The organism is Lentzea chajnantorensis, from assembly GCF_054300775.1.
In genome coordinates, this window is record NZ_JBSDZT010000002.1 from 2,710,139 (window position 1) to 3,623,919 (window position 913,781).

The window sequence follows — 913,781 nt, forward strand, 5'->3', positions numbered from 1 at the left end:
GTCGATCTTGTGGAACGTCGCGTCGGGGACCTGCTCGGTGGCGAGGTCGACCATGACGGGCGAGACGTCCAGACCGGTGACCCTCATGCCCGCCTTGGCGAGCGTGCGGGCGACCGGAACGCCGGTGCCGCACCCGATGTCGAGCACGCGCGAGCCGGCCGGCTGGGTCGCCGCGAACCAGGCGAGGGTGCCGTGCAGGGCCGGCTGGTGCGACCATGCTCGTTGGTACTCCAGCCCCAGCGTGTCGAACACCTCGGCCGCGTTCATCCCCGCCCCCCTCATTTCGGCCCAATCCACCTGATGTGAAGTGTGGAGAAGGGCTCTGCATGGACTCTGGATGGCTTCTGGACGAACCCTGACGGTAGGTTGCTAGCTGACTGCGGACAGCGACGAAGTGGGACAAAGGGTGCAGAACGAGTTGCGCGTCAGTCTGCTGGGCGCGCTCGCGGCGACCGTGGCCGGCCAGGAGCTCACCCTCGGGCCGCCCAGGCAGCGCGCCGTGCTGGCGGTGCTCGCGTTGCGCGCCAACCACGTCGTGTCCCGCAGTGAGCTGATCGACGCGGTCTGGGGCGACGAGCCACCGGCCAGCGCCGACAACGGCATCCACACCTACGTCGCCGGTCTGCGGCGCCTCTTCGAACCGGGCAGGGCCTCGCGCGCGCCGAGCTCGGTGCTGCTCTCCACGGACACCGGGTACCTGCTGAGGCTGCCCGCCGACGCGAACGACGTCGCGATGTTCCGCGCCCACCTGGACGAGGCCGGGCGGTTGCGCCGTGAGCCGGCGGCCGCCATCAGAGCGTTCGACGCCGCCCTGGGGCTGTGGCGCGGCGTTGCCCTGGAGGGCGTGCCGGGACCGTTCGCCGCCGTCGAACGCGCGCGCCTGACCGAACTGCGGCTCACTGCCGTGGAACAGCGTGCGGCGCTGATGCTGTCCGTCGGGCGTGAGGCGGAGGTGGCGGCGGAGCTGACGACGTTGATCAACGCGCACCCGCTGCGCGAGAGGCTGCACGGCCTGCTGATGTCCGCGCTGTACCGCGGTGGCCGGCAGGCCGAGGCGCTGGCGGTCTTCGCGGACCTGCGCCGGCTGCTGGTCGAGGAGCTCGGCATCGAGCCCGGTCCCGAGCTGCGGCAGCTGCACGAGCAGCTGCTGGTCGGCCGGCACGAGCCGCAGCCGGAACCGGTCGCCCCCGCGCTGGTGCCGGTCCAGCTGCCGCACGAGATCCGCGACTTCACCGGCCGTGCGAAGGAGCTCGCGAAGCTCGCCGAGGTCGTGCCGCACGACCACAACCCCGCGCTCGTCGCCATCACCGGCACCGGCGGTGTCGGCAAGACCGCGCTGGCCGTGCGGTTCGCGCACCAGGTCGCCGAGCGGTTCCCGGACGGGCAGCTGCACGTCGACCTGCGCGGGTTCGACGCCTCGTCGCCGCCGGTGCAGCCCGCCGCCGCGCTGCACCAGCTGCTGCAGAGCCTCGGCGTGCCGCCCGAGCGCATTCCGGAGGACCTGCCCGCGAAGTCCGCGCTGTACCGCAGCGTGCTGGCGGGCAAGCGCGTGCTGGTGCTCCTCGACAACGCGCGGCTGGCCGAGCAGGTCCGCCCGCTGCTGCCCGGCCGGTCGTCGTCGATGGTGCTGGTGACCTCCCGCAACCACCTCGGTGGTCTTGTCGCCCGCGACGGCGCGCACCCGGTGACGCTGTCGACGCTGACCCGTGACGAGGCGCTGGCGCTGCTGACCTCCGCCGTCGGCCCCGACCGCGTCGCCGCCGAGCCCGAGGCGGCCGCGCGGCTCGTCGAGCTGTGCGGTCACCTGCCGCTGGCGGTGCGGATCGCGGCCGAACGCGTCGTCACCCGCCCGCACCTGACCCTGGCCGACCTGGCCGGTGACCTCGCCGACGAACGCGACCGCCTCAACGTCCTCGCGACCGGCGACGACGAGGACACCGCCGTGCGCGCCGCGTTCTCGTGGTCCTACCTGGCCCTCAAACCCGACGCCGCGCGGATGTTCCGGCTCATCGGCCTGCACCCCGGTGCCGAGATCAGCCTCGCCGCGGCCGCCGCGCTGGCCGGAGTCCCCTCGTCGCGCGCGCGGACCCTGCTCGACGTGCTGGCCGGCGGCCACATGCTGGAGGAGGTCGCCCGCGGCCGTTTCCGCCTGCACGACCTGCTGCGCCTGTACGCCACCGAGCTCAGCGCCACCGAGGAGTCCGGCACCGGCCGCTCCGAGGCCGTGACCCGCCTGCTGCGGTGGTACGCCGACACCGCGAACGCCGCCGGTCTCGCCATCTCCCCGCCCGACCACCCGGCGTTCCTGTTGCCGCCGCTGTCCACTCAGGACTTCACGTCGCACGACGACGCCTTCGGCTGGTGCCGCGCGGAGTCCGCGAACCTGCTCGCCGTGACCCGCCTCGCCGAGGACGCGCACTCCTCCACCGCCTGGCAGATCCCCGTCGCGCTGTGGAACTACTTCATCGTCTCCAGCGCGCTCGACGAGTGGACCCGCACCTACCGCGTCGCCGAACGCGCCGCCGCCGTCGACGGCAACCAGGCCGCCCGCGCCTGGGCGGTGCACGGCCTGGGCCTCGCCGCCTGCCGCGGCCAGCGCTTCGCCGACGCGCTGGAGCTCTTCGACCGGGCCCTCGCACTCCGCCGCGACATCGACGACCGCGTCGGCGCCGCCTGGAGCCTGACGGGCCTCGGCATGGCCTACGGCGGCCTGCGCCAGTTCGACCTCGCCGTCGACCGCTTCCGCCTCGCACTCGACCAGCACGCCGCGGTCGGCTCGTGGTTCGGCGAGGGCGGCACGCGGCTGTTCCTGAGCGACATCCTGCGGTCCGCCTGCCAGTTCGAAGCGTCGCTCGCGTCCGCGCGGATGGCCTACGACCTGATGGACTCCCACGGCGCCGTGCACGGCAAGGCGATGGCGTTGGTGAGCATCGGCCGCGCCCAGCTCCGCCTCGGCGCACGCGCCGAGGCCCGCGACTCGTTCCGCACCGCCGTCGAGGCCCTGCGGGTGCTGGGGGACCGCAAGAGCCTGGCGGAGGCGCTGCACGGTCTGGGGGAGACCAGCTCCGGGCAGCCCGAGGTGGCGCGCACGCACCTGCTGGAAGCGCTGACGATCTACGAGGACTACGACCACCCGTTGACGGCGGAGGTCCGGGCCCGGTTGCACGAGCTGGCCTAGGAGCGCCTGGGGGAGATCCCTGATGCGTAGCGAGCCGATGTGTAGGCACACTACACGTCATGGCGAAGCGGTTGAGGACGTTGGTGGTGTGGCTGCACGTCGTGACGTCGGTGGGCTGGCTCAGCCAGGCCGTCGCGTTGCTGGCGTTGGTGCTCTACGGCCTGAAGACCGGTGACGGCAGCGCTTTTCGCATGGCGCGGGTGCTGGACCACCGGGTGCTGGCGTTCATGGGGGCGGCCAGTGCGTTCACCGGCATGATGCTCAGCGCCACGACGCCGTGGGGGTTCTTCCGGCACTGGTGGGTGACCGCGAAGTTCGCGATCACCGTCGTGCAGCTCTACGCGGGGATCTTCATCCTGAGCGACAACCTCGAAGCGGCGGCCCAGGGGCACGTCACGCCGTGGCTGCCGGTCGGGACGGCGTGCATGATCAGCGCGTTCTCGTTCCAGACGTGGCTCAGCGTCGCGAAGCCCTGGGGGCGCACGCCGTGGGCGGACCCGGGGGTCAAGCTGCCCGCGGCGAGCGCGAAGGCGTTCGCGCTGGCGCTGGTCGTGCCCGCGGCAGACTTGGCGATCGGGCTCTGGGCGGGCAGCCCGGCGCCGTTCCTCATGCTGGTCACGGTGATCGCCTACGCGGTCAGGCGGGCCGCCAGGGGGAGACGCCGGTGGTCGGGCGGGTCGGGTCCTGGAAGCGCGGCAGGTCGGGCTCGTCCAGGCGCAGCGGCACCAGGTTCTCGGTGATGGCGCGCATGATGCGCTCGTGCGCGCGGCGGGCGTCGCCCATCGTGTCCGCGGACAGGTCGCCGAGCTCGACCGGCTTGCCGAAGTGCACCTTGAAGGTCGGGCGCTTGCGGACCGCGGAGAACCACGACGTCAGGTACGGCAGGAGGTCCCGCCACCCGTTGACGTGCAGGTTGCCCCAGTACACCGCCTCGTGCGCGCCCCACTGGCTGATGGGGATCACCGGGATGTCGCCGCCCAGCGCCATGCGGGCGACACCGGTCTTGCCGCGCTCGGGCCACATGCCGGGGTCGAGGGTGATCTTGCCCTCGGGGTAGACGGCGATCGGGTCGCCGCCGTTGCGCAACGCCGCGACGGCGCGGTGCATGGCCTCACCGGCGTTCGCCGACGCGCGATCGACGCGCAGGTGACCGCACGCCTTCAGGGCCGGGCCCATGACCGGGGCGTCGAGCAGGCCGCCGGCGAGCATGAACCGCGGGTTGATCCCGACCTTGCGGCACGCGGCGATCAGCACGAACGGGTCGAGGTTGCCGATGTGGTTCGAGGCGAGCAGCAACGGCTTGCCGAGCAGATCCGGTGGCACGTCACCGGAAACCTCGAGCTTGCCGGTCAGCGCGACGAGGCCGCGGTCGACCACCATGAGCACGCGCCAGAAGAGCGGTGTGGACACGCGGGGCAGCGTACGGCGTGTCGGATCGTCTTCGTGCACGAACGGGTGAACGATGGGGTTTCGCGCGCGTCCCAGTTGCGAACGAGGCTGGTGAGGCGCAAGGGACTACCTTGTACACATGGCCGGGCGCACAGGGACTTCGAGAAAGACCACGTCACGCGGCAAAGCACCAGCGAAGCCACGGGCGCGGTCCACCGCGTCCAGAAAGCCCCCCGCGCGCAAGAGCGGCGGCGCCGTCAGCGCTGTGTGGGGCGGCGTGGGACGTGGCGTCGGCAGTGTGGTGCGCACGGTGAGCCGCACCAAGGACCTCGATCCCGAGCACCGCCGTGACGGGCTCGGGCTGCTGCTGATCGCGCTGGCGTTCATCACCGGTGCCGGTGTGTGGTGGCAGGCGGGTGGTCCCGTCGGCCAATGGGTGGACGTCGCCGTGCGCAGCTCCGTCGGGTTCCCCGCGGTGATCGTGCCGGTGGTGTTGCTGGGCATCGGCATCACGTTGATGCGCACCGACGCCGTGCCCGACGCGCGGCCGCGGCTGATCATCGGCTCGCTGCTGATGATGATCGGCGTGCTCGGCATGTTCCACCTCATCGGCGGCCTGCCGATGGACCCCGTCGCCCGCCGCGACGCCGGTGGCGCCCTCGGCTACCTGGCCGGCGGGTTCCTGGCGCAGGGCCTCACGTCCTGGGTCGCGGGACCGTTGCTGTTCCTGATCTTCTCCTACGGCCTGCTGGTCGTGACGCACACGCCGATCCGCCAGGCGCCCGAGCGGATCCGGTCCCTGCTGCACCCGCGGCAGAAGACCGACGTGTTCGCGGACGAGGACGACGAGCTGCCGGAGGAGGAGCCGAAGCCGGTCAAGCTGCGGCGCCCGTCGCGCCGCCGCCAGGCCGTGGCACCGGTGGAGCCGGAACCGGAGATCGAGCTGCCGCTGGAGGAACCGGAACCGGCGCCGAAGCCCGCGCCGAAGGAGTCCGCGAAGAAGGCACCCGCACCGGCGATGGCCGTGCGGGCCGTCGAGGGCGACTACCAGCTGCCGCCGCCGACCATCCTCAAGGACGGCGACGCGCCCAAGGCCCGCAGCAAGGCCAACGACCAGATGATCGAGGCCATCACCGGCGTCCTCGACCAGTTCTCGATCGACGCCCAGGTCACCGGCTTCACCCGCGGCCCGACGGTCACGCGCTACGAGGTCGAGCTCGGCCCCGGTGTGAAGGTCGAGAAGATCACCGCGCTGACCAAGAACATCGCTTACGCGGTCGCGACCGACAACGTCCGGCTGCTCGCGCCGATCCCCGGCAAGTCCGCGGTCGGCATCGAGGTCCCGAACAGCGACCGCGAGATGGTGCGCCTCGGCGACGTGCTGCGCGCCGGCTCGACGGTCAAGGACACGCACCCGATGGTGATCGGCCTCGGCAAGGACATCGAGGGCCACATGGTCACCGCGAACCTGACGAAGATGCCGCACCTGCTGGTCGCGGGCTCCACGGGTTCCGGCAAGTCGTCGTTCGTGAACTCGATGCTGGTCTCGCTGCTGGCCCGCGCGACGCCCGACGAGGTCAGGATGATCCTCATCGACCCGAAGATGGTCGAGCTGACGCCGTACGAGGGCATCCCGCACCTGATCACGCCGATCATCACGCAGCCGAAGAAGGCCGCGGCGGCACTGGCGTGGCTCGTCGAGGAGATGGAGCAGCGCTACCAGGACATGCAGGTCAACCGGGTGCGCCACATCGACGACTTCAACCGCAAGGTGAAGTCCGGCGAGATCAGCGCACCCCCCGGTTCCGAACGCGTGTACCGCCCGTACCCGTACATCATGGCGATCGTCGACGAGCTCGCCGACCTGATGATGACCGCGCCGCGCGACGTGGAGGACGCCATCGTCCGCATCACGCAGAAGGCGCGTGCCGCGGGCATCCACCTGGTGCTGGCGACGCAGCGCCCGTCGGTCGACGTCGTGACCGGCCTGATCAAGACGAACGTGCCGTCACGGCTGGCGTTCGCGACCTCCTCGCTGACCGACTCGCGGGTCATCCTCGACCAGCCCGGCGCCGAGAAGCTGATCGGCATGGGCGACGGCCTGTACCTGCCGATGGGCGCGGGCAAGCCGGTGCGCATCCAAGGCGCGTTCGTGGGCGACGAGGAGATCGCCCAGATCGTCGACTTCACCAAGAACCAGGCACAGCCCGAGTACACCGACGGCGTCACCGCGGCCAAGGCCGGCGAGAAGAAGGAGATCGACGCCGACATCGGCGACGACCTCGAACTGCTCGTCCAGGCCACCGAGCTGATCGTGACCTCGCAGTTCGGCTCGACCTCGATGCTGCAGCGCAAGCTGCGGGTGGGCTTCGCGAAGGCCGGCCGGTTGATGGACCTGCTGGAGACGCGGGGCGTGGTCGGGCCGTCGGAGGGGTCGAAGGCGCGGGAGGTGCTGATCAAGCCGGACGAGCTGGAGTCGGTGATCTACCTGATGCGCGGTGGCGGGCCGGCCGAAGAGGACTAGAGAGTCTGGGGCCGTTCGGGGCTCGGGTGGGCTGACGGGCCCGGTGTGATCGGGCGGGCTTGCGGGCGTGAAGTCCGGCTTGGCTGGGTCCGGCTTGGCTGGGTCTGGCTTGGCTGGGTCTGGCTTGGCTGGGTCTGGCTTGGCTGGGTCCAGCTCGGCGAAGTCTGGCCTGGCGAGATTTGGCCTGGCGAGGTCCGGCTCGGCGAGGTCCGGCCGCGCCCGTTCCTCTCCCGTCGAACGCTGACGCAGGGGTACCCCCGGATCGGGGACCCCTGCGTTTCAACGTACTCAGCGGGTCTGACAGTGCCGGGCGACCTACCGCAGGCCGGCCTGCTGCAACGTGGCCGCCGTCGACGAGCCGCTGCCACCGAACTGGCGCACGGCCGCGTAGTACACGTCGGCCGTGCGGTTGCACGCCCAGTTGCCGGCGCAGATGCCGTACATGTCGGTCTTGAAGCGGTTGTCGATGCGCAGCCGGTTCGCCTCGGTGAAGCGCGACTGCCGCTTGAAGTTGCGGTAGCCGAAGTCGTGGCGGTGGCAGGCGGGCAGGAACTTGAAGCCGAAGGGGCTGTCCGGCGAGTACGAGCAGCCGTCGGACGACCAGTCGAGCTGGCCCGCGTAGGGCTGCTCGGCACGCAATGTTGTGAACTGGCCGACGGTCTTCGTGAACACGTAGTCGTCGGTGACCGCGACGATGTCCACGGCCTGGGCGGGCGCGCCGGTGAAGATCAGGGCCACGGACGCGGCGACACCCACGAATGCCGAGCGCACGGTCTTCGACATGACGGGCTCCTCTGTGTGTGAGCGGGGTCTCGTTCCGTTGTAGCCGGTGATCCACAGGTGCTGGTAGACACGATCCGGTGAACGTCAGGTGACCGCACCGCGGTTCGTGCCGCCACTGCTGAACCGCCGCTCAGCTCTCGGGGTCCACATCGGACAGACTGCGTGGTGCGCACGACGAGCACCAGGCCGGGTCAGCGACCAGGCTCGTCCTCGTCCCCTCTGCGCAGGAAGTTCTCGATCTCCTGTTCGCTCGGCAGGTCACCGGCCGGGTCGACGATGTTCTCGGCGATCGGCGGCAACGGCTGCTCGGCCCACGCGGGCTGGAAGTCGTCGCTGGGCAGCAACCCGTGCCGCGCCGCGAACTCCTCCGCCGCGTCCCGGATGGACTCCCGCAGCGTGCCGACCACCGCGGTCTCCGCCGTGAAGGTCAGCTCGACGAGCAGCGAGCGGACGTTCTCCAACTGGTTGTCGTCACCGGCCTTGCGGGCCAGCTCCGGCCAGAACCGCTGCTCGAACAACCGCACGAAGTCCGCCGCGATGGAGTCCGTGGCCGCGCGGAGCCGGGTGAAGCTGTCCATCACGTCGTCGCTGGGCACCCTCAGCCCCGCGAGCCGCCCACCGGCTTCGAGGGCCCACCTGCGCGCGTGCGGCCAGCCGTACTTCCAGCGGACGAGACCCAGCCGCATTGCCCGGAGGAGGAGACGCGGCTGGACCTCACCCATGGGCACGAGGTGCTTGATGTCGCGCACCTTGATCCGCACCCAGTCGTCCGGCCCCTCGGTTTCACCCATGCCGAGGACCGTGGCGACGCTTTCACCCTTCTCGCGCGCGGCGATGAGCTCGGCGATCGCGGGCAGCGAGAACCCCCGCTGCTGCAACCGCTGCACCAACGTCAGCCGCTCGACGTGCGAGGCGTCGTAGTACGCCACGCGCCCCTGCCGTCTCGGCGCGTGCAGCACACCTTTCGTCTGGTACATCCGAATGGTGCTGCTGGGCAGCGCGACACGGGCGGCGAGCTCGTCGATGGTGAGCGATTCGGACACGGGTATGAGCTTGGCGGGCCCAAGTTAGTCGAGTCAACACTCTTCGAGTGGATACTCGAAGAGTTACAGCTCCAGGAGCATCCGGCTGTTGCCCAACGTGTTCGGCTTCACGTAGCTCAGGTCGAGGAACTCGGCGACACCCTCGTCCACCGACCGCATGATCTCCTCGTAGACCTCTGGGCTCACCGGCGTGCCCTCGATCTCCACGAACCCGTGCTTGCCGAAGAACCGCGTCTCGAACGTGAGCACGAAGATCCGCGCGAGCTGCAGTTCCTTCGCGGTGGCGATGAGCTGGGCGACGATCCGGTGCCCGACCCCGCGGCCCAGCGCGACGGGGGACACGGCGACGGAGCGGATCTCGGCCAGGTCCTCCCACATCACGTGCAGGGCGCCGCACCCGAGCAGCTCGCCGTCCTCCTCGGCGACCCAGAACTCCTGGACCGCCTCGTACAGCGTGACCAGGGGTTTGGAGAGCAGGACCTTGCCGGCATACCCGTCGATCAACGCCTTCATGGCGCGCACGTCGCTGGTGCGGGCGCGCCGCACGACTACCCCACTGGTCACAACCGTCAAGTATGGGCTGCACGCCCGACCGGCTGGCGCGCGGTGGTCGGCAACGCGAAATTCGTCCAGGAGCATGATTGCAAGTCGTTTTGTGCGGTTTACTTGCAGAGAAGATGTCTTGGAGTGGCCTGAGAGGGGTTTAGGCAGTGCTGCGCAGTTTCCGGCTCGGGAACCACCGCTCGTTCCGCGACGAGCGTGAGTTGCTCCTCATGCCTGCCTACTCGAAGGACCGGGACGTTCTGCCGGTGGCGGCGATCTACGGAGCGAACGCCTCCGGGAAGTCGAACCTCCTCGACGGCCTGAAGTTCATGTCCGATGCCGTGCGCCACTCGTTCGCCTCTTGGCCGGAGGAGCGCGGCGTGCCACGGCAACCGTTCAAACTCGGCGGCTCAGTGGACCGGCCATCGGTGTACGTGGTCGAGTTGATCGAGTCCGGCATCCGCTACACCTACGGCTTCGAACTGGACGATGAGCGCGTCCGGGAAGAATGGCTGTACAGCTACCCGGAGAAGCGCAAGCGGCTCGTGTTCGAACGGATCGGTGGTGAGATCAAGTTCGGCACCTCGATCGCGGAAGGCGCTGCGAAGGCGGAGGTGCTGAGGGAGCTCCTCCGGCCGAACTCGCTGTTCCTCAGCCTGGGGGTCGCGTTGTCGCTCGAAGCCGTGCTGCCGGTCCATCGGTGGTTCACCGGCAAACTGGTGTTTCGCAACGAGGCGCACGCTCGCTTCAACCACAGCGTGATCTGGCGATTCCTCCAGTCGAACGCCAAGCTGGCAGACCAGCTCGTGAGCTTGCTGAGGATTGCCGACCTCGGCATCACGGGCATTGAGTACAACAGGGCGCATCAGGCGGACGAGGACCACGCGGTGGCGGAGTTGGCGCGCGGGATGGACGCCGACCTGCCTGCTGACAGGCTCCGGGAACTTGCGCAGTTCCTTCTCGGCAGGGACGAGCGAGTCCAGCTCACCCACGGAACGGACAGCAGTCCGTTCGACATCGACGAGGAGTCGGCGGGGACGCTGTCCTGGCTGATGATGTTGCCCGCGGTGCTGCTCACGCTGCGCGACAGCGGCACGTTGATCATCGACGAGATCGACGCGAGCTTGCACCCGCGGCTCACCGCCGCACTCGTGGGGCTGTTCCGCGACTCCGAAGCCAACCAGAACGGTGCGCAGCTCGTCTTCACCACCCACGATGCGAGCCTGCTCAGTCCTGTGCTCGGCGACGAGGTGCTCACCCGCGAAGACGTCTGGTTCGTGGACAAGGACTCCGAGGGCGTGTCCGATCTGTACCCGTTGACCGACTTCAAGCCGCGCAAGGAAGGTGAGAACCTGGAACGGCGCTATCTCGGCGGCAGTTACGGCGCGGTTCCCGACGTGCAGGCTGAGACCTTCGTGTCCGCGGTCCTGCGAGGTGTCGATGGCGCGACGTGAGAACTCGTCCCGCCGTGGCCGAACGCAGTCGAGGGTTTCAGCCAGCCGCGTGCTCGTGGTGTGTTGCGGACAGACCGAACAGGCCTATCTGGACGGGCTGAAACGCCTGTCGAAACCGGTGACGGTGAAAGCGGTCGTCAAGGTGGGTTCACCCGCGCAGCTGGTCAGACATGCGGTGAAGTTGAGGCAGAACGACCGCGGCGGGTTCGACGAGTACTGGTGTGTCGTGGACGTCGACGACTTCGACATCGCTGAGGCGATCGTCGAAGCCGGTGAGGCGGAGATCTCGCTGGCCGTGTCGAACCCGTGCTTCGAGGTGTGGTTGATCCTTCACTTCGCCGGCTGCTCCGCCAGTCTCTCCAGCCCGAAGGCGGCGGCTGAGAAGCTGCGCAGGCACCTGCCTCGATATGCGAAGGGGGTGCTCGACTTCACCTTGCTCGCGGAGCGCGTCGACCAGGCTGTCGAGCGGGCCAAGGCCCTGGGCGCGGGCAACCCGTCGAGCGACATGTGGCGCCTGGTCGAGGTGGTTCGCAAGCACTGAGTTCAAGCGTCGGCACCCGGGGCGGTTACGCTGAGCGCCGTGTCTTCTCCCACTACTCCGCGACGCGTGTCGCTGCTGACCCTGGGCTGCGCCCGCAACGAGGTCGACTCCGAAGAGCTCGCCGGACGGCTCGGCGAGGGCGGCTGGGAGCTGGTGGACGAGGGCGCGGACGTCGTCGTCGTCAACACGTGCGGCTTCGTCGAGCAGGCCAAGAAGGACTCGGTCGACACGTTGCTCGCCGCGTCCGACACCGGCGCCAAGGTCGTCGCGGTCGGGTGCATGGCCGAGCGGTACGGCAAGGAGCTCGCGGACAGCCTCCCCGAGGCGGCCGCGGTCCTGGGGTTCGACCAGTACAACGACCTGGCCGAGCGGCTGCAGGACGTGCTGCACGGCAAGCCGGTCGAGTCGCACGTGCCGGTGGACCGGCGCACGCTGCTGCCGATCACGCCGGTCAAGCGCCAGGAGGCCAAGGACGCGGTGCAGGTGCCCGGCCACGGCTGGGGGCCGACGAAGGTCCAGCGCAAGCGGCTCGACGACGCGCCCGTGGCGCCGTTGAAGATCGCGTCCGGGTGTGACCGGCGGTGCAGCTTCTGCGCCATCCCGAGCTTCCGCGGCGCGTTCGTGTCGCGGCACCCCGACGAGGTCGTGTCCGAGGCCATGTGGCTCGCCGAGAACGGCGTCAAGGAGCTCTTCCTCGTCAGCGAGAACTCCACGAGCTACGGCAAGGACCTGCCGCGGGAGCAGGGTGCGCTCGAACAGCTCCTGCCGCGTCTCGCGGGCATCCCGGGCGTCGAGCGGGTGCGGGTGAGCTACCTGCAGCCGGCCGAGACCAAGCCGAGCCTGGTGGCCGCCATCGCGAAGACCGACAAGGTCGCGAACTACTTCGACATGTCGTTCCAGCACTCCAGCGAGAACGTGCTGCGGCGCATGCGCCGGTTCGGCGACACCGACAGCTTCCTCAAGCTCGTGTGGCAGATCCGCGAGCACGCGCCCGAGGCGGGCATCCGCAGCAACTTCATCGTCGGCTTCCCCGGTGAGACCGAGGAGGACCTGGCCGAGCTGGAGCGGTTCCTCACCGAGGCGCGCCTGGACGCGGTCGGCATCTTCGGCTACTCCGACGAGGACGGCACCGAGGCCGAGGACCTCGACGGCAAGCTCGACGCCGACACCATCGCCGAGCGGGTCACCCGGATCGGCAACCTCGTCGAGGAGCTGACCAGCCAGCGCGCCGAGGACCGGGTGGGCACCGAGGTCGTCGTGCTCATCGAGCACGAGGAGGACGAGGAGAGCGACTGCGTCGGGCGCGCCGAGCACCAGGCGCCCGAGGTCGACGGCGAGTGCATCGTGCTCGAAGCCGAGGACCTCAAGCGCGGTGACCTCGTCCGCTGCCGGGTCGTCGACTCCGAGGGCGTCGACCTCGTGGTCGAGCCGATCGGGGTAGTGGGCACATGACCGAGGCCCGGAAGGTCCCGCTGCTCAACGTCGCGAACATCCTGACGATGGCGCGGCTGGTCCTCGTTCCGGTCTTCCTGTTCTCCCTGTTCGAAGCTGGCGGTTTCGACACGACCTGGCGGCTGATCGCGTTCGGCGTGTTCGCCGTCGCGAGCTTCACCGACCACATCGACGGCACGCTCGCCCGCAAGCACGGCCTGATCACCGACTTCGGCAAGATCGCCGACCCGATCGCGGACAAGGCGCTCACCGGGTCCGCGCTGGTCGGGCTGAGCATCCTCGACGTGCTGCCGTGGTGGATCACGATCACCATCGCCGTGCGCGAGGTCGGCATCACGCTGCTGCGGTTCTGGGTGATCCGCTACGGCGTCATCCCGGCCAGCCGCGGCGGCAAGGCCAAGACGCTCGCGCAGGTCATCGCGATCGGGTTGTTCGTGCTGCCGGGGAACGACGTGCTGGAGCTGGTCGCGTGGGCGATCATGGCACTGGCGCTGGTGCTCACCGTGGTGACGGGAATCGATTACGTCATCAGGGCGTTCAAGATGAAAGCAAGGGCAGATCGGGCCGTCGCATGACGAACGTGGTCGATCTGCTCAAGGCGAGGAACCAGACCGTCGCCACGGCCGAGTCGCTCACCGCGGGTCTGCTGTGCGCGACGATCGTCGACACACCGGGGGCGAGTGCCGTGGTCCGCGGTGGGTTGATCGTCTACGCCACCGAGCTCAAGCACGAGCTCGCAGGCGTGGACCAGCAGCTGCTCGACGAGCACGGTGCCGTGCACCCCGAGGTGGCCCTCCAGCTGGCCGGCGGTGCCCGGACCAGGTGCGGGGCGGACTGGGGGATCGGGCTCACCGGGGTCGCCGGACCGGACCCGCAGGACGGCGTCGCTCCAGGCACGGTCCACATCGGCTTGAGCGGGCCTGGAGTGTCCACGGTGCGGACCATCACCGTGAGTGGCGACCGAAAAGCGGTCCGTCTCACAGCGGTGGAAAAAGCCCTGGTCCTGCTCTCGGACGAGCTGCTGGGCACCGCGGACGGGAACAAATGACGACCAACCGTTCGTTCGCCCTGGGCGGACGTGTTCGGAAGTCACTGCCCGTTGTCGGTGTCGATCGGTAACGTAGGGACACGGCCGGCCGGAAGGAGGCGCGCGATGACCGTGCTGCTGCGCGAGGCGATCGGTGATCGGCTTCGCCATGCCCGCACCAACCAACGCCGCACGCTGCGCGAGGTCTCTCGGACCGCCCGCGTGAGCCTGGGGTACCTGTCCGAGGTGGAGCGCGGCCGCAAAGAGGCGTCCAGCGAGCTTCCTCGCGGCCATCTGCGAGGCACTGGAACTGCCGCTGTCCGAGCTCCTGCACCACGTCGCCTCCGACATCGGCGCCGTCCAGCAGACGCCGGACACGGTGCCGGACACCGTTCAGAGCGGTCGTGCGGACCACGGGCGCGGCAAGCTGGAGGGTGGCCGCGTGCTGCCCACGACGCTCTCGGACGACCTGTCCGACCTGCGGTTGCAGCCGATGCTCAGCCACCGGCTCACCAGCAAGATCGGCGAGCCGCCCAAGGCAGTGGCCGCCGCATAACCACCCATGTCGTTCTCGGCCCCGTTCGCCCCCTGGTGAGCGGGGCCGCTGGCGTTCTGGTGAGCTGAGAGGGCGCTGAGAGCCGCTGTGGCCGCCGCCACGTGACTCGCTGCAACAACATCGTGCGCTCGTGCGTTCAACTGACAACGACCCCCGTCGGCTGAACGGGAGACAACGGCTTGGCCACAGCGGGTGGGGTCACCGCGTCCCAGGACGCGGGTGCGGGCAGGATTGCACGTCGTCAGGCGTGTTCTCCTCAGTCCCGGGGTGGGGTCAGGGTGTTCCCGGATATCTCCCCGTGTCGGTGGATACGCCGACGCACAATTGAGACGATGGATCCAACACCGGCACCGAGAAGGCAGGCGTAGGAGATGGCCAGTCCGTTCGTGAAGTTCTGGAAGTACCTGATGGCATCGTTCTCGTCCAAGATCGACGAGCACGCTGACCCGAAGGTGCAGATCCAGCAGGCCATCGAGGAGGCGCAGCGTCAGCACCAGGCGCTCTCTCAGCAGGCCGCGGCCGTCATCGGCAACCAGCGGCAGTTGGAGATGAAGCTCAACCGCCAGCTCGGCGACGTGGAGAAGCTGCAGGCCTCCGCGCGCCAGGCGCTCGTGCTCGCCGACGAGGCGCGCGCGAAGGGCGACGAGCAGAAGGCGCAGCAGTTCGAGAACGCGGCGCAGGGCTTCGCCACCCAGCTCGTGACCGCGGAGCAGGGCATCGAGGACCTCAAGACGCTGCACGACCAGTCGCTGCAGGCCGCCGCACAGGCCAAGCAGGCCGTCGAGCGCAACTCGATGATGTTGCAGCAGAAGCTCGCCGAGCGCACGAAGCTGCTCAGCCAGCTGGAGCAGGCGAAGATGCAGGAGCAGGTCTCCGCGTCGCTGAACCAGATGAGCGAGCTCGCCGCGCCCGGCAACGTGCCGTCGCTGGAAGAGGTCCGCGACAAGATCGAGAAGCGCTACTCCACCGCGCTCGGGTCTGCTGAGCTCGCCCAGAACTCGGTGCAGGGCCGGATGCTCGAGGTGCAGGCCTCGACCACCCAGCTCGCCGGTTCGTCGCGGCTGGAGCAGATCCGCGCGTCCATGCACGGCGGCCAGGCGAACACGCCGCAGCAGGTCACCCAGGGCAACAGCGCGGCGGCGCAGATCCAGGCCGAGATCGCGCAGCGCGTGCAGCACGAGCAGAAGACCACGCAGCAGCAGGTCCCGCCGGCTCAGAACTGAGCGGGGCAGGAGGAGTCAGCAGGTGATCATGGAGCCCTGGAGAAACCGTCCCAACAACGAGATCGTCCGCAAGGTCGTCGGCGAGTTGGGTGCGTCGCTCCAGGGCCACCCGCTGGCCGAGCAGGCGCGCTACCGCCTCCAGAGGTGGAACGACCCGGTCGCGAAGCTCGAACGCAGGCGCAAGCGCACCAACGCCGTGCTCACGTTCTGGGCGATCCTGATCACGATGCTCGGCACGCTGGCCGTCTTCGGCTTCACCGGCGTGCTGGGCACCTGGGCCGCCGTCGCCGGCACGGTCGGCGCGGCCGTGCCCGCGGTCCTCGCCGTGCGCAGCGGCTTCAAGCTGCGCGAGATCGGCGCGGCCCGGCAGCGGCTCGCACTCAGCCCGCCGCCACCGCCCCGGCCGCCGCTGCCCGCGCACATCTCCGCGGCACGGGTGCCGATGGAGAAGCTGCACAGCGCCGAGGACACGATGACCGAGCTGCTGAAGCAGCTCGACTCGCCGGCGCTCACCTCGTTGCCGACGGAGTCGATCCAGCACGCCCGGCAGACCGCTCAAGAGGCGTCGGCCGCCATCCGTTCGGTGTCCGCGCAGCTCCAAGCCGTCGAACGGGCCCGCGACACCGCGCCGCACCTGGAGCGCGGCTCGCTCGTCGAGGGTGTGCGGGTGCTGCGGATCCAGCTGGCCGACGGCGTGGACCGCTACTGTGCGCTGGTGGCTGCGGCGGGCCAGGCGCTCGCGGCGAGCACCGCGTTCCAGGACCCGCGCATGGTGCTGGACGACGCCACCGACCACATGGCCGGTCTCGCGTCCGCAATGCGGGACGTGACAGGCTATTCAGCGTATTAATCGTCACCCTGGGTAATCACGTACGTCTATCGGCGTGGATTGCTGGAGATATTTACGGCAATCGTGTGATTATCAGACCGTTATCTAGCCGTGGCCACTACCAGGCGTGGCAGGATTCCGGGGCCGGGCAGCGGGAAGTCCGGGTGGGTTGCCGGGAGGCAGTGCGTTGGCGTTGTGGACCGTGCACGGGGACGGTCGGGTCACCGACGGTGAGGCCGTCGCACCGCAGGAGCGGGCGAGCTGGCCGCTCACCATCGGGTTCGGCGTGCAGCACCTGGTCGCCATGTTCGGCGCGACGGTGCTGGTCCCCACCGCGACCGGCCTGCCGGTCGCCACGACGCTGCTGTTCTCCGGCCTCGGCACGCTGCTGTTCCTGCTGATCACCAAGAACCGGGTCCCCAGCTACCTCGGCTCGTCCTTCGCGTTCGTCGCGCCGCTGGTGGCCGCCCGTGAACAGGGCATCGCCGCGCAGCTCGGCGGGGTGGTCGCCGCCGGTCTGCTCGTGATCGTCGTCGGCATCGCCGTCAAGGCGCTCGGCGTGCGGCTGCTGGAGTCGGTCATGCCGCCGGTCGTCACCGGTGCCGTCGTGGTCATCATCGGCCTGAACCTCTCGCACCAGGCCACCTCGCACTTCGCGGAGCAGCCGGCGCTGGCCGCGATCACGACCGGCGTGGTCCTGCTGGCCGGTGTCCTCGGCCGCGGGCTGCTGGTCCGGTTCTCGGTGCTGGTCGGGTTCGTCGGCGTCTGGGCCGGCGGGGTGCTGGCCGGTGCCGTGCCGCCGGCGCGGTTCACGGCGTTGCGCGAGGCGTCCTGGGTGGGGCTGCCACAGCTGCACCAGCCGGAGCTGCGCCCGTCCGTCGTGCTGCTGATGCTGCCGGTGGTGATCGTCCTGGTCGCGGAGGTCGTCGGCCACGTCAAGGCGGTGGCCGCGCTGACCGGCCGCAACCTCGACGGCAGCGCGGGCGACGCGATCATCGCCAACGGCCTGTCCACGGCGCTCTCGGGCCTGGGCGGGGGCGTGGGCACGACGACGTACTCCGAGAACATCGGCGTCATGGCCGTGACCCGGATCTACACCACGGCGGCGTTCGCGGTCGCCGGGGTGCTCTCCGTGCTGCTCGCGTTCTCCCCGAAGGCCATCGCGCTGTTCGGCACCATCCCGCCCGGTGTGCTGGGCGGGTGCACGCTGGTGCTCTACGGCCTGATCGTGCTCATCGGCGTGCGGATCTGGATGGACCGCGGCGTCGACCTCACCAACCCGGTCAACGCCATGGTCGGCGGGGCCGCGCTGGTCGCCGGCGTCGGCGACCTGACCATCGAGATCGGCTCGCTGAAGATGGGCGGCCTGGTGTGGGGGTCGCTGCTCGTCGTGATCCTGCACCCGGTGATGCGCTGGCTACGCGCCGCCCGGCACCCCGCGTAGCGCCTCGTTGATCCGGCTCACCAGGCCGGGACCCTCGTAGATGAACCCGGTGTAGAGCTGCACCAGGCTCGCGCCCGCGTCGATCATGCGCAGGGCGTCGTCGGGCGTCGCGATGCCACCGACGCCGATCACCGGCAGGTCGCTGTTCTTCGTGATGAACCGGACGACGTCGTTCGCCCGCTGGGTGAGGGGCCTGCCGCTCAGACCGCCCGTCTCGTCCCTGTGGGGGCTCCTGAGGCCCTCGCGGCCGAGGGTGGTGTTCGTGGCGATGAGGCCCTTGATCCCGTGGTCCACGCACACCTGGATGACCTCGGCGATGGCGTCGTCGGTGAGGTCGGGCGCGATCTTGACGAGCATCGGCTTCTCGGTGGCCCGCGTCATCGCCGCGACGAGCTCGGTGAGCGCGCCCTTGTCCTGCAGGCTGCGCAGGCCGGGGGTGTTGGGCGAGCTGACGTTGATCGCGTAGTAGTCGCCGTGGTCCTGAAGGGCGCTCAGCGAGTTCAGGTAGTCCTCGACGGCGTGCTCGACCGGGGTGACCTTCGACTTGCCCAGGCTGATGCCCAGCGGCGCCCTGAGGGTGGTCTTGTCGAGCTTCTGCGCGAGCGCGCGCGCTCCGGCGTTGTTGAAGCCCATCCGGTTGATGATCGCCTCGTCCTCGCGCAGGCGGAACAGCCGCGGCTTGGGGTTGCCCGGCTGCGGGTGCCACGTGACCGTGCCGACCTCGACGAACCCGAAGCCCAGCGCGGCCCACGCCGGCAGCGCCCTGCCGTCCTTGTCGAGACCGGCGGCGAGCCCGACCGGGTTGGGGAACCGGACGCCGAACACGGTGCGCGGGTTGTTCTGGCCCCGCGCGAACCTGGCCAGCGGGCTGAGCCGGGCCATGGCGGCGAGCGTGGTCTCGTGGACCCGCTCCGCGTCGCCACCGTGCATCGAGAACAACGCCTTGCGAACCACCTGCTTGTAGACCACGCGCCCACCCTATAACGCCAGTTCAGAACGGGCGCACCGGCTCTCGTCCGCCAGCGCCGGTCAGGACGGCCTGGGCACCTTCACCGTCGCCTGCTCGTCGAGCGGCACGGCCGGCCTGGCCAGGAACCGCACCGGCAGCGACCGCAGCCCCCGGCTGCCCAGCGACACCCGCCAGCCCAGCGGTCGTGCGGTGTCCAGGGCGAGCCCCGTGCAGCGGCCCAGCAGCGCGCGGAACGCCACGTCGCCCTCCAGCCGGGCCATCGGCGCGCCGAGGCAGAAGTGCATGCCGTGCCCGAACGCCAGGTGCTGCCGATCCGCCCGCTCGATGTTGAGCTGGTCGGCCCGCGGGTAGCGGGTGGTGTCGCGGTCGGCGGAGGCCAGCGACAGCAGCACCACGTCACCGGCGGGGATTCGCACGCCGCCGATCGTCAGGTCCCCGCTCGCGAACCGCAGCAGGTGCGAGGCAGGGCCGTCGAACCGCAGGAACTCCTCGATCGGGCCCGGCAGCAGCGACGACGAGCGTTGCAGCAGCTCCAGCTGTTCCGGGTGGCGCAGCAACGCCAGCGCGCCGTTGCCGACGAGGTCGACCGCGGTCGTGTACCCCGCTACGAGCAGCAGGAACGCCAGCGAGGCGAGCTCGCGGTCGGACAGCGCGGCCTCGCCGCTCGCACGGGCCAGCCCGCCGATCAGGTCGTCGTCGCCGGAGGTCCGCTTGTGCGCCACCAGGTCGAGCAGGTAGCCCGAGGCCTCCTCGCGGGCGGAGGCGGCGTCACCGTCGGCGAGCCCGGTGACCACGTCCGCCCAGTACCGGAAGTTCTCCTGGTCCACCGCGGGCACGCCGAGCAGTTCCATCAGCAGCGTGATCGGCAGCGGCGCCGCGAAGTCCGCGACCAGGTCGCAGCGCCCGGCGTCGAGGAACCCCTCGACCAGCGTCGTCGCGAGCTGCTCGGCACGCGGGCGCAGCGCGGCGATGCGGCGCGGGGTCAGCTCGCTCGACACCGCGCGGCGCAGGCGGGTGTGGTCGGGGGCGTCGCTGTTCATCATGTGGTCCGACAGGTCGCCGAACCACCACGACGCGAAGTGCGGGTGCCCGCGCAGGGGCTCGGCGAGCGCGGAGCCGTGCGAGGACAGCAGCGGGTGGTCCAGTGCGGCCCGCACGTCGGGGTAGCGGGTCACGAGCCACATCGGCGCGCCGAAGTTCTCGACCCGGTGCACGGGACCCGCTTCGCGCAGGCTCGTCAGCACCGGGTACGGGTCGTCGGTGAAGCCCGGGCGCAGCGCATCCAGATTTACCGCCATGTCGAAGGACACGGCTGGACGCGCCCTTCGGTTCAACCGGACTGGCATTTTGGGCAGAAGTAGACGAACCTGCCGTCGAGCTCGCCCGACCGGACCCTGGTGCGGCACCGCAGGCACGGTCTGCCGGTGCGTTCGAAGACGTAGTGCTGCACGCGCAGGTCGCCCGTCGTGGACTGCTCCGGCCGCCACTGGTTGGCCTGCAACAGCTTCCGCGACAGCGCGACCGCTCGGGCCGGGTCCACCGCGGACACCGGCGCCGTCGGGAGGACGCGCAGCAGGAAGCAGACCTCCGCGCGGTAGAGGTTGCCGACACCGGCCATCACGCGCTGGTCCAGCAACGCGATGCCGATGGCCCGGTCGGGGTCCGCGGTCAACCGCCGCACCGCCTCGGCGGCGTCGAAGCCGGGGGAGAGCAGATCGGGCCCGAGGTGGGAGATGAGCTCGTCCTCGCGTGCCGTCGGCAGGAGCTCCATGTCGTGCAACGCGAACCCGATGGCCTGCCGGTCGTCGACCTCCAGCACCGCCCGCGCCTGGTGCCCCGGCCGCTTCCAGCGCTCGCCCGGCCGGTACAGGTGCCACGCGCCGTCCATGCGGAAGTGGCTGCGCAGGCTGTTGCCGTCGGAGAACCGGGTGAACATGTGCTTGCCGTACGTGCGCACACCGAGCACGTCGAGCCCGGCCAGGTCCACCGCGGCCAGCCTCGGGTGCCGCAGCTCGCCGCGCACCAGCGTCTTCCCGGCGAGCGCATCGTTCATCCGATGGCCGGCCAGGAAGACGGTGTCGCCTTCAGGCATCCACCGCCTCTTGGATCTCGTCGTCGTCGAAGTCGTGGTGCACCGCGCGGCGGCGGCTGCGGGAGATGCGCTGGATCCGGGCCAGCAGCAGGTTGAACGCCAGCGCCACCTCACGTGCGCCCGGAGTACCCCACTCGTGGATCGGCATGCACGCGCCCTGCGCCTGCTGCACCGCGAGCCGGTCCGGCAGCGCCACCGGCATCACCAGCGGGCCGAAGATGTCGCGCAGCTCGTCGATGCGGAACTGGTGCTCGTGCGAACGCGGCCGCACCCGGTTCACCACCACGCCCAGCGGCTGCAGGTCGGTGTTGTTCTTCTCACGTTCGTTCTGCACCGCCTCGAACGCGCGCTGCACGCCCGCCACGGCGAACATGGTGGGCTCGGTCACCAGCAGTGCGCGATCGGCCGCGACCAGCGCGGAACGGGTCAGCTGGCCCAGTGAGGGCGGGCAGTCGAGCAGCACGAGCTGGTAGGGGAACTCGTCGTACATGTCGCGCAACGTGCGCAGCGCGGTCTTGAGCCGGTGCAGGCGCGACTCGTTGGGGTCGGGGTGGTTGAGCAGCTCGGCGTCCTCCGACCCGGACAGGACGTCGATGCCGTCACCCCACCTGCTGGGGCGGATCGCCTGTTCCAGGTTCTCCTCCGACGGGTCCTTCAGGACGTCGTAGATGCTGGCCTTCGGATCCTCGGGCTCCAGCGTCGACGTGGCGTTGCACTGCGGATCGAGGTCGATCACCAGAGTGCGGACACCACGGCGGAGGGCGGCAGAGGCCAGGCCGAGCACCACCGTCGTCTTGCCGACGCCTCCCTTGAGGCTGAGCACGGACACCGTATGCACAGACCTACTCTAGGGTCTCCTACGCTGTGTGCCATGCGACCGGACGCCGTACACAGGGTGCTCGACGCCGAACTGACCGCCGCGCGGGAGCGCAGGGGCGGCGAACCGCCCCGCGTCCTCGACGTCGGCGGCGGCAGCGGCGTGTGGGCCGTGCCCCTCGCCGCCGCGGGCTGTGCCGTCACGGTCGTGGAGCCCTCGCCGAACGCACTGGCCACCCTGCACACCCGTGCGCGCGAGGCCGGCGTGAAGATCAACGCGGTGCAGGGCGACACCGACGCGCTGGGTGTTCCCGCCGGTGAGGCCGACGTGGTGCTCGCGCACGGGGTGCTGGAGGTCGTGGACGACGCGTCCGCCGCGCTCACGGCGCTGGCCGCCGCGGTGACGCCGGGCGGCGCGGTGTCGGTGCTGGTGGCGAACCGGTTCGCGGCGATCCTGCACCGCGCGATCGCCGGGCGGATCGTCGACGCGCGCCGGTTGCTGGACGACGACGCCGGTCAGCTGGCGGGCACGCGCGACCCGCTGCAGCGCCGGTTCGACGTGGCGGGCCTCGAGAAGCTCGTCCTCGAAGCCGGGTTGTCGGTCGAGTTGCTGCAGGGCCACGGCGTGGTGTCCGACCTGGTGCCCGGCGTCGTGCTGGATGCGAATCCGGGTGCGGCCGACGCACTGGCGGAGCTCGAGCTGGCCGCCGCGCGGCGGTCTCCCCTGCGAGACGTGGCGGCCCGGCTGCACGTGCTCGCCCGCCGCACGCACTGAGCCTTTGCTTTCGGGACGAATGCAGTCCCAGGGAGTGGCCCCAAACGACTCTGCGGCGAAAGATGTAGTCTTCGCCAGTCGACGTAGGGACCCGCGCCATGGAGAGTTCCGACCTGCTGGCCTCGTTGGTCAACGAGGCCGTCGCGGGTGACCGGCCTGCCGTCGAGCGGCTGCTGGCCTCCGTCCGCCCGCTCGTGACCCGGTACTGCCGGGCGCGCGTCGGGCACGGCGAACGGGCGCAGACGTCGGCCGACGACGTGGCCCAGGAGGTCTGCCTGGCCGTGCTGACGGCGCTGCCGACCTACCGCGAGCAGGGCCGGCCGTTCCTGGCGTTCGTCTACGGCATCGCCGCCCACAAGGTCGCGGACGCCCACCGCGCCGCTGCCCGCAACCGCGCGGAGCCGGTCGCCGAGGTCCCGGACGGGCCGTCCACCGTGCCCGGCCCTGAGCAGCACGCGCTGCTCGGGTCGCTGTCGGTGCGGCTGGGCCGGCTGCTGGCGGCGCTGCCGGACAAGCAGCGCGAGATCCTGGTGCTGCGCGTGGTCGTGGGCCTGTCGGCCGAGGAGACGGCGGAGGCGGTCGGGTCGACGCCGGGTGCGGTGCGGGTGGCGCAGCACCGCGCGCTCGCGAAGCTGCGGTCGTCGGTGGGGGTCGAGGAGCTCATCTGACCGGGCGCTGCTCCTCTGCTGATCGCGGGGACGTGCTCATCGCGTTACGCGAGAGCCGTGGCGGACCGTCGTGGGCAAGGCACGGCATCGGGTGATTGCTCGTGACGAACTCACTGGAACGGCGGAACCGGAAGGTTCCGGTTGCCTTCAGTCGTTCCTCTCCGCGTTCCACGAGCCGTTGTTCATTGCTCCAAACGAGTGATGTTCAGAAGTTGCCCCTACTTTCCGCATAAGGAGTGACGATCCGCACGTCTCCTCTGCGGGACGAGGACGAGGGGACGCTCGGATGGAAAGTTCGGCATTACCCGCTGAGGTGGTCAGTGCAGCGGTGAACGGGGACCGCAGGGCCACTGACCTGCTGCTTCGCTACTTGCGACCGCTGGTGGTCAAGTACTGCCGCGCGCGCGTGGGCCGCTCGGCCACGACGGCGGACGACGTCGCGCAGGACGTGTGCCTGGCCGTGCTGACAGCGCTGCCGAACTACCGTGACCAAGGTCGCCCCTTCCTGGCCTTCGTCTACGGCATCGCGGCGCACAAGGTGGCCGACGCCCACCGCGCGCTCGCCCGCAACCGGGCGGAGCCCACGGCGGAGGTGCCGGACCAGGTCTCGCGCGGCGCCGGTCCCGAGGACTTCGCCCTCCAGGGCGAGCTGAACGGCGCGCTGGCGAAGCTGCTGCGCGTGCTGCCCGAGAAGCAACGCGAGATCCTCCTGCTGCGCGTGGTCGTGGGTCTGTCGGCCGAGGAGACGGCCGACGCGGTCGGGTCGACCCCCGGCGCCGTGCGCGTGGCGCAGCACCGTGCCCTGGGCCGGCTGCGCAGGGAGGTCGCCGAGGCCAGCGTCCTGATCTGATGGGGAGGCAGGAGACAGCCGACGAGCACGTCGCCGGCGCACTGGCCGGCGACCGCGGCGCCGTGGCGAAGCTGCTGGAGGCGATCCGCCCGATGATCGTCCGCTACTGCCGGTCCCGCGTCCGGGGCACCACGTCGGCCGACGACGTCGCCCAGGAGGTGTGCCTGGCCGTCCTGACCTCGCTGCCCTCGTACCGCGACCAGGGCCGCCCGTTCCTGGCGTTCGTCTACGGCATCGCCTCCCACAAGGTGGCCGACGCCCACCGCGCCGCCGCGCGCAACCGTTCCGAACCGACCTCCGACCTGCCCGAGTCGGCCGACCGGGCGGCGGGACCGGAGCAGCGTGCGGTGGACGGCGACCTGTCCCGGCGGATGGCGCGGCTGCTGGAGGTGCTGCCGGACAAGCAGCGCGAGATCGTGCGGCTGCGCGTCGTCGTGGGCCTGTCGGCCGAGGAGACGGCGGAGGCGGTCGGCTCGACGCCCGGCGCCGTGCGGGTGGCGCAGCACCGCGCCCTGGCCCGGCTGCGCAAAGAGGTCGGCTCGCTCGGCGAGTGACCGGTATTTGCTTTCGGAACTAGTTGGGCCGATCGCGGGGGGTGCGTGCGGCCGAACGACATCTCCATTGGCAAAGGCACCAACCCGCCGCCGACGTAGGGACCCGAGTGCATGGGGCGAACCCCGGATGCAGCCGATGAGCGCGGACCGGGCAGACCGCTGCTCTCCGTGGCGGACGTCGTGCACCACTTCAGCTCCGCCGAGGCCGACCAGCTGCACATGGACCGCGTGTTCGTCCAGCACTTCCGCGAGACCGGGTGCGCCGACCCGCTGTGGTCGGCCTTCCTCGGCAAGGTCGTCGGGTACGGCTTCGAGATCGTCAGGAACCTCGTGAAGTCCGGGGCGATGTTCGCGCGGGTCGACCGGCGCAGGTGGTCCGTGGCGCGCCAGGAGGTGTTCTTCCACGAGGCGGAGGAGCTCGCCAGCGAGGCCGTGTGGGCCGGGTTCAACCTGTTCCGCGAGGAGGGCGTGCTCGGCGGCAAGTGGTCGGAGGAGCACGGACCGTTGAAGGAGTACTTCGTGAACGCGTGCGTGCTGGCCTTCCCCAACGTCTACCGCAGATGGCGGACCAGCAACAACGCCTGGCACGAACGGCACCTGCTGGACGCGTGGGCGCGCCTGGAGCACGTCGCGGCCGGCGGGGACCTCGAAGACGCGGTCGTGACCCGCGAGGCGGTGGACGACGTGTTCGCCGAGCTCAGCGAGGACCGGCGCACGCTGCTGTTCCTGAAGGACCAGAACTACTCGCACGCTGAGATCGCCGAGTTCATGCGGATCACCCCGCGGGCGGTCGAGGGGAAGCTGCGGCGCGCGAAAGAGGCCGCCCGCGAGGCGTCGAAGGGAAATCGGTGACCGCCATGGAGTTCTCCACCGGCCTGCACCGGACGGTTCCAGAAGCCGCCGTGGCGAACACCTCGGTCGGCGACGCCACGTCCGGGCAGCTGGCGAACCGTGCGCACGGCCCGCGGTTCGACGCGCTGCTCGAACGCGCGAAGGCGGTCGGGCCGGCCGAACCGGTCGAGGCGCCCTCGGCCTCCTACCTGGCCCGGAGGCCGGACACCGCGGACACCTACGTGACCAGGGCCGCCGCCGGTGACCGGGGAGCGGCGGAGAGGCTGCTCGCCACGCTGCGGCCGTTGATCGTGCGGTACTGCCGTGCGCGGGTCGGCGGGCAGGACCGGTCGTCCACCTCGGCGGACGACGTCGCGCAGGAGGTCTGCCTGGCCGTGCTCACCGCGCTGCCGGCCTACCGGGACCAGGGGCGGCCGTTCCTCGCGTTCGTCTACGGCATCGCCGCGCACAAGGTCGCCGACGCCCATCGCGCGGCGGCGCGGCTGCGGTCGGAACCCGTGGCCGAGCTGCCGGAGACGACCGACCTCGGCGCCGGGCCCGAGCAACAGGCCCTGCAGGGCGAGCTGTCCGAACGCATGGGCGCACTCCTGCGGTTGCTGCCGGGCAAGCAGCGGGAGATCCTCGTGCTGCGCGTGGTGGTGGGGTTGTCGGCGGAGGAGACGGCGGAGGCGGTCGACTCGACGCCGGGTGCGGTGCGCGTCGCGCAGCACCGCGCCCTGAGCCGGTTGCGCAGGGAGATCGCGGCCCAGGAGGCGCTGCGCTCGGCCGCCCATCAGTGACGCCAGCGCGTTTCGTGGCCGCGGTGCGGTCGGCGCTCGCCTCCACGACCGCCGTCGGGGTGAAGTCCGTTGCGGCGTACCGGATCGGGCTCGGGCTGCCGGCACAGCGACCAGCGGACGCCGATGTCGTGCGGGGGTGCTCGGGGCGGTTGGCCGACCCGGTTGGTGATCGCGTTCCTGGTGTGGGAGGCGTTGGACGCGGAGCTGCCGTTGCAGCTCCACGTCGGATGCGGCGACTCGGACGCGGATCTGTCCAAGTGCGACCCGTTGTTGTTGACGCCGTTCCTGCGCGCAACGGCGTCACTTGGCGTGCCCGTGCTGTTGTTGCACAACTACCCGTAGCTCATCGCGTCGGAGAACGCTGCCCGCGTGTACCGGTTGTAGGATGTCGAACAAGGGTTCGAGAGGGGTTGTCATGGGTCGCAGTGCGAACCTGCCGCGCGGCCTGCGTGACCGCTTCCGTGCGCGCGACGGCGTGTGGCCTGATGACACGGGCTGCCGGATGTTGCACGTGGACATGGACGCCTTCTACGCGTCCGTCGAGATCCGTGAACGCCCCGAGCTCGCTTCCGTGCCCGTCGTCGTCGGTGGCGTCGGTGGGCGCGGTGTGGTGTGTTCGGCCAACTACCTCGCACGCGAGTTCGGCGTGCGGTCCGCGATGCCCACCGCGCACGCCCGCCGGCTCGCGCCGCACGCGGTGTACCTGCCGCCGCAGTTCGACCTCTACCAGGAGGTGTCGCGCGGGGTCATGGCGATCTTCCGCGACATCACGCCGCTGGTGGAGCCGCTGTCGCTGGACGAGGCGTTCCTCGACGTCGGCGGGGCGCTGCGGCGGATGGGCACCACGCCCGGCGGGATCGGCGAGCTGGTCCGGTCGCGCGTGTTCGAGGCGTACGGCGTGACGTGCTCGGTCGGGGTGGCGCCGACGAAGTTCCTGGCGAAGTTGTCGTCCGGCATGTGCAAGCCGGACGGGATGATGGTGATCCCGGCGGACTCCGTCCTGGAGTTCCTGCACCCGCTGCCGGTGGGCGCGCTGTGGGGAGTGGGGGAGAAGACCGCCGCGCGCCTGTCGCAGCTCGGCCTGGAGACCGTCGGCGACGTCGCCGCGATACCGCTGGCGACGTTGCGGCGCAAGATCGGCGTGGCGCTGGCGGAGCACCTCTTCGCGTTGTCGCGGGGCGTGGACGACCGCGCCGTGGTGCCGGAGTCGCGGGAGAAGTCGATCGGCGCGGAGGAGACCTTCGAGGTCGACCACCTCGACCGCGGCGTGCTCCGCCGCGAGCTGCTGCGCCTGTCCGAGCGGACGGCGAGCTCGTTGCGCGCCAAAGGTTTGCACGGCCGGACAGTGTCCATCAAGGTCAGGTTCTCGGACTTCACGACGATCACCCGCTCGCGCACGCTGCCCACGTCGACGGACGTGACGCAGGAGATCTACCGCACCGCCGTGGAGCTGCTCACCACCCAGGTGCCGCCGGGCGCGGTCCGCCTCATCGGTGTCCGGATCGAGGGACTTGACAACGCCGACTCCGCCCACCAGCTGATCTTCGACGCCCCCGAGAATGGCTGGCGCGAAGCCGACCAAGCCGCTGACCAGGCCCGTTCCCGCTTCGGCTCACTCGCCGTCCGCCCGGCCTCCCTCCTCGGCAAGGGTCCACAGAGGACCGCCGAGTTCGGCCCGAAGCCCGAGTGATCGCGACCTGTCCACAACCCGCGAGTAACCCACAGCCCCCCGTTTCCCCGTGGCACACCCCCGGTCCCCCGGTGCAACCTGGACCCCATGCGCCACCCCGTAGACCTGGAATCGCTGCACATCCTGTTCCGCCACCGCATCGCGCCGGTGGCCGCCCTGGTCCACATCGGACTGACAGGCGCCGTCATCGACCAGCGGTGCCGGCACGGCACCCCCTGGCAGCGCCTCCTGCCCGGCGTCCTGTTGCTGGGCGCCGCGAAACCCACCCGTGAGCAGTGGCTGCAGGCCGCCCTGCTCTACGTCGGCGACCGCGGCATGGTCACCGGCTTCGACGCCCTGCACCTGCACGGCCTGAAGTCCGCCCCGATACCGTCCTCGGTCCACCTGCTGACCCCGCGCTGCTCCCGCGCAGTCAGCTTCGGCCCGCTGAACCTGATGCGCACCGAGCACATCCCCACACCGGTGCTCCGCCGCGGCTTCCACACCGCCCCGCTGCCACGCGCCACGATCGACGCGATCCGCTGCACCAAGTCCATCGCCGACACCCGAGCCATCCTCGACGAGGCCACCCACCTGGTGGGCCTGCACGCCCTGCGCACCGAACTCGCCTTCGCCCCGCGCAAGGGCACCGCCCTGGCCCGCAAACTCCTCGGCGACTCCCCGATCCGCCAACTCGAACACGCAGTCCTGTCCCGCACCTCACCCACAGCCCCTCGCCGCCGCCCCCTCACCCCCGCTGTTCCACCCCCGGCAGCGCTGCCCGCCGCGCCCCGCTGCCCCGACCCGGCACCCTGGCCCCGCTCGGCTCCGTCCCGCGCACCGGCCACGATCCGCCGAATCCCTTGCCACACAGCCGAATAACCACCCCGCCAGCTGACCTGACCACCGCTCCCGCGCACCGCCCACCCGCGACGCCACTCACCCACGCGCGTCGTCGCCCACCCGTGCACGTGTCGCCTACCTGCGCCGCCGTCGCACGCGCGCCGCCTACCCGCGCCGCCGCCCATCCACGCGCGCCGTCGCTCACCCGCAGCCGCCACCCGTGCGCGCGCCGCCCATCCACACCGCCGCCACCCGTGCGCGCCACCCGCCCGCTGAAAGGAGCCTGCGATGTCACCCTCGAACTGCGCGCCGCCGCACCCGGCATCCCGCGCATCGCCCACCGCCGCGCCCAGGACATCCGCGTGCCGCTGCCCCCGACATCCGCGCACGCCCCGGTTGCTCGCACAGCCCGCTGCCCACCGGCCTGCTGTCGCCGTGGCCGCAACGTCGACTCACCGCCGCACCCCGCCACCACGCAGCGGCTCGCTCCCCCCACCGCAACCGATCCGCCACCGCCGATCCGCCACCACGCCCACCTCGCCAGGCCCCATCCCCGCCCGGCCTCAACGCGCGACGCGGTCCGAGACCACCCCCGGCCACCCCGCCTGAACGGCCCTACCGCCGCCCAGCTCTACTCCCGCCCAGCTCTACTCCCGCCCAGCTCTACTCCCGCCCAGCTCTACCCCCGCCCGCCCTGCCACCCGTCCACCTCCCGCCCGCCCTACCGCCCACTCCGCCCAACCCGAGCCGCCCGCGAGGCCCCTTTCATGGCATCCCCGCGCAAACTCAGAAAGGAGAGCACCGGCATCTCGAAGTAGTTCCACGGCGCAGCGTCCGCGTGCCCGCCCAAAACCCGGAACTGCGCCACGGCCTCGTCGAACCGCCGCAGCCGCAACAGCGCGAGGATCGCGTACCCCCGGTCGTCCCGCACCGCGACCGTGTCGGCACCTTCGTCCGCCAGCCGCTCCAGCAGGACCTCCAGCGCCCGGCCGACCTCGGGCGTCTTCCACAGGGAGGGGTCGGTGTCCTCGGCCTCCAGCGCCGCCTGCAGCGGCAGTGCGGCGAAGCGCGGCGAGGTGTCCGCGGCGTCCAGGGCGAAGCCGAGGGCCATTTCGTTGGAGCCGCGCCACTTCGCGCACCAGTACTGCAGGGCCTGCTGGTGCCCGTCGTGGTGCAGGGGGTCGCGGGCGACGAGTTCGGACCACAGGGTGCGGAAGTCGTCGTGGCTCGCGCCGAGGCCGCGGGCCGTGGTGATGAGGGTGCTCCACGGGGTCGGGTCGTCGGGAAGTACGGCGGCTGCGGCGCGGGCGGCGGCGCGGGCCTCGGCGAGGGTGCGGTGGAAGCTCTCGAACTGGGCGTGGGTGGTGTCGGTGGCCCTCGCGCTGCCGCGGATGTCCCAGGCGAGGGACACCAGGGACAGGGCGTGGACGACGGACCGGTGGGGGTCGTTCGGGCGGGCGGTGTGCCAGGTGGTGAGCCAGGCGTCGTCCTTGGCGGCGAGGTCGGCGAGGGCCCAGGCGATGCGTTGGCGGCGGTCCCACGTGCCGTAGGAGGCGGCGGTGAGGTCGGCGGCGTTCTCCCAGTGGCCGGCGCGGACGTCGGCGCGCACGGCCTCCAGTGCGGGGTCCTCGACCGGCGGGTCGGCGGTGACGTCCGCGTCGGGGACGAGGCCGAAGCGTTCCGGGCGGGTCTTGGGCAGCAGGAAGGCGGCGACGAGCTCGGTGGGCAGTTCCTCCACCTCGACGCCGCGGCGTTTCGCCTCGCGCATCAGGCGGATGACGGAGAGGGCTTGCTTGGGCTTGAACAGCAGCGAGAACACCACGGGAGGGAGGGCTCCAGTCAGCGGGTGGGGCGGTAGTCGAGGGCGATGCCGGCGGAGGCGAGGGCGTGGCGCAGGGGCTGGGTGTCGGCCTGGTCGGCGACGGCCTCGTCGAGGTGGTCGGCCAGGTCGAAGTCGTCCGCCGCGGTGACGAAGGTGGTGCGGCCGAGCCAGTCGACCTGCCAGTGGGCCAGGCCCGCGTCGGAGAAGGCGAGGGCGAGCAGGGCGGAGAGCTCCGCGTGCACCTCGGTGCGGGCCATCGCGCGGCGGGCGCGGGGGCCGGCGGTGGGGCTGCCGGGGACCGACGAGTCGGGGCCGATCTCGGCGAGCAGGCCGGCGTCCAGCGCGTCGAGCACGGTGGTGAGCGACGGGGGTCCGCCGGTGGCGGTGGCGGCCGCGGTCAGGAGGCGTTCGGTGCCGCGGACGACGCGGGCGCGGGCACCGATGTGGCCGAGGGTGGCCCAGTCGACGCGTTCCTTGGTGCCGGCGTCGTCGACCAGGGCGTTGAGGACGGAGGCGTCCAGCAGCGGCATCGGGTCGTCGAGCAGCTCCAGTGCCGGGCGGTCGCCCCAGGACTCGGGTTCTGCGTGCAGGGCGTCGATGGCGGCGATGCGGTCCGGCAGCGGCGGGTACGGGTCGTACGGGCCGCGGTCGGGGTCGGTCGGGTGCTGGCGGAGCTCCTCCAGCTCGGCGTGCAGCTCGGGGGAGGTGCGCAGGTGGGCGAAGCCCTCGAAGAACGTCGTGGGCAGGTAGCCGGTGTCCCACGCGACGGTGAGGTGGCGGTTGGTGAAGAGGTCCCAGGCGGCGTCGATCACCGGCAGCTCGCGCAGTGCGCTGGACGCGGCGGAGGAGCCGGCCAGGCGGGCGGCGTGGGCGTCGGCGGCGCGCTGGCGGGCGCGGGCGACGGGCTGGGAGAAGCGGAGGAACAGCGTGGCGTAGCCGCGGAACAGCTTGGCGGCCAGACGTTTGAACCACCTGTCGGTGGCGAGCGCGGAACCGGCGCGCAGCACGGCGCCGCGGGCGGAGATGACGACTGCGGCCAGGCGGCTGTCCTTCTGGGCGTAGTAGCCGAGCTCGGTGGCGAGCACGGCGAGGAGCTGCTTCTCGGTCAGCGTGGTGAGCAGCGGGGCACCGATGAAGAGCCGGCGGTGCCGCACGCTCAGGCCGAGGAAGCGGGTGTCCTCGGAGATGCCGGAGTTGACCACGGCGACGACGCGGAGCTCGTCGGGCGGGCGGGTGCCGAGGTCGGCGGACAGGCGCTGGACGAGCTCCCACAGCGCGGGTTGCTCGGCCGCGGTGACGGGGACGCCGGGCACCTCGTCGTGGCCGCGTCGTTCCAGTGAGACGAGGAGGTGCACCAGGGCGTAGGCAACGGGCAGTGCGAGGAACGCGAGCTGGACCGCGGCGACCGGGCGGTTGATCAGCGCGTAGACCTCGGCGAAGAGGATCGCGCAAACCAGCCCGATGGTCAGCACGTAGTAGTTGACGAGCAATGCGACTGCGCCGGCAGCACGCAACGAAGCACGCATGAGTAGAGCGACCTTCCCCCAGGAGCTGCCTGCGCGGGCAGCAGGAGTGAAGTGTGCAGCACGGGCGGGAGCGAACTCAACGCCGTATCACGGGAGAGCGTGACCACGTGGTCACGCCGTCGCCGGTGACCGGGTGCCGGTGATCGTGCGGCGAGCGGCGGGCGCGCGCTCGGTGCGGGACAGCGCTTTCCGCGTTGGATGAAGACGGCCTCGCTGCGCGCCAAGACAATGGACGCGGCGAGCGGCACGGGAGGTGACGAGCATCCAGGTCTACCGGGTCGCCGCCTGAGCGGACGGGGGAGCGCGTCCGGGGCGACCGCCCGGACGCGCTCCCTCCGGTCAGGGCCTGCGGTACTGCGCCGGTGATCCGGCCGTCGCCGGGTCCTCGTAGCTACCCGCCACCCCGCGGTCGACGTGGAACGTCGTCAGCGTCGACACGGGTGACGCGGCGTCGCGGCGGTCGGCGATGACGCGCATGTGCGTGCTGAACCGCTGCGGGGTCACCTCGTACACGTCGTAGCCGTACCTGTTGCCCTCGAAGTACTTCAGGTGCGGGTTGGCCGCTCCCATCACCGGCCCGTTCACGGCGTTCCACTCCGGCGAGTACGCCCCGGAGGTCACCGAGTGCGCGGTGAACTCGGTGCCGATCACCGGCGAGGTCACGTCGTCGAAGTCGGGGCGGATGTCGTCGACGAACGCCGAGTGCCAGTCGCCGGTGAGCACCACCAGGTCCTCCATGCCGGTGGCCGCGACGTGGCCGAGGACCTCGCGCCGCTCCGCGCGGAAGCCGTCCCACTGGTCGGTGAAGTAGTAGCCGCCGCCGGTGCGCGCGAGCTGCGAGAGCATGATCGAGTTGATCCACACCTGCCACGCCTCGCGGGCGCCGGAGATGCCGTCGAGCAGCCACTGCTTCTGCTCGGCGCCCAGGATCGTGCCCGCGGGGAGGTTCTGCGCGGACCGGTACTGGCGCAGGTCGAGCACCGTCAGGTCGAGCAGGTCGCCCCACTGGCGGCGCCGGTGGATCCGCGGCTCCAGTGCGCTGCCCGCGCGGATCGGCAGGTGTTCGTACCAGGCCTGGTAGGCGGCGGCACGGCGCTTCACGAACGGGGCCGCGCCCTCGGAGCCGCTGTAGTCGTTCGCGACTTCATGATCATCCCAGGTCAGGTAGAAGGGATGTGCGGCGTGGGCGTCGCGCAGGGACGGGTCGCCCTTGTAGAGCGCGTGGCGGCGGCGGTAGTCGGCCAGCGAGAGGACGGCGGGGCCCTCGTGGTCGCGGACGTGCTGACCGCCGACCTGGCCGTGCTCGTAGATGTAGTCGCCGAGGTGCACGACGAAGTCGACGTCCTCGCGGGCGATGCCGCGGTGGGCGGCGTAGAAGCCGTCGTGGAACGCCTGGCAGTTCGCGGTGGCGAAGCGGACGCGGGAGACGGGCCCGACCGGCGCGGTGCGGGTGCGGCCGACGCGGCTGCTCCTGCCGAGAGCGCGGAACCGGTAGTGGTAGGTCTGGCCGGGGCGGAGACCGTGCACGGGCACGTGCACGCTGTGCCCCAACAGGTTCGAGGCCGCCACGGTGCCGCTCGCGACGCGTCGGCGCAGCGCCGGGTCGGTGGCCACGGTCCACTCGACCTCGACGACCTCGGGCAGCGGCTGCTCGAACGCGAGCGGTTCGGGGGCGAGCCGCGTCCACAGGAGCACGCTGTCGGGCAACGGGTCGCCGGACCCGACGCCCAGGGTGAACGGGGCCGCGTCCCAGGAGGCGCCGAGCTGTTCGGCGGCCGCGCGGGCCTGGGCGGGGGAGAGGCCCTGCGCCAGCGGCCACGCCGTGCCGAGGGCGCCGGCGGCCGCGGCGGCGCGCAGGAGGTCACGCCTGTTCAACATCAGCGGGCTCCGATCGTGAACGAGATGTTGTCGGCGTAGCCGTCGTTGGACGTCCCGCCGCCGGAGCGGGTCAGCTGCAGCGTCACCACGGCGGTGCGGCTGCCGGGCGGGACGGTGCCGCTCGCGGTGCGCTCGAACAGACCGGTGCGGCCACCGCGTTCCTCCGCCGTGAGCGGGCCGAGCACCACGAGACCGCGCGGGGTGCCCGCGCCGTCGAGGAACTCCACCGACAGGCGGGCGCCGTCCTGCTGCGATGCGTAGCCGCCGAGCCACGCGGAGATCGAGAACTCCGACGGGCGGCCTGGCAGCGTCACCCTCTGTCGCAACGCGGACAACGGTGTCCCGCCGCCGCCGAAGAACGCCGCACCGCGCTGCGCGGGCCCGGGATCACCGGGTCCCGGATACCCCTGCCCGGTGTCGTAGCGCAGCACCACCGGCGTGCCCGCGAGGGTGTGCCAGCCGCTCAGGCCCTGCTCGGCGCCACCGTTGACGATGAGTTCGGTCATGGTCCCGATCCGACCAACCGGTCGTGGCGCCCGCGGAGCGCGTGGCCGAACGGGGTGTGAACGGCAGGCCACAAGGCCTCCTCCTGGCTCCGCGGCAAGCCTCACGAAGGCCTCACCACTGCCCCAGGAGGATGATGGTGACAGAACCGACCGTATGAGAGGGCCGACTGGGTAGTCGCCGGGGCGCGCGGATCGTATCCTGGAGGGTGACGTCCCCAGGGTGGGCCGTCCGCCGGGATCGGCGGCAACCGCGAACACCCGGCGCCCGCGACCGCTGTGCCGGAGGAGGAACGATGCCACTCTCCGAGCACGAGCAGCGACTGCTCGACCAGATCGAGCGCGCGCTCTACGCCGAAGACCCGAAGTTCGCATCCACCGTACGAGGCGCCAAGTTGCGGCGGCCGTCCAAGCGGCGTCGTGTACAGGGCATCGTGCTGTTCGTGGCCGGTGTTGCGGCCCTCATCGCCGGGGTGATTTTCTCGCAGCTCGCAGTCGCGGGCATTCCGGTCGTGAGCGTTTTCGGTTTCCTGCTCATGTTCTTCGGCGTGCTCATCACCCTGACGACGTTGCGTCGCGGTGACCAGGTCGCCGAAGGTGCGCAGGAAGAGGGCAAGCCGACGCGCAGCCGCAGCTCGTTCTCCGAACGGATGGAGGAGCGCTTCCGTCGTCGCTTCGACGAGGAGCAGTAAGCGCACACCCTTCAGACACCACTCGGGCCCGCCCCCACCAGGGGGACGGGCCCGATCCGTTGTGCGGGGGACTACGCCGGCACCGGCTCCTGGTCCGGGACGTCGGCCAGCGGTGCGGGCGAGGGCCGCAGCACCGACCGCGGGAACAGCTTCGCCCGCAGCGACAACGGCGCGTTCTGCCGCAACGACTGCCGCACGGCCGTGAGCGCCGCGGGCAGCGCCGGGTCTGCCGCCGGGTTCGGGCTGTACCAGGCCCGCTCGATCGCGCCGATCATCGTCCGCAGCCCGTCGCGGCCTGCCTCGTCCAGGTTGTGCTCCCGCGCGAGCCGGCGGGCCGCCGTCCTGACCGTCTCCGCCGACGGCACCGGGGCGCCTCGGTCGACCGACTCCGCCATGAGCTCGGCCCACGCCGCCGTCGCCGCGTCCGGCCCGAGGCGGCCGACCACCCGCAGCCGCGACCGCTGCCGCAGGTACCGCAGGGCGGCCGGTGTGCCCGCGGCCAGCAGCACGAGCACGACGGCGGCCAGCACGTACGACAGCCATGCCGCCGCGAACAGCAGCGTGACCGACCACAGCACCGCGGCCGCCACCGCCGCCCAGCGCCGCAGCCGGCGCCGGCGTTCACGGTGCTGCGGCGTGACCGCGGCACCGTCGTCCTTCAGCAGCACGTTGCGCACCATCGAGACCGCGGTCGCCAGCACGAGGGCGGTGAACACGGCCCACGGCACCCAGTCCTTCGAGGTGTCCTGCTGCGTGGCGTCACCGGTGACACCGGCCTCCTCCTCGCCGTCGGCGGCGGTGGACGGGGCGGCCGAGCCCTGGCTGGGCTGCGCGGTCGTCGACGTCTGCGTGTTCGCCGTCGGCTCCTCCTCCGCACCCGGCGACTGTTCGCGCAGGTACGGGGGCACGACCGCGCGGCCGTCGGTCATCGGCGTCGGGTCGAACGTCATCCAGCCGTGGTTCGGGAAGAAGATCTCCACCCAGGCGTGGGCGTCGTCGGTGCTGATCGTGCGGTAGGCGTTGTCCGGCGACGGGACACCGGCGGTGAAGCCGATGGCCACGCGCGAGGCCAGGCCGACCGTGCGGGCCATGACGGCCATCGCGGAGGCGTACTGCTCGCAGTAGCCGCGCTTGCCCCGGAGCACGAAGTCGGTCAGCGCGTCCTTGGTGACGTCGCCCTGGGTCTTCAGGTCGTAGGTGAAACCGCTGGTCGGGCCGTTGAAGAACTCGGTGAGCGCGGCGGCCCTGTCGAAGTCGTTGGTCGCGTTCCCCGTGATCTGCTTCGCGAGGTCGATGATCTCCTGCTCGACCCCGTCGAACTTGTAGTACTCCGGGTCGACCAGGTTGCGCTGGCCGGACGCGATGCGCAGCTGGTTCTTCGTCGGCGTCGCGAGCACGGTCTCGAGCTCGTAGGGTTCCGGCTCCCGCTCGCGCTGGGTGAAGATCACGCCCTTGGCGGGGTCGAAGCGGTAGTCGTCGTCCGGGGTGTCGATCCGGCGGACCGCGCCGTAGGTCGGCAGCCAGAAGCTCGTCCAGCCGCGCGGTTCGATCCCGATCTTGGCCACCTTGCCGTCGCCGCGGTCGCCCGGCTGCAGCGGCAACTCACCGCGCGCGGGCTGGCCGCCGGGGTCGCTGCCGCGTTCCCAGCCCTTGTTCGGCACGTACCTGGCGAGCGTGGAGGCCCGCATGTACGTGCTCTCCGGCAGGCCGCGCACCTGGAACACCTCGGTGGTCTTACCGCGGTTCAGCATGCCGCGCAGCGACGTCATCTCGTTCAGGCCGATGCCGCCGCGCCCGCCGGCACCGCTGCCGCTCAACGGCAGCCGCCCGACCGTGCCGACGATCGTCACGCCCGCGCCGACCACCAGCGCGATCACCATCGCGATGCTCGCCACCGTGGTCGCCGAACCGCCGGTGCCACCGGCCGACCCGGACCCGAGCCGCCCGCGCCACGCCTCGTGCCGGTGCTGGCCGTCCACCGCGAGCAGCATCGCGAACGCCGCCGCACCCAGCACGAACGTCCAGAACGGCAGCATCTCGTCGGCCAGCGACGCCGGCACCGCGAACACGCACAGCAGCACCAGGCCGGACGCCGCCGGGGCCGCCGCCGCGACCGCGAGCGTGTCCACCAGCACCGCGACCAGGCCGATCGCCAGCACCACGAGCGCCTGGATCGCCGGTGACGCGTGCACCGGCGGCACCCCGGTCTGCACCTGCGACACCGACTCCGCGAGGACGCCGCCGAGCTCGCTCAGCGCATCGGGACCCGGCAGGAACAGCAGTACGCCCGACCGCGTGTGCAGGGCCGTGAGCAGGCACAGCAGCACGAACACCTGGGCCAGCGCCACCAGCGGCGGGGGCAGCCGGGTGGCCCGCAGGAACGCACCGGTCACCGTGATCGCCAGGATCACCACGGCGATGCGGACCAGCCACAGGTCGCCCTCGATCACCCCGGACAACGCCGTCGACGCGCACAGCACCGCCAGCGCCGCGATCCACGGCGTCGCGGAGCTGAACCACTCCGCGGTCTCGCCGCGGGAAGACGTCGTCGTCGCCATAGCTCAGCCCACCTCCGAACGCACGGCCGGTCCGCGGTTGCTCGCGCTCGCGCACAGCTCCTGCCACACCTGCTGCATCGACGACGAGGGCCGCGCTATCGCCACGCCCCAGCCGGCTCCGGTCAGCAGCCGCCGGGCGTCCTCGGGGTCGGGTGCGGTCGCGTCCGACCCGCCCGCCCACGCGGTGACGTCCAGCAGCACCGCGAGGCTGCGCGTGCCCCGCGGCCGGTACCTGATCAGCTCCTCGACCGAGGACGGCGACACCCCGCCGAGCACGGCGATGACCTCCTGGCCGGCACCGGGGTCGATGCCGGCGGAGAGCTCCTTGCGGTGCGAGGCCTGCAACGCCGCCAGCGCGTCGAGCACCACGTGGTCGCTGTGCCCGCCGTCGGACGCCCCGCCCGCGAGCACCCGGCCGTCCTCGGAGACCAGGCGCACCTGGTGGCCGAAGTGGTGCAGGTGCAGACAGATCGACGCCGCGAACGAGATCGACCACTCCAGCGACGCCGTCGGGCCGCTGCCGCGGTGCGCGTGGACGCGGTGGTCCAGCAGCACCGTCGTGCCGCCGCGCCATGGCCGTTCCTCGACCCGCACCATCAGCTCGTCGCGCCGGGCGGTCGAGCGCCAGTGCACCTTCCGCAGGTCGTCGCCCTGCCGGTAGGGCCGCACCACCGCGTCGTCCTCACCCTGGCCCGCGCGCAACCGCACCGAGCCGTCGTCGCCCGCGCCCATGCCGGACCCGCCGGGCAACCCGGCCAGGCGCACCACGCGCGGCACGACGACCAGGCGGGAGCGGCCGGCCAGCTCGCGGTCGAACTCGGCCAGCCCGAACGGGTCGGTGATCCGCGCCATCAGCGGGCCGACCTGCTGGATGCCGCGCATGACCGGCTTGAGCGGGTAGCGCAGCGACGTGGGCGTGTTGCGCGGCAGCCGCTCCACCAGGAACCGCGGCCGCGCGCCCAGCGCGTAGGGGACGGTGTCCTCCAGCATCAGCCCGCCGGTGGGCAGGCGGCCGGTGCTGCGCAGGTCGAGCTTGACCTCGGACGCGGCCCCGACCGGCACCCGGCTGGGCGCGAGGAACCGAGCCGCGTGCAGGCCGACCCGGGCCCGCGTGGCGAGCCAGGCGGCCAGCAGCGGCAACGCGATCACGAACGCCGCGACGCGCAGCAGATCGCGTTCGTTGAGCACCACGGCGCACGCTCCGGCGGCGAACCCCGCGGCCAGCAAGCATCTTCCGCGGGTGGTCAGACCGGACAGTGCGGTGCGCATCGTTACCGTGGCGTCCCTGCGTTGTTGTTGATGCTGCGGACGAAGGCGGCGTTCGGGTCGAGTGCGGCGGTCGGCACCGGCACCCGCTGCAGCAGCGCCCTGACCAGCTCGGCCGGTGACCGGCGGGCGGCCTGGGCCTCCGCCGTCAGCACCAGCCGGTGCGCCAGCACGGGGATCGCCACGGCGTGGATGTCGTCGGGCACCACGAAGTCCCTGCCCGCGAGGGCCGCCTGCGACCGGGCCGCCCGCACCAGGTGCAGCGTGGCCCGCGGGGACGCGCCGAGCCGCAGCTCCGGCAGCCGGCGGGTGGCCGACACCAGGTCCACGGCGTAGCGCCGCACCTCGGGGGAGAGGTGCACCCGGCGCACGGCCTCGATCAGCCGCAGGATCTGCGCCGCGTCCGAGACGGGCCGCAGGTCGTCGAGCGGGTTGTGGCCCGCGTGCTCGTCGACCATGGCGAGCTCGGCCTGGGGATCGGGGTAGCCGACCGACACGCGCGCGGTGAACCGGTCGCGCTGCGCCTCCGGGAGGGCGTAGGTGCCCTCCATCTCGATCGGGTTCTGCGTCGCGATCACCATGAACGGCGACCCCAGCGGGTAGGTGTTCGCGTCGACCGTGACCTGGTGCTCCTCCATGCACTCCAGCAGCGCGGACTGCGTCTTGGGGGAGGCGCGGTTGATCTCGTCGCCGACGACGATGTTCGCGAAGATCGGTCCCGGCCGGAACTCGAAGTCGTTCTCCTGCCGGTTGTAGATCGACGAGCCGGTGATGTCGCTCGGCAGCAGGTCGGGCGTGAACTGCACGCGGCTCACGGTGCAGTCGATGGAACGAGCAAGCGCTTTCGCCAGCGAGGTCTTGCCGACCCCCGGCACGTCCTCGACCAGCAGGTGCCCCTCGGCGAGCAGCGTCACGAGGGCGAGCCGCACGACGTCGGGCTTGCCGACGAGCACCCGTTCGACGTTGGCGGCGATCCGCTGGACGGCGGCGTGCAGCTCACCCAGAACCTGTTCGACCGGCGCGTGACTGTTCGCGCTTGGGCTTCCCGGCGTCACTAAACCTCCAGCAGCCGTGTCCGGAACACGGACGTGTGAGCGTTTCACGCAGTGTGTCAAACCACGGCTAAGTGCCCCACACCTGCGGGCCGCTTCAGGTTCGCTCCACCAGTTTCCACCTTCCCCCACCACCGCGCCCCAACCCCGTGTTCCGGCCCGGATTTCTAGTCCGTTCGAGTGGCAAATCGGGGCTTGAACCTCACCCGCGCAGGTGGAGCCTGCGGAGATCCCCCACCATCCCCCCGCGTCTCCCCACCTCGTCTACCTGCGGAAACAGGTTGCTCGGTGGTGCGCGAGCACCTGTTTCAGCGTTGACTGTGGTGAAAAGTGGGGTACTGTGGCGGCCGGTGGGGCAGACGGGGGCTCCACTGCCGGTCCGTCGCCCGGCGAGGGAGGTGGCTGCCGATGTTCCTCGGCACTCACTACCCGCGCCTGGACGACAAGGGTCGGCTGACACTGCCTGCGAAGTTCCGGGACGAACTGGCGGGAGGTCTCATGGTCACCAAGGGCCAGGACCACTGCCTGTACGTGTTCCCCCGGGCGGAGTTCGAGCAGATGGCGAGGAAGGTCGCCGAGGCGCCGTTCACCAACGACGCCGTACGCGCCTACCAGCGTTATCTGTTCGCAGGTACGGACGAGCAGCGTCCGGACGGTCAGGGTCGGGTCCTGATCGCACCGGAACTGCGCCGGTACGCCGGGCTGACCAAGGAGTGCGTGGTCGTCGGCGCGTTCACCAGGTTGGAGATCTGGGACGCGGCGGCCTGGCAGACCTATCTCGACGAGCACGAGGACGGCTACGCCACGGCTCGCGAGGAGGTCATACCGGGCGTCTTCTGATGGCGGTCAGCCGAGCAACAGGCCGGATGTTCAACCGCGATTCGGGTGCCGTGAGGCCTCGGTCCGCTCGACAACCGACCCTGGCGCACCTTCCCCGGCGCCAGGTTCGACGGGCGGGCGGGGACCTGACGTCACCCGAACGCATTTCGGGGAGTAGAGGGACGATGGATCAGCCGCGGCACGTTCCGGTGCTGCTGGACCGCGTCCTGGAGCTGCTCGCTCCCGCGCTGAGCGGCAAGCCCGCCGTCCTGGTCGACACGACCCTGGGCATGGGCGGCCACTCGGACGCGCTGCTGAGCGCGTACCCCGGGCTCACCCTCATCGGTCTCGACCGCGACCCGCAGGCCATCGAGCTGGCCTCAGCCCGGCTCGCGCGCCACGGCGACCGCGTCCACCTCGTCAACGTCACCTACGACCACATCGACGAGGCCGTGCACGACCTGGGCTTCAAGCGGGTCGACGGCGTGCTGATGGACCTCGGCGTGTCCTCGTTGCAGCTCGACGAGTCCGAACGCGGGTTCGCCTACTCCAAGGACGCGCCGTTGGACATGCGGATGTCCAAGGGCACCGGCATGACGGCCGCGGACGTGCTCAACACGTACTCGCACGGCGACCTCGCGCGGATCCTCTCGACCTACGGCGAGGAGCGGTTCGCGGGCAAGATCGCCTCGGCGGTCCTGCGCGAGCGCGAGCGGGAGCCGTTCACGAACTCGGGCCGGCTGGTCGAGCTGCTCTACAACGTCGTCCCCGCCGCGTCCCGGCGCACCGGCGGCCACCCGGCGAAGCGCACGTTCCAGGCGCTGCGGATCGAGGTCAACGGCGAGCTGGAGTCGTTGCGGCTGGCCCTGCCCGCGGCGCTGGGCGTGCTCGCGGTGGGCGGGCGGATCGTCGTGGAGTCCTACCAGTCCCTCGAGGACCGGATGGTGAAGCACGCGTTCGCGGAGCTCGCGAGGTCGAAGACGCCGCCGGGGCTGCCGGTCGAGCTGCCCGGTCACGGGCCGGAGCTGAAACTGGTCACGAAGGGCGCGGAGGTCGCGTCCGAGCAGGAGATCGAGGACAACCCCCGTGCCGCACCCGTGCGGCTGCGGGCAGCGGAACGGATCGGAGAGGTGAGATGACGGCACCGGCACGGGTCGGTGGGCCGTCCCCACGCGACCGCTCCAAGGACAAGAAGACCGACACCGACAAGGCCCGGCGCCGGTCCGCCGCCGCCGACCGCGCCTACGCCCGCCGGGCGCAGCGCGCGCAGAACCTGCGCGGCGGGTCGTCGGCACCGCAGCAGAACGCGCGGCAGGTGTCGAAGGCCCCGTTCGTCGTGCTCGTGATGCTCGTGCTGGTCGCGGGCATCGCCGGGATCATGTACTTCTCCACGCAGGCCGCCGCCGACTCCTACCGGTTGCAGGAGGCGCGCGCCGAGCAGGAGAAGCTGACGCTGCGGGTCGAGCAGCTGCGCCGCGAGGTGGCGCTGCTGGAGTCGCCGACCGACCTCGCGCGCCGCGCCACCGAGATGGGCCTGGTGGAGCCGTCGAACCCCGCGCGGCTGCGGCAGCTGGCGGACGGCACGGTCGAGGAGTTCGGCAAGCCGAGCGCGCCGACGAAGTCGACGCCGCCGCCCCCTCCCACGACCACCACGCCGCCTCCCGCCGGTGAGCAGCCGCCGCCCGCCGGCACCACGCCGCCCGCGGGTGACGCGGCCGCGAACCCCCCGACGCCACCGGCGGGTGGCTGATGCCGGGACCGCAGCAGAGGGGCCCGCGCCGGCCGTTGTCCGTGCGCGGTCCCGCTCCGAAGGCCCGCACCGGTGGCAACAGCAAGGTGCGCATCGCCGTCGGCCGCATCCTGCTGGTCGGCGCACTGGTCATCGCGGGCCTGAAGCTCGTGCAGGTGCAGGGTTTGCAGGCCGACGAGCTGTCGACGCAGGCGCGGTTGCAGCGCACGACGTACCTGAACATCCCCGCCGAACGCGGCGCGATCCTCGACCGCAACGGCAACCAGCTCGCGTTCTCCGTCGAGGTGCGCGCGCTCTACATCCTTCCCCAGCGCGCCAGGAAGAACTGGGACGCCGAGCGCGAGAAGGAGAAGGACAAGGAGAAGAAGCAGTTCGCGCAGACCTACGACGAGCACGCGCGTGACGTCGCGAAGTTCATCTCCTCGACGCTGGGCCCCGAGGTCAACGGCGAGAAGACCGACGAGGAGACGATCTACGAGCAGCTCGTGGCCGACATCAGCTACGAGGTGCTGGTCAGCGAGGCAGAGCCGACCAAGGCCGCGGCGATCGTCGCGAAGTACCCGGCCGAGATCGGCTCCGAGTACCGCGCCAAGCGGATCTACCCGAACGGCCAGGTCGCCTCCAACATCATCGGTGCGGCCAACTGGCGCCAGGACGAGAAGCCGCCGACCACCCAGGGCATCCTCGGCCTGGAGAACGCGGCCGACAACGTGCTGGCCGGCCGGATGGGCCGCAGGGTCGTCGACACGATGTCCGGTGACGACACCCTCGTCATCCCGAACACCGAGCGCGAGCTGACCAAGCCGCAGCCGGGCAAGTCGCTCGAGCTCACCATCGACGTCGACACGCAGTACGCGGTGCAGCGGATGGTCACCGACTACACGAAGAAGTCGGGCGCCCGCAGCGGTTCCGCCGTCGTGCTGGACTCCCGCAGCGGCGAGATCATCGCCATGGCCAACGACCAGACCTACGACCCGACGGACTTCGGCAAGGCCAGCGACGCGCAGAAGCGCAACCGCGCCGTGGCCGACACGTTCGAGCCCGGCTCGGTGAACAAGATCATCACTGCCGCGGCCGCCGTCGAGTACGGCCTGTTCAAGCCGGACGACGTGCTCCAGGTGCCGGGCTACCTCAAGGTCGCCGACCGCACGATCAGGGACGCGTGGAACCACGGCACCGTGCCGATGTCGTTCACCGGCGTCTTCGCGAAGTCCTCGAACGTCGGCACCCTGCTGGCCGCGCAGGAGGTCGGCCAGGAGCGCTACGCCGAGATGCTGGAGAAGTTCGGCCTCGGCAAGCGCACCCAGTCCGGTGTGCCCGGCGAGGAGTCCGGCATCGTGCCGCCGCTCAACCAGTGGTCCGGCTCGACGTTCGGCAACCTGCCGATCGGCCAGGGCCTGTCGATGAACCTGCTGCAGATGACCGCGATGTACCAGACCATCGCGAACGACGGCCTGCGCGTGCCGCCGCGGCTGGTCCGCGCCGAGATCTCCGGCGACGGCTCGCGCTCGGAGAAGCAGCGCCCGGAGGGCGTGCGCGTGGTGTCGCCGGAGACCGCCAAGACCGTGCGGAGCATGTTCCGCTCCGTCACGCAGTCGGACCCGCGCGACGCGAACCAGAACGGCACCGGCGCGAAGGCGGCGCTGCCCGGCTACCAGGTCGCGGGCAAGACCGGCACGGCCCAGCAGATCGACCCGAAGTGCAAGTGCTACTCGGACTCGCAGTACTGGATCACCTTCGCCGGCATCCTGCCCGCCGACAACCCGCGCTACGTCGTCGGCATCATGCTCGACGCGCCCACCGGCACCCCGTTCAGCTCCTCGGCCGCACCGCTGTTCCACGACATCGGCGCGTTCCTGACGCAGCGGTTCCAGGTGCCGCTGTCGAACGAGCAGACGCCGTACGTGCAGCTGCAGCTCTAACAGGGCTTGCGCAGCACGGTTCCGGTCGTCCCCGGCAACGCCGCGAAGCTGACCGGCGCGTTCTTCTCGTCGATGTGCTTTTCCTTCAGCCGGACGGTGATCGGCGCACTGCCGGTCTTGTTCGCGTTGACGAGCACGGTGCCGCACGCGAAGTCGCGCTGGAACACGTTGGTGCTCACCGCGAAGTGGGCGCCGAGCGGCTTGCCCAGGTCCCAGTCGTACTCGGCGCGCCACGGCGAGGCGTTGTCGTAGCGGTCGGTCTCCGCGATCTCGGAGATCGCCGTGTGCCCGCCCTCGGCCAGCAGGTAGCTCGCGAAGGCGTAGCGGAACGGCTGCTCGGCACCGCTGTGGTGCGGCTGCACCCAGGTGATCTTGCCCTTGGCCTCGTTGGCGGTGATCTCGGCGAGCTGCCGGCTGAACCCCTGCGGGTACTCCGACAGCAGGTCCCCGTCCCCGAACGTCAGCCACCACTCGTCGAACCCGCCGTCGAGGTGCTCGACGTAGCTGTCCCACGCGCCGTCGTGCAGGCGGGCGTTGGACAGGTTGGCCACCGTCTTCAAGCCGGCGTCGACGAACTGCTGCCGGGTGTTGGCGAGCATCGAGCGGTAGGCCTCGCGCATGGCTTCGTCGGTGCGGTACTTCGCCGGGCACACACGCGCGTGGTAGGTGTCGCAGGCGAACAGCGCGTTGTCCATGAACACGCCGTCGAAGACGTTGCGCGACGAGCTGATCACGTTGTCGGCCCACGCCTTCTGGTAAGCGGTGTTACCGACGTCCATCTGCCAATGGCCGCCATATCCGTCGTACTCGAACCGCTGACCGTTCGGGTCCACGAGGAACCACGAGGGATCGGCCGCGCAGTAGCCGACACCGGTGGGCAGATCGGCGTCGTCCACCCCGTTCTCGCAGGCATGGCTGCGGGTCGAGGAGAGGTCCTTGTAGACGAACGTCTTGATCTCGGGGTTGGCTGCTTTGAGCTGCCTGGCGAGATCGCCCTCCCAGGCGTTCAGCACCACGTACGACCTGCGCTGCGCCTCGGTCCTGATCATTTCCGGCGTGGTCGGCGAACTGTTCATGTGCAGCCAGTACGACTCGGTCGTGCGGGTCGGTTCATCGGCCTGAGCTGCGGGGACGAGTGACAGCGCCACTGCGGAAACCATGATCGATATTTGTGGGAATCGCACGCTGAACTCCACCTCGCCTTGCTCTCCGGATTTGGAGTATTAGACGTGATGAAACGCGTCTTATTAAGGGGGTGTGAGCTCGGAGTTTTCACTGTGAAACAATGAATTTGGTCATTGTCGCGCCTGGGTGTGTTCTCGCTCACTTGCACAATCGAAGTGCGCCACCAAGAATGCGCGGCCCGCTCGATCGCCGAACGGACCGGCGGTCCCGTCCAGGTGGGGTTCGGGGTCAAACCACACGGGACGGTCCACACTGGACAGAGCTGTGCGCGGAAGGGAAACCCGTGGTCCCGAGCGCGGTGGAACGGCGACGTCAGCCGATTGCCAACGCGCCGACCGGCCACTCTCCGCACGCCGGTAGCCTCTTGCGCGTGCCTGCCAAGCTCGAGGGCAAGGTCGCGACCGCCCCGCCCCGCCCGAACCACATCCGACCTGCGTCCGCGGCTGCCCTGGCCGCGGTCGCCGACGTGCACCTGACGCGTCCCGCGCACGCCGACGTCCAGATCACCGGGGTGACTCTGCGTGCACAGCACGTGGTCCCCGGCGACCTCTACGCCGCGCTGCCCGGCGCCCACGCGCACGGTGCCGACTTCGCGGAGACCGCTCTCGCGAACGGTGCGGTCGCGGTGCTCACGGACGAGGCCGGTGCCGCTCGCGAGTCCCTCAAGGACGTGCCCGTGCTCATCCACCCGCGCCCGCGCGAGGTGGTCGGGCTGCTCGCCGCCCACGTCTACGGGCGGCCGTCGGCGAAGGTGCGGCTATGGGGGGTCACCGGCACGTCCGGCAAGACCACCACCACGTACATGATCGAGTCGGTGCTCAAGGCCGCGGGCCGCACCACCGGGCTGATCGGCACGGTCGGCACCCGCATCGGCGACGAGCAGCTCGGCAGCTCGCACACCACGCCGGAGGCGCCGGACCTGCAGGCGCTGTTCGCGGTGATGGCCGAGCGCGGTGTCACCGACGTGGCGATGGAGGTCTCCAGCCACGCGCTGCACATGGGCCGCGTCGCCGCCACCGAGTTCGAGGTCGGCGCGTTCACGAACCTCAGCCAGGACCACCTCGACTACCACGCCGACATGGAGGAGTACTTCCAGGTCAAGGCGCAGCTGTTCGACGGTCGCGCGCGCCGCGAGGTCGTCTGCGTCGACGGCGACTGGGGCCCCAGGCTGGTCAAGCCGGGCACCGTCACCGTCGCGACGACGAAGCCCGCCGACTGGACCGCGAGCGGTGTCGAGGTGAGCGCCACCGGCGAGCAGACCTTCACCGCGCACGGCCCGGACGGCGACGTCGAGGTCCACCTCCCGCTCGCGGGCAGCTTCAACGTCGCGAACGCCCTGCTGGCCATCGCCTGCCTGCACGCGGAGGGCGTCCCGGACGAGGCGATCCGCGCCGGCCTCGCGGCCGTGCAGGTGCCCGGCCGCATGCAGCGGGTGGACGAGGGCCAGGACTTCACCGCCGTCGTCGACTACTCGCACAAGCCCGCCGCCGTCGCGCTCGCGCTGGACGCGGTGAGGGCCAAGACCGACGGCCGGGTGATCGTCGTGCTCGGCTGCGGCGGTGACCGCGACCGGGCCAAGCGGCCCCTCATGGGGGAGGCCGCGGCGGAACGCGCCGACGTGGTGATCATCACCGATGACAACCCCAGGAGCGAAGACGCGTCCTCCATTCGGGCCGCCGTGCTCGAAGGCGCCCTCGCCACCGCGAACCGGGGCGAGGTGCTGGAGATCGGCGACCGGGGGCTCGCGATCGGGAAGGCCGTCGAGCTGGCACTTCCCGGCGATGTCGTCGTCGTGGCGGGCAAAGGACATGAGACGGGACAAGAGATCGCCGGCGTGATCCACCCGTTCTCGGACGTGGAGACCCTGACCGCCGCGATCAGGAAGGCGCACCGTTGATCGCACTCACGCTCGCCGAGATCGCAGAGGTCGTCGGTGGACGGTTGCACGCAACCGATGGCAGCCCGGTCGTCACCGGCACCATCGAGTTCGACACCCGCAAGGTCACCGACGGCGGTCTGTTCCTGGCCCTGCCGGGAGAACGCGTGGACGGCCACGACTTCGCGGCGCAGGCCGTCGCGGCGGGCGCGGCCGGTGTGCTGGCCGGTCGCGAGGTCGACGCCCCCGCGGTCATCGCGCCGCCGGTGCCGACCAGGCACGCCAACGCCTACGTGCTCGCCGGCGACCAGAACGGCGAGGGCGCCGCGGTGCTGGAGGCGCTCGCGAAGCTCGCGCGCCACGTCACCGACCGGCTGGCGGACCTCACGATCATCGGCATCACCGGGTCGGCGGGCAAGACGTCCACGAAGGACCTCATCGCCCAGGTGCTGCGCCCCACCGGTGAGGTCATCGCGCCGCCGGAGTCGTTCAACAACGAGCTCGGCCACCCGTGGACCGCGCTGCGGGCGGGCGAGGACACGAAGTTCCTGGTGCTGGAGCTGTCCGCGCGCGGGGTCGGGCACATCGCGAACCTCTGCGGGGTCGCGCCGCCGAAGTTCGGTGCCGTGCTCAACGTCGGCACCGCGCACCTGTCCGAGTTCGGTTCCCGCGAGGGCATCGCGCAGGGCAAGGGCGAGCTGGTCGAGGCGCTGCCGGAGGACGGCGTCGCCATCCTCAACGCCGACGACCCGCTGGTCGCGGGCATGGCGAGCCGCACCAGGGCCAAGGTCGTCCTCGTCGGTGAGAGCCCCAACGCGGACGTGCGCGCGGTGGGCATCGAGCTCGACGAGCAGGCCCGTGCGAGCTTCACTCTGCGGACCGCGCGGGGCGAGGCGCACGTCAAGCTCGGCGTCAGCGGCGCGCACCAGGTCGGCAACGCGCTGGTCGCCGCCGCCATCGCGCTGGAGCTGGGCGCCACGCCCGCCGAGGTGGCCGAACGACTCGGTGCCGCGGAACGGGTGTCCGCGCACCGCATGGTGATCACCGAACGGGCCGACGGCGTGACCGTGGTCGACGACGCCTACAACGCGAACCCGGACTCGGTGCGGGCGGCGTTGAAGGCGCTCGCGACGATCGCCCGGTCCGCCACGCCCGCCCGCCGCAGCTGGGCCGTGCTCGGCCCGATGGCCGAGTTGGGCGACGACGCCGTGCGCGAGCACGACGAGATCGGCCGGCTCGTGGTGCGCCTGGACATCAGCAAGCTCGTCGTGATCGGCGACGCGGCCCGCGCGATGCACCAGGGCGCGCACCTGGAAGGATCTTGGGGAGAGGAATCCGTCCTGGTGCCGGACGCGGACGCGGCGATCGAGTTGCTGCGCGCGGAACTCCGGCCCGGTGACGTCGTGCTGGTCAAGGCATCCAACGCCTACCGCCTGTGGCGCATCGCCGAGGCCCTGCTGGAGGCAGGAACCAAGTGAAGAGCATCCTGATCGCGGCTGCGATCGCACTCGCGGTGTCGATCCTGCTGACGCCGTACCTGATCAAGATCTTCTCGCGCCAGGGCTTCGGCCAGGAGATCCGCGAGGACGGCCCGCAGCACCACAAGACCAAGCGCGGCACGCCGACCATGGGTGGTCTCGCCATCCTGGTCGCGATGTGGGCCGGGTACCTCGGCACGCACCTGGTGAACTCGATGTCGGCCTCGGCGTCCGGGCAGACCCCGACGGCGTCCGGCCTGCTCGTGCTGATGCTGACGACGTCGCTGGGGCTCGTCGGCTTCCTCGACGACTTCATCAAGATCCGCAAGGCCCGCAACCTGGGCCTGAACAAGACGGCGAAGCTGGTCGGCCAGTTCATCGCGACGATCACGTTCGCGATCCTCGTGCTGCAGTTCCCGAACAAGGAGGGCCTGACCCCCGCGTCGGTCAACCTGTCGTTCGTCCGCGACATCACCGTCGTCTCGTTCGGCACGATCGGGTTCATCGTCTTCTGCTACGGCATGGTCGCCGCCTGGTCGAACGCCGTGAACCTGACCGACGGCCTCGACGGCCTCGCCGGCGGCTCGTCGGCGATGGTGTTCGGCACGTACGTCGTGATCTCGTTCTGGCAGTTCCGCTACAACTGCACCAGCTACGCGGTGGTCGGCTGCTACGACGTGCGCGACCCGCTGGACCTCGCGGTGATCGCCGCGGCCGCGATGGCCGGCTGCATCGGCTTCCTGTGGTGGAACGCCGCCCCCGCCAAGATCTTCATGGGTGACACCGGCTCGCTCGCGCTCGGCGGCCTGGTCGCCGGTCTCGCGATCGCGACCCGCACCGAGCTGCTGATGATCGTCATCGGTGGTCTGTTCGTGGTCGAGGCGCTGTCGGTGGCGATGCAGGTCGCCGTCTTCCGCACGTCACGACGGCGGCTGTTCCGCATGGCACCGTTCCACCACCACTTCGAGCTGGCGGGCTGGGCGGAGACCACGGTCATCATCCGGTTCTGGTTGATGGCCGGCATCTGCTGCATGTTCGGTCTGGGCGTCTTCTACAGCGAGTGGCTGACGGGCGGGTTCTGATGACGAAGCTGGCCGGGTCGCGGGTGCTGGTCGCCGGTGCCGGGGTGACCGGCCGGTCCGCGGCGGAGGCGTTGCTCGCGGCGGGCGCCGAGGTCGTGGTGACGGACTCGTCCCCCGACCGGCTGGCGGCGCTGGAGTCGCTGCTGGAGGGCGTCGAGCTGGTGCCCGGCCTGACCGAACCCCCCGCGGGCACGTCGCTGGTGGTCACGAGCCCCGGCTGGCAGCCGTCGAGCCCGTTGCTCGCGGCGTCGGCGGCGGCGGGCGTCGAGGTGATCGGCGAGGTCGAGCTGGCCTGGCGGATGGCCGCCGAGCTCGCCGACCCGCCGGTGTGGCTCGCGGTGACCGGCACGAACGGCAAGACCACGACCGTCGGCATGCTGGAGTCGATCCTGCGCGCGGCCGGCGCGGACGCCGTGGCCTGCGGCAACGTCGGCCTGCCGGTCGTGGACGCGCTGCTGGCCGGGCGCCGGGTGCTCGCCGTGGAGCTGTCGAGCTTCCAGCTGCACTGGGCGCCGTCGGTGCGCCCGCAGGCCGGTGCGCTGCTCAACCTCGCCGAGGACCACCTGGACTGGCACGGCGGCATGGAGGCCTACGCGCGGGCCAAGGCCGGGGTGCTGACCGGGGACGTCGCGATCGGCTGGCTCGACGACGAGCTCGTCGTCGACCTGCTGGAGGACGCCCCGGCGCGCGACAAGGTCGGGTTCACCCTGGAGGAACCCGCGGAGGGCCAGCTCGGCGTGCGCGGCGGCTGGCTGGTGGACCGCGCGTTCGCCGACGACGAGCCGCTGGTCGAAGTGGCCAAGATCCGCCCGGTCGGCCCGCCCGGCATCGCGGACGCCCTGGCGGCGACGGCGCTGGCGCGCGCGTACGGCGTGCCGTCCGAAGCCGTGCGCGAGGGCCTGGAGTCGTTCGAACCGGCCGCCCACCGCGCCGTGCTGGTCGGCGAGGCCGACGGCATCCGCTACGTCAACGACTCGAAGGCGACGAACCCGCACGCGGCGGTGGCGTCGCTGCGCGCGTTCGACAGCGTCGTGTGGATCGCGGGCGGCCTGCTCAAGGGCGCGTCGGTCGAGGACGTGGTCCGCACAGAGGCCCACCGGCTGCACGGCGTGGTGCTGATCGGGCAGGACCGGCAGGTCCTCGCGGACGCACTGGCGCGACACGCGCCCGATGTCCCCGTTCGGGTCCTTGACGCGGGGGACGATGGGGCCATGACCGTCGCGGTACGTGCTGCCCGGGAACTGGCGGGGCCGGGTGACACCGTGCTGCTCGCCCCCGCAGCGGCCTCCATGGACATGTTCACCGACTACGCCCATCGCGGGCAGGCGTTCACCGCCGCGGTGCGGAGCTCATCGGCCGATGAGCGTCGTCGCGGAGAAGACGGGGACCAAGCGCAAGGCGCGTCCCGCCAGGCGCGTCGCGTCGGTGCGCGGCGGTCTGACCGCGTGGCTGAGCCGTCCGCTGGCGGACTTCCACCTGCTGCTCGCGGTCTTCGGCATGCTGACCGTGCTCGGCCTGGTGATGGTGCTGTCGGCGTCCGCGCCGGGGCAGGTCGCCTCGGGTGTCTCCGCCTACAGCGTGTTCCAGAAGCAGCTGATCTACGTGTGCGTCGGCGCGGTGCTGTTCTGGGTGGTGCTGCGGTTCCCCCTGCGGAAGCTGCGGCACCTGTCGACGGCCGCGATGGGCATCGGCGTGCTGCTGCTGGCGCTGGTGCTGACGCCGCTCGGTGACGTGCGCGGTGGCGCCCGGTCGTGGTTCACCCTCGGGCCGGTGTCGTTCCAGCCGATCGAGGCGGTGAAGCTCGCGCTCGCGCTGTGGGGCGCGCACGTGCTCGTGACCAAGCGGGCGCTGCTCTCGCAGTACCGGCACCTGCTGGTGCCCGTCGTGCCCGTGGCGATGCTGGTGTTCGCGCTGGTCATGTTGCAGCCCGACCTCGGCGGCACGATCACGCTCGGCGTGGTGCTGGTCAGCCTGCTGTGGTTCGTGGGCGCGCCGATGCGGTTGTTCGGCGTGATCCTCGGCGGCGCGGTGGCCGGTGCCGTCGTGCTCGCGATCGGGGCGACCTACCGGCTCTCGCGCGTCACGTCGTTCCTCGACCCGAACGCGGACCCGCAGGGCGCCGGTCTGCAGGCCCGGCAGGCGATGTTCGCGCTGGCCGAGGGCGGCCTGTTCGGCAAGGGCCTCGCCCGGGGCAGCTCGCAGTGGCGGTACCTGCCCAACGTCGAGTCGGACTTCATCTTCGCGGTCATCGGCGAGGAGCTCGGGTTCGTCGGGTGCGCGCTGGTGCTGGCGCTGTTCGGCACGCTCGCGTGGATCGGCCTGCGGGTCGCCGCGCGCAACACCGACCCGTGGATCCGGATCGTGGCGGCGACGCTGACGGTGTGGCTGGTCGCGCAGGCCGCGATCAACATCGGCTACGTCGTGAAGCTGCTGCCCGTCACCGGTCTGACGCTGCCGATGATCTCCGCCGGCGGCACGTCGATCGTCACGACCATGGTGGTGTTCGGCATCCTCGCGAACTGCGCCCGGCACGAGCCGGAAGCGGTGTCTGCGCTGCGCTCGCTCGGTCCCGGCCGGGTCGGTGGCCTGCTGAAGCTGCCCGCACCCGAGGCCTACAAGCCGCCGCCCAAGCGCAAGCCGGTCCGCCCGTCGACGCCCCCGCGCGCACCCGGCCGCAACCGCACCGCGCAACTCCCGGTGGTCGACGAACGTCGTGTGGCTGGACGCTCCGCTCCGCCCTCGGAGTACCGTCGCCGCGAAACGCGGCGGGTGAACCAGAGCCGTTCAGAGCAAGGCCGATCGACCCGCGGACGCGGGCGGTACAACTGATTTCGCAGCACACCAACACCGGAGGAACGTCTTGACCGGGCACCCTGCCCCCAGTGGTCCGTGCGTCGTGGTCGCGGGCGGTGGCACCGCGGGACACATCGAGCCGGCACTGGCGCTGGCCGACGCGGTCATGCGGCTGCGACCCGACGCGCGCGTCGTCGCGCTCGGCACCGAGCGCGGCCTGGAAAGCAAGATCGTGCCGGCCCGCGGCTACCCGCTGGAGCTGATCCCGCCGGTGCCGATGCCGCGCAAGCCCACGCTGGACCTGCTGAAGCTGCCGCTGAACGTGCGCGGCGCCGTGAAGCAGACCCGCGAGGTGCTGGAGCGGGTGGGCGCGGACGTCGTCGTCGGCTTCGGCGGCTACGTGGCGCTGCCCGCCTACCTCGCCGCGCGCGGCCGGGTGCCGATCGTGGTGCACGAGGCGAACGCGAAGGCCGGTCTCGCGAACAAGGTCGGCGCGAAGTTCGCCGAACACGTGGCGGCGGCGGTGCCGGACTCCGGCCTCGCGGACGCGGAGGTCATCGGCATCCCGCTGCGCCACTCGATCACGACGCTGAACCGCGCCGCGCTGCGCGCCGAGGCCCGCCGGTTCTTCGGCCTGGACCCGGACGCGCCGACGCTGCTGGTCTTCGGCGGTTCGCAGGGCGCGCGGTCGATCAACGAGGCCGTGGCACCCGTGGCCGCCGAGTTCGCCCGCGCGGGCGTCGGCGTGCTGCACGCCTACGGGCCGAAGAACACCGTTGCGGTGCAACAGGTCCCCGGCCGGCCCGCCTACGTGCCGGTGCCGTACCTGGAGCGCATGGACCTGGCCTACGCGGCCGCGGACGCCGTGCTGTGCCGGTCCGGTGCGATGACGGTCGCCGAGGTGTCCGCCGTGGGCCTGCCCGCGGTGTTCGTGCCGCTGCCGCACGGCAACGGCGAGCAGGCGCTCAACGCCGGACCGGTCGTGTCGGCCGGTGGCGGCCTGCTGGTGCCGGACGAGGAGCTGACCCCGCAGAAGGTCGCCTCCCTGGTCGTGCCGCTGGTGGCGGACCGGCAGCGGCTGGCGGCGATGTCCGCGGCGACGCTGGGCACCGGCCGGCGCGAGGCTGACGAGGTCCTGGCCCGCCGGGTGCTGGAGGTGATCAAGAAGTGAGTCTCGGACGCGTTCACCTCGTCGGCATCGGTGGTGCCGGCATGAGCGGCATCGCCCGCATCCTGCTGGCCCGCGGCGTGCAGGTGTCCGGTTCGGACGCCAAGGACTCGCGGACCGTGCTCGCCCTGCGCGCCCAGGGTGCGCGGATCGCCGTCGGGCACGACGCGGCGAACCTGGACCAGCTGGTCGGCGGCCCGACCGAGGTCGTGGTGTCGACCGCGATCAGGGAGACGAACCCGGAGTACGCGGCGGCCCGCGAGCGCGGCATCACGGTGCTGCGCCGCGCCGAGGCGCTGGCCGCGCTCATGGAGGACCAGCGGGTCGTGTGCGTGGCCGGCACGCACGGCAAGACGTCGACCACGTCGATGCTGACCGTCGCGCTGCAGCACTGCCGCGTCGACCCGTCGTTCGCCATCGGCGGCGACCTGAACGAGTCCGGTGCGAACGCGCACCACGGCACGGGCGGGGTGTTCGTCGCCGAGGCCGACGAGTCCGACGGCTCGTTCCTGTTCTTCTCGCCGTCCGTCGCGGTCGTGACGAACGTCGAGGCTGACCACCTGGACCACCACGGCACGGTCGAGGCGTACACCGCCGTGTTCGACTCGTTCCTGGACCGCATCACGCCCGGCGGCGTGCTGGTGTCCTGCGCGGACGACCCCGGCGCCGCGCGGCTGATCACCGAGGCCCGCGCGCGCGGCATCCGGGTGCGCGAGTACGGCCGCACGGCCACCGACGCGCGGATCGTCGACTACAAGCCCGCGGAGAGCGGCGGCCTGGCGTCGGTCGAGATCGGCGGCGTCGCGGTCGAGGTGCGGGTCGCCGTGCCGGGCGAGCACATGGCGCTGAACGCGGTCGCCGCACTGCTGGCCGGGCTGGAGCTGGGCGCGGACCAGGCCGGTCTGCTCGAAGGCCTGGCGGCGTTCGGCGGCGTGCGGCGGCGGTTCGAGTTCAAGGGCCGTGCCGGTGGCGTGTCGGTCTACGACGACTACGCGCACCACCCGACCGAGGTCGACGCACAGCTGCGTGCGGCACGTCCGGTCGCGGGAGCGGGCCGTGTCGTCGTGGTGTTCCAACCGCACCTGTACTCGCGCACGCGCACGTTCGCCACCGAGTTCGCCGCGGCGCTGTCGTTGGCCGACGAGGTCGTCGTGCTGGACGTGTACGGCGCGCGCGAGGAACCGGAACCCGGTGTCACCGGCGCGTTGATCGCGGACCAGGTCACCGCCTCCGTGCACTACGAGCCGTCGTTCGACCGCGTGCCGGCACTGGTGGCGTCGCTGGTCCGCGACGGCGACCTCGTCGTCACGATGGGGGCGGGCGACGTCACGATGCTCGGTCCCGAGATCGTCAGCGCGCTGTCATGAGCGCCCCGGTTCGCGGCAGGTCCCAGCGCGCTCGCCCCGCGAACCGGCGCGCGAGGAGTTCCGAGCACCGGGCGCGGCGCAGGATCATCCTGCGCCGCCGCCTGGTCGCTCTGGCAACGGTGCTGGGCCTCATCGGCCTGACCTACGGGGTGTTCTTCACGCCGTTGCTGGGCGTCCGCAACGTGGACGTGCACGGCGCCGTGGTGCTCACCGACGACGAGGTGCGCGCCGCGGCCGCCATCGAGTCCGGCGCCCCGTTGGTGCGCTTGGACCTGCAAGCCATCCGCGAGAGAGTCGCCGCAGTCCCGCGCATCGCCGCCATCGAGGTCGAACGGCAGCTGCCCGGCACGGTCCGGTTGCTCGTCACCGAACGCGTCCCGGTCGGGTCCGTGAAGCTGTCGGACGGCTACCACCTGGTCGACTCGACCGGCAAGGACTACGCGACCATGCCGGCCCCCGCGCCGGGCGTGCCCGACCTGGTCCTCGCCACCCCGTCGGCGGTCGACCCGGCCACGCGCGCCGCGGTCGGCGTCGTCAACGAGCTGCCGGCGGCGCTGCGCGCCGAGGTGCTGCAGGTGTCGGCCACGACCGGCGCCGACGTGAAGCTGGTGCTGTCCGGCGACCGCGTCGTGAAGTGGGGTGGGTCCGAGGACACGCCGCGGAAGGCGGCCGTGCTGCTGGTGCTGCTGACCCGCGAGGGGACGGCGTTCGACGTGACCTCACCGGACCTGGCCACCATCTCCTAGCCGCGACCACTGCTCGAACCGCGGTGGTTCAGCGGGGTCAGGGCCGCGGGTTGCGCGGGCGGGACGGCGTCGGGACGCGGCGCGGGCGGCGCTGGGTGCGCGGGTTCGGCTGGGAGCACACGGGGATCTCTCCTGGGGTCCGGGTCAGCCGGCCGGCTTCAGCAACCGCACGACCAGGCTGCCGAGCCTGCTCGTGACGAGCTCCAGCACGATCGCCTCGACGACGAGCGAACGCACGGACGCGGGTGCGGGTGCCAAGACGGACCTCCTGGGACGTGGACGACTACCGTGCTCATCGGCGTGGCCGGTGTGGCATTAGCCGTCCTGGTCGTTGTCACCCGAAGGAAGTACTCAAGGTCGCCCGCCACCGCGACGAAGTCCACACAGGACGATCAACAGCGGTCGCGGCGCGGTCGCCCCACCGGCGGCGTCGGCGGGACCGTCACCGCCTACCGGTGGTAGCGGGGGGTCGTCCCGCGGGAAGGCCGGAACCGCGACAAGGTGGGGGAGACGATCTCCAGATCCGGGGCACGACTACGCTTGTGGTGCGCAGTGCTCAGCATCGTGCGGACTGCTTGACGGCACGACCGGGGAGTAGTAGCGCACAGTGTTGGGAATCTGCGGCGTGGCTGCTGGACCGACGCACCGCCGGTGCTTACCGTCCAGCAGGAACATATGGGGTTGACATAACTCTGAGTCTCGCCGAGAGGTTGAGAGTTCCAATCCGGGTGCATCACCACCCAGCACCACAGCACGGACCACGATCAGGAAGGCGGATCCGATGACGCCCCCGCACAACTACCTCGCGGTGATCAAGGTCGTCGGCATCGGTGGTGGCGGTGTCAACGCCGTCAACCGCATGATCGAGGTCGGGCTCAAGGGCGTCGAGTTCATCGCGGTGAACACCGACGCGCAGGCCTTGCTGATGTCCGATGCCGACGTCAAGCTCGACATCGGCCGCGAGTTGACCCGCGGCCTCGGCGCCGGGGCCAACCCCGAGGTCGGCCACAAGGCAGCGGAAGACCACCGCGAGGAGATCGAGGAGGTCCTCAAGGGGGCCGACATGGTCTTCGTCACCGCAGGTGAGGGCGGTGGCACCGGTACCGGTGGCGCTCCCGTGGTCGCCTCGATCGCCCGCAAGCTCGGCGCGCTGACCATCGGTGTCGTGACGCGCCCGTTCTCGTTCGAGGGCAAGCGGCGCGCCAAGCAGGCCGAGGACGGCATCCAGGCGCTGCGCAACGAGTGCGACACGCTCATCGTCATCCCGAACGACCGGTTGCTCCAGCTGGGCGACATCGGCGTCAGCCTGATGGACGCGTTCCGCTCGGCCGATGAGGTGCTCCTCTCCGGTGTCCAGGGCATCACCGACCTGATCACCACCCCCGGTCTGATCAACCTGGACTTCGCGGACGTCAAGTCCGTCATGTCCGGCGCCGGCTCGGCGTTGATGGGCATCGGCTCGGCGCGCGGTGAGGGCAGAGCGGTCCAGGCCGCGCAGAAGGCGATCAACTCGCCGCTGCTGGAGGCCTCGATGGAGGGCGCGCACGGCGTGCTGCTGTCCATCGCGGGTGGCTCCGACCTGGGCCTGTTCGAGATCAACGAGTCCGCGTCGCTGGTCCAGGAGGCCGCGCACCCGGACGCGAACATCATCTTCGGTACGGTCATCGACGACTCCCTCGGCGACGAGGTCAGGGTCACGGTGATCGCGGCCGGGTTCGACAGCGGCGGTCCCACGCACAAGAAGCTGGAGCCGACGGCGTTGTCCTCGCCGCAGCGCACCGCCACCGGTCCGATCGCCGCCGCCACGGCAGCGCCGACACCGGCACCGACCCCCGCTCCGCAGCCGGTCGTGCAGGCACCGCCGCCCGTGGTGCAGGCCCCGCCGCCGGTCCCGCAGCCGCAGCCGGAGGTGCGTCCCGCCCCGCCGGTGCAGCAGCCGCCCACGGCCGTGCCGCCGCAGCCCTCGCACGTGCAGGGCAACGGCTACGCGCCGTCCGTGCCGCGGCCGCTGACGCAGAACGGCTCGCTGCCCTCGCGGCCGGTCCCGGTCACCGACGACCCGGACGACGAGGTGGACGTGCCGCCGTTCATGCGGCGCTGACCAGGGCGCAGACCCCGGAGGACCCCCGAGCACCCGTGCTCGGGGGTCCTCCGTCGTTCGAGAACTAGGCTGTGGGCGTGCGTATTCGTCGTGTTGTCACCACACGTGCCGGTGGTGTGTCCAAAGCCCCGTACGACTCGTTCAACCTCGGTGACCACGTCGGGGACGACGCCGGTGCGGTCGAGGCGAACCGGGCCCGGCTCGCCGAGGGCGTCGGGCTCACCCCGGACCGCCTGGTCTGGATGGAACAGGTGCACGGCCGCACCGTCGCGGTGGTTGACGGGCCGCGGGCCGAACCGCTGGAGGCCACCGACGCGGTCGTGACGAAAGAGCCCGGTCTCGGGCTCGCCGTGCTGACGGCGGACTGCGTGCCGGTGCTGCTCGGCGACCAGGAGGCCGGTGTCGTCGGCGCCGTGCACGCCGGGCGGGTCGGCGCGCGGGTCGGTGTCGTGGTCGAGGCGCTCAAGGCGATGATGGCGCAGGGTGCCGAGCTCGACCGGATCGAGGTGCTGCTCGGGCCGAGCGTGTGCGGCGAGTGCTACGAGGTGCCCGCGGAGATGCAGCGGGACGTCGAGAAGCACCTCCCCGGCAGCGCGTCGAAGTCGCGCAAGGGCACGCCGGCCCTGGACCTGAGGGCCGGGCTGTGGAACCAGCTCGCGAGCGCGGGGGTGGCGCGGATCGGGGTCGACCCGCGCTGCACCTTCGAGGAGAAGGACCTGTTCAGCCACCGCAGGGAGAACCCGACCGGCCGGCTCGCCTCCGTCGTCTGGATCGAACCGTGAACCGGCGCGACGAGCTGGCGGCGAACCTCGCGGACGTGCGCGACCGCATCGGGAAGGCGTGCGCGGCGGCCAGGCGCGACCCGAGCGAGGTGATGTTGCTCGCGGTGACGAAAACCTGGCCCGCGAGCGACGTGGAGCACCTCTACGAGCTCGGTCTGCGCCACTTCGCCGAGAACCGCGACCAGGAGGCCGCCGCGAAGGCCGGTCAGCTGGCACACCTCACCGACGCCCGGTGGCACATGGTCGGGCGGTTGCAGCGGAACAAGGCGCGGTCCGTCGTCGGGTGGGCCCACCAGGTCGACTCGGTCGACTCGGTCCGGCTGGCCGAGGCGCTGGCGAAGGCGGCGCACGCGGCGGGCCGCACGCTGGACGTGTTGCTGCAGGTCAGCCTGGACGGTGACACGTCACGCGGTGGGGTGGCCGTGGCCGATGTTGCGGAAGTGGCTAACGTGATCACTCGTTCGGGTGATCTTATTCTTCGAGGGGCGATGACCGTCGCCCCTCTGACGATGAGGCCGGCGCAGGCGTTTGAAGCGTTGGCTTCGGTGGTATCAGGCCTACGTGATGATCATCCCAGTGCTGTCGTGCTGTCAGCGGGGATGAGCGGCGACCTGGAAGATGCCATCTCGCACGGATCTACCTGTGTGCGTGTCGGAACGGCGTTGCTCGGCAGCCGGCGACTAACCTCGCCCTAGGGTGTCGGGAACCTCGGGACCGTCCGCACCGTCCCTAAAGTGGGGCACCGCCGAGGAGGGGCTGGAATGAGCGCTTTGCACAAGCTGAAGGCCTACTTCGGGATGGTCCCCGCCGAGTACGCAGACGACCCCGGCTACGAGGACGACCGCGGTCGCTACGGCGACTACCGGTCCGAGTACGCGGCCGAGGCCGACGACTACGACTACCCGCGGCGCGGCCGCGCGTTCACGGCGGGCCGGTCGGAGCTTCCAGGGCTCCGGGTACCGGGCCGACCTCGACGAGTCGGACGACTACGAGCCGGAGTCGCGGCGCGGGGTGAGCAGCCCCCCGGGCACGCGGCGCTGGAGCGCTGACGCACCGGTGCACGGTGCGCTGGCGGTCGACCCGCAGCGCGAGCCCGTGAGCAGGCTGCGCCCCGTCGCCGAGCCGGCCGCGGGCAACCCGCTGGCGCGCATCACGACGCTGCACCCGCGCAGCTACAGCGAGGCGCGCACGATCGGGGAGCACTACCGCGACGGCACGCCGGTGATCCTGAACCTGACCGACATGGACGACGCGGACGCCAAGCGCCTCGTCGACTTCTCGGCCGGGCTCGCGTTCGCTCTGCGCGGGTCCATGGACAAGATCACCAGCAGGGTGTTCCTTCTCTCACCGCCCAACGTCGACGTGACGGCGGAGGACCGGAGGAAGCTGGCGGAGGGCGGGTTCGGGAACCGCGGTTAGAGTTGACCCCGTGGACCCGATCCGTCTCGTCATCTACTACCTCCTCTTCGCGTTCTCCCTGTTCCTGACCGCGCGCGTCGTGGTCGAGCTGGTGCGGACGTTCGCGAGGGAGTGGCGTCCTGCGGGCGGCGTCGCCGTGACGCTGGAGACCGTTTACACCGTGACCGATCCTCCGGTCCGAACGCTGCGTCGGGTGATCCCGACAGTGCGGATCGGAGGCGTCGGACTGGACCTATCGATTATTGTGCTGTGGCTGCTCGTTATCATTTTGATGCAAGTTGCAGATCCCAGGTGACGGGGAACCGTGGGATGACCGCAGCCCAGGAGTGCGAGAGGTGATCCGATGCCGTTGACCCCCGCTGATGTGCACAACGTTGCATTCAGCAAGCCGCCGATTGGCAAGCGGGGCTACAACGAGGACGAGGTGGACGCGTTCCTCGACCTGGTTGAGGGCGAGCTGGCCCGCTTGATCGAGGAGAACAACGACCTCCGTCAGCAGGTGGAGCAGCTCGACCAGCAGCTCGAGACCGCGCGTGCCGACCTCGACGACGCGCGTGCGAAGGCTTCTGCCGGCCCCGTGACGAGCCGTATGCCGGTCGAGGAGCCGCCGCGCCGCTTGGCGCCGGTCCCGCCGCCCTCGGTGATGGAGCAGACGTCGCCCGGTGGTGGCGGAGACCACCACGTGCAGGCCGCGAAGGTCCTGGGTCTCGCCCAGGAGATGGCGGACCGGCTGACCGGCGAGGCCAAGGCCGAAGCGGACGGCATGCTGTCCGAGGCGCGCACGAAGTCGGAGCAGTTGCTGTCCGACGCCCGCGTGAAGGCCGACACGATGGTCAACGAGGCGCGCACGCGTGCCGAGACCATGCTGAACGACGCGCGCACGCGCAGCGAGACGCTCGAGCGGCAGGCCCGTGAGAAGGCCACCGCGCTCGACCGCGACGCGCAGCGCAAGCACGCAGAGGTGATGGGCAACATCACCCAGGAGAAGAACACGCTCGAGAAGCAGATCGACAAGCTGCAGACGTTCGAGCGCGAGTACCGCACGCGGCTGAAGACGATGCTCGAGTCGTCCTTGCGCGACCTCCAGGACCGCGGCCCCGCCGCTCCGTCCGAGGGGCGCTCCCAGGGCTACTCCTTCGGCGCACGCGCCGAAGCGGGCTGAACTACTGTTCGCTAGGTGCTCTTCGTAGTTCTGCTTCTGGTGCTGGCCGCCCTCGGGCTGCTCGTGCCCGCGTTGACCACGTCCGACACGATCTGGGCGTGGGCCTCCGTGGGAGCGAGTGCGCTCGCCGCCCTGGTCCTCGCATGGGACTGGTGGCGACGACGTCCGGGGGACCCCGCGGCCGCAGCCCAGAGTGTAGATCAACATGCTGTACCTGATGATCATCAGGTGGTCTCGCCGGCGCCTGCCGACACGCCGCCTGCTGACGAGGAACCACCGGAAGAGGACACCGACGCGGCGGACCTGCTCGTCGTGGCCGACCTGGTGGACGAGGTGCGGGTGCTGGACGAGCGGCCCCGGTACCACCTGAGCTCGTGTTCCTGGCTCGCCGGGAGGCCCACGCTGGGCCTCCCGGTGCAGGAGGCACGTCAGCTCGGTTTCACGCCCTGCGGGGTGTGCGCGCCCGACGGCGCGCTGGTGCGCCGGAGCCGTTCCGCGTGATTCCCGCCTGCCGAGGCCGTGCGGGGGTCCAGAATGCGGTGTGCCTTTCAGAACACTGGTCCACGCCGCAGCCGTAGCCGTCCTCGTGCTGCTCGGCGGCACGTCCACCGCGGTCGCGGGTCCTGAGCTGGACGGGTGCGTGCCGGCCGACCTGCGCGGTGGCGCTGTCGCGTTCCGGGCCGCCGACGACCTGGAGCTGACCGGGCTGATGCTCGGCGGCGGGCCGAAGGGCGTGCTGCTCGTGCCAGGGGTGACCGACGGGTTCTGCGACTGGCTGCCGCTCGCGCGCCACTTTGAGGACGACGGCTACCAGGTGCTCCTGCTCCAGGCGCGCACCGAGGTGCTCGACCTCGGCAAGTCCTTCCGGTTCGACCACGACGTGGTCGCCGCCGCCCAGGAGCTGGAACGGCGCGGGGTGACCTCGCTCATGGCGGGCGCCGGGACCACCGGTGCGACCGCCCTCGCCGCGGTCGCGGCCGACGTGCCCCGGCTGCACGGCATGTTCCTGCTCTCCCCGCTCGAACGCGTGGCGATGGGCGGCAACGTGCTCGACGCCGCCGCGGGCCTGGAGGCGTTCGACGGGCCCGTCTTCCTCGCCGCGGCGGAGGACGACGGTGTGGGCCTCGGTGGCGGGCGCGAGGTGACCGCCACCGGCGTCGTGGCGCGGCTCGGGAACGCGGCCCTGTTCAGCACCGTCAAGACCGTGCCCGGCTCTGCCCAGGGCGCCCGGCTGGCCGACGGGCCGGTGCGGGCGGACCTGCTGGCGTTCGTGCGGGAGACCGTGCCGCCGCCGGGCTTCCCGCTCTGGCTGCCGGTGGTCGCGGTCGCACTGGTCCTGCTGCTGGTCCCCGCGGTCATGCTCGTCCGGGGCCGCCGGGCCGTCCGCCGGCTGCCCGACCTCGGCGGCGCGAGGATCGTGGAGCTCGGGCCGCGCCCGTAGGGGCGGAGTCGCCGCTCAGCGGTCCAGGAACAGCAGGGTGATCAGCAGGCCGAGCAGCACCAGGTCCAGCACCACGCCGGTCGGCTTCGAGTCGTACCGCAGCCGGGTGACCGTCGCGCCGACCATCAGCAGGCCCAGACCGACCGTCGCCGCGTGCGCGACCCACGCCCAGGTGAACGAGCCGACGACGAGACCGGCCGCGCCCGCCCACTCCAGCGCGCCGATGGTCCGCCACAGGCCGCCGCTCATCCGGAAGTGGTCGCGGACCTCGATCGACTTCCGCGCACCCACGAGCTTGCCGGCGCCGGTCGCGACGAACAGGACGGCCAGCACGATGGACAGCGCGGTGGTCAACGTCATCGCGCGAGCATACGGTTTGCGCCCACCCGTTACGCTGTAACCACAGGCACCGATCCGGCCATCACCGGGGAGCCTCCGGAAGAACGGGTTCGGCGAACCTCAGTAGAACCGGACGGGACCGGCCCGTCACAGCCGAAGAACGAGCGGCTCACCCGCGTGGTGGGCAAGCGGGGTGGTACCGCGGCTCGCCGAGCCACATCGGCGTGTCGTCCTCGCGTGTCACATCTGACCGCGAGGAGCAGTGGAGATGGCCTACCCCAGGGCCGGAGCGAACGAGGTCCCGGCGCAGCCGTCCTTTCCGAACCTCGAGCAGGACGTGCTCGGGTACTGGAAGGACGACGAGACCTTCCAGGCGAGCATCGACCGCAACCCGGTGGGCGACGACGGCGCGAACGAGTTCGTCTTCTACGACGGCCCGCCCTTCGCCAACGGCCTGCCGCACTACGGCCACCTGCTGACCGGTTACGTCAAGGACGTCGTGCCGCGCTACATGACCATGCGCGGCAAGCACGTCGAGCGCCGGTTCGGCTGGGACACGCACGGCATGCCCGCCGAGTACGAGGCGGAGAAGCAGCTCGGCATCACGCACAAGAACGAGATCGACGCCCTGGGCATCGAGAAGTTCAACGAGGCCTGCCGCACGTCGGTGCTGCAGTACGCCGACCAGTGGCGCGACTACGTGACGCGGCAGGCGCGCTGGGTCGACTTCGACAACGACTACAAGACGCTCGACCTCGACTACATGGAAAGCGTCATGTGGGCGTTCAAGGCCTTGTGGGACAAGGGCTTGATCTACGAGGGCTTCCGCGTGCTGTGGTACTGCTGGCGCTGCGAGACGCCGCTGTCCAACACCGAGACCAAGATGGACGACGCCTACCGCGACCGGCAGGACCCGGCCGTCACGGTGGCGCTGCGCCTGGAGTCCGGCGAGAAGGCCCTGGTCTGGACGACCACGCCGTGGACGCTGCCGAGCAACCTCGCCGCCGCCGTGCACCCGGACGTCGACTACGTGACCGTGGTCGGCTCGGACGGCGACAGGTACCTGCTGGCCGAGGCCCGCGTCGCCGCCTACGCGCGGGAGCTGGGCGAGGAGCCCGAGGTCGTCGCCAGGTACAAGGGTTCGGACCTGGTCGGCAAGAAGTACCTGCCGCCGTTCGACTTCTTCGTCGGCCGCGAGAACGCCCACCAGGTGCTGACCGCCGACTACGTGACCACCGACGACGGCACCGGCATCGTCCACATCGCACCGGCGTTCGGTGAGGACGACAAGGTCGTGACGGACGCGGCGGGCATCGAGGTCGTCGTGCCGGTCGGCTCCGACGGCACGTTCACCGCCGAGGTGCCGCCGTACGCGGGCGTGCACGTGTTCGAGGCGAACAAGCAGATCATCCGCGACCTCAAGGACGCCGGTCTGCTGCTGCGGCACGAGACCTACGACCACCCGTACCCGCACTGCTGGCGGTGCAACAACCCGCTGATCCAGCGCGCGCTGTCGGCGTGGTTCGTCGCGGTCACGCAGTTCAAGGACCGGATGGTCGAGCTCAACCAGCAGATCAACTGGGTGCCCGGCCACATCAAGGACGGCCAGTTCGGCAAGTGGCTGGAGAACGCGCGCGACTGGAACATCTCGCGCAACCGCTACTGGGGCTCGCCGCTGCCCGTGTGGGTGTCGGACAACCCCGAGTTCCCGCGCACCGACGTGTACGGGTCGCTGGACGAGCTGGAGCGCGACTTCGGCGTGCGCCCGGCCGACCTGCACCGCCCGCACATCGACGAGCTCGTGCGCCCGAACCCGGACGACCCGTCCGGCCGGTCGACGATGCGCCGCGTGCCGGACGTGCTCGACTGCTGGTTCGAGTCGGGCTCGATGTCGTTCGCGCAGGTGCACTACCCGTTCGAGAACGCCGAGTGGTTCGAGAACCACTACCCCGGCGACTTCATCGTCGAGTACAACGGGCAGACGCGCGGCTGGTTCTACACGCTGCACGTGCTCGCGACGGCGCTGTTCGACCGGCCGGCGTTCCGCGACTGCGTGGCGCACGGCATCGTGCTCGGTGACGACGGCCAGAAGATGTCCAAGTCGCTGAAGAACTACCCGGACGTCAACGAGGTCTTCGACCGCGACGGCTCCGACGCCATGCGGTGGTTCCTGATGGCCTCGCCGATCCTGCGCGGCGGCGACCTGGTGGTGACCGAGCGCGGCATCCGCGACGCGGTGCGCCAGGCCGTGCTGCCGCTGTGGAACTCCTGGTACTTCCTCGCGTTGTACGCCAACGCCGAGGGCGTCGAGGGCACCTGGCGGGTCGACTCGAAGCACGTGCTGGACCGGTACGCGCTGGCGAAGACGCACGACCTCGTGCGCGACGTCACCGCGGCGATGGACGTCTACGACATCTCCGGTGCCTGCCAGCTGGTCCGCGAGTACCTGGAGGTGCTCACGAACTGGTACGTGCGGCGTTCGCGCGGCCGTTTCTGGTCCGGCGACCAAGACGCGGTCGACACGCTGCACACGGTGCTGGAGGTCGTCACGCGCGTCGCGGCGCCGTTGCTGCCGTACACGGCCGAGGTCGTGTGGCGGGGGCTGACCGGTGGCCGTTCCGTGCACCTGGCGGACTTCCCGGCCGTGACCGACCTGCCCGCGGACGACGCGCTCGTGGCGGCGATGGACGAGGTGCGCGCGGTCTGCTCCACGGCGTTGTCGCTGCGCAAGGCGAACAAGCTGCGCGTGCGGCTTCCGTTGGCGCGCTTGACGGTTGCTTCTTCTTCGGCGGCGGCGCTGGAGGACTTCGCGGAGATCGTGCGCGACGAGGTGAACGTCAAGGAGGTGTCGCTGACCCCCGACGTCGACGCGTACGGCCAGTTCCAGCTGGTCGTCAACGCGCGCGCGGCCGGTCCGCGGCTCGGCCCTAACGTGCAGAAGGTGATCAAGGCCGTCAAGGCCGGCGACTGGTCCCTCGTGGACGGTCAGGTCGTGGCCGCCGGGATCGAGCTGTTCGAGGGCGAGTACGAACAGCGCCTGGTGGCAACGGATCCGGCCGCCACGGCGGCACTGCCCGGTGGCGGCGGCGTCGTCGTGCTGGACACGGCGGTGACCCCGGAGCTGGAGGCCGAGGGTGTCGCGCGTGACCTCGTGCGGGTGGTGCAGCAGGCGCGCAAGGACGCCGCGCTGGACGTGTCCGACCGGATCACGCTGACGCTGGAGCTGCCCGAGGAGGTCCGCGCGGCCGTGGAGCGGCACCTGGAGTTCGTGAAGTCGGAGACGCTGACCGCGGACGTGATGTTCGGGGCCGGTGTCTCGGAGGGCACGGTCGGCGACGGTGCCAAGGTGAAGGTGGCCGTGGCACGCGCCTGATGACGTGAGACGGGGCCGTTTCCGGGGATGTCGACCGGAAACGGCCCCGTCCCGTGTGCACGGCGGAAAACGATCGCGGGCACCGATGACGGCGCCACCTACCAGGTCGAGGACTTCGACGACGACGGGCGGGTCGTCGCCACCCGGTACGGCGCGCGGGACGAGCCGGTGCTCGGGCAGGTCTGGGACGCCGCCGGTGAACGCAGCACCCTCCAGCCGCCGGCCGGTCACCGCTACACGGTGGTGCGCTCGGCGCGGGCCGGATACGTCGTCGGCTTCGCCGCCGAGGACGGGTGGGGTGACCCGGTCGGTGTGGTGTGGGACGTGCGACGTGGTGGGGCTGACGTCCGGGGCTCCGCGGCGGTGCGGCGGGTGGTGCGGGGGAGCCGGTGCCCGCGGGCATCTACGAGAAGTTCGCGGACACGGGTGCGTTGTACGGGCGCGCATACCGGGACGGCAGCTTCGTGCCCGTTGAGGCGCACTGCCTCTGAGCCGTGACCCGCCCGGCCTCACACCCGCACTGCGCGACGCTTCGTCAGCATCCCGAGGCCCTGTCGCAGCAGCCGCACCCAGGGTGACCACCGGGCCGGGCGGGCCGGTTCGCGGCCGGCTGCGCGTTCGCAGGCGTCGAGGAGGTCCTCCAGGCAGGCGTCGTGCAGCCACCGCACCACCAGCGCCCAGCGCAGGCGGGTGAGCGGGGCGAACTCGCCGACCAGTTCGTGGGTCAGGACGGTGCCCGCGGCCGACAACGTGTGGGTGCCCTCGCCGCTCGCGAACGCGAAGGTGATCGACGAACCGGGGATGAGCTCCGTGCAGTGGTAGCGGATCGGGCCGTGGCCGCCGTCGGCGCCGACGCCGAGCGGGCGGTCGAACTCCTGCCTGCCCCAGGCGGGTGGCCAGAGCTCCTGGATGCGTTCGACGAACGGACCGGCCGGCACGCCGAGGTCCCGCGAGTGGACGTTCCTGATCATGGTGATCCCCCTCCATGCGGTGGCGTATGTTCCTGGAACGTACGGTAGCGTATGGAACCGTGGTGCGGAGGACTCGTGACGACTGGACTGAGAAAGCGCTGAGAGCGTTGGCGGAAGGCGGGCTGGGTGCCGTCGCCATCGAGCCGCTCGCTGCCAGGGAGGGCGCCACCAAGGGCAGCGTCTACCACCACTTCAAGAGCCGGAAGGAGTTGCTCAGGGCCACCGTCGAACGGTGGGAGCGCGAGCACACCGAGAAGGTCATCGAGCTGGTCGAGGCGGAGCTGACGCCGGAGGCCAGGCTCAGGACGTTGTTCGCGACCGTGCTCGACCGCACCCACAAGGGGTCGGTGGAGATGGCGTTGCAGGCCGGCGCCGACGACGAGGTGATCGCGCCGGTGCTGCGGCGGGTCACCGAGAAGCGGATCGCCTACCTCGCGGTGCTGTTCGAGCAGCTCGGGTTCGCGCGGGAGCAGGCGAGGAAGCGGGCGTTGATCGCGTTCAGCCTCTACCTCGGGCAGGCGCAGATGTGGGTGACGTCGCCGGAGCTGGTCGAGCCGGTGGTCGACGAGGCGGTGGAGGTCCTGCTCCGGCGCGGCTAGGGCAGCCCCACGAGGTGCACCGACATGGCCGCCATCGCACCGGCCGCGGCCGTCAGGGCCGGGAACACCGTCCAGGCGTCGGTCCGGGTGCGCGGTGGTGGTCCGCCCGCGACGGCGAGGGGGAGCCAGCGGGTGCGCAGGGGCAGGTAGAGGGCGAAGAGCACGGTGTCGGCCAGCAGCACGACCAGCAGCACCAGCGCGATCGGGTACAGGACCGCGGGGTTGCCGCGGCCGGGCTGGACGCCGTCGACCGGGGTCCACAGCAGTGACACCGCCACGCCGGTCCACAGCGCGAAGAGCAGCCAGGCCGACCAGTAACCGCGGCGGAAGGCGGTCGCGGTGCACCGCCGCGTCACCACCCCGCGGTTCAGGGCGGTGTGGCGCCAGACCAGCAGCGCAGCCAGGGCGCACAGCACGGCCGACTGCCAGGCCGACGGGTGGAAGGCCAGGTACACCACCGCGAAAGCCGCGGCGAACGCGGGCAGGGTGCGGCCGTACTGCAGGAACGCGCGGACCTCCGGCGGCGCGAGGAACCGGTTGGGGACGAGCGGGGTCGGTGCCATGCCGTCCTCGACGGCGGCCGCGGCCGGTGAGCGCAACGACGACAGCAGGAACAGCAGGGTGTCGGAGCGGCGTTCGCGGAAGTCGAGCCACTGGTGGCGGCGCAGGTCCTCGTCGTCGGCGGGCAACACGAGCGGGTCCAGCAGCACGCCGATCGCGCCGGACCCGAGCGAGCGGATCGCCTCGGCCGCCTCCTCCCACGGGACCTGCGCACTGACCAGCACCAGGGTCCAGCGGGGCGAGGAGGACGTGGTCAGGCCCGCGCGCAGGCAGGCCGCCCTGATCTCGTCGGCGACCGGCTCGTCGGCGGGCGCGAGGCACCGCACCCCGACGGACGGCCCGTCCCGCGACTCGGACGGGACGCCGCGCTGCGCCAGGAACTGGGTGAGGACCAGCCAGGGGTTGCGGCCCTTCCGGTCCGCAGGAAGTGCCTCGTGGTAGGCGGGCCAGCCCGCCAGGAGCTCGCGGTGCTCGGCGCGGGTCATGGGCGGCAGGCGGGTGCGGCGGGTGCCCGAGCCGGTCGGCAGCCACAGCCGCAGGACACGGGAGCGGAGCACCAGGGCCGTGCCCGCCAGACCGCACAGCACCACCACGACCAGCAGCACGGTGATCGTCTCCAGCGCACCGGCCACCTCCGGCGGGATGGCGTACAGCTCGTAACGCAGCGACCGGTCGAGGAACACGTGGTCGGGCAGCCCCGGCAACGGCACGGTCCCCACGACCACCTGCGCCACGTAGCCCAGCGCCAGCGCCGATCCGGCGGCGGAGGTGAACGCGAACAGCAACGCGCTGGACCGGCTGCGCCGCCGCGGCAGACCGGCGCCCGCGAGGACCACCCCGGTCAGCGCCGCGAACACCATCGCCGTCAAGCCCGTGAACAGGAACAGCATCGTCAGCCAGTACTTCTGCCGCAACGCGAGCAACGCGCTCTGCCGGGTCCACCCGGTGCCGCCGAACGGGTCGAACGTGAGCCCGGTGATCCGCACGTCCGTCACCGCCAGCAGCGCGAACGCCCACCCGAGGACGGCGGTCGTCACCACCAGCAGCAGGAACACCGCGAGCACCGGCACCGGCATCCGCGGCCACCCCCACCGGCTCGGAAGTGGCGCGCTGCCACCGGGTTCCGCCCGTCCGGACGCGATGGCGACCGCGAGCCCGGCGGTCCGGTCCCAGAACCGGGTGCGCAGGTCGTGCACCGGCAGACCGGCGAGCTCCTGCGGCAGCACGGCGGCCTCGACCACTCCGAGGTGCACGGGAATGCCGCGCTCCAGCGCGCGCGTCCACTCGTGGCGCACGTACGCGGAGGCGAGCGCGGCCGGCGACACCAGCAACAGCAGCGCGTCGGCCTGCTCCAGGCCCTCGTCCAGTGCCGCGGCCCAGTCCGTGCCCGGCCGCAGCCGCTGCACGTCGAGCCACGGGTCGAGGCCGGCCCGCGCCCCCAGCACGGCCGCCGCCTCCTCGGCGAAGTGGAACTCCCGCCGTGAGTAGCTGATGAAAACCCGTTGCGCCCCCACCCCGGTCACCGGCCCATGATCGCGGTCGGGCGCCGCCGCGAACAGGGGCAAACGCAGCAGGGGTGCACTGGAACCGGGCCACAACGCCGCACGGCCGCACCGGGGCAGGACCCGGTGCGGCCGTGCGGGTGTTCAGAACGCGATCAGGCCGCCGTCGCCCACAGGGTGTAGGCGATCACGTCCGCGTTGCGGTCCAACGCGGTCGCGTTGACGTTGGCCGAGGTGTCGCAGGACCGGTGGTAGCACCGGTCGAACGCGACACCGGAGGAGCCGCCCCACTTCTGCGCCTGGGCCGAGGTCTTGATGCCCTCGGCGCCGGTGAACGTGCCACCGACCGGGATGCCGGCGCGGGCGAACGCGGCGTGGTCGGACCGGCCGCCGACGCTGGTCAGCTCGGTCTGGACGCCGATCGAGGAGAACCCGGCCTGCAGCCGCTGCTGCAGCGCGAGGGAGCCGGAGGGCTGGCCGGACGCGCTGTAGACGAAGTAGCCGGGGTTCGGCGAGCCGGTCATGTCGAAGTTCAGGTAGGTCTTGATCTTCGAACGCTCGGTCGTCGACAGCGAGTTCACGTAGTACGTGGAACCGACCAGGCCGAGCTCCTCCGCGCCCCACCAGGCGAAGCGCAGGTGCTTGGTGGGAGCGAACCCGGTGGCCTTCACCTGGAGGGCGACCTCCAGGATCGAGGCGGAACCGGTGCCGTTGTCGTTGATGCCGGGACCGGCGCTGACGCTGTCGAGGTGACCGCCGAGCATCACGACGTTGTTCGCGTCGCCGCCGGGGTAGTCCGCGATCAGGTTGTAGCCGGTGGCGCCGTTGCTGGTGAACGACTGGACGCGGGTGGTGAAGCCGGCCGCGTCCAGCTTGCCCTTCACCCAGTTCACCGAGGCCAGGTAACCGGGCCTGCCGTGGGCGCGGTTGCCGCCGTTGGCGGTGGCGATCGACTGGAGCTGGTTCAGGTGCGCCTGGACGTTCGCGACGCTGATGTCGGGTGCTGCCAGGACCGCCGGAGCGGCCGCTTGCGCCGGCGCGGTTCCGGCCACCGTCAGGGCGGCCGCCAGCGCGATCAGGATCCTCATGGTTCAACTCCGTGCAGGGTAGGGATTGAGCCACTGATCAACATGCTCTGCCGTGCATGAGCCGCGCTAGGGGCGAAGGTCGGTTTCGCGTCGGATTAGTTCAACTCGGTGGTGATCAACCAGAATGGTCCGGGTGGGTGATGTCACGGTTGTCCTGGGCGTCGGTGCCGCGGTCCTGCTGATCTCCGTGATCGCGGTCCGGGTGTCGATCCGCCTCGGGCTGCCCTCACTCCTGCTGTACCTGGGCATCGGCGTGCTCCTGGGCGAGTCGGTGCTCGGCATCGACTTCGAAGACGCCGGCCTCACCCAGTCCCTCGGGATCGCGGCGCTGGTGCTGATCCTGACCGAGGGCGGGCTGACGACCCGGTGGCACGCGGTCAAGACCTCGCTCTGGCTGGGCGTCGCACTGTCCACAGTGGCCGTTGCGGTGAGCGTCGCCATCACCGGAACCGCGCTGCACCACCTGCTGGGCCTCGACTGGCGGATGGCGCTGCTCTGGGGTGCGGTGCTGTCGTCCACGGACGCGGCGGCCGTGTTCAGCGTCCTGCGGTCGCTGGGGGTGGGGGCACGGCTCACCGGCGCGCTCGAACTGGAGTCCGGCCTCAACGACGCGCCCGTCTACATCGCGGTCGTGCTGCTCGCCTCGTCCGACCAGATCTCGTGGACGGCACCGCTGCTGGTGCTCTACGAGCTGGGAGCGGGCGCGCTGATCGGCGTCGCGCTCGGCTGGCTGGGCGGCACGGGACTGCGGCACGCGGCCCTGCCCGCCACCGGCCTCTACCCGCTCGCCACCGTCGCCGTCTGCGTGATCGCCTACACCGCGGGCGACCTGGCGCACGCGTCCGGTTTCCTCGCCACCTACGTCGCCGCGCTGGTCCTGGGCAACGCCCGGCTGCCGCACCGCGCCGACACCCTGTCGTTCGCCGAGGGGCTCGGCTGGCTGGCCCAGATCGGCCTGTTCGTCCTGCTCGGCCTCTACGCCTCGCCGTCCCGGCTGCTCGACGTGCTGGTGCCCGCGCTGATCGCGGGCGTGGTGCTCACGTTCGTGGCGCGCCCGCTGTCGGTGGTGCTGTCGTTGCTGCCGTTCAAGGTGCCGTGGCGGGAACAGGCGTTCCTCTCCTGGTCGGGGCTGCGCGGCGCGGTGCCGATCGTGTTCGCGCTGATCCCGCTCATCCAGGGCGTCGAGGGTGCGCGCGAGCTGGTCGACGCGGTGTTCCTGCTGGTCATCGTCCTCACGGTGGTGCAGGGCACGACGCTGCCGTTCCTCGCGCGGCGGCTCGGGCTGGTCAACGCGAGCGAGCCGCAGGAGGTCCAGGTCGACTCCTCGCCGCTGGACGAGCTCGGCGCCGAGCTGCTGCAGGTGCACATCCAGCGCGGGTCGAAGCTGCACGGCGTCTACATGACCGAGCTGCGCATGCCCACCGGCGCCACGGTGAGCCTCGTGGTGCGCTCGGGCAAGAGCTTCACGCCACTTCCGACGACCCGGCTGCAGACCGGCGACCAGTTGCTCATCGTGACCACAGAAGAGGCGCGCGACGCCACCGAACGGCGGGTTCGCGCCGTGGACCGGGCCGGTCGTTACGCGCGGTGGAAGGGCGAGACCGGCGAATAGTCGGTCCCCGACGCTTCTCACGATGTGATCAGGTGTCGACGGATCGTGACGCGCCCGCTAACGTCGTCGGCAGGTCATGAGAGCCAGCGTCAAGCCCAAGCTTGCTGGCCGGCAACCCTCCAACCGCGGTGGGGTGCCCTTGGTGAGGACCTGGTCCGGCGCGCAGGGCGCCGGTCAAGCGCGGGCCTCCGAGAAGGCCCCCCGGCCCAGGAGGCAGCTCGATGACGCTCGCGATCACCCCGGACACCACCACCAAGGTTCCCGCCGTCGTCGGTTCCGACCTGCGCGTCCCGCTGGTGACCGGAGAGCGCGTCACCTACGCCAACCTCGACCACGCCGCCTCCGCCCCCTGCCTGCGGGAGGTGCGCGACGCCGTCGACGAGCTGCTGCCCTGGTACGCGAGCGTGCACCGCGGCGCCGGCTTCGCCTCCCAGGTGTCGACCCGCGTCTACGAGCAGGCGCGTGACCGCGTCCGGCGGTTCGTGGGCGCCCGCTCCACCGACGCCGTCGTCTTCACCCGCAACACCACTGACGCGCTGAACCTGCTGGCCCGCAGCGTGCCCAAGGGCACCGCGGTCGTGCTGTTCGACAGCGAGCACCACGCCGCGCTGCTGCCGTGGCGCGGGCCGAACGTGCAGCGCATCTCCACTCCTTCCTCGTCCGGCGCGGCACTCGTCGCGCTGGACCGGGCGTTGGCCGCCGCCCCGGTCGGTCCTCGGCTCGTGATCGTCACCGGGGCGTCCAACGTCACGGGGGAGCTGTGGCCGGTCGCCGAGCTCGCGAAGGTCGCCCGCAGGCACGGCGCCCGCATCGCGCTCGACGCCGCGCAGCTCGCCCCGCACCGCCCGATCGACGCCCGTGAGCTGGGCGTGGACTACCTGGCGTTCTCCGGCCACAAGATCTACGCGCCGTTCGGCGCCGGTGTGCTCGTCGGCCGGTCCGACTGGTTGCAGCAGGCCCAGCCCTACCTGGTGGGCGGCGGCGCCACGGCGAAGGTGACCGACCACGGCGACCGGCTCGGCGTCGCGTGGTCCGCGGTGCCGGAGCGGCACGAGGCGGGCAGCCCGAACGTCATCGGCGTGCACGCGCTGGCCGCGGCCTGCGAGATCCTGTCGCGGCACTGGGAGCAGACGATCGCGCACGAGCAGGAGCTGCTGCAGCGGCTGCGGGACGGCCTGCGCGCCATCCCCGGCCTGCGCGAGCTCTCGATCCTCACCGACGTCGACCGCGTGGGCGTCGTGAGCTTCACGGTCCCCGGCTTCGACGCGGGCTTCCTCGCGGCGGCGCTGTCGGCCGAGTACGGCGTCGGCGTGCGTGACGGCGCGTTCTGCGCCCATGTGGTCGTGGGACGTCTGGTGAAGAAGGCCGGTTCGCACGAAGACCGCGCCGTGCGCGCGTCGATCGGTCTCGGGACGACGGCCGAGCACGTGGACCGTTTGGTGGCCGCGCTGCGCACTCTCGTCACCGAAGGTCCGAAGTGGACCTACGCGCAGCGCGACGGCCGCTGGGTGGCCGAGGACGACAGCCGAACCCTGCCGCCGTTCCTCGCGTAGTCCAGGTAGTGGACAATGACCTGGTGAGTGACGAGTCCAAGGCCCCGGCGAAGGCCGCTGACGAGACTGCCGAGGAGCAGTCCAGCGCGCCGGAACCGGTCGCAGAGCCGCAGGTCGCGCCTGTGGTGACCGCTGAGGCCGAGGACCGGCGCGAGATCGAGCAGCCCGAGCGGGCGCTGACGGTCTCCGAGCCGGACGCCGAACCCGAGTTCTCGATCACCGGCTCGCTGCCGGAGCCGCGGACCACCTACCTCGCGGTGCTGGCCGCCGGTGTGCTGGCGCTGGACGTCCTCACGAAAGTCCTCTCCGTGGCGTTCCTGGAGCGGTCAGAGCCGATCCAGCTGTTCGGCGGGCTGCTGCACCTGACGTTCGTCCGCAATCCCGGTGCCGCCTTCGGGCTGGCCGAGGGGTGGACGTGGATCCTCGCGCTGATCGCGTTCGGGGTCGTCGGGTTCATCACCTGGATCGCGCGCGACCTGCGCTCGACGCCCTGGGCGGTCGGTCTCGGGCTGGTGCTCGGCGGCGCCGTCGGCAACCTCGCCGACCGGCTGTTCCGCGCGCCCGGCCCGATGCGCGGCCACGTGGTGGACTTCCTGTCGTTGTTCGACCCGTTCGGCCAGGTGTGGCCGGTGTTCAACGTCGCCGACATGGCGATCGTCTGCGGTGGCGCGACGATCATCGTCTTGGCGCTGCTGCAGCACGACTACGACGGGACGGTTCACAAGGAGAAGATCGACGCGTGAGCGGATACCGAACGCTGCCCATTCCCGACGGTCTGGACGGCATGCGCGTCGACGCGGGCCTCGCGAAGCTGCTGGGCCTGTCCCGCACCGCGGTGGCCGCCATCGCCGACGCCGACGACGTGCTGATCGACGGCCGGGTCGTGGGCAAGTCCGACCGGCTCACGGCCGGCGCGATGCTGGAGATCACCCTGCCGGCCCCGCCGCAGCCGGTGACCGTGCAGGCCATCCCGGTCGAGGGCCTGGTCGTGATCCACGAGGACGACGACATCATCGTCGTGGACAAGCCCGTCGGCGTGGCCGTGCACCCCTCGCCGGGCTGGACCGGCCCGACCGTCGTGGGCGGTCTCGCCGCCGCCGGTCACCGGGTCGCGACCTCGGGTGCCGCGGAACGCCAGGGCGTCGTGCACCGCCTCGACGTCGGCACCACCGGCGTGATGGTCGTCGCGAAGTCCGAGTCGGCGTACTCGGCGCTCAAGCACGCGTTCAAGGAGCGGACCGTCGACAAGGTCTACCACGCGATCGTCCAGGGCCACCCGGACCCGATCAAGGGCACCATCGACGCGCCGATCGACCGGCACCCCAAGCACGACTACAAGTTCGCCGTGATGAACTCCGGCAAGCCGTCGATCACCCACTACGAGGTGATCGAGGCGTTCCGCGCGGCGTCGTTCGTCGAGGTGCACCTGGAGACCGGCCGCACGCACCAGATCCGCGTGCACTTCTCGGCGCTGCACCACCCGTGCGTGGGCGACCTGACCTACGGCGCGGACCCCACGCTGGCCAAGCGGCTCGGCGTGGCGCGGCAGTGGCTGCACGCGCGCCAGCTCGGGTTCCACCACCCCGGCACGGGCGAGTGGGTCACCTACACCTCCGAGTACCCGGCGGACCTCGCCGCGTCCCTGGAGCAGCTGCGCGAGGAAGGCTGACCGCAGGCCGATTGCGTCTGGGTAAATCACCGGTTGACGACGTTTCATTTGATGTTGATCGGTGCCGCTCATAGCGTTCTCGGCATGAACCTCACCGTCCTAGCCGCCTCCGGCCGCACCGGCCTCGCCCTCACCCGGCAGGCCCTGGCCCGCGGCCACGCGGTCACGGCGATCGCCCGCGATCCCGGCAAGATCGCGCTCGACCACCCGGACCTGCGCAAGGTCGCGGGTGACGTGGCCGACCCGGCGAGCCTCGCCGTCGCCGGGGGCACCGTCGTCCTCTCCGGCCTCGGCACGGACCGGCCCGGTGTCCTGCTCGACGGTGCGAAGGCCGTCGTCGCCGCCGGACCGGAACGGGTCATCTGGCTCGGCGCGTACGGCACCGGCCCGTCGCGCGCGGCCGCCGGTGATGGTGGCCGTGTGCTGGAGGAGTTCCTCGGCGACCGGATCGCCGACAAGGTGGCGGCCGACGAGACCGTCCTCGCCGCCGGTGGCACGGTCTTCCACGCCGGTGTGCTCTCCGACGGGCCGCTCAGCCCCGAGCGGCGCACGGTCGGGCTGGACGCCGCGCCGCCGTTCGACCTCACCGCTCAGGTCAGCCGCGAGACCGTGGCCGCGGCGATGCTCGACGAGGCCGAGTCGCCGCGGTTCGCCGGTGCCGTCGCGCTACCGCTGGACCACCTCGGCGAATGACGCCCGCACCTGCTCGCGCAACCACGCGTGGGCGAGGTCGGAGTCGTAGCGCTGGTGCCAGTTGCAGTTCACCGGTGCCGGCGGCGACTCGACCGGCAACGGCAGGGTGACGAGCCCGAACGCCTCGATCAGCGGGCGGCACAGGATCGCCGTGGTGGTGACCAGCGCGTGGCTCGCGACCGCGATCTGCAGTGCGGAGTGGACGGTCGCCACCGTCGCGATCACCCTGCGCTGCAAGCCTTCCGCTGCCAACAGGTCGTCGATCGGCGCGGTGAGCCGGCCGCGGCGGGACACCACGACGTGCGGGTGTGCCGCGTACGCCGGGAGGTCGAGCCCGCCCGCGCACGGGTGGTCCGGGCGCAGCGCGACGGCCAGCGGGTCGTGGCCGAGCGTCTCCGACCGGAACTCCGGCAACGCCGGTGCGCCGCCGCCGAGCTCCAGGTCGACCCGGCCGTGCCGCAGGTCGTCGGTGTCACCGGAGTGCTCGGCGAGCACCCGCAACCGCACACCGGGTGCCCGTTCCGCGACCCGGGCGACCAGCGCCGGCACCAGTGACGAGGCCAGCGCGTCGTGGCACCGCACGGTGAACGTGCGGTCCAGTTCGGCCAGGTCGAGCGCACGACTCGGTGCCAGCACGGCGTTGGCCTGGCGCACCAGCCGGTGCACCTCGTCGGCGATCCCGAGCGCGTACGGCGTCGGCGTCATCGAATGACCGGTGCGCACCAGGATGTCGTCTCCGGTGACCTTCCTGATCCGCCCCAGCGTGCGGCTGACCGCGGGTGACGACAGGTGCAGCCGTTCGGCCGCGCCCATCACGCTGCCCTCCTCGAGCAGGGCGTCGAGCACGGTCAGCAGGTTCAGATCCGCTTGCATGAACAGACATCGTATGGAGGAACCGTGAACGCGGAACTCGTCGCGGCCGTTCGCCGCGCAGGAGCCCGGATGCTCAAGCGCTACTCGCCGGAGTCGCGCGCTGCGGACCTCGACGCGGTCGTCGCCGGCGTGCGCGCCAACGACGCGGCCGTCGTCGACCTGCTGCGCCCCGAGCTCGCCGCGATCCGGCCGCGGGCGCGCTGGCTCGACGACGAGCACGGCTCCGGCCCGCTGGAGCCGGGCGAGTGGTGGCTCGTCGACCCGGTGGGCGGCAACATGAACGCCGTCCACGGCATGACCGACTGGAACATCGGCGTGAGCCTCGTCCGCGACGGCCGCCCGGTGCTGGCCGCCGTGCACTTCCCGTTGTTCGACGAGATGTTCACCGCGGCCGAGGGCGAGGGCGCGTTCCTCAACGGGGTGCGGCTGCGCGTGTCCGCGAAGACCTCGCTGGACGGTGCGCTGGCCGGGACCGGGCAGGCCCAGCCGGGGCAGGGGCCGGAGATGGCCGACCGGGTCGGCGCCTCCTGCAGCGCGATGGCGAAGGAGGCCCTGTACGTGCGGATCTCCGTGCCGGTGACCCACCAGCTCGCCCAGGTCGCCGCCGGGCGGATGGACCTGCACTGGCAGTACGACAACGTGCGCGCGCACGCCGCCGGTGTGCTGCTCGTGCAAGAGGCGGGCGGTGTCGTCACCGACCTCGACGGCACGCCGTGGAAGCTGACGACCCGCGAATACCTGGCTGCCGCACCGGGCGTGCACGCGGCGGCGTTGACGGTGCTGTCCTGAGCAGGTCACCAATCCCCGCTCGCTCCGTCCAAGCCGCCTCAGCCCCTGGCTCCAACGGCGTCTGCAAGTACCGCCAACTCAACATCAACAGGCACTTTTCTACTACCAACAACGCGCGAGGCGCCTGCGAGGGGTCAGTCCTCGACGGTCCACACGAGGGTGTTGACGTCGACCTCGGGGCGCACGCTCCACCGCACCTGGGTGAGGTCCGTCGTGTCCGGCAGCACGAACACCGTGTGACCGCCTGCGGTCTCACCCGGCTGCACGCCGAGCTTGTGCGCGGGCCGCGAGGACAGCGACACCGGCGCCTTCGTGACGGTCTCGCCGGTCCTGGTCACGAGGACCAGGTACATGTCCGGCAACGAGGTGAACGGGACCTGCGAGGCGTTGGTGACCTCGGTGTGCACGACCACGGCCCGCTCACCCTCGGCCAGCTTGTAGCCGGCGGCGGTGAACAGGAAGTCGGCCGGGTCGACGACCTCGACGAGCTGGATGGACAGGCGGGCGCCTTCCAGGCTGTCCGCCTCCAGCGTCGTGCCGACCTTGCCGGTGCGCGACATCGGCCGGGGCTGCGGCTGGTCGGCGCGGACCCAGCCCGCGGACTGCGGCGGGCCCCACGGGTTCGGCGGTTGCTGCTGCTGCACGGGGAAGGGCTGGGACTGCGGGCCGGGCTGGGGCTGCGGCGGCGCGACCGGGTGCGGGCCGCTCACGTGGTGGGGTCCGCTCTGGTGCACGGCGTAGGCGCCGGACGGGGGCGGGCCCTGGTAGTTGCCGTAGGCGGCGGCGTTCGCCAGCGCGCGCCGGATGCCGTTCGGGTCGCACTCCACACCGACGAGCAGCGGCAGACCGCTGCCGGACAGGGTGATCAGGCGCATGGCGGCCTCGCGCGGGTCCATGCCCAGGCGCTGGGCGATCTCGTGCACGGCGGCACGGCCCGAGTCGGCGAGCATGGCCAGCAAACGGGCGTCAACGGGATCAGGGGCCACCACGAAAAGAACGCTACCCCCCGCTCCTGATCTTCGCGTCACCGCCCGGCCCCAGCGCGATCACGGTCACGCCGGTCCTCCGGGGGTGGCGTCACAGCGCGTACCGGATCGAGTGGGAAAGAGTGGCGAGCCAGGAGTTAACGGGGTTAACTGGGTGGGGTGACAACACTCACCAAGCTGCCCGACGACTACGTCCAGAACCCGCACGAGGCGCACGACCTGCTGCGCGCCGAGGCACCCGTGCACGAGGTCCACCTGCCCCGTGGACTGAAGGTCTGGCTCGTGACCCGTCACGAAGAAGCGAAGATCGCCCTCACCGACCCGCGGATCAGCAAGGACATCACGGTCGGGCGGTCCGTCTTCGACAAGCACACCCCGCCGGACGCGCGGCGCGGCGAGTTCGAGTCCTCGCTCTCGGTCCACATGCTCAACATGGACCCGCCGGACCACACCCGGTTGCGCAAGCTCGTCACCAAGGCGTTCACCGCACGACGCATCGAGCTGCTGCGGCCCCGCGTCAACGAGATCGCGGCAGAGCTGATCGCGCGGATGAACGACGGCGACGAGGTGGACCTGCTGGAGGAGTTCGCGTTCCCGCTGCCGATCACGGTGATCTGCGAGCTGCTCGGCATCCCGATCGACAACCGCGAGGAGTTCCGCGGGTGGTCGAACACGCTGCTGTCGTTCGGCACGCCCGAGCAGATCCAGCACGCCGCCGGCGCGATGGCGCAGTTCCTGTTCCAGCACGTCGAGAAGGTCCGCGCCGCCGAACCGGACGACACGTTCTTCTCGGCGCTGGTGCACGCCGACGACTCCGGTGACCGGCTCAACACCGAAGAGCTCGTGTCGATGGCGTTCCTGCTGCTCGTGGCCGGCCACGAGACGACGGTCAACCTCATCGGCAACGCCGTGCTGGCACTGCTGAAGAACCCAGACCAGCTGCAGGTCCTGAAGGACCGGCCGGAGCTGATCCCCGCCAGCGCCGAGGAGTTCCTGCGGCTGGAGGGCCCGGTCAACATCGCGACCTTCCGCTACACCACCGAGCCGATCGAGCTGGGCGGCGTGCAGATCCCAGCCGACGAGCTCGTCATGGTGTCGCTGATCGCCGCCAACCGGGACCCGGCCAAGTACGAGAACCCCGACCGGCTCGACGTGACCCGCTCCGCGCAGGGGCACGTGGCGTTCGGCCACGGCCTGCACTTCTGCCTGGGCGCGCCGCTGGCCCGGCTGGAGTTCGACGTGGCGCTCACCCAGCTGCTGGCCCGGTTCCCTGACCTGTCGCTGGCGGCGGAGCCGGAGACCCTGGCGTGGCGGGACAGCACGCTGATCCGCGGCCTGCTCACCCTGCCGGTCAAGCTCGCCTAATGTCACGCGGGTGGACGACCTGCTGAAGCTCGACCAGGCGCACGTCTGGCACCCGTACGGCCCGATGCCGGGCACCCAGGAGCCGCTGCTCGTCGAGTCCGCGGAGGGTGTCCGGCTCACGCTCGCCGACGGTCGCGAGCTGGTCGACGGCATGTCGTCGTGGTGGGCCGCGATCCACGGCTACCGGCACCCGGTCCTGGACGCGGCCGTCACCGACCAGCTGGGGCGGATGAGCCACGTGATGTTCGGCGGGCTCACGCACGAGCCCGCCGTCCGGCTCTGCGCGAAGCTCGTCGAGATCACGCCCGCGGACCTGGAGCACGTGTTCCTGTGCGACTCCGGTTCGGTGGCGGTCGAGGTCGCCGTGAAGATGTGCCTGCAGTACTGGCGTTCGCGCAACCGGCCGGAGAAGCGGCGGCTGCTCACGTGGCGCGGCGGGTACCACGGCGACACGTTCACCCCCATGTCCGTGTGCGACCCCGAGGGCGGGATGCACTCGCTGTGGCGCGGCGTCCTGCCGGCGCAGGTGTTCGCCGACGCGCCACCGGCGGAGCTGGACACCGCGTACGTGCAGCACCTCGCGGACGTGGTCGAGCAGCACGCGGACGAGCTGGCCGCGATCATCGTCGAGCCGGTCGTGCAGGGCGCCGGTGGGATGCGCTTCCACGACCCGCGCTACCTGCACGTCCTGCGCGAGCTCGCGTACACCCACGACGTGCTGCTGGTGTTCGACGAGATCGCCACCGGGTTCGGGCGCACCGGCGAGCTGTTCGCCGCCGACCACGCGAACGTCAGCCCGGACGTGATGTGCGTCGGCAAGTCGCTGACCGGCGGGTACCTGTCGATGGCCGCCGCGCTGTGCACGCCGCGGGTCGCGGACGGGATCAGCCGGGGCGAGGTGCCGGTGCTCGCGCACGGGCCGACGTTCATGGGCAACCCGCTCGCCTCGGCGGTGTCGCTGGCCTCGATCGACCTGCTGCTGTCGCAGAACTGGAAGCGTGAGGTCGCACGCATCTCGGCCGGGTTGTCAGCCGGACTGGAGCCTGCGCGCGCGTTGCCGGGTGTGAAGGACGTGCGCGTGCTGGGAGCCATCGGTGTCGTGCAGCTGCACGAGCCCGTGGACATGGCACGGGCCACGAAGGCCGCGGTGGACGCCGGGGTGTGGCTGCGGCCGTTCCGCGACCTCGTCTACACGATGCCGCCGTTCATCAGCACGGACGACGACATCGCGCAGATCGCTCACGGGGTGATCGCGGCGGCCAGCTGAGTGTCGGACGGCTCGACCAGGAACTCGCCGTTCGGCAGCACCACGACGGGGATGTTCTTGCGGCCGGAGATCTCGACGGCCCTGTCCCGCGCCTCGTCGTCGTGCTCCACGTCGACGTAGGTGAAAGCCACGTTGTTGCGGGTCAGCCACGACTTGGCCCTGCGGCAGTCGCCACACCACTCGGCGCCGTACATCACGATCGGTTCATCAGCCATGCCGTCACCGTAGGTGAAGTTCTAAGGTGAGTGCCTGTGAGCGTGCTGGTGATCACCGGAACCGGGACAGAGGTCGGCAAGACCGCCGTCACCGCGGGCATCGCGGCGCTGGCCAGGGCAGAGGGCAGACGGGTCGCGGTGCTCAAGCCCGCGCAGACCGGTCTGCTGCCCGGCGAGCCGGGTGACGTGGCCGAGGTGGCGCGGCTGGCTGGCGACGTCACGACGCGTGAGCTGGCGAGATACCCCGATCCGCTGGCGCCGGCCACCGCCGCCAGGCGCGCGGGCATGGCCACCGTGCACCCCAAGGACGTCGCCGCGGCCGTGACGGAGCTCGACGCCGACCACGACCTGGTGCTCGTCGAAGGAGCCGGCGGGCTGCTCGTGCGGTTCGACGAGGGCGGTTCGACCCTGGCCGACATCGCGTGGGCGGTGAACGCGCCGGTGCTCGTCGTCGCCCAGGCGGGGCTCGGCACGCTCAACACGACCGCGCTGACCGCCGAGGCGTTGCAGCGGCGCGGCCTGGAGGCCATCGGCGTCGTCGTGGGCAGCTGGCCGCCGCACCCCGACCTCGCGTCCCTCACGAACCTCGCGGACCTGCCGGAAGCGGCCGGTGCCCCGTTGCTCGGCGCGCTCCCGCAGGGGGTGACGAAGCTCGGCGCCCCGGACTTCCTGGCGGTGGCCAGGAGGTCGTTCTCGCCCTGGTTCGGCGGTGCGTTCGACCCGGACACGTTCGCCGCTCAGTTCGCGGTCCAGTGACCTACGTCGCTGCACGATGAAGGATTCAGTGCGGCATAGTGCACGCCAGGCCACAGGAGGAGGAGAGACAGTGACCGCAGCCCCGGAACGGATCGACGTGCTCGACGAGGCTCGTGAGCAGGTGCTCGAACGAGGAGTCGGCCTGTCCGAGGCACAGGTCCTGCGGGTGCTCGAGCTCCCCGACGACCGCGTCCCCGAGCTGCTCGCGCTGGCCCACGAGGTCCGCGAGCGCTGGTGCGGTCCCGAGGTCGAGGTCGAGGGCATCGTCTCGCTCAAGACCGGCGGCTGCCCGGAGGACTGCCACTTCTGCTCGCAGTCCGGCCAGTTCCCCTCACCGGTGCGCTCGGCGTGGCTCGACATCCCCGGCCTGGTCCGCGCGGCGCGGCAGACCCGCGACACCGGCGCGACCGAGTTCTGCATCGTCGCGGCCGTGCGCGGCCCGGACAAGCGGCTGCTCTCGCAGGTCCGCGACGGCATCAAGGCCATCCGCGCCGACGGCAACGACATCCAGATCGCCTGCTCGCTCGGCATGCTCACGCAGGAGCAGGTCGACGAGCTCGTGGCGATGGGCGTGCACCGCTACAACCACAACCTGGAGACGGCCCGCTCGCACTTCCCGGAGGTCGTGACCACGCACTCCTGGGAGGAGCGCTGGGACACGCTGAAGATGATCCGCGCCGCCGGCATGGAGGTCTGCTGCGGCGGCATCATCGGCATGGGGGAGACGCTCGCGCAGCGCGCCGAGTTCGCGGTGCAGCTCGCGGAGCTGGAACCGGACGAGGTGCCGCTCAACTTCCTCATCCCCAACCCCGGCACGCCGTACGAGAACTACCCGGTCGTCGAGGGCGCCGAGGCGCTGCGCACGGTCGGCGCGTTCCGGCTGGCGCTGCCGCGCACGATCCTGCGGTTCGCCGGCGGTCGTGAGCTGACGTTCGGCGACCTGGGTGCGAAGCAGGGCATGCTCGGCGGCATCAACGCGATCATCGTCGGCAACTACCTGACGAACCTCGGCCGCCCGGCGCAGCAGGACCTCGACATGCTCGAAGAGCTGTCGATGCCCATCAAGGCGCTGAGCCAGACCCTGTGATGGTCACGACCGTGTACTGCTCGTTCTGCGGCAAAGAGGAAGCTGACGGCGACCACGCGTTCTGCCGTCAGCGACTGTCCCTGATCGACCCGCCGCGCTACTGCGCCGAGTGCGCCCGCCGGATGGTCGTCCAGGTGACCCCGGACGGCTGGACGGCGCGCTGCAGCCGTCACGGCGAGACGACGTCGGCTCGGTAGTAACCTTCCGCGACATGGACGACATCGCAGCGCCGGTGCGCATCGAACCCGTGCCGGAGCCGCCGTACGTCTACCACTACGTCCGGCCGCGGCCGAAGGTCGTCGTGAAGCGCGACCTGCTGCCGGGGCTGTCGGTGCTGCTGACGACGTCCGTCTTCGGCATGGTGGCCGCGTTCCTGTGGGCGTGGCTCGCCCCGCCGCAGACGAAAGTCGCCTCCCCGCAGGAGGGTGTCGGCTTCCAGCCGTTCGGGGTGGAGAGCTACCACCGGCTGGACGCGCTGATGGTGTTCGTCGTCATCGGTCTCGGCGCGGGCACCGTCACCGGCATCGCGGTCTGGATGCTGCGCCAGCGCCGCGGACCGGTCGTGATGTTCGCGATGACGCTGGGTTCGCTGGGCGCGGCGGCGCTGATGCAGTGGCAGGGCACCAAGACCGTGGAGGGCATGTACCCGCAGCCGGCCACCGCCCAGCCCTACGACGTCGTGCAGTTCGCGCCGCAGCTGGAGACGTGGTGGGGGGTTCTCGCGTGGCCGTTGGCGGCGGCGCTGACCTACGGCTGCTGCGCGGCCTGGAACGGCCTGGACGACCTGGGGCGGCGCCTCGGCTGAGGCGCCACCCTCCCCGGCTGCCTACCCGACGCGGTAGGCGAAGTCCGGCATGTCGGTCACGAACATCTGCCCCGGCGCGTGCGTGATCGCGAACGGCGGCCGCGACCGCATCAGCACCGCCTGCGGGGTCACGCCGCACGCCCAGAACACCGGCACGTCACCGGGTTCCGGCTCCACCGCGTCGCCGAAGTCGGGCGCGTGCACGTCCTCGATGCCGAGCATGCGCGGGTCGCCGGTGCCCACCGGGGCCCCGTGCACCGACGGCATCAGCGCGGTGACCTTGTGCGCGATGTCCACAAGGGACTCCGGCACCCACCGCATCGACACGACCATCGGCCCGTGCAGCCGTCCGGCCGGCCGGCACTGGAGGTCCGTGACGAACATGGCGACGTTGCGGCCCTGCTCGACGTGCCGCAGCGGCACGCCCGCGCTCTTCAGCGCCGTCTCGAACGTGAAGCTGCAGCCGATCAGGAACGTCACCAGGTCGGCGCGCCAGTGCCCGGTCGCGTTCTCCGGTTCCGCCACCAGCTCGCCGTGCTCCCAGACCCGGTAGCGCGGCACGTGGGTCCGCACGTCCGCGTCCGGCTTGAGCGAGCTGACCGTCTCGCCCGCGTCGAGGACGTCGAGCACGGGGCACGGCTTGGGGTTGCGGTGGGTGAAGAGGAGGAAGTCGTAGGCCCAGTCCCTGGGAACGGAGATCAGGTTGGCCTGCGCGAGTCCCGGTGCCTTGCCCGCCGTCGTCATCCCAGCTCCTCGTTCACCGTCTCGGGCAACCAGATGAGCGCCACGACCGCGATCCCGTAGGCGGCCGCTCCGAACAGCATCGCACCGCCGATGCCCAGCCGGTCGGCCATGAACCCGACGAGACCGGGGAACACCGCGCCGAACGCGCGCCCGAAGTTGTAGGTGAAGCCCTGGCCGGTGCCGCGCAGCCGCGTGGGGTAGAGCTCGGACAGGTAGCTGCCGAACCCGCTGAAGATCGCGCTCATGCAGAACCCGAGCGGGAAGCCCAGGAACATGACCAACGTGTCGGCACCGTTGGGGATCTGCGTGTAGGCCACGATCAGCAACGCGCTGGCGACCGCGAAGAGCACGAAGGTCTTCTTGCGCCCCAGGCGGTCTGTGAGGTAGCCGCCGCACACGTACCCGATCCACGCGCCGGTGATGAGGAACGCGAGGTACCCGCCGGTGCCGATGACCGTGAGCCCGCGCCCGGTCTGCAGGAACGCCGGCAGCCACGTGGCGAGCGTGTAGTAACCGCCCTGCACACCGGTCGCGAGCAGCGCGGCGAACAGCGTGGTCTTGAGGATCGGCCCCCGGAAGATCTGCGGGAACGTACCGCGCGGCCGGGGCTGCGCCGCGACCTCGGGGGCGTCGTCGACGTTGCGCCGCACGTAGAAGACGAGGACCGCGGGCAGTGCGCCGGTCCAGAACATGACCCGCCACGACCAGCTCGGGTCCGCGAGCGAGCTGACCAGCGCGTTCACGACGACCGCCAGCCCCCAGCCGACCGCCCACGCGCTCTGGACGAACGCCACCGTGCGGCCGCGGTACTTCGGCTTGCAGTACTCGGCCACGAGGATCGCCCCGGCCGCCCACTCACCGCCGAACCCGAGGCCCTGCAACGCCCGGAACACCAGCAACATCTCGTAGTTCGTCGCGAAGCCGCACAGCACGGTGAAGAACGCGTACGCCACCACCGTGATGACCAGCGTCTTCGCCCGCCCGAACCGGTCGGCCATCACCCCGGCCACCGCGCCGCCGACGGCGCTCATCAGCAACGTGCTGGTGCCCAGCAACCCGGCCTCGGCCTTGGTGAGGCCGAAGTAGCCGGTGATCGCGACCAGGCTCAGCGGCAGGACCCAGTAGTCGTAGGAGTCCAGCCCGTACCCGCCGAACGCACCGATGAAGGCGCGCTTGCCCTTCGCGCCGAGACTGCGGAACCAGGCAGCGCGCCCTGTCTCCTCGGTCGTGGTCGTGCTCATGGGACACCTCGCAGCGTGGTGGAGGAGTGGTGGGGTGTGATGTGGCCCTCACTGTAAGGATTGTTCAACAATCCCACAAGACCACAATCCAACGATCCCTCCGGCGCTCCCACCCTGCTTCTCCGGCATCTGCAAGTACCACCAACTCTTGATCAAACCGTCGCTGACTACCTCCAACTGGTTCGGCGCGCGCCGAACCAGTTGGAGGTAGTTACGAGCCTGTTGATGTCGGGTTGGTGGTACTTGCAGATGCCGGGCGGTCAGTTCGGGTTCGGCACGTGCCCGAACTCGGTCAACGGCACCGGAACCGCCTTCAGCGCGCTGAAGATCCCGGTCTCCCGGTGCAGCATCCGGCGCACCAGCCGCAGCCGCCGCGCCGGCGACGTCTCCTCCAGCAGCCGCTGGCGGTCGTCGACCGGCAGCAGGCAGTCGGCGGCGAGCAGGTACGACAACGCGCCCAGCTCCACGTCCGCGGCCGGGGCCGACCAGTCCTCGCGGTGCCAGGCGGCGCCGCAGTAGCGCTCGTGGGCGGCGCGGGCCCCGCGTTCCAGGATCGGCACGACCTCCAGCGCCGCCTCGGGCACCGGGACGTCGTCGAGGTACTCGACGCTGCCGAGCAGGTACGGGGCGGTGGTGGTGTCGACGTCGAGCAGGCGGAAGCGGCGCACCCCGCGCGTGACGATGTCGAAGCGGCCCTCCGGCAGCGGGCGGGCGTCGAGCAGGTCCGCCGAGCAGCCGATGTCCTGCAGGGAGCGGACGTTGTCGGCGCCGACCTCCCAGCCCTCCTTGATGCAGACCACGCCGAAGGTGCGGCCGAACAGGGTGCCGGTCATCAGGTCCACGACGAGCTGGCGGTAGCGCGGCTCGAAGATGTGCAACGGCAAAGACGCACCGGGCAACAGCACGGTGCCCAGGGGGAACAGGGGGAGCGTCTCGGCCACGCGTGCAACGTTACGGGGTGCCACCCCCGCCTGCTGGACGGCCGGATCCCGGCGGTCTCAGCACGGCGAACGGATCGGTGACTTTGATTCCCCTTGCGCTGAACCGGAACAGTGCGGCGGGGCGGCCGCCGGACGGTCCGGGCGGTGCGGTGCCGCCGGTCGGTTCGAGCAGCAGGCGGCGCGACAGCACGCGCTGCAGGTTCGTTGCGGAGACCCGGTAACCGAGTGCCGCGGAGTAGTGGTCGCGCAGCAGGGAGATGGTGAACTCCGGTGGCGCCAGCGCGAAGCCGAGGTTCGTGTACGACAGCTTCGAGGCGAGCCGGTGGCGGGCCCGGTGCACGATCGCGGAGTGGTCGAACGCCATGAGCGGCAGCGATTCCACGCAGTGCCACGCCGTGTCCGCCGGCACCTCCGGGTCGACGTCGGAGGGGACCAGGCCGAGGAACGCCGTCGCCACCACGCGGGGACCGGGAACGCGGCCGGGGGCGCTGAAGACGGCCAGTTGCTCCACGTGAGACAACTGTCGCGCGTCGACCTTCTCCGCGAGCTGGCGGCGGATCGACGACTCCACGTCCTCGTCCACCCGCAGGCCGCCACCCGGCAGCGACCAGCGGTGAGCGTGCGGCTCCCGTGCGCGTTCCCACAGCATGACCTGGAGTGACGCACCTCTCACCCGCAGCACGGCTGCCAGAACTTCGTGCCCCACACCTGCCACCCGGCTGATACTATCGGCCACGTTTTCGACCAATAGGCGAAAACCCCGGATCGAGGAGGCAGTGATGGTCGCTACCGCAACCGTGGAGCGAACCGCTTCGGGTGTGTACGGCGGAGTCGAGCCGAACGCCGCGTGGCGGGACGAGGTGCTGCGGCTCGCCGAGGAGCGGGACGCCGTCATCCTGGCGCACAACTACCAGCTGCCCGAGATCCAGGACATCGCCCACCACACCGGCGACTCGCTCGCGTTGTCCCGCATCGCCGCGCAGTCCGACGCGCAGACCATCATCTTCTGCGGCGTGCACTTCATGGCCGAGACCGCGAAGATCCTGTCGCCGGAGAAGACCGTGCTGATCCCGGACGAGCGCGCGGGCTGCTCGCTCGCCGACTCGATCACCGGTGCGCAGCTGCGCGAGTGGAAGGCGCAGCACCCCGGTGCCGTCGTGGTGTCCTATGTGAACACCACCGCCGAGGTGAAGGCGGAGACGGACATCTGCTGCACGTCGTCGAACGCCGTCGACGTGGTGCGCTCGATCCCCGCCGACCGCGAGGTGCTGTTCTGCCCGGACCAGTTCCTGGGCGCGCACGTCAAGCGCGAGACCGGTCGCGACAACCTGCACGTCTGGGCGGGCGAGTGCCACGTGCACGCCGGCATCAACGGCCCGGAGCTGGCCGAGCGCGCCGCCGCCAACCCGGACGCGGACCTGTTCATCCACCCGGAGTGCGGCTGCGCGACCAGTGCGCTGTACCTGAGCGGTGAGGGCATCGTCCCCGCGGAGAAGGTCAAGATCCTCTCGACCGGCGACATGATCACCGCCGCGCGCTCGACCAACGCCCGCAAGGTGCTGGTCGCCACCGAGGTCGGCATGCTGCACCAGCTGCGCAAGGCCGCCCCGGAGATCGACTTCCGCGCGGTCAACGACCGTGCGTCCTGCACCTACATGAAGATGATTACCCCGGCCGCGCTGCTGCGGTGCGTGCGCGACGGCCTGGACGAGGTGCACGTGGACCTGGAGACCGCGAAGCGGGCCCAGGGCGCCGTGCAGCGCATGATCGAGATCGGCCAGCCCGGCGGCGGTGAGTGATGACCGCGCGCTGGGAGGCGCGGGCCGACCTGATCGTGGTCGGCACGGGCGTGGCGGGCCTGACCGCCGCGCTGCGGGCGCGTGAGCTGGGACTGCGCGTCCTGGTCGTCACCAAGGCGGCCGGCGACGACGGCAACACCCGGTGGGCGCAGGGCGGTGTCGCGGTCGTGCTGGAGGACCAGCACGACCCCGGTGACTCGGTCACCCGGCACATCGGCGACACGCTGACGGCCGGTGCCGGTCTGTGCGACGACGCCGCCGTGGCCGCGATCATCACGGACGGGCCCGCGGCCGTGGCCCGGTTGCGGGAGCGCGGCGCGCTGTTCGACGCGCGGCCCGACGGTCTGCTCGAACGCACCCGCGAAGGCGGCCACAGCGCGTTCCGGGTCGTGCACGCCGGTGGCGACGCGACCGGTGCCGAGGTCGAACGCGCGTTGCTGAAGGCCACTGTGGACGGACGGGTTCCGTTGCTGGAGAACCACGTCGCCGTCGACGCGGTGAAGACGCCGCTCGGCGCGGTCGGCGGTCTGCTGGTGCTCGACGGCAACGGCGTGCCCGGTGTGCTGACCGCGCCCGCCGTGCTGCTCGCGACCGGTGGCCTCGGGCAGATGTACCAGGCGACCTCGAACCCGTCCGTGGCCACGGGCGACGGCCTCGCGCTGGCGCTGCGGGCCGGTGCGCTGGCCGCGGACGTGGAGTTCATCCAGTTCCACCCGACCGTGCTGTACACGGGCCGGGGCGCGCGTGGCCGGTGCCCGCTCGTCACCGAGGCCGTGCGCGGCGAGGGTGCCGTGCTGGTCGACGCGACGGGCGCGCGCGTGATGAAGGGCGTGCACCCGCTCGAAGACCTCGCCCCGCGCGACGTCGTGGCGGCGGCGATCACCCGGCACATGGCCGGTGGGCCCGGTGGCGTCGACGACCACGTGTTCCTGGACGCGACCTCGTTGCACGACATGGCTTCGCGCTTCCCGACCGTGCACGCGGCCTGCACCTCGGTGGGCATCGACCCGGCCGTGGACCCGATCCCCGTCGCCCCTGCGGCCCACTTCGCCTGCGGCGGCGTGGTCTCCACGGTCGACGGCCGCACCGGCGTGACCGGTCTGTACGCGGTCGGCGAGGTCGCCCGCACCGGTCTGCACGGCGCGAACCGGCTGGCGTCCAACAGCCTGCTCGAAGGCCTGGTGTGCGGCACCCGTGCCGCCGAGGCCGTGGCGTCGGACCTGGCCCTGAAGCTGATCGCCCCGGCACGCGCGGCCGAGCCTTCGCTGCCGACCGCTCCCGTGGCGGACCGCGACCTGCTGCAGCGCGTCATGTCGCGCTACGCCGCGATCGGCCGTGACGCGGAAGGCCTGGCCGTCGTCGGCTCGGCGCTCGACGTGTCCACCGTGGACAAGCAGCTGGAGTCGCGCGAGCTCGTCGAGGACGCGGCGCTGACCACGGCCGCCCGCGCGTTGATCGCGGCGGCCCAGGAACGCACCGAGTCGCGCGGCTGCCACGTGCGCACGGACTTCACCGAGCGGTCCGACGCGTGGCGGCGCAGCCAGCTCGTCCGGCTCACCCCGAGCGGCCAGCCCGTGCTGGCCGACCCCGTCCTGACCCACCCCGTGCTGGCGGAGGTTGTCGCATGACCACCGAGTTCGACTGGGACGACGCGAACCGGGTCATCCAGCTCGCGCTGGAGGAGGACCTCCGCTACGGCCTGGACGCCACGACGCTCGCGACCGTGCCGGAGAAGGCCGTCGCGACCGCGGAGATCACCCCGCGCGCGGCCGGCGTGCTGTGCGGCGTTCCCGTTGCGCGGGCGGCGTTCCAGCGCTACCTGCCCGAGGTCGAGGTGCTCTCCGAGGCCACCGACGGCGACAAGGCGGTGCCCGGCGAGCCCGCGCTGGTGCTGACCGGCCCGGCCCGCGGCCTGCTCACCGTGGAACGCACCGCGCTGAACCTGGTCTGCCACCTCTCCGGCATCGCGACGCAGACCGCGCGCTGGGTGGCGGCGGTCGAGGGCACCGGTGCCGCCATCCGCGACAGCCGCAAGACGTTGCCGGGCCTGCGGTTGCTGCAGAAGTACGCGGTCCGCTGCGGCGGCGGCGTGAACCACCGCATGGGCCTCGGCGACGCGGTCCTCATCAAGGACAACCACGTCGCCGCGGCCGGTTCGGTCGGCGCCGCCATCCGCGCGGCCCGCGAACACGCCCCCGACCTGCTGATGGAGGTGGAGGTCGACAGCCTCGCGCAGCTCGACGAGGCCATCGCCGAGGGCGCGGAACTGGTGCTGCTCGACAACTTCACCCCCGAGCAGTGCGCGCAGGCCGTGGCCCGCAGGCCCGCCGGGGTGAAGCTGGAGGCGTCCGGCGGCCTCACCCTCGACGTGGCCCGCCGCTACGCCGAGACCGGCGTCGACTACCTCGCCGTCGGCGGCCTCACGCACTCGTCCCCGTCACTCGACCTCGGCCTGGACCTGCGCTGACGGCCGGTACCGCCGCACGCCCACGTGCTGGACGCCGGGAAAGTTCTGCACCCGGCGCCAGTCCGCGGTCGGCGAGCCGACCCCGTTCCCCCTGGCGGAGAGGGCGTCGAGGTGGTCCTCGGCGCTGACCCACTCCGCGTAGTTGACGACCCGCTTGCCGTCCGCGCGGATGTGGAAGGCGGCGGAGATCCCGCCGGGGTGCGGGTCCGGGTCGCTGGCGAGGGCGGTGAACACCGAGTCGACCCACGCCCGTGCGGTGGCCTCGTCCTCGGTGTCGACGGTGACGAGCACGACGCAGCCGACCTCCCTGGTGGGGTCGTTCGGTCCGCCGGAGCGGTAGAGCGCGTAACCGTCGAGGTGGGTGCGGCCGCGGACGAACGCGGGCAGTTCGGGGAGGGTCATGTCCCTGATCCTGGGAGCTCGACCTAACCCGAGGTCAAGCGATCGGCTGGAAGCGGCAACCGCGCAGTTCCCGGATCAACGCGGTGGCGACGACCCAGCGAATGAGCGGATCACCACAGGCGAGCTGGACGATGACCGGTGTGTGCGCCGGAATGCCGAGACGCCCGGCGATCTCCGGTGGCGCCGCCGTTTCCTCGACAGCGAGGAGCTGCTGAGTCGCCGTCCTGCCCTGGGTCTCGGCCTCCGCGTTGAAGTTGCTCGTCCCGCTGCCGCGGTGAGCGCGCCAGTTCGAACCGGTCAGCACCATCTTCAGGTGTGGACGCGGACGGACGAAGATCCCTCTGCCCTGCTCCGACATCACCAGCCCCTCCGACCGGAGAAGGGCGATCGCCTTGCGAACCGTGGTGCGGGTGGTCTGGTGCCGCTCGGCCAGTTCGTTCTCCGAGGGCAGTTGTGCACCGGACTCCAACGCACCGCCGAGGATGTCGCGCCGAAGCGTCTCCGCGATGCGCCGGAACGGCGGCGTCGGGTTCATGCGGTGAACTCCCTCGTTCGCTTCCGGGCGGGGTAGTGACGGCTCACGGCTTGAACGACCAGCCACGCCACGTCTGCACCTCGACCACCACCACCGGGCCGGCCGGAACCCTTTCGCGGTACTGCGGGTACTTGTCGCACAACCACTCCAGCGGGTGATGCCGCTCCTCGGCGTCGATCACCACGCGCGCAACGCCGTCAGCCCGGACCCACCACAGCTGCGTCCAGTCCTCGTCGTACTCGTCCGCGAGCAGCGACACCCGCGGGTTCTCCCGGATGTTGCTCAGCCGTTTCAAGCTCAGCGTGCTCTTCGGCTTGTGGTCGACGGCGAACACGACCACGTCTTCGTGGACCGCGAAGGTCACGGGCACGAGGTGAGGAGCCGCCTGCGCGTCGGCTGTCGCCAAGCGTGCGACTCGCGCATCGGTGAACCGCTGCCGTGCCTGGTCGTGTGGGAGGGCCACGTGAGGAACTCAACGCAAGTGGCCCTCAAGGCTTCAGCCCACGAACCGCCGGGGTTCGGCTCACCCCAGCCGCCGGTTGGCCAGCACGGGCAGGACCTCCCGCGCCTGCGCGACCGCCGCCACGTCCAGGTCGACCACCGCCACCTCCGGCCGGTCGGACAGCTGCGCCACGACGTTGCCGAACGGGTCCGCCACCGTCGAGTACCCGATGCCGGTCGGTGCGGACGAGCCCAGGTCGCCGGGGTAGGCCTGGCCGCACGCCACGACGAACGACGTGCAGTCCAACGCGCGCGCTCGCACCAGGAGCTCCCACTGCTCCTTCTTGCCGGGGCCTGCGCCCCACGACGCGCCCAGCAGCACCGCTGACGCGCCCTTGTCCGCCAGTGCGGTGAACAACGCGGGGAAGCGGACGTCGTAGCAGGTCGCCACGCCCAGGGTCACCCCGTCGAGCTCGAACGTCACCACGTCCGAGCCGGGCGCGACCGTGCGCGACTCCTGGAAGCCGAAGGCGTCGAACAGGTGGATCTTGTCGTAGCCCAGGTGCACGTCCGCGCCGGTCACCAGCGTGGTGTTGGCCACGCGGTCACCGGAGGGCGTGAACATGCCCGCCACCACCACGACGCCGTGCTCCACGGCGATCTCCCGCACCGCCGAGGCCCACGGGCCGTCCAGCGGTTCCGCGACCGGGCCCAGCGGCACGCCGAAGCGGCACATCGTCGCCTCGGGCAGCAGGACCACCCGCGCGCCGTCGGCCCTGCGCACCGCGTCGCGGACGAGCTCCAGGTTGGACCGGGGGTCGGTGGTGGAGCTGAGCTGACTCACGGCGATGCGCATGAGGACCACTGTAGGGTCGCGGACTGTGTCGCGTTACCCACTGCTCCTCGTCGTGCTGCTGGCCGTCGCGGGCTGCACCGAGACCGCCGCGCCCAACCCGGACGGTGGTGGCGTCGGCACGTCGATCGTGCTCGCCGACCGCGACGAACCGACGACGCTGAACCCGCTGCTCGGCTACGGCGCGCAGGGCGTGTCGAAGATCTACGACGGGCTGGTCGAACACCGCCAGGACGGGTCGCTCTCCCCGCAGTTGGCCGCCGACCTGCCGCAGCCGGCGCCGGACGGCCTGAGCTGGACGGTGAAGCTGCGCGGGGACGTGAAGTTCACCGACGGCAGCACGTTCGGCGCCGAGGACGTGGTCGCCACCTACACCGCCGCGTTGCAGAGCCAGGTCAAGGACCGGTTCGCCACGCTGAAGAGCGTCGACCAGCTCGACCCGTCCACGGTGCGGTTCCAGCTGAACCAGCAGCACGCCGCGTTCCCGCACCTGCTCGTGCTCGGCGTCCTGCCGAGCGAGCAGGCGAACCCGAGCGGGCAGCCGGTCGGCACCGGCCCGTACAAGGTCGTCGACTGGAAGAAGGGCGACCGGCTGCTGCTGACGGCCAACGAGGACTACTTCGGCGGCGCGCCCAAGGTGAAGAAGCTGACCGTCGTGTTCGTCACCGACGACAACCAGCGCGCCCGCCGCATGCAGGACGGCGAGTTCGACGGCACCGTGCTGCCGCCCAAGCTCGCCGCCACCTTCCCCAACCGGTCCGGCCTCCAGGTCCGCTACCACCGCAGCGCCGACTACCGGGCCGTCGCGCTGCCCGCCGCGCACCCCGTCACCGGCAACGCCGCCATCCGCCTCGCGCTGAACTACGCGGTCAACCGGCAGGGCATGATCGACAGCCTCCTCGACGGCAAGGGCACCGTGGGCTTCACGCCGGTGCCGGACGCGCTGGCCGAGGACTTCGACCCGACGGTGAAGTTCCGCTACGACAAGGCGGAGGCCGCGCGCCAGCTCGACGCCGGCGGCTGGCTGCCGGGACCGGACGGCACCCGGGTCCGCGAGGGCGTCGCCGCCCGCTTCACCCTGATGTACCCGCTGGGCGACGACCTGCGCGCCGACCTCGCCACCGCGTTCGCCGCCGACGCGAAGGCCGTGGGCGTGGACGTGCAGCTCGCCGGCCTGTCGTGGGAGGCGATCCGCCCGCGCGTCGGCCAGGACGCGCTGCTGTCCGGCGAGGGCTCGCCGTTCGACCCCGACCTGATGCTGCACGGACTGCGCGGCCAGGGCAGCCCGGCCGCGGACGTGGCGCTGGAGAACGGCCGCAAGCTGGTCGACCCGGCCCAGCGCGCCGTGGCCTACAAGCTCTTCCAGCAGGCCTACGCGGCCGTGCCGACGATGGCGGTGCTGGTGTTCCCCGAGCACGCCTACGTGCTGCGCGACTCGTGGACCGGCTACCAGCCCGTCGTCGACCCGAACTCCTACGGCGCCCTGTCCTGGGGTCCCTGGTGGAACCTGGAGCGCTGGGAACCTAGGTGAGCCGGGCGTTGATCTCGCGGACGGCCCGCTCCGGGTCGTCCGCCCAGAACTCGACCCGCTCCACCTGCTTCGCCCCGGTCTTGCCGAGGTCGACCAGCTGCGGCCCGCGGAACGGCACCGACACGTTCGTCCTGGTCAGCGAATGGATGACGACGGCGTCACCGACCACCTCGACGGTGCGCTGACCCTTGTGGCCGCGCTCGGCGACCTCCGCGGTCGCCAGGTCCTCCGTCGGGATGCGCCAGTCGAAGAACCCCAGCTGCCGCAGCCGCAGCTCGTCGTCCGTCACCGCGTGCGGCTGCTTGTGCAGCACGTAGAGCGCGCCCACGCACACCACCACGTTCAGCCCGCCGACCAGCAGCAGCACGACCTGCAGCCACCACACGTCGAGTGCGAACGCGACGAGCGCCATGCCGACCGCCGTGATGATCAGGAACCGCCAGTACCGCGGCCGCATGCGCTTGCCGTAGGGGATCTCCACCATGGACCGGAGCCTATTTCCGCAGCGCACGCACCGCGGCCCCGGGGTTGCCCGCCCGTGGCAGAGTAGGGCCGTGAGCGACCTGATCTTCCTGGACAGCGCCGGTTCCTCGATCCCGCCCGCCGAGGTGGTCGACGAGGTGGTCGGCCACCTGCGCCGCGAGACCGAGATCGGCGGCTACCGGGCCGCCGCGGAACGCGCCGACGACCTCGAGGCGGGCTACGGGGTGCTGGCAGAGCTCTTCGGCGTACGGCCGTCGGAGGTCGCGTTCACCGACAGCGCCACCCGCTCGTGGCTCACCGCGTTCGACGCCGTCCCGCTGGCCGCCGGCGACCGCGTGCTGGTCACCGAGGTCGAGTACGGCGGCAACGCGGTGCCGATGCTGCGCCGCGCGGAGGAGACGGGCGCGACGATCGAGGTCGTGCCGTCGGACCGGCACGGGCAGGTCGACGTCGACGCGCTCGACCTCGACGACCGGGTCAAGCTGATCTCGCTGGTGCACGTGCCCACCAACGGCGGCCTGGTCAACCCGGTGAACGAGGTCACGGCGAAGGCCCGCGAGGTCGGCGCGCTGGTCCTGCTCGACGCCTGCCAGTCGACCGGCCAGCTCGACCTGCGCGGTCTCGACTACGACCTGCTCGTCTGCACCGGCCGCAAGTGGCTGCGCGGGCCGCGGGGCACGGGCGCGCTGGTGGTGAAGGACGACGTGCGGCCCAGGCTGCGCCCCCGGCTGTTCGACCACAGCGGCGCCGAGTGGGCGGCCGCCGACCGCTACGAGCCGCGTGACGACGCCCGGTGGTTCGAGCTGTGGGAGTACAACGTCGCCGACCGGCTCGGGCTCATCGCCGCCGCGAAGTACGCGCTGGCCAAGGGCCTCGACGTCATCGAGGCCGAGGTCACCGCCCGTGCCAAGCGCTTGCGCGAGGGGCTGGCGCGCATCCCCGGCATCACCGTCCACGACCTGGGCGAACGGCACTCGGGCATCGTCACGTTCACGTCCGAGCGGGTCCCGCCGACGGAGCTCAAGGACCGGCTGTGGGACCGGGAGGTCGCCGTCACGGTGTCGCAGGCCGCGGCCACCCGGATCGACATGACCCGCCGCGGCCTGGACGAAGTAGTGCGGGCCTCCCCGCACTACTTCGTCACCGACCAGGAGGTCGATCAGGCGCTGGAACGGGTCAGCACGTCTGCCCGATGACCCGCTTCACGCAGTCCGAGTAGCTCAGCAGCAGGTCGACGGCGCGGTCGTTGCGCGCGGTCTGCGTCGCGATGGCCGTGTCGCGCGGGTAGAAGCCGTTGAGGCCGCTGCCGCTCGCCGGGTACATCTCGAAGGTGTAGGCCCAGATCTTGTGCTGGCCCCACATCCAGTCGTCGCTGCTGCCGTCGGTGATGTACAGGTCGCTCGCCTGCTCCGGCGTGTAGCCGTTGGTGGCGGCCATCTGCCTGCCCAGCGTCTGGAACGCGCGCGCCTCGTCCGCGTTCAGGCCCGTGTCGGTGTCCGAGCGGGTGTAGCCGTACGGCCACAGCACGAGCTCCGAGTACGAGTGGAAGTCGATGAACGTCTTGATCTGCTGGGCGCCACCGACCACGCGCGAGTTCACGAAGTTGCGGATGACCGAGGTCTCCGGCGCCGAGAACGCCGCGGTGCCGCGGTAGGTGTCCGACGTGCTGCTGCCGCTGGAACCACCGCAGCAGCCCCACTTGTAACCCCAGTTGCGGTTGAGGTCGGTGCCGTTGCCCTGGCGGTTCTTGCGCCAGCCGCGGAACGAGCCGGTCTCGATGTCGTACTCGGCGCCGTCCGGGTTCATCATCGGGACGAGCCAGACCTCGCGGTTGTCGACCAGGTTCTTCACCGCGGGGGTGGCGTAGTTGTCGGTGAAGCGCTTGATGATCTGCAGGCACTGCTCGACGGTCAGGTGCTCGCGGGCGTGCTGGCCGCAGACGAACAGCACCTCCGGCTCGTTCTCGTCGGTCGCGACGTTGTCGCTGACCTTCAGCGCGTAGATGTCGCGGTTCTGGTAGCTCTTGCCGATGCTGCGCAGGCTCGCCAGCGTCGGGTGGTCGCGCACCGTCTGCTGCAGCTCCGCGGTCATCTCCGCGTAGTTGTGGTAGCCGGCGTAACCGGACGGGAAGTCCTGCGCGCCGACCTGACCGGGGACCGGGTCGGTGAAGTCGGCCTTGCCGAGCTTCTTCAGCTCCTGCTCGAAGTCACCGACGTACTTCAGGGGCAGCCCGGTCGCCTGCAGGGCGCGGTACTGGGCCTTGTCGGCGACGACCTGGACGGTGGTGAGCTTCGTCGCGCCGAGCACGTCGACACCGATCTGGGCGACCTGCGTGCGTTCTGCGGACGTGTTCGCCTCGACCTCCAGCAGGTAGCGGCCGGAGTCGGCGGTGCTGGGCACCGCCATGCCCGCTACCAGCACGGGCAGGCACACGGCGAGCACTGCGGCGATCTTGCCGCGGCGCTTGTTGGACATCTTTCCTCCATCATCAGCAGGGGTTTGCGACGGAGTGGTGCTCGACCGAGCGTGGCGGCCCCGTCACGGACTGAGGTAGCGCCGATAGCGGGCTGACCGTTGACAGATTTCGGCAGGAACTAGGCTGTGGGGCATGCTGAACCGCATCGACCTGCGAGGTCGCACCACGACCCCCGCTCAGTTGCGCGCCATCGTGCCGCGCGCCGAGGTGGACGTGGACGCGGTGCTGCATCACGTGCGGCCGATGGTGGACGCGGTCGCCGCCCGCGGCGTCGAGGCGGCGCTGGAGTACACGGAGAAGTTCGACGGCGTTCGCCCGGCGTCCGTCCGCGTTCCCGCCTCCGAGCTCCCGGCCGCTCTGTCCTCACTGGACCCCGCCGTGCGCGCGGCACTGGAAGAGGTCATCGCACGCACCCGGCGCGTGCACGCCGACCAGCAGCGCGTCGGCACGACGACCCAGGTGGTCCCCGGCGGCACCGTCACGGAGAAGTGGGTGCCGGTCGCGCGCGTCGGCCTCTACGCGCCCGGCGGCCTCGCCGTCTACCCGTCGACGGTCGTCATGAACGTCGTGCCCGCCCAGATCGCCGGCGTCGAGTCGCTGGTCGTGGCCTCACCGCCGCAGGCGGAGTTCGGTGGCCTGCCGCACCCGACGATCCTGGCCGCCGCCGCGTTGCTCGGCGTCGACGAGGTGTGGGCCGTGGGCGGCGCCCAGGCCATGGCCCTGCTGGCGCACGGCGGCGTGGACACCGACGGCGCCGAGCTGGCGCCGGTCGACGTCATCACCGGACCCGGCAACATCTACACGACGGCGGCGAAGCGGTTGCTGCGCGGCCTGATCGGCATCGACTCCGAGGCCGGGCCCACGGAGATCGCGATCCTCGCCGACTCCTCCGCCGACCCGGTGCACGTGGCCGCCGACCTGATCAGCCAGGCCGAGCACGACCCGCTCGCCGCCTCGGTGCTGGTCACCGACTCCGACGAGCTCGCCGACGCGGTGGACGCCGAGCTGGAGCGCCAGGTCGGCGCCACCAAGCACGTCGACCGGATCCGCACGGCGCTGTCCGGCCCGCAGTCCGGCATCGTGCTCGTGTCCTCGGTGGACGAGGGCGTGCGGGTGGTCGACGCCTACGCCGCGGAGCACCTGGAGGTCCAGACGCGTGACGCCCGCGCCGTGGCGGACCGGGTCCGCTCGGCGGGCGCGATCTTCGTCGGTCCGTACGCGCCGGTGTCGCTGGGCGACTACTGCGCCGGCTCGAACCACGTGCTGCCCACCGGTGGCTGCGCGCGGCACTCGTCGGGGCTCTCCGTGCAGACGTTCCTGCGCGGCATCCACGTGGTCGACTACTCCGAGGAAGCCCTGCGCGAGGTGGCGGACAAGGTCGTCGCGCTGGCCAACGCGGAGGACCTGCCCGCGCACGGTCAGGCCGTGACGGCGAGGTTCCCCCGATGAAGCCGGTGGTCGGCGCGCGGGTCGAGCTCTCCGACCTGCCGCTGCGCGAGGACCTGCGCGGCCGCACGCCGTACGGCGCACCGCAGCTCGACGTGCCGTACCGCCTCAACACCAACGAGAACCCGTACGCGCCGACGGACGCGCTGGCCGCCGACGTCGTCGCGGCGGTCGCGGAGATCGCCGGGGAGCTGCACCGCTACCCGGACCGCGACGCGATGGCGTTGCGCGAGGACCTGGCCGCCTACCTGACGGAGGCGACCTCGGTCACCCTCACGTCGGAGAACGTCTGGGCCGCCAACGGGTCCAACGAGATCCTCCAGCAGGTGCTGCAGGCGTTCGGCGGGCCCGGCCGGGTGGCGCTCGGGTTCGAGCCGTCGTACTCGATGCACCCGATCATCGCCGCCGGCACCCGCACCGAGTGGTCACCGACGCCGCGCCGCCCCGACTTCTCGCTGGACGTGGAGAAAGCGGCGGCGATCATCGCCGAGACCCGCCCGGACGTCGTCTTCGTGACGTCGCCGAACAACCCGACCGGCCAGTCGATCCCGCTGGAGGACCTGCGGCTGCTGATCGCGTCCACCACCGGCGTGATCGTCGTCGACGAGGCGTACGCGGAGTTCTCGCCGCAGCGCAGCGCGATCGAGCTGCTCGACGAGTACGGCGCGCGGCTGATCGTCTCGCGGACCATGTCGAAGGCCTTCGCGTTCGCCGGCGGCCGGCTCGGCTACCTGGCCGCGGCCCCGGCCGTGGTCGACGCCTTGCAGCTGGTGCGCCTGCCCTACCACCTCTCGCAGCTCACGCAGGCGGCCGCGCGGGCCTCCCTGCGGCACGCCGCGGAGACGCTGGGTTCGGTGGCGCTGCTGGCCGCCGAACGCGACCGCGTGATGGCCGAGCTGAGCGCCCTGGGTTTCCAGGTCGTGCCCTCGGACGCGAACTTCGTGCTGTTCGGCTGGTTCGAGGACGCGCGGTCGACGTGGAGGTCCTACCTGGACCACGGCGTGCTGATCAGGGACGTCGGAATCGCGGGTCACCTGCGGGTGACCATCGGAACGCCCGAGGAGAACGACGCTTTCCTCGCGGCCAGCAAGGAGGTCAGCCGGTGAGTCGCGTGGGCAAGGTGGAGCGCACGACCAGGGAGTCGTCGGTCCTCGTGGAGATCGACCTGGACGGCACCGGCCAGGTGGAGATCAGCACCGGCGTGCCGTTCTACGACCACATGCTCACCGCGTTCGGTGTGCACGGCTGCTTCGACCTGGTCGTGCGCGCCACGGGCGACACGCACATCGACGCGCACCACTCGGTCGAGGACATCGCGATCGTGCTCGGCCAGGCGCTGCGGGAGGCGTTGGGGGACAAGAAGGGCATCCGCCGCTTCGGCGACTGCTGGATCCCCATGGACGAGACCCTCGCGCACGCGGCGGTCGACGTCTCCGGCCGCCCGTACACCGTGCACCGCGGCGAGCCGGAGCAGTTCAACAGCTTCGTCATCGGCGGCAACTACCCGTTCGTGCTGAACCGGCACGTGTTCGAGTCGCTGGCGTTCCACGCGCAGATCGCCCTGCACGTGCGCGTGGAGTACGGCCGCGACCCGCACCACATCGCCGAGGCCGAGTACAAGGCGATCGCGCGTGCCCTGCGCGCGGCCGTGGAGCCCGACCCGCGCGTCGGCGGCGTTCCGTCGACCAAGGGCGTGCTCTGATGCCCAAGGAGGTCGTCGTCATCGGCCTGCTGGCGTTGGCGGGCTTCCTGGGTGGCGGGGTGTACTCGACGTGGAAGACCGCGAGGGTCGCGGCGGTCGTCCTGCTGGTGCTGGCGGTGATCGCCGTCGGCGGCGCGGTGCTCTGGCTGATCTAGGTCCGGACCACCAGAATCAGGCGAGTGAGCGAGCCGCCCGAATACGACGCGTTCTTCTCGTGCAGCCGGGCGTTGGACGGCACGCTCGCCCCTGAGCTGCGGCGCGGTGTGGAGCGGTTCGCGAAGCCCTGGTACCGGCGGCGGGCGGTGCGGGCGTTCCTCGACGACACCCCGCTGCCGGACACCCCCGGCCGCTGGGCGTCGATCGAGTCGGCGCTGGGCCGGTCCCGCTGGCTGGTGCTCCTCGCGTCACCGGAGGCGGCGGCCTCGCCGCGGGTCGCCCGCGAGGTCGGGTGGTGGCTGGAACACCGGTCGGCACACCGGGTCCTGGTGGTGCTGACGGCGGGGGAGTACTCGGCGTCGGTGCCGGCGGCGCTGCGGACCGCGCTGGGCCAGGAACCGCGCTGGGTCGACCTGCGGTGGCTGCGCTCGGCCGATCAGGTCGACCCGTCGAACCCGCGGCTGCGGGCGGCCGTCGCCGGCATCGCGAGCACCGTGCGGGGCGTGCCAGAGGACGACCTCGTCGGCGAGCACGTCCGCGAGCGCCGCCGGACCGTTCGGCTGGCGCGCGGTGCCGTGACGGCACTGGTGCTGCTGACCGCCGCCGTGCTGGTGGCGGCGTTCCTCGCGGTGGGACAACGGGACTCCGCACGCGACGAGGCCAGGACGGCGACCGCCCGCGGCCTGGCGTCGGCGGCCGTCGCCTCGGTGCGCACGGACCTGTCGCTCGCGCAGGCCCTGGCGGCCGAGGCGTACCGGGTCGAGCCGAACGAGCAGACGCGCGCCGCGTTGTTCCAGGCGCTGACCGCGAGCCCGCAGCTGGACCGGTACGTGCCCGTCGGCGGGGTGGTGTCGTCGCTCGCGGCCTCGGCGGACGGGAAGGTCGTGGTCGCGGGAACCGAGGACGGTCGCGTGGTGCGGCTGCCGCTGACCGGCGGGCGCACCGAGGAACGCGTGTCGTCGAACCCGGTCAGCGCGGTCGCCGTGAGCGCGGACGGCGGGGTGGTCGTGGCGGCCTCCTCAGGTTCCGCGCTGCGCTGGGACCGTTCCGGCGCGCACCGGACCGACCTGCCCGGCCACCCGGCCGTGCTGACCGCGGTGTCACCGTCCGGCCGGTTCTCCGCCGTCTACACCGCACCGGCCGCGGACGGTGCCACCACCGGCACCCGGACCGTCCACGACGGACAGACCGGCCAGGTGGTCACCCGCGCGGAGACCGCGTCGCCGGTGACGTTCCTGCGCCTGCCCGACGACGGCACACTGTTGGAGGTCTCCTACGACAGCTGGGTTCGCCGCTCACCCGTGACCCTCGACGTCACCTCGGCCACACCGGCGGGTCCCGCACCCGCCTTCGGTGTCCGGGCCGGCCTCTCGCCGAACGGCGACCACTACGGCTACTCGTGGGAGGGCGAGACCGCGCTGTGGACCACCACGGCCGCGTTCACCCCGGCCCCGTTGTCCCGCGTCCCCACCGGCCGCGCCAGCCCGTCGTTCGTCGCGGTCAGCCCGGACGGCGCACGCACCGCCGTCGCCGACACCGGCACGATCCACGTCTACGACATGACCGGCCCCGACCCCGGCGAACGCCTGTGGCTGGAGGGCAACACCGCCACGCCGTTCGTGGAGTTCCTGGGCGACGGCGACCACCTGGTGTCCGCCACCCGCGACCAGCTGGTGCTGTGGGACCTGACCCGCAACACCCGCATCAGCCGGCCGGAGCCGACAGCGGTGCCCCTGGTGTGCACGGCGTGCCCGCCCCCGTTCGTGGCGTCGGCGAACGGCCGGACCGCCGTGGCCTCCGGCGAGGAGCTGGCGGTCGACTCCCGCGCACTCGGCGCGGAACAGCCGAACCTGTTCGGCCCGCCCGTCTGGAACGGCGACCACCTGTTCCTGGTGACCACCCCCGACGGCATCGGTGAGACGTGGGAGGTGCGCGACGGCATGCGCCGCCTCGCGCAGTGGAAGGGCACGGTCACAGCGGACCACGTGCTGGCCATGGCCGTCTCCGCCGACGAACGCCGCGTCGTGACCGTGAACGAGCTCGGCGACGTGCAGGTCCTCGAAGGCCCCGACCTCGCCGTTGCGCGAACGACCACCCTGAACCGCGAACTCTCCCAAGACGGCTGGCCGCCCGCGGGCCACCTGGCGGCGGTGAGCCCCGACACCGCTTTCGCCGCCGTCGCGACCCCGGACTCCGTCACGGTGGTCGACGTGTCCACCGGCACCCAGCACCCGTTGCCCGGCGGCAAGGCCCGAGCGGTGACCTTCACCCGCGACACCCTGCTCGTCCAGCGCGCCGACCGCATCGAGGCCTGGAACCCCGCCGGCACCTCGCTGCGGCACACGTTCCGCACCGACCCGGGCTACCTGCCGGGCCTCTCGGCGAACTCCACCTTCGTCACCCAACTCCGCCGCGACCGCGTGCTCGTCCTCTCCTGGCTCGCGACCGGCGACCTGGTCGGCGAGGTGCGCCTGGCCGAACAGGCGGGCAGGTACGGCCGCATCGGCACGGCGTTCGACGGCGACACGCGCCTGCTGACGGCGATCTCCGAAACCGACCTGCGCACGTGGGACCTGTCGGCCGAGAACTGGGTGCGCGCTGCCTGCGCCTCTGCGGGGCGGGCGGTGACGGAGGAGGAGTGGCAGCGGTTCGCCGGGAGTCCGCCGGGGGAGCTGACCTGCGGGTGAGGGGGTTCAGCGGCCGGTTCTGGGGTTGTTTCGCTTGTCGGTGCGGTCGAGGTAGGCCGCCGGGACGTGTTGGGTGAGCCACACGCCGTTCGCGCTGACCCGGAACTCGTGCCCGTCCGCGTGCATCCCCTTGGCATCCACGACCAGGACCAACGGCCGCCCCCTGCGCGCCCCGACCCGGCGAGCGGTCTCCCGGTCGGGCGACAGGTGCACGTCGTGCCGCGCCATCGGCCGCAACCCGTCGCGCATGATGTCGTCCAGGTACTGCTCGACGGTGCCGTGGAACAACTCGTCCGGCGGCGTGGCTGGTGCGAGCGCGAGGTCGACCTCGACGCTGTGCCCCTGATTCGCCCGAATCCGGTCGCCGTCGATGGTGAAGCGCTGCTTGTCGTTCCTGCGGACGACCTCTTCGAGTTCTTCGCGGCTGACCTTGAGCGCGGCGAGGAGGTCTGCGGTCGCGACCCAGCCCTGGGCGTCGAGGGTGAGGCCGAGGCGTTCCGGCTGGTGTCTCAGGGCCTTCGACATCCGCTTGGAGAGGCGGATCATCCTTTCGTCTTCCATGGCCCTCAGGAAAGCACGGCGGTCGAGCGGTTTTCGGTGCTCAGCCTGGGGTGTCGAGGCGTGCGCATCACTCGGACGGGTGAAGGTTGTCCGGATCTGCGTCCTGGGTCGTCTGATGGGGTGGTGAGTTCGAATTCGTGTCCGGAACTCATGATCGAGTTCGCCCCGGGATGAGGAGGCGCGGGGGCCGGCAGAGGTTCGTGGTGAGGAGTCAGCGTCTGGAGAGGTGAGCGCCGGGAGGGGGAGTCGGGAGGGACGAGCGTCGGGGAGGAACGCCGTCAGGGCGGGAACTGGTCTGCGGACGTCGGGCAAGGCGCGCGACCGGGGTGCTCAGGCGACCTGCCCGCTGCACATCGCCCGCGCCAACGCACCGCGTCCACGGCACCGCCGCGCGTCCACGGCACCGCCACGTCCCCGCAACGCGCCAACGCGCCAACGCGCCAACGCCACCGCGGCGTGCCACCGCGGCGCCCACCGCCGCGCCGCGGCCCACCCCCGCACCGCCGTCCACCGCCGCGCCGCGCGCCCGCGCCACCGCGGAGCCCACTACGCCGACCCGCCCTCCAGCACCGGCTTCAACCGCGGCGCCCCGGGCCCGAGCTCCGCCTGCTCGTCGTCGATGTTCTGCAACGCACAACTGCGCAACGACAAACACCCACACCCGATGCACCCCGTCAGCCGGTCCCGCAGCCGGAAGAGCGCGTCGATGCGGGCGTCGAGCTCGGCTTTCCACGAGCGGGACAGCCGTTCCCAGTCGGACTTGGTCGGGGTGCGGTTGTCGGGGAGCTGGGCGAGGGCGTCGCGGACGGCTTCGAGGGTGAGGCCGACGCGTTGCGCGGTGCGGATGAAGGCGAGGCGGCGCAGGACGGAGCGGGGGTAGCGGCGTTGGTTGCCGGCGGTGCGCACGGAGCCGATGAGGCCGCGGTCCTCGTAGAAGCGCAGGGCGGTGTGGGGGACGCCGCTGCGTTCGGCGACCTGGCCGATGGTCAGCATTTCGGGCAGCTTGCTCACCCGATCATCGTAGCCGCTTGACCTCCAGCATGGTGGAGGTTGAAGAGTTGGTGGCATGCAACGGATACCGGAAGCTCTTCGCGAGGATGACCGGGGACGAGAAGCACGAGTGGGCCGCCGCCTCCACGATCGACGTGCTGTGGGTCCTCTACGACCGGGTGCTGAACGTGTCGCCGGCGACGGTCGACGACCCGGGGCGGGATCGGTTCCTGCTGTCCAAGGGGCACGGGCCGATGGCGTACTACGCCGTGCTCGCGGAGAAGGGGTTCATCGAGGAGTCCACTTTGGACTACTGGACGTCGTGGGACAGCCCGCTCGGGCAGCACCCGGACCGCGTGCTCGTCAACGGGGTGGAGATCAGCAGCGGGTCGCTCGGGCACGGGTTGCCGATCGCGGTCGGGACGGCCATCGGGCAGCGGGTCGCCGGGAGTGCGGGGCGGACGTTCGTACTGGTCGGGGACGGGGAGCTGGACGAGGGCAGCAACCACGAGGCCATCGCGGTCGCCGCGCGGCGCGGGGTCGCCAACCTCACCGCGATCGTGATCGACAACGAGAGCGCGTGGTACGGCTGGCCGGGTGGGGTCCAGGAGCGGTTCGCGGTCGAGGGGTGGGCGGCGACCACCGTCGACGGGCGGGACCACGAGGCGATCTTCGCGGCGTTGACCGCGCGGTACGACCGGCCGAACGTCGTCGTCGCCAGGACGGGGAAGAGCTCATGACCATGCGCGAGGCGTTCATCAAGACGGTCAACCAGGCGCTGCACACCGATCCGAGGGTGGCTGTCGTGACCGCTGTCATCTCGGCGGTCAACTTTCCACAAGACCACGAACGAGTAGTAGACGTCGGCATTCGCGAACAGGCGATGGTCGGTGTTGCGGGCGGGCTTGCGCTCACGGGACTGCGTCCTGTCGTGCACAGCTACGCGCCGTTTCTGGTCGAGCGGCCGTACGAGCAGATCAAACTCGATATCGGTCATCAGGACGTCGGTGCGGTGTTCGTGAGTATCGGTGCTTCGTACGACGACCCGGTGTGGGGGCGTACACATCAATCGCCGGGAGATGTCGCATTGTTCGACACGCTTCCGGGATGGGAAGTGCACGTGCCCGGTCATCCGGAAGAGGTCACTCCTCTGCTTGAGGAAGCTCTCAAAAAAGACAACCGCGTCTACATGAGGCTTTCGCTGCGCGAGAACGCGCAGGCGTATCCGGTGGGTGAGGGGTTCACCGCGTTGCGTCACGGAAAACGCGGAGTGGTGCTTGCCGTGGGACCGATGCTCGACCGTGTGCTCAAGGCCGTCGAAGCCGAGAACGCCGACGTCACGGTGCTGTACGCGGCAACGGTCCGGCCGTTCGACTCGGACGGTCTGCGGAAAGCGGTCGAGGACACCGACCACGCCGACGTGCTCGTCGTCGAGCCGTATCTCGAAGGAACTTCATCCCACCTGGTTTCCGAAACCCTGCAACAAATCCCGCACCGCGTTCGTTCTACGGGTGTCAAACGACACGCAGAGCTCCGCAACTACGGCACGGCCGAGGACCACGACGCTGCGCACGACCTCGACGTGGTGGGGCTGGGGAGCACTGTGCGGAGTTTCTTCAGGGGGTGAAGGAACATGTTCGCGGTCATGGGGGATGACTGGACCGGCGCGCCTTCCCGCGCCGTTTAGGGGAGAAGGGCGCACGACCGGGCGAGGTGCCCGGTCGTGCGCACCTCCGCGAGTGGGACGTCCCTGGCATGTCGGCAGGGTCTCGCGCGGCGGAGGGGGAATGATGTGCGCGTGAGAATGCTGATCTGGACCCCGTTGAACGCCGCCGAGCTGCAGAAGGACATGCACGGCGCCAACGTCGGTCCCGCGGCGCTCGTCCCCGTGCAGTCGGGGACGGTGCTGCTGCCCTCCCTCGACATCAGGCTCGCCGAGGCCGTGCTCATGGCGGCACGGGTGCGCAAGGTCGCAGGACGCGCCGCCCTGTTCGTGTGGAACGAGAACGCCGCCGCCTGCTACCCGCTCGTCAAGGCCTCACCCGCCGGGCGGGCCTGGTTCTGGGGCGGGCGCGACGACGTGGTGGAGCTGCTCGCGGCGGCCAAGCGGTCCGGCCGGGTCGGGCGGGCCGTCGAGCGGTCGTTCAGCGGCCTGCTGGAGCAGCAGCGCGGCGAGAAGGGGCTGGCCGCGGCCACCGAGCGGTTCACGGCGCTGCAGACCGGCGTCACCGCCGGTGAGGTGCGGGCGGCGCTGGGCGAGCACGACCACGGTGCCGAGGCGGTGCCGCGGTTCCTGCGGGCGTGCGGGCTGCCGGACGTGGCGCAGGTCGCCGAGCTCGCCGAGGAGGGCCGCGCGGACGCCTGGCTGTCCCCGCTCGCCCCGCCGCGCACGGCGGGCTGGCCCAAGGCGCTCATCCCGCCGATCTGGCTGGTGCTGCTGGTCGCGCTGCTCGCGTTCGGCCTGCCCGTGTGGGTGTTCCTGCTCGCCTGGGTGGCCAGCGTCGTGGCGGTCTACGCCGCCGTGGCCGCGGCCGGGAAGCACTTGGTCCAGCGCAAGCCGGTCAACGCCGTGCTGCCGGTAATCCCCGTCACGCAGGGCGCCGCACCCACCGACTGACGCAGACCGACTAACCTGGACGGCGTGGCACGCGTCGTCGTTCTTGACTATGGCTCCGGCAACCTGCGCTCCGCCGAGCGCGCGCTCCAGCGGGTCGGCGCCCAGGTCGAGGTGACCTCGGACGCCGCCGCGGCGCGCAACGCCGACGGGCTCGTCGTGCCCGGCGTGGGCGCGTACGCGGCGTGCATGCAGGGGCTCAACTCGGTGCGGGGCGCGCGGATCATCGGCGAACGGCTCGCCGGTGGCCGGCCGGTGCTGGGCATCTGCGTGGGCATGCAGATCCTGTTCGAGCGCGGCATCGAGCACGGCGTGCTGACGGAGGGTTGTGGCGAGTGGCCCGGCACCGTCGAGCGGCTCGACGCGCCGATCGTGCCGCACATGGGCTGGAACACGGTCAGGGCACCGGAGGGCTCACGGCTCTTCGCCGGGCTTGACGACGACACGCGGTTCTACTTCGTCCACTCCTACGGCGTGCGCAAGTGGGAGCTGGAGCCGGCCGAACACCTCCGGCCGCCGCTCGTGACGTGGGCCGACCACGCGGGCGACGACTTCGTGGCCGCGGTCGAGAACGGGCCGCTGTGGGCGACCCAGTTCCACCCGGAGAAGTCCGGTGACGCCGGGGCGCACCTGCTGCAGAACTGGCTCAAGACCCTGTCGTGACCGCGGCCCGCCGGTGTGTCCGGTGAGGACACCGGTCCGGTTCCCGCTCGCCACGGCCGTCACGGAGCGCGTGCGGGGGGAGGCTAGGCTGAGCGCGTGACGTTCACACTCCTCCCCGCTGTCGACGTGGCCGACGGTCGTGCCGTTCGCCTCGTGCAGGGCGAAGCCGGTACCGAGACGAACTACGGCGAGCCGCTGGACGCCGCCCTGCAGTGGCAGCGCGACGGCGCGGAGTGGGTCCACCTGGTCGACCTGGACGCCGCCTTCGGGCGCGGCTCGAACCGCGAGCTGGTGGCGCGGGTCGTCGGCGAGCTGGACGTGCGGGTCGAGCTGTCGGGCGGCATCCGCGACGACGCGTCGCTGGAGGCCGCGCTGGCCACCGGCTGTGCCCGCGTGAACCTCGGCACCGCCGCACTGGAGGACCCGCAGTGGTGCGCGAAGGCCATCGCCCGGTACGGCGAGAAGATCGCCGTGGGCCTCGACGTGCGCATCACCGAGGAGGGCCACCGGGTCAAGGGCCGCGGCTGGACCTCCGACGGCGGTGACCTGTGGGAGGTGCTGGACCGCCTCGACCGCGACGGCTGCGCGCGGTACGTGGTCACGGACGTGTCGAAGGACGGCACGCTCACCGGCCCCAACGTCGCCCTGCTGGCCGAGGTCTGCGCCCGCACCGACGCGCCGGTCGTCGCCTCCGGTGGGGTGTCCAGTGTGGACGACCTGGTGGCGCTCGCGAAGCTCTCCCGCGACGGCGTGGAGGGCGCGATCGTCGGCAAGGCGCTCTACGCGGGCGCCTTCACGCTCCCGGAAGCGCTTGCTGCGGTGCGTTGACGACGCTCTCGACGTGACGGGCCGCGGCCTCGTGCGTGACACCGGTGGTGTTGAGCACGTCGGCCGCGGTCCCTCCTTCTTCGAGCAGCACGCCGAGCAGGATGTGCTCGGTGCCGATGAACATGTGGCCCAGCCGCAGCGCTTCCCGCACCGCGAGCTCCAGCGACTTCTTGCAGTGCGTCGAGTAGGGCTGCTTCTCCGGGCGCTGCTTCGGCTCCTTCTCCAGCCGGTGCAGCACGGCGATGCGGGTGCTGCCGTCACCGGACTCCAGCTTCGCGATCGTCTTCGCCGCGAGCCCGCCGGACTCGTCGAGCAGGCCCAGCAGCAGGTGCTCGGTGCCGATCCGCTCGCTGAACCGCGCGTGGTGCCGGGCCAGCGCGATCACCCGCCGCGACCGCTGCGTGTAGCGGTCCATCGACGGCTTGGTCAGCTCGGGCGACTCCTTCGGCACGAACCGCTTCTGCGCGGCCTGCTTCGTCACGCCCATGCTCTCGCCGATCTCCGCCCAGCTGGCCCCGCCGCGGCGGGCCTCGTCGACGAAGTGGCCGACCAGGTGGTCGCCGAGCTCGGTGAGCTGCCCGCTGCGCTCAACCGCCTTCGCGAGGCGGGTGAGCACGTCGTCGGCTTCCTCGCCGATCGTGGCGATGAGGTCGGTCAGCTGGATCACGCCGTCAACTCTAGGTTGACGATCTTGATCACGTCAACCGCCGGTTGACGGTTGCCGGGCAGGCAAGTGGTCAGGCGGGGGTGATCTCGATGCCGACCGTGCCGGTGCGGCCGCGGCGCAGCCTGCTGCCGAACACCGTCAGCCAGCCGAGAATCCCGTACTTCTTCGTGATCCCGGCCCTCACCCGGTCGCTCGCGGCGTCGTCGAGGATCCGCGCCCGCGCCGGGATCGAGGCGCCCTTCGGGTTGCCCCGGACGTCGCAGGCGCCGATCTCCACGGCACCGCTGCGCCGGATCCGCTTGACCTTGCCGGTGTCCCTGGCGGTCCAGGCGTAGACGACCGCGCCCTCGCCGGGCACCACCCACACCGGTGTCGGCACCGCGGTGCCGTTCTTGCGGAACGTCGTCAGCAGCAGGTACTTGCCCTCGCCGAGCTCGGTGATCATGGTGTCCCAGCGTAGTCCCGAAAGGGCTGCTTGTAGGCTTTCGGGCATGTCGGTCGCGGTCCGTGTCATCCCCTGTCTCGACGTCGACCGGGGCCGGGTGGTGAAGGGCGTCAACTTCACGAACCTCGTCGACGCGGGCGACCCCGTCGAGCTCGCCAGGGCGTACGACGCCGAGGGCGCGGACGAGCTGACGTTCCTCGACGTGACCGCCAGCAGCGGCGACCGCGAGACGACCTACGACGTGGTGCGCCGCACGGCCGAGCAGGTGTTCATCCCCCTGACCGTCGGCGGCGGCGTGCGCAGCCCGGACGACGTCGACAGGCTGCTGCGGGCCGGCGCGGACAAGGTCAGCCTGAACACGGCGGCGATCGCGCGGCCCGAGCTGCTCAGGGAGTGCTCCCAGCGGTACGGCGCGCAGTGCGTCGTGCTGTCGGTCGACGCGCGGCGCGTGCCCGGCGGCACCGGCTTCGAGGTCACCACGCACGGCGGCCGCACCGGCACCGGCATCGACGCGGTGCGGTGGGCCGCGCAGGGCCAGGAGCTGGGCGTCGGCGAGATCCTGCTGAACTCGATGGACGCCGACGGCACCAAGGCCGGGTTCGACCTGGAGCTGATCGAGCTGGTGCGCCGCGAGGTCGACGTGCCGCTCATCGCGAGCGGCGGCGCCGGCGCGGTCGACCACTTCGCGCCCGCGGTCGCGGCCGGCGCGGACGCGGTGCTGGCGGCGAGCGTGTTCCACTTCGGACAGCTGCGCATCGGCGAGGTGAAGGACGGCCTGCGCCACGCGGGCGTGGTCGTGCGATGACCACCCGCCGCAGGTCGCCGGAGGTGCTGGTGTCCTCGGCGGTCGCGTTCGGCGGCGCGCTGGTGTTCTTCGCCGTCGGCCTGGTGCTGTGGCGGACCAGCGGTGACGCGGACGTGCTGAAGCTGCCGTCGTTCCTCGCCCTCGTCGAGCTGCCCGTCGCCGCCTGCCTGCTGCTGGGCCTGCGGTTCGCGCACTACCCGGCGATGGTCTTGTTCGTGCTCGTCGCCCTGCTGCACCTGGTGATCGTCTTGGCCGACGGCCCGGTGTGGGCCCGCGTCGCGTCCGGCGTGCTGTCCGTCGTGCACATCTACGGAGTGGTCCTGCTCAACACCGGACCCGCTCGTCGACAACTGGGAGGACCCCGGTGAGCAGCCCGCTCGACCCCGCCGTCTCGGCCAAGCTGAAGCGCACGGCCGACGGCCTCGTCTGCGCGGTCGCCCAGCAGCGCGGCACCGGTGAGGTGCTGATGGTGGCGTGGATGGACGACGAGGCGCTGCACCGCACCCTCACCACCCGCCGCGCGACCTACTACTCGCGCAGCCGCAGGCAGCTGTGGGTCAAGGGCGAGACGTCCGGGCACACCCAGTACGTGCACGAGGTGCGGCTCGACTGCGACGGCGACGCGCTGCTGCTCGTGGTCGACCAGGTCGGCGCGGCCTGCCACACCGGCGACCGCACCTGCTTCGACGCCACGGTGCTGCTCGCGGACGCGTGAGGCCGAGGGCGGCCGGTCAGTCCAGGTCGCCCGTCAGGTACCGCTGCATGTTCGGCGCGATCGCCTTCACCACGGTCTCCACCTCCGCCGACGCCAGCGGCTCGAACCGCACCACGTACCGCACGATCCCCAGCCCCACCATCTGCGTGGCGGCCAGGGTCGCGCGCAGTTCGCGGTCCTCCGCCCCGATCTCGGTCAGCAGCTTCGTGAAGATCGCGCTGATGAAGAACGACCGCAGGGCGTTCGCGACCTCCTGGTGGCTGGTGACGCTGCGGATCAGCGCCGCGAAGGTGCCGCCGCCGGTCGCGTCCCAGACGGTCGCGAAGGTGCGGATGATGCGTTCGCCCGCCTCCTCGACCGGGCCGTCGAGCAGGCGCTTGAGGATCTCGGCCGGGTCGAAGGGCAGCTGCAGCACGGACTGGGCGAAGAGGCCCTCCTTGCCGCCGAACCAGTGGTTGACCATGGCCGCGTCCACGCCGGCGCGGGCGGCGATCGCGCGGACCGTGGCACCGTCGTAGCCCTTCTCGACGAAGGTCTCGCGGGCCGCGGCCAGCAGGGCGGCCCGCGTGTCCTCGCCCGCGGCGCGGCGGCCCCGCCGTTTCTGGTTCACTTGGTCCACGGGAGTCATGGTTCAACAGTTGTTGAATTTATGCAACAATTGCCGTCATGGTGAGCGTCATCGGGGCTGTGGCCGCCGCTGGTCTGGGGGCCGTGAGCCCCACGCGTGAGGAGTTCCGCGAGCTGGCCGTGAACCGCCGGGTCATCCCGGTGGTGCGCAGGCTGCTGGCCGACGCGGAGACGCCGGTCGGGCTGTACCGCAAGCTCGGGGCGGACCGGCCGGGCACGTTCCTCCTGGAGTCCGCGGAGAACGGGCGGTCGTGGTCGCGCTGGTCGTTCATCGGCGTGCGGTCCACGGCGGCGCTGACGGCGACCGGTGGTGAGGCGTTCTGGACCGGCACGCGGCCGGTCGGGCTGCCCGACGGCGGCGACCCGCTGCTCGCGTTGCGCGAGACCATCGAGGTGCTGCGCACCGACCCGTTGCCCGGCATGCCCCCGCTGACCGGCGGCATGGTCGGCTACATCGGCTACGACGCGGTGCGCAGGCTGGAGCGGCTGCCGTCCATCGCGGAGGACGACCTGAAGCTGCCCGAGCTGGTCATGCTGCTCGCCACGGACCTCGCGGCGCTCGACCACCACGAGGGCACGGTCACGCTCATCGCGAACGCGATCAACTGGGACAACTCGCCGGAGAACGTCGACGCCGCCTACGACGACGCGGTGCGACGGCTGGACGACATGACCGAGGCGCTGCACATGCCCGCGCCGCCGACCACCGCGGTGTTCTCCCGCCCCAAGCCGGAGTTCCGCCGCCGCCGTTCGCAGGCGGAGCACTTCGCGGCCGTCGAGAAGGCCAAGGAGGCCATCCGGGCCGGCGAGGCGTTCCAGGTCGTGGTGTCGCAGCGGTTCGAGATCGACACGGACGCCGACGCGCTCGACATCTACCGCGTCCTGCGCACGACGAACCCCAGCCCGTACATGTACCTGCTGCGCCTGGACGGCTTCGACATCGTGGGCTGCAGCCCCGAGTCGCTGGTCACGGTGCGCGACGGCAAGGCGACCACTCACCCGATCGCGGGCACCCGCTGGCGCAGCGAGGACCCGGAGGAGGACGCCCTGCTGGAGAAGGACCTCCTCGCCGACCACAAGGAGCGCGCCGAGCACCTGATGCTCGTCGACCTCGGCCGCAACGACCTGGGCCGGGTCTGCAAGCCGGGCTCGGTGCACGTGGTCGACTTCTTCAAGGTCGAGCGCTACAGCCACGTCATGCACATCGTGTCGACCGTGACCGGTGAGCTTCGCCGAGGGCAAGACGGCCTACGACGCGGTCGCCGCCTGCTTCCCGGCCGGCACGCTGTCCGGTGCGCCCAAGCCGCGTGCGATGGAGCTGCATCGAGGAGCTGGAACCCACCCGCCGCGGCCTCTACGGCGGCGTGGTCGGCTACTTCGACTTCGCCGGCGACGCGGACACCGCCATCGCCATCCGGACCGCGCTGCTGCGCGACGGCGTGGCGTACGTGCAGGCGGGCGGCGGCATCGTGGCGGACTCGGACCCGCTGGCCGAGGACAACGAGACGCTGAACAAGGCGGGTGCGGTGCTGGCCGCGATCGCCACCGCGCAGACGCTGAAGCCCGCCGTTGAGGGGTAACCGTCCACTGTGGATCGCCGCGCTCCTGCTGGTGGGCGCGGCGGGTGCCTTCTGGGGTGCTGACCTGGTGCCGGTCGCGCTGCTGAGCCTCGCCGCCGTGGCCGCGGCCGTGGCGGTCAGCGGGGTGGCCCGGCGCGTGCTCGGGGCGCTGCTGGTCGCCGTGGGCGTCGCGGCGGCGTTCGGCGGGCACTGGCTCGCCATCGCCGGCGGTGTGCTCGTGGTGGCCTCCGGCGCGGTCCAGGTGGTCTTCGGCGCGCGCATGCCGAAGATCGGGGTGGGCGGGCAGAAGACCCGCGCCGCGGACCCGGAGAAGGACATGTGGCGCGCGCTGGAACGCGGCGACGACCCCACCGACGGACCGGCGGGCGGATCGACTGACGGTAGGGGGCCGGTCCGGGGTGACACCGACGAGTGAAGATCAACGATCGGCATTCGCGCATGTGACGGGCGAACGACCACGGCTAGCTGCGTGGACGCGGAACCCCCGGTGGTCGGTGCGTTACTCCGGCGGGGTTAGCATCCCCGTAGCGGGAAGGGGTTCAAGACTGTGACGGTTCTCGAGTCGATCCTCGAAGGTGTGCGTGAGGATCTCGCCGCTCGTGAGGCTCAGTTGTCCTTCGACGTCGTCAAGGAGCGCGCGGCCAAGGCCGCTCCTCCGCTCGATGTGATGTCGGTGCTGCGCGGTCCGAACGTGGGGGTCATCGCCGAGGTCAAGCGCAAGAGCCCGTCGAAGGGCGCGCTGGCCGAGATCCCCGAGCCGGCGGAACTCGCGGCCGCGTACGAGGCCGGGGGCGCCTCGGTGATCAGCGTGCTGACCGAGCAGCGGCGCTTCGGCGGGTCGCTCGCCGACTTCGACGCGGTGCGCAGAACGGTGAAGATCCCCATGCTGCGCAAGGACTTCATCGTGTCGCCGTACCAGGTGCACGAGGCCAGGATGCACGGCGCGGACCTGGTGCTGCTGATCGTGGCCGCCCTGGAGCAGAACGCGCTGGTGTCGCTGCTGGACCGGGTCGAGTCGCTCGGCATGACGGCGCTCGTCGAGGTGCACACGGCCGAGGAGGCCGACCGCGCGCTGGAGGCGGGGTCGTCGGTCATCGGCGTCAACGCGCGCAACCTCCACACGCTGGAGGTCGACAAGGACGTTTTCGGCCGGATCGCTCCCGGACTACCCTTCGAGACGGTCAAGATCGCCGAGTCCGGTGTGACCGGGCCCGGTGACCTGATGTCCTACGCCGGAGCGGGCGCCGACGCGGTGCTCGTCGGTGAGAGCCTGGTGACCAGCGGCGACCCCAAGGCCGCCGTGAACAAGCTCGTGACCGCCGGTTCGCACCCGGCGTGCCCGAGGCCGAGCCGGTAAGAGGCGCGGTCGACAACAGCGCTGGAGGAGCCACCCGATGGGCCAGTTCACGCCCACGCCGCACGACCCCGACAACCGCGGCCACTTCGGCCCGTGGGGCGGCCGGTTCGTCCCGGAGGCCCTGATCGCGGCGGTGGACGAGCTGGCCGCCGAGTACGACAAGGCGCGCATCGACCCGGAGTTCGTGAACGAGTTCCAGCGCCTGCTGCGCGACTTCGCGGGCCGCCCGTCGCTGCTGACCGAGGCCCCGAAGTTCGCCGAGCACGCCGGCACGCGGGTGTTCCTCAAGCGCGAGGACCTCAACCACACCGGCTCCCACAAGATCAACAATGTGCTCGGCCAGGCGCTGCTCACCAAGCGCATGGGCAAGAAGCGCGTGATCGCCGAGACCGGCGCGGGCCAGCACGGCGTGGCGACGGCGACGGCGTGCGCGCTGCTCGGCCTCGACTGCGTCGTCTACATGGGCGAGGTCGACACCGAGCGCCAAGCGCTCAACGTCGCGCGCATGCGGCTGCTCGGCGCCGAGGTCATCCCGGTGAAGTCCGGCTCCCGCACCCTGAAGGACGCGATCAACGAGGCGTTGCGCGACTGGGTCACCAACGTCGACGAGACGCACTACCTGCTCGGCACCGCCGCGGGCCCGCACCCGTTCCCGCTGCTCGTGCGCGACTTCCACCGGGTCATCGGCATCGAGGCCCGTGAGCAGGTCCTGGAGAAGGCGGGCCGGCTGCCCGACGCCGTCGTCGCCTGCGTCGGTGGCGGCTCGAACGCGATCGGCATCTTCCACGGCTTCATCGACGACGCGGACGTGCGCCTGGTCGGCGTCGAGCCCGGCGGCTCCGGCCTGGACAGCGGCAGCCACGGCGCGACGCTCACGGCCGGCACGCCCGGTTCGCTGCACGGCGCGATGTCGTACGTGATGCAGGACGACGACGGCCAGATCACCGAGGCCCACTCGATCTCCGCCGGTCTCGACTACCCCGGCGTGGGCCCTGAGCACTCGCACCTGAAGGACATCGGCCGCGCCGAGTACTTCCCGGTGACCGACGCCGAGGCCATGGAGGCCTTCGCGCTGCTCTCGCGCACCGAGGGCATCATCCCGGCGATCGAGTCGTCGCACGCGCTCGCCGGCGCGCTGAAGCTCGGCCAGGAGCTCGGCCAGGACGGGCTGCTCGTCGTGAACCTCTCCGGTCGCGGCGACAAGGACATGGACACGGCCGTGGAGTACTTCGGCCTCGCTGACGGGGGACGGGCCTGATGTCGTTGTCCGAGGTTTTCGCCACCGCACGCGCCGAGTCGCGGGCGGCGCTGATCGGGTACCTGCCCGCGGGCTTCCCGACCGTCGACGGTTCGAAGGACCTGCTGAAGGCCATGGTCGAGGCCGGCTGCGACCTCGTCGAGGTCGGCCTGCCGTTCTCCGACCCGGTCATGGACGGCCCGACCATCCAGGCCGCCGCCGAGCAGGCACGGCGTGCGGGCTTCCGGGTGAAGGACCTGTTCGACGTGGTCGACGCGGTGGCGCAGGCCGGTGGCCGCGCGGTCGTGATGACGTACTGGAACCCGGTGCTGCGCTACGGCGTGGACGCGTTCGCCCGCGACCTCGCCGCGGCCGGCGGGCTCGGCATCATCACCCCGGACCTGGTGCCGGACGAGGCCGATGACTGGATGGCCGCCTCCCAGGCGCACGGGCTGGACCGGACGTTCCTGGTCGCGCCGTCGTCGACCGAGGAGCGCATCGCGATGACCGCGAAGGCGTCCTCCGGCTTCCTGTACGCCACGGCGGTCATGGGCGTCACCGGCGCCCGCGACGTGGTGTCGTCGGATGCTCCCGAACTGGTCGCGCGGGTGCGTGAGCACACCTCGCTCCCGATCGGGGTCGGGCTGGGCGTGCGCAACGGCGCGCAGGCCGCCGAGATCGCCGGGTTCGCGGACGGCGTGATCGTCGGGTCGGCGTTCGTGTCCGCGGTCGCCGAAGGCGATGGCGCGGTGCGCGCACTGGCGGCGGACCTCGCGAAGGGCGTGCGGTCGGCCGCGGCCACCGTCTGACGGTCCCTTGGAGTGAATCCAAGGGGCTCTGGTTCGAACGCCTGATCGAATGAAATCGGCCCGTTCGAGGTCGAAAACGCCGAAAACCGCTGGTCGAGCTGCGATCGTGGTCGTATGCACAAGCCAGCTCCCGTCCCGGCGTGCCACACTGGTGTGCGCCGGGCGGTTTTCGGAGGTGATGCCCAGTGGCGGCTCCAGTCGAAGTGGCGGGGACCGACTACCTGTTGCCCAGGCACGTCGGCCCGTGGACGCTCGACGACGTCCTCTCACTGCCGGAGGACGGTAGTCAGCGCATCGAGCTCGTCGACGGGATGCTGCTAGTGAGCCCGCTGGGGTCCTACCGCCACCAGCAGCTGGTGTTCGACATTGCTGCCAGTCTGCGTGCGGCCTGCCCGGACCACTTCGAAGCCACGATCGAGCTGAACGTCCTGCTGTCCAGCGGCCGGCTGGTCATCCCTGACTTCACGGTCGTCAAGCCGCGCGAGGCGGGTGTCATGTTTCCCGTCTCGGACGTGGTCCTGGTCGGCGAGGTGTTCTCACCGAGCACGCGGCTCAACGACGAGGGGCTCAAGCGCGCCCTCTACGCGAAGGCCGGTATCCCGTACTACCTGATGGTCGACCCCGGTGAGTCCGTCGTCGAGGCGACCCTGCTCGAACGTCAGGGCACCGAGTACGTCGAGATCGCCCGCAGCCGGAACGGTGAGCTGAAGCTGCTGAAGCCGTTCCCGGTCACCATCGGGTTCTGATCCCGTACAGCCACTCCAGCCGGTCGTGCAGGTCAGCCGCGCTCCACGCCGCGAACATCGCGTCACGGGCCGCGGCTGCCTCCCCGGCCGGGTGGTAGACCTCCCGCCCCATCGACCGTGAGGCGTGGTGCACGCGCGCTGTTCGCTCCGAACGCAGGGCGACGTACCGCGCGAAGGAGCCGTCCACGTCACGCGGGTCGAACACCGACGAGAGGCACACGGCGTCCTCCAGCGCCTGGCAGGCGCCCTGCGCGGCGTACTGCAGCACCGGGTGGGCGGCGTCGCCGAGCAGCACGACCCGGCCGTCCCGCCAGTCCGCGACCGGTTCGCGGTCGCACAGCACCCAGGCCCGCCACTCGTCGGCCAGCGCCATGACCCGCGCCGCGTCCGGGCACAGCGGCGTGAAGTGCTCCAGGACGTCGGCGTGCTCGACGGGCACGCCGGACAACGGGTCGCGGGCGCCGTTGTCGGTGGTGGCGACGAGGTTCACGAGGCGGCCACCGGCGATGACGTACCAGACGACGTGGAAACGGGGACCCGCCCACAGCGTGACCACGTTCTCCTTCAGCTCCGCGGGCACCGCGTCCGCCGGGATGACGGCGCGGAACGTGGTGTGCCCGGACACCACCGGGTCGCCGTCGCCGACCAGCTGACGGCGGACCGCGGAACGCAGGCCGTCGGCGCCGACCAGGGCCGTGCCGCGGACGCGCGCGCCGGACCGCAGCACCGCCGTGACCCCGGAGCCGTCCTGCTCGTAGGACGTGACGGCGCTGTCCGGGCGCAGGTCCACGAGGTCGCGGCAGGCGGCGAGCAACGGCGCCAGCACGTCGTCGCGGTGTACGACCGCGTACGTGCCGAACCGGGCCCGGAAGCCCTCGTCGACCGGCAGCGACGCCACCACCCGGCCGGAGACGCCGCAGCGCAGCCGCAGCTCGTCGACGTGCACGGCCCGTGACCGCACCGCGGGACCGACGCCCAGCGCGTCGAGCGCGCGGAAGCCGTTGGGACCGATCTGGACGCCCGCGCCGATCTCGGTGAACTCGGCCGCCGCCTCCAGCACCGCCACGCGGTGCCCGGCGCGGGCGAGACCGAGCGCTGTCGCGAGGCCGCCGATGCCGCCGCCGACCACCAGGACCGTCATGTCAGGCCTTCCTCACCGGGGACGGTCAAGATAACGATCGAGCGTCCCCACAGGAGGCTCACGGGGCCACCGGTACGGTGGGCGGCGTGTTGAACGGGTTGAACTCCGTCGTGCTGGCCACGATCCCGAGCCCCGACCGCGGTGTCTGGTACCTCGGTCCGCTCCCCCTCAGGGCCTACGCGCTGTGCATCATCGCGGGCATCGTCATCGCCATCTGGTGGGGCGAGCGCCGCTGGGTCGCGCGCGGGGGCGTCAAGGGCGAGGTCACCGACATCGCCGTGTGGGCGGTGCCGTTCGGTCTCGTGGGTGGCCGGCTCTACCACGTCATCACCGACAACCAGAAGTACTTCGGGCCGGGCAGGAACCCGCTCGCGGCGCTGGAGATCTGGAACGGCGGCCTCGGCATCTGGGGCGCGATCGCCCTCGGTGCGGTGGGTGCCTGGATCGGTTGCCGGCGCAAGGGCATCCCGCTGCCCGCGATGGCCGACGCGCTGGCGCCCGGCATCGTCGTGGCGCAGGCCGTCGGACGCCTCGGCAACTACTTCAACCAGGAGCTCTTCGGCGCCGACACGACGCTGCCGTGGGGCCTGGAGATCTACCGCCGGGTCACGCCGGACGGCCGTGAGGACATGCTCGCGGGCGTCGCCGTCGACCACACGCCCATCCAGGTCGTGCACCCGACGTTCCTCTACGAGCTGCTGTGGAACCTCGGTGTCGCCCTGCTGCTGGTGTGGGCCGACCGCCGGTTCCGCCTGGGCCACGGCCGGGTGTTCGCGCTGTACGTCGCGGGCTACACCGCGGGCCGGTTCTGGATCGAGCTCATGCGCACCGACGAGGCGACGCTGGTGTTCGGCCAGCGCGTGAACGTGTGGGTGTCGGCGCTGGTGTTCCTGGGCGCGGTCGCCTACTTCGTGATCGCGAAGTCGCGTGGGCCGCGGGAGGACGTCGCGGCACTGCGCGGCACCGGCGAGCCGAAGACCGAGGACGGCGGCACCGAGACCGCGGAACCCGCCGAGACCGAGACCGCGGCCGTGGCGGCCGACAAGGACAAGACCGGCTCCCAGGCGGAGTCCGTCAAACCGGAGTGACCGAGTGCGCGTGCTCGTCGTCGAGGATGACGACCGGGTGGCCAGGGGCCTGCTGACCGCGTTGCGGCACGCGGGCTACGAGGTGCACCGGGTGGCCACGGCCGCCGACGCCCTCAAAGCCGCGCCCGCGGACGTGGTGCTGCTCGACCTCGGCCTGCCCGACGGCGACGGCCTGGACGTGCTGCGCGAGCTGCGGCACCGGCCGGGCACCGCGGTGATCACCGTGACCGCGCGCGGTGAGGAACGCGAACGCGTCCTGGGCCTGCGCGCGGGTGCCGACGACTACGTGGTGAAGCCGTTCGGCACCTCGGAGCTGCTCGCCCGCATCGAGGCGGTGCTGCGCCGCACCCGCACCCACCGGGCGGAGCCGGAGGCCGAGGGCCCGGTGCGGGTGGGCGCGCTGAGCATCTCCGTGCCCACCCGCGTCGCCACCCTCGACGGCACGCCGCTGTCGCTCACCCGCAAGGAGTTCGACCTGCTCGCGCTGCTCGCGACCAGGGCCGGTGAGGTGGTCAGCCGCGACTTCATCGTCGACCAGGTGTGGCAGGCGCACTGGGAGGCGCCCTCGCGCACGCTGGACACGCACATCGCGGCGTTGCGCGGCAAGCTCGGCACCGACGTGAAGATCGAAACCGTGAGGGGCGTCGGCTACCGCCTGGCCACCTAGCTTCTCCGGCAGGTGCGGGGCGAGCAGGGTTACCGGGGGTGACTTCGGGAACACGGCACTGCGGGGTGTCGTCGCGGTACCGGATGATGAACGCCGTGAGGTGCCCGATGCGAACCCGTGACGGCGGCTGATGCTGCGCAGACTCCTCGTCATCACCGTCCCGCTGCTCGTCGCCCTCGTCGCCGCGCTCGGCATCCCGCTCGCCTCCGCCGTGGTGCAGCGCGAGACCCAGACGACCTACCTCGACCGCCTCGGGGACGCCAGCCGGTTCGCCTCGCTCGCGGAGAGCGCGTTGCAGTCGGACCGCACGGAGCTGCTGCGCGACGAGTTCGACCGGTACGACGACGTCTACGGCATCACGGTGGCGCTGGTCAGCGCCGACCGCAGCGTGCTCATCACCTCCCGCAACGGCTTCGACCCGCACGACGACCTGGTCGAGGGCGGGCTCAGCGCGGCGCTGTCCGGGTACTCGCCGCCGGCCGGGTACTCGGGCTGGCCGTGGCGGACCGACCCGATGGTCGTGGTCGAGCCGGTCGGGCGGGACAGCGAGGTGGTGGCGGCGGTCGTCACGATCTCGCCGACCGCCGCGCTGCGCGGCGAGGTGCTGCGGCAGTGGGGGCTGATGGGGCTGGCCGGGCTTGCGCCGATGCTCGCGGTGGTCGCGGCGGCGTGGCCGATGTCGCGGTGGGTGCTGCGGCCGGTGCGCCGGCTCGACGAGGCCACGGCGGCGGTCGCGCAGGGCAACCTGGAGGTGCGCGCGGACGAGATCGGCGGGCCGCCGGAGCTGCGCAGGCTCGCCCGCAGCTTCAACACCATGGTCGACGTCGTCGGCAGGGCCCTGACCAGGCAGAAGGCGTTCGTGGCCGACGCGTCGCACCAGCTGCGCAACCCGCTGGCCAGCCTGCGGCTCGCCGTCGACAACCTGGAGCCGCACGTCGGCGGCGAACACGGGCGGGAGGCGCACCAGATCGCCGTGGACGAGGCGGAGGAGATGGGCCGGGTGCTCGACACGCTGCTCGCCGCGACCCGCCTCGACAGCGCCCGCGACACCGAACCCGTCGAGATCGACCAGCTCCTCGCCACGCACCGGGCCGGCTGGCAGGCGCTCGCCCACCGGGCCGGGGTCGAGCTGAAGGTCACCGTGCCACCGGGGCTCACCATGCAGGAACCGCCCGGCGGCCTGGGCAGCGTGCTCGACGAGCTGGTCAGCAACGCCATCCGCCTCGCCAACGCCACCGAGGTCGTGGTCACCGGCGCGAAGGGCGAGCTGCACGTGGTCGACAACGGCGACGGGCTCACCGCCGATGAACGCGAGCACGCGCTCCAGCGGTTCTGGCGCGCGACCAAGCACCAGAACGTGCCCGGCACCGGCATGGGCCTCGCCATCTGCGCCGAGCTGATCGAGTCTGCGGGCGGTGCGCTCACGCTGCACGACGCCGGTCCCGGCCTCGACGTGAAGATCAGCCTCAGCGCTTGACCGAGCGGAACCACCGCATGGCGCCCTCGTGCAGCGGCACCTCACCGGTCGCGATGCCGGTGCGCACGTTGATCCGCGACGCCTCGGGGTGCCCCTCCACGATCCGCGCGGTCTCGGTGAACACCGTCCGCGTCACGACCTCCACCACGTCCGCGCTCAGCGACTCGTGCGCGAGCAGCAGGTTCGGCACCGCGAACGTGTGGCAGGCCGGGATCGGGTTGTACACCGACTGGGGGATCGTGGCCGGGATGTACGGGCCGCGGAACTCCCGGTGGAGTCGCACCGCCTCGTCCTGGAGGTTGATCAGCCGCACCTGGTCCTTGATGTTGTAGACCGCGTCGGTCGGGATGCCGGTCAGCGCGAGCAGCGCGTCCAGCGAGCCGTCGGCGAGCCGGCGCGAGGCCACCGCGTGCGCCATGCGTTCGTCCACAGCGGACGCACCGCCGAGGTACTGCAAGAGCCGCCGTCCGGTGAACTCCGTGCCGGAACCCACGGGCCCCAAAGAGATCCGCTTGCCCGCGAGGTCCGCGAGCCGTTCGATGGACGACTCCTTGCGCACCGCGATCTGCATGAAGCTGTCGTAGAGCCGCCCGACCGCGCGCACGCTCTCCGGCGGCTCGATCGCGTCCAAAGAGGACAGCGCCAGGTCGGCCTTCCCCTCGGCGAGCAGCCGCAGGTTCTCCACCGACGCGCCGGTCGGCTGCGCGACCACCTCGGTGCCGGGCAGCTGCTCGGCGAGCACCCGTGCGAGCGCCGCCCCGATCTCGCGGAACACCGCCCCGTCCGGGCCGGTGGCCAGCACGAGCCGCGCGGGTGCCTCGACCTTCCGCGGGGTGCACCCCGTGAGAGCGAGGGCACCCCCTAGCAGAAGTGTGCGACGGCTGAGCGACACCACCGAAGACTAACCGTTACGTCAGGTCTGTCTGAAGTTTCCGGGCACCGCCTTGTCGCTGTGCGTGGCGCGGCTCACCCTCCTACCCAACGCGAAGTGTTCGAGGAGGAACAGTGGCGACCACCACCACAGGCCGCAAACCGATCTACAGGCACCTCTACTTCTGGGTGCTGGTCTCCATCGTGCTGGGCGCCGCGGTCGGGTTCCTGTTCCCGAAGCAGGCGTCCGAGATGAAGTGGCTCGCCGACCTGTTCGTGAACCTGGTCAAGGTGGTGATCGCCCCGACCATCTTCGCCACGATCATCGTCGGCATCGCCGGCCTCGGGAACCTCGCCAAGGCGGGCGGTCTCGCACTCCGCACGATCCTGTACTTCACCGCGATGACGACCGTGGCGCTCGCCATCGGCCTGCTCGTCGTGAACATCGTGCAGCCGGGTCACCACGGCGGCGACATCCAGCTGAACGCGAGTGCCGCCGACAAGACGCTGAAGGACGCCTCCAGCGCGGAGACCGGTGTCACCGGCTTCATCCTGAGCCTCGTGCCGAAGTCGTTCGTCAGCGCGTTCACCGACGGGCAGCTGATCCAGGTGCTCGTGGTCGCGATCCTCGTGGCCATCGCGGTCGCCGGCATGGGCGAGCGCGGCGCCAAGGTCGTGTCCGCGATGGAGACGCTCTCCAAGGTGATGTTCGGCATCATCAAGATCGTCATGTACGTCGCGCCGATCGGTGCGTTCGGCGGCATCGCCTACACCGTCGGCAAGTTCGGCGGCAGCGTGCTCGGCAAGCTGCTGTGGCTGATGGGCTCCTTCTACGCCACCTGCCTGCTGTTCGTCGTCGTGGTGCTCGGCATCGTCGCGAAGGTCGCGGGCTTCAGCCTCTTCAAGTTCCTGCGCTACATCAAGGACGAGATCCTGATCGTGCTCGGCACGTCGTCCTCGGAGTCGGTGCTGCCGCGCATGATGGTCAAGCTGGAGGCGGCGGGCGCGCAGAAGTCGGTCGTGGGCCTCACCATCCCGACCGGGTACTCGTTCAACCTCGACGGCACCTGCATCTACCTGACCATGGGCGCCATCTTCATCGCCCAGGCCACCGGTCACGACGTGTCGATCGGCGTGCAGATCGGCCTGCTGCTGTTCATGCTGATCGCGTCCAAGGGCGCGGCGGGCGTCACCGGCGCCGGCCTGGTCACCCTGGCCGCCTCGCTACAGGCGTTCGAGGCGCACAGCGCCATCCCGGCCGTCGGCATCGCGCTCATCGTCGGCATCGACCGGTTCATGTCCGAGGCCCGCGCCATCACCAACGTCATCGGCAACGGCGTCGGCTCGCTCGTGGTCGCCGCCTGGCAGAAGTCCCTCGACAGGGACCGCCTGACCGAGGTGCTGAACAACCCCGGCAGCGTCGACGTCGACGACCTGCTCGCGAAGCAGTCCGGCGAGGACGAGACCGCGAAGGTGGCGGTCCCGGCCCACTGAGGCGTCCGTGGCCGGGGGCGACCCCCTCTCGCTCCCGGCCACGTGACCTGACGGCGGCCAAGCCCTGCGAAGACCGAGGTCCCGGTCCTCCCGCACGCGACGCGGAGGACCGGGACCTCGGTTTTTTGACCGGAAACGAACGGCATCCCGGCGGAGCGGGCGGTGCGGTGTGAGCGTCCGCTAACTGGGACAGCAGGCGTCTGACCAGGAAGAAGGAGGGGTTACCCAGCTGATCTTGTGGCAACACGCGAATGTTGTGCAGCTCTCATCGCGCTGGCCGAAGTTGAACGTTCGGTTACGCTAACTCAGCCGTAACGGGCCTCGACGTTCGCTGCAATGTCGCTCAGCGCTGGGAAATCGTTACGCTTCCATGACCTGGATCACCCATTGGATGGTGTCCCCGGGTTTCGCGGCTGTTAAAGTCGCGTCAACACGCGGGCCATCGTCGTCCCGTGCTCCCACCTGTTGGTTCGAGGTCTGAGCACGAGGACTTTAGTTCTTTACGCGAGGACGACGAAGGAGGTCTGCGCAGTGATCTTCTCCGCCATCCCCGGCCCCCAGGGTCTCTACGACCCCGCTGATGAACGCGACGCCTGTGGTGTCGCGATGGTGGCCGACATCCAGGGCAGGCGTTCCCACGGCATCGTGAGCGACGCGCTCACCGCCCTGGCCAACCTGGAACACCGTGGCGCAGCCGGAGCAGAGCCCACCTCGGGCGACGGCGCCGGCATCCTGCTCCAGCTGCCGGACGAGTTCCTGCGCGCTGTCGTCGACTTCGACCTGCCGCAGCGCGGCGGGTACGCGGCGGGAATCGCTTTCCTGCCGTTCGAGGCCGAAGACCGCGAGGCCGCGCGGGAGCAGATCGAGCGCATCGCCGTCGAGGAGAACCTCGAGGTGCTCGGCTGGCGCGACGTCCCGGTCGACGCCGAGAAGGCGAACGTGGGCCCGACGGCGCTGTCCGTGGCACCGCACTTCGCCCAGCTCTTCGTGAAGGGCACGCGCGACGAGACCGGCGTCGCCCTGGACCGCCTGACCTTCTGCCTGCGCAAGCGCGTGGAGCACGAGGGCAGCGTGTACTTCCCGTCGCTGTCGGCGCGCACGATCGTCTACAAGGGAATGCTGACGACCGAGCAGCTGCCGGCGTTCTTCCCCGACCTGCACGACGAGCGGCTGCGGTCGGCGATCGCGCTGGTGCACAGCCGGTTCTCCACCAACACCTTCCCGTCGTGGCCGCTGGCGCACCCGTTCCGGTTCGTCGCCCACAACGGTGAGATCAACACCGTGCGCGGCAACCGCAACCGCATGCGCGCCCGTGAGGCACTGCTGGAGAGCGACCTCATCCCCGGCGACCTCGCGCGGCTGTTCCCCATCTGCGACCCGGACGGCTCGGACTCCGCGTCGTTCGACGAGGTGCTGGAGCTGCTGCACCTCGGCGGCCGCAGCCTGCCGCACGCGGTGCTGATGATGATCCCGGAGGCGTGGGAGAACCACGCCACGATGGACCCGAAGCGCCGCGCGTTCTACCAGTTCCACGCCTCGCTGATGGAGCCGTGGGACGGCCCGGCGTGCGTCACGTTCACCGACGGCGAGGTCGTCGGCGCGGTGCTCGACCGCAACGGCCTGCGCCCCGCCCGCTGGTGGCAGACCGCCGACGGCCGCGTCGTGCTGGCCTCCGAGTCCGGTGTGCTGGACGTGCCGTCCGACCAGGTCGTCGCCAAGGGCCGGCTGCAGCCGGGCCGGATGTTCCTCGTGGACACCGCCCAGGGCCGCATCGTCGACGACGAGGAGTTCAAGTCGGGCCTCGCCTCCGAGCAGCCCTACGACGAGTGGCTGCACGCGGGCCTGCTCGACCTCGCCGACCTCGCCGCCCGCGAGCACGTGGTGCAGAGCCACGAGTCGGTCGTGCGCCGCCAGCTCACCTTCGGCTACACCGAGGAGGAGCTGCGCATCCTGCTCACGCCCATGTCGGTCATGGGCCAGGAGCCGCTCGGCTCCATGGGCACGGACACCCCGGTCGCCGCGCTGTCGCAGCGCTCCCGGCTGCTCTACGACTACTTCGTGCAGAACTTCGCCCAGGTCACGAACCCGCCGCTGGACGCGATCCGCGAGGAGATCGTCACCTCGGTCAAGCGCGTGATGGGCCCCGAGCAGAACCTGCTCGACCCCGGTCCCGTCTCCTGCCGGCACGTCACGCTCGACTACCCGGTGATCGACAACGACGAGCTCGCCAAGCTCATCCACATCAACGACGACGGCGACCTGCCCGGCTTCGCGTGCACCGTCCTGTCCGGACTGTACGAGGTGGACGGTGGCGGCGACGCGCTGGCCGCGGCGGTCGAGCGGGTGCGCCGCGAGGCGTCCGAGGCCATCGCGAACGGCGCCCGCACGCTGGTGCTGAGCGACCGCGACTCCGACCACCGGATGGCGCCGATCCCGTCGCTGCTGCTGGTCTCCGCGGTGCACCACCACCTGGTGCGCACCAAGGAACGCCTGCGCGTCGCGCTCGTCGTCGAGTCCGGTGACTGCCGCGAGGTCCACCACGTCGCCGCGCTGCTGAGCTACGGCGCCGCCGCGGTCAACCCGTACCTCGCGTTCGAGACGATCGAGGACCTGATCAGCCAGGGCGCCATCACCGGCGTCCCGGCGCACAAGGCGATCCGCAACTACGTCAAGGCGCTCGTCAAGGGCGTCCTGAAGATCATGTCGAAGATGGGCATCTCGACGGTCGGCGCCTACACCGCCGCGCAGATCTTCGAGGCCGTCGGCCTGTCGAACGACCTGCTCGACGAGTACTTCACCGGCACGCAGTCCAAGCTCGGCGGCGCCGGCATGGACGTGCTCGCCGAGGAGGTGGCGCTGCGCCACCGGCGCGCGTACCCGGACAACCCGACCGACCGCGCGCACCGCCGCCTCGAGGTGGGCGGTGACTACCAGTACCGCCGCGAGGGCGAGCTGCACCTGTTCACGCCGGAGACGGTGTTCCTGCTGCAGCACGCCACGAAGACGCGCAAGGAGGACGTCTTCCGCCAGTACACGGCGGAGGTCGAGCGCATCTCCCGGCAGGGCGGCACGCTGCGCGGCCTGTTCAAGTTCCGCACCGAGGGCCGCACGCCGATCCCGATCGACGAGGTCGAGCCGGTCAGCGCGATCGTCAAGCGCTTCAACACCGGCGCCATGTCCTACGGCTCGATCTCGGCCGAGGCGCACGAGACGCTGGCCATCGCGATGAACCGCCTCGGCGGCCGGTCGAACAGCGGCGAGGGCGGCGAGGACCGCGAGCGCCTGTACGACCCGGAACGCCGTTCCGCGGTCAAGCAGGTCGCGAGTGGACGGTTCGGCGTCACGAGCGAGTACCTCGTGAACGCCACGGACATCCAGATCAAGATGGCGCAGGGCGCGAAGCCCGGCGAGGGCGGCCAGCTGCCCGGCTTCAAGGTCTACCCGTGGGTGGCGCGCACCCGGCACTCCACGCCCGGCGTGGGCCTGATCTCGCCGCCGCCGCACCACGACATCTACTCGATCGAGGACCTGGCGCAGCTCATCCACGACCTCAAGAACGCCAACGAGCAGGCCCGCGTCCACGTGAAGCTGGTCTCCTCCATCGGCGTCGGCACGGTCGCGGCGGGCGTGGCCAAGGCGCACGCGGACGTCGTGCTCATCTCGGGCTACGACGGCGGCACCGGTGCCTCGCCGATGAACTCGCTCAAGCACGCGGGCACGCCGTGGGAGATCGGCCTCGCCGAGACCCAGCAGACGTTGCTGCTCAACGGGTTGCGCGACCGCATCACCGTCCAGGTCGACGGCGCCATGCGCACCGGCCGCGACGTCGTGGTCGCCGCGCTGCTCGGTGCCGAGGAGTTCGGCTTCGCCACGGCACCGCTGATCGTCGCGGGCTGCGTGATGATGCGCGTCTGCCACCTGGACACCTGCCCGGTCGGCGTCGCCACGCAGAACCCCGACCTGCGCGCCCGCTACACCGGCCAGGCCGACCACGTCGTGAACTTCTTCGAGTTCATCGCGCAGGAGGTCAGGGAGCTGCTGGCGGAGCTGGGTTTCCGCACGATCGACGAGGCCGTCGGCCACGCCGAGCTGCTCGACAAGGACGAGGCGATCGAGCACTGGAAGATCGAGGGCCTGAACCTCGACCCGGTCTTCGAGGTGCCCGAGACGCCGTACCCCACGGCCAAGCGCCGCGTCCGCGACCAGGACCACGGCCTCGACCGGGCCCTGGACCGCACGCTCATCCAGCTCGCGGAGGCGGCGCTGGAGGACGCGCACCAGGTGAAGCTGGAGCTGCCGGTCCGCAACGTCAACCGCACCGTCGGCACGTTGCTGGGCGCCGAGGTCACCCGCCGCTACGGCGGCGAGGGCCTGGAGGACGACACGATCCACGTGAAGCTCACGGGTTCGGCCGGCCAGTCGCTCGGCGCGTTCCTGCCGCGCGGCATCACGCTGGAGATGGTCGGCGACGCCAACGACTACGTCGGCAAGGGCCTGTCCGGCGGCCGGATCGTCGTCCGCCCGCACGACGACGCGCCGTTCCGCGCGGAGCTGCAGGTGATCGCGGGCAACGTGATCGGCTACGGCGCCACGTCGGGTGAGATCTTCCTGCGCGGCCGGGTCGGCGAACGCTTCTGCGTCCGCAACTCCGGTGCCACGCTGGTGGCCGAGGGCGTGGGCGACCACGCGTTCGAGTACATGACCGGAGGCCGTGCCGTCGTGCTCGGCCCGACCGGTCGCAACGTCGCGGCCGGCATGTCCGGCGGCATCGCGTACGTGTTGGACCTGGACCCGTTGTCGGTGAACCAGGAGATGGTGCAACTGCAGCGCCTCAGCGCCGAGGACCTGCGTTGGCTCAAGGACGTCGTCACCAGGCACCACGAGCTGACCGGCTCCGCCGTCGCGGCCTCGCTGCTCGGTGACTGGACCCGTCGAGCCGGTGCGTTCACGAAGGTCATGCCCGGCGACTACCAGCGCGTTCTCGAGGCCATGCGCCTCGCCCGCGCCGAGGGCCGGGACGTTGACGCGGCTGTCATGGAGGCGTCTCGTGGCTGATCCACAGGGTTTTCTCAAGCACTCCCGCTCCGACGCGCCCAAGCGCCCGAAGCCGGAACGGTTGCAGGACTGGAACGAGGTCTACCTCCAGGAGGCCCCGGAGGAGCGCAACGCCGCCGTGCGCACGCAGGCGACGCGGTGCATGGACTGCGGCATCCCGTTCTGCCACAGCGGAACCGCCGGTTGCCCGCTCGGGAACCTGATCCCGGAGTGGAACGACCTGGTGCGCCGCGGCGACTGGGAGCTCGCCTCCGACCGGCTGCACGCCACCAACAACTTCCCGGAGTTCACCGGGCGGCTGTGCCCGGCACCGTGTGAGGCCGCCTGCGTGCTGGCGATCTCCCACGATGCCGGTGGTGCCGTGGCGATCAAGCGGGTCGAGGAGACCATCGCGGACATGTCGTGGGAGAACGGCTACGTGCAGCCGTCCACGGCCGCGGTGTCCTCCGGCAAGCGCGTCGCGGTCGTCGGGTCCGGTCCCGCCGGTCTCGCCGCCGCCCAGCAGCTGACCCGCGCGGGTCACGAGGTCGTCGTCTACGAACGCGACGACCGCCTCGGCGGCCTGCTGCGCTACGGCATCCCCGAGTTCAAGATGGAGAAGAAGGTCCTCGACCGCAGGCTGTCCCAGCTGCGCAAGGAGGGCACCAGGTTCGTCACCGGCTGCGAGGTCGGCGTCGACATCACCGTCGAGCAGCTGCGCTCGGACTTCGACGCCGTCGTGCTCGCCGTCGGCGCGCTGCGCGGCCGTGACGACAAGTCCACGCCCGGCCGCGACCTCGACGGCATCCACCTCGCGATGGACCACCTGGTCCCCGCGAACCGGGCCTGCGAGGGCGACGGGCCGAGCGGGATCTCGGCCGAGGGCAAGCACGTCATCGTCATCGGCGGTGGCGACACCGGCGCAGACTGCTACGGCACCGCGACCCGCCAGGGCGCGCTGTCCGTGACGCAGCTCGACCAGTACCCGATGCCGCCGTCGGTCCGCGACGACGACCGTTCGCCGTGGCCGGTGTGGCCGCACGTCCTGCGCACGTACCCCGCGCACGAGGAGGCCGGCGAACGCCGCTTCACCGTGGCGGTCCGCCGCTTCGTCGGCGACGAAGCCGGCCACGTGCGGTTCATCGAGCTGCAGCAGGTGCGCGTCGAGCGGGACTCCTCCGGCCGCCGCCAGGTCGTGCCGGTGTCCGACGAGGTCGAGCTGCTGCCCGCGGACATGGTGCTGCTCGCCATCGGCTTCGAGGGTGTCGAGCACATGAAGGTCCTCGACGACTTCGGCATCCCGCTGTCGTCGCGCGGCACCATCTCGTGCGGCTCCGACTGGCAGACGACCGCCCCCGGCGTCTTCGTCTGCGGCGACGCCCACCGCGGCGCCTCGCTGGTGGTCTGGGCGATCGCCGAGGGCCGGTCCGTGGCGCACGCCGTGGACAGGTTCCTCACCGGCTCGTCCAACCTGCCCTCGCCCGTGATCCCCAACCAGCTTCCGCTCGCCGTGGTCTGACAACGACGTCCGACCAGCGGTCAGCAGCATGGCGCCCCGGCCCCGACAACGACGTCGGACCGGGGCGTTCGCCTTTCAGCGGACGGGGTGGCCGATGGCCGCCACCCGGTCCGCCACCGCGGCCAGGGTCGTGGCGGGGTTGAGCGCGGTCACCACGTCCGAAGTCAGCGACCGCCCGGCGTACACGTGCCGCACCGCGCCGAGGTCGACCGGCATCTCGTAGTAGTCCCGCGCCCAGTCCTGATAGGACTCCGGCGTGCGGTCGGTCAGCAGCGCGAACAGCCAGTCCGCCCCGTCCTGGTCGTCGTCGGGGAAGTCGATCTCCCCGTGCTGCCAGGCGGTGTCGTCGGTGCGCCGCCACAGGCACACCGTGCTGCGCGGGACGCCCTCGTCGCAGAACGCCGGCTCCTCCACGCACTGCCGGAACACCTCGGGCACGGCGTCGACGACACCGGGCCACGGCTGGTCGTCGTCGGTGGCATAGGGACTCATCGGCGACTCGTGGTCGAAACCGCGCACGTACGCGCCCGCCGCCGTGAACACGACGGAGTACTCGTTGCCCGAGCCGTCGTCCATGGACGCCAGCTCCTCACCGGGCGCCCACGAGGCGTCGAACCGGTGGCGCCGGACGTCGTCGTCCGGGTTCAGCACGAGGTCCAGAACGGCAAGCGAACGGCACAACGCGCGCAGTTCCTCGATGGCGGGCAGGAGCCGGGCGACGTCGTAGGCGGTCACGCCGTCATCCAAGCAGTTCCGCGCCGGTAAAAGTCCGCGTGAGGTGTCCTTCGTGATGGGAACGAGAAAGGTTCGGCCCTTCCCTGATGATTTGCGCCACAAACTGAATGGAGGACTAGGGTGTGTGTCAGGCGTGAGCGTCGTTCCACTCCGTGAAACGCGAAGCACCTTTCGGGTGAATTTGCCGGTTGAGACGGTGCAATCGCGCCCCCGTTAACCCATTGGTCATCCGCTCGGGTAAAACTGGAAGTGCGAGATCAACTCGGTCGGGGGTGAACCATGCGCAGTGTGTTGCTGGCCGTCGTGGTCGCCCTGTGCGCCGTGCTGGCCCCGGCGGTGTCGACCGCGTCGATCGGCGCGCCGCCGCCCAAGTCCAAGACGTCGGCCCCGAAGGAAGAGGCGCCGCGCGAGGAGCGCGAACCGAGCCGGTTGCGCCTGCTGACGGCCGCTTCGGCGGTTGAACGTTCATCCACCGTGGCCAAGCCCCGTGAGGTGGCCCTCGCGCCGCGCGTCGAGGCAACCGGTGCCAAGCCGGTTCCCGCCGCCGAACCGACAGCGGTCTGGCGCACACCACCCGCACTGCAGGTGTTCCGGAACTGATCGGTCCCCGCCGGTCGGTTCCAACTGAACACAGATCTCAACCCCAGCAGTGAGGGATTCCCGTGGACTTCCACCGCTTTGTTCAGCATGCCCGCGCACACGCCAAGTCGCGGCCCCAGGCCATTGGCGAGCAGCTCGCGCGGGGGCAGAAGCCGTCGACGATGTTCATCACGTGCGCCGACTCGCGCATCGTCACCGCGGCCATCACCGGCGCGGAACCGGGCTCTCTCTTCGAGCTCAGGACGGCGGGCAACGTCATTCCGCCGTATTCGCTGAACGCGCCCACGAGTGAGATGGCGACGATCGAGTTCGCCGTCCTGCAGCTCGGCGTCAGCGAGATCGTCGTGTGCGGGCATTCGCACTGCGGTGCGGTGATGGCGCTCAACGGCGCCGCGATCGACCACCTGCCGGCCATGCGCGGCTGGCTCGGTGAGCAGCGGCCGCGCAGCTCCGCGGACCCGGCCCTGCGCGGTGAGGGGCAGGAGCACGTGCGCGCGCAGCTGAGGGCGTTGCTCGACTACCCGTTCGTGGCGGAGAAGGTCGACCGAGGCGAGCTCCGCGTGCACGGCTGGTTCTACGACATCGAGACCGGCGAGGTCTCCGCGTGCGCCGAGCACGCGTTCCTGCCGCTGTAAGGGGGCGGGGTCCGGATGAAGAACAAGGTGTGGGCCGACCTGGGTGCGTCGGTCGTCGTCTTCCTCGTGGCGCTGCCGCTGTGCGTCGGTGTGGCGGTGGCGTCGGGGGTGCCGGCCGAGCTCGGGATCGTGACGGGCGTGGTCGGCGGGATCGTCGTCGGATTGCTGCCGGGCAGCACGATGCAGGTGAGCGGACCGGCGGCCGGGTTGACCGTGCTGGTGGCGGACGCGGTCGGCACGCACGGGATCGCCGCGCTCGGCGTGATCGTGCTCGGCGCCGGACTGCTGCAGGTGGTCCTGGGCCTGGCGCGGTGCGGGCGGTGGTTCCGCGCGATCTCGCCGTCGGTGGTGCAGGGCATGCTCGCGGGCATCGGCCTGGTGCTGGTGCTCGGGCAGCTCTACCCGCTGGTCGGCGCGCAGGCGCCGGCCACGACGGGGGAGAAGGTCGCGGGACTGGTCGACCTCGCGGTGACGCCCGCGGCGGTGCTGCTGGGCGTCGCGACGATCGCGATCATGCTGCTGTGGCAGCGGTTCGCCTGGCGTGCGGTGCCGGGTGTGCTCATCGGAGTGGTGGTCTGCACCGCGGTCGCCGAGGTGGCGGGACTGCCGGTGGCGCGGATCCAGGTCGGTGAGCTGGCCTCGGACGTGCACCTGCCGGAGTTCTCGCTGCTCGGCGCCGGGGTGGTCGGCTCCGCGGTGGTGTTCGCGCTGGTGGCCTCCGCGGAGAGCCTGTTCAGCGCGGCCGCGGTGGACCGGATGCACGAGGGGCCGCGGACGAAGTACGACCAGGAGCTGGTGGCGCAGGGCGTGGGCAACACGATCTGCGGCCTGCTCGGCGCACTGCCGATGACGGCGGTGATCGTGCGCAGCTCCGCCAACGTGGCGGCGGGCGCGCGGACGAAGGCGTCACGGGTGCTGCACGGCGTGTGGCTGCTGCTGTTCGTGGTGGCGCTGCCGGGGCTGCTCGCGCTGATCCCGGTGGCCGTGCTCGCCGCCGTGCTGGTGCACGCCGGGTGGAAGCTGCTCGGGCTCAAGCAGGTCGTCGCGCTGTGGCGCACCGACCGGGCCGAGGGCGCGGTCCTGGTGCTCACGGCCGGGCTCATCGTCGCCACGGACCTGCTGACCGGCACGCTGGTCGGCCTGCTCGCGGCGATCGTGAAGACCGCCTGGGACGTGTCCCGGCTGTCGGTGGTCGTCACCCCGGACGGGCTGGAGCTGAAGGGCAACGCCACGTTCCTGCGGCTGCCGAACCTGCTCGACGTGCTCGACGGCGTCGACAGGGACCACGTCAGGATGGACCTGAGCGGGGTCCGGCACCTCGACCAGGCCTGCGTGCAGGCGATCGACCAGTGGGTCGACGAGTCCCGCCGCGCGGGCCGCACCGTCGAGCTGGTCGGCAGGTAGTGCGGGCCCGGTGCCGCGGCCGGCTGTGGTCGCGGCACTGGGCCGTTCGGGTGTACGCCGCTAACGGTTGTGGTGACACCGTCGACCCAGCAGGTGAGCCACAGGGGGACACATGACCAGCACAGCGGTGCAGACGGGCTTCGACACCGGGTTCCTCGGCACGGACGCCGGGATTCCGGTGCTGACCGGGGCGGGCGCCGAGGACGCGGTCGAGCTGAACGGCTCGACCACCATCGACTACACCCACTTCTCGCTCGCGCTGAGCAGGTCGCGCAGGTTCGCGAGCTGGGTGGCGTGGAACATCGACGGCGCCGCCATGAAGGCGTTGAGCCGCACCGGCATCCCGTTCGTCAAGGACCCGAGGGTGCCCGCGGAGTTCCAGACCGGTGACGAGCTCTACCGAGACAACCGGCTCGACCGCGGCCACATCGCGCGCCGCGCCGACCTGTGCTGGGGGCCGACGGCGGAGGCGAAGAAGGCCAACCGGGACTCGTTCTTCTTCACGAACATCACCCCGCAGATGGACGACTTCAACCAGAGCACCAAGGAAGGCCTCTGGGGGCGGCTGGAGGACGCGGTGCTCGCCGACGTCGACGTGGACGACCTGAGGGTGAGCGTCTACGGCGGACCGGTGTTCAACGTCGACGACCGGGTGTTCCGCGGCGTGCCGATCCCGCGCGAGTTCTTCAAGGCCATCGCGTTCGTCGTGGACGGCGAGCTGCGCTGCAGCGCGTTCCTGCTCACCCAGAACCTCGTGCTGGCCGAGGCGCTCGACCTCGACGAGTTCCGGGTGTTCCAGGTGTCGCTGACCGAGCTCGAACAGCGGGTGAGCTTCACGTTCCCGGCCGAGCTGCACGCCGCCGACACGTCCGCCGTGCAGCCGCAGGACGCGTCGCGGCGCCCGCCGCTGGGCAGCCTCGCCGACATCAGGTGGTGATCCGCAGCCCCGGCAGCTCCCGGCGCAGCCCGGCCAGCCGGGCCGGTGACTCCGGCTGGTGCACGACGAGGTGCTCCAGCGCGGGCAGCACGCGCAGCTCGTCCGCCGCGGGCACCCCGAACACCTCCAGCGTCGTGATGGTCGGCCACCGCTCCAGCCCCGCCAGCGGGTAGGGCGGGCGGTGGTCGAGGGCCAAGTGCCGTAGCGCGGGCAACGCGGGCAGCGCCGCCAGCCCGCCGTCCAGGCCCTCGTCGCGGACCTGCAACCGCCGCAGCGCACCGCCCTCCAGCGACGCGAGGTCGACCCGGCTGAAGTGCAGGTGCAGCTCATCGAGTCCCCGCACCGGCGCCAGGTCGAGCCGCCCCAGCGGCCGGCACCGGCTCAGGTGCAGCTCCCGCAGCGACCCCGACAATGCGAGCGGGGCCAGCTCGCGCACCACCTCGTTCTGCCACAGCTCCAGCCGGTGCAGCGCGGGCATGGCGCCCAGCGGGTCGAGCGGGTTGATGTTGCCGATGCACCGCACGTACCGCAGCTTCGCGAGGTGCGCGATGAACTGGATGCGGTGCCAGCCGCGGACGTCCACCCGCCGGTCGCCGAAGTCCACCCCGGACAGCACGGTCCGCGCGTAGTCCTCCGCGTCCGGGGTGTTCCGCCACGCCCTCAGCAGCTCGTCGACGACCATCACCTGGTCCACGGCCACGAACTCCGCGAGCCGCTCCCACGCGCCCTCACCGCCGATGTTCGCGAGCGTCCGCACGACGAACGCGGCCTCGGCCACCGCCTCCGGTCCCGGCAGCAGGTCCACGACGAACGACCCGGCCTCGGCCAGCGCGTCGGCGTGCGCGAAGCTCGTCGGCGGGATCAGCGCGGCCGCCGCCGACGTCACCTGCGCGCGTGCGGTCTCCGGTTCGATCACGTCGGCCTGCTCCAGGCACGCCAGCGCGAGCAGCCGCAGCCTGTCCCGGCCGCGTTCGTCCTTGCGCGTGTCGTCGTTGCCCGCCAGCAGGTCCATCAGCACCCTGGCCCGTTCGCGCGGCCGGGCGTGCGCGACGGCCATGACCACCACGTCGTGCCACTCGTCCAGGTGCGCCCGGTCCACCAGCAGGTTCAGGTCGCCCGCGTCCACGACCTCCTTGGCCGCCAGGTAGTCGCGGAACGTCCGGTGCACGAACTGCACCCGTTCCCCGGCCGCCTCCCGCAGCAGCCCGGCGCGTTCCAGCAGCCGCTGCATCGCCTCGTCCGGGTCCACGTCGTGCGAGCGCAGGCCGCGCATCGCGTTCCCCAGCCGGTGCACCGCCTCCTCGCGCGGCACCATCAGCTCCCTGTTGCGCACCAGCGAGTACGCGAACCGCTGCAGCAGGACGAGCTGCTCCTCCTTGGAGAACGCCGGCAGCACCAGGCCGCGGTCCTCGTCCCAGCGCACCAGCAGCAGGTCCAGCGCCGCCTCGTACAGCGACCGCCGGTCCCGCGGCAGGTGCATGTTCCGGTCCTGGTGCAGCGCGCACAGCAGTCCCGCCAGCAGCGGGCTCGACGCGAGCCGCCGCAGGTCGGGGCGCTTCGCGAGGGTCGCCACCAGCCGCGTCTCGCACTCGGCGAGCCACACCCGCGCGTCCCGCGGCAGCCCCGGCTCGTCGCGCGCCGCCGTGTGCCAGGCCTCGACGAAGTCGCGGACCCCCTTGTCGCTCAACGGCAACAGGTCGAACGCCGCGAAACCGCAGTCCTCCAGCCAGTCCTCCGGCACCGCCGCCGGCCGGGTCGTGACCGCGTACCGCGCCTTCGGGTAGGCCGCCACGAGCTGCGCGAGCCACTGCCGCGCCTCGGCCCGCCGCTCCCACACCAGCTCGTCCACGCCGTCGACCAGGACCAGCGCCCTGCCCTCCCGCAGCCGCGCGGTCACCCACCCGGACGGCTTCTCCTCCTCGATCACGGCCGCGGTCCAGGCGATGAACTCCTCCGGCTTCGGCAACGCCGTGCACTGCCGCAGCGGCACGAAGAACGGCACCAGGCCGAGCCACTCGTCGCCGGAGGTCCTGGTCTCGCCCAGCGCGTTCATCGCGAGCCAGCGCAGGAACGTCGTCTTGCCCGCACCGGCGCCGCCGCGGACCAGCACCCGCGGCGTGTCCGCCAGTGCCGCCGCCACCGGCAGCCCGGCACCGGTCAGCTCGCCGGTGTCACCGACCCTGGCCACGGCCAGCGACACGTACGAGCTGTCGAACGAGTGCCGGCGCGGCGCCCGTCCCCGCGAGACCCCGAACACCTCCAGGCCGCCCAGCGCGTGCGCGACCTGCTCGGCGTACCGGTCCTCGAACTCGCGGTGCGCGGCGACCACGGCCGCGCGCTGCTGCTCGGGCAACCGCGCCACGGCGTCCGCGGTGCGCTGACCGAGCTGGAACATCGCCACGGCCAGCCGCCGCGCGTACTCCGGCTGCGACCGCACCAGCTCGACGATCGCGACGCACACCCGCGTGAGCAGCGCGTCGTAGCCGGCCGAGGCCGCCTCGGACAGCCCGGCCGCCCGCCGCACCGCCACCGACCTGGCCAGCACGTGCGCCCGCAGCGCCTCGGGCGTCAGCACCACGTGCAGCGCCTCGTCCTCGCGCAGCGGCAGCGCGGCCTCGACCGACTCGCGCACCGCGGCCACGGCGGCGCGCCACTCGTTCTCCGCGACCCCGCCGAGCTCACCGCGGGCGAGCTCGGTGCCGATCCGCTCGACCAGCGGACCCGGCCTGGTCAGCTCCCGCTGCCGCTTCTTGTCCCGCGCACCCTTGTGCGCCGCGTCGAAGAGCCCGAGCAGGAAGCGTTCCAGCACGGTCTCGAGCACCATCAGCAGTCCGGCGGAGAACGGGTCGGGCACGGTCCCCAGTATCAGCACGTGATCACCGGTGCGGCGGCGACTTCACCAGGTGTTCACCCGCCGGGCGCGTGCACCGCGCGGACGTGCTCGATGCGGAACTCCCGGCTCACACCGCCCTCGCAGTCCGCCGTCAGCACGCCGTCGAGGTGCTTGACCGGTGTGATCAGGACCGACTCCGTCTGCCGCGGGCCGCTCGCGTACCCGATGCGCACCGGCCGGCCGTCGACCAGCGCCGACGCGAGCCGCTGCACCTCCTCGTCGCGCAGGAAGACGTTCTGGTCGCGCAGCAGCCGCGCCGCGTTCGCCCTCGGCGTGCCCCGGCCGAGGACCTGCCGTTCCTGCTCCACCAGCCGCACCGCGAGCTGGGTGAGCTCCAGGTCGTCCAGCTCGGCGCGCTGCCGGTCCGGTCCGCGCTCACCGCGCGCGGGCGCCCGGTCCGGCCGTGAACGCTCCACAATGGACCGATCAGCGCCGTCGACGCCCTTCGGCGCGTACCCGGCCGCGCGCAACGCCGCCAGCGTCTCGGGCATGGGCGCCGCGGACGCCAGCACGGTCGGCGCGAGGAACCGCAGTCCCAGCTGCGCCAGCGACCGGGACCGCGCGATCTCCCGCAGCAGCGCGGGGTCCTCCGCCCGCACGCAGCACGCGACCTCGGTCACCGTCAGCTGCCCGTGCCGCCGTGCCACGTCCTGCACCAGGTGCTCGACGGCCTGCGGCAGCGGCCCGTCCGCCACGACCCCCAGCCGCAGCAGCACCTCCTCGGACGGCAGCCCGGCGTCGAGCGCCCGCCGGATCGACCCCGCCGACAGCCGCCACACCCGCGCGGAGTCGCCGTCCTCCAGGTCCGCCACCAGGTCCAGCGTGGCGGCGAGCACCGTGCCCGGCAGGCCGTCCACCACCGCGGTCAGGTCCGCCAGGAACACCGCCCTGTCCGCGGCCGGCGGCATCAGCTCCACCGCGGCCGCCGCCACGTCACCGCCGTCGCGCACCGCCAGTCCCAGCGGCGTCAGCGCGCCACCCGCGACCAGCCCCAGCGCCTCCAGCTCGGTGATGACGACCGCCGTGGCCCGCAGGTCGTGCACGGCCGGGCGGGCCCACTCCAGCTCGGCGACCAGCTCACCGGGCTCCACGACCGCGTGGCCGGTGCTGAACGCCGCGAGCGTCGACCGCCGCAGCTCGGCGCCGCACTGCCCGGCGTAGTCGCGCAACGCCGCCCGCGCCTGTTCGGCGTCGGGCCACCAGTCCATCCGCCGCCACGCCTCGACCAGCCGCGCGAGCCGGACCCCGGGGTGCGCGTCCCGCCACGCGTCGGCGTGCCGCGTCGGCAGCAGGCGCCCGCGCTCCAGCCCCAGCAGCTGCGCCTCGACCGCCAGCTCCAGCCGCAGCCGCAGCACGCCGTCGGTGACCCGCAGCGCCCGCGCGACCCGCCGGATCTCCCCGGTCGCGACACCGCCGGTGTGGCGGGCCTCGAAGGCGTCCCGCTCGCAGTGCGCCAGCAGCCGCGCCACCCCGTCCACCGTGGACGTCGCGGGCGCGACCGGCGAGACCCGCGGCACCGGCCCGCGCCGCGCCGCCGGTGGCCGCGGCGTGAGGTGCGGCCGGGCGTGCAGGGCCCGCACCGAGTTGACCTCCTTGAGCACCGGCCCCTCCGGCCAGGCCAGCGCGCGCACCTTGAGCTCGGCGAACGCCCGGTCGAACTCCCGCACCGAGCACCGCAGCTCCGCGCACACCGCGTCGACGCTCGCCGAGCGGCCCAGCCGGACGATCGCGCCGAGCACGTCCACCGCGCCCTGGTCGAGGTCCTCCTCCGCGCGGTGCACCGAGTCGGGGTCCGTGAGCTGGTACGCGAGGTCCTTGAGGGTGCGCAGCAACCGGTCGCCCACGTCCCTGCGGTGTGTCAGCACCGCCGCCACCGCGTCCTGGTCGAGCCGCTGGAGCCAGTTCGCGAGCGCGGTGGTACGGCGTGGCATTCGTCCGAGTATGCCCCGACCGTCTGCGCTCAAACGAGTTTTCACGCATTCGGGCGTGCCGCCTAGGCTGACTCGGTGACGTTCGAAGGTTTCGGCGAGTACGCGATCGACTTCTACGACGGCCTGGTGCTGGACAACTCGAAGGCGTACTGGGACGACAACAGGGAGACCTACCTGCGCGACGTGCGCGCCCCCATGGAGGCGCTGCTGCTCGCGCTGGAGGGGGAGTTCGGTGAGGGCAAGGTGTTCCGGCCGTACCGCGACGTGCGGTTCGCCAAGGACAAGACGCCGTACAAGGACCACTGCGGCGCCGTGATCGAGAAGGGCCGCGGCGGCGGCGCGTACTACGTGCAGCTCAGCCCGGAGGGCCTGATGGTGGGCGGTGGCTCGTTCCACATGCAGTCCGACCAGCTGGCCCGCTACCGCGCCTCCGTCGACGCGCACGGCGTCCTGCTGCGCAAGGTCGTCGACAAGCTCGTCAAGCAGGGCTGGAAGCTGCACGGCGACGTGATGAGGTCGAAGCCGCGCGGGTTCGCCGACGACCACCCGCACCTCGACCTGCTCAAGCACCGGTCGATCTGGGTGCGCAAGGTCTGGGAGCCCGACGACGTGCTGCACGAGCCGGGCGCCCTGGACCGGGTGCGCAAGGCGTGGCGGCAGCTCAGGGACCTCAACGCGTGGTGCGAGGACCATGTCGGCGTGAGCGAGAAACCGCGGCGATAGCCCAGCCGAGACCGATCCCGGCCACGTCCACCAGCGCGTCGAGGACGTCCCCGCTGCGGTGCAGCGGCGTGATGAGCTCCTGCAGCACCTCCGAGAGCCCCGCGTACGCCACCAGCGCCCACAGCGCGTGAGGGATCTTCGCGTGCAGGCCGGTGAACGCGAGCAGGCCGAAGAGCACCAGGTGCACGACCTTGTCGGTGCCCGGCGGCGAGGAGGGCACACCTGACTCGGGGGTGAACAACACGACGACGCTGAGCAACGCGGCGAACACGAACGGGAACACTCGACCCATTGGCAGAACATTACCGAGGAGTAGTTCGGGATCGGTCCAGGAACGAGGACTACTCTCTCTACACGTGAGTCGACGCGCAAAGATCGTCTGTACCCTCGGTCCCGCCACTGGCACGCCCGAAAAGGTCCGTGACCTGGTAGCGGCCGGTATGGACGTGGCCAGGATGAACTTCAGCCACGGCAGCCATGCCGACCACAAGCAGGTCTACGACATGGTCCGCGCCGCAGCGGACGAGTCCGGTCGCGCCGTGGGCATCCTCGCCGACCTGCAGGGCCCCAAGATCCGGCTCGGCCGGTTCGCGGCCGGTCCTGTCGACTGGAACAACGGCGACATCGTCCGCATCACCGTCGAGGACGTCGAGGGCACGCACGACCGCGTGTCGACGACGTACAAGGAGCTCGCGAAGGACGCCAAGGTCGGCGACCGCCTGCTCGTGGACGACGGCAAGGTCGGCCTCGTGGTCGTCGAGGTCGAAGGCTCCGACGTCGTGTGCGAGGTCACCGAGGGCGGACCCGTCAGCAACAACAAGGGCCTCTCGCTGCCCGGCATGGACGTCTCCGTGCCGGCGCTGTCGGAGAAGGACATCGAGGACCTCGAGTTCGCGCTCTCGCTGGGCGTGGACTTCATCGCACTGTCGTTCGTCCGCTCGCCCGCCGACATCGACCTGGTCCACCAGGTCATGGACCGCGCGGGCAGCAAGCGCCTCCCGGTGATCGCGAAGATCGAGAAGCCGGAGGCCGTGGACAACCTCGAAGCCATCGTGCTGGCCTTCGACGGCGTCATGGTCGCCCGCGGCGACCTGGGCGTCGAGCTGCCGCTGGAGAGCGTGCCGCTGGTGCAGAAGCGCGCGATCCAGATCGCCCGCGAGAACGCCAAGCCGGTCATCGTCGCGACCCAGATGCTCGACTCGATGATCACGAACTCCCGCCCGACCCGCGCCGAGACGTCCGACGTCGCGAACGCGGTGCTCGACGGCGCGGACGCCCTGATGCTCTCCGGTGAGACCTCGGTCGGCCGCTACGCCATCGAGTCCGTGCAGACCATGGGCCGCATCATCGAGGCCGTCGAGACCGAGTCGGTCGTCGTGCCGCCGCTGACGCACGTCCCGCGCACCAAGCGCGGTGTGATCTCCTACGCGGCCCGCGACATCGGCGAGCGCCTCAACGCCAAGGCCCTGGTCGCGTTCACCCAGTCCGGCGACACCGTCCGCCGCCTGGCCCGCCTGCACACGCACCTGCCGCTGCTGGCGTTCACGCCGGAGCCGTCGGTGCGCTCGCAGCTGTCGCTGACGTGGGGCACCGAGACGTTCATCGTGCCGCGCGTGGAGTCCACCGACGAGATGGTCCGCCAGGTCGACGTGGCCATGCTGGAGATCGGCCGCTACCAGGCCGGTGACCTCATGGTGGTGGTCGCCGGATCGCCTCCTGGCACCATTGGGTCGACGAACCTCATCCGGGTGCACCGGCTGGGGGAGGAAGACCACGCGTAGGAGTGTTGGAACGTGACTGAGGCCGCCCGTGCCGCTGCCGCCGGACCACCCGGTGTGAGTGGCCAACCCGCAGTGGACGACCTGGTCGCGTTGCTCGACCTGGAACGCATCGAGGAGAACATCTTCCGCGGTGTGTCCCCCGCCGAGTCGCCGGTGCGCGTCTTCGGCGGGCAGGTCGCCGGTCAAGCCCTGGTGGCCGCGGGTCGGACCGTGCCGGTGGAACGACGGGTGCACTCGCTGCACTCGTACTTCATCCGGCCCGGCGACCCGCGGGTGCCGATCGTGTACGAGGTGGACCGCATCCGCGACGGCCGCTCGTTCACCACCCGCCGCGTCGTGGCCGTGCAGCACGGCAAGGCCATCTTCGCCCTCTCCGCCTCCTTCCAGCTGGAGGAGCAGGGCGTCGAGCACGCTTCCTCGATGCCCTCCGTGCCGGACCCGGAGACCTTGCCGACGTGGACCGAACAGGCCGCCGGCTACTCCCTGGTGAACTCGAAGTTCCCGCGCCCGATCGACGTGCGCTACGTCACCGAGCCGCCGTGGGAGTCCCGTGAGGACGGTCCCGGCGAGGCCGTGTCCCGCGTGTGGATGAAGGCCGACGGCAAGCTGCCGGACGACCCGATGCTGCACATCTGCGTGATGACCTACGCCTCGGACATGACGCTGCTGGACGGCGTCCTGGCCAAGCAGGGCGTCTACTGGGGACTGGACAAGGTCCTCGGCGCCTCCCTGGACCACGCGATCTGGTTCCACCGCCCGTTCCGCGCCGACGAGTGGCTGCTGTACGACACCGCCTCGCCGTCCGCCTCGGGGAACCGCGGGCTGGCGACCGGGCAGTTCTTCACGCAGGACGGGCAGCTGGTGGCCACGGTGGTGCAGGAGGGGCTGATCCGGGTCGTCAAGTCGGACTGAGGCCCTGTGTGAGTGATCAAGGGCGGGTCGTCGCACGTCGATGACCTGGCCGTGATCATCACGCTGGCCGACTGCGACGAGATGTCCGAGGAAGACTGCCGCCGCCACGAGCTGGCGGACGGGGTGCTGGTGGAGATGCCACCGCGCTATCCCGTGCACCAACGCGCGGTGCGCCTGCTGGCGGACCAGTTGGAGGACCAGCTGCCCGTCGAACTCGATGTCGTGCACGCGTTCGACGTCCTCCTCAAGGACAGCGCACGCCCGCTCATGCGCAAGCCGGACGTCGTCGTGGCTTCGAGCAAGCTCTTCGACGCCGGGGTGACGCGCTTCGACGCGGCGGACGTGGCGCTGGTGATCGAGATCCTGTCCGAGGGCTCGGAGGACGTGGACCTGCGGGTGAAGCCGCGCGAGTACGCCGCCGCAGGAATCCCGGACTACTGGGTGGTCGCGCTGGACGAGCCGGTCAGCATGGTCGCGCACTCCCTGGTGGACGGCCGGTACGAGCTGGCCGGGGGAGGCTCGCGGATGCTCGACGTGCGCAGCCCCGCGCCGATGACGGTGGACCTCGCCGCGCTGGTTCGACGTCGCCTGATGGAGTAGCTCCTAGCACGCCTGTTCGAACCACCCGTGCGGGTCTTCAAGCCGGGTCGGACCTGAAGATCAAGCCGGATGAGTACGCTGCTGCGGGTATCCAGTACTACTGGATCGTCGATCTCAAGGACCCGATCAGCATGGCGGCACACGTTCTGGTCGACGGTCGCTACGAGTACGTCGGCGGCGGTACCGGGAAGGTCGAGCTCCTCAGTCCCGCACCACTGGTGGTCGACCTGGATGCGTTGACCCTCAACCGCTAGTCCGCGCGGCGCCGCCGGTGCGTCGGCCGCAGGGTCGCCGGCGGGGTCAGCGCCCGTGTCTCCACCCGCTCCAGCACCACCGACGACGTCAGGTTCCGCACCTCCGTCCGCGACGCGATCTTGTCCATCAGGAACGCCTGCAGGTGCGTGGAGTCCGCCACCGCGATGTGGATCAGGAAGTCCGCCTGCCCGGAGACGTGGAAGATCGACCGCGTCTCGGGCTGGGCCATCACGAACGCGCGGAACGCCGCCACCACCGGGCGCGTGTGCGGCCGCACGTTCACCGAGATGACGGCCTCCAGCGGCAGTCCGAGCACGGCCGGGTCGACGACGGCGTGCGAGCCCGTGATCACGCCCAGCTCGCGCAGCCGGCGCACCCGCTGCAGGCACGACGACGGGGCCAGGCCGACGATCTCGGCGAGCGACCGGTTCGGCAGGGTGGCGTCGTTCTGCAACTCCTCCAGGATGTGCCAGTCCACCGAATCCAGTTCGGCTTGTTCGCGCATAAGCGAACATCGTACTGACCAGGTGGAATGTGGCAGAACGAGTGGCGGACGATCCCGCTCATGCACATCGCGTGGACGTCTTTCCTACTGGCACTCGTGGTGATCACGGTCGTGCCCGGTCCCGACTTCGTCCTGATCATGGGGAACGCGGTGCGCAGCCTCAAGCTGGGCGTCACGGCGGCGCTGGGCGTGGTCACGGGGCTGCTCGTCCACGCGACGCTCGCGACCGTCGGACTGAGCGCGCTCGTGGTGGCGGTGCCGACCGCGCTCTTCCTCGTCAAGGCGGTCGGCGCGCTGTACCTGGCCCACCTCGGGTTCATGACGCTGAAGGGCGCGGGCAAGGAGCAGGAGCTGCCGCGCAGCGGTGGCAACGTGTTCCTGCGCGGCCTGCTCTGCGATCTGTTGAACCCCAAGGTGATGCTCACGTTCCTGAGCCTCATCCCGCAGGCGATGGACCCGAACAGCCCACCGCTGCCGCAGGCCGCGCTGCTGAGCGCCGTGACGGTCGGTGTGTTCGCGGGGTTCTGGGTGGTGGTGGTCCCGCTGGCTCGTCAGCTGGGCACGGTGCTGAGCAGGCCGAAGGTCCGCACGGCGTTCGAGCGGGTCTGTGGTACCGCTCTCATCGGGATGGCGGCGTCAGTTCTCGCCGCTTGAGTCCCACGAGACGCTCAGCTCGTCGCGCGTCCCGAACCGCACCAGGTGCCGTTCGACGACGTCGCGCAGCCGGGCGGCGTCCTCCTCCGAGGAGGCCTCGACGCGCAGCCGCAGCGCGTCCGGAAGAGCGGCGAAGGACGCCGTTCCCGCGGAGAAGCGGACGAAACCGCGTCCGTCCTCCCAGGACCCTTCCAGGTCCTTCTGCGTGAAGTGCTTGACCAGCTGGGACCCGTAGCGCTCGGCGCGGTCGGTCGCCGAGGTGCCCTCGCTCACGAACGTCATGAAAACCAACTTACGCCTTGCTGTACGTACCGTTGGGTGACGCGGTTCACCTGGCGAAACGATGGCTGAGAAGACGCTGTGACATCTCGCGCAAAGCTTGAGAACACGGCAGGCTGTCGGCCATGACGGAAGGCAAAGCACGTATCGCGGTCACCGGTCTCGCCACCATGGGCAGCAACCTCGCGCGCAACCTCGCGCGGCACGGTTTCAAGGTCGCCGTGCACAACCGGACCCCCGCGAAGATGAAGTCGCTGCTCGACGAGCACGGCCACGAGGGCGACTTCGTCGGCGCCGAGACGCTGGAGGAGCTCGTGCAGAGCCTCCAGACGCCGCGCCAGATCATCATCATGGTGAAGGCCGGTGGGCCGACCGACGCCGTCATCGACGAGCTGAGCGGGCTGCTGGAGCCCGGCGACATGGTCATCGACGGCGGTAACGCCCACTACGCCGACACGCGCCGCCGCGAGGCCGCCCTGAAGGAGAAGGGCCTGCTGTTCGTCGGCGCCGGCATCTCCGGCGGCGAGGAGGGCGCCCTCAACGGGCCCAGCATCATGCCCGGCGGTCCCGCCGAGTCCTACGAGCACGTCGGGCCGGTGTTCGAGGAGATCGCCGCCAAGGTCGACGGGCAGCCGTGCTGCGTGCACGTCGGGCCGGACGGTGCCGGGCACTTCGTCAAGATGGTGCACAACGGCATCGAGTACGCCGACATGCAGCTGATCGCCGAGGCGTACGACCTGCTGAGCCGCGTCGGCGGGCAGACGCCGGCGGAGATCTCCGAGGTCTTCACGCAGTGGAACTCGGGCGACCTGGAGTCGTACCTGGTCGAGATCACCGCCGAGGTGCTCAAGCACGTCGACGCGGACGGCACGCCGCTCGTGCAGGTCATCGAGGACGCCGCCGAGCAGAAGGGCACCGGCCGCTGGACCGTGCAGGAGGCGCTGGAGCTCGGCGTCCCGGTCACCGGCATCGCCGAGGCCGTGTTCGCGCGCAGCCTGAGCGGCCACACCGACCAGCGCAAGGCCGTGCGCGACGCGTTCGGTGCGAGCGAGGTCGTGGCGAAGCCGGACGCCGAGCTCGTCGACGACGTGCGGCAGGCGCTGTACGCGTCGAAGGTCGTCGCGTACGCGCAGGGCTTCGACATGATCCGCGAGGCGTCGAAGAACTTCGACTGGGACATCGACCTCGGCGCGATGGCGACGATCTGGCGCGGTGGCTGCATCATCCGCGCACGGTTCCTCAACCGCATTCGCGAGGCATATGACGCGAACGCGGATCTCGCGTCTCTTCTGGTGGACGACTACTTCCGCGACGCCGTCCGGAATGCCGAGGCCGCTTGGCGGCGCGTCGTGGTCCGCGCGGTCGAGTCCGGTGTCCCGACGCCCGGTTTCGTGTCCGCTTTGGCCTACTACGACGGACTTCGCTCGGAACGGCTGCCCGCGGCACTCGTTCAGGGACAACGCGATTTCTTCGGCGCACACACTTATCGGCGCACCGACAGGGCCGGTAGCTTCCACACGTTGTGGTCAGGCGACAGGTCTGAGGTGGAAGCGTGAAACTTCGTTTACTGGGGGCGGTCGTCGTCGCGGCGGCGGGGTTGACCCTGACGTCCAGCGGTGGCGCCGTGGCGGTCGGCAACGAGGCGCTGACCCGCGATCTCGACGCCATCCTCGCCGACTCCGGGCTCAAGGGCGCGGACGTCGGCATCACCGTGCGGGACGCGAACACCGGTGAGGTCGTCTACACCAGATCAGGTGGTAAGCGCTCTCAGGTCGCGTCGAACCTGAAGGTGCTCACGACCGCGGCGGCGCTCGACCTGCTCGGGCCGGACCACCGGTGGAAGACCGAGCTGCAGTCGTCCGGTGCCCGTTCGGGTTCGACGCTGACCGGCGACCTCGTCCTGCGCGGCACGGGCGACCCGACGATGTCCGCCGCGCGCTACCAGGCGCTGGCGGCGGCGCTGAAGAACAGCGGTGTCACGCAGGTGACCGGCGCGCTCGTGCTGGACGACACGGCGTTCGACGCGCAGCCGTACGGCAGTGGCTGGGCGTGGGACGACGAGCCGTACTCCTACAGCGCGGAGACGTCGGCACTGACGCTCTCACCGGACGAGCGGTACAGCGCCGGCACGGTCCTCGTGCGGGTGAAGCCGGGCGCCGCGACGGGCGCGCCGGTGCAGGTGAGCGTCGAGCCCGCGAACGACGTGGTGCAGATCCAGAGCACGGCGACCACCAACGGGGACGCCGGCATCACCGTCGAACGCGAGCACGGCACGAACGTGATCAAGGTCAGCGGTTCGACCTGGGTCGAGACGACCGCGCTGTCCACCGTCAAGGACCCGACCGGGCTCGTCTCGTCGGTGTTCGGCAAGGCGTTGGAGCAGAACGGGGTCCAGGTCCTCGGCGGCGTCAAGCGGGCCAAGGCACCGCAGGGTGCCGCGGTGCTGGCCTCCGACACGTCGCAGACGCTCGGCCAGCTGATCACCCCGTTGCTGAAGAACAGCAACAACATGCTGGCCGAGGTGCTGGTCAAGACCGCGGGCGGCTCGTTCGCCAACGGTGTCAACCAGCTCAGCCGCAAGTGGGCGGGCCTGGGCATCGACCCGAACTGGGTCGAGGTCTTCGACGGCTCCGGCATGTCCCGGCTGAACCAGATGTCGCCGGACGACCTGACCTCGATCCTGGTGAAGGCGAAGACCAAGCCGTGGTTCGGCACCTGGTCGGCGGCGCTGCCGGTCGCGGGCAGGGACGGCACGCTGGCGGGCCGCATGAAGGGCACCGCCGCCGAGGGCACCGTGCTGGCCAAGACCGGGTCGCTCTCGGGCGTCTCGGCGCTGTCCGGGTACGTCACCACGGCGTCGGGTCGCCAGCTGGTGTTCTCGCTGGTGCAGAACAACGTGGTGCTGTGGTTCAGCCCGAAGGCGGTCGAGGACAGGGTTGCCGTGCGGCTCGCCTCCGACGGCGGCGCGCAGGTGGCGACGCCGAAGGTCGAGTCCGTTCCGCAGCAGCGGAAGGCCCCCGCGCAGGAACGCGTGACGGTTCCCCCGCAGGAGCGCTTCGACGTCGAGTGCTCGTGGATCGGCACCTGCTGACCCACGCGTGAGACCACTGGAGCCGCCCCGGGACGAACCGGGGCGGCTCCGGCGTTTCCTAGGCCGGTGACGGCACGGGTTCGAGCCCGTTGCGGTCCGGGTCCACCAGGTACACGCGGGCGTTCGAGATGTCGAAGTACAGGCCCTTCAACGAGAGCGCGCCCGCGGCGACCGCCTCCCGCACGCTCGGGTACCCGAGCAGGTTGTCCAGCTGCTGCGCCACGTTCGCGACCGCGAGCCGGTCGGCCACCGGCAGCTCCGCGCAGCCGGGCGCGGTGGGGGCGTGGAAGCGGATCAGCGACGGTTCGGCGTTGCGCAGCCAGGAGTGCAGGTGTGAGCCGCGGGCGGCGCCGCCGTTCACCAGCGCCTTCATCGCACCGCAGTCGGAGTGCCCGCACACGACGATCGAGCGGACGCCGAGGACCTCCACCGCGTACTCGACCGCGGCGCCGACCGACCGGTCCTCTGCGGTGTGCATCGGCACCAGGTTGCCGATGTTGCGCACGCAGAACAGGTCGCCCGGCCCGGACGTGGTGATCAGGTTCGGCACCACCCGGGAGTCGGCGCAGGTGATGAAGAGCTGCCGCGGCCGCTGCCCGCGCACCGCCAGCTCCCGCAGGAACGGCCGGACCAGCGGCGCCGACCGCGTCTCGAACTCGTGCATGCCCCGCAGCATGGGATCGCTCTCCGGCGACGGCCGCTGCGACGGCAGGTGCACCGTGGTGCCCGCGCCCTGCCAATGCGACCACGGCGCGAACCAGCGCGGCAGCGGACCGGGCAACGTCTTGCGCCGCCCCGGCCTGCCCTGGTCCGCCTGGTCGAACCAGGTGTCGTGCACCTCGTCGACCTGAACCCGGCCACCGAGCCGTTCGTAGCCCTCGCGCCAGTCGTCGATCGCCTCGTAGGACGCGTGGTCCAGGTAGTCGACGTGCAGCTCCAGCACCACGGTCTGCCCGAGCGGCAACCGGCGCAGCTCGCGCACCAGCCCCCCGACGCCGAGGAACACCAGCGACCCGCGCACGCACACCCGGTTGCCCTCGACCCGCACCGAGCAGTGCGTCAACCGGTACAGCGCGCGCAGCAGCGCGATCGTCAGCCCCGCGACCACGCCCTCCAGCAGTCCGAAGAGGACGACGCCGAGCACGGTCGCCGCGTAGACCAGGAGCTCCTGGTGCCGCACCAGGTTGCGCATCCGCTCGACCGACACCAGCCGCAGGCCGACGACCAGCAGCACGCCCGCCAGCGCCGCCAGCGGGATCTGCTCCAGCGCGGGAGCGAACGCCAGCACCGCCACCGCGATCCACAGCCCCTGCATCATGGCGGCGCAGCGGGTCTTCGCGCCCGCGGCGACGTTCGTGGAGCTGCGCGCCAGGCCACCGCTGATCGGGAACCCGCCGAGGGCGCCCGCGAGCACGTTGCCGGTGCCCTGCGCCATCAGCTCCCTGTCCAGCCGGGCCCTCGGCCCGTCGTGCAGCCGGTCCACGGCCACCGCCGACAGCAACGACTCCATGCTCGCCACCAGCGCGACCGTCACCACGGCCACGACCACGGTTCCGGCGCTGCCCTGCGGCATCTCCGGGAACACCGGGGAGTGGCTGTCCGGCAGGTCGACCCGTGCGACGTCGAGGCGCAGCGCGACCGCGAGCCCGGTCGACGCGGCGACGGCGACCAGCGGCGCCGGCACCAGCGAGGCGCGCGGGACCCGCGGCCACAGCAGCAGTACCGCGACCGCGACCGCGCCGGCCAGCACTGATCCCAGGTGGGACCCGGCCAGCTGACCCGGCAGCAGGGCGACGTTCGCGGGAACCGACGACGCCGCCGTGCCGCCCAGCACCACGACGAGCTGACCGGCCGCGATCGAGATGCCGATGCCCGCCAGCAGGCCGTGCACGACGGCGGGGGACAGCGACATCACCAGCCGGCTGATCCCGGTGAGGCCCAGCGCCACCTGGAGCACCCCGGCGGCCAGCGTGATCGCGGCGGTCGCGGCCCAGCCGAACTGCGCCACCAGCCCGGCGACGATCACCACGAGCCCGGTGCCCGGTCCGCTGATCTGCAACGGCGCCCCGCTGAGCGCGCCGACCACGACACCGCCGACGACGGCGGAGATCAGCCCGGCCATCAGCGGTGCGCCGGTGGCGTGGGCGATGCCCAGCGAGAGCGGGATCGAGATCAGGAACAGCACGAAGCTCGCGGGCAGGTCGTGCCGCAGGACCAGGCGCACCCCGCCCGGAGGACCGTGCGGGGTGTGCTCGCCGGCGTTGGACCGCTGGAGGTGGTTCACGTCTTCTTGCCTTTCGTGGGAACGGCGGAATGACCGCATGGCCCTGTGCGACCGGCACAGGACATGGGGAAGGGGGAGAGCGCGGGTGAAGGGGCGCTAGCGGTGCTGTAAGGGCAGCAGGCGGCGCGGCCGGACGGCAGCGAGCGCGTCGGCGCGGTCATGCGGGGTCGGCACGGGAACACCTCCGTGTCGGCACGAGGATCCGGGGTCGGGACCAGGCCGCGTCACCACAATGATGCGGGCGGAGGCGGCGCTGTGACAGACCTTTCAGCCGGTCGTGTTGATCTTCGCGGTGATCGTCACGCGAGGTGATGGCCGACCGGCACGAGAAGGGCCGGCTCCGGTCGGGGGGTGCGGAGCCGGCCCAGGCCGGGGCGGAGCTGAAGAACTATCGAGTTCCGGAGTTCAGCCCACCGGGCGCAGGTGCTTGCCGTGCGAAGTCCCCTGTCCCACGACGGTCAGGACGAGCTGCGCCGACAGGTAGGCCCGGCACGGCGCGGGCATCCGCCGGGAGAACCAGCCGCGCCTGCACGTGGCGCAGCGGCCGTGCTCGTCGGGCTGGTGCTCGTCCAGCAACGCCTTGACGACCGCGACCACCCTCGGCAGCTCTACCCTGGCGAGCACGAGGGCCGTCTGGTCGTCACCGCGCTCGGCGAGGTCCGCGAGCGTGGCCAGGTGGGAGTGCAGCGACCTGTCCAGTTGGCTGAACACCGTGACGGCCATCAGGCTCAGAGCTCCAGTCCTCGCGTGAGCAACCCATGCAGCCTGGCCCGGCCCGGAGCCGAACTGCAAGTTGCAGTACACGAATGGATGACGTCCCTTTGCGGGCGTGTCCTTTGCTCTCAAACTTGGACGCGGACCAGGAGGTGTGGATGCCACGGGGTAGCAGCCCGACCCTGCGCAAACGTCGGCTCGTGAGCGAGCTGCGGCGGTTGCGCGAAGCGGCCGGGCTGACGATCGAGGAGGTCGGCGAGCGCCTCGAGTGCTCGGCTTCCAAGATCAGCCGCATCGAGACCGGGAGGGTGGGGGTGAGCCCGCGCGACGTGCGGGACATGCTCACCGCCTACGGTGCGGACGCCACCACCCTGGAAGAGCTGGTCCAGCTGGCCAGGGAAGCCCGCCGCAAGGCGTGGTGGGACGAGTTCGGCGACATCGTGCCCGGTCGCTACGTCGGGTACGAGGCCGACGCCGACTCCATCAGGACCTACCAGGGCCTGATGATCCCCGGCCTGCTGCAGTGCGAGGCGTACACGAGGTCGTTGATCTCCCAGGTGCTCCCAGAGGCGAGCACCGCGGAGATCGACCGGCGGGTCCGGTTGCGCAAGGCTCGGCAGGCACTGCTGAGCGAGGACGACCCGTTGCGCCTGCACGTCGTGATCGACGAGGCCGCCCTGCACAGGCTCGTCGGCGGCGCGAAGGTGATGCGCACGCAGATGGCGCGTCTGCTCGAAGTCGGTGCACTGCCGAACGTCACGATGCAGGTCGTGCCGTTCAGCGCCGGTGGTTACGCTGCGATGGACGGGCCGTTCGTCATCCTGAGCTTCCCCGAGCAGCTGGACCCCGACGTGGTGTACATCGAGAGCACGAGAAGCGGCGTCTACCTGGAGCAGTCCGGTGACGTCAATTGGTACGCCGAGGTGTTCGAGCGTCTGGTGCGGACCGCCCTCAAGCCGGCGGACTCCGCGACCCTGATCACGGAAGTCGCTCGCGCTCTCGGCTGATCGCAGACCGGGAGTGAACAGACAGTGGAAAGCCTGCGTTGGCGCAAGAGCAGCCGATCGTCCGCCAGCGGACCCGACTGCGTGGAGATCGCGCTCGTCCCGGCCGGCGCGGCCGTGCGTGACAGCAAGAACGCGGACGGGGCCCAGCTCCGGTTCGGGTCCGCCGGGTGGGAGGGCTTCCTCTCCGCCGCCAGGACCGGCACGTTCGCCAGCTGATCGACGACAAGCCGCGAAGAACCGCGAAGCCCCGGCTGGATCGCCCAGCCGGGGCTTCGTCGTGTGCGGAAAGGGGGACGTGGGCTGGCCGGCGTTCCGCCGCCGCGGGCTGGATGCCCCTTGCACGCCGGCCGGCCCACGTCGATCATGGGGAGCAGCGGGTGTTCCGCTGTCCGGTCCAACCCCGTCGACTGCTCGACCCCCGGGTTTCCGTTGATCTCGCCGTCTGTGGTTGGTTGGACACGCTAAGCGTAAGAATGCCTTCTACAGCACGACTGGAGCCCGACTGAAGTGGTCCTCAAGCTCCAGCTGGCCACCAGGCGAAGGACAGATCGGTGACACTGCGCGAGGAACCCCTGCGGTTCGAGGTTCTCGGCCTTCTCCGGGTCGTTCGCGCAGGTCATGAGGTCGATCTCGGTGCGGCCAAGCAGCGCGCCGTGCTCGCCGTGCTGCTGCTGTCGCGCAACACCCCGGTGAGCAGGGGCACGATCATCGAGGCCGTCTGGGGCGACAACGTGCCCTCCAGCGCGGTCAACCTGGTGCAGACCTACGTCGCCGGACTGCGCCGCGCACTGGAGCCGGCCCGCGCGCGCCGGGCCCCCGCGGAGCTGCTGACGTCCGTCGGCGACGGTTACCTGCTGCGGGTCGAGACGGGCGCGCTGGACCTCGACGTGTTCGAACGCCAGGTTTCGCTCGCGCACCGCATGCGCGCGGCGGGGGACCTCGCCGGAGCCGCGGTGGAGCTGGACGACGCGCTGGCGTTGTTCCGCGCCGAGCCGCTGGGCGGGGTGTCCGGTCTCTTCGCCGACGTCGAACGCGGCCGGCTCGTGGAACGCCGGCTGGCCGTGGTCGAGGAACGCGCCGAGCTCGGTCTCGCGATCGGCCAGGGCCCCGAGCTCGTCTCGCAGCTCACCTCCCTCGTCGCCGAGCACCCGTTGCGCGAACGCGGGCACGGGCTGCTGATGCGCGCCCTGGTCCAGGCCGGCCGGCAGGCGGAGGCGCTGGCCGCCTACCGCGAGGCCCGCCGGGTGCTGATCGACGAGCTGGGCGTGGAACCGGGGCCGGAGCTGCGCCGCGTGCACCAGGCCGTGCTGGCGGGCGACAGCCCCGAACCGGAACGCGCGCCGGTCCGCCTCCCGGCGCAGCCGGCCCCCGAGCCCGTCGTGACCGTTCCCGCGCAGCTGCCGCGCGCACCCGTCGCGTTGATCGGGCGGGACGCGGAGCTGGCGCGGATGGACTCGTTGCTGAGCGCGCACGACGGTCCCGTGCTGCTGGTGACCGGTCCGGCCGGCGTGGGCAAGACGGCGCTGGCGCTGCACTGGGCGCACCGGGTGCGCGAGGAGTTCCCGGACGGCCAGCTCTACGTCGACGTCCACGGCTACGACCCGAACCGGGAACCGCTGGAGATCGGCGAGGTGCTGAACCGGTTCCTGCGCGCCCTCGGCGTTCCCGCCGGCGACACCCCGGTCTCGGTCGACGAGCGGTCGGCGTTGCTGCGCACGCTCCTGGCCGACCGCCGGATGCTGGTGATGCTCGACAACGTCCGCGGCTCCGGTGACCTGTTGCCGCTGCTGCCGGGCGCGCCGTCGTGCGTGGTCGTCACCTCGCGCCGGCGCCTGGTCGGCCTGGTGGCGCAGGTCGAGGCGGAGCTGGTCGAGCTGGACATGCTCACCGCGGACGCCGCCGTCGACGTGCTGGGCCGCGTCGCGGGCCGCGGTGCCGCCGAAGCCGCCGCCCTGCGGTCGCTGGCCGAGCTGTGCGACGGTCTGCCGCTGGCGTTGCGGATCGCCGCCGCCCGGCTGGCGGTGTCCCCGAAGCTGCGCGTCGCCGAGCTCGTCGAGGAACTGCAGGACGAACACGGGCGGTTGGCCGCTCTCGGGCTGGAGGACGGCGAAGGTCCCGTGCGCGCCGCGCTGGACGCATCACGCCGTGCGCTGCCAGCGGTTCCCGCTCGCCTGTTGCCCGTCATCGGCCTGCACCCCGGCGCCGACCTGACCCCGCACGTCGTCGCGGCGATGGGGGAGGTCTCCCTGCTGGAGGCCCAGCGCGCGCTGGACGCACTGGCCGCCGCGAACCTGCTGTCCGTCTCCGAACCGGGCCGCCTCGTCGCCCACGACATGGTCCGCGTCTACGCGAAGACCCTGGCGGGCGAGCTCTCCGAACCGGAGCGCCGGGCCGCCACCGGCCGCATGCTGGACTACTACCTGCACTGCGCGGACCTCGCCGACGGCCTGCTGCCCATCAACCGCGGCAGCGTCCTGGTGGCCCCGGAGCACCGCCCGGCCGCCGTGCCGTCCCTGACCGGCCCCTCCGACGCGATGGCCTGGTTCGACTCCGAACGCGCCAACCTCATCGCCGCCACCGAGCACGCCGCGTCCTCCGGCTGGCACGTCCACGCCTGGCAGCTGCCGTACACGCTGTCCCGCTACCTCTGGCTCCGCACCGAACGCGAGACCTCGCTGCGCATCACCCAGGCCGCGCTGGCCGCCGCGAACGCCCTCGGCGACGACGAGGCGCGGTTCGTCATGCAGTTCAACCTCGGCGTGGCGCTGTTGCAGGTGGAGCGCAAGGAGGAGGCGCTGACCGCCCACCGCGGCGCCCTGGAGGTGGCCCGCGGCAAGGCCGACGTCCACCAGCAGGCCCGCGCCCTCACCACCGTCGCCGGCACCCTCATGGACCTGGGCCGCACGGAGGAGGCGGAAGCGCACTACCGCGAGGCGATGGAGGTCTCGCGCATCGCGGGCTCCCGGTGGGCGGAGGCCAACGCCCACCACCACCTCGGCCTGCTCTACCTCGCCAACGACCGCTACGACGACGCGATGCCGTGGCTGCGCGTGGCCCTGCGGATGTACCACGAGGTCGGTGAGCAGTGCGGGGAAGCCGCCTGCCACGTCGACCTCTCCACCGCGCTCCTGGAGACCGGTGACACCGAGGGCGCCCTGTCGTCGGCCCGCACCGCGCTGGCCGTCGCGTGCGACGCGGTGTCGCCCTACCACCAGGCCCTGGCCCACGACCGGCTCGCCGCGGTGTTCGACCGGCTCGGGGCCGCGGGTGCGGCGGCGCACTGGCAGCGGGCGCTGGCGCTGTTCACGGAGCTGGGGGCACCGGAGGCGGACGGCATCCGGGCGAGGCTGGCACGGGCGCGCGCGGTGACCGCGGTGTAGCAGGCGGGGTAAGGCTTCTCGCTGCCGATCGCACCCGTTCTGCCAATGCGCCCGGCCCACCCTCAGCACCACCCTCAGGTCCATGACCGAGTGGACCCTCGAAGCCGTCAACGCCGAGATCGCCTACCGCCGTGCGAACGCCCGCTGCACCTGGCAGCGGTCCAACGGCGGCCCGCGCCGCTGGTTCCACCGGGTGATCCACCGCACCTCCCGGAAACACGGCGGCACCAGCCCGTGAGGTGTGCGAGCATGCCTCCCGTGGCACGTCTGGGTTCCGGAATTCCCCTGGTCGCCCGCGACCGCGAGCTGGCCAGGTTGCGCGCCGCCCTCACCGGCGCCGGCAACGGCACCGCCGCCGCGGTGCTGCTCGCCGGTGACGCCGGCGTCGGCAAGACCCGGTTGGTCGACGAGCTGGCCGCCGCGGCCGACGACACGCTCGTCCTCTTGGGACGCTGCCTCGACGCCGGTGAGACCGGGCTGCCCTACCTCCCGTTCGCCGAGGCCCTCGGCCAGCTCAAGACCGGGACCGCGCACCGCCCGGCGCTCGCGATGCTCCTGCCGCAGCTGGCACTTCCGGCCGAACGCGAGCCCGGCACCGAGGCGATGCTGGCGCCCAGCCTGATCCCCGGCCGCCGGCCCGTGCAGGACGTCGGCCAGCTCCAGCTCTTCGACGCGGTGCTCGGCCTGCTGACCGAGCTGTCGGAGCGGCAGCGGGTGCTGCTCGTCGTCGAGGACCTGCACTGGGCCGACGCGTCCACCCGCTACCTGCTGTCGTTCCTGTTGTCCCGCTTGAGGTCCCAGCGCCTGCTGGTGGTCGGCACCTACCGCAGCGACGACCTGCACCGCAGCCACCCGCTGCGACCCCTGCTGTCGGAGCTGGTGCGGCTGCCCGCCGTCGAACGGCTGGACCTCGCGCCGTTCAACGCCGCCGACGCACGCAGGTTCGTGGACGCGTTGAGCGACGACCTGCCCGCCGACGTCGTGCAGCAGGTCGCGGAACGCTCGGAGGGCAACGCGTTCTTCGCCGAGGAGCTGCATCGCGGTGGCGGCGTGCGACGACCGCTCGCTGCCGAGCGCGCTGGCGGACGTGCTGCTGAGCCGGGTCGAGCGGTTGAGCCCGGAGGCGCAGCACGTCGTGCGGGTGGCGTCGGTGCGGGGCCGCCGGGTGCGGCACGAGCGGCTCAGGGAGGTCGCCGGGATGAGCGACCTCGCGCTCGACACCGCGCTGCGCGAGCTCGTCCAGCACCACCTGCTGGTCGTGGACGACAACGAGGTCTACACCTTCCGGCACGCGTTGCTCAGGGAGGCCGTGTACGGCGACCTCCTCCCCGGCGAACGGGTCCGGCTGCACGCGGCGTACGCGCACCACCTCGCGCGGCACCTCGACGAGCGGGGCGCCGCGGCCGCGCTGGCGCACCACGCGTTCCAGAGCCACGACCACGGGCAGGCGCTCACGGCGTTCATCAAGGCCGCCAAGGAGGCCGAACGCGCGGGGGCGCCCGCGGAGTCGTTGCAGCACCTGGAGATGGCGCTCAACCTGTGGAACGCGGTGCCCGCGGCGGACCGTCCGTCCGATGTGGACGAGTCGGTGTTGCTGCGGCGGGCGTCCTGGGTGGCGGGCACGGCCGGGCAGCCGGAGCGGGCGGTGGCGTTCGGGCGCAGCGCGAAGAAGGCGCTCGCCGGGCAGTCGCCGGAGGAGCAGGCCGAGGTGCTGCTGCGGCTCGCCCAGGCGTTGTCGATCCTGGACGGCAACGACCAGGAGCACCACGAGGTCATGATGGCGGCGTGGAACCTGGTCTGCGACCGGGACGCGAGCCCGACGCGGGCCCGCGTGCTCGCCGGCAAGGCCTCCCTGCTGCGGCAGGAACGGCGCGGGGAGGAGGCGCGCGAGGCGGCGGAGCTGGCCATCGCCGACGGGCAGGCGGCGAACGCGCCGGGAGCCGTGGCGGACGCCCTCGGCACGCTCGGCATCCTCGACGACTACGCGAACCGGCCGGAGGACGCGTGGCGGAACTTCGAGCGCGCGATCGAGTGCGCCAGGGAGGTCGGCGCGGTCAACACCGAGCTGCGCGCCCGGTACTACCACGGCCTGATGCACTACGACCGCGGTGACCTCACCGCCGCCGCCCGCGTCTACAACGAGGCGGGCGAGCGGGCCCAGGAGACCGGGCTGACCTGGAGCATGTTCGGCCTGGAGATCCGCATCCAGCAGGTGCTCGTGCACTACTACCTGGGCGACTGGGACTACGCGGACTGGGCCAGCGAACCGCCGGGCATGTCCGTGTCCTCGACGGTGCTGGCCAGGTTGCGCGCCGCGAACACCCACCTCACCATCGGCCGCGGGCAGCTCGCCGAGGCCGAGCGGGTGATCACGAAGCTGCGCAGCGACTGGCACCGCGACATCCAGATCGCCCTGATCACCGGCGGCACCGGCGGTGAGCTCGCGCTGTGGCGGGGACGGCCGGAGCTGGCCGTCGAACGGGTCACCGACGTGCTGGAGTGGACCCGCAAGCTCGGCGGGCCGTGGATGCTGGCCGACATCCGGATCGGCGCGATCGGCGTCGCCGCCCACGCCGACATCGCCGCGAAGGCCCGCCGCAAGCGGGACCGGCAGGCGGAGGAACAGGCCGTCGCCGAGGGCCGCAGGCTGGCCGAGCACGTCCGGCTGACCGCGCGCAACGGCGTCCCGCGCTCCGGTGCGCTCGGACCGGAGGGCCGCGCCTGGCTGGCCCGCTCGCAGGCGGAGGAGTCCCGGCTGACCGGCCCCGGCGACCCCGCGCTGTGGCGGGCCGCGGTCGACGGGTTCGGCTACGGCCTGGTGTTCGAGCAGGCGCTGTGCCGGTGGCGGCTCGCCGAGGCGCTGCTGGGCGCCGACCGCAGGGAGGCCGCGGCTGAGGAGCTGCGCCGGGCCGACGAGACCGCGGCGAAGCTCGGTGCGAAAGCGCTCGCGGACGCCGTGGCCGGTGTCGCCAGACGGGCCCGCATCACGCTGAGGGCCGACGCGCCGGTGCGCGAGCAGGTCGACCTGTTCACGCCGAGGGAACGCGCGGTGCTGGAGCTGGTGGCCTCCGGGCGGACGAACCGCGAGGTCGGCGAGGAGCTCTACATCAGCGAGAAGACCGTGTCCGTGCACCTCTCGCGCATCATGGCGAAGCTGGGCGCCTCCCGGCGCGCGGAGGCCGTGGCGATCGCCTACGACCGCGCCCTGCTGGCACCGCCCTGACCCCCTGCTTCCCGCCGCAGATGCCATCGGCGAACAGAGGGGCGGGCGGGTACGACCGGGGGCTGCTCGAATCGCCGTGGGTTGTCATCCCACAGGCTGATGCGGAACGCGTCGGCGAGATGATGTCCGCGCACGAGCCACCGAAATAGCTTCTTCCTCGTCAAGGACAGACCCCCTGCGAGGAAGGCACGAGACATGTCTGCACTGGTGTCCGAGGTCGGCACCCGGACCGCCGCGGCGGCCCACAACCTGGTGAAGGTCTACGGCAAGGGTGACACCGCCGTGCGGGCGCTCGACGGGATCGACGTCGCGTTCCAGGCCGGGCGGTTCACCGCCATCATGGGCCCGTCCGGCTCCGGCAAGTCGACGCTGATGCACTGCCTCGCCGGACTGGACACGGTGGACAGCGGTGCGATCCACATCGGACAGACCGAGATCACGAAGCTGAACGACAAGGACCTCACCAAGCTGCGCCGCGACCGCGTCGGGTTCGTCTTCCAGGCGTTCAACCTGCTGCCGACGCTCACCGCCGAGCAGAACATCCTGCTGGGCCTCGAACTGGCCGGCCGCAAGCCCGACCAGGAGTGGTTCGACACCATCGTCACCGTCCTGGGCCTGCGCGACCGCCTCACCCACCGCCCGACCGAGCTGTCCGGTGGCCAGCAGCAGCGCGTGGCCTGCGCCCGTGCCCTGGTCGCCCGCCCCGAGGTCATCTTCGCCGACGAACCGACCGGCAACCTGGACTCCCGCAGCGGTGCCGAGGTGCTCGACTTCCTGCGCATGTCGGTGCGCAAGCTGGGCCAGACCGTGATCATGGTGACGCACGACCCGGTGGCCGCCAGCTACGCCGACCGCGTGGTCCTGCTGGCCGACGGCCGCCTCGCCGGTGAGATCCACCAGCCCACCACCGAGTCCGTCGTCAACGCCCTCACGCACCTGGGGGCGTGAAGCGATGCTGAAGACGATCCTCGCGGGCCTGCGCGCCCGCACGGCGCGGCTGGTGCTGTCCAGCATCGCCATCGCGCTCGGCGTCGCGTTCGTGACGGGCACCCTCGTGCTCGGCGACGCCGTCGAGGAGCAGACCAGGGACAACTTCGCCCGCAGCGCCCGCAACGTGGACGCGGCGGTGCACCTGTCGGAGAACAGCCCCGACCGGGACAACGGCATCCCCGTCGACTTCCTGCAGAAGATCCGCGCCGCCACCGGTGTGGCCGGCGCCGACTCCCGCGAGTTCGGCAGCGCCGCACTGCTCGGCGGTGACGGCAAGGCCCGCAACGCGCTGGTGCAGCCGCTGCCCACCACGGAGGCGCTGCGCGACTTCAACCTCAGGGACGGCCGGTTCCCGGCCAAGGCCGACGAGGCCGCCGTCGACACCAAGACCGCGCAGATCGCGAAGCTCAAGGTCGGTGACCAGGTCAAGCTGCTCGACGAGGACAACGCCGAGCACGCGTTCACCGTCGTCGGCACCTACCAGCAGGGCGCCGGCAGTCTCTCGATGTCCGGCAGCGACCACGTCGTGGTGTCGCCGGAGGGCCTGCGCACGGTCATCCCGAAGCAGCGCGTGTACGAGATCGTCGCCGTGGCCAAGGACGGCGTGTCGCAGCAGCAGCTCGTCGACACCATCAAGGGCGTCGTCGGCGCGAGCTACCAGGTGCAGACCGGTGAGCAGCTGACCCAGGAGACGCTCAAGCAGGTCGGTGACGCCGCCGCGGAGATCAAGACGTTCCTGCTCGCGTTCGCCGCGATCTCGCTCGTCGTCGCGGGCATGGTCATCTACAACACCTTCACGATCCTGGTCGCCCAGCGCACCAAGGAGCTCGCGCTGCTGCGCTGCGTCGGTGCCGAACGCGGCCAGGTGTTCCGCAGCGTGCTCGCCGAAGCGGTCTTCATGGGCCTCGCGGCGTCCGTGCTCGGCATCCTCGGCGGTCTCGGCGTCTCGGCCGGCCTGCAGGCACTGGTGGGCACGGTCGGCGGCCCGAGCGGGGACGACGTCGCGATCCGCCTGCCGATCTCGTGGGTGACCATCGCCGCCGGCTTCGGCGTCGGCGTGGTCGTGACCGTGCTGTCGGCCGTGCTGCCGGCCCGCCGCGCCACGAAGGTCGCCCCGGTGGCCGCGCTGCGCTCGCAGCCCGACAGCCACGACGACGTCGCCCGCACCGGCAAGGTCCGCATCGTCCTCGCCGCGTTGATCGCGCTGGCCGGTGGCGTCGCCGTCTACTTCGGTCTCCGGCAGGAGGAGGAAGAGCTGGCGATGTTCATCACCGGCGGTGCCACGATGGTGCTGCTGCTCGCGGTCCTGCTCCTCGGCCCGCTCTACGTCGGCCCGGTCAACCGCCTGTTCGGCAAGGTGCTGCGCGGTGTCCCGGCCAAGCTGGCCTCGGCCAACGCCGGCCGCAACCCGAAGCGCACGGCCGCGACCACGGCGGCGCTGATGATCGGCGTGACCATCGTCGCGATGGTGACCGTGGTGGCCGGCAGCGGCCGCGAGACGATGAGCAAGAAGGTCGACGAGCGGTTCCCGTCCGACTACGAGGTCAGCTCCAGCGTCTACAGCCAGCCGCTGACCTCCAAGTTCGCCGACGAGCTCGCGAAGGTCCGCACCGTCGCCCAGGTCGCGCCGCAGCTCACCGCGTCCACCGAGTCGCCGCAGCTGCCCTACGCCTACGTCACCGGCTACCCGGCGGACGCGATCGGCTCGCTGGTGCGGGCGGAGACGACCACCGGGCCGCTGACCCCGCTGAAGGACGGCGAGATCGCGATGCGCGAGAAGGAGGCCAAGGAAGCGGGCCTCTCGATCGGGTCGTCGCTGAAGCTCGGCGGCAAGGACTTCACGGTCGTCTCGCTGCTCAAGGACAACAGCTACGGCACCGGCATCGTCACGCTGCCCTCGGCCACGGCCCTGCTCCCCGAGGCCCCGAAGGGCTACGAGAAGCTGCTGGTCAAGCTCGCTCCCGGCACCGACGTCGCGACCGCGCGGGCCGACCTGGAACGCGTCATCGCCACCTCGCCGGTCGCGGTGCTGAACTCGGCGGCGGAGACGAAGGCCGAGCTCAACGGCCAGATCGACCAGATCCTGCTCTTCATCTGGGCGCTCGTCGGCCTGGCGCTGGTCATCGCGCTGTTCGGCATCGCGAACACGCTGACGCTCTCGGTGCTGGAGCGGACCCGCGAGTCGGCGCTGCTGCGGGCGCTGGGCCTCACCAGGGGCCAGCTGCGGCAGATGCTGGTGGTCGAGTCGATCCTGATGGCGCTGATCGGCGCGGTCGTGGGCGTCGTGCTCGGCGCCGGGTTCGGGTGGCTGCTGGTCCAGGCGATCTCCAACTCGGAGCTGCAGATCAGCTTCTCCGTCCCGTACGGCCAGATCGGCATCATGCTCGGCCTCGCCGTGGTCGCTGCGGTCGCCGCGGCCGCCCTCCCGGCCCGCCGGGCGGCGAAGAGCTCCGTGGTGGCGGGCATGGCGGAGGCGTAGGACGTCCGTTCCGGCCGGGTGAGTTCGGGGACCCGCCGGAACGGACCGGGTGGTGCGGAACAGGGGCCGCACGACCGGGGATCGGCAGAGGTCCGGTGCACTCGGGGCACCGGACCTCCGCTGTGTCGAGTGCACGCGGGGAGCTTTCGTACTCTCCTGGTGCACGGAAGGGCCCCGCGTGCCCACCCAGCAGGGGGTGGACGGGCGGGAGTGGAAAAAATCTTGGGAGCGCGCGTCATCTTTTGGGCGCGACGCCCTCTACCTGGGGTGAGAGGGACGACCGGAGCGAGGGCCCGGTCGTCCCTCTCTCCGTTCCGGCGCTTCCGCGCCACCCGGTTGAGACGCCGCGGGAGTTCGTCCCAGGTTTTTGTTGCTCCTGTCCACAAAGTTACGGAACGATGTCGACCGCTTGACACCGGCGCGTCTCCAGTTGAGTGTGAGAGCGCTCTCACCGAGGTTCACATGCGCCAACGGCGCCGTCGAGGAGGACGGATGAACAGAAGGCTGGTCGGCAGCGCTGCTGCGACCCTCGTGATGGTTCTGGTCGCGGGATGCGGCGGGAGTTCCGAGGCTGACGGCAAGGTCGAGCTGTCACTCGGCCTGTTCTCCGACTTCGGTTACGACAAGCTGATCGAGGAGTACATGGCCTCGCACCAGAACGTCAAGATCGAGCAGCGCAAGGTCAAGATGGAGCAGCACAACACGCAGCTCGCCACGCAGCTGGCGGGTGGCCGCGGTGCCGCCGACATCGTCGCGCTGGAGGAGGGCGTGATCTCGCAGTTCCGCGCCTCCAAGGACAAGTTCGTGAACCTCGCCGAGTACGGCGCCAAGGACCTGAAGTCGCAGTGGGCCGACTGGAAGTGGAACCAGGGCACCGCCGACAACGGTGAGTTCGTCCTGGGCCTCGGCACCGACATGGGCAGCCTGGGCCTGTGCTACCGCAGCGACCTGTTCGCCGCGGCCGGCCTGCCGACCGACCGCGCCGAGGTCGCGAAGCTGTGGCCGACCTGGGCGGACTACGCCAAGGTCGCGGACCAGTTCACGGCCAAGACGCCGAACGTGAAGTTCGTCGACACCGGTCGCAACGTCTACAAGGCCATCCTCGACCAGACCGAGGAGGGCTACTTCGCGAAGGACGACTCCTACATCGCGGAGAAGAACGACAAGGTCAAGACCGCGTTCGACACCGCGGCCGCGCTCGGCACCAAGCAGCAGACCGGTGCGCTGGAGCCGTTCAGCCAGGAGTGGAACGTCGCGCTGAAGCAGGGCTCGTTCGCCACCACCACCTGCCCCGCCTGGGCGCTCGCGCTCATCAAGGCCGGTGCCGGTGACGGTGCGGCCGGCAAGTGGGACGTCACGACGGCGCCCGGCGGTGGCGGCAACTGGGGCGGGTCGTTCCTCGCGATCCCGAAGCAGGGCAAGCACCCGAAGGAGGCCTACGAGCTGGCCAAGTGGCTGACCGCGCCCGAGCAGCAGAAGCGGATCTTCAAGGAGACCGGCAACCTGCCCAGCCAGCCGAAGGTCTACCAGGACGCCGAGGTCCAGGCCACGGTCAACGAGTACTTCAACTCCGCGCCGGTGGGCCAGATCTTCGCCACCTCCGCCGAGTCGCTCAAGCCCACCTACCGCGGCACGAAGGACTCGAAGGTCGGCCCCGTGTTCGGCACCGCGCTCACGCGCGTCGAGCAGGGCAAGCAGTCCGGAGCAGACGCCTGGACGCAGGCGTTGAAGGAAGCACAGGACCTCGTCAAGTGACGTTGACGCGTCCGGAGACCGAGGCGGCCAGGGCCGCCTCGGTTCCTCCGTCCTCGAACGAGCCCCGGCGGCTGGGGCTGAGCCGCTGGGACGCCAGGTACACGCCCTACCTGATCATCGCGCCGTTCTTCCTGGTCTTCGCGGTCTTCGGGCTCTACCCGCTGCTGTACACGGCGTGGGTGTCGCTGCACGACTGGCAGCTGATCGACGGTGACCAGGGGTTCGTCGGCCTGGAGAACTACAGCCGGCTGTTCGGCGACCCGAACTTCTGGAACGCGCTGTTCAACACGATCAGCCTGTTCGTGCTCTCGACCGTCCCGCAGCTCCTCGCCGCGCTCGGCCTGGCCGCGCTGCTCGACCGGGGGCTGCGCGGCAGGGCGTTCTGGCGCGCGGGAGTGCTGCTGCCGAACGTCATCTCGGTCGCCGCGGTCGCGCTGGTGTTCGCGCAGTTCTACGGCCGCGACTTCGGCATCGTGAACTACCTGCTGGGGCTGGTGGGCATCGACCCGGTCGACTGGCGCGCCGAGACGTGGGCCTCACACCTCGCCGTGTCGTCGATGGTGATGTGGCGCTGGACCGGCTACAACGCGCTGCTGTACTTGGCGGCCATGCAGTCGGTGCCGAGGGACATGTACGAGTCGGCCACCCTGGACGGTGCTTCGCGCTGGCGGATGTTCTGGTCGATCACCGTGCCGTCGATCCGCCCGACGATCCTCTTCACCGTCGTCACCTCGACGATCGGCGGTCTGCAGCTGTTCGCCGAACCCGCGCTGTTCGACCCCGGTTTCGCGGCCAACAACTCGACCGGTGGCAGCGACCGGCAGTTCCAGACGCTCGTGCTCTACATGTACGAGAAGGGCTTCCGGCTGTTCGACGCGGGCTACGCGGCCACCGTGGCGTGGATGCTCTTCCTCGTCGTGCTGGTGGTCGCGGTCATCAACTTCACGCTGACGCGGCGCATCGCGTCGAAGGGGTGATCGGCCGATGACTCGCACGAAGGCCGGACCGCTGCTCTACGGGTTCCTGGTCGCGGTGCTCGCCGCCTCGGTGTTCCCGCTGTACTACTCGTTCATCGTGGCGTCGAAGGACAACTCGGTGCTCGGCGAGAAGCTGCCGCCGCTGGTCCCCGGCGGCAACCTCGTCGAGAACGTCACCCGCGTCTTCGACACGGTCGACTTCTGGCTCGCCATGCAGAACTCGTTCATCGTCGCCTCGACCGTGGCCATCTCGAACGTCGTGCTGGGCACGCTCGCGGGCTTCGCGTTCGCCCGGCTGCGGTTCAAGGGCCGCGACTCGCTGTTCCTGGTCGTGCTCGGCACCGCGATGGTGCCGACGCAGCTGGGCGTGATCCCGCTGTACATGCTGATGTCGGACCTGGACTGGTACGGCACGCTGCAGGCGGTCATCGTCCCGGTGCTGATCGGCTCGTTCGCGGTGTTCTGGATGCGCCAGGCGTGCGAGGAGACCGTGCCGCACGAGCTGATCGAGGCCGCGCGGGTGGACGGCTGCTCGGTGCTGCGGACGTTCTGGCACGTCGGGTTCCCCGCCGTCCGGCCGCAGGCGGCGGTGCTCGGGATGTTCACGTTCATGACGTCGTGGAACGACTTCTTCTGGCCGCTGATCGTGCTGGACCCCAACGACAGCCCGACCGTCCAGGTCGCGCTGTCGACCCTGGCCAGCGGCTACTACACCGACTACTCGCTGATGCTGGCCGGCGCGTCGCTCGCCGTCCTGCCGGTCATCGCGATCTTCGTCCTGCTCTCCCGCCAGATCGTCGGAGGAATCATGCAGGGTGCTGTGAAGGGGTGAGTGAATGACGACCGACTCGGACGTCGAGGTCGAGCGGGAGGTGCTGAGCTTCCCGCCGGACTTCCTGTGGGGAGCGGCGACCGCGGCGTTCCAGATCGAAGGATCGACCACAGTGGACGGTCGGGGGCCTTCGATCTGGGACACCTTCGCGGCCACGCCGGGCAAGGTGCTGAACGGCGACGGCGGCGACCCGGCCTGCGACCACTACCGCAGGTACGCCTCCGACGTGGACCTGATGGTCTCGCTCGGGCTGGCCGCCTACCGGTTCTCCATCGCCTGGCCGCGCGTGCAGCCCAGCGGCAGCGGCGCGGTCGAGGAGCGCGGGCTCGCGTTCTACGACCGGCTGGTGGACACGTTGCTGGACAAGGGCATCCAGCCGCTGGCCACGCTGTACCACTGGGACCTGCCCCAGGTGCTGGAGGACTTCGGCGGCTGGCGCAACCGGGACACGGCCTACCGCTTCGCGGAGTACGCGGCCGTCGTGCACGAACGGCTCGGCGACCGGGTGGAGGCCTGGACGACGCTGAACGAGCCGTGGGTGTCGGCGTTCCTGGGCTACGGCAACGGCATCCACGCCCCCGGCGTGGCCGACCCGGTGGCCTCTCTGGAGGCGGCCCACCACCTGCTGCTCGCCCACGGCCTCGCCACGCAGGCGCTGCGCGCCCAGGCCCCGGCCTCGCACCGGCTGTCGCTCGTGCTGAACTTCAGCACGATCTGGGCGGACGACTCCTCGGAGGCCTCGCTGGAGGCGGTGCGCAAGGTCGACGGGCTGCAGAACCGCATCCTGCTCGACCCGGTGCTCGGCCGCGGCTACCCGCTGGACGTCCTGCAGGACACCGCCTGGCTGGGCGACTGGACGAACGTGGTGCGCGACGGCGACATGGAGACCATCGCGACCCCGGTCGACTGGATCGGCGTCAACTACTACAACCCGACCCGCGTGGCACCGGCCGAGGAGGACTTCGTGCCGGAGGGCCCGCACGCCGGCCTGCGCGGGGTGGCGCTGCAACCGCCGCGCGGTGAGCTCACCGGCTTCGGCTGGGAGCAGAACGCCGACGCGTTCACCGAGCTGCTGGTGCGGCTGTCGAAGCACGTCGACGGCATCCCGCTGGTGGTCACCGAGAACGGCTCCGCGTTCCCGGACGAGGTCGACGAGCTCGGTCGCGTCGTGGACGTGCAGCGCACGAGGTACCTGGTGGACCACGTGCGCGCGGTGCACCGGGCCATCTCCGAAGGCGCGGACGTCCGCGGGTACCTGGCGTGGTCGCTGCTCGACAACTTCGAGTGGGCGGCCGGGTACTCGCAGCGGTTCGGCATCGTGCACGTCGACTTCGAGACGCAGCAGCGCACGGTCAAGGAGAGCGCGGCGACGTTCTCCCGGATCATCGGGAACAACGGCCTGCCGGCGCACGGCTACGCGGTCTGACCGCTCGGCCGGACCGGGGACTCCGGCGCTCTCACCCGCGGACACGCCCGTCCGCAGGTGAGAGCGCTCTCTCGTTTTTCCGGCCGCTCGGCGTCACTGGCCAGGACGGCGGAGTTCGCCGGGGACGCGCGACAATTCCCCCATTTCGAGACCCCGGGCTTTTCTGGATCGTTTTACCGCGGTGTCGCGTTCCCGCAACAGCACCCGGCGATCCTGGTTCGCATGATGCGAGGAGTGCTCACCGAGGACCTGGTGCTGCGTCCGGGCACGGCCGCGGACACCGACGCCGTCGCCGCGCTGCACGGCAGATGTTCGATGGGGACGTTGTTCAACCGCTACCACTCCGGGATGAGCACCGTGCCGCGGCGCTGGCTGCACCGCCTGCTCAGCCCCTCGCGCGGGACCACGACCGTGGTGCAGAACGGTGACCGGCTGATCGCGCTGGGGCAGCTCATCCGCACCGGGCTGCCGGGCTGCGCGGAGGTGTCGTTGCTGGTGGAGGACGCGTGGCAACGCCGTGGAGTCGGTGCCGCGCTGCTGTCCGCACTGGCTTCCGAGGCGGAGCTGTTCGGCTGTCGGGAAGCTCGTGGCGTGGTGCCTGCCTTCGTCGACCGCTCTGGTGCGGACGGCCGTTTCCGCCGGTTTGCCCGTTGCGACCCGCCGGGAGGACGGACTGGTCCGGGTCTCCATCGCGCCACGGGGAAGCACGCCCGATCCGCCGAAAGTGGCCGCTATTGGGGAAAAATCGCGCTGAAAAACGCGGAAACCCTCCTCCGAGATCGCTTGCGGCTAAGCTGACCAGCGACTCAAAGGCTTTTCATCGAGGAGTGGTGGTGCTCGTGTCCAACCACGCGCGACCGACGCTGGAGGACGTGGCCGCGAGGGCAGGGGTCTCCCGCGCCACGGCGTCACGGGTGCTGAACGCGTCGCCGAGGGTGAGCCCCGAGGCACTGGAGGCCGTGAACGCCGCCGTGCACGCGCTGGGCTACCAACCCAACCGCGCGGCCAGGGCACTGGTCACCCGCCGCACCGGCGCCGTCGCCGTCGTGTTCTCCGAGCCCGAACCCAAGATCTTCGACGACCCGCACTTCGCGCGCCTCATCCGCGCGGGCGCCCGCGCGCTGGCCGACGTCGACGTGCAGATGGTCCTCATGCTCGTCCACTCGCTCGACGACCAGGCCCGCGCCCACCGCTTCCTCGCGGGCGGCCACGTCGACGGCGCGCTGGTGTTCGCCCCGCACCGCAACGACGAGCTGGTCTCGATCGTGAAGAAGCTGCCGCTGCCGGTGGTCTACGCCGGCAAGCCCTGGGGCTCCCTGCGCGGCATGCACCTCGTCGACAACGACAACGAGGGCGGCGCCGTCCTCGCGACCGAGCACCTCAAGTCGCTGGGCCGCCGCAAGATCGTGCACGTCTCCGGCCCGCTCGACGAGCTGTCGGCGATCGACCGGCTGAACGGCTTCAAGTCCGCGCTCAAGCTGGACGACAAGGCCGCGGCCCGCCTCACCGAGGACGGCGGCTTCACCCGCGAGGGCGGCCGGAAGGCCATGTCGGCGCTGCTGGCGAAGGTGCCCGCGCTCGACGCCGTGTTCGTCGCGTCGGACCTGATGGCCGCCGGCGCGCTGGAAACGTTGAACGAGGCCGGGAAGCGGGTGCCGGAGGACGTCGCCGTGGTCGGGTTCGACGACCACATCGCGATCGCCGAGCACACCGTGCCGCCGCTGACCTCGGTGCGCCAGGACTCGGACTCGCAGGTGAAGCACATGGTCGCGCACCTGATGAAGCTGCTGCGCGACGAGACGGTGAAGCGCAAGCAGGAGATGCTGCCGACGGCGCTGGTGCGGCGCGAGTCCGCCTGACCAGCAGGGGAGTGCGCGCCCCGGCTGAGCGGGGCGCGCGGACTCACCCCGGGTTCTTGCAGGTGGGCGGAGGCAACGGGTTCAGCGGGCTGCACGGCCACCCCGACGGCGTCGCCGTGGTCGTCGTGGTCGTGCTCACCGGTGGCGGCGGTGCCGGGTTGGTGACGGCCGGCGGCGGGGTGGTCTTCCTGGGCGTCTGCTGCGTGCTCGACGTGGAGCTCGGAGGACTCGGCGGAGCGCTGCTCGACGGCGTGGTGGTCTCGGTGCTGCTCAGTGACGTGCTCGGGGTGGTGGTGATCCAGCTGGAACCGGGTGTTCCGGCCGACGGGGCCTCTTCCGAGACACCGTGGATGGCCATACCCACCAACACACCGAGCAACGCGGAGCCGAGCACAGCGGAGCCGCCAGCGGCCCACAGTGCGCGCACGGCAGTCCTCCTCAATTGCTCACGGATGGAAGTCAGGTGGTCACGCTCACGGCAGGCTACCGGTAGTAAGGGCGCAGGAGAACGCTCACCTGACTGCCTTATCGGCGCCCTGACGCCCCTGGTTGAGTGGCCGCCGTCAGCGGACCGCAGTCCGGGCGAGCACCGGACCGGCCCCCGCAAGCCCTGCCACCAGCACGGTTCCGGTCAGGCGCCACGCCGGAGCATCACCCGAGCAGGTGAACACCTCGGCGAACTGCTCCATCGAGTGACGCGGACCCGAACGCGCGCACAGGGGGAGGCCGGCGTCGACCGTGCCGCCTTAACAACTCAGTAAGGTCTTACCGGTCCGATTTGCGCCAGTATTTCGGTATGCGCCATCGTCGATTCCTGATCCCCGTCGCACTCGTCCTCGTGGTCGCGCTCGGGGTCGGCCTGTACCTGTTCCAGCCGTGGCGCCTGCTGACGACCCGCGAAACGAACGAGGCGCTCCTCGTTCCCGCGGGACCCACCTCGTCCGCGCCGATGACGACGTCCGGGACGAGTGCGGAAGCCACTCCCGTCACGCCCCCGCCGGTCGAAACGCCGCGAGAGGTCGCCACCGGCGCATGGCGGTCGCTCGAACACGCCACCACCGGCCGGGCCAGCCTCGTCGAACTGCCTGGTGGCGGGCACTCCGTGCAGTTCGCGGCGCTCGCCACCAGCGACGGCCCCGACCTGTACGTCTACCTCTCGCCGCACGCGTCCACCGCGGCGGAGAAGACCTTCGGACAGGGATTCACCAGTCTCGGCAAGCTGAAGGGAAATCGTGGCGACCAGGTGTACGAAATTCCGGCCGGAGTCGACGTCTCCACCATTCGGAGTGTCGTGATCTGGTGCAAGCGCTTCTCCGCGGGCTTTGCCGTAGCACCGTTGGAACAGGCCTGAAACACCCGCTCCCGCCTGCTCTGTTCGCACTATTGACTTTTGTGGTCTAGACCACATAGCGTCATTGTGAGATCACGACATCGTCCCTTGCCGGTGGGTGGGCGGTCAGCCCCATCGGTGAGGAGCACGGCTCACCGGGTGGGCCTTCTCCGGCGGTGGCACGACCCCGGCTCTCCCCGGGGTCGCGCCACCGCCGGTGGCCCGCAGGCGTTTTACTGTGGCTCGTGCACACCCGGACCGTGGCGATCCACTACGTGCGAGCGGCCCTGCGCGCCTGCCCGCGCGCGGACGAGGTGCTCGCCGGTGCCGGGGTCCCCGCCTCGCTGCTCGCCGACGACCGGGCGCGCGTCACGCCGGCCCAGTACACGCGGCTGGTCCAGACGCTGTGGGAGGTCCTCGACGACGAGTTCATGGGCTTCGGCCCGCGACCGTCCAAACGCGGCACCTTCGCCATGATGTGCCTGCTGGCCGTGCACTGCCCCGACCTCGAGTCGGCGCTGCGCAGGGGGCTCGCGTTCTACTCGCTCTTCGACGAGCCGCTGGACCTCGCCCTCACCGGCGGCACCTTCCGGCTGCACGTCCCCGGCGACCCCGACCACTTCCTCACCGAGTCGCTGCTCGTGCTGTGGCACCGGTTCTCGTCGTGGCTGATCGGCCGGCGCATCCCGTTGCGGCAGGCCACCTTCGCCTACCCCGAGCCCGCGCACGCCGGGGAGTACCACCTGATCTTCAGCTGCCCGATGGCGTTCGGCGCACCGGACACGACGATCAGCTTCGACCCCCGGTTCCTGCGGATGCCGGTGGTGCAGGACGAGGCGGCGCTCAAGCGGTTCCTGCGGCACTCGCCGGCGGAGCTGTTGTCGCGCAGGGACTACGGCGCCGACACGGCCGGACACGTGCGCAGGCTGCTCGGCAGCGGGGTCACGGGCCTGGAGGCGGTCGCGGCACGGCTCGGCATCTCCGCGCCGACGCTGCGGCGCAGGCTGGCCGCGGAGGGCACGTCGTTCCGCGAGGTGCGCGAACAGCTGCTGCGCGACCAGGCCGTGGCGTCGCTCGTGCGCGGCGGTGAGTCGGTGGAGGAGCTGGCGCTGCGCCTCGGGTTCTCCGAGGCGAGCGCCTTCCACCGGGCCTTCAAGCGGTGGACCGGGTCCTCACCCGGCTCCTACCGCGCCTGAGCACCTGGTGCCAGAAATCTCGTTCGCCCCTCGTTGCAGACGCCAGCAGAGCCAGGTGCGGGAACTTGGGGCGTCACAGGCACGACATCTGGCAACCTGCTCAGAACCTGTCGCGCTCCCGCAGCGAAGCCGGGGGACGGAACCGTTCGCCGTAGGTGTCCGCGAGGTAGTCCGCCCGCTCCACGAACGCCTGCACGCCGAACGAGTTGATGAACTGCAGCGTGCCACCGCTCCACGGCGCGAACCCGAACCCGAAGATCGAGCCGATGTTCGCGTCCGCCACGGAGGTCAGCACGCCCTCGTCGAGGCACCGCACGGTCTCCAGCGCCTGCACGAACAGCAGCCGGTCGCGCACGTCCTGCTCGGACACGCCCGCGTCGGCCTTCGCGTACCGGGTGGTGAGCTCTGGCCAGAGGAACTTCTTCGAGCCGTCGGACGGGTACTCGTAGAAGCCCGCGCCACCGGACTTGCCGGTGCGCCCCAGCGAGACCATCTCGCGGATCAGGTCGTACGCCGGGCTGTCCGACACCAGCGACGGGTCGTCGGCGAGCGTCTGGTCGTGGATCTTCAGCTGCAACGACAGCGTCACCTCGTCCGACACCGCGAGCGGGCCGACCGCCATGCCGGACTTCTTGGCGACGTTCTCGATCAGCGCCGGCGCCACGCCCTCGGCCAGCATCGTGATCGCCTCGATCACGTACGTGCCGAACGTGCGCGAGGTGTAGAAGCCGCGCGAGTCGTTGACCACGATCGGCGTCTTCCCGATCTGCCGCACGTAGTCCAGGGCGCGCTGCAACGTCTCCTCGGACGTCTTCTCGCCGCGGATGATCTCCACGAGCCGCATCTTCGGCACCGGCGAGAAGAAGTGCAGGCCGATGAACCGCTCCGGCGCGGACACCGACGACGCGAGACCGGTGATCGGCAGCGTCGAGGTGTTGGACGCGATCACCGCGTCGGGCAACGCCTTCGCCTCGGCGGCGGGCAGCACCGCGTTCTTCAGCTCGCGGTTCTCGAAGACGGCCTCGATGACGAGGTCGCAGCCCGCGAGGTCGTCGTCGGAGTCGGTCGGCGTGATGCCCGCCAGGCCCTGGGCGCCCTTCTGAGCGCCTTCGAGGCTGACGTCCTTCAGCACCACCTCGATGCCCGCCTTCGCGGACACCTCGGCGATCCCGGCGCCCATCATGCCCGCGCCCAGCACGCCGAGCTTGGCGACGCGCTTGCCCGTGGCGGACGCGCGGCCGTTGACCTCGTTGAGGTTGAACCAGAACGCCGTGATCATGTTCTTCGAGACCTGGCCGGACGCCAGCTCCACGAAGTAGCGGCCCTCGATCTTCAACGCGGTGTCGAAGTCGACGTACGCGCCCTCGACCGCCGTCGCCATGATCTTCTCCGGCGCCGGGTAGACGCCGTGCGACTTCTTGCGCAGCACGGCGGGTGCGGCACCGAGCAGGCCGTAGCTGTTCGGGTCGCCGAACTTCAGGTCCGGCACACCCGCGCCCTGCACGTCCCACGGCTGCACGGGCGCCGGGTTCGCCTTGATCCACGCACGGGCCTCGGAGACCAGCTCCTCGCGCGTGTCCACGAGCTGGTGCACGATCCCGGCCTGCAGCGCCCGCTCCGGCCGCAGCTGCTTGCCCTCCATGAGCAACGGCAACGCCTTCTGCACGCCCAGCAGCCGCACCATGCGCGTCACGCCACCGCCGCCGGGCAGCAGGCCCAGCGTCGCCTCCGGCAACCCGACGCGGATGCCGTTGTCGTTCAGCAGGATTCGGCGGTGCGCGGCCAAAGCGATCTCGAACCCGCCGCCGAGCGCGGTGCCGTTGATCGCGGCCACGACCGGTTTGCCGAGCTTCTCCAGCCTGCGCAGCTGCGCCTTGAGCTCCTCGACGCCCTCCAGCGCCTGGGAGGCGTTCTCCGGGGTGATCGCGATGAGCACGTTCAGGTCGCCGCCGGCGAAGAAGGTCTTCTTGGCGGACGTGATGACCACACCGGTGATGTCGTCACCTTCGAGCTTCGCGACGGCGTCACCCATCAGCTCGCGGTACTCGTCGTTCATCACGTTGGCGGAGCCGGACATGTCCATCGTCAGGGTGACGATGCCGTCGGAGTCCTTGTCGTAGTGGAAAGGCACCTCAGATCCTCTCGATGATCGTCGCGATGCCCATGCCGCCGCCCACGCACAGCGTGGCCAGGCCGCGGCGCAGGTCCCGGCGCTCCAGCTCGTCCAGCAGCGTGCCGAGGATCATGCAGCCGGTCGCGCCCAGCGGGTGGCCCAGCGCGATGGCGCCGCCGTTGACGTTGACCCTGTCCTCCGGGACGTCCATGTCCCGCAGGAACTTCAGCACGACCGACGAGAACGCCTCGTTGACCTCGAACAGGTCGATGTCCTCGACCGAGAGCCCCGCCCTGTCCAGCGCCTTGCGCGCCGAGGGGGCCGGACCGGTCAGCATGATCGTCGGCTCGGTGCCCACGACCGCGACGGACACGATCTTCGCGCGCGGGGTGAGGCCCAGCGCCCGGCCGGCCGCCGCGGAGCCGATCAGCATGGCCGCGGCGCCGTCGACGATCTGCGACGAGTTGCCCGGCGTGTGCACGTGGCTGATGCGCTCGACGGTGGGGTAGCGGTCGATCGCGACGGTGTCGTAGCCGAGGTCGCCGTGGAACTGGAAGCTGGGCTTCAGCCTGCCGAGGGACTCCACGGTGGACTCGGGGCGGATCGTCTCGTCCTCCTTGAGCACCACCGTGCCGTTCTGGTCGACGACCGGGACGACGGACCGCTCGAAGAAGCCGTTCTTCTGCGCCTCGAACGCCTTCGCGTGCGACCGGGCGGCCCACGCGTCGACGTCGGTGCGGGAGAAGCCCTCCAGGGTCGCGATCAGGTCGGCCGACACGCCCTGCGGCACGAACGACAGGTCGAAGTTCGTGGCCGGGTCGATCGCCCACGCGCCACCGTCGGAGCCCATCGGCACGCGCGACATCGACTCGACGCCACCGGCCACCACCAGGTCCTCGAACCCGGACGCGACCTTGGCCGCCGCGAGGTTCACCGACTCCAGGCCGGAGGCGCAGAACCGGTTGAGCTGCACACCGGCGGGACGCTGGTCCCACCCGGCGGCCAGCACCGCCGCGCGGGCGATGTCACCGCCCTGCTCGCCGATCGGGGACACCACGCCGAACACGACGTCGTCCACCGAGGAGGTGTCCAGGGAGTTGCGCTCGGACAGCGCGCGCAGGACACCGGCGGCCAGCTCGACGGGCCGCACGCTGTGCAACGACCCGCGCTTGCCCTTGCCGCGCGGCGTGCGCACCGCGTCGAAGATCAAGGCTTCGCTCATGGCACCCACGCTAAGCCCGGCTCCTGGCGCTGGCCATGACCGTGGAGGGTGACCGATTAGCTCAGGAGGAGCTCCATGTGCTCGGGTTCGTCGCAGTCGATGAACCCGAGCCTCCCGTAAAGCCTGCGTGCGGGCAGGTTGTCCTCGTACACGCGCAGCCGCACGACCTTCCAGCCCTCGTCCGCAGCCCACGCCAGCACGCCGTCCACCAGCGCCTCCCCGACGCCGCGGCCGCGGTGGGAGCCCCTGACCCACATCGAGCAGAGGTGCAGGCCGGTGGGCTTCGGCGTGGCACCGACCAGCCCGACCGGCTCCGGGGCGAACGCGATGAGCCTCAGCCCCCGCTCGACGGCCTCCCGCCAGTCGTCCTCGGTGAACGCCTGCTCGTGAGCCAGCGCCGACCCGAAGCCGCCGGGGTCGGTGGCCAGCGCCTCCAGCCGCACGTCACGCCACACCCACCAGTCGTCCTGGCTGACCCGGTGAATCCGCACACCGGGCAGTCTGACCGACCGAGGTGGTTTTTTCGCTCAGTTTTTCGGGTGACGGGCAGGCGCGGCGGTCATGGCGTCGGCCACCCGCCGGTGGTTTCGTTGACCGCATGGCAGAGCGTCGATCGCGGTGGATGGACAGCGACCTGGACCAGTTGCGCCAGCTCGCGCGCACGTTCATGGAGAAGGAGGTCGTGCCGCACCAGGAGCGCTTCGCCGAGCAGAAGCAGGTCGACCGCGACCTGTGGACCAAGGCGGGCGAGCTCGGGTTGCTGTGCCTGAGCATCCCCGAGGAGTACGGCGGCGGTGGCGGCACGTTCGCACACGAGGCCGTTCTGCTCGAAGAACAGGCACGTGCCGGCGACAGCTCGTGGGGCAACAGCGTCCACAGCGGCATCGTGGCCCACTACCTCAACTCCTACGGCACCGAAGAGCAGAAGCACCGCTGGCTGCCCAAGCTCGCGTCCGGCGAGTACGTCGGCGCGATCGCGATGTCGGAACCCGGCGCGGGCTCGGACCTGCAGTCCATCCGCACGAAGGCGATCCGCGACGGCGACGAGTACGTCATCAACGGCTCCAAGACCTTCATCACCAACGGCGTGCACGCCGACCTCGTGGTCGTCGTCGCGAAGACCGACCCCGGTCAGGGCGCGCAGGGCATCTCGCTGCTCGTGGTCGAGCACGACATCCGGCGCGGCCGCGTGCTCGACAAGGTCGGCATGAAGGGCCAGGACACCGCCGAGCTGTTCTTCGACGACGTCCGGGTGCCCGCGGAGAACCTGCTGGGCGGCCAGGAGGGCATGGGCTTCGTCCAGCTCATGCAGCAGCTGCCGCAGGAACGCCTCATCATCGGCGTCGCCTCGATCGCGGGCATCGAGGCCGCCGTCGACGTGACGCTGAAGTACGTGAAGGAGCGCACGGCGTTCGGCAAGGAGCTGATCAAGTTCCAGAACACCCGCTTCAAGCTCGCCGAGTGCGCCACCGAGGCGGCCGTGACCAGGGCGTTCATCGACGAGTGCGTCGAGAAGCACCTCAAGGGCGAGCTCGACGTGCCGACCGCCGCTATGGCGAAGTACTGGGCGAGCGACCGGCTGAGCCGCGTCGTCGACGAGTGCCTGCAGCTCTTCGGCGGCTACGGCTACATGAACGAGTACCCGATCTCCCGCGCCTGGACCGACGCCCGCGTGCAGCGGATCTACGGCGGCACGAACGAGATCATGAAGGAAATCATCGCGAGGTCGCTGTGAGCGGGCCGCTCGCGGGGCTGAAGGTCGTCGAGCTCGCGGGCCTCGCGCCCGCGCCGTTCGGCTGCATGGTGCTCGCCGACCTCGGCGCGGACGTGGTCCAGGTGCACAAACCGGGCGCCCACCCGGCGGTCCCCGGTGACTTCCTCGGCCGCAACCGGCGCTCGATCGCGGTCGACACCCGCACGCCCGAGGGCGCCGAGCTGGTGCTGACCCTGGTCGAACGCTCGGACGTGCTGGTCGAGGGCTTCCGGCCGGGCGTCACCGAACGGCTCGGCATCGGGCCCGCGCAGTGCCTGGCCCGCAACCCGCGCCTCATCTACGGGCGCATGACCGGGTGGGGCCAGGACGGGCCGCTGGCCGACCGGGCCGGGCACGACATCAACTACATCGCCGTCGCGGGCGCGCTGGAACCGCTCGGCCGGGCCGGCGGGCCACCGTCGTTCCCCATCAACCTCCTGGGTGACTTCGGCGGGGGAGGGCTGCTGCTGGCCCTCGGCGTGCTCGCCGCGCTGTACGAGAGGGAGCGGTCCGGGCGCGGCCAGGTCGTGGACGCGGCCATGGTCGACGGTGCCGCGCTGCTCACCACGTTCCTGCACGGCATGCGCAACGCGGGCATGTGGTCCGGTGGCCGCGGCGAGAACATGCTCGACGGCGGGGTGCCGTTCTACGACGTCTACGAGGCCGCGGACGGCAGGTACGTGGCCATCGGCGCGCTGGAGGAGAAGTTCTACGCCGACCTGGTGCGCGTGCTGGGGCTGGCGGACGCACCGTCGCGCAACGACCCGGCCCGGTGGCCTGAGCTGCGCGAACACATCGCGGCGGCGGTCAGGACCCGCACCAGGGACGAGTGGGCCGACCTCGCGCGGGACACGGACGCCTGCCTGGCGCCGGTGCTGACCCCGGCCGAGGCGGCGGAGCACCCGTTCACCGCGGAGCGCGCCACCTTCGTGGACGTCGCCGGTGTGCGGCACCCGGCGCCGGCGCCCCGGTTCGACCGGACCCCGGCGGCGGTTCCGACCCCTCCGGTGCCGGTCGGGGCGAACACCGCGGAAGTGCTCGCGAACATGGGTGTGGCGGAAGACCGAATTGCGGAACTGCGGCGGGCTGGAGCAATTGCGTGAACGGTCGGAGGCGCATTAATGACGACACCACGCCGTGACGGAGCGTGATGCCGGGCATTCGGCATCCGGGTGAGGCCGGTGCACCTGTGTCTTGTCCAAGCTGTGGGATTCGAGGGTCCTCGCGCTCACCTCGTGCCCAGGACATCGGCGCTGGAAACCGGCGGCTTTAGCCGCCATTCGGGTGACAACAGGCCCGGTGCAGACGTGCGGTGGCGGTGGATCCGCCGCCCTGCCTGGCGTGGTGGTTGTTCATCGCACGGGTGAATGAGGGAGCATGTCGGGTGACACGGGCGGTTCGCCGCCCCACCTGTGAGCGACATGGACGGAGAGGGACCTGTGAACCTCAAGAAGGTGCTGGTGCTGGCGGGCGTCGCGCTGGTGCTGTTCCTCCTGATCACCCAGCCGGAAGAGTCCGCGTCGGGGGTCCAGACGGCCCTCGGCTGGCTGCGCGAGGGTGCGGAGTCGATCATCACCTTCGTCAGGAGCCTCTTCGGGACGGCCACCCCCGTCGCCTAGTGACCCTCGGTGATCCTCGGCCCTCCGCGTTGAGCCGGACGGGTGGAATGAGGCCAATCACGCACTGGTAACGGGTGTTCTGGCGATTCAGGGTCTGGCGATTGTCAGACCTACCGAATACCTTCCGCTGCAATGGCCGATCCCCGACCGACGAGGAGGCATGGATGGTCGAGGACTCCGGGGTCCACGAGCTGTTGCAGCAGTGGGCGGCTGAACGGTCTGACGACGCAGAGATGCAGGAGGTGAACCGGATCAAGAACGCGTGGCTCGCGGAGGCTCCCCCCTCGGCGCCCGGCATCCCCGTGCAGCGGGGAGGCAGGAGTGGGCCGCGTGGCTTGGTCAAGGTCGACTCGGCGGATCCGGCCTACGTGGCCGCGATGCGCAAGCGGGCGCCGGAGGCACCCGAGGCACTGCTCGCCGCCGCGGCGAGCTACTGGCAGCTGGTGGGCGACGTCGCCGAGGCCGAGCAGTGGTGGGACGCGGGCATCAGCCCGCTGGACCAGCGCGCGCTCGACTACCGCGCCGCCGGCCTCACGCCTGCCGACCTCGGAAGGCGCCTGGGACCGATGACGGTTCTCCAGCACCTCCGCCGCGGTTCGGCCGCGGCCTGGTGCGTTGCTCGTCTGCAGAGGCAGCGCCGGGACGGCGTGGCGTAGGAGAAGCGGGCTGTCGAGGCATCGGCAGCCCCGAAGTTCACTCGCAAACGGGCACGCGCGCTCCCGTGGCGCGCTACCCCTCACGGGTGGCCTCCTGACAGGAGGCCTCACCCCAGTAGTGTGGAGGTCGTGCGCGGCCTCCTTACTCCCCAGCGTGTGCTGATCGCGCTCGCCTGTCTGGCGGCGCTGGTCCTCTGCTGCGGGCTCGCGTGGTGGCAGTGGCAGCGCTTCGAGTCCGCGAGCGGCACGTTCCAGAACCTCGGGTACGTGCTCCAGTGGCCGCTCTTCGGCCTCTTCCCCCTCTTCATGGTGTGGCGGTTCCGCCGTCTCGCGCGCCAGCGCCGTGACGAGGCTCTCTCCGCACCGGAGCCGGTTGCACCCCCCGTCGCACCGGTGACTACCGTTGACGCCGTCAAACCCGCGCCTGTCGAGCACTTCGACGACGAAGAAGACGCGGAGCTCGCGGCCTACAACCGCATGCTCGCGGACCTCAACGCGCGGGACGGTCGTTGAGCGAAGGCGGGCAGATGAAGGGTGCGTTGACCCGGTTCCGGGTCATGGCTTACGTGGTCGGTGTCTTCCTGCTGCTGCTGGTCGTGGCGATGGTGCTGAAGTACGCCGCCGGCATGGACCAGGCGATGAAGGTCGTCGGCCCGATCCACGGGTTCCTCTACGCCATCTACCTGGTGCTTTCGGTCGACCTGGCGCTGAAGCTGCGCTGGTCCATCAAGGGCACCGCGCTCGTGCTGGTCGCGGGGACGATCCCGTTCCTGTCGTTCTGGGCGGAGCGCAAGGTGGTGGAGAAGACTGCTCAGGGCGTGCCGCTGTGACGTTCGGCCTGCTAGCGTCTGGGGCAACCAACTGAACACGGCCGTCGATGTCGCGCGGGAGAAGCTCCCTTCAGCGGGAGCGCCGAAGGAGCAACTCCTCCCCGGAATCTCTCAGGCACAGATACCGCACGACGAAGGCAACTCTGGAAAGCAGGCTCATCAGGAGCCTCGCCCACGGTGCAAGTCGCTCCGGCGACGAAGCTCTCAGGCTCATGACAGAGGGGGAGGCTCGCTCTGGTGAGGAGTCTCCGGTGGACCGTGTCATTCTTCTGTTGCCTCAGCCGGCCTGGCCCGGCTCTTCGGCGCACCCTGGAGGAGCGTTCTGATGTCCCGCCTCACGCCACTGAACGCTGAGCACGAGTCGCTCGGCGCGATGTTCACCGACTTCGCGGGCTGGAAGATGCCGCTGCGCTACTCCAGCGAGCTGGCCGAGCACCACGCCGTGCGCACCACCGCCGGCCTGTTCGACCTCACGCACATGGGTGAGATCGTGCTGACCGGGCCGCAGGCCGGTGCCGCACTCGACTACGCGCTGGTCGGCCACATCTCCGCGCTCGCGGTCGGCAAGGCCCGCTACACGATGATCACCCAGGCCGACGGCGGCGTGGTCGACGACCTGATCGTCTACCGGCTGGGCGACGAGGAGTTCATGGTCGTCGCCAACGCCTCGAACGCCGCCGTGGTCGCCGAGGCGCTCGTCGAGCGGGCCGCCGGTTTCGACACCGCCGTCACGGACAGGTCCACGGACTACGCGTTGATCGCGATCCAGGGTCCGAAGTCGGTGGAGGTCCTCGCCGGACTGACCGACACCGACCTGTCGACGGTGAAGTACTACGCCTCCTACCCCTCGAAGGTGGCCGGAGTGGACGCGCTGCTCGCGCGCACCGGCTACACCGGCGAGGAGGGCTTCGAGCTGTTCGTCGCGCCCGACGACGCCGCCGCAGTGTGGACGGCGCTGCTGGAGGCCGGGCAGCCGCACGAGCTCAAGCCGTGCGGTCTCGGCTGCCGTGACACGTTGCGCCTGGAAGCCGGGATGCCGTTGTACGGCAACGAGCTGACCACCTCGCTCACCCCGTACCACGCGGGTCTCGGCCGGGTCGTGAAGCTCGACAAGCCGGGCGACTTCGTCGGCCGCGAGGCGCTGGCCGAGGTGTCCGAGTCCGATGTGGACTCCGTGCTGGTCGGCCTGAAGACCCCCGAGCGCCGCGCGCCCCGCCACGGTTACGCCGTGCTGAACGGCGACGAGGTCGTCGGCGAGGTGACCTCGGGCGCGCTGTCGCCGACCCTGGGCTACTCGGTGGCGATGGCCTACGTGAACCGGGCGAGCTCCGCGCCCGGCACCCCTCTGCTGGTGGACGTCCGCGGCAAGAAGCAGCCGGTCGAGGTCGTCGCACTTCCGTTCTACAAGCGCGCCAAGTAGGGAGATCCTCCAGATGTCCGACCAGTTCAACGCCTCCCTCGCGGAGTACGACCCCGAGGTCGCGCAGGCCGTTGCGGCCGAGCTGGCGCGCCAGCAGGGCACCCTCGAGATGATCGCCTCGGAGAACTTCACGCCGGTCTCGGTGCTGCAGGCCCAGGGTTCGGTGCTGACCAACAAGTACGCGGAGGGCTACCCCGGCCGCCGCTACTACGGTGGCTGCGAGCACGTCGACGTCGTCGAGCGCCTCGCCATCGAGCGCATCAAGTCGCTCTTCGGCGCCGGTTTCGCCAACGTCCAGCCGCACTCCGGCGCCCAGGCCAACGCCGCCGCGATGTTCGCGCTGCTGCAGCCCGGCGACACGATCCTCGGCCTGGACCTCGCGCACGGCGGTCACCTGACCCACGGCATGCGCATCAACTTCTCCGGCAAGCTCTACAACGTCGTGCCGTACCACGTCTCCGACGGTGACGGCCGCGTCGACATGGCCGAGGTCGAGCGCCTCGCCACCGAGCACCGCCCGAAGCTGATCGTCGCCGGCTGGTCCGCCTACCCGCGCCAGCTGGACTTCGCCGAGTTCCGCCGCATCGCGGACTCGGTCGAGGCCTACCTGATGGTCGACATGGCGCACTTCGCGGGCCTCGTGGCCGCGGGCCTGCACCCCTCGCCCGTCCCGCACGCCCACGTCACGACCACGACGACGCACAAGACCCTCGGCGGTCCGCGCGGCGGCGTGATCCTGTCGAACGACGCCGACATCGCCAAGAAGATCAACTCGGCGGTGTTCCCCGGCCAGCAGGGCGGTCCGCTGGAGCACGTGATCGCCGCCAAGGCCGTGGCGTTCAAGCACGCCGCGTCGGAGGAGTTCGCCGACCGCCAGCGCCGCACCCTCGACGGCGCCCGCATCCTCGCCGACCGCCTCTCGCAGCCCGACGTCGCGCAGGCCGGCGTGAAGGTGCTGACCGGCGGCACGGACGTGCACCTGGTCCTGGTCGACCTGGTCAACTCCGAGCTGGACGGCAAGCAGGCCGAGGACGTGCTGCACCGGATCGGCATCACGGTCAACCGCAACGCGGTCCCCAACGACCCGCGCCCGCCGATGGTCACCTCGGGTCTGCGCATCGGCACCCCGGCACTGGCCACCCGCGGCTTCGGCGAGGTGGACTTCACCGAGGTCGCCGACGTGATCGCCGAGGCCCTCAAGCCGGGCGCCGCGATCGACGAGCTGCGCGCCCGCGTCGAGGTGCTGGCCGCGAAGCACCCGCTGTACTCCACGCTCTAACCCTGTGGCAACGAAGGGGCGGCACCGGACCTCCGGCGCCACCCCTTCTCCGCCTGTTCGAACGTCACGCGGGGGCCCCGCGTTTCCCTGTGGGGAACGCGGGGCCCCCGCGTGACGTGAAAGAGCACTCGATCGGGTGAGAGCGGAACGACGGGAACCCCGGCCCCTTCCCCGGGGCCGGGGTTTCGCGTGTCAGGGTGTTGTGGGTGTCAGGTGGACAGTCCTAACGGGATGGTCGTTGCAAGGGGACTAGGCCGCGGGCACCGTCACGCCGGGGGGAAGGCATTCGACGTTGCGCTTGCCGTCGGGCTGGATCACGAACCAGGTGTTGCCGACGCCCTGGCCTTTCCAGGCACCCGGCTTCGGGTCCTGCGAGTAGGCGTAGAGCGCCCAGCCGTCGATCGCGACCTGCTTCTTGCCGTCAGCGCGGGTGATCAGCGAGACGAGCTTCGAGTCGATGCCCTCGACCTGCGGGATCGTGTCCGACAGCAGCGGCGGCCACGTGATGGCGCACTGGCCGTTGCAGTTCGACTTGCCTTCCGGCTTCGGGGTGTCCTTGTCGAAGCGGTACATCGTGCGGCCGTCGCCGTCCTGGACGACCAGGCCCATCTTGTCGACCGGCTTGCCGACCAGCTTCAGCGAGCTGACCGGTGCGGCTGCGGGGGGCTGCTGCGCGGCCGGGGTCTCCGGTGCCTGCTGCTGAACCGGGGTCTCGGGCGCCTGAGCGGGTTCCTGGAGTACCGGGGGCTGACCCACGTCGCCGTAGTCACCGAGGACGCCCAGGTCGGTTTCGGTCTGTGCCACCGGCTTCGAGTTCGTGCCACTTCCCGTGGCGCTCCAGACACCAAGACCCAGCACAACTGCCAGTCCCGCGGCGAGCCCGATGGCAATGCGGTTACGTCGGATCACACTCATGTCCTCCTTGTCCGTCGTTCGCTCTACCGGGCCATACGGGCGTGGTTGCGTCTCGGTTCAGAAACGAACCGAACCTCTTGCCGTCCCGAACGTCAGGCGGAGCCGGTTTCGCAGGAGGTGCAGGGTGGTCGTCGCTGGTCAGCTGGCAGGAGTGGCGGAACGGGTGCTGGGTGCGCCGCTTCCGATCGGGATTCGGGCGTGGGACGGGAGCGTGGCCGGCCCACAGGACGGGACCGTGCTCGTGCTCCGCTCCCGCGACGCGCTGCGCCGGCTCGTGTGGAGCCCGAACGAGCTCGGGCTCGCGCGGGCGTACGTGAGCGGCGAGCTCGACGTGGAAGGCGACCTCGCGGCCGGGCTCTCCCAGGTCTGGGGGCTGGTGCGGCGCGGCGTCACGCGCAGGCCGAAGCTCACCGAGGTGGTGCGGCTCGCGCTGGACCTCAAGGTGGTCGGGCGCAACCCGGACGCGCCGAAGGAGGAGGCACGGCTCAAAGGCGCGCTGCACAGCAAGAAGCGGGACCGGGACGCGATCTCGCACCACTACGACCTGAGCAACGCCTTCTACCGGCTCGTGCTCGATCCGAGCATGGCCTACTCGTGCGCGTACTTCACCGCCGCGGACGAGGAACTGGAGCAGGCGCAGCACAACAAGCTCGACCTGGTGTGCCGCAAGCTCGGCCTGCAGCCCGGCCTGCGGCTGCTCGACGTCGGCTGCGGGTGGGGCTCGATGATCATCCACGCGGCGAAGCACTACGGCGTGCACGCCACCGGGGTCACGATCTCCGCTCAGCAGCGCGAGCACGTCCTCTCGCGCATCGCGGCCGAAGGGCTGGAGGGCCGGGTCGAGGTGCGGCTGCAGGACTACCGCGAGGTGCGCGGCGAACCGTTCGACGCGATCTCCACGATCGAGATGGGCGAGCACGTCGGCGAGCGGAACTACCCCGAGTACGCCGCGACGCTGCACCGGCTGCTCAAGCCAGAGGGGCGGCTGCTGTTGCAGCAGATGTCGCGCGGCCGGAACGCGCCGGGCGGTGGTGCGTTCATCGAGTCGTACGTGGCACCGGACATGCACATGCGACCGGTCAGCCAGACGACCGGGTTCCTGGAGGCGGCCGGGTTGGAGATCCGGGACGTGCACGCGTTGCGCGAGCACTACGTCTGGACCGTCCGCGCGTGGGCGCGGACGCTCGAAGAGAGGTGGGACGAGGTCGTCGCGCTCGTCGGCGAGGGTCAGGCGCGCGTGTGGCGGCTCTACCTCGCCGGCGGCGCGCTGACGTTCGAGGAAGGACGGATGGGCGTGGACCAGGTCCTCGCGGTGCGCAGGAGCGAGAACGGCCGCAGCGGCATGCCGCGCGTGCGCCGTGAGCTGGTGGCCCGGTGAGCTACCCGGTCAGCTTCCTCGTGGTGCTGGTGGTGCTCACCGCGTTGTTCGGCTACGCGGACCGGCGCAAGCGCTACGACCTGGTCGACTCCGCCTGGGGACCTGGCTTCGCGGTGATCGCGGTGGTGACGTTCCTGTTCGCGGACGGCGAACCGGTGCGGAACGTGCTGGTCACGGCGCTCACGGTGATCTGGGGCGTGCGGCTCGGCGTGCACATCCTCCTGCGCAACCGGAACAGGGACGAGGACCCGCGCTACCGGGACATCCTCAAGCGCGCCAAGGGAAATCCGCGGCTGCGGATGTATCGGGTGTACCTGTTGCAGGCCGTTCTGATGTGGATCGTGTCGCTGCCGGTGCAGGTCGCACAGCACCTTCACGCGCCGTGGGGAGTGCTAGATTGGGCCGGAACGACCTTGTGGGTGGTCGGCTTCACAGTTGAGTCAGTTGGTGACTGGCAGCTCTCGCGGTTCCGGGCGGACCCGGCGAACGAGGGCGCCGTCATGGACCGCGGGTTGTGGCGCTACACCAGGCACCCCAACTACTTCGGGGACGCCGTGGTGTGGTGGGGTCTCTTCCTGTTCGCGGTGCACTCCTGGCCGGCGGCGCTCACGGTCATCAGTCCGGTGGTCATGACGTGGCTGCTCGCCAAGGGCACGGGCAAACCGCTGCTCGAGAGGGACATCGTGTCGCGCCGGCCGGGGTACGCCGAGTACGTGCGTCGTACCAGCGGTTTCGTTCCCATGCCCCCGCGTTCGCGCGCGGGATAGTGTGAGCGGGTGGGCAACGACATCTCCTTCCCGCGCCAACAGGCGCGCTCTCAGCGGTTCACCGTCGGCGCACCGCGCACCTTCGCGGTGTCGCCGGACGGTTCGCGCGTGTTCTTCCTGCGCCCGGCCACGGCCACGAGCCGTGCGAACGGGCTGTGGGAGCTGAACACGACCACCGGCGTCGAACGGCTGGTGGCCGATCCCGGCCGCCTGCTGACCGATCCGGAGGACCTGCCCGCGGAGGAGAAGGCCCGCCGCGAACGCACGCGCGAGTCCGGCGCGGGCATCGTCGGCTACGCCCTGTCCGGTGACGCGAACGTCGCCTCGTTCGCCCTGTCCGGCCGCCTGTTCGTGGCCGACCTGGTGAGCGGGGACGTGCGCGAGCTGCCGACCGGTGGCGGCGTCATCGACCCGCGCGTCGACCCGACGGGTCAGCGCGTGGCGTACGTGACGCGCGGGACCCTGCGCGTGGTCGAGCTGGACTCGGGCGACGACCGCGCGGTCGCCGTGCCCGACGGCGAGGACGTCACGTTCGGCCTGGCCGAGTTCATCGCCGCCGAGGAGATGTCGCGCTACCGCGGCTACTGGTGGGAGCCGGACGGCACCCGCCTCATCGCCGCGCGCGTGAACAACTCCCCGGTGCGCCGCTGGTACATCGCCGACCCGGCGAACCCCGCGACGCCGGCCACCGAGATCGCCTACCCGGCGGCGGGCACGGACAACGCCGCGGTGTCGCTGCACGTGGTGTCGCTGGACGGCACCTTCGTGCCGGTGCTGCTGGAGTTCGACTACCTCAACGACGTGCACTGGTCAGCCGGTGGTGCGCCGCTGATCACCACGCAGACCCGCGACCAGCGCACCCGCCGCGTCCACGCGCTCGCCCCGGAGACCGGTGCGGTGTCCGAGCTCGCCGTCGAGACCGACCCGGTGTGGCTGGAGGTCAGCGACGGCGCCCCGGCGTGGACGCCCGACGGCCGCCTGGTCCGGATCGTGCACTCCGGCGACGAGTACGCGTTGCAGGTCGGCGACGACGTCGTGACCGAAGGTCTGCAGGTGCGCCGGGTCCTGGACATCACCGACGACTCCGTGCTGATCGCGGCCTCCGCCGATGACCCCACCCAGGTGCACGTCCACTCCATCGGCGCGACGGTCGAGCGGCTGTCCACAGGGGACGGTGTGCACACCGCCGTCCGGGGCGGTGGCACGGTTGTGCTCGCATCGTCCTCTTTGGACTGGTACGGCTCGAAGGTCACCGTCGGCGGTCGCGAGATCGAGTCGTGGGCCGAGACGCCGGTCATCAGGGCGTCCCCGCGCATGCTGACCCTCGGCGAACGCGACCTGCGCGCGGCCCTGCTGCTGCCTGCCGATCACGTGCCGGGCACCAAGCTCCCGGTGCTACTGGACCCCTACGGCGGCCCGCACGCCCAGCGCGTCCTGACGGCCCAGAACGCCTTCCTCGCCTCGCAGTGGCTCGCCGACCAGGGCTTCGCGGTGCTCGTCGCCGACGGCCGCGGCACCCCCGGCCGCGGTCTGGCCTGGGAACGCGCCATCGCGTTCGACTTCGCCGGCGCCACCCTGGAGGACCAGGTCGACGCCCTGCACGCCGCGGCGGCACTCGAACCCGACCTCGACCTCGGCCGGGTCGCCATCCGCGGCTGGTCCTACGGCGGTTACCTGTCGGCACTGGCCGTCCTGCGCCGCCCGGACGTGTTCCACGCGGGCATCGCCGGCGCCCCGGTCACCGACTGGCGCCTCTACGACACCCACTACACGGAGCGCTACCTCGGCCACCCCGACGAGCGGCCAGAGGTCTACGACTCCAACTCGCTCATCGCCGACGCGGACAAGCTCTCCCGCCCGCTGATGATCGTCCACGGCCTCGCCGACGACAACGTCGTGGCCGCCCACACCCTGCGCCTGTCCAGCGCCCTGCTGGCGGCGGGCCGGCCGCACACCGTGCTGCCGCTGTCCGGTGTCACGCACATGACGCCGCAGGAGCAGGTCGCGGAGAACCTGCTGCTGCTCCAGGTGGACTTCCTGAAGCAGGCGCTCGGCTAGGCGCGCACGAACGGAGGAGGGGCGCCTCCCGGTGACCGGGAAGCGCCCCTCTCTCGTGCCGGAAACCGGCTCAGGCCAGCGACTGCCGCACCCGGTACGGCGGAATGCTGTTGCCCAGCAACGCCAGGTCGTCGATCGACTCCGGCCGGTACCCGGCCGTGGCCAACCGCTCGACCATCAGCGCCGTCGGGTCCTCGACGACGTCCGCGCGCCCGAACAGGTACGCCCACTCGTGCTCGTCAGAGCCGTAGTACGCGACCGTCTCGAACACCTCGTTGAACCGCTGCCAGGAGCGGATCAGCGTGGTGTTGCGCCACATCGTCTGGCAACCGGACTGGTTGACGACGACGCCGCCGGGACGCAGCAGGGCCTTGCACATGCGCAGGAAGTCCGCGCCGTACAGGCGGTTGTGCTGCGCCTCCTCCTCGCGCTCGTCGGGCAGGTCCACCAGCACGATGTCGTACTTCTCCGACGTCGTGCGGATGTACTCGAACCCGTCGATGTACTGCACGCGGATCGGGCCCTCGCCCTTCTCCGCCAGCGCCAGCTCCTCGGTCGTGTAGCCGTACGGGAGGTGCTCCGCGCACAGCTTCACGGCCTGCTCGTCGATGTCGATGTGGTCGACGACGGTGGCGCCGTGCTGCACCGCCATCTGGCACACCACGCCCTCGGACGAGCCGATGACCAGCACCCGCTCGACCTGGTCGGCCAGCAGCAGCGCCGGCACCATCAGGGCCTCGTGGTAGGTCAGCTGGCTGAGCTCCGTGGACTGGCGGTCGTCGTCGCAGAACAACGACAGGCCCTGGGCGGTGCGGGCGATCACCAGGTGCTGGAAGTCGGTCTTGGTGTCGACCAGCACCTCGTCCACGCGCCAGTGGCGGGTCATGCCCTCGGCGAGCGGCTCGTTGATCGTGTTCACGCGGCGTGCTCCTTGATGCCACGAGTGACGAGGTCCGTGCTCACGTGAGCAGCGCCCAGAGCGTCAGCGAGTAGCTGGACGGCGAGCGCGGGTTTCGCACGAGTACCGCAGGTGAACACGTCGACGAACACCGACCCCACCTCGGGGTAGGTGTGGATGGACGCGTGGGACTCCGACAGCAGGGCCAGCACGGTGACTCCTTGGGGATCGAACTTCTTGGAGATCACCTCCAGCACGGTTGCGTCGGCCTGCGTGAGAACCTCACCGAGGGCGTGGCGCAAGAACTGCTCGTCGTCGAGCAGATCGGCACTCACACCCGAAAGCTCTGCAAGTACGTGCTGTCCCGCGAACAAACCGACGGTCTCCTCGGTCTGACAGGGCGCTTCGGACATCAATCACTCCAAACTATGTGAAGTACAGGCGGACTCAGACGCAGTACGTGGCCAGCGGCGGGAAGCCGTTGAAGCACACGGACGAATAGGAGGAGGTGTAGGCGCCGGCGTGGAGGATGTCCACGTGGTCGCCCGCCCTCAGGTCGAGCGGCAGGTCGTAGCGGGTGTGCTGGTAGATCACGTCGTCCGCGTCGCAGGTCGGACCGGCCAGCACCACCGGTCCGGTCGGCCCGCCGTCGCGCGAGGTGCGCAACCGGTACGCGATCGCCTCGCCCTCGGTCTCGGCGAGCCCCTGGTAACGGCCGATGTCGATGTACACCCAGCGGCGTTCGTCCGCATAGGACTTGCGCGACACCAGCACGACCGACGAGCGGATCATCCCGGCCTCCGCGGAGATCGCGCGCCCCGGTTCGATCATCACCCGCGGGCGTGCGGCACCGAAGTGCCGGGCCAGCGACTCCTCGATGGCGGCGGCGAAGGCCTCAAGGCCCGGCGTGTCCTCCTGGTACACGGCCGGAAGCCCGCCGCCCAGGTTGACCGTGGTGGTCTCGATGCCCTCCGCGCGCAGCTTCGCGGCGATCAGGGCGGCGTCGGCGATGCCGGAGTCCCAGCCCGCCACGGACAGCTGCTGCGAGCCCGCGTGGAAGGCGACGCCCAGAGGAACGAGCCCCAACCGGTGCGACAACCGCAAGAGATCCGTCGCCATCTCCGGATCGCAACCGAACTTGTTGCCGAACGGGTAGGTGGAACCCTTGCTGTGGACGAGGATCCGCACCAGGACGGACGAACCGGGCGCGTGCTCGGCGAGGAACCGCACGTCCTGCTCGCTGTCCGACACGAACAGCCGCACCCCGCGGGAGAAGGCGTACGCGATGTCGGCGGCCTTCTTGATGGGGTTGCTGTAGGAGATCGACGACGGTGCGGCGCCGCGCGCCAGGCACAGGTCGATCTCCGCGGGGGAGGCGACGTCGAACTGGGCGCCCTGGGCGACCAGCGTCGCGACGACGTCGGCCTCGGGGTTCGACTTGACCGCGTAGAAGATGTCGATGGACGGCATCGCGGCGTGGATCGCCTGGTAACGCGCGCGGATCGTCTCGAGGTCGATCACCAGACACGGTGTCGACGGGTGCTCCTGGTCCAGGAAACGCCGAATACGAGCCTCTGCCTCGTAACGCCGGTCGACGGCGAAGCTCTCGGTCATTTCCCCAGGGTTCCCCCTTCATCCGCCTCGCGTCCGTACGCGGGCACGGCCGTCCACTCTACGGCCTGCACACCGCAAGTGCGCAATCCCGTGGGGCCGAGTGTGATTTAGCCAGCAGACCGGAGCTCGACCAGCGTGATGTCCGGGGGAGCGCCCACGCGCACCGGCGGCCCCCAGAAACCCGCACCACGACTGACGTACAGCCACGTGTCGTCCACCTTCGACAGCCCCGCGACAGCGGGTTGCTGCACCGGCACCACGAAGTTGAACGGCACCATCTGTCCGCCATGTGTATGACCGGACAACTGCAGGTCGACTCCGCGTGAAGACGCGTCGCCCACCTGCACCGGCTGGTGCGCCAGCAGCACGGCGGGGTTGGCGCGGTCGCGGCCGGCGAAGGCGCGGTCGAGGTCGGGGCCGTCGCCGTAGGACTTCCCGGTGACGTCGTTCACGCCGACGAGCTCGATCCCACCGGCGACGGTCAGGCCCTCGTTGCGCAACGGGTGCACGCCCAGCCGGTCGAGCTCGGAGATCCACTGCTCGTGACCGGAGAAGTACTCGTGGTTGCCGGTCACGAAGAAGCTGCCGTGCCGGGACACCAGGTCCCGCAGCGGTGCCGCGGCCTCGCCCAGCTCGGCCACGGTGCCGTCGACCAGGTCGCCGACGATCGCGACGAGGTCGGCCTCCTGCTCGTTGATCATCCGCACGATCCGCTCGGTGTGCGAGCGGCCGAGCAGCGGGCCGAGGTGGATGTCGCTCACCACCGCGATCCGGAAACCGGACAGCGAGGGCTTCAGCTTGTCCAGCGTCACCGGCACGTTCAGCAGCTGCGGGTCGCCGAGCGCCTGCGTCATGCCGTACCCGACGACACCGCCCGCGGCGATGCCGGAGCCGATCGCGACCGACCGCGCGATGAACAGGCGGCGACCGGGGTCGGGCACGACCTCGACCGGCTCGGCCGCCTCCGCGCCGGTGCCGACGGGCACGGGTGCGGCGCTGGCCCTGCGCAGCAGGATGCGCCGCGGGACCTCGGCGATGCCCAGCGCGATGGCCAGGTAGAACAGCACGGCCAGCCACACGAAGCCCGGCCAGGCGAAGAACTTCCCGTACTCCGGCGGCACCCGGCGCGTCACGACCAGCGCGCTCATCAGCACCAGGAACGCGCCGGCGATGGCGGCGGTGCCGACGCGGCGCCCGAGCGAGCGCGGCCGGGTGGTGTCCACGACCAGCCTGCGCCACAGGTAGAAGTGGCCCAGTGCGGTGGGGACGCCGAGGAGCAAAAGGAAAATCACGACATCAGTATGCGTTTCGCGAACTCCGTGCAACCCGCCAGGTTGGCGGTGGCGTGAGTAACCCGGTACCGCAGACAGGGGGAGACCTGATGAGTGACCGGGACGCCGCGTTCCAGGAGTACTTCGCGGCCCGTTCCGACGCCATGCGCGGCACGGCGTATCTGCTGTGCGGCGACTGGCATCGCGCGGAAGACCTCGTGCAACAAGCCTTCACGAAGCTCTACCTGGCGTGGCGGCGAATAGACCGGCACGAGGCGCTGGACGCCTACACCAGGCAGGTACTGGTGCGGACGTTCCTGTCCGAGCGGCGGCGCGGGTGGTTCCGGTTCGAGTCGGTGAGCGAGGACCTCGCCGACTCGGCCGCTGCACCGGGTCGCTACCCGGAGGAGCGGATGGTGCTGCTGGAGGCGCTGGCGAAGGTGCCTCCGAAGCAGCGCGCGTGCCTCGTGCTGCGGTACTGGGAGGACATGTCCGTCGACCAGACGGCCGCTGTCCTCGGGGTTTCGGGAGGAACGGTCAAGAGCCAGGCCGCGCGGGGGCTGCAGACGCTGCGCGGTCTGCTCTCACAGCAGGAGAGGGTTCGATGAACGAACAGGACCTCAGGACGGCTTTCCAGGACGTGGTGGTGACCAGCAGCCCCCCGCCGGCCATGGATCCGAACCGTGCGCTCGACGTCGCGCGCAAGGCCCGGTCCAGGCGGCGGTCGTCGCAGGTCGGCGCGGTGGTGGCGGTGCTCGTGGTGGGCATCGGCCTCGGGTCGGCGTTCGCGCTCGACCCCGGCGGCACGCAGGACTACCTCATCGGTGCGGGGCCGAGCAGCAGCAGCTCCCAGCCGGGTGCCTCGTCGAAGATGGCGTGGCCGTCCGGGCAGAACGACCGCACCGCGCAGCAGGGCCCGCAGGCGGCGCGCGGCGTGCAACTGCTGGAGGCGGTCAAGCAGTCCGCCCAGGCGCACGGCTTCGAGACGCCGTCGCTGAAGTACCAGGACACGAAGTACCAGAACGGCGACCTGCTCCACACCCAGGCGCAGATCTCGTCGAACGAGGGTGAGCCCGAGGTCTGGGAGTACACGTCGTACGTGCCGGTCCGCAAGAACGGCAAGGTCGGCAAGCTGATCGTCGAGGTGTCCACGCCCAGCCAGGGCAGCGCCTCCGAGCCGTGTGCCCTGGCCAGGCAGTTCTGGGGCATGAGCCGGGCGATGTGCAAGGTGCGCGACGTCGACGGGAAGAAGGTCGGTGACGCGGCCAGCACGGACCAGGGCCGCGTGATGGGCTGGATGTCGTACAAGCACCCGAACGGCTGGGTCGTGAACGTCGCCCAGAGCGCGGGCTACGACGGAGGCGGCTACCCGGCGCTCGACGTCGAGCCGTTCTCCGGCGAAGAGCTCGCCGCCATGGCGGTCGACCCGAAGTTCGTCCTCGGGAGCTGACCCGGTCGCACACGGAGGGCGGTCACGTTCTGTGGCCGCCCTCTCTCCTGCGTCCGATCGGGTGTTTTGGCAGGTAGAGTGCCGCCCGCGATGCGGACTCTGCTCATCGACAACTACGACTCGTTCACGTTCAACCTCTTCCAGCACCTGGCCGAGGTGAACGGCGCCGAACCCGTGGTCGTCGCCAACGACGACCCGCGCTTCCGGCTGTCCGCGCTGCGGTCGTTCGACAACGTGGTGATCTCACCGGGGCCCGGCCGGCCCGGCAACCCCGCCGACTTCGGCCTCTGCCGCGCGGTGGTCGAGCACGCCGAGATCCCGTTGCTCGGCGTGTGCCTGGGCCATCAGGGACTGTGCCTGTCCTACGGCGCCACGGTCGGTCCCGCGCCGGTGCCACGCCACGGCATCGTCTCACCGGTGACGCACACGGGCGTCGACGTGTTCGCCAGTCTGCCGTCACCTCTCGAAGTGGTCCGCTACCACTCGCTGGCGGTCACCGAGCTGCCTCCCTCCCTGGAAGCCGTCGCGTGGAGCGACGACGGCGTGCTGATGGGTGTGCGCGCGCTCGACCGCCCGGCGTGGGGCGTGCAGTTCCACCCCGAGTCGATCTGCACCCAGTCCGGCCGGGAGCTGCTGGCGAACTTCGCCGCCCTCACCCCCGCCCGGACCGCCGCCGTCCCCGAACCCGCGATGGTTCGTACAACGGCTCAGAAGCGCCCTGTGCACGTCCGGCGCCTGGACCTGGCCGTGGACGCGGAGCAGGCGTTCGCGGCCCTCCACGGGACCGCTGAGACCGCGTTCTGGCTGGACAGCGGCTCCGGCGGGCGGTTCTCGTTCCTGGGCGATGCCTCAGGACCCCTCGCGCGGGTGGCCCGGTACTCGGTGCCGGACCGGGAGCTGGTCGTCGACGGCGAACGCCTGCACTGCCCGTCGTTCTTCTCGTGGCTGGACGAGGACGTGGCCGCCTGGGCCGTCGAACACCCCGACGTGCCGTTCGACTTCGCGCTCGGCTGGGTCGGCTACCTCGGGTACGAGCTGAAAGCCGAGTGCGGCGGTGACTCCGCCCACCGGTCCGACCACCCCGACGCGTCGTTCGTCTTCGCCGACCGCGCCGTCGTGATCGACCACCACGAAGACACCACTTATTTGCTGTCGTTGACCGACGACGACTGGTTCGACCAGGTATTGGTCGTATTGAACGCACTCACCCCGTTGCCGGCCCCCGAACCGCCCGCCGCGGCCACCGTGCAACTGCGGCACCCGCGCACGCACTACCTGAAGCTGATCAACGCGTGCCAGGAAGCCATCACCGCCGGCGAGACCTACGAGGTCTGCCTGACGAACATGATGTCCTGGCAGGCCGACGTGGACCCCTGGGCCGCTTATCGGCTGCTCCGCGCCGCAAATCCCGTACCGTTCGGCGCGTTGCTGCGTTTCGGTGAACTGTCCGTGCTCAGCGGGTCACCCGAACGATTTATCCGCGTCGACCGGGATGGCGTCGTCGAGTCATCGCCGATCAAGGGCACCCGCCCCCGCGGCGAAGACGCCGCCGAAGACGAGATGTTGCGCACAAGCCTGGCCCGATCGGTCAAGGACCGCGCCGAGAACCTGATGATCGTGGACCTCGTCCGCAACGATCTCGGCACCTGCGCGGAAGTCGGTTCCGTCGAGGTGACCCGGTTGTTCGACGTCGAGACCTACACCACCGTCCACCAATTGGTGAGCACCGTGCGGGCACGACTTCGACCGGACAGTTCCGCCGTCCGATGTGTTCGAGCCGCGTTTCCCGGCGGGTCCATGACCGGAGCACCGAAGATCCGGACCACGCAGATCCTCGACGGGCTCGAAGCTGGTCCACGTGGCGTGTACTCGGGAGCCCTCGGATACTTCTCGCTCAACGGCGCCGCGGACTTCAGCATCGTCATCCGAACGCTGGTCCGCAACGGTGCCCAGGTCAGTTTCGGCGTCGGCGGAGCAGTCATCTCGCTGTCCGAGCCGGACGCGGAATTCGAGGAGACGGCGGTCAAGGCGACAGCCGTGTTGCGGCTGTTCGGAGCGGACTTTCCCGGTCGCTGATCCCACGCGTTCCGGGGATGGTGTGAACGAACCGGGACGTGTTACACCTTTGTGCTTCTGTTCTTGGTAACACGTCGGCCGGCCACCCGGCCGACGTGTGGAAACCCCGCGAGTCCGCGCAGGTCAGGACGCGTGCGCTTCCTGGAACTGCACGACCAGGTTCTGCGGAATGCGGCCGCGGTCCGAGATCTGGTGCCCCTGCGCACGGGCCCAGTCCCGAATGCGCTGCGCCTCAGCCTTGTCACTGGCCTTCACCGTGGACTTGCCGGTGCCCTTGCGCTGCTTGCGGCCACCCGCACGACGAGCCTTGGCGACGAAGTCCGCCAGCGACTCGCGAAGCCGCTCCGCATTTCCCTTCGACAGGTCGATGGCGTACTCGACACCGTCAAGTGCGAAGGTCACGGTCTCGTCGGCTTCTCCGCCGTCGAGGTCGTCGATGAGTTGGACGACGGTCTGCTGTGCCACTGTTCCTCCGTTGGGTACTCACATAGCACGCGGATCCTCGACCAAACCACGTGCACCGACAACACCATAGTCCACACGAGGAAAAACGGCGAACCTTTCGCCGCTGAAATGTGACCCAACCGCCCGGTCGGGGCATTTTGCGGAGGAAACCGCAGGGGTGTTATGGGTCCAAAATGTGCAGCTAGTCGTCTCATCACGCCGCTGTTGCTGGGCTTGCCGGACGCTTCACCATTCCCGCTGACGGAGCAGCGTTGCACATAACGCACCACCCGTCCTCCGGGTATCCTGCACATACCCGCCAGGGGTAGGGAAGGTCAGGAGCGATGCACGGGTACACCGCGGACAAGGACGCATACCTCAAGCGACTGCGCCGCATCGAGGGACAGATCCGCGGCCTCCAGCGCATGGTCGAGAACGACGAATACTGCATCGACGTCCTCACCCAGATCGCCGCCGCCACGAAGGCCCTCCAGGCCGTCTCCCTCGGCCTCCTCGACGAGCACCTCAAGCATTGTGTCGCCCAGGCCGTCGCCGAAGGCGGCCCCGTCGCCGAGGAGAAGCTCGCCGAAGCCACCGCGGCCATCAGCCGTTTGGTGAAGTCCTAGGGGTACCCGCAACAAACCACACCGCCAGATCCGCTACAGTTCACCCCGCTACGCCCCCGTAGCCCAATCGGCAGAGGCAGCGGACTCAAAATCCGTCCAGTGTGCGTTCGAGTCGCACCGGGGGCACGACCTTCGGGCGGGGTATGTCTGCGGAACGCGCGGACATACCTCGCCCGTGGTGTTTTCTGGGCTCCCAGGTCCCCGGCCGGGCGTTGTTTTGCGCCTTGGTGCGTGGGAGGGTCGGAACGCGATGACCTTGCTGGCGGGGGTGGTGTGGTGGGGTTGCGGGTCGAGGTGGACCACTCGCTCGGCGGGCGGTGGACGTCGTTGCGCAGCGGGGAACGCGAGTGGCTGTGGGCCAGAGAGGACCCGGCACGCGCGGCGGTGTCGCCCGGAGACCCGTGGGTGGACGCGGGCGGGCTGGAGGAATGCGTTCCGACGCTGCGCGGGCTGCCCGACCACGGTGACGTGTGGAGCCGGCCCTGGCACGAGGTCGACGGCTGGTGGGCGGTGGAGACACCGGAGTTCTCGTTCCGGCGGCGCTTCGGCGGTGAAGGCGACGTGGTGGTCGTCGACTACGAGCTGACGGCCGAACCCGGCTATCGGTTCGTGTGGGCGGCACACGCGTTGCTGGAGCTCAGCCAGGAAGCCCGTCTGGAGGCGCCGGAAGGTGTCCCGGTGCTGATCGCCGACCCCGCGCCGGTGATGAGCGAGTGGCCGGCGGGACTGGCAACGCTCGGACCGGACGACGGCACGGCGACCGGTGCGGTGCTGCGCCACGACCGCATCCGGGTGGTCGACGGCGAGCACGCGCTCGACTTGCGGGTGGAGTGCGCGGGACAGCCGGTGTCGATCGCGCTGTGGCGGAACCTCAAGGGCTGGCCGGAACCGGAGCCCTACCGCAGCATCGGGGTGGAACCCATGGTCGGCGCGAGCTTCGAACGCACCGACCCCGACAACCCGGTCGCCGTCGTGCCCGCCGAAGGGATCGTGCGGTGGCGGCTCACCGTGGAATCGGCGTGACCGTGCGGCCCCCGAAGGTGTCCTCAAAGGACTGAAGCTCCGGGTGCGTGCCTGCCGTGAGCTGATCTGCCCACAGCAGCAACGGAAGCGGCCGCGGCGGTGGCACCGGCATCGTCGGGTGCATGACGAACGACAAGATGTTCAGCCCCGGTCTGAGGGACCGGTTCTTCGCGCAGCGGGTGCTGATCCTCGACGGCGCGCTCGACGACGACAACGGCACGGTGCTCGCGACCCAGATGCTGTCGCTGGCGAGCGAGGACCCGCGGCAGGACATCGCGCTGTGGATCCACTCGCCCGGCGGGTCGGTGCCGTCGATGCTGGCGATCCGCGACGTGATGCGGCTGGTCCCGTGCGACGTGGCGACCCTCGCGCTGGGTCTCGCGTGCAGCGCGGGCCAGTTCCTGCTCTCCGCCGGCACCAAGGGCAAGCGGTTCGCGTTGCCGCACGCCCGCATCCTCATGCACCAGGGGTCCGCGGGCATCGGCGGCTCCGCGGTCGAGGTCGAGGTGCAGGCCGACGACCTGCGCCACACCAGGGACACCGTGCTCGGGCTGATCGCCGAGGACACCGGTCAGCCGTTCGACCGGATCTTCACCGACTCGCTGCACGACCGCTGGTTCACCACCGACCAGGCCCGCGAGTACGGGTTCATCGACCACGTCGTCAGCGACCTGGGCCAGGTCGTCCCCGTCCGCACCCACCAGCTGGGCCTGCACTCCGGAGCCGTCGCATGAGCACCTACACCATCCCCAACGTCATCACCCGCGACGCCCGCGGCGAGCGGATCATGGACGTCTACTCGCACCTGCTGTCGTCGCGGATCGTCTACCTGGGCACCGGGATCGACTCGGGCGTGGCCAACGCGCTGATAGCGCAGCTGCTGCACCTGGAGTCGGACAACCCCGACCTGGAGATCAACCTCTACATCAACTGCGAGGGCGGCGACCCGTCGGCGATGCTCGCGCTCTACGACACCATGCGCTACATCAAGGCACCGGTGGCGACGACGTGCGTGGGCCAGGCCGTCGCGGCGGGCGCGGTCCTGCTGGCCGCGGGCGCGGAGGGCCGCCGGTCACTGCTGCCGCACGCCAGGGTCGTGCTGCACCAGCCGGCGGCACAGGGCAGGGGCACGATCCCGGACCTCATCCTCGCCGCCGACGAGGTCGTCCGGGTGCGCTCCCAGTTGGAGAACGTGCTGTCGCGGCACACCGGGCGCGACGTCGCCCAGCTGCGCCACGACACCGACCGCGACCGGGTGTTCGACGCGGAGGGTGCCGTGGCGTACGGACTGGCCGACCAGGTGCTGGAGCAGCGCTAGGCCGCCATGAGCACCGGTCCGCTGGGACGGCCGAGGGACCGCGTGGTCATCACCGGGCCGCCGGGGCGGTGCACCGGACGCGCGGTCTGGAAGTGCCGGACCTGGCCCGCGATGCCGACGAGCAGGTCGGCCAGGTCCACGCCCAGCGCACCGGTGACCGCGGCGATCATCTCGCTCGACGGCTCCTTGCGCCCGCGTTCGATCTCGGACAGGTACTGCGTCGAGATGCCCGCCCGTTCGGCCACGTCGACCAGGCGGGCACCCTGGAGCTTCCCTGATCTCGCGCAGCTTCCGGCCGAGCGCCTCGCGCCACAGCGGCTGCGGCTCGCGCTTGCCCTTGAAGTCGAAGATGTCCGCCATGCCGCCATCGTGACAGCAGCCGCACCGGCCGGAAGGTGCGTTCTGCTGTCGGCAGAAAGACGCCGTCAGCTCAACGCGGCGACCACCGGGCACGTCTCGCGCGGCCCGTTCGCGGCCACGTCGAGCAACGCCAGCCGCACCCGTTCGAGGTCGCGCACCCGTTCCTCGATCTCGCCCACCTTCTCCTCGATCACCCCGCCCAGCCCGGCCACGTCGACCGGACCGGCGGACAGCGCGAGGATCTGGTCGATCTCGGTGAGCGTGAACCCGAGCAGCTGCGCGCGGCGGATGAACTTCAGCCGCTTCACCACCTCCGGCTCGTACTCGCGGTACCCGCCGCTGGTGCGCGCCGACGGGACGACGAGCCCGCGCCGTTCGTAGAACCGCACCGTGCTGATGCCCACGCCCGCCGACCGGGCCAGTTCGGAGATGCGCACCACCGGACGCTACCCCGCCCTGCGCCCGGCCAGCAGCGCCCGCAGCTGCGCCGCACCCCACGCCACCTCCAGCACCAGGAACACCACCAGCACCGGCGTCTCACCCTGCCAGAGCGCCCGGGTGAACCACCCGCTGAACAGCACCCTGCCCACCGTGTCCGCGGCGATCAGCACCGGTTCCGGCCGCACCCACCGGACCACCGACCACAGCACCACGACCGTGCCGAACAGCGTGGCGAACAACAACGTCATCGCGTTCGGCGGGGGAGGCGGCGCACCCGGCAGCCCGAGCGCCGCGTGCAGGTCCCCGATCAGGCCCAGCGCGAACGCGGCGGTCCACGGCGTGAGGAAGGCGGCGCTCGCCACCAGGTCGTACAGCGCGCCCGCCCGGCCCCACCTGGTCACCGCGGCGCGTTCCGAAGTCTCGACGGTCTCGATCACACCGCCACCCTTGACCCTGCACCACGGTGCAGGGTCAAGCCCGCTCACGGGGCGCGCCGCGACTGTGACGTGAAGGCGTGGGCGCGGCCAACTGCTCCACCACACCGCAGACGTGAGATCGCGTGGTGCATGCCCCTGGATGTCGGCCTTGGTTGCCGGGCGCGCCGTCCTCCGATGCGTGGGGGAGCACAGGGAAGAACGAGGTCGCCGCTGCCAGCGTGCCTGATGCGGACCAGGAACGAAGTAGTCCCGACACCGGTTGTAGATCTTCCACTAAGCTTTTGAGCTGGGACTATGTACTAAATTTTGATCCTTGTGGTCATGTCAAAATTCAGCTGATAGTGTTACCTGACCCACTCGGCTTGAGCGGGCTCCAACACAAGTCGGGAGGGTCGCAGTCGCGATGAGTCCACAGCAGGGCGAGAATTTCGGCCCCTGGTTGGCCCGTCAGCTCCGCAAGACGGGCATGACCCAAGCCCAGCTCGCTGACGATCTGAAGATCACCAGGGCTGCGGTGTCCGCATGGGTCAACGGTCGCGCCGAGCCTCGACCGGACACCCAGCGCAGGATCGCCGAGATTCTCGGCACCGACTCCGCTTCGGTCTACAACCGCACGGACGTGGTGCTGCAGACGCCGCCGCAGTGGCATCACCGGTCGGCGCACAGGGACGGTGGTCGCGAGTACGGAAATGCCGCCGCTTTCGCGTTTGACGCGAACTTGACCGCGCTGGCACGCGAGGCGACGCAGAACTCCCTGGACGAGCGGTATGACACCAGTCAGCCGGTGCGAGTGCGCTACACGTTGCACGAACTCACCGGTGAGCACCTCGATGCGTTCCTCGCCGCAATCCGCTGGAGCGACCTGCGTGAGCACTACGACCAGGCCGCGGCCGCAGAGCAAAAGGTCTCGCGCAGTCTGAAGGCTGCGCTGGACGACCTGGACGAGAGCAGGAGGCTGGTCCTGCTCAAGGTTGACGACTACAACGCGGCCGGACTCACCGGCGACGAGTACGGGAACGGTCGGTACACGGCCGTGGTCCGCAGGCAGCTGGACAGCTTCAAGGAGAGCGGCACCAAGGCAGCCGGCTCGTACGGCCTCGGAAAGGTGACCCTGTGGGCCACGAGCCGGTTCAGCCTGGTGCTGATCAACTCGACGCTTTCGGAACCCTATGAGGGCCACAGCGAGAGACGGCTCGTCGGGCGCCTGGACCTGCCGTGGCGCGAGGTCGGCGGCAAGGCATACGCAGGTCCGGCGTGGTTTGGGCAGGCCGACACACAACCCGAGCGGGAAGAGGTCTCCCGGTCGTGGTGGGCGGACGAGCAGACTGTGCGCGATCTCCACTTGGAGCGGCTCACCGATGAGCCCGGTACTTCCTTCCTCATCGTCGGCGCGCATGACGCGTCGGGCACGGCCGAGACGCTTCAGCAGATGCACGAGAAGCTGGTGAAGTCGCTCGCGGACGGGTTTTGGGCGGCAATGATCGGTGGGCAGGACGCCGGTCCGTTGCTGGAGGCGAGCGTTGTGACCATGCGGAACGGCCGGGTGTTCAAAGACGAAGAACGAGTCGATCCGCACATGGCGCATCCTGCGTTGAGCCGTGCGTTCGAGGCGTATCTCAATCGGGAGACGGTCGACGAGTTGACCTCGAACGTTGATGTCGCGCGGGCTGATGTGACGCTCTCCGTACCGCCACTCCGGTCGGAACGGAGGAAGGAAGGTGGAGGTGACCACCGAGCCGTACTGCTGGTCACCCCTGCCGGTGAGGACGACGATCCGGTTAACCAGGTCGTGTACATGCGGGGAAGCCGGATGACGGTGATGCGGAAGCGACCACGTGAGCTTCCGTTGGGGGCGACTCGGTTCCACGCCGTGTTGCTCGCCGGCTACGCCACCGGTCGCGAGGGGCAGGAGGTGGAACTTGCTGAGCAGTTCCTCCGTGCGTCCGAACCTCCCGAGCACAACAGCTGGGAGTACACCGACGAACTGACAGCTGTGTACGCGCGCGGCGCGCTCAGTCGGCTCAAGGAATTCCGCGTCGAGATCGAGAAGACGGTTCGTCAGCTCGTCGGACGCCGCACGAGCACGGGCGCAGACGGGCCCGCGGTGTTGCGGGAGTTGCTCAGGCTGGACGGTTTCGGTCCTTCGGGTTCTCGCCGTCCACAGGGCGTCCCGACGGTGCGGATCACTGACGGTCACCTCGACGACGCCGGTGCCTGGCACGTCCTGGTCGACCTGAAGCTCCCCGAGGCCGCCGATCCGTGGCTGCTCACCCCTGTCGCGAAGTTCGACGTCCGGTCCGGAGGTCGTCCAGTGGTGAAGTGGAAGCAGCTGATGCAAGGACAGAACTGTCGAGAGGAGGGCGGAAACCTCGTGATCGAGGCGGGCGTGCGCTCGGCGTCGTTCTCCGGCACGACCGATCCTGCCAGCCACCCCGTTCACGCAAGCTTGGCCGGTCTGGTCATCGATGTGCAGAAGGCTCGCGGAGGTGCGGCGTGAGGCCTTATCTCCCTTACAAGACGCTGTTCGACCCGGCAGTTCTGGAAGTCGCATCCGTTGCGGTGGACGGCAGAGCGCTTCCGTATGCGCAGATCTCCAGGACCGACCAGGCTGTCGCGCTGCACCAAGCCGGGCGAGGCGAGTGGAGTGTCGCGACGTTGCAGCTCAAGGCCGAGTTGCCGGAGCACGAGCTGGCCGATGGCCCTTGGTCCAATGTCGTCTGTCTCGCGGTGCTGTCCGAGAACAGGACGAACGTGCGTAGCAGCAGCCGTCTCGTCAGAGAGGACGACGGGACCTGGCGAGGGGAAATCGATCTGGTGCGAGCCCAGCACTTCAGCAGGGCGGTGCTCTCACTGGTCGTGACCGGTGACATCGGAGGTGTGTCCGGCCGAGTCATCGGGAAGGCAGAAGCACCCTGGTACGTCGACCTCAAGGAAGCGACTCCGCGCCGACAGCGCGACGTCAAGGTTGTGGAGATCGACTTCCGGGAAGGGCCGGAGGAGTGGCTTCGACCGTACAAGGACGCCGGCTGGCTTGTCTCCACGGTCAACGACCCGGAGATCCCGATCGTCTACTTGAACACCGCAGGGGTGGAAGGTCTTGTCGAGGTGTTGAACGGCGCAGGCGGTTCGACCGCGGAGAAGGTGGTGCGGGACGTAGCGGCGAGTCAGATCTCGCAAGACGCCTGGACCGCCATGTTCCACACCGCGGTGAGCCATCTCGACCAGGACGAGGACGGCACACCGATCATGCCGGCCGGCTGGCGGGAGTCGGTGCTGCGCGCGATGTTGCCGGACGTGCTGCCCGGCAGGCAGCTCACAGACGCGTTGCATGAGATCAGCGAGCGCCGTACCAGCGGTGCGGGGTGGCCGGAGCTGCAGACGAACATCCAGTACGCGGCCGGCAGGCGGAGCCAGGCGGCCAAAAAGTTGACCAGTGCTGTTCGCACGGTTCACCGCGAGGAGAGGAGCGGGTCCTGATGACCCCGGCTCGACCTGTTGACTGTCCGGCCGTCCTCGGGCTTCTGTCCAATGCTGCGGCCACGAAGTACCTCGGTCCTGCTTTGCAGGCAGGACTGGACTACTCGTCGAACGCGTTGCGCAGGAACGTCCAGGAGCTGCCCGCTGGAGACGCGAGGTGGCGAACGGAGCCTGTGCGCGTACTGGTGGACGAAGCGATGCACAGGTTCGAGGACCAGCGGCCCAAAGCGGACTCGTGGCTGGCTCCGCGGTTGCACGCGACGTTGCGACTGACCCGCGCCGAGGCCGCGGACAGCCGTTTCTGGAACTACCTGGCCATGCTCGTTGCCCCTGACTACGTGGTCTGGCGGCACGAGAAGAAGAGCGGGGCAGCGAGCGCCTCCAGGTTCAGCGGGTCGCTTGACGTTCAAGCGTTCTCGCGCTTGTGGTGGGCGGCGGAAATGTTCCGCGCCGGCCCCGACTACCGGCTCGTGGAAAAAATGTTCGGTTACCAGGATGTCGTGAACAGCATCTTGCGACTGGACATCATCAATCATCGCCCTACGGCGGCGGCGATGCTGCGTGTCGTGGAACGGCTCATTGACGAAGGCGCGCCGAAACTCTCCGACCAGATCAACGCGTTGTCGGCGGCGGTCAATGCCGCTGGAAGCACTTTGATCTTCGATGTGATCGCCCCGGACACTCCCGTCGACCACGACGCGGTGCACGACTGGATCGCCGAGGCCGCGCACATGGCCGAAGTGCCGTGGGACCGGTTGCCGGACGGGCCGGACGACGGTGTGGTCGACAAACGCGCCGTGGACGTCCTGGTTCCGATGTTCGAGAAGCTCCTGGCCGAAGCGCCCCTTCGTGTCAGGAAGAAGAAGGAGGACGACGACGAGTAGGACGAACTGGTCGGGGACGTCGATCAAGGCTGGATTCAGCGCAAGGGGTGGATTTCTGCGTGCGTGCGGTATCGAAGGCTATTCCGGGAGAAGCAGCTCTGGGGCGAACTCGCTTGAGGTCGCTGGAAATCTGTGCGGGAGGAGGAGGTCAGGCGCTCGGGTTGGAGCGCGCAGGATTCGATCCCGTTCTGCTCATCGACAACAAAGACGTCGCCGTCGAAACGTTGCTGATGAACCGTCCGGACTGGGACGTCCGGCAGATCGATCTCATCGACTTCGACCCGGCTGACAACCAGCACGTCTACGACGTCGACCTGCTCGCGGCAGGTCTGCCACGTGTGGAGGCATCGTCCTCGAACAGTCGGCCGCGTGGAAGTGATGAAGAACTGGCGCTCCTCCATGCCACGGTCATGTTGATGCACGGCGTGCAGCCGCGGGCTTTGTTGGTCGAGAACGTGCCAGACCTCGTGACGAGGGAGCGGTACGAGGATGCGCGCCGCGACATCGAGGCCGAACTCACCCACCTCGGTTACCAAGCCCGTTGGCTTGTGGTGAACGCTGCGGACTACGGTGTGCCGCAAGACCGCAAACAAGGCGTTCTCGTGGCGTTCAAAGACAGGCCGGCGGACTCGTTCGAGGTGCCTCCGGTGGCGGATCCACCACCGTCGGTGGGTCGTGCCTTGCTGCAGTCCATGGCGTCGCGGGGGTGGGAGCAGGCGCAGGACTGGGCCGAGCAGGCCGACCGCGTGGCACCCACGCTGGTCGGTGGCTCGTGGAAGCGTGGAGGGCCTGATCTCGGTCCCACCGGATCGAAGCGGGCATGGGCCTCGATGGGCGTGAACGGCGGATCGCTGGCGGACGTACCGCCCGGCGCCGACTTCCACTGGGACCCGGCCGCCGGACCTGTCGGCATGGTCAAGCTGACAGTTGGCCAGGCAGCACTCCTGCAGGGGTTCCCGGCGGAGTGGCGCTTCGCAGGTGGCAAGACCAAGCAGTACCGCCAGATCGGGAACGCATCACCGCCGCCTGTCGCGCACGCGCTCGGGCAAGCGATTCGTCGGGTTCTGGAAGGACACTGACCCGGCACTCCCGATCGCGGGTGCGGTACCGGATAAACTCCGACCTCATGACCCCTGAACAGCCCGTGTCCCTTGAACCGGGGCAGATCCACATGGTGGATCTCTTCGCCGGCCCTGGAGGGCTGGACGTTGCCGCACATTGGCTGGGCATGGCGGTGGACGGGATCGAGTGGGACGTCAGCGCGTGCGCTACCCGCGCCAAGGCGGGCTTGCGCACCTGGCAAGCGGATGTTCGGGAGCACAAGCCCGCCGACTTCGATACTGCGACAGTGCTCGCCGGCGGGCCCCCGTGCCAGACCTACACCGTTGCAGGCGGTGGTGCTGGTCGGCGTGCGCTGGAGCAGGTACTCCGCTTCGTGAAGCGCATGGCGGCAGGGGAGAACGTCAAGGAGAGCCTCGCTGAGCTCGACGACGTCCGCACGGGACTCGTGTTGGAGCCGTTGCGCTGGGCGTTGGAAGCCGTTCAGGACGGCCGGCCCTACGAGGCGATCATCCTCGAACAGGTTCCGGCGGTCCTCCCGGTCTGGCACGCGGTGCGGGAGGCCTTGGAAGGCGTTGGGTACAAAGCAGATTGTGGAATTCTGCACACAGAGATGTTCGGGGTTCCACAGACACGTCGACGTGCCATTCTGATCGCCCGCCGTGACCGGAAGCCGAGTCTTCCCGCACCGACGCACCGTCGGTACCGCAAAGGCGTCCCTGCCACAGAGGGAGATCCACAGCTGCTGCCCTGGGAGACGATGGGGCGCGCGGTCAAACGGGACTCGCCATACGTGGTCATCTCCAACTACGGCACCGGTGGAGACCCGAAGCTCCGCGGCAGGCGCACCTCTGGCGAACCGGCGGCCACGGTCACCGGCAAGGTGTCGCGCAACCGCTTGGTGACGCCTGACGAGGAAGCTCTCGAACGGTTCAGCCTTCCCGAGGCCGGTCGTTTGCAGACGTTCCCGGTCGACTACCCGTGGTCAGGCAAGGACGTCTCCCAACAGATCGGCAATGCCATTCCGCCCAGACTGGCCGCACACGTGCTCGCCGCGGCCATGGGCTGGACGCTCGACGAGCAGGCTCTGGACGCAGCGGTGAACGGAAGCTGGGATGTGACCAAAGATGCGAAGCCTCTGATCGCGAGGCGAACTGGCTGACCTTTCGCCGTTCCCGCTGACGTGCGGAACCTGGAGTCAAGCCCGCTCAGGAGAACGCGATGGACCGCGCCGACCGCAACGCCCTGTCCACGTCCCGCCAGTAGGCGCGGAAGTCGGCCGGCGCCGACCGGGCGTGCTCGCCGCCCTCCGCGCGCAGGAGGTCCATGTGCTCGGCCGTGAGGATGACGAAGAACTCCCACCGGTTCTGCCCGGTCATCGCCGGAACGGCGCGGTCGCGCCCGCGTTCCAGCTCGCGGTGCACCATCTTGAGGTCCAGCAGCCGTTCGCACCCCGCCGAGTCCCGTGCCGCGTCGATCAGGGTGCCCACCAGCGCGATCAGCCGGTCGTAGTCGTCGAGCAGCAGCTCGACGGTGTAGGTGGAGCGGTGCGTGCTGACCCGGTTCTCCTGCTTGCGCCGCCACCAGACCGGCGCGAGGTCGTGCGCGAGGACGTCCCCGTCCTCGCGCAGCCGCCGGGCCAGCTCGCGCAGGTTCCCGTCGCCGGCGTGCTCCCGGTACTCGAACGCGACCGCCCGCAACGAGGTCCGGTCCGGGTGCAGCGTGCTGAAGTGCTGCAGCAGCACCGACTGGTCCTCTTCGGACAGCGTGCCCCACTCGCCGTACGGCCCTCCGCAGGCCTCCGCGAGCTCGTCGAGGCACAGGGCGGCCGCGAAGAGCTCGTCACCGCCCCACTCCTCGTTGATCCACCGGACGAAGCCGGGATGCGCGGCGTTCATCGGTATCCCTCCCCGGAGCAGAGGGTAGCGCCGCGGCGGAACGCCAGCCGGTGCCAAATCAATGACATCTCCTCCGGTCACGGGCATGATCGGTCGCATGAGATCTGGGGGCGGAGCTTTCTGGCGGTGGTGACCGCGCTCGTCGCACTGGCGTCGTGCGGCAGGCACACGGCGTTGCGGCAGGAACCGGTGCTGCCGCCACCCGCGCTGACCACGGCGGCACCGGCGGAACCGGCCTGCACCGGCGGCCTGCGGTTCACCACGAGTGGCGGCGACGCGGCCACCGGCCTGCGCGTGATGGCGGTCGAGGTGGTCAACTGCGGCACCGAACCGGTGCAGCTCAACGGCCACCCGCAGGTGCGCCTGCTCGACGAGCGCTGGCAGCCGCTGGACGTGGCGGTCCTGCCGGGTTCCGGCGGCATCGCACGGCTCGAAGGCTTCGACGACCCGCCACAACCGATCACCGTGCAACCGGGCGAGCGCGCGCGTTCGGCGATCCTCTGGCGGAACACGCACACCACGCTCGACCCGCCGCAGGTCGGCAGCCACGTCGACCTGGCGGCCGCGCCCGGCGGCGCCTGGCAGTCGCTGGTTCCGGTCGCACCCGAGCGCAGCATCAACATCGACCTGGGCAGCACGGGCCGCATCGGTGTGCGGGCGTGGTACCGCTGAGGTCCACTGTGGATGGTGTCGCGCACACGTGTCGGCCGGGTAAATTCTTCCGGCACCGCAGCGTTTCCGTGTTCTGATGGCCGCATGTCGACCACCGCACTGCTGAGCTTCACGCTCGTCGCGCTGCTCACCGTCATCACCCCGGGCCTGGAGACCCTGCTGGTGCTGCGGACGGCCCTGCTCGTCGGCCGGCGCGCGGCGCTGGGCGTCGTGGTCGGCAGCACCCTGGGCTGCCTGGTGTGGGCGGCGGCGGGTCTGGCCGGCCTGACCGCGCTGCTGACCGCGTCCGAACTCGCCTACGACCTGGTCCGCGTCCTCGGCGCCGCCTACCTGGTGTACCTGGGCGTGAAGGCGCTGTGGACCGCCCGCACGCCCGTCGACCTCGACGAACCGGCCCCGGTTCCGTCGGTCCGCGCCGCCGTGCGCATCGGCCTGCTGACGAACCTGCTCAACCCCAAACCCGGCGTCTTCTACCTCTCGCTGCTGCCGCAGTTCCTGCCCGCGTCCGCACCGTCGTGGGGCGTGCTGCTCGTCGCCATCCACCTCGGCATCGGCCTGCTGTGGTTCCCGGTCCTCATCGGCCTGGCCGCCCGCGCCCGCGCCTTCCTGCTGCGCCGGCGGCTCCTGCTCGACCGGCTCACCGCCACCGTGCTGATCGCGCTGGGGCTGAAACTGGCCGCCGAGACGCGGTGAGCCGGTGCCGGGCGAACCGGCTACCAGCGGCGGTCGGGGTCGTCGCCGGTCACCGACCGGTGCCACGCCGCCAGCGCCACCCGGCTGGGCAGGCCCAGCTTCGTGCGGATGTTGACCACGTGCCGGTCCGCCGTCCTGGGTGAGATGAAGAGGCGGGCGCCGATCTGCTTGGCCGAGAAGCCGTCGGCCACCAGGCCCGCGATCGTGAACTCCTGCCTGGTCAGACCGCCGGGCAGGGTCGGCCGCGGCGGGCGGCGCTCGGAGTCGGGCACCGGTTCCAGCGCGAGTTCCATCGCCTGGTCGGGGCGCAGGTCGGCGCCCAGGGTGGCGATCACCGGGTGGTCGTCGCCCAGTGCGCGGCGGACGGTGCGGTCCGCGCGTTCCAGCAGGACGCGGAACGGGGTCAGGCCGGCGAAGGAGATCCGGGTGGTGCGCTCCTGCGACCGCAGCGCGCCCAACAGGCGGGTCGCGCGGTCGTGGGCGCCCAGTTCGGCGCAGGTGCACGCGAGCAGCCACAGGCTGTGGGCGGGACCGTGGGTGTCGCCGAGGGTGAGCTGGATGCGCAATGCCTCCGCGGCGTGCGGGTGCGCGAGGGCGGGGTCGCCGTGCAGCAGTTCGTAGAGGCCGCGGTGCCACAGCGCCCACGCGGTCGACCAGGCCACCCCGGTGCTCTTCGCGGCCAGCGCGGTCGTCGCCTTGTCGGCGGCCTCGGCGTCGAGCAGGAGGCAGGAGGCGGTGGCGAGGAACAGCTCGATGACGTACGTGTCGCCCGGCGCCGAGCGTTCCCTGGACAGCTCGGCGAGGCGCTCGTACACCGGCACGCAGTCCGCAGAGCCCGCCACGAGGAAGAGCTGCGTCGCCTCCACCCACATCAGGTCCACATCGGACTCCGCATCCGGTGGCTGCCCGCGCAACTCGCTCAGCAACGGGCCCGCCGCCGCGAGGTCGCCCTGCGTCAGGGCCAGCAACGCCTGGTGCGCGGCCAGCGACGTCCGCAGCGGCGGTCCGACGGCCTCGCGTGCGATGGCCAGCAGGTCCTGGAACTGGCCGAGCACGCCCGCGAGAACGGGGAACCGGGTCCGCCCCAGGTCGATCAGCATCGTCGCGCCGGTGGGCGCCAGGCCGGGGGAGCGCAGCGCGTACCCGATGGCGGTCCGGAGGTTGGGCCACTCCTCCCGCAGGTGCGCGACCCACCGCGAGTCGTCCGGTGAGAACCACGACCTCGCGGCCTCCTCCGCCACCGCGCTGTAGTGCCGCACATGTCTGCGCCGCACGACATCGGGGTCCGTCAGCAGACCCGTACCGAACCGCGCGACCGTGTCCTGCAGCCGGTACCGCGTCCGCTCCGCCACCGGGTTCGCCGACGCCGTCACGAGCGCCTTGTCCACCAGCGCGGACAGCGACATCTCCCTGCCGCACAACGCTGTCGCCGCGGCGAGGTCGAAGTCCGCCGGGAACACCGACAGCGCCGCCCACAGCTCGCGATCCTCGTCGGAGCAGTTCCGCGCCACCCACTCCAGCACTGGCGCGCGCACCGGTTCGTCCGGTCGCGTCGCGGCCAGCTCGACCGCCAGCGGCGTTCCGTCCAACGCCTCCGGCAGCCCTGCCTCGGCGACCGCCACCCGGTTGCGGAACAGCGCCAGCGCATCATCAGCGGACAACGGCGGCACCAGCAGCACGCACTCGCCGTACAGGTTCAGCGGCGCACGCGAGGTCACCAGGACCGTGAGCCCCTCGCAGTGGCGCAACAGGTGGTGCACCAGGTCCCGCACGGCGTCGAGCAGGTGGTCGCACCCGTCCAGCACGAGCATCAAGTGCTTGTCGTACAACGCCTCCACGAGGCGGCAGGGGCCGGCGTCCCGCCCGTTGTCGACGACGCGCAGCCCGGCCGCGACCGTCCTCGCCAGCAGCGCCGGGTCGTCGAGCTCGCCCAGCGGCACCAGCCACACCCCGTGCCGGAACGCGGTGTCGTCCCGCACCGCGCGCGCCGTCTCGACCGCGATCCGCGTCTTGCCCACACCGCCCGTGCCGACCAGCGTCACCAGCCGCGACCGGCCGAGCAGCGCCCTGGCCTCGGCCAGCTCGGCGTGCCGGCCGATGAACGCCGTGGGCCGGTCGAGCAGATCGTCCCGCACGGTCATCGGCGCATCCTTGCCCAGCTCGCGCGCGCCACGGCGAGAAGGATCGACTCACCACCCTTTCGGCCTAGCACTCTCACCCGGCGCGCCCACAGGTCAGCGCACGGGCGCGGGCTCGCGGTCGCGGGAACGGATGATCATCTTGCCGGCCAGGCGGACGCCCTGCCGCGCGTTCAGGTGCGGCAGGTAGGCGCGGCTCACCGCGTTGGCGATGCGGGGCAGCGCAGCCGAGTCCGGGTAGGCCATGAACATCGGCCGGTAGGTCGGCTGGAACTTCGCCTTGAACGCGAACAGCGACCGGAACCCGTACACCGGCTCCAGCACCTGCCCGGTGAGGTCCAGCACGCGCTGCACCCCGCGCGGGGGTTCGCCGCGGTCGAGGCGGGCCAGCGGGGCACCGGACAGGCTGAGGAACCGCGCGCCCTCCTCCTTCAGCGACGTCGCGGCGGAGGCGATCAGGAACTCCATCGAGCCGCGGAACCCCTCCGAGCGTCGGCGCATGAAGTCCAGCGTCCAGCCCACGACCTCGCCGTCGGCGTAGACCGGCAGCCAGCTCGTGACACCGTGCACCGTGCGGTCGGCGTCGACCGCTATCAGGCAGCGCACCCCCTCTCCGGTCAGCTCCTCCAGCCCGCCGAGCGTGAACCCCATCTCGGGCAGGCCCTTGTCCGCCACCCACTCCGCCGAGATCGACCGGATCTGGTCGGTGATCGCGAACGGTGCGTCGGCGAAGGTGCACCACTCCGCGGTGATGCCCGCCTTCGCCGCCTTGTTCAGCGCGGTGCGGACGTCCTGCCACTTCTTGCCCGTGAAGCTCAGCGCCTCCAGCTCCACCACGGTGTCCTCGGCGACCTGCACGGCCGACCAGCCGAGGCCCGCCACCGCGTCCCTGGTCGCCGCGCCCACGCTGTACAGGCACGGCGTCCAGCCGTTGCGCGCGCAGAACTCGGCGAACCCGCGCACGGCCGCGAGCGGCGCCGGACCGATCGGGTCGCCGACGGTCAGCGCGATCGTCGCGACCACCCGGTACGCGATGGCCGTCTCGCCGTCGGGCGTGAACCAGTACTGGTTGCCGCGCCACGTCGTCATGTACGACAACGACGAACCGCCGTGGCGCCGCATCAACGCACGCGCGCGCTCGGCCGCCTCGGTGCACGCGGTCGGCCAGGAACGCCACGACGCCATCAGCAGACCGGCGAGCGCGATCAGCCAGAACACCACGCCGGTGTACTCGAACAGCAGCGCGCCCACGAACCCGTCCGCCGAGAACTGCAACGGCACGAGCCCGACCAGGTATCCCGGCGGCAGGAACCGCGCGGGCAGGTCGGCGAGCAGCTCGGAGAACCCCGGCGCCGGGGTGAGCTCGTCGCGCACCAGGTACCCGCCGAACACGTACAGCGCCGACAGCAGCGCCACACTGCCCAGCGTGAACCGCCAGAACCGCACCACGGCACGCCGGGGCAGCGCGACGTCGAAGTGACGACGCGTCACCAGCAGCACGACCGTGATCGCGAGCGGCACCAGCATCGGCACGCTGTACGAGAACGCCAGGTCCAGCGCCCCGCGTTCGGGGATCTGCGCAGCCTCCACGACGTACCACCCGATGAACGCCGCGTACGCCGCGTTGCAGACCAGCGCCGACCACCACGCGAACCGCCGTCCGCGCCGCAGGCCTTCCGCGAGCACCAGCAGCAGCATCGCCGGCAGCACCGACATCACCAGCGCCGGGAACCGCCCGTACGACAGCTGGACCAGCATCGTCCGGCACAGGTCCACCGCGTCCGGGTTGCCGCACACGACCGCCACCTCGTCCTGCGACGGCTGCACGACCGCCACGACGTCGGCGAACCACCACAGCGGACCGTCCTGGTTGGGCGACAGCATCGCCACCACCGGTCCCAGTGCCGAGGCCGCCAGCAGCAACGCCACCAGCACCCGCGTCTCCTGCAACGTGCGCGCCCTGTGCTTGCCACCTCCCTTCAGGAACAACGCTCCGACCAGCAGACCCACCACACCACCGGACAGCCGGAGCAGGTCCTCCAACCATCCTGAGTAGAGCGTAAGGACCAGCACCGACAAGATCGTGAACAAGCGCACCCGGCGCCGCCACAGCGGTGGCAGGCGGAACGTCAGCGCCAGCGCGAGCCCCACCCCGCCGATCGACGGCCCCGCGGCCACGTGGCCGACCAGCGAGTCCAGCCACCACCAGCTCGCGGCCTGCCCGAGCAGCACCCACGAGATCCCCAGGAACGCGCCGACCACGTGCGACACCAGGAAGATCGCCGCTGTCCGCAGCGACCCGAACTCCCGCTCCGCCAGCGCGCCGAAGACCAGCAGGAACACCGTCGTCGCGACGTAGCCCGGCAGGTCCATCGCCCACAGCACCGAGGTCAGCACCGTCCACGCCGGACTGTCCGTGCCGAACCCGACCCGCTCCAGCACCTCGTCGACCGGCGGCGCCAGCGTCCCGACGGTCCAGAACACCACCAGGAACGAGCACGTCAGCGGTGCCGTCCGGAACAACCGCGCGATCATCCGCCGCGCCCTGCGCGCCACGGCCACCACCCCGTTCACCTGCTCAACCCCGTCCGCGCCGCGAGCCACGGCAGCGCGTGTTCGTAAAGCCCGGCCCGCCACACGTTCCAGTCGTGCCCGCCGGGCAGCTCGTGCCGCACCACGTCCATGCCCGCCTTGCGGCAGACTTCGAGCACCAGCGCGTTCGCCTCGCGGAACCCCGGGTCGCCCAGGCCGACGACGATGACCCCCGCGGTGTGCGGGAACCGTTCGCGCGCGAGGACGTCCAGCGGGTTGACCCGAAGGAACGCCGCCTCGTCCCCGGCGAAGGCGGCCTTGACGGTCTCCTCGCGCGTGCCGAGCGTGGGCTCGGCCTGGCCGCTGAGGTCGATGAAGTTGCCGTAGACGTCCGGTGCGCGCACGGCCAGCTGGAACGAGCACGTGCCGCCGTGCGAGAACCCGCCGACGGTCCACGCCTCCCGGCGTTCGTCCACGGTCAGCCGTTTCCTGACCCACGCGGGCACGTCCCGTGCGAGGTACGTCTCCGACTGCCCGAGCTTCGAGTCGAGGCAGAGCGGGTTCGCCGTCACCGCACCGAGCTGGTCGGGCACCACCACGACCGGCGCGAGCCCGTCGTGCGCGCGTGCGAACGCGTCCATGTTCTCGACGAGCCGTCCGGCGTCGTGCCAATCGCGCGGACTGCCCGGTTGACCCGCCATCAGCACGATGACGGGCAATCGGGGCCGTGGGGTCGCCGAGTACGCCGGTGGCAGGTACACCCACGCCGGACGTGCCTTGAAGGCGCCCGGGATGTCGACCTCGGAGACCGTCCCCTTGTCCGGCAGGTCCGGCGGCTTGCGCCACACGTCGGCCAGCCGCTTGCCCGCGGACACCTCGAGGACGGCCGAACCGGGCTTCGCGGCCTCGTCGAGGTCCACGGTCGGGTTGCTGAAGACCTCCAGCGCGGCCCGCATCGTCGGGTACTGCCCGAAGAACGCGTTCGTCGCCGTCACCGCGCTCGACACGACGACAAGAGCGGCCACCACGCTCAACGTGCGCAGGTACCACCGCCCGGTCCGCAGCCGCGCGACCGCCAGGCAGAGACCGACCAGTGCCGCGCCCAGCCACCCGAGCAGGACCGCCGGCAGCGGTTCCGGCCACGGTTTCCACACGTGGTCGACCACGTACGCCAGCCCCGCGACGACCAGCGCACAGCCCAGCACGGCCAACGGCAGCACGCGCGTCCACCACGTCCGTTTCGCCCGCATCGCCAGGAAGAGCAGCGCGACCACGCCCGCGGCAGTCGCGGCGACGGGGATCGGCCCGTGTAGCAGGGACAGATCCAAGGGGCTGGACATGCCGTCAGTTCATCAGCAGATCTACAGGTTCCACATCGGAGATTGGTCTCGGTTCGATGACGTGAACATCAGCCTTAAGGCTGACAACGCTTCAGCTGATCGGTGCGTCGCGCCACGCGTTCGCCAGCACGCGCAAGGCCTCCGGGTGCTCGGCGATCTCCGCGGCGCGGGACAAATCGGACTCCGCCAATCCCAGCTCCCGCAACGAGGTCGCGGCTCCGAACCGTGCCGCGGTGTCGTGGACATGCCCGCTCAGGTCGGCGGGCGCGGTGTGGGGGAGCAACGCCGTGTGCGTTGCGGCATGGGGCATTCCGAACGATCCACCCAAAATGTGCGCCAGTTTGTGGTGCAACCCCATGGGAACCGACGCCAGGCACGTTCCCGCCAACCACGCCGAGTACAACAACTCGGTCCGTGCGTCCACCGTGGACGGATCGTCAGCCAGTGCGTGCAAGATGCCGTCGATGGCCTTGACGGCGATGGCGTCGATCAACGGGTTCTCGTTGCCGCGTGCCGTCACGGCGTGCGCGAGCGCGTTCACGGCGCTGGTCACCGTGACGTCCAGCGGCAGGTCCAGCGTCAGGTCGACGTCGTAGACAACCGTGTCCGGCTGCACCGCCGCGTCCCGCCGGGTCTTCTTCAGCCCGTCCGCCGTCTCGCCCAGCACCGGCGTGACCTCGGAGCCCGCGTAGGTCGTCGGAACGATGACCTGGGGCACGCCCGCGCGCACCGACAACGCCTTCGCGAGCCCGGTGCCGGACCCGCCACCGACCGACACGACGCAGTCCGCGCCGTGCTCGCGCAGCACCGCAAGCGCCCGGTCGGTGACCTCGACCGGGGTGTGCACGGTGGCGCCGGTGAACCGGGCCGCGAGCAGCGGTCCCAGCGCCTCGGCGACCCGGTCGCCGCCATGTCGGGCGATCAGCAGGACCCGCGCGGCGCCCAGGCGCTCGACCTCGGCGGGTACGGAGGAGGAGGTGCCGCGACCGAACACGATCCGCGTGCGCGCCGGCTCGAAGGTGAAGCTCACGAGGTCGTATGTTCAGCGCCGCGGGGACCGGTCGCAACTCTGCGGAACCAGACTTTCGACTCTGCTAGGTGACTTTGTCACTCCGTAGCGTGAAAGTTCATGAACCGTGCTCGTGTTGTAGTGGCGTTAGTAGGGGCCCTGACCCTCGCGCCAATCCCTGCCACAGCGGCGACACCGGCGTTCACCCTGTCCGGCGGCGTGTCCGCTCCCATCCACTCGATGGCCGACGCCGTCCGCGAGAGCGTCTGGGTCGACACCGGCCTCGACCTCGACGGCGACGGCCGCGGCGACCGCGTCACGGCCGACGTCATCAGACCCGCCACCACCGGGCGCGTGCCCGTGATCATGGACGCCAGCCCGTACTACCAGAGCGCGGGCCGCGGCAACGAGAGCGAGGTCAAGACCTACGACTCGGCCGGCGTCCCGGTGAAGTTCCCGCTCTTCTACGACAACTACTTCGTCCCGCGCGGCTACGCCGTCGTGCTGGTCGACTTCCTCGGCACGAACCGGTCGCGCGGCTGCGTCGACGTCGGCGGGCGGGCGGAGATCGCGTCCGCCAGCGCCGTGATCGACTGGCTCAACGGCCGCCGGACCGGCTACACGACCGTCACCGGCAGCACGACGAAGTCCGCGAGCTGGTCGACCGGCGCCGTCGGCATGATCGGCAAGTCGTGGGACGGCTCCATTGCGAACGGCGTCGCGGCGACCGGTATCGACGGTTTGAAGACCATCGTCCCGATTGCCGCTATCAGCTCGTGGTACGACTGGTTCCGTTCCGACGGCGTCTCCTACCGCAGCTACAGCTCCCCGACGGGCCTGGGTTCGCAGTTCGAGAACTCCAACGCCAGCTCGCGCTGTGGTGCCGTGCGCACGGAGATCAACAACGGCTCTCCGGCCAACGGCGACTACACGGCCATGTGGCAGCAGCGCGACTTCGTGCGCAACGCCTCGCGTGTGAAGGCGTCCGTCTTCGCCATCCACGGCCAGAACGACCTCAACGTGAAGACGCTGCAGTACGGCCAGTTCTGGGACGCGCTGCCGGCGACCGTGCCGAAGAAGCTGTGGTTCTCGCAGACCGCGCACGTCGACCCGTTCGACTTCCGGCGCGCCGAGTGGGTGCCGACGCTGCACCGGTGGTTCGACCGCTGGCTGCTCGACGTGCCCAACGGCATCGAGAACGAGGCCCAGGCGTCCGTCGAACGCAACCCGGACCAGTGGGAGGACACGCAGACGTGGCCGCCCGCCGGGACCACCACGCAGGTGCTGCGGCCTTCTGCCGCGGGCCTCGGCACGACGCCCGGTACCGGGACTGCGGCGTTCACCGACAACGGCAGCGGCACGCCGTCCTCGTGGCTCTCCGGCTCGAACACCGGCCGGGTCGTCCACTCGACCGCGCCGCTGACGTCGGACCTGCTGGTCGCGGGCACGTCGTCGATCACGGTGGGGGTGTCGTCCTCGACGCCGACCGCGCACCTCACGGCGTACCTCGTCGACTACGGCCCGGCGCGGGTCCGCACCGGTGAGGGCATCCGCACGCTGACCGCGGAGTCGTGCTGGGGCGAGAGCCGCACCGGCGACGACGCCTGCTACCGCAACACCGAGACCACGGCGGGCAACGTCGACGCGCAGGTCATCGCGCGCGGGTGGGCCGACCTCGCGAACTACGAGTCGCGTTCCACCACGCGCACCATCACGCCGGGCACCAAGTACCGCATCACGTTCCGGCTGTCCACAACGGACCACCTCGTCCCGGCGGGCCACCGCCTGGGCCTGCTGATCGGCGGCACCGACTCCAGCGTGATCGTCGCGCCGGGTCGGCTGCCCCGGCTGACCGTGGACCTGGCGGACACCTCGGTGCGGGTCCCGATCCGCGGCACGGTGCCGGCCGCGTCCGCCGCCCCGATCACCGCGCTCAGCGTTTCCGCAGGTACGCAGAGCGCGCTGGGCTAGCTCCCCGCGTTGTCGGTGCCGCTCGCTAGCATCGGCGGCATGGGTTCAACCGACCACGGAGACGCGCTGCAGGTCCTGCAGCGCGTCTTCGGGTACCCCGAGTTCCGCGGCGAGCAGGCCGACATCGTCGAGCACGTGATCGCGGGCGGCGACGCGCTCGTGCTCATGCCGACCGGCGGCGGCAAGTCGTTGTGCTACCAGATCCCGGCGCTGGTGCGGTCCGGCACCGGCGTGGTGATCTCCCCGCTCATCGCGCTGATGCAGGACCAGGTCGACGCGCTGCGCGCCCTCGGCGTGCGCGCGGGCTTCCTCAACTCGTCGCTGTCGTGGGACGAGCGCCGGATGGTGGAGGCGGAGTTCGTCGCGGGCGAGCTCGACCTGCTCTACCTCGCGCCCGAGCGGCTCAGCTCCGAGGCGACCGTGCAGCTGCTCGACAAGGCCGACATCGCGCTGTTCGCGATCGACGAGGCGCACTGCGTCTCGCAGTGGGGCCACGACTTCCGGCCCGACTACCTCTCGCTCGCCCACCTGCACGAACGCTGGCCGAAGGTCCCGCGGATCGCCCTCACCGCCACCGCGACCGAGGCGACCCGCAAGGAGATCCTCACGCGCCTCGACCTCGGCGACGGCCGCCTGTTCGTCTCCAGCTTCGACCGCCCGAACATCCAGTACCGGATCGTGCCGAAGAAGGAGCCCAAGAAGCAGCTCCTCGACCTGCTGCGCGGCGAGCACGCCGGTGACGCGGGCATCGTCTACTGCCTGTCGCGCGCCTCGGTCGAGAAGACCGCTGAGTTCCTGGTGGCGAACGGCGTCGAGGCGCTGCCGTACCACGCGGGCCTCGACGCCTCGGTCCGCCAGCGCAACCAGGCCCGCTTCCTGCGCGAGGACGGCCTGGTCATGGTCGCCACCATCGCCTTCGGCATGGGCATCGACAAGCCGGACGTCCGGTTCGTCGCCCACCTCGACCTGCCGAAGTCCGTCGAGGGCTACTACCAGGAGACCGGCCGCGCGGGCCGCGACGGCCTGCCGTCCACCGCCTGGCTCGCCTACGGCCTCGCCGACGTCGTGCAGCAGCGCAAGATGATCGAGTCCTCGGAGGGCGACCAGGCGTTCCGCCGCCGCAGCCAGGCGCACCTCGACGCGATGCTCGCCCTCTGCGAGACCGTCAACTGCCGCCGCACCTCGCTGCTCGACTACTTCGGAGAACCCGGCACTCCCTGCGGCAACTGCGACACCTGCCTCACCCCGCCCGAGTCGTGGGACGGCACGGTCGCGGCCCAGAAGCTCCTCTCCACGGTCTGGCGCCTGCGCACCGAGCGCAACCAGAAGTTCGGTGCCGGCCAGGCCATCGACATCCTGCTGGGCCGCAAGACCGCCAAGGTCCTGCAGTTCGACCACGACCGCCTCAGCACCTTCGGCCTCGGCGAGGACCTCACCGAGTCGGAGTGGCGCGGTGTGGTCCGCCAGCTCCTCGCCCAGGGCCTCCTCGCCGTGGAGGGCGAGTACTCCACGCTCGTCCTCACGCCGGCCAGCGGCGACGTCCTGTCCCGCAAGCGCACGGTCATGATGCGCAAGGACATGACCCCGGCCCGCTCCACCACCCGCACCGCCACACCGGGTGCCAAGCCGAAGGCCGCCGCCGACCTCCCCACGGAGGCCGCCCCGCTCTTCGAGACCCTCCGCAAGTGGCGCGCCGACCAGGCCCGCACGCAGGCGGTCCCGGCCTACGTGATCTTCAACGACGCCACCCTCCGCGGCATCGCGGCCTCCCGCCCCACCACGCTCGCGGCCCTCGGCACCGTCAGCGGTGTGGGCCAGGCCAAGCTGACCAAGTACGGCACCGCGGTCCTCGAACTGGTGGCCGACGCCGGTCCCGGTGCCGCGGCACCGGACCAGGCGCTCCTCGGCACCGGCACCCCGGCGAAGCCCGCGCGGTCCGCCCGGCCGTCGTCGCGCGCCACCGCGGCCGGTGCCTGGGCCCCCGGCGCCTCGGACGACGACGGGTTCTCCTCGCTGCCGGAACCGGAGGAGTGGCCCGAGCCCGAGGAGCCCCTCGACTGGTGACGGGGCCTCACCCCACCACTTCGATCCGCACCCCGCCCACCACGTTCCTGCCCGACGTCCCGACCGCGGCGAATCCCGTCCGGTTCAACACCAGGCACCCGCGTCCCACCCCGACGACGGGCGCTGTCACCTGCCGCCCGCTGTCCAGGTGCGTCACCCGCACCACGGTCCCGACCGGCAGGACGGACGAGAACGCCTCGGGTGCCCCGCCCACGTCGGACAACGCGACCGAAGCCCCCTCGCACACAACTCGTCCCGCGGTCCCGGAAGCCCGCACCTGTGCCTTCGCCGACGGGTCCGGCGCCGGCGCATTTCCCACTATCTCCACGAGCACGCGCCGGAGAACCGTTTCCGCTCCACCTCGCGCGGCGTCCGGCGACCGCAGCGTCTCGTACGCCGCGTAGTTCAGCACCGCGCACTTCTGCGCCGTTCCCACCACGGGAACGGTGATCCTGCGCTTGTTGGCCAGGTTCGTGATGCGCAGTGAGGTCCCCACCGGGATCTGGTCCGACAACACCCCGGCCGGCCCGCCGACCTCTTTGAGCTCAAGTGGTTCCCCGGCGCAGACCTCCTTGCCGGCGACCGAGGTCTGCGCCGACGGCGAACCCGATCCAGCCAGAGCGAAGGCCGTACCCCCGACCGCGGCCACGACCGAGAACACCCCGGCGGCCGCGATCCAGCCCTTTGACCAGCGCATGTGCAACACCCGACCCTTCTGTCAGGCCGTACGGCCCGCGGAACGGCCCGGTTCAACGACGGGTGGCCCTCACCAGCGCGGTCGGGTCGCAGGCAGCCAGGTGGTCGCGCACCACGACGTGGGTGAAGCGGTACTCGCCGTCGACCCGCGTGAGCAGCAGCCGGTCCTCGGCGAGGTGCAGCAAAGCCGTGCGGCGGAACGACAACTCACCCAGCGACAACGGCCGGGTGAGGCCTTCCGCCGCCCATTCCGCGAGCGCGTCGAACGGCCAGACGTAGTCGCGGGCGGCGACCGGTGTCACCATCAACCCGAGCGCGACGCCCAGCGCCGCACCCCACGACCCGAACGACGCGATGCCGCCCAGCAGCCCCACCGCACCGGCCAACGGCACCGCGGGCTGCACCCACCACGGCCGGCCGAGCCGCATCCGCTGGTGCTGTGCCGGGCGCACCGTGCGCCACACCCGTCCCACCGCCGCCGCGAACACGCCGCCCGCCACACCCGCGGAGAACCCCAGTCCCATACCGGCCAGGACGGAATGCGGCCCGACCCACACCATGGACACACCGGGCGCCGCCGTGATCAGGATCGACCACGGCACAGGCGCGTCACCGGGGACAAAACCCAATGCCAAGAAGAATGTCGCCACCACCACGAACGCATACGCGGCGAAGTACGGCCACGGCGTTGCTATCCCGCCGAGCCACAAACCCACGAAACCGACCAACAAGCCCATGACCAGACCGGCCAGGAAACCCATCCCGGCGGTTATCAGACCGTGTGCGCGCCCTGGCGGATGGAACACGTGCGGCAGCTTGTTCACCCACACCAGCATCAGCGAAGCCGACACCACGAACGTCAACGCGGACCAGAAGCCGAGCTGCAGCCCGGTTATGAACGTCACCGCACACACCCCACCGGCGAATGCGGCGGGTACGGCCCGGATGAACAGCAACCACAGCGGACGCGTCGGCAGCAGCGGTAACCACGCACGGCGGTGTGGCATGTGCACGGGCGCACCGAGGTCCGGTCGGCCGAGCCGAGCCAGGAACTTGAGCGCGCGGATCGCAGGACCGGCCCCGCGCTGACCGGAGAGCCGCTCGACGACGAAGGAACCGACGAGGTCCGTGCCGATCGTGTCGACCTGCTTGTCGAGGTGCGTCAGCGCCAGGAGGTTCAGCGCCAGCGGGGAGGTCAGCTGCTCCCACACCTCCGGGGTCAGCGCGGCCTCCAGGCTGTCGAGCCGCGGGCTGACCGACGCGACGTACTCCAGCACCTCGCCGCGGGACAGGGGGACGACGTGGACGGACGGCAGGTTCTCGATGGGTCCGGTCGAGACCACGACCGAGGCGAACGGCGCCAGTTCGGACTCGCAGTGCTCGCGGTCGGCGCGCGGCACCTCGTCGAGCCCGTCGACCAGCACGGCCACCCGGTTCCGGCGCAGCCAGATCGTGCCGGCGGAGCGGCTGATCCCGTAGCGGCGGTTCATCTCGCGCAGCAGCCACGCGGTGAACTCGGTGGGCTTGCGCGCGCCGTACGGCCGCCAGGTCGCGAGGTCGACCACGACCGGGATCGGTGCGCCGGGGTCGTTGCGGGCCCGTTCCACGAGCACCAGGCAGAGTTCGCGCAGCAGCGTCGACCGGCCGCTGCCGACCGGTCCGACCAGCACCATCGTGTGGCCGAGCCGGTCGTACACGGCGGGCAGGTCGGTGGAGGAGATCTCGTCGCCGTCCGCACGGACGGACAGCTTCGGCTGGCGCAGCACACCGAGCTTGACCTGGGTCTGCGCGGCGAGCGAGGAGGCGAGCAGGGCCTTGACCCGCGCCTCGACCCGGTTCAGCGCGGCCGACCGGCTCGACGTCTCGTGCCCGCGGACCCGTTCCCAGACGGCCAGGACCACCGCGACCAGCACGATCACGCCCACCGCCGGCCACAGCCAGCGCCCGAACTCGCCGAGGAACTCCGGAGCGGTGCCGCCGGTGCTGACGCTGATCGCCGCCGGGAGCAGCAGGAGGACCGTGACCAGGCACAACCCGGCCAACGCGGTGAGCCGTGCCGCTCTCGACAGCCCGCTCGGATCCACCTTCACCTCCGCGATCCCGGCGAACGACGGTAACCGGGACGGCAGGATCGCGGAAGTAACTCGGACGGGTGGTGCGCAGACAGCGCGTTCGGCGGTTTCCCGCCTAACTCACATGCGACTCACCCGCACGAACAGCCTCAGATGCCCACTTCCGGTGGGTTCGGCTGCACGGGGTGCTGGTCGCGTGCTGAAGCGAAAGCGGCCGGCGCACTCCAGATGAGTGCGCCGGCCGCGGAGGTCACTGCTGGCCGCCGAACTTCCGGAGACCTTCCTTGAGCTTGTCCTCGCCCTGGTCGATGTGCTCGCTGTGCTTGCCGCCGGTCTTCTCGTCGGCGAACTGGCCTGCGCGCTCCACGCCCTGGTCGACCTTGTCGCCGTGCTGACCGACAAGGTCCTTTGCCTTGTCCTTCAACTCGTCAAAGCCCATGACTGCATCACCTCCCTATGGAGTCGGGATACCCGGTCTGGCATCCGATACACGTCGCTGGATGGGGTGAAGCGTGGCGAGTCACGCGCGGAGGGACACAGATGACCGGCAGCTGAGTGATCCGTTAACCCTTGCCGGGCCACGACCCCCTCCACTAGGAAACGCGCATGAGGCGAATCGCAGCTGGACTGGCGGTGGCGGCACTCGCCGTCGTCTTCGGCACGACGGGCACCGCGGCCGCGCAGGAAGACCTGGCCAGGCCGGACTGCGGCTACACCGCGACGCCCGAGGAGCCCGCCGCCCGCCCGGTGCCCGTGCCGCACGACCCCTGGTTCACCAGGGGCAAGGTGCTGGTCAAGGTCAAGACCAACCAGGGCGACATCCCGCTCGTGCTCGACCGCACCAAGGCGCCGTGCACCACGCACAGCTTCATCCACCTCGCCCACCGCGGCTTCTACAACAGCACCGAGTGCCACCGCCTCACCGCGTACCCGACGCTGAAGGTGCTGCAGTGCGGCGACCCATCCAACACCGGCGAGGGCGGCCCTGGATACAGGTACCGGGACGAGCTGCCGACTGACCTGCAGCCCGTGCCGAACGACCCGACCGGCCAGCGCCGCATCTACCCGCGCGGCACGCTCGCCATGGCCAACGCCGGCCCGGACACCAACGGCTCGCAGTTCTTCCTCGTCCAGTCCGATTCGGTCCTGCGCCCGAACTACACCGTGTTCGGCCAGATCCTGCCCGAGGGCCTGAAGACGCTCGACAAGATCGCCGCCGGCGGCATCGCGGGGGAGAACCCGGTCGACGGCCGCCCGAACGTCAAGTCCGAGCTCAGGTGGGTGCTCCCGCTCGGCATCTGACCCGTCAGGCCCCGGAGCGGGCCCACCCCGACAACGCGCCGTAGAAGGCGTCCGAGAGCCGCCGGACCACCTGCTCGCCAGGGAGTCCGGCGGCTCTCGTGAGGTCGAGGATCTCCCGCGGGTCGAACAGCGCGTTGTGCAGGAACCGGCCCACCGGCAGCAGCGGGTCCGGCAGTGCCAGGTCGATCAGCACGCCGCGCAAGGCCCGGTCCCACGCGCGGCAGAACACCGCCGCCGTGGCGTCGGAGCAGCGCAGCCGGTCGAGGAACCCGCGCTGGGACCAGAACCGCGCGATCACCGGACCGTGCACGTCCTGCAGCTCGACCCAGTGCGCCACCTGGTGCTCGAACAGGTCCTTGCCGGTCTTGCGCGACTTCTCGCCGTGCTCGGCCAACGACGTCATGACGTCCTCGTGGTAGGCGACGACAAGCGCCTCCACGGACGGGAAGTGCCGATACGCGGTCGCCTGCGAAAGGCACGCCTCGCGAGCGATGGACTGCATCGTCGCCGTCGTCGGCTCCTCCCGCAGAACGTGCGTCGCCGCCTCCAGCAACCGCTTGCGGTTGCGGCGCGCGTCGCTGCGGCTGCTCGTGTCCACTGGCAGGACGTCCTCCCCGTCGAACGTCTTTCGACGAACTGCCAGTGCAGGATAGGGCGAAGATCAGCGGAATGCGGCGATTCCGGTCAACGCGTGGCCGATGGAGAGCAGGTGGATGTCGGAGGTCCCCTCGTAGGTCAGCACCGACTCCAGGTTGTTCGCGTGCCGCAGCGGCGAGTACTCCAGCGAGATGCCGTTCGCGCCGAGCACGGTCCGGCTCTCCCGCGCGATCGCGATGGCCGCCTCGACGTTGTTGAGCTTGCCGACGCTGATCTGCTCCGGCCTGAGCCGGCCCTCCTCTTTCAGCCGCGCGAGGTGCAGCGCGAGCAGCATGGCGTTGTTCACCTGCACCGCCATCGTCGCGAGCTTGCGCTGGGTCAGCTGGAACGCCGCGATCGGCTGGTCGAACTGGATCCGCGTGGCCGCGTAGCCCAGTGCCGTCCGCAGGCAGTCCCTGGCGGCACCGACCGCCCCGAACACGATCCCGAACCGGGCCTCGTTCAGGCACGACAGCGGTGCGCCCAGCGACGTCGCCCCCGGCAGGCGGGCGCTGTCGGGCAGCCGCACGCCCTCCAGGACCAGCTCGGACGTGACGGACGCCCGCATCGACAGCTTGTGCTTGATGTCGTGCGTCGTGAACCCCGGGGTGCCGCGCGGCACGAGGAACCCGCGGACGCCGTCGCCGGTCTGCGCCCACACGGTCGCGACGTCGGCCAGCCCGCCGTTCGTGATCCACGTCTTGGTGCCGTCGAGCACCCAGTCGGAGCCGTCGCGGACCGCGCGCGTGCGCATGCCCTTCGGGTTCGAGCCGTGGTCGGGCTCGGTCAGGCCGAAGCACCCGATCGCCTCGCCCGCCGCGAGCCTCGGCAGCCACTCCTGCTTCTGCTCCTCCGACCCGTACCGCCAGATCGAGAACATCGACAGCGAGCCCTGCACCGACACGAAGCTGCGGATGCCGCTGTCCACGGCCTCCAGCTCCAGGCACGCGAGCCCGTAGGCCAACGCCGACGTGCCCGCACACCCGTAGCCCTCCAGGTGCATGCCCAGCACACCGAGCTTGCCGAGCTTCCCGCGCCAGCTCGCGCGGCAGCACGCCCTCCTCGAACCAGCCGGCGACGTGCGGCCGGACATGGTCGGCCAGGAACGCCGCGACGGTGGCCTGGATGTCGCGCTCCTCGTCGCTCAGCAACGACGGGATGTCCAGCAGCTGCAACGGGTCCTGCACTTCACGGCTCCAGCTTCGGCGGGCGCAGCCGGTAGCTCACCGGTGTGCGCGACAGGCGGATGGGGTTCGCGACGAGCGTCATGCCGTCGATCGTCGTGGTCGGAGCGAGGCCGAGCGACTCGGCCAGCGCGAACGCGTGCGCGATGTCGTTCACCGGCCCGCACGGAACGCCCAGGGGCGTCAAGGTCTCGAACCAGTGCCGCGCCGGCCGTTCCCGCAGCTGCCGCGCGAGGACCTCGAACAACGCGTCCACGTTCTCCACCCGGTCCGGGTTCGCCGCGAACCGCGGGTCGGTCGCCAGCTCCGGCACGTCGAGCACCGAGCACAACCGGCGGAACTGCCGGTCGTTGCCCACCGCGAGCGCGATCGGCTGGTCGGCCGTCGGGAACACCTCGTACGGCGCGATCGACGGGTGCCGGTTGCCCAGCGGCTCCGGGATCGCACCGGCCAGCGTGAAGCCCGCGCTCTGGTTCACCATGCTGGACAACAACACCGACAACAGGTCGAGTTCGACCCGCTGCCCCAGCCCGGTCTTCTCCCGGTGCCGCAACGCGGCCAGGACGCCCACGCAGGCGTGCAAGCCCGTCAGGACGTCGACCAGCGCCACACCGGTCTTCACCGGCGTGCCGTCACCGGTCACGCTCATCAACCCGCCGACGGCCTGCACGAGCAGGTCGTAGCCGGGCAGGTCGGCCCCCTTGCCGGAGCCGAACCCGGAGATCGAGCAGTACACGAGGTCGTCGCGGCCGAGCGACTCGTAGTCCAGTCCGAACCTCTTCATCGTGCCGGGCTTGAAGTTCTCCACCACGACGTCGGCGCGCGCGATCAGCTCGCGCGCCTGCTCCCGGCCCGCCGCGGTGCCCAGGTCGATCTGCACGGACGTCTTGTTCCGGTTGACGGACAGGAAGTACGTGGCCTCGTCGCCGTGGTGAGGCGGACCCCACGTGCGGGTCTCGTCGCCCCGGCCGGGCTGTTCGACCTTGACCACCTCGGCACCCAGGTCACCGAGCACCATGGTCGCGTAGGGTGCGGCCAGCACCCTGCTGAAGTCGGCGATCACCACCCCTTCGAGCGAGCTCATGCGACCCGCCCCCGCAGCCGCATCGCCGCGAGCACGCGTTCCTGAGCCACCTCTCTCGCTGCTGCATGTGTTGTCGTACCCCGATTACGCGCCTCGGCGAGCACGCTGGCCGCGTTCGCGCGCAGCTTCACCGACACCGCGTCGAGCACCACCGCGGGGTCGACGGGGAACGGCGAGTACCGCGCGTCCATCCCGAAGGCCGCCGCGACCACGCCGCCGGCGTTCGCGATGAAGTCCGGCACCACGGTGATCCCGCGCGCGGCCAGCACCTCCTGCGCCGCGGGGGAGGTGGGCAGGTTCGCCCCCTCGACCACGAGCGCGGTGTCGAGCTCCTTCGCGAGATCGGCGTCGACGACGTCCTGCACCGCCGCGGGCACCAGCACGTCGCACGGCACCCGCAGCTCGGCGCCGAGCGCCCGCAGGGCACCGCCGCCGTGTTCCTCCACCGCGAGATCGCCGCACTCCGCGCGCAGCCGCAACAACCGGTCGACGTCAAGACCTCCGGCGTCCACCAACGCGCCGTGAACTGAAGAGACGGCCACCACGATCGCGCCCAGCTCGGCGCACCGCTTCGCCGTCGCGGCACCCACCGCGCCGAAGCCCTGGATCGCGACCCGCTTGCCGCGCAGGGGCATCAGCTCGTCCGCCACCTCGGCCACACCGAACCCGGTGACGCCCAGCTCGTCGTACGGCAAGCCGCCGAGTTGAGCCGGTGCGCCCATCATAGCGCCGCGGTCCGACAGTTCGTCCTGGACGATCGCGGCGTCCCGTTCGGTGAGGCCCATGTCGAGGCCCAGCACGTACTCGCGCGGCACCTCGTTCGACAGCTTGCGCGCGAACGCCCGCAGCGCCGCCTCCTTGCCGGGGGAGGCGGGGTCGAACCGGATCCCCGCCTTGGCGCCACCGAAGAAGAGGTCGACCCCGGCCCACTTCCACGTCATCACCCTGGCCAGCCGCGCGATCTCCGCGACCGTCACGCCGGGGCTCATCCGCGTGCCGCCCTTGCCCATGCCGCGCGCGGTGTTGTCGATGATCAGCACGCCCTTCATGCCGGTGCGCCGGTCCGACACCGCGACGACCTTCTCGGGTCCCCACTCGTCCATGAGCTGGAGAACGTCCACCGCACTTCCCCCTCCCGGTCGGGCTTCACACGCGGTTGAGCTCCGGCCGCGCCTGGCCGGCCGTGAACCTGGAGGCGTCCAGGGCGGACACGTCGAGGAAGGGCTCCCGGCCCAGCACGAGGTCGCGCACGACCTCGCCGACCGCGGGTCCCTGCAGGAAACCGTGCCCGGAGAACCCGGTGGCGTAGAAGAAGCGGCCCGCGCCCTCCGCCTGGCCGATGAGCGCGTTGTGGTCCGGGGTCACCTCGTACAGCCCGGCCCACCCGGTGCGCACGCCGACGTCGAGCAGCCGCGGTGCCCGCCGGCCGATCGCCTCGGTGAGCCGCGGCAGCCACGCGTCGGACACCTCCAGCTTGAACCCCGGCGTCTCGTCCGGGTCGGACATGCCCAACAGCAGGCCGCGGCCCTCGCGGTGGAAGTAGAAGGTGCTGCCGAAGTCGATGGTGAAGGGAACCACCCGATCGAGTAACTCCGGCATGGGCCCGGTGAACACCACCTGCCGCCGCAGCGGGGAAACCGGCAGGTCGACGCCCACCATCTCGCCGATCGAGCGCGACCACGCACCGGCCGCGCAGACCACCGTCCGGGTGATGACGGTGCCGCGGCCGGTTTCGACCCGAAAAGTGTCGGACCCGGCCCCTACTATCGATTCCACGGCAGTTCCGGTGCAGAAACGGGCCCCCATCCGGCGGGCAGCGGTGGCATATCCCAGGACCACGGACTCGGGCGTGCAGTGTCCGTCTTCCGGCGAATAGGCCGCCGCCAGCAGACCGTCCGTTTCGACCAGCGGAGACAACCGCCGGGCTTCCTCGACCGACAGCATCCGGCTCGGCACGCCGAGGGAGTTCTGCAGGTCGACGTTGCGCTCGAACGCCGTCACGTGGTCAGCCGAGGAGAGGAGGAACAGGTAGCCGACCCGGTGGAGATCGATCTCCTGCCCGGGCCGCTGCGGAAAGCGCTGGAACGCTTCGAGAGACCGAGCACCGAGCCTGATGTTGAGCTCGTCGGAGAACTGGGCGCGCACCCCGCCTGCAGCCTTGCAGGTGGACCCGGAGCCCAGCTCGTCCCTCTCCACGACGACGACATCGCGGACGCCCGCTTCGGCGAGGTGGAAGGCAATGGACGTGCCGATCACCCCGCCACCGATGACGACGACCTCAGCCCGCGCAGGGAGCTCCACTGAGCCGGACGTCATGGCAGGCCTCCGATCTCGTGGCGCCACGGCGGTCCCGGGCGCGTCGGCCGGACCGAGCCGCAGGCCACCCGCTGCACCGGTGCAGCGGGAGCCGGGCTCACGACGGCACTCGGCGCCCCGCCACCGTCACAGCCGGAAGCCAAGGTCCGCCTCGATCTCGAGCGTGTCCATCTGCGCTTTCTGCAGCGTGCCCGAGTAGTCCCAGTTCATGGACTGCCACCGGGTGAACTGGTCGAGCACCCACACACCCGACTGCCGGGAGCCGTTGCCGCTCTTGCCGTTGCCGCCGAACGGCAGGTGCGCCTCGGCCCCGGACGTCGAGTTGTTGACGCTCACCATCCCGGCGGAGATGCCCGCGCGGAAGCGGAACGCCTTGTCCGGGTCCGTGGTGTAGATCGAGCACGACAGGCCGTAGCCCGGTGCGTTGCCGAGTTCGACGGCCTCGTCCAGCGACGAGTACGCCATCACGCCGACGATGGGGCCGAAGGTCTCCTGCAGGAACAGCTCGTCGTCCGCGCGGACGCCGGAGACGACCGCCGGGTGGTAGAAGAAGCCGCCCGTGCCCGTGAACCCACCACGAGGGTGGGAGGAGGTGATGCGACCGATCGGGCCGTGCACCACGTGGTGCTCACCGATCCAGCCGAGGTACTTCTCGTACGCCAGCGCGAACTTCTCGTCCAGCAGCGGTCCGTAGAGGACGTCGCCGGTCGGGTCGCCGACGACGGCGTCGGACACGGCCGCGGTGAAGCGGGCCAGGAACTCGTCGTACAGCGACTCGTGCACGATCGCCGTGCCGAGCGAGGTGCAGCGCTGGCCGGCGGAGCCGAAGCCGGCGAACAACGCGCCCTGCACGGCGAGGTCGAGGTCGGCGTCCTCGGTGACGACCATCGGGTTCTTGCCGCCGAGTTCGAGGCACGGCGTCTGGAGGTGGCGGCCGCAGAGTTCGCCGATGCGCACACCGACCTCGGTGGAGCCGGTGAAGCCGACCTTGTCGACGAGGCCCTGCTGCAGGGCCCGTTCCAGGCCGGTGAACGTCTCCGCGCCCTCGGCGAACACGACCTCGAACACGCCCGAGGGGAGGCCGGCTGCCTGGAACAGGTCGTAGAAGGCCTGGGCGGAGGCGGCGGAGTACTCGGCGGGCTTCCACACGACTGAGTTGCCGCACAGCAGCGCGGGCACGATGTACCAGGACGGGACCGCCACGGGGAAGTTGCCCGCGGTGATCACGGCGGCCACCCCGACCGGGTTGCGGAAGGTGAAGAGCTGCTTGTCGGGCATCTCCGACGGGACGGTCTGCCCGTAGAGGCGGCGGCCCTCGCCCACGAAGAAGTCGCAGGTGTCCACGATCTCCCGCACCTCGCCGCGGGCCTCGCCGATCGGCTTGCCGATCTCGCGGGTCACGAGCTGGGCGAGCTTCTCGGCGTTGGCCTCCACCAGGCGGCCGATGTTGCCGATGACCTGACCGCGCACGGGGGCGGGCACCCGAGCCCACTCGCGCTGCGCCGCCTTCGCGCGTCCCGCGGCGTCGACGAAGGTCGCGCTGGTCCCGAGCTCGATCTCGGTGACCACGTCGGAGGTGTTCGACGGGTTCGTGGAGACGTAGGCCATGTCTCCACCCTGGTAGCTGCCCGGCGAGAACACCAGAGGCGGCAGAGCGAAACCTCGCGTCGTCGAGCATAAGCTGGCCTGGTGCTCAACCCGGTGCATCTCCGCACGCTCGTCGAGGTCGTGAGGGCCGGTTCGTTCGCCGAGGCGGCCCGCCGCCTTGGTTACACGTCGTCGGCGGTGTCCCAGCAGGTCTCGGCGTTCGAGCGGGCGGTCGGCGTGACGCTGTTCGAACGCGAGGCGCACTCGATCCGGCCCGCGTCGGCCGCGCTGCTCATCGCCGACCGGGGTGCGGAGCTGCTGGCCGCGTTCGACGGGTTCGAGCACGAGGTGAAGGCGGTGGTGCAGGGCCTGCGCGGGCGGCTGCGGATCGGCACGTTCCCCACGGCGTCGTCGCGTGTCGTGCCGAGGGCGCTCGCCCGGCTCACGGCCGAGCTGCCCGGTGCCGAGATCCGGCTGGACGAGGGCGAGCCGGAGTACGTGCTGCCGCTGGTGCTGACCGGGGAGCTCGACCTGGCGCTGGTCTACGCCTACGACCTCGTTCCCCGGACGTGGCCGGAGGAGCTGACGGTGCGGCCGATGCTGGACGAGGCGCTGCTGGTGATGGTGCCGGAGCACCATCCCGCGGCGCGGGTCACCGTGCGGCTGGAGGACCTGCGGGACGAGCGCTGGATCGCGTCACGGGACGGCACGTCCGGGGCCACCTGCCTGACCCGGCTGTGCGCCGCGGCCGGGTTCGCGCCGCGGATCGCGTTCCGCAGCAACGACTACGAGGTGGTGCAGTCGCTCGTCGCTGCGGGCGTCGGCGTCGCCCTCGTGCCGGCGCTCGGCCACAAGGCGCTCAGCGGCACGCACGCGATGCCGTTGCGCGGCAAGCCGTTGCGGCGGCACGTGCACGTCGTGCACCGGACGGCGAACACCAACCCGTTGCTGCACGACGCGGTCAACGCCCTGCACCAGGCCTGCGAGGACGCCGTGGGCGACCACGTCGGCCTGCCATGACCGGGAGAACGGGGAGTCGGCGACAATGCGTCGGGTGAAGGCGAGAGCAGTGCTGCGCAGGAGGACCGACAGCGCGGTCGGCTGGTCCCTGGCCATCGGTGGGACCGGCGGCACGGCCTACGTCCTGCTGCACCCGCTCCCCGGTGCCGGGTTCGCGCAGCAGGTGGAGCTCGTCGCGGTGATGGCGCCGCTGATCTGGTTCTGCTGGATGGTCTTCGCGCACCCGGCGGTGCGCGTCCATGAGTCCGGGGTGCGGGTCGTCAACTGGTTCCGCTCCTACTGGGTGCCGTGGACGGCGCTGCGCGAGGTCGAGGTGACCCGCGAGGTCGTCCTGGTGCTCACGACGGGGGAGCGGGTCGACGTGACCGCGGGGGCGTTCTCGCTCGCGAGCGCACTGGGCGGCAGCCGGGTGCAGCACCGGATGCGCGAGGAGATCGAGCGGCACCGCCCGGCCGTGCCGCCCGCGGGTGAGGTGCCCGGCAGGCGGCTCGACCTCTGTCCGTGGCACTTCCTGAGGCTGGTCGCCCTGCTGCTGGTCGTGGCCTGGGCCGGCGTTTCCTGATCGCGCCCCTATTCGCCCGTCTGACCGTCGGCGAGCTCGCGCAGCAGGTCGAGGTGACCGACGTGGCGTGCGGTCTCCTGGGCCACGTGGGCGAGGACCCAGCGCACCGTGCGCTTGCCGTCCGCCGCGACAGCGTCCGCGCCGCGGTCCCGGAGGGCTTCGGCGTTGGCCCACTCCGCGCGGTAGGCGGCGATGAGCGTCTCCGGCGTGTCGGCCGGGTCGAGGTCCCACGACGGGTCGGGGTCGCCCTCCCACAGCGACGGCAGGCCGAGGCCCGCGCCCGCGATGCAGAGCCAGTAGCGCTCGACGGCGACGAGGTGCTTGAGAACGCCGAGCGCGGTCAGCTTCGGCGAGGTGGCGATCGGGGCGGCGGCCGCCTGCTCGCGGGTCAGGCCGTCGACCTTCAGGACGGCCGTCCTGCGCAGGAAGTCGAGGAACTGCCAGGCGAGCACACCTTCGTCGGTCGCGAGGTTCTCGGGCCAGGTTCGGGTCACGGCAGGAGTCTGCCAGCCGACTGCTCGGCGGGCTCCCGGTCGACCGCGAACATGATCAGCCGGTGGTTGTGCGGTACCAGCGCGGAGAGGTGTTGACCGGAGGTTGCAGCCTGGCGTTGACCACGACCACGTTCGGTCCCTCGGCCGTGAGCGCCTCGGCGAGGCCGCCGAACCCGTCGAGCGTGACCGCCGGGATGCCGAAGCTCTCGGCCAGCTTCGCGAAGTCAGGGCGGGTGAGGTCGACGCCGGTGATCGCGTGGCCGGCGATCTGCTGGTCGTAGCGCAACATGCCGTACCCGCCGTCGTCCGCGACCACGACGGTCAACGGCAGCCCTTCCTGCCGCACTGTCGCGAGGTCGCCGCACGCGAACAGGAACCCGCCGTCGCCCACGACCGCGATGGTGCGCCCGTGCACCGCCGCACCGATGGCAGCGGGGAAGCCGAACCCGAGCGTGCCCCAGCCGACCGGGTAGGCGAGCCCGCGCGGCCTGCGGACGTGGTGGAACCCGCCGAGCCAGTAGCCGGGGATGCACATGTCGGCGACGATCGTGGCGTCCACGCCCGCCATCGCGTCCAGGAACACCGCCGCCTCCGGCGAGTCCGCGCGCACGAACTCCCGCACCGCCGCGTTGACCCGTTCGACGTCCACGGCGGCCTTCTTGACCGGGACCGCTTCGGCGAGCGCCGCGGTCACGTGTCGCGCGTCGCCGAGCAACGCCACGTCGGCCGGGTAGTTCTTCGACAGCTCGGCCTCGTCGATGTTGATCGACAGCAGGGCGCGTGGCTTGGGCTGTGACCAGTTCTGCGTCATCATGCCGTCGAAGTCGGTGCCGATGGCGACCACGAGGTCCGCCTCGTCCCACAACGCGCCGACCACCGGTGCGTGCACCGGTCCGCGCACGACGAGCGGGTGGTCGCTGATGCCGCGCGCGCCGTAGGTGGTGATGATCGGTGCGTTCAGCCTGTCGTTCACCGCGCTGATCGCCGCCCCGGCCCCGGACCGCGCCGCACCGCCGCCCACCCACAGCAGCGGCCGTTCGGCCTTCACGACCAGCCCCACCGCCTCGGACAGGTCCGGCACCGGGGGCCGTTCGCCGGTGGCAGACCTGACGCCCCACGCCACTTCCGCGGTCAGGAAGTCCGTCGGCACCCCGAGGTACACCGGCCCCTGCGCGCCTTCGAGAGCGGTGCGCACCGCCCGGTCGACGTACGCGGGCAGCTCGTCCGCCGCCGGCACGTCGAACGCCGCCTTGGTCACCGGGCCGAACAACGCCCGCTGGTCCCGCGTCTCGTGCAGCACCCCGCGGTACACGCCGGGCCGCCGCACCGCGCTGGAGATGTCCGTCGCGATGACCAGCACCGGACTGCCCGACGCCATCGCCTCGCCCGTCGCACCGAGCGTGTTCGCCGCCCCCGGCCCCGTCGTCACCACCGCGACGCCAAGCCGCCCGGTCGCCCGCGCGTACCCGTCCGCCGCGTACACGGCCGTCTGCTCGTGCCGCACGCCGATCATCCGGATCCCGGACGCCGCAAGCGCTTCCCACACCGCCAGGTTGTGCACACCGGGCAGGCCGAAGACCACCTCGACGTCGTGCGCGGCCACCATCGCCAGCAGGCTCTCGGCACCATTGGGCATGCGCTCGACGCTAAGGGGCGCTTATCGCACCGGCAACGGTCGTGCAGCAGGTCTGGTGCTCAGGACCACCTGTTCGATGCCTCTTCGACGGACCCGCGCCCGCCGGGCGTCGTCACGACCGGCGAGGGGGCCGTGCGCACCTGCCGAAGATCGGGTGGCGGGGCGTCCGGTGCACGACGAGGGCTGGTCTTCCTGTTCGCCGGCTGCGGGTCAGGGGCCCGGACGGCGGCGCCACCGCCCACCACGTCGTCCACATCGGACGAACCGGCCCGCGGAGTTCCAGGCGCGGTGGTGGACCAGTCCTCGACCACGAACCCGGTGACCGACACGTCCGGGCGGTTCTGCATGCGCGACCAGCGCGCCGCGGCTCACCGTCGACGTGCGGTACCGGTTGATCGTCGGCGCGGACAGAAAATCGGGTGCGCAGATCCGGTACCGTGGTCGGTGGCGTCGAGCAGACGTGGGGCTGGAGCCGCTCTCCCGGCAGTGGAGCGGAGTCCGTCGCAGAGTTCAGCAACTCCTGCTCACGAACTGCGCACTGACCACGTAGACGCGTGCACATGCGTCCTTGTCGGCCGAGCCGGGCGGCGGAAACGAGGACTGCTGCCATGGCACGTCTGTCCACCACGGACCAGCTCGCCGACCTGCGGCGCACCTACACGGGCGAGAACCTCTCGCAGGCCGTTCCCGCCGTGCGCGACGGGGCGCCGTTGCCCGACGCGACCACCGCGGCCCAGCAGCAGCTGGAGGCCAAGGTGCTGCTCGCCGGCTGCACGGCGGCGAGCATCGTCCAGCTCATGCCCCCGGCGAGCATCACGACGCCCACCCACGCGTTCCGCGCGGTGGAGCCGGGGGAGGCGGTCCGGCTGCACCTCGCGCCGCGCGTGCTGGGGCCGTTGCTGTTCGAGCTGCTGCCGCGCACCGAGGGCGGCTACGGCATGGGTGTCGCGGGGCTCGTCCACCGGCAGCACCGGCGCTCCGCCGAGCTCACCACAGGGGAGGCGTCGGTGGTCCTCGCCGGTGTCGACCAGGCGGTGTGGGACCAGGGCATGCGGTACGTGCGGTGGATGCACGAGTTCCGCGGCGTCGAGTACGCAGACGGCGGCGGGCTCGACGAGGAGGTCGCGCAAGCGGCCACTGGGAGCGCTCTCCTGCGCCGGGTGCACCTGTGGCACGACGCGTGCTGGCTCCGTGCGCTTCCGCTGGGTGACGGCTGGTTCGTCGAGTGGCCGGGCGGTCCTTCCGAGGCCGGCGTCCGGGAGAAGCTCGCCCGCCCGCGGTTCGGCACGGCGCACGAGGTCGTGCTGCAGCGCAGCGAGGCGCCGGCCGAGGACGTCGACCGGGGCATGCGCACCTACCCGTGGCCGGAGGAGTTCGTGTCTGCCGTCACGGCTGGTGAGCCCGATCAGCGCCACGGGCGCCGGTAGACTGCCCTTTCGCCCGCAGGAACGATCGTCAGGAGGACCCCGGTGACCCAGCAGGCTGCCGAGGCCCAGTCCGAAGCCACGCGCAAGGCCCCGCGCGTGCTCGTCGCCGAGGACGAGGCGCTCATCCGCCTCGACCTCGTGGAGATGCTGCGCGAGGAGGGCTACGACGTGGCCGGTGAGGCCGCGGATGGTGAAGAGGCGATCAAACTCGCGACCGAGCTCGACCCCGACCTGGTGATCCTGGACGTCAAGATGCCCAAGGTCGACGGGATCGAGGCCGCGCAGCACATCGCGGGCAACCGGATCGCGCCGGTCGTGATCCTCACTGCGTTCAGCCAGCGCGAGCTGGTCGAGCGCGCCCGTGACGCGGGTGCGATGGCGTACTTGGTCAAGCCGTTCGCGAAGCGGGACCTGGTGCCCGCGATCGAGCTGGCGATCAGCCGGTTCAACGAGCTCGCGGCACTGGAGCAGGAGGTCGCCGGTCTGACCGAGCGGCTGGAGACCCGCAAGGTCGTGGAACGGGCCAAGGGCATCCTCATGACCAAGCAGGGTCTGAGCGAGCCGGAGGCGTTCCGGTGGGTGCAGCGCACCGCCATGGACCGCCGCACCACGATGAAGGCCGTGGCCGAGGCCGTCATCGAGAACTTCGGCTGAGCTCCAGCCAGACCGAGTCCGCCTGCCGTCCCGGATCCTCGGGGCGCAGGCGGACTTCGACGTCGTGACTGCTCTTGAGCGCGAGGAGCAGCTCGTGCCGGCCGCCGACGCCACCGGGCGTGGCGACCGTGGCCGCGTGGTGCCGATCGACGTACACCTCGAAGCCCGCCACGGGAGCCACTGACGGTGTGGCGCTGCCGTCGAGGGTGACGACGAGCGTTGCCTCGTTCGGGGTCACAGCGGCGAACTCAGCGGTCATCACGGGCACGGCGGGCGGCAGGGGCCCTGGGGCGTTCGGCAGCCGCGCCCGCGTCTCGCCCGGCACCTCCAGGTAGCTCTCCAGCACCTGCGCCTGCGACGCGCCCGGCATCCGCAGCACGAACGGCGACAGCGCCCCGGTCTCGGGTCCGAGCAGCTCGGCCGGGACGTCACCGGCCACGGTGACCTCGGAGTCCTGCGCCGCCGACCAGCCCTCGGTCTGCGGCCGCAACGGGATTCGCGCCGTTCCGAGCTGCGCCACCAGGCCGTTCACGTCACCGCCGTCGCCCAGCCGGACCGTGGCGCGCAGCCGGGCGGACGGCGCGTTCCGCAACGGTGTGCGCGCCACGCCGATGCCTGGCGCCTCCTCCTCCGGCTCCAGCACGCGCAACGTGCCCGCCACGACGGGCGTCTCGACGACCTCGGTGACCGGCCGCGGTCCGCCGGAGATCCCGACGGTGTCGACCTCGACCCGTCCCGGCCGTCCCGGCGGCGCGGTCACGCCGACCAGCACGGTCGCCTGCCGCCACGCGGGCACCGCGGCCGAGCGGGAGATCTCCGCGCCGTCCTGCAGCACGCGCACGCCGTCACGGGTCAGCACCACCTCGAACCGGTGCAGCACGCCCGCGCCGCGCGTGCCGGCGACCGAGTCGTCCACCACCACGCGGATCGCGCCGGCCGGGGGAGTGGGTCCGGCCAGGTCGGGCGTGCCCGGCACGAGGTCCACCACGAGCTTGCCGCGGGGACCCGCCGCCGACGTCACCACCGCGACACGCCCGAGCTCGCCGGCGTCTTCGAGCACCAGCGGTGACCGCGCCCGCAGGACCGCCGTGCCCTCGCCGCACGGCATGTCGACCACGAGCCGGCCCGAGCCCAGCGAGGGGTTCACGCAGCCGCGCCGGCCGCTGAGGTGGAAGTGCCGCTCCACCCGCGGGTCGTCGAACTCCTCCAGGAACCCGGACACCCGCTGCCGCCACGCCCCGTCGTCCCCCGCGCGTTCCTCGGCGCGGACCGGCGCCGACCGCCGGCCGTGCGCGTCGACCGCCCGCACCTCCGGTGTGCCACCGCCGGCGACCTCGGGTGACGCGACCAGCCTGCCCGACACCTCGTAGCCCGCGGCGCCCGCCACGGGAGACCATTGCACCCGCCCGTCGTTGCTCCAGACGGAGGACGGTGCCGAAATCGAGCCTGAACGGGGCGGTGGCTTGACATAGTCGGCCGTGTAGCTCGTCAGCCGCACAGGTTCCGAGCTGGGGTTTTGCGGGTCCGGGCCGGGGTCGCGCAGCACCAGGACCGCCGAGGTCAGCACCCCGGCGGCAGCGATGACTGCGACCAAACGACGACGCGGAGTCATACGCCCAGGCTATGGCAGCAGTCCAAAGAGTGAACGAAGGTTACTGACGGTGACTTTCCTTAAACAAAACATAACGCCGAGTTGCGTTATGGTCACGAGCCCATTGGCGTTGATGACTGGGGTCACAATCAGCGCCTAGGGTCCGGCCATCCCTCAGCAGAGGGGCGTGGAGCGGTGCGCGGAGATCTCGCCATCGCAGTGAGCACGGATAGAGGAGGGACTCACGTGCGTAAGCACCTTGTGAAGTCCGCAGCGATCGTCGGCGCCACGCTGCTCGTCGTCGCGGCCTGTGGCACGAATGACAAGACCGAAGCGGGCGGCACCGGGGGCAGCTGCGACACGTCGAAGGGCACGCTGACCGTCGGCGTTGTCGCTCCGCTGTCCGGAAACCTGTCGGCGCTCGGCATCGGCATCAAGCAGTCCGCTGAGCTCGCCGTGGACGAGGCCAACAAGAAGTGCACCGTCAAGGGCTACAAGCTCCAGGTGTCGGCCCAGGACGACGAGGCGAACCCGGCCAAGGGCGCCCAGGCGGCCACCAAGCTGTCGACCGACCCGAACGTCGTCGGCGTCGTCGGCACGCTGAACTCGTCGGTCGCCCAGACGGTGCAGCCGATCCTGCGCGACAAGAAGATCCCGCAGGTGTCGCCCGCGAACACCAACCCGTCGCTGACCAGGGGCAACGACTTCCTGACGGCGCCGAAGCGGCAGTTCGACAACTACTTCCGCGTCTGCGCGACCGACGACCTGCAGGGCCCGTTCGCGGCCAACTACATGGTCGAGAAGGCCGGCAAGAAGAAGATCGCGATCATCACGGACGGCAAGACCTACGGCAAGGGTCTGGCGGACGAGTTCGCGAAGCAGGTCGCCAAGAAGGGCGGCACGATCGTCGGCACCGAGACCGTCGGTGAGAAGGACACGGACTTCTCCGGCGTCGTGTCGAAGATCAAGGGCCTCGCGCCCGAGGCCGTCTACTACGGCGGTGAGTACCCGGCCGCCGGTCCGCTGTCCAAGCAGATGAAGGACAACGGCCTGAACGTCCCGCTCATGGGCGGCGACGGCATCTACGACCAGAAGTTCATCGACCTCGGCGGCAAGGAGGGCGACCTCGCCACCTCCGTCGGTGCGCCGACCGAGTCGCTGGAGACCGCCAAGGCCTTCGTGACCGCGTACAAGGAGAAGTTCGGCAAGGAGGACTTCGCCGCCTACGGTGCGTTCTCCTACGACGCCGCGAACGCGATCATCGGTGGTCTGGCCAAGACCGTCGAGGGCGGCGAGTGGGGCGACGCCAAGCGCGACGCCATGCTGACCAACGTCGGTGCCTACAGCGGTTCCGGCGCCACCGGTGAGGTCAAGTTCGACCAGTACGGCGACAGCACCAACAAGGTCCTGACCGTCTACCAGGTCACCGGCACCAAGTGGGATGACGTGCAGACCGGCGAGTACACGGGCTGACCGACTGCTGATCGTTAAATGAAGCTGCGGCGGGGGCGGGCGAAGTTTGCTCGCCCCCGCCGTCTACGGAGGTAGTCGTGTCAGTCCTGCTCCAACAGCTGGCGAACGGGGTCGTGCAGGGCGCTTTGATCGCCCTGATCGCCCTCGGGTACACGATGGTGTACGGCATCATCCAGCTGATCAACTTCGCCCACGGTGAAGTCTTCATGGTGTCCTCGTACGGAGGACTCGCCACGTTCACGCTTCTTCCTGACGACCTCAAGAAGTCGCCTGCCGTGGCTCTGCCGCTGATGTTCCTGGGCGGCATCCTCGTCGCGGTCGTCGTGGCCGTGGTCATGGAACGCTTCGCCTACCGGCCGCTGCGCAACGCGCCCCGGCTCGCGCCGCTCATCACGGCGCTCGGCGTCTCGGTGTTCCTCCAGGAGGCCGTGCGCGTCTGGTACCCCGACGCCACGTCCAACCTGCCCTACCCGAAGGTCTTCCCGACGGGGAGCCTCGCCCTCGGCCCCATCAGCGTGCCGTGGACCGGCGTGCTGCTCGTGGTGCTGTCGGTCGGTCTGTCGATCCTGCTGCAGACCTACATCAACCGGTCGCGGATGGGCCGTGCGATGCGGGCCACCGCGCAGGACCCCGACACCGCGAAGCTGATGGGCATCAACCCCGACCGCGTGATCGTGCTGACGTTCGTGTTCGGTGCCGTGCTCGCCGGTGTCGCCGGCGTCATGTTCGGCGGATACCTGAACAACATCAACATCGACATGGGCTTCCAGAACGGCATCTTCGCCTTCACGGCGGCCGTGCTGGGCGGCGTCGGCAGCATCCGCGGTGCGGTCATCGGCGCGTTCATCATCGGTCTGATCAAGACCCTGGCCGGCCAGTACATGCCGGGCGGTACCCAGTACGACTACGTCTGGATCTTCGTCGTGCTGATCCTCGTGCTCGTCTTCCGCCCGCAGGGTCTGTTCGGCGAGCCGGAAAGGGTGCGCGCATGACCACGACCGCTGCTGAGAAGCGCTCCGCTCTCGCGCCACTGGGCAAGCCGTTCGCGGCCGTCGGCGGCGTGCTGTCGATCGTCGCGGCCATGCTGCCGTGGGTCACGTTCCCGCTCAACGACGGGAACTGGCCGGACAAGTCGACGCTGTCGTTCTTCGACGCGCCGTTCGCGCTCACCGGCTTCCGCTGGCACATGCTGGTGCTCGGTGTGCTCGTGCTCGTCGCCGCCTTCGCGCCGACCCCGTCCAAGGGCCGCGTCGTGCGCGCGCTGGGCTGGGGCGTCCTGTCGGTGGCCGCCATCAACGGCATCTACCTCGTCGTCAAGGGCGGCGGGTTCGGTGCCATCACCGCGTACAAGGACGTGGTGGCGTTCGGCAGCATCGCCGGCGTCGTCGCCGGTGTGCTGGTGATCCTCGCCGGCTACGGCATCGGCATCGAGCCGCCCGGCAACTGGCGGATCAAGCTCAGCACGCCGGTGGCGTACCTGGTGCTGCTGGTGTCGTTCGGCGCGGTGCTCTACGCCGTCTCCGCGATGCTGACCACCGGCGGTGTCGGTGCCGGCAACCCGTACGCGGGCGCCATCTTCCTGTCGTTCCTCGGCTTCGCCGGCGGACTGCTGGCAGCGCTCAACGGCATCGGCTACACCAAGTGGATCTCGCACCTGTCCGAGGAACACCGCGTGTTCAGCGTGATCGTGCTCCTGGCGTGCGCGCTGCTGCTGCCGTTCACCGATGCCGGCAACGAGTACTGGATGACGGTCGCGGCGAACATCGGCATCTACGCCGCCACCGCGATCGGCCTGAACATCGTCGTCGGCCTCGCCGGTCTGCTCGACCTCGGGTACGTGGCGTTCATGGGCATCGGCGCGCTCGTCGCGGCGAACTTCTCCGGTGCCGCCGCCGCGAACTTCGGCATCGACCTGCCGTTCCCGGTGGCCGCGGTCATCGCGGCGGTCGTGGCTGGCATCTTCGGCGCCATCGTCGGTTCGCCGACGCTGCGCGTGCGCGGTGACTACCTGGCGATCGTGACGCTGGCGTTCGGTGAGATCTTCACCCGCTCCGCGCAGAACAACATCGGCGGCATGACCAACGGCTCCAACGCCATCCCGGGCGTCCCGCAGCTGTCGCTGTTCGGCACTGAGTTCAACAAGCAGCTGACCCTCGGCTCGGTGAAGCTGCCGGCCGGTGTCCTCTACTACGTGCTCATCGTGCTGCTGGTCGCGGCGACGATGACGGTGTTCGCGAACCTCAAGTTCAGCCGCATCGGCCGTGCCTGGATCGCGATCCGCGAGGACGAGGACGCGGCCCGCGCGATGGGCATCCGCACCGGCAAGATGAAGATCCTCGCGTTCCTCATCGGCGCCATGCTGGCCGGTCTCGCGGGTGCGGTGTTCGCGCACAAGAACGGCACCGTGTCCTACGAGTCGTTCAAGTTCCTCGAGTCGATCACGCTGCTCGCGGCGGTCATCCTCGGCGGCATGGGCTCGATCCCCGGCGCCGTGCTCGGTGCCGCGCTGCTGTTCGTGCTGCCCGAGAAGCTGCGCGACTTCGAGGACTACCGCCTGATGATCTTCGGCCTCGCGCTGGTGCTCATCATGCGGTTCCGCCCGCAGGGCCTGATCCCCGACGCGCACCGGCGCGCGGAGCTGGCCGATGAGAACGTCGACGGCACCCACGTCGACGAGCTGCCGAAGGAGGCGAAGGCGTGACGCCGGTGTTGGAGGCGCGTGACGTCTCGATGGTCTTCGGTGGCCTCAAGGCGCTGAAGAACGTGACGTTGTCGCTCGACGAAGGCAAGATCGTCGGCCTGATCGGCCCGAACGGCGCGGGGAAGACCACGTTCTTCAACTGCCTCACGGGTCTGTACACGCCGACCACCGGCCAGGTGCTGCTCAAGGGCAACGTCCTGCCCGGCGACCCGGCCAAGGTGACCGACGCGGGTCTCGCCCGCACGTTCCAGAACATCCGGCTGTTCCCCAGCATGACCGTGCTGGAGAACGTCATGGTGGGCAGGCACGTGCGGATGAAGCAGGGCCCGCTGGCGTCGCTGTTCCACGGCCCGGCCTACCACCGCGGCGAGAAGGCGGCCCGCGAGCGCTCCCGCGAGCTGCTCGAGTTCGTCGGCCTGCGCGGACCGGACGACGAGCTCGCGCGCAACCTCCCGTACGGCGACCAGCGCCGTCTTGAGATCGCGCGCGCGCTGGCCACCGACCCGTCGGTGCTGCTGCTCGACGAGCCCACTGCGGGCATGAACCCGCAGGAGACGGAAGCGACGCAGCAGCTGATCTTCCGCATCCGCGAGACGGGTGTGTCCGTGGTCGTCATCGAGCACGACATCAAGTTCATCTTCGGGCTGTGCGACTCGGTCTCCGTGCTCGTGCAGGGCGAGCTGCTCGTCGAGGGCAGCCCCGAGGTCGTGCGCGCTGACCCGCGGGTCATCGAGGCCTACCTCGGCAAGCCGCCGGAGGAAGTCGAGCACGACATCGAGGCCGCGAAGGGGGAGCAGGCATGAGCCCGCTGCTCGAAGTCCGCAACCTCTCGGTCGCCTACGGCGCGATCGAGGCCGTCCGCGACATCTCGTTCACCGTCGAGGCCGGTCAGATCGTGTCGCTGATCGGCTCGAACGGTGCGGGGAAGACCACGACCCTGCGCACCATCTCGGGTCTGCTGCGCCCGGTGTCCGGCGAGATCCTGTTCCAGGGCAAGCCGATCCACAGCGAGCCGGCCCACGCCATCCTCGGCATGGGCATCTCGCACTCACCGGAGGGCAGGCGGCTCTTCCCGCGGATGACCGTGGAGGAGAACCTCCAGCTCGGCGCCTACGTCCGCAAGGACGACGGCGTGCAGGCCGACATGGACCGGGTCTACGAGCTGTTCCCCGTCCTGGGCGAGCGCCGGCACAACAAGGCCGGCCTCTTCTCCGGCGGTGAGCAGCAGATGCTCGCCATCGGCCGCGCGATGATGTCCAAGCCGCGCCTGCTCATGCTCGACGAGCCCTCCATGGGCCTCTCGCCGATCATGACCCAGCGCATCTTCGACACCATCAAGGAGCTGCAGTCGCTCGGCACCACCATCCTCCTGGTGGAGCAGAACGCACTGGCCGCCCTCGCGTTGTCGCACCACGGCTACGTGATCGACCTCGGCCGGACCACGCTGAACGGTCCCGGGCACCAGCTGCTGGCCGACCAGCGGGTGCGCGACGCGTACCTGGGCGAGTCGCACTGAGCCGGTAGCACGGCGAACGGGGCGGAGGAACCTTCCTCCGCCCCGTTTCGCTGTTCAGCCCGGCCGTGGTCCACGTTCGGGCGTGACGAGTCGAAAGCGCAGGTGGCTCCAGGCCAGCGCCGCATCCACTGTGGACACCGGGTGGGACCTGCCCCGGTGCTCAGGCCCCCGGTGCCTTGGGGCGGATGATGCACGTGAGGCGCGCGGTGCAGGTCCGCTTGCCCTCCTCGTCGGAGATGGCGATCTCGAACGTCGCCGTGGACCGTCCCAGGTGGAGCGGGCGGCACACGCCCGTCACGATCCCCTCGCGCGCCGCGCGGTGGTGCGTGCAGGACAGCTCCAGCCCGAGGGCGATGGAGCCGAACGACGCCGCGTGCATGGTGGCCGCGACCGAGCCCAGCAGCTCGGCGAGCACCGCGTTCGCGCCGCCGTGCAACAGCCCGAACGGCTGGCGGTTGCCCTTGACCGGCATGGTGCCGACCATCTCCTGGACATCCCATCGGGTGATTTCTATGCCCATGCGGGTGTGCAACTGCTCGTCTGCGTACTCGGTGGGCAGGTCGCCGATCACGTGCGCTCCAGGGCTCAAGCGAAACTGTCAGACCACCACCCTAGACTCGGGCTCGTGACTCCCTCAGACGTGAAGCGGCTCCTGCTCATCGACGGTCACTCGATGGCCTATCGAGCGTTCTACGCCCTGCCCGCCGAGAACTTCCGGACGGCCACCGGGCAGGTCACGAACGCCGTGTACGGGTTCACGTCCATGCTCATCAACATCCTGCGCGACGAGCAGCCCACGCACGTGGCGGTGGCGTTCGACGTCTCCCGCAAGACGTTCCGCTCCGAGCAGTACCCCGAGTACAAGGCCGGTCGCTCCAAGACGCCGGACGAGTTCCGCAGCCAGGTCTCGCTGATCGGCGAGGTCCTCGACGCGCTCCAGATCTGCAAGATGGAGAAGGAGGGCTTCGAGGCCGACGACGTCATCGCCACGCTGACCACGCAGGCGGTGGAGCAGGGCTTCGAGGTGGAGATCGTCACCGGCGACCGGGACGCGTTCCAGCTCGTCAACGACAAGGTGACGGTGCTGTACCCGGTCAAGGGCGTGTCCGAGATGGGCCGGTTCACCCCGGCCTACGTCGAGGAGAAGCACGGCGTGAAGCCCGAGCAGTACGCCGACTACGCGGCGGTGCGCGGCGACTCGTCGGACAACCTGCCGAACACGCCCGGAGTGGGCCCCAAGACGATCATCAAGCTGCTCAACCAGTTCGGCGGGCTCGACGGGCTGGTCGACCGCGTGGACGAGGTGCCGGGCAAGGTCGGCGAGGCGCTGCGCGGCAACCTGAGCAACATCATCATGAACCGCCAGCTCACCGAGCTGGTGCGCGACCTGGAACTGCCGTACCAGATCGACGGTCTGGCGGTGAGGCAGTGGGACCGCGACGCGGTGCACCGGCTGTTCGACGAGCTGGAGTTCCGCGTCCTGCGCGACCGGCTGTTCCAGACCCTGTCGACCGCGGAGCCCGAGGCCGAGGAGGGCTTCGAGGTCTCCGGCGGCGCGATCCCGGCCGGCACGCTGGCCACATGGCTCGACGAGCACGCCCGTGGCGCCCGCGTCGGCGTGGCGCTGCGGATCGCGGGCCAGGACGTCGAGGGCGTCGCCCTGTGCACCGCCTCCGGTGAGGGCGGCTACGTCGCCGTCGAAGGCCTCGACGAGGCCGACGAGCAGGCGCTCGCCGCGTGGCTGGCGGACGAGGGCGTCACCAAGGCGGGCCACGACCTGAAGCTGCCACTGCGCCGGGTCCGCGCCCGCGGCTGGAAGCTGCGCGGCCTGACCTCGGACACGGCGCTCGCGGCGTACCTGGTGCGTCCCGGCCAGCGCTCGTTCGCCCTCGACGACCTGGCGCTGCGCTACCTCAAGCGCGAGCTGCGGGCCGAGGAGTCCGGTGACGGCCAGCTGTCGCTGCTGTCGGACGAGTCGGAGGAGGCCGCCAAGGTCGCCACCGGCGCGATCCTGCGCGCCCGCGCCGTGGCCGAGCTCGCCGACCGCCTCGACGCCGAGCTGGTGACGATCGGCGGCGCCGACCTGCTGGCGAACCTCGAGCTGCCGCTGATGAACGTGCTGGACGAGGTCGAGGCCGTCGGCATCGCGATCGACGTCGACCACCTGTCCGAGCTGGAGGCGCACTTCGCGGCCGGCGTGAAGCAGGCGGCGCAGGACGCGTACTCGGTGATCGGCAAGGAGATCAACCTCGGCAGCCCCAAGCAGCTGCAGGCGGTCCTCTTCGACGAGCTGAACATGCCGAAGACGAAGAAGACCAAGACCGGCTACACCACGGACGCCGACGCGCTGCAGAACCTGTTCGAGCAGACCGAGCACCCGTTCCTGCAGCACCTGCTGTCGCACCGCGACGTCACCCGACTCAAGTCCACTGTGGACGGCCTGCTGAAGTCGGTGGCCGACGACGGCCGCATCCACACGACGTTCCACCAGACGATCGCGGCGACCGGCCGGCTGTCCTCGACGGACCCGAACCTGCAGAACATCCCGATCCGCACCGACGAGGGCCGCCGCATCCGGCAGGCGTTCGTCGTCGGCGAGGGCTACGCCGAGCTGATGACCGCCGACTACAGCCAGATCGAGATGCGGATCATGGCGACGCTGTCCGGCGACGAGGGCCTGATCGCGGCCTTCAACTCCGGCGAGGACCTGCACACCTACGTTGCCTCGCAGGCGTTCTCGATCCCCACCTCCGAGGTGACCGGCGAGATGCGCCGCCGCATCAAGGCCATGTCGTACGGCCTCGCCTACGGCCTGTCCGTCTTCGGCCTGTCGCAGCAGCTGCGCATTCCCACCGAAGAGGCCCGCGAGCAGATGGAGGCGTACTTCTCCCGCTTCGGCGGCGTGCGCGACTACCTCAACGAGATCGTGGAGAAGGCCCGCAAGGACGGCTACACCGAGACCGTGCTGGGCCGCCGCCGCTACCTGCCCGACCTCAACTCGGACAACCGCCAGCGCCGCGAGATGGCCGAGCGCATGGCGCTGAACGCCCCGATCCAGGGCAGTGCCGCGGACATCATCAAGGTCGCGATGCTCGGTGTCTTCCGCGCCCTGGAGTCCTCCGGCCTGCGTTCCCGCATGCTGCTCCAGGTCCACGACGAACTGGTGCTGGAGATCGCCGACGGCGAGCGCGAGGCGGTCGAGGCCCTGGTCCGCGACCAGATGGGCAACGCTTACCAGCTCCAGGTGCCGCTGGAGGTCTCGGTGGGCGTCGGCCGTTCGTGGGACGACGCGGCGCACTAGGCCGTGTTTTAGATGTGGCGTAGCCAGATGTTGATGGCGGCGACGTGGACGGTGGCCTGGTAGCGGGTGGCGAGTTTGTCGTAGCGGGTGGCCACGGCCCGGTGTTGCTTGAGCAGGTTGATGCCGCACTCGACGGCGTGGCGCTGTTTGTAGACCTGCCGGTCGATCGCGGGTGGCCGTCCGCCTGCGGAGCCTTTGGCCTTGCGGTGGGCGGCTTGGTCGCGGGGCTGGTCGATGGTCACCTTGATCCCGCGGCGCCGCAGGTAGGCACGGTTGGCTTGGGAGCTGTAGGCCTTGTCCGCCAGAACCCGGTCCGGACGGGTCCTGGCGCGTCCGGGCCCCATGCGTGGCACCGAGATCTGCTCGATCACCGGTGTGAACTGCGGGCTGTCGCCCCGTTGCCCGGCGGTGACCAGCAGTGACAACGGCCTGCGGCCCTGCTCGCAGGCCAGGTGCAGCTTGCTGGTCCAGCCACCGCGCGACCGGCCCAGCCCGTGATCGTCGGGCTCGGTCCCGCCGGCCGGGGTGCCGGGCGGTTCGACCTGCAGATCCCCCTTTTCCGTGCGCCGGCGGCGTGCTGGTGCGCCCGCGTGATGGTGGAATCCACCGACACGTCCCACACGATCAACCCATCGGCATCGGCACGGGCCTGCAGCGCGGTCAGGATCTCCTGCCAGACTCCGGCCCGCTGCCAGCGGCGGAACAACCCGTACACGGTCTGCCAGGGACCGTAGTCAGGCGGGATGTCGCGCCACGGGGCACCGACGCGCACCCGCCACCGGATGCCGTCGATCAACTGCCTTTTGCTCCACTTCGGCGGGCGCCCCGGTTTACGCCCGACAGGCAGCAGCGGCTGCAACGCCGCCCATTGCGCGTCGGTCAGGTCGGCCCGCCCCGCTGCCGCTACGCTGGCCACGAGGTCTCCGGTATTGCGGGTTTGCTTGGTCGCTAACCCACTTACCGGAGACCTCGCCACGTTCCGGCACCGACACGCCGCCGATCACCTCACCTTTGAAACACGACCTAGCGCGACCGATCCGTTCCGCCGCACTGGAAAACTTGCCGTAGAACCTGAACTCTTCCCCTCAATTTGTTGCTCGTCAACGAGTTGAGGGGAAGAGTTCGGCTGTGGCCCCGCTCCCACGCCAGTCGGTGGGAACGCTCCAATGGTGTGTCCGCGCACGTCCGGCCCGCTCATGGCGTACCGAGTCGGCCTTGACATCGGCACCGCGCGCGTAGACCGCGGTCATCGGCCGTGATGCCACCACCCGCGCCCGCCGGCCGGTCAGCCGCCGGGCAGGGTGGCCCTGGCGCACCGGCGTCCTGTTCGTGCCGGGGCCGCACGAGGCCGGACAACTCGAACCCGATGTGGTTGAACCGCCGCCGACGTGGGTAGCCCCGGTGCGCGAGGAGGACCGGCCCCGCGGGTGGATCGGCGTTGCGCCGTTCGCCACCGCCGGGTTGGTCGCCCTAGCGGCGGCCGGAGGGTGCACGGCCCACGAGGTGACGCGGGAACCACCGCGTGTCGTGGCCGAGAGCGCCGAGGTCCCGCCGCCCGGAACGGCGTCGCCGCCCGCGCTGCAGCCATAACGGACGTTGATCCCGCCCATTCCGGCATCGAACCACCCCGGTTAACCGCCGTTGACACCGGCTGAACAAAACCAGCAGGCTGTCGGGGCGTCACATTAGGAGCCGATTTCAGTGGGGGATTTTTTCGGCTGCAAACGACCGACCGGGGAGACGGAATTGTCCATCGTCACTTCACTGGATTCGTCCATCGAGGAGCACGTTCACCGCGAGGTGGACAACGAGCAGCTGTGGGCCTCGCGCAAGTCGTTCTACGAAACGGGCTTCGCGCTCGTGTCCTACCTGTTGCCGGCCGACGTGAAAGCCATGGTGGCCGCAGAGGTGAACGACCTGCTCGCCGAGCAGTCGATCCGCAGGGACCTGCACCTCGCCGAGACCAGCAACAGCCCGCGGTACATGCGCAACGTCACGGCGGCCGACATCCGGGCCCACGCGGGTGCGACCGTCGACCTCTACAGCAGCCCCGCCTTCATCAGGGCGCTGAGCAACGTCGCAGGTGAGCAGGTTCTGGAGTGCCCGTACGAGCCGGAGCACTACGTCATCACCCACCTCGAGCGCCCCGGTGACACGCACGGGTGGCACTGGGACGACTACAGCTTCGGGGTCATCTACGTGGTGGACTGCCCGGACGTCGAGTTCGGCGGGTTCGTGCAGACGGTGCCCGGCACGTCCTGGGACAAGAAGAACCCGCAGGTCTTCAAGCAGCTGGTGAACAACCCCATCTATTCGTACGAGCTGCGGCCCGGCGACATCTACCTGCTGCGCACCGACACCACGTTGCACCGCGTGCACCCGGTCGAGGAAGGCGCCACGCGCACGATCATCAACATGGCTTACGCGGCCGAGCGGGATCTGAGCAAGGAAATCTCGCACGAAACCATGGAAGACCTTTTCCGCGTCTGAAATAAAGTATGAGGAGCGTCGTGGTCAACAAAGTGGTTCTTGCCTATTCCGGCGGTTTGGACACCTCGGTCATCCTGGCGTGGTTGAAGGAGACCTACGAGTGCGAGGTGGTCGCGTTCATCGCGGACCTCGGACAGGGTGAGGAGCTGGACAGGGCGAGGGACAAGGCGTACGCCATCGGTGCGGCGGAGGTGTTCGTCGAGGACCTGCGCGAGGAGTTCGCACGGGACTACGTCTTCCCGATGCTGCGGGCCAACGCCGTCTACGAGGACGGTTACCTGCTCGGCTCGGCGATCGGGCGGCCGTTGATCGCGGCCAAGCAGATCGAGATCGCGAAGACCGTCGGCGCGGACGCCGTGGCGCACGGCGCGACCGGCAAGGGCAACGACCAGGTGCGGTTCGAGCTCGCGTACCAGACGCTCAACCCGGACATCAAGATCATCTCACCGTGGCGGGAGTGGGACCTCAACACCCGCTCGCAGCTGCTCAAGTACGCCGCCGACCACGGCATCCAGATCGACAGCACCGGTGCGGCCGAGCGGCCGTACTCGGTCGACCAGAACCTGATGAACACCACCTACGAGGGCGAGGTGCTGGAAGACCCCGGCGCACTGCCCCCGCACGGCGTGTTCTTCCGGGTGCGCGACCTCGCGGAGGCACCGGACGAGCCGGAGCGCGTCACGATCACGTTCGAGGGCGGCGACCCGGTCGCGGTCGACGGCGTTCCGCTGAGCGCGACCGACACGTTCGGCAAGCTCAACGAGCTCGCGACGAAGCACGCGGTCGGCCGGGTCGACATGGTCGAGAACCGGATCATCGGCATCAAGACGCGTGGCGTGTACGAGACCCCCGGCGGTACGGTCCTGCTGACCGCGCGGCGCGCGCTGGAGGCGTTGACGCTCGACGGCGAGGTGGCGCTGCTCAAGGAGGAGCTGATGCCGCGCTACGCCAGGCTCGTCTACCGCGGTCTGTGGTTCGCCCCCGAGCGGGAGATGCTGCAGGCGGCGATCGACCACAGCCAGCAGAACATGTCCGGCGACGTCGAGGTGGCGCTGTACAAGGGGAACGTGAGCGTGCTGCGGCGCACCTCGCCGTTCTCCCGGCACAGCCGCAAGCGCGTGTCGTTCGAGGCGGGCGTGGGCGCGGCCGCCTACGAGCGGCACCACCCGGAGGGCTTCATCCGGATGAACGCGCTGCGCTTCGCGTCGGTCGCCGCGGCGGCCGACCCAGCGCCTGAGGGAGTTTCATGAGGATCGTCTTCTTCGGCTACGGCGAACTCGGCGCGGTGGTGCTCAGCGCGCTCGTCGAACACCACGACGTCGTGCTGGTGCTGACCCACCGCACCGAGTTCACCGGGCTCGGTGAGCCCCACGTGGCCGACCTGGTCGAGCAGCACGGGCTGCGGTCCGTGACCTCGTCGAACGGGCGCGAGCCCGACCTCCCGGCGCAGCTGCGGGAGCTGGGAGCGGACGCGATCGTGTCCACGAACTGGCGCACCCGGCTGCCCGGCGAGCTGCTGACCACCTCGCGGCTGGGCGCGTTGAACGTGCACGACGCGCTGCTGCCGAAGTTCTCCGGGTTCGGTGCCGTCAACTGGGCGGTGCGGGAGCACGAGAGCGAGACCGGCGTGACGGTGCACCTGATGGAACCCGAGCTCGACACGGGGCCCGTCGTGGTGCAGCGGGTCGTGCCGATCGGCGACCACGACACGGCCACCGAGGTCTACGAGCAGGTGACCGCGCAGTACGTGCCGGCGACGCTGGAGGCGCTGCAGAAGCTGGCCGCGGGCGACCGGGGCACCGCGCAGGACGCGTCGAAGCGCACGTTCTGGCACCGGATCACCGAGGACGACACCAGGATCGACTGGACGAGGAGCACCAGGGAGATCTACGACCTGGTCCGCGGCCAGTCCGACCCGTACGTGAACGCCTGGACGACGCTCGACGGCCGCAAGGTCGCGGTGAAGAGGGCCGCGCCGCCGTCGATGGGCTTCTGCGGCACGCCCGGCCGGGTCGTGCGGCAGGCGGACGGGGGTGTCGCGGTCGTGACGGGCACCGAGGGCATCATCCTGCTGGAGGTCCAGGTCGACGGCGAAGAAGCACGTCCGGCGGCCGAGGTGTTCAAGAAGATGGGCGGCCGGCTCACCTGATCGTGGCCATGCGGGAGGATGCGGTGCGTGCGTACCGCATCCTTCACGCCGATCAACACGGCGATCCCCAGTCCCGGTTACGTCCAGGCGGCCAGCGTGCCCGGCGGCAGCAAGCTGCTGTTCGTGAGCGGTCAGATCCCGGTCGACGCCGACGGCAACGTGCCCGACAACTTCGACGACCAGTGCCGCCAGGCGTGGGCGAACGTGTTCGCCGCGCTCGAAGCGGCCGGCATGGACCGCACGAACATCGTCAAGGCGACGACGTTCCTGTCCGACCGCAAGTACCGCGGCGCCAACTCCCGCGTGCGCCAAGAGGTCCTCGGTGACCACGAGCCGGCGGTCACGGTGATCGCCTGCGACATCTACGAGGAGGAGTGGCTCCTGGAGATCGAGGTCGTCGCGGCCACCAGCGGGTGAGCGACCGGATCTCCGCGAGCGTCCGGTCCACCTCCTCCGGTGTGTTCGTGATGGCGGCGCCGATCCGCGCATGGGGCCGCCGGTAGGGCGCGGTGGTGATCTGGATCCGTTTCCGCTCAAGGCGGGCGACGAGCTGGTCGCCGGTCTGCCCGGTGACGTCGAAGCACACGAGCCCCGCGGACAGGTCCTGGTCGCGGGGCGTGTGCACGGTGACGCCGGGCAGCTCGGCGAGTCCTTCCTTGAACCGCGTGGCCAGCTCGGTGATCCGGGCGGCCACGCGGTCCCGGCAGCGCCGTGCCGCCGCGGCCGCCCAGGCTCGGCAGCAGTGGCACCACCTGCGGCTTCACCTACGTCATGCCGGTGCCGCGCGGCCTGGACAACCACTTGTGCGTGCCCGCGACGAACACGTCCGTGCCGGTCCGCGCGGGGTCCTCGTCCACGGCGGCCAGCCCGTGCACGCCGTCGACGACCAGCAGGCAGCGGTCCTCCTGCGCGCGTCCCCTGTTCGCCTCGGCGACCACTTCGGCGCACGTGCGCACGGGCATGCGCAGGCCCGTGCCGGACTGCACCTGGGTGATGCCGACGGCACGGGTCCGCGGGGTGATCGCGCTCGCGCGGGTTCGACGCCAGGTAGAACTGGCCGAAGTTCACCAGATCGGGGTCCAGCCGGAACTCGCGCCGCACGGCGCCCCAGCCCAGTCCCTGCGCGGCCGGTGCGACGGCGAGCAGTCCGGCCCCGACGAGGAAGTCACGACGATCCACGCCTGTCATGGAACCTCGCGAGCGGGTTCCGTGTCTCCTCCTGCGCGAACGGAACACCGGTGTTGAGCGCTTTCGCGCCGATCGCGCACAGCTCGCCGAGCATGCTCACGCCGATCGACAGCTGCGTGGGCGCGTGCCCGCCGATCAGGAACCCCAGCCCGGTGCTCACGCCGATCGACGCCACCCACACGAGCAACGTCCACGGCGTGTACCGCTGCCACAGGTGCCCGTCGCGTTCGTAGAGCTTGGTCGTGACGCCCCGGAGCACGCCGAACGCGAACCCCGCCGCGAGCGGCAGCAGGTAGCTCGCGTGGAAGTCCGTCGTCGCCCTGATCCCGAAGAACAGCAGGAACACGGGTGGCGCGAGGAGGTCCCTGGCGTTGAGCGGTTCACCCAGGAACCTGCGCACGAGCACGTACAGGACACCCGCTGCTATCAGCAGATACGTCATGGCTTCCCCCTAAGTAGCATGACCCTGCTACTTAAACTAGCAGGGTCGTGCTACAAAGTGGCCGTGTCTCCCCGAGTCGTCGATCCCGCCACCCGCCGCAAGCACGTCGCCGAGGCGGTGTTCCGCGTCGTCGTGCGCGACGGCGTCGAGGGCGCCTCGCTGCGCACCGTCGCCCTGGAGGCGGGCCTCGCCATCGGCTCGGTCCGCCACTACTTCGACAACCACGACGCGATGATCGTCTTCGCGGTCGAGGCGCTGGTGGACTCGATCGGCGCCCGCGTGCTGGCCCACGTCGAGCGGCTGGGCGAGGCCGAGGGCAGGCCGGGTGTGCTCGTCCTGTCGGAGGTGCTGCCGCTGGACGACCGCCGCCGCGACGAAGCCGTCCTGTGGCTGGCCTTCGCGACGGCGGCGCGCACCAGGCCGGCCCTGCTCCCGCACGCCGAACGGCTGTACGACGGGCTGCGGTTCCTCTGCGGGGAGGTCGTGCGTCGGATGGTCGCGGAGGGCACCGCCGCCGCGGACCTCGACGTGCGGGTGGAGGTCGAGCGGCTGGCGGCACTGGTGGACGGGCTCACCGTCGGAGGGGTGCTGCACCCCGATCGGATGACACCGGAACTGGCGGTGGCGTTGCTGCACCGGCACCTGGAGTCGCTGCGGTAGCACCGGTCGTGGCCCGGAACGCCGAAACGCGTTGCCCCGAACGCCGAGTAGTGCATCCTCGTAGACGCACACGCGTGCTCATCTACTGGGGGATGGGGGTGTGGGCGTGAAAGCGCTCGTACTGGGGCCAGTCGAAGTGTGGGTCGGCGACAGACAGGTGAACCTCGGCGGACCGAAGCCGAGAACCCTGCTCGCCGCGTTGTTGTTGCAACCGAGGCAGGTCGTGCCGGTGGAACGGCTGATCGACCTCATCTGGGACGACCAGCCGCCGCAGACCGCGGTCGCGCTGGTGCACACCTACGTGTCGTCGTTGCGCAGGGCGCTCGACAAAGCGCTGATCACGCGCGCACCGGGGTACGTGCTCGACGTCGACAGCGATGCCGAGATGTTCGCCGGGCACGTCGCCACGGCGCGGCAGGCGGAGCGGGCAGGGGACCTGAGCACCGCCGTCGCGCACTACCGGCAGGCGCTGGCGCTGTGGCGCGGACCGGCGTTGCACGGGGTCGAGGCGCAGTTCGCACGGGGGCACGCGCTCGCACTCGGCGAGCAGCGGCTCAGCGCCGAGGAAGGCCTCGGCAGGTGTGAGCTGCACCAGGGCCGGGAGCAGGACGCGATCAGCAGGCTCACCGCGTTGGCCAACGCGCACCCGGCGCGCGAGGAGACACGTGAGCTGCTCATGCGGGCATATCACCGTGCGGGGCGCACAGCGGATGCGCTCGCGGTGTACCGGGAAGCCCGCGAGTACCTGCTGGACGAGCTGGGGATCGAGCCGGGCGAGAAGCTCAGGGACCTGCAGACCGCGATCCTGAACGGCACGATCGAGGAGTCGCCCGCCAGGGCGGTGCCGGCACCGGTCGTGGTCCGGCCGCAGGTGGTCCCGCACCACCTGCCGCCGGACATCAGCGACTTCACCGGCCGCGAGGAGGCGCTCAAGCAGGTCATGGCGCTGTGCGAGGCGCCGGCGGACAGCACCGCGACGCCGACGGTCGTGGTCTCCGGGTTCGGCGGAGCCGGCAAGTCGGCGCTGGCCGTGCACGCCGCGCACCTGTTGCGCCGCACCTACCCCGACGGTCAGCTGTTCGCCGACCTGCGCGGGGCCGTGCGCGACCTCGAACCGCAGGAGGTGCTCGGGCGGTTCCTCGGCCTGCTCGGCATCCCCGGCAACGACCAGCCGGCGGCACCGGACGAACGCGTCGAGCTGTACCGGCGCACGGTCGCGGACCGCAGGCTGGTGGTCGTGCTCGACAACGCCAGGAGCGAGGCGCAGGTGAGGCCGCTGCTGCCGGGCAACGCCAACTGCTTCGTGATCATCACCAGCCGCAGCCGGCTCACCGGCCTGGAGGGTGCGGAACCGATCGAGCTGGGGTTCCTCGGCGAGGAGGTCTCCGCGGAGATGCTGAGCCGCATCGTCGGCACCGAGCGCGTCGGCGGTGAACCCGAGGCCGCGCAGCAGATCACGAGGCTGTGCGGCGGGGTTCCGCTGGCGCTGCGGGCGGCGGGCGCGAAGCTGCTCGCCCGGCCGCACTGGCCGCTGCGGACGCTGGCCAGGCGGCTGTCCGACGAACGGCGCCGGCTCGACGAGCTGGAGACGGGCGACCTGGCGATCCGCTCGTCGCTGCGGCTCAACTACGCCGAGCTGGACGCCCGGCACCGCAGGGCCTTCCACCTGCTGTCGCTGCTCGACCTGCCGGACTTCGGCGCGTGGGTCGCGGCGCCGTTGCTGGACATCCCGCCCTACGACGCCGAGGACGTCGTCGAGCACCTGGTGGACCTGCGGCTGGTGGACGTCGCGGGCGTCGACCAGCTCGGCCGGGTGCGCTACCGGTTCCACGACCTGGTGCAGCTCTTCGGCGCCGAGCAGGCGGCGGCGGAACCGGCGGAGGAGGTCGCGGCGGCCGTCGCGCGCACGCTCGCGACGTGGCTCGCGCTCGTGGAGACCGCGGTGCGGGCCTTGCCGCGCGTGACGCTCGGCCTGCGCCCTCCGCTCGCCCCGCCGGTCGAGGTGGACCCGCGGCTGGCCGAGGACGTCGAGGAGGACCCGACCGGCTGGCTGCACGCGGAGACCGGTGCGGTGGTGCGGGTCGTGGAACGCGCGCACGACCTCGGTGTCGACGAGCTGACCACGACCGTCATCGCGTCGCTGCTGTCGTCGCCCTTCGCTGCCCGCAACGAGTTCGGCAACTGGCAGCGCACCCACGAGGTCGCGCTGCGGGCCGCCCGCGACCGCGGCAACCGGCGTGCGGAGGCGGTGCTGCTGGCCGGGCTCGGGCAGCTGCGCTACGAGCAGGACGACTTCGCCGAGGCGTTGCGGAACTTCGAGCAGGCCGCGGAGATCGCGCGGGACATCGGCGAGACCGCGACGCTCGCCGTCGCGTGCGTGGGCATGGGCACGGTCCTGCGCGACCTCGCGGAGTTCGAACCGGCCCGCGAGCTGCTCGGCCAGGCGATCGCGCTGGGGGACGAGGGGGTCGTCGCCGCCGCGAGCTACGGCGTCGGTGCGATCCACCGCGACCACGGCGACCTCACCGAGGCGGTCGCGGCGTTCGAGCGGTGCGTCGAGCTCTACCGTCGGCTCGGCGACCAGCGCGGTGAGGCGCTGGCGTTGCGCGGGCTGAGCCTGTGCCACCGCGCGGCGGGGACGTACGTGCGGGCGGTGGAGCTCAGCCGGGACGCGGAGCGCGTCCTGCGCGCCGCCGGGGACGAGCTCGGTGCCACCTACGCGGTCCAGTCGCTCGCCAAGGCGGCGCTGCGGGCGGGTGAGGCCGCCGGTGTCACCGACGTCGAGGACCTGCTGGCCGGGTGCCTGGAGGTCTGCACCCGCCAGCACGACCGGTTCGGCGTGGCGCTCGTGACGAGGACGCTCGGCGAGGCCGCGCTGGCGCGGGGCAGCGACGACGAGGCCGTCGGCCTGTTGCGGGACGCGCTGGACCGGTGGACCGCGCTGGGGCTGCCGATCTGGCGGGCCCGCACGATGCGCGACCTCGCCGCCGCGACCGGGGACGAGGAGGTCTGGGCCGAGGCCAAGGCGCTCTTCAGCGTGCTGCGCGCACGGGAGGCGGGGGAGCTGGCGGGGCTCAGCGCCGTCGAGTGGCGGGCGGCGCACCTGCCCGCGTGAACCACGGCCTCGCCCGGTGCCACCCGCCGGGCGAGGTCACCCGCGCGCCGTCACGTGCACGTCCCGCGCGGTCAGCTCGGCCCCGCAGTCCGCGCACTCGACCTTCGCCCGCACGCCACCGCCGCAGTCGCGGTGCTCCAGCGTGAACGACTCGTCCTCCTGCTCGGTCAGCATCCACTTCTCGCCCCACGTCCGCAGCGCCATCAGCACCGGGTAGAGGTCCTTGCCCTTCTCCGTGAGGCGGTACTCGTGCCGTGTGCGCCCATCGGCCTGGTACGGCACGCGCTTGAGCACGCCCTCGTCGAGCAACATGCTCAGCCGGTCGGTCAGCACGCTGCGGGAGATCTCCATCGTCGTCTGGAAGTCCTCGAACCGCCGGGTGCCCAGGAAGATCTGGCGGAGCAGCAACAACGTCCAGCGCTCGCCCAGCAGTGCGGCCGGGCGGCCCAGCGTGCACGGCAGGCTGGCGAAGCTCGCGTACGACATGCCCCCAGGATATCCCTTGCGTTCGTTTTTCGAACTCAGCTACAGTTCGGATTCCGAACTCAGGGGGTCTCATGCGCGTCACCGAGCTCGACCGGACCACGGCACCGGCGGCGGTGGACGCCGTGTTCGCCGGTCTGTCGGCACGAAGCCGCTTCCAGCGCTTCCACTCGCCGACACCGCGCCTCACCGCCGCCGCGCGCCGGGTGCTGGTGGACGTCGACGGCACCCGGCACGCCGCCGTGTGCGCCCGCGTCGGCGATGACCCGATCGGCATCGCCCGCGTCATCCGCACCGGCGAGCGCGGCGCGGAGATCGCCGTCGCCGTCGTCGACCGCTGGCAGCGCCGCGGCGCCGGCCGGCGGTTGCTGGAGGCGCTGACCGAGGTGGCCGCCCGGCTGGGGTTCGCGGAGCTGCACGGCGACGTGCTGCCCGGCAACCACGCGATGCTCGCGCTGGTCCGCAAGGTGCTGCCCGGTGTGCAACTGAGCGAGGAGATCGACACGATCCGGCTGAGCTACCCGCTCGCCTGGGCCACCGCCGAGGTCACCGACGCGGACCTTATAGCGAGTTTGCAGGGCATTTAGAGGTCGGTGCTCGACCATGGCCCCGTGACGACTGCACGCACCGCCGGACGCAGGATCGGCCGCGCCGAGATCGTGGAACGCGCGTGCACGTGGCTGCGCGACTCGGTCCCGTACGGGCAGGCGAAGTACCACGCGAACGAGCACGGCATCTACCGCGCCGACTGCTCCGGGTTCGTGTCGATGGCCTGGGGCCTGCCCGGCAAGCCGGACGACCGCCACGGCGGCCTCGACACCCCCGGTCTCGCCGGTGTCAGCGCGGCGGTCGAGCGCACGGAGCTTCCGCGCGGGCGACATCGTCCTGCGCACCGACGGCACCGACCTGACCCGGCACGTCGTGATCTTCGCGGCGTGGGCGGAGGAACGGGACCGGTACTGGGCGTACGAGCAGGCGGGCGGGCACCGCACGCGGCTGCGGGTGGTCCGGTACCCGTACGACAGCGCGGAGGAGCTGTACGTGCCGCGGCGGTACCGCGGCGTCCTCGACTGACCGCCGACCGGCCGTTCACGGTTGACCGGCCGGTCGAACTCAGGCCGTTCGACCGGACCAAAACTTCACACCGCCTTGCTACGGTGACCGGCATGAGATCGCTGGGGATGTTGGCGGTCGCCGCGGCGGCCATCACGTTCGGCTCGTCGCTGGCCATGCCCGACGTCGCGGTCGCGGCCGCCGAGGGTGGCGCGCACTGCGGGACGTACGCGGCGAACTCGAAGATCACGCGCAGCGAGGTCCTCGCGCGGTCGCGGACGTGGATCAGCGCGCGGGTGCCCTACAGCCAGAGCGACTGCTTCGGCAACAAGTACGGCGCCTACCGCACCGACTGCTCCGGCTACGTGTCGATGGCGTGGGGCCTGCGCATCTCCTACACCACCCACATCCTCGAACAGGTCGCGCACCGCATCGACTGGGAGGACCTGCGCCCCGGCGACGCGTTGAACGACCGCCTCAACCACGTGGCGCTGTTCATCGGCTGGGCGGACGCCGCCAAGACCCGGCCGATCGTGCGCGAGCAGGCAGGCCCGGACGGGTCCCGTCCCGTGCAGCGGGTGTGGAGCGCCGCGACCGCGAGCCGGTACGTGCCGTTGCGCTACAACGGCCTGGTCGAGTCCGGCGGCGCCGGCGCGGTCACCGGCGACACCCCGGTCACCGACGCGCCGGCCGTGAGCAGCGGCCCGCAGATCTCCAACACCGCCGCGCAGTCGCTCGAGGTCTACGCGCGCGCCGCGGACGGCACGATCATCACGAACTTCCACAAGACGAGCCGCTGGGCCGGCTGGCAGCAGCTGGGCCCCGAGCTCTTCGCCGGCGACCCGGTCGCGCTGCTCAACCCGGCGACGAAGATCGTCGAGCTGTACGCGCGCGGCACCGACGGCCGGGTCTACCACCGCGCCGACGGCAAGTGGCTCGCGCTCGGCGACACGGCCGTGGCCGGCACCCCCGTGCTGCGCTGGAACGACAAGGACAAGGCCGTCGAGGTGCTCGCCCGCGGCGTGGACGGCGCGCTGCTGCGGTTCGCGGCCGGCCGCTGGGACGCGCTGGGTGACCGCAAGGTCGCCGGCGACCCCGCCGTGCTCGACAAGGACGTCTACGCCCGCAGCGACGACGGCAAGCTCGTGAAGTTCGACGGCGAGAAGTGGCAGGACCAAGGCGACGTGCAGATCGTCAGCGACCCGAGCGTCGCCGTCGACCAGGTCTTCGTCCGCAGCGCAGCCGGCAGCGTCGAGCAGTACGCGGCGGGCGTGTGGAAGACCCTCGGCGGCAAGGGCGTCGGCGCCCCGTCGGCGGTCTACAACACGACGACGGGCTCGATCGACGTGCTGCAACTCGGCGCGGAGGGCCAGGTCGAGCACTCGCGTGCCACCGACAGCGGCTGGACCGCGTGGACCAAGCTCGGCACGACCAAGGTCTCCGGGGCGCCGACCGCGATGTACCACGCGCAGACCAAGACCATCGAGGTCTTCGCCCGCACCGACGACGGCAAGCCGATCCGCCGCTTCTACAAGGAGAAGGCGGGCTGGAGCCAGTGGGCGCTGCTCGGCGACCGCACGGTCGGCTGAGCCGCTACAGCGGAAGAGGGGCCACGGCGAACCGCCGTGGCCCCTTTCGCGTTCGCGGGTCAGCAGGTCCTGGAGGGCACCCGAACGCACGGGCCGGGCGCCAAGGCGAGGACGGGTGCCTGGTCAACCCGTTCGCGCACGCCCTGCTGCCCGCCCGCCGCGACGGTGACCGGATCGTGCTCGACGGAATCGACCGGGAGGTGGTGCGCGCCGCCGAGAAGATCGCTACGTTCGCGGAACTCGGTTGCGGTTTCGGAAGGTAGCCCGTGGACACCTACATCGACCTCAGGGACGTCCGGCTCACCGGTTTCGCGAGCCAGGGCCTGATCGCCCTCGTCGCCGCGGAGTCGGTGTGGGGCGCGGTGAACGACTGGTCCGGCGGCTCGTCGACGTGGAGCTTCCTGGCGCAGGTGCTCTACCTGCCCGCCGCCGTCGCGTTCGTGCTGTGGTTCCGCAACGCCACCCACAACGCCGAGGCCATCGCGCTGCGCGGGGTCCGGACGATCACCGACGTGTGGCGGGCCAGCGACCCGTCGCAGCGCAGCAAGCCGTTCGCCGAGCGCACCACCAGTCCGTTGATCAAGCCGTGGCAGTGCGCGTTCCTCGCGATGGTGCTGACCGACCTGCTGGAGACGCTGCTGCTCGACACCGGGGCGTACCTGGTGTTCTCGACGCTGTCCACGGTGGCGGCCGTGGTCGCAGCGGGACTCGCGTGCTTCCTCGTCTGGCGCATCTCGTGGATGCAGCTGCAGTTCGCGGTGCCGCGGCCCCAGCGCCGCTGACCGTGTTGTGATCACGGGGTTCCCGTTAGCCTGACCCGATGCCGTTGCTCGGACCAGCAGACCCGCTGCCGCACGTGCCCCGGCGCATCCTGGTCGCCGGGAACGCCGGCTCCGGCAAGTCGACGCTGTGCCGGCGCATCGCCGCACTGCGCGGTGTCCGCTACGTCGAGCTCGACCGGCTGTACTGGGGTCCACAGTGGACACCGCGGCCGGAGTTCGCCGGCGAGGTCGCCGAGTTCGCGCACCAGGACCGGTGGGTGACGGAGTACCAGTACAAGGAGGTGCGCCGCGAGCTGGCCGCGCGCGCCGACACGGTCATCTGGCTCGACCACCCGTTCGCGACGGTGATGACCCGGCTCGTGCGCCGGACGGTCCGGCGGCGGGCGGGGCGGGTGGAGTTGTGGAACGGTAACCAGGAGTCGTCGCTGTGGTCGGTGTTCACGGACCCCGAGCACATCCTGCGGTGGGGCTGGAAGTCCTACGGGCGCAACCGGGCCAGGGTGCGGGCGCTGGTGGGCCAGGTCGTCGTGGTGCGGTTGAGCGGGCAGGGGCAGGTGGAGCGGTGGCTGACCGGGCCGCTGGCCGCCGTCGGTGAGGAGCGTGCGCGGTGAGGACGGCACTGGTGCTCGGCGGCAGCGGGATGCTGGCCGGCTGCGCGGGACGGCTGGTGGCACGCGGGTGGCAGGTGGTGCTGCCGTGCCGCACCCGGCCGCTGGCCGCCGACGACGGTCCCGGCCGCGCCGCGCGGGCGTCGGTGTCGCGCGGGCACCGGCCGACCTGGGTCAAGGCGGACTGGGCCAAATCGGCGGAGCTGGCCTCCGAGGTCGAGTACGAGCTGGCCGGCCGCCCGGTGAACCTGCTGGTGGCGTGGGTGCACGCGAGCTACCGGACCGCCGTGCTCACCGCCGTCGCACCGCTGTTGGCCGAGCACGCGCCGGTCGTGGAGGTGCACACGTCCGCACCGGTGCCCGACGCCGTGCTGAGCGCGCACCCCACCCAGCAGGTCCTGCTCGGCCGCTTCGCGCACGACGCCGCCCGGCACGTCGGCCAGGCCGTGCTGGACGCCGTCGTGCGGGCGCTGGAGGGCAAGCCGCCCTCGCTGCACCAGGCCGGTTCCTGAGCGCGGTCAGGGACGGCGGGCCTGTCCCAGCCCCCGCACCAGGAGCATGACCGACTCCCGCACCTCCGCCCGCGACCGCTCCGGCTGGAACACCTGCCAGTCCAGGGCGATCACGAGCAGCGTGCCGAACAACGCCGCCGACGCGGTGCCGACCTCCACGCCCTCCGGCAGACGGCCCGCGTCGGCCAGGCGCTTCATCTGACCGCGCACGATCGACACGATGTCGTCGCGCAGCAACGACAACGTCCCGTGCCACTGGCCCGGCGTCCGCCACAGCTCCGACACCAGCAGCTGGCCGAACGCCGGGTACTCGGCCCAGAAGCCGAGCATCTGGTCGACCAGCGCCTCCAGCGAGTCCTCGGACGACCCGGCCGCCTCCGCCGACCGCAGCCGGCCGGCGAGGATCTCCACCCCGTGGTGCAGCAGCGCCTCGACCAGTGCGTCCTTCGAGGCGAAGTTGTAGTAGATCGTGCCCTTGGCGACACCCGCCTCGGCGGCGATCTCGTCGACCGTCACCGAGGCCGCACCCCGTTCGCCGACCAGCTTCAACGCCGCGTCGAAGAGCTTCTGCTTCGTCGCCGTCGTCCGCGCGCTCACAGCACGAGCTCCGGCTTCAGCTTCGAGGGTGTCCACACCCGCTGCTTGTAGGCCGCCACGGACGACAAGGCTAGGGCCCCGACCAGCCAGGCGAGAAGGATCAGCGCGTCCTGTCCGACGCTGCCCAGGTCACCGCCGTACATCAGGTGCCGCAGGCCGTCGACCGCGTAGCCCATCGGCAGGCCGTAGTGCAGCGGGTAGAGCGGCACCGGGATCGTCTGCCACGGGAACGTGCCGCCCGCGCTGACCAGCTGCAGGATCAGCAGGATCAGGCCGAGGAACTTGCCCACGGCGCCGAACGCGGCGTTGAGGGCGTGCAGGATCGCGACGAACGTGAGTGACATCAGCACGAGGAACGCGAACGTGCCGAAGGGGTTCGACGGCTCGATGTCGACCACGAACCGCACGACCGAGAACATCACGAGCACCTGCACGACACCGAGCAACGCACCGGGCAACCATCCGCCCAACGCGACCCGCAACGCCGACTGGCCGGCGGCCAGCGCACGGCGTGACAGCGGGCGCAGCAGCAGGAAGAGCACGAACGCGCCGATCCACGTCGCAAGGCCGAGGAAGAACGGGGCCAGACCGGCGCCGTAGGTGGCCGCCTTCGTCTGGGACAGGCCCTTCACCGCCACCGGGTCGCCGATGGCCTTCGCGATCGCCTCGCGCGTGGGGTCGTCGGTGTCGGGGATCTTGCCCACGCCGCCGGTGAGGCCGTCGCGCAGCTGGGCGGAACCGTCCGCGAGCTGCGCGGCGCCGTCCCTGAGCTGCGGGGTGCCGGTGGCCGCCTTCTGCAGGCCGTCGCGGAGCTGGGCGTTGCCGTCGGCGAGCTTGGTGGCGCCGTCGTCGAGCCGGCCGACACCGCTGACGAGCCCCGGCATCTTCGACGAGAGCTGGGCGGCGCCGTCGGCGACCTGGTCCGCGCCGGTCGCGAGCTTGCGCAGGTTGCCCGCGGCGCCCTGGACCTTGCCGTTGGCGTTGTCGAGGGGCTGGCGGGCCTGGGTGAGGGCGGTCATGACCCGCTGCACCTGCTCCTCGGTGAACCCGAGTGCGCGCAACCGGGTCGCGACGTCGCCGTTGGCCTGGTCGAGCGCGCCGACGAGGGACTGGGCCAGCCGCGCGTACGCCTCGGCCTCGGTCGCGGCGGTCTCGTTGCCGTCCGCGACCTGGCGCGCGCCGTCGGCGATCTTCTGCGCGCCCGCGGGCAGGGCCTGGGTCTGCGACCGGAGCTCGTGCAGGCCGTCGCGCAGCTGGACGGCGCCAGCCGCGGCGGTCACCGAGCCGGTGGACAGCTGCTGCACACCGCCGTCGAGCTCGGTGAGCTTGTCGCGCAGGGTGGCGCTGCCGTCGGCGAGCTTCGCCGCGCCGTCCGCCGCCTTCGTGGTCTCCTGGCGGATCGTGGAGAAGCCCAGCAGCAGCCGGTCGGCGGCCTCGGTGGAGACCTTCTCGGTGACGGCGCGGCGCACCTCGGTGACGACCTGGTTCGCGATCGTGCTGCCGAGGTAGTTGTTGGCGTCGTTGGTCGTGAGCGTCAGCACGCCCTGGCGCGGCTTCATGTCCGCGGGCGAGGTGAGCGCCTCGGAGAAGTCCTCAGGCAGCGTGAGCGCGAAGATGTACTTGCCCTTGCGCACGCCCTCGTCGGCCTCCTCGCCGCTGCCGACGACCTGCCACTTGAACTTCCTGCCGTTGAGCAGCTCGTCGGCGACGTCCTTGCCGGCGTTGAGGTCCTTCGTCCCGCGGTCCTGCACGACGAGTGCGGCCGGGACGTTGTTCAGGTTCGAGTACGGGTCCTTGTTGGCGTACAGGTAGAGCGACGCGTACAGCAGCGGCACCAGTGCCAGTGCGAGGACGGCGAGCCGGGGGAGCGTGCCGGAGGTGATCCGGCGCAGCTCGTTGAAGGCCATGCGAAGGGCGCTCATGCGGGGGTCTCCATCTTGGTGTCGTTGTCCTCACCAAGGCGCGCGTGCGGGAGGTCGAGGATCTGGGCGGAGGAGTTCGAGCACAGGACGACGACGGACCGCTCGGGGGTCACGTGGTCGTGGGCCAGTGCGAACCACTCGCGCGGGTCGGGGTGGTAGCGGTCGGGGCAGTCGAGGACCAGCGCCGTCACGCCGGGGCGGGCGGCGGCCAGGTCGAGCAGCACCGCGCAGCGCGTCCGCGGTGGCACGTGCTCGAAGCGGCTGGCCGCGTGCTCGTCGGCCGCGTGCTCGACGAGCCAGTCGTGCACCGCCTTCTTCCCGGAGGCCATGCCGTTCATCGCGAGCTCCTCGCCGACGACGGCGGCCAGCGTCAGCGCCTCCTCCGGCTCGTTCACCTCCGGGGCGTCGACCAGGACGACGTGCTTGCGCAGCGTCTTCAGCTCGGGCGACACCGTGCCGGTGGAGGGCTTCATGCGACCGGACAGCAGCAGGCCCAGCGCCGTGTGGCCGGTGCCGGGGTCGCCGGCGACGAGGGTCAGCTCGCCCGGCCGCACGGTCAGCGAGGTCGGCCGGAGCAGGGGACCATGGGCCCCGGTGACGCCGGCGCGCTGGGCGTGGATCTCCACGGCTTTACCTTCCGTTTAAACTGACCGGTCAGTACAAATTCTCGCGCAGACCGGTGCGCCTGGCAACTCGGACATAGGTCACCTAAGGGCGGACGCGGGGCGTACTTCCCAGACGGTCCACAGCGGCCGATAGCCCTGACGCGGCCAGAAGACGCTGCTCAGCGGGTTCGGCGGGTTGTAGTAGAGGTAGGTGCCGACCGTGCCCAGGCGGTGCAGCTCCTGGTGGACGTGGGCGACGAGCTGCTGGCCGATGCCCGTGCCGCGGGCGCCGGGCAGCACCGAGACGCAGTTCACGTAGCCCCAGCGGCCGCGGGGCAGGCGCTGGGCCGCGGCCGTGCCCGGTTCGGACGCCACGACCGCGCACTCGGCGAGCGCCACCGCGACGCCGTCGCGTTCGGCGAGCCAGATCGGGCTCGCGTTGTTCAGGCGTTCGGCGAGTGCGCGGCGCTTGAGGGCCGGTGCCTCCGGTCGCACGATCGTGGAGCCCACCAGCGACGAGTACCGCAGCTCCGCGAGCGACAGCTCCACGACGCCGTCGAGGTCGCCCGGGGTGGCGCGGCGGATCGCGACCGTGCGCGGGGAGTGCGGGTGCGGGGTGCGCAGCCGGACGCCGAGGACGGACAGCGGCACCATGCCGTGGTCGAGGAACGCGCGCGCCGCGACCGTGTCCCGGCTCGGCCAGTGCACCACGCACGCCGTGTCCTCGCCGATGTCGACCTCGTCGAGGTACCGGCGGAACCGGGTGAGCAGCGCGTCCATCCCCTGCGCGGTGCCGACGAGCGGCACCAGCTCCCACACCTCGGCCGCCGACCACAGCCGGGTCGTGGAGTGCGGCTCGAACGAGTCGTGGCAGACCACGCCGGCCACGCGGGTGCCGTCGGGCAGCGCGGCGGTGAGGACGTGACCGTCGCGGGGGAGCTCGGCGGCAGGGGGCAGCAGCGGGTCCAGTGCGGCGAAGCGGGCTGACTGGGCCGCCACGAGTCCGCGTGCCGAGCTCATGGACCGGAGACTACGACGTGAGCCGGGTTCGGAAGATCGCGGTGCCGGGGAAGAGCCTGCCCCGCAGCGGGCTCCACTGCCCCCAGTTGCGGGTGTGCCCCTTCGGCCACTCCGGTTCGACCAGGTCCTCCAGGGCGAAGCCGGTCGCCGTGAGCGCGCGGACGTAGTCGCCGAGCGTGCGGTGGTGCTCGACGTAGGTGGCCCGGCCCTCGGCGTCCACCTCCACGTACGGGGTGCGGTCGAAGTACGACTGGGTGACGGTGAGTCCCATCGGGCCGGGGTCGTCGGGGAAGATCCACCTCATCGGGTGGTTCACCGCGAACACCCACCTCGCGCCGGGCTTGAGGACGCGGGCGACCTCGCTGAAGACCTGCTCGACGTCGGCCACGAACGGCACCGCGCCGAACGCCGAGCAGGCCGCGTCGAAGGTGCCGGACCGGAACGGCAGCTGGTCCGCGCTGGCCTGCACCAGCGGCACGTCGACACCCGTCTCGGCGTTGTGCTCACGCGCGTGGCGGAGCATGCCCTCGGAGATGTCGAGCGCGGTCACGTCGGCACCCCGCACCTTCAGCCAACGAGCGCACGGGGCACTGCCGCTGCCGACCTCCAGGATGCGTTGACCTGCGACTTCACCCAGGAAACCGGCGTCCTCCTCGCGCAGGCCCTCCGGGCACCAGACGAAGTCGGCCGCGCCCAGGAAGTCGCCGTGCGCGTCGTGGTAGGAGTCCGCGTCGGCGTCCCACCAGATGCGGTTCGCCACGCGCGACTCGGCGGCGTCCGCCCCGCGCTTGACGATGCCGGCCGTGCCGAGCGCGTGCTCCGCGCTCGTGTGCTGGTTGGACACACTGCTCCTTCACGTGGGGGCTGGTTTGCTTGCGCGTCTGGCAGCCGCGTACGATATCGCGTGCGTAGTGGGTTAGTGCTGCCCATGATCCAGACGGTCGGGGATTCCAGGTCGCTGCGATGCTGCGCGCGCACCACTACCACTCATTAATGCCAATCCGTACCGGAGCCACCTACCTAATGTCCACCGACACCACCACCGCCCCCGTTGCCGCTGCGCCCAAGCAGGTCGCGATCAACGACATCGGGACGGAGGAGGACTTCCTCGCAGCTATCGACGCGACGATCAAGTACTTCAACGATGGCGACATCGTTGAAGGCACGATCGTCAAGGTCGACCGGGACGAGGTCCTGCTCGACATCGGCTACAAGACCGAGGGTGTCATCCCCTCGCGCGAACTGTCGATCAAGCACGACGTCGACCCCAACGAGGTCGTCAAGGTCGGTGACGAGGTCGAGGCGCTTGTTCTCCAGAAGGAGGACAAGGAAGGCCGTCTGATCCTCTCCAAGAAGCGCGCCCAGTACGAGCGCGCGTGGGGCACCATCGAGGCCCTCAAGGAGAAGGACGAGCCCGTCAAGGGCACGGTCATCGAGGTCGTCAAGGGTGGTCTCATCCTCGACATCGGTCTCCGCGGCTTCCTCCCCGCCTCCCTCGTCGAGATGCGTCGCGTCCGCGACCTGCAGCCGTACGTCGGCCGCGAGCTCGAAGCGAAGATCATCGAGCTGGACAAGAACCGCAACAACGTGGTCCTGTCCCGCCGCGCGTGGCTGGAGCAGACCCAGTCCGAGGTCCGCAGCGAGTTCCTCAACCAGCTGCAGAAGGGCCAGGTCCGCAAGGGCGTCGTGTCCTCGATCGTCAACTTCGGTGCCTTCGTGGACCTGGGTGGCGTCGACGGTCTCGTCCACGTCTCGGAGCTGTCCTGGAAGCACATCGACCACCCGTCCGAGGTCGTCGAGGTCGGCCAGGAGGTCACGGTCGAGGTCCTCGACGTCGACATGGAGCGCGAGCGCGTCTCCCTGTCGCTGAAGGCGACCCAGGAAGACCCGTGGCGCCAGTTCGCCCGCACCCACGCGATCGGCCAGATCGTGCCGGGCAAGGTCACGAAGCTGGTTCCGTTCGGTGCGTTCGTCCGCGTGGACGAGGGCATCGAGGGCCTGGTCCACATCTCCGAGCTGGCCGAGCGCCACGTCGAGATCCCGGAGCAGGTCGTGCAGGTCGGCGACGACGTCATGGTCAAGGTCATCGACATCGACCTGGACCGCCGCCGCATCTCGCTGTCGCTCAAGCAGGCCAACGAGGGCTTCACGGTCGACACCGAGTTCGACCCGACCCAGTACGGCATGGCCGCCGAGTACGACGACCAGGGCAACTACATCTACCCCGAGGGCTTCGACCCGGAGACCCAGGAGTGGCAGGACGGCTTCGACAAGCAGCGTGAGGAGTGGGAGCGCCAGTACGCCGAGGCGCACACTCGTTACGAGGCCCACATGAAGCAGATCCGCAAGGCCGCCGAGGCCGAGGAAGAGGCTTCGGCCGAGGGTGCGGGCAACTACACCTCCGGTGGCGACGCCCCGTCCACCTCCGTCGGCGCGCCGGCCCAGTCCGGCGGCACGCTGGCCTCCGACGAGCAGCTCGCGGCGCTCCGCGAGAAGCTGTCGGGCGGCATGTGAGCCACCCCGGCACCTTCGGGTAGCTGACTGACGAAGGCCCCCGCACCTCACGGTGCGGGGGCCTTCGCCGTTGTTGCCGCCGGCATCTGCAAGTACTGCCAACTCAAGATCAACAGGCACCTGACTGCAACCAACTGCTCGACTTGTCCACAGATGGGCGCGGGCGCCTCCGCGACACGGCACACCTGTGCAGGCTGAGGTCCATGGACGAGTGGATCGACGAGGTCATCGAGCACGACGGTTTGGACGCTGTGTGGGCGGCGGACGACGCGATCCGCCGCGAGCTCGTGACCAGGGAGGAGATTGCGGAATCGTTGGCGTCCCGCCCAGGCGGTCGTGGCGATGGCGTTGCGAAGCTGCGGCTGGCGGAGGCGGATGGTCGTGCCGAGTCGATGCTGGAGACCGCCGGGCGGCTCGCGTTGAACGACGGCGGCGTTCCGTTGCCGGTTCTGCTGTGCGGCGTGGCCTCAGGGGGACGGACCAGTTGGGTGCAGTTGGAGGCGGGGCGAGGGCGAGTTGGTAGTACTCGCAGATGCCACAAAGACGGGCGGGGCGCCACTCGTTCACTCTGTGGTGAAGGGCTGAGTCCGTTGTGTAGGTTGAGAAACCTATGCGTGGGATACGTTTCTTCATGGCACTCGGCGCGGCGGCGCTCACCGCCGCCTGCTCGTCCGCGGCCCCGCAGTCCTCGGCGCCGCCGCCGCAGATCCCGAAGATCACCCCGCCGACCACGCAGTCGAAGGCACTGGCGATGGTCGACCGGCCCGCGCTGCCCGACGACTGCGACCTCGTGGTCGACGTGGACACGATGAACGCGATCCTCGGCCAGGAGCTGCCGGGGGAGCCGCAGATCATCATCGGCGTCAAGGAACCGGGCATCGGCCGCACCGGCAAGATCGACTGCTACTACGGCATCCCGCCCAAGCAGGGGCTGCCGGCCGCGAAGATCATCATCGGCCTGTCGACCTACACCGACGAGCTCACCGCCCGCACCCGCGTCGCGGAGAGCGTCGAGGCGGAGCGGCAGGACGGGGCGAAGATCACCGAGGTCGACGTCGGCAAGCAGAAGGGCACGCTCATCGAGGGCAAGGACGAGCAGCTGCTCATCGGGTCGCTGGGCAAGTCGACGTTCGTGGTGCGCTCGCGCAACGGCTTCGTGCCGCCGCAGAACCTCACGAAGATCCTGCCGCCGCTGGCGCAGCAGGCGATGACACCGCCGGTCTAGCGTCGCGGTCCTGCTCGCCCCCGCGGCCCGGCTAACCTGACCGGCATGCTCAGGGTGGGATTGACCGGCGGGATCGGGTCGGGCAAGTCGACGGTCGCGCGGCTGCTCGAAGAACGCGGCGCGACGATCATCGACGCCGACAAGCTGGCGCGCGAGGTGCTGGAACCGGGCACCGACGGCCTCGCGGAGGTCGTGCAGGCGTTCGGTGACGACGTGCTCAACGCCGACGGCACGCTGAACCGGGCCGCGCTGGCGGCCAAGGCGTTCGCGACCGAGGAGGCGCGGCAGACGCTCAACGGCATCACGCACCCCCGCATCGGGCAGCTCACCGCGGAGCGGATGGCGGCGGCGGACGGCATCGTGGTGCACGACATCCCGTTGCTCGTGGAACGTGACCTGGCTGCCGCCTACCACCTGGTCATCGTCGTGCACGCGGACGCGCAGACCCGGCTGCACCGCCTCGTCACCAGCCGCGGGATGGCCGAGGACGACGCGCGGAACCGGATCGCCGCGCAGGCCACCGAGGAGCAGCGCCGGGCGGCCGCGGACGTGTGGCTCGACAACTCCGGCGAGGTCCCGGACGTGACGGCGCTGTGGGACCGGCTCGTCCGGTTCGAGGAGAACGTGCGGACGCGGATGTACGCGTCGGGGCAGCCGGTCGTGGTGCCCTACGACGAGACGTGGCCGGCGCAGGCCGGGCGGGTCGCGCGGCGGATCGGCCTGGCCGCGGGCGGGCGGCACGTCGAGCACATCGGGTCGACGAGCGTTCCGGGGCTCGCGGCGAAGGACGTGCTGGACTTCCAGCTCGCCGTCGAGGACATGGAGACCGCCGACGGGTTGCGGGAAGTGCTGGCGCAGGCCGGTTTCCCGTACGTGGGACCGTACGAGGACACGCCACGCGGTGAGGACGGCGGCTGGGACAAGCGGCTGCACGCGGGTGCGGATCCGGGGCGGCGGGTGAACCTGCACCTGCGGGTCGAGGGCGCGGCCAACTGGCGGTGGGCGGTCGACTTCCGCGACTGGCTGCGGCACGACGCGCGGGCCCGCGAGGAGTACGAGAACGTGAAACTCGAACTGTCACAACGGTTTGCGGGCCACGACAGCGGGTTCGCCTACGGTGACGCGAAGGAGCCGTTCATGGTCGCCGCGGTGGAGCGGATCAAGGCCTACAGGGGCGGCCAGGCGTCGTAGATGCCGTGCCACGTCAGCCACGAGGTGAGGTTGTGGTTGACGTTGCTGAGCTCTTCGAGGGTGCGGTGGACCGTGCGCAGCGCTTGGTCGGCATCGCCCGGCTGCAGCACGCGGCCCGCGACGGCGGCGGCGAACTCCTCGCTGCGCACGATGCGGGCCGTGGTGCCACCGGGAACGGCCAGGCCCAGCAGCAGGTCCGTGGTCTGCCAGTGGCGGTGGTCGCGCTCGACGCGCACGGCCGTCAGCACGCTCGGGCCGCTGCGCGCGTGCCGTGACCGCGGGTGGAACGTGGTGAGCCGCACGCCGACGTCGGGCAGCAGCCACGTCACCTCGGAGTCGGAGAACGGGTCCTCCGGTGTGGGGTGCTCGATCCGCAGACCCCAGCGCTCCACGTGGCACGAGCTGAGGTGCCGCATGCCCCCGGATGAATAGCTCCGGACGCCCGAAATGGTGTCGACAGTGTCGACCAGCTGAGGTGTAGTGACCGCTCCCACGACGCCGAGGGTAGTCAAATATGTGCTCGCAGTTACACGGCGGATCGATTTGTTACGTCACGGTCAGATGACGACCACACTCTGTGTATCAACGCCAGGTCGTAGGACAACCCGAATAGGTGAGCCACCGAACCACGTCGTGACCGTGTGCTGAAATTCCGGACAGCGCCGCATAGGTGGTTTCCAATGCCCATTGCGCGCGTTCCGCGGTGATGAAGTTGTGCTGGAGCGCGCTCAGCAGCTCGTCGGTGTCGAGGACCGTGGTGCTGCGGCCCGTCCGGACGAGGAGGTCGAGGTAGAGGTCGGTCGTGCGCCACACGCTGCCGATCGCCGAGATCTCCACGACGTCGACGTAGAAGTCGAAGTCCTGCTCGTGGCCGCGGTGCCAGGACTGGCGGGTGACCCGCAGGTTCAGCTTGGGCAGGAACCAGCTCTCGAAGTGGCTGATCCTCGGATGCCCGGAGAGCGGGCGGAACATGTAGAGCCCGGCCGGGGTGAGGCGGTACTCGTCGACACTCCTCAGCTGCCCCTTGGGATCGGTGTTGCTCTTGGCGTCCAGGTCGAAGTACTCGATCTTCGGCGGATGGATGTGTGCCACGTCAGCGATACTGCCATCAGATTCGTCAGCGGCCACTTAGGATCGCGCGCATGTTCGGGATCATCCGCCCCTGCCGCAACAGGTTGGGCGCTGAGCTGCGGTCCGCGTGGCTCGCGCACCTGTGCGGGATGTGCCTCTCGCTGCGCGACGAGCACGGTCATCTGTCACGTCTCGTCACCAACTACGACGGGTTGATGATCTCAGCCGCGGTCGAGGCGCAGACCGGTCTGTCGCGCCGGTCCGCCGGGCCGTGCGCGTTGCGCGGCATGAAGTCTGCGGACGTGGCCGTGGGTGCGGGCGCGCGGCTGGCGGCATCGGTGTCGCTGGTGCTGGCCTCGTTGAAGGTCCACGACCACGTCGACGACGGTGACGGGCTGGCCGGCCGGGTCGGCTGGGCCGGGCGCGCGGTCGCCCAGCGGTGGGCGGCCAAGGGCATCGGAACGGCCGCTGACCTCGGGTTCGACGCGTCGGTGATGATCGAATCGGTGCGCCGGCAGACGCTCGTCGAGGCAGCGGCGGGGCTGGGCAGCTCGGTGCTGGCCGTGACCGAGCCGACGGAGACCGCCACCGGGTTCGCGGTGGCGCAGACGGCGATCATCGCGGGGCGGCCGGCGAATGCGGAGCCGTTGCGCGAGGTCGGGCGGCTGTTCGGGCGGGTCGCCCATCTGATCGACGCGGCGGAGGACCTGGAGGAGGACCGCGCCTCGGGCTCGTGGAACCCGTTGCTGGCCACCGGGACGTCGGTGCAGGAGGCGCACCGGCTGTGCCTGGACGCGGTGGCGGGCATCCGGCTCGCGCTGGCCGAGGTCGAGTTCGTGGACGGGCGGCTGGTGCACAAGCTGCTGGTGCACGAGCTGGAGGAGTCGATCGTCCGGGTGTTCGGCAAGCGGAAGCGCCACCAGCACCCGCCGGACAAGCCGCGCTGGTCGGATCCGGGCAGCGGGCTGTGGGCGTACCCGAGGCTGAACTGGCAGCGGCAGCCGCGCGGGTGCTTCGAGGGCTGCGGGGCGTTCCTCTACATGTGCGGCACGTGCCAGTTCTGCTGCCGCGACCCGTTCCCGGGACCGTGGAGCGACAAGCGGCGCGACGGGTGCGACCCGGGGCCGGACTGCGGCCCGAACTGCGACTGCGACTGCAACTGCTGTCCGTGCGATTAGAGGGCTCTGACCAGGCACAATCTGAAATTGTCAGACCCCCGGCGTAACGTGCTTCCCGTGGCATTCGCAACCGAGCTCCCGCAAGAGGAGAGCACCGTCAAGGCGCACTCCGAGCACCGTCCCGTCGGCGAGATCACCCGCACCGGCGGGCAGTTCCGCGTGGTCAGCGAGTACCAGCCGGCGGGCGACCAGCCGGCGGCCATCGCCGATCTGGAGCGGCGCGTGCGCTCGGGCGAGCGGGACGTGGTGCTGCTCGGCGCCACCGGTACCGGCAAGTCGGCGACGACGGCGTGGCTGGTCGAGCGGTTGCAGCGGCCGACGCTGGTCATGGCGCCGAACAAGACGCTGGCGGCGCAGCTGGCGAACGAGCTGAAGGAGCTCTTCCCGCAGAACGCGGTGGAGTACTTCGTCAGCTACTACGACTACTACCAGCCAGAGGCGTACATCCCGCAGACGGACACGTACATCGAGAAGGACTCCTCGATCAACGAGGACGTCGAGCGGCTGCGGCACTCCGCCACCATGTCGCTGCTGACCCGGCGCGACGTCATCGTGGTCGCGTCCGTCTCGTGCATCTACGGCCTCGGCACGCCGCAGTCGTACCTCGACCGCTCGATCCCGCTGGCCACCGGGGCCGAGGTCGACCGCGACCAGTTCCTGCGCGCCCTGGTGGACGTGCAGTACACGCGCAACGACATGTCGTTCACCCGCGGCACCTTCCGCGTGCGCGGCGACACGGTCGAGATCATCCCGTCCTACGAGGAGCTCGCGGTGCGCGTCGAGTTCTTCGGCGACGAGATCGACAAGCTCTACTACCTGCACCCGCTGACCGGTGACGTGGTCCGCGAGGTGGAGGACCTGCGGATCTTCCCGGCCACCCACTACGTCGCGGGCCCCGAGCGCATGGAGCGCGCCATCCGGGACATCGAGGCGGAGCTGGAGACGACGCTCGCGCAGATGGAGCGCCAGGGCAAGCTGCTGGAGGCCCAGCGGCTGCGCATGCGCACCCAGTACGACATCGAGATGATGCGCCAGGTCGGTTTCTGCAACGGCATCGAGAACTACTCCCGCCACATCGACGGCCGCGCCGCCGGCACCGCCCCCGCCACGCTGCTCGACTACTTCCCCGACGACTTCCTGATGGTCATCGACGAGTCGCACGTGACCGTCCCGCAGATCGGCGGCATGTACGAGGGCGACGCCTCCCGCAAGCGCAACCTCGTGGAGCACGGCTTCCGCCTGCCGTCCGCCCTCGACAACCGCCCGCTCACGTGGGAGGAGTTCGCGGACCGCATCGGCCAGGTCGTGTACCTGTCGGCGACCCCGGGCCCGTACGAGATGGGCCAGGCGGGCGGCGAGTTCGTCGAGCAGGTCATCCGCCCGACCGGCCTGGTCGACCCGGAGGTCGTCGTGAAGCCGACCGAGGGCCAGATCGACGACCTGGTCCACTCGATCCGCGAGCGGGCCGAGCGCGACGAGCGCGTCCTGGTCACCACGCTGACCAAGAAGATGGCCGAGGACCTCACGGACTACCTGCTGGAGCTCGGCATCCGGGTTCGCTACCTGCACTCCGAGGTCGACACCCTGCGCCGCGTCGAGCTGCTGCGCCAGCTGCGCCTCGGCGAGTACGACGTGCTGATCGGCATCAACCTGCTGCGCGAGGGCCTCGACCTGCCCGAGGTGTCCCTGGTCGCGATCCTCGACGCGGACAAGGAGGGCTTCCTGCGCTCGGGCACCTCCCTGGTGCAGACGATCGGCCGTGCGGCCCGCAACGTGTCCGGCGAGGTCCACATGTACGCGGACAAGATCACCGACTCGATGCGGCACGCGATCGACGAGACGAACCGCCGCCGCGCCAAGCAGATCGCCTACAACGAGGAACGCGGCATCGACCCGCAGCCGCTGCGCAAGAAGATCACCGACATCCTCGAGACGGTGTACTCCGAAGCCGACGACGAGGTGCCGGTCGGCGGCTCCGGCCGCAACCAGTCCCGCGGCAAGCGCGCCACCGGCGAAGGCGGCCGTTCCGCCGGCGTCCTGCAGTCCCACGAACGCGCGGGCATGGCCCGCTCCGAGCTCGCCGACCTCGTGCAGCAGCTGACCGACCAGATGATGAACGCGGCCCGCGACCTGCAGTTCGAGCTGGCCGCGCGCCTGCGTGACGAGGTCCAGGACCTGAAGAAGGAGCTGCGGGGCATGGACGCAGCCGGCGTGAAGTAGTCCCACGGCGGGGGCGCCACAACGCAAGCGCCCCCGCTCCTCGCTTCGGCACGCGGCCAGCATGGAGTAGCTCCGTGGCGGGTGTCGTCTGCTACGCAGGCGCCCGCTCCTCGCTTCGGCACGTGGCCCGTGTGACGTAGCCCCGCAGCGGAGGCTGCCCACAACGCAAGCGCGCCTGCTTTTGCCTTGGCACGCGACCGGCGTGGAGTACCCCGTGGCGGGTGCCGTCCGTTACGCAGGTGCCCCGCTCCTCGCTTCGGCACGGGGCCAGTTGAACTCCACCGCCGACCGCGATGGCTTCGCACCGCGACTGATTCGGGCTGCCGTGTCTCCGGGCCGTCTCGGTGCGCAGCGGTCCAGTCGGTGGGTCGCCCTGCGCTCCAAGCCGCGTTGGCATCGTGCGGGCTGCGTTGGCTCTGGATCACCTCGGCACTGGGTCGCAGCGCGCCTCGCCGTTTCCGCGACGACAGCAACCGCCGCTATACCACCGCCCGCAAGGCCAACCCCATCGTCTCGTTTCGCCACAACGGCGCCACCGCCGTCCCGCAACACCCGCCCTGTCCCCACCTCCACCGCGCACAACGCAGGTCCCACCGCACCCGCACAGTCCACAGTGGACGACCAGTCGCTCACCGTGAAGCCGGCAACTGCGGCGCGTAAATCGCCCTCTGGGGTGAGATGTCGGCTGACAACACCCATTCGAGCGTGATGCGGCCATGATCTCCCGGTGGACGTCGACACCCACCTCGCCGCGGTGGAGCAGGCGCTGATCGCGATGCGGCGCAGCCAGTCACGCAGGGCGCTCGCCGAGCTGGCCGTACCGGCCTTCGACGTGCTCGACGTGATCGAAGCGGCCGAGCGGGGCGGGGTGCAGGCCACGGTTTCCGGGGTTGCGGCGGCTTTGCACGTCGATCAGCCGCGGGCCAGCAAACTCGTCACCAGCGCCGTGGACGCCGGGCTGGTCGCGCGCGTCGCCGACAAGGCGGACGGGCGGCGGGTGCTGCTCGTGCGCACGCCGCGGGGGCGGGCCACCAGTGCCGAGCTGCACCGGGCGCGGCAGACGGCCTGTGCGGCGGCGATGGCGGAGTGGAGCGAGGACGAGCGGGCGGCGTTCGCGGAGCTGCTCACTCGTTTCGTCGCGGGCTTCGGCGGGCGATAATCGCGTTGTGACGATGGACGAGCTGATCGCCTACTGCGCCGCCAAACCCGGCGCGGAGGAGACGTACCCGTGGGGTGAGGCCGAGCTCGTCTGCAAGGTGGGAGGGAAGGCCTTCGCCTTCGTCGGGCTGGACGTGCACACCGTCGGGCTCAAGTGCGGAGCCGACGGGGAGGCCGCCGCGGTGTGGAGAGAGCGCTTTCCCGCGGACATCACGGTGAGCGGGTACATCGGGCGTTACGGGTGGAACACCATCGCGCTCAAGGGTTCGGTGCCCGACGACGACCTGCTGGAGCTGGTGGACGGGTCCTACGACGCCGTCGTCGCGCGGCTGCCGAAGCGGAAGCGGCCGGTCTAGCCCCGGTTTTCGATCTTCCACCACTCCGGACAGTGGTTGTCCGCATTCGGTCTTACCGTTGCGCCATGGCAACCGAAATCCAGGTGACGATGGACGCGGCGGACCCGGCGAAGCTGGCCGCCTTCTGGGCGGAGGCGCTCGGGTACGTGGTGCAGCCGCCGCCCGGCGGGTTCGCGACGTGGGAGGAGTTCGCTCAGGCGAACAACATCCCGCAGGAGCGGTGGAACGACTACTCGGCGATCATCGACCCGGACGGCGCGGGGCCGCGGTTCTTCTTCCAGCGCGTGCCGGAGGGCAAGACGGCCAAGAACCGCGTCCACCTCGACGTGAACGCGGGTCTTGAGGCCGTCGACCGGCTCGTCGCCCTCGGTGCGACGAAGGTCGAGGAGTTCGACCAGGGCCGGATGGGGCACTGGGTCGTCATGCTCGACCCCGAGGGCAACGAGTTCTGCGTGCAGGGCAAGCACTAGCTAGCTGGTGATGTCCTTCGTGATGAACCGGCGTGCCGCGAGCAGCGTGAAGATGCCGCCGTAGACGAGCGCGGAGAACACCCCGCGCGTCATCTCCGACCAGTCCACGTCGGTCGAGAGCAGGTCGGCCCACGCCATCGAGTAGTGCGTCGGCAGGTAGTTGCGCAGGTCCCCGAGCGGTTCGATCTGGTCGAGGATCTGCGACAGGATCGACACGAGCACCGTGCCGCCGACCGCGCCGAGCGGCGCGTCGGTGGACACGGACAGGAACAGCGCCAGGCCCGCCACCCAGAACAGGTTGATCGCGATGTAGCAGACGGCGAGCCCCATGCCGAGCACGCCGTCCGCGAACGGTGCCGCCTCACCGGTCGGGCTCACGACCTCGCCCGCGCCGTACCACAGCACGCCGACGCCGAGCGCGACCGCGGGCAGCAGTGCGAGGGCGAAGAAGCTGAGGAGGCCGCTGCTGATCGCTTTCTGGCGCAGCAGGCGGTGGCGCGGGATCGGTGCGGCCAGCAGGTACTTGAGGCTCGACCACGACGCCTCGGACGCGATCGTGTCGCCGAAGAACAGCGCCACGATCATCGGCAGCAGGAAGCTGCCGCTCACGAACAGCGTCAGCACCACGAAGTTGATGCCGCTGGCCGTGGCGAGGTCGACGAAACCGCCGGAGCGGCGGTTCTGGCTCTCGCCCAGCTCGAAGCTCAGGGCCAGGATGAACGGCAGCAGCACCAGGAAGCCCAGCACGAGCTGGGTGCGGCGGCGCTTGACCTGGCGCTGCAGCTCGACGCTGATCCGCAGGGTCCTGCGGGCCCGGTAACCCTGCGAGGAGCCGTCCTCGGCCACCTCGGTCTGCTGGTGGGCAGCGGCCTCGGTGAGGTCGCTGATCGCTCCGGGGTCGGTGTGGACGCCGTTCTCGCTCACCGGTCCACCTCCTCGTGCCGGCCGACCTCGTCGGTGGCGGTCGTGACGCGCGCGCCGACAACGCCGGTGCTCGTCGTGATCTGCCCGCCGACGCCGTCGGCCGGGTCGTGCTCGCCGTGACCGGCCGGGCTGTGCTCGCCCGGCGCGTCGGCACCCACCGGGGTGTTCGCCATGTCGGCGTCCACCGGTGTGCCCGGCACATCGGTGCCTGCCACGTCAGCGGTCGCTGGGGCGCTCGCCGTGCCGGCGCTCACCAAGGTGCTCACCTCAGCGGCAACGCCAGCGCCGTGCGCGCTGCGGTCAACGGCCTCCGCCGCGTCCGGTGCGCCGAAATTGTCGGTGCTGCCTGGGATAATTGAGTCAAGGGGACCCCCTTCGCGCGCGAGCGACGTGCGCTCGCAGGAGGAGGGGACGCCTGCGGGAGCGTGCCTGCCGGCGCTCAGGCGGATGCGGTTGGCGTTCGCCAGAGGGCGCGCGGGAGGCACCGAGCGGGTGGAGGTCATGCGGTGGCCTCCCGCTGCTCTTCGTCGTCGGAGGCGGCCACGTCGAGGCCCGCCTCCGCCAGCGCCTCCAGCGACACCGGGTCCGGGGCGTCCGCCGTGGCGGACGCCGCTGCCATCAGGAAGTCATTCACCGACCAGCTCCAAGAACGCGTCTTCCAGCCTGCGTCGCGGGCCCGCCTGGTCCACGGCCACACCGGCGGCCACGAGGGCCGATAGTGCGGCAGCGCGCGGGACGCCGTTCATCGAGGCGTGCACTGCGTCCTCGTCTTCGTGCACGTCGTGCACGCCTTCGAGGTTGCGCAGCACCTCCGCTGCCTTCGACGGGGAGTCGACGCGGAACGTCGCCTCGCCACCGCCTGCCGCGATGTCGGCCACCTCGCCCGCGGCGACGAGCTGGCCCTTGTGCATCACGACCACGTGCGAACAGGTCTGCTCGACCTCGGCCAGCAGGTGCGACGACACCAGGACGGTGCGGCCGGCTGCGGCGTACCGGCGCAGGACCTCGCGCATCTGGTGGATCTGGGGCGGGTCGAGACCGTTGGTCGGTTCGTCCAGGATCAGCAGGTCCGGCAGACCCAGCATCGCCTGGGCGATGGCGAGGCGCTGCCGCATGCCCTGGCTGTAGGTGCGGGTGCGGCGGTTCACGGCGTTGCCGAGGCCCGCGATCTCCAGCGCCTCCTCGACGTGCGCCTCCTCCAGCGGGCGACCGGTCGCCGCCCAGTACAGGCGCAGGTTCTCGGCACCGGAGAGGTGCGGCAGGAAACCGGAGCCCTCCACGAACGACCCGATCCGCGACAGCACGGGCGCACCCGGCGTCACCTTGTGCCCGAAGACCCGGATGTGTCCCTCGGACGGGTGGATCAGGCCCATCACCATGCGCAGCGTCGTGGTCTTGCCGGCACCGTTGGGACCCAGCAGGCCCAGCACCTGGCCGTGCTCCACGCGGAACGACAGGTCCTTCACCGCGGTCAGGCCGCCGGGGTAGGACTTGGTGAGGTTCGAGATCACCAGCGGTACCCCGGACAGCTCCGGGTCCGAGTCGTGCGCCAGGCGGCGGCGGAACATCGCGATGACACCGGCGCCGATCAGCACCAGCAGCGTGATCACGATGCCCCACAGCGCGGCCACCGGGAAACCGGTCGTCACGTTGCGGCCCGGCACGACCGGCACCGAGATGGTGTCGTCGGCCAGCGAGATGCGGTACGCGGCGGGCTGCTCGGCGTTCGCGAACGCCTGGTCCGTCGTCGAGACCACCAGCGCCAGCCGGTGCTCGCTCTCGACCGGGCGGACGGCGGGCGGCAGCGTCACGGTCACCTCGGCGGCGGAACCGTCCGGCGGCAGCGCCACGCGGAACGGGGCCACGGCCGAGCCGGGCAGCACCCGCGTGCCGTCCTTCGACACGTCGTAGAGCTTCGCGAACAGGATCGCCTCGCCGCTGTTCTGGTCACCGCGCGCCACCCGCAGCCGGACCGTCGAGGAACCCGTCAGCAGCAGCTGCGAGGTCAGGGCGTCGGACTGGAACACCGCCGCCTGACCGGGCAGGTCGAGCGAGAGCCGCGACGAGATCGACGACGACCGCGCCAGCGCCGAGCCGAGACCGGGCAGGTTCGAGATCGCCGCCGGGTTGCCGCCGGCGGGGTTCACGGCCACCTGCTCGCGGCCGCTGAGCTTCACCGAACGGCGCTCGCTCGTGGAACCGGGCGCCAGACCGGGGTAGGAGGGGGCGACGACCGTGCGCAGCGACGGCGTTCCGGACGAGCGGAACGCGCCCTGCACCTGGTACTCGAAGCCGGTGCCGGGGTCGGTGCCCTTGCCCATCAGGTGGAAGACCATCCAGTCGGCGATCTGCCCGCGCAGCGTGGCGCCGGGGTTGCCGCCGTCGTGACCACCCGCGTACCAGACCGTCTTCACCTTGCCTCCCGCCGCGGCGATCTGCCGTGCGGTGGCGTCGGACTGGTCGAGGCCGAAGAGCGTGTCCTGCTCGCCCTGCACCAGCATCGTCGGCTGGGTGATCTTGTCGGTGACCTCGACCGGTGACGAGCGGCGCAGCAGGTCGAGCGTCTGCTGCGAGGCCTTGCCCGTCGTCGCGACCTCCGTGTAGGCGGTGCACACGGCGGGCGTGAACCGGCCGCAGGCGCCCAGCGACGGCGTGGGCGGCTGTGCGGCCGCGCCCGAACCGCCACCCGGCTGCTGCTGCGGCTGCTGTGCCGGCGCCTGGTTGTTCGACTCGGTGTCACCCACCTCGGGCGCCTCACCCGTGGGCGAGGCGAGGTCGATCGACGTCATGCCGGCCGAGAAGAAGATGCCCGCCCACGACCGCTTGAAGACGCCGTCCTCACCGAACGCGGTCGCCCCCGGCGTGGCGTCGGAACGCGGCTCGGCCGAAGCGGAGTTCGGCAGCAGCGCCTGCGCGAGGTCGTTGTAGGTGATGACCGGGACGAGCGTGTCGACCCGCTTGTCGGTGCCGGCGAGCAGCAACGACAGCGCACCGCCGTAGGAGGCACCGGTCACGCCCACGCGCGGGTCGCCACCGGAGTCCTTCTGCACCTCGTCGCGGGTCGCGAGGAAGTCGACGAGCTTCTGCGCGTCGCGGACCTCGCGGTCGAGGGAGTTGAGCGCGATCTGGCCGGTGCTGCGGCCGAAACCGCGTGCGGACCACGTCAGGACGACGAAACCGCGCCGGGCGAACTCCTCCGCCTGCGTGTGCACGCTGCGCAGGCTGCCGCCGAAGCCGTGCGCGAGCATGATCGCGGGCGCGGGCGTCTGCTGGGGGAGGTAAAGACGCGTCTCGATCGTCACCGTCTGAGCGCTGTCGGGGCTCTCGGGTGCGTCGATGTTCGCTTCTTTGTACTGCACGGGCGCGGGGTCGTCGCCTGATCTGGTGAAGTAGAAGCCACCGGCCACGAGGGCCGCGACCACTATCAGAGCGGGGATCGACCACCTGCCGCGAATGCGGGAGAGGCGGGACACAGCGATGACGATATGCGAGTTTCGCTGAGAGCGACCTGTCGGGACCCGGTGCCGGTCTCAGCAAGAGTCGATCTTCAGCCGGGCTTCAGGTTCGGTCGGGTACTGCTCAGGAGACCACGCAACGTATTCCCATCGCACCTGGTTGCGTGGGTCTGCTCACCCTGTGTGGCGCTAACCGGTCGTCGTGGAGCACAATATTCACGCAGGATGGAGGGGAGTACTCCCTAAGCGGCGGTGTCGTCAGTACGGAGTCCAGCGTCGGGCTTCCGGTGCCGTTGGTCGTGCGGGTGGTCTTCACAGGACCGGCCGGACGGCGGAGGAGACCTCCGGGTTGTTTGGCGTGCGCTGAGGAATCCCGGAGGTTGGGTTGTGAACGTCCCCGCATGGATGTGGATCGCGACGATCGTTGGTCTGCTCGTCCTGCTCGCCGTGGACCTCGTGATCGTCGATCGAAAACCCCATGAGGTGACGATCGGTGAGGCCGCCCGGTGGGTTGTGTTCTACGTGGCCATGGCCGCCCTGTTCGGGGCAGGCATCTGGTACTTCTCCGGTGGGCAGTACGCGACGGAGTTCTTCGCCGGGTACATCACCGAGTACTCGCTGAGCGTCGACAACCTGTTCATCTTCTTGATCATCATGACGACGTTCAAGGTGCCCGCGATCCACCAGCACAAGGTGCTGCTGATCGGCATCCTGCTCGCGCTCGTCATGCGCGGCATCTTCATCGCGCTCGGCGCGGCGCTCATCGCCGAGTTCAGCTGGGTCTTCTTCATCTTCGGCGCGTTCCTCATCTACACCGGCTGGCAGCTGGCGAGGGAGAACCACGACGAGGAGGAGGAGTACAAGGAGAACCTGATGCTCCGCGTGGTGCGGAAGGTCTTCCCGGTCACCAACGAGTTCCACGGCGCCAAGTCGTTCATCAAGATCGACGGCAAGCGCTTCGTGACCCCGATGTTCATCGTGATGGTCGCGATCGGCTCCACCGACCTGCTCTTCGCGCTCGACTCGATCCCCGCGATCTTCGGCCTCACCAAGGAGCCGTTCCTGGTGTTCACGGCCAACGCGTTCGCGCTGATGGGTCTGCGCCAGCTGTACTTCCTGCTCGGTGGCCTGCTCGCGAAGCTCGTCTACCTGTCGATCGGCCTCTCGGTGATCCTCGGCTTCATCGGCGTGAAGCTGATCCTGGAGGCACTCCACACGAACAACCTGCCGTTCCTCAACGGCGGCGAGCCCTTCCACGTGCCGACCATCGGCATCGAGGTCTCGCTGTCGGTGATCGTCGGCGTGCTGGCGATCACGACGATCGCCAGCCTGCTCAAGGTGAAGCGCCACCCGGAAGCCGCCAAGCACATCGGCGCCGACCACTAGCTACCCGACGGGGACGCCGTTCTGGTAGACGGCGCGGACGGCCTGCCTCAGCGTTCCGGCCTTCACGTGCTGCTCGGCGTCCCCCTCGACCAGAACCAGATCGGCGAGCTTGCCCGGTGCGAGCTCGCCGAGCTCGTTCTCCAGGCGCAGCAACGCCGCCGCGGACCGCGTGGTGGCGTGCAGCGCCTCCGCGGGCGTCATGCCGTACTCGGTCATCAGGGTGAGCTCGGTGAGGTTGTCGCCGTGCGGTCCCACGCCCGAGTCGGTCCCCATGGCGATCTTCACGCCCGCCTGGTGCGCCTTCTGGAACGACTGGAAGTGCTGCGCCACCACCATCTTCGCCTTGTCCAGGACCACGTCGGAGATCGCGACACCCCGGGCGGCCTGGTCGAGCACCATGCGCGGCGCCATCAGCGTGGGCACGAGCCAGGTGCCGTTCCGCAGCATCTCCTCGACGCCCTCGTCGGTGAGGAACACGCCGTGCTCGATGGACCGCACGCCGTTGCGCACGGCGGTGAGGATGCCGTCACCGCTCATCGCGTGCGACATGACCGCGATGCCGGCCGCGGTGGCCTCCTGCACGATCATCGCGATCTCGTCGTCGCGGAAGTGCGCGTGCCGCGGGTTGCTGCGCGGTGACATCACGCCGCCGCTGGACGCGATCTTGATGATGTCCGCGCCGTGGCGGACCAGCGTGCGGATGACCTTGCGCAGCTCCTCGGGGCCGTCCGCGACGGTGTCGGGCAGGCCGGGGTGCAGCGGCGGGCTGACGTGCGCGCCGCACTGCATCCAGTCGTCGTTGTGGCCGCCGGTCTGCGACACCATGTTGATCGCGATCTGCATGCGCGGCCCCTGGACGAGCCCGCGCCGGACCGCCTCCGCGACCCCGAGGTCGGCGCCGAGCGCGTCGCGGACGGTCGTGATGCCGCAGTCGAGCGTCGCGCGCATGTTGCCGATGGCCTGGTAGAAGGGCAGCGAGAACGGCGTGTTCAGGTCGCGGACCAGGTCGGCACCGCTGAACATGAAGTGCACGTGGCAGTCGAACAGCCCCGGCAGCAGGGTGTGGCCGGTGGCGTCGACCCTGGTGTCGCCGTCGAGGTCGGTGCCCACGTCGACGATGCGGTCACCCTCGACCACCACGTCGCCTGGCTCGGTCGTTGTGCCGGTGAAGACCCGTCCACCGGAGAACACGATGCGCGTCATACGCGGAAATCTATGTGGCGAGTCAATTTTTGTGATCGGTCAACAAAACGTTGTGAGCGTTGCTAAAGAAACCTGTTACCGTCCGTGCCGTGCGCCCCGAAGACCTGGAGCTGCTCACCACGCCCGGCACCGTCGCGGTGTCCGGAGACCTGGTGCTGGTCAGCCTCGCCACGCCCGACTTCGCCACCAACACCTACTGGGGTGGCCTGCACCGGGTCCACCCCGACGGCAGCACGACACCGTGGACACACGGTGACCGTGATCATGCACAGCGTATTTCTCCCGATGGCACCCAGGTGGCATTCCTGCGCGTTTCGGGCAAAACGAAACCGCAGCTTTATGTCATGCCGACCGCAGGCGGTGAACCGCGCAAGCTGACCGATCTGCCGCTGGGCGCGGGCGCCCCGGTGTGGTCGCCGGACTCGACGCGGATCGCGTTCGTGGCGCGCGTCCCGGAGGAGGGCCGCTACGGCACCGGTGACGACGGCCCCGAGGCCGAGGCGCCGCGCCGCATCACGCGGCTCGACTACCGCGTCGACGACGTCGGCTTCCTGCTCGACCGCCGGCCGCGACTGCACGTGACCGACCTGTCCGGCGAGGTCACCGAGGTCACCGACGGCTCCTTCGACGTGGCCGACCCGGCGTGGCTGTCCCCGGAGGAGCTGGTGTTCGCCGCACCACGTGACTTCGGCGCGGCCGAGACGCTGGTCAGCGACCTGTACACGGTGCCGGCCTCCGGTGGCCCGGCGTCCGTGCTGGTCCGCAGCCGGGGCGAGGCGTCGATGCCGTTCGTCGCCGAGGGGTTCGTCCACTGGCTGGGCACGGAGTTCACCGGGATCGACGCGGTGGCGCGCAACACCGGCCTGTGGCGGGCGCCGCTGGACGGCTCCGGTGGCCCGGAGCGGCTCACCGACGAGGAATCCGTCGACGTCGAACGGCTGTCCGGCCCGCCCGTGGTGGTCGGTCCGGACGTGCTGGTGGCGGTCCGCAACCGCGGTGCCGTGGAGCTGCGGCGAATCCCGCTGTCCGGCGGCGGCACCGGCGAGGTGCTCGCGGGCGAGTCCGCGGTGGTGAAGTCGTTCGCCTCCGACGGGTCCACCGTCGTCGCCGTCGTGTCCACTCCGGACAACGCCGGCGAGGTCGAGTTCGTCGGAACCGGCACGCGCACGTCGTTCTCGAAGGTGCCGGCCCGCCGCGTGGTGGAGCTGACCGGCTCCGCCTCCGACGGCTACCCCGTCCACGGCTGGCTCGTGCTGCCCGACGGCGACGGCCCGCACCCGGTCGTGCTGGCCGTGCACGGCGGCCCGTTCATGTACCACAGCTGGGGTTTCTTCGACGAGGCCCAGGTCTACGCCACTGCCGGCTACGCCGTCGTGCTGCCCAACCCGCGCGGCTCCGCGGGCTACGGTCAGGCCCACGGCCAGGCCGTGGTCGCCAAGTTCGGCACCGTCGACGTCGACGACGTGCTGTCCCTGCTCGACGTGGCGCTGGAACGCCCCGACTGCGACGCCGGCCGCGTCGGCGTCATGGGCGGCTCCTACGGCGGCTTCATGGCCTCCTGGCTGTCCGCGCACCACGGCGAACGCTTCCGCGCGGCCTGGAGCGAACGCGCCGTGAACGCCTGGGACTCCTTCTCCGGCTCCTCCGACATCGGCTACTACTTCCCCGACGCCTACTGCGGCCCCGACCCCGAGGCCCAGCGCGCGATGAGCCCGCTGACCTACGCGGAGAAGATCACCATCCCGTTCGCGGTCGTGCACTCCGAGCAGGACTGGCGCTGCCCGCTCGAACAGGCCCAGCGCATGTTCGTGGCCCTGCGCCGGCGCGGCGTCGAGGCGGAGATGCTGATCTTCCCCGGCGAGGGGCACGAGCTGACCCGGTCCGGGCAGCCGCGGCACCGCAGGCAGCGGTTCGCGGCGGTGCTGGAGTGGTGGGGGCGCTACCTGTGAGGAACTGACCTGTTCGGCCGGGGTCCTCGGCGGCCGGACGGGCCGGGGACCTCAGCCCAGGAGCGTGTAGTTCAGCTCCTCGCACACCCGCGCCAACGGCAGGTCCAGCCCTGGGTGGTCCAACGGCAGCAACACGTCCGGAGCCGCCGGCAGCCCCGAAGCTCCCGGCGGGTCCCACAGGCACACGGCCGGGTCGCCCGAGTCCATCGACGACCGGTACCACAGCCCGTCGAGCTTCCGGGTAGGCCGCGCGGATCGCGCGGGCCCACGCCTGCGTCACGGCCTTCGGGCCCGTCGAGATCTCCTGCGAGGCGCCCACCCGCGTCGGCCACAGGCCGCCCAGGTCCAGCAGGCGCAGGGTGCGGCGCGGGCGCAGGACCACCAGGAACGGGGAGCGGGTGCGGCGGTCGACCATCGAGGTGGCCTGGAAGACCTCGGCGACGGAGGTGCGGACGGACAGGCCGAAGTACAGGACGCCGTTCTCGTGGTCCGGGGCCGGTTTGCCGTCGGGGGTCGGGGCCTGCGCGTCGAAGCGGGCGTGCGGGAGGGGGCCCGCGTAGCGGAACGAGTTCCAGCGCTGCGGGTGGGAGCCCTTGGCCGTGAAGACGCGCACCAGCCGGGTCGCGCGGTGGACGGCCACCACGTCCTCTGTGCGGCGCAGGTGTGCCTGGAGCACGGCAGGGGCAGGCGGCTGCGGAAGCCGTGACATTCGGGTCCTGTCGGGTGTTCGGGAACGGCTCAGGCGGGGGTGCCGAGCGCGGAGGCCAGGTCGGCGACGAGGCGCGGGTCTCCTCCTGCGAGGAGCCAGTCGCGGGGTGTCGCGGGCTTGCCGTCGACCAGCAGGTCCTCCTGGGCGGTGGTCATGAACGCGGCGACGACGAGCGCCGGCTGGTCGGTGGGCACGGCCGTGAGCACGGCTTCGAGGCCGGGCAGGACGCCGGTGCCGGCGAACTGCCAGGCTGGCAGGCGCCAGCTGCCGCGGTCCTTCCAGCCGACGAGCCTGCCCACGCCGAGGCGGTGGCGGACGCGGCTCGTGTCGATCTGCAGCTGGCGTGCGGCGTCGGCGACGGTCAGCGCGGAGTCGCGCAGGACCGCGTGCGCCACGACGGTGCGGGTGCGCGGCTTGGCGTCGGACGGGCCGGCCGGGGACAGGTCGAGGCCCACGTCGGCGAGTGCCGTCTGCTGTTCGGGGGTGAAGTAGCTGACCGGCTCGGGATGTGGCGGCGCGAGCCTGCGCGCCGCGTCGGTCACGAGCGCGAGGAACTCGTCGGGCGTCACCTGCAGGCCGGCCTTGGCCAGCACCGTCTCCAGTGCGGGGCTCATGCGCACAGGATAGCCCGAGCGTGCGCATTTGTGCGCTCCACCAACAGAGTTCCACGTTCCGCGGTCACGCGACGACGCTACGTGAGAAATCCGGCCCGGTGTCCGTGACGTGGGCCTCAGCACCCTCATCGCTAGGATTTCCCGATGCAGCTGGACCGGGGAGCCAAGCGCGTCGTCGTGGCGTGGGCCGTCGTCATGATCGGCACGCTCGCGTACGTCATGCTCCGCCCGCCGGGGTGGTCGCTCGACCTGCGCGTCTACCGCAACGGTGGTGACGCGCTGCTGCAGGGCCTCCCGCTCTACGTCGAGGGGTTCGCGAAGCCGCTCGGCGGCCCCGACCTGCCCTTCACCTACCCGCCGGCCGCCGCCGCGCTGTTCAGCCTGCTCGCGCTCGTGCCGCTGGTGGTCGCCATCCTCGCGGTCGCGGTGGCAAACCTGGCGCTGCTCACGACGTTGTGCCTGGTCGCGGCCTCGCGCGTGCTCGGGTGGGGGCCGGAGGCGGTCAAGTGGGGACTCGGCGCGGCCGCCGTGTCGTCGATCTTCGACCCGCTGCGCGAGACGCTCTGGTTCGGGCAGGTCAACCTGCTGCTCGGCGTGCTGGTCATGGCCGACTGCCTGCTCGAACGCACCCGCTGGTGGCCGCGCGGCGCCCTGATCGGGCTCGCGGCGGCGATCAAGCTGACGCCCGCGTTCTTCGCGTTGTTCTTCGTGGCCCGGCGCCAGTGGAAGCCGGTGCTCGTGTCGATCGCGTCGTTCTTCGCGTTCGGCCTGCTCGGGTTCCTGATCGCATTCGGCGACGCGCGCGAGTACTGGACGCACGCGCTGCTCGACCCCGCTCGCGTCGGACGCCTGACCTACGCGTCGAACCAGTCGTTGCGCGGCCTGCTCGCCCGCCTCGGGCTGGAGAGCGGCCCGCAGGTGCTCACCTGGGTCGTGCTGTCGTTGCTGGTCGTGGCGCTGACGTGGTGGGTGGCGGCACGTGTCGGCGAGGTCGAGGCGTTCTTCGCCGTGGCCCTCGGCGGGCTGCTGATCTCGCCGGTCTCGTGGGGGCACCACTGGATCTGGATCGCGCCCGCGCTGGTGCTGCTGTCGCGGCCCGCGCTGCGGCGGCACTGGGCGTCGTGGCTGGTCGTGGCGGTGTTCGCGGTGGGGCCGCACTGGCTGTTCCCGCGTGACAACGACGTGGAGCAGCAGTGGGCGTGGTGGCAGCAGGTGATCGGCAACCTCTACGTGGTCGCCGGGGTCGCCGTGCTGGTCACGCTCGCCGTGCGGGCACGCCGCCCCGTCGTCGCGACCGCGGGCTGAGAACGTGGAGAAGGGGGCCCGGCCGCAGCCGAGCCCCCTTCAGCACTTCTCGCTCACTGACCGGTGATCAGGGAGACCGCGCGGTCCTGCGCCGCCTCGCTCACCTCACCGATGCGGAACCCGCGCGACACCGCGTGCGCCACCAGCTCGGGCTCCGGCGGCAGGCCGTACTTGCGCAGGTAGTGCGGCACCGCGCCGGCCCAGACCCAGGTGCCGTCGGTGCGGAAGTTCAGCGGCACGTCCTGCTCGCCGTTGGCGGAGAACTCGTCCACGTCGTAGCTGCGCGCGGCCAGCACGACCGGCGCCGTCTCGAGGTAGGTGAGCAGGTTGTCCACCAGCTGCGGGTCGACCGGCTGGCGGTTCACCACGATGCGGCCGTCGTCGTTCTTGCCGTCGTAGACCTTCGCGGTGCGCAGGTCGGCCGACGGCTGCTGCTCGGGCTGCTGCGGCGGGACCTGGAACTCCTGCTGCGGCTCCGGTTCCGGCTGGGGCAGCGGCGGCAGTCCGACGCGCTGCCGCCACCAGTCCGGGATCAGCTGGTCCGGCCGCGGGAACGTCTGCAGCTCGTCGCGGAACCCGATCGGCGGCGGCGTGTTGCGCCAGCGCGGCTCGTCCTCGGCGTTGAAGTCGACCGTGAACGCCGCCGGCGCCTCGATCTCGTAGGTCGCGCTCAGCCACGTGCCGCGGTCCTGCTGGTACATCCCGGCGCGCAGCTGGCCGAACATCTGCACCACGTCCATCGGCGGCCGCACCGGCCGCAACTGCCCGTCGGGCCCGGCGAACGCGAGGTCGACCTCGATGTGCCTGCCCGCCGCGCGGTACTCGGCACGGATGCGCTGCCAGCCCTGCGGCATCGCCGGCAGCATGGCACGGCCGATCTGCCGCACGAGCTGCTGCTGTTCCTGCTCGCTCAGCGGTGTCGCTGGCTGGCCCATGTGCTCCTCGCCCCTCTCCCCGTCACAACGCGCTGATCTTATCGGGCTGCCCGTGCACGTGCGGGCGGGTCGGTGGCTTCGACCCGTTCACACTGGTTCCGAGGGTGTTGATCTCCCGGTGGTTCCCCGGCGGGGCCACTCGCGGTGGGTCTTCCGGTTCGCGGCCGGGAGACGCGGTCAGCGCCAGACGCCTGCGGGCGTTCGGGTACCGGAGCGTCTGCGGGCCGTGGGTGATGCCCTACCAGCAGGTGACCAGGGCGATGACGTTGCCGTCGGCGTCCTTGGCCTCGTCCAGGTACGACTCACCGCTGTCGATGCGCACCGTCAGAGCCCCCGCGTGATGCCGGATCTCACGTCAACGAGGAGCGTGCCGTGCTCGTCCCACCGCCGCCGTTCGACCAGTTCGCCGAAGACGTTGAACAGGTCGTGCTCGGCGAGCTTCCCGTTGCGGTGCCACTCCCGCCATTCGCCGACCGGTGATCCCCGATGGCACCGGCCCTCGGCCTGCTTCTCACCGCTCGGGTACCACTCGGTCTGCGGGCCGTGCTCGATGCCGTCGACGTAGGAGGAGAGCGCGATGACGTTGCCCTCGGCGTCGGTGTCCTCGAGCTCGCCGGTGAACGGTTCACCGTCGTGCAGGAGGATCGCCGCCGGGGTGTCGACCGTCTTGCTCCTGTTGACGCGCAACGGGATCGCTCAGGCGCTGTGCTCGTAGGTGAGCGCGCCGGTCTCGTCCCACTCCCTGCGGTACAGCTGGCGGCCCCGGTCGTCGAACTCGGTCTCCAGCGCCAGCTGCCCGTTGGGGTGCCACTGCCGGTTCACGCCGCTGAGCATGCCGAACTTCATGGTGCCCTGCTTGAACGGGCGGTCGGGCCCGTACCACTCGGAGTACGGGCCGTCCTGCACGCCGGTGTAGTAGGTGTAGAGCGAGATCAGGTTGCCGTCCGCGCCGATCTCCACCACTTCGCCGGTGAACGGGACGCCTTCGTGGAGGACACCGTTGTAGTCGTCTTCGGTGTCCTCGATGTTCACACGCATGGTCATCACTCCGGCAGGACCTGGAGCCGCGGGTCACCAGGTGGATGGGTGAGCTTACCAGCGGAGCTGGGCACGCCGTCGATCATCCGCGTGCAGTTCGCGCAGCACTGTGCGGTGTCCGGGAAGCGGCCGTCCCTGACCGCGCCGACCTTCGCCGGCGTGAAGGCGTTGTCGACGCGCATCTCGCCCAGGATCTTGCGCAGCTCCTCGGGGGACACGTCCGGCGGGACCCCGCGGTCGAGCAGCATCTGGTTGACGTTCTTGACCTCGGCGTGCCTCGTCGGCGCGTCGTTGATCGGGAACGGCGTGCGGAACTCCTCACCGTTGCGGTCGAGCAGCGGCTGGCCGAGGCGGTCCGGGTTGCGGTCTGGCTGGGTGTAGCCCAGGCCGTCGCCGTCCGGCGGCGGGTTGCCCATCATCGCGTCGCGGCGCGCGGCCAGCGCCGGGTGGAGCTTGTCCTCCGGGATCAGGTCCGTGTTCGAGCCGTTGACCGACTCGTAGATCCGGCCGGTCTGCCGGTCGACCGAGACCGACGTGCACACGACGTTGTTGTTCGCGTACTTCTGGATGTTCTGCGCGGGGTGGTCCGGCGGCTTGATCGTGCCGTCGGCGATCTTGTTCTCGATCAGCTTGGCGCGGTCTTCGAGGACCCTGTTCAGGTACCGCTCGATCGGCTGGCCGTCGTAGTGCGTGATGAGGCCGTTCTCGTCGACCTGGCACCTGTCCGGGTCCAGCTGTTCGAGCACCTGCGGCTCGGCGCGGTTCGGCGGCAGGTCGTCCGGGTGGTGCGCGAACTCCGGGTCCCGCTCGTAGGGCGGCTCGCCGCGGTCGACGGCACCGTCGGTGTCCGTCGTCGCGTCCGGGTCGTGGCGCTCGGTGTCCGGGGCGTAGCCGTCGTCGCCGGTCTTGGTCTTCGTGCCGTCCGGGTGGTGGGTCTCCCACTCGCCGTTCGGCGGGATCTTCGGCTGACGGGTGCCGTCGGGGCGGATGTCGGCGTCGCTCGTGAAGACGCGGCCGTTCACGTCGGTCCAGGCCGGCTTGGTGGGGGCGAGGACCGGGGCGTCGAGGTGGCGGGAGAGCTGCTGGGCGAAGTCGTTGCTGCCCGCGTCGCAGCCGATCAGGCGGACCGGGCGGCTGCCGTCGTACCCGCCGCGGCGCAGCATGTCCGCGTACTCGGCGGGGGTGTAGTCGTGGCCGCCGATGCGGGCGTGGCCGTCCGGCGTGACGTGGACGTCCGCGGTGAAGTAGCGCGGGTCGTCCGGCACGCGGTGGGGCAGGTCGCCCATGTCCGGGTCGCCGCCGTGGTGCGAGACGCCGGCCGGTGTCTGCTCGGCGTGGCGCTGGTGTGCGGCCTCCGGGGACGGGCGGTCCGCCGGTGTGGTGTCCACGTCGGTGTCGTGGGGGCGGTCCGGGGAGTCCGGGTCGTGCGGCTTGTCCGGGGCGTGCGACGGCGCGTCGGCGTCCGGGTGGTGTGGCGCGTCGGGGTGGTGTGGTGCGTCGGGGGAGTGCGGAGCCGCGGGGGAGTGCGGGGTGGCCGCCTCGGGGCGGGTCGCGTCCGGCGCGTGGTGCGGGGGTGCGTCGGTGCCGGTGCCGCGCGAGCGCGGGGAGTCCGGCGAGTGCGGACGGGAGCCGTCGGGGCGAGACGGGCTGTCGGGGCGGTGCGGGGTGTCCGGGCGCGTGGGGGCGTCGGGACGGGACGGGTGGCCCGCGGGGACGTCCGTGCGGGGGCGGGAGGTGTCCGGGCGTGGGCCGGCGTCGGGACGGTGCGGCGCGTCCGGGCGAGATGGTGTGTTCGGGCCGCCGTGCGGCGCAGTGGGGGAGTGCGGCGCGTTGGGAGAGTGCGGCGCGGTGGGGGTTTGGGGTGTGTTGGGGCTGTGCGGTGCGGCCGGTCCGCCGTGCGGGGCGTCCGGGCGTGACGACGGCGTGGTCGTGCCGGTGTGCGGGGCGTCGGGACGGGACGGCGCGGTCGGGCCGCCTGCCGGACGGGTCTGGGGTGCGTCGGGGCGGGAGGACGGCGCGGTGGGCGCGTCCGTGCGGGCCGACGGGGTGTGCGGAGCGCTCGGGGCCGACGGCGTGGACGGCTGCGGGCGCATCGGGGTGTCGGTGCGCGGGGAGCCGGCCGACGGGGAGCCGCCGGAAGGGGCGTGCGGGGTGCCGCCGCCCGCCGGGGGTGCCGACGGGGTCGACGGGGTGTGCGGAGTCGACGGGGCGTGCGGTGCCGCCGCCGAGGGAGCGGTGGCGCGGCTGGGCGGGGTCGCGTCGGTGCGCGGGGCGCCGGAAGGAGCACCGGACGACGGGGCGTGCGGGGCGCCACCGGGGGCGGAGGGCATGCCGCCGGACGGGGACGACGGCATCGACGGCGACGACGGAGCCGAAGGCGCCGAGTGCGTCGGAGGCGTGGACGGACGGGACGGGGCGTCGGCGCGGGAGGCCGTCGTCGAGTGGTCCGGGGAACGCGGGGCGGCCGGGGCGGACGGGGGCACGTCACCGCGCGAGCCGGGGGTGCCGGGGCGACCGGCGGGGGCGTTGCCGGCGGCGTTCGGTGCGCTGCCCATCGGGCCCGGCTGGGACGACGACGGGGTGGTGTCCGGGGTGCGTGGGGGCTGCGGGGCGTGCGGGACGTCCGCGCGAGCCGGCGCTTCGGGGGTGGCGACCGAGGACTGGGTGGTCTGGCCGGTGTTGCGCGGGGGCGCGGCAGGGGCGTCCGGGGTGGACGACGGGCCCGTGTGCGGCGAACCAGAACCGGGAGCGGACGGGGAGCTGTCCGGAGTGGACGGAACATCCGGGGTGCGCGGCGGGCTCGAAGGCGAAGAGGGCGAAGAGTCCGGAGTGGACGAAGAAGGTGAACCGGAGTGCGACCCCGACGGAGACCCGGACGGCGTCAGGTCCGGAGAGTTCGTGCTGTGGAACAGCCCACCGGGCTTGATGGACTTCGTCGAGATCACGTCCAGGCCGGTCACCTTGCCGACCAGCTTCCCGACCACCTTCATGATCTTCGTGAAGATCTCGACCAGCTTGCCCAGCAGCGGCGAGACCTTCTTGATCGTCTTGATCAGCTTCTGGATCAGCTCACCGATCCGCGTGGCCCACTTCGAGATCGCCGTCACGGCCTGCGCCACGATCACCGGCGTGCCGAAACCGAGCGTGAACACGGCCTCCAGCACCCACGTGATCAGCTTCGCCACCAGGTCCGCGATCAGGTCGCGCACCATCTCCCGCACGAACCCGACGACCATGCCCATCACACCGACAACGGTCCCCACGGACCCAGCGGCAGAAGCAGCACCCGACAACGCGTCCAGCTGACCACCCGCCGCAGCACGGTAAGCGTCCGCGGCAGGACCCGTCCAGGCAGAAGTGCCGTCGACCGACGCCTTGTACTCGGCGGCGACCTTGCCCACCTCGGCCGAGACGTTCTTCCACGTCGTCGAGTACGACTCGATCACCGGCGGATTGCCCGCCAGCCAGTCCAGGGCCTCCTTCAACGGCTGCATGTGCTCCATCAGGAACGAGGCCGCGGAGGACAGCAGGGTGCCGAACGGGTCGATCGCCATCGAGGCGGCGTCGGCGACCAGGCCGACCATGCCGAGGCCACCCTCGATCCAGTTGCCGTCCTTGATGCCGTTGAACGTGTCCATCGCGGACTCGGCGATGGAGATGCCGGTGGCCCAGCCGTTGTCGCCGGTACCCGCGTTGAAGAAACCCGACGGCTCAGCAGGTGCCTGGGCCACCAGCGGGTTGGGTGACGACATCAGGCTCCGCCTTGGAGTGTCCGCACGATGGAGTCTTCCACCGCCTGGTAGTGCTTCGCGGTCTCGTCGATGCGCTTGGCGGTCGCGTCCATCGCCTCGGCGACGCCCTTCAACGCGTCCATGCCCCACTGCTCGACGGGGTCCAGCAGCATCCGGAACGGCTGGCAGATGATGCCGTACGCGTCAGTCGGCATCGACACGGTGTTCGCCGCGTCGACGGCTCCCTGCAGCCTCCCCTGGAGGCCCTGCAGCGCCTTGACGTGCGCTTCCAGGACGTCGGACGTGACGTTGAAACCACCGGAAGTCATCGAACCCCCTCAAGTTCGAGCAGCGGACAGGATCAGGAGAGCACGGACTCCCCGCCGAAGTCGTCGTCGTCCGAAGGCGGACGGCGGCGCGGCGGCGGTGGTGGCGGGGTGGGACGGGACGGCGGTGCGTCGTCCTCCACGCGGAAGCTCAGCTCGTTGCGGTGCTGCGGCGCGGCCGGCGGGTCCTCCGCGGGCGGTGCCGGGAAGTTCTTCTTGGCCTCGTTGAACAGGACGTTGGCGGTCTCGTCCTGGGTGCCGATCGTCTCGGCCATCGCGGCCTGCAGCAGCTCCGGGATGCGGGACTGCGCGCGCTGCAGCAGCTTCATGATCTCGCCGCTGACCTCGGCCATGCGGCGGCCGGCGGCGGACTCGTTGATCACCAGGTGCTGCAGGATGCCGTTGGACCCGATGGTGAGCTCCACCGCGCCGTCGGAGGACCGCTCGGAGATCGTCATCCCCTGCACGCGCGTCGCCATCTCCTGGTAGCGGGCTGCGCGCTCCTGGACGTTCTTCTCCCAGCCCGCGAGCATCTGCTCCGACCCGGCGATGTCCTCTGGCACCGTGGTTCCCCTCCTACTGCGGTGGCGGACTGACAGGATGACGCAGCCGGGGGTGGTCCCGTTCCACGAGTGGAGCAAATCGGCTGCGCAGACCAATGGCGTTCCACTGAACGGACCAGTGGAACGCCATCAGGGGCCGACGTGCGTCAGCCGACCTTGATCAGGTCGACGACGAAGATCAGCGTCTCGTTGGGCTTGATCACGCCACCGGCGCCGCGGGCGCCGTAGCCCAGGTGCGGCGGGATGACGAGCTTGCGGCGGCCACCGACCTTCATGCCGGCGACGCCCTGGTCCCAGCCCTGGATGACGCGGCCGCCACCGAGCGGGAACATGAACGGCTCACCGCGGTCCCAGGACGCGTCGAACTGCTCGCCCGTCGAGTGCGAGACGCCGACGTAGTGGACGACGACGCGCTGACCGGGCGTGGCCTCCTCGCCGTCACCGACGGTGATGTCCTGGATGAGCAGGTCGGCCGGCGCCGGGCCGTCGTGCGGGTCGACCTCGGGCTTCGTGGGGGCCATCACAACTTCCTCTCGGAACGGGGTTGTTCGCGCCCGATCCAATCACGCGTGTGGTCGGACGGCCGAATGGCCTACGCGGACCGGCCCTTGCCCGTCTCGTAAAACCCTGTTGATCCTTGAAGAACTCCCGGCTCTGCACCGGGAGCACAACAGAAGAAGGAGATGATCATGGCGGCAACCCTGCACCGCCTCCGGTCATGGCTGGGCGCGGCACTGGTGGCGGCGACGCTGCCGATGGCGGCGATCAGCGCGGCCGAAGCAGCTCCGACCCCTCCGGTGACCGACGGCGAGCTCGGCGCGCAGATCGTCGGCGGCACGCGCGCCAGCACGTCCACCTACCCCTTCGTCGTGTACCTGGCCACCAGCAGCGGTTTCCAGTACTGCGGCGGCACCCTGGTCGCGCCCAACAAGGTCGTCACCGCGGCGCACTGCACCGAGGGCGACTCGGCCTCGGCGGTGCGGGTGGTGGCCGGCCGCGACGACAAGAACTCCACCGCGGGCACCGTCGCCCGCGTCACGCGCATCTGGATCCACCCCAGCTACACCGACGTGACCCGCGGCTACGACGTCTCGGTGCTCACGCTCGACCGCAACCTCAGCCAGACCCCGATCAAGTTCGCCACCTCCGCCGACAGCGCCCTGTACGCGGCCGGCACCAGCTCCACGATCCTCGGCTGGGGCACCACCTCCAGCGGCGGTTCGGCCTCGCGCTACCTGCTCAAGGCCACCGTGCCGCTGACCAGCAGCTCCAGCTGCAGCAGCTCGTACGGCAGCGACTTCAACGCCACGCACATGGTCTGCGCCGGGTACGCGCAGGGCGGCACGGACACCTGCCAGGGCGACTCCGGTGGCCCGCTGGTGGCGGGCGGCAAGCTGATCGGCATCACGTCGTGGGGTGAGGGCTGCGCGTCCGCGGGCTACCCCGGCGTGTACGCGCGCGTCTCCACCTACGCCACGCAGATCCAGCAGCAGATCAACTCCTAGCGCACCCCGAGAACGCCGGAAGGGGTTGCCGCGACGGCGGAGCAACCCCTTCCGGCCCTCGTTCCGTCCTGGTGGCATGAACGGCAGAAAGCTGTTGGCCGGCGCCGCCGTCGTGGCCGTGACCGGGGTCTGTGCGAGCTCCGCCGTGCGGGACGAGACCTTCCCCGCGCCGATCGTCGACCACGGCCCGGTGCGCCTGGTCGCGTACGACTCCTGCGAGGGCGCGGTGGAGGAGCTGCGCTCCGCCATGGCCCCCTACGTCACGGCGTTCGGGCTGGGCGGGAGGCGGAACTTCCCGCTGACCGCCGCCGAGGGCATGGCCGCGGACTCCTCGGCCGGTGTCGCGCAACGCGAGGCCGTGCCGAAGGCCGCCACACCGCCCGCCGAGCAGCAGGGCCACTCCACGACGAACGTCCACGAGAAGGGCGTCGACGAGCCGGACCTCGTGAAGACGGACGGAAGGCGCGTCATCTCCATCGCCGACGGCAAGCTGCGCGTCGTCGACGTCGCGAGCCGCTCCCCGTCCGGCACGCTCGACCTCGGCGACCGGCACGCCACGCAGCTGCTGGTGTCCGGCGACCGCGCTTTGCTGGTGGTGCAGAACCCGGTTCCCATCCTCGACGCCGGCTTCGCACCCGACGCCCGCCCGTACCCGCCCGGGGCGCTGGAGGGCAGCGAGATCGTGCTCGTGGACCTCAAGGCGCTCAAGGAGATCGGCAGCCTCAAGACCGACGGCGGCTACCTCGACGCCCGCCAGGTCGGCGGCACCGCCCGCGTCGTCGTCCGCTCCTCGCCGCGCCTGCCGTGGGTCTACCCGGACCAGACGACGAACGACGCGGGTGCGTTGCGGCGCAACCGGGAGATCCTGCAGAACGAGCCGATCACGTCCTGGCTGCCGCGCTACGAGCTCGTCCAGGACGGCGCGAAGACCAGCGGCACCCTGGTCGACTGCGCGAACGTCAGCCACCCCGCGGTGCACGCGGCGTCGTCGATGCTGACCGTGCTGACGTTCGAGCTGTCCGGGCGGTTGGGCACCGGTCAGCCGGTGTCGATCGTGGCCGACGGCGACACCGTCTACGGCACCGACCGCACCCTCTACATCGCCGACGACCACCGGCTGCTGCCCGAGCTGCCGGACCGGCCGGGCGTCGCGCGCCCTGTCACCACGGCGATCCACCAGTTCGACATCGGCCAGGCGGGCCCGCCGAAGCACGTCGCGTCCGGTGAGGTCCCCGGCACGTTGCTGAACCAGTACTCGCTGTCCGAGCACGAGGGCGTGCTGCGCGTCGCGACGACCTCGGGCACCACGTCGCGGTGCTGCTGGCGGGCAGGCGACGCCGGGAGCCCGCAGCCCCCGCCCACCCAGAGCGCCGTCACGACGCTGCGCCGCGACGGCGACAAGCTGGCCCAGGTCGGCCGGGTCGACGGGCTCGGCAAGGGCGAGCGCATCTACAGCGTCCGCTTCATCGGCCGCACCGGCTACGTCGTCACGTTCCGCCAGACCGACCCGCTCTACACGCTCGACCTCAGCGACCCGGTGCGGCCCAGGGTGACCGGCGAGCTGAAGATCACCGGTTTCTCCGCCTACCTGCACCCCGCGGGCGACGGCAGGCTGATCGGCGTCGGCCAGGAGGCGACCGAGCAGGGCCGCACGACCGGCACCCAGGTGTCGCTGTTCGACGTCCGCAACCCCGCGGCACCGCAGCGGCTCGCCCAGTTCCACCTGCCGGACTCCAGCTCCGAGGCGCAGTACGACCCGCACGCGTTCCTGTTCTGGCCGCAGGACGGCACGCTCGTGGTCCCGGTGACGACCTACAGGTCGGCCCAGAACGCCACCTCCGTCGTGCTCAGGGTCGACGGTGACCAGCTGCGCGACACCGGCCGCATCACCGAACCGCAGACGCAGCAGTACGGCGGAGCGCGGCGCACCATCGTGATCGGCGACCAGCTGTGGTCGGTGTCGGCCGCGGGCGTGCAGGTCGTCGCGCGCAACGGGCTCGCGCAGCAGGCCTGGCTGCCGTTCTGACCGTTCCGAGCGAGCGCCCTAGGCGACGTACCCCGGTCCCGCCGGTCCGACCGGTCCGGCGGGCCGCACCGCCTGCTCACCCGACAGCAGCCGGTGCGACAGCACGGTCCCACCGGCCATCGCCGCCGGGATCACGACGAGCGCGGCCAGCGGGATCAGGCACAGCAGGTAGGTGGGCACCGCGAAGCCGAGCACGAGCGAACGGCGGGTGGCGAGCAGCTTGCGGCGCTGCTTGAACGTCCGGCCGCGGCGCGTGAACGGGATGCCGGTGAGCTCGATGCCCAGCAGGTAGCCGTTGATGCACACGGCGAGCACCGGGATCAGCGTCTGCCCGACGATCGGGATGAACCCGCCGAGGAACAGCGGGACCGCGAACAGGACCGAGGTACCGACCAGCAGCAGCGTGCCGCGCAACCCGACCACGAACCCGCGCCAGAACCCGACCTGCTCCGCCTCGGGTACACCACCGAGCTCGTCCTCGACCTCCTCGGCGATGTACTCGTAGAACGGGCCGCCGATCATCAGCGTGATGGCGGTGAACAGCAGCACGCTCAACCCGAGCGCCGCCACGACGACGGAGATGCCGACGGCGACCTCGACGATGCTGCGCGAGGTCTCGCTCCACGAGTCCGCGAACCCGGTGAGCCACCCGGCGACCGAGTCGATGTTGGTGAACAGCAGGGTCCAGCCGGTGATCATCAGCACCGCGGTGAGCACCGCGGGCAGCGCCCCGACCAGCACCCGCTTGGGCGAGCTGAACACCAGCCGGAAGCCGCGCAGGAGCAGTCCGAAACCGGCACCGAAGTCCTTGATCACGCGCACGAGGGTAGTCGGCCCGCCCCGGCGGGAGGCGCTGGATGCGGGACGAAGGGTGCGTTCGGGACCTTTTCGAGACCGCGGGACCGCTCAGGCCGACGCGATGCAGGCGGTCCCGATCCGGCGGAACCCGACCCGCTCGTACACGCGGGCGACCTCCTCGCCGGCCGCAGACAGGAACACCAGGCCGGCACCCCTGTCCAGGGCGTCGCGTGCGAGCGCCGCCGTGACCGCACCACCGAGACCGCGGCGCCGTGCCGCGGGCAGCGTGCCGACCCCGACGACCTCCACCACGTCACCGGCCCGTTGCGCGGTGCCGACCGCGAGCACGCCCTCACCCGGCAGGTCGGCCACGGCGTGCCGGTGCCGGGTGTCCGCCGAGGTGGTTCCCGCCTCCGCCAGCGCCGCGTCCCGTTCGGCCGCACCGGTCTCGCCCGCGGCGGTGCCCGGTGAGGAGAACGCCAGCGCCGCCACCGCGGTGACCTCGGCCGGTCGTGTGCCCAGGACGCGGACGTGCGGGTGCGGCTCCGGCAGCCGGGCCGGGTCGAGCACCAGCAGCGGCGCCTGCAGCACGTCCATCCCCGCCTCCCGCGCCACGGCGAGCAGGTCCGGTGTCGTCTCGTGCACCCACTCCAGCGCTTCCGGCACGCCCAGCGACCGCTGGCGCTCCCGCACCGCGAGCACGTCGGCCACCGACGGGCGCCCGCCGGGGAACCGCGGCCGCGCGTAGTACGGGTAGCCGTCGCCTGCCTGGAGGAACAGCGTCAGCTCGCCGTGTTCCTCAACGCGAGATCCCGGTCGGGCCACAGAGTCGTAAAATCGTTCAAGAACGTCCCACACGGCTGATCACGCTAGCTACCTTTGGCGGTATGACGCACCGCTTTTCCCGTCTTGCCACCGCGGTCCTCGCTCTGCTGCTGGTGCTGACGGCGTGCGGTGACGACCGGCAGGACCGGTTCGCGAGCCCCGGCGCGCCGAAGACCTCGCCCAGCGGCAAGTTCGTCGCGCACGCCGAGAGCGCGAGCGAGGTGCGGGTGACCGACCGCAACGGCGGTGACGTGTTCCGCAAGTCCTACGAGTACGCCACCAGCCACCGGGCCGACGGCATCGGCGTGGTGTGGCTGTCGTCGGCGGACCAGCTGTGGGTGGTGGTGCCCAACGACGGCACCGAGCGCATCGAGGCCGGCCCGGACGGCGAGTGGCGTGCGACGAAGGCCGAGCTACCCCGGGAGATCTCGCGGCTCGGGTGAGGCCTTCTCCGGGTCCTCGCCCTGCTCGATGCGGCGGCCGCGTTCCAGCTCCGCGTCGAACTCGGCGCCCAGCAGCACCGCGATGTTCGAGATCCACAGCCACACCAGGAAGACGATCACGCCACCGAGCGAGCCGTAGGTCTTGTTGTAGGACGCGAAGTTCGCCACGTAGATCGCGAAACCGACGGTCGCGAGCGCCCACAGCACGATCGCGAGCAGGCTGCCCGGCGTGACCCAGCGGAAGCCCGGCTGCCGCACGTTCGGCGCCGCCCAGTAGAGCACCGCGAACGCGAGGCTCACCAGCAGCAGGATCACCGGCCACTTCACGACGTCCCACACGGTGACGACCGCGTCGCCCAGACCCAGCCAGTCGCCGACGGTGTCCGCGACCCCGCCGGTCAGCACCAGCGCGCCGAGGGTGAGCGAGATCAGCACGACCGAGCCGAGGGTGAGCCCGAGCCGCAACGGCACGAGCTTCCAGAACGGCCGGCCCTCCTGCACGTCGTACATGGCGTTGCAGGCCCGCATGAACGCACCGAGGTACCCCGACGCCGTCCACAGCGCCGTCAGCAGGGCGACGATGCCGAGCACGCTGGCGGCGTTCTGGCTGTTCTGCAGCTCCTGGATCGACGACTTGATCAGGTCGCCGGCCTCGCCGGGCGCCACCTCGTCGACGTACTTCAGCAGCTCCTGCGTCGTCGTCTCACCGAGCAGCGCGAGCACCGACGTGAGGACGATCAGACCGGGGAACAGCGACAGCACCGCGTAGTAGGTGAGCGCGGCCGCCCAGTCGGTCAGGTTGTCGTCGTTGAACTCTTTGACCGTGCGCTTGAGAACGCCCCACCAAGCGCCCTTGGGCAGCTTGGCGGGGCTCTCCGGCGCTTTACCTGCGGGCACGGCGCCGCCAGCTCAACGATCGCGTACCCGTGCCGACGCCGGCGAGGTGCAGCGCGACCAGCAACAGGCCGAGCGTCACCAGCGTGTTCAGCGTGACGACGCTGCCGAGCGAGATCTTCGCGAGATCGAACAGCAGGGCGAGGCCGAACGCCACTGCGGCCGCTATTGCCAGCATGTGATCCTCCACCTCATGGGTCGATGTGAGCTGCGGATACCCACTCGACCGGTGGTGAACCACACCGTTCGGAGCAATGGTCGTGCCATGATCCGCACATGGATGTCCAGCGCTGGCACGCGGCAGCGGTTCCGTGGTGGGTGACCAAGGCAGGGCTGGTCGGCGGCTGGGTGCTCGCGTTCGTCGTCTCCGGTGCGGCGGGGGAGGCTCCGTGCACGACGGCGCGGCCCTGCCTGCCCGACCCGCTGTTCGCGCTCGCCGTGGTGCCGTTGCTGGCGGCACCGCTGCTGTTGCTGTTCGGCCGCGTGCTCACCGGGTGCGCGATGGGCGTGCTGTTCGGTGTCATGGAGCTCGCGCTCGACAACGACCCGACGGCGAACATCGCGTTCGGGCTGCACGCGGCGGCCTGCGCGGTCGTCGCGGCGTTGACGGTCCGGTCACGTGCGGACCAGCGCCAGGCGGCGGGCCCGGTGGTGGTGACCCTGCCGGACATGCCGCCACCGCGCGGGGTGCTGCGCATCGTCGCCGTTCTGCTGGTGCTGTTCGGTTTCCTCACGTTCGTGCAGTACGACCTGAGCTTCCGACGAGGTCGCCGGGCACGTCGCGCAGGCCAGCCGGGTCGACGCCGAGGTGGTCGAGGTCAAGGACGCCTACCAGGTGTGGGTGGAGCTGCCGGAGGGGCAGCGGACAGCGTTCGAACCGCTCGCCCCCGACAGCTACCAGGTGGGCGACAAGGTGCCGGTGCTCGCGGACGGCCCGTGGGTGCGGATGGTCGCCGAGCCGGAGGACGTCACCTGGTGGCTCACGCTCGGCGGTGCCGCGGTGTTCTTCGCGGTCCTGCTCGCGGCGCGGGAACGGCGCCGCCGCTCGCTGTGGACCGGCCCGGTCACGGCGGTGCGGGTGCAGGCGCACCCGCTGACCGTGCGCCGGATTCTCCTGCGGTACAACAGGGAAGACGTCGCCACCGTCGCGGTGATGACCGATCTCGGGCTGGACGAGCCGCTGTACCACGACACCGAGGAGTTCGGCGCGGTGTGGCGGGGCGAGGAGCCGCCGCCGGCGCAGCACGAGCCGGCGGAGGTCGTGATCGCGGGCGAGTGGCACCACGGCGGGCAGGTCGCGGTTGTGGTCGAGGGCGAGGTCGTGGCGACCACCACGCTGACCCGCGTGCGGCCGCGGCACATCGTCCACAGTGCACACCTGCCCGGCGAACCGGTCACCGGGACCGCGCCGGTCGAGCTGCCGCACGCCATCTGGCCGGGTGACCGCAGACTGGTCGAGGGCGTGGTGCTGGCGCTGGCCGCCGTGGGGGCACTGGTCGCGGTGCACCACTACCCGGACTGGGTCGTGCTCGGACTGCTGGGCATGCAGTGCGCGGTGTCGGCGGTGACCCGGTTCCAGCCGCTGCTGCGCCTGGACGCCGGCGCGGTCGTGCTCTACACCGGGATCTGGAGCTACCGCGTGCCGTGGCAGCAGCTGCACGGCGTGCGCCGGTCAGGCCCGCAGCTGATGCTCGCGTTCGGCCCGACCGGCGACGTGATCACGACACCGCAGCTGCCCGACCCCGAGGCGGGCGAGAAGGTGATGGGGGCGCGGGCGCGCGCGTTGATCGCCTTCCACCGGCACGAGAACGTAACGCGCAAGCTGAACGCGTCGCTGTTCGTCGGCCTCGGCTACATCGGGTTGTTCTTCTTCGTCTGACTCAACGCAGTCGTGCGACGGCCTTGAGCAGACGGTCCACATCGGACTCGTCGTTGTACGGGCCGATGCCCGCGCGCACAGCGCCCTTGTCGCCGAGGCCGAGCCACCGCGAGCACTCCAGCGCGTAGAAGTGGCCGGCCGGCGCGTTGACGCCCTCGGCGCCGAGCCTGCGGTACACCTCGGCGGGCTCCAGGCCGTCGACCGAGAACAGCACCGTCGGCGTGCGGTTCGCCGCCTTGCTGTAGACGCGGGCGCCGAGCTCCAGCAGCCCGTTCTCCAACTGGTCGCGCAGCTTCAGCTCGTGCTCCTCCAAGCCGTCGAGGGTGCGCATGAACTCCACGGCGGCGGTCGTGCCGGCCAGCAGTTCGTAGGGGAGCGTGCCGAGCTCGAACCGTTCCGGCACGGTGTTCGTCGAGGGCAGCAGCTTGTCCGGCCGCAGCGTCTCCAGCAGCTCCGGTGCCGCCGCGAGCACCCCCAGGTGCGGGCCGAGGAACTTGTAGGGCGAGCACACGAAGAAGTCGGCGTCGAGCTCCTCGACGTCCACCGGCACGTGCGGGGTGTAGTGCACGCCGTCGACGAAGACGAACGCGGCCATCTCGTGCGCGGCGTTCGCGATGGCCTGGATGTCGGGCCGGGTGCCGAGCAGGTTCGACGCCGCCGTGACCGCCACGACCCGCGTGCGGTCCGACAGCAGGTTCGTCACCGCCTCCACCGGCAGCTCACCGGTGGCCCGGTCGAACGGCGCCCACCGCACCGTGGCCCGTGCCGCCTCGGCCGCCTGCACCCACGGCCGGATGTTCGCGTCGTGGTCCATCCTGGTCACGACGATCTCGTCGCCCGGCCGCCAGTTCTTCGCGAGCGTGCGGGCCAGGTCGTAGGTCAGCTGGGTCATGCTGCGGCCGAACACGATGCTGCCGGCGTTGAGGAACTCGGCCATCGTGCGGCGCGCCGTCCGCACGACCTCCTCGGCCCTGCGCTCGGCCGCCGTGACCGAACCCCGGTTCGACACGGCGCTGAGCAGCGTGTCGCGGACGGCGTCGGCGACGACGTCCGGCACCTGAGACCCGCCGGGGCCGTCGAAGTGCGCGGCGCCCTCCCGCAGGGCCGGGAAGTGGGAGCGGACTCGGGCGACGTCGTAAGCCATGCCCTCATGGTGCGGCAGCACCCAGGAAACGGGAAAGGATCAACCGGAGGGTCGTCACCTGTTCGGCCGGGTCGAAGTCCGGGTCGACGAGCCGCGTGTAGAGGACGTCGACCAGGCCCTGCGCCCAGCTCGCGGCGGTCCGCGCGCTCACCGGCAGCACCACCTGGCCCTCGTCGTGGGCCCGCTGCAGCAGCGCGGCGAGCTCGTCGCGCACCACCACCTCGTTGCGGCTGATCAGCGCGGACAGCTCCGGGTCGCGGCTCGCCTGCGCCACGACCTCCAGCACCAGACCGGCCACCACGCGGTCCATGGCCGGTGCGGCGAGGTGCTCGACGACCAGCTGCACGCCCTCCCACGGCGTGAGCGCGCGCGCCTGTGCGAACACCTCGGCGTTGTCCTGGCCGTCCTGCTCGAAGATCTCCTCGAAGATCGCGCGCTTGGTGGGGAAGTAGTGGAACAGGCTGCCCGTGCTGATGCCCGCCCGCCGGCAGATGTCCGCGACGGTCGTGCGTTCGAAGCCCTTCTCGGCGAACAGGCCGGCCGCGGTGTCGGTGATGTGCCGTTTCTTCCGCGCGTGCTTCGCCGGGTCTACGGTGCGCACCGGTAGTACTGCCTCTTCTTCTTGTCCTTGACGCAGACGCCGCGTTTGCGGACCTCTCGCGCCAGCTCGGCGGCCTCGCCGTGCTCGTACCGCGTGATCGCCTTCTTGCGGGCGGCCAGCAGCGCGTTCACGTCCGGCGGCAGGCCGGGCGTGTCCTCCACCCACAGCCGGAAGTCGTCGGCGAACGGGTCGGCGTCGCGCCACCGGTAGCCTTGGCCGGTGAACGCCTGTTCCAGCCTGCTCGCGGAGATGTCCGTGCTCTCCCGGGCCAGCTCGGCGCCGTTCGTTCCCAGCAGCACCAGCTGCCTGCCCTCGCTGAACGCGGACTCGACCTCGGCGCGGGTGAACTCGAAGCTCCCGTCGTCCCTGTGGAGCGCGACCCGGTCGTGCCCGACGTCCACGGACAGCATGTCCGCGGCCCAGATCAGCGCGAACACGAACCCGAGCCCCGCGCCGACCACGGGCGCACCGATCGTCACCCACGGCTCGGGAAGCTCCGTGACCAGCCTGAACACCCCTTGGAAGGGGAACCAGCTCAGGCCGGCCACCCAGTTCGCCGCCAGCTTCAGCCCCCAGACCGCGGCGGCACCGATGGCCGGGCACAGCACCCACATGCCGTACCGGACCGCCGCGGTCTCCTGCACCGTCGTCATGCGCCAATACTATATCGAGCGCTCGGTTTATGAATGTCGTGGTGCTTTCAGGGCGGTGGTTGTCCGCAAGCGGTCTTAGCGTCCGGGCATGGACTGGAACAAGGAACTGACCGACCAGCTCGACTGGCACTGGCGCCACCAGCTGCGCGCACGGCTCGACGGGCTGACCGACGACGAGTACTTCTGGGAGCCCGTGCCCGGCGCGTGGACGGTGCACCGCGACGGGTCGATCGACTGGGAGCACCCCGTGCCGGAACCCGCGCCGGTCACGACGATCGCGTGGCGGATGGCCCACGTCGTCGTCGGAGTGCTCAACGCCCGTTCGGCGGCGCACTTCGGCGGACCGCCGGCCGACTACCTGACCTGGTCGTACGCGACGACCGCCGACGAGGCGCTGCGGCAGCTCGACGAGGCCTTCGCGCGGTGGCAGGCGGGGGCGGCGAAGGCGGACCTGACGGTGCCGTGCGGTCCGGCGGAGCCGTTCCCGGACCTGCCGTTCGGTGCGCTCGTGCTGCACATCAACCGCGAGTTCATCCACCACGCCGCGGAGATCGCGCTGCTGCGCGACCTGTACCTCCGCCGATAGTCACCACAAGGTGCCTACTTACTAATAGTTTGCGCTAACTGCATGATGATCCCCGTCGAGAGCATCGAAGGGGAGAACATGCGAGTCATCACGCAGAAGACCGTCGGCGACGCGTCCGTGCTGGAGGTCGCGGAGGTGCCACGCCCGGTGCCCGGTCCGGGTCAGGTGCTGGTCCAGGTGGGTGCGGCGGGCGTCAACCCGATCGACACCTACGTCCGCGCCGGCGGGTTCCCCGCGCTCGGGGAGCCGCCGTTCACGCTCGGGTGGGACGTCGCGGGGACGGTCGTGGAGCTGGGGGACGGCGCAGAGGGGTTCGCGGTCGGGGACGACGTGTTCGGGCTGCTGCCGTTCCCCGGCGCCGGCGGCGGGTACGCCGAGCACGTCGTGGCCGACGCCGCCGACCTGGCGCCGCGGCCGTCGTGGCTGACCGTCGAACAGGCGGGCGCGGTGCCGATGGTGGCGCTGACGGCGTGGCAGGCCCTGACCGGACGCGGCGGTCTGTCGGCTGGTCAGACCGTTCTGGTCCACGCGGCCGCGGGCGGCGTCGGGCACGTGGCGGTCCAGCTCGCCAAGGCGCGCGGCGCGCACGTGATCGGCACGGCGTCGGCGGCCAAGCACGACTTCCTGCGTTCCCTCGGCGTGGACGAGGTCATCGACTACCGGCACGAGGACTTCACCGCGATCGACCCGGTCGACGTGGTGTTCGACACGATCGGTGGCGCGTACGCCGAGCGGTCCGCCTCCGTGCTGAAGCCCGGCGGGGTGCTGGTGTCGATCATCCCGGGCAACCCGGGGTTCTCCGCCGAGCGCGCGGCCGAGCTCGGAGTGCGGTTCGAGCTGTTCGAGAGCGTGTCGGCGTCGGGTGCCGACCTCGCGGCACTGCCCCCGCTGCGGGTCCGGCTCGACCACGTCGTACCGCTCGCGGAGGCCGCGAAGGCGCACGAACTGGTCGAGTCGAAGCGCACCACCGGCAAGGTCGTCCTGGTGCCGTGACACTGCGTTTACCGTCCGTTGACCCACAGCCCTGATCGTGTGCACAACATCCACACGATCGGGGAGTGCGAATGGCACGGTGGAGTCCGCTTGCGTTAGTCATCGGCTTGTTGGCGGCGGTCGGCCTGTACGGGGCGACTGCCGCGACCGCGGCAGCACCGCTCACCGTCGCGCAGGCGATCAGCCAGCAGAACGGGTCGTCCGCGACGGTCAGGGGATACGTCGTCGGCCAGCCCACCGCGACCACCACCGTCGTCCGCTCCGGGTTCCCCAGCGACTACGCGCTCGCACTGGCCGACACGGCGGCCGAGACCGGCACGTCGCGCATGGTCTACGTGCAGGTCCCGTCGTCGTTCCGGTCCGCGTGGGGCCTGAAGACGACCCCGTCGCTCATGGGCCGGCTCGTCGACGTGACGGGCTCGTTGAGCGCGTACTTCTCGCACGCCGGCCTGACCTCGTCCACGGCGTTCGCGTTCGCCGGCACCACGACACCGCCGCCGACCTCGACGACAACGACGACTTCGCCGCCGCCAAGCGGTGACTACTACGCCGCGGCCGCGGGCAAGACGGGCCCGGCGCTGAAGTCGGCGTTGAACGGCATCATCCGCAACCAGACCAAGCTCAGCTACGACCAGGTCTGGGACGCGCTGAAGGTCACCGACGAGGACCCGGCCAACCCCGCGAACGTCGTCCTGCTCTACAGCGGCCGCTCGCAGTCCAAGAGCTCCAACGGCGGCAACGCCGACGACTGGAACCGCGAGCACGTCTGGGCCAAGTCGCACGGCGACTTCGGCACCGCCACCGGCCCCGGCACGGACGTCCACCACCTGCGGCCGGAGGACGTGTCCGTCAACGCCGACCGCGGCAACAAGGACTTCGACAACGGCGGCACCGCCCGTTCCGAGGCACCCGGCAACTACGGCGACGCCGACTCGTGGGAGCCCCGCCACGCCGTGAAGGGCGACGTCGCGCGCATGCTGTTTTACATGGCCGTGCGCTACGAAGGCACCGACGGCTTCCCCGACCTGGAGATGAGGGACGCGGTCAACAACGGCACGCAGCCCTACCACGGCAAGCTGTCGGTCCTGCTGCAGTGGCACCGGCAGGACCCGCCGGACGCGTTCGAGCAGCGCCGCAACCAGCTGATCTACGACCGCTTCCAGCACAACCGCAACCCGTTCATCGACCACCCGGAGTGGGTCGCCGCTATCTGGAGCTGAGCCGTTCGAGGAAGGGGCGCTGCGCGGAGACGATCTTCGCGCTCGCCTCCTCCAAGCCGAACCACTCGACCCGGTCCACCTCGGGGAACGTCCTGCGCTGCCCCGACCTGGGCGGCCACTCCAGCTCGAACGTCCCCGGCGTGACCTGCGCGGGGTCGAGGTCGCCCTCCAGCGCCCACACCGTGATCACCTTGCCGGACCCCTTGACCTCCCCGAGCGGGACCAGCTCCCCCTCCGGCACCGGCAGCCCGAGCTCCTCGGTGAACTCGCGCCGCGCCGCCGCCTCCGGCGTCTCGTCCTCGGTGTACTCGCCCTTCGGCACGGACCACGCGCCCGCGTCCTTGCGCGCCCAGAACGGGCCGCCCATGTGCCCGAGCAGGACTTCCAGCTGCGACGTTCTCCTGAACAGGAGGATTCCGGCGGACCGTTTCACACTGTCCAGCATGGCGGACTGGGTTTTGCACGTGGACCTCGACCAGTTCATCGCGGCGGTGGAGGTCCTGCGCGACCCGTCGCTGCGCGGCACACCCGTGGTGGTCGGCGGCAACGGCGACCCGGCCGAACGCGCCGTCGTGGCCACCGCGTCCTACGAAGCGCGCGCGTTCGGCGTGCACTCCGGCATGCCGCTGCGGACAGCGTTCAAGAAGCTCCCCGACGCCGTGTTCCTCCCCGTCGACCACGCCCTGTACGAGTCGGCGTCCGCGGACGTCATGGCGGTGCTGCGCTCATTCCCCGTGGTCGTCGAGGTGGTGGGCTGGGACGAGGCGTTCGTCGGCGCCTCGGTCACCGACCCCTTCGAGCTGGCCCGGTCCCTGCAGGCGGCGGTGCTGTCCGCGACCGGCCTGCACTGCTCGGTCGGCATCGGCGACAACAAGCTGCGCGCCAAGCTCGCGACCGACTTCGGCAAACCGGCCGGCGTCTTCCAGCTCGTCCAGGCGAACTGGGCCGAGGTCATGGGCCACCGCCCCACGTCCGCGCTGTGGGGCATCGGCGCGAAAACCGCCCGCAAACTCGCCGAACTGGGCCTGACGACCGTCACCGACCTCGCGACCGCCGACCCCGGCGCACTGGCCGCCCGCTTCGGCCCGCGCATGGGCCCGTACTTCCGCACGATCGCACTCGGCGCCGGCGACACCGTGGTCAGCGCAACGCCGTGGGTGGTGAAGTCCCGCTCACACGAGAAGACGTTCCAACAGGACCTGACGTCGTTGGACGACATCCGTCGCGAGGTCGTGGCGCTGGCCCACGAGGTGGCCACGGACGTGGTCGCCGAAGGCCGCCCAGCCGTGCGCATCGGCGTGAAGGTGCGCTTCGCACCGTTCTTCACCAACGTCCGCTCGATGAAACTGCCCGCGCCGACGTCCTCCGCTCACGACCTGGCCGACGCCGCCCTGACCGTCCTCGCCTGCTTCGACCACAACCGCCCGGTACGCCTCCTGGGCGTTCGCGCAGAATTCTCTGCCGATGAGGTCGAACCAACGCCTTCTTCTTCGACGTATGAGTAAGTAGAAGATTTACCCGCAAGGAGAAGAAGATGATCGCCACACTGACCCACCGCGACCGCGCCGTTCTGCGCGCCGTCGCCGCCGGCCGCTGCCAGCTCTCCGGCACCGCACTCCTCGTCGACGGCCTCGGCTGCACCGACCAGTTCATCGGCACCCGCCTGACCACCGCGGGCCTGATCAGCGCCACCCCCGGCCCCGCCGCACTGACCACGGCCGGCCAGGCCGCACTCGCCGCCTGACCCATCCGGCTTCTGCGTCAGGCAGTGGTTGTCGAACCGATAGTGCCTTTCTGGGGGGCGGAACTGTTCGGCCGCTTTCCGGATCTTCTCCGCTGTTGCTTTCTCGCCCTCGGTTTCGATGACGCGCCCGTCTGGTGTTCCGCTGGAATGTGGATCGTGATTTCCTCCTGCGCAGACGACAAGCGAGCGTTTCGCCGCGTGCGCGGCCCACGCACCGCGACCGCCGTCTCGAACGGCGTGGTGACCCCGGCCGTTCAGCCGCCAGGTCAGTCGCGTCCCCGCTGCCGTGACGACCAGATCGCGATCCGCTCCAGCCGCGCGCCGCATCTCCAGGCTGTCCACGCCACGACCTCATGGACCACCTCAAATCCATATGGGCCACCTCAAATCCATTGGCCCCGATGGGGACCATTGATCCCATGACCCCGCTCACCCGCGTCCTGCGCACCCTCGGCGGCCCCGCGGTGCTCGACGCCCTGACCCGCCTCCCCGGCAGCGAACTCACCACCGCCCTCCTCGCTCTGATGCACCGCCGCGCGGACGCGCTCTCCCCAGCCGACGTCCTGCGCCGCTACCGCACAGACCGCTTCGTGGCGCCTTACGCCGTGCCTTTCGCTGCCCTTCGCGCTCTTGAGGACCGCCTGCTCGCGGCGCTTCCGCCGTCGTTCTCGGTGGTCGGCCTCGCGCCGGTCGTGCCGCTCGGAACCTGCTCGGCGGTCGCGGCGGTGGACCAGAACAACGTGCTCTCGACGGTGCGCGGCACCGAAGTGGCCGCCGACCCGACCAACGCGCTCGCCCTGGAAGCGGCGGTGCGCCGCACCGAGCTTCTCCGCACCCCACGGGGAGGTCGTTCGGCTGGCGGCCGTGCAACGCGTCGTGCGTGCCCAGCAGTTCGAAGGCGCCGGACGCTTCGCGCACTTCACGCTGTTCGGCGCGGTGACGGCCGGCCGCGACCGCGGCTCCCTCGCCTTCGAACGCGACGCCTTCGCCGAGCACGTCGCGTTCCTGCGGCAGGCGTGCGGCGACGTCGAGGTGCGGGTGAGCGTGCTGGACCCGCGCTTCGAGGCACTGCGCGGCGACCTGCCCGCGGACCCGTCACGCACCCCCGGCTACTACCAGGGCCTGTGCTTCAAGGTCTACCTGCACGGCGAGGAGATCGGCGACGGCGGCTTCGTCGACTGGACCCAGCGCCTGCTCGGCAACCGCAAGGAACGGCTGCTGATCAGCGGCGTGGGCGTGGACCGGCTCGCGATGCTCCACGGCTCGGCGGACTGAGCCGTCGTCGGCCCGTCCGGATCCTGCGGGGGTTCCATCGGGCGGCCCGCCACCCGCGCGTCGCTCGGCATCGACCGGTTGGCCTGGTGGGCGTCCGGCGAGTTCGAGCATCGAGCAGGCCGGTGACCGTCGCAGGCCCGTGGGTATCGCAAGTGAGGCTGTCGCTGCCGCCCCTCCCGCGTTCCTTGTCTGCGGGGCGGTGGAGGGTGTGGGTTTCGGACATCTGACAGACGACGCTCTGAGGGAATCAGGACAAGCTTCACTCGACCGGGTGGTCGGCGGCGGGCTGGCGGGCGGCGTAGCGGTGGGTCAGCTCCTGTTCGCGGTCGGTGGGCCAAGGGCAGCGGACGTCGCCCTGGGTGGCGGCGAAGAAGAGTTCCATGTGCACGTGCCAGGCGGCGAGTGCTTCGGGACCGTGGGCGTTCTCTTGGGTGAGGGTGACCGTGGTGCCTTGCAGGTGTTCATGGGTGAACTCCCAGCGGACGACGCCCTGCGGCGTGCCGTCGTGGAGCCACTCGTACTCCAGGAGGTGCGGGGGCTCGGCGCGGGTCAGGCGGCCGGGAGTGATGCCGTGGTGCGCGGCGCGGGGCGGGACCGTGACGGTGGTGCCCTCGGTGAGGACGGACCAGACGTCGTGCAGCGGGATCCAGACGAGGTCGCGGACGAAGACGATGCCGGCCGGGGTGTCGGTGCCCTCGTCGAGGCCGAACTCGGCGATGTGGTGCTCGATGCGGGCGAGGTGGTCGGTCGGGGGCTTGAACTCCGTGCCGTCTGCGTGGGCGGCCAGGGCGTCGAGGCAGGCGGTCCAGCCGGGGGCGTCGCGGCCTGCGGACAGCTTCGAGGTGATGACCGCGGTGAAGACCAGCAGGCAGCCGTCGGGGGTGGGCAGGAGCTCGAAGCGCAGCACGTCGTTGTGCCAGCGGAACGCGAAGACCTTCGGCGGGTCGGACTCGAGCAGTTCGCCCTCGCCGCCGTCGGCGTCGACCGGGGCGGCGTCCGGGAACGTGAAGCGCATCGCGCGGCCGTCGAGGGTGACCTCGGCGGGGAACCAGTGCTTCATCTCGGCCGGTTCGGTGACGACCCGCCAGACCTTCTCCGGCGAGTGCCGCAGCCGGCGCTCGAAGCGCAGGACGGGCTTGCCCTCGATCATCCGCAGTTCGGCGTCCACGGGTCAGTCCCCTTCGATCTCGTCGAGCCGGCGTTCCAGCGCGTCCAGGCTCTCCTCCCACATCGCGCGGTAGGGCGCGAGCCAGGCCTCCACCTCCGCCAGCGGGCGCGGGTTGACCCGGTACCAGCGGCGTTGGGCGTCGGTGCGCACCTCGACCAGACCGGCCTCCCGCAGCACCTTCAGGTGCTTCGAGACGGTCGGCTGGGTCAGCGTCAACCGGTCGACGAGGTCGCCGACCGGCCGCTCGCGTTCACGCAGCAGGTCGAGGATCTCCCGGCGACTCGGATCCGCCAGCACGGCGAAGGTAGATGCCATGCCAGCAATATAGCCTATGAGGCATATTTGTGGTCAGTCAGCCAAGCGGATGGCCACCTCCGTCGTCCACTTCGTCGGGTCGGGTTGCACAGCGGGGTCGGTGAAGCACGTCTCCAGGCGCGCACCCCAGCGGTCGCCGTCGCGGTCGAACGGCAGGTCCCGCGCGAGCAGCCGCCCGGTCACCTCCGCGAGGCCGTCCGGGTGGCCCTCGTACGCCTCCACGGCGTACCGGCCGGCGGGCAGCGTCGAGCAGAACACGTCGCCGTTCGCGGGCACCTCGGCGATGGTGGGGATGGCGGCCTCCACCTCGAACTCGGTGCCCGTCACGCGTGAGTACCGGAAGAACGGTGCTCCGAGGATCGGTAACTCGCGGTCGGCCAGCCACTGCATGACGTCCGCGAAGCGGTTGGCGACCTTGCCGAACGTCTCCTGCGTCACCGTGTCCTTGATCGCCGCATATGGCTGCTCTTTCCGGGTTTCGATGTCCATGGGTCCAAACTAGCCAGGACCCCTGACAAAAAATCTGCGATCCGCTGGAGGCCGCGCGGTTACCGTGGCGGTCATGCACCGCGTCCTCAACGTCGCCAGCTCCCCGGTGCGCGACCTCCTCGCGCTGACGTCCCGCCCCGAGGTGATCTCCTTCGCCGGTGGGCTTCCCGCTCCGGAACTGTTCGACCTGGACGGTCTGCGCGCCGCCTACGACGAGGCGTTGCGGGACCGCTCGGTGCTGCAATACGCCCCGACAGAAGGGAATTCCACGCTGCGCGGCCTCGTCGTCGAACGGTTGACGGCGCGCGGACTGCCCACATCGGACGTCCTCGTCACCACCGGCTCGCAGCAGGCGCTCACGCTGGTCGCGACGGCACTGCTGGAGCCCGGCACCGTCGTCGCGGTGGAGGAACCGACGTATTTGGCTGCGTTGCAATGCTTCCAGCTGGCGGGAGCCCGCATCGTCCCTCGCTGCTCTACCTGGTCCCGACGTTCGCGAACCCGACCGGCCGCACGCTGTCCGCCGCTCGCCGCGCCGAGGTCGCCGAGATCGCCGCCGCGCACGACCTCTGGGTCGTCGAGGACGACCCGTACGGCGAGCTGCGGTACCGCGGCGACGCCGTCGCCCCGCTCGCATCCATCAGTGATCGAACGATCTACCTGGGCAGCTTCTCTAAGATAGGCGCGTCCGGCATGCGGCTCGGCTGGCTGCGCGCTCCGGGCGACCTGCTGCGGACGCTGGTGGTGGTGAAGCAGGCAGCGGATCTGCACACGTCCACTGTGGACCAGGCTGCCGCGGCGATCTACCTGGCGCGCAACGACCTCGACGCGCACGTCAAGACGTTGTGCGCGGGAGTACCGGCGGCGGCGCGACACGATGGTCGACGCGTTGCCCGCGACCGTTCCGGACGGCACCACGTGGAGCGACCCGGACGGCGGCATGTTCGTGTGGCTGCGGCTGCCGGGTGAGGTCGACAGCGCGGTGCTGGTGAAGGAGGCGCTGGAACACGACGTGGCGTTCGTTCCGGGAGCGCCGTTCTTCGCGACGACACCGGACCACGCGAAGTTCCGGATGTCCTTCACCACCAACACCCCCGAGGAGATCGCGGAGGGGATGGCACGGCTCGCCGGGGTGCTGCGGTGAGCCTGCTCGCCGACGAGGCGCTGTGGCGCTCGGCGGTCGTGGCGAACTGCGCCATGAACCGCGAGCGCGGCCTCGCCGGGTACCGCCGCGAGCTCGGCCTGGACCTGCGGCTGCCGTCCGGCACGAGGTGGGTCGACCTCTGTTGCGGCTCGGGCAAAGCGCTTGCGGAGGCCGCACGCGCCGACGTGGCGATCACCGGCGTGGACCTGGTCGACCACCACGTGCCGGAACGCCCGGGGCTGCGGTTCGTGGTGGCGCCGGTCGACGAGTGGGAACCCGCGGCGGCCGTCGACCTCGTCACGTGCGTGCACGGGTTGCACTACGTGGGCGACAAGCTCGCCGTGCTGACCCGCGCCGTGTCGTGGCTGGCGCCCGGTGGCCGGTTCGTGGCGAACTTCGACGTCGCCAGCGTGCGTCGCGCCGATGGCAGCCCGTACGGCCGTGTGCTCACCAAGGCGTTGCGCGCGGCCGGATTTCGCTACGACACGCGGAAACGCCTGATCAGCTTCGCCGGTGAGGGGCGGCCAGCGTTGCCGTTCCGCTACCTGGGCGCGGACGACCGGGCCGGCCCGAACTACACGGGTCAGCCCGCCGTGCACTCCTGCTACGACCTGCTCAGCTGAACAGTTCGAGCGCGTCCTGGTGGTGCTCGCAGCGGCCACCGCCGGTCGCGATCGCGCAGGGCACGCCGCGCTTGGTGAGGGCGCCGCACTGCAACGCCGGGTCGTGGACGTGGCACAACCCGCTCGCCCCCGCGGTGATCGGGCACGACGTGCCCTTCTTGGTGGGCGCGCCGCACGGGTTCTCGCTCGGCTTCTGCGGTTGCCGGGGTTTGGCCGCCTTCTTCGGCTTCGCCGCGGGCTGCGTGATCTCGCGGCCCGTCACCTCCTCGACGCCGCGCACGGCCAGGCGGTCGGCGCGCTCGTTCTCGGGGTGGCCGGCGTGGCCCTTGACCCAGTGCCACTCGACGTCGTGCTGGTTCGCCGCTGCTTCGAGGCGGCGCCACAGGTCGGAGTTCTTGACCGGCTCGCGGGACTTCGTGAGCCAGCCGTTCGCCTTCCAGCCGTGCACCCAGGACGTGATCCCGTTGCGCACGTAGGTGCTGTCCGTGTAGAGCCGCACAGTTGAGCGCCGGGTCAGGCCCTCCAACGCCATGATCGAGGCCATGAGCTCCATGCGGTTGTTCGTCGTCGGGCCGATGTCACCGCCGTAGATGTCCTTCTCGTGCGTGCCGTAGCGCAGCACCGCACCCCAGCCGCCCGGTCCCGGGTTGGGGCTGCACGCACCGTCGGTGTAGATCTCGACCTCCATGCCCGATGAGGCTACCGACGAGGTCTGACAGCGCTGCGGTGGTGGTTGGCGGCGGTGATCAGGTCGGCCTCGCGGCCGTGCCGGGCAACGGCCTGCAGACCCACCGGCAACCCCTCGCAGAACCCGGCCGGAATGCTCAGTGCCGGATGCCCGCTCAGGTTGAACGCCCAGGTCAAGCTGGTGTTCACGCGCTCACCCGGCCCGTCGTGGCCGTGCGGCGGACCGGGCGTGCACGGCGTGAGCAGCAGGTCCGTGTGCTCGAAGAACGCGTCCAGGGCGGGGTTCGCGCCACAGCGTCCGGCGAACCAGTCGGCGGCGGGGTCCGCCAGGACGAGGTCGGCCGAAGCAGGCCGCAGGGCGAGCGCGGCCGCGTGCGCCACCGCGATCTGCTCGGCGTCGACGGTGGCGAAGCCCAGGTCGGGGGACCAGGCCGCGGTCACCGAGGCGGAACCGGCGCAGCCGAGGTAGAGCGCCAGGTCGTCGGGATGGCGGGCGAACACGCCGACGGCCGAGCGTTCGGAGGAGGTCGTCTTCAGTCCGAAGACGCCGCACCACGCGGCGGGGACGCGGATCGAGCCCGCGCCGTCCACGCCGGTGGCCAGCGGCACGACACCGGACGCCACGGCGACGGCGGAACCCGCCGAGGAACCGCCGGGAGTGCGGTCGGGGTGCCACGGGTTGCGGGTCACGCCGTACGCGTTGCGGCCCCAGGTCTGCCACGGCGTGGTGCCGTCGGGAGTGGTGGTCAGCCCGATCGGGACGCAGCCCAGGGCCGTCAACCGTTCCCGGTGCGCGCGCCGCTCACCGCGTTTGACGGCGATCGGGACACCGGCGAGGGGCAGGGACGCGGAGCGCACGCGGCGGTCCACCTCGGCGGCGTGGTCCAGGCAGTCGAAGACCTCGGTGAACGCGCGGAGGTGCGGTTCCACGCGGGCGAGGCGGCCCAGTGCGGCGGCGACCTGGTCCACGGCGGTGGTGGCGCCGGTGTTCACGGCGCGGGCGATCTCGGTGGCGGTCAGTTCGGGCACCGCGCACATCATGGGGGAGGATCGTGCGGGTGAAGTGGACTCGTGCTGTGCACCACCTCGGAGAGCTCGCGGAGAAGTGCGCCGAGCTGCCGACCTCGTTCTTCCGGTTCCAGGTGGTCGAGCTGTGGGTCTTCGGCGACCTGCTGGACGTGCCGCGGGACGTGGACATGATCGACGTCGCGCTCGTGGTGGACCTGCCGGTCGACGAGGTGCCGTGGCGCAGCGAACCGGTCGGGGCGGAGCACTGGGCGAACTCGACGCGGCTGTCGCGCAACCCGTTCGCGGCGCACTGGCGGTCGGCGGGCGCGCCGGTGTGGAACCACCGGATCGAGCGACCCGCGCTGGTGTGGAGCGCGGCCGGCGGGATCGCCGAGGAGACGCTCGTCGCCGTGAGCGACGGCACGGGTGAGCTGGTGCGCCAGGCCGCGCCGTCACCAGACGAGCTGCGCAAGCGGGTCGAGGAGGAGCTGGAGGTCAGCCTCGCGGCGTTGCGGCGGGCCCAGCAGACCTACACCGACCACCGGTGGGCACCGGGCAAGCTGACACCGCACGCGGACGCGTTGTGGCGGGTCAGCGGCGGGTACCTGGAGCTGCTCGACGTGGTCAACTGATCCGATTCCACCCCGGCGTCCTGCGTGCTGGGTTACGTTCCGCGCTGTGCAGAACACCCGTCGTGAGCTCGGCTGGCTCTGGGGGCCGGTCGCGCTGGCGCTCCTCGCCCTGTTCACCGTGAGCGACGCCGACCTCGTCTCCACCCGCGGCGAGACGTTCGAGCTGAGCAAGTACGCCGTCGCGACACTCGGGATGCCGCTCGTGGCGGCGGTCGCCGGGGTGTGGTTCTCGCGGCGGTGGCCGTGGCTGCTGGTGGCGGGCACCCTCGGCGTCCTCGTCGCGACGACCGAGTCGCACGTGCACCTCACGAGCTCCCGGCCGGGCATCGCGAGCATCGTCGGGTCGCTGGGGACCGCGGGGGCGGTGCTGGTCGTCCTCGGCGCGCTGTCGGCGGCACGGGACGCCGCGCTGGCGGCGCTGGTCGTCGTGGTGCAGCTGCTGGGAACGGTGTTCCTCGGGCTGTCGTGGCTGTCGAGCCCGCTGCGGCCGGCGGCCCTGGAGATCACGCTGGCCGGGCTTGCGGTGACCGGAGCGGTGCTGGCGGTGTTCGCGGCACGAACGGGCAAGGTGACCGTCGAGTCCCTCGACCGGCGCACCAAGGTGGTGGGCACCTTCGCCGCGCTGCTGCCGGTGGTGGTGGCGGTGCTCGGCCACCTCGTCGGACAGCCCTCCGCACCGGTGGTGGCAGGGGTGCTCCTGCTGGCCGGTGCCACCGCGCTCGCGATCGCGCTGGGACGGGGCGCGCTGCTCAGGATCGCGACGGCGGGGCTCGTGCTGTTCGCGGTCGCCGCGCCGATCACGCTCGCCATCTACATGTCCGCCGGCAGCGTGGCCAACTACGCGCCCGCCGCACTGGTCGGTGTCGGGGTCGGGTTGCTCGCGGCGCAGCTGCGACAGCCGACGGTGGTGGCGGCGCTGGCGTGCGCGGTGCTCGCCGTGCTCATGGTGACGGTGGTCGAGCTCACCGGCGAGTACGCCGACGTGACGCAGGGCGGGCTGGGGGCGCTGGTCATCGGGCTGGCCATGGCGGCGGTGACGTCGTCGGCGGCGACCGCCGCGCCTACGTTGCTGCACCTGCGGGTGTTGCCGGTCGCGTTCGGGCTGGTGCTGGTGGGGTTCGCCGACGGGTTGCGGCAGGTTGTGCAGCCGGTGCTCGACTACGGGCGGGTGTGGGGGCAGTTGCCGGAAGCCGAGTACTTGCCGGTGTGGGGGTTGGTGCTGAGCGTGGCGGCGGCCGCGCTGGTGGTTGTGGCGATCGTGGACCGGAGGGCGAAGACCGCCACACTCGTGCGTGCCAACCCGGGTGGGCAGTCTTGACGAGAGCGGCGACGCCGGCGCCGTGTCAGGTCCTCTTGAAGTTGATCACCACGTCTTGCGCCGAAATCTCGCACAAGGCCAGCGGTTTCCGTGCGCGGATCCGGATCTCGGGTTCGACGTCGTCCAGCAGCTGGGCGACCTCGGGTGATCCCTGTGCGATCTCCTGAAGAGCCCGGAGCCGGTGGAAACTCGTTCGTGCGACCGAGTTCTTCACATCCGCGTCGGTGACGTCCACGAACGCGGCCACATCGCCCAGGCGGGCGCCCATCACGATCGCGCAGAAGCGGTCCTGGTCCGTCACCGGAGCGACACCGTGGACGAGGCTGCGAACCCGGTCGAGCTCGCGATCAAGCCACTTCGACGACGGCAGTGCGCTGAGCGCCCAGCCCATGAGGAAGGGGTGAGCCATGTTCGGGTTCAGCTCGGTGCGGGTGATCTCGGGAACGGGCGCGTTGCTGACCCGGAGCCGGTGAACGGCCCAGCCGATCTCATACCAGTGTTCGCGCTCGTTGTAGATGATGGACTTCTCGATTCCGGCGGAGACCTGCGCAGCCAGCTGGTCGGTCACCCACGCCGCGCCGGGTACCTGCAGCCGGGTCGCGCAGTCGTGCAGCCGGTAGAGGTCCCACAACGACAGCCGGTCGGCGACGGTGTCCCTGCCGAGCCCGACCACGAGGTCGACCAGCTTCTTCGCTTCGTCGCGCTTCCTGGTGAGCACGAGTGACTCCGCGAACAGCGGCAGGGCGGCGAGGTCGGCGGGGCGACACCGTTCCAGACGTCGCTGAACGGCCTCGAAATTGATCTTCATCGCGATCTTCCACGGCCAGTCGCGCTGGCCGGGCACGGCTTCGCTCCACGTCAGGAACATCCGCAGCAGACCCGTCAGGCGCTTCACACACGTGATCCCCTGAAGGCTCTGGCTCTCCAGCCACTTCCGGTACAGGCCGGTGGCGGACTCCTTGTTCGAGGCGGTGGGCAACCAGCCGAGCTGGGTCAGGTAACGGGTGGCGCGGTACTGCTCGATGGGGTCTTGCAGGTGCAGGGCCTCACGGAAGAACGTTCGCCACACGTGCCGCCCGCGGGTGTCGTTCAGCAACTGCGCGCCGGTGCCTTCGGCGGCGCGTTCGGCGGCGTTCAGGAAGTCCAGCCCGGCCAGTGGGCTGTCGTACATGGCCTGTCGTGCTCTCCGCGCGAGCAAGGTGAGCTGCGCTGGTTGCGCGCTGGCGGTGTCCTCGTCGTCGGTCTCCACCGCCTCTGGCTGCGCCAGAGCCGTCACGACGGTTCGTGCGACGGTGCGGTCCAGGTGGGCCAGGTTGTGCATCGCGGTAGCGAGCTCCGCGGCGTTGTAGATGTTCCTGAGGCGCTTCTCGATGTCCTCCGCGTCGCCGAGCACCACGTTGAGCACGTCCTTGCCCGCGTCTGTGACACCACCGGCGATCAGGGTCTCGGCTGCGGCCGCGCAGGCCACCGTTGCTTCCGACGTCGAGATGCCCTGCATGTACTGCGACGGCATCTCGTTGAACGCCTCGATGAACCTGCCGATCAGGTGCGGGAAAAGCGCGCGCCCCAGCCGGTGGTAGTGCATCTGGGCCTGTGCGTTCTGCATCCCGATCATGCCGTTGAACACGCCCTCGTCCCACAGCCGGCCCTGGAGGCTGCGCAAGAAGTCCCAACCGAGGTCCGCGTGCTCTCCCAGCCTGAGGGCGAGCTGCGGACCCCAGTGGCTGACTCCTCGGTTCACCGCGTGGACGATGACGTTCAGCGCGATCTCCACGAGCTGCTTGCGGTAGGACGCCTCGGTGCCCCAGATCTCCTTCAGGAGGTGGTACCTCGTCGACGACCGCGTGTCGAGGCGGATCCGTTCGACCACCCAGTCGAAGCCGAGGTCCTCCGCGACCAGCGTGCCGAAGCCGGCGTGCTCGCGGAGGACGTTCTCGTCGATGGCCGTCAGTGCCGCGAGCAACATGCCGGTTCCCTTGCCGTCCCGCTGCTTCCTGGCGATCTCCGCCAGGTCCTCCGCGAGCTCGACGTCCGGCTCGTAGCCGCCTCTCGGGTAGAGGACCTGGATCGCCCTGTTGAGGTGCAACCGGCGAGTCGTGTTCAGCAGCATCGCTGTGTCGGCAGGGGGCGTCGAGGAGCGGATGATCTTGCTGATCTCGTCGCTGAACGAGGTGAGCTCGTTGAGGACCCTGTTGGCGAAGACGACCCTGATCTCGCCGATCTGCGAGAGCACGAGGTGCACGTCGCGCGCGGACTCCCCGGCGAGCGCCCGCAGCAAGGCGGGCTTCGCAGCGTGCAACCTCTCGGTCCAGTCCTCGTCGGGTTTGTCGAAGTGCACCCACAACGCGAGCCTGAGCAACGTCAACGTGAAGCTCGCGTCCGAAGGGGGGATGCCCAGCAGTCTGCGGACCTCGGGGTGCTCCCCGATCGCCTCGTGGCGGTCCGGGTGTTCCGACCGGTTGATGGCCCGCGTGGCCAGTTGGTCGACGCGGTACACCAGCAGGCACTCCATGAGGGAGGTGTGGTCGAGACCGGTCAGCAGTTCGCGCGCACCCTCGATCACGATCTCGTCGATCTTCGGGTCGTTGAACCTGAGGAGGAGGTTCAACAGCCCGTAGGTGTCGTGTTTGCTGGCGTAGCCGATCCGCAGCGCGTGTTCCGCGGCGTTGCGCACCCAGCTCAGGCAGTGCCCGAAGAGGTCGCCGTCGATGGACGTGCGGTAGCGGGAGACGACCCCCGCGACCATCATCAGCGTCGACTGGCGGAGGTCGATCTGGAGTCCGCTGATCCGGCTCGCGAGCAGCTCGCACAGCTCGTCGACCCTCTTGCCGAACAGACCACCGGAGGACCGCAGGAGTGCGGCGATCTCGTCCGACCCGGCCGCGGTCAGCCACAGCTTGAACTCGTCGCTCTCGGCGAACTCCTCGATGACACGTCGCGCCAGCACCGGGCCGTACATGCGCAGGCTGAAGATCGCGGTCGGGATGGTGTTCCTCGTCGGCTTGTCGTCCGACCTGGCGGCACGGCGGAGCTCCGCCGCGGAGTACCTGGTGATCGCCGCCTCACCCGCTTCGGCTCGCGGGCGTGCGGGGTCTGCCGCGCCGGCGAGCTGATCGCAGGCGAGCAGGATCCGCTCGCCCGCTGACACGTTGTTCAGGGTGAGGTAGCCCGGCACAGCGGTGGGAGAGAAACCGAGCTGGGGCAACTCGTCGACATCGAGGAAGTCGGTCAGCTCGTCCTGAGGGGTGGGACGCTTCAGGATCACCCTCGTGGCCGCGATGGCCAGCGTTTCGCGCTGGTCACCGGTGAGTCGCGCGAAGACGCCGGAGTTGTCCTCGACGTCCTCGTCTTCCCCCCGTGCGACGCGCAGGAGCTCGTCGCACAGATCCCGCAGGTTCGCGTCGTTGCGCTGCGCGATGTCGCGGAGCTGATCGTCGGTGAGCTCGCCGAGCAGGTCGGGCAGGCTCTTGCGCAGCGACTCGGCGAAGTCCAGGCTCTGCTCCGGTCCGCTGATCGCGTGCACCACGGGACAACCGCCAGTGGTCCACTCGGCGCCGGGCCCCGACTCGAACTGGGGCAGGGCGAAGATGGACACCTCGAGCTTCTGCGCGACGTCGCGGAGGATGTCAGCGATGTCGCCGGAGTTGCTCACCGGGCGCATCCCCATCAGCACCAGCAACCGCCGCTGGTACTTGCGTTCCGGTTCGCAGGCGAACGCCGCCCTGCCCACCCGGATGAGCTCGTCGCGCGTGGTGAGCTCCTGGTCGGAGTCGGTGTTCAGCGTCACGCACTGCCAGTTCAGGGCGGTCATCTGCGTGGTCACCTGGGTCACCGTCACCCGCTTGCCGCACTTGGTCCCGCCGCCGAAGAGGACGACCGGGACCTCGTCCCTCCACAACATCTGCTTGACGATCTGGCTCTGCTGGGTCCGGATCTCCGGCAACGGATCGTTCTTCGGGGTGACGTCCGCCTTGCGCCACTTGCAGTCCGCCAGCACTGCGGCGAAGCGCTCGCGCCTCCAGTTCGCCCAGGCGTTCTCGAAGAGGAACGCAGCGAGCCCGGCCAGTCCGCGCTGATTGTCGTCGGTCGTGCGTTCATGGTCGGCTGTTCGCAACAGCCAACCTGTCGTCGTGGGCACGAGCAGGGCGTTGAAACGGCCGTCGGCCTTGACCGCATCGTGGTGCTTCGAGATCTCGTCCTTGGACAACGGCGCGAACTCGGAACCGGACCACCTGCCGACCGCGACGATGCCGGTCGGTAGCGGGATTCCCGTCGTCGCGGTCAGCAACGAGACGCATTCGGCCAGCACCGTGGAGGAGTCGTGCAGCCACCGCGGCGCACGCGTGACGAGTTCGGGGATGCGTGCCAGCTCACGAGGTCCGAACTCGCTCATGGCCACCCGGACGACCTCCAGCGCCTGTGTCCGCGAGTTCGGCACTGCTTCCGCGGGAACGACGATGACGACCGGGACCTCATCGTCGTGGTACGTCACGGACATCGGTGTGCCAGCGGGGAGCGGGGTACCGGGCGCCGGAGTTCTCGCCTGCGCCAGCTGAGCTTGCAGTGCGCTGACCTCGTCGAGCAGGCCTTCCTCGATCAGCTCCAGCGCGCCTGCCTGCTCGTCGCTGTTCAGCAGCCGCTCCACCAGCAGTTCGACCGCAGGAGCAAAGCGGCGTGCGGTTGCGGCGGGCAGACCGTCCACGTGCTCGGCGTTCGCTGCTAGGTCCCTGAGCACCCGTGAGAGCTCGTCGATCGTCGAGTCCTCGCGAGCCAGGAGGTCGGCTTCGACCAGGACGGCCGTCAGTGCGTCGGGCGATTGCAAGATCAAGACCTCCGTTTCACTCGAACTGGCGTTCCCGCTGCGGAACACCGCTGGGCGGACGGACAGGTGGTGCCAAGAACGTCGCTGGCTGGTCTCCAGACGTAACAGTCGTCGCCCGTTCAGCCCAGCCGCAGGCTGACCAGGGCGGACCTGGTGGTGACCAGGAGCAGGTCCGCCCTCGTGAACGCGGCCGCCACACCGGCTTCGTGGAGCGGCACGTCGAAGGACTGGCCGGTCGAAAGATGCCAGACGCGCACCGAGTTGTCCTGCGTGGCTCGCACCGCGGCGACCCAGCGATCTCCCACTGCCAGGCTTTCCACACCGTTGAGGCGGCCGAGCGCGTACGCGGGTCTTCCGGGCGCATCGACCCACAGGACTTCGTCGTGCATCCATGCCGCACTGATGCCGTCGTAGGACAACGCCAAGGCGCTGGAGTAGCCACCGCGGTACGCCGTGCGGACGGTGGGTCTCGCGGTGCTGTTCCTGTTCCACAGGTGCAGAAGGCCGGTCTCCGTCGCAACCGACAGCACGGTGCGGGCGATGCACACCGCTTTCGCGTCGGGCACGTCGACCGGTTCCTGGAGCGCTCGGCCGTCACGGCCGTCGATCATGTGCAGCACGCCGTCCCCGAGCGCGGCGACGCGGAGGTCGGTGTCGACGGAGACGGCCTCGATGCGCTCGGCTGCTTCGACGGCGATCAGTTCCTTTCGCGCGCAGTCCCAGATCGCTACCAGGCCGGTGTGGGTTCCGAGCACCACCACCGGCTCACCGTCGACGGTCGTCACCGCGCATGCTGATATGTCCCTGATATCGGCGTGTCCGAGCCGATGTGCCACCTCGAACGAGGAGGGGCTCCAGATGGTGACGACCTCGTCGTCGTGGACCGTCACGCAGTGCGCCGCGTCCGACCCGCTATCGACGGCGACGAGGGTGATTTCGTCGGTGTCCTCCGGGCAGGGCCGGTAGCGCTGCACCTCGACCGGCACACCGGTCACCCGCACCTGCTCGGCCAGGTGGGTCAACCCGGCCGCGTGCGCGTGCAACGCCAGCAGGATCGACCGGGACGACCGGGACAGTGACGAATGGCGGATTCGATGCCACACCTCGAGGAGCGGCTCTTTGCCCACCGCGCGCAAAGCTTCGCCGATGGCGCTGCTCGGAGCCGCCAGGAGGAAACTGGCGTCGTCGAGCAGGTCCACGCCCTGAGGCCTGGCGGCCACTCCCGCCAGCAGTTCCAGGTACACGTGATCGGCGGAGTCCCAGTGCCGTTCGTGCCCCCCGTTCGTGGGGATGAGACCGAGCAGAGCGGGGAGCAACGTTGCGTCCGAAGTCCGGTATGCGCCGCCCTGCAGGCTGAACCGCAGCAGCCAGGTGTCCTTCTCCTCGTCGTGCGTGAGGTACCTGCCGAGCCGGCCCACGACGACCAGGACGTCGTCCTCGGTGCACGGCTGGTTCGAGAGCGCTGTGGCGAGCCGCGCCCATTGACGGACCGTCAACGGCTTGCGCAGAGCGAGTGGCGAGAGCAACTGGGAGACCCGGGAGTGCGAGTGGTCGGTGGCGAGCTCCTGTTCGCAGTAGCCCGTCAGAACCCTTCCCACTGCTGGGACCGCTTGGTCGACGTCCCCCGTATCCACCAATGCTCCCGCCGCGTGCGCGGCGGCCTGGAAGGACTCGCAGCACTGGTCGGTCACCTCGTCGAACCTGCGTGCCAGCTCGGCTTCCCTGCTCCGCGTATCAGGTGATCTGGTTGCGCGGAATCGCAGGTAGTCCGGTAGGTCGGCCGCGTAGTCGTCGAGGTCGACCCGTCGTGCCGCCGCCACGGACGCGAGGACGCTCGGAGGACCGGCCACCACCACGCGGAGCCCCGGCCGTTGCGCCAGAGCCACGACCTGATCCAGCACGTCCTGTGTGGGCGGTTCCGTCGCGGACACGTCGACCAGCAGAACTGATCGCTGCGTCTCCGTTGCGGTGTGACCGAGCACCGTGCTCATGGGTGTCAGGCGGCTGAGCGGGAGGTAGTCGACCGCCAAGTCGGACCGCACCCGGCCCGTGCGCCGTTGAGCGACGGGCGGCACCGCTGCCCAGAGCTCCCCTGGACGTGGTGATCTGGGTCCAGCGCAGCAACGCGGTCTTCCCCGAGCCGCGCGATCCGGTGATCACGAGCGGGCCCGGCCGGTCGTCACCCAGGTGCTCGTCGATCGCTGCGAGGGCCTCTCTGCGTCCGGTGAAGTACCAGCCCGGCTGCTCAGCCGCCTCCACGCCGCGCGCGGACCCCACCCAGCTGACCAGACCGTCCGGCAGCTGCCTCGGCATGTGGTGCGGGTCCAGCAGCAGACCGCACGTGTTGTTGGTCAAAGCGATCAGATTGGCCTGCTGGGACGCGGTGTCCAGGTGCTCGTTGATCACGCCGACGAACTTGGTGATGTCGATCTGTTCCTGGTTCCCCTCGGCTGAGGCCAGGCTCGCGGTGAAGGCCTCCGCGAACTTGCCCACCTCCGCGTTCTCCAACCTGCGGGCCGCGGAGATGACCCACAGGTTCGGTCCACGGCCGCTCGTGCCAGACGCCTCGGCTTCCAGCTTCACGATGTTCAGCCCGGCCGTGCCGGACATGCACGTGTCGACAATCAGGAGGAAGTCGTCGAGGACGTGCGTGTTGAGAGCCCAACTGGCCAGGTTGGCCGCGGGGACGAAACGGGCGCTCGGCGTCACTGGTTTGCCAGGGGGCGGTGGCGTGGCGTCCGCCGATGGCAGGAACAGGGTGTTCGGTGTGGAGACGACGCCGTGTCCCGTGTAGTAGACGACCAGGCTCGCCCGGTCGCCGTCGCGGGAGGTCGCCTCCCGCTCGGTCACCCAGTCTTCCAGCGCCTGCTCCAGCTCGACCGGGCCACGCCGGTCTTCTTCGGGCGGCTCGATCTCGGTGTAGCCGAGGTTCGTGAACGCCGCGCGCATCAACGCGACTTCCCGGGTCACGTCGTCGGCGTCGAGCTTCCTGTGGCCGGAGTAGTCCGACAGCGCACCGATCAGGAAGAAGCGCTCAGCGGAGTGCATCTATCAACGCCGTGGCAGTGCTCAGGTTCCGAAGGTATTGGGACGCGTCATGACCGCGGATGATGGTGTTGATCGCCGGACGGTCGTCGATGCGGCGGTCGTACGGCGTCCGCAGCTTCTTCACGAGAGCGACCGGATCCTCCTTCGCCGCCACGTTCACCCACGTCCGCACCGACCCCGGCCACTCGTTTCCGCGCGACAGGGCGGGCGAGATCCGCTTCATGATGCCGGGAAGACCCAACGGGGATCCCAGGGTGATCAGGGTGCGGGCCGGCCACTCCGGATGTGCGCGCAACGCCTCGTACGCGGCGACGCTGCCCAGCGAATGCGCGACCACGACCTTCGTGTCGTCCTCCATCGCGATCTCGATCTCCCGGTGCACGGCCGCGCGGAACGCGGTGTCGGCGAAGTACCTGCGCACCTGCTTGATCAGCCACAGCACCCCGGACGTGGTCGCCGAACCGAAGAACGGGGTGTTCACCAGACCGCGCAGGGCGGTCTGGAACGAAGAGGGAAGACCCAGCTTGTCCTGTCCGGAACCCGCGGGCGCGATCCCGGCTGCTTCGACCATGCCGAACAGGATTTCCTGCTCGAACTCGTCCAGGTCCTCGGGGTCGTCCGCCGTGATCCCGGTGGTGCCCTTGCCGTCCAGGTAGAGGTGCCCGTAGTAGGCGACGCGGACCTCTACGGAGTGCGGATCGGGGTGGTGGTTCTCCTGCAGGCCGATGCGCACCCGCTCGGTCCACTCCCGCTGAGTAGCGGGACCGGTCGCCTGATCACACCAGATGCCGTGCACACCGAGAATGGCAGCCATCGAGCCAGAATATCCGCGGAGCACCTCCCGCGACCGCGGTTCTTCCCAATGTCGTTCGGGACGTACCGGGAAGATCACGATCGCCCAGGTCACCGGTCGCAGGCGGCGCGCCACGCCGCGAGAGACAGGTGCTGCTCGCCGAGGGTCGAGTCGTCGCCGGCGTAGAACCACGTGTTGCCGGTGAAGCGGTTCTGCCTGCACCTCCCCAGGAGAGCGAATCAGACGAACGGTGAACGCATCTGGGACCGCGTAGCGAGGACCGCGTGGGCGACTTCGATCCGTGGGAGAGCAACCGCGGCTGAACGTCCGCGTCCCGCGTGCTCGGCACCTGTACCTACACCGACGGATGGATCTGATGATCGCTGGTGTCGCATCATCGCGTGGACTACCGCTGTACACACGCAACGCCGACGACTTCAAGGGCTCGAAGTCTGATGACGGCAGTGGGAGCCCACCTCAGCGGGCTCCCCACTCGGCCGAAAGTCACCAGCCGCGGGCGCGCCACTCCGCGAGGGACGGGCGCTGCTCGCCGAGGGTCGAGTCGTCGCCGTGACCGGGGTAGAACCACGTCTCGTCGGGCAGCACCGCGAACACGCGGTCCTCGACGTCGTTGATGAGCGAGGCGAAGTTGTCGGGCGAGGTGGTCTTGCCCACACCCCCCGGGAAGAGTAAATCACACTAGCGGTGAACATCGGTAGCCTCTTCTCATGACCGAGGTCGTGGGGATCTACGCGCGCATCAGCGAAGACCCGTTGTTGCAGGAGAAGGGCGTCACCCGCCAGCTTGAGGACGGCCGCGCACTCGCGCAGTCTCGCGGGTGGACCGTTCTCGACGAGTGGGTCGACAACGACCTGAGCGCACTGCGTGGGGGACCGCGGCCTGCGTACGAGGCGCTCATGAAGGCGGCTTCGCGCGGCGAGATCACCCGCATCGTCGCCTACGGCATGGCGAGGCTGTGGCGCAATCGCAAGGAACGCGTGGACGCGATCGAGCGGTTGGCAGCCGCCCGCGTGTCCATCTCGCTGGTGAAGGGCTCCGACATCGACCTCACGAGCGCAGCCGGCCGCATGGTCGCGGGCATCCTCGGCGAAGCCGACACGTTGGAGTCGGAGCTCAAAGGCGAACGCGTTGCCCGTGCCGCCCTGCAGCGCGCCGAGGAGGGCCGTGCGAACGGCGCCGTGGCATATGGGTGGCGGCGGATCTACGAGCAGGACAAGAACGGCCGTGTCCTGAGCTTCACCGACGAGATCGACGAGGCCGAGGCTGCCATCGTGCGCGAGATTGTGGATCGCCTGCTTGCGCGTGAGTCGTTGAACGTGATCACCGCAGACTTGAACGCCCGCAAGGTCCCCACGCCGTACGGCGGCGACCGGTCGTGGGGCACCAGCTCAGTCCGGAAGCTGGCGCTTCGGCTGTCCAACATCGCTCGCCGGAAGCGCGGAGGAGAGGACTTCGGGCCAGCAGCGTGGCCGCCGATCGTGGATCAGGACAAGCACGATCAAGTCGTCGCTCTTCTCACCGATCCCTCGCGAGTGCAGACGCGTGGCGGTGCTCGACAGCACCTTCTGACGTTCGGAATCGGCTGCTGTGGCAAGTGTGGTTCAGCTCTGCGGGTCTCCAACAGGTGGGTGAATCAGCGCCGCAAAGAACTGGGCAAGACACCGCTATACGTCTGCGACTCGCCGTCCTCGTGCGTCGGGCGGCGTCAGGAGTGGGTCGACGATTTGGTGGAACGTGTGGTTGTGCGACGGCTTCAGGAACCCGACGCCCGCGACCTGCTGACTCGGGACGACGTCGCCGCGCAAGCCGCGCGGGAGCATGCTGCCGGTATCCGCGCCCGCCTCCAGGCCGCAGCCGACGACTACGCGGAAGACCTGCTTGATCGCGAGCAGTTCCACAGGATCAACGCAAAGCTCCGGCCAGCTTTGGAGGAGGCTGACCGAGAAGCCATGCGTTTGGTCGTCGGCGTTCCAGGTGACATGGTCACCGAGATAGTTGGGCCTCAAGCACAGGAGCGATGGGAGCAACTGACCGTGCTTCAGCGCAGAGCACTCTTGACGGCTATGGCCGTCACCGTCACGGTTATGCCCTCCCGAGGCGGCCCAGGTTTCAAGCCTGAGTCGATCAAGATCGTATTTGATGGCGACGACAAATTGCTCAGAACGTGAATCCCATCTGTTTGTTAAAAGTCCTGCTGCAGGCTTGCGCATAGGCTAGCGTGAGGGTGGGCAAGTAGATCTAACGAGATGTCTCGTTCAGTTGCCGACGATCTGGATTACTTTCGTGCTTTTTCTGTCGAGTACAGCGAGGGCTGTGAAGTTGCCTGACACTGCGTTGGTTATATCGCCGATGTAAGCCTGCTTGTATCGAACTTCCGAGGCGTAGCTCCCGTGGATTTTAATCAGGCCACTGAACTGTTCGAACTCCATCCTTACATTGAGGAGTGGATCACCTGTGAAGCTCCAGTCTGCCTGCTCCTGTCGCGACATGTTGGCTGGCTGCGGACATTTAGGTGGTGGCGGGACTCGAGTTGTGTTGTCGCACTCGTCGAATACTGCCCTGACAGCAGGAAGAAGATCTTCTAGTGACACGTCTGCGGTGCGCTTGCTTATATTATTTCCGGAAACTGGCGCCGTTCCTTTTATTGGCCCAACAGAGGCCTTCTCGTTCTTCCAGTCTATCCTGGCTTCGTAGCCTACGACGAAGGTTTTTATCTGAGGATCGTCGAAATAGCTCTTATACTCGAGGGACATGATTGCATTGCCTCGGACATTGAAATGATCGTCGCGCCAGGCGATCTGGTGACCGTCGATCGGGTCTCCATGCAGTGACCATGTAACGATCTTATTTGTTGTGATCGAAGCGTCGGCGGCTTGCGGGCAGTTCAATGGCACGGGTACAACAGCCTTCGCGCAGTTGCGAAGGGCCTCCTCGAGTGCGCCGGTAAGTATCTCACTTTTAGCGGAAGGCGGCCTGGCCCCGCTGTCCGTCGTAAATTCCTCATCCGGGTCGTAGAAGCAAGAAACAAGTCCCATTAGGAGGATGAAGGTCAGTGCGGCTGCTACAGCTATGAGGGCCTGCTTCGGCGTCAACTTGGCTGGCGACTGCGGCGAGTTTCCGTCGGGCGCCTGGCTCACGTTGATGATCACGCCGGTGCTGGAAACCGCTCCCGGTCCAGAAGCGGTCGCCGAGCCGGTCCCGTTGACCTTGATCTCGGATGGTCTCATCCGCTCGTGTGCTCCTCGTCCGTACGGGAACTTCGTGTTGTTGATCTTCGATCAGTCCAGTCGGATTCCAGTGTTGGCGTGGCCACCCCCAGTTGCCGTGGCCTTGCCAGTGTTACGCACCTCGACCGAGCCGATCATCTTACTGGTCTTCCCCTGAAGACCTGTGTTGGCGTCGCCTTCGCCATGAGTTTCCGCATCGTTGGTGCCTGAAATGATCATTTGCGATGCTCGTGAGCGGTTGATCAACGCTGCCCAGATCGCAATGCCTACGGCTGCTATGGCGCCTAGGGCTGAGGCGATGGCCGCCACCTTGTTCGCGTCTTCCCAGCGCGCGATGGCGAACCAGAATCCAAGGCCAGCGACCGCGAGGAGAGTGACCACCAGGGAGGTGCGGCCGATGGTCCTGCTGTGATCATTTTTGGTCATGGGATCAATTGTGGCATCGGCGGCGGTGGTGCCAGGTGATTCTGGAGTAGCTGGGTGCCGTTCGGCTCTTCGTATCAACCTATCTAGGCCGAAAGGCTGCTTCTTGATTCTTCGCGTAACGAACAACTGGACACCGAGGCGAGCATCGGGCGACGGTCACTTCGAGACAGCACTTTCACGGTGGATGCGAGTCGCGTTCTGACTACCGGATCCTTGGAGGTGAGCTACGGGCTATCTACTGTGGTCACATGAGTACTCGGGGGAGCTCAGAGGCGCGGCGGGACGCAGTGGTGCGTCAGTTAACCGCGCCCGCCGCTCGCGCCGAGTGCTACTCCGCTCGTGAGATCCATCGACGAGTGCACCTCGTTCGCGAGCTGCGTAAGAGTTCCTAACAGAATGATCAACGTGGTGGCGTGCAGCATGTCGGATGTGGATCATGTTTGACCGTGAGGAGGGGTCAGTCGCCGCCGTGGATCGTCTCGGACGATCTGTGGGAGCGGATCGAGCCGTTACTGCCGGTGGTGCCGCGCAGGCCGCGTAATCCTGGTCGTAAGAGGATGCCGGACCGGCAGGTGCTGTGCGGAATTCTGTTCGTGCTGCACACCGGGATCCAGTGGGAGTTCCTGCCGCAGGAGTTGGGCTTCGGCTCCGGGATGACCTGCTGGCGGCGGTTGCGCGACTGGAACGAGGCTGGCGTGTGGTCGCGGCTGCATGAGCTTCTGCTGGCGGAGTTGCACTCGGCGGGCAGGCTGGACTGGGACCGGGCAGTGATCGACACCTCGCACGTCCGTGCTGCTCGACGCGGCCCAAAAGCGGGCCGAGCCCGGTCGACCGCGCCCGGCCGGGCTCCAAACACCACGTCCTGACCGACGGCGGGGGCATCCCGCTCGCGGTCCTGCTCACCGGCGGCAACCGCAACGACGTCACCGGTCTCGAGCCGCTACTGGACGCGGTGCCCAACGTGCGCGGCAGACGGGGCCGGCCGCGCCGACGCCCGAGGACGGTCTACGCCGACCGCGGCTACGACCACGACAAGTACCGCAGACGCCTGCGCGCCAGGGGAATCACGCCGCGGATCGCTCGCCGCGGCGAGTCCCACGGCTCCGGCCTGGGGACAGTCCGCTGGGTCGTGGAGCGCACGATCGCCTGGTACCACGGCATGAAACGCCTGCGCATCCGCTGGGAACGCCGCGACGACATCCACGAAGCCTTCCTCGGCCTCGCTACCTGCATCATCTGCTACCGCCACGTCCAACGATTCTGTTAGGACCTCTAAGTCCCTTCCACCTGAAGAGATGCAGGCCATCGAGTCGGTATTGCCTCGCGGTCTGCTCGGTGGCTTCGAGGCTTTCGCCGACCGCATCGACGCGGCGAACACGAGGGTTGCCGCGAGTCATCCGAAGCGACTCAGGTTGCTCGCGAAGGTGATGGATCTTCCGTTCACGGTCCACCAAGAGCTGATGATCCTCAGCGAACACGACCCGTTCAAGCGGTCCGTCAGCCGCGACTTCGGCCGCGCGTATGGCCTCGGCGTGAAGCCTGCGGATCGACCGGCGATCGCGCTTGAGGTCGACGCGGCGATGCGACTCATCCGGCTCTTGGTGTTGCTGTCCAGGGCTGCCGAGCAGAAGTTTCCTGTGTCGGTCCTGCTGTGGCTGCTTGACCTCCTCGCCGGTGAGTTCGTCGCGCCGCCGGCCACCGAGCCGTTGCAGAACGCGCCGCCCGCGCGTCGAGCGCGTCCACCAGGTCGACTTGTCGTCGCCGGGCCGCGCGTTGCCCGTGCTCCAGGACGTCGCGTCCCTCGCAGCTCGTTGCAGCGAGGGCCGGGATGGGCTGTGCGCGTTCGGGGGAACGCTGTAGCCGCATAGCGCGTCGCTGGCCTTCCTGTTCAGGAAGGGCCACACCGTGGCAGACAAGACTCCACCTGCTTACGTCCCTGTGTCGGAGGCGGCCGCACATCTGTCCGTCTCCGAGGCCACAATCCGCCGGGCGATCAGGGCCGGCAAGCTCCCACACGTCCGTCTTGGACGGCTCGTGCGGGTCGCCGTCGACGACCTCGACGCGTTCGCGACGGCCCATCGGGTAGCGGGGGTGGCCCGTGACCCGCAGTAGAAGGACACGCGGAAAACCTGCTCGTCACATCGACGACTACGTCGAGGAGATCGTGCGTAGCGCGCCGCCGTTCAGCGCGCGGCAGCGGCTGAGGATTGCCGCGATCTTGTCGACCGGCGACGCCTCAAGTCCGCGTGGCGGATGTCGTTGACCGGCTTGATTTTCGGGGTGCCGGTGCGCGTTGTGACACCGGCACCCCGCCGCTCCCAGCAGGAGTCGCGACAGGAGCAAGGTAGACAAAAAGCAGCCTTTGGCCTCGCTGGCCGGCGGCCGCCAAGCTTGGCTCATCCGGGGGGGATGGCATGGCGCGTAACGGAAGCATCGGGGGATACCGACCGCACGCTCTGCAGAAGCGTGACTTCGCGAAGACAGCACGGTTCAACGAGCCCGAGATGAGTGCAGTCGTTTCAGCCGCAGCGCGAGCACAGCTCCAGGTCGGTGCATGGATCGCAAAGGCAGCCGTTGAAGCGGCTCTCGCCGACAACAACCCGCGGCGAGTAGCCGCGAAGGAGATCGGGCAGCAGCTGATGCAGGTGCAGACTGAACTTCAGCAGCTGCGTCGCGCGAGCGTCCTGCACGGCAACAACCTGAACCAGTTGGCGGCTGTGGCGAACACGACCGGCGAGGTCGGCCTCGCTTCGTCTCGCGTCATCGCGAACATCGATCGAATCGTCGCTCAACTGGATGAGCGCCTGTCCGCAGTCGATGCACTCCTGGCACGCATCGTCGACCGCTTCGAGTCGACATGATCGGAAAGGTGACGCGCGGCTGGAACGTCTACGGCCTCATCCGCTACTTGATGGGACCAGGAAGCACCGAGCAGTCAGCACACACGGATCAGCACGTCTTCGCGACATGGGACGGTCGTCCCGAGGTGCACCAGCCCGAGCAACTTGGAACCGACCGGTTCGACGTCGGTGCCTTGGTCGCAGCTCTTCGGGCACCTGCAGCGCTCGCCGGGGTGCCCAAGCGCCGTCCGCGTGAGGATGACTGGTCAGGCACTGTGAGCCGGGTCCCGAAAGGCCCCGTGTGGCAGTGCTCGTTGCGCAACCATCCTGACGACCCGCTGCTGACGGACGAGCAGTGGGCAGACGTGGTGGCGGACGTACTGCACCGCACTAGGATCGCCGAGCGCGATGATCCTGGCGGCTGCCGATGGGTCGCGATCCGTCACGCGCCTGACCACGTGCACATCGCCGCAGTGCTGGTTCGACAAGACACCGGCGAGCTCGTGCACCCGCACCGCAACTACGACTTCCGGCGTGTGAAGGAGGCGTGAAACGCTGCCGAGGAGCGGTATCGCCTCACAAGTACCGGCGCCGCGGACCGGACGGCGACACCTCGTCCCACTCGCGCTGAGCAGGAGAAGGCCTCCAGGCTCCACGCTGCCGGCCAGAGGCAGACGGACGTCGCGATTCGCATCAGGCTGCGCCGCCAGGTCTCCGGCGCCGCTGCTGCCGCGCGGAACTGGGACGAGTTCCTGGAGTACCTGGAGTTGACGAATGCGACGGTACGCGTCCGTCAAGGTCACCACGGCCGGATCCTCGGCTACTCGGTTACGGACGCCTCCGACTCGGCGTGCCGCACCGCGTCGGGTGATCCGCTGTACTTCGCTGGAGGAAAGCTTGGTCCGGATCTCACCTACTCGAAGCTCATGAGCCGGTGGAAATCGGTGGAGACGACCGTCCCCACCTCGCTGCAGGGGATCGTCGATGAGGTGGTTCTGCCTGCACGTGAGCGGATGCGGCACCGCGGACCATTGAACAAGACCGAGTTCGGACAGCAGGCGATGCAGGGCATCGCTCATGCGGCAGGCGACATGCTGTTGGCTCTCGTCTTTGTCGCCGATGCGGATCGAGTGCCACTGCTGATCGACGCATGGGAGACGTACGCGCGTGCCGGCCGCGTACCCGAGCAGATCCTGCCGCGGCGGTGGGCAGCGGTGTCGCGCAATCTGCGTACGGCTGCCAACCAACTGAGCAGAGCGGGTATGCGTAATCCAGCACGCCAACGGGCCACCCCCGGCCAGTTCATCGCGCTCTTGATAGCGGTGGCAGCGCTCGTCGCGGAGATCGCGGCGTGGCACGAGGCGCATCAGCGCCATGTGGCAGCCCGACATGCTCGGGCCACCCACGGCGTGCTGGTTCAAATTGCGGCAGGACAAACGAACCACACGGAATCATCAGTTCTGGCGTCGCCAATCGCCGCGACGTCAAAACTGCGTCGAGAACTGGCCAAGCGGCCGCCGGTACGAGCGCTCCCGAGCCATCGATCGGCCTATCCGAAGAGTGGTCGCGCGCACTGACGGACTCGTCCACCACCGTCTCCCAGAACTCCGGGCTGGAGCAAGATGTGGTTGGACGAATTCCGCTGGTTGCCGCTCTGGAAGCCGATGCTCGTGTTACTCAGTGGGTGGCGGTAGCAAGGGCGCGAACGACTCGTGGCTTTGCCGTACACGTTCGTGCAGGAGGGCCTGGAGTTGGGTGGCCCTGGCTTCGGAGACGGTGAGGAAGTCCGCCAGGCTCGTTGCGTCGCTGGCCTCGACCTCATCAGGGCTCGTTATGCCGGCCTGCAGCAATGAGAGGTACTGCGCCCGTGTCAGCTCGGCGCCGAGAATCATGCCGAGCTCAACGAGCTCAGCTGGTATGCCGAGTTCGAGACGCACCATGGTCCGCTCAGCCAAGTCGCCCGTTGCAATCTCCGGGTGCAGGAACGCGAACACCCGCATGACGGCCGGCGTCAGGTCGCGCGTGCGGCTAGCCACGGCACGGATCGCGCCGGCGGCTTCGTTGCCGAGGTTGTGTCGCATGAGGTGTTGTTCAGCCGTGCCGAGGGGCATGCTGCTCGCATACAGCAGGCACGCCATGGCCTTCTTCGCCCGAACTGCACCAGCGAGCTGATCGGCGCCGCCGATGCGCAGCATGTTCTGCACGTGCGGATCGACTTCCTGGTACATCAACTCGTGCGGCCATCGTCGGTGTTCTGTGTTCTTGGCCTTTCTGGCAAACGGGAGGTAAATCTCGTCGAGTTCCTTGGTCACCTGAGCGGCGGTGATCAGCGTCGTCGAGTTCGGTGGCGCCGTCACATGGCGCAGCACCTCGACCAGTCGGATGATCGAATCGACGAAGACCCCGCCTTCGCCTGCGAACCGGCCGAGGTCTGTCAGTTGGTAACGATCACCATCAACCAGTTCGATCAGCTGGTGTCGACCTAGCTCGTGCAAGATACCGAGGATGCGGTCTCGTCCCCAGTTCCATGTGGGGTTTGCCTGACGCTGCTGGAATGCGGCAAAAGTGCTTTCCAGGAAGGAGATCAGCAAGTCGGCCTCGACACTGCCATCCGCTCCGGGCTGCAGGGCGGCAAGCGTGCGAAGTACCTGCGTCTTGTGGTCGGTGACGTCGTTGAGGAAAACCGACTTCACGTCCTCGGGCTTGCCTGTCACGTAGCGAGACCAGATCCGCTGAAGGTCCAGACCTCGGGAGCCGATGACGTAGGACTCACCGTGTTCGGCGTATCCGAGCCGACCTGCCCGGCCGACCATGTTCTTGTACTCGGCGACGGTGTACGGCCCACTGAATGGATGGTTGAGGCCGACGATTACGACAGCGGACGCGGGCGTGTTCACGCCCATGGCGAGCGTGGTGGTGGCGACCAGAACGCGGAGATCGGTATCCGGGCGACGGAACTCCTCTTCGAGGACTTGCCGCTCGTCACGGGTGAGGTCGGCGTTGTGGAAGCCGACTCCGCCGGCGAGGGTCTGGTGTAGCCGCTCGGAGGACGTCGAAAGGTCACCAGAGGGCAATGAGTTGAGTGCAGCCTGCGCCGGCGGGAGACCGAGCTGGTTGGCCAGGTAGCTAGCGCAACCGAGCGTCTCGCCCTTGATTTCTCGGAAGACGATGACCTGCTTGCGCTCGCTGACGAGCTTGGCCACCAAGGGGATGACCAGATCCTGGCTGCTGTTCTGCCCGCTCCATAGCGGCGTGATCACCTTTTTAGTCTTGGACAGCCCGTCCTCGTCGAGGTAGCGGTATTGGCCTGAACCGTCGATAACGCCCTCGACCAATGGGATGGGTCGTTCCTCGTGACGAAGCTGTCGTCCGTCGAGCCAGCGCTCCAGACCGCCAGTGTCGCCAATGACGGCCGACAGACAGATGATCTGAGGGCAGATTCCTGCGGCCCGACGACTTTTGATCAGGGTCAAGACGAACTCGAGGTTCGCCCCGCGGCCTGGATCGACCAACATCTGCACCTCGTCGACAACGATCGTGCCGACTTGGCGCAACAGGTAGGGGTTGGCCAGGATCATCGTGCCGAATTTCTCATAGGTCATCAGGCAGATGTCGTAGCGCCCGCTCATCAGAGCCGCGTTGTCGTCGCTGATCTCTCCGGTAGACCGGATGGTCACGATGCCGAGGTCGTCGTACTTGCGCGAGAACTCCGCGTACTTGTCGTTCACGAGCGCACGCATGGGCAGCAGGAACACAGCACGCTGATGATCTACAGCGCCACGGAGTGCGGCCAGTTCACCGACCATCGTCTTCCCTGACGACGTCGGGGCGGTGACGAGCAGATTCTTGCCGTCGAGGACACCGAAGTCGTTGATCGCGGCCAGTTGCAGCGCGTTCAGGCCGGGAATCGCCTGCGCCCAGGTATCCAGAAGTACCTGCGGGACTCCATAGGACGCCAGGCTGTCCAAGTCTGCAGTTGCGGGCTGACGGACGAACTCCGGAAAAGCCGCGGCATACCGGGCGCCTGGAGTGAGGATGGGCCACGTTGGCGACCCGTTCAGACTGCCTCGGAAACAAGGGTGCTGTTCCTTGCGCAGGGCTGAGGACGCGTCGGTCACCCTACGTGTGACGTGTTCGAGAAGTCTGTACACGTCGATCTTGCCGCCGCTCACCACCTCGGGCGCGCCCTGCAACGCGGTCAGCAGTTCGTAGGTCAGCAAGCCGTGACCGAGTCCGGGGTCCTCGTAGGCCCGCTCATTCGGCGCAGACGCTGCGAGAACGATCCGTCCCTTACCGGCGATCTGTTCAAGCATGCCGAGCTCAGACTCAAGGTTGCGGGCCTGCACAGGCGCTGTCAGCGCCTTCGCCCCGAACCCTCCTGCGAAGCAGCAGTCGAGGATGCACACCAACGTTGCTGCCGGGATCTGGTTCAGCAGTTCTGCCAGGTCCTTGAGAGGCAGCCCAGTTTCCTCAAGCCGCGACAGATCCGCATCGTAGGGCGCCAGCTCGTGTGTTGTGCTGCCATGGCCCGAGAAACTGACGACGACCAGATCTTCTTCACTGCTGGTAGCGGCCAGTCGCTTCAGTTCCTCAACGATCTTGGCTTGGGTCGCATCCGCATCGGTCAACAGCACAGGGTTGCCCTGGAAGCCGTCGGCGAATAGAGCATGCAGAGCGGTCGCGTCTCGTACCGCTGAGGTGAGGAAGCCGATGTCAGCCGCTTGGTAGCGGTCGACTCCGATGAACGTGCCGTGGAACCGCATGCTCCGGGTTGTCCTCCTCCGGGATCTATACCGCCGGCATTTCGCCAGACACGGTGAAGAGCAGTTCTCGTGCCGACGATTGCTGGTCGGTCAGTAGCACGTTGCGATATCCCCGGTCGCTGAGACTGCGGGCGTAGGCAACGAAGTTGCCTGTGGGCTGTGGGACAGCCGGTGCAGCGTGGTCCCGCATCTCGTATGTCCAGGCGTCGTCAACCAGTCGGACACACGCGATCCCGTGTTTCTTCGCGTACTCCAGCGCGCCTCGCTGGAACCCGCTCGCGGCGACGACGACGCCCTTGTGTGCCCCAGTCGAACGCAGCTTGTCTTGGAGCACTTGGACATCCTGGCGCTCAACCGGGCGGGAATGCCGTTTGCATTCGAAGAGGATCAGGAAGTCTGCACCCATCAGCCTGAACCGGGCTGTCACGTCGATGATGTACGTGCCGTCCATACCCTCGACAGGGTCCAGGAGTTTGACCTTCCAGTCGATGACTTCGTGGCCAGCGTCTTTGACGATGTCGGCGACGGCGCGCTCGTACTGGGCCGGGCTCAGGGTAAACGTCGGCAATCGATCGAAGCCGTCCTCAACCGCCATCAGATCGCCTCTCGTGAGTGCGCCTCAACGTCGGCAACCAGTGTTCCGCAGCATGAGCGCGTAGCTGTCCCGACACGCCACTCGTCAAAGGACTCACCTCTGGGGCGCCCGTCTCCTGCGGACAGTGTCCAGCAGGCGACGGGGCCAATGTTGATATGGGTGGGACCCAAGAGCGATCAGAGTGAGACGACCAGCCGGATGAACTGCTTGTCGATGATCTGGCCGCCGGTGAGTGCCTCGTCCGGCGTCCCTGCACGGTAGGCAGCGATAGTCGGCTGAGCCGCGCGATCCTCACCCCAGGTACGGATTACGGCGCACAGCCGTTCCGCGAGCTGCTCTCCGATGGGGCCGTGGCCGATTGCGCCGAGCTTCCCAGCGCTTGTTCTGCGCGTTGGGCTCGGGGTTCTTCAACGTCATATATGCCAACGATTCGTCGTCGACCAAGGCGACACTGCTATACCGGAAGGCGGGCTTGGCCAGTCCAGCCTCGACGGCGTCGTTACCGGCGCAGAAGCGCACCGTCCCCGGCTCGACGGCGGTGACCAGCGGCCAGATGAGGTCGGTGGACTCCATGGCCATGATCGATGTGCCGGACCACACGGTGCTAGCAGGCGTTTCTAGAACCCCCTGCAGGGCACCGAGATCGACAGGCTGGTCAGGGTCCCAGTACAGCAGGACGTCGTCGGCGATCTCGCCCTTCTGCTCGCCATTCTGGCCGTCGCCGATCATCGGGATGAAGCCGCATAGCTGGCTGTCGGTGGCGCGCAGAACGCCGTTGTCTTTGACGAACGCGACGCTGCGAGTCTGGCCACGCCAGGTCAACGGGACGACGAGCCGGCCACCAAGAGCGAGCTGGTCGAACCAGGCCGGAGGCAGGTCCCAGGGGCCGACGGTGACGATGATGCGGTCAAACGGGCCGTTCTCGGGGTCGCCGAGCGCGCCGTCTCCGGTGATGACGTGCACGCGGTCGTAACCGGTAGCGGCGAGTGCTCGCTGGGCGTGCTCGGTGACGTCAGGGTGGATGTCGACTGTGCTGACGTGACCGGTCTCGCCAACGAGCTCGGCGAGCAGGGCGGCGTTCCAACCGGTGCCAGCGCCGACTTCCAGGACGCGTTGGCCGGGACGGGCATCGAGCTGGTTGAGCATCATCGCGACGACGGTGGGCACGGAGATGCAGCTGGCGGGCCTACCTCCGGGAGGACCGGGCTTGATGGTGATGGCCCGGTTGGCGTAGGCGTCCTCGATGCTCGCGTCCGGCACGAACGGGTGGCGGGGAACCGTGCGCATGACCCGCTCGACCTCGGCCGACATCGCCTGGCTGTTCTCCACGATGTGGTCGACCATCCGGTTGCGCAGGTCTTCGGGCTGGGTTTCCGTGGTGGTCATCCCGTTCCTCTCGTGTTCGGTGGTGCGGTCTGGTGCGGCGAGGAGCAGGCACGCGTCCCAGTGGAACGCGGGCTCGGTCGCCGAGTACAGGGCCAGTGCGACTCCGGTCGCGCCCTCCAGCAGGCCGTCCCCAGCCAGTGGCCGGTGATCGCGCAGGTGCTGTTGGAAGCCGTTGTGCAGCCGCGGCAGGAGTGTCGCGAGTTCGCTGCCGGGGCCAGCGTCGTCAGCGGCGCGGCGGACAGTCTGGACCAGTCCGGCCCAGCCGTGGCACAGCGACGCGCCGTCGAGCTGATCGAGCTGCTGTTGGTCGGTGATGCACGATGCGAGCGAGTTCTCGGCGCTGCGCTGCCGCTGGTGGTCGCCGAGGGCAATTCCCGCGAGCTGCTGTGCGCGGGTAATGCCGGGGGTGCCGTAGCACCACGACGGCCGTTGCGGACCAACCTGGCTGGTTGTGCCCGTGTGCCACTCGTGCAGGCTGATGGTGCCCGGCCACCACGGTGTGGTGCGGGTACCGAGCTGCCAGCGATCGAGCACCCTGCAGGTCTGCTCGATCGCCTCGGTGTGGCCTGGCACGGTGATGCCGCTGATTTTGGAGATCGCCAGCAAGGCCAATGGCCCGGTGACGCCATGGGCGATCGACAGGTTGGCATGTCCGCCAGGCCACCGCGGGCAGGGGCGATCGGCGGGTTCGTTGCTGGTCCACCAAGCGGGCAGCTGCTCGCCGTCGAACGTGATCGGCTCGCACACCAGCCGCACGAGGTAGGACAGCACGTGGTGTAGCAGCGCGTCGTGTCCGGTGTGTAGCAGGTAGGTCCCGATCCCGGTCAGCCCGTTGATCAGGTCGAACTCACGCAGACGGGCAGGGAGTTCATCGTCGATGCGTCGGTGTGCTGCATCGAGGCGACGCCGCGTCAGGCGTGAGATGTGCGTGTCGAGAGTATGCAGCGGGCGAGCATAGGCAGGGTTTCCCGTGGCGCGCAGCACGAACGCGACGGCAGGCGCGCCGTTGAACAGGCACGCGTCGGGGTGAGCGACGAGCGGGCTGCGGGTCATCGCCGTGATCCACTGACGTGCGGCTGGCCAGTCGACGAGGCCGGCGTGGGCCTGGCCGACGTGCAGCAGCGCGATCCCGGCCGCGCCGTAGGACAGCGATTGTCCCCAGGCGGGAGCGGGGTCGTGGTGTGGCGGCGCGGTGGGTGAGGTTGTTGGCGTCATTGGGAATCGCCGCCTTGCTGCAATGCCCGCCAGGCCAACGCGGCGTGCCTGGTGAGGCGATTGCATAGGCGCTCGTGGTCAGGATTGATGCCGATGGCCCGGTTATGGTGCATGTGCAGCAACGACTCCAGCGCGGAGTTGATGTCGATGCCGGTGACGGGGCGCAGGTGTCCACAGTAGGCGGTCAAGGCGTCGGCGCGGGCCTGCCAGGCCTGCTCGACCGGTTCCGTCCATCCGGGCAGCTGCCGTAGCGCGGTCAGGTCGACCGAGATCCGCATCGCATCGTCGAGGATGTCCCGTGCGATGGTGACGGCGGGCGCGGTGCGGTTGATCAACCAGTCGGCTGCGGCGCCAGGCGTGCCGAGAAGCCCGCGGACGATGCCGACCATGTTCGCCACGGCCAGCGCGGTGGGGTTGACCGACTTGGCGGGCAGGGCACGGAGCATGGCGGCGACCAACCGCGAGTCGGCGGCGAAGACGTCCTCGGCCGCTTCCAACGCCGCGCCGTGCCCGTAGCGGCCGATCTCGGGCTGGTAAGAGGCGAACCGAACGTCCGTGATCAAGCCTGCCTGCCGCACCCTCTGCGCCCATTCCCCTACCGCGATCGTGCACGCAGCGTAGTGCTCGGCTGTGGGGCGAAGACGTAGCCGGAGGTGATCGGTTTCGTGTCGGCTCTGGTATCGCACGAACCACCAGGCGGTGCCCTCGGGAAGGGTCTTGAGCAGCTGCGGCAGGCGCGTCGTGAGGATGCCGTCGATACGCTCCGGGTGGGTGTGGGTCTTCGCGGTGAGCCAGGTGGCACCGGGGTCGCAGGGGAGTTGACCATGCTGGTTGGTGACCTCGGGTAGCGGACCGCACAACGGGGCGGGAGCAGCTGGACGGGTGGTGACCAGTGGCAGCGCGATCTCGTGAGCGTGGCCATCAATCCAGCCGTAGTCGGCCACGTCGGTGGCTTCGTAGAGGATCGCCTGGCCGTGCTTTACGAGGTGGTTGTGCAGGAGCGTGGCATGGACGGGCTCGTCGAGACTCAGCCGCAGTGTGCGGTCGGCGTCGCGCAGTTCCACCACGTCCGGGCAGTTCCAGCGTGTCCGCCAAGCGGCGAGCAGCTCGTGCCAGCCCTGCGGGCCGGTGCCCTCTGGCGGCAAGTCGGTGGTGGACAGACGCCACTGCGCAGGGGACAGCACTATGCGGCCGTAGCGCGCCCGAGGCAGCGCTGGCAGGGTCACATGTGGACCCCAGTCGAACTGGTACCAGGAAGCGCTGAACGCGCGCGGCAGCTCGGCCAGGAACCGCGCCAGCGGATGCGGCTGCTTGTCCAAGGCGAGGGCGTGGAACACCTGCGGCTCGACCACCCGACGCCGTGAGCGGCTGACCAGGAAGAGCCGGTCGCGGGTTGCGCAGACAGCCAGGTCCTCCAGCGGAATCAGGGTCGCGGGGTCGTCGTGGCCGCGGTGCTCGCCCAGCGGGATCACGTGGTCGAGGTAGGCGGGCACCCGGCAGACATTCTCGGCGGCCACGAACTTCGGGCCGAAGCTCAGCTGCGCGCGCAGCGCTCCGTCGGTCGCGGCGGGGAGCGCCCGGTAGGCCTCGGCGAGACCGGACCCGGTGGCCATCGGGGTGAACCGGCTGGTGAGAGTTCCAGCGGAGCGGGCCGGTGCGACGGTGAGCATGAACTCGCCCCGGTTCAGCGCATCCACACTGGCGCAGTGCACGCGCGCGGCCAGTTCGACGTGCGGCGGTATGTAGCGCTCGTCGAAGTCCGGGGAGGTGAGTACAGCGAGGTCGTTGTCGGACAAGACAATCTCGCGGCTGCCGTTAGCCATTGCCTGCCATGCCAGTGCCAGAAGTCGTTCGTCGCGTGGCCCGAGTGCGACGGCGGGAGCGGAGCGCAGGCTGCCATGGAAGCGTGCCGGATACCCGAGGCCGGCGTCGGGCGAAACGACCTCGAGTAGCGGCACCAGCGTGCCAACGCCATAGCGATCGGTGAACTCGGCCTGATACTCGCGCCAGGCTGGGTCACCGGCGGGGTGGCGGGTGGTGCGCAGTAGCGCGCTCGCGGCGGCGGCTATCTCCTGTGCGACCTTGATCGGCAGCTCGATTGTTTTATCCAGCAACAGATCCGCGGCGATAGGCGTTCGTCCTGCCGAGGACAGCGTGCGCATGTGGCTGATCAGTGCTGCGCGGGCCTCGTGCTGTTCAGCACCCGAGGTCGTGGGCGCGTTGTGGTGGCGCAGCTTGGCATGCACCGCGTCAAGCTCGTGCAGCAGGTCTGCGATCTCGGGCAGTTCGGCGGCGTCCGTGTCGTGCAAGACGGTCAGCACGTGGGTGAACGGGTCGGTGACCGTGAACGGCGCGCGCAGGCTGGTCAGCAGGAATCCAGGCCGCACGAGTAGAGCGGTGATGCTGTCGCGAACCTTGAAGCGGTCGGTGGTGAAGTCGTTGGCCAGCTTGTCGATGAGGTCGCCGAAGCGCATCGGTGTTGCTGCAGCCTCCCACGCGGCAAGGATCGCAGAGGTGCACAGCAACCTTGCCCGGTCCGTTCCCCGCGGGAGTTCCAGCCAGTCACCCCGGCGCACCGTGAGATCGTTGACCGTGACGTGCAGGCGCTCCAGCAACTGCGGGCAGGACTCGGCCCGCGTGATGATGTCCGCCAGCCACTGCGCGTCGGCCCGCGCTGCGGCCCGGTGCTCCGTTCGCAGCTCGACCCGCCCGGCCGCGGTCAGTGTCACGGGAGCAACGCCGGCGAACAGCCCGAAGGGCGTGGGCCGTCCGATGCTGCGCAGCACGTAGCGCACGGCGGACACGGTGGCGCTGCGAACCTGTTTGTCGGACATGGCGTGCCCGGCGCGGATGTCGTTGACGCGGTCGGCCAGCGACGGGCTGGCCTGCCGCACAGCCGCGGCCAAGCCATCGCGTGCCCACATCCGGTCCAGCCATGCCCGGCAGGAAGCGATGTCGGTCAGGTCGGGCCACTGGTCGGGAGCACTGGTCAGCGGTGTAGCCGAGGCTCGCAGCAGCGCGACCCCAGTGTGCCGATACAGCGGCTTGTGGTCAGCGTGACGCATCCGTTCCTCCAGATGTGACAACGAGAATGAGTGCCTCGGGAACCAGAGCCGCCTGGTCCCCGAGGCGCATCGGGAACTTCTGGTGTCACACCCCTCCGGTGACACACGCTGATGCGCAGGTCGGGTCGCAGCCGTCGTCGGTTCCGTTGGTGCAGGGGTTCATCGCGGCGTCAGCCGGGACATCGGTGATGAACTCCAAGTGCTCCAAGGCGAACAGGTCGTCTGCGGCGATGGGCTCGTCGAGCATGATCAATGACATTGGCATCCCCTGTTTGTTCGTCGGTTCGACATCAACCTGACTGGAAAGCGTTGTGGTGTAACGACATTCGAGTCAGGGCTTGCCGGGTGAACTCATGGGTGAGCACCCGGAAGTCATTGCGGCCCCGCTGGGCCGGTGAACCACCAGCTCTGGTCGACCTGCAGTACGTCGGTCGCGGTGGCCAGTTCCTCGGTGTCGGCGTCCGTGTCGGGTGCCAGTTCTGGTGTTGTGGCCGCGAGCATTTCGGGTGTGATGACGGGCATCTCGATGGTGTCGAAGTTGTTGCCAGGCCAGTCCCACGTGGTGCCGTCCTCACTCCACTCCAGGTGCAGCGGTCGTCCTTCGGCGGCGGCGTTCTCCAGCAGTTCGGGAACCGTCATGCCCCATTGGTTGCCCTCGCGGTAGGCGTGCTGAGCGGCCATGGCGCTCACCGCCAGCGGCTGCTGTCGTCCACCTTCGTCCCGACTTTCTGCAGGCAGTCGTCGCAGTAGCTGCCGCTCGGCGACTTGCCCGCCTTCTCGATGTCGAGCACCCGGCCGCACTCGGTGTCCACCGTGCCGTCGCCAGGACCGGTGCTGTCCCCGATCGCGTGGGTCAGGTTGTCCAGCGGCGAGGTCCACCAGACGTGGCCGCTCACCGGTTCTCCTGGCGCGCAGCAACGCGAAGGCGAGCCTGCCCGCCGTAGGTCGGCAGGCTGGTTGCGCGGATCGATGCGGCGAGCCGGTCACGGGCGGCCAGCCAGCTCGGATCGGTGGCGAGCGATTCGAGTGCACCGCTGCCACCGGGCGATCGAGCGGGATCGGCGTTGGGCAAGGACATGGTCGGCGTCTCCGTTCACGTACGGCGCGACCCGCATTCCCGAAGAACTGGGACGCGGATCGCTGCTCGTAGGGCTCTGCGCCGGAAGGGCCGACCAGATCAGCATGGTGTCGGCGTCGACAAAGGCGCAGGACGAGGTGGGCGCGGCGTCACGGCCGGAGCGTCGGGGAGCAACCGGCCGTGACACCGCAGCATGCGAACGGAAGGTGAGGACCCGCGCGACCTGATGCGACAACGTTCTCAACAGCAAAGATCCCACCTGGTGTCACCTCCCGTATCTGGAAAGTGACGCTAGGTGGGACCTTGGATCGCTATTTCACAACTTGTGAACGGGCGGCGTGGATCACCCGGATGGGGCTACACCGACCCTATAGGCCAGGCCACGAAGGTCACGGCCGCCGGCCTCACGCCTGGCTTGGGCGAGCAGGCCAGCAACGGACTCGCGGACGAAGACGTTGTTGCGAACCTTCTGCGGAGCCAGCTTCTCCGCCTCCAGAATTGCGGCGAGGCCCTGATCGCGGTGTTTGCGCTCGGTGAGCAGACCGCGGCCGACGTCGATCCAGAACTGGGCCTGACGCGACTTGGACACACCGGCTGGTCGCACGGTTGAGGCGATCTCGCGGACCTTCGCGCCCACGCCGAGCTCCAAGCCGATGGACACCTTCCAGATCCCGACGTTGGTGCGGCCGAAGTTGGTCTGCATCCACGGGCTGACATCCGGCTCGATCCGATCCGCGAGCGCGGTGGCCTCGGCCAGGTGGGTCTGGGCGGCGTCGGCGTCTCCCCGCGACGCGCACGCCAGGGCCGCGGTGAGGTGCGCGAGGCCGTGCACCTCTACCCGTGCACCAGGAACCTGCGCGGTCTGCACGGCGAGGTCGTACTGGCGAGATCGGTTGGTGCCACTGATCAGCTGCGCGCGCTGGTAGGCGGCATACGACAGCCAGACCGGGTCGTCGAGCTCCTCGGCGGCCTCACGCATCCGTTCCACCGCCAGCACAGGCAGCCCGGCCACGCCGAGGTCGTGGGCGAAGTAGGCCACCGCCTTGTAGGTCGCGATGAGTCCCACCAGGGCAGCCGTGCGCCGCTTTGGGGCGTTCGCTGCGACGAGCAGGTCCCGGATCAGTGAAGGCAGCAATGCGCCCTGGGCGGCGTAGTCAGCGTTGGGTCGCAGAGTGAGGTTGAGCAGATCCAGCTCGGTGCTCACCTGCTGCCACGGCCGCGCCGGTGCGTCGGGCACCTCGCCGATCCGCCATGCGGTCATGGCGTCTTCGACCTCGAAGATGTGGCCGTGGGCTTCTTCCGAGGCCGCATCGGTTGGCGCATAGGGTTTACCGGTCAGCTCGGCCGGCGATACGCGTAGCGCGTTGGCCAGCGCCTCCAGCGTTGCCCGCTGGTTCACTGGTCGCAGCCCTCGTTCGATCATGCTCAGGTAGCTCGGTGCCATGCCCGCGAGCTGAGCTGTCGCGGTCAGACTCATCCCTCGGAAGGAACGGATCTCACGAACCCGCCGGCCGACGTGCGTCTCGTCCACCGCCACCTGCCCTCGTCGGAGGATAACCTTCAACCGAGATACCCCTGGCCGACAGCCGGGAACCGCACCTCTCGCACGCCAGGCTAGCTGGCCTCCGCTGAGCATTAACCACGGTCCGTCACAAACCTTCCTTATCGTGGTGGTCAGACGGCTGTCGTCAGACCTCAGGGATGGTGGTGATCCCGGGCGTGACTTGCGTCGCGCAGTCGACCTGCCAGCCAGTTGCCATCGGAGTCCCTCTTCGTGCTTGCGGTGGTGGGCTAGTTGACCACTGCAACGACTGCCTGCCTGGCTCCACGCCAGGAACATGCATTACTAGCTCAGGTCACCCTGTCGACGACTTCATCAAAGGGGGCCTCGCTCACATCACGGCGCTCGCGGACGTCGGTCTACGACGGGGTGTCGGCGTGAGGGAGCCTGGGCGTGGAAGCGACCGACATCCTGGAGTTGCCGTCCTTGCTCAAGGGAATGCCTGCGTGATCCACTTCAGGCGAGTCAGGTTCCCGTACCGACCTGCGTGTCGCGGCAGCACCCGAAGTGATCCGCGCTCCAGGGGTCGCACCAGCACGATCGACTGAGATGATGTGCTGATGGCGTCGCCGAGTTCTCGCAGGGTGTACCTCAGTTACACGCCTGAGCTGGGCCAGTACCCGGCTGACAGGTCGTTCGCATCGGCTGCCTCTGCAGGCGTGAAACGGGTCGATGACCAGCCGGTTCATACGGGCGGTAACGAGCTGACCACAGCCGATGTATTCATCCTGATTGCAGGCTTCAAGTACGGGCCGATCGCACATCAGCACCCCGAGTTGTCGCTTCCCGAACTGGACTTCGAGATCGCAGGTGAACTCGGGCTTCCCCGCCTAGTGTTCCTGCTTGACGAGAGTGTCGTAGGACCAGCGTCAATGTTCATCGACCCTGTCGGAGGTTCACGACAGCTGGGCTTTCGACGCCGCCTCGCTGGCACCGTCCTAACTGCCAGTGTGTCGTCGCCTGAGCAACTTGAGCAGGCGGTGCTGCAATCGTTGTTGTCCTTGCCGAAGCCGTCCAGTAGCCGGCGCGTCTGGAACGTTCCACCTCGTAATCCGAACTTCGTAGGTCGCACAGATATCCTGAATCAAATGTCTATCATTGGCGGTACTAGCGTACTTGTTGGTCCTGCTGGAGTAGGTAAGTCTCAGATAGCGTTGGAGTACGCATATCGAAACTTCGACCGATACGACGTCACCTGGTGGATACCGTCGACCTCTTCGCGAGCTGTTGAGGCCGCGTTGGGTGATCTGGCAGTAGCGCTCGGGCTCTGTAAAAAGCCGGACAAGTTGGACGTTGGCGCGCTGCGCAAGTATCTCCTATCTAGTCATAACTGGCTCATTATATTTGACGACGCGTCCAGGCCTGACCTAATACGCGATTTTATTCTTATTGGAGGTGATGTTCTAGTAACCGCTGATCACTGGGACTCTCTCGACCCCGGTGTCATAATCAAGGTTCCGCCTTTTGCGAGGTCGGAGTCCGTTGAATTGCTCAGTTCAAGGCACTCTTGGATTGATAAGCGCGGAGCTAGCCTTATTGCGCGAGCTGTTGATGATTTGCCATTGGCAGTTGTGATGAGCAGTGATCTATTGCGCAATAGTGGGGCGACTGCCGACGAGCTTCTTCGAGATTTGAGCGAGGATGTACAAAAAACTATTGGCCACCCACATGGGGGCCAGCTGCGTGCAAGCGTACGGGTTCTAGTCGATCTTGTCCTCAAGGATCTTGCCAAAGAAGACCGTGCGGCTCCGCAACTACTTGAATTCGCGGCATGGCTAAGTCCGCAGTCGATCCCTTTGGGTATCCTCGCTAGCCATGCTGAATTTTTCCCTGCGCCACTTGGGCGCGCGGTAAAAGATCCGCTGAGGATTGCGCAACTGACGGACGCGATCACAGTACGAGCGTTGGGTGTCGCGGCACCGCGCGCACTGACAATTCAGCCACTAATTGCGGATGAATTGCGGCGGCGGACTGAAGGTCACGAGCCTATGGTGGGCGGATGGCCTGCTATTGCGGTGCGCGTATTTCGGGCAGCAATGCCGAGCGACCCGACAGAGTCTGCCGTGACTCGGCGACTTTGGGGAAATCTGCTTGAGCACGTACTCACGGTTACCGATGATCGTCGACGCTTGGACGTGGTATCCGACGAAGTGGCTTGGTTGCTCGACCGGGCCGCCCAGTATTTTGAATATATAGGCGATTTTGTTCAAGCGCGGGAGATTCAGCGGCGTGCGACCCGACGCCTGCAAGCTAAAACATTCTCTCAGGGTGTGCGCATGCTGACGCGTTTGAGGGAGCAGTTTGAAATGGCTGCTGAGCTGTACGGTCGTGACTCCTCAGATGCGCTTGCTGCTGCGAGTGATCTTGCACTGGCCCTACAGGAACAGGGTCAATATAGTGAAGCGCTCAACCTGTATAGGGACATCGCCGGGCGTCGTAGAAAAACGCTCGGTCCCAGTCATCCGGATACTCTGGCATCGACTAACGATCTCGCATTGGCCCTGCAGGACATCGGTAGGTATAAGGAGGCTGCGGCGCTCCACGAGGAAGTTGTTTCTATCACTCGGGCAACGCATGGGATGGACGCGCCAGGGACACTGACGGCGATGATTAATTTGTCGTCCGCGTACCGCGAACTTGAGGAGTATCAGAAGGCGCGGGTCCTTGATTCCAAAATACTTGAGGGTTTTGAAGTTACACTTGGTGATCACCATCCGCGCACCTTGCTTGCAAAGATGAGCCTAGCTGCAGATCTTACCGGGTTGGGCGATCACGCCGCAGCTCAAGCGATCAATCTTGATGTTGTTGATGACTACGAACGACTTCTCGGGTCCGATCATCCTGATACGTTGGTCGCGACGACTAATCTCGCAGCCAACTGTTTTGCGCTTGGCGACTATCAGACTGCGCTGGAGCTCGATGAAGGCGTTCTGCGGCGATCTGAACGTGTTTTGGGTCCTGATCATCCGGATACTCTACGGGCCTCGAATAATCTCGCTGCGGATCTTCGTGCGGTTGGTGAGTATGAAGCGGCGAAGCAGCTCAGTCAGGATGTTGTTGAGGGGTACACGCGGGTTTTGGGTTCTGATCATCCGGACACCCTGCGGGCTTTGAGTAATCTCGCTGCGGATCTTCGTGCGGTTGGTGAGTATGAAGCGGCGAAGCAGCTCAGTCAGGATGTTGTTGAGGGGTACACGCGGGTTTTGGGTTCTGATCATCCGGACACCCTGCGGGCTTTGAGTAATCTCGCTGCGGATCTTCGTGCGGTTGGAGAGAATGAAGCGGCGAAGCAGCTCAGTCAGGATGTTGTTGAGGGGTACACGCGGGTTTTGGGTTCTGATCATCCGGACACCCTGCGGGCTTTGAGTAATCTCGCTGCGGATCTTCGTGCGGTTGGAGAGAATGAAGCAGCTAAGCAGGTCGAAAATCTAATATCTAGCTATGGCAGTGCCAATATTCAACACATTCGACCTGCGGTAAGGGGTCGTCGATGAGTGATTCAAGTTGGCGGGTTCCGGGGCGTGTGCGACCTCGTCACACACATCTAATTACCGGCTCTGGAAGTGCACTCATCGGTGATTATTACAACTTGTCCAATGAAGCCGCGATTGTTGCATCTCAAGTACGCCAGGTTTTCACTCCGCATCAACCAATCCGTGACGGAGAGGTTCTTGCGGGTCGGTCTGCCGAAATCGGTAGGCTCATCTCTGTGCTGAATACTCCTGGTCAGCATGTTCTGCTGTACGGCGAGCGTGGCGTAGGAAAGAGTTCCTTGGCGATCGTCGTTTCAAATACTTATGCTCAGGCAATTACGACGGTACAGAAATTTTTCCTTAAGCGTTGTGATCACACTGATACTTTTGAATCGATATTCCATGAGCCGTTAGCGGCTGTTGGGGTTGATGTCCTGCGGGTTGAGTATGTGACGCAGGAAAGTAGAACTCGCAAGAAGGAAGCCAAGGTAGTTGATATCGGCTTTGGTGTCGAAGCACAGTCTTCTTTAGCTGCCACCTATCGGCCAGATGGCACCATTGGCGCGTCCGAAGCGGCACGGCATCTATCGCGTCTCACGGGTTTTATGCTTATAGACGAGCTGGATGTTGTGAGCGATCCGCTAGTGCGCAAAAAGATTGCGGAGCTGATCAAACATCTTAGTGATGCTGGCGCATCATTCAAGCTTATGCTTGTAGGGATTGCTGAAACGGCGGCTGACCTTACAGATGGCCACGCATCGGTGCAGCGTGCGTTGCGTGAGACCAAGCTGCAGACGATGCAAGAAGGTCAGCTGCGCGATATCGTTCAGCGAGGGGCGTCGGCGCTCGGATTAGTTTTTGATGAAAGTGTCACGATTGCCATCGCTCGGCTTAGTGCTGGCTATCCGCACTTCACGCATCTGCTTGCGCTCAAATGCGCAGAGCATGTGATTCGGGCAGGTCGTAAACAAATCACAATGGCTGATCTTCCGCTTGCAATGACTGCGGCAGTCGAGGATGCCGAGAGTACCTTGCGGCATGGTTACACGGAGAGTATTAGATCGCAAAGTAAGTCGTATAAAGACGCTTTGACTGCGGCGGCTTCGATTAGCGATGAAGAGTTTTCGTTGGCGGAGCTGCGTAAGGCGATGAATGGCGAGAATCCGTCCCCGATGCTACGAAAATTGGCGTCGGAAGATGGGTCGACAATTCTTAAACGGGTCAGTCGCGGCATATTTCGGTTCACTGATCCTCGGATGCGCAGCTATATCCGTATTATTCACCTCATGGTCGAACCTGTTGTTTGATAGGTATTTCGCTGCTCGGCTGGTGTCGTCACTTCATCTCGGCCTTAAGTTTTGCCGCGATCTTCGGCGACAAGCCGCGGGAGCAGTTGGTTACTTCGCGAACCCACGCCGGAGTGATGTTCACGTCCGGACCCAGGTGTTCACGAGCTTCGTTGATGTAGTCCTGCATCAACTTCCGCGGGCGCTTGGGCGGGACCTCGGCGGGAGGATCGACGCGTTCATGAACGGCTGAGGGAACCTCAAGGAGTTGCTGCTCAGCGGGTTCATGAACGGTCGCCGTCTCGCGGATCAAGGTCAGCAGGAGTTCATAGGAAAGGCCGAGTGCGACTGGTGGCCACGCTGCCACGAGGCGGCCGATCAGCGTCGGCTCGGCGGCCGCGACGTTCGCGGCGAGCGACACCAGCAGTCCGAGGATGAGGCCGCTCCAAGCGAGAGCGCTTACCGGTTGGCCGGCCCGCTTGCGGGTGAGCATCACCAAGGACGCCGAGACGAGCATGCCGTCGACCGAGATCGGCAGGATCCAGGCCTTCCATCCTTCACCGGCATCCGAAGCGAGCGCCCGCATGTGGTCGAACGAGACAACGGCAGCCACGGCTGCGACCGCAGCTACGGCGACTACGCACGTTCTCTTGATCCAGATCGTGGGTTCGTTCACGACAGCCACCGATCCTGCTGAGGCTCCGAGCAGGTGCACGGGGTGAAGTTCCAGGTGCGGCGTCGAGCTGCGTCCGGGCCGGACAGGAAGTTCGTCGCGTCGCGCAGTTTCTCCGCCGCAGCGCGAGACTCGTAGCAGCGCTCCGGAGAAGTCCAGCCGTGCGGATGGATCCGTGAGACCGGCTCGGAGTAGGAGAGGTGAACGCGGCTCATCGTGACATCACCGCTGGGTGGCAGCGCGGGCACAGGGATGACCGGGTTCGGTCTTCGTCGAGCCAGACGACGCGAGCAGACACTGGATCGGAGTCGCGAGCGTCGCACTCGCCGCAGACCGTCGAGCGCCCGCCGGGCGCGCTCGGCGCGGGACGGTTCCTCGGACGGTTAAGGGAAGGATCGGGTGCAGTGCTTGCACCCCGTCGCGTCGTTGATTGCACCTCGTGGCGCGCGGACTGCACCCCGTCCTGCTCAGCGAGGTGCAAGACGTGCACCTCGTCACACATCGCGAGGTCCCAGCCCTGCGGACGGCGGTCGGCGCGCTTGATGTGCGCGGCGAGGATGACCGGGTCCGACGGCTTGATCAGGCGCAACGCGTGAAGACGATCAAGGGTCGTGCGCACGGTTCGCTCGGACAGGCGGGTGTAACGGGTCAGCGTCGCGACCGAGGGGAACGAATTTCGCCCGAACGGGTCAGCGTGGTTGGCGAGGCCGATGAGGACTACTGCGAGTGAGCTTGAGTCCTTGCGGTTGGTTGGGATCGGGGCGCTGTTGAGCGCCCACGCGATCGCTTCGATGCTCACGGCGTCACCGCCGTGATGAGGGTCATGCGGCACGATGTGCGCACGGTCGGACCTCCACGTCCGATCGAGGCCCCGTCCCGCTGCTGGAACAGCGAACGGGGCCGCCTACGTCGGTAGGCGGCCCCGTTCGGCCAAGATCACCAGCCTCGCTCGCGCCATTCGGCGAGCTTCGGACGCTCGACGCCTAGGGTCGAGTCGTCGCCGTGACCTGGGTAGAACCACGTGTCGTCGGGCAGTTTGCCGAAGACGCGCTCTTCCAGGTCGGCCATCAGGCTGGCGAAGTTGTCTGGACTTGTTGTCCGCCCAGGACCACCCGGAAAGAGTGAATCTCCGGTGAAGAGGTGCGGGCGGCCGTCCGGGTCGTCGTACAAGATCGCGATCGAGCCCGGGGTGTGGCCGCGCAGGTGGATCACCGTCAGGGGGACTTCTCCCACGTCGATGGTGTCGTTGTGGTCCACGAGGACGTCCGGTGCGACGGGGAGGACCGCGGCGTCCAGCTCGTGGGCGGCGGTCGTGCAGCCGTGGGTGGTGGCCAGGGGTTCGAGTGCCTGCCAGTGATCGGCGTGCTGGTGCGTGGTCACGATCGTGCGCAGGGCCGGGCGCGTGGGGAGTTGGTCGAGCAGGGCGGACAGGCGCTCGTGGTCGTTGGCCGCGTCGATGAGCAACGCCTCGTTCGTGGACCGGCAAACGAGCAGGTAGGCGTTGTTGTCCATCGGTCCGACGGAGATCTTCGTGATGGTCAGCGCGGGGAGGGTGCGGCTGGCCGCGGGGCCGCCGGGCTCGACGTGACCGGTGTAGTTCTCGAGTACGTCCACGGTGGCTGACGGTAGTCGCTCCGGGCCGTGCGCCGCACACCTTCAGGTTGCATACAGGTTGCACTCATAGGGTAAGTAAAGGTCGACAATCCGTCGCCGCGTACTCCGAAGGCACCAACCCGCATCGACGAACAGGTCCCCACCTCTCGTGATTCCAGAGCAACGACACAAGTCCCGGACGACCCGGCGGGTCAGCTGGGACGTCCTCAGGGTCGTCGCCATCGGATGCGTGCTGCTCCACCACGCCACGCTCACGAGCGTCAGCAGCCACCCCGACCTGGGGCCGTTGCCGTTCACCTTCCCGATGTCGATGGGCGCCAGCACCCTGATGGTCGTCTCGGCCTTCTTCGCCTGCGCCACCCTCAGCCACGGCCGGCCGGGCCGCTTCGTGTGGAGAAGACTCGCGCGGCTGCTGCCCGCCTACATGGCCGCCGTGCTGCTCACCTACGCCGTGCAGAGATGGGTCGCGCCGGAGGGGTGGAGCCAGCTCGACGGCCGTGACGTCGTCTACAACCTGCTGCTCGTCAACCAGTGGTTCCCGGACGTCGACATCGTCGACTTCGCCTACTGGACGGTGCCGGTGCAGATCTGCGCGTTCGTCGCGGGTGCGCTGCTGGTCAAGCGGCTGCACGGGACCGGGCTGCGGGTCTTCCTGTGGGGGCTCGTCGTCACCCCGCTGCTGCTGCGGCCGTTGCTGGACCACTCGTACGCGCTCTTCACGATCTACAACGGGTTCGCGCTGCACCGCGCGCAGCTCTTCGCCGCAGGGATTGCCATCTGGCTGTGGTCCAAACACCGGATGGGCACGGCGCACCTGGGCGCACTGCTGACCGCCACGTTGGTGGCACAGGCGGTTCACACGACCGAGTACGGATCGACGATCGGCTTCGGCGTGCTGCTACTGCTCGTGTGCGCGGCGGCCGCTGGACCCGATTGGGTGTTCTTCAACCCGGTCCAGCGGGCCGTCACGTGGCTCGCGGGCATCTCGTACGGCGTCTACCTGGTGCACCAGCAGATCGGCACCGTGGTGATGGACCGCATGCACAACGCCGGGCTGCGGTCCTGGTGGCTGCTCGCCGGCTTCCTCACCTCGGCGGTCGTGCTCGGCTGGGCGCTCACGAAGTTCGTCGAACGGCCCGCCTACCGGCTGCTCACTCAGGCCCAGTCGGGCAGTTCCGGCAGCTCGCCGCGCAGCTCGGAGCCGTCGGAACGGCCGGTCAGCCACGCCAGCACGGCGCTCGCCGGCCCGCTCACCGAGCTGCGGCTCTCCGGACCGGTGAGCTCCCAGCTGCGCTGAGCGCCGCCGGACAGGGTGACCTCGACCGAGAACGCGTCGACACGGCCCTCGAACTGGCGCAGGACGTCGTCGAGGAACTCCTCCACGAGGTCGGCCGGCAGGTCGTCGAACGTCACGCCGGCGTCGAGGTCGACCAGGTGGATCCACAGCTCGCGCAGGCGCAGGAACGGCACGGACGACGCCGGGATCGACGCGCCCTTGGGCGAGGCGACCTCGGAACGCCAGGCGTGCGCGGGCAGGTCGCGGCAGGCCGCGTCGAAGCGCTGGCAGGCGGAGTCGAGGTCGGCCCTGATCACCTGCAGCAGCCTGCGGGAGCCCTCCTCGATGTCGGCGTCGCGGTCCGCGCGCGACGCGTACGCCTGGTGCTCGACCCCGGTCTTGGCCCAGGTGAGCAGGTTCACCAGCGCGTCGGCGTTGCGCGCGAGGTGGGTGACGACGTGCCCGCGGGTCCAGCCGGGCAGCAGGCTGGGGCCGCGCACCGCGGTCTCGTCCAGCTCCTCGACGACCTCGTACAGCACGTCCGTCGCCTGCCGCACCGCGGTCAGGTGCCGGTCGGGCACTCCCCGCGGCGACGGCACCGACGTGTGCTGCGTGGACGGCGTGTAGGTCATGTGCTGCCTCTCCCCGACGTTGAGGCTGATCGAAGTGCCCAGCCTAGGAGGTAGAGCCTGTTCAGGGGAATGCGGAAGCCGCCCGATCCGTTTTTGTCGGTGGTGGCACCTAGCATGGTTCGCGGGTCGGTCACAGCCTCCGGAACGGTGCTAGTACGCTTCGAACGCTTGTTCGGAAGAGTGTGGCGTGAGTGACCCGCCAATCGCAGCCGAAGGGACCCCAGTGGCAGACCGTCTTGTCGTTCGCGGCGCCCGCGAGCACAACCTGCGCAGCGTGGATCTCGACCTGCCGCGGGACAGCCTCATCGTCTTCACGGGGCTGTCCGGCTCCGGCAAGTCGAGCCTCGCGTTCGACACGATCTTCGCCGAGGGGCAGCGCCGCTACGTCGAGTCGCTGTCGGCGTACGCGCGCCAGTTCCTCGGGCAGATGGACAAGCCCGACGTCGACTTCATCGAGGGCCTCTCGCCCGCGGTCTCCATCGACCAGAAGTCCACGAGCCGCAACCCGCGCTCGACCGTCGGCACCATCACCGAGGTCTACGACTACCTGCGCCTGCTCTACGCCCGCGCAGGCAAGCCGCACTGCCCGCAGTGCGGTGAGGCGATCGGCAAGCAGACGCCGCAGGAGATCGTCGACCAGGTGCTCGCCATGGAGCAGGGCACCAAGTTCCAGGTGCTCGCGCCGGTCATCCGCGGCCGCAAGGGCGAGTACCTCGACCTGTTCCAGAACCTGCAGTCGCAGGGCTACTCGCGGGCGAAGGTCGACGGGGTCGTCCACGCGCTGGGCGAGGTGCCGAAGCTCAAGAAGCAGGAGAAGCACCACATCGCGGTCGTCATCGACCGGCTGAGCGTCAAGGCGTCGTCCAAGCAGCGCCTGACCGACTCGGTCGAGACCGCGCTCAGGCTCGCCGACGGCCTGGTCGAGCTGGAGTTCGTCGACCTGCCGGAGACCGACCCGAACCGGGTCAGGGGCTTCTCGGAGAACCTGGCCTGCCCGAACGGCCACCCGCTCGCGATCGAGGACCTGGAGCCGCGGTCGTTCTCGTTCAACTCCCCGTACGGCGCCTGCGTGGTCTGCACCGGCATCGGCGTGCGCAAGGAGGTCGACCCGGAGCTCGTGGTCCCCGACGACGAGCTGACGCTCGAAGAGGGCGCCATCGCGCCGTGGGCAGGCGGGCAGACCGCCGAGTACTTCACGCGCCTGCTGCAGTCGCTCGGCGAGACCATCGGCTACCGGATGGACCAGCAGTGGCGCCACCTGCCCGCGAAGGCGCAGAAGGCGATCCTGCACGGCATCGACGAGCAGGTGCACGTCCGCTACCGCAACCGCTACGGCCGTGAGCGCTCCTACTACGCCAACTACGAGGGCGTGATCCCGTTCCTCGAACGGCGCCAGGAGCAGACCGAGTCCGACTACATGCGGGAGAAGTACGAGGGCTACATGCGGGAGGTCCCGTGCCCCGCGTGCGCCGGCACCCGCCTCAAGCCCGAGATCCTCGCGGTCACGCTGCACCACGGCAAAAAGGGCGACAAGTCCATCGCCGAGGTCTGCGCGATGAGCGTCGGCGAGTGCTCGGACTTCCTCGACGGCCTCAAGCTCGGCAAGCGCGAGTCGATGATCGCGGGCGCGGTGCTCAAGGAGATCCAGGCCCGCCTGCACTTCCTGCTCGACGTCGGCCTCGACTACCTCTCGCTCGACCGCGCCTCCGGCACGCTGTCCGGCGGTGAGGCGCAGCGCATCCGGCTCGCCACCCAGATCGGCTCCGGCCTGGTCGGCGTGCTGTACGTGCTGGACGAGCCGTCGATCGGCCTGCACCAGCGCGACAACCACCGGTTGATCGAGACGCTGACCCGGCTGCGCGACCTGGGCAACACGCTGATCGTCGTCGAGCACGACGAGGACACGATCCGCACTTCCGACTGGGTCGTCGACATCGGTCCCGGCGCCGGTGAGCACGGTGGCAAGGTCGTGCACAGCGGCCCGTACAAGAAGCTGCTGAGCAACAAGGAGTCGATCACCGGCGCCTACCTGTCCGGCCGCAAGTCGATCCCGATGCCCGCGAAGCGCCGCAAGATCGACAAGAAGCGCCAGCTCACGGTCGTCGGCGCGCGCGAGCACAACCTGCGCGGCATCGAGGTGTCGTTCCCGCTCGGCTCGCTCACCTCGGTCACCGGCGTGTCCGGCTCCGGCAAGTCGACGCTGGTCAACGACATCCTCGCGACCGTGCTCGCGAACAAGCTCAACGGCGCCCGCCAGGTGCCCGGCCGGCACACCCGGATCAAGGGCCTGGACCTGGTCGACAAGCTGGTGCAGGTCGACCAGTCGCCGATCGGCCGCACCCCGCGGTCGAACCCGGCCACCTACACGGGCGTGTTCGACCACATCCGCAAGCTCTTCGCGGCGACGACCGAGGCGAAGGTCCGCGGCTACCAGCCGGGCCGGTTCTCGTTCAACGTCAAGGGCGGCCGCTGCGAGGCGTGCGCGGGCGACGGCACGATCAAGATCGAGATGAACTTCCTCCCGGACGTCTACGTCCCCTGTGAGGTGTGCAAGGGCGCGCGGTACAACCGCGAGACCCTGGAGGTGCACTACAAGGGCAAGACGATCTCCGAGGTCCTCGACATGCCGATCGAGGAGGCCGCGACGTTCTTCGAGCCGATCAACGCCATCCACCGCCACCTGAAGACGCTGGTCGAGGTCGGTCTCGGCTACGTGCGGCTCGGCCAGCCGGCACCCACGCTGTCCGGTGGTGAGGCGCAGCGCGTGAAGCTCGCCTCCGAGCTGCAGAAGCGGTCGACCGGCAAGACGGTCTACATCCTCGATGAGCCGACGACGGGTCTGCACTTCGAGGACATCCGCAAGCTGCTGGGCGTCATCAACGGGCTGGTGGACAAGGGCAACACCGTCATCGTCATCGAGCACAACCTCGACGTCATCAAGACGTCCGACTGGATCGTCGACATGGGTCCCGAAGGGGGCTCCGGCGGCGGTATGGTCGTAGCAGAGGGCACACCCGAGCAGATCTCGCAGGTGGAGGAGAGCTACACGGGGCAGTTCCTGCTGCAGGTGCTCGGGAATGAGGAGGTGTCGGCGGCAGGGTGATGATCCCACTCGATGCGCTGGCCCACCGCGAGCGCGCCCTTGCGGCGTCGCGCGGCGTGCCCGTGGCGTACCCCTTCAGCCTCGTTGAGGCGCTCGACATGTCGGAGCAGGCACTCCGCCGTGTCGCGGCTGTCGGCTGGTTGCGAACCCTGGAACGGTTTCCCCGCCTCGCCGACAAGTGAACTAGGCGCCGCTCGGGTCCTGCTTGAGCGGTACTGGAGCCGAATTCCCGGTCGTGGGGAATCGATCTCTCGATGTGACTTTTGTCGAGGGACTGTGACTCCCACGAGCTATCCGGGATGATTCTGACGTGTCACTCAACCGCTACCGGTTCCGCAGCGTGTGGCATGTCTGCGCGCCGCCGGCAGCCGTGTACGAGGTGCTGTCCGACATCGCGAACTACCCGCGGTGGTGGCCGGAGGTCAAGTCGGCGACGAAGATCGACGACGAGACCGGTGAGCTCCGCTGCCGGTCGTTCCTGCCCTTCGACCTCGTCATCCGGGCGCGGCACAGCATCCGCAACCAGCAGGCGGGTCTGCTGCGCGCGACGCTGACCGGTGACCTGGAGGGCTTCGCCGGCTGGGAGATCATCGGCCGCGACGGTGGCACCGACCTGGTGTTCGACCAGGAGGTCGTGGTCAACAAGGCGCTGCTGCGGCGGCTGGTGCTGATCGCGAAGCCGTTCTTCCGCGGCAACCACGACCTGATGATGCGCGGCGGCCTCAAGGGGCTGAAGCAGCAGCTGGAGGTCCGGGCCGCGAGCCGCCCCGAGTCCTGACCTCGGCGCGGGCGACAGCTCCGCGCGACCGGCCGCCCGTGTGCGCGGAACCGGCTCAGTCGCCGGCGGACAGGTGGCGCACCAACCGGCCCAGCTGCTCGGCGTGTGGTCGCCGACTGGAAGAAGTTCAAGATCTTTGTGAACCGGCGGGGCGTGCCCTGCGTGTGGAGGGCGGTGGTCGCCGCGGCGACCGGGCTCACAGGGGAGAGGGGAGCCCCGGCGGGACGTTCCCGCCGGGGTTCTTCCCGTCTCTCATCGCAGGCGCAGCAGCACCGCCTGCTCCGGTTCCAGGACCGGCAGCTGGACCCCGACGTCCGACAGCACGGAACCGGGCAGCTCCACGGTCTCCCAGCGCGCGGGACCCCGCTGCGTCAGCCGCGGCCGGCCGGCGGGCGCGTCGAACGAGAGCCGGTACGTCCGCTCGGGGTCGAGGCCCGGCAGCCGCACGCGGCGCGGCTTGGTCTGCGTCGAGGTCGTGAGCTGGACGTAGGCGAAGAACGCCTCGGACCGGTCGGCGGCCACGACGCCGTGCACCCACGCCGCGGGGTCCGGGTGGTCGGAGTGCACGACGACCCCGCTGTGCACCAGCGACCGCACGTCCTTGTAGTACTCGATCACCGCCTGGAGCCCGGCGCGTTCGGAGTCGGTGGCCGAGTTGATGTCCCACTCGATCCCGAAGTGCCCGAACAACGCCGTGGCCGCGCGGAACGACAGGTCGTGCACACGCCCGGTGGTGTGCGACTTCGTCGGGCCGACGTGCGCGCCCATCAGCTCCGGTGGCAGGAACACACCGGTCCACCGCTGGATCAGCTGCCGTTCCAGGGCGTCGTTGCAGTCCGACGTCCACACGCGGTCGGTGCGCGCGAGCACGCCGAGGTCGATCCGCCCGCCGCCGGACGAGCAGCTCTCGATCTCCACGTGCGGGTGCCGCAGCCGCAGCTCGTCGAGCAGCCGGTAGAACGCGGCGGTCTGCTCGTGCACGCGCGAGCCGATGAGGTCGCGGTTGTGGTCCCACTTCACGAACGCGATGTCGTTGTCCGCCAGCACCGACGACACGCGGTCGAGGATGTACGCGTAGGCCTCCGGGTGCGCGATGTTCAGCACCTGCTGGTGGCGCGACGGCGGCGGCAGCACGCCGGGACGCGGCCCGAGCACCCAGTCCGGGTGGGCGCGGTAGAGGTCGGAGTCCGGGTTGACCATCTCCGGCTCGAACCAGAGGCCGAACTCCATGCCGAGCGCGCGCACGTGTTTGATCAGCGAGGTCAGCCCGTCCGGCCACACGGTCTCGTCGACGAACCAGTCACCGAGCCCGGCGGTGTCGTCGCGGCGGTGCCGGAACCAGCCGTCGTCCAGCACGAACCGCTCCACGCCCATCGCCGCGGCGGTGTCGGCCAGCGCGGTCAGCCGCCCCAGGTCGTGGTCGAAGTAGACGGCCTCCCAGGTGTTCAGCACGACCGGCCGCGGCCGCCGCGGGCGTTCCCGCAGCTGCCGGTGGAAGGCCGCGCTGATGCCGTCGACGCCCGCCGGCGAGTAGGCCGCGTACAGCCACGGCGTCTCGTACTCCTGGCCCGCGGCCAGCGTGATCTCGCCCGGCAGCAGCAGCTCGCCACCACCGAGGACGGGCGTGCCGTCGACCTGGTTCTCCGCGTACGTCACGTGGTTGCCGCTCCACGCCACGTGCAGCGCCCACACCTCGCCGTCGCGGAACGAGAACCCCGGCGTGCCCGCCAGCAACCCGACGGTCGCGTCGTGCCCGGTGCGCCCGCGCCGGCTCTCCCGCACCCACGAGCCGTGGTGGAACGCCTGCCGCTGCGGCTGGCGTTCGCGGCTCCAGCGGCCGGTGAAGTCGAGCAGCTCGGTGGCGTGCGACGGGACGGGCAGCGCGGTCTCCACGCCCTCCAGCGCGTACGGCGTCGTGCCGTCGTTGCGGACGACGTGCCGCAGCCGGAGCATGCCGGACTCCAGCAGCTCGACGGTGCCGGTGACGGTCAGCTCGGCCGCCGCGTCGGAGGCGGCGTAGCGGAAGATCCGGTCCTCGGCCGAGGACGAGGTGACCTGGAGCGCCGGGGCGAAGTGCTCACCGCCGCGGTGCCCGCGTAGACCCGGACGGCCGGAGTACCCGGCACCGGCGTCGGGCAGCAGCGCGAGCGGGACGGGGACGTCCGGTGTGTTGTTCGGGCTGCTCCACGAGACGACGCCGGCCAGGCCGCGCAGTGCGGCCTGGCCGAGGTCCCCGAGGGTGCGCCCCCAGTGCGCCACGACCGGCAGGCCTGCGCCCTCGACGGTGATGACGACGCTGGAGGTGTCGTCGTGCAGGTGCACGACCTCCGTGTTGCTCATGCGGGCCCCGTCCACATCAAACACAACTGAACAATGTGCCGATCCTCAGATCCGGGGCCCGCGTTGTCAAGCGTTGGAACTTGTTGGGTTTTGTCCGATCAGATGATCAGACTGATGAGCGCCGCGACCACGAAACCGACCACCGACAGGATGGTCTCCAGCACGGTCCACGACTGCAGCGTCTCCTTCACCGACAGCCCGAAGTAGCGCGACACGATCCAGAACCCGCCGTCGTTCACGTGCGAGGCGATGATCGAACCGGACGCGATCGCCATCACGACCAGCGCGAGCTGGGGCTGCGAGTAGTTCAGGTCCGACAGCACCGGTGCCACGATGCCCGCGGTCGTCACGATCGCGACCGTCGCCGAACCCTGCGCGATCCGGATGACGCAGCTGATCACGTACGCCAGCGCGATCACCGGCAGGCCGAGGTCGGACAGCTCACCCGCCAGGGTCTTGCCGATGCCCGTCGCGGCCAGCACGGCGCCGAAGAAGCCACCGGCACCGACCACGAGCAGGATCATCGCGACCGGCTTCAACGACGCGGCGGACAGCTCCGCCACCTTCTCCCGCGTCATGCCGCGCCGGAAACCCAGCAGCCAGAACGCGAGCAGCACCGAGATCGTCAGCGCCACCGCGGGCGTGCCGAAGAACGTCGCCACCGAGTACAGCCGCGTGCCCTTGGTCAGCAGGATCGAGCCGAACGTGCCGGCGAGGATCAGCACCAGCGGCAGGCCGATGATCGAGAGCACCAGGCCGAGCGACGGCGGGTCGCGATCGTCGCCACCGTTCTCCGCCCGCGCGACCTCGGCCGCCGCCAGCATCTCCTCCGGGACGGGCACGTTGATGCGCTTGCCGATCCAGTACGAGTACAGGACACCGCCGACGAACCACGACGGGAGCGCCACCGCGAGACCCATGATGATGATCCAGCCGAGCGACACCCCCAGCAGACCGGCTGCCGCCACCGGTCCCGGGTGAGGTGGCATGAACGCGTGCATGACCGAAAGGCCCGCGAGCAACGGCATGGCGAACAACACGATCGACTTGCCGCTGCGCTTGGCCGCCACGTAGACGAGCGGCGCGAGCACGAAGATGCCGATGTCGAAGAAGACCGGCACACCGAAGATCAGGCCGGCGAGGCCGATCGCGACCGGCGCCTTCTTCTCGCCGAACGCGTTCATCAGCTTGTCCATCAGCACCTGCGCGCCGCCGGACGCCTCGAGGATCGCGCCCAGCAGCGTGCCGAGGCCGATGATCGCGGCGATGTGCCCGAGGATGGAGCCGAAGCCCTTCTCCAGCAACGAGTCCGAGGCCTTCTGCGCCGACCCGACCAGCTGCTCCACCGGCACGCCCGCGAGGAGCGCGACCAGCAGTGCGACGACGATCAGCGCGATGAACGGCTCGACCTTGAACTTGATGATCAGCAGGAGCAGCACCGCGATGCTGACCACCGCGAGGGTCAGCAGACCCGGTGTTGAGTGTTGCAACCAGTCGATCACGGGCGGCTCCTGAGTGAATGGCCTGGCAATGCGCCGGTGGCGGTTCCGTCGTCGATCACCGGCACCCCGTTGCAGAACACGAACGGGATGCCGGTGGCCTGCTGCCTCGGCTGGTCGAAGGTCGCCGTGTCGGCGATCGTGGCCGCGTCGAACAGCACCAGGTCGGCCGCGAACCCCTCGCGGACCAGACCCCGGTCGGTGAGCCGCAAGCGTTTGGCGGCCCGGCCGGTGAGGTGCTCGACGCACTCCTCCAGGCTCAGCACGCCCAGCTCGCGGACGTAGCGCGCGAAGTAGCGGGGGAACGTGCCCCACGCGCGCGGGTGGGGGCGGTCGCCGACGAGCAGCCCGTCGCTGCCGCCGGTGTGCGCCGGGTGCTTCATGATCGCCTGCACGTTCTCCTCGTGCCCCACGTGCATGAGGCAGGAGGTACCCAGGCGTTCGTCGACCAACACGTCGAAGTACAGGTCGGCCGGGGTGCGCCCGAGCCGTGCCGCGGACCGCAGGACGCTCGCGCCGACGAGGTGCGCGTTGCGGTCGTTGCGGACCCCGTTGATCTCGATGGAGTCCCAGTCGACCGGCACGCCGTGGCAGCCGTCCGAGCCGATCTCCTCGATCTCCGCGCGGATGCGCTCACGGGTGTCCACATCGGACAACCGGGCCAGCGCGCTGTCCGGTCCGCCCTCCGTCGCCCAGGACGGGAGCAGCGCGGACAGGTACGTCGCGCCCGGCAGGTACGGGTAGGTGTCCAGCGAGATGTCGGCACCGCCCGCGATCGCGTCGTCCAGCAGCGCCAGCAGCTCCGGTGCCCTGCCCTTGTTCACCGGGAAGTTCATCGTGGCGTGCGCGAGGTGCAGCGGGCAGCCGGAGCGCTTCGACACGTCCACCATCTCGGCGTACGCCTCCAGCGCGCCCGCGCCGTAGCTGCGGTGGTGCGGGCTGTAGAAACCGCCGTGGCTCCCGACGACCTCGCAGAGCTGCACCAGCTCGGACGTGTCCGCGTACATGCCGGGCGTGTAGGTGAGCCCGGAGGACATGCCGAAAGCGCCCTCCGCCAACGACTTCGCGAGCTCGTCCTTCATCGCGAGCAGCTCGGCCCCGGTCGCCGGCCGGTCCTCCCAGCCGACGGCGAGCATCCGCAGCGTCCCCTGCGGCACCAGGTACGCGGCGTTGACCGCGATGCCCTGGTCGAGCCGGTCGAGGTACTGCCCGACCGAGCGCCAGTTCCAGTCGAAGCCCGGCGGGTCGTCGTTCCACCCGGCGAGCTGGCCGCGCAACGTGGCGAGCACCTCGTCGTTCGCCGGCGCGTAGGACAGGCCGTCCTGGCCGAGCACCTCGGTCGTGACCCCTTGCGAGACCTTCGCCAGGTGGTCCGGCTCGGCGAGGATGCGCAGGTCCGAGTGCGAGTGCATGTCGATGAACCCCGGCGCGAGCACGAGCCCGTCCGCGTCGATCGACCGCGTGGCGGAGATCCCGCTGCCGATGGACGAGATGACGCCGTCCTTGATCCCCACGTCCGCCTGGTAGGCGGGCGCGCCCGTGCCGTCGGCGATCAGTGGTCCGCGCAGGACGACGTCGTCCATCAGGGCACTCCCCTTCTAGAAGTAGGTGCGGATCAGGTCGACCACGGTCGTGCCCTGCACGACCGGGATCAGCTGCCACTTGTCGAACACCGTGCAGGGGTGCGACAGGCCCAGCCCGACCCAGTCGCCGACCCGGACCGTGGCCTCGGGACCGAGCTTCAGGAACGCGTGCTGGTCGTTCAGCGCGGTCACCTCGGCCTGGGTCAACGGGGCGACCGCGCCGTCGCGGCGGCGCAGCAGCTGCGGCTCCGGCAGGCCCTCGTCGAACGACGCGTCGCGCTTGCCGATCGTGAGCAGCGCCAGGTCGCGCTGGGGCCGTGAGGTCACCTGGGCCCACGCCTTGAGCGCCGGCCGGAACGGCTCCACGCCGTCGATCCGCGCGAACGGCGAGATGCCGCGGTAGAAGCCGTCGTCGTGCGTGATGTACGCGCCGCTGCGCAGCACCGGGGTGACCGGCATCGGCCACGGCTGCGTCAGCGTGGCCGCGACCTGGTCGAAGTACGCGCTGCCGCCGGCGGTGACGACCACCTCGTCGAGCTCGTCGAACAGACCGGCGTCGGCGAGCTGGACCACGAGCCCGCGCAGGTCGGCGAGGTAGCGGTCCACGACGGACTGCGACGACTCGGACGCGTCGTGCGCCAGGGCGCCCTCGTAGCCGCCCGCTCCGACCAGGCGCAGCACCGGGCTCTGGGCGGCCGCGCGGGCCACGGCCAGCGCGGTCTCCACGTCCCGCGCGCCGGTGCGGCCACCGGGTGCGCCCAGCTCGACCAGCACGTCCACCGGGCGTCCCGGCTGGAGCTCCTGCAGCGTCTCGCTCATCAGCGCGACACCGGCCTCGGAGTCGACCCAGCAGCTGAACTCGAACCGCGGGTCCGCGTCCTGCTCGGCGACCAGCCAGCGCAGGCCGGCCGGGTCGAGCAGCTGGTTGGCGAGCAGGACGCGTTGCACGCCGAACGCCCGGTAGACGCGTGCCTGCGACGCGTTGGCCGCGGTCAGGCCCCAGACGCCGTGCTCGATCTGCCGCTGGAACAGCTGCGGCGCCATCGTCGTCTTGCCGTGCGGCGCGAGCTTGACGCCGTGGTTGTCGCACCACGTCGCCATCGTCGTCAGGTTGTGCTCCAACGCGTCCGCGTTGAGCACGACCAGCGGGCCGACGAACTCGTCGGCGAACAGGTCGAGGCGGCGGTCCGCGACCTCGCCGATCGTCGAGCCGAAGACGCTCGACGGCAGGCCCTTGAACCGCCAGTCGACGCGTTCGGACCGGATGCCGGCGACCGCGGAGAGGTTCATCTCCGTCAGTTGTTGCATATTTTGCAACTCCCATTGCGCGATGTGATGCTGGAGTGTGTAGCATTCGGGTGCGCCGCCGTCAACGAACACCTCTGGAGCACGCATGCGGTTCGAACACGTTGGCGGTGTCGTGTGTCTCGGCGAGACCATGGTGATGATGGTTCCGGCTGAACCCGGTCCCGTGCACCTGGTGCGCACCTGGCACCGCGCCATCGGCGGTGCCGAGTCCAACGTCGCCTGCCACCTGTCGCGCCTGGGCGTGTCCTCGTCGTGGGTGAGCGCGGTCGGCGACGACTCGTTCGGCCGTGCCGTGCTCGACACCGTCGGCGGGTTCGGCGTGGACGTCTCCGGGGTGCGGGTCGACCCGGCGCGGCCGACCGGCCTGTACGTGAAGGAGGCCTCACCGCACGGCAGCCCGGTGCGCTACTACCGGCGCGGGTCGGCGGCCTCCGGCATGGGCCCGGAGATGATCGACCGGCTCGGCCTGGACGAGGTCGCGCTCGTGCACCTCAGCGGGATCACGGCCGCGTTGTCCGACTCCTGCCTCGCCCTGCTGCGGGAGCTGCTGCGCAGGCCGCGGCACGGGTTCCGGATCTCGTTCGACCTGAACTGGCGGCCGGCGCTGTGGACCGACCGCGACCCGCGGGTGCTGCGCGAGCTCGCCGACCTGGCCGACGTCGTGCTGGTCGGCGCCGACGAGGCCGAGCTGGTGTGGGGGACCGGCGACCCCGCGCGGCTGCGCGCGTTGCTGCCCGGCCCGAAATCGCTGGTCGTGAAGCAGGGCGCGGACGGCGCGACGCTGCTGGAGGACTCGGGTTCGTGGTTCGAACCGGCGCTGGAGGTGCGGGTCGTGGAACCCGTGGGCGCCGGTGACGCGTTCGCGGCGGGGTTCCTCGCGGCGACCCTGGCCGGCGAGCCGCCCTCGGTGCGGCTGCGGGCGGGACACCTGCAGGCGGCCTCCGCTTTGCTGACCGCGGAGGACGTCGGCGATCCTTTGCCCGGCGACGTGACAGCACGCCTGCTGCACGCCGATCCGCAGACCTGGGCCGCCGCCCGCCTGGAGGGGTAGATGAGCCAGAGCCTCGACCGCGCGCTCACGCTGGTGGGCCAGCTCGCGACCGGCCCGAAGACGCTGGACGAGCTGTCCGGCGTGATCGGCGTGCACAAGTCCACGACGCTGCGCCTGCTGCGCACCCTGGAGACGCACCGGTTCGTCCAGCGCGACGGCGTGCACCACTACCGGCTCGGCACGGCGCTGTTCGACCTCGCCCACCGCGCCCTGGAGGAACGCGACGTGCGCCGCGCCGCCGAACCCGCGTTGCGCGAGCTGAACTCCAAGCTCGGCTACACCCTCCACCTCGCGTCCTATGAGGACGGTGAGGTCATCTACATCGACAAGTACGAGTCCTCGCACCCGATGCGCATGTACTCCCGCATCGGCCGCCGCGCCCCGCTGCACTGCACCGCCGTGGCCAAGATCCTGCTGTCCGGCCTCCCGCCCGCCGCGCTGCAGAAGGTGCTGGCGACCATGGAGTTCCCGCGCCTGACCGCGAACACCATCACCGGTCGCGCCGGCTACCTCGCCGAGCTGGACCGCGTGCGCGCCAACGGGTACGCCGTCGACAACGCCGAGCACGAGGACTTCATCCACTGCATCGCCGCACCCATCCGCGGTGCCCGCGGCGAGGTGATCGCGGCCGTCTCGATGTCCGTGCCCAAGGTGCTGCTCGACTTCGACGGGCTGCTCGCGCACCTGCCAGAACTGCTCGCCACCGCAGAGGCCGCTTCCGTCGAATGCGGTCACGTTCCGAGGTAAGGGGATTTTCCGTTGTCCAAGGTTGAGATCAAGACTGCCGACGCGCCGCAGCCGGTGGCCCGCTTCTCGCAGGGTGTGCGCAAGGGCAACATCCTGCAGGTGGCAGGCCAGGTCGCGTTCGACCCGTCCTCCGGTGAGATCGTCGGCACCACCGTCGCCGAGCAGACCCGCCAGACGTTCGCGAACCTCAACGCCGTGCTCGCCGCCGGTGGCGCGTCCATCGACGACGTCGTGATGATCCGCGTGTACCTCACCGACACCGCGCACTTCGCGGAGCTGAACGAGGTCTACGGCGAGTTCGTCACCGACCCGGCCCCGGCGCGGACCACCGTGTACGTGGGACTGCCGGCCGGGTTGCTGGTGGAGATCGACGCACTGGCCGTCGTGGACTGACGACCCGCTCGGCGGGCTTTTTCGCCCGCACAGCGCGCCGGACACCGGCTACTGCGGTTTCCTGGGGGCGCACCTCCCGGCCGGGAGGTGCGCCCTTCGCCCGCGAGTGCCTGCGCCAGGCCGAACGACCGGTGACGGCGTTGTTCTCGATCTCCGAGCCGTACGACGACGTCGTGCCGGTGACCACGCACGTGACGTTCTGGGCGCATCGGCGTGAGGCCGAGGACTTCGTGGGCTCCGATCAGCAGCTGATGTTGTTGAGCACCGAGCCGACGACCTGCCGCACGACGAGGCGGTGGCGCTGGTCAACGCCTGTTGGAGCGACCCGAGCAGGCGCTGTTCGCTGCTCTGCGGCGGAGTGATCATCGACGCCGGATTGGTCACGTGGCAGCATCCGCCCCATGAAGTGGTACGCGGACAGACCGGTCAGGCTCACGCGTCAGGTGGTGGCAGACCTCCTCGCCGTCGGGTGGGTGGCGCTCTGGATCTGGGTGGCCACCACGGTCCACGACTGGGTGCTCGAGCTGCGGGCGCCGGGCGACGGGCTGGTCAGCGCGGGCGTCAGCATCCGCGACGTCTTCACCAACGCCGCCGGCAAGGCCAGGGGCGTCCCCTTCGTCGGGGAAGACCTGTCCGGGGCGCTGGGCAACGGCACCAAGGCCGGCGAGACCCTGACCGACGCGGGCAACGCGCAGATCGGCGTGGTGCAGGACTCCGCGTTCTGGCTCGCCGCGGCGCTGGTCGTCGTCCCGGTGCTGTTCCTGCTGATCACGTGGTTGCCGGTCCGGCTGCGGTACGCGCGCAGGGCCGCCGGGGTCGCGCGGCTGCGCGACAAGCCGGACCTGCTGGCGCTGAGGGCGCTCACCAGCCTCTCGCCGCGGCAGCTCGCGAAGTTCGGCGGAGATCCCGCGGTGGCGTGGCGCACCGGCGACACCGACGTGATCGACGAGCTGGCCCGGCGCGAGCTCGCCTCGCTGGGGGTGCGGGCATGACCGCGATCGCGGTGATCGCCGCCGTGGTGTCGCTGTGCTCGGTGGCGGTGGCGCTGTGGCAGGCGCGGGAGGCGAAGAACGCGCAGGAGGCGGCGCGCAAGGCGCAGGAGGAGGCCGCGGCGGCCCGCAAGGCCGTCGAGCAGGCCACCTCGAGCGCGTTGCAGGCCAAGACGGCGGTCGAGGAGTCGCGCAAGGCGGCCGAGGACGCGCGCAGGGGCGTCGACGAGGCCCGCGGCGCGGCGGTGAGCGCTCAGGACGCCGCCGGTGCCGCGCGGATGCTGGCCGACGAGGCGCAGCGGGCGGGGCAGTTCGCGATCGAGCGGGTCGAGGAGGTCGCCGAGAGCGTCTCGGCCGAACGGCGGCGGCGCGGCATGCCCTCGTTCGAGATCACGCCGGGCGCACCGGACGAGTTCCACCTCAGCTACGTGGGCGGGCCGCCGGTGCTCGACCAGGTCACCGTCTCGGTCGTGCCGGGCTCGCGGGTGCTCGGGCTGTCGGTGGGCGACGAACCGCCGGGCGAGCAGGTCGAGATCGGCCCGCTGCCCAACGGCGCCAGCGTCGCGTTCCGCGCCGCCACCGGCCAGCGGGCGTCACCGGTGTTCTCGGTGAGCGCCCAGCCGTGGGAGCCCGTGGTGGTGCGGGCGGATCAGTAGACGGGACCGGTGAACTTCTCGCCGGGGCCCTGACCCGGCTCGTCGGGCACGACGGAGGCCTCGCGGAACGCGCGCTGCACCGACTGGAGACCGTCCTTCAGCGGTGCGGCGTGCGGGCCGAGGTACTCCGACGAGGCGGTCACCAGGCCGGCCAGCGCCGTGATCAGGCGGCGGGCCTCGTCGAGGTCGCGGCGCGGCGAGCTGTCCGGGTCCGGGTCCGCGAGGCCGAGGCGCTCCGCGGCGGCGGACAGCAGCATCACGGCCGCACGGCTGATGACCTCGATGCTGGGGACGTCGCCCAGGTCGCGGACGTCGTCTTCAAGGGTGCCTTCAAGCGGATCGGTCACGCCGCCCATTCAAGCAAGCGGACCCCACCCGGCCTCGATTCGGGGGTTGACAACCGCGTCTGCTACTATTTCCGACGCGACCAGCTCCCGCTCGTGCGGGAGCGGCAAGTGGAGCCCCGCTCCCACCCGCGATCACCGCTTGTTGAGGTGGCCGGGTCCGGTCCTCCTGGCAGCAGGGCGCACGGGTGCCCTCCGCCAGGTCTGTGATCGGTCGGAAGCGGGCCCTGTCGTCATCGACGACGGGGCTCTTGTTTTTGGCGCAAACGAGTCTCAAAGGACGTGAATGACAAGTCCCTCGAACCGCGGTGCACCCGTCAGCACCGAGCCGCGCATCAACGACCGCATTCGGGTGCCGGAAGTTCGTCTGGTCGGGCCGAATGGTGAGCAGGTCGGGATCGTTCGCATCGAGGACGCGCTCCGACTCGCGCAGGAAGCGGATCTCGACCTCGTCGAGGTCGCCGCTCAGGCTCGCCCGCCGGTCTGCAAGCTGATGGACTACGGCAAGTTCAAGTACGAGACCGCGCAGAAGGCGCGCGAGTCCCGTCGGAACCAGCAGCTGACGGTCATCAAGGAGCAGAAGCTCCGGCCGAAGATCGACCCGCACGACTACCAGACGAAGAAGGGCCACGTGGCCCGCTTCCTCTCGCACGGGAACAAGGTCAAGGTGACCATCATGTTCCGCGGTCGCGAGCAGTCGCGCCCCGAGCTCGGCTACCGGTTGTTGCAGAAGCTGGCGGAGGACGTCGCGGAGCTGGGCTTCGTCGAGTCGAACCCCAAGCAGGACGGCCGCAACATGATCATGGTGTTGGCGCCGCACAAGAACATCAAGCCGCGTCCGGTCAAGCAGGAGCAGGACGGCGTCGTCGAAGCCGACGAAGCCGCCGAGGCCACCGAATAAGGACGCATGGCCGCCCCCGACCCGGTGGGTAGCACGAGACGAGGACGGAAATGCCGAAGAACAAGACGCACAAGGGCACCGCGAAGCGAGTCCGGGTGACCGGCAGCGGGAAGGTCGTCCGCGAGAAGACGGGCAAGCGCCACCGCCTGGAGGTCAAGTCCAGCCGTGAGACGCGTCGCATGGCCGGCACGACCGTGGTCTCCCCGGCCGACGCCCCCCGCATGAAGAAGCTGCTCGGTCTCTGACCTGCTTCGACCCCCTAGCTAATTTCGGGGCGGCAGCACCAGGCTCTGGTGAGCACCGCCCCCATGAGATCGACAGGATGGACCCGTGGCACGCGTCAAGCGGGCTGTGAACGCCCAGAAGAAGCGCCGTACCACCCTCGAGCTGGCCAGCGGCTACCGCGGTCAGCGTTCGAGGCTGTACCGCAAGGCCAAGGAGCAGGTGCTCCACTCGCTCAACTACGCGTACCGCGACCGCCGTGCGCGCAAGGGCGACTTCCGCAAGCTGTGGATCCAGCGCATCAACGCCGCTGCCCGCGCGAACGGGATGACCTACAACCGCCTCATCCAGGGCCTGCGCCTGGGCGGTGTCGAGGTCGACCGCAAGATCCTGGCCGACCTCGCCGTCACCGACGCGACCGCGTTCGCCGCCCTCGTCGAGATCGCCCGTGGCGCGCTCCCGGCCGACGTGAACGCCCCGGCCGAGGACAAGGCCTGAGCCACCACGCACCCGGTCAACGACCCGAGGCAGCTCCGTTCACCGAACGGACGCCTCGGGTCGTTGCTGCTCGCCACCTGACCCGCCGCCAGGGCCGTGACAAGGCAGGCCGGTTCCTCGTCGAGGGCGCCCAGGCCGTGCGGGAAGCACTCGCCTGGCGCCAGGGCGAGGTCCACGAGCTCTTCGTCACCGCGACCGCCGCCGACCGCAACCCCGAGCTGCTCCGCACCGCTGCCGACGCGGGCATCCGGATCAGCGAGGTGACGGACAAGGCCGCCGCGTCGCTGTCCGAGACCGTGACACCGCAGGGTCTCGTCGCCGTGTGCGACGCGGTCCCGCAGCCGCTCGACCGGGCGCTGTCCGGTTCTCCGCGGCTCGTCGCGGTGCTGTACGGCGTGTCCGACCCGGGCAACGCCGGCACCGTCACCCGCGTGGCCGACGCGGCGGGAGCCGACGCGGTGATCTTCGCGGGCGATGCGGTCGACCCGCACAACGGCAAGTGCGTGCGCGCCTCCACGGGCTCGCTGTTCCACCTGCCCATAGCCCGGTCCCGCGACGCCGGTGAGGTCTTCGCGGCCTGCCGCGCGGCCGGTCTCACCCTGGTGGCCGCCGACGGGTACGCGGAGCAGGACCTGGTCGAGGCCTCCGCCAAGGGCGAGCTGAACCGGCCCACCGCGTGGGTGTTCGGCAGCGAGGCGCACGGGCTGCCCGACGACGTAGTCACCTCCCTCGACACCGCGCTGAAGGTGCCGCTGTACGGGGCCGCCGAGAGCCTCAACCTGGCGACGGCCGCCGCGGTCTGCCTCTACGCCTCCGCCCGCGACCAGCGCAGCTGATCAGGCCGCGGAAAACCGCTGGCGCGCAGTCGCGTTTTTCGTATCGTGTGCCGGTGCGCGAACCCGAGATCGAACTCCTCTGCTCCCAGCTCACCGCCTACTACGTCTTCCCGGACACGGCGGTCGAGATCGCCGCGGTCCTGCGCGGCCGGCTCGCCGAGGGCGCGTACGCCGGCGTGGACGACGAGCGGTTCGCCGCGCTCGTGACCGAGGACCTGCAGAAGGTCAACGGCGACAAGCACCTGCGGCTCCTGCACAGCCACGACGAGGTGTCCGAGTCCGACCAGGGGTCGGCGTGGGACCCGGTGGCGTACCGGCGGGAGGCCGAGCTGGACGCGTTCGGCATCACCCGCGTCGAACGGCTCGCCGGCAACGTCGGCCTGCTGGCCCTGCGCCTGCTGCACGACGCCGAGATCGCCACCCCGGCCGTCACCGCGGCCATGACGCTGCTCGCCCACACCGACGCGCTGATCATCGACCTGCGCGCCAACGGCGGCGGTGACCCGCACACGGTCGCGTTGATCTGCAGCTACCTGTTCGACGAGCCGGTGCACCTCAACGACATCTACAACCGGCCCGCCGACACGACGCAGCAGTTCTGGACGTTGCCGCACGTGCCGGGCCCGAAGTTCGGCGGCACCAAGCCGGTGTACGTGCTGACGAGCGGCCGCACGTTCTCCGGTGCCGAGGAGCTGAGCTACAACCTGCGGCAGAACGAGCGCGCCACCCTCGTCGGCGAGACCACGAAGGGCGGGGCGCACCCCGGCGACCGCTACCGCGTCGGCCCGCACCTCAAGTCGTCCATCCCGAACGGCCGTGCCATCAACCCGGTGTCCGGCACCAACTGGGAGGGCGTCGGTGTCGTGCCGCACGTCGAGGTGCCCGCCGCCGAGGCGTTCGACGTCGCGTACCGCGAGGCCCTGACCCACGTCCTGACCCTGGGCTCCGACGGCCCGCGCCGCGCCATCCACGAGGCCGCGACCGCCGCCCTCACCTCGATGTGACCGCACGCGGGGCCCTTTCGTGCTCTCCTGGTGAACGAAAGCTCCCCGCGTGCACCCGCTTCTGATGTCACGCGGGAGTCCTTCGTTTCCCTCAGGGGAACGAAAGGGCCCCGCGTGGCGGTCAGGAGAGGCGGGCGGTCAGGGCGCGGACCAGGGGGTCGGTGCCGGGGGTTTTCTGCTGGGCGCTCAGGGCGTCCGACAACGCCGAGAGCACCTCGCCGACCAGTGAGTCGTCGGGGAGCAGGGTTGCGGCGCGGCGGGCCTCGGACTCGGAGCCCTCGGGGTCGCCCGCCTCCAGCAGCACCCGTGCCGAGCGCACGACCAGGAACGTCCGCCAGCCGTCCTCCGACAACGAGGTCGCCAGCGCCTCCGCCTCGCGGTTGTACTTGATCGCCAGCGCGTACTCACCGGCCTGCGAGTGCAGGAACGCCCTGATCGCCGCGATCTCCGCCTGCCGCCGGGTGACCTCGGTGAGGTCGTCCAGCGACGGCAGCAGGGCTTCGGCGTCGTCGAGGGCCGAGCGGGTCTCCCGCACCGCCTCACCGGGCAGGGCGGAGGCCAGCTCGATCAGCGAACCGACGGCCTCGGAGACGTTGCCCTCCGACTGCCACAGCTCGGCGGCGGCGCGGTAGGTCGCCGTCGCCTCCTCGTGCTCGTCGGTCCGGTGCAGCACCGAGGCGAGCGCGTCGAGCAGGAACGCGCGGCGGCCGACCTCCTCGGCGGGCAGCAGGGCGGCGGCCTCCCGCAGGTGCTTCACGGCGTCGGGCAGCTCGTCGAGCGTGCGGCAGACCTGGCCGAGCCGGAACACGATCTGCAGGCGCAGGTCCTCCTGGCCCTCCTGCACCAGCCGCAGCGCCTCCTCCAGCACCTCGGCGGCCTCGACGAACCGGTTCGTCTGCACGTAGCCGCCGCTCAGCGCGAAGCAGAAGTGCGCGGTGTGGCCGGGGGAGAGGTGCACGCGCGAGACCGCCACGGCCTCCCGCAGCTCCGCCAGGCAGGCACCCTCCTGGTCGAGCTCCTGGATCGCGGCCACCTGGTACCAGCGCGCCTCAGCCGACTCCGGCAGCGGGAACGACGACACGAACGCCGCCGCGGTCGCCAGCGCCTCCGGCACGCGCTGCTGCAGGGTCTCGAGCCGCAGCCGCATCCGCAGGCCCTCGAAGCGGGCGTTCGGCGGCAGGTCACCGGCCAGCGCGGCCACGACGTCGGCGTACGCGCCGTCGAGGTCCTGCTGCCGGGCCTTGTGCTCGGCGGCCTGCACGAGCACCCGGCCGCGCAGCTCCGGAACGTCCAAGGAGGACGCGAGTGCCATCATCTCGCCGGCCTGGTCGTGCTGGTGCTCCTCGTCGAGGAGCTCGGCCAGCGACAGCGCGGCGATCGTGCGCGTGTAGTCGGTGGTGGCCTCGGCCAGGCACCGCTGCGCGAGCTCCCGGCCGTTCTCCAGCTTGACGGCCATCCTGGCCCGGTAGCGCAGCGCCATGTCCGCGGGCAGTGCCGCCAGCAGCGCCTCGAAGTGCTCCTGCTCGAACGGCGCCAGGCCGCTCGTGATCCGGCGGATTCCGGCGTGCGCGGCCAGGTCCGGCGGCAGCAGCGCGTCCATGTCGGCGGGCAGCGAGTCGAGCATCCGCCGCGCCTGCACGAAGTCACCGCTCTCGTACAGCTCGACCATCCGCGTGGCGATGTCGACGGGGTCGCCGAAGACGACCGGCTCCTCCGCCGGCGCCGGCGCCGCGGCCACCGGGACCGCCAGCGGCACGTGCGGGTAGTCGGCCTGCTCCAGCGCCTTCGTCACGCGCTCGGTCCACGCCGGGGTGCCGTTGCGCTCGTCGAACGCCTTCGCGAGCTCGACGGCCCGCGCCGACAACCGGTCGAGCAGCTGGGCCGCGGTCAGCGTGCCCACCGACGGCACGTCGAACCCGACGTCGGCCGGGAGCCGCTTCAGCAGCACGGAGGCGCACTCGGCGAACGACATCTCGTCGGCCGGCAGCTGCGTCGCGGTCACCTTGTGCAGCGACCGGCGCAGGATCTCCTCGCCGCGGTCGAGGTTGCCGGTCAGCGCGCAGAACCGGATGTGCTCGTGCACGTACGAGGTGATCTCGTCGTCCTTGATCAACCGGTACGCGGTGGTGTGCGCGTGCGCGGCCTTCTCCAGGTCGCCGATCTCCAGCAACGGCCACAGCAGCGCGCTCAGGATGCCCTGCGGCTGCGTGGCGCACCCGGTGTTGCCGGACAGGCCCTCCCAGCCGTGGCCGGCGGCCTCGGAGTGCCGGCCGAGCCGCGCCAGCATCCACACCTGCTCCTCGACCACGCACGCGTCGCAGTCGGCCATCGGGCCGGACTCCGTGGCCAGGTACCTGCCGAGGTGCTCGCGCACGCCGTCCAGGTCACCGACGTGGTAGGCGTACTCCGCGCGGGCGCCGTGCACCGGCTGCACCGAGTACCCGAGCCGGCCGTAGCGGTCGGCGAGCTGCCCGATGACGGCCTGCAGCTGCTCCAGCGAGAACCGCGGGTCGCGGCGCAGGCCGGTGGAGATCCACTTGTGGGACCAGTCGAGCGAGTGGCGCTCGTAGTCGTTGAACGCCTCCGGGTCCTTCTCCTCCGCGCCCAGGCACCACGCGAACGGCGCCAGCATCAGGTCGTAGCGCGACAGGTAGTAGGCCGAGTCGATCATCGCGATCCGGCACGACACCCCGAGCGGCAGGTGGCCGAGCGCGTCGGACATCCGCGCCACCCGTTCCAGCGCCTCGTGCTTCGGCATGCCCGTGGGCATGTTGTAGGCCTCCAGGAACGCGTTCTCCGCGTCCTCCTCGGTGAAGTCGGCCATGTGATCACTTACCCCCAACGGCGCGGTCGAGCAGTTCCAGGAACGAGCGGTTCAGCGCCGCCGTGTCCTTCGGTCGCATGGCCCGCCGCGCCTGCAGGACGGCGTGCACGTACAGAGATTCGAGCGTCAGCTCCACGAGCGACGGGTCGGTCAGCCGCGCGAGCCGCTGCACCAGCGGGTTGCGGCAGTTCAGCACCAGCTGCTCCGGCCGGCCGGAACCGGTGTCCGCGGTCAGCTGCCCCAGCAGCTCCGCCCACAGCGGGTCGGCGTCGGCGGCGGTCTGCTCGGTGTCGAGCCTGCGCTGCTGCTCGGCGTTGCTGATCAGCAGCGCGGGCAGCGAGACCGGGTCGAAGTCGCGGACCACGGCGTCGCAGTCGTGCCGGTCCAGCGCCGCCGCGCCCTCCGCGAGCCGCAGCTTCAACGCGGCCTCGACGTCGGGTTCCGGATCGGCCAGTGCCGCCAGCAGCTCGCTCGGGGCGACCCGCCGCGCGACGGCGGGACCGTCGAGCGCGCTCAGCCGGTTCAGCAGCTCCATGTCGTAGGCGTAGCCGGCGTTGACCAGCCCGAGCCCCTGCGCCGCCGCGACCGGGGCGAGCTGGTGGAACTCGTCGACCTCGGGGATGTAGAGGATCGCGCCGTGCTTGCGCCTGAACTGCCGCAACGGGATCGCACCGTCCGTGGTCTCGAACGGCAGCCACCGCTCCACCAGCCGCAGCATCTCGTCGTCGGACCGGGCCAGCGACTTGATGCCCAGGTGGTGCGCGGCCAGCAGCTCACCCGCGCGGCGCGGCTCGATCGCGTCCAGCCGGATCAGCCAGTCGCGGATCTGCTCGCCCAGCTCCTCGCGCACCGCCAGCAGCATCTCGTCCTGGTACAGCGACTCGCGCGACGCCGTCGGGCGGATCGCGGACGCGTCGACCACGCACCGCACGAAGTACGCCCAGTCCGGCAACAGGCCCTCGACGTTGTCGCCGACCAGCATCCGCTTCAGGTACACCCGGTGCGTCTGGCGCGTCCCGGGGTGCACGCCTGAGGGCAGCACGAACGCGACACCGGTCAGCCCGGCCGCCTCGACCTCGATCGGGATCGCCTCGAACGGCGTGAACCCCAGCACCTGCTCGCAGTAGGCGGACAGGTCCGCGTCCTCGTCGTCCCACGGCCGCAGCCCGCGCGTCACGACCTCGCCGTCCACCGTGACGACCGCGGGCAGCAGATCGCCGTAGTCGCTCACCAGCGGCCGCACGACGTCGGCTTCCAGCCAGTGCTCGTTGCCGCGCGACGCCCGCAGCACCACCGTCGTCCCGACGGCCACCTCACCGTCCACGGCGGACACGGAGTAGTTGCCGGAGGAGTCCGCCTGCCACCGCACGGCCGCACCACCGCGGGCCGAGCGCGTGATCACCGTCACCGAGGAGGCGACCAGGAAGCACGACAGCATGCCGACGCCGAACTGCCCGAGGAACCCCTCGCGGGCGAAGCCCAGGTCGTCGCGCTTCGAGGTGCGGCCGAGCGTCGACAGCAGCCCGTGCACCTCGTCCTCGGTGAGGCCCACACCGCTGTCGGTGATCGTCAGCTCGGGGCCGCAGGTGATCGAGACCTCGGCCGGGCAGGACGGGTCGAGCTCGCGCCGTGCCGTGATCGCGTCGACGGCGTTCTGCAGCAGCTCGCGGACGTAGACGCGCGGGCTGCTGTACAGGTGGTGGCTGAGCAGGTCGATGATGCCGCGCAGGTCGACGCGGAAGGTGTGCGACATGATGCCGCCCATCCTAAGGACGCGATCCACGCCGGCGCCGCCATTTATGTGGAACGGCCCGGGGCGGTCAAGTGGGCACCCACTAGGATCGGGGAGTTGATTACCGAGTCCGTGACGGGAGCTGTCCTACAACCATGTCCGGAGCCAACGACCCGTACGACCCCAAGCAGGTCGCGGCGCTGTCGGCCGAGCACCTCGACGCCGCCGTGCAGAAGGCGCGCGAGGCGTTCGCCGGGGCAGCCGACCTGGAGGCGCTGGCCGCGGTCAAGCCCGGCCACCTCGGCGACCGGTCGCCCGTGCTGCTGGCCCGCCGTGAGATCGGGGCGCTGCCGCCCAAGGCCAAGGCCGACGCCGGCAAGCGGGTGAACGAGGCGCAGTCCGCGATCAAGGTCGCCTTCGACGAGCGCCACGCGGTGCTCGCCGTCGAGCGCGACGAGCGGGTGCTGCGCGAGGAGACCGTCGACGTCACGCTGCCCTGGGACCGCTTCCCGCGCGGCGCGCGCCACCCGATCACCACGCTCGCCGAGCGCATCGGTGACGTCTTCGTGGCCATGGGCTACGAGGTCGCCGAGGGCCCCGAGCTCGAGACCGAGTGGTTCAACTTCGACGCGCTGAACTTCGGCAAGGACCACCCGGCGCGGTCGATGCAGGACACCTTCTACGTCGCGCCGGCCGACTCCGCGCTGGTGCTGCGCACGCACACCTCGCCGGTGCAGGCCCGCACGCTGCTCGACCGCGAGCCGCCGGTGTACGTGGTGTGCCCCGGCCGCACGTTCCGCACCGACGAGCTCGACGCGACCCACACCCCGGTGTTCCACCAGGTCGAGGGCCTCGCCGTGGACAAGGGCCTCACCATGGGCCACCTCAAGGGCACGCTCGACGCGTTCGCCCGCGCCATGTTCGGCGAGGACTCCCGCACCCGGCTGCGCCCGTCGTTCTTCCCCTTCACCGAGCCGTCGGCCGAGGTCGACGTGTGGTTCCCGGAGCGCAAGGGCGGCGCAGGCTGGGTCGAGTGGGGCGGCTGCGGCATGGTCAACCCCAACGTGCTGCGCGCCTGCGGCGTCGACCCGGACGTCTACTCCGGCTTCGCGTTCGGCATGGGCCTGGAGCGGACGCTGCAGTTCCGCAACGGCCTGCCCGACATGCGCGACATGGTCGAGGGCGACGTCCGCTTCACCCAGCCTTTCGGAACGGAGGCCTGAGCCGGATGCGCATCCCGGTCAGCTGGCTGGTCGAACACCTCGGTTTCGACGAGATCCCCACCCCTGACGAGCTCGCCGAGGCGTTCGTGCGCATCGGCATCGAGGTCGAGGAGGTGAGCCCGCTCGGTCCCGTCACCGGCCCGATCGTCGCCGGTCGCGTCGTCGAGATCGAGGAGCTCACCGAGTTCAAGAAGCCGATCCGCTACTGCAAGGTCGAGGTCGGCCCCGAGCAGGTCAACAACATCATCTGCGGTGCCTCGAACTTCGTCGAGGGCGACTCGGTCGTCGTCGCGCTGCCCGGTGCCGTGCTGCCCGGCGGCTTCACGATCTCGGCGCGCAAGACGTACGGCCGCACGTCCGAGGGCATGATCTGCGCCGCGGACGAGCTCGGCATCGGCGACGACCACTCCGGCATCCTCGTGCTGCCCTCGGGCACCGCGACGCCCGGTGACGACGCGATGGAGCTGCTCGGCCTGAACGACAGCGTCATCGAGGTCTCGCCGACACCCGACCGCGGCTACGCGTTCTCGGTGCGCGGCCTGGCCCGCGAGATCGCCTGCGCGCTCGACGTGCCGTTCGGCGACCCCGGTGTCGTCGAGGTCCCGGAACCGGAGGGTGAGGCCTGGCCGGTCCACCTCGAAGACCGCGCCGGCTGCTCGCGCTTCGTCGCACGCCGGGTGACCGGTGTCGACCCGACCGCGCCCACGCCGTGGTGGATGCGCCGCCGCCTGATGCTCGCCGGCATGCGCTCCATCTCGCTGCCGGTCGACGTCACGAACTACGTGATGCTCGAACTGGGCCAGCCGCTGCACGCGTTCGACGCGGCAGCGGTCCAGGGCGCGCTGACCGTGCGCCGGGCGGTCGCGGGCGAGAAGCTCACGACCCTGGACGACGCGGTGCGTGCGCTGGACGTCGACGACATCGTCATCGCCGACGACTCCGGGGTCGTGTCACTGGCCGGTGTCATGGGCGGCGCGTCGACCGAGGTCCGCGACAGCTCCTCGGACATCCTGCTGGAGGCCGCGAACTGGGACCCGGCGTCCATCGCCCGCACGGTCCGCCGCCACAAGCTGCCGTCCGAGGCCGCCAAGCGCTTCGAGCGCACGGTCGACCCCGCGCTCGCCCCGGTCGCGCTGGAGCGGGCCGCGAAGCTGCTCGTGCACTACGGCGACGGCGCGATCAAGCCCGGCCGCACCGACGTCGGCGCGGCCGTGCTGCCCGAACCCGTGTCGATGCCGATCGACCTGCCCGACCGCATCGCCGGCGTCCGCTACGCCCGCGGTGTGACGGCACGGCGCCTCGGCCAGATCGGCTGCCAGGTCGCGGTGACCACCTCCGACGACGGCCAGACGATCGTCACGGCGACGCCGCCGACGTGGCGTGCCGACCTCGTGCAGCCCGCCGACCTGGTGGAGGAGGTGCTGCGGCTGGAGGGCTACGACACGATCCCCTCGGTGCTGCCGCCCGCGCCCGCCGGTCGTGGCCTGACCGAGCAGCAGCGCCGCCGCCGCACCGTGTGGCGCACGCTCGCCGAGGACGGTTTCGTCGAGGTCAAGCCGTTCCCGTTCATCGACCCGTCGGTGTTCGACGCGTTCGGTCTCGCGGAGGACGACGTCCGCCGCAACACCGTCGGCGTGCTGAACCCGCTGGAGGCGGACAAGAACGTCCTCGCGACGACGCTGCTGCCCGGCCTGCTGGAGACGTTGCAGCGCAACCTCGCCCGTGGCGCCAAGGACGTCGCGCTCTACAACGTCGCCCAGGTGACGTTGCCGCGCGCGCAGCAGGTCCCGGTGCCGTCGCTGGGCGTGGACCGCAGGCCCACCGAGGCCGAGGTCGCCTCGATGCTGGCCGCGCTGCCGCAGCAGCCGCTGCACGTCGCCGGTGTGCTGACCGGCCACCGCGAGCTGGCCGGCTGGTGGGGCAAGGGCCGCATCGCCGACTGGTCGGACGCCGTCGAGGCGGCCCGCCGCGCGGGCCAGGCCTACGGGGTGACCCTGCGCGTCGTGGCGTCGGACCTGCTGCCGTGGCACCCCGGCCGCTGTGCCGAGCTGCGCGTCGGCGACTGGCCCGTCGGCCACGCCGGTGAGCTGCACCCGAAGGTCGTCGAGGCGCTGGGCCTGCCCAAGCGCACGGTGGCGTTCGAGCTCGACCTCGACGCACTGCCGCTCGACGACCACCGCCCGGCCCCGGTCGTGTCGCCGTACCCGCCGGTGCTGCTGGACGTGGCGCTCGTCGTGGCCGCGTCCGTGCCGGTGCAGTCGGTGTCGGAGGTGCTCGGCGCGTCCGCGGGCGAGCTGCTGGAGGACATCCGGCTGTTCGACGTGTACACGGGCGAGCAGGTGGGCGAGGGCAAGAAGTCGCTCGCGTACTCGTTGCGCTTCCGCGCGCCGGACCGCACGTTGACGGTGGAGGAGGCGACCGCGGCCCGCGACGCCGCCGTGGCCGCCGCCGGTGAGCGCGTGGGAGCATCGCTGCGCGCCTGACCGGTCACTCGCGGTGAAGCCCGGGGTTCCGCGGAGTCCCGGGCTTTTCCGCGTCATGGGACGAGTGCCGTTGTCCAGAAGAACTGCCGTACCGAAGAATCGCTCGATCGGCTGAATCCCCGGAACCGGGATTTGGGGTCAAACCGGCAGGTGGTGGCCCTGGGTAGCTGTCAAGGTGCCGAAGGTCCTTCATTACAGGGGGAGATCGGCGCCCGACAGACGCTTGCGCAGTACGTGAAGGTTCTCCAAGATTGGCGGCGCGGCCCGCTGGGCCGAGGGGCGAAGCGATGAACCACCGGGCGAGTCTGGTCGCCGGTCCGGTGGGGAGCTAGAGGCGAACCCACCGCCTGGAGCAACAACTCTGGAGAGTTGCGCCATGCGTAGTTTGGGTCCCCGACTGGAGATCGCCGTGTCGTTGACGATCCTCATGGTCGGCGCGGCCGTGGTGGCGGCCATGCACCTCACGTGGCCGGAGCCGCAGGTCCCGGCGATGGCGTACTCCGTCAGCAGCGGCGAGTCGGGGATGCAGCAGCTCAAGCCGTTCGAGATCAACGACATCTCCGGTGCACCGGTCGAGCTCACGCCGGGTGCGGTGGGCCAGCGCACGGTGCGGCTGTCGAACCCGAACGCCGTCGGCATCATCGTCGAGAGCCTGTCCGCGGTGCCCGGTCAGCCGCTGGACGCCACGCAGCAGCGCGTCGAGGGCTGCCCGGCCGGTGTGCTGAGCGTCGTGCCGCTGACCGACGTCGTGGAGATCCCGGCGGGCGGAGCGGTCGAGGTGACCATGAAGGTCCAGGTCGCTGCGGACGTCCCCGCGGTCTGCGCCGAGCTGGTCTTCCCGCTCACCTACTCGGGCCGCGCCAAACACGGTTAGTCAGCCGCTCCCGCACCGCCGGCCACTCGTCGGCCAGCACGGAGTGGACGACCGTGTCGCGGCAGGTGCCGTCCGGTCGCGTGATGTGCCCCCGCAGCACGCCTTCCCGTTCCGCGCCGAGCTCCTCCACCGCCCGCTGCGACCGCACGTCCCCGGCGTCGGTGTACCAGGCCACCCGCACCGCGCGGCGCGTCTCGAAGGCCTCGGTCAGCACCAGCAGCTCGGCCTCCGGGGTGATCTCGGTGCCGTGCCGGTCGGTGCCGACGACGGTGTACCCGATCACCAGCCTGCGGTGCTCCGGCACGACCTCGTAGAACGACGTCGTGCCCACCACGCGGCCCGTGCCGTTCTCGACCTGCGCGTACGGCTCGCGCGTGAGCACCGCGTCGGTGACCCACTGCCGCATCTCGTCGACCGTCCGCGGCCGGCTCGGCAGCCACGTCCAGAGGTCCGGGTCGCGGGTCGCCTCGAACAGGCCCTCCGCGTGTGCCGCGTCAGCGGTTCCAGCCGGACGTGCGTTCCCCTCATGCGGTCAACCTAGAGGTGTTTGAGGGCTTCGCGTCGTGACAACGGCGACAGGCCCGGCCGCGCGGCCACGAACGCCCGCACCCAGCCCGGCTCGGTCTTCGCGTACTCGCGCAACGCCCAGCCGATGCCCTTGCGCAGGAAGAAGTCCGGGTCGCCGGCGTTCGCGTCGACGCACGCCGTCAGCAGTTCGGTGTCGGTGGCCGCCTTGGCGCCCAGCTGGCAGATGACCGACGTCCGCCGCCGCCACCGGTCCGGGTCGGCCGACCACTGGAGCACCACCGGCCGGACGGCCGCGGGTTCCGAGCGCAGCAGCGGGCCGATCCGCTTGGCCGCGATCTCGTCGACGTGGTCCCACCACGCACCGGTCACGACCATCTCGTCGAACCACGGCAGGAGCTCGGCCGACTGAAATCGTTCGTCCCCGCTCAACGAGAGCGCGACATACCGTTCCTCGCGAAACTCCGCTTCCCGCCACAACCGCTGCACGGCGCGGAACCAAACGTTCCGGTCGTCGATTCGCGGCAACGTCCTCAGCAACGCCGTGCGACCCGGCTTCGGCACGCCCAGGAACGGCATGTCCGACTTCATGTACGCCCGCATCTGCGGTGCCTTAACCGGGTCGGCCAGCGCGGCCAGCCCCGTCCGCACGGCGTCGACCAACACGTCCTCGGCAGTCACAGCGGCACTGTACGACCGGAGTCCCGCTCGCGCGGGCGTTGACCCGACTGCCCGAGGCCCGGCGGTCGATCGGCGCACACTTCTTGAATTTCGCTACGCACAATGCCCGGCCTAGCTAACGAAAACGCAAAACATCTCCGGCCACACCCTCACGGTGAACAAGAAACACTTGTGCGCGCACTACAGTTCGCTTTCATGCGCGTGCTGATGGTGGTGGTGGCGCTCGTGCTCGGCAGCATGAGCGCGACCAAGGCGGAATCCGCGGATTTCCTGGACCTGCCGCTGCTCAACGGGAACGGTGAGCAGCGCGGTGGCGTGCACCCCGACCTGCCGGCCGACCGGGTCGTCCTGGAGCGCGCGCTCGACTCCGCCCGGTCGAAGGGCCTGCACCCGACCCGCTACCAGGCGCTGCTGTGGCAGTACTGGGTCGTCCGCGCCGCCGACGACGCCGGGGTGCGGCTGGCCGACTGGGACCCGCAGCGCCCGGCCGAGCACAACCGGCCGATCATCTTCGCCGTCTACGACTTCTACGCGCGGCTCTACCTGGCGCACCCGGACACGTTGCGGTGGATGGGCTTCGCGAACATCGGCGCGCCCGCGTTCGCCGCCGGCATGCTCGACCTGGGCACCCTGCCGGAGCTCCGGTTCTTCTCCTCGATGCTGATGTCGATGCAGAAGCACATCTTCATGGACCTCGGCGCGATGCACGCCGCCTACCTCGCCGGGGGCATCGCCGCCGTGGAGGAGATGCGCGACGCCGGGATCATCGACGCGGCGACCACCGCGGCCTGGGCGGACCCGGCACGCGCGGTGCTCGCGTTCTCGAACCGCGAGCAGAACCTCGTGATCCCCGACCAGTTCGACCGGATGCGCGCCCGCCTGCTGCCGCCCGGCGAGATCGTCACCTACGCGATGACGGTGGCGGGACCGATGCCGGTGCCGGGCGCGCGGACCCCGGCGCAGTACCGGCCGCTGCTGTGCGGTCCGCTGCCCGCGTTCAACTACGCGGACCGGGTGGCCCGCTGGGACTTCCTCAGCCACGACACGGTGCCCGCCTACGAACGCCTGACACCCGAGGCGGTGCGCGGGATCGTGACCCGGCCGTTCGGCGAGCGCGTGGCCGAGTACCGGGCAGCCGCGCGGCTGCTGGACCTGATCCTCCGGCTGCCCGCGCGCACAGCGGCCTGCGGGTTGTCGCTGCTGACCGGCTGAACCGGATCAGTCGTTCCCGCGTGGAACCGGTGCGCGCTGGGTAGGCTGCCGACCATGACGTCGTACGACTACGACCTGATCGTCATCGGCTCCGGCCCCGGCGGCCAGAAGGCGGCGATCGCGGGTGCGAAGCTGGGCAAGCGCGTGGCGATCATCGACAAGCAGGAGATGGTCGGCGGCGTCTGCGCGAACACGGGCACCATCCCGTCCAAGACGCTGCGCGAGGCCGTGCTGTACCTGACCGGCATGAGCCAGCGCGAGCTCTACGGCGCGAGCTACCGGGTCAAGCAGGACATCACGATCTCCGACCTGATGGCCCGCACCCAGCACGTGATCGGCCGCGAGGTCCAGGTCGTGCGCGCGCAGCTGCACCGCAACGGCATCGACCTGCTCAACGGGTTCGGCCGGTTCGTGGACGAGCACACCGTCGCCGTCGACGGCAGCCACCGCGGTGACCACACGCGGATCACCGGCGAGTTCATCGTCATCGCCACCGGCACCACGCCCGCGCGTCCGTCCGTCGTGGACTTCGACGAGGAGCGGATCCTCGACTCCGACGAGGTCTTCGCCCTGCAGGAGATCCCGTCGTCGCTGGTCGTCGTCGGCGCCGGCGTGATCGGCATCGAGTACGCGTCGATGTTCGCCGCGCTCGGCACCCGCGTCACCGTCGTCGAGCAGCGCGAGCGGATGCTCGACTTCTGCGACCCGGAGATCGTCGAGTCGCTCAAGTTCCACCTGCGCGACCTGGCCGTCACGTTCCGGTTCGACGAGAAGGTCGTGGACGTCTCGGTGTCGGAGTCGGGCACGATCACGACGCTGGCGTCGGGCAAGCGCATCCCGGCCGCCGCGGTCATGTACTCCGCCGGCCGCCAGGGCTGCACCGAACACCTCGACCTCGCCGCCGCGGGCCTGGAGGCCGACCGCCGCGGCCGGCTGTCCGTCGACGAGCACTACCGCACGCCCGTCGAGCACATCTACGCCGTCGGTGACGTGATCGGGTTCCCCGCGCTCGCCGCGACGTCGATGGACCAGGGCCGCCTCGCCGCCTACCACGCGTTCGGCGAGCCGGTGCACGAGCTGACCGCCTTGCAGCCGATCGGCATCTACACGATCCCGGAGATCTCCTACTGCGGTGCCACGGAAGCCGAGCTGACGTCGTCCGCGGTGCCCTACGAGGTCGGCATCTCCCGCTACCGCGAGCTGGCGCGCGGCCAGATCGTCGGTGACGCCTACGGAATGCTGAAGCTGCTGGTGTCCACTGCGGACCGCAAGATCCTGGGCGTGCACGTGTTCGGCACGGGCGCGACCGACCTCGTGCACATCGGCCAGGCCGTGATGGGCTGCGGCGGCACGGTCGACTACCTCGTCGACACGGTGTTCAACTACCCGACGCTGTCCGAGGCGTACAAGGTCGCCGCGCTCGACGCGACGAACAAGATCCGCGCGCTGGACAGGTTCAGCGGTCTGTGAGGTTCAGCGGTCTGTGAGACCGGCGTCGTGAGCGACGATGGCGGCCTGCACGCGGTTGGCGCAGCCGAGCTTCGGCAGGATCCGGCTGATGTGCGCCTTCACCGTGCCGGTCGCCATGAACAGCCGCTCGCCGATCTCGGTGTTCGACAGCCCTGACCCGACGAGCCGGAGCACCTCCCGCTCGGTCCCGGTGAGCGCGTCGACCTTGCGGCGCGCCTCCCCGCTGGTGTCCGGTGCGGTCAGGTGCCGTTCGATCAGGCGCTTCGTGATCTGCGGGGCGAGGATCGGCTCGCCCCTGGCCGCCGTGCGCACGGCCGTGATCAGCTCCTGCGGCGGGGTGTCCTTGAGCAGGAACCCGGTCGCGCCCACCTTCAGCGCCTGCGCCACGTAGGAGTCCTCGCCGAACGTCGTGAGCATGACGACGTTCGTGCTCCCGGCGATCTGCTCGGCGGCCTTGAGCCCGTCGCCGCCGGGCATCCGGATGTCCAGCAGCGCCACGTCGACCCGGTGCGCGCGGGCCTGCTCGACGGCCTGCCTGCCGTCGCTCGCCTCGGCCACCACGGTGATCTCCGGGTCGTTCTCCAGGATCAGCCGGATACCGGCGCGCATCAGCGTCTCGTCGTCGGCGATCAGAACTCGGATCACGCGCCCACCCTACGGGCGCTCCTGCTCCTTGGAGATCAGCCTGCCCTCGCGGAAGCACAGCTTGTAGAGCAGGTCCGCGTCGTGCGAGCTGCGGAAGCGCGAGCAGCTGTCCACGCCGAGCTGCCCGAACCCGTACTGGTCGAACACCTCCTCCTCGGTGGTGACGCCCACCCGCAGCGAGTCGAAGTACGGCGCGTTCATCTGCGTCGGGTTGAACAGCGCGAAGACCAGCAGCACGATCAGCGCGCCGCTGATCGGCAGCAGCGCGAGCAACCCCAGGCAGCCGCCGCCGAGCACCCGCGGCACGGTCAGCACCTCGGCCGCGAGCGGCGGCGGCACCTCCGCCACCTCGGCGGCGAACTGGTCGGCCTGCGGTGCCGGGTGCAGCGGCACGTCCGCCGCCACCCGGAAACCGCCCTCGTGCGGCGGTCCCGCGCTGAACGCGCCGCCGAGCAGCCCGACCCGTTCCTCCAGGCCGGCCAGGCCGCGCCGGGTGCCCCTGCCGGGCACGGTGGTGGTCGGTCCGTTGAGGACCTGGATCCTGGCCCGTCCGCCCTGGACGGCGACCTGCACCCTGGTGCGGGCCTTCGGCGCGTGCTTGCGGACGTTGCTCAGCGCCTCCCCGACCACCCGGTGCACCGCGCGCCGGGTCCGCGGGTCGGCGCCGTGCAGGTCGTCGCCGGACCAGTCGAGGGTCACCGCGACGCCCGCCGCGGCCGCGTTCTCGACCAGGTTCGCGATGTCGGTCCTGGTGCCGGTGTCCTCGTCGAGCGACTCGGGTTCGGGGTTGGTCCGCAGCACGCCGAGGATCTCGCGCAGCTCGGCCATCGCGAGCGACGACGTGGTGCGGATCAGCTCGGCCTGCTCCTGCAGCTGCGGTGCCCTGCGGGCGGTCGTCAGCTCCAGCGCGCCGGCGTGGATGGAGATCAGGCTGAGCCGGTGGCCGAGCATGTCGTGCATCTCGCCCGCGATGTGCGCGCGTTCCTCGGAACGGGCTGACGCGGCGGTGAGCGCGCGCGCTCGTTCCAGGTACTCGTTGCGTTCCCGCAGGAGCCGGACCATCGGCCTGCGGCGGCCGAGCAGCATCCCCGACACCGCGGGGAAGAAGATGAAGAAGACCGACCCGACCGCCGCGGCCAGCAGCGACTCGGCCGGTGGCGTGGTGCGGTAGCTCTCCTGCAGCAGGCTGAACCCGCCTTGCAGCACCGTCATGAGCCCCAGCAACGCCCACAGCCGGCCGAACCGGGAGACGCGCCGGCACGCGGCGAAGACCACGAACATCGTCACGGCCTGCGCCCACAGGTTGTTGACCGCGAACAGCGGCGCGGTGAGCAGCAGCGCCCACTCCGGCCGCAGCGGCGCGAGCCACACCAGCACCGCGACCCACAGCGCGGTCGCGACGGTCAGCGCCGGGTGCGGGACCGGCGCCAGCGGTGCGAGCAGCGGCACCAGGCCGACGAGGAACGCCAGCACCGGCCACGCGACCCTCACCGCGCCAGCTCCCTCTTCGTCGTCAGCAGGCCCTGCCGGGTGAAGCAGAGCTCGAAGTCGTGCCCGTCGTCGTCGCGCACGGGGTAGCGGTAGCAGCCGGGACCGTCGGCGGGCACGCCGAAGCCGTGCGTCTCGGTCACCTCGGCCTCGTGCGTGACCGCCACCCGGTAGCCGTCGAACTCCTGCCGGGTCATCTCGCCGCGGCCGAACACCGCGATCACCACCAGCACCAGCACCGTGCCCACGGCGGGGACGACGGCGAGGACGCCGAGGCAGCTGCTGCCGACCACCCGCGGCACGGTGAGGACGTCGGCGGTGACCGGCGGCGGCGCTTCCGCGACGGCACCGGTCGCGCCCGTCTCCTCCTGGACCACCGGGTGCGCCGGCAGGTCGGCCGCCACCCGGAACCCGCCCGCGAGCCGGCCCGCGTCGAACTGCCCGCCGATGAGCGTGACCCGTTCCTCCAAGCCGATGAGCCCGCGCCGGGTGCCGCCACCGCGGGGTTCGCCGCTCGGGCCGTTGACCACCTCCACGCGCACCCGTTCGGCCACGTGCACCGACACGCGGGTCTGGGCTGACGGCGCGTGCTTGTGCACGTTCGTGAGTGCTTCACGCACGACCCGATGAACGGCCCTGCGCAGCCGTGCGTCGGCATCGGCCAGATCGTCGCCCGTCCACCGCAGGTGCACGGAGACGCCCGCGTCCTGCGACGCCGCCACGAGCCGTTCGACGTCGGCGCGGGTTCCGGGGTCCTCACCGGTCTCGGTGGCCGTGCCGAGCACGCCGAGGATCTCGCGCAGCTCGTCCATCGCGACCGCGGAGGTCTTGCGGATCAGCTCCACCTGCTCGCGCAGCTCCGGTGCCTGCTCGGCGGCGGCGGCCTCCAGTGCGCCCGCGTGCGCGGTCAGCTGCCGGAGCCGGTGGCTGAGCACGTCGTGCATCTCGCTCGCGATGTGCGCCCTGGTGTCGGACCTGGCGGTGCTCGCGGTGAGCACGCGCGCGTGCTCCAGGTAGTCGTTGCGCTCCATCAGCACCTGCGTCAACGGCTTGCGGCGCCCGACGAGCGCACCGGCCACGGCCGGGAAGACCAGCAGGAACACCACCGAGAACCCGGTGCCGAGCAGGTACTCGGTGACGTTGTCGCCGTTGAGCCACGAGTGCAGCCCGCCGAACCCGGCCTGCAGCGCCGCGGTCGCGGGCACCAGCAGCCACAGCTGCCGGGCGGGGACCGTCCTGGCCACGCGGAAGACCACGAGCGAGGTGGGCGCGATCGCGAGCAGGTTGTTGACCGCGTGCAGGGGAGTGGTGAGCAGCAGCGCCGTCCGCGGCCGGCGCGCGCTGACCGGCACCACCGCAGCGGCCCAGACGGCGGAGGCGACCACCAGCCACGGCGCGGCGGGCCGGCCGAGCGGTGTCATGAGCGACATCAGCGCCAGCAGCAGGGCACCGCCCGCCCACAACCCGTCGCGCAGCCTCACGTTCACGGCGATCATCCTCGCCGACCGCCCCGGTGGCGCCCAGCGCCACCCGACCCCAATCCCCCAGCCACCCGGCCACGTTTTGCCGGCACGCGGGGACCCCGCGTACCCCAGGAGGGCACGCGGGGACCCCGCGTGCACCAGGAGAGTACGAAAGCTCCCCGCGTGCACTTTCAGTTGAGTGAGTTTGCATGAGCGTGCATAATCATTCGTATGACAGTGAGGATCGCGGTCGCGGGCGCCAGCGGGTACGCGGGTGGCGAGCTGCTCCGCCTATTGCTGGGCCACCCGGACGTCGAGATCGGTGCGCTCACGGCCAACAGCAGCGCCGGTGACCAGCTGCTCAAGCACCAGCCGCACCTCCTGCCGCTCGCCGACCGACAGCTACAAGACACCACAGTCGACACCCTCAGGGGGCACGACGTGGTGTTCCTCGCACTTCCGCACGGCCACTCCGCCGAGCTCGCGGCCCAGCTCGGCGACGACACCGTCGTGATCGACTGCGGCGCCGACCACCGGCTGACCGACGCCGGCGACTGGACCCGCTGGTACGGCGGCACGCACGCGGGCTCGTGGCCCTACGGCCTGCCCGAACTGCCCGGACACCGCGAGAAGCTGGTCAACGCGCGCAGGGTCGCCGTTCCCGGCTGCTACCCGACCGTGTCGTCGTTGGCGCTCGCACCGGCCGTGGACCTCATCGAGGACGAGGTCGTCATCGTCGCCGTGTCCGGCACGTCCGGCGCCGGCAAGTCGCTGAGGACGAACCTGCTCGGCTCCGAGGTCATGGGCTCCGCGAGCGCGTACGGCGTCGGCGGCGCGCACCGGCACACGCCCGAGATCACCCAGAACCTGAGCGGCGTGGCCGGACGGTCGGTCAAGGTCAGCTTCACGCCGGTGCTGGCGCCGATGTCGCGCGGCATCCTCGCCACGTGCACCGCCACGTTGCGCGACGGCGGTGACGTCCGCACTGCCTACGAGAAGGCGTACGCCGACGAGCCGTTCGTCCACCTCCTGCCGGAGGGCATGTGGCCGACGACGAACGCCGTCCTCGGGTCCAACGCCGTCCAGCTGCAGGTCACCGTCGACACGGACCTGAACCGCCTCGTGGTCGTGGCGGCCGTCGACAACCTGGCCAAGGGCACCGCCGGTGCCGCCGTTCAGTGCATGAACCTCGCTCTCGGCCTGCCGGAGACGACCGGCCTCTCGACCGTTGGAGTCGCACCGTGAACCGCAGCAAGGGCGTCACCGGGCCCCAGGGCTTCCGCGCGGCCGGAGTCGCCGCCGGGATCAAGGAGTCCGGTGCCCTCGACCTGACCCTCGTCGTGAACGACGGGCCGCAGGACGCCGCCGCGGGTGTCTTCACCACCAACAAGGTGAAGGCCGCACCTGTGCTGTGGTCGCAGCAGGTCGTCCAGTCCCGCCGGCTCACCGCGGTGGTGCTCAACTCCGGCGGCGCCAACGCGTGCACCGGCCCCGAGGGCTTCCAGGACACGCACGCCACCGCCGAGAAGGTCGCCGAGGTGCTCGGCACGGGCGCGGTCGACGTCGCCGTGTGCTCCACCGGCCTGATCGGTGAGCGGCTGCCGATGGACAAGGTCCTCACCGGGGTCGAGACGGCCGCGAAGGAGCTCGCGTCGTCGCAGGAGGCCGGTCTCAACGCCGCCACCGGCGTGATGACGACGGACAGCCGCCCGAAGCAGTCGTGGAAGGACTCCGGGCAGGGCTGGTCGATCGGCGGGTTCGTGAAGGGCGCGGGCATGCTCGCCCCGAACATGGCCACCATGCTGTCGGTCCTCACCACCGACGCCAGGATCTCCGGCGAGGAGCTGGACCGGGCGTTGCGCGCGGCCACCTCCAAGACTTACGACCGCCTCGACGTCGACGGCGGCACCTCGACCAACGACACCGTGCTGGTGCTCGCCTCCGGCGCCTCGGGCGTCGAGCCGTCCTACGAGGACTTCCTCGCGCTGCTCACCGAGGTCGCGGGCGACCTGGTCAAGCAGCTGCAGGGTGACGCCGAGGGCGTGACCAAGGAGGTCAGCATCACGGTGAAGCAGGCCGCCACCGAGGCCGAGGCCGTTCTCGTCGGGCGCACCGTCGCCGAGGACAACCTGGTGAAGACCGCGCTGTTCGGCTCGGACCCCAACTGGGGCCGGATCGCGATGGCGCTGGGCCGGGCCGACGCGCAGATCGACCCGGACGTGCTGCAGATCCTGATCAACGGCGTGTCGCTGTACCGCAACGGGACCCGCGACCGCGACCGGTCCGAGGCCGACCTGTCCGGCCGTGACATCGAGATCGTCATCGACCTCAACGTCGGCGAGGCCGAGGCCACGATCCTCACCACCGACCTGTCCCACGACTACGTCGAAGAGAACAGCGCATACTCATCGTGAACGCACAGGAAAAAGCGGCAGTTCTGGTCGAAGCGCTGCCGTGGCTGGAACGCTTCCGCGGCGCGCTCGTGGTCGTGAAGTACGGCGGCAACGCCATGGTCGACGACGAGCTGAAGAACGCGTTCGCCGAGGACATGGTGTTCCTGCGGCTGTGCGGCCTGCGCCCGGTCGTCGTGCACGGCGGCGGCCCGCAGATCAAGTCGATGCTCGACCGGCTCGGCATCCACAGCGAGTTCCGCGGCGGCCTGCGCGTGACCACGCCCGAAGCCATGGACGTCGTGCGGATGGTGCTCGTCGGCCAGGTCGGGCGCGAGCTCGTCGGCCTGATCAACCAGCACGGCCCGTACGCGGTCGGCATCTCCGGCGAGGACGCGCACCTGTTCACCGCCACCCGCCGCGGCGCACTCGTGGACGGCGAGGAGGTCGACATCGGCCTCGTCGGCGACATCACCAAGGTCAACCCGGACGCGGTGCTCGACATCGTGCGCGCGGGCCGCATCCCGGTCGTGTCATCGGTGGCGCCGGACGTCCACGGCGTGCCGCACAACGTCAACGCGGACACGGCGGCCGGCGCTCTCGCGGTCGCTCTCGGCGCCGAGAAGCTCGTCGTGCTCACGGACGTCGAAGGCCTGTACGCGAACTGGCCGGACCGCTCGTCGCTGCTGAACCAGGTCCGCGCCTCCGAGCTGGAACGGATTCTGCCGGGCCTGGACAGCGGCATGATCCCGAAGATGGAGGCCTGCCTGCGCGCGGTGCGCGGCGGCGTCCCGCAGGCGCACGTGATCGACGGCCGGCTGGCCCACAGCGTTCTGCTCGAAGTCTTCACCTCCGAAGGTGTCGGAACCATGGTGTTGGGGGACAAGTGACCACGCGTTGGCAACAGTCCATGATGGACAACTACGGCACACCGTCGCTGCAGCTCGAACGCGGTGAGGGCGCGCACGTCTGGGACGCCGACGGCAACCGCTACGTCGACCTGCTGACGGGTCTCGCCGTCAACGCGCTCGGCCACGCGCACCCGGCGATCGTCGAGGCGGTCTCGACGCAGATCGCGAAGCTCGGCCACACCGGCAACCTGTACGTCAACGAGCCCGCCCTGAAGCTGGCCGAGCGCCTGCTCGACATCGCGGGCGAGCCCGGCAAGGTCTTCTTCTGCAACTCCGGCGCCGAGGCCAACGAGGCGGCGCTGAAGATGGCCCGCCTCACCGGCCGCACGAAGGTCGTCTCGACCGTCGGCGGGTTCCACGGCCGCACGATGGGCGCGCTGACGCTCACCGGCCAGGAACCCAAGCGCGCGCCGTTCGCACCGCTCGTCCCCGGTGTCGAGCACGTCCCGTTCGGTGACGTGGCCGCACTCGAAGCCGCGATCGACGACGACACGGCGGCGTTCATCGTCGAGCCGATCCAGGGCGAGCAGGGCGTCGTCGTCGCTCCGGCGGGCTACCTCCAGGAGGTCCGCCGGATCACCGCCGAGCACGGCGCGCTGTTCATCCTCGACGAGGTGCAGACCGGCATCGGCCGCCTCGGCACGTGGTTCGCGTTCCAGCAGGCCGGGATCGTGCCGGACGTCCTGACGCTCGCCAAGGGCATCGGCGGTGGCCTGCCGCTGGGCGCCACCATCGGCTTCGGCGCGGCGGCTGAGCTGTTCAAGCCCGGCCACCACGGCACGACCTACGGCGGCAACCCGGTCTGCTGCGCCGCCGGGCTCGCCGTGCTCGACACGATCGCCTCCGAAGGCCTGCTGGAGCACGTCTCCGCGGTGGGCAAGGAGATCGCCACCGGTGTCGAGGCGTTGCACCACCCCGCGATCACCGGGGTCCGGGGAGCCGGCCTGCTGCTCGGCATCACGCTGCGCGAGGCGGTCTCGGCGAAGGCCGCGGCGGCCGCGCAGAAGGCCGGTTACCTCATCAACCCCATCCAGCCCGACGTGCTGCGGCTCGCCCCGCCGCTGGTGCTGGACGAATCCGACGCGCAGTCGTTCGTGGCCGCGCTGCCGACCTTCTTCGAGGAGCAGGCGTGACTCTGCGGCACTTCCTCCGCGACGACGACCTGACGACCGCCGAGCAGGCCGCCGTCCTCGACCTCGCGGACACCTACAAGGCCGACCGGTTCACCGCGAAGCCGCTGGCGGGCCCGAAGTCCGTCGCCGTGATCTTCGAGAAGAACTCGACCCGCACCCGGCTGTCGTTCGAGGTCGGCATCGCCCAGCTCGGCGGCAACCCGGTGATCATCGACGGCCGCTCCATGCAGCTCGGCCGCGAGGAGACCATCGAGGACACCTCGCGAATCCTGTCCGGGTACGTCGACGCCGTGGTGTGGCGGACGTTCGCCCAGGCCCGCATGGAGGCGATGGCCTCCGTGTCGCGGGTTCCCGTGGTCAACGCGCTGACCGACGAGTTCCACCCGTGCCAGGTGCTCGCCGACCTCCAGACGATCCGCCGCCGCTACGGCACGCTGGCCGGCCTCACGCTGACGTACCTCGGTGACGGCGCCAACAACATGGCGCACTCGCTGCTGCTGGGCGGCGCCACGGCCGGGATGCACGTCCGCATCGGCGCACCGGCCGGTTTCGTGCCGAACCCGCAGTTCCTGGAGGACGCCAAGAAGCGGGCGGCCGAGACCGGTGGCTCGGTGGCGCTGATCAGCGACCCGCGCGAGTCGGTCGACGGCTCCGACGTGCTGGTCACCGACACGTGGACGTCCATGGGCCAGGAGAACGACGGCAAGGACCGCGTCGGCCCGTTCCGGCCGTACCAGGTGAACGCCGACCTGCTGGCCGCGACCGGCAAGCCGGACTCGACGGTGCTGCACTGCCTGCCCGCGCACCGCGGCTGGGAGATCACCGACGAGGTGCTCGACGGCCCGCAGTCGCTGGTGTGGCAGGAGGCGGAGAACCGGCTGCACGCCCAGAAGGCGCTGCTCGTGTGGTTGCTGGAGCAGTCGTCATGACCCGCACCGCCCGGCAGGGCCGCATCGTCGAGATCGTCAGCCAGCAGGCCGTCCGCAGCCAGTCCGAGCTCGCGAAGCTGCTGGCCGCGGAAGGCATCGAGGTCACGCAGGCCACGCTGTCGCGCGACCTCGACGAGCTCGGCGCGGTCAAGCTGCGCGGACCCGACGGCGGTGCGCCGGTCTACGTGATCCCGGAGGACGGCAGCCCGGTGCGCGGCGTGCAGGGCGGCACCACCCGGCTGGTGCGGCTGCTCAGCGAGTGGCTGGTGTCGGCCGACTCGTCGGGCAACCTCGCGGTGCTGCGCACCCCGCCCGGTGCCGCGCAGTTCCTGGCCAGCTCGCTCGACCGGGCCGCGCTGCACGAGGTCGTCGGCACGATCGCCGGCGACGACACGATCCTGGTCGTGGCCCGCGAGCCGATGACCGGCGCGGAGCTGGCCGAGCGGCTCACCGCGCTGGCCTCGGTCAACGGCGATGAATGACCACCCGGTGCACGCCGTCGTGACGTTCGACGAGGGCGTGCCGGTCGCGGTGGACGGCGAGACGCTGACCGTGCCCGAGGCCGTGCGGGAGCTGAACTTCCGCGCCGGCGTGGTGCGGTCCAGCCTCGGTTCGGTGGCGCTGCGGGTGGCGCGGACGGCGATCCGCGGTGGCTCCGGCGAGGTCGACATCACGCTGTCCGAGGGGCGCGTGGTGGGCATCGTCGCCCGTTCGGAAGAATCCCTCTACGACTTCGCTAGCTGAAAGTTGCGTGCAATGAGTTCCTTGTGGGGTGGCCGGTTCGAGTCGGGACCGGCCGAGGCGATGGCCCGCCTGTCGCTGTCGACGCACTTCGACTGGCGGCTGGCGCCGTACGACATCGCCGGCTCGCGTGCGCACGCCCGTGTGCTGCACGCGGCGGGCCTGCTCACCGACGACGAGCTCGCCGGCATGCACAAGGCGCTGGACGAGCTGCTGGCCGACGTCGAGTCGGGCGCGTTCACGCCGGTGCTGGAGGACGAGGACGTCCACACGGCCCTGGAGCGCGGCCTGATCGACCGCGCGGGCGCCGAGCTGGGCGGCAAGCTGCGCGCGGGCCGGTCCCGCAACGACCAGGTGGCGACGCTGTTCCGGATGTGGCTGCGCGACGCCGCCCGCCGGGTCGCCGCGGGCGTGCTGGACGTCGTGGACGCGCTGGCGGGACAGGCCGAGACGCACTTCGGTGCCGTCATGCCGGGCCGCACCCACCTGCAGTCCGCGCAGCCCGTGCTGCTCTCGCACCACCTGCTGGCGCACGCGCACTCGTTGCTGCGCGACGTCGACCGCCTGCACGACTGGGACGAGCGCGCGGCGTTCTCGCCGTACGGCTCCGGTGCGCTGGCCGGCTCCTCGCTGGGCCTGGACCCCGCGAAGGTGGCCGCCGACCTGGGCTTCTCCGCACCGGTCGAGAACTCCATCGACGGCACCGCCGCACGCGACTTCGCCGCCGAGATCGCGTTCGTGCTCGCCATGGTGAGCGTGAACCTGTCGCGGATCGCGGAAGAGGTCATCATCTGGACCACCGCCGAGTTCCGGTTCGCCGTCCTCGACGACGCGTGGTCGACCGGCTCGTCGATCATGCCGCAGAAGAAGAACCCGGACGTCGCCGAGCTGGCGCGCGGCAAGTCGGGCCGGCTGATCGGCAACCTCACCGGGCTGCTGGCGACGCTGAAGGCCCAGCCGCTCGCGTACAACCGCGACCTCCAGGAGGACAAGGAGCCGCTGTTCGACTCGGTCGAACAGCTCGAACTGCTGCTCCCGGCGTTCGCGGGCATGGTCGCGACGCTCAAGTTCGACGTCGACCGGATGGCCTCGCTCGCGCCGGCCGGGTTCACGCTCGCCACGGACATCGCGGAGTGGCTGGTGCGCGAAGGCGTTCCGTTCCGCGTGGCGCACGAGGCCGCGGGTGCGTGCGTGCGCGCGGCGGAGTCCCGTGGCGTGGGCCTGGAGGACCTCACCGACGAGGAGTTCGCGGCGATCTCGCCCGCGTTGACGCCTTCGGTCCGTTCGGTGCTCACGGTCGAGGGCTCGATCGCGTCCCGCAACGCCCACGGCGGCACGGCACCCCCGCGGGTCCGCGAACAGCTGGACGCGTTGGTGGCCAAGGCATCGGCGGCCCGTGAGTTCTAGGCTGCTCACCCGGGAGGAGCTGGCGGTCGACCCGGTCGACGCGTCCCGGCTCCTCCTGGGGTCCTTCCTGGAGACCGGCGGCGTGCGCGTGCGCATCGTCGAGGTGGAGGCGTACCGGGGCGGCGACGACCCGGCGTCGCACTGCTACCGCGGCAAGACGCCCCGCAACGAGGTCATGTTCGGCCCGGCCGGCCATCTGTACGTGTACTTCGTCTACGGCATGCACTTCTGCGCCAACGTCGTGTCGCTGACCGACGGTGTGCCCGGTGCGGTGCTCTTGCGCGCGGGAGAGGTCGTCGAGGGCGAGGACATCGCGTTCTCCCGCCGCCCGGCCTCGCGTTCCGCGGCGGAACTGGCCAAGGGACCCGCACGGCTGTGCAAGGTCCTCGGGCTGGACCGCGGCTCCAACGGCCTCGACCTGACGTCTGCTGACTCGCCGGTGCGGTTGTACGCGGGCGACCCGGTGACGACCGTGCACTCCGGACCGCGCGTGGGTGTCGCCGTGGCGATGGACGTGCCGTGGCGGTTCTGGATCGACTCCCCGTCCGTGTCGACCTACAAGCGCGGCGGGAAACGGCGCGCGAACCCGGCACCGGAGTCGAGCTGACCCGTCCGGTGAGGACGGGACGGGCGGGGTGACGCGCTCGGCCACCCCGCCGCCGTCGGCTACGGCCGCACCGTGGTCCTGCGGTACCAGGCCCTGCGGTGGTCCACCGGCAGCGCCAACCGGGTGATCAGGCTCGTCAGCAGCGTGCCGATGAGCAGCCAGAGCACCGCGGCCAGGCCCTCGTTGAACAGCACCGCCACCTTGGGGCTGTCCGGCGTGAACAGGCCCTCCAGGCCCAGGGTGATCCCGTCCGCCCAGCCCGCGACGAACTGGAAGAACCCGTTGGTCGCGTTGGCATCGGCGATCACCAGGAAGATGTGCACCAGCAGCACGATGGCGAACACCCAGCACACGACGTCGATGACCGCGCAGACGCTGTGCACGGTGCGCACCTTGCGGTACGTGTCGTCGCGGCGCTCGACCACTTCCTCGACGACCGGCTCGTTCACCCGCTCGTTCACGCGCGGCAAGCGCTCGGTGGGCCGCCGTAACTCCGCATCACGTGGGTCCGTCATGGCGCTGGCGTACCCGTCCGCGTACCGGGTCGAAACACGTTGGACCAGGTAGGCGACAATGAGACGCGTGAGCGAGCACATCCTTGACGAACTGTCCTGGCGCGGCCTGATCGCGACGTCCACCGACCTCGACGCACTCCGGAAGGACCTGGCCGCCGGCCCGCTCACCCTCTATTGCGGTTTCGACCCGACGGCGCCGTCGCTGCACGCGGGCAACCTCGTGCCGCTGCTGATGCTGTCGCGGTTCCAGCGTGCGGGCAACCGGCCCATCGTGCTGGCCGGCGGTGCCACGGGCATGATCGGCGACCCGCGCGACACCGGCGAGCGCACGCTGAACTCGCTCGACACCGTCGCCGAGTGGGCCGACCGGATCCGCGGCCAGCTGGAGCGGTTCGTCGAGTTCGACTCCTCGGCCACGGGCGCCGTCGTCGAGAACAACCTCAACTGGACCGGCCAGGTCACCGCGCTGGAGTTCCTGCGCGACGTGGGCAAGCACTTCTCGGTCAACGTCATGCTGTCGCGGGAGACGGTGAAGCGCCGGCTCGAGTCGGACGGCATGTCCTACACCGAGTTCAGCTACCTGCTGCTGCAGTCGAACGACTACCTGGAGCTGCACCGCAAGTACGGCACCTCGCTGCAGATCGGCGGCTCCGACCAGTGGGGCAACATCGTCGGCGGCGTCGACCTGATCCGCCGGGTCGAGGGCAAGCACGTGCACGCGCTGACCGCACCGCTGGTCACCGACGCCGAGGGCCGCAAGTTCGGCAAGTCCACCGGCGGCGGCAACGTGTGGCTCGACCCGGAGATGACCTCGCCGTACGCCTGGTACCAGTACTTCGTGAACGTCGGTGACGCCGACGTGCTCCGCTACCTGCGGCTCTTCACGTTCCTCTCCCGCGAGGAGCTCGGCGAGCTGGAGCGGGAGACGGCGGAGAAGCCGCACCTGCGCTCGGCGCAGAAGCGGCTCGCGCAGGAGTTCACCGACCTGGTGCACGGCAAGCGCGCGACGGAGCAGGTGCAGCTGGCCTCTCAGGCGCTGTTCGGCCGGGGCGAGCTGCGGGACCTGGACGAGTCGGTGCTGAAGGCCGCCCTGGCGGAGGCGCCGACCGGTGACGTCCGGCTCGCGGACGAGCCCACGATCGTCGACCTGCTGATCGCCGGTGGGCTGGCGGACAGCAGGGGAGCCGCGCGGCGCACGGTGAACGAGGGCGGTGCCTACGTGAACAACGCGAAGGTGACCGACGAGGAGTGGAAGCCGTCGTCGTCCGACCTGCTCCACGGTGAGTGGCTGGTCCTCCGCCGGGGGAAGCGCAACAACGCCGGCGTGCGGGTAGCGCTCTGACCTGGGTTTACAGCTGTCCGAAGGCCGTCTGCCCCGCACGGAGCGGGCGGCCTTCGATCTTTCTGAACGTGATCGCGGTCACAGTGTGCAGGGGATCGGGGCTGCGATAGCGTGTTCGTGGGTCCTGTACGGGGCTGTTGACCTGCGGTTTCACCACCGCGGGTGAACGGTTTGCCCCCGATTTGACCCCGAGTTGGCGTGCGTGTAACTTTCTCCATGTCAGCGCGGAACGGGCCGGGAACACCGGAACGGAGCGCGACGAGGGTCACGAACCAAGCTTCCACGGACTGTGGTAGAGTGGGTGACCGAGAAACGACGAAGACCCAGCCGGTAGCTCGTCTGAGCTCAGAGGCCAAGGGCGTCGGAAGTTTCAACAACAAGCTTATGTACGACACAGCCTCGGATCGAGTCGCCGTGCGGCGGACCGTGATGATGAGCGCGTGTTCTTTGAGAACTCAACAGCGTGCCGATAACACAGCCAGTAATATGAATACTCCTCGTCAGGAGTATTTCTTTGAGTAGCTAGACCAGATTGCCAGACATATTCCGTCTGGAGCGATCAACACAATCCTTATTGGAGAGTTTGATCCTGGCTCAGGACGAACGCTGGCGGCGTGCTTAACACATGCAAGTCGAGCGGTAAGGCCCTTCGGGGTACACGAGCGGCGAACGGGTGAGTAACACGTGGGTAACCTGCCCTGTACTCTGGGATAAGCCTTGGAAACGAGGTCTAATACCGGATACGACCAAAAATCGCATGATTCTTGGTGGAAAGTTCCGGCGGTATGGGATGGACCCGCGGCCTATCAGCTTGTTGGTGGGGTAATGGCCTACCAAGGCGACGACGGGTAGCCGGCCTGAGAGGGTGACCGGCCACACTGGGACTGAGACACGGCCCAGACTCCTACGGGAGGCAGCAGTGGGGAATATTGCACAATGGGCGAAAGCCTGATGCAGCGACGCCGCGTGAGGGATGACGGCCTTCGGGTTGTAAACCTCTTTCAGCAGGGACGAAGCGCAAGTGACGGTACCTGCAGAAGAAGCACCGGCTAACTACGTGCCAGCAGCCGCGGTAATACGTAGGGTGCGAGCGTTGTCCGGAATTATTGGGCGTAAAGAGCTCGTAGGCGGTTTGTCGCGTCGGCCGTGAAAACTTGGGGCTTAACCCCGAGCCTGCGGTCGATACGGGCAGACTTGAGTTCGGCAGGGGAGACTGGAATTCCTGGTGTAGCGGTGAAATGCGCAGATATCAGGAGGAACACCGGTGGCGAAGGCGGGTCTCTGGGCCGATACTGACGCTGAGGAGCGAAAGCGTGGGGAGCGAACAGGATTAGATACCCTGGTAGTCCACGCCGTAAACGGTGGGTGCTAGGTGTGGGGGACTTCCACGTCCTCCGTGCCGCAGCTAACGCATTAAGCACCCCGCCTGGGGAGTACGGCCGCAAGGCTAAAACTCAAAGGAATTGACGGGGGCCCGCACAAGCGGCGGAGCATGTGGATTAATTCGATGCAACGCGAAGAACCTTACCTGGGCTTGACATGCACTGGAAACCAGTAGAGATATTGGCCCCCTTGTGGCCGGTGTACAGGTGGTGCATGGCTGTCGTCAGCTCGTGTCGTGAGATGTTGGGTTAAGTCCCGCAACGAGCGCAACCCTCGTTCCATGTTGCCAGCGGATAATGCCGGGGACTCATGGGAGACTGCCGGGGTCAACTCGGAGGAAGGTGGGGATGACGTCAAGTCATCATGCCCCTTATGTCCAGGGCTTCACACATGCTACAATGGCCGGTACAAAGGGCTGCTAAGCCGTGAGGTGGAGCGAATCCCATAAAGCCGGTCTCAGTTCGGATCGGGGTCTGCAACTCGACCCCGTGAAGTCGGAGTCGCTAGTAATCGCAGATCAGCAACGCTGCGGTGAATACGTTCCCGGGCCTTGTACACACCGCCCGTCACGTCACGAAAGTCGGTAACACCCGAAGCCCGTGGCCCAACCAGCAATGGGGGGAGCGGTCGAAGGTGGGACTGGCGATTGGGACGAAGTCGTAACAAGGTAGCCGTACCGGAAGGTGCGGCTGGATCACCTCCTTTCTAAGGAGCATCTACCAGCGTTCTGAGCGAACGTCTCAGCGTTGGTCAGAACCACACCGGCCTTGATGCCGGGTGGGCTCACTAGTGGATGCTGGCTGGCTCGACATTCGGTTGTCACGGCAGTGAGTACTGCGCCTTCGGGTGCGTGGAAAGGTGTCGCGAGGGCTGAGTGAACGGATCGGTACGCTGTTGGGTCCTGAGAGAACACGCTCTTGTGTCTTTCAGTGATCGGGCTTCTCTAGCCTTCGAACCGCCGGCCTCGGGTCGGTAGGCGTTGAGCGGACAGAGGGAAGTGTCTGATTGTTCTTTGAGAACTGCACAGTGGATGCGAGCATCTTTGTAGCAAGTTAGTAAGGGCATACGGTGGATGTCTTGGCACCAGGAGCCGATGAAGGACGTAGGAGACTGCGAAAAGTCTAGGGGAGCTGTCAACCGAGCTGAGATCCTAGAATTTCCGAATGGGGAAACCCGGCCCCAGTCATGTGGGGTCACCCATACCTGAACACATAGGGTATGTGGAGGGAACGCGGGGAAGTGAAACATCTCAGTACCCGCAGGAAGAGAAAACAACCGTGATTCCGTGAGTAGTGGCGAGCGAAAGCGGATGAGGCTAAACCGCGTCTGTGTGATACCCGGCAGGGGTTGCATTCGCGGGGTCGTGGGACCTTCTTGCTAGTTCTGCCGGACTAGCGACGAGTCAGAAAATGCTGTGGTTAGAGGAATGCGTCTGGAAAGCGTGAGCGTAGAGGGTGAAACTCCCGTACTCGAAAACCTGGCATCTCGTTGGAGTGTTCCCAAGTAGCAGCGTACTCGTGAAATTCGCTGTGAATCTGGCGGGACCACCCGCTAAGCCTAAATACTCCCTGGTGACCGATAGCGGACTAGTACCGTGAGGGAAAGATGAAAAGTACCCCGGGAGGGGAGTGAAATAGTACCTGAAACCGTGTGCCTACAATCCGTCGGAGCCTTTTGGGGTGACGGCGTGCCTTTTGAAGAATGAGCCTGCGAGTTAGTGCTACGTGGCGAGGTTAACCCGTGTGGGGTAGCCGTAGCGAAAGCGAGTCTGAATAGGGCGTCATAGTCGCGTGGTCTAGACCCGAAGCGGTGTGATCTAGCCATGGCCAGGGTGAAGCGCGGGTAAGACCGCGTGGAGGCCCGAACCCACCAGGGTTGAAAACCTGGGGGATGAGCTGTGGTTAGGGGTGAAAGGCCAATCAAACACCGTGATAGCTGGTTCTCCCCGAAATGCATTTAGGTGCAGCGTCGTATGTTTCACCGCGGGGGTAGAGCACTGGATGGTCTAGGGGGCCCACAAGCTTACCGAAATCAACCAAACTCCGAATACCGTGGTGTGAGAGTGCGGCAGTGAGACTGCGGGGGATAAGCTTCGTAGTCGAGAGGGAAACAGCCCAGAACGCCAGCTAAGGCCCCTAAGTGTGTGCTAAGTGGGAAAGGATGTGGGGTCGCACAGACAGCCAGGAGGTTGGCTTAGAAGCAGCCACCCTTTAAAGAGTGCGTAATAGCTCACTGGTCAAGTGGTCCTGCGCCGACAATGTAGCGGGGCTTAAGCACACCGCCGAAGCTGTGTCATTTCAGCCTTGTGCTGGGATGGGTAGGGGAGCGTCGTGTAGCGGTTGAAGCGGCGGAGGAATCCAGCCGTGGACGCTACGCGAGTGAGAATGCAGGCATGAGTAGCGAAAGACGAGTGAGAAACTCGTCCGCCGGATGACCAAGGGTTCCTGGGCCAGGCTAATCCGCCCAGGGTAAGTCGGGACCTAAGGCGAGGCCGACAGGCGTAGTCGATGGACAACGGGTTGATATTCCCGTACCCGTGTGAACGCGCCCATGATGAACCTTGTGATACTAACCGCCCGAAGCCCTCCGAAGATCCTTCGGGATCGAGGGGTAAGTGGAGCGCGGGACCTGAACTTGTAGTAGTCAAGCGATGGGGTGACGCAGGAGGGTAGCTCCGCCAGTGAGTGGTAGTACTGGTGCAAGCGTGTAGGGAGAAGCATAGGCAAATCCGTGCTTCACATATCCTGAGACGTGATGCGTAGCCGATTGAGGCGAAGTAGAGTGATCCCATGCTGCCGAGAAAAGCCTCTAGCGAGCTTTCACGCGGCCCGTACCCCAAACCGACACAGGTGGTCAGGTAGAGAATACCGAGGCGATCGGGCGAACTGTGGTTAAGGAACTCGGCAAAATGCCCCCGTAACTTCGGGAGAAGGGGGGCCGTAGCGCTTGAAGCCTTTTGCGGGCTAGGGCGAGACGGCCGCAGAGACCAGCGAGAAGCGACTGTTTACTAAAAACACAGGTCCATGCGAAGTCGCAAGACGATGTATATGGACTGACGCCTGCCCGGTGCTGGAACGTTAAGGGGACCGGTTAGTCCTTCGGGGCGAAGCTGAGAACTTAAGCGCCAGTAAACGGCGGTGGTAACTATAACCATCCTAAGGTAGCGAAATTCCTTGTCGGGTAAGTTCCGACCTGCACGAATGGCGTAACGACTTCTCGACTGTCTCAACCGCAGGCCCGGCGAAATTGCATTACGAGTAAAGATGCTCGTTACGCGCGGCAGGACGGAAAGACCCCGGGACCTTTACTATAGCTTGGTATTGGTGTTCGATTCGGCTTGTGTAGGATAGGTGGGAGACTGTGAAGCGGCCACGCCAGTGGTTGTGGAGTCATCGTTGAAATACCACTCTGGTCGTATTGGATGTCTAACCTCGGTCCGTGATCCGGATCAGGGACAGTGCCTGGTGGGTAGTTTAACTGGGGCGGTTGCCTCCCAAAGAGTAACGGAGGCGCTCAAAGGTTCCCTCAGCCTGGTTGGCAATCAGGTGTCGAGTGCAAGTGCACAAGGGAGCTTGACTGTGAGACTGACGGGTCGAGCAGGGACGAAAGTCGGAACTAGTGATCCGGCCATGGCTTGTGGAAGCGTGGTCGCTCAACGGATAAAAGGTACCCCGGGGATAACAGGCTGATCTTGCCCAAGAGTCCATATCGACGGCATGGTTTGGCACCTCGATGTCGGCTCGTCGCATCCTGGGGCTGGAGTAGGTCCCAAGGGTTGGGCTGTTCGCCCATTAAAGCGGTACGCGAGCTGGGTTTAGAACGTCGTGAGACAGTTCGGTCCCTATCCGCCGCGCGCGTAGGATACTTGAGGAAGGCTGTCCCTAGTACGAGAGGACCGGGACGGACGGACCGCTGGTGTGCCAGTTGTTCTGCCAAGAGCATTGCTGGTTGGCTACGTTCGGAAGGGATAACCGCTGAAGGCATCTAAGCGGGAAGCTCGTTCCAAGATGAGGTATCCCACCCTTTGTGGGTTAAGGCCCCCAGCTAGACCACTGGGTTGATAGGCCAGAGGTGGAAGACCGGTAACGGTTGGAGCTGACTGGTACTAATAGGCCGAGGACTTGTTACGAAGACGCTACGCATCCACTGTGCGGTTCTGGAAGAACAACCAGAACCGATCGCGACCCTTGCGGGGTTGCTGGTTGTAATTTCATAGTGTTTCGGTGGTTATAGCGTTGGGGAAACACCCGGTCCCATTCCGAACCCGGTAGTTAAGCCCTTCTGCGCCGATGGTACTGCACTGGTTACGGTGTGGGAGAGTAGGTCGCCGCCGAACTTACTTCCCTGAAAGGGGCTTGTGATGCGGGGCACAACTAAAGTGCTCGCTCACAAGCCCCTTTCAGCGTGTCTCTAGTAGGAGGATTTGGTGTCAAGGTTCGGGGATCGTCCCGGCGACCGTCAGCGTGGCCAGGGAGACCGACCGCGCCGTTCCGCCGATGGTGGCCACTCAGCAGGCGACCGCAAGTTCAGCAGCAACGACCGCCGCGACGACCGCGGTGGGTACCAGCGTGGTGAGGGCTCCGGCGACCGCAACCAGAGCGGCGACCGTCGAGACAACCGCGCCGGCAGCTCGTCCGACCGCGGCGGCTACCGCTCGGACCGCAGCGGCGGCGACCGCCCCGGCTACCGCGGCAAGGACTCGTCCGACCGCGGCGGGTACCGCAAGGAAGGTGCCGGCGACCGCGGTGGTTACCGGTCCAACGACCGCTCGTCCGACCGCGGCGGCTTCCGCAAGGACGGCGACCGTCCGAGCTACCGCAGCAGCGACTCCGGTGACCGTGGCGGCTCCCGTTCCTCTGGCGACCGCCCCGGCTACCGCGGCGGCGACTCGAACGACCGCGGCGGCTACCGCTCGTCCAGCGACCGCGGGTCCCGCACCGGCGACCGTCCGGGTTACCGGGGCAGCGACTCCGGTGACCGGGGTGGCTACCGCGGCAACCGTTCCGACGACCGTCCCGGCTTCCGCAAGGACGGCGAGCGCAGCAGCTACCGCAGCAGCGACTCCGGCGACCGCGGTGGTTTCCGCCGCGACGACCGTTCCAGCGACCGCGGCTCGCGTCCCGGGTACCGCAGCGACTCGAACGAGCGCGGTGGCTCCCGCTCCTCGGGCGACCGTCCCGGCTACCGCGGCGAGAGCTCCGGTGACCGCGGCGGCTACCGCAAGGAAGGCTCCGGCGAGCGCGGCGGGTTCCGCCGTGACGACCGCTCCGGTGGCGACCGCGGCGGGTTCCGCCGTGATGACCGTTCCAGCGACCGCGGCGGCGACCGTCCGGGTTACCGGGGCAGCGACTCCGGCGACCGGGGTGGCTACCGCGGCAACCGCTCCGACGACCGTCCCGCCTTCCGCAAGGACGGCGAGCGCAGCAGCTACCGCAGCAGTGACTCCGGTGACCGCGGCGGATATCGCGGCAACCGTTCCGACGACCGTCCGAGCTTCCGCAAGGATGGCGACCGGGGCGGCTACCGAGGCAACGACTCGGGCGACCGCGGCGGGTACCGCCGTGACGACCGGTCCTCCGACCGCGGTGGTTTCCGCAAGGACGGCGACCGTCCGGGTTACCGCGGCAACGACTCCGGCGACCGCGGCGGGTACCGGGGCAACCGCTCCGACGACCGCGGCAGCGACCGCCGTGACGACCGCGGCGGGTACCGGGGCAACGACTCCGGTGACCGGGGTGGGTACCGGGGCAACCGGTCGGACGACCGTCCGGGTTTCCGCAAGGACGGCGACCGGGGTGGCTACCGCGGGAACCGGTCCGACGACCGCGCTGACCGTGGCGGCCGTGGCGGGTACAACTCGGACGACCGGTCCGAGGCGCCCCAGCGCGACGACCGCCGCGACGAGCGCAGCCGTGAGCGTGCGGCCCGCTTCCAGGAGCGGATCGCCGACCAGGAGCCGACGGCCGAGGCGAACTCCGCCGAGGACGTGACCTCCGCCGCCGAGGCCGCCCCCGCACGCGCGGGCTACCGGCTCGGTGACGGTGCGGCCGCCTCGCGCGCCGCTGCCCGCGGCCAGTCCGACGCCGACGACTCGGTCGCCGACGACGCTGACACCACGGCGCCCGCCGTCGACGCCGAGAAGGCCGACAGCGACGACACCGCCGCCGAGGACATCGCGGCCGCCGAGCCGGCCGACGCCGAGCCTCGCGACGACAGCACGACCGGCACGCCCGAGAGCACGACCGGCAACAGCGACACCGGCAGCACCGCCGCCGAGCGCGACGACCGGGACGAGGCGCCGAGCGGTCCCCGCGGCGGGCGTCCCGAGCTGCCGGAGGAGGCCGACCTCTCCCTGCTCGACCCGGAGATCAAGGCCGAGCTTCCGCAGCCTCCCCAAGGGTCTCGCGGAGATCGTCGGACGGCACCTGGCCGCGGCCGGGCTGCTGATCGACGAGGAGCCCGAGCTGGCGCTGGAGCACGCCCGGTACGCGCGCAGCAAGGCGGCGCGGGTCGGTGTGGTGCGCGAGGCCGCCGGTCTCACCGCGTACTTCGCCGACGAGTGGGCGGAGGCGCTCAGCGAGCTGCGCGCCGCGCGCCGGATGATGGCCGGTCCCGGCCACCTCGCGATCATGGCCGACTGCGAGCGCGCCCTCGGGCGGCCGGAGCGGGCCATCGACCTCGCGAAGGACCCGTCGGCCAAGGAGCTGAGCCAGGAGGACGAGATCGAGCTGCGCATCGTCGCGGCCGGTGCCCGTCGCGACATGGGTCAGTTCGAGGCGGCCGTGGTGGCGTTGCAGGGGCCGGACCTCGACCCCGGCCAGCGCACCCCGTACTCGGCGCGGCTCTTCTACGCTTACGCCGACAACCTGGCCGCGGCCGGCCGCATCGAGGAAGCCGTCAAGTGGTTCCTCAACGCCGCCGAGGCCGACGACGAAGGGGAGACCGACGCCGCCGAGCGCGCGTTCGAGCTGACGCAGGACCCCTCCCCCGAGGAGATCGGACAGCAGTGAGCGAAACGTTGGTGGACCGGTACGACGCGTTGCTGATCGACCTCGACGGCACCGTCTACCGCGGGTCCGAGGCAGTGCCGGGCGCAGCGGAAGCCGTCGCGCAGGCGAGGGCCAAGGGCGTCGGGATCCGGTACGTCACCAACAACGCCTCCCGCTCACCGCAGGCGGTGGCCGACCACCTCGTCGAGCTCGGGTTCGACACGAGCATCGACGAGGTGAGCACGTCGGCCCAGGCGGGCGCGGCCATGCTGGCCGAACGCCTGCCCGCGCGGACGAACGTGCTCGTGCTCGGCACCGAGGCCCTCCAGGCCGAGGTGCTGAAGCGCGGGCTCACCCCCGTGGACACCGCGGAGCACGCCACCGCGGTGCTGCAGGGCCTCAGCACGGACCTCGGCTGGCGTGAGCTGGCCGAGGCCGCCGTGGCCATCCGCGGCGGCGCGCTGTGGGTGGCCTGCAACGTCGACGTGACGCTGCCCACCGAACGCGGCCTGCTGCCCGGCAACGGCAGCCTCGTCGCGGCGCTCAAGGCCGCCACCGACGCCGAGCCGCTCGTGGCCGGCAAGCCCGCCACCCCGCTGCTGCAGCAGGCGGCGAAGGACCTGGGTGCCCACCGGCCGCTGGTCATCGGCGACCGGCTCGACACCGACATCCTGGGCGCGGTGAACGCGGGCATGGACTCGCTGCTCGTGCTCACGGGCGTGTCGACGGAGCAGGAGGCGCAAGCGCTTCCGGAAGACCAGCGCCCCACGTATGTCGGCGCGGACCTGTCGGTCTTGCATCGGCTACCGTAGGGGCGTGAGCTACCCCCTGCCCGGACCGCCGCCCAACCCGGCCGACGCCATCAACGGCGCGCTGGAGCGGCTCGACGGGCTCGAGACGGTGCCGCTGGCCGAGCACGTGGCGAGGTTCGACGCCGTGCACGCCACGCTCACCGAAGCACTGTCGAGCATCGACAAGGTGTGATGCACAGTGCCACGCAGGGTGCGGCTCGACGCCGAACTCGTGCGCAGGGGGCTCGCCCGGTCCCGTGAGCACGCCAGCCAGCTCGTCGCCGACGGGCGTGTGACGGTGCGCGGCACCGTCGCCACCAAACCGGCGACCGCGGTGGAGACCTCCGACGCGGTGGTCGTCAGAGACCTCGGCAACGACCCGAACTGGGCGTCCCGAGGTGCGCACAAGCTGATCGGCGCGCTCGAGGGCTTCAAGATCGACCCGACGGGCAAGCGGTGCCTGGACGCGGGCGCATCCACTGGCGGTTTCACCGACGTGCTGCTGCGCGGCGGTGCGCGGCAGGTCGTCGCGGCCGACGTCGGCAGGGGTCTGCTCGACTGGAAGCTGCAGACCGACGACCGGGTCGTGGTCAAGGACAAGACCAACGTCCGCACCCTCACGCCCGAGGACATCGGCGGCCGGGTTGAACTCGTGGTGGCCGATCTCTCGTTCATCTCGTTGAGGCTTGTGCTCCCCGCACTGGCCGCGTGCCTCGACGAGGAAGGCGACCTGCTGCCGATGGTCAAACCGCAGTTCGAGGTCGGCAAGGAACGCCTCGGCTCCGGTGGCGTCGTGCGCGACCCCGCGCTGCGTGCCGCGGCCGTGCTCGACGTGACCAGTGCGGCGGCCGGGCTCGGACTGGCCGTGCACGGGGTCGTCGCGAGCCCGCTGCCCGGCCCGTCCGGCAACGTCGAGTACTTCCTCTGGCTGCGCAGGGGCGACCCGGTCGACCCCGCGGAGATGGTGCGCACCGCCGTCGAAGAAGGGCCCTGATGAGGGAAGTCCTGCTGGTCGTCCACACCGGTCACCAGAGCAACATCGATCTCGCCCGTCAGGTCGCGGGCCGGCTCGCCGTCGGCGGCGTCACGACCAGGGTGCTCGACGACGAGGCCCGCGACCTCGGGCCGTCGTGCTGCACCAAGGTCGTGCCCGCGGACGACCACGCCGCCGAGGGCACCGAGCTCGTGCTGGTGCTGGGCGGTGACGGCACGCTGCTGCGCGGCGCCGAGCTCGCCCGGCCCGCCGGGGTGCCGGTGCTGGGCGTCAACCTGGGCCGCGTCGGGTTCCTCGCCGAAGCCGACTCGGACGCGCTGCACGAGGCCATCGGCCACGTCCTCGAACGCGACTACTTCGTGGAAGAGCGCATGACGCTCGACCTGGTCGCCACCGTCGGCGGCGAGGTCGTCGTGAAGACGTGGGCGCTCAACGAGATCAGCGTCGAGAAGCTCATCCGCGAACGCATCCTGGAGGTCGTCGTCGAGGTCGACGGCCGGCCGGTGTCGGCGTTCGGCTGCGACGGCGTGCTCTGCGCGACGCCGACCGGGTCGACCGCCTACGCGTTCTCCGCGGGCGGGCCGGTCGTGTGGCCGGACGTGCAGGCGATCCTGGTGGTGCCGAGCAACGCGCACGCGCTGTTCGCACGGCCGCTGGTCGTCTCGCCGAAGTCGCACGTGGCGTTCGAGATCGAGGCCACCGGGCACCCGGCGGCGTTGTCCGCTGACGGGCGGCGCACGTTCGAGCTGCCCGCCGGCGCCCGGATCGAGGTCGTGGAGGGCGAGGTGCCGCTCAAGGTCGTGCGGCTGCGCCACGCCCCGTTCACCGACCGGCTGGTGGAGAAGTTCGACCTGCCGGTCAAGGGGTGGCGGGGACCATCGGCAGGTTGACCGCGCCGCTCGGTGCGCCGGCACCGGCTCGTCATGGTGCCCCCAGAGGTACGCCCCACCCCGAACTGTCGGACCCGACAAGTAAGGTTCGCCCTGTGCTGGCCGAGATGCGCATCAATGGCCTTGGCGTGATTGAAGAGGCCACCCTCGAGCTCGACCCCGGATTCACCGTCGTCACCGGTGAGACGGGTGCTGGCAAGACCATGGTCGTGACCGGGTTGCACCTGCTCGGCGGAGGCCGTGCGGAGGCGTCCCGGGTTCGCACCGGGTCCGACAAAGCCGTGGTGGAGGGCCGTTTCCAGGCCCCGGCGGGCAGCCCGGCGGCCAAGGTCGCCGAGGAGGTCGGCGGCGAGGCGGACGAGGACGGCTCGCTGATCGCCATCCGCACCGTGGGTGCGGACGGTCGTTCGCGCGCACACGTCGGCGGCCGGTCCGTGCCCGTCGGCGTGCTGTCCGAGCTGGCGGAGCAGCTGATCGCCGTGCACGGCCAGAACGACCAGCTGCGGCTCATGCGCCCGACCGAGCAGCGCGGTGTGCTGGACCGCTTCGCGGGCGACGACGTGGCCGAGCCGTTGCGCGAGTACCGGCGCATCCGCGACGAGTGGCTGAAGGTCGCCTCCGAGCTGCGCGAACGCACCGAACGCTCCCGTGAGCTGGCCCGCGAGGCCGACCTGCTGCGGCACGGCCTGACCGAGATCGACGCGGTCGACCCCAAGCCGGGCGAGGAGCAGGAGCTGCACGACGAGGCCCGCCGCCTGGCCGACGCCGACCAGCTGCGCGAGGCCGCGTCCGGTGCCCAGTTCGCGGTGTCCGGATCGCTGGAGGGCGACCCGGACAACCCCGGTGCGCTCGGCCTGATCTCCGAGGCTGCCCGCCGCCTGTCCACGTCGGACGACCCGCGGCTGCGCGAGATGGAACCGCGGCTGGTGGAGGCGGCGACGCTGCTCGCCGACGTCGGCGCGGAGATCTCCGGCTACCTCGACCACCTCGACGCCGACCCAGGCCGCCTGGAGCAGGTGCTGCAGCGCCAGGCCGAGCTGAAGGCGCTGACCCGCAAGTACGCCGCCGACGTCGACGGCGTGATCGCCTGGGCCGCCGATGCCCGCTCACGCCTGAACGGCCTCGACACCTCCGAGGACGCGCTGGCCGGGCTGGCCAAGCGCCGCGACGAGCTGGCGGCGGAGCTCGGCGTGCTCGCCGCCCAGGTCACCGCCGCCCGCACCGAGGCCGCGCTGGAGCTGGGCAAGGCCGTCACCGAGGAGCTCGACGGCCTCGCCATGCCGCACGCCTCGGTCGAGCTCGCGGTCCGCCCCCGCCACGCCGAGTCCGGCGACTCGCAGGCACTGCCCGTGGGCCGCTCGATCCTGCACGCCGGCTCCTCGGGCGTCGACGAGGTCGAGCTGCGCCTGATCTCGCACCCCGGTGCCCCCGCACTGCCCGTGCACAAGGGCGCCTCCGGCGGTGAGCTGTCCCGCGTGATGCTGGCCCTCGAGGTCGTGCTGTCGCACTCCGACCCGGTCCCGACCCTCGTCTTCGACGAGGTCGACGCGGGCGTCGGCGGCCGTGCGGCCGTCGAGGTGGGCCGCCGCCTCGCCCGCCTGGCCCGTTCGCACCAGGTCATCGTCGTCACTCACCTCCCGCAGGTGGCCGCGTTCGCCGACCGCCACCTCGTCGTGGACAAGTCGGCCGACGGCCGCTTCACCCGCTCCGCGGTCCGCAGGCTCGACGAGACGCAGCGGGTGGTGGAGCTGGCGCGCATGCTCGCGGGCATGGACTCGACCGACACCGGCCGCGCCCACGCGGAAGAGCTGCTGGCGGCGGCGAACGCCGACAAGTCGGCGGCTCCGGTGGTGCGGAGGCGGAAGAAGAAGTCCTGAGCCGGCGCGGGCCGGGGCACCGCGGGCTCGGTGGGGACGCGGTCGCGCGGGTCCGGCGGGTGGGCCGCGCGGGTGCCGAACCGCGCTGAACCCCCGCTGGTTGGGCATGATGGTGAGAACGTGACCGATGCCCGGTCAGCGGACGCACACGGTGGTGCGGTGGAAGGTGGACCGGATGTGACCACGCGCCGGGTGTTCGGGGCGGTGCTGGTGCTCGTGGCCGCGGGGCTGGCGGTGGCCGCCACGTTCCTGGTCGGGTATTCGGTGGAGACGGAGTTCGCGAACCGCACGTTGCGGTTCGAGGCGACCACGTGGGGAATCGAGCACGACGACTTCCGCGGGTCTCTGATGCTGGCGCCGATCGACTACGGGTGGCCGGCGCTCGCGGCGGCCGTGGTGATGGCGTTGTCTGCGGTGCTGTCGTTCCGGCAGCCGGTGGCGCGGCTCGGGTCGTTGCTCGGGGCCGGGGCGCTGGTGGGGCTGGCCTGGCTGGCGCTCAACCAGGTGCAGCAGGTCGTGCGGCGGCTGGCGGAGCTGACCGTGCCCGTGCCGCTGGACGTGGTGCGGGGCAACGGGATCACGGTGCTGCTCGTCGCCGCGGGAGTGGGGGTCGTGGCGGCTTTGCTGCACCAGGAGCTGCCGTGGCACCGGGCGGAGCGGCCCGCGGACGGTGTGGTGATCCACCAGGTCGAGGGCGACGACGAGGACACACCGCCCTACGGGTTCCCGGTGGTGGTGGAGACGAAGAGCGAGCAGGAGCAGCGACGTGACTGACCGGGGGAGGCCGGCCGCTCTGCTGCTGGTCCTGTGCGGGGTGCTGGTGGGGGTCGGCAACCAGCTGCCCATGTACACGGCGATGCACACGTCGCCGGTCGACTCGTTCGCGTTCAGCGGCTCGCTGTGGGAGGGCTCGGTACCGCTGCCGGACGGCCACGAGATCAGCCCGCTGCTGAACGTCGGCGCACCGGTGTTGTTCACCGCCGCGCTCACGGTGGTGGCCGGGCTGCTCGCCCTCCGCCGGGGCCGGGGCGTCCAGCCCGCCCGCGTCGTCGCGCTCGCCGCGGCGGCCGCGTTCCTCGGGGTCGTGGTGGCCTACGGGGTCGGGGTGCTGCGCGAGGAGGAGATGAACAACGCCTTCGAGGCCGCCACCGGGTTCGCCTACCACTTCGACTCCGGCTTCCACCTGCTGGTGCTGGCGGCGGTGGCCGGTCTGGTGGGCGCGGTGCTCGCCCAGAGGCCGCGGCCGCGCACGGAGCCGCCGGCGGACGACGCGGTGGTGGTGCACCAGTTCACCGACGACGACACGCCGCCGTTCGGGATCGCCTTCCCCACCACCGGGGAGGCGCGCGGTGACTGACCGCCGGATCGCCGCCGGGGTCGTGGTGCTGGGCGGGGTGCTCACCGGCGCCGCCTGCTTCCTCGACGTGCTCGGCCACCGGTTCGTGGGCGAGGGGCGCACCTTCACCCAGGTCGTCTCGCTGTGGGAGCTGAGGACCGACGCGCCGGGCTACCCGGTGTTCGACATCGCGGCGGACCCCGGATGGCCCGTCGTGGCCGCCGCCGCGGTGATGGTGGTGGCCGCGCTGGGCACGCTCGCCGGTGCGAAGGTCGCCGGGGTGGCGCGCCTCGCGACCCTGGCCGGTGCCGGAGCGCTCGCCGGCGTGCTGCTGCTGTTCGTCGTCGAGACGCTGCACCAGCTGCAGGTCGCGAACGCGTTCGAGGCGAGCTCCGACTACCGGTACGCGCAGACCGTCCTGTCCGGTTTCTACCTGCTGGTCGCGGGAACGCTCACCGGGCTGGCCGGCGCGGTGCTCGCGCAACGGCCGCACGCGGCAGAGCCGGTCGCGGACGACGCGACACCGCCGTTCGGCATCGCCCTGCCAGTGGAGCGCCGGGGTGACTGACCGCCGGAGGACCGCCGCGCTGCTCGTGGTGCTGGGCGGGGCACTGGCCGGAGCCGGTGCCACCAGGGACGTGTTCGTCGAGACGGAGGTCTCGCAGCAGATCGTCATCACGTCCACCACCTCGTTGTGGGGCACGCGGTCGAGTGCGCCCTCGCCGCTCCCGGACGGCGGCGTGTTCTCCGAGGGCCTGCCGATCGTGGTCGCCGCGGTGCTCATGGTGGTGGCGGTGGTGTGCACGCTGCGGGAGGGCAGGACCGCCGCCGTGGCACGGCCGGCGGTGCTGGTCGCGGCCGGGGTGTTCACCGGGCTCGTGCTGACGTTCGCGGTCGGCGTGCTGCGCCGCGCGGAACTGGCGAACGCCCTCATCGCCTCGTCGCCCTGGCACTACGAACAGCACCTCCTGCCCGGTTTCCCGCTGCTGGTGGCGGCGGCGGTGGCAGGCCTGGCCGGTGCGGTGCTGGCCCAGCGCCCGGCGCCGGAACCGGAACCGGAACAGCTGGGGGCGGACGACGACACACCGCCGTTCGGGATCGCGGTCGGACAACAGGAGGCTCGGTGATCGGACGACCGACGGCGATCGCGTTGATCGCGGTGGGGGTGGTGCTGACGGCGGGAGCGCTGGTGCTGCCGTGGTACTCGACCACCTACGCCGGTGGCGTCGAGGTGGTGGTGCGGGCCTGGGGCACGGAGGTCGTGAACAAGCCGGGCGACTGGCCGGCCGGTGACCTCTCGCCCTGGTACGGCATCCCGGTCGCCGCCACGGTGGCGCTGCTCGTCGCCGGGGTGAAGGTGCGCTGGGCGGCGCTCGCGGGCGCGCTCGGCCAGGCCGGAGCGGTCGCGGTCGTGGTGGCGCTGGTCGTCTCGGAACGCGGGCACGCCGGGGACCAGCAGGGCGACTTCGCGCTCGGCTACGGGCTGCTGTTCCTGGCCGTCGGCACGGTCGTGGCGCTCGTCGGTGCCGTTGCGGCACAACGGGAGGCGGTGGCGTGAGGAAGATCCTCAAGATCGGGCTCGTCGTGCTCGCGGCGGCGATGGCGGTCGTCGCGACGTTCCTGCCGCTGTCGGAGCTGCGGATCCGGCTCGCACCCGACCAGCCGCAGACCGAGTTCGTCACGACCGGCTGGCGCACGCAGTTCGGTGAGGTGACCGACCCGCACGGGCCGCTGTTCGGCATCCCCGTCGCCGCCGCGGCGCTGGTGCTCCTCGCCGGTGTCTTCCTGCGGAGGTTCGCGTTCGCAGGGGCGGCCGCACTCGCCGGAACCACAGGAATGTTGTTCGTGTATTTGGTGAACGCCATCAGCTTTCACAAAACGGGCAACATCACCATCGACCCCGGTCTGGAAGCGGGCTTCGGAACGGGCACCTGGGTGCTGCTGGCCGCCGTTGTCGTCGCGTTTGGGGCCGTAGTGGTTCACCCCGACGACTGAGGGCGGGAAAAGACCCGGCGTGCCTCACCTGTCCCGTGCGCAACGTGAGTCACTATCGGCTCATGAAGCTTTCCGGGTTGCTGAACCGCACCAACCACCAACTTCCCGGTGTCACCGGCGTCGCGCGGGTGGATCGGCGCGTGAGCGACCTGGTGCGGCGGGTCAGCCCCGGGGACGTGGCCGTGTTCGACCTGGTCGACCTCGACCGGCGCACCGCGGAGGCCCTCGTCGCCGCGGAGGTGGTGGGCGTCGTGAACGCGTCGCCGTCCATTTCCGGGCGCTTTCCCAACCTGGGCCCGGAACTGCTGATCGAGGCGGGCATTCCGCTCATCGACAACGTCGGCGCGACCGCCCTGCGCGAGATCAGGGAAGGCACGAAGATCCGCCTGCACGAAGGGGTCGTGTACGCGGGTGAACGCGAGCTCGCGACGGGGATCGAGCAGAACGCGGAAAGCATCGCCGACGCCATGATCGAGGCGAAGGCCGGCATGTCGGCACAGCTGGAGGCGTTCTCCGCCAACACCATCGAGTTCCTGCGCCGGGAACGCGCGCTCGTCCTCGACGGCGTCGGCGTGCCCGAGGTGTACGTCCCGATGCGCGACCGGCAGGTGCTCGTCGTCGCCGGCGGCCCCTCGCACGCCGAGGAGCTGCGCAAGCTCAAGAAGTACATCCGCGAGTACCGGCCGGTGCTGATCGGGGTCGACACCGGCGCGGACACGCTGCACGACGCGGGCCTCGCACCGGACATCGTCGTCGGCGACCCCGACGGCATCGGCACCGCGTCGCTGCGCGCGGCCACCGAGGTGGTCGTGCCGGCGCAGACCGACGGCCACGCGCCCGGCCTGCAACGCATCCAGGACCTCGGCATCGGCGCGGTGACCTTCCCCGCGTCCGGCAACGCCGAGGACCTCGCCCTGCTGCTGGCCGAGGCGCACGGCGCGTCCCTCGTCGTCACGGTCGGGCTGCGCGCGACGCTGCGCGAGTTCCTCGACCGCGGGCACTCCGGGTCCAACCCCTCCACGTTCCTCACCCGGCTGAAGCTCGGCAGCAAGCTCGTCGACGGGGAGGCCGTCGCGACCCTGCACCGCAGCCGGGTGTCGTTGGGCGTGATCACCCTGCTGGTGGCCGCCGCGATCGCCGCCATGGCCGCGGCGCTGGCGGTCTCCGGCGTCGGTCACGTCTACGTCGACATCGTGGTCGACGGCTGGCACTCCGTCGTCAACTGGTTCAAGGGGTTCTTCTCGTGATCACGCTGCGCTACCACATAGTTTCGATCACCGCCGTGTTCCTCGCGCTGGCGGTGGGCGTCGTGCTGGGGTCCACCGCGATCAGCGGCAGACTGCTGTCCGGGCTGAGCGACGAGAAGAACTCGTTGGCACAGCAGGTGAACGACCTGCAGAACGACCGCAACGCGGTGAACGCCAAGCTGACCGACGCCGACGAGTTCGCCGCGTCGGTCGGGCCGCTCGCGGTGAAGGACCGGCTGACCGACCGCACGGTCGTGCTGGTGACCACCTCGGACGCCCGCCCCTCCGACCGCGACGCGCTGAGCGGGCTGCTGAAGTCCGCCGGTGCCACCGTCACCGGTGAGGTCCAGCTGACCGACGCGTTCGCCGACCCGTCCCGCGCCGACCAGCTCCGCGAGCTCGTCGCCCGCCTGCAACCCGCCGGCTCGCAGCTGCCGACCGCCGGCGACCCCGGCACCCGCGCCGGTGGCCTGTTCGGGGCGTTGCTGCTGCTCAACCCCACCGGCAACCAGCCGCAGGCGACCCCGGACGAGGCCGCGGCGGCGCTCGCCGGGCTCTCCAACGCGGGCTTCGTGAAGGCCACCTCCAGCGTGAAGCCCGCACAGCTCGCCGTCGTGCTGACCGGCGGTGCGGCGCTCGGCGACTCGGCAGCGGACCGGGCCTCCACGATCGCGCGGTTCGCCACCCAGCTCGACCGCTCCGGTGCGGGCGTCGTCCTGGCCGGTGCGAACGGGTCCGCCAACGGCACCGGCGCCCTCGGCGTGGTGCGCGCGGACACCAACGCCACGTCCGTCCTGTCCACCGTCGACAACTCGGACACCTCGGCCGGCCGGGTCGTCGTCGTGCTGGCGCTGCACGAACAGCTCGAAGGCCGCGCGGGCCGCTACGGGGTGGCGGGCAACGCCGAGGCGTCCTCGCCGGGGAACGCGAGCTAGTACTCGGTCGTCCAGTCGCCCGGCAGCACCGCGAGCAGCTCGTCCAGCGCGCGGGGCGTGCGGGCACGGGCCCACAGCCACTGCCGGTCGTCCTCGCGGATGAGCACGTCGTCGGTGCCGAACCACCGGGTGTTCGGGCTGTGCAACGGCAACAGCTCGAACTCGCGCTCCAGCAGGGAGGTGTCCGCCTCGGACATCTCCCTGTCGGCCGTCTGGGCGCCGTCGCGGAACAACGCCTCCGACAGCACCAGCTCCACGCACGCGTGCGACAGCCGCGGCAGCCAGGGGTCCCAGGTCTCCTCGGACTTGTCGACCAGGTCCAGCTTGATCAGCACCGCCGGGTCCTCGTCCCGCGCGGTCGTGCCCCAGGCCGCCACCCACTGGTTCTCGTCGCGGAACACCAGAACGTCGCCCTCCATGCGCAGCTCCGCGGGCAGCAGCAGCCGGTCCTGGTTGCTGGTCAGGTCGGGGCGCTTGCCGAACAACGCGTAGGCCTCGCGCAACGCCGCCGGTATCCGCACGCCCAGCCGGGCCTCCGCGGCGTCGAGGTCCGCGTTGCTCCAGCCGTCCTGCGCCTCGATCGGCTCGGCCCACCAGGCCGCGAACCCTTCGATGAACCGCCAGGCGGCCGCGCGGTTCCGCACCGCCCTGGCCGCCGCTCCCACCACGTCGAAGGTCACGGCACCACGATTCCCGATCGCGCGGCCCGTCGCCGGTGGTTCGGGAAATCCCGCACCGCGAAGGGCTGCGGTTTCCGCCGTGACCGCAGCCGGTGCCGCCTACGACGCCGTCGCGCCGCTCTACGCCGAGCTGTTCCGCGACGTGCTCGACACCCTCCCGCTGGAACGCGCGCTGCTGGCCGCGTTCGCCGAGCTCGTGCTCGCCCACGACGGCGGTCCGGTCGCCGATGTCGGCTGCGGGCCTGGTCACGTGACGGCGCACCTGCGGGCGCTCGGGCCGGAGGTGTTCGGCATCGACCCGTCGGCGGAGATGGTCGCCCTGGCCCGCGCGGACCGGCCGCACCTGCGGTTCGAGCAGGGGGCGATGCCGGCGCTGGAGGTCGCCGACGGCGCGCTCGGCGGGGTGCTGGCTCTGTTCTCGACGATCCACCTGCCGCAGGCGCAACTCCCGGTTGCCATCGCGGACCTCCATCGGGTGCTTTCACCGGGCGGTGTGCTGCTGCTCGGGTACCTCGCCGGTGACGATCCGCTGCCGCGAGAGGTCGACCACAGGGTCGCCCCGGCGTGGGAGTGGGTCCCCGCCGCGATGGCGGAGCTGCTGGGGCAGACCGGGTTCGCCGAGGTCGGACGGCTGGAGCGGGCACCGCACGACGGCGAGCGGTTCCGGTCCGGTTTCCTGCTCGCACCCAGGCAGGGATGAAGCCGGTCCACGCGCTGCGCCGATCGGGTGATGTGATCTGCCGGGTCGTGGTGCGCTGAGTGACCGGCGGCGTGTTAGCGTTATGGCCCGTGGATAGGGGGATTCACCCCCACGATTTTCACGGGAGCCCCGTTGGTGCAGCAGGCACGTACGACCAAGCACGTCTTCGTCACAGGAGGCGTCGCCTCCTCGCTGGGCAAGGGGCTCACAGCCTCCAGCCTCGGCCAGTTGCTCACCTCGCGCGGCCTGCGGGTAACGATGCAGAAGCTCGACCCGTACCTCAACGTGGACCCCGGCACGATGAACCCGTTCCAGCACGGCGAGGTCTTCGTGACCGACGACGGTGCCGAGACGGACCTCGACATCGGCCACTACGAGCGGTTCCTCGCGCGCGACCTGAGCGGTGACGCGAACGTCACGACCGGCCAGGTCTACTCCGAGGTGATCGCCAAGGAGCGGCGCGGCGAGTACCTGGGCGACACGGTCCAGGTGATCCCGCACATCACCGACGAGATCAAGCGCCGCATCCGCGCGATGGCCGAGCCGGACGCCGACGGCGTCACGCCCGACGTGGTCATCACCGAGGTCGGCGGCACGGTCGGCGACATCGAGTCGCTGCCGTTCCTGGAGGCGTGCCGCCAGGTCCGCCACGACGTCGGCCGCGACAACGTCTTCTTCCTGCACGTCAGCCTGGTGCCGTACCTGGCGCCGTCCGGCGAGCTGAAGACCAAGCCGACCCAGCACTCCGTCGCGGCGCTGCGCAACATCGGCATCCAGCCCGACGCGATCGTGTGCCGCGCGGACCGGGAGATCCCGGACTCGCTCAAGCGCAAGATCGGCCTGATGTGCGACGTCGACACCGACGCCGTCGTGGCCGCCGTGGACGCGCCGTCGATCTACGACATCCCGAAGGTGCTGCACGCCGAGGGCCTCGACGCCTACGTCGTGCGCCGCCTCGACCTGCCGTTCCGCGACGTCGACTGGACGGTGTGGGGCGACCTGCTGGAGCGCGTGCACAACCCGGCGGAGACGGTGAAGATCGCGCTCGTCGGCAAGTACGTCGACCTGCCCGACGCCTACCTGTCGGTCACCGAGGCGCTGCGCGCCGGCGGGTTCGCCCACCACGCCAAGGTCGAGATCAAGTGGGTGCCGTCGGACGAGTGCCAGACGCCCGAGGGCGCGGCGCGCGCGTTGTCCGGCATGGACGCGGTGCTGATCCCCGGCGGGTTCGGCGTGCGCGGCATCGAGGGCAAGATCGGCGCACTGAAGCACACCCGCACCCGCGGTGTGCCGACGCTGGGCCTGTGCCTGGGCCTGCAGTGCATGGTCATCGAGGCCGCGCGGAACCTCGCGGGCATCGAGGACGCGATCTCGTCGGAGTTCGACGAGGGCGGCTCGCCGGTCATCTCCACGATGGCCGACCAGGAGGACGTCGTCTCCGGCCAGCGGGACATGGGCGGCACGATGCGGCTCGGCGCGTACGTCGCGAAGCTGACGCCGGGCTCGGTGGTCGCGAACGCCTACGGCACGACCGAGGTGTCCGAACGGCACCGGCACCGCTACGAGGTGAACAACGCCTACCGCGACAAGCTCGCCGACGCCGGCCTGGTCTTCTCCGGCACCTCGCCGGACGGCCGCCTGGTCGAGTTCGTCGAGCTGCCCGCCGACGTGCACCCGTTCTACGCGGCCACGCAGGCGCATCCCGAGCTCAAGTCCCGTCCCACGAAGCCGCACCCGCTGTTCGCGGCGTTCGTGAAGGCCGCGATCGACTACCGGGTGGCTGACCGCCTCCCCCTGACCGCGGGAGCCGCGAAGTGACCACTCGGCACGACTTCCGCACCGTCGCCAGCGAGGACCTGCACGTCGGGAAGATCCTGGCGCTGCGCGTCGACGAGGTCGAGATGCCCGGCGGCGGCACGGCCAAGCGCGAGATCGTCGAGCACACCGGTGCCGTCGCGGTCGTCGCGGTCTCCGACTCCGGCGAGGTCACGCTGGTCCACCAGTACCGGCACGCGCTCGGCCGGCACCTGTGGGAGCTGCCGGCGGGCCTGCTCGACCACGACGGCGAACCGCCCGTGACCGGTGCGCGCCGCGAGCTGGTCGAGGAGGTCGGCCTGGACGCCACCGAGTGGCACGTCCTGGTCGACGTGGCCGCCTCGCCCGGTTTCACCGACGAGGTCGTGCGGGTGTTCCTCGCCCGCGGCCTGACCTCGGTGGACCGCGACGTGCAGGGCGAGGAGGAGGCGGACCTGGAGGTCCACCGCTTCCCGCTCGCCGAGGCGGTGCGGATGGTGCTCTCCGGTGAGATCGTGAACGCCTCGTCGGTCGCCGGTCTGCTCGCCGCCCGGGAGGTGCTGGAGGGCCGCGCGGAGCCGCGTCCCGCCGACGCCCCGTTCCAGGACAAGCCCACCCGGTTCGCGGCGCGCGGGAAGTAGGGGGTTCTCCCGTGAAGACGCTGAGGGGCGCCCTGCGGAGGTTGCGGGCGCCCCTCAGCGTGCTCGCGGTGGGGGGCGCGGGTGCCGTGGTGCTGCTGTTCGTCGACCCGAACCAGCCCGGCAACCTGCTGCCCAAGTGCCCGTTCAACTGGCTCACGGGCCTCAACTGCCCCGGTTGCGGCATCACGCGCATGGCACACGCACTGCTGCACGGCGACGTCGTGGCGGCGTGGCACTTCAACGCGGCCATGCTCGTCGTCGGCGTGCCGTTCGCCGTGTGGCTGTTCGCGCGGTGGATCCGGGCGTCGTGGACGGGCCAGCCCCAGCAGATCCCGAAACGGGTGCCGGGCCTGGTGATCGCGTTCGCGCTCGTGTGGGGCATCGGCCGCAACCTGGCCGGCATCTGACCCCTGCTGTTCAGGCGTCTGCAAGTACTACCGACTGGCAGTTGGAAGCTTCTATGTCAAGCGGTGGCGGGTAGTTGGGTGTTTGTGCTGCTCATGTCGGTTTTGAGTGCTGTGTAGACGATGTCGGAGAGGTGTCGTTTGAGGGCGCGCAGGGCGGCTTTGCGGGTGGTGTGGGGTCGGCGTTGCCGGTAGCGGTCGAGGTAGTCGCGTGCTGCCGGGTGGTGGCGTAGCTGGGTGATGGCCATGCGGTGCAGGGCGGCGTTGAGTTGCCGGTTGCCGCCGCGGGAGAGCCGGAATGTCGGTGTGTTGCCGGTCCGGATCGGGATGGGTGCGGTGCCGTTGTGCGCGGCGAAGGCGGCGCTGGTGGGGAATCGGGTGATGCCGCCGGTCTCGCCGATGATCTTCGCGGCGGTGAGCACGCCGATGCCGGTCAGGCCGAGCAGGGCCGGTGCCATCGGCCGCACCAGCTCGCCGAGACGCCGCTCGAGGTCGCGGATGCGGGTGCTGAGGGCGGTGATGTCGGCCAGGAGCTCGGTGGCCAGGTCGCGGCGCACTGAGCCGGGCAGGGCGCGCAGCCGGTCGGCCAACCGGGTTCGGGCGCGGGCGCCGGTGAGGGTGGCGGTGGCGGCCTCGAGTGCGGGGTCGAGGTCGTGCAGGTGCCAGCGCAGCTGGTTGATCGTCGCGGTGCGCCGTGCGACGAGGGTGTCGTGGTGGTCGACCAGCAGCCGCACGTCCAGCGCGTCCTGGTCGAGGTGTGCGGTGGGCAGGCCGTCCTCGCGCAGTGCGGCGCGGGCGGTGGCGAGGGCGTCGATGGGGTCGGACTTGCCCCGTGTCCGGGCCGTGCGGCGGGCGCGGGCCATGAGTTTGGGGGGCACGAGCACGACGCGCTGGCCGGCGGCGAGCAGGTAGCGGATCAGGCCGCCGGCCAGGCCCCGGCCGTCCTCGACCGCCCACAGCACCTGCTCGGCCTGGCCGTGTGCCCAGCTCAGCAGCGTGAACCAGGCGTCCGGGCGGGCGGGCAGCGTGCGCTGGGCGAGCTTGCGGCCGGCCTGGTCGGCGGTGACCGCGGTGAGCGTTGACTTGTGCGGATCGATTCCGCAGACCACCATCGACACTCGTGTTCGTCCTCTCGGCCAAAGGGAGACAACACACATCCCTCGGATCGGCTGGACGACACACCTCGGACGAGGTGGGTACAGCGTCTGGACCACGCTTCTATCAAGTCAGGCCGGCCGGTCCGAGGACCCTGGTCGCGGTGGACATTTCCAACACAAGCCACCCACCATCGGGGGCGTGGTACTTGAGAGTCACCCCACGACCAGGGCCGGACACTAACCGCTGATCACCAGCGGCACCACCAACTCTGACACCGAGTGGTACTTGCAGACGCCATGAAAGCCAGGAGTCAGCCGCGGAGGGGGCGGCCTTCGGAGTCCGTGCCGCCGTTGACCAGGATGATGATGCCGTCGACCAGCGCCCAGATGCCGCAGCCGCCGCAGGTCAGCAGCTGCGCGACCGCGATGCCCGTGTCACCCATGTAGAAGCGGCCGACGCCGAACTGGCCGAGGAACAGCTGCAGCACGCCCGCGGCGACCTTCGACTTGTCCGAGTACGGGATGCCGCTGACCGGGTCGTAGCCGTAGGGCGCGCCGGGGTAGCCCATGCCGGGAGGCGGCGGCGTGGCGTACTGCGGCTGCGCGTACTGCTGCGGCTGCGGGCCCGTGTACTGCTGCGGGTGGGGCCCGGTGTACTGCTGCTGCGGCGGGGCGTACGGCTGCGTGGGCATGGGCGGCGGAACGGCGGCGAACGGCACCGACGGCGGCGCGAGGAACGGCGGGTGCGGCTGCGGGAGGTCGCGGAACAGCTCCGCGAGCTCGGCGTAGGACTGCGCGTTCGACGCGCGGTTGACCCGGTCCTGGTACTCGGAGATGTCGAGCCGCGCTTGCGCGAAGTGGTCGTTGAGCGCGGTGATCGCCTCTTCGCGCTGTTGGTTGCCGATGCGCTGCTGCTCTGGCCCGAAAGGTTCTGACACGCCTGCGCACGTTATCCGATGCAGGAGGCCGAGTTGCGGAATACGCTGCGACGATGTTGGTCGGTGTCCCAAAGGAGATCAAGAACCACGAGTACCGCGTCGCCATCACGCCCGCCGGGGTGGTCGAGCTGGTCCGCCGCGGGCACGAGGTCGTGGTCGAGCACGAGGCCGGTGCCGGGTCGTCCTTCCCCGACGACGAGTACACGGCCGCGGGAGCGCGGATCGCCGCGACCGCGGACGAGGTGTGGGCGGCGGCCGAGCTGGTGCTGAAGGTCAAGGAACCGATCGAGCCCGAGTTCCACCGGATGCGCCGCGACCAGGTGCTCTTCACCTACCTGCACCTCGCGGCCGCGCCGGGGTGCACGCGGGCCATCGCGGAGGCCGGCGTCACGGCCATCGCCTACGAGACCGTGCAGCTGCCCGACGGGTCGCTGCCGTTGCTGGCGCCGATGAGCGAGATCGCCGGGCGGATGGCCGCCCAGGTCGGCGCACACTGCCTGGAACGCGCGCAGGGCGGCCGCGGTGTGCTGCTCGGCGGCGCACCCGGTGTCGCGGCGGGCAAGGTCGCGGTGATCGGCGCGGGCGTGGCCGGCATGAACGCGGCGACGATGGCGGTCGGCATGCAGGCCGAGGTCGTCGTGCTCGACACCAACGTCAACCGGTTGCGGCAGATCGACTTCACCTACCGCGGGCACCTGCAGACCATCGCGTCCAACGCTTACGAGGTCGAGAAGGCGTGCCGCTGGGCGGACCTCGTGATCGGCGCGGTGCTCGTGCCCGGTGCCCGCGCGCCGAAGCTCGTCGGCAACGACCTGGTGTCGCGGATGCGGCCTGGGAGCGTGCTGGTGGACATCGCGATCGACCAGGGCGGGTGTTTCGAGGACTCGCGGCCGACGACGCACGACGATCCCACCTACCGTGTGCACGACTCGGTGTTCTACTGCGTCGCGAACATGCCCGGTGCCGTGCCGAACACGTCGACCTACGCGCTGACGAACGTGACACTGCCGTACGTCCTCGCGTTGGCGGACAAGGGTTTCGACCGCGCTGTCGCAGAAGACCCGGCGCTGGCCAAGGGCGTCAACGCGCGTGGAGGAGAGATCGTGCTGGAAGGACTGGCGTGGTAGCAGACCTGGTGGCGAGCTACCTCGACCACCTCGCCGTCGAACGCGGCACCGCGCGCAACACCCTCGACTCCTACACCCGCGACCTGCGCCGGTACACCGAGCACCTGGAGTCGCTCGGCATCACCGACCTGGCGGCGGTGACCGAGTCCCACGTGAGCGAGTTCCTGGCGGCGTTGCGCGAAAGCGGTTTGGCCGCTTCGTCCGCAGCGCGCACATTGGTTGCTGTGCGGGGACTTCACCGCTTCGCGCACCGTGAAGGTGTGGTGCCCCATGACGCCGCACGCGCCGTGCACCCGCCATCACCGCCCAAGAGACTGCCGAAAGCCTTGCCCGTCAACGATGTGCTGACCCTGCTCGACACCGTGGGGAACCTCAGGGACAAGGCGCTGCTGGAGTTGCTGTACTCCACGGGAGCGCGAATCTCCGAGGTCGTCGGGCTCGACGTGGACGACGTCGACGCCGCCGAACGCACCGTGCTGCTCGACGGCAAGGGCGGCAAGCAACGGCTCGTCCCGGTGGGGCGCCCGGCGCTGGCGGCGGTGGACGCCTACCTCGTGAGAGCACGCCCCGCGCTGGCGGCCAAGGGGCGTGGCACGCCCGCGTTGTTCCTGAACGCGCGCGGCGGACGGCTTTCCCGGCAGAGCGCGTGGACCGTGTTGAAGACCGCGGCGGAGGAAGCCGGCATCACCGCCGCGGTCTCCCCCCACACGTTGCGGCATTCGTTCGCCACCCATCTGCTCGAAGGGGGTGCCGACGTTCGGGTGGTGCAGGAACTTCTCGGGCACGCATCGGTTACGACCACTCAGGTGTACACACTGGTAACCGTTACGACTTTGAGGGAGGTCTACGCAACTGCACACCCTCGGGCCACTGGAACATGAGGCTTCCACGGGTACGGTGGACAGGTGCCGAACTTGGACGAGCCGTCCCCCCAGGCCATCGATCTTGCCTCCGTGCTGCACGCGCTGAGCGACCCGACGAGGCTCGCGGTCGTTCGCCAGATCCAGTCCAGCGGAGAGAGGCTGTGCGGGGCCTTCGAGGTCGACGTGGCGAAGTCGACCCTGTCCCAGCACCTGCGCGTGCTGCGGGAAGCGGGCCTCACCCGGACCCGGTGCCGCGGCAACCAGCGCTGGGTGTCACTGCGCCGCGATGACCTGGACCTCCTGTTCCCTGGCCTGCTCGACGTGGTGCTGACGGCCGCGGACCGGCGCACACGTTCGGATGTTCCGGCCTGACTGAGTCTTGACAGTCACATGCCGACCCCCGAAACATTCTCCCGCCCCCTCCAGGACACGGCGAGGCGCGTTGCCGCTCGCACGGGTGCGGCCTAGGCTGCGCCCCGAGAGACGACTACGACCAGTGAGGGAACGCCAGCCATGTCGACACCGGAGCACGCTTTCGCGCCCCGTGCCGACCTGAGCCTGGCCCCGCACGCCGCGCCGGTGGACGACGTCGCCCACGAGCAGGTCGACGGCATCGGCCCGACCGGTCGCGCCCGCCGCGCGCTCCCGGCCCCGCCGCCGTTGCTGCACCACGGCCCGGCGAAGATCCTCGCGGTGTGCAACCAGAAGGGCGGCGTCGGCAAGACGACGACGACCATCAACCTGGGCGCCGCGCTGGCCGAGTACGGCAGACGGGTGCTGCTCGTCGACTTCGACCCGCAGGGCGCGCTGTCCGTGGGCCTCGGCGTGCACCCGCACCAGCTGGAAACCACGATCTACAACGTCATCATGGAGAACGACACCGCCGTTCCCGACGTCATCCGCAAGACCATGGTCGACGACATGGACCTGCTGCCGAGCAACATCGACCTCTCGGCCGCGGAGATCCAGCTGGTGTCCGAGGTGGGCCGCGAGCACACCCTCGTGCGCACCCTCCGCCCCGTCATCGACCACTACGACTACGTGCTGGTCGACTGCCAGCCCTCGCTCGGCCTGCTCACGGTGAACGCCCTCGCGGCCGCGGACGGCGTGCTGATCCCGCTGGAGTGCGAGTTCTTCTCGCTGCGCGGGGTGGCACTGCTCATCGACACCATCGAGAAGGTCAAGGAACGGTTGAACCCCAAGCTCACCATCACCGGCATCCTCGCCACGATGTACGACCCCCGCACGCTGCACTCGCGCGAGGTCATGGCGCGGGTCGTGGAGGCGTTCGGCGAGATCGTGTTCGACTCGGTCATCAACCGCACGGTGCGCTTCCCGGAGACCACCGTGGCCGGTGAGCCGATCACCCGGTGGGCCCCGCGCTCCTCCGGTGCCAACGCCTACCGCGCGCTGGCCCGCGAGGTGATCGCCCGGTGACCCGTCGCCCCTCACTGCCGGGCGCGGCCGAGCTGTTCCGCCTGACCTCGGCACCCGCCGCCACCCCGGCAGAGGTGCCGTCCGGCGGCACGGCCGCGCAGCAGCGCCGCGGGTCCGGGCGGACCGGGCACACCACGAAGATCACCGTCTACGTGTCCGACGAGGAGCTGCTGGCGCTGGAGACCGCGCGGCTCGCGTTGCGCGCGTCGCACGGCCTCGGGGTCGACCGCGGCCGGGTGGTGCGCGAGGCGATCGCGATCGTGCTGGACGACCTGGAGGCGCACGGGGACGCGTCGTTGCTGGTGCGCAGGTTGCGCGAGCAGTGACCGAGGAAACACCCGCTGCTGCTCCCGAGGTGGTCGACGACGGCAGGTTCAAGGTCCGGCTCACGAACTTCGAGGGCCCGTTCGACCTGCTGCTGCAGCTCATCTCCCAGCACACCCTCGACGTGACCGAGGTGGCCCTGCACCGGGTCACCGACGACTTCATCGCCCACATCCGCGCGCTCGGCTCCGCCTGGGACCTCGACGAGACCACCGAGTTCCTGGTGATCGCCGCGACCCTGCTGGACCTGAAGGCGGCCCGGCTGCTGCCCGCGGGCGACGTCGAGGACGAGGACGACCTGGCCCTGCTGGAGGCGCGCGACCTGCTGTTCGCCCGCCTGCTGCAGTACCGCGCCTACAAGCAGGTCGCGGCCCTGTTCGCCGAGCTCGAACAGGGCGCCTACCGCCGCTACCCGCGCTCGGTGGCGCTGGAACCGCGCTTCGAGGGCCTGCTGCCCGAGGTGATGCTCGGCGTCACCCCCGACAAGTTCGCGCTGATCGCCGCCGCCGCGTTCCGGCCGAAGCCCAAGCGCACCCTGTCCACCGCCCACGTCCACCAGCACCGCGTGTCGATCCGCGCGACCGCTGACGAGCTGCGGACGTTCCTGGTGGAGCGCGGCACGGCGTCGTTCACGGAGATCGTCGCCGACTGCACCGAGACGATGCAGGTCGTCGCACGCTTCCTGGCGCTGCTGGAGTTGTACCGGGAGAAGTCGCTCGCCTTCGAGCAGGAGGACCCGCTCGGGCCGCTGCAGGTGACGTGGGTCGGCGGGACGTTGGAACAGGCGCAGGCCGCGGCACCGGCCGGCGACGAGGACGAGGACTACGAATGAGCGACCCAGAGGTCGGGCCGGAGCCGGTCGTCGGACCGGACGCGGCACAGGTGGAGCGGCCGGGGCCGGCGTTCGACGGTGGCACGGGCGCGGCGGAGTACGACGCGGCGGCCGCGGCGCTGGCCGCGAAGTTCGGGGCGGGTGCCGCGGAGACGAAGCCCGCGAAGCGCCGGTCCAAGCCCCGGCCCGCCGAGCCCCAGCCGGAGCTCCCGGTCACCGAGCCCGCCGGGACGGAGACCGGGACCGGGACCGGGGCCGAGGACGCCGCCCAGCTCGAAGCGCAGCTCCTCGCCGCCGCACCCGAGGAGCAGATCGAGGACTCCGGCCTGCCCGACCTCACCGACGACGCCGAGCTCGACGGCGCGCTGGAGTCGGTGCTGCTCGTCGTGGACAGCCCCATCGCGGAAGACCAGCTGAGCAGTGCCCTTGAGCAGCCGGTTAAGCGAATCAAGCAGGCACTCCGTAGACTCTCCACCCGGTACACCGAGTCCGGCAGCGGCATCGACCTGCGCAGGGCGGGGGACGGCTGGCGGTTCTACACGCGAGACCGGTTCGCCCCGTTCGTGGAGAAGCTGCTGCTCGACGGCCAGCGCGCGAAACTCACCCGCGCTGCCCTGGAGACGCTCGCGGTGATCGCCTACCGGCAGCCCGTCACGAGGGCGCGGATCGCGGCGGTTCGCGGCGTCAACGTCGACGGTGTGATCCGGACCCTGGTCGCACGGGGGCTCATCGAGGAGACGGGCACCGACAGCGACACGGGTGGGATCCTGTACCGCACGACCGAACTGTTCCTGGAGCGGTTGGGGCTGTCGTCGTTGAACGACCTGCCGCCGATCGCTCCGCTGCTGCCCGAAGTGGATGCGATCGACGATGTCTGAGAACGAGGGCGTGCGCCTGCAGAAGGTGCTCGCGCAGGCCGGTGTCGCCTCACGCCGTGCTTCGGAGGAGCTGATCGACCAGGGGCGGGTGCAGGTCGACGGCAAGGTGGTGCGCGAGCAGGGCCGCCGGATCGACCCCGAGACCGCGGTCGTGCACGTCGACGGCGTGCGGGTGCAGATCCGCGAGGACGTCGTCACGATCGCGCTGAACAAGCCGTTCGGGATCCTGTCCACCATGGAGGACGACCTGGGCCGGCCGTGCGTCGGCGACCTGGTGCGCAACCGCAAGGAGCGGCTCTTCCACGTCGGCAGGCTCGACGCGGAGACCGAGGGGTTGCTGCTGCTCACGAACGACGGTGAGCTGGCGCACCGGTTGATGCACCCGAGCTACAACGTCAAGAAGACCTACCTCGCCGAGGTGCCCGGCCCGGTCGAGCGCGGCCTGGGCAAGAAGCTCAAGGCGGGCGTCGAGCTGGAGGACGGCCCGGTCAAGGTCGACTCGTTCAAGCTGGTCACGGCGGTGCCGGGCAAGGCACTCGTCGAGATCGTCGTGCACGAGGGCCGCAAGCACATCGTGCGCCGGCTGATGGAGCACGTCGGCTACCCGGTGGAGTCGCTGGTGCGCACCGCGGTCGGCGACGTGCTGCTCGGCAACCAGCGGCCCGGCTCGATGCGCGTGCTGAACCGGCAGGAGGTCGGCGGGCTGTACAAGCTCGTGGGCCTGTGAACCCGGCGCGCCGCTGAAGCCGCACCGGACCGGTGATCGGCGTGCGGCTGTCCCCGGACGGCCGCACGCTCGTGGTGAGACGGCTCGACGGCGGTCCTCGTCCGGCGCGGGTCAGTCGCCGCAGGGCAGGCCGAGGCAGCTCGCGTTGACGTGCATCGGCCGCGGGTCGTCGCGCAGCCGGCCGCGGTACCAGCCGTCGCCGACCCACGCCTCGACGAAGAACCGGGTGCCCTCCGGGATGAAGCGCAGCGGCTCACCCGGCCAGGTCACGTGCACGCCCCGCGCGATCTCGCAGACCATCCTCACCGGTGCCTGCGGTGCCGTCGTCGTCGCCTCAATGGTCACGTCAGGATCTCCCTCGTCAGCGCCGGCGCCCCGTGACCGGCACCGTCGAACCTACGGACGATCCCGTTGTCCAGCTTCGTTCCACGCGAGTGGACAACGCGCTGTTAACAAGGGTGTAGCCGTGGGCGGCATTTCGGTGTTGCCCACGGCACACCGCGGTGCCGGTTCGGCGACGTTAGGGCGAACGGGTTGTTCACGGTCAGGCGTTGGCCGCTGAACGGAGTTCTCTGAACAATGACGGGGTGCCGAGACGGGAACGCCCTCTCGACGAGGGCGAGAGCGGTCTCCTGCAGTTCGCCGCGGACCTCCGCCGGCTGCGGGAACGGGCGGGCAGCCCCACCTACCGGGAGCTCGGCCGGCGGGCGCACTACTCGGCGGCGGCGCTGTCGGAGGCGGCGGGCGGGCGCAAGCTGCCGAGCCTCGCGGTGACGAGGGCGTACGCGAAGGCGTGCGCGGCGGACCCGGACGAGTGGGAGCTGCGGTGGCGCGCGGTCGCCGAGACGCAGCCGCGGGCCGGCGCCGACAGCCCGTACGTCGGCCTCAAGGCGTTCGAACCCGATGACGCACCGAAGTTCTTCGGCCGGGAGCGGCTCACGGTCGAGCTGCTGACGACGCGGCACCGCTTCACCGGCGTGTTCGGGCCGTCGGGGGTGGGCAAGTCGTCGTTGCTGAAGGCCGGTCTGGTGGCGCGCACGGACGGCCCGGTGCTGCTGTTCACGCCCGGCGCCGACCCGGTGGAGGAGTGCGCGCTCGCCCTCGCCCGGCTCACCGGGCAGGACGCGGTGGAGCTGGCCGGCGAGCTCGCGCGGCCCGAACAGCTCGGCCGCAGGCACACCGGGCTCGTCGTCGTCGACCAGTTCGAGGAGCTGTTCACGGTCTGCCACAGCGAGGCGCGCCGGACGTGGCTCATCGAGGCGCTCACCGGGTGCGCCAAGGTCGTCATCGGCACGCGGGCCGACTACTACGGGCACTGCGCGCAGTACCCGGAACTGGTGGAGGCGTTGCGCGGCAGCCAGGTCATGGTCGGCGCGATGACACCGGACGAGCTGCGGCTCGCGATCACCGAACCCGCCGCCCACGCCGGCGCCAAGGTGGAGACCGCGCTGCTGGCCAGGCTGATGGCCGACGCGGTCGGGCAGGCAGCCGTGCTCCCGCTGCTGTCGCACGCGCTCGCGGAGACCTGGCAGCACCGGCGGGGGATGACGCTGACGCTCGCGGCCTACGAGGAGGTCGGCGGCGTCGAGCACGCCGTGGCCCGCACCGCGCAGGACCTGCTCGCCGGGCTGCCCGCCGAGCAGGTGAAACGGGTGCTGCTGCGGCTCGTCACCGCCGAGGGCACCAAGCGCCGCGCGCACCGCGACGAGCTGGAGGCCGGCGAGACCGTGCTCGCCGCGCTGGCCGCCGCCCGGCTGGTGGTCGTCGACCGCGACGGCGTCGAGCTCGCGCATGAGGCGTTGATCCGCAGCTGGCCGGCGCTGCACCGCTGGGTCGAGGAGAACCGGGAGAACGTCAGGGCGCAGCGGGAGCTCACCGACGCCACCCGGACGTGGGAGGCGCTCGACCGCGACGCCGGGGCGCTGTTCCGCGGCCGGCGGCTCGCCAACGTGCCCGCGGGGCTCGCGCTCACCTCTCGCGAACGCGCGTTCCTGGCCGCGAGCCGCGCCGCGGAGGAGGAGGTCACGACGAGCGCGCGGCGCCGCACCCGCCGCCAGCGCCAGCTGCTCGCCGCACTGGTCGCGCTGCTGGTGGTCGCCGCCGGCTCGACGGTGTTCGCGTGGCGGGCCACCAGGACCGCCGAGGAGCAACGCACCACGACCGCCGTGCTGAAGGCCGTCGCCGAGGCCGGTGCGCTGCGGTCGGGCAACCCCGCGCTGGCCCAGCAGGTCGCGCTCGCCGCCTACCGGCTCGTGCCGCTCCCGCAGGCCCGCAACGCGCTGCGCCAGGAGGAGGTGCCGGTGCAGACCCTGCGCGCGGCGGACGCCGAGGTCACCGCGCTCGTCGTCGGCCCGACGCAGCAGCAGGTCGTCACCGGTCACCGCGACGGGCTGGTCGTGCTGACGACCCTCGACGACCTGCCCGCGCCGCGCACGTCCTACGAGGCCACCCGGCACGCCGGCGCCGTCGTCGCGCTGGCGGTGGACCCGGCGGGCGGCCTGCTCGCGTCGGTGGGGGAGGACGGCACCGTCCACCTCGTCGACATCTCCCTGGGCAAGCCGCGCGACCTCGGCGTGCTGCCCGCCAGCGCCACCGCGGTCGCCTGGCGCGGCAGCACCCTCGTCACGACCGGCCCCGACGGCGCGGTCGGCTCCTGGACCGACCTGCGCGGCGGCCGTCCCCGGCTGCTCGCCACCGCCCAGCCCGGCCTGGGCCCGCTCGCCGGCCTCGCCTTCCGCGCCGACGGCCGCGTGCTCGCCGCTGTCACCACCGGCCGTGCCGTCCACCTGCTCGACGCCGCGGACCCGCGCCGGCTCACGCCGTTGTCGCTCACCACGGAGTTCGCGGGCCACGCCCAGTTCGCCGGCGACCTGCTGCTGACCGCCGGCCGCACCGCCGTGCACCTCTGGGACGCCCGCGACCCGCGCGCGCCGGCCCTGCGGGCGGAGCTTCCCCTCCGGCGGTGGGGAGGTGACCGGCACGTGGCTGAGCGCGGACAGCCTCGCGGTCGCGACCGACGACGGCCTGGTGCGGTTGTGGCGGCTCGGCGCGGGGGAGCCGGTCGAGCTGGCGCTGCTGCGCGGGCACGCCGGACCGGTCACCGCCGTCGGGCTCACGCCGAGGGGCGACGAGGTGGTGACCGGAGGGGCGGACCGGGCGGTGCGGCTGTGGAACGTCGACCTGCGCGACCCGGCGGTGCGGATCTGCGAGCAGGCGGTCCCGCGGATGACCGGGGCCGAGTGGGACCGCTACTTCGCCGGACTCGCCTTCACACCACCGTGCCACGACTGACCGCCTCCGGAGGGTACGCGGGGTCCCCGCGTGCCTTTCGGGGGTACGCGGGGTCCCCGCGTGCACCTCAGGGGAACGCGGGGGCCCCGCGTGACACGAGGGAGAGTGGCCGAGGGTGACGGTGCGAGGGTCTCGTTCGTGTGACGTTCGCGTGGCGGCGAACATCCCGGTCGCAAGCGGTTAGCGTGGTGTTAGACGCCAGGCGAACCTCTGGTGGACAATCCGGCCGGGAGGCGGCATGCCACGAGGGGAACGACCGCTGGGGCCGGAGGACACCGCGCTGCTCCGGTTCGCCGGTGACCTGCGCAGACTGCGCGACCAGGTGGGCAAACCGAGCTACCGCGAGCTCGCGGGCAGGGCGAACTACTCGCCCACGGCGCTGTCGGACGCGGCCGGTGGGCGCAAGCTGCCGTCGCTCGCGCTGACGCTGGCCTTCGTGCGCGCCTGCGAGGGCGATCCGAAGGAGTGGACGGCGCGGTGGCGGGAGCTCGCCGCCGAGCAGGTCTCGCCGTTGCAGCCGAGCGCCCCCTACGTCGGCGCGGCACCGTTCCACGAGAAGGACGCCAAGAGGTACTTCGGCCGTGAGGCGCTGGTCGAGCGGGTGCTCGCGCGCAGCGGGTCGTTCACCGCCGTGGTCGGGCCGTCCGGGTCGGGGCGCACCTCCCTGCTCGAAGCCGGTCTGCTGCCCGCGTTCGACCACGCCGTCGTCGTCACCCCCTCCGACCGCCCGCTCGACACGCTGGCCACCGCCCTCGCCGGCCTCTTCGGCACCACCGCCGAGCAGCTGGCCGCCGAGCTCGCGGCCGACCCCGACCACCTGCGGCTGCGCGTCCGGCAGCACTGCCCCGGTCTCGTCCTGCTGGTCGACGACTTCGAGAAGGCCTTCGAGGCCACCGGCTTCGTCACCGCGCTGCTGAGCTGCCCGCGGGTCGTGGTCGCGGTCCGCTCAGACTTCCGGCGGCGCTGCCACGCGCACCCCGGGCTCGCGCGGGTCCTGCCCGGCAACGAGGTCCTGATCGAGCCGATGACCGCGGAGGAGCTGCGCCGCGCGGTCACCGAGCCCGCCGGCCAGCTCGGCGTGTCGGTCGAGACCGCACTCGTGGCGCGGCTGGTGGCGGACGTGGCGGCCCAGCCGGCGTTGCCGTTCGTGTCGCAGGCGTTGATCGAGACCTGGCGGCGCAAGCGCGGCATGACGCTGTCGCTCGCCGGGTACGAGGAGTCCGGCGGCATCGAGCACGTCATGGCGCAGGCGGCCGAGACGTTCTTCTCCGCCCTCGACGAGGCCGACCAGCGCGCCGTCCGCACCGTGTTCCTCCGGTTGGTCTCGATGCAGCGCAACGGGGTCCTGCAGCGCAAGACCAGCAAGCCCGACGTCGAGCCGCGGCTGCTCGACCTGCTCGTCCGCACCCGGCTCGTCGTCCTCGGCGAGGACGGCGCAGGACTCGCCCACGACGCGGTGCTGCGCTGGCCGCGGCTGCGCGGGTGGATCGACGAGGAGCACGAGAACCTCCGCACGCACCAGCAGCTCGTCACCGCGATCGAGCTGTGGGAGTCGAGCGACCGCGACCCCGGCGCGCTCTACCGCGGTGCCCGGCTGCGCAAGGCCCGCGGCCTGGGCGACTTCCTCACCGCGCCGGAACGCCGGTTCGTCGAGCTGAGCGCCCGGCGCGAGACCCGCCGCTCGGTGGCGCTGATCTCCGTCGCGGCGGTGCTCGCGGCGCTCGTGCCGGGCAGCGTGATCTACGCGCTCACCAACGAGCAGCGCATCACCCAGCTCACCGACGAGGCGTTCGGGCGGCAGGCGATGGCCGAGTCGACGTCGCTGATGGAGCAGGGCAAGCCGTTCGCGGACAAGTTCGCCCTCGTCGGCTACCGGGTGGCGCCCTCGCAGGACGCGGAACGCATTCTGCGCCTGGCCAACGCCTGGACCCGGCGGATCGGGTTCACCGGCACCCCGGCGGAGAACGCCAAGGTGCTCACCGGGCCGCGCGGCGAGCTCGCCGCGGTGCGCGACGGCGACGGCACCGACCGGATGTGGCGCATCGACGAGACCGACCCCGTGCCCGGTGAGCGGTTCCCGGCCGGCCACCAGGTCACCCACCTCGCCGAGCGCCGCGCCATCACCCAGGACCCCGGCGGCCGGCAGTACCTGTGGTCGGTCACCGACCACACCCGGATGTCGCTGCTCTACCGGCTGCCCGCCGGGTTCCGCGCACAGGACCTCAGCGCGGACGGCTCACGGGTCGTCGGCTACCACGACGACTCCGACCCCGGCCTGCTCAACCCGAACACCCGCGGCCGCGCCATCCTGCTCGACCTCGCCGACGGCCGGGCGCCGGAGGAGATCCAGATGCCGGTGCGCAGCCCGGACGGCGTCGGGCTGAGCCGCGACGGCCGCGAGCTCGCCACCGCGCTGCACGACCGGGCCGGCGGCACCACCACGATCAGCCAGTGGCGGATCGGCGCGACCCTGGAACCGGCCGCCCAGCCGCTGGTCCGCCCCGGCCTGGTCAACCGGCTCACCTACAGCCCGGACGGCCGCTGGCTCGCGGGCGAGCACACCCCCGAGTCGACCGTCGAGGTGTGGCAGCTGGTGCCGGGCGGGACCCCGGTGCCCACCGCCACCCTGTCGACCACGGTGCCCAGCGGCGCCTGGGTCACGTTCGGCACCGACGACCGCATCGCCGTCGTGCGCGCGCAGACGTTCGAGGTGTACCGGCTCTACCCCGGCGGCAGGCAGCCCGACCGGCTCGCCTCGGTCACCGGCCACGGCGGCTCGGTGTACGCGACCTACCGGCCCGCGCACGACGACTTCCTCGTCCGCAGCGGCGGCACCGACCCGCAGCTGCTGACCTACGAGCTCGACGCCGGGCGCATCCGCCGCGAGATGTGCGCGGAGGGACGTGCGCGGCTCACGGACTCCGAATGGGTTAAGAGCTTCGGCGAAGCGGAGCGCGTCGAGGTCTGCTGACTGCCGCTGATGTGCGGGAAACACCCCGGAGTTGCCTCGACACGCATTGTGGTTGAGTGATCAACTCTCTAGGGTGACCGAGTGCGTGCGTTCACAAGGGGACTCCTCGGCATCGCCGGGTTCCTCGCGCTCTGGGAGCTCTTAGGACGCTCCACCCTCGTCCCCGCGGAAGCCCTCGTCCCACCGTCCGTCGTGTTCGGAGAGCTGGCCGCGCAGCTGGTCGACCCGGTCTTCCTCCGCCACGTCGTGGCCACCGTGCTGGCACTGCTGATCGCCATCGTGGTCGCCATCGCCGTCGCGGTACCGAGTGGACTCGTGCTCGGCAGCGTTCCCGCCGTGCGCCACGCGACCCGCGCGGTCGTCGAGTTCCTGCGCCCGATCCCTTCCGTCGCACTGATTCCGCTCGCGCTGGTGATCCTCGGTTTCGGACCGGAAACGAAGATCACGCTCGCGGTGTACGCGGCGGTGTGGCCGATCCTGTTCAACACCATCTACGCGCTGGACGAACTGGACCCGTTGCAGGTCGAGACGGCCAGGGTCTTCGGCACCGGCCGCCTCGGCGTGCTGTTCCGGGTGGCACTGCCCAGCGCGCTGCCGTTCGTCCTCACCGGAATCCGGCTCGCGGCCACCACCGCACTCATCGTGATGGTCAGCGTGGAGCTGATGGCCGGCGCCGACATCGGGCTCGGCTACTTCATCATGGAGGCCCGCAGCGGCGCCGGGCGGATGGACCAGGTCCTGGCCGGCACGGTGGTCGCGGGCGTGATCGGTGTCCTGCTCAACAACGGTCTCGAGCGCGTGCGGCGCCGGTGGGTGGCCTGGTGAACCGATTCGTTCAACGGTGGACCGTGTTCGCCGTGCTGATCGTGGTGTGGCAGGTCCTCGGCTGGCTCGCGGACGACCCGTTCTTCCCGCCGCCGTCGCAGATCGTCACTGCCGCCTACGAGTGGTGGGTGCTGGAGCCGCAGAACGTCACCGAGCACATCCTGCCGTCGGTGGGCCGGCTGCTGTCGGGCTGGGCGATCGCCTGCGTGATCGGCGTGTCGCTGGGCCTGCTGCTCGGCCGGTCCGACCGGGCGATGGAGTACGCGGGGCCGCTGCTGGTGTTCCTGCGCTCGATCCCGCCGCCCGCGCTGGTGCCGGTGTTCCTGTTGCTGTTCAAGGGCGGCACGTCGATGCAGCTCGCGACGATCGTGTTCGGCGTCGTGTGGCCGGTGCTGCTCAACAGCGTCGACGGCGCCCGCTCGGTCGACGTGACCAAAGTGGACACCTCCGCGGTGTTCGGCATCCCGCGCTGGCAGTGGGTGCTCGGCGTCGTGCTGCCCGCGGCCTCCCCGAAGATCTTCGCGGGACTGCGGGTCTCGCTCTCCCTGTCGCTCGTGCTGATGGTGATCTCCGAGCTGGTGGCCACCGACAACGGCATCGGCTCGCAGCTGATGCAGGCGCAGCGCGAGTTCGACTACACGCGCATGTGGGCCGGGATCGTCCTGCTGGGCGTCCTCGGCTACGGACTCAACACCGCGTTGCTCGCGGTGGAACGCAGGGCTTTGGCTTGGCAACCGAGGAGTCGTGATGAGCAACATGCTTGAGGTGGCCGACCTGGGCCACACCTACGGCGACTACGAAGCCATTGGGGGGCTGTCGTTCACCGTGCGAGCCGGCGAGCTCGTCTGCGTGGTCGGCCCCTCTGGCTGCGGCAAGTCCACCTTGCTGCGCACCATCTCCGGGCTCATCGAGCCGTCGCGCGGGGACGTGTCCCTCAAGGGCTCGCACCTCGCCGTCGTCTTCCAGGACTACCAGCGGTCGCTGTTCCCGTGGCTCACCGTGCAGGGCAACGTGGAGTTCCCGCTGCGCGGCCTGCCGCGCGCCGAGCGCAAGGCCCGCGCGGCCGAGGCGCTGGAGTGGGTCGGGCTCGGCAAGGCGGCGAAGAAGCGGCCGTGGCAGCTCTCCGGCGGCATGCAGCAGCGCGTGGCCATCGCGCGGGCGCTGGCGTACCGGCCGGCCCTGTTGCTGATGGACGAACCGTTCGCCTCCGTCGACGCGCAGACCCGCTTCGAGCTGGAGGACCTGCTGCTGCGGGTCCGCCGCGAGCACGACACGACCGTCCTGGTCGTCACGCACGACATCGACGAGTCGGTGTACCTGGGTGACCGCATCCTGGTCCTGTCCGGCTCTCCCGCGCGTCTCGTGGCCGACCTGGAGGTGCCGCTGCCCGCCGAGCGCGACCAGGTGACCACGCGCACGGACGAGGCCTTCGTGGCACTGCGTTCGCGCGTCGCCCGGCTGCTCAACGTCGGCAAGCCCTCGCTCGACGTGGAGAAGTGGGCGGAGGCCGAGCGGGAGTCGCTCAGCGAGACCGTCAGCTCCTGACACACTCTGCCGCGTGAGCGACTGGAACCTGTTCCTCATCGTCGACGCGGAGCCGGAGGAGATCTCGGCCGCGCCACCCGGCCGCGTGGTGGCGTTGCAGGGCAGAAGGCTGCTCCCGTTGTCCGACAACGGGTTCTCGCTGCTGCTGGCGTGGGTCGCCGGCCCGCGCCGGGTCGTGCGCACCCCCGCTCCGCTGCTCCCCGACCAGGACGTCGTCAACGCGTTCGTCAACTCCTACCTCGTCGAGGCGGGCGCTCCGCCGCGACCGGCCGGGTTCTCGTGGTACCTGGACCTGCCGGCCGGTGTGGAGCCCGCCGACGTGTGGCGTCTGGCGGACACGGGCGGCGAGCGGGGGTCGCGGGTGGACCTCCGCGGTGTCCGCCGGGTGCTGGAGCGCGGAGTGGACACTTTGTACCACCGGGCGTGAGTGCAGAGCCCTACTGGGAAAACCTGGGAAAAAGACCAAGCTGCCGCAGACCCGGTGCGGACGACGGGAAATCCACGCGCAGAACGGCTCCGGACCGCGGTGGTCCGGAGCCGTTCCGCGTCGCACGGACGGGGCTGTCAGAACGCCTGTCAGCCGACGAGGAGGCCGTCACCGTGCGAGGTGTGCGGGAGGGTGGTCCGGGCGCTCACAGGTGGCGGTAAGCGCCCGTGCGCTGCCGGTGGCTCAGAAGTGGATGTTCAGGTCGTTGCCGTTGCCCAGGCCGCCGTCGAGCAGGTCGAGGTCGCCGACGTTGAGGTCGCCCACGACCTGGCCGACGGAGTTGTGGACGTCGCCGACCTGCGCCACGTCCTGCACGACGTTGTCGCTCACGTCCACGACGTTCTCGACGTCCAGGTCGAGGTTCGCGACGTCCTTCACCAGCACGTCGGTGTCCTTGAGCAGCACGTCGGTGTTCGCGACGTCCTTGACGAGCACGTCGGTGTCGAGGTCCTTGACCAGCACGTCGGTGTTCACGACGTCCTGCACGTCCGCGACGTGGGTGACCGTGCTGACGACCGAGTTGTCCTGCACGACGGTCGTGACGTCCGAGACGACGTCGAGGGTGCCGGCGACGTCGCCGACGTTGCCGAAGTCGGTGACCAGCGCGGTCACGGCGGACGGAGCGCCCAGGTTCGCGACGTCGGCGATCGAGGTGAGGCCGTCGAGGTTGCCGGTGACGAGCTTCAGCTGGTCCGCGGCGGCGATGTCGCCGGCGTTCGCGAGCACGTCGTCGAGGGCGTCGACCTTGGCCACGGAGGCGGTGTCGAGCACCAGCGGCAGGATCTCCTGGATCTCACCGGGGGTGATGTCGCCCAGCCCGGCGGACTCGAGCACGCCCTGCGGGTCCAGCTGGAACGCCTCGCGGGCGTCGAGGTCGCTCAGCAGGGAGAGGGTGAAGTCGTGCAGGGTGCTCATGGAACCAGGCTCCTGATGTGGTGATCGGGGGATGTCGGGTTGAACCGTATGGATGACCGACATCCCCCGGCATCGGGAGTTGGCCCCAGATCGTGACGAAACGAGGTCCCTAGGGGATCGAGATCACTCGTTAGGGGACCCGGGATTTCACCCGTTAGGGCCCCACATAGTTCTCGGCGAAGGTCGCCCGGTAGGCAGGGGACTCGGCCAGGTGTTCCAACCTGGCCTGCGCCAACCGTCCGAAGAAGGGGGAGCTCACATCGGTGTGGATCATGTTGACCATCCACTGCGAGAACTCCTGGGCCCGCCAGACCCTTTTGAGACAGTCGTCTGAGTAGGTCTTCAGCCCGTCCTCGGAACCGGTGTCGTAGTAGGCGATCAGTGCACGTCCGAAGGTTGCGGCGTCGTTCATGGCGAGGTTCATGCCCTTGGCGCCGACCGGGGTGATGATGTGGGCTGCGTCACCCAGCAGGTACAGCCGCCCGTAGGACATCGGCTCGACCACATGGCTGCGCATGTCGAGGACGCGCTTTTCGATGATCTTGCCCTCGTTCAGCTCCCACGACGAGTCGCGCAGCGCGAAGCGTTTGTGCAACGCCTCCCAGACCTGTTCGTCCGACCAATCTTCGGCTTTTGTCCCGACCGGCACCTGGAGGTAGAAACGCGATACCGACGGGCTGCGCAGCATGTGTCCGGCGAAACCGTCGGCGTGCAGCGCGTAAATCACGGCTTTAGTCGACGGAGGGGCCTCCGCGAGAATGGTGAGCCACTCGATCCCGTGCTGGTGCGTGAACTCCGTCAGCACTCCCTCGGGAATGCTCGGACGGGACACCCCGTGGAATCCGTCGCAGCCCGCCACGAAGTCACATGAAACTTCTTCGCGTACCCCGTCTGCGCTGGTCCAGGCCACGGACGGGTGAGAGCTGGTCAGATCCCGCAACTCGACGTCACTGACCTCGAACCGGATGTCACCACCGGCGGCCAGGAATGCTCCGATCAGGTCTTTGACCACTTCCTGCTGGGGGTAGACGTAGTGCTCCCGGCCGCCGTACAAGTCGGAGTACGCGACCTGGAACACCTGTCCACTCACCCGGAATTCGCACGTTCCGTGACGGTCTGCTTCCATCAGCAAACGATCGGCGAGTCCGAGCGACTCCAGCATCGTCACGGAGCGGTGTTCGAGGACTCCCGCCCGTGGCCGGGTTTCCACGTGGGCACGACTGGCCCTTTCCAGCACCACGCAGTCGATGCCTGACTGCTGGATCAAGTTTGCCAAGGTCAGACCGGCCGGCCCGGCGCCGACGACGGCTACAGCGCGCTTCAACTGGGGTTCTCCTAGCCCTAGACCTGCTGTGCTTAGATGCTCACCGCAGGTAGTGGACTGGAACCTGCTCGTGTCGGTCAACTGGGGTCTTTTGGAGCAGCGTCATTACTCTGAGTGGTTGACCGTCGCGACATAATCCCCGCAACGACGACACCGCTCCGACAGGAGAGTGCTCCCGATGACTCGAAGAGTCCGCCGCACCGCCGTCCGTGGCATCGCCCTCGCCACGCTGCTCGCCACCGTGGCGAGCTGTGGACTGCTCGGCGGCGAAGAGCAGTCACCCCCGGCCGACCAGAACAGCGGCGGCAAGGTCGAGAAGGCCAAGATCACCCTGGGGGTGCTGCCGATCCTCGACGTGGCCTCGGTCCACGTCGCGATGAAGAAGGGCTACTTCGCCCAGGAGGGCCTTGAGGTCAACCTCAAGGTCATCGACGGTGGCGCGAAGGCGATCCCCGGCCTGATCAGCAAGGACCTGGACTTCACGTTCGGCAACTGGGTCTCGTTCTTCGCCGCGGAGGCGAAGGACACCGCGAAGGCGGTCGACGGCCTCAAGCTGATCTCCGACGGCTACCAGGCCAAGCCGGACATGTTCCTGATCCTGGCCAACGGTGACTCGGCCATCAAGAGTCCTGCCGACCTCGCCGGCAAGACCATCGGGATCAACACCTTCAGGAACATCGCGGAGCTCACCGCGAAGGCCACCCTCGAAGCCGCGAACGTCGACGTGAACTCGGTGAAGTTCAAGGAGATGCCGTTCCCGGACATGCAGGCGGCGGTCCAGAACAAGACCGTCGACGCGGCCTTCATGGTCGAGCCGTTCATCACCCGCGCCCAGCGCGCCGCCGGCCAGATCAAGGTCCTGGACGCCGCGACCGGCCCGACGGACAACATCCCGATCGCGGGCTACGCCACCACCGGCGCGTTCGCCAAGGAGAACCCGAAGACCGTCGCCGCGTTCCAGCGCGCGATGGCCAAGGGCCAGGCCGACGCCACCGACCGCCCCACGGTGGAGCCGCTGCTGGTCGAGTACGCCAAGGTCGACAAGGAAACCGCAGGTCTTGTCCACTTCGGCGCGTTCCCGACGACGCTCGACGCGACCCGCCTGCAGCGCGTGGTCCAGCTGATGGTGCGCTACGGGATGCTGGACAAGGAGCTCGACGTGAAGCCGATGCTCATCCAGCCCTCCGGTAGTTGACGAACAGCGCGGGGGGCTGTGATCGCGCCGTGATCGAAAGCCCCCCGCGGCGGTCGTCTGCGCCGCAAGAATTATCGGCAAGGGGCCGTTTAGCCGCCCCTGCACAGTTGTTGATTCTCGAACCAGCTGTTTTGTCGTCCGAACGGCGGTATGAGAACGGTGCGTTTTACTCCAAGATCCACCAGGTTTGCAGCTATTAAACGGGGCGGGGAGTGTTGACGGTGCGCGGTCGTGAGGACCAGCGAGGCATCGACCGGTTCCGCCTACGCAACTGGCGGTTGCGGAGCAAGCTCGCAGTGGTGTTGTTGGTTCCGGCCCTGAGCACCGCGACTCTCGCGGGCCTGCGGCTGAACACCCAGCTCGACGACGTCGAACTCTTCGGCAAAGTCCAGCGCGAGCTCGCTGTCAGCCACCAGGCGGCGAAGGTGGAGAGCGCTCTGCAGGTCGAGCGCGACTGGGCGGTCCAGTGTGTGGCCGCCGGCAGGCAGAACGCGTGCCCCGAGCACGCGGCGAAGACCGGTCTTACCGACACGGAGTTGGACAAGTACCGGAACTCGGGCGCGACGGCCTCCGGCCTGAGCGCGCCCCTCCAGGAGTCGTTCACCAAGTCGCTGCAGTCCCTCGACGGACTGGCGAGCCTGCGGGTGACCATCCTGAGCACGAAGTACCCGGACGTCGCTGTCATCAGCGCGTACAACCAGATCAGCGCCTCGCTCAGCCAGGTGCACCGTGCCGTGGTGTCGAGCCTGAGCGAGCCGGAGATCGTGCCGCTGGTCACGGCCGCGCAGGCGCTCTACAGCGCCCAGGAGCAGCTCGGCCAGCAGAACGCGATCCTGACGTCCACCGCGCTGCGCAGGGGCTTCGCGCCCGGTGCCGCCGACGAGCTGCGTGCCGCGCAGTCCCGTCTGGACGCCGCGTTCACGGAGTTCAACGACCTGGCGTCGGCGGAGAACCGGCAGCGGTTCCAGGACGTCGTGTCCGGTTCCGCCGTGGACGGTCGCAACCGGCTGGTGCGGCTCGCGCTCGCGCAGGACTTCGAGCGCGAGACGATCACCATCACCGACGCCGAGGTGCTGAAGATCGGCCAGGACACCGCGAACCTGGTCGCCCAGGTCGCGGGCGACCTGGAGGGCCAGGCCGACGCGACGACCACGCGTCTCGCCGACACGGCGCGTTCGGACGCCTGGCGGGACGCGGCACTGGTCGCGATCTCGCTGCTGCTCGCGTTCGGTCTCATGGCGATGGTCGCGCAGTCCATGCTGCGGCCGCTGCGCATCCTGCGCCGCAGCGCGCTCGACGTGGCGCGCAACCAGCTGCCGGAGGCGATCAAGCGAATCCGGTCGCACCGCGACCCGGAACGCGCCGCCGAGGAGGCGATCGTCCCGGTGCCGCTCAACACGACCGAGGAGGTCGGCCAGGTCGCGCGGGCGTTCGACCTGGTGCAGCGCGAAGCAGTCCGCCTCGCCGTCGAGCAGGTGGCCCTGCGCGCGAACGTCAACGACATGTTCATCAACCTGTCGCGGCGCTCGCAGGCGTTGGTGGAGCGGCAGATCAGCGTGATCGACCGGCTCGAGCAGGACGAGCAGGACCCCGACCACCTGGCGTCGCTGTTCGAGCTCGACCACCTCGCGACGCAGATGCGCCGCAACAGCGAGAACCTGCTCGTGCTCTCCGGCACGACGGTCAACCGCCGCGTCACCCGGCCCGTCGCGATCGCCGAGGTCCTCGGCGCCGCGGTCTCCGAGGTCGAGAAGTACGCGCGCGTGCAGATCGCGCCGACGCCGGAGCTCATGGTGCAGGGCCGCGTGGTCAACGACCTCGCGCACCTCGTGGCCGAGCTGCTCGACAACGCCACGGCCTTCTCCAAGCCCACCAGCAAGGTGACGGTGCGGACGATAGAGACCCGCAAGGGCGAGGTCGCGATCCGCATCCACGACCGCGGTGTCGGCATGCAGGAGCAGGACGTCGTCGAGTTCAACGCGAAGCTCGCCGAGCCGCCGGAGGTCGACGTCTCCGTGGCCCGCGAGATGGGCCTGTACGTGGTCGGCCAGCTCGCCAAGCGGCACGACATCCGCGTGACGCTGGCGAACAACGACGACATAGAGGGTGGTGTCACCGCCCAGGTCGTGCTGCCGGCCTCGTTGCTGCACAAGGGCCCGCCGCCCGCGCTGCCGCTCCCGGCTGTCGCGCCCTCGCCGGCACCCGCCGTCGAGAGCACCGGCGAGGGCCTGTCCGGTGTTCCGAAGTGGACGCCGGAGTACCCGGTCGTGGTGTCGTCGGCGGAGACGGCGGAGGAGGAGCCCAGCGGGCGCCACCGCATCGAGCAGACGTCCGCGGACGGCCTGTTCACCGCGCGGATCGAGGCGGAGGAGACCGCCGTCGAGGACCGGTACTCCTACGAGCCGCCGGTCGAACGACCCGTCGAGGCCGCCACCGAGATCTTCCCCGCGGTGAGCGACGACGACGAGGAGATCTCCGCGGACGCGTTGTCGCGGTGGTTCCAGACGCCGGCCGCTCCCGAGTCCGCGTCCCCGTCCCCGTCGGTGCCCGCACCGGCAGGGGTCCCGGCGGTGGAGCACACGTCCGACGAGGAAGAGGAAGAACCGAGCACGGTGAACGGCCTGCCCAAGCGGCAGCGTTCGCCGGAGTCCGTGAAGACCGAGGCCCCGACGGCCGTGCCGCGTGCCGTCGCCGACTTCGCGTCCGACTGGGGCTCGGCCGACGAGGGCTGGCGTGCCGCCGGTGCGCTGGAGTCCGGCACCCCCGCGCAGACGACGGAGAACGGGCTGCCCAAGCGCGTCCCCAAGGCGCGCCTGGTGCCCGGCTCCACCCCGAAGCCGTCCTCACCGGTGCCCCAGCTGGCGACCGTCGCCGCGAGCGGTCGTTCCGCTGAACGGTTGCGCCAGCGGTTCGCCACGTACCAGAAGGGTGTCCAGATGGGCCGCGACTCGCTCTTCGACTCGGCCGTCGGGGACATCCCCGTGATCGCAGAAAGGGAACACCAGTGACCACCGCGACTGAGGAACTGGACAACTTCAGCTGGCTGGTCGAGGACTTCGTCAGCAGGGTCGCCGGTGTCGCTCACGCGATCGTCGTCTCGGCGGACGGGCTGCTGCTCGCCACGTCGGAGCGACTGCCGCACGACCGGGCGGAGCAGCTCGCCGCCGTCTCGTCCGGTCTCGTCTCGCTCAACCTCGGCGCGGCGCGCTGCTTCGAGGCCGGCGACGTCAAGCAGACCGTCGTCGAGATGGAACGCGGCTACCTCTTCCTGATGTCCATCAGCGACGGGTCCTGCCTCGCCGTGCTCGCCGCACCCAACTGCGACATCGGGCTCATCGGCTACGCGATGACCCGCCTGGTGGAGCGGGTCGGTCTCCAGCTCACGCCGGAGATCCGCGCCCAGCTGCACGTCTCGATGCGAGCCTGAGCAGTTCTGTCCTGAGTAGAGAGAAGTTCCCATGAGCAACGGTGCTCCGGGTCGTCCGGGGTCACCTGGGGCCGACCTGACCACGACATCGGCGAAGATCGTCGTCGCGGGCGGGTTCGGCGTCGGCAAGACGACGTTCGTCGGCTCGGTCTCGGAGATCACCCCGCTGACCACCGAGGCCGTCATGACCCAGGCCTCGGTAGGGGTCGACGACCTGTCCGCGGTACCGGGCAAGGTCACCACCACGGTGGCCATGGACTTCGGCCGGGTGTCGCTGGACAAGGACCTGATCCTGTACCTGTTCGGCACGCCGGGACAGCACCGGTTCTGGTTCATGTGGGACGACCTGGTCCGCGGCGCCATCGGCGCCGTGGTCATGGTCGACACCCGCCGCATCGACGACGCGTTCGCGCCCATCGACTTCTTCGAGGACCGCGACCTGCCGTACGTGGTCGCGGTGAACTGCTTCGACGGGTTGATGCACCACCGCGCGGAGGAGGTGCGGGACGCGCTGACGATCGCCTCGTCGGTGCCGATAATCCCGTGCGACGCCCGCAACCGGCAGTCCACCAAGCAGATCCTCATCACCCTGGTGGAGCACGCGCTGCGGCAACCGTCGTTCGCCTGAACGCGAACGGGGGCGGCGGACCCGCCGCCCCCGTCCCGCGTCCGCCGCGGGTTCACCCCGGCGCGTCAACGGTCATTCGCCTGACCTTCATCCCGGACGGCCCCCATCTGCGGCACGCTCCAAGGCATGGAGCGTCGGAACTTTCTTCGTGTCGCAGTCGTCGGGACCGCAGCGGCGGCGTTCGGTGGCGCCAACTGGCGTGAGGCCTTCGCCGCCGGGGCCCAGCCCGGTCCCAGCCTCTACGGTTCCCTGCAACCGGTCAACAGCAGCGGGCTCATGCTGCCCCAGGGCTTCTCCAGCCGCGTGATCGCGCGCTCCGGCCAGCGCGTCGCGGGCACGAGTTACACCTGGCACCCCGCACCGGACGGCGGCGCGTGCTTCGCCGACGGCACCGGCTGGATCTACGTGTCCAACAGCGAGGTGTCCTCCACCGGTGGCGTGGGCGCCGTGAGGTTCGACCAGTCGGGCACCATCACCGGTGCCTACCGGACCCTCAGCGGCACCAACGTGAACTGCGCCGGCGGTGCCACGCCGTGGAACACGTGGCTGTCGTGCGAGGAGGTCGACCGCGGCTACGTCTACGAGACCGACCCGTGGGGCGTCAAGGCGGCCGTCCAGCGCCCGGCGATGGGCCGGTTCAAGCACGAGGCGTGCGCGGCCGACCCGGTGCGCAAGGTCGTCTACCTGACCGAGGACGTGCCGGACGGGTGCCTGTACCGCTTCACGCCCACCACGTGGGGCGACCTGAGCTCCGGCACGCTGGAGGTCATGACCGGCGGCAGCGGCACGTCCGGCAGCGTCGGCTGGGCGCGGGTGCCCGACCCGGACGGCAGCCCGACGGCCACGCGCAACCAGGTGAGCGGCGCCAAGCGGTTCAACGGCGGCGAAGGCTGCTATTACGCCGACGACACCTGTTGGTTCACCACCAAAGGCGACGGCCGGGTGTGGGCTTACAACGCATCACAAAGCACCATCAGCCTCACTTATGACGACTCGCTCGTGACGAGCGGAACGGCTCCGCTCACCGGTGTCGACAACGTGACCCGGTCGTCGGGCGGCGACCTGTTCGTCGCCGAGGACGGCGGGAACATGGAGATCTGCATCATCACGCCGGCCGGTGTCGTGGCCCCCTTCCTGCGGGTTCCCGGCCAGAGCAGCAGCGAGATCACCGGTCCCGCGTTCTCGCCTGACGGCAGCAGGCTGTACTTCTCCTCGCAGCGCGGCACGTCCGGCAGCAGCAGCGGCGGGATCACCTACGAAGTGTCTGGACCGTTCCGGCGCTGATTGACACTTGACTCTTCTTGTGCGGCAACGCTGCTTCGATACAGTCGGGGAGCAATTACCCTGCATTGCGAGGAGATTCCTGTGTTCCTGCGCAAAACAATTGCCGTGGTTGCCAGCGCTGCCGCCCTGTCAGTCGGCCTCGTCGGAACCGCGGAAGCTGCGCCCCGCACCCTCACGTACAACTCGAGCGGTGCCGGTGAGTTCCAGGCGGCCGTCGACCAGGGCGCCCAGGTGTGGAACAACAGCGTGGTGAACGTGCGGCTGGTCAAGGTGACCGGCGCCGCGAACATCACCGTCACCGTGGACAACCAGTGGCCCCGCGCCTACGTCACGAGCCTCGGCCGCGGCCGGTGGGTCATGGGTCGTCAGGCGGTCAACGAGGGCCACGACACGGTGCGCATCTCGTCCCACGAGTTCGGGCACCTGCTGGGCATGCCCGACCGCAGGACGGGGCTGTGCACCGACCTGATGTCCGGTGCGAGCGCCGGCACGTCGTGCAAGAACCCCAACCCGAACGCCAAGGAGAAGGCCGAGGTGGAGGCGAACTTCCGTTCCGCCGCGGTGACCGTCGGCCCGTCCACGTTCGTGGACGCCGCCTGATGTGAAGTGCACGCGGGGGCCCTGCGTGACCCTGAGGGGAACGCGGGGCCCCCGCGTGACAGCAAGAAGCACCCGATCGGGTGTGCTGCCGGCGTCCGCGGCTCGGCCGGGGCGCCGGTGACGTGCACGCCGGACTCGTGCAGCGGTACGTGCACCACGACAGCGCGCCTCTCGCGAGGTCTGGTCAGAGGATGAACCAGTCGGTGCAGCCGCCGGCGAACCGGAACCGCACCGGGCCGCGCGGGCCGGGGCCCATCACGAACATGCCCAGCTCGTCGGCCGGCGCCGTCTCCACGTCGCCGGCGGGCGACACCAGCGTCACGTCGCCGTCCGCGGGCACCAGCTGCCCGGTCACGCCGGCCGCCGACACCTCGACCTGCAGCGTGACGCCGTCCGCGTCGAACACCAGCTGCCGCGCCGTGGACGTCGAGCGGGCGCGGGCGAAGAGCGTGTCGTCCAGCACCGAGTCGTACGAGGTGATCAGCAGCAGCTCCGCGTCGACGGTGCGCCAGGTGAAGGCCGCCTTGGCGGCTTCGAGGAACTCCGGTGGAACCGCATCGGCGGGCGGTGTGCTCACCGCGTCGCGCAAGGCGTCGAGCAACACCTCGTCACTGTCCCAGTCGTGCCGCACCCAACACACCTCCTCTCACCTGCGTGGCCTTCTTGGCTGGCGATCCCAGGAACGTCGAGATCGCCGTCGTCTTGCGCAGCTTCTCCAGGCAGCGGATGCGGGTCGGCCCGATGCTGCCGACCGGCATCGCCAGCTCTTCGCTCACGACCTGGTAGCTCGGCGGCGGGTCGGTCATCAGCTTGGTCAGCAACCGCTTGCACTGCTCGGTGCAGCTCGGCGAACCCGTCGCGCAGCGCCTGCCGCCGTTCCACCGCCAGCAGGTCCGCCTCCACGTCCGCGTCCTGCTCCGACTCCAGCGCGTCGGACTCCGACAGCGGGTCGTACAGGTGCGTCCGCTGCTGCACGCGCAACACGCGCAGGCACTCGTTGCGGGTGGTCGTCATGATCCAGCCGGGCAGCGCCTCGGGCTCGCGGAGCCGGCCGATCTGCTCCACGAGCCGAAGCCACAGCGTCTGGTTCACGTCGGCCGCGTCCGCGGGGCGCAGCCGGTGCTTGTAGATCACCGACACGACCAGCGGCGTGTAGCGGTCCACGATCTCGTTCCACGCACCCTGGTCGCCCTCGGCCGCCGCGCTGACGAGCGCGGCGATCGGGGATGCTGAGGTCACGTCGACTCCTTGCGGTCACGACCTGCGGAGGCCGGGGTTGCTCCCCAGATACAACCTCCTCGCCGGTTATTTGACGAAGGTCCCGTAACCGGCGTGGAACTCCGGGTCCACCAGCAGTTTGTCACGGGCCTGAGCTGCGGTGAGGCCGTCTTTCACCATCGTGGCCGCGATCCGCCCGGTGACCCAGGGCGCGGCGAACGACGTGCCGGCCCAGTTCGCCCACAGCGCGAACGGCGTCGCGTCGCCCTCGCCGGGCAGTTTCCACTCGCCCTTGAGGTAGGTCGAGGAGCGGTTGCCGATCGCGCACGCGTCGACCCAGTGCCCGAAGCTCGAGTAGCAGGCGGGCACGATCGAGCCGTCCCCGTTCAGCGCGAGCGCGGCGACGGCGGTGACCCGGGAGAACGCGGCGGGCCAGCTCGGGCGCTGGTCGCCGCGGTTGCCCGCGGAGGCGACCACGACCGTCTCCTGCGGCAGCGCGGTGATCGCGACGCGCAGCGGCTCGGACGCGACGTCGTCGGCGGTGTAGCAGCCGAGGGACAGGTTGAGCAGGTCGACCTTCTTGCGGCCCATCTCGGCGATCTTGGCGACCAGCTGCTCCTCGTCGCCGAAGCCGTTCAGGTCGAGGGCGATCTCGGGGTCGAGCGCGACACCGCACGCCGCGCTCTGCACGACGCCCGCGACGAACGTGCCGTGGCCGCCCTGCAGCCCGAAGAGCGCGCCGCTGGTGTAGGCGGGGTCGACGTCGTCGGGCTCCTTGACGAACCGGTTCTTGAACCAGTCCGCGTGCTCCAGCTGCGCGCCGGAGGAGATGCCGGTGTCGAGGATGCCGACGCGGATGCCGGAGAGCCGGTCGTCGGCCTTCGGCGGGGTGAGCGGGTCGGTCGGCCGCGGCCGGTCGCCGGGGTTGCCCATGACGTTTCCGCCGTGTCCCACGACGACGTGGTGCGGCTGGACGAGCGGTACGCGTTCGTTCGGCCAGTTCCGTTGATCCCTCAACAACCGGACGATCTGCGGAATGTCTTCGGGGTTGTTCGGCAGGATCAACCGGGCCATTCCACCGAATCCGGCCGCGGGACGCGCGTCGACATTGTTTTGCCGCAGTTTCGCGATCACCCGGTCGAGGTCGGCCGGCGCGACGAGCAGCTGACCTGGGCGATAAAGGAATTCACGCCCGCGTTCGGCGTGGAAGCTGATGTTCTTGTCCTCGGCGATGAGCTGCTGAAAAGCTCTTTCGTACAGCTCAGCACGTTCCGGCGATTTCGACACCACGGCCTCACAAAGCAGCGTTTGACGGGGGCCCCGACCGAGCTTGATCAAGCTACCACAGCGGATAAAGTGACGCCGTGACCGACTTTTGTGCGGAGGACGCGCTGGCGGCCAGGCAGCGCAACCCGCGTGCGGCCGTCGAGATGGCCCGCGCCGTCCTCCGCGCGACGGAAGACCGTTCCGAATGGGCGATCGCCGAACGCGCGATCGGTCTCGCGTTGCGCGAGCTGCACGACTACAGCGGCTCGATCCGCCACCTGCGCCGCTCGATCCGCATCGCGACGGACGCGGGACTGCCCCGTTTGTCGGCTTTGGCGCAGATGTCGCTGGCGTGGGTGCTCGCCTACACCGGCCGCCACCGCGCCGCACTGCGCGCGCTGGACGTGGCCATGCCGTCGTTGTCGGGTGCGGACGCGGTCGCCGCTCTCATGCAACGCGGTGTCGTCTTCCACTACCTGACCCGATACGACGAAGCACAGCGCGACTACACGGCCGCCATCGCCGGCGCACGGCGCGTGGACGACAAACTGGTCGAGGCGCGCGCTCACAACAACCGCGGTCTCGTGCGCGCGTACGTCGGCAACATGCGTGAGGCCTCCGCCGACTTCGACGTGGCCGCCGCGCTGCTCGGCTCGCTGGGCCAGGAGCTCGGTGTCGCGGACGTGCACTGGAACGCCGGCATCATGGCCACCCGCTCGGGCGACGTGCCCGCGGCCCTGACGTTGTTCGACAAGGCCGACGAGGTCTACCGCAGCCTGGACGTGCCCCGCCCCGCCCTGCTGGTGAACCGGCTGGAGCTGCTGGTGTCGGTGCCCCTGGTGGACGAGGCGCGAGTGGCCGCGGACCGCGCCATCACCGAGCTGAAGGCCCTTCGCAACCCCTTCGCGACCTCCGAGGCGTTGTTCTTCCGCGCCCGCATCGCCCTGCTGGACGACGACCTGGACGCCGCCAACGCCTTCGCCGCGGAGGCCCGGCGCCGGTTCCGCCGCGAGCAGCGCCTGCTGTGGGCGGCCGGAGCGCGTTACCTCGAACTGCACGCGGCGGTCCTGCGCGGCGACCGCACCCGTTCGCTGCGGGTGGCGTTGTCGCGGGTGGCCGACGAGCTCGACGCGATGGACTGGCGGCTGCCGGCGTTGGAGGCCCGCATCGACGCCGGTCTGGTGGCCGCCGACCTCGGTCATCGCGTGCGGGCGGTGGCCGAGCTTCTCCAGGGCCGCCGCGTCGCGTTCCCGCGGCCCGGCCGGTCTGCGCGTCCGCGGCTGGTACGCGGAGGCGTTGCGGCGCAAGCTCTCCGGTGACGTCCGCGGCACCTCCTCCGCGTTGCGCCGCGGCATCGCCCTGCTCGACGAGTACCGCGTGTCCCTGGGCGCCGCCGAGCTGCGCGCGTTGACCGGCGCGCAGGGCCAGGCCCTGGCCGAGGAGGGCCTGCGCCTGGCCGTGGCCTCCGGCAACGCGGCCCGCGTGCTGTCGTGGACCGAGAGCTGGCGCGCCGGCGCCCTGCGGATGAAGTCGGTGTCACCCCCCGACGACCCCCGCCTGGAGGACGCGCTGGCCACCCTGCGCGCCGTCACCTCCGACGTCGAGTCGGCCGTGCTGGCCGGCAAACCCGCCGGGGCGCTGCGCGCGCAGCTGGTCCGCGCCGAACAACGCGTCCGCGACCTGACCCGGCAGATGTCGGGCGGGGGAGCGGTGTTCAAGCCGCCGCCGGTGTCCTCGCTGGCGTTGGCCCTGGGCTCCTCCGCCTTGGTCGAGTTCGTCGAGTACGACGGCTCCCTGCTGGCCGTGGTCCTGGCCGACGGCAGGACGTCCCTGCACGTGCTGGGTGCCCTTGAGGGCGTGGTCCGCGAGATCCGCCTGCTGCGCTTCGCGTTGCACCGCCTCGTGACCCTGCCGCCGGGGCTGCCGAACCTGGAGGTGGTCCGCTCCTCCGCCGCCCATGCCGCTTCTCTGCTGTCTGCGCGGCTGTTGTCACCTTTGGCGCCACGCATCGACGGCCGTCCGCTGGTGGTGGTACCGACCGGTGCGCTGAACAGCCTGCCGTGGGGCGTGCTCGGACGTCAGGTGACCGTGGCGCCGTCAGCGTCCGTGTGGCTGCGTGCTGCCGCTGCGCCTGATGCGTCCGGAGAAGCCGTCCTGGCCGCCGGCCCGCGGATGGCCGCCGCACCCGACGAGATCAAGGCCGTCTCCGCGCACGTGCCCGGCCGTGTGCTCATTGATGACGACGCAACCGTTTCGGCCGTGGCGTCCGCAATGGACGGTGCCGCTCTCGCACACATCGCGGCACACGGCTCGTTCCGCGTCGACAACCCGTTGTTCAGCGCGTTGGAACTGGCCGATGGACCTCTGACGGTCTACGACATCGAACGACTGCGTACACCGCCTACGCGCGTGGTGCTGTCCGCGTGTGACACCGGGCAGTCCGCCGTGCGTCCCGGCGATGAGCTGATGGGGTTCACGGCGGCGCTGCTGGGGCTGGGGACGCGGACGCTGATCGCGCCCGTGGTGCCGGTGCCGACCGACGGGACCGCACCGGTGATGGTGGAGCTGCACCGGAAGCTGGCCGACGGGCTGTCGCCGGCGGAGGCGCTGGCGGAGGTGCAGCGGGCCGCTTCCGACGATGGCTCGTACGCGGCGGCGGTCGGTTTCGTGTGCTTCGGCGCCGGATAGCCCTTACGAAACGCGTGCGTCCCGCTTACCGTTGCTCGCCATGGCAACGAGGTCGTGGTGGGGCTGGGGCAACGTCGAGGACGCCGTCACCCCAGCCGAACGGCAGCAGCTGGTCGACCGGGTCCGCGCCGTGCTCCCGGACGCGGACCTGACGTTCCACGAGCCACCGGACCCCGCGGACCTCGACCTCCCGCCGTCCCGCGTCCCGCCGTCGGACCTGTGCTACACCGACCCGGTCGACCGCCTCACCCACGCCCGCGGCCAGGCCTATCGCGACGTCGTCCGCAACCTGGCCGGCGACATCGGCCCGATTCCCGACGCCGTCGCAAGGCCGCGCACCGAGCAGGACGTCGTGGACGTGCTGGACCACTGCGGCAGCAACGGCATCGCCGTGATCCCGTTCGGCGGCGGCACGTCGGTCGTCGGTGGCGTGGAACCGCGGGACATCGACGCGCCCGTGGTGACGCTCGACCTGCGGAACCTGGACCGCGTCCTGGAGGTCGACCCGACGAGCCGGGCCGCGCGGGTCCAGGCCGGTGTGCTCGGGCCGGACCTGGAGGCGCAGCTCAAGCCGCACGGGCTCACGCTGCGGCACTTCCCGCAGTCCTTCGAGTTCTCGACGCTGGGCGGGTGGCTCGCGACGCGCGCGGGTGGGCACTACGCGACGGCGACCACGCACATCGACGACTTCACCGAGTCGCTGCGGGTCGTGACCCCGGTGGGAACGAGCGAGTCGCTCAGGGTGCCGGCCAGCGGGGCCGGGCCATCGCCGGACCGGCTGTTCCTCGGCTCGGAGGGAACCCTCGGCGTGATCACCGAGGCGTGGCTGCGGTTGCAGGCCCCGCCGGTCCACCGGGCCGGCGCGTCGGTGCGGTTCGCGGACTGGGGGCAGGCGGTCGAGGCGGTGCGGGCGGTCGTGCAGTCCGGGCTGCGGCCGGCGAACTGCCGGCTGCTCGACCCGGCGGAGGCGTTCCTCAACGCCGGGTCGAGCAGGTCTGTGCTCGTGCTGGCGTTCGAGTCGGCTGACCACCCCGTGGACGCGCAGCTCGCCAGGGCGCTGGAGGCTCTGCGCGGGCGGGGAGGTGGTCGAGGGGGCGGCGCGGAGGTGGCGGGCGTCGTTCCTGCGCATGCCCTACCAGCGCGATGCGATGGCGCAGCACGCGATGATCACCGAGACGTTCGAGACGGCCTGCACGTGGGACCGGTTCGCCGACCTGCACGCGGCCGTCACGGAAGCGGCGACGGCCGTGCTCAGGCAGGTGTGCGGGGTCGGGATCGTGACGTGCCGCTTCACCCACGTCCACCCGGACGGGCCCGCGCCCTACTACGGCATCTACGCGCCAGGGCGGTGGGGCAGCCTGCGGCAGCAGTGGGACGAGATCAAGGCCGCCGTGTCCGAGGCGCTCAGCGGCGCCGGGGGCACCATCACCCACCACCACGCCGTCGGGCGCGACCACATGCCCTGGTACACCCGTCAGCGACCGGACGTGTTCGGGACGGCGCTGGCCGCCGCCAAGGCCGCCCTCGACCCCGCCGGGGTGCTCAACCCCGGCGTCCTCACCACACGATCGAGCGCAGGACCAGCGCCGCGATGAACACCACCGTGAACGCCAGGTCCAACCCGAAGCCGCCGAACCGCACCGGGGGCAGCACCTTGCGCACCGGCGACAGCACCGGTTCGGTCACCGCGTACGCCACCCGCTGCACCTTGGGCACCCAGGCGCCGCGCGCCCGCAGCGCCACCGCCCAGTCGACGACCATCCTGGCGATCATCACGAGGATGAACAGCGTCAGCAGCCAGCCGAGCACGAAGCCGATCACGATGGGCCCCTCCACTTCCGGTACGTCCATCAAGCCACAGGAAGCTGAGAGGCGCCTGGCAACTCGCTGAGACGACGTTCAACATGTGGTCCCAGGTCCGACAACCGACTTTCGGACGTGCCGGGCGGCAGGCCAACTACGTAGCGTCGCCCTCCGGATTCCGAGGAGGGGACCTACGTGCGAAGAACACTGGCGGGAGCAGCGGCGCTCGCGGTGCTGACGACCGGCCTGGCCGTCCCGGCCGTCGCGACGCCGGTCGAGCGGCCCGAGGCGCAGGTGCGGCAGCAGAGCGACGAGCAGCCGCACGAGCTGGAGCTCAAGCGGCGTGCGCTGAAGCAGCAGGCGCTGGCCGAGGTGCTGACCGGGGAGGTGACCGCGGAGAAGCGCGGTGCCAGCACCGTGGCGAAGGTCGGCAAGAAGCAGGCGAAGGACCAGTACGTCGAGCTCAAGCGGGAGAAGACCGACAAGGTCTTCGTCGTTCTGGCGGAGTTCGGCGACGAGCGGCACCCCGACTACCCCGACCGCGACACGAACCCGAACACCCCGGGCCCGGTGCGGTTCGACGGGCCGCTGCGCAACCAGATCCCCGAGCCGGACAGGGCCGTGGACAACACCACGATCTGGCGGCCCGACTTCAGCCGGCAGTACTTCCAGGACCTGTACTTCTCGCGGGCGAAGGACGCCAACTCGGTCGCGAACTTCTACGACCGGCAGTCCTCCGGCCGCTACACGGTCGACGGGCTCGTCACGGACTGGGTGAAGGTCCGCTACAACGAGGCGCGCTACGGCCGCAGCAACGGCTACCCGTGCGGCGACAACATCTGCAACAACTCCCGCGAGCTGATCAAGGACGCCGTCACCCAGTGGGTGGCCGACCGCAAGGCCGCGGGGGAGACCACCGAGCAGATCACGGCGGCGCTGCGCGAGTACGACGTGTGGGACCGCTACGACTACGACTCCGACGGCGACTTCAACGAGCCCGACGGCTACATCGACCACTTCCAGATCGTGCACGCCGGTGGTGACCAGGCCGACGGTGACCCGTGGCAGGGCGAGGACGCGCTGTGGAGCCACCGCGGCTACGCGTTCAAGAACTACAACTCCGGCCCCGGCACCAACAAGCTCGGCGGCGCGCCCATCGGTGACACCGGCCTGTGGGTCGGCGACTACACCGTGCAGCCCGAGAACGGCGGCGTCGGCGTGTTCGCGCACGAGTACGGCCACGACCTCGGTCTGCCCGACCACTACGACACCAACGGCGGCACGAACGGCGTCAACTGGTGGTCGATCATGGGCCAGAACCGGGTCAACGCCCCCGGCGAGGCGACCGGTGAGCGCGCCAACGAGTTCTCCGCGTGGGACAAGCTGCAGCTGGGCTGGCTCGACTACGAGATCGCGGTCGCGGGCCAGGAGCGCACGTTCCAGCTCGGCCCGCACGAGTACAACACCGCCAAGGCCCAGGGGCTGGTGGTCGTGCTGCCGGACATCTCCAGGTCGTTCGACTACGGCGCCCCGTTCGCGGGCACGAAGATGTGGTGGAGCGAGAAGGGCAACGACCTCGACCACTCGATGACCGCACCCGTGGACCTGCGCGGCAAGACCACGGCGTCGCTGTCGCTGAAGGCCCGCTACGACATCGAGGCGGACTACGACTACCTCTACGTCGAAGCGTCCAACGCGGACGGCAGCTGGACCCAGCTCGACGGCACCGCCGGCGGTCAGCCGTTCGCGCGCGACTCCGGCAACGCCCCCGCGGTCAGCGGCTCGTCCGGTGGCCAGTGGGTGGACATCACCGTCCCCCTCGACGCCTACGCCGGCAAGGACACCAAGCTGCGCCTGGCCTACCGCACCGACGGAGCGCTGGCACCGCAGGGCTTCTTCGCCGACCAGATCACGGTCGTCGCGGACGGCACCCCGGTGCTGACCGACGGCGGCGAGACGGCCGGGGTGTGGACCACGCGCGGTTTCCGCACCACCGAGGGCAAGGAGACGAAGGCGTTCGACCAGTTCTACATCGCGTCGAACCGCACCTACGAGTCCTACGGCCAGTACAACCGCACCGGCCCGTACCGGTACAGCTTCCCGGACAGGCCCGACCTCGTGGAGCACTTCCCGTACCAGGACGGCCTGCTCGTCTCGCTGTGGAACACGTACTACCTCGACAACAACGTGAGCGAGCACCCCGGTGAGGGCCTGGTCCTGCCGATCGACGCCAACCCGGCGCCGCTCCACAACCTCGAAGGCCAGCGCTGGTCGCCCACCATCGGCGGCTACGACGCGCCGTTCTCGCTGCAGAAGTCGGACTCCTTCACGCTGCACGTCAACGGCAAGGCGTCCTACGTCCGCGGTGCCGCAGCCCAGCCGGTGTTCGACGACACCAGGCAGTACTGGTTCGCCGAGCAGCCCAACGCGGGTGTGAAGCTGCCCGCCGTCGGCGTCGGCCTGCGGGTGACCAAGCAGTCGGGCACGTCGATGACGGTGAAACTGTTCAAGACGAAGTAGCTTGAACGGCATGACCGCTGCTTCCGACATGCTGGCCGTCGCCGTCGAAGAGGCGCGCACGGGACTCGCCGAGGGCGGGATACCCATCGGCGCCGCGCTCTTCGACGGCGACGGCCGCCTGCTCGGCCGCGGCCGCAACCGCCGCGTCCAGGACGGCGACGCCTCGATGCACGCCGAGACCTCCGCCTTCCGCAACGCCGGCCGCCAGCGCGGCTACCGCGGGACGACCATGGTCACGACGCTGTCGCCGTGCTGGTACTGCAGCGGGCTGGTGCGGCAGTTCGGCATCTCGAACGTGCTGATCGGGGAGGCCACGACGTTCTCCGGCGGGCACGACTGGCTGGCGGAGCACGGGGTCGGGATCACGGTGGTCGAGGACCCGGCGTGCGTCGAGATGATGACGAGGTTCATCGCCGAGCAGCCGGAGCTGTGGTTCGAGGACATCGGCCAGGACTGACCTGGTGGAACGGTCCGGTGAGCACGCTCACCACCCCCGGGAACACCGCAGCACGACCACCCGGGGGCACGTGCCGGCGGTCCAGCGCGCGAAGGCGTTTCCCGGACGCGGTGGCCGGGTGCGAGGTTCAGGCCGAGTAGCGCTCCACCGCCTCGTCCACGGACCGCAGGATCGTGAAGACCGTGTCCAGCCCGGTCGCCTCGATCGGCCGCAGTGCTGCACGGGTGGACGCGACCAGCACGAACTCGACGCCGGTGCGGCCGGCGCGCTGCTGGCCGAGCACGAGGGCCTCGAGGCCGGCGGAGCCGAGGAAGCGGACGCCGCCGAGGTCGACGACCACCGCCCGGTTCGCGTCCACCACGTGCGTGTCGAGCGGAGCGATGAGCTCGCTCGAGCTGGTGGTGTCGAGCTCCCCGGCCACGTGCAGCACTACGACGTCGGATGCGATCCGGTCGACTACCACGGTGGCCAGTGTGGTGGGGTCGGGCACGCTTGCTCCTTTCGCGGCGTTCAGCATCCCACGTTAACGCGGCCCCTGGTGAGCAGCCAGCGGCCCCGCAGGGAAGAGCGGCCTGCCTCACAGGCGGTGTGGACGTGCTGGACGAGCCGGGCGTGCAGCTCGTGGCACGCCGTGAAGCCGAGCCGGACGTCGTCCGGCGGGCACTGGACGGGCAGCAGCTGGGCGAACGGGTCGCCGCCGATCGTGTCGACCGCCGTCAGGAAGCCCACGAGTGCGCCGACGAGGCGCCGGTGGAGGCCGAACAGGCTCAGCGCGTTGGCCAGCGCCAGGGTGGCGACGGGCATGTCGTCGACGCCGGTGCCGCAGTCGAGGTCCCGCAGCGTCACGGTGAACAGCACCGAGTGCGTGCGTTCGTCGCGGGAGCCGTAGGCGTCGCCGTGGAGGTCGCGCAGGGCTGAGCGCATCTCGCGGCGCGGGTGCCAGAACGCGTGGTGCTTGCGCAGCTCGGCCCGCGCGGCGGGGTCGAGCGGCACCGCCGGGGTCGTCTCCTCCAGCGCGCGCAGGCCCTGTTCCCAGCGGGCCTCCAGGACGGCGAGGAACTGGGCCGCCGCCGGGTGGTCGTCCCAGGCCGGGTGCACGTCGTCGAAGTTGCGGGTGCGCAGCTCGTAGCAGATCCACAGCGACAGCTGCAGGTCGTCGTCCGCCGCGGGCTCCCTGGTGCCGCCGCTGACGAGCAGGGCCGGTCGCGGCCCCGGTGCCGAGCGGAGTGCGGCGACCAGCGCGGCGCTCATGTGGCCGCGGGGAGCAGGGAGGCGCATCAGGTTTCCTCACGCGTTCGGGCGATCAGCATGTCCACCAGGGACTCGGGGTCAGAGCGACGGCGCGCGGCTCCGCAGCCGTTGTGCCGCAGCCAGTCGATCTGGCGCTCCACAGTAGACAGCGCGCCGCGTTCGCGCAGCGCGGGTGCGACGAGTGCACCAGCAGCGCCGGCGACCAGGGCCGCAGCGCGTTCGACGCCTCCGGCGCCGCCGCCGTCGAAGGCACCCCCACGTGCGCGTGCAGCCCGCGGTGCGAGTGCCACCGGCCGCCGTGACCAGGGGTCGACGAGGAGGAACCCCCGTTCCACACCGACGGCGCAGTCATCTTTCATCGGCGAGCGGGTACCCGGCACCCATGCTGATCAACCACGAGGTGTCCAGGTGAGACTCCGCCGCAGCAACACCGCAGGTCCTGGCTGGACCCGCCGTCGTCACGGCAAGGGTTTCCGCTACGCGACCACCGCGGGCGAGCCCCTCGGCCCCGACGAGGTCGCGCGGGTGAAGGCCCTGGTCATCCCGCCGGCGTGGCGGGACGTGTGGATCAGCCCGCACCCGAACGGGCACATCCAGGCGATCGGTGTGGACGACGCCGGCCGGCGCCAGTACCTCTACCACGAGCAGTGGCGCACGAACCGGGACGCGGAGAAGTTCGACCGCGTCCTGAAGCTGGCCCCGAAGCTGCCGAAGTTCCGCGCGCAGATCGTCGCCGACATGAGGAAGCGCGGCCGCACCCGCCTGCTCGCCATCGCGCTGCGCATGCTCGACCTCGGCGTCTTCCGCGTCGGCCACGAGGAGTACGCGGAGGAGAACGGCAGCCACGGTGTGGCCACGCTGCTCTGCGAGCACCTCCAGGTGCGCGGCGACCGGGTCAGGTTCCGCTTCCCGGCCAAGCACGGCGTGCAGGTCGACGAGGAGATCACCGACCCGCAGCTGGCCCGCGCCGTCCGGACGCTGCTCAGGGACCGGACCCCGGACTGCCGCGTGTTCGACATGACCGCCTACGACGTGAACGAGCGGTTCCGCGAGCTGGTCGGCGACGAGTTCACGGTCAAGGACCTGCGGACCTGGCACGCCACGGTGGCCGCGGCCAAGGCGTTCGCCGAGGCGCTGCGCGAGCGCGGCAAGCCCACGAAGCGGGCCATCAGCGCGGTGATGAAGGACGTGGCCGAGCACCTGGGCAACACCCCGGCCGTCGCGCGGAAGTCCTACGTGGACCCGCGCCTGGTCGAGGCGTTCGAGAGCGGCACGGTGATCGGTGGCGGCGACCCGGAACGGGCGGTGCTGCGGTTGCTCAGGACGCCCTGAGCCGCGGGCCCCGGCTCAGGACCTCCTGAGCCGCGGGGCGCGGTCGCACCGGCGGCACCAGACCGCGCCCTGCGCCACCGCCAGTGCGGCGAACCCGGCGAGGAGGTGCAGCACGTTGCTGCCGGGGTTGACGTTCAGCACGTTCACGACCTGCTCGTCGTAGCGGGCCGTGCCCAGGCCGAACGTGACCAGGAGTGCCGCTGCCACCAGCAACGCCGTGCCGCTCAGCGCCCTGAGGTTGCGGAACGACAGCAGCAGCGCGACGCCGAACACGAGGTGCAGCGCGTTCTGCAGCGGGTTGACCCGCAGGCCGAGCACCCACGTGTCGGTCTCGGTGGCGAACGGCGAGAAACCGGTCACGAAGAAGCCGGCGACGGCCCACAGCGCGAGCAGGGCGCCGGTGCCGATCGCCAGCTTCTGGGGCCACCGCAACCGGGTCATCCCGTCAGTATCACCAGGGACGGGCGTTCCCGCTCGCCCACGTCACTCGTCTGCCAGCAGGTCGTTGCGCAGCTGTTCCAGCGACTTCGTCAGCAGTCGCGAGACGTGCATCTGGGAGATGCCGACCCTGCGGGCGATCTCCGTCTGGGTGAGCCGGCCGAAGAACCGCAGCACCACGATCGTGCGTTCCCGACGGGGAAGGCCCCGCAGCATGGGCTGCAGGGCCTCGTGGATCTCCACGCCTTCCAGTGCCGGGTCGTCCGCCGAGTTGTCCTGCAGCGCCTCCAGCGGGGCGACCGCGACGTTCTTCTCGACGCGCAACCCCTCGTAGACGTCCGCGAGCCCGACGCCGAGGTGCCGGGCGATCTCCGAGGGGGTGGGAGACCGCCCGGAACGGTGCGACAGCTCGGCGGTGGCCCCGTCGATCGAGTCGCACAGCTCCTTCAGGCGCCGGGGCACGCGGACGGCCCAGCACTGGTCGCGGAAGTGGCGGCGGACCTCGCCGGTGATCGTGGGCACGGCGTAGGACAGGAAGTCCGTCTGCCGGCCCACGTCGAACCGGTCGATGGCGTTGATCAGCCCGACCGCCGCCACCTGGGCGAGGTCCTCCATCGGCTCGCCGCGTTCGCTGAAGCGGCGAGCGATGTGCCGGGCGAGCGGCAGGTACTCGCGCACGAGCCGGTCCCGCAGCGCGTAGTAGCGCGACGAGTCACGGGCGGTGCGGGCGAGCTCCTCGAACGCCGCGTGCTGGTCTGGCGTCAACGGGCACCACGATCAGACCTGGGGCGGCGGCGTCACGTCGCCCCGCCACGCTCCGGTCTCGACACCGCGGTTCTCGATGAACTCCTTGAACCGCTTCAGGTCGCCCTCCACCCGGTGGCCGACGACGCCGAGCGCCGCTCCGGCCTTCTCGGTGATGGTCTCCGGGGTGAACTCCATCTGGACGTGCACCCGCGTCGTGTCGTTGTCGATCCGGTGGAACGTGACCACACCGGCCTGCGGCGTGCCCTCGACGGCCGTCCACGCGACGCGCTCGTCGGGGTGCTGCTCGGTGATCTCCGCGTCGAACTCGCGGACGACACCACCGATCTTCGTGGTCCAGTGGGTCCTGGTCGGCGTGATCTGGTCGATCTTCTCGACGCCGTCCATGAACGCCGGGAAGGATTCGAACTGGGTCCACTGGTTGTACGCCGTGCTCACCGGCACGTGGACGTCCACCGACTTCTCAATGGTGGTCACGAAACCTCCTCCTCAGATTGGGTCGTCGAAGGGTGAGTACCCGTCGCTCCCGGTGTTACACATCGGGCTTAGTCCACTTCGGACGGTCACTCGGAGTGATGACGTGCGTGCTGTCCGCGCATCGCGACATCACCCGTGGACCGCGAGGGCATGCTTCCTTCGGGTGCAGATGGTTTTTCCGCTTCGCCCCAGGACGCGACATTCCGCCGGACGCTCGTCCGCGAGCCCGGCGACGCCGCCCGACCGGAGTCTCGCTGGTGGAGGACTTCTCCACCGCACGGAATTCCGAGTTCGAGAAGCCCTGCTGCCGGTGAACCGAACGGGTGATGGCGGCCTCTGGATCGGCGCGGTCGTGGCTAGTCTCGCCGTGAAACAGGGTTGCAGGAAGGGTGCAGCGGTGTTGACGTGCGTGGAAGTTCGCCGTGCTACGGGAGGGCTCCGGTTGTTCGTCCGTCCCCCGGCCGCGGTGCGGTGGAGCACGCGGCTGGGGTACGAGCGGGTGTCGGAGCTGCTGGTCGCGATCCGCGCGGCCGAGTCGTGCTCGGTGCCGGACGTGGAGCTCACGTACGTGCCGGACCAGCGGACCGGCGAGGCCGAGCTGGCCTGCGCCGGTGGTTCCCTGGTGCTGGACGCCGCCGGGGTGTCGTCGCTGCACGACGCGCTGCGGGCGCACATGCCGGACCGGATGAGGCCGTTGCCGGTGTAGCGGTACGCGCTGAGCACCCCGACCGGCGCGCGACGGGGCGGTGGAACCGGCGCGTGAGCTGGCCGCGCTGGTCGGCGCCGGGCCCCGGAACCGGTGCGCGGGCTGTGCCGCGCGGCATGGCCCGCCGGTGTCCTGCTACGAGCACCTCACCCGGCTGTCAGCAGCGCTGCCGGTCGGGTGTTGATCACGCTGTCCGGGTCGACCCCGCACTCCTGCGCCCGCGCGCAGCCGTAGCTCAGCCAGTCCAGCTGGCCGGGCGCGTGCGCGTCGCTGTCGATCGAGAACGTGCACCCGGCGTCGACCGCCAGCGACAGCAGCCGCCGCGGCGGGTCGAGCCGCTCCGGCCGTGAGTTGATCTCCACCGCGGTGCCGTGCTCGGCGCACGCCTCGAACACCCGCTCGGCGTCGAACTGCGACTCGGGCCGCCCCTTGCCGACGACGAGCCGTCCGGTGCAGTGGCCGAGGATGTCGACGTGCGGGTTCGCCACGGCCGTGAGCATCCGCTCGGTCATCTCCGCGCGCGGCATCCTGAGTTTCGAGTGGACGCTCGCGACCACGACGTCCAGCCGCTCCAACAGGTCGTCGTCCTGGTCGAGCGACCCGTCGTCGAGGATGTCGACCTCGATCCCGGTCAGCACGAGGAACGGCGCCAGCTCCGCGTTCAGCTCCGCCACGACGTCGAGCTGCCTCAGCAACCGCTCCCGTGACAGTCCGTTCGCGACGGTCAGCCGCGGCGAGTGGTCGGTCAGCACCATCCACTCGTGCCCGAGGTCGCGCGCCGCCTCCGCCATGTCCCTGATCGGGCTGCCGCCGTCGGACCAGTCGGAGTGCACGTGGCAGTCGCCCCGCAGCCGCGCCCGCAGCTCCTCGCCGCCGGTGAGGTCGACGTGGCGGAGCTTGGCGAGGTACCGCGGCTCCCGGTTCGCGAGGGCGTCGGCGACGACGCCGGCGGTGGACTTCCCGACGCCCTTCAGGTCGGTCAGCGTGCCGAGCCGCGCGCGTTCCTCGACGTCCTCCGGCGTGAGCTCGGCCAGCACGGCGGCCGCGTTGCGGAAGGCCTGGACGCGGTAGGTCGGCTCGCCCGCTCGTTCGAGGTGGAAGGCCACCTGCTTCAACGCCTTGACCGGATCCATACCCCCTTCCTACCCCGTGCACCCGGCCCCGCAACCGGATCGCACCCGCCGTCCCGCCTCCGTGGAACACTGCGGAGCAGCCCTGCCCGACCCAGGAGGCCGTCATCCCCGACACTCCGCTGCGCGCCACCCCGCGGTTCTTCGGCCGCGCCGCCGAGCTGGACGCCGTCCTGACCTGCGTCGAGCACGCCCCGGCCACCGGCACGGTCGCGGTGGCGATCACCGGTGAACCGGGCATCGGCAAGACCAGCCTCCTCACCGAGCTCGCCCGCCGCCTGCGGGAACGCGGCTGCGGCGTCCTCACCTCCGCCTCCGACGTGCTGGGCAAGCGCATCCCGTACGGCGCGGTGCTCGCCGCGGTGCGGAGCCTCGACCCCGGCACCGGCACACCGGCCGTCGGCGCGCACGCGGAAGCACTGGCGGCGCTGGAGGTCACCGACGACTCCGGTGCCTGGTTCGGGCGCGCCTGCGACCGGGTCGTGCGGTTGCTGACCGAGCTCACCGCCGCGCGGCCGGCGGCGTTGCTGGTCGACGACCTCGACCACGTCGACGACGACTCGCTGGCGTTGCTGGGGCTGGTGCTGCGGCGGGTGGCGGCGGCCCCGCTCGTGCTGGTCACCGCGAGCCGGTCGCACGTCGGCGAGCCGGGGGCGGAGCACCTGCTGGACCGGGTCGAGCAGCACGCGGAGGTCGTGCGGATCGAGCTGGCCCCGCTGCCGGACGCGGACGTCGCGCGGATCGTGGCGGCGGTGCTGCAGGCACCCGTGGACGAGGCACTGGCCAGGGAGGTCCAGCAGCGGGCCGACGGGAACCCGTTCTTCGTCACCGAGATCGCGCGGTCGCTGCGGGAGCTCGACCTGGTGGCGCTCGACGGCGGGCGGGTGCGGCTGTCCGTGCCGCCGGACGCGATCCGGTTGACCCGGCGGGAGGCCGTTCTGCGCAGGGTGGCGCCGCTGGAGGACGACACGCGGGTGGTCGCGCGGGCCGTGTCGGTGTTCCGGCGCGTGCGGCTCGACCAGATCCCGTTGCTGGCGAGGGTCGCGTCGTTGCCGGAGCTGCACGGTCGTCGAGGCGTTCGACGAGTTGCTGCGCGCGCACATCGTGGTGCACGACGACGAGCGCGGGTACCGGTTCTCGCACGCGTTGGTCGGCGAGGCGCTCTACCACGAGGTCGGCCCTGCCCAGCGCCGCCACCTGCACAGCCTGATCTCCGCGCGGCTGCTCGACGACCGCGCGCAGGGGTTGCCCGTCGACCTGCTGCAGCTCGCGTGGCACCTCGCCGAGTCCGCCGCGCCCGGTGACCGGGCCGCGGTCGCGGTGCTCGCCGAGGCCGCCGGCCTCGCGCGGTCCACGGCACCCGAGACGGCGGCGGCGCTGTGCGGGCGGGCGCTGCAGTTGTTGCCGCACAACGCACCCGAACGCGGTGAGCTGCTCGCGCTGCAGTGCAGGGTGCTCGCGCGGGCGTCCCGGCCCGCGCTCGCGGTCGGTCCCGGCCTGGCCGCGCTGGAGACCCTGCCGGCGGGGACGGAACGCGCCCGCGTCGCCACGGCCGTGATCTCCTCGCTGTTCTCCGTCGGGCGCATTGCCGAGGCGATGGAGCTGGCCGACCGCGAGGTGGCCGGCACCGGCGCGCCCGCGACGTTGCAGGCGCAGCGCGCGGTGCTGCTCGTCCACACCGGGCGGCACGCGGACGCGGCGGCCGAGGTGGCGCGGGTCGCGGCGGTGCCGGTCGGCTCACCGGCCGAGGGCGTGATCGTCAACGAGCACCTCGCGATGCTGACGTCGCTGCTGTTCCGCCACGACGAGACGGTCGAGTACGCGAACCGCGCACTGGCGTGCAGCGCGGGGCAGCCGATGCTGGAGCTGCAGGCGTTGTCGGTGTGCGCCTCGACCAGCGCGCTGACCGGGCTGGTGCACGACGCGTCGTGGCGGCTGCGGCGGGCCGAGGAGCTCGTCGACCAGGTGGGTTCGCACGGGTTCCGCGCCGAACGGGCCTCCGCCTGCGTGATGCTCGACTGGCTCGGCGGGCGCTGGGACGCGGCGCTCGACGGCATCGGCCGCTGGCGGGCCGACGTCGAGGCCGCGCGGGCCGACCAGGCGCTGGGCGTGCTGCAGGCGGTCGAGCTCTCCATCCGCACGTGGCGCGGCGAGCTGGACGTGGCCGCGCGGCTGGCGGAGCTGCCCGCGCCGGGGTCGGTGAACATGGCGCGGCTGCACACCATCGCGCTGGCCGACCACCTCGTCGCCCGCGGTGCCGTCCAGAACGCCTGCGCGCTGCTGCTGACCGACGTCGGCGACCGGTTCGAGGCCCCCTACTCGTGCGTCCTCGTCGCGCGCACCATCGAGCTCGACCTGGACCGCGGCCGCACGGACAGCGCGCTCGACACCCTCGACCGGCTCACCGCCGTCTCGTCGCAGCGGGTGTCACCGTGGTCGCGCACGACCCTGCGGCGGGTCACCGGCCTGGTGCACCGCGATCCGGAGCCCGTGCGGGAGGCCGTGACCGAGGCCGCGCTGGGCGGGCTGGAGTTCGAGAAGGCCCGTGCGCAGCTGGCCCTCGGCGAGGTCACCGGCGACGAGGTGCCGGCGCTCGTGCAGGCGTACACGACGTTCCAGCGGCTCGGCGTCCACGGTCTGCGCCGCCGGGCGGGAACGCGCCTGCGGGCGTTGGGCGCCAAGGTGCCGCGAGCGCGGTCGAAGGCACCGGGGCTGCTCACCGAGGCCGAGGAGAACGTGGCGCGGCTGGTGCAGCAGGGGATGCGCAACCGGGACATCGCCGCCGCCCTGCACTACAGCCCGCGCACGGTCGAGGTCTACCTGTCCCGCGTCTACGCCAAGCTGCACGTGTCGTCGCGGCTGGAGCTCGCCCGCGTCCTGGACGCCCGGCAGCAGCGCTGAGCCGGGTTCCCAGCCGGGTGGTGGGCTCACCCGGCCGCACCGGGGCGCCGGTTCCTTAGCTGTTGTGGAAGCCGCACTACAGCCCGGCGCCGCGCACCCCTGAGATGGGGTTCATGCGCACAGCGGCGGCGGTCGACGAGGTCCGGGTCGAGGACGGTGGCCGTCGGGTCGTCGTCATCGCCGGCCGGGTGCACCTGCCCGTCCCCGCCGGTGTCACCGATGACGAAGCACTGGTGCTGGCCAGAGCGGGCACGACGGCGTGGCACCTCCTCCGCACGTGCGCGCACCTCGGGCCGGACGAGACGATCGTCGTGCACGACGCGATGAGCGAGGTCGGTGCGATAGCCGTCCAACTCGCGCGCAGCTTCGGAGCGGGCCGTGTGATCGCCACGGAATCGAGCGAGGACCGTCGGCGAACGGCGGTGGCGCTCGGCGCGGACGTCGCCGTCGACTCCGGCCGGGACGGTCTGGCCGCGCGGCTCGTCCGGGCGAACGAGGACCAGCGGGTCGACGTCGTGCTCGACCCCGGCGGCGCGCTGGAGGCCTCCCTGGCCGCTCTGGCGCCGTTCGGGCGGGTCGTCTGCCACGGCCCCGACCAGGACGAGTCGGTGCACCTGACCGGGCTGCTCGGCGGTTCGCGCGCGGTCGTCGGCTTCCGCTTCGAGCACACCCTGCGCCGGCCCGACATGATTGCGGGGGCGGTCAGTGAGCTGTTCGGGTTGACCTCGGCAGGGCGCTTGCGCCCGGTGGCCGCCGATCGGTACGCGTTGGGGAAAAAAAGCCGGACAAGGGGACGCATGAGCACCGTGTTCACGACCTGCCCGCTGTGCGAGGCGACGTGCGGGCTGGAGCTGACGGTCGACGGCGACCGCATCACGAAGGTGCGCGGTGACCGCGACGACGAGTTCAGCAGGGGCTTCATCTGCCCCAAGGGCGCTTCGCTGGGGGCGCTCGACGCCGACCCGGACCGCCTGCGGGCGCCGCTGGTCAAGCGGGACGGCGAGTTCGTCGAGGTCACGTGGGCCGAGGCGTTCGCGCACGTCGACGAGCGGCTGAAGGACTTCCCCGACCGCGACTCCGTGGCGATGTACCTGGGCAACCCCGTGGTGCACTCGCTCGCGGGCGGCCTGTACGCCGGACCGCTGCGCAAGGCGCTCGGCAGCCGCAACGTCTTCACCGCCAGCACCGTCGACCAGATGCCCAAGCAGGTCCAGTGCGGCCACATGTACGGCAGCGTCTTCTCGATCCCGGTGCCCGACATCGACCGCACCGACTTCATGCTCGTGCTGGGCGCGGACCCGTTCTCCTCCAACGGCAGCCTGTGGACGGTGCCGGACGTGCCGGGCCGGTTCCGCGAGCTGCAGCGGCGCGGCGGGTCGTTCGTCGTGGTCGACCCGCGCCGCAGCCGCACCGCTGCTGCCGCCGACCAGCACGTGGTGATCCGGCCGGGCACCGACGTGTTCCTGCTGCTGGCCCTCGTCCACGAGCTGTTCGCGCAGGACCTGGTCGACCTCAAGGACCTCGCGGAGCACGTCACCGACCACACCCGGGTCCGCGCGCTCGTCGCCGGCTTCGGCCCGGACGCCGTGGCGGAGCGCACCGGCGTGCCCGCGGCGACCATCCGCGCCCTGGCCCGGCAGCTCGCCGCTGCCGAGCGCGCCGCCGTCTACGGGCGCATCGGCACCACGACCGTCGAGTTCGGCACGGTCGCGTCGTGGGCGATCGACACGCTCAACGTCCTCACCGGCAACCTCGACCGGCCGGGCGGCGTGATGTGGCCGTTGCCCGCCCACACCCGGCGCGGCCCCGGACGGGGCAAGGGGTTCGGCGTCGGCCGCTGGCACAGCCGGGTCAAGGGCCACCCCGAGGTGATGGGGGAGTTCCCCGCCGTCACGATGGTCGACGAGATCGAGACGCCCGGCGAAGGCCAGGTGCGCGCGCTGTTCACGATCGGCGGCAACCCCGCGTTGTCGCTGCCGAACTCCGCACGCGTGAGCGACGCCCTCGCGTCGTTGGAGTTCATGGTCAGCGTCGACCCGTACCTCAACGAGACCACCCGGCACGCGGACGTCATCCTGCCCACGCCGCCGCCGTCCCGGCGCGCGCACTACGACCTCGCGTTCTTCAGCAACTCCGTGCGCAACGTCGTGAAGTACTCGCGCGCACCGATCCCGCTGGAGGAGGACCGCGTCGACGAGGCGGACATCTTCTTCCGGCTCGCGACCATCCTCAGCGGGCTCGGCCCGGACGCCGACCTCGACGCGGTGGCCGCGGTCCAGCTCGCGGGGCTGAAGGAGAAGGCCGGCGCCGACTTCGAGCCAGAGGGGGAGACGCGCGAGGAACGCCTGCTGGACCTCAAGCTCCGCACCGGCGCGTACGGGGTGTCGTTGCGGCAGTTGCTGGAGAACCCGCACGGCATCGACCTCGGTCCGCTGACCCCGCGCCTGCCGGAGGTCCTGCGCACCGCGTCCGGCAAGGTCGAGCTCACCCCGCAGGCCGTCGTGGACGACCTGCCGCGCGTGCTCTCCGCGCTCACCGCGCCCGAGACCGACCTGGTCCTCGTGGGCCGCAGGCACCTGCGCACCAACAACTCCTGGATGCACAACGTGCCCGCGCTGGTGAAGGGCAAGCCGTTGTGCACGCTGCAGGTGAACCCCGCTGACGCCGAGCGGATCGGGCTGACCGACGGCGGCACCGCCCAGGTGACCTCCCGCGTCGGCAAGGTCGAGGTGCTCGTCGAGGTCACCGCCGACATCGCGCCCGGTGTCGTGTCGATGCCGCACGGCTGGGGCCACGACCAGCCCGGCACGCGGATGTCCGTGGCCCGCGAGCACGCCGGCGTGAACGTCAACCTCCTCACCGACGACCTCCGGATCGACCCGCTCTCCGGGACCGCCGTGCTCAACGGCACCCGCGTCCAGGTCGTTCCCGCCTGATCCCCCACCCCGACGCGCGCAGGAGCCGCAATGACCGCAGGAGTCACCAGCCCGAACGCCCTGAAAGCCGTCCGCCGCACCGCCGACCTGCCGTTCCTCGCGGAGCAGGCGTACGGCGACGCGGTGGCGTGGCGGTACAAGGAGGACGGCCGGTGGCACCAGCGGACCTTCGCCGAGGTCGCGGAGCTGGTGCTGGAGCTCGCGTCCGGGTTCGTCCACGCGGGACTGTCCTCCGGGGACCGGGTGTGCGTGCTCGCCGGCACCCGGTACGAGTGGGTGGCGGTCGAGCTGGCCGTGCTGGCGGCGGGCGGCATCGTCGTGCCGATCTACCCGTCCAGCACGCCGGAGGAGATCGCCTGGGTGATCGGCGACTCCGGTGCGTCCGTCGTGGTCGCCGAGAACGAGGAGCAGTGCGCCAAGGTCGAGGCGGTGCGCGGTGAGCTGCCCGAGCTGCGCGCGGTGTTCACGATCGAGCCCGCCGGCGACCGGCCGACGGTGGCGCAGCTGGGCGACACCGGCCGCACCTCGCCGCTGGCCGCCGAGCTCGACTCCCGCCGCGCGGCGGTCCACCCGGACGACCCGAGCCTGATCATCTACACCTCCGGCACCACCGGCCCGCCCAAGGGGTGCGTGCTGACCAGCGGCAACTGGGTCGCCCTGTGCCTGCTGGCCGAGGAGACCCGGATCGACGCCATGCAGGGCACGGTCTACCTGTTCCTGCCGCTGGCGCACGTCTTCGCGCAGATCGTCATGTTCAGCACGATGTACCGCGGCGGCGAGCTCGCCTACTTCGGCGGCGACATGAAGGCGGTCATCCCCGAGCTCGCCGAGGTCAGGCCGACGTTCCTGCCGTCGGTGCCGCGGATCTTCGAGAAGATCTACACGTTCGTCACGTCGGCCGTCGAGCCCGCGCAACTGTCCCAGGCGGTCGCGCTGGGCCTGGAGGTGCGGCGCCGCAGGGCCGCGGGCGAACCGGTGCCCGCCGAGATGGCGGCGGCGTTCGAGCAGGCCGACGCGCTGTTCGCGAACGTGCGCGCGGTGTTCGGCGGCCGGCTGGAGCAGGCGCTGTCCGGTGCCGCGCCGATCTCCACCGAGGTGCTGCGGTTCTTCCACGCGGCCGGGGTGCCGGTGCTGGAGGGCTACGGCATGACCGAGTCGACCGCGATCGGCACCATCAACACCTTGCAGCGCTTCAAGCTCGGCTCGGTCGGTGCCACCGGCATCGCGGGGCTGGAGATGCGGCTGGGGGAGGACGGCGAGCTGCTGATGCGCGGTCCGCACGTGTTCGCGGGCTACTGGCGCAACCCCGAGGCGACGGCGGAGACCATCGAGGACGGTTGGCTGCACACCGGCGACCTCGGCGAGATCGACGAGGACGGTTTCGTGACGATCACCGGGCGCAAGAAGGACATCATCATCACCGCGGGCGGCAAGAACATCGCGCCCGCCAACGTGGAGAACGCCCTGCGCCAGTCCCGGTGGATCTCGCACGCGGTGCTGTACGGCGACCGCAAACCGTACTGTGTGGCTCTGATCACACTGGACGCGGACGAGATCGGTCCGTGGGCGGCGTCGCGTGGACTTCCCGGCGACATCGAGTCACTGGTGGCTCACCCGGATGTGCGCGCGCTCGTGCAGGAAGTCGTCGACGAAGCGAACTCGCACTTCGCCGGTGTTTCCCAGGTGAAGAAGTTCGTGCTGCTGGCAAGGGATCTGTCGCAGGAGGAAGGTGAGCTCACGCCCACGTTGAAGGTCAAGCGGTCCGTGGTGCACCGCCTTCACTCCCCGTTGTACGAAGGTCTCTACGCGTAACCCGTACGTACGAGAAATCCAAAAACAGGTACATCCACCCTGGCTTTCTTCCCGATCCCAGGGCAGAGTGGTGCACCAGCGGCGCACGGCCCCCTCCCCCCTCGGGCCCAGCCGCTCTCGCGGCCCCGGCTTTCAGCGCACTCCCCCCAGGCGCTGGCCGGGGCCGCCTTTTGCTTGCCGGGCCCTACTTCTTCGGCGGTGTGGTGGTCCCGCGCACGATCAGCTGCGTGCCGAGCACGACCTGCGGCACCTCGTCGTGGTCGGAGTCGAACCAGTCCAGCAGCAGGTTCACCGCGGTCCGCCCGGCCTGTGCGACGGGCATCGCGACGGTGGAGAGCGCGGGCGAGCACAGCGCCGCGTAGGTGAGGTCGTCGAACCCGGTCACCGACACCTCGCCCGGCACGGAGATCCCGCGGTCCCGCAACCGCGCCAGCACCCCGAGCGCCATGATGTCGTTGTAGGCGACCACCGCCGTCGTGTCCGCCGCCACCGCCAGGTCCGCCGCCTGCAACCCGCCCTCGTAGCGCGGCGCGAACGGGCCGAGGTCGACGAGCTCGATCCCGTGCCGTGCCACCGCTGTCAGCAGCCCGCGCCGGCGCTCCTGGTTGGACCACGACGTGCGCGGCCCGTTGAGGTAGGCGATCCGCCGGTGTCCCAACGCGACCAGGTGGTCGACGACCGCCTGCATCCCGCCCGCCGAGTCCATCAGCACCGACGGCACCCCGGGCAGCCGCCGGTTCAGCAGCACCAGCGACGTCGCCCCGGCCACCTCGTAGACCTGCGAGTCCTCCAGCCCCGGCGCGCACAGCACGACCCCGTCCACCTGCTTGGCCATCGCGTGCACCAGCCGCGCCTCGGCCACCGGGTCCTCGTCGCTGTCGGCCACGAACACCGCGTAGTCCGCCTGCAAAGCCCGCGCCTGCACCGCTTTCAGCACACCGGTGAAGAACGGGTTGTCGAGGTCCGGCACGACGATGCCGATGTTGCCCGTCTTGCCGGTGATCAACCCCCGTGCCGCGCGGTTGGGCTGGTACCCCAGCTCCGCGGCGGCGGCCAGCACCCGCGACCGGGTCTCCGGGCGCACCAGCTCGGGTGAGGTCAGCGCGCGCGACACGGTGGCGACCGACACGTGCGCCCTGCGTGCCACGTCGCGGATGGTGACTGCCACTGGTACCTCGCCCTCAGCTGCCGGTTGGGCCCATCATGACGGGTGCGCAGGGCGGTCGGCGTCAAGTCCCGGCGGGGGCGGTGCGGGGAGTCAGGTCCGGCGGAGCCCGTCCAGCAGCAGCGCGATCAGCCGCCGCGGGTCGTACCGCTCGTCGGCCTGCCCGATGCACAGGTTCCCGATGCCGCGCATCAGCTCGTACGGCTGGACGTCCCCGCGAACCTCCCCGGCGTCGGCCGCCGCGGTCAGCAGCGCGTGGCACACCGGCCCGAGCGTGTCCAGGAAGTAGGCGTGCAGCGAGGCGAACCCGCTGTCGTCGGACTGCAGCGCCTGCGCCAGGCCGTGCTTGGTCACCAGGAAGTCGACGAACAGGTCGACCCACCGTCGCAATGCGACGAACGCGGAGTCCGCGGCGGCCAGCAGTTCCGGGCCCGCCGCCGCGCACGACTCGACCTGGTGGCGGTAGACGGCCACGACGAGGTCGGCGCGGGTGGGGAAGTGGCGGTAGATCGTGCCCATGCCGACGCCGGCCTCGGCCGCGATCTCCCTGATCGGGGCGTCGACGCCGGAACGGACGAACACGGCCGCCGCGGCGGCGAGCAGGGTCTGCTCGTTGCGCACGGCGTCGGACCGCTTGCGTGGTGGCACGGCACTCCTCTCCGAGGCACGGTTGACAAAGCGGAACAGTGCTCCGTATCGTTCCGGAACGTCGCTCCGATTACGCGGCTGAAGCTTACTCGAAGGGAAACCCATGACCGTCCTCACGGTGAGCCCCGTCGTGCTCCAGATCCCCGGCAGGCCCGTCGACCTGCAGTTGAAGGTCTCCGCGCCGACCGAGGGCACCGCGCTGCCGATCATCCTGCTGTCGCACGGGCAGGGCTACTCGAACCACCTGTCCTCGCTGCACGGCTACGCGCCGCTGGCCGACCACTGGGCCGAGCAGGGCTTCGTCGTCCTGCAGCCGACGCACCTCAGCTCCCGCACCCTGGACCTGCCCGCGGACACGCCGGGGGCACCGCTGTTCTGGCGTTCCAGGGCCGAGGACCTGTCGCACCTGCTCGACCGGCTCGACGAGGTCGTCAAGGCCGTGCCGCAGCTGGAGGGCCGCCTCGACACCGGCCGCGTCGCCGTCGTCGGGCACTCCATGGGCGGCCACACCGCGAGCCTGCTGCTCGGCATGACCACCGAGGGCGTCAGCCTCAGGGACGAGCGGGTCAGGGCCGGCGTCCTGCTCGCCGCGACCGGCGGTGGTGACGCGCTGACCGACTTCGTCAAGGAGCACTACGGGTTCATGGCCACCGCGGACTTCACGGGCATGACCACCCCCGCGCTCGTGGTGGCCGGGGACAACGACGGCTCCGAGCACCTCACCACCGCCGGTCCGTCGTGGCACGCCGACCCGTACCACCTGGCGCCCGGCCGCAAGGCACTGCTCACGCTGGTCGGCGGCGAGCACGGTCTCGGTGGCGTCTCCGGCTACGACGTCGCCGAGACCACCGACGAGAACCCGCAGCGCCTGCAGGCGGTCCGCGAGCTCGCAGCCGCCTACCTGCGCACGGAGCTCTACGGCATGAACGACTGGCAGGACGCCCAGAACCGCCTCCCGGCCGCCCTCGGCACCATCGTCTCCAAGCCCTGACCCCCTGCCCGGAAGCGCTGTCGGTAGTGGAAAAGTGCCTGTTGATGTTGAGTTGGTGGTACTTGCGGATGCCGGCGGAGCAGGGGGTCAGTGGGCGTTCGGGTCGGGGGTGGTGCCGGGGCGGGCCAGGAACTCGAAGTCGCAGCCCTCGTTCGCCTGCGTGATGTGCTCGTAGTAGAGGGCGCCGTACCCGCGTTCGAACGTCGGCGCCGGCGGAACCCAGGCGGCCCGCCGCCGGTCCAGCTCCTCGTCGGGGAGCTCGACGCGCAGCACCCGCGCCTCGACGTCCAGCGTCACGAGGTCGCCGTCGCGCACCAACGCCAGCGGCCCGCCGACGTGGGCCTCCGGTGCGACGTGCAGAACGCAGGCACCGTAGGAAGTTCCGCTCATCCGGGCGTCCGACACGCGGACCATGTCCCGGACACCCCGCCGCAGCAGCTTGTCCGGGATCGGCAGCATCCCGTACTCGGGCATGCCGGGCCCGCCCTTCGGGCCGGCTCCCGCGAGCACGATCACCGAGTCCTCCGCGACCTCCAGCGAGGGCGAGTCGATGCGCGCCCGCAGGTCCTCGTACCCGTGGAACACCACGGCGGGACCGGTGTGCTTGTACAGCGCGGGGTCCGCCGCCACGTATTTGATCACCGCACCGTCCGGCGCGAGGTTGCCGCGCAGCACCGCGAGACCGCCCTCGGGTGAGATCGGGTCGTCGAGCGGCCGGATCACCGACGGGTCGTGCACCTCGGCACCGTCGAGGTCCTCGCCGAACGTGCGGCCGGTGACGGTGGTCCGGTCCAGGTGCAGGGTGTCCCTCAACCGCGACAGCAGTCCGCGCAGCCCACCGGCGTAGTGGAAGTCCTCCATGAGGTGCTCGCCGGCGGGCTGCACGGACGCGAGCACCGGCACCTCGCGCGACAGCCGGTCGAAGTCGGTCAGCGACAACGGGATCCCGGACCGCCCGGCCATCGCGATCAGGTGGATGCACGAGTTCGTCGACCCGCCGAGCGCCAGCACGGTGCGCACCGCGTCCTCGTAGGCCTCGCGCGACAGCACGTCGCCGATCGCCAGTCCTTCCCCGACCATCTCGACGACGCGCAGACCGGCGGCGGCCGCCATCCGGTGGTGCGCCGAGTCCACGGCCGGGATCGACGACGCACCGGGCAGCGTGAGGCCGAGCGCCTCCGCCGCCGCGGTCATCGTCGACGCCGTGCCCATCGTCATGCACGTGCCGGGGGAGCGGGCGAGCCCTGACTGGATCTCCGCCCAGTCGGCGTCCGTGATCGTCCCCGCGCGCTTCTCGTCCCAGAACCGCCACATGTCGGTGCCGGAGGCGAGCCGCTGCCCGCGCCAGTTCCCGCGCAGCATCGGCCCGGCCGGCACGAAGATCGCGGGCAGACCGGCGGAGGCCGCCCCCATCAGCAACGCCGGCGTGGTCTTGTCGCACCCGCCCATCAGCACCGCGCCGTCGACCGGGTAGGAGCGGAGGATCTCCTCCACCTCCATGGACAGCATGTTGCGGTACAGCATGGGCGTCGGTTTCTGGTACGTCTCCGACAGCGTGGACACCGGGAACTCCACCGGGTACCCGCCCGCCTGCCACACGCCGCGTTCGACCTGCTGCGCGCGCTCGCGCAGATGCATGTGGCACGGGTTGATGCCGCTCCACGTGTTCAGGATCGCGATGACCGGCTTGCCGAGGTGCTCCTGCGCGTTCAGCCCGAGCTGGCGCATCCGGGCGTTGTGCGAGAACGCCCGCAGCCCCTCGCCCTCGAACCACGCGGCGCTGCGCAACCTCCTCCCGGAAGGCGTCACAGCAGGCTCCACGAGCTCAGCACCACACCCACGGCCGACCGGCCTGCCTCGTCCAGCACGCTCGCGGGCGGGCGCACGTCCCGGCGGCACACACCCAGCTGCGCCAGCGCTTCCTTCACCACGGACACGTTGTTCGCCGACCCGTCCGCCGCCCGCAGCTCCTCGAACCCGCGCACGAACTCCCAGAGCTGCATCGCCGCACCGGGCTCACCGGCCTGCAGGCAGCGCAGCAGCTGCACGGCCAGCTGCGGGGACACGTTCGCGAGCCCCGAGGTGAAACCCGTTGCGCCGACGGCGAAGCAGCCCGGTGCGGACAGCTCCGCGAGCCCCGCCACCCAGGTCAGCCGGTCCAGGCCCGCGTCCCGCGCCACCGCGGCGAACCGCACCGGGTCCGGCACCGCGTACTTCACGCCCACCACGTTCGGGCACGCGTCCGCGAGCGCGGCGATCTGCTCGCCGCCGATCCGCGGGTCCCGCACGTACGGCACCACGCTCAGCTCGGGCACGGCGTCCGCGATCACCCGGTGGTAGCCGACCCAGCCCTCCAGCGACAGGTACGGGTGCACCGGCTGGTGGACCATGACCCCGTTCGAGCCGTGCGCGTCGGCGAACCGGGCGGCCCGCACGGCGGTGTCCAGGTCGTGCCCGACACCGGCGAGCACCGAGGCCCGTCCGGCGGCGGTGTCGACGGTGACCCGCAGCACGCGTTCGGTCTCCGCCGGGGACAACGCGTAGAACTCGCCGGTGTTGCCGTTCGGCGTGACGACGGTGATCCCGCCGTCGACCACCCGGTCGACCACGGTCGCGCAGGCCTTCTCGTCCACGGCCCCCTCGGCGTCGAACGGCGTCACCGTGACCGCCACGACGGACGCGAGCTGTTCGGACAGGTCATCGAACGACATCGGCGAGCTCCTGGGTCACTCGGTCGGCGAACGTCTTCAGGTGGTCGCGCAGCAGCACGGCGGCGCGGCTGCTCTCACCGGCCACGGCGGCGGCGAGGACGGCGCGGTGCTCGGCGGCCTCGGCCTCCCAGGTCGGGCGGATGCCCCACCCGGCGACGGTGACGAGCGCCGCCTGGTCGTGCAGCCCGTCGAGGATCTGCACCATCAGCGGGTTGCCGCAGCCGGCGTAGAGGGCGCGGTGGAACCGCCGGTTGGCGAGGCTGCGGCGCGCGAGGTCGCCGGTGTCCTCCAGCGCGAGCCCGGCCTCCTCGAACGACGCCCCGAGCACCACCGCGCGGCGCAGCGCCTCGGGTTCCAGCTGCACCCGCACGTCGTACACCGCGGTGGCCAGCGCGGCGTCGACCGTGCGCACGGCGACGCCCTTGTACGGGCTCTGGACGACCAGCCCGGACCCGGCCAGGGTCTTCAGCGCCTCCCGCACCGGCGTCTTCGACACGCTCAGCCACGCGGCGAGATCTGTTTCCACGAGCGGCTGACCGGGCTTCAGCTTTCCGTTGAGAATCGCTTCTTTGATCGATTCCAGAACGAAGTCCGTGCGCGACGCGGGAGGTGCTCCCGGTCGGTCATATATCATATACGACACCGTATGGCCTGCTCAGCGGCCCGGTCAAGAACGCACTTCGGGACTGATCACCTTTCTGTGTCCACGGTGAACCAACTTCCTCCGCGGCCCGTTCTGAAGGTGTCGGTCACCGCGAGAGCGCGGTACTGCGGAAGAGGAGAAGAAGTGCGGCGTTCCCGCGTTCCGTGCCCGTTGCCGAGGGATGAGCCACCACCGGAGGCCTCGCTCGACGGTCCACCGCCGAACGCGGACCACGTCCTGCAGCGCACGTTGGGCACGGTTCGCCAAGAGAGAGATCACGCCGTGCGGCGCCGAGGACGCATCACGGCACTGACGACGACCTTCGTGGTCACGGGTGTGCTGGCTGGGGGAGTGTGGCTGGGACACGGCTCCGAGGCCGCTGACGCGGTCCTGCGGGGCACCTCGTCCGAGGGGGCGCATCTGGCCGTGGCGGTCACCGACACCGAGGGCGGGCTGCGGCTCGTCGCGACGGTCGACGGCGTGCCGGACGGGAAGGCCTGCTGGCTGGTCGTGCACACGAAGGACGGCCGGACGTTCACCGCCGGCTCCTGGCGTGCGGACGAGGGCGAGGTCACGCTGGCAGGGTCGGCGATGGTCCGCGCGGCGGACGTGTCCGGGGTGAGCGTGGTCGACCACGACCGGCAGCCGCTGATCACGGCGGGCTGACCTCGGCGTTCCTGACCGCACGGGCGGATCTCCCACGCCACCCGGCCGGTGTGGGAGACCCCGGGGCGGAACCCCGGTCTGTCGCCGCCGCACCGCACAGGGCAGGCTGGTGCCGTGGCACCGACCAGACCGACGACCGTCGTCGTCGCGGTGCTCGCGGTGATCGTCGTCGTGGCCGCCGGGGTCGTGCTCCTGGGCGGCACCTCGAACGGCACGCCCGGCGCCGACATGTTCGTGAGCGAGCTCGACCACGAGTGGACCGAGCCGGACACCCCCGGCGTGGTGATCCGCTGCGGCACCAACGAGAAGCGCCACCTCAACGCCGACAACCCGGTCGTGTCGCCCGGCATCCCGTTCGGCGCGCACCACACCCACGAGTACGTGGGCAACGAGTCGGCCGACGCGATGTCGACGAACGCCTCTCTCGCGCAGGCCTCGTCCACGTGCGAGGAGGACGACCGCTCGACCTACTACTGGCCGGTGCTGCGGCTCACCGACGGAACGGGTCACGACGCGCACGCCGACGGCGGTGGCCTGCACGGCAACACCGGCGAGGTGCTGCCCCCGGCGAGCGTGGAGGTCCGCTACGACGGCAGCCCGGTCAGCGACGTGCTGCCGATGCCGCGGTTCCTGCGCCTGATCACCGGTGACCCGACCGCGTTCACCACCGGCTACGGCCCGAACGCGCGGGCCAGGTGGGGCTGCGCCGACCAGCCGGACCGGTACACGACGAAGTACCCGCTGTGCGCGCCGGGCGTGCGGACCCTGCGCACCTACGACTTCCCGAGCTGCTGGGACGGCAACAACACCGACAGCGCCTCGCACCGCACGCACGTGGTGTTCGCGCCGGCCGGGGGCGCGTGCCCGCCCAAGACGTTCCCCGTTCCGCGCCTGCACGTCACCGTCGGCTACGAGATCCCCGCGGGCCGCCCGTTCGCGATCGACAGCTTCGCCGAGGAGCTGCGCGACCCGGCGACCGACCACGGCATGTTCATCAACGTCATGCCCGACGCGGCGATGCGGGAGCTGGCCGCGCACCTGAACCGGATGCGGTGAGCCGCGGCACCGCCACCGCTACCATCCGCCTCACTTTCGTCGGAACTCCGTTGAACCGAAGCCCGTGCCCGCTCGTGTGTCGGCTGAGGTCTTGGAACAGGACGCCCACACGAGGTGTTCGTGGGCGGGGAGGAGTGGGTGGATGGCGGCTTTGTTCTCCCGCAAACGGGAGACAGCGGCCGACGAGGCACTGATCCGGTCGCTCTACGAGGAGCACGGTCGGGCGCTGCTGGCGTACGCGACGCGGTTGACCGGCGACCGGGCGGCGGCCGAGGACGTGGTCCAGGAGACCCTCGTCCGCGCGTGGCGCCACCCCGACGCCCTCGTGAACGGCAAGGGATCGGTGCGCGGCTGGCTGTTGACCGTCGCGCGCAACATCGTCACCGACCGGGTGCGCGCGAAGGCGGCGCGCCCGCAGGAGGTGGCCGAGTCGCCGGCCACGCCCCCGGTCGAGCGCGACCACGCGGACCAGGTGGTCGACTCGGTGGTGGTGCTCGAAGCGCTCGACCGGTTGTCGTCCGACCACCGGGACGTGCTGATGGAGATCTACTTCCGCGGCCGCAGCGTCACGGAGGCGGCACAGGCCCTGGGGGTGCCACCGGGAACGGTGAAGTCCAGGTCGTATTACGCGTTGCGGGCCCTGAGGGAGACGTTCGGCGGTCAGCAGGTCGCACTGAAGGGGGTGGCCGGATGACCACGCAGCACGATCCGCAGCTGCTCGGTGCCTACGTCCTCGGAGCACTCGACGAGCAGGAGGTGCGCGAGGTGGAACAGCACCTGGCGTCCTGCCCCGGCTGCACCCGTGAGCTGGAGGACCTCCGCGCCATGGAGGCCTTCCTCGGCGAGGTGCCACCGGAGGCGATGCTCGACGGCCCGCCGGAGGGCGGAGATCTGGTGTTGCAGCGCACCTTGCGCCAGGTGCGCTCGGAACGCGGCGGTGTCGCCCGCCGTCGTCAGATCACCCTGGGAGCCGCCGCCGCGGTGGTGGCCGCCCTGGTCCTGGGTGCCGGTGTCTTCGTCGGCAAGGCCACCTCGCCCGGCGGCGACGGCGGCATCGCCCAGCCGACCCAGAGCGTCGCCCCCGACCCGGCGGGCACGAAGCTCGCCACGGCCACCGACGCGGTGACCGGTGCGTCGATGACCGTGAAGGTCGTCCCGGCCACCGGCTGGGTGCGGACCAACTTCGCGATCGCGGGCATCCCCGAGGGCGAGAAGTGCCGCATCTTCGTGGTGGCCAAGGACGGCACCCGGCAGGAGGCGGGCTCCTGGCTCGTCTCGAAGAAGGGTGCGGCCGAGGGCACGAACCTCGACGGGTCCGCGCTGGTCGCGCCGAACGACGTCAAGTCCGTCGTCGTCGAGAACACCGCGGGCAAGAAGTTCGTCGAGGTGCCGGTCCAGGCCTGACGGAGCGCTGGTGCAGGGGCCGTTCCCGTTCGCGGGAACGGCCCCTGCTTCACGGCTTGAGCACCACTTTGCCCACGGTGGCACGGGACTCCAGCGCCTCGTGCGCCCGTGCCGCGTCCTTGAGCACGAACGGCGGGTTGACCGCGGGCACGAACCGCCCGCTCGCCAGCCCGGCCATCGACTCGTCCTCCAGCGCCCGCAGCCCGCGCCGCAGCAGCCCCGGCCCCAGCGCGACCACCGCGGTCAGCGACTTCGGGTACAGGTTGTCGACGCTGGTGTCGGTGGCCGTCCCGGACGCCCAGCCGTAGATGATCGTGCGCCCGCCGACGCCGAGCGTCCTCAGCGCCGCCGTGCCGACCTCGCCGCCGACGCCGTCGAGCACGACGGTGATGTCCTTGAGCGCGTCGCCCCAGCCGGGCCGGGTGTAGTCGATGGCGGCGTCGGCGCCGTTGGCCATCACGTGGTCGAGCTTCGTGCCCGACGCGAGCCCGATCACCTGGGCGCCGATGGCGCGCGCCTCCTGCACGAACAACGTGCCCATGCCGCCCGCCGCGGACGTCACCAGGACCACGTCGTCCGCCGTCAGCCGGGCCACGTCCAGCACGCCGACCACCGTGCGGCCGGTGCCGATCATCGCGACGGCCGCCTCGAACGAGACGTCGTCGGGCACCGGGTGCAGCGCCTCCACCGCGGCGACGGCGAGCTCGGCGTACCCGCCACCGCCCATGCCGAGGTGGGTCACGACCCGGCGCCCGACCCAGTCGCTCGTCACCCCGGCACCGACCGCGGTGACGACGCCCGCGACCTCGCGCCCCGGGGTCGTCGGGAAGTCGACGGGCCCGAACCCGCCCTTGCGGATGATGGTGTCGACGAAGTGGACGCCGGCGGCGGCCACGGTGACGCGCACCTGACCGGGACCGGGCTCCGGGTCGGGCACCTCCTCGAAGCGCAGGTTCTCCGCCGGACCGAACTCGTGCTGCCGAATCGCGAACATGGCACGAACGCTAGGAGCCTCCAGCTAAGTGGAGGTCAACAGCGCGTCAGTGCGCGATCATCACGTGCTTCACGCGCGTGTAGTCCTCCAGGCTGTGCACCGACAGGTCCTTGCCGTAACCGGAAGCCCCGAACCCGCCGTGCGGCATCTCCGAGGCCACCAGCCCGTGCGTGTTCACCCACACGATGCCGAAGTCGAGCCGGGCGCTCACCGCGGTGGCACGGCCGACGTCCCGCGTCCACACGGACGACGCCAGCCCCTGCGGGACGCCGTTGGCCAGCGCCACGGCCTCGTCGTCGGAGGTGAACGGCTGCACGGTGATCACCGGCGCGAACGCCTCCTCCTGGACGAGCTCGTCGTCCTGGGACAGGCCGGACACCACCGTGGGCTCCAGGTGGAACCCGGCAGAGCCGTGCCGCTTTCCTCCACAGTGGACCGTCCCGGTGGTCCGGGAGAGCAGCCCGAGCACGCGGTCGAGCTGGGCCTGCGAGTTCAGCGGTCCGAAGTCCGTTCCGGGCACCTGTGCCGAGGCGGCCCGCACCAACGCCGTGACGAGCTCGTCGTGCACCGCGGTGTGCACCAGCACGCGGGACGCGGCGGTGCAGTCCTGCCCGGCGTTGTAGAACGCCGCTGCCACAACGCCTTCCGCCGTCGCGGTGACGTCCACGTCGTCGAAGACGAGCACCGGCGCGTTGCCGCCGAGCTCCAGGTGCAGGCGCTTCACCGTCGTGGCCGCGGACCGGGCCACCTCGACGCCGGCGCGGGTGGAGCCGGTCAGCGACACCATCGCCGGGACCGGGTGCTCGACCAGCAGCCGGCCGGTGTCGCGGTCGCCCAGGACGACGTTGAACACGCCCGGCGGCAGCACCTGTGCGGCCAGCGACGCGAGCAGCACCGTGGACGACGGGGTGGTGTCGGCGGGCTTGAGGACCACCGTGTTGCCCGCGGCCAGCGCCGGGGCGATCTTCCACACGGCCATCATCAGCGGGTAGTTCCACGGGGTGATCTGCGCGATCACCCCGACCGGCTCGCGGCGCTGGTAGGAGGTGTGGCCCGGCAGGTACTCGCCGGCCGCGGCGGTGCCCAGCGCACGGGCAGCGCCCGCGAAGAAGCGGAGCTGGTCGGCGCACTGGGGGACCTCCTCGTCCAGCAGCACCGAGCGGATCTTGCCGGTCTCGCGGACCTCGGCGTCGGCGAGGGCGTCCGCGTTCGCCTCGACCAGGTCGGCGAGCTCCAGCAGGGCCCGCTGGCGGTCCGCCGGGGTGGTGCGCGACCAGCCGGGGAACGCGGCGGCGGCAGCAGCGACGGCGGCGTCGACCTCGGCGGCGCGGGAGACGGCGGCGCGGCCGGTCTCCAGGCCCGTCGCGGGGTCGACGAGCGGCGAGGTGGCCGCGGCCGGGACGGAGGTGCCGTTGACGAGGTTCGCGACGATCACGGGTGCTCCAGGTGCGTGGGGGCGAACATGCGCAGCACGGCGGGCAGGACCACCACGTGCGGTCCGCCGTCCGCGAAGGCCTTGGCGAGGTCCTCCCGCAGCGTCCCGGGGGTGCTGCGGGTGGCGGGCACGCCGAACGACGCGGCCAGCGCGACGAAGTCCGGGCGGGCCAGCTCGGTGCCGGTGGCCTGGCCGAAGGCGTCGGTCATGTACTCGCGCAGGATGCCGTAGCCGCCGTCGTCGACGATCAGCCACACCACGCGCGACCCGTGCTGGGCGGCGACCGCCAGCTCGGAGATGCCGTACATGGCACCGCCGTCGCCGGAGACCGCGAGCACCGGTCCGCCGCCCGCCGCTGCGACCCCGAGTGCGGCGGGGAAGCCGTAGCCGAGGCCGCCCGCGCCCTGGGCGGAGAGCTGCGCACCACCGCGCGGGTCCCAGGCCGACCAGGCCCAGTAGCCGAGGATCGTCATGTCCCAGCAGGTCGGGGTGCCGTCGGGCACGGCGGCGCGCACCGCGTGCAGCACCTCCAGCTCCAGGTCGAGGTCCTGACCGCGCAAGCGTTCGCGCACCCAGGACAGCAGCTCGGCGACGCGGCGCTCGGCAACGCCGTCGGCGGCCCTGGCCGTGACACCGGAGACCAACGCGCGCAGGGCGAGGCGTGCGTCGGCGTGGATGCCCAGCGCGGGGTAGTTCGCCTCCAGCTTGCCGAGGTCCGCCTCGACCTGGACCACCGTGCCGCGCGGCCGGAACGTGCGGTAGTTGCTGGACAGCTCGCCGAGGCCGGAGCCGGCCACCAGCAGCACGTCCGCGTCGGCCAGGAACTCCGTGGTGTGCCGGTCCTCCAGCCACGACTGCGCCGACAGCGGGTGCTCCCACGGGAAGTTGCCCTTGCCGCCGAACGTGCTGACGACCGGCGCGCGCAGCTTCTCGGCCAGCTCCACCAGCTCCGGCCCGGACGCTCCACCGCCGGCCAGGATCACCGGCCGTTCAGCACCGTCCAGCAACCGCACCGCTTCCGCGACCAGCTCCGGCCGCGGGGGCAGCGCGCGCGGCGACCACGACACCGACGTCACCGGCGGAACCCCGGCCGGTCCGAGCAGCACGTCCTGCGGGATCTCCAGCCACACGGGCCCGTGCGGTGCCGTCAGCGCGATCTCCCACGCTTCGGTCAACGCCGACGGGATCTGCGACGCACGCCGGACAACGCGCGCGTGCTTCACGATGTGGCGGAATGACGCCAGCTGGTCCGTCAGCTCGTGCAGGTACCCGCCGCGCACGCCACCAAGGCCCGCCAGCGGGATCTGCGACGAGATGCCGAGCACGGGCGCCGATGCGGCCGCTGACTCCTGCAGACCGGCCAACGTCTGCAGGGCACCCGGCCCGGTCGACACGAGCAACGGCGTCACGGACCTCGTGATCCGCGCGTGGCCGTCGGCGGCGAACGCGGCGTTGACCTCGGTCCGGCTGCCGACGTACCGCAGCTTCGAGCGCCGCACCGCGTCGAACAGGCCGAGGGCGTGCTGGCCGGGGATGCCGAAGACGGTGCTCGCGCCCAGCGCTTCGAGCGTTTCGACGACGACATCACTGCCGGTGCGGGTGATCACACGTCCTCCTTCAACGACATCAGCGACACCAGGTCGTAGGCCACCGTGTGCACTGTCTGCCACAGACGCGATGGTCGCGTGGTGATCACGTGCTCTCCTTCAAGGACATCAGCGACACCAGGTCGTAGGCCACCGTGTGCACTGTCTGCCACAGACGCGATGGTCGCGTGGTGATCACGCGCTCTCCTTCAACGACATCAGCGACACCAGGTCGTAAGCCACGTGCGAGGCTGCCACAGACGTGATGTCCGCGTGGTCGTAGGCCGGGGCGACCTCGACCACGTCCGCGCCGACCAGGTTCAGCCCCCGCAGCCCGCGCAGGACCTCCAGCAGCTCCCGCGACGTCATCCCGCCCGCCTCGGGCGTCCCGGTGCCGGGTGCGTGCGCCGGGTCCAGCACGTCGATGTCGATCGACACGTACACGGGTCGTGCCCCGATGCGGTGCCGCAGCGCGTCGACCGTCTCGTCGACACCGCGCCGCAGGACGTCCGACGACGTGATGATGCCGAACCCGAGCCGCCGGTCGTCCTCCAGGTCCTTCTTGCCGTACAACGGCCCGCGCGTGCCGACGTGGGAGATCGCCTCGGTGTCGAGGACCCCTTCCTCGACCGCGCGGCGGAACGGCGTCCCGTGCGTGTAGGGCTCGCCGAAGTACGTGTCCCAGGTGTCGAGGTGCGCGTCGAAGTGCAGCAGCGCAACGGGTCCGTGGATGCGCGACACCGCCCGCAGCAACGGCAGCGCGATCGTGTGGTCACCGCCGATGGTCACCAGCCGGGTGCCCTCGGCCTGCAACGCCGAGGCCGCACCCTCGATCGTCTCGATCGCCGCGCCGATGTGGAACGGGTTGACCGCGATGTCCCCGCCGTCCGCGACCTGCACGCGTTCGAACGGCGACACGTCCAGGCCGGGGTGGTAGGGTCGCAGCAGCCGGGACGCCTCCCGCACCGCCGCCGGGGCGAACCGCGCGCCCGGCCGGTAGGAGACACCGCTGTCGAACGGGACCCCGACCACCGCGACGTCCGCGTGCGCCACCTGGTCCAGGCGCGGCAGCCGGGCGAAGGTCGCCGGGCCCGCGTACCGGGGGACCTGCGAGGAGTCGACGGGGCCGATCATGGCTTCACCAGTTCCTTCCCTGCTGCGCGTCCTGCCACCCACCGGAGATCCCGAGCACGTGAGCGGCGATCACCGCGTGGTCGAGGTCCACTGCCGGAACTCCTCGGGTTGCAACAGTAGGAACGCGGGCTGGCGCCGGTAAGCGGTTGCTCTGCACAATCCCGGGCTTGTGGTTGTGCAAACCGTCCCGTTGCGGGCGCTCGTGGCGCGTGCCGAGCTCGGGCTGACCGTCCTGTGCGGATCGTCCGGGCTGGACCGGCCGGTCCGCTGGGCGCACGTGTCCGAGCTGGCCGACCCGGCGCCGTACCTGGTCGGCGAGGAGCTGCTGCTCACGGCCGGGGTGCGGTTCCCAGGCGACGTGCCCGCCTACGTGGCCGGGCTGGTGTCCTCCGGTGTCACCGCGATCGGGTTCGGCGTCGAACCGGAGTTCCCGGCGGTGCCGCCGTCGCTGGTGCGAGCCTGTGCGGACCAGGGGATGCCGCTGCTGGCCGTGCCGCCGTCGACGCCGTTCCTGGCCGTGTCGCGGGCGCTGGGCGCGTTGCTCGCGGAGATCGCCGTGCGGGAGCAGCGGATGCTGGCCGAGGGCCAGCGCGCGCTCACCCGTGCCGCGACCCGCGTGCGGCCGGTGGAGTCGGTGCTGGCCGTGCTCGCCACCGTGCTGGGGTGCCGCGCCGAGCTGGTGGACCCCGCGACCGCACCGGACGACGTGGCGTCCCTCGTGGACCGGGTCGCGTCGGGCACCGGCCCCCGTTCGGCCTCCACCAGGGTGGGTGACGACCACGTGACGCTCGACCCGGTCGAGGCCGCGGTGCTCGTGGTGCGCAGATCGGTCGCGCTCTCGCCGGCCGAACGGGCCGTCGTCGCCGTCGCGCTCGCGTTGCTGGGGCTGCTGCGCCGCGACGTCGAGGGGGAGCGCGGGCGGATCGCGCGCCTCGCGGCGGCGGCCCTGCTGCGCGCGGAGGCCACCGGCGTGGAGGACGTGCTGGGGCCTGGCCCGCACCGGGTGGTGGCGGGGCGGTCGCGGGAGGACCACGACGTGCTGGCCCGGCGGTACGGGCCGCTGGTGTCGAAGCTCGGGGACGGGTTCCTCGCGCTGGTGCCGGCCGGGTTCGCGGTGTCCGGTCCGGTCGGCGTCTCCTCGCCGGTGCCCGCCGGCGTGCCGTCCGCCGCGGCCTTCGGTGCCGCCGCGGCCGAGGCCTCGGGGCTGCTGGCACGCGCAGTGGCGACCGGTTCCCCCGCCCTGCCCGCGTCCGATCTGACGTCCCTGCTGGACCCGGCGGTGGCGGCCGCGTTCGCCCGCAGGGAGCTGGCGGCGCTGCTCGGAAGGCCGGAGCTGGTCGAGACGCTGAGGGCCTGGCTGGGCCGGCACGGCAGCTGGGACCGCACCGCCGAGGTGCTCGGCGTGCACCGCAACAGCGTCCGGCACCGCATCGCCCACGTCGAACGGCTGCTCGGCCGCGACCTCGGGTCAGCCGACGCGCGGGCCGCGCTGTGGCTCGCGCTGACGTGGCTCGATTAATTCCTTTGCGGCGCCGTCAGGTGGTCGGTCATGATTGTTGCATGATCCGAGCAGATGAATGGACCGGAGCTCCGGCCAAGCTGTGAGCAGCTGAAACGCCTTCTACGAATTACCTTCGAGCATTTCTTTTAATGCTCGTCCTCGGCGTGTTCGTCCAGTGGTCAGGACGTCGGACTCTCAATCCGGAAACACGGGTTCGATTCCCGTGCGCGCTACGTGGCCCGGTCTCCGTGGGGTGGACCGGGCCCGCCGTCAACCGGGTGAATGTCAGACGGACCCAAAGAATCTTCGAAAACTTCGCCCGAATGGTCTAGGCGCCAGTTACGCTCTGCGAATGGCTGCGGTCCCCGCCTTCGCGCGTTACGAGGTCGACGTACGTCGGCCGAACGCCGCGCGGATCCACGACTACTACCTGGGTGGCGCGCACAACTACGCCGCCGACCGCGCGTTCGCCAAGCAGGCGGTCCGGATCGACCCGGAGCTGCCGCTCGTCACCAGGGCCCACCGGCTCTTCCTGCGCCACGCCGTCCGGCACTGCTGGGAGTCCGGCGTCCGCCAGTTCCTCGACCTGGGCTCCGGCATCCCGACGTGCGGCGCGACGCACCAGACGCTGCCCGACGCCCGCGTGGTCTACGTCGACTCCGACCAGGTGACCGCCACGTTCGCCCGCGGCCTGCTGCGCGGCGAGCCGCGGGCGTGCGCGATCCAGGCCGACCTGCGCCGGCCGGAGCAGGTGCTGCGGCACCCCGGCGTGCTGTCCCACCTGGACCTGCGCGAGCCCTACGCCGTGCTGATGGTGGACGTCCTGCGCTACGTCGACGACGCCACCGGCCCCGGCCGGGTCGTCCGCCGCTATCGGCACGCGCTGCCCGCGGGCGGCTTCCTCGTCGTCTCCCACCCGCAGCCGGTCGAGGCGCTGCTGGACGGGCTGGAGGTCGAGGCGCCGTGCGTGGTCCCCGGCGCGTACGCGGGCATCGGGCGCAAGCCGCAGGCGGTGCCCGGCCGTATCTGACGACCCGTGCTGTCCTCTTTGAGTACGTGCGAGTCGGCATCGACGTTGACGACGCGGCGATCGACGGGCAGGACGCGCTGCTCGCCGCGCGCACCGGAGCCGTTGCACCTCAGCCGCGTCACGCGGGGCCCACCACCGAGGAGACCGCCGCATGAACCCGACCGATCCTCCCACCGGCACCGAGCTGTGGGCCGTCCTGCACGTCGACGAGTTCCAGTTCCGGCTCGTCAAACCGTGGAACCTCGACACCCTCGCCGCCGCGCTGCGCAACGCCGCCGCACGCGGTTCGCAGGTCGAGGTCCGCGTCCACACCGACCTCGACGCCGAGGCGACCGTGCTGGTCAACCCCGCGCGTGCGCGCGTCGTGCACGTCGCCAAGCGCAACGTCGTGGTGCCGCGCAACGGGGTGCCCGGCGTGGCCGCGCACGGTTTGGCCGAGGTGATGGCGGGGTAGTTCTCCGGCGACCAAGTACGGAGCCTGGAGGGCGTCATGACCCACCGCGTCACTGTCAAGGTCGCCGGTCTGCAACCGGTGCAGGTGCTGGCGGCGCTCGCCGGCATCGCGTTCATCGTGTTCGGCGTCGTGGGCTTCACCCGCACGGGGATCGGCGACTGGACCGCGCACTCGTTCGTGCTCGGGTTCTCCGTGAACGCGCTGCACAACCTGGTGCACGTGGTCGTCGGCGTGCTCGGCCTGGTGATGGCACTCGGTTCCGGCCTCGCCCGGCTGTACGGGTGGCTGCTCTTCCTCGGTTACGGCGCCCTGTTCGTGTGGGGCCTGATGATCACCGGGATCGTCGCGCAGAACCCCGTGTCCGCGGCCGGCAACCCGTTGGCGCTCAACACGAACGACAACTGGCTGCACCTCGGCCTCGCCCTGTTCGGCCTGCTGCTCGCGGTCATGCCCGCCCGCCGCAAGCTGATCGAGGAGGAGCCCGAGCTGCCGGAGCCGCGCGAGGCGCACGACAACCGCCACGACCACGTCCCCGGCACGGTTGCGCACGACCACCTCGGCGACGACCACCGGATCGAGCCCGTCGACCCGGCCGTCAGCCCGCGCACGCAGGAGCAGCCCATCACGAAGGAGCAGGCCGTGGTGGACCCGAAGACCGACCGCGTGGACCGCGACAAGATCTCCGACCGGATCAAGCACTAGCCACAACTCCCATCCGGGCGGACGGACTCCCACACGCACTGTCCGGAACCGACGCGCCGTGAGCAGCCCACATGCGGCTCTCACGGCGCGTCTGTTTCGATGTCGCGATGCTCTCGGACGAACTGCTCACGCACGAGGTCCTGATCACGTGGGGCACCGCGCTGGCCGCGTTCCTGGCCGTGGCCCCGTCCGCGGTCTGGCGCCTCACCCGCAACGTCATCACCATCGCCCACGAAGGCGGCCACGCACTGGTCGCGGTGCTCACCGGCCGCCGCCTCAGCGGCATCAAGCTGCACTCCGACACCAGCGGCCTCACCGTCTCCCGCGGCAAACCCCGCGGCCCCGGCATGGTCTTCACCGCACTGGCCGGCTACACCGCCCCATCACTGCTCGGGTTCGGCGCGGCCCTGCTCATCACCAACGACCAGATCCGCCTGATGCTCTGGATCACCATCGCGTTCCTCGCGGCGATGCTCATCATGATCCGCAACGTCTTCGGCGTGCTGTCCGTCGTGGTCACCGGCGGCGCGTTCTTCTTCATCTCCTTCTACGCCCCACCCGAGGTGCGCGACACCGCCGCGTACGTGTTCGCGTGGTTCCTGCTGCTCGGCGGGGTGCGCCCGGTGTGGGAGCTGCAGGTCAAGCGCTGGCGGCGGCAGGCTCCGCGTTCCGACGCGGACGTGCTGGCGTGGCTGACCGGCGTGCCGGCGCTCGGGTGGGTGACGGTGTTCGGGGCGGTGAGCCTGGCGGCGCTGGTCGGGGGCGGGGCGCTGCTGCTCGGGCGGTGGTGACGCGCGGGCAGCCGGAAGCCTCGGTGCCCTTCTCGTTTGCGGCGGGTGAAATACTGGGAGGCAAAGCCGCGGTCGAAAGGTGGGTTCAGTGCTGCGTGGGGATGTCGGGCTCGAGCTGGGCCAGCGGGTGGCGCGGGCGTTGCGCGCCGCTCTGGACGTGGACATCACCGCGGAGGAAGCGCTGATCCGACCGTCCAACCGAGACGGTGCCGACTACCAGTGCAACGTGGCCATGAGCCTCGCCAAGAAGGTCGGCCGCAACCCCCGCGAGGTGGCGCAGCTGATCGTCGAGCACCTCGACTCGGCCGACGCCGTGGAGACGCCGGAGATCGCCGGGCCGGGGTTCATCAACCTGCGGCTCACCCGCGGGTGGCTGGAGCAGCAGGTCGCGGGTCTGAAGGGGGACGACCGGCTCGGGGTGCCGGTCGTGGAGGAGCCGCGGCGGATCGCGATCGACTACAGCAGCCCGAACGTGGCCAAGGAGATGCACGTCGGCCACGTCCGGTCGACCGTCATCGGGGACGCGTTGTCGCGGCTGCTGGCGTTCGCGGGCCACGAGGTGATCCCGCACAACCACCTGGGCGACTGGGGCACGCCGTTCGGCATGCTGATCGAGCACCTCGTGGACCTCGGGTTCGACGACGAGTTCGAGATCAGCGACCTCAACGGCTTCTACCAGGCAGCGCGGGTCAAGTTCGACAGCGACCCGGCGTTCGCCGACCGGTCGCGGCGGCGGGTCGTGCTGCTGCAAGGCGGGGACGAGGCGACGCTGACGCTGTGGCGGGAGCTCGTCGCGGAGTCGCAGCGGCACTTCGACCACATCTACGACGTGCTCGGCATCAAGCTCACCGCCGCCGACACCTACGGCGAGAGCTTTTACAACCCGTTCCTCGCGGACACGATCACCGAGCTGCGGCAGAAGGGGCTCGTCGAGGAGTCCGACGGCGCGCTGTGCGTGTTCCCGCCCGGCTTCAAGGGGCGCGAGGGCGACCGGCAGCCGTTGATCGTGCGCAAGAGCGACGGCGGGTACGGGTACGCGACCACCGACTTCGCGACCGTGCGGTACTGGGTGCGCGAGCGCGAGGTCGACCAGCTGATCTACGTCGTCGGCGCGCCGCAGGCGCTGCACTTCCAGATGATCTTCGCGACGTCCCGGCAGGCCGGGTGGCTGGACGACGCGCACACGGCGGTGCACACGCCGTTCGGCACGATCCTGGGCGAGGACGGCAAGACCATCCGCACCCGCGCCGGCGGCACGATCAAGCTCGTCGACCTGCTGACCGAAGCCGTGCAGCACGCCGAGAAGGCCATCCCGGAGACGTCCGAAGTGGAGGGTGCGGAACGCGAGGAGCTCGCCCGCGTCCTCGGCATCGGCGCGGTGAAGTACGCCGACCTGCACAACGACCGCGAGAAGGACTACGTCTTCTCGTGGGAGAAGATGCTGGCCAAGACCGGCGACACGTCCGTGTACGTGCAGTACGCCAACGCGCGCACGCACTCCATCGCGCGCAAGGTCGGTCGTACGGCCCCGCAGGACGCCGCCATCACGCTCGCCGAACAGGCCGAACGCGACCTGGCACTGAAGCTGTTGCAGCTGCCCACGGCGGTCAGGGCGGCCATCGAGGACCTGGCGCCGCACAAGCTGACGGCCTACCTGTTCGACACGGCCACGGCGCTGTCCACGTTCTACGAGACCTGCTCGGTAATGAAGGCGGAGACGCAGGAGCTGCAGGACTCGCGCCTGCACCTGCTCGCCCTCACGAGCCGCGTGCTCACCCTGGGTCTCGACCTGCTCGGAATTTCCGCCCCCGAGCGGTTGTGACCTGGGCCGAACAGGTTTACCGCCGCACGAGCAGAGGTACGCAGTGATCGCAACTCTTCCGCCCCAGCCTTAGGGAGTCGCGATGACCTGCACGACCCGCCTGCCCAAACCGGTCACCGACGTGTGGGACTGGCAGATGGAGGGGCTGTGCCGCGGCCAGAACAGCGCCATCTTCTTCCACCCCGACAACGAGCGCGGGTACGCCAGGGCAGCGCGTGAGGAGAAGGCCAAGGCCATCTGCTCGCACTGCCCGGTGCTCGCGCAGTGCCGTGCGCACGCCCTCGAGTCCCAGGAGCCCTACGGCGTGTGGGGTGGCATGGGCGAGGACGAACGCCGTCAGATCATCTCGGCGGCCCGCCGCCGTGTCCGCGCCGCCTAGCTTCGCCGCGACCGCAAGTCTGCTTTGCGTCTTCCGGGGCAAGTGATGACGAAACCCCGCGCCCTCGTTTCGGAACGAGGACGCGGGGCCGTGGGAACAACAGCTGTAACCGGTCATTCCTCCAGGACGTCGCGCAGCTGCCGCAGCGTCTTCGCCAGCAGCCGCGACACGTGCATCTGCGAGATGCCGACCTTCTGCGCGATCTGCGTCTGGGTCATGTTGCCGAAGAACCGCATGATCACGATCTTGCGCTCGCGCTCGGGCAGCTTCTGCAGCAGCGGGTGCAACGCCTCCCGCTGCTCGATCATCGCGATCTCCGGGTCCTCCTCGCCGATCGTGTTCCCGAGGGAGATCGACGAGTCGTCCGACATCAGCATGTCGTCCAGGGACGCGCTCTGGTAGGCGTTGCCGGCCGCCAGCCCCTCGTGGACCTCTTCGCGGCTCAGGCCCAGGTGCTCGGCCAGCTCGGACGGCGTCGGCGCGCGACCCAGCGACTGCGACAGCCGCGAGGTGCCCGCGTTGATCGCGAGGTGCAGCTCCTTGAGCCGCCGCGGCATCCGCACCGACCACGACGAGTCGCGGAAGTACTTCCGCACCTCACCCATGATCGTGGGCACCGCGAACGACAGGAAGTCGCTGCCGCGCTCGGGGTCGAACCGGTCGACCGCGTTGATCAGGCCGACCGTCGCCACCTGCACGAGGTCCTCGTGCGGCTCACCGCGGTGGCCGAACCGGCGCGCGATGTGCTGGGCGACCGGGAGGTGCTCGGTGACGAGCCGGTCCCGCAACGTGTCGCGCTTCGGGCCGGCGGGCGTCGCGGCGAGCTCGGCGAACAACGGCGCCAGGTGGTCGTAGTCGCCACCCTTGCCGCTCGTCGACCCGGTCGAGGACTCGGCGGCCTCGGCCGGCTCGGTCGTGGCCGCCGTGCCCTGCGCGTTCTCAGCGGTCTCCGAGGCCGTGGCGGTCGCCTCTTCGGAGCCGGTCACTCATCCACCGCCCCTGCCGAGGACTTCACGAGGTCGATGTGGACCACGAACCCCTCGGTCTCGGCGGCGTCGTCCTTCACGGAAGTCTCCACCGAGTCCACCAGCGCGGTCAGCACGCGCCAGCCGAAGCTGCCCTCGTCCGGGCCCGCTGCCGCCTTGGCCGACACCTTCGCGCTCACCCGGACCGCACCCGCGGCGTCGACCGCGAAGTGGCAGCTCAGGACCGCGTCGTCGGCGGCGAGCGTGATCAACGTGGAGCACGTCTCGTCGACCGCGAGCTTGAGGTCCTCGATCGCGTCGAGGTCGAAGTCCTGCCGCATCGCGATGTCCGCGGCGACCGCGCGCGCGATGGAGAGCTGCGTCGGGTCCACTGCCATCCGCAGTTCGACCCCTGACAATTGCGTCACACCCACCTCGTAGTCCGTTCTGCTCTGAAGGCTCTCTGGGCCGGCATGTCACTGCCTTACCCGAACCGATCTCATTTCACACGTGTACTGACCCCGTGCCCAGGGAAATCACCTGCTGGAGGCAGGAGATCAAGGGGAGGAGAGTCGTGCTGGTGCGAGAGGACTTCCTGGCCCTCCGCTTCCCCGCGGACGCACACGAGGTCGGGCCCGTTCGGCACCGGCTGCGTGACTGGTTGCGAGGCGGCGGGTTCACCGACGACGAGGCCGACGACCTCGTCCTCGCGGTGAGCGAAGCGGTCAACAACTCCGTCGAGCACGCCTACCCCGGTTCCGAGCACGGCACGGTCGAGGTGCGCGCCCGCATCGAGAGCGACGGCACGACCGTGGTGGACGTCATCGACCACGGCCGGTGGCGCGTGCCACCACCCGCGCTCACCACGCGCGGCAGGGGACTCCTGCTCATGCGGGAGAGCGTGGACGACGTCGAGATCCACCGCTCGCCGAACGGCACCACCGTGCGGCTGCGCAGGACCCGGTCGCCCGTGCCCGCGACGTACGACACCGCACCCGACTGCCACGTGCATGCCTACGAGACCTCCTCGGGCGTGGTGGCGGTGGTCCGCGGTGACGCGCCCGCCGAAGCGGGACCGTCGTTGCGGCGGAGGCTGGTCACCGCCGCGCGCGGCGGCACCGTGCCGCTGACCGTCGACCTGAGCGGTCTCGGCCCGCGGCGCGAAGGCATCGCGCACGCACTGGCCGAGGTCGCGTCGGCGCTGGCCGCGGCGGGCAACCGGCTCACCGTGGTGCCGGAAGCCCCGCAAGCCCCCTGAGCCCGATGGGTCTCGGCTCAGGCCGGCACGTGCAGTCGTCGTAGTCGTCCCGGGCCGGGTTCGTCCCGGGTCAGGTGGTCTCAGCTCAGGGCGGCGTCCACCGAGTCGTGCACGGCGAGCACCTCGCCCAGCCCGGTGGCCTCCAGCGGACGCGTCACCGCGCGCTTGGTCGCCACGACCTTCAGGGTCGCGTTGCGCTGGGGGGCCAGCCGCGCCGCCTCGACGAGCACGGCGAGTCCGGCGGAACCCAGGAACGTCACGCCGGTCATGTCCACCACGAAGGTGCCACCGTCGGTGAGGCCGTTCACGAGGGCGTCGCGCAGCGTCGGCGCGGACACCATGTCCACCTCGCCGGACACGGCGAGCACCGTGACGCCGTCGGACGGCTGCCGGGCCGACAGCTCAATGGTCTGCGGGTCCTGCACAGTCACCGATCTTCTCCCTACTCGGACCACGGGGAGCCGCCACAGCAGCGGTCCCCACCACGCGGCTGCTGGCTCAACCGCTGCGACATCACCGTACGGGAGAGGTCGCTCGACAGGACAGGTCGCCGCTTCCGTACCCCGGTCGCCGAAGACTCAAACCTGCAACTCCGCCCAAAGTTCGCGAGCGGTGTCATAGGCGGTCCGCGGCGGCACCGTGACGTCCTCACCAGTGTCCTCCAGGTCCCCGCCGACCACGAGCACCAGGGCCGCCGCGACGTCGCGGAGCTTCACGTTCGCGTGCTGGCTGGTCCGCACGAGCAGCTCGAACGCCTCGCCCGGCCGGCATCCCCGCGCACCCACCAGCAGCCCCTTGGCCTGCTCGATGTAGCGCCGGTGCTGCACCATCCGCACCATCTGGTCGGCCCGCAGGACCTCGCCGGCGCAGAACTGCACCACCGCGGCCGCCGTCGCGAGCAGCGGCTCGATCTCCTCGACCACCTTCAGGTCCTCGATGCCAGCCGGGTGGTCCAGGTAGACCGTCAGCACTATCGGTCCGCTGTCACCCCAGCTCCCCGGCACCGCCACCACGTGGTGACCGTCCAGCTCGGCGGTCACCTGCCGCTCGTCGCGGGAGGCGTCGACGAGTGGTCCCTCCCCGGCCTCCACCTGCGCCCGGTCCAGTTCCTGCGCCACGCCGACCGCCCGCAGCACCGCCCCGTCGGGCCACACCGACAGGCCCACCCCGCGGCAGCCGTCGAGCTGCGCGCCGAGGTGGTCGAGCAACCGGGAGAGGAGTTCCGGCCCGAATTTCACCTGGTCCACGCGGACACGTTAGGCCGCGCCGATCGGACTGACGAGATGGGTGGTCATCGGCGCACGACGAACGGTTGCGCGAGCAACGACGTGGCCATCCGCCGCGCTTCGGCCCCGAACAGCTCGGCGCGGCATTTGATCCAGTTAACGCTCCGGACCCGGAACGGACACGTGTTCTGAACCACAGTCAGCCAGAATTCGTTCACAGGGATAACGCCGGAGCCCCGGTGGCCGACATCCCTGATGTCACGGAGGGACTGAGATGAGAACCGCCATGGAGACCGAGCCGCAGCCGGCCGAGCAGCTGCCCACCGCGCCGTGCAGCGTGGTGTGGAGCCGGGGTCACGCGTACGTGCTCGAGGGTTTCCGCGCCCGCTGGGTGGGCCGCGACGACCGCGGTCGCCCGTGCTCGCTCACCGGTGCCGAGATGCAGCGCCGCGGCTGGACGTTCACCCGGACGGCCTGAGCTCCCCCCCCACCCCACCGGGCCCCGTCCCCCGACCGGCCGCGCAGCTCCCGCGACCACCCGCACCGCGTGCCGTGACGCCATCCGGCAGCCCGTGCGCGGCCACTCGTTTAGAGTGCGGGTGTGCGTGACCCGGCTGATCGCCTGCTGACGATTCCGAACCTGCTCAGCGTGTTGCGGCTGGCCGGTGTTCCGCTCTTCCTGTACCTGTTGCTCGGACCCCGCGCCGACGGCTGGGCGCTGCTCGTCCTCGTCTTCGCGGGCCTGTCCGACTGGCTGGACGGCAAGCTCGCCCGTTGGCTGAACCAGATGAGCCGGCTGGGCGCGCTGCTCGACCCGGCCGCCGACCGCCTCTACGTGTTCTGCACGCTGCTGGCGTTCGTGGTCAGGGACATCGTGCCGCTGTGGATCGCACTCGTGCTGGTCGGGCGCGAGGTCGTCGTCGGCATCTGCCTGCTGGTCCTGCGGCAGCGCGGCTGGGGCCCGTTCGAGGTCACCTACCTGGGCAAGGCCGCGACCTTCAACCTGCTGTACGCGTTCCCCCTGCTGCTGCTCGCGCAGGGCGACTCGGCGTGGGCGCAGCTCGCACTCCCGTTCGCCTACGCGTTCACCGCGTGGGGTGCAGCGCTGTACCTGTGGTCGGCGCTTTTGTACGTCTACCAGTTCTTCTCGGCCCTGCGGGTCACTCCCGGAAAGGCCGCGTGAAAAGATCACCCCATACAGGTTCAGCACGAGGAGCGCAGTCAGTTGATTCCCGAGGAGCTTCGTTACACCGAGGAACACGAGTGGGTCGCCACAACAGGTGAGAACACCGTGCGCGTCGGCATCACCGACTACGCCCAGGAACAACTCGGTGACGTGGTCTTCGTCCAGCTGCCCGAGGTCGGCCACACCGTCTCGGCCGGCGACACGTTCGGCGAGGTCGAGTCCACCAAGAGCGTGTCGGACCTCTACTCGCCGCTCGACGGTGAGGTCGTCGCGATCAACGACGCCCTGGTGCAGTCGCCGGAGTCCATCAACTCCGACCCGTACGGCGAGGGCTGGATGGTCGAGCTCCGCCTGAACGACCCCGAGGCGGTCGAGGGGCTCTTGGACGCCGACGGGTACAAGGCGTTGGTGGAGAAGGAGTGACGTCGATCTTTCGCCGGATCTTCGGCCGGAAGGGGAGCCGCTCCTCGGGGGGCGACTCGAACGCGATAGGTTTTACCGGAAACGACGGACCCAGCAGCAGGAGGAGAGCTGAGGTGAGCACGAACGACGGCCCAGGCGTTCCGCCGGAGCAGTCCCCGGAGCGGACCTCCGTCTTCCGGGCGGACTTCCTCCAGGAGATGGAAGGCGGCGCCGAGGCGCCCGCACAGGAGCCGGCCGTTGCCGGTGTCGACGCCCTTCCCGCCGGTTCCGCGCTGCTCGTGGTGAAGCGCGGCCCGAACGCCGGTTCGCGGTTCCTGCTGGACCGCGACACGACGAGCGCGGGGCGCCACCCCGACAGCGACATCTTCCTCGACGACGTGACGGTCTCGCGCCGCCACGCCGAGTTCCGCCGGGAGGGCGGCGAGTTCGTCGTGATCGACGTGGGCAGCCTCAACGGCACCTACGTCAACCGCGAGCCGGTCGACCAGGCCGTCCTCGCGAACGGCGACGAGGTCCAGATCGGCAAGTTCCGCCTGGTCTTCCTGACCGGTCCCGGCTCCGCGGGAGCCTGACGGCCTGGGACCGGCCGGTCCCGGGTCTGCGGGATGACGAGCGTCGGGGCGGTGCTCACGCAGCTCCGCCCCGAGTTCCACCGTGCAGTGCTGTTGCCGTCTTCTCCACTGTTTTGCGTCATTGAGCAGTTCGCCGCGCTCCGCGGGAGTTTTCCTGCGTCGAGCCCGAACGCACTCGTGCGCTGACCGCCTTTGCGCGGAACTCCTGCCGGTTCGCCGTGCTTTCCGGGAATCGGCCGGCCTCTTCCGCTCGTTGTACCCGGTGCGGGGAAGAGCGGGTTCGAGCGGCCATCGTCTTGATCACGTTCTGCCCGCAACGATTGAGCACACGGCCCGCTTGGCGGGTAGCGTCGAACGCGTGTGCCGGGGGATGCTCGGAGACGTTCCGGGTACTCCCCAACGAGTCAGAGGGAGGCGAGACCCGATGAGCGAGATGCGTGTCGTGGGCGTCCGGGTGGAGCTGCCCCAGAACCAGCCGATCCTCCTGCTGCGCGAAACCGAGGGTGAGCGGTACCTGCCGATCTGGATCGGCTCGGTCGAGGCCACCGCGATCGCGCTGGAGCAGCAGGGCGTGCGACCGGCCCGCCCGCTCACCCACGACCTGCTCAAGGACGTCATCGGGGCGCTGGGCCGCAACCTCGAACAGGTGCGGATCACCGACCTGCAGGAGGGCACGTTCTTCGCCGAGCTCGTGTTCGACGGCGACGTGCGCGTGTCCGCCCGCCCGTCCGACTCGGTGGCCCTCGCACTGCGCGTCGGCGTGCCGATCCACGCGGAGGAGTCCGTGCTGGCGGAGGCCGGTCTGATCATCCCGGACGAGCAGGAGGACGAGGTCGAGAAGTTCCGCGAGTTCCTCGACTCCGTGTCTCCCGAGGACTTCCGGGGCGCCGACACCTGAGTTCCCCCGACTGTCGCTGACCGTCTTGTTCGGACCCGGCGCCGATCGGTGGGGTGTCCCTCGATCGGACTACTTTCCGCACATCATGGCCGCTAAACAATCACTAAACGTCACCTGAACGTCCTAGTTCGGGTGACGGTGCGGACCCCCGCCTCAGGTTGGGGGCCAACACTCCCCGCGCGTCGCGTTGACCTGCCCTCGGAGCGGTCTTACCGTCGAACTCGAGTGGACGTCGCCGGTCTGCGCGAGTGGACCAGGCGGCTTGACGGCCCCGACTTTCGTGGCCGTTGGCGAGGGGAGGCAGGCGTGGTCGAGGAAGCGCCCTTGCGGGCCGAATCCGGGCAGCAGGGTGAGCTGTTCCCGGACTCCTCGCTGCCGGACGAACTCGTCGGCTACCGGGGACCCGCGGCGTGCCAGATCGCCGGGATCACCTACCGGCAGCTCGACTACTGGGCCAGGACCGGCCTGGTCGCGCCGACGGTGCGGATGGCGCACGGCTCCGGCAGCCAGCGGCTCTACTCCTTCAAGGACATCCTCGTCCTGAAGGTCGTGAAGCGGCTGCTGGACACCGGGGTCTCGCTGCAGAACATCAGGGTCGCCGTCGACCACCTGCGCCGCCGCGGCGTGCAGGACCTGGCGCGGATCACGCTCTTCTCCGACGGCACGACCGTCTACGAGTGCACCTCCCCCGAGGAGGTCGTCGACCTGCTCCAGGGCGGGCAGGGCGTGTTCGGCATCGCGGTGAGCGGTGCGATGCGGGAGATCAGCGGGACCATCCACGAGTTCCCGGCCGAACGTGCGGACGGCGTGGAGATCGCGCCGATGACCGAGGACGAGCTGACCCGCCGCCGCCGGGAGCGCGCCACCGGCTGACCCGCTGTCGCCGGCTCAGCCGGTCCCGTCGCTGAGACGTAGGTCGCGTCGGTGGGGACTGGCGGGCCTGCCTGCGGGTACTCTTCACGGGTAGTCGCTGAACTCAGGCGGGAGAGACCGGGTGCTGCACCCGGCGCCGAAGGAGCAAGTTCCTCCCCGGGAACCTCTCAGGCACCCAGGACCGCGTGAGCGAGACGCCTCTGGAAAGCGGATCTCTCGAGATCCCGCCGACGGTGAAAGCCCGCTCTCGTGGCGGGTGAACCTCTCAGGCGCCCGATGCCGGGTACGGACAGAGCGGGGAGGGCACCAGGACACGTGTGCCCGCAGCCCCCCGGAGGCGTTAGATGACGCAGGACCGCATTCCGCTCGCCGCTCTCGAGCACGGCACCCCGTTCGCGGACCGGCACGTCGGCCCGCGCCCCGCCGAGCTCGCCCGCATCCTCGACGTGATCGGTGTCGGATCGCTGGAGGAGCTGGCGCAGCACGCGGTGCCCTCGTCCATCCACGAGCGCGACCTGGTGCTGGACCTGCCGGCGCCCGCCACGGAGACCGAGGCGCTGGCCGAGCTGCGCGCGCTCGCCTCCCAGAACCGGCCGATGACCCAGATGATCGGCCTGGGCTACTACGACACCGTGACGCCGGGCGTGATCCTGCGCAACGTCCTGGAGTCGCCCGCCTGGTACACCGCGTACACGCCGTACCAGCCGGAGATCTCGCAGGGCCGCCTGGAGGCGCTGCTGAACTTCCAGACGATGGTCGGCGACCTGACCGGCCTGCCGATGGCCAACGCGTCCATGCTGGACGAGTCGACCGCCGCCGCCGAGGCCATGACCCTGGTGCGCCGCGCGGGCAGGGCGAAGTCGAACAAGTTCGTCGTGGACGCCGACACGCTGCCGCAGACGCTGGCCGTGATCGAGACCCGCGCCGAGCCGCTGGGCATCGAGGTCGTCGTCGCCGACCTGTCGCAGGGCATCGAGGGCCTGGGCCTGGGCGGTGACTTCTTCGGCGTGCTGCTGTCCTACCCCGGTGCGTCCGGTGTGGTCCGCGACCAGGCCGCGCTGGTGGAGGAGATCCACGCCGCCGGCGCGCAGGCCGTCGTCGTCGCCGACCTGCTGGCGCTGACGCTGCTGCGCCCGCCCGGTGAGATCGGCGCGGACGTCGTCGTCGGCACCACCCAGCGCTTCGGCGTGCCGATCGGCTTCGGCGGCCCGCACGCCGGCTACATGGCCGTCCGCTCCGGCCTGGAGCGCCAGCTGCCCGGCCGCCTCGTCGGCGTCTCCGTCGACGCTGACGGCTCGCTGGCCTACCGCCTGGCGCTGCAGACCCGCGAGCAGCACATCCGCCGTGAGAAGGCGACCTCGAACATCTGCACCGCGCAGGTGCTGCTCGCCGTGATCGCGTCGATGTACGCGGTCTACCACGGCCCCGAGGGCCTGCGCGCCATCGCGACCCGCGTGCACCGCCTGGCCACCGTCCTCGCGACGGGCCTGTGCGAGGCCGGTCTCGACGTCGTGCACGGCGAGTTCTTCGACACCGTGCAGGTGCGCGTCGAGGGCCGTGCCGCCGAGGTAGTCGCCAAGGCCCGCGAGCTCGGCATCAACCTGCGCCTCGTGGACGCCGACGTCGTGGCAATCGCTTGCGACGAGAAGACCACGCGCGCGCACGTCGTCGCCGTGTGGGAGGCGTTCGGCGTGACCGGGTCCGATGTGGACGCGATCGACACCGACACCGCCGACGGCATCCCGTCGGACCTGCGCCGCACCTCGGACTACCTGACCCACCCGGTGTTCCACGCGCACCGCTCCGAGACCGCGCTGCTGCGCTACCTGCGCGCACTGTCCGACAAGGACGTCGCGCTGGACCGCAGCATGATCCCGCTCGGCTCCTGCACGATGAAGCTGAACGCGACCGCGGAGATGGAGTCCATCACCTGGCCCGAGTTCTCGACGCTGCACCCGTTCGCGCCGGTCGAGGACGCGAAGGGCCTGCTGACGATCGTGTCGGACCTGGAGGCGTGGCTGGCCGAGGTCACCGGCTACGACGCCGTGTCGCTGCAGCCGAACGCCGGCTCGCAGGGCGAGTTCGCCGGCCTGCTGGCGATCCGCGCCTACCACCGCGCCAACGGCAACTCCGCCCGTGACGTCTGCCTGATCCCGTCGTCCGCGCACGGCACGAACGCCGCGTCCGCCGTCATGGCCGGCATGCGCGTCGTCGTCGTGAAGTGCGACGACAAGGGCAACATCGACATGGGCCACCTGCGCACCACGGTCGCCGAGCACGCCGACGACCTGGCCGCGATCATGATCACCTACCCGTCGACCCACGGCGTGTACGAGGACACCGTCCGCGAGGTCTGCGGCCTGGTCCACGACGCGGGCGGCCAGGTGTACGTCGACGGCGCGAACCTCAACGCGCTGATCGGCCTGGCCCGCTACGGCAAGTTCGGCTCGGACGTCTCGCACCTGAACCTGCACAAGACGTTCTGCATCCCGCACGGCGGCGGCGGCCCCGGCGTCGGCCCGATCGGCGTGAAGTCCCACCTCGCCCCGTTCCTGCCGAACCACCCGCTGCAGCCCACCGCGGGCCCCGAGACGGGCGTGGGCCCGATCTCCGCGGCCCCGTGGGGTTCCGCGTCGATCCTGCCGATCTCGTGGGCGTACGTGCGCATGATGGGCGGCGACGGCCTGCGCCGCGCGACCCTGACCGCCGTGGCCGCGGCGAACTACGTGGCGCGCCGCCTGGACGAGCACTACCCGGTCCTCTACACCGGCGAGGGCGGCTTCGTGGCCCACGAGTGCATCCTCGACCTGCGCCCGATCACCAAGGCCACCGGCGTGACGGTCGACGACGTGGCGAAGCGCCTGGCCGACTACGGCCTGCACGCCCCGACCATGTCGTTCCCGGTCGCCGGCACCCTGATGGTCGAGCCCACCGAGTCCGAGGACCTGGCCGAGATCGACCGGTTCATCGACGCCATGATCGCCATCAAGCGCGAGATCGACCGCGTCGGCGCCGGCGAGTGGCCCGTCGAGGACAACCCGCTGCGCAACGCACCGCACACCGCGGCCTGCGTGACCGTCGGCGAGTGGGACCACCCGTACACCCGCGAGGAGGCCGTGTACCCGGCCGGTACCGGTGCTCCGAAGATCTGGCCGCCGGTCCGCCGCATCGACGGCGCGAAGGGTGACCGCAACCTGGTCTGCTCCTGCCCGCCCCTCGAGGCCTACAGCAGCTGATCCACACCGCGGAGGAGGGGCGCACCCAGGGGTGCGCCCCTCCTCTCACGCTCCGACCGGACAGGTCTCGTCGCCGCAGTTCTCCTGCTCGGTGATGCCCGGCCTGGTGAGGTCGTGCTCGAACGCGAAGTGGAAGCAGTCCGGGTGCATCCGCTCGAACAGCTCGAAGTCCTCCGGGGCCAGCTCCACGGCCTCACCGCACCGCTGGCACGTCTGTTCCTCTGCCACGGTGGAATGGTCTCACCCGCGCCGGGCGAACAGCACCGCGCCGTCCTCGCCGAGCAGCCACTGCGCCTCGACCGCGAACCCGGCGTCGCGCAGCCACGCCGCCACCCGCTCCGGCCGGCGCAGGTGGACGTGCACGCGCATCGGGTGCCCGCCGTAACCCCGCGTCTTCAAGTTCGTGCGGTCGCCGACGTGGAAACCCAGCTGCAGCAGCCCGCCCGGCCGCAGCGCGTCCCGGAAGTGCCCGAGCACGACCGGGACCAGCTCGTCCGGCACGTGGATCAGCGACCACCAGGCCAGCACCCCGCCGACCCGGTCGCCGAGCGGGTCGGTCATCGACCCGACCTCGAACCGCAGCCCGGGGTGGTTCCGCCGGGCGAGCGCGACCATGGCGGGGGAGAGGTCGATCCCGAACGCGTCCGCGCCGAGCCCGTGCAGCAGCGCCGTGACGTCGCCGGGGCCGCAGCCGACGTCGGCGACGGGACCGTCCACCTCCTCGGCGAACAGCCGCAACGCCGCCCGCAGGTGCGGCATCCCGTCCAGCAGGCCGCGCGTGTAGTCGGCGTAACTGGCGGCGACCGTGTCGTAGGACTCGCGGGTGTCTGCCAGCCAGTCGGTCACGCCGGGAACCTACTCCTCGAACGGCTCCGCGCGGTGCCTTCCGGACAACGCCAGCGACGAGATCCACGTGTCCGGGTCACCGTCCCAGTCCATCGCCCTGATCTGGTCCACCGACCGCCGCCCGCCGATGGCCCGCATCAGCTCGAACGACGTCGTGCGCAGCGTCCCCTCCGGCTCGCCGTGCCCGAGCACGCGGTCGCCGTGCTCCAGCACCACCCGCAGCGCGGGCACGTCGTTCTCCCGCATCCGCTGGTCGAGCTGCTGCAACGGCCGGGTCAACGCCGCACGCACCACCTGCGGGTCCCGGTCGCCGGGCACGCCCAGCGCGGCGCGCAGGTCGTGTTCGTGCGCCACGACCTCGGCGATCAGCACCGAGCCCATGGGCGTGTCGAAGAGCGGAGCGGCCAGCTCCCGGTTCGCGTCCCACTCGGCGAAGGCGTCGTCGAGCGAGTTGCCGCGGCGGTCGCGCACCTGCCGTTCACCCCACTCGCCGGACTCGACACCGTCGAACCGGCGGTCCGCGAAGTCGCGCAGACCGCCGGCCAGGTGCGCCACCACGTCTTGACCGACCAGCCGGGGGTCGCCGCGACGGGCGTCTGCGGGTCCCGGCCGCGCACCAGCTCGGTGATGCGCTGCTGGGCGGCGTCGTAGACGGGGGCGTTGGTCATGGGCTCAGACCTCGTACTCCAGCGCGTAGGTGCCGCTGCCATCCTCCGCCCAGTCCACGGTCACCGCACCTTTCGCGCCGAGGAACCGCCCGGTGCCGTCGACGACCTCGATCGACCCCTCCACAGCGGACCGGTAGGCGCCGACGTGCCGCAGCACCAGCGTGCCCTCGTCCGTGGTGACCTCCTCGATCGCGGTCGTCCACGCCACGTCGTCGCCGTAGTACATGAGGTACCGGCAGCTGCCCGTACCGCTGATGTCGCCCGCGTACCCGAACTGGACGTGCGCCTCGGTGAGCTTGCGGCCCTCGACGTCCCGGTAGGACCGGCCGTCCCAGGTCTTCTCGTCCCAGCTCTTCACTTCGATGGTTCCGGTTGCCTTCATGGACCCCACCCTGCTGGCAGAACCTGACAGTTCGTGTCAGGTTTGTGGCATGAAGTCGAGCCGGCTCATCCAGGTGCTCCTGTTGTTGCAGTCCCGCGGCCGGATGACCGCCGACGAGCTGGCGGCCCGGCTGGAGGTCTCGCCCCGGACCATCTACCGCGACGTCGAGGCCCTCGGCGCCGCCGGCGTCCCCATCTACGCCGACCGCGGCCCGGCCGGCGGCTACCGGCTCGTCGACGGCTACCGCACCCGGCTCACGGGACTGACCTCCGGTGAGGCGCGGTCGCTGTTCCTCACCGGCCTGCCCGGTCCCGCCCAGGAGCTGGGCCTCCAGGAGTTCGCCGCCGCGGCCCAGCTCAAGCTCCTCGCCGCGCTGCCCACCGAGCTGCGCGCCAGGGCCGAGCAGATCCGGCAGCGGTTCCACCTGGACACCCCGACGTGGTTCCGCGGCGACGAACCGACCGCGCACCTCGCCACCATCGCCGACGCCGTCTGGGAGCAGCGCCGCGTCCGCATGACCTACCGGCGGTGGGGGCAGCAGACCGTCACCCGCGAGGTCGACCCGCTCGGTCTCGTCCTCAAGGCGGGCACCTGGTACTTCGTCGGCAGCCTGCGCACCTACCGGGTGTCGCGGGTGCTGGAGCTGGAGGTCCTGGACGAGACGTTCGACCGGCCGGACGACTTCGACCTCGCCGCCTTCTGGGCCGGGTGGTCCGAGGAGTTCGAGGCCCGCATGTACGGCGAACGCGTCACCGTGCGCATGACCAGTGCCGGTCTCGACAAGGCGCGGTACCTGCTCAGCGGCCACCAGGCCCGGGTCGTCGCACAGCTCGCACCGCAGCCGGGGGAGGAGTTCGGCTTCCCGACCGAGTCGCTCCGGCACGCCCTGCCCGACCTGCTCAAGTTCGGCCCCGACGTGGAGGTCGTGGCACCCGACGAGCTGCGCCGCGAGGTCGTGGCCGCGATCGAGGCGATGCACCGGCTCTACAACGGTGCGAAGCTACCCGCATGGTTCCGCTGATCTCGCTGAACAACGGAGTACGGATCCCCCAACTCGGCTTCGGCGTCTTCCAGGTGCCGGAGGACCAGGTGGCCGGTGCGGTCACGACCGCCATCGAGGCCGGCTACCGCAGCATCGACACGGCCGCCGCCTACCGCAACGAGTCCGGTGTCGGCGACGCGATCGCGGGCGTGCCGGACCTGTTCGTCACGACCAAGCTGTGGAACTCCGACCAGGGCTACGACTCGACGTTGCGCGCGTTCGACGCGAGCACGCGCCGCCTGCGGCGCGACGTGCTGGACCTCTACCTCATCCACTGGCCGACCCCGCGGCGCGAGCTGTACCCGGAGACGTGGCGCGCGCTGGAGCAGCTCTACGCCGACGGCCGGGTGCGGGCCATCGGCGTCTCCAACTTCCACACCCGCCACCTGCAGCGCCTCTTCGACGAGTTCCCGACCACCCCGGCGGTGAACCAGATCGAGCTGCACCCGTTGCTGCAGCAGGAGGAGATGCGCAAGGTCCACGTGACCCACCGCATCGTCACCGAGGCCTGGTCACCGCTCGCCCAGGGTGCGCTGCTGGGCCGCCCGGAGATCACCGGCCTGGCCGAGAAGTACGCGAAGACCCCGGCCCAGATCGTGCTGCGCTGGCACGTCCAGCTCGGCAACGTCGCGATCCCCAAGTCCGTCACGCCCTACCGGATCAGGGAGAACATCGACATCTTCGACTTCGAGCTGGCCCAGGACGACATGACCGTGATCGCCGAGCTCGACAACGGCACCCGCACCGGCCCCGACCCGGACCGCTTCAACGTCGCGTGACCGCACCGGCCGCGCCACCGGTGTCCCCGGTGGCGCGGTTCACCCGGCCGTGCGCAGCCCGTCGAGGTAGAACCGCAGGAACCGCCGCCACCGGTCCGGTTCGGTGTCGACCGACTCCCTGATCACCTGCGACATCGCCCACGTCAGCGTCACGAGGTCCGCGAAGCTCGAAGTCCGCGCGCACCACCCCGGCGTCCTTGGCGCGCTGGATGATCCGCTCCGCGTGCCCCATGCCGCGCCCGCACGCGCTGGTGGCCTCCTCGGACGGCACCAGCCGCCGGGCGATCGCGTCGTTCAGCCCGTGGTCCTGCGCCTGCAACGCCACCGTGCCCTCGACGAAGTCCGCGAAACCCCGCCACGGGTCAGGCGCGGCCAGCGCGGCCGCGCCGATGTCGTCGAGCACCGCCAGCCGGCTCGGGAAGATCGAGTCGATGAGCACCTGGCGCGTGGGGAAGTGCGCGTAGAGGGTGCCGATGCTGACCTGGGCCCTGCGGGCGATGTGCTCCAGCGCCGCATCGAGCCCTTGCTCACCGAACACGTCGACGGCCGCCGCGAGCAGCTTGGCGCGGTTGCGAGCGGCGTCCGCGCGCAGGGGCCTGGTTGCCATGGCGGCATTCTACAAACGCCCCCTAAGTCGAGCCTCCCCTCGACTTCTGTGATACCGTCACTCCCACAAGTCGAGGACACCCTCGAATTAGCCGGAAGGTGCAGCTCATGTCCCTCGCAGCAGTCATCGGCGTCGGCCCCGGTCTCGGCATGTCCATCGCGCACCGGTTTGGACGAGAGGGCCACGACGTGGCCCTGGTGTCCCGCACCGACACCCGGCACAGCCGCTACCTCGCCGAGCTGGCCCAGGCCGGCGTGAAGGCAGAGGCGTTCACCGCTGACGTGCGCGACCGCGACCAGCTCCTGTCCACCCTGGACCGCATCGGTGGCGAGGTCGAGGTGCTCTACTACGGCCCTGGCGCGGCCGACCCAGACCTGCCGATGAAGCCGATCACCGAGATCACCGCCGCAGACGCCCAGAAGGCGCTGACCTGGCTGTACCCGGCCCTCGACGTCGTGGGCCACGTCCTGCCGGGCATGCTCGACCGCGGCAGCGGAGCGCTGCTGTTCGCAGGCGGCCTCAGCTCAGTCGTACCCATGCCCGGCTTAGGCGCGCTCACGATCAACGCCGCAGCCCTGCGCAACTACGCGGTGACGCTCAACGCGGCACTGGCCGACAAAGGCATCTACGCGGGCACGCTCACCATCGGCGGTCTGATCGAGCGCGGCGACATCCACCGCATGATCACCGCAAACCCCGGCCAGTACGGCGAGATCCCCACGCTGAACCCCGACGACATCGCCGAGACGGCGTGGCAGCTGACCGCCGAACGGAACCGCGCGGAGGCCGTCTTCAACGTCCTGGCCTGACCACTCAGGCACTGTTCGCCGCGCCTGCCAAGCCGCCTCGCCGCCAAACTCCGGCTCCGGCGCTGAACCCGGCCCCGCCAAGCCCGCGCGGCAACCCGCCACCGCACCCAGCCCGACACCCAACCCCGGCCCCGCCGGACCTGCGCAGCAACCCGCCATCGCACCCGAACCGCGCAACGACTCACCGTCGCCCGCATCCACCCGGACGCTGAACCCCGGCTCTCGCCGGACCTGCGGGCAACCCGCCACCGCACGCAACCCCGCACCACCTGGCCACCGCACCCGAACCACGCAACGACTCACCGTCGCCCGCGCCCATCCCGACGCCGAATCCCGGCCCCGCCGGGCCCGCGTGGCAAGCCGCCACCGCACCCAACCGCGCGACGACCACCGTCGCTCGCGCCACTCCGATGCCCTCGTCCACGACCTGGACCGACGTTCCTGTCCGCACTACCGCGATGCCCTTGCCCGCGACCCGCCCCAACGCGCTTGTCCACGACCTGGACCGACGTGCGCGCCGACGTCCCCGTCCGCGCCAACCCCGACGCCCTCATCCACGACCCGGACCAACGCTCTTGCCCACAACCTGGACCGACGCCCGCGTCCACCCCGACGCCCCCGTCCGCGCCCGCCCGCGCCCGCCCCGATGCCCTCGTCCACGACCCGCCCTGACGCCCACGCCAGCCCCGACGCCCTCATCCACAACCCGAACCAACCACTCAGGCGGTGGTCGACAGCACCTGCCCGAGCGCGGCCTCCACACCGTTCTCGTCCTCCACCACGGACACGCTGCCCCCGGTGCTCTCCGCGATGTCGGTCAGCGCCGCCTTGTCCACCTCACCGCCGATCGCGATGAAGCTGACCGGCAGGTCCTTGCCCTTGAGCCGGGACTTCAACGCCGCCAGGTCGATGCCGCCGTCCGAGGTGCCGTCGGTGACGACCACGACCCGGTTGACCCGCCCGGCCACGAAACCGTCGTGCGCCGCCTCGTAACAGGCCCCCAGCGCGGTGTAGAGCTGGGAGCCGTCGACAGTCTTGAGCCCGTCGATCGCCCTGCGCAACGCCTCGCGCTTCTCCACGACCGGACCGGTGCCCACGAGCTGCTTGTAGGGCTTGGCGCCGTCGACGGACCGCGCGAACTCCCACAATCCGAACGACCCGGACACCGACCTGTCCACCTGCCCGCGCAGGGCGGCCTTCACCTTGTCCAGCCTCGGTTTCATCGAGGTGGACACGTCCGCGAGCACGGTCACGACCTGGCCGCCGCGGTCCGCCGACGCCCACGCCGCCGACAGCTGCTGCGTGGTCGTCGCGTCAGCGGCGACCAGGTTCTCGGTCACCGCCGCCCACGACACACCAGGAGAGGGGGACGGTCGGTCCTGAGTGGACTCGACACGCAAACCGCCGTGCGCCAAGATCTTCTGCTGGTCTGGCTCGGTCATGAACTCGCGGAACGCCTGCGCCGCGCGTTCCTCCGCCTCACCGACCTCGGGGCCCGACAGCGCCACGTACGGGAAGTCCGCCACCGGCGTCGGACCGACCGGCAGCACGCCGACGAGCGGTTTGGACGGTGCCTCCTTGCCGGTGTTGTGCTTGTAGAGGTCCACTTCGGACACCGGCGTCACGCTGAAGCCCGCCGCGTTCACCGTCGCGCTGTCCCCGAGCCGCCGCAACGCCTCGCGCGTCGTGGTGGGCACCTCGGGTGGCACGGTGGCCGCGAGCTTCGTCAGGGCCGCCTTGGCGGCGTCGGAGTTCAGCGTGTCCGCGGTGACCGGGCCCTTGCCGCCGGCCAGTGCGGACTGGATCGCGAGCGCGGAGGCCGTGTTCGCGGCCGGGTCGGGCATGGCGACGCTGAACCGGCCCCAGTTCGGGCCGAACCTCTGCCAGTCGGTGACCTCGGGCATGTCCGTCCAGCGGAAGTCCTTCAGCACCGGCGCACCCGCCTCGGGTGCGGCGAGCAGCACCGGCGACGTGCCGATGGACTTCGGCGTGCCACCGACCAGCTTGGCGTTGAGCGCGGACAACCGGTTCGCCCACAACATCGAGTCCGGCACCCAGGCGTGCGGTCGCTGGCCGAGCTTCTCGGCGTCCCAGGTCCCGGTCAGACCGTCGAGCACGGCGGAGGAGTCGGCGGAGGTGACCTCGACCGCGATGCAGTGGTCGTAGACGACGGGCCGCGTGGCGCTCCAGGCCCGCGCGACCTCCGCGACGGCCTCGGCCACGCTCGGTGTCGCGGACACCCGCAGCACCGCGTCACCCTCGTTGCAGTCCTGGGCCTGCGCCTGCGCCCGCTTGTCGAGCACGCCGCCGATCCACGACCAGGCGCCCCAGCCGAGCGCGATCAGCACGACGACGGCCACGATGGCGACGGGCCACTTGGCGATCCCGCGCCGCACCTTCGCGCGCAGCGAGCGGTGTCGAGACATCGATCCCTCTCACAACTACTCAGCGGCCCCCGACGACCGGCAGCCACGCTAACAGGAGAGAACGGTCAGCGATGTGAAGTCACTCCCAGTACCGACTGGCACACGGTGACGAGTCGTTCCCGCAGCGGCCGCGACCTCGCGGCGAACTCCGCCTGCCTGCGCACGTACTCCGCGCGGCCCTCCGGCGTCTCGATCCTGACCGGCTCGTACCCGAGGCCCGCCAGGTCGTAGGGCGAGGCCCGCATGTCGAGCTCCCGCACGTCGACGGCCAGCTCGAAGCAGTCGGCGACCAGGTCGGACGGTGTCGCGGGCTCCAGCTTGTAGGACCACTTGAACAGGTCCATGTTGGCGTGCAGGCAGCCCGGCTGCTCGTTCTCGACCTGCCCCTCACGGGTGGGCAGCAGGGTGTTGAGCGGCCGCGCGGGCCCGGTGAAGAACCGGAAGGCGTCGAAGTGCCCGCACTGGATCTTGCTGGCCTCGACCACCTGGTCGGTGCCGTCGCTGCCCAGGCGCAACGGCCACGCGTTGTGCCGCACCTCCTCGGGCTGCTGCCGGTAGACCATGGCCCACTCGTGCAGCCCGAAGCACCCCAGCCGCGCCGGCCGCCGCATCGTCGCCGTGAGCAGCTCGCGCACGAAGTCGATGGTCTTGGCCCGCTGAGCGGCGAAACTGCCGACGTCGAGCGTCACGCCGCCGCTCGTGGCCCGGTAGTGCGGGAACTCCAGGTACTCGCCGGCGTCCTCCAGGACGATCCCCGGCCCCGGATGCCACCGTTCGAGCCGCACGGGCCGATGGCTGTAGTAGGTGAAGAGGAAGTCCATGACGGGGTGCTTCTCCTTGCCGGCCTTCCGCTCCAGGTGCGGGCCGGTGAAGCGCCTCATGCGCGCGACGTGCCGGTCGCGCAGCTCATGCCATTCGGCTCGGGTCAGGACCTCCACGAGCGGCTACCGTACGCGCATGGTGCAGAGCAAGGCCGCCACGGTCGACGAGTACCTCGACGAGCTGACCGCAGAGCAGCGCGCCGAGATCACCGCCGTGCGCGACGTCGTCGTCGCGCACCTCCCCGCCGGCTACGCCGAGGGCGTGCTCTGGGGGATGATCACCTGGTACGTGCCGATCGAGGTCAGCGGCCCCACCTACAACGGGCAGCCGCTGAGCTACGTCGCGCTGGCCGCCCAGAAACGCCACTGCTCGCTCTACCTGACCACGGCCATGGCGCCGGGGGAGTCGTTCCGCGAGCGCTACGTCGCCACCGGCAAGAAGCTCGACATGGGCAAGTCCTGCGTGCGCTTCACCCGCGCCGCCGACCTGGCCCTCGACGTCATCGGCGACGAGATCGCCCGCTACCCGGTGGCGGAGTTCGTCGACCACGTCCAGCGCGTGACGGTCAAGCGCTAAAGCGGCGGCACCAGCCCGGTGAACGTCCGCGCGCCGTTGCAGTGCGGGCACTCGCGCCCGTTGTCGACGGTCCGCGGCGCACCACCGATGATCGCCAGCGTCGGCGCCGCGATGTAGCTCGCGCCCCCGCACAGATGGCACACCGTGCGCGGCTCCGGCGTGACGGCGAAGAGGTCGTCCGGGTCTTCCTCGTCCTCGAACTCGTCGTCCTCGGCGAACTCGTCCTCGTCGTCCTCACCCATGGTCGTCAACCTACACGGACAGCGACCGGCGACCGGTGCGCGACCACGGGTTCCGGATCAGGTCGCCGAGATCGGATCGCCCGGTGTCGTGGCGGCCCGCGTCAACGACTCCGGCGTCGCCTCACGGCCGCAGTGCGCGCACACGACCAGTGGTTCCAGCACGTTGCCGCACGAGTGCTCCCACACGAGCGGGAGGGGCCCCTTGGTCACGTAGGTGTCGCCCCACTCCTTGAGCATCAGCAACACGTTGTTCAGCGCACGGCCCGACTCGGTCAGCACGTACTCGTGGCGCGGCGGGTGCTCGGAGTACTGCCGCCGCTCCAGCACGCCGCACGCGACGAGCTTCTTCAGGCGCGCGGTCAGCACGTCGCGGGAGGCGCCGGTGTTCGCGGCGATCTGGTCGAAGCGGTGGTTGCCGAAGAAGACCTCGCGCAGCGCCAGCAGCGACCAGCGCTCGCCGACGACCTCCAGCGCGTTCGCAACGGAGCAGGTTCGCGGAGCCATGTGACCACGGTATCAGTCGGTTGGGAAATCAAACTCGACCTGCCACAGTTGGTTTGAAATACCAACTTAGGAGGTTGTCATGGACTTCAAGGGTCAGACGGTGCTCGTGACCGGCGCGAACCGCGGACTGGGCCGTGCGTTCGCCCAGGAGCTCGTCAAGGCGGGCGCGAAGGTCTACGGCGGCGCGCGCAAGGTCGAGACCATCACCGACGAGGGCGTGGTCCCGGTGCGGCTCGACGTCACCGACGACGCGTCGGTCGCGGCGGCCGCCAAGGAGCTCGGTGACACCACGATCGTGGTCAACAACGCCGGCGTCCTCGTCGCGGGTGACGACGTCGACAGCATCAAGGCGGAGTTCGAGGTCAACTTCTACGGCCTCGTCCGCACGACGGACGCGTTCGCGCCGGTCCTGAAGGCCAACGGCGGCGGCGCGATCGTCAACGTGCTGAGCATCCTGTCGTTCGTCGGCAGGGCGGAGTGGCGCGGCTACGCGGCCTCCAAGGCAGCGGGCTGGTCGTTCACCAAGTCCTCCCGTGAGGCGCTGCGGGAGCAGGGCACGCGCGTGATCGGCGTGCACGCCGGGTTCATCGACACCGACCTGACCACCGGCATCGACGCGCCCAAGATCACCCCGCAGGACGTCGTCGCGCAGGTGCTGCGGGCGCTTGAGAACGGTGACGACGAGGTGCTGGCCGACGAGCGCACCCGCGCCGTGAAGGCCGCGCTGTCCGCCTGAGGGACGTCAGTCCCGGCGCGCGGGGGAGTGCAGCGGCGGCCTCGGTGAACTCAGGCCGCCGCAGCGCCCCACCGCGTCGTCCTCACCCGGCTTCCGCGTAGTGCACTTTGTAGCGCAGGTGCGTGACCTCGACGCCTTCGACGACCGAGAGCGGCCCTGCGAGCTGGTAACCCTGGCCCGGCGCGAAGAACGGCGTGCCACCGCCGAGCAGCACGGGCACCAGGTCGAGCCAGATCTCGTCGACCAGGCCGGCGTCGATCGCCTGCCGGGCGACCTCGCCGGAGTTCAGGCCGACGGCCTTGTCGCCCGCGTGCGACCGGGCGATCTCGACGGCCTTCTCGATGCCGTCGCCGCAGAACGTGAAGTGCTCGGTGTCCTCCAACGGCCGATGGGTGAGCACGACGGTGTGCACGCCCATCGGGTGCCGGCCGCCCCATGCGTTCGTGTGGTCGTAGAGCTTGCGGCCCACCACCAACGCGCCGGTCGCCCGGATGAGGCCGTCGAAGTGCGCGGTGCTGGCGGGGGTCAGGTGGACGGTCATCGCGCCGGTCGGCATCGTGTACGCCACGTCGCCGGACTCGTACCAGCGGAACAGCCGGTCGAAACCGGAGAAGTCCGGGCCCGAGACGTAGCCGTCGATCGAGGTGCTGGCGCCGGTGTAGACCTTGCCCATGTCGGGTGCCTCCCCTGTGTCGGTCAGTCACCCCTGCGTCGACTGCGCGCCGGCAATTTCGACCTGGTTCCGGGGACGCATACCGGCGCGCGCGGCTCAGCCGATCGGTTCCGGCAGCGGCGCCACCTCGTAGTCGCAGTCCAGCACGTCACCGGTCGCCGGGTCGCGCAGCTCGACGCGCCACTTCGACGCGAACTGCTGCACGCCGTGGTGCATCGGGATCGTGCCGGACAGCAGCACCGTGCCGGGCCGCAGCAGTCCCAGCTCGCGCAGCCGGTCCACCCAGTAGGCCGGCGTCAGCAGCTCGGCGAGCGTGCCGCGCTGGATCTCCACGCCGTCGGCCCACGCCGTGAGCTCGATCGCGTCGATCCGGTCGGCCACCTCGGACAACCGCCACGCCCTGCGGCCCAGCACGTCCGGGCTCGCGTTCTTGCTCCACGCGACGCCGTGCACCTCCAGCGCGCGGTCCGTGTGGTCGCACGCGACGGTCAGCAGCACGTCGTCATCGGTCACGACCAACGCCCACTCGGCCTCGCCGGAGGTGCGTGCGTGCTGCACGGGCACCACCGCGGTCTGCTGCGCGAGGTAGGGCGAAACGGGGTAGAGACTCGGCGTGACCGACGGCGCCGGAACGCCCAGTTCGGCGAGTTCGCGCACGTGAGCGGCCACGTCTTCCTGGCTGCGGCCCGCGTACCCGCCGTTGAGCAGGGTCGTCACCGCGACCTCGGTGACGGTGCCGTCGGGGAGTTCGAAGGACAGTGTGCAAGCGGTGGACATGCGGTACTCCTTGCGCATACGAGTTGTATACAGGCAGTATTACCGCATGCCGCCTGCTTCAGCAACGACAGACGTACCGCGTTCCGCGCTGGTCCGCGCGTTCGTGGCCTCGCTTTCCGGTACCGCGCTCGAGTGGTACGACTTCGCCATCTACAACGTGGCCGCCGCCGTGGTGCTCGGCCCGTTGTTCTTCCCGAGCTTCCGAGCCGCTGACGGCGACGCTGCTCGCGTTCTCCACGTACGCGGTCGGCTACCTGTCGCGGCCGCTCGGCGGGTTCCTGTTCGGCCGGCTCGGCGACAAGATCGGCCGCAAACGCGTGCTGGTGACCACGTTGCTGATCACCGGCATCGCGACGCTGCTCATCGGCCTGCTGCCCACGCACTCCGCGATCGGCCCCGCAGCCGGTGTGCTGCTCGTGCTGCTGCGCTTCGCCCAGGGCGTCGGCCTCGGCGGTGAGTGGGGCGGCGCGGTGCTGCTGTCCAGCGAGTACGGCGACCCGGCGAAACGCGGCTTCTGGGCGTCGGCCGCGCAGATCGGGCCGCCCGCCGGCAACCTGATGGCCAACGGCGTGCTCGCGCTGCTCGGCGTGGCGCTGTCCGATGCGGCGTTCATGTCGTGGGGCTGGCGCGTGGCGTTCCTGCTGTCCGCGGTGCTGGTCGTGTTCGGCCTGTGGATCCGGGTGAAGCTGGAGGAGACCCCGGTCTTCAAGGCGATCCAGGAACGCGGCGAACGCCCGTCCGCACCCGTGAGCGAGGTCTTCCGCACGCAGACCCGCCCGCTGGTCGCCGCCGTCCTCTCCCGCGTCGGCCCGGACGTGCTGTACGCGCTGCACACCGTCTTCGTCCTCACCTACATCACGACGCAGCTGGGCATGTCGCGCAACGTCGGCCTCATCGCCGTGCTGATCGCCTCCGGCTTCCAGCTGTTCCTGATGCCGCTCGCGGGCTGGCTGTCCGACCGGGTCAACCGGCGCGGCCTCTACGCGGTGGCCGCGGTCTGCGGCGCGGTGTGGCCGTTCGTGCTGTTCCCGTTGGTGGACACCGGTTCCGTCCCGCTGATCGTCGTCGGCGTGGTCGTCGGCCTCGCGTTCCACGCGTTCATGTACGGCCCGCAGGCGGCGTTCATCGCCGAGCAGTTCACCGAACGCCTGCGCTACACCGGCAGCTCACTGGCCTACACGCTGGCCGGCGTGATCGGCGGTGCCGTGGCGCCGTTGCTGTTCACCTGGCTGTTGGCGGAGTTCGGCACGTGGGTCGTCGTCGGCATCTACGTCTCCGTGGCGTGCGTGGTGACGCTGATCGGCCTGCGCCTGGGCCGCGACCCGGAGGATGCCGACGCTCAGCCGTTGAGCAGCACCTTCAGCGTGGTGTCCAGGTGAGCGGTGATCGCCGCGGTGGCCGCGCCGACGTCCCCGGACTCAAGCGCGGCCACGATCGCGTTGTGCTCGTCGATCACGGCCTGCTGCCGGTTGTTCGCACGGAACAACGCCACCACACCCGCGCGCACCTGCCGTGCGCGCAACCCCTCGTAGGTCTTCGTCAGCAGGTCGTTGCCGGTCGCCGCCACGAGAACGGCGTGGAACTGCCGGTCGACGTCGATGAACTCACGCGGGTCGTGCTGCTGCACGCGCTGTTCCTCGATGTACGCGCGCATGGTCTCCAACGGAACAGTGCCCTCGGTCATCGTGCGCTCCGCGGCATACCGCTCGATAACGCCCCTCAGCTCCATGAGCTCCGTGATCTGCCGCGACGACAACGGCGCGACATACGCACCCTTCTTCGGCACGAGCTGCACCAGGTCTTCGGCCGCCAGAAGAAGAAGAGCCTCACGAATCGGCGTGCGCGACACACCGATCTGGTTGGCCACGTCCTGCTCGCTGATGAACCGCCCCTGCATCTCCGGGGCGGCGAGGATCGTGTCCTTGATGAACTCGTAGGCCTTCTCCCGGCCTGACAAGCTGTCCGCGACCTGCATACAACATGTATACCAGAGGAGGATCATGCGCATCGCCCTGTGCCAGATCAGCTCGACCGCCGACCCCGCCACCAACCTCGCGACCGTCCGCACCGAGGTCATCCGCGCCGCCGAGGCGGGCGCGCGCATCGTCCAGTTCCCGGAAGCCACCCACTGCCGCTTCGGCGTCCCCCTCGCCCCGGTCGCCGAACCCCTCGACGGCCCCTGGGCGACCGCGGTCCACGACATCGCCACCGAGGCGGGCGTCGTCGTGGTCGCCGGCATGTTCACCCCCGGCACCGGTGGCCGCGTCGCCAACACGACCCTCGTCACCGGCGCCGACCTGCACCTCGGCTACGACAAGATCCACCTGTTCGACGCCTTCGGCTTCCGCGAGTCCGACACCGTGACCCCCGGCGACAAACCGGTGACCTTCACCGTCGACGACCTCACCTTCGGCCTCGCCACCTGCTACGACGTCCGCTTCCCCGAACTCTTCCGCACCCTCGCCGACACCGCGCAGGCCATCCTGCTCGGCGCCTCCTGGGGCGCCGGCCCCGGCAAGGCCGACCAGTGGGACCTCCTGGTCCGCGCCCGCGCCCTGGACTCCACCGCATGGCTCCTCGCCTGCGGCCAGGCCCTGCCCACCACCGACCACGGGCCGGCCCCGACCGGCATCGGCCGCAGTACCGTCGTGACCCCACTCGGCGCAGTCGCCGCCAGCCTGGCTGAAGCCCCCGGCACACTCCTGTCCGATGTGGACGCCTCCTCGGTCGACGAGGCCCGCCGCACCCTGCCCGTGCTGGCGAACCGGCGGCTGTGATGCGCACACAACACGAGTTCTTCCCGGTCGCCGACCTCCCGTGGCACCGGGCCGAACCGGGCGTCACCGAACGCGTCCTCAGCCACGACCCGGCCACCCCGACCCTCACCCGCCTGGCCCGCTGGCAACCGGGCCTGGAGACGTCCGGCGTGATCCGCCACGACTACCACGAGGAGGTGTACCTGCTGGAGGGCGACCTCACCGACCTGACCCTCGGCGAGACGTTCACCGCGGGCCACTTCGCGAGCCGCCGGCCGGGGATGCCGCACGGGCCCTACCGGACCGATGGTGGCTGCCTGATGCTGGAAATCCGCACGGCGGCGGGGGTTGAGCCGGGGCGCTGAGCTGGGGCGATGGCCGTAGCGTTGAGCTGGGGCGTTGAACCGTGGTGCTGAGCTGGGGCGATGGGGCGTGGCGCGCCTTGCGCTCGTCGAGGCTGCTCACCTACGCCCGACTTGCCCGCGCCCGCCGCGCCCGGTCCAGCCGCGCCCGACCCACCGCGCCCGACCCGGCGCCAGCCGCGCACGACCCACCGCGCCCGGCGCGACCCGACCACATCCGACCTCGGTCTCGCCCGACCTTCACCCCACCCGAGCCAGCCCCGGCCGAACCAAGCCGAACCCCGCCACTCCCTCCCGACCCACCTCCGCCCCCCGCGCTTCCTCCCTACGCAGGGCGGCCGAACCGGCAAATCAGGACATCACGATCGGGTGAATCCACACGGACCGAACCCCAGTGCCGAACCCCAGCGCCGGATCTCCAACGCCGGATCCCCAGCGCCGGAGCCAGCTACACCCACCGCACGTGCGTCCCATCCCGCACAGTCCCGACGTACTCCTCCACCAGGTCCTCCAACGCCACCACCCCACGCACCCCACCATCGGCCCCAACAGCGCGAGCGAGGTGCGACTGGGCCCGGCGAAGGGCCGTCAGGGCCTCGTCCAGGCGTGCGTCCACCGGCACCTCGGGCAGGCCGCGCACGCGGGCGCGGGGCACCGGGGTGGCCGCGCCCTCCAGGTCGAGGATGTCCTTGACGTGCAGGTAGCCGACCAGGCGCGCGTCGGACTTGACCGGGAAGCGGGAGAAGCCGGTGGCCGCCACCGCCGCCTCGATCTCGCCGACGGTGGGGGCGGCGGACACGGTCGTCACGCGGTCCAGCGGCACGAGGACGTCGGCGACCGTGCGGGAGACCGAGGTCAGCGTCTGGGTCAGACGCCGGTGTTCGGAGACCTCCAGCAGGCCCTCCGAGCGGGACTGGCCGATCAGCAGGGCCAGCTCGTCGGGGGTGTAGGCGGACTCGAGCTCGTCGACGGGTTCCACGTCGAAGCGGCGCAGCACCCAGCGGCCGACCGCGTTGAACAGGGCCAGCACCGGCGCGATCATGCGGCTGAACCCGTAGTGCACGGGCACCAGCCACAGGGCGGCGCGTTCGGGGCCGGCGATGGCGAGGTTCTTCGGCACCATCTCGCCGAGGATCGTGTGCAGGGCGACGACGATGACCAACGCCACCGCGAACGCCACGCCGTGCACCACAGCAGCGGGCAGGCCAACGGCGCCGAGGGGGCCCTCCAGCACTGTGGCCAGCGCCGGCTCGGCGATGGCACCCAGGCCGAGGGAGCACAGTGTGATGCCGAGCTGTGCGCCGGCGATCAGCAACGGCAGTTCCTGCGACGCCTTGATGGCCGTGCGTGCGCGCGAGGAACCCTTGTCGGCCAACGCCTCCAAACGGTCGCGCCGCGCGGTGATGACCGCGAACTCGGCGCCGACGAAGAAGGCGTTGCCCGCCAGCAGAAGGACGACAACCAGGAAGTTCACGTCGACACCACCCGCAGTTCGGCCACGCGGTGGCGGTCCATCCGCATCACCGTCACCCGCCAGCCGTCGACCCTGATCTCGTCACCGACGTCCGGAATCCGGCCCAGGCGCGTCAGCACCAGGCCGGCCAGCGTCTCGTAGTCGCCGTCCGGCATCCGGAAACCCGTCGCCTCGGCCACCTCGTCGTCGCGCAGCAGGCCCGACACCAGCCAGCTGTCCTTGCCCAGCGACCGGACCGGCGGTGCCTCGCCGCGGTCGTGTTCGTCGCGGACGTCGCCGACGATCTCCTCGACCACGTCCTCCAGCGTCACCATGCCGGCCGTGCCGCCGTACTCGTCGACCACCAGCGCCGTCTGCAGGCCCGAAGCGCGCAGGCGGTCCAGCAGCGCGTCACCCTCCAGCGTCTCCGGCACCGATGTCACCGGGCGGGTCAACGCCGACAGAGGAGTCGTCCCGCGCAGAGCGGCGGGCACGGCGAACGCCTGCTTCACGTGCACCATGCCGCGCACCTCGTCCAGAGAACCGTCATGCACCGGAAAACGCGAAAAGCCGGTGTCACGCGCCTTCTGCACGAGGTCGTGCACGGTCGCGTCGGCGCGAAGGGCCTCCACGCGCATGCGAGGGGTCATCAGCTCGCCGGCTGTCCGGTCGCCGAAGCGCAGCGAGCGGTCGAGCAGCACCGCGGTGCCCTCGTCCAGCGTGCCGTGCTCGGCGGACGTGCGGACCAGCGCGCCCAGCTCCTCCGGTGACCGGGCGGACGCCAGCTCCTCGACCGGCTCCACGCCGAAACGGCGCACGAGCCAGTTCGCGGAGCCGTTCATCGCCGTGATCAGCCACCGGAACACGGTCGAGAAGCCGGCCTGCAGGCCCGCCACCGCCCGCGCGGTCTCCAGCGGCTTCGCGATTGCCAGGTTCTTCGGCACGAGCTCGCCGAACACCATCGACAACGCCGTGGCGATCGCCAGCGCGAGGGCCAGCGACAACCCGCCCGCGACCGTCGGCGGCACGCCGAGCGCGTTCAGGCCCGGCTGGATCAGCGAGGCGATCGCGGGCTCCGCGATGTACCCGGTGATCAGCGTGGTCAGCGTGATGGCGAGCTGTGCGCCGGAGAGCTGGAACGACAACGTGCGGTGCGCGCGGTCGATGGTGCGCGCCTTGGCGTCACCGACCTCGGCGAGGTGCCGTTCGACGGTGCTGCGTTCCAGCGCGGTCAGCGAGAACTCCGCCGCCACCGCGATGAAGGTGCCCGCTGTCAGCGCCACGACGGCGAGCAGACCGAGCAGGCTCAACAGGGTTCCGGTCACCTGCGTGCTCCCGAGCGACGGGGGACCGGGTTGGTATGCCAGCCGGGGCCAGTACCCACGGGGACGGCTCAACTCCTCATGACTAAGTACGTGAACAGCCAGACGAGTCTAATTGTGGGCAGTCGAGGCCCGCAGCACCACCTCACCGGCGACGCGGACGGTGCGGGCCTCGTCACCCCCGGCGTCCAGCACGAGACCTGCGGCGATCTCACCCATCCGCTCCAACGGCAGCCGCACGGTCGACAGCGCCGGAACCGTGTCGCGCAGCGTCGGGATGTCGTCGAACCCGGCGATCGACATGTCCTCCGGCACCCGCACACCCCGTTCGCGCAACGCGGCCATCGCGCCCATCGCCATCACGTCGGTGACGGCGAACACGCAGGTCGCACGGGCCTGCCTGCGGGTGGCGAGCAGTTCCAGCGCGGCCTCGTAACCGCCGTCACGGGTCAGCGGGCCGTTGACCACGACCGGCGGGGCGACCCCGGCGTCGGCCAGTCCCGCCTTGAACCCGGCGAGCCGGTCGCGGGCCACCACGAGGTCGGAAGGACCACCCAGAACGGCGAACCTGCGGTGCCCGAGCGCAGCCAGCTCACGGGCCAGCGCGCGACCGCCGGCCCGGTTGCCCGGCACGACCGTGTCCGTCCCGAGCTTCGCCTGCGACACGCACGCCACCCGGCCGCCCTGCTCGGTGAACGCGTCGATCTCCGCCGCCAGCCTGGCCTGCGCGGCCCGGTCCGTGGTCCGCGAGCCCGCCAGCACCACCGCGCGGGCCCGGTGCGCGCGCAGCGTCGAGAGCAGCTCCACCTCGCGGTCCGGTGACCGGTTGGTCGTGCCGAGGACCACGACCAGGCCGTTCTCCTCCGCCACCCGCGTCACCCCGGCCGCGATGCAGGAGAAGTACGGGTCGGTGATGTCGTGCACGACCAGCCCGACCAGGGAGCTCGAGTTGCGGGCCAGCGCCTGCGCGGACGCGTTCGGCACGTACCCGAGCTCCTCCGCGGTGCGCAGGACCCGGTCGCTCAGCTCCTCGCTCACCTGCCGCGTGCTGCCGTTGAGCACGCGCGAGGCGGTCGCCAGCGACACACCCGCCTGCTTCGCCACCTCGGCGAGCGTCACCTGTCGGGCGGACACGACCACCTCCGTCTAGTGCGTGTGTGGACGGGAGACTAGCTCCCACGGAGGTTGACGGCCGCGAAGTACCGCTATTAGCGTGGCGGGAAAGCGCTTTCCAGCGCTGCTACCAGGGAGGTGCGATGGCGGTTCGGACCATCGGAGTGGCGGTCAACGGCGTCACCGGGAGGATGGGATATCGCCAGCACCTGGTCAGGTCCCTGCTCCCGCTGCGCGACGAGGGCGTGCGGCTGCCGGACGGCACGGTGCTCAAGGTCGAGCCGGTGCTCGTCGGCCGCAACGCCGACAAGCTCAAGGAGATCGCCGAACGGCACGACCTCGCGCGCTGGACCACGGACCTCGACGGCGCGCTCGCGGACCCGGACGTGCAGGTCTACTTCGACTCGCAGGTCACGTCGAAGCACGTCGAGTCGATCACCAAGGCGATCGAGGCCGGCAAGCACGTCTACACGGAGAAGCCGGTCAGCGAGACCGTCGAGCAGGCGCTGCGGCTGGCCGCGCTCGCCGACGAGAAGGGCGTCAAGCACGGCGTCGTGGCCGACAAGCTCTACCTGCCGGGCATCCGCAAGCTCAAGCGGCTGGTCGACGGCGGGTTCTTCGGCCGCGTCCTCAGCGTGCGCGGCGAGTTCGGCTACTGGGTCTTCGAGGGCGACTGGCAGCCCGCGCAGCGCCCGAGCTGGAACTACCGCGCCGAGGACGGCGGCGGCATCGTCTCGGACATGTTCTGCCACTGGAGCTACCTGCTGCACAACCTGTTCGGCCGGGTGGAGGCCGTGACCGCGCGCGCCGTCACGCACGTGCCGACGCGCTGGGACGAGCAGGGCACCGAGTACGCCGCGACCGCCGACGACGCCGCGTACGGCATCTTCGAGATCGAGAACGGGATCATCGCCCAGATCAACTCGTCCTGGTGCGTGCGGGTGCGCCGCGACGAGCTCGTCGAGTTCCAAGTGGACGGCACGGAGGGCAGCGCGGTCGCCGGGCTGCGCGAGTGCTTCGTGCAACCCCGCGCGGTCACGCCGAAACCGGTGTGGAACCCGGACCTGCCGGTCACCCACCCGTTCCGCGAGCAGTGGCAGGCGGTGCCGGACAACGAGGAGTTCGACAACGGCTTCAAGGTGCAGTGGGCGGAGTTCCTGCGGCACGTCTGCGTGGGCACGCCGTTCCCGCACGACTTCCGCGCCGGCGCACGCGGTGTCGCGCTGGCGGCCGCGGGGCTGCGGTCCTCTTCGGAGGGTCGCAGGATCGAGCTCGCCGATGTCTAGCCGGGTGGTCTTCGCCGCCGCGCACGTCGTCGCGCGGGACGAGCGCACGGTGGACTGGGACGCGACGCTCGCGTTCCGGCACCACCTGTGGTCGCACGGCCTGGGCGTCGCCGAGGCCATGGACACCGCCCAGCGCGGCATGGGCCTCGACTGGCCGGCCGCCGCCGAGCTGGTCCGCCGCAGCGCCGTCGAGAAGGCCGGGCGGATCTGCGCCGGCGTCGCCACCGACCACCTCACCGGCGCGGCCGGCCTCGACGACGTGCTCCGCGCCTACCTGGAGCAGCTGGAGGTCGTGCAGGACGCGGGCGCGCAGCCGGTGCTCATGTGCTCACGGCAGCTCGCCGCGTGCGCCCGCGGGCCGGAGGACTACGCGAAGGTCTACGGCACGCTGCTCGACAACGTCAGCGAGCCGGTGGTCCTGCACTGGCTCGGCACCGCGTTCGACCCGGCGCTGGCCGGCTACTGGGGTGCCGCCGACGTCGCGCAGGCCACCCGCAACTTCCTGGAGGTCGTCCACTCCCGGCCGGACAAGGTCGACGGGGTGAAGGTCTCGCTGCTCGACGCCGGCCACGAGATCGGGCTGCGACGGGCGCTCCCACCTGGCGTGCGCTGCTACACCGGCGACGACTTCCACTACCCGGACCTGATCGCGGGCGACGAGCACGGCCACAGCGACGCGCTGCTCGGCATCTTCGACCCGATCGCACCGGTGGCAGCCAAGGCGCTGCGCAAGCTCGACGAGGGCGACACCGCGGAGTTCCACCGGATCATGGCGCCCACGGTCCCGTTGTCGCGCCATCTGTTCAGCGCACCGACCTACTACTACAAGACCGGTGTGGTGTTCCTGGCGTGGCTGGCCGGGCACCAGGACCGGTTCCTGCTGCTCGACGGCCTGCAGACCGCCCGCGGCGTCGAGCACCTGGCCGAGGCCAAACGGCTCGCCGAGGTCGCCGGCGTGGTCGAGCCCGAGCTCGCGGAACGGCGGTGGCAGCAGTGGCTCGCCTCTCGCTGAACCAGGCCACGATCAAGCGAGCGACCGTCGTGGAGGCCGTCGAGGGCTGTGCTCGGCACGGCATCACCTCGATCGGGCTGTGGCGCGAACCGGTCGCCGACCACGGCCTCGACCGCACCGCGAAGCTCGTCGCGGACGCGGGACTGCGCGTGTCGTCGTTGTGCCGCGGTGGGTTCCTCACCGCCGTGGACAACCGCGCCGCGCTGGACGACAACCGCCGCGCGATCGACGAGGCGGCGGCGCTGCGCACGGACACCCTGGTGGTGGTCGTCGGGGGAGTCGCCGCCGACAAGGACCTGACTGGCGCACGTCACCGGGTCGCGGACGCGGTCGCGGAGCTGTCCGGGTACGCGGCCGAGGCGGGCGTGACGCTGGCACTGGAGCCGATGCACCCGGTGTTCTGCGCCGACCGCGGCGTGCTGTCGACGCTGGCGCAGGCCCTCGACCTCGCCGAGCAGCACGTGTCCGCCGGAGTCGTCGTCGACGCGCTGCACGTCTGGTGGGACCCCGACGTCGACGCGCAGATCGCCCGCGCGGGCCCGCTCATCGCCTCGTACCAGGTCTGCGACTGGCTCACGCCGGTGCCCGCCGACGTGCTGCTCGGCCGCGGCTACCCCGGCGACGGCGTGATCGACCTCGACCGGCTGACCAGGCAGGTCGCCGCGACCGGGTACGCGGGGGACGTCGAGGTGGAGATCTTCAACGCCGAGATCTGGGCCGCGGACTTCGACGAGGTGATCGGGGAGGTGTCGCGGCGGTACCACTCCATTGTGGAACCGGCCCTCTGAGCACCTGGCCAGAAGCCTTGCCCGCCCCCTCGTTGCCGCCCAGGCGTCTGCAAGTACCACCAACACATGATCAAATCGCCGCTGACATCTGGCAACCTGCTCAGCGACGCGGGGAAGCCGGTCGTCGACGGCGGCGACGACCGACCCCGGCGCTGGTACGTGTATAGCCGAGAAGCACTACCCGGTGACCCGGTTTTCGAACAAAATTCAGGAATCAGCCGCCGTTGAAGAACCTGTAAACCTTTGCGCGGTGTTTCGGCTTGCTGGTCGTGATCTTGATGACCGCGTCGAACATGGACCGGCCGAGCTCCGCGCGGGCCGCGACGGCCGGGTGCGTGGTGCTGAAGTCCTGGTCGTTCTGCGCCTTGTCGCCGCTGAACGCGCCGGAGGCGAACATCGAGTACACCAGGATCGCCCGGTTGTCCTCGCTGAACATGATCCCGGCCTCGTTGCGGCCGTCCTCGTACCAGCCGGCCTTCGTCGCGACGCGCAACCGCTCGTTGGTGGTGAGGTTCAGCCGCACGCCGTCGGTGAAGCTCGCCGTCGCCCGCAGGATGTTGAGCAGGTACGCCGTCGACGCTGGCGAGAGCAGCTCGCCGTCGACCAGTTTCTGCAGCAGCGCGTGGGTCTCCCGCGCCGTCGTCGTGCCGAGGAAGAACCGGTTCGGGTTGGCGACCGGCACGACCTGGGTGTGCACGAAGCCCTTGGAACGCAGGATCTCGTTGAGCTCCAGCGCCGGCACGACCAGCCCGCACAGCCGGACCGCGGTGTTGTCCGAGACGGTCAGCAGGTTCGCGAGCGCGTGCCCGACGGTGACCTCGCTCGGGTACGCCCCGTCGAGCGCGAAGATGCCGTCGGTGTCCTGGATGACGATCGCGGCCGACACGGTGACCGTCTGGTCGAGCCTGACCAGCCCGCGGTCCACCTTGTCCAGCACCGCCACGGCGACGGCGACCTTGTTGACGCTGTAGGCCTCGACCACGGCGTCCGCGTTCTCGTCGACCGCGGGCCGGGTGTTGCCGTCCAGGTCCGCGACCGTGATGTACGACGACCACGTGCCGCGCGCCTTCTTCACCTGCCTGCGGTAGACCTGCGCGACGCGCTTGCGCGACCGTTCGGCGGTGGTCGGGAAGCGTTCGATCTCGACCTCCGCCTCCTCCTGCGCCTGTGCTGTGCCGGTGGGCCCGAGCACGGCCGTCGCGGCCGCGACGGTGCCCAGCCCGAACACGGACCTGCGGTTCAAAGTCATGCGGCTCATCAAAACAGGCGCCGCTGACATCTCCCTGACTAGGGTTGCCGATCATGGAACAGGTCTTCGTGGTGACCGGCGCGTCCCGCGGCATCGGCGCGGCCACCGCCTCCTTGGCTTCGGAAGCGGGCTATCGCGTCGTGCGCGCCTCCCGTTCGGCCGAAGAATCTGTCGGCGATCGCGGCTGGGACGCCAAATGCGACGTGTCTTCGTGGGATTCCGTGCAGGACCTCATGTCCCGGGTGGAGTCCCGCTGGGGCCGCATCGACGTGGTGTTCGCGAACGCCGGCGCCTCGGTCGACACCTCGTTCACCACTTCGGGTGGTGCGGAACCAGCCGAATGGACGGCCATGGTGGTGACGAACGTCTGCGGTCCCGCCTTCACCGCGCGCGCCGCGATGCCCGCCCTGCTGCGGTCCGGCGGCCACCTGGTGCTGACCGGGTCGGCGGCGGGCCGCGGCGTGCGGCCGGGGAGCCTGTACTCGGCGACGAAGTGGGCGACCACGGGGTTGGCGCAGGCGATCCGCGCGGAGGCGGTCGGTACCGGCGTGCGGGTGACCGTGGTGCAGCCGGGGCTCGTCGACACGGAGGCGATCCCGGCGTCGCGTGTGGACGACCCGAAGCTGGAGCCCGCCGACGTGGGGCGCGCGGTGCTCTACGCGGTGTCGCAGCCGTCCACTGTGGACGTCAACGAGATCCTGCTCCGGCCGACCGGCCAGGCCGCGCACCGCTGAGGCCGTCCGGGCGCCGGCCGCCTCACGCGCCACCGAGGAACTCGACCAGCAGCCGGTTCACCTCGTCGGGCCGCTCCAGGTACCCGATGTGCCCGCAGTCGGCCACCTCGGCGTACCGCGCGCCGGGGATCGCGTCCGCCACCTCGCGCGACAGCCGGGTCGGCAGGACGCGGTCGTCCGCGAACCCGATCACGAGCGACCGGACGGTGATGCCGCGGTAGGCCTCGACCCGCGGCGTGAACTCGCCCAGCGCCAGCTGCGCCCGTTCACCCGCGGTGGGCATCGTGGCCGCGAACTCGTACATCTGCAGCCAGTCACGCGCGATCACCGGGTCCGCCAGCGTGGCCGGCGCCAGGTTCCTCGTGACCGAGGCCGCCGCGTAGAACGACGCCGGCAGCTCGATGCCCTTGTCGTGCAGCTCCCGCAGGCCGCGCGACCACAGCTGCTGCACCGGGTCGGGCCGCCCGGTGGTCGCCATCAGCACCGCGCTGCGCACCAGCTCGGGACGCGCCAGTGCCAGCTCCTGCACGACGCGCGCACCGAGCGAGGTGCCGACGACGTGCGCGGGACCGCCCAGGTGCGTGATCAGCGCCGCCGTGTCGGCGACCATGTCGGTGATCGTGAAGCCGTCCGCGCACTCCGACGACGGCTTGATCCCGCGGTTGTCGAAGTAGGCGACCCGGTAGCCGGCCTTCACCAGCGCGGGCACCTGGTAGGTGCGCCACACCCGGCCGGGGCTGCCGGTGCCCATCACCAGGACGACGAGGTCACCGGTGCCCTCGGTCTGGACGTTCAGCTCGATGCCGTTGAGCGGGACAAGCGCCATTCCGGAGATCTTAGAAGCGGCACAAGCCCCTGATCTCCGAAGCGTGAGACGGGTAACGCGCGCACAGGTCGTCCGCGTGGCCGAACGACACGATGTCGTCGGTGTACGGCGGCACCACCACCGTGCCGACCAGCGACCACTCGCCGGCGGGCGCGCTGCCCTGCCACACGCCCGCGGGCACCACGACCTGCGGGTTCGACTCCGACAGCAACGGCTGCGACACGGTGCCGTCGGGGTGCAGCAGCAGCATCCGCAACGGAGACCCGGCGTGGAAGCTGTAGATCTCCACGTGCTCCAGCACGTGCATGCCCGAGAAGTCCGGCCGCCGCAACAGGTACGCGATGGCCGACACCTCCTCCGAGCGGTGCGTCTGCGCGAAGTAGCCGCCCTCGACCGGCAGCTCCTGCATGCCGAGGTCCTCGATCAACTGCTCTGGGGTCACGTCATCTCCGGAAGAGGGGCGCCGTGCACGACGACCATGCCCTTGCCGAGCCGCTTCGCCGTGTACATCGCGGCGTCCGCGGCTCCGAGCACGTCGTCGGCGGTCACCGAGGGGTCGTGGGAACGCCGTTGTGCCACACCGATGCTGGCACGCACCCGGTGAACGCGGCCGTGCACCTCGTGCGGGTGGGTCAGCGCCGCGAGCAGCCGTTCACCGAGCTCCTCCGGGTCGCCGCCGTCGACCAGCACGCCGAACTCGTCGCCGCCGAGCCGCGCCACCGTGTCCTCCGGCCGCACGCTGTGCTCCAGCCGCGCCGCGACGTTGCGCAGCACGACATCGCCCTCGGCGTGGCCGTAGTTGTCGTTGACCGACTTGAACCCGTCGACGTCGATGAACAGCAGGATCAACGGCGTCGACCGGTCGCGCACGGCCAACGCGCGTTCCAATCGCTCACGGAACAGCGAACGGTTCGCAACACCGGTCAACGGGTCGTGTGACGCCTCGTGCCGCAGCTGCTCTCTGCTGAGCCGAAGCTGGTCCATCAGCCTGACGTTGTCCATCATCGTCAACAGCTGCCGCACGATCACGAGGCACACGACCGCGAGCCCGACGTAGATCTCGACCGGGTTCAGCCGCCCGCCGGTCGCGGTGTTCCACAGCACGAAGAGCCCGGTGACCGCCAGCGGCAGGTACGGCACCAGCAGGTGCAGCATGTCGGCCATCCGGATGCGGCCGGGCGTCGCCGGGGCGTCGCGCGCCGGTGCCAGCGCGCTCAGGAAGAACAGCGCCGGGCACAACATGAACCCGATGTCCGCCGACGCCGGGATCGCCGTGATGCCCTTCGAGATGTGGAACGCGAAGACCCACCCCGACGACGACTGCGCGACACCGGCCAACGCCACGAACACCATCGACCACTGCCGCACGGACTGATGGGTCCACGACGTCACCACGATCGTCACGAGCAGCACGAGGTACGCGGCCGGATGCGCGACCACCGTGATGAACCCCGGCCCCTGCTGCGCCCACGGCCGGGTCAGCGACTCCAGCGCCGACACCCACGTCAGCACGAACAGCGACCCGATCACGATCAACCCGTCGAGCACCACGACCGTGCGGCTGCGGTAGTTCGGCAGCAGGTCATCGGCCCGTCGCGCGGCATGTGCCCGTGTGATCACCGCGGCCAGGCACAACACCGGCACCATCGTGAACCCCAACGGCGCGATAGTGGACGTCGGCAGCTGCACACCCAGGATCTGCTGCCCCCAGATCCACGCCGACAACCCCACCGTGAGACTGGTCATCGCCGCCGTCATCCAACGGTTTCCCGCACGCGCGTAGGCCAGCAACGCCGCCACGGCGAACATGAGCTGCACGACCTTGTCGATCGCGACACCGATGTCGCGCGGCGCGGTCAGCGCGGCGAGGACGGTGACCGCCATGAAGGTGCCGACGCACCCCGCGACGAGCCAGAACCGCTTCACCGGCAACCCCCGTGATCAGAAACCTGACCACCGTAGTAACGCGGCGTGCGCTTGTCGAACCGTGTCGGTGCACGTCCCCCCGCAGCGCACCGGATATGGTTCGAACGAGTGTTCGTCAGAGTGTTTCGTCCGGGTCGGTCGTTCGTCCGGGTCGGTCGGCGGGAGTGGGGCTGTCGTGCGGGTGTTCGGGGTCGACCCCGGTCTGACCAGGTGCGGCCTCGGCGTCGTGGACGGCGGACCCGGCCGGACCGTGCGTGCCGTGGCCGTCGACGTCCTGCGCACTCCCGTGGACGCCCCTCTGGCCGTGCGCCTCCACGAGCTGTACACCGGCGTGTGCGAATGGATGGACCGCCACGAACCCAACGTCGTCGCCATCGAACGCGTCTTCGCCCAGCACAACGTCAGCACCGCCATGGGCGTCGCGCAGGCGTCGGGCGTCATCGCCCTGGCCGCGGCCCAGCGGAACCTGCCCGTCGAGTTCCACACGCCGTCAGAGGTGAAGGCGGCCGTGACCGGCTCCGGCCGCGCCGACAAGGCCCAGGTCACGCTCATGATCACCAAGCTGCTCGGCCTGAAGGTCGCCCCCAAGCCCGCCGACGCCGCCGACGCGCTCGCCATCGCCATCTGCCACCACTGGCGCGCGCCGATGCGCTCGCGCATGGAGGAAGCGCAGGCGAAGGCCGCCGAACTGGCCCGCGTGCACAAGGCCCGGCTGGCCGAAGCCGCCCGCCGGGGCGGTTCGTGACCCCGCGCACCGCACGTCGAACCCCGCTCTTCCGCCCGTTCGAGACGCACGCGGGCTCCTTCCGTGCACTCACATCGCACGCGGGGCGCTTTCGTGCACTACGAGTGCACGCGGGGAGCTTTCGTGCACTCCCGTCGTATGCGCGGCGCTTTCGTGCGCTCCGGTGTCACGCGGGAGTCCCGTGTTCCCCACCGGGGCACGCGGGAGTCCCGCGTTCCCTGTCGGAGCACGCGGGAGCCCGGCGTTCGTCTTTCACGCACGCGGGGAGCTTTCGTGCACTGCAACCGCACGCGGGGAGCTTTCGTGCGGTTGTGCTGAGCGTGGCGCGGCGGTGCGAGCCAGGCCCGGTTGACCGACCCGGCACGGCGAGGCGGATCATGATGGCTTCAGCGCGCACCGAAACTGTCGGTGTCGGCTGGAAGAATGAAAGCAAGGGGTCCCCCTTGCGAGGGGACGCCTGCGCGAGCGTGCAGGCCGCGATCGGAGGACACAGGTGATCTCGTCACTGCGCGGCCAGGTGCAGCACGTCGGCCTCGACCACGCCGTCGTCGAGGTGGGCGGGGTCGGGTTCGCCGTCCAGGCCACCCCCACGACGCTCGCCACGCTGCGCCGCGGTGAGGAGGCGAGCCTCGCGACGACCCTCGTGGTCCGTGAGGACAGCCTCACCCTGTTCGGGTTCGCCGACGCCGAGGCCCGCGAGCTGTTCACGCTGCTGCAGACGGTCAGCGGCATCGGGCCGCGGCTCGCGCTCGCCACGCTGGCGGTGCTGGAGCCGGACAAGCTGCGCCACGCGATCGCCGAGGGCAACATCACGGTACTGACCCAGGTGCCCGGCATCGGCAAGAAGGGCGCCGAGCGGCTCATCATCGAGCTGCGCGACAAGGTCGGCCAGCTGCCCAGCGCCGCCGCGCCCGCCCAGCACAACCAGACCCGCGACCACGTCGTCGAGGCGCTGCTCGGGCTCGGCTTCCCGGCCAAGTCGGCGGAGGCGACCGTCGACAAGGTCCTCGCCGACAACCCCGACCAGTCCACCAGCGCAGTCCTGCGCCGCGCGCTCTCCACGCTGGGGCGCAAGTGACCGACGACGAGCTCAGCCCCTACGCCGTCCCCGCCGAGCGCGACCTCGAGACGAGCCTGCGGCCCAGCGACCTCAGCGAGTTCGTCGGCCAGCACCGGGTCCGCGAGCAGCTCGAACTGGTCCTGCACGGCGCCATGCGCCGCGGCACCGCACCCGACCACGTGCTGCTCAGCGGACCCCCCGGGCTCGGCAAGACCAGCCTCGCCATGATCATCGCCAAGGAGCTGGGCAGCCAGATCCGCATCACCAGCGGCCCCGCGCTCGAACGGGCCGGCGACCTCGCCGCCATGCTCAGCAACCTCGTCGAGGGCGACGTCCTGTTCATCGACGAGATCCACCGCATGGCCCGCCCCGCCGAGGAGATGCTCTACCTCGCGATGGAGGACTTCCGCGTCGACGTGGTCGTCGGCAAGGGGCCCGGCGCCACCAGCATCCCGCTCGACATCGCCCCGTTCACGCTGGTCGGGGCCACCACCCGGTCCGGGGCGCTGACCGGGCCGCTGCGCGACCGGTTCGGCTTCACCGCCCACATGGAGTTCTACCACCCCGACGACCTCGACCAGATCGTGAAGCGCAGCGCCAAGATCCTCGGCGTCGACCTGCACGACGACGGCGCCAGGGAGATCGCCGGCCGCTCCAGGGGCACGCCCCGCATCGCCAACCGGCTGCTGCGCCGCGTCCGCGACTTCGCCGAGGTCAGGGCGGACGGCCGGGTCACGGAGGAGATCGCCAAGCAGGCCCTGGAGGTCTACGACGTCGACCACCTCGGCCTCGACCGGCTCGACCGGGCCGTGCTGAACGCGCTGGTCAGGAGCTTCGGCGGGGGACCGGTCGGGGTGTCCACGCTCGCGGTCGCCGTGGGGGAGGAGCCGACCACGGTGGAAGAGGTGTGCGAACCGTATTTGGTGCGGGCTGGCATGCTGGCCCGGACACCGCGCGGACGAGTGGCGACGCCCGCCGCGTGGCAACACCTGGGGCTGGAGCCGCCCGCCGGAGATCAACTGTGGTGACCTGGCACAATCGGTGAGAGCACCTGGACATATCGGACGTGCGAGAAGGCATGTCCACCTGATCGGAGAATGATGGGCAACCTTTCGTCTTTGATGTTCCCGTTGCTGCTGGTGCTGCTGGCCGTGCCGCTGTTCCTCAGCGCGCGCAAGCAGAAGCGCGCGATGGCCGAGCAGCAGAAGCTGCAGAACGAGCTCCAGCCGGGCGACAAGGTCATGACGACGTCGGGTCTCTACGGCACCGTCGCCGACTCGAGCCACGACACCACCATCGACATCGAGATCTCCGAGGGTGTCGTCACCCGGTGGCTGCGCGCCGCGATCCGCGAGAAGGTCGTCGACGTCGAGGAGACCGCGGTCGTCGACACGGCGGACGACGAGCAGGTCATCGAGCCGGCCACCACGGCGACCACCGCGCCGACCACGACCCCGGCCGCCGCTCAGGTCGCCGAGCCGCTCGACCACAACGCCAAGAAGTAGTTCGGGCGTTCAGACGCGCAACGTCCGTGCCCGGTCGCCGAGACCGCGCACGGGCGCGGCGGTCAGTCGTGTCCCCAGGACGAATTCGGGCGCAGGCGCTCAGCGGGAATAACCCCCAGCTTGCCCCCCGGTCCGCAATTGTGTCAGTCTCCGCTCAGCGGCGTCAACGAAGCACTGGTGACGGTGCTGGCAAGTGTGAACGGCGCAAACCGGTGCCGGGGAGTGACGCGCAGCTCACAACCCGCAGGGTAATCTGCGCCTCCGCTGAGACATGTCAACTGAGGAGACGGACGGACCGTGGCACCTCCGGCCGGGCAAATTCGCCCCGCGAAGTATCTGGCGAGTTTCGCCGTCGTCGTCGTCGCGCTTTACGCCCTTGTGTTCTTCACGGGCAACGGCTCCGCCAAACCGAAGCTCGGCATCGACCTGCAGGGCGGCACGATCGTCACGCTGACAGCGCGTCAGGAAGACGGCGCGCAGCCCAGCGAGGAAGCGCTGAACCGCGCGCGTGACCTCATCGAGGTGCGCGTCAACGGTCTGGGCGTCTCCGGCGCCGAGGTCGTCCGCGACGGCAACAACCTGACGATCACCGTGCCCGGCGCGGACAGCGAGGGCGCGAAGGGCCTGGGCCAGACCGCCCGCCTCGCGTTTCGCAAGGTCGTCGGCCAGCCGATCCCGGCGGGCACCGCGATGCCGTCCGAGACGTCCGCTCCGCCGTCGGGCAGCAACGCCCCGGCCACCAGCACGCCCGCGCCCCCGAGCGCGTCAGCGGGCCAGCCGTCGTCGAGCAACGCGCCGCAGGGCCGTCCCGCTCCGAACCTGGCAGCGCAGCCGTCGAGCGCGCCGCCGTCGGCCGGCACCCCGCCGTCCTCGTCGGCTCCCGGCAGCTCGCAGCCGTCCGTGCCGGGCAACGTGGACCCGAAGATCGCCAAGGAGATCCAGGAGGCCAAGGCGCTGCGCCAGAGCAGCGACCAGCAGACCCTCCAGCAGGCCGCGCTCCTGCTCGACTGCTCCAAGGCCGACCCGCTGCGCGGCAACGACGACCTGGACAAGCCGCTCGTCACCTGTGACGAGGCCGGCGAGTTCAAGTACATCCTCGCGCCGGTGCACCCGGCCGCCGGCGACACCACGGTCAAGCCGGACGACTACACCACGTACTCGCGCCTGTCCGGCGAGGACATCAGCAACGCCGCCGCGAACGCGAACCCGAACGGCACCGGCTACGTCGTCAACCTCGACTTCAAGAGCGAGGGCGGCGACAAGTGGTCGAAGTTCACCGCCGCGAACGTGCAGCAGGCCGTCGCCGTCGTCCTCGACGGTGAGGTCATGTCCGCGCCGACCATCCAGGCGGCCATCTCCGGCGGTTCGACCGAGATCAGCGGCAAGTTCACGCTGAAGCAGGCGCAGTCGCTCGCCGACACCCTGAAGTACGGCGCGCTGCCGCTGTCGTTCGACTCCTCCGAGGCGCAGACGATCTCGCCGACGCTCGGCCTGCAGTCGCTCAAGGCCGGTCTCATCGCGGGCGGCATCGGCCTCGCGCTGGTCTTCGTCTACTGCATGTTCTACTACCGCCTCCTGGGCATCCTGACGATCCTGTCGCTGGCGCTGTCCGGTGTGATCGTCTACGGCGTGCTGGTGCTGCTCGGCCGCTGGATCGGGTTCACCCTCGACCTCGCCGGCATCGCCGGGTTCATCGTCGCCATCGGCATCACCGCGGACTCGTTCATCGTCTTCTTCGAACGCCTGAAGGACGAGGTGCGCGAGGGCCGGTCGTTCCGCTCGGCCGTCCCGCGCGCCTGGGTCCGCTCCCGCCGCACGATCCTGTCGGCCGACGCGGTCAGCTTCATCGCCGCCGCCGTGCTGTACGTGATCGCCGTCGGCCAGGTGAAGGGCTTCGCGTTCACCCTGGGCATGTCAACGGTCCTCGACCTCGTGGTCGTGTTCCTCGTGACGCACCCGCTGGTCGCGATCGCCTCGAAGTCCAAGTTCCTGTCCAACCCGAGCCTGTCCGGTCTGGGCGGTGCCGCCCGCGAGGGCGCGTCGCACCGCGCCGGGTCCGGCAAGACCGCCGTGAAGGAGGCCTGACATGAGCAACGTGTTCACGCGCCTCTACGTCGGCAACGGCGCTTTCGACATCGTCGGCAAGCGCGTCCGCTGGTACATCACGTCGGCCATCATCCTGCTGGTCTGCATCGGCTCGATGGTGTTCAACGGCTTCAACCTGGGCATCGACTTCCTCGGTGGCACCAAGATCTCGATGCCGTCGATCTCCCAGTCCGGCCAGACGATCACGACGACCACCGTCGAGGACGTGTTCGCGAAGGCACTGCCGGGCAAGAAGCCGAACGCCGTGCAGGCCGTCGGCACCGGCGACAGCGCGACCATCCAGGTCAAGTCGCCCGCGCTGAACGTGCAGGAGGTCTCGGCGCTCAAGTCGGCGCTGGCCACCGACACCAGCCCGCGCGGCGGCCCGTCGGCGATCTCCGACAGCGCCGTCTCCGCGTCCTGGGGCGGTGAGATCAGCGGCAAGGCGCTGTGGGCGCTGTTCTGGTTCTTCGTGGTGGTGACGCTGTTCCTGGCGTTCTACTTCGAATGGCGGATGGCGGTCGCGGCGCTCGTCGCGGTGTTCCACGACGTCGTCATCACCGCGGGCGTGTACTCGCTGATCGGCTTCGAGGTGACGCCGGCGACGATCGTCGGTCTGCTCACGATCCTCGGCTTCTCCCTGTACGACACGGTCGTCGTGTTCGACAAGGTCAAGGAGAACACCCGCGGCCTGCTGGGCCTGACCCGCCGCACCTACGCCGAGGCCGCGAACCTGGCGCTCAACCAGACGCTGATGCGTTCGATCAACACCTCGCTGATCGCGCTGCTGCCGGTCATCGGCCTGCTGGTCGTCGGCGTCGGCATCCTGGGCGTCGGCACCCTGCAGGACCTCGCGCTGGTGCAGCTCGTCGGCATGTTCATCGGCGCCCTGTCGTCGATCTTCATCGCCACCCCGGTCCTCGTGGACCTGAAGCTGCGCGACCCGAAGTACGTGGCGCAGGCCAAGCGCGTGACCGCTCGTCGCGCCAAGGCCGCGTCGGTCGGTGTGGCGCCCGACGCCGAGGGCATCGAGTCGGCCGACGAGGAGTCCCTCGCCGCCGACCTGCGCAAGGAAGAGGCGATGGCCGCCGCCGCGTCGGTTCCGCACCGCACCGCCAAGGTCGCCGACACCCGTCGCGGCCGCCCGACCGGAAAGCGCCAGCGTTGAAGCTAGATCGTGCACTGGGACTGCTGCGTGAGGTCCCGGACTTCCCCCGGCCGGGGGTCGTCTTCCGGGACTTCACGCCCGTCCTCGCCGACCCGGACGCCCTGCGCGCCGTGGTCGACGCCCTGCAGGACAAGATCGACGACAGCACTCAGGTGATCGCCGCCATCGAGTCGCGCGGCTTCCTCCTGGGTGCCGCGCTCGGGTACGGCTGGCGCTACGGCGTCGTGCCGCTGCGCAAGCCCGGCAAGCTCCCGGCCGTCGCCGACCGCGTGTCGTACGCGCTGGAGTACGGCGAAGCGTCGCTGGAACTGCCCGCGGACGCCATCCAGCCCGGTCAGCGCGTGGTGGTCGTGGACGACGTCCTCGCCACCGGAGGCACCGCGGAGGCCGCCTGCACGCTCGTGGAGCGCGCCGGCGGCATCGTGACGGGTGTGTCGGTGGTCCTGGAGATCCCGGCCCTGGGTGGCCGCTCCAGGCTGGCGGGCCGCGAAGTGAGCGCCCTGCTCGCCGTCTGAGCTCTCGTGCCGAGGGCCCGGTGACCGTCGGTCACCGGGCCCTTTCACGTCGCGCGGATCAGGCGAGCGGCTTGCCCGGCCCCGGCGGCGACACGAACCACGCCCCGGTCGTGACCAGCACCAGCGCCACCAGCGCGGCCGGTGCCGTCACCACCGCGTACTCCCACACCGCGTGCCTGCGCGTCGACCGCCGCAGCAGCGACCAGCTCGCCACCGTCGCCAGCACCCACGCCGTGCCCGTGCCGAGCAGGGCGCGCTGGTCGACGTGGCCGACCTCCTGCAGGGCCCCGTACGCCATGGCGAGCAACCAGACGACGTTCATCGCACCGCACCACAGGAAAGTCCTCACCGGACCATTTTCACCCTTACGAGCAAGTCCGTGGAGGGCCTGCAATCCGTACTTTCCCCAGACATGGCTGCGCTTATCTCCACCGCTTGCAGCAGAGACCTCGGTGACGAGCTGCGCCGGCTGCGCGAGCACTCATGGAGGACCAGTACCTGCAGGCGCTCTTCAACACGCACGTGCTGCGGATCGTGCCGATCTCGGCGGGCGTGACCCTGGCGATGCGGTCGGCGCGCACGCTGTTCAGCTTCGCCAAGGCAGACCCCGTGGTCTACACCGAGAACGAGGTTGCGATGGTGTTCTCGCAGGACCCTGCCGTCGTGAGAGAGGGCAAGAGGTTCTTCGCGTGGCTGAGACGCACGCTTTGGATGCGGAACAATCGCGGAACATGCTGGCGAAGTACGTCAGCGGACCGAGAAGGGACCCGCATGACTCAGGGACGGGCTTGGCGTAAGAGCACCTACAGCGGCCCCAAGGAAGGTTCGGCGTGCGTTGAGGTGTCGCTGAGCGGTGATGCCCGCGTACGCGACTCGAAGAACGCGAACGGTGACCGGCTCGTGTTCACGATCCACGCCTGGCGCGCCTTCCTGGCCCGCGTCGCCTGATCGGCCCAGCGGAAGTTTCCCGAGCGTTCACCGTGTGAGCTGTGCCGCTCAGCGCGCCACCGGAAGTTCTGTCAGCGCGAACGCGTTATCCTCGGTACTCGCGAGACCCGAGGAGCGTGGGGTTGAGTCAAGACACCGAACCCGCTGCGACGGTTGTTCAACCGTCGGCTACCCGGCGTGTGCGCGCCCGCCTGGCGCGGCGCATCACCGCCCAACGTGCGGCCCCGGTGAAGCAGGTCCTCGAACCTCTCGCCGCCGTGCACCGTGACCTCCATCCCAAGGCCGACCTGGCGCTTCTGCAGCACGCGTACGACGTCGCCGAGGAGAAGCACCGCCCGCAGCGCCGCAAGTCCGGCGACCCGTACATCACGCACCCGCTCGCCGTGGCGACGATCCTCGCCGAGCTGGGCATGGACACCACGACGCTGGTGGCCGCGCTGCTGCACGACACGGTGGAAGACACCGACTACTCGCTCAACCAGCTGAAAGAGGACTTCGGCGAGGAGGTCGCCCGGCTGGTCGACGGCGTCACGAAGCTCGACAAGGTCAAGCTGGGGGCAGCGGCCGAGGCGGAGACGATCCGCAAGATGGTGATCGCGATGGCGAAGGACCCGCGGGTCCTGGTCATCAAGCTCGCCGACCGGCTGCACAACATGCGCACCATGCGGTTCCTGCCGCCGGAGAAGCAGGCCCGCAAGGCCCGCGAGACCCTCGAGGTGCTCGCGCCGCTGGCCCACCGGCTGGGCATGGCGACCGTGAAGTGGGAGCTGGAGGACCTCGCGTTCGCGATCCTGCAGCCGAAGAAGTACGACGAGATCGTGCGGCTGGTCGCCAAGCGCGCGCCGAGTCGCGACACGTACCTGCGGACCGTCGTCGCGGAGCTCAACGGGCAGCTCGACACGGCGCGGATCGTCGCGAAGGTCGAGGGCCGGCCCAAGCACTACTACTCGATCAACCAGAAGATGATCGTCCGCGGCCGCGACTTCGACGACATCCACGACCTGGTGGGCGTGCGCATCCTGGTCGACGAGGTGCGCGACTGCTACGCCGCCATGGGTGTCGTGCACGCCGCGTGGCAGCCGATGCCCGGCCGGTTCAAGGACTACATCGCGCAGCCGCGGTTCGGCGTCTACCAGTCGCTGCACACGACCGTCATCGGTCCCGACGGCAAGCCCCTCGAAGTGCAGATCCGCACGCACGAGATGCACCAGCGCGCCGAGTACGGCATCGCGGCGCACTGGCGGTACAAGGAGACCAAGGGCACGCACAACGGCAAGTCCGTCGAGATCGACGAGATGGCCTGGATGCGCCAGCTCCTCGACTGGCAGCGGGAGGCCGCCGACCCCGGCGAGTTCCTCGAAGGGCTGCGCTGGGACCTCGCCGCCCGTGAGATCTTCGTGTTCACCCCCAAGGGGGACGTGCAGACGCTGCCGGTCGGGTCCTGCCCGGTCGACTTCGCCTACGCCGTCCACACCGAGGTGGGCCACCGCTGCATCGGCGCCCGCGTGAACGGCCGCCTCGTCGCACTGGAGCGCAAGCTCGAGAACGGCGAGGTCGTCGAGATCTTCACGTCGAAGGCCGAGGGTGCGGGCCCGTCGCGCGACTGGCTGAGCTTCGTGGCCTCCCCGCGGGCCAAGGCGAAGATCAAGCAGTGGTTCGCCAAGGAGCGCAAGGAAGAGGCGATCGAGCAGGGCAAGGAGGCGATCACCAAGGAGGTGCGCCGCGTCGGCCTGCCGATCCAGCGGCTCGTCTCCGTCGACTCCATGCAGGCCCTGGCCAAGGAGCTGCACTACCCGGACATGAGCGCGCTGTACGCGGCGGTGGGGGAGGGCCACACCTCGGCCCGCCACGTCGTGCAACGGCTCGTCGCGCAGCTCGGCGGTGTCGAGCACGCCGAGGAGGAGCTCGCCGACCGCGCCACCCCGTCCACGGTCACCCGCCGCCGCCCCACCGGCGACGCCGGTGTGATCGTCAAGGACGCGGGCGACGTGTGGGTGAAGCTGGCCCGCTGCTGCACCCCGGTGCCCGGCGACGACATCCTCGGGTTCGTCACGCGCGGCGGTGGCGTGTCCGTGCACCGGACCGACTGCACGAACGCCGACGAGCTGCTGAAGTCGCCGGAACGGCTGCTGGACGTCGAGTGGGCCCCGTCGGCCTCGTCGGTGTTCCTGGTGGCCATCCAGGTCGAGGCGCTCGACCGGCACCGGTTGCTCTCCGACGTCACGAAGGTGCTCGCGGACGAGCGGGTGAACATCCTGTCGGCGTCGGTGACCACGTCACGCGACCGGGTGGCGGTCAGCCGGTTCTCGTTCGAGATGGGCGACCCGAAGCACCTCGGGCACGTCCTGAAGGCCGTCCGCAGCGTGGAGGGCGTCTACGACGTCTACCGCGTCACGTCGGCGTCCTGATCCTGACCACCGGGAGCCCGTGAAATCGGGCGTCAGCGAAACGACAGCGACACCTGAGATCGTTGCACCACGGGGAAGACGCAGAAGCCCCCGGCCGAATCGGCCGGGGGCTTCTGCGTGTGAAGAGTTAGCGCGCGAAATGCACCTGAGCGGACTAGTTCGCGACCGTCGCCGACTTGATGTCGACCGGCGTCTTCGGCTTGCCGTCGCCCTGGCCGGGGGTCTGCGAGACCGTACCGGTCTTCGCGACCTCGTCGATCTTCTTCAGCGACTCCTCGTCGACCGTGCCGAAGATCGTGTACTTCGCCTGCAGGTTCGAACCGTCGCCGTAGACGATGAAGAACTGCGAACCGTTGGTGTCCGGGCCCGCGTTCGCCATGGCCAGCACGCCGCGGCCGTAGGTCATCTCCGGGTAGACCTCGTCCTTGAACGTGTACCCGGGGCCGCCCGTGCCGGTACCGGCCGGGTCACCGCACTGCAGCACCTGGATGCCGGTCACCACGAGCCGGTGGCAGGTGGTGTTGTCGAAGTACTTCTGCTTCGCCAGGGTCACGAAGTTGTTCACCGTGCACGGCGCCATCGACCGGTCCAGGTTGAACTTCAGGTCGCCGATCGACGTGCCCAGCGTGACGCCGACGGTGCCGGTGGCGGGCTGCTCGCCGTTCGCCGGGATCGTGTTCTCCTTGGCCGCCGGCTCGGTGCCCTTGGTGTACTCGCAGCTCACCTTCTCCGGCAGCGGGGTGGGGCGCTTCGGGACGGCGTGCAGCGCGGTGGGGATGTTCTCCGCCTTGTCCACCGACTCCTGCTGCGGGGTCTCCGACGCCTCCGCGTCACCGTTGCCGAAGTCGTGCGTGGAGAGGAACCACACGCCGGCTCCGACGAGCGCAACAACGACGACCGTCGAGATGACGGCGATGATGCGACGCTTCTTGGCCCGCTCCTGGCGGTACACCATCTGACGCTCAAGCTTGCGCTTGGCGTTCGCGCGTCGCTGCTCGTTGGTGGGCACGTGCTCCCTCCCCAGGGACTCATGCGAATAGGGCGGTCGGCTCGGGAGTCTAGGGCCTGGGCATATGACCTTTGTGTAGTGGTTACGCTGTCGGGGACTAGGGAGGTCATTCTCGTGCTCGTGATCGGGTTCCCGACCGGTGCGCTCCAGGCGAACTGCTACGTCCTGGCGACCGGTGAGGGTGAGCCCTGCGTGATCATCGATCCCGGTCAGGACGCGGTCGAGCCGATCGAGCAGGCACTGCGCGAGCACCGGCTCGCACCGGTCGCCGTGCTGCTCACGCACGGTCACTTCGACCACACGTTCTCCGTGACGCCGGTCTGCGACGGCAACGACGTCCCGGCCTACATCCACCCGGACGACGTCGCGATGCTCTCCGACCCGCTGAAGGGCATCAGCCGCGAGTCGGCCGCGTTCTTCGGCGGCAACCTGGAGATGCGCGAGCCCTCCGAGGTGCGCACCCTCGACGACGGAGCCGAGCTCGACCTGGCCGGGCTGAAGATCACCGTCGACCACACCCCTGGCCATACCGGCGGGTCGGTGATGTTCCGGTCCGGCGCGCAGGAGGGCGGTCGCCTCGTGATCTCGGGTGACACGCTCTTCGCCGGCTCCATCGGACGCACCGACCTGCCTGGCGGCGACCACTCCCGCATGCTGTCGTCCCTGCAGGACAAGGTCCTGACCTTGCCCGACGACACGGTGGTGCTGCCCGGCCACGGACCGACGACGACCATTGGCCGCGAGCGCGCGACGAACCCCTACCTGGTTCAGCTGCGAGACGCTCCGGCCGCCCCGCACCGAGGACTCTGAGACACGTGTTTTCCGCTCCCAAAGGCGTTCCCGACTACATCCCGCCGACGTCCGCCGCGTTCACGCACGTCCGGTCGACGCTCACCCGCGCGGCCGAGCTCGCGGGCTACGGCTACGTCGAGCTGCCCGTCTTCGAGGACACCGCGCTGTTCGCGCGCGGCGTCGGCGAGTCGACCGACGTGGTCACGAAGGAGATGTACACCTTCACCGACCGCGGCGACCGCTCCATCACGCTGCGCCCCGAGGGCACCGCGGGCGTGATGCGGGCCGTGATCGAGCACAGCCTCGACCGCGGCCCGCTGCCGGTGAAGCTCTACTACGCGGGCCAGTTCTTCCGCGCCGAAGCTCCGCAGGCAGGCCGGTACCGGCAGTTCCACCAGGTCGGCATCGAGGCGGTCGGCGTGGACGACCCGGCGCTCGACGCCGAGGTCATCGCCGTCGGCGACGCGGGCTTCCGCGCGCTCGGCCTCACCGGCTACCGGCTGGAGCTGACGTCGCTGGGCGACGCGCACTGCCGCCCGGCGTACCGCGAGCTGCTGCAGCGGTTCCTGGCGACGCTGCCGCTGGACGAACCGACCCGCCAGCGGGCCGAGCTGAACCCGCTGCGCGTGCTCGACGACAAGCGGCCGGAGGTGCGCGCCCTGGTCGCCGAGGCACCGCTGATGGTGGACCACCTGTGCGACGCGTGCCGTGAGCACTACGAGTTCGTGAAGGGCTACCTGACCGAGCTGGGCGTGAAGTTCGTGGAGAACCCGCGCATGGTCCGCGGCCTCGACTACTACACGAAGACGACGTTCGAGTTCGTGCACGACGGCCTGGGCGCGCAGTCGGGCATCGGCGGCGGTGGCCGCTACGACGGTCTGATGGCGCAGCTCGGTGGTCAGGAGCTCTCCGGCGTCGGCTTCGGCCTGGGCGTTGACCGGGCGTTGCTGGCGGCGCAGGCCGAGGGCGTGCTGCCGGAGCTCAGCCGCGTCGACGTGATCGGCGTTCCGCTGGGCGAGCCCGCGCGGGCCCGCCTGGTCGCGGTCGCCGGTGAGCTGCGCGCGGCCGGCATCCGCACGGACCTCGTCTACGGCGGCAAGTCGATGAAGGCGGGGTTCAAGGCCGCCGACAGGTCCGGTGCGCGGCTCGCGCTCGTGCTGGGCGAACGCGACCTGGAGGCGGGCACCATCGGCGTGAAGACGCTGGCGACGGGCGAGCAGGTGTCCGTGGCGCTGACCAACGTGGTCGAGGCGGTGCGGACCGCCCTGTGAGCGCCGACGACAAGCTCTCCCTGGACCTGCTCGACAAGGTGACCGTCCGCAAACGCGCCCGCATGGTCGCGATCGGCGGTTTCATGGTGGCGCTGGCCTTCGGCGCGATCGTCGGTTTCATCGGCGGTCGCTGGGCCGGCGTGATCACGTTCCTGGTCGTGTCGCTGCCGGTCGTGCTGCTGGCCATGTCCGAGGCCCGCCGCACGGTGTGGCTGGAGGGCAGCTCGGTGCACGTCCGTGCGTTCGGCACCCGCACCGTCGACCTGAACACCGCCGACGGGCTCGACCTGCTGGTCACCGACCTGCGCGGCGCCCGCACCGTCGGCCTGTTCGTGCGCGGCGGCAAGAAGGCGATCAACGTCGCCCTGTCGATGTACTCCGGTGTCGGCGGCCGTGAGCTGGGCATCTACCAGCTGCGGCGGCTCGCGGACACGCTGGCGGGCCGCGGCGACACACCGGGGCTGGTGTTCTCGGAGCTGCTGGTCGCCCAGCTGCGCGCCGAGGCCCGTGGGGTGGCGCCGGCCGACCGGCCGCTGTACCGGCTCGGGTCGCTCGCACCGGCGGGGCGGATGGCGCAGAAACTGCACCCGGACGCCGTGTCGAAGTTCGTGACCTCGCTCGACTAGCCCTCTCCGCCTTGTTTGTCGCACGCGGGGCCCTTTCGTTCGCTTCTGGTGCACGAAAGCTCCCCGCGTGCGTTGAAGTGAGGCTGGTGGGGCTCCTGTGGGTGAGCGGTTGCTTGGCGGACCGCTTCACGGCAGGGCTGGAAGGGTCAGGTGCCCCAGAGGCCGGACGGCGGCGCTGGTGACAGCGTCGCCGTCGCGTCTGTCGTCACGGGTGCGCCGCCGATGAACTTCGTCAGCCCCGTCCCGTGCTCCACCCGGCCCTGGAACGGGTCGCTCGCCGTCGCACGGGTCAGCTGCTGCATCGGCAGACCGGTGTGCGACGCGAAGATCACGAAGTTCCCGAACCGCCGGCCCCGGAACACACCCGGTTCGGCGAGCACGCAGACATGTTCGAACACCGCGCGCACGGTCGCGCACTGCGCCCGTGCGAACTGCAGGCCGTTGCCGTCACCGATGTTCGCCGCGTAGACGCCGTCATCGGCCAGCGCCGCCGACGCCTGCCGCACGTACTCGACCGACGTCAGGTGCGCCGGTGTGCGCGCCCCCGCGAAGCAGTCCGACACGATCAGGTCGAACGAACCGGGCCGGGACCGGGCCAGCACCGCCCGCGCGTCCCCAGTGGTGATCTTCACCCGCGGCGGTGGCGGCAGCTCGCGGCGGATGAACGCGATCAGGCCCGCGTCGATCTCCGCGACCTGCTGGGTCGAGCGCGGCACCGTCGCCGCGACGTAGCGGGCGAGCGTGAGGGCGCCACCACCGAGGTGCAGCACGCGGGCGGGTGCGATGAGGTCGACCACGTGGCCCAGCCGGCGGACGTACTCGAACTCCAGGTACGTCGGGTCGTCGAGGTCCACATGGGACTGCGGAGTTCCGTTGACGCGCAACGTCCACGAGCTCCGGCTCCCCACCTCGGGCACCAGTTCGGCCACTCCGGAGTCGATCGACTCGGTGATCGCTTCTGCCTCGGGCCGCTGTCTTCCCACTGCTCTATCCTCTCACCGGGCATGCCGCTCCAGAGGAGGACGTAAGTGCAGGTTATCGCGAACATCTTGATGGCCCTCGTGGCGCTGATCCACATCTACATCGTGGTGCTGGAGATGTTCCTCTGGACAACACCGCGCGGCCGCAAGGCCTTCGGTCTCACGCCGGAGTTCGCCGAGGCGTCGAAGTCGCTCGCGGCGAACCAGGGCCTCTACAACGGCTTCCTGGCCGCCGGTCTCATCTACGCGCTCGTCCGGCAGGACTTCGGCGCGTCCGTGCTGTTCACCGTGTTCGTGATCGTCGCCGGCGTCTACGGCACGTTCACGGCGAGCCGGAAGATCTTCTTCGTGCAGGTGGTACCGGGCGTTCTGACGCTGCTCTTCGTGCTGCTCGCCCACTAGGGCGCACCCACGGCCCCTTGTCGGGGTCGTAGCCGTAGAGGTCGCCCTCGATCCGGGCGCGCGCGGGCCGCACCGCCGGTTCCGGGGCCGGTTCCGCCGCGGGCTTCGCGCGCTTCACGATCTTGGGCTCGGGTTCCGGCTCGGGTTCGGGGTCCGGGGCCGCGGCGGGGGTGACCTCCTGGCGCACCGCGACGAGCGCGGCCAGCGCCGTCGTCACCGGCACCGCCGCGACCAGGCCGATGCTGCCGACGAGCGTCCGCACGATCTCCTGGGCGATCTGCTGCGCCGTGAGGATCTCGCCCATCGACCGCCCAGCCAGCGAGATCGCGAGCAGCAACGGCAACGCCGCACCCGCGTAGGCCATGACGAGCGTGTTCACGACCGACGACATGTGGTCGCGGCCGATCCGCGACCCGGCGGCGAACAGCTCGCGCCAGGTCAGCCGGTCGTTGGCGCGCCGCAGCTCCCACACCGCGCTGGTCTGCGTCACGGTCACGTCGTCGAGCACGCCCAGCGCGCCGATGATCGTGCCCGCGAGCAGCAGCCCGCGCGTGTCGATGTCGGTGCCCAGCACCGTGACGAGGTTGATCGTGTCCTCGTCGAGGCCGGTCAGCTGCGCCGCCCACGAGAACACCGCGCCCAGCACGCCGATCAGCACCAGGCTCACGAGCGTGCCGAGGACCGCCGTGGACGTTCTCGCGGAGACGCCGTGCGACAGGTACAGCACCACGAACATGATCAGCCCGGCGCCGACGACTGCCACCATCAGCGGGTTCTCGCCTGCCAGGATCGCCGGCAGCACGAACAGCACCAGCACCACGAAGCTCAGCAGCAGCGCACCGAGCGCCGCGAGCCCCTTCCACCGGCCCAGCAGCAGCACGGCGGCCGCGAACAGCACCGCCAGCAGCACGAGCGACCAGCCGCGCTGGAAGTCGACGATCTGGTACGACTCCGCCGCCTGCGGCTGACTGCCCGAATAGGACAGCACCACCTCGTCGCCGGTCTGGTAGCGCGGCGCACCCGCCCCGCGCAGGTTCGGGATCGTGACGCTCTGCCCGCTCGCGTCCCCGTCGGACATCCGCACGGTCACCGCGGTGCAGTTCTCCCCGCACACGCCGTCCTGCACGCCCGTGACGACCGCGTCCACCGGCTTCTGGTGCAGGCCGATCTGCGCGCCGGTGCGCTGTTCGTGCCCGAACGGGTAGAGCAGCAGGGCGCCGACGGCGGTCGCCAGCACCAACGGCACCAGCAGCCACGTCAGCAACGTCCGCACGCGCCGCGAGGCCGGTTCCGCTGAATGACTATGCCCGTGACCGTGACCCACGCGTGACATCCTGCCGCATCAGCCGTTCGACCACCGTGACGGCCGTGGCGAACCGGTCCTCGGTCACCTTCAGCCACTCGACGCCGCGCTGCGCCAGCTCGCGTTCGAACACGCCCGTCATCCACTCCCGCAGGTGCTCGCCGTCGCGCCAGCCGTCCTGTTCGAACGGAACACCGACGTGGTCGGTCAGCAGGTACAGGTGCGGCCGGGTGCCCTGGTGGACCTCCGGCCGGAAACCGAGGTAGCGCTCTCCCCAGACGGTCGCGGCGAACGCGTCGTTGTCCGCGATCACCAGCGGCGCCGTCTCGGCCCGGATGCGGCGTTCCTGCTCGCGTGCCACGTCCTCGAAGTCGCCCAGCGTCCACACCAGATCGTCCACAGTGGCCGCAGGGTCGAACGCCCGTGCGGCGCTGAGCTTGTGCTCGGTGTGCTCGCGGCCGTACTCGGGCACCCAGGGCGCCCCGAAGTGCTCGGCCAGCTGCCTCGACAGGGTGGTCGTGCCGGTGCTCTCCGCGCCCAGGACGACGACGCGGCGGGCCAGGCCGCGCTGGGTGGCGGGGGAGAGGTGGTGCCAGTTGCCGAGCGGGTCCGCGCGCACCGCGGTGCCCGACACGGCGTGCGTGGTGCGGTCGAGGTCCACCAGGACGTGCTCGGCACCGAGCCGGCGCGCCAGCTCCTCGCCGTACTTCTCGCTGGAGAACACGACGTCGACCGGAGCCCCGCCGGGTTCCCCGTCGGCGATGGCGCGTCTGGCCAGCACCGCTTTGGTGAGCTCGACGTGCAGCGACCAGACGTGGTCGTCGTCGAAGTCCATGGGGTGGTCGTCCAGGTCGCCGACAACGCGTACACCGTCGGTATACCGGTGGCGTTCGGTCATCCACTCCACCCGGTGTGCGAGCGGTATGGCCTCTGTGGACGCCGCGAGCACCGTGACCGTGGTGCGCTCGCTGCGGGCCGCAGCCATCTCGACCAAGTGGTGGTGGCCGTTGTGCGGTGGGTAGAACTTGCCCAGCACGAGGGCGTGGCGGAACTCCTTCACGCGGGCACCTCGCTCTTCAGGTCCTTCGACCAGCTCCGCAACCCCAGCACGCACAGCACCATGAACCCCACGTACAACACCGCCGTCAGATACAGCTCCTTGTACGCGTACAGCGGCACGTAGACGACGTCGGCCGCGATCCACAGCCACCAGCTCTCGACCTTCTTGCGCGCCTGCCCCCAGGTGGCGAGCAACGACAGCACGGTCGTGACGGCGTCCCAGAACGGCACCGTGGACTGCGTGAAACTGATGAGAACCCAGTGAAGCAGAGCGGTTCCTGCGACTCCTGTGACTGCGAGCGCGATCCACTGGTTCGCGGTCGTGCGGCTGACTTCCAACGTGCTGTGCCGCTCCCCGCCGCGCACCCACGCCCACCACCCGTAGACCGCCAGCGCCATGAAGACGACCTGCAGCCCGGAGTCCGCGTAGAGCCCGCTTCCCCAGAACAGCACCAAGAACGCGATGTTGTTGGCGATCCCGATGGGCCAGTTCCACGGGTTCTGGCGGGCGACCAGCCACACGCACAGTGCTCCGGTGACGAAGCCTGCGACCTCAATGGGTGACACGTGCTCTCCTTGACCGCTGTTCGAACATGTGTTCGAATCGAGGTGTGCGATGGGACGGGCAGAAACTCGAGGCAGAGCCGCAACAGGCACTACCGGGGCTACCGGGACTGGTGCGCAGCGTACGAACTCCTGAGTTCGCGGACGTGGTGTTCCACGAGGTCCGCGCCAAATCCGTGCTGAACGGGGTACCGGGTTCGTCGTTGCCCTTCTCGTGGACCGTCAACCCGTACCGGGGGTGTTCGCACGCTTGCACCTACTGCATGGCCGGTGACACGCCGATCCTCATGGCGGACGGGCGCACCAGGCCGTTGTCCGAGCTGCGCGAGGGCGACCAGATCTACGGCACCGAGCTCGTCGGCAACTACCGGCGCTACAAGCTCACGACCGTGCTGGCGCACTGGGAGACCGAGAAGGTCGCGTACCGCCTGACGCTGGAGGACGGCACGTCGGTCGTCGCCTCGGGCGACCACCGGTTCCTGACCGACCGCGGCTGGAAGCACGTGACCGGCGAGACCGCCGGCACCGGGCGCCGCCCGCACCTCACCACCGGCAACAAGCTCATGGGCACGGGGGCCTTCGTCGAGCAGCCCACCGTGACCGACGACTACCGCCGCGGCTACCTGCGCGGCATGGTCGAGGACGAGCACGAGTTCCGCATCCCCCTGGCCGACATCGAGGCCATGGACCGCACCCGCGAGTACCTCGACTACTTCGGTGTGCGAGAAGGGAGGGGATTTCTGCACCAGGTGCGCGAACTAGCGCACTGGCAGATAGCGCCGAACCCCGACTGGCTCAAGGGATTCCTCGCGGGTGCGTTCGACTACCTCGGCACCTGCTCGCGCAGCATCTTGCGCATGTCCACCCGCAACGCCACCGTCGTCGAGGCGATCTGCCTGGCGCTCAAGCACTTCCACTTCGACTTCGCGGTCGAGGAGCTGCGCCGCCGCCGCGGCGTGCGGGTCGTGCGCTTGCGCGGCGGCCTGCGCGAGAACCTGCGGTTCTTCCACCTCGTCGACCCGGCGATCACCCGCAAGCGCGACATCGACGGCGTCGCGATCAAGTCGCAGCAACCGCTCGGCGTGGTGTCCGTCGAGGAGGTCGGCGAGATGCCGCTCTACGACATCACCACCGGCACCGGTGACTTCATCGCCAACGGCGTCGTGTCGCACAACTGCTTCGCCCGCAAGACGCACTCCTACCTCGACCTCGACAGCGGCACCGACTTCGACAGCCAGCTGGTCGTGAAGGTCAACGCCCCCGAGGTGCTGTCCCGGCAGCTGCGGTCCCCGAAGTGGAAGCAGGAGCACGTCGCACTGGGCACCAACACCGACCCGTACCAGCGCGCGGAGGGCCGGTACGCCTTGATGCCAGGGATCATCGAGGCGCTGACCGCGTCCCGCACGCCCTTCTCGATCCTGACGAAGGGCACCCTCCTGGCCCGCGACCTCCCCCTGCTGGTCGCGGCATCGGAGGTGGTGCCGGTCGGCATCGGCGTGTCGCTCGCGTTGCTGGACCGCGACCTGCACCGGTCCCTCGAACCCGGCACGCCGACGCCGGCCGCGCGCCTCGACCTCGTGCGCAAGGTGCGGGAGGCCGGGCTGCCGTGCGGTGTGTTCGTGGCCCCGGTGCTGCCGGAGCTGACGGACTCGGTGGAACAGCTGGACTTCCTGCTGGAGCAGATCGCCGACGCCGGCGCCACCGGCGTGACCGTGCTGCCGCTGCACCTGCGTCCGGGCGCTCGCGAGTGGTTCGCGGCCTGGTTGCGGCGCGAACACCCGGACCTGATCGAGACGTACCGGCACCTGTACGGCAACGGGTCCTATGTGGACCGCGGCTACCGCAGGCGGCTGACCGCGCGCGTGACGCCGTTGATCGAGAAGCACGGCCTGGCGCCCCGCGGTCGTGCCGCGGACGCCGTCACCGGGGTGCCCGGTGACGACGACGGCGTGTGGCCCGACGGCAGTCTGCCGGTGGGCGTGCCGGCGCCGCGCGTGGACCAGGACCAGCTCACCCTGCTCTGATCCTGTTTTGACCTCTGTTTGACAGCTTTGTGGACGCACCCTCTTCCCCAGGGTGGTCCTCCACTCGCTCCGGCTTGACCGTTCGGACGCCCCAAGGTTCCCGCAGATGTACTGCGTGGCGGGCGCCGATGTCGCCCGCCACGCCGTTTCCCCGACCATTGCTCCGGCCGGTGGCTAGGCCCACCCGCCCTGGACCATGGTCTGGAACTTCCACTCGTCGCCGACCTTCACCAGCAGGTCGCCGTACCGCACCGAGGCCCCGTTGATCGTGCCGTCGGTGATGACGAACACCAGGTTGTCGTTGATGAAGTGCGGCGTCCTGGTTGACTCCATCTGCACCTCACCGCCCCCGACCTGCGCGCCCATCTCCTGGATGAACCGCTCGCGGTCCCACGTCACCGCGGACCCGTCGGTGACCGTGTTGATGGGGAACAGGGCCATGTCGGCCATCTTCTCGACCTCACCCGCGACGGCGAGCGCGTCCCACCGCGTGAACCAGTCCTGCACCTCTTCGTACGACATACCGTACATTGTACGGACTGTTTCCACGTTCGTCGAACGCCTCGCATTTTCGCTGCTCATGTGTGGTCTCGTCACTCCGACGGGTGAAGCTTGTCTGGATTCACGCCTGCGCCCGTCTTCTTCATGTCCGGATCCGCTCCCCGCCCTCCCTCGCAAGGAGGAAACGCGGGTGGGGGCGGCAGCTGTGGAAGAACGGAGGTGGGGTGAGGACATTTACAAGCAGGCTTGACTGTTTGTTTGTGGCCCGGAACACTCGGACCCGTGGAGACGAGGCAGCGGCAAGCCGACCGCACCCGCGAGACCAAGCGGAAGCTGATGGAGGCCACCGTCGAGTGCCTGGTCGAGCACGGCTGGTCCGGCACCACGACCACGGTGGTCGCCGAACGCGCCGGCGTGTCCCGCGGCGCCCAGCTGCACCACTTCCGCACCCGCGGCGAGCTGGTGGCGGCGGCGGTCGAGCACGTGGGCGCTGAAAGCGTCGAGGCGTTGAAGAGCCGGGCGGCCGTCGCCGAGAAGAGCACGCACGCGGTGGTGGAGCTGATCGCGGACTTCCACGCGAGTGACCTGTTCACCGCGGCCCTCGAACTGTGGGTGGCCGCGCGAACGGACCCCGAGCTGCGCGAGCAGGTGCTCCAGCTGCAGGCGCGGCTGGGCCGCGAGGTCTACGGCCTGGCACTGGAACTGCTCGACGCCGACGACACCAAGCCGGGCGTGAAGGACGCCGTGCAGGCAACCCTGGACCTGGTCCGCGGCCTGGCACTGGCGAACCAGCTCGGCGACGACACCAAACGGCGTGCCCACGTCGTGCGGTACTGGGCGAGGATGCTGGAGGAGCAGCTGTGATCACGGAACTGCTGGCCGACCTCGACGCCGAGTCGCGTGAGCTCGACGAGCTCGTGACGAGGCACGCGGACTGGACCACGCCGACACCGGCCGAGGGCTGGACCGTCGGCCACCAGATCGGCCATCTCATGTGGACGGACAAGGCCGCGGTCCTCGCGATCACGGACCCGGAGGCGTTCCAGGCGCAACCCCTGACCCCGGACATCGTCGACCGCACCGCGGCCGAGGCGGCGGCCCTGCCGGACCTGCTGGACCTGTGGCGCGACAGCCGCCGCGCACTGCGGGAGCACCTCGCCGCAGCCAGCGGCAAGATCGTGTGGTTCGGCCCGCCGATGAGCCCCGCCTCGATGGCGACCGCGCGGATCATGGAGACCTGGGCGCACGGCCAGGACGTGTTCGACGGCCTGGGCGTCACCCGCGAACCGACCGCGCGCATCCGGCACGTCTGCCACATCGGCGTGCGCACCATGGGCTTCGCCTTCCTGCTCAACGGCAAAGCCACCCCCGAGCAGGAGGTGCGCGTCGAGCTCGAAGGGCCGGGCGGCGAGGTGTGGACGTGGGGCCCGCAGGACGCGGAGAACCGGGTCACGGGGCCGGCGCTGGACTTCGCGTTCCTGGTGACGCAGCGGCGCAACCGCGAGCAGCTCAAGATCGAGGCCGTCGGGCCGGTGGCGCAGGAGTGGGTGCCGATCGCGCAGGCGTTCGCCGGGCCGCCCGGAGGCGGGCGGTGAGCGCTGGGACGCGAGCGGAGATGGAGAACGCGGGCAGGTTGGCGGGTTCTGCGAACGCGGACGGGCGCGGGACTGCGGGGCGTGTGGACGTGTGCGGGTCGGTGAGACCGGCGGGCGCGCACGGGCGCAGGTCGCACGATCTCGGCAACGCGAGCGGGCTCGGCAACGCGAGCGGGCTCGGCAACGCGAGCGGGCTCAGCAACGCGAGCGGGTGCGGCAACACAAGGCGGCGCGGCAACGCACAAAGTCAAGCCCCCCAGGCGGCCACCCGGTGATCCGCATCGGCAACGCCTCCGGTTTCTACGGTGACCGCCTGTCCGCGGTCCGCGAACAGCTGGAAGGCGGTCACCTCGACGTCCTGACCGGCGACTACCTCGCCGAGCTGCACCATGCTGATCCTCGGCCGCGACCGCATGAAGAACGCGGAGCTGGGGTACACCAAGACGTTCCTGCGGCAGATGGAGGACTGCCTGGCGCTCGCCCTCGACCGGGGCGTCAAGGTCGTCACCAACGCCGGCGGGCTCAACCCGGAAGGCTTGGCGCGCAAGCTCAAGGACCTCGCACCGGACACCAGGGTCGGGTACGTCACCGGCGACGACCTCAAGGACCGGTTCCCGGAGGCGTTGACCGCCAACGCCTACCTGGGTGCCTGGGAGGTCGCCGACTGCTTGACGCAGGGTGCGCAGGTCGTGGTCACCGGGCGGGTCACGGACGCGAGCCTCGTCGTGGGGCCGGCCGCGGCGCACTTCGGGTGGGGGCGCGGCGACTGGGACCGGCTCGCCGGCGCCACCGTCGCCGGGCACGTGCTGGAGTGCGGCACGCAGGCCACCGGCGGCAACTACTCGTTCTTCACCGAGATCGACGCGACGCACCCCGGCTTTCCCATCGCCGAGGTGCGCGAGGACGGCAGCAGCCTGATCACCAAGCACGACGGCACGGGCGGTGCGGTCACCGTGGACACCGTCACGGCCCAGCTGCTCTACGAGATCGGCGCACCGGAGTACCTCGGGCCGGACGTCACCACGCACTTCGACACCGTCCGGCTCCAGGAAACCCCGCGCGGTGTCGAGATCAGCGGCACCAGGGGCAGCCCACCGCCGGACACGCTCAAGGTGTGCCTCAACACGCTCGGCGGGTTCCGCAACGGCACCACGTTCGTCCTCACCGGACTCGACGTCGAGCAGAAGGCGGAGCTGGTCAGGGAACAGCTGCACCGGCGGATCGGCGAGCAGGACCTCACCTGGACGCTGGCCAGGACCGACCGGCCCGACGCCGCCACCGAGGAGCAGGCCAGCGCGCTCCTGCACGTCGTGGTCAAGACCGCGGACCCGAAGCGGGCCAAGGCGTTCAGCCGGGCGGCGGTCGAGCTCGCGCTGGGCAGCTACCCCGGCTTCCACGTCACGGCGCCGCCGAGTGACGGCACGCCGTTCGGCGTCTACCGGGCCGCGTACGTGCACCGCGGCGAGGTCAGCCCGAAGGCGGTGGTCCTGTGAAGCGGCCACTGGGCACCATCGCCGGCGCCCGCAGCGGAGACAAGGGCGGCGACGCCAACATCGGTGTGTGGGTGCGCACGGAAGCGCAGTACGCGTGGCTGGCGGAGACGCTCACCGCGGACCGGCTCAAGGAGCTGCTGCCCGAGGCCAGTGCGGTCACGCGGTACGAGCTGGCGAACCTCAAGGCGCTCAACTTCGTGCTGCACGGCCTGCTCGGCGAGGGCGTGGCCAGCGGCACCCGGTTCGACCCGCAGGCCAAGGCCCTGGGCGAGTGGTTGCGCAGCAGGGAAGTCGAGATCCCGGAGGAGCTCCTGTGATCACGAAGGACCTGTACGAGCGGAAGGAGCTCGGGGAGCTCGTCCGCGACTTCACGCGCAAGGAGGTCGTGCCGCACCTCGACCGGTGGGAGCGCGACGGCGAGGTCCCGCGCGAGCTGCACCGCAAGGCGGCGGAGCTCGGCCTGCTCGGCATCGGGTTCGAGCACGGCGACCTGCTCGACTCGGTCGTGCTCACCGAGGAGATCATCCAGAACGGCGGCTCGTCGGGGTTGATGGCGGCGTTGTTCACGCTCGGCATCGCGATCCCGCACATCTGGCAGTCGCGCGACGAAGACCTGATCGAACGGTTCGCGCGGCCCGCCATCCGCGGCGAGAAGATCGGCAGCCTCGCCGTCACCGAACCCGGCGCCGGGTCGGACGTCGCCGCGATCACGACCCGCGCGGTCAGGGACGGTGACCACTACGTCGTCAACGGCGCCAAGACGTTCATCACCTCCGGGTGCCGCGCGGACTTCGTCACAACCGCCGTGCGCACCGGCGGCGAGGGCTACCAGGGCATCTCGCTGCTCGTGGTCGAGGACGGGTTCACCCGCCGCAGGCTCGACAAGATGGGCTGGCACTGCAGCGACACCGCCGAGCTGCACTTCGACGACGTGCGGGTACCGGTGGCGAACCTGGTCGGCGAGGAGAACCAGGGGTTCGCGCTGATCATGCAGCAGTTCCAGGTCGAACGCGTCACCATGGCGGTCGAGGCCTACGCCACGGCCCAGCGCGCCCTCGACCTCACCGTCGAATGGGTGCGCAACCGCACGACGTTCGGCAAACCGCTCATCAAGAACCAGGTGGTGCGGCACAAGCTCGCCCACATGGCGCAGGAGGTCGAGCTGGCGCGGACCTACACGCGCGAGGTCGCGGCCAGGGTCGACCGCGGCGAGGACTGCGTCACCGAGGTCTGCTTCGCGAAGAACGCCGCCGTCGACGCGTGCGCCGAGGTCGTCGACGAGGCCGTGCAGCTGCACGGCGGCATGGGCTACATGCGGGAGTCCGAAGTGGAGCGCCACTACCGGGACGCCCGCATCCTCGGCATCGGGGGAGGTGCGAGCGAGGTGATGACCGAGCTCGCGGCACGACGATTGGGGTTCGCCTGATGGGCAACAGGGAGGCGCTGCTCGCGAAGATCGCGCAGCTGGACGCCGAGCACGCCAAAGCGCTCGCCGGAGGTGGGCCGAAGTACGTCGAACGGCACCACCGGCGCGGCAAGCTCCTCGCACGCGAACGCGTCGAGCTGCTCCTCGACGAGGACAGCCCGTTCCTGGAGCTGTCACCGCTCGCGGCCTGGGGCACTGACTTCCCCGTCGGCGCGTCCGTGGTCACCGGCATCGGCCGGGTCGAGGGCGTCGAGTGCGTGGTCGTCGCCAACGACCCGACCGTGCGCGGCGGGTCCAGCAACCCGTACACGCTGCGCAAGAGCCTGCGGGCCAACGACATCGCACTGCAGAACCGGCTGCCGGTGGTCAGCCTCGTCGAGTCCGGCGGTGCCGACCTGCCGACGCAGAGCGAGATCTTCATCCCCGGCGGCCGGGCGTTCCGCGACCTCACCCGGCTGAGCGCGGCCGGAGTTCCCACGATCACCGCGGTCTTCGGCAACGCCACGGCTGGCGGCGCGTACGTGCCGGGCCTGTCCGACTACGTGATCATGGTCAAGGACCGCTCCAAGGTGTTCCTCGGCGGTCCGCCGCTGGTCAAGATGGCCACCGGGGAGGACGCGGACGACGAGTCGCTCGGCGGCGCCACCATGCACGGCACCACGTCCGGGCTCGCCGACTTCGTGGCCGAGGACGAGGTCGACGCGATCCGCCTCACCCGCCGCGTCGTCGCCCGCCTCAACTGGCGCAAGCAGGGACCGGAACCGGCCGCCGTCGTCGAACCCCTGTACGACGCCGACAGCATCCTCGACCTCGTCTCCGAGGACCAGCGCGTCCCGTTCGACCCGCGCGAGGTCATCGCCCGGCTCGTCGACGGCTCGCAGTTCGACGAGTTCAAACCGCTGTACGGCACCAGCCTCGTCACCGGCTGGGCGCGCGTGCACGGCTACCCGGTCGGCATCCTCGCCAACGCCCGCGGCGTGCTCTTCAGCGAGGAGTCGCAGAAGGCCACCCAGTTCATCCAGCTCGCCAACCAGAGCGACACGCCGCTGGTCTTCCTGCAGAACACCACGGGCTACATGGTCGGCGCCCAGTACGAGCAGGGCGGCATCGTCAAGCACGGCTCGATGATGATCAACGCGGTGTCCAACAGCCGGGTCCCGCACCTCACCATCACCATGGGCGCCAGCTACGGCGCGGGCAACTACGGCATGTGCGGCCGCGCCTACGACCCGCGGTTCCTGTTCACCTGGCCCAACGCCAAGTCCGCCGTCATGGGCCCCGCCCAGCTCGCCGGCGTGCTGTCGATCGTGGGACGGCAGGCCGCGATCGCGAAGGGCCAGGAGTACGACGAGGAGCACGACGCCGCCATGCGCACCATGGTGGAGGCGCAGATCGAGGAGCAGTCCCTCGCACCGTTCCTGTCCGGCAAGCTCTACGACGACGGCGTGATCGACCCGCGCGACACCAGGACCGTGCTCGGCATCTGCCTCTCCGCTGTCCACAGCGGACCGATCAGGGGCGCCGACGGCTTCGGCGTCTTCCGGATGTGATGACCCCAGTGATCAAGACGCTCCTCATCGCCAACCGCGGCGAGATCGCCCGCCGCATCATCCGGACCTGCCGCGCCCACGGCATCCGCACCGTCGCGGTGTTCTCCGACCCCGACGCCGGCGCACCGCACGTGCGGGAGGCCGACCTCGCGGTCAACCTGCCCGGCGCGGCACCCGCCGACACCTACCTGCGGGCCGGCCTGCTCGTCGAGGCCGCGCTGAAGGCGGGCGCCGACGCCGTCCACCCCGGCTACGGCTTCCTCAGCGAGAACGCCGGCTTCGCACGCGAGGTCCAGCGGGCCGGCCTCACCTGGGTGGGCCCGGCACCGGACGCCATCGAGGCCATGGGCTCGAAGGTAGCCGCGAAGAAGCGCATGGCGGCCGCGGGCGTGCCCACGCTGCCCGAGCTCGACCCGGACACCGTCACCGAGTTCCCGGTGCTCATCAAGGCCTCGGCCGGTGGCGGCGGGCGCGGCATGCGGGTCGTGCGCGGGAAAGCGGAGTTCGCGGACGCGCTCGCCAGTGCGCGCCGCGAGGCCGAGTCGGCGTTCGGCGACCCCACCGTGTTCTGCGAGCCGCTGCTCGAACACGCGCGCCACGTCGAGGTGCAGGTCCTCGCCGACACCCACGGCACCGTGTGGGCGCTCGGCGAACGCGAGTGCTCCATCCAGCGCCGCCACCAGAAGATCGTCGAGGAGTCCCCGAGCCCCGCGGTCGGCGACGACGTCCGCGAACGCCTGTTCGCCGCCGCCGTGGCCGCCGCCGAGTCGATCGGCTACGTCGGCGCGGGCACCGTCGAGTTCATGCTGAAGGGCACCGACTTCCACTTCCTGGAGGTCAACACCCGGTTGCAGGTCGAGCACCCCGTCACCGAGCTGGTGCACGGCGTCGACCTGGTCGAGTGGCAGCTGCGCATCGCCGAGGGCGCCCGGCTGCCCGAGCAGGCACCACCGCCGCGGGGGCACGCCATCGAGGTCCGCCTCTACGCCGAGGACCCCGCGCACGACTGGCGCCCCGCCAGCGGCACGCTGCACCGCTTCACCGTGCCCGGCGACGTCCGGCTCGACAGCGGCGTCGAGGACGGGTCGGTCGTCTCCGTGCACTACGACCCCATGCTGGCCAAGGTGATCGCGCACGCACCGACCCGCGCGGCCGCCGCCCGCAAGCTCGCGGCGGCGCTGGAGAACGCGCAGGTCCACGGCCTGGTCACGAACCGCGCGCTGCTCGTGAACGTCCTGCGGCACGACGCGTTCCTCGACGGCGACACGCACACCGGGTTCCTCACCGAGCACGACCTCACCAGAACCGTCGACCCGCACCCGTTCGCGCTCGCGGCGGCACTGGCGGGCGCGGCCACCCGCCGGATCGGCGCGCTGCCGCTGGGCTGGCGCAACGTTCGCTCGCAGCAGCCGAAGGCGAGGTTCCTCTTCGGCGACGAGCAGATCGAGGTCGAGTACGACCCGGCGCAGGCCACCGCGGACACCGTCACCCTCGACCTCGACGGCGTGCGCGTCCCGTTCCACGTCGCCCGGTACGGCGACACCGTCGAGGTCGACTCGCCGCGCGGGTCGGTGTCGCTGCGGGTCGTGCCGCGCTTCCTCGAACCCGAGACCGGGGTGGCCCCCGGTGCGACGGTCGCGCCGATGCCCGGCACGGTCGTCCGGGTGTCGGTGCGCCAGGGCGACCACGTGACCGCGGGGCAGGAGCTCCTGGTGCTGGAAGCCATGAAGATGGAACACCGGGTGCTCGCCGGCACCGCGGGCACCGTCACCGAACTCCTCGTCGAACGGGCGCAGCAGGTCAACGCCGGAGACGTCCTGGCCGTAGTGGAGGAACAGTGAGCTTCGTCGAGTCGCAGGAGCGGACCGCGCTGCGCAGGGCGGTCGCCGAGCTGGGTGGCAAGTACGGCACCGAGTACTTCGTCGCCAAGGCCCGCGCGGGGGAGAAGACCACCGAGCTGTGGCAGGAGGCAGGCAAGCTCGGCTACCTCGGCGTGGCCGTGCCCGAGGAGTACGGCGGCGGTGGCGGTGGCATCGGCGACCTCGCCGCGGTGTGCGAGGAGCTGGCCGCCGCCGGGTGCCCGTTGCTGCTCATGGTGGTCTCGCCGGCGATCTGCGCCACGGTGATCGCCCGGTTCGGCACCGATGAGCAGAAGGCCAAGTGGCTGCCCGGTTTCGCCGACGGCACGCTCAAGATGGCGTTCGCCATCACCGAACCCGACGCCGGGTCGAACGCGCACAAGCTGAAGACGAACGTCCGCCGCGACGGCGACGAGTGGGTCCTCAACGGCAGCAAGACCTACATCTCCGGCATCGACGAGGTCGACGCCGTCCTCGTGGTCTCCATCCAGGCCACCGGACCGGTGCTCGTGGTGGTGCCGGTGACCGCGGAGGGCTTCACCCACCACGAGATCGAGATGGACCTGCTGTCACCGGAGAAGCAGTTCACCCTCTTCTTCGACGACGTCCGGCTGCCCGCGGACGCCGTCGTCGGCGCACCGGACCAGGGCCTGCTCCAGGTCTTCGCCGGACTCAACCCCGAACGGATCATGGGCGCGAGCATGGCCACCGGCTCGGCCCGGCTCGCCATGCGCAAAGCCGTCACCTACGCCCGCCAGCGCCAGGTGTGGGAGACGCCGATCGGCGCGCACCAGGGCCTCTCCCACCCGCTCGCGAAGATCCACATCGAGATCGAGCTGGCCCGGCTCATGACCCAGAAGGCCGCCGCGCTCTACGACAGCGGCCACGACCGGGAGGCCGGTGAGGCCGCGAACATGGCCAAGTACGCGGCGGGCGAGGCCGTGGCGGCAGCGGTGGACCAGGCGATCCAGACCCACGGCGGCAACGGCCTGACCGCCGAGTTCGGCCTCGCGTCGATGCTCGGCATGTCACGGCTCTCGCGGATCGCGCCGGTGTCGCGGGAGATGATCCTCAACTTCGTCGCGCAGAACTCGCTCAAGCTCCCGCGCTCCTACTGACAGACTGCGCCGTCATGGGGACCTTCACGACTTCAGACGGCATCACGCTCGCGTACCACCCGGCAGGCGGCACCGACCCGCTGGTCTGCCTGCCGGGTGGGCCGATGCAGCACTCCTCCTACCTCGGCGACCTCGGCGGGCTGCCGAACACGCTCGTCCTCGACCTGCGCGGCACCGGCGACTCGCAGGCCGCGCCCCCGCAGACCTACCGCGCCGACCGCCAGGTCGACGACGTGGAGGCGCTGCGCCGCCACCTCGGCCTCGACCGGCTCCGCCTGCTCGGCCACTCCGCGGGCGGCACCCTCGCGGTCCTCTACGCGCAGCGCTACCCGAGGCACGTCAAGCAGCTCGTCCTCGTCGCACCCAGCCCGCGGGTCGTCGGGCTCGACGTCACCGACGCCGACCGCCGCGAGGTCGCCGAGCAGCGCAGCGCGGAACCCTGGTTCGCCGAGGCGTTCGCCGCGTTCGAGGACATCTGGGCCGGCCGGCCGACGGCCGAGAACTTCGCGAAGATCGCGCCGTTCCACTACGGCCGCTGGGACGACGAGGCACGTGCGCTCGACGCCCACCCGAGCAACGACGAGGGTGCCGCGCAGTTCTACGCCGAGGGCGCCCTCGACCCCGAGCAGACCCGCAAGGCGCTCGCAACCCTCGACGTGCCAACGCTCCTCATCGCCGGCGAGTACGACGTCGCACTGCCACCGAAGTGCGCGCGCGCGTACGCGGACCTGTTCCCCAACGCCGAGCTGGTCGTGCAGCCCGGCGCCGGTCACTTCCCGTTCGCCGACGACCCCGCGGCGTTCTCCTCGGCCGTCACCGGCGCGGTCCAGCGCATCCCGTAGAGACCGGGCCCGAAGTCGAGCGCGGCGGCGTGCGCGTAGCCCCAGGCGTCCACCGGGGCCGGGCGCACGCCGCCGGACAGTTCCACGCCCGCCGGACCCGACGCGAACTGTTCGCACACGGCAGGTGTCGCGCCGACCGGGAATTTGATCTCCAGCACGTAGTCGTGCACCCGTTCGGCGAACCGCCGGAAATGCGTGTGCTCGGCCGTCGGACGTGGATAGACCAATTCGTACTCGATCGCGATGGACTCGTCGGCGCACAGCGGTTCGGGGAACAACAGCTCCGCGACGAGCACACCGCTCGTGCGTTCCCGCGCGGTCCGCCCGACCCGGCACGACCGGATCGCCGTCAGCGCCGGCTGCGCCGAACCCGTCTCCTGGCACAGCACCCACCGGTCCACGCCGGCCTTCGTCGCCTGCATGACCTGCCGGGACCGCACCCCGCGCACCCCGCCGCACGGCGCGACGTCGACCCGGTCCTGCTGCGCGGTCAGCACCAGCCCCGACCCGTCCCACGCCGCCCGCGGCGACACCTCCCGCCTGCGCGAACGACCCCGCGGCCGGGGCGGGCCCAGCAGCCGTGAGAGCGCTGTCCTGGGCAGCCCCAGCACGTCCTCCAGGTGCGCCAGCGCCCTCAGCGACTCCGGTCGCTCCGGCCGGCGGCGCCCCGACTGCCAGTAGCTCAGCGCCGTCACGCTGATCGGCGCGCCGCGCACCCGCAACCGGTGCTGCAAGCGTTCGAGGCTGAGTCCCCGCACCTGGATCGCGACCCTCAGCGCGTCCGCGAACGGACCCGTCACCAACAGGTCGGCGAGCTCCTCGCGCGGTGGGTAGATCGTGAGCATCACCCCTCCGTTCCCGGAGTCAAGCACGAGAGGTTATCGGCAGCAAAGGGCGCGCGGTACAGCCGATCGGCGGTTTTGCGGCCGATGGAAACTCGGCAAGTTCAGATCTCGGGCCTATTTCGCCGCCAATGGTCCCGGGCGGGTTCCGCACACCCCTGCGACGGACACGACGACCAGCTGAGTGCCGGTCCGGCACGTGCTGCCCCGGCCCGTTCCCGAGCCGTTCCCCGTTCCCCGTTCTCCGCCCAGAAGAGAATCCCTGCTCCGAAAGGAAAACCGACTGTGAGAGCCCTGCTGGCAGTCGCCGCACTCACCGCCTCGGTCGTGGTCGTCCCGGCGGCCGCGGCCACCTCCTCCTACATCGTGGTGCTGAAGGACGGCGCCGTGTCCTCGTTCGCGGGCGAGGTGCAGCACCGGTACACCAGCGTCTTCACCGGGTACAGCGCCCGGCTGACCGCGCGCCAGCTGCGCGCGGTGCAGGCCGACCCGAACGTGTCCCACGTGGAGCGCGACGGACTGGTGCACGCCAACAGCGTCCAGCTCAACCCGCCGTGGGGCCTGGACCGCATCGACCAGCGGGCCCTGCCGCTCGACCAGCGCTACGAGTACACCAGCACCGGTGCGGGCGTGAACATCTACGTGATCGACACCGGCCTGCGGGTGACGCACACCGACTTCGGCGGACGGGCGCGCAACGGCTGGGACACCGTGGACAACGACGCGGTCGCCCAGGACGACAACGGTCACGGCACGCACGTCGCCGGCATCGCCGCGGGCACGAAGCACGGCGTGGCCAAGCGCGCCACCGTGTGGGGCGTGCGGGTGCTCAACGGGTCGGGCTCCGGCACGATCTCCGGTGTGATCGCGGGCGTGGACTGGGTGACCCGCAACGCCGTGAAGCCGGCGGTGGCGAACATGTCGTTGGGCGGGAGCGCTTCCACGGCGCTCGACGACGCGGTGCGGCGTGCGATCGCGTCCGGTGTCTCGTTCACGGTCGCGGCCGGCGGCAGCAACACCGACCCGGCCAACTCCTCGCCGCAGCGCGTGTCCCAGGCGATCTGCGTGGGCGCGCTGACGCAGAACGACACCAGGTCCTCCTCGTCGAACTACGGTCCGCTCGTCGACATCTGGGCGGCGGGTGTGAGCGTCCCGTCGGCGTGGAACTCCAGTGACACGGCGACGAACACCCTCTCCGGCTCGTCGATGGCGGCACCGCACGCGGCCGGTGTGGCGGCGCGGTACCTGGAGCTCAACCGCGCGGCGACGCCCGCGCAGGTGGAGAGCGCGCTGGTTACCACGGGCACCCCGGGAACGCCACCCGTCACTCGTATCCTTTACTGGCCGCCGACGCTGTGAAGCGTGAATTGTTGGGCGGCACAAGGCCGTCTTAATCCATAGGACACCCTTGGCAGGGACCGGATCTCTCCCTAGCGTCGAAAGCGCTTCGTTCCCCTGCAAAGAACGGAATGCACATCATGACGCGAAAGATCCGGTTCCTGGCCGGTGCCGGCGCGGCGACGCTCGCCATGTCGGTCCTCATGGTTCCCAACGCCTCCGCCGCCGAGGGCGAGGTCCTCTCCCTCAACGCCCCCGAGAAGATCGCGGGCAGCTTCATCGTGAAGTTCAAGGAGGGCAAGGGCAACTCGCACGCGCTGGCGTCGCGGTTCGGTGCCAAGGTCGAGCGCGACTACACGAGCTTCGGCGGCTTCAACGTGAAGCTGACCGAGAAGCAGGCCAAGCGCCTGGCCGCCGACCCGACGGTCGAGTTCGTCGAGGCCGACCAGGTCATCCACACGCAGGCGACGCAGACGAACCCGCCGTCGTGGGGCTTGGACCGCATCGACCAGCGCAACCTGCCGCTGGACTCGTCCTACAGCTACACCTCGACCGGATCGGGCGTCACCGCGTACGTCATCGACACCGGCGTGCGCATCAGCCACTCCACCTTCGGCGGCCGCGCCTCGAACGGCCGTGACTTCGTCGAGAACGACAACGTCGCGCAAGACGGCAACGGCCACGGCACGCACGTCGCCGGCACCATCGCGGGCTCGCAGTACGGCGTCGCGAAGAACGCGAGGATCGTCGCCGTCCGCGTGCTCGACAACAACGGCTCCGGCACCCTCGCCGGTGTCGCCGCGGGCATCGACTGGGTCGGCGCCAACGCCGTCAAGCCCGCCGTGGCGAACATGTCGCTCGGTGGCGGTGCCAACGCCACCCTCGACGCCGCCACGCGCAACGCCATCGCCAAGGGCGTGACCTTCGCGGTCGCGGCCGGCAACTCCAACGCCAACGCGTCCGGCTTCTCCCCGGCCCGCGTGAGCGAGGCGATCACCGTCGGCGCCACCGAGCGCAACGACGCCCGCGCGTCGTACTCGAACTACGGTTCGCTGCTCGACATCTTCGCGCCGGGCTCGGCCATCACCTCGGCCTGGAACACCTCCGACAGCGCCACCAACACCATCTCGGGCACCTCGATGGCCACCCCGCACGTCGCGGGCGCCGCTGCCAGGTACCTGTCCACCAACCCGTCGGCCACGCCCGCCCAGGTCGCCTCGTACCTGGTCGCGCAGTCGACGCCGTCCAAGGTGACCAACCCGGGTTCGGGCTCGCCGAACCGCCTGCTGTACCTCGCGCCGAGCGCGTGAACCGGGTCCGGCCGGTGAGCCGGGCCGCGTGAACTGAGCTGTGAGGGAAGGGCCGCGACACAGGTCGCGGCCCTTTTCGGCTGCACAGGAGGGTTTTTCCCGGCCGCGGCCGAGTCACCCGCTCACCCCCTGCTGCTGATGCCCGTGGAGCGACGGCGTCAGCGCGTGCAGCAGGGCGGGCGCGGCCGGAACGCGGCCGGCGAAGATCAGCGCCGTGGGTGGACGGGCGCAGGCGCACGACCTGCGTGAAAATCTGTCGGTGCGGCCAGCTAGCCTTGACGGAAAAGCTGACTTCGTCTACAAGGAGCCACCACCGTGTTGCGCACGCACGAGGCCGGATCACTCCGGGCCGAGCACGCCGGGCAGTCCGTCACCCTCACCGGGTGGGTCGCTCGCCGGCGGGACCACGGCGGTGTCATCTTCATCGACCTCCGCGACGCCAGCGGGGTCGCCCAGGTCGTGTTCCGCGAGGGCGAGATGGCCGAGCGCGCGCACCGGCTGCGCAGCGAGTACGTCATCAAGGTCACCGGCGACGTGAGCAAGCGGCCCGACGGCAGCGAGAACCCCGAGCTGCCCACCGGTGCCATCGAGGTCTACGTGAGCGACCTCGAGGTCCTCAACGAGGCCGCGCCGCTGCCGTTCCAGGTCGAGAGCGACGTGGAGCCGGGCGAGGAGGCCCGCCTCAAGCACCGCTACCTCGACCTGCGCCGGTCCACCCCGGCCAAGTCCATCCGGCTGCGCAGCGAGGTCAGCCGCATCGCCCGCGAGGTGCTGCACGGCGAGAAGTTCGTCGAGGTCGAGACGCCGACCCTGACCCGCAGCACGCCCGAGGGCGCGCGCGACTTCCTGGTGCCCGCGCGGCTGCGGCCGGGCAGCTGGTACGCGCTGCCGCAGTCGCCGCAGCTGTTCAAGCAGCTGCTCATGGTCGGCGGCCTGGAGCGCTACTACCAGATCGCCCGCTGCTACCGGGACGAGGACTTCCGCGCCGACCGGCAGCCGGAGTTCACCCAGCTCGACATCGAGATGAGCTTCGTCGAGCAGGACGACGTCATCACGCTCACCGAGAAGCTGCTGGCCGCGATCTGGAAGGAGACCAAGGACGTCGAGCTGCCGCTGCCGTTCCGCCGGATCTCCTACGCCGAGGCCATGGCGAAGTACGGCTCGGACAAGCCCGACCTGCGCTTCGAGCTGGAGCTGACCGAGCTCACCGAGTACTTCAAGGACACGACGTTCCGAGTGTTCCAGGCGCCGTACGTGGGTGCCGTGGTCATGCCCGGCGGTGCCTCGCAGCCGCGCCGCACGCTCGACGGCTGGCAGGAGTTCGCCAAGCAGCGCGGCCACAAGGGGCTCGCGTACGTGCTGGTCGGCGAGGACGGCACGCTGGGAGGGCCGGTCGCGAAGAACCTGACCGACACCGAGCGCGACGGCCTGGCCAAGGCCGTGGGCGCCAACCCCGGCGACTGCATCTTCTTCGCCGCCGGTGAGGCCCGCGACGCCCGCGCCCTGCTCGGTGCCGCGCGTGTCGAGATCGCCACCCGCGTCGGCCTGATCGACGAGAACGCCTGGGCGTTCGCCTGGGTCGTCGACTTCCCGATGTTCGAGGCCGTCGACAAGCTGGAGGCCGGCGACGTCGCGGTCGGCGGCGGCAAGTGGACCGCCCTGCACCACGCGTTCACCTCGCCGACCCCGGAGTGGATCGACAACTTCGAGACCGACCCGGGCAACGCGCTGGCCTACGCCTACGACGTGATCCTCAACGGCAACGAGCTCGGTGGCGGCTCGATCCGTATCCACCGCGCCGACGTGCAGCAGCGCGCGTTCAACGTGATGGGCATCGGTGCCGAGGAGGCGCAGGAGAAGTTCGGCTTCCTGCTCGACGCGTTCAAGTACGGCGCCCCGCCCCACGGCGGCATCGCGCTCGGCTGGGACCGCCTCTGCATGCTGCTCGCGGGCGTCGACTCGATCCGCGAGGTCATCGCGTTCCCGAAGTCCGGCGGCGGTTTCGACCCGCTGACCGCGGCTCCGGCGCCGATCACCGCGCAGCAGCGCAAGGAAGCCGGCGTGGACGCGAAGCCCGACCAGAAGAGCTGAGCGGGATCGATTCCGCAGGAAGATCGTCCGGGAGGGCAACCTCCCGGACGATCACGCGCGTTTCCCACAACATGGGACCGGATCGCCTGAACGAGCGGCTACTTGATCGGTATTGACGCGACCGGCTCGAACGATCGGGTTGATCTGCCCGTACCGGGCAACGGAAGGTGTTTGCACACGTCCAGGGCTCGGAGGGGTGTTGTGGGAACGTGGGGACCGCGGTGAACCGGTGGTGGTGACCGCAACGGGGCCTGATCGGCGTCAGCCGGGCGCACGGGCATGGGGAGTAGGGTCGGAGGGGATGAGCGTGGAGATCACCGCGGGCCCTCCCGACACGACTTCACCGGAGATCGTCGAAGCCGTCGAGGCCGCCGAGCGGGTACTGACCAGGCGCCTGGGCGCACAGGTGCGCCTTGCGGACCCCGAGGCACTCGGGGGGACCGGCCGTTCCGTCGTCATCCGGGTCAGAGTGGCCTCCTCGCCGTTCTCGATGCCGCGCACGCTGGTGGTGAAGCGCTACCCGCCCGCCGCCGGTGACCGCGACCCGTGGGCGCACGAGGCCGTCAGCCACCAGCTGCTCACCGCGCTGCCCGCGGAGGAGCGCGCCACACCGGAGCTGTTCGCCCACGACGGCACGTCCCGGCTGGTCGTCCTGGAGGACCTGGGTCGAGCGCCGCGGCTGTCCGAGAAGCTGCACGGCAAGGACGCGCGGGTCGCCGAACGCGGCCTGTTGTCCTGGGCGCACGCCATGGGGCGGCTGCACGCCACGACGGCGGGCAGGGACGCGGACTTCGACGCGTTGATGCGCCGGGCCGGTGCGCAGTGCTGCCAGGACCCGATCGCGGTCGACGTGCACGCGGCGATCGCCGGGTTACCGGGGCTGCTGGAGACCGAGCTGGCCGTGGAAACCTCCGCGCACGCCGTCGAGTTCGCGGTCGCGGCGGCGAAGGCGTTCAGCACGTCGCGGCGCAGGGCGTTCAGCCCGTCCACGTCGTGCCCGGACAACCACCTGGTCACCTCGCGCGGCGTGCGGTTCGTCGACTTCGAGGGCGGCTGCGTCCGCGACATCGTCTTCGACGCGGCCAGCCTGCGGGTGCCGTTCCCGTCCTGCTGGTGCGGGTGGGGGCTGCCGCCGGGCATGTCCGAGGCCATGGTCGCCGCCTGGCGGGCCGAGGTGGGCTCGGTGTGGCCGGAGATGGATGACGACGCGGTGCTCTTACCCCGGCTGCTGCAGGCCCAGCTGCTGTGGGTGTGGCTCGCGACGTGGCGTGCGCTGTCCAAGCCCATGCCGAGCGTCGTGAACGCCCCGCCGCGCAGCGTCGTGCTGGCGGGCCGGTGGGTGCGGCTGCGGGCCGACGCGCTGGTCCTCGGCGAGCAGACCGTCGCCTCGCACGCCGACGCCGTCATCGGGGCGCTGGCCGAGCGCTACGGGTCCGAGGTGCTCGAACTCCCGCTTTACCCGGCATTTCGCTGAACGGTTCCCGCACGGTCATCCCGGGCTCACCGGGCCGGTCGATCCTGGGGCACGTGCTGGTGCTTCTCGGTGACTCGACAGCGGTCGGGATCGGCGACCTCGTACCCGGCGGCTGGCGCGGCTTCGGCCCCCTGCTGTCGGCGGCCTACGAGCACAACGGCTACCGCAACCTCGCCGTCTCCGGTGCGCGGATCGCGGACGTGCGGCACCTGCAGCTGCCGCAGGCGCTGCGGCTCGCGCCGAAGGCCGCCGTCGTCATCGCCGGCGTCAACGACACGCTGCGCTCGGACTTCTCCGCCCGGCAGGCGCACTCCGACCTCGACCACGTCTGCCGCGAGCTGACCGCCGCCGGCTGTTCCGTGGTGACCGTGCGGTTCCACGACCAGGGCCGCGTGTTCACGCTGCCCGGCCGGCTGCGGCGGGTGCTGCGCGGCCGCATCGACGAGCTCAACCGGGTCGTCGACGTCGTCGTCGCCCGGCACGGCGTCCGCTGCGTCGACCTGCACGCGCTGCCCGGCGCGTACGAGCCGGGCACCTGGGCGGTCGACCGGCTGCACCCCTCCGAGCTGGGGCACCGCATGCTCGCGAAGGCCTTCGCGCACGAGCTGCGCGCGTGCGGTCACGCGTTCGGTGAGATCAGCCTCGACTGCTCCGGCGGGCGCGAGCTGACCGTCTGGCACCACGTGGCGTGGCTGCTGCTCAAGGGCGTCCCGTGGGTGTTCCGGCGCGGCGCCGACCTGCTGCCGCTGCTGTGGAACGAGACCTCAGCCGCGCAGCGAGACGGTGAACGTGGTCTGCCCTGGGACGCTCTGCACGGACACCTCGCCGTCATGGGCGCCGACGACGGCAGCCACGATGGACAGCCCCAGCCCCGTGCTGCCGGCGGCGCGTGACCGGGAGCTGTCGCCGCGCGCGAACCGCTCGAACACCTCCAGCCCCTCGGGGATGCCCGGCCCGTCGTCGGTGACGGTCAGCTCCACCTGTCCGTTGTGGACGGACAGGCCGGTCGTGACCGTCGTGCCGGGCGGGGTGTGCGTGCGCGCGTTGGACAACAGGTTGCCGAGCACCTGGTGCAACCGCTGCACGTCGCCGATGACCGTCACCGGTTCGTCGGGCACGGCGATCTTCCAGCTGTGGTCCGCGGAGGAGATGCGGGCGTCACCGACCACGTCCAGCACGAGCCGGGTGAGGTCGACCTCCGCGCGTTCCAGCGGCCGGCCGTCGTCGAGGCGGGCCAGCAGCAGCATGTCCTCCACCAGCGACGTCATCCGCACCGCCTCGGACTCCACCCGGCTCATCGCGTGCGCGACCCGCGGGCTGAGCTCCTCGCCGGAGCGCCGGGTCAGCTCGGCGTACCCGCGGATCGCGGCCAGCGGCGTGCGCAGCTCGTGCGAAGCGTCCGCGACGAACCTGCGCACGCGCGTCTCGCTGTCGTGGCGGGCTTTCAGCGCGGCACCGACGTGGCCGAGCATCCGGTTGAACGCGAGCCCGACCTTGCCGACCTCGGTGTCCGGGTCGGTCTCCGGCACGCGTTCGGCGAGCGCGACCTCACCGGAGTGCAGCGGCAGCTCGGCGACACGGGCCGCGGTGGCGGCGACCCGGTCCAGCGGCACGAGCGCGCGCCGGACGATCCGCTGGCCGGCCAGCGCCGCCGCGGCCACCCCGGCCGCCGTCAACGCCACCAGCAGCCACACCATCCGCCACACGACGTCGTCCACCGGACCCGACGGCAGGCCCTTGATCTGCGCCGGTCCGACGTTGACGCGGAACGTGCCCTTGTCGCCCATGTCCACGGTGTGGTCGCCGGGACCCAGTCCGGTCAGCTGCCGCCGCTCGTGGTCCGTCATGGGCAGCGTGCGCGTGCCGGGCAGCTCGATCGTGCCCTCCACGCCGCCTTCGGTGACGCGCGCGTTGATGCCCCGGGCCCGCTGGCCGACCGCCGGTTGCACCATCTCCCGGACCTGGCGGTCGAGGTCGTGCGTGAGGAACCCGTGCAGTGCCGGCACCGCGACCGCGCCCGTGCCGACCGACAGCGCCAGCAGCACCGCGACCTGGCCGGCGATCAGCTTGCCCCGCAGCGTCTTCGGCCACGGCGCGCGCGGGCGGCCGTCGCTACGCCGCGGGCTTGAGGACATAGCCCGCGCCCCGCACGGTGTGGATCATCGGCGCCCGTCCGGCGTCGATCTTCTTGCGCAGGTAGGAGATGTACAGCTCGACGATGTTCGCCTGGCCGCCGAAGTCGTAGCTCCACACCCGGTCGAGGATCTGCGCCTTGCTGAGCACCCGCCGCGGGTTGCTCATCAGGTACCGCAACAGCTCGAACTCGGTCGCCGTCAACGAGATGTGCTCACCCGCCCGCGTCACCTCGCGCGTGTCCTCGTTCAACACCAGATCGCCGACAACGAGCCGTGCGCCCGCGTCCTCCTCCGTGACACCGGTGCGCCGCATGAGTGCACGCAACCGAAGCACGACCTCTTCGAGGGAGAACGGCTTCGTCACGTAGTCGTCGCCACCGGCCGTGAGCCCCGTGATGCGGTCTTCCACGGCGTCCCGCGCGGTCAGGAACAGCACCGGCAGGGCCGGCTGCTCGGCCCGCATCCGCCGCAGCACCTCGTACCCGTCGAAGTCGGGCAGCATCACGTCCAGCACCACCGCGTCCGGCTGGAACTCCCGTGCCGTGCGGACCGCCGTCGTGCCGTCGAGCGCCGTGCGCACGTCCCACTTCTCCATGCGCAGCGCCATCGTCATCAGCTCGGCCAGTGTGGACTCGTCGTCCACCACGAGCACCCGCACGGGCTGCCCGTCCGGCCGGCGGAGTTCGGCTTCCATCGCGCGCATGGCTCCCATCGTGACCGGTCATCCTGTGTACCGCCTGTGAGACCGTCCACCGTTCGGGCGATCAGCAGTTACGTCAATTGTGAGCAGCTATGTTCGGTCGGGGGACCCGACGACCGCCCGGAGGTGAGCGTCCTGCGCACGTTCACGCTGACGGTGATGGGGACGACCGATCTGCACGGCAACCTCTTCAACTGGGACTACTACCGCGACCGGGAGTACGACGACTTCGCGCACGACGACGTCGGGCTCGCGAAGATCTCGACGCTGGTGGCCGGCGTGCGCGCCGAGGTGGGCCGGCACCGCACGTTGTTGTTGGACGCGGGCGACACGATCCAGGGCACGCCGCTGGCCTACTACTACGCCAAGGTCGAGCCGATCACCCGCACGCACGTGCACCCGATGGCGGCCGCGATGAACGCCATCGGCTACACGGCAGCGGTGCTGGGCAACCACGAGTTCAACTACGGCCTCGACGTGCTGCGGATGTTCGAACGGCAGCTGGACTTCCCGCTGCTCGGGGCGAACGCGGTCGACGTCGCGACCGGGCTGCCCGCCTTCCCGCCGTACGTGGTGAAGACGGTGTGGCGCACCGGTGGCCCGCCGTTGCGGGTGGGCGTCCTCGGGCTCACCAACCCCGGCATCGCGGTGTGGGACAAGGTGCACGTCGAGGGCGTGCTGACGTTCCCGGGGCTGGTGGAGCAGGCGCTGCGCTGGGTGCCGGAGGTGCGGCGCCAGTCCGACCTGGTGGTGCTGGTGGCGCACTCGGGCGCGGACCTGTCGTCGTCGCTGGGCGACCAGGTGCCGTTCCCGGAGAACTGCGCGGAGCTGGTCGCGGAGACCGTGCCGGGCATCGACGCGATCCTGGTGGGACACGCGCACGTCGAGATCCCGCAGCGGTTCGTGAGGAACAGGGTGACCGGGCGGCGGGTGCTGCTGACCGAGCCGCTGTACTGGGGCAAGCGGTTGTCGGTGCTGGAGTTCGACCTGGAGCACGACGGCGGCTGGCACCTGACCGGGTCGCGGTCCTCCGTGCTGGTGTCGGCGGCGGTGCCGGAGGACCCGCGGATCGTGCGGCTGCTGCGGCACGACCACGAGAAGGTCGTGCACCACGTCAACGGGCGGATCGGCACCTGCCGTGCCGCGATGTCGGCGGCGCGGTCGCGGTTCGAGGACACGCCCGCACTGCGGTTCATCAACCACGTGCAGGCGCTGGAGCTCAAGAAGTCCACGTCGCTGCCGGTGCTGTCGCTGTGCGCGCCGTTCAACCGCGGCGCGGCGATCCCGGCCGGCGAGGTGTCCATCCGCGACGTCGCCGGGCTGTACATCTTCGACAACACGCTCGTGGGCGTGCGGCTGACCGGCGCGCAGCTGCGCGACTTCCTGGAGGAGTCGGCGCGCTACTTCCGCCAGGTCACCGCCGCGGGGCCGTTCACGCCCGAGGAGGTGTCGGCCGACGTGCCCGACTACAACTTCGACATCGCCCACGGCCTGGACGCCCCGCTGACCTACGACGTCGACATCGCCCGACCGGCCGGTTCGCGCATCACGAACCTGTCCTACGGCGGGGTGCCGGTGGCCGGTGACGAGGAGTTCGCGGTCGCGGTGAACAACTACCGGCAGGCGGGCGGCGGCGACTTCCCGCACATCGCGACCGCCCCGGTGCTGCTCGACCGGCGGCAGGAGATCCGGCAGCTGCTGATCGACTGGGTGAAGGCCGCGGGCGTGCTCGACCCCGCCGACTTCACCCGCACCGACTGGCGGCTCGTGGCCGGCGGCCACCCCGTCGTGATTTCCACGACCGGGTGAATTCTCCGGCGCGGTCCTGGGCCTTTCACCGCAGGCGGTGGCAACCGGACGGCCGGATGGGATAGGCCAGACGCGTGCAGTTGCCGCAGCGCGTCGCCATCGGCGCCATCGCCGTGCCGCTGCTGCTCGCCTCCGTGGGCGTCGCGGTGCACGCCGGGCAGGCCCCCGCGGCCGTGCCCGGCCAGCTCGTGCTCGCCGTGCGCTCGGCCGAGGTCGTGCTGGCCGGCGCCGCCACCCCGGCCGAACGCCAGGAGGTGGCCGACGCCGTGCGCTCGGTCGCCGAGAAGCACCGCGTCACCGACCTGATCACCCCGTCCACGACCGTGCGGCTGCCGGTCGCCGCGGACGAGGTCGCCTCGGTGCTGCGCGCGGTGCTCGGCGCGGACGTCACCGACTTCACCGCCGTCGTCCACACCGGACACCTCGTCGCCTCGGCACGCGTACCCGACCACACGCGTGCGGGCGCGCTCAGCGACGCCCTGCGCGCCGCGGCCCCCGGCCTGCGGGTCGACGAGGACTTCACGACTACGGGCTAGGAGCCTTCGCGTTGTTCGGGTTCTTCCTCCAGATGTTCCTGCTGTGCGCGGGCGCCTTCCTCGCGGGCGTGCTGCTCACCTGGCTGACCATGCGCTCTCGTGCGGCCGCGCAGCCGGAGACCCGCCTCTCGATCATGGAGGACCCGGTGCCGCCGGCGCCCGCGATCAAGGCGAACTCGCGCACGATGATGTTCCACACGCCCGAGTCGCCCTACTACAAGCGGATGAAGGGCGACGTGGTCTTCCACTCCGCCGAGGACGCGCTGCGGGCCGGGTACACGATGTGGACGCCACGGCCGCGCGTGCCGGCGACGACCTGACCAGGGCTCGCCGCTGGGGGCAGCGGTCAGGCCGCGGCGCGCGACCAGGCGTCGAGGGCCAGGTAGTCGGCATCGGTCAGGCCGTGGCGCGGGTCGACGCGGTGCAGGAGGGCTCGCTCGTGGTGCTCGGCGACCCAGAGGCGGTCCTTCCCGGTGATCTCGTCGTCGACCCAGGCGAACGGCCGGGTGCCTGCCAGCGCGACCAGGCCGCGGGTCTTCCAGTGCAGGCCGTCGCGGAAGTCGCGGTCCTCGGTCTCCTGGTCCTCCTGCCAGGTCGCGACGGGCAGTTCAGGCAGGCCCAGGAGGGGCGCGAGGAGGTCGTTGGCGTCGTCCATCCAGGTCGTGGCCCAGACGAGCTCGCACGGCAGCGCGGCGAGCCAGGGGCCGTGCATCGGGTCGAGGCGGGCGAGCAGCGGGTTCTCGTGGGCCGGGCCGGTGTGCCTGGTGCCGGCGAACGGGAGCAGCGGGCCGTCGACGTCGAGGAAGAGCAACGGGAGCCGGGCCATGCCGGCCACGGTAGTGCTCGTAGGCTGGTCAGCGTGATCGGTGACGTGCTCAAGCCCGGCCTCGACGTCCTCTTCTGCGGCATCAACCCCGGCCTGGTCTCGGAGGCGACCGGGCACCACTTCGCCCGGCCGGGAAACCGGTTCTGGCCCGCGTTGCATTTGTCCGGGTTCACGCCGCGGCTGTTCGCGCCGACCGAGCAGGAGGGGCTGCTCGAACTCGGGCTCGGCATCACGAACGTCGTCGCACGCCCGTCGGCCAAAGCCGATGAATTAACAATTGACGAGATGAAAGCCGGTGCGGTCGTGCTGACCGAAAAGGTTCGCACCTATTCACCGAAGGTTCTCGCGGTGCTCGGTGTGACCGTGTACCGCAGTGCGTTCGGGCGGAAGAAGGCGCAGGTCGGGCCGCAGGACGAGACCGTGGGCGGTGCGCGGGTGTGGTTGCTGCCCAATCCGAGCGGGTTGAACGCGCACTGGCAGCTGCCCGCCCTCGCCGAGGAGTTCGCCCGGCTGAAAGCGAGCGTGTAGCGCCGGAACGGCAGTTCATATTCGGAACCACTCGCAGTGGCGTGGACGGGGACAACCGTGGTCTGGTTGCATCGACTTCTGCGTCCATTCGAGTGGCCTTCGCCAGCAGGTGGAACCGGGTGCTCGAACGTGGCGTCAGAATTTGACCTTGACGCGCAGAACTCGGTGAATCTTCAACACTGGTGGGGGCGCAGTGGAAGTCAGGATTCTCGGGCCGGTCGAGCCGCCGGTGCCACCCAAGCCCGCGCAGATCCTGGCCGTGCTGGCGGTCGAGTGCGGGAAGGTCGTGCCCGTCGACCGGCTGATCGACCTCATCTGGGGTGAGGACCCGCCGCCGCAGGCCCGCAAGTCGCTGCAGGTGCACATCTCCAGCCTGCGCAGGGCCGGGTTGCCGGTGGAGCACCGGGCCGCCGGGTACGTGCTGGCCGCCGAACCGGGGCACGTCGACCTGCACGCCTTCCGCCGGCTCGTCGCGAGCGCGCAGGAGACCGCGGAGCTCAGGGTCAAGGCCGAGCTGCTCGCCAGGGCGCTGGAGCTGTGGCGCGGCACGCCGGTCGTGTTCGCGCAGACCCTCGACGTGCAGCGGCTCGCGGCGGCCGAGGCGTGGGCGGACGCCGAGCTGGCGCTGGGGCGGCACGCCGGGCTGATCGACGCGCTGGGCGTGTTCGTGGCCGAGTACCCGCTGGCGGAACGGTTGCGCGGGCAGCTCATGACCGCGCTCGCGCGGGGTGGGCGGCGGGCGGACGCGATGCGGGTGTTCCGCGAGACGCGCCGGGTGCTCGTGGACGAGCTGGGCGTCGAGCCGGGGGAGCAGCTGCAGCAGCTGTACCGGGACGTGCTGGAGGGCGCGCGGGACACGCGCCGCAACTACCTGCCGCGCGACGCCGGGGACTTCACCGGGCGGGCCGCGGAGCTGGACCGGCTGCTCGGTGGCGACGGCGGCGTGTGGTGGATCGAGGGGCCGGCGGGCGTGGGCAAGACGGCGCTCGCCGTCCACGCGGCGCACCGGCTGGCCGAGCGGTACCCGGACGGGCAGCTGTTCGTGGACCTGCACTCGCCGTCGGGGGCGCTGGACGCGTTGCTGCGGGCGATGGACGTGCCCAGCGAGCGGGTCCCGGAGAGCCCGGAGGAACGCGCGGCGCTGTGGCGGGCCCAGGTCGGCGGGCGGCGGGTCGTGATCGTTCTGGACGGCGTCACGAGCGTGTCGCAGGTCCGGCCGCTGCTGCCGGGCAGCCCCGGCTGCCTCACCCTGATCACCAGCCGCAGCCGGCTCTGCGGGCTGGAGGGCGTGCACCGGGTCCCGCTCGACGTGCTGGGCGACGACGAGGCGGTCACGCTGCTGGCGCGCATCCTCGGCGACGACCGGGTCGCCGCCGAACCGGAGCAGGCCACCGAGGTCGCGCGGCTGTGCGGGTACCTGCCGCTGGCCGTGCGCATCACCGGCGCGCGTCTGGCCGGGCGCGCGCACTGGCCCGTGTCGAAGCTCGTGCGGCGGCTGGCCGATGAACGCAGCAGGCTCGACGAGCTCGTGGCCGACGACCTGGCCGTGCGGTCGAGCCTGGAGCTCACCTACCGGTCGCTGGGCGAGGACGTGCGCCGCGCGTACCGGGTGGTCGGGTTCCTCGGGCTGCCGGAGGTGCCGAGCTACCTGTGGGTGCACCTGCTCGACGAGGACGTGCTCGACCAGCTCGTCGACGCCCGGCTGCTCGACGTCACCGGCAACGCCCGCTACCGCATGCACGAGCTGGTGCGGCTGCACGCCAGGGAGCTCGCCGAGGCAGAGGACCCGCAGCGGGAGCGCGAGGACCTGGTGCGCAGGGCCGTGATCGCCGCACTGTCCACCGTGGACGGTCTGACCGAGCAGCTCTTCCTCGCCGTTCCCCGCATGCAGGACTCGCTGGGCGTGGTCACCGCGGTGGCGCGGCCCGCGGACAAGGACGCCTGGTTCGCACGCGAGGAGTCCGTGCTGACCCGGCTGGTGGAACGCGCGGCGGAGCTGGGGCTCGCCACCACCGCCTCGCAGCTGGCCGAGGTGCTGGTGTTCGCGTGGTTCGGGCTGCGCAACCGCTACGAGGCCTGGGAACGAACACACACGGCCGCACTGGAGGCGGTGTGGCGCGCCGGTGACGTGCGGCTGGAAGCGGTCCTGAGGTGCAGCCTCGGGCAGATGCACTACAAGCGGGACAACCTGGTCGAGGCGCGCTCGTGGTTCGGCACGGCGCAGACGTTGTTCGTGGGCCTGAACGACCAGCACGGTGAAGCCGTCGCGATGAACGGCATCGGCATGGTGTGCCGCGACCTCGGCGAGTACCCGTGCGCGCTCGAAGCCCTCGGCCGCGCACGGGAGCTGCTGGCGGGCAACGACACCGAGGGCGTCGCGCACGCGTTGTACGGAATCGGCTCGGTGCACCGGGAACTGGGCGACGACGAGCAGGCGCTCGACACGCTGCACGAGGCGGAAGCCGCCTACCGCAAGGCCAACAGCCGCCGAGGGGAGGCACTCGCGGCCCGCGGCATCGGACTGGTGCACCGGGCGCGCGGCGAGCTGGACCTCGCCGAGGAGCACGTCGTGCGCGCCCACGAGATGGTCGCGGGCACCGGTGACGAGCTGCTCGGCTGCTACACCGCCCAGGCGTGGGCGAAGGTGCTGCTGCGCAAGGGCGACTTCGACCCGGCGCGGGAGCTGCTGGGCACCGCGCTGGACGGCTGCCGCGACGTCGGCGACCGGTTCGGCGAGGCGCTGGTCCGCCGCACGCTGGGGGAGTGGCGGCTCGCCCGCGGCGACCACGCCGGTGCGCGGCTGGTGCTGACCGAGGCGCTCACCGCGTGGACCGACATGGGTCTGCGGCTGTGGCGCGCGAGGACGTTGCGGGACCTCGGCGCGGCCCACGCCCGCCTGGGGGACGCGGTGGGCGCGGACCGCTGCTGGCGCGAGGCCGCGACCCTGTTCGCGCGACTGGGCACCCGTGAGTCGGGGGAGGTGCTCCAGTGGCGCGCGCGGTGGCCGGCGCAGCGGCCGCCGCTGGGGTTCCTCGCGATCAGCTGATCTCCACGGCGACGACACGAAGCCGGAGCAGTCCGTCCGGTACTCCTCGTTCCCATGGCCGGTGCTCCGGTCCTGCTCGGTGGTGACGACCCGATTCGACCCCGCACCGCCAAAAAACGGCCAAAGAACGGCCGAACACCGCGTTAGGCCTTCCTTTACCGCCCCTGCCTAGCTTTCGCGCCACCATAGGGCTGAAGGAGAGACAGCATGTTCGCACGCACGATCGCCGCTGTGGCCGCGATGCTCGCGGCCCTGGTGATGGGCGCGTCCGTCGCATCGGCGGCCCCGGCCAAGTACACGCACTCGCAGGCGACCGCACAGCTGAGCGCGGCCGGCATCACCTGGTCCTCCAGCGGCGGCTGCAGCGACCGGAACAGGTCGAACTGCACGTCGTTCGAGCAGGTGAACCAGACGACCATCGCGGGAGCCAAGACGTTCAAGAGCGCGACGGGCTGCGCGCTGAACATCACCGGCGGCACCGAGACCGGGCACGCGTCGGGCACCTACTCGCACTGGAACGGCTACAAGCTCGACTACTCGCTGTCGAGCTGCGTCACCAACTACATCAAGTCCCGGTTCTCGTCCATCGGCGGCAACAAGTGGCAGTCGAGCTCGGGCAACGTCTACTACCTCGAGTCGAACCACTGGGACGTGACGTACTACAACTGCGGCGGGTGCTGACCCGCGCCGTTGTTGCCGATCGGGCCGCGGGGCCGGTAGTAGTTGTCGGGTGATCACACTCGGCGCCGTCTACCGGCCCCAGCTGCCGCCCGAACGCCTGCGACCCGTCGTCCTCGCCGCGGAGGAGTCCGGGTTGGACTCGCTGTGGCTGTGGGAGGACTGCTTCCTGGAGAGCGGGATCGCCGCCGCCTCCGCCGCGCTGGCGTGGACGGAACGGCTGAAGGTCGGCGTGGGGCTGCTGCCGGTGCCGCTGCGCAACGTCGCGCTGACCGCGATGGAGACCGCGACGCTGGAGCGGATGTTCCCCGGCCGCGTCACGATCGGCGTCGGGCACGGCGTGCAGGACTGGATGGGCCAGGTCGGCGCGCGGGTGTCGTCGCCGCTGACGTTGCTGCGCGAGTACACCGGTGCGCTGCGGGCGTTGCTGGCGGGCGAGCGGGTCACCACGTCCGGCCGGTACGTGTCGCTGACGGACGTGGCGCTGGACTGGCCGCCCGCCGCACCGGTGCCGGTGTACGTCGGCGGCCTCGGGCCGAAGACCCTGGAGCTGGCCGCGCAGATCGGCGACGGCACCATCCTCGACTCGTCGGCGGACCTGGAGCGGGTGCGGTCGGTCCGGTCCTCCCGCGAGCACCCGGTGGTCGTCTACGTGGAGACCGGCTCGCGCGACCGCGGGCACGTGAGCGAGCTGGTGGCGTCGATGGCCGAGGCGGGCGCGTCGAGCGTGGTGCTGCAGCAGCCGGCGGCCTGCGAGGACCCGGAGGGGTTCGTGCGGTTCGTGGCGTCCGTCGCCGCCTCTCGCCCGACGGGGTGAGCCTGAGGTGGCCGCGTGCTCGGTCGCAAGAACCGCCACGCGGCGCATCGCTTCCTGATTACGGGGTACCTCTCCTGCGTGGCTGAGGTATCACTGGACATTGAGGCTCCCATCGACACGGTGTGGGCGTTGCTCGCCGACGGCTGGTCGTACGCGGCCTGGGTGGTCGGCGCGTCGCACATCCGCGACGTCGACAGCGGCTGGCCGTCGCCCGGTACGCGCATCCACCACAGCGTCGGGCCGTGGCCGCTGACCATCGAGGACACCACCGAGGTCGTCACCTGCGAACCGAAGCGCCTGCTGGAGCTGGACGCGCGGCTGTGGCCCGCCGGTGCGGCCCGCATCACGTTCACGCTGGTGGCGCGCTCGGAGACGGTGACGGAGGTGCGGATGGCGGAGAAGGTCGTGCGCGGGCCGTCGGCGCTCATGCCGTCGTTCGCGCAGGACGCGCTGCTGACCCCGCGCAACCGGGAGACCCTGCAACGGCTCGGGGCGCTCGCGAAGGGCAAGAGCTGACCCTTTCAACACCCTTTCACTAGTTACCTAGGTAAAGGGTGCTAGCGTGGCGGCATGCGAGAAGGTCAGCACCCGCCGGTCGTGGCGGAGCAACTGGGGAAGAAGTACCCGAGGGGCTGGGCGTTGCGGGACTGCACGCTCACCGTCCCCGCCGGGCGCGTCGTCGCGCTCGTCGGACCGAACGGCGCGGGCAAGAGCACGCTGATGGGCCTGCTCACCGGGCTGCTGCGGCCGACGGAGGGCCGGATCGCCGTCTTCGGCGACGTGCCCACCGGCCGCGGCATGCACCCGGCCGTCGCGTTCCTGACCCAGGCCAAGCCGCTGTACCCGCAGTTCACGGTGACCGAGACGCTGCGCTACGGCCGCACCGCCAACCCCGCGTGGGACCAGGGCTACGCCGAGGAGCTGGTCGAGAACGCGCAGGTGCCGTTCGCGGCGAAGATCGGCACCCTGTCGGGCGGGCAGCGCACGCGGGTGGCGCTGGCGCTCGCGCTGGGCAAGCGGCCGCGACTGCTGGTGCTCGACGAACCGCTCGCCGACCTCGACCCGCTGGCGCGCGAGGCGGTGCTGGCGACGCTCGTGCACGAGTGCCGCCGGCAGGGGATCACCGTCGTGCTGTCGTCGCACGTGCTGGCGGAGCTGGAGGACGTGTGCGACCACCTCGTGCTGCTGACCGGCGGGCGGGTGCGGCTCGCCGGTGACGTCGACGAGCTGCTGCGCGCCCACGCCGGACGGCCGGGGCTGGAACGGCTGAGCCGGTTGGCGCTCGCCTACATGCGCGAGGAGGTGGCGGCATGACCTGGGTCGTGTGGCGCCAGCAGCGGCCCGTGTTCGTCACGTTCGCCGCCGCGCTGGTCGTGGGGGTCCTCGCGGTGCTGCTGCTGCGCTCGGTGATGGTCGCGGACCTCACCGCCCGCTCTCTGCTGGACTGCGTGGGCAGAGGTCCCAGCGGCTGTCCCGGCACGGCGGTCAACGAGTTCCAGAGCACCTGGTACGACCGCATGCACCTCGCGCAGGGGGCGGTGATGGCGCTGCCCGCGCTGGTCGGGATGTTCGCCGGTGCGCCGTTGTTCGCCCGCGAGTTCGAGCAGGGCACGCACGCGCTCGCGTTCACGCAGTCGGTCAGCCGCACCCGCTGGGTGGTGACCAAGTTCCTCGTGGCGGCACCGCCCGCACTCGTCCTCGTGGGGGTGTTCCAGGTCGTGGTGCACAGCTGGCTGGACGCGGCCGGGCAGCTGGGACCGCTGTCGACCGGGGACTTCTTCTTCACCACCTTCGACAGCGACGGCGTCTCGCCCGTCGCGTACACGCTCTTCGCGTTCACGCTCGGCATGGTGGCGGGCGCGCTGTCCCGCCGGACGCTCGTGGCGATGACGCTGACGCTCGGCGTGTTCGTCGTGGCGCGGTTCGTGCTCGGCGGGCTGCGCAAGTCCATGCTCACGCCGACCAGGGTCGTGTCGGACGACCCGACGGCACCGTTCTCCGACCTGCAGGGCGACCAGCACCCGCTGTACGTCGACTCCGGCTTCCTCGACGCCTCCGGCGCGGTCGTGGCGGACCCGGCACCGAAGATGAACTGCGCCTCACCCGACCCGGACGCGCAGGTGGACCTGCTCGCCTGCTACCGCGGCAACGGCCTCGCGCAGCGGTACGCCGACGTCATCCCGGTCGACCGGCTGACGACGCTGCACCTGCTGGAGGCGTCGGTCTTCGCCGGCTTCGCGGCGGTGTTCCTGCTCGGTTCGGTGTGGGCCGTGCGCAGGCAGGTGTGACGGAAGGCGATCAGGGGTCCGGGTGGCACCTATGCTGAGCGGCGTGATCGAGTTTCGCATCGATCGGCACTCCGGGGTGTCCACCTATCTCCAGATCGCCGCACAGGTCAAGCAGGCCATGCGCATGGGGGTGCTGGGCCCCGGTGACAAGCTGCCGACGGCACGGGAGGTGGTGGAGGCCACCAGGGTGAACCCCAACACCGTGCTGAAGGCGTACCGCGAGCTTGAGCACGAGGGCCTCGTCGAGGGCCGCAGGGGGATGGGCACCTTCGTCACGGCCTCGCTCGCCACCGACGCGGCGAAGGCCGGTGCGCCGCTGCGGCAGGACCTGGAGCTGTGGATGGACCGCGCGGTGGGCGAGGGCCTGTCCGGCGACGAGGTCGACGCGCTCTACACGGACGTGCGTTCGACGCGCTTCTAGTGTCCACTCAGGACGTTCTACTTGGGAGAGCGGGATGAACTCAGCTGCGGTGTGCGCCGAGGGCGTGGCGAAGCACTTCGGCCGCACGAAGGCGCTCGACGGCTGCACGTTCACCGTGCCGGAGGGCAGCGTCACCGGGCTGGTGGGACCGAACGGCGCGGGCAAGAGCACGTTGCTGTCGCTGCTCGCCGGGCTCACCAAGCCCACTCACGGCACCGTGCGCGTCCATGGCACCGAGGTGCGCGGCCGGATGCACCCCGACGTGTCGCTGCTGACCCAGCGCCGCCCCCTCTACGACCGGTTCACCGTGCACGAGATGATGCGCGCGGGCGCGGCGATGAACGACCGCTGGTCGGCGGACCGCGCGTTCGAGGTGCTGGACCTGCTGGCGGGCGTGGACAAGGACGCGCGCGTGGGCACGTTGTCCGCCGGCGCGCGCACGCAGGTCGCGATCGCCATGGCACTCGGCAGGCTGCCGAAGGTGCTGCTGCTCGACGAACCGTTGTCCGACCTCGACCCGTTGGCACGCGACGAGACCGTGCGCATCGTCATGACCGAGGTCGCCGAACGCGGCACGACGGTGATCCTGTCGTCGCACCTGCTCGGCGACCTCCGCGACGTGTGCGACCACCTGCTGCTGCTCGACGAGGGCCGGATGCAGCTCGCGGGCGACATCGAGGAGGTGCTGGCCGGGCACCGGGTCCTCGTCGGTCCCGCCGGCCTCGACCTGCCCGCCGCCGGTGTCGTCGACTCGTCGCGGACACCGCGCCTGACCACCGCGCTGGTGCGCGGCGACAGCGCGCCGGACGGGTGGGAGGCGGACGTGCCCGACCTGGAGGAGCTGGTGATGGGGTACCTGCGGGCCTCACGGGCCCGCAGGTCGGCCCGTCAGTAGATCGTCCGTTCGGGTGAGTTCGCACAGTAGGTCCAACAAGCCGACGGAGCCTCGCGATGACGTCGGTACCAGTCGTACGCGCAGGTCCGGCAAGAGGTCGACCGCATGCGCGCTGAACTGGCAGGACTGCACCAGGAGTTGACCGATCGCAGGGTCAACCGCGTGAACATGCGCCGGGAGTTCTTCCACGCCACTCCGGAGGAAGTGCGTGAACTGCTCAAAAAGCATTCCGGGCAGATGCTGGAGTACGTGCTCGAACCGGAGGCGACCGAACACCGGCAAAGCCTGGTGGTCCAGGCGTAGCGCCGAGGCACCTGGAAACGCGAGTCACCCGGAAGCCCGGACCACCAGGTCGGCCCGTCAGTAGATCGCCCTGTGCAGTCCCTGCACCAGCATCCGGTACAGCTCACCCGCCGCACCGTGCCGCGCCAGCGCCGCCCGTGCCGCGTTCGCCCCGGCCGCGCCGTGCACGCCGCCGCCCGGCCACGCCGACGAGCCCGTCAGGTAGAGGCGGTCGAACGGGGTGTCCGCGCGGCCCAGGCCCGGCACCGGCCGGAACACCAGCTGCTGGTGGATGGCCGCCGTGCCGCCGTTGACGGTGCCGATGTCCTGCGGGCCCAGCACCGACCGCGCGATGATGCGGTCGCGGAAGCCGGGTGCGCGTTCCTCGATGACCTGCTCGACGCGGTCGGCGCGGCGCTTCAGCCGGTCCGGTGTCCAGGTGCCGCCCAGCGGGACGTGGGTGTACGCCCACGCCGCCTCGGTGCCCGCGGGGGAGCGGGTCGGGTCGGTCGTCGTCATCTGGCCGATGATCGAGAACGGGGTGCGCGGCACCTTGCCGCACGCGAGCTCGTGCGCGAAGCCGGCCAGGCCGTTGACGTCGCCTCCGATGTGGACGGTCCCGGCCTGCGCGGCCTCCTGGTTGGTCCACGGGATCGGGCCGGACAACGCCCAGTCGATCTTGATCGTGTCGCCGTCCCACTGGAACCTCTTCAGGTCCTCGGCGAGCCGGCCGGGCAACGCGTCCGCGCCGATCAGGTCCAGGTACAGCCGCGGTGCGGGAACGTCGGCGAGAACGGCTTTCCGCGCGCGCACGGCCGTTCCGTCTTCGAGACGCACACCCACGGCCACACCGCGCGCGTGCAGCACCTCGGTCACTCGCGCATTGGTCTCGATGCGCCCGCCGAACCTCCGCACGAGCGCCGCGCTCAGCTCACCCGCGCCGCCGCGGGGCACCGGGTTGCCGACCTCCTGCCCGAGCATGGCGAGCAGCCAGCCGAAGCCTGCGCCACCGGCCTGGTCCGGGCCGAGGTCGGTGTGCATGGCGTTGCCCGCCAGCAACACCCGCGCGCCCTCGCCCTCGAACAGCTCCTCGCCCAGCCGCCGCACCGGCAGCGTGAGCATCCGCACGAGTCGCAGCGCGTCACCGATCCCGGCGGTGCGCAGCAGCGACGCACCCCCTCGCACCGGGGGGAACGGGCGCAGCAGCGACTCGATCACAGGGCCGCGCACCTTGCGCCACTGCTCGTAGGCCGCCTGCCACGCGTCGGCGTCGCCGTGGGCGAACGAGCCCACCGACTTCGCCGTCGTCTCGACGTCCCGCGACAGCAGCGCGACCCGGTCGTCGGGCAGCACGTGCGCGAGGACGGCCGGTGCGTGCTCCCACCGCACGTCCAGGTCCAGCGCGGCGATGACCGGCGAGCCCAGCCCGAGCGGGTAGAACGCGCTGTAGACGTCGTTGGTGAAGCCCGGCGCCGTGGTCTCGGCCGACGTGACGGCACCACCGAGGGTGCCGCGCTGTTCCAGCACCAGCACGTCCCAGCCCGCGTCCGCCAGCAGTGCCGCGGCGACCAGCCCGTTCGGTCCGGAGCCGATGACGACCGCGTCGACCTCGTTCACGCACGCCTCCCCATTGCCGTGACCACCTCGCGCAGCACGTCGCGCGCATCGTGTTGTGGCCACCATCCCAGATCCTCCTGCGCGCGGGTGCAGCGCACGAGCGGAGCCCGGTCCGCCATCCGGACCCACTCCGGCGTCAGCGGCTGCAACCCCAGCCGTGCCGTCGCGCCCGCCAGCCGTTCCACCACCGGGTAGGGCAGCGGCACCCGGCCCGGCCCGACCAGGTCGGCGATCATCGGCGCGGTCAGCACCGGTTCGGCGGCGAGGTTGAACGCGCCGTGCGCCTGCTGCTCGATGATCTCGACGATCGCGCGCGCCACGTCGTCGGAGTGCACGAGCTGCAACCGCAGGCCGTCCTACAACGGCAACGGCAGCAATGGCAGCAACTTCGGTGACACCAAAGGGCCCAGCAGCCACCGTCGCAACTGCTGCGCCGCCGACGCCTGCCCGATGCCACACGGCCTGATGACCGTGCACGGCAACGGATAGCGCCGGACCATCTCTTCGAGCTTGACCTTGTGGGCGCTGTAGGTGCTGCCCGGGATTCCGGTCAGCGTCCACGACTCGTCGACCCGGCCCCAGCGCGGTGCCGGTGCGTACGCGGCGACTGACGACGCGCAGACGAGGTGCTTGACGTTCTCCTTGACGCACGCGGCGAGCACGTGTTCCGTGCCGTCGACGTTGGTCTCCTTGTGCGTGGGCTTCACCGCCCACGCGAGGTGCACGACGACGTCCGCGCCGCTGATGGCGTCGCGCAACGCCGAAAGCGTCCGCACGTCGACGCCCACGTCCTCGAAGTCGAGGTGGCGGCGCAGCGCCGTGCCGACGTTGCCGGAACCGCCGGTGACGACGACCCTCACCTGAACACCGCGACGCGGGGCCGGGACCGGGTCGCCTCGGCCGCGCGCACCGTGCGCGCCAGCTGTTCGAGCTGCTCCATCTCGTAGGCCTTGCGCAGGTGCCGTTCCCGCCAGTCGTCCTCGGTCCGCGACTGCACGACCGGTTCGCCGCCCGGCCAGACCATCGCGTTCTCGTCCCCGGCGGGCGCCTGCGCGACCAGCGTTCCGAGGTCCCCGCTCTGCGTGATCACGTCGTCAGCCATGAGGGACGGGTACCCGCAACTCCGCCGGTGAAGCGCGTCTCATTTCGTTCGGGGCCGAAGGTCTAGCACAGCGCGTGGTCGGACGGCAGTCACCTGAACCCTGCGCATCTGTGTTCCGTACCACTTAGAGAAGCGATATGAGACAACGAAACCAATACTGAGCTACCGCTCAGTACGTTCTGGCCCCTGACAAGGACTCCTGCATGCCCTTCCGCCGCGCACTGCCCACCGCCGTCGCGCTCGCCGTCCTCGCGGCCGGCTGTGGCGCTTCGAGCGACGAGAAAGCCCAGGTCAAGACCGGGCCGGGAGTCACGGACGACACGATCTCGCTCGGCATCCTGTCGGACATGACGGGGCCGTTCAAAGCGTCCGCGCTGACCAGGATCAAGGGCTACGAGCTCTACCTGGACCAGGTGAACCAGCGCGGCGGGATCTGCGGGCGCCGCATCGAGCTCAAGCAGCGGGACCACGCCTACGACGTGCAGAAGGCGCTCGACAGCTACTTCGAGCTCGAACCGCAGGTCCTCGGCCTGCTGGAGCTCGCGGGCACCCCGATGACCGCGGCCATCGAGCCGGACATCATGCAGACCCGCACCCTGACCGCGCCGGCCTCGTGGTCGGCGCAGCTGCTCGGCAACCCGCACATGATGATCGTCGGCACCACCTACGACCTCGACGTGATCAACGGCCTCGACCACTACAAGCGCCGCGGTGTCATCAAGGACGGCGACACCATCGGCCACGTGTACGTGCAGGGCAGCTACGGCGACAACGCGGTGGAAGGCAGCGAGTTCGCCGGCAGGCAGTGGAGCATGCCGGTCGCCAAGCAGGCGATCACCGAGACCACCGCCGACCTGAGCACCCAGGTCGCCGCGCTGAAGGCCGCGGGCGCCAAGGCCGTCGTCCTGAGCACCACCCCCGCCCAGACCGCCGCCGCCGTGGGCGTGGCCGCCGCGCTGAAGTGGGACGTGCCGTTCATGGTCAACGTCGTCGGCTTCGACCCGGCGATCCTCAAGTCGCCCGTCGCGGCCGCCGTGCAGAAGCAGGTGTCGGTCGTGACGTCCGTGGCGCCGTTCACCGGCACCGCCCAGGGCCCGCGCGAGGTCGCGGCCGCGTTCACCCGGCGCTTTCCCAACGACGAGCCCGCGATCTACGTCGACCACGGCTACACCGTCGCGATGGTGTTCCTCGCGGTGGTCGAGAAGGCGTGCGCGAACGGTGACCTCACCCGTGACGGGCTGCTCAAGGCGTTCCACGACACCAACGGCCTGGACACCAAGGGGCTGACGAGCCCGTTGCACTACTCGCTGGTGGGACGGCCCTCGGCGACCCAGTCGTACATCACGAAGGTGGACGCGTCGGCGCCCGGCGGTCTGACGACCGTGGAGGACCTGTTCGAGTCGGAGCTGGTGAAGGCAAAGGGCACCAGGGCCAAGTAACCCCGGTACCCACCCCTGCTTGTTGGGACGTCTGCAAGTACTGCCGACCTGAAGTCGGTGGTACTTGCAGACGCCCCTTCCACATGCCGGGCCGGGCTACTTGCCGAAGCCGGCCTTGCGGAGCGCGTCCGCCATCGAGCCGCTGGCCGGCGGCGGGGAGCTGCGACGGTCGTTGCCGCCGCCGCCACCGCCACCGCGCTGCGGGCGACGGTCACGGCCACCGCCGCCACCGCCTCCGCCGTGCTGCTTCGGCGCCGGCTTGCCCGGCTCGTCGGTCAGCCGCAGCGTCAGCCCGATCCGCTTGCGCGCCTCGTCGACCTCCAGCACCTTCACCCGCACCACGTCACCGGACTTCACGACGTCGCGCGGGTCCTTGACGTAGGTGTTGGACAGCGCGGAGATGTGCACGAGACCGTCCTGGTGCACACCGATGTCGACGAACGCGCCGAACGCGGCCACGTTCGTGACAACACCCTCCAGCACCATGCCCGGCTTCAGGTCGGCGATCTTCTCGACGCCGTCGGCGAAGGTCGCGGTCTTGAACGCCGGACGCGGGTCGCGGCCCGGCTTCTCCAGCTCCCGCAGGATGTCCGTGACCGTCGGCAGGCCGAACTTGTCGTCGACGAACGTCTCCGGCCGCAGCTTCGTGAGCACCGCGGTGTTGCCGATCAGCTCGGTGCCCGCCTGCTGCTGCATCTTGCGCACCACCGGGTAGGCCTCGGGGTGCACGGAGGAGGCGTCGAGCGGCTCGTCACCGCCGCGGATCTTGAGGAAGCCCGCGCACTGCTCGAACGCCTTCGGGCCCAGGCGCGTCACGTTCTTCAGCGCCGTGCGGGTCTTGAACGGACCGTTCTGGTCGCGGTGCAGCACGATGTTCTCCGCGAGACCGGCGGTGATGCCGGAGACGCGGGTCAGCAGCGGCACCGACGCGGTGTTGAGGTCCACGCCGACCGCGTTCACGCAGTCCTCGACCACCGCGTCCAGCGATCGCGACAGCTTCGACTCCGACAGGTCGTGCTGGTACTGGCCGACACCGATCGACTTCGGGTCGATCTTCACCAGCTCGGCCAGCGGGTCCTGCAGGCGCCGCGCGATCGACACCGCGCCGCGGATCGACACGTCCAGGCCGGGCAGCTCCGACGACGCGTACGCCGACGCCGAGTACACCGACGCGCCCGCCTCGGACACGACGACCTTGGTGAGCTTCAGCTCGGGGTGGCGCTTGATCAGGTCGGCGGCCAGCTTGTCCGTCTCGCGCGAGGCCGTGCCGTTGCCGATCGCGATCAGGTCGACGTCGTGCGCCTTGGCCATGGCCGCGAGCTTCGCGATCGACTCGTCCCAGCGGTTCGCGGGCACGTGCGGCTGGATCACGCCGTGCGCCACGACCTTGCCGGTGGCGTCGACGACCGCGACCTTCACACCGGTGCGGTAGCCGGGGTCGAGGCCCATGGTGGCGCGGGTGCCGGCGGGAGCGGCGAGCAGCAGGTCGCGCAGGTTCGACGCGAACACCTTCACGGCCTCGTCCTCCGCGAACGCCCGCAGGCGGCCGCGCAGGTCGATGCCCAGGTGCACGAGGATCCGCGTCCGCCACGCCCAGCGCACCGTGTCGGTGAGCCACTTGTCGCCGGGACGGCCCCGGTCGTCGATGCCGAACCGGGCGGCGATGCGCACCTCGAACGACGACGGACCGCTCTCGACCGGCTCCTCCGGTTCGAGGACGAGGTCGAGGACCTCCTCCTTCTCACCGCGGAACAGCGCGAGGATGCGGTGCGACGGCAGCTTGGTGAACGGCTCGTCGAACGCGAAGTAGTCCGCGAACTTCGCGCCCTCGGTCTCCTTGCCCTCGCGGACCTTCGCCACGACCCGGCCGCGTGTCCACATCTGCTCGCGCAGCTCGCCGATCAGGTCGCCGTCCTCGCCGAACCGTTCGACCAGGATGGCCCGCGCGCCCTGCAGAGCGGCCGCCGCGTCGGCGACCTCCTTCTCCGCGTCGACGTACCCGGCCGCTTCTTCCTGCGGGTTCAGGTTCGGGTCGCCGAGGAGCGCGTCGGCCAGCGGTTCGAGGCCCGCCTCCCTCGCGATCTGGGCCTTGGTGCGCCGCTTCGGCTTGTACGGCAGGTAGAGGTCCTCGAGCCGGGCCTTGGAGTCCGCGGCGAGGATCTGCGCTTCGAGCGCCTCGTCGAGCTTGCCCTGCTCGCGGATCGAGGTGAGAACCGCCGCACGGCGCTCCTCCAGCTCGCGCAGGTAGCCGAGCCGCTCCTCGAGCGTGCGCAGCTGCGCGTCGTCGAGACCGCCGGTCGCCTCCTTGCGGTAGCGGGCGACGAACGGGACGGTCGCGCCACCGTCGAGCAGTTCGACAGCAGAGCTGACCTGGCCCGAGGCCACACCGAGCTCGTCAGCGATCTTCTGGTGGATGAGCGTTGTCACAGCGGGTCATTGTGCCCTTCGCCGGATTCGGCGTGGCACGGTGGCCCGATGAGCATCGCCGAGGTCGTTCCCTCGCTGCTGGCCGGGCTGGACGTGCCCGGCTGCGACAACACGCTCGACCTGCCCGCCTCCCGCAGGGTCTGCCTGCTGCTCGTCGACGGGCTGGGCCACCACCTGCTGCGCGCCCACGCCGAGCACGCGCCGTTCCTCAGCTCGCTGGCCGGTCGCGAGATCGACGCGGGCTTCCCGTCCTCGACCGCCACCAGCCTCGCCTCGATCGGCACCGGCCTGCTGTCCGGCGAGCACGGCATCGTCGGCTACACCTTCGAGACCGGCGGCGAGGTGCTCAACGCGCTGTCGTGGACCCGGCACGACGACCACCACCACGACCTGCGCAAGACCCTCGTGCCCGAGGTCGTGCAGCCGCACCCCACGACGTTCGAACGCGCGGCAGCCGCCGGTGTCGCGGTCAGCACGGTGGCGCCGATGGTCCAGCGCGGCAGCGGCCTGACCCGCGCGGTGCTGCGCGGCTCCTGGCTCGTCGGCGCGGCGGGCTTCGGCGACCTGGCCCTCGGGGCGGCCGCGGCGCTCACCGCGGACCGCGCGTTCTGCTACGCCTACCACGCGGACCTCGACACGATCGGGCACGTTCACGGGCCCGGTTCCGAGCAGTGGCTGCTGCAGCTGGAGTTCGTGGACGCGCTGGCCGCCCGGATCGCCGACCGCCTGCCGGCCGGGTCGGTGCTCGTGGTGACCGCGGACCACGGCATGATCACGGCGGGGGAGCGGATCGACTTCGACACCGAACCCCTGCTGTGGGAGGGCGTCCGGCTGATCACGGGCGAACCGCGGGCGCGCAGCCTGCACGTGTCCGGCCCCGTCGATGAGGTCGTGTCGGTGTGGCGGTCGTTCCTCGGCTCCCGCGCGGAGGTGCTGACCCGCGCCGAGGCCGTGGCCGCCGGCTGGTTCGGCCCGGTCGCGCCGATCGCCGCGGACCGCATCGGCGACGTCGTGGTGGCCATGACCGGTGACGCGGTGCTGGTGCGCGGCCAGGCCGAACGGCGGTTCTCGGCGTTGAACGGGTTCCACGGCTCGCGGACGCGCGACGAGGTGGCGATCCCGTTGCTGTGGCTTTCTTCGTAGCTTCAGTGTCGGCCGAAACCAGAGTTCCGCCCTAGGATTTTCGTCGTGACGATCGAACTGCCAGGACCAGTGGGCTTCGTGCTCGGCGGTGGCGGGAGCCTGGGCGCGGCCCAGGTCGGCATGCTCCGCGCGCTGCGCGAGCACGGGGTGCGCCCGGACCTGGTCGTCGGCACGTCGGTGGGCTCGGTGAACGGCTCCCTGCTCGCACTGGACCCCGACCGGGCCGCGGAACGCCTCTTCGCGCTCTGGCAGGGCATGACCCGCCAGCGGGTGTTCCCCGGCGGCCCCCTCGCCCAGCTGAGGTCGTTGCGCGCCAACAAGACCTACCTCTTCCCGAACACCGGCCTGGCCGGCGTGCTCGCCGGTGGTCTCGACGGCACCACGACGTTCGAGGGCCTCTCCCTCCCCTTCGGCGCGGTGTCGGTGGACTGCGTGACCGGCGAGGCCGTCAACATCACCTCCGGCGACCTCGTCCCCGCGATCCTCGCGAGCGCCGCGATCCCCGGCGTCTACCCGCCGGTGAGGATCGCCGACCGCGTCCTCTACGACGGCGGCGTGCTGGCCAACGTCCCCATCCGCCAGGCGCTCGCGATGGGCGCGCAGTCCCTGGTGGTGCTGGACTGCGCGTTCCCCGGCCACCTGCCGACCGTGCCGGAGACCCTCGCCGAGACCCTGCTGTTCTGGGCCACGCTGGGCATGCGCAACCAGGCCGTGCTGGAGGTGGAGCTGGCCTCGCAGCAGGTGCCGGTGCTGTACCTGCCCGGTCCGCCCGTGCAGGCCGTGACACCGCTGGACTTCTCGCACACCGCGGAGCTGGTGGAGGCGTCCTACGTGGCCTCGGCCGCGTTCCTCACGTCGTTGGAGTTCGGCGGGATCGGGCTGTACGGGCACCCGTCGCACGCCTGACGTCCCTGCGCAGCGCGTTCACCCGAGCGGCCTCCCTGGTCAGGTGGTGCCGCTCGGCCAGGTTCGACGCCGCCTCCGCCGCCTCCGCGTACAACCGCGCCGCCTCGTCCAGGTCCCCGGCCTTCTCCCGCAGGTACGCGGAAACAGCCGCATACCGCGGCAACGAGGGGTCCACAGAGGACAACGCGGCCAGTCCAGCGGGTGCCCCGTCCGCCTCCCCGACGGCCACCGCGCGGTTCAACAGCACGACCGGGTTCGGCGTGAGGGCGGCCAGCTCGTCGTACCACTCCACGATCTGCACCCAGTCGGTCTCCGCCGCGGTCCGCGCGTCGGCGTGCAGGGCCGCGATGGCCGCCTGGGCCTGGAACTCGCCGAGGCGGTCGCGGGCCAGCGCCGCCTGCAGGACCTCCACGCCCTCCGCGATCAGGGCCACGTCCCACAGCGAGCGGTCCTGGGCGGCGAGGGGGATGAGACCGTCGGGGCCGGTGCGGGAGGCGCGGCGGGCGTGGTGGAGCAGCATCAGGGCCAGCAGGCCCGCGACCTCGGGGTGGTCGAAGGCGGTGTGCAGCTGCCGGGTCAGGCGGATGGCCTCGGCGGCCAGGTCGACGTCGCCGGAGTAGCCCTCGTTGAACACCAGGTAGAGGACGCGCAGGACCGTTGCCACGTCGCCGGGGCGGTCCAGGCGGGCCGCGGCGATCGTCTTCTTCGCGCGGCTGATGCGCTGCGCCATCGTCGCCTCGGGGACGAGGTAGGCGGTGGCGATCTGGCGGGTGGTCAGGCCGCCGACGGCGCGCAGGGTCAGCGCCACGGCCGAGGACGGGGACAGCGACGGGTGGGCGCACAGGAAGTAAAGGCGCAGCGTGTCGTCCGCGGTGGGCACGTCGCCGGGTGGGGGCTCGTCGAACACCGCGTCCTCGCGGCGGCGGCGGGACGACTCGGCGCGGGCGGTGTCCAGGAAGCGGCGCCACGCCACCGTCACCAGCCAGGCCCTGGGGTCGCGCGGCGGGTCCGCCGGCCACGAGCGCAGAGCCTCGACCAGGGCGTCCTGGACGGCGTCCTCGGCCGCCGCGAAGTCGGCTCCGCGGCGGACGAGGACGCCGAGCACTCCCGGCGTGAGGCTTCGGAGCTGGGAGAAGTCCACGGCCGCTACTCCGTGATCGTCGGCGTCACGCCGTAGAACGGGCGCAACTCCAGCCACTCGTGGATCGGCCTGCCGCCGGCGCCGGGGGCGGCCGAGAGCTCGCCGGCCAGTTCGACGGCGCGGGCGTGGCTGTCCACGTCGATGACCATCCAGCCGGCGATGAGGTCCTTCGTCTCGGCGAACGGGCCGTCGGTGACCGGCGGGCGGCCCTCGCCGTCGTAGCGGACCCAGGTGCCCTCGGGGGACAGGGCGTTCTCGTCGACGAACTCGCCGGTCTCGCGGAGGCGGTCGGCGAAGTCGCCCATGTACCGGACGTGCGCGGTGACCTCCTCGGGCGTCCACTGCGCCATCGGGACGTCGTTCACCGCCGCCGGCGCGCCGCGGTAGTGCTTGAGCAGCAGGTACTTGGCCATCAGGATCTCCTTCGAGTACGTCGGTCGCAACGGGGACGGAGCCGGCCGGCCGTTCTCGACATCATCCAGAAGTTTTCCTGCCAACACCTGCGGACCCTGCGGACACGAGTGGGCATGACGACCGAAGACCCTGACGACCGGGCGCTGTGGGCGCAGGCCGCCGGGGGCAGTGCGCACGCCTTCGGGGTGCTGTTCGACCGGCACGCCAGAGCGGTCTACAACCACTGCTTCCGGTTGACCGCGTCGTGGGCGGCCGCCGAGGACCAGCTGCAGGCGACGTTCCTGCTGGCCTGGCGCAAACGCGACCAGGTGCGGCTGGAACGCGAGTCCGCGCTGCCGTGGCTGCTCACCGTCGCGACCAACGTGGCCCGCAACGAGCGGCGGTCGCTGGCGCGCCGGCTGCGGCTCGCGCGGCGGGCCCACGACCCCGGCCACGTGCCCGACCACGCCGACCGGGTCGCCGGCCGGGTCGACGACCAGCGGCGGATGGCCGAGCTGCTCAAGGCCGTCGAGAAGCTGCCGCGCAACGAACGGGAGGCGCTCGCGCTGTGCGTGTGGTCCGGTGTGTCCTACGCCGACGCCGCCGCCGTGCTGGGCATCACCGAGGGCAGCGTGCGGGCTCGGGTCAGCAAGGCCAGGTCCCGGCTCAAGCAGAGCGAACTCGTGACCGCAGGGGAGGACCGATGACGAACGTGCTGCCACCCGACCGCGACCTGCCGCCCGGCCGCCAGGCGCGGATCAGGGCCGATCTCGAACAGGCGGTCTCCGGCCGCCCGCGCCGGCGGCTGCTGGTGCCGGTCCTCGCCGGGGCGGCCGCGGTGGCCGCCGTGGTCACGAGCGTCGTGCTGCTGGACCCGAAGACCCAACCGCCGCAGCCGGCCGTGCACGTCACCGACTCGCCGGCACCGGAACCGGCGCCGCGCGACACCTTCGGCCTGCGACCGGATCAGGTCACCCGGATCGAACAGGGTTGCGCGCGGGACGCGAAGGTGACCGAGCCGCTGCGGCTGGACAACTACGGCCAGGACGAGGGAGGCCGGTGGGCGCTGCTCTACACCGCCAAGGCCGCCGTGTGGTGCGAGATCGGCCGCGGTGGCGAGGAGTACGGCGCGAGCGGGCCCAACGCCCTCCACGTCGACTGGCTGGCCGGGGACTACTCCACCCACGTCGGCGGGGCGCAGCCCGGCGGTGACACGCACCCGTTCAGCCCCGCGCTGGCCGGTGCGCCCGGCTACCGCTTCCGCGCGGGCCGCGTCGGTTCGTCCGTCGCGCGCATGACGTGGCGCGACTCCGAGGGCGCGACCGGCGAGGTCAAGATCGCCAACGGCACCTTCGTGCTGCGCCGCCTGCACCCGTCCACCTGGAGCGGCGGCGGTCGCCCTGGCGACTTCCTGGTGGTGCAGGCTTACGACGCGGCGGGGAAGCCGCTCGACCCGGACAGCGACGGCGAGGGCAAGTGCTGGGTCGTGCCGGGCACGAACGAGGCGATCCCCGACTTCCGGCCGGTCGAGGAAGCGGAGCAGGACGGCCGCAAGTGTCAGCCCGCGCGACCGTGGAAGTGATGCCGCCGACGGGCGCTACCGGTCGGTAGCGCCAAGCGACATACTGGTTGGTATGACGACAGTGGCCCAGTTCGGCGGCACCAGCCGGTACGCAGACCTCGACGGACCCGTGCACTGGGTCGACTTCGGCGGACCGGAGGACGGTCCGCGGATCGTCCTCGTGCACGGGCTCGGCGGCTCGCACCTCAACTGGGTGCTGCTCGCGCCGCTGCTCGCCGAGAAGGCCCGCGTCGTGGCCGTCGACCTCGCCGGACACGGCCTGACGCACCCGGAGGGCCGCGGGACCACCGTTCAAGCCAACGCGCGGCTGCTCGGCCGGTTCCTGCGGCACGTCGTCAAGGAACCGGCCGTGCTCGTCGGCAACTCCATGGGCGGCCTGATCTCCCTGCTGCACACCGCGCAGGACCCCGACCTGATCACCGGGCTCGTGCTGGTCGACCCCGCGCTGCCGATGGTGTTCGGCACCCGCCCCGACCCGACGATGCTCAGCACGTTCTTCCTGTACTCGGTCCCCGGTCTGGGCGAGCGGTTCATGGCCCGCTCCAGGGCGGTGTCACCGCGCCGGCAGGTCGACCGCGTGCTGGAGCTCGTGTGCGCGGACCCCACGACCATCCCGGAGGAGCTGAAGCTCGCCAGCGAGCACCTCATCGGCGAACGCGCGAAGGTCGAGGGCCTCGACGCGGCGTTCCTCGCGGCCGCGCGCAGCGTCGTGGTCACGACGTCGAAGCGCGGCGCGTACTTCGCGGCCATGGACAAGATCCGGGTGCCGGTGTTCCTGATGAGCGGCGACCGGGACCGGCTCGTCAACGTCGCGGCGGCCCGGTACGTGGCGCGCCGCCGCCCGCACTGGCGCTACGACGAGTTCGAGGGCGTCGGTCACGTGCCGCAGATGGAGATCCCCGACGTCGTGGCCGAGCGGGTCCTGGACTGGATGGCGGCCAACCGGCTCGGTAGCTGACCTCAGCGCTGGTCTTCCCGTTCGGCGGCCAGCGCCACCAGCTCGTCGAACCCGGCGCGGATGCCGTCGGCCAGCAGCTGCACGTCCGGCACGCCGTCGAAGTCGGCGTTGATGCCGAACGTGAACCTGTCCAGGTAGGAGAAGATGCCGACGGTGATCCGGATCGTCGAGGCCACCGGCACGTACGGGAACATCTCCACCAGCGGGCGGCCGAGCAGGTAGAGCGGGATCCGCGGGCCCGGCACGTTGGTCGTGACGGTCTGCAGGACCTGCTGGGGGAACCGCATGGCGGTGCGCGAGCCGAGCGCCATCAGCGTGGGCGCGGCGAAGTTGCTCAGGTTCGTGAGCACGTCGGCGCCCGCGGCCTGGCGGGAGCTCTTCAGGTCGTCCATCTGCGCGCGGATCGACGCGAGCCGCCGCACCGGGTCCGCCTCGCCGACGGGGAGGTTCACCAGCACGGCGCTGACGCGGTTGTTGAGCTCGTTGTGCTGGTCGGCCCTGCGCATCGACACCGGCACCATCGTGCGCACGACCATGCCGTCGGTCAGCTCGCCGCGCTTCTCCAGCAGGTCGCGGAAACCGCGCGTGACCGCGGTGAGGATGACGTCGTTGACCGTGCCGCCGGCGGCACGGCGGATCTGCTTGATCTCGGCCAGGTCCGCCCGCGCCCACACCCAGCGGCGGTGCGGGCCGATCGGGCCGTTGAGCGACGTGGCCGCGCTCGTCAGCAGGCGGCGCGCGGTACCGGGAAGAGAACCGAGAACGGACTTGCCGAAGTCGACGATCTCGCTGAACGACCGCAGGTTCCGCGCGAGCGCGGGCAGTGCGGCGAGGTGCTGCACCGGGGTCACCACGGCGTCGCGCACACCGTCGACGACGAGGTCGAGGGTCGAGGGCTGCTGCCGCGGCGTCCACTCCTCCGGCTCCGGCAGCTCGCCCTCCTTCCGGAAGTCCAGGATGAGCTGCAGCATGTCCGAACCGGACACCCCGTCGATCATGCAGTGGTGGACCTTGGAGATGATCGCCCAGCGACCGCCCTCCAGGCCCTCGACGAGCCACGCCTCCCACAGCGGCTTCGTGCCGTCGAGCCTCTGCGCGAAGATCCGGCCCGCGAGGTTGCGCAGCTGGTCCTCGCCGCCCGGCGACGGCACCGCGGTGTGCCGCACGTGGTAGAGCACGTTGAAGTGGTCGTCGTCGACCCAGACCGGGCGGCCGACGTGGAACGGCAGCGCCTTCACCTTCTGCCGGTAGCGCGGCACCTGGTCCATGCGCGCCAGGAAGAGGCGGATGACGTCGCCGTAGGACGGCACCGGGCCGTCGAAGACCAGGACGGAACCGACGTGCATCGGCACGTTCTCGTCCTCGATGAAGTAGAAGCCTGCGTCGAGCGAGCTCATCCGGTCCACTCGGGGAACAGTAGAGGAGCACTCCGTCTCAATCGACGTCCATGCAGGTGAGAGGCACTGCACAGCGGTGAGGTTGCCGACGCGTCACCTCCGCGTGGCGAATCGAGACTCGAAAGTGCTGGCAAAAAGATCGATCACGAAACATCATGGACACACCGGGCGGAGCCGCTCGGGGCGCCGGCTCGGGGTTGTCGACGTGTGGGGAGGCCCGTATGTCCGCCATACCTTCGGACGACGTCTTCGACGAAGCTGCCGCTTCGCCCCTGCACCTCGTGAGAGGCAGCGCTCCCGGCCTCTTCTGGTACCTCACCGAACCCACCCGCTGCGCCCTGGACGTCGGCGAGTTCGTCGCGACCCGGTCGATGCTGCGCGGTGCGCCCTCCGGTGACGGCCACCCCGTCCTCGTGTTCCCCGGTCTCGGCGCCGCGGACCCGTCCACGGTGATGCTGCGCCGGTTCCTCTCCGGCCTGGGCTACGAGGCGCACCGCTGGGGCCTGGGCACCAACATCGGCCCGACCCGCCACGCGGTCGACGGCATGCACGCGCTGGTCAAGAAGGTCTCCGACGCCCACGGCGGCCCGGTGTCGATCGTGGGCTGGTCGCTCGGCGGGATCTTCGCGCGCGAGATGGCCCGTGACCACCCGCACCGGGTGCGCCAGGTGGTCACCCTCGGCTCGCCGTACAACATGAGCGATCCCGTGCAGTCACGGGCGATGCCCGCGTTCGCGCTGTTCTCCCGCCTGCACATCCCGAAGGACGAGTTCCCGCCGCCGGAGTCGACCCGCCCGCCGATCCCGGTGCCGGCCACGTCGGTCTACTCCAAGACCGACGGGATCGTGTCCTGGGAGTCCTGTGTGGAGGAACCGGGCCCGCGGCGGGAGAACGTCCAGGTGTCCTCGTCGCACCTCGGGTACGGCTTCAACGCGAGCGTGCTGTGGGTGGTGGCCGACCGGCTGGCCCAGGCGGAGGGCACGTGGGCGCCCTTCACCGCGCCGCCGGGCATGGCGCGCATGTACCCGCGGGCGGCCTGACCCTCAGCAGGGCCGGGCGTCGGCGTAGATCACCAGCGTCCGGTCGGGCTGCCCGGCGAGGTGGAACGCGGTGTAGGCGTAGTCGAGGGGCCCGAGATCGGGGTGGCGCAAGCGTTTCCGGCCGCTGCCCTGGTCCTGCACCTCGTGGTGCGGCCACCACGAGCGCACCTCCGGGCTCGCCTCGTGCAGCTCGGCGACCAGCCGCGTGAACCGCTCGTCGGCGGGGTGGCGGCCCGCGAGGGTGCGCAGCCGGGCGAGCAGGCCGCGCGCCTCCTGCTCCCAGTCGAGGACGACCTCGCGGGCCAGCGGGTCGGTGAACGTCCACCGGGCGAAGTTCGGCTTGTCCGCCTTGAGGTTCACGAACAGCTCGGTCGCCGCCGCGTTGTGGCTGAGCACGTCGTAGGTCGCGCCGATCACGTACGCCGGGTGCGGGCCCAGCAGGTGCGGCACGGCCGCCACCTCCGCGGTCACGGCCTCCGCTTCCGGCACCCGCGTGGTCGCGTGCCCGGCGAGCAGGAACAGGTGGTCCTCTTCGGGCCGGTCGAGCCCGAGCGCCGCGGCGAGCGCGGTGAGCACCTGGCCGGACGCCCGCACGTCGCGCCCCTGCTCCAGGTACGTGTACCAGGTGGCGCTGATCCCGGCGAGGACGGCGAGCTCCTCCCTGCGCAACCCCGGTGTCCTGCGGCGGGACGTGTTCGGCAGCCCGGCCTCGGCGGGGGACAGGCGTTCCCTCCGGCTGCGCAGGAACGCGCCGAGCTGCACGCCGCTGGTCAGCCGTCCGTCCCATGCTGGTACCTCCGGTTCCAGCATAAACCGGCTCTGGATACCAGGGTGAAGCCGCCGCAGGCTGGTGCCATGTCAATCGAGGACAAGGTCGTGGCGATCACCGGTGCGAGCAGCGGGATCGGCGAGGCGACCGCGCTGCTGCTCGCACGCCGCGGAGCACGGCTCGTGCTCGGCGCCCGCCGCACGGACCGCCTGGCGGACCTGGTGGCGAGGATCGAGCAGGCGGGCGGCACCGCCGTGCACACGGCCACCGACGTGACCCGGCGCGCGGACCTGCACGCGCTGGTGGCGCTGGCCCGCGACCGGTTCGGCCGGCTCGACGTGCTCGTCGGCAACGCCGGTGCGGGCCCGATCTCGCCGCTCGACGACCTGCGCGTCGACGAGTGGGACGAGATGGTCGACGTCAACGTCAAGGGCGTGCTGCACGGCATCGCCGCCGCGCTGCCGGTGTTCCGCGAGCAGGGGTCCGGGCACTTCGTCACCACCGCCTCCACCGCGGCGTTCCGCGTCGTGCCTGCGATGGCGGTCTACGCGGGCGCCAAGGTGGCCGTGCAGGCGATCTGCGAGGGGCTGCGCCAGGAGGCCGGCCCGCGGGTGCGGGTCACGACCGTGTTCCCCGGTTTCGTGCACACCGCCTTCGCGGAGGCGTCGGCCAACCCCGGTGTGCGGGCGGGCATCGCGGCGATGCGCGACGAGATCGCGATCCCGCCCGACGCCATCGCCCGCGCCGTCGCGTTCGCCCTGGAGCAGCCGCCCGACGTGGACGTCAACGAGATCGTCGTGCGCCCCACCGCCCAGGACTGACCGCCGCCCTGCCGGCCAGAAGTTCTTGTCCGCCTCCTTCCCCTCCTTGCAGACGCCGGCAAGCGGCAGCTGTCGATCGCGGTCACCCTCCAGCGGTGGACCGGCACCTGCTGGCTCAGCCGCGGTAGGCGTTGCGCACGTACGTGAGGCTGAACGTGCCCTTGCCGGAGAAGTACGAGTTCACCAGCTCCGCCGGGTGCGTGGCCAGGTAGCCGCGGTAGAACGCGCCGTCGTTCTGGTCGTCCCAGCCCCAGGGCGCGTTCGCCGCGTTGTCCTTGCCGTTGTCGCCGCGGAACGTGCCGAACGACGCGTACGTCTCGGAGTTGTTGCGGCGCGCCCACATCCCGTTCGCGGCGAACGTGTCCACCAGCCGGTACTTCACGTCCCGGTCGTTGCCACCGGAGGGCACCTCACCGGTCGCGGCGGGGTGGTAGACGACTCCGTCGCCGCCGGGGAAGTCGTTGCCGTCCCAGCGGTACAGGCCGTGGCCCTTGGCCTCCTGGCGCGTGGCCGGCCGCCCGCCGGAGAGCAGCAGCGTGCCGTCGACCGTCTCCGAACCGCTGCGGTACGGCGACCCGGCCGGCACGTAGGAGTAGAAGTCGCTGTGCGCCACCGTGACCGCGGCTTCGAGCGTGCCGTAGGAGGCGTCCTTGCGGACCACGAACAGCGCGCCCTCCAGGTCGTTCTCGTGCGTCGTGAGGCCGAACGGGTCCGGCTTGTCGTCCCAGTCGCGCGGGTGGAAGAACGAGTAGACGAGGAACCAGTGGGTCTCCGTCTCCACGACCGAGTAGTAGGCGGCACCGGTGAGGCGGCTCAGCTGGGTCTGGTTCTCCCAGTTGTTCAGCCCGTCCCAGTCGCCGTCGAAGTCCACTGTGGACAGATAGTCCGCGTCGTGGTCCGACGAGTCCGTGTCCTGGTGGTGCACCGGCGCCCAGTGCAGGGCGAGGTCGTAGTCGGAGACGGCCGCCTGCGCCGGCGCGGCGATGAGGGTCGTCGTGAGCAGAACAGCGGTCGCGAAAAAAGTTTTCACCCACCGCAAACTAGAGGTGATGAAGCCACGGGCACCACGGTGCGCGATTGACCGTTCACGGACTGTTCAGCTGTAGATCGTCACCGTCAACCGCGGCGTCGACCGGAAGTCGGCCGCCTCGTACGCCACGCGCGCCAGCGGCATCGACCCCGCCGCCGCGGTCAGCGTCGTCTCGATCTCCAGCCGCTCGTCCTCGGTCAGGTACGGCCAGAACGAGCTGTGCCAGATCACCGTGCAGGTGTCGCTCTCGTCCGGCGCCACGAGGTTCTCCCGCAGCCACCGCCCGGCCGGTGACCGCGCGACCCGCACCCCGACCTGCGCGGCGAGCTCGATGGCGTCGTCGAGGTCCCAGCGCAGCGCGTCGTGCTCCGGCGGGATGAACGAGTGCAGGATCATCGCGTGCCGCGGGTCGGCCGGGTCGCGCGGCTGCAGGTCGCAGCCCGCCCGCGCGACGATCCGGAGCTCCGGTGGCCGCGGTCCCGCGGCGGCCAGCCGGACGGGCGAGTCCCGGTCGCCCCACTCCCAGTCGAGGCCGAACCAGCGGTAGCGGTCCAGGATCAGGTTCAGCCCCGCGCACGCGCCCAGTTCCAGCAACCGGACCTTGGGCGCGCCGATCATCGTGAGGCCCCGCAACAGGAACCCGGCGGTCTTGGGCTGGTGCTGCTGCACGGTCCGGTCGAGCGCCGCGAGGATCTCGCCGGGGTTCTCCACGATCGCCCGCCGCGCCGCCAGCCACGCCAGCAGCGACGCCGAGTCCGACGCGCCCGCCATCGCCGCCGCGTGCGCGCCGGCGAACCGCTCGCTCAGCTCCGGCGCCCGCCCCGACAGCATCAGCAGCCGCACCCCGGCCAGCGCCTGGATGCCGAACAGCGGGCTGTGCACCGCGCTGTGCGAGCAGAGCAGGTCGGCCACCGGGCCGCCCCGGTCGAGCTCGCTCGCCAGCTCGGAGAGGATGCGCGCGGAGACGGGAGCGCTGCCGCGCAACCGCGTCGCGAAGGTGCGCAGGGTGGCAGCGCCGATGCCGGCCGCGGTCACGCGTTCCTCCCTTGTTCGGCAACGGACGTCACAACGGCGTGACCGCGTTCCTACCCGAACAAGAGCCGGGATGTGCGCCGAATGCGCGCTGTATCGTGCGGCAAGTGAGTGAATTCCTTCAGCTGTCAACGGCGGGTCCGGTCGCCACGCTGACGATCGACCGGCCGGCCAAGCGCAACGCGATGAGCTACGAGATGTGGTCCGCACTGCCCGGCCTGATGGCCCGCGTGTCCGCCGACGACAGCGTCCGCGTGCTGGTCATCAGGGGTGGCGAGCACTTCTCGGCCGGCGCGGACATCGCGGAGTTCTCCACCCTGCGCCGGGGCGCGGAGGGTGCCGCGCGCTACGGGGAAGCTGTGCACAACGGCGAGCGCGCCATCGTGCAGCTCGACAAGCCCACCATCGCGGCGGTGTCCGGGTTCTGCGTGGGCGGCGGCTGCGAGATCGCCCTCGCCTGCGACCTCCGGGTGGCGGCGGCCGGCGCGCGGTTCGGGATCACCCCGGCGAAACTGGGCATCGTCTACAACTTCACGTCCACCAAGCAGCTCGTCGACGTGGTCGGCCCGGCGTGGGCGAAGCAGATCCTGTTCTCCGCCGACCTGATCGACGCAGCGACCGCGTTGCGGATCGGGCTGGTCAACGAGGTCGTCGCGGACCTCGGCGCGCGCGTCGGGGAACTGGCGGCACAGATCGCCGGGCGTGCGCAGGTGAGCGTGCGCGGGGCGAAGAAGATCGTCAACTCGATCACCGACGGTGGCCACGAGGACGACTTCGTGCGGGCGCTGTACGCGGAGGCCGCCTCCAGCGCCGACTACGCGGAGGGCGTGTCGGCGTTCCTGGAGAAGCGGCCCCCGCGGTTCTGACGTGGCCGGCAGGGGTCAGAAGCGTTCGGCGTCGATCGTGGTGTCCTCGCCGTGGCCGGTGTGCACCACGGTGCCGCCGGGCAGCTCGAAGAGCTTCTCCCGGATCGACCGCTCGATCGTCGGCCGGTCGGAGAACGACCGGCCGGTCGCGCCCGGACCGCCCTGGAACAGCGTGTCACCGGTGAACACCGCGCCCAGCGACGGCACGTAGAAGCACACCGCGCCGGGCGAGTGGCCCGGCGTGTGCAGCACGTGGATCTCCTCGCCGGCCACCGTGAGCACCTGGCCGTCCTGCAACGCCTCGTGCGGGGTGACGCCCGTGTGGGTCAGCTCCCACACGACCCGGTCGGCCTGGTGCAGCGCCAGGGGAGCACCCGTGGCGTGCGCGAGGTCGGGAGCGACCCGCACGTGGTCGTCGTGGGCGTGGGTCAGCAGGATCGCCTTGACCCGGCGGCTGCCGACGACCGCCAGGATCGCGTCCACGTCGTGCGGTGCGTCGATGACGACGCACTCCCTGTCGTCGCCGATCACCCAGACGTTGTTGTCGACGTCGAACGTCTCGCCGTCCAGCGAGAACGTGCCGGACGTGACGGTGTGGTCCACCCGCAGCGCCATCAGAACACCACGACCGATCGCAGCACGTCGCCGTGGTGCATCTTCTCGAACGCGCCCTCGACGCCGTCCAGCGCGATCTCCTCGGTGACGAACGCGTCCAGGTCGAACCGGCCCTGCTGGTAGAGGTCGACCAGCAGCGGGAAGTCCCGCGAGGGCAGGCAGTCGCCGTACCAGGAGGACTTGAGCGACCCGCCGCGCGAGAAGAAGTCGATCAGCGGCATCTCCAGCGTCATGTCCGGCGTCGGGACGCCGACCAGCACGACCGTCCCGGCGAGGTCGCGGGCGTAGAACGCCTGCTTCCACGTCTCCGGGCGGCCGACCGCGTCGATCACCACGTCCGCGCCGAACGAGCCGGTCAGGTCCTGGATCGCCGTCACCACGTCGTCGACCTCGCGGGCGTTGACCGTGTGCGTGGCACCGAAACCCTTGGCCCACTCCAGCTTCCGCGGGTCCGTGTCCACGGCGATGATCTTCGCCGCACCCGCGAGGCGCGCACCGGCGATCGCGCCGTCACCGACACCACCGCAGCCGATCACGGCCACCGAGTCGCCGCGCGTGACACCACCGGTGTTCACCGCCGCGCCCACACCGGCCATGACACCGCAGCCCAGCAGGCCCACGGCCGCGGCCCGCGCGGACGGGTCGACCTTCGTGCACTGTCCCGAGTGGACCAGCGTCTTCTCGGCGAACGCGCCGATGCCCAGCGCGGGCGACAGCTTCGTGCCGTCGGTCAGCGTCATCGGCTGCGTCGCGTTGAACGTCGAGAAGCAGTACCACGGCTTGCCGCGCTTGCAGGCACGGCACGTGCCGCAGACCGCGCGCCAGTTGAGCACCACGAAGTCGCCGGGTTCGAGGTCGGCGACGCCCTCGCCCACGGACTCGACGACACCGGCCGCCTCGTGCCCGAGCAGGAACGGGAACTCGTCGTTGATGCCGCCCTCGCGGTAGTGCAGGTCGGTGTGGCAGACGCCGCACGCCTGCACCTTCACCACGGCCTCACCGGGTCCGGGGTCGGGCACCAGCACCGAGGTCAGCTCGACGGGTTGTCCCTTGCCCCTGGCGACGATGCCCTTGACCTCTTGCGCCACTCTGCGACTCCTTCAGTTGACGAGCGTCGAGCCTTCGAACTTGCCCAGCTCTTCCCGGTAGAACTCAATCCCTACACCGTTGGGGTCGCGGATGTACAGGCTGTCCTCGACGCCCCGATCCGGCCCCAGGTACTCGACCCCGTCCTCGTCGAGCTTGGCCTTGATCGCGTCGAACCGCTCCGGCGAGATGGACAGCGCCAGGTGCTGCACGGCGCCGATCGTCTCGGAGAACGGCGGGTGGTCGTGACCGGGGAAGTCGAAGAACCCCAGCAGGTTCTTGCTGCCGAGGTCGAAGAAGAAGTGGCTGGAGCCGCGGTAGTCGCGGTTCTCCACGAGCTCCACCAGCGGGAAGCCGAGGAACTCCTGGTAGAACCGGATCGTCTCCTCGACGTCGCGGCAGATCAGCGCGATGTGGTGGACGCCCTGCGTCGGTGAGCCGCCGCGGTCGGCCAACGGCTTCACGTAGCGTTCGCGCAGCTCGTCGCGCTTGGCCCTGATCGCGTCCAGCTCGGCACCCTCTGGCTGTGGCATGCCGACCAGAGTAGTTGAGGGTTCAAACGCCCGCAGGACCACGACGAGCCGGTCCGCGGGTGGGCGCGGACCGGCTCGTGTCGTGCCGTGGTGGTGCGGTGGTCAGTCTTCCTCGTCGCCGGGCCACTTGCCCGTGGCCTTCTGGAAGCCGACGGCGCCACCGCGGTCGATCGCGGCCTTGACCAGGCCGAAGATCGCTCCCTGCAGTGCGGCGGCGAGCAGGACCTCGCGCCAGCGGCGGTCCTTCATGGTCGCGCTGGGCGCTTCCTTGTCGCCGGCGACGACCTTCCAGATCTGCCCGAAGATCGCCGTGGCGGCCATGCCGCCCAGCGCACCGAGCAGCATTCCGAGTGGGCGGTACAGCAGCTTCATCCGTTCCTCCTGGACAGCTTCCAGATGAGGAGCACGAGTGCCATCAGCACCGCTCCGATCGCCAGCGGGTGCTGACGCGCCTTCTGCACCTGCTGCGCCACCGGTTCGGGCAGCGACGCCACGGCCTGGTCGGTCGCCGCGGTCATCCGCACGACCGTCTCGTGCGCCTGCTCCTTCACACGACCCGGCACGTCGACCTTGTGCGCCAACGCCTCCACGGTCTCGCCGAGCTCACGGCGGGTGCGTTCGACGTCCCGCTGCAACTGCTCCCTGGGATCGGTCATCGGTGCGCACTCTCCTTGATCGTCGCGATGTCGCGCTGGACGTTCTCCACCGCCTGCCGCGGCACGGGCGGAGCGGCCTGCTTGACCTGCGAGCGCCCCACCAGCGCCAGGACACCGGCGATCAGGAGGAGCCCGGCGGCGACGATGAGGGCAGCCGCCCACCCAGGCAGCACGAGGGAGAGGGCGAGGACCAGGCCGGCGACGACGCTCAGCCCGCCCCACCACGCGAACACGCCGGCCGCGCCGAACAACCCGGCGCCGACACCGGCGTGCTTGCCCTTGTCCTTGAGCTCGGCGACCGCGAGGCGAATCTCATCGCGTGCGAGCCTGCTCACCTGCTCGGACAGCTGGTTGACCAGCTGTGCGGTCGACGTGTCGGTGTTCATGCGACTCGGCTACCCGGAGTAGCCCCTCGCGAATCACCGACATGGGTGTTTCGCGGGAGGTCAGCCCTGTTCCTGCGCCTGCTTGACCTTCGCGTGGACCTCTTCCATGTCCACACCGCGGGCCTGCTCGATCAGGTCGTCCAGCGCGTTGCCCGGCAGCGCACCCGGCTGGGCGAACAGCACGACACCCTCGCGCACGATCATCAACGTGGGGATCGACCGGATGCCGAACGTGGCCGCGAGCTCCTGCTGCGCCTCCGTGTCGACCTTGCCGAACACCAGGTCCTCGTGCTTCTCCGACGCCGCCTCGTACGTCGGCGCGAACGCACGGCACGGCCCGCACCACTCGGCCCAGAAGTCGACCAGGACGATGCCGGAACCGCCGACCACCTCGTCGAAGTTCTCCGTGGTCAGCTCGACCGTCGCCATCTGTTCCTCCTCGTAGTTGGCTCGCCCCTCCCAACGCCCCAACCGCCCCCAAAATTCCCGCCCCTCCGGGCACGCGGGGACCCCGCGTGCCCTCTACGAGTACGAAAGCTCCCCGCGTGCACTGGGACAGGCGTGGATTTCAACTTTTGTGGACGTCTTCAACGGAGCGTTGTAGGTTCCCGGCCATGAAGCCGCGCCTGCTCGTGACCACGCTGCTCGTCGCCACGCTCACCGCGTGTGGCGGCACGTCTGACAACGCGCAGACGACCACCCCGCCGTCCTCGGACCTGTCGAGCGTCCAGAAGGACGACGCGCTCGCCGCGCTCGTGCCCCCGGCCATCGCGCAGACCGGCAAGCTGCGGGTCGGGTCGAACATCCAGAACCCGCCGAACAACTTCTACAAGGAGGACGGCAAGACCCCGCAGGGGTCCGAGGTCGACCTGATCACCGCGATCGCCGCCAAGATCGGGCTCAAGGCCGAGCACAGCGACATGGCGTTCAGCTCGCTGATCACGAGCCTGGAGACCGGCCGGGTCGACGTGACGATGGCGGCGATGAACGACACCGCCGAACGTCAGCAGAAGATCGACTTCGTCGACTACTTCACCTCCGGCATCACGATCATGGTGCAGAAGGGCAACCCGCAGGGCGTCAAGGGGCCCGACGACCTCTGCGGCAAGGGGGTGGCGGTGAACCTCGGCAGCTCGCAGGAGACGTTCGCCAAGGAGCAGAGCCAGCGCTGCGTCGCCGCGGGCAAGCCCGAGGTGCAGGTCAGCGTCACCGACAGCGACACCGGCAACCAGAACCAGCTGCGCACCGGCCGCGTCGCCGCGATCCTCAACGACCTGCCGACCGCCGTGTACGTCGCCAAGACCGCGGGTGACGGCGCGTTCTTCGAGGTCGTCGAGCTCGCCCCGATCAACGGCGGCCCGTACGGCATCGGCGTGAACAAGCAGAACGCCAAGCTCAGCGAGGCGGTCAAGGGCGCGTTGCAGGCACTGATCGACGACGGCACCTACGCCAAGATCCTCGGCAACTGGGACATCAAGCAGGGTGCGATCGGCAAGGCTGCGATCAATGGCAAGTGATGTCGATCGGATGTCCGATCAGAAGCAGGATCATGAGCTCGTCGTCGTCCCGCTGAGCCACCCGTGGCGGTGGGTCAGCGCGGGGATCATCGTCATCATCATCGCCGGCCTGGGCTGGGCGATGGCGGAGGCGCAGATCCAGTGGGAGCACGTCCCGGGGTTCTTCACGCACCCCGTCATGCTCGAAGGCCTGGTCAACACCATCGTGCTGGCCATCGCCGCGCAGGGTGGTGCGATCGTGCTCGGTGTGGTGGTCGCGCTGATGCGGCTGAGCGCCAACCCGGTCGCACGGTGGTTCGCCATCGGCTACATCTGGCTGTTCCGCGGCCTGCCGGTGCTGCTGCAGATCCTCATCTGGTTCAACCTCGCGCTCGTCTTCCAGAACATCAGCATCCCGATGGTGTTCAGCGTGCCGACGAACGTGGTGATGACCGCGTTCGTGGCGGCGTTACTGGGGCTGGGGCTGAACGAGAGCGCCTACATGGCCGAGATCGTCCGCGCAGGTCTGTCCAGCGTGGACCCCGGTCAGACCGAGGCGGCCAAGTCGATCGGCATGACCCCGGCCACGACGTTGCGGCGGGTGGTCCTGCCGCAGGCCATGCGCGTGATCATCCCACCGACCGGCAACAACTTCATCAACATGATCAAGGGCACGTCGATGGCGTCGGTGATCGCGTTCCTGGAGCTCATCCACGCCGCGAACAACATCGCCTCGCGCAACCTGGAGATCATGGAGACCCTGTTCGCCGCCGCGGCCTGGTACCTGGTGATGGTGTCGCTGGCGTCGGTCGGGCAGCACTACCTGGAGCGTGCGTATGGCCCTCGTTGAGGCGGTCGATGTCCGCAAGTCGTTCGGTCACACCGAGGTGCTCAAGGGCATCGACCTGGAGGTCGAGCGGGGTGAGGTCGTGTGCCTGCTCGGGCCGTCCGGTGCCGGCAAGTCGACGTTCCTGCGCTGCGTGAACCACCTGGAGACCATCGACGCGGGCCGCATCTGGGTCGACGGCGTGCCGGTCGGGTTCCGCGCGGCCGGCGGCAAGCTGTACGAGCTGAAGGAGCGCGACGTCGCCCGGCAGCGCCGTGACGTGGGCATGGTGTTCCAGCGGTTCAACCTGTTCCCGCACCGCACGGCGCTGGAGAACGTCTTCGAGGGCCCGGTGCACGTGCTCGGCGTCAACCGGGCCACCGCCGTCGCCGAGGCGCGCGACCTGCTGGAACGGGTCGGGCTCGCGGAGAAGGCCGGCGCCTACCCGGCGCAGCTGTCCGGCGGCCAGCAGCAGCGTGTTGCGATCGCCCGCGCGCTGGCGATGAAACCCAAGCTGATGTTGTTCGACGAGCCCACGTCGGCGCTGGACCCCGAGCTCGTCGGGGAGGTGCTCGACGTGATGACCGGTCTCGCCCGCGACGGCATGACGATGATCGTGGTCACCCACGAGATCGGCTTCGCCCGCTCGGTCGCCGACCGCGTGGTGTTCCTCGTCGACGGCGCGGTCGTCGAGTCCGGCACCCCGGCCGACGTGCTCGACAACCCGCAGCAGCCGCGCACGCGGCAGTTCCTCGCAAAGGTGCTCTAGGTGACCAACTCCTCGTACCTCGCCCAGTTCCGCGAACCGGAGGGGTACCTCGACTTCGCCCGCTTCGGCCCCCCGTCGATCCCGGTGGTGGCGGCCACGACCCGGCTGATGGAGCAGGCGTCGCTCGCCGGTCCCGCCACGGTGGACACGCTGATGCGCGAGGAGCAACGCGTCAAGGCCGCCGCCGCGCGGCTGTGCCGCACCGACACCGACCACGTGGCGCTCGTGCCGAACACGTCGACCGGCCTCTTCCAGGCCGCGTTCGGCCTGACCGGCACCGTCATGTACTCGGCGGCGGAGTTCCCGTCGAACACCTACCCGTGGGTGCGCGCGGGCCTGTCGTCGGTGGTGCTCGACGGCGCGGTGACGGCGTCCTCGGTCGTCGACGCGCTGACGCCCGAGGTGTCCGCGCTGTCGGTGTCCGCCGTGGACTTCCGCACCGGCTACCGGGCGGACCTGGCGGCGTTGCGCGAGGCCGTCGGCGACCGCCTGCTGATCGTGGACGGCATCCAGGGCTTCGGCGTGGTCGACGAACCGTGGGAGGTGGCCGACGTGCTCGTGGTCGGCGGCCAGAAGTGGCTGCGGGCCGGGTGGAGCACCGGTTTCGTGGTGCTGTCGGACCGCGCGCTGGAACGGCTCCAGCCCGTGCTGTCCGGGTGGACGGGCGCGGTGGACGCGGGCCTGTTCGACAACGCCGTGCACGCTGCGGCCCCCGACGCGGCGGCGTGGAACGTCACCAACCTCTCCCCGGTCGTGTCCGGTGCGTTCGCCGAGGCGCTGGAGCTCGTCGAGCTGGCGGGCGTGGGCGCGCTCGACACCGCCGTCGCCGAGGTCGTCGCCGAACTGGAGGAGATCGTGCTGTCGTGCGGCGGCGAGGTCGTCTCCGCCCGCGACCGCCGCGCCGGCATCCTGGCGTTCACGACGGCCGAGGCCGCGCCGGTCGTGGGGGAGGCGCTGAAGTCGTTCGGCGTCACCGCCACCGTCCGCCCGGAGCACGTCCGCCTGTCCCCGCACGCCACGACCACCCGCGGCACCCTCGAACGCGTCCGGTCGGCGCTGCGGTCGCTGTCCGGTCCGTCGGTCTCGACCATGCCGGCGGCGCTGTCGGCGCTGGTGCCGACGGTCGACAGCCTCGCCACGGCACTGGGCCCGGACACCGAGGTCGTGGTGCACGACCTGTCCCGGCTGCCGAACTCGATCATCGCGATCGCCGGCTCGCTCACCGGCCGCCAGGTGGGCGGCCCGATGACGGACCTGCTGCTCGGCCTGGTCCGCCGCGGCACGACGACCGACATGCCCGGCTACGAGACCTACGCGCCGGACGGCCGCGCGATCTGGTCGTCGACGACCTTCGTGCGCGACGCGGCCGGGGTGGCGGTGGGCTGCCTGTGCGTCAACAAGCTCGCCGCGCACGAGGCGTCCGGGCCCGTCGAGTCGTTCCCGCAGGACGTGGACACACTCCAACGGGTGCTCGTCGAGAAGGCGATCGCCGACGTCGGGGTGCCGGTCGAGCTGATGAAGAAGGTGCACAAGTCGCAGGTCGTGCGGGTGCTGGACGAGGCGGGGTTCTTCCTGATCCGCGACTCGGTCGACCACCTGGCGAGCGTGCTCGCGGTGACCCGCTACACGATCTACAACTACCTCAACGCGAACCGGGGCACGTGAGGGCTGCCGGCGGGCCGCTCACCACCAGTCCGGAGCGGCCCTCCAGGCGGGCGCGACCGGGCGCTCGCCGCCGGTGGTCATGAACTCGTGGGCGGCCCGGCGCACGACGTCCAGCGGGATCTCGGAGTCGGCCGGGTACTCGGTGTCCGAGCTCATCAGGTAGTACAGGACCGGTTCGGCGGAACCCCAGTCGGTTCCGGGCGTTTCCGTGCTGAACCACTTCTGCCCGCCACCGGCGTAGTACAGCGCGCCCCGACCGGCCTGGCCGTGCAGCCCGACGTTGAAGTTCGCGCGGCCGGGGTTCTCGGCCACGTACAGGTCGACGAGCACGCGGCCGTCCCGACCGGCGACGGCGTCCAGCACGGCGTCCAGCTCGGCCGGGGTGCGGACGATCACGGCGTCGTCCTGGTCCTCCTCGTACCAGGCTTCCAGCTCCACCACGGCTCTGTTCTCCGAGGGTGCTCCATCTCAGCGCGAGCCGACGTGTGCGACCAGCGACCGCCAGGCGGAAGTCGAGAACGTGAGCACGTCGCCGCTCACGTTCTTCGAGTCCCGCACCAGCGCGTTGTGGTCGAGCGACACGTCGACACAGGCGCTGCTGTCACCGCCGGTGCTGTAGCTGCTCTTGCGCCAGGTCCGTCCCTGCGTCATGAGGGTGCTCCATCTCAGCGCGAACCGAGGTGCGTGAGCAGCGACTGCCAGGCGGGGGTCGAGAACGTGAGCACGTCGCCGCTCACGTTCTTCGAGTCCCGCACCTGCGCGTTGTGGGCCAGCGACACGTCGACACAGGCGCTGGCCTCGCCTCCTGTGCTGTAGCTGCTCTTACGCCAGGTCCGTTCCCGCGCCATTGGAATCCCCTCGAAGTCGGCTGATGTACTCCATCAGCTTGCGCTTCGATTGTTCCTGATCCAAGGCGAACGTCTCCAGTCGCTTGAACAGAGCTACTGCAACCTCGATCGCAGCATCGTCCTGAGCGAAAACCTGTGCCAGTTCACTGTCGGTGTACGCAACCGGCGGCGCCTTCTCGAACTCCAGCAGAGCGCAACCCGCCGTCAGGATGACCGCGTCCTCAGGGATGATCCGCACGATGTGCGTGTTGAAGAGCATGCGGAGGTACTGCTCCTCCATGATTTTGTCGTCGCCGACGTAGGTTTGCAGAGCGCGTTCGAGCACGTAGATCCGGATCTCCGGTCGTCTGGCGCGCCGCAGGATCGTTTGCCGGTCGATGCGGCACTGCACGCACGCCGCGATCTTCTCCAGGGCAACCAGCCCCGCTTTGCGGTACAGCGCATCGGCGTACTCGGCTGTCTGGACGAGACCAGGGGCGGTGCTGGTCTCCACCCAGGTGATCTTCGTGGCCAGCGACTCGGCCATCATGAGCGTGCGCAGGTTCTCCGGCATCTGGGCGAAGTACGGGTCGAAGGCGTGCCGGTACCGGGCCTGAAAAGCCTCGATGTACTCCAGGTCCTTGCCGCACACCGTCAGGTACTGGATGATGTCGCCCGCGCTCGCGTGCGCCTTCCCGTGTTCGATGGTGGAGACCTTGCTCGGGTCCCAGCCGAGCCGGTTCGCCATGGCGCGGCCGTGCAGCGACGTGCTCGTCTCCCGGATGAGGCGCAGCTCGTCGCCGAGGTCACGGCTGTACGCGGTGGAGTAGGTCATGGCCTCCGACGCTATTGCTTGAAGTCGTTTCAAGGTACGGACCCGTTCGGGTGGAAACGGCGCTTGTCCCGCGGACCCGCGCCGTTTACCGTCATCAGGTGTGAGAGCGCTCTCAAAGACGAGATTGCAGGCCGGCTTCGCTGCCGTTGCCGTTGTGCTGGCTTCATTAGCCGCGTCCGACACCGCTTCGGCGGCGGCGGACTACACGCAGAACGTGACGTCCGTCAGCACGTCCGAGGCGAGGATCAACTTCACGCCGACGACGCCCGCTCTGTACGTGGACGTCCACTACCTGATCACCAACACGCCCCAGCAGAACTTCCGGATGACCAACAACGGCGGGACGTGGCAGAAGTCCGTCGGGTCGCTGTCGGCGGGCACGGTGGTCGAGTACTGGTTCACCTACGAGAAGAGCGGCCCCCAGTACGACACGCCGCACTTCACCTACACGCACGGCAGCACGCAGGCACCGGTCGCCACTCCCGCGTTCAGCCCGCCGGGCGGCGCCTACACGTCCGGGCAGACGGTGACGATCTCCACCGCCACCTCCGGCGCGACCATCCGGTACACAGTGGACGGTTCGACGCCGACGGCGTCCTCCCCGGTCTACAGCGGGCCGATCTCGGTGCCGAGCTCCAGGACCATCAACGCGATCGGCATCAAGTCCGGGCTCGCGAACTCGTCCGTGGGCAGCGCCACCTACACCATCGGCACGCAGCAGGGTTGCGTGCAGTCCAACACGCCGAACTTCGGGCCGAACACCCGGATCTTCGACCCGAGCATGTCGGCGGCGAGCATCCAGACGCAGCTGGACGCGGACTTCAACATGCAAAAAGACACGCTGACGGCGCAGATGGCGCCGCGGCGGGTCGCGCACCTGTTCAAGCCGGGCACGTACAACATCCACGACGACGTCGGCTACTACACGTCCGTCGCGGGTCTGGGCCGCAACCCCGGTGACGTGGTCATCAACGGCGACATCACCGTGGACGCGTTCAACGAGTCCGACCAGGGCGTGGCGCTGCAGAACTTCTGGCGCTCGGCCGAGAACATGGCCGTGAACCCCAGCAACGGCACCAACCGCTGGGCCGTCGCACAAGCCGCGCCGTTCCGCCGCATGGACATCCGCGGCAACCTGGCGCTCTACCCGGCCTCCTACGGCTTCGCGTCCGGTGGCTACACCGCCGACACGCGCGTGTCCGGGCAGACGGCGTCGGTGTCGCAGCAGCAGTGGTACACCCGCGACTCCAACTACGGCAGCTGGAACGGCGGCGTGTGGAACATGGTGTTCTCCGGGACGCCCGGCGCTCCGGCGACCACGTTCCCGAACCCGCCGTCGACGACCCTCGCGACCACGCCGGTCTCGCGCGACGTGCCGTACCTGTACTTCGAGAACGGTGCCTACCGGGTGTTCCTGCCCTCGTTGCGCACCAACGCCTCCGGTGCGTCGTGGATCAACGGCGGCACGCCCGGTTCGTCGTTGCCGATGAGCCAGTTCTACGTCGTCAAGTCCGGTGACACCGCCTCGACGATCAACGCGGCGCTGGCCCAGGGCTGCAACCTGTTCTTCACGCCCGGCATCTACAACGTCAACCAGACGCTGCAGATCACCCGGCCGAACACCGTCGTGCTCGGCATCGGGTACGCGACGATCGTGCCGCAGAACGGCGTCACGGCCATGCAGGTCGCCGACGTCGACGGCGTGCGGATCAAGGGCGTCCTGTTCGACGCCGGCACGACCCTGTCGCAGTCGCTGCTGACCGTCGGCACACCCGGCTCGTCGGCCTCGCACTCGGCGAACCCGATCACGTTGCAGGACGTGTTCTTCCGCGTCGGCGGCGCCATCGCCGGCAAGGCCACGAACAGCCTCGTCGTCAACAGCAACGACACGATCATCGACCACACCTGGGTCTGGCGCGCCGACCACGGCAACGCCGGCACCTACGGGTGGAACGAGGCCATCGGCGACACCGGTGTCGTCGTCAACGGCAACAACGTGCTGGCCACCGGCCTGTTCGTCGAGCACTACCAGAAGTACCAGGTCATCTGGAATGGCAACAACGGGCGGACGATCTTCTTCCAGAACGAGATGCCCTACGACGTGCCGAACCAGGCGGTGTGGAACTCGCCGAACGGCCTGGCCGGCTACGCGGCCTACAAGGTCGCGGACAACGTGACCACGCACGAGGCGTGGGGGCTCGGCAGCTACTGCTTCTTCAACGTCAACCCGTCGGTGCGGGCCCACCACGCGTTCGAGGTGCCCAACCGGTCCGGGGTGCGGCTGCACAACCTGCTGACCGTGTCGCTCAACTACAAGGGGACCATCACACACGTGGTCAACGAGACGGGAGGGGTGACGCCGCCGGGAACCGTGCCGGTGAACGTCGTCAACTACCCGTAGGCGCTCGATCATGCAAACGGCCCGTCACCTTGGTGACGGGCCGTTCGCTATTGAGGTTCATACGATCGGTGGAAGAACGGCGTCGTGGTTCCGATGTTTTCGGTGCTAACCTTGATTCTCTTACGTTTGGGGAGAAAGGACATTCTTGTTATGTCCACAAACATATGGCAACCGAATCCGTCGGCTGACTTTTCCCGGCGCTGGGGAATCGCACCGCAGGAACCGGGCAGCGGCGGTGAGTCCGACGAAGCCGCCAGCGGTGGTGAGTCCAAGTGCCCTGACATCTGGGAGCTCGACAACGGCGACGTCGCGGTCATCGGCCGCGACCTCACCCCGGAGTACGCGGGGCGCCTGCCGGACGGCGTCAGCGTCGGCGCGGACGAGCGGCTCGTCGTGCTGCCGCGGGGAATGGTGATCGCGGCGAAGGCGGACATCCCCGATGCATGACCTGTTCGGTGGTGCGGAAGGCGAGCTGCTGCTCGGAGACGCATACCTCGACGACTTCGACCGGCGCTTCTGGAACAGCGGCCGGTCCGGCTTCTGGAAGCTCGAACGGCTGCAGCACTTCGAGGAGCCGGGGGACGACAGCTGGGAGGCGTTCCACGAGGGCGACTGGCACCGGTCCCTCGCGCTCCTGGACGAACGCAGGCCGGCTCTGCGTGCGCATTACGCGAAGATCGAGAACGCGGGGTTCGTCACCTCCCGAGTGCGAATAGTGGAGCATCCGCTGACGGACTACCTGAGGTGGGAACTGCACCTGCTCCGCGTCAGGGATCAGCTCGGCGGCCCTACTCGGATCCTGCTCCAGCAGGAGGTCGCGCGCTTCGAGGAAAAGAGCCTGCTGCCCGAGCTGATCACCTTGGGCGACGACGTGATGTACGAGATCCTTTATGAGGAGAACGGGCGTCTGCGGGGCGCAGTGCTCTACACGGGTGCCTCTCCGGTGCTCCGTTGTCGCGAGTTCATCACACGGCTGTACGAGAAGGCGGAACCGATCAGCACGTACTTCGCACGTGAGGTCGAGTCGTTGGGGCCACCGCTGCGGAGCCGGTGATGGAGCCGGACGACCGGCTTCAGCCGAGCTCCTCGGTCTCCGGGTCCGCCGCCGACGTGGTGCAGGCGAGGGATGTCGAAGGCGGCATCCACTTCCACGGTCCGCGCGACCACGAACGGCCGTTGCCGCGGCCGAACCAGCTGCCCGGTGGCACGAGCGGGTTCGTGAATCGACTGCACGAGCTCGCCCGGCTCGACGAGGTGCTGGAGCAGGCCGACGAGGAACCGGTCGCCGTCTACCTGATCACCGGCACGGCCGGTGTCGGCAAGACGTCGCTCGCACTGCACTGGGCGCACAGCGTCCGGCACCGGTTCCCGGACGGCCAGCTCTACGTCAACCTCCGCGGCTACGACCCCGGCGCGCCGGTGACGGCCGAGCAGGCGCTGGAACGGTTCCTGCGGGGGCTCGGCGTGCCGGCCACAACGATTCCGGTCGCCCTGGAGGACCGGTCGGCGTTGTTCCGCTCGCTGCTCGCCGACCGGCGCGTGCTGGTCGTCCTGGACAACGCGGCGAGTCCCGGCCAGGTGCGGCCGCTGCTGCCCGGCAGCTCCACGTGCCTGGTCCTGATCACCAGCCGCAACCGCTTCTCCGGGCTGGTGGCCCGCGACGGTGCCCGGCGGCTCGTGCTCGACATGCTCTCCGAGGAGGAGGCGGTTCGGTTGCTGCGCACGGTCACCAGCGGCTACCGGCGCGACGACGACACGACCGACCTGGTCGAGCTGGCGAGACTGTGCGCGCGGCTGCCCCTGGCGTTGCGCATCGCCGCGGAACGCGCGTCGAGCCGTCCGCTGATGATGCTGAACGAACTGATCGACGATCTGCGTGACGAGTCGGCGTTGTGGGACGCGCTGACTGCCGACCAGGACGACGAGTCGGATGCCGTGCGGACCGTCTTCGCCTGGTCCTACCGGGCTTTGCACGCGGATGCTGCCCGGTTGTTCCGGCTGCTCGGACTCCACCCCGGAGCGGAGTTCGGCGTCACCGCGGCGGCCGCGCTCGGCGGCCTCGGTCTGTCCGAGACCAGGAAGTTGCTCGACGTGCTGATCGGCGCGCACATGCTGGAACAGCACGCGCCGAACCGGTTCCAGTTCCACGACCTGTTGCGCATCTACGCGGCACAACAGGCGTTCCACCATGAAGATGCCGCTGCCAGAAGGGACGCCGTGGACCGGGGACTGAGCTGGTACCTCCACACGTTGTCGAACGCGACAGCGGTCATCGCACCACTCGACCGGCGCGTCGTCCTGACACCCTTGCCCGCGAACACGACTCCTATGTCCTTTTCGGACCGGGGCGAGGCGTTCGACTGGTACGAGCGTGAGCGGGCGAACCTCGTCGCCGCCGTCCGCACCGCCGTCTCGGCCGGCCGGGACGACGTCGCGTGGCGGCTGCCGGTGCTGTTGCGCAGCATCTACGTCAGCCGCAACCCGTTCGAGGACTGGATTGAGACCAGCTCCGCCGGGCTGGCGGCCGCGGAGCGGATCGGCGACCTGGCAGCCCAGGGCGAGGTGCTCGACAGCCTCGGCAAGGCCTACCTCCAGTCGCAGCAGCTGGAGCGCGCCGAGGAATGTCATTCGCGGGCACTGGCCCTCCGCGCGGAGAGCGGCGACCGCTACGGGGAGATGGTGTCGGTCAACGCCCTCGGACTGCTCGAGTGGCGCCGCCGAAGGCTCACTCCTGCCATCGAGCGCTTCCGGCAGTGCCTGGAGATCGCTCAAGAGCTCGGTGACCGCCGCTGGCAGGCACTGGCGATGACCAACCTGGGCGGTGCCAGCTACGACCTCGCGGAGCTCCCGGCCGCGGTCGACGCCCTCGGCCGTTCCGTGCAGACCTACCGGGACCTCGGCGACCGTGCCTACGAGGGGAACGCGTGGTTCCTGCTGGCCGCGGCCCAGCGGGAGAACGGCGAGCTCGACGCGGCGGCGGAGTCGATCGGGCGAGCGCTCGCCATCGCCGAACAGGACCACCACGTCGCCTGGGAGGCGTACTGGCTGACCGAGTTGGGCCGAATCCAGCGTGCCAGGGGAGAGGTGGCCGACTCCCTGGTCTCCTACCAGCGGTCCGCGGTGGCGCAGCGGCAGCTCGGTGACCGCAACCGGGAAGCAGAGGCGCTCGACGGCACCGGTGAGGCCTATCGGGAACTGGGCAGGCCGGACGAGGCGGAGAAGTTCCACCGGACCGCCGTGACCGCATTCCGGGACACCGGCGACCGCTGGATGCTCGCGTGCGCACTCACCAACCTGACCCGCGCGCTCAGGGAGTCCGAACAGCCGGAGCAGGCAGCCGCCACCGAACAGGAAGCGCTCGCGGTCTTGGCGGAGTTCGACGAACCGCGGGCGCGGCAGCTCGTCGCGACGCTCCGGAGCTCGAACCGATGACCTGACTTCGCGTGACGGTGCTCTCCCTCGATTTCGTCAGCGGGCCCCGCGCGGGGATGATGCGTGCCATGTCGATCGAGCGCGGCCCCGAGTTCACCGAGTTCTGGACGGAACGGCACCTGTGCACGCTGTCCACCGTGCGTGCGAACGGCACGCCGCACGTGGTGCCCGTGGGAGTGACGCTCGACCGGGTGAACGGTGTCGCGCGGGTGATCACGGACGGCGCGTCGTGGAAGGTCCGGCACGTGCGCGGGGCCGGGTACGCGACGGTGTGCCAGGTGGACGGACGCCGGTGGTCTGCGCTGGAGGGGCCGGCCACCGTCCGCGAGGACGCCGAGTCCGTCGCGCAAGCGGAGGAGCTGTACGCGCAGCGTTATCGTCAGCCGCGGGTCAACCCCACACGGGTCGTGATCGAGATTCAGGTGCAGCGTGTCTCCGGATCAGTCTGACGTCCTCGTCGTCGGCATCGGCGCCGACGGGTGGGACGGGCTCTCACCCGCCGCGCAGGCCGCCGTGTCGCGGTCGAAGGTGCTGATGGGCTCGCAGCGGCAGCTCGACCTGGTGCCGGGCGAGTTCGAGCGGGTCGCGTGGCCCTCGCCGCTGGTGCCGGCGCTGCCCGCGTTGTTCGAGAAGTACCGGGACGTGTGCGTGCTCGCCTCCGGCGACCCCATGTTCCACGGCATCGGCACGACGCTCGTGCGCATGCTGGGACCGCGCGTCACCGTCATCCCGCACCCGTCGTCGGTGTCGCTCGCGTGCGCGCGGCTCGGGTGGGCGTTGAACGAGGTCGAGGTCGTCTCGCTGGTGGGGCGGTCGGTCGACCTGCTGCGACCCGCGCTCACGGCCGGGCGGCGGGTGCTGGTGCTCGGCGGGGACGCCGAGGCCGTGGCGGCACTGGCGGGACCGATCACGGTGCTGGAGCAGCTGGGCGGGCCGCACGAGCGGGTCTACCCGTGGTCGGGGCAGCTCGCGGACCCGCTGTCGGTGATCGCCGTCGAGTTCAGCGGACCGGGGTACTCGCGGGTGCCGGGACTGCCCGACGACGCCTACGAGACCGACGGCCAGCTCACCAAGCGCGAGGTGCGGGCGGTGTCGGTGGCGCAGCTGGCGCCGTTGCCGGGGCAGCTGTTGTGGGACGTCGGCGCGGGGTCGGGGTCCATCGCGATCGAGTGGGCGCGCACGCACCCGACGTGCAGGGCCATCGCCGTCGAGCAGGACGCGGTGCGGGCCGAACGGATCGTGCGCAACGCCGCCGCGCTGGGCGTGCCGGGTGTGCAGGTGCTCGTCGGGCGGTCGCCGGAGGCGTTGGAGGGGCTGGAGAAGCCCGACGCGATCTTCATCGGCGGCGGGCTGACGGTGCCCGGCGTGGTGCAGTTCTGCTGGGACGCACTGGGTTCCGGTGGGCGGCTGGTGGTCAACGCGGTGACGCTGGAGTCGGAAGCCGTTGTGGCGCAGTGGTACGCGCGGCTCGGCGGGGACCTGGTGCGGATCGCGGTCAACCGCGGGTCCGCCGTCGGCGGGTTCACCGGCTGGCGGCCGCACATGCCGGTGACGACGTGGAGCGTGACCAAGTGACCGTGCACTTCATCGGCGCCGGACCCGGTGCCGCCGACCTGATCACCGTGCGGGGCCGCGACCTGATCGCCTCCTCGCCGGTGTGCCTGTACGCCGGTGCGCTCGTTCCGGTGGACCTGCTGGAGTTCTGCCCGGACGGCGCACGGCTGGTCGACACGGCGAACCTGACGCTCGACGAGATCATCGCTGAGCTGGTGGCGGCCGACGAGGCCGGACTGGACGTGGCGCGGCTGCACTCCGGCGACCCGGCGGTGTTCAGCGCGATGGCCGAGCAGATGCGGCGGCTGGACGCGCTGGGCATCGGCTACGACGTGACGCCGGGGGTGCCGGCGTTCGCGGCCGCGGCGGCGTCGTTGCAGCGCGAGCTGACCGTTCCGGGCGTCGGGCAGACCGTCATCCTCACGCGGACGTCGCAGCGGGCCACGCCGATGCCGGAGGGCGAGGACCTGGACACGCTGGGGCGGTCGAACGCGACGCTCGTGCTGCACCTGGCCGTGCAGCGGATCGCGGACGTGGTCGCGGAGCTGGTGCCCAACTACGGCGCGGACTGCCCGGTCGCGGTCGTCGCGTACGCCTCGCGCGCGGACGAGGTCGTGTTGCGGGGCACCCTCGACGACATCGCCGCCCAGGTCGCCGCGGCGGGCATCAAGCGGACCGCGGTGATCATCGTGGGGAAGGTGCTGGGGGCGACGCAGTTCCCGGACAGCCACCTGTACTCGGCGACCCGCGTTCGATGATCCTCATCCTCGGCGGCACCGGCGAGGCCCGCGCGCTGGCGTCCCGGGTCACCGCGGTGTCCTCCCTGGCCGGACGGGTGCGCGAGCCGCGGCTCCCGGCCGGACAGGTGCGGGTCGGCGGGTTCGGTGGGGTGGACGGGCTCGCGCAGTGGTTGCGGGACAACGACATCCACGCCGTGGTCGACGCCACCCACCCGTTCGCGGCGCGGATCACCGCGAACGCTTTTGAGGCCTGCCAACGGGTCGGGGTGCCGCTGCTGGTCCTGCGGCGGCCCGGGTTCACGCCCCGTCCGGGGTGGACCCGGGTGGACAGCGTCGCGGACGCGGCGGCAGCCCTGCCCGGCGAGCGGGTGTTCCTCACGACCGGGCGGCAGGACCTCGCCGAGTTCGCCGGGTGCCCGCAGTGGTTCCTCGCGCGCATGGTCGAACCGCCGGAACCGCCGATGCCCCAACGGATCGAGGTGCTGCTGTCGCGCGGGCCGTTCACCGTCGAAGGCGAGCTGGCGCTGATGCGCGAGCACCGGATCGACGTGCTCGTGACGAAGGACAGCGGCGGCGCGATGACGTCGGCGAAGCTGGACGCCGCGGAACGGCTCGGCCTCCCCGTCGTCGTCGTGCGGCGGCCACCGCTCCCACCCGTGGAGGCGGTGGCCACCGTGGACGAGGCCGTCAGCTGGTTGGGTACCGCCGGGGCGTGAACACGACCCCCTGCTCGGTCACGACGGTCTGCGACGAGCCGACGACCAGCAGGCAGCGCATGTCGATCGTGGCCGGGTCGAGCGCGCCGAGGGTGAGGACGCGGATCTCCTCCTCCGGACCGCCGACGTCCCGGCCGACGACCAGCGGCGTGTCCGGCGAACGGTGCTTGAGCAGCAGGTCGCGCATCTCCGCCACCTGGTGCGTGCGGGCCTTCGAGGCGGGGTTGTAGATCGCGATCACCAGGTCCGCCTTGGCGGTGGCCTCCAGGCGTTCGGCGATGACGTCCCACGGCTTGAGGCGGTCGCTCAACGAGATCACCGCGTAGTCGTGCCCCAGCGGCGCACCGGCCTTCGCGGCGACGGCGTTCGCGGCCGTGACACCGGGGAGCACCCGCACCGGGACGTCCGGGTGTTCTGCGGCCACTTCGAGGACCGCGGTGGCCATCGCGAACACACCGGGGTCACCCGACGAGACGACCGCGACGCGCGACCCGCGGCGGGCCAGGTCGAGTGCGAAGGCGGCGCGCTCGGACTCGACCTGGTTGTGCGAGGCGTGCTTCGTCTGGCCGGGGCGGTCGGGCACCCGGTTCAGGTAGGTGGTGTAGCCGACGAGGTCGTCGGCGGACTCCAGCGCCCGCTTCGCCTCCGGGGTGAGCCAGGAGTGGTGGCCTGGGCCGAGACCGACGACCACGACCTCACCACCCGGCCGCGCCGGCCGGGAGTTGCTGGGCAGCAACGCAAGCGAGAAGTACGGCACCGACCCGGGGTCGACGTCGGCGAGCTTCGCCGTGCGCTCCCGCCCGGTGGTCGCCCGCTCCACGTACCAGGCGCCGTCGAGCCGCCCGGCCTCCTCCAGCGCCTGCCGGACGTTGCCGAAGGTGCGGCCCAGCTTGAGGATCGCGGCGCAGTCGGTGTCCGCGATCCGCGCGGCCAGCTCGGCCGGCGGCAGCGTGCCGGGCAGGATCGTGAGCACCTCGTCCCGTTCGACGAGCGGGGTGCCCAGTACCGCGGAGGCACCGCTGACGGACGTGACGCCGGGGACGACCTCCGCCTCGTAGCGGTGGGCGAGCCGCTTGTGCATGTGCATGTAGGAGCCGTAGAAGAACGGGTCTCCCGCCGCGAGGACGACCACCGTGCGGCCGGCGTCGAGGTGCGCGGCCAGCGTGGCGGCGGCCTCCTCGTAGAACGCGTCGATCTCGCCCTGGTAGTCGTCGGTGTCCTCGGTGGTGACCGGGTAGACGAGCTGCTCCATGATCTGACCGTCGCGGAAGTACGGTGCCGCGATGCTCTTGGCGTTGCTGCGACCGTGCCGGGCGCTGTGGTAGGCGATGACGTCGGCTTCCCGGATGAGCCGTGCGGCCTTGACCGTCACGAGTTCGGGGTCACCGGGACCCACACCGACGCCGTAGAGCTTGCCCGTCATTGAACTCCAATCAGCGCAGACGAGAGGGGTCGGGTTCGCCTGCGCGCCCTTCTGAGCGTGGTGTTCCCACCCGCGGATCTGGTTCGAAGAAGTTGTTTGCAACAATATGAGTTGTGGGTCGAGCGCTGGTGCGGCGTGCGTTCCGCTACCGCTTCTATCCGACTGAAGCGCAGGCGGCTGAGCTGTCGCGCACGTTCGGATGTGCACGTCTGGTTTACAACAAGGCCTTGGACGTCCGCTCTGCGGCTTGGCGTGACGAGCAACGGCGCATCAGTTACATCGACACCTCTGCCATGCTCACCGAGTGGAAGCAGACTGAGGAGCTGGCCTTCCTCAACGAAGTTTCTTGCGTCCCACTGCAGCAGGCGTTGCGGCATCTGCAGACCGCGTTCGGCAACTTCTTCGCAAAACGCGCACGACATCCGCGTTTCAAGTCGCGCAAGCGATCGCGCGCCTCGGCCGAGTACACCCGCTCGGCGTTCCGGTGGCGCGATGGTGAGCTGACGCTGGCGAAGATGACCGAACCGCTGGCCGTCGTGTGGTCGCGCCCACTGCCAGAAGGTGCGCGGCCTTCGACCATCACCGTCTCGAGGGACCCCGCTGGTCGGTGGTTCGTGTCGATTCTGGTGCAAGCCGACATCGATCACTTGCCACCCGAAGCAGGTGTCGTGGGAGTCGATGTGGGTTTGACGGCGTTGGTGACGTTGTCGACAGGAGAGAAGGTCAGCAACCCGAGGCTCGAACGGAGGGATCGGTTCAGGCTCGCCAAGGCACAACGGAGCTTGTCCAGGAAGCAGATCGGATCCGCCAACCGGGAGAAGGCACGACAAGTAGTCGCACGAGTGCACGCCCGCACCGCCGACCGGAGGCGGGACCTCCTGCACAAACTCACCACTCGGCTCGTTCGTGAGAACCAAACGATCGTGATCGAGGACTTGGGTGTCGCCCACATGCTCCGCAGTGGGCGGTTGGCCAAAGCGATTTCCGACGCGTCGTGGGCACAGCTGCGGTTCATGCTGGAGTACAAGGCAGCGTGGTATGGCCGTGAAGTGGTTGTGATTGATCGTTGGTTCCCGTCGAGCAAGACCTGCTCGGCGTGTGGTCTTCGACGCGAAGTTCTTCCGCTTGATGTTCGGCAGTGGATCTGCCGGTGTGGTGCTGTTCACGATCGGGACGTGAACGCCGCAAAGAACATACTGGCCGCCGGGCTGGCGGTTGCAGCCTGTGGAGACGGCGTCAGTCTTCCCCGGCACAAGCCGGGGAAGCAGCTGTCGAAACCTCCCCTTCCGGGGTGAAGAAACAGGAACTGTCGGGTGTGAACCCGGCGGAGCCCCCGCCTCGTGGCTGGGGCAGGTCAATCGTCCTCACTAGCGATCGCGTTGATGGCGGCCGCCGTCATGGCACTGCCGCCGCGCCGGCCGCGGACCACGAGGTGTTCGAGATCCGTTGCGGCCAGGGCGTCTTTGGACTCCGCGGCGCCGATGAACCCGACCGGGATGCCGAGCACGGCCGCCGGTCGCGGGGCTCCGGCCGCGATCAGGTCCAGGAGGTGGAAGAGGGCGGTGGGGGCGTTGCCGATGGCGATCACCGCGCCGTCGAAGCGGTCGGCGAGCAGTTCGAGTGCCGCCGCGCTGCGCGTGTTGCCGATCTCGGTCGCCAGTGCGGGGGTACGGGGGTCCTGCAGGTAGCAGAGGACCTCGTTGTCCGCGGGGAGGCGACGGCGGGTCACGCCGGACGCGACCATGTTGGCGTCGCACAGGATCGGGGCGCCGGCGCGCAACGCCGCGCGGGCGTCGCGGACGACGTGCGGGGAGAACCCGACGTCCCGCGGCAGGTCCGTCATGCCGCAGGCGTGGATCATGCGGACCACGACCTGGGCGACGTCGGCGGGGAAGGCGGTGAGGTCCGCCTCCGCGCGGATGGTGGCGAAGGACTGCCGGTAGATCTCCGCGCCGTCCCTGATGTACTCCGTCACCTGATCTCCTCGTAGCCGTCGCCGGTCGCGACGAACTCGATCACATCACCGGCCGGACGACCACATCGGCGTGAGCAACCCGACCAGTGCACCGGCCGCGAGTGGGGCGTGCCGAGCCACGCGCGGGCGTCGGCGCGGACGTCCGACAACGACTTCGCGCACCCCGGCTTGCCGGTGCACGCGCTCACCCCGTGCCACGGCGAGGCGGGGTCGGTGATCAGGCCGGACGTGTCGGTGCCCGGCGGCACGACGAGGGAGCGCCACGGGGTCAGGCGCAGGGCCGTGCCCGGCAGCTGACCGGCGTCGAGCCGGCCCAGTGGAACGCCTGGTGTCACAGGTGAAGGTGCGACAGGAGTCACAGCCGGGGTGACGCGCGGTGCGGCGGAAGTGCCGAGGTGGGCGGTGATCTTGCGCACACCGCCGTCCACTTCGGACAGGCGCCAGGCCGTGCCGCGCAGCTCCTGGAACAGCCGGGCGGCGGTGACGACGGCGTCCACGGGGTCGTCGACCCGGACACCTGTATCGGTACCGGCGAGCAGGAGCGCGTCGTCCACCAGGCCGATGTCGCCGCCCAGACCGCTCACCGAAGCACCCACCGTCACCAGGAAACGCCCTGGTAGGGCGGCGAGTGACGGGTCGGAGCACAGGGCGGTGTCCAGCGCGTCGACCAGCGCCTGGTTGTCGTCCAGGGGCGCGGCGATGATGTTGCGGATGCGTTCGTGGGTGTCCGACGGCAGCAGGCCGCACGCACGCAGGCGGGCACCCAGCTCGACCCCCGACGTGAGGCCCCTGATCTGGAGGTTCGCCCGCGAGGTCAGCTCCAGCACGCCCGACCCCAGTTCGGCCGCGGCGGTGCGCACGGCATCCCACTGAGCTGCGGAGAGGGTGCCGCCGGGGACCCGGATGCGGGCCAACCCGCCATCGGCCGCCTGGTGCAGCTCGACGGCGCCGGGGCAGGCATCCGGGTGAGTACGCATAGGTCGGACTGTAACCCGCCGGTTAGGGTGAGCCCGAACGACGAAGCGCAGGAGGAAGCCGGTGCGAATCCGGCGCGGTCCCGCCACTGTGACCAGCGAACTCGCCGGGAGTCAGGAACTCCGCTTCGTCGCGACCCGTGACCTGGGGCGAGGACCCCACGAGGGATGGAGCCCGCGTGATCCTGCTGCTGTCGACCTCCGACACCGACCTGCTGTCGGCGCGTGCGAGTGGCGCCGAGTACCGGCTCGGCAACCCTTCGCGCACGACCACCGACGACCTTCCCGCGCTGGTCGAGGGCGTGGACCTGGTCGTCGTGCGCATCCTCGGCGGCCGCCGGATGTGGGAGGAGGGCCTCGACTGGCTGCTCGCGCAGCCGCTGCCCGTGGTCGTCCTCGGCGGTGAGATGCAGCCCGACGCGGCGCTCATGGAGCTGTCGACGGTGCCGGGCGGCGTGTGCGCGGAGGCGCACCTGTACCTCGCGCAGGGCGGCCCCGGGAACCTCGCCGAGCTGCACAAGTTCCTCGAGGACACGATCCTGCTGACCGGCCACGGGTTCGCCGCGCCCGCCGCCACCCCCACGTGGGGGGTGCTGGAACGCGAGCCGGCCGCGGTGGAGGGCCCGACGGTCGCGGTGCTCTACTACCGCGCGCACCACGTGGCGGGGAACACGGCGTTCGTGCACGCGCTGTGCGACGCGATCGAGGCCAAGGGCGGCAGGCCGCTGCCGGTGTTCTGCTCGTCGCTGCGCACCGCCGAACCCGAGCTGCTCGACACGCTCCGGCAGGCCGACGCGCTGGTCGTGACGGTCCTCGCGGCCGGCGGCACGAACCCGGCGAACGCGAGCGCGGGCGGTGACGACGACGCGTGGGACGTGGGTGCGCTGGCGGCGCTGGACGTGCCGATCCTGCAGGGCCTGTGCCTCACCTCCAGCCGTGAGCAGTGGGACTCCAACGACGACGGTCTGTCGCCACTCGACACCGCGACCCAGGTGGCGATCCCCGAGTTCGACGGCCGGATCATCACGGTCCCGTTCTCGTTCAAGGAGATCGACTCCGACGGTCTCACCGTCTACGTCGCCGACCCGGAACGGGCGCTGCGCGTCGCGGGCATCGCGACCAGGCACGCGCGGTTGCGGCACATCCCGGTCGGCGAGCGCAGGGTCGTCGTGATGCTGTCGGCGTACCCGACCAAGCACTCCCGCATCGGCAACGCGGTCGGCCTCGACACGCCCGCCTCCACGGTCCGGTTGCTGAAGGCCATGCGGGAGCACGGTTACGACATCGGCGACGACCTGCCGGGCGTCGACGAGCTCGACGGCGACAAGCTGATCCACGCGCTGATCGCCGCGGGCGGGCAGGACGTGGACTGGCTGACGCAGGAGCAGTTCGAGAGCAACCCGGTGCGCATCGCGGCCGCCGACTACCGGCGGTTCCACGAGACGCTGCCGGAGGAGTTCCGCGAGTCGATGCGGGAGCACTGGGGTGAGGCGCCCGGTGAGCTGTTCGTGGACCGCAGCAAGGACCGCGACGGCGAGATCGTCCTCGCGGCCCTGCGGTCCGGCAACGTCACCGTCATGGTCCAGCCGCCGCGCGGGTTCGGCGAGAACCCGATCGCGATCTACCACGACCCGGACCTGCCGCCCTCGCACCACTACCTCGGTGCCTACCACTGGATCGAGTCGAGCTTCCGCGCCGACGCCGTGGTGCACGTGGGCAAGCACGGCAACCTGGAGTGGCTGCCGGGCAAGACCGTCGGCATGTCGGCGTCCTGCGGCACGGACGCGGCGCTCGGCGACCTGCCGCTGATCTACCCGTTCCTCGTCAACGACCCCGGTGAGGGCACGCAGGCCAAGCGGCGCGCACACGCCACGCTGGTCGACCACCTCGTGCCGCCGATGGCCCGCGCGGACAGCTACGGCGACATCGCGCGGCTGGAGCAGTTGCTGGACGAGTACGGGAACATCTCCGCGATGGACCCGGCCAAGGTGCCGGCGATCCGCGCGCAGATCTGGACGTTGATCAAGGCCGCGAAGCTCGACCACGACCTGGGGCTCGACGACCGGCCGCACGACGCGGAGTTCGACGAGTTCATCCTGCACGTCGACGGCTGGCTGTGCGAGGTCAAGGACGTCCAGATCCGCGACGGCCTGCACGTCCTCGGCCAAGCGCCGGCGGGGGAGACCCGCGTCAACCTGGTGCTCGCGATGCTCCAGGCGCGGCAGATGTGGGGCGGTCAGGTCGCGGCGCTGCCCGGTCTGCGCGAGGCGCTCGGACTCGTCGGCACGGCGCGTGAAGACGTTGACACCGTTGAGGAACAGGCCCGCGTGCTCGTCCAGGCGATGGAGGACGCGGGCTGGGACGCCACCGTGGCGAAGACGCTGCACGAGAACACCGACGTGCAGAAGATCCTGGAGTTCGCGGCCGTCGAGGTGGTGCCGCGGCTCGCCCGCACGACCGACGAGATGACGCACGTCCTGCACGCGCTCGACGGCGGCTACGTCCCGGCCGGTCCGTCCGGTTCCCCGTTGCGCGGTCTGGTGAACGTGCTGCCGACCGGCCGCAACTTCTACTCGGTCGACCCGAAGGCCATCCCGTCGCGGCTCGCGTGGGAGACCGGCCAGGCGATGGCGGACTCGCTGGTGGAGCGCTACCGGGCCGACAACGACGGTGAATGGCCGCCGTCCGTGGGTCTGTCGGTGTGGGGCACGTCCGCGATGCGCACCGCCGGTGACGACATCGCCGAGGTGTTCGCGCTGCTGGGCGTGCGACCGGTGTGGGACGACCAGTCCCGCCGCGTGACCGGTCTGGAGGTCGTCCCGCTCGACGAGCTCGGCCGGCCGCGCATCGACGTCACCGTGCGGATCTCCGGGTTCTTCCGCGACGCCTTCCCGCACGTCGTGTCCCTCCTGGACGACGCGGTGCAGCTGGTCGCGGCGCTGGACGAACCGGCGGAGCAGAACTTCGTGCGGGCGCACGCGGTGCAGGACCTGGCGGAGCACGGCGACCACCGCCGGGCGACGCTGCGGATCTTCGGCTCGAAGCCCGGTGCGTACGGCGCCGGCGTGCTGCCGTTGATCGACAGCCGCAACTGGCGCGACTCGCAGGACATCGCCGAGGTGTACGCGGTCTGGGGTGGCTACGCCTACGGTCGCGGTGTCGACGGCATCGCCGCGCGCGCGGACATGGAGTCGGCGTACCGGCGGATCGCGGTGGCGGCCAAGAACATCGACACCCGCGAGCACGACATCGCCGACTCGGACGACTACTTCCAGTACCACGGCGGCATGGTCACGATGGTGAAGGCGCTGACCGGCAAGGCGCCCGCCGCGTACGTCGGGGACAGCACGCGCCCGGAGGCGGTGCGGACCCGCACGCTCACCGAGGAAACGTCGCGGATCTTCCGGGCCCGCGTGGTGAACCCGCGCTGGGTCAACGCGATGCGCCAGCACGGGTACAAGGGCGCGTTCGAGCTGCAGGCCACGGTCGAGTACCTGTTCGGCTACGACGCCACGACCGGCGTGGTCGCCGACTGGATGTACGAGAAGCTGACCGAGACCTACGTGCTCGACCCGGAGACGCGGAAGTTCCTGCAGACCTCGAACCCGTGGGCGTTGCACGGCATCGCGGAACGGTTGCTGGAGGCCGCCGAGCGCAAGATGTGGGAGCACCCGGAGGAGGCCACCCTGGACGCGCTGCGGGCGGCCTACCTGGAGACCGAGGGCGACCTGGAGGACGGCGCCTGATCGAGGCGCACGCAGCAGTGGTCCGGTGACGGGTCGAGGCGGGCGCGGTAGCCCGCCCCGATGCCGTCGGCCAGGCCGGTGAGCAGGCGGAGGTTGAGGCCGCAGACCAGCTCGGTGTGGCGTTGCGCGAGGCTGTGGAACGGGCAGTTGCCCAGCAGGACCGAGCCGTCCCCGGCCCGCGGCTCGAACCCGAAGTCCTCCAGCGCCTGCACGAGGTCGCCCCGCGCGGCGGCCGCGAGGGCCGTGCCCCACTCGTGCGCGCGGCGGCGCAGGACCTCGCGCGGGGGCTCACCGGTGGTCTCGGCTTCGAGGAGCGCGTCGGTCAGCAGGTGGCTCGCGGCCTCGTACCGCCGGTCCGGCAGCGACACCGCGATCTGCTCCTCGGCACGGCGGTAGAGCTTCGCCGGACGGCCCGCGCCCGGTCCGCCGCGTCCGGTCCGGCGCTGGTGCACGACTGTGAGGAGGCCCATCTCGACCAGCTTGTCGAGGTGGAACCCGGCGGTCGTGCGGGGCAGTCCGGTGGCTTGCGCGGCCTCGTCCTTGCTGATCGGCGCGGTCCGGCGGGCCACGAGGTCGTACAGCCTGCGCCGGTTCGGTTCGTCCAGGGCCGCGACGGCGGCGACGGGGTCGGCCATTTCTAAAAACTACTCCCATTGACTAAATTCGGCCAGCCGAACTACCGTGGCGGCATGGACGTCGAGGGCGCGCAGAAGGCGGTCACGGACCTGCTCAAGGCGCTGGGCAAGGACCCGTACTCCGAACACCTGGCCGACACGCCGCGCCGGGTCGCCGAGGCGTACGAGGAGCTGCTGACGCCCCGGACGTTCAACCTGACCACGTTCCCCAACGACGAGGGCTACGACGAGCTGGTGCTGGCCCGCGGCATCCCGGTGCAGTCGTTGTGCGAGCACCACATGCTGCCGTTCCACGGCATCGCGCACGTCGGGTACCTGCCGGGGGAGCGCATCCTGGGGCTGTCGAAGCTCGCGCGGGTCGTGGAGATGTTCGCCCGCGACCTCCAGGTGCAGGAGCGGCTGACCAAGCAGGTCGCCGACTGGCTGCAGGAACACCTGCGGCCCAAGGGCGTCGGCGTGGTGATCGAGGCCGAGCACATGTGCATGGCGTTGCGCGGGGTGCGGGTCAGCGGGTCCCGCACGGTGACCTCGGCGTTGCAGGGCGCGTTGCGGCAGGACCCCGCGTCCCGGCAGGAGTTCTTCACGCTGGTGCACGCGTAACCTGCGGGACATGGGGAACATCCACGCCGGGGCCGCGCTGACACCGCCGTTCCGCGACTTCGTGCCCGCCTGGGTGGCGCGGCAGGACTGGTACGCGGGCGAGGGGCCGTTGCGGCCGGTCGGGTACTTCCGGTTCTCCGACCCCGCGGGCGAGGTCGGCGTGGAGACGCACCTGCTGCGGGCGGGTGAGTCGGTCTACCAGGTCCCGCTGACCTACCGGCCGGCGCCGCTCGACGGTGGCGCGCTCCTCACGACCGCCGAGCACAGCGTCCTGGGCCCGCGGTGGATCTACGACGCCGTCACCGACCCCGTCTGGCACGCCGCCGTGCTCGACCTCGTCACCACCGGCGGCACCTCGGAGCCGGGCAGCCGCAGCCTGGCCGCCGAGGCCCGCGGCGAGCTGCGGCGCGCGGTGGGGGGTCCGGTCGTGGTCGAGCTCGACCGCCTGGTGCTGCCGCGCCCCGCCGACGGTGACGTGGTCGGCGTGGTCACGGGCTCGTGGGAGGGCGGGTCCGGTCGCCTCGCCGTCGTGCGCCCGGCGCCCACCGGTTGAGGTCGCCCAGCACCCCCATCGCCGCGGGCACCAGCAGGCAGCGCACGACCGTCGCGTCCACCGCGACCGCCACCGCCGACCATGATCGCCCCGGCCCGTGCCCCTGCCTGCCGGAGCAGCAGGGGGAGTCAGAGAGGGCCGAAGACGCGGGTGCCGGCGGCGGAGGGGTCGTCGCCGGACCAGAACTCCAGCCACAGCTGGGCGAACTCGTCGCGCGACAGCCTGCCGTCGCCGTCGGAGTCGAGGGCCGCGAAGTCGGTGGCACCGTCATGACCGAGCCACGCGGAGATCATCGTCTGGAACTCCTCCGGCGACACGTAGTCGTCCCCGTTGGCGTCCACGGCACCGAACATCGCGTGCGCCGTGCCGGTGACCGCCTCCGGGCTCCGCGGCAGCACGTCCACGATGGACAGCACGTCGTCCATGCTCACCCGGTCGGTGCCCGCCGCCGACGTGAGGGTGGCCCACCAGCCCATCATCACCTCGGACAGCAGCTCCTCGTCGCCGCCGCGCAACGACACCCAGCGCGCGGTGAGCGCGCGGAAGTCGCTCTCGTCGAGGTACCCGTCGGTGTTGGCGTCCAACGCGCCGAACACCACGGACACCTTGCGTCTTTGCAGGTCGCTCGCCATGAGCAAGGACCATGGGCCGAACGGTCCAGCGTGAACCATCGGCCGAACGGGTCCGGACCACTCGCGTACGGGGGATGCCGCTCACCCCGCGTCGAGCGCCTCCGGCAGCTGCAACCGGCCGGGCACGCCGAGCTTGCGGTAGACGGCGGTGAGCACGCCCTCCACCGCGTCGGCGGACAGCAGCAGGGCACCGGCGATCTCCTCGTCGCACCGGCCCCGCGCCGCCAGCACCGCCACCTGGTGCTCCACCGGTGTCAGCGCGGTCGGCCCGGTCTGCCGCAGCCGCCGCGGTCCCGCGCTCGTCGCGACCAGCTCGGAGTGCGCCCGTGCCGCCATTGCCGTGGACCCGCACTTCTGCGCCAGGTCCACCGCCTCGCGCAGGCACACGCGCGCCGCCGCCGTGTCGCCCTGCCGGCGCGCCACCACGCCGAGGTCCACCAGCGCGCGGCCCAGTTCGAGCCGGGCGGGGGAGCCGCGCAGCACCCGCACGGCGTCCTCCAGGTGCGCGCGTCCGGCGGCTCCCGCGGTGACCCGGCCCAGTGCGCGCAACGCCATGCCCAACGCCCTGGGCGCACCCCAGTCCCCGGCCAGCTCGACCTCCTCCAGCGCGAACTGCCGGGCCCGCTCGCCGTCGCCCAGCGCCGCGCACGCCACCGCCGCACCGGAACGCCACGCCAGCGCGGCCGGGTTGCGGTACGGCCACTGGGCGCAGTGCCGTGCGGCGGCCAGGAACGCCTCCAGCGCCTCGTGGTCCTCACCGCGCACGATCAACGCCCGGCCGCGCACGGTCAGCATCCCGCCGTAGGTCCACAGCCGCCGGAGCTCGTCCGTCGTCGTCTGCTCGATCAACACCAGCGCCTCGTCCGGACGTCCTTCCTCCAGCAGGATGTCCGCGAGCAACGCCGCGTGCCACGCCGTCACCGCGTGCCAGCGCGGGTCCTGCCGCAGGTGGCCGGCGGCCGCGGTGAGGTCGGCGCGGGCGGACGTGAGATCTCCCTTGCGCCGCTGGACGTTCGCCCTCATCACCGACACCAGCGCGCGCAACGCCGGTGCCTCCGCGCGGTCCACGGCGTCGAGCACGTCCAGCGCCGGGTCGAGCCGGTCGGCCAGGTTCAGCACCATCGCGGACGTCAACGCCGGCATCGCGCCGTCGGTGGACAGCCGCCGCACGGCCTCGGCCGCGCTGATCGACCCGGCCATCACGTGGTGCAGCACCCCCGCCGGGGTGTCGAGCGGCACCGACGGCGGCACCGCCTCCCGCCACACCAGCCCGTGCACCACCAGGTGCGCGAAGGCGTCGGGGGAGCGCAGCACCTCCACCAGCTCCGCCGGTTTCCCGTCGGCGTGCAACGCGTAGGACAGCGCCACGGCGGACTCCACGTCGTCCACATCGGACTCGTGCGCCTCGCGCAGCCGTGCCGTCGCACCCGGCAGGTTCCCGACCAGCTCCGCCATCCCCAGCATCCGCAACGCCCGCGCGGGGTTCGCGACCGGCTCGCGCAACGCCCGCCACAGCAACCGGGCCGCACCGGGCTGGTCGCCACCGCCCACCGCCTCCCGCGCCGCCCGGTCCAGCACCCCGCCCGCCCACGGCGGCAGCCCCGGTGCCGTCTGGAGCAGGTGCGCCGCCACCTCGCGGTCCGCGGCACCGTGGGCCCGCAACGACTCCGCCGCCCGCAGGTGCAACGCCGACAGCGCCGCCGCCGGCACGTCCGCGAGCACCGCCGGACCGGTCGCGCCGAGCAGTTCGGCCGTGCGCACCGCCTCGGCCAGCTCGCCGGGACCCAGCCCGGTCAGCTCCGCCAGCACGCCGGGGTGCGGTGCCGGCCCGAGCACCGCCAGGCAGTGCGCCGCCGTCACGACCGCCGCCGGGCGCCGCCGCACCCGCGCCACCACGACCTCGCGGGCCACCTCCGCGGCCAGGTGATCAACCTGCCTGGCCGCCGCGGCCGAGGGCGGCACCCCGTCCCGCGCCAGCGCCCTCAGCAGCCGCACGGTCAGCAGCGGGTTCCCGCCGGTCGCGGTGCGGCAGGCGGCGGTGAACGCCGGATCGGCCGGACCCAGTGCCGCGGTGACCAGCCCGGTGACCTCGTCCGGCGTCAGGTCCGCCAGCACCACCCGGTGGCACGTCGCCGCGATCTCCGCGAACGACGGGTCGTCCGCCCGTTCACCGGAACCGACCGCGAGAACCACCGCCACCGGCAGCTGCCGCACCCGCAGGGACAGGTACGCGAGCCACCGCAGCGACTCCGCGTCCGCCCACTGCGCGTCGTCCACGAGAACCAGCAAACCGGACGAACCGGCTAACTCAACCGCGAGCCGGTAAAGCGCTCGCAGCACCGCGAAGCCGGCACCGGAGGCCGTCGACCGGAGGGCCGGGACTGCCTCCGAAGGCACCACCGCCGGATCCACCAAATCGAACAACTGGGCCACCAAGCCGAATGGTAAATCGATTTCCAGAGCACTTCCGCGCGCCCGCACGACGCGTCCGCCGGAGCCTTCCCAGCGCGTGGCGACGTCGTCCAGCACCGCCGTCTTGCCCGTACCCGGAGCGCCTTCCACGACCGTCGTCGTGCCCGGCGCCACCCGGTCGCTGATTCCGGCGCACCACGCTTTCGGCGGGTTTTCCACGATCTCTCGCAATCCGGGGGTGAAACGATCAGCAGAAATGATGCTAGGAGAAAGCGCGCCACTTGCCCAGGTAAAGGTAGCCGCGTCGGCAGGCGTCTCAGCACGGTGGCGGCACGTATGATCCTCCAGGCAGCTACTCGAATGGGTAGCGGCGGCCGGAAGAGTGCGTGACCGCTCATCCCCGCGGGCCGGTTCGGAACGATCAGGGCTGGTCACGGCCGGGGTCGCTGTGGTAGGGCAGCGTTTCTCCGCAGCCGCGGGGTGAAAGGAAATCGGGTGTCGGGGAATCGGAACGGGCTGTTCCGCGGCCGCGAAGGAGAACGGGCGCTGCTCGACGGCGTGCTGGCCGAGGGCACCGGTGTGGTCCTCGTCGACGGCGCGGCGGGCACCGGCAAGACCCGGCTGCTGACCGAGACCGCCCGCACCGCCGAACGCCGCGGCTTCACCGTCGTGACCGCGCGCGACGAGCTGGACCAGCCGTTCCTGCTGGCCCGCCTGGCCGAACGCGAACCCGGCGGTCCCACGCTGGTCGTGCTCGACGACCTGCACCTCGCCGAGCCCGGCACCCTCGCCGCACTGCGCGCGCTGCTGCCGAACTCCGTGCAGCAGCAGGTGGTCTGGCTGCTCGCCCGGCGCTGCGGTGAGGGCGCCGACCGCCTGTTCGCCGCCCTCGCCCGCACCGCCGCGCACGTCGAGCTGCGGCCGTTGCCCGACGACGTCGCCGCCCAGCTCGTCGCCGATCTCGCCGGCGGCGTTCCCGACCACGACCTGTGTGCGCTCGCCGCCACCGCCCAGGGCAACCCCGCCGCCCTGATCCGCCTCGTGACCGCACTGCGCGACGACGACCAGCTCGTGGTCACAGGGGAACGGGCCGCGCTGCGCACCGACGGGTCGCCGCGCCGCACGGAAGCGTTGCTGCGCGAGCGCATCACGGCCCTGAGCGGCGGAGCGCGGCACCTGCTGCAGGTCGCGTCGGTGTTCGGGCCGCGGTTCGAACCCGGTGACGTCGCCGAGCTGCTCGCCTCCAGCACCGCGGTCCTGGTGCCCGCGCTGGACGAGGTGATCGGCGCCGGCCTCGTCACCGCGGCCGAGGACCGGCTCGCGTTCCGCCACGAGCTGGTCTGGCGGCTCGTCGCGGACTCCGTGCCCGCACCCGTCCGGCGCGCGCTGCACCGCGAGGCGGGGGAGATGCTGCTGGGGCGCGGGGACGCCGCGGCCACGGCCGCCCGGCACCTGCTGCACGGCGCCCGGCGCGGTGACGTGCGGTCGATCGACGGTCTGGTCACGGCGGCGAAAGCCGTGCTGTGGCAGGCACCTGACGCCTCGGCCGAGCTCGCCGTGCGGGCGCTGGAGCTCACCGACCAGACCTCGCCGTCGCTGCCGAACCGCACGGTGACCGCCGTGCGGGCCCTGGTCGCCGCGGGCCGGCTGACGGCGGCCCACGCGCTCGCCGAGGACTCGGTCGCGGGCCAGGTGCCCTCGCCCAGCGCGGCGAAGCTGCGGCACTGCGTGGCGGTCACGACGTTGCTCGGCGCGCGGTGCGCCGAGTCCGCGGAGCTCGCCGACGTGCTGCTCACCGAGACCGACCTGCCCGCGGAGCTCGTGCCCTGGGTGGAGATCACCCGGCTGATGGCGTTGCTCGGGCACGACCGGCACCGCGCCCGGGAGGTGGCGGACGCGGTCGTGCGCTCCCGCCGGGGTGCGCCGGACGACGTGCTCGCCACGGCCCTCGCCGTGCTCGCGGCGCTCGCGCGTGACAGCGGACGTCCTGGCACCGCACTGGAACTGGCCCGTGCGGGCGCGCGGGCGGTGTCTTCCCACGACCTGTGCGCCTACCCGCAGCTGCTGCTCGCGACCCTGCACGCCGGGCTGCGCGAGTTCGGCGAGGCCGAAGGCCTGCTCCGCCGGGTCCGCGGCGGGCCGTCCTCCGTCGTCACCAGAGAGCTGCTGACCGCCGTCGTGCACGCGCGCGTCCTGTTGCAGGCAGGGCGGATCGAGGAGGCCGCCGCCGAGGCCCGCACCGCGCTCGCCGCCGCCGAGGACACCGGGCACACCGTCCTGCTGGCGCCCGCGCTGGTGGTGCTCGCGCTGGTCGCCCTGCACACCGGCGACCTGCCCGCGGCGGTCGAGCACGTCGAGCGGTACCGCGGCACCGGCCAGGTCGACGGGATCGTCTTCTCCCACGGCTTCTACCAGTGGGCCGACGTGCTCGTCACCTACGTGCACCGCGGCCTCGAACCGGCGCTGGGGCTGCTGCGCGGCCGGTACCCGGACCTGGTCGAGTCGGGGCTCTTCGCCGAGGAACCCCGCGCCGCCGGGTGGTTCGTGCGCCGGGCCGCCGAGGCGGGCGACGACGGGCTCGCCAAGGCCGTGGTCGACCGGGTGGAACAGCTCGCGGAGGAGAACCCCGGCTTCCGCGCGGTGGCCGCGACCGCCCTGCACGTCCGAGGCCTGCTCGACGGCGACACCGCGCTGCTGCGGCTGGCCTCCGAACAGCACCGCGACCCGTGGGCGCGCGCCAACGCGGCCGAGGACCTCGGCGCGGTGCTGGCCGCGACACCCGACCGCGCCGCGTCGGTGAAGGCGCTGGAGACCGCGCTCGGCCTCTACCGCGAGATCGGCGCGTCCCGCGACGGCGCCAGGGTGCTGGGGCGGCTGCGCAAACTCGGCCGGCGCCGCCGTGCGGCACCGGTGCGGCCCTCGTCCGGATGGTCCAGCTTGGACGACACCGAACGGGCGATCGCGAACCTGGTGGCGAAGGGCAGGACGAACCGGCAGATCTCGACGCAGCTGTTCATGTCACCGCACACGGTGAACTTCCACCTGCGCAAGATCTTCCGGAAGCTGGGGATCAGCTCTCGCGTCGAGCTGGTGCTGAGGTCCCGGGACGAGGACTAGGGACGACCTGGGCGCGCTTGGCCTGGCGGCGCAGCTGCATGATCCGGGCCGCGCCCACGACCGCGACGAGCAGCCCGCCGCCGATCGCGGCGAACAGCAGCGCGACGCCCAGCGGCAGCGTGCTCTGGCCCCCCAGGAAGTAGATGGTCGTGTTGCCGCCGTTCTGCAGGATGAACACCAGCAGGAAGATCAGCACGACGAGCGCGACCAGCACGGCCACCCAGGTGCCGCTGATCCTGGTCGGCCGCGGCTTCCTCTTCTGGGCGACGGTCCCGGTCGTGTCCCCCGGCGTGGTCGCGGGCGGGGTCGTGATCGGGGTCGTCGGCGCGGCAGACGGCGCAGTCGACGCGGAGGTCGGCTGCGGGGTCGGCTGCGGGGTCGGGTCGGTCTCGCCGCTGGGGGTCGCCACAGCACCATTATCGGCGCCCCGGCACGATTCCGCGCGCCGGCCGGAGGTGGGTCAGAGGCGCCGCAGACCCGACAGAACCCGTTCGAGCAGCGCCATGTTCGGCTTGTCGCCGGGTTCGTGCACGGCGACGAGGTCCAGCGTGATCAGGTCGCTCAGCAGCACCCGCGTGACACCGAGCGGGATCTTCATGAGCGCGGAGATCTCCGCGACCGACCGCGGTTGCAGGCACAGTCTCATCATCTGGGACTGTTCGGCGCTGGCCCGGTACAGGCGTTCCTCGTCGGTCGAGAGCAGCGTCTCCAACCGGAGGTCGTGGCGGGCCGCGGTGCGGCCACCGGTGCGGGCGTACGGGCGGACCAGCGCGCTGTCCCGCGCCGACACCTGCTGTTCTTCTTCCTGCATCAGCCACTCCGGAGGCGGTTCCGGCGGTCGCCGGCGCGTCGGGTGCTGACGGGGTAGCTGCTGCGTCTCCAGACCGCTCGCGTCATCTCTTCCATCGGCGCGCAGGCGTGCGCGAGTCGCCGGAGACCCGAAACGTGCCCCGGTGTAACCGATTTCCGTCGCTTCCTCGTCGTGCACGTGCCCAAGCTATAACGAGATCGGCCAAATGTATGTCGATCACGTTGCCTTTTTGTGCCCCAGGTCGAATCTGACCTGGATTGCGGTGCCCGACGACGTCGTTTGGGTGCGCACGAGGTCGGCCAAACGGTTCACCAGCAACAGACCGCGACCGCCTGGATCGTTTGCGTGAACGGGTGTGCGTCCGGCCAGAACATCGGTGATGTGACCGTTGTCGTTGACTTGGCAAACAATGCTCTCGCTTTCGGTCCAGACCCGGACGGTGCTCTCGCCGCCGCCGTGCCGGACGCTGTTGGTCGCGAGCTCCGTGACCGCGAGTGCGAAGTCGTGGACGCGGTCGGGCGCGAGACCGAGCTTCGTGGCCTGCTCGCGCGCGAACGCCCGCACCGCCGCCATCGCCCCGGCGCCGACGCTCGTGCCGGCGGCGTCCTCCGGGATGGGCAGCGGCATCGTGTGCGCTGCGACGACGACCCGCGCGGGGTGGAAGTGGTCACTGGGGCGGTGACCGCCGGCGTCGATCACGACCGGGTGGGTCTTCTCGGCGTCGGCGAGGACGTCGTGGCTGAGCCCGGTGGTGTCGTACGGGCACAGGATGCTCAGGTCGCGGTCGCTGAACGCGTAGTTGACCAGCGCCTCGTGCAGCGCGCACGCCGGGTACTCGACGTCGCTGCGGCCCTCCCACACCGGTTCGGCGATGATCCGCAGCGGCCCGCGGTGCCGGTCGGCGAACGCGCGGAGCTCCGGGATGATCCGGCCGGGGTTGCGCCCGGCGTCCGCCATGTCGAGGAAGGTGACGAGGTGCGCGAACCCGCTGAGCGCCTCCCTGAGCAGCGCGAGGTGGCGGTCCGGCACGGCGACGACCACCGGTTCGGCGTTCGCGAGCCCCTCCACGACGAACGGGACGATGCCGTCGATGTAGGACTCCTCGTCGGAGTAGAACAACGCCGGATGTGCGAACGTCATGTGCCACCTCTCGTCAACACCCCGGGGTGCGCACCCGGCGCGCTGTTCAAACCATCATTTCTTGACCCTGACACCGTGTCAGCCCCTACACAGGAGCAGTCGTGTTCACCATCGGAGACTTCGCCCGGCTGGGGAGGGTGTCGGTGCGGATGCTGCGCCATTACGACGCGGTGGGGCTGCTCCCGCCGGCTCACGTCGACCCCGGCTCCGGCTACCGCTTCTACACCGTCGCCCAGCTGCACCGCCTCAACCGCCTGGTCGCGCTGAAGGACCTCGGCCTGACCCTGGAACAGGTCCGCGTCGTGCTCGACGACCAGCTGTCCGTCGAGCAGCTGCACGGGATGCTGTCCCTGCGGCGGGCCGAGCTGCGCCAGCGGATCGTCGCGGACGAGTCGCGGCTGCGGCGGGTCGAGGCACGTCTCCGCGCCATCGAGAGAGAGGGCGCCATGCCCACCGACGACGTCGTCGTGAAACCCGTCCCGTCCGCGCGAGTGGCCAGGCTGAGCGCCACCGCCGCCTCCTACGGGCCCGAGGACATCGGCCCGGTCATCCAGCCGCTGTACCCGGAGCTGCTGTCACGGGTGGAACGCGCCGGGGTGCGGATCACCGGCTACGGGATCGCGACCTACGAGCCTGCCGAGGGGGACTCCGTGCTGGTGCGGGCCGGTGTCACCGTGTCGGTCGAGCCGTCGGACGCCTACGACTTCGAGGTCGTGGACCTGCCGGCGCTGCCGCAGGCGGCGACCGTCGTGCACCGCGGACCGATGGACGACGTCGACGTCACCTACCAGACCGTGGCGACGTGGATCGAGGCCAACGGCTACCGGCAGCTCGGGTTCGCCCGCGAGGTGTACCTCGACTACGGCGCGGGCGACCCGGCGGGCTGGGTCACCGAGCTGCAGCTGGAGATCTCCAAGCCGTGACGGTGATCACGGCGGCCAGCGCGAGCAGGCCCACCGGCAGCGAGGCGACCGCGGCGAGCCCGCCCACCAGGAGCGGGCCGCCCGCGTCGCCGAGCTCGCGGCCCACCTCGGCGCTGCCCATCGTCTGGCCGAGGCGTTCCTCCGGAGTGGACCTGGCCAGCGCCGCGAACGCCAGCGGTGTCACGACGCCCGTGCCCGCGCCGATCAGGACGGCGGCCGTGAACGCTCCCGGCAAGCCCGGAACCAGTGCGGCCGCGACGAAACCGAGTGCGACGGCCAGCAACGCGGGGCGCGGGCTCGTGATGCGGCCCGCGTCGTACGCCCGGCCGGCGCGGGGCTGCACGACGGCCGCCGTGAGCGCCAGCACCGAGACTGCGGCACCGGTGACGACCGGGCCGTGGGCCGCCGCGGCGACCGGGAGGAAGCCGACGCCGGTGGCCAGCGCGGCGGTGGCGGCGGCGAGTGCCGCGGTGGGGCGCAGGAAGTCGCGGCGGGACAGGCGCCGCACCAGGTCGAGCACGGTCTGCCCGGTGCGCGGCAACGGTTCCAGCCGCGGGACGGTGAGCGACCACAGCGCGACGGCCACCGCCAGCCCGGCCATCGTCAGGAACAGCACGTCGAAGCCGCCGAAGTGGATCAGCACGCCGCCGAGCAGTGGACCGGCGGTGTAGCCGATGCCCTTCCACGCGCCGTAGCGGCCGAACGCCCGGCCGCGCGCGGTGTCCGGGGTCAGCCTGGCCACCAGCGCACTGGCGGCGGGGGAGAACGCGGCGGCGGCCACGCCCTGGCCGAAGCGGGCCACGGCGATGCTGTCGACGAGCACGAACGACGCGGAGGCGAGGGCGAACGCCAGCAGGCCGCCGAGCAGGACCGGGCGCGGGCCGACGCGGTCGGCCAGCGAGCCGAAGACGGGTTTCAGCACCACCTCGGCGCCGTCGTAGAGCGCGAGCAGCAGACCCAGGGTGAGCAGGTCCGGCTCCAGGAAACCCAGTCCGGACGCGACGCCGTGGGCGCCGAACGCCGTCACGAAACCGGCCGCGCACAACGGCCACACGCTCTTCACGTGCCTAAGTCTGCTGGCCGCCGAGGAGGTGCGCCACGGCCCGGTGCAGCCGGTCGGAGCGGTCGTGCAGGCCGAGTGACCGCAACGTCGCCAGCTCGCCGCGGTACCAGGCCCGCCGGTCCGCGGTGGACCGCCGCTGGTCGACCAGTGCCACGTAGTGCTCGACGACCCGGGAGATCGCCGCCGACGCGTCTCCCTCCTGCCGTTCCCGGGCGAACAGCCGGACCAGGTCCGGCACCCGGTAGCGGTCGATCGTCACGCTCTCCAGGAGCCCGGCGTCGATCAGCCGCTCGGCGATGAGCGACGCCTCGGTCTCCGACCGCCCGATCAGCGCGCCGATCGTGTCGGCCGCGACCACCGGCAGGTCCAGCGCGCCCAGCAGCCGCAGCGCCGAGCGCTCAGCCGTGGCCAGGCCGTCCCACGCGCCCGCCAGCCGGTCGCGCACGCTGGTGTCCTGCCACGACAGCAGGTCCAGCCGCCGCCGGGGGTCGGCGAGCCGCGCGGCGAAGTCGGCCAGCGACCAGTCCGGCCGGGTCGCGAGGCGGTCACCGGCCAGCCGCAGCGCGAGCGGCAGCCGTTCGCACAGCCGGGCGATCTCGGCGGCGGGTCCCTCGCGGTCGCCGACGTGCGCCCGCAGCAGCTCCGCCGACGCCGCGCCGGACAACCGTCCCAAGTGGACATGTGCACGGCCGGGCACGCCACGCACCGGTCCCCGCGACGTCACCAGCACCCCCACGCCGGCCGGGACCACGCCCACGTCCGGCACGTCGTCGAGCACCGCCAGCACGCCCGGCGGCAACGAGTGCAGCGCCTCCGCGGCCGAGAAGTGCAGCACCCCCACCGGGAAGTGAGCGGCGACGGAGAACGCGGCGTGCGCGGCCAGCGCCGTCTTGCCCACGCCGACCGGGCCGTGCACCGCGCACACCTGTCCCGCAGCCAGCAACCCGGCCACCGCGGCGATCTCGCGCGACCGCCCGATGAGCAGCCCGCGCGGCGGCGGGGTGCGCGGCCGGGCCCGCACGGGTGCGGGGCCCAGCAGCGACGGGTCCTCCTGGAGGATGCGCTGCTGCAGGTCCCGCAACGGTTTCGACGGTTCGATGCCCAGCTCGTTCACGAGCAGCCGGCGCAGGTCGCGGTAGGTGCCGAGCGCGTCGGCCTGGTGCCCGCACTTGTAGAGCACGAGCATCAGGTGGGCGTGCAGCCGTTCCCGCAGCGGGAACTGCGACACGAGCAGCTTCAGCTCCGGCAGCAGCGCCTCGTGCCGGTCGAGCTTGATCTCGGCGCCGATCCGCGCCTCGACCACCGACAGCTGCGACTCCTCCAGTCGGGCCCGCTCGGCCAGCACCGACGGCGTCAGCGGCACGTCCGCGTACGGCACGTCGCGGAACACCGCCAGCGCGCGGGTGAACGCCGACACCGCCTCCTCCAGGTCGGAGGCCGCACGTCCCTGTGCCACCAGGGTTTCGTAGTAGTGCACGTCCATCGCGCCGGACGGCACGGCCAGCTGGTAGCCGGGTGCGCGGGTCAGCAGCACGCCGTCGTCGCGCAGCGCGTGCCGCAGCCGCCACACGTACCCGGCCAGCAGCCCGGAGGCGGACGCGGGCGGGCCGTCCGGCCACAGGTCGGAGATCAGCCGCTCGGCCGGCACCACCTGGTTGGCGTTGAGCAACAACGACGCGAGCAGTGCGCGTTGCTTCGCCGACCCGATGGCGCGCCACGACGAGCCGTCGAAGACCTCAACCGCGCCGAGGATCCGGAACCGCACCCGTCACCTCCCCGAGGTCGGCGGCGAGCCTGCGGCGGTCGATCTTCCCGTTGCCGTTCAACGGGAAGCCGGAGACCGGGGAGAAGGTGCGCGGCACCATGTAGGCGGGCAGCTCGGTGGCGACCAGGGTCTCCAGCTCGGCGGGGGAGGCGGTGCCGGTGTAGACGGCGTGCAGCTCGCCGACTGCCAGCACCACCACGTCCTGCACCAGCGGGTGGCGCCGCAGCACCGACTCGACCTCCCCGAGCTCGACCCGGTAGCCGTGCACCTTCACCTGGTCGTCGAGCCGGCCGTGGTGCACCAGCACGCCGTTCTCCCACCGCACCCGGTCGCCGGTGCGGTAGCGGCCGCCGAGGAACCGGCCGACGTTCTGCTCGGGGTCGAGGTAGCCGGAGAAGCACTGCGAACCACCGACGCAGAGCTCCTCGTCCTCGGTGACCTCGTAGGACAGGTGCGGGTAGACCTCGCCGATCGGCACGGTCCCGTTGGAGGTCACCGGCCACACCTCGGGCAGCCGGTAGCCGGTGCAGGTGACGGTCAGCTCGGTCGGGCCGTAGAGGTTCTCGATCGTCGAGGCGGGTGCCGCAGTGGCCCACACCCGTGCCGCGTCGAGCGTCAGCTGCTCGCCGGCGAAGAGGCTCCAGCGCAGCGACGGCATGGCGTTCGGCCGGAGCTGGCGCAGCCGCCGGGCCAGCGAGATCACCGACGGCACCGAGAACCAGTGCGTGATCTCGTTGTCGTTCACGAACCGCACCGGCGCCATCTTGTCGTCCGGCCGCGCGACGACGACGGACGCGCCCGCCGACCACGCGACGAACATGTCGAAGACGGACGGGTCGAAGGTCAGCTCGAAGGTCTGCGACAGCCGCGAGTCCGGCGTGACGCCGTACCGGGCCACGTTGAAGTCCAGGTACTCCAGCACGTTCCGGTGCCGGATCGGCACGCCCTTGGGAGAGCCCGTCGAGCCGGACGTGAACAACGTGTAGGCCACGTCGTCCGCGTCGCCGTAGTACGGCTCCTCCCAGGGCTTCCCGGTGCCCACCTCCGACACGACGTGGGTCACCGAGGCGGCGGAGCAGATGGCCGCCACCCGTGCGGCGGGCCAGTCCGGGCTGATCGGCACGACACCGGCACCGAGCCGCAGTGCCGCGAGGTAGCCGACGTAGGCGTCGACGGTCCGGGTGGCCGTGACCCCGACCGCCGCGGGCACACCGCCCGCGTCCCGCACGACCTGCGCCGCCGTGCGCAGCACCAGGTCGTGCAGGCCGGCGTAGGTCCACGACGAACCGGCGACCAGCGCCACCGCGTCGGGGTGGTGCTGGGCCGTCGTGGCGAAGCGCTGCCAGAGGGTCACGCCTTCGCCTCCTCCGGCTTGTCCTTCTTGTCCACGCCGTCCGCCTCGTCCTCGTCCTCGTCCGGCTGGTCCACCGCGGCCACGGCCTCCGGCGTGACGACCAGGAAGAACGGGACGACGATCGCGAGGCACAGCGCGGCGAAGATGCCGAACGCCCAGCGGTAGCCGGCGAACTGCGCGATCACACCGGACAGGAACGCCGCGATCGGCGAGGCACCCCAGGCGATCATGCGCGCGGCGGCGCTGTAGCGGCCCATCATCTCGGCGGGCACGAACGTCTGCGTGATCACGCGCGAGTTCGCCGTCCACATGACACCACCGGCACCCGCGACGAACGCCGCCGCGCCGATCACGTACGCGCTGCCCGGCTCGGCCGGGAGGAACGCGGGCGCGGCCACGAGCGCGAACGAGCCGATGATGTCGACGAACATCGACCAGCGCCGGCCCAGCAGCTTGTTGATCCACCCGACCAGCAGCGACCCGACCACACCACCGGCGCCGAGCCAGGTGAGCAGCAGACCGTACTGCTCGGCGGACAACCCGAGCGGCCCGCCGACCGCGTACACCGGGATCAACGCGAGCCAGGCACCCCAGCAGGCCGCCATCACGGTGATCATCATCGACATCGTGCGCAGCAACCTGTTGCCGAACAGGAAACCCAGGCCGTCCTTGATCTCCGCGTTCACCGACTTGCGCTCGGTCGTCGGCTCCACCTTGAACTTGCCGACCAGCGAGATCAGCAGCAGGGCGCCGAGGGCGTAGACGATCCCGGAGACGCCGAACGCCACCGCGAAGCCCGCCGCCGTCAGGAAACCGCCGATCGGCGTGCCCAGGAAGCCGTTCGCGAGGTACTCCAGGCCGGTGATCCGCTCACTGACCTTCTGCCAGCGCTTCTTGGGGATGGCGTTGGGCAGGATCGCCGCGCCGGACACGCCCGCGAGCACGTCGGCGAGACCGAGCACCAGCGCGACCAGGTAGATCAACGGCAGGTTGACCATCTGGAAGAAGTACGCGAGCAGGATCGCCGCGACCGACAGCGTGCGGGCGATCTCCGCGGCCATCATGAGCGTGCGGCGGTCCATGCGGTCGACGAAGACGCCGATGTGCAACGAGGTCAGCAGCCACGGCAACGTCATCAGCGAGGCCACCGCGGTCACCACGATCGGCGAGGTCGTGATGCCGACGGTGAGCAGCGGCAGGGCGACCCTCGTCACCGCGTCGGCGATGTTCGTGGTGCCGGTGAAGGCCACCAGCAACCATTCGTTGCGGCGCGCCGTGGCAGGACGCAGCTCGTCGGGTGAATTCACGGCAGTTCCCCGTCCGTAGGGCCATTTGGTTTGTGAATGGGCAGCTCGGAAAACGTGATGCCGGGGCTTGTGAACCGGTGTTTTCGCAGGTGGTGACCGGTCCAGCGAGCGCGCACGAGCTACCTCTCCATTCCAGGGTGACTCACTATTACCCGACGTCGAAGGCCTGTCCAGCCCGTACAGCGACATTCCATCCGGCGAACATCGAGAAAACATCGGCGACGCTGAAGCTTGCGCTCATGTCCGACCTGGATTCGGTGATTGCCCGGTACGCGTCGACCGACTTCGACGACTCGACCCCGCTGCTGGAGGCGGGCCTCGAGTCGCTCGCGCTGCTGCGGCTCGCGGTCGAGGTCGCGACGGACGACGACGCGGAGATCGACGCCGCACGGCTCGTCGACCTCCGCACGGTGGGGGACCTGAAGGGCTGGTTGCGCGACTTGGAGGGAGCGGCGCAGTGACAACTCCTTATGGGCTGCCCATGACGGAGTCCCAGAAGGGACTGCTGGTCGTCGACGCGGGCGCGCCGGCGGACTCCGTGCTGTACAACCAGCTCGTCCGCCTGGACGTCGACCCGGCGCTGAGCGACGAGGCGGTGTCGCGGGCGCTGCTGACGCTGGTGACGATCCAGCCGGCGATGCGCGAGGTGTTCGCCGCGCTGCCGCAGATGCACGCCTCCCTCACGCCGCCGCCGGTGGTGGTGCCGATGGAGCGGGTGACCGTGCAGCCGTGGGAGTTCGAGCAGGCGGTCGCGGAGGTCGCGGAACGGATCGGGCGCCCGACGTTCGACCTCGCGCGCGGCCCCGCCTACCGGTTCGCGCTCGTCCGCGCGTCCGACGGCAGCGCGGCCGCGATCCTGCTGGCGGACCACCACATCATCCTCGACGGCATCTCGCTCGGGCCGTTCGTGCGCGACCTGGAGGCCGCGCTGGCCCAGCCGCTGTCGCGGGAGGAGCTCGCGGCCAAGCGGGAGGCGCGGGAGACCGCGTTCCGCAAGGAGCTCGAGGCGCAGACCCGCAGCGCGAGCCCGGAGCGCGTGGCGGAGCGGGCGCAGGAGTGGGCGGCGCAGCTGCGCGAGGTGCCGCCGCTGGTGCTCTCGCCGCGGCCGGGCCGCCCGTCCTACACCTCGTTCACCGGCGCGCGGATCAGCTGGACCATGTCCGAGGCGGAGGGCAGGGCGCTCACCGACCTGTGCCGCCGGCTCGACGTGACGCCGTTCGTGGTGTTCAGCGGCATGTACGGGCTGGTGCTCGCGCGGCACGGCAACGTCGGCAGCGTCCTGGTCGGCAGCCCGTTCATGGCCCGGCGCACGATCGGCGCGTTCGACCTGTGCGGGTTCTTCGTCAACACCCTGCCGGTCACCGTCGAGGCCGAGTGGTCGCGCACGGTCGACGAGCACCTCGGCAAGGTGGTCAAGGGGGCGGTCGACCACTGCCGGTCCAATGTGGACATCACGTTCAACCAGCTGGTCGCGCACGCCCGCCCGGAGCGCTCCAGCAACCGCAACCCGCTGTTCTCCGCGATGCTCGCCATGCAGGACACGTTCTCCGAGTCGCGGGGCTCGGTGCTGCGGGTGCACGAGCTGGGCAACGGCAACGCGAAGTTCGACCTGTGGCTGGGCGCCACCCCGGTCGACGGGCGCTGGCAGTTCGAGCTGGAGTACGACCGCGAGCTGATCTCGCCGGCCACCGCCGACGGTCTGCTCACGTCGCTGCGCTCGGCGATGCGGCGGGCGCTCGCGGACTCGTCGGTCGCGCTGGCCGACCTGTTCACCGACTGGCCGGTGCCGCGCACCGACGGCTGGCACCGCCCGATCCCGGACGGCTCGTTCGCGTCGATCATCGAGGACGTCGCCGCCGACCGGCCGGACGCCGTCGCGATCGAGACGCCGGACCGCGCGTTCTCCTACCGCGAGCTGGTCGCCGCGGCCCGCCGGGTCGCGAACGGCCTGGCCGCCAGGGGGATCGGCCCCGGTGACGTGGTCGGTCTCGTCAACCAGGACCTCGCCGACACCACGATCGCCATCCTCGCGATCCTGCGCCGCGGCGCCGCCTACCTGCCGCTCGACCCGACGCTGCCCGACGAACGGCTCGCGTACATGATCGAGAAGGCGGGCTGCGCGTTCGTCCTCGGCCGTGACGCCGAGGTGTCCACACTGGACGGACCGGACGCCGAGCTGGTCGCGAGCACCGAGCACCCGGTGTACGTCATGTACACCTCCGGCTCGACCGGCAAGCCCAAGGGCGTCGAGATGGGCCACGGCCCGCTCGCGAACCTGACCTCGTGGCAGCTCGCCGCGCTGCACATGGACGCCGACACCCGGTTCCTGCAGTACGCGCCGCTCGGGTTCGACGTGTCGTTCCAGGAGATCGTCCCGACGCTGGTCGCGGGCGGCACCATCGTCTCCCGCGAGCCCGCCGACCGCCGGATGTTCCCGGCGGTGCTGAGCCGGATCGCCTCGACCGAGGTCACGCACGTGTACCTGCCGGTCGCGGCGCTGCGGCCGCTGGTGCAGCTGGCGAACGCCCGCGGCGTCGTCCTGCCGCACCTGCGCTACCTGTGCGTCTCCGGCGAGCAGCTGATGGTCGACGACGAGGTGCGGACGTTCTTCGAACGCCACCAGCACTGCGTCCTCGTGAACCTGTACGGACCCACGGAGACGCACGCCGTGACCTCGCACCGGCTGTCGTACCGCAGCCACGAGTGGGCCGCGCACGTGCCGATCGGCCTGCCGTACCCCGGTGTCGAGGCCTACGTCGTGGACTCGACCGGGCACCTCGCACCGCCCGGGGTGGTCGGCGAGCTGTACCTGGGCGGGCTGTGCCCGGCCACCGGGTACGTCAACGACCCGGAGATCACGGCCCAGCGGTTCGTGCCGGACCGGTTCGCCGGCGGCGGCACCATGTACAGCACCGGTGACCTGGTCGTGCGCGATGACGACGACGTGCTCACGTTCCTCGGCCGCGCCGACGACCAGGTCAAGATCCGCGGCTACCGGATCGAGCTGGGCGAGATCGAGACCGTCGCGAACCGGTGCCCCTCGGTGCACCAGGCCGTCGCGGTCGTGCGCGGCGACGGCGTGGACCGCGAGCTGGTGCTGTTCGTCGTGCCCTCCGGGCAGCTGGACGCCGACGCGATCAAGGCGGAGATGTCGCGGTCGCTGCCGTCGTACATGGTGCCGGTGTGGGTGTTCGAGCTGGACACCGTGCCGACGACGCCGACCGGCAAGACCGACAGGGACGCGCTGGTGGCCCGCAGCGACGAGCTGCTCGTGGCACCGGAGGAGCCGGAGACCGTCGAGTACGAGGACGAGCTGGAGCGTGAGCTGGCCGGGATCTGGTCGGGGGTGCTGAACGTCGAGCCGATCGTGCGCGACCGGCCGGTGCTGGAGTACGGCGCCCACTCGCTCACGATCTTCACCGTCCTCGCCGAGGTGCAGGAGCGCTACGGCGTCCCCGTGCCGATGATCGACTTCTTCGGCTCGCCGACCGTCGCGACGCTGGCCGGCCTGGTCCGCGCCGGGAAGGCGGGCTGATGCTCGGCCGGCTGATCACCCTCGTGCGCCGCGGCGACCGGCCGTCCGCGGTGCTGCTGCCCGGCGCCGGCGGCGGGCTCAACCCGTACCTGCGCCTGGCCACCCACCTCGGCGAGACCCACAACGTGCACGCCGTCCGCGCGGCCGGCCTCGTCCCCGGCGAGGAACCCGAGCACACGATCGCGGAGATGGCCGAGTCGGCGGACAAGGCGCTCGCCGAGGCCGGGGTGGACCCCGCCCTGGTGTTCGGCTGGTCGCTCGGCGGCACGGTCGGCTGGGAGCTGTGCCAGCGGCTCGCGGGCGCACCGGACCTCGTGGTGGTCGACAGCTCACCGCTGCCCCGCGTGTCCACCGCGGAGGACGACGCGGAGCTGCGCGAGTTCATCGTCGGCATGCTCGGCCCGCGACCGGACCCGGACACGGCCGACCGCGTGCGGGCCACGTTCGACACGCAGGTCGCCGCCCTCGCGGAGTACCACGGCACCGGCACCCACGCGGGTCGCGTGCTGGTGCTGATGTGCCGGGACGACGACTTCCGCGACCGGGAGGCTGCGGCGGCGCGCTGGCGCGAGCTGGCACCCGACCTGGTCGGCGGCACGCTCGCCGCCTCGCACTACTCCGTCTTCGACCCGGCACACCTGCCGGAGCTCACGGAACGACTCGACGCTTTCCTGGGGGTGCGGGCATGAGGCTCGCTGTGGTGAGCGGGGGAACCCGCGGGATCGGGCTGGCGCTGAGCCGGCGCCTGACCAAGCTCGGCTTCGAGGTCGTCGCGCTGTACCGCTCGGACGCCGCGGCCGCCGAGGCGTCGGGACTGCGGACCTACCAGGTGGACGTGGCCGACCCGGACGCGGTCGCCGTCGTCGCCGACAAGATCGGGCCGATCTCGGTGCTGGTGAACAACGCCGGGGTCAACATCGACCGGCCGTTCCTGGAGATGTCCGTGCAGGACTGGAAGACCGTCGTCGACACCAACCTGTCCGGTGCCTTCTACCTGACGCGGGCGTTCGTCCCGATGATGGACGACGGCACCGTGATCAACGTCGGTGCCACGACCGGCATGCGGGCGCGGGCCAACGGCGCGAACTACTGCGCCGCCAAGGCCGGCCTGCTGCACCTGACCAAGTGCCTGGCGCTGGAGCTCGCGCCGAAGATCAGGGTGAACTGCCTGATCCCCGGCATGACCGAGACCGACGAGCTGGTCACCCGGTTCCGGCTGGACGACCCGGTCGCGCGGGCCCAGGTGATCTCCGAGATCCCCGTCGGCCGGATGGGCACCGTCGAGGACGTCGCCGACGGGCTCGAGTTCCTCGTCAACGGCACCTACGTGACCGGGCAGAAGCTGATCGTGGATGGTGGCCAGTGGATGTGGTGACGCGTGCGGCGCAGGCCAGAGCGGCCGCCCCGCCCCCCGGCGACGACCGGTACGCCGAGTACTGCTCGGAGCTCGCCGCCGGCCTGACGAAGGACTGGACGCGGGTGCTCGCCGCGAACGCGCAGGACGTCGAGAAGCTCGGGGCTGTCCGGGGAGCTGCTGGACCGGCTCACGCTGGCGCAGCGCCACCTCGACGTGCTGGTGCGGCTCACCGAGGACGTGCGCGCCGAGCTGCCGCGCGTGACCGGCCGGGTCGGCAACCGGATCGCCAAACCGCTCGGCGTGGTCCTGATGATCTACGAGGCGCGGCCGACGGTCACGATCGAGGGCGCGCTGCTGCCCGTCGCGGTCGGCAACGCCGTGATCCTGCGCGGTGGCAAGGAGATGGCGCTCACCAACGCCGAGCTGGGCCGGATCGCGGCCGAGGCGGCGGCACGGGCCGGGCTGCCGGAGGGCGTCGTCCAGGTCATCACCGACCACGACCGGCGCGTGGTGCGGGAGCTGCTGAAGCGGCACGACGCCATCGACGTGCTGATCCCGCGCGGCAGCCCCTCGCTGATCGACTACTGCCTGTCCGCGTCGACGATCCCGGTGATCGCCTCCGGTGGTGGCGTGAACCACCTCTACGTGGACGCCAGTGCGGACGTCGACCTGGCGGTGTCGATCGCGCTGGACAGCAAGCTGCCGGAGCCGACGGCGTGCAACACCCTCGAAATGGTGCTGGCGCACGAGGACATCGCGCCCGCGTTGATCGAGGCGTTCGAGGCGGCGCGCGACGGCTGGGCGTTGAAGCTGGAGCTGGACCCGCACGACCACGGCCGCGAGTTCCTGGACCGCACGATCGCGCTGCACCGGGTGTCCTCCGTGGACGACGCGGTCGCGCACATCCGCCGGTACGGGTCCGCGCACACGGAGGGCATCGTCGCCTCCGACCGCGAGGTGGTGACGCGGTTCCTGAACACCGTGGACGCGGCGGCACTGGTGGTGAACGGGTCGCTGCGGCTGCACGACGGCCCGACCATGGCGCTCGGACCGGAGCTGTCGATCAGCACCGGCCGGCTGCACGTGCGCGGACCGGTGGGCCTGTCGGCGTTGCTGACCCACAGCTGGGTGATCGAGGGGGAAGGGGCGCTCCGTGGCTGAGATCAGGGCGGCTGAGATCGGGCACGTCGTGAAGAAGCTCGTCATCCGCGAGTCGCGGCTGGCGCTCGACCCCGCGGAGCTGGCCGACGACGAGCCGTTGAACGGGTCGCTGCTGCGGATCAACTCGCTGGGGTTCCTCGGCATGCTGGTCAAGCTGGAGGACGAGCTGGACGTGACGCTGCCGGACGACCTGTTCGCCGGCCGCAAGTTCACGACGGTGGCGGACATCGTGGACGTCGTCAGCGCGGCGGTGGCGGAATGATCACGCACTGGCGGAGCGTTCTGCCGCACCTGGGCCACGACCTGCCGCCGGACCTGACGCCGGAAACCTCGTCCGGCGCCGTCACGGCGGGCCTGCCGCTGGAGCTGGTGCGCCAGTCGGTGTCGGCCAAGGAGTACTGGGAGATCCCGGAACCGGTGCTGGAGCGCTACCGGACCTACCGGCCGTCGCCGCTGTGGCGGGCCCGGCGGTTCGAGGAGGAGGTCGGCGCCCGCGCGCCGATCTACGTGAAGTACGAGGGCGGCAACATCTCGGGCAGCCACAAGCTGAACACCGCGCTGGCGCAGGCCCACTACTACCACCGCGCGGGGTTCCGCGAGCTGGTCACCGGCACGGGTGCCGGGCAGTGGGGGACGGCGCTGGCGGCGGCGTGCGCGGCGTTCGGGATGACCTGCACGGTGTTCATGGTCGGCGGGTCGTTGCGGGACAAGCCCTACCGGGGCAGCCTGATGCGGCTCTTCGGCGCCGAGGTGCACGCCTCGCCGAGCACGCTGACGTCGGTGGGCCAGTCGGGGCAGCAGGCGAACAGCCTGTCGCTCGCGATCGGGGAGGCGGTCGAGTACGCGGCGGCCGACCCCAAGCGGGCGTTCTGCATCGGCTCCGGCGAGACCTACTCGATCCTGCACCAGACCGTGATCGGACTGGAGGCGGTCGAGCAGCTGGACGACGAGGTCGGCGTGGTGGTCGGCTCGGTGGGAGCGGGCTCGAACTTCGGCGGCATCGCGCTGCCGTTCTTCGCCCGCGGCACCGGTGAACGGCTGCTCGCGGTCGAGTCGTCGGCCACGCCGAAGCTGACCCGCGGGGTCTACGCCTACGACCACACCGACGCCACCGGCACCGGGCCGGTCGAGGCGATGTACACGATCGGCTCCTCCTACTCGATCCCGCCGTCGCACTCGGCGGGGCTGCGGTTCCACGGCGCGGCCAAGGTGATCTCGGCGATGCGGCACCACGGTCAGGTGGACGCGGTCGCGGTGGGGCAGCGGACGGCGCTGGAGGCGGCACGGGCGTTCGCGATGACCGAGCTGGTGCTGCCGGCACCGGAGTCCGGGCACGCGCTCGCCGCGGCGATCACCGCCGCCGCGCAGCCGGGCAAGGGCGTGCTGGTGTGCGTCAGCGGGCACGGCCTGCTCGACCTCTCGGCCTACGACCGGCTGCTCGCCGGCCTGCCGGAGGACGCACCGGCCGACGAAGAGGCGCTGCGCGCAGCCGTGGCCGGACTGAGGAGGATCTGACGTGCCGAGCGACTTCAGCGGCCTGCGCGCCGAGCTGATGGACTGCCTCCAGGTCAACCTGGCGATCCTCGCCGACCTCCGGCACGGTCCCGGCAGCCACGTGGCGCTGGGTGCCGAGCTGACCGGTGAGTCCACACTGGACCGCCGGCTCGACGAGGCCTCCCGCCTGCTCGGGTTGCAGGTGGTGAAGCGGCACGACGACGCGGTGCTGCGCGACCGGGCCACCGACGAGCTGCAGTACGCGGTGGCCGACGCGTTCGACCTGAGCTGGGTGCCGTACGCCGGCCACCAGCACATGGAGCACAGCTTCCTGTTCCGCGACGACGGCGACGCCTGCGAGGTCGTGGACGGGTACCACAACGGCACGCAGTGGGGAAACGCCCGGCCGGGCGTGTGGCGGGTGTCGTGGGACGAGCTGCCCAGGGCCACCGTGGTCGAGCTCGCGTTCGGCGAACTGCCCGCGCAGCAGGCGATCTCCCCGTTCGTGAGCACGGTCGACGTCGAGGCCACGTGCGCCGACGTCGAGCAGATGGTGCTCGACATCTGGCTGCTGGCGCGCTCCCGCGGGCTGCACGCCGTGTGGCTCGACTCGGCGGCGTTCGAGGAGCACGTCCGCGAGTGGAACGTCCTGGCGGCGCACAGCTACGTGGCGATGCGGCGGGTGCTGCGCGGCGGTGCGCTGGTGCCGAGCGTGGCGACCGAGCTCACCCGGTTGCTGGCGCGCGACGAGGAGCTGACGCGCGTGCGGTCCGTCGTGGCGGCCGAGCTGAGCGACGTGCTCGGCAACCGGGTGCACAGCGGCCGGACACCGTTGCGCGAGTTCCCCGGGTTCAGCTCGTTCCGGCTCGTGGACGTGATCGAACGGGTCGAGGCGCGGCTCGGCGTCGAGGTGGCCGCCGAGGCGCTCACGCCGGAGAGCCTGCGCGACCTGGACTCCCTGTGCGTGCTGTTCACCGGGTCGGCTGCTGCGGGGAGCGCGAGATGACGTTGCTGCACGAGTTCCTCGACCGCGCGGCCCGGTCCCGGCCGGACTCGCTGGCCGTCGGTCACGGCGACGCGACGCTCACCTACCGCGAGCTGAGCCGGGCCAGCCGCCGGATCGCGACCTGGCTGCACCGCCAGGGCGTCCGGCGCGGTGACCGGGTGGTCGTCGTCGTCCCGGTCGACCTGCTGGTGCCCGCCCTGCTCTACGGGTGCGCGCGGGCGGGTGCCGTGTTCAGCGTGCTCAACCCGCAGTCGCCCGAGGTCGCGATCGCCCACGTGGTCGCCGACTGCGAACCGGTGCTCGTGCTGCGCGACCTCGACGAGGTCCGCAGGGCGGTGGAGGGCGGGGACGAGGAGCCCGTGCCCGGCCCGATCGCGGTCGACCCGGTGTGCCTGGTCTACACCTCGGGCAGCACCGGCATGCCGAAGGCCGTCGTGTCCACGCACGCGCAGGTCGTGTTCGCCGCGCAGGCCATCCAGTCGCAGCTGGAGTACCTGCCGAACGACACCGTGTTCTGCGCGTTGCCGCTGGCCTTCGACTACGGGCTCTACCAGGTGTTCCTGAGCACGCTGGCGGGCGCGCGGCTGCAGCTGGGCAGCGCAGCGGACGCCGGCCCGCAGCTGGTGCGGCACCTGCGGGCGTGCGGTGCGACCGTGCTGCCTGCGGTGCCGGCGATGGCGGCCGGGCTCGCGCGGATGCTCGCGCGGCCGGGGACGCAGCCGCCGGCGTTGCGGCTGCTGACGAACACCGGTGCGGCCATGCAGCCCGAGGTGATCGCCGAGCTGCGCCACCTGGTCCTCGGCCTGCAGGTGCAGCTGATGTTCGGGCTCACCGAGTGCAAACGCGCCGCGATCATGCCGAAGGACGAGGACCTGCGCCGGCCGGGAGCGTGCGGGAAGGCGTTGCCGGGCACCGAGATCCTGGTCGTCGACCCGGACGGCACACCGGTGCCGGTCGGTGAAGTCGGCGAGATCGTCGTGCGCGGCCCGAACGTCATGAGCGGCTACTGGCGGCGTCCCGAGCTGACCGCCCAGCGGTTCCCGCGCGACGAGGGCCTGTTCCCCAAGCTGCGCACCGGCGACTACGGGCGCATGGACGCGGACGGCTACCTGTACTTCGTGGGCCGGCGTGACGACATCTACAAGGAGCACGGCTCGCGGGTCAGCGTCACCGAGGTCGAGGCCGCGGCCCACCGCGTCCCCGGCGTCGAGGCGGCGGCGGTGCTGCCCCCGGCCAGCGGGCAGCACGGGGCGACGTTGTTCGCCGTCACCGCACTCACCTCCGAGCAGGTGCTGGCGTTGCTGCGCGAGCAGATCGAGGACGCGAAGGCGCCGCGGGCGTGCGTGGTCGTGACCGAGATTCCGCTGACCCCCAACGGGAAGGTCGACCGGAAGAGGCTCCAACATGCCTGACCAGGTTCTCCCGTCTCCCTTCCACCCCCTGCTTCTGCCGGCATCTGCAAGTACCACCAACTCAACATCAACAAGCACTTTTCCACTGCCGACAGTGCTTCCGGCCGCCCGCGGGCGCAGGCCTGGTCCGAAGGGCGGCGAGCATGTCGGTGGTAGTTGAGGGCGATTCGATCATGTGTTGGTGGTACTTGCAGACGCCCTTGGCAGCAGCGGGGGTGGGCGGGGCTCACGGCCTAGTGCTCAGGGGGACGCGTGGCTGAGTACGTCTACGACCTGGACGAGGTGCGGCGCTGTCACGCGCTGCTGCGCTCGTCGCTGCCGGAACCGAGCGAGATCTACTACTCGCTCAAGGCCAACCCGCACCCGCTGGTGGTGCGGGCGTTGCGGGAGCAGGGCTGCCTGGCCGAGGTGTGCTCGCCGGGCGAGCTGCACGTGGCGCTGGAGGCCGGGTTCACCGGCGAGCAGCTGCTGTACACGGGTCCCGGCAAGCGGGACGAGGACCTGCGGGAGGCGGTGAAGGAGGGCGTCACGCACTTCTCCGTCGACTCGCCGTTCGGCCTCGACCAGCTGAACGCGCTGGGCGTGCCGGTGCGGGCGATCGTCCGGATCAACGACGAGCAGCCGGTGCCCGGCCACGGCCTGACGATGACCGGGGTGCCCTCGCAGTTCGGCGCCGACCTGACCTGGGTGCTGCGCGACCCGGCGGCGTTCGGCTCGCGCGAGCACGTCTCGGTCGCCGGCTTCCACCTGTACATGGGCACGAACATCAGCGACGAGGACGCGTTGCTGAACCAGTTCCGGCAGGCGGCGCGCACGGCCCGCCGGCTCGCCGACGAGACCGGGCTCGCGGTCGAGGTCCTCGACCTCGGCGGCGGGTTCGGGGCACCGTTCGCCAGGTCGGGGGAACTGCCGGTCTTCCCCGGCCTGGCGGACGGCCTCGCCGACCTGCTGGACGAGACGTTCCCCGGCTGGCGGACCGGTGCGCCGGTGGTGGCGTTCGAGTCGGGCCGGTACCTGACGGCGACCTGCGGGACCCTGCGCACGCGCGTCCTCGACGTGAAGTACTCGCAGGACCGGCCGGTGCTCGTGCTGGAGTCCGGGGTGAACCACCTCGGCGGCATGTCGGGGCTGCGCAGGCTGCCGCCGATCGTGCCGGACGTGCAGACGGCCCAGGACGACCCGGCGCGGTCTCCGGTGCCGGACACGATCGTCGCCGGCCCGCTGTGCACACCGGTCGACACGTGGGCGCGCGCCGCCGAGGTCGCGCCGGTGTCACCCGGTGACGTGGTGAGCGTTCCCAACGTCGGTGCGTACGGGCTTTACGCCTCGCTGGTGGCGTTCCTCGGACATCCGCTGGCCGACGAGGTGGTCGTGGACGGTGGTGTGGTCGTCGACGAGTCGCGGCTGGAGATCAGACGAGAGAGGGGTTTGTAATGGACGCTGAGTTCCCGGCCGTGCTGCGGCCGTTCCTGAAGTACGCGGGTGCGGGCACCATCACGCCCGAGTCGTCGTTGCGCGATCTCGGACTGGACTCGATGCGCGCCATCGAGCTGCTGTTCGCGATCGAGAACAACTACCGGGTGTCGCTGCCCGACGAGCTGCTGACCGACGCGACGTTCGCGACCGCGGGCAGCCTGTGGGCGGCGGTCGACTCGTTGCGGGTCGCGTCGTGATCCCGGCGCTGGAGAAGGTCCTCGCGGTCACCGCCGAGCACGCCGGCCGCTGCGACGCCGATGCGGCGTTCCCGGTGGAGGCGCTGGAGGCGTTGCGCGACAGCGGGTTGCTGGCGCTGCCGGTCGTGGGGTCGGTGCGCGACGTCGTGGACGTGACGCTGCGGCTCGGGCGCGAGGACATGTCCGTCGCGATGATCTACGCGATGCACTGCCAGCAGGCGTTCGCGCTGGTGCGGCACGCGCCCGCGCTGGTGGACCGGATCCGGTCCGGCCGGGTGTACCTGGCCTCGGTGACCACCGAGAAGGGCAAGGGTGGACACCTGCTGTCGTCGGAGTCCACTGTGGACTGGGTGGACGGCGCTCTGCGGATCGACCGGGACGCGCCGATCGTGACCGGCGGCGTGCACGCGGACGCGTTCCTGGTGACCGTGCTGGCACCGGACGCGACGACGCCGACGCAGGTGTCGCTGGTGTACGCGGACCGCTCGCAGCTCGACGTGGTCGAGGTGCGCGGCGGCTGGGACCCGCTGGGCATGCGCGCCACCCACAGCGTGCCGATGCGGCTCGCCGGTGTCGTTCCCGCCTCCCAGGTCGTGGGCGCACCCGGTGGGTTCCGCGACGTGGTGGCGGCGACCTTCGGGCCGCTGGCGCACCTCGGCTGGGCGGCGGCGTGGCTGGGTGCGGCGTCGGGCGCGTTCTCCCGCGTTCTCGGACTGGTGCGCGGGTCGTCGCGGCAGTTCGACCCGTCGTCGGAGCTGCTGCTGACGCGCGTGGCGCGGATTCGCGAGCGGCTGGACGTGGTGCACGCGTTGCTGCAGCACACCCTCGACGCCGACTTCTCGGTCGGCGCCGGGCAGATGCTGGTGAACACGTTGAAGGTGCGGGCAGCGGTCGAGTGCTTCGCCGCGGTCGACGAGATGGTCGAGCTGGTCGGGCTCCGGCACGGGTACATGCGGTCCTCCGACCTGGAACGGGTCTTCCGCGACCTGCGCTCGGCGTCGTTGAACTACTCGAACGACCGCCTGCTGCTGGCGAACGGCGCGCTGGCGTTGCTCGATCGGCAGGTGCGCCTTGCGTGATGCGTGGCTGGAGCTGGACACGAGCACGGCCGACGTGTCCGCATTGGACGGACGCCACCCGGTCGGGGTGGTGCTGGCCTGCTGCGTCCAGCTCGCCACGGTCCTGCCGCTGCTGCGGGACAACGGACATCCGCTGGCCGGCGCGGTGGAGGCCGGTGACGCGGTGGTGGCGCTGGCCGCGACCGACGACGTGGGCGCGGGGTCGGACCTGATGTCGATGGGCACGACGGCGAAGCTGTCGGACTCGTCGGTCGCGGTGTCGGGCGTCAAGCGGTGGATCACGAACGCCTGCCACGCCTCGCACGCGCTGGTGCTGGCCCGGCACAAGCCGGTGCGGCACTTCACGAGCTTCTGCTGGGTGCTGGTGCCCCTGGACGCGCCGGGCGTGCGGGTGACACCGGAGCCGACGTCGCTGTTCGACGGTGCGGGCATCGGCGCGATCACGTTGGACGAGGTGGTCCTGGACCGCTCCGCCCTGGTCGGGCCACCCGGACGCGGCCTGGCGTCGTTCGCGGTGCAGGTCGCCGCCGAACGCCGCGCGGGCGCCCTGTGGGCGGTGGCGCTGTGCCGGCGGGTGCTGCGGGACGTGCGGGCCCGGCTGGGCTCGCGGGCGCTGGGGGAGGGCGTGCTGTGGGACAACGCGGCGGTGCGCGAACGCTTCGCGCGGTGCGTCGTGGAGACGTGGCGGATGGCGGCGGTGTCGGCGGCAGCGCCGGACATGGCCTCGGCGATGGCGTTGAAGGTGGCCGTCGCGGACGGGCTGGACGTCGTGCTGCGGGAGTGCACGCAGCTGCTGGGCGCGGACGCGTTCACCCACGGCGGGATCGCGGAGCTGCGGGCGGCGGTGGCGATGTTCGGGATCGCCGGCGGTGCCGTGGGGGCGATGCTGGCGGGCGTGGCGGACCACGCGGACGACCTGCTGGAGGTCCGGTGAGGGTCGCGGTCGCCGCCGTCGGCGACGTCACGCCGCACGCCGTGGACGTTCAGGCCGCGGCCCACCTCCCCGCCGTGCGCGCCCGTGAGTTCGCCGCCGCCAGGGGCCTGCTGCGCAGCCTGGTCGCCGAGCTGGGCGAGGGGGAGATCGCGGCGCGCGAGAGCGGGCAGCCGTACCTGCCGGACCACCCCGACCTGGCCGTCAGCCTGGCGCACGACGGCGGGTACGTCGCCGCCGCGTGCCGGCGGGGCAGGGGACTCGGGGTCGGCGTGGACGTGCAGCTGCCGGTACCCGCCTCGGACGGGTTGTTGCGGCGGTGCGGGGTGGCGGAGCTGGCGGAGTTGCCGGAGGGGGAGCGGGACTTGGAGTTCGCCTGGGTGTGGACCGTGCAGGAGGCGTGTGTGAAGGCGACCGGCGAGGGCTTGTCGGGCCGGCCGTGGTCGATCCCGGTGGCCCGCGGGCAGGCCAGCGGGACGTGGCGCGGCGTGCGGTGGAACCGGCTGCGCACCAGCGCGGTACCGGTGAGCGTGGCGTTCCTGGAGGCACCGTGATCACCGGGCTGAGCTGTTACACGACGAACCTGGTCGCCTACCTCGCCGGTGAGTTCGCGGGCACCGAGGCGACCTTCGCCGAGTCCGTGCGGCTGGCGGTGCGCACGGACCTGGACGAGCTGGCGTTCTCGCACCACCGGTACCCGCTGAACCGGCTGCCGGACGGCACCCAGCTCGCCTACGCCACCGGCGACCCGGTCAGGGGCATCACCGACGAGCTCGAAGAGCACGGGCGCTGCCTGGTGGTCACCGACAACGCCAAACTGCCGTGGTCGCCGAGCAAGACCCCGGCGCCGCACTGGGTGCTCGTCGAACGCCGCCGGCAGAACCGCTGGTACGTGCGCGACGGGTTCGCGGGCCTGCTCGCGGACGGCGAGCAGCACCCGTTCGCCGGCTGGCTCACCACCGAGCAGCTGCTCAAGGCCATGCACCCGGACGACTGGACGCCCGAGCAGAGGCTCAGGAACGAGCACGTGTTCGGGTTCCCGCTGCACCAACCCGACGGTCAGCTCTGGCTCAGAAGAGAACGAGGACCCGGTGTCACGCCCCACCTCGACGGCGAGTGGCTGCGCACGGACGAGGAGGTCCTGCCGTTCCTCGCCGACCGCATCACCGAACGCAACCTCGACGACCTGTGGACCGCGGCGCAGCACCGGGCGTTCCGGCACCGGCTGCTCGGCCACACCGACGCGGGCACGGCCTGGGAGGGCCTGCCCAAGGCGCTGCGCTTCGCCGTCGACTCCGCACGCAGGGGCCGCCCGCGCGCGTCGCTCGTGCACAACACCCTGCGTCACCTGCTTGAGCTCGAAACCGATCTCGTCCCGGAGGCAACCGTGCTGACCACCCGCTCGCTCTACGACTGGTTCCACGCGTCGGCGCAGGAGTACCCGGACAACGTCGCGATCGAGATGTCCAGCGCCACCCTGACCTACGCCGAGCTGCAGGAGGCCGTCGAACGGGTCAGCGCCGCCATGCTGGAGAACCTCGGCCACGCGCCGAAGCGGGTCGGGTTGATGACCTCGCGCAGCCTCATCGGCTACATCGCCTACCTGGCCGGGCTGCGGCTCGGTGCCACGGCGGTCGCGCTCAACCCCGCCGCGCCCGCGGTCCGCAACCTCGGCATCACCGAGGACGCCGCCGTCGACTTCACCATGATCGACGACAGCTCCGGAGAGGGCCTGGAGGAGTACCGGGCCAACGCGCGGGTGCCGCTGTTCGACATGACCGGCGACCGCTGGCGCAAGTTCCTGTTGCCGGACAACGAGATCGCCATCCCGGACATCATCCGCCCCGACCTCGACGAGGGCTCCTACGTCGTCTACACCAGCGGTGCCACCGGCAAGCCCAAGGGCGTCCCGGTCACGCACACCAACGTCAGCTGGTTCCTGGCCGAGGTCATGAAGCGCTACAAGCTCAGCCCGGACTGCCGCGTCGCGCAGACGTTCGAGATGTGCTTCGACGGCTCGATCCTGTCGATGTTCGGCGCGTGGGGCTCCGGCGCGACCCTGGTCGTGGCCGAACGCGGTGACGTGCTCACGCCGGTGAAGTTCATCAGCGGCAAGCGGCTCACCCACTGGATGTCCGTGCCGTCGCTGATCTCGTTCGCCAAGCGCCTGCGCGCACTCGCCCCCAACAGCATGCCGACGCTGCGGCTCAGCTCGTTCGGCGGCGAACCCCTGACCGTGGAGCAGATCGAGGCCTGGACCCAGGCCGCGCCGAACACCGCGGTGATCAACTGCTACGGCCCCAGCGAGGCCGCCTGCATCGTCACCGCCTACGAGGTGCCGGCGAACCCGGAGGACCGGATCGTCACCTCCAACGGCTCCGCGCCCATCGGCACCGTGTTCGACCACCTCGACTACGTGCTGTTCAACGACGAGTTCGAGCCGCAGGAGGACGACGGCGAGCTGTGCGTGCGCGGCTCGCAGCGGTTCCCCGGCTACCTCACCGAGAGCGAGAACATCGGCCGGTTCGTGGCGTGGAAGGAGGGCGAGACCCGCGGCACCCTCTACGACGGGACGAGCCCGGTGTCCGACGACCTCTGGTACCGCACCGGTGACCGGGTCCGGCTGGAGAGCGGCGAGCTCGTCCACATGGGACGGATCGACCACCAGGTGAAGGTGCGCGGCAACCGGGTCGAGCTCGGCGAGATCGAGTCCGTGCTGCGCCGCCACCCCGGCGTCGTCGAGGCGGTCGTGCTGGCCGTCACCGCGGCGGACGGCGAGATCGACCTGCACGCGTTCCACACGGGCGCCGAGGTCGGCGAGGACGAGCTGATCAGCCTCACCGACACCCTGCCGGTGTACATGCGGCCCCGCGCGTTCCACCACCGCGCGGACATCCCGCTGACCGACATCGACAAGGTCGACCGCAAGCGCCTCCTCGCCGAGTTCCTGGAGGCACAGGGTGTTCGTTAGTCCCGCGACCGCGATGCAGGAGTCCGTCTGGTGGATCCACCAGCGGGCCCGCAACAAGTCCCTCTACAACCTCACCTGGCGGCTGCTGTGCGACCGCCCGCTCGACGTCGACCGCCTGCGGTCCGCGTGGCAACGCCTCACCGACCGGCACGAGGCGCTGCGCACCGCCGTCCAGCGCACCGGTGACCACATCACGCTGACCGTGCACGACACCCGCACGGCCCGCCTGCACGTCGTCGAGGTCGACCACGGCGACGAGGAGCTGGCCCGCCTCATCGCCGAGGAGGTCCAGGAACAGCCGATCGACCTCGCCGACGCCCCGCTGGCGCGCTTGACGTACGTCCGCATCGGCGACCGGCACGAGCTGCTGCTCACCGTCCACCACGTCGTGCTGGACGGCTGGGCGATCCAGCTGCTCGTGGCCGAGCTGTCGGTCGCCTACGAGGGCGGCGAGTTCGACGACGAGCCCGTGCCGTTCACGGTCTACGCCGCCGAGCAGCACGAGGCCCGCGCGAGCGGCAAGTGGGACAAGTCGCTCGACCACTGGCGGTCCGCACTGGACGGTGCGACCGCCACCACGGTCGCCGCCGACCACGCCGGCCGCTTCGGCGTCGGCGCACCCGGTGTCGTCATCCGGCACACGCTGAGCGCGCAGGCGAGCGCCGGCCTCGCGGCACTCGCCAAGGCGTCGTTCGCCACGCCGTTCGCGATCATGCTGGCCGCGCTGGAGGCCGTGCTCGCCCGCACCGCCGGTGCCGACATCAGCGTCGGTGTCGTCGCCGCGAACCGGATGAGCGTCCGCGACCAGGCACTCGTGGGCTACACGGCGAACCTGTGCGTCGTGCGGGCGTCCATCCAGGACACCGACACCGTCGCGCAGGTCATCACGCGGGCCCGTGACGGCCTGTGGCAGATGTTCGCGCACCAGCACGTGCCCTACCCGGCCGTGTTCGCCGCGCTGCCGGCGGCCACGCAGGCGTCGCTGACCGACGCGTCCCCGCTGCTCGTCAGCTACCTCGGCCAGATCGGCTTCGACCTGAAGCTCGGCGACGTCGGCCTCACCTGGCTCGCGAGCCCCAACCGCGCGGCCCGCGCCGACATGTCCATGTCGTTCGCCGAGGTCGACGGCGGCCACCGCGCCGAGGTGGAGTACAACACCGGCCGCTACGACCGCGACACCGTGCTGCGGCTGCTCGACGACCTCGACACCGTGCTGTCCGCCGACCCCGCGCTGACCGTCGGTGAGCTGCCGATCCGGACCCGCGCGGTCACCGGCCACGTCGAGACCGAGGTCGTCGAACACCAGGCACTGCCCGCCGGAACCGAGTGGGAGGTGATCGCGGAGGAGTGGGCCGCGCTCGTGGAGGAACCGCCCACCGGTCCCGACGCCGACTTCTTCGCCTCCGGCGGCCACTCCCTGCACGTCGTGCGGCTCCTCGCGGCCGTGCGCGACCGGCTCGACGCCTCCGTCGACATCGCCGACTGGCTCGTCGACCCCACCCCGCGCAGGCTCGTCGCCCAGCTGCAGAGCACCGGCGAACAGGCCGCGCCGAGCACCCTGGTGACCCTCCAGGACGGCCCCGGCACGCACCTGCACCTCGTGCACGGCGCGGGCGGCGGCGTCCAGGACTACCGCGACCTCGTGGCCGCGCTGCCCGACGACTGGCGCGTCACCGTCTCGCAGGAGGTCGAACCACTGCCCACCCTGCCGATGATGGCCCGCGCCTACCGCACCGACCTCGACCTCGCCGGCCTGCGCCCGGACGTGCTGGCCGGCTGGTCGATGGGCGGCCAGATCGTGTTCGAGATGACGGCCCGCGACCCGCAGCCGCCGCTGGTGGCCGTGATCGACTCGACCCCGCCGATCAACCAGAACTACCCCGAGGGCATCGAACGCGAGTGGTTCCAGATGTTCGGCCGCAACCTCATGGCATCGTTCGGCGTCGAGGGCGAGTTCACCGACACCCTGGTGATCTCCGCGCGCCTGGCCCAGGCGGGCCACCACGTGCCGGCGCACGTCCTGGACGAGCGCTGGGAGGTCTTCCTGCGCCACGCCCAGGCCTCGGCCGCCTACCGGGCCCGCGGACCGCAGCAGACCCGAGCCGTGGTCGTCGCCGCGGACCTGCTCGACAGCCAGCTCGACATGTGGGCGAGCCTGACCGACGCCACCACGCACCGCATCGACGCCGACCACTACGGCGTCCTGCGCGGCGAAGCGGCCCGGCAGCTAGCGGTCGTCCTGGTGGATGCGGCGGTGCAGTGACTCCATCCGCTCGTCCAGCTGCGCGGCGATCAACGCCGACGACATGAGCTCGTCGACGAAGTCCGCCGGCGGCCGGTCGTCGTACTTGTAGAACAGCTTGTGCTCCAGCGTGGCCCAGAAGTCCATGGCGATGGTCCGCAGCTGCACCTCGACCTTCACGTGCTCCACCCGGTCCGACAGGAACACCGGGATCCGCACGATGAGGTGCAGGCTGCGGTACCCGTTCGGCTTGGGCACCGCGATGTAGTCCTTGGTGAGCAGCACGTCCACGTCGTGCTGGCGCGCCAGCATCGCCGACACCCGGTACACGTCCGAGACGAACGGGCAGACCACCCGCACCCCGGCGATGTCGTCGAGGTGGTCGCCGATCCGGTCGGGGTCGAACGGCACCCCCTTGCGCCGCAGCTTCTCCAGGATGCCCTCCGGCTTCTTGACCCGGTTCGTGATGTGCTCGATCGGGTCGTGCCGGTGCACGGAGTCGAACTCCTCGCTGAGGATCCTCAGCTTGGTCATGAGCTCTTCGATCGCGAACTTGTAGACGAGCAACCTGCGTTCGAGGTCGCGCAGCAGGCTGAGGTCGTCGGCCAGGTCGGTCACGGCTCCAGGGTAGCGATCACACCGACCCGCCCTCCCACTGGTCACGCAGCGCAACCGCCGCGGCCAGCTCGTCCTCTGCCCGCTTGTGCCGCTGGTAGAGGCCTATCGCCTCCTCCAGCGCGGACAGGTCGCCGGTGGTGCGGGACCGGTCGACGAGCACGCCGGCGAGCGCCAGGTCGAACCGTTCGGGTGATGCCTGCGCCGCCTGCCGGTACAACGACACCGCCTCGTCCAGGTCGCTCGCCGACCCGGTCCACCGCCACCGCCCAGCCAGTGCTGCGGCGTAGCGGTGGAGGTGGGCCCACTTGTTGGCGGCGTGGAGCCGGGCGGCCAGTGCCACCGCCTCCTCCACCGCGGACAGCGCGAGCTCCGGCTCCCCGGCCTCGCCCGCGCGTTCGGCGAGGTTGACCAGCACCTCGCAGAGCTCCGGCTCGTACTCGGCGCGCCGCACCTCGGCCAGGTCGCGCAGGATGGTCACGGCCTCCCGCACGTCGCGCAGGGCGTGCCCGGTGTTGCCGCTGCGCGCGCGTTGCCTGCCCAGGTTCGCGAGCGCGGAGGCGAGGGTGGAGCCTGGCTCGTCCCGGCGCTTGACCTGGAGCGTCCGCAGCCGCGACTCGGCCTCCTCGGCGACCGCCAGCGCCTGCTCGGACTGGTTCAGCTCGCCCAGCAGCCCGCTCTGCAGGACCAGCGACTCGCACAGGCCGGTGGTGTGCACGCGGGGTTCCCGCACCACGAGCCTGCGGTACCCGTCGGCGGCCTTCGCCGCTGTCGTGAGGGCCGCCTCCAGCAGACCGGCACGAGCCTGGCTGCGCGCCAGCCGCAGGTCCAGCGGCGCGTCGCGCTCCGGACTCGGCGCACCCTCCGACCGCAGGTGGTCGACCAGCGCCAGCTCCAGCCGCACCACGGCCGGGTCGAGGTGCACCTCGCGCTCGTCCGGTGGTGGCAGAGCGCCGTGGATGCGCTCCAGCAGCTCGGTGTCGGCGTTCGCCAGCGCCGTCATGATCGCCGCCGCGCCCGCGCGGACCAGCAGCTCCGGCCGGGAGTGGACGATCGGGTTGAGGAAGCCGGTGGCGAGCTGGCGGAACCGCGCCGACGCGTGGGCGAGCGCGGCCATCGAGTGCGGTTCGACGCCGGGGTCTTCCGGGAACGTGGCCGTCGCGATCGCATCGAGCAGCCGCACCGCCCAGGCCGGGTCGACGCCGAGATCGGCGTCCTGGTCCACCAGGACGCCCGCGAGCAGGTCGTCGGCGAGCTGGCACGGGCCGAGCGGGTCGAGCGCCTCCTGGTCGAGCGGGTAGAGCCGCTCGTACGCGGCGAGCAGCGGCCGCCAGTCGTGCTCGGCGTCGATCAGCTCGAAGTGCAGGCACAGGTCGCGGGCCGCGCCCACGTGCAACGGCCGCAGCAGGGTCGCGAGGAACACCAGCGCGGCCAGCTGCCCGTCGTGCTCGGGTGCCCGCCGGGTGCGGAAGACGTGCTCGTGCCGCAGCACCAGCTTCGCCGCGCCCGCGTAGCCCCTCCTGGTCTGCCTGGTCAGCGCGTCCAGCGCCGCCGCCACCGCGACGAGCTCGACGTCGTCCTGCGACGTCCACGGACCGCGCGGGTCGCGGGCCGGGTCGAGGTCCGCCGACATCGCGTCCGCCATCACGTCGATCGCCCGCCGGTACAGCTCAGTGCGTTCCCGCGGCGGGTCGGCGTCGAGCCGCTGTGCCGCCCAGTGCACGTCGGCGGCCGGGAACGCCCGTGCGACCGCGTTCCACCACGACCCGGCGTCGAGCGACAGCAGCAGCACCCTGGTCCGCGCCGACCCGTCCAGCAGCGCCGCGAGCATGCCCCGCAGGTGCTGCGGGTGCCACGAGTCCGCGCGGTCCACCACGAGCAGGACGCCCTTCGGCCCCGGCTGCGGCTTGTCCGACCGCAGCCACTGCGCCGCCGCCGGGTCCTGCCGTCCGCGGAACACGTGCCAGCCCTCTCGTTCGCCCGCCGCCGCGATCTGGGTGGCCAGCCGGATCCGCTGCTCCTCGGTCCAGCCGTGCAGCAACCTGACCGCGCAGACCTCCTCCTGCGCCAACCAGCCGTGCAGCTTCGACAACGCGCCGGGGTCGGCCGGGATGGTGTCGAGCACCCTCGTCAGCAACGCCACCGGCTGGCCCGCCCGCGCCCGTTCGCCGGTCTCGAACCGCACCGGCTGCAGCCAGAACCGCGCCGGCTCGCCCTGGGCGCCCTCGACCTGCACGAGCACGGGCGAGGCCTGCACCCGGTCGCCGACGGCCTCGGGGATGTCGAAGACCCGGCCGTCCAGCGTGCGCAGCCGGACCGGGCCCGGTCTCACCGGCCGGAACGGCGGTGACTGCCCGATGAGGTGCCAGTCGCCCTCGCTGTTGCCGTACTCGACCAGCTCCACGAGGGGCGGCACGTGGTGCGGCAGCCGGATGGTGACCCCGCCGTCCACGCCCTCGCCCAGCACGAGCGCGCCGTCGTCCCAGCGCACCCCGACGCACCGGCGCATGGTCGAGTCGTCCTGCCCGTGCGCCACCGGGATGAGGATCTCCTCGATCACCCGTGCGTCGACGTGCTCCGGCTCCGCGGTGATGTCCTCGGACCGCGTCCTGCGCGCGTTCAGCACGGCGTGCCAGCCGTCGGTGCTGCGCAACACCTCCCGCGGCAGCCGGTGCACCGCGTCAGCCACCCAGCCGGCCACGCCGTCGCGGCCCTGCACCACCATCGCCTTCGACGCGCGTCGCAGCAGCGCGCACGCGACGGTGAACCCCTCCTCGCCGCCGGTGCACGCGTGCCAGGTGACGTCCTCCTCCAGCGCCAGCGCGGGGGAGAGGTTGCGGTGGCTGCGCAACATGATGGCGCGCAACGTCTCCAGCGCCGCCTCGTCGTAGCGGGCGAGGCGGTCGCGCAGGAGGTCGAGCAGGTCCGAGCGCAACGCCACGACCTGCGGCTGGCGTGCCCCGACCCAGTCGCTGAACCAGAAGTCGGACTCGGCACCCACGTCGAGGTGGGGCAGCACGCCGAGGCGGACCGCCCTGACCAGCTCGGCCTCGATCCGGGTGGCGGTGCTCAGCGCGACGGCGAGCTGCACGTCCGGGGCGACGCTCGGGCGGTCCAGCTCCTCGCGGAGGCGCTCGCGGATCACGACGTCCGCCCCAGCGCCGCCCGCACCGCCCCGACGGTGGTGACCCGGTCCCAGCTCACGACCGGCATCAGCGAGGTCAGCCACCCCGGCCACCGGTCGCGCGGGAACGGCACGAGCGCGACCACCCGGCAGCGCCGGCGCCGCAGCCAGCGCACGTAGGGCTCCCAGACCTCCTGCTCGGCCCGCCCGCGACGGATGCCGAAGCCCGCGAGCACCAGCACCGCGCGGTCGGGAGCGGGGTGGCGGTGGCCGCGCTGCATCCGGCGCGGTGAGCCGGACAGCACGCTGACCTCGGTGAGGGAGGCGCCGATGACGCTGTTGACCACGCCGACCAGCGCCTGCTGGTCGCGCCAGAACAACGACATGCCCTCCGAGCGGTCCATCAGCACGTGGGCGCCGAAGCGCAAGGTCGGGTGGGCGAGGCGGGGCAGCTCGCTCACCGCCCGCGCCGACGCCAGCTGCTCGACCAGGGCGGGCACGTCGACCTCGGTGTCCGGCATCCGGCGGGAGAACAGGGCCTGCACCACCGCGGAGGTCGAGGCGCGGCGCAGCAGCGGTTCGTGCGGTGGCCGGCGCAGCAGCTGCTCCGGGCTCAGCACGGGCAGGTCCGGCACCGGCAGCCACGGGCGGTCCGGCTCGCCCTCGTCGTCCCACGAGACCTTCAGGCCCACCATGGGGTCCTGCTCCGTCCGGTACGACGGCGGCTGCTCGAAGTCGCCGAACCGCCTGCCGGTCTCCTCCGCCTCCGGCATCCGCGTTCGCACGTGCTCCTCCGGCGGCGGCAGGGGCTGCGGTTCCGGTGGCGGCGGGGCAGCGTCCTCGACGACCGGCGGTGTGCCGTGCTCGATCCCCAGCAGGCGCTCGATCTGCCGCACCAGCGCGGGATCGGGCTCCCGGCCCGGCGGCGTCTCGGCGGCGACCGCCCTGACGAGATCGCCCAGCCAGGCCGCCGCCGTCACGGCGACCACCCCGGCGCGGCACCGGTGCCCGCGTCCTTCTCGAAGATCATCTTCAGGATGGGGTCCAGGTCGAGGTGCGTCGTCGACTCGATGCCCTCGCCCAGGCAGGCCCGGATGGCGTCGATGAACTCGGCGGTGCTCGGCTGCCTGCGCTGGTCGGCGCGCGCCTGCTTGCGGGCGTCCTGGAGCTTCCGGATGAGGTGGTCCAGCGGGTACCTGCGGTCCCTGCCCACGTGGCTCTCGGCGATCTTGCGCAACGTCGGCTCGTCGTGCGGTTCCAGCTCGTGGACGACGCACCGCCGCACGAACGCCGGGGGCAGCTCGCGTTCCTGGTTCGACGTGATGACGATCAGGCACCGCGGGTCCGCCACCTCCCGCACCTCCCTGGCCTCGCTGAGGTCGGTCACCGTGAACAACCGGTCGGCCAACGGCACCAGCAGGCTGTTCGGCACGTCCGGGTCGGCCTTGTCGATCTCGTCGATGAGCACGACCGCGCCCGGCCGCCTGCGCTCGCCGGTGTTCCAGGACGGGTGCGGTTCCTTGGCCCGCTTGAACGTCAGGGCGCTCGCCCGGTCGAACGCCCACCACAGCACGCCCGGCGTGACGTAGTCGTCGTCCCGCCAGTCCCGCACCTTGAGCTGCGCGTCGCCGAGCCGGCGGACGCTGTCGAACGACCACAGCAGATCCCTGGCCGAGGTGCGCGCGGTGACCACGTGCTCGTAGTAGCGCAGGTCGTCCCGGTAGGCGATGTTCTTGGCCAGGCTGGACTTGCCCGACCCCGGCGCGCCGAAGAGCAGCAGCGGCCTGCTCGTCGCGGTCGCCACCCGCACCGCGAGGTCCAGCCCCGGCGGCCGGACGTACCTCTTGCCGTCCGTCTCGACCTGCGTCGTGTCCGTTCCGGTGCTCATCGGCCCGCCTTCTCGATCCTCAGGACCTCGCGGATCTTGTCCATGGCCTTGTTCGCTTCGAGCTCTTCGCGGTGTTCGATCACGACGGTGCCGTAAGGACCGAGGTGCTGGTCGAACTTCTCACCGACGGGGTCGGTGCCCGGATCGACGACGAGCACCACCACCACGTCGGGCCACAGGTCCCGCACCGCTCGCGCGGTGTCCAACCTGGACCGGAGGTTGCGACCGGCCTCCAGCACGATGTAGTTCTTCACGTCCTCCTCCCACTGGTACTGGTCGCCCAGGTGCAGCGGGATCTCGCTCGGGTCGCCGACCGGAACGTCCCCGCACGGCCGGACCTCGACGTTCTCCTCGTCCCAGCAGGTGGCCCGCCGGACCAGGTGCACGCCGGTGTCGACGCACACGCCGGGCCGCTGCGCCTTCGGGACCGGGTTGCCGGTGCTCAGCACGCACACCTGCGACGGCGTGTGGGGCGGGATGCGGCGGGCGAGCGACGACTCGATCCAGCTCGGTTCGATCAGCTCGGCCAGCATCGCCCTCGACTCCGGGCGCAGCCGCTTCACCAGGTCGTGCTTGAGGAAGACGAACAACGCCTTGACGACCTTGTGCAGCCGCGACTCGAGGATGCGGTAGGCGAGCCTCTCCCGCGGCAGCAGCGGCGGGAGGTCTCGCACGGGGTCGAACCTGCGCAACGCGTTCGCGAGCATCCGTTCGTCCTCGGGCAGGTAGTAGGCGATGCGCTGCACCCAGGACATCTCCTCCGGGGTGAGCGCGGCCATCACCTCCGTGCCCAGCAACGTCCCCAGCTCGTCGAGCACGACCTGGCCGTCGTCGCGGACCACGATGTTGTGCCGGTCCCGCACCAGTTCGGTGAACTCCTCGCACCCGGCCTCCTCGACGTCGGCGCGGGTGAGGCCGATCAGGACCGGGATGACCCGGAAGTCCCGGCCGCGGTCGATCATCTGCCGCGTCTCGCGCCTGACCCACTTGCTGCGCAAGGCGTTCTCGTCGAGCAGCACGACGCCGACGTTGCTCTCGTTGACCACCTCCCGGATCCGCTCCTGCCACCGGTCGCCGAGGTGGAGGAACTCCCGGTCGGCGCGCACCCGCCAGGCCGGCAGCGCGTCCCACTCCAGCAGCTCCTCCAGCAGCCGCGCCGCGACCCCCTCGGGAGCGGGCGAGGTGCTGTGGCTGATGAAGACGTCCCACCGCAGGTCGGTCATCGCTGGTCCTTTCCGGCCGCGGACGGGGTGAGCTGCGCCACCCAGTCGTCGTTCTGCTGGGCCAGCACCCGCTCGCACTCCGCGACGAACAGGTCCTGCGCCGCCTCGTCCGGCTGGTCGGCCAGCGCGGTGAGCAGGCGGTGCAGGTCGGCCGCGGTGCGCCGGTACCGCACGACGAGGTGCTCGTAGCCGGTGAGCGTGATGTGCGCGGTGATGGCACCCGCGATCGTGGTGAACACACCGATCCACACCACGACGTGCCCGCCGACGACCGCGCCGACCGCCGCCAGCACCGTGGCGGCGACGCCGAAGCCGAACTCGGCGAGCCGGGCCCGCTTCAGGGAGGTCTCGTACCGGTCCGCCTTCGAGACGTGGTGGGCGATCTGGTCCTGCACCCGCAACCGGGTGTAGGTCGTGATGCCGGTGATCCCGGGCGACTTGGCAGCGGTCGCCGCGGTGGCGATCGGCAGGAGCTCGTCGACGTGCCGCCTCAGCCGCTGGTCCGCGTCAGCGCGCCGGTACGGGTCCGCGCCCGCGAGGTAGCGGCACACCTCGGACTTCAACGACTCGGAACGCCGGCGCGCGTACGTCCACTGCTTGCGCTCCTCGGGTTCCAGCTGCTTGCGCATCCAGGTGCCGATCGCCACGACCGCGGCGGTGGCACCCGCGACGAGTGCCGCTGCCCAGCGCGGCCCGGTGGTGAGCTGGGCGGCACCGACCGCACCGACCGCACCGGACAGCAGGCAGCCCAGCACGATCAGCCGGAGCGCGACCACGTACCTCTTGTGCTGCCCGGCTTTGCGCGACCACGCCTCCTGCTCGGACCACGCCCGCTCGACGAGCCTCGCGTCCACCGGCGGTCTGGCCGGCGGCGGTCCCACCGGTTCCGGCGGCAGGTGGTGGATGCCCTGCTCGGCCCGCCAGCGCCGGGCGAGAGCCCGGTCGAACCCGGTGACACCGCGGGACTCCAGGTAGTCGACGATGAACGCGACGAGCGTGCGCGGCACCGCCACGTCCTCGACCCAGGCGAGCACCTGGTGGTCCACCGCCGAGGCGTCGAGCGCGTCGAGCAGCCTGGTCAGCCGTTCCAGCCGCCGGTGCAACGGGTCGTCGCTGTGCAGAATCCCGGCCAGGGCGTCGCCGTCCACCACCGCGACCGCGGGTCTGCGCGGTCCGGTCCTCGGCAGGCCGGTCACCTCGGCCGGCGCGGTGGGCCCGGCCGGTTGGAGCGGCCGGACCGGTGCGGTGGGTCCGGCCGGCTGGAGCGGCCGGGCCGGTGCGGGCGCCTCGTGCCGGTCAGTCATCTCCACCACCTCCACCACCTCGGTCACCGGCTCGTCCGGCACCGCCGCGACCGCCGTGGTGGTCGCCGGCACCTGCTGGCCGTTGAGCATCGCCCGCGCCTGCTTCGTGGTGTGGTCGCCGGACCGCACGTCGTCGTTGACGTCGATGCGCACCCGTCCCTCCTGCGGTTCGACCAGCGCGGTCGGCCGCTCGGCGAGGAACACGACCCTGGGCAGGTTCGGCTTGTCCTCGTCGCTCTTCTCGTAGGTCGAGAACGTCCACTCCTGCTCGGGCCACAGCGACCGCAGCCGCCAGACCACCGGCAGCCGCAGCTCCTCCGGCACGCCGATCACGCTGAAGGAGCTGTCCGGCCTGGCCAGCACCGCGGTCGCGATCGGCACCAGCACGGGATCGTCCAGCTCGAACGGCCGGGGGCCCGGGAAGTCGGCCGGGTCCGGCTTCGGCAGCTGGAGGCTGACCGGCCTGTGGTCCAGCCAGCGGTCCCACCCGACCAGGCGCGGCAGCAGGTCGTTGATCGCGGCGCGGTCCCCGATCACCGCGTGCGCCACGTTGCGCCCCACGTCACCGGGCTGACCGGAACGGCGGACCAGCGCCGCGGTGCCGTCCGCGAACGCGACGTGCGTGAACGACGCGCGCGGCGGTGGTTTGCCGCCCGGCTCGCTCAGCAACCGCGCGTAGAGCATCAGCTTGCCGTCCCAGTCCTGCCAGCTGTCGTTGTCCCGCACCGGGAACGACGCGGAGTACAGGCTCATGCCCTTGCGCTCGTCCGGTGCGAAGACGAGTTGGTCGAGGTCGCTCACCTGCCCACCTCCGCCGCTTGCGGGTGCGCGACCAGCCCCGCCATCGCGAGCAGCGCGAGCAGCGGCCGCAGCACCCTGGCCGGCCGGACGCCGCGGGGGAACGTGTTGTTGTCGTCGGCTTCGGCGCCGGTCGCCGACACGACGTGCAACGTGCTGCGGTGGAACCGCTCGAACACGTCGAGCATCGGCCTGGCCTCGTGCCGGTCCAGGAACGCGTAGACGTCCCTGCTCTCGGCGCGGAACTGGGCCGCGTCCAGCGGTTCGCGCAGGTCGTCGCGGCGGATCCAGTGATCGATCGGAGCCTCGTAGCGCAGCTCGTCCGCCTTGGTCAGCACCACGGCGACGGGCAGGTCGCGCGCGTCCTCGCGCCGCCCGATCCGTTCCAGCGCACCGGAGAACGCCGGGTTCGTGCTGACCCGGCCCGCGCCGTGCAACGCCGGCACCGCGCCGGCCGGGTGGTCGACGAACATCAACGCCGTGGCGCCCAGCACGAACTGGCCGCCCAGCCCCTGCGGCCCGGACGTGACGAAGTCCTCACCGGCCACGTCGAAGAACACCAGCGGCCTGGTCGGTCCATTGTTGCTGCGCAGCAACAGGTACGTGGTGACGTCCTCGTTGAGGAACTCGGTGGCCTCCAGCTTGTTGCCGAGCATCAGCTGGTCGATCTCGCGCTGGAACGCCGAGTGCCGCAGCTCGTCGGCCGGTTCGAAGACGAGGCCGTGGTGGCGCAGGTCGCCGCGCAACGCCTCGTGGATCATGCTGGCCAGCAGGTGCGTCTTGCCCGACCGGCTGCGCCCGACCAGCCCGATGACCACCGGCGTGCCGTGGTCGCGGTAGGAGACGGGCAGGTAGTGCTCCTTGTTCTCCTTGCTGCTGTTGGGGCACCGCACGTAGCAGCGCGCCCGGCGGTCCTGCTTCTTCACGGGGTTGTTGATGTGCGAGAGGTCCGCGCGCACCCAGCGCGCGCCACTGCTGTCGACGACCCGCCGGTACAGCTCGTCGTCGCGCCAGGAGAACAGCTCCAGGCAGATCGGGCACTGCACGCGGGTGGACTCGGGAGGCGTCGTCATCGGGTGACCACCAGCGCCACGACCACCGCGACCGCGAGGAACACCAGCAGCGCCAACGGGAGCAGCGGGACCGGCTTGCGCTCCGGGCGGGGCGCGAACCGCCTGACCGGTGGTGGCGGCGGTGGCTGTGGCTGCCGGGGACCCGTCGCCTTGACCGGCCGCAGGGTGTCGAACCGGTCGTAGCCCGCCCGCATCAGCGCCGTCGTGTCCGTGGGCGGGAGGAGCGGGTCGCGGTCGTTGAGCCGCTCCAGCACCTCCAGCGCCGTCGGCCGGTCGGCGGGGCGTGCCGCGAACACCCCGCGCAGCAGGGTGGCCAGCTGCTCCGGCTGCGCGGTGAGGTCGGGCACCGCACCCAGCTCGACCCGTTTGCCGGTGACGAGCTCGTACACCATCCGGCCGGCCGCGCGGACGTCGTCGCCGGTGTGCGCGACGGAACCGTTGCGCGACAGGCCGGAACGGGTCGGCTCGCCGGGGTTCACCGCGTGCTCCAGGTTCACCAGCTGGGCGGTGGCGCCGTCCCAGCACAGCGACGCGAGCCCGACCGAACCGTGCACCAGGTCGACCGCGGCGAGGTGGGCCAACGCCCGGAACACGCCGACCATGAACCGGCGCCGCTCGTCGATCAGCAGCGTGCGCGGGCTGCCGTCGAGGCACTTGCCGACGTGCGGTTCCAGCAGGACGAACGGGGTGCTCGAGTCGAAGTCGTACCCGACGATCCTCGGCAGCTCCGGCACCGGTCTGGGGTAGCGCGCGTGCAACCGGACCAGCGCCCTGATCTCGTTGTCCAGCAGCATTTCCGCGATCGACGCGTCCAGCGGGTTACCGGTGAGCGGGAGCGAGCGGCGCAGCAACGTGGTGCCGTCGTGGGTCTTCACCCGGTGGGTCGCCAGGGCCGAGTCGCCCGCGGGTTCCGGTTCCAGCACCCGCACCAGCCACGAGGCGGGGCGGCCTGCCGGGTCGCGGCCGGTCAGAGTGTCGAAGTTGGTGCCGGCGAAGGTCATCGCGGCTCTCCCTGCTCGTGCGGAGGTTCGGCGTGCTCGGTCACCGCGTGCACCCTGGACTCGACGTACCTGGCGAGGATCGGGGTCAGCCGCAGCGCCCCGACCGCGTCGCCCCTGGTGCGGACCACCTCGCCGGTGTCGGCGGGAGGCAGGTCCATGTCCGCGGAGGCGAAGTGCAGCACCACCGCGCCGTCGGCCTGCAGCAGCCGGATGTCCTCGGCCGCGCAGAGCTGGGTCATCCGGCTGCGTTCGGTGAGCAGGAGAACGCGCCTGCTGGCGTCGGAGCTGCGCCACAGCGTCGCGGCGAGCCGGCGGCGCGGTCCCTCGTCGGTCACGAACGGCGGCAGCTCGCGCAGCCCGGCGTGGTCGAGGTGGTCGTTGTAGCCGGACATCAGGTCCTGCGCCCGCAGGAAGGCGCGGTGCGAGTCGCCGGACAGCGGCATCTGCGAGGCGATCTCCTCGAACGACGGCCGCAGCACCTCCAGCGCGATGGCGACCAGGTCGTGGTGCAGCACGTCGGCCAGCCCCGCCGAGCTGTCCCCACTCAGGACCTGGCCGCCCTCCTCGCGCCGGTCGCGGATCACGTCGGAGAACACCCCGGACACCGCGTCCAGCCCGCCCGCGACCACCAGCAGCGCGTCCGCGAGCCGGCGGTTGCGGTCGGCGGGCAGCCACCGGTCCTCGATCGTCCTCGTCACCTGCTCGGTCAGCTGCCGGGTGAGCGCGGCCGCCCTGCGCACCGGCACCGCGGCCGTCCACGCGTCCACCGCCCGGTTCCAGCCCAGCACCACGGCGACGACCGCCGAGACGCCGAGTCCCGCCGCGACAGCGGCACCGGCGGCGGCGCCGGGGGACGGCACCGCGCGGAGGAACACCCCGGCGGTACCGCTGACCGCGGCGACGAGCGCGGTGACGGCGAGCTGCGGTCCCGCCGCGGGCGAGCCGGGCGCGCGGGCGAACAGCAGCGCCACCAGGAACAGCCACAGCACCGCGAGCCCCGCGGCGGGCCACCAGCTCATCCCCGGCAGCCAGGAGGCCAGCAGGCACGTCACGAACACCACCGGGAGCAGGTGCGCCATCGGCGTGGGCCACGGCCTGAACGGCGGCGGTGCGGTGAGCCCGCGCATCCACGTCGCGGCGTCGGCGTCCACGACCTCGCCGGTGACCGCGAGACTGCGCGTGGCGCCGAGCTGGTTGCCCAGCCCGCGGGCCTGGTCGGCGAGACCGGGCAACGTCCTGCCACCGGCGAGCTCGGTGGTGACCGCCTTGCGCAGCGAGTCCGCGAGCTCGACCGAGTTCACCGGCGCCGGTGACGGCAGGCCCTGCGCCACCAGCTCCGTCGGCGGCGGGTAGCCCTCGGCGAGGCTGGAGTCCACGTCCTCCAGCACCCGGCGCGTCAGCCCGTGGTACCTGGCCACCGCCTCGCCGGCGTCGGCGAGGCGGCTGAGCACCACCCGGTGGGTCCTGCCGGTGCCGAGCAGCCCACCGAGGCCGCGCAACGCGTCCACCGCCCGCGACGCCGCGGCCACCCGGTCCCGAGCCGCCGTCATCGCCTCGTGCAGCGGTGATCCCGGCAGCACCGGCACGGTCTCGCCATCGGTCGCCCCGCGCACCACGGACGCGAGCTCCGCGGACTCGCGGTCGTGCAGCCGCGCCGCCACCCCGGTCGCGACGAGCTGCCGCAACGCCCGCAGCTTCAACGCCCGCGTCAGTCCGGGCTCGACCGCCGCGTAGTCCACCGCGACACCGGGGTTCGCGCTCTGGTGCGGCATCCTGCGCACCTCCTGCAGCACGCGGTCGAACACCCCGGGGAACCGCAGCGCGGCGAGCAGGTCGTCCACGGTGGACTCACCGCGGCCGGCGCCGGGAGGCTGCGACCCGCCCTCCCACGGCACCCCCGGAGCGTCGTTCACCCACAGCGTCACGCCGACCCCGGTGAGCGCGGACGGCATGCGCAGCACCGGGCCGTCGCCGTGGTCGAGGGGACCGACCGCGACCAGCACGACACCGGTGACCTGCGGCAGCCGGGCCAGGCGCTCGTACCACTCCGGGTGCGTGCCCAGCGCGTCGGTGGTGTCGACGACGAGGACGCGGCTGGACGGGCCGAGCTCACCGGCGTTGCGGCGACGCAGGTTGGTCGCGTAGGACCGGCCCTCCGGCGTGCGGAGGTCGAGCGTCATCACGGGATCGGGGTTCACGGGCGCAGCCACTCCGGGTCGCGGGCGACCCACTCGCGCAGGTCCTGCAGGTTGTCCTGCAACGGGTTGTTGACGCCGCGGAACGGCAGCCGCAGGGCGCTGGAGAGGGTGTCCTCCCAGAACTCGCGCAGAGCGTGCAGCCGGCGGATGCCGCTCTCGCCGGACCGCTGCCGCAGCTCCTCGTCGACCATGTCGAGCTCGCCGGCCGCCATGCCGACGATGCGGTCGTAGAGGTTCGAGGGTTTCGACGGCCTGCTGTCCACCCCGTTCGGCGTCGAGGCGATCAGCTTGGCGCAGAAGTCGCGGCGGATCTGCTCGTCGTCGGTCAGCACCCACGCCTCGTAGGCCGACAGCACGCTGGCCCAGCTGGACATGCGGCCGAACGGTTCGAGCGGCAGCTTCATCGTGGCCTGCGCGCCCTCGCCGAGCCGCACCAGGATCGCGGTGGGGGAGTCCTCGTCGCCCTCGACGGCGATCTGGTCGTTCCAGGCCGCGCACAGCAGGTGGTGCAGGATGCGTTCGCGGTGCTCGGGGATCGTGGCCAGGTAGCCGAAGTCGAAGCCGAGGCGTTGGCGCCAGCGCAGGAAGTCCTGCTGCTCCTCGTTCTTCAGGGCGTCGGACCAGTGCTTGAGGACCTCGCGGACCTCGGGCACCTCGGTGAGGCCCATGGAGCTGCGGAACAGCACGACGGTGATCGACTCGGCGGCGATCGGGCGGAACTCGACCACGGCGCCGGTGCGCGGGAGCGTGACCTCCTGCTGCAGGTACTTCTCCAGCTCGAAGTCCTTGGTGCCGGCGGGGTAGCTGAACAGGATGCGCATGCGGCCGGTGCCGCTGGGCGCGAACCCGCCGGGCACCAGACCGGCGAGCTTCTCCCTGAACTGCGCCAGCTCGTCGTCGCCGACCGCCACGCCGGGCTTGCCCGCCGCCGCGGCCAGGAGGTCCTGCAGCGCGGGCAGCAGGGCGCGGTGCTGGCCGTCGCGGTAGGAGAACAGGCGCTTCACCGCCTGCTTCACGCGGTCCTTGACGTGCGCCACCGCCAGGGTCGGCCCCCGGCCGTCGAGCACCATGTCGTAGGCGTGCTTCCAGCCCTCCTCCCCGAGGATCTCGGTGACGAGGTCGCCGGGGGTCGCCGTCGGGTGCAGCTTCCCGCCCTGGTGCACGTAGAAGTCGACGAACCGGCGCACGACGGCCTGGTAGAAGGGCTCCAGGTCACCCTGGCGCGGCAGCAGGTACGTGACGCCCACGCGCTGCTGGTAGAGCTCGCGGGCACGGGCGGTGAAGCGGCGCTCGCTCTGCCGTGCGTGGTCCTCGAAGGCGTTGACCAGCGACAGGACCTGCTGCTGCACGGCCTTGAGCTTGAGGTCCCAGCGCACGGCCTGGTCGTTCCACGCGGCGTGCCAGACCCGGCGGGCCCGCCACGCGTACCACTCGTCCTGCCGGGCGAGTGCGGCGCGCACCGGCGGGTCGGAGAACTGCAGCTTGCGCAGGAACCTGCCCTTGATGTCAGCGGAGGCGGGCGGGTTCAGCGTCATCCCCGGCGGTGCCAGCGGTTCGCCGCGGCGCAGCTCCAGGATTCGCGCGAAGCCGAGTGCGCTGGCCTCGTCCGAGAGGCCGTCGTGGCCGTTCAGCACCCGGCGCAACCGGAACAGGTCGATCTCGCCCAGCAACGACTTCACCGCGCGGCCTGCGTCGAAGGTCTGCACCAGGTCCGGGATCTGCCGGGACAGCTGCTGGTCGAGCGTGCGCAGGCCGGACTCCATCGTCCTCGCGCGGGTGGCCAGCGCGCGGGTGATCGCCTCGGCGCCGGACACCGCGGAGACCTCGTTGATCGGCACGGGTGCCCGCAGCCGCAACGGGTCCAGGTTGGACTCGGTGAAGAACCGCTCGATGAAGGACGAGTTGTTCTCCGCCTGGCCGGAGCCCGGCTCGTCGAGCTCGTTCACGGCCGCGGCGAGCAGCCGGGCGCTGATGATGTCCGCGATGTCGTCGACCGGCACGGTCATCGACGCCACCGAGCTCGTCGACACACCCCGGTTGCCGATGCCGGTCGGTGCGGGCACCTCCCGCTCGACGGCGCTGTTGATGAAGCTGTCCGCGAACGACATGTACGTCTGCGCGATGGCCTGGCGGCCGCCGTCGCCGTCGGTGCCGAGGTCGGTGCCGATCAGGGACAGCACCAGCGACACGATGGAGCGGTGCAGGTCGTCGCGCTGCACCCCGGCGCCCTTGCCGAACAGGAACGCGGTCTGCACGGTCGAGGCCCGCAGCCGGATCTCCTCGCGGTCCGGGTACCGCACCGACAGCGTGCCGCTGATGCCGGAGCTGTCCAGCTCGGTGCCGGCGACCTGGGCGTTCTGGTCGTCGACGAGCCGGAAGAGGTCGAGCAGCGAGCGGCCCGCGTTCAACCGCGCGGCCCGTCCGCCGCCGAGGCCCTCGTCGAACGCGGACGGCATGAGCACCAGCGGGAAGATGCGGGCGCGGTAGTCCTGGTGCGCGAAGACGTCGCCGATGAGGTGCAGGAAGTCGAAGAAGATACCGCTGCCGGTGCCGCCCGCGACCGAGAACGCCACGAAGACGTCACACGACAACGACCTCTTGCCACCACCGAGCAGGGCGAGCTCGCCGAGCGAGTTGTTGATCGCACCGACCGCCTTGCGCAACGGTGCCTGCGCCGCCGACGTGCCACCGCGGAACGTCTCGAACAACGCCGCCCTGCCCACTGTCGGCAGCTGCCCCGCGCCCCGCGCCAGCGGGCCGATCCGCGGCTCGCCCAGCGGGGGCGGCAGCCAGGTGTCGACGAGCTTCGGGGCGGCCAGGCGCAGGCTGCGCGCGACCTCGGGGTAGGTGTCGTGGTGCGGCACGAGCTCCCGGACGAGGTGCATCGTGCGTTCCGCGGCCGGCAGGTACTCGGGATCGGGCACCACCCGGCGTTCCAGTGCCCCGAACTCGTCCTCCGACAGGTCGGCGTAGACGAACTGCAGGCACGACGGCAGCTGGTAGGGCAGGAAGTTCTTGCCCTGCATGCGGTGCTGCAGCTCCGTGCCGTCCGGGCCGCAGAGCTCCTCGCGGAGCCTGCGCTCGAGCTCGGCCCCGACGCGACAGCCGGTGCCACCCAGTCCGACGTACATCATGGGCTGGTAGATCTGCATCGTGGTCCTTCCGCTGCCCGCTGCTAGAGCAGGTGGTGGTTGCCGCCGGCGGACCGGTCGTCGGCGGGCTGGGTGGTCGCGTACGGGTCCTGCTGGTCACCGGGGAAGTCGGCGGACGCGTGCTCGTCGAGCACCTGGAGGGAGAGCGCGGGGCTCACGTCGACGCGGTCGCCGACGGTGAACCGCCTGGTCTCCCCGTACGGCGTGTGCAGCGTCAGCCGCCCTCCGCTGCGGTGCAGCACGTAGCTGTCGTCACCGCCCGCGGAGTGGGCGAGCTGCGGCACCCCCGCGCCGGCCTCCCCGAGGTGGAAGCGGAACCGCGCCGACGGCTGCTCCGGTGCCGCGAGGTCACCGCGCGACCGGTGTCCCTCGAAGAGGTGGACGACGAGTCCGCGGACGTCCCTGCGGCGGCGCCACATGATGAACAGCACCAGTGCCGTCGTCGCGACCGCGGCGACCCCGACGGCGATCGCGATCTCCGTCAACGGCGGCGGCGTCGCGACGGTCGCGGTCAGCTGCCACTCGTAGATCACGGACGCGGGCTGCTCGTCGTCGACCACCCGCAGCGTCACCGCGTTGGCGCCCTCGACGGTGTCGGCCGCGAAGGTCAGGTCGAACTCGAACGTGCTGGTGCCCGACGGCGGCAGCTCCACGACGGTCTGCTCGCCGGGGATGGTCGCGAGCGTGCCGGGAGCGGGGTCCGCCACCAGGATTCTGGCCTTGCGCGCACGACCGGAGTTGTTGGTGATGGTGACGGACCCCTTCATCGACCCGCCGGGCGCGACCTTCCGGTCCGAGTTGCCGAACGTGCCGGTGGCGGTGAAGACCGGGGGACCGCTGACGATCGCCGCCTCGACGGTCCTGGTGTCGCTGCTGACGCCGATGCCGGCCACCGTGCCGCTGAACTTCACCGACCCCTTCGCCTGCTCGGGGATCGTGGTCCTGCCGGTGTAGATGCCGTCCTGGCCGCGGCTGTCCCCGTTCTGCGCGTCGTCGTTGAGCACGATCGGCGTCGTGAAGCCGTCGCCCGTCACGTCGGCGGTGAACGAGAGGTCCGCGAGCGCGGCCGGGTCGGTGATCGAGCGGTTCCTGGTCTGCAGGCTCAGCGCGACCGTGACCTCCTCGCCGGGCCGCGGCGACGGCGGGTTCACGGTCATGCTCGACCGCACCGCACCCTGGTACATGACGACGGTGCTGACGTCGAGCGCGGGCACCCCCGGAGCGGAGGTGATCTTCACGGTCCACGGTCCCGGCAGCGGGTTCACGATCCGCAGCGCCTCCACGACGCCGTTCTCGCCGCTCACCTGGAACGTGGACCCGTCCTGCTCACCCGACTTCGGCACGGTCCGGTTCTGCGGGTCCACGTAGGACACCGAGACGCGGGAGTCGTGCTTGGTCACCAGGATCGACCCGTCGGTCGCGATCACCGGGATGGTGACCTTGGCCTCCGCGGTGCCGCCGCTGCTGAGCGGGGTGCGCTGGATCTCGCTCGCACCGACGCACCGCGCTGCCTGGAAGGCCTTGAGCAACGCCTGGGCGACGTCCGCGCTGCTGGTGACGACGGTGGCCGACGGCGTCGGCGACCTGGCCCCGCACCTGCCCTGGAAGGACTCCGCCGCGAACCGGTCGAGCTGCGCGCGGTCGACCTTGCCGAAGCCGAGCGGCCAGACCTGGACCTTCCTGGCGGCCGCCTCCTTGAGCGACTCGCCGATCTGCCGGGAGGCCTCCAGGTTGCGCTGGTTGCCGACGTTGTCCGTGCCGTACCGGGGGCTGTCGCTCACGTTCAGCTCGCCGTCGGTGAGGATGAAGATCAGCTTCGGGCCCTCCTCGTCACCCCGCAGGTAGTTGAGGGCCTGCTGCAGCGCCGCCGCGTGGTCGGTGCCGTCGCCCTGGCCCGCGGCCCGGCTGCGCAGGTTCCGCACGCAGTCGCTGAGCCGCTGGCGGTCCTGGGCGGTGGCGACGGTGCTCGGCGGGCACACCACGTCGACGGGGGACTGGGCACCGTTGTCGCTGCCGAAGCCGACGACGGCGATGGAGCTGGACGGTGCGACCTCGCCGAGCGCGATGAGCGCGGCGGCTTCGCGTTCCCTTTCCACGTCCTGCGCGCTGATGCTGCTCGACTCGTCGACCAGCACCACGATGTGCGCGGGGGTGATCACGGGTTCCGGTTGTTGTTGCTGGTGCCTTGCCGCGCCCGCCGTCAACGGCAACAGCAACGCCGCGGCCGTTGTGCAGGCGAGCACTGAGAGACGCATGAGTCAATTCACCCACTGATGCTGGTGGAATGGTGGACGGACAGGTCGCGGTATTTCGATCGGACCGGCCCACTGCCTCGTTACCGCACTTTCACCGGTGGTGGTCGGCGAAATAACAGCAGGTCAGCCTATTCCAGTGCACGTGGGTTGAATGTGACTGCGCCGAGCGGGTGAAAAATTGAAGGCAGTGAAACGCGGTCACGCATGGTCGCGATTATGCCTGGTCGTCCAGCCGGGAGTCATGGACAAAAAATGGTCAACATCCGGCCGGTCGTGATGTCAAGAACGCACGCGAAACGCACCGATAGGACACGTTTATGCGCAGCGCCGGTCAGAACTGGGCGACGGCTTCCGGGGCGTAGCCGTAGAAACCGGGCAGACCACCCGTGTGGAGGAACACGACGGGCTTCGCGAGCGTCGGGACGAGGCACTCGAACGCCACCGCGGCCTTGCCCGTGTACACCGGGTCCAGGACCACACCTTCGGTGGACGCGAACAGCTTCAGCGCGGCCCACACCTCGTCGGTCGGCACGCCGTAGCCGGGGCCGATCGTGTCGTCGGTGACGGTGACGTGGCCGAGCCGCGGGGCGGGGTGGCCGAGCAGGGCGGCGGCGCCGGTGGCGAGCTGGTGGAGCTCGGAGGTGGCGTCGGCCGCGCTGTGGGACACGCTGGCGGCGTGGACGGTGCCGGGCCAGCCGAGCAGTTCGGTGCCCAGCGCGATGCCCGCGGCGGTGGCGCCGGAGCCCTGGGGGACGACGACGCAGGCGTCGTCGATGCCGCGGGCGGTCAGCTGGGTGACGAGCTCGGTGGCGGCGGCGACGTAGCCGAGGGTGCCGAGGGCGTTCGAGCCGCCGACGGGGAGGGTGACGGCGCCGGGGTGGTTGACGCGGTCGTAGGTCTCGGCGGTCTCCTCGGCCGTGGCGCAGATGTGGACGTTCGCGCCGAACATGTGGTCGAGGACGACGTTGCCGGACCGCTCGTAGGCGGGGCCGGTCATCGGGACCTTGGCGGTGAGCACGAGCTCGCACCGCAGGCCGAGCTTGGCGCAGGCCGCGGCGGTCTGGCGGCCGTGGTTGGTCTGCAGCGCGCCGAACGTGATGACGGTGTCCGCGCCCTGCTCCAGGGCCGCGCCGAGGAGGAACTCGAGCTTGCGGAGCTTGTTGCCGCCGGCGCCCAGGCCGTTGACGTCGTCGCGCTTGAGCAGGACCTGCGGGCCGCCCAGCGCGGCGGTCAGGCGCGGGGCGTCCTCCAGCGGGGTCGGCCAGCTGCCCAGTGCCACGCGGGGGAATGCGCTCAGGTCCACGGGGCGAGCCTAGGGCCCGTGCCCCCAGGGGCCGCCTCAGGCCCGGCTGTCGCGAACATGGACCTCGACACAGGCCCTGGTCGCCTCACCGGGCTCCAGGGCCGGGCCGACGCCGTGCAGCACCCGCGCCAGCACCTCGATGCCGCGCACGACCCGCGGGCCGGGGCGGTTGAAGTACGAGGGACCGTCCAGCACCCACGTCTCGGGGAACACCTGGTCGGGCAGCTCGGCCAGCGTTCGCCCGATCGGGAAGCCGCACGGGACGAGCAGCACGACGTCCGGCCGCGCCGCGTGCACGGCCTCCCAGGTGGTCGGCCCCGTGTGCTCACCGGGAGCGGCGAGCAGCGGGACACCGCCTGCCTTGGTGATCTGCTCCGGCACCCAGTGCCCGGCGGGCCACACCGGGTCCAGCCACTCGATCGCGGCCACGCGCGGGCGGGACAGGCCCGCGGTCAGCCGTTCGACGTGGTCGATCCGGACGCGCAGGCGGTCGATCCGCTCGGCACTGTCCACCCCGAGCACGTCGCCGACGGTCTTCAGGCAACCGAGGACCTCGTCCAGGGTAGAGGGTTCGAGGCTCAGCACCACCGGGCCGGCGTCCATCAGCCGCACGGCCGCGGACACGCTCTCGTAGGAGACCGCGCACACGTCGCACAGGTCCTGGGTGAGGACGACGTCGGGCCTGAGGTCGTGCAGCAGCTCCACGTCCAGGCCGAAGACCGACGAACCGCGGTGCACGGTCGCGGAGATCTCCCGGCTGCTCACCGCGTCCTGGTCGACCGCGGTGCTCGTGACCACCGGGACGTCCGCGACCGACGGCGGCCAGTCGCACTCGTGGGTGCGCCCGACGAGGTGTCCGGCGAGGCCCAGCTCGGCGACGATGTCGGTCGCGGCGGGCAGCAGCGAGACGATCCGCACCTCAGACCTCCCTGCCGAACTCGGCGTACCGCGTGGAACCGCTTTCCAGCGCGGCGAGGGCGAGGGTCAGCCGCCGGTGCAAAGAGGGGTAGATCCGCGGCCTGGCCTCGTCGAGTCCCAGGTACACCACGGACTCCAGCTCGGGGTCGTGCGCGACGGCACCGTCGAGCACCCCGCCGTCGAAGACGAACTGGTGGCAGTCGCGCCACACGCCGTTGCGCGGTGTCCAGTCCACGACGAGCAGCCGCCCGAGCGGGAGGTCGACGCCGAGCTCCTCGCGGACCTCCCTGCGCGCGGCGGCCTTCGGCGACTCGTCGTCCTCGGTCATGCCACCCGGGATGTCCAGCACGGACTTGTAGGTGGGCACCACGAACAGCACGCGTCCGGTGGAGTCGCGGACCAGCGCACCGCCGGCACCGGTCTTGGTGGGGCGGCGGGAGGCGACACCGGGGTCGTGCTCGGGCTCGGGCGGACCCTCGTCGAGGACGTCCGCGGCGAACGCGGCGGGGTCGCCGCAGTGCTGTGCGGTCATACGCCGATGATCACACCAGCGGGTGATTCACGCGCGCACCGGCCCAGCCGTCCGTGCCTGGTGAGCGGCACCGCGGGTGATGACTGTGCGCAACCAAACGACCCGGGGAGTACGCTGGGCGCTGTAACTCCGTGCGATCAATCGCCGATGTTCGAGTCGACATCGGTGGAGGTGACGCCAATGGGGGCAACCGGTGCCGCCAAGCGCAGACACGAGGGACATTCGGCCCCGTGGTCCGTGATCGGGCTGACCGTCGTGTTCGTGGTGGTGGCCCAGGTCCAGTTCGCCATCGCCCTCGCGGAGAAGGTCCTGTGGCCGGTCGCGACCGGCGTGCTGCTGCTGGCCGCGGCGGTCGCGTTCGTGAAGACGGCGCGCAGGCTGCGGTGGGAGGACAGCGACCCGTACGAGGTCCCGAGGGAGCCGGCCAGGCCGCTTCCGCAGGCCGGGTACGAGCCCCACGTCGACGCCGACGGCAGTCTCGCCCGCGCGGTCGGCGACGTGGTCCACGCCTCCCGGCGCTGGCGGGCCTGAGCACCCCGCACCCGGACCGGGCCGGACGACGAGGCGGCCCGGTCGTCGTGGCGTGCCCGCTCAGCCGAACAGGCCCAGCTCGTTCGCGACCGTGCCCGCCCGGTACACCAGGTCCGGCCGCACCTGCCCGACCGCCGCGAAGTCCACCGAGCCGAACAGCTCGCGCAGCCGCGGCGCGCAGTCCTCCCGCCCGCCCTCGTGCAGCCGCAGCAGCGCGTCCAGCATCGGCACCTCGTAGCTGCCCGGCGTCACCGCGGACCGCACCTCGTCGAACACCCCCAGCAGCTCGTCGTCGGGCCCGCCGCGGCCGACCCGGTCCCACAGCTGCGCCACGAACCCGCTGCTCGCGCTCAACCCGGTCTTGGCGAGCCTGCCCAGCGTCTCCGCGCTCACGGTGAGGTCGCGGCGCAGGCAGTCGAGCACCAGGTCGGGGAAGCGGTCGGCCCAGCACAGGTAGTGCCACGCCCGCTCGCCCGGCGCCACCGGTGAGGCGGCCAGCTGCACCAGCGCCCGCGCGTAGTCGACGTCGAACCGCACGTCCGGCAGCGCCTCGAAGGCGTGCTTGAACTCGTTGGCCGCCGGGTCGCCGGTGAACCGGGCGTCGAGCGCCGCCTCGCGCAGCGACACCCGCCGCGCCAGGCCGTCCAGCTCGACCGAGGTCGGCAGCGCCGTGCCGATCGCCAGCGTCACGTGCAGCGGGTCGTCCCACCGCACGTAGACCGACTCGATCAGGGTGCGCCACTCCGCGTCGGTCAGCTCCGCCTTCCACAGCCCCGCGAGCTTCGACCAGTTCCGCACGCCGAGCTCGCGCGACCCGCACACCCGCGCGAGCACGACGTGCAGCAGCACCAGGTTCAGGCTGTAGATGGCGTACCGCGCCGGTTCCTGCCGCGGCACCGGCAGGTAGGACTCCAGCGACCGCGGCCTGCGCATCCGCGAGAGCGAGAACAGCCGCTGCACCAGTGCTTTCAGCTCCTCGCGGTAGCGGGCGGCACCGGCCATCTCCACCAGGAACTCGATCACCGGGTTGCTGGAGGTCAGCGGCGCGAACGACAGCAGCGCCCACAGCATGCTGTCGTCGGGCTGGGCACCGGTGATCCGCCGCCCGGCCGACTCGCGCTCGCGCAGGTCGTTCAGCACCGTCCAGGTGAACCGCGCGACCAGGAACTCGCCGAACGTCGCGTGCAGGAACTCGTAGGTGTGCAGGCGGTGCTCGTCGCGGATCGCCATTGCGCACTGCACGAAGAAGAACCGCCCGACCACCCGGTCGCCCTCGCTCAGCGGCCGGCGGATGCCGTGCCTGGGCTGCGGCACACCGGGGTGCAGCAACGCCGTCATGTCCTCGTCGATCGCGTTGCCCGCCACCCACTTGGTGCCGCGCTGGAACATCGCGAACGCCACCACGGACAGCTTCTCCAGCTCCACCTCCACCGGGTCCTCGTCGGGGGCGGCGGTGTCGTGGCCCTTGTCCACCTCGCGGCGGGCGAAGCGGCGCAGCAGCTCCTCGTACAGGTCGACCTTGCCGAGGCTGTCCCGGTGCCGCTGCAGCGCGTTGCCGACGGCGTCGTACAACGCGAGCATCAGCAGCAGGAGCGGCTGCTCGGCGAGGTCGTGGTGGTCGAGCACGGCCTTGGCGGGCAACGGGACCAGCCCGTTCGCGGCGAAGTAGCCGGCGTTGGAGCCGTTCCACACCTCCAGCCACGCCTCGACGTTGGCGTCGCTGAACGGGACCAGCCGCAGCACGTCGGTGTCGAGCGGGATCCGCATGCCGCCCGCGACGCTGATCCGGCTGGTCACGACGAACGCGACCGGCTGTCCCGCGTCGGCGCAGTCCCGCTGGAAGGTCTGCACCCGGTCCAGGAAGTCGGTCTGCGTCACGCCGGTCGCCTGCAGCAGCTCGTCGAACCCGTCGAGCAGCACCACGGGCAGCGCGTCACCGGCCGCGCGCGCCATGGCCGTGAAGCTCACGTCCTCGTGCAGCGCGAGGCCCAGGCCCTGGTCGATCTGCCGGCGCAGGTCCGCCTCCGCCGCCGTGGCCCGCAGCTCCACCCGCACGGTCAGGAAGTCCGCGGCGGGCAGCCGCGCGGCGAGCACCTTCGTCAGCAGCGACTTGCCAGAACCGGGGTCGCCCAGCACCACCAGCGGGTGGGTCACGGCCTTCGGCGAGGTCAGGTGGCCGACCAGGTACCGGTAGAGGTCGGAGCGCGGCGGCTGGTCGCGCCACCAGCCGGACTCGGCCGGGTGGGCGTCCTCGGTCATGGCGACGACCTGGTAGTCGGGGTCGATGTAGGCGGTGCGGGTCAGCGGGATCTCCAGACCGGTCGGCACCTGGCCGGGGTCGATGATCGGCCGGTCCAGCACCGCCCGGTAGCGGGCGGCCAGCGCCGTGCGGCGGTCGTCGGGCGCGGCACCGACCCTGGTGCGGACCAGCGCCTCCTCCAGCCGGGCGAGGCCGGCGGAGACGTGCGCGTCGTGGTCGGCGTGCAACCAGAACGCCAGCTCCGGGTACTCGGCGCCGAGCTTGCGGACCAGCTCCTGGTACCGCTGCAGTGCGGTCAGGTGCAGATCGGACAGCAGCCGGGTGACCCGGACGCGCTGCTCACCCGTCAGCCGCGCCCAGACCGCCGTGCCCTCCAGCAGCTTCAGCAGGTCGCGGCACGCGCGCCGGTACTGGTCCTCGATCGTCCGCAGGTTCTGGGCGAACGGCCGGCTCGCGCTCGGGAGCACGCCGTCGCCGTCGAAGACGCTGCTGAGCCCGACGAGCGTGTGCTGCTCGTCCTTGTGCAGGCCCAGCTCCGCGAACCGGAACGGCAGCTCGACCTGCTCGAACGCTTCGAACAACGCCACCACGACGATCACGGTGTGGGCGGCGTGCAGCCGTTCCGTCTGGCTGTGCCGGCTCAGGCCCGAGCGCCGCGCACCCGCCTTGACCAGCAGTTCCCTGCTCAACCGGACGAAGTCGGTCTTCGCGTCGAACCAGCCCAGCAGCTCGGTCACCCCGCCCGCGACCCCGCTCAGCAGGGCCAGGCCCACCAGCCGGTCGAGCGCGTCGACGAGCGCGCTCTCCTTCGTGCCGAGGAGCCGGACGGCGTCGGCGTAACTGTAGGTCTTGGCCACCCGTCAAACTCTTGCCGGGTGATCATGAAGTGGGGACGGCGGCTGCGCCGACAGGTCGTTCGGCTCCGATCAACGGTCGTCGCTGATCGGCCGAACGGACCAGTCGGGCTGAACCGGGGTCAAGGTTTTGCGCAAGGTTTTGGGCACGGCCCGCCGAGCAGGCTGTGCGGCGCAAGCAACCTTCGACCCTGAGGGGGGACGAACGTGAAGATCACTTCAGTCGCCGCGGTCGCGCTGTTCGCGGCCACGACGTCGTTCGCGCTGGTGGGGACGGCGAACGCCGCTGACGAGAAGCCGCTGCCGGTCACCACGGGCGCGGCGGACACCGACCAGTCCGGCGTCGGCATCATGGCCTGCTCCGGGCACGCGCACAGCAACAAGGACGCGCGCTCCGGCCAGCTGTTCGACGGCAGCAACGTCAACATCCGCCGCGGCCCGCACACCTCGTGCACGTCCGACGGCCAGGGCCAGCTCTCCCACAACGTCGACTACCACTGCTACGCCGTCGGCGACGCGGTGACCAGGAACGGCATCACCTACACCACGTGGACGTACCTGCGGGACACCACGACCGGGGTGCAGGGCTGGGTCAGCGACTCGCTGCTCGACCTGAACCCCAACGGGTCGCGCGGCAGCCTGGAGGCGTGCTGACCCCGGTCAGCCGCGGGTGAGCCGGGCCAGCAACGCCGCGGTGGCGGCGTGACCGAGGCGGTGGCCGGTGCCGAGGTGGATCCCCAGGGCCTCCTCGCCGCTGGCCACCGCCGCGTCGACGGCGCCGCACGCGGACCAGGCCTGGGCCAGTGCCGTGAGCGCGCGCCCGTGCAGGACCCGGAAACCGGCCTCGGCCGCCAGCGCGACCGCCTGCGCGGCGAGACCGGGGTCGGGACAGCCGAGCGCCACCACCGCGGCGCTCAGCTCGACCAGGGACTCGACCTCGCCGCGCCGGCGACCGTCGGCGCGCGCGAGGTCGAGTGCGTGGCGGTGGCGTTCGGCGGCCTGGGCGAACCGGTTCCACCGGCGGTCGACGAGCCCCAGCGCGTTGTGGGCGTCGGCCTCCGCGGCCAGGCAGCCGGTCTCGCGGGCCAGGTCGAGCGCCTGCTCCGCGTGCACCTCCGCCCGGTCGTGCGCACCCAGAGCGCAGTCGGCGAGCGCGAGCTGCGCGAGTGCCGCCGCCTCCAGGCCGCGTGCGCCGAGGTCCAGGCGCAGCACGGTGGTGCAGAGCCGGAGTGAACGGGGGAGGTCGCCCAGCTCGAAGGCGATCCGGGCGAGCAGGCAGAGCCCGGTGGCCTCGCCGATCCGCGAGCCGTGCGCGCGGTGCAGGTCCACCGCGCGCTGGCAGTGGCGTTCGGCGAGACGCAGGTGACCCATCTCGTAGTAGACCTCGCCGAGGTCGCAGAGCACCCCGGCCTCGCGCGCCTCCGCGCCGAGCGAGCGGACCACGGCCAGTGCGCTCGCGTGGCAGATGGCGGCGGCGCGCAACCGGCCGCGGTGGCGGTGCAGGGTGCCGAGGTGACCGAGCGCGGTGGCCCGCACCTCGTCCCAGCCGGTCCGTTCACCGAGCCGGCGGGCCTGCTCGAAGTGCTCCTCGGCGAGCGCGCGCTCGCCCAGTCCGAGCCGGGCCGTCGCGACCACGAGGTGCAGCACGGCCTGTGCGCGCAGGTCACCGTCCACAACGGACGCCCGCAGCCCCGCGGTCGCCGTGTCGAGCAGGTCGTCGTGGTGCTCCCGCACGGAGAAGTAGCCGTGCAGCGCGTCCGCGAGCTCCCACACCAGCGGCCCGCTCCCGGTGCGGACCAGCGCGAGGAGGTTGTGCCGCTCGGTGTCCAGCCACGCCAGCGCCTCGGCGCGGCCGGTGAACGGCGAGCGCACCGGCGGCCACGGCAGGTGCGGCACCGCCGGGTGCACCAGCTCGGCGGCGGCACGGGCGGTGCCCAGGTACCAGCCGGCCAGCCGCCGCACCGCCGCCGGGTCCGCGCCGAGCTGCCGGGCGTAGAGCCGCAGCAGGTCGTGCATCGCGAACCGGTCCGGCGCGGTCTGCTCGACCAGGTGCGCGGTCCTGAGCACGTCCAGCAACCGGTGCGCGGCGGGCAGGTCCACCCCGGCCAGCGCGGCGGCCGCTGCGGCACCGTGGTCGGGGCCGGGGTGCCACCCGAGCAGCCGGAACAGCCGCGCCGCAGGCTCCGGCAACGCCCGGTAGGACCACGAGAACACGCTGCGCACCGCGGAGGCCGGGTCGCCGGGCACGTCCAGCGCACCGGGGTCCGCCAGCTCCGCCACCAGGTCCGCCAGCCCGGCCGCCCGTTCCGCCGCCACCCGCAACGCCAGCGGCAGCCCCGCACACCGCCGCACCAGCTCGGTCGCCGCCGGCAGCTCCGCGGCCACCCGCTCCGCCCCGAGCACCCGCCGCAACAGCTCCAGCGACTCGGCCGCACCGAGCCGCCCCACCGTGATCCGGCGCGCGCCGTCGCGGGCCACCAGTCCCGCGAGGTCGTCCCTGCTGGTCACGAGCACCGCGCAACCGGGCCGCCCCGGCAGCAGCGGCCGCACCTGCTCGGCCGACCGCGCGTTGTCCAGCAGCACCACCATCCGCCGCCCGGCCAGCGCCGACCGGTACAGCGCGGCCCGCTCGTCCACGCCGGGCGGGATCCGCTCCACCCCGAGCGCCCGCAGAAACCCCTCCAGCGCGGTGGACGGGGCCATCGGCTCCGCGGTGCCGTAGCCGTGCAGGTCCACGTACAGCTGCCCGTCGGGGAAGTCGCCGCCGTGCCGGTGCGCCCAGTGCACGACGAGCGCGGACTTCCCCACACCGCCGGTGCCCACGACCACCGACAGCCCGGGACCGAGCTCCCGCAACGCCTCCGCACGCCCGACGAAGTGCGGGACACCGCAGGGCACCTGCGCCGGTGGCCGCGCCTCGGCGGGTGTCGTTCGGGGCGGTGCCACAGCTTCGGCGGGTGCCGCCGTGTCGGCTGACGCTGCGGTCGTGGCCGGTGCCGTCGCTTGGTCCGGTGCCACAGCCTCGGCTGGTGCCGCCTCTCCGGCCGGTGCCACCGCTTGGGCCCGTGCCGCCACTTCCACCGGTGCCGCCACCTCGGGCGCCTGCCGCAGCAACGCCGTGTGCAGCCGCCGCACCTCGGGCCCCGGGTCGACACCGAGCGCCTCGGCCAGCCGGTCGCGCAGCCCCTGGTAGGCCGCGAGCGCCTCCGCCTGCCGCCCCGACCGGTACAGCGCCAGCATGAACTGCCCGGTCAGCCGCTCGTCCAACGGGTGCTCGCGCACCGCCGCGGCCAGCCCGGTCACCAGCTCGCCGTGCAGTCCCAGCTCCAGCCGCAGGTCGACCCGGTCCAGCTCGGCGCAGAACCGGTGCGCTGCCAGGCCTTCCCGCACGTCGTCGAGCCACGGCGTGCTCAGCCCCGCGAACGCCGCACCCCGCCACAACCCCAGCGCCCGGTCGAACGCCGCCAGCCGGGCGGCCGGGTCCGGCTCGGCCCGCCCCCGCGCCAGCAACCGGTGGAACCGGTGCAGGTCGACGTTCTCCGGGTCCACGGCGAGCACGTACCCGCCGCAGCGCCGGGTGATCTCCACCTCCAGCCCGCGGCACGCCCGCCGCAGCCGGGACAGGTAGGCGTACAACGTGTCGCGCCCCTGCCGCGGCACGGCGTCACCCCACGCCCGGTCCAGCAGCTGGTCCGCCGACACCACCTGGTTCGCGTCCACGAGCAACGCGGCCAGCACACACCGCCTTCGGCCGTGCCCGAGCTCGACGACCTGGTCCCCTCTCCCGGCCGTCACGGTCCCGAGCAGCCGGAACTCGACTCCCCCCATCCGATGTGCATAGCACGCCGATGGACCTGTCCGGGGCGGGTTCGGCAATTCGTTCGCCCGACGGGAGCAGCCGTGGCGCACAACGCCCCCGCACGACGGTTCCTGCCTAGGCGTGCGAACGGACGTCCCGTCCCGATTCCACGCGCTGGTGGAACTCGGCGATGTGCCGCCACATCGCGACCGGGTTGGAGTACACGGGCAGGTGGCCGCTGTGCGGGATCTCGGCGAGCTGCACGCCGTTCGCGTCGAGCTTCGGCAGGTACGGCAGCGCCGCGTGCTCCTCGCCGTACAGGAACATCTTCGGGCACGGCAGCGACAGGAACCGCGTCAGCAGCTCACCCCGGTCGGACAGCTCCACCATGGACGAGAGGAGGCCGTGCGCGGCGGCGCGGCGGACCTTGTGCGGCAGGCTCGCGGCGTACAGGGCGCCGGCGTAGTGCGGCGTGCGGCGGACGTCGTCGGCGAACGCGGCGAGGAAGTCGCCGCGGTGCCCGGTGGTCGCCGGCCGGCTGAGGAAGCAGTCCTGCGGCGTCAGGTTGCCGTGCATGTTGACGAAGCTCAGCACCCGGCCGGGCTGGCGGTGGGCGAACAGCAGACCGGCCACGCCGCCCATCGAGTGACCGACGAGGTGGAACCGGCCCAGACCCAGCCGGTCCGCGACCGCACGGGTGGTGTCGGCGAGGAACGGCAGGTCGACGGCGGCGAGGTCGGCGCATTCCGAGGCGCCGCAACCGGGTGCGTCGAAGGCGAGGACCGGCCGGTCGTGGAACGCCGGGCGCAGCACCACGTCCGCGTAGTCCTCTTTGGTGCCACCGAACCCGTGCAGGAACACCACCGGGGCGAGCCGGCCGGTGCGGTGGGTGGTGGCGATCTTCAGGTTCACCCCGTTCACCCGGAGTCCCAGCAGTTCGTGGACGGTGGCGTGCTGTGGTGCCATGAGAGGCCTTTCCCCGACGCGGGCGCGGTCTGCGAACCGGGCGACAGCATGGCATTCCATGTGATCGCTCACAAGTAGTTGAACGATTGATCATCTCGGCGTGACACTGCTCGGCGGGGCTCGCGCGTCCCTGCGGCGAAAGATGAATGTGAACGCGAACACCGGCCGCTCGCGATCGGCGTTCCGTGATCGGTTCGTTGCTGGACGGCGTTGCCCCGCCTCGCGAAGATGAGGCGCGCACCCGCTCCGCACCCCGTTCCCCGACCAGCACCGGACCGCCACCTCCCGATGAGAAGACCCCTGCCGGCCGTCCTGCTCGCGGTGCTGCTGCTGACTGCCTGCAGCGCCGAGCCGACCCCGCCGCCGAACCCCAGCCGCCCCGCGCCGACGTCGCCGGCGCCGGTCACCGACGTGCCGCTGCCGGAGGACGTCCCGCAGCTCGTGCGCGCGGTGCCGGACCCGGTCACGGTCGAGCTGGCCGACGGCACCCGGCTCCGCATCGCCCTGCTGGCACCGCCCGCCGGGTGCTGGGCGCCGCGGGCGCTGGCGTTCGCGCGCACCACGCTGCTGGCCCGCCCGGTGCTGGTCAAGAGCATCACGCCGGGCGAGGCCAGCCTGACCTTGGAGGACGGCACCGACTACGCGCTGCTCGCGGTGCGCGAGGGCGTGCTGCGCGCCCAGGACGCGGACGGCGGCAGGTACACCGACGCGGAAATGGCGGCGGCACAGGCGGATCGCGGCCTGTGGGGTCCGCCGTGCGACGGGATGGACGCACCCTGGTCGACCAAGGCGGTGGCACCCACACCGGTGACGACCACGCCGGCTCCCGTCCGCACCACGACACCACCGCGCCCGCCGTGCTCGGTCGGCTACGTGGTCACAGCGGAGTGGCAGGGTGGGTTCACCGCCGACGTGACGCTGCGCAACACCGGCACGTCCCCGGTCAACGGCTGGACGGTGGGCTGGACGTTCGGCAACGGCCAGGCCGTGACCCAGATGTGGCGGGCGAAGCTGTTGCGCGGCACCGGTTCCATTCGCGCGATGAACGAGGACTACACCGCCGCGATCGCACCCGGCGGCACGGTGTCGTTCGGTTTCAACGGCAGCGTCCACGGCGCCAACCCGGAACCGGCCGCGTTCACGCTCAACGGCAGCACCTGCGCGGTCGAGTAGGGCTCGCTCCACAAAGGACCGATCGGTCCCGGGCCGCCCGAGTGGCTAGTGCCAGAAGATCCCGCCGTTCTCGACCCTCGCGCCGGGCAACGCGGCCGCGGTGTGCTCCAGCAGCGCCGCAGTCGACGGGTACGTGTTGACGCCCTCGAACGCCGGGATCGACTGCGGGTCCAGCTGCCCGACCGCACCGCACCGGTCACCCGGCCGCAGCTCCACGACGAGGGCGCAGCCCGTGTCGTCGAGCGCGATCGGCAGCCACGCCGGGTTCCACCCCCAGAACAGGTCCTCCTCGCCCTCCTCGACCTCGGACCAGTCCTCGTCGTCCTCATCGGAGAAGTCGTCGATCTCGTCGGCCTGGCGCCGGGCGAAGCTCACCGGTCCGCCGCCGCCAGTCCTCGACCGCCCAGTCCAGCGGCAGCGGTGTCCACCGCCGCGGCACCAGGAAGCTCGCCGGCCGCATGGACGTGCCGTCGTGCCGCAGCCACGACTCCACCAGGTCCGCGGGGAACCGGTGCCCGACCTCCTCCTCGGCGGCCGCGATGGCGGCGGCGGTCGCGGGCGGCCTCAGCACGTGCGCGACACCGTTGGCGCGGCACCAGTCCTCGATGCGGTCCCAGGACGTCGACACGGTCATCCCGTGATCATGCCCGGCATCGTCGTACGCACGTACTCGGCGTCGCGCAGGTACAACCGGTCGTGACCGTCGGCGATGTGGCGCGCGAACGCCCGGTCACCCGCGTCCGCCCGCGCGTGCATGAGCTCGACGAGCGCGGTGAGCCGTTCGGCGACCGCGGCCACCAGCCCCGAGCGGTCCGCCAGCCCGTAGGCGTCGCAGAACCTCGCCGCCCTGGCCGCCTGCCGCGCAGCGGTGCCGAACCCGTCGTGGTTGTCCGGGTGGGTGAGCGGCGCCCACCGGTACACCGCGTACGCCACGTCCCACAGCCGCGGCGCCGGGTGCGCGGTGTCGAAGTCGATCAGCGCGACCGCCGTGGTGCCGTCCAGCACGCAGTTGTAGGGCGCGAAGTCGCCGTGGCAGACCACTTCCGCAGGCTCTCGCACGGGCATCATCCAGCCGGTGCGGTGGTCGTAGCCGGCCGTGGCGTCGTGGTAGGACCGCAGCAGCCGTGCGGCGCTGACGAGTGCCTCCTCCGACCGCGCGGCGGGGGAGAGCGGGTAGTTGCAGACCTCGCCCGGGAAGAACGTGAGGACCTCGCGGCCCTCCTCGTCGATGCCGTGGAAGTCCGGCGCGCCGGTGAAACCGCGCTCACGCAGGTGCCGCAGCAGCCCGTGCACGCGCGGCGACCACGGACCGACCGGGCGGCGCACCGTCTGACCGACGCGATAGACGTCGTTGATCCCTCCGCCTGTCAACCGTTCCACCGAACCACCCCGTCCGTGACACCATCACGCCCATGCCTGCACAGTGGCTCGCGGTCCGCGCCCACCTGCTCGAACACCGGCACGCTTTCGCGGTCAAGGCCGCCGCGGAGTACCCGGACGTGCCGAAGGTGGCCGGGACCCCGCTGCTCACCGCCGCCCACTGGACGCCGGCGCAACCGGTGCCGCTGCACGATCTCACGCTGGAGCTCAAGCAGGCCAACGAGTTCCGGCTCACGGCCGGCGGGCTGCCGGAGGGCTTCCGCAGCTACTCCGAGGCGATGGCGGCACTGGCGGCGCCCGCGGTGTTCGAGAACCGGCCGACCTACCGGCTGCTCGGCTTCACCGGCCGGCACCTCACGTTCGGCATCGGGTCGTACTTCGACGGCATCGACGTGGGCGAGGCGTGCGCGCACGAGTACGCGGCGCGCGAGCTCGGGCACGCCGACGCGATGCCGTTGCGCGCCGCGGTCGGCGACCCGTGCGACCCGTCCCGGCGGCCGGTGAACGTCGCGATCAGCACGCTGACCATCCGGCACGACCGGGCCACCGGCGCGGCGACGTTCTTCCTGCACTGGCGGGACCCGCGCAAGGTCGGACACGCGGGCGGGCTGTACCAGGTGCTGCCGGTCGGGGTGTTCCAGGCCGCCACCGACCCGGTGAACGACTTCTCGTTGTGGCGCTGCATGGTCCGCGAGTTCGCCGAGGAGCTGCTCGGCGCCCCCGAGGAGTACGCGGGCCCGGTCGACTACGACGGCTGGCCGTTCGCGCGGCGGCTGGCCGAGGCGCGCGTCTGGTACCTCGGAACGGGCGTGGACCCGTTGACGTTCGCGACGGACGTGCTCACGGTCGCGGTGTTCGACGCGGCGCTGTTCGACGAGCTGTTCGGGGACCTGGTGGCGCACAACGACGAGGGCCGCGTGCTGGCCGGTCTCGGCTTCACCGCCGAGAACGTCGAGCGGTTCGTCCACGACGAACCGACGCAGGCGGCGGGTGCGGCGCTGCTGGCGCTCGCGTGGCAACACCGGGAGACGCTGCTCGTCAGCGCCTGAACGGGTTGGGCAGGTGCGCCCACTCCTTCGTCGCCGGGTCGAGCCGCATCAGCGTGAGCGGTTTCGCGGGAATCGGGTCGTGCAGCAACGCGTGCCGGTCCGGCGTGTCCGGGACGGCGTCCGCGACGACCCGCCAGAGCTCGTCCGCCGGCGCCTCCAGCGCACCGACGAGCCCGGTCAGCGCGGTGGCGAAGAACGTGGCGAACGTCTTGGCGCGCAGCGCCTCCCGGTCGGCGTGCAGCCGGTGCGGCAGCTCCGGCCTGGGGCTGACCCGGATGTCCGCGAGGTCGCGGTAGACCAGCCGCCGCGGTCGCCCGTCCACGAGCCCGACCAGCAGGTTCTGCTCGTGCGCCTCCAGCGCCACACCCCTGGCCAGCAACGTCATGAGCGGCGGCACCGCCAGCGCGGCGAACTCCGCGAGCCACTCGACCGGGTCGCCGAGCCCGCGGATCGGCGGCTGTCCGCCGTCGACCGGGCGGGCCGTGAGCGCGGCAAGCGGCAGCAGCGTCTCATCCCCGTGCACCACCGGCCGGTCCCGCAGGATGACGCCGAGCTCGCGGTCGGGTTGCCCGTCCACCAGCACCGCCGCGGCGGCCCGGTTGCGCTGCAGTTCGATGCCCTCGACCGTGCGCTCCAGGAACTCCGACACCTCGGTCGCGGTGACGATCGAGCCCGCCGAGATGTCCCGCACGGCCGAGGTGAGCTGCGCGCTCAGCGTCGTCTTCACGTGCCAGTCGCCCGCCGACAACGTCCGCAGGGCCATCAACGGGTGCGCGTCGAGCGTTCCGATCGAGTGAACTTCCTTACGTCCGGCCTGCCACGGGTGCACCGGCAGCAGGACCGCCCGGCCGTCCCGCAGCTCGTCCGGCCAGTCCCCGAACACCACGTGGTCCTCGGCCGGGTGCAGCCGCAACGCCACGACGGGCCGGTGCTCTGGCCCGTACGCGAGGTGGTCCGCGGCGGTGAACCCGGTCCGGTTGCGGCAGCACGGGTGCAGCGGGTGCCCGTCCACGACGCTCTGCTCGTGCTCCTCCAGCGACCGCCGCAGGAACGGCGTGGCCAGCGGTTTCGCCGTCCGCGCCAACGCCAGCCCCGCCACGCTGTGCGCGACCTCCCCGGCGAGCCGCTCACTGCCCGGCCACTGCCGCACGACGTCGGCGGGGTGCCCGGTGAGCCGCTCGACCGGCGGCACCGGCTCGACCGCGACCGCCCGCAGGAGCCGGGCGAGCACCGCCTCCCGCGCACCCGGCAGCCCGGTGAGGAACCGCTCGGCCCGCTCACCGTCCAGAGCGGCGGCGAATTCCGCCTCGACCTGCGTCTGCGTGAGAATGACGTGATCCTGACACATCGCCAGAGGGAACACAGGTGGAAGCGAACTCCGACCCCGACGGCATCACCGCGACCGCGTTGCTGAACTGCCTGCGCCGCGAGGTCGCCGAGGTGACCACCACCGCGGACCACCTCGTCCTCCGCCTCCCGCACACCGGCGCCGTGCTCCGCGCGCGGACCGGCCGCTGGCCGTCGTCCCCCGAGCTTCCACTCCGGTACCTGGCACCCCGTCACCTGGCACGAGCTGGCCGCCCTGGTCGTGAAGGAGCTCGGCAGCGCCCCCGTCGGCTTCCTCGACGAGATCGCCGCCTCCCACTCCGCGATCGCCGCGATCCTCGCCGCCCGCGGCACCCCGCCCTCGGACCTCTACCAGCGCTCCGAACAGGCCCTCGTCGCCGGCCACCGCTACCACCCGGCCCCGAAGAGCCGCGGCACCCTCCCCGCCGCCGCCTGGCTGCCGTACGCACCGGAGACCCACGCGGAGTTCCGGTTGTCCGTGCTGACCGGCGACTTCGTGGACGCGGGCGAGGTGGACCTGCCACCCGGCACCCTCCCGGCCCACCCCCTGCAGCTCTCCCTGCTGGGCCTGCCCGCGGGGGCCGACGGCCCACCGGTCTGGCCGACCTCCTCCGTCCGCACGGTCTACGACCCGGCGGCCGACCTGTTCTACAAGTTCAGCCTCGACATCCAGATCACCAACGACGTCCGCCGCCTCTGGACCTACGACCTGCACTGGATCCCACCCCTGGCCGACGTGCTGAAACCGGTGTTCGCCGACATCGCCGCCACCCACCCCGGCACGGCCTTCCTGCTGGACCACGGCTACCGCACGTCCCCGGCGCACTTCGAGGGCCTGGCCGTGGTCGTCCGCGACGGCATCCGCCGCCACACCCGCCCCGGCGTCACCCCGCTGCTGGCAGCGGGCCTCGCCGAGGGCTTCCCCGGCAACCCGCTCGACGCGCTGACCGACCCTGCCGCCTGGTTCCGCGCGTACGTCGCGGCAGTCGTGCCCCCGGTGCTGCACGCGTTCTTCGCGCACGGCGTGGTGATGGAGAGCCACATGCAGAACGTGCTGGTGGGCGTGGACGCGACCGGTGTGCCCGTGCAGGCGTTCTACCGCGACCACGAGGGCATGCGCCTGCTGCCGTCGCACTCCGCGCTGCTGTCCGCAGTGGACGGTGACGTGCTCGGCGCCCGCGGCGTGTCCGAGGCGAAGGGGTGGGAACGGCTGCAGTACTGCCTGATCGTCAACCACCTGGTGGAGATCGCCGGGGCGGTGCACGCGCGCCACCCCGGGGCCGACCTCTGGTCCGAGGCCCGCGCGGTGTTCGCCGCCTGCGCCGACGCCCACGGGTCACCACCGCAGCTGGTGTCGCTGCTGGAGAGCCCGGTCGTGCCGGCGAAGGCGAACCTGCTGCTGCGGTGGACCCGTGCGGAAGGGGCGGCGAGCCGGTACGTCGACTGCCCGAACCCGCTGCGCAGCACTTCGGTCCCGTCGTGAACGCGCACGGCTGACCCACCCGGGACGCTCGTGATCCGCACCCCCGGGACACCGCCTAGGCTGACCCGGTGATCTCCGGCCCGGTCATGTCCGGCTGGCGGCACCCCGCCCGCCTCGTCGTCCTCGCCTTCCTGGCCGCCACCGCCGTCGGGACGGTCCTGTTCCTGCTCCCCGTCGCCGCCGAGCCCGGTCGCACGACCTCGCCGCTGACCGCCCTGTTCACCGCGGTCTCCGGCATCACCGGCACGGGCCTGGCCGTGGTCGACACGGAGTCGCACTGGTCCACGTTCGGCGAGGTCACGCTGCTGGTGCTGTGCCAGGTCGGCGGCTTCGGCATCATGACCATGGCCTCGGTGCTGGCGTTGCTCGTGTCGCACCGGCTGGGGCTGCACATGCAGCTCACGGTGAAGACCGAGACGAACACGCTCAACCTCGGCCACGTCCGCCGGGTCATCGCGGGTGTGATCACGATCAGCCTGGTGGTCGAGGCGATCGGCGCGGTCGTGCTCGGCCTGCGGTTCTGGCTCGGCTACGGCATGTCGCCGCAGCGGGCCGCGTACGAGGGCGCGTTCCACTCGGTGTCGGCGTTCAACAGCGTCGGGCTCGCGCTCTACCCGGACAACCTCGTGCGGTTCGCGACGGACCCGTGGATCTGCCTCACGATCGTGGTGGTCGCCGTCACCGGCGGGCTCGGGTTCCCGGTGCTGTTCGAGGTCCTGCGCGGCCGGCGGCGGCGCCGGTGGTCGCTGCACACCAAGATCACCGTTCCCGTCTACCTCGGACTGATCGCGGCCGGTACGGCGGTGGTCCTGCTCGTCGAGTGGAGCAGGGCCGGCACGCTCGGGCCCTACGGCGTCGCCGACAAGCTGCTCATCGGCCTGTTCCACGGCGCCATGCCGGGCACCGCGGGGTTCAACACCATCGACATCGCCCAGCTGCAGCCGGCCACGATGCTGGTGCACGACGTGCTGATGTTCATCGGCGGCGGCAGCGCGGGCACGACGGGCGGCATCAAGGTCACCACGTTCGCCCTGCTCGCGTTCGTGCTGCTGGCCGAGGTGCGGGCCGAGCCGAGCGTGCACGTCATGGGCCGCAGGATCAGCGCGGAGGTCCAGCGCCAGGCCGTCACGGTCGCGCTGCTGGGCGTGGGCGTCGTGATCACGGCGACGCTGGTCCTGCTCGCCACCACCTCGTTCCGGCTCGACGACGTGCTGTTCGAGACGTCGTCGGCGTTCGGCGGGGTGGGCATGTCGACCGGGATCACGGCCGAGCTGCCGCCCGTGGCGCAGCTGGTGATCATCGTGCTGATGTTCGCCGGGCGGGTCGGGTCGATCACACTGGTGTCGGCGCTCGCGTTGCGCGAACGCCGGCGGCGCTACGAGCTACCCGAGGAGCGACCCATTGTCGGATAGGACATCCCGCGTCGTCGTGATCGGGCTGGGGCGGTTCGGCAGCTCGCTCGCGCTCGAGCTCGTCTCGCAGGGCGTCGAGGTCATGGCGGTCGACTCGGACGCCGCGCTGATCCAGCGGCACGCCGACAACCTCACCCACGCCGTCGTCGCCGACAGCACCGACGCCGAGGTCATGAGGCAGCTCGGGGTTGACGAGTTCGGGCGCGCGGTCGTGGGCATCGGCACGAACCTCGAAACCAGCATCCTCACCGCTGCCGTCCTCGTGGACTTCGGCATCCCCACGATCTGGGCGAAGGCGATCAGCCACGAGCACCGCCGCATCCTCGAACGCATCGGCGTCCACCACGTCGTGCTGCCCGAGCACGAGATGGGGGAGCGGGTGGCGCACATGGTCACCGGGCGGATGCTCGACTTCATCGAGTTCGAGGACGACTACGCCATGGTCAAGCTGCGGCCGCCGCAGGACGTGGTCGGCCAGGCGCTGGGCAGGAGCAAGCTGCGGGCCAAGTACGACGTCACCGTCATCGGCGTCAAACGGGCAGGGGAGGGCTTCACCTACGCCACCGCCGAGACCGTGGTCCAGCCCGGCGACGTGCTCATCGTCGCCGGGAAGACCACGGACGTCGAACGGCTGGCCGACCAGGTCTGATCAGGACACCCGCGCCGCCGCGGCGGACGAGCCGGCCAGGCGGAACTCGACGGTCGCGGTGAGACCGGGCGACTCCAGCGCCTCCCGCAGCCGCGGCACGCCCTCGGAGTCGATGCGGCGCCGGATCTCCCGCAGGTCCGCGTCGGCGTGCGCGCGCACCACCAGGGCGAGCCGGGGCGCGGTGTGCGGACCGGTCAACGCGGCCTCCACCTTGCGCACACCGGGGTAGCCGCTGATCTCCTCGGCCAGCGGCGCCACCGCGACCCCGGTCGACATCCGCGTCGACCCGTCGTCACCGGACCAGCGCCACGTCGTCGCCGGCGTGCGGGGCACCTGCGCCACCAGCCACCGCGCGCACAGCAACCCGAGGACGACGGCCACCGCGGCGACCACCACGAGCACCCACGGCGGCGGCAGCTGCGTGCCCGGCACCAGCGGCGCCTGCGCGGACAGGCCGGGGAAGCGGCCGAAGTGCGCGGCACCCGCGGCACCGCCCGCGGCCAGCAGCACCAGGCCGCACAGGAAGAGCAGCACACGGTTCACGACGCACCCCTGGAAGCCTTGACCCGCACCACGACCCGCGGTGTGCGGGCGAGCTCGATCTCCGCCAGCCGGCGCCGCACCGACTCGCGCACGACGTCGGCGAGGCCCTCGGTGTTGGTGCGCCGGGTGTGCACGGAGGCCTTCACCCGGCTGCGCCCCACCGTGACGGCCGCCGACTCGACGCCGTCCACCCGCGCGGCGGCCCGCACCGCGTTGCGCAGACCCCGGCGCGACACCGACGTGCGCTCGTCCAGCGGCGCCGTCCGCGACCGTCCCGGCACGACCGCCGCCAGCACCAGCAGCAACCCGGCCACGGCCGCCACGGCAGCCGCGACCAGCACCTCCCGCGCGTCCCACCGCGTCCCGTTCAGGTACTCGGCCACGGCCGGGTAGGACACGAGCGGCGGTTCGCCCAGCGCGAGCTGGACCGCGCACACGGCGACCAGCACGCACGCGGCGAGCAGCACCAGCGCGACCAGGACCGCCGGCAGCGACCGGCGTGACCGGCGGGTCATCGCACCCTCCCGCTCACCTCGGCCGCCGTCCGCAGCACCGCCACCGACACGTCCACGACGGACACCGCCAGACCGGTGAGCAGCCCGACCCGTTCGGCCAGGTGCGCGCGGACGGCAGCGGTCGTCGCCGGCACCGGTGCGGGGTAGTGCAGGTCGAGCCGCACGTCGAGCGCGGCCACCCCACCGGTCACGTGCGCGCTGGCGGTGGCACCGGCGACACCGGTCACCTCGTGCGCGGCACGGGTCGCGATCCGGCCGACCGCGCGCTCGGCCACCGTCGTGAGGCCGCGCTGCGGCGCGGCGAGCGTGGTCGTCATCGGCTCAGTCCCTGTCCCTGCCGAGCAGCTGCGCCAGGTCGAGCTTGCCCTCGGCCACGCGGCCGGCGACCAGGCCGAGCGCGCCGAACACCAGCACGAGCAGGAAGGCGCTGAAGCCGCCGAACGCCGCCGCGAGGCCCAGAGCCAGCCCCGTCAGCAGTCCCAGTGCGGTCGTGCTCACTGCCATTCTCCTTTGCCACGAAGGGAAACCCGCCGCCCCGCCCCCGACGGAGAGGCGGCGGGCCTGGCTCACTGGACCCGGCCGGTGCCGGTCTCGGGCTCCGTGCCGTCGTCCTCGGCCGGCATGTGCACGTCGTTGACGTTGATGTTGACCTCGACCACGTCGAGGCCGGTGATCTGCTCGATCGCGGCGATCACGTTGCCGCGCACCGACTTCGCGAGGTCCGCGATCGGCACGCCGTAGTCGACGACGAGCTCCAGGTCCACGGCGGCCTGCCGCTCGCCGACCTCGACGGACACGCCCTGGCCGGCGCTGGCCGTGGCACCCGGGATCCGCTCGCGCAGCGCGCTCAACGCCCGCGTGGCACCGCCGCCGAGCGCGTGCACGCCCTTGATCTCCCGCGCCGCGAGGCCCGCGACCTTCTGCACCACCACTTCCGAGATGGTGGTCGAGCCCCGGTCACTGGAGAGCTTACCGGCCGGGGCGAGCGCCGTGCTGTTCTTCTCCGAGGTCTGCGTGGTCATCGTCATTCCTTCCTCCGAAGCACCGTCGACACCTTGTACGACAACGTCATCCGGACATCGTCACGGCCTGATCGGGTGATCGGGGCCACCCGGTGCGAGCGCGTCTCCGTCCACATCGGTCACAACGAGGCGCAGCCGCGCCGACTCCCACCGCGTGCCGGTGAGAACCGCGCGCAGCACGACCCCCGCCTCGGCCAGCAGCGCGGGCAGCGGCAGCCGCGTCGCCACGACCCGCACGCACACCAGGTCGTCGGCCACGTCCACCGCGAGCCCGTCGACGTCCCACGGCACGCGCACCGACAGCACCGGCGTCGACGGCCGCAGCCCGTCGACCTCGCGCAGCGCCTTGAGCAGTTCCTCCGCGATCAGCACGCGACGTCCACCACCGTCACCAGGACTGAGGCGACCTCGACACCGGTGAGCCGCGGCACCGCCGCGCGCACCGACCGCTGCACCGCCCGCGCCACCGCGGCGGCCTGGTCCTCACCCGAGATCACCACGTCCACCTCCAGCAGCACCGCCGCGTCCGCGTACCGCACCCGGATGCCTTCGACCGGCGCCGGGGTGAGCCCCTTCACCTGCTGGCGGGCACTGCGGACGACGGAGCCGACGAGCCCCGCCACCCCCGGCTGCACCCGCACCCCCGGCACGCGTTCGGCCGCGTGCACCGCCACCGCGGCCACCACCGGTGCCGCCACGACCGTTTCGAGAACTTCGAGCACCCCGCTCACCCTTCGAGCACGTCGGACACGACGAGGTCCAGCCGCGCGAGCCGCACGCCGATGCGCGCCGTGGCCGCCGCGATCACCCGTTCCCGCACCACGTCGAACGTCTGCGCGGAGGTGTGCCCGGCCACGATCGCGATGCCGAGCTCCACCTCGATCACCGGGTCGGACTCGCTCGACTCCACCGCCTCGCGGACGCGGCACCCGCGGGCGCGCACGCCGTCGACGCCGTCCGCCGCGAACCGCAGCACCGCCGCGATGGCCTGGGTGCTGATCCGCGCCGGGTCGGCCCCCGCGCTCGGCAACGGCAGCACCTCACCGCGCCGCGCGTCCGCCCGCACCGCCGACATCACCCTGCTGACCAGGTCGGACGGTGGCTCGACGCGATCGCGCGCCATCTCCTCCGTCGCCGCCCGCAGCACCAGCAGGCTCTCCCGCACCGCCGAGCAGTGCGGGCAGCGGCGCGTGTGCTCGTCGGCGACCTCGATCGCCTCCCAGACCTGCTCCACGTCCCGCCCGCACGGCAGGGCGTAGTCCGCCGTCACCTCCACGGCGCCATCACCTCCGCCAGTTGTGCCCGCGCACGCGCGAGCCTTCCGCGCACCGCCTGCTGCGTGGTGCCGATGGCCTCGGCGATCTCGTCGTACGACCGCCCGTGCACCTCCCGCAGCACCCAGCACGCGCGCTGTTCCGGAGTCAGCCCGCGCAACGCCACGGCCAACGCGTCCATCTGCGCGCTCACCTCCACCGCCCGGTCGGGCCGCTCCCGCGGCGCCGCCGACGGCTGCTCGTCGAGTTCCACGTCGGCCACCGGCCTGCGCTGCCGCAGCACGTTCAAACACCTGTTGGTGGCCGTGCGGTAGAGCCAGCCGACGAACGCGCCGTCGTCCTTGAGCTGCCCGAGCCTGCGCCACGCGGTGAGGAACACGTCCTGCACCACGTCCTCCGCATCACCCGCGCTGCCCACCACCCGCAACGCCAGCCGGTACATCTGCCCCTGGTAGCGGCGCACCAGCAGCTCGTAGGCGCGCATGTCGCCGTCCCGGGACCGCGCCACCAGCGTGGCATCGTCGAGTGCGGCGGCGGCCTCGACGCTCATGGCTGCTCCCACCTGTTCGTCCGTGTCACTCCCTAGGACACCTTCGGCCGTGAAACGTCACGCGGTTCTCCCACCGCAGGTAAACCACCGGTTCGTGCTACAGGCGGGCCCCACGACACCATGGACCCGCGCCCGGCTGTCACCGCGGCGGCCGGCTGCTGTGTCGTGGGAGGTACGGGTGAGTGAACGGTTCCGCGTCGTCGAGGCCCGGGTGCTGCGGTTCGCGCCGCTGGTGCTCGGGCTGTCGCTGGCGGGCTACGCCTGGCGGCTGACGTTCCCCGCGAGCTGGGGGATGATCGACCTCAGGGTGTACTGGAGCCTCGCGCCGAACGTGCTGACCGACCGGCTGTACGCGCTCACCATGCCGTTCACGGCGGACTTCCCGCTGCCGTTCACCTACCCGCCGTTCGGGGCGGTGGTGTTCCTGCCGCTGTCGGCACTGCCGTGGCTCGCGGCACGGGTCGTCTGGCAGCTGCTGTCGCTGCTGTGCCTGTGGTGGATCGTGCGCACGACACTGCGCCTGCTGTCCGCGAAGACCACCCACGACCCGCGGCGCGCGCTGCTGTGGACGGGGCTCGCACTGTGGTGTGAGCCGGTGCGCAAGACCCTCGACTTCGGGCAGATCAACCTCGTGCTGGTGGCCTTCGTGTTCGCGGCGATGATCGCCGCGCAGAGCTCGGTGGCCGGCCTGGGCGTCGGGATCGGCGCCGGGCTCAAGCTGACGCCCGCGATCTCCGGGCTGTACTTCCTGGTCACCCGCCGGTGGGCGGCCGCGGCCTGGTCGTTCGCGGGCTTCGCGCTGACCGTGGCCGCCGGGTTCGCCGTGTCCGCGGCGGACTCGTGGCGCTACTGGTTCGAGCTGCTCGGCGCGGCCGACCGCGTGGGTCCGGTGGGGTCCGCGATCAACCAGTCGCTGCGCGGCGCCCTGTCCCGCTCGCTCGGCCACGACGTCGGGATGTCCTGGCCGTGGCTGCTCGCGGTGGCCGCGTCCGCGGTGCTGACCGGTCTCGCGCTGCGCTCGGCCGTGCGCGCGTCGGACACCTTGGCCGCGGTGCTCGCCGTGCAGCTGTTCGGCCTGCTGGTCTCGCCGATCTCGTGGAGCCACCACTGGCTGTGGGCGATCCCGGTGGTGCTGTGGCTCGTGCACGGCGTCACCGGCCGCGCGGCCTGGTGGCTCGCCGGGGCGTGGGTCGTCGTGACCGGCTCGGACGTCATCACGTTCCTGATCGACCAGCAGCCGTCGATCTGGGAGGTCCCGCGGCCCTGGCCGCTGGCCGCGCTCGGCTGGGCGTACCCCGCGCTCGGCCTGCTGACCCTCGCCGCGACCCCGGCCCTGGTCGCGACGGGGGTCAGCGGGCCGACCGGATCCGAACGGGCAGGGCGTCCGTCAGGACCGTCCCGGCGTGCTCAACCCACGCCGGGGCTTCAGCGCTGATCCGGCTGGACCAGTTCGAACCGGACCCGGCTGAGCCCTCCCGGCAGGTCGCTGAGCACGTACAGCTCACCGTGCACGTCGGTGCCGATCGCGCTCGGCTGGGTGGGGAAGTTGCCGATCGTGGCGGTGTCGTAGCCGCCGTCGGACCTGGGGCGCACGGCGAACACGCGGGTCGAGCAGTAGTCGCTCGCCACGTAGGTCCCCCGTGCCTGCGGGGTCCGCGAACCCCGGTACACCACGCCGCCGGTCACCGAGCAGTTGTCGTTGTAGTGGTCGTACTCGAAGACCGGGTCGGTGTACCGGACGCCCGGCTTGCACTGCCCCTGGTCGAACACCGGGGTGCCTTCCCGGCAGGACCAGCCGAGGTTCGCCCCGCCCTGCCACGGGCGGATGTGGTTGACCTCCTCCACCAGGCCCTGGCCGACGTCACCGATCCACAGCGAGCCGTCCACGGGGTCGACGGAGAACCGCCACGGGTTGCGCAGCCCGTAGAGCCAGATCTCCGGCCGCGCGCCGCGCACGCCGACGAACGGGTTGTTGCGAGGCACGCAGTAGGGCTGCGCCCCGCAGGTGCGGTTGACGTCGATCCGCACGATCTTGCCGAGGAGGGTGCCGAGGTCCTGACCGGACTTGAACGGGTCGTCGGCGTGGCCGCCGTCGCCCGTCGACCAGTAGAGGTACCCGTCGCGGCCGAAGGCGACCTGTCCGCCGTTGTGGTTGCCGTACTCGGCGTGCGCCTGGGTGAGCAGCACCTGCAACCGGTCCGGGGCGCCGAGGGGCACGCGGGCCAGGGTGAGCGCGCCGGCCGGCAGGCTCGTGTAGGCCACGTAGAGAATCCCGGTCCGCGCGAAGTCCGGCGCGGGAGTGATGCCCAGGAGGCCGCGCTCGTTGTCCGACGTGTCGATGCGGGCGGTCAGGTCGAGCACCGGCTCGGCCGCCAGGCCGGTGTCCGGGTGGTAGGCGCGGACGGTGCCGTCCTTCTCGGCGATCAGCATCCGCCCGTCCGGCAGCCCGGTGATCGCGATCGGACGCCGCAGACCGGACGCCACCCGTTCGGACACCACGGTCAACTGGGTGAGTGGCACCGCGCGGGTGCGGTACGTCTCGGCTGCGGCGGTGCCGGCCGCCGGCGACGAGGGTGACGGGAACGCGGACGAGGCCAGGATGAGCAGGCCGGCCAGCAGGGTGGACCGGCGACAACGCCGTCGCGACATGGTTCGGCTCCTCGAGCAGGGTGTGGAGGACACGTTCTGGGAGCGCTCCCAATTTACCGCGCCCTCCCGGCCGCATCGAGCCGCCGTCCTGACGCCTCCGGTCGCAGAAGGAGTACAGGACCGGCCGCCTCCACCGCCCTGGTCACGACGACCGGCCGGCCTCCAGGGCCTCGACCGCGCGGTCGGACAACGGCGTGTGCACCGCTCGCCACGCCGATTCCAGCTGAGCGGGCGTGGAACAGCCGACGATCGGCAGGACGGCGGCCGGACGGCGAACCATCCAGGCGAGCACCGCCTGCCCGGCGTCGAGGTCGTGCTCCGCCGCGACGTCGTCCAGCACGGACAACGCGGCCGCGGTGCCCGGCCGGAGGTAGGGGGCCGGGAGGGGGCGGTCCTGGCGGGTGTACGCGCCGCCGAGCAGTACGGAGTGCGCCACGGGGAGGACGCGGCCCGCGCTCGCGGCCGCGAGCACCTCGTCGTCCAGCAGCACGTGCGGGGCCGGGTCGTGGCCGGGATCGGGCTGGAGGTAGGTGAAGCGGTTCTGCACCGCCGCGTAGCGCGGTCCCGGTAGTGCCAGTGCCGCCGACAGGCGGGCGGCGGACGTGTTGCTGCAGGCGATGGCCCGGGTGAGACCCCGCGCGACCAGGTCCTGCAGTGCCCCGACCGTCTCCTCCAGTGCGACCGAGCGGTCGTCGACATGGGCGTACACGAGGTCGACGTGGTCGGTGCGCAGCCGCCGCAGGCTCGCCTCGACCTGCGCCGTGACCGCCGGTGCGCTCAGCCCGAGCGCGGTGGACAGGTCGCCGCCGGGGTGGGACGGACGGGCACCGGCCTTCGTGGCCAGCGTGACGCGGTCCCTGCGCCGTCGGCTCACCAGCCAGTCGCCGATGCAGTTCTCCGACTCGTCGCCGGTGGCGCCGGGGTGCCAGAACGCGTAGTTGTTCGCCGTGTCCACAAAGGATGCGCCGAGCTCGATCGCGTGGTCCAGCAGAACATGCGCTTGTGCGGCGGGCACGCGGGTGCCGAAGTACATCGTGCCGACGGCCAGGGGTGGGAGCGGGGAGTCCAAGAGGGAAAAGGAACTGGTCACGGTGAGTTCTCCTGGTGGGTCAGGACTTCGTCGCCGGCAGGAAGCGGTCCGGAGGGCTGACGCGCGTGCGCGGGTGGACCAGGCTCAGCAGCGGGCCGGTCATCGCCGTGGTCACCACCGCCATGACGACCATCAGCGAGTACAGCGAGGCGTCCAGCAGCCCGGTCTCCAGGCCGACGCCCAGGATGATCAGCTCGGTGAGGCCGCGGGTGTTCATCAGGACGGCGAGCGTGCGGGCGTGCCGGACGTCCTGGCCGCACGCGCGGGCGCCGAGATAGGCGCCGAAGAACTTGCCGGCGATCGCGACCAGCAGGATCAGCGCTAGCTCACCGGCGCCATTCAGGTCCACTGTGGACAGGTCGACCCCCAGGCCCGCCACCGCGAAGTACACCGGCAGCAGCACCGAGCCCAGCGGGTCCACCCGGCCGATGACCTCCTCGCGCAGCCTTTCCGTTCCGGCACGCGGGACGACCGCGCCCGCGAAGAACGCCCCGAAGATGAAGTGCAGCCCCAGCCACTCGGTCACCCCGCCGGACACCACCGCGAACACCACGACACCGGCGAGCGCACCCGCGGGCAGGGCCCGGCCGGTGCGCTGGTGCGCGGCCGCCAGCCGTGCCAGCACCGGACGCACGACGAACAGCATGACCAGGACGTACGGCACGACGAGCACGGTCTGCCAGGCGCTCCGGCCCGCGGCGAAGGTCAGCGTCGCGGCCAGCAGGCACCACGCCACCACGTCACCGATCGCCGCGGCCGCGATGGCCAGCCCTCCCACGTTCGTGCGGTGCAGGCCGCGCTCCACCAGGATGCGCGCCAGCACCGGGAACGCGGTGATGGACATCGCCGCGCCGAAGAAGAGGACGAACGCCAGGGGCGGTCCCCGGTGCTCGTGGTCGCCGGCCAGGTGCAGTGCCAGCAGGCATCCCAGGCCGAACGGCAGCGCGATGGCCCCCACGGCCACGCCGGTGGCGGCACCACCCTTGCCGCGCAACAGCTTCTGGTCGAGCTCCAGCCCGATGACGAACATGAACACCGCGACGCCGACGCTGGCCAGCGCGGTCAGGCCGGGCCGGACGTCCGCGGGGAAGAGCGCGGCGGGAACGGCGCCGCTGAACAGCGTCGGGCCGAGCAGCACACCCGCGACGATCTCGCCGACCACGGCGGGCTGCCCGAGCCGCTTGGCCAGCGCGCCCAGCAGCTGGGCGGCCACCAGGACCACCGCCAGCGCGAACAGGAACAGGAGCGTGTTCAGTGGGGTCATGGGGGAGTCACTCCGGGATCGGTCGTCGGTCGTTCGGGTGGAAGCGGTTGGACAACGCGGGAACGGCGTTGGTATGTTGACCGGCGTGTCCAGCCCAGAGGCTTCCAGTAGGTAGCCACCGGACCTCTCCGGTGGCGTTCGTCGCTGTCGCGCTCTTCCGGCGCTGACGCACGTGGACCTCGCCCTTGTCCGGGCTTTCCGGTCCCAGCCACCGCATCGAGATCACCCACACCCCGGATTCGTTCCGGGGCGCTGCCGTGCGCGCACCGCGCACCGCCGGCTGACACCTCTTCTCTTGCGGTTCCAGGAGTTCTGAAATGCCTCTTGCCGTGTACGTCCTCGCTTTGGCGGTCTTCGCCATGGGGATGTCCGAGTTCATGCTGTCCGGGCTCGTGCCCGACATCGCCGTCGAGCTGGGCGTGTCGATCCCCGCCTCGGGTTCGCTGATCTCCGCCTTCGCCGTCGGCATGATCGTCGGCGCGCCCGTGGTGGCGATGCTGAGCCTGCGCTGGCCGCGCCGCACCTCGTTGCTGGCGTTCCTCGTCGTCTTCCTGCTGATGCACGTCGTCGGCGCACTCACCGACAGCTTCTCGGTCCTGCTCGTCACCAGGGTCGTCGCCGCCCTCGCCAACGCCGGCTTCCTCGCCGTGGGCATCGCCGCCGCGGCCTCGATGGTCGACGACAAGACCAAGGGCAAGGCGACCGCGGTCCTGGTCAGCGGCGTGACCATCGCGTGCATCGCGGGCGTGCCCGCGGGCGCGTACATGGGTGAGCTGTGGGGCTGGCGTTCCGCGTTCTGGGCGGTCGCGGTGCTGTCCGTGCCGCCGGTGTTCGCCATCCTGCGGTCGGTTCCGGGCACCGCGCCCGATCCCAACGCCCCGAGCGCACTGCACGAGCTGCGTGCGCTGCGCACGCCACGCCTGATCATCGTGCTGGTGCTGGGCGCTCTCGTGAACGGCGCGACCTTCTGCTCGTTCACGTACCTCGCCCCGGTCGTCACCGACGTCGCGGGCATGTCGCCGAGCTGGGTGCCGCTCGCGTTGCTGTTGTTCGGCCTCGGCTCGTTCGCCGGTGTCACGCTCGGCGGCAAGTTCGCCGACAGCAACCCGACGGGCCTGCTGTCGGTCGGCGCCGTCGCGCTGCTCGCAGGCTGGCTCGTGTTCGCGGCCACGGCGGGCAACCCGGTCGTGGCGCTCGTGTTCATGTTCATCCAGGGCACGCTCTCGTTCGCGGTCGGCTCGACGCTGATCTCCCAGGCCCTCTACTCCGCCGCCGGCGCTCCGACCCTCGCCGGTGGTTTCGCCACCGCGGCGCTCAACGTGGGCGCCGCGGTGGGACCCGTGCTGGGAGGTGCGGCCATCAGCGCGGGCGCGGGCTTCCGCTCTCCGCTGCTGGTCAGCGCCGCACTGGTGGTCGCGGCCCTGCTGGTCGGCGGTGCCGGGCTGCTGGCCGCGCGCACCAGGGCCGGCGCCGGGCAGCGCGCCGAGGTGCAGGCGGTGTGATCCCCGGCTCAGGGGGTCGCCCGCGGGTGACCCCCTGAGCGTTCACCCGGTCCAGGCCAGCCGGTCGAGGAAGTGGGCGATCAGCGCCACCGACTGCTCCGGGTTGAGCCGCGGGTCGCAGGTCGACCGGTAGTCCGGGAAGGACGGTTCGTCGTCCGTTCCGGACACGCACTCGGTCACCGGGTCCGGCGTCAGTTCGAGGTGCAACCCGGCGGGGCGGAGTCCGTACCCGGTGACGACCCGCACGAACGACGTCACCTCTGCCCGCATCGCCGCCATCAGCCGGGTCTTGACCCCGCGCAGCTTGAGCCCGTTGCCGTGCATGGGATCGCACAGCCACACCACCGGCGTGCCCCTCCTGGCGACCGCCGCGACCACGGCGGGCAGCAGCTCGTCGACCTGCTCCGCTCCGTAGCGCAGGATCAGGCTCAACCGGCCGGGAACACCGTCCGGGTTGAGGTGCCGGGTCAGCGCCACGACGTCGTCCGGTGTCGCGGTGGGACCGATCTTGACCCCCAGCGGGTTCCGCACCCCTGCCGCGAGCGCCAGGTGGGCGCCCCCGATCTCCCTCGTGCGCTCGCCGATCCAGCCGAAGTGCGTACCCGCGCTGTACGCACCACGTACGCCGTCACGCACCAATGGCCGCTCGTAGGGCATCAGCAGCATCTCGTGCGCGGTGTAGACGCGTTCCTCCAACGGCTTTCCCCACCAGGCCCGCCGCACCTCGCGCAGCACGACCTGCGAGCAGTCGTAGGCGGTGCGCAGCCGGCGCGGGTCGGGTACCCGCAGCAACGGGTCCGGTTCCGGGTCGTTCACGGCGTCACCGCAGTAGCTGGCCATCAGCCCGGTCTCGAACGGGTCGGGTTCGAACGGTGAGGACCGGGGTTTGCCGTACTGCCCCGCCAGCCTGCCCACCGCCACGCCCGCGAGCCCGCTGCCCGCCCGCATCATCGCGGCGAGCCCCTGCAGGTGGTCGACCTTGCGCCGCACCAGTTCGGGCACGGCCTCGTGGAACCGCTCCGCGCAGTCACCGCCCTGCAGCACGAGCGCGGCGCCCTCGGCGACCAGGGCCATGCCGAGGGCGAGGTCGACCACCTCGTCCTCGGTCGTGAGACCGGGCAGTCCGGCCAGCTCGGCTTCAACCCCGTCCACGGCGTCCTGGTCCGGCCAGACGGGTTGCTGCCGTGCGGTGCGTGCGGCCATCTCCGCCCGCACGAGCGCGGCCGGGGAGTCGAGGACCGGGACCAGCCGGTCGGCGGCGGTCACCTGCCGCTCCCGGCGGCCGCGGCGATCGCGACGTCCTCGACCCGGCACATCTCCTGGATGAGCAGCTCGTAGAGCCGCACCAGGAAACCGGGGTCGATCCCGTGCTCCGCGGCGTACCGGGCCGCGCGTTCCTTCACCAGCCGCACCCGGTGGGGCTGCATCATCGGGACCTCGTTGGCCGACTTGTACGCCGCGATGCGCAGGCCGCAGTCCAGCCGGCCGCGGACGATGTCGAGCAGCTCCGCGTCCAGGCGGTCCAGCTCCTCGCGCAACTGCGCAAGGCCGTCGTGTTCGGTCATCGAAGCTCCTCAGCGTGGCAGTGCATGGTCGTGAACACGTCGTGCGCGCGCCGCTCGTGCTCGGCGCACCTGTCGCCGAGCAGGGCACGGATCTCACCGAAGGCGGCCGCGACACCGGCCTCGCCCTCCTCCACGGCGGCGGCGAACGCGCGCAGGCCGTCCGCGAGCGCCTGCCGGGCACCCGCCGCGTGCGGGTTGGCCTCCTGGACGTCCAGGTAGACCTCGGGCCGGCCGCTCGTGATGCGGGCGAGCAGGGCCAGCAGGGTCAGGTGCGGTGGCGGTGCCGTGGCGGCCAGCCGATCCGCCGGCACCCCCAGCCTGGCCAGCGCCAGCCCGAAGGACAGCACCGTCGCGTGGGTCAGCGCCTGGGTGGCGGCCGCCGTGGCGTCGTGCTCGCCGGACGTGCAGCGCACCACCCGCCCGCCCCACCGGCGCACGAGGTCGAGCAGTGCGTCGACACCCGGTCCGCCGCGTGCCACCACGGCGGCCACCGGCCGGCCCGCCATGCCCAGGTCGGGGGCGAACATGGGGTTGAGGCCCACCACCTGCACCTCGCCGGGCAGGTCGGTGAGGCGGGCGCTCAGCCGCGACTTCACCGACAGGGTGTCGGCGAGCACCGCGCCCGGTCCGAGCAGCCCGGCCAGCGGTTTCACCGCCCGCAGCGCCACCGGCTCCGGCACCGCGAGCACCACCAGGTCCGCGGCGGCGACGGCGGCGGCGACCACCGCGTCCGGTGCGGTGATGTCGCCCTGGAGGACGTCGCCGTCGCCGGGGCCGAGGTCCACCGCGGTGACGGTCACGCCGCTGTCCCTCAGAAGGGCGGCGAACAGCGCGCCGACCGCACCTCCGCCCCCGGCCACCACCGCGTGCCGCAGCGCCGTCACGCGACCTCACCCGCGACCGTGCCGGCCGAATGCGCGGCACCCGCCGCCCGGTCGAGCGCGGCGAGCAGCGCGCCCGCCTTGACCACGGTCTCGGTGAACTCCTCCTCGTGGTCGGACAGGGCCACGATGGCGCCGCCCACCCCGAACTCCGCCACCCCGGGCGTGAGCACCATGGTGCGGATGACGATGCTGAGGTTGGCCGCTCCGCTGAGCGAGAACCAGCCGAGCGCGCCGGAGTACACGCCGCGCGGACCGTCCTCCAGCCGGTCGATGATCTCCATGGTGCGCTTCTTCGGCGCACCGGTCATCGAGCCGCCGGGGAACGCCGCCCGCACGCACTCCACCGCGGTCGCACCGGGCCGCAGCGTGCCGCGGACGGTCGACACCAGCTGGTGCACCGGGGCGTAGGTCTCCACGTCGAACAGCAGCGGCACGTGCACCGACCCGACAGCGCAAACCGCGTTGAGGTCGTTGCGGACCAGGTCGACGATCATCAGGTTCTCCGCGCGGTCCTTCTCCCGGCTGAGCAGGTCGGCGCGCAGCGCGGCGTCCTCCGCGGGGGAGCCACCGCGCGGCCGGGTGCCCTTGATCGGCTTCGACTCGACGCCGCCGTCCGCGCCCACGGTCAGGAACCGCTCAGGGGAGGCGCTGAGCACCGCCAGCTCCGGGAACTCCAGCAACGCCCCGTAGGGCACCGGGCTGATCTCCCGCAGCGCCGAGTACAGCCGGTCCGGCCGTGCGCGGGACGGCACGGTGATCATGTTGGTCAGGCAGATCTCGTACGACTCCCCGGCCCGGATCTCGGCGAGGCAGTCCTCGATGCGGTCGTGGTAGGCGTCCTTGTCGTGGCGCGGCATCGCGACCTTGCCGAAGGAGTCCCAGTCCCGTGCCGCCAGCGCGATCGCACGCCCGCGGGCCGTCGCCGGCTTGATCGCCAGCACCCTCGCCTCGGTGTCGTCGAGCCACGCCGTGGCACCCGGCGCGGCGAGTGCCAGCAGGTAGCAGCACCCCTCCGCGTGGTCGAGCACCACCGCGCGGTCGGCGAACAGCAGTGCCGCGTCCGGATGCGCCGAGACGTGGGCCGGTTCCCCGATCGTCTCGGCCTTCAGCTCGTAGCCCAGGTAGCCGACGTAGCCGAGGTTGAACTCGAACGGCAGTCCCGGTGGAGCGGGCACCCTCCTGCGGTGCAGCTGTTCCTGGAGGTAGTCGAAGAACGGTTGCCGGACGCGGGTCGTGCGGCCGTGCGCGTCCCGCACCGTGACGGTCTGGTCGGCGACCCGGTAGGTGATGTGCTCGGCCAGCGGACCGCTGTCGTCACCGAGGAACGAGAACCGGGACAGCCCGTCGATCACCTCGCTGCTGTCCAGCCAGAACGTCGACCGCGCGCCGGCGAAGCAGGCCTCCCGCACCGACTCGCCGTCCGGCGCCACGTCGACGCGGCGCACCAGGACCTCGTGGGCGGCCCGCTCGTGGGCGAGGGCCAGCCTGCGGAAGTTGGCCAGGACCTCCCTGCCGTACTCGCTCCCGATGGACTCGGGGTGGAACTGCACCCCCCACAGCGGCCGGTGCCGGTGCCGCAGCCCCATGATCACCCCGTCGTCCGTCCACGCCGTCGCGTCGAGCTCGGCGGGCAGGTCGGTGACGGCCAGGGAGTGGTAGCGCACGGCGGTGAACGGCGAGGGCAGACCGGCGAAGAGGTCCTCGCCGGTGTGCCGGACCTGGGACACGCGGCCGTGCATCGGTTCCGGCGCCAGTGCGACCGTGGCGCCGAACAGCTCCGCGATGCCCTGGTGCCCCAGGCACACCCCGAGCACCGGCAGGTCGCTGTCGAGCACCGCGCGGGCGCTGATGCCGAAGTCCTTCAGCCGTCCGGGACGACCGGGACCGGGGGAGACCACGATGGCGTCGAACTCGGAGAGGTCGATGTCGGACCACTCCGCGTCGTTGCGGACCACCACGGGCGGGCGGCCGGCGACCTCACCGATGTACTGGAAGAGGTTGTAGGTGAACGAGTCGTAGTTGTCGATCAGAAGAGTTCGCATGCGCTGCGCCTTGTCTCGGGCGGGAACGCGCTACCGGGTCAGGGTCCTGCGCATGTGCAGGCGCTCGGCGGCGTTGCCCTGGTTGACCACGTACTTGACCAGCAGATCGCTGTCGACGATGGCGGGGTGCTCCTCGTCGTACTCGATCGCCATGACGGTGCCGAGCCACGGTTCGAGTCCCATGGCGTAGACGTAGACCTCGCTCGGACCGAGTGCGTCCACGATGGACTTGGCCTGCTCGAAGTCCGAACCGTTGAGCCTGCGGCTCTGGTCCTCGCGCCGCGACAACGGCTTCGGGTACAGCGGGCCGTAGATCCAGCTGGCGGCCGCACCGATGCTCTCCATGCCGATGAACACCGTGTCCACCCGGCCGACGAGCGCGACGACCTCGGCGTAGGTGGCGGGGGAGACGTTGGTCGAGTCGGCGGCGAAGAGCACCTGCCGGTCGCCCAGCCGCAGCAACCAGCCGGTCTTGCTGCGGATGCGCAGGTCCCCGTGCTCGCCCAGGAACGGCAACGCGATCGCGGTCGCGGTGCCGCACGGGCGGGCCTCCAGGTCGTCGACCTCGACCACGTCGGTGAACCCGAGCCTGCGCAGGATTCCGGCGAGCCCGGGGTCCACCAGGCTCGCGTTGGTGGAGCGGGGGACCAGCACCGTGCCGACGCGGTGGCGGATGCGCAGCAGCGTCTCGAACAGCATGTGGTCCTGGTGGTTGTGCGTGATCAGCACGTGGTCGATGCGGTCGGGCAGGTCGGCGTAGGTGAACCTGCCCTCGGTCTCACCCTCGTACCCGGTGTGGCTCAGCACCGGGTCGATGAGGAACGTGCCGCCCTCGTGGCGGATGAACACGCAGGCGTGGCCCGCGTAGTCGAGCACGTCCGGCAGGGACCGCTCGTCCCGTGGTTCCGGCACCTGCGCGAGGGTGAAGTACCCGGCGAAGCGCTGGGCCCGCTCCCCGGAGAGGCCGAGGTTCACGGTGAGCTCGTGCAGGCCCGCGTCGTCGAGGCCGCCGCGGAACACCTGGTCGAGCAGCGGCGAGTCCAGCGGCACGTCGACCAGCAGCTGCTGCGGGGTGTACTCCAGCATCGGCGTGGTGAGCGCGAACTCCCTGGCGTCCTCGGTGACGAAGGAGAACCGCACCTGCTGCAGGCTCTTGTCGTAGTACTCCGAGGCGTACATCAGCGGTTCGATGAACCGGTAGTCCGGGCTGTGGTTGTCCCGGCCGTAGAACACCTCGACCCGGCCGGCCAGCGCCGGGGGCAGCTCCCGGTAGACCGGGTCGAGGCACTGGCCGGTGTAGCGGGGCAGGATCTCGTCCTCCAGCTGCCGGATCGCCTCGAACAGCTCGTCCAGCTTCGCCCGTCGTGGTGCCGTGTCACGCCACCAGCTGACGATGGTGTCGTAGTGCTCGTGGGCGTGGACCCACGGGCCGCCGTGCATGCGGGGCTGGCGCACCGCGGCGGCGTGCACCTCGGGGGAGTCCGAATAGGACTCCATGATCGGGGTGAACCTGTTGCGGAGGAAGCGGGCCAGCGTCTGCGGCGGCAGCAGGTACGACCAGCCGTACCAGCCGGCGACCACCGGTTCGACCGCGACGTCGTCACGCAGGTAGTAGCGCATTTCGGGGCTCCGTTCGTGCGTCGGGGGTCAGGCGCTCACGACGGACGTGCCCGGCAGCAGGGCCAGCAGGTCCGCGAGCACGTCGCGGTCGGTCTCGTGGCGTGCCTCCCGCCAGCCCCGTCCTCCCAGTGCCGACTGCGTCGCGGCGAGCACCCTCGGGTCTGCCGCTCCGCCGGCCCTGGCCAGGTCGAACCAGCCGCCGACGTCGACGACGTCGGACTCGGTCAGCCCGGTGACCGCCAGCAGGTCCGCCAGGCCGTAGGTGCGGTGCACGACGACCTGGGAGCGCGCAGGTGCGCCCTGCACGCCGGCCAGCAGCGCGTCGACCAGCAGACCGACGTCGCAGACGGGCACGTACCCGTCGAGCCGGGGCAGGGCGCGCAGGCGGACCGAGAGGTCGAGCAGGGACGAGAACCAGTCGTCCCGCAGGAACGCCCTGTCCGTCTCGCCGTGGCCGTAGACCAGACCTGCCCGATAGCTGGCGCCCGCGCACCCGACGGCGGCCAGCGCGTCCACATAGGACTCGCAGATGAGCTTGGAACGCGAGTACGGCTCGCCCACCGCCGTGAGCGCCTGGGCGGACAAGGTGCCGAACCGCTCTCCCGCGGACGCCGCCGAGAGGAACGCGAACGACTGAGCGCCCCACGCGGCGGCGGCGCGCACGACGAGAGCGGTGGTGCGCACGCTGCCGGACATGTGCCGGTCCAGCGGCAGCAGGTGGTTGACGTCGTAACCGCAGTGCACGACCGCCTCGACCGCCGGCCCGGTGCCCTGCGCCAGGTGGCGTTCCAGCTCCGGGTAGCCGATGACCTCCACGGCACCGAGCCCGGCCTCCGACCGGCCGAACCTGGCGGCGTGGCCCGCCTTGAGCCGCTGCGCGCTGCTGGTGCTGACCACCAGCACGCGGTGACCGTCGTCGAGCAACCGTTCCAGCACGTGCCCGCCGATGAACCCGGACGCACCGGTCAGCAGCACCGGGCCCGGACCGGTGGGCGCGCCGCGCCGCAGCTCGGGCAGCTCCGCGCGCAGGGCCGCGAGCTCGGTCTCCGCCTGCCGGAAGGCCAGCTCCGCCGGGGAGAGGTCGCGCACGACCTCCTCGCCGCGCACGTGCCGCAGGAAGTCCGCGGCCACGAAGTCGTACTCCATGGCCTCGAACGCCGCCTCCACCGCCTGCTGGCCGAACAGCTCGGCCAGCTTGACCTGGATGCGCATCATCGCGAGCGAGCTGCCGCCCGCGTCGAAGATCGACACGTCCGCGCCGACCTCCTGGCCCAGCACCGCGGCGACCACGTCGAGCACCTGGCCCAGTTCCTCACCGCGGGCGCCGCCGGGCGCGGTCGTGGGTTCGGCCAGCAGCTCACCCAGCGCGTTCTTGTCCAGCTTCCCGCTGGTCGCCAACGGGAACTCGGGAACGACGGCGACCCGGTCCGGCACCTCCCAGGCCGGGAGCAGCTGCCGCAGCCGGACCATCAGCGCGTCCTCGCCGTCCGGCGCCTCCGTCGTGGCGAGCACGAGCTCGTCGTCCAGCTGCACCATGGCGACCTGCACGCCGAGGTGCGCGCTCAGCGCGAACTCCACGTGCGCCAGGTTGACCCGGTGCCCCAGCCGTTTGACCTGTTCGTCGACGCGGCCCATGTAGGTCAGGCCACCCCGGTCCAGCGCGACCCGGTCGCCGGTCCGGTAGGCGCGGCTGCCGCGCACCTCGCCGAACCTCTCCCGCTCGCGCGGGTCCCCGCCCACGTAGCCCAGCGCCACCCCGTCACCGACGATCACGAGCTCGCCGATGCCCGACTCGGTCAACCGGCCGGTGTCGAGGTCGCGCACCAGTGCGGAGAACCCGTCGATGGGCGTGCCGATCGTAGTGGCGAACTCGGTCAGCTCGGCGACCGAGAAGCACACGGTTCCCTCGGTCGGGCCGTAGGCGTTGAACACGCGGCTGTGGCGCGCGGCCGTGTCGAACTCCGCCTTGCCCAGCGCCTCACCCGCGAACTGCACCTTGCGGACGTTGCGCTGAGCCCGTTCGCCGAGCCGGGCGTACACCGACGGCGGCACCATGATCAGGTCACCGCCGTGCTCCGCCAGGTGCTGCGACAGCGCGCCGAGCCACGACTGCACGCCGCGGGCGGGCACGACGACGGTCGCACCCGCGTGCAGCGGCACGACGATCTCGGTGATCGAAGCGTCGAAGGACAGCGAGGCGAACTGCACGACCTCCTGCCCGGGACCGATGTCCAGCAGGCGGGTCAGCGACCGGCAGAGGTTCAGCAGGCCGCCGTGCCCCACGTCGACGAGCTTGGGCGTGCCGGTCGAACCGGAGGTGAAGATCGAGTAGGCGACCGCGCGGTCACCGGCGTCCGGCACGCCGGCCGCCGAGGCGGTGAGCGGCACGGTGCGGGTGTCGAGGGCGGGCACGCCCGCCGCGGCGGCTTTCGCCAGCGAGTCGTCGTCGAAGCAGACGGCGAGACCGGGGTCGGCGACGCGCGCCGACTCCACGAACCTCGCCGTGGGCAGCGCGGGGTTGGCCGGGGTGTGCACGGCGTGGCTGCGCAGTGCCGCGAGCGCCCACAGCACGGACTCGGCGGAGTGCTCGCCCACCACCAGCACCCGGCGGCCGGGCGGGCACTCGCGGCCGATCCGCGCGGCCAGTGCGCCGGTGATCCGGTCCAGCTCCGAGTAGGTCCACTCGCGACCGGCACAGCGCAACGCCACCCGGTCGGCGTGGCGCGCGAACGCACCGCTCAGCAGGTCAGGCAGTCGCACGGAGGGCTCCAATTCGCTGTTCGAGTTCGGAGAGGACGACCGCGACGGTGTCCTCGCCGATGAACCGGCTCTTGTACTGCAGCTTCATCAGCGGCGGTCCGGGGAAGGAGCGGTCGGCGAGGAACTTCAGGTCCTCGAAGACGCGGTCGCTGCGCACCCGCACCCAGTCCCAGTCGCGCGGCTCTGGACGCATGAAGGTGGTGTCCGAGACGACGATCCGCGGCATCCGGCCCCGGCTGAACGCGGTGGCGAACGCGGTCAGGTCGGACATCGTGTAACGGCCCAGCCCCTCCAGCCGCGCCCTGGTGGCGGCGAAGTGCTCCGGCGTGTACTCGCCTGCGCGTTCCCGGTGCACGACCAGCGGCCGGATCTCCACGAAGTAGCCGCCCCTGCGGGCGAAGTCCCAGCGGGAGAACGGGTACTGCAGCACGAGTCCTCCGCCGACCACCCGCAGCACGGTGGCGGTCACCGCGGCCAGCAGGTCGTCGAACGAGAGGCCGGGGCGCAGGGGCAGCCAGCGCTCGGAGCTGCCGGAGATCGTGGGCACACCGGGCCTGCCGGGTGTCGGCAGCGCTCCGAGCTCCCGCTGCACCACCTCCGGGTCGGCGGCCGGCAGCGCGGCGAAGCGGGCGAGCATTCCCGAGTGGTCCCGGTAGCGCGACCCCGGCCGCTTCACCGGCTCACCGCGCAGGTGTGCGCGCAGCTGTCCGAGCAACACCACGACGTCGGCGAGGTCGACGACCATGTGGTTGAACTTCGCGAACACCAGGTGCCGGCCGTCGTCGTGGGGCCAGAAGGCGACGTGGACGGCTTCGTCCAGGCCCAGCGGCCGGGTGTTGTGGTAGGCGGTGGTCACCTCGGCCAGGTCGTCCGGGCTGCCCGTCACGCGGGTGTCGTGGACGACGCAGGTGGCTTTGACCTCGTGCTCGGGAACGCCGATGAGGTTGCCCAGCGCGGCGGTGACACCCAGCTCCCGCAGGAAGTCCTCCGTGTCGCGCGGGTCGGTGGCGAGCACGCCCAACGCGGCCGCGCACGGGTTGACGTCGCAGTCGAGGCCGAGGTCGCGCAGGAAGCTGAACAGGTCGCGGACGGCGACCGCGTCCTCGCGCAGGACCGGTGTCGTGGCCACCGCGGTCAGCCCCGCTTCGCCGCGGTCGTGCCCCACGCGAACTCCACCTGGTCCAGGACGTCCATCTCGGACAGCAGCGCGTGCACACCGGAGTGGTCCTGCACCAGGTGCGTGCCGCCCTGCTCCTCGCGGATCTCGGCGGCGGCCTTCTCCCAGCCGGGCAGCCCCTCGAAGTCCGCGATGGTCTCCCAGGTGGTGAAGTCGGGGGCCACGAACGCGGCGAGGCCCGCGACCACCTTGTCCAGCACGAACCGCTTCTGGTGCGCGGGCAGGACGTCGTGGACCTGCTTGAGGATCTCCCCGGAGATCGAGGCGTGGCAGTACTCGTCCCGGTTGTGCAGGCGCACGGTGGTGGAGTTGACGACCTGGATGTCCTCGTCGTTCGCGAGCAGGTCCAGGTAGGCGTTGATGGAGATCTCCGCGACGGTCGCGAACGCGAGCGTGGTGAGGCTGCGCTCCCAGCGTTCCGCGCAGCGGTCCACGTGCTCGTCGTGGATGGTGGTGATCAGCGAGTCCGGCAGAACGCGGTCGGAGAACTCGTAGCGGCGCATCCGGCGGGTGGTCGCACTGCCGTTCATGTGCATGAGCGTGTGGTACTGCTCGTCGACCATCGCCTGCGCGATGGCGAGCTCGAGCTCCTGGCCGCCGGCGCCGGGGTACTCACCGGACGCGACGAGCTGGAAGCCCGGGTTCGCGATGCCCTGCTCGATGAGGACCGTGTTGCGGTTGTAGGCGATCCAGCCCCAGCTGGTCATGCGCGACCGTTGCGCGTCGGACCACCGCTCCCACACCGGGTGGGCGCTGAACGGCACCATGTCCACCCGGAAGTCCGGGCGGTCGGGGTCGAACAACGCGTGGACGTCCGGTTCCGCGCGCTTCACCGCCGCGCGCCGGTGCCAATTTCCAACCAACCTGGAAATCACCGCGCTTTCAGCGGAATCAGTCCGGTCGAACGCGGGCAGACCGGCGATTTCGGTCAGCCCTCCGCCTTCGGCATCGGGATCGGCCTGACTGCCCATGGCACACCTCTCTCGCTGTCGAATATCGCAGTGGATTTCCTGCCGCCGAGTTTGTCGAGCGCCCCGAACGGTGACAAGTGGTGTTGAGCGCCGCGCGGACACGTGCGACTGCGGCAGTGCCGCACTCGCACACCGGTGGTGCGTTCAACCTCCGCAAAAGTCGCCGGAGTCGCTTCCGAAGGCCGATATCCGCTGCTAGCGTCCGAAACCGGCAGGCACCCGACGCGGTGCCGCACCCATCCGGCGGCCGGCCCCCCAATCGGGACAGCCCGTGCGGCGGAGGGCCTCCAGACGAGATCGTGAATCCGGCGCAATTCGACGCGCCTGGAGAACCGGTAAGAGGAGAGCACGGTGGACGATCGCATCCTGCAGATCATTGTTTCCGCAATCGAGGAGCTGAACGAAACGCGGGAGGAAAAGATACCGACCGACAATGTGCTCGACCTGCGGCTCTACGGCGGTGACTCAGGGGTGTTCGAGTCCATGCACCTGGTCGGTTTTCTCGCGCTCGTCGAGGAGAAGCTCGAGGACGAGTTCGACGTGGAGGTGGCACTCGCCTCCGAGAAGGCGGTGTCGCAACGGGTCAGCCCGTTCAGCAGCGTCCGGCGGCTCGTCGGCTTCGCCGAGGAGGAACTGCGGCTGGTCGCGGCACCGCGGTGAGGCGGACCGAACCGTGAAGGTCATGATCACCGGTACCCGGACCGGCATCGGCAAGGCGCTGGCCGAGCACCTGCTGGCGGCCGGCCACGAGGTCGTGGGGTGCAGCCGCAAACCGGGCGGCATCGAGCACGAGCGCTACGACCACCACCAGGTCGACCTGACCGACACCACCGCGGTCAAGGCGCTCTTCCGCGAGCTGCGGCGCACCCACGGCCACCTCGACGCCCTGATCAACAACGCCGGCACGTCGGTCATGAACCACTTCATGCTGACGCCGGAGCAGACCACGCGCCGGTTGTTCGACCTGAACTTCTTCGCGGTGCTGAGCTGCTGCCGCGAGGCCGTGAAGCTGCTGCGCCGCTCGGAGCAGCCCAGCACCTCGATCGTCGCGTTGTCCACGGTCGCGGTGCCGTGGGCCATCGACGGGCAGCTCGCCTACTCGGCGAGCAAAGCCGCTGTCGAACAGCTCGTGCGGGTGATGAGCAAGGAACTGGCAGAGCACGGTGTGCGGGTCAACGGCCTCGGCGTGCCGCCGGTGAGCACCACGCTCACGCGCACCGTGCCGCGCGAGCGCATCGACGGACTCGTCGGCAGGCAGGCGATCAAGCGGATGTGCACCACCGCCGACCTGTGCGGGCCGGTGGAGTTCCTGATCGGTTCCCAGTCCGCGTTCGTGACCGGCGAAACGATCTTCCTGGGAGGAGTGAACTGACGTGCGGGAAGCATTTCTGGAGCGAATGGCCGGTTTCGGCGAGCGCACCGCGTTGTGGGTGGACGGTGTCCCGCACAGCTACGCCGCCCTGCTGGACCGGATCGGCGAGATCCGCCGCCTGCTCGCCGAGGCGGGCGCCCGCGCGCACGACGCCGTTGTCCTGGAAGGGGATTTCTCCCCCAACGCGGTCGCGGCGCTGTTCGCGCTCTACCTCGACCGCAACACCGTCGTCCCGATGGTCGGCAGCACACCGGTCACCGCGGACACCGTGCGGGAGACGTGCGCGCCCCGCTTCACCCTCCGCACCGCCGACGCGGTCGAGGTCGTGCCGATGTCCGCCGCGGGTGCGCCGTCGCCCGCCTTCAGCGAGCTGGCCGGGAGGGGCGCCGCCGGACTGGTGCTGCTGAGCAGCGGCAGCACCGGCACCCCGAAGGCGATCCTGCACGACCTCGACGCGCTGGTGGAGCAGAAGCTCGCCAAACGCCCCCGCGGTTCCGTCTCGCTCAACATCCTGATGGTGCTGATGTTCGACCACATCGGCGGCATCAACTCGTTGCTGAGCACCATGCTGGTGGGCGGCGCGGCGGTCCTGCCCGCCAAGCGCACGCCCGACGAGATCTGCGGGCTGATCGAGCAGCACCGCATCCGCGTGCTGCCGGCCAGCCCGACGTTCCTGAACCTGATCATGGTCGGCGGCCACCTCGAACGGCACGACGTCAGCAGCCTCCGGCTGATCACCTACGGCACCGAGCCGATGTCGGCCGAGCTGCTCGCCCGCGTCGGCGCGGCGTTCCCCGGCGTGCGGCTGGTGCAGACCTTCGGCACCAGCGAGACCGGCATCGCCGCGACCACGAGCGAGTCGTCCAGCAGCACCTACTTCAAGATCGCGGACGACAGCACCCGCTACCGCGTGGTCGACGGCGAGCTGCAGCTCAAGAGCAGCACGCAGTTCCTCGGCTACCTCAACCACCCGGCCGACGCGGTGACCGAGGACGGCTGGTTCCGCACCGGTGACCTGGTCGAGGAGAACGGCGACGGCTACCTGCGGGTCAAGGGCCGCGCCACCGAGGTCATCAACGTCGGCGGCGAGAAGCTGCTCCCGCTCGAGCTGGAGTCGGTGCTGCTGACCAGCCCGCTCGTCGAGGACTGCGTGGTCTACGGCAGGCCGAACGCCATCACCGGCCAGGCGGTGTGCGTCGACGTCAAACCGGTGGGCAGCCTGACCAGGGCGGAGGCCAGGGCCCACGTGCGGGAGTTCCTGACCGGCCGGGTCGAACCGTTCAAGATCCCGTCCAAGGTGACGGTGATCGACGACATCGGCATGTCCGACCGGCTCAAGAAGGTGCGGCTGCGCCCGCACAGCGACCAGGACTGACCTTCAGGCGGACCATCCGCCTGATGACACCACGAAAACCCTTAGGGGGAGCGGAATGGCACGGTCGAAAGTAGCTGTCGTCGGCGGCGGGCCCGCGGGCTGCGTTGCCGCGTTGACGCTGCACAAGCTCGGGCACGACGTGGAGGTCTTCGAACGGGAGACGTTCCCGAGGTACCGCATCGGTGAGTCGTTGCTGCCGGGGACCATGTCGATCCTCAACCGGCTGGGGCTGCAGGACCGGATCGACGCCGCCGGTTTCGTCAAGAAGCCGTCGGCGACCTTCCTGTGGGGACAGGACCAGGCGCCCTGGACCTTCTCCTTCGCCGCGCCGAAGATCAACCCGTGGGTGTTCGACCACGCGGTGCAGGTGAAGCGCGAGGAGTTCGACCAGATGCTGATGGACGAGGCCAGGTCGCGGGGCATCCCCGTGCACGAGGCCACGACCGTCACCGGTGTCGACGTGTCCGCGGCCGACTCCGTGACGTTGTCGCTGCGGCGCGCCGACGAGCGGTGGGACGTGACGGCGGACTACGTGATCGACGCCGGGGGCTCCGGCGGCCCGCTCAGCCGCAAGCTCAGCGTGCGCCGCTACGACGAGTTCTACCGGAACTTCGCGGTCTGGTCGTACTTCAAGCTGCCCGACCCGTTCACCGGCGACCTCGCGGGCACCACGTACTCGATCACGTTCGAGGACGGCTGGGTGTGGATGATCCCGATGAAGGGGGGCCTCTACAGCGTCGGCCTGGTGGTGGACCGCTCGCGTGCGGCCGAGGTGAGGGAGATGGGCGCGGAGGCGTTCTACCGCGCCACCCTGCCGAAGGCCAAGCGCGCCATGGAGATCCTCGGCGACGCCGAGATGGTCGACGAGGTGCGGATCGTGCAGGACTGGTCCTACGACGCTGACCACTTCTCGGCCGGCCGCTACTTCCTCTGCGGTGACGCGGCCTGCTTCACGGACCCGCTGTTCTCCCAGGGCGTCCACCTGGCCTCGCAGTCGGCGGTCAGCGCCGCCGCGGCGATCGACCGGATGACCGCGAACCCGGCCGAGTCCGAGGCCGTGCACGCCTGGTACAACCGCTCGTACCGGGACGCCTACGAGGGCTACCACCAGTTCCTCGCGTCGTTCTACACCTTCGCCTCGCTCACCGAGCCCGAGTCGGAGTTCTGGCGGCAGCGCCGCATCACCGAGTCCGACGACGACCGGCTGGTGCGCCGGCAGTGGTTCGACCGGCTGTCCGACGGTGACGAGAGCGCGGCGGTGGCGGACTTCCACGACCGCGCCGCGACGATGATCCACATCGGCAAGCACCAGCGCCAGGAGCTCTCGGACGAGTTCTCCGAAGCCGAGCTGGACGCCGCCAGGGTCCGCTGGATCAGTGGCCTGACCCAGCGGCTCAACAGCATCAGCAAGCTCGTCTGGACCGGCAGCAAGGTGCTGCTGAAGCCGCACTACAAGGTCGAACCGCTGAGCATGCGGCTGGAGCCGGTGCACGTGCTGGCCAACGACGCCGACGAGGACCTCACCCAGTACGTGATGGGCGAGGCGGAACGGCAGGTGTTCCAGGAGCTCGCCGAGGAGAACTTCGGCTACCGGGCGCTCGTGAAGAAGCTCGGCGCGATCGGCAAGCAGGAGATCAGCGCTCAGCTGGTCACGCGCCTGATGGAGGCGGGCCTGATCACCGGCTTCGACAGCGCGGGGGAGAAGGTCGTCATCCAAGGCCGGCTGCACTTCGGCGGCGTGGGCGTCGAGTACGAGGTCTGACGCGAGGTCCAGGTACCCCCGGTGGAGACCCCACCGGGGGACTCGCGTGTTCCCGGCCCGGTTCCCGGCAATCTTGTTCAACGTCGTGTTGATTTGTTCCGGAACGAGTGTTATGGGAGTCCCACCGGCGGTTCTGATCACGCACGGTCAACGTGCACGAGTCGCATGGCTGATGCTTAGCGGAAATAAACTTTGACAGAACCGCGGTGTGCTCAGAGTTATTCCATGATCTTGCAGCTTGCGCTGTATGTGAGCGCTCCCACGAGCGTGGGAAAACTGCCGCTTCGCAGGTGGGGGCACTGTTCGACGTGCTGGTCCGATCGGGCGACGAGGTGGATAACCAGCTGGAAACCTGGTTTGTTAAGAAGAAACGAGCTGGACAGCTGGGGGCTGACTGGGGCTGTGCTGCGCGTGACCACAACGAGCCTGAGCGGCTTCCATCACTTTTGTCGCCCAGACCCGCGGCACGGGGTCGGCGATCCACCACACCGGAGTTCTTCATGTCAGGAAAAGCGGCGTCGCACCAACAGGCATCAACGTCCGAAGTAGACATCGACACAGTGCTGCCCGGCGACTCGCCCAGATCCAGGACAGATCCGGAACACGTCCGGATCCTGGTCGAGTGCGACACGGACCTGCCTCCGATCCTGGTGCACCGCCCGACCATGCGCGTCATCGACGGAGCGCACCGCGTGGAGGCGGCCCGTGCCCGCGGCCAGCGCACCATCGCCGTGCAGTGGTTCGACGGCGGCGAGCGCGACGCGTTCCTGCACGCCGTCAAGCTCAACGTCACCCACGGTCTCCCGTTGACCAGGGACGACCGCAAACGCGCCGTGATACGCATCCTGAACACGCACCCCGACCTCTCCGACCGCGCCATCGCACTCGCCGCCGGCCTGGGCGCCAAGAGCGTGGCCGCCCTGCGCCGCGAGACCGTCCCCCGGACCATGGACGTGCGCACCGGCCGTGACGGCCGAGCCCGCCCCATGACCACGGCCTCCGGCCGGACCGCCGCGGCCCAGGTGATCCGCGACCACCCGACCGCGTCGTTGCGCGAAATCGCCCGCCAGTCGGGCATCTCCGTGGGAACGGCTCGCGACGTCCGGCAAAGGCTCGCCGAAGGCCGTGACCCGATACCCGAACGCGAGCGCCTGACAGCGGCCACCTCGGGCCTGACGAACCACCTGTCGGTGCTGGACGTGCTCTGCAACGACCCGTCGTTCCGGCTCAACGAGGTCGGCAGGCAGATCCTGCAACAGCTGCACACCCAGCTGCGCCGCATCGAGGACTGGCGCGACCTGGCACCCGGAATCCCGCCGCACGGCCGCAGCGCCGTGGCCCAGATCCTCGCGAGCTGCGCAGAAGACCTCCGCCGCACCGCCGACACCCTGCGCACCTTCGACCACCGCGACAGCCCCCCGCGCACCACCGAGTGCCACGCGATGGTGCCGATGGCGCGCAGCAAGCCGCGGCACAACCCGCTGTCGTCCAGGAGCAAGCACTCCGCGCTCTTCTGACCGTCGCGGTCCGGCCGGCCGGGTCCCGCAAGACCGCGGCGGGGTCCCGCTCTTCGTTGATCAGCCACTCGGGTCACGTCCGTGCCGACCGCTAGTGATCGGTCGTCCTGCTTGGGAATCCGCCGTGGCAGATCACTTCGCCACGGCGGTGCGCAGGCTTCGGCTGCGAGCGGGTCTCACCAGGATGATGCCCTTGTCGCACAAGGGCGCGGTACTTGTCGTGGTCACAACCGTGCTCGATATGCCCCGCATCGGGCCGGAACCGGGCCCGGCCGCGTTTGCCGATCAACGGCATCAGTGGGATGCCGTGTCCTTCGGTGCCCAGATGGCGCTTCGAGCCAGTTCGAGGCGGCCGTCGGTCACCGCCGGCAACAGTCCAGCGCGCCTGCGGTGCGGGATCCGACATCACCAGGGGGCAGCGGCGCGATCCGCGCCCACGACGATCAACATTCCCCGACCAGATCTGACCTCCGATCAGGCCAGAGCATCATGGACAATGGTTTGAATGAAGCAGCATTGCTGGACAACATGTATGGTTCGAAAGCGCCTACTGAGACGTACGGACATTCCCTGTCGGGCAGTATTTCACCCGCAATCCTTCCGGGTTGTCAATCGATATGCCGAGCGGAACGGGCTGATTACCCCTGAATAGAACGGAAGCGTTGCAATGACAGGCTCTGGTTCCTATGGCGGGTTCGATATCAGTGATTCAGTATTGCCGACCCCGTCGCTGGTGATCGGCTGGTGGAGATGGAGGTGGACGTTTGAGTTGGCTGGCGACCAGCTTCAGCCTATCTTGCTTCCACCTCCTGTGGGGGACATTGATCCGTTTCCTGCGGTCGTCACCTCATCCTGGGTTGCCGGCGGGAAGATCGTGCTCGATTGCTGTTCCCGTAACCAGGTGATTCCAGGTGATGCCTTGGCCTACGTATCTCTTGTGGCCCTGTGGATCCAGCGCAAGCACGGTGAACGTGACGTGCTTGTCAACGGGGAACATCGGCACTCGATTCTTCGAATGAGTGTCCTTGGGAGGGACTTGATCTTGCGACTGGAGGAAGCGGGATACTGACTTCTGGATTTTCTGCTTGATAGGACATTCCTGAGGAAGCTTTCATCGAAGAGAAACCAGATATTGAGAACGCGAAGTGGCGGGACTGGAGACCACCTGCTGCACAGCAATGACAAGAAGATGCAGGTCGACAGGATGAAGGCCGTCGCCACCAATGGTCGCTACCAGCTCCTGCGGTAGGCATCAGGTCCCGGTGGCGACAAGCACGAGCGCACGGTCGTCCGGCACGAGGTAGGCCTTGGCGAACCACTTGTCGGCGGTGAAAGCCTGGTCGAGCCGATCACTGGTGAGGAAGCTGCCGCTGGGCAGCTCACCGCGCAGGCCATCGACGACGTCCGGCGCCTTGCCGGCAGGCTCGGGGCTGTACGCGGACCTCAGCTCGTCGATCTTGCTCTCCGGCAGCGTGATCACGGCGTCGATCCAGTAGGTCGACGGGCCGGGTGCGCGGTCGGAGCCGAGGGTGCCCGACATCCAGCGGGCCTGCTCCGGGGAGCCCAGTGCCGCGAACCGCTTGGTGAGCGGCTCGAGGTCGGTTCGCAGTTCGCCGGTGCCGGACTTGCTGGCGGCGGCGGTGGTGCGCACGTTCGTCCCTCCGTTCCACAACGACTGACAGCCCGCGGTCAGCACCGCGCACAGCAGCACGGCGTCAACCTGGTGAACCTCACCGGCGCTCCCTGGGGTTGTCCGAGGTCGGTCCTGGTGATCGTGCCGTGTGTGTCAAACGGCTGCTGCAGGCTTCCCGAGTGCCTCCTCATCCGGTGGCAGTTCGTCGACGTCATCGCCCTGAGCGCTGATGGTGAACTGGTTGCACGTGTTCCGCGCGGTCGGGATCAGGTGGAGGGGACTGCGCTGGGAGGTGACGTGACCGTGGTCGTCGGCTCCGGGGACGACGATGGCGCGGTCGTCGCGGTCGTCGCAGTGGTGCTCGGTGGCGCGGTCGTCGTGGGCACGTCGGACGAGGTGGCCGGACGGGAACTTTCCGCCGACGTGGTGTTGAGCGGTGGGGTGGTAGTCGGCGCGGTGCTGGGCAGGGGAACGCCTTCCTGCCGGAGCACGTCGAGGATGCGGGACTTGGCGCCCTCCAAGGCCTGCTGAATTTGTTGCGCGGTCAGGCTCGGCACGTCCGCAGCCAGTCGGGACAGTTCGGCCCACACCGCTTCGAGCCGGGCTTTCGCCTGAGGGCTCAGATCTTCGGGAAGGCTGACGACCAGTTGCGAGGCCAGCGCGTACGTCACGCACTCGACGCACGAGTGGTTGACGGCGACGGCGATGTTCTGCGGCACCACCACGTTCGCCTGGCCCACCACGAGGACCACCTGGAAAGCGACCGCCACCGTCGTGCAGCCCCGGCACGAGGCCAGCGCGTACGCCTCGTTCCTGTTGTCCACCACGCCATCGGTCGCCCACACCAGGGCGAAGGACACCTTGTAGCGGACCGCGCCGTCGGTCGTGTTGACGACCAGGACCTGGTTGTCGCCCGGCCCCGGAGGTTTCGGCCGGTCGAACGGGAAGACCCACGTCGGGGCACCCGGCGAGACCGGTTCCAGGACCATCGCCAGGACCGGCTTGTCCCTGCTGGGCAATGGTTTGCCAGCAGGCCACACAGTCTGGGCGGACACCGGTCGCGCCGGTTGGACGGGAGCCGGGCCCGACGCGGCGACGGGCACGACGTCGGTCACGGTGCCGCGCTCGTCGGACCGGATCGGCCGGTACCGGTCGGGTTGCGGCCACCACGCCCACGCCAGGCCCGCGACCACAGCGATCCCGCACAGCACCACGAGCGCGCGCCGGCCAGGCCTGCCCTCAGTGGAGCGCCAGTTACGGGTGACCAGACGACCCGCGAGCCGGGCCAGCAGCAGGCAGACGCCGAGCACGGGCAGCACGATGGCGACCACCCCTAGCACCCGCACCAGCACCAGCGCGAGGTCTCCCTCGCCCAGCGCCGCGTGCGCCGATCGCCACTGCTCACCGGCGCTGTGCCACGCCGTCCCCACCACTCGCGGGAACGCCAGCACCAGCAGGGCCGTGCTCGTCAGCAGGATCGGCACGACGACGAGCACCCACGTCGTCACGACCGCGCGCGCCCACGGCTTGAGGACCTTCGACTCCGGCCTGCCCCAGCGGTGTGGCAACAGGCCCAGCAGCGTGGGCTTGATGTGGTGGAACAGGTCGGGGACACCGGTCAGGTCGGCGAGCACGTGGTATCCGTCGTAGCGCACCATGGGCGCGAGTTGGCGCACCATCTGGAGGATCTGCGTGGCGATCACCAGCAGCAGCGCATCCCAGCCGGTCAGCCACCAGACGCCGTGGACGGCGACCGCGACGAGCGCGTTGAAGTACAGCCCACCCAGGTCGGTGCGCAGCCGGCCGGCCCGGCCGAGCCGGTAGCTGTCGGTGACGTCGGTGTAGAAGGCGGGCCACAGCAGGTAAAGGCCGAAGCCCATCGCGCCGGGTGTCGCGCCGCCGTACCTCGCGGCGGCGGCGTGCCCGAACTCGTGGAAGCCCGCCGAGAGCACTGTCACCCCGAACACGAGCAGCAGCAAGGCGGGTTGGTAGAACGCCTGGTGCGTGGCACCGGCCAGGCCCTTGACGAACAGCACCCAGAACGACACCGCCGCGAACGCCACCAGCACCAAGGCCACGATCAGCGGGTGGAACAACCGCGCGAACGGCGCGGTGACCCGCCGGGTGACGCGGGGCTCGCTGATCACCCGGCGCAGACGCAGGCCGAGCAGCGGTTCGGCCTTGCGGTGCACGGGTTGAGAGCCGTCGGGGAGTTCGAGCACCCCGAGCGGGCGCAGCCTGGTCTCCAGCAGGGTGCGCACGTCTTCCGCGGTGACCGAGCGGCCGATGGCCGGCCCGACGGCGGCGGCGATCCCGGCGTGGTCAGCACGCCCGTCCACGGCTTCGAGGACCCGGTACAGCAGCGGGGTGAGCTGGAGGACTTGGCCGTCGGCGCGGCGGACCAGGGCCGGTGGGCGGCGGTAGCCGGAGCCGCGCATCTCGCCGATCAGTTCGACGTCGCGCGCCCGGCGCGGCGGGGCCGTGGTGAGCACGTCCCCGCCGGCCGGGTGTGGTGAGGCGTTCATCAGGTCGCTCACTGGTCGATGTCGGACCTCTGCGCGGCATTCGCCTCGGCGGTGCCGTCGATGGTCTGCTGGATGATCGCCTGCTGCTGCGCGACGGCGGTCGCCTCCGAGCCCGCGGAGCCGAGGTTGGCGGACACGGCGGCGTCGATCGGGGCGGCCACGTTGGCGTTGAGCGCCACCGCGCCGTTGATCGGGGCGGCCAGGTCGAGGTCGGCGGCGAGGTCGACGTCCACGTTGAGCAGACCGCCGTCCAGCGCGCCGACCAGATCCGTGGGCGTCGGGACCTGCGCCCCGCCGGCCGGCGGCTGCGGGGCGGGGGCCGGGGACGTGCCCTGGCCAATGGCGCTGTCCTGGTCGGAGTTGGCCACCGCCTCGCCGGTGATGCCCTGCTGGATCGCGACGCCCTGGTCGGCCATGGCCTGAGCGGTGGACTCGTCAGACAGCACGTTCGCGCCCACGGCGGCGTCGATCGGTGCCGCGATGTTGGCGTTGCCCGCGACGGCCAAGCCGATCGGCGCCGCGAGGTCGAGGGCGAGGTCCAGGTCGACGTTCAGGTCGAGCAGCGAGTACACCTCCTTGTCCGGCAACGCCGTGCCACACTCGGCGGCCAGCTCGTCCATCGACAGCGGGGGCAGCTTCGCCTCGCTCATCCGTCACTCCAGTCCGTCGGCGCGCCGACCGGATCTCGGTCAGCTGGTGGTCCAGACCTTTGCCGCTCCCTGTGGTCTTGAAACGGCCGGAGCCCGTTGTGGCGGCGAAACCGTCCTGGCGGCGGCTGTTCGTTGGGCCGAATGACCGACCGAGAAAATGAAAGCCTTTCAGGACAACGCGTTCCGGGACCGGGGTGGCTCGAAAGTTCGCTTCGCGACTCAGGGTTCGAGATCGAAGCAGCCGGCTCACTGGAGTGGCCCAAGAACTCCTGACCCGGTGTTTGCCGCCCCTGCGGCAAACACCGGGGTGACGCCGCGTTTGGGATCCGGACGACCAACGGCATCGGTTGAGGGATGTCGTTGCGAATGCCGCCTGTGAGCGAGACCGGTCAACGCGTCCGCGTACGTCTAAGATCTAACGGTCATCCGATCGCCTGCGTGTGAAACCGCCCTCGCCGCGCGGGACCGCCGATACCAGGCCTCCGAGAGCGGCGACGCGCCAAGAAGGAGTTCCTCGACCGCGGGCAGGCACGCGAGAAGGACGGCAGCGTGAACCTCGGCTCGGATGCCCGCTGGAAGAGTGACGACATCAACGGCTGCACCCTGGAGATTCTCGATGAGAACGCCGTGGTGAGGGTGGACAGCAGCAATCGCAAGACACCCACCGCCGGAAACAACGAGCAGTGCCACGGACCTGTGCGCGAACTGGCAAAACAGTTCTACGCTGCTGTACAGCCGCAATGATCAGCTGAGTCGGCAAACCGCACAGGACGTTGCCCCAGCTGCGTTTCTCTGTGCAAAACGCTGACGCGCTGATCACTCACGGCAGGGAAGGCCCTGCGCGAGCACGTCGAAGTGCCGTTGCTTCGACCACTCCGTCCGATCACCGATGACGTAGAGCCTGCGCTTCGCACGGCTGACCGCGACGTTGACGAGGTTGGGTTTGCTCGCCGCCCACTTCTTCGCGCCCGGCCTGCGCGGATCTCCGCCCAGGACCAGGATGACGATGTCCGCTTCCTTGCCCTGAGCTGTGTGGACGGTTCCAGCGACCAGTCCTGGATACTGCCGCCGGTGTTTGCCGATCTCCCTTGCGACGTCTCGAAACGGTCCGATCACCATCACCTCGGACATGTCGAACCCGGACTTGGCGAGGTAGGCGAGCATGTCACCGAGCTTCTTGCCCTCGGCCGGCTTCCAATGGCCGCTGCTTTCCTCGCTTGAGATGTGCAACCACTTGCTCTCCGGCAGCGGCTGGTCACCCGACGGAAGCATGAGGTCCTTGCTGCGATGGCCGCCCTTGATCATCATTCCGTCGTATGCGATCTGGTTGACGATGCCGAACATCGGCTCGTCGCACCGCCTGTGCACACGCAGCGGAGACCCGACCCAGATCGGCCCGTCGTCGGTGGGCAGATGGGTGCCGAGCGGCGTCAGCTGATCCGCCAACTGCTGCGCGGATGTCCGTGCGGGCAACCACTTCTCGTCAACGCCGTGGTCGCCCCGGATCGCCTGCTGAACGCGGAAGGGCAGTGAGACGATCGGCTCGAGCTGAAGTGGATCGCCGACGACGACCACTCTCCTGCTGCGCCAGATCGCACCGACAGCGTCTTGCGGGGTGGCCTGTCCCGCCTCGTCGATGAAGAGCCACCCCAGCGACTCAGGACCCAACCGGGGAAACACCCGGCTGACTGACGCGAACGTCGTGGACACCACCGGAACCAGGAAGAAGAGGGTCTGCCAGGCCGCTCGGATCGTTGCCTCCGGCAGGTCCCTGGGTGCGGCGCCCTGTACGACGTCCATGGCGGCCTGCAGGCTTTGCCGCATCTCGTGCGCGGCATTCTGGAGGAACGCCTTGTGCAGCCGTAAAGCCGCGAAGAACAGGCGGGTTCGCGCGTCGTTCCACGTGCTGTCGGTCCAAGGTGCCTTCAATTCACGTCGTTCATCGTCGGTCCACCATGTGTCACCCGGAAAGAAGTCACCAAGGGACGTTTCGGCGGCGCGCAGCGAAGCCTCCAGTCGCCCCACTTCCTGGTCAGCCTCTCGCACAACCCGACCGTGATGGTCAAGCTCATGCTGTGCCGCAATGGTGTCGCGCTCGAGTTGCTGGAGCCGGTGCCCCCACTGGGCGTTCATCGCAAGTGCCTCCGCGAACTGCGCGGCAAGGCCGTCGTCGACTTGTTGCCAGTTACGCATGGGTCGTCCCCAACCGAACAGCGACTGCACCAGGTTCGGTCGATGGCTGAGATGTTGTTGCCGCGCACTACTTCGCTTGTGCTGTTCCGCTTGCCACGCTGAGATGTTCTGCCGAGCCTCGCTGAGCGCGGCGTTCACCTGCTCCAGTTGCCGACCGGCCCGCTCGAACGCACCCCTACCAGTTTGACCACGGTCACGCGCTTCTTTCAGGCGCAGGAAAGTTCCGTCGACTGCACCACGATCGGCCTGGATCTGTTGGGTCGCCGCCAACGCACTGCGGAAGTCACGGACCGCATCCGTCCACGACTGGTCGGGACCTTCCGCGATCACGGCTTTGAGCAGGTCGTTCATGCCCGGGATCGGCGGCGGCTCGGCGACATCCTTTTGCTGCTTCTTCTTCGGCTTGGGCTTGATCCCGTACCAGAACGCGGTCGCGAACTTACCGCGGTTGGTCTTGTTGCCAAGCCGCGCGGCGACCATGCCCCAAGCTTGCTTCCAGGTCTTCCGGTCGGCGTCGAGCTGGTCGACGTTGAGCAGAGCGGTTGCGATCTCCGGGAAGTAGTCGACCTCGTCGCGCCACGCGTCGTCGATCGCGCCGACAGCGGGAATCTCGTTGGTCACGTTCTCGACCGCGCCGTTGTTCTTCGAAGCGACCACGATCTCGAACCCGGTGAGGTCCTCTCGCCACAGGTGCACGGTGCGCGTGTAGTCGCCCACCTTCCACTGACGCTTACCTCGGAACGCAGCCGCCGGCCTCGACAGTTCGGCGAGCCGACACGCACGTTCGACCACAATCGCCGCGATCAGATCCCGCAGCATGGTGGTCTTGCCGGTCCCAGGCGGCCCATTCACGCCGAAGATGCCCGCTGACGCGCTGAGCCTGCTCAGCACGTTGTTGACGGCCAGCTGCTGGCTCAGCGCGAGTGGATGTTCGACGTTGCTGGGCCAACGCCCGAGCGGCACGGCGTCCGGCCGGACAACGTCCAACACCTGGCCCAACTCCTCCCGCACGTCGATCCTCGCCGCTGTGTCGATCTCCCTGTCTCCGCTGAGGTACTGCCGAAGAGCCGTGCCACAGCTACCTGCTCGGACATCGGCCGACACTTGGCGAAGATCCGCGGCGATGAAGCTGTTCAGAAAATCCTGGTCGTCCTCCCGGTATGCGTTCGTGTGACTCACGAGCTCGCATTTGATCCGGATCTCGGAACAGTCGAAGTCGCCCGGCAGACCGAGCTTCGCGCACAACGTCTTCTGGTAACCCGTCAGATCTGCGGCAGCGAGCGGCCTGCCTACGGAGATTCCCTGTTCGGCGAGCGCGCGCACACGCGAATCATCCTTGGCGGCAGCCACGAGCTTCCGAAACAGCTCGTCGGCCTCGGCCTCGTCCTCGTCGAACCCGTCAAGCCAGTCACGTCGCCGAGGTCCAGGATCGACCGCCCGACCTGTCGCCCAGGCACAGGTCGACAGGATGTTGCTGTCGAGCAGCGGCCGCCCTTCGACGTCGAGGACGAACGCCGTCAACGCGCTGTGCCCTGCGGGTCGTTCGTCATAGCTGTCCTGGTCCGGCGGGAACACGCGCTCCAGCACGGTGTTCATGTCCTCGAGTGAGAAGACCCCGCAGTAGACCCGGTACCGCCAGGTGAGGTGCTCCTCGAGCTGGACCTTCTGCAGCCGGTGGGTGGGCTCCCAGGGCAGTGGTTGTCCTGGTGCCACCTGGTAGACCCGGTGTTCCTCTCTCACCGCAGGAACATCGGGAGGGCTGAACATCTCGATCGTGTGCCAGTAGTTGATGATCTCGGCTCGACTGACGTCGGCTCCGCTCACGCTTTGCTCCCTGTGCGCCTCTGGCTCAGCTCGCGTCGTAGCTCATTCGCAAGTACTGCTCGGCTTCGGTCAGGTCCGCCGGAATCGCGATACCGAACGCGCTCGATGTTGTGATTGTTCTGGCGCACGGCGTGTTCGTCGTAACGAGTGAAGTCGCCGGCAACACTCGATTGTTCGCCGCAGATGGCGCTCCAGCGCGACCGAGCCACTGGCCAGTTCGTCCGCGCGACCAGCGGTTATCCGGAACAGCCTGAGGTCGCTCATCCACCACCCACCCCTAAATGGCTTCTTCAGACCCAAACGAAAGTACATTAGCACCGCAGATGATCGCCGGCGGGTGCGTCCGGTCCGGTTCGGGTAGGTCCACTTCTTCGCGACCAGGCGTCGGTGCCATCGCAGGATCGTGCCTGGTGTCACCAACCGGTGTCCGCGCAACTGCTGAGGCAGGCGCCGCACAAGCGCGGCGAGCACCGCACGGTCGGCCCAGCGCAGTCGCGGTCGGGGGTTGGCCCGGCGCAGTGCCCCGACCTCGTGCCGCAGCACCACCTCGTCGATCCGAGCCTTCAACCCGTTCCTGCCGAGCACACCCGCGTCGATGTACACCGCACCCTCGAGAACGGCAGCACTTCGACGCGCGAACGTCTTCTCAGCACTCCTGACGCCAGCAAGGCCAGTCTCGCCCCGAAACTCGCCAGGCGCGAGATCGGAAAGGGCAGGTCTGTCGCCAGCGCGGATCCCCTTCGGGTAGAAGGAGATCCGTCATCATCGAGCTAGCACGGCTTGGAGACCGGAATCGAACTCATCCAGACGCTCAAGGGCCAGGCGCACGGCCTTCTCACGAACCTCGGGCGGGCAACGCTCCGACATGAGCGACGACCATCTTCCTCAAGAACGGAAGCGGTCTCAAATCCGTGACAGTTCAAGCTGAGGCGGAGCTGCGTGGGCACGCCGTCGCACGATCGGTAGTTCGCGGGCCTTGAGTCGGTGTTTCGCGCGGAGGGCTCGGACCGTCGGGAGGTAGGAGTTGTCGGCAACATTGAGGGGAAGCATCGTTGTGCGGATGAGTTTGTCCTCGAGAAGCCATGGTTCGTCGTCGAGCATGAACGCTACGCGTGCGTGCTCGGCCATCCACTCTGAGAGCAGTGCTTCGCCTGGCTTGGCGAGGGTCAGCCGCTGCCTACTCGGCGGAGTTCGATTCCGAGTCGGTCGGCGAGGTGGCAACCGAGTGAGTCGGAGGGTGAAGCCGTAAGCGTTGCCTCTGAGGACAAAGACGAGGCATGGTGAACACTTATGTGGCAGCGAAGAGGTCACCAGCAGTCTGATGAGCGTCGATTCGCTGACCTGCGGTTTTGTGGATCTTGGTGACAAGACTTCGCCTAGATCTCGCGAGTTGAGGGAGGACCTCTGCTCCCAATTTGCTCCTACGCAACGCAAACGGCCCGCCGATGAAGATCATCGACAGGCCGTTTGACCAGGTGAAACATGCTGTGGGCGATACTGAGATCGAACCAGTGACCTCTTCGGTGTGAACTATAGTACCAAGAGCACGCTGACCTGCGGAAACGCGACTCCTGCAGGTCAGCGCGGTTTCGTTCAGGTCCATTGAGGACCGTTCTGGCATGTTCAACGCGCGGAGCTGCTCCCAATCTGCTCCCACTCCGTGGTCCCAGGGCCCATCGGCCTCTACCTCGTCTGTAGCCGGCGCGCGCGCTCGGCGGCATGAGCGGATGCCGCGTGTGGATCTTCGGTCTACCAGTCCCGTGTGGACTCGAGGCCTTCGATGAGGCGTTCACGCGCCCAGACGAGGTCGTGACCGAGTTCCTCCTCGGCGGGCTTCACGATGCCGGCCAGCGCGTCGAAGAGTTCCTCGCGTTCCTCTGTTTCGATGAATGGGTTCCGGCGGTCCATGTGGTTGAAGGCATCGCCGTACTCGCGCCCGAGGGAGAACAGCGTCGATGCCTGATCGGCCGTCTCGGGGGCGCGGAGTTCGGCCAGCACCGCACGTCGCGTGACCTTGTACTGCGCGACGGCTTCCTTGAAGCGAGCGGTGCTGATGTGCTCGCGCCCATCCCAGTTTCGGAGGGGGTTGTCCCGGTTCTCCGCGACCCACTCCGGCTTACGTGCCGCGTGGACTTCCAGGTCGGTTCCGTGGGGGATCTCCTTGCGCCAGGTCGCACGCATGGCGGTCGCGTATTCGGCAGGCACGCTGGACAGGACCAGCGTCTCAAGTTGTGGAACGCGATCCGGTGTGAGCCGGTCCGTGCTGGTCATGCCGAAGAGGTCTTGGATGGTCAGCCGCTGGAGTGAGGTGAGCTGGTTCAGGCTGTCGGCATTGGTGAGCGTGCCGAGCTTTCCTCGAAGTGTCAGCCGTTTCAGCCCCGGATAGGCAGCGACGAGGCGGGAGCAGTCGAGGGTGTCCACGCCGGCGATCGTCAACCCGTAGACCTCCCTGTCCGGGCCGGGCCGGTCGCCCGTTTCATGGAGGAACTCATCCACGCTGAACTCTCGCACGCGCGGGTCCCGCCAGGAGTCGTGGTTGCCGTCGTCCCAGGACCGCTGCATGGCGAGTTGCAGCCCGAGCTGCCACGCGGAGCTGTAGCTGTTGGAGCCTTGCGTTTCCAGCGGCGGCATGTTGCCGATCACTGTGTGGCTGCGCGGAAGGACCCAGTTGAAGTGGCAGTGGGACCGCTTGCCGTTCCAGCTGTGATGGGTGAGGCGCAAGGGCGTGATGTCGCCAAGGTCGAGTAGCGACGTCGGTTCTGGGCCTGACCAGTCCAGGTCCAGCACATCCGCCTTCTTCCAGTCCTCGTCGATGCCGGTGATCTGCGCAGCAGTCCACTCGCCGAGTGCGTCGGAGTAAGCGGCGACAACATCGCCGACCTCGATGGGGCGCGGTGGTGAAGAAGACGACTTGGCGGCCATGTGAGGAAACTACCAATCCGCAGGCGTTCAGCGACTTCGCGCACGAGGAACCTCAGTACCCACGCGCTCATCGGCATGAGCGTGCGTTCGGAGCTACCAGATCCGGTCGTGTCTCCCTGCTCCCGGAATTACTAAGCGCTCACCTGTTGACGTGATCGCCGTACACGTCCGTTCAGAGCCGTTGACCTGCGGTTTGGCATAGTTGAGCGCAGTTCAGGTCGACCCGAGGACTCCTTCTGCGTGAACTATGGCACTGAGGCTGCGCTGACCTGCGAAAACAGGACTCCTGCAGGTCGGCGCGGTTCCGTTCAGGTCCATTGAGGACTGTTCCGGTATGTTCAACGCGGGTAGTTGCTCCCAATCTACTCCCACTCCGTGCTCCCAACGTCCATCGGCGCTGTCTTAGCTGTGGTCAGCCCACGCTCGGCGGCATGGGCGGACATTAGAGGTCAGCGTCGTCGATCCGGGGGCGTCACTTCTTGGCCCACATGCTGTCGGACGGGAACGTTGTGCCTGCCAAGAACGTCGTCCGTACAGTCAGGCTGCGTGGTAGTACTCGTTGAAGACGCCGCCCAATCGTTGTCGTCGGCAGATGTCGAGGTGAGTACCGCTGCTTGGTCGGTGATGGGTTGCGGCAGGGCGTTGGTTTCATATGAGGGTGTGTGGTCGAGGATTCGCAACGGCAGTTGCTGATCCAGCGTTCCATGATCGCGTTCATCCGTGGGATTCCGATGCCGCTGAGGACAACCTGGATGCCCGCGTTGGCGAGGACGGCATCGAACAGCGCCGAGAACTTCTTGTCCCGGCCACGGATCAGGAACCGTGCTGTGCCGCGTCGTCGAGTTCCATGACGAGGTTCCTTGGCGGCCCGAATGATCGAGGAGGCGGTCGAATTCGCGGTGGCGCCGAGACCCCTGATCCGGCGGCTGATGTGCTCGATCACCGCGAGTACGTGCACGGCTCTAGCGCGATGACGGAGACGTTTGAAAACTTCTACGAGAAGTCTGATATCTACAGTGAAAGTTACGGGAATGGATTCGAGTTCTGGACTCCTTACGGTAAACGTCAAGTGGATATCGCGGTCAGGAACTCGGATGGCAACCTTCATCTATATGAGGTCAAGGTGAATAAATCGAACTACACCAAAGGTCAGCAGAGGAAAGATCAATGGCTGGCTGAAACCTATGGGTTTGGGACATCGGTGCTTCGTCGCAGTACGGACTGTCCAATTTGTAATCCCTGATGCAGGAGGTTCTGATGAGCAGCGACTTCGGATTTTGGAAAAAAGTTTACGGGGAGCCTGAGGAGATTTTCGACAACCTCGCCGAAGGTGACGTCGACGATTTGATCGAAAGCCTTGCCGTGGCACAGTTCCGCGAGGAATTGCTCGCGAGGTGGCCAGACTTGATTGATGTGCTGGAGCCGTCAAGGTTTGATCTTGAAGAGAATCCGGAAGATGTGAAAAAATATGTGCTGTTGACTCTTTCGGTTCCCCAGCTCGACTATCTCTCTGAGATTCTGGACATGGCAAAGAGGTGTGGGCTGGTTGGGTTCAGCGGAGTGGCAGGCGAGCCGATTTGACTCTCGACTTCTGGCTCGGTCCGTGATTGCGTGATCAAGTATGGCGTCCGTTCAGCGGTACTGTGATCGCGGCTCTGGTTGCGCGCGGGGGTCTCGAGGCTCCCGCCGCCGCGGAGCCGGTGAAGCGTCGGCTGAGGTGAACCGCACGCCAGTGAGTGGCGCCGGATCGACGTGGCGGGCGTCGGTTGAGGTCTCGATGACCAGACGACCTGCCTGAACCACAAACCTCGGTGTGCTGCCGTGGTACCCGATGGAGCGGCACAGATCAGCGACCGGCTGGAACTGCTGGTCAACCTCGACACGCTCAACGTCGTGCTGTCCTATCGCGAACTGACGACCAGGGCACCGGCCTCAACATGTTCGTCGACCGGTTCTACAACGCGCAGTCCGCGTCGAGTTGGATCTACAGCGACGCCGAGACGGGGCTGGAGGGACCAGGCTTCGCGACTGGAATGCGGATCGTGCACGGTCCCAGCGGCTGCTGCGTGAAGTTTCCGAAGAACACGGACGGCACCTTCGCGAATCGCATTCGCACAATCTGATCCTGCCCTTCTGGTCCGGCACGGGGCTGGGGAGATTCAGTGGATCAGGGTGGAAGTAGGTGAACAAGACACCGCGGTCGACGCTTGCGGACAAGAGCGCGGAGGACGTGCTGGTGCTGTTCTCTCAGATCATCGGGGAGGCGGTTGACGAGGAACTGATCGGATCGAACCCGTGCCGCAAGTTGCGGATCGCCTTCGCTGACTCGCCGGAGCGGCCCCACGCCAGCGCCGACGAGGTGGACACGATCGCGCGCGCAGGATGCCTCCCGACGACGGCTTGCTGATGATCACCGCCGCCTACACCGGTCTGCGGTGGGGCGAGCTGGCTGGCCTGCAGTGGATCAGGACGCATCTGGACTCGAACCCATGCATCGTGCTCGATCCGGAGTTCGGCGCACTACATGAGGTTGGGGGACAGAAGCTGGAGCTTGGCCCGCCTAAGACTCCGGCTAGCGCCCGCGATTTCCACCTGCCGCCGTTCCCGTTCGCAAGTTGATGGCGCATCACGATCGCAACCCTGACTCGCAGTTCGTGTTTCCCGCGCGCGGGGCGCGTTGCGGCGGCGGTCGAACTTCTGGCAGCGGGTCTGGCTGCCGGCGCTCGCGGGCAACGACGAGCGAGGTTGGGCGCCAATCAAGGAGGACATGCACTTCACGATCTGCGTCACACGCAGGAGACGCGGCTCATCGAGGACGATGTGTCGCACGTGCTACGGCTCGAGCGCCTGAGGTACAAGCGCAAGAAGGTCCATGACCGGTGTCCGCATGTGACGGAGGCCATGGTCAGTCAGCCGGATGCTGGCGCAGTTGCAGCTGCATTGAGAACTGAACGCAAGTGTGTTCAGGAGCCCGTGCTCCCAATTTGCTCCCAACACAACGCAAACGGCCTGCCGATGAAGATCATCGGCAGGCCGTTTGACTAGGTAAAACACGCTGTGGGCGATACTGGGATCGAACCAGTGACCTCTTCGGTGTGAACGGCACCGAGCGAGTCGCCGGTAGCCGTGCCTGTCTCAGGCGAGGCGCTCTGAGCTGCGCACACGGCTCCGTGTGTCTCAGGAAGTAACGGCAATGACGCGGATGCGCACATGGTCTCGGCTACCGGTTCGGGTACAGCGTTGGTGTTATGACTGGTGAGTGCTCACGGCGATTGGTCTGATCTCGGTGACGAGCTAGCGGGTCAGGCCGCGAACGACATCGCCTCCGAGTAACGGCTTGCCGTCAGGCCCCTTGATGTAAGGCCCTCTGTAGATGACCTTGTGACGTTGCTCGGATGGGTACCACTGGCGAACTTTGTGCATCCGTACTACCCAACGGTGTTGCCACTGTCGGCCGCTGGTGCCCGCTGTCTCCTCTGACGGCCTGTCAGGTGATGGGCGTAGCTGGACGACTCGCACATCTGGTGAGACGCCGGCCTTCTCCGCAGTAACCCGCGCGGCGTGCCGGGTCTCAGCGGGCGTCGTGATCGCGATCTGCTGTTGGCACAGCCTCCAGAAGGCGTAGAGGAACCGCGCGGTGAAGCTGTCATCCGGATCGTCTATCTCGCTGCCGGGCGTGTACTCGCCGACGACTCGCTCTTCCTCGAAGCCAAGCTCGCGGTTCCCACTGCGAGCTCTCTGGCCCTCTGCCCGGGCTGTAACGCCGAACTTGGCGAGGTTCTGTAGCTGCTCGTCGGTCGTCGCCACACCGAACGGAATGCACCGCATGGCGTCCAGCAGCAGCGGAGGCAGCGGCGTGCCTTGGCTCCGAGCAAGGTTCTCGAAATCAAGGAAGGAGTCAGGGCGCACCGGACCATGGCTGTCGTGGTACAGCGACAACCGCACGGTAGAGGTGTCCGCGTAGCGACCGGCTGGAGAAGGCCTGCGCTGCTCAATTGGCGATTGCCATTGATACGCCCGGTCGTCACCAAGGTTGCCGTTGACTGCCTTGACCATCAGCGGCTGAGGCAGGACCAGAAGTCCAGACAGGCTCGGCAGGTCATCCGCACTCACCAGGCTCAAGTCCTCGAAAGTGAGTGACTGGGCCGCGGCGACCACTACGTCGCACATGTTGGGGCTCAGGATGTAGAGATCCGCCTCCGCCAAGGCCTTGGCCTGGTCGGCAAGCACCCGTTCGGCGGCCTCCATGAAGTCGTTGGGCCGCCACGTCTCTGGGTATCCGAGACCAGTAAACAAGAGCTCGGCCGCCGCACGCCGCGCCGTGCGTTCGTCGGTCTGGGTGGCGAGATGCGCAGTGTGGAGCTGGAACGCTCCCACCATCTTCGAGGCTTGCCATGCTCTTGCGATCGGCGCCTCGCGGAGAAACTGAGCTGTCGCGATCCGCGCATCACGCGCGGCGCGCGCCGCGCCTGCCGCTGTCCACTGTTTTGCTGTCCTAGCACCCAAGGTCGGTCCCTTTCCCCAGCGAACCCATCGTGCCGTACGGCAACTCATTGATCACGAAATTCTAGTCCGGATCACAGGATCGGCCTCCGTGTGAACTCTCGGCAGGCATCTCGTCGAGGTCAGAGTGCATAATGCCTTCCTTATGCGGCATCAACTACCGGGTCGTTGCTGTCCTTGGCTGTTGTGCGACCGCAAGGCGCCTAGCACGAAGTTCCATCGTGCGGCATTCCGAACACAAGTTTCTGCTAGATCAAACCTGCAGTGCAACGCGCAAGATCAGCCCCATCCGAGCCGTCGAGCCCCCCTCTATTTAGTCCTTCGAGTCCGCTTACTGTCTCAGATATTCCGGATGTCTTCCTATCTATCGGAGACTCGATGATGTAGGCCACTTCGAACAGTGTTGTGTCACATGTATTACGGAGGATGCTGCCAAGAAGCAAGCTATTTGGGATTGGAGTTGCACTGTTTATCTGTATCAGAATCTTTTCGATTATGTCCGCATCTGGGAACTCTAGAAGGTTGTCTGTAATCTTGACAAATCCGACCTTGTGGCTAACTTGCTGATTCGCCACCGGCTCCCGTTCGAGAATCCTTGCCATCCACTCAAGCTTTAAGATCAGGTCGTCGTAACTTGCTGATTGCGGCAGGGAGAATAGCGCGATCTCATCTTCTGAAACTCCAAATTTTGTGGCGATATTGCGAGCGGCGTTGCATAGCGATCGAAAAATCCTGGCCAGCAGTGCAGTCGGTTGCCTAATTTGGCGCGAAACGTTCCTGTGTTGTCAAGATCTCAAGACAATGTTGGTTATCGCTAGACCTGGTCCAAGAATACTCAAATTTGCGGCGATATTAGACGCAAGGTCTCCTGGTGCGAGGATCAAACCGCCAGTAAAGGAGATCAAACTGAGTATTATTCCGCTCGCAACAAGCGGAAAGGGCAATGCGTCTCCATCGTGCGTTCGCATTGCGTTCCGTATGCGCTTCAGGAGCCGCATCGCGCCCTCGATTTCTGACTCATGGTTGAAGTCAAATTAGGAGTTAAGGCGTCCTGCTTGTCTAAGCATGTCCTCTAGTTTGGACTTCGCTGTCAGAGTGGCGCGTCGAATCATAGAGTCAACAAAAAGATCGATGCGATCACTTGCGCTTGCTGAGATGCTGGGAAAACAGTCCTCGTATGTGAGGTAGATGTCCTCGGTTGCTCTGCCTCCACTCATAGGGCCGTTCTTAGCTCTATCCAACAAACTGATGCGGAAGCAAAACCGTGTTTCAGGTCCAGCGGTAGTGACCTGCACGGCGAAGTTCGTCCCAACCTTGGCGGGGCTTTCTATTGAAACGCTTAGAGTGACAGAAGGTGCAACTGGATAATTTTCCATATAATGGCCGTAGTCTTTGGTTGATCTATTTCTAGCTGGATGGGATCTATCACCTATTGTGGGGGCTTCTGTGGAAGCCTGGATCGTAAAAGCACCCTTGCCGGAGGCGGATCTGCGTGTCGCCTCGTTGATGATGCGTGCAGACAGCTCGGTTGCGAGGTCAGCGCCTACTGCTCTGATGTCTTGAACACTTACATTCTGATGGAGCGAGATTATTTCGACAAGTTCGTCAATGCTGTCGCTCGTTGATTTTTGGCTTATTGAGCGGAGTTCTTGTGCAGCTGCTTCGAGGGTTGCAATTGTGCGATCGGTCACATGGGAAATCAACTCACTAATGTTTCCGCGTGTAGTCATCTCTAGTGCTTGATAATAGTTTTGTTTTCTGTCGGAGTAAACCACTAGTGGCACGCGATAAGTATATAGGCTAAAAAGCGACGCAAGCGCGCGAGCCACCCGTCCATTGCCGTCGCTGAAAGGGTGAATGTAGGTAAGTCCATAATGAGAGTATGCGATCTTCGCCAGAGGATGTGCAGCTGTGAAATGGTCGCTTTGCAGCTCGGATACGAACGCCTGCATCTCGGACGAGACATCCTCAACCGGTGCGTACCAGAATATGGATCCGTCTCCCCTTGTGACATTGTTTGGGTGCGTTTTGTAAACGCCCTTTTCAAGAGTTTTTTGGAATGATCTAGGTTGACCGTCTGGTCCTATCGTATAAACGGAATAGGTTTCCTGCGAGCTGCATACAACTTGGTGTAGTTCACGGATGAAAGCCTCGGTTACGGGTTCGCCGGAATTCAGGTGTTCTATCGAATAATGAAGGCCATTGAGGTGTGATTCGAAGAGTGCCAAGCCTATATCGGAATCTCTTGTGAGAATCTCTTGCCATCCGCTCTCGGAGGCGGCGACAGATCGACTTTCGCCTCGTTCCAGCGAGTAGAAGCCTTCTATGGCGACAGACTCTGCTGCGGCTTGGCGAGCCATACGCTCGTTTGCTTCATCGAGTCGATTTTGTTCGATCCCTTTTTCTGCTTGTTCATATTCCGCCTGTGCATCCGTGACGGCGCTATCGTTCACCTCATAGCCTGACAGCCAGTCTTGAAAGCCCTCTAGCCGCTTGTAGTGCCGCTGTTGCATAGATGCACACCTTTCTCAAGTATCGGGTGCTTCTGCGAAATCCGCAATGTCTAGGTAGGTGGCTCAAGCTGCCCGTGCTCGAGGTATGCGACACGGCCTTCACGGCGTGCAGCAAGTGCCTGCTGAAGTCGTCGGGACAATCGGGGGATCACATAGTCTGCGATCAGGTCATTGGCTACCCATTTCCACCGGTCAAGTTCCGTTGAGTCCAGAACGATCCGCTGCTCGTCTTCTCCCAAGTCTCCGCAGTCGAACAGCCACAGCACCTTGTCGCCTTCGGCATCATTCGGCGCCCAGTCGACCGCGATGAGGCGTCGCGGCTCGCGGGCAAGTCCGAGTTCTTCCGCGAGCTCGCGCCGACACGCGGCAGCTGGCGATTCGCCGGTGTCTACGTACCCGCCGGGGATGTCCCACCCGTTGTTGTAGGTCTTGTGCACCAACAGCACGCGGTCCTGATCGTCAACGAACAACGCCCCGGCAGCCATCCGGGGCGTTGCGAAGCGGTCGGAGTCAGCTCCCATGTGGCAGAGCTTAAGTCTGGCGGACCTCATCCGACCCGAAGACGCTGGGCGAGTCCTGCGAGTGCATGGCTCGGCTTTCCCCGCTGTCTACGCCGACGCCGGCCAGCTGCCGGGCGTGAAGCGGTTCGGCCGCCGCGTGTACGTCGTTCGCGCGCGACTGGACGAGTTCCTCGCGTCCGACGAGCAGCTCGCTCCCGAGGCCGATGCTGCGTGACCAAGAAGTCGAACCGCCGCAGAGTGAGCGGCTCGGTGTACAAGCGGGGCAACAAGTGGTCCTACGCGTTCGATGGGGAGAAGCACCCGCTCACGGGTGATCGGCAGCGGATCACCAAGGGTGGCTTCGAGACCGAGGACGATGCGTGGGAGGCGATGGAGGAGGCCCGCAACGCGATCAAGGCCGAGACCTACGTCAAGCCGTCCAGGGCGAAGGTCTCCGACTTCTTCGAGCGGTGGATTCCGTACGCGCGCACGACAACGGAGCCGACGACCGCGGCGAACTACGAGGCGCTGGCCAAGGCGTACGTGCTGCCGTGGATCGGAAAGCGGGCGATGCAGGAGATTGCTCCGTCGGTGATCGTGGCGCTCTACCAGCACCTGTTGACGGAGGGACGGCGCAAGCGGGACACAAACTGGGAGATGTTCCAGCTCTGGCAGGACGCCCAACTGAGCAAGCGCGAGATCCGGCCTCGTGAGGTCGCCGATAAGATTGGTGTCTCGTACGCAGCAGCGCGCAGGGCGTTCAAGCGGTACGAGGTTGGCCGGGTGCCGACCGAGCCGGTCGCCGGCCTGTCTCCCAAGACGGTGCAGAGTGTGCACATCATGCTGAGTTCGGCTATGACGACCGCGGTCGTCTGGCAGTACATCGGCAGGAACCCGGTCATCGGCGTCAAAGCACCGTCGGTGCCCCGCCAGCCGCACAAGACCTGGACTCCCGAGCAGCTGCGGCGGTTCTTGGAGGAGGCCCGGCAGGAGCGGCTGTTCGCGATGTGGGTGCTGGAGGCCGCTACCGGCATGCGCCGCTCCGAGCTGTGTGGGCTGCCGCTGGACAGGTTCGCTCCCGAGGAGGCACGGGTCCGGATGAACGCGACGCGCGTGGTGGCGGGTGGCAAGGTCCAGGCGGGTAGCGGCAAGAGCCAGAAGAGCCGTCGCTCGATGGCGCTGGACGCGTTCACCGTGGCAGCGGTCCGGGCGCACGTCGCGATGATCGAGGAGGAGAAGCGGCTGTGGGGTAGCAGCTACCAGGACCACGGGCTGATGTTCTGCTGGGAGGACGGCCGGCCGATCTATCCGGACACGATCACCGAGCACTTCAACCGCATCGTGGACCGCGCCGGCCGGCCTGCCGCGGATCCGGCTGCACGACGTGCGGCACACCTACGCCACGATCGCGCTGCGGTCCGGGACGCATCCGAAGATCGTGAGCAGTCGGCTCGGGCACGCCAAGGTGGCATTCACCCTCGACACCTACACCGAGGACATCCCCGACCTCGATGCGGACGCCGCGGAGGCCATCGGTGGTCTATTCCTGCCGATGCTCGAAGTGGGGGACGAATGACCCTCTGAAACCACGATTGGCTACCGTTTCGGCTACCGAAGGCCGGTTTCCGGGCTGTTCGGCGTGCGCGAAAAACCTAGAGAGCCTCTGACCTTTGCAGGTCAGAGGCTCTCTGGCTGATGTGGGCGATACTGGGATCGAACCAGTGACCTCTTCGGTGTGAACGAAGCGCTCTCCCGCTGAGCTAAACGCCCGTGTTCTGTTGTCTTGCTGTCCCGCTCTCGCGGTGTGGCCATAGCTTACAACATCATCAACGAGAACCAAAAATCGGGCTCTGCAACCAGGCCCAGTCGAGGCCGAACCAGCCTCCTACCAGCGCAAACACGTTGAGGAAGTAGCAGGTGGCCAGGACGATGGCGCAGACGCCGGCCATCACGAGGCCGCGGACCCACGCCGGCTGGCGCTTCAGCCACTCCACCCAGCGGTCGTAGTAGCGCTTGGCGAACTTCAGGACGCGGCCGGCCCACTCGAACTCGGTCGCGAGGATGGCGAGGCCCGCGAAGACCACCAGCCAGCCGGGGCCGGGGTACGGGATCATGATGACGCCCGCGACCAGCACGACGCCGCCGATCACGCCGACGCCGATGCGGTAGGCGAGGTTCAGCGCCGGGTTGCGGTGGAACCAGTTGCGCCAGCCCTTGTGCTCGGTGGGCTTCGCGTCGGGCTTGGTCATGTGTCGATCATCCTGTTGGGACTCAGGCGGACGCAACCTGGCCGAGTGCCAGCACTTCCGAGGGGCTCGGAGGGGCCTGGCGGCCGGGTTCCAGTGATACCGCGAAGGTCGTGTGCTTGTGGGCGTCGGCCGACCACGAGAGGAGCTGCGGGTCGGTCGAGCCGGCGCGTACGTCGAACACGGCCAACGGTACCGGCGCCTTCGTGCTCGCACCCCACACCACGTAAACATGGCCCGAGTCGTTCGGCTTCAGGTTCATCGGCATGACGGCCGCGGTGGTCGGGCCGGAGAGGACCACGGCCGCGTCGGTGCCGGAGCCGGTGCGCAGCAGGGCGCGGTTCGTGGTCGGGTCGGCGGCCAGGACCAGGGCCTTGTTCAGGTCGTCGGTGCGGGCCTTCGAGGCGGCGACCTCGTCGGAGAGCTGGGTCACGCGCACGCCGAGGAAGCCGCCTGCCGCGAGGACTGCGACTGCGGCGGCCGCGGCCAGCAGGAGCCGGCCGGTGCGGCGGCGCGGTTGCGGGCGCAGCGGGGTCGGGGCCGCTTGGTGTGGGTGGGGTGCGGCCGGGGGCTCCTGCGGGGTGTGCTCGATCTGCTCCAGCAGTCGCGCGCGCAGGTGGGCCGGGGGCTGTTCCTGGCGGACCGCGCCGCCGATGCCCGCGAGGACCTCCTCCGTCGAACGGACGGTGGCCCGGCAGGTGGAGCAGGTCGGCAGGTGGTCGCGGGCCACCGCCTCCTCGTCGGGCTCCAGGGAGTGCATCGCCCAGCCGACGGCGAGTTCCTCGTGAGCGCACAGCTCGCCGTTCACCGGTTCACTCCCGTCGTCTCGCCGGTCTCGCCGGCCCACAGGTTCCCCAACGTGCCTCTCAGGCGTCTTATCGCCGCGAACGTGCGCGATTTCACAGTTCCCAGCGGGACGCCGGTCAGTTTCGCCACCTCGCACTGCGTGTAGCCACCGAGGTAGGCGAGCGTGATGACCTGGCGCTGCTCCTCGGGCAACGTGCGCAGCGCCGCCCGGACCTCGGCGCCCACCACGCTCACCAACGCTTCGTGGTCGGAACCGTCCGTCGGAGGTGACACGTCCTCGGTCAAGGGAACAGTTCGACGGCGCTGGGTGTTTTCCTTACGGACGGCATCCACCGCTCGGTGGTGCACCAGGGTCATCAACCAGGTCCCGAAACCGCCCCGCGCGGGGTCGAACCTGGCGGGGTGCCGCCACAGCGCGAGGAAGGCCTCCTGGACGACGTCCTCGGCGAGCTCCGCGTCCACGCAGATGCGCCTGGCCAGCGAGTACGCGGGCGTGCCGTACCTGTCGTACAGCTCGCCGAACGCCGGCCGGTCGCCCTGCGCGAGCCTCTGCACGAGCTCGAAGTCGGTCGGCCGGTCGCTACGTGGCGCAGCGGTCGGGCCGGGCGAGTCAGCCACCAGAGATGTCCTCACGTCCAACATTCGCGCAACAGCCGGTACCGGGTTCAGGTTAGACCCAGCAAGATGGGGGTCGCTGAACGTGGGCTGACGACGAGGAAGGCACGGAACGCGCACGAATGGTCGCCGAGTGCAGCAAAGCTGACCCGAAGGGGTGATCTGCGGCCGGACGGCGAGCGTTCCTCGCCACATGCACGTCACAACTGAGGTGCTCGGTCGTTTCATTGACCGGGAAGGGAGAAGAGGGTAACGACGATGCGCAACGACCACGTGACGCTCCGCTCGACAGCGGTCTTCGACCTGCTGGCGCCCAGGACCCCGGCGGTCCCGGTCCAGGTGGAGCTGCGATATGACACAAAGGACCCGTACGCGGTCGTGGCCGCGTTCCGCACGGGTCGCGCGGGCTGGGTCGAGTGGGTGTTCGCCCGCGACCTGCTCGCGGACGGCCTGATCGCGGACGCCGGTGACGGTGACGTCCGGATCCGCCCCGCCGCCGACGACCCCGAGGTCGTCGTGATCGAGCTCAGCTCGCCGTCCGGGCACGCCATGTTCGAGGCGTCGGCCCAGGAGCTCGCGGACTTCCTCGACCGGACCTACGACGTCGTCGTGCCCGGCAACGAGCACCTGTGGGTCAACGTCGACGAGGCGCTCACGCACCTGATCTCGAACGACCTGAGCTGAAAACCCGAGGTAGGGGGCCCGCGGAGGCGGTGCGGGTACCCCCGGTGAAAGTGGGTTGCACCCCTCGTATAAGGTTTGTCCAACATCACGAAGTCAGTGATGTACGCGGATGTAGCGCAGTTGGTAGCGCATCACCTTGCCAAGGTGAGGGTCGCGAGTTCGAGTCTCGTCATCCGCTCTGTGGGTTCACGATGGGTGTCCATCGAGGACTCATGCTCCTGGCGGAGTGGCCGAGTGGCTTAGGCAAGGGCCTGCAAAGCCCTGTACACGGGTTCGATTCCCGTCTCCGCCTCGGACGATTAGCTCAGCGGGAGAGCACTACCTTGACACGGTAGGGGTCACTGGTTCAATCCCAGTATCGTCCATCGGATCGACAGCGGGGCGAGGTGCACAACGCACCTCGCCCCGTTCTCGTTCCACGGCCTCTGCATCGCGCTCCGGGGGCCTTCCGGAGGCGCCGGCAGGCTCAAGATCAGCCGATTTGGAACTTCCGGGGAGCGTCGGATAAAGTTCCTCCCGCACCGAGGGAAACCCCACAAGGGAATCCTGAGGGGCACGCGGATGTAGCGCAGTTGGTAGCGCATCACCTTGCCAAGGTGAGGGTCGCGAGTTCGAGTCTCGTCATCCGCTCGGACGATTAGCTCAGCGGGAGAGCACTACCTTGACACGGTAGGGGTCACTGGTTCAATCCCAGTATCGTCCACTTCGCACGAGAAGCCCCCGGTCCACCAGGACCGGGGGCTTCTTGCTGGTTGCGGACTGCCCGGTTTATGTCCACTTTATGGACAGAACGGCCGAAACCGGCCTCTTTTTTGTCTTTTTTTGCCGGATATCGGCATCTATCGTTGGCCGCTGTGTCCGGCTACAAATATGACTTCTTCATCAGCTACAGCCGAACGGGCAGCGTGCAGAAATGGTTGCTCAACCACTTCTACAACAAGCTCGTCGAGTACCTCGCTGACGAGTGTGCGCCGGCGCCCAAGGTCTACATGGACCGGGTGATGCCGCGGGCGGTGGACTGGTCGCACCACCTGGTGAACTCGCTGCACCGCAGCAAGATCATGATCCAGCTCATGACGCCGCACTACTTCGAGTCCCACTGGTGCATGGCCGAGCTGGAGAGCATGCGGGCGCGCGAGGCCGTGCTCGGACTGGCCTCCGCCGACTTCCCGCAGGGGCTGGTCTACCCGATTCTCTACTCGGACTCGCACAAATTCGCGGTCAAAGAACGCATGCGCTCCTGGCAGGACTTCAAGGAGTACTCCTACACCGAACCCGTTTATCAGGACACGGTGGAGTACATCTACTTCTGTCGCCGGGTGAGGGAGCTCGCCCGCGATCTCGTGGAACTGGCGCAGCAGGTGCCGGACTGGAGTCCGGACTGGCCGATCGTCGAGCACCCGGAGCCGGTGCTCATCCCTCCTCCGCCGTTGCCGAGGTTCGAGTGATGACCGGGACCGTGATCACGTTCTACTCCTACAAAGGCGGCGTCGGACGCAGCTTCACCCTGGCCAACACGGCGGTGTTGCTCGCTCGGTGGGGTTATCGCGTGCTCGCCGTGGACTGGGACCTGGAAGCCCCCGGACTGCACCTCTACTTCGACCCGCACCTGCCGGAGAAACCGCGCAGCGGTGTGGTCGACATCGCACACGAGTTCCTGGCCGGGGTGAGGACGCCCGGCGCGCACGAGGTGCGGGTCGCGGTGGACGGCGGGGTGCTCGACCTGATCGCCGCGGGGCGGACCGAGGACCGCCGGCTGGACGGCTCGTACTCGCGCCGGATGCAGTCGATCGACTGGGAGGACCTGTACGAGCGCGGGTTCGCGGCGCACCTCGAGGCCTACCGCGAGGAGTGGACCGCCAAGTACGACTTCGTGCTGATCGACAGCCGCACCGGTGTGTCCGACATCGCGAGCATCTGCACGGCCCAGCTGCCCGACCGCCTGGTCGTCGTGTTCACCGCCAACGACCAGAACCTCAACGAGGTGGTGGACATCGTCCGCCTCGCCGACAGGGCGAGGGACCGGCTGCCCTACGACCGGCCCCGGCACCAGGTGCTGCCGGTGCTGTCCAGGCTGGACAACCGGGTCGAGTACGAGCGGGCAGAAGACTGGCAGAAGAAGTGCGCCGGGGTCGTCGCGCCGCTGTTCGGCAACTGGCTGATCAAGGGCGTGACGCCGGAGCAGATGATGCGGCACCTCACCGTGCCCTACATCTCGTACTGGAGCTTCGGCGAGCAGCTGCCCGTCGTGGCGGAGCAGCCGCCGTCCTCGGACCAGATCTCGTTCGCGCTGGAGACGGTCGCCGCGGTGGTCGCGCAGGAGTTCGACCGGACTGACCTGCTGGCGGACAACCGCGACGCCTACGTGGCCGCCGCGCGTTCCCGGCGCCGCCAGTTCGACCTGGACCTGCTGGTGTCCAGCCCGCGGTCGCTGTGGCAGACCTCGACCGAGCTGATCACCGAGCTGCGCCTGCTGGGGGTGCGCGCGGAGCACTCGCTGTCGGGTGACCCCGGCATCCTCGACCAGGCGAACGATCCCGCCGAGCACCTGTGCCTGCTGGTCGACGGTCGGCTGAGCCGGTGGCAGCAGACCGAGGCGGAACGGTTCGCGCGGCGGGCGCTGGGACCCGACGGAACGGAGCGGCGGCTGTTCTGCCTGGTCAGCCCGCACACGTCACGCGATCTGCTGCCGGGTTTCCTGCGAAACCTGCAGCTCGGGGAGTTCGACCCGGACGTGCGGCCCGTGCGGGTGGCCAGGGAGCTGCACGACCTGCTCAAGGCGGTTCCGGCCACGGAGGCCGAGCCGGACCAGGAGGCGTTGCGGGCTGCGGAAGTGGCGTTGCGGGAGGTGCCGGAGCAGTTGCCGTCCTCCGCAAGGCTGGCGTTGGTCAGGGAGACCGTGCAGGGGATCGCTGTCGCGCTCGACGACGGCGACATGGACGCGGTGCGGGTCCTGACGGCGGATCTGGCCCTGCTGACCAAATCGCACCTCAAAGGGACCGCCGTGGTGGTTCCTGGGCAGCTGCGCGCCGAGGTGCGCGCTCTGCTCGCCCGGATCGAGCGACGAGTCAACGCGTTCACCGACTGAAAGGCGGCGTGATGCCGGAGAAGTACGCGTCCAGTGCCAAAGCGGTGTTGATGGTGCTGCTGCTGGAGAACCGCGAGATGGCGAACACCGAGTTCACCGTCCAGCGCAAGATCAAGTTCGGTCGTGCCGACCGGGAGGCGTTGAACCGGGACAAGTTGATCGAGTCGTCGACGGATGTCACGCCCTACACGCACCGGATCACGGATGAGGGCATTGAGTGGTGCATCACCGACCTGACGGAGAGCGAGATGCCGGCACGGATGGGACCGCAGGCGAGGGCGCTTCTGGAGATGGTGCGGCGGTTCGTGCCGTTCCTGCGGCAGAAGGGGCTGCTCGCTGAAGCGATTCGCTCGAGAGACCTCGAGGACCTGATCAAGCAGGTGTACCTGGAGCTCGGTGACGGCTACCAGGACTGGGTGCGGCTCGCGAAGCTGCGGCCGCGGCTCGACGGCGCGGAACGCGAGGAGGTCGACCAGACGTTGTTGAAGATGGTCAAGGACGGCTCCACGCACCTGGTGGCGAGCGCGAACCGCAAGGTGCTGACCGACGAGGACCACGCGGCGGCCATCCGGATCGGCGGCGAGGACAAGCACCTCGTGGCGATCGAGGAATCATGACCGAGCACCTGCGCGAGGCGCTGGCGGTCGTGCGGTTCAACTCCGCCGAGACACCCGACGACGTGTGGCACACCTCGCCGTTCCACGTCGACGGCCTGCACACGCGGGCGGAGCACCGCCTGCGCGCCGGCATCGCGGACGCGCGGGCCAGCGTCGGGCCGAGCATCGGCGGGCTGGTGCTGCAGGGCGAGAAGGGCGTGGGCAAGACGCACCTGCTGGGGTCCGTGCGCCGCATGGTCCAGCAGGAGGGCGGCTACTTCTTCCTCGTCGAGGTGACGTCGGGGAAGGCGTTCTGGGACGACATCGCCGACGCGCTGCGCAGCGAGTTCCGCAGGGCCGACGACGAGGGCGAGCTGCAGCTCACCGTGCTGCTGCGGCAGCTGTGCATGGGCGCCGACGTGTCCGAGGACGTCGCCAGGGCCGTGGTGGGGCAGGCGGACCTGACACCGGAGCACCTGCGGGCGTTCCTGAGCGGACTGCGCACTGTGGACAGCCGGATCGCGGTGGAGTGCGGTGACACGATCAGGGCGCTGGTGCTGTACGCGTCCGAGCACGCCGAGATCGCGCGGTCCTACCTCAAGGGCGGCGACGACACGGGCGAGGAACGCAGGCGGTGGGGGCTGCCCGCCGAGCCGAAGCCGTCGCGGGAGCTGGTCCGCGACGTGTCCCGCGTCCTCGCGATGACCGGGCCGTGCGTGATCGCGGTCGACCAGCTGGACACGCTGGTGAACAAGGGCCGCGACGCGGTCGGGGACATCGTCACGAACCCCGAGCTCCGCCAGGAGATCAGTGACATCTCCGACGGTCTGATGCAGCTCCGTGAGACCACGAGGCGCACGCTCACGGTGGTGGCCTGCCTGCCCGACACGTGGACGATGCTGAAGTCGATCGCGACCAGCACCGTCGAGGACCGGTTCACCAGAACCCCGATCCTCGCCGCCATCGCGGACCCCGTGCTGGGCAGGCGGTTGCTGGAGAAGTGGCTCGGCGTGATCTACCAGCGCAACGGGATCACGCCGCCGCACCCGACGTGGCCGGTGGCGCCGAGCGCGTTCGACGCCGCGACGTGGGCCAACCGGACGCCGCGGCAGCTGCTCAAGCGGGTGCACGCGCACGCGGAGGCCTGCCTGTACGGCGAGATCAGGGAGCTGACGTCGTTCGACGAGGCACAGCCGGCCGAGGCGCCGGAGCCCGCCGTGCGGGAGCAGGACCACCTGGCCGAGTTCGACGCGCGGTTCGCGCGGCTGCGGGAGCAGTCCGGGGTCGTCGCCGGGGACATCCGGCCGCACAACGAGGACGAGGTCGTCCCGCCGCTGCTGCTGGCCGGGCTGAAGTCGTGGATCACCGAGGTGGGCAACGACGACCTGAAGTGGCACCCGGAGCCGCAGTCCGAGGACGGGCGCCTGCACGCCGGGCTGCGCCTCACGGTCAACGAGGAGCTGGACACCCAGGAGCGCTGGGGGCTGGTGTTCATCGCGAGCAGCCACGGCAACCGGGTGTTGCGCAAGCTGCGCGACGCCCGTGCCGCCGCCGAGGGCACGCACGGCGGGCAGGGCCGGCACCTGGTCATCATCCGCAACGGCGCCAAGGGCTGGACCGGTGCGAAGACCCGGCAGGAGGTCGCCGCGCTGGAGCGGGCGGGTGGCCGGTGCGTCGACATCAGCGACGACGACCTGCGGACGTTCAGCGCCCTCAAGGAGATCTGCGCGGTGCAGACCCACCAGCTGCTGTCGTGGCTGGTGGCGCGCAAACCGGCCAGCGGTGCCACGTTCCTGCGTTCGGTCCTGCCCGCGCAGGAGCGGACGGCGGCCTCGCACCAGGAGACCCGGCCACCGCCGGTGCCGGAGGCGGCGCCGGGGGAGATCGTGCTCGGCATGGACGGGGAGATCCGCATCGAGCTGGAGTCGTTGCGCAAGCACGCCATCGTGTTCGCCGGGTCCGGCAGCGGGAAGACGGTGCTGCTGCGGCGGATCGTCGAGGAGTGCGCGTTGCGCGGGGTGTCGGCGATCGTGCTGGACCCCAACAACGACCTGGCGCGGCTGGGGGACGCGTGGCCGGAGCCGCCGGGGGAGTGGCGGCCAGGGGACGCGGAGCGCGCGGCGGAGTACCTGGCGCACACCGAGGTCGTGGTGTGGACGCCGGGGCGTGCGGGCGGGCGGCCGCTGAGCTTCCACCCGTTGCCGGACTTCGCGGAGGTGCGGGGAGATCCCGACGAGTTCGGCGCCGCCGTCGAAGCGGCGGTGGCGCGGTTGGTGCCGCACGCGCGGGTGGCCAGCGAGTCGCGGTTCGCGGTGCGTGGGCGTGCAGTGCTCAGAGAGGCGCTGACGTACTACGCGCGCAGGGACCGGCGTGACCTCAACGGGTTCGTCGAGGTGCTGGCCGAGCTGCCGGACGGGGTGAGCAAGCTCAACTCGGCGCCGGCGACGGCGGTGGAGCTGGCGGAGACGCTCAGGGCCGCGATGGTGAACGACCCGCTGCTCGGCGGGCAGGGCGAGCCGACCGACCCCGGGGTGCTGCTCACGCCGTCGGACGGCAGGCGCGCGCGGGTGTCGGTGATCAGCTTCGTCGGGTTGCCGTCGGAGGAGCAGCGGCAGGGGTTCATCAGCCAGCTGCAGCTGGAGGTGTTCGCCTGGATCAAGCGCAACCCGGCGGCCGACCGGCCGCTGGGCGGGTTGCTGGTGATGGACGAGGCGCAGACCATCGCGCCGTCCGGGGCGTGGACGGCGAGCACGCAGAGCACGATCCTGCTGGCCTCGCAGGCGCGCAAGTACGGGCTGGGGCTGCTGCTCGCCACGCAGGCGCCGAAAGGCGTGCACAACCAGGTGACCGGCAACGCGACCACGCAGTTCTTCGGCCGGCTCAACAGCCCGGCGCAGATCGCGGCGGCGACGGAGATGGCGCGCGCGAAGGGCAGCACGGTCGCGGACATCTCGCGGCTGGAACGCGGGCGGTTCTACGTCACCGGGGACACGTTCGGGTTCCGGCGGATGCGCGCGCCGCTGTGCCTGAGCCACCACCCGCCGAGCCCGTTGCGGCTGGAGGACGTGGTCGAGCGCGCGCGGAGGTAGAGCGCGGACTGTGGTGAACGAGGCGGTGCCCTGAACCGGGGCACCGCCTTTCTGCTGTCCTGGTGGATGAGAAGTGGAACAGGTGTGGAGGCCGTTGCCCGCTGTGCCGGGCAACGGGAAACATCTGGTTGCGCGCTTTTCGGTGATGGATTCTCGAAGTAGCCCGAAATCGAACGGGCGAAATCCAGAAATCAAACTGCGATTTCCTTCGGAGGATTCGTCATGTCCAAAACCCTGTCCACTTTCGGTGTGACCGTCGCCGCCCTGGTGACCGCGCTCAGCTTCGCCGCCGCCGTTTCCGGGCCCGCGGCCACCGCCGACGGCACCCCGCCGCCGCCCACCACGACAACCACGGACGCGCCCAACGGCGGTGGGAACCCGTGGCACGACTGAGCTGAGAGCAATTCGCCCCGGTCGACCGCCGTTATTCGGTGGAAGGCCGGGGCATTGCGCTGAACTCGTCGGGGTGTTGTACTCGGGGAACGTCTGAGCGGGAGGCAGTCGTGGCGGAGAACTTTGGTGAGCTGTTGCGGGAACGACGTCTCGCCGCAGGATTGTCGATGGGGCAGCTGGCAAAGCTGGTGCACTACAGCAAGGGATATCTCAGCAAGATCGAGAATGGGCTGAAACCGCCGAACACCGCGTTCGCCCGGCTGTGCGACAGCGCGCTCGGCACCGGCGGGGAGCTGGTCGCCGCCGCCACCCGGCCGCAGCCGACGCGGCGCCAGCTGCTGGTGGCGGGCACGATGCTCGGCGTCGGGGCGCTCACCGGCACCGGGCAGGGGCCCGACCTCGCGGTGCGGATCCGCGACCGGTTCGAGCACCTGCAGGGCCTCGGGCTGCGGACGAGTCCGACGATGCTCCTGGAACCGTTGAAGGAGCTGCAGTACAAGGTCGACGCCACCGCGCGCAGGGACGGCAGCGTCGCGTTGCAGCGGCTGGCCGCGCGGATCGCCGAGTACACCGGCTGGATGAGCCAGGAGGCGGGCGACGAGCAGAACGCGCTGTGGTGGACGCGGCACGCCTCCGAGCTGTCCCGCGCGGCCGGTGACCCGGAGATCGCCTGCTACGCGTTCGTGCGGGAGGCGGGGCTCGCGCTCTACCGGCAGGAGGCGGCCACCACGATCAACCTCGCCCAGCAGGCGCAGTGGATCGGACGGGCCGGAGCGCGCACACTCGCGCTGGCCGCACGCCGTGAGGCACAAGGCCACGCGTTGGCGGGAGACCGTTATGCGGCCGAAAGCGCGTTCGAACGCGCGGCCGAGCTGATGCAGGACGCACCACGCGACGACCGGCCGTACCCGGTGCTCGGGTCGAGCGTGCCGGACCCGCTGGAGCTGGCGCGCGGCTGGTCGTTGGTGGACCTGGGGCGCAACGCCGAGGCCGCGGAGCTGCTGGACCGGCAGATCGAGCTGATCCCGGCGCAGTCACGGCGGTCCAGGGCGCGGTTCGGGGCCCGGCGGTCGCTCGCCCACGCGTTGGCGGGCGAGGTGGACGAGGGCTGCCGCACGCTGGCCGCGACGCTGACCGACGCCGAGGCCGTGGACTCGGCGACGATCAGGACCGACCTGCGGCAGCTCGCGCGGACGCTGGGGCGCTGGCACAACCACGATGCCGTGCGCGCGGTGTACCCCGATCTCAAGCGGCTGGTTCACCGCTGACCGCAGGCGCACGTCATGTCCGCGCGCTGGGCCCGCACCTCCCGCACCTCCGGCTGGTCGAGCGCCGCGTACACCTCCTCCGCCACGTCCCAGTGCGCCGCGGCCTCCCGGTGCCGGCCCAGCGCGTGCAGGGCGCGGGCGATGCCGGCCTCCGCGTGCGAGCGGTGCGTCGGGTTGCCGGTGGCGTCGGCGACGTCCAGTGAGGACTGGAAGAGCCGCAGCGCCGCCAGGTGGTCGCGGCCGTCCAGTGCCACGAGGCCGCGGTCGCGGAACAGGCGGGCCCGCAGGTCCGCGTCGACGACCTCGGACGCGTGGGACGTGGCGAGCTCGTGGTGGCGCACCGCCTCGGTGAGGCGGCCCGCGAGCCGGTGCGCGTCGGCGATGTTCGTCAACGCGTAGGCGGCCAGCACCGAGTCGCCGAGCTCGGAGGCGATCTCGTAGGCCTCGACGTGCTCGGGGATCGCGTCGTCGAGCCCGCCGAGGTGCTGGCGGCTCGCGCCGAGGTTGTTCAACGCGTGGGCGAGACCGCGCCGGTTGCCGATCGAGCGCTGGATGCGGACGGCGGCCTCGTGCCGGCGCAACGCCGTCTCGAACTCGCCGTGCTGCTCGTCGAGGTAACCGAGGTGGCTCAGCATGTGCGCCTGGCCGCGCAGGTCGTCGCACTGCTCGTACTTGCGCAACGCGGTCTCTAACTGCCCGGTCGCCTTCTCGTGGTCGCCGAGCTGCATGGTGCAGATCGCCATCGTGGCGAGCGTCGCGGCCTCGCCCCGCACGTCGGGCAGCTCGGTCCACAGCGGCAGCGCCTTCGTGGCCAGCTCCAGCGCCTGCGCGTGGTGGCCCAGCCGGTCGTGCGTGGAGGCGAGCCGCAGCAGCACGTGGGCCCGGCCGTACCGGTCGGTGCCCACCGCCTCCCGCGCCAGCTCCGTGGCCTCGATCCAGTCGTGGAACCGGTTGGCCGACGCGAACCGCCGCCACACCAGCACGGCGACCCGCCACGCGTGCCCCGCCAGCCCGGTGCGGCTCGCGTGGTGCACGGCGGCCACCAGGTTGTCGCGCTCGGTGGTCACCCACGCCAGCGCGGTCTCCTCGCTCCCGAACTCCAGCGCGTACGGGCTCGTGCGGTCCACCGACGGCCGGCCGGCCTGGTCGAACGGGTACGCGGTGCCCACCGCCGACGCGAGCGTGACGACGTAGAAGTCGAGCAGCCGCAGCAACGCCTCCGGTCCCGTCGCGGGCGGGTCGGCGGAGGCGTACTCCTTCAGCACGTCGAGCATCTGGTAGCGGTCGGGCGCGACCTCCTCCAGCAGGCACACCTCGTGCAGGTCGTCGAGCAGCTCGCGGGTGACAGCGATGTCGCGGCCCAGCAGCGCGGCCGCACCCCTCAGGTCGACGTCCGGTCCCGGCAGCTGCCCGAAGAGCCGGAACGCCTCCTGCTGGGCGGCGTCGAGCTGGCGGAACGACGCGCGGACCGCCGCGGTGCCGTCCTCCTGCCACGGGCCGCTCTCGTCGATCAGGCCCAGGAGGTGGTCGAGCGACCACCGGTCGTGCCTGCGGAACAGCGCCGCGGCCACGTTGATCGGCATCGGCAGGTAGCCGCAGCGCTTGACCAGCCCCGCCACGTCGGCGGAGCGGCCCTGCACGCGGAACGGGTCGATGAGCGCGGTGAACAGGGAAAAGGCGTCGTCCGGCGGCAACGGGGACAGCCGGACGTGGGCGCTGATGTCCGGCTCGCCCATCTGCCGGCTCGTCACGATCGCGAAGCAGCCCTCGGCCTCGGGCAGCAGCGGCCGCACCTGCTCGGCCGAGACAGCGTTGTCGAGCACCACCAACGTCTTCGTGCCGTAGAGACGCGTCTGGTAGAGGGTGGCCTTGCGGTTCACGGTGTCCGGGATCTGCTCGGGTGGCACGCCCAGCTCGGTCAGCAGCTGGGTCAGCGCGTCGGAGACCGACGTCGGGGCCACACCGGGCGTGAACCCGTTCAGGCGCACCTGCAGCTGACCGTCGGGGAACCGGCGCTTGAGCCGGTGCGCGGCCTCGACCGCCAGTCCCGTCTTGCCGACGCCGGGAGCGCCGCTGACCCACACCGCGCGCCGCTCGCCCGTTCCCGCCGCGGCCCGTTCGACCGCGGCCAGCTCCGCCGCGCGCCCGGTGAACCGGCCGGGACGGGAGGGCAGCGAGCTCACCGGTTCGCCGCGGCGGGCCCGTTCGGCGAGGTTGCGCAGCAGCGGACCCGGTTCGAACCCGGCCTGCGCCAGCGCCTCACCGGCCGCCTCGAACACCTTGACCGCACCGACCTGGTCGCCGCCCGCGATCAGCGCGCGCATCAGCAGCTCGGCGTACTTCTGGTGGTCAGGGCGGGAACGCACGGCGCGGCGCATCCGGTCGCGCGCCGAGCGGTGGTCGCCGATCACCAGCTCCTGCTCGGCCAGGTCACCGATCGCGTCGTGGTGGCCCTCGTCGGAGAAGACGACGTCGGCGCCACCGACCCGGTCGATGTCGATGTCCTCGATGAACCGGCCGCGCCACAGCGCCACGGCCTCCCGCAGCAGGTCGACGGCACGGCGCCCGTCGTTGTCGTGCACCGCCCGCGCGGCCTGGTCGCGCAGCCGGTCGAACCGGACGGTGTCGATCTTCTCCTCGGCGACGCGCAGCACGTACCCGGTGGGCGTCGTCTCGATCACGACGTCGTAGGCACCGGCCTCGGCGAACGCCTTGCGCAGCTTGTTCACGTACCCGCGGACCAGGTTCTTGCGCTCGGGCTGGTCCGGCCAGACGATCTCGGTGATCCGCTCCGGCGTCATCGGCCTGTTCGCGTTGAGGAGCAGGACCACGAGGACGTAGCGCTGCTGGAGGTCCCCCAGTGGTACCGGCGCGCCGTCCTGCCACGCCTCCAGCGGACCCAGCATCCGGAATTCCACTCCGCCTCCTTCGAGCCAGCTTCACTTCTGGCATGGATGTCGCACAAGGGCCCTTTGGTGTGTCGCGAATCAGCATTCTTTCCACTTTTGGTCTACACGGGAGCGGAAAGCTGGGGTCACGTGAAGTGACTTGGGGGAGACGCATGGTGTCCGAAGTGCTGCCGTGTTACGTGGTCTGCGACGTGTCGTTCTCGATGACCGACCACCTCGACGAGGTCAACGCCGGGCTGCGCGAGTTCCGCGGTGCCGTGCACGCGGAGGGCCTGGGCCTCACGCAGGTCCGCGTGTGCGTGGTGGCGTTCGCGCGGAGCCCGTGCGTCGTGCAGCCGCTGAGACCCGCGCTGGAGGGCGTGGAGATCATTCGCCCCCGCCAGGAATCCGGAACGGACTTCGGCGCGACGTTCACCCTCATGCGCACCACCATCGACCGTGACGTGACGGTGCTGAAAGCGCAACAGATCCGAGTCCGGCGTCCCGTGCTGTTCTTCATCTCGGACGGACGGGCCACCGACGCGGTCTGGGAGACACCGCTATCCGGCCTCACCACCTCGGACAACGGCCCCGAGATGATCGTCTTCGGGGTCGGCGCCGTCGACGTGCCCGCACTGGACCGCATCGGCGTCTCACGCGTCTTCCTCGCCCGCGACGGCGTCCGGCTGGGCATCGCGCTCGCCGCGTCGGTGCTGCGTCCAGAACACCACTGATCAATCCACGGTGTGTCCACTTCCCGTCCACGCCCCCGTCGCACGCTGCGCCGCACACGAAGGGGAGGGCGAACGGTGACGACGCACAAGAACCTGGTCCGCGAGCTGAAGAGGGTGCGCAAGGGGCGTGGTGTGCACGCGGGAGGGATCGACGAGAAGATCGGGCCGACGCTGCGTGCCGCGTGCGGCATCACCCGCTCGGACGGGCCGCTGGCCGCGCGGCAGAAGCTGATCACGCGGCTGACCGAGCTGGTCGAGCAGCTGCCGGACGACCTGCAGCTCGCCGCGCGCGCGGCGTTCGCGCTGACCCCGGAGACCCGCCTGCCGCTGTACCAGGACCGGGTCGTCTGGGTGGCCGCCGAGGTCGACCGCGACGCGCGCACCGTGCGCCGCCGCGTCGACGAGGCCGTCGAGCAGCTGGCCGAGCTCGCCGCCACGACCACGCGCCGCGAGACCGGGGGCTGGCACCTCGCGGAGCTGAACGTGTCGGTGGTCCTCGACCACGGCAGGCCCGAGGTCGTCGAACGGCACCGGCTCGTGATCGACGCCGAGCACGTCGACGAGGTCGAGTTCACCGCGCTGTTCGCGGTGCCGCGCCGCGACACCCGGCTCCTCTACGGCGGCACGCTGCAGGACCACGGCGTCGTCACCCACGCCCGGCCCGGGTTCACGGTGGTGCCCGCCGAGCCGTTGCCGCGCGGCGAGACCTTCGAGTTCGCGCTGCGCTACCCGCTCGACCGCGAGTCGTTGCTGCCCGAGCTGCTGCACGTGCCGGAACGCCCGTGCGAGCAGTTCGACCTGCGGGTGCGCTTCGGCCCCGACCACAAGCCGCAGGTACAGCGCTTCGACGGCGCCTACCGCCGCGACCCGGCAGGGCAGCCGTTCCCGGTGGACGCCGCGGGCGAGGTGCACCTGCGGTTCCGGCGGCTCCTGCCGGGCCTGATCTACGGCGTGCGGTGGGAACGGCGCGGCTCGTACCAGGAGGCCCCGGCCGGCTCACCGGCCGTGTTCCACGCCCGGGACGCGGTCGGCCTGATGCGGCAGTAGCGGCCCGGCCGGGCCGGGGGCCGTCTCCCGTCCGGGAAACGGTCCCCGGCCCGCCGGGTCAGATCGACTGGAGGTTCCAGCGCTGGTTGAGCGCGGGGTTGTCCAGGCAGTCCCACATCTGCACGCGGGCCCCGTTGTTCGTGCCACCGCCGAACGTGTCGACGTCGAGGCACTTCTGGTTGAGCGCCGACACGACCTCGTAGTGGCCGGCCCCGTCGAAGCCGAACCCCCACTCCTGGTGCTTCGCCCCGGCGGTGCAGGTGAACTCGATGACGTCGGCGCCGGTGGCCGGGTTGGCGCCGCGGATGTCGAGGCACCTGTTCGTGGAGACGTTCCTGATCCGGTGGTTGCCGTTGGGCAGCGGGTCCAGCACGAAGATCTGGTTCTGCTGCTGGAAGCCCCCGCACGTCGACTGCACGGCGGTGGTGCCGCCGCTGACCTGCAGGCACTTCAGCGTGTGCTGGACCTTGAGCTGGAAGAAGATCGTGCCGGCCGAGGCCGAGGTCGCGAACCCGGTGCAGAGCGCGACGACGGTGGCGAGCAACAAGGTGATCCTGCGCAATTCGGTTTCTCCCCTTGGGTGTTCTTGCGGACATCACCGAGGTTGGCGTGCTCGCCGCGGCACGGCACGGACCTTCCGGCAGGGCGGAAAGTCGGAAAAGCACAGGACAACGCCCGGTGGTGTGTGCTGCACTCGCGCGCGTGCTGAGGATCCGGTTCACGGCCGAGGACCTGCTGCGCACGCGGTTCCTGCCCGCGCCGGCGCCGCTGGTGGAGCTGTCGCTGGCGGCCGGTGCGCTGTGCGGGAACGGCCGCGGCCTGCTGGGGCCGTGGGTCGCCCGGACCCGGAGGGCGCTGCCGCGGGAGGCGCTGCCGCTGCTGGAGCTCGTGTCCGACGCGGGCGCCGTCGAGTACCTGTGGGCGCTCGACCACGACTTCGACACCGCCGTCGACCGGGTGCTGGCCTCGCCACCGGCGTACGTGCGCGAGTCGCTGGCCGCGGTGGGCCGCCCCGGCTCGGCGTGGACGCGCGGCCTGGCCTCGGGCGACCGCTCGGCGCAGGCCGTGCTGGAACGGGCGTTGCGCAGCGCCCGGCCGGTGCTCGACCACCAGCGGGTGCGGGCGGCGTGGCACACGGACGTGGCGCACCGCAGGGAGGTGCTGATGACCGCCGGACTCGGCGCGGCGCTGGAGAGCGTCTTTCCGGCGGCGCGGTGGCACGGTGACGTGCTGGAGGTCCCGCACGCGCGGGAGCTGGCGATCGACCTGGGCGGGGAGGGGGTGGTGCTCCTGCCGACGGCGTTCCGGCTCGGCTCGACCCTGCTGGGCAGCGCCATGCCCGGACAACCGCGGGTGGTCGTCTACCCGGCGCGCGTGCCGATGCCGTTGATCGAGGCCAGCGAGCGGACGCCGGCACTGACCCCGCTGCTCGGCCGGACGCGGACCGCGGTGCTGCGGACGATCACGCGCAACCCGTCGAGCACGACCAGCCAGATCGCGGCGGCGCTGGGGATCTCGCCGGGACGGGCCAGCGAGCACGCCGGGGTGCTGCGCGACGCCGGGCTGATCACGAGCCACCGGCACCGCAACACCGTGCGGCACGTGCCGACGCCGCTGGGGCTGGAGATCGGGTGACGTCCGCCCACCTCGCCGTTCCGCCTGCGGCTCCAGTTGAGACGGCCCTCCCGGGGTCGTCGGCGGCCGGCCGGCCGGGCAGGGCCCGGGTTCGTCTACAAGCGACGGTGCCGGACCGGTTTCCCGGTACGGCACCCGCGCGCCTCCGAGAATTCACCGCAGGAGTCGAGAAGGTCTCAACCGGCGCGGCTGGCTTGACAACGAAAGCATCCCGCGCGAATCCTCCGCTCGTGCTGAAGCGACGGAACGTCACGACGAAGTTGATCGGCGTCGGCGCGGTGGTGCTGGCGGTGGCTGCCTGTGGCGCCCCGCCCGCCAAGGAGACGCCGGCCGGTGCTGCCGGAACCGCGAAGTCGGCGAGTGAGCTCGGCGGCATGGACAAGCTGGTCGAGGCGGCCAAGAAGGAGGGCAAGCTCAACGTCATCGCGCTGCCCCCGGACTGGGCGAACTACGGCAAGGTCATCGAGGCGTTCAAGGCGAAGTACGGCATCGAGGTCAAGTCGGACCAGCCGGACGCCTCCAGCCAGGAGGAGATCAACGCCGCCAAGCAGCTCAAGGGCACCGACCGGGCGCCCGACGTGTTCGACCTCGGGCTGAACGTGGCGCTGGCCAACAAGGACCTGTTCGCGCCCTACAAGGTCAGCACCTGGGACGACATCCCCGCCGAGCTCAAGGACGCGGACGGCGCCTACTACGGCGACTACGGCGGCTTCATGTCGATCGGCTACGACGCCGCGAAGGTGCCGGCGCCGACGAGCGTGAAGGACCTGCTCAAGCCCGAGTACAAGGGCAAGGTCGCGCTCAACGGCAACCCGACGCAGGCCGGTGCCGCGTTCGCCGGTGTCGTGATGGCCGCGCTGGGCAACGGCGGGTCCGCCGACGACATCGCGCCCGGTGTCGAGTTCTTCAAGCAGCTCAAGGCGGCCGGGAACTTCCAGCCGGTCGACCCGTCGCCCGCCACGATCGAGTCCGGTCAGACGCCCGTCGTCATCGACTGGGACTACACCAACGCCGCCCAGACCGACAAGCTCAAGGGCAAGCTCGACTGGAAGGTCGTCGTGCCGGCCGAGGCGCAGATCGGCGGCTACTACAACCAGGCGATCAGCAAGGACGCGCCGCACCCCGCGGCCGCGCGCCTGTGGCAGGAGTTCCTCTACTCCGACGAGGGGCAGAACCTGTACCTGCAGGGCCTGGCCCGGCCGGTGCGCCTCGACAAGATGGGGGACAAGGCGGACAAGGCGGCGAAGGACAAGCTGCCGAAGACCGACGGCAAGCAGGTGTTCCAGACGCAGGAGCAGGCCGACAAGGCCAAGGCCGTCCTGACCGCGACCTGGGCCCAGGCCATCGGATGACCTCCGTCGCTCCCGTAGCGGCGACGCCCGGCGGTTCCACCCGGCAGAAGGGTGGGGCCGCCGGTCGGCCGTCTGCGGCCGCCTGGCTCGTCGTGGTGCCGTTCCTCGCGTTCGTCGGCACGTTCCTCGTCTACCCCACGGTGCTCGTGCTGGTCGGCGCCTTCCAGGGCTCGGACGGCGCGTTCACGCTCGGCAACCTCTCCACCCTGTTCACCGGTGTCGTCTTCGACGCGTTCGTGCTCAGCATCGAGCTGTCCGCGCTCACCGCGGTCATCGGCGCGATCTTCGGCGCCCTGCTCACGTGGGCGGTCGCCGTCGGCAACCCCGACGGGATGCTGCGCAGGACCGTCGTGGCCGGGTCCGGTGTGCTCGCCCAGTTCGGTGGCGTGCCGCTGGCGTTCGCGTTCCTCGCGACGATCGGCTTCGAGGGCCTGGTCACGAAGTTCCTGCGCGACAGCGCCGGCGTCGACCTGTTCGCCGGCAGCGCGTGGCTGTTCGAGCTGCCCGGTCTGACGCTCGTCTACACGTTCTTCCAGATCCCGCTGATGGTGATCGTGTTCCTGCCCGCCCTGGAGGGCCTGCGCCCGCAGTGGCGGGAGGCCAACGCGAGCCTCGGCGGCACCACCTGGACGTTCTGGCGGCACGTCGGCGGGCCGATCCTCACCCCGCCGTTCCTCGGCGCGCTGTTGTTGTTGTTCGCCAACGCCTTCAGCGCCTATGCCACGGCCGCCGCGCTCGTGTCGCAGGGCAGCCCGATCGTGCCGCTGCAGATCCGCGGGTTCCTCACCGGCGAGGTCGTGCTCGGCCAGGAGAACCTCGGCAAGGCCCTCGGCCTGGGCATGGTCGTCGTGGTCAGCATCGCCATGGGCGTCAACGTGCTGTTGCAGCGGAGGGTGGCCAAGTGGGTTCGCTAGTCAGGCAGCGCGTCCTGCGCACGGTCGTCCTGCTGGTCCTGGGCGTCTACTTCGTCCTGCCGCTGATCGCGATGGCGGAGTTCTCCACGCGCGGTGCCGGCGGCACCCGCAGCCTCGGCTCCTGGACGTCGATCGTCGAGGACGAGGGCCTGATGGCGGCGCTGGGCAACTCGCTGCTGCTGTCGGTCACGTCCGCGGTGCTGATGCTCGTGCTGCTGGTGCCGACGATGGCGTGGATCCGGCTGCGGCTGCCGCAGCTGCAACGGCTCGTGGAGTTCCTCTGCCTGCTGCCGCTCGCGATCCCCGCGATCGTGCTCGTGGTCGGCATGGCGCCGCTGTACGCATGGGTGAACTACTTCCTCGGCGACTCGGCGCTGACGCTCACGTTCGCGTACACCGTCCTGGTGCTGCCGTTCGCCTACCGGGCGATCGACGCCGGTCTGAGCGCCATCGACCTCAAGACGCTGTCGGAGGCCGCGCGCAGCCTGGGCGCGTCGTGGCTCACGGTGCTGTGGAAGGTCGTCGTGCCGAACATCCGCGTCGCGCTCATCGGCGCGTCGCTGCTGAGCGTCGCGTTGGTGCTCGGCGAGTTCACGATCGCGTCGCTGCTGAACTTCGACACGCTGCAGGTGCAGGTCAACCTGCTCGGCAAGCGCAACGCGGGCGTGTCCATCGCGGTGTCATTGCTGTGCCTGGTCTTCGCGTTCGTCCTTCTGTTCGCACTTTCCTACGTCGGCCAGCGGCGCCGTCAGACCGTGGTCGAGGAGTGAAGATGGGTCATCTGGAACTGAAGGGGCTGCGGAAGTCCTTCGGCGGCAACACGGCGCTGGCCGGTCTCGACCTCGACCTGGCCGAGGGCGAGCTGGTCTCGCTGCTCGGACCGTCGGGCTGCGGCAAGACGACGGCACTGCGCATCGTCGCGGGTTTCGAGACCGCCGACTCCGGCACGGTCATCGTGGGCGGCAAGGACGTCACGAAGGTCCCGGCCAACAAGCGGGACATGGGCATGGTCTTCCAGGCCTACAGCCTCTTCCCGAACATGACCGCCGCGCAGAACGTCGCGTTCGGGCTGAAGCTGCGCAAGGGCGACACCAAGCGGACCGGTGAGCTGCTGGAGCTGGTCGGCCTGTCGCACCTCGGCGGCCGCTACCCGCACCAGATGTCGGGCGGTCAGCAGCAGCGGGTCGCACTGGCTCGGGCACTCGCGATCCAGCCGCGCGTGCTGCTGCTGGACGAGCCGTTGTCCGCGCTGGACGCCAAGGTCCGCGTGAACCTGCGTGACGAGATCCGGCGCATCCAGACCGAGCTCGGCATGACGACGCTGTTCGTCACGCACGACCAGGAGGAGGCGCTCGCCGTCTCCGACCGCGTCGGCGTCATGTCGCACGGCCGGCTGGAGCAGCTCGACACGCCGTCGGTCGTGTACCGCGAGCCCGCGTCGGCGTTCGTGGCGCAGTTCGTCGGCGTCACGAACTCGGTGGAGGCCAAGGCGCAGGGCCAGACCGTCGTGATCAACGGCGTCACCGTGCCCGTGCCGCACGACCAGCCGTCCGGCAGCGACGTGCGCGTCATCGTGCGCCCGGAGGACATCGGGGTGTCCGAGCAGACCGGCGACACCGGTGGCAAGATCGTGGGCGACGTGCTGACCCAGTCGTTCCTCGGGCCGGTCACGCGGATCTCGGTGAGGGTCGGTGAGCAGGTGCTGCGCGTCGACCAGCCCTCCAACACCGCCTCCGCGTACCAGCCGGGCACACGGGTCGCACTGGACCTCACCGAGTCGAGGATCATGGTGGTGCCCGGATGATCAGGAAGCTCCTCGCGCGCGACACGGCGGAGGCCCACCGGGTCGCGACGCCGTTGGAGCTGTTGTTCGACCTGAGCTTCGTGGTGGCGGTCGCCCAGGCCGCCGCCTCGTTGCACCACGCCGTCTCCGAGAACCACGTCGGTGCCGGTGTCGTGGCGTTCTGCATGGCGTTCTTCGCGCTGTGGCTGCCGTGGCTCAACTTCACCTGGTTCGCGAGCGCGTTCGACAACGACGACACGCTCTACCGGATCATCACGATGGTCCAGATCGCTGGCGTGCTCGTGGTCGCCTCGGGCATCCCGGCCGTCTTCGAGCACCAGGACTACCGGGTCGTCGTCGGCGGCTACGTCGTGATCCGCCTCGCGATGGTCGCGCACTGGCTGCGCGCGTCGCGGGACAACCCGGAGCACCGCGCCTGCACCCTCCGGTACGCGGCCGGGATCACCTTCATGCAGGTGCTCTGGGTGCTGTGGGTGCTCGTCGCGCCGCCCGCCCTGCAGATCCCGCTGTGGGTGCTGTTCATGCTCGGCGAGCTGGTGGTGCCGGCCTGGGCGGAACGCGCGTCGGCCACGACCTGGCACCCGCACCACATCGCCGAGCGGCACGGCCTGTTCACGCTGATCGTGCTCGGCGAGTCGATCCTGGCGGCGACCCTCGCGTTCCAGAAGGGCTTCGACAGCGGCGTCAACCTGATCTCGCTGGCCGCGGCGTCGCTGGTCATCGTGTTCTCGGTGTGGTGGCTGTACTTCGAGGCGCCGACCCGTCTGCTCGACCTGCGCAGGGCGTTCCTGTGGGGGTACGCGCACCTGTTCGTCCTCGGCTCGGTCGCCGCGCTCGGTGCCGGTCTCGCCGCGAGCGTCGACTACGATCTGCACGTCTCGCACGCACCGGGCACGACGGTGGCGGCGTTCACCACGGTGCCGCTCGCGATCTTCCTGCTGTGCGTCTGGTACGTGCAGGACTGTCCCGGTCAGGACGGCCTCCGCAAGTACCTGCTGCCGGCCGGTGCGGTGGCGGTGCTGGCGGCGACGTTCGGGCCGGCGCCGATCCACGTGACGGCGGGGATCGCGCTGGTGCTGGTGGTGGCGACGAGGGTGGTGGCCGGTTCCGATGACTGATCTCGCGGACTCGATCGAGTCGGTGCGGCAGCTGACCGCGGGCTGGCGGCCCGTGGTGCTCGACCGCGACCCCGCGGCCGACGTGCGGGACCTGCCCGGTGTCGCCGTCCGCTGGGCCGACAGCCGGTTCCCGTTCTGGAACGCCGTCACGCTCACCGAGCCGGGGCTGGCCGCCGGGCTGCTCGACCAGCGGCTGCACACGGCAGCGGAGGTCATGCGGTCGAAGCAGCGGCCGGGTTTCCTGTGGCTCTTCGAGGACCTGCTCGACGACGGCGCACGCGCCGCCCTGCTCCCCGCGGCGCAGCGGGCGGGCCTGGAGCACGCCTTCCCCGGAACGGGCATGGCCGCGGACCTGCCGTCCATCCCCGAGCCGGTGCACCCCGAGCTGACGTTCGCCCGCGTGCGGACCGACGACCAGCTGCTGACCTACGCGGACATCAACTCCGCGGCCTACGGGTTCGCACCCGAGGACGGCCGCGACGGGCTCGCGGGCTCCGCGCTGTGGAAGAACGACGTCCACGCCTACCTGGCGCTGAACGACGGCGTCGCGGTGGCGTGCGCGGCGTGCGTGGAGGTCGAGGGACGGCTGTTCGTCGTGCTCGTCGCGACCCTTCCCGGGTGGCAGCGCCGGGGCTACGGCGAGGCCGTGACCAGGAAGGCGTTGTACGAGGGCGCCCGTGCCACGGGGATCACCCGCGCGACCCTGCACGCGACCGAGGCCGGTGCGCCGGTGTACCCGCGGATCGGTTTCCGGCCGGGCTCGCGGATTCACTTCTTCGCCCTGCGGGGCTGAGGCGCCGGACTTTCGGCGGGCACCGCTCCCGCGGTCGCGGGTGGTGAAATGATCGTCACCATGACCGGTGTCCGCGAACCCCGTGCAGTCGTCACCGCCGCCGACTGCGCCGATGCCCCCGACGTGCCGGGCCTGCCGGAGCGGGCGGCGCTCAGCCAGGGCGGCGCGCGGTGACGATCTCCGCCGCGGGCTACCGCGACCTCGCCAACCGCGACGTGCTCACCACGGCCGTCGTCACGGTCGCGGCGAAGCTGCCGATGTCGATGACGCCGCTGATGATGGTGTTCCTGACCAGGAACCTGCCCGGCGGCTACGTCCTCGCGGCGTCGCTGACCGCCGTCTACGTGCTCGGCGAGGTCCTCGGCGCCGGGGTGCTCGGCCTGCTGCTCGACCCGTCGCGGATGCGCGGGCAGCTCAGCGCCGGGCTGCTCGTGGGCGCGGGCGCGTTCACGACGCTCGCCCTGACCGGCAACGTGACCGTCATGGTGGTCGCGGCGTTCATCGCGGGCGCCGGGCCGTCGACGACACCGGGCGGGCTGCGCGCGATGCTGCTCGGGCTGGTGCCGGACGCGCTGGTGCCCAAGGCGATGGGCTTCGACGCCATGATCACGCAGGTGGTGTGGGCGGTGGCGCCCGCACTGGTGACGGCACTGGCGCTGGGCGTCGACCGCCGTGCGCCGGTGGTGGTGTCGGTCAGCCTGATCGTCGTCGCGGCGTGGCTGGTGTTCATCCTGCCGCGCGGGCACGTGACGTCCCGGTCGGGCACGGCGAAGGTGCGCGTGGTGGCGTCGGCGTGGCCGATCTACCTGGTGAGCGCGGCGGCGCTGGCGCAGCTGGCGATCGCGGAGCTGGTGCTGCCGGCGTTGCTGGAGCACCGGGGGATCGGCATCGGCTGGACCGGCCCGCTGCTGACCGGGTTCGCGGCGTGCAGTGCGCTGGGCGCGGTGCTCTACGGGTTGCGGCCGTGGCCGGGATCGCTGCGCACGCAGGGGCTGGTGCTGCTCGTCGTCACGGCGACCTGCGTGGGCGCGGTGGCGTTGTTCCCGAACCTGCCCGGCATCGCGGGCGCGCTGCTCGCGGCGGGGTTGTTCCAGTCCGGTGTGCTCGTGACGCGGAGCCTCGCGTTGCGCGAACGGCTGCCGGTCGGCGCGCACGCGGCCGGGTTCTCGATGATGTACGCGGTGACCGGTGCGGGCTACGGCCTGACCGCCGTGGTGGCCGCGTGGGCGCTGGACGCCGGCTCACCGGTGTGGGCGGTGCTCGGCGGCGTCACCGTCACCCTGGTCCTGACAGCGATCAGCGCGGCTGCCGAACGCCGGCAGCCGCGCTGATCTGGGTGGGAACCCCTACCCGCGGTAGAAGTTGCCCTGGGTCTGCACGTTCAGCTCGTCCGTGCGGAACAGCTTCGCCACGAACGTGCGCGGGTCGCGCATGTCGATGACGTCGAAGCCGCGGCCCATCTCCGAAGAGTAGATGTAGCCGTTGTACCAGTACGTGGACCACGTACCGCCGCCCGCGCCGTTCGGCATCGGGCCGCGCTCGAAGAAGCCGATCTCACGCGGCTTGGTCGAGTCGGTGAAGTCCCACACCGAGATGCCGCCCTGGTACCAGGACTGCACCATGATGTCCTTGCCGGGCACCGGGATCAGCGACCCGTTGTGCGCGACGCAGTTCTCGGTGTCGCCCTGCATGCGCGGGATCTTGTAGTAGGACTTGAAGACCAGCTTGCGGTTCTTGCCCTTGCCCACGATGTCGTAGATGCCGTTGGCACCGCGGTTCGGGCCGATCTTCTCGTTGCACGTCGCGGCGCCACCGCCACCGAGCTCGTCGGTGAAGACGACCTTGGTGCCGCTGTTGTTGAACGTGGCGGAGTGCCAGAACGCGAAGTGCGCGTCGTCCTGGACCCGGTTGATCTCGACCAGCTTCTCCCGGTCGGAGATGTCCCACAGCACGCCGTCACCCATGCACGCGCCGGCCGCGAGGTCGAGCTGCGGGTAGACGGTGATGTCGTGGCAACCGGTGGTGGCCGAGGTGTAGCCGTCCTCGATGGTGCCGGGGACGCCGGGGTTGGCGCCGTCCGGGAACACGACCTGGGCCTTGAGCAGCGCGGCCGCGGCCGGGTTCTTCACCGGGACCTTGACGATCGAGATGAGGTCGTGCGGCGGCTGGCAGTCGGGGAACGTCGCGTTCGGCGAGTAGGACGAGACGTAGAGGTACACGTCCTTCTTGTTCTTGCCCGGCACCATCGTGTGGGTGTGCGAGCCGCACGCGGTCTCGACGGCGGCGACGTAGCGCGGGGCGCTCTTGTCGCTGATGTCGAAGACCTTGATGCCCTCCCACGACTCCTTGATCGTCGCCGACTGGGCGACGCTGGAGCAGGAGTTGTCGCTGCGCGACGAGTCAGTCGACAGGAACAGCAGGTTCCCGTACACCGAGATGTCGTTCTGCGAGCCGGGGCACAGCACCTGCGACTTGATCGTCGGCTTCTTCGGGTTGCGGATGTCGTAGATGACGAAGCCGTTGTAGTTGCCGACGAACGCGTAGTTGTCCTGGAACGCGATGTCGGTCTGCGTCGAGTCGAGCGGAGCCTGCTTGTCCAGGTGGGCGACCGGGACCATGTTGCGGCTGCGGGAGATCTCGTCGACACCGGGGAGGCCGTCGACCGCTTCCGCCTGCGCTTCGAGTTGAGCCTCGGTCAGGCCCCTGCCGTCAGCGGGCAGGTCGGGCTCGGCGTACGCGGGCGCGGTCATCGTCGACAGCGTCAGCGCGAGCGCCCCCAGAACCGCCAACGGCGCTCTGCGCCGCCGGGCCGTTGCGCGTGAAGTCACTGCTTTACCCCCTCATCACAGGTTGGTGAGGGGGAGTATGACCCTTCGCCTTGCTAAAGGCCAGCGTCTTTCGGAGGGTTGTGGGGGTGTTCGTCCCCCTCGCGAAAAGCCGGGCAACGCCCGCCGCCGCGGACTGTATTGTCCGGTGCATGCGTTCTGGGCTCGTGGCGATCGTGGCGGCATTCGCCCTGCTGGCAGGCTGTACGTCGGAGCCGGAGCAGGCACCGGTCATCGCGCCGGACACCCCCGGCGGGTCGGCGCCGACCATCGCGGCGTCGGAGGCGACGGCCGCCGTCGTGCCGCCGCCCAACGACGCGGACCGCGAGTACGTGTCGATGATGATCGTGCACCACGAGCAGGCGCTGGCGATGACCAGGTTCGCGCCCGACCGCGCGGAGAACGCGACGGTGAAGGGCCTGGCCGACCGCATCCGGTACAGCCAGGAACCCGAGATCGGTGCCATGAAGCAGTGGCAGCGCACCAACAACATCGTCGGCTCGCACGGCGACCACGGGTCGATGCCCGGCATGGCCACGCAGGACCAGTTGACCGCGCTGGGGGCCGCACGCGGCAAGGACTTCGACCGGATGTTCCTGGAGTTGATGATCAAGCACCACGAGGGTGCGATCAAGATGGCCACCGACGTGCGCGCGGCCGGCCACAACGTCCAGGTCGAGGAGATGGCGGACGACGTGGTGGCCACGCAGTCCGACGAGATCAACCGGATGAGGGCCCTGCTGTCCACCCTGTGAGACGGTGCAGGGCTCGCTGCCCGGTCAGGACGCCTCGGTGCGCTGCCGCGGCAGCACCAGGTCCTCCGCGTGCGTGAACCGCTCGGGCTCGTTGCCCGTCACGAGGCGTGCGATCGTGCGGTGGCCCTTGTGCGCCTCGCGGAACGCGTCGGAGGCGATCCAGGCGTGGAAGGCGTCCTCGGACTCGAACTCGTTGACCGACACGTACGGCTGGTCGTCGCGCACCGGCTTGAGCAGCGTGCTGCGCAGCAGGCCGGGGACTCCGGGCCGGTGGGTGCGCATGGTGCCGCGGAAGTAGCGCTCGAACTCCTCGGACATGTCCGGGTTGACGAACATCCGGTTGGTCGCGATGAACATGCTGGCCTCCCTGATCCCGACGCTCTGTCGGGAACTATTCCAACACCCCGTCGGGAAAGCAAGCGCGATACGATCCACGGGTGCCGAGGATCAGCGCCGACACCGTTGCCGAGCACCGCGCCAACCGGTTGCGCGCCCTGCTGGACGCGGGGCGCGACATCGTGGCGTCCGAGGGCGCCGAGGCGCTGACGCTCGCGTCGCTGGCCAGGCGGGTGGGCCTGTCCCGGCCGAGCCTCTACGAGTACTTCCGCTCACGCGAGGAGCTGGTCGCCGCGATCGTGTCCGACGCGCTGCCCGAGTGGGCGGACAAGCTGGACGACGCGGTCAACAGCGCGGACAGCGTGCCCGCCAAGATCGAGGCGTACGTGCGGACCGAGCTCGCGATCATCACAGACGGCAGCCACGGCGCGGTCGTCGCGTTGTCCGCGCACGCGCTGCCGGACGCCTCGCGCGAGCAGATCAGGGCCGAGCACGAACGACTGCTGGCGCCGCTCGTGTCGGTGTTCAAGACCGCGGGGGTGCAGCGCGCGCAGCTGCGGGCGATGCTGGTGCACGCCATGGTCGAGGCCTCGTCGCGCATGATCACGCCGGGGCGGACCGAGCACAACGAGGCCGTCATCCAGACGTTGCTCGACCAGGCGGTGCACGGGTTGCACCAGCCGCTCAGCTGAACGGCACGACCTCGCCGTACCGCACCAGCTCCCCGTAATGCGCCGGCTCGACCGGACCCAGCGCCAGGTCGAGCAGCGGTCCGGCGGCCCGGTCCGGGGTGGGTGCGGCGCTGACGTCCCACCACAGCGCGGACGTCGGCGTGTTGATCATCCCGGGGCAGACCGCGGCGACCAGGACCCCGCGCGCCGCATCGGTGTCCCGGCGCAGGGCGGCCAGCGCCCGGACGGCGGCGACCTGGCCGATCTTCGACGGGATGTTGACGAACGCGGGCCACGCGCCGGGACGGCTCGCCTTCACGTCGTCGCGCCACCGGGCGATCTGCGCGTCGACCTCGTCCACTGTGGACGGGTCGGCGAACCGCCCGTGCAGCACGGGTGCCAGGTGGTGGAGGGTGCCGAGCGAGCTGGCGACCACGAGCAGCCGGCCGCCGTCGTTGAGCATCGGCGCGAAGGCGTTCAGCAACCTCGTGGTGCCGAAGTTGTTGACCTGCGTGTACTCGTCGATGATCGCGCGCGGGTCGTCGTCGGGGCCGATGCGCATGACGGCGTTGCCGAAGACGACGTCGATGCCGCCGTGGCGCTCCTGGACGCGTGCCGCGAACCGGTCGATCGGGCCCGCCACGTCGAGCACCTCGCCGCGGACCTCGGCCCCACCCGCGGGGACGGCCGCGACGGCGTCGGCGACCCGCGTGGCGTCGCGGCCGGTCAGGTAGACGGTGTCCCGCGGGGTCAGCCGCCGCGCCAGGCCTTCGGCGAGCGCGCGGCCGAGGCCCTGGGTGGCACCGGTGACGAGGGCGATCATGCCTTCGCCAGCAGGGTCTCGGAGTACGTCCACAGCCGGGCGGCGGCGTCCGGGTCGAGTGCGAAGCGGGCGACCCCGCGCATCGGTGGCGTCTCGTCGCGGTGGTCGGCGACGCGCGTCTCGGCGCAGTCGTCGAAGTAACGGCCGCCGATGCCCTCCAGCAACGGTGAGGTGGCCACGAAGACCGAGGTCGCCGCGCCCTGCTCGACCGTCTTGACGATGGCCGGGTCGACCTCGCTCTGACCGATGTGGCGTTGCAGGCCGGTGAGGACGGCACCGGGCATGACGGCGTTCGCGGTGATGCCGTCGGCCGCCCACCGGCGCGTCGCCTCGACCGCGAACAGGACGTTGGCGGTCTTGCTCTGGCCGTAGGCGCCCCACGGTTCGTAGGGGCGGAACGCGTAGTGGACGTCGTCGAACACCACGGGCGAGAGCATGTGGCCGCGCGAGGTGAGGGAGACGACGCGGGCGCCCCGGCGGCCCGCAGCGCGCCGTGCAGACCGGTGGCCAGGGCGAAGTGCCCGAGGTGGTTGGTGGCGAACTGCCACTCCCAGCCCTGCTCGGTGTGCCGCTCGGGGCTCGCCATGACACCGGCGTTGTTGACCAGGACGTGCAGCGGTCCGCTCCAGCTCCGCGCGAACTCCTCGACGGACACCAGGTCGGTCAGGTCGAGGCGGGCGACCCCGGCCGCGCCGACCTCCCTGGCGACCCGCTCCCCGGCGGCGACGTTGCGCACCGCGAGGGTCACCTCGGCGCCCGCTCCGGCCAGTGCGCGGGCGGTCTCGACGCCGATGCCGGACGACGCGCCGGTCACGACGACGCGCTTGCCGGTGAGGTCGATCCCGTCGACGACCTCGGCGGCGGTGGTGCTGAACCCGAACTCCGTTTCGATCACGCCCTCGACGCTAGGCTCGGCCCAGCCATGCCGGTAGCGAAAGTTCAGCAGACGGGGTATGCGTAAAAATCATGTCTTTGGCCAATGCGTCGCTGACCGCGCTGAGGGTGTTCCGCGAGGTGGCCGAACGCGGCACGCTGACGGCGGCGGCCACCGCGCTGGGGTACACGCAGTCCGCGGTGTCCCGGCAGATCGCGACCCTGGAGCGGGCGGCCGGTGCCGTGCTGCTGGAACGGCGGCACGACGGCGTGCGGCTCACCGCGGCCGGCCGGGTCGTGCTGCGCCGGGCCGCTGCCGCCCTGGACCAGGTCGACGCGGGTGCGCGCGAGCTGGAGGGCCTGCCGGCCTCCGGCGAGAGCACGGTGCGGCTCGGCTGGTTCGCGACGGCCGGGGCGTGGCTGCTCCCGCGGGCGCTGACGGCGCTGGCGCGCACCCACCCGTCGATCACGGTGGTGACGCGGGAGGGCAGCACGCCCGCGCTGGTGCGCGCGGTGCGGGCGGGCACCCTCGACGTCGCGCTGATCGCCTCGGCGCCGCCGTTCCGGGCCCCGGACGACGAGATCCCCGCGCTGGCCGTCGACACCCTCGTCGAACGCAGCCTGCGGGTCGCCGTCCCGACCACGCACCCGTTGGCGCGCAACGACTTCATCGACGTGGCCGACCTGCACGGACAGCGCTGGATCTCCGGGCCCGGTGACCCGTCGGTGATGGGCGTGTGGCCGGGGCTGCCCGAACGGCCCGTCGTCGCGCACACCGCCCGCGACTGGCTGGCGAAGCTGCAGCTGGTCGCGGCGGGCCTCGGCATCACGACGGTGCCCGCGTCGCTGGTCCAGGTCGCGCCCGCCGGGGTGCGGGTCCTGCCCGTGCGCGGTGGGCCCGCCGAACAGCGCCGGGTGCTGCTCGCCCGGCTGCCGGGACCGGTGCCGGACCCCGTCGCGCGCCTGGCGGCCGCGGTGCGCACCGCCTTCGTGGAGACCGAGTAGCGCATCGACCGATCGGTTGATGCCGGTGCCGCCCGTCGTTCGATGATCCCCGGCGCACGCTGCCCCATCGTGGTGGCATGGCGATCATCGAAGTGCGCGACATCGGGAAGAGGTACGGGCCGAAGGTCGCGGTGGACTCGGTGTCGTTCTCGGTGGCCGAGGGGGAGATCTTCGGCGTGCTCGGGCCGAACGGCGCGGGCAAGACGACGACGGTCGAGTGCGTGGCCGGGCTGCGGACACCGGACCGGGGGAGCGTGACCGTGCTGGGGCGGCCACCGGCGCACTCGCGTGCGGCGATCGGGGTGCAGCTGCAGGCCTCCGAGCTGCCCGAGCGGATCAGGGTCGGGGAGGCGCTGCGGCTGTTCTCGTCGTTCTACCCGAAGCCGGTCGACTGGTCGGAGCGGCTGGGGCTGACCGAGCACCTGACCGCGGAGTACGGGCGGCTCTCCGGCGGGCTGAAGCAGCGGCTGTCGATCGCGCTGGCGCTCGTCGGCGGGCCGCGGGTGGCGATCCTCGACGAGCTGACCACCGGGCTCGACCCGCAGGCACGGCGGGACACGTGGTCGGTGATCGAGGACGTGCGCGCCGCCGGCGTGACGGTCCTGCTCGTCACGCACTTCATGGAGGAAGCCGAGCGGTTGTGCGACCGCGTGGCCGTGATCCGCGACGGATGCGTTGCCGCACTGGACACCCCGGCCGGTCTCGTGTCGCGCGTGGACGGTTCGACGCGGGTGCGGTTCGTGCCCTCGGCGCCGGTGGACGTGCCGGCGCTGCTGGCGTTGCCGGACGTGGCCGGGGTGGACCTGGCGGGGGAGCAGGTGGTGGTCACCGGCGGCGAGAACGTGCTGGCGGCCGTGACGTCGTGGCTGGCGCGCAACCAGCTCGTGGCGCGGCGGCTGCGGGTGGACCAGGTGTCGCTGGACGACGCGTACGTGGAGCTGACCGGGGGTCGTGATGATGCGGATCGTTGAGGTCGAGGCGCGGTTGTTCCTGCGGGACCGGCTGAACTCGTTGTTCGCGGTGGTGTTCCCGTCGCTACTGCTGCTCGTGCTGGGGGCGGTTCCGGCGTTGCGGACGCCCGCGCCCGAGTTCGACGGGATGCGGTTCATCGACGCGTACATGTCGTCGTTGGTCGTGTTCACGTTGGCGTTCATCGGGTTGCAGCGCGTGCCCACGGTCGTGGCGACCTATCGGGAGAAAGGCGTGCTGCGGCGGCTGTCCACGACGCCGATGCACCCGGCGCGGTTGCTGGTGGGACAGCTGGTCGTGAACTCCTGCGCCGCGATCCTGTCGGTGCTGCTCACCATCGTGGTGGGGTACCTGGTGTTCGGCGTGGACCTGCCGCACCACCCGGTGGGCCTGGCGGCGGCGGTGGTGCTGGGTGGCGCGGGCACGTTCGCGCTGGGACTGGTGATCGCCGCACTGGCCCCGAACGCGCGTGCGGCCGGTGGCTGGGCGACGGCGGTGTTCATGCTGCTGATGTTCTTCGGCGGCGTGTACCTGCCGCGGTTCATGCTGCCCCCGGTCGTGCAGGCGATCGGTTCCTTCACACCGCCCGGTGTGGAGGCGTTGCACCAGGCGTGGCTCGGCACCGCGCCGGGGTGGGGGCATTTGGCGATCATGGGGCTCGTGGGCCTCGTGGCGGGTAGCGTCGCGGCCACGACGTTCCGCTGGGAGTAGCTCGTGGACCAGGCCGCGCTGGACAGGTGGGAGCACAGGCTCGCTTCCGTCGCACACGTGATCCCGTACTTCGTGCTGACCGTGACGACCGCGCTGTACGCGATCTTCACCGAGCAGCCGGTGGCGGAGCGCTGGTTCACGTACGGCGTCGTGGCGTTCGGGTACGCATGGATGCTGTGGTGGTTCACGCTGCACCCGCAGTGGCGCGGCCGGACCGAGCTGATGGCCGTGTTCGTGGCGGGCATGGTCGTCTTCTACGCGGTCCTCGGCATGCGCGAGCACTGGTTCGGCGCCGTGTCGTACGCGGTGTACGTCTTCGCGAGCGAGCTGCTGCGCCCGCGCTGGATGTTCCTCGCGACGGCGGGCACGGCCGTGCTGGCGACCCTGTCGTTGTTCGGCGGCTACCCGCCACCGGAGGCGCGGCCGGCGTTCTGGTTGCTGCTGCTCGTGTTCGTGGTGGTGGCGTCCGTGTTCACGTTCGTCGGCCACGTGACGACCGAGCAGGCCCGGCTGCGCAAGGTGCTCCTCGACGAGAACTCCGGGCTGCAGGCCCAGCTGCTGGTGCAGGCGCACGAGGCCGGCGTGCAGGACGAACGCCAGCGCATGGCCGGCGAGATCCACGACACCCTGGCCCAGGACCTGGCCGGGATCGTCACGCAGCTGTCCGCGGCCACCCCCGCGGACTGGGAACACCGCGTCACGACGGCGGTGTCGCTGGCGCGCTCCGGCCTCGACGAGGCCCGCCGCTCCGTCCACGCCCTGCGCCCGCCCGCGCTGGAGGAGGCCGCCCTGCCGGAGGCGCTGGGCGAGGTCGCGTCCGGCTGGTCGGTCCTGCACGGCGTCCCGGTGGCGGTGACCTGCACCGGTTCCGCCCGCGCCATGCACCCCGAGGTGGAGGTCGCCCTGCTGCGCACCGCCCAGGAAGCCCTCGCCAACGTCGCGAAGCACGCCTCGGCCTCGCGCGTCGGCCTGACCCTGTCGTACATGGAGGACGTGGTGACCCTGGACGTGCGCGACGACGGCATCGGCTTCGACCTCGCGGAGCCCTCCGCGGGGTTCGGCCTGACGGCGATGCGGCACCGGGTGTCGCGGCTGTCGGGCGACCTCGACGTGGAGTCGGAACCGGGTGCCGGTACCGCGATCTCGGCGCGGGTGCCCGCGTGATCCGCCTCGTCATCGTCGACGACCACCCCGTCGTCCGCGACGGGTTGCGCGGCATGCTGGCCTCGCCGTCGTTCGAGGTGGTCGGCGAGGCCGCGTCGGGGGACGAGGCCGTCGCCGTGGTGCGCGCGCTCTCGCCCGACGTGGTGCTGATGGACCTGCGGATGCCCGGTTCCGACGGGCTGTCCGCCATCGAACGCCTCCGCGGCCACCCCTGCCGCATCCTGGTGCTCACCACCTACGACACCGACCGCGACGTGCTGCCCGCCATCAAGGCCGGCGCCACCGGCTACCTGCTCAAGGACACCCCGCGCGACGAGCTGCACCGGGCGGTCGTGGCGGCGTCGGCGGGGGAGGCGGTGCTGTCGCCGGCGGTGGCGACGCGGTTGCTGGGGCAGGTGCGGGAGCCGGCGTCGGAGGCGTTGTCGGCGCGGGAGCTCGACGTGCTGGGCCTGGTCGCGCGCGGGTCGACGAACCGGGCGGTGGCGGCGGCGCTGTTCATCTCCGAGGCGACGGTGAAGACGCACCTGCTGCACGTCTACGCGAAGCTGGGGGTGTCGGACCGCGCGGCCGCTGTCGCCGTGGCGTACGAACGAGGGCTGCTGAGCAGCCGCGGGCGCTGACGCGGCGGAGCCGTCGCGGGTGCGGTCGGAAGAAGGTCGAGCGGTGGTGCCGGGTCTGGGTGGTGGTCAGACCCGGTCGAGCAGCGGCGTCGCCGTCCCCCCGCGGCGGAACCACCGTCGGTGGTCCCGCCGCCTGCGGCAACTCCCCCTTGCCACTCCCTCACCCCTCGACGTGTAAGAAGGCCCGCCAGTCGCCGAGATACGAGATGTCCTCGATGTCACCCGATCGGAGCAACGGGTCGACGACCGCGTCGCGCAGCACGGTGGCCAGGGCGGCGCTGCCGTCCTCCAGCTCGATGACGCCGATCTCCAGCTCCGGCGGTTCCGCGGGGACGAGGTGGTCGCGCAGGACCTTCAGCGGCAGGTCGTAGAGCTCACCGACCACCGCCGCCGTGCCCGACTCGTGCATGGCGGGGAACGTCCCCCGCACCGAGAAGTACCGGTACCTCGGGGCACTGCGGGCTCGGCACACCATCGGCGTGCCCTGCAGCTGGGAGTGCAGCGGGCCGCCCCGCATGCCGCCGCCGTTGAGGAAGATCAGCGCCATCTCGCTCCTCGTGGATGGGGGTGGTCAGGTCGGACAGGGGCGCGCCGGTGCCGCCGTGGCGCAGGGCCACCAGCTCGGCCGCGATGGACACCGCGGTCTCGGCCGGGGTGCGGCCGCCCAGGTCGAGACCGACCGGGGACCGCAGTCGGGCCAGCGCCGCGGCGGGAACACCGGCCTCGCGCAGGCGGTCGAGGCGTTCCAGGTGCGTGCGACGGGAACCCAGCGCGCCGACGAACGCGAGCGGGCGGGACAGGGCCTCGGTCAGCACCGGGACGTCGAACTTCGGGTCGTGGGTCAGCACGACCACAGCGGTGGTCGCGTCGGTGCGGGTCGAGGCGAGGTAGCGGTGCGGCCAGTCGACGACGACCTCGTGCGCCGCGGGGAAGCGCTCGGGGGTCGCGAAGACGGGGCGGGCGTCGCACACGGTGACGTGGAAACCGAGGAACCGGCCGATCTCGGCCACGGCGGCGGCGTGGTCGATGGCGCCGAACACCAGCAGCCGGGGCGGCGGCAGCCAGGTCTCGGTGAACACGCGGTCCTCGAACGAGAACCGCACCGACACCGGCAGGGCGTCCACCGAGGCCTGGAGCGCTGCCCGCAACGACGGGTTGTCGCGCTGCACCAGGACGTCCAGCGAGCCGCCGCACGTCAGACCGGCCGCGAACGCCGTGTCGTCGGAGTACCCGAACGTGGCGAACGCGGGAACGGACGTCCTCAGCACCTCGCACGCCAGCTCGTAGACCTCGGCCTCCACGCAGCCGCCGGACACGCTGCCGGCGACCTCGCCGGACGGGCCGACGGCCAGCGCGGCGCCGACCGGACGGGGCGCGCTGCCCCGCACGGCCACCACCGAGGCGACCGCGAACCGGTCCCACGACAGCAAAGTCGAAGCGAGCTCACGCATCGAACCTCCCCACACGGTCGCCCGGCCGCCCGAGCGTCACTTGCCGGTGATCACGTCCACGCCGAAGTACACGGCGAACATCAGCGCGAGACCGGTCATCAGCCAGCCCGGCCAGCGGCCCTTGCAGATGCGCAGCACCACGTAGGACACGAGGCCGGCGCCGATGCCGTTGGTGATCGAGTAGGTGAACGGGATGACCGCGACGGTCAGGAACACCGGGATGGTGAAGTCCGCCTCCTGCCAGGGGATGCGGCGGATCTGGGTCATCATCAGCCCGCCGATCACCACCAGCGCCGGTGCCGCGGCCTGGGCGGGCACCACGGTCGCCAGCGGCGTGAACAGCAGTGCCACCAGGAACAGCCCGCCGGTGACCACCGAGGCCAGGCCGGTCCTGGCGCCTTCGCCGACGCCCGCCGCCGACTCCAGGAATACCGTGTTCGGTGCCGATCCCGTGACACCACCGGCGATCGCGCCGGCGCCGTCGACCACGAGGATCCTGCCCATCCCCTCCACGCGGCCGTCACGGGTGAGGCCCGCCTCGTCCGCCACCGACGTGATGGTGCCCATGGCGTCGAAGAAACCGGACAGCACCAGCGTGAACAGGAAGATCGTCGCCGCGATCACGCCCGCCGACACGAACCCGCCGAACAGGTCGATCCGGCCGAACAGCCCGAAGTCCGGGTGCCCGACGACCGACGAGGGCAGCCTCGGTGTCACGAGTCCCCAGTTCGGCACGGTGAACGCGGAGTTCACGACGACCGCCACGACCGTCGCCACCACGATGCTGATCAGCACCGCGCCGGGCACCCCGCGGGCCATCAGCACGATCATCAGCAGCAGCCCGAGGCAGAAGATCGCGATCGGCCAGCCGCTGAGGTGGCCGTCGACGCCCATCCGCACGGGCACGGTCGAGCCGGCGGCGTCCGGCGTGCGGGTCACGAACCCCGCGGACACCAGTCCCACCAGCGCGATGTAGAGCCCGATGCCCACGGTGATCGCGATCTTCAACGGTTCCGGGATCGCGTTGATGATCCGCTCGCGGACACCGGAGGCCGCCATGACCACGATGCACACGCCCTCCAGCACCACCAGCCCGAAGGCCTGCGCCCACGTCATGGCCGGTGCCATCTGGAACGCCACCACGCCGTTCACGCCGAGGCCGGCCGCGATCGCCAGCGGTGCGTTGCCGACCAGTCCCATTAGGACGGTCATCACACCGGCGGCGAGCGCGGTGGCCGTGGTGATCTCGGCGGTGGTGAGCTTGGCGCCGGTGATGTCGGCGGAGGCACCGAGGATCAGCGGGTTGAGCAGGACGATGTACGACATCGCGACGAACGTCGTGATGCCACCGCGGACCTCGCGACTGACCGTGCTGCCGCGTTCGGTGATGCGGAAGAACTGGTCGAAGGCGGACGACTGCCGCGTCCGTAACTGGGTCATGACGGCCTTTCCCATGCCGGTGGGCGCGTTCCAGCGCCGGAACGCAATTGAGCGATGCAAGCTCCGGTCAGCGAATAGCAGGCTTGTGGCCCTGGTGGTCGAGCTCAGTAGTCGATTCGGGTCGCGAGTGACGTCCAGGCGGTGAACGGGGCGGTGTCCTCGCCCGTGGAGATCTGGTGCACCGGCAGGTCCCACTCGTCGCGGGACCTGCTGAACAGCTCGTAGAACTCGCGGTCGTCGAACCCGGCCGCGGCGGCGTCGTCCCGGTCTGCGGCGTACACGACGCGGTCCACGCGGGCCCACAGAGCAGCGGACAGGCACAGCGGGCACGGTTCGCACGACGAGATCAGCGTGCAGCCGGTGAGCTTGAAGTCGCCGAGCACCCGGCAGGCCGCGCGGATCGCGACGACCTCGGCGTGGGCGGTGGGGTCGAGCGTGGGCGTGACCTGGTTGACGCCGGTGGCGACGACCTGGCCGGCGCGGACGATCATCGCGCCGAACGGGCCACCGCCGGCGGCCACGTTGCGGGTGGCCAGGTCGATGGTGGCGAGCAGATGTGCGTTCACAGCAACGAACTCCAGGAACTCAGGTACCGGTGAGGTGTTCCGGGCGGACCGGGACGCGGGTGAGCGCCAGGCCGGTCGCCGCGCGGATCGCCGCCACGATCGCCGGGGTCGACGAGATGGTGGGCGGTTCGCCGACTCCCCGGATGCCGTACGGGGCGTGGGGGTCGGCCAGTTCGAGCACGTCAATGCTCATCGGGGGCATGTCGAGCACGGTCGGGATGAGGTAGTCGGTGAACGACGGGTTGCGCACCTTGCCGCCGGAGGTCTGGATCTCCTCCATCACGGCGAGGCCGAGGCCCTGCGCGGACCCGCCCTGGATCTGCCCGACGACGGCCTGCGGGTTGAGCGCCTTGCCGACGTCCTGGGCGCAGTCCAGTGCCACCACGCGCACGAGTCCGAGCTCGACGTCCACGTCCACGACGGCGCGGTGGGCGGCGAACCCGTACTGCACGTGCGCGTTGCCCTGGCCGGTCTCGGGGTCGAGCGGTTCGGTGGCGCGGTGCCGCCACTCGACCGTCTCGTCGATGACCTCGTCGCCGATGTCCGCGCGGTCGCCGAGCCTGTCGCGCACGGCCAGGCACGCGGCACGGACCGCGCCCCCGGTCACGTACGTCTGGCGGGACGCGGACGTGGAACCGCCGTTGCCGATCGTGGTGTCCATCGGCAGCACGGTCACGGTCTCGATGCCGAGCTCGGTCCGCACGATCTGCTGCATGATCGTCACCAGGCCCTGGCCGACCTCGCACGCCGCGGTGTGCACGGCGGCGACCAGCGAACCGTTCACCATCGAGACGCGCACCCGCGCGGTCGAGTAGTCGTCGTAGCCCTCGGAGAAGCAGATGTTCTTGATGCCGACGGCGTAACCGACGCCGCGCACGACGCCCTCGCCGTGCGTGGTGTTCGAGACACCGCCGGGCAGCTCGCGGATGTCGGCCGACCTCCCGGCCGGCAACGGCTTGTCCTGCACCAGCTTCAGCAGCTGCGCGACCGGTGCCGCCGAGTCGACGACCTGCCCGGTCGGCATCACCGAACCCTCGGTCATCGCGTTGCGCACGCGGATGTCGACCGGCGACATCCCCAGCGCCTCTGCCAGTTTGTCCATCTGGGACTCGTAGGCGAAACCCGCCTGCACGGCACCGAACCCGCGCATCGCACCGCAGGGCGGGTTGTTCGTGTAGACGCCGTACGCGTCGACCGTCACGTTGTCGACCTCGTACGGACCGACGCCCAGCGTCGCCGCGTTGGCCACGACAGCGGGGGTCGAGGAGGCGTACGCGCCGCCGTCGAGGTACATCTTCGTGCGGACGTAGACCAGCTTGCCGGTGCGGTCGGCGCCGTGCTCGTAGTACAGCACGGCCGGGTGCCGGTGCACGTGCCCGTAGAACGACTCCTCGCGGTTGTAGACCATCTTGACCGGCTTGCCGGTGTGCAACGCGAGCAGGCACGCGTGCACCTGCATCGACAGGTCCTCGCGGCCACCGAACGCGCCACCGACGCCGGACAGCGTCAGCCGCACCTGTTCCTCGGGCAGTCCCAGCGCGGACGCGATCTGCGCGCGGTCGACGTGCAGCCACTGCGTCGCGATGTACAGGTCGACCGAGCCGTCGGCCGCCGGCACCGCGAGCCCGGACTCCGGCCCGAGGAACGCCTGGTCCTGCATGCCGACCTCGTACCGACCGGTGACCACGACGTCCGCGGTGACGTCCTGCGCGCCGCGCCGGATCGGCACGTGCCGCACGAGGTTCCCGCCGGGGTGCAGCGGGGTGTCGTCGACCGCGGTCTCCATGTCCACCACGGGTTCCAGCACGTCGTAGGTGACGACGATCTTCTTCATCGCCCGCAGCGCGGTCTCCGGGTGGTCCGCGCCGACCAGCGCGACCGGTTCACCCTGGTAGCGCACGACGTCCACGGCCAGCACCGGCTGGTCCTTGTGCTCCAGCCCGTACAGGTTGCGGCCCGGCACGTCCGAGTGCGTGAGCACCGCGTACACGCCCGGCACCTTCAAGGCCTCGGTGAGGTCCACCGACGTGATGCGGGCGTACGGGTGCGGTGAGCGCAGGGTCGCGCCCCAGATCATGTCCTCGTGCCACAGGTCCGACGCGTACGCGAACTCGCCGCGCACCTTGAGGTTGCCGTCCGGGCGTTGCGGTGACGTGCCGATGCCACCCGAGACCGCGGAGGTGAGCTCGGTGGGGGTGAGGGTCATCGCGCTGCCTCCTGGAGCTTGGTGCCGGCCGCGGAGAGGTCCCGCGCCAGCTCGTCGGTCGACGCCGTGAGCAGGACCCCGTCCCGCACCACGACCTCTCCGCCCACGACCAGCAGTTTCACCGGCGGCGGCGGGCCCAGCACCAGTGCCGCCACCGGGTCCGCGATGCCCGCGTGGTCCAGTCCGGACAGGTCCCACACCGCGAGGTCCGCCACCTTGCCCGGTTCGATCGAACCCAGCGCGCCGGCCCTGCCGAGCACCTGCGCGCCGCCCATCGTGCCCATCCACAACGCCTTGCGGGCGTCGAGCGCACCCGGCCCGCCGCGCTGCCGTGCCTGGTAGAGCGCCGACCGCAGCTCGACGACCAGGCCACCGTCCTCGTTGGACGCCGCGCCGTCGACCCCGAGACCGACCGGCGCACCCGCGTCGAGCAGGTCCCGCACCGGCGCGATGCCGGTGCCCAGCCGGCCGTTGGACGTCGGGCAGTGCGCCGACCCCGTCGAGGTCGCGCCCAGCCGCTTCACCGCGTCGGCGTTGAGGTGCACGGTGTGCGCGAGCCACACGTCCGGTCCCAGCCAGCCGAGCTGCTCGGCGTACTCGGTCGGCGTGCAGCCGTTCTCCGCCAGGCACTGCTCTTCCTCGTCCAGCGTCTCGGCGAGGTGCGTGTGCAGCCGGACGCCGTGCCGTCGCGCCATCTCGGCCGCCCCGGTCATCAGCTCCTTGGACACCGAGAACGGCGAGCACGGCCCCACGGCCACGCGGACCAGCGCGTCGTCCGCGGTCGAGTGGTAGGCGCCGATCGCGCGTTCCGTGGCGGCCAACGCGGCCTCGGTCTCCTCGACCAGGTTGTCCGGCGGCAGGCCACCGGAGGACTCGCCCCGGTCCATCGACCCGCGGACCGCCTCCAGCCGGATGCCGATCCGCCGCCCCGCCGACACCAGCGCGTCGAACACGTCCCCGCCACCGGAGGGGAAGACGTAGTGGTGGTCGGCGGCGAGCGTGCAGCCGGTCAGCGCCAGCTTCGCGAGCCCGGCCGACGCCGCCGCGTGCGTCACGGTGTCGTCCAGCCCGCGCCACACCGGGTAGAGCGCGGTCAGCCACTCGAACAGCGTCGCGTCGGTCGCGAGGCCCCGCGTCGCCCACTGGTACAGGTGGTGGTGGGTGTTGATCAGACCCGGTGTGACCAGGCACGACGACGCGTCTACGTACGTGTGCGGCTCAGCCGGCCGCGGTGCGGGACCGGAGCCGACGGCCTTGATCCGCCCGTTCTCGACGACGACGTGCCCGGACGCGTGCTCGGTCCCGGCCTCGTCCACAGTGGACACCGCGCAGCGGTCCAGGACGATCATCGGCGGGCCGCCGCGAGCCGCACGGCGTCCAGGATCTTCTCGTACCCCGTGCAGCGGCACAGGTTCCCGGCCAGCGCCTCCCGGATCTCCGGGTCGGACGGGTTCGGCACCCGGTCGAGCAGGTCGTGCGCCTGGACCACGAGACCGGGCGTGCAGAACCCGCACTGCACCGCGCCCGCCTCGACGAACGCCTCCTGCACCGGGTCGAGCCGGTCACCGTCGGCGAGGCCCTCGACCGTGCGCACCTCCCGGTCCTGCGCCTGTCCGGCCGCGACCAGGCACGCGCACACCGGCGCGCCGTCCAGGTACACCGTGCACGAACCGCACTCACCCTGCTCGCAGGCGTTCTTCGAGCCGGGCAGCCCGAGGCGCTCGCGCAGCAGGAACAGCAGCGACTCGCCCTCCCACACGTCGTCGGCCTGGCGCTGCTCGCCGTTGACCGTCAGGTTCACGCGCATGCCTGTTCCCCGTCCAAGAGTTCCTGCCACACCCAGCCCAGCGTCCTGCGTGCCAGCACGGCCAGCGCGTGCCTGCGGTACTCCGCCGACCCGCGCACGTCGTCGATCGGCGCGGCCGCCGTCGCCACCAGCTCCCCGAACCGCCGCTTCACCGAGTCCAGCAGTGGCGCCGGAGAGGAGAAGTCCAGCTCGGCGGCCAGGAACTCCTCCGCCTCGTGCGCCCGCCGCGGTGTCGGCGCCGCCGACCCGACCGCGGCGCCGGCCCGGTTCTCCGCCGGGAACAGCGAGATCGCGAACGAGCACACCGCGATCACCATGGCGTTGCGCGTGCCGACCTTGGAGAACTGCTGCGGCCCCTGCGCGGGTGCCAGGTGCACGGCCACGATCAGCTCGTCCGGCTCCAGCGCGTTCCGCTTGACCCCCAGGTAGAACTCGGCGGCCGGGATCATCCGCGTGCCGCGCGCGGAGGCCACTTCGACCACCGCGTCCGACGCCAGCAGCACCGGGTGCGTGTCCCCGGCGGGCGAGGCGGCGCCCAGGTTGCCGCCGACCGTGCCGCGGTTGCGGATCTGCGGCGAACCGACGGTCCGCGACGCCATCGCGAGCCCGGGGTGCGTGGTCCCGAGCTCGTCGATGATCCGCGCGTACGGCACCCCGGAGCCGATCCGCGCCTCGGTGACCGTGCGCAGCTCCTCGACGCGCGTCAGGTCGAGCAGCGCGGCCGGTCTGCGGTGGTCGAAGTTCAGTTCCACCATCACGTCCGTGCCACCGGCGATCGGCACGGCGTCGGGGCGCGCGGCCTTCAGTTCCAGCGCTTCGGCGAGCGTGGCCGGTCGGAGGAAGTCCATCGTCAGCTACCTCGGTAGGTGGAGTAGGCGAACGGCGAGAGGAGCAGCGGCACGTGGTAGTGCTGCGCCGGGTCGGAGTAGTCGAACGTGAGCACGACCTCGGGGAAGAACGGCGCGGCCTGCGCCGTGTCGAACACCAGCCGGTACACCCCGGCCTCCAGGCCGTCACCCCACCCGGTGACCCGGCCGTCCGCGTTCGTCTCGGCGGCGGCCACCTCGGTCCCGTCTCGGCGCTGCAGCGACACGGCGATGCCGGCGAACGGCCTTCCGCGGGCCGCGTCCAGCACGTGCGTGGAGATCGTCACTCGCCCTCCCCTCCGGTTGTGAGCCAGTACACAGACTCAGTGGTACAGGCAGCTACGGCGTGGCACATGAATCCGAGGACTCCTGGAGGTAACGAATTTGTGCTTTCCTACAAACCCGGATGGACGAGAGTGACACCCCATGTTGCTGCTGCGGACGTTGCTCGGCATGACGGAACTGCGGCTGAGCCTGCGGACCGGTGCGGACCAGCTCGACCGCGCGGTCACCCGCGTGTACGGAACGGAGCTGCCCGACCCCAGCCGGTACCTCTCCGGCGGTGAGCTGGTGCTGTCCGGGCTGCTGTGGCACCACGGCCCGCGCGACTCCGAGACGTTCGTCCGCTCACTGGCCGCCGCGGACGTCGCCGGCCTCGCCGCCAGCGAGACCGAGGACAGGCAGCTGCCCGCCGACCTCGTGACCGCCTGCGAACGCCACCGCGTGCCGTTGCTGGAGGTCCCCGTCGACCTGTCGTTCGCGACGATCACCGAACGCGTGTCGACGGAGCTCGTCGGCCTGAGCCGCCACCGGCGCCTGCTGAACGTCGTCGCGGAGGGCGCCGGGCTGCCCGCGCTGCTGGCCGCGGGCAGCCACGAGCTCCGCGCCCGCTGCTGGGTGCTGTCCACGACCGGCCGGGTCGTCGCGGGCGGCGAGCTGCCGGACCGGGTGGCACTGGTGAAGGAGTTCCTGCAGGCCGACCGGTTGCCGAAGGCGGTCAGGGGTACCACGCTCGTGCCCGTCTCCGAACGCGGCGGCACCCGGCTCACCAGCTGGATCCTCGTCGTCGCCGGCGAACCGCAGCCGGAGGCCGCCGCCGAGCTCGCCTCGCTCGTCGCACTCGAACGCCTGCGCCAGGCCCAGGGCCGCCGGATCGAGAACCGCACCGCGGCACCGCTGCTGACCGCCGTGCTCACCGGCGCACCCGACCTCGACTCCCGCCTTGCCGCCGCCGGTCTGGAGAACACCCCGCTGCGCGTCCTGTGCGCGGTCACCGGGGACCAGCGCGCCGACCTCGCCGCCGCCGTGCTGGAGGAGGCGCTGCCGCAGGCGCTCGTCACCCCGGTCGGCGACACCGTCTACGCCGTCGCGAAAGCCGATGACTCGGTGCCCGCCGAGGTGCGCGAGGCGCTGAGGGTCGTGGAACCCGGCCTCGGCTCGTCCCGCGTGCTCGTCGGCATCAGCTCCCCGGTCACCGCACGAGGCCTGCGCGGCGCGGCCGAGGAGGCGACCCACGCCCGCCGGCTCGGCGAACGGCGCGGCGGCCGCACGTGCGTGGTGGCGGGCGAGGAGATCGCCCTGCACCAGCTGCTGCTCGCCGGGGTGCCCGAGGAACTGCGGTCCTCGTTGCGGCGCAGGCTCCTCGGCCCGGTGCTCGACTACGACGCCGAGCACGGGTCCGACCTGGCCGGGACGCTGCGGGTGTTCCTCGGCTGCGGCGGTTCGTGGACGACGGCGGCGCAGAAGCTGCACGTGCACGTCAACACGCTGCGGTACCGGGTGGGCCGGGTGGAGGAGCTGCTCGGCGTCGACCTGACCGAGTTCGAGTCCCGCGTAGACCTGTTCCTGGCACTGCAAACGCACTAGAACCCGTGTCGCGTTGTCAGTCTGACGGCTGATCCCGGTCGAGCCTTCAGGCTGATGCCGCCGGACACCCGCGTTTCCTACCGTTCCCGGACATGAGGATCGTCGTGGTCGCCGTGCTGGTGCTGATGAGCGGCTGCTCGGCGGCCACCGACGCCCGGCTGGTCGTGGAGGGGACGGGAACCGCCGACCAGCTCACGTACATGTTCCCCGGCGAGGACGAGCGGACCCTCAAGAACCCGGACGTGCCGTGGCAGCGCAGGGGAGCGCGCAAGGGCCGGTTCGTGGTGCGGCTGGAGGGCGTGCGGGGCGAGCTGACCTGCAAGATCATCATCAACGGCCGCCAGGTCAAGACCGCGACCTCCGCCTCCGGCGCCGCGCTCGCGTGCGATCACTCGATGGCCGTCTGATGTAAGCGGTGCGAAAGACCGTAGCTTCACCTACTCGGGGAGGTTACCGGTGATGAGTGACGTTGTGGCTGGTAGGAACGCTGCCGGCGAGGTTCGTTCCCGCGGTTCGCACGGCATTCCGGCGCAGTTGCGGCCACCGGCGCCGCCGAAGCACTTCGTCGGGCGCGCGGGAGAACTCGAACAGTTGCGGCCCAACGGGGTGACGGTCATCAGCGGCCCTGCCGGCGTGGGCAAGACCGCGCTGGCCCTGAAGTGGCTGCGCGACCGCGGCAGCGGCGACCAGCTGCACGTCGACCTGACCGTGCGCGAACCGGTCGAGGTCCGGCTCGGCCGCCTGCTGCGCGCACTGCGGCTCACCCACGTCGACCGCGCCGACCGCGCGGCGGCGTTCCGGTCGATCGTGCTGCGGCAGAGGATCACCCTGCTGCTGGACAACGCGAGCAGCGCCGAGCAGGTGCGGCCGTTCCTGCCCGCCCGCGGCACGGTCCTCGTGACGAGCCGCGCACCGCTGGACCTCGACGCGCCCGTGGTCGAGCTCGACCCGCTGACCGACGAGGACGGCAGCCTCCCGCCCCTGCTCGACCTGTCCTACGTGGAGCTCCCGGAACGGCAGGCCCGCCTGTACCGGCTGTGCGCGTGGCACCCCGGCGCCCACTTCGACGTGCCCGAGGCAGCGGCGATCGCCGGCGAGTCCGAGTGCGACGTCGAGGACGCGCTGGACGACCTCGTCGAGAAGGCATTGCTGACCGAAGTGGGCGACGACGCGTTCCGCTTCCATGACCTCGTGCGTGCCCATGCGCGCGCAAAACGCCATGCGAGTTAAATGTCTTTCCGCGCGATCTAACGGCATTGCTCATCAGTGAAGGAACAGGTCGGCCATTTAACGGTTGTCCACAGCGGGTGGCCCATTCGGGAATCCGATTCGGTCTTATCCTTCGCGGCATGCCGAAGGATTTCCGGGCCACGACCCTCGAACGCGCCATCGGCCGGCGCCTGGCAGGGTGGCGGGACGAGCGGCAGCTCAGCCTGACCGAGGCCGGGCAGCGGGTGGGCTTCAGCAGCGCCAAGCTGTCGATGATGGAGAACGCCGTGCAGCCCTCCGCGGTGCTCGACATCATGGCGCTCGGATACGTGTACCAACTGCCGTCCGAGGAATGGCAGGCCGTGGTGCGACAGGCGCAGTATGCGGAACAGGTGCGCGCGCTCGACAATGCGCCGTTGTTCGACCCGGCCGCCGACTTCGCGAATCTTGTGTTCGAGGCAACGGTGTTGCGGACGTTCACGACGGACCTCGTCCCACCCCTGTTCCAGCTCGCCGACTACGCGAGGGCCGTGCTGCACCACGACCCGCCGCGCGCCGAGCACCAGGCGGCGGCGCGGGAGGCGTGGACGAGCCGCGTCGGTGGCCGCGACCCGTTGCGGGTGCAGGCGGTCCTCGCCGAACCGGTGCTGCGGCCCGTGGTCGGCGGCCCGCGGGTGATGAAGGCGCAGCTGCTGCACCTGATGGAGCTGAGCGAGCTGGACGGGGTGTCGCTGCGGATCGTGCCGCACAGCGCGGGCGCACACCCGGCGATGGGCACGCCGTTCACGTTGCTCAGCTTCGCGCACCGCCAGCACAACGACGTGGCGTACTTCGAGACGTTCGTCCAGGGGACGTACGTCGAGGACCCCGTGCAGACCGAGGGGTGTGCGCGGCGGTTCGGGGCGGTGAGCGACCTCGCGCTGGGGGAGGGCGAGTCGCTGGAGCTGATCGCGGAGGCGGCGGCGGAGCTGTGAAGCACGCCCCACCAGCGTTGATGTCGGGTTGCTGAGAAAAGTCCGGATCAGCTGCTGACCTGCGACAGGATCGGGACGCACCCCACCCCGACTCCAGGAGGCGGCATGTACCGCAGATTCGGTGTCCTGTTCGCGGCGGTTCTGGGCGTCACGCTCACCGCTGCCGCGCCGGCCACCGCAGACGCGTCCGGGCAGCACGGGCGGTTCCCGGCGGAGTTCTCCCTGCCCGCCGGGTGGCAGCCCGAGGGCATCGCGATCGCCGGGACCACCGCCTACTTCGGTTCGCGGGCCGACGGCTCCATCTACGCGGCCGACCTGCGGACCGGCAAGGGCGCGGTGCTGGCCAAGGGACCCGGCACGCCCTCGCTCGGCATGAAGGTCGACGAGCGCAAACGGCTGTGGGTCGCGGGCGGTGCCGGTGGCGACGCACGGGTCTATGACACGCGCACGGGTGCGCTGCTGGCGAAGTTCCAGTTCGCCACCGCGGACACGTTCGTCAACGACGTCATACTCACGGACAAGTCGGCGTGGTTCACCGACTCGCGCAAGGCGGTGCTGTACCAGGTGCCGCTGAGCCTCACGCCGCACTCGACGCTCGACCTCACCGGTGACCTCGTCGTCACCCCCGGCGCGACGAACCTGAACGGCATCGTGACCGGACTCGACGGCGGCCTGATCGTCGTCCAGAGCAACACCGGAATGCTGTTCCGCGTCGACCCGCGCACCGGTAAGACCACCGGCATCGATTTGAACGGTCAAACACTCACCAATGGTGACGGTCTGTTGCGTGAGGGACGTCAGTTGTACGTGGTGCAAAACCGCTTGAACAAAGTCGCGCGCTACACGCTCAGCCGTGATGGCGCGACGCTGGCCGCGGAACGAACTGACGCGCGGTTCGACGTGCCGACCACGGTGGCCGCGTTCGGAAAGCGCCTGTACCTGCCGAACGCCCGGTTCACGACCCCGCCCACGCCGGAGACCACCTACGACGTGGTCTCCGTGACCCGCCCGTAGAACTAGGCCGTCCGGGGGTTCTCGCAGGGCAAGAACCCCCGGACTGGGTGTTGCGGCAGTCACCTGACTGGGTAGCCTGCTGACCGCGTACAGCAGGTGATCGCTGCCATTCGGTGACGAAGATCTTTTCTTGTTACCATTTTGCAGCCGAAGGAGTGACGTGGATAACCCGCAGCGCTAGCCGTGGGACACATGGAGACGAAGAGCGCTGTGAACGAGAAGAGCGGCTACGCACCGACCGACTACCGGACCATTAGGTCGCGGTTGGCCGGAGTGGTCGTCGTTCCCAGCGTCGTCCTGCTGGTCATGTGGGCGGTCTTCTCGTCGTACACCGTTTTCGACGGTTTCCACATGCGCTCCGCCGCGGCCGAGGTGAAGGACGTGACGATCCCGTCCGTGCAGGCGTTCGTCGGTCTCCAGCAGGAACGCCGGCTGAGCCTCGTGCTGCTCAGCAAGGCCGGCGGCACCGACGCGAGCGCGCTGCGGCAGCAGCAGGCCGAGACCGACGAGTCCGTCACCAGGATGAAAGCGGCGTTCGCGGACCTGACCGACGGCGCGCCGCAGGACGTCATCGACCGGGTCACCGCGCTCACCACCGCGCTGGACGAGCTCGGGCAGCACCGCTCGCGGGTCGAGTCGGGCACCGGCAACCCGCAGGAGGTCTACGACTACTACAACGGTCTCGTCGACGCGGGCGTCGCGCTGTTCTCCCGGCAGGCGCGGCAGGTGCCCGACGCCGAGGCCGGCCAGTCCACCGTGCAGGCCGTCACGATCTTCCAGTCCGCCGACTGGATGTCCCGCGCCGCCACCGTCGGCTCCCGCGGCCTGCTCAACCGGTCGTTCACCCCCGCGGAGCGCGTGGAGTTCGCCCGCCTGGTCGGCGCCTACCACTCCGGTGTCGACGCCACGATCCCGTTCGCGCTGGAGCAGCCCCGCCTGCAGTACGACGCGCTGCGCACCAGCTCCGAGTACCGCGCGCTGGCCGACCTCGAGGGCCGCATCATCAACGGCGACACCGCCGTCAGCGACCAGCAGTGGCGGGCCGCTGCCGGTCCGGTGCACGAGCGGCTCGTCGCCATCGCCGTCCGGCAGGCGGAGGACGCGACGAACCTGGGGCTGGAGAAGGCCGGCAACCGGTTGACCGCCGTGCTCGTCGGCAGCCTGGTCGCGTTGCTCGCGGTCGTCGTCGGCATCGTGCTCGCGCTGCGCATCTCCCACCGGCTGGTGAGCCGGGCGCTGGTCACGCGGCTCGCCTCGCTGCGGGAGGACACGCTGCGGCTCGCGCAGGAACGGCTGCCGCACATCGTGGCCCGCCTGCGCGGGGGCGAGCAGGTCGACGTCCACCGCGACATGCCGCCGCTGGACTACGGCAACGACGAGATCGGCCAGGTCGCTGACGCGTTCAACACCGCCCAGTACACGGCGGTCGCGGCCGCGGTGAAGGAGACGCAGGCCCGCGAGGGCGTGAACCGGGTGTTCCTCGACATCGCGCACCGCAACCAGGGGCTCGTGCACCGCCAGCTCAAGATCCTCGACAAGCTGGAGCGCGAGGAGGAGAACCCGGACCAGCTCGACTCGCTGTTCCAGCTCGACCACCTCGCCACCCGCGCCCGCCGCAACGCCGAGAACCTGATCATCCTCGCCGGTGAGCAGCCCGGCAGGCAGTGGCGCAAGCCGGTGCGGCTGAGCGACGTCCTGCGCGCCGCCGTCGCCGAGACCGAGCAGTACGTCCGGGTCAAGGTCAACCCGGTGCCCGACCGCGCGCTCGTGGGCGTGGCCGTCGCCGACACCATCCACCTGCTCGCCGAGCTCGTCGACAACGCCACGGCGTTCTCCTCGCCGCGCTCCGAGGTCGTCGTCCACTCGAACGCCGCGCCGCACGGCATCGTGATCGAGATCGAGGACCACGGGCTCGGCATGACGCGGGAAGAACGCCTGCAGGCCAACGCGAAGCTCTCCAACCCGCCGGACTTCGAGACCATGGCGTTCCGCGGCGAGTCGCGGCTGGGCCTCTTCGTCGTCGCCCGGCTCGCCGCCCGCCGCGGCATCAAGGTGGAGCTGCGCGACTCGCCCTACGGCGGCACGGTCGCGCTGTGCGTGCTGCCGCCGCAGCTGGTGGCGCCGCACAACACCGCGGGCGACATCAGCGAGACCACGCAGATGCCGGTGCGGTCGTTCCACGACCAGCACCACGGCCACGCCGAGGAACACCCGAGCTTCCCGGTCAGGCTGCCGCAGAGGACGGTGAGCGCGGCGGCGCCGGACGAGGTGGCGGAGGCGCTCGTGAACCCGCGGCCCGTCCCGTCCGTTCCCGAAGCGGGTGGTCCGGTGGCGCCGGAACAGACGGCGCCGCAACCGGGTACCCCGGAACCGGCCCCGGACGGGAAGCCTGCGCTTCCCCGCAGGAAGAAGCGGCAGAACCTGGCGCCGCAGCTCGTGCAACCGGGCGAGGTGCCGCATGCTGAGCCGGTGACCGGCGAAAGGTCGGCCGAGCGGACCCGTGACGGGCTCGCCGCGTTCCAGCGCGGCACCCGTGACGCCCGGCTGACCGACGACTGGAGATCAGAAGGAGCCCCCTCGTCATGAAGGACAAGACCAGCCAGCACGGTGAGCTCAACTGGCTGCTGGAGGACCTGATCCAGCGGGTGGTCGGCGCGCGGCACGCGGTGGTGCTGTCCGCCGACGGACTCCTGCTCGGCCGTTCGGCCGGGCTCTCCCGCGACGACTCGGAGCACCTGTCGGCGATGGCGTCGGCGTTCCAGTCGCTCGCCCGCGGCACCGGGCGCCACTTCGGCGGTGGCGCGGTGCGGCAGACCATCGTCGAGATGGAGCACGCCTACCTGTTCGTCACGGCGGCGGGGCACGGTGCGTGCCTCGCGCTGCTCGGCGAGGAGGACGCGGACATGGGCATGATCGCCTACGAGATGAACATGCTGGTGAAACGGGTGGGCACGTACCTCTCGTCGGCCCCCCGCGCAGAAACGGCGCCCGTGCCCTCGGCACGAGAGTCCCGCTGATGTCCTCCCGCGAGGACTGGTGGTACGACGAGGCCGCGGGGCCGCTGGTGCGGCCCTACGCCATGGTGCGCGGCCGCACCCGGCCGAACGCGCCGGACCTGCACCTCGTGACGCAGGTCCGCACGTCCTCGTTTGCGTCCGACCAGACGTCGCTGACGGTCGAGCATCGCGAGATCATGTCGTTGTGCGTGCGCCCGCTGTCGGTCGCCGAGGTGGCCGCCTACCTCGACGTCCCGCTCGTCGTGGTCAAGGTGCTGCTCTCGGACCTCATCGAGCGCGGCGACGTGATCGTGCAGAACTCCGCACCGCGAGTTCCCGACCGGGATCTCCTGCAGGCCGTACTGGATGGTGTTCGTGGGATCTGACGACCAGCTGACCGTGCCGACCTCGGTCAAGATCGTCATCGCGGGCGGTTTCGGCACCGGCAAGACCACCATGGTCTCGTCGGTCTCCGAGATCCCGCCGCTGAAGACCGAGGAGCTGCTCACCGAGGCCGGTGTGCACGTCGACGACCTGGCCGGCATCGAGGGCAAGAACACCACGACGGTGGCGCTCGACTTCGGCCGCATCACGATCAACGCGAGCGTGGTGCTCTACCTGTTCGGGACGCCCGGCCAGAACAGGTTCTGGTTCATGTGGGACGAGCTGGCCCACGGGGCGATCGGCGCCGTCGTGCTGGTCGACACCCGCCGGCTCGACTCGTCGTTCCCGTCCATCGACTTCTTCGAGCACCGCGGCATCCCGTTCATCGTGGCGGTCAACTGCTTCGACGGCGGGCAGCTCTACACCGTGGACGAGGTGCGCCACGCCCTCGACCTCGACGACGCGATCCCGGTGCTGCTGTGCGACGCCCGCGACCGCGAGTCGTCGAAGGCGGTGCTGGTCGGCCTGATCCAGCACTCGATGAACCGCCTGGCGCCGGCCTGAGGGTCAGCTCGTCAGCGCGGAAGACGCCAAGCCCGGCCCGGCCTCCGCAACACCGGCACCCCGCCCCCTGCCTGCGAACGCACGCGGGGACCTTTCGTACCCTCTGAGAGTACGAAAGGTCCCCGCGTGCGTTCTACCGGGCGTAGTTGTGGAACCCGCGGCCGGACTTCTTGCCCAGCAGACCCGCGTCCACCATGCGCAGCAGCAGCGGCGGCGGCGAGTACAGCGGCTCCTTGAACTCCTCGTACATCGACTCGGCGATGGCCTTCGTGGTGTCGAGGCCGATCAGGTCGGTCAGCCGCAGCGGCCCCATCGGGTGGGCGCAGCCGAGCACCATGCCGTTGTCGATGTCGTCGGCCGAGGCGAACCCGGACTCCAGCATGCGGATCGAGGAGAGCAGGTAGGGGATCAGCAGCGCGTTGACCACGAAGCCGGCGCGGTCCTGCGAGCGGATGACCTCCTTGTGCAGGGTGCCGCGCACGAACGCCTCGGCGCGCTCCTGCGTGGCGGCGCCGGTCAGCAGCGACGGCACGATCTCGACGAGCTTCAGCACCGGCACCGGGTTGAAGAAGTGCACGCCGATGACGTGCTCCGGCCGGTTGGTGGCCATGCCGAGCTTCATGATCGGGATCGATGACGTGTTGGAGGCGAAGATCGCGTCCTCGTCCGTCACGACCTTGTCGAGCGCGGCGAAGACCTCGGTCTTGACCTGCTCGTTCTCCGCGACCGCCTCGACCACGAACTGCCGGTCGGCGAAGTCGCCGATGTCCGTGGTGAACCGGATCCGCCCCAGCGCGGCCGCCCGGTCGTCCTCGGTCAGCTTGCCCGACTTCACGCCCCTGGCCAGCGACGAGGCGATCCGCCCCTGCGCTGCCTCGGCCGCACCCGCGTTGACCTCGACGACGATGACGTCGAGCCCCGCACGAGCGCTCACCTCGGCGATCCCGGAGCCCATGAGGCCGGAACCGACGACTCCCACACGTTGAATGTCACTCACGGGCCCGATCCTGCCACGACCGGCTCGAAACGAGGTGGTGCTGGTCCGGACGGGGGTGTGGTCCTCCGCAGTTCCGCAGCTGCGGACGAGCACCACAAAACGAACGGTCTTCCTCATGGTGACCGGAAAAAGGAGTTGAAAAGATCGAGCTCATCGAAAAGGAATTGGGGGAGTTCGATGTTCTCAGTTGTCGCGCCCACCGCCCACGAACCGGTCGGCGGACTCGCCGGGTGGGCCGTGGGCCTGATGGAGTCGCTCGGCGGCGTGGGCGCTGCCGTGGTGGTCGGCTTGGACAACCTCTTCCCGCCCATCCCGAGCGAGATCGTCCTGCCACTGGCGGGTTTCTCCGCGGCCAGGGGCGTGTTCAGCCTGGGGGAGGCGCTCTTCTGGACCACGGTCGGCTCCGTCGTGGGCGCGGTCGTCGTGTACCTCGCCGGAATGCTGCTCGGCCGCGAACGCACCCGCACCCTCGTCGCGAAGATCCCGCTCGTGCAGGTCTCCGATTTCGACCGGACCGAGAAGTGGTTCGCCGAACACGGCGCGAAAGCGGTTTTCTTCGGGCGCATGGTGCCGTTGTTCCGCAGTTTCATCTCGCTGCCCGCGGGAGTGGAGCGGATGGGCTTCGCGAAGTTCCTGCTGCTGACCACGCTGGGCAGCCTGATCTGGAACACGGTGTTCGTGGGCGCGGGGTACCTGCTCGGCGCGAACTGGTACCTGGTCGACGAGTACGCCGGGGTGTTCCAGAAGGCCGTGCTCGCGGCGGTCGTGCTGGCCGCCGGGTGGTTCGTGGTCATCCGCCTGCGGGAACGGCGGTCGGCGCGTGCCCGGTGACGGCTACGCTGCCGGGGTGCTGTTCGACCGCGGTGGGCTGCTGCGCCGTGCCGCGCGCCGGACGGCCGGGCTGGCGGTCGGGGGAGCGTCCGCGTTCGCCGAGCTCGCCTTCGTGGTCTGCGCCGCGGCCCTGCTGGGGGTGAGGTCCGCGCGACCAGCGGTGTTCACGACGGCCAGGGTGCTCGCCGAGTTCGAGGGCCGGCGGATCGAGCGCTTCCACGGGCAGGGCAGCGCGGGGGACTTCACCGGCCGGCGGGCGTTGCGGTACCTGGGTGTGCGCTGGCTCGTCGGCGGGCTCGGCGCGGGCGTGCTGCTGCTGATCGTCCTCGGTGCCGGCACGGCCGCGGTCATGGTGTGGCAGATGGTCTTCGGCACGGGCAGCCCGAGCCGGATGAGCTGGTACGACCCGATCACGTTCGTGCTGTTCGGCACGCTGCTGGTGTTCATGACGGTGCAGGCGCTGCTCGGTGTGGAGCGCCTCGACCTCGGGCTGGCGCGCCACTTCCTCGGCCCGACCGCGCAGGAGGTGTTGCGGCGCAGGGTCTCCGAGCTGACCGTGAGCCGCGCGGAGGTGGTCGAGGCGATCACCGAGGAGCGCCGGCGGATCGAACGCGACCTGCACGACGGCGTGCAGCAGCGGGTGGTCGCGCTGGGCGTGCTGCTGGGCAGGGCGAGCCGCCGTGCCGACCAGGCGCCGGACCTGCTGGAGCAGGCCCGCGAGGAGGCCGGACGGGTGCTGCTGGAGCTGCGCGAGGTGAGCTGGCGGGTGTACCCGGCCGGGTTGGACAGCGGCGGGCTGCACGCGGCACTGGAGTCACTGGCCGAACGCGCCGGCGTTCCGGTGCGCCTGCGCTACGCGCTCACCGAACGCCCTCCCGGCACCGTCGAGGTGCCCGCGTACTTCGTCGCCTCCGAGGCCGTCACCAACGTCGGCAAGCACGCCGGCGCCACCCGGATCGACCTGTCGGTGAGCAGGCGGGGCAGCATGGTCGTCGTGCGGATCGAGGACGACGGCGCGGGTGGCGCCGACCCGGCGGGCAGTGGGCTGTCCGGACTGGCGCGGCGGGTGGCCGCGGTGGACGGCGTGTTCACAGTGGACAGTCCACCCGGTGGCCCGACCGTGATCACCGCGGAGCTGCCGTGCGCGTCGTGATCGCCGAGGACTCGACGCTGCTGCGCGAGGGCCTGGTCCGCCTGCTGGCCGAGGAGGGGCACGAGGTGGTGGCCGCCGTCGGTGACGCCACCGCGTTGCTGGAGCGGACCGAGGAACACCGGCCCGACCTGGTGCTCACCGACGTGCGGATGCCGCCCGGCCACACCGACGAGGGGCTGCGGGCCGCGCTGGAGATCCGCCGGCGCTGGCCGGAGGTCGCCGTCCTGGTGCTGTCGCAGTACGTCGAGAAGCGCTACGCGACCGAGCTGATCACCACCGGGGGTGGCCGCGTCGGGTACCTGCTCAAGGACCGGGTGATGGACGTCGGCGAGTTCCTCGGCGCGCTGGAACGGGTGGCCGCCGGCGGCGAGGCGTTCGACCCGGACGTGGTCCGCGCGCTGATCACCCGCAGCGCGCACGCCGACCCGCTGGCCGGACTGACCGCGCGAGAACGCGACGTGCTGGAGAAGATGGCGCAGGGGCACAGCAACCCCGGCATCGGCCAAGCGCTCAGCATCTCGCGCAGCGCCGTGGAGAAGCACATCAACGCGATCTTCGAGAAGCTCGGCCTCACCGACAGCGCCGCCTACAGCAGGCGGGTGCTCGCGATCGTGCGCTACCTGCAGGGCTGACCGCCGCACGAAACCGCGCGGCGGCCGGCCCAGGCCCTAATCCAGCTCCGCCTCCGCCTTGGCGATGGCGGCGAACTCCTCCTCCGGCGCGTTCGCCACGAGGTGGTGCCGGCTGTAGAACCAGAAGTACGCCACCGCGATCAGCACGATGCCCGCGGTGACGCCCGCCGCGACCTCGTCCACGAAGAACGTCGCGATGACCGCCGCGACCGCCAGCACCAGCGCCACACCGGTGGTCGCGGTGCCACCGGGGGTCCGGTAGGGCCGCGGCAGGTCCGGTGCCGTCTTCCGCAGGACGATGTGCGACACCATCATCAGCACGTACGACAGCGCCGCGCCGAACACCGCGATGTTGATGATCCGCGCGCCGCCGTTCACCGGGTCGACCGTCTTCATCGTGGTGGCCAGGACGAAACCGATGGTGCCCGGCACGATCAACGCGAGGTACGGCGTCTTGCGCTTGCCGGTCTTCGACAGCCAGCGCGGCAGGTACCCGGCGCGCGACAACGCGAACAGCTGCCGCGAGTAGGCGTAGATGATCGAGAAGAACGACGCCACCAGACCGGCGAGGCCGACGTAGTTCACGAGCTGTGCCAGGAAGGTGTCCCCGCCGTAGGCCGCGCGCACCGCCTCCGGCAACGGGTTGCCCGACTCCTTCAGCGCGTTCGCGCCCGCACCGCCCGGTGCGACCAGCAGGATCGCCGCCGCGAACACCAGCAGCGCGATCATCGCGGCGATGATGCCGCGCGGCATGTCGCGCTTGGGGTCGCGGGCCTCCTCCGCGGCGAGCGGAACCCCTTCCACCGCCAGGAAGAACCAGATCGCGAACACGATCGCGCCCCACGCCCCCGTGACGCCCATCGGCAGGAACGAGCCGTCGCCGATGTCGAACAGCTTCGCGGAGTCGAACTTCGGGATCATGCCCGCCACGAACGCCACCAGCGCGACCACGGCGACACCGGTGATGACGAACATCAGCCGCAGCGCCTCGCCCACGCCGTACAGGTGGATGCCCACGAAGACCACGTAGCACGCCAGGTACACCGGCCACGTCGCGTCGAGCAGGCCGAGCGCCTTGATGTAGTCGCCGATGAACACCGAGATCGCCGCGGGCGCCATGGCGTACTCGATGAGGATCGCGATACCCGTTGCGTAGCCGCCCAACGGGCCGAGCGCGCGCCGTGCGAAGCCGTAGCCCGCACCGGCGACGGGGAGTGCGGAGGCGAGCTCGGCCAGGCCGAACACCATGCACGTGTACATCGTGGCCATCAGGACGGTGGCGACGAGCAACCCGCCCCAGCCGCCCTGCGCGAGGCCGAAGTTCCACCCGGCGAAGTCACCGGAGATCACGTACGAGACACCCAGCCCGGCGAGCAGGACCCAGCCCGCCGCCCCTCGCTTCAGCTGCCGGTGCTCCAGGTAGTCGCTGCTCACCTTCTCGTACTCGACATGCTTGGCCATATGGACTCCCATTAGTCCTTTAAGCAGTGGTTGAGGGTGGCGCTCATCACCCGGCGGTGTCAAGATGATGCCGCCAATGGCTCGCATGCATACCTTTGGAGGAACGCGGAATGCTGACCGTCGAGGAGTTGCGCGCGGCCGTGGACGCCGGGGAGATCGACACCGTCCTCGTCGCGATCGTGGACATGCAGGGGCGCCTGCAGGGCAAGCGGTGCGCGGCGCGGTACTTCCTCGACGAGGTCCTCGGGCACTCCGCGGAGGGCTGCAACTACCTCATGGCGGTCGACGTCGAGATGAACCCGGCCAGCGGCTTCGCGATGTCGAGCTGGGAGCACGGGTACGGCGACTTCGTGATGAAGCCGGACGTGGACACCCTGCGCCGGGTGCCGTGGCAGGAGGGCACCGCGCTGATCATGTGCGACGTGGTGTGGGAGAACGGCGACCCGGTCGTCGCCTCGCCGCGGCAGGTCCTGCGCAGGCAGCTCGACCGGCTCTCCGAGCTCGGCCTGGAGGCCCACGTCGGCACCGAGCTGGAGTTCATCGTCTTCGACGACACCTACGAGCAGGCCTGGAACTCCGGCTACCGCAACCTCACGCCCTCCAACCAGTACAACGTCGACTACTCGTTGCTGGGCACCGCGCGCGTGGAACCGTTGCTGCGCGCCATCCGCAACGGCATGACGGGCGCGGGCATGGTCGTCGAGTCCGCCAAGGGCGAGTGCAACCCCGGCCAGCACGAGATCGCCTTCCGCTACACCACGGCGCTGCGCACGTGCGACCAGCACGCCATCTACAAGAACGGCGCCAAAGAGATCGCCGCGCAGCAGGGCAAGTCGCTCACGTTCATGGCGAAGTACAACGAGCGCGAGGGCAACTCGTGCCACATCCACCTGTCGTTGCGCTCCCGGGACGGCGACCCGGTCTTCGCGCAGGGTCACGGCATGTCGGAGCTGATGCGGCACTTCCTCGCGGGCCAGCTGGCCGCGCTGCGCGAGCTCACCTACTTCCTCGCCCCGAACGTCAACTCCTACAAGCGGTACGTCGAGGGCTCGTTCGCGCCGACCGCGGTGGCGTGGGGCCGGGACAACCGCACGTGCGCGTTGCGGGTCGTCGGCCACGGCCAGTCGCTGCGGTTCGAGAACCGCGTGCCCGGCGGTGACGTGAACCCCTACCTCGCGGTGGCGGCGTTGATCGCGGCGGGCCTGCGCGGTGTGGAGCGGAAGCTCCCGCTGGAGGACGAGTTCGTCGGCAACGCCTACGTCTCCGACCGGCCGACCGTGCCGACGACCCTGCGCGAGGCGGCGGACCTGCTGGCGGCCAGCGAGCTCGCCCGCGACGCGTTCGGCGCCGAGGTGGTCGACCACTACCTCAACGCCGCGAAGGTGGAGCTGAAGGCGTTCGACGCGGCGGTCACCGACTGGGAGAAGGTGCGCGGTTTTGAGCGCCTCTGAGCCCCTCGTCGGCATCAGCACCTACCTGGAGCGCACCCGGTTCGGCCACTGGGACGTGGAGGCCGCCGTGCTCCACCGCGGCTACCTCGACTGCGTGGTCGCGGCCGGTGCCAACCCGGTGATGCTGCCGCCGGTCGGCACGTGGACCGCCCAGAGCGTCGCGTTCCTCGACGCGCTGGTGATCGCCGGCGGCGCCGACGTCGACCCCGCCACCTACGGTGCCGAACCGGACCCGCGTACCGGGCCACCGCGCCGCGACCGCGACGAGGCCGAGTTCGCGCTGGTCGAGGCGGCGCTGAAGCTCGACCTGCCGGTGCTGGGCGTGTGCCGCGGCATGCAGGTGCTCAACGTGGCGCTCGGCGGCACGCTGCACCAGCACGTCGAGGGCCACAACCCGGCGCCCGGCGTGTTCGAGCACACCGACGTCGCGGTCGAACCGGGCACCGCGCTGCACCGGGTCCTCGGCGACCGGACCACCGTGCAGTGCCACCACCACCAGGCGCTGGACCGGGTCGCCGACGGCCTGCGGGTCACGGCGCTGGCCCCGGACGGGACGGTCGAGGCCGTGGAGCTGGAGGGCGCGCGGTTCGTCGTCGGCGTGCAGTCGCACCCGGAGCAGGACATCGAGGACCTGAGGCTGTTCGAAGCACTCGTGGACGTGGCAAGGAGCGCAACGCTGTGACCTTTGACGTCATCAACCCGGCCACCGAGGAGGTCGTGCGGTCCGTGCCGCACACCACCCTCGGCGACACGGACGCGGCGATCGGCCGGGCGCACAAGGCGTTCCAGGGCTGGCGCGCCGTCGCCCCCGGTGACCGCGCGCGGTTGCTGCGCCGGTTCGCCGAGGTCGTCGACGCGCACGTCGAGGAGCTGGCGCGGCTGGAGGTCGAGAACTCCGGGCACACCATCGGCAACGCCCGCTGGGAGGCCGGCAACGTCCGCGACGTGCTGCAGTACTACTCCGCGGCACCGGAGCGGTTGTTCGGCAAGCAGATCCCGGTCGCCGGCGGGCTGGACGTGACGTTCCACGAACCGCTCGGCGTCGTCGGCGTGATCGTGCCGTGGAACTTCCCGATGCCCATCGCCGGCTGGGGCTTCGCACCCGCGCTCGCCGCGGGGAACACGGTGGTGCTCAAGCCGGCGGAGGTCACGCCGCTCACCGCGATCCGGCTCGGCGAGCTCGCGCTGGAGGCGGGCCTGCCCGAGGGCGTCTTCCAGGTGCTGCCGGGCAAGGGCAGCGTCGTCGGCACCCGGTTCGTCACGCACCCGTTGGTGCGCAAGGTCGTGTTCACCGGCTCCACGCAGGTGGGCAAGCAGATCATGGCCGGCTGCGCGGACCAGGTGAAGCGGGTGACGCTGGAGCTCGGCGGCAAGTCGGCCAACATCGTCTTCGCGGACTCCGACCTGGAGAAGGCGGCCGCGACCGCGCCGTACGGGGTGTTCGACAACGCCGGGCAGGACTGCTGCGCCCGGTCCCGGATTCTGGTGCAGGCGAGCGCCTACGACCGGTTCATGGAACTGCTGGAGCCCGCGGTCAAGGGCGTGAAGGTCGGCGCACCGGGCGACGAGGCGACCGAGATGGGGCCGCTGATCTCCGCGGCGCACCTCGGCAAGGTGGCGTCCTACGTGCCCGATGACACGCATGTCGCGTTCCGCGGCGAAGCCCCGGCCGGTCCCGGTTTCTGGTTCCCGCCGACGGTCCTCACACCGGGTTACGGCCACCGCACGGTCACCGAGGAGATCTTCGGGCCGGTCGTCGTCGTCCTGCCGTTCACCGACGAGGAGGACGCGGTCCGGATCGCGAACGACTCCGAGTACGGCCTGTCCGGTTCGATCTGGACGAAAGACGTCGGCCGCGCGATCCGGGTGTCGCGGGCCGTGGAGGCCGGCACCCTGTCGGTGAACTCGCACTCGTCCGTCCGCTACTGGACGCCGTTCGGCGGGGTGAAGCAGTCCGGGCTCGGCCGTGAGCTCGGACCCGACGCGCTCGACGCCTTCACCGAGGTCAAGAACGTCTTCATCGCCACCTGACTTCCGGCACGTCTGACAGGAGAACAACACATGGTGCAGCGACTCGAGGGCCGCGTGGCCGTCGTGACGGGTGGCGGCAGCGGCATCGGTCTCGCGACCGCGCGCAGGTTCGCGAGCGAGGGCGCGGAGGTCGTCGTCGCCGACCTCGACCCGGCGACCGGCAAGGCAGCGGCCGACGAGGTGGGCGGGCTGTTCGTCCAGGTCGACGTGACCGACGAGGAGCAGGTCAAGGCGCTCTTCCAGACCACAGTGGACACGTACGGCAAGCTGGACATCGCGTTCAACAACGCCGGGATCTCGCCGCCCGACGACGACTCGATCCTCACGACGGGACTTGAGGCGTGGGAACGCGTGCAGAAGGTGAACCTCACGTCGGTCTACCTGTGCTGCAAGTACGCCATCCCGCACATGCAGGCCAACGGCAAGGGCTCCATCATCAACACGGCGTCGTTCGTGGCGACGATGGGCGCGGCGACGTCGCAGATCTCCTACACGGCGTCGAAGGGCGGCGTGCTCGCGATGTCGCGTGAGCTGGGCGTGCAGTTCGCACGCGAGGGCATCCGCGTGAACGCGCTCTCTCCCGGCCCGGTCAACACGCCCCTGCTGCGGGAGCTGTTCGCGAAGGACCCGGAACGGGCCGCGCGCCGGCTCGTCCACGTGCCGCTCGGCCGGTTCGCCGAACCCGAGGAGATCGCCGCGGCGGTCGCGTTCCTGGCCTCCGACGACTCCTCGTTCATGACCGCGTCGAACTTCCTCGTGGACGGCGGCATCGCCGGCGCCTACGTGACCCCCCTCTAAGGGAGACGTCACAGCAGATGGAGCAGGCGCAGGAGGCGTTGTTCCGCCCGGTGCGGGCGGGCAACGCCTTCGAGGAGACCGTCGAACGGCTCATGCAGTCCATCCGGCTCGGCGTCGTCGCGCCGGGCGAGCGGCTGCCGTCCGAACGGGAGCTCGCCACCCGGCTCGGCGTGAGCCGGGTGACCGTGCGCGAGGCCATCAGGTCGCTGCAGGAGAACAACTACGTCGAGTCGCGCCGCGGCCGCTACGGCGGCACGTTCGTGACCGAGGAGGTCCCGGAGTCCGCGCCCGGCAAGGAGCTCGGCGACCTGCACGACGCGCTGACGCTGCGCAAGGTCCTGGAGACCGGTGCGGCGGAGGCGGCGGCCGGCCGGTCGCTGGGCCCCGCCGAACGCCGCGGTCTGCGGAGCAGGCTGGCGGAGGCGTCCACGGCGGCGCTGGCCGAGTACCGGCGCAAGGACTCGCGGCTGCACCTGGCCATCGCGGAGGCCACCGGGTCGGCCTCGCTCACCGCGGCGGTCGCGGACTCGCGGATGCGGGTCAACGAGCTGCTCGACACCATCCCGCTGCTCGAACCGAACCTCGCCCACTCCAACGCCCAGCACGAGCGCATCATCGCTTCCATTTTGGACGGTGACCCGGCCGCGGCGCGCAGGGAGATGGCCGAGCACCTCGACGGGACGGCGTCACTGCTGCGGGGCTTCCTGGTCTGACCGCCCAGACCGCCTCTTGGGGCGCTCACAGCGCGCCGGTCCGGCCACTCCGCTAACATGAAAACGTTTGCAGGTTCGGTTGTCGTGTTGTCATGCTCATTCCGCGCGGAACAACACTTGGCGTCCGGCTTGCCGACAGTTACCGTCCGAACACCTCGGGGGACTTGCAGCGCGAGGAGCTGTTGATGCCAGGGTTGCGCAAGGTGTTCCGCGACGCCGTGGGCCGGGTGCACTCACTCCGCGTCTTGTCCGAAGCGGGCATGGTCAACCTCACGAACGTCAAGATGTCCGTGCAGGCGTTGCGCGAGGTGGCGGTCTGGGGCCCGAACGTCACGGCGCTGCGCCGTGCGGTGCGGCTGAACCCGGACGGCATCGCGCTGGTCGACGACCGCGGGTCCGTCACGTACCGGCAGCTCGACCGGCGGTCCACCGCGATCGCGCAGGGCCTGCGGTCGCTCGGCGTGCAGCACACCCACGTCGTCGCGCTGATGTGCCGCAACCACCGCGGCATGGTCGAGTCCCTGCTGGCGTGCGCGAAGCTCGGCGTCCGGGTGCTGCTCGTCAACACCGGCTTCGGCGCGCCGGTCGTGCTGGACCTCCTGCAGCGCGAACGCGCGTCCGTCGTCATCCACGACGAGGAGTTCACCCCGCTGTTCCACCAGCTGCCGCCGTCGGTCCCGCGCTGGCTCGCCTGGTCGCGCGACGGGCTCGACCGGCGCACGCCGACGCTCGACCAGCTGGTCGCCAAGGCACCGCGCGGTGAGCTCGACCCGCCGCGCGAGCCCGGTGTGGTGATCCAGCTGACCTCCGGTACCACCGGCGTCCCCAAGGGCACCGCGCGGGAGATCAAGTCGGTGCTCACGGCGTCGGACTTCCTCGACCGCATCCCGATGAGGGCGAACGAGTCGACGTTCATCGCCGCCCCCATCTTCCACTCCGTCGGCTACTCGCACCTGACGCTCGCGATGTCGCTCGGCTCGCGCGCGGTGCTGCACCGCCGGTTCGACCCGCGCAAGACGCTGTGGTCGGTGCAGGGCCAGCGCTGCACCACGCTGGTGCTGGTCCCGACGATGCTGCAGCGGATCATGGAGCTGGACCGCTCGGTGATCGACTCGTTCGACCTGGGCCACCTGAGGGTGGTGTTCTCCTCGGGCTCGCCCATCGCGCCCGAGCTCGTCCAGCGCACCATGGCCGTGCTCGGCCCGGTGCTCTACAACCTCTACGGCTCAACGGAAGTCGCCGTCGCCACCGTCGCGACCCCCGAGGACCTGGCCGCCGCGCCGTCCAGCGTCGGCATGCCACCGCACAACTGCCTCGTGCGGATCTACGACGAGTCCGGGCAGCGGATCACCCGCTCGTTCGTGACCGGCCGCATCTACGTGCGCGGCTCGCTGACCGTCGACCTGTACACCGACGGCACGCAGAAGGAGTCCATCGACGGGCTCGTCGCGACCGGCGACCTCGGGCACTTCGACCCCAACGGCCGGCTCCACTTCGACGGCCGCGAGGACGACATGATCGTCTCCGGCGGCGAGAACGTGTACCCGGTCGAGGTGGAGAACCTGCTCATGACGCACTACCGGGTGCGCGACGCCGCGGTGCTCGGCGTGCCGGACCCCGAGTACGGGCAACGGTTGCGCGCGTTCGTGGTGCCGGTGGCCGGCACGCGGATCGACGTGCGGGAGCTGCGCGAGTTCGTGCGCACCCGGCTCGCGCGGCACAAGGTCCCGCGCGAGGTCGTGGTCGTGCCGAAGCTGCCGCGCAACGCGACCGGCAAGGTGGTGCGGCGCCAGCTGCTGGCGATCCGGCTGGGACCGCAGGCCCAGTAGCCGGCGGCGTGCGTTCCCGGCCCCGGGTGAGCGCGCGACCCGCGGTCGGGGACTCGGTGCGCGAGTCGCGCGCTCGGCCGGTGTCACCGCTCGAAGCGGTCGCCCCGCTGGTCGAGCGGGCCGCGCTGGTCGAAGCGGTCCGGCCCGCGTTCGCCGCGGTCGTGCACGCGGTGGTGACCCGGTCCGCCGCGGTCGTCGAAGCGGTTGGCGGTCACCGCGCCGACGATGCCGCCGCCCAGCACCAGGCCCAGCAGGCCCACGGCGACCAGCTGGGTGGCCCGGTGGCGCGCGAACCCCCTCAACCGGGACCGCGTGACCGGCGGCGCCGGGGGAGGCGGGGCAGCGGCCGGTGTGGCCGCGGCCGGGTCCGGCTGAGGCGGTGGCCGGTGGGGCGTCGTCGGCTGGTCCGCGGCGGGCCGGTCCTCCGGTGGTTCGTTGCGCGGCGGCTCCGGTGGGGGAGGCGCCTGTCCCTGCTCGCTCATGGCACCAACGATGCGCCGCTCGACTGAGCACAGCCTGACAGCTGCCTGTTCGTTTCCTGAAGCCGCGAGTTCATGATCGGCCGGGAGGCCGCGAAGACGTGGCGCTGGTCGGCGTAGGTGGCGCCGAACAGCTCGGCGTCCAGCACACCCGACCACAGGAAGTGCAGCGTGGTGCGGGTGCCGTCCCGGGCGTCGCGGCGGGCGTAGTGGTCGCGCAGGTCGGCGTAGAGCAGGCGCAGCTCGTCCCGGTTGGACGCCGTGCGGCGGACGGGGCATTCGACCACGGGATCGTGCATGTCAGCGCTCCTCACATCGGCGGACGGGCCCACAGCGTGCCCGCCCCGGCCGCTGGAACGCATCCGGAAAACCACTCAGACGAGCGTGCGTATGACAAACCGGTTGCGTCGACCGGCTTCAATCGAAGGCATGGAACTCGTACCCCTCCGCAGGGAGTTCGCCCAGGCCATGGCCGACGGCGGGCCGCACGCCGACGAGGTCAACCGGTTCACCGGCACGCACGGCACGTTCACCCTGGAGGACTACGAGGCCTACATCGAGCGCACGCTGGCCGACCCCAACCGCTACACCCGCGCCATCACCGTGGACGGCAGGTACCTGGGCGAGGTCGTGCTCAGCCCGATCGACGACGTCAACCGCAAGTCCGGGCTGCGGATCGCGCTGCAGGACGGGTTCGGCAAGGGCTACGGCACGGCGGCGGTCAAGCACGTCCTGCACCACGCGTTCACCGAGCGCAACCTCCACCGGGTGGACCTGGAGGTGTACGAGTTCAACGAGCGGGCGCTGCACGTCTACCGCAAGTGCGGCTTCCGCGAGGAGGGCCGGCTGCGCGACGTGCTGCTCTGGGACGGCGTCTTCCACGACGCGATCGTCATGTCGGTTTTGAGCACCGATAACATCTGACCTGCTGAACACAAAGTTCCAGCCCGAGAGTCACACCGAGGAGTCATCGTGTCCGAGTCGCGCCCAGCAGTCGCCCAGAACCCGCCGCGCGTGGTGGTTCCGGCTGGGACGACGGCGGGCACGGCCGTGCGCGAGGCCGGTCTGCCCGGCAAGGGCGCCGACGCGATCGTCGTCGTGAAGGACGCGGAGGGCCACCTGCGCGACCTGTCGTGGACCCCGCAGGTCGACGTCGAGGTCGAGGCGGTCGCCGCCGACACCGAGGACGGCCGCAGCGTCCTCCGCCACTCCGCCGCGCACGTGCTGGCGCAGGCGGTGCAGCAGCAGTTCCCCGAGGCCAAGCTCGGCATCGGCCCGCCGGTGAAGGACGGCTTCTACTACGACTTCCAGGTCGAGAAGCCCTTCACCCCCGAGGACCTGCAGGCGCTCGAGAAGCGCATGAAGCAGATCATCAAGTCCTCGCAGCGGTTCTCCCGGCGCGTCGTCGAGTCGGTCGACGCCGCGAAGGCCGAGCTGGCGTCCGAGCCGTTCAAGCTGGAGCTGGTCGACCTCAAGAGCGACGTCGACACCAGCGAGGTCATGGAGGTCGGCGGCGGCGAGCTGACGATCTACGACAACCTCGACCCGCGCTCCGGCGAGCAGGTCTGGGGTGACCTGTGCCGCGGCCCGCACGTGCCGACCACCAAGCACATCCCGGCGTTCAAGCTCACCCGCGTGGCCGCCGCGTACTGGCGCGGCAACGAGAACAACCCGCAGCTGCAGCGCATCTACGGCACCGCGTGGGAGTCGCAGGAAGCGCAGGACGCCCACCTGGAGCGCCTGGCCGAGGCCGAGCGCCGCGACCACCGCAAGCTCGGCGTGGAGCTGGACCTGTTCTCGTTCCCCGACGAGATCGGCTCCGGCCTCGCGGTGTTCCACCCCAAGGGCGGCATCATCCGCAAGGCCATGGAGGACTACTCCCGCCAGCGGCACACCGAAGAGGGCTACGAGTTCGTCTACTCGCCCCACATCACCAAGGGCAACCTGTTCGAGGTCTCCGGCCACCTCGACTGGTACAAGGACGGCATGTACCCGGCGATGCACCTCGACGCCGAGCTGAACGAGGACGGCACCGTCCGCAAGCCGGGCCAGGACTACTACCTCAAGCCGATGAACTGCCCGTTCCACGACCTGATCTTCAAGTCGCGCGGGCGGTCGTACCGCGAGCTGCCGCTGCGCATGTTCGAGTTCGGCGGCGTGTACCGGTACGAGAAGTCCGGCGTGGTGCACGGCCTCACCCGCGTGCGCGGCATGACGCAGGACGACGCGCACATCTTCTGCACCCGCGACCAGGTCCGCGACGAGCTGGCCTCGCTGCTGGAGTTCGTGCTCGGCCTGCTGCGCGACTACGGCCTCGACGACTTCTACCTGGAACTCTCGACCAAGAACCCGGAGAAGTACGTGGGTGACGACGAGATCTGGGACGAGGCGACCGAGACGCTCGCGTCGGTGGCGCGGGAGTCCGGCCTGGAGCTGGTGCCCGACCCCGGTGGCGCCGCGTTCTACGGCCCGAAGATCTCCGTGCAGTGCCGCGACGCCCTCGGCCGCACCTGGCAGATGTCGACCATCCAGCTCGACTTCAACCTGCCGGAGCGGTTCGAGCTGGAGTACACCGGGCCCGACGGCTCGCGCGTGCGCCCGGTCATGATCCACCGCGCGCTGTTCGGGTCGGTGGAGCGGTTCTTCGGCGTGATGACCGAGCACTACGCGGGCGCGTTCCCGGCGTGGCTCGCGCCGGTGCAGGTCGTGGGCATCCCGGTGACCTCCGAGAACGCCGACCACCTGTTCGCGGTGCGCGACGTCCTCAAGCGCCAGGGCATCCGGGTCGAGGTCGACGCCTCGGACGACCGGATGCAGAAGAAGATCCGCAACCACACCCTGCAGAAGGTGCCGTTCATGCTCCTGGCCGGCGCCAAGGACGTGGAGGCGAACGCGGTGTCGTTCCGGTTCCGCGACGGCACGCAGATCAACGGTGTCCCGGTGGAGCGCGCCGTCGAGCAGATCGTCGAGTGGGTCGGTCGCCGCGAGAACGCCTCGCCGACGGCGGAACTGCTCTCGTGACGTCCGAGTTCGAGCAGCCGGAACTTTCCGGTCAGGAGGGTGTCGGTGTCCACGACGCATTGCAGCGGTTGTGGACACCGCACCGCCTGTCCTATGTGAAGGGCGAGGGCAAAGCGGTCGGCGATGAACCGGCCGGTTGTCCGTTTTGCCGAGTGGTCGAACTGGACGACGAATCGGGCCTGATCATCGCCCGCGGGTCGGAAGTGTTCGCGGTGCTGAACCTCTACCCGTACAACCCGGGGCACCTGATGGTGCTGCCGTATCGGCACGTGCCTGACTACGCGGACCTGACGGTTTCCGAAACCGCCGAGTTCGCCGCGTTCACGCAGAAGGCGATGCGCGTGGTGCGCCGGGTGGCCGCGCCGCACGGGTTCAACATCGGCATGAACCAGGGCGTCGTCGCCGGTGCCGGGATCGCCGCGCACCTGCACCAGCACGTGGTGCCGCGGTGGGGCGGGGACGCGAACTTCATGCCGGTCATCGGGCACACGAAGGTGCTGCCGCAGCTGCTGGGGGAGACCAGGCAGCTGCTGGCCGACGGCTGGCGGGCGCTCGACTGACGCTGCGGGCACAGATCGACTACCACTCGCTATCTATTGACTTTCGATAGCTGACGAGTGATAGTCGATCTATGCCTCGACTGCTGCTGTCCCTGCTGGGCTGTGTCCTGCTCATCGCGCTCGGCGTGAGCGCCCTCCTGTACGCCCAGGCCGACGACGCGCCGGGGCTCGGGCTCATCGCGTTCGCCCTCGTGTTCGGCGGCATCGGACTGGGTGTGCGCGCGGTATTGCGCTGGCGAAAGCCGGTATGAGCGCGCGGCCGCGCGTGCTTGAAACCCGTACCATTTCTTGGACAAAAAAGTGACAAAAAGCACCCCCGTTGTCCTGGTAGGACAATCGGCGGAGTTTCCATGCGGTGCGGAATAGGTTGCGTTGCAACTTTCGGGTGCATTTAGTCGGGTGATCGAGACATTCGGCCAGCGCATAGCGATTCCAGGTAGGTGAGATCACCCACCTGGAGGTGTCAACTGGAAGTCAAGTCCCCGCCTATGGCCGATCGTCTCAGCGTGTCCGAATGGTTACGGTGCGAACATGACCGCACCTGAGCGTTCGCGATTAGCGAGAGAACGGCTTTCGCGTGAACTACGCCGGTTGCGCACCGAGGCGAAGATGACCGGCACGGCCACCGCCCGTGCCACCGGGATGAGCCAGTCCAAGCTGTCGAAGATAGAGAACGGCATGCTGCTCCCGTCCGTCACCGACGTGGAGCGCCTCGTCGCGGAGCTCGCCGCGACGAGGGAGACGCGGGTCGAACTGGTCGAACTCGCCCGGTCGCTGCACGCGGAGGCGGAGACCCGCCGCGTCGTGCTGCACCGGGGTGCGCACCGCCACCAGCAGACGATCAGCCGGGTCGAGGCCCGCGCGGCGACGTCGAGGTTCTTCCAGCTGAACCTCGTGCCGTCGCTGCTGCAGTCCGAGGCCTACCTGCGCACCGTGCTGGCGACGATGCCGCCGTCCGAACAGGAGGCGGCCGTCGCGGCGCTGCGGGTGCGGCGGTCCCGGATGGACGACCTGGCGAAGCAGTTCGTGTTCGTGCTCACCGAGAGCGCGCTGCGCTGGCGGATGGGGTCGTCGGAGCTGATGGCGGAGCAGGTCGAGCACCTGGCCGCGATCCAGCGCCGGCCCAACGTCCGGCTCGGCGTCGTGCCCTGGTCGGCGGACACGAACGTGGTGGCGCTGCACGGTTTCCACATCTACGACGAGCGCGTCGTCACGGTCAGCGTGCTGACCGGCAACGCCACCATCACCGACCCGCTGGACGTGCGCGAGTACCTCGCGCTGTTCGGCCGGCTGGAGCGGACGGCGGTGCGGGGAGAGGAGCTGCAGGGGTTGCTGAAGAAGATCGCGGAGGACCACCGCAGGTTCACGTAGCGGCCGAGGGGCCGCGGCAGCCGCTGCGGCCGGCGCCCGCTCACCCGCGGGAGGCACGTTTCAGCAGTCCAGCTAGGCTGCGAACCGCCATGCTGAACATCTTCGCTCGCGCGTCCGTCTCGCGCGTCACCGATCCGATCGGGGCGTGGCTGCTGGCGCGTGGCCTCACGCCCAACGTCGTCACCGTCGTCGGCACCGTGGGCGCCGTCGCGAGCGCGCTGTGGTTCATCCCCCGCGGGCAGCTGTTCCTCGGCAGCGCGCTGGTCGCGTTCTTCGTGCTGCTCGACCTGATCGACGGCGCGATGGCCCGCGCGGCCGGCCCGACGAAGTTCGGCGCGGTCCTCGACGCCACCTGCGACCGCATCGCCGACGGCGCCCTGTTCGCGGCGCTCACCTGGTACGCGCTCGACTCCGGCGCCCGCTGGACGGCGGCCGCCGGGTTCGTCTGCCTGGTCGCCGCGCAGGTCATCTCGTACGTGAAGGCGCGGGCGGAGGCCACCGGGCTCTCCGCCGACGGCGGCATCGCCGAGCGGGCGGAGCGGTTCATCGTGGCCCTCGTCGGCGCCGGTGTGCAGGGCCTGGGCGTGCCACACCTGCTGGACGTGGCGTTGTGGCTGCTCGCGGTCATGACGGTCGCGACGGTGGTGCAGCGCGTCCTCGCCGTGTCGAGGTCGGCGCGGGAGGCAGCGTGAACCTCGCGACGCTCGGGTACACCGCCGGCTGGCAGCTGATCCGGCTGCTGCCGGAGCCGTGGGCGCGCGGCCTGTTCCAGGCGGGCGCCGACCACGCGGCCCGCAGGGGCGGTGCGAGCGTCCAGCAGCTGCGCAAGAACCTGAGCCGGGTCGTCCCGCGGGCGGGCGACGAGGAGCTCGACCAGCTCGTGCGGGAGTCGCTGCGGTCGTACGCGCGCTACTGGCGCGAGGCGTTCCGCCTGCCGACGATGGACCACCGCGCGGTGGTCCAGAAGTGCGACCAGCTGATCTCCGGCACGGAAAACCTGGACGCGGCACTGCGTGAAGGCACCGGCGCCGTGGTGGCGTTGCCGCACAGCGGGAACTGGGACATGGCCGGTGTCTGGCTCGTCGCCCACTCCGGCACGTTCACCACCGTCGCCGAGCGGCTGAAGCCCGAGTCGCTGTACCGCCGGTTCGTGGAGTACCGCGAGACCCTGGGCTTCGAGGTGCTGCCGTTGACCGGCGGCGACCGTCCGCCCACGGCCGTGCTGACCGAACGCCTGCGCGCCAACAAGGTCGTGTGCCTGCTCGGCGACCGCGACCTGACCTCTTCCGGCGTGCCCGTGACGTTCTTCGGCGAGCAGACCCTGATGCCCGCGGGCCCCGCGCACCTGGCCGCCACCACCGGCGCCGCCCTGCTGCCGGTCGGCTGCTGGAACACCGAGGACGGCTGGCAGTTCCGCATCCACCCGCCGATCAAGGTGAGCACCGTCCCCGCCGCCACCCAGGCCCTCGCGGACGTCTTCGCCGCCGACATCGCCGCGCACCCCACCGACTGGCACATGCTCCAGAAGCTCTGGCTCGCGGACCTGCCGGAGAGCCGCCGCGCCGCGCTGGCCCGCCGGCACGTCCGGTGAGACCACGGGATCCCGCCCAGGTGGAGGTCGTGCCCCGGTGAAGATCGGAATCGTCTGCCCGTACTCGTTGGACGTGCCCGGCGGAGTGCAGGCCCACGTCGTCGACCTGGCCCGCGCCCTGATCGGCCTGGGCCACGAGGTGAACGTCCTCGCCCCCGCCGACGACGACCAGTCGCTGCCCCCGTTCGTCACCTCCGCGGGCCGCGCCGTCGGCATCCCCTACAACGGCTCCGTCGCACGCCTGTCGTTCGGCCCGGTGTCCTACGCGCGCGTGCGCCGCTGGATCGACGAGCACTCCTTCGACGTGCTGCACCTGCACGAGCCGACGGCCCCGTCCCTGTCGTTCCTGGCACTGGTGGTCGCCGACGGTCCGATCGTCGCCACCTTCCACACCTCCACGCCGCGCTCGAAGATGCTGGCCGCGTTCCAGGGCGTGCTGCAGCCGTTCCTGGAGAAGGTCACCGCCCGCATCGCCGTCTCCGCACTGGCCCGCCGCGTCCAGGTCGAACACCTCGGCGGCGACGCCGTGGAGATCCCGAACGGCGTCGACGTCGACTTCTTCGCCTCCGCCTCCACTTTGGACGGCTACCCGCGCCCCGGCGGCACCATCGGCTTCGTCGGCCGCTACGACGAGCCCCGCAAGGGCATGCCGATCCTCTGGGAGGCCTTCGGCCTGATCGCCGACGAGTTCCCCGACCTCCGCCTGCTCGTCGTCGGCCGCGGCGAACACGAGCTCACCGGCCCCCTCGCCGCCCGCGTCGACCTGCTCGGCCAGGTCAGCGACGAGGACAAGGCCCGCATGCTGCGCAGCATCGACGTCTACGTCGCCCCGAACACCGGCGGCGAGTCCTTCGGCATCATCCTCACCGAAGCCATGTCGGCGGGCACCGCGGTCGTCGCCTCCGACCTCGACGCCTTCCGCCGAGTCCTCGACGACGGCAAGGCCGGCGCGCTGTTCCCGGTCGGCGACGCCGCGGCCCTGGCCGACGCCCTCCGCTCCGTCCTGCGCGACACCGCGCTGCGCGCCGAGTACGTGGCCGCCGCCTCCGACCGCGTGCAGACCTTCGACTGGTCCGTGGTCGCCAGCCAGGTCCTGCGCGTGTACGAGACCGCCATCGCCGCCGACCCGCGTCGGGTGGCCGAGGCATGACCCGCGCCGACCGCTGCCCGCTCGCGGTGCCGGGTGCCCGCGTGGTCGCGGTTCCGGCCGCCGCGGCTCGGGCTGCCGCTGTTCCGGCTGCCACGGCTCGGGTGGCGTCCGTCGCTCCGGCCGTGGCGGGTGCCGCGTCCGCCGGTGCACACGGCCGCCGTCCCGCTCGCGGCCACCGCCTCTGCCGTCGCACCGCGGCTGCGTTGGCCGCGCTTTCGACCGCTGCGCCGAGCCCCCACCTCTGCCGTCGCACAGCGGGTGCGATGGCTGCGCTCCCGACCGCTGCGCCGAGCCTCCGCCGCGACGGCACCGGCCGCGCGGTCGCGGACCCCACCACCCAGGTGAGCGCCCCATGACCACCGTCGTCGTCGCCATCGTCATCGCACTGGTGCTGGCCGCCTGGATCCTGGCGATCGCCAACCGCCTCGACCGCCTCCACGTCCGCACCGATGCCGCCTGGGCCGCCCTCGACGCCGCCTTGGCCCGCCGCGCCGTCGTGACGCGTGCTCTGCTCGACCCCTCGCTGTCCGCCGCGGCCTCCCGTGCCGAGGCCGCCTCACGTGCCGACCGCGAGATGGCCGAGAACGAGCTGTCCGGACTCCTGGGTGCGCTCGACCGTTCGTCCCTCCCTCCTGCCGCGCTCGCTGAACTGGCTGACGCCGAGGAACGCGTCGTGCTCGCCCGCCGGGTCCACAACGACGCCGTCCGCGACACGCTGCTGCAGCGCCGCCGGCGCATCGTCCGCTGGCTGCGTCTGGCCGGCACCGCACCGCAGCCGTCCTACTTCGAGATCGCCGAACCCACCGCGCCCTCCGACGCGGTGATGCTGACGCCGCGCCCGTCCGCCCGCATCGTGCTCACCGACCCCGCCGGCCGCGTGCTGCTCTTCCAGGGCTTCGACCCCGCCCGGCCCCAGGAGCTCTTCTGGTTCACGGTCGGCGGTGGCGTCGAGAAGGACGAGGAGCTGCGCGACACGGCACTGCGCGAGGCGTTCGAGGAGACCGGCCTGCGGCTCGCCGCCGACGACCTGGTCGGGCCGGTGTGGCGGCGGCGCGCGGTGTTCAGCTTCGCCGGGCAGACGTTCGACGCCGAGGAGTGGTTCTTCTACACCTCCGTTCCCGAGTTCACCGTGGACCTGTCCGGGTTCAACGACGTCGAGGAGACCAGCATCTCCGCGTTCCGCTGGTGGACCGCGGAGGAGCTGGCCGCCACCGAGGACACCGTCTACCCGGTGCAGCTGGCGGAGCTGCTGCCCGCGCTCGCGGCGGGCGAGTGGGACGGCCAGACCCGCACGATCCGCTGACCGCTTGGCCGTGCCAGGCGCTGGGCGGCGGCGTCGGCCAATGCCTCCGCAGCCCAACGCAGGACGAGCGTCGCTGCTGCGGAGGGCGTCTGCCCGGTCCGTCGGGCGGAGCTGTTCCGCGCGCCGCGGCGGGCGAGCGGAACACCAAACCCACACGATCCGCTGACGGCTCGGCTGTGCCTGGGGCTGGGCGGCAACGGCACCTGGCGATCCGCGGCGGTGGCGTCGAACAAGGCCTTCGTGGCCCAGCGCGGGACGAGCGTGGCCGCCACAGACGGCCGTTTGCCCGGCACAGCTGGCGGATGCTGCCCGCGCTCGCGGTGGGCGAGCGGAACACCAGGTCCGCACTATCCGCCAAGAGTCTGGCGCTCCGCGGCAACGGTGTCGGGCAAGAACCCCGTCGCGTCGCCGCAAGCGAGCGGGACCGCCAGACCCGCGCGGGCCCGCTGGCGGCCTAGCGCTCCGCGCCGACAGCGTCGGGTAAGGCCTCCGTGGCCTGCCGCAGGACGAGCATGTCCGCCACGAAGCACGCCACCTCGCCGTCCGCCGACCGGCCGATCCACACCGGGTACGTGCCGTCGCCCCAGCCCGAGTGGTAGGCGACCAGTGTGGCGCCCGACGTCGGCTCGGTCAGCACCGCCGTCTTCGGGCCCATCGGGGTCATCAGCAGGTCCTCGGCCTCCTGCGACTCCTCGATCAGCTCGGCCAGCGCGGTGCACGCCGCGGCGTCCGTGAAACAGCCCACGCCGCCGTCGACGCCGAAGCCGTAGAACTCGCCCTCGCCGAGCACCACCACGTCCTGGCCCTCCTTGAGCGCCGGCTCCCACGACACGACCGGCGCCGGGGACACCACCAGCCTGGCCGCCGCGACACGGGTGTGGTCCGGCTGGTCCGCGAACCGCACCACCGACAGCTCGACCGGGTAGTCGCCCGGCGCGACCGCGGTCGAGAACGGCTGGCTCGTGCCGAGGTACGAGGGGTCCGCCGCGACCACCTGGCCGCTCGGCATCCGAACCGTGCCACCGGCCACCAGCTCGACCACCACGGTCTCGTCCCTGCGCGGCAGCGTCCAGCGCGTCCCCGCCCGGAACGCGCCGTCGATCCCCAGCGGACGCAGCGGTGCCGAGGGCTGCCACGGCGGATCGGCCGGCTCCTGCTCCGCGACGTCCACCGGCACCAGCTCCAGCTCCACGTCATCGGCCGAGGACAGCCCGGCCCAGTCGGAGAACGCGGGCACCTCCCCGTAGCACCCGCTGACGTCCTCCTGCTGCCAGTCGCTCCGCGAACCGCCGCGCTTGCCGTTCGGGCGCTCCACCCGCTTCACGTCGCCGTCGGGGGAGTAGGTGACCTGGGCGAACCCGCAGCCGTCGTCGAACTCGGGCTGCTCGTCGTCCCAGTAGGTCCACTCGCGACCACGCAGCAGGAACAGCCGCCCGTCGAGCACCCGGTACTCGTGCATCCGCCGGCGTCTGCCCTGCGGGTCGAGGAACCACCACCGTGCGAAGTGGACGCCCCACGCGATCTCGGCCACCACGGTGACACGGCCCGTTTCCGGCTCCACCAAGCAGAACGCGTACTGCTCACCGGCGCGGTCGCGCTCCCGTGCGACCGCCACCGGCAACCGGCCCGAGACCTCCCTCCGGTCGGGGTCCCAGCCCTCGCAGTACACGACTTCCAGCGTTGTGGTCATGGGGGCAACGGTAGCGGCGGGGTCTGACAGTTCTGGATCGCCGCAGGTCAGCTCACACCGCTGGGATCACCGACGACCCGTAGGCGTCGCGCGTCTTGTCCTTCTCGTCGTGCATCAGGTACAGCGCGAAGTTGTCGACCCCGATCTCCTTCAGCTCCTGCAACCGTTCCACGTGCGCCGACTCCGGTCCCACGAGGCAGAACCGGTCCACGATCGCGTCCGGCACGAAGTCCGTGGACCGGTTGCCCGCCTTGCCGTGGTGGGAGTAGTCGTAGCCCTCGCGGTCCTTGATGTAGTCGGTGAGCGCCTTCGGCACCGCGCCCGAGTCCCCGTACCGCGCGACGAGGTCCGCGACGTGGTTGCCGACCATCCCGCCGAACCACCGCAGCTGGTCCCGCTGGTGCGCCAGGTCCGTCCCGACGTACGCGGGGGCCGCCACGCACATCGTGATGGCGGACGAGTCCCTGCCCGCCGCGACGGCCGCCTCGCGCACCGAGCCGATCGTCCAGCGGGCGATGTCCGGGTCCGCGGTCTGCAGGATGAACCCGTCGGCCTGCTCACCGACCATCTTCAGCGCGCGCGGACCGTAGGCGGCCATCCACACTTCGAGCTTTCCGTTGCGCACCCACGGGATCTGCACCGCCGTGCCGTGGTGTTCCACGGAACGGCCCTCGGCCAGTTCCTTGATCACGTGCATCGCGGAGCCCAGGGTGGCCAGCGAGGAGGGCTTCTGGCCGATCACGCGGCGGGCCGAGTCGCCGCGGCCGATGCCGCAGACCGTGCGGTTGCCGAACATGTCGTTCAAGGTCGCGAACAACGACGCCGTCACCGACCAGTCGCGGGTGGACGGGTTGGTGACCATCGGGCCGACGACGAGGTCGCGGGTGGCGGCCAGGACCTGCGAGTAGATGACGAACGGCTCCTGCCACAGCACGCAGGAGTCGAACGTCCAGCCGTAGCGGAAACCGCAGTCCTCGGCCGCGCGGAGGCCCTCCACCACGTCCCGTGCCGGCGGGTCGGTCTGCAGCACTACACCGAAGTCCACGACGGACTCCTCTCAGACGAGGTACTGGTTGAGGTCACGCGACACGAAGCGGCCGTGGCCCGTCGAACCGCGGTAGGCGCCGTCCGAAACCACCTTGCGGCCGCGGGAGAACACCGTGTCCACGCGGCCGGTGACCTCGAAGCCCTCGTAGGCCGAGTAGTCCACGGCCATGTGGTGGGTCTCCGCGGAGATCGTCTGCGTGGCCGACGGGTCGTAGACCACCACGTCCGCGTCGGCTCCCGGTGCGATCACGCCCTTGCGCGGGTACATGCCGAACATGCGCGCCGGCGTCGTCGACACGATCTCCACCCAGCGCTCGCGGGTGATCTCGCCCTTCACCACGCCCTGGTGCAGCAGGTCGACGCGGTGCTCGACGCCGGGCATGCCGTTGGGGATCTTGGAGAAGTCGCCGACGCCCAGCTGCTTCTGGTCCTTGAAGCAGAACGGGCAGTGGTCGGTGCTCACGACGGACAGGTCGTTCGTCCGCAGGCCCCGCCACAGCGACGACTGGTGCTCCTTGGGGCGCAACGGCGGCGACGCCACGTACTTCGCACCTTCGAAACCGGGCCGGGCCATGTCCTCCAGCGACAGGTACAGGTACTGCGGGCACGTCTCCGCGAACACGTTCTGGCCGGTGTCCCGCGCGGCCGTGACGGCGTCCAGCGCCTGCGCTGCCGACAGGTGCACGACGTACAACGGAGCACCGGTGACGCGGGCCAGCTGGATGGCGCGGGACGTGGCCTCGCCCTCCAGCTCCGGCGGGCGGGTCAGGCCGTGCTGCACCGGGTCGCCCAGGCCGTTCGCCAGCGCCTGCGCGACGAGCTGGTCGATCGCGATGCCGTTCTCCGCGTGCATCATGATCGTGGCACCGGTCTCGCGGGCCTTCTGCATGGCGCGCAGGATCTCGCCGTCGGTGGCGTAGAAGACACCGGGGTAGGCCATGAACATCTTGAAGCTGTTCACGCCCTGAGCGATGCAGGACTCCACCTCCTTGAGCGACTGGTCGTTCACGTCAGAGATGATCATGTGGAAGCCGTAGTCGACCGCGCAGTTGCCGTCGGCCTTGGCATGCCACCTGTCCAGTGTGGACAGCAACGAGGAACCCTTGGGCTGCACGGCGAAGTCGACGATCGTGGTGGTGCCGCCCCACGCCGCCGCGGTCGTGCCGGTCTCGAACGTGTCGGCGGACTGCGTGCCGCCGAACGGCATCTCCATGTGCGTGTGCACGTCGATGCCGCCGGGGATCACGTACTTCCCGGCCGCGTCGACCACCTCGTCCGCCTGGACGGGGAAACCGGGCGTCACGAGGGCGGCGATGTGCTCGCCGTCGATCAGCACGTCCGCGGCGTGCGAACCGGTCGCGTTGATCACCAGGCCGTTCTTGACCAGGACGCTCACGGCGTCACCAGGCCCTCGTAGGTGTCCGGGCGGCGGTCGCGGTAGAACGCCCACGTGTCGCGGACCTCGGTGAGCAGGTCGAGGTCGAGGTCGCGCACCACGAGCTCCTCCTCGGTGTCCGAAGCGGCCTCGCCGACGAGCTGCCCGCGCGGCGAGACGAAGTACGTCTGGCCGTAGAACTCGTTGTCGCCCAGCGGTTCCACGCCGACCCGGTTGATGGCGCCGACGAAGTACTCGTTCGCCACGGCCGCGGCGGGCTGCTCCAGCCTCCACAGGTACTCCGACAGCGACCGCGACGTCGCCGACGGGTTGAACACGATCTTCGCGCCAGCGAGGCCGAGCGCGCGCCAGCCCTCGGGGAAGTGGCGCTCGTAGCAGATGTAGACGCCGATGCGGCCCACGACGGTGTCGAACACCGGGTACCCGAGGTTGCCCGGCTTGAAGTAGAACTTCTCCCAGAAGCCCTTGACCTGCGGGATGTGGTTCTTGCGGTACTTTCCGAGGTAGGTGCCGTCGGCGTCGATCACCGCGGCGGTGTTGTAGTACACGCCCGGCTGCTCCACCTCGTACATCGGCACGATCAGCACGATGTTGTTCTGCGCGGCGACCTCCTTCATCAGCTCCGTCGTGGGGCCGTCCGGGATCTCCTCGGTGTAGGAGTAGAAGTCCGCGTCCTGCACCTGGCAGAAGTACGGGCCGTAGAAGAGCTCCTGGAGACACAGGACCTGTGCGCCCTGCGATGCGGCGGTGCGGATGTGCTCGACCGCGTTCGCGATCATCGACTCCTTGTCGCCCGTCCACTTCTGCTGGACGAGCGCCGCCCGGATGACGTTGCTCACCTGGTCGTCTCCTTCGCCTTGGTGTCCTTGAGTGCGAGGAAAACCAGGAAGCCGGCGGCGAAGCCGACGACCCAGTTGTAGTCGTAGAGCGGCTTGAGGAACGGGATGAGCCCGTCCGCGGGGAACGGCCCGCCGTGGGCGCCGCCGACCGCGAGCACGCCGCCGGCCAGCGTCGCCACCACGGCCCGCCAGTTCCAGCCGCCGTTGAACCAGTACGCGCCGCGCCCGTCGAGGTAGAGGTCCTCCAGGTGCAACCGGGTCTTCTTGATCACCCAGTACCCGGCCACGAACACGCCGGCCACGCTCGCCAGCAGGCCGCCGTAGAACCCGAGCCACGCGAAGATGTAGATGCTCGGGTCGGAGATCAGCCGCCACGGCTGGATCAGGATGCCGACCACACCGGTGATCAGGCCGCCGACCGCGAACGTGATGCGCCGCGGGAACGCGTTCGAGAAGTCGTAGGAGGGGCTGACCACGTTCGCCGCGAGGTTCGCCGAGATCGTCGCGAGCACCAGCGAGATCAGTGCGACCAGCACGAGCGGCGTGCTGTCGAACCGGGACGCGAGGTCCGCCGGGTCCCAGATCGCCTCGCCGTAGAGCGCCTGCGCGCCCGACGTCGTGAGGATCGCGACGATCGCGATGAACGACATCGTGGTCGGCAGCCCGAGGACCTGCCCGGTCACCTGCTTGCGCTGGCTGCCGCCGAACCGGGTGAAGTCCGGCATGTTGAGGCTGAGCGTCGACCAGAACGCGATCATGCCCATCAGCGCGGGGAAGAACACCTTCCAGAAGTCCGGTCCCCAGCCGAGCTTGCTGCCGGTCTGCAGGATCGGCCCGAACCCGCCCGCCTTGACCAGCACGTACCCCAGCAGGACCAGGAAGCCGACGCTCACCAGCGGCGCCGTCCAGTTCTCGAACCGCCGGATCGCCTCCATGCCGCGCCAGATCACCAGCATCTGCACGACCCAGAAACCGAGGAAGCACAACCACAGCGTCCACGGCTGACCGCCCACTTCGGACGCTCCTGTCCACCCCTCGCCGGCCAGTCGGCCGATGATGACGTGCAGCGCCTTGCCGCCCACCCACGTCTGGATGCCGAACCACGCGCACGCGATGAACGCCCGCAGCAACGCCACCAGGTTCGCGCCGCGGATGCCGTAGAAGGCCCGCGCGAACACCGGGAACGGGATGCCGTACTTCGTGCCCGCGTGGCTGTTCAGCAGCATCGGGACCAGCACGACCAGGTTGCCGAGCGTGATCGTGAGGAACGCCTGCACCCAGTCCATCCCCAGCGCGATCAGGCTCGCGGCAAGCGTGTAGCTGGGGATGTTGTGCGCCATGCCCATCCACAGCGCGAAGAAGTTGTACGTCGACCACGTCCGCTGCTCGACCGGCACGGGCGCGAGCTCGGGGTTGTAGAACCTGCTGTCCTGGATGGGACGCACATCGCTGAGCTCGACGCGGCCATCGGGTGTGACCTGGGGCGATGAGGCCTCAACTGCCATCGTTCAACCCCCTGTTACGCTGCTGAAACAACGCGAACGCGGTCGGTTCCATCCCGGAATCCTGGGTCCACCGCTGTATGCGTGGCAGTGTCAGAGTGTCCACGCTTCGCATGATCGGCGCACATTGTGTGCGTTGCGTGGAAGACTCGTCCCATGGGGATCTCGCGCCGCGCGCTGCTGCTCGGGGGAGCCGGCGCGCTCGGAGCCGCCGGAGTGGCCGGTGCCCTGACCCCGCGCGGCCGCCGCCTGCTGGGCTGGACCGGCCCCGACGGCGTGGTGCCCGAGGTGGCGCCGGTCTCCGTGACGCCGGCGCCGTGGGGTGCGTGGATGGGCGGCGGTGACGGTCCGGTGGTGCTCGTGCTGCACGGCCGTGGCGGCAGCGTGCGGTGGTGGGAGCAGGTGGGCCTGCCCGAGTTCCTCGCCGCCTCCGGTCTCCGCCTGCGCCTCGCCGTCCTCAACGGCGCCGACGACTACTGGGTCGGCCTGACGCCACCGGTGCCGTTCGACGCCGCGCTGGGCATCTCGATGGGCGGCTTCGGCGTGCTCGGCATCGCGACCAGGCAGCCGTTGCGCGCGGTGGCGGCGATCAGCCCGGCCGTCTTCCCCACCTGGCAGGACGCCGAACGCATCCACGGCTTCGCCTCACGCGAGGCGTGGGAGGCGAACGAGCCGCTGCTGCGCGCCACGTCGATCGACTCGCCCGTCGGCATCTGGTGCGGGCAGGAGGACCCGTTCCACGACGCGGCCGCGGACCTGGCGCGCAAGGCGCGGGCGCAGGTGGGGTCGTTCGAGCACGGCGCGCACGACGTGCACTACTGGCGGCGGGTGCTGCCGGAGGCGCTGCGGTTCATCGGCGACCGCCTCGGTGGGAGTGCACTGCCCTGACCCGCACGACGGCCGTGCCCGCCTTCCGGTCGTGCCACGTCCGCGTGCCCCGCAGGTCCAGGCTCTCCACCGCAGACAACGCGAGCAGCGTCACCCCGCTGACCAGCACCAGCGGCCCCAGCCACCCCGCCTGCCCGGTGCCGAGGTGCTCACCGGCCACGACCCACGGCTGCTGCCACCCCAGCCCCGCCATGAACGCCGGCTCGCGCCACCCGAGGCCGGTCAGGACGAGCGCGACCCCCGCACCCGGCAACGCCGTCGTGATCAGCGCGCGGGCCAGCACCCTCTTGTTCCGGAAGCCCGTGGCGGGACCGACGACGCGCAGGCCGGTCAGGGCCTTGCCGAGGGTGTTGAGGTGCAGCAGGGCGGCGTCGTAGACAGCGGCGACGGCCACCACGGCCACCGGTTCGTGCACCAGCGGCCAGGTCACGACCAGCACGAGGAGCCAGTCGAGAAGGCGGGCCGTGAACCGACGAGCGAGCATGACTCACGCTAAGCGCCTGCAACGGGCCATAAGGTGCCAGTTCAAGGCCACTTAGCGGCAGCCCGTCTCCTCCATTTCATGGATCATGCTCCGGAGTCGATCTTGCTTCTTGGTGTCTTTGAGGTCCTCAAAGATCACTAGAGCCTTCTGTGCGTGATAGACCGCTTCGTTGCTGCGATTTAAACGATGAAGTGTCGAAGCGAGGCTGTGATGAGTTCCTGCGATGAGCATGCGGTTGGACTCAACGCTATCCTGGTGCTGAAGCGCGTCCTGAAGGTGGTGGACAGCCTTGTCAGGGCAGCCCAATGTCGACCACGTAAAAGCCAGCATGAGAGAAGCTGAACTGGCGATCTTTGAGTTGCGGTCCGCAGTCGCGAGGTCGCGAATTTTCTCGCATTTCTCGAAGAACTCCTTTTTGCTGAAATTGATAAGGAAGCTCACAAAAGCGTGTTCATTGCCGGTGAAATCGGCCGCATGGTCAGCGATTTTCGCATCCTCGATCCGCTCTCGCGCACGCTGAACAGCTGCTTCCCATCCGGTTGTTGTGGAGTCGGGGGAGACTAGCGACTCCGATCGGATGCGGGCGAAGTCCGCCAGCGCCCAGGCCAGCACGAGGGACTCCGCCTGACGACCGGACCGGCGAGCCATGGCCGCTGTCGCGATCAGTGCCCCCACATGCGCTTCCAGCCACTCCACGTTGCCGGGACCTGCGTCGGCCAGAGCGGCGAGTGCGCGCTCGCCGAAGTGGCGGACCAGCCGGTCTTCGGCTTCGGTGCGCAGGTCGACCGGATCGGCTTCGATGCTGTGCAGCGCGTAGTCCCGGATGAGGTCGTGGAACCGGTTCTGCTGGTCCACGAGACTCGCGTTGCGCAGGTCGCGCAGCATGCGCTTCGCCGTCATCAGGTCGACCTCGGCGAGCGCGGCGGCTCCTTCGACGGTCACCTCGTCGCCGGGGTGCAGGGCGAGCAGGCCGAAGAACCGTTGGTGCTGCTGTGAAAGCATCTGGTACGACAGGTCGAACGCGGCCCGGACGTCCCTGTCGTCGTCGACGAGCAACCCAGTCGCGCCGAGCGGAAGTCAGCGGCCCAGTCGTTGTCCGGATCGCTCGCCTTGAGCGCCCGCATGATCGACAAGGCGAGCGGGAGGCGTCCGCACAACGTGGCCAGCTCGCGGTCACCGACGAGCTCTGCCGCGGCCGGGGCGTCGAGCACGCCGAGGTCGAGCGGGACCGCTCCGTCCAGGCTGGTGAGCCGATGGCGGCTCGTCACGACGACCTGGTGTTCCGCGACGATGAGCGGCCGGACCTGAGCGGCGGTGTGCACGTTGTCGAGGACGATCAGCATGCGGTCACGCGCGGCGACCAGGGAGCGGAAGAGAGCGGCTTTGTCCGCCTCGGCGGGCGGGATGTCGGCGACGCCCAGCGACCGCAGGAACGAGTCGAGGGCGTGGGACGCCGTCGTGCGCCGAGACCTGTCGTAGCCGTGGAAGTTCCAGAACAGCCGCCCGCCGGGGAACTCCTGGCACTCGGCGTGCCGCAGCACCAGCTCGGTCTTGCCGGTTCCCGCGAGCCCGGACACGACGACGAACCGGGTCGCGGCCAGCACCGCCAACTCGTCGGAGCGGCCGACGAAGGCAGCGGTGGACGGGGGCAGGCCGGCGAGTGCGGTCATCGGGGCGGCCGCGTGCACGGCGTCGATGTTCACGGTGCCGATCTGGGTGGCCTGCACGGCCTGACCATGGTTGTTGCCGTGCAGTTCGTTCATCCCGGCATTGTGCCATCCGACCCCGAACGAGGTCAGCGCGCGAACTCGGCCACCCACCGCCCGTCCGCGCGCCGGATCGACCGCGCACTCAACCCGTCCGTCGCGAACGCCTCGACCTCGGCCGGCGTCAACGGCCACGGCGGGCCGTCCGGCTCCGGGCCCTCGTCCCGCGCTACGGCCAGCACCAGCAGCGTCGACCCCACGAGCGAGGCGACGCGTCCGGTGGCCTGAGCGTGCAGCGCCACCGGCAGCGCCTGCACGGTCATGTTCTCCACCACCAGGTCGAACGCGCGGTGCCACGCGGCCGGCGGGGCGAGCAGGTCGGCCACCTCGTAGGAGACCTTCGTCTGCGGGAACCGCGCGCGGGTCGCGGCGATGGCGCTGGGGGAGATGTCGAACGCGGTCACGTCGAAGCCGAGTGTGGCCAGGTACTCGGAGTCGCGGCCGTAGCCGCAGCCCACGACCAGCGCGGTGCGGCCGGTGCCGTCGACGCCGTCGGCCCACTCGACCAGGTGTGGTTGCGGGGTGTTCTTGTCCCAGGGGACGGCGGCCGTGCCGGCATCGGCTTCCGCGTACAGGTCCTCGAACCACCCGGTGGGGTTGGCGGCGGCCAAGCGGCGGGCGTCGTCATCAGCGGACATGGCACCTTTCTACCGGCGTCGGCGTACGGCCGGGTCACTCGCGCCCCCTCGCCGGAGCACGGGACGTGATCGCAGGGGAGGCGGAACGGACTGAGCACCTGGCCGGAAGCCTTGTCCGCCCCCCTCCTTGCAGACGCCAGCAGAGCCAGGAGCAGGAGCTCGGGGTGGCGAAGGCGCAACAGCTGGCAACCTGCTCAGCGTGCCGCGCGGGCCTGTGCCAGGTAGTCGAGCAGCCCGTCGTCCGCGGGCCACCCGAGCTGCGCGCTGGTCGCCGCCCGGTTCTCCGCCCACGACCGCTGCGCCGCCGCCTTGACCGCCGGGTCGTCGCCGGTGAACCGCGCGCCCAGCGCGTCCCACTGCCGGGACAGCTCGACCACGCGGGGGTCGGTCGCGGGGGTGCCGTCGGCCAGGTGGCCGCGCAGCCGGGAGACCAGGTCGAGCCACGAGGCCTTCAGCGCCTCCACGGCCTCGCCGCCCATCTCGGCGGCACGGGAACGCAGGTCCGACAGCTGGTCTGCGGTGAAGTAGCTCTCGTACACGGACATCAGCTCCAAAGTGGACAGAAGGGACTCCGGTGAGTCCTCGGTGAGCAGGCCGGCGATCCGCGAGCGCAGCGCCTCCACCTGCCGCGCTCGGGTCGTCAGGGCCGCCAGCTGCGCCTCGAAGAGCGGGCGCAGGGAGTCCGAAGAGGACAGTGCGGACCGCACCTCCTCCAGGGAAAGACCGAGCTGGCGCAGTGATCTCACCTGATAGAGGCGGCGGACGTCGGCGGGTGTGTACCGACGGTGACCGGACGGCGTGCGCTCCGAGGCGACGACCAGGGCGATCTCGTCGTAGTGGTGAAGGGTGCGGACGGTCAGGCCACTTGCTCTGGCCAGGTCACCGATGCTCCAGCGGGTCACATGACGACGGTAGGACCTCCCGTGGGGTGAGGTTCAACCCCCGGATCACACGATCGAGCGCCTAAACATCCGAACCGGAACAGCCGATGAAATCGAAGATCGGTCCCCAAACCCAGATTGAGGAAAACTGTGTCTCGTTCCGGACTCCTCCGTGCCGCCGCCCTCCTCGCCGCCGGTGCGGCCCCGCTGCTCGCGGGTACGGCCAACGCGGCCGAGGCCCCCGTGCTCGACGGTGGTGTGCCCGACGTCGGCGCGGACCAGCTGATCTCCGACGCCAAGCGGCACGTCGACATCCTCGAGGTGGACAAGGCCGTCAAGCTGCCGACCGTGAGCGCGCCGGTGGGCGAGAAGACGGCGACGCTGGCCCTTCCGCGGGAGCGCAGCGCCGCGAACCCGGTCGCGCCCGAGCTGGGTTCGCTGCCCGGCACCCCGAGCGCGGAGACGCTGCTCGCCGGTTCGCAGTTCGGCGGCCTGCAGACCCCGCAGCTGTCGGACCTGCCCACCAACACCGTGCTGTCCGGCATCCTGCCGACGATCAACGGCTGAGCAGCGCCCGAAGCGGACGGGCCCGTGCCGGAGTCGTCACGGGCCCGTTTCGTGCACCAGCAGCGCCACGTGGAGCGACAGCACCGACTCCGGGTCCTCCAGCGAGACCCCGAGCACCTGTTCGATCCGGGCCAGCTGCTGGTAGTAGGCGGTGCGGGAGAGGTGGGCCGCCGCGGCGGCCGCCGACTTGTTGCCGCCGTTCTCGCACAGGCACCGCAGCAGCTCCACCAAACGTGAGCCCTGCGCCGCGTCGCGGGCGAGCAACGGGCCCAGCTCGCGGTCCGCGAACGCGCGCACCCGTTCGTCCTCGCGCAGCAGGTGCAGCAGACCGCGCAACCGCACGTCGTCCAGCCGGTGGTACAGCTGGGTTCCCGGCGCCCGCAACGCCGCACCGGCCACGTGTGCTGCCTCGCCCAGCGAGCGGCGAACGTCCGTTGTGGACGACACGGTCGTGCCCACGGCGATCACCACCGCGCCCGCCGCCGTCCGGTGGACCTCGCGTGCGACCTTGCGCAGCACACCTTCCACCCCGACGGTCACGGGCACCGACAGCAGGGCCCGCACGGACGTGTCGTCCACGACGCCGACCAGTGCCGCGACCGTCACCCGCCGCCCCGCCAGCGCCGTGGCCTCGGCGAGGTCGCGCAGGACCTCCTGCGTCGCAAGCGTTTGCCCGTGCCCGCCGGACACCGGCCGGACCGCCACGCCGATCAGCTGCCGGCGTTCCAGCGGCACCCCCAGCGCCGCCGCCCGCGCGCCCAGGTCGGGTGCGGCGGGGGACTGGCCCAGCAGCTGCGCCAGCAACGTCCGGTGCGTCTGGCGTTCCAGCGACTCCCGGTCGCGTGCCACCAGGCGGTGCACGGCCAGCGCGGACGCCGCCCGCTCGGCCACCACGACGTGCCGGTGCGGGGGCGGTTCCGGCGACACCAGCACCAGCCGGCCCCAGTCCGCGCCGCGCGCGCCGACGATCGTCACGAGCCAGCCGGAGGCCTCGTGGTAGGCCGTCCGCTCGGCCACCGCCACCGCCCGCGAGCGCGCCGCCCAGTCATCCAGCAGCAGCACCGGGTCGTGCCCGGCCGCGTCGTAGGCCAGCACGTCGTGGCCGAGCGTCTCCAGCACGACCGCGAGCCCCGACGTGCGCGCCACCTCGCGCAGCACCTCGGACGGCTCGGCACCCGCGACCGTCAGCGCCGTGAACGTCTCGTGCACCTGCTCCGCGGCCCGCAGCTCGGCCAGCTGGGCGTCCACGATCAACGCCACCACCGCCTCCGTCACGGCCACGTACCGCGTCTCGGCGGCGAGGGTGACCAGCGGCAACCCGTGCTGCTCCGCCGCCGTGACCAGGGCGGCGGGCACGTCGTCGCGCCACCGCCGCCCCAGCTCCACGACCAGGCCCGCGCACCCCACCGCCGCCAGCTCCCCGACGTAGCGGGCGAGGCCCGAGTCGGGCAGCATCACACCGGTCGTCAGCACCAGCTCACCGCCGCGCAGCAACGGCGCGATGTCCGCGATCTCCGCCACGTGCACCCAGCGGACCCGCCGCGACAACCCCGCCGACCCGGCCACCAGGCGCGGCTTTCCCTGCCGGATCACCGGGAGGGCGACGACTTCGGCGACCGTCGGGTACATGGACACAACGTAATGCCAACCAGCCGATCCGGGTACAGGTTGTGCATGGCGGCGGACCCGTCACCCCAGCAGACTCGCGAGCAGGTGGAGACCCCTGGAGGACGTGATGGCCCACAAGGAGCTGCTGGTACGACACCGCGCGGTGATGCCGAAGTGGCTGGCCCTCTACTACGACGAGCCCATCGAGATCGCGAGCGCCGACGGGCGGCGGGTGACCGACAGCGAGGGCACGACCTACCTCGACTTCTTCGCGGGCATCCTGACCAACGCCATCGGCTACGACGTGGCCGAGATCAGCGACGCGATCCGCTCACAGCTCGACACCGGCGTGCTGCACAGCTCCACGCTCTACCTGATCAGGTCGCAGGTCGAGCTGGCGGAGAAGGTCGCGGAGCTGAGCGGCATCCCGGACGCCAAGGTGTTCTTCACGAACTCCGGCACCGAGGCCAACGAGACGGCGCTCATGCTCGCCACGCAGGCCCGCCGCAGCGAGCAGGTCCTGGCGCTGCGCAACAGCTACCACGGCCGCGCGTTCGCCACGACCGCGATCACCGGCAACCGCGGCTGGTCGGCCTCCGCGCTGTCGCCGATCAAGGTCAGCTGGGTGCACGGCGGCTACCGCTACCGCAGCCCGTTCAGGTCGCTGTCCGACGCCGACTACGTCAAGGCCTGCGTCGACGACCTGCGCGAGGTCATCGAGACCACCACGTCCGGTGACGTCGCGTGCATGATCGCCGAGCCGATCCAGGGCGTCGGCGGGTTCACCTCCCCGCCCGACGGCCTGTTCCGCGCGTTCAAGGACGTGCTGGACGAGTACGGGATCCTCTTCGTCTCCGACGAGGTGCAGACCGGCTGGGGCCGCACCGGCGAGCACTTCTGGGGCATCCAGGCGCACGACGTCGTGCCGGACGCGATGACGTTCGCCAAGGGTCTCGGCAACGGCCTCGCGATCGGCGGCGTGGTCGCCCGCGGCGACCTGATGGACACCATCACCGCCAACTCGATCTCCACCTTCGGCGGCAACCCGGTCTCCACCGCCGGCGCGCTGGCGACGCTGAACTACCTGCTCGACCACGACCTGCAGGCCAACGCGGCCAAGCTCGGCTCCCGGCTGATCGGCGGCCTGCGCGAGCTCGCGGAGCGGCACCCGGTGATCGGCGACGTGCGCGGCAAGGGCCTGATGGTCGGCGTCGAGCTGGTCGGTCCCGAGGGCGAGCCCAACCCCGGTGCGGCCACGACCGTGCTGAACGAGACCAGGGCGCTGGGCCTGCTCGTCGGCAAGGGCGGCCTCTACGGCAACGTCATCCGCCTCGCCCCGCCGATGACCCTCACCGAGGACGAGCTGGACGAGGCGCTGGGCATCCTCGCGCAGGCGGTGGCGCGCGCATGACCGGGCCCGGGATGATCAGGCACTGGATCGGCGGCAAGAGCTGGGCCGAGACGCCGGAGCGCACCGGTGACGTCTACGACCCGGCCACCGGCAAGGTGGCGAACCAGGTCGCGTTCGCGTCGGTGTCCGAAGTGGACGCAGCGGTCGACACGGCCGCGAAAGCGTTTGCGCAGTGGCGCAACGCGTCGCTGGCGCAGCGTTCGACGGTGATGTTCAAGTTCCGCGAGCTGCTCAACGCGCGCAAGGGCGAGCTGGCCGTGCTCGTCAGCTCCGAGCACGGCAAGGTGGTGTCCGACGCGGGCGGCGAGGTGCAGCGCGCCCTGGAGTCCGTCGAGTACGCGTGCGGCATCCCCACGTTGCTGCGGGGCGGTTTCAGCGAGAACGCCTCCACGAAGGTCGACGTCTACTCGATCCAGCAGCCGGTGGGCGTGGTCGGCGTGATCTCGCCGTTCAACTTCCCCGCGATGGTGCCGCTGTGGTTCGTGCCCACCGCAATCGCTTGCGGCAACACGGTGGTGCTCAAACCGTCCGAAAAGGACCCGAGTGCCTCGGTGTTCATCGCCGAGCTGTTCGCCGAGGCGGGCTTGCCCGACGGCGTGCTGAACGTCGTGCACGGCGACAAGGTGGCCGTTGATCGGCTGCTGGAGCACCCGGTGGTCAGGGCGATCTCGTTCGTCGGCTCCACGCCGATCGCGAAGTACGTCTACGAGACCGGCACCGCGCACGGCAAGCGGGTGCAGGCGCTGGGCGGGGCCAAGAACCACATGGTGGTGCTGCCCGACGCCGACCTCGACCTGGCCGCCGACGCCGCGGTCTCGGCGGGCTTCGGCTCGGCGGGGGAGCGCTGCATGGCCGTCTCGGTGGTCGTGGCGGTCGGCCCGGTCGGCGACGAGCTGGTCGAGAAGATCAAGTCCAGGATCGCCGACGTCCAGGTCGGCTCCGGGCCGTCGTGCGAGATGGGACCGCTGGTCACCGGCGCCCACCGGGACAAGGTGACGTCCTACCTGGACGCCGGGGTCGAGGCGGGCGCGGTGCTCGCGGTCGACGGCCGCGACCACCCGATCGACGGCGACGCGAGCGGTTTCTGGCTCGGCCCGACCCTGTTCGACCACGTCGGCACGGACATGTCGGTCTACACCGACGAGATCTTCGGCCCGGTGCTGTCCGTCGTGCGCACCTCGACCTACGAGGAGGCGCTGGAGCTGGTGAACGCCAACCGGTACGGCAACGGCACCGCCATCTTCACCAACGACGGTGGCGCCGCGCGCCGGTTCCAGAACGAGGTGGAGGTCGGCATGGTCGGCGTGAACGTGCCGATCCCCGTGCCGGTCGCCTACTACTCCTTCGGCGGCTGGAAGGAGTCGCTGTTCGGGGACGCGCACGCCTACGGACCGCACGGCGTGCACTTCTTCACCCGCTCCAAGGTGGTCACCTCGCGCTGGCTGGACCCGTCGCACGGCGGGGTCAACCTCGGGTTCCCGCAGAACACCTAGCCCGGCGGGAAGCCGCGGGACGCGGCGGCGTCGGCGGAGGCGGGTCTCGTGCAGACGGCCCGCCTCGGCCGCGCTCCCGACCTGCGCGTCGGACACGCGGATCGACCGGGCCTACCGGCTCGTGCGCGCCGCCAGTGCCTCGGGGACCGGGTCGTAGCGGGAGAACCGGCGGGTGAACGTGCCGGTGCCCGAGGTCAGCGCGCGCAGCTCGACGGCGTAGCGCAGCAGCTCGCTCGACGGCACCTCCGCGCGGATCACCGTGCGGCCGCCCTCGCCCGCCTCGGTGCCGAGCACCCGCCCGCGCCGCCCGGACAGGTCGCCCAGCACCGTGCCGAGGTGTTCGTCGGGCAAGCGGATCGCGAGCTCGTCCATCGGTTCGAGCAGCTGCGTGCGCCCGGTGGCGGCGGCCTCCTTCAACGCCAGCGCGCCGGCGGTCTGGAACGCCGCGTCCGACGAGTCGACCGAGTGCGCCTTGCCGTCGACGAGGGTCACCCGGACGTCCACCACCGGCGTGCCGTCGTGCAGGCCCTTCTCCAGCTGCGCGCGCACCCCCTTCTCGACGGAGGGGATGAACTGGTGGGGGACCGCGCCGCCGATGATCTTGTCGACGAACTCGAAGCCGGAGCCGCGCGGCAGCGGCTCGACGACGATGTCGCACACCGCGTACTGGCCGTGCCCCCCGGACTGCTTGACGTGCCGGCCGTGGCCCTTCGCCGGTCCCGCGAAGGTCTCCCGCAGCGGCACGCGCACCGGCTCGGTGTCGATCTCCGCGCCGCCCGCCCGCAGCCGTGCCAGCACGACGTCCGCGTGCGCCTCGCCCATGCACCACAGCACCAGCTGGTGCGTCTCGGCGTTGCGGTCCAGCCGCAGCGTGGGGTCGCCGGCGACGAGGCGGTTGAGGTTGCGCGCCAGGTTGTCCTCGTCGCTGCGGGTGCGCGGCACGACGGCAACGGGCAGCAACGGTTCCGGCATGTCCCACGGCGCCATGAGCAGCGGCTGCTCGGGCGCGGACACGGTGTCGCCGGTCTCGGCGGTGGTCAGCTTGGTCAACGCGCACATGTCACCCGCCACGCAGTACGGCACCTCGCGCAGGTTCGACCCCAGCGGCGAGTAGATGTGCGCGACGCGTTCGTCGGTGTCGTGGTCCTCGTGCCCGCGGTCGGCCATGCCGTGCCCGGAGACGTGCACCGGCCGTTCGGGCCGCAGCGTGCCCGAGAAGACGCGGACCAGCGACACGCGGCCGACGTAGGAGTCCACGGCGGTGCGGACCACCTCGGCGACGAGTGGCCCGTCCGGGTCGGCGGCCATGCGGGGCTGCGGGATGCCGTCGACGGAGGTCACGTCGGGCACCGCGTGCTCCAGCGGTGACGGGAACGCCCGCGCGATGCCGTCGAGCAGCTCGGTCAGGCCCAGGCCGGTCGCGGCGCACACGGGCATCACGGGGTGGAACGACCCGCGCGAGACGGCGGTCTCCAGGTCGGCGATCAGCGTGTCCTGGTCGATGTCCTCCCCGGCCAGGTACCGGTCCATGAGGGTCTCGTCCTCGCTCTCGGCGATGATCCCCTCGATCAGCGCGGCCCGTTCCTCCGGGTAGTCGCCGCCCTGGGTCAGGAGGCCGACGAGCCGGTCGCCCTCCTGCACGTACAACGGCACCACGCCCGCGCCGAACGCCGCCTGGCACGCGAGCACCTCGGTGGTGAGATCGGCGCGATGGTGGTCCGTGCGCGTGACGACGACCGCACGCGGCATGCCCACCAACGCGCACTCTTCCCACAACGCCACCGTTGCCGCGTCCACGCCCTCGAAGGCGTTGACGACGAAAAGGGCCGCGTCCGCGGCCCGCAGTCCTGCCCTGAGCTTCCCCACGAAGTCGACGTAGCCGGGGGTGTCGATCAGGTTGATCTTGATGTCCCCGTGCCGGACCGGTGCCACCGCGAGGCCGACCGACCGCTGTTGCCGCACCGCCGCCGGGTCGTGGTCGCAGACCGTCGTCCCCTCCGTGACCGATCCCGCGCGGCTGACCACGCCGGTGGCGGCGAGCAGGGCCTCGGTGAGCGTCGTCTTGCCAGAGCCGGACGGGCCGACGAGCACGACGTTGCGGACCTTGGCCGGGTCGTCCACAGCGACCGCGCCTGCCGAGGTGGTGTTGTCGGAGCCCTTGCTTCCCATGGCGACCTCCGTCAAGTCGTAGTGTCCGATCTCACACCCGTTCACCGGTGGTCACAAGCCCGGAAACCCGACCGGGTGCCGCCCGGTGCGCGAACACAGTTCACAGCGGCGGTGGAGTGAGCAGCGTCACCACCTGCGGTTGGCCGGAAAGTGGCCTTCTGTTTCGTGGCTCCAGTGGCTTGGGTCAGGGGGCCACGTCGGACGTAGCCTCTGGGGAACGACTTCCCCTCGTGAAAGGGTCCCCAGGGTGAGCACTGACCAGGTCACGGGCACTGCCCGCGTCAAGCGCGGCATGGCCGAGATGCTCAAGGGCGGCGTCATCATGGACGTGGTCGACGCCACCCAGGCGAAGATCGCGGAGGACGCCGGCGCCGTCGCCGTCATGGCGCTCGAACGCGTGCCCGCGGACATCCGCGCGCAGGGCGGCGTGGCCAGGATGAGCGACCCCGACCTGATCGACGGCATCATCAACGCCGTCTCGATCCCGGTGATGGCCAAGGCCCGCATCGGCCACTTCGTCGAGGCGCAGGTGCTCGCGTCGCTCGGTGTCGACTACATCGACGAGTCCGAGGTGCTCACGCCGGCCGACTACGCCAACCACATCGACAAGTGGGCGTTCACCGTCCCCTTCGTGTGCGGTGCGACGAACCTGGGCGAGGCGCTGCGCCGCATCACCGAGGGCGCGGCGATGATCCGCTCCAAGGGCGAGGCCGGCACGGGCGACGTCTCGAACGCCACCACGCACATGCGCAAGATCCGCCAGGAGATCCGCCGCCTGCAGAACCTGCCGGAGGACGAGCTGTACGTGGCCGCCAAGGAGCTTCCAGGCGCCGTACGAGCTCGTGAAGGAGGTCGCGCAGAACGGCAAGCTGCCCGTGGTGCTGTTCACCGCCGGCGGCATCGCGACCCCGGCCGACGCCGCGATGATGATGCAGCTCGGCGCCGAGGGCGTGTTCGTCGGCTCCGGCATCTTCAAGTCCGGCAACCCGGCCCAGCGCGCCGAGGCCATCGTGAAGGCCACCACCTTCCACGACGACCCCGACGTCATCGCGAAGGTCTCGCGCGGCCTGGGCGAGGCCATGGTCGGCATCAACGTCGAGGACGTCCCGGAGCCGCACCGCCTGGCCGAGCGCGGCTGGTAACCGGTCCCGCGAGGAACGCCGAGGGGCCGCACCCACTCCGGGTGCGGCCCCTCCTCGCGTCCGTCAGCCCACCGGCCGCAACGAGCTGCAACGCCTCCGGCAACGGGCCGTGGTGCAGCACGCCGAGCCGTTGCGTGGCACGGGTCAGCGCCACGTACAGCTCCGCCGCCCCGCGCGGGCCGTCCGCGAGGATCCGCTCCGGCTCCACCACGAGCACCGAGTCGAACTCCAGGCCCTTCGTCTCCGCGGCGGGCACCGTGCCGGGCACGCCGGGCGGGCCGATCACGACGCTCGTGCCTTCCAGGGCCGCCTCCGCCGCGACGAACTCCTCGATCGCCGCCGGCAGCTCCGCGGTGCTCACCTGGCGGGCCCACGGCTGGACACCGTTGGCGCGCACCGACTCCGGGGCCTGCACGTCGGGTGCGAACTCGGCGAGCACGCGGGCGGCGACGGCCATGATCTCGGCCGGGGTGCGGTAGTTGACCGTCAGCGAGCGGTAGACCCAGCGGTCCTTCACGTACGGGTCGAGCATGTCGCCCCACGTCACGGCACCGGCGGCGGTGCGGCGCTGGGCCAGGTCGCCGACGACGGTGAACGACCGGCCGGGGCAGCGCCGCATCAGCACCCGCCAGTCCATCTCGGACAGTTCCTGCGCCTCGTCGACGACGACGTGGCGGTAGGTCCAGTCGCGGTCGGCGGTGGCGCGTTCGGCGAGGGTGCGGGTGTCGTGCTCCACGAACCGGACGGCCAGGTCCTCCGCCCGCAGCAGGTCGGTGGCGAAGAGGTGGTCCTCGTCGTCCATGTGGTCCTGGCGGTTGGTCATGCTGTCCAGCACGGCCTCGGCGTAGGCGGTCTCGGCCTTGCGCTCCTCCAGCGCCGCCCGCTCGCGGGTCATCTCGGTGATCTTGTCGCGGCCCAGCAGGTCGTGCAGCTCGTCGAGCAGCGGCACGTCCGAGACCGTCCACGCGGTACCGTCGGCGCGCAGCAGCGCCGGGTCACCGCCGGCCGCGGCCAGCAGGTCGGGTGAGGACAGCAGCGACGAAAGCAGGGACTGCGGCGTCAGCACCGGCCACAGCTCGTCCACCGCGGCCAGGAACCGGTCGTCCTCCGCCAGGTCCTTCAGCAGGCCGGACCGCATGTCCTCCCAGCCCTGCTTGTCCTCGCGCGACAGCCAGCCCTTGCCGATGCGGGCGATCGCGCGCTCGGTCAGCACGTAGGTGACGATCTCCACGAACGTCGCGCGCGCCTCGTTGTGCGGCAGCCCGGTGTCGCGGGCCTCCTGGCGGGCCCACTCGGCGGTCTCGGCGTTGATGTGGACGGTGACGTCCTTCAGGCCGACGGGGATCGGCTCCTCCGGCAGGCGCTGGCGGCCGGCGATCGCGGCCGCGAGCACGTCGAGCATCTTCAGCGACCCCTTGAGCCGCGCGGCGTCCGCCGGGTCCTCCGCGGTGACCTTCAGGCCGGGCACGAAGTCGCCGGTGGTCATGAACACCACGTCGGACTCGCCCAGCGACGGCAGCACCCGCCCGATGTGGGTGAGGAACGCCGGGTTCGGGCCCACGACGAGCACGCCGTGGCGTTCCATCCGCTCCCGCTGCGTGTAGAGCAGGTACGCGACGCGGTGCAGCGCCACGACCGTCTTGCCGGTGCCGGGCCCGCCCTCGATCACCAGCACACCGGGGTGCTCGAGCCGGATGATCGCGTCCTGCTCGGCCTGGATCGTCGCCACGATGTCGCGCATGCCCTCGCCGCGCGGCGCGTTGACCGCCGCCAGCAGTGCCGCGTCCCCGCGCTCGCCGGCGTCGGGCCGGCCGAAGACCTCGTCGGTGAAGCCGACCAGCGCGCGCCGGTTCGTGTGGAACTGGCGCCGCCGCCGCATGCCCTCGGAGTTCGCGCCCGTGGCCGTGTAGAACGGCCGCGCGGACGGCGCCCGCCAGTCCAGCAGCACCGGCTCGAAGTCGCGCTCCTCGTCGAAGATGCCGATGCGGCCGATGTAGGACACCTCGCCGTCGAGGCTGTCGAGCCGCCCGAAGCACAGGCCGTCGTCGGCCACCTCCAGCCGCTTCATCTCCTTGTGCCGGGCGCGCACCTCCTGGTCGCGCTCCATGACCGTGCCGCCGGTGCCGCGCAACGCGCTGGTGAACGCCCCCTTCACGCGCGCACGGTCGGCATCCAGCCGTGCGTACAGATCAGCAACGTAGGCGCGCTCGGACTGCAGTTCTGCTTCGTACCCCTGGTTTGACACGTGTTCCCCAAGCGCCTGGTTGTGGCTTAGCGCGATGAGTTTGAGGGATGAACGGGGGCTTGTGGCAAGGGCCCCTGTCTGCTATATGGTTAAGTGGGCCGGGAGAAGCAGTAGGTCGTCCTGGTCTCCGGGTAGACCAGCGCCTGCCGGACGTCCGTCCCGCACGCGGCCCCGTCGGCGGTGTTCGCCAGCACCCTCACCCGCAAGCCCACCCCGGTGCACTCGACCGCCGCCAGGTCGGTCTTGAGCGTGAAGAACTCGTAGCACCGGCCGTCGGCGAACACCGGCACGAGGCACACGCCCAGCCGGCCGCTGTAGCGGTACCGCGCGTAGTTGTCCTTCTTCGAGCCGCTCGCCGCACCGCAGTCCTCGCCCTGGCGCTGCAGGCTGCCGACCACGTAGTTGTGGGCGCCCGCCGCGCAGTCGACCGGCGTGTAGGTCGAGTCGAGCATGCCGCCCGCCACCCGCGCACAGTCGCCGAGGCGCGGCTCGTTCACGTCCTGCGGCGGCGTCCACGGCGTCGTGCTCGTCGGCGCGGCTTGGGTCTCGGGTGTCGGTTTCGTTGCCACGTAGTAGAAGGCGACGCCCAGCACGACGACGAGCGCGGCACCGGCGACCAGTGCGGCGCGGGCGATCCTGGCCGAACGCCGCTCCGGCGCCAGGTCGGGTTCCTCGGGCGAGAAGCTCGCGAACGGATCAGACATGTGTCCCCCCAGACGGTTTCCGGGGCGGAGTGTAGTTCGCGGACCGCGCCGCCACGGCGCTGCCGGGCTACGCGGTGTGCTCCATCACCATCACGGCCGTCGTGCCCGGCTCCAGCGCCTTGCAGATGTGCGGCAGGTCTCCCGGGTACACGATGTAGTCGCCCGGCCCGAGCTTCGACCGGGTCGCTGGCGAGGCCCGCGAGGCAGCGGCCGGTCGCCACGATCATGTGCTCGACGCTGCCCGGCACGTGCGGCTCCGACTCGCGGGCGCCGCCCGGTTCGAGCGCCAGCCAGTAGAGGTCGTGCTTGGTGCCGGGGCGGCAGGCGGCGAGCAGCGTCGCGGAGTAGTGCGCGCGCTCGGAGTGGATGACCGGCCCTTGGCCCGCGCGGATCACCTGGACGCGGGGGACGCCGGGTTCGACGAGCTGGCTGAACGGCACGCCCAGCGCGACGCCGAGCGCCCACAGGGTCTCCACGCTGGGGTTGCCGGCGCCGGACTCCAGCTGCGACAGCGTCGACTTCGCGATGCCCGCCTTCTTGGCCAGCTCGCTCAGGGACATGCCGCTGCGGTCGCGCTCCCGCCGGAGGTTGGCCGCGATGAGGTCGAGTGGTGCGTTCGACACAGAAGTCCATCCGTTCGTCTTGACGAACACCGATCCCGGGTGTTCATCTTATCGGGTGGTCCGTTCGATTTGGCGAACTCTGGATGCAGTCCTCCTGCGCGACGTGACCGCGGTGGCCCTCGGCGCCGCGGTGACCGGCGCCAGCTTCGGTGCGATCTCGGTGGGCTCCGGCCTGGCGTGGTGGGTGCCGGTGCTGATGTCGCTGCTGGTCTTCGCGGGTGGCTCGCAGTTCATGGCGGTGGGCGTGGTCGCCGCCGGCGGCAGCCCCGCCGCCGCGGTGCTGGCCGGTCTCGTGCTGAACGCTCGGCACCTGCCATTCGGCCTCGCGGTCGGGGACGTGCTCGGCAAGAGCCCGCTCGCCCGCGTCGTCGGCAGCCACCTGCTGATCGACGAGTCCACCGCGTTCGCCATGGCGCAGAAGGACCCCGCACGCGCACGGGCTGCCTACTGGGCGTGCGGCGTGGCGTTGTTCTTCAGCTGGAACACCGGCGTGCTCATCGGCGCGCTCGTGGGGCAGGCGATCGGGGACACGGCGGCGTTCGGCCTGGACGCGGCCTTCCCGGCGGCGCTGCTCGCCCTCACGCTCCCGGCCCTGAAGGACGCGGCGACGCGCAACGCGGCACTCGCCGGCGCCGTCATCGCGCTGGCGACGACGCCGTTCCTGCCCGCCGGTGTGCCCGTGCTGCTCGCGCTGGCAGGGCTCTTCGCGTTCCGCGCCCCGAAGAAGAAGACACCGACGAAGGAGGAGCCGTGCCCGTCACCGCGATCCTGATCCTGGCCGCCGGCACCTTCGCCATCCGCTTCGCCGGGCCGGTGCTGCGCGACCGAGTGACGCTGCCGGAGCGGGTCCGCGAGCTGATGTCCGCCTCCGCCACCGTGCTGCTGGTCGCCTTGGTGGCGATCTCGGCGCTGACGAGCGGAAAGCAGTTCGGCGGCTGGGCGCTCGCCGCCGGAGTGGCGGTCGGCGGTCTCGCGGCGTGGCGGAAACTGCCTTTTGTCGCAGTAATCGTCCTGGCCGCCGCGACCACCGCGGGACTGCGGTGGCTCGGCGTGGCCTAATGCTTTCTGATGTGCGAGAAAAGCAGGTTCGTGTGCACTTCGGTCACCTCTCGCCGACTGGTGAACTTGTCGAGCACGAGCCGTTGCAGATGAGCGACGTCGGACACCGCGACGTGCACCAGGAAATCCTCCGGACCCGTCACGTGGGAGAGCGCGAGCGTTTCCGGCAGGCCCAGCACGTACGCCATGAACGGGTCGACGATCTCCTTCGTGTGCGGCCGGATCTTCACCGCGAGCATCGCCTGGACGTGCTGCCCGACCGCGCTCGGGTCGACCTCGGCGTGGTAGCCGGTGATCACGCCGCGCTCCCGCAGCGCCCGGTGCCGGACCACGGCCGTGGACTGCGCGACGTTCACGCGTTCGGCCAGGTCCTTGTTCTGCAGCCGCGCGTCCTTCCGCAGCTCCCGCACGATGGCCTCGTCGATCGAATCCAGCACGGCGAATCGCCCTTCTGTCGAAACGGGTGCGGTTCCGTGCCCGCAGTGCCGAGGAAGTCTCCACCATTCCGGCCATGACGCGCATGGAGACCATCGCAGTGCACGGCGGCCGCGACGACCTCGCCGAGCTGGGCGTGCACGCTCCTCCCATCGACCTGTCCACCACCTACCCCGTGCCCGACCAGGCGCTCGGCGGGGCGGCGCTGGGGGAGTGGGCCACCGGCGCGGCGCACGCCGCGTCACCGGTGTACGCCCGGTTGCACAACCCGACCGTGGCGCGGTTCGAACAGGCGCTGGCCGCTCTGGAGCACACCGAGGCCGCCGTGGCCTTCGGCAGTGGCATGGCCGCGGTGACCGCCGTCGTCCAGGCCGCCTGCGTGATGGCGGGAAAACCGCACGTCGTGGCTGTGCGGCCGCTCTACGGCGGCACCGACCACCTGCTGTCGTCGGGTCTGCTGGGCGTCACCACGACGTACGTGGAGGCGGGCCTGGTGGCGTCTGCGATCCGGCCGGACACCGGCCTCGTCGTTGTCGAGACGCCGGCCAACCCCAACCTCGACCTCGTCGACATCGAGCACGTCGTGCGGCAGGCCGGCGCCGTCCCGGTCATGGTCGACAACACCTTCGCCACGCCGGTCCTGCAGAACCCGGCGCTGCACGGGGCGTCGTACGTGCTGCACTCCGGCACCAAGTACCTGGGCGGGCACGGTGACGTGCTCGGCGGCGTCGTGGCCTGCTCCGAGGAGCGCGCGGCGGCGTTGCGGCAGGTCAGGATCATCACCGGCGCCGTGCTGCACCCGCTGGGCGGCTACCTGCTGCACCGCGGGCTCGCCACGCTGCCGCTGCGGGTCGAGGCGGCGTCGCGGTCGGCGGCCGTCCTCGCCGCACGGCTGGCCGAGCACGACGCGGTGGAGTTCGTGCGCTACCCCGGCAGGACGGCGCAGATGCGCGGGACCGGCGCGATGATCGCGTTCGGCGTGCACGGCGACCCGGTCGAGGTGGTGCGGCGGCTGAAGCTGGTCACGCCCGCCGTCTCGCTGGGATCGGTCGACACCCTGATCGAGCACCCCTCGGCATTGACGCACCGGCTCGTTCCGGGAGAAGAACTGCGTGCTTCTGGCGTTCCGGACAATTTGCTGCGCATTTCCGTGGGACTCGAACACGTCGAGGACATTTGGGAAGACCTCGACGCGGCGTTGTGTGACGTCGCTTACGTTAAGCCTTCCCCAACTGATTTCTTGGTGATGACCGCCACTCACTAAGGTCCGGACGCATCAGCGCGTCGGGGCGCGGGAGGTTCCGACGCGGGCATTTTCCGTTTTCGGAAGGAACCTCCTCGTGAGTTCTGTGGAAACTGATGCGGACGGCTACACCAAGGCGCTGACCAAGCGCCAGGTGCAGATGATCGCAATCGGTGGCGCGATCGGCGTCGGCCTCTTCCTGGGCGCGGGCGGACGCCTCGCCGCGGCGGGGCCGTCGCTGATCCTGTCCTACGCGGTGTGCGGCCTCGCGGCGTTCTTCGTCATGCGCGCGCTGGGCGAGCTCGTCCTGCACCGCCCGGTGGCCGGCAGCTTCGTGGAGTACGCCCGCGAGTTCATCGGCCCGTGGGCGGGCTTCACCTCCGGCTGGATGTACTGGGTCAACTGGGCGATGACCGGCATCGCCGAGATCACCGCCGTCGCGATCTACATGCACAAGTGGTTCCCGGACATGCCGCAGTGGATCACCGCGCTGGTGGCGCTGGTCGTCCTCGTCGCGATCAACATGCTGTCGGTGAAGCTGTTCGGTGAGCTGGAGTTCTGGTTCAGCGTCATCAAGGTGACGGCGATCCTCGTCTTCCTGGTCACCGGCATCGCCCTGGTGATCAGCGCCGCGGACATCGGCGGCACAACCGCCTCGGTCTCCAACACCCTGGGCCACGGCGGCCTGTTCCCCGCTGGGTTCGGCGTCGCGCTGATGACCCTGCAGGCCGTGATCTTCGCCTACTCGGCCATCGAGCTGGTCGGCATCGCGGCCGGCGAGACCAAGAACCCCGAGAAGATCATGCCGCGCGCCATCAACGGCGTGGTCTACCGCATCGCCATCTTCTACGTCGGTTCCGTGCTGCTGCTGACGATGCTGCTGCCGTGGGACCACTACACCGGCACCGAGTCGCCGTTCGTGACCGTGTTCTCGGCGCTGGGCATCCCCGCGGTCGGCGACATCATGAACGCCGTGGTGCTCACCGCCGCGCTGTCCTCGTGCAACTCCGGCCTCTACTCCACCGGCCGCATCCTGCGGTCGCTGGCGCAGAAGGGCGAGGCACCGGCGTTCACCGGCAAGATGAACTCCCGGCACGTGCCCTACGGCGGCATCCTGTTCACCGGCGCCGCCTACCTGTTCGGCGTGGTGCTCAACTACACCGTCCCGAAGGACGCGTTCGACATCGCGATCGCCGTCGCCTCGCTCGGTGTGGTGTCCACGTGGGCCACGCTGATCGTCTGCCAGATGAAGCTGCGGCAGAAGGCGCTGCGGGGTGAGGTCGAACGGCCCTCCTACCGGATGCCCGGCGCGCCGTACACGTCGTGGCTGACGCTCGGGTTCCTCGCGCTCGTCGTCGGGCAGATGGCGTTCTCGTCCGGGCACGCGGAGCGGATCGCGTTCTGGTCCATTCCCGTCCTGGCGCTGGTGCTGTTCCTCGGCTGGCGGTTCGTGAAGTCGCGGCAGGCGCAGCAGGAGCCCGTGCCCGTCGACTGACCCTCCTCGGCTCAGCTCCTGCTCGGCTCAGGGCACGCGGGGACCTTTCGTACCCTCAGGGGGTACGAAAGGTCCCCGCGTGCCTTCAGGGAACGGGCAGGTGGGCCGCTGTGATGGGGGAGACGGCGGTCCAGCCGAGGGTCAGGTAGAGGGCGCGACCGGCTTCGGAGGCGACGAGGACGGCGCGGGTCGCACCCCGGGTCACGGCGGTGCGGGTCAGCTCCGACATCACCACGCTGCCCAGGCCACGCCTGCGGTGCGCGGGGCCGGTCTCCACCACGTCGACCACGGCGGCGCGCCCGTGCACCGCGACCCGGCCCTTCGCCGCGACCTCGCTCCCGGCGCGCACCACGGCCTCGGCCACGTCACCGGTGCCGCGCACCTCCACGGTGTAGGGGGCCGGCGGGGTCACGGGCGGCCGCGTCCCCAGCTCGACGCTCATCAGGTGCTCCGGCGCGCCGACCACCCACGCCGGGCCGAGCTCGACCTGGTCGCGCGCACCGCAGACCTTCAGCCACGTGCCGGGCTCGGACAACCCGGCGGCACGCGGTCCGGCCGCGGCCGGGTCCGGCAGGACGTAGCGCACCCGGTGCCCCGGCAGCCCGACGTCGATGCGGTAGCCGTCGGGCTCCTCGACGGGCGCAGGGGTGCCGCGGGACAGCGCCCAGCCCCTGACCCAGTCCTCGACGACGGCGGTGAGGTGCGAACCGGTCATGCGCCGATCCTGCCCCACGCGGGCGGCGGACCGGCGAGGTGTGCGCTGACCACCTCGAATAAGCTGGCAGGCATGGTTGCTGCCCCTCCCGTCATCGGCGTGCTCGCCCTCCAGGGTGACGTCCAGGAACACCTCGTGTCGCTCGCGAAGTGCGATGTCACCGCACGGCCCGTGCGGCGCGCAGAGGAGCTGGACGAGCTGGACGGGATCGTGCTCCCCGGTGGCGAGTCGACGACCATGAGCAAGCTGCTCGACAACTTCGAGCTGCTGGAGCCGCTGCGGGCCAAGATCAAGGCGGGCTTCCCCGCGTACGGGTCGTGCGCGGGCATGATCCTGCTCGCCAACACCGTCCTGGACGGCCGCGAGGACCAGCACCAGCTCGGCGGCCTGGACGTCACGGTCCGGCGCAACGCCTTCGGCCGGCAGGCCGACTCGTTCGAGACCGACCTGGACCTGGAGGGCGAGACGGTTCACGCCGTGTTCATCCGGGCACCTTGGGTGGAGGCGGTGCACAGCGGCGTCGAGGTGCTCGCTACGGTGCCCGTCACGGCTGAGGCGGGTGACGCCGCCGGTAGGATCGTCGCGGTCAGGCAGGGCAACGTGCTGGCCACGGCGTTCCACCCGGAGCTCACGGGGGACGAGCGCGTTCACCGACTGTTCGTTGACATGGTCCGAAGTTCGACGGAGGAGAAATGAGCGGCCACTCCAAGTGGGCGACCACCAAGCACAAGAAGGCCGCTATTGACGCCAAGCGCGGCAAGCTGTTCGCGCGGCTGATCAAGAACATCGAGGTGGCCGCCCGCACCGGTGGTGGCGACCCCGACGGCAACCCGACGCTCTTCGACGCGATCCAGAAGGCCCGCAAGAACTCGGTGCCGCTGGACAACATCGAACGGGCCCGCAAGCGCGGCGGCGGCGAGGAGGCCGGCGGCGCCGACTGGCAGACCATCATGTACGAGGGCTACGGGCCCAACGGTGTCGCGGTGCTCATCGAGTGCCTCACCGACAACCGCAACCGCGCCGCCACCGAGGTCCGCACGGCCATGACCCGCAACGGCGGTTCGATGGCCGACCCCGGTTCGGTGTCGTACATGTTCAGCCGCAAGGGCGTCGTCATCGTGCCGAAGGCGGGCACGACCGAGGACGACGTGATGATGGCGGTGCTCGAAGCGGGTGCCGAGGAGGTCAACGACCTGGGGGAGGCCTTCGAGGTCGTCTCCGAGGCCGGCGACCTGATCCCGGTGCGCAAGGCGCTGCAGGACGCGGGCATCGACTACGAGTCGGCCGAGTCGAGCTTCCTGCCGTCGGTGTCCGTCGCGCTCGAGGCGGAGGGCGCCAAGAAGATCTTCAAGCTGATCGACGCGCTGGAGGACTGCGACGACGTGCAGAACGTCTTCGCGAACTTCGACGTGTCCGACGAGGTCATGGCCGAGGTCGGCTGACCTCTTCCGGCGGTGGGCGGGCGGGTGGGCCGGACGGCTCACCCGCCCGTTCCGTGTGCGTAGGGTGGGTTTCGTGCTTTCCGACGAGGACATCGAGTTGCGTGCCCGGCTGCTCTCCCTGGCCGACCGGCACGGTCACGCCACCATCGTCGTGCCACCGGACGCCGAGGGAGCGGGCTACGTCTTCTCGGTCGGCGCGTGGCGGCGGTTCGGGGTGGCCGAGGCGGTCGTGATCGGACTCGACCAGGGCATGGGCGAGACGCTCGTCAACGCGTACGTCAAGCGGGCGAGCGCAGGGGAGCGGTTCGTGCCGGGGCAGCTGTACTTCGACTTCTTCACCGGCGTGCCGATCACGTTCGAACGCGTCTACAAGGGCTTCTACCCGGAGTTCCTCGGCAGCGCCTACCTGCTCTACGACGGCTCCGAGTTCGCCGCCGTGCAGATCATCGTGCCGACACCGCAGGGCCACTGGCCGTGGCAGCCCGACGCGCCCGCCGGGTTCGGCGACCACCAGCTCGTCCTCACCGAGAGCGGTGTGCCGGAGAGCTGGACGCCGGGGGTCAACGGGCCGTGAGCATCCGGATCAGGGCACTCGACGCCGACCGGGCGGGTGAGGTCATGACCGTGCAGCGGGCCGCCTACCTGGTCGAGGCTCGCCGGTACGGCGCGTGGGACCTGCCGCCGCTGGTGGAGACGCTCGCGCAGGTGCGGGACCACATCTCCTCCGGGCAGCCCGCGCTCGGCGCGTTCGACGGGCACCGGCTCGTCGGCAGCGTGCGCGGCAACGTCGACGGGGACCGCATGGAGGTCGCCCGCCTGTTCGTGGCGCCCGACCAGCAGGGCAGGGGGATCGGCAGGAAGCTCCTCGACGCGGCCGCCGGTGCCGCGCCGAGCGGGGTCGACGTCCTGTGGCTGTTCACCGGTGCCCGCAGCGAGGAGAACATCCGGCTGTACGAGAGCGCCGGGTTCGTGAAGATCAGCGAGCGCGTCGACGGGCTGGGCATCACACTCGTCACGTTGGAGCGGAAGGTCATCTGAGGTTCAGGTGCCGGTCACGGGCGGCTGGCAGAGTCCTGGGCGGTCCACCCACGACCACACACCGGTGCGGACGTCGATCACACGTCGGCTGATCCGTCCGGCACCCCGCGCCCCCTGGCACATCCGGTGCCAGGGGGCGCGTCGCGTCGTGGCAGCGGGTTGTCCGGAGGTCGTTGTCCGGTGGTCGTGCGCCGACACCGGACAACGCCGCGGGCGGTAGAACTTGCGGTGCGGCCGGAACCGGGGGTCACCGGCCGCGCAGTGGGGGATGAGCGCCCCGCCTCGCAGGAGGCGAGGGGGATGCGGGGCGGGGCGCTTGCACACCGGAAGGGCTACGGCTTGCGTCCCAGCAGTCCGATCAGGCGGGTCTGGTCGTCCGCGTCCCGAGCGACCGGGACGGCCGAGTCGAACATCGGCGTCGCACTCCACTCGTCGGCGTTGCGCTCCACGTACGCGAGCACCGTCGCGGCCAGGTCCGGGTCTATGCGCTCGTCGGCGCCGATCGAGCGCGCCAGGTCCCACGCGTGCACCGCGAGGTCCGTCGTCATCTGCCAGCAGTACTCGGCGGCGTCCAGCAGCCCGCTCGACACGTGCACCGGCCGCGACAGCGCGTCGGGCTCCAGCCACGCCTCGCGCGCCGCCGCCGCGGCCACCACCCAGGACACCAGCGGGTCGTCGCCGAGGTTGTCGTGGTCGAACCGGTCACCGACCTGCTCGGTGGTGCAGCCCGCCAGCAGCTCCGGCGCCCAGAGCTGCTCGTGGACCAGATGGCCCACCAGATCTCTGACCGACCACTCCCGGCAGGGGGTACCCAGCTCCCACTGGTCGGGGGCGATTTCCCGCACCCGACGGTCGAACTCCGTCATTGCGAGGCCGTGCGCCTGGATCAAGTCCACCCCAGCAGTGCATCAAACACCGCCCGACCCCGCACGACGGCCTGAGAGTTGGGCCACTTGGACGCAACCCCGATTGCAAACAGTACGAGCGTTCGGCGTAATGTGCACCGGATCCGCCGTGACATCGTTGACACGAGAGGACGATGACGTGAGCGCCCCTAGCGCCAGCATCCCCGGCAAGCAGGACACGGGCTTCTTCGGCCACCCCCGAGGCCTGTCCACGCTCTTCTTCACCGAACTGTGGGAGCGGTTCTCGTTCTACGGGATGAAGGCCATCCTCGGCCTCTACCTGTGGACGGCCGTGTCCGAGGGCGGTCTCGGCGTCGACAAGGCGCTGGCGTTGTCCGTCGTGGCCATCTACGGCACCGCGGTCTACATGTCCGGCGTCGCCGGCGGCTGGCTCGCCGACCGCGTGTGGGGTGGCCAGCGCGCCACCTTCTACGGCGGCGTCCTGATCATGTGCGGCCACATCGCACTGGCGCTGCCGATCGGCATCACCGGCGTGTACGTCGGCCTGATCTTCATCGTGTTCGGCACCGGCCTGCTCAAGCCGAACATCTCGACGGTCGTCGGCGGCCTGTACGACAAGACCGACACCCGCCGCGACGCCGGCTTCACGATCTTCTACATGGCGATCAACATCGGTGGCTTCGTGTCGCCGCTGATCACCGGCGCGCTCGCGGACGGCATCGGCTTCCACGCCGGGTTCGCCGTCGCCGCGGTCGGCATGGCGCTGGGCCTCGTCCAGTACCGCCTGGGCCGCAAGCACCTGCGCGGGTCCGCGGCCGTGGCGCCGAACCCGCTGCCGCACCAGGAGAAGGGCCGCGTCTACGGCCTCATCGCCGGTGTCGCCGTCGCCATCGCCGCGCTCGGCGTGGTCTCCTACCTCCTCGGTGACGTCGAGGGCGTCATCCTGATGATCAGCATCATGTCGATCGTCCTGCCGATCGCGTACTTCACCGTCATGCTGCGCAGCCCGAAGACGCTGCCGGAGGAGAAGCCGCGGGTCGTCGCCTACATCCCGCTGTTCGTCGCCGCCGCCATGTTCTGGCTGATCTTCGAGCAGAGCGCCTCGGTCATCGCCGAGTTCGCCGACTCCCGCGTCGACAACCACGTGTTCGGCTGGGAGTTCCCGGTCGCGTGGTTCCAGTCGATCAACCCGATCATGATCATCGCCTTGGCGCCGCTGTTCGCGCTGCTGTGGGTGAAGCTCGGCAAGCGGGCGCCGTCCACGCCCCGCAAGTTCGCCGGTGCGCTCGTGCTCGTCGGCCTGTCGTTCGTGCTCATGTACTTCGCGAGCAACTCGGCGGCCGACGGCAAGGTGACGCCGCTGTGGCTGGTGCTGATGTTCCTGATCATGACCGCCGGTGAGCTGATGCTGTCGCCGGTGGGCCTGTCGGTGACGACGAAGCTGGCGCCGCGCGCGTTCGCCTCGCAGACGATGAGCCTGTGGTTCCTCGCGACCTCGGCCGGCACCGGTGTGGCCGCGCAGCTCGTGAAGTTCTACACGACGAGCCCGTCGGCGTACTTCCTCACGCTGGGCGGTGCGGCCGTGGTCTTCGGCATCGCGCTGGGCGTGGCGGCCCCTGCCATCAGGAAGCTGATGTCGGGCGTCGAGTGAGGCGCACAAGGCGAGAGGGAGGCCCGTCGCGGCGGCGGTGCGGCGGGTCTCCCTCTCGCCTTCAAGCATGCACTACGGAGATGTGTCATTGGGGCACGAACATTGCTCCGGACAGGTGAAGTAGGGCACGTGCGCCCGCGAATTTCGCCCCACGTCAGGTCTGCTTCACCGCCAGTGATCGTTTGGGCTCGTTCGCGCGAACCGGAAGTCGCAACGCGCCGCGGATGAGCTTCGACCTGCGCCGCGCCATCGGGCCGTCCTGTGCGAGGTTCGGGAAGCGCTTGAAGAGCTCGTGCAACGCGACCGCGCCCTCGATGCGCGACAGGCCCGCGCCGATGCAGTAGTGGATGCCCGCGGAGAACGCGAGGTGCTCGCGCGCGTTGGACCGCGTCGGGTCGAACGTGAGCGGGTCGGAGAACACTCGCGGGTCACGGTTGGCCGCCGCGAGCAGCAGCATCACCGGCATGCCCTTCGGCAGGGAGACGCCGGCCAGCTCAAGGCGTTCCTTCGGCCAGCGGATCGTGTACTGCACCGGCGGGTCGAGCCGCAGCACCTCCTCGACGAACCCCTCCGCGTACTCCGGGCTCTGCGCGAGCGGCGCGACCGTGTGCGGGTTCTCGAACGCCTTCAGCACGCCGTTGCCGATCAGGTTGACCGTCGTCTCGAACCCGGCGAACAGCAGCAACCCGGTGGTGGCGACCAGGTCCTCGCGGCTGAGGTCCGCGTGCTGGGTCACGAGGTGGCTGACGATGTCGTCCTGCGGGTTGCGCCGCCGCTCGTCCATCAGCCCGTCGATGAAGTCGTTGTACTCGACGATCGTGGCGTGCAGGTCCCTGAGCTGCTTGTGCGACCAGACGCCGTCGAGCGTCTCGGCCAGCGACGAACCCCAGCAGGCGAACAGCGCCCTGTCGTCGTCCGGCACGCCCAGCAGGTCCGCGATCACCTGGATCGGCACCTGGGACGCGAACTCCGCCACCACGTCGAACCGGTCGTCCAGCCGGTCGAGGTGGTCCGTGACGATCTTCTGGATCGACGCGGTGCGGTCCTTCAGCGCACGAGGGGTGAAGAACGGCTGCACCAGCCTGCGCAGCCGGGTGTGGTCCGGCGGGTTCTTCATCAGGAACGAGTCCTGCACCGGGTTCACGACCTTGTGGCCGTCCTTGACCAGCGTGATCGGGATCATCGACGCCTCGTCGAACGTCGCCGTGACGAACCGCGGGTCACGCAGCACCGAGTCGCACAACGCGCGCGACGGCGTGACGTAGGCGCCCATCTTGCTGCGCACCATGTCGCCCTTGGCGCGCACCTTCTCGTACATCGAGTACGGGTCGCGGTCCGGCGGTGATGCCATGACACCGGCGTACGGGTCACCGATCAGCGCATAGCCGCGCACGAGAGAGCGGAGCGCGAAGAACTGGACGGTGGTCTTCAGCGAGGACGGCATGCGTCCACAGTGGGGTTTACGTGAAAAACCTTCAAGAGCTGCGGCGGTGGCGGCGCACGGTTTCTTCGACGAGGTCGAGCACCGGCTCCATGTCGTCGGCCGGCAGCCCCATCGCCAGGTGCGACACCAGGCCCTCCAGCACCAGCTCCAGGAAGCTCGTCAGCACCGTCACGTCGACGTCGTCGCGCAGGTTGCCGGCCTCCCGCTGCCGGAGCAGGCGCTGCCGGGTCGCGGCCGTCAACTGCTCGGACCGCTCGGCCCACCGCGCGCGGAAGTCGGGGTCGGTGCGCAGCCGCCGGGAGACCTCCAGGCGCGTGCCCAGCCAGTCCGCCGCGTGGCCCTCGTCGCGCTTCTCCGGCTCGTCGAGCAGGTCGCGCATGACCTGGACCAGGCCCTGCTCGGCCACGACGTCGGCCATCCGCAGCGCGTCGTCCTCCGCGAGGGCGAGGAAGAGCGACTCCTTGTCCCGGAAGTGGTGGAAGATCGCACCGCGGGACAGTCCCGTGGCCTCTTCGAGACGGCGTACCGTGGCACCCTCGTAGCCGTGGCGCGCAAAGCAAGCACGCGCACCGTCGAGGATCTGGCGACGGCGGGCGTCTAGGTGGTCCTGGCTGACCCTGGGCACCGGTAGATGGTCCCAGGACGGGGACCGGAAATCCAATCCGTACGTACGGATTGGACAGCTCCATCCGTGTGATCCTTTCGAGTGGATCTCCGGCCTGGCCTGTCCCGGTGGCGGCGTGAGCGCCAATATCCTCCTGCGCCATGGAGACGCACGAGTTCGTCAAGCTGTCGGCGCTCGCCGAGCGCCTCGGGTGGCGGCGGCGCGTCTCGACCGGCGTCCACGTGGTCGACCTCCTGCTCAGCCGCACGACCACCGACCTCATCGCGGCGCTCGCGGAGAACCGGGACCGGGAACGGTCCGGCTGACCTCGGCAGACCGCGGACGGCACCGCCACCTCGTCGACCAGCAGGTCTACGGCCGCCTGCGCACGGTGGAGGTCGACATCTGGCTGACTCCACCGCCAGTAGAAGCAGCGGGGGAGGCGCGGGGCGTGAACGTGAACGAAGCGGGCAACTCGACACATCCGCCACGCAAACCCCCTGGGCACACGCGTGTGCGCACGCCACGTCGTTGATCTGTAAGGATTTGCACGTCCGCGAGAGCGTGCGAGCCGCAATGCCCGCGTGTAGCGTCGAATGCGCTTATCCGATCACGGGGAGTGTGTAGTGACGACTGCGCTGCGTGACCAACCGGCGCCGGTCAGGTTCGCTGACCGCGCCGAGGCCGAGGCTTACGTCGCCTCGGTCTGCTTCAAGCACGGGCCTCCGAGGTTGTTCGGCGTGGAACTGGAGTTCACCGTCCACCACGCAGAAGACCCCGCGTTACCCCTGGACCAGCGAAGGTTGGCCGCGGCGCTCGGAGACCACGCGCCGCCGACCCTCGTTCCGGACAGCCCGCAGAGGCCGCTTCCCAGCGGCACGCCGCTGACCGTCGAACCGGGCGGGCAGGTCGAGATCTCCACACCTCCCTGCACCTCCCTCCCCACGCTCTTCACCACCGTCGAAACGGACGTCGAGCAGCTCACCGCGTTGCTCGCGGACCAGGGCCTCGTCCTCGGCGACAGGGGTGCCGACGCGCACCGGACGCCGAGCCGGGTGCTGCGGGTGCCGCGCTACGCCGCGATGGAGCACGAGTTCGGCCGCCTCGGCCACGACGGCATCTCCATGATGTGCAGCACCGCCGGGCTGCAGGTGTGCCTCGACTTCGGCGAACAGCAGGACCTGCGGGCCAGGTGGGCCGCCGTGCACCAGCTCGGGCCGGTGATGGTCGCGTTGTTCGCGAACTCACCGGGGCTCGGCGGGCAGCGGCAGGACTGGGCCTCCGCGCGGATGCGGACGTTGTACGGCACGGATCCCGTGCGCACCAGGCCGAGTGCCGTGTGCGCCGATCCGGCCGCGGCCTACGCGCGGCGGGTGGTCGACACGCCCGTGATCGTCGTCAGGGGACCGGGTCCGAACTGGGTCCCGCCCAGGAGGCTCACGTTCGCCGACTGGATCGACGGGGCGCTCGACCGCAGCCCCACCAGCGACGACCTCGACTACCACATGTCGTTGATGTTCCCGCCGGTGCGGCCGCGCGGGTACATCGAGATCCGGTACCTGGACACGCCGCCGCCGGGCGGCTGGATCGCGCCGAGTGCGCTGCTCGTCGCGCTGTTCAGCGACCAGTCCGTTGTGGACGGTGTGCTGGCGGCGACGGAACGGGCGGCCGGGCGGTGGCTCGTCGCCGCACGGCACGGGATGGCGGACGACCGCATCGCGCGGGCGGCGAAGGACGTCGTCGCCCTCGGCATCGAGGCGTTGCCCCGCACCGGTCTCTCCGACGAGCAGATCAGCACCATCAGCCGGGAGCTGGAGGGGAAGCTGTGACCGAAGAACTCCGCGAGCGGGTGGCGGAGGAACTGTTGCGTTCTCGCGCGCGTTCCACCGCCCTGACCGATGCCGTCGACGAGCACGACCTCGTGCGGCAGCACTCCAAGCTCATGTCGCCGCTGGTCTGGGACCTCGCGCACATCGGCAACCAGGAGGAGCTCTGGCTCGTCCGCGACGTCGGCGGGCGTGAACCGGTGCGCAGCGACATCGACGAGTACTACGACGCGTTCAAGTACGGGCGCAGCGTGCGGCCGGAGCTGCCGCTGCTCAACCCCGCCGAGGCCCGCCGGTACGTCGGTGACGTGCGCGGCAAGGTGTTCGACGTGCTGGAGGAGGTCCCGCTGGAGGGCCGCAGGCTCGTCGAGAACGCCTTCGCGTTCGGCATGATCGTGCAGCACGAGCAGCAGCACGACGAGACGATGCTCGCCACCCACCAGCTGCGCACCGGCGAACCGGTGCTGCACGCGCCCCCTCCGCCGAAGGGGAACCTCGTCGCCGCGACGGAGGCGTTCATCCCGGGCGGACCGTTCGAGATGGGCACCTCGGACGAACCGTGGGCCCTGGACAACGAACGCCCCGCGCACACCGTCCACGTCGACCCGTTCTTCATCGACACCACCCCGGTCACCAACGGCGAGTACGCCGAGTTCGTCCTCGCCGGCGGGTACTCCGACCGTCGGCTGTGGACGGACGAGGGATGGGTGCACCGCACGCGCGCCAAGCTCACCGCACCCCGGTTCTGGCACCGCGAGGGCACGAGCTTCAGCCGCACCGCGTTCGGTGTCACCGAGCCGATCGTGCCGGACGAACCCGTTGTGCACGTGTGCTTCCACGAGGCCCAGGCCTACGCGACGTGGGCGGGCAAGCGGCTGCCGACCGAGGCCGAGTGGGAGAAGGCCGCACGGCACGACCCGGCGACCGGCACCAGCCGCCGGTACCCGTGGGGTGACGCGGCACCGGACGAACGGCACGCGAACCTCGGCCAGCGACACCTGCGCCCCGCACCGGCCGGCGCGTACCCGGACGGGGTCTCCGCGCACGGCGTGCACCAGCTGATCGGTGACGTCTGGGAGTGGACCTCGACGGACTTCCACGGCTACCCGGGCTTCGAGGTCTTCCCGTACCCCGAGTACTCGGAGGTCTTCTTCGGACCCGACTACAAGGTGCTGCGCGGCGGTTCGTTCGGCACCGACTCCTCCGCGGTCCGTGCGACGTTCCGCAACTGGGACTACCCGGTCCGGCGGCAGATCTTCGCAGGCTTCCGCTGCGCCAGGGACGCCTAGGCGATGTGCCGCCACCTGGCGTACCTGGGCCCCGCCGTGCCCTTGTCCGGCCTGCTGTACGACGCACCGCACTCGTTGGAGCACCAGTCGTACGCACCGGGGGACATGCGCGGCGGGGGCTCGGTCAACGTCGACGGCTACGGCGTCGGCTGGTTCCCCGGCCCGGTGCGCTACCGCCGTGCCGGCACGCTGTGGAGCGACGCGAACCTGCGCGCCCTCAGCGGCACCGAGTCCACCGCGGTCCTCGCCGCGGTCCGCAACGCCACGACCGGCATGCCGGTGGCGGACGCGGCGTGCGCGCCGTTCACCGACGGCACGTGGCTGTTCAGCCACAACGGGCGCGTCACGGGCTGGCCGCACAGCGTCGAGGACCTCGCGAGGACGCTACCGGTGACCGACCTGCTCACCCTCGACGCGCCCACCGACTCGGCACTGCTGTGGGCGCTCGCCGCACGGGCGCTGGCCGCGGGGAAGAACCCCGCCGACGTCCTTGTTGAACTCAGCGACGAGGTCGAGGCCGTGGCCCCGGGGTCACGCCTCAACTTCCTGATGACCGACGGTTCGGTCGTCGTCGGCACCACCTGGACCCACTCGCTGTGGGTCCGCCACGACGGCGTGAGCGTCACGCTCGCCTCCGAACCGCTCGACGCCGACGCGGCGTGGCGGGAGATCCCCGACCACCACGTCGTCCTCGCCGATCCATCCACTGTGGAGGTTCGACCCGCATGACCGAGCCGGTGCTGGACGTTCACCTCAAACCGGACGACGCCGTGCACGCCCTGCGCGCCGACGTGCGCGCCGGGCTGACCGCGGACCCGAAGTGGGTGTCGCCGAAGTACTTCTACGACGCGACCGGCAGCGCGTTGTTCGAGGACATCACCCGCCTGCCCGAGTACTACCCGACGCGAGCGGAACGGGAGGTGCTCGCCGCGCGGGCCGGTGAGATCGCGGCGACCACCGGCGCGCACTCGCTGGTCGAGCTGGGCTCCGGCTCGTCGGAGAAGACGCGGCTGCTGCTCAGCGCCCTGCGCGACCACGGCACGCTGACCGAGTTCGTGCCGCAGGACGTCTCGGTGTCCGCGCTCACCGAGGCCGCCCACGCGATCATCGCCGACTACCCCGGCCTGCGGGTGCACGGTGTGGTCGGCGACTTCACCCAGCACCTGGGCCTGCTGCCGGGCGTGTCACCGCGCCTGGTCGCGTTCCTGGGCGGCACGATCGGCAACCTCATCCCCGAGGAGCGGGAGAAGTTCCTGCACACCGTCCGCGACGTGCTGCGGCCGGGGGAGTGGCTGCTGCTCGGCACGGACCTGGTGAAGGACCGCGAGACGCTGGTGCGCGCCTACGACGACGCGCAGGGCGTGACGGCCGCGTTCAACCGCAACGTCCTGAACGTCCTCAACCGCGAGCTCGGCGGCGACTTCGACGTCGCGGCGTTCGAGCACGTGGCGTTGTGGAACAGCGAGCAGGAATGGATCGAGATGCGGCTGCGCGCCACGCGCGCCATGACGGTCACGCTCGCCGGTCTCGGCCTGGCGGTGGAGTTCCGCGAGGGCGAGGAGCTGCGCACCGAGGTGTCGGCGAAGTTCCGGCGGGACGGGGTGCGCGCGGAGCTGGAGGACGCCGGGTTCACCCTGCACCGGTGGTGGACCGACTCGCGGGACCGCTTCGCCGTCTCGCTGGCGCGGGCGATCTGAGCCGACAACCCTCCGATAGGCGGGTACAAACGGTGCGCCCGCAGTGATGGGCTGCACCGGTGACGTCTTCCCTTGCCACCCGTGCCGGCCGCGCGGCGCTCGCTTCGGCGCTCGCGCTCGGCACCATCGCCTCCGGTCTGGGCGCGAGCACCGCCTCCGCCCAGCCCGGCGCCGCAGCAGTCAGACCCGCCGCTTGGGGGCCGTGCGCGGCGGATGTGCTCGCCTCGATCCCTGCTGCCGAACGCACCAGGGTCAGCTGTGCCATCCAGGAAGTTCCCGTCGACCACTCGCGTCCGCGCGGTGACAAGACGGGCATCATCATGATGAAGCGGCCGGCGACCGACCCGGCGAAGAAGATCGGCTCGCTGTTCATCAACCCCGGCGGCCCCGGTGGCGCCGGTCTGATCTACGGCGCGTTCGGCGCGAGCTTCTTCAGCCAGGAGGTCCTCGAGAAGTTCGACCTCATCGGCTTCGACCCGCGCGGTGTCGGCCGCAGCGCCCCGCTGCGCTGCTTCCGCACCCAGGAGGAGGCCGACGCGGTCAACGAGGGCTGGTTCGCCCTGCCGACGACCAAGGCGGAGATCGAGAAGCTCGATCCGCCAGTCGAAGGCCTACACGGACTACTGCGGGATCAACGCCGGTCCGCTGCTCAACCACATGTCGACCGAGGCCGTCGCCCGCGACCTCGACGTGCTGCGCGAGTCGGTCGGCGACCGGCAGCTGACCTACGTCGGCTTCTCCTACGGCACGCTGCTCGGCGCCACCTACGCGAACATCTTCCCGGAGCGGTCGCGTGCGCTCGTGCTCGACGGCAACGTCGACCCGAAGCTGCGCCTGACCAACGGCGCCGAGTACGACCGCCAGCGCGCCAAGGGCTTCGAGATCGCGCTCGACGCGTTCCTCAAGCGCTGCGACGCCGAGGGCACCGCCAAGTGCGCGTTCGCCGGTGACGCCCGCAAGAAGTTCGACGGCATCCGCGAGACCCTGCGCAAGGGCCCGACGACGCTGCCGGACGGCACGCAGGTGACGCTGACGGACGTCGTCGGCCGCACCGCGAGCAACCTGTACAACCCGGCCACGTTCAAGGCGCTCGCCACGTGGCTGCAGTCGATCCACGCGGCGCAGAACCCGGCCGCGGCGACGGCCACCGCGCAGACGATGAGCGTCCAGTCCGTTGTGGACGTTCCCGCGCTGAACAACAACGGTGGCCTGGCCGACGTGCGCGGCCTGCCGGAGACCCCGTACACGAGCGACGACTCGTACTACGCGGTCAACTGCATCGACAAGCCGTTCGCCAGGACGACCCGCACCTGGGCGTCCACCGCGGCCAAGTGGGAGAAGGAGTCGCCCACGTTCGGCCGCTACCAGGCCGCTTCGGACGCGCTGACCTGCCCGACGTGGCCGGCGCGCAACCCGGACCGCTGGATCGGCCCGTGGCACCGCAAGACCAAGAACCCGGTCGTCGTGGTCGGCAACTACTACGACCCGGCCACGCAGTACGAGTTCGCCCGCCGCATGTCCCAGCAGCTCGGCAACGCGCGGCTGATCAGCGTCGACGCGTTCGGCCACTGCATCCTGGGCGACTCCGCGGGTGCCGACGCGGCGGTGACCAGGTACCTGGTCGACCTCACGGCGCCGGTGAACGGTTCGGTGTACCAGCCCAACACGCAGCCCTTCTGAGCAAAGGCGTTGCGAGCAGCACTCCCGCGGTGAGGAACGGCGTCACCGGGGCCACCGCCAGCGCGACCACGGCGATGGCCCCGTCGGCGCCGTTCTTCCGCGCGCAGGACCAGAAGCCGAGCGCGAGGCCGGCCGTGATGGCGATGATCGTGACGGCCAGCGTCCACGGTTCCTGCCGGTCGGCCAGCGCGAGCGCCAGCACCCCGATGCCCGCCAGGTAGAACGGGTCCCGGCGCGGCCCGAGTGCCGCGGCCGCGGCGGCGAACACCGGGATGGCCGCGTGTTCGGGAGCGGCCTGCAGCACGGCGCCGAACGCCACGCCCGCGACGGCGACCCGCCAGCTGCGGCGCCTGATCGCCCAGACGAGCACCGCGGCCACGACGAACCACACGGGCGTGTAGGTCAGCATGTCGTCGCGGCCCAGGCTGCCGATCCCGGTGGCTCCGCTGGACACGACGACCTGTGCCGGGCGTTCGTCAGAGGAGTACCAGCCGGGCGCACTGCCGCACACGGCTCCGGGCAGGGTGCACGGGTTGGTGAGGAACATCGGGCTGAGCGTCACCGTGTACGCCGCCAGCGAGCCGAACCCGGCGATCGAGAGCGCCACCCAGGCGGGTCTCGGCGCCACGGCGACGAGCAGCAGGGCCACCCCGAACGCGATCCAGACCACCTCCGGCATGGCCTCGACCACCGGGCGGGCGGGGAGGACACCGAGGAAGGTCAGCCCGAGCGCGACCGCGAGGACCACGATCCCGCCGGAGTGCAGCGGCCTGCGCGGGGCCGCGGCGAGCGCGGCGGCGGTGAAGAGCAGCAGGACCGGGATGAACGCCCGGTCGGTGCAGAGCACGAGCGCGCCGAAAACGACGGCCGCGGCGCCCATCCGCCAGCTGCGGTGCCGGACCGCCCACGCGACGAGCCCGGCGGCGATCACCAGCCGCGGCGAGGCCAGGTCGGGGGCCAGCGCCCCGGAGGTCGCGCCGATCCAGCCGGGGCCGAAGGGCTGCACCGCGATCGTCGCGAGCCCGGCGAGGACGAACGTCACCCACGCGGGCCGGGCGAAGTAGAGGAAGACCGCCGTCGCGGCCGCGAACCAGATCACGACAGCACGCTCCGCACGATCAGCACGACCGAGCTCAGCCCGGCGACGAGGAGCATCGGCGTGCGGATCCCACCCGCGTCGACCCGCTCGCGCAGCGGCCCGGACAGCAGGAAGCCGGCGACGAGGAACGGGATGAGCGCGACCCCTGCCCGGAACTGGTGGGCGGTGACCTGCCCGGCGCCGGCCAGCGCGAGGACCGAGGCGCCGGAGCCGAGCACGAAGAACGCCGCGAGCGTCGCCCTGACCTGCGGACCCGCCTGGTTCTGGTAGAGCAGAGCCACCATCGGCCCGCCCACCGACGTGGCCGTGCCGAACGACCCGCTCGCGAACCCGGCCGTGACGAGCGACCCCGGCCTCGGCGCCGGCCGCCAGGTCGTGGTGGACAGCAGCACGCACGCCAGCACCGACCCGCCGACGACCAGCCCGAACCCCTTCGGGTCGAGCGCGTCGACGACCAGCACGCCCACGACCGTGCCGGGCAGCCGGCCGAGCATCGCCCAGCCCACACCGCGCCAGTCGACGTGGCCGAACTCGCGGGCGAGCGACATCGACGCGTGTGCGGCGGCGACCATCAGCACCGGCACCGGCAGCAGCGCCGGGTCCAGCAGCGCGATCAACGGCACCGCCACGAGCGCCAGCCCGAACCCGATCAACCCCTGTAACAGCCCGCCCACCGCGACGACCGCTCCTGCGACCACAATCCCCCAGCCCATGGGTCGCGATGCTAGCGAGTGGTCCGATCGGCGGAGGGCCCGGTTTCGCCCGGTGTTCTCCTGAGGTCGGTCAAGCGCACCCGCGGTCCGCGCCACGACCTCGTCCCGTCGCGGCTTCCTGCTCGGACCTCATGCGGTCGAAGGCAGCCCGAACCGCGGGAACAGGCTGAGGTCGAAGAACGACGAGACGCGCGTGATCCGGTCGTGCCCGACCTCCAGCACCTGGAGGTTGAACGGCCGGTACCCGCCGTCCTCGCCCTCCAGGTACAGGCCGTAGGCGGGCTGGCCGTTCGCCTCCGTCGCGATCATGCGCGCCCTGCCGGGGACGGCCGGGCACTGGTGCACGAGGTGCCACGCGATCATGTCCGGGCCGCGGTACCACTGCGGGTACGGCGGCATCTCCCACACGACGTCCTCGCTGAACAGCGCGACGATCGCCGGGATGTCCTTGGCCACGAACGCCTCGACCCACCGGTCGAGCAGCTCCCGCGCCCCGCCCGGTTCGGTGACCTGGTCCTCGCTGAGGTCCTTGAGCCGGTCGTGGGCGCGTTGCAGGGCGCTGTTGACCGCGGCGACGGTCATGTCCAGCCGGTCGGCGGTCTCTGCGGCGCTGAGCCGCAGGACGTCGCGCAGGATCAGCACCGCGCGTTGCCGTGGTGACACGTGCTGCAGCGCCGCGACGAACGCGAGCCGCGTGCTCTCCCGTTCCGCGACGATCGCCGCCGGGTCGGTCGGGAACGGCTCCAGCCACGGCACCTCGTGGTCCTGGGTGAGCGGGTCGTCCTGCGTGGCGCCGCGGGTGCCGAGCCCGGACGGCAACGGCCGGCGGGCGCGGCTCTCCAGCGCGGTGAGGCAGGCGTTCGTGGCGATCCGGTACAGCCAGGTGCGCACCGACGACCGGCCCTCGAACCGGTCGTAGGACTTCCACGCCCGCAGGTACGTCTCCTGCACCAGGTCCTCGGCGTCGTGCAGCGAGCCGAGCATCCGGTAGCAGTGCGCGAGCAGCTCGCGGCGGTACGGGTCCACCGCGGTGGCGAAGTCGGTCGTGGCCGTCATCCCCGGACCCCGATCGCGGTGCGCATGCGGTCGATGAGCGTGCCGATGTGGTCCCTGAGCTCCGGCGGTTCGTGCACCTCGAAGTCGAAACCCAGGTACAGCAGGAAGAACACCATCCGGTCGAGCGACTCGGCGCCGGTGCGCACGAGGCACGTGTCGTCGTCGATCGCCTCCAGCGACACCGAGGTGGGCGTCGAACGTTCGGCGACCGCCCGCACGGGTGCGTGGACCGTGAGCACGGCCTGGTAGGTGTAGACGCTCGACGCGACCTGGCGCGACACGAACTCGCCGAGCTCGGGGGCAGGCGGTTCACGCGGCGCGAACCGGGCCGCGAGCGCCGGCTGCTCGGTGATCCGGTCGACCCTGAACGTCCGCCAGTCCTCTTTGGACACATCCCACGCGACCAGGTACCAGCGGCGGCCGGTGTGCACGAGCCCCTGCGGCTCGACGAGCCGTTTCGCGGGCTCGCCGTGCGTGGCGGCGTAGGTGAACCGCAGCTGCTGGTGGTCCCGGCAGGCGGCGGCGATGACCGTGAGCGTCTCCGCGTCGACCACCGGCCCGCCCGCGACCAGGGGAGTGGTGTGGGCCTGCAACGCCTGGACGCGCCTGCGCAACCGGCTCGGCAGGACCTGCTCCAGCTTGGTGAGCGCGCGCACCGACGTCTCCTCGATGCCCGCGACCGTGCCGTTCGCCGCGGTCCTGAGTCCTACGGCGACGGCCACCGCCTCGTCGTCGTCCAGCAGCAGCGGCGGCAGCTCGGCACCCGCCCCCAGCCGGTACCCGCCCGTGGCGCCGGGAAGCGACGTGACGGGATAGCCGAGGCTGCGCAGCTTGTCGACGTCGCGGCGGATCGTGCGCACGTCGACGCTGAGCCGGCCGGCGAGCTCCGGGCCCGTCCAGTCGCGCCGCACCTGCAGCAACGAGAGCAGCTTCAGCAGCCGTGCGGACGTCTCCAGCATGGGCGGAAGTCTAAGTTCCATTGCGGACAACCGCGGGAAGTGGCTAGTCTTCCCGGTATGACTGCCGGGTCGGCCCTGTGCCGTGAGCGGAACGGTTGCCCGGCCCTGACTTGATCAGGGCCCCTCCACCCCCGCGCTTCCTCCGTTCTCAAGGGGAACTGCGCACGGGAGAGGAGGTGATGCGCAATGCTTCCCAACGTTGGTGATGTCTTCTCCGGGAAGGTCGTCTCGACCGTCCCGTTCGGCTCGTTCGTCGAGCACCCCGCCGGGGCACACGGGCTGCTGCACGGTCAGCAGGCCGAGGTCGGTTCGACCGTGCAGGTGAAGGTGCTGGTGGTGGACGACGCGCAGCAGCGGTTCAGCCTCGAACTGGCCTGATCCGCCTGACCGCATGAGCGCGTGACCGGACAGAGGCGCCCTGTCCGGTCCTGTGCTCACGCCCTGCGGTACTCCGCGCACTCGCCGACCAGCCGGTCGTGCAAGGTCCTGCGGTGCCCCTGTTCCCGGGGTGCCGGGCCGAGCGCGTCCGCCGGGCTGTCGACGCCGTGCAACAGCCGGTACAGCACCACGTCCGTTGCCGTGCAGAGCCAGTCGTCCGCACACCCCGGTGGTGCGGCGGGTCCCAGCGCGTTCTCGAACCACGCCGGGAACAGCAGGTCGCGCGCGACCGCGTCCTCGATGCGCTCGCGGATCTGCCGGCGTGCCTCGGCGACCGCCTCGTTGCCCTGCGACCGTGCGGCGGCGTCCCCGGCGTGCGCCTCGTCGTCCGGTGCCGGCGGCCGCCGCCCGAGCTTCCCGAACGCCTGCCACCGCGCGTACTTGGCGCGCCACAACGACTCCGCGTTCGCCGGGAGGTTCGTGAGCCCCTCGGCGGCGTCGATCGCCTCGGCGAGCCGGGCGTCGTACCGCGCGATCAGCTTGCGCGTGTCCTGCGCCTCCTGCGGCGTGAACGTCTTGCGCGCGTAGGCGTCCTGCCCCGCGAGGATCGTGTCGACGAGCGTCTGGTCGATGCCGGGCCAGTCGTCGAAGTCGGCCCTTTCCGCCACCCCCGCCCGCACCTTGCGGTTGAGCGCGACGAGCAGGCGTTCGAGCCGGTGGACGCTCTCGGCGAGCTCGCTCACCCGGTCGTTGGTCCCGGTGAGTCTGCGGTTGTTGTCCCTGATCTGGTTGGTGGCGCTGAGCTGCTGCTGCGCTCCCGCGGTCTCGACGTCGTCGAGGCGCGCGGTGAGGGTGCCGAGGTCCTTCCTGAGCCGTTCGACCTTGTCGCCGAGCGCCTTGACCGGGTCGATGTTCACCGCAGCGTCCTCCACGCCCACCACACGCCACCCGCGACCACGGCCAGTGCCGCCCACCCGCGCAGGACCGGGGTGAGCAGCACCCCCGCGAGCGCGGCGGAGATGGCGGCGGTGCGGGCCCGCGGCTCCCACAGCCGCGTGCCGGTGGGGTCCACGAGCACCGCGGCCGCGACCGCCAGCGCGAGGACGACCGACACCAGCGACCAGGGGTCGAACCACCCGATGACCACGGTCAGCGCCGCGACCGCCGTGACGGCCGCGACGACCCGGTTCGGGACGGTGAGCCGCGCCGACTCGACGTCCCTGCGCGCCTGCACGACGGCCTGGACCTCCCGGTCGGTGTCGGCGAGCAGGGCGGGGAGCTCGGGGCTGCCGGGGTGGGTCGCCTGGAGTGCGCGCAGTGCTGTTCGCAGGGAGTGCTGGCGGTCGGCCAAGCGGGCGAACGGATCGGCTGCCATGTCCCGGAAGCGTGATCAACGGGGGCGGGGTGTGGGTAGGGCTGCGCGACGAGTTGGTCCGGTTGCCGACGAACTTCGCTCAGGTGGCGTAGCGCAACCCCGGGCACGGCCCACCCCCGTGCTCACGACTTCCTGCGCGCCTCCGGCGGCCACACGACCTCGATTGGCACCCCGGACGCCCGTGCCTGCTCGACCACGTCCGCCGTGCCGCCCCTGCCCTGCGCCGGCACCCCGTCCCACACCGCCACGAGCAGCTCGACCGAGGCCAGCACGCGTTCGTTCGCGGCGACGTAGGCAAGCCGGCCCGACGTCATGTGCGGCAGCACGCTGACGACCGTCGCGGCCGACCGCAGCTCGTCGTACTCGGCGACCTGGTGCGGTTTGAGCCGGTCGCGGTAGTCGAGCGCCGGGAGCACCACCTCCACCTGCCCGCCCAGGTCCAGCACCGCGCGCGCGAACACCTGGTCGGCGCCCGGCGCGAGGCACGTGACGCCGACCAGCGGCCGGCCCAAGCCGGCTAAGACCGCCGACAGCGCGGCGCGGACGGCCGGGACGCACTCGGGGACCAGGTTGCTGTGACCAGTGACACCGACGCGCATCAGGCGGTCCGAATCGCCCTGATCGCGTCGCGCGTGTCCTGCACGGCGGGGATGTGGCGGTGCCGTGCCGCCTCCTTCGCGAAGTCCTCCAGCTTGCGCAGCACCCGGCCCGAGGAGAGCTTCGCCGCCGTCGGCAGGACCTCGTTGATCAACCCGCACGCCGCCTCCGGGTCTCCCGCGACCATCTTGGTGCGCGCCAGTCCGATCACGTCGAAAGCGCGGTTGCGCACCTTCGAGGGGTCCCTCAGCTCCAACGCACGCCGAATGTGCTGCTCGGCGTACACGGCCTGAGAGGGGTCATGCATCGCGAGGTCGCGGCAGCGGGCGCCGATGACGCCCTCCAGCTCGGCCTCGTCGAAGCTGTGCAGGTAGTCCGGCTCGTGCGACGAGTCGCGCTGCGCGAAGCTGTCCTGCGCCATGCCGACGGCCTGGTGGAACTCGCGGACCTTGCCCAGCTGCGCGTAGGCCCAGGCCTCGCGCGTGAGCAACAGGGCCTTCAACGTCGGCGTGCCGGTGCGGCGGGTGCCGTACTGGCCGAGCTGCACGAGCTCCAGACCGTCCTCCGGGCGGCCCAGGTCGAACATCTGCCGGGCCATCGCGGCCAGGCACAACGCGGCGAAACCGTCGTTCTGACCGGCCTTCGCCATCCGGATGGCGAGCACGTAGTAGCGCTGGGCCGCGTTGTGCAGGCCCGCGTCGAACGACATGCTCGCGGCCACCTTCGACAGCTCGGCGCCGATGAAGAACGCCCGTTCCGTCAACGGGCCCGCGGGGGCGCGCTGGAGCCGTTCGGCCAGCTCGTCGAGCTGACCCAGCACGGCCTTGCGCGCCAGCCCGAAACCACCGCGGCCGCCCCAGCCGCGCAGGCCGTCCGCGACCTGCTGCAACGCCGCCAGCTCCTCCTCGCTGATCGCCGAGTGCGACGACCACCGCGACAGGTTCTGCAACGGGTGCAGCCAGCGCTGCAACGGCTCGACCAGTGCGGACCCCACCGTCACCGCGGCCGCTCCCGTGAGCGCCGCTCGTCTGCTGATCGCCAAGTCGCTCCTCGCCGTCTCCTCGACCGAACGGGCAATGCTCGTCGCCTCCCACGGGGCGGCGAGCACATCCGGTGGGCCCGAACCGGGGGAACCCACCTGAGCTGGGATGACGACCCGGTCGAACCACAGCCGCTCGCCCGGCACGCCGAGCACCAGCGCGAAGTGGCGCAACCGGTCGAGGCGGTCGATCGGGTTCTCACCCGACTCGTAGCGCGAGAGCTGGGCCTGGCTGATGCCGAGCCACGCCGCCATGCGGTCCTGGGACACCCGGCTGAGGTGGTGCGGGTGGTGGCGGTACGCGGAGATCAACGCGCCCATGTCGCGGTCGGTGCAGGCGGCCGCGACCGAGGGGTGGTCCCAGAAGTCGTCGGGGACCGCGGGAGGGCCGTGCACGCCGGAACGGGCGTTGCGGCGGCACCGGTGGCACAACCGGTCGGTGTTGTCGGCGGCGATGAACGCCCCACACGGGCAGGCGCGCCTGGACTTGGGTCTCGCGGCATCCATCGGCATCGCTCCCGTCACTGAGCGATTACCAAGTGTACGGAGCCGTGATCGTCAGTCCATCCATCTCATGCATAAGACGTAATGGGTACGCGTGTCGCACCCCCGGTACCCCCGCCCGGCGGATGAGCTTCATGCGTCCGCTGCATGAAGCCCATGCACCGGGCGAGTGGTGCTGACGCGAAGTGCGAAGCACCCTGCACATCGTCGGGTCGCGGGTCGATCCCCGTGACCGAGTGCCTGACCCACCCGAAGGGGAGGACGACCGCCGATGAGCCTCACGACCGCGGAGACCGGCAAAGCCGGTGTCCCACAGAACAGGGCACACGACCGGGCGATCGGGGAGGCCGTCGCCGGCTACCGGTTGCTCGGCTGGCAGGTGCAGGTCACCGAACAGGGCGTGTTCCTGCCCCTCGGGCCCGCCACCACCGCGCTCGCCATGCCGGCCCGCATCGGGTCGCGCGTGCTGGCCGACCTGAAGTCGCGCATGCTCGCCGGACCGGTCACCGTCATCCCCGGCCCCCGCGAGCACTGGATCTTCCTCGCCGAGCTGGTCGCGTTGCTCCCGACGCACCTCAAGGCCCCGGCCGAGGTCCAGTTCGTGCGCTCGCCCCACCGGATCGCGCTGCCACCCACGATGACCAGGTACGGCTCCCTGCGGTGGGCGAACCCGCCGTCGCACTCGCGGCACTGGTTCCCGCCGTTCACCGCAGTGCTCGCCCTGGCCCGGACGGCCGTCGCGGAGGACCAGCGCCGATAATCGGCACCCGTGGACCGTCGTTCAGTGTTGTTGTGCGGGCTCGTCGCGGCTTTGAGTGCGTGTGGCGAGCCTGCGCCGCGCAAGACGGGCGGTGTCGGAACCGCCCGTGCGGGGGACCGGGTCGCCCCCGCGTCGTCCGTGCCCGAGGGCAGCGGCGTGCTGGTGGACATGCCCGGCAACGCCCAGCTCCTCGTCGTGCAGCCCCGGCCGGGTGAGTACCGGGCGTTCAACCCCTCGTGCCCCCACGTGGGCTCCCTGGTGAACCCGCCCGCCGCCGGCGTGATCACCTGCCCGCTGCACGGGAGCACCTTCGACCCGGCCACCGGCGCCGTCCGCAGAGGACCCGCGACGTCCGGCCTGACCGAGGTCGCCATCACCCTGTCCGGTGATGACCTGCTGCTCGCCTGAGACCTGTGGAATTGCTGTGCATCCGGCCCGTCGCTGAACTCCCGCCGCCCGGATCGCGTACTGCTGTGGTGTGACCCCGAACACCACCCACCACGGAGGATCGGTCGTGACCACCGAAAGCCCAGTCAGCAGGCGGGCTGCCCTGTGCGGAATCGCGGTTGCCCTCGCCGTGCCCAGCGGCCTCGTGGCCTGCAGCTCACCCGGCACGTCGTCCGGCACCGCACCGACCCAGCAGGGGAGCGGCAACACCGGTTCCACCGGCTCCACCGGCTCCACCGGCTCGACCGGTGCGGCGGGAGGTGCGCTGGTCGCGCTGGCCGACGTGCCCGAGGGCGGCGGCGCCGTCGTGGACGCACCCGGCGGCAAGAAGATCGTCGTCGCCCGCATCTCGGCCACCGAGGTCAAGGCCTACGACGCCACCTGCCCGCACCAGGGCTCGATGGTCGCGGAACCGTCCGCCGGCACCATCACCTGCCCCTCCCACGGCAGCCAGTTCGCCGCCGCGGACGGCAAGGTCAAGAAGGGTCCCGCCACATCCGGCCTGCGCGCCGTGCAGGTCCGCGTCGACGGCGACCAGGTGGTCCTGGCCTGACCCTTTCCACTTTTGTCAGACCCCGTCGTTAGGCTGGGTCACGTGGCAGATCCTTCGACGTACCGCCCTTCTCCGGGCTCGATCCCCGAGGCCCCCGGCGTCTACAGGTTCCGCGACGCCGGTGGCCGGGTCGTGTACGTCGGCAAGGCGAAGAGCTTGCGCAGCAGGCTGAACTCCTACTTCGCGGACCTGTCCGGGCTGCACCCGCGCACGCGGCAGATGGTGACCACGGCCGCGTCGGTCGAGTGGACCGTCGTGACCACCGAGGTCGAGGCGCTGCAGCTGGAGTACAATTGGATCAAGGAGTACGATCCCCGGTTCAACGTCCGGTACCGCGACGACAAGTCGTACCCGGTGCTGGCCGTCACGCTGTTCGAGGACTACCCGCGGCTGCACGTCTACCGCGGCCCGCGCAAGAAGGGCGTGCGCTACTTCGGCCCGTTCGCCCACGCGTGGGCGATCCGCGAGACGCTGGACCTGCTGCTGCGCGTGTTCCCCGCGCGCACCTGCTCGGCCGGTGTGTTCAAGCGCCACAACCAGATCGGCCGCCCGTGCCTGCTCGGGTACATCGACAAGTGCTCCGCGCCGTGCGTGGGCAAGGTGTCCGCGGACGAGCACCGCGACATCGTCGACGACTTCTGCGACTTCCTGGCCGGCAAGACCGACCACATGGTCCGCCGCCTCGAACGCGAGATGCTGCAGGCGTCGGAGGAGCTGGAGTTCGAGCGCGCGGCCCGGCTGCGCGACGACCTGGGAGCACTCCGCCGCGCGATGGAGAAGCAGGCCGTGGTCCTCGGCGACGGCACGGACGCCGACGTGATGGCGTTCGCCCAGGACGAGCTCGAGGTCTCCGTCCAGGTGTTCCACGTGCGCGGCGGCCGGGTCCGCGGCCAGCGCGGCTGGGTGCTCGACAAGGTCGAGGCCGTCGACGACGGCGCCATCGTCGACCAGTTCATCATGCAGTTCTACGGCGACAACACGGAAAGCACACCGCGCGAGGTCCTCGTGCCGGTGCTGCCCGACGACGCCCCCGCCCTGGAGGACCTGCTCTCCGAACAGCGCGGCTCCCGCGTCGCCCTGCGCGTCCCGCAACGCGGCGACAAACGCGCACTGCTGGAAACCGTGGCGCGCAACGCCTCCGAGGCGTTCGCCCAGCACAAGCTCCGCCGCGCCGGCGACCTCACCGCGCGCTCGGCCGCGTTGCAGGAGCTGCAGGACGCCCTGGCCCTCGACACCGCGCCGCTGCGCATCGAGTGCATCGACATCAGCCACGTCCAGGGCACCGACGTGGTCGCGTCGCTGGTGGTGTTCGAGGACGGCCTGGCCCGCAAGTCCGAGTACCGCCGCTTCGCCCTGCGCGAAGCCGCCACCGAGGGCGACGTCGCCTCCATCGCCGAGGTCGTCCGCCGCCGCTTCCAGGCCATGCTCCGCGAAACCGCCTCCGGCGGCCCCAACCCCGGCATCGACCCGGACACCGGCAAACCCCGCAAGTTCGCCTACCCGCCCAACCTCCTGGTCGTCGACGGCGCCGCCCCCCAAGCCGCCGCGGCCGCCGACGTCCTCGCCGAGCTCGGCATCACCGACGTGGCCGTGGTCGGCCTCGCCAAACGCCTGGAGGAGGTCTGGGTCCCCGGCGAACCCGACCCGGTGATCCTCCCGCGCACCAGCGACGCCCTCTACCTCCTGCAACGCATCCGCGACGAGGCCCACCGCTTCGCCATCGCCTACCACCGCCAAAAGCGCTCCAAGCGCATGATCGCCTCCGAGCTCGACAACGTCCCCGGCCTCGGCGAAACCCGCAAAGCCGCCCTGCTCCGCCACTTCGGCTCGGTCCGCAAACTCAAACAGGCCACAGTGGACGAAATCAGCGACCTCCCCGGCTTCGGCCGCCGCACCGCCGAGGCCGTGGTCGTGGCCCTGTCCGCCCCTTCCACCCCGGCGCCCCACCCCGACCCAGCCCCATGACCCCCGCTCCCACCGACCCACCCCAGCCACCCACACCGGCGGCTTGCTCACACACCCCGACTCCGCCGGACGCTCCGGTTCCGCCAGCCGCTTCGGCTCCGCCGGGCACTCCGGTTCCGGGGCAGCCACCCGCACCAGTTCAGCCGCCTGATCCGGCTGCTGCACCCGCCGCGGCCCAGCCATCCGCCGACGCGGAGCCATCCACGCCGGTCGTGCCGTCCACCCCAGGAGCGCCGCGCACCCCAGCCGCGTCGCGCGCCTCGGTCGTGCCGCGCATCCCGGCCGCGTCGCCCGCCCCGGCCGCGTCGCCGGCCCCAGCCACATCGCGCACCTCGGCCGTGTCGGCTGCCCCAGCCGTGCCGTGCACTCCAGCCGCATCGCCAGCCCCAGCCACATCGCGCACCTTGACCGGTCCGCACACCCTGGCCGCGTCGTCCGCCCCAACCGCGCCGCGTACCCCGGCCGAGTCACGTGTCCCGTCTCCGTCGCCCACGCCCTCACCGCGACTGCCGACACCCTCGCCCCCGCCACTCACCGCAGCGATGACCCGCGCCCTGACCGAAGCCGACTGGCTCTCCCCGTTGCCCGCCCAGGCCGCCGACCTCCTGATCACCCTGCAGGCTCCACCCCGGTTGATCGCCCACCTGCGCGCGGTGCACGACGTGGCCCGCCAACTGTCCGACTGGGTCGCCCAGCACCACCCCGAAGTGCCGTTCGACCGCGAGGCGGTCCTGTTCGGCGCCGCCACCCACGACATCGGCAAGGTCGAACACCCCGCAGAACTCTCCGCCCCGGGCTCCTCCCACGAGCCGGCGGGCCACGCCCTCCTCCTCCGCCACGGCGTGCCGGGCCACCTGGCCCGCTTCGCCGGCACCCACGGTTCCTGGACCGCCCCCGGCACGACCTTCGAGGACCACCTGGTGAGCCTCGCCGACAAGGCCTGGAAGGCCAAACGCGTCGAAGACCTCGAACAACTGGTGACCACCCACCTCGCCACGGCCAGCGCCCGCGAGCCCTGGGACGTCTTCCTCGCCCTCGACGACGAACTCGACCGCATCGCCTCCACCGCGGACGCCCGCCTGACCTTCCAGTCGAGCCACCCCATCGCAGGCTGACCCCGATGCTCGCCACACACCCGCCCGTCACGCACACTCGGCTGGCCACGCACGCCCGCCTGCCACGCATGCCCGGCCAGCCATGCACACCCACCTGCCATGCACACCGGCCCGCCACGTACGTCCGGTCGCCACGCACCCGCCCGCCGTTCCGGCTCAGCCACCGCTCTGGCTCAGCCACCGCTCCGGCTCAGCCACCGCTCTGGCTCAGCCACCGCTCCGGCTCAGCCACCGGTCTGGCTCAGCCACCGTTGCTCCCGCCCAACTGCCACTGCTCCCGCCCGGCGGCCCACCACTCCGCCCCCGCCCCCTTCCTTCTCGGCGCGGCGAAGACGACCATGGTGTTGAGACATCTGAAAGACGGCGCCAGGCGCAGATCCGGACAAGCTTCACCTGTCCGAGTGACGGCCACCGCAGTCGGGAGCACAACCAGCCCCGAAGCGCCCAACCAAGTGGGCCAAGCGCGCACCCTCACCGTGACGCGTGCGTCACCGTGGCCCGAACCTGCCGCGCGCGGAGGGCCTCGCAGTGGAGACTGCACCCGGCGCGCTGGAAGAACGGAAGGCGCGCCGAACTGGCAGACCTGTCCAGAACCGGCAGAACTGCCCGAACCGCAAAGCTGCCCACAACCGGCAGAACTGCCCCAACCGCAGAGCTGCCCACCAACCCCAGAACCGCCCAGAACTGCCCGAACCCCAGAACTGCCCGAACCCCAGAACTGCCCGAACCCCAGAACCGCCCACAGCACAGCCCACCGAGAAGCGGAAGCTGACGCTCCCGCTCATGAACAGGTAACGGAGTCGTAGTCGTGAACGCGGAGAAGTCCGGCATCGAAGTCGCCGTGGTGACCGGGCTGTCCGGTGCGGGTCGCAGCACCGCGGCCAAGTGCCTGGAGGACCTCGGCTGGTTCGTCGTGGACAACCTGCCCCCGGAGCTCATCGCCACGATGGTCGAGCTCGGCGCGCAGGCGCGAGGGGCGATCACCAGGGTCGCCGTCGTCATGGACGTGCGCAGCCGTGCGTTCACCGAGGACCTCGCGTCGATCATCAAGGACCTGGACGCGCGCGGGTACAAGCCCCGCGTCCTCTTCCTCGAAGCCACCGACGCCGTGCTGATCCGGCGGTTCGAGGCGGTGCGGCGCGGTCACCCGATGCAGGGGGACGGGCGGTTGCAGGACGGCATCGAGGCGGAGCGGGTCCTGCTCACGCCGCTCAAGCAGGAGGCCGACCTGGTGCTCGACACGTCAGCGCTCAGCGTCCACCAGCTGCGGGCCAAGATCGAGGACACGTTCGGCACGGAGGCCGCCACCAGGACGCGGGTCACGGTGCTGAGCTTCGGCTACAAGTACGGGCTGCCGATGGACGCCGACCTCGTCATGGACGTGCGGTTCCTGCCGAACCCCTTCTGGATTCCGGAGCTGCGCGAGCAGACGGGACTGGACGGCGAGGTGCGCAACTACGTGCTGTCGCAGGAGGGGGCCGAGGAATTTCTGGACCGGTACCACGAGTTGCTCAGGCTGGTCGGCGCCGGATACCGGCGTGAGGGCAAGCGGTACCTGACGCTCGCGATCGGGTGCACGGGTGGCAAGCACCGCAGTGTCGCCCTGTCCGAGGAGCTGTCGGCGCGGCTCGCGAGTGAGGACGGCATGGCGGTCAAGGTTGTGCACAGGGATCTGGGACGCGAGTGACGGAGTTGAAGGCAGTTGCTCTGGGCGGCGGGCGCGGGCTGCACGCGACGCTGTCGGCGTTGCGGCGGGTGACCGGGGACGTGACGGCCGTGGTGACCGTCGCGGACGACGGGGGCTCGTCGGGGCGGTTGCGGCGTGAGCTGTCCGACCTGCTGCCCCCCGGTGACCTGCGCAAGGCGCTGGCGGCGCTGGCGGGGGAGGACGAGCACAGCGTGCTGTGGACCTCGCTCTTCAAGCACCGCTTCGGTGGCACGGGTGCGCTGGCCGGTCACGCGATCGGCAACCTGGTGCTCGCCGGGCTGCTCGAACAGCTCGGCGACCCGGTGGCGGTGCTCGACGTGGCCGGGCGGCTGCTGGGCGTGCGGGGGCGGGTGCTGCCCATGTCGAACGACCCGCTCGACATCGAGGCCGACGTCACCGGGCTCGACGAGGACGAGACCGACGTGCGCCGGATTCGCGGGCAGGTCGCCATCGCCACCACGCCCGGACTGGTGCGGCGCATCCGGCTGACTGCCCCGAACGGGCGACCTGCCGGCTGCCCCCAGGCGGTGGAGGCTGTACTTGCCGCCGATCTCGTGCTACTCGGCCCGGGATCGTGGTTCACCAGCGTGTTGCCGCACCTGCTGGTCCCCGAGCTGCACGACGCGCTGGTGCGGACGCGTGCCAAGAAGGTCCTCGTGCTCAACCTCGTCCCCCAACCGGGCGAAACCGCCGGTTTCTCACCGGAGCGGCATCTGGACGTAGTCTGCGAGCACGCACCCGAGCTGAAGGTGGACGCGGTCATCGCCGACGTCGACTCGGTCCCGACGCCGGACCGGTTGACGCGAGCCGCCTCGGCACTGGGTGCGCGAACGCACCTGGCCAGGATCGCCGCACCGGACGCCGCCGACCGGCACGATCCGGAGGCACTGGCAGGCTGCCTGAGGCAAGTGGTCGAGGAGACCGGAGTGGGAGGGACAGACCCGTGGCGATGACGTCGGCGGTCAAGGACGAGCTGAGCAGGCTCGCGGTATCCAAGACCTGTTGCCGCCGCGCGGAGGTCTCGTCCCTGCTGCGGTTCGCCGGTGGCCTGCACATCGTGTCCGGCCGGGTGGTCGTCGAGGCCGAGCTCGACCTCGGCTCCGCGGCCCGCAGGCTCCTCAAGGAGATCCAGGCGCTCTACGGCCACCACGCCGAGGTGTTCACGATCCAGTCGAACGGCCTGCGCAAGGGCACCCGCTACGTCGTCCGCGTGGTCAAGGACGGCGAGGGCCTCGCCCGCCAGACCGGTCTGCTCGACCCGCGCGGCCGGCCCGTGCGCGGCCTGCCGGCCCCCGTGGTGTCCGGTGGCGTGTGCGACGCAGAGGCGGCGTGGCGCGGCGCGTTCCTGGCGCACGGCTCGCTGACCGAACCCGGCCGCAGCTCCTCCCTGGAGATCACCTGCCCCGGCCCGGAGGCGGCGCTGGCCCTGGTCGGCGCGGCCCGCCGGATGGGCATCGCCTCCAAGCAGCGCGAGGTCCGCGGCGCCGAACGCGTGGTCATCCGCGACGGCGACGCCATCGGCGCCATGCTCACCCGCCTCGGCGCCCACGACAGCGTGCTGGCCTGGGAGGAACGCCGCATGCGCCGTGAGGTCCGCGCCACCGCCAACCGGCTGGCGAACTTCGACGACGCCAACCTGCGCCGTTCGGCCCGCGCCGCGGTCGCCGCGGCCGCACGGGTCGCCCGCGCGCTGGAGATCCTCGGCCCGGAGGCCCCCGACCACCTCGCCGCCGCGGGCCAGCTCCGGCTGGCGCACCGGCAGGCGTCGCTGGAGGAGCTCGGCCAGCTGTCCGAGCCGCAGATGACGAAGGACGCCGTCGCCGGGCGCATAAGGCGTCTGCTGGCGATGGCCGACAAGCGCGCGAAGGACCTGGGCCTGCCCGACACCGAGTCGGCGGTCACGGCGGAGATGCTGGAGGCCGAGGTCTGACCGTGGGCCGAACGGCCTAGTCAGAGCCTGTTTTTCTGGCTCGATCCAGAGATACTCACTATCCCTGTGACCAGCGACGCAGTTCGGCAGATAGGGTGGGCTTGTTCCTAGCCAGCTGAACGCAAGGAGTCCGTCGTGACGGTTCGTGTAGGTGTCAACGGGTTCGGTCGCATCGGCCGAAACTTCTTCCGCGCGGTGCGTGCCGGCGGCCACGACATCGAGATCGTCGCGTTCAACGACCTCGGTGACGTCGCCACCATGGCCCACCTGCTGAAGTACGACAGCATCCTCGGTCGCCTGGACGCCGACGTGCAGGTCACCGACGAGGGCATCTCCGTCGACGGCAAGGTCATCAAGGCCCTCGCCGAGCGCGAGCCGGGCAAGCTGCCCTGGAAGGACCTCGGCGTCGACGTCGTGGTCGAGTCGACCGGCTTCTTCACCGACGCCACCAAGGCCCGCTCGCACGTCGACGAGGGTGGCGCCAAGAAGGTCATCATCTCCGCGCCGGCCAAGAACGAGGACCTGACGGTCGTCATCGGCGCGAACGAGGAGAAGCTCGACGGGTCGCAGACGATCATCTCGAACGCGTCCTGCACCACGAACTGCCTCGCGCCGCTCGCCAAGGTCCTCAACGACAGCTTCGGCATCGAGCAGGGCCTGATGACCACGATCCACGCGTACACGCAGGACCAGAACCTGCAGGACGCGCCGCACAAGGACCTGCGCCGCGCCCGCGCCGCCGCGCTGAACATCGTGCCGACCTCCACGGGTGCCGCGAAGGCCATCGGCCTGGTGCTGCCGGAGCTGCAGGGCAAGCTCGACGGCTACGCGCTGCGCGTGCCGATCCCCACCGGCTCGGCCACCGACCTGACCGTCACGCTCAAGCGCGAGGTCACCGTCGACGAGGTCAACGCCGCGTACAAGGCCGCCGCCGAGGGCCCCCTGGCCGGCATCCTCAAGTACTCGACGGACCCGATCGTGTCGGCCGACATCGTCACCGACCCGCACTCGTGCATCTACGACGCGCCGCTGACCAAGGTCATCGGCAACCAGGTCAAGGTCGTCGGCTGGTACGACAACGAGTGGGGCTACTCCAACCGCCTCGCGGACCTGGTCAAGCTCGTCGCCTCCAAGATCTGAGCAGCGGGAACGGACAGTCAGTGAAGACTCTCAGCGACCTGCTCGCGGAGGGTGTCGCAGGTCGGCGCGTGCTCGTGCGCGCCGACCTGAACGTCCCCCTCGACGGCGACAAGATCACCGACGACGGCCGCGTCCGCGCGTCGGTGCCGACGATCAAGGCACTGGTTGATGCCGGTGCCCGCGTGGTCGTCACCGCCCACCTCGGCCGCCCCAAGGGCGAGCCGGACCCCAAGTTCTCCCTGGCACCGGCCGCCGCTCGCCTCGGTGAGCTGCTCGGCACCGAGGTGGTGCTCGCGGAGGACCTGGTCGGCCCGTCCGCGACCGCCGCGGTCGGCGCGCTGACCGACGGTGGCGTCGTGATGCTGGAGAACGTCCGCTTCGACGCCCGCGAGACCTCGAAGGACGACGCGGAGCGCGCGGCACTGGCCGACGAGCTCGCCGCGTTCGCCGACGCGTTCGTGTCCGACGGCTTCGGCGTCGTGCACCGCAAGCAGGCCTCGGTCTACGACGTCGCGCAGAAGCTCCCCGCCTACGTCGGCGGTCTCGTCGAGGCCGAGCTGGGTGTGCTCAAGAAGCTCACCGACGACCTGGAGCGCCCGTACGTCGTGGTCCTCGGCGGCGCGAAGGTCTCCGACAAGCTCGGCGTCATCGCGAACCTGCTGAGCAAGGTCGACCGGCTGCTCATCGGCGGCGGCATGGCGTACACGTTCCTCAAGGCCCAGGGCCACGAGGTCGGCACGTCGCTGCTGCAGGAAGACCAGCTCGACCAGGTCAAGGGCTTCCTCGCCGAGGCCGAGAAGCGCGGCGTCGAGCTCGTGCTGCCGGTCGACGTGCTGGTCACCGCCGAGTTCGGCAGCACCGAGCACGACGTCGTCGGCACCGACTCGATCCCCGCCGACCGGATGGGCCTCGACATCGGCCCGAAGTCGCGCGAGCTGTTCGCGTCGAAGCTCGCCGACGCCAAGACCGTGTTCTGGAACGGCCCGATGGGCGTCTTCGAGATCGAGACCTACGCCGGCGGCACCCGTGCCGTGGCCGAGGCGCTCGTGGCCTCCGGAGCGTTCACCGTCGTCGGCGGTGGCGACTCCGCGGCGGCCGTCCGCGCACTGGGTCTGCCCGAGGACGGGTTCTCGCACATCTCCACCGGTGGTGGTGCGTCCCTGGAGTTCCTCGAAGGCAAGGAACTCCCCGGCATCAGCGTCTTGGAGGACTGAGGTGGCAGCGCGCACCCCGCTCATCGCGGGCAACTGGAAGATGAACCTGAACCACCTCGAAGCGATCGGCCTCGTGCAGAAGATCGCCTTCGCCCTGCCGGAGAAGTACTTCGCCAAGGTCGAGGTGGCCGTCCTCCCGCCGTTCGTCGACATCCGCAGCATCCAGACGCTGGTCGACGGCGACAAGCTGCTGCTCAAGTACGGCGCGCAGGACATCTCGCAGCACGACTCCGGCGCCTACACCGGCGAGGTGTCGGGCCTGATGCTCAAGAAGCTCGGCTGCCACTACGTCGTGGTCGGGCACTCCGAGCGCCGCGAGTACCACGGCGAGACCGACGCACTGGTCAACGCCAAGATCGCCGCCGCCCTCAAGCACGAGGTCACGCCGATCTTCTGCTTCGGCGAGAAGCTCGACGTCCGCGAGGCGAAGGGCCACCTGGAGCTCGTCCGCCGGCAGCTGGAGGCCGGTCTCAAGGGCTTCACCGCCGAGCAGGTCGCGAAGATCGTGTTCGCCTACGAACCGGTCTGGGCGATCGGCACCGGCAAGACCGCGTCCTCGGCCGACGCGCAGGAGGTGTGCTCGCTGGTCCGCTCGTTCGTGGCGGAGTCCTACGGCGAGGAGACCGCCGCGGTCGTCCGCGTGCTCTACGGCGGCTCGGTGAAGTCGTCCAACATCGGTGAGCTGCATCGGGCAGAAGGACGTTGACGGCGCCCTTGTCGGCGGCGCGAGCCTCCAGGCCGACGAGTTCACCAAGCTCTGCGCTCTGGCTGCCGGCGGGCCTCTACCCTAGGTTGATCTGGACAAACCCTTAATCCCACTGGTTGCACACGTTCGGCAGTCGAACAGGTACTCTATGGCGTCGGCTGCCTGACAGCGAGGAAGAAATGATCCTGTTCCTGCAGATCCTGTTGATCGTCTCCAGCGTGCTGCTGGTGCTGCTCGTGCTTCTGCACCGCGGCCGTGGTGGCGGCCTTTCTTCGCTGTTCGGCGGCGGTATGCAGTCGAGTCTGTCCGGTTCCTCCGTTGTCGAGAAGAACCTCGACCGCCTGACGCTGTTCGTCGGCGCGGTCTGGATCATCGCGATCGTGGGCATCGGACTGCTGATCAAGCTGCCCGGCGCGGGCAGCTGATCAACCGTTCAGCGGCAGAAGCCCTCCGGGGCTTGGGGTAACCACTTGGTGGGGGTGTAACGGTCGATGTCCGGTGGTAACGCGATTCGCGGTACCCGCGTCGGCGCAGGACCGATGGGTGAGTCGGAGCGCGGCGAGTCCGCGCCCCGCCGTCGGGTGTCGTACTGGTGCGCGAACGGTCACGAGTCCCGGCCGTCTTTCGCGGTCGACGCGGAGATTCCGGAGAACTGGGACTGCCCGCGCTGCGGCCTGCCGGCAGGTCGTGACGAGCAGACGCCACCCGCGCCTCCGCGCAACGAGCCGTACAAGACGCACCTCGCGTACGTGAAGGAGCGGCGCTCCGACGCGGACGGTGAGGCGATCCTCGAAGAGGCTCTCGCCAAGCTGCGCCGTCAGCGCGAGGAGCCGTAGGGCTCACGGAGTTCCCGATCAACGCGAAAGGCCCCCTCATCTGCGGAGAGGGGGCCTTTCGCGTGTTCAGGCACTACCTGGGGGTGCCGGAGGGTCACCGCCGCAGGCCGGAGAACTGGCGGCGCAGCATCGCGGCACCGACCAACAGGAAGAACACCAGCACCACGAGCGTGCTGCTGCTCCCACCGGACGAGCTGGACAGCGTCACGTCGACGTTGCCGACGAGCGTGATGCCGCACTCGGCGCGCACCTTGTGCCGGCCGGGTTCGATGTTCGTGAACCGCACCGGCGCGGTGAAGCCGCCGTTGTCGTCGGCGGTGGCCTTGCCGACGTCCTGGCCGAGCGACTTCAGCGTCACGCCGGCGCCCTTCGGACAGCCGGTGCCGGTCGCGGTCAGGTCCTCACCGGGCTGGATGTTCTCCTTGTCCAGCACCAGGACGCCGTCACCGGAGGAGCCGAACGGGTCGGTGGACGACGACGTGCCCGACGACGACGGTGTGGTGGTCGTCGTCGTGGTGGTGGTCGTCGTGACCGGGGGAGTGGTCGTGGTGGTCGTGGTGACCGGCGGGCGTGTGACGGGCGGGTCGGTGGCCGGCGGGTTCGTCACCGGGGGGATGGTGACCGGCGGCTGCGTCGTCGTCGTGGCCGGCCGCGGGGTGACGACGAAGGTGTTGCGGGCCATCCGGTTGCACTCGTCGGTCGCGGTGAAGACGTACTGACCGGCCTTGGCGCCGGCCGGGATGGTCGCGGTGACCGAACCGTTAGCCACCCACGGCGCGGTGGCCAGTACGCTTCCGCCCGGCCAGTTGATGCGCATCGTGCCCTTGCACCTGTAGAAGCCCGTCCAGGTGAAGGTCGCGCTCGACCCCGCGGGTCCGGTGCCGGGGTTCGCGGACACGGTCAGCTGCTGCTGGGCGGCTGCCGGTGTGGCGACCAGCACCGTAACACCGGCCGTCAAGGCCGCGAGTAAGACTGAAGACCGCATTCCCTCTCCCCGGATCAGAACCGAAGGTGCGCTAGTGAGACGTCGTACGACCGGTGCAGGTTTACTGCTGTGGTGCGGAATTATGCTGCTGCCGTCAACCGCGTCCGCACAGGGCGGGTCGGTGACGCTCGAAGCCACAGTGGACAGCACCCCGGTGGGCGCGACGGTCATGGTGCTCGACCCGGACCGCACCGCCAGGGTCTCGGTCACGGTCCGCAACGACACGGACACGGTGCAGCACGTGAAGACGGTGCGGATCAGCGGGTCCGTGCTGGCGCTGACCTTCTTCGCCTACGACACAACGGTTCCGTTCGACGTGCCGGCGGGGGAGACCGAGACGCGGTCGTTCCCGCTGGAGCCCGCTGACCTGGGGGCGCAGGCCATCGGGTTGCTGCCGGTGTCGGTGGAGGCGATCGGCCCGCAGCGCGAGGTGCTCGCCTCGATCGACGCCACCGGTGACATCCGGGGCTCGCTGTGGTCGGTCTACGGCGCGTTCGGGCTGGGCGTGCTGGCGCTGACGGCGTTGTCGTGGCTGGGCGCGCTGATCGCGCTGGCGCGGCGGCGGCTGCCCGCGAACCGGTGGCAGCGGGCGATGCGGTTCCTGCCGGCCGGCATCGGGACCGGGCTGATCGCGGTGTTCACGCTGTCGGTGCTGCGCCTCGTGGCACCGTCACCCTCCGCCGAGATCCCGTTCGTCGTCGGCGCGGCCGCGGTGGCACTGCTCCTCGGCTACGTGACGCCGCATCCGGGCGAACAGCAACAGCAACAGCAACTGTCCGAAGTGGATACCGTGAGGATCCCGAGACCGTGAGGACTGCCCGGTGACGTTGTCCAGTGTGGTCGCCGCGCTCCCGCAGTACGCCGTCGGCGAGCAGATCGGCGAGGGCGGGATGGGCGTCGTGTACGGCGGCGTGCACCGGCAGCTCGGCCGTCCCGTGGCGATCAAGCGGTTGCCGGCCGCGGTCGCGGAGGACCCGCGGATGAGCGAGCGGTTCGAGCACGAGGCACGGCTGCTCGCCCGGCTCGACCACCCGCACATCGTGCCCGTGTACGACTACGTCCGGCAGCACGGCGAGCACCTGCTCGTCATGGAACGCCTCGACGGCGGCACGGTCTGGTCCCGGTTCGCCTCCGCCGGTCTCACCGCGCAGCAGTCCTGCGGCATCGTGCTGGCGGCGCTCTCCGGGCTGCACGCCGCGCACGAGGCCGGGGTGCTGCACCTCGACGTGAAGCCGAAGAACCTGCTGTTCACCTCGAACGGCCTGGTCAAGGTCGCAGACTTCGGCATCTCGCAGGTGGTGTCCGAGGGCGCCACGCTCGTCACGCACGCCGGCGCGGTGCTCGGCACACCCGCCTACATCGCGCCGGAGCAGGCGCTGGGCAACGCGCTCACACCCGCCGCGGACGTCTACGCCACGGGCACGGTGCTGTACGAGCTGCTGAGCGGCGACCTGCCGTTCGAGCGCGGCGGCGGAGCGCTCGCCATGATCCAGAAGCGGGTCCACCAGGACCCGCGGCCGTTGACGAACGTTCCCGGTCCACTGGCCGGCGTGGTCATGCGCAGCCTGGCCCGCGACCCGTCGGCCCGCTACCGCAACGCGGAGACGTTCGCCGTGGACCTCGCCGGTGCGGCGGGCCACCTGTTCGGCCCGGACTGGCTGATGCGCCTCGGCATGCCCGTGCACCTGGCGCCACAGGTGTCCGCCGCACGGCCGTCCGCGCGGCCCACCCAGCCGCGCGACACGATCTCGATCACCCAGCAGCCGGTCCGCGCCACGCTCACCGACCCGGTGCCCGCCGCCCGGCTGAGCGGCAGCGGCACCCTGGTGCCCGCCGCGCAGGTGATCACGCCGGCGGCCCGTCCGTGGTGGCTGTGGCTGGTGGCCGCGGCTGCGTTGATCGCGCTGGTGGCGGTGCCGTTCGCGGTGTCCGGGCGGGACCTGCCGTCGTACCCGGCGAACCTGTCCGAGCCGGTGGCGGTCGAGGGGCAGCGGCTGACGGTGTCGCTGGCGGGTCTCCCGCTCGCGGACGTGGTGAGTGGACAGGAGGGGTTCGAGCTGCCCGGTGCGGCGCGGTGGGTCGTCGGCGGCGCGGTCACGGCGGCGGTGGACGGGCGCGAGTTCCTGCTCGTGTCGAACCAGACGCCGTGGCTGAGCATCATGGGCACGGGGTCCGCGCTGCTGCTGCTGTTCACGCTGGCGTACCTGGAGTCGAACCTGCGGGCGTTGCGGCGCCGGCAGACCGGGGTGGGCGCGGTGGTCGCGTCGGTGCCCCTCGGGTTCGGCCTGGGGCTCGCGGTGTGGCTGCTCGTGTCGGTGCTGCTGGACAGGGAACCGGTGCTGCCGATCGCGATCACCTGCGGCGTGCTGGGCGCGGCAGCCGGCCTCTCCGCGGCGCTGGCCTCCAAGCGCTGACCGCACTCGAACAGTTCCGCGATCTCCCGCGCCTGCCTCTCAAGGCGTCTGCAAGTACTACCACCTCAACATCAAACGGCTAGTTGTCGGCGGCGGTGCGCTGGGTCGGGAACGACGCCGTCACGAGGTAGCCGCCCTCCTCGGTGGGGCCCGCGGAGAACTCGCCGCCGAGCAGCGTGGCGCGCTCCCGCAGGCCGACCAGGCCGTGACCGCCGCTGGGCAGCGACTGGCCGGGCTCGGGTGACGCCGCGTTGCGCACCTCCACGCGCACGGCCTCGTCGCCCGCGTCCACCACCACCTGCGCCGTGGCACCGGGTGCGTGCTTGCGGACGTTGGTCAGCGCCTCCTGCACGGTCCGGTAGACCGCGCCGGACACCGGGGCCGCCACATCGTTCACCGGCCCGTTGACCTGCAGCTCCACCTCGAAACCGGCGTCGGCGGCGAGCTCGGGCAGCTCACCGACACCGGGCTGGGTCACGTCGTCGCCGTCGGCGGTGCGCAGCACGGACACGAGCTGGCGCAGCTCGTCCAGGGTCCTGGTCGACAACGTGCGGATCGTCGCGGCCACCTGCTTGTGCTCGGCGTTCGCCACGGCCATCCGCAGCGCGCCCGCCTGCATGGCGATCAAGCTGACCTGGTGCGACACGACGTCGTGCATCTCACGGGCCAAGCGCGCGCGTTCGTCGGCACGGACGGCGTGCGCGTTCAGGACCCGTTCGCGTTCACGGGACTCGGCGAGCTCGGCGATGCGGTCGGCGAGCTGCTGGCGGGCGTGGGCGAGCAGGGCCAGCGCGATCGGCAGGCCCGCGATCATCACGCCGCGGATCGCCGAGTGCAGGTGGGCGTACCAGGGGAACTTGAGGAAGTCCTCCGGCGGCCACAGCGCCGAGCGGCTGAGCCACACCAGCACGCCCGCGGCCAGCGTCTGCCAGCCCCACACGTACCGGCGCGCGACCGCGTACAGGGCGATCATCGCGGCCATCTGCGCCCAGCCGAAGAAGAAACCGGGGATGGTCAGCAGCGCCACCACGAACGGGAACCGGCGGCGCAGCAGCAGCACCGCGGCCGCGATCCAGGACAGCCACAGCGAGTAGGCCGGCGGGTGCTCGTCGGCCAGCCACGACATGCCGAGCCACACGTCGAGCACCCCGACGAGCACGAGCCCCAGGTCGGCCGCGACCTGCCGGACGCCACCGGTCAGCGGCCAGAGCGACCCGGCCCCGGTCGCCGTCGACCGCCGGGCCGGAAGCAGCGTCGTGGTCAGGATCCGACCTCCCCTGTGAGCGGTGCGATCCTCACCGTACTGCGCGTATGCGGCGGTTGGCATGGCTGCCCCTTCACCCCGACCTGCTCCGTCACGAGTTAAGGACGGCCCCGCTCGCGGATCGGTACGCCGCTGTCCCCACTAATGTGCTACCGCACACGCACGGGGCGTGTGCGGTAGCTCCGGGGGAGGTCAGCCGCCCGCGGGCAGCGCTTCCACGAGAACCGACGTGGCGGCGGCAACCGCGTTGAGCACGGGACACCTTTCCGGCGCAGCTCGCGAGGCGGACCGGCGGCGAATTGTCAGAAAATCGTCAGGTTCAGTCGCAGCGCTTCCACGAGAACTGGAACAACGTGCGCACCTCGCCCCGCGAGTAGTCCATCGTCATGAAACTGTTCGCATTCGGGTCGGCGGAACCTTTGTCGACGCGCAACGAGCTGTTGACGTTGAGATTGCGCTTCTCACCGCACGGCGCGTAGACGATGTCCGCGAACTCGGTGCGGTGGGTGACCCGCCAGTTGTCGTCGACCGGCCCGGTGAACGAGTGCTTCTTCACGGTGCCGGCCGGCTGGCCCTGGAAGTAGTAGTTCACCCACTGGTGGCCCGTCGCGCCCCGTTCGAGGTGCGCGAAACCGCCGTAGGTGGCTTCCGCGATGCCGTAGGTGAAGCCCTGCGGAATGTTGATCTGCAGGTTGAGCTGGCAGTTCTTCCTGAAGTCGGTGGCGCCCGCGCCCTTGCCCGCCTGGGCCAGGTAGTCGCTGTAGAGCACCCAGAACGACGTGTTGTCCGGCGCCACGACCACGTCCGCGGTGCCCTGTTCGCACCCGGACCCGTTGATCGTGACCACGTCGATCGTCACCCGCTCCGCAGGAGTCACAGCGGCTTGCGCGGGCGTGGACGACAATGTGAACAGCACGGCCAGACAGGCTGCTGCCGTCGCTTTGCGCATGGAGGTCGCCTTTCCTGGAGCCTCTTTCTCAGCGTGGAGCGGCAGCGGTGCACGGAGGCTAGCGCAGAAACACATCCGACGATGTAGCCCGAACGGCCGTGGTCACACCGGTGGGGCAGCAGGTGGACAATTCTCGGTGATAGTCGCGCACCTGGTGCTGAGGACACGAATGGTTTCCGGCATAATGACGCGCATGCAGCAAGCCGGTCTGGTGCTCGTGGTCGAGGACGAGGACCCCGTGCGGAGGTACACCGTCAGCCTGCTCGAGGAGCTGGGCTACCGCGTCCTGCAGGCGGCGGACGGCGCGGAGGCGATCGCGGTCCTGCGCGCGCGCCACGCGGAGATCAGCGCGATGCTGCTCGACCACAGCATGCCCGGCCTGTCCGGCGGCGAGGTGCTGGCCGAGCTGGAGCGCGAGGGGCTGTCCGTGCCCGTCGTGCTGACCAGCGGCCACGACCGCACGGTCCTGGAACACCGGTTCGCGGGCCACGCCGTGGCGGGCTACCTGCAGAAACCATTCCGGATCGAAGCGCTCGACGAGACCGTGCGGCTCGCGGTCGCCCAGCGCGCTCAGACGTCCTGATCGAGGATCTGGCGGACCGCCTCCAGCAGCTCCGACTCCACGTACGGCTTGCTGATCAGCACCTCGGAGGTCATCGGCTCGTCGGTGGTGTAGCCGGACATGTAGATCACGGCCGGCGCCGCCCCCGCCGACCGCAGCAGCGCCACGAGCTCCGGTCCGCCCATCTTCGGCATGACGACGTCGGTGAGCACCAGGTCGATCGTGCTGCGGTGCTCGGTCGCGAGCTGCAGCGCCTCCTGGCCGTCACCCGCTTCGACCACCACGTACCCGGCGGCCTCCAGCGAACGGCGGGTCATGGCCCGCACCTGGGCGTCGTCCTCCACCAGCAGCACCGTGCCCGCGCCCAGCTGGGTGGTGACACGACGCGTGAACGGCGCCGTGGGCGTGCCCTCTCTCTCGTGCGGCACCGGTAGGTACACCTCGATGGTCGTGCCTTTGCCGGGGGCGCTGATGACCTCGATCTGGCCGCCGCTCTGCTGCACGATGCCGAACACCGTGGACAGTCCCAGCCCGGTGCCCTTGCCGACCGGTTTCGTCGTGAAGTACGGCTCGAACACCTGCGCCAGCACGGACTTGTCCATGCCCGCACCGGTGTCGCGCACCCGCATCACCACGTACGCGCCCGGCCGCACGCCCACGATCCGGCCGGTGTCACCGGGCCCGAGCGTGGCGTCGCCGATCTGCACGGTCAGCGTGCCGCCCTGGGGCATCGCGTCGCGCGAGTTCACCGCGAGGTTGAACAGGATCTGCTCGATCTGGCCCGCGTCCGCCCACACCCGCGAGACGCCGCCGGGCAGGTCGAGCTCCAGCTCGATCCCCTCGCCCACGAGCGTGCGCAGCATCGAGCCGACCTTCGTGAGGTTCTCCCTGAGGTCGAGCGACTCGGGGTGCAGCACCTGCTGGCGGGTGAACGCGAGCAGCTGCCGGGTCAGGTTCGCCGCCCGCTCACCGGCGTGGCGGATGTCCTCGATCGCCGCGCGCCGCGGGTCGTCAGGCAGGGTGCGCCGCAACAGCATCTCGCTGTTGCCGTTCACCACGGTCAGGATGTTGTTGAAGTCGTGCGCGATGCCACCGGTCAACCGGCCGATGGCCTCCATCTTCTGCGCGTGCCGCAGCTGCGCCTCGGTCTCGCCGACGCGTTCCTCGAGCCGGGCGCGCGCGTCCTTCAGCTCCTGCATCAGCCGGATGCCGCGCAGGGCGCTGCTGAGCTGCTGCTGCACGGCCTCGTAGATCCAGCCCTGCTCCGGGCCCTCCTCGAAGATCACGTACCCGAGCTGCTCGTCGTCGGCGTGGAGCGGGGCGACCAGCGCGCTGAACGGCTCATCGCGGCGGAACGGGTACGGCGTCAGCGCGATGGCGGGGAACGGCCTGGCCGGAGCGGTCCGCACCGCGCCCCGCTCGTAGCGGACGAGCACACGGGCGATGCCGGGCGCCTCGTACGCCATGACGTGGCAACCGGGGATGCCCAGCCGCGGCAGCTCCTCGACCAGCGCGTCGGTGAGCTCGCTGACCGTCCTCGACGCGATGAGCCGTTGCCCGGCTTCGCGCACCGTCTGGTCGTGGCGCTCGTGCGACAGGTACGCGAACTTCGCGTCTGTGCGGAACGCGTCGCCCACCAGCAGCTGCACGCGCAACCACAGCTCCTGGAACACGGCGGCGTCGGTGACCCGTGCGGTGACGAACCGGTAGAGGTCGAACAGCGGCGCCCACCAGCTCTCCGGCGAACACCCGGCGCGCGCGCTCGCCCGGATGTACTCGGCGAGCAGCTTGAGGAACTCCGCCCCCTCGACCTCCCCGCGTCCGGCGGCCATCAGCTCGACGACGAGCTGTTCGGCCCAGCCCTCCGGCAGCGCCTCCGCCGACGGGCCGAGCGAGGACCGCAGGTGCCCGGCCACGGTGTGCGCGCTCGCCGACTCGGCGAGGTTCAGCCGGCCGTGCGCGGGCGCGTGCTCGCCCAGCCCGGTGGGCAGGCAGCCGCACGACCGGCGCACCACCAGCTCGGTGCGCATCGTCTGCACCGGCGGCGTGGGCCGCTTGCGCGCCAGCGCCAGCGCCAGCTCCGCCGCCCGGACCCCCATCTGGTGGAAGGGGGCGCGGACCGTGGTGAACGCGGGCATCGCCGCGTCGATGTCGACCTTGCGGTGCACCCGGACCTGGTGACCGGAACCGGACGTCGTGGCGTACCCGAGGTCGTGGGTGCGGACGTTGGTGTGGTTGTCGTAGCCGACGACCGCGATGTCCTCCGGGATGCGGAACCCCAGGGCCTCCAGCGCGGACACGACACCGATCGCGTAGTCGTCGTTGGCGGCGGCGACCGCGTCCGGCGGCCGGTCCACCGACGCGAGCACGGCGCGCACCGCGTCCGCAGCGGTGCTCGGCTCCCAGACGAACGAACCGGGCACCGTCACCAGCCGCGGGTCGAGCGGAATCCCGTGCTTGCGCAACGAGTCCGCGTACCCCTGGTACCGCTCCTGCGCCCCGGCGTGCGACCGCGGCCCGCGCACGAACGCGATGCGCCTGCGGCCGTGCACCTCGATGAGGTGGTCGACGGCCTGTTCCATGCCTTTGCGGTTGTCCATCAAGATGGCCGGCCACTGCGCGAGGGAGGTCTCCACACTCACGATCGGCGTCGGCGCGTACCGCTTCACGAACTCCTGCATGCCCTCGGAGCCGATGAGCTGCCCCACGCGCGTGGTCCACACGACGAGCGCGTCGACCCGGTCCGGTGACACGAGCTCGTACACGGAGTTGGCCTGGCGCTTGTGCGGGTCCGGGTGGCCGAGCTCGGTGCCCACGAAGCACACCAGGTCGCACCCGAGCCGCTGCGCACCCTCGCTGACACCGCGCCACTGCTCGCCCGCGAGCTCGATCAGCGGGCCAGCGGTGATCATCCCGATGGTGGGCCGCCGCTCCGCACTGCCGTTCGCCACAAAACCCCCGCTGCCTCAACGCGATTCGAAATGATACGCGCAGCCGGGGGAATGCCCGGACTGTTGCGAGGGGGAACTCTTCGGTGGATTTGGCCGTACTGCACGGAGTTCACGGTCTGGCGGCCTGATCTGCCCCACGCGCTGTACGACCGTGTTCCCCCGACGAAAAAGGCCCCCGGTGCGAACCGGGGGCCCTCGTCATGCCAGCGGGGGTGTGAACAAGGCGGGCACCTTCGAGGCCGCCGCCGTGTCCAGCAGCCACAGCGTGCGGCGGCGTCCGGTGGCACCGGCGGCCGGCAGCTGCACCTCGCCCGCACCGGTCAGGCTCATCGCGACCGCGGCGGCCTTGGCCTCCCCGGTGGTCATCAGCCAGACCTCCTGCGAGTTCCGCACGGCCCCCAGCGTCAGCGACACGCGGGTCGGCGGCGGCTTGGGGCAGTTGCGGACGGCCACGACCGACCGCTCCTCCTCGTACACCGCAGGGGAAGCGGGGAAGACCGACGCCACGTGGCCCTCCTCGCCGACACCCAGCATGCAGACGTCGAACGACGGCACGTCGCCGTGGTCCTCCGGGCGGGCCAGCGAGGCCAGCACCGCCGCGTACGCCTCGGCGGCGGCCTCCGGGTCGTCGCCGAACTCGCCGTCGGAGGGCGCCATGACGTGCACGCGCGCCGGGTCGACCGGCACGTGGTCGAGCAGGGCCGCGCGGGCCTGCGTCTCGTTGCGCTCCGGGTGACCGGACGGCAGGAAGCGCTCGTCGCCCCAGAACAGGTCCACGCGGGACCAGTCCACGGCGTCACGGGCGCCGTTGCGGTTGAGGTGCTCCAGGACCGCGGTGCCGGTGCGGCCGCCGGTGAGCACGACCGACGCGGAGCCGCGGGCGGCCTGAGCGTCGACCACGCGGGTCACCAGGCGAGCCGCCGCGGCGGCGGCCAGGAGGTCGCCGTCGCGGTGGACCACTACTTGCGGACTGCTCACGAACCCGCCTTCGCCTTGGGCTTCTTCGCGGCCGCCTTGCCGTTGGGCGCGGGCAGGTCCGCTGCGGCCTCCGGTTCACCGGCCGCCGCCGCGGCCGCGGCCGACTCGGGCTTCGCCGCCGGCGTGCGACCCCGGGAGATCTTCGACAGCGACTTCAGCGCCGCCGCGTAGACCTCGTCCGGGTCGAGCCTGCGCAGCTCCTCCGCCAGGCAGTCGCGCACCGAACGCCGCTGCAGCGCCACCCGCCGCGACGGCTGGCCGGGCTGGGTCAGCGTGCCCACCTTGCCGTCCGGGCGGTGCAGGTCGACGTGACCGGACGCCCGGTTCAGCGTGACCTGGACGATGCCCTCGCCCGAGGTCGCCTTGAAGCGCTTCGCGGGCACCTTCAGCCGGTCGGTCAGCCACGCGGCCAGCAGGTCGGTGGACGGCGAGTCGGCCTCACCGGTCACCTCGGCGTCGACGACCTTCTCGTACGGCGGCAGGTCGAGCGACGAGGCGAGCATGGCGCGCCACAACGTGAGCCGCGTCCACGCCAGGTCCGTGTCGCCCGGCGCGTAGTGCGCCCGCCGGGTCTCCAGGGCCTTGATCGGGTTCTTCTCGGCGGCGGCGTCGGTGATGCGCCGCTGCGCGAGCTGGCCGATCGGGTCCTTCGACGGCGAGATCGGCGCGTCGAACGGCCACCACGCCACGACCGGGGTGTCCGGCAGCAGCAGCGGCATCACGCAGGACGCGCCCTCCTTGGCCAGCTCGCCGTACAGGCGCAGCACCACGACCTCGGACGCGCCCGCGTCACCGCCGACGCGGATCTGGGCGTCCAGCCGGGGAGCCGCCTGCCGGGCACCGCGCGCCACGACGATCACGCGACAGGGGTGCTCGCGCGAGGCGTCGTTCGCCGCGTCGATCGCGGCGTCGGTGCGCTGGCCGTCCTCGGTCACGATGACCAGGGTCAGCACGCGGCCCAGCGTCGTCGCACCGCCCTCGTCGCGCAGCCGGACGAGCCGGGAGTTGATCTGCGAGGTGGTGGTCGAGGGAAGGTCGATGATCACGGACGCCTCCAGTGCCTTCCGGTCCTGGCGGTCATCGCGTCCGCCGACGGCGGTCCCCAGGTGCCGGCCTTGTACTTCTCGAGAGCCGGTTCGTCCTTGCGGGCCCAGAACTCGAGGATCGGGTCGAGGATCTCCCAGGAGAGCTCGACCTCGTCGTTCTTCGGGAACAGCGACGGCTCGCCGAGCAGCACGTCGAGCAGCAGCCGCTCGTAGGCCTCCGGCGACGACTCGGTGAACGAGTGGCCGTAGCCGAAGTCCATCGTGACGTCGCGGACCTCCATCGTGTTGCCCGGCACCTTCGAGCCGAACCGGATGGTCACGCCCTCGTCCGGCTGCACCCGCACGACGAGCGCGTTCTGGCCGAGCTCCTCGGTCGCGGTGTCGTCGAACGGCAGGTGCGGCGCCCGCTTGAACACGACGGCCACCTCGGTGACGCGGCGGCCCAGGCGCTTGCCGGTGCGCAGGTAGAACGGCACCCCGGCCCACCGGCGGGTGTTGACCTCGCAGGTGATCGCACCGAACGTCTCGGTCTTCGACTCGGGCGAGAAACCGCCCTCCTCCAGCAGACCGGGGACCTTCTGGCCGCCCTGCCAGCCACCGGTGTACTGGCCGCGTGCGGTGGTCTCCTCGAACGGCTCCGCCGGACGCGTCGCCGAGAGGATCTTCACCTTCTCCGCCCGCAGGTCCGACGGCTTGAAGGAGACGGGCTCCTCCATCGCGATCAGCGCGAGCAGCTGCAGCAGGTGGTTCTGGATGACGTCACGCGTGGCGCCGATGCCGTCGTAGTACCCGGCGCGGCCACCGAGACCGATGTCCTCGGCCATGGTGATCTGCACGTGGTCGACGTAGTTCGAGTTCCAGATGGGTTCGTACAGCTGGTTCGCGAACCGCAGCGCCAGGATGTTCTGCACGGTCTCCTTGCCGAGGTAGTGGTCGATGCGGAACACCGACTCCTCGGGGAAGACCTCGTTGACCGTGCGGTTGAGCTCCTTGGCCGAGGCCAGGTCGTGGCCGAACGGCTTCTCGATGACGACGCGGCGCCACTGGTCGTTCTGCGCCTGCGCCAGACCCGCGCGCTTGAGCTGGTTGATCACCGTCGGGAACGCGCCCGGCGGGATCGACAGGTAGAACGCGTGGTTGCCGCCCGTGCCGCGCTCGGTGTCGAGCGCCGCGAGGCAGGAGGCCAGGTTGTCGAACGCCTCGTTGTCGTCGAACGTGCCCTGCACGAACCGGATGCCCTCGGCGAGCTGCTGCCACACGGCCTCGTTGAACGGCGTGCGCGCGTGCTCCTTCACCGCGTCGTGGACGACCTTCATGAAGTCCTGGTCGGCCCAGTCTCGGCGGGCGAAGCCGACAAGACCGAAGCCCGGCGGCAGCAGACCCCGGTTCGCGAGGTCGTAGATCGCGGGCATGAGCTTCTTGCGCGACAGGTCACCGGTGACACCGAAGATGACCAGCGCGCTCGGCCCCGCGATGCGCGGCATGCGCTTGTCGCGCGCGTCCCGCAGCGGGTTGCGCCACTTGGCGGCGGATGTGGTCACGAACCGTCCTCCTGGACTGCCTCGACGAGCTGGGCCAGACCTGCGATGCGGTCCTGCAGGTGCAGCCGCAGCACCGGGCGGCCGTGTTCGACGAGGACCTGACCGTCACCGGCCGCCTGCGCGAGCTGCAGCTGCGCCAGCGTGTAGGGACGGCCGGGCACCTCCAGGTCGTCACCGGACTCGCCGGTGATCTGGATGAACACGCCGTTCTGGTGACCGCCCTTGTGGTACTGGCCGGTCGAGTGCAGGAACCGCGGACCCCAGCCGAACGTGGTCTGCAGGTGCGTCCTCTTCGCGATCTCCGCGCGGAGCAGCTCGAAGGACGCGTCGTCGATCCTGTCCAGGTACGCCTGAACGGAGATGTAGCCGTGCTCGGGCGCCACCTCGACCAGGGCGGCGAGCGCCTCGGCGACGGTGTGGACCTCCCGCGGGGCCCAGTCGGTGCCGTGGCCCTCGACCGGACCGTCCACGAAGGACGGAGCGGTGGCCGAGACCGCCGGCGCGTCGAGCAGCGCCCGCGCGGCCTTCTTCGCGGCCTCGACGTCGGGCTGGTCGAACGGGTTGATGCCGAGCACCCGGCCGACGAGCGCGGTCGCGTACTCCCACAGCAGGAACTGCGCGCCGAGCGGGCCCTCCACGGCCACGTGCGCCGACCCGGTGGCCGGTCCGATCGCGACGGTGGTGGCGTCGGAGCGGGCGTCGACGAAGCCGGGGGCGCCGGGGCCCTCGACGACGACGGGCAGCAGGCCGGTGCCGTTCTTGCCGGTGGACTCGGCGATCAGCTGCTCGGCCCAGTCGCCGAAGCCCTTGATGCCCGAGCCGGTGTCGGCGAACACGACCTTCTCCGCGCCGTTGGCGTGCGCGGCACCGAAGATCGCGGCCAGCCGCACCGCGGGGTTGTCGACCGAGTCCTGGGAGAGGACCTTGGCCTCGGCGGCGGCGTCGTCGAGCAGGGACTCGACGTCGGCGCCCGCGAGGTAGGACGGCACCAGGCCGAACGCGGTCAGTGCGGAGTAGCGGCCACCCACGTGCGGGTCGGCCAGGAACACCTTGCGGTAGCCCGCCTCCTCGGACGCCTTCTGCAGCGGCGAGCCGGGGTCGGTGACCACCACGATGCGCGACGCGGCGTCGATGCCCGCGTCCGCGAAGGCCTTCTCGAAGATCCGCCGGTGGCTGTCGGTCTCGACGGTGCCACCGGACTTGGACGACACCACGATCACCGTGCGCTCGAGGTCACCGGCGAGCGCGTCGGCGACCTGGGCGGGATCGGTGGTGTCCAGCACGACCAGCGGGACGCCCGCGGTGCGCGTGATCACCTCGGGGGCCAGCGACGAGCCGCCCATCCCGGCGAGCACGACGCGGTCGACGCCTTCGGCGTGCAGTGCGGAGCGCAGGGCCACGAGGTCGGGGAGCAGCGCACGGGACGACTCGTGCAGCGTGGTCCAGGAGAGGCGGATGCCCGCCTCGGACTCGGCTTCCGGCCCCCACAGGGTCGGGTCCTGCGCGGTCAGCTTGCTCGGCACCGAATCCGCGACCAGGTCAGCAGCGATCGTGCTGACCTGGTCGGCGTTCGGTGACCTCACGATGTCGACGGAGGTCACTTGATGATCAGCCCTTCAGCTTCGCCAGTTGGTTCGTCACCGTCTCGAGCAACTCTTCCCAGGACTTCTCGAACTTCTCGACGCCCTCGGTCTCCAGCGCGACGAACACGTCCTGGAGGTCGATGCCGACGGCGCTGAGCCGGTCGAACACCTCCTGGCCCTCCGCGGCGCGCCCGGTGACCGTGTCACCGGTGATCTCGCCCGCGTCGGCGACGGCCTGCAGCGTCTTCTCCGGCATCGTGTTCACGACGTCGTTCACGACGAGCTGGTCGACGTAGAGGGTGGGGGAGTAGCTCGGGTCCTTCACACCGGTCGAGGCCCACAGCGGGCGCTGCGCGTTCGCGCCGTCCGCCTTGAGGGCCTCCCAGCGCTCGCCCTGGAAGGTCTGCTCGAACGCGCCGTAGGCGATCCACGCGTTGGCCAGCGCGGCCTTGCCCAGCAGCGCGGTGGCCTCGTCCGTGCCGATCGCCTTCAGCCGCTTGTCGATCTCGGTGTCCACCCGGGACACGAAGAACGACGCGACCGAGTGGATCGAGCGCAGGTCGTGGCCGTTCGCCTTGGCCTGCTCCAGGCCCGCGATGTAGGCCTCCATGACCTTCTCGTACCGCTCGACCGAGAAGATCAGCGTGACGTTGACGGAGATGCCCTCGGCGATCACCTTCGTGATCGCGGGGATGCCCGCCTCGGTGGCCGGGATCTTCACCAGCAGGTTCGGCCGGTCCACGGTCTTCCACAGGTCCTGCGCCTCGGCGACGGTCTTGTCCGTCTCGAACGCCAGGCGCGGGTCGACCTCGATGGAGACGCGGCCGTCCACACCGTTCGTGCTGTTGTAGACGTCGCGGAACTTGTCGCACGCGTTGCGCACGTCGGTCGTCGTGACCTCGCGGATGGTCGCCTCGGTGTCGGCGCCCCGGTTCGCGAGCTCGCGGACCTGCTCGTCGTAGGACTCGCCCTTCGACAGGGCGCCCGCGAAGATCGTCGGGTTCGTCGTGACACCGACGACGTTCCAGTCGCGGATCAGCTCGTCCAGGTTGCCGCTGGTCAGGCGCTCGCGGGACAGGTCGTCCAGCCAGATGGAGACACCGGCGCCGGACAGTGCGTCGAGATGCGGCTTGCTCACTTGTTACCCCTCACGTTGTCAAGGGAACGGCGGGCGGCGGCGACGACGTCTTCCGTCGTGAAGCCGAACTCCTTGAACAGGACCTGGTAGTCGGCCGAGGCACCGAAGTGCTCGATCGAGACGATCTCGCCGGCGTCGCCGACGTAGCGGTACCACGGCTGCGCGATACCGGCTTCCACCGCGACGCGCGCCTTGACCGCCTTCGGCAGGACCGACTCGCGGTACTCGGCGTCCTGCTCCTCGAACCACTCGACGGACGGCATGGAGACCACGCGCACCGCGACGCCCTCGCCCTGCAGGACCTTTCCGGCCTCCAGGGCGACCTGCAGTTCGGAGCCGGTGCCGATGATCACGATCTCCGGGTTGTCGTCACCGAGGAGCACGTAACCGCCGCGCTTGACGCCCTCCGCGGAGGTGCCTTCGAGGATCGGGAGGTTCTGCCGGCTCAGCGCGAGGCCCACCGGGCCGAGCTGCTCGACGACGGCCTTCCACGCGTACGCGGTCTCGTTGGCGTCGCCGGGGCGCACGACAGCGAAGTCCGGGATCGCGCGCAGGGCCGCGAGGTGCTCGATCGGCTGGTGCGTCGGGCCGTCCTCGCCCAGGCCGATGGAGTCGTGCGTCCAGACGTAGGTGACGGCGGCCTGCATGATCGCGGCCAGGCGCACCGCGGGGCGCATGTAGTCGGAGAACACGAGGAACGTGCCACCGAACGGGCGCGTCGGGCCGTGCAGCGCGATGCCGTTGAGGATCATGCCCATGGCGTTCTCGCGGACACCGAAGTGCAGCACGCGGCCGTACGGGTCGGCGCTCCACATCCCGGTCGAGATCGAGGCCGGGCCGAAGGACTTGGCGTCCTTGATCGTGGTCAGGTTCGACTCGGCGAGGTCGGCGGAACCGCCCCACAGCTCGGGCAGGTGCTTCGCCAGCCCGTTGATCGCCTCACCGGAGGCCTTGCGGGTCGAGATCTCCTTGCCGCCCGGCTCGTAGGAGGGCAGGTCGGCGTCCCAGCCCTGCGGCAGCTCGCGGGCGACGAGCCGGTCGAGCAGCGCCTTGTTCTCGGCGTTGGCCGAGGCCCACGCGTCGAAGGACTTCTGCCACTCGGCCTTGGCGTGCTCGCCGCGCTTGACGACCTCGCGGGCGTGCGCGAGCACCTCGTCGGCGACCTCGAAGGTCTGCTCGGGGTCGAACCCGAGGATCTCCTTCGTGGCCTTGACCTCGTCGACGCCCAGCGCGGCACCGTGCGCGGCACCGGTGTTCTGCTTGTTCGGCGCCGGGTAGCCGATGATCGTGCGCAGCAGGATGAACGACGGCTTGTCGGTGACGGCCTTGGCCTTCTCGACGGCCTCGAGGATGCCCTTGACGTTCTCGCCGGACTCCACGACCTGGACGTGCCAGCCGTAGGCCTCGTAGCGCTTCGCGGTGTCCTCGGACAGGGCGATCGTCGTGTCGTCCTCGATGGAGATCTTGTTGTCGTCGTAGAAGACGACCAGGTTGCCCAGCTGCTGCGTGCCCGCGAGCGACGAGGCCTCGGAGGTGACGCCCTCCTCGATGTCACCGTCGGAGGCGATCACGTAGACGTGGTGGTCGAACGGGCTCTCGCCCGGCGCGGCCGACGGGTCGAAGAGACCACGCTCGCGGCGAGCGGCCATGGCCATGCCGACGGCGGCGGCCAGACCGGAGCCCAGCGGGCCGGTCGTGATCTCGACACCGCGGGTGTGGCCGTGCTCGGGGTGGCCCGGCGTCTTCGAGCCCCACTTGCGCAGGTGCTTGAGGTCGTCGAGCTCCAGGCCGTAGCCCGACAGGAACAGCTGGACGTACAGCGTCAGGCTGGAGTGGCCCGCGGACAGCACGAACCGGTCGCGGCCGATCCAGTCCGGGTCGGCGGGGTCGTGCCGCAGCACCCGCTGGAACAGCGTGTAAGCGAGGGGCGCGAGGCTCATCGCGGTGCCGGGATGACCGTTGCCGACGTTCTGCACGGCGTCCGCCGCGAGCACCCGAGCGGTGTCGACGGCGCGCTTGTCGAGCTCCGTCCAGTCATCAGGCAGATCGGCCTTGGTGAGCCGGGTGATGTCGTCGGTGACGCTCACGGACTTACAGCTCCACTCTGTCGGTTGGGCGGGCCCCGACCTGTCTGCAGACGACCTTGGTGGATCGATCCCGAAAGGCCTGACCCGCGTGTGTCCCTCGTCCTGCGGCCAGCCTAGTCCTGACACTTGCCGAAGGTGCTCTGAAAGGTCCCGGGCCGGTGTGTGCCCAGGCACACCAGCACCCGAACGGGCTGTGAATCCTGCGCGCGGTTACCATCAGTTGCTGGATTTCCCCCCACTCGCGACATGAGGAGCGTTCCCGCGATGAGTGCCGACAGTCTCGTTGCCGAGGCCCCGGGCAGGTCGCCTCGCCAGGTTGTCGGCGCCTACGTGGCGCTCACCAAGCCGCGGGTCATCGAGCTCCTGCTGATCACCACGATCCCCGCGATGCTGCTGGCCCAGCACGGTCTGCCACCGCTGTGGCTGATCGCCTGCACCCTCACCGGCGGTACCCTCGCCGCGGGGTCGGCAAACGCCCTCAACTGCTTCGTGGACGCCGACATCGACTCGGTCATGAAGCGGACCGCGGGCCGGCCCCTCGCGCACAACGCCATCCCGCCGCGCAACGCCCTGATCTTCGGCATCGTGCTCGGGGTCGTCTCGTTCGCGTTCCTGTGGATCTTCGTCAACCTCATGTCGGCCGCGTTCGCGGTGGCGACGATCCTCTTCTACATCTTCGTTTACACGCTCGTGCTCAAGCGCCGCACCTCCCAGAACATCATCTGGGGCGGCATGGCGGGCTGCATGCCGGTGATCATCGGCTGGAGCGCGGTGACGGGCACGGTCGAGTGGCCCGCCCTCGTGATGTTCGGCGTCATCTTCTTCTGGACCCCGCCGCACACCTGGGCCCTCGCGATGAAGTTCAAGGACGACTACGCCAGGGCAGGCGTGCCGATGCTGCCGGTGGTGGCCACAGCCGCGCAGGTGACGCGGCAGATCGTCATCTACAGCTGGATCACCGTGGTCTGCACGCTCGCACTCGCCCCGGTCACCTCGTGGATCTACGTCGCCGTGGCGGCGCTGTCGGGCGTGTGGTTCGCCGTGTTCGCCCACAAGCTGCACAACGTCGTGCGCCGCGGTGGTTCCACGAACACCATGAAGTTCTTCCACATGTCGAACCTCTACCTGATGCTGGTGTTCTGCGGGCTCGCCGTGGACGCCGTGGTCGGGTTGCCGGTGCTGGGCTGGCCGTTCTAGCTGCACCTCCAGGCGTACGGCTGTGGCGCCCGTCGAGTTCACCGTCTCCGGCGGCGAAGGCTCGCCGCTGGAGCACGTCGCCGCGCTCGCGGACCGGGTGTCGCTGTTCGTCGTGACCGATCCGGGCGGGTGGGCGCAGGTCAGCCGGGGGCTGGCGGTCGGCCGGGCCGGCTCGGCCGCCGTGCGGACCCGCCTGCGGACGCTGCGGTTCGCGGTGCTCGACCTCCGGCACTTCGCCTCGGTCGACGGCCTGCCTCCGATCTCGGACGTGCCCGGCGACGTGGTCGCGCTGCACGACACCCGGACGTGGGACTCGGCGCCGGTCGTCGCCGCGCTGCGCGGGCTCGGGCGGCCGGTCGTGCTGTTCACCGCCGTGCACGCATGGGTGTCCGGAGTGGATGCGGCGACCGTGGTCCTGGGCTGGAGCACGCCGCACGTGGTGCTGGCCGCGCCGGTGCGGGCGGGCGAGGTGCGGGTCGAGGACGTCCTGTGGCAGTTCCGCGAGCTGGAACGGCGGGGGCGGGCCGGGTTCGTCCCGCTGCCGCAGCCGCCCGTGCCCGACTACCGCGCGGTCACCGTCGTGGTCGCGCTGCCCGGTGCGACCGAGGGCGTCGCGGGAGCGTTGCGGCCGGGTGCCGACTACGAGGTGTGGGTGCACGTCGGGGCGCACGCCACGCCGTTGCCCGGTGACCTGGAGCTGCGGGCGGTGCTCGCCATGTCCGGGCGCGCGGTGCGGACCGAGACGTTCGTGCTGCCCGCCGACGGGGCGGGCCCGTGGGTGAGCTTCCCGGTGACCACGCCGTACGCCGCGGCGCGGTGGATCGGGGAGCTGGTCCTCTACCGCGGTGCGGTGCCGGTGCACGTCCAGCAGGTCGTGCTGCCGGTCGGTGGTGGTGAGTGGCGTGCGGTGCCGCGGTACCGGCTGTCGCGGACGTTCGCCGACGTGGCACCGCTGGCGTCACGGGTGGCGTCGATCCTGGTGGTGGGGGAGCGGGCGCTGGTCGCGGCCGGTGACGGGGCGCCCTCGTGGGTCGGCCTGGCCGGCTGCGGGCACCCGGCGCTGCCCGTGGCGGGGCTGGACCCCTGGTACGGCAAGGACTTCCCGGCGTACTGCGCGGACCTGGCGGCGTTGGCGCGCGACGGTGCGGCGTTGTACGCGCGGCTGTTCGCCGGGTCCGCGTTGCCGGAGCTGCTCCGGCGGTCGGCGCGTGCCTCCGGTCGCCCGGCCGGGGTGCTGGTGGCCGAGGTGACCGAGTCGCCGGTGCCGTGGTCGCTGGTCTACGACCTGCCGTTCGCCGATGGGCCCTATCGGCTGTGCGCGTCGGTGGGGCGGTTCGGCCCGTTCGGGCCCGGCGGTGAGGTGCCCGCGCACTGCCCGGTGTCCGACCACAGCGGGAACGTGCTGTGCCCCTTCGGTTTCTGGGGCCTGTCCACTGTGCTGGAACAGCCGGTCGGACCGCTCGTGCGGCAGGTGTCGCAGACCCCGCGGCCGTTCGAGGTGATGATGGCGGTCGACCCCGGGATGGACCGGGCGCTGACCGAACGGCACGCCGCCGAGTTGATGTCGATGCTTCCGCCGGAGGCCGTGTCGTCGGCGTACGTCAGCCCGTCGGAGCTGGGGCACGCGCTGGCCGATGAGTCGGCGGACGTCGTGCACCTGCACTTCCGCGAGGGGTCCCTCGACGCGGAGGAGGTCGAACGGTGGAGCCACGACGGTGTGTGGCCGCAGCCGCACTGGCCCACCCGCAAGCCCTTGGTGGTGGCCACCTCCCCGCTGAGCGCGCTGGTCCGGCCGCTCGTCCGGCACGGCGCGTCCGGCGTCATCAGCCCCGCGGTGGCGGTGCCGCAGGACATGGCCGGGTGGGTGACCGGCATGGTGCTGGCCCGGCTCGCGGCCGGGTTCGGCGCGGGCGAGGCGCTGCGGCTGACCCGGTGGGAGATGCTCGGCCGGGGCAACGTGCTGGGCCTCGCCCACGCCCTGAACGCGTCAGCCGACCTGCGGCTGCGGGCCGGCGGCTGAGGTCACGAAGCCACCTTCGCGAGCAGGTCCTCGACGCACGGGTCGTCGAGCGACTCCACGATGCACCGCCACAGCGACAGGTTCGCCTCGGCCCACCGGGTGTAGGTCGCGGCGGCCTCCTCGTCGTAGAAGTAGTAGCCCTCGTCGGCCTTGCCCACCTGCTCGCCGACGATCTTGTGCGCGAGCTCCCGCAGCGTGATGCCGTTCTCCTGCAGGTATTTGTGCGCGAGGACGACCGGTGTGACCGGCAGCGCCTTGAACAGGGTGTCCGCGTCGGACAGCGCCTGCGCCTCCGGTGAGATGTCGCGGTGGCGGGTCCGCATCTCCGCCTCGACCACGATCCGCTCGATCCAGTCGATGTTGCCGACGCACACCCCCGCGACGAACAGCGTCTTGCGGCGCAGCGCCGCGCCGTCGGTCGGCAGCGAGTTGCGCCGGACCATGTAGTTGAGGTCGTGCACCAGCGCGGCCACCTCGACGACGTCGGCGGCGGCGCCGTTGCGGCCGGCGAAGTGCACGGCCTTGTCGCGGACGAAGCTCACGTGGTGCCAGCCGTGGAACTGCAGCTTGGCGGCCAGGTCCTCGCACAGCCGCCGCACCCGTTGCTCCACGTCCGCTATGACAGATCTCGGAATCATCGTGCGCGTACGCATCATCAGCCCTCCTGGCAGGTGGGCTGATGGTAGGCGCGCGCCGAACCCGGCCGCAGAGGCTTCAGAGGTTGTTCGTCAGATCCTCCAGCCGCTCCTCGACCGGCACGTGCCGGTGGCTGACGCCGGTGTCCGGGTCGTAGCTGAGGCTCCACGGCGTGACGGCCCGTGACTTGACGAGGAACGTCATCGTGCCGTCCGCCGCGCGGGGGATCCGGTGGAACTCGTGCGCGAGCAGCGTGCCCGTGGTGCCCGCGGCGCACTGCGTGCGCTTGGTCAGCTCGGTGCTGATGATCGAACGTCCGCCGACGCCCAGCCGTGCGTCGAAGCGTTCGTGCAGGTAGGCGCCGCTGAGGATGGTCGTGCAGAAGTGGTAGCGGTGGTTGTGCACCGAGTCCGCGTAGCCCGTGCGCCAGTCGGCGAGCGGTTTGTACTCGTG

Annotated in this window: 852 protein-coding genes, 8 tRNA genes, 3 rRNA genes, 24 pseudogenes and 5 riboswitches (2 of these 892 running past the window's edge); of the genes and pseudogenes, 522 read left to right on the plus strand and 365 right to left on the minus strand. The window is 70.6% G+C overall.

Translation table 11 applies throughout. The annotated features are described in order from the left end of the window. Positions 1-267, minus strand: the start of a protein-coding gene (locus ACVDFE_RS14115) for a class I SAM-dependent methyltransferase (RefSeq protein ID WP_360390630.1). Its footprint begins 348 nt before the window's first position; only the first 267 of its 615 coding nucleotides appear in the window; the start codon lies at positions 265-267; its stop codon lies off the left edge, out of view. Between the two features lie 139 nt (positions 268-406). Here ACVDFE_RS14115 and ACVDFE_RS14120 point away from each other — a divergent pair, with 139 nt between their 5' ends. Together ACVDFE_RS14120 and ACVDFE_RS14125 are read left to right on the plus strand one after the other, a co-directional pair. After that, positions 407-3,178 carry a BTAD domain-containing putative transcriptional regulator gene (locus ACVDFE_RS14120; RefSeq protein ID WP_458430701.1) on the plus strand — a complete coding sequence of 924 codons (2,772 nt, stop codon included), beginning with the start codon at positions 407-409 and terminating at the stop codon, positions 3,176-3,178. A 59-nt stretch (positions 3,179-3,237) separates the two neighbouring features. Then, positions 3,238-3,918: a hypothetical protein gene (locus tag ACVDFE_RS14125; RefSeq protein ID WP_458430702.1), complete on the plus strand. Its 681-nt coding sequence runs from the start codon at positions 3,238-3,240 to the stop codon at positions 3,916-3,918. On the opposite strand, the gene ACVDFE_RS14130 is transcribed toward ACVDFE_RS14125, so the two are convergent. Next, entirely contained in the window at positions 3,815-4,588 is a 774-nt protein-coding gene (locus tag ACVDFE_RS14130; protein ID WP_458430703.1) for a lysophospholipid acyltransferase family protein, read from the minus strand. The two genes, ACVDFE_RS14125 and ACVDFE_RS14130, sit on opposite strands and share 104 nt — an antisense overlap. Before the next feature lie 118 nt (positions 4,589-4,706). Here ACVDFE_RS14130 and ACVDFE_RS14135 point away from each other — a divergent pair, with 118 nt between their 5' ends. Next, complete coding sequence (locus ACVDFE_RS14135; protein ID WP_458430704.1) at positions 4,707-7,091, plus strand: DNA translocase FtsK; 2,385 nt, start codon at positions 4,707-4,709, stop codon at positions 7,089-7,091. A gap of 315 nt (positions 7,092-7,406) precedes the next feature. On the opposite strand, the gene ACVDFE_RS14140 is transcribed toward ACVDFE_RS14135, so the two are convergent. The 3 genes from ACVDFE_RS14140 to ACVDFE_RS14150 form a co-directional block, all read right to left on the minus strand. Next, entirely contained in the window at positions 7,407-7,874 is a 468-nt protein-coding gene (locus tag ACVDFE_RS14140) for a phospholipase (protein WP_360390620.1), read from the minus strand. 191 nt (positions 7,875-8,065) lie between these two features. Further along, complete coding sequence (locus tag ACVDFE_RS14145) at positions 8,066-8,917, minus strand: MerR family transcriptional regulator (protein ID WP_458430705.1); 852 nt, start codon at positions 8,915-8,917, stop codon at positions 8,066-8,068. 63 nt (positions 8,918-8,980) lie between these two features. Then, positions 8,981-9,481, minus strand: a complete 501-nt coding sequence (locus ACVDFE_RS14150; RefSeq protein ID WP_360390615.1) for an amino-acid N-acetyltransferase — start codon at positions 9,479-9,481, stop codon at positions 8,981-8,983. Between the two features lie 146 nt (positions 9,482-9,627). Between ACVDFE_RS14150 and ACVDFE_RS14155 the strand changes: the two genes are divergently transcribed. The 9 genes and pseudogenes from ACVDFE_RS14155 to ACVDFE_RS14195 all read left to right on the plus strand — a co-directional run bounded on the left by ACVDFE_RS14155 (position 9,628) and on the right by ACVDFE_RS14195 (position 17,986). Further along, positions 9,628-10,914, plus strand: coding sequence for an AAA family ATPase (locus ACVDFE_RS14155; protein WP_458430706.1), 1,287 nt, complete (start codon positions 9,628-9,630; stop codon positions 10,912-10,914). After that, positions 10,901-11,455 carry an RloB family protein gene (locus tag ACVDFE_RS14160; RefSeq protein WP_458430707.1) on the plus strand — a complete coding sequence of 185 codons (555 nt, stop codon included), beginning with the start codon at positions 10,901-10,903 and terminating at the stop codon, positions 11,453-11,455. The genes ACVDFE_RS14155 and ACVDFE_RS14160 overlap by 14 nt, the downstream gene beginning before the upstream one ends. Positions 11,456-11,494: 39 nt before the next feature. Continuing rightward, complete coding sequence (gene rimO / locus ACVDFE_RS14165; RefSeq protein ID WP_360390608.1) at positions 11,495-12,907, plus strand: 30S ribosomal protein S12 methylthiotransferase RimO; 1,413 nt, start codon at positions 11,495-11,497, stop codon at positions 12,905-12,907. Then, complete coding sequence (gene pgsA, locus ACVDFE_RS14170) at positions 12,904-13,482, plus strand: CDP-diacylglycerol--glycerol-3-phosphate 3-phosphatidyltransferase (protein ID WP_458430708.1); 579 nt, start codon at positions 12,904-12,906, stop codon at positions 13,480-13,482. Before rimO ends, pgsA (ACVDFE_RS14170) begins: the two co-directional genes overlap by 4 nt. After that, positions 13,479-13,955 (plus strand): CinA family protein, encoded by a 477-nt coding sequence (locus tag ACVDFE_RS14175; protein ID WP_458430709.1) that lies wholly within the window; start codon positions 13,479-13,481, stop codon positions 13,953-13,955. Before pgsA (ACVDFE_RS14170) ends, ACVDFE_RS14175 begins: the two co-directional genes overlap by 4 nt. Before the next feature lie 105 nt (positions 13,956-14,060). Then, a pseudogene (locus ACVDFE_RS14180) lies at positions 14,061-14,490 on the plus strand (helix-turn-helix domain-containing protein). A 371-nt stretch (positions 14,491-14,861) separates the two neighbouring features. Further along, a complete protein-coding gene (locus tag ACVDFE_RS14185; protein WP_360390597.1) occupies positions 14,862-15,713 on the plus strand; it encodes a PspA/IM30 family protein in 852 nt (283 codons plus the stop codon). Positions 15,714-15,741: 28 nt separating this feature from the next. Beyond that, positions 15,742-16,563, plus strand: coding sequence for a phage shock envelope stress response protein PspM (gene pspM, locus ACVDFE_RS14190; RefSeq protein WP_360390594.1), 822 nt, complete (start codon positions 15,742-15,744; stop codon positions 16,561-16,563). A gap of 181 nt (positions 16,564-16,744) precedes the next feature. Next, positions 16,745-17,986, plus strand: coding sequence for a uracil-xanthine permease family protein (locus ACVDFE_RS14195; RefSeq protein WP_458430710.1), 1,242 nt, complete (start codon positions 16,745-16,747; stop codon positions 17,984-17,986). Here the strand turns inward: ACVDFE_RS14195 and ACVDFE_RS14200 are convergent. The 4 genes from ACVDFE_RS14200 to ACVDFE_RS14215 are packed head-to-tail and all read right to left on the minus strand — an operon-like array spanning position 17,960 to position 21,886. Next, on the minus strand, positions 17,960-18,955 hold the full coding sequence (locus ACVDFE_RS14200) for a quinone-dependent dihydroorotate dehydrogenase (protein ID WP_360390590.1): 996 nt from the start codon (positions 18,953-18,955) through the stop codon (positions 17,960-17,962). The genes ACVDFE_RS14195 and ACVDFE_RS14200 overlap by 27 nt on opposite strands. Positions 18,956-19,015: 60 nt before the next feature. After that, the gene (locus ACVDFE_RS14205) at positions 19,016-20,254 is read right to left on the minus strand and encodes a cytochrome P450 family protein (protein ID WP_458430711.1); all 1,239 of its coding nucleotides are present in this window, start codon (positions 20,252-20,254) and stop codon (positions 19,016-19,018) included. A gap of 32 nt (positions 20,255-20,286) precedes the next feature. Continuing rightward, entirely contained in the window at positions 20,287-21,048 is a 762-nt protein-coding gene (locus ACVDFE_RS14210) for a DNA-formamidopyrimidine glycosylase family protein (RefSeq protein WP_458430712.1), read from the minus strand. Continuing rightward, positions 21,041-21,886 (minus strand): ParA family protein, encoded by an 846-nt coding sequence (locus tag ACVDFE_RS14215; RefSeq protein WP_360390583.1) that lies wholly within the window; start codon positions 21,884-21,886, stop codon positions 21,041-21,043. Before ACVDFE_RS14215 ends, ACVDFE_RS14210 begins: the two co-directional genes overlap by 8 nt. 33 nt (positions 21,887-21,919) lie before the next feature. On the opposite strand from ACVDFE_RS14215, the gene ACVDFE_RS14220 reads away from it, so the two are divergent. From ACVDFE_RS14220 to ACVDFE_RS14260, 9 genes are all read left to right on the plus strand, one after another. After that, the gene (locus ACVDFE_RS14220) at positions 21,920-22,639 is read left to right on the plus strand and encodes a class I SAM-dependent methyltransferase (protein WP_360390581.1); all 720 of its coding nucleotides are present in this window, start codon (positions 21,920-21,922) and stop codon (positions 22,637-22,639) included. A gap of 98 nt (positions 22,640-22,737) precedes the next feature. Continuing rightward, the gene (locus tag ACVDFE_RS14225) at positions 22,738-23,307 is read left to right on the plus strand and encodes a sigma-70 family RNA polymerase sigma factor (protein WP_458430713.1); all 570 of its coding nucleotides are present in this window, start codon (positions 22,738-22,740) and stop codon (positions 23,305-23,307) included. A 286-nt stretch (positions 23,308-23,593) separates the two neighbouring features. After that, positions 23,594-24,157 carry a sigma-70 family RNA polymerase sigma factor gene (locus tag ACVDFE_RS14230; RefSeq protein WP_360390576.1) on the plus strand — a complete coding sequence of 188 codons (564 nt, stop codon included), beginning with the start codon at positions 23,594-23,596 and terminating at the stop codon, positions 24,155-24,157. Next, complete coding sequence (locus tag ACVDFE_RS14235; RefSeq protein WP_458430714.1) at positions 24,157-24,711, plus strand: sigma-70 family RNA polymerase sigma factor; 555 nt, start codon at positions 24,157-24,159, stop codon at positions 24,709-24,711. The genes ACVDFE_RS14230 and ACVDFE_RS14235 overlap by 1 nt, the downstream gene beginning before the upstream one ends. A gap of 111 nt (positions 24,712-24,822) precedes the next feature. Next, positions 24,823-25,563, plus strand: coding sequence for an RNA polymerase sigma factor (locus ACVDFE_RS14240; protein ID WP_360390571.1), 741 nt, complete (start codon positions 24,823-24,825; stop codon positions 25,561-25,563). Between the two features lie 188 nt (positions 25,564-25,751). Beyond that, complete coding sequence (locus ACVDFE_RS14245) at positions 25,752-26,342, plus strand: sigma-70 family RNA polymerase sigma factor (RefSeq protein ID WP_458434333.1); 591 nt, start codon at positions 25,752-25,754, stop codon at positions 26,340-26,342. 165 nt (positions 26,343-26,507) lie between these two features. Then, entirely contained in the window at positions 26,508-26,684 is a 177-nt protein-coding gene (locus tag ACVDFE_RS14250) for a hypothetical protein (RefSeq protein WP_458430715.1), read from the plus strand. Between the two features lie 73 nt (positions 26,685-26,757). Further along, positions 26,758-28,032, plus strand: a complete 1,275-nt coding sequence (locus ACVDFE_RS14255) for a DNA polymerase IV (RefSeq protein WP_458430716.1) — start codon at positions 26,758-26,760, stop codon at positions 28,030-28,032. An 87-nt stretch (positions 28,033-28,119) separates the two neighbouring features. After that, positions 28,120-28,893, plus strand: coding sequence for a hypothetical protein (locus tag ACVDFE_RS14260; RefSeq protein WP_458430717.1), 774 nt, complete (start codon positions 28,120-28,122; stop codon positions 28,891-28,893). A gap of 682 nt (positions 28,894-29,575) precedes the next feature. Here the strand turns inward: ACVDFE_RS14260 and ACVDFE_RS14265 are convergent. The 4 genes from ACVDFE_RS14265 to ACVDFE_RS14280 all read right to left on the minus strand — a co-directional run bounded on the left by ACVDFE_RS14265 (position 29,576) and on the right by ACVDFE_RS14280 (position 34,586). Further along, positions 29,576-30,676 carry a DUF4034 domain-containing protein gene (locus ACVDFE_RS14265; RefSeq protein WP_458430718.1) on the minus strand — a complete coding sequence of 367 codons (1,101 nt, stop codon included), beginning with the start codon at positions 30,674-30,676 and terminating at the stop codon, positions 29,576-29,578. Positions 30,677-30,693: 17 nt separating this feature from the next. Beyond that, entirely contained in the window at positions 30,694-32,202 is a 1,509-nt protein-coding gene (locus ACVDFE_RS14270) for a M48 family metallopeptidase (RefSeq protein WP_458430719.1), read from the minus strand. A gap of 339 nt (positions 32,203-32,541) precedes the next feature. Continuing rightward, on the minus strand, positions 32,542-34,080 hold the full coding sequence (locus tag ACVDFE_RS14275; protein ID WP_458430720.1) for an alkaline phosphatase D family protein: 1,539 nt from the start codon (positions 34,078-34,080) through the stop codon (positions 32,542-32,544). Beyond that, entirely contained in the window at positions 34,080-34,586 is a 507-nt protein-coding gene (locus tag ACVDFE_RS14280) for a hypothetical protein (protein WP_360390554.1), read from the minus strand. The genes ACVDFE_RS14275 and ACVDFE_RS14280 overlap by 1 nt, the downstream gene beginning before the upstream one ends. A 293-nt stretch (positions 34,587-34,879) precedes the next feature. Here ACVDFE_RS14280 and ACVDFE_RS14285 point away from each other — a divergent pair, with 293 nt between their 5' ends. Continuing rightward, positions 34,880-35,275 carry a DUF3040 domain-containing protein gene (locus ACVDFE_RS14285; protein WP_360390551.1) on the plus strand — a complete coding sequence of 132 codons (396 nt, stop codon included), beginning with the start codon at positions 34,880-34,882 and terminating at the stop codon, positions 35,273-35,275. Positions 35,276-35,346: 71 nt separating this feature from the next. On the opposite strand, the gene ACVDFE_RS14290 is transcribed toward ACVDFE_RS14285, so the two are convergent. Genes ACVDFE_RS14290 through ACVDFE_RS14300 form a run of 3 tightly spaced genes read right to left on the minus strand, consistent with a single transcriptional unit; the run spans position 35,347 to position 40,154 of the window. Continuing rightward, entirely contained in the window at positions 35,347-37,833 is a 2,487-nt protein-coding gene (locus ACVDFE_RS14290; protein WP_458430721.1) for a transglutaminase family protein, read from the minus strand. Positions 37,834-37,836: 3 nt separating this feature from the next. Beyond that, on the minus strand, positions 37,837-39,102 hold the full coding sequence (locus ACVDFE_RS14295) for a DUF58 domain-containing protein (RefSeq protein WP_458430722.1): 1,266 nt from the start codon (positions 39,100-39,102) through the stop codon (positions 37,837-37,839). 2 nt (positions 39,103-39,104) lie between these two features. Further along, positions 39,105-40,154: an AAA family ATPase gene (locus ACVDFE_RS14300; protein WP_458430723.1), complete on the minus strand. Its 1,050-nt coding sequence runs from the start codon at positions 40,152-40,154 to the stop codon at positions 39,105-39,107. Between the two features lie 405 nt (positions 40,155-40,559). Here ACVDFE_RS14300 and mraZ point away from each other — a divergent pair, with 405 nt between their 5' ends. The 4 genes from mraZ (at position 40,560) to ACVDFE_RS14320 (ending at position 44,642) form a co-directional block, all read left to right on the plus strand. Further along, on the plus strand, positions 40,560-40,991 hold the full coding sequence (gene mraZ, locus ACVDFE_RS14305; RefSeq protein ID WP_053733094.1) for a division/cell wall cluster transcriptional repressor MraZ: 432 nt from the start codon (positions 40,560-40,562) through the stop codon (positions 40,989-40,991). 164 nt (positions 40,992-41,155) lie between these two features. Then, entirely contained in the window at positions 41,156-42,109 is a 954-nt protein-coding gene (gene rsmH, locus ACVDFE_RS14310; RefSeq protein ID WP_458430724.1) for a 16S rRNA (cytosine(1402)-N(4))-methyltransferase RsmH, read from the plus strand. Then, a complete protein-coding gene (locus ACVDFE_RS14315; RefSeq protein WP_458430725.1) occupies positions 42,106-42,720 on the plus strand; it encodes a hypothetical protein in 615 nt (204 codons plus the stop codon). Before rsmH ends, ACVDFE_RS14315 begins: the two co-directional genes overlap by 4 nt. Next, positions 42,720-44,642: a peptidoglycan D,D-transpeptidase FtsI family protein gene (locus ACVDFE_RS14320; protein WP_458430726.1), complete on the plus strand. Its 1,923-nt coding sequence runs from the start codon at positions 42,720-42,722 to the stop codon at positions 44,640-44,642. Before ACVDFE_RS14315 ends, ACVDFE_RS14320 begins: the two co-directional genes overlap by 1 nt. Here the strand turns inward: ACVDFE_RS14320 and ACVDFE_RS14325 are convergent. Continuing rightward, positions 44,639-45,802 (minus strand): putative glycoside hydrolase, encoded by a 1,164-nt coding sequence (locus tag ACVDFE_RS14325; RefSeq protein ID WP_458430727.1) that lies wholly within the window; start codon positions 45,800-45,802, stop codon positions 44,639-44,641. The two genes, ACVDFE_RS14320 and ACVDFE_RS14325, sit on opposite strands and share 4 nt — an antisense overlap. Before the next feature lie 395 nt (positions 45,803-46,197). Between ACVDFE_RS14325 and ACVDFE_RS14330 the strand changes: the two genes are divergently transcribed. The 16 genes and pseudogenes from ACVDFE_RS14330 (at position 46,198) to ACVDFE_RS14405 (ending at position 63,242) form a co-directional block, all read left to right on the plus strand. Then, on the plus strand, positions 46,198-47,724 hold the full coding sequence (locus ACVDFE_RS14330; RefSeq protein ID WP_458430728.1) for a UDP-N-acetylmuramoyl-L-alanyl-D-glutamate--2,6-diaminopimelate ligase: 1,527 nt from the start codon (positions 46,198-46,200) through the stop codon (positions 47,722-47,724). Beyond that, a complete protein-coding gene (locus tag ACVDFE_RS14335) occupies positions 47,721-49,181 on the plus strand; it encodes a UDP-N-acetylmuramoyl-tripeptide--D-alanyl-D-alanine ligase (RefSeq protein ID WP_360390528.1) in 1,461 nt (486 codons plus the stop codon). The genes ACVDFE_RS14330 and ACVDFE_RS14335 overlap by 4 nt, the downstream gene beginning before the upstream one ends. Next, a complete protein-coding gene (mraY, locus tag ACVDFE_RS14340; protein ID WP_065916843.1) occupies positions 49,178-50,263 on the plus strand; it encodes a phospho-N-acetylmuramoyl-pentapeptide-transferase in 1,086 nt (361 codons plus the stop codon). The genes ACVDFE_RS14335 and mraY overlap by 4 nt, the downstream gene beginning before the upstream one ends. Continuing rightward, positions 50,263-51,609 (plus strand): annotated as a pseudogene (murD, locus tag ACVDFE_RS14345) (UDP-N-acetylmuramoyl-L-alanine--D-glutamate ligase); the annotation flags it as partial. The gene mraY and the pseudogene murD, both read left to right, overlap by 1 nt. 13 nt (positions 51,610-51,622) lie before the next feature. Then, the gene (gene ftsW, locus ACVDFE_RS14350; protein ID WP_360390522.1) at positions 51,623-53,092 is read left to right on the plus strand and encodes a putative lipid II flippase FtsW; all 1,470 of its coding nucleotides are present in this window, start codon (positions 51,623-51,625) and stop codon (positions 53,090-53,092) included. Between the two features lie 31 nt (positions 53,093-53,123). Then, positions 53,124-54,227 carry an undecaprenyldiphospho-muramoylpentapeptide beta-N-acetylglucosaminyltransferase gene (gene murG, locus ACVDFE_RS14355; protein ID WP_360390519.1) on the plus strand — a complete coding sequence of 368 codons (1,104 nt, stop codon included), beginning with the start codon at positions 53,124-53,126 and terminating at the stop codon, positions 54,225-54,227. Continuing rightward, on the plus strand, positions 54,224-55,591 hold the full coding sequence (gene murC / locus ACVDFE_RS14360) for a UDP-N-acetylmuramate--L-alanine ligase (protein WP_458430729.1): 1,368 nt from the start codon (positions 54,224-54,226) through the stop codon (positions 55,589-55,591). Before murG ends, murC begins: the two co-directional genes overlap by 4 nt. Next, the gene (locus ACVDFE_RS14365) at positions 55,588-56,337 is read left to right on the plus strand and encodes a cell division protein FtsQ/DivIB (RefSeq protein WP_458430730.1); all 750 of its coding nucleotides are present in this window, start codon (positions 55,588-55,590) and stop codon (positions 56,335-56,337) included. Before murC ends, ACVDFE_RS14365 begins: the two co-directional genes overlap by 4 nt. 781 nt (positions 56,338-57,118) lie before the next feature. Beyond that, the gene (ftsZ, locus tag ACVDFE_RS14370; RefSeq protein WP_360390512.1) at positions 57,119-58,438 is read left to right on the plus strand and encodes a cell division protein FtsZ; all 1,320 of its coding nucleotides are present in this window, start codon (positions 57,119-57,121) and stop codon (positions 58,436-58,438) included. 77 nt (positions 58,439-58,515) lie between these two features. Continuing rightward, positions 58,516-59,220, plus strand: a complete 705-nt coding sequence (gene pgeF, locus ACVDFE_RS14375) for a peptidoglycan editing factor PgeF (protein WP_458430731.1) — start codon at positions 58,516-58,518, stop codon at positions 59,218-59,220. Continuing rightward, positions 59,217-59,915 (plus strand): YggS family pyridoxal phosphate-dependent enzyme, encoded by a 699-nt coding sequence (locus ACVDFE_RS14380; protein WP_360390507.1) that lies wholly within the window; start codon positions 59,217-59,219, stop codon positions 59,913-59,915. Before pgeF ends, ACVDFE_RS14380 begins: the two co-directional genes overlap by 4 nt. A 66-nt stretch (positions 59,916-59,981) precedes the next feature. Beyond that, positions 59,982-60,639, plus strand: a pseudogene (locus ACVDFE_RS14385) (cell division protein SepF). Between the two features lie 19 nt (positions 60,640-60,658). Further along, complete coding sequence (locus ACVDFE_RS14390; RefSeq protein ID WP_458434334.1) at positions 60,659-60,934, plus strand: YggT family protein; 276 nt, start codon at positions 60,659-60,661, stop codon at positions 60,932-60,934. 48 nt (positions 60,935-60,982) lie between these two features. Then, the gene (wag31, locus tag ACVDFE_RS14395) at positions 60,983-61,801 is read left to right on the plus strand and encodes a DivIVA-like cell division protein Wag31 (RefSeq protein ID WP_360390498.1); all 819 of its coding nucleotides are present in this window, start codon (positions 60,983-60,985) and stop codon (positions 61,799-61,801) included. A 15-nt stretch (positions 61,802-61,816) separates the two neighbouring features. After that, positions 61,817-62,302: a hypothetical protein gene (locus ACVDFE_RS14400; RefSeq protein ID WP_360390496.1), complete on the plus strand. Its 486-nt coding sequence runs from the start codon at positions 61,817-61,819 to the stop codon at positions 62,300-62,302. 40 nt (positions 62,303-62,342) lie between these two features. Continuing rightward, entirely contained in the window at positions 62,343-63,242 is a 900-nt protein-coding gene (locus tag ACVDFE_RS14405; protein WP_458430732.1) for a hypothetical protein, read from the plus strand. Positions 63,243-63,257: 15 nt separating this feature from the next. On the opposite strand, the gene ACVDFE_RS14410 is transcribed toward ACVDFE_RS14405, so the two are convergent. After that, positions 63,258-63,602: a DoxX family protein gene (locus ACVDFE_RS14410; protein ID WP_360390490.1), complete on the minus strand. Its 345-nt coding sequence runs from the start codon at positions 63,600-63,602 to the stop codon at positions 63,258-63,260. 247 nt (positions 63,603-63,849) lie between these two features. Between ACVDFE_RS14410 and ileS the strand changes: the two genes are divergently transcribed. Then, positions 63,850-66,954, plus strand: coding sequence for an isoleucine--tRNA ligase (gene ileS, locus ACVDFE_RS14415; RefSeq protein ID WP_458430733.1), 3,105 nt, complete (start codon positions 63,850-63,852; stop codon positions 66,952-66,954). Between the two features lie 27 nt (positions 66,955-66,981). After that, positions 66,982-67,452 carry a hypothetical protein gene (locus tag ACVDFE_RS14420; RefSeq protein ID WP_458430734.1) on the plus strand — a complete coding sequence of 157 codons (471 nt, stop codon included), beginning with the start codon at positions 66,982-66,984 and terminating at the stop codon, positions 67,450-67,452. Between the two features lie 11 nt (positions 67,453-67,463). On the opposite strand, the gene ACVDFE_RS14425 is transcribed toward ACVDFE_RS14420, so the two are convergent. After that, on the minus strand, positions 67,464-67,925 hold the full coding sequence (locus ACVDFE_RS14425; protein ID WP_458430735.1) for an SRPBCC family protein: 462 nt from the start codon (positions 67,923-67,925) through the stop codon (positions 67,464-67,466). A gap of 62 nt (positions 67,926-67,987) precedes the next feature. Between ACVDFE_RS14425 and ACVDFE_RS14430 the strand changes: the two genes are divergently transcribed. After that, positions 67,988-68,524: a TetR/AcrR family transcriptional regulator gene (locus tag ACVDFE_RS14430; protein ID WP_458430736.1), complete on the plus strand. Its 537-nt coding sequence runs from the start codon at positions 67,988-67,990 to the stop codon at positions 68,522-68,524. Here the strand turns inward: ACVDFE_RS14430 and ACVDFE_RS14435 are convergent. Further along, positions 68,521-70,608 carry a toll/interleukin-1 receptor domain-containing protein gene (locus ACVDFE_RS14435; RefSeq protein ID WP_458430737.1) on the minus strand — a complete coding sequence of 696 codons (2,088 nt, stop codon included), beginning with the start codon at positions 70,606-70,608 and terminating at the stop codon, positions 68,521-68,523. The genes ACVDFE_RS14430 and ACVDFE_RS14435 overlap by 4 nt on opposite strands. Positions 70,609-70,742: 134 nt before the next feature. Next, a complete protein-coding gene (locus tag ACVDFE_RS14440) occupies positions 70,743-71,675 on the minus strand; it encodes a M28 family metallopeptidase (protein WP_458430738.1) in 933 nt (310 codons plus the stop codon). A 133-nt stretch (positions 71,676-71,808) separates the two neighbouring features. Between ACVDFE_RS14440 and ACVDFE_RS14445 the strand changes: the two genes are divergently transcribed. From ACVDFE_RS14445 to ACVDFE_RS14465, 5 genes are all read left to right on the plus strand, one after another. Then, on the plus strand, positions 71,809-73,287 hold the full coding sequence (locus tag ACVDFE_RS14445) for a potassium/proton antiporter (protein ID WP_360390472.1): 1,479 nt from the start codon (positions 71,809-71,811) through the stop codon (positions 73,285-73,287). Positions 73,288-73,359: 72 nt separating this feature from the next. After that, positions 73,360-73,474, plus strand: a riboswitch (SAM riboswitch). Positions 73,475-73,508: 34 nt separating this feature from the next. Continuing rightward, a complete protein-coding gene (locus ACVDFE_RS14450; protein ID WP_458430739.1) occupies positions 73,509-74,840 on the plus strand; it encodes an aminotransferase class V-fold PLP-dependent enzyme in 1,332 nt (443 codons plus the stop codon). 23 nt (positions 74,841-74,863) lie between these two features. After that, positions 74,864-75,583, plus strand: coding sequence for a signal peptidase II (gene lspA / locus ACVDFE_RS14455; RefSeq protein WP_458430740.1), 720 nt, complete (start codon positions 74,864-74,866; stop codon positions 75,581-75,583). Positions 75,584-75,624: 41 nt separating this feature from the next. Continuing rightward, positions 75,625-76,509: an RluA family pseudouridine synthase gene (locus ACVDFE_RS14460; RefSeq protein ID WP_360391465.1), complete on the plus strand. Its 885-nt coding sequence runs from the start codon at positions 75,625-75,627 to the stop codon at positions 76,507-76,509. Between the two features lie 84 nt (positions 76,510-76,593). Beyond that, positions 76,594-77,202 (plus strand): NAD(P)-dependent oxidoreductase, encoded by a 609-nt coding sequence (locus tag ACVDFE_RS14465; RefSeq protein WP_458430741.1) that lies wholly within the window; start codon positions 76,594-76,596, stop codon positions 77,200-77,202. Here the strand turns inward: ACVDFE_RS14465 and ACVDFE_RS14470 are convergent. After that, positions 77,176-78,075 (minus strand): LysR family transcriptional regulator, encoded by a 900-nt coding sequence (locus ACVDFE_RS14470; protein WP_458430742.1) that lies wholly within the window; start codon positions 78,073-78,075, stop codon positions 77,176-77,178. The two genes, ACVDFE_RS14465 and ACVDFE_RS14470, sit on opposite strands and share 27 nt — an antisense overlap. 24 nt (positions 78,076-78,099) lie before the next feature. Here ACVDFE_RS14470 and ACVDFE_RS14475 point away from each other — a divergent pair, with 24 nt between their 5' ends. Then, entirely contained in the window at positions 78,100-78,864 is a 765-nt protein-coding gene (locus tag ACVDFE_RS14475; protein ID WP_360390458.1) for an inositol monophosphatase family protein, read from the plus strand. 134 nt (positions 78,865-78,998) lie between these two features. Here the strand turns inward: ACVDFE_RS14475 and ACVDFE_RS14480 are convergent, their stop codons facing one another. Next, positions 78,999-79,853, minus strand: a complete 855-nt coding sequence (locus ACVDFE_RS14480) for an AsnC family protein (protein WP_458430743.1) — start codon at positions 79,851-79,853, stop codon at positions 78,999-79,001. Between the two features lie 156 nt (positions 79,854-80,009). Between ACVDFE_RS14480 and ACVDFE_RS14485 the strand changes: the two genes are divergently transcribed. After that, the gene (locus ACVDFE_RS14485; protein WP_360390453.1) at positions 80,010-81,215 is read left to right on the plus strand and encodes a cytochrome P450 family protein; all 1,206 of its coding nucleotides are present in this window, start codon (positions 80,010-80,012) and stop codon (positions 81,213-81,215) included. 64 nt (positions 81,216-81,279) lie between these two features. Beyond that, positions 81,280-82,482: an adenosylmethionine--8-amino-7-oxononanoate transaminase gene (locus tag ACVDFE_RS14490; protein WP_458434335.1), complete on the plus strand. Its 1,203-nt coding sequence runs from the start codon at positions 81,280-81,282 to the stop codon at positions 82,480-82,482. Here the strand turns inward: ACVDFE_RS14490 and ACVDFE_RS14495 are convergent. After that, positions 82,455-82,697, minus strand: a complete 243-nt coding sequence (locus ACVDFE_RS14495) for a glutaredoxin family protein (protein ID WP_360390450.1) — start codon at positions 82,695-82,697, stop codon at positions 82,455-82,457. The genes ACVDFE_RS14490 and ACVDFE_RS14495 overlap by 28 nt on opposite strands. Positions 82,698-82,733: 36 nt before the next feature. On the opposite strand from ACVDFE_RS14495, the gene bioD reads away from it, so the two are divergent. From bioD to ACVDFE_RS14515, 4 genes are all read left to right on the plus strand, one after another. Further along, positions 82,734-83,453 carry a dethiobiotin synthase gene (gene bioD, locus ACVDFE_RS14500; RefSeq protein ID WP_360390448.1) on the plus strand — a complete coding sequence of 240 codons (720 nt, stop codon included), beginning with the start codon at positions 82,734-82,736 and terminating at the stop codon, positions 83,451-83,453. Between the two features lie 70 nt (positions 83,454-83,523). Next, positions 83,524-84,540, plus strand: coding sequence for a biotin synthase BioB (gene bioB, locus ACVDFE_RS14505; protein ID WP_360390446.1), 1,017 nt, complete (start codon positions 83,524-83,526; stop codon positions 84,538-84,540). After that, positions 84,540-84,737, plus strand: a complete 198-nt coding sequence (gene bsaP / locus ACVDFE_RS14510) for a biotin synthase auxiliary protein BsaP (protein ID WP_360390444.1) — start codon at positions 84,540-84,542, stop codon at positions 84,735-84,737. The genes bioB and bsaP overlap by 1 nt, the downstream gene beginning before the upstream one ends. Positions 84,738-84,751: 14 nt before the next feature. Then, complete coding sequence (locus tag ACVDFE_RS14515) at positions 84,752-85,345, plus strand: DUF2567 domain-containing protein (protein WP_360390441.1); 594 nt, start codon at positions 84,752-84,754, stop codon at positions 85,343-85,345. 21 nt (positions 85,346-85,366) lie between these two features. On the opposite strand, the gene ACVDFE_RS14520 is transcribed toward ACVDFE_RS14515, so the two are convergent. The 4 genes from ACVDFE_RS14520 to ACVDFE_RS14535 form a co-directional block, all read right to left on the minus strand. After that, a complete protein-coding gene (locus ACVDFE_RS14520; protein ID WP_458430744.1) occupies positions 85,367-86,089 on the minus strand; it encodes a putative hydro-lyase in 723 nt (240 codons plus the stop codon). Beyond that, positions 86,086-87,330, minus strand: coding sequence for an MFS transporter (locus ACVDFE_RS14525; protein WP_458430745.1), 1,245 nt, complete (start codon positions 87,328-87,330; stop codon positions 86,086-86,088). The genes ACVDFE_RS14520 and ACVDFE_RS14525 overlap by 4 nt, the downstream gene beginning before the upstream one ends. A gap of 260 nt (positions 87,331-87,590) precedes the next feature. After that, positions 87,591-88,271 carry an LON peptidase substrate-binding domain-containing protein gene (locus ACVDFE_RS14530; RefSeq protein ID WP_360390433.1) on the minus strand — a complete coding sequence of 227 codons (681 nt, stop codon included), beginning with the start codon at positions 88,269-88,271 and terminating at the stop codon, positions 87,591-87,593. Between the two features lie 10 nt (positions 88,272-88,281). Continuing rightward, positions 88,282-88,977: an NUDIX hydrolase gene (locus ACVDFE_RS14535; protein ID WP_458430746.1), complete on the minus strand. Its 696-nt coding sequence runs from the start codon at positions 88,975-88,977 to the stop codon at positions 88,282-88,284. Between the two features lie 73 nt (positions 88,978-89,050). Between ACVDFE_RS14535 and nadA the strand changes: the two genes are divergently transcribed. Genes nadA through nadC form a run of 3 tightly spaced genes read left to right on the plus strand, consistent with a single transcriptional unit; the run spans position 89,051 to position 92,537 of the window. Next, the gene (gene nadA / locus ACVDFE_RS14540) at positions 89,051-90,070 is read left to right on the plus strand and encodes a quinolinate synthase NadA (RefSeq protein ID WP_458430747.1); all 1,020 of its coding nucleotides are present in this window, start codon (positions 89,051-89,053) and stop codon (positions 90,068-90,070) included. Then, the gene (locus ACVDFE_RS14545) at positions 90,070-91,698 is read left to right on the plus strand and encodes an L-aspartate oxidase (protein WP_458430748.1); all 1,629 of its coding nucleotides are present in this window, start codon (positions 90,070-90,072) and stop codon (positions 91,696-91,698) included. Before nadA ends, ACVDFE_RS14545 begins: the two co-directional genes overlap by 1 nt. Next, on the plus strand, positions 91,695-92,537 hold the full coding sequence (gene nadC / locus ACVDFE_RS14550) for a carboxylating nicotinate-nucleotide diphosphorylase (RefSeq protein ID WP_360390424.1): 843 nt from the start codon (positions 91,695-91,697) through the stop codon (positions 92,535-92,537). Before ACVDFE_RS14545 ends, nadC begins: the two co-directional genes overlap by 4 nt. Here nadC and ACVDFE_RS14555 read toward each other — a convergent pair. Genes ACVDFE_RS14555 through ACVDFE_RS14570 form a run of 4 tightly spaced genes read right to left on the minus strand, consistent with a single transcriptional unit; the run spans position 92,508 to position 94,771 of the window. Next, the gene (locus ACVDFE_RS14555) at positions 92,508-92,939 is read right to left on the minus strand and encodes a hypothetical protein (RefSeq protein ID WP_360390421.1); all 432 of its coding nucleotides are present in this window, start codon (positions 92,937-92,939) and stop codon (positions 92,508-92,510) included. The two genes, nadC and ACVDFE_RS14555, sit on opposite strands and share 30 nt — an antisense overlap. A gap of 34 nt (positions 92,940-92,973) precedes the next feature. After that, on the minus strand, positions 92,974-93,474 hold the full coding sequence (locus ACVDFE_RS14560; RefSeq protein ID WP_458430749.1) for a GntR family transcriptional regulator: 501 nt from the start codon (positions 93,472-93,474) through the stop codon (positions 92,974-92,976). Between the two features lie 43 nt (positions 93,475-93,517). Next, positions 93,518-93,937, minus strand: a complete 420-nt coding sequence (locus ACVDFE_RS14565; RefSeq protein ID WP_458430750.1) for a TIGR03668 family PPOX class F420-dependent oxidoreductase — start codon at positions 93,935-93,937, stop codon at positions 93,518-93,520. Between the two features lie 60 nt (positions 93,938-93,997). After that, entirely contained in the window at positions 93,998-94,771 is a 774-nt protein-coding gene (locus tag ACVDFE_RS14570; protein WP_360390418.1) for a carbon-nitrogen hydrolase family protein, read from the minus strand. 25 nt (positions 94,772-94,796) lie between these two features. Between ACVDFE_RS14570 and ACVDFE_RS14575 the strand changes: the two genes are divergently transcribed. Then, the gene (locus ACVDFE_RS14575) at positions 94,797-96,299 is read left to right on the plus strand and encodes an ABC transporter substrate-binding protein (RefSeq protein WP_458430751.1); all 1,503 of its coding nucleotides are present in this window, start codon (positions 94,797-94,799) and stop codon (positions 96,297-96,299) included. On the opposite strand, the gene ACVDFE_RS14580 is transcribed toward ACVDFE_RS14575, so the two are convergent. Then, positions 96,292-96,783: a hypothetical protein gene (locus tag ACVDFE_RS14580; RefSeq protein WP_360390413.1), complete on the minus strand. Its 492-nt coding sequence runs from the start codon at positions 96,781-96,783 to the stop codon at positions 96,292-96,294. The genes ACVDFE_RS14575 and ACVDFE_RS14580 overlap by 8 nt on opposite strands. 70 nt (positions 96,784-96,853) lie before the next feature. On the opposite strand from ACVDFE_RS14580, the gene ACVDFE_RS14585 reads away from it, so the two are divergent. Then, the gene (locus ACVDFE_RS14585) at positions 96,854-97,978 is read left to right on the plus strand and encodes an aminotransferase class V-fold PLP-dependent enzyme (protein ID WP_360390410.1); all 1,125 of its coding nucleotides are present in this window, start codon (positions 96,854-96,856) and stop codon (positions 97,976-97,978) included. Here the strand turns inward: ACVDFE_RS14585 and ACVDFE_RS14590 are convergent. After that, the gene (locus ACVDFE_RS14590; protein WP_458430752.1) at positions 97,959-99,257 is read right to left on the minus strand and encodes a M14 family metallopeptidase; all 1,299 of its coding nucleotides are present in this window, start codon (positions 99,255-99,257) and stop codon (positions 97,959-97,961) included. The genes ACVDFE_RS14585 and ACVDFE_RS14590 overlap by 20 nt on opposite strands. Before the next feature lie 133 nt (positions 99,258-99,390). Between ACVDFE_RS14590 and hisD the strand changes: the two genes are divergently transcribed. The 5 genes from hisD to ACVDFE_RS14615 are packed head-to-tail and all read left to right on the plus strand — an operon-like array spanning position 99,391 to position 105,249. Beyond that, positions 99,391-100,707, plus strand: a complete 1,317-nt coding sequence (gene hisD, locus ACVDFE_RS14595) for a histidinol dehydrogenase (RefSeq protein ID WP_360390405.1) — start codon at positions 99,391-99,393, stop codon at positions 100,705-100,707. Beyond that, positions 100,704-101,810, plus strand: a complete 1,107-nt coding sequence (locus ACVDFE_RS14600) for a histidinol-phosphate transaminase (protein ID WP_458430753.1) — start codon at positions 100,704-100,706, stop codon at positions 101,808-101,810. Before hisD ends, ACVDFE_RS14600 begins: the two co-directional genes overlap by 4 nt. Next, entirely contained in the window at positions 101,807-102,406 is a 600-nt protein-coding gene (gene hisB / locus ACVDFE_RS14605) for an imidazoleglycerol-phosphate dehydratase HisB (RefSeq protein ID WP_360390400.1), read from the plus strand. Before ACVDFE_RS14600 ends, hisB begins: the two co-directional genes overlap by 4 nt. Then, on the plus strand, positions 102,406-102,561 hold the full coding sequence (locus ACVDFE_RS14610) for a hypothetical protein (protein WP_458430754.1): 156 nt from the start codon (positions 102,406-102,408) through the stop codon (positions 102,559-102,561). The genes hisB and ACVDFE_RS14610 overlap by 1 nt, the downstream gene beginning before the upstream one ends. Positions 102,562-102,585: 24 nt before the next feature. Continuing rightward, positions 102,586-105,249 (plus strand): hypothetical protein, encoded by a 2,664-nt coding sequence (locus ACVDFE_RS14615; protein WP_458430755.1) that lies wholly within the window; start codon positions 102,586-102,588, stop codon positions 105,247-105,249. A gap of 6 nt (positions 105,250-105,255) precedes the next feature. Here the strand turns inward: ACVDFE_RS14615 and ACVDFE_RS14620 are convergent, their stop codons facing one another. Both ACVDFE_RS14620 and soxR read right to left on the minus strand, forming a co-directional pair. Then, positions 105,256-105,810 (minus strand): RNA 2'-phosphotransferase, encoded by a 555-nt coding sequence (locus ACVDFE_RS14620; RefSeq protein WP_360390393.1) that lies wholly within the window; start codon positions 105,808-105,810, stop codon positions 105,256-105,258. A gap of 546 nt (positions 105,811-106,356) precedes the next feature. Then, on the minus strand, positions 106,357-106,803 hold the full coding sequence (gene soxR / locus ACVDFE_RS14625) for a redox-sensitive transcriptional activator SoxR (RefSeq protein WP_458434336.1): 447 nt from the start codon (positions 106,801-106,803) through the stop codon (positions 106,357-106,359). A gap of 104 nt (positions 106,804-106,907) precedes the next feature. On the opposite strand from soxR, the gene ACVDFE_RS14630 reads away from it, so the two are divergent. The 5 genes from ACVDFE_RS14630 to priA all read left to right on the plus strand — a co-directional run bounded on the left by ACVDFE_RS14630 (position 106,908) and on the right by priA (position 110,905). Then, positions 106,908-107,540 carry a thiamine pyrophosphate-dependent enzyme gene (locus tag ACVDFE_RS14630; protein ID WP_458430756.1) on the plus strand — a complete coding sequence of 211 codons (633 nt, stop codon included), beginning with the start codon at positions 106,908-106,910 and terminating at the stop codon, positions 107,538-107,540. Continuing rightward, positions 107,537-108,427 carry a transketolase family protein gene (locus tag ACVDFE_RS14635; RefSeq protein ID WP_458430757.1) on the plus strand — a complete coding sequence of 297 codons (891 nt, stop codon included), beginning with the start codon at positions 107,537-107,539 and terminating at the stop codon, positions 108,425-108,427. Before ACVDFE_RS14630 ends, ACVDFE_RS14635 begins: the two co-directional genes overlap by 4 nt. Positions 108,428-108,598: 171 nt before the next feature. Further along, on the plus strand, positions 108,599-109,417 hold the full coding sequence (locus ACVDFE_RS14640; protein ID WP_458430758.1) for a hypothetical protein: 819 nt from the start codon (positions 108,599-108,601) through the stop codon (positions 109,415-109,417). 24 nt (positions 109,418-109,441) lie between these two features. Next, positions 109,442-110,077 carry an imidazole glycerol phosphate synthase subunit HisH gene (gene hisH / locus ACVDFE_RS14645; RefSeq protein WP_360390377.1) on the plus strand — a complete coding sequence of 212 codons (636 nt, stop codon included), beginning with the start codon at positions 109,442-109,444 and terminating at the stop codon, positions 110,075-110,077. A gap of 96 nt (positions 110,078-110,173) precedes the next feature. Further along, complete coding sequence (gene priA, locus ACVDFE_RS14650) at positions 110,174-110,905, plus strand: bifunctional 1-(5-phosphoribosyl)-5-((5-phosphoribosylamino)methylideneamino)imidazole-4-carboxamide isomerase/phosphoribosylanthranilate isomerase PriA (protein ID WP_360390374.1); 732 nt, start codon at positions 110,174-110,176, stop codon at positions 110,903-110,905. Here priA and ACVDFE_RS14655 read toward each other — a convergent pair. Both ACVDFE_RS14655 and ACVDFE_RS14660 read right to left on the minus strand, forming a co-directional pair. Continuing rightward, on the minus strand, positions 110,871-111,572 hold the full coding sequence (locus ACVDFE_RS14655) for a Clp protease N-terminal domain-containing protein (protein WP_360390372.1): 702 nt from the start codon (positions 111,570-111,572) through the stop codon (positions 110,871-110,873). The two genes, priA and ACVDFE_RS14655, sit on opposite strands and share 35 nt — an antisense overlap. Positions 111,573-111,642: 70 nt before the next feature. Further along, the gene (locus ACVDFE_RS14660) at positions 111,643-112,017 is read right to left on the minus strand and encodes a PPOX class F420-dependent oxidoreductase (protein WP_458430759.1); all 375 of its coding nucleotides are present in this window, start codon (positions 112,015-112,017) and stop codon (positions 111,643-111,645) included. A gap of 46 nt (positions 112,018-112,063) precedes the next feature. On the opposite strand from ACVDFE_RS14660, the gene hisF reads away from it, so the two are divergent. The 3 genes from hisF to hisI are packed head-to-tail and all read left to right on the plus strand — an operon-like array spanning position 112,064 to position 113,537. Then, positions 112,064-112,822 carry an imidazole glycerol phosphate synthase subunit HisF gene (gene hisF / locus ACVDFE_RS14665; protein WP_360390367.1) on the plus strand — a complete coding sequence of 253 codons (759 nt, stop codon included), beginning with the start codon at positions 112,064-112,066 and terminating at the stop codon, positions 112,820-112,822. Then, entirely contained in the window at positions 112,819-113,190 is a 372-nt protein-coding gene (locus ACVDFE_RS14670; protein WP_458430760.1) for a hypothetical protein, read from the plus strand. The genes hisF and ACVDFE_RS14670 overlap by 4 nt, the downstream gene beginning before the upstream one ends. Next, the gene (hisI, locus tag ACVDFE_RS14675; protein WP_360390361.1) at positions 113,187-113,537 is read left to right on the plus strand and encodes a phosphoribosyl-AMP cyclohydrolase; all 351 of its coding nucleotides are present in this window, start codon (positions 113,187-113,189) and stop codon (positions 113,535-113,537) included. The genes ACVDFE_RS14670 and hisI overlap by 4 nt, the downstream gene beginning before the upstream one ends. A gap of 16 nt (positions 113,538-113,553) precedes the next feature. Here the strand turns inward: hisI and ACVDFE_RS14680 are convergent, their stop codons facing one another. Then, positions 113,554-114,165, minus strand: a complete 612-nt coding sequence (locus ACVDFE_RS14680; protein WP_458430761.1) for a TetR/AcrR family transcriptional regulator — start codon at positions 114,163-114,165, stop codon at positions 113,554-113,556. Between the two features lie 38 nt (positions 114,166-114,203). Between ACVDFE_RS14680 and ACVDFE_RS14685 the strand changes: the two are divergent. From ACVDFE_RS14685 to ACVDFE_RS14710, 6 genes and pseudogenes are all read left to right on the plus strand, one after another. Beyond that, positions 114,204-115,744, plus strand: a pseudogene (locus ACVDFE_RS14685) (anthranilate synthase component I). Beyond that, a complete protein-coding gene (locus ACVDFE_RS14690) occupies positions 115,734-116,159 on the plus strand; it encodes a Trp biosynthesis-associated membrane protein (RefSeq protein WP_458430762.1) in 426 nt (141 codons plus the stop codon). The pseudogene ACVDFE_RS14685 and the gene ACVDFE_RS14690 overlap by 11 nt, the downstream one beginning before the upstream one ends. Positions 116,160-116,291: 132 nt before the next feature. After that, a complete protein-coding gene (gene trpC / locus ACVDFE_RS14695; protein WP_360390350.1) occupies positions 116,292-117,101 on the plus strand; it encodes an indole-3-glycerol phosphate synthase TrpC in 810 nt (269 codons plus the stop codon). A gap of 37 nt (positions 117,102-117,138) precedes the next feature. Next, on the plus strand, positions 117,139-118,359 hold the full coding sequence (gene trpB, locus ACVDFE_RS14700; protein WP_458430763.1) for a tryptophan synthase subunit beta: 1,221 nt from the start codon (positions 117,139-117,141) through the stop codon (positions 118,357-118,359). Then, the gene (trpA, locus tag ACVDFE_RS14705) at positions 118,359-119,147 is read left to right on the plus strand and encodes a tryptophan synthase subunit alpha (protein ID WP_458430764.1); all 789 of its coding nucleotides are present in this window, start codon (positions 118,359-118,361) and stop codon (positions 119,145-119,147) included. The genes trpB and trpA overlap by 1 nt, the downstream gene beginning before the upstream one ends. A 185-nt stretch (positions 119,148-119,332) precedes the next feature. Continuing rightward, complete coding sequence (locus tag ACVDFE_RS14710) at positions 119,333-119,893, plus strand: Uma2 family endonuclease (protein ID WP_458430765.1); 561 nt, start codon at positions 119,333-119,335, stop codon at positions 119,891-119,893. Here ACVDFE_RS14710 and ACVDFE_RS14715 read toward each other — a convergent pair. Next, complete coding sequence (locus ACVDFE_RS14715) at positions 119,877-121,034, minus strand: FAD-dependent monooxygenase (RefSeq protein WP_458430766.1); 1,158 nt, start codon at positions 121,032-121,034, stop codon at positions 119,877-119,879. The genes ACVDFE_RS14710 and ACVDFE_RS14715 overlap by 17 nt on opposite strands. 86 nt (positions 121,035-121,120) lie before the next feature. On the opposite strand from ACVDFE_RS14715, the gene lgt reads away from it, so the two are divergent. The 3 genes from lgt to ACVDFE_RS14730 all read left to right on the plus strand — a co-directional run bounded on the left by lgt (position 121,121) and on the right by ACVDFE_RS14730 (position 124,266). Further along, on the plus strand, positions 121,121-122,122 hold the full coding sequence (gene lgt / locus ACVDFE_RS14720; RefSeq protein WP_458430767.1) for a prolipoprotein diacylglyceryl transferase: 1,002 nt from the start codon (positions 121,121-121,123) through the stop codon (positions 122,120-122,122). Positions 122,123-122,126: 4 nt separating this feature from the next. Continuing rightward, positions 122,127-122,789 (plus strand): response regulator transcription factor, encoded by a 663-nt coding sequence (locus tag ACVDFE_RS14725; protein WP_360390339.1) that lies wholly within the window; start codon positions 122,127-122,129, stop codon positions 122,787-122,789. Positions 122,790-122,919: 130 nt separating this feature from the next. After that, positions 122,920-124,266 (plus strand): ATP-binding protein, encoded by a 1,347-nt coding sequence (locus ACVDFE_RS14730; RefSeq protein ID WP_458430768.1) that lies wholly within the window; start codon positions 122,920-122,922, stop codon positions 124,264-124,266. Here the strand turns inward: ACVDFE_RS14730 and ACVDFE_RS14735 are convergent. Beyond that, positions 124,256-125,158, minus strand: a complete 903-nt coding sequence (locus ACVDFE_RS14735; protein WP_360390333.1) for a TAXI family TRAP transporter solute-binding subunit — start codon at positions 125,156-125,158, stop codon at positions 124,256-124,258. The genes ACVDFE_RS14730 and ACVDFE_RS14735 overlap by 11 nt on opposite strands. Positions 125,159-125,271: 113 nt before the next feature. Here ACVDFE_RS14735 and dctA point away from each other — a divergent pair, with 113 nt between their 5' ends. The 3 genes from dctA (at position 125,272) to ACVDFE_RS14750 (ending at position 133,183) form a co-directional block, all read left to right on the plus strand. After that, complete coding sequence (dctA, locus tag ACVDFE_RS14740; RefSeq protein WP_360390330.1) at positions 125,272-126,630, plus strand: C4-dicarboxylate transporter DctA; 1,359 nt, start codon at positions 125,272-125,274, stop codon at positions 126,628-126,630. A 531-nt stretch (positions 126,631-127,161) separates the two neighbouring features. After that, positions 127,162-131,685, plus strand: a complete 4,524-nt coding sequence (gene gltB, locus ACVDFE_RS14745; RefSeq protein ID WP_360390327.1) for a glutamate synthase large subunit — start codon at positions 127,162-127,164, stop codon at positions 131,683-131,685. Then, entirely contained in the window at positions 131,678-133,183 is a 1,506-nt protein-coding gene (locus ACVDFE_RS14750) for a glutamate synthase subunit beta (protein WP_360390324.1), read from the plus strand. The genes gltB and ACVDFE_RS14750 overlap by 8 nt, the downstream gene beginning before the upstream one ends. A 75-nt stretch (positions 133,184-133,258) precedes the next feature. On the opposite strand, the gene ACVDFE_RS14755 is transcribed toward ACVDFE_RS14750, so the two are convergent. Then, positions 133,259-133,918: a hypothetical protein gene (locus ACVDFE_RS14755; protein WP_360390321.1), complete on the minus strand. Its 660-nt coding sequence runs from the start codon at positions 133,916-133,918 to the stop codon at positions 133,259-133,261. A 279-nt stretch (positions 133,919-134,197) separates the two neighbouring features. Between ACVDFE_RS14755 and ACVDFE_RS14760 the strand changes: the two genes are divergently transcribed. From ACVDFE_RS14760 to ACVDFE_RS14775, 4 genes are all read left to right on the plus strand, one after another. Continuing rightward, the gene (locus ACVDFE_RS14760; protein WP_458430769.1) at positions 134,198-134,518 is read left to right on the plus strand and encodes a hypothetical protein; all 321 of its coding nucleotides are present in this window, start codon (positions 134,198-134,200) and stop codon (positions 134,516-134,518) included. Positions 134,519-134,679: 161 nt separating this feature from the next. Continuing rightward, entirely contained in the window at positions 134,680-135,153 is a 474-nt protein-coding gene (locus tag ACVDFE_RS14765; RefSeq protein ID WP_360390315.1) for a carbonic anhydrase, read from the plus strand. A gap of 15 nt (positions 135,154-135,168) precedes the next feature. After that, the gene (locus tag ACVDFE_RS14770; RefSeq protein ID WP_458430770.1) at positions 135,169-136,557 is read left to right on the plus strand and encodes a SulP family inorganic anion transporter; all 1,389 of its coding nucleotides are present in this window, start codon (positions 135,169-135,171) and stop codon (positions 136,555-136,557) included. A gap of 112 nt (positions 136,558-136,669) precedes the next feature. After that, positions 136,670-137,494, plus strand: coding sequence for a DNA/RNA non-specific endonuclease (locus tag ACVDFE_RS14775; RefSeq protein ID WP_458430771.1), 825 nt, complete (start codon positions 136,670-136,672; stop codon positions 137,492-137,494). Here the strand turns inward: ACVDFE_RS14775 and ACVDFE_RS14780 are convergent. Then, the gene (locus ACVDFE_RS14780) at positions 137,484-140,366 is read right to left on the minus strand and encodes an NACHT domain-containing protein (protein WP_458430772.1); all 2,883 of its coding nucleotides are present in this window, start codon (positions 140,364-140,366) and stop codon (positions 137,484-137,486) included. The two genes, ACVDFE_RS14775 and ACVDFE_RS14780, sit on opposite strands and share 11 nt — an antisense overlap. A 35-nt stretch (positions 140,367-140,401) precedes the next feature. Further along, complete coding sequence (locus ACVDFE_RS14785; protein WP_458430773.1) at positions 140,402-142,318, minus strand: helicase-associated domain-containing protein; 1,917 nt, start codon at positions 142,316-142,318, stop codon at positions 140,402-140,404. Between the two features lie 75 nt (positions 142,319-142,393). Between ACVDFE_RS14785 and ACVDFE_RS14790 the strand changes: the two genes are divergently transcribed. Beyond that, complete coding sequence (locus ACVDFE_RS14790; RefSeq protein ID WP_360390303.1) at positions 142,394-143,041, plus strand: DUF2461 domain-containing protein; 648 nt, start codon at positions 142,394-142,396, stop codon at positions 143,039-143,041. Here ACVDFE_RS14790 and ACVDFE_RS14795 read toward each other — a convergent pair. Then, entirely contained in the window at positions 142,989-143,333 is a 345-nt protein-coding gene (locus tag ACVDFE_RS14795; protein WP_458430774.1) for a VanZ family protein, read from the minus strand. The two genes, ACVDFE_RS14790 and ACVDFE_RS14795, sit on opposite strands and share 53 nt — an antisense overlap. Positions 143,334-143,397: 64 nt before the next feature. On the opposite strand from ACVDFE_RS14795, the gene pyk reads away from it, so the two are divergent. The 4 genes from pyk (at position 143,398) to ACVDFE_RS14815 (ending at position 146,588) form a co-directional block, all read left to right on the plus strand. Continuing rightward, positions 143,398-144,822: a pyruvate kinase gene (gene pyk, locus ACVDFE_RS14800; RefSeq protein ID WP_360390298.1), complete on the plus strand. Its 1,425-nt coding sequence runs from the start codon at positions 143,398-143,400 to the stop codon at positions 144,820-144,822. A 12-nt stretch (positions 144,823-144,834) separates the two neighbouring features. After that, the gene (gene tesB, locus ACVDFE_RS14805; protein ID WP_360390296.1) at positions 144,835-145,734 is read left to right on the plus strand and encodes an acyl-CoA thioesterase II; all 900 of its coding nucleotides are present in this window, start codon (positions 144,835-144,837) and stop codon (positions 145,732-145,734) included. Positions 145,735-145,746: 12 nt separating this feature from the next. Next, the gene (locus tag ACVDFE_RS14810) at positions 145,747-146,334 is read left to right on the plus strand and encodes a Uma2 family endonuclease (protein WP_458430775.1); all 588 of its coding nucleotides are present in this window, start codon (positions 145,747-145,749) and stop codon (positions 146,332-146,334) included. A 131-nt stretch (positions 146,335-146,465) separates the two neighbouring features. Then, positions 146,466-146,588 (plus strand): hypothetical protein, encoded by a 123-nt coding sequence (locus ACVDFE_RS14815; protein ID WP_360390290.1) that lies wholly within the window; start codon positions 146,466-146,468, stop codon positions 146,586-146,588. Here ACVDFE_RS14815 and ACVDFE_RS14820 read toward each other — a convergent pair. Beyond that, a complete protein-coding gene (locus tag ACVDFE_RS14820) occupies positions 146,585-147,067 on the minus strand; it encodes an Lrp/AsnC family transcriptional regulator (protein WP_360390287.1) in 483 nt (160 codons plus the stop codon). The two genes, ACVDFE_RS14815 and ACVDFE_RS14820, sit on opposite strands and share 4 nt — an antisense overlap. 54 nt (positions 147,068-147,121) lie before the next feature. On the opposite strand from ACVDFE_RS14820, the gene ACVDFE_RS14825 reads away from it, so the two are divergent. Next, positions 147,122-147,748 (plus strand): LysE family translocator, encoded by a 627-nt coding sequence (locus ACVDFE_RS14825; protein WP_458430776.1) that lies wholly within the window; start codon positions 147,122-147,124, stop codon positions 147,746-147,748. On the opposite strand, the gene ACVDFE_RS14830 is transcribed toward ACVDFE_RS14825, so the two are convergent. Continuing rightward, entirely contained in the window at positions 147,731-148,030 is a 300-nt protein-coding gene (locus ACVDFE_RS14830) for a DUF2218 domain-containing protein (RefSeq protein ID WP_360390281.1), read from the minus strand. The genes ACVDFE_RS14825 and ACVDFE_RS14830 overlap by 18 nt on opposite strands. A gap of 122 nt (positions 148,031-148,152) precedes the next feature. Here ACVDFE_RS14830 and gndA point away from each other — a divergent pair, with 122 nt between their 5' ends. Both gndA and dacB read left to right on the plus strand, forming a co-directional pair. After that, positions 148,153-149,583, plus strand: a complete 1,431-nt coding sequence (gene gndA / locus ACVDFE_RS14835) for an NADP-dependent phosphogluconate dehydrogenase (protein WP_360390278.1) — start codon at positions 148,153-148,155, stop codon at positions 149,581-149,583. Further along, positions 149,580-151,118, plus strand: a complete 1,539-nt coding sequence (gene dacB, locus ACVDFE_RS14840; RefSeq protein WP_360390275.1) for a D-alanyl-D-alanine carboxypeptidase/D-alanyl-D-alanine endopeptidase — start codon at positions 149,580-149,582, stop codon at positions 151,116-151,118. The genes gndA and dacB overlap by 4 nt, the downstream gene beginning before the upstream one ends. Positions 151,119-151,176: 58 nt before the next feature. Here the strand turns inward: dacB and ACVDFE_RS14845 are convergent, their stop codons facing one another. Both ACVDFE_RS14845 and ACVDFE_RS14850 read right to left on the minus strand, forming a co-directional pair. Then, positions 151,177-153,402, minus strand: a complete 2,226-nt coding sequence (locus ACVDFE_RS14845; RefSeq protein WP_458430777.1) for a SulP family inorganic anion transporter — start codon at positions 153,400-153,402, stop codon at positions 151,177-151,179. A gap of 405 nt (positions 153,403-153,807) precedes the next feature. Beyond that, the gene (locus tag ACVDFE_RS14850) at positions 153,808-154,125 is read right to left on the minus strand and encodes a hypothetical protein (protein WP_360390270.1); all 318 of its coding nucleotides are present in this window, start codon (positions 154,123-154,125) and stop codon (positions 153,808-153,810) included. A 149-nt stretch (positions 154,126-154,274) separates the two neighbouring features. On the opposite strand from ACVDFE_RS14850, the gene ACVDFE_RS14855 reads away from it, so the two are divergent. The 13 genes and pseudogenes from ACVDFE_RS14855 (at position 154,275) to ACVDFE_RS14915 (ending at position 172,044) form a co-directional block, all read left to right on the plus strand. Beyond that, positions 154,275-155,123, plus strand: a complete 849-nt coding sequence (locus ACVDFE_RS14855) for a helix-turn-helix domain-containing protein (protein WP_360390267.1) — start codon at positions 154,275-154,277, stop codon at positions 155,121-155,123. A 24-nt stretch (positions 155,124-155,147) separates the two neighbouring features. After that, on the plus strand, positions 155,148-155,339 hold the full coding sequence (locus ACVDFE_RS14860; RefSeq protein WP_360390264.1) for a DUF397 domain-containing protein: 192 nt from the start codon (positions 155,148-155,150) through the stop codon (positions 155,337-155,339). Positions 155,340-155,674: 335 nt separating this feature from the next. Then, on the plus strand, positions 155,675-158,503 hold the full coding sequence (locus ACVDFE_RS14865) for an AfsR/SARP family transcriptional regulator (protein ID WP_360390262.1): 2,829 nt from the start codon (positions 155,675-155,677) through the stop codon (positions 158,501-158,503). 249 nt (positions 158,504-158,752) lie between these two features. Then, positions 158,753-159,259: pseudogene (locus tag ACVDFE_RS14870) on the plus strand (ATP-binding protein); the annotation flags it as partial. Positions 159,260-159,545: 286 nt separating this feature from the next. Continuing rightward, on the plus strand, positions 159,546-161,726 hold the full coding sequence (locus ACVDFE_RS14875; RefSeq protein ID WP_458430778.1) for a LuxR C-terminal-related transcriptional regulator: 2,181 nt from the start codon (positions 159,546-159,548) through the stop codon (positions 161,724-161,726). 195 nt (positions 161,727-161,921) lie between these two features. After that, entirely contained in the window at positions 161,922-162,674 is a 753-nt protein-coding gene (locus ACVDFE_RS14880; protein ID WP_360390253.1) for an ABC transporter ATP-binding protein, read from the plus strand. A gap of 4 nt (positions 162,675-162,678) precedes the next feature. After that, positions 162,679-165,195 carry an ABC transporter permease gene (locus ACVDFE_RS14885; protein ID WP_458430779.1) on the plus strand — a complete coding sequence of 839 codons (2,517 nt, stop codon included), beginning with the start codon at positions 162,679-162,681 and terminating at the stop codon, positions 165,193-165,195. A gap of 492 nt (positions 165,196-165,687) precedes the next feature. Further along, positions 165,688-166,950 carry an ABC transporter substrate-binding protein gene (locus tag ACVDFE_RS14890; protein WP_458430780.1) on the plus strand — a complete coding sequence of 421 codons (1,263 nt, stop codon included), beginning with the start codon at positions 165,688-165,690 and terminating at the stop codon, positions 166,948-166,950. 71 nt (positions 166,951-167,021) lie between these two features. Further along, a complete protein-coding gene (locus ACVDFE_RS14895) occupies positions 167,022-167,927 on the plus strand; it encodes a carbohydrate ABC transporter permease (RefSeq protein WP_458434337.1) in 906 nt (301 codons plus the stop codon). Between the two features lie 7 nt (positions 167,928-167,934). Beyond that, the gene (locus ACVDFE_RS14900) at positions 167,935-168,759 is read left to right on the plus strand and encodes a carbohydrate ABC transporter permease (RefSeq protein WP_360390245.1); all 825 of its coding nucleotides are present in this window, start codon (positions 167,935-167,937) and stop codon (positions 168,757-168,759) included. 4 nt (positions 168,760-168,763) lie between these two features. Next, complete coding sequence (locus tag ACVDFE_RS14905) at positions 168,764-170,185, plus strand: GH1 family beta-glucosidase (RefSeq protein ID WP_360390242.1); 1,422 nt, start codon at positions 168,764-168,766, stop codon at positions 170,183-170,185. 234 nt (positions 170,186-170,419) lie between these two features. After that, positions 170,420-170,983, plus strand: a complete 564-nt coding sequence (locus tag ACVDFE_RS14910; RefSeq protein WP_458430781.1) for an N-acetyltransferase family protein — start codon at positions 170,420-170,422, stop codon at positions 170,981-170,983. A 35-nt stretch (positions 170,984-171,018) separates the two neighbouring features. Next, complete coding sequence (locus tag ACVDFE_RS14915) at positions 171,019-172,044, plus strand: LacI family DNA-binding transcriptional regulator (protein ID WP_360390236.1); 1,026 nt, start codon at positions 171,019-171,021, stop codon at positions 172,042-172,044. Positions 172,045-172,087: 43 nt separating this feature from the next. Here ACVDFE_RS14915 and ACVDFE_RS14920 read toward each other — a convergent pair whose 3' ends face one another. After that, the gene (locus ACVDFE_RS14920; protein ID WP_360390234.1) at positions 172,088-172,471 is read right to left on the minus strand and encodes a hypothetical protein; all 384 of its coding nucleotides are present in this window, start codon (positions 172,469-172,471) and stop codon (positions 172,088-172,090) included. Between the two features lie 351 nt (positions 172,472-172,822). Between ACVDFE_RS14920 and ACVDFE_RS14925 the strand changes: the two genes are divergently transcribed. Together ACVDFE_RS14925 and ACVDFE_RS14930 are read left to right on the plus strand one after the other, a co-directional pair. Further along, positions 172,823-173,395 carry a DM13 domain-containing protein gene (locus ACVDFE_RS14925; protein ID WP_458430782.1) on the plus strand — a complete coding sequence of 191 codons (573 nt, stop codon included), beginning with the start codon at positions 172,823-172,825 and terminating at the stop codon, positions 173,393-173,395. Positions 173,396-173,619: 224 nt separating this feature from the next. After that, the gene (locus tag ACVDFE_RS14930; RefSeq protein WP_360390228.1) at positions 173,620-174,570 is read left to right on the plus strand and encodes an AraC family transcriptional regulator; all 951 of its coding nucleotides are present in this window, start codon (positions 173,620-173,622) and stop codon (positions 174,568-174,570) included. A 100-nt stretch (positions 174,571-174,670) separates the two neighbouring features. Here the strand turns inward: ACVDFE_RS14930 and ACVDFE_RS14935 are convergent, their stop codons facing one another. Genes ACVDFE_RS14935 through ACVDFE_RS14945 form a run of 3 tightly spaced genes read right to left on the minus strand, consistent with a single transcriptional unit; the run spans position 174,671 to position 178,396 of the window. Beyond that, positions 174,671-176,653, minus strand: a complete 1,983-nt coding sequence (locus ACVDFE_RS14935) for a 3-hydroxyacyl-CoA dehydrogenase NAD-binding domain-containing protein (RefSeq protein WP_458434338.1) — start codon at positions 176,651-176,653, stop codon at positions 174,671-174,673. A 49-nt stretch (positions 176,654-176,702) separates the two neighbouring features. Next, positions 176,703-177,905, minus strand: a complete 1,203-nt coding sequence (locus ACVDFE_RS14940; RefSeq protein WP_360390226.1) for an acetyl-CoA C-acetyltransferase — start codon at positions 177,903-177,905, stop codon at positions 176,703-176,705. A gap of 56 nt (positions 177,906-177,961) precedes the next feature. Then, complete coding sequence (locus ACVDFE_RS14945) at positions 177,962-178,396, minus strand: GNAT family N-acetyltransferase (RefSeq protein WP_458430783.1); 435 nt, start codon at positions 178,394-178,396, stop codon at positions 177,962-177,964. 107 nt (positions 178,397-178,503) lie between these two features. Here ACVDFE_RS14945 and ACVDFE_RS14950 point away from each other — a divergent pair, with 107 nt between their 5' ends. The 8 genes from ACVDFE_RS14950 to glyA all read left to right on the plus strand — a co-directional run bounded on the left by ACVDFE_RS14950 (position 178,504) and on the right by glyA (position 185,462). Continuing rightward, positions 178,504-179,640, plus strand: coding sequence for an acyl-CoA dehydrogenase family protein (locus tag ACVDFE_RS14950; RefSeq protein ID WP_360390222.1), 1,137 nt, complete (start codon positions 178,504-178,506; stop codon positions 179,638-179,640). Then, a complete protein-coding gene (locus ACVDFE_RS14955) occupies positions 179,637-180,761 on the plus strand; it encodes a CaiB/BaiF CoA transferase family protein (RefSeq protein WP_360390220.1) in 1,125 nt (374 codons plus the stop codon). Before ACVDFE_RS14950 ends, ACVDFE_RS14955 begins: the two co-directional genes overlap by 4 nt. Positions 180,762-181,097: 336 nt before the next feature. Next, on the plus strand, positions 181,098-181,277 hold the full coding sequence (locus ACVDFE_RS14960) for a hypothetical protein (RefSeq protein WP_360390217.1): 180 nt from the start codon (positions 181,098-181,100) through the stop codon (positions 181,275-181,277). 164 nt (positions 181,278-181,441) lie between these two features. Further along, entirely contained in the window at positions 181,442-181,933 is a 492-nt protein-coding gene (locus ACVDFE_RS14965; protein ID WP_360390214.1) for a helix-turn-helix transcriptional regulator, read from the plus strand. A gap of 129 nt (positions 181,934-182,062) precedes the next feature. Continuing rightward, positions 182,063-182,446 carry a hypothetical protein gene (locus ACVDFE_RS14970; protein ID WP_360390211.1) on the plus strand — a complete coding sequence of 128 codons (384 nt, stop codon included), beginning with the start codon at positions 182,063-182,065 and terminating at the stop codon, positions 182,444-182,446. A gap of 14 nt (positions 182,447-182,460) precedes the next feature. Continuing rightward, on the plus strand, positions 182,461-182,763 hold the full coding sequence (locus ACVDFE_RS14975) for a DUF3817 domain-containing protein (protein WP_360390208.1): 303 nt from the start codon (positions 182,461-182,463) through the stop codon (positions 182,761-182,763). A gap of 45 nt (positions 182,764-182,808) precedes the next feature. Further along, positions 182,809-182,900, plus strand: a riboswitch (glycine riboswitch). Position 182,901: 1 nt separating this feature from the next. Beyond that, positions 182,902-182,989: riboswitch (glycine riboswitch) on the plus strand. Between the two features lie 99 nt (positions 182,990-183,088). Further along, positions 183,089-184,183 (plus strand): glycine cleavage system aminomethyltransferase GcvT, encoded by a 1,095-nt coding sequence (gcvT, locus tag ACVDFE_RS14980; RefSeq protein WP_458430784.1) that lies wholly within the window; start codon positions 183,089-183,091, stop codon positions 184,181-184,183. A gap of 13 nt (positions 184,184-184,196) precedes the next feature. Beyond that, complete coding sequence (gene glyA, locus ACVDFE_RS14985; protein WP_458430785.1) at positions 184,197-185,462, plus strand: serine hydroxymethyltransferase; 1,266 nt, start codon at positions 184,197-184,199, stop codon at positions 185,460-185,462. A gap of 249 nt (positions 185,463-185,711) precedes the next feature. Here the strand turns inward: glyA and ACVDFE_RS14990 are convergent, their stop codons facing one another. Beyond that, positions 185,712-186,266 carry a COG4315 family predicted lipoprotein gene (locus ACVDFE_RS14990; RefSeq protein ID WP_360390199.1) on the minus strand — a complete coding sequence of 185 codons (555 nt, stop codon included), beginning with the start codon at positions 186,264-186,266 and terminating at the stop codon, positions 185,712-185,714. 295 nt (positions 186,267-186,561) lie between these two features. Between ACVDFE_RS14990 and ACVDFE_RS14995 the strand changes: the two genes are divergently transcribed. Genes ACVDFE_RS14995 through ACVDFE_RS15005 form a run of 3 tightly spaced genes read left to right on the plus strand, consistent with a single transcriptional unit; the run spans position 186,562 to position 190,580 of the window. Next, positions 186,562-187,755 carry a class I SAM-dependent methyltransferase gene (locus tag ACVDFE_RS14995; protein ID WP_458434339.1) on the plus strand — a complete coding sequence of 398 codons (1,194 nt, stop codon included), beginning with the start codon at positions 186,562-186,564 and terminating at the stop codon, positions 187,753-187,755. Then, the gene (locus tag ACVDFE_RS15000; RefSeq protein WP_458430786.1) at positions 187,752-188,522 is read left to right on the plus strand and encodes a DUF1295 domain-containing protein; all 771 of its coding nucleotides are present in this window, start codon (positions 187,752-187,754) and stop codon (positions 188,520-188,522) included. Before ACVDFE_RS14995 ends, ACVDFE_RS15000 begins: the two co-directional genes overlap by 4 nt. Before the next feature lie 9 nt (positions 188,523-188,531). Continuing rightward, on the plus strand, positions 188,532-190,580 hold the full coding sequence (locus ACVDFE_RS15005; protein WP_458430787.1) for a prolyl oligopeptidase family serine peptidase: 2,049 nt from the start codon (positions 188,532-188,534) through the stop codon (positions 190,578-190,580). A 70-nt stretch (positions 190,581-190,650) separates the two neighbouring features. Here ACVDFE_RS15005 and ACVDFE_RS15010 read toward each other — a convergent pair whose 3' ends face one another. From ACVDFE_RS15010 to ACVDFE_RS15025, 4 genes are all read right to left on the minus strand, one after another. Beyond that, complete coding sequence (locus ACVDFE_RS15010) at positions 190,651-191,466, minus strand: spermine/spermidine synthase domain-containing protein (protein ID WP_360391446.1); 816 nt, start codon at positions 191,464-191,466, stop codon at positions 190,651-190,653. Between the two features lie 29 nt (positions 191,467-191,495). Further along, positions 191,496-191,891: an adenosylmethionine decarboxylase gene (gene speD, locus ACVDFE_RS15015; RefSeq protein WP_030466682.1), complete on the minus strand. Its 396-nt coding sequence runs from the start codon at positions 191,889-191,891 to the stop codon at positions 191,496-191,498. 34 nt (positions 191,892-191,925) lie between these two features. Continuing rightward, positions 191,926-193,092, minus strand: a complete 1,167-nt coding sequence (locus ACVDFE_RS15020; protein WP_458430788.1) for a type III PLP-dependent enzyme — start codon at positions 193,090-193,092, stop codon at positions 191,926-191,928. 107 nt (positions 193,093-193,199) lie between these two features. Continuing rightward, on the minus strand, positions 193,200-194,384 hold the full coding sequence (locus ACVDFE_RS15025) for a metallophosphoesterase (protein WP_458430789.1): 1,185 nt from the start codon (positions 194,382-194,384) through the stop codon (positions 193,200-193,202). 89 nt (positions 194,385-194,473) lie between these two features. On the opposite strand from ACVDFE_RS15025, the gene ACVDFE_RS15030 reads away from it, so the two are divergent. From ACVDFE_RS15030 to pabB (ACVDFE_RS15040), 3 genes are all read left to right on the plus strand, one after another. After that, entirely contained in the window at positions 194,474-194,971 is a 498-nt protein-coding gene (locus tag ACVDFE_RS15030; protein WP_360390182.1) for a SigE family RNA polymerase sigma factor, read from the plus strand. Continuing rightward, positions 194,968-195,813, plus strand: coding sequence for a hypothetical protein (locus ACVDFE_RS15035; protein WP_458430790.1), 846 nt, complete (start codon positions 194,968-194,970; stop codon positions 195,811-195,813). The genes ACVDFE_RS15030 and ACVDFE_RS15035 overlap by 4 nt, the downstream gene beginning before the upstream one ends. Before the next feature lie 90 nt (positions 195,814-195,903). Then, the gene (gene pabB / locus ACVDFE_RS15040) at positions 195,904-197,889 is read left to right on the plus strand and encodes an aminodeoxychorismate synthase component I (RefSeq protein WP_458430791.1); all 1,986 of its coding nucleotides are present in this window, start codon (positions 195,904-195,906) and stop codon (positions 197,887-197,889) included. 123 nt (positions 197,890-198,012) lie between these two features. Here pabB (ACVDFE_RS15040) and ACVDFE_RS15045 read toward each other — a convergent pair whose 3' ends face one another. Further along, positions 198,013-198,354 carry a histone-like nucleoid-structuring protein Lsr2 gene (locus tag ACVDFE_RS15045; RefSeq protein ID WP_030466676.1) on the minus strand — a complete coding sequence of 114 codons (342 nt, stop codon included), beginning with the start codon at positions 198,352-198,354 and terminating at the stop codon, positions 198,013-198,015. A 323-nt stretch (positions 198,355-198,677) separates the two neighbouring features. Here ACVDFE_RS15045 and ACVDFE_RS15050 point away from each other — a divergent pair, with 323 nt between their 5' ends. The 5 genes from ACVDFE_RS15050 (at position 198,678) to ACVDFE_RS15070 (ending at position 201,300) form a co-directional block, all read left to right on the plus strand. Continuing rightward, on the plus strand, positions 198,678-198,959 hold the full coding sequence (locus ACVDFE_RS15050; RefSeq protein WP_360390172.1) for a metal-sensitive transcriptional regulator: 282 nt from the start codon (positions 198,678-198,680) through the stop codon (positions 198,957-198,959). A gap of 52 nt (positions 198,960-199,011) precedes the next feature. Then, a tRNA-Leu gene (locus ACVDFE_RS15055) sits at positions 199,012-199,085 on the plus strand. Between the two features lie 150 nt (positions 199,086-199,235). Continuing rightward, positions 199,236-199,982, plus strand: coding sequence for a hypothetical protein (locus ACVDFE_RS15060; protein ID WP_360390169.1), 747 nt, complete (start codon positions 199,236-199,238; stop codon positions 199,980-199,982). A gap of 122 nt (positions 199,983-200,104) precedes the next feature. Next, positions 200,105-200,716, plus strand: coding sequence for a ClpP family protease (locus ACVDFE_RS15065; protein ID WP_360390166.1), 612 nt, complete (start codon positions 200,105-200,107; stop codon positions 200,714-200,716). Next, positions 200,713-201,300 (plus strand): ClpP family protease, encoded by a 588-nt coding sequence (locus ACVDFE_RS15070; protein WP_360390164.1) that lies wholly within the window; start codon positions 200,713-200,715, stop codon positions 201,298-201,300. Before ACVDFE_RS15065 ends, ACVDFE_RS15070 begins: the two co-directional genes overlap by 4 nt. On the opposite strand, the pseudogene ACVDFE_RS15075 reads toward ACVDFE_RS15070, so the two are convergent. The 3 genes and pseudogenes from ACVDFE_RS15075 to ACVDFE_RS15085 all read right to left on the minus strand — a co-directional run bounded on the left by ACVDFE_RS15075 (position 201,297) and on the right by ACVDFE_RS15085 (position 202,538). After that, positions 201,297-201,660: pseudogene (locus tag ACVDFE_RS15075) on the minus strand (helix-turn-helix domain-containing protein). The gene ACVDFE_RS15070 and the pseudogene ACVDFE_RS15075 overlap by 4 nt on opposite strands. Before the next feature lie 65 nt (positions 201,661-201,725). Further along, positions 201,726-202,097 carry a MerR family transcriptional regulator gene (locus ACVDFE_RS15080; RefSeq protein WP_458430792.1) on the minus strand — a complete coding sequence of 124 codons (372 nt, stop codon included), beginning with the start codon at positions 202,095-202,097 and terminating at the stop codon, positions 201,726-201,728. 9 nt (positions 202,098-202,106) lie between these two features. Continuing rightward, on the minus strand, positions 202,107-202,538 hold the full coding sequence (locus ACVDFE_RS15085) for a hypothetical protein (protein WP_458430793.1): 432 nt from the start codon (positions 202,536-202,538) through the stop codon (positions 202,107-202,109). Positions 202,539-202,941: 403 nt separating this feature from the next. Here ACVDFE_RS15085 and ACVDFE_RS15090 point away from each other — a divergent pair, with 403 nt between their 5' ends. From ACVDFE_RS15090 to ACVDFE_RS15110, 5 genes are all read left to right on the plus strand, one after another. Next, positions 202,942-205,035: a helix-turn-helix transcriptional regulator gene (locus ACVDFE_RS15090; protein WP_458430794.1), complete on the plus strand. Its 2,094-nt coding sequence runs from the start codon at positions 202,942-202,944 to the stop codon at positions 205,033-205,035. Then, the gene (locus ACVDFE_RS15095) at positions 205,032-206,015 is read left to right on the plus strand and encodes a hypothetical protein (protein ID WP_458430795.1); all 984 of its coding nucleotides are present in this window, start codon (positions 205,032-205,034) and stop codon (positions 206,013-206,015) included. The genes ACVDFE_RS15090 and ACVDFE_RS15095 overlap by 4 nt, the downstream gene beginning before the upstream one ends. 173 nt (positions 206,016-206,188) lie before the next feature. Continuing rightward, a complete protein-coding gene (locus ACVDFE_RS15100; RefSeq protein ID WP_458430796.1) occupies positions 206,189-206,899 on the plus strand; it encodes a DUF6339 family protein in 711 nt (236 codons plus the stop codon). 59 nt (positions 206,900-206,958) lie between these two features. Further along, positions 206,959-207,978, plus strand: a complete 1,020-nt coding sequence (locus tag ACVDFE_RS15105; protein ID WP_458430797.1) for a DNA cytosine methyltransferase — start codon at positions 206,959-206,961, stop codon at positions 207,976-207,978. A 47-nt stretch (positions 207,979-208,025) separates the two neighbouring features. Then, positions 208,026-209,120, plus strand: a complete 1,095-nt coding sequence (locus ACVDFE_RS15110) for a DNA cytosine methyltransferase (RefSeq protein ID WP_458430798.1) — start codon at positions 208,026-208,028, stop codon at positions 209,118-209,120. Between the two features lie 46 nt (positions 209,121-209,166). Here ACVDFE_RS15110 and ACVDFE_RS15115 read toward each other — a convergent pair whose 3' ends face one another. Continuing rightward, entirely contained in the window at positions 209,167-209,856 is a 690-nt protein-coding gene (locus ACVDFE_RS15115; protein ID WP_458430799.1) for a hypothetical protein, read from the minus strand. A 126-nt stretch (positions 209,857-209,982) separates the two neighbouring features. Between ACVDFE_RS15115 and ACVDFE_RS15120 the strand changes: the two genes are divergently transcribed. Together ACVDFE_RS15120 and ACVDFE_RS15125 are read left to right on the plus strand one after the other, a co-directional pair. Then, positions 209,983-210,528: a DUF4232 domain-containing protein gene (locus tag ACVDFE_RS15120; RefSeq protein WP_458430800.1), complete on the plus strand. Its 546-nt coding sequence runs from the start codon at positions 209,983-209,985 to the stop codon at positions 210,526-210,528. Between the two features lie 84 nt (positions 210,529-210,612). Then, a complete protein-coding gene (locus ACVDFE_RS15125) occupies positions 210,613-211,221 on the plus strand; it encodes a LysE family translocator (protein ID WP_458430801.1) in 609 nt (202 codons plus the stop codon). Between the two features lie 20 nt (positions 211,222-211,241). Here ACVDFE_RS15125 and ACVDFE_RS15130 read toward each other — a convergent pair whose 3' ends face one another. From ACVDFE_RS15130 to ACVDFE_RS15145, 4 genes are all read right to left on the minus strand, one after another. Next, positions 211,242-213,362, minus strand: a complete 2,121-nt coding sequence (locus ACVDFE_RS15130; protein WP_458430802.1) for an ATP-binding protein — start codon at positions 213,360-213,362, stop codon at positions 211,242-211,244. A gap of 93 nt (positions 213,363-213,455) precedes the next feature. Beyond that, entirely contained in the window at positions 213,456-215,933 is a 2,478-nt protein-coding gene (locus tag ACVDFE_RS15135) for a rhomboid family intramembrane serine protease (RefSeq protein ID WP_458430803.1), read from the minus strand. After that, entirely contained in the window at positions 215,930-217,231 is a 1,302-nt protein-coding gene (locus ACVDFE_RS15140; protein WP_458430804.1) for an alpha/beta hydrolase, read from the minus strand. Before ACVDFE_RS15140 ends, ACVDFE_RS15135 begins: the two co-directional genes overlap by 4 nt. Before the next feature lie 91 nt (positions 217,232-217,322). Beyond that, positions 217,323-218,261: an iron-containing alcohol dehydrogenase gene (locus tag ACVDFE_RS15145; RefSeq protein WP_458430805.1), complete on the minus strand. Its 939-nt coding sequence runs from the start codon at positions 218,259-218,261 to the stop codon at positions 217,323-217,325. Between the two features lie 99 nt (positions 218,262-218,360). Between ACVDFE_RS15145 and ACVDFE_RS15150 the strand changes: the two genes are divergently transcribed. Continuing rightward, the gene (locus ACVDFE_RS15150; protein ID WP_458430806.1) at positions 218,361-220,211 is read left to right on the plus strand and encodes a Xaa-Pro dipeptidyl-peptidase; all 1,851 of its coding nucleotides are present in this window, start codon (positions 218,361-218,363) and stop codon (positions 220,209-220,211) included. 39 nt (positions 220,212-220,250) lie between these two features. Continuing rightward, entirely contained in the window at positions 220,251-222,275 is a 2,025-nt protein-coding gene (gene recQ, locus ACVDFE_RS15155) for a DNA helicase RecQ (protein ID WP_458430807.1), read from the plus strand. A gap of 7 nt (positions 222,276-222,282) precedes the next feature. Here recQ and ACVDFE_RS15160 read toward each other — a convergent pair whose 3' ends face one another. From ACVDFE_RS15160 to ACVDFE_RS15170, 3 genes are all read right to left on the minus strand, one after another. After that, positions 222,283-222,972: a hypothetical protein gene (locus ACVDFE_RS15160; protein ID WP_458430808.1), complete on the minus strand. Its 690-nt coding sequence runs from the start codon at positions 222,970-222,972 to the stop codon at positions 222,283-222,285. 52 nt (positions 222,973-223,024) lie between these two features. Beyond that, positions 223,025-225,061: a hypothetical protein gene (locus ACVDFE_RS15165; RefSeq protein WP_458430809.1), complete on the minus strand. Its 2,037-nt coding sequence runs from the start codon at positions 225,059-225,061 to the stop codon at positions 223,025-223,027. A gap of 232 nt (positions 225,062-225,293) precedes the next feature. Further along, on the minus strand, positions 225,294-225,482 hold the full coding sequence (locus tag ACVDFE_RS15170; RefSeq protein WP_360390123.1) for an antitoxin: 189 nt from the start codon (positions 225,480-225,482) through the stop codon (positions 225,294-225,296). 167 nt (positions 225,483-225,649) lie between these two features. Between ACVDFE_RS15170 and ACVDFE_RS15175 the strand changes: the two genes are divergently transcribed. After that, positions 225,650-226,345 (plus strand): peptidylprolyl isomerase, encoded by a 696-nt coding sequence (locus tag ACVDFE_RS15175; protein ID WP_360390121.1) that lies wholly within the window; start codon positions 225,650-225,652, stop codon positions 226,343-226,345. 4 nt (positions 226,346-226,349) lie between these two features. Here ACVDFE_RS15175 and ACVDFE_RS15180 read toward each other — a convergent pair whose 3' ends face one another. The 6 genes and pseudogenes from ACVDFE_RS15180 to ACVDFE_RS15205 all read right to left on the minus strand — a co-directional run bounded on the left by ACVDFE_RS15180 (position 226,350) and on the right by ACVDFE_RS15205 (position 233,173). Next, entirely contained in the window at positions 226,350-226,943 is a 594-nt protein-coding gene (locus ACVDFE_RS15180; RefSeq protein WP_360390118.1) for a TetR/AcrR family transcriptional regulator, read from the minus strand. Positions 226,944-227,006: 63 nt separating this feature from the next. Then, positions 227,007-228,168, minus strand: a pseudogene (locus ACVDFE_RS15185) (acyl-CoA dehydrogenase family protein). 1 nt (position 228,169) lies between these two features. Next, on the minus strand, positions 228,170-229,249 hold the full coding sequence (locus ACVDFE_RS15190; protein WP_458430810.1) for a CaiB/BaiF CoA transferase family protein: 1,080 nt from the start codon (positions 229,247-229,249) through the stop codon (positions 228,170-228,172). Beyond that, positions 229,246-230,370 carry a Glu/Leu/Phe/Val family dehydrogenase gene (locus tag ACVDFE_RS15195; protein ID WP_458430811.1) on the minus strand — a complete coding sequence of 375 codons (1,125 nt, stop codon included), beginning with the start codon at positions 230,368-230,370 and terminating at the stop codon, positions 229,246-229,248. The genes ACVDFE_RS15190 and ACVDFE_RS15195 overlap by 4 nt, the downstream gene beginning before the upstream one ends. Before the next feature lie 25 nt (positions 230,371-230,395). Further along, the gene (locus ACVDFE_RS15200; RefSeq protein ID WP_458430812.1) at positions 230,396-231,565 is read right to left on the minus strand and encodes an NAD(P)/FAD-dependent oxidoreductase; all 1,170 of its coding nucleotides are present in this window, start codon (positions 231,563-231,565) and stop codon (positions 230,396-230,398) included. A gap of 126 nt (positions 231,566-231,691) precedes the next feature. Further along, positions 231,692-233,173 (minus strand): aldehyde dehydrogenase family protein, encoded by a 1,482-nt coding sequence (locus ACVDFE_RS15205; protein WP_458430813.1) that lies wholly within the window; start codon positions 233,171-233,173, stop codon positions 231,692-231,694. A gap of 81 nt (positions 233,174-233,254) precedes the next feature. Here ACVDFE_RS15205 and ACVDFE_RS15210 point away from each other — a divergent pair, with 81 nt between their 5' ends. Both ACVDFE_RS15210 and ACVDFE_RS15215 read left to right on the plus strand, forming a co-directional pair. Continuing rightward, positions 233,255-234,172, plus strand: coding sequence for a LysR family transcriptional regulator (locus ACVDFE_RS15210; RefSeq protein ID WP_360390100.1), 918 nt, complete (start codon positions 233,255-233,257; stop codon positions 234,170-234,172). Positions 234,173-234,206: 34 nt separating this feature from the next. Beyond that, positions 234,207-234,734, plus strand: a complete 528-nt coding sequence (locus ACVDFE_RS15215; protein ID WP_458430814.1) for a PH domain-containing protein — start codon at positions 234,207-234,209, stop codon at positions 234,732-234,734. 8 nt (positions 234,735-234,742) lie between these two features. On the opposite strand, the gene ACVDFE_RS15220 is transcribed toward ACVDFE_RS15215, so the two are convergent. Genes ACVDFE_RS15220 through ACVDFE_RS15230 form a run of 3 tightly spaced genes read right to left on the minus strand, consistent with a single transcriptional unit; the run spans position 234,743 to position 237,211 of the window. Beyond that, entirely contained in the window at positions 234,743-235,228 is a 486-nt protein-coding gene (locus ACVDFE_RS15220; RefSeq protein WP_458430815.1) for a mycothiol transferase, read from the minus strand. 55 nt (positions 235,229-235,283) lie between these two features. After that, the gene (locus ACVDFE_RS15225) at positions 235,284-236,864 is read right to left on the minus strand and encodes a thiamine pyrophosphate-binding protein (RefSeq protein WP_458430816.1); all 1,581 of its coding nucleotides are present in this window, start codon (positions 236,862-236,864) and stop codon (positions 235,284-235,286) included. Positions 236,865-236,923: 59 nt separating this feature from the next. Further along, complete coding sequence (locus tag ACVDFE_RS15230; protein ID WP_458430817.1) at positions 236,924-237,211, minus strand: hypothetical protein; 288 nt, start codon at positions 237,209-237,211, stop codon at positions 236,924-236,926. Between the two features lie 261 nt (positions 237,212-237,472). Between ACVDFE_RS15230 and ACVDFE_RS15235 the strand changes: the two genes are divergently transcribed. Together ACVDFE_RS15235 and ACVDFE_RS15240 are read left to right on the plus strand one after the other, a co-directional pair. Further along, on the plus strand, positions 237,473-238,291 hold the full coding sequence (locus tag ACVDFE_RS15235; protein WP_458430818.1) for a hypothetical protein: 819 nt from the start codon (positions 237,473-237,475) through the stop codon (positions 238,289-238,291). A gap of 42 nt (positions 238,292-238,333) precedes the next feature. Beyond that, positions 238,334-238,945, plus strand: a complete 612-nt coding sequence (locus ACVDFE_RS15240) for an ANTAR domain-containing response regulator (protein ID WP_360390086.1) — start codon at positions 238,334-238,336, stop codon at positions 238,943-238,945. Here the strand turns inward: ACVDFE_RS15240 and ACVDFE_RS15245 are convergent. Continuing rightward, on the minus strand, positions 238,926-240,332 hold the full coding sequence (locus tag ACVDFE_RS15245; RefSeq protein ID WP_458430819.1) for a hypothetical protein: 1,407 nt from the start codon (positions 240,330-240,332) through the stop codon (positions 238,926-238,928). The two genes, ACVDFE_RS15240 and ACVDFE_RS15245, sit on opposite strands and share 20 nt — an antisense overlap. A 450-nt stretch (positions 240,333-240,782) precedes the next feature. Between ACVDFE_RS15245 and ACVDFE_RS15250 the strand changes: the two genes are divergently transcribed. From ACVDFE_RS15250 to ACVDFE_RS15270, 5 genes are all read left to right on the plus strand, one after another. Continuing rightward, the gene (locus ACVDFE_RS15250; RefSeq protein ID WP_360390081.1) at positions 240,783-242,009 is read left to right on the plus strand and encodes a branched-chain amino acid ABC transporter substrate-binding protein; all 1,227 of its coding nucleotides are present in this window, start codon (positions 240,783-240,785) and stop codon (positions 242,007-242,009) included. 77 nt (positions 242,010-242,086) lie between these two features. Further along, a complete protein-coding gene (locus ACVDFE_RS15255; protein ID WP_360390078.1) occupies positions 242,087-243,001 on the plus strand; it encodes a branched-chain amino acid ABC transporter permease in 915 nt (304 codons plus the stop codon). Beyond that, a complete protein-coding gene (locus ACVDFE_RS15260; RefSeq protein ID WP_360390075.1) occupies positions 242,998-244,710 on the plus strand; it encodes a branched-chain amino acid ABC transporter permease in 1,713 nt (570 codons plus the stop codon). The genes ACVDFE_RS15255 and ACVDFE_RS15260 overlap by 4 nt, the downstream gene beginning before the upstream one ends. After that, positions 244,707-245,513: an ABC transporter ATP-binding protein gene (locus ACVDFE_RS15265; RefSeq protein WP_360390072.1), complete on the plus strand. Its 807-nt coding sequence runs from the start codon at positions 244,707-244,709 to the stop codon at positions 245,511-245,513. Before ACVDFE_RS15260 ends, ACVDFE_RS15265 begins: the two co-directional genes overlap by 4 nt. Next, positions 245,510-246,226 carry an ABC transporter ATP-binding protein gene (locus ACVDFE_RS15270; protein ID WP_360390069.1) on the plus strand — a complete coding sequence of 239 codons (717 nt, stop codon included), beginning with the start codon at positions 245,510-245,512 and terminating at the stop codon, positions 246,224-246,226. The genes ACVDFE_RS15265 and ACVDFE_RS15270 overlap by 4 nt, the downstream gene beginning before the upstream one ends. 160 nt (positions 246,227-246,386) lie before the next feature. On the opposite strand, the gene ACVDFE_RS15275 is transcribed toward ACVDFE_RS15270, so the two are convergent. Then, a complete protein-coding gene (locus ACVDFE_RS15275) occupies positions 246,387-246,746 on the minus strand; it encodes a hotdog fold thioesterase (RefSeq protein WP_360391443.1) in 360 nt (119 codons plus the stop codon). A 153-nt stretch (positions 246,747-246,899) separates the two neighbouring features. On the opposite strand from ACVDFE_RS15275, the gene polA reads away from it, so the two are divergent. Continuing rightward, positions 246,900-249,527: a DNA polymerase I gene (gene polA, locus ACVDFE_RS15280; RefSeq protein ID WP_458434340.1), complete on the plus strand. Its 2,628-nt coding sequence runs from the start codon at positions 246,900-246,902 to the stop codon at positions 249,525-249,527. Between the two features lie 8 nt (positions 249,528-249,535). Here the strand turns inward: polA and ACVDFE_RS15285 are convergent. Then, a pseudogene (locus tag ACVDFE_RS15285) lies at positions 249,536-250,443 on the minus strand (IS5 family transposase). A gap of 830 nt (positions 250,444-251,273) precedes the next feature. Here ACVDFE_RS15285 and ACVDFE_RS15290 point away from each other — a divergent pair. The 4 genes from ACVDFE_RS15290 to ACVDFE_RS15305 are packed head-to-tail and all read left to right on the plus strand — an operon-like array spanning position 251,274 to position 254,583. After that, positions 251,274-252,017: a HalD/BesD family halogenase gene (locus ACVDFE_RS15290; RefSeq protein WP_360390064.1), complete on the plus strand. Its 744-nt coding sequence runs from the start codon at positions 251,274-251,276 to the stop codon at positions 252,015-252,017. 20 nt (positions 252,018-252,037) lie between these two features. Next, a complete protein-coding gene (locus ACVDFE_RS15295) occupies positions 252,038-253,267 on the plus strand; it encodes an argininosuccinate synthase (protein ID WP_360390061.1) in 1,230 nt (409 codons plus the stop codon). Further along, on the plus strand, positions 253,264-254,166 hold the full coding sequence (locus tag ACVDFE_RS15300; protein WP_458430820.1) for a methionyl-tRNA formyltransferase: 903 nt from the start codon (positions 253,264-253,266) through the stop codon (positions 254,164-254,166). The genes ACVDFE_RS15295 and ACVDFE_RS15300 overlap by 4 nt, the downstream gene beginning before the upstream one ends. 27 nt (positions 254,167-254,193) lie before the next feature. Further along, positions 254,194-254,583, plus strand: coding sequence for a RidA family protein (locus ACVDFE_RS15305; protein WP_360390054.1), 390 nt, complete (start codon positions 254,194-254,196; stop codon positions 254,581-254,583). Between the two features lie 347 nt (positions 254,584-254,930). On the opposite strand, the gene ACVDFE_RS15310 is transcribed toward ACVDFE_RS15305, so the two are convergent. Further along, a complete protein-coding gene (locus ACVDFE_RS15310; RefSeq protein ID WP_458434341.1) occupies positions 254,931-255,188 on the minus strand; it encodes an aminotransferase class V-fold PLP-dependent enzyme in 258 nt (85 codons plus the stop codon). A 143-nt stretch (positions 255,189-255,331) separates the two neighbouring features. Then, positions 255,332-255,796 carry a DUF1453 domain-containing protein gene (locus ACVDFE_RS15315; RefSeq protein ID WP_458430821.1) on the minus strand — a complete coding sequence of 155 codons (465 nt, stop codon included), beginning with the start codon at positions 255,794-255,796 and terminating at the stop codon, positions 255,332-255,334. Positions 255,797-255,859: 63 nt separating this feature from the next. On the opposite strand from ACVDFE_RS15315, the gene ACVDFE_RS15320 reads away from it, so the two are divergent. Both ACVDFE_RS15320 and ACVDFE_RS15325 read left to right on the plus strand, forming a co-directional pair. Beyond that, entirely contained in the window at positions 255,860-256,456 is a 597-nt protein-coding gene (locus tag ACVDFE_RS15320; RefSeq protein ID WP_458430822.1) for a TetR/AcrR family transcriptional regulator, read from the plus strand. Positions 256,457-256,562: 106 nt separating this feature from the next. Then, complete coding sequence (locus ACVDFE_RS15325; RefSeq protein WP_458430823.1) at positions 256,563-259,571, plus strand: BTAD domain-containing putative transcriptional regulator; 3,009 nt, start codon at positions 256,563-256,565, stop codon at positions 259,569-259,571. A gap of 36 nt (positions 259,572-259,607) precedes the next feature. On the opposite strand, the gene ACVDFE_RS15330 is transcribed toward ACVDFE_RS15325, so the two are convergent. Continuing rightward, on the minus strand, positions 259,608-260,057 hold the full coding sequence (locus ACVDFE_RS15330; RefSeq protein WP_360390039.1) for a winged helix-turn-helix transcriptional regulator: 450 nt from the start codon (positions 260,055-260,057) through the stop codon (positions 259,608-259,610). Positions 260,058-260,128: 71 nt separating this feature from the next. Between ACVDFE_RS15330 and ACVDFE_RS15335 the strand changes: the two genes are divergently transcribed. The 6 genes from ACVDFE_RS15335 to ACVDFE_RS15360 all read left to right on the plus strand — a co-directional run bounded on the left by ACVDFE_RS15335 (position 260,129) and on the right by ACVDFE_RS15360 (position 264,598). After that, the gene (locus ACVDFE_RS15335) at positions 260,129-260,641 is read left to right on the plus strand and encodes an N-acetyltransferase family protein (protein WP_458430824.1); all 513 of its coding nucleotides are present in this window, start codon (positions 260,129-260,131) and stop codon (positions 260,639-260,641) included. Positions 260,642-260,888: 247 nt separating this feature from the next. Next, positions 260,889-261,128: a hypothetical protein gene (locus ACVDFE_RS15340; protein WP_458430825.1), complete on the plus strand. Its 240-nt coding sequence runs from the start codon at positions 260,889-260,891 to the stop codon at positions 261,126-261,128. 92 nt (positions 261,129-261,220) lie between these two features. Further along, the gene (locus ACVDFE_RS15345; RefSeq protein ID WP_458430826.1) at positions 261,221-262,696 is read left to right on the plus strand and encodes a hypothetical protein; all 1,476 of its coding nucleotides are present in this window, start codon (positions 261,221-261,223) and stop codon (positions 262,694-262,696) included. 266 nt (positions 262,697-262,962) lie between these two features. Beyond that, on the plus strand, positions 262,963-263,478 hold the full coding sequence (locus ACVDFE_RS15350; RefSeq protein ID WP_360390029.1) for a hypothetical protein: 516 nt from the start codon (positions 262,963-262,965) through the stop codon (positions 263,476-263,478). A 38-nt stretch (positions 263,479-263,516) separates the two neighbouring features. Continuing rightward, positions 263,517-264,089: an AAA family ATPase gene (locus ACVDFE_RS15355; RefSeq protein ID WP_458430827.1), complete on the plus strand. Its 573-nt coding sequence runs from the start codon at positions 263,517-263,519 to the stop codon at positions 264,087-264,089. Beyond that, complete coding sequence (locus ACVDFE_RS15360) at positions 264,086-264,598, plus strand: hypothetical protein (RefSeq protein WP_458430828.1); 513 nt, start codon at positions 264,086-264,088, stop codon at positions 264,596-264,598. The genes ACVDFE_RS15355 and ACVDFE_RS15360 overlap by 4 nt, the downstream gene beginning before the upstream one ends. Before the next feature lie 6 nt (positions 264,599-264,604). Here ACVDFE_RS15360 and ACVDFE_RS15365 read toward each other — a convergent pair whose 3' ends face one another. From ACVDFE_RS15365 to ACVDFE_RS15385, 5 genes are all read right to left on the minus strand, one after another. After that, entirely contained in the window at positions 264,605-265,195 is a 591-nt protein-coding gene (locus tag ACVDFE_RS15365; protein ID WP_458430829.1) for a TetR/AcrR family transcriptional regulator, read from the minus strand. Further along, complete coding sequence (locus ACVDFE_RS15370) at positions 265,192-267,117, minus strand: YhgE/Pip family protein (protein ID WP_458430830.1); 1,926 nt, start codon at positions 267,115-267,117, stop codon at positions 265,192-265,194. Before ACVDFE_RS15370 ends, ACVDFE_RS15365 begins: the two co-directional genes overlap by 4 nt. Further along, positions 267,114-267,743 (minus strand): ATP-binding cassette domain-containing protein, encoded by a 630-nt coding sequence (locus tag ACVDFE_RS15375; RefSeq protein WP_458430831.1) that lies wholly within the window; start codon positions 267,741-267,743, stop codon positions 267,114-267,116. Before ACVDFE_RS15375 ends, ACVDFE_RS15370 begins: the two co-directional genes overlap by 4 nt. Before the next feature lie 78 nt (positions 267,744-267,821). Beyond that, positions 267,822-268,742: an N-acetyltransferase family protein gene (locus ACVDFE_RS15380; protein WP_458430832.1), complete on the minus strand. Its 921-nt coding sequence runs from the start codon at positions 268,740-268,742 to the stop codon at positions 267,822-267,824. Between the two features lie 10 nt (positions 268,743-268,752). Further along, entirely contained in the window at positions 268,753-269,586 is an 834-nt protein-coding gene (locus ACVDFE_RS15385; RefSeq protein ID WP_360397689.1) for a class I SAM-dependent methyltransferase, read from the minus strand. Positions 269,587-269,765: 179 nt separating this feature from the next. Here ACVDFE_RS15385 and rpsA point away from each other — a divergent pair, with 179 nt between their 5' ends. From rpsA to coaE, 3 genes are all read left to right on the plus strand, one after another. Continuing rightward, complete coding sequence (rpsA, locus tag ACVDFE_RS15390; RefSeq protein ID WP_360397691.1) at positions 269,766-271,256, plus strand: 30S ribosomal protein S1; 1,491 nt, start codon at positions 269,766-269,768, stop codon at positions 271,254-271,256. 610 nt (positions 271,257-271,866) lie between these two features. After that, positions 271,867-272,481 carry a hypothetical protein gene (locus tag ACVDFE_RS15395; protein WP_360397693.1) on the plus strand — a complete coding sequence of 205 codons (615 nt, stop codon included), beginning with the start codon at positions 271,867-271,869 and terminating at the stop codon, positions 272,479-272,481. 45 nt (positions 272,482-272,526) lie between these two features. Continuing rightward, entirely contained in the window at positions 272,527-273,672 is a 1,146-nt protein-coding gene (coaE, locus tag ACVDFE_RS15400) for a dephospho-CoA kinase (RefSeq protein ID WP_458430833.1), read from the plus strand. Here the strand turns inward: coaE and ACVDFE_RS15405 are convergent. After that, entirely contained in the window at positions 273,648-274,088 is a 441-nt protein-coding gene (locus ACVDFE_RS15405; protein ID WP_458430834.1) for a DUF402 domain-containing protein, read from the minus strand. The two genes, coaE and ACVDFE_RS15405, sit on opposite strands and share 25 nt — an antisense overlap. A gap of 166 nt (positions 274,089-274,254) precedes the next feature. Beyond that, positions 274,255-274,764, minus strand: coding sequence for a DUF402 domain-containing protein (locus ACVDFE_RS15410; protein ID WP_360397699.1), 510 nt, complete (start codon positions 274,762-274,764; stop codon positions 274,255-274,257). Between the two features lie 50 nt (positions 274,765-274,814). Here ACVDFE_RS15410 and ACVDFE_RS15415 point away from each other — a divergent pair, with 50 nt between their 5' ends. The 5 genes from ACVDFE_RS15415 (at position 274,815) to ACVDFE_RS15435 (ending at position 280,125) form a co-directional block, all read left to right on the plus strand. After that, a complete protein-coding gene (locus ACVDFE_RS15415) occupies positions 274,815-275,921 on the plus strand; it encodes a DUF5685 family protein (RefSeq protein WP_458430835.1) in 1,107 nt (368 codons plus the stop codon). 57 nt (positions 275,922-275,978) lie between these two features. Then, positions 275,979-278,141: an excinuclease ABC subunit UvrB gene (uvrB, locus tag ACVDFE_RS15420; protein WP_360397703.1), complete on the plus strand. Its 2,163-nt coding sequence runs from the start codon at positions 275,979-275,981 to the stop codon at positions 278,139-278,141. A 727-nt stretch (positions 278,142-278,868) separates the two neighbouring features. Then, positions 278,869-279,300, plus strand: coding sequence for a MarR family winged helix-turn-helix transcriptional regulator (locus ACVDFE_RS15425; RefSeq protein ID WP_458430836.1), 432 nt, complete (start codon positions 278,869-278,871; stop codon positions 279,298-279,300). Positions 279,301-279,313: 13 nt separating this feature from the next. Further along, entirely contained in the window at positions 279,314-279,655 is a 342-nt protein-coding gene (locus ACVDFE_RS15430) for an MmcQ/YjbR family DNA-binding protein (RefSeq protein WP_360397707.1), read from the plus strand. A 65-nt stretch (positions 279,656-279,720) separates the two neighbouring features. Further along, on the plus strand, positions 279,721-280,125 hold the full coding sequence (locus ACVDFE_RS15435) for a VOC family protein (RefSeq protein ID WP_360397709.1): 405 nt from the start codon (positions 279,721-279,723) through the stop codon (positions 280,123-280,125). Here ACVDFE_RS15435 and ACVDFE_RS15440 read toward each other — a convergent pair whose 3' ends face one another. The 4 genes from ACVDFE_RS15440 to ACVDFE_RS15455 all read right to left on the minus strand — a co-directional run bounded on the left by ACVDFE_RS15440 (position 280,126) and on the right by ACVDFE_RS15455 (position 284,522). After that, positions 280,126-281,049 carry an ABC transporter permease gene (locus ACVDFE_RS15440; RefSeq protein WP_458430837.1) on the minus strand — a complete coding sequence of 308 codons (924 nt, stop codon included), beginning with the start codon at positions 281,047-281,049 and terminating at the stop codon, positions 280,126-280,128. Then, positions 281,046-281,264: a hypothetical protein gene (locus ACVDFE_RS15445; RefSeq protein ID WP_458430838.1), complete on the minus strand. Its 219-nt coding sequence runs from the start codon at positions 281,262-281,264 to the stop codon at positions 281,046-281,048. The genes ACVDFE_RS15440 and ACVDFE_RS15445 overlap by 4 nt, the downstream gene beginning before the upstream one ends. Positions 281,265-281,548: 284 nt before the next feature. After that, on the minus strand, positions 281,549-281,683 hold the full coding sequence (locus ACVDFE_RS15450) for a hypothetical protein (protein ID WP_360397715.1): 135 nt from the start codon (positions 281,681-281,683) through the stop codon (positions 281,549-281,551). Then, complete coding sequence (locus ACVDFE_RS15455) at positions 281,676-284,522, minus strand: alpha/beta fold hydrolase (protein ID WP_458430839.1); 2,847 nt, start codon at positions 284,520-284,522, stop codon at positions 281,676-281,678. The genes ACVDFE_RS15450 and ACVDFE_RS15455 overlap by 8 nt, the downstream gene beginning before the upstream one ends. A 369-nt stretch (positions 284,523-284,891) precedes the next feature. Between ACVDFE_RS15455 and ACVDFE_RS15460 the strand changes: the two genes are divergently transcribed. Continuing rightward, a complete protein-coding gene (locus ACVDFE_RS15460; protein ID WP_360397719.1) occupies positions 284,892-285,890 on the plus strand; it encodes a TerC family protein in 999 nt (332 codons plus the stop codon). On the opposite strand, the gene ACVDFE_RS15465 is transcribed toward ACVDFE_RS15460, so the two are convergent. Further along, positions 285,891-287,093, minus strand: a complete 1,203-nt coding sequence (locus ACVDFE_RS15465; protein WP_360397721.1) for a metal-dependent hydrolase family protein — start codon at positions 287,091-287,093, stop codon at positions 285,891-285,893. Positions 287,094-287,182: 89 nt separating this feature from the next. Between ACVDFE_RS15465 and ACVDFE_RS15470 the strand changes: the two genes are divergently transcribed. Further along, on the plus strand, positions 287,183-289,042 hold the full coding sequence (locus tag ACVDFE_RS15470) for a S9 family peptidase (protein ID WP_458430840.1): 1,860 nt from the start codon (positions 287,183-287,185) through the stop codon (positions 289,040-289,042). 51 nt (positions 289,043-289,093) lie between these two features. On the opposite strand, the pseudogene ACVDFE_RS15475 reads toward ACVDFE_RS15470, so the two are convergent. Both ACVDFE_RS15475 and ACVDFE_RS15480 read right to left on the minus strand, forming a co-directional pair. Continuing rightward, a pseudogene (locus ACVDFE_RS15475) lies at positions 289,094-289,751 on the minus strand (RES family NAD+ phosphorylase). Positions 289,752-289,780: 29 nt separating this feature from the next. Then, the gene (locus tag ACVDFE_RS15480; RefSeq protein WP_360397727.1) at positions 289,781-290,365 is read right to left on the minus strand and encodes a DNA-binding protein; all 585 of its coding nucleotides are present in this window, start codon (positions 290,363-290,365) and stop codon (positions 289,781-289,783) included. Between the two features lie 144 nt (positions 290,366-290,509). Between ACVDFE_RS15480 and ACVDFE_RS15485 the strand changes: the two genes are divergently transcribed. Beyond that, positions 290,510-291,670, plus strand: coding sequence for a glycosyltransferase 87 family protein (locus tag ACVDFE_RS15485; RefSeq protein ID WP_360397729.1), 1,161 nt, complete (start codon positions 290,510-290,512; stop codon positions 291,668-291,670). 53 nt (positions 291,671-291,723) lie between these two features. On the opposite strand, the gene ACVDFE_RS15490 is transcribed toward ACVDFE_RS15485, so the two are convergent. The 7 genes from ACVDFE_RS15490 to ACVDFE_RS15520 all read right to left on the minus strand — a co-directional run bounded on the left by ACVDFE_RS15490 (position 291,724) and on the right by ACVDFE_RS15520 (position 298,784). Beyond that, positions 291,724-292,605 carry a hypothetical protein gene (locus ACVDFE_RS15490; RefSeq protein ID WP_458430841.1) on the minus strand — a complete coding sequence of 294 codons (882 nt, stop codon included), beginning with the start codon at positions 292,603-292,605 and terminating at the stop codon, positions 291,724-291,726. A 324-nt stretch (positions 292,606-292,929) separates the two neighbouring features. After that, positions 292,930-293,292 carry a toxin-antitoxin system YwqK family antitoxin gene (locus ACVDFE_RS15495; RefSeq protein ID WP_360397735.1) on the minus strand — a complete coding sequence of 121 codons (363 nt, stop codon included), beginning with the start codon at positions 293,290-293,292 and terminating at the stop codon, positions 292,930-292,932. A gap of 9 nt (positions 293,293-293,301) precedes the next feature. Then, complete coding sequence (locus ACVDFE_RS15500) at positions 293,302-293,649, minus strand: toxin-antitoxin system YwqK family antitoxin (RefSeq protein WP_360397737.1); 348 nt, start codon at positions 293,647-293,649, stop codon at positions 293,302-293,304. Next, positions 293,649-297,395, minus strand: a complete 3,747-nt coding sequence (locus ACVDFE_RS15505; RefSeq protein ID WP_458430842.1) for a hypothetical protein — start codon at positions 297,393-297,395, stop codon at positions 293,649-293,651. The genes ACVDFE_RS15500 and ACVDFE_RS15505 overlap by 1 nt, the downstream gene beginning before the upstream one ends. Continuing rightward, positions 297,395-297,703 (minus strand): type VII secretion target, encoded by a 309-nt coding sequence (locus ACVDFE_RS15510; protein WP_360397741.1) that lies wholly within the window; start codon positions 297,701-297,703, stop codon positions 297,395-297,397. The genes ACVDFE_RS15505 and ACVDFE_RS15510 overlap by 1 nt, the downstream gene beginning before the upstream one ends. A gap of 32 nt (positions 297,704-297,735) precedes the next feature. Then, positions 297,736-298,263, minus strand: coding sequence for a YbaB/EbfC family nucleoid-associated protein (locus tag ACVDFE_RS15515; protein WP_458430843.1), 528 nt, complete (start codon positions 298,261-298,263; stop codon positions 297,736-297,738). A 146-nt stretch (positions 298,264-298,409) separates the two neighbouring features. Next, positions 298,410-298,784 carry an FKBP-type peptidyl-prolyl cis-trans isomerase gene (locus ACVDFE_RS15520; RefSeq protein WP_360397745.1) on the minus strand — a complete coding sequence of 125 codons (375 nt, stop codon included), beginning with the start codon at positions 298,782-298,784 and terminating at the stop codon, positions 298,410-298,412. A 168-nt stretch (positions 298,785-298,952) separates the two neighbouring features. Here ACVDFE_RS15520 and ACVDFE_RS15525 point away from each other — a divergent pair, with 168 nt between their 5' ends. Next, positions 298,953-299,768, plus strand: a complete 816-nt coding sequence (locus tag ACVDFE_RS15525) for a S1 family peptidase (RefSeq protein WP_360397747.1) — start codon at positions 298,953-298,955, stop codon at positions 299,766-299,768. Between the two features lie 76 nt (positions 299,769-299,844). After that, on the plus strand, positions 299,845-301,794 hold the full coding sequence (locus ACVDFE_RS15530) for a beta-propeller domain-containing protein (protein ID WP_458430844.1): 1,950 nt from the start codon (positions 299,845-299,847) through the stop codon (positions 301,792-301,794). Between the two features lie 18 nt (positions 301,795-301,812). On the opposite strand, the gene ACVDFE_RS15535 is transcribed toward ACVDFE_RS15530, so the two are convergent. Beyond that, positions 301,813-302,610, minus strand: coding sequence for an EI24 domain-containing protein (locus ACVDFE_RS15535; RefSeq protein ID WP_458430845.1), 798 nt, complete (start codon positions 302,608-302,610; stop codon positions 301,813-301,815). 90 nt (positions 302,611-302,700) lie between these two features. Beyond that, the gene (locus ACVDFE_RS15540) at positions 302,701-303,417 is read right to left on the minus strand and encodes a GNAT family N-acetyltransferase (protein ID WP_458430846.1); all 717 of its coding nucleotides are present in this window, start codon (positions 303,415-303,417) and stop codon (positions 302,701-302,703) included. A gap of 62 nt (positions 303,418-303,479) precedes the next feature. Between ACVDFE_RS15540 and ACVDFE_RS15545 the strand changes: the two genes are divergently transcribed. Next, complete coding sequence (locus ACVDFE_RS15545) at positions 303,480-303,860, plus strand: hypothetical protein (RefSeq protein WP_360397755.1); 381 nt, start codon at positions 303,480-303,482, stop codon at positions 303,858-303,860. Here ACVDFE_RS15545 and ACVDFE_RS15550 read toward each other — a convergent pair. From ACVDFE_RS15550 to ACVDFE_RS15560, 3 genes are read right to left on the minus strand one after another with little or no spacing between them, the layout of a single operon-like run. After that, on the minus strand, positions 303,831-304,757 hold the full coding sequence (locus ACVDFE_RS15550; RefSeq protein ID WP_458430847.1) for a YihY/virulence factor BrkB family protein: 927 nt from the start codon (positions 304,755-304,757) through the stop codon (positions 303,831-303,833). The genes ACVDFE_RS15545 and ACVDFE_RS15550 overlap by 30 nt on opposite strands. After that, positions 304,744-304,932, minus strand: coding sequence for a hypothetical protein (locus tag ACVDFE_RS15555; protein WP_360397759.1), 189 nt, complete (start codon positions 304,930-304,932; stop codon positions 304,744-304,746). The genes ACVDFE_RS15550 and ACVDFE_RS15555 overlap by 14 nt, the downstream gene beginning before the upstream one ends. Positions 304,933-304,945: 13 nt before the next feature. Then, the gene (locus tag ACVDFE_RS15560; RefSeq protein WP_458430848.1) at positions 304,946-305,452 is read right to left on the minus strand and encodes a hypothetical protein; all 507 of its coding nucleotides are present in this window, start codon (positions 305,450-305,452) and stop codon (positions 304,946-304,948) included. 110 nt (positions 305,453-305,562) lie between these two features. Here ACVDFE_RS15560 and ACVDFE_RS15565 point away from each other — a divergent pair, with 110 nt between their 5' ends. After that, positions 305,563-306,633 carry a hypothetical protein gene (locus tag ACVDFE_RS15565; protein ID WP_458430849.1) on the plus strand — a complete coding sequence of 357 codons (1,071 nt, stop codon included), beginning with the start codon at positions 305,563-305,565 and terminating at the stop codon, positions 306,631-306,633. Between the two features lies 1 nt (position 306,634). On the opposite strand, the gene ACVDFE_RS15570 is transcribed toward ACVDFE_RS15565, so the two are convergent. Genes ACVDFE_RS15570 through ACVDFE_RS15580 form a run of 3 tightly spaced genes read right to left on the minus strand, consistent with a single transcriptional unit; the run spans position 306,635 to position 309,031 of the window. After that, a complete protein-coding gene (locus ACVDFE_RS15570) occupies positions 306,635-307,777 on the minus strand; it encodes a cysteine desulfurase-like protein (RefSeq protein WP_360397763.1) in 1,143 nt (380 codons plus the stop codon). 4 nt (positions 307,778-307,781) lie between these two features. Beyond that, positions 307,782-308,378: a TetR/AcrR family transcriptional regulator gene (locus ACVDFE_RS15575; RefSeq protein ID WP_360397765.1), complete on the minus strand. Its 597-nt coding sequence runs from the start codon at positions 308,376-308,378 to the stop codon at positions 307,782-307,784. Further along, complete coding sequence (locus ACVDFE_RS15580) at positions 308,366-309,031, minus strand: YqeB family protein (RefSeq protein ID WP_458430850.1); 666 nt, start codon at positions 309,029-309,031, stop codon at positions 308,366-308,368. Before ACVDFE_RS15580 ends, ACVDFE_RS15575 begins: the two co-directional genes overlap by 13 nt. Before the next feature lie 88 nt (positions 309,032-309,119). Between ACVDFE_RS15580 and ACVDFE_RS15585 the strand changes: the two genes are divergently transcribed. The 4 genes and pseudogenes from ACVDFE_RS15585 to ACVDFE_RS15600 all read left to right on the plus strand — a co-directional run bounded on the left by ACVDFE_RS15585 (position 309,120) and on the right by ACVDFE_RS15600 (position 311,830). Further along, the gene (locus ACVDFE_RS15585; RefSeq protein WP_458430851.1) at positions 309,120-309,617 is read left to right on the plus strand and encodes a DinB family protein; all 498 of its coding nucleotides are present in this window, start codon (positions 309,120-309,122) and stop codon (positions 309,615-309,617) included. Between the two features lie 42 nt (positions 309,618-309,659). After that, positions 309,660-310,610: an NADP-dependent oxidoreductase gene (locus tag ACVDFE_RS15590; RefSeq protein ID WP_458430852.1), complete on the plus strand. Its 951-nt coding sequence runs from the start codon at positions 309,660-309,662 to the stop codon at positions 310,608-310,610. 71 nt (positions 310,611-310,681) lie between these two features. After that, positions 310,682-311,074 (plus strand): annotated as a pseudogene (locus tag ACVDFE_RS15595) (DUF6359 domain-containing protein); the annotation flags it as partial. Next, positions 311,060-311,830: an endonuclease I family protein gene (locus ACVDFE_RS15600; protein ID WP_458434342.1), complete on the plus strand. Its 771-nt coding sequence runs from the start codon at positions 311,060-311,062 to the stop codon at positions 311,828-311,830. The pseudogene ACVDFE_RS15595 and the gene ACVDFE_RS15600, both read left to right, overlap by 15 nt. Here ACVDFE_RS15600 and ACVDFE_RS15605 read toward each other — a convergent pair. Next, on the minus strand, positions 311,817-312,275 hold the full coding sequence (locus tag ACVDFE_RS15605) for an NUDIX domain-containing protein (protein ID WP_458430853.1): 459 nt from the start codon (positions 312,273-312,275) through the stop codon (positions 311,817-311,819). The genes ACVDFE_RS15600 and ACVDFE_RS15605 overlap by 14 nt on opposite strands. Between ACVDFE_RS15605 and ACVDFE_RS15610 the strand changes: the two genes are divergently transcribed. The 3 genes from ACVDFE_RS15610 to ACVDFE_RS15620 all read left to right on the plus strand — a co-directional run bounded on the left by ACVDFE_RS15610 (position 312,274) and on the right by ACVDFE_RS15620 (position 314,849). Beyond that, positions 312,274-313,335, plus strand: a complete 1,062-nt coding sequence (locus tag ACVDFE_RS15610) for a DNA polymerase IV (RefSeq protein ID WP_458430854.1) — start codon at positions 312,274-312,276, stop codon at positions 313,333-313,335. The two genes, ACVDFE_RS15605 and ACVDFE_RS15610, sit on opposite strands and share 2 nt — an antisense overlap. A gap of 29 nt (positions 313,336-313,364) precedes the next feature. Beyond that, complete coding sequence (locus tag ACVDFE_RS15615; RefSeq protein ID WP_360397777.1) at positions 313,365-313,574, plus strand: hypothetical protein; 210 nt, start codon at positions 313,365-313,367, stop codon at positions 313,572-313,574. A gap of 864 nt (positions 313,575-314,438) precedes the next feature. Next, complete coding sequence (locus ACVDFE_RS15620) at positions 314,439-314,849, plus strand: hypothetical protein (RefSeq protein WP_458430855.1); 411 nt, start codon at positions 314,439-314,441, stop codon at positions 314,847-314,849. Between the two features lie 259 nt (positions 314,850-315,108). Here ACVDFE_RS15620 and ACVDFE_RS15625 read toward each other — a convergent pair whose 3' ends face one another. Genes ACVDFE_RS15625 through ACVDFE_RS15635 form a run of 3 tightly spaced genes read right to left on the minus strand, consistent with a single transcriptional unit; the run spans position 315,109 to position 316,821 of the window. Then, complete coding sequence (locus tag ACVDFE_RS15625; protein ID WP_458430856.1) at positions 315,109-316,017, minus strand: SRPBCC family protein; 909 nt, start codon at positions 316,015-316,017, stop codon at positions 315,109-315,111. A 3-nt stretch (positions 316,018-316,020) separates the two neighbouring features. Next, positions 316,021-316,332: an ArsR/SmtB family transcription factor gene (locus tag ACVDFE_RS15630; RefSeq protein WP_458430857.1), complete on the minus strand. Its 312-nt coding sequence runs from the start codon at positions 316,330-316,332 to the stop codon at positions 316,021-316,023. Positions 316,333-316,365: 33 nt separating this feature from the next. After that, positions 316,366-316,821 (minus strand): GyrI-like domain-containing protein, encoded by a 456-nt coding sequence (locus tag ACVDFE_RS15635; protein WP_458430858.1) that lies wholly within the window; start codon positions 316,819-316,821, stop codon positions 316,366-316,368. A gap of 73 nt (positions 316,822-316,894) precedes the next feature. Here ACVDFE_RS15635 and ACVDFE_RS15640 point away from each other — a divergent pair. The 4 genes and pseudogenes from ACVDFE_RS15640 to ACVDFE_RS15655 all read left to right on the plus strand — a co-directional run. Then, a pseudogene (locus tag ACVDFE_RS15640) lies at positions 316,895-317,278 on the plus strand (aminotransferase class I/II-fold pyridoxal phosphate-dependent enzyme); the annotation flags it as partial. Then, on the plus strand, positions 317,257-317,790 hold the full coding sequence (locus tag ACVDFE_RS15645) for an aminotransferase class I/II-fold pyridoxal phosphate-dependent enzyme (RefSeq protein WP_458430859.1): 534 nt from the start codon (positions 317,257-317,259) through the stop codon (positions 317,788-317,790). The pseudogene ACVDFE_RS15640 and the gene ACVDFE_RS15645, both read left to right, overlap by 22 nt. Then, the gene (locus ACVDFE_RS15650; protein WP_458430860.1) at positions 317,711-317,965 is read left to right on the plus strand and encodes a hypothetical protein; all 255 of its coding nucleotides are present in this window, start codon (positions 317,711-317,713) and stop codon (positions 317,963-317,965) included. The genes ACVDFE_RS15645 and ACVDFE_RS15650 overlap by 80 nt, the downstream gene beginning before the upstream one ends. Continuing rightward, positions 317,962-318,588, plus strand: coding sequence for a class I SAM-dependent methyltransferase (locus tag ACVDFE_RS15655; protein WP_458430861.1), 627 nt, complete (start codon positions 317,962-317,964; stop codon positions 318,586-318,588). The genes ACVDFE_RS15650 and ACVDFE_RS15655 overlap by 4 nt, the downstream gene beginning before the upstream one ends. Positions 318,589-318,838: 250 nt before the next feature. Here the strand turns inward: ACVDFE_RS15655 and rnhA are convergent. Further along, positions 318,839-319,276, minus strand: a pseudogene (gene rnhA / locus ACVDFE_RS15660) (ribonuclease HI); the annotation flags it as partial. Between the two features lie 11 nt (positions 319,277-319,287). After that, on the minus strand, positions 319,288-320,304 hold the full coding sequence (locus ACVDFE_RS15665; protein WP_458430862.1) for an amidase: 1,017 nt from the start codon (positions 320,302-320,304) through the stop codon (positions 319,288-319,290). 29 nt (positions 320,305-320,333) lie between these two features. Here ACVDFE_RS15665 and ACVDFE_RS15670 point away from each other — a divergent pair, with 29 nt between their 5' ends. Both ACVDFE_RS15670 and ACVDFE_RS15675 read left to right on the plus strand, forming a co-directional pair. Continuing rightward, the gene (locus tag ACVDFE_RS15670; protein ID WP_458430863.1) at positions 320,334-320,915 is read left to right on the plus strand and encodes a DUF7711 family protein; all 582 of its coding nucleotides are present in this window, start codon (positions 320,334-320,336) and stop codon (positions 320,913-320,915) included. A gap of 46 nt (positions 320,916-320,961) precedes the next feature. After that, positions 320,962-322,233 carry a hypothetical protein gene (locus ACVDFE_RS15675; protein WP_458430864.1) on the plus strand — a complete coding sequence of 424 codons (1,272 nt, stop codon included), beginning with the start codon at positions 320,962-320,964 and terminating at the stop codon, positions 322,231-322,233. 25 nt (positions 322,234-322,258) lie between these two features. On the opposite strand, the gene ACVDFE_RS15680 is transcribed toward ACVDFE_RS15675, so the two are convergent. The 5 genes and pseudogenes from ACVDFE_RS15680 to ACVDFE_RS15700 form a co-directional block, all read right to left on the minus strand. Further along, positions 322,259-327,055, minus strand: coding sequence for a hypothetical protein (locus tag ACVDFE_RS15680; RefSeq protein WP_458430865.1), 4,797 nt, complete (start codon positions 327,053-327,055; stop codon positions 322,259-322,261). A gap of 119 nt (positions 327,056-327,174) precedes the next feature. After that, positions 327,175-328,653, minus strand: coding sequence for a WD40 repeat domain-containing protein (locus ACVDFE_RS15685; RefSeq protein ID WP_458430866.1), 1,479 nt, complete (start codon positions 328,651-328,653; stop codon positions 327,175-327,177). Positions 328,654-328,789: 136 nt separating this feature from the next. Then, the gene (locus ACVDFE_RS15690) at positions 328,790-330,103 is read right to left on the minus strand and encodes a hypothetical protein (RefSeq protein ID WP_458430867.1); all 1,314 of its coding nucleotides are present in this window, start codon (positions 330,101-330,103) and stop codon (positions 328,790-328,792) included. Then, positions 330,090-330,917, minus strand: a complete 828-nt coding sequence (locus ACVDFE_RS15695; protein ID WP_458430868.1) for a hypothetical protein — start codon at positions 330,915-330,917, stop codon at positions 330,090-330,092. The genes ACVDFE_RS15690 and ACVDFE_RS15695 overlap by 14 nt, the downstream gene beginning before the upstream one ends. Positions 330,918-331,400: 483 nt before the next feature. Further along, positions 331,401-331,592, minus strand: a pseudogene (locus ACVDFE_RS15700) (MBL fold metallo-hydrolase); the annotation flags it as partial. Positions 331,593-331,624: 32 nt separating this feature from the next. Here ACVDFE_RS15700 and ACVDFE_RS15705 point away from each other — a divergent pair. Beyond that, positions 331,625-333,085: a recombinase family protein gene (locus ACVDFE_RS15705; RefSeq protein ID WP_458430869.1), complete on the plus strand. Its 1,461-nt coding sequence runs from the start codon at positions 331,625-331,627 to the stop codon at positions 333,083-333,085. An 87-nt stretch (positions 333,086-333,172) separates the two neighbouring features. Here the strand turns inward: ACVDFE_RS15705 and ACVDFE_RS15710 are convergent, their stop codons facing one another. After that, complete coding sequence (locus tag ACVDFE_RS15710) at positions 333,173-334,144, minus strand: hypothetical protein (protein WP_458430870.1); 972 nt, start codon at positions 334,142-334,144, stop codon at positions 333,173-333,175. A gap of 51 nt (positions 334,145-334,195) precedes the next feature. Continuing rightward, positions 334,196-334,570: a hypothetical protein gene (locus ACVDFE_RS15715; protein ID WP_458430871.1), complete on the minus strand. Its 375-nt coding sequence runs from the start codon at positions 334,568-334,570 to the stop codon at positions 334,196-334,198. A gap of 446 nt (positions 334,571-335,016) precedes the next feature. Here ACVDFE_RS15715 and ACVDFE_RS15720 point away from each other — a divergent pair. The 6 genes from ACVDFE_RS15720 to ACVDFE_RS15745 all read left to right on the plus strand — a co-directional run bounded on the left by ACVDFE_RS15720 (position 335,017) and on the right by ACVDFE_RS15745 (position 338,987). Beyond that, a protein-coding gene (locus ACVDFE_RS15720; protein ID WP_458430872.1) for an IS5 family transposase occupies positions 335,017-335,837 on the plus strand; the annotation gives its coding sequence in 2 pieces (ribosomal slippage) (positions 335,017-335,377 and positions 335,377-335,837; 822 coding nt in all). Between the two features lie 28 nt (positions 335,838-335,865). Then, positions 335,866-336,438: a hypothetical protein gene (locus ACVDFE_RS15725; RefSeq protein ID WP_458430873.1), complete on the plus strand. Its 573-nt coding sequence runs from the start codon at positions 335,866-335,868 to the stop codon at positions 336,436-336,438. Between the two features lie 70 nt (positions 336,439-336,508). Beyond that, a complete protein-coding gene (locus ACVDFE_RS15730) occupies positions 336,509-336,682 on the plus strand; it encodes a helix-turn-helix domain-containing protein (protein ID WP_458434343.1) in 174 nt (57 codons plus the stop codon). Positions 336,683-337,074: 392 nt separating this feature from the next. After that, positions 337,075-337,431, plus strand: a complete 357-nt coding sequence (gene mobC, locus ACVDFE_RS15735; protein WP_458430874.1) for a plasmid mobilization relaxosome protein MobC — start codon at positions 337,075-337,077, stop codon at positions 337,429-337,431. Then, the gene (locus ACVDFE_RS15740) at positions 337,428-337,961 is read left to right on the plus strand and encodes a hypothetical protein (protein WP_458430875.1); all 534 of its coding nucleotides are present in this window, start codon (positions 337,428-337,430) and stop codon (positions 337,959-337,961) included. Before mobC ends, ACVDFE_RS15740 begins: the two co-directional genes overlap by 4 nt. A 216-nt stretch (positions 337,962-338,177) precedes the next feature. Then, positions 338,178-338,987 carry a hypothetical protein gene (locus ACVDFE_RS15745; protein ID WP_458430876.1) on the plus strand — a complete coding sequence of 270 codons (810 nt, stop codon included), beginning with the start codon at positions 338,178-338,180 and terminating at the stop codon, positions 338,985-338,987. A gap of 96 nt (positions 338,988-339,083) precedes the next feature. On the opposite strand, the gene ACVDFE_RS15750 is transcribed toward ACVDFE_RS15745, so the two are convergent. The 9 genes from ACVDFE_RS15750 to ACVDFE_RS15790 all read right to left on the minus strand — a co-directional run bounded on the left by ACVDFE_RS15750 (position 339,084) and on the right by ACVDFE_RS15790 (position 351,049). Beyond that, on the minus strand, positions 339,084-342,173 hold the full coding sequence (locus ACVDFE_RS15750; protein ID WP_458430877.1) for a DEAD/DEAH box helicase: 3,090 nt from the start codon (positions 342,171-342,173) through the stop codon (positions 339,084-339,086). Positions 342,174-342,198: 25 nt separating this feature from the next. Beyond that, positions 342,199-342,768, minus strand: coding sequence for a restriction endonuclease (locus ACVDFE_RS15755; protein WP_458430878.1), 570 nt, complete (start codon positions 342,766-342,768; stop codon positions 342,199-342,201). A 291-nt stretch (positions 342,769-343,059) separates the two neighbouring features. Beyond that, complete coding sequence (gene fxlM / locus ACVDFE_RS15760; RefSeq protein ID WP_458430879.1) at positions 343,060-345,369, minus strand: methyltransferase, FxLD system; 2,310 nt, start codon at positions 345,367-345,369, stop codon at positions 343,060-343,062. Then, the gene (locus ACVDFE_RS15765; protein WP_458430880.1) at positions 345,366-348,434 is read right to left on the minus strand and encodes a lantibiotic dehydratase; all 3,069 of its coding nucleotides are present in this window, start codon (positions 348,432-348,434) and stop codon (positions 345,366-345,368) included. The genes fxlM and ACVDFE_RS15765 overlap by 4 nt, the downstream gene beginning before the upstream one ends. Positions 348,435-348,519: 85 nt before the next feature. Further along, positions 348,520-348,681: an FxLD family lantipeptide gene (locus tag ACVDFE_RS15770; protein WP_143022882.1), complete on the minus strand. Its 162-nt coding sequence runs from the start codon at positions 348,679-348,681 to the stop codon at positions 348,520-348,522. A gap of 125 nt (positions 348,682-348,806) precedes the next feature. Continuing rightward, positions 348,807-349,124 carry a hypothetical protein gene (locus tag ACVDFE_RS15775; protein ID WP_458430881.1) on the minus strand — a complete coding sequence of 106 codons (318 nt, stop codon included), beginning with the start codon at positions 349,122-349,124 and terminating at the stop codon, positions 348,807-348,809. Then, positions 349,121-349,330, minus strand: coding sequence for a hypothetical protein (locus ACVDFE_RS15780; protein ID WP_458430882.1), 210 nt, complete (start codon positions 349,328-349,330; stop codon positions 349,121-349,123). The genes ACVDFE_RS15775 and ACVDFE_RS15780 overlap by 4 nt, the downstream gene beginning before the upstream one ends. Beyond that, a complete protein-coding gene (locus ACVDFE_RS15785; protein WP_439660588.1) occupies positions 349,327-349,512 on the minus strand; it encodes a hypothetical protein in 186 nt (61 codons plus the stop codon). The genes ACVDFE_RS15780 and ACVDFE_RS15785 overlap by 4 nt, the downstream gene beginning before the upstream one ends. A 343-nt stretch (positions 349,513-349,855) precedes the next feature. After that, positions 349,856-351,049 (minus strand): helix-turn-helix domain-containing protein, encoded by a 1,194-nt coding sequence (locus ACVDFE_RS15790; protein ID WP_458430883.1) that lies wholly within the window; start codon positions 351,047-351,049, stop codon positions 349,856-349,858. Positions 351,050-351,732: 683 nt separating this feature from the next. Between ACVDFE_RS15790 and ACVDFE_RS15795 the strand changes: the two genes are divergently transcribed. Continuing rightward, complete coding sequence (locus ACVDFE_RS15795) at positions 351,733-354,567, plus strand: tetratricopeptide repeat protein (protein WP_458430884.1); 2,835 nt, start codon at positions 351,733-351,735, stop codon at positions 354,565-354,567. A 95-nt stretch (positions 354,568-354,662) separates the two neighbouring features. Further along, the gene (locus ACVDFE_RS15800; protein WP_458430885.1) at positions 354,663-355,853 is read left to right on the plus strand and encodes an nSTAND1 domain-containing NTPase; all 1,191 of its coding nucleotides are present in this window, start codon (positions 354,663-354,665) and stop codon (positions 355,851-355,853) included. Positions 355,854-355,881: 28 nt separating this feature from the next. Here the strand turns inward: ACVDFE_RS15800 and ACVDFE_RS15805 are convergent, their stop codons facing one another. From ACVDFE_RS15805 to ACVDFE_RS15815, 3 genes are all read right to left on the minus strand, one after another. Then, positions 355,882-356,547 carry a DUF2637 domain-containing protein gene (locus tag ACVDFE_RS15805; protein WP_458430886.1) on the minus strand — a complete coding sequence of 222 codons (666 nt, stop codon included), beginning with the start codon at positions 356,545-356,547 and terminating at the stop codon, positions 355,882-355,884. Between the two features lie 169 nt (positions 356,548-356,716). Next, positions 356,717-357,304, minus strand: coding sequence for a helix-turn-helix domain-containing protein (locus ACVDFE_RS15810; RefSeq protein ID WP_458430887.1), 588 nt, complete (start codon positions 357,302-357,304; stop codon positions 356,717-356,719). A 137-nt stretch (positions 357,305-357,441) separates the two neighbouring features. Next, positions 357,442-358,119: an MBL fold metallo-hydrolase gene (locus ACVDFE_RS15815; protein ID WP_458430888.1), complete on the minus strand. Its 678-nt coding sequence runs from the start codon at positions 358,117-358,119 to the stop codon at positions 357,442-357,444. 148 nt (positions 358,120-358,267) lie between these two features. Here ACVDFE_RS15815 and ACVDFE_RS15820 point away from each other — a divergent pair. After that, positions 358,268-359,227 (plus strand): annotated as a pseudogene (locus tag ACVDFE_RS15820) (acyltransferase family protein); the annotation flags it as partial. A gap of 47 nt (positions 359,228-359,274) precedes the next feature. Here the strand turns inward: ACVDFE_RS15820 and ACVDFE_RS15825 are convergent. Further along, positions 359,275-360,027 (minus strand): maleylpyruvate isomerase family mycothiol-dependent enzyme, encoded by a 753-nt coding sequence (locus tag ACVDFE_RS15825; protein ID WP_458430889.1) that lies wholly within the window; start codon positions 360,025-360,027, stop codon positions 359,275-359,277. Positions 360,028-360,250: 223 nt separating this feature from the next. On the opposite strand from ACVDFE_RS15825, the gene uvrA reads away from it, so the two are divergent. The 3 genes from uvrA to ACVDFE_RS15840 all read left to right on the plus strand — a co-directional run bounded on the left by uvrA (position 360,251) and on the right by ACVDFE_RS15840 (position 363,908). Then, positions 360,251-363,130 (plus strand): excinuclease ABC subunit UvrA, encoded by a 2,880-nt coding sequence (gene uvrA / locus ACVDFE_RS15830; protein ID WP_360397807.1) that lies wholly within the window; start codon positions 360,251-360,253, stop codon positions 363,128-363,130. Next, positions 363,127-363,312 carry a hypothetical protein gene (locus ACVDFE_RS15835; protein WP_360397809.1) on the plus strand — a complete coding sequence of 62 codons (186 nt, stop codon included), beginning with the start codon at positions 363,127-363,129 and terminating at the stop codon, positions 363,310-363,312. The genes uvrA and ACVDFE_RS15835 overlap by 4 nt, the downstream gene beginning before the upstream one ends. A gap of 128 nt (positions 363,313-363,440) precedes the next feature. Next, complete coding sequence (locus ACVDFE_RS15840) at positions 363,441-363,908, plus strand: SRPBCC family protein (protein WP_360397811.1); 468 nt, start codon at positions 363,441-363,443, stop codon at positions 363,906-363,908. A gap of 252 nt (positions 363,909-364,160) precedes the next feature. Here ACVDFE_RS15840 and ACVDFE_RS15845 read toward each other — a convergent pair whose 3' ends face one another. The 4 genes from ACVDFE_RS15845 to ACVDFE_RS15860 form a co-directional block, all read right to left on the minus strand. After that, positions 364,161-366,248: an alpha-galactosidase gene (locus tag ACVDFE_RS15845; RefSeq protein WP_458430890.1), complete on the minus strand. Its 2,088-nt coding sequence runs from the start codon at positions 366,246-366,248 to the stop codon at positions 364,161-364,163. A 98-nt stretch (positions 366,249-366,346) separates the two neighbouring features. Beyond that, positions 366,347-367,750 carry a GntP family permease gene (locus tag ACVDFE_RS15850; RefSeq protein WP_360397815.1) on the minus strand — a complete coding sequence of 468 codons (1,404 nt, stop codon included), beginning with the start codon at positions 367,748-367,750 and terminating at the stop codon, positions 366,347-366,349. Next, positions 367,747-369,330 (minus strand): N-acyl-D-amino-acid deacylase family protein, encoded by a 1,584-nt coding sequence (locus tag ACVDFE_RS15855; protein WP_458430891.1) that lies wholly within the window; start codon positions 369,328-369,330, stop codon positions 367,747-367,749. The genes ACVDFE_RS15850 and ACVDFE_RS15855 overlap by 4 nt, the downstream gene beginning before the upstream one ends. A gap of 15 nt (positions 369,331-369,345) precedes the next feature. Continuing rightward, the gene (locus ACVDFE_RS15860) at positions 369,346-370,638 is read right to left on the minus strand and encodes an amino acid deaminase (protein WP_458430892.1); all 1,293 of its coding nucleotides are present in this window, start codon (positions 370,636-370,638) and stop codon (positions 369,346-369,348) included. A gap of 85 nt (positions 370,639-370,723) precedes the next feature. Between ACVDFE_RS15860 and ACVDFE_RS15865 the strand changes: the two genes are divergently transcribed. The 6 genes from ACVDFE_RS15865 to ACVDFE_RS15890 all read left to right on the plus strand — a co-directional run bounded on the left by ACVDFE_RS15865 (position 370,724) and on the right by ACVDFE_RS15890 (position 374,474). Then, entirely contained in the window at positions 370,724-371,689 is a 966-nt protein-coding gene (locus ACVDFE_RS15865) for a sugar kinase (RefSeq protein WP_458430893.1), read from the plus strand. Beyond that, on the plus strand, positions 371,690-372,436 hold the full coding sequence (locus ACVDFE_RS15870; protein WP_360397823.1) for an IclR family transcriptional regulator: 747 nt from the start codon (positions 371,690-371,692) through the stop codon (positions 372,434-372,436). 12 nt (positions 372,437-372,448) lie between these two features. Next, entirely contained in the window at positions 372,449-372,829 is a 381-nt protein-coding gene (locus ACVDFE_RS15875; protein WP_030474127.1) for a RidA family protein, read from the plus strand. A gap of 131 nt (positions 372,830-372,960) precedes the next feature. Beyond that, complete coding sequence (locus ACVDFE_RS15880) at positions 372,961-373,191, plus strand: hypothetical protein (protein ID WP_458430894.1); 231 nt, start codon at positions 372,961-372,963, stop codon at positions 373,189-373,191. A 39-nt stretch (positions 373,192-373,230) separates the two neighbouring features. After that, positions 373,231-373,821, plus strand: a complete 591-nt coding sequence (locus ACVDFE_RS15885) for a hypothetical protein (RefSeq protein WP_360397829.1) — start codon at positions 373,231-373,233, stop codon at positions 373,819-373,821. Further along, entirely contained in the window at positions 373,818-374,474 is a 657-nt protein-coding gene (locus ACVDFE_RS15890) for a hypothetical protein (RefSeq protein ID WP_458430895.1), read from the plus strand. The genes ACVDFE_RS15885 and ACVDFE_RS15890 overlap by 4 nt, the downstream gene beginning before the upstream one ends. On the opposite strand, the gene ACVDFE_RS15895 is transcribed toward ACVDFE_RS15890, so the two are convergent. Further along, positions 374,468-374,821, minus strand: a complete 354-nt coding sequence (locus ACVDFE_RS15895; RefSeq protein ID WP_360397833.1) for a DUF1844 domain-containing protein — start codon at positions 374,819-374,821, stop codon at positions 374,468-374,470. The genes ACVDFE_RS15890 and ACVDFE_RS15895 overlap by 7 nt on opposite strands. A 283-nt stretch (positions 374,822-375,104) precedes the next feature. Between ACVDFE_RS15895 and infC the strand changes: the two genes are divergently transcribed. The 5 genes from infC (at position 375,105) to ACVDFE_RS15920 (ending at position 378,279) form a co-directional block, all read left to right on the plus strand. Continuing rightward, positions 375,105-375,719 (plus strand): translation initiation factor IF-3, encoded by a 615-nt coding sequence (infC, locus tag ACVDFE_RS15900; protein WP_360397835.1) that lies wholly within the window; start codon positions 375,105-375,107, stop codon positions 375,717-375,719. Between the two features lie 50 nt (positions 375,720-375,769). Next, the gene (gene rpmI, locus ACVDFE_RS15905) at positions 375,770-375,964 is read left to right on the plus strand and encodes a 50S ribosomal protein L35 (protein ID WP_360397837.1); all 195 of its coding nucleotides are present in this window, start codon (positions 375,770-375,772) and stop codon (positions 375,962-375,964) included. Between the two features lie 85 nt (positions 375,965-376,049). Then, entirely contained in the window at positions 376,050-376,439 is a 390-nt protein-coding gene (gene rplT, locus ACVDFE_RS15910; protein WP_360397839.1) for a 50S ribosomal protein L20, read from the plus strand. Beyond that, the gene (locus tag ACVDFE_RS15915) at positions 376,436-377,275 is read left to right on the plus strand and encodes a TrmH family RNA methyltransferase (RefSeq protein ID WP_458434344.1); all 840 of its coding nucleotides are present in this window, start codon (positions 376,436-376,438) and stop codon (positions 377,273-377,275) included. The genes rplT and ACVDFE_RS15915 overlap by 4 nt, the downstream gene beginning before the upstream one ends. A gap of 53 nt (positions 377,276-377,328) precedes the next feature. Then, positions 377,329-378,279: a S41 family peptidase gene (locus ACVDFE_RS15920; RefSeq protein WP_458430896.1), complete on the plus strand. Its 951-nt coding sequence runs from the start codon at positions 377,329-377,331 to the stop codon at positions 378,277-378,279. Between the two features lie 121 nt (positions 378,280-378,400). Here the strand turns inward: ACVDFE_RS15920 and ACVDFE_RS15925 are convergent, their stop codons facing one another. Further along, positions 378,401-381,103, minus strand: coding sequence for a tetratricopeptide repeat protein (locus ACVDFE_RS15925; RefSeq protein WP_458430897.1), 2,703 nt, complete (start codon positions 381,101-381,103; stop codon positions 378,401-378,403). A 4-nt stretch (positions 381,104-381,107) separates the two neighbouring features. Continuing rightward, on the minus strand, positions 381,108-382,856 hold the full coding sequence (locus tag ACVDFE_RS15930; RefSeq protein ID WP_458430898.1) for an HSP90 family protein: 1,749 nt from the start codon (positions 382,854-382,856) through the stop codon (positions 381,108-381,110). A 134-nt stretch (positions 382,857-382,990) separates the two neighbouring features. On the opposite strand from ACVDFE_RS15930, the gene pheS reads away from it, so the two are divergent. The 3 genes from pheS (at position 382,991) to ACVDFE_RS15945 (ending at position 387,415) form a co-directional block, all read left to right on the plus strand. Then, the gene (gene pheS / locus ACVDFE_RS15935) at positions 382,991-384,058 is read left to right on the plus strand and encodes a phenylalanine--tRNA ligase subunit alpha (protein WP_360397847.1); all 1,068 of its coding nucleotides are present in this window, start codon (positions 382,991-382,993) and stop codon (positions 384,056-384,058) included. A gap of 5 nt (positions 384,059-384,063) precedes the next feature. After that, positions 384,064-386,541 (plus strand): phenylalanine--tRNA ligase subunit beta, encoded by a 2,478-nt coding sequence (gene pheT / locus ACVDFE_RS15940; protein WP_458430899.1) that lies wholly within the window; start codon positions 384,064-384,066, stop codon positions 386,539-386,541. A 376-nt stretch (positions 386,542-386,917) separates the two neighbouring features. Beyond that, positions 386,918-387,415, plus strand: a complete 498-nt coding sequence (locus ACVDFE_RS15945) for a hypothetical protein (protein ID WP_360397851.1) — start codon at positions 386,918-386,920, stop codon at positions 387,413-387,415. On the opposite strand, the gene ACVDFE_RS15950 is transcribed toward ACVDFE_RS15945, so the two are convergent. Both ACVDFE_RS15950 and ACVDFE_RS15955 read right to left on the minus strand, forming a co-directional pair. After that, positions 387,384-387,890, minus strand: coding sequence for a GNAT family N-acetyltransferase (locus ACVDFE_RS15950; protein WP_458434345.1), 507 nt, complete (start codon positions 387,888-387,890; stop codon positions 387,384-387,386). The two genes, ACVDFE_RS15945 and ACVDFE_RS15950, sit on opposite strands and share 32 nt — an antisense overlap. A gap of 62 nt (positions 387,891-387,952) precedes the next feature. Then, on the minus strand, positions 387,953-388,621 hold the full coding sequence (locus ACVDFE_RS15955; protein ID WP_458430900.1) for a DNA alkylation repair protein: 669 nt from the start codon (positions 388,619-388,621) through the stop codon (positions 387,953-387,955). 195 nt (positions 388,622-388,816) lie between these two features. Between ACVDFE_RS15955 and ACVDFE_RS15960 the strand changes: the two genes are divergently transcribed. Together ACVDFE_RS15960 and sthA are read left to right on the plus strand one after the other, a co-directional pair. Further along, positions 388,817-389,833: a hypothetical protein gene (locus ACVDFE_RS15960; RefSeq protein WP_360397856.1), complete on the plus strand. Its 1,017-nt coding sequence runs from the start codon at positions 388,817-388,819 to the stop codon at positions 389,831-389,833. 54 nt (positions 389,834-389,887) lie between these two features. Then, on the plus strand, positions 389,888-391,303 hold the full coding sequence (gene sthA / locus ACVDFE_RS15965; RefSeq protein WP_360397857.1) for a Si-specific NAD(P)(+) transhydrogenase: 1,416 nt from the start codon (positions 389,888-389,890) through the stop codon (positions 391,301-391,303). Between the two features lie 3 nt (positions 391,304-391,306). Here sthA and ACVDFE_RS15970 read toward each other — a convergent pair whose 3' ends face one another. Genes ACVDFE_RS15970 through ACVDFE_RS15980 form a run of 3 tightly spaced genes read right to left on the minus strand, consistent with a single transcriptional unit; the run spans position 391,307 to position 394,923 of the window. Continuing rightward, positions 391,307-391,948, minus strand: a complete 642-nt coding sequence (locus tag ACVDFE_RS15970) for a response regulator transcription factor (protein ID WP_360397859.1) — start codon at positions 391,946-391,948, stop codon at positions 391,307-391,309. Between the two features lie 9 nt (positions 391,949-391,957). After that, a complete protein-coding gene (locus ACVDFE_RS15975; RefSeq protein ID WP_458430901.1) occupies positions 391,958-393,439 on the minus strand; it encodes a histidine kinase in 1,482 nt (493 codons plus the stop codon). Further along, positions 393,436-394,923, minus strand: a complete 1,488-nt coding sequence (locus tag ACVDFE_RS15980) for a sensor histidine kinase (protein WP_458430902.1) — start codon at positions 394,921-394,923, stop codon at positions 393,436-393,438. The genes ACVDFE_RS15975 and ACVDFE_RS15980 overlap by 4 nt, the downstream gene beginning before the upstream one ends. Before the next feature lie 207 nt (positions 394,924-395,130). On the opposite strand from ACVDFE_RS15980, the gene argC reads away from it, so the two are divergent. The 9 genes from argC to ACVDFE_RS16025 are packed head-to-tail and all read left to right on the plus strand — an operon-like array spanning position 395,131 to position 403,017. Continuing rightward, complete coding sequence (argC, locus tag ACVDFE_RS15985; RefSeq protein ID WP_458430903.1) at positions 395,131-396,144, plus strand: N-acetyl-gamma-glutamyl-phosphate reductase; 1,014 nt, start codon at positions 395,131-395,133, stop codon at positions 396,142-396,144. Then, on the plus strand, positions 396,141-397,313 hold the full coding sequence (argJ, locus tag ACVDFE_RS15990) for a bifunctional glutamate N-acetyltransferase/amino-acid acetyltransferase ArgJ (RefSeq protein WP_360397867.1): 1,173 nt from the start codon (positions 396,141-396,143) through the stop codon (positions 397,311-397,313). The genes argC and argJ overlap by 4 nt, the downstream gene beginning before the upstream one ends. Beyond that, positions 397,301-398,179, plus strand: coding sequence for an acetylglutamate kinase (gene argB, locus ACVDFE_RS15995; protein WP_458434346.1), 879 nt, complete (start codon positions 397,301-397,303; stop codon positions 398,177-398,179). The genes argJ and argB overlap by 13 nt, the downstream gene beginning before the upstream one ends. A 20-nt stretch (positions 398,180-398,199) precedes the next feature. Then, positions 398,200-399,333 (plus strand): acetylornithine transaminase, encoded by a 1,134-nt coding sequence (locus ACVDFE_RS16000; protein ID WP_360397887.1) that lies wholly within the window; start codon positions 398,200-398,202, stop codon positions 399,331-399,333. Beyond that, complete coding sequence (argF, locus tag ACVDFE_RS16005; protein WP_360397869.1) at positions 399,330-400,262, plus strand: ornithine carbamoyltransferase; 933 nt, start codon at positions 399,330-399,332, stop codon at positions 400,260-400,262. Before ACVDFE_RS16000 ends, argF begins: the two co-directional genes overlap by 4 nt. Further along, positions 400,259-400,744, plus strand: a complete 486-nt coding sequence (locus tag ACVDFE_RS16010) for an arginine repressor (protein WP_360397871.1) — start codon at positions 400,259-400,261, stop codon at positions 400,742-400,744. Before argF ends, ACVDFE_RS16010 begins: the two co-directional genes overlap by 4 nt. Further along, on the plus strand, positions 400,737-401,006 hold the full coding sequence (locus ACVDFE_RS16015) for an argininosuccinate synthase (protein ID WP_458430904.1): 270 nt from the start codon (positions 400,737-400,739) through the stop codon (positions 401,004-401,006). The genes ACVDFE_RS16010 and ACVDFE_RS16015 overlap by 8 nt, the downstream gene beginning before the upstream one ends. Before the next feature lie 12 nt (positions 401,007-401,018). Next, entirely contained in the window at positions 401,019-402,410 is a 1,392-nt protein-coding gene (argH, locus tag ACVDFE_RS16020) for an argininosuccinate lyase (protein ID WP_458430905.1), read from the plus strand. Beyond that, positions 402,400-403,017: a DNA-3-methyladenine glycosylase gene (locus ACVDFE_RS16025; protein ID WP_360397875.1), complete on the plus strand. Its 618-nt coding sequence runs from the start codon at positions 402,400-402,402 to the stop codon at positions 403,015-403,017. The genes argH and ACVDFE_RS16025 overlap by 11 nt, the downstream gene beginning before the upstream one ends. Before the next feature lie 59 nt (positions 403,018-403,076). Here ACVDFE_RS16025 and ACVDFE_RS16030 read toward each other — a convergent pair whose 3' ends face one another. Then, positions 403,077-403,478 (minus strand): hypothetical protein, encoded by a 402-nt coding sequence (locus tag ACVDFE_RS16030; RefSeq protein ID WP_360397877.1) that lies wholly within the window; start codon positions 403,476-403,478, stop codon positions 403,077-403,079. Positions 403,479-403,599: 121 nt separating this feature from the next. Here ACVDFE_RS16030 and tyrS point away from each other — a divergent pair, with 121 nt between their 5' ends. The 4 genes from tyrS to rrf all read left to right on the plus strand — a co-directional run bounded on the left by tyrS (position 403,600) and on the right by rrf (position 410,593). After that, positions 403,600-404,874: a tyrosine--tRNA ligase gene (tyrS, locus tag ACVDFE_RS16035; protein ID WP_360397879.1), complete on the plus strand. Its 1,275-nt coding sequence runs from the start codon at positions 403,600-403,602 to the stop codon at positions 404,872-404,874. A 571-nt stretch (positions 404,875-405,445) separates the two neighbouring features. Further along, positions 405,446-406,962 (plus strand): 16S ribosomal RNA (locus ACVDFE_RS16040). Between the two features lie 340 nt (positions 406,963-407,302). Then, positions 407,303-410,386 (plus strand): 23S ribosomal RNA (locus ACVDFE_RS16045). Between the two features lie 90 nt (positions 410,387-410,476). Beyond that, positions 410,477-410,593 (plus strand): 5S ribosomal RNA (gene rrf, locus ACVDFE_RS16050). Together the 16S, 23S and 5S rRNA genes form the textbook arrangement of a ribosomal RNA operon. A gap of 171 nt (positions 410,594-410,764) precedes the next feature. Here the strand turns inward: rrf and ACVDFE_RS16055 are convergent. Continuing rightward, positions 410,765-412,654, minus strand: coding sequence for a hypothetical protein (locus ACVDFE_RS16055; protein ID WP_458430906.1), 1,890 nt, complete (start codon positions 412,652-412,654; stop codon positions 410,765-410,767). Positions 412,655-412,775: 121 nt separating this feature from the next. On the opposite strand from ACVDFE_RS16055, the gene ACVDFE_RS16060 reads away from it, so the two are divergent. From ACVDFE_RS16060 to ACVDFE_RS16125, 14 genes are all read left to right on the plus strand, one after another. Beyond that, the gene (locus tag ACVDFE_RS16060; RefSeq protein ID WP_458430907.1) at positions 412,776-413,267 is read left to right on the plus strand and encodes a hypothetical protein; all 492 of its coding nucleotides are present in this window, start codon (positions 412,776-412,778) and stop codon (positions 413,265-413,267) included. Beyond that, positions 413,264-414,058 (plus strand): HAD-IIA family hydrolase, encoded by a 795-nt coding sequence (locus ACVDFE_RS16065; protein ID WP_360392660.1) that lies wholly within the window; start codon positions 413,264-413,266, stop codon positions 414,056-414,058. Before ACVDFE_RS16060 ends, ACVDFE_RS16065 begins: the two co-directional genes overlap by 4 nt. A gap of 4 nt (positions 414,059-414,062) precedes the next feature. Beyond that, entirely contained in the window at positions 414,063-414,230 is a 168-nt protein-coding gene (locus ACVDFE_RS16070) for a hypothetical protein (protein ID WP_458430908.1), read from the plus strand. Positions 414,231-414,236: 6 nt separating this feature from the next. After that, positions 414,237-415,031, plus strand: a complete 795-nt coding sequence (locus ACVDFE_RS16075; RefSeq protein WP_360392654.1) for a TlyA family RNA methyltransferase — start codon at positions 414,237-414,239, stop codon at positions 415,029-415,031. Further along, positions 415,031-415,921, plus strand: coding sequence for an NAD kinase (locus ACVDFE_RS16080; RefSeq protein WP_458430909.1), 891 nt, complete (start codon positions 415,031-415,033; stop codon positions 415,919-415,921). The genes ACVDFE_RS16075 and ACVDFE_RS16080 overlap by 1 nt, the downstream gene beginning before the upstream one ends. A gap of 95 nt (positions 415,922-416,016) precedes the next feature. Then, positions 416,017-417,798: a DNA repair protein RecN gene (gene recN / locus ACVDFE_RS16085; protein ID WP_458430910.1), complete on the plus strand. Its 1,782-nt coding sequence runs from the start codon at positions 416,017-416,019 to the stop codon at positions 417,796-417,798. A gap of 177 nt (positions 417,799-417,975) precedes the next feature. Next, on the plus strand, positions 417,976-418,572 hold the full coding sequence (locus ACVDFE_RS16090; RefSeq protein WP_360392645.1) for a hypothetical protein: 597 nt from the start codon (positions 417,976-417,978) through the stop codon (positions 418,570-418,572). Next, the gene (locus ACVDFE_RS16095) at positions 418,565-419,155 is read left to right on the plus strand and encodes a hypothetical protein (protein WP_458430911.1); all 591 of its coding nucleotides are present in this window, start codon (positions 418,565-418,567) and stop codon (positions 419,153-419,155) included. Before ACVDFE_RS16090 ends, ACVDFE_RS16095 begins: the two co-directional genes overlap by 8 nt. Continuing rightward, positions 419,148-419,702, plus strand: a complete 555-nt coding sequence (locus ACVDFE_RS16100; RefSeq protein WP_458430912.1) for a hypothetical protein — start codon at positions 419,148-419,150, stop codon at positions 419,700-419,702. Before ACVDFE_RS16095 ends, ACVDFE_RS16100 begins: the two co-directional genes overlap by 8 nt. Continuing rightward, positions 419,695-420,261 (plus strand): hypothetical protein, encoded by a 567-nt coding sequence (locus tag ACVDFE_RS16105; RefSeq protein ID WP_458430913.1) that lies wholly within the window; start codon positions 419,695-419,697, stop codon positions 420,259-420,261. The genes ACVDFE_RS16100 and ACVDFE_RS16105 overlap by 8 nt, the downstream gene beginning before the upstream one ends. Continuing rightward, the gene (locus tag ACVDFE_RS16110; RefSeq protein WP_360392634.1) at positions 420,258-420,692 is read left to right on the plus strand and encodes a hypothetical protein; all 435 of its coding nucleotides are present in this window, start codon (positions 420,258-420,260) and stop codon (positions 420,690-420,692) included. The genes ACVDFE_RS16105 and ACVDFE_RS16110 overlap by 4 nt, the downstream gene beginning before the upstream one ends. Beyond that, positions 420,689-421,129, plus strand: a complete 441-nt coding sequence (locus tag ACVDFE_RS16115) for a hypothetical protein (RefSeq protein WP_458430914.1) — start codon at positions 420,689-420,691, stop codon at positions 421,127-421,129. The genes ACVDFE_RS16110 and ACVDFE_RS16115 overlap by 4 nt, the downstream gene beginning before the upstream one ends. A 62-nt stretch (positions 421,130-421,191) precedes the next feature. Next, positions 421,192-422,376, plus strand: coding sequence for a putative cytokinetic ring protein SteA (gene steA / locus ACVDFE_RS16120; protein ID WP_360392628.1), 1,185 nt, complete (start codon positions 421,192-421,194; stop codon positions 422,374-422,376). Continuing rightward, positions 422,373-423,311 (plus strand): copper transporter, encoded by a 939-nt coding sequence (locus ACVDFE_RS16125; RefSeq protein WP_458430915.1) that lies wholly within the window; start codon positions 422,373-422,375, stop codon positions 423,309-423,311. Before steA ends, ACVDFE_RS16125 begins: the two co-directional genes overlap by 4 nt. Here the strand turns inward: ACVDFE_RS16125 and ACVDFE_RS16130 are convergent. Then, positions 423,308-423,991, minus strand: a complete 684-nt coding sequence (locus ACVDFE_RS16130; protein WP_360392624.1) for a hypothetical protein — start codon at positions 423,989-423,991, stop codon at positions 423,308-423,310. The genes ACVDFE_RS16125 and ACVDFE_RS16130 overlap by 4 nt on opposite strands. Positions 423,992-424,070: 79 nt before the next feature. Between ACVDFE_RS16130 and ACVDFE_RS16135 the strand changes: the two genes are divergently transcribed. The 4 genes from ACVDFE_RS16135 (at position 424,071) to ACVDFE_RS16150 (ending at position 427,533) form a co-directional block, all read left to right on the plus strand. After that, entirely contained in the window at positions 424,071-424,691 is a 621-nt protein-coding gene (locus ACVDFE_RS16135; protein ID WP_458430916.1) for a class I SAM-dependent methyltransferase, read from the plus strand. 135 nt (positions 424,692-424,826) lie between these two features. Beyond that, positions 424,827-426,509 (plus strand): CTP synthase, encoded by a 1,683-nt coding sequence (locus tag ACVDFE_RS16140; RefSeq protein WP_458430917.1) that lies wholly within the window; start codon positions 424,827-424,829, stop codon positions 426,507-426,509. Further along, positions 426,506-427,126 carry an NUDIX hydrolase gene (locus tag ACVDFE_RS16145; RefSeq protein WP_360392617.1) on the plus strand — a complete coding sequence of 207 codons (621 nt, stop codon included), beginning with the start codon at positions 426,506-426,508 and terminating at the stop codon, positions 427,124-427,126. The genes ACVDFE_RS16140 and ACVDFE_RS16145 overlap by 4 nt, the downstream gene beginning before the upstream one ends. A gap of 11 nt (positions 427,127-427,137) precedes the next feature. Continuing rightward, positions 427,138-427,533: a DUF2752 domain-containing protein gene (locus ACVDFE_RS16150; protein ID WP_458430918.1), complete on the plus strand. Its 396-nt coding sequence runs from the start codon at positions 427,138-427,140 to the stop codon at positions 427,531-427,533. A 56-nt stretch (positions 427,534-427,589) separates the two neighbouring features. Here the strand turns inward: ACVDFE_RS16150 and ACVDFE_RS16155 are convergent, their stop codons facing one another. Continuing rightward, on the minus strand, positions 427,590-428,642 hold the full coding sequence (locus ACVDFE_RS16155) for an IS110 family RNA-guided transposase (protein WP_458430919.1): 1,053 nt from the start codon (positions 428,640-428,642) through the stop codon (positions 427,590-427,592). Between the two features lie 296 nt (positions 428,643-428,938). Then, entirely contained in the window at positions 428,939-429,565 is a 627-nt protein-coding gene (locus ACVDFE_RS16160; protein ID WP_360392612.1) for an NINE protein, read from the minus strand. Between the two features lie 53 nt (positions 429,566-429,618). On the opposite strand from ACVDFE_RS16160, the gene ald reads away from it, so the two are divergent. From ald to ACVDFE_RS16200, 8 genes are all read left to right on the plus strand, one after another. Then, on the plus strand, positions 429,619-430,692 hold the full coding sequence (gene ald, locus ACVDFE_RS16165) for an alanine dehydrogenase (protein WP_458430920.1): 1,074 nt from the start codon (positions 429,619-429,621) through the stop codon (positions 430,690-430,692). Between the two features lie 5 nt (positions 430,693-430,697). Beyond that, complete coding sequence (gene xerD / locus ACVDFE_RS16170) at positions 430,698-431,573, plus strand: site-specific tyrosine recombinase XerD (RefSeq protein WP_360392705.1); 876 nt, start codon at positions 430,698-430,700, stop codon at positions 431,571-431,573. Between the two features lie 24 nt (positions 431,574-431,597). Continuing rightward, the gene (locus tag ACVDFE_RS16175; protein ID WP_360392606.1) at positions 431,598-431,927 is read left to right on the plus strand and encodes an ArsR/SmtB family transcription factor; all 330 of its coding nucleotides are present in this window, start codon (positions 431,598-431,600) and stop codon (positions 431,925-431,927) included. Positions 431,928-432,068: 141 nt separating this feature from the next. Beyond that, positions 432,069-432,992, plus strand: a complete 924-nt coding sequence (locus tag ACVDFE_RS16180) for a ParA family protein (protein ID WP_360392604.1) — start codon at positions 432,069-432,071, stop codon at positions 432,990-432,992. Then, a complete protein-coding gene (locus tag ACVDFE_RS16185) occupies positions 432,989-433,318 on the plus strand; it encodes a hypothetical protein (protein WP_458430921.1) in 330 nt (109 codons plus the stop codon). The genes ACVDFE_RS16180 and ACVDFE_RS16185 overlap by 4 nt, the downstream gene beginning before the upstream one ends. Next, a complete protein-coding gene (locus ACVDFE_RS16190; RefSeq protein WP_360392598.1) occupies positions 433,315-434,148 on the plus strand; it encodes a segregation and condensation protein A in 834 nt (277 codons plus the stop codon). Before ACVDFE_RS16185 ends, ACVDFE_RS16190 begins: the two co-directional genes overlap by 4 nt. After that, positions 434,145-435,026: an SMC-Scp complex subunit ScpB gene (gene scpB, locus ACVDFE_RS16195; protein WP_458430922.1), complete on the plus strand. Its 882-nt coding sequence runs from the start codon at positions 434,145-434,147 to the stop codon at positions 435,024-435,026. The genes ACVDFE_RS16190 and scpB overlap by 4 nt, the downstream gene beginning before the upstream one ends. Then, entirely contained in the window at positions 435,019-435,753 is a 735-nt protein-coding gene (locus ACVDFE_RS16200; protein WP_360392593.1) for a pseudouridine synthase, read from the plus strand. The genes scpB and ACVDFE_RS16200 overlap by 8 nt, the downstream gene beginning before the upstream one ends. Positions 435,754-435,864: 111 nt before the next feature. On the opposite strand, the gene ACVDFE_RS16205 is transcribed toward ACVDFE_RS16200, so the two are convergent. Then, positions 435,865-436,098, minus strand: coding sequence for a hypothetical protein (locus ACVDFE_RS16205; protein WP_360392590.1), 234 nt, complete (start codon positions 436,096-436,098; stop codon positions 435,865-435,867). Between the two features lie 242 nt (positions 436,099-436,340). Here ACVDFE_RS16205 and ACVDFE_RS16210 point away from each other — a divergent pair, with 242 nt between their 5' ends. From ACVDFE_RS16210 to ACVDFE_RS16235, 6 genes are all read left to right on the plus strand, one after another. Then, a complete protein-coding gene (locus ACVDFE_RS16210) occupies positions 436,341-439,163 on the plus strand; it encodes an nSTAND1 domain-containing NTPase (protein ID WP_458430923.1) in 2,823 nt (940 codons plus the stop codon). 119 nt (positions 439,164-439,282) lie between these two features. After that, positions 439,283-442,015 carry an nSTAND1 domain-containing NTPase gene (locus tag ACVDFE_RS16215; protein WP_458430924.1) on the plus strand — a complete coding sequence of 911 codons (2,733 nt, stop codon included), beginning with the start codon at positions 439,283-439,285 and terminating at the stop codon, positions 442,013-442,015. Positions 442,016-442,096: 81 nt separating this feature from the next. Next, positions 442,097-442,840, plus strand: coding sequence for an ABC transporter permease (locus tag ACVDFE_RS16220; protein ID WP_458430925.1), 744 nt, complete (start codon positions 442,097-442,099; stop codon positions 442,838-442,840). After that, positions 442,837-443,604: an ABC transporter permease gene (locus ACVDFE_RS16225; RefSeq protein WP_360392580.1), complete on the plus strand. Its 768-nt coding sequence runs from the start codon at positions 442,837-442,839 to the stop codon at positions 443,602-443,604. Before ACVDFE_RS16220 ends, ACVDFE_RS16225 begins: the two co-directional genes overlap by 4 nt. Then, positions 443,588-444,385 (plus strand): ABC transporter ATP-binding protein, encoded by a 798-nt coding sequence (locus tag ACVDFE_RS16230; protein ID WP_360392578.1) that lies wholly within the window; start codon positions 443,588-443,590, stop codon positions 444,383-444,385. The genes ACVDFE_RS16225 and ACVDFE_RS16230 overlap by 17 nt, the downstream gene beginning before the upstream one ends. Before the next feature lie 13 nt (positions 444,386-444,398). After that, complete coding sequence (locus tag ACVDFE_RS16235) at positions 444,399-444,812, plus strand: DUF5956 family protein (RefSeq protein WP_360392575.1); 414 nt, start codon at positions 444,399-444,401, stop codon at positions 444,810-444,812. Between the two features lie 243 nt (positions 444,813-445,055). Here the strand turns inward: ACVDFE_RS16235 and ACVDFE_RS16240 are convergent, their stop codons facing one another. Together ACVDFE_RS16240 and ACVDFE_RS16245 are read right to left on the minus strand one after the other, a co-directional pair. Then, complete coding sequence (locus ACVDFE_RS16240; RefSeq protein WP_458430926.1) at positions 445,056-445,787, minus strand: IniB N-terminal domain-containing protein; 732 nt, start codon at positions 445,785-445,787, stop codon at positions 445,056-445,058. 154 nt (positions 445,788-445,941) lie between these two features. Continuing rightward, positions 445,942-447,111 (minus strand): 4-hydroxybenzoate 3-monooxygenase, encoded by a 1,170-nt coding sequence (locus ACVDFE_RS16245; protein ID WP_360392569.1) that lies wholly within the window; start codon positions 447,109-447,111, stop codon positions 445,942-445,944. Between the two features lie 178 nt (positions 447,112-447,289). Between ACVDFE_RS16245 and ACVDFE_RS16250 the strand changes: the two genes are divergently transcribed. The 6 genes from ACVDFE_RS16250 to ACVDFE_RS16275 all read left to right on the plus strand — a co-directional run bounded on the left by ACVDFE_RS16250 (position 447,290) and on the right by ACVDFE_RS16275 (position 454,245). After that, positions 447,290-448,306, plus strand: a complete 1,017-nt coding sequence (locus ACVDFE_RS16250) for an ABC transporter substrate-binding protein (RefSeq protein ID WP_360392566.1) — start codon at positions 447,290-447,292, stop codon at positions 448,304-448,306. A 299-nt stretch (positions 448,307-448,605) separates the two neighbouring features. Next, on the plus strand, positions 448,606-451,314 hold the full coding sequence (locus tag ACVDFE_RS16255; protein WP_458430927.1) for a nitrate- and nitrite sensing domain-containing protein: 2,709 nt from the start codon (positions 448,606-448,608) through the stop codon (positions 451,312-451,314). Further along, a complete protein-coding gene (locus ACVDFE_RS16260; RefSeq protein ID WP_360392562.1) occupies positions 451,311-451,733 on the plus strand; it encodes a roadblock/LC7 domain-containing protein in 423 nt (140 codons plus the stop codon). Before ACVDFE_RS16255 ends, ACVDFE_RS16260 begins: the two co-directional genes overlap by 4 nt. 31 nt (positions 451,734-451,764) lie before the next feature. Continuing rightward, positions 451,765-452,361, plus strand: a complete 597-nt coding sequence (locus ACVDFE_RS16265) for a GTP-binding protein (RefSeq protein WP_360392559.1) — start codon at positions 451,765-451,767, stop codon at positions 452,359-452,361. Between the two features lie 126 nt (positions 452,362-452,487). Next, a complete protein-coding gene (locus tag ACVDFE_RS16270; protein ID WP_458430928.1) occupies positions 452,488-453,645 on the plus strand; it encodes an alkaline phosphatase PhoX in 1,158 nt (385 codons plus the stop codon). A 105-nt stretch (positions 453,646-453,750) separates the two neighbouring features. Then, the gene (locus tag ACVDFE_RS16275; RefSeq protein WP_360392554.1) at positions 453,751-454,245 is read left to right on the plus strand and encodes a snapalysin family zinc-dependent metalloprotease; all 495 of its coding nucleotides are present in this window, start codon (positions 453,751-453,753) and stop codon (positions 454,243-454,245) included. A 184-nt stretch (positions 454,246-454,429) separates the two neighbouring features. Here the strand turns inward: ACVDFE_RS16275 and ACVDFE_RS16280 are convergent, their stop codons facing one another. The 3 genes from ACVDFE_RS16280 to ACVDFE_RS16290 all read right to left on the minus strand — a co-directional run bounded on the left by ACVDFE_RS16280 (position 454,430) and on the right by ACVDFE_RS16290 (position 456,417). Then, complete coding sequence (locus ACVDFE_RS16280) at positions 454,430-454,849, minus strand: hypothetical protein (RefSeq protein ID WP_458430929.1); 420 nt, start codon at positions 454,847-454,849, stop codon at positions 454,430-454,432. Further along, the gene (locus tag ACVDFE_RS16285) at positions 454,819-455,484 is read right to left on the minus strand and encodes an RNA polymerase sigma factor (RefSeq protein ID WP_458430930.1); all 666 of its coding nucleotides are present in this window, start codon (positions 455,482-455,484) and stop codon (positions 454,819-454,821) included. The genes ACVDFE_RS16280 and ACVDFE_RS16285 overlap by 31 nt, the downstream gene beginning before the upstream one ends. A 66-nt stretch (positions 455,485-455,550) precedes the next feature. Continuing rightward, positions 455,551-456,417, minus strand: coding sequence for a S8 family peptidase (locus ACVDFE_RS16290; protein ID WP_360392546.1), 867 nt, complete (start codon positions 456,415-456,417; stop codon positions 455,551-455,553). On the opposite strand from ACVDFE_RS16290, the gene ACVDFE_RS16295 reads away from it, so the two are divergent. The 5 genes and pseudogenes from ACVDFE_RS16295 to ACVDFE_RS16315 all read left to right on the plus strand — a co-directional run bounded on the left by ACVDFE_RS16295 (position 456,409) and on the right by ACVDFE_RS16315 (position 461,012). Then, positions 456,409-456,831, plus strand: coding sequence for a hypothetical protein (locus ACVDFE_RS16295; protein ID WP_360392543.1), 423 nt, complete (start codon positions 456,409-456,411; stop codon positions 456,829-456,831). The two genes, ACVDFE_RS16290 and ACVDFE_RS16295, sit on opposite strands and share 9 nt — an antisense overlap. Beyond that, on the plus strand, positions 456,828-458,048 hold the full coding sequence (locus ACVDFE_RS16300; protein WP_458430931.1) for a tetratricopeptide repeat protein: 1,221 nt from the start codon (positions 456,828-456,830) through the stop codon (positions 458,046-458,048). Before ACVDFE_RS16295 ends, ACVDFE_RS16300 begins: the two co-directional genes overlap by 4 nt. Beyond that, positions 458,026-459,417 carry a CHAT domain-containing protein gene (locus tag ACVDFE_RS16305; RefSeq protein WP_458430932.1) on the plus strand — a complete coding sequence of 464 codons (1,392 nt, stop codon included), beginning with the start codon at positions 458,026-458,028 and terminating at the stop codon, positions 459,415-459,417. The genes ACVDFE_RS16300 and ACVDFE_RS16305 overlap by 23 nt, the downstream gene beginning before the upstream one ends. A gap of 40 nt (positions 459,418-459,457) precedes the next feature. Further along, positions 459,458-460,447: pseudogene (locus ACVDFE_RS16310) on the plus strand (FAD-binding oxidoreductase); the annotation flags it as partial. A 52-nt stretch (positions 460,448-460,499) separates the two neighbouring features. After that, on the plus strand, positions 460,500-461,012 hold the full coding sequence (locus tag ACVDFE_RS16315) for an FAD-linked oxidase C-terminal domain-containing protein (protein ID WP_458430933.1): 513 nt from the start codon (positions 460,500-460,502) through the stop codon (positions 461,010-461,012). Here the strand turns inward: ACVDFE_RS16315 and ACVDFE_RS16320 are convergent. Continuing rightward, positions 460,975-461,268 carry a YggT family protein gene (locus ACVDFE_RS16320; RefSeq protein WP_360392534.1) on the minus strand — a complete coding sequence of 98 codons (294 nt, stop codon included), beginning with the start codon at positions 461,266-461,268 and terminating at the stop codon, positions 460,975-460,977. The genes ACVDFE_RS16315 and ACVDFE_RS16320 overlap by 38 nt on opposite strands. Positions 461,269-461,415: 147 nt before the next feature. Here ACVDFE_RS16320 and ACVDFE_RS16325 point away from each other — a divergent pair, with 147 nt between their 5' ends. Both ACVDFE_RS16325 and ACVDFE_RS16330 read left to right on the plus strand, forming a co-directional pair. Beyond that, positions 461,416-463,740, plus strand: a complete 2,325-nt coding sequence (locus ACVDFE_RS16325; RefSeq protein ID WP_458430934.1) for an immune inhibitor A domain-containing protein — start codon at positions 461,416-461,418, stop codon at positions 463,738-463,740. 10 nt (positions 463,741-463,750) lie between these two features. Continuing rightward, positions 463,751-464,197 (plus strand): nucleoside deaminase, encoded by a 447-nt coding sequence (locus ACVDFE_RS16330; RefSeq protein WP_360392528.1) that lies wholly within the window; start codon positions 463,751-463,753, stop codon positions 464,195-464,197. A gap of 127 nt (positions 464,198-464,324) precedes the next feature. Here the strand turns inward: ACVDFE_RS16330 and ACVDFE_RS16335 are convergent, their stop codons facing one another. Genes ACVDFE_RS16335 through ACVDFE_RS16345 form a run of 3 tightly spaced genes read right to left on the minus strand, consistent with a single transcriptional unit; the run spans position 464,325 to position 465,807 of the window. Further along, positions 464,325-464,687 (minus strand): STAS domain-containing protein, encoded by a 363-nt coding sequence (locus ACVDFE_RS16335; RefSeq protein ID WP_360392526.1) that lies wholly within the window; start codon positions 464,685-464,687, stop codon positions 464,325-464,327. Between the two features lie 20 nt (positions 464,688-464,707). Then, positions 464,708-465,475, minus strand: a complete 768-nt coding sequence (locus tag ACVDFE_RS16340; protein WP_360392523.1) for an iron-containing redox enzyme family protein — start codon at positions 465,473-465,475, stop codon at positions 464,708-464,710. Further along, complete coding sequence (locus ACVDFE_RS16345; RefSeq protein WP_458430935.1) at positions 465,475-465,807, minus strand: hypothetical protein; 333 nt, start codon at positions 465,805-465,807, stop codon at positions 465,475-465,477. The genes ACVDFE_RS16340 and ACVDFE_RS16345 overlap by 1 nt, the downstream gene beginning before the upstream one ends. A gap of 49 nt (positions 465,808-465,856) precedes the next feature. Here ACVDFE_RS16345 and ACVDFE_RS16350 point away from each other — a divergent pair, with 49 nt between their 5' ends. Then, positions 465,857-466,780 carry a DNA topoisomerase IB gene (locus ACVDFE_RS16350; RefSeq protein WP_360392518.1) on the plus strand — a complete coding sequence of 308 codons (924 nt, stop codon included), beginning with the start codon at positions 465,857-465,859 and terminating at the stop codon, positions 466,778-466,780. Between the two features lie 15 nt (positions 466,781-466,795). On the opposite strand, the gene ACVDFE_RS16355 is transcribed toward ACVDFE_RS16350, so the two are convergent. The 3 genes from ACVDFE_RS16355 to ACVDFE_RS16365 are packed head-to-tail and all read right to left on the minus strand — an operon-like array spanning position 466,796 to position 468,460. Next, positions 466,796-467,221: a DUF4383 domain-containing protein gene (locus ACVDFE_RS16355; RefSeq protein WP_458430936.1), complete on the minus strand. Its 426-nt coding sequence runs from the start codon at positions 467,219-467,221 to the stop codon at positions 466,796-466,798. Between the two features lie 42 nt (positions 467,222-467,263). After that, positions 467,264-467,983, minus strand: coding sequence for a SigB/SigF/SigG family RNA polymerase sigma factor (locus tag ACVDFE_RS16360; protein ID WP_360392512.1), 720 nt, complete (start codon positions 467,981-467,983; stop codon positions 467,264-467,266). A gap of 12 nt (positions 467,984-467,995) precedes the next feature. Beyond that, on the minus strand, positions 467,996-468,460 hold the full coding sequence (locus ACVDFE_RS16365; protein WP_360392510.1) for an SRPBCC family protein: 465 nt from the start codon (positions 468,458-468,460) through the stop codon (positions 467,996-467,998). A 442-nt stretch (positions 468,461-468,902) separates the two neighbouring features. Here ACVDFE_RS16365 and ACVDFE_RS16370 point away from each other — a divergent pair, with 442 nt between their 5' ends. Further along, positions 468,903-469,166, plus strand: coding sequence for a hypothetical protein (locus ACVDFE_RS16370; RefSeq protein ID WP_360392507.1), 264 nt, complete (start codon positions 468,903-468,905; stop codon positions 469,164-469,166). A gap of 146 nt (positions 469,167-469,312) precedes the next feature. Here the strand turns inward: ACVDFE_RS16370 and ACVDFE_RS16375 are convergent, their stop codons facing one another. Continuing rightward, entirely contained in the window at positions 469,313-470,299 is a 987-nt protein-coding gene (locus ACVDFE_RS16375) for a PHP domain-containing protein (protein ID WP_360392505.1), read from the minus strand. 119 nt (positions 470,300-470,418) lie between these two features. Between ACVDFE_RS16375 and ACVDFE_RS16380 the strand changes: the two are divergent. From ACVDFE_RS16380 to ACVDFE_RS16395, 4 genes and pseudogenes are all read left to right on the plus strand, one after another. Next, positions 470,419-470,904, plus strand: a pseudogene (locus ACVDFE_RS16380) (ATP-binding protein); the annotation flags it as partial. Between the two features lie 478 nt (positions 470,905-471,382). Further along, positions 471,383-473,197 (plus strand): LuxR C-terminal-related transcriptional regulator, encoded by a 1,815-nt coding sequence (locus tag ACVDFE_RS16385; RefSeq protein WP_458430937.1) that lies wholly within the window; start codon positions 471,383-471,385, stop codon positions 473,195-473,197. 113 nt (positions 473,198-473,310) lie between these two features. Continuing rightward, positions 473,311-476,133: a molybdopterin-dependent oxidoreductase gene (locus ACVDFE_RS16390; RefSeq protein ID WP_458430938.1), complete on the plus strand. Its 2,823-nt coding sequence runs from the start codon at positions 473,311-473,313 to the stop codon at positions 476,131-476,133. A 30-nt stretch (positions 476,134-476,163) separates the two neighbouring features. Then, entirely contained in the window at positions 476,164-477,945 is a 1,782-nt protein-coding gene (locus tag ACVDFE_RS16395) for an AMP-dependent synthetase/ligase (RefSeq protein ID WP_458430939.1), read from the plus strand. Positions 477,946-478,129: 184 nt separating this feature from the next. Here ACVDFE_RS16395 and ACVDFE_RS16400 read toward each other — a convergent pair whose 3' ends face one another. Both ACVDFE_RS16400 and ACVDFE_RS16405 read right to left on the minus strand, forming a co-directional pair. Further along, a complete protein-coding gene (locus tag ACVDFE_RS16400; RefSeq protein ID WP_458430940.1) occupies positions 478,130-479,113 on the minus strand; it encodes a LacI family DNA-binding transcriptional regulator in 984 nt (327 codons plus the stop codon). A 90-nt stretch (positions 479,114-479,203) separates the two neighbouring features. After that, entirely contained in the window at positions 479,204-479,758 is a 555-nt protein-coding gene (locus ACVDFE_RS16405; RefSeq protein ID WP_458430941.1) for a TetR/AcrR family transcriptional regulator, read from the minus strand. 103 nt (positions 479,759-479,861) lie between these two features. On the opposite strand from ACVDFE_RS16405, the gene ACVDFE_RS16410 reads away from it, so the two are divergent. Next, complete coding sequence (locus ACVDFE_RS16410) at positions 479,862-480,749, plus strand: alpha/beta hydrolase family protein (protein ID WP_458430942.1); 888 nt, start codon at positions 479,862-479,864, stop codon at positions 480,747-480,749. 87 nt (positions 480,750-480,836) lie between these two features. Here ACVDFE_RS16410 and araD read toward each other — a convergent pair whose 3' ends face one another. Genes araD through ACVDFE_RS16425 form a run of 3 tightly spaced genes read right to left on the minus strand, consistent with a single transcriptional unit; the run spans position 480,837 to position 484,094 of the window. After that, the gene (araD, locus tag ACVDFE_RS16415; protein ID WP_458430943.1) at positions 480,837-482,558 is read right to left on the minus strand and encodes an L-arabinonate dehydratase; all 1,722 of its coding nucleotides are present in this window, start codon (positions 482,556-482,558) and stop codon (positions 480,837-480,839) included. Continuing rightward, the gene (locus ACVDFE_RS16420) at positions 482,555-483,460 is read right to left on the minus strand and encodes a dihydrodipicolinate synthase family protein (protein WP_458430944.1); all 906 of its coding nucleotides are present in this window, start codon (positions 483,458-483,460) and stop codon (positions 482,555-482,557) included. The genes araD and ACVDFE_RS16420 overlap by 4 nt, the downstream gene beginning before the upstream one ends. Then, positions 483,447-484,094 carry a GntR family transcriptional regulator gene (locus tag ACVDFE_RS16425; protein WP_360392480.1) on the minus strand — a complete coding sequence of 216 codons (648 nt, stop codon included), beginning with the start codon at positions 484,092-484,094 and terminating at the stop codon, positions 483,447-483,449. Before ACVDFE_RS16425 ends, ACVDFE_RS16420 begins: the two co-directional genes overlap by 14 nt. A 291-nt stretch (positions 484,095-484,385) precedes the next feature. Here ACVDFE_RS16425 and ACVDFE_RS16430 point away from each other — a divergent pair, with 291 nt between their 5' ends. The 4 genes from ACVDFE_RS16430 (at position 484,386) to ACVDFE_RS16445 (ending at position 487,229) form a co-directional block, all read left to right on the plus strand. Next, positions 484,386-484,769 carry a hypothetical protein gene (locus tag ACVDFE_RS16430; protein WP_360392477.1) on the plus strand — a complete coding sequence of 128 codons (384 nt, stop codon included), beginning with the start codon at positions 484,386-484,388 and terminating at the stop codon, positions 484,767-484,769. A 114-nt stretch (positions 484,770-484,883) separates the two neighbouring features. Then, positions 484,884-485,825, plus strand: coding sequence for a DUF1996 domain-containing protein (locus ACVDFE_RS16435; RefSeq protein WP_458430945.1), 942 nt, complete (start codon positions 484,884-484,886; stop codon positions 485,823-485,825). A gap of 142 nt (positions 485,826-485,967) precedes the next feature. Beyond that, positions 485,968-486,519: a sigma-70 family RNA polymerase sigma factor gene (locus ACVDFE_RS16440; protein WP_360392473.1), complete on the plus strand. Its 552-nt coding sequence runs from the start codon at positions 485,968-485,970 to the stop codon at positions 486,517-486,519. Continuing rightward, on the plus strand, positions 486,516-487,229 hold the full coding sequence (locus ACVDFE_RS16445) for an anti-sigma factor family protein (protein WP_360392470.1): 714 nt from the start codon (positions 486,516-486,518) through the stop codon (positions 487,227-487,229). Before ACVDFE_RS16440 ends, ACVDFE_RS16445 begins: the two co-directional genes overlap by 4 nt. A gap of 49 nt (positions 487,230-487,278) precedes the next feature. Here ACVDFE_RS16445 and ACVDFE_RS16450 read toward each other — a convergent pair whose 3' ends face one another. From ACVDFE_RS16450 to speB, 4 genes are all read right to left on the minus strand, one after another. Next, entirely contained in the window at positions 487,279-488,223 is a 945-nt protein-coding gene (locus tag ACVDFE_RS16450; protein ID WP_458430946.1) for a zinc-binding dehydrogenase, read from the minus strand. Positions 488,224-488,269: 46 nt separating this feature from the next. After that, a complete protein-coding gene (locus tag ACVDFE_RS16455; RefSeq protein WP_458430947.1) occupies positions 488,270-489,658 on the minus strand; it encodes an aminobutyraldehyde dehydrogenase in 1,389 nt (462 codons plus the stop codon). Continuing rightward, positions 489,655-491,262: a thiamine pyrophosphate-binding protein gene (locus ACVDFE_RS16460; protein ID WP_458434347.1), complete on the minus strand. Its 1,608-nt coding sequence runs from the start codon at positions 491,260-491,262 to the stop codon at positions 489,655-489,657. Before ACVDFE_RS16460 ends, ACVDFE_RS16455 begins: the two co-directional genes overlap by 4 nt. Positions 491,263-491,439: 177 nt before the next feature. Next, complete coding sequence (speB, locus tag ACVDFE_RS16465) at positions 491,440-492,378, minus strand: agmatinase (RefSeq protein WP_458430948.1); 939 nt, start codon at positions 492,376-492,378, stop codon at positions 491,440-491,442. Positions 492,379-492,547: 169 nt separating this feature from the next. On the opposite strand from speB, the gene ACVDFE_RS16470 reads away from it, so the two are divergent. The 9 genes from ACVDFE_RS16470 (at position 492,548) to ACVDFE_RS16510 (ending at position 499,057) form a co-directional block, all read left to right on the plus strand. Next, positions 492,548-493,897, plus strand: a complete 1,350-nt coding sequence (locus ACVDFE_RS16470; protein WP_458430949.1) for a PucR family transcriptional regulator — start codon at positions 492,548-492,550, stop codon at positions 493,895-493,897. Positions 493,898-494,040: 143 nt separating this feature from the next. Further along, positions 494,041-494,112, plus strand: a tRNA-Glu gene (locus ACVDFE_RS16475). A 119-nt stretch (positions 494,113-494,231) separates the two neighbouring features. After that, on the plus strand, positions 494,232-494,909 hold the full coding sequence (locus tag ACVDFE_RS16480; protein WP_360392455.1) for an SAM-dependent methyltransferase: 678 nt from the start codon (positions 494,232-494,234) through the stop codon (positions 494,907-494,909). 26 nt (positions 494,910-494,935) lie between these two features. Further along, the gene (locus ACVDFE_RS16485; protein ID WP_360392453.1) at positions 494,936-495,064 is read left to right on the plus strand and encodes a hypothetical protein; all 129 of its coding nucleotides are present in this window, start codon (positions 494,936-494,938) and stop codon (positions 495,062-495,064) included. Then, the gene (locus ACVDFE_RS16490; RefSeq protein ID WP_458430950.1) at positions 495,061-495,363 is read left to right on the plus strand and encodes a hypothetical protein; all 303 of its coding nucleotides are present in this window, start codon (positions 495,061-495,063) and stop codon (positions 495,361-495,363) included. The genes ACVDFE_RS16485 and ACVDFE_RS16490 overlap by 4 nt, the downstream gene beginning before the upstream one ends. A 36-nt stretch (positions 495,364-495,399) precedes the next feature. Continuing rightward, complete coding sequence (locus tag ACVDFE_RS16495) at positions 495,400-496,065, plus strand: DUF4383 domain-containing protein (RefSeq protein WP_458430951.1); 666 nt, start codon at positions 495,400-495,402, stop codon at positions 496,063-496,065. Between the two features lie 107 nt (positions 496,066-496,172). Further along, on the plus strand, positions 496,173-496,856 hold the full coding sequence (locus tag ACVDFE_RS16500; protein WP_360392445.1) for a M50 family metallopeptidase: 684 nt from the start codon (positions 496,173-496,175) through the stop codon (positions 496,854-496,856). Positions 496,857-496,944: 88 nt separating this feature from the next. Continuing rightward, positions 496,945-498,678 carry an arginine--tRNA ligase gene (argS, locus tag ACVDFE_RS16505; protein WP_458430952.1) on the plus strand — a complete coding sequence of 578 codons (1,734 nt, stop codon included), beginning with the start codon at positions 496,945-496,947 and terminating at the stop codon, positions 498,676-498,678. An 82-nt stretch (positions 498,679-498,760) separates the two neighbouring features. Beyond that, positions 498,761-499,057, plus strand: a complete 297-nt coding sequence (locus ACVDFE_RS16510; RefSeq protein ID WP_360392440.1) for a WhiB family transcriptional regulator — start codon at positions 498,761-498,763, stop codon at positions 499,055-499,057. A gap of 113 nt (positions 499,058-499,170) precedes the next feature. Here ACVDFE_RS16510 and ACVDFE_RS16515 read toward each other — a convergent pair whose 3' ends face one another. After that, positions 499,171-499,902, minus strand: coding sequence for a SigB/SigF/SigG family RNA polymerase sigma factor (locus tag ACVDFE_RS16515; RefSeq protein WP_360392696.1), 732 nt, complete (start codon positions 499,900-499,902; stop codon positions 499,171-499,173). A 137-nt stretch (positions 499,903-500,039) separates the two neighbouring features. Beyond that, positions 500,040-500,450: an ATP-binding protein gene (locus ACVDFE_RS16520; protein ID WP_458430953.1), complete on the minus strand. Its 411-nt coding sequence runs from the start codon at positions 500,448-500,450 to the stop codon at positions 500,040-500,042. A 146-nt stretch (positions 500,451-500,596) separates the two neighbouring features. Here ACVDFE_RS16520 and ACVDFE_RS16525 point away from each other — a divergent pair, with 146 nt between their 5' ends. Next, entirely contained in the window at positions 500,597-501,280 is a 684-nt protein-coding gene (locus ACVDFE_RS16525) for an ATP-binding protein (RefSeq protein WP_360392435.1), read from the plus strand. Between the two features lie 80 nt (positions 501,281-501,360). Here ACVDFE_RS16525 and ACVDFE_RS16530 read toward each other — a convergent pair whose 3' ends face one another. Continuing rightward, positions 501,361-501,711: an STAS domain-containing protein gene (locus tag ACVDFE_RS16530; RefSeq protein ID WP_360392432.1), complete on the minus strand. Its 351-nt coding sequence runs from the start codon at positions 501,709-501,711 to the stop codon at positions 501,361-501,363. A 147-nt stretch (positions 501,712-501,858) separates the two neighbouring features. Then, positions 501,859-502,527, minus strand: coding sequence for an ANTAR domain-containing protein (locus ACVDFE_RS16535; protein WP_458430954.1), 669 nt, complete (start codon positions 502,525-502,527; stop codon positions 501,859-501,861). A gap of 253 nt (positions 502,528-502,780) precedes the next feature. On the opposite strand from ACVDFE_RS16535, the gene ACVDFE_RS16540 reads away from it, so the two are divergent. The 7 genes from ACVDFE_RS16540 (at position 502,781) to gcvP (ending at position 509,694) form a co-directional block, all read left to right on the plus strand. Then, positions 502,781-502,984: a hypothetical protein gene (locus ACVDFE_RS16540; protein ID WP_360392427.1), complete on the plus strand. Its 204-nt coding sequence runs from the start codon at positions 502,781-502,783 to the stop codon at positions 502,982-502,984. Between the two features lie 123 nt (positions 502,985-503,107). Continuing rightward, on the plus strand, positions 503,108-503,689 hold the full coding sequence (locus ACVDFE_RS16545) for a CDP-alcohol phosphatidyltransferase family protein (protein WP_360392425.1): 582 nt from the start codon (positions 503,108-503,110) through the stop codon (positions 503,687-503,689). Between the two features lie 42 nt (positions 503,690-503,731). Next, positions 503,732-504,115 carry a glycine cleavage system protein GcvH gene (gcvH, locus tag ACVDFE_RS16550; RefSeq protein ID WP_360392422.1) on the plus strand — a complete coding sequence of 128 codons (384 nt, stop codon included), beginning with the start codon at positions 503,732-503,734 and terminating at the stop codon, positions 504,113-504,115. 113 nt (positions 504,116-504,228) lie between these two features. Continuing rightward, on the plus strand, positions 504,229-504,687 hold the full coding sequence (gene garA / locus ACVDFE_RS16555; protein WP_360392419.1) for a glycogen accumulation regulator GarA: 459 nt from the start codon (positions 504,229-504,231) through the stop codon (positions 504,685-504,687). Positions 504,688-505,111: 424 nt separating this feature from the next. After that, on the plus strand, positions 505,112-505,585 hold the full coding sequence (locus tag ACVDFE_RS16560; protein ID WP_030468959.1) for a bifunctional nuclease family protein: 474 nt from the start codon (positions 505,112-505,114) through the stop codon (positions 505,583-505,585). 306 nt (positions 505,586-505,891) lie between these two features. Further along, on the plus strand, positions 505,892-506,458 hold the full coding sequence (locus tag ACVDFE_RS16565; protein WP_360392417.1) for a MerR family transcriptional regulator: 567 nt from the start codon (positions 505,892-505,894) through the stop codon (positions 506,456-506,458). A 98-nt stretch (positions 506,459-506,556) separates the two neighbouring features. Then, a riboswitch (glycine riboswitch) is annotated at positions 506,557-506,652 on the plus strand. 150 nt (positions 506,653-506,802) lie between these two features. Next, positions 506,803-509,694 (plus strand): aminomethyl-transferring glycine dehydrogenase, encoded by a 2,892-nt coding sequence (gene gcvP / locus ACVDFE_RS16570; RefSeq protein ID WP_458430955.1) that lies wholly within the window; start codon positions 506,803-506,805, stop codon positions 509,692-509,694. A 45-nt stretch (positions 509,695-509,739) separates the two neighbouring features. Here gcvP and ACVDFE_RS16575 read toward each other — a convergent pair whose 3' ends face one another. The 4 genes from ACVDFE_RS16575 to ACVDFE_RS16590 all read right to left on the minus strand — a co-directional run bounded on the left by ACVDFE_RS16575 (position 509,740) and on the right by ACVDFE_RS16590 (position 511,590). Beyond that, positions 509,740-509,922, minus strand: coding sequence for a hypothetical protein (locus ACVDFE_RS16575; protein WP_360392411.1), 183 nt, complete (start codon positions 509,920-509,922; stop codon positions 509,740-509,742). Between the two features lie 12 nt (positions 509,923-509,934). Further along, entirely contained in the window at positions 509,935-510,540 is a 606-nt protein-coding gene (locus ACVDFE_RS16580) for a class I SAM-dependent methyltransferase (RefSeq protein WP_458430956.1), read from the minus strand. A gap of 9 nt (positions 510,541-510,549) precedes the next feature. Then, the gene (locus tag ACVDFE_RS16585; protein ID WP_458430957.1) at positions 510,550-511,098 is read right to left on the minus strand and encodes a maleylpyruvate isomerase family mycothiol-dependent enzyme; all 549 of its coding nucleotides are present in this window, start codon (positions 511,096-511,098) and stop codon (positions 510,550-510,552) included. Between the two features lie 114 nt (positions 511,099-511,212). Beyond that, positions 511,213-511,590 carry a DUF3224 domain-containing protein gene (locus tag ACVDFE_RS16590; protein ID WP_360392403.1) on the minus strand — a complete coding sequence of 126 codons (378 nt, stop codon included), beginning with the start codon at positions 511,588-511,590 and terminating at the stop codon, positions 511,213-511,215. 49 nt (positions 511,591-511,639) lie between these two features. Between ACVDFE_RS16590 and ACVDFE_RS16595 the strand changes: the two genes are divergently transcribed. Both ACVDFE_RS16595 and ACVDFE_RS16600 read left to right on the plus strand, forming a co-directional pair. Beyond that, positions 511,640-512,611 carry a helix-turn-helix transcriptional regulator gene (locus tag ACVDFE_RS16595; RefSeq protein ID WP_458430958.1) on the plus strand — a complete coding sequence of 324 codons (972 nt, stop codon included), beginning with the start codon at positions 511,640-511,642 and terminating at the stop codon, positions 512,609-512,611. Continuing rightward, positions 512,599-513,411, plus strand: a complete 813-nt coding sequence (locus ACVDFE_RS16600) for an aldo/keto reductase (protein ID WP_360392398.1) — start codon at positions 512,599-512,601, stop codon at positions 513,409-513,411. Before ACVDFE_RS16595 ends, ACVDFE_RS16600 begins: the two co-directional genes overlap by 13 nt. Here ACVDFE_RS16600 and ACVDFE_RS16605 read toward each other — a convergent pair. Beyond that, a complete protein-coding gene (locus tag ACVDFE_RS16605) occupies positions 513,398-514,018 on the minus strand; it encodes a TetR/AcrR family transcriptional regulator (RefSeq protein WP_458430959.1) in 621 nt (206 codons plus the stop codon). The genes ACVDFE_RS16600 and ACVDFE_RS16605 overlap by 14 nt on opposite strands. Before the next feature lie 107 nt (positions 514,019-514,125). On the opposite strand from ACVDFE_RS16605, the gene ACVDFE_RS16610 reads away from it, so the two are divergent. Then, positions 514,126-514,827, plus strand: a complete 702-nt coding sequence (locus tag ACVDFE_RS16610; RefSeq protein WP_458430960.1) for an SDR family NAD(P)-dependent oxidoreductase — start codon at positions 514,126-514,128, stop codon at positions 514,825-514,827. A 719-nt stretch (positions 514,828-515,546) separates the two neighbouring features. Here the strand turns inward: ACVDFE_RS16610 and ACVDFE_RS16615 are convergent. Beyond that, on the minus strand, positions 515,547-517,253 hold the full coding sequence (locus ACVDFE_RS16615) for a substrate-binding domain-containing protein (protein WP_458430961.1): 1,707 nt from the start codon (positions 517,251-517,253) through the stop codon (positions 515,547-515,549). 65 nt (positions 517,254-517,318) lie between these two features. After that, positions 517,319-518,191 carry a 3-methyladenine DNA glycosylase gene (locus ACVDFE_RS16620; RefSeq protein ID WP_458430962.1) on the minus strand — a complete coding sequence of 291 codons (873 nt, stop codon included), beginning with the start codon at positions 518,189-518,191 and terminating at the stop codon, positions 517,319-517,321. Positions 518,192-518,210: 19 nt separating this feature from the next. On the opposite strand from ACVDFE_RS16620, the gene ACVDFE_RS16625 reads away from it, so the two are divergent. Then, positions 518,211-518,651 carry an iron chaperone gene (locus ACVDFE_RS16625; RefSeq protein WP_458430963.1) on the plus strand — a complete coding sequence of 147 codons (441 nt, stop codon included), beginning with the start codon at positions 518,211-518,213 and terminating at the stop codon, positions 518,649-518,651. Here the strand turns inward: ACVDFE_RS16625 and ACVDFE_RS16630 are convergent. Then, complete coding sequence (locus ACVDFE_RS16630) at positions 518,648-518,893, minus strand: hypothetical protein (protein WP_458430964.1); 246 nt, start codon at positions 518,891-518,893, stop codon at positions 518,648-518,650. The genes ACVDFE_RS16625 and ACVDFE_RS16630 overlap by 4 nt on opposite strands. 57 nt (positions 518,894-518,950) lie before the next feature. Continuing rightward, positions 518,951-519,397: a winged helix-turn-helix transcriptional regulator gene (locus ACVDFE_RS16635; RefSeq protein ID WP_360392383.1), complete on the minus strand. Its 447-nt coding sequence runs from the start codon at positions 519,395-519,397 to the stop codon at positions 518,951-518,953. A 79-nt stretch (positions 519,398-519,476) separates the two neighbouring features. Between ACVDFE_RS16635 and ACVDFE_RS16640 the strand changes: the two genes are divergently transcribed. Next, positions 519,477-520,133 carry an SDR family oxidoreductase gene (locus tag ACVDFE_RS16640; RefSeq protein ID WP_458430965.1) on the plus strand — a complete coding sequence of 219 codons (657 nt, stop codon included), beginning with the start codon at positions 519,477-519,479 and terminating at the stop codon, positions 520,131-520,133. Between the two features lie 82 nt (positions 520,134-520,215). Here ACVDFE_RS16640 and ACVDFE_RS16645 read toward each other — a convergent pair whose 3' ends face one another. Then, positions 520,216-520,806 (minus strand): dihydrofolate reductase family protein, encoded by a 591-nt coding sequence (locus tag ACVDFE_RS16645; protein WP_458430966.1) that lies wholly within the window; start codon positions 520,804-520,806, stop codon positions 520,216-520,218. 96 nt (positions 520,807-520,902) lie between these two features. After that, positions 520,903-521,583, minus strand: coding sequence for a DUF2848 domain-containing protein (locus ACVDFE_RS16650; RefSeq protein WP_360392376.1), 681 nt, complete (start codon positions 521,581-521,583; stop codon positions 520,903-520,905). A gap of 46 nt (positions 521,584-521,629) precedes the next feature. On the opposite strand from ACVDFE_RS16650, the pseudogene ACVDFE_RS16655 reads away from it, so the two are divergent. Beyond that, a pseudogene (locus ACVDFE_RS16655) lies at positions 521,630-522,962 on the plus strand (MFS transporter). On the opposite strand, the gene ACVDFE_RS16660 reads toward ACVDFE_RS16655, so the two are convergent. Further along, on the minus strand, positions 522,923-523,585 hold the full coding sequence (locus ACVDFE_RS16660) for a GntR family transcriptional regulator (RefSeq protein ID WP_458430967.1): 663 nt from the start codon (positions 523,583-523,585) through the stop codon (positions 522,923-522,925). The pseudogene ACVDFE_RS16655 and the gene ACVDFE_RS16660 sit on opposite strands and share 40 nt — an antisense overlap. Between ACVDFE_RS16660 and ACVDFE_RS16665 the strand changes: the two genes are divergently transcribed. Next, complete coding sequence (locus ACVDFE_RS16665) at positions 523,584-524,360, plus strand: carbon-nitrogen hydrolase family protein (RefSeq protein WP_458430968.1); 777 nt, start codon at positions 523,584-523,586, stop codon at positions 524,358-524,360. The two genes, ACVDFE_RS16660 and ACVDFE_RS16665, sit on opposite strands and share 2 nt — an antisense overlap. Then, a complete protein-coding gene (locus ACVDFE_RS16670; RefSeq protein WP_458430969.1) occupies positions 524,360-524,704 on the plus strand; it encodes a cupin domain-containing protein in 345 nt (114 codons plus the stop codon). Before ACVDFE_RS16665 ends, ACVDFE_RS16670 begins: the two co-directional genes overlap by 1 nt. A gap of 445 nt (positions 524,705-525,149) precedes the next feature. On the opposite strand, the gene ACVDFE_RS16675 is transcribed toward ACVDFE_RS16670, so the two are convergent. The 3 genes from ACVDFE_RS16675 to ACVDFE_RS16685 form a co-directional block, all read right to left on the minus strand. Next, complete coding sequence (locus ACVDFE_RS16675) at positions 525,150-526,175, minus strand: hemolysin family protein (RefSeq protein WP_360392362.1); 1,026 nt, start codon at positions 526,173-526,175, stop codon at positions 525,150-525,152. Further along, complete coding sequence (locus ACVDFE_RS16680) at positions 526,172-527,479, minus strand: hemolysin family protein (protein ID WP_458430970.1); 1,308 nt, start codon at positions 527,477-527,479, stop codon at positions 526,172-526,174. Before ACVDFE_RS16680 ends, ACVDFE_RS16675 begins: the two co-directional genes overlap by 4 nt. Before the next feature lie 108 nt (positions 527,480-527,587). Next, entirely contained in the window at positions 527,588-528,610 is a 1,023-nt protein-coding gene (locus tag ACVDFE_RS16685) for a LacI family DNA-binding transcriptional regulator (protein WP_360392357.1), read from the minus strand. Between the two features lie 122 nt (positions 528,611-528,732). On the opposite strand from ACVDFE_RS16685, the gene ACVDFE_RS16690 reads away from it, so the two are divergent. The 3 genes from ACVDFE_RS16690 to ACVDFE_RS16700 are packed head-to-tail and all read left to right on the plus strand — an operon-like array spanning position 528,733 to position 531,675. Next, entirely contained in the window at positions 528,733-529,875 is a 1,143-nt protein-coding gene (locus tag ACVDFE_RS16690) for a Gfo/Idh/MocA family protein (protein WP_360392354.1), read from the plus strand. Further along, the gene (locus tag ACVDFE_RS16695) at positions 529,868-530,887 is read left to right on the plus strand and encodes a dihydrodipicolinate synthase family protein (RefSeq protein WP_458430971.1); all 1,020 of its coding nucleotides are present in this window, start codon (positions 529,868-529,870) and stop codon (positions 530,885-530,887) included. Before ACVDFE_RS16690 ends, ACVDFE_RS16695 begins: the two co-directional genes overlap by 8 nt. Further along, on the plus strand, positions 530,869-531,675 hold the full coding sequence (locus tag ACVDFE_RS16700) for a sugar phosphate isomerase/epimerase family protein (RefSeq protein WP_458434348.1): 807 nt from the start codon (positions 530,869-530,871) through the stop codon (positions 531,673-531,675). Before ACVDFE_RS16695 ends, ACVDFE_RS16700 begins: the two co-directional genes overlap by 19 nt. A 214-nt stretch (positions 531,676-531,889) precedes the next feature. On the opposite strand, the gene ACVDFE_RS16705 is transcribed toward ACVDFE_RS16700, so the two are convergent. Beyond that, positions 531,890-532,924, minus strand: coding sequence for a serine hydrolase (locus ACVDFE_RS16705; protein WP_360392345.1), 1,035 nt, complete (start codon positions 532,922-532,924; stop codon positions 531,890-531,892). A 50-nt stretch (positions 532,925-532,974) separates the two neighbouring features. Here ACVDFE_RS16705 and ACVDFE_RS16710 point away from each other — a divergent pair, with 50 nt between their 5' ends. Then, a complete protein-coding gene (locus tag ACVDFE_RS16710) occupies positions 532,975-533,658 on the plus strand; it encodes an SDR family oxidoreductase (protein ID WP_458434349.1) in 684 nt (227 codons plus the stop codon). A gap of 22 nt (positions 533,659-533,680) precedes the next feature. On the opposite strand, the gene ACVDFE_RS16715 is transcribed toward ACVDFE_RS16710, so the two are convergent. The 3 genes from ACVDFE_RS16715 to ACVDFE_RS16725 are packed head-to-tail and all read right to left on the minus strand — an operon-like array spanning position 533,681 to position 536,410. Beyond that, positions 533,681-534,484: an alpha/beta fold hydrolase gene (locus ACVDFE_RS16715; RefSeq protein ID WP_458430972.1), complete on the minus strand. Its 804-nt coding sequence runs from the start codon at positions 534,482-534,484 to the stop codon at positions 533,681-533,683. Positions 534,485-534,494: 10 nt separating this feature from the next. Further along, complete coding sequence (locus tag ACVDFE_RS16720) at positions 534,495-534,926, minus strand: cupin domain-containing protein (protein WP_458430973.1); 432 nt, start codon at positions 534,924-534,926, stop codon at positions 534,495-534,497. Further along, on the minus strand, positions 534,923-536,410 hold the full coding sequence (locus ACVDFE_RS16725) for a diguanylate cyclase domain-containing protein (protein WP_458430974.1): 1,488 nt from the start codon (positions 536,408-536,410) through the stop codon (positions 534,923-534,925). The genes ACVDFE_RS16720 and ACVDFE_RS16725 overlap by 4 nt, the downstream gene beginning before the upstream one ends. A 175-nt stretch (positions 536,411-536,585) precedes the next feature. On the opposite strand from ACVDFE_RS16725, the gene ruvC reads away from it, so the two are divergent. The 7 genes from ruvC to ACVDFE_RS16760 all read left to right on the plus strand — a co-directional run bounded on the left by ruvC (position 536,586) and on the right by ACVDFE_RS16760 (position 543,488). Beyond that, positions 536,586-537,155: a crossover junction endodeoxyribonuclease RuvC gene (ruvC, locus tag ACVDFE_RS16730; protein WP_360392335.1), complete on the plus strand. Its 570-nt coding sequence runs from the start codon at positions 536,586-536,588 to the stop codon at positions 537,153-537,155. Between the two features lie 493 nt (positions 537,156-537,648). Further along, entirely contained in the window at positions 537,649-538,233 is a 585-nt protein-coding gene (gene ruvA, locus ACVDFE_RS16735) for a Holliday junction branch migration protein RuvA (RefSeq protein ID WP_458430975.1), read from the plus strand. Beyond that, entirely contained in the window at positions 538,230-539,243 is a 1,014-nt protein-coding gene (gene ruvB, locus ACVDFE_RS16740) for a Holliday junction branch migration DNA helicase RuvB (RefSeq protein WP_360392329.1), read from the plus strand. The genes ruvA and ruvB overlap by 4 nt, the downstream gene beginning before the upstream one ends. Before the next feature lie 93 nt (positions 539,244-539,336). Then, positions 539,337-539,720, plus strand: coding sequence for a preprotein translocase subunit YajC (gene yajC, locus ACVDFE_RS16745; RefSeq protein ID WP_458430976.1), 384 nt, complete (start codon positions 539,337-539,339; stop codon positions 539,718-539,720). A 297-nt stretch (positions 539,721-540,017) separates the two neighbouring features. Then, entirely contained in the window at positions 540,018-541,805 is a 1,788-nt protein-coding gene (gene secD, locus ACVDFE_RS16750) for a protein translocase subunit SecD (protein WP_360392326.1), read from the plus strand. A gap of 1 nt (position 541,806) precedes the next feature. After that, complete coding sequence (gene secF / locus ACVDFE_RS16755; RefSeq protein WP_458430977.1) at positions 541,807-542,973, plus strand: protein translocase subunit SecF; 1,167 nt, start codon at positions 541,807-541,809, stop codon at positions 542,971-542,973. Then, positions 542,970-543,488 carry an adenine phosphoribosyltransferase gene (locus ACVDFE_RS16760; protein ID WP_360392321.1) on the plus strand — a complete coding sequence of 173 codons (519 nt, stop codon included), beginning with the start codon at positions 542,970-542,972 and terminating at the stop codon, positions 543,486-543,488. Before secF ends, ACVDFE_RS16760 begins: the two co-directional genes overlap by 4 nt. A 58-nt stretch (positions 543,489-543,546) precedes the next feature. Here the strand turns inward: ACVDFE_RS16760 and ACVDFE_RS16765 are convergent, their stop codons facing one another. Continuing rightward, entirely contained in the window at positions 543,547-543,810 is a 264-nt protein-coding gene (locus tag ACVDFE_RS16765; RefSeq protein WP_458430978.1) for a hypothetical protein, read from the minus strand. A 161-nt stretch (positions 543,811-543,971) separates the two neighbouring features. On the opposite strand from ACVDFE_RS16765, the gene ACVDFE_RS16770 reads away from it, so the two are divergent. Beyond that, positions 543,972-544,436 (plus strand): Scr1 family TA system antitoxin-like transcriptional regulator, encoded by a 465-nt coding sequence (locus ACVDFE_RS16770; RefSeq protein ID WP_458430979.1) that lies wholly within the window; start codon positions 543,972-543,974, stop codon positions 544,434-544,436. A gap of 122 nt (positions 544,437-544,558) precedes the next feature. Next, a complete protein-coding gene (locus ACVDFE_RS16775) occupies positions 544,559-546,844 on the plus strand; it encodes a RelA/SpoT family protein (protein WP_458430980.1) in 2,286 nt (761 codons plus the stop codon). Between the two features lie 154 nt (positions 546,845-546,998). Here the strand turns inward: ACVDFE_RS16775 and ACVDFE_RS16780 are convergent, their stop codons facing one another. Next, positions 546,999-547,853, minus strand: a complete 855-nt coding sequence (locus ACVDFE_RS16780; RefSeq protein ID WP_360392310.1) for a peptidylprolyl isomerase — start codon at positions 547,851-547,853, stop codon at positions 546,999-547,001. A gap of 114 nt (positions 547,854-547,967) precedes the next feature. On the opposite strand from ACVDFE_RS16780, the gene ACVDFE_RS16785 reads away from it, so the two are divergent. The 3 genes from ACVDFE_RS16785 to ACVDFE_RS16795 are packed head-to-tail and all read left to right on the plus strand — an operon-like array spanning position 547,968 to position 550,542. After that, entirely contained in the window at positions 547,968-548,663 is a 696-nt protein-coding gene (locus ACVDFE_RS16785) for an MBL fold metallo-hydrolase (protein WP_458430981.1), read from the plus strand. 5 nt (positions 548,664-548,668) lie between these two features. After that, a complete protein-coding gene (gene hisS / locus ACVDFE_RS16790) occupies positions 548,669-549,916 on the plus strand; it encodes a histidine--tRNA ligase (protein ID WP_458430982.1) in 1,248 nt (415 codons plus the stop codon). Beyond that, entirely contained in the window at positions 549,913-550,542 is a 630-nt protein-coding gene (locus ACVDFE_RS16795; RefSeq protein ID WP_458430983.1) for a hypothetical protein, read from the plus strand. The genes hisS and ACVDFE_RS16795 overlap by 4 nt, the downstream gene beginning before the upstream one ends. 146 nt (positions 550,543-550,688) lie before the next feature. Here the strand turns inward: ACVDFE_RS16795 and ACVDFE_RS16800 are convergent, their stop codons facing one another. Further along, positions 550,689-551,525, minus strand: a complete 837-nt coding sequence (locus tag ACVDFE_RS16800) for a spermidine synthase (protein WP_360392303.1) — start codon at positions 551,523-551,525, stop codon at positions 550,689-550,691. 45 nt (positions 551,526-551,570) lie between these two features. On the opposite strand from ACVDFE_RS16800, the gene ACVDFE_RS16805 reads away from it, so the two are divergent. Beyond that, positions 551,571-551,924, plus strand: a complete 354-nt coding sequence (locus ACVDFE_RS16805) for a DUF1304 domain-containing protein (protein WP_360392301.1) — start codon at positions 551,571-551,573, stop codon at positions 551,922-551,924. Here the strand turns inward: ACVDFE_RS16805 and ACVDFE_RS16810 are convergent. The 3 genes from ACVDFE_RS16810 to pnuC are packed head-to-tail and all read right to left on the minus strand — an operon-like array spanning position 551,845 to position 554,853. Beyond that, the gene (locus ACVDFE_RS16810; protein ID WP_458430984.1) at positions 551,845-553,197 is read right to left on the minus strand and encodes a YibE/F family protein; all 1,353 of its coding nucleotides are present in this window, start codon (positions 553,195-553,197) and stop codon (positions 551,845-551,847) included. The two genes, ACVDFE_RS16805 and ACVDFE_RS16810, sit on opposite strands and share 80 nt — an antisense overlap. Before the next feature lie 28 nt (positions 553,198-553,225). Further along, the gene (locus tag ACVDFE_RS16815; RefSeq protein WP_458430985.1) at positions 553,226-554,287 is read right to left on the minus strand and encodes an AAA family ATPase; all 1,062 of its coding nucleotides are present in this window, start codon (positions 554,285-554,287) and stop codon (positions 553,226-553,228) included. Beyond that, entirely contained in the window at positions 554,284-554,853 is a 570-nt protein-coding gene (gene pnuC, locus ACVDFE_RS16820) for a nicotinamide riboside transporter PnuC (RefSeq protein ID WP_458430986.1), read from the minus strand. Before pnuC ends, ACVDFE_RS16815 begins: the two co-directional genes overlap by 4 nt. 26 nt (positions 554,854-554,879) lie before the next feature. Here pnuC and ACVDFE_RS16825 point away from each other — a divergent pair, with 26 nt between their 5' ends. After that, a complete protein-coding gene (locus tag ACVDFE_RS16825; RefSeq protein ID WP_458430987.1) occupies positions 554,880-556,874 on the plus strand; it encodes an intein-containing Rv2578c family radical SAM protein in 1,995 nt (664 codons plus the stop codon). 174 nt (positions 556,875-557,048) lie between these two features. On the opposite strand, the gene ACVDFE_RS16830 is transcribed toward ACVDFE_RS16825, so the two are convergent. Further along, complete coding sequence (locus ACVDFE_RS16830) at positions 557,049-557,396, minus strand: nuclear transport factor 2 family protein (RefSeq protein ID WP_458430988.1); 348 nt, start codon at positions 557,394-557,396, stop codon at positions 557,049-557,051. A gap of 315 nt (positions 557,397-557,711) precedes the next feature. On the opposite strand from ACVDFE_RS16830, the gene ACVDFE_RS16835 reads away from it, so the two are divergent. The 8 genes and pseudogenes from ACVDFE_RS16835 to ACVDFE_RS16870 all read left to right on the plus strand — a co-directional run bounded on the left by ACVDFE_RS16835 (position 557,712) and on the right by ACVDFE_RS16870 (position 567,258). Beyond that, positions 557,712-558,239, plus strand: a complete 528-nt coding sequence (locus ACVDFE_RS16835; RefSeq protein ID WP_458434350.1) for a TetR/AcrR family transcriptional regulator — start codon at positions 557,712-557,714, stop codon at positions 558,237-558,239. Next, on the plus strand, positions 558,236-558,970 hold the full coding sequence (locus ACVDFE_RS16840; protein ID WP_458430989.1) for a TIGR03084 family metal-binding protein: 735 nt from the start codon (positions 558,236-558,238) through the stop codon (positions 558,968-558,970). Before ACVDFE_RS16835 ends, ACVDFE_RS16840 begins: the two co-directional genes overlap by 4 nt. Positions 558,971-559,241: 271 nt before the next feature. After that, positions 559,242-560,780: pseudogene (locus tag ACVDFE_RS16845) on the plus strand (acyclic terpene utilization AtuA family protein). Further along, complete coding sequence (locus ACVDFE_RS16850) at positions 560,777-561,889, plus strand: acyl-CoA dehydrogenase family protein (RefSeq protein WP_458430990.1); 1,113 nt, start codon at positions 560,777-560,779, stop codon at positions 561,887-561,889. Before ACVDFE_RS16845 ends, ACVDFE_RS16850 begins: the two are co-directional and overlap by 4 nt. Beyond that, entirely contained in the window at positions 561,889-563,439 is a 1,551-nt protein-coding gene (locus ACVDFE_RS16855) for an acyl-CoA carboxylase subunit beta (protein WP_458430991.1), read from the plus strand. Before ACVDFE_RS16850 ends, ACVDFE_RS16855 begins: the two co-directional genes overlap by 1 nt. Positions 563,440-563,447: 8 nt before the next feature. After that, positions 563,448-565,280 (plus strand): ATP-binding protein, encoded by a 1,833-nt coding sequence (locus ACVDFE_RS16860; RefSeq protein ID WP_458430992.1) that lies wholly within the window; start codon positions 563,448-563,450, stop codon positions 565,278-565,280. After that, complete coding sequence (locus ACVDFE_RS16865) at positions 565,277-566,416, plus strand: acyl-CoA dehydrogenase family protein (RefSeq protein ID WP_360392271.1); 1,140 nt, start codon at positions 565,277-565,279, stop codon at positions 566,414-566,416. Before ACVDFE_RS16860 ends, ACVDFE_RS16865 begins: the two co-directional genes overlap by 4 nt. A gap of 14 nt (positions 566,417-566,430) precedes the next feature. Continuing rightward, positions 566,431-567,258 (plus strand): alpha/beta fold hydrolase, encoded by an 828-nt coding sequence (locus ACVDFE_RS16870; RefSeq protein WP_360392268.1) that lies wholly within the window; start codon positions 566,431-566,433, stop codon positions 567,256-567,258. Here the strand turns inward: ACVDFE_RS16870 and ACVDFE_RS16875 are convergent. Further along, on the minus strand, positions 567,186-568,103 hold the full coding sequence (locus ACVDFE_RS16875; RefSeq protein WP_360392265.1) for a hypothetical protein: 918 nt from the start codon (positions 568,101-568,103) through the stop codon (positions 567,186-567,188). The genes ACVDFE_RS16870 and ACVDFE_RS16875 overlap by 73 nt on opposite strands. Positions 568,104-568,385: 282 nt before the next feature. Here ACVDFE_RS16875 and ACVDFE_RS16880 point away from each other — a divergent pair, with 282 nt between their 5' ends. The 5 genes and pseudogenes from ACVDFE_RS16880 to ACVDFE_RS16900 all read left to right on the plus strand — a co-directional run. Continuing rightward, positions 568,386-569,459, plus strand: a complete 1,074-nt coding sequence (locus ACVDFE_RS16880) for a S8 family peptidase (protein WP_458430993.1) — start codon at positions 568,386-568,388, stop codon at positions 569,457-569,459. Between the two features lie 119 nt (positions 569,460-569,578). Continuing rightward, positions 569,579-570,748: a S8 family peptidase gene (locus ACVDFE_RS16885; protein ID WP_458430994.1), complete on the plus strand. Its 1,170-nt coding sequence runs from the start codon at positions 569,579-569,581 to the stop codon at positions 570,746-570,748. 315 nt (positions 570,749-571,063) lie between these two features. After that, positions 571,064-572,839 (plus strand): aspartate--tRNA ligase, encoded by a 1,776-nt coding sequence (gene aspS / locus ACVDFE_RS16890; protein WP_458430995.1) that lies wholly within the window; start codon positions 571,064-571,066, stop codon positions 572,837-572,839. Between the two features lie 301 nt (positions 572,840-573,140). After that, positions 573,141-574,313: a hypothetical protein gene (locus tag ACVDFE_RS16895; protein ID WP_458430996.1), complete on the plus strand. Its 1,173-nt coding sequence runs from the start codon at positions 573,141-573,143 to the stop codon at positions 574,311-574,313. 59 nt (positions 574,314-574,372) lie between these two features. Continuing rightward, positions 574,373-574,897: pseudogene (locus ACVDFE_RS16900) on the plus strand (SGNH/GDSL hydrolase family protein); the annotation flags it as partial. Between the two features lie 180 nt (positions 574,898-575,077). On the opposite strand, the gene ACVDFE_RS16905 reads toward ACVDFE_RS16900, so the two are convergent. Then, a complete protein-coding gene (locus ACVDFE_RS16905) occupies positions 575,078-576,448 on the minus strand; it encodes a sensor histidine kinase (protein ID WP_458430997.1) in 1,371 nt (456 codons plus the stop codon). After that, on the minus strand, positions 576,426-577,151 hold the full coding sequence (locus ACVDFE_RS16910) for a response regulator transcription factor (protein WP_458430998.1): 726 nt from the start codon (positions 577,149-577,151) through the stop codon (positions 576,426-576,428). Before ACVDFE_RS16910 ends, ACVDFE_RS16905 begins: the two co-directional genes overlap by 23 nt. 156 nt (positions 577,152-577,307) lie before the next feature. On the opposite strand from ACVDFE_RS16910, the gene ACVDFE_RS16915 reads away from it, so the two are divergent. The 3 genes from ACVDFE_RS16915 (at position 577,308) to ACVDFE_RS16925 (ending at position 579,813) form a co-directional block, all read left to right on the plus strand. Next, the gene (locus ACVDFE_RS16915) at positions 577,308-578,957 is read left to right on the plus strand and encodes a bifunctional metallophosphatase/5'-nucleotidase (protein ID WP_458430999.1); all 1,650 of its coding nucleotides are present in this window, start codon (positions 577,308-577,310) and stop codon (positions 578,955-578,957) included. A 74-nt stretch (positions 578,958-579,031) separates the two neighbouring features. Beyond that, the gene (locus ACVDFE_RS16920; protein ID WP_360392244.1) at positions 579,032-579,493 is read left to right on the plus strand and encodes a hypothetical protein; all 462 of its coding nucleotides are present in this window, start codon (positions 579,032-579,034) and stop codon (positions 579,491-579,493) included. A gap of 11 nt (positions 579,494-579,504) precedes the next feature. Further along, positions 579,505-579,813: a sunset domain-containing protein gene (locus ACVDFE_RS16925; RefSeq protein ID WP_360392241.1), complete on the plus strand. Its 309-nt coding sequence runs from the start codon at positions 579,505-579,507 to the stop codon at positions 579,811-579,813. 26 nt (positions 579,814-579,839) lie between these two features. Here ACVDFE_RS16925 and ACVDFE_RS16930 read toward each other — a convergent pair whose 3' ends face one another. Beyond that, the gene (locus ACVDFE_RS16930) at positions 579,840-580,319 is read right to left on the minus strand and encodes an HAD domain-containing protein (RefSeq protein WP_458431000.1); all 480 of its coding nucleotides are present in this window, start codon (positions 580,317-580,319) and stop codon (positions 579,840-579,842) included. A 33-nt stretch (positions 580,320-580,352) separates the two neighbouring features. On the opposite strand from ACVDFE_RS16930, the gene mug reads away from it, so the two are divergent. From mug to ACVDFE_RS16980, 10 genes are all read left to right on the plus strand, one after another. Beyond that, a complete protein-coding gene (mug, locus tag ACVDFE_RS16935; RefSeq protein ID WP_458431001.1) occupies positions 580,353-580,847 on the plus strand; it encodes a G/U mismatch-specific DNA glycosylase in 495 nt (164 codons plus the stop codon). A gap of 193 nt (positions 580,848-581,040) precedes the next feature. Next, complete coding sequence (locus ACVDFE_RS16940) at positions 581,041-583,893, plus strand: BTAD domain-containing putative transcriptional regulator (protein ID WP_458431002.1); 2,853 nt, start codon at positions 581,041-581,043, stop codon at positions 583,891-583,893. Positions 583,894-584,100: 207 nt separating this feature from the next. Then, complete coding sequence (locus tag ACVDFE_RS16945) at positions 584,101-584,574, plus strand: hypothetical protein (protein WP_360392229.1); 474 nt, start codon at positions 584,101-584,103, stop codon at positions 584,572-584,574. A gap of 49 nt (positions 584,575-584,623) precedes the next feature. Beyond that, positions 584,624-585,388 carry an LLM class flavin-dependent oxidoreductase gene (locus ACVDFE_RS16950; RefSeq protein WP_458431003.1) on the plus strand — a complete coding sequence of 255 codons (765 nt, stop codon included), beginning with the start codon at positions 584,624-584,626 and terminating at the stop codon, positions 585,386-585,388. Between the two features lie 78 nt (positions 585,389-585,466). After that, a complete protein-coding gene (locus tag ACVDFE_RS16955; protein ID WP_458431004.1) occupies positions 585,467-585,904 on the plus strand; it encodes an SRPBCC family protein in 438 nt (145 codons plus the stop codon). A 54-nt stretch (positions 585,905-585,958) separates the two neighbouring features. Then, positions 585,959-586,702, plus strand: coding sequence for an ABC transporter ATP-binding protein (locus ACVDFE_RS16960; RefSeq protein WP_458431005.1), 744 nt, complete (start codon positions 585,959-585,961; stop codon positions 586,700-586,702). Then, complete coding sequence (locus tag ACVDFE_RS16965) at positions 586,699-587,676, plus strand: ABC transporter permease (RefSeq protein ID WP_458431006.1); 978 nt, start codon at positions 586,699-586,701, stop codon at positions 587,674-587,676. Before ACVDFE_RS16960 ends, ACVDFE_RS16965 begins: the two co-directional genes overlap by 4 nt. Before the next feature lie 43 nt (positions 587,677-587,719). Then, entirely contained in the window at positions 587,720-588,097 is a 378-nt protein-coding gene (locus ACVDFE_RS16970) for a GntR family transcriptional regulator (RefSeq protein ID WP_360392215.1), read from the plus strand. A gap of 34 nt (positions 588,098-588,131) precedes the next feature. Beyond that, positions 588,132-588,992: an ABC transporter ATP-binding protein gene (locus ACVDFE_RS16975; protein ID WP_458431007.1), complete on the plus strand. Its 861-nt coding sequence runs from the start codon at positions 588,132-588,134 to the stop codon at positions 588,990-588,992. A gap of 105 nt (positions 588,993-589,097) precedes the next feature. Continuing rightward, complete coding sequence (locus ACVDFE_RS16980) at positions 589,098-589,295, plus strand: GIY-YIG nuclease family protein (protein WP_458431008.1); 198 nt, start codon at positions 589,098-589,100, stop codon at positions 589,293-589,295. Between the two features lie 57 nt (positions 589,296-589,352). On the opposite strand, the gene ACVDFE_RS16985 is transcribed toward ACVDFE_RS16980, so the two are convergent. The 4 genes from ACVDFE_RS16985 to ACVDFE_RS17000 are packed head-to-tail and all read right to left on the minus strand — an operon-like array spanning position 589,353 to position 591,993. Further along, a complete protein-coding gene (locus ACVDFE_RS16985; protein ID WP_458431009.1) occupies positions 589,353-590,891 on the minus strand; it encodes a phytoene desaturase family protein in 1,539 nt (512 codons plus the stop codon). Continuing rightward, positions 590,888-591,211, minus strand: a complete 324-nt coding sequence (locus ACVDFE_RS16990) for a hypothetical protein (RefSeq protein ID WP_458431010.1) — start codon at positions 591,209-591,211, stop codon at positions 590,888-590,890. Before ACVDFE_RS16990 ends, ACVDFE_RS16985 begins: the two co-directional genes overlap by 4 nt. Positions 591,212-591,247: 36 nt before the next feature. After that, positions 591,248-591,751: an NAD-dependent epimerase/dehydratase family protein gene (locus tag ACVDFE_RS16995; RefSeq protein ID WP_458431011.1), complete on the minus strand. Its 504-nt coding sequence runs from the start codon at positions 591,749-591,751 to the stop codon at positions 591,248-591,250. Continuing rightward, positions 591,748-591,993 carry a hypothetical protein gene (locus ACVDFE_RS17000; protein ID WP_360392200.1) on the minus strand — a complete coding sequence of 82 codons (246 nt, stop codon included), beginning with the start codon at positions 591,991-591,993 and terminating at the stop codon, positions 591,748-591,750. Before ACVDFE_RS17000 ends, ACVDFE_RS16995 begins: the two co-directional genes overlap by 4 nt. A gap of 203 nt (positions 591,994-592,196) precedes the next feature. Here ACVDFE_RS17000 and ACVDFE_RS17005 point away from each other — a divergent pair, with 203 nt between their 5' ends. Then, the gene (locus ACVDFE_RS17005; RefSeq protein WP_458431012.1) at positions 592,197-593,432 is read left to right on the plus strand and encodes an ABC transporter substrate-binding protein; all 1,236 of its coding nucleotides are present in this window, start codon (positions 592,197-592,199) and stop codon (positions 593,430-593,432) included. Between the two features lie 96 nt (positions 593,433-593,528). Here ACVDFE_RS17005 and ACVDFE_RS17010 read toward each other — a convergent pair whose 3' ends face one another. Then, on the minus strand, positions 593,529-595,859 hold the full coding sequence (locus tag ACVDFE_RS17010) for a Tex family protein (RefSeq protein WP_360392194.1): 2,331 nt from the start codon (positions 595,857-595,859) through the stop codon (positions 593,529-593,531). A gap of 48 nt (positions 595,860-595,907) precedes the next feature. Between ACVDFE_RS17010 and ACVDFE_RS17015 the strand changes: the two genes are divergently transcribed. After that, a complete protein-coding gene (locus tag ACVDFE_RS17015) occupies positions 595,908-597,002 on the plus strand; it encodes an alkaline phosphatase family protein (RefSeq protein WP_458431013.1) in 1,095 nt (364 codons plus the stop codon). Positions 597,003-597,047: 45 nt separating this feature from the next. Beyond that, positions 597,048-597,908: a patatin-like phospholipase family protein gene (locus ACVDFE_RS17020; protein WP_360392189.1), complete on the plus strand. Its 861-nt coding sequence runs from the start codon at positions 597,048-597,050 to the stop codon at positions 597,906-597,908. Here the strand turns inward: ACVDFE_RS17020 and ACVDFE_RS17025 are convergent. Both ACVDFE_RS17025 and ACVDFE_RS17030 read right to left on the minus strand, forming a co-directional pair. Beyond that, complete coding sequence (locus ACVDFE_RS17025) at positions 597,853-599,049, minus strand: RNA polymerase sigma factor (protein WP_360392186.1); 1,197 nt, start codon at positions 599,047-599,049, stop codon at positions 597,853-597,855. The two genes, ACVDFE_RS17020 and ACVDFE_RS17025, sit on opposite strands and share 56 nt — an antisense overlap. Before the next feature lie 5 nt (positions 599,050-599,054). Beyond that, positions 599,055-599,462 carry a YciI family protein gene (locus ACVDFE_RS17030; RefSeq protein ID WP_360392183.1) on the minus strand — a complete coding sequence of 136 codons (408 nt, stop codon included), beginning with the start codon at positions 599,460-599,462 and terminating at the stop codon, positions 599,055-599,057. Between the two features lie 114 nt (positions 599,463-599,576). Here ACVDFE_RS17030 and ACVDFE_RS17035 point away from each other — a divergent pair, with 114 nt between their 5' ends. Genes ACVDFE_RS17035 through ACVDFE_RS17045 form a run of 3 tightly spaced genes read left to right on the plus strand, consistent with a single transcriptional unit; the run spans position 599,577 to position 601,982 of the window. Further along, the gene (locus ACVDFE_RS17035; protein WP_360392180.1) at positions 599,577-600,149 is read left to right on the plus strand and encodes an RNA polymerase sigma factor; all 573 of its coding nucleotides are present in this window, start codon (positions 599,577-599,579) and stop codon (positions 600,147-600,149) included. Beyond that, positions 600,146-601,024 (plus strand): hypothetical protein, encoded by an 879-nt coding sequence (locus ACVDFE_RS17040; RefSeq protein ID WP_458431014.1) that lies wholly within the window; start codon positions 600,146-600,148, stop codon positions 601,022-601,024. Before ACVDFE_RS17035 ends, ACVDFE_RS17040 begins: the two co-directional genes overlap by 4 nt. A gap of 52 nt (positions 601,025-601,076) precedes the next feature. Further along, positions 601,077-601,982, plus strand: coding sequence for an alpha/beta fold hydrolase (locus ACVDFE_RS17045; protein WP_458431015.1), 906 nt, complete (start codon positions 601,077-601,079; stop codon positions 601,980-601,982). Positions 601,983-601,984: 2 nt separating this feature from the next. On the opposite strand, the gene ACVDFE_RS17050 is transcribed toward ACVDFE_RS17045, so the two are convergent. After that, complete coding sequence (locus ACVDFE_RS17050) at positions 601,985-603,379, minus strand: WS/DGAT/MGAT family O-acyltransferase (RefSeq protein ID WP_360392172.1); 1,395 nt, start codon at positions 603,377-603,379, stop codon at positions 601,985-601,987. A 221-nt stretch (positions 603,380-603,600) separates the two neighbouring features. Between ACVDFE_RS17050 and ACVDFE_RS17055 the strand changes: the two genes are divergently transcribed. Continuing rightward, complete coding sequence (locus ACVDFE_RS17055; RefSeq protein WP_458431016.1) at positions 603,601-604,419, plus strand: esterase/lipase family protein; 819 nt, start codon at positions 603,601-603,603, stop codon at positions 604,417-604,419. A 3-nt stretch (positions 604,420-604,422) separates the two neighbouring features. Here ACVDFE_RS17055 and ACVDFE_RS17060 read toward each other — a convergent pair whose 3' ends face one another. Next, positions 604,423-605,229: a helix-turn-helix transcriptional regulator gene (locus ACVDFE_RS17060; protein WP_458431017.1), complete on the minus strand. Its 807-nt coding sequence runs from the start codon at positions 605,227-605,229 to the stop codon at positions 604,423-604,425. A gap of 45 nt (positions 605,230-605,274) precedes the next feature. Between ACVDFE_RS17060 and ACVDFE_RS17065 the strand changes: the two genes are divergently transcribed. After that, complete coding sequence (locus tag ACVDFE_RS17065) at positions 605,275-606,009, plus strand: SDR family oxidoreductase (RefSeq protein ID WP_458431018.1); 735 nt, start codon at positions 605,275-605,277, stop codon at positions 606,007-606,009. A gap of 115 nt (positions 606,010-606,124) precedes the next feature. On the opposite strand, the gene ACVDFE_RS17070 is transcribed toward ACVDFE_RS17065, so the two are convergent. Then, complete coding sequence (locus tag ACVDFE_RS17070) at positions 606,125-607,039, minus strand: hypothetical protein (protein WP_360392160.1); 915 nt, start codon at positions 607,037-607,039, stop codon at positions 606,125-606,127. 66 nt (positions 607,040-607,105) lie between these two features. Then, positions 607,106-608,074, minus strand: coding sequence for a DUF2332 domain-containing protein (locus tag ACVDFE_RS17075; protein WP_360392157.1), 969 nt, complete (start codon positions 608,072-608,074; stop codon positions 607,106-607,108). Positions 608,075-608,178: 104 nt separating this feature from the next. On the opposite strand from ACVDFE_RS17075, the gene ACVDFE_RS17080 reads away from it, so the two are divergent. Beyond that, positions 608,179-608,937 (plus strand): enoyl-CoA hydratase/isomerase family protein, encoded by a 759-nt coding sequence (locus ACVDFE_RS17080; protein ID WP_458431019.1) that lies wholly within the window; start codon positions 608,179-608,181, stop codon positions 608,935-608,937. A gap of 15 nt (positions 608,938-608,952) precedes the next feature. On the opposite strand, the gene ACVDFE_RS17085 is transcribed toward ACVDFE_RS17080, so the two are convergent. From ACVDFE_RS17085 to trxA, 7 genes are all read right to left on the minus strand, one after another. Next, the gene (locus ACVDFE_RS17085; protein WP_360392154.1) at positions 608,953-609,552 is read right to left on the minus strand and encodes an MBL fold metallo-hydrolase; all 600 of its coding nucleotides are present in this window, start codon (positions 609,550-609,552) and stop codon (positions 608,953-608,955) included. Continuing rightward, complete coding sequence (locus tag ACVDFE_RS17090; RefSeq protein WP_360392151.1) at positions 609,552-610,640, minus strand: S-(hydroxymethyl)mycothiol dehydrogenase; 1,089 nt, start codon at positions 610,638-610,640, stop codon at positions 609,552-609,554. Before ACVDFE_RS17090 ends, ACVDFE_RS17085 begins: the two co-directional genes overlap by 1 nt. Before the next feature lie 12 nt (positions 610,641-610,652). Then, positions 610,653-611,171: a VOC family protein gene (locus ACVDFE_RS17095; RefSeq protein ID WP_360392148.1), complete on the minus strand. Its 519-nt coding sequence runs from the start codon at positions 611,169-611,171 to the stop codon at positions 610,653-610,655. Between the two features lie 102 nt (positions 611,172-611,273). Next, positions 611,274-611,543, minus strand: coding sequence for a DUF4235 domain-containing protein (locus ACVDFE_RS17100; RefSeq protein ID WP_360392146.1), 270 nt, complete (start codon positions 611,541-611,543; stop codon positions 611,274-611,276). Next, entirely contained in the window at positions 611,540-611,827 is a 288-nt protein-coding gene (locus ACVDFE_RS17105; RefSeq protein WP_360392143.1) for a DUF3618 domain-containing protein, read from the minus strand. Before ACVDFE_RS17105 ends, ACVDFE_RS17100 begins: the two co-directional genes overlap by 4 nt. Next, the gene (locus tag ACVDFE_RS17110) at positions 611,824-612,213 is read right to left on the minus strand and encodes a phage holin family protein (RefSeq protein ID WP_360392141.1); all 390 of its coding nucleotides are present in this window, start codon (positions 612,211-612,213) and stop codon (positions 611,824-611,826) included. The genes ACVDFE_RS17105 and ACVDFE_RS17110 overlap by 4 nt, the downstream gene beginning before the upstream one ends. A gap of 60 nt (positions 612,214-612,273) precedes the next feature. Beyond that, a complete protein-coding gene (gene trxA / locus ACVDFE_RS17115) occupies positions 612,274-612,642 on the minus strand; it encodes a thioredoxin (RefSeq protein WP_360392139.1) in 369 nt (122 codons plus the stop codon). Positions 612,643-612,827: 185 nt separating this feature from the next. On the opposite strand from trxA, the gene ACVDFE_RS17120 reads away from it, so the two are divergent. The 4 genes from ACVDFE_RS17120 to ACVDFE_RS17135 are packed head-to-tail and all read left to right on the plus strand — an operon-like array spanning position 612,828 to position 616,969. Next, positions 612,828-613,730, plus strand: coding sequence for an ABC transporter substrate-binding protein (locus ACVDFE_RS17120; RefSeq protein WP_360392136.1), 903 nt, complete (start codon positions 612,828-612,830; stop codon positions 613,728-613,730). A 10-nt stretch (positions 613,731-613,740) separates the two neighbouring features. Beyond that, positions 613,741-614,559: an amino acid ABC transporter permease gene (locus tag ACVDFE_RS17125; protein ID WP_360392133.1), complete on the plus strand. Its 819-nt coding sequence runs from the start codon at positions 613,741-613,743 to the stop codon at positions 614,557-614,559. Next, the gene (locus tag ACVDFE_RS17130) at positions 614,546-615,304 is read left to right on the plus strand and encodes an amino acid ABC transporter ATP-binding protein (RefSeq protein WP_458431022.1); all 759 of its coding nucleotides are present in this window, start codon (positions 614,546-614,548) and stop codon (positions 615,302-615,304) included. Before ACVDFE_RS17125 ends, ACVDFE_RS17130 begins: the two co-directional genes overlap by 14 nt. Further along, on the plus strand, positions 615,305-616,969 hold the full coding sequence (locus ACVDFE_RS17135) for an aminotransferase class V-fold PLP-dependent enzyme (protein ID WP_458431023.1): 1,665 nt from the start codon (positions 615,305-615,307) through the stop codon (positions 616,967-616,969). Between the two features lie 18 nt (positions 616,970-616,987). Here ACVDFE_RS17135 and ACVDFE_RS17140 read toward each other — a convergent pair whose 3' ends face one another. The 4 genes from ACVDFE_RS17140 to ACVDFE_RS17155 are packed head-to-tail and all read right to left on the minus strand — an operon-like array spanning position 616,988 to position 618,631. Further along, entirely contained in the window at positions 616,988-617,410 is a 423-nt protein-coding gene (locus tag ACVDFE_RS17140; protein WP_458431024.1) for an Imm1 family immunity protein, read from the minus strand. A gap of 27 nt (positions 617,411-617,437) precedes the next feature. After that, the gene (locus ACVDFE_RS17145) at positions 617,438-617,620 is read right to left on the minus strand and encodes a DUF397 domain-containing protein (RefSeq protein ID WP_458431025.1); all 183 of its coding nucleotides are present in this window, start codon (positions 617,618-617,620) and stop codon (positions 617,438-617,440) included. Between the two features lie 14 nt (positions 617,621-617,634). After that, the gene (locus ACVDFE_RS17150; protein ID WP_458431026.1) at positions 617,635-617,817 is read right to left on the minus strand and encodes a DUF397 domain-containing protein; all 183 of its coding nucleotides are present in this window, start codon (positions 617,815-617,817) and stop codon (positions 617,635-617,637) included. Then, on the minus strand, positions 617,792-618,631 hold the full coding sequence (locus ACVDFE_RS17155) for a helix-turn-helix domain-containing protein (protein ID WP_360392119.1): 840 nt from the start codon (positions 618,629-618,631) through the stop codon (positions 617,792-617,794). Before ACVDFE_RS17155 ends, ACVDFE_RS17150 begins: the two co-directional genes overlap by 26 nt. 154 nt (positions 618,632-618,785) lie before the next feature. On the opposite strand from ACVDFE_RS17155, the gene ACVDFE_RS17160 reads away from it, so the two are divergent. From ACVDFE_RS17160 to ACVDFE_RS17195, 8 genes are all read left to right on the plus strand, one after another. Beyond that, complete coding sequence (locus tag ACVDFE_RS17160) at positions 618,786-621,032, plus strand: chitobiase/beta-hexosaminidase C-terminal domain-containing protein (RefSeq protein ID WP_458431028.1); 2,247 nt, start codon at positions 618,786-618,788, stop codon at positions 621,030-621,032. Positions 621,033-621,125: 93 nt separating this feature from the next. Beyond that, positions 621,126-621,479 carry a hypothetical protein gene (locus ACVDFE_RS17165; RefSeq protein WP_360392681.1) on the plus strand — a complete coding sequence of 118 codons (354 nt, stop codon included), beginning with the start codon at positions 621,126-621,128 and terminating at the stop codon, positions 621,477-621,479. Then, positions 621,472-622,086 (plus strand): DUF6879 family protein, encoded by a 615-nt coding sequence (locus tag ACVDFE_RS17170; protein ID WP_458431029.1) that lies wholly within the window; start codon positions 621,472-621,474, stop codon positions 622,084-622,086. Before ACVDFE_RS17165 ends, ACVDFE_RS17170 begins: the two co-directional genes overlap by 8 nt. Beyond that, complete coding sequence (locus ACVDFE_RS17175) at positions 622,086-624,464, plus strand: ATP-binding protein (protein ID WP_458431030.1); 2,379 nt, start codon at positions 622,086-622,088, stop codon at positions 624,462-624,464. The genes ACVDFE_RS17170 and ACVDFE_RS17175 overlap by 1 nt, the downstream gene beginning before the upstream one ends. A gap of 59 nt (positions 624,465-624,523) precedes the next feature. Continuing rightward, a complete protein-coding gene (locus ACVDFE_RS17180) occupies positions 624,524-624,913 on the plus strand; it encodes a TIGR03618 family F420-dependent PPOX class oxidoreductase (protein WP_360392678.1) in 390 nt (129 codons plus the stop codon). Beyond that, on the plus strand, positions 624,894-626,039 hold the full coding sequence (cbiE, locus tag ACVDFE_RS17185) for a precorrin-6y C5,15-methyltransferase (decarboxylating) subunit CbiE (RefSeq protein ID WP_360392108.1): 1,146 nt from the start codon (positions 624,894-624,896) through the stop codon (positions 626,037-626,039). Before ACVDFE_RS17180 ends, cbiE begins: the two co-directional genes overlap by 20 nt. Next, on the plus strand, positions 626,036-626,776 hold the full coding sequence (gene cobM, locus ACVDFE_RS17190; RefSeq protein ID WP_458431031.1) for a precorrin-4 C(11)-methyltransferase: 741 nt from the start codon (positions 626,036-626,038) through the stop codon (positions 626,774-626,776). The genes cbiE and cobM overlap by 4 nt, the downstream gene beginning before the upstream one ends. Then, complete coding sequence (locus ACVDFE_RS17195; RefSeq protein WP_458431032.1) at positions 626,773-627,474, plus strand: cobalt-precorrin-6A reductase; 702 nt, start codon at positions 626,773-626,775, stop codon at positions 627,472-627,474. Before cobM ends, ACVDFE_RS17195 begins: the two co-directional genes overlap by 4 nt. Here ACVDFE_RS17195 and ACVDFE_RS17200 read toward each other — a convergent pair. Beyond that, on the minus strand, positions 627,446-628,897 hold the full coding sequence (locus ACVDFE_RS17200; protein ID WP_458431033.1) for a precorrin-2 C(20)-methyltransferase: 1,452 nt from the start codon (positions 628,895-628,897) through the stop codon (positions 627,446-627,448). The two genes, ACVDFE_RS17195 and ACVDFE_RS17200, sit on opposite strands and share 29 nt — an antisense overlap. A 113-nt stretch (positions 628,898-629,010) precedes the next feature. Here ACVDFE_RS17200 and ACVDFE_RS17205 point away from each other — a divergent pair, with 113 nt between their 5' ends. Further along, complete coding sequence (locus ACVDFE_RS17205) at positions 629,011-630,192, plus strand: RNA-guided endonuclease InsQ/TnpB family protein (protein ID WP_458431034.1); 1,182 nt, start codon at positions 629,011-629,013, stop codon at positions 630,190-630,192. A gap of 59 nt (positions 630,193-630,251) precedes the next feature. Here the strand turns inward: ACVDFE_RS17205 and ACVDFE_RS17210 are convergent, their stop codons facing one another. Continuing rightward, entirely contained in the window at positions 630,252-630,872 is a 621-nt protein-coding gene (locus ACVDFE_RS17210) for a precorrin-8X methylmutase (RefSeq protein WP_458431035.1), read from the minus strand. After that, the gene (locus ACVDFE_RS17215; RefSeq protein WP_458431036.1) at positions 630,869-631,849 is read right to left on the minus strand and encodes a hypothetical protein; all 981 of its coding nucleotides are present in this window, start codon (positions 631,847-631,849) and stop codon (positions 630,869-630,871) included. The genes ACVDFE_RS17210 and ACVDFE_RS17215 overlap by 4 nt, the downstream gene beginning before the upstream one ends. Before the next feature lie 51 nt (positions 631,850-631,900). Continuing rightward, a riboswitch (cobalamin riboswitch) is annotated at positions 631,901-631,970 on the plus strand. Between the two features lie 55 nt (positions 631,971-632,025). Between ACVDFE_RS17215 and cobN the strand changes: the two genes are divergently transcribed. After that, a complete protein-coding gene (gene cobN / locus ACVDFE_RS17220; RefSeq protein ID WP_458431037.1) occupies positions 632,026-635,592 on the plus strand; it encodes a cobaltochelatase subunit CobN in 3,567 nt (1,188 codons plus the stop codon). On the opposite strand, the gene ACVDFE_RS17225 is transcribed toward cobN, so the two are convergent. Further along, positions 635,553-636,227 carry a helix-turn-helix transcriptional regulator gene (locus tag ACVDFE_RS17225; protein WP_458431038.1) on the minus strand — a complete coding sequence of 225 codons (675 nt, stop codon included), beginning with the start codon at positions 636,225-636,227 and terminating at the stop codon, positions 635,553-635,555. The genes cobN and ACVDFE_RS17225 overlap by 40 nt on opposite strands. 54 nt (positions 636,228-636,281) lie before the next feature. On the opposite strand from ACVDFE_RS17225, the gene folE reads away from it, so the two are divergent. Both folE and ACVDFE_RS17235 read left to right on the plus strand, forming a co-directional pair. After that, a complete protein-coding gene (folE, locus tag ACVDFE_RS17230) occupies positions 636,282-636,827 on the plus strand; it encodes a GTP cyclohydrolase I FolE (protein ID WP_458431039.1) in 546 nt (181 codons plus the stop codon). Positions 636,828-636,837: 10 nt separating this feature from the next. After that, complete coding sequence (locus tag ACVDFE_RS17235) at positions 636,838-637,380, plus strand: maltokinase N-terminal cap-like domain-containing protein (RefSeq protein ID WP_360392087.1); 543 nt, start codon at positions 636,838-636,840, stop codon at positions 637,378-637,380. 128 nt (positions 637,381-637,508) lie between these two features. Here ACVDFE_RS17235 and ACVDFE_RS17240 read toward each other — a convergent pair whose 3' ends face one another. Further along, on the minus strand, positions 637,509-638,012 hold the full coding sequence (locus ACVDFE_RS17240; protein WP_458431040.1) for an EF-hand domain-containing protein: 504 nt from the start codon (positions 638,010-638,012) through the stop codon (positions 637,509-637,511). A gap of 81 nt (positions 638,013-638,093) precedes the next feature. Next, a complete protein-coding gene (locus ACVDFE_RS17245) occupies positions 638,094-640,859 on the minus strand; it encodes an AAA family ATPase (RefSeq protein WP_458431041.1) in 2,766 nt (921 codons plus the stop codon). 60 nt (positions 640,860-640,919) lie between these two features. On the opposite strand from ACVDFE_RS17245, the gene ACVDFE_RS17250 reads away from it, so the two are divergent. Continuing rightward, positions 640,920-643,541 (plus strand): LuxR C-terminal-related transcriptional regulator, encoded by a 2,622-nt coding sequence (locus tag ACVDFE_RS17250; protein WP_458431042.1) that lies wholly within the window; start codon positions 640,920-640,922, stop codon positions 643,539-643,541. Here the strand turns inward: ACVDFE_RS17250 and ACVDFE_RS17255 are convergent. From ACVDFE_RS17255 to ACVDFE_RS17265, 3 genes are all read right to left on the minus strand, one after another. After that, positions 643,495-643,950: a LapA family protein gene (locus ACVDFE_RS17255; RefSeq protein ID WP_458431043.1), complete on the minus strand. Its 456-nt coding sequence runs from the start codon at positions 643,948-643,950 to the stop codon at positions 643,495-643,497. The genes ACVDFE_RS17250 and ACVDFE_RS17255 overlap by 47 nt on opposite strands. A gap of 51 nt (positions 643,951-644,001) precedes the next feature. After that, on the minus strand, positions 644,002-644,352 hold the full coding sequence (locus ACVDFE_RS17260; protein ID WP_360392077.1) for a DUF742 domain-containing protein: 351 nt from the start codon (positions 644,350-644,352) through the stop codon (positions 644,002-644,004). A 216-nt stretch (positions 644,353-644,568) separates the two neighbouring features. After that, positions 644,569-645,492 (minus strand): anti-sigma factor RsbA family regulatory protein, encoded by a 924-nt coding sequence (locus ACVDFE_RS17265; protein WP_360392074.1) that lies wholly within the window; start codon positions 645,490-645,492, stop codon positions 644,569-644,571. Between the two features lie 101 nt (positions 645,493-645,593). Here ACVDFE_RS17265 and ACVDFE_RS17270 point away from each other — a divergent pair, with 101 nt between their 5' ends. Beyond that, complete coding sequence (locus ACVDFE_RS17270) at positions 645,594-646,415, plus strand: MerR family transcriptional regulator (protein ID WP_360392071.1); 822 nt, start codon at positions 645,594-645,596, stop codon at positions 646,413-646,415. Here ACVDFE_RS17270 and ACVDFE_RS17275 read toward each other — a convergent pair. From ACVDFE_RS17275 to ACVDFE_RS17290, 4 genes are read right to left on the minus strand one after another with little or no spacing between them, the layout of a single operon-like run. Further along, positions 646,381-647,478 carry an MFS transporter gene (locus ACVDFE_RS17275; protein ID WP_458431044.1) on the minus strand — a complete coding sequence of 366 codons (1,098 nt, stop codon included), beginning with the start codon at positions 647,476-647,478 and terminating at the stop codon, positions 646,381-646,383. The two genes, ACVDFE_RS17270 and ACVDFE_RS17275, sit on opposite strands and share 35 nt — an antisense overlap. A gap of 4 nt (positions 647,479-647,482) precedes the next feature. Further along, entirely contained in the window at positions 647,483-649,243 is a 1,761-nt protein-coding gene (locus ACVDFE_RS17280; RefSeq protein WP_458431045.1) for a BTAD domain-containing putative transcriptional regulator, read from the minus strand. Further along, positions 649,215-650,597 carry an AMP-binding protein gene (locus ACVDFE_RS17285; protein WP_360392063.1) on the minus strand — a complete coding sequence of 461 codons (1,383 nt, stop codon included), beginning with the start codon at positions 650,595-650,597 and terminating at the stop codon, positions 649,215-649,217. Before ACVDFE_RS17285 ends, ACVDFE_RS17280 begins: the two co-directional genes overlap by 29 nt. Next, complete coding sequence (locus tag ACVDFE_RS17290) at positions 650,594-651,904, minus strand: MFS transporter (protein WP_360392060.1); 1,311 nt, start codon at positions 651,902-651,904, stop codon at positions 650,594-650,596. The genes ACVDFE_RS17285 and ACVDFE_RS17290 overlap by 4 nt, the downstream gene beginning before the upstream one ends. Positions 651,905-652,143: 239 nt before the next feature. Between ACVDFE_RS17290 and ACVDFE_RS17295 the strand changes: the two genes are divergently transcribed. From ACVDFE_RS17295 to ACVDFE_RS17370, 16 genes are all read left to right on the plus strand, one after another. Continuing rightward, complete coding sequence (locus ACVDFE_RS17295) at positions 652,144-652,365, plus strand: phosphopantetheine-binding protein (RefSeq protein ID WP_360392057.1); 222 nt, start codon at positions 652,144-652,146, stop codon at positions 652,363-652,365. Between the two features lie 20 nt (positions 652,366-652,385). After that, complete coding sequence (locus ACVDFE_RS17300) at positions 652,386-655,439, plus strand: non-ribosomal peptide synthetase (protein WP_458431046.1); 3,054 nt, start codon at positions 652,386-652,388, stop codon at positions 655,437-655,439. Beyond that, positions 655,439-656,128, plus strand: a complete 690-nt coding sequence (locus ACVDFE_RS17305) for an alpha/beta fold hydrolase (protein ID WP_458431047.1) — start codon at positions 655,439-655,441, stop codon at positions 656,126-656,128. The genes ACVDFE_RS17300 and ACVDFE_RS17305 overlap by 1 nt, the downstream gene beginning before the upstream one ends. Further along, positions 656,125-656,814 carry an SDR family NAD(P)-dependent oxidoreductase gene (locus ACVDFE_RS17310; RefSeq protein WP_458431048.1) on the plus strand — a complete coding sequence of 230 codons (690 nt, stop codon included), beginning with the start codon at positions 656,125-656,127 and terminating at the stop codon, positions 656,812-656,814. The genes ACVDFE_RS17305 and ACVDFE_RS17310 overlap by 4 nt, the downstream gene beginning before the upstream one ends. 174 nt (positions 656,815-656,988) lie before the next feature. After that, positions 656,989-657,957, plus strand: a complete 969-nt coding sequence (locus tag ACVDFE_RS17315; RefSeq protein WP_458434351.1) for a glutamate-5-semialdehyde dehydrogenase — start codon at positions 656,989-656,991, stop codon at positions 657,955-657,957. Continuing rightward, positions 657,950-658,219, plus strand: a complete 270-nt coding sequence (locus ACVDFE_RS17320) for an acyl carrier protein (protein WP_360392046.1) — start codon at positions 657,950-657,952, stop codon at positions 658,217-658,219. Before ACVDFE_RS17315 ends, ACVDFE_RS17320 begins: the two co-directional genes overlap by 8 nt. After that, positions 658,216-659,472, plus strand: a complete 1,257-nt coding sequence (locus ACVDFE_RS17325; RefSeq protein ID WP_458431049.1) for a TrpB-like pyridoxal phosphate-dependent enzyme — start codon at positions 658,216-658,218, stop codon at positions 659,470-659,472. The genes ACVDFE_RS17320 and ACVDFE_RS17325 overlap by 4 nt, the downstream gene beginning before the upstream one ends. 1 nt (position 659,473) lies before the next feature. Beyond that, positions 659,474-660,457 carry an acyl carrier protein gene (locus ACVDFE_RS17330; protein ID WP_458431050.1) on the plus strand — a complete coding sequence of 328 codons (984 nt, stop codon included), beginning with the start codon at positions 659,474-659,476 and terminating at the stop codon, positions 660,455-660,457. Then, positions 660,454-661,869: a class I adenylate-forming enzyme family protein gene (locus ACVDFE_RS17335; protein ID WP_360392038.1), complete on the plus strand. Its 1,416-nt coding sequence runs from the start codon at positions 660,454-660,456 to the stop codon at positions 661,867-661,869. The genes ACVDFE_RS17330 and ACVDFE_RS17335 overlap by 4 nt, the downstream gene beginning before the upstream one ends. A 252-nt stretch (positions 661,870-662,121) precedes the next feature. Then, on the plus strand, positions 662,122-663,303 hold the full coding sequence (locus ACVDFE_RS17340) for a type III PLP-dependent enzyme domain-containing protein (RefSeq protein WP_360392035.1): 1,182 nt from the start codon (positions 662,122-662,124) through the stop codon (positions 663,301-663,303). Continuing rightward, entirely contained in the window at positions 663,303-663,542 is a 240-nt protein-coding gene (locus ACVDFE_RS17345) for an acyl carrier protein (protein ID WP_458431051.1), read from the plus strand. Before ACVDFE_RS17340 ends, ACVDFE_RS17345 begins: the two co-directional genes overlap by 1 nt. Then, a complete protein-coding gene (locus ACVDFE_RS17350; RefSeq protein WP_458431052.1) occupies positions 663,539-664,621 on the plus strand; it encodes an acyl-CoA dehydrogenase family protein in 1,083 nt (360 codons plus the stop codon). The genes ACVDFE_RS17345 and ACVDFE_RS17350 overlap by 4 nt, the downstream gene beginning before the upstream one ends. After that, positions 664,614-665,555: an acyl-CoA dehydrogenase family protein gene (locus ACVDFE_RS17355; protein WP_360392027.1), complete on the plus strand. Its 942-nt coding sequence runs from the start codon at positions 664,614-664,616 to the stop codon at positions 665,553-665,555. Before ACVDFE_RS17350 ends, ACVDFE_RS17355 begins: the two co-directional genes overlap by 8 nt. Next, positions 665,552-666,106 (plus strand): 4'-phosphopantetheinyl transferase family protein, encoded by a 555-nt coding sequence (locus tag ACVDFE_RS17360; protein ID WP_458431054.1) that lies wholly within the window; start codon positions 665,552-665,554, stop codon positions 666,104-666,106. Before ACVDFE_RS17355 ends, ACVDFE_RS17360 begins: the two co-directional genes overlap by 4 nt. Next, positions 666,103-668,523: an AMP-binding protein gene (locus ACVDFE_RS17365; RefSeq protein WP_360392021.1), complete on the plus strand. Its 2,421-nt coding sequence runs from the start codon at positions 666,103-666,105 to the stop codon at positions 668,521-668,523. The genes ACVDFE_RS17360 and ACVDFE_RS17365 overlap by 4 nt, the downstream gene beginning before the upstream one ends. After that, complete coding sequence (locus ACVDFE_RS17370) at positions 668,513-670,786, plus strand: condensation domain-containing protein (protein ID WP_458431055.1); 2,274 nt, start codon at positions 668,513-668,515, stop codon at positions 670,784-670,786. The genes ACVDFE_RS17365 and ACVDFE_RS17370 overlap by 11 nt, the downstream gene beginning before the upstream one ends. On the opposite strand, the gene ACVDFE_RS17375 is transcribed toward ACVDFE_RS17370, so the two are convergent. From ACVDFE_RS17375 to ACVDFE_RS17440, 14 genes are all read right to left on the minus strand, one after another. Continuing rightward, positions 670,751-671,383, minus strand: a complete 633-nt coding sequence (locus tag ACVDFE_RS17375) for a GTP pyrophosphokinase (RefSeq protein ID WP_360392015.1) — start codon at positions 671,381-671,383, stop codon at positions 670,751-670,753. The genes ACVDFE_RS17370 and ACVDFE_RS17375 overlap by 36 nt on opposite strands. A 16-nt stretch (positions 671,384-671,399) precedes the next feature. Beyond that, the gene (locus ACVDFE_RS17380) at positions 671,400-674,525 is read right to left on the minus strand and encodes a hypothetical protein (RefSeq protein WP_458431056.1); all 3,126 of its coding nucleotides are present in this window, start codon (positions 674,523-674,525) and stop codon (positions 671,400-671,402) included. After that, a complete protein-coding gene (locus ACVDFE_RS17385) occupies positions 674,522-675,484 on the minus strand; it encodes a hypothetical protein (protein ID WP_360392011.1) in 963 nt (320 codons plus the stop codon). The genes ACVDFE_RS17380 and ACVDFE_RS17385 overlap by 4 nt, the downstream gene beginning before the upstream one ends. Continuing rightward, positions 675,481-676,392 carry a MoxR family ATPase gene (locus tag ACVDFE_RS17390; RefSeq protein ID WP_360392008.1) on the minus strand — a complete coding sequence of 304 codons (912 nt, stop codon included), beginning with the start codon at positions 676,390-676,392 and terminating at the stop codon, positions 675,481-675,483. The genes ACVDFE_RS17385 and ACVDFE_RS17390 overlap by 4 nt, the downstream gene beginning before the upstream one ends. After that, positions 676,389-677,615: a toll/interleukin-1 receptor domain-containing protein gene (locus ACVDFE_RS17395; protein ID WP_458431058.1), complete on the minus strand. Its 1,227-nt coding sequence runs from the start codon at positions 677,613-677,615 to the stop codon at positions 676,389-676,391. Before ACVDFE_RS17395 ends, ACVDFE_RS17390 begins: the two co-directional genes overlap by 4 nt. After that, a complete protein-coding gene (locus tag ACVDFE_RS17400) occupies positions 677,612-679,720 on the minus strand; it encodes a DUF4231 domain-containing protein (RefSeq protein ID WP_458431059.1) in 2,109 nt (702 codons plus the stop codon). Before ACVDFE_RS17400 ends, ACVDFE_RS17395 begins: the two co-directional genes overlap by 4 nt. Continuing rightward, complete coding sequence (locus ACVDFE_RS17405; RefSeq protein ID WP_458431061.1) at positions 679,717-680,790, minus strand: TRAFAC clade GTPase domain-containing protein; 1,074 nt, start codon at positions 680,788-680,790, stop codon at positions 679,717-679,719. The genes ACVDFE_RS17400 and ACVDFE_RS17405 overlap by 4 nt, the downstream gene beginning before the upstream one ends. Next, positions 680,787-681,791: a hypothetical protein gene (locus tag ACVDFE_RS17410; RefSeq protein WP_458431063.1), complete on the minus strand. Its 1,005-nt coding sequence runs from the start codon at positions 681,789-681,791 to the stop codon at positions 680,787-680,789. Before ACVDFE_RS17410 ends, ACVDFE_RS17405 begins: the two co-directional genes overlap by 4 nt. After that, the gene (locus ACVDFE_RS17415) at positions 681,788-683,971 is read right to left on the minus strand and encodes a hypothetical protein (protein WP_458431065.1); all 2,184 of its coding nucleotides are present in this window, start codon (positions 683,969-683,971) and stop codon (positions 681,788-681,790) included. Before ACVDFE_RS17415 ends, ACVDFE_RS17410 begins: the two co-directional genes overlap by 4 nt. A 14-nt stretch (positions 683,972-683,985) precedes the next feature. Beyond that, positions 683,986-687,141 (minus strand): tubulin-like doman-containing protein, encoded by a 3,156-nt coding sequence (locus ACVDFE_RS17420; RefSeq protein WP_458431067.1) that lies wholly within the window; start codon positions 687,139-687,141, stop codon positions 683,986-683,988. Between the two features lie 23 nt (positions 687,142-687,164). Beyond that, positions 687,165-689,396: a VWA domain-containing protein gene (locus ACVDFE_RS17425; protein ID WP_458431069.1), complete on the minus strand. Its 2,232-nt coding sequence runs from the start codon at positions 689,394-689,396 to the stop codon at positions 687,165-687,167. A gap of 331 nt (positions 689,397-689,727) precedes the next feature. Beyond that, positions 689,728-690,699, minus strand: a complete 972-nt coding sequence (locus ACVDFE_RS17430) for a D-cysteine desulfhydrase family protein (RefSeq protein ID WP_458431071.1) — start codon at positions 690,697-690,699, stop codon at positions 689,728-689,730. Positions 690,700-690,735: 36 nt separating this feature from the next. Beyond that, positions 690,736-691,617: a cobalamin-binding protein gene (locus tag ACVDFE_RS17435; RefSeq protein ID WP_458431072.1), complete on the minus strand. Its 882-nt coding sequence runs from the start codon at positions 691,615-691,617 to the stop codon at positions 690,736-690,738. 1 nt (position 691,618) lies between these two features. Beyond that, positions 691,619-692,149, minus strand: coding sequence for an NUDIX hydrolase (locus ACVDFE_RS17440; RefSeq protein WP_360391980.1), 531 nt, complete (start codon positions 692,147-692,149; stop codon positions 691,619-691,621). A gap of 180 nt (positions 692,150-692,329) precedes the next feature. Between ACVDFE_RS17440 and ACVDFE_RS17445 the strand changes: the two genes are divergently transcribed. Then, complete coding sequence (locus ACVDFE_RS17445) at positions 692,330-692,680, plus strand: hypothetical protein (RefSeq protein ID WP_458431074.1); 351 nt, start codon at positions 692,330-692,332, stop codon at positions 692,678-692,680. A 60-nt stretch (positions 692,681-692,740) separates the two neighbouring features. On the opposite strand, the gene ACVDFE_RS17450 is transcribed toward ACVDFE_RS17445, so the two are convergent. Beyond that, the gene (locus ACVDFE_RS17450; protein WP_458431075.1) at positions 692,741-695,797 is read right to left on the minus strand and encodes an NACHT domain-containing protein; all 3,057 of its coding nucleotides are present in this window, start codon (positions 695,795-695,797) and stop codon (positions 692,741-692,743) included. 204 nt (positions 695,798-696,001) lie between these two features. On the opposite strand from ACVDFE_RS17450, the gene ACVDFE_RS17455 reads away from it, so the two are divergent. Continuing rightward, positions 696,002-696,448 carry a hypothetical protein gene (locus ACVDFE_RS17455; protein ID WP_360391973.1) on the plus strand — a complete coding sequence of 149 codons (447 nt, stop codon included), beginning with the start codon at positions 696,002-696,004 and terminating at the stop codon, positions 696,446-696,448. A gap of 6 nt (positions 696,449-696,454) precedes the next feature. Here the strand turns inward: ACVDFE_RS17455 and ACVDFE_RS17460 are convergent, their stop codons facing one another. After that, on the minus strand, positions 696,455-699,622 hold the full coding sequence (locus tag ACVDFE_RS17460) for an AfsR/SARP family transcriptional regulator (protein ID WP_458431076.1): 3,168 nt from the start codon (positions 699,620-699,622) through the stop codon (positions 696,455-696,457). A gap of 106 nt (positions 699,623-699,728) precedes the next feature. Continuing rightward, positions 699,729-700,559, minus strand: a complete 831-nt coding sequence (locus tag ACVDFE_RS17465; RefSeq protein ID WP_360391969.1) for an alpha/beta fold hydrolase — start codon at positions 700,557-700,559, stop codon at positions 699,729-699,731. Between the two features lie 288 nt (positions 700,560-700,847). Between ACVDFE_RS17465 and ACVDFE_RS17470 the strand changes: the two genes are divergently transcribed. Continuing rightward, on the plus strand, positions 700,848-701,732 hold the full coding sequence (locus ACVDFE_RS17470; protein WP_458431077.1) for a cellulose binding domain-containing protein: 885 nt from the start codon (positions 700,848-700,850) through the stop codon (positions 701,730-701,732). Between the two features lie 45 nt (positions 701,733-701,777). Here ACVDFE_RS17470 and ACVDFE_RS17475 read toward each other — a convergent pair whose 3' ends face one another. The 3 genes from ACVDFE_RS17475 to ACVDFE_RS17485 are packed head-to-tail and all read right to left on the minus strand — an operon-like array spanning position 701,778 to position 703,112. Continuing rightward, positions 701,778-702,107, minus strand: coding sequence for a hypothetical protein (locus ACVDFE_RS17475; protein WP_458431078.1), 330 nt, complete (start codon positions 702,105-702,107; stop codon positions 701,778-701,780). Then, complete coding sequence (locus ACVDFE_RS17480) at positions 702,058-702,366, minus strand: SMI1/KNR4 family protein (RefSeq protein ID WP_458431079.1); 309 nt, start codon at positions 702,364-702,366, stop codon at positions 702,058-702,060. Before ACVDFE_RS17480 ends, ACVDFE_RS17475 begins: the two co-directional genes overlap by 50 nt. Further along, positions 702,363-703,112 (minus strand): phosphotransferase, encoded by a 750-nt coding sequence (locus ACVDFE_RS17485; RefSeq protein ID WP_458431080.1) that lies wholly within the window; start codon positions 703,110-703,112, stop codon positions 702,363-702,365. Before ACVDFE_RS17485 ends, ACVDFE_RS17480 begins: the two co-directional genes overlap by 4 nt. 32 nt (positions 703,113-703,144) lie before the next feature. Between ACVDFE_RS17485 and ACVDFE_RS17490 the strand changes: the two genes are divergently transcribed. Continuing rightward, positions 703,145-704,161 carry a hypothetical protein gene (locus ACVDFE_RS17490; protein WP_458431081.1) on the plus strand — a complete coding sequence of 339 codons (1,017 nt, stop codon included), beginning with the start codon at positions 703,145-703,147 and terminating at the stop codon, positions 704,159-704,161. On the opposite strand, the gene ACVDFE_RS17495 is transcribed toward ACVDFE_RS17490, so the two are convergent. Continuing rightward, entirely contained in the window at positions 704,151-705,509 is a 1,359-nt protein-coding gene (locus ACVDFE_RS17495; protein ID WP_458431083.1) for an IucA/IucC family protein, read from the minus strand. The genes ACVDFE_RS17490 and ACVDFE_RS17495 overlap by 11 nt on opposite strands. 240 nt (positions 705,510-705,749) lie before the next feature. Between ACVDFE_RS17495 and ACVDFE_RS17500 the strand changes: the two genes are divergently transcribed. The 3 genes from ACVDFE_RS17500 to ACVDFE_RS17510 all read left to right on the plus strand — a co-directional run bounded on the left by ACVDFE_RS17500 (position 705,750) and on the right by ACVDFE_RS17510 (position 709,052). Then, positions 705,750-706,991, plus strand: a complete 1,242-nt coding sequence (locus ACVDFE_RS17500; RefSeq protein WP_458431084.1) for an IucA/IucC family C-terminal-domain containing protein — start codon at positions 705,750-705,752, stop codon at positions 706,989-706,991. Between the two features lie 68 nt (positions 706,992-707,059). After that, positions 707,060-708,403, plus strand: coding sequence for a TrkH family potassium uptake protein (locus ACVDFE_RS17505; RefSeq protein WP_458431085.1), 1,344 nt, complete (start codon positions 707,060-707,062; stop codon positions 708,401-708,403). Further along, positions 708,393-709,052, plus strand: a complete 660-nt coding sequence (locus tag ACVDFE_RS17510; protein WP_458431087.1) for a potassium channel family protein — start codon at positions 708,393-708,395, stop codon at positions 709,050-709,052. The genes ACVDFE_RS17505 and ACVDFE_RS17510 overlap by 11 nt, the downstream gene beginning before the upstream one ends. Here ACVDFE_RS17510 and ACVDFE_RS17515 read toward each other — a convergent pair whose 3' ends face one another. The 9 genes from ACVDFE_RS17515 to ACVDFE_RS17555 all read right to left on the minus strand — a co-directional run bounded on the left by ACVDFE_RS17515 (position 709,053) and on the right by ACVDFE_RS17555 (position 712,956). After that, positions 709,053-709,595 carry an alkaline shock response membrane anchor protein AmaP gene (locus tag ACVDFE_RS17515; protein ID WP_458431088.1) on the minus strand — a complete coding sequence of 181 codons (543 nt, stop codon included), beginning with the start codon at positions 709,593-709,595 and terminating at the stop codon, positions 709,053-709,055. Next, entirely contained in the window at positions 709,592-710,110 is a 519-nt protein-coding gene (locus tag ACVDFE_RS17520) for a DUF6286 domain-containing protein (protein WP_360391936.1), read from the minus strand. Before ACVDFE_RS17520 ends, ACVDFE_RS17515 begins: the two co-directional genes overlap by 4 nt. Beyond that, complete coding sequence (locus tag ACVDFE_RS17525; RefSeq protein WP_458431089.1) at positions 710,107-710,427, minus strand: Asp23/Gls24 family envelope stress response protein; 321 nt, start codon at positions 710,425-710,427, stop codon at positions 710,107-710,109. Before ACVDFE_RS17525 ends, ACVDFE_RS17520 begins: the two co-directional genes overlap by 4 nt. Positions 710,428-710,431: 4 nt before the next feature. Further along, positions 710,432-710,608, minus strand: coding sequence for a hypothetical protein (locus tag ACVDFE_RS17530; protein WP_093600157.1), 177 nt, complete (start codon positions 710,606-710,608; stop codon positions 710,432-710,434). 68 nt (positions 710,609-710,676) lie between these two features. Continuing rightward, positions 710,677-711,138, minus strand: coding sequence for an Asp23/Gls24 family envelope stress response protein (locus ACVDFE_RS17535; protein WP_458431090.1), 462 nt, complete (start codon positions 711,136-711,138; stop codon positions 710,677-710,679). Between the two features lie 54 nt (positions 711,139-711,192). Next, positions 711,193-711,504, minus strand: coding sequence for a hypothetical protein (locus ACVDFE_RS17540; RefSeq protein ID WP_458431091.1), 312 nt, complete (start codon positions 711,502-711,504; stop codon positions 711,193-711,195). Next, positions 711,498-711,854, minus strand: coding sequence for an Asp23/Gls24 family envelope stress response protein (locus tag ACVDFE_RS17545; protein ID WP_458431092.1), 357 nt, complete (start codon positions 711,852-711,854; stop codon positions 711,498-711,500). Before ACVDFE_RS17545 ends, ACVDFE_RS17540 begins: the two co-directional genes overlap by 7 nt. A gap of 5 nt (positions 711,855-711,859) precedes the next feature. After that, positions 711,860-712,408 carry an Asp23/Gls24 family envelope stress response protein gene (locus ACVDFE_RS17550; protein ID WP_360391922.1) on the minus strand — a complete coding sequence of 183 codons (549 nt, stop codon included), beginning with the start codon at positions 712,406-712,408 and terminating at the stop codon, positions 711,860-711,862. Further along, complete coding sequence (locus ACVDFE_RS17555; RefSeq protein WP_360391920.1) at positions 712,399-712,956, minus strand: RNA polymerase sigma factor; 558 nt, start codon at positions 712,954-712,956, stop codon at positions 712,399-712,401. The genes ACVDFE_RS17550 and ACVDFE_RS17555 overlap by 10 nt, the downstream gene beginning before the upstream one ends. Positions 712,957-713,134: 178 nt before the next feature. On the opposite strand from ACVDFE_RS17555, the gene ACVDFE_RS17560 reads away from it, so the two are divergent. Next, on the plus strand, positions 713,135-714,391 hold the full coding sequence (locus ACVDFE_RS17560) for a mannosyltransferase (RefSeq protein ID WP_458431093.1): 1,257 nt from the start codon (positions 713,135-713,137) through the stop codon (positions 714,389-714,391). Here ACVDFE_RS17560 and ACVDFE_RS17565 read toward each other — a convergent pair. The 3 genes from ACVDFE_RS17565 to ACVDFE_RS17575 form a co-directional block, all read right to left on the minus strand. Then, positions 714,382-715,605, minus strand: coding sequence for a PQQ-dependent sugar dehydrogenase (locus ACVDFE_RS17565; RefSeq protein ID WP_458431094.1), 1,224 nt, complete (start codon positions 715,603-715,605; stop codon positions 714,382-714,384). The two genes, ACVDFE_RS17560 and ACVDFE_RS17565, sit on opposite strands and share 10 nt — an antisense overlap. 142 nt (positions 715,606-715,747) lie before the next feature. Continuing rightward, positions 715,748-716,674, minus strand: coding sequence for an aldo/keto reductase (locus ACVDFE_RS17570; protein WP_458431096.1), 927 nt, complete (start codon positions 716,672-716,674; stop codon positions 715,748-715,750). 40 nt (positions 716,675-716,714) lie between these two features. Further along, complete coding sequence (locus tag ACVDFE_RS17575) at positions 716,715-717,959, minus strand: cation:proton antiporter (protein ID WP_458431097.1); 1,245 nt, start codon at positions 717,957-717,959, stop codon at positions 716,715-716,717. A 317-nt stretch (positions 717,960-718,276) separates the two neighbouring features. Between ACVDFE_RS17575 and ACVDFE_RS17580 the strand changes: the two genes are divergently transcribed. Then, entirely contained in the window at positions 718,277-719,461 is a 1,185-nt protein-coding gene (locus ACVDFE_RS17580; protein WP_360391878.1) for a Cmx/CmrA family chloramphenicol efflux MFS transporter, read from the plus strand. Between the two features lie 42 nt (positions 719,462-719,503). Here ACVDFE_RS17580 and ACVDFE_RS17585 read toward each other — a convergent pair whose 3' ends face one another. The 8 genes from ACVDFE_RS17585 to ACVDFE_RS17620 are packed head-to-tail and all read right to left on the minus strand — an operon-like array spanning position 719,504 to position 730,342. Then, a complete protein-coding gene (locus tag ACVDFE_RS17585; RefSeq protein ID WP_458431098.1) occupies positions 719,504-720,727 on the minus strand; it encodes a 3-deoxy-7-phosphoheptulonate synthase in 1,224 nt (407 codons plus the stop codon). Continuing rightward, positions 720,724-721,026 carry a chorismate mutase family protein gene (locus tag ACVDFE_RS17590; protein WP_360391872.1) on the minus strand — a complete coding sequence of 101 codons (303 nt, stop codon included), beginning with the start codon at positions 721,024-721,026 and terminating at the stop codon, positions 720,724-720,726. Before ACVDFE_RS17590 ends, ACVDFE_RS17585 begins: the two co-directional genes overlap by 4 nt. Continuing rightward, positions 721,023-721,910, minus strand: coding sequence for a prephenate dehydrogenase/arogenate dehydrogenase family protein (locus ACVDFE_RS17595; protein ID WP_360391869.1), 888 nt, complete (start codon positions 721,908-721,910; stop codon positions 721,023-721,025). Before ACVDFE_RS17595 ends, ACVDFE_RS17590 begins: the two co-directional genes overlap by 4 nt. Further along, positions 721,907-723,952, minus strand: a complete 2,046-nt coding sequence (gene pabB / locus ACVDFE_RS17600; protein WP_458431099.1) for an aminodeoxychorismate synthase component I — start codon at positions 723,950-723,952, stop codon at positions 721,907-721,909. Before pabB (ACVDFE_RS17600) ends, ACVDFE_RS17595 begins: the two co-directional genes overlap by 4 nt. A gap of 30 nt (positions 723,953-723,982) precedes the next feature. Beyond that, a complete protein-coding gene (locus ACVDFE_RS17605; protein WP_458431100.1) occupies positions 723,983-725,572 on the minus strand; it encodes an MBL fold metallo-hydrolase in 1,590 nt (529 codons plus the stop codon). 27 nt (positions 725,573-725,599) lie between these two features. Continuing rightward, positions 725,600-728,332 (minus strand): AMP-binding protein, encoded by a 2,733-nt coding sequence (locus ACVDFE_RS17610; RefSeq protein ID WP_458431101.1) that lies wholly within the window; start codon positions 728,330-728,332, stop codon positions 725,600-725,602. Then, positions 728,319-729,497, minus strand: a complete 1,179-nt coding sequence (locus tag ACVDFE_RS17615) for a hypothetical protein (RefSeq protein WP_458431102.1) — start codon at positions 729,495-729,497, stop codon at positions 728,319-728,321. Before ACVDFE_RS17615 ends, ACVDFE_RS17610 begins: the two co-directional genes overlap by 14 nt. Continuing rightward, a complete protein-coding gene (locus ACVDFE_RS17620) occupies positions 729,467-730,342 on the minus strand; it encodes an AurF N-oxygenase family protein (protein ID WP_458431103.1) in 876 nt (291 codons plus the stop codon). The genes ACVDFE_RS17615 and ACVDFE_RS17620 overlap by 31 nt, the downstream gene beginning before the upstream one ends. Between ACVDFE_RS17620 and ACVDFE_RS17625 the strand changes: the two genes are divergently transcribed. The 6 genes and pseudogenes from ACVDFE_RS17625 (at position 730,316) to ACVDFE_RS17650 (ending at position 736,506) form a co-directional block, all read left to right on the plus strand. Further along, positions 730,316-730,567 carry a hypothetical protein gene (locus ACVDFE_RS17625; protein ID WP_360391853.1) on the plus strand — a complete coding sequence of 84 codons (252 nt, stop codon included), beginning with the start codon at positions 730,316-730,318 and terminating at the stop codon, positions 730,565-730,567. The two genes, ACVDFE_RS17620 and ACVDFE_RS17625, sit on opposite strands and share 27 nt — an antisense overlap. A 264-nt stretch (positions 730,568-730,831) precedes the next feature. Continuing rightward, on the plus strand, positions 730,832-731,140 hold the full coding sequence (locus ACVDFE_RS17630) for a hypothetical protein (RefSeq protein WP_360391850.1): 309 nt from the start codon (positions 730,832-730,834) through the stop codon (positions 731,138-731,140). Positions 731,141-731,162: 22 nt separating this feature from the next. Further along, complete coding sequence (locus ACVDFE_RS17635; RefSeq protein WP_360391848.1) at positions 731,163-731,852, plus strand: SDR family NAD(P)-dependent oxidoreductase; 690 nt, start codon at positions 731,163-731,165, stop codon at positions 731,850-731,852. 1 nt (position 731,853) lies between these two features. Then, positions 731,854-733,227: an ANL family adenylate-forming protein gene (locus ACVDFE_RS17640; RefSeq protein WP_458431105.1), complete on the plus strand. Its 1,374-nt coding sequence runs from the start codon at positions 731,854-731,856 to the stop codon at positions 733,225-733,227. Between the two features lie 70 nt (positions 733,228-733,297). Next, positions 733,298-734,989 (plus strand): annotated as a pseudogene (gene cmlS, locus ACVDFE_RS17645) (chloramphenicol-biosynthetic FADH2-dependent halogenase CmlS); the annotation flags it as partial. 665 nt (positions 734,990-735,654) lie between these two features. Beyond that, positions 735,655-736,506: a hypothetical protein gene (locus ACVDFE_RS17650; RefSeq protein ID WP_458431106.1), complete on the plus strand. Its 852-nt coding sequence runs from the start codon at positions 735,655-735,657 to the stop codon at positions 736,504-736,506. A 1,252-nt stretch (positions 736,507-737,758) separates the two neighbouring features. On the opposite strand, the gene ACVDFE_RS17655 is transcribed toward ACVDFE_RS17650, so the two are convergent. From ACVDFE_RS17655 to ACVDFE_RS17665, 3 genes are all read right to left on the minus strand, one after another. Beyond that, positions 737,759-738,217 (minus strand): hypothetical protein, encoded by a 459-nt coding sequence (locus tag ACVDFE_RS17655; RefSeq protein WP_458431107.1) that lies wholly within the window; start codon positions 738,215-738,217, stop codon positions 737,759-737,761. A gap of 188 nt (positions 738,218-738,405) precedes the next feature. Continuing rightward, entirely contained in the window at positions 738,406-740,676 is a 2,271-nt protein-coding gene (locus ACVDFE_RS17660; protein WP_458431108.1) for a hypothetical protein, read from the minus strand. After that, positions 740,673-741,314, minus strand: coding sequence for a peptidoglycan-binding protein (locus ACVDFE_RS17665; protein ID WP_458431109.1), 642 nt, complete (start codon positions 741,312-741,314; stop codon positions 740,673-740,675). The genes ACVDFE_RS17660 and ACVDFE_RS17665 overlap by 4 nt, the downstream gene beginning before the upstream one ends. Before the next feature lie 549 nt (positions 741,315-741,863). Between ACVDFE_RS17665 and ACVDFE_RS17670 the strand changes: the two genes are divergently transcribed. Further along, the gene (locus ACVDFE_RS17670; protein ID WP_458431110.1) at positions 741,864-742,058 is read left to right on the plus strand and encodes a hypothetical protein; all 195 of its coding nucleotides are present in this window, start codon (positions 741,864-741,866) and stop codon (positions 742,056-742,058) included. Between the two features lie 72 nt (positions 742,059-742,130). On the opposite strand, the gene ACVDFE_RS17675 is transcribed toward ACVDFE_RS17670, so the two are convergent. The 3 genes from ACVDFE_RS17675 to ACVDFE_RS17685 form a co-directional block, all read right to left on the minus strand. After that, positions 742,131-745,331 carry a DEAD/DEAH box helicase gene (locus ACVDFE_RS17675; protein WP_458431111.1) on the minus strand — a complete coding sequence of 1,067 codons (3,201 nt, stop codon included), beginning with the start codon at positions 745,329-745,331 and terminating at the stop codon, positions 742,131-742,133. A 903-nt stretch (positions 745,332-746,234) separates the two neighbouring features. After that, positions 746,235-746,642 (minus strand): GIY-YIG nuclease family protein, encoded by a 408-nt coding sequence (locus ACVDFE_RS17680; RefSeq protein WP_458431112.1) that lies wholly within the window; start codon positions 746,640-746,642, stop codon positions 746,235-746,237. A 438-nt stretch (positions 746,643-747,080) separates the two neighbouring features. Further along, on the minus strand, positions 747,081-748,253 hold the full coding sequence (locus ACVDFE_RS17685; protein WP_458431113.1) for a hypothetical protein: 1,173 nt from the start codon (positions 748,251-748,253) through the stop codon (positions 747,081-747,083). 658 nt (positions 748,254-748,911) lie between these two features. On the opposite strand from ACVDFE_RS17685, the gene ACVDFE_RS17690 reads away from it, so the two are divergent. The 5 genes from ACVDFE_RS17690 to ACVDFE_RS17710 all read left to right on the plus strand — a co-directional run bounded on the left by ACVDFE_RS17690 (position 748,912) and on the right by ACVDFE_RS17710 (position 750,872). Further along, positions 748,912-749,496, plus strand: a complete 585-nt coding sequence (locus ACVDFE_RS17690; RefSeq protein ID WP_458431114.1) for a hypothetical protein — start codon at positions 748,912-748,914, stop codon at positions 749,494-749,496. A gap of 14 nt (positions 749,497-749,510) precedes the next feature. Continuing rightward, positions 749,511-749,834 carry a hypothetical protein gene (locus tag ACVDFE_RS17695; protein ID WP_458431115.1) on the plus strand — a complete coding sequence of 108 codons (324 nt, stop codon included), beginning with the start codon at positions 749,511-749,513 and terminating at the stop codon, positions 749,832-749,834. 356 nt (positions 749,835-750,190) lie between these two features. After that, entirely contained in the window at positions 750,191-750,376 is a 186-nt protein-coding gene (locus tag ACVDFE_RS17700; protein ID WP_458431116.1) for a hypothetical protein, read from the plus strand. A gap of 59 nt (positions 750,377-750,435) precedes the next feature. Continuing rightward, positions 750,436-750,660, plus strand: a complete 225-nt coding sequence (locus ACVDFE_RS17705) for a hypothetical protein (protein WP_458431117.1) — start codon at positions 750,436-750,438, stop codon at positions 750,658-750,660. Further along, the gene (locus ACVDFE_RS17710) at positions 750,660-750,872 is read left to right on the plus strand and encodes a hypothetical protein (RefSeq protein ID WP_458431118.1); all 213 of its coding nucleotides are present in this window, start codon (positions 750,660-750,662) and stop codon (positions 750,870-750,872) included. The genes ACVDFE_RS17705 and ACVDFE_RS17710 overlap by 1 nt, the downstream gene beginning before the upstream one ends. Before the next feature lie 675 nt (positions 750,873-751,547). On the opposite strand, the gene ACVDFE_RS17715 is transcribed toward ACVDFE_RS17710, so the two are convergent. From ACVDFE_RS17715 to ACVDFE_RS17730, 4 genes are all read right to left on the minus strand, one after another. Next, complete coding sequence (locus ACVDFE_RS17715) at positions 751,548-752,759, minus strand: hypothetical protein (protein ID WP_458431119.1); 1,212 nt, start codon at positions 752,757-752,759, stop codon at positions 751,548-751,550. Between the two features lie 245 nt (positions 752,760-753,004). After that, positions 753,005-753,358 (minus strand): hypothetical protein, encoded by a 354-nt coding sequence (locus ACVDFE_RS17720; protein ID WP_458431120.1) that lies wholly within the window; start codon positions 753,356-753,358, stop codon positions 753,005-753,007. A gap of 432 nt (positions 753,359-753,790) precedes the next feature. Beyond that, positions 753,791-755,269 (minus strand): Fic family protein, encoded by a 1,479-nt coding sequence (locus ACVDFE_RS17725; protein ID WP_458431121.1) that lies wholly within the window; start codon positions 755,267-755,269, stop codon positions 753,791-753,793. A 50-nt stretch (positions 755,270-755,319) separates the two neighbouring features. Continuing rightward, a complete protein-coding gene (locus tag ACVDFE_RS17730; RefSeq protein ID WP_458431122.1) occupies positions 755,320-755,790 on the minus strand; it encodes an NUDIX domain-containing protein in 471 nt (156 codons plus the stop codon). Positions 755,791-755,851: 61 nt separating this feature from the next. On the opposite strand from ACVDFE_RS17730, the gene ACVDFE_RS17735 reads away from it, so the two are divergent. Further along, positions 755,852-756,004, plus strand: coding sequence for a hypothetical protein (locus ACVDFE_RS17735; RefSeq protein ID WP_458431123.1), 153 nt, complete (start codon positions 755,852-755,854; stop codon positions 756,002-756,004). Further along, positions 756,001-757,353, plus strand: a complete 1,353-nt coding sequence (locus ACVDFE_RS17740; protein ID WP_458431124.1) for an Arm DNA-binding domain-containing protein — start codon at positions 756,001-756,003, stop codon at positions 757,351-757,353. Before ACVDFE_RS17735 ends, ACVDFE_RS17740 begins: the two co-directional genes overlap by 4 nt. Before the next feature lie 114 nt (positions 757,354-757,467). Here ACVDFE_RS17740 and ACVDFE_RS17745 read toward each other — a convergent pair. From ACVDFE_RS17745 to ACVDFE_RS17760, 4 genes are all read right to left on the minus strand, one after another. Further along, positions 757,468-757,539: transfer RNA gene (locus ACVDFE_RS17745), tRNA-Val, on the minus strand. Between the two features lie 56 nt (positions 757,540-757,595). Further along, on the minus strand, positions 757,596-758,018 hold the full coding sequence (locus tag ACVDFE_RS17750; protein ID WP_458431125.1) for a TIGR02611 family protein: 423 nt from the start codon (positions 758,016-758,018) through the stop codon (positions 757,596-757,598). A 22-nt stretch (positions 758,019-758,040) separates the two neighbouring features. Then, the gene (locus ACVDFE_RS17755) at positions 758,041-758,823 is read right to left on the minus strand and encodes an anti-sigma factor (protein ID WP_458431126.1); all 783 of its coding nucleotides are present in this window, start codon (positions 758,821-758,823) and stop codon (positions 758,041-758,043) included. After that, a complete protein-coding gene (locus ACVDFE_RS17760) occupies positions 758,820-759,440 on the minus strand; it encodes an RNA polymerase sigma factor (RefSeq protein WP_360391796.1) in 621 nt (206 codons plus the stop codon). The genes ACVDFE_RS17755 and ACVDFE_RS17760 overlap by 4 nt, the downstream gene beginning before the upstream one ends. A gap of 255 nt (positions 759,441-759,695) precedes the next feature. Here ACVDFE_RS17760 and ACVDFE_RS17765 point away from each other — a divergent pair, with 255 nt between their 5' ends. From ACVDFE_RS17765 to ACVDFE_RS17820, 12 genes are all read left to right on the plus strand, one after another. Next, the gene (locus tag ACVDFE_RS17765; protein ID WP_030466274.1) at positions 759,696-760,121 is read left to right on the plus strand and encodes an SsgA family sporulation/cell division regulator; all 426 of its coding nucleotides are present in this window, start codon (positions 759,696-759,698) and stop codon (positions 760,119-760,121) included. Between the two features lie 105 nt (positions 760,122-760,226). Next, positions 760,227-760,299: transfer RNA gene (locus ACVDFE_RS17770), tRNA-Gly, on the plus strand. A gap of 42 nt (positions 760,300-760,341) precedes the next feature. Continuing rightward, positions 760,342-760,413 (plus strand) — tRNA-Cys (locus tag ACVDFE_RS17775). Position 760,414: 1 nt separating this feature from the next. Then, positions 760,415-760,486: transfer RNA gene (locus ACVDFE_RS17780), tRNA-Val, on the plus strand. A gap of 192 nt (positions 760,487-760,678) precedes the next feature. Next, positions 760,679-760,751 (plus strand) — tRNA-Gly (locus ACVDFE_RS17785). 1 nt (position 760,752) lies between these two features. Continuing rightward, positions 760,753-760,824 (plus strand) — tRNA-Val (locus ACVDFE_RS17790). Between the two features lie 151 nt (positions 760,825-760,975). Next, positions 760,976-761,569 (plus strand): TIR domain-containing protein, encoded by a 594-nt coding sequence (locus ACVDFE_RS17795; protein ID WP_360391793.1) that lies wholly within the window; start codon positions 760,976-760,978, stop codon positions 761,567-761,569. Continuing rightward, positions 761,569-763,209, plus strand: a complete 1,641-nt coding sequence (locus ACVDFE_RS17800; RefSeq protein WP_360391790.1) for a tyrosine-protein kinase family protein — start codon at positions 761,569-761,571, stop codon at positions 763,207-763,209. Before ACVDFE_RS17795 ends, ACVDFE_RS17800 begins: the two co-directional genes overlap by 1 nt. 11 nt (positions 763,210-763,220) lie before the next feature. Next, complete coding sequence (locus tag ACVDFE_RS17805) at positions 763,221-763,826, plus strand: hypothetical protein (RefSeq protein ID WP_360391787.1); 606 nt, start codon at positions 763,221-763,223, stop codon at positions 763,824-763,826. Then, positions 763,823-766,894: a helicase HerA domain-containing protein gene (locus ACVDFE_RS17810; protein WP_458431127.1), complete on the plus strand. Its 3,072-nt coding sequence runs from the start codon at positions 763,823-763,825 to the stop codon at positions 766,892-766,894. Before ACVDFE_RS17805 ends, ACVDFE_RS17810 begins: the two co-directional genes overlap by 4 nt. A 222-nt stretch (positions 766,895-767,116) precedes the next feature. Beyond that, the gene (locus ACVDFE_RS17815) at positions 767,117-767,287 is read left to right on the plus strand and encodes a hypothetical protein (protein ID WP_360391781.1); all 171 of its coding nucleotides are present in this window, start codon (positions 767,117-767,119) and stop codon (positions 767,285-767,287) included. Positions 767,288-767,397: 110 nt separating this feature from the next. After that, on the plus strand, positions 767,398-768,555 hold the full coding sequence (locus tag ACVDFE_RS17820; protein WP_458431128.1) for a helix-turn-helix domain-containing protein: 1,158 nt from the start codon (positions 767,398-767,400) through the stop codon (positions 768,553-768,555). Here ACVDFE_RS17820 and ACVDFE_RS17825 read toward each other — a convergent pair. Further along, a complete protein-coding gene (locus tag ACVDFE_RS17825; protein ID WP_458431129.1) occupies positions 768,546-771,461 on the minus strand; it encodes a tetratricopeptide repeat protein in 2,916 nt (971 codons plus the stop codon). The genes ACVDFE_RS17820 and ACVDFE_RS17825 overlap by 10 nt on opposite strands. 155 nt (positions 771,462-771,616) lie before the next feature. Between ACVDFE_RS17825 and ACVDFE_RS17830 the strand changes: the two genes are divergently transcribed. Then, positions 771,617-772,177: a vWA domain-containing protein gene (locus tag ACVDFE_RS17830; RefSeq protein ID WP_458431131.1), complete on the plus strand. Its 561-nt coding sequence runs from the start codon at positions 771,617-771,619 to the stop codon at positions 772,175-772,177. Positions 772,178-772,252: 75 nt separating this feature from the next. Next, the gene (locus ACVDFE_RS17835; protein WP_360391769.1) at positions 772,253-773,224 is read left to right on the plus strand and encodes a hypothetical protein; all 972 of its coding nucleotides are present in this window, start codon (positions 772,253-772,255) and stop codon (positions 773,222-773,224) included. Between the two features lie 58 nt (positions 773,225-773,282). On the opposite strand, the gene ACVDFE_RS17840 is transcribed toward ACVDFE_RS17835, so the two are convergent. Then, a complete protein-coding gene (locus tag ACVDFE_RS17840; RefSeq protein ID WP_360391766.1) occupies positions 773,283-773,786 on the minus strand; it encodes an RICIN domain-containing protein in 504 nt (167 codons plus the stop codon). Between the two features lie 140 nt (positions 773,787-773,926). Here ACVDFE_RS17840 and ACVDFE_RS17845 point away from each other — a divergent pair, with 140 nt between their 5' ends. From ACVDFE_RS17845 to ACVDFE_RS17885, 9 genes are all read left to right on the plus strand, one after another. Beyond that, positions 773,927-774,859 carry a winged helix-turn-helix transcriptional regulator gene (locus tag ACVDFE_RS17845; protein WP_458431132.1) on the plus strand — a complete coding sequence of 311 codons (933 nt, stop codon included), beginning with the start codon at positions 773,927-773,929 and terminating at the stop codon, positions 774,857-774,859. Positions 774,860-775,089: 230 nt separating this feature from the next. Continuing rightward, on the plus strand, positions 775,090-776,211 hold the full coding sequence (locus ACVDFE_RS17850; RefSeq protein WP_458431133.1) for an ABC transporter substrate-binding protein: 1,122 nt from the start codon (positions 775,090-775,092) through the stop codon (positions 776,209-776,211). Then, a complete protein-coding gene (locus ACVDFE_RS17855; RefSeq protein WP_458431134.1) occupies positions 776,208-777,125 on the plus strand; it encodes an ABC transporter permease in 918 nt (305 codons plus the stop codon). Before ACVDFE_RS17850 ends, ACVDFE_RS17855 begins: the two co-directional genes overlap by 4 nt. Next, on the plus strand, positions 777,113-777,895 hold the full coding sequence (locus ACVDFE_RS17860; RefSeq protein WP_360391754.1) for an ABC transporter permease: 783 nt from the start codon (positions 777,113-777,115) through the stop codon (positions 777,893-777,895). Before ACVDFE_RS17855 ends, ACVDFE_RS17860 begins: the two co-directional genes overlap by 13 nt. A gap of 2 nt (positions 777,896-777,897) precedes the next feature. Further along, positions 777,898-778,929 (plus strand): ABC transporter ATP-binding protein, encoded by a 1,032-nt coding sequence (locus ACVDFE_RS17865; RefSeq protein ID WP_458431135.1) that lies wholly within the window; start codon positions 777,898-777,900, stop codon positions 778,927-778,929. Further along, a complete protein-coding gene (locus ACVDFE_RS17870; RefSeq protein WP_458431136.1) occupies positions 778,926-780,047 on the plus strand; it encodes a low temperature requirement protein A in 1,122 nt (373 codons plus the stop codon). Before ACVDFE_RS17865 ends, ACVDFE_RS17870 begins: the two co-directional genes overlap by 4 nt. Beyond that, complete coding sequence (locus tag ACVDFE_RS17875; protein ID WP_458431137.1) at positions 780,040-780,840, plus strand: GNAT family N-acetyltransferase; 801 nt, start codon at positions 780,040-780,042, stop codon at positions 780,838-780,840. Before ACVDFE_RS17870 ends, ACVDFE_RS17875 begins: the two co-directional genes overlap by 8 nt. Positions 780,841-780,888: 48 nt before the next feature. Next, entirely contained in the window at positions 780,889-781,014 is a 126-nt protein-coding gene (locus tag ACVDFE_RS17880) for a hypothetical protein (RefSeq protein WP_360391742.1), read from the plus strand. After that, entirely contained in the window at positions 781,011-782,171 is a 1,161-nt protein-coding gene (locus tag ACVDFE_RS17885) for an MFS transporter (protein ID WP_458431138.1), read from the plus strand. The genes ACVDFE_RS17880 and ACVDFE_RS17885 overlap by 4 nt, the downstream gene beginning before the upstream one ends. Positions 782,172-782,186: 15 nt before the next feature. On the opposite strand, the gene ACVDFE_RS17890 is transcribed toward ACVDFE_RS17885, so the two are convergent. Next, positions 782,187-783,590, minus strand: a complete 1,404-nt coding sequence (locus ACVDFE_RS17890; RefSeq protein WP_458434352.1) for an LVIVD repeat-containing protein — start codon at positions 783,588-783,590, stop codon at positions 782,187-782,189. Positions 783,591-783,817: 227 nt separating this feature from the next. Between ACVDFE_RS17890 and ACVDFE_RS17895 the strand changes: the two genes are divergently transcribed. Further along, positions 783,818-784,420, plus strand: a complete 603-nt coding sequence (locus ACVDFE_RS17895; protein ID WP_360391736.1) for a DUF305 domain-containing protein — start codon at positions 783,818-783,820, stop codon at positions 784,418-784,420. A 24-nt stretch (positions 784,421-784,444) separates the two neighbouring features. Here ACVDFE_RS17895 and ACVDFE_RS17900 read toward each other — a convergent pair whose 3' ends face one another. After that, entirely contained in the window at positions 784,445-784,777 is a 333-nt protein-coding gene (locus ACVDFE_RS17900; protein ID WP_458431139.1) for an antibiotic biosynthesis monooxygenase family protein, read from the minus strand. A gap of 80 nt (positions 784,778-784,857) precedes the next feature. Here ACVDFE_RS17900 and ACVDFE_RS17905 point away from each other — a divergent pair, with 80 nt between their 5' ends. Then, entirely contained in the window at positions 784,858-785,448 is a 591-nt protein-coding gene (locus ACVDFE_RS17905; protein WP_360391732.1) for a TetR/AcrR family transcriptional regulator, read from the plus strand. Here ACVDFE_RS17905 and ACVDFE_RS17910 read toward each other — a convergent pair. The 3 genes and pseudogenes from ACVDFE_RS17910 to ACVDFE_RS17920 form a co-directional block, all read right to left on the minus strand. Continuing rightward, positions 785,441-786,250 carry an SDR family NAD(P)-dependent oxidoreductase gene (locus ACVDFE_RS17910; protein WP_458431140.1) on the minus strand — a complete coding sequence of 270 codons (810 nt, stop codon included), beginning with the start codon at positions 786,248-786,250 and terminating at the stop codon, positions 785,441-785,443. The genes ACVDFE_RS17905 and ACVDFE_RS17910 overlap by 8 nt on opposite strands. Further along, entirely contained in the window at positions 786,247-786,675 is a 429-nt protein-coding gene (locus ACVDFE_RS17915) for an SDR family NAD(P)-dependent oxidoreductase (RefSeq protein ID WP_458431141.1), read from the minus strand. The genes ACVDFE_RS17910 and ACVDFE_RS17915 overlap by 4 nt, the downstream gene beginning before the upstream one ends. 116 nt (positions 786,676-786,791) lie before the next feature. Continuing rightward, positions 786,792-787,145, minus strand: a pseudogene (locus ACVDFE_RS17920) (SDR family NAD(P)-dependent oxidoreductase); the annotation flags it as partial. 71 nt (positions 787,146-787,216) lie between these two features. Between ACVDFE_RS17920 and ACVDFE_RS17925 the strand changes: the two are divergent. The 5 genes from ACVDFE_RS17925 to ACVDFE_RS17945 all read left to right on the plus strand — a co-directional run bounded on the left by ACVDFE_RS17925 (position 787,217) and on the right by ACVDFE_RS17945 (position 791,592). Beyond that, complete coding sequence (locus ACVDFE_RS17925; RefSeq protein ID WP_360391724.1) at positions 787,217-788,128, plus strand: LysR family transcriptional regulator; 912 nt, start codon at positions 787,217-787,219, stop codon at positions 788,126-788,128. Positions 788,129-788,205: 77 nt separating this feature from the next. Continuing rightward, positions 788,206-789,099: an ABC transporter ATP-binding protein gene (locus ACVDFE_RS17930; protein WP_458431142.1), complete on the plus strand. Its 894-nt coding sequence runs from the start codon at positions 788,206-788,208 to the stop codon at positions 789,097-789,099. Continuing rightward, the gene (locus tag ACVDFE_RS17935) at positions 789,086-789,808 is read left to right on the plus strand and encodes an ABC transporter permease (RefSeq protein WP_458431143.1); all 723 of its coding nucleotides are present in this window, start codon (positions 789,086-789,088) and stop codon (positions 789,806-789,808) included. The genes ACVDFE_RS17930 and ACVDFE_RS17935 overlap by 14 nt, the downstream gene beginning before the upstream one ends. A gap of 3 nt (positions 789,809-789,811) precedes the next feature. Further along, positions 789,812-790,972 carry a sensor histidine kinase gene (locus ACVDFE_RS17940; RefSeq protein ID WP_360391717.1) on the plus strand — a complete coding sequence of 387 codons (1,161 nt, stop codon included), beginning with the start codon at positions 789,812-789,814 and terminating at the stop codon, positions 790,970-790,972. Further along, positions 790,969-791,592 (plus strand): response regulator transcription factor, encoded by a 624-nt coding sequence (locus ACVDFE_RS17945; protein WP_360391714.1) that lies wholly within the window; start codon positions 790,969-790,971, stop codon positions 791,590-791,592. Before ACVDFE_RS17940 ends, ACVDFE_RS17945 begins: the two co-directional genes overlap by 4 nt. A 160-nt stretch (positions 791,593-791,752) precedes the next feature. On the opposite strand, the gene ACVDFE_RS17950 is transcribed toward ACVDFE_RS17945, so the two are convergent. From ACVDFE_RS17950 to uraH, 9 genes are all read right to left on the minus strand, one after another. Beyond that, positions 791,753-792,082 carry an allophanate hydrolase-related protein gene (locus tag ACVDFE_RS17950; protein ID WP_458434353.1) on the minus strand — a complete coding sequence of 110 codons (330 nt, stop codon included), beginning with the start codon at positions 792,080-792,082 and terminating at the stop codon, positions 791,753-791,755. Continuing rightward, positions 791,967-793,043, minus strand: a complete 1,077-nt coding sequence (locus ACVDFE_RS17955; protein WP_458431144.1) for an XdhC family protein — start codon at positions 793,041-793,043, stop codon at positions 791,967-791,969. Before ACVDFE_RS17955 ends, ACVDFE_RS17950 begins: the two co-directional genes overlap by 116 nt. A gap of 36 nt (positions 793,044-793,079) precedes the next feature. Further along, the gene (locus ACVDFE_RS17960; RefSeq protein WP_360391706.1) at positions 793,080-794,483 is read right to left on the minus strand and encodes an NCS2 family permease; all 1,404 of its coding nucleotides are present in this window, start codon (positions 794,481-794,483) and stop codon (positions 793,080-793,082) included. Between the two features lie 104 nt (positions 794,484-794,587). After that, complete coding sequence (locus tag ACVDFE_RS17965; protein WP_360391703.1) at positions 794,588-795,049, minus strand: nucleoside deaminase; 462 nt, start codon at positions 795,047-795,049, stop codon at positions 794,588-794,590. Positions 795,050-795,068: 19 nt separating this feature from the next. Beyond that, the gene (locus ACVDFE_RS17970) at positions 795,069-797,255 is read right to left on the minus strand and encodes a xanthine dehydrogenase family protein molybdopterin-binding subunit (protein ID WP_458431145.1); all 2,187 of its coding nucleotides are present in this window, start codon (positions 797,253-797,255) and stop codon (positions 795,069-795,071) included. Further along, the gene (locus ACVDFE_RS17975) at positions 797,252-798,604 is read right to left on the minus strand and encodes an 8-oxoguanine deaminase (RefSeq protein WP_458431146.1); all 1,353 of its coding nucleotides are present in this window, start codon (positions 798,602-798,604) and stop codon (positions 797,252-797,254) included. Before ACVDFE_RS17975 ends, ACVDFE_RS17970 begins: the two co-directional genes overlap by 4 nt. Then, positions 798,601-799,062, minus strand: a complete 462-nt coding sequence (locus ACVDFE_RS17980) for a (2Fe-2S)-binding protein (protein ID WP_360391693.1) — start codon at positions 799,060-799,062, stop codon at positions 798,601-798,603. The genes ACVDFE_RS17975 and ACVDFE_RS17980 overlap by 4 nt, the downstream gene beginning before the upstream one ends. Next, the gene (locus tag ACVDFE_RS17985) at positions 799,053-799,910 is read right to left on the minus strand and encodes an FAD binding domain-containing protein (RefSeq protein ID WP_458431147.1); all 858 of its coding nucleotides are present in this window, start codon (positions 799,908-799,910) and stop codon (positions 799,053-799,055) included. The genes ACVDFE_RS17980 and ACVDFE_RS17985 overlap by 10 nt, the downstream gene beginning before the upstream one ends. A gap of 2 nt (positions 799,911-799,912) precedes the next feature. Next, entirely contained in the window at positions 799,913-800,215 is a 303-nt protein-coding gene (uraH, locus tag ACVDFE_RS17990; RefSeq protein ID WP_360391687.1) for a hydroxyisourate hydrolase, read from the minus strand. Positions 800,216-800,354: 139 nt separating this feature from the next. Here uraH and ACVDFE_RS17995 point away from each other — a divergent pair, with 139 nt between their 5' ends. The 9 genes from ACVDFE_RS17995 (at position 800,355) to ACVDFE_RS18035 (ending at position 808,935) form a co-directional block, all read left to right on the plus strand. Beyond that, positions 800,355-801,794 (plus strand): PucR family transcriptional regulator, encoded by a 1,440-nt coding sequence (locus ACVDFE_RS17995; RefSeq protein WP_360391685.1) that lies wholly within the window; start codon positions 800,355-800,357, stop codon positions 801,792-801,794. 92 nt (positions 801,795-801,886) lie between these two features. Beyond that, positions 801,887-802,201: a hypothetical protein gene (locus tag ACVDFE_RS18000; protein WP_458431148.1), complete on the plus strand. Its 315-nt coding sequence runs from the start codon at positions 801,887-801,889 to the stop codon at positions 802,199-802,201. A 52-nt stretch (positions 802,202-802,253) separates the two neighbouring features. Further along, positions 802,254-803,024: a hypothetical protein gene (locus ACVDFE_RS18005; protein ID WP_360391679.1), complete on the plus strand. Its 771-nt coding sequence runs from the start codon at positions 802,254-802,256 to the stop codon at positions 803,022-803,024. A gap of 119 nt (positions 803,025-803,143) precedes the next feature. Beyond that, entirely contained in the window at positions 803,144-803,977 is an 834-nt protein-coding gene (locus tag ACVDFE_RS18010; RefSeq protein WP_360391676.1) for a helix-turn-helix transcriptional regulator, read from the plus strand. A gap of 105 nt (positions 803,978-804,082) precedes the next feature. Next, positions 804,083-804,991: a superoxide dismutase gene (locus tag ACVDFE_RS18015; RefSeq protein WP_458431149.1), complete on the plus strand. Its 909-nt coding sequence runs from the start codon at positions 804,083-804,085 to the stop codon at positions 804,989-804,991. 210 nt (positions 804,992-805,201) lie between these two features. Continuing rightward, positions 805,202-807,577, plus strand: coding sequence for a nitrate- and nitrite sensing domain-containing protein (locus ACVDFE_RS18020; protein WP_458431150.1), 2,376 nt, complete (start codon positions 805,202-805,204; stop codon positions 807,575-807,577). Then, positions 807,574-808,008 carry a roadblock/LC7 domain-containing protein gene (locus ACVDFE_RS18025; RefSeq protein ID WP_360391668.1) on the plus strand — a complete coding sequence of 145 codons (435 nt, stop codon included), beginning with the start codon at positions 807,574-807,576 and terminating at the stop codon, positions 808,006-808,008. The genes ACVDFE_RS18020 and ACVDFE_RS18025 overlap by 4 nt, the downstream gene beginning before the upstream one ends. Beyond that, positions 808,008-808,373 (plus strand): DUF742 domain-containing protein, encoded by a 366-nt coding sequence (locus ACVDFE_RS18030; RefSeq protein ID WP_360391665.1) that lies wholly within the window; start codon positions 808,008-808,010, stop codon positions 808,371-808,373. Before ACVDFE_RS18025 ends, ACVDFE_RS18030 begins: the two co-directional genes overlap by 1 nt. Beyond that, positions 808,354-808,935 (plus strand): GTP-binding protein, encoded by a 582-nt coding sequence (locus tag ACVDFE_RS18035; RefSeq protein ID WP_458431151.1) that lies wholly within the window; start codon positions 808,354-808,356, stop codon positions 808,933-808,935. The genes ACVDFE_RS18030 and ACVDFE_RS18035 overlap by 20 nt, the downstream gene beginning before the upstream one ends. Positions 808,936-809,068: 133 nt before the next feature. Here ACVDFE_RS18035 and ACVDFE_RS18040 read toward each other — a convergent pair whose 3' ends face one another. Continuing rightward, on the minus strand, positions 809,069-809,932 hold the full coding sequence (locus ACVDFE_RS18040) for a 3-hydroxybutyryl-CoA dehydrogenase (RefSeq protein ID WP_360391660.1): 864 nt from the start codon (positions 809,930-809,932) through the stop codon (positions 809,069-809,071). Positions 809,933-810,109: 177 nt separating this feature from the next. Between ACVDFE_RS18040 and ACVDFE_RS18045 the strand changes: the two genes are divergently transcribed. Genes ACVDFE_RS18045 through ACVDFE_RS18055 form a run of 3 tightly spaced genes read left to right on the plus strand, consistent with a single transcriptional unit; the run spans position 810,110 to position 812,548 of the window. Then, complete coding sequence (locus ACVDFE_RS18045; protein WP_458431152.1) at positions 810,110-810,763, plus strand: DedA family protein; 654 nt, start codon at positions 810,110-810,112, stop codon at positions 810,761-810,763. Between the two features lie 16 nt (positions 810,764-810,779). Continuing rightward, positions 810,780-811,916 carry a sensor histidine kinase gene (locus ACVDFE_RS18050; RefSeq protein ID WP_458431154.1) on the plus strand — a complete coding sequence of 379 codons (1,137 nt, stop codon included), beginning with the start codon at positions 810,780-810,782 and terminating at the stop codon, positions 811,914-811,916. After that, positions 811,904-812,548, plus strand: coding sequence for a response regulator transcription factor (locus ACVDFE_RS18055; protein WP_360391653.1), 645 nt, complete (start codon positions 811,904-811,906; stop codon positions 812,546-812,548). Before ACVDFE_RS18050 ends, ACVDFE_RS18055 begins: the two co-directional genes overlap by 13 nt. Before the next feature lie 36 nt (positions 812,549-812,584). Here the strand turns inward: ACVDFE_RS18055 and eat are convergent, their stop codons facing one another. After that, positions 812,585-814,009 carry an ethanolamine permease gene (eat, locus tag ACVDFE_RS18060; RefSeq protein ID WP_458431155.1) on the minus strand — a complete coding sequence of 475 codons (1,425 nt, stop codon included), beginning with the start codon at positions 814,007-814,009 and terminating at the stop codon, positions 812,585-812,587. Between the two features lie 110 nt (positions 814,010-814,119). Here eat and ACVDFE_RS18065 point away from each other — a divergent pair, with 110 nt between their 5' ends. The 6 genes from ACVDFE_RS18065 to ACVDFE_RS18090 all read left to right on the plus strand — a co-directional run bounded on the left by ACVDFE_RS18065 (position 814,120) and on the right by ACVDFE_RS18090 (position 820,831). Next, on the plus strand, positions 814,120-815,460 hold the full coding sequence (locus tag ACVDFE_RS18065) for a glutamine synthetase family protein (protein ID WP_458431156.1): 1,341 nt from the start codon (positions 814,120-814,122) through the stop codon (positions 815,458-815,460). Next, a complete protein-coding gene (locus tag ACVDFE_RS18070) occupies positions 815,447-816,142 on the plus strand; it encodes a gamma-glutamyl-gamma-aminobutyrate hydrolase family protein (RefSeq protein ID WP_360391645.1) in 696 nt (231 codons plus the stop codon). Before ACVDFE_RS18065 ends, ACVDFE_RS18070 begins: the two co-directional genes overlap by 14 nt. Further along, complete coding sequence (locus tag ACVDFE_RS18075) at positions 816,139-817,491, plus strand: aldehyde dehydrogenase family protein (RefSeq protein WP_458431157.1); 1,353 nt, start codon at positions 816,139-816,141, stop codon at positions 817,489-817,491. The genes ACVDFE_RS18070 and ACVDFE_RS18075 overlap by 4 nt, the downstream gene beginning before the upstream one ends. A 30-nt stretch (positions 817,492-817,521) precedes the next feature. Further along, entirely contained in the window at positions 817,522-818,289 is a 768-nt protein-coding gene (locus tag ACVDFE_RS18080) for a 3-oxoacyl-ACP reductase (protein ID WP_458431158.1), read from the plus strand. Between the two features lie 17 nt (positions 818,290-818,306). Continuing rightward, positions 818,307-819,002: a FadR/GntR family transcriptional regulator gene (locus ACVDFE_RS18085; RefSeq protein WP_458431159.1), complete on the plus strand. Its 696-nt coding sequence runs from the start codon at positions 818,307-818,309 to the stop codon at positions 819,000-819,002. Between the two features lie 185 nt (positions 819,003-819,187). Continuing rightward, on the plus strand, positions 819,188-820,831 hold the full coding sequence (locus ACVDFE_RS18090; protein ID WP_360391633.1) for an AMP-binding protein: 1,644 nt from the start codon (positions 819,188-819,190) through the stop codon (positions 820,829-820,831). Positions 820,832-820,914: 83 nt separating this feature from the next. On the opposite strand, the gene ACVDFE_RS18095 is transcribed toward ACVDFE_RS18090, so the two are convergent. Together ACVDFE_RS18095 and ACVDFE_RS18100 are read right to left on the minus strand one after the other, a co-directional pair. Further along, positions 820,915-821,313: a hypothetical protein gene (locus ACVDFE_RS18095; protein WP_458431160.1), complete on the minus strand. Its 399-nt coding sequence runs from the start codon at positions 821,311-821,313 to the stop codon at positions 820,915-820,917. After that, positions 821,310-821,609: a hypothetical protein gene (locus ACVDFE_RS18100; RefSeq protein ID WP_360391627.1), complete on the minus strand. Its 300-nt coding sequence runs from the start codon at positions 821,607-821,609 to the stop codon at positions 821,310-821,312. The genes ACVDFE_RS18095 and ACVDFE_RS18100 overlap by 4 nt, the downstream gene beginning before the upstream one ends. 130 nt (positions 821,610-821,739) lie before the next feature. On the opposite strand from ACVDFE_RS18100, the gene ACVDFE_RS18105 reads away from it, so the two are divergent. From ACVDFE_RS18105 to ACVDFE_RS18145, 9 genes are all read left to right on the plus strand, one after another. Continuing rightward, on the plus strand, positions 821,740-822,234 hold the full coding sequence (locus ACVDFE_RS18105; protein ID WP_360391625.1) for a GNAT family N-acetyltransferase: 495 nt from the start codon (positions 821,740-821,742) through the stop codon (positions 822,232-822,234). Between the two features lie 48 nt (positions 822,235-822,282). Continuing rightward, positions 822,283-824,331 carry a threonine--tRNA ligase gene (gene thrS, locus ACVDFE_RS18110; RefSeq protein WP_360391622.1) on the plus strand — a complete coding sequence of 683 codons (2,049 nt, stop codon included), beginning with the start codon at positions 822,283-822,285 and terminating at the stop codon, positions 824,329-824,331. Further along, complete coding sequence (locus ACVDFE_RS18115; protein WP_360391619.1) at positions 824,328-824,891, plus strand: HIT family protein; 564 nt, start codon at positions 824,328-824,330, stop codon at positions 824,889-824,891. Before thrS ends, ACVDFE_RS18115 begins: the two co-directional genes overlap by 4 nt. 71 nt (positions 824,892-824,962) lie before the next feature. After that, a complete protein-coding gene (locus ACVDFE_RS18120) occupies positions 824,963-825,142 on the plus strand; it encodes a hypothetical protein (RefSeq protein WP_360391616.1) in 180 nt (59 codons plus the stop codon). A 280-nt stretch (positions 825,143-825,422) separates the two neighbouring features. After that, entirely contained in the window at positions 825,423-826,262 is an 840-nt protein-coding gene (locus ACVDFE_RS18125; RefSeq protein ID WP_360391613.1) for a helix-turn-helix domain-containing protein, read from the plus strand. A gap of 89 nt (positions 826,263-826,351) precedes the next feature. Beyond that, positions 826,352-826,954, plus strand: coding sequence for a phosphatidylinositol phosphate synthase (gene pgsA, locus ACVDFE_RS18130; protein ID WP_360391610.1), 603 nt, complete (start codon positions 826,352-826,354; stop codon positions 826,952-826,954). After that, the gene (locus ACVDFE_RS18135) at positions 826,951-827,853 is read left to right on the plus strand and encodes a phosphatidylinositol mannoside acyltransferase (protein WP_458431162.1); all 903 of its coding nucleotides are present in this window, start codon (positions 826,951-826,953) and stop codon (positions 827,851-827,853) included. The genes pgsA (ACVDFE_RS18130) and ACVDFE_RS18135 overlap by 4 nt, the downstream gene beginning before the upstream one ends. Before the next feature lie 37 nt (positions 827,854-827,890). After that, positions 827,891-829,003, plus strand: coding sequence for a glycosyltransferase family 4 protein (locus ACVDFE_RS18140; RefSeq protein WP_360391605.1), 1,113 nt, complete (start codon positions 827,891-827,893; stop codon positions 829,001-829,003). A 352-nt stretch (positions 829,004-829,355) separates the two neighbouring features. Next, the gene (locus ACVDFE_RS18145) at positions 829,356-830,306 is read left to right on the plus strand and encodes an NUDIX hydrolase (RefSeq protein WP_360391599.1); all 951 of its coding nucleotides are present in this window, start codon (positions 829,356-829,358) and stop codon (positions 830,304-830,306) included. A gap of 454 nt (positions 830,307-830,760) precedes the next feature. Here ACVDFE_RS18145 and ACVDFE_RS18150 read toward each other — a convergent pair whose 3' ends face one another. Genes ACVDFE_RS18150 through ACVDFE_RS18170 form a run of 5 tightly spaced genes read right to left on the minus strand, consistent with a single transcriptional unit; the run spans position 830,761 to position 836,783 of the window. Continuing rightward, positions 830,761-831,996 carry a DUF4241 domain-containing protein gene (locus ACVDFE_RS18150; RefSeq protein ID WP_458431165.1) on the minus strand — a complete coding sequence of 412 codons (1,236 nt, stop codon included), beginning with the start codon at positions 831,994-831,996 and terminating at the stop codon, positions 830,761-830,763. A gap of 52 nt (positions 831,997-832,048) precedes the next feature. Then, a complete protein-coding gene (locus tag ACVDFE_RS18155) occupies positions 832,049-833,041 on the minus strand; it encodes a TIGR03842 family LLM class F420-dependent oxidoreductase (RefSeq protein ID WP_458431166.1) in 993 nt (330 codons plus the stop codon). A 12-nt stretch (positions 833,042-833,053) separates the two neighbouring features. Continuing rightward, a complete protein-coding gene (gene hydA / locus ACVDFE_RS18160; protein WP_458431167.1) occupies positions 833,054-834,439 on the minus strand; it encodes a dihydropyrimidinase in 1,386 nt (461 codons plus the stop codon). After that, a complete protein-coding gene (locus tag ACVDFE_RS18165; protein ID WP_458431168.1) occupies positions 834,436-835,278 on the minus strand; it encodes a nitrilase-related carbon-nitrogen hydrolase in 843 nt (280 codons plus the stop codon). The genes hydA and ACVDFE_RS18165 overlap by 4 nt, the downstream gene beginning before the upstream one ends. Further along, positions 835,275-836,783, minus strand: a complete 1,509-nt coding sequence (locus ACVDFE_RS18170; protein ID WP_360391585.1) for an NCS1 family nucleobase:cation symporter-1 — start codon at positions 836,781-836,783, stop codon at positions 835,275-835,277. Before ACVDFE_RS18170 ends, ACVDFE_RS18165 begins: the two co-directional genes overlap by 4 nt. 153 nt (positions 836,784-836,936) lie before the next feature. Here ACVDFE_RS18170 and ACVDFE_RS18175 point away from each other — a divergent pair, with 153 nt between their 5' ends. Continuing rightward, positions 836,937-837,668: an alpha/beta hydrolase-fold protein gene (locus ACVDFE_RS18175; RefSeq protein WP_458431169.1), complete on the plus strand. Its 732-nt coding sequence runs from the start codon at positions 836,937-836,939 to the stop codon at positions 837,666-837,668. On the opposite strand, the gene ACVDFE_RS18180 is transcribed toward ACVDFE_RS18175, so the two are convergent. The 5 genes from ACVDFE_RS18180 to ACVDFE_RS18200 all read right to left on the minus strand — a co-directional run bounded on the left by ACVDFE_RS18180 (position 837,631) and on the right by ACVDFE_RS18200 (position 841,458). After that, positions 837,631-838,152, minus strand: a complete 522-nt coding sequence (locus ACVDFE_RS18180) for a hypothetical protein (RefSeq protein ID WP_458431170.1) — start codon at positions 838,150-838,152, stop codon at positions 837,631-837,633. The two genes, ACVDFE_RS18175 and ACVDFE_RS18180, sit on opposite strands and share 38 nt — an antisense overlap. A 51-nt stretch (positions 838,153-838,203) precedes the next feature. Next, positions 838,204-839,154 (minus strand): hypothetical protein, encoded by a 951-nt coding sequence (locus ACVDFE_RS18185; RefSeq protein WP_458431171.1) that lies wholly within the window; start codon positions 839,152-839,154, stop codon positions 838,204-838,206. Continuing rightward, positions 839,091-839,915, minus strand: a complete 825-nt coding sequence (locus ACVDFE_RS18190; protein WP_458431172.1) for a hypothetical protein — start codon at positions 839,913-839,915, stop codon at positions 839,091-839,093. The genes ACVDFE_RS18185 and ACVDFE_RS18190 overlap by 64 nt, the downstream gene beginning before the upstream one ends. Positions 839,916-839,947: 32 nt before the next feature. Next, positions 839,948-840,556, minus strand: coding sequence for a class I SAM-dependent methyltransferase (locus ACVDFE_RS18195; RefSeq protein ID WP_458431173.1), 609 nt, complete (start codon positions 840,554-840,556; stop codon positions 839,948-839,950). Positions 840,557-840,750: 194 nt separating this feature from the next. Continuing rightward, complete coding sequence (locus ACVDFE_RS18200; protein ID WP_458431174.1) at positions 840,751-841,458, minus strand: MerR family transcriptional regulator; 708 nt, start codon at positions 841,456-841,458, stop codon at positions 840,751-840,753. A 129-nt stretch (positions 841,459-841,587) separates the two neighbouring features. On the opposite strand from ACVDFE_RS18200, the gene ACVDFE_RS18205 reads away from it, so the two are divergent. Further along, positions 841,588-842,004, plus strand: coding sequence for a hypothetical protein (locus tag ACVDFE_RS18205; RefSeq protein WP_360391569.1), 417 nt, complete (start codon positions 841,588-841,590; stop codon positions 842,002-842,004). A 36-nt stretch (positions 842,005-842,040) separates the two neighbouring features. Here the strand turns inward: ACVDFE_RS18205 and ACVDFE_RS18210 are convergent, their stop codons facing one another. After that, entirely contained in the window at positions 842,041-843,633 is a 1,593-nt protein-coding gene (locus tag ACVDFE_RS18210; RefSeq protein ID WP_458431175.1) for a PucR family transcriptional regulator, read from the minus strand. Between the two features lie 106 nt (positions 843,634-843,739). Between ACVDFE_RS18210 and ACVDFE_RS18215 the strand changes: the two genes are divergently transcribed. Continuing rightward, the gene (locus ACVDFE_RS18215; protein ID WP_458431176.1) at positions 843,740-845,023 is read left to right on the plus strand and encodes an aspartate aminotransferase family protein; all 1,284 of its coding nucleotides are present in this window, start codon (positions 843,740-843,742) and stop codon (positions 845,021-845,023) included. Then, the gene (locus ACVDFE_RS18220) at positions 845,020-846,516 is read left to right on the plus strand and encodes a CoA-acylating methylmalonate-semialdehyde dehydrogenase (RefSeq protein ID WP_458431177.1); all 1,497 of its coding nucleotides are present in this window, start codon (positions 845,020-845,022) and stop codon (positions 846,514-846,516) included. Before ACVDFE_RS18215 ends, ACVDFE_RS18220 begins: the two co-directional genes overlap by 4 nt. 111 nt (positions 846,517-846,627) lie before the next feature. On the opposite strand, the gene ACVDFE_RS18225 is transcribed toward ACVDFE_RS18220, so the two are convergent. Continuing rightward, on the minus strand, positions 846,628-848,685 hold the full coding sequence (locus ACVDFE_RS18225; RefSeq protein ID WP_458431178.1) for an elongation factor G-like protein EF-G2: 2,058 nt from the start codon (positions 848,683-848,685) through the stop codon (positions 846,628-846,630). A gap of 292 nt (positions 848,686-848,977) precedes the next feature. Here ACVDFE_RS18225 and pdxS point away from each other — a divergent pair. After that, positions 848,978-849,827 (plus strand): annotated as a pseudogene (gene pdxS / locus ACVDFE_RS18230) (pyridoxal 5'-phosphate synthase lyase subunit PdxS). On the opposite strand, the gene helR reads toward pdxS, so the two are convergent. The 3 genes and pseudogenes from helR to ACVDFE_RS18245 form a co-directional block, all read right to left on the minus strand. Next, positions 849,775-852,072: an RNA polymerase recycling motor ATPase HelR gene (helR, locus tag ACVDFE_RS18235; RefSeq protein WP_458431179.1), complete on the minus strand. Its 2,298-nt coding sequence runs from the start codon at positions 852,070-852,072 to the stop codon at positions 849,775-849,777. The pseudogene pdxS and the gene helR overlap by 53 nt on opposite strands. A gap of 89 nt (positions 852,073-852,161) precedes the next feature. Then, on the minus strand, positions 852,162-852,776 hold the full coding sequence (locus ACVDFE_RS18240) for an LppU/SCO3897 family protein (RefSeq protein ID WP_458431180.1): 615 nt from the start codon (positions 852,774-852,776) through the stop codon (positions 852,162-852,164). Between the two features lie 67 nt (positions 852,777-852,843). Then, positions 852,844-853,429 (minus strand): annotated as a pseudogene (locus tag ACVDFE_RS18245) (helix-turn-helix domain-containing protein). A gap of 73 nt (positions 853,430-853,502) precedes the next feature. On the opposite strand from ACVDFE_RS18245, the gene ACVDFE_RS18250 reads away from it, so the two are divergent. Both ACVDFE_RS18250 and ACVDFE_RS18255 read left to right on the plus strand, forming a co-directional pair. Beyond that, the gene (locus tag ACVDFE_RS18250) at positions 853,503-854,171 is read left to right on the plus strand and encodes an AzlC family ABC transporter permease (protein ID WP_458431181.1); all 669 of its coding nucleotides are present in this window, start codon (positions 853,503-853,505) and stop codon (positions 854,169-854,171) included. Next, on the plus strand, positions 854,150-854,458 hold the full coding sequence (locus ACVDFE_RS18255) for an AzlD domain-containing protein (RefSeq protein ID WP_360391540.1): 309 nt from the start codon (positions 854,150-854,152) through the stop codon (positions 854,456-854,458). Before ACVDFE_RS18250 ends, ACVDFE_RS18255 begins: the two co-directional genes overlap by 22 nt. On the opposite strand, the gene ACVDFE_RS18260 is transcribed toward ACVDFE_RS18255, so the two are convergent. Further along, complete coding sequence (locus tag ACVDFE_RS18260) at positions 854,455-854,895, minus strand: Lrp/AsnC family transcriptional regulator (RefSeq protein ID WP_360391538.1); 441 nt, start codon at positions 854,893-854,895, stop codon at positions 854,455-854,457. The genes ACVDFE_RS18255 and ACVDFE_RS18260 overlap by 4 nt on opposite strands. A gap of 74 nt (positions 854,896-854,969) precedes the next feature. Between ACVDFE_RS18260 and ACVDFE_RS18265 the strand changes: the two genes are divergently transcribed. Together ACVDFE_RS18265 and ACVDFE_RS18270 are read left to right on the plus strand one after the other, a co-directional pair. After that, positions 854,970-856,157, plus strand: coding sequence for a trans-sulfuration enzyme family protein (locus ACVDFE_RS18265; RefSeq protein ID WP_360391535.1), 1,188 nt, complete (start codon positions 854,970-854,972; stop codon positions 856,155-856,157). A gap of 139 nt (positions 856,158-856,296) precedes the next feature. Next, a complete protein-coding gene (locus ACVDFE_RS18270) occupies positions 856,297-857,631 on the plus strand; it encodes an amino acid permease (protein WP_360392666.1) in 1,335 nt (444 codons plus the stop codon). Between the two features lie 85 nt (positions 857,632-857,716). Here the strand turns inward: ACVDFE_RS18270 and ACVDFE_RS18275 are convergent, their stop codons facing one another. After that, entirely contained in the window at positions 857,717-858,346 is a 630-nt protein-coding gene (locus ACVDFE_RS18275) for a GNAT family N-acetyltransferase (RefSeq protein ID WP_458431182.1), read from the minus strand. 72 nt (positions 858,347-858,418) lie between these two features. On the opposite strand from ACVDFE_RS18275, the gene pdxT reads away from it, so the two are divergent. From pdxT to ACVDFE_RS18295, 4 genes are all read left to right on the plus strand, one after another. Further along, positions 858,419-859,042, plus strand: coding sequence for a pyridoxal 5'-phosphate synthase glutaminase subunit PdxT (gene pdxT, locus ACVDFE_RS18280; protein ID WP_458431183.1), 624 nt, complete (start codon positions 858,419-858,421; stop codon positions 859,040-859,042). Beyond that, the gene (locus tag ACVDFE_RS18285; RefSeq protein WP_360391528.1) at positions 859,039-859,788 is read left to right on the plus strand and encodes a YebC/PmpR family DNA-binding transcriptional regulator; all 750 of its coding nucleotides are present in this window, start codon (positions 859,039-859,041) and stop codon (positions 859,786-859,788) included. Before pdxT ends, ACVDFE_RS18285 begins: the two co-directional genes overlap by 4 nt. 73 nt (positions 859,789-859,861) lie before the next feature. Then, on the plus strand, positions 859,862-860,362 hold the full coding sequence (locus ACVDFE_RS18290) for a DUF4262 domain-containing protein (protein ID WP_458431184.1): 501 nt from the start codon (positions 859,862-859,864) through the stop codon (positions 860,360-860,362). Then, complete coding sequence (locus ACVDFE_RS18295) at positions 860,359-860,826, plus strand: GNAT family N-acetyltransferase (protein ID WP_360400094.1); 468 nt, start codon at positions 860,359-860,361, stop codon at positions 860,824-860,826. Before ACVDFE_RS18290 ends, ACVDFE_RS18295 begins: the two co-directional genes overlap by 4 nt. A 332-nt stretch (positions 860,827-861,158) precedes the next feature. On the opposite strand, the gene ACVDFE_RS18300 is transcribed toward ACVDFE_RS18295, so the two are convergent. Beyond that, positions 861,159-861,692 carry a TIGR03086 family metal-binding protein gene (locus tag ACVDFE_RS18300; RefSeq protein WP_360400097.1) on the minus strand — a complete coding sequence of 178 codons (534 nt, stop codon included), beginning with the start codon at positions 861,690-861,692 and terminating at the stop codon, positions 861,159-861,161. Between the two features lie 178 nt (positions 861,693-861,870). On the opposite strand from ACVDFE_RS18300, the gene ACVDFE_RS18305 reads away from it, so the two are divergent. Next, the gene (locus ACVDFE_RS18305) at positions 861,871-863,343 is read left to right on the plus strand and encodes a peptide MFS transporter (RefSeq protein ID WP_458431185.1); all 1,473 of its coding nucleotides are present in this window, start codon (positions 861,871-861,873) and stop codon (positions 863,341-863,343) included. A 154-nt stretch (positions 863,344-863,497) separates the two neighbouring features. Here the strand turns inward: ACVDFE_RS18305 and ACVDFE_RS18310 are convergent, their stop codons facing one another. Next, entirely contained in the window at positions 863,498-864,787 is a 1,290-nt protein-coding gene (locus ACVDFE_RS18310; RefSeq protein WP_458431186.1) for a cytochrome P450, read from the minus strand. A 31-nt stretch (positions 864,788-864,818) separates the two neighbouring features. Continuing rightward, on the minus strand, positions 864,819-865,412 hold the full coding sequence (locus ACVDFE_RS18315; protein WP_360400106.1) for a TetR/AcrR family transcriptional regulator: 594 nt from the start codon (positions 865,410-865,412) through the stop codon (positions 864,819-864,821). 140 nt (positions 865,413-865,552) lie between these two features. Between ACVDFE_RS18315 and ACVDFE_RS18320 the strand changes: the two genes are divergently transcribed. The 5 genes from ACVDFE_RS18320 to egtD all read left to right on the plus strand — a co-directional run bounded on the left by ACVDFE_RS18320 (position 865,553) and on the right by egtD (position 870,203). Continuing rightward, entirely contained in the window at positions 865,553-865,717 is a 165-nt protein-coding gene (locus tag ACVDFE_RS18320) for a hypothetical protein (RefSeq protein ID WP_360400109.1), read from the plus strand. A 300-nt stretch (positions 865,718-866,017) separates the two neighbouring features. Beyond that, positions 866,018-867,220 (plus strand): glutamate-cysteine ligase family protein, encoded by a 1,203-nt coding sequence (locus ACVDFE_RS18325; RefSeq protein ID WP_360400112.1) that lies wholly within the window; start codon positions 866,018-866,020, stop codon positions 867,218-867,220. After that, positions 867,217-868,506: an ergothioneine biosynthesis protein EgtB gene (gene egtB, locus ACVDFE_RS18330; RefSeq protein ID WP_458431187.1), complete on the plus strand. Its 1,290-nt coding sequence runs from the start codon at positions 867,217-867,219 to the stop codon at positions 868,504-868,506. The genes ACVDFE_RS18325 and egtB overlap by 4 nt, the downstream gene beginning before the upstream one ends. A gap of 3 nt (positions 868,507-868,509) precedes the next feature. Next, positions 868,510-869,235 (plus strand): ergothioneine biosynthesis protein EgtC, encoded by a 726-nt coding sequence (egtC, locus tag ACVDFE_RS18335; RefSeq protein ID WP_458431188.1) that lies wholly within the window; start codon positions 868,510-868,512, stop codon positions 869,233-869,235. Continuing rightward, on the plus strand, positions 869,232-870,203 hold the full coding sequence (gene egtD, locus ACVDFE_RS18340) for an L-histidine N(alpha)-methyltransferase (protein WP_458431189.1): 972 nt from the start codon (positions 869,232-869,234) through the stop codon (positions 870,201-870,203). The genes egtC and egtD overlap by 4 nt, the downstream gene beginning before the upstream one ends. 406 nt (positions 870,204-870,609) lie before the next feature. Here egtD and ACVDFE_RS18345 read toward each other — a convergent pair whose 3' ends face one another. Then, positions 870,610-870,777 (minus strand): hypothetical protein, encoded by a 168-nt coding sequence (locus ACVDFE_RS18345; protein WP_458431190.1) that lies wholly within the window; start codon positions 870,775-870,777, stop codon positions 870,610-870,612. An 83-nt stretch (positions 870,778-870,860) separates the two neighbouring features. On the opposite strand from ACVDFE_RS18345, the gene ACVDFE_RS18350 reads away from it, so the two are divergent. Next, positions 870,861-871,883 carry an alpha/beta hydrolase gene (locus ACVDFE_RS18350; protein ID WP_458431191.1) on the plus strand — a complete coding sequence of 341 codons (1,023 nt, stop codon included), beginning with the start codon at positions 870,861-870,863 and terminating at the stop codon, positions 871,881-871,883. Here ACVDFE_RS18350 and ACVDFE_RS18355 read toward each other — a convergent pair. The 4 genes from ACVDFE_RS18355 to ACVDFE_RS18370 all read right to left on the minus strand — a co-directional run bounded on the left by ACVDFE_RS18355 (position 871,831) and on the right by ACVDFE_RS18370 (position 875,710). Then, complete coding sequence (locus tag ACVDFE_RS18355; RefSeq protein WP_458431192.1) at positions 871,831-872,982, minus strand: hypothetical protein; 1,152 nt, start codon at positions 872,980-872,982, stop codon at positions 871,831-871,833. The genes ACVDFE_RS18350 and ACVDFE_RS18355 overlap by 53 nt on opposite strands. Further along, positions 872,979-873,695: a sulfite exporter TauE/SafE family protein gene (locus tag ACVDFE_RS18360; RefSeq protein ID WP_458431193.1), complete on the minus strand. Its 717-nt coding sequence runs from the start codon at positions 873,693-873,695 to the stop codon at positions 872,979-872,981. Before ACVDFE_RS18360 ends, ACVDFE_RS18355 begins: the two co-directional genes overlap by 4 nt. A gap of 129 nt (positions 873,696-873,824) precedes the next feature. Beyond that, positions 873,825-874,751: a sigma-70 family RNA polymerase sigma factor gene (locus tag ACVDFE_RS18365; RefSeq protein WP_458431194.1), complete on the minus strand. Its 927-nt coding sequence runs from the start codon at positions 874,749-874,751 to the stop codon at positions 873,825-873,827. Further along, positions 874,748-875,710, minus strand: coding sequence for a helix-turn-helix transcriptional regulator (locus tag ACVDFE_RS18370; protein WP_458431195.1), 963 nt, complete (start codon positions 875,708-875,710; stop codon positions 874,748-874,750). The genes ACVDFE_RS18365 and ACVDFE_RS18370 overlap by 4 nt, the downstream gene beginning before the upstream one ends. Positions 875,711-875,896: 186 nt before the next feature. Between ACVDFE_RS18370 and ACVDFE_RS18375 the strand changes: the two genes are divergently transcribed. Continuing rightward, on the plus strand, positions 875,897-876,088 hold the full coding sequence (locus ACVDFE_RS18375) for a S1 RNA-binding domain-containing protein (protein WP_360400137.1): 192 nt from the start codon (positions 875,897-875,899) through the stop codon (positions 876,086-876,088). A gap of 56 nt (positions 876,089-876,144) precedes the next feature. On the opposite strand, the gene ACVDFE_RS18380 is transcribed toward ACVDFE_RS18375, so the two are convergent. The 4 genes from ACVDFE_RS18380 to ACVDFE_RS18395 form a co-directional block, all read right to left on the minus strand. Continuing rightward, positions 876,145-877,005, minus strand: coding sequence for a hypothetical protein (locus ACVDFE_RS18380; protein WP_458431196.1), 861 nt, complete (start codon positions 877,003-877,005; stop codon positions 876,145-876,147). Beyond that, entirely contained in the window at positions 877,002-877,463 is a 462-nt protein-coding gene (locus tag ACVDFE_RS18385; protein ID WP_360400143.1) for a hypothetical protein, read from the minus strand. The genes ACVDFE_RS18380 and ACVDFE_RS18385 overlap by 4 nt, the downstream gene beginning before the upstream one ends. A gap of 122 nt (positions 877,464-877,585) precedes the next feature. Continuing rightward, positions 877,586-878,062 carry a hypothetical protein gene (locus ACVDFE_RS18390; RefSeq protein WP_360400146.1) on the minus strand — a complete coding sequence of 159 codons (477 nt, stop codon included), beginning with the start codon at positions 878,060-878,062 and terminating at the stop codon, positions 877,586-877,588. Continuing rightward, positions 878,062-879,606: a helix-turn-helix domain-containing protein gene (locus tag ACVDFE_RS18395; RefSeq protein ID WP_360400149.1), complete on the minus strand. Its 1,545-nt coding sequence runs from the start codon at positions 879,604-879,606 to the stop codon at positions 878,062-878,064. The genes ACVDFE_RS18390 and ACVDFE_RS18395 overlap by 1 nt, the downstream gene beginning before the upstream one ends. Positions 879,607-879,874: 268 nt before the next feature. On the opposite strand from ACVDFE_RS18395, the gene ACVDFE_RS18400 reads away from it, so the two are divergent. From ACVDFE_RS18400 to ACVDFE_RS18460, 13 genes and pseudogenes are all read left to right on the plus strand, one after another. After that, complete coding sequence (locus tag ACVDFE_RS18400; protein ID WP_360400152.1) at positions 879,875-880,363, plus strand: hypothetical protein; 489 nt, start codon at positions 879,875-879,877, stop codon at positions 880,361-880,363. Between the two features lie 9 nt (positions 880,364-880,372). Beyond that, a complete protein-coding gene (locus tag ACVDFE_RS18405; RefSeq protein WP_458431197.1) occupies positions 880,373-880,771 on the plus strand; it encodes a Rieske (2Fe-2S) protein in 399 nt (132 codons plus the stop codon). Between the two features lie 106 nt (positions 880,772-880,877). Continuing rightward, the gene (locus ACVDFE_RS18410) at positions 880,878-881,363 is read left to right on the plus strand and encodes a Rieske (2Fe-2S) protein (protein ID WP_360400158.1); all 486 of its coding nucleotides are present in this window, start codon (positions 880,878-880,880) and stop codon (positions 881,361-881,363) included. Positions 881,364-881,405: 42 nt separating this feature from the next. Then, positions 881,406-883,328 carry an excinuclease ABC subunit UvrC gene (gene uvrC / locus ACVDFE_RS18415; RefSeq protein ID WP_360400161.1) on the plus strand — a complete coding sequence of 641 codons (1,923 nt, stop codon included), beginning with the start codon at positions 881,406-881,408 and terminating at the stop codon, positions 883,326-883,328. A gap of 542 nt (positions 883,329-883,870) precedes the next feature. Beyond that, complete coding sequence (locus tag ACVDFE_RS18420) at positions 883,871-884,443, plus strand: phosphohydrolase (RefSeq protein ID WP_458431198.1); 573 nt, start codon at positions 883,871-883,873, stop codon at positions 884,441-884,443. Positions 884,444-885,272: 829 nt separating this feature from the next. Beyond that, positions 885,273-886,130, plus strand: coding sequence for an RNase adapter RapZ (gene rapZ, locus ACVDFE_RS18425; RefSeq protein WP_053738354.1), 858 nt, complete (start codon positions 885,273-885,275; stop codon positions 886,128-886,130). Between the two features lie 5 nt (positions 886,131-886,135). Continuing rightward, entirely contained in the window at positions 886,136-887,104 is a 969-nt protein-coding gene (locus ACVDFE_RS18430) for a gluconeogenesis factor YvcK family protein (protein ID WP_458434354.1), read from the plus strand. Then, positions 887,095-888,081 carry a DNA-binding protein WhiA gene (gene whiA / locus ACVDFE_RS18435; protein ID WP_360400170.1) on the plus strand — a complete coding sequence of 329 codons (987 nt, stop codon included), beginning with the start codon at positions 887,095-887,097 and terminating at the stop codon, positions 888,079-888,081. Before ACVDFE_RS18430 ends, whiA begins: the two co-directional genes overlap by 10 nt. 135 nt (positions 888,082-888,216) lie before the next feature. Further along, positions 888,217-889,221 carry a type I glyceraldehyde-3-phosphate dehydrogenase gene (gap, locus tag ACVDFE_RS18440; protein WP_053738345.1) on the plus strand — a complete coding sequence of 335 codons (1,005 nt, stop codon included), beginning with the start codon at positions 888,217-888,219 and terminating at the stop codon, positions 889,219-889,221. Positions 889,222-889,241: 20 nt separating this feature from the next. Beyond that, on the plus strand, positions 889,242-890,435 hold the full coding sequence (locus ACVDFE_RS18445) for a phosphoglycerate kinase (protein WP_458431199.1): 1,194 nt from the start codon (positions 889,242-889,244) through the stop codon (positions 890,433-890,435). A 40-nt stretch (positions 890,436-890,475) separates the two neighbouring features. Next, a pseudogene (gene tpiA, locus ACVDFE_RS18450) lies at positions 890,476-891,226 on the plus strand (triose-phosphate isomerase). Positions 891,227-891,320: 94 nt separating this feature from the next. Further along, a complete protein-coding gene (secG, locus tag ACVDFE_RS18455; protein WP_030470276.1) occupies positions 891,321-891,566 on the plus strand; it encodes a preprotein translocase subunit SecG in 246 nt (81 codons plus the stop codon). A 66-nt stretch (positions 891,567-891,632) separates the two neighbouring features. After that, positions 891,633-891,977, plus strand: a complete 345-nt coding sequence (locus ACVDFE_RS18460) for an RNA polymerase-binding protein RbpA (protein ID WP_053738343.1) — start codon at positions 891,633-891,635, stop codon at positions 891,975-891,977. 94 nt (positions 891,978-892,071) lie between these two features. Here the strand turns inward: ACVDFE_RS18460 and ACVDFE_RS18465 are convergent, their stop codons facing one another. Beyond that, positions 892,072-892,935: a hypothetical protein gene (locus ACVDFE_RS18465; RefSeq protein ID WP_458431200.1), complete on the minus strand. Its 864-nt coding sequence runs from the start codon at positions 892,933-892,935 to the stop codon at positions 892,072-892,074. A 109-nt stretch (positions 892,936-893,044) separates the two neighbouring features. Between ACVDFE_RS18465 and ACVDFE_RS18470 the strand changes: the two genes are divergently transcribed. Both ACVDFE_RS18470 and ACVDFE_RS18475 read left to right on the plus strand, forming a co-directional pair. Continuing rightward, complete coding sequence (locus ACVDFE_RS18470; protein ID WP_458431201.1) at positions 893,045-893,773, plus strand: hypothetical protein; 729 nt, start codon at positions 893,045-893,047, stop codon at positions 893,771-893,773. Between the two features lie 10 nt (positions 893,774-893,783). Beyond that, entirely contained in the window at positions 893,784-895,376 is a 1,593-nt protein-coding gene (locus ACVDFE_RS18475; protein ID WP_458431202.1) for a protein kinase domain-containing protein, read from the plus strand. Positions 895,377-895,455: 79 nt separating this feature from the next. Here ACVDFE_RS18475 and ACVDFE_RS18480 read toward each other — a convergent pair whose 3' ends face one another. Both ACVDFE_RS18480 and ACVDFE_RS18485 read right to left on the minus strand, forming a co-directional pair. Beyond that, positions 895,456-896,703: a sensor histidine kinase gene (locus tag ACVDFE_RS18480; RefSeq protein ID WP_360400190.1), complete on the minus strand. Its 1,248-nt coding sequence runs from the start codon at positions 896,701-896,703 to the stop codon at positions 895,456-895,458. Between the two features lie 256 nt (positions 896,704-896,959). Beyond that, the gene (locus tag ACVDFE_RS18485; protein ID WP_360400193.1) at positions 896,960-897,556 is read right to left on the minus strand and encodes a DUF4360 domain-containing protein; all 597 of its coding nucleotides are present in this window, start codon (positions 897,554-897,556) and stop codon (positions 896,960-896,962) included. 226 nt (positions 897,557-897,782) lie between these two features. Between ACVDFE_RS18485 and ACVDFE_RS18490 the strand changes: the two genes are divergently transcribed. After that, a complete protein-coding gene (locus tag ACVDFE_RS18490; RefSeq protein WP_360400196.1) occupies positions 897,783-898,172 on the plus strand; it encodes a response regulator in 390 nt (129 codons plus the stop codon). Here the strand turns inward: ACVDFE_RS18490 and ACVDFE_RS18495 are convergent. The 7 genes from ACVDFE_RS18495 to tkt form a co-directional block, all read right to left on the minus strand. Beyond that, complete coding sequence (locus ACVDFE_RS18495; protein WP_458431203.1) at positions 898,160-901,063, minus strand: substrate-binding domain-containing protein; 2,904 nt, start codon at positions 901,061-901,063, stop codon at positions 898,160-898,162. The genes ACVDFE_RS18490 and ACVDFE_RS18495 overlap by 13 nt on opposite strands. A 237-nt stretch (positions 901,064-901,300) precedes the next feature. Next, on the minus strand, positions 901,301-902,080 hold the full coding sequence (gene pgl, locus ACVDFE_RS18500; RefSeq protein ID WP_458431204.1) for a 6-phosphogluconolactonase: 780 nt from the start codon (positions 902,078-902,080) through the stop codon (positions 901,301-901,303). Beyond that, positions 902,077-903,126: a glucose-6-phosphate dehydrogenase assembly protein OpcA gene (gene opcA, locus ACVDFE_RS18505; RefSeq protein ID WP_360400205.1), complete on the minus strand. Its 1,050-nt coding sequence runs from the start codon at positions 903,124-903,126 to the stop codon at positions 902,077-902,079. The genes pgl and opcA overlap by 4 nt, the downstream gene beginning before the upstream one ends. Next, positions 903,123-904,610: a glucose-6-phosphate dehydrogenase gene (zwf, locus tag ACVDFE_RS18510; protein WP_360400332.1), complete on the minus strand. Its 1,488-nt coding sequence runs from the start codon at positions 904,608-904,610 to the stop codon at positions 903,123-903,125. Before zwf ends, opcA begins: the two co-directional genes overlap by 4 nt. 53 nt (positions 904,611-904,663) lie before the next feature. Further along, positions 904,664-906,250, minus strand: coding sequence for a glucose-6-phosphate isomerase (locus tag ACVDFE_RS18515; RefSeq protein ID WP_458431205.1), 1,587 nt, complete (start codon positions 906,248-906,250; stop codon positions 904,664-904,666). Positions 906,251-906,275: 25 nt separating this feature from the next. Then, positions 906,276-907,388: a transaldolase gene (tal, locus tag ACVDFE_RS18520; protein WP_360400211.1), complete on the minus strand. Its 1,113-nt coding sequence runs from the start codon at positions 907,386-907,388 to the stop codon at positions 906,276-906,278. Then, a complete protein-coding gene (tkt, locus tag ACVDFE_RS18525) occupies positions 907,385-909,475 on the minus strand; it encodes a transketolase (RefSeq protein ID WP_458431206.1) in 2,091 nt (696 codons plus the stop codon). The genes tal and tkt overlap by 4 nt, the downstream gene beginning before the upstream one ends. 264 nt (positions 909,476-909,739) lie before the next feature. Between tkt and ACVDFE_RS18530 the strand changes: the two genes are divergently transcribed. Next, positions 909,740-910,672 (plus strand): heme o synthase, encoded by a 933-nt coding sequence (locus ACVDFE_RS18530; protein WP_360400217.1) that lies wholly within the window; start codon positions 909,740-909,742, stop codon positions 910,670-910,672. Between the two features lie 22 nt (positions 910,673-910,694). Next, entirely contained in the window at positions 910,695-912,692 is a 1,998-nt protein-coding gene (locus tag ACVDFE_RS18535; protein ID WP_458431207.1) for a hypothetical protein, read from the plus strand. Positions 912,693-912,694: 2 nt separating this feature from the next. On the opposite strand, the gene ACVDFE_RS18540 is transcribed toward ACVDFE_RS18535, so the two are convergent. Then, a complete protein-coding gene (locus ACVDFE_RS18540) occupies positions 912,695-913,345 on the minus strand; it encodes an HD family phosphohydrolase (protein ID WP_458434355.1) in 651 nt (216 codons plus the stop codon). A gap of 61 nt (positions 913,346-913,406) precedes the next feature. After that, on the minus strand, positions 913,407-913,781 hold the 3' portion of the coding sequence (locus ACVDFE_RS18545; protein ID WP_360400225.1) for a hypothetical protein. Its footprint extends 273 nt past the window's final position; 375 of the gene's 648 nt are visible here — the last part of the coding sequence; its start codon lies off the right edge, out of view — the gene reads right to left on this strand; it ends in the stop codon at positions 913,407-913,409.

Excerpts from the sequence above, each read along its gene's own strand:
- ACVDFE_RS14125 (WP_458430702.1), top strand. The coding sequence starts at position 3,238 with ATGGCGAAGCGGTTGAGGACGTTGGTGGTGTGGCTGCACGTCGTGACG.
- ACVDFE_RS14135 (WP_458430704.1), top strand. The coding sequence starts at position 4,707 with ATGGCCGGGCGCACAGGGACTTCGAGAAAGACCACGTCACGCGGCAAA.
- ACVDFE_RS14140 (WP_360390620.1), bottom strand. The coding sequence starts at position 7,874 with ATGTCGAAGACCGTGCGCTCGGCATTCGTGGGTGTCGCCGCGTCCGTG.
- ACVDFE_RS14160 (WP_458430707.1), top strand. The coding sequence starts at position 10,901 with ATGGCGCGACGTGAGAACTCGTCCCGCCGTGGCCGAACGCAGTCGAGG.
- pgsA (WP_458430708.1), top strand. The coding sequence starts at position 12,904 with ATGACCGAGGCCCGGAAGGTCCCGCTGCTCAACGTCGCGAACATCCTG.
- ACVDFE_RS14175 (WP_458430709.1), top strand. The coding sequence starts at position 13,479 with ATGACGAACGTGGTCGATCTGCTCAAGGCGAGGAACCAGACCGTCGCC.
- ACVDFE_RS14185 (WP_360390597.1), top strand. The coding sequence starts at position 14,862 with ATGGCCAGTCCGTTCGTGAAGTTCTGGAAGTACCTGATGGCATCGTTC.
- pspM (WP_360390594.1), top strand. The coding sequence starts at position 15,742 with ATGGAGCCCTGGAGAAACCGTCCCAACAACGAGATCGTCCGCAAGGTC.
- ACVDFE_RS14205 (WP_458430711.1), bottom strand. The coding sequence starts at position 20,254 with ATGGCGGTAAATCTGGATGCGCTGCGCCCGGGCTTCACCGACGACCCG.
- ACVDFE_RS14210 (WP_458430712.1), bottom strand. The coding sequence starts at position 21,048 with ATGCCTGAAGGCGACACCGTCTTCCTGGCCGGCCATCGGATGAACGAT.
- ACVDFE_RS14220 (WP_360390581.1), top strand. The coding sequence starts at position 21,920 with ATGCGACCGGACGCCGTACACAGGGTGCTCGACGCCGAACTGACCGCC.
- ACVDFE_RS14225 (WP_458430713.1), top strand. The coding sequence starts at position 22,738 with ATGGAGAGTTCCGACCTGCTGGCCTCGTTGGTCAACGAGGCCGTCGCG.
- ACVDFE_RS14230 (WP_360390576.1), top strand. The coding sequence starts at position 23,594 with ATGGAAAGTTCGGCATTACCCGCTGAGGTGGTCAGTGCAGCGGTGAAC.
- ACVDFE_RS14235 (WP_458430714.1), top strand. The coding sequence starts at position 24,157 with ATGGGGAGGCAGGAGACAGCCGACGAGCACGTCGCCGGCGCACTGGCC.
- ACVDFE_RS14240 (WP_360390571.1), top strand. The coding sequence starts at position 24,823 with ATGGGGCGAACCCCGGATGCAGCCGATGAGCGCGGACCGGGCAGACCG.
- ACVDFE_RS14255 (WP_458430716.1), top strand. The coding sequence starts at position 26,758 with ATGGGTCGCAGTGCGAACCTGCCGCGCGGCCTGCGTGACCGCTTCCGT.
- ACVDFE_RS14260 (WP_458430717.1), top strand. The coding sequence starts at position 28,120 with ATGCGCCACCCCGTAGACCTGGAATCGCTGCACATCCTGTTCCGCCAC.
- ACVDFE_RS14270 (WP_458430719.1), bottom strand. The coding sequence starts at position 32,202 with ATGCGTGCTTCGTTGCGTGCTGCCGGCGCAGTCGCATTGCTCGTCAAC.
- ACVDFE_RS14275 (WP_458430720.1), bottom strand. The coding sequence starts at position 34,080 with ATGTTGAACAGGCGTGACCTCCTGCGCGCCGCCGCGGCCGCCGGCGCC.
- ACVDFE_RS14280 (WP_360390554.1), bottom strand. The coding sequence starts at position 34,586 with ATGACCGAACTCATCGTCAACGGTGGCGCCGAGCAGGGCCTGAGCGGC.
- ACVDFE_RS14285 (WP_360390551.1), top strand. The coding sequence starts at position 34,880 with ATGCCACTCTCCGAGCACGAGCAGCGACTGCTCGACCAGATCGAGCGC.
- ACVDFE_RS14290 (WP_458430721.1), bottom strand. The coding sequence starts at position 37,833 with ATGGCGACGACGACGTCTTCCCGCGGCGAGACCGCGGAGTGGTTCAGC.
- ACVDFE_RS14295 (WP_458430722.1), bottom strand. The coding sequence starts at position 39,102 with ATGCGCACCGCACTGTCCGGTCTGACCACCCGCGGAAGATGCTTGCTG.
- mraZ (WP_053733094.1), top strand. The coding sequence starts at position 40,560 with ATGTTCCTCGGCACTCACTACCCGCGCCTGGACGACAAGGGTCGGCTG.
- rsmH (WP_458430724.1), top strand. The coding sequence starts at position 41,156 with ATGGATCAGCCGCGGCACGTTCCGGTGCTGCTGGACCGCGTCCTGGAG.
- ACVDFE_RS14315 (WP_458430725.1), top strand. The coding sequence starts at position 42,106 with ATGACGGCACCGGCACGGGTCGGTGGGCCGTCCCCACGCGACCGCTCC.
- ACVDFE_RS14320 (WP_458430726.1), top strand. The coding sequence starts at position 42,720 with ATGCCGGGACCGCAGCAGAGGGGCCCGCGCCGGCCGTTGTCCGTGCGC.
- ACVDFE_RS14325 (WP_458430727.1), bottom strand. The coding sequence starts at position 45,802 with ATGGTTTCCGCAGTGGCGCTGTCACTCGTCCCCGCAGCTCAGGCCGAT.
- ftsW (WP_360390522.1), top strand. The coding sequence starts at position 51,623 with ATGAGCGTCGTCGCGGAGAAGACGGGGACCAAGCGCAAGGCGCGTCCC.
- ACVDFE_RS14365 (WP_458430730.1), top strand. The coding sequence starts at position 55,588 with ATGAGCGCCCCGGTTCGCGGCAGGTCCCAGCGCGCTCGCCCCGCGAAC.
- ftsZ (WP_360390512.1), top strand. The coding sequence starts at position 57,119 with ATGACGCCCCCGCACAACTACCTCGCGGTGATCAAGGTCGTCGGCATC.
- wag31 (WP_360390498.1), top strand. The coding sequence starts at position 60,983 with ATGCCGTTGACCCCCGCTGATGTGCACAACGTTGCATTCAGCAAGCCG.
- ACVDFE_RS14410 (WP_360390490.1), bottom strand. The coding sequence starts at position 63,602 with ATGACGTTGACCACCGCGCTGTCCATCGTGCTGGCCGTCCTGTTCGTC.
- ileS (WP_458430733.1), top strand. The coding sequence starts at position 63,850 with ATGGCCTACCCCAGGGCCGGAGCGAACGAGGTCCCGGCGCAGCCGTCC.
- ACVDFE_RS14420 (WP_458430734.1), top strand. The coding sequence starts at position 66,982 with ATGTCGACCGGAAACGGCCCCGTCCCGTGTGCACGGCGGAAAACGATC.
- ACVDFE_RS14425 (WP_458430735.1), bottom strand. The coding sequence starts at position 67,925 with ATGATCAGGAACGTCCACTCGCGGGACCTCGGCGTGCCGGCCGGTCCG.
- ACVDFE_RS14440 (WP_458430738.1), bottom strand. The coding sequence starts at position 71,675 with ATGAGGATCCTGATCGCGCTGGCGGCCGCCCTGACGGTGGCCGGAACC.
- ACVDFE_RS14450 (WP_458430739.1), top strand. The coding sequence starts at position 73,509 with ATGACGCTCGCGATCACCCCGGACACCACCACCAAGGTTCCCGCCGTC.
- ACVDFE_RS14460 (WP_360391465.1), top strand. The coding sequence starts at position 75,625 with ATGCGCGTCGACGCGGGCCTCGCGAAGCTGCTGGGCCTGTCCCGCACC.
- ACVDFE_RS14465 (WP_458430741.1), top strand. The coding sequence starts at position 76,594 with ATGAACCTCACCGTCCTAGCCGCCTCCGGCCGCACCGGCCTCGCCCTC.
- ACVDFE_RS14470 (WP_458430742.1), bottom strand. The coding sequence starts at position 78,075 with ATGCAAGCGGATCTGAACCTGCTGACCGTGCTCGACGCCCTGCTCGAG.
- ACVDFE_RS14490 (WP_458434335.1), top strand. The coding sequence starts at position 81,280 with ATGCCGGGCACCCAGGAGCCGCTGCTCGTCGAGTCCGCGGAGGGTGTC.
- ACVDFE_RS14495 (WP_360390450.1), bottom strand. The coding sequence starts at position 82,697 with ATGGCTGATGAACCGATCGTGATGTACGGCGCCGAGTGGTGTGGCGAC.
- bsaP (WP_360390444.1), top strand. The coding sequence starts at position 84,540 with ATGGTCACGACCGTGTACTGCTCGTTCTGCGGCAAAGAGGAAGCTGAC.
- ACVDFE_RS14515 (WP_360390441.1), top strand. The coding sequence starts at position 84,752 with ATGGACGACATCGCAGCGCCGGTGCGCATCGAACCCGTGCCGGAGCCG.
- ACVDFE_RS14520 (WP_458430744.1), bottom strand. The coding sequence starts at position 86,089 with ATGACGACGGCGGGCAAGGCACCGGGACTCGCGCAGGCCAACCTGATC.
- ACVDFE_RS14525 (WP_458430745.1), bottom strand. The coding sequence starts at position 87,330 with ATGAGCACGACCACGACCGAGGAGACAGGGCGCGCTGCCTGGTTCCGC.
- nadA (WP_458430747.1), top strand. The coding sequence starts at position 89,051 with ATGGTCGCTACCGCAACCGTGGAGCGAACCGCTTCGGGTGTGTACGGC.
- ACVDFE_RS14545 (WP_458430748.1), top strand. The coding sequence starts at position 90,070 with ATGACCGCGCGCTGGGAGGCGCGGGCCGACCTGATCGTGGTCGGCACG.
- nadC (WP_360390424.1), top strand. The coding sequence starts at position 91,695 with ATGACCACCGAGTTCGACTGGGACGACGCGAACCGGGTCATCCAGCTC.
- ACVDFE_RS14555 (WP_360390421.1), bottom strand. The coding sequence starts at position 92,939 with ATGACCCTCCCCGAACTGCCCGCGTTCGTCCGCGGCCGCACCCACCTC.
- ACVDFE_RS14560 (WP_458430749.1), bottom strand. The coding sequence starts at position 93,474 with ATGAACCCGACGCCGCCGTTCCGGCGCATCGCGGAGACGCTTCGGCGC.
- ACVDFE_RS14570 (WP_360390418.1), bottom strand. The coding sequence starts at position 94,771 with ATGCGCATCGCCGTGAGTCAGCTCAGCTCCACCACCGACCCCCGGTCC.
- ACVDFE_RS14580 (WP_360390413.1), bottom strand. The coding sequence starts at position 96,783 with ATGGTGGAGATCCCCTACGGCAAGCGCATGCGGCCGCGGTACTGGCGG.
- ACVDFE_RS14590 (WP_458430752.1), bottom strand. The coding sequence starts at position 99,257 with ATGTCCAACAAGCGCCGCGGCAAGATCGCCGCAGTGCTCGCCGTGTGC.
- hisD (WP_360390405.1), top strand. The coding sequence starts at position 99,391 with ATGCTGAACCGCATCGACCTGCGAGGTCGCACCACGACCCCCGCTCAG.
- ACVDFE_RS14600 (WP_458430753.1), top strand. The coding sequence starts at position 100,704 with ATGAAGCCGGTGGTCGGCGCGCGGGTCGAGCTCTCCGACCTGCCGCTG.
- ACVDFE_RS14610 (WP_458430754.1), top strand. The coding sequence starts at position 102,406 with ATGCCCAAGGAGGTCGTCGTCATCGGCCTGCTGGCGTTGGCGGGCTTC.
- ACVDFE_RS14620 (WP_360390393.1), bottom strand. The coding sequence starts at position 105,810 with ATGGAAGACGAAAGGATGATCCGCCTCTCCAAGCGGATGTCGAAGGCC.
- soxR (WP_458434336.1), bottom strand. The coding sequence starts at position 106,803 with ATGCTGACCATCGGCCAGGTCGCCGAACGCAGCGGCGTCCCCCACACC.
- ACVDFE_RS14630 (WP_458430756.1), top strand. The coding sequence starts at position 106,908 with ATGACCGGGGACGAGAAGCACGAGTGGGCCGCCGCCTCCACGATCGAC.
- ACVDFE_RS14635 (WP_458430757.1), top strand. The coding sequence starts at position 107,537 with ATGACCATGCGCGAGGCGTTCATCAAGACGGTCAACCAGGCGCTGCAC.
- ACVDFE_RS14660 (WP_458430759.1), bottom strand. The coding sequence starts at position 112,017 with ATGATCACCGAGCTCGGCGAGGGCAAGTACCTGCTGCTGACGACGTTC.
- hisF (WP_360390367.1), top strand. The coding sequence starts at position 112,064 with ATGTCGGTCGCGGTCCGTGTCATCCCCTGTCTCGACGTCGACCGGGGC.
- ACVDFE_RS14670 (WP_458430760.1), top strand. The coding sequence starts at position 112,819 with ATGACCACCCGCCGCAGGTCGCCGGAGGTGCTGGTGTCCTCGGCGGTC.
- ACVDFE_RS14680 (WP_458430761.1), bottom strand. The coding sequence starts at position 114,165 with ATGACTCCCGTGGACCAAGTGAACCAGAAACGGCGGGGCCGCCGCGCC.
- trpB (WP_458430763.1), top strand. The coding sequence starts at position 117,139 with ATGGGCCAGTTCACGCCCACGCCGCACGACCCCGACAACCGCGGCCAC.
- trpA (WP_458430764.1), top strand. The coding sequence starts at position 118,359 with ATGTCGTTGTCCGAGGTTTTCGCCACCGCACGCGCCGAGTCGCGGGCG.
- ACVDFE_RS14715 (WP_458430766.1), bottom strand. The coding sequence starts at position 121,034 with ATGACGGTCCTGGTGGTCGGCGGCGGCATCGGCGGCCTCGCGACAGCG.
- ACVDFE_RS14730 (WP_458430768.1), top strand. The coding sequence starts at position 122,920 with ATGCTGCGCAGACTCCTCGTCATCACCGTCCCGCTGCTCGTCGCCCTC.
- ACVDFE_RS14760 (WP_458430769.1), top strand. The coding sequence starts at position 134,198 with ATGCGCAGTGTGTTGCTGGCCGTCGTGGTCGCCCTGTGCGCCGTGCTG.
- ACVDFE_RS14765 (WP_360390315.1), top strand. The coding sequence starts at position 134,680 with ATGTTCATCACGTGCGCCGACTCGCGCATCGTCACCGCGGCCATCACC.
- ACVDFE_RS14770 (WP_458430770.1), top strand. The coding sequence starts at position 135,169 with ATGAAGAACAAGGTGTGGGCCGACCTGGGTGCGTCGGTCGTCGTCTTC.
- ACVDFE_RS14775 (WP_458430771.1), top strand. The coding sequence starts at position 136,670 with ATGACCAGCACAGCGGTGCAGACGGGCTTCGACACCGGGTTCCTCGGC.
- ACVDFE_RS14785 (WP_458430773.1), bottom strand. The coding sequence starts at position 142,318 with ATGCCACGCCGTACCACCGCGCTCGCGAACTGGCTCCAGCGGCTCGAC.
- ACVDFE_RS14795 (WP_458430774.1), bottom strand. The coding sequence starts at position 143,333 with ATGGGTCGAGTGTTCCCGTTCGTGTTCGCCGCGTTGCTCAGCGTCGTC.
- ACVDFE_RS14815 (WP_360390290.1), top strand. The coding sequence starts at position 146,466 with ATGGCGGCACACGTTCTGGTCGACGGTCGCTACGAGTACGTCGGCGGC.
- ACVDFE_RS14825 (WP_458430776.1), top strand. The coding sequence starts at position 147,122 with ATGTGGCAGAACGAGTGGCGGACGATCCCGCTCATGCACATCGCGTGG.
- ACVDFE_RS14830 (WP_360390281.1), bottom strand. The coding sequence starts at position 148,030 with ATGACGTTCGTGAGCGAGGGCACCTCGGCGACCGACCGCGCCGAGCGC.
- gndA (WP_360390278.1), top strand. The coding sequence starts at position 148,153 with ATGACGGAAGGCAAAGCACGTATCGCGGTCACCGGTCTCGCCACCATG.
- ACVDFE_RS14850 (WP_360390270.1), bottom strand. The coding sequence starts at position 154,125 with ATGGCCGTCACGGTGTTCAGCCAACTGGACAGGTCGCTGCACTCCCAC.
- ACVDFE_RS14855 (WP_360390267.1), top strand. The coding sequence starts at position 154,275 with ATGCCACGGGGTAGCAGCCCGACCCTGCGCAAACGTCGGCTCGTGAGC.
- ACVDFE_RS14880 (WP_360390253.1), top strand. The coding sequence starts at position 161,922 with ATGTCTGCACTGGTGTCCGAGGTCGGCACCCGGACCGCCGCGGCGGCC.
- ACVDFE_RS14885 (WP_458430779.1), top strand. The coding sequence starts at position 162,679 with ATGCTGAAGACGATCCTCGCGGGCCTGCGCGCCCGCACGGCGCGGCTG.
- ACVDFE_RS14890 (WP_458430780.1), top strand. The coding sequence starts at position 165,688 with ATGAACAGAAGGCTGGTCGGCAGCGCTGCTGCGACCCTCGTGATGGTT.
- ACVDFE_RS14900 (WP_360390245.1), top strand. The coding sequence starts at position 167,935 with ATGACTCGCACGAAGGCCGGACCGCTGCTCTACGGGTTCCTGGTCGCG.
- ACVDFE_RS14905 (WP_360390242.1), top strand. The coding sequence starts at position 168,764 with ATGACGACCGACTCGGACGTCGAGGTCGAGCGGGAGGTGCTGAGCTTC.
- ACVDFE_RS14935 (WP_458434338.1), bottom strand. The coding sequence starts at position 176,653 with ATGGACATGTCCGGCTCCGCCAACGTGATGAACGACGAGTACCGCGAG.
- ACVDFE_RS14940 (WP_360390226.1), bottom strand. The coding sequence starts at position 177,905 with ATGAGCGAAGCCTTGATCTTCGACGCGGTGCGCACGCCGCGCGGCAAG.
- ACVDFE_RS14950 (WP_360390222.1), top strand. The coding sequence starts at position 178,504 with ATGGCAGAGCGTCGATCGCGGTGGATGGACAGCGACCTGGACCAGTTG.
- ACVDFE_RS14965 (WP_360390214.1), top strand. The coding sequence starts at position 181,442 with ATGGTCGAGGACTCCGGGGTCCACGAGCTGTTGCAGCAGTGGGCGGCT.
- ACVDFE_RS14975 (WP_360390208.1), top strand. The coding sequence starts at position 182,461 with ATGAAGGGTGCGTTGACCCGGTTCCGGGTCATGGCTTACGTGGTCGGT.
- gcvT (WP_458430784.1), top strand. The coding sequence starts at position 183,089 with ATGTCCCGCCTCACGCCACTGAACGCTGAGCACGAGTCGCTCGGCGCG.
- glyA (WP_458430785.1), top strand. The coding sequence starts at position 184,197 with ATGTCCGACCAGTTCAACGCCTCCCTCGCGGAGTACGACCCCGAGGTC.
- ACVDFE_RS15010 (WP_360391446.1), bottom strand. The coding sequence starts at position 191,466 with ATGACCCGCCACTGGCGCGTGGACGAGGTGCTGGTCGACACCAAGACC.
- speD (WP_030466682.1), bottom strand. The coding sequence starts at position 191,891 with ATGTCCGAAGCGCCCTGTCAGACCGAGGAGACCGTCGGTTTGTTCGCG.
- ACVDFE_RS15020 (WP_458430788.1), bottom strand. The coding sequence starts at position 193,092 with ATGACCGAGAGCTTCGCCGTCGACCGGCGTTACGAGGCAGAGGCTCGT.
- ACVDFE_RS15030 (WP_360390182.1), top strand. The coding sequence starts at position 194,474 with ATGAGTGACCGGGACGCCGCGTTCCAGGAGTACTTCGCGGCCCGTTCC.
- ACVDFE_RS15035 (WP_458430790.1), top strand. The coding sequence starts at position 194,968 with ATGAACGAACAGGACCTCAGGACGGCTTTCCAGGACGTGGTGGTGACC.
- pabB (WP_458430791.1), top strand. The coding sequence starts at position 195,904 with ATGCGGACTCTGCTCATCGACAACTACGACTCGTTCACGTTCAACCTC.
- ACVDFE_RS15050 (WP_360390172.1), top strand. The coding sequence starts at position 198,678 with ATGCACGGGTACACCGCGGACAAGGACGCATACCTCAAGCGACTGCGC.
- ACVDFE_RS15065 (WP_360390166.1), top strand. The coding sequence starts at position 200,105 with ATGACGAACGACAAGATGTTCAGCCCCGGTCTGAGGGACCGGTTCTTC.
- ACVDFE_RS15070 (WP_360390164.1), top strand. The coding sequence starts at position 200,713 with ATGAGCACCTACACCATCCCCAACGTCATCACCCGCGACGCCCGCGGC.
- ACVDFE_RS15090 (WP_458430794.1), top strand. The coding sequence starts at position 202,942 with ATGAGTCCACAGCAGGGCGAGAATTTCGGCCCCTGGTTGGCCCGTCAG.
- ACVDFE_RS15110 (WP_458430798.1), top strand. The coding sequence starts at position 208,026 with ATGACCCCTGAACAGCCCGTGTCCCTTGAACCGGGGCAGATCCACATG.
- ACVDFE_RS15115 (WP_458430799.1), bottom strand. The coding sequence starts at position 209,856 with ATGAACGCCGCGCATCCCGGCTTCGTCCGGTGGATCAACGAGGAGTGG.
- ACVDFE_RS15125 (WP_458430801.1), top strand. The coding sequence starts at position 210,613 with ATGTCGACCACCGCACTGCTGAGCTTCACGCTCGTCGCGCTGCTCACC.
- ACVDFE_RS15130 (WP_458430802.1), bottom strand. The coding sequence starts at position 213,362 with ATGACCGTGCGGGACGATCTGCTCGACCGGCCCACGGCGTTCATCGGC.
- ACVDFE_RS15140 (WP_458430804.1), bottom strand. The coding sequence starts at position 217,231 with ATGTCCAGCCCCTTGGATCTGTCCCTGCTACACGGGCCGATCCCCGTC.
- ACVDFE_RS15150 (WP_458430806.1), top strand. The coding sequence starts at position 218,361 with ATGAACCGTGCTCGTGTTGTAGTGGCGTTAGTAGGGGCCCTGACCCTC.
- recQ (WP_458430807.1), top strand. The coding sequence starts at position 220,251 with ATGGGTTCAACCGACCACGGAGACGCGCTGCAGGTCCTGCAGCGCGTC.
- ACVDFE_RS15160 (WP_458430808.1), bottom strand. The coding sequence starts at position 222,972 with ATGCGCTGGTCAAAGGGCTGGATCGCGGCCGCCGGGGTGTTCTCGGTC.
- ACVDFE_RS15170 (WP_360390123.1), bottom strand. The coding sequence starts at position 225,482 with ATGGGCTTTGACGAGTTGAAGGACAAGGCAAAGGACCTTGTCGGTCAG.
- ACVDFE_RS15175 (WP_360390121.1), top strand. The coding sequence starts at position 225,650 with ATGAGGCGAATCGCAGCTGGACTGGCGGTGGCGGCACTCGCCGTCGTC.
- ACVDFE_RS15190 (WP_458430810.1), bottom strand. The coding sequence starts at position 229,249 with ATGAGCTCGCTCGAAGGGGTGGTGATCGCCGACTTCAGCAGGGTGCTG.
- ACVDFE_RS15200 (WP_458430812.1), bottom strand. The coding sequence starts at position 231,565 with ATGACGTCCGGCTCAGTGGAGCTCCCTGCGCGGGCTGAGGTCGTCGTC.
- ACVDFE_RS15205 (WP_458430813.1), bottom strand. The coding sequence starts at position 233,173 with ATGGCCTACGTCTCCACGAACCCGTCGAACACCTCCGACGTGGTCACC.
- ACVDFE_RS15225 (WP_458430816.1), bottom strand. The coding sequence starts at position 236,864 with ATGCCCAATGGTGCCGAGAGCCTGCTGGCGATGGTGGCCGCGCACGAC.
- ACVDFE_RS15230 (WP_458430817.1), bottom strand. The coding sequence starts at position 237,211 with ATGCAGAACCGCCCGGACGTGTCGGTCACCGGGTTCGTGGTCGAGGAC.
- ACVDFE_RS15235 (WP_458430818.1), top strand. The coding sequence starts at position 237,473 with ATGGCACGTCTGTCCACCACGGACCAGCTCGCCGACCTGCGGCGCACC.
- ACVDFE_RS15260 (WP_360390075.1), top strand. The coding sequence starts at position 242,998 with ATGACCACGACCGCTGCTGAGAAGCGCTCCGCTCTCGCGCCACTGGGC.
- ACVDFE_RS15270 (WP_360390069.1), top strand. The coding sequence starts at position 245,510 with ATGAGCCCGCTGCTCGAAGTCCGCAACCTCTCGGTCGCCTACGGCGCG.
- ACVDFE_RS15275 (WP_360391443.1), bottom strand. The coding sequence starts at position 246,746 with ATGGGCATAGAAATCACCCGATGGGATGTCCAGGAGATGGTCGGCACC.
- polA (WP_458434340.1), top strand. The coding sequence starts at position 246,900 with ATGGCCTATCGAGCGTTCTACGCCCTGCCCGCCGAGAACTTCCGGACG.
- ACVDFE_RS15300 (WP_458430820.1), top strand. The coding sequence starts at position 253,264 with ATGAGGATCGTCTTCTTCGGCTACGGCGAACTCGGCGCGGTGGTGCTC.
- ACVDFE_RS15315 (WP_458430821.1), bottom strand. The coding sequence starts at position 255,796 with ATGACGTATCTGCTGATAGCAGCGGGTGTCCTGTACGTGCTCGTGCGC.
- ACVDFE_RS15330 (WP_360390039.1), bottom strand. The coding sequence starts at position 260,057 with ATGTCGTACGCGAGCTTCGCCAGCCTGCCGTGCACGCTGGGCCGCCCG.
- ACVDFE_RS15335 (WP_458430824.1), top strand. The coding sequence starts at position 260,129 with ATGCGCGTCACCGAGCTCGACCGGACCACGGCACCGGCGGCGGTGGAC.
- ACVDFE_RS15345 (WP_458430826.1), top strand. The coding sequence starts at position 261,221 with ATGAGATCGCTGGGGATGTTGGCGGTCGCCGCGGCGGCCATCACGTTC.
- ACVDFE_RS15355 (WP_458430827.1), top strand. The coding sequence starts at position 263,517 with ATGCCGTTGCTCGGACCAGCAGACCCGCTGCCGCACGTGCCCCGGCGC.
- ACVDFE_RS15370 (WP_458430830.1), bottom strand. The coding sequence starts at position 267,117 with ATGAGCGCCCTTCGCATGGCCTTCAACGAGCTGCGCCGGATCACCTCC.
- ACVDFE_RS15380 (WP_458430832.1), bottom strand. The coding sequence starts at position 268,742 with ATGAGCTCGGCACGCGGACTCGTGGCGGCCCAGTCAGCCCGCTTCGCC.
- rpsA (WP_360397691.1), top strand. The coding sequence starts at position 269,766 with ATGTCCACCGACACCACCACCGCCCCCGTTGCCGCTGCGCCCAAGCAG.
- ACVDFE_RS15395 (WP_360397693.1), top strand. The coding sequence starts at position 271,867 with ATGCGTGGGATACGTTTCTTCATGGCACTCGGCGCGGCGGCGCTCACC.
- coaE (WP_458430833.1), top strand. The coding sequence starts at position 272,527 with ATGCTCAGGGTGGGATTGACCGGCGGGATCGGGTCGGGCAAGTCGACG.
- ACVDFE_RS15405 (WP_458430834.1), bottom strand. The coding sequence starts at position 274,088 with ATGCGGCACCTCAGCTCGTGCCACGTGGAGCGCTGGGGTCTGCGGATC.
- ACVDFE_RS15415 (WP_458430835.1), top strand. The coding sequence starts at position 274,815 with ATGTTCGGGATCATCCGCCCCTGCCGCAACAGGTTGGGCGCTGAGCTG.
- ACVDFE_RS15430 (WP_360397707.1), top strand. The coding sequence starts at position 279,314 with ATGGACGAGCTGATCGCCTACTGCGCCGCCAAACCCGGCGCGGAGGAG.
- ACVDFE_RS15435 (WP_360397709.1), top strand. The coding sequence starts at position 279,721 with ATGGCAACCGAAATCCAGGTGACGATGGACGCGGCGGACCCGGCGAAG.
- ACVDFE_RS15465 (WP_360397721.1), bottom strand. The coding sequence starts at position 287,093 with ATGACGCGCATCGTGTTCTCCGGTGGACGGGTCTTCACCGGCACAACG.
- ACVDFE_RS15480 (WP_360397727.1), bottom strand. The coding sequence starts at position 290,365 with ATGAGCCCCGCACTGGAGACGGTGCTGGCCAAGGCCGGCCTGCAGGTG.
- ACVDFE_RS15485 (WP_360397729.1), top strand. The coding sequence starts at position 290,510 with ATGCAGCTGGACCGGGGAGCCAAGCGCGTCGTCGTGGCGTGGGCCGTC.
- ACVDFE_RS15490 (WP_458430841.1), bottom strand. The coding sequence starts at position 292,605 with ATGGGCCAGCCAGCGACACCGCTGAGCGAGCAGGAACAGCAGCAGCTC.
- ACVDFE_RS15500 (WP_360397737.1), bottom strand. The coding sequence starts at position 293,649 with ATGACCATGCGTGTGAACATCGAGGACACCGAAGACGACTACAACGGT.
- ACVDFE_RS15505 (WP_458430842.1), bottom strand. The coding sequence starts at position 297,395 with ATGTCGTCACCCAACCCGCTGGTGGCCCAGGCACCTGCTGAGCCGTCG.
- ACVDFE_RS15510 (WP_360397741.1), bottom strand. The coding sequence starts at position 297,703 with ATGACTTCCGGTGGTTTCAACGTCACGTCCGACGTCCTGGAAGCGCAC.
- ACVDFE_RS15520 (WP_360397745.1), bottom strand. The coding sequence starts at position 298,784 with ATGGCCCCCACGAAGCCCGAGGTCGACCCGCACGACGGCCCGGCGCCG.
- ACVDFE_RS15525 (WP_360397747.1), top strand. The coding sequence starts at position 298,953 with ATGGCGGCAACCCTGCACCGCCTCCGGTCATGGCTGGGCGCGGCACTG.
- ACVDFE_RS15530 (WP_458430844.1), top strand. The coding sequence starts at position 299,845 with ATGAACGGCAGAAAGCTGTTGGCCGGCGCCGCCGTCGTGGCCGTGACC.
- ACVDFE_RS15545 (WP_360397755.1), top strand. The coding sequence starts at position 303,480 with ATGACGCACCGCTTTTCCCGTCTTGCCACCGCGGTCCTCGCTCTGCTG.
- ACVDFE_RS15555 (WP_360397759.1), bottom strand. The coding sequence starts at position 304,932 with ATGCTGGCAATAGCGGCCGCAGTGGCGTTCGGCCTCGCCCTGCTGTTC.
- ACVDFE_RS15560 (WP_458430848.1), bottom strand. The coding sequence starts at position 305,452 with ATGCGCAGCACCCCGCGCGGTGGCGGCATGTCCGGCAGGGTCACCACC.
- ACVDFE_RS15570 (WP_360397763.1), bottom strand. The coding sequence starts at position 307,777 with ATGGCTTACGACGTCGCCCGAGTCCGCTCCCACTTCCCGGCCCTGCGG.
- ACVDFE_RS15580 (WP_458430850.1), bottom strand. The coding sequence starts at position 309,031 with ATGACGACGGTGCAGGAGACCGCGGCGGTCCGGTACGGCATGTGGGTG.
- ACVDFE_RS15585 (WP_458430851.1), top strand. The coding sequence starts at position 309,120 with ATGGACTGGAACAAGGAACTGACCGACCAGCTCGACTGGCACTGGCGC.
- ACVDFE_RS15590 (WP_458430852.1), top strand. The coding sequence starts at position 309,660 with ATGATGATCCCCGTCGAGAGCATCGAAGGGGAGAACATGCGAGTCATC.
- ACVDFE_RS15610 (WP_458430854.1), top strand. The coding sequence starts at position 312,274 with ATGGCGGACTGGGTTTTGCACGTGGACCTCGACCAGTTCATCGCGGCG.
- ACVDFE_RS15605 (WP_458430853.1), bottom strand. The coding sequence starts at position 312,275 with ATGCTGGACAGTGTGAAACGGTCCGCCGGAATCCTCCTGTTCAGGAGA.
- ACVDFE_RS15615 (WP_360397777.1), top strand. The coding sequence starts at position 313,365 with ATGATCGCCACACTGACCCACCGCGACCGCGCCGTTCTGCGCGCCGTC.
- ACVDFE_RS15630 (WP_458430857.1), bottom strand. The coding sequence starts at position 316,332 with ATGGCATCTACCTTCGCCGTGCTGGCGGATCCGAGTCGCCGGGAGATC.
- ACVDFE_RS15635 (WP_458430858.1), bottom strand. The coding sequence starts at position 316,821 with ATGGACATCGAAACCCGGAAAGAGCAGCCATATGCGGCGATCAAGGAC.
- ACVDFE_RS15645 (WP_458430859.1), top strand. The coding sequence starts at position 317,257 with ATGCTTCCAGCTGGCGGGAGCCCGCATCGTCCCTCGCTGCTCTACCTG.
- ACVDFE_RS15690 (WP_458430867.1), bottom strand. The coding sequence starts at position 330,103 with ATGCACTCCGCTGAGCGCTTCTTCCTGATCGGTGCGCTGTCGGACTAC.
- ACVDFE_RS15695 (WP_458430868.1), bottom strand. The coding sequence starts at position 330,917 with ATGGCTGCCATTCTCGGTGTGCACGGCATCTGGTGTGATCAGGCGACC.
- ACVDFE_RS15705 (WP_458430869.1), top strand. The coding sequence starts at position 331,625 with ATGACCGAGGTCGTGGGGATCTACGCGCGCATCAGCGAAGACCCGTTG.
- ACVDFE_RS15710 (WP_458430870.1), bottom strand. The coding sequence starts at position 334,144 with ATGAGACCATCCGAGATCAAGGTCAACGGGACCGGCTCGGCGACCGCT.
- ACVDFE_RS15715 (WP_458430871.1), bottom strand. The coding sequence starts at position 334,570 with ATGACCAAAAATGATCACAGCAGGACCATCGGCCGCACCTCCCTGGTG.
- ACVDFE_RS15725 (WP_458430873.1), top strand. The coding sequence starts at position 335,866 with ATGCAGGCCATCGAGTCGGTATTGCCTCGCGGTCTGCTCGGTGGCTTC.
- mobC (WP_458430874.1), top strand. The coding sequence starts at position 337,075 with ATGAGTGCAGTCGTTTCAGCCGCAGCGCGAGCACAGCTCCAGGTCGGT.
- ACVDFE_RS15740 (WP_458430875.1), top strand. The coding sequence starts at position 337,428 with ATGATCGGAAAGGTGACGCGCGGCTGGAACGTCTACGGCCTCATCCGC.
- ACVDFE_RS15750 (WP_458430877.1), bottom strand. The coding sequence starts at position 342,173 with ATGCGGTTCCACGGCACGTTCATCGGAGTCGACCGCTACCAAGCGGCT.
- ACVDFE_RS15755 (WP_458430878.1), bottom strand. The coding sequence starts at position 342,768 with ATGGCGGTTGAGGACGGCTTCGATCGATTGCCGACGTTTACCCTGAGC.
- fxlM (WP_458430879.1), bottom strand. The coding sequence starts at position 345,369 with ATGACGCCAACAACCTCACCCACCGCGCCGCCACACCACGACCCCGCT.
- ACVDFE_RS15765 (WP_458430880.1), bottom strand. The coding sequence starts at position 348,434 with ATGCGTCACGCTGACCACAAGCCGCTGTATCGGCACACTGGGGTCGCG.
- ACVDFE_RS15770 (WP_143022882.1), bottom strand. The coding sequence starts at position 348,681 with ATGCTCGACGAGCCCATCGCCGCAGACGACCTGTTCGCCTTGGAGCAC.
- ACVDFE_RS15785 (WP_439660588.1), bottom strand. The coding sequence starts at position 349,512 with ATGTCCTTGCCCAACGCCGATCCCGCTCGATCGCCCGGTGGCAGCGGT.
- ACVDFE_RS15825 (WP_458430889.1), bottom strand. The coding sequence starts at position 360,027 with ATGACCTACACGCCGTCCACGCAGCACACGTCGGTGCCGTCGCCGCGG.
- ACVDFE_RS15845 (WP_458430890.1), bottom strand. The coding sequence starts at position 366,248 with ATGAGCAACACGGAGGTCGTGCACCTGCACGACGACACCTCCAGCGTC.
- ACVDFE_RS15855 (WP_458430891.1), bottom strand. The coding sequence starts at position 369,330 with ATGGACGACGTCGTCCTGCGCGGACCACTGATCGCCGACGGCACGGGC.
- ACVDFE_RS15860 (WP_458430892.1), bottom strand. The coding sequence starts at position 370,638 with ATGCAACAACTGACGGAGATGAACCTCTCCGCGGTCGCCGGCATCCGG.
- ACVDFE_RS15865 (WP_458430893.1), top strand. The coding sequence starts at position 370,724 with ATGCGGTTCGAACACGTTGGCGGTGTCGTGTGTCTCGGCGAGACCATG.
- ACVDFE_RS15870 (WP_360397823.1), top strand. The coding sequence starts at position 371,690 with ATGAGCCAGAGCCTCGACCGCGCGCTCACGCTGGTGGGCCAGCTCGCG.
- ACVDFE_RS15885 (WP_360397829.1), top strand. The coding sequence starts at position 373,231 with ATGAAGTGGTACGCGGACAGACCGGTCAGGCTCACGCGTCAGGTGGTG.
- ACVDFE_RS15890 (WP_458430895.1), top strand. The coding sequence starts at position 373,818 with ATGACCGCGATCGCGGTGATCGCCGCCGTGGTGTCGCTGTGCTCGGTG.
- infC (WP_360397835.1), top strand. The coding sequence starts at position 375,105 with ATGACAAGTCCCTCGAACCGCGGTGCACCCGTCAGCACCGAGCCGCGC.
- rpmI (WP_360397837.1), top strand. The coding sequence starts at position 375,770 with ATGCCGAAGAACAAGACGCACAAGGGCACCGCGAAGCGAGTCCGGGTG.
- ACVDFE_RS15925 (WP_458430897.1), bottom strand. The coding sequence starts at position 381,103 with ATGGCCGACTTCACCGAGGAGGACGCGGAGAACGCGTTCCTGGAGGCC.
- ACVDFE_RS15930 (WP_458430898.1), bottom strand. The coding sequence starts at position 382,856 with ATGTCGCACACCTTCCGCGTCGACCTGCGCGGCATCATCGACCTGCTC.
- pheS (WP_360397847.1), top strand. The coding sequence starts at position 382,991 with ATGTCCGGAGCCAACGACCCGTACGACCCCAAGCAGGTCGCGGCGCTG.
- pheT (WP_458430899.1), top strand. The coding sequence starts at position 384,064 with ATGCGCATCCCGGTCAGCTGGCTGGTCGAACACCTCGGTTTCGACGAG.
- ACVDFE_RS15945 (WP_360397851.1), top strand. The coding sequence starts at position 386,918 with ATGCGTAGTTTGGGTCCCCGACTGGAGATCGCCGTGTCGTTGACGATC.
- ACVDFE_RS15960 (WP_360397856.1), top strand. The coding sequence starts at position 388,817 with ATGCGCGTGCTGATGGTGGTGGTGGCGCTCGTGCTCGGCAGCATGAGC.
- sthA (WP_360397857.1), top strand. The coding sequence starts at position 389,888 with ATGACGTCGTACGACTACGACCTGATCGTCATCGGCTCCGGCCCCGGC.
- argC (WP_458430903.1), top strand. The coding sequence starts at position 395,131 with ATGACAGTGAGGATCGCGGTCGCGGGCGCCAGCGGGTACGCGGGTGGC.
- ACVDFE_RS16000 (WP_360397887.1), top strand. The coding sequence starts at position 398,200 with ATGATGGACAACTACGGCACACCGTCGCTGCAGCTCGAACGCGGTGAG.
- ACVDFE_RS16010 (WP_360397871.1), top strand. The coding sequence starts at position 400,259 with ATGACCCGCACCGCCCGGCAGGGCCGCATCGTCGAGATCGTCAGCCAG.
- ACVDFE_RS16015 (WP_458430904.1), top strand. The coding sequence starts at position 400,737 with ATGAATGACCACCCGGTGCACGCCGTCGTGACGTTCGACGAGGGCGTG.
- argH (WP_458430905.1), top strand. The coding sequence starts at position 401,019 with ATGAGTTCCTTGTGGGGTGGCCGGTTCGAGTCGGGACCGGCCGAGGCG.
- ACVDFE_RS16080 (WP_458430909.1), top strand. The coding sequence starts at position 415,031 with ATGAGGGAAGTCCTGCTGGTCGTCCACACCGGTCACCAGAGCAACATC.
- steA (WP_360392628.1), top strand. The coding sequence starts at position 421,192 with ATGAAGCTTTCCGGGTTGCTGAACCGCACCAACCACCAACTTCCCGGT.
- ACVDFE_RS16155 (WP_458430919.1), bottom strand. The coding sequence starts at position 428,642 with ATGGTGGTCTGCGGAATCGATCCGCACAAGTCAACGCTCACCGCGGTC.
- ald (WP_458430920.1), top strand. The coding sequence starts at position 429,619 with ATGTTGGTCGGTGTCCCAAAGGAGATCAAGAACCACGAGTACCGCGTC.
- ACVDFE_RS16180 (WP_360392604.1), top strand. The coding sequence starts at position 432,069 with ATGTCGACACCGGAGCACGCTTTCGCGCCCCGTGCCGACCTGAGCCTG.
- scpB (WP_458430922.1), top strand. The coding sequence starts at position 434,145 with ATGAGCGACCCAGAGGTCGGGCCGGAGCCGGTCGTCGGACCGGACGCG.
- ACVDFE_RS16200 (WP_360392593.1), top strand. The coding sequence starts at position 435,019 with ATGTCTGAGAACGAGGGCGTGCGCCTGCAGAAGGTGCTCGCGCAGGCC.
- ACVDFE_RS16215 (WP_458430924.1), top strand. The coding sequence starts at position 439,283 with ATGCCACGAGGGGAACGACCGCTGGGGCCGGAGGACACCGCGCTGCTC.
- ACVDFE_RS16230 (WP_360392578.1), top strand. The coding sequence starts at position 443,588 with ATGAGCAACATGCTTGAGGTGGCCGACCTGGGCCACACCTACGGCGAC.
- ACVDFE_RS16240 (WP_458430926.1), bottom strand. The coding sequence starts at position 445,787 with ATGAGCACCCTGCACGACTTCACCCTCTCCCTGCTGAGCGACCTCGAC.
- ACVDFE_RS16250 (WP_360392566.1), top strand. The coding sequence starts at position 447,290 with ATGACTCGAAGAGTCCGCCGCACCGCCGTCCGTGGCATCGCCCTCGCC.
- ACVDFE_RS16265 (WP_360392559.1), top strand. The coding sequence starts at position 451,765 with ATGAGCAACGGTGCTCCGGGTCGTCCGGGGTCACCTGGGGCCGACCTG.
- ACVDFE_RS16270 (WP_458430928.1), top strand. The coding sequence starts at position 452,488 with ATGGAGCGTCGGAACTTTCTTCGTGTCGCAGTCGTCGGGACCGCAGCG.
- ACVDFE_RS16320 (WP_360392534.1), bottom strand. The coding sequence starts at position 461,268 with ATGGACGTACCGGAAGTGGAGGGGCCCATCGTGATCGGCTTCGTGCTC.
- ACVDFE_RS16330 (WP_360392528.1), top strand. The coding sequence starts at position 463,751 with ATGACCGCTGCTTCCGACATGCTGGCCGTCGCCGTCGAAGAGGCGCGC.
- ACVDFE_RS16340 (WP_360392523.1), bottom strand. The coding sequence starts at position 465,475 with ATGCGCCTCCCTGCTCCCCGCGGCCACATGAGCGCCGCGCTGGTCGCC.
- ACVDFE_RS16345 (WP_458430935.1), bottom strand. The coding sequence starts at position 465,807 with ATGAAAGATGACTGCGCCGTCGGTGTGGAACGGGGGTTCCTCCTCGTC.
- ACVDFE_RS16355 (WP_458430936.1), bottom strand. The coding sequence starts at position 467,221 with ATGACCCGGTTGCGGTGGCCCCAGAAGCTGGCGATCGGCACCGGCGCC.
- ACVDFE_RS16375 (WP_360392505.1), bottom strand. The coding sequence starts at position 470,299 with ATGGATCCGGTCAAGGCGTTGAAGCAGGTGGCCTTCCACCTCGAACGA.
- ACVDFE_RS16390 (WP_458430938.1), top strand. The coding sequence starts at position 473,311 with ATGCGCACAGCGGCGGCGGTCGACGAGGTCCGGGTCGAGGACGGTGGC.
- ACVDFE_RS16395 (WP_458430939.1), top strand. The coding sequence starts at position 476,164 with ATGACCGCAGGAGTCACCAGCCCGAACGCCCTGAAAGCCGTCCGCCGC.
- ACVDFE_RS16410 (WP_458430942.1), top strand. The coding sequence starts at position 479,862 with ATGACCGTCCTCACGGTGAGCCCCGTCGTGCTCCAGATCCCCGGCAGG.
- ACVDFE_RS16420 (WP_458430944.1), bottom strand. The coding sequence starts at position 483,460 with ATGTCGTTCGATGACCTGTCCGAACAGCTCGCGTCCGTCGTGGCGGTC.
- ACVDFE_RS16425 (WP_360392480.1), bottom strand. The coding sequence starts at position 484,094 with ATGATATATGACCGACCGGGAGCACCTCCCGCGTCGCGCACGGACTTC.
- ACVDFE_RS16440 (WP_360392473.1), top strand. The coding sequence starts at position 485,968 with ATGGCGGCTTTGTTCTCCCGCAAACGGGAGACAGCGGCCGACGAGGCA.
- ACVDFE_RS16445 (WP_360392470.1), top strand. The coding sequence starts at position 486,516 with ATGACCACGCAGCACGATCCGCAGCTGCTCGGTGCCTACGTCCTCGGA.
- ACVDFE_RS16450 (WP_458430946.1), bottom strand. The coding sequence starts at position 488,223 with ATGTTCGCGATTCGGCAGCACGAGTTCGGTCCGGCGGAGAACCTGCGC.
- speB (WP_458430948.1), bottom strand. The coding sequence starts at position 492,378 with ATGATCGGCCCCGTCGACTCCTCGCAGGTCCCCCGGTACGCGGGCCCG.
- ACVDFE_RS16480 (WP_360392455.1), top strand. The coding sequence starts at position 494,232 with ATGGCTGCGGTCCCCGCCTTCGCGCGTTACGAGGTCGACGTACGTCGG.
- ACVDFE_RS16490 (WP_458430950.1), top strand. The coding sequence starts at position 495,061 with ATGAACCCGACCGATCCTCCCACCGGCACCGAGCTGTGGGCCGTCCTG.
- ACVDFE_RS16495 (WP_458430951.1), top strand. The coding sequence starts at position 495,400 with ATGACCCACCGCGTCACTGTCAAGGTCGCCGGTCTGCAACCGGTGCAG.
- ACVDFE_RS16500 (WP_360392445.1), top strand. The coding sequence starts at position 496,173 with ATGCTCTCGGACGAACTGCTCACGCACGAGGTCCTGATCACGTGGGGC.
- ACVDFE_RS16510 (WP_360392440.1), top strand. The coding sequence starts at position 498,761 with ATGACCTGCACGACCCGCCTGCCCAAACCGGTCACCGACGTGTGGGAC.
- ACVDFE_RS16540 (WP_360392427.1), top strand. The coding sequence starts at position 502,781 with ATGAGAACCGCCATGGAGACCGAGCCGCAGCCGGCCGAGCAGCTGCCC.
- ACVDFE_RS16560 (WP_030468959.1), top strand. The coding sequence starts at position 505,112 with ATGAGCGAGATGCGTGTCGTGGGCGTCCGGGTGGAGCTGCCCCAGAAC.
- gcvP (WP_458430955.1), top strand. The coding sequence starts at position 506,803 with ATGACGCAGGACCGCATTCCGCTCGCCGCTCTCGAGCACGGCACCCCG.
- ACVDFE_RS16590 (WP_360392403.1), bottom strand. The coding sequence starts at position 511,590 with ATGAAGGCAACCGGAACCATCGAAGTGAAGAGCTGGGACGAGAAGACC.
- ACVDFE_RS16595 (WP_458430958.1), top strand. The coding sequence starts at position 511,640 with ATGAAGTCGAGCCGGCTCATCCAGGTGCTCCTGTTGTTGCAGTCCCGC.
- ACVDFE_RS16600 (WP_360392398.1), top strand. The coding sequence starts at position 512,599 with ATGGTTCCGCTGATCTCGCTGAACAACGGAGTACGGATCCCCCAACTC.
- ACVDFE_RS16605 (WP_458430959.1), bottom strand. The coding sequence starts at position 514,018 with ATGGCAACCAGGCCCCTGCGCGCGGACGCCGCTCGCAACCGCGCCAAG.
- ACVDFE_RS16610 (WP_458430960.1), top strand. The coding sequence starts at position 514,126 with ATGTCCCTCGCAGCAGTCATCGGCGTCGGCCCCGGTCTCGGCATGTCC.
- ACVDFE_RS16615 (WP_458430961.1), bottom strand. The coding sequence starts at position 517,253 with ATGTCTCGACACCGCTCGCTGCGCGCGAAGGTGCGGCGCGGGATCGCC.
- ACVDFE_RS16625 (WP_458430963.1), top strand. The coding sequence starts at position 518,211 with ATGGTGCAGAGCAAGGCCGCCACGGTCGACGAGTACCTCGACGAGCTG.
- ACVDFE_RS16630 (WP_458430964.1), bottom strand. The coding sequence starts at position 518,893 with ATGGGTGAGGACGACGAGGACGAGTTCGCCGAGGACGACGAGTTCGAG.
- ACVDFE_RS16635 (WP_360392383.1), bottom strand. The coding sequence starts at position 519,397 with ATGGCTCCGCGAACCTGCTCCGTTGCGAACGCGCTGGAGGTCGTCGGC.
- ACVDFE_RS16640 (WP_458430965.1), top strand. The coding sequence starts at position 519,477 with ATGGACTTCAAGGGTCAGACGGTGCTCGTGACCGGCGCGAACCGCGGA.
- ACVDFE_RS16645 (WP_458430966.1), bottom strand. The coding sequence starts at position 520,806 with ATGGGCAAGGTCTACACCGGCGCCAGCACCTCGATCGACGGCTACGTC.
- ACVDFE_RS16650 (WP_360392376.1), bottom strand. The coding sequence starts at position 521,583 with ATGTCCACCGCTTGCACACTGTCCTTCGAACTCCCCGACGGCACCGTC.
- ACVDFE_RS16665 (WP_458430968.1), top strand. The coding sequence starts at position 523,584 with ATGCGCATCGCCCTGTGCCAGATCAGCTCGACCGCCGACCCCGCCACC.
- ACVDFE_RS16660 (WP_458430967.1), bottom strand. The coding sequence starts at position 523,585 with ATGATCCTCCTCTGGTATACATGTTGTATGCAGGTCGCGGACAGCTTG.
- ACVDFE_RS16670 (WP_458430969.1), top strand. The coding sequence starts at position 524,360 with ATGCGCACACAACACGAGTTCTTCCCGGTCGCCGACCTCCCGTGGCAC.
- ACVDFE_RS16690 (WP_360392354.1), top strand. The coding sequence starts at position 528,733 with ATGGCGGTTCGGACCATCGGAGTGGCGGTCAACGGCGTCACCGGGAGG.
- ACVDFE_RS16695 (WP_458430971.1), top strand. The coding sequence starts at position 529,868 with ATGTCTAGCCGGGTGGTCTTCGCCGCCGCGCACGTCGTCGCGCGGGAC.
- ACVDFE_RS16705 (WP_360392345.1), bottom strand. The coding sequence starts at position 532,924 with ATGACTTTGAACCGCAGGTCCGTGTTCGGGCTGGGCACCGTCGCGGCC.
- ACVDFE_RS16715 (WP_458430972.1), bottom strand. The coding sequence starts at position 534,484 with ATGGCGCTTGTCCCGCTCAACGGCATCGAGCTGAACGTCCAGACCGAG.
- yajC (WP_458430976.1), top strand. The coding sequence starts at position 539,337 with ATGTTCCCGTTGCTGCTGGTGCTGCTGGCCGTGCCGCTGTTCCTCAGC.
- secF (WP_458430977.1), top strand. The coding sequence starts at position 541,807 with ATGAGCAACGTGTTCACGCGCCTCTACGTCGGCAACGGCGCTTTCGAC.
- ACVDFE_RS16765 (WP_458430978.1), bottom strand. The coding sequence starts at position 543,810 with ATGAACGTCGTCTGGTTGCTCGCCATGGCGTACGGGGCCCTGCAGGAG.
- ACVDFE_RS16770 (WP_458430979.1), top strand. The coding sequence starts at position 543,972 with ATGGAGGACCAGTACCTGCAGGCGCTCTTCAACACGCACGTGCTGCGG.
- ACVDFE_RS16825 (WP_458430987.1), top strand. The coding sequence starts at position 554,880 with ATGTGTTCGAATCGAGGTGTGCGATGGGACGGGCAGAAACTCGAGGCA.
- ACVDFE_RS16830 (WP_458430988.1), bottom strand. The coding sequence starts at position 557,396 with ATGTCGTACGAAGAGGTGCAGGACTGGTTCACGCGGTGGGACGCGCTC.
- ACVDFE_RS16835 (WP_458434350.1), top strand. The coding sequence starts at position 557,712 with ATGGAGGCCACCGTCGAGTGCCTGGTCGAGCACGGCTGGTCCGGCACC.
- ACVDFE_RS16855 (WP_458430991.1), top strand. The coding sequence starts at position 561,889 with ATGGGCAACAGGGAGGCGCTGCTCGCGAAGATCGCGCAGCTGGACGCC.
- ACVDFE_RS16870 (WP_360392268.1), top strand. The coding sequence starts at position 566,431 with ATGGGGACCTTCACGACTTCAGACGGCATCACGCTCGCGTACCACCCG.
- ACVDFE_RS16875 (WP_360392265.1), bottom strand. The coding sequence starts at position 568,103 with ATGCTCACGATCTACCCACCGCGCGAGGAGCTCGCCGACCTGTTGGTG.
- ACVDFE_RS16885 (WP_458430994.1), top strand. The coding sequence starts at position 569,579 with ATGACGCGAAAGATCCGGTTCCTGGCCGGTGCCGGCGCGGCGACGCTC.
- ACVDFE_RS16895 (WP_458430996.1), top strand. The coding sequence starts at position 573,141 with ATGAGCGTGGAGATCACCGCGGGCCCTCCCGACACGACTTCACCGGAG.
- ACVDFE_RS16905 (WP_458430997.1), bottom strand. The coding sequence starts at position 576,448 with ATGTCCTCAAGCCCGCGGCGTAGCGACGGCCGCCCGCGCGCGCCGTGG.
- ACVDFE_RS16910 (WP_458430998.1), bottom strand. The coding sequence starts at position 577,151 with ATGCGCGCGATGGAAGCCGAACTCCGCCGGCCGGACGGGCAGCCCGTG.
- ACVDFE_RS16915 (WP_458430999.1), top strand. The coding sequence starts at position 577,308 with ATGGGGACGACCGATCTGCACGGCAACCTCTTCAACTGGGACTACTAC.
- ACVDFE_RS16930 (WP_458431000.1), bottom strand. The coding sequence starts at position 580,319 with ATGGCCCGGCTCCCGTTGCTCTTCCTCGACGTCGACGGCCCGCTGCTC.
- ACVDFE_RS16945 (WP_360392229.1), top strand. The coding sequence starts at position 584,101 with ATGTTCGCACGCACGATCGCCGCTGTGGCCGCGATGCTCGCGGCCCTG.
- ACVDFE_RS16960 (WP_458431005.1), top strand. The coding sequence starts at position 585,959 with ATGCGAGAAGGTCAGCACCCGCCGGTCGTGGCGGAGCAACTGGGGAAG.
- ACVDFE_RS16965 (WP_458431006.1), top strand. The coding sequence starts at position 586,699 with ATGACCTGGGTCGTGTGGCGCCAGCAGCGGCCCGTGTTCGTCACGTTC.
- ACVDFE_RS16975 (WP_458431007.1), top strand. The coding sequence starts at position 588,132 with ATGAACTCAGCTGCGGTGTGCGCCGAGGGCGTGGCGAAGCACTTCGGC.
- ACVDFE_RS16980 (WP_458431008.1), top strand. The coding sequence starts at position 589,098 with ATGCGCGCTGAACTGGCAGGACTGCACCAGGAGTTGACCGATCGCAGG.
- ACVDFE_RS17000 (WP_360392200.1), bottom strand. The coding sequence starts at position 591,993 with ATGGCTGACGACGTGATCACGCAGAGCGGGGACCTCGGAACGCTGGTC.
- ACVDFE_RS17005 (WP_458431012.1), top strand. The coding sequence starts at position 592,197 with ATGCCCTTCCGCCGCGCACTGCCCACCGCCGTCGCGCTCGCCGTCCTC.
- ACVDFE_RS17015 (WP_458431013.1), top strand. The coding sequence starts at position 595,908 with ATGAGCATCGCCGAGGTCGTTCCCTCGCTGCTGGCCGGGCTGGACGTG.
- ACVDFE_RS17030 (WP_360392183.1), bottom strand. The coding sequence starts at position 599,462 with ATGGCCAAGTACCTGCTGCTCAAGCACTACCGCGGCGCGCCGGCGGCG.
- ACVDFE_RS17035 (WP_360392180.1), top strand. The coding sequence starts at position 599,577 with ATGACGACCGAAGACCCTGACGACCGGGCGCTGTGGGCGCAGGCCGCC.
- ACVDFE_RS17040 (WP_458431014.1), top strand. The coding sequence starts at position 600,146 with ATGACGAACGTGCTGCCACCCGACCGCGACCTGCCGCCCGGCCGCCAG.
- ACVDFE_RS17045 (WP_458431015.1), top strand. The coding sequence starts at position 601,077 with ATGACGACAGTGGCCCAGTTCGGCGGCACCAGCCGGTACGCAGACCTC.
- ACVDFE_RS17050 (WP_360392172.1), bottom strand. The coding sequence starts at position 603,379 with ATGAGCTCGCTCGACGCAGGCTTCTACTTCATCGAGGACGAGAACGTG.
- ACVDFE_RS17055 (WP_458431016.1), top strand. The coding sequence starts at position 603,601 with ATGTCCGCCATACCTTCGGACGACGTCTTCGACGAAGCTGCCGCTTCG.
- ACVDFE_RS17060 (WP_458431017.1), bottom strand. The coding sequence starts at position 605,229 with ATGCTGGAACCGGAGGTACCAGCATGGGACGGACGGCTGACCAGCGGC.
- ACVDFE_RS17065 (WP_458431018.1), top strand. The coding sequence starts at position 605,275 with ATGTCAATCGAGGACAAGGTCGTGGCGATCACCGGTGCGAGCAGCGGG.
- ACVDFE_RS17085 (WP_360392154.1), bottom strand. The coding sequence starts at position 609,552 with ATGGCGCTGCGGGTGGACCACACCGTCACGTCCGGCACGTTCTCGCTG.
- ACVDFE_RS17095 (WP_360392148.1), bottom strand. The coding sequence starts at position 611,171 with ATGCCACAGCCAGAGGGTGCCGAGCTGGACGCGATCAGGGCCAAGCGC.
- ACVDFE_RS17100 (WP_360392146.1), bottom strand. The coding sequence starts at position 611,543 with ATGAAGCTGCTGTACCGCCCACTCGGAATGCTGCTCGGTGCGCTGGGC.
- ACVDFE_RS17105 (WP_360392143.1), bottom strand. The coding sequence starts at position 611,827 with ATGACCGATCCCAGGGAGCAGTTGCAGCGGGACGTCGAACGCACCCGC.
- ACVDFE_RS17110 (WP_360392141.1), bottom strand. The coding sequence starts at position 612,213 with ATGAACACCGACACGTCGACCGCACAGCTGGTCAACCAGCTGTCCGAG.
- trxA (WP_360392139.1), bottom strand. The coding sequence starts at position 612,642 with ATGGCGACGGTCGAGCTGACCACGGAGAACTTCGACGAGGTGGTCGGC.
- ACVDFE_RS17120 (WP_360392136.1), top strand. The coding sequence starts at position 612,828 with ATGAAGCCGCGCCTGCTCGTGACCACGCTGCTCGTCGCCACGCTCACC.
- ACVDFE_RS17125 (WP_360392133.1), top strand. The coding sequence starts at position 613,741 with ATGTCCGATCAGAAGCAGGATCATGAGCTCGTCGTCGTCCCGCTGAGC.
- ACVDFE_RS17130 (WP_458431022.1), top strand. The coding sequence starts at position 614,546 with ATGGCCCTCGTTGAGGCGGTCGATGTCCGCAAGTCGTTCGGTCACACC.
- ACVDFE_RS17145 (WP_458431025.1), bottom strand. The coding sequence starts at position 617,620 with ATGACGCAGGGACGGACCTGGCGCAAGAGCAGCTACAGCACCGGCGGT.
- ACVDFE_RS17150 (WP_458431026.1), bottom strand. The coding sequence starts at position 617,817 with ATGGCGCGGGAACGGACCTGGCGTAAGAGCAGCTACAGCACAGGAGGC.
- ACVDFE_RS17155 (WP_360392119.1), bottom strand. The coding sequence starts at position 618,631 with ATGACCTACTCCACCGCGTACAGCCGTGACCTCGGCGACGAGCTGCGC.
- ACVDFE_RS17165 (WP_360392681.1), top strand. The coding sequence starts at position 621,126 with ATGTTTTCGGTGCTAACCTTGATTCTCTTACGTTTGGGGAGAAAGGAC.
- ACVDFE_RS17170 (WP_458431029.1), top strand. The coding sequence starts at position 621,472 with ATGCATGACCTGTTCGGTGGTGCGGAAGGCGAGCTGCTGCTCGGAGAC.
- ACVDFE_RS17175 (WP_458431030.1), top strand. The coding sequence starts at position 622,086 with ATGGAGCCGGACGACCGGCTTCAGCCGAGCTCCTCGGTCTCCGGGTCC.
- ACVDFE_RS17180 (WP_360392678.1), top strand. The coding sequence starts at position 624,524 with ATGCGTGCCATGTCGATCGAGCGCGGCCCCGAGTTCACCGAGTTCTGG.
- ACVDFE_RS17195 (WP_458431032.1), top strand. The coding sequence starts at position 626,773 with ATGATCCTCATCCTCGGCGGCACCGGCGAGGCCCGCGCGCTGGCGTCC.
- ACVDFE_RS17200 (WP_458431033.1), bottom strand. The coding sequence starts at position 628,897 with ATGACGGGCAAGCTCTACGGCGTCGGTGTGGGTCCCGGTGACCCCGAA.
- ACVDFE_RS17215 (WP_458431036.1), bottom strand. The coding sequence starts at position 631,849 with ATGCGTACTCACCCGGATGCCTGCCCCGGCGCCGTCGAGCTGCACCAG.
- ACVDFE_RS17225 (WP_458431038.1), bottom strand. The coding sequence starts at position 636,227 with ATGGCCGACCCCGTCGCCGCCGTCGCGGCCCTGGACGAACCGAACCGG.
- folE (WP_458431039.1), top strand. The coding sequence starts at position 636,282 with ATGGACGTCGAGGGCGCGCAGAAGGCGGTCACGGACCTGCTCAAGGCG.
- ACVDFE_RS17235 (WP_360392087.1), top strand. The coding sequence starts at position 636,838 with ATGGGGAACATCCACGCCGGGGCCGCGCTGACACCGCCGTTCCGCGAC.
- ACVDFE_RS17240 (WP_458431040.1), bottom strand. The coding sequence starts at position 638,012 with ATGGCGAGCGACCTGCAAAGACGCAAGGTGTCCGTGGTGTTCGGCGCG.
- ACVDFE_RS17260 (WP_360392077.1), bottom strand. The coding sequence starts at position 644,352 with ATGCAGGAAGAAGAACAGCAGGTGTCGGCGCGGGACAGCGCGCTGGTC.
- ACVDFE_RS17265 (WP_360392074.1), bottom strand. The coding sequence starts at position 645,492 with ATGACGTTCGCACATCCGGCGTTGTTCTACTCCGACGAGGAGTCCTAC.
- ACVDFE_RS17295 (WP_360392057.1), top strand. The coding sequence starts at position 652,144 with ATGTCCGACCTGGATTCGGTGATTGCCCGGTACGCGTCGACCGACTTC.
- ACVDFE_RS17300 (WP_458431046.1), top strand. The coding sequence starts at position 652,386 with ATGACGGAGTCCCAGAAGGGACTGCTGGTCGTCGACGCGGGCGCGCCG.
- ACVDFE_RS17305 (WP_458431047.1), top strand. The coding sequence starts at position 655,439 with ATGCTCGGCCGGCTGATCACCCTCGTGCGCCGCGGCGACCGGCCGTCC.
- ACVDFE_RS17310 (WP_458431048.1), top strand. The coding sequence starts at position 656,125 with ATGAGGCTCGCTGTGGTGAGCGGGGGAACCCGCGGGATCGGGCTGGCG.
- ACVDFE_RS17325 (WP_458431049.1), top strand. The coding sequence starts at position 658,216 with ATGATCACGCACTGGCGGAGCGTTCTGCCGCACCTGGGCCACGACCTG.
- ACVDFE_RS17335 (WP_360392038.1), top strand. The coding sequence starts at position 660,454 with ATGACGTTGCTGCACGAGTTCCTCGACCGCGCGGCCCGGTCCCGGCCG.
- ACVDFE_RS17345 (WP_458431051.1), top strand. The coding sequence starts at position 663,303 with ATGGACGCTGAGTTCCCGGCCGTGCTGCGGCCGTTCCTGAAGTACGCG.
- ACVDFE_RS17390 (WP_360392008.1), bottom strand. The coding sequence starts at position 676,392 with ATGAGCACCGGAACGGACACGACGCAGGTCGAGACGGACGGCAAGAGG.
- ACVDFE_RS17395 (WP_458431058.1), bottom strand. The coding sequence starts at position 677,615 with ATGACCGACCTGCGGTGGGACGTCTTCATCAGCCACAGCACCTCGCCC.
- ACVDFE_RS17405 (WP_458431061.1), bottom strand. The coding sequence starts at position 680,790 with ATGACGACGCCTCCCGAGTCCACCCGCGTGCAGTGCCCGATCTGCCTG.
- ACVDFE_RS17410 (WP_458431063.1), bottom strand. The coding sequence starts at position 681,791 with ATGACCTTCGCCGGCACCAACTTCGACACTCTGACCGGCCGCGACCCG.
- ACVDFE_RS17415 (WP_458431065.1), bottom strand. The coding sequence starts at position 683,971 with ATGACGCTCGACCTCCGCACGCCGGAGGGCCGGTCCTACGCGACCAAC.
- ACVDFE_RS17420 (WP_458431067.1), bottom strand. The coding sequence starts at position 687,141 with ATGCAGATCTACCAGCCCATGATGTACGTCGGACTGGGTGGCACCGGC.
- ACVDFE_RS17425 (WP_458431069.1), bottom strand. The coding sequence starts at position 689,396 with ATGCGTCTCTCAGTGCTCGCCTGCACAACGGCCGCGGCGTTGCTGTTG.
- ACVDFE_RS17440 (WP_360391980.1), bottom strand. The coding sequence starts at position 692,149 with ATGACCGCACAGCACTGCGGCGACCCCGCCGCGTTCGCCGCGGACGTC.
- ACVDFE_RS17445 (WP_458431074.1), top strand. The coding sequence starts at position 692,330 with ATGGGGGCAACCGGTGCCGCCAAGCGCAGACACGAGGGACATTCGGCC.
- ACVDFE_RS17460 (WP_458431076.1), bottom strand. The coding sequence starts at position 699,622 with ATGGGGGGAGTCGAGTTCCGGCTGCTCGGGACCGTGACGGCCGGGAGA.
- ACVDFE_RS17465 (WP_360391969.1), bottom strand. The coding sequence starts at position 700,559 with ATGGCACCACAGCACGCCACCGTCCACGAACTGCTGGGACTCCGGGTG.
- ACVDFE_RS17470 (WP_458431077.1), top strand. The coding sequence starts at position 700,848 with ATGAGAAGACCCCTGCCGGCCGTCCTGCTCGCGGTGCTGCTGCTGACT.
- ACVDFE_RS17480 (WP_458431079.1), bottom strand. The coding sequence starts at position 702,366 with ATGACCGTGTCGACGTCCTGGGACCGCATCGAGGACTGGTGCCGCGCC.
- ACVDFE_RS17490 (WP_458431081.1), top strand. The coding sequence starts at position 703,145 with ATGCCTGCACAGTGGCTCGCGGTCCGCGCCCACCTGCTCGAACACCGG.
- ACVDFE_RS17495 (WP_458431083.1), bottom strand. The coding sequence starts at position 705,509 with ATGTGTCAGGATCACGTCATTCTCACGCAGACGCAGGTCGAGGCGGAA.
- ACVDFE_RS17520 (WP_360391936.1), bottom strand. The coding sequence starts at position 710,110 with ATGACCCGCCGGTCACGCCGGTCGCTGCCGGCGGTCCTGGTCGCGCTG.
- ACVDFE_RS17525 (WP_458431089.1), bottom strand. The coding sequence starts at position 710,427 with ATGACGACCACGCTCGCCGCGCCGCAGCGCGGCCTCACGACGGTGGCC.
- ACVDFE_RS17535 (WP_458431090.1), bottom strand. The coding sequence starts at position 711,138 with ATGACGATGACCACGCAGACCTCGGAGAAGAACAGCACGGCGCTCGCC.
- ACVDFE_RS17555 (WP_360391920.1), bottom strand. The coding sequence starts at position 712,956 with ATGAGCGTCGAGGCCGCCGCCGCACTCGACGATGCCACGCTGGTGGCG.
- ACVDFE_RS17565 (WP_458431094.1), bottom strand. The coding sequence starts at position 715,605 with ATGTCGCGACGGCGTTGTCGCCGGTCCACCCTGCTGGCCGGCCTGCTC.
- ACVDFE_RS17575 (WP_458431097.1), bottom strand. The coding sequence starts at position 717,959 with ATGACCCCACTGAACACGCTCCTGTTCCTGTTCGCGCTGGCGGTGGTC.
- ACVDFE_RS17580 (WP_360391878.1), top strand. The coding sequence starts at position 718,277 with ATGCCTCTTGCCGTGTACGTCCTCGCTTTGGCGGTCTTCGCCATGGGG.
- ACVDFE_RS17590 (WP_360391872.1), bottom strand. The coding sequence starts at position 721,026 with ATGACCGAACACGACGGCCTTGCGCAGTTGCGCGAGGAGCTGGACCGC.
- pabB (WP_458431099.1), bottom strand. The coding sequence starts at position 723,952 with ATGCGAACTCTTCTGATCGACAACTACGACTCGTTCACCTACAACCTC.
- ACVDFE_RS17605 (WP_458431100.1), bottom strand. The coding sequence starts at position 725,572 with ATGCGCTACTACCTGCGTGACGACGTCGCGGTCGAACCGGTGGTCGCC.
- ACVDFE_RS17635 (WP_360391848.1), top strand. The coding sequence starts at position 731,163 with ATGATCACCGGTACCCGGACCGGCATCGGCAAGGCGCTGGCCGAGCAC.
- ACVDFE_RS17650 (WP_458431106.1), top strand. The coding sequence starts at position 735,655 with ATGCGCGTCATCGACGGAGCGCACCGCGTGGAGGCGGCCCGTGCCCGC.
- ACVDFE_RS17665 (WP_458431109.1), bottom strand. The coding sequence starts at position 741,314 with ATGAGCGAGGCGAAGCTGCCCCCGCTGTCGATGGACGAGCTGGCCGCC.
- ACVDFE_RS17685 (WP_458431113.1), bottom strand. The coding sequence starts at position 748,253 with ATGGCCGCCAAGTCGTCTTCTTCACCACCGCGCCCCATCGAGGTCGGC.
- ACVDFE_RS17695 (WP_458431115.1), top strand. The coding sequence starts at position 749,511 with ATGAGCAGCGACTTCGGATTTTGGAAAAAAGTTTACGGGGAGCCTGAG.
- ACVDFE_RS17700 (WP_458431116.1), top strand. The coding sequence starts at position 750,191 with ATGTTCGTCGACCGGTTCTACAACGCGCAGTCCGCGTCGAGTTGGATC.
- ACVDFE_RS17710 (WP_458431118.1), top strand. The coding sequence starts at position 750,660 with ATGATCACCGCCGCCTACACCGGTCTGCGGTGGGGCGAGCTGGCTGGC.
- ACVDFE_RS17720 (WP_458431120.1), bottom strand. The coding sequence starts at position 753,358 with ATGGCAAGGATTCTCGAACGGGAGCCGGTGGCGAATCAGCAAGTTAGC.
- ACVDFE_RS17725 (WP_458431121.1), bottom strand. The coding sequence starts at position 755,269 with ATGCAACAGCGGCACTACAAGCGGCTAGAGGGCTTTCAAGACTGGCTG.
- ACVDFE_RS17730 (WP_458431122.1), bottom strand. The coding sequence starts at position 755,790 with ATGGGAGCTGACTCCGACCGCTTCGCAACGCCCCGGATGGCTGCCGGG.
- ACVDFE_RS17750 (WP_458431125.1), bottom strand. The coding sequence starts at position 758,018 with ATGACCAAGCCCGACGCGAAGCCCACCGAGCACAAGGGCTGGCGCAAC.
- ACVDFE_RS17765 (WP_030466274.1), top strand. The coding sequence starts at position 759,696 with ATGCGCAACGACCACGTGACGCTCCGCTCGACAGCGGTCTTCGACCTG.
- ACVDFE_RS17800 (WP_360391790.1), top strand. The coding sequence starts at position 761,569 with ATGACCGGGACCGTGATCACGTTCTACTCCTACAAAGGCGGCGTCGGA.
- ACVDFE_RS17805 (WP_360391787.1), top strand. The coding sequence starts at position 763,221 with ATGCCGGAGAAGTACGCGTCCAGTGCCAAAGCGGTGTTGATGGTGCTG.
- ACVDFE_RS17810 (WP_458431127.1), top strand. The coding sequence starts at position 763,823 with ATGACCGAGCACCTGCGCGAGGCGCTGGCGGTCGTGCGGTTCAACTCC.
- ACVDFE_RS17815 (WP_360391781.1), top strand. The coding sequence starts at position 767,117 with ATGTCCAAAACCCTGTCCACTTTCGGTGTGACCGTCGCCGCCCTGGTG.
- ACVDFE_RS17825 (WP_458431129.1), bottom strand. The coding sequence starts at position 771,461 with ATGCTGGGTCCGCTGGAGGCGTGGCAGGACGGCGCGCCGGTACCACTG.
- ACVDFE_RS17830 (WP_458431131.1), top strand. The coding sequence starts at position 771,617 with ATGGTGTCCGAAGTGCTGCCGTGTTACGTGGTCTGCGACGTGTCGTTC.
- ACVDFE_RS17855 (WP_458431134.1), top strand. The coding sequence starts at position 776,208 with ATGACCTCCGTCGCTCCCGTAGCGGCGACGCCCGGCGGTTCCACCCGG.
- ACVDFE_RS17865 (WP_458431135.1), top strand. The coding sequence starts at position 777,898 with ATGGGTCATCTGGAACTGAAGGGGCTGCGGAAGTCCTTCGGCGGCAAC.
- ACVDFE_RS17870 (WP_458431136.1), top strand. The coding sequence starts at position 778,926 with ATGATCAGGAAGCTCCTCGCGCGCGACACGGCGGAGGCCCACCGGGTC.
- ACVDFE_RS17875 (WP_458431137.1), top strand. The coding sequence starts at position 780,040 with ATGACTGATCTCGCGGACTCGATCGAGTCGGTGCGGCAGCTGACCGCG.
- ACVDFE_RS17880 (WP_360391742.1), top strand. The coding sequence starts at position 780,889 with ATGATCGTCACCATGACCGGTGTCCGCGAACCCCGTGCAGTCGTCACC.
- ACVDFE_RS17890 (WP_458434352.1), bottom strand. The coding sequence starts at position 783,590 with ATGACCGCGCCCGCGTACGCCGAGCCCGACCTGCCCGCTGACGGCAGG.
- ACVDFE_RS17895 (WP_360391736.1), top strand. The coding sequence starts at position 783,818 with ATGCGTTCTGGGCTCGTGGCGATCGTGGCGGCATTCGCCCTGCTGGCA.
- ACVDFE_RS17900 (WP_458431139.1), bottom strand. The coding sequence starts at position 784,777 with ATGTTCATCGCGACCAACCGGATGTTCGTCAACCCGGACATGTCCGAG.
- ACVDFE_RS17910 (WP_458431140.1), bottom strand. The coding sequence starts at position 786,250 with ATGATCGCCCTCGTCACCGGTGCCACCCAGGGCCTCGGCCGCGCGCTC.
- ACVDFE_RS17925 (WP_360391724.1), top strand. The coding sequence starts at position 787,217 with ATGTCTTTGGCCAATGCGTCGCTGACCGCGCTGAGGGTGTTCCGCGAG.
- ACVDFE_RS17930 (WP_458431142.1), top strand. The coding sequence starts at position 788,206 with ATGGCGATCATCGAAGTGCGCGACATCGGGAAGAGGTACGGGCCGAAG.
- ACVDFE_RS17935 (WP_458431143.1), top strand. The coding sequence starts at position 789,086 with ATGCGGATCGTTGAGGTCGAGGCGCGGTTGTTCCTGCGGGACCGGCTG.
- ACVDFE_RS17955 (WP_458431144.1), bottom strand. The coding sequence starts at position 793,043 with ATGCGTGAGCTCGCTTCGACTTTGCTGTCGTGGGACCGGTTCGCGGTC.
- ACVDFE_RS17960 (WP_360391706.1), bottom strand. The coding sequence starts at position 794,483 with ATGACCCAGTTACGGACGCGGCAGTCGTCCGCCTTCGACCAGTTCTTC.
- ACVDFE_RS17970 (WP_458431145.1), bottom strand. The coding sequence starts at position 797,255 with ATGACCCTCACCCCCACCGAGCTCACCTCCGCGGTCTCGGGTGGCATC.
- ACVDFE_RS17975 (WP_458431146.1), bottom strand. The coding sequence starts at position 798,604 with ATGATCGTCCTGGACCGCTGCGCGGTGTCCACTGTGGACGAGGCCGGG.
- ACVDFE_RS17980 (WP_360391693.1), bottom strand. The coding sequence starts at position 799,062 with ATGCGCGTGAACCTGACGGTCAACGGCGAGCAGCGCCAGGCCGACGAC.
- ACVDFE_RS17985 (WP_458431147.1), bottom strand. The coding sequence starts at position 799,910 with ATGGACTTCCTCCGACCGGCCACGCTCGCCGAAGCGCTGGAACTGAAG.
- ACVDFE_RS17995 (WP_360391685.1), top strand. The coding sequence starts at position 800,355 with ATGTTGCTGCTGCGGACGTTGCTCGGCATGACGGAACTGCGGCTGAGC.
- ACVDFE_RS18000 (WP_458431148.1), top strand. The coding sequence starts at position 801,887 with ATGAGGATCGTCGTGGTCGCCGTGCTGGTGCTGATGAGCGGCTGCTCG.
- ACVDFE_RS18005 (WP_360391679.1), top strand. The coding sequence starts at position 802,254 with ATGAGTGACGTTGTGGCTGGTAGGAACGCTGCCGGCGAGGTTCGTTCC.
- ACVDFE_RS18010 (WP_360391676.1), top strand. The coding sequence starts at position 803,144 with ATGCCGAAGGATTTCCGGGCCACGACCCTCGAACGCGCCATCGGCCGG.
- ACVDFE_RS18015 (WP_458431149.1), top strand. The coding sequence starts at position 804,083 with ATGTACCGCAGATTCGGTGTCCTGTTCGCGGCGGTTCTGGGCGTCACG.
- ACVDFE_RS18025 (WP_360391668.1), top strand. The coding sequence starts at position 807,574 with ATGAAGGACAAGACCAGCCAGCACGGTGAGCTCAACTGGCTGCTGGAG.
- ACVDFE_RS18030 (WP_360391665.1), top strand. The coding sequence starts at position 808,008 with ATGTCCTCCCGCGAGGACTGGTGGTACGACGAGGCCGCGGGGCCGCTG.
- ACVDFE_RS18035 (WP_458431151.1), top strand. The coding sequence starts at position 808,354 with ATGGTGTTCGTGGGATCTGACGACCAGCTGACCGTGCCGACCTCGGTC.
- ACVDFE_RS18045 (WP_458431152.1), top strand. The coding sequence starts at position 810,110 with ATGTTCTCAGTTGTCGCGCCCACCGCCCACGAACCGGTCGGCGGACTC.
- eat (WP_458431155.1), bottom strand. The coding sequence starts at position 814,009 with ATGGCCAAGCATGTCGAGTACGAGAAGGTGAGCAGCGACTACCTGGAG.
- ACVDFE_RS18065 (WP_458431156.1), top strand. The coding sequence starts at position 814,120 with ATGCTGACCGTCGAGGAGTTGCGCGCGGCCGTGGACGCCGGGGAGATC.
- ACVDFE_RS18080 (WP_458431158.1), top strand. The coding sequence starts at position 817,522 with ATGGTGCAGCGACTCGAGGGCCGCGTGGCCGTCGTGACGGGTGGCGGC.
- ACVDFE_RS18085 (WP_458431159.1), top strand. The coding sequence starts at position 818,307 with ATGGAGCAGGCGCAGGAGGCGTTGTTCCGCCCGGTGCGGGCGGGCAAC.
- ACVDFE_RS18090 (WP_360391633.1), top strand. The coding sequence starts at position 819,188 with ATGCCAGGGTTGCGCAAGGTGTTCCGCGACGCCGTGGGCCGGGTGCAC.
- ACVDFE_RS18095 (WP_458431160.1), bottom strand. The coding sequence starts at position 821,313 with ATGAGCGAGCAGGGACAGGCGCCTCCCCCACCGGAGCCGCCGCGCAAC.
- ACVDFE_RS18100 (WP_360391627.1), bottom strand. The coding sequence starts at position 821,609 with ATGCACGATCCCGTGGTCGAATGCCCCGTCCGCCGCACGGCGTCCAAC.
- ACVDFE_RS18105 (WP_360391625.1), top strand. The coding sequence starts at position 821,740 with ATGGAACTCGTACCCCTCCGCAGGGAGTTCGCCCAGGCCATGGCCGAC.
- ACVDFE_RS18120 (WP_360391616.1), top strand. The coding sequence starts at position 824,963 with ATGCCTCGACTGCTGCTGTCCCTGCTGGGCTGTGTCCTGCTCATCGCG.
- ACVDFE_RS18125 (WP_360391613.1), top strand. The coding sequence starts at position 825,423 with ATGACCGCACCTGAGCGTTCGCGATTAGCGAGAGAACGGCTTTCGCGT.
- pgsA (WP_360391610.1), top strand. The coding sequence starts at position 826,352 with ATGCTGAACATCTTCGCTCGCGCGTCCGTCTCGCGCGTCACCGATCCG.
- ACVDFE_RS18145 (WP_360391599.1), top strand. The coding sequence starts at position 829,356 with ATGACCACCGTCGTCGTCGCCATCGTCATCGCACTGGTGCTGGCCGCC.
- ACVDFE_RS18150 (WP_458431165.1), bottom strand. The coding sequence starts at position 831,996 with ATGACCACAACGCTGGAAGTCGTGTACTGCGAGGGCTGGGACCCCGAC.
- ACVDFE_RS18170 (WP_360391585.1), bottom strand. The coding sequence starts at position 836,783 with ATGGCAGTTGAGGCCTCATCGCCCCAGGTCACACCCGATGGCCGCGTC.
- ACVDFE_RS18175 (WP_458431169.1), top strand. The coding sequence starts at position 836,937 with ATGGGGATCTCGCGCCGCGCGCTGCTGCTCGGGGGAGCCGGCGCGCTC.
- ACVDFE_RS18180 (WP_458431170.1), bottom strand. The coding sequence starts at position 838,152 with ATGCTCGCTCGTCGGTTCACGGCCCGCCTTCTCGACTGGCTCCTCGTG.
- ACVDFE_RS18185 (WP_458431171.1), bottom strand. The coding sequence starts at position 839,154 with ATGCTTTCACAGCAGCACCAACGGTTCTTCGGCCTGCTCGCCCTGCAC.
- ACVDFE_RS18190 (WP_458431172.1), bottom strand. The coding sequence starts at position 839,915 with ATGAACGAACTGCACGGCAACAACCATGGTCAGGCCGTGCAGGCCACC.
- ACVDFE_RS18195 (WP_458431173.1), bottom strand. The coding sequence starts at position 840,556 with ATGTCCGCTGATGACGACGCCCGCCGCTTGGCCGCCGCCAACCCCACC.
- ACVDFE_RS18210 (WP_458431175.1), bottom strand. The coding sequence starts at position 843,633 with ATGTACCCGACGGTCGCCGAAGTCGTCGCCCTCCCGGTGATCCGGCAG.
- ACVDFE_RS18215 (WP_458431176.1), top strand. The coding sequence starts at position 843,740 with ATGGCCCACAAGGAGCTGCTGGTACGACACCGCGCGGTGATGCCGAAG.
- ACVDFE_RS18220 (WP_458431177.1), top strand. The coding sequence starts at position 845,020 with ATGACCGGGCCCGGGATGATCAGGCACTGGATCGGCGGCAAGAGCTGG.
- ACVDFE_RS18225 (WP_458431178.1), bottom strand. The coding sequence starts at position 848,685 with ATGGGAAGCAAGGGCTCCGACAACACCACCTCGGCAGGCGCGGTCGCT.
- ACVDFE_RS18240 (WP_458431180.1), bottom strand. The coding sequence starts at position 852,776 with ATGTCTGATCCGTTCGCGAGCTTCTCGCCCGAGGAACCCGACCTGGCG.
- ACVDFE_RS18265 (WP_360391535.1), top strand. The coding sequence starts at position 854,970 with ATGACGCGCATGGAGACCATCGCAGTGCACGGCGGCCGCGACGACCTC.
- ACVDFE_RS18270 (WP_360392666.1), top strand. The coding sequence starts at position 856,297 with ATGATCGCAATCGGTGGCGCGATCGGCGTCGGCCTCTTCCTGGGCGCG.
- ACVDFE_RS18275 (WP_458431182.1), bottom strand. The coding sequence starts at position 858,346 with ATGACCGGTTCGCACCTCACCGCCGTCGTCGAGGACTGGGTCAGGGGC.
- pdxT (WP_458431183.1), top strand. The coding sequence starts at position 858,419 with ATGGTTGCTGCCCCTCCCGTCATCGGCGTGCTCGCCCTCCAGGGTGAC.
- ACVDFE_RS18285 (WP_360391528.1), top strand. The coding sequence starts at position 859,039 with ATGAGCGGCCACTCCAAGTGGGCGACCACCAAGCACAAGAAGGCCGCT.
- ACVDFE_RS18300 (WP_360400097.1), bottom strand. The coding sequence starts at position 861,692 with ATGACGGAGTTCGACCGTCGGGTGCGGGAAATCGCCCCCGACCAGTGG.
- ACVDFE_RS18310 (WP_458431186.1), bottom strand. The coding sequence starts at position 864,787 with ATGCCGTCCTCGCTGAAGACCACCGTCCAGTTCTTCGCGCTCCGCTCT.
- ACVDFE_RS18320 (WP_360400109.1), top strand. The coding sequence starts at position 865,553 with ATGGAGACGCACGAGTTCGTCAAGCTGTCGGCGCTCGCCGAGCGCCTC.
- egtC (WP_458431188.1), top strand. The coding sequence starts at position 868,510 with ATGTGCCGCCACCTGGCGTACCTGGGCCCCGCCGTGCCCTTGTCCGGC.
- egtD (WP_458431189.1), top strand. The coding sequence starts at position 869,232 with ATGACCGAGCCGGTGCTGGACGTTCACCTCAAACCGGACGACGCCGTG.
- ACVDFE_RS18350 (WP_458431191.1), top strand. The coding sequence starts at position 870,861 with ATGTCGACCGAGGCCGTCGCCCGCGACCTCGACGTGCTGCGCGAGTCG.
- ACVDFE_RS18360 (WP_458431193.1), bottom strand. The coding sequence starts at position 873,695 with ATGGGCTGGGGGATTGTGGTCGCAGGAGCGGTCGTCGCGGTGGGCGGG.
- ACVDFE_RS18365 (WP_458431194.1), bottom strand. The coding sequence starts at position 874,751 with ATGACGGCCACGACCGACTTCGCCACCGCGGTGGACCCGTACCGCCGC.
- ACVDFE_RS18370 (WP_458431195.1), bottom strand. The coding sequence starts at position 875,710 with ATGCTGGAGACGTCCGCACGGCTGCTGAAGCTGCTCTCGTTGCTGCAG.
- ACVDFE_RS18375 (WP_360400137.1), top strand. The coding sequence starts at position 875,897 with ATGCTTCCCAACGTTGGTGATGTCTTCTCCGGGAAGGTCGTCTCGACC.
- ACVDFE_RS18385 (WP_360400143.1), bottom strand. The coding sequence starts at position 877,463 with ATGGCAGCCGATCCGTTCGCCCGCTTGGCCGACCGCCAGCACTCCCTG.
- ACVDFE_RS18390 (WP_360400146.1), bottom strand. The coding sequence starts at position 878,062 with ATGCGCGTCGGTGTCACTGGTCACAGCAACCTGGTCCCCGAGTGCGTC.
- ACVDFE_RS18395 (WP_360400149.1), bottom strand. The coding sequence starts at position 879,606 with ATGGATGCCGCGAGACCCAAGTCCAGGCGCGCCTGCCCGTGTGGGGCG.
- ACVDFE_RS18400 (WP_360400152.1), top strand. The coding sequence starts at position 879,875 with ATGAGCCTCACGACCGCGGAGACCGGCAAAGCCGGTGTCCCACAGAAC.
- ACVDFE_RS18420 (WP_458431198.1), top strand. The coding sequence starts at position 883,871 with ATGACCCGCGCCCTGACCGAAGCCGACTGGCTCTCCCCGTTGCCCGCC.
- secG (WP_030470276.1), top strand. The coding sequence starts at position 891,321 with ATGATCCTGTTCCTGCAGATCCTGTTGATCGTCTCCAGCGTGCTGCTG.
- ACVDFE_RS18460 (WP_053738343.1), top strand. The coding sequence starts at position 891,633 with ATGTCCGGTGGTAACGCGATTCGCGGTACCCGCGTCGGCGCAGGACCG.
- ACVDFE_RS18470 (WP_458431201.1), top strand. The coding sequence starts at position 893,045 with ATGCTGCTGCCGTCAACCGCGTCCGCACAGGGCGGGTCGGTGACGCTC.
- ACVDFE_RS18480 (WP_360400190.1), bottom strand. The coding sequence starts at position 896,703 with ATGCCAACCGCCGCATACGCGCAGTACGGTGAGGATCGCACCGCTCAC.
- ACVDFE_RS18490 (WP_360400196.1), top strand. The coding sequence starts at position 897,783 with ATGCAGCAAGCCGGTCTGGTGCTCGTGGTCGAGGACGAGGACCCCGTG.
- ACVDFE_RS18495 (WP_458431203.1), bottom strand. The coding sequence starts at position 901,063 with ATGATCACCGCTGGCCCGCTGATCGAGCTCGCGGGCGAGCAGTGGCGC.
- zwf (WP_360400332.1), bottom strand. The coding sequence starts at position 904,610 with ATGCCGCGCATCGCGGGGCCGAGCGCGCTGGTCATCTTCGGTGTCACC.
- ACVDFE_RS18530 (WP_360400217.1), top strand. The coding sequence starts at position 909,740 with ATGAGTGCCGACAGTCTCGTTGCCGAGGCCCCGGGCAGGTCGCCTCGC.
- ACVDFE_RS18540 (WP_458434355.1), bottom strand. The coding sequence starts at position 913,345 with ATGCGTACGCGCACGATGATTCCGAGATCTGTCATAGCGGACGTGGAG.